This is a genomic window from Halomonas sp. NYA30, assembly GCF_976980765.1.
Genome location: NZ_OZ334477.1, coordinates 567,124 through 1,489,869 on the forward strand (window position 1 = coordinate 567,124; position 922,746 = coordinate 1,489,869).

799 protein-coding genes, 13 tRNA genes, 16 pseudogenes, 1 riboswitch and 1 other annotated feature (2 of these 830 cut by a window edge) are annotated in these 922,746 nt (G+C 54.7%); of the genes and pseudogenes, 433 read left to right on the forward strand and 395 right to left on the reverse strand.

What is annotated here, in order from left to right; genetic code table 11:
- From uppS to tilS, 14 genes are all read left to right on the forward strand, one after another.
- Positions 1-595, forward strand: partial view of a polyprenyl diphosphate synthase gene (gene uppS, locus ACWI0H_RS02635; protein WP_485874724.1) — the 3' portion only. The gene continues 194 nt to the left of window position 1, outside the view; only the last 595 of its 789 coding nucleotides appear in the window; its start codon lies off the left edge, out of view; its stop codon occupies positions 593-595.
- Positions 588-1,418 carry a phosphatidate cytidylyltransferase gene (locus ACWI0H_RS02640; RefSeq protein WP_101147410.1) on the forward strand — a complete coding sequence of 277 codons (831 nt, stop codon included), beginning with the start codon at positions 588-590 and terminating at the stop codon, positions 1,416-1,418. Before uppS ends, ACWI0H_RS02640 begins: the two co-directional genes overlap by 8 nt.
- On the forward strand, positions 1,415-2,632 hold the full coding sequence (ispC, locus tag ACWI0H_RS02645; protein WP_485874725.1) for a 1-deoxy-D-xylulose-5-phosphate reductoisomerase: 1,218 nt from the start codon (positions 1,415-1,417) through the stop codon (positions 2,630-2,632). Before ACWI0H_RS02640 ends, ispC begins: the two co-directional genes overlap by 4 nt.
- Positions 2,633-2,679: 47 nt before the next feature.
- Positions 2,680-4,038, forward strand: a complete 1,359-nt coding sequence (gene rseP, locus ACWI0H_RS02650) for an RIP metalloprotease RseP (RefSeq protein ID WP_485874726.1) — start codon at positions 2,680-2,682, stop codon at positions 4,036-4,038.
- Between the two features lie 100 nt (positions 4,039-4,138).
- A complete protein-coding gene (gene bamA / locus ACWI0H_RS02655) occupies positions 4,139-6,490 on the forward strand; it encodes an outer membrane protein assembly factor BamA (RefSeq protein ID WP_485874727.1) in 2,352 nt (783 codons plus the stop codon).
- Between the two features lie 90 nt (positions 6,491-6,580).
- Positions 6,581-7,081 carry an OmpH/Skp family outer membrane protein gene (locus ACWI0H_RS02660; protein ID WP_336273567.1) on the forward strand — a complete coding sequence of 167 codons (501 nt, stop codon included), beginning with the start codon at positions 6,581-6,583 and terminating at the stop codon, positions 7,079-7,081.
- 53 nt (positions 7,082-7,134) lie between these two features.
- Positions 7,135-8,172, forward strand: coding sequence for a UDP-3-O-(3-hydroxymyristoyl)glucosamine N-acyltransferase (gene lpxD / locus ACWI0H_RS02665; RefSeq protein ID WP_336273566.1), 1,038 nt, complete (start codon positions 7,135-7,137; stop codon positions 8,170-8,172).
- A gap of 155 nt (positions 8,173-8,327) precedes the next feature.
- A complete protein-coding gene (gene fabZ, locus ACWI0H_RS02670) occupies positions 8,328-8,771 on the forward strand; it encodes a 3-hydroxyacyl-ACP dehydratase FabZ (protein ID WP_008959868.1) in 444 nt (147 codons plus the stop codon).
- Entirely contained in the window at positions 8,768-9,535 is a 768-nt protein-coding gene (gene lpxA / locus ACWI0H_RS02675) for an acyl-ACP--UDP-N-acetylglucosamine O-acyltransferase (protein ID WP_336273565.1), read from the forward strand. Before fabZ ends, lpxA begins: the two co-directional genes overlap by 4 nt.
- 31 nt (positions 9,536-9,566) lie before the next feature.
- Positions 9,567-10,739: a lipid-A-disaccharide synthase gene (gene lpxB, locus ACWI0H_RS02680; RefSeq protein ID WP_336273617.1), complete on the forward strand. Its 1,173-nt coding sequence runs from the start codon at positions 9,567-9,569 to the stop codon at positions 10,737-10,739.
- Complete coding sequence (gene rnhB, locus ACWI0H_RS02685) at positions 10,729-11,361, forward strand: ribonuclease HII (RefSeq protein WP_336273564.1); 633 nt, start codon at positions 10,729-10,731, stop codon at positions 11,359-11,361. Before lpxB ends, rnhB begins: the two co-directional genes overlap by 11 nt.
- A 38-nt stretch (positions 11,362-11,399) precedes the next feature.
- Entirely contained in the window at positions 11,400-14,906 is a 3,507-nt protein-coding gene (gene dnaE, locus ACWI0H_RS02690) for a DNA polymerase III subunit alpha (RefSeq protein ID WP_485874728.1), read from the forward strand.
- A gap of 118 nt (positions 14,907-15,024) precedes the next feature.
- Positions 15,025-15,981 (forward strand): acetyl-CoA carboxylase carboxyl transferase subunit alpha, encoded by a 957-nt coding sequence (gene accA, locus ACWI0H_RS02695; protein WP_101147401.1) that lies wholly within the window; start codon positions 15,025-15,027, stop codon positions 15,979-15,981.
- The gene (tilS, locus tag ACWI0H_RS02700; protein ID WP_485874729.1) at positions 15,962-17,302 is read left to right on the forward strand and encodes a tRNA lysidine(34) synthetase TilS; all 1,341 of its coding nucleotides are present in this window, start codon (positions 15,962-15,964) and stop codon (positions 17,300-17,302) included. Before accA ends, tilS begins: the two co-directional genes overlap by 20 nt.
- On the opposite strand, the gene ppx is transcribed toward tilS, so the two are convergent.
- Complete coding sequence (gene ppx / locus ACWI0H_RS02705) at positions 17,265-18,818, reverse strand: exopolyphosphatase (RefSeq protein WP_485874730.1); 1,554 nt, start codon at positions 18,816-18,818, stop codon at positions 17,265-17,267. The two genes, tilS and ppx, sit on opposite strands and share 38 nt — an antisense overlap.
- A gap of 549 nt (positions 18,819-19,367) precedes the next feature.
- Here ppx and rho point away from each other — a divergent pair.
- The 8 genes from rho to ACWI0H_RS02745 all read left to right on the forward strand — a co-directional run bounded on the left by rho (position 19,368) and on the right by ACWI0H_RS02745 (position 26,166).
- Positions 19,368-20,627 carry a transcription termination factor Rho gene (gene rho / locus ACWI0H_RS02710; RefSeq protein ID WP_007111700.1) on the forward strand — a complete coding sequence of 420 codons (1,260 nt, stop codon included), beginning with the start codon at positions 19,368-19,370 and terminating at the stop codon, positions 20,625-20,627.
- A 57-nt stretch (positions 20,628-20,684) separates the two neighbouring features.
- On the forward strand, positions 20,685-22,175 hold the full coding sequence (ubiD, locus tag ACWI0H_RS02715) for a 4-hydroxy-3-polyprenylbenzoate decarboxylase (RefSeq protein ID WP_485874731.1): 1,491 nt from the start codon (positions 20,685-20,687) through the stop codon (positions 22,173-22,175).
- Positions 22,176-22,236: 61 nt separating this feature from the next.
- Positions 22,237-22,977 carry an FAD-binding oxidoreductase gene (locus ACWI0H_RS02720; protein ID WP_485874732.1) on the forward strand — a complete coding sequence of 247 codons (741 nt, stop codon included), beginning with the start codon at positions 22,237-22,239 and terminating at the stop codon, positions 22,975-22,977.
- Between the two features lie 59 nt (positions 22,978-23,036).
- The gene (locus ACWI0H_RS02725) at positions 23,037-23,165 is read left to right on the forward strand and encodes a hypothetical protein (protein WP_008959857.1); all 129 of its coding nucleotides are present in this window, start codon (positions 23,037-23,039) and stop codon (positions 23,163-23,165) included.
- A 387-nt stretch (positions 23,166-23,552) separates the two neighbouring features.
- Entirely contained in the window at positions 23,553-23,711 is a 159-nt protein-coding gene (locus ACWI0H_RS02730) for a hypothetical protein (RefSeq protein ID WP_008959856.1), read from the forward strand.
- Positions 23,712-23,713: 2 nt separating this feature from the next.
- On the forward strand, positions 23,714-24,799 hold the full coding sequence (locus ACWI0H_RS02735; protein ID WP_485874733.1) for a 3-deoxy-7-phosphoheptulonate synthase: 1,086 nt from the start codon (positions 23,714-23,716) through the stop codon (positions 24,797-24,799).
- A gap of 77 nt (positions 24,800-24,876) precedes the next feature.
- Positions 24,877-25,389, forward strand: coding sequence for a DUF3087 family protein (locus ACWI0H_RS02740; RefSeq protein ID WP_008959854.1), 513 nt, complete (start codon positions 24,877-24,879; stop codon positions 25,387-25,389).
- 45 nt (positions 25,390-25,434) lie between these two features.
- On the forward strand, positions 25,435-26,166 hold the full coding sequence (locus ACWI0H_RS02745) for an MliC family protein (protein WP_008959853.1): 732 nt from the start codon (positions 25,435-25,437) through the stop codon (positions 26,164-26,166).
- A 22-nt stretch (positions 26,167-26,188) separates the two neighbouring features.
- Here the strand turns inward: ACWI0H_RS02745 and ACWI0H_RS02750 are convergent, their stop codons facing one another.
- The gene (locus ACWI0H_RS02750; protein WP_485874734.1) at positions 26,189-27,259 is read right to left on the reverse strand and encodes a metal-dependent hydrolase; all 1,071 of its coding nucleotides are present in this window, start codon (positions 27,257-27,259) and stop codon (positions 26,189-26,191) included.
- Between the two features lie 127 nt (positions 27,260-27,386).
- On the opposite strand from ACWI0H_RS02750, the gene gloA reads away from it, so the two are divergent.
- Complete coding sequence (gene gloA / locus ACWI0H_RS02755) at positions 27,387-27,827, forward strand: lactoylglutathione lyase (protein ID WP_008959851.1); 441 nt, start codon at positions 27,387-27,389, stop codon at positions 27,825-27,827.
- 37 nt (positions 27,828-27,864) lie between these two features.
- The gene (locus ACWI0H_RS02760; RefSeq protein ID WP_485874735.1) at positions 27,865-28,323 is read left to right on the forward strand and encodes an META domain-containing protein; all 459 of its coding nucleotides are present in this window, start codon (positions 27,865-27,867) and stop codon (positions 28,321-28,323) included.
- A gap of 152 nt (positions 28,324-28,475) precedes the next feature.
- Here the strand turns inward: ACWI0H_RS02760 and ACWI0H_RS02765 are convergent, their stop codons facing one another.
- The 14 genes from ACWI0H_RS02765 to ACWI0H_RS02830 form a co-directional block, all read right to left on the reverse strand.
- A complete protein-coding gene (locus ACWI0H_RS02765) occupies positions 28,476-29,621 on the reverse strand; it encodes an FAD-dependent oxidoreductase (RefSeq protein WP_485874736.1) in 1,146 nt (381 codons plus the stop codon).
- On the reverse strand, positions 29,618-31,762 hold the full coding sequence (locus tag ACWI0H_RS02770) for an FAD-dependent oxidoreductase (RefSeq protein ID WP_485874737.1): 2,145 nt from the start codon (positions 31,760-31,762) through the stop codon (positions 29,618-29,620). The genes ACWI0H_RS02765 and ACWI0H_RS02770 overlap by 4 nt, the downstream gene beginning before the upstream one ends.
- 68 nt (positions 31,763-31,830) lie before the next feature.
- Positions 31,831-32,466: a TIGR04282 family arsenosugar biosynthesis glycosyltransferase gene (locus tag ACWI0H_RS02775; protein WP_485874738.1), complete on the reverse strand. Its 636-nt coding sequence runs from the start codon at positions 32,464-32,466 to the stop codon at positions 31,831-31,833.
- On the reverse strand, positions 32,456-33,181 hold the full coding sequence (locus ACWI0H_RS02780) for a TIGR04283 family arsenosugar biosynthesis glycosyltransferase (protein WP_485874739.1): 726 nt from the start codon (positions 33,179-33,181) through the stop codon (positions 32,456-32,458). Before ACWI0H_RS02780 ends, ACWI0H_RS02775 begins: the two co-directional genes overlap by 11 nt.
- Entirely contained in the window at positions 33,141-33,779 is a 639-nt protein-coding gene (locus tag ACWI0H_RS02785) for an ATP-binding cassette domain-containing protein (protein ID WP_485874740.1), read from the reverse strand. The genes ACWI0H_RS02780 and ACWI0H_RS02785 overlap by 41 nt, the downstream gene beginning before the upstream one ends.
- A gap of 12 nt (positions 33,780-33,791) precedes the next feature.
- Positions 33,792-35,465 carry an ABC transporter permease gene (locus tag ACWI0H_RS02790; protein WP_485874741.1) on the reverse strand — a complete coding sequence of 558 codons (1,674 nt, stop codon included), beginning with the start codon at positions 35,463-35,465 and terminating at the stop codon, positions 33,792-33,794.
- A gap of 3 nt (positions 35,466-35,468) precedes the next feature.
- Positions 35,469-36,689: an ABC transporter substrate-binding protein gene (locus tag ACWI0H_RS02795; RefSeq protein ID WP_485874742.1), complete on the reverse strand. Its 1,221-nt coding sequence runs from the start codon at positions 36,687-36,689 to the stop codon at positions 35,469-35,471.
- Positions 36,690-36,719: 30 nt separating this feature from the next.
- Positions 36,720-37,763 (reverse strand): aminoglycoside phosphotransferase family protein, encoded by a 1,044-nt coding sequence (locus ACWI0H_RS02800; protein WP_485874743.1) that lies wholly within the window; start codon positions 37,761-37,763, stop codon positions 36,720-36,722.
- A gap of 262 nt (positions 37,764-38,025) precedes the next feature.
- The gene (locus ACWI0H_RS02805) at positions 38,026-38,400 is read right to left on the reverse strand and encodes an SPW repeat domain-containing protein (RefSeq protein ID WP_008959841.1); all 375 of its coding nucleotides are present in this window, start codon (positions 38,398-38,400) and stop codon (positions 38,026-38,028) included.
- A gap of 212 nt (positions 38,401-38,612) precedes the next feature.
- Positions 38,613-41,459, reverse strand: coding sequence for a valine--tRNA ligase (locus tag ACWI0H_RS02810; RefSeq protein WP_485874744.1), 2,847 nt, complete (start codon positions 41,457-41,459; stop codon positions 38,613-38,615).
- Positions 41,460-41,563: 104 nt separating this feature from the next.
- Positions 41,564-42,775, reverse strand: a complete 1,212-nt coding sequence (locus tag ACWI0H_RS02815; RefSeq protein WP_336273540.1) for an MFS transporter — start codon at positions 42,773-42,775, stop codon at positions 41,564-41,566.
- 41 nt (positions 42,776-42,816) lie between these two features.
- Positions 42,817-43,248 (reverse strand): DNA polymerase III subunit chi, encoded by a 432-nt coding sequence (locus ACWI0H_RS02820; RefSeq protein WP_176302554.1) that lies wholly within the window; start codon positions 43,246-43,248, stop codon positions 42,817-42,819.
- A gap of 100 nt (positions 43,249-43,348) precedes the next feature.
- Positions 43,349-44,470, reverse strand: coding sequence for a branched-chain amino acid aminotransferase (locus ACWI0H_RS02825; RefSeq protein WP_336273539.1), 1,122 nt, complete (start codon positions 44,468-44,470; stop codon positions 43,349-43,351).
- Positions 44,471-44,635: 165 nt separating this feature from the next.
- The gene (locus ACWI0H_RS02830; protein ID WP_336273538.1) at positions 44,636-46,156 is read right to left on the reverse strand and encodes a leucyl aminopeptidase; all 1,521 of its coding nucleotides are present in this window, start codon (positions 46,154-46,156) and stop codon (positions 44,636-44,638) included.
- Between the two features lie 146 nt (positions 46,157-46,302).
- Here ACWI0H_RS02830 and lptF point away from each other — a divergent pair, with 146 nt between their 5' ends.
- The 5 genes from lptF (at position 46,303) to bfr (ending at position 50,038) form a co-directional block, all read left to right on the forward strand.
- Entirely contained in the window at positions 46,303-47,382 is a 1,080-nt protein-coding gene (lptF, locus tag ACWI0H_RS02835) for an LPS export ABC transporter permease LptF (RefSeq protein WP_176302556.1), read from the forward strand.
- On the forward strand, positions 47,382-48,446 hold the full coding sequence (gene lptG, locus ACWI0H_RS02840) for an LPS export ABC transporter permease LptG (protein WP_336273537.1): 1,065 nt from the start codon (positions 47,382-47,384) through the stop codon (positions 48,444-48,446). The genes lptF and lptG overlap by 1 nt, the downstream gene beginning before the upstream one ends.
- 68 nt (positions 48,447-48,514) lie before the next feature.
- Positions 48,515-48,988: an RDD family protein gene (locus ACWI0H_RS02845; protein WP_336273536.1), complete on the forward strand. Its 474-nt coding sequence runs from the start codon at positions 48,515-48,517 to the stop codon at positions 48,986-48,988.
- Positions 48,989-49,157: 169 nt separating this feature from the next.
- On the forward strand, positions 49,158-49,364 hold the full coding sequence (locus tag ACWI0H_RS02850; RefSeq protein ID WP_008959830.1) for a (2Fe-2S)-binding protein: 207 nt from the start codon (positions 49,158-49,160) through the stop codon (positions 49,362-49,364).
- A gap of 191 nt (positions 49,365-49,555) precedes the next feature.
- Positions 49,556-50,038, forward strand: coding sequence for a bacterioferritin (gene bfr, locus ACWI0H_RS02855; protein WP_008959829.1), 483 nt, complete (start codon positions 49,556-49,558; stop codon positions 50,036-50,038).
- Positions 50,039-50,144: 106 nt separating this feature from the next.
- Here bfr and ACWI0H_RS02860 read toward each other — a convergent pair whose 3' ends face one another.
- Positions 50,145-51,620: a carbon starvation CstA family protein gene (locus tag ACWI0H_RS02860; RefSeq protein ID WP_035564683.1), complete on the reverse strand. Its 1,476-nt coding sequence runs from the start codon at positions 51,618-51,620 to the stop codon at positions 50,145-50,147.
- Between the two features lie 184 nt (positions 51,621-51,804).
- The gene (gene sodC, locus ACWI0H_RS02865; RefSeq protein ID WP_176302576.1) at positions 51,805-52,341 is read right to left on the reverse strand and encodes a superoxide dismutase family protein; all 537 of its coding nucleotides are present in this window, start codon (positions 52,339-52,341) and stop codon (positions 51,805-51,807) included.
- A gap of 177 nt (positions 52,342-52,518) precedes the next feature.
- Here sodC and ACWI0H_RS02870 point away from each other — a divergent pair, with 177 nt between their 5' ends.
- From ACWI0H_RS02870 to ACWI0H_RS02900, 7 genes are all read left to right on the forward strand, one after another.
- The gene (locus tag ACWI0H_RS02870) at positions 52,519-53,292 is read left to right on the forward strand and encodes a pseudouridine synthase (protein WP_485874745.1); all 774 of its coding nucleotides are present in this window, start codon (positions 52,519-52,521) and stop codon (positions 53,290-53,292) included.
- A 10-nt stretch (positions 53,293-53,302) separates the two neighbouring features.
- Entirely contained in the window at positions 53,303-54,184 is an 882-nt protein-coding gene (gene tcdA / locus ACWI0H_RS02875; RefSeq protein ID WP_485874746.1) for a tRNA cyclic N6-threonylcarbamoyladenosine(37) synthase TcdA, read from the forward strand.
- Positions 54,181-54,399, forward strand: a complete 219-nt coding sequence (locus tag ACWI0H_RS02880; protein ID WP_153843484.1) for a DUF1653 domain-containing protein — start codon at positions 54,181-54,183, stop codon at positions 54,397-54,399. Before tcdA ends, ACWI0H_RS02880 begins: the two co-directional genes overlap by 4 nt.
- A 166-nt stretch (positions 54,400-54,565) precedes the next feature.
- Positions 54,566-55,474: an MBL fold metallo-hydrolase gene (locus ACWI0H_RS02885; protein WP_035564675.1), complete on the forward strand. Its 909-nt coding sequence runs from the start codon at positions 54,566-54,568 to the stop codon at positions 55,472-55,474.
- Positions 55,475-55,503: 29 nt separating this feature from the next.
- Positions 55,504-55,932, forward strand: coding sequence for a protein tyrosine phosphatase family protein (locus ACWI0H_RS02890; protein ID WP_035564673.1), 429 nt, complete (start codon positions 55,504-55,506; stop codon positions 55,930-55,932).
- Positions 55,933-56,001: 69 nt separating this feature from the next.
- Positions 56,002-57,744, forward strand: a complete 1,743-nt coding sequence (locus tag ACWI0H_RS02895) for a SulP family inorganic anion transporter (protein ID WP_485874747.1) — start codon at positions 56,002-56,004, stop codon at positions 57,742-57,744.
- Positions 57,745-57,825: 81 nt separating this feature from the next.
- Positions 57,826-59,832 (forward strand): RecQ family ATP-dependent DNA helicase, encoded by a 2,007-nt coding sequence (locus ACWI0H_RS02900; RefSeq protein WP_485874748.1) that lies wholly within the window; start codon positions 57,826-57,828, stop codon positions 59,830-59,832.
- Between the two features lie 266 nt (positions 59,833-60,098).
- Here ACWI0H_RS02900 and ACWI0H_RS02905 read toward each other — a convergent pair whose 3' ends face one another.
- Entirely contained in the window at positions 60,099-61,115 is a 1,017-nt protein-coding gene (locus ACWI0H_RS02905) for an IS30 family transposase (RefSeq protein ID WP_101145547.1), read from the reverse strand.
- 44 nt (positions 61,116-61,159) lie between these two features.
- Between ACWI0H_RS02905 and ACWI0H_RS02910 the strand changes: the two genes are divergently transcribed.
- Positions 61,160-62,614: a sensor domain-containing diguanylate cyclase gene (locus ACWI0H_RS02910; RefSeq protein ID WP_485876149.1), complete on the forward strand. Its 1,455-nt coding sequence runs from the start codon at positions 61,160-61,162 to the stop codon at positions 62,612-62,614.
- Between the two features lie 112 nt (positions 62,615-62,726).
- On the opposite strand, the gene zigA is transcribed toward ACWI0H_RS02910, so the two are convergent.
- The 5 genes from zigA to ACWI0H_RS02935 form a co-directional block, all read right to left on the reverse strand.
- Positions 62,727-63,953, reverse strand: coding sequence for a zinc metallochaperone GTPase ZigA (zigA, locus tag ACWI0H_RS02915; RefSeq protein ID WP_485874749.1), 1,227 nt, complete (start codon positions 63,951-63,953; stop codon positions 62,727-62,729).
- An 89-nt stretch (positions 63,954-64,042) separates the two neighbouring features.
- Complete coding sequence (locus ACWI0H_RS02920) at positions 64,043-64,318, reverse strand: TIGR03643 family protein (protein ID WP_008959808.1); 276 nt, start codon at positions 64,316-64,318, stop codon at positions 64,043-64,045.
- 3 nt (positions 64,319-64,321) lie between these two features.
- Positions 64,322-65,710 (reverse strand): PepSY-associated TM helix domain-containing protein, encoded by a 1,389-nt coding sequence (locus ACWI0H_RS02925; RefSeq protein WP_485874750.1) that lies wholly within the window; start codon positions 65,708-65,710, stop codon positions 64,322-64,324.
- 97 nt (positions 65,711-65,807) lie between these two features.
- Complete coding sequence (locus ACWI0H_RS02930; RefSeq protein WP_035564837.1) at positions 65,808-66,440, reverse strand: class I SAM-dependent methyltransferase; 633 nt, start codon at positions 66,438-66,440, stop codon at positions 65,808-65,810.
- 307 nt (positions 66,441-66,747) lie between these two features.
- Positions 66,748-67,095 (reverse strand): helix-turn-helix domain-containing protein, encoded by a 348-nt coding sequence (locus ACWI0H_RS02935; RefSeq protein ID WP_336273528.1) that lies wholly within the window; start codon positions 67,093-67,095, stop codon positions 66,748-66,750.
- A gap of 493 nt (positions 67,096-67,588) precedes the next feature.
- Between ACWI0H_RS02935 and ACWI0H_RS02940 the strand changes: the two genes are divergently transcribed.
- From ACWI0H_RS02940 to mdoH, 3 genes are all read left to right on the forward strand, one after another.
- Positions 67,589-69,934, forward strand: a complete 2,346-nt coding sequence (locus ACWI0H_RS02940) for a bifunctional diguanylate cyclase/phosphodiesterase (protein ID WP_485874751.1) — start codon at positions 67,589-67,591, stop codon at positions 69,932-69,934.
- Between the two features lie 357 nt (positions 69,935-70,291).
- On the forward strand, positions 70,292-71,878 hold the full coding sequence (locus tag ACWI0H_RS02945; protein ID WP_485874752.1) for a glucan biosynthesis protein G: 1,587 nt from the start codon (positions 70,292-70,294) through the stop codon (positions 71,876-71,878).
- Positions 71,871-74,390: a glucans biosynthesis glucosyltransferase MdoH gene (mdoH, locus tag ACWI0H_RS02950; protein ID WP_485874753.1), complete on the forward strand. Its 2,520-nt coding sequence runs from the start codon at positions 71,871-71,873 to the stop codon at positions 74,388-74,390. Before ACWI0H_RS02945 ends, mdoH begins: the two co-directional genes overlap by 8 nt.
- Here mdoH and ACWI0H_RS02955 read toward each other — a convergent pair.
- Positions 74,373-75,335 carry a helix-turn-helix domain-containing protein gene (locus ACWI0H_RS02955; RefSeq protein WP_336268932.1) on the reverse strand — a complete coding sequence of 321 codons (963 nt, stop codon included), beginning with the start codon at positions 75,333-75,335 and terminating at the stop codon, positions 74,373-74,375. The two genes, mdoH and ACWI0H_RS02955, sit on opposite strands and share 18 nt — an antisense overlap.
- 207 nt (positions 75,336-75,542) lie before the next feature.
- Here ACWI0H_RS02955 and ACWI0H_RS02960 point away from each other — a divergent pair, with 207 nt between their 5' ends.
- From ACWI0H_RS02960 to ACWI0H_RS02985, 6 genes are all read left to right on the forward strand, one after another.
- A complete protein-coding gene (locus ACWI0H_RS02960; RefSeq protein WP_336268933.1) occupies positions 75,543-76,958 on the forward strand; it encodes an ethanolamine ammonia-lyase subunit EutB in 1,416 nt (471 codons plus the stop codon).
- Complete coding sequence (eutC, locus tag ACWI0H_RS02965; RefSeq protein WP_336268934.1) at positions 76,948-77,784, forward strand: ethanolamine ammonia-lyase subunit EutC; 837 nt, start codon at positions 76,948-76,950, stop codon at positions 77,782-77,784. Before ACWI0H_RS02960 ends, eutC begins: the two co-directional genes overlap by 11 nt.
- A 114-nt stretch (positions 77,785-77,898) precedes the next feature.
- Positions 77,899-79,338: an ethanolamine permease gene (gene eat / locus ACWI0H_RS02970; protein ID WP_336268935.1), complete on the forward strand. Its 1,440-nt coding sequence runs from the start codon at positions 77,899-77,901 to the stop codon at positions 79,336-79,338.
- Positions 79,339-79,421: 83 nt separating this feature from the next.
- Entirely contained in the window at positions 79,422-79,916 is a 495-nt protein-coding gene (locus ACWI0H_RS02975; RefSeq protein WP_008959797.1) for a CIA30 family protein, read from the forward strand.
- Between the two features lie 84 nt (positions 79,917-80,000).
- Positions 80,001-81,761 carry a bifunctional isocitrate dehydrogenase kinase/phosphatase gene (aceK, locus tag ACWI0H_RS02980; protein WP_485874754.1) on the forward strand — a complete coding sequence of 587 codons (1,761 nt, stop codon included), beginning with the start codon at positions 80,001-80,003 and terminating at the stop codon, positions 81,759-81,761.
- A gap of 43 nt (positions 81,762-81,804) precedes the next feature.
- Positions 81,805-82,518: an SIR2 family NAD-dependent protein deacylase gene (locus tag ACWI0H_RS02985; protein ID WP_485874755.1), complete on the forward strand. Its 714-nt coding sequence runs from the start codon at positions 81,805-81,807 to the stop codon at positions 82,516-82,518.
- Between the two features lie 8 nt (positions 82,519-82,526).
- On the opposite strand, the gene bioA is transcribed toward ACWI0H_RS02985, so the two are convergent.
- The 6 genes from bioA to bioB are packed head-to-tail and all read right to left on the reverse strand — an operon-like array spanning position 82,527 to position 88,223.
- Entirely contained in the window at positions 82,527-83,798 is a 1,272-nt protein-coding gene (bioA, locus tag ACWI0H_RS02990; RefSeq protein WP_485874756.1) for an adenosylmethionine--8-amino-7-oxononanoate transaminase, read from the reverse strand.
- Entirely contained in the window at positions 83,795-84,484 is a 690-nt protein-coding gene (gene bioD / locus ACWI0H_RS02995; RefSeq protein WP_485874757.1) for a dethiobiotin synthase, read from the reverse strand. Before bioD ends, bioA begins: the two co-directional genes overlap by 4 nt.
- Positions 84,481-85,263: a malonyl-ACP O-methyltransferase BioC gene (bioC, locus tag ACWI0H_RS03000; RefSeq protein WP_485874758.1), complete on the reverse strand. Its 783-nt coding sequence runs from the start codon at positions 85,261-85,263 to the stop codon at positions 84,481-84,483. Before bioC ends, bioD begins: the two co-directional genes overlap by 4 nt.
- A complete protein-coding gene (locus ACWI0H_RS03005; RefSeq protein ID WP_485874759.1) occupies positions 85,260-86,012 on the reverse strand; it encodes an alpha/beta fold hydrolase in 753 nt (250 codons plus the stop codon). The genes bioC and ACWI0H_RS03005 overlap by 4 nt, the downstream gene beginning before the upstream one ends.
- On the reverse strand, positions 85,994-87,151 hold the full coding sequence (bioF, locus tag ACWI0H_RS03010) for an 8-amino-7-oxononanoate synthase (RefSeq protein ID WP_336274839.1): 1,158 nt from the start codon (positions 87,149-87,151) through the stop codon (positions 85,994-85,996). Before bioF ends, ACWI0H_RS03005 begins: the two co-directional genes overlap by 19 nt.
- Entirely contained in the window at positions 87,144-88,223 is a 1,080-nt protein-coding gene (gene bioB / locus ACWI0H_RS03015; protein ID WP_336274840.1) for a biotin synthase BioB, read from the reverse strand. The genes bioF and bioB overlap by 8 nt, the downstream gene beginning before the upstream one ends.
- 179 nt (positions 88,224-88,402) lie before the next feature.
- On the opposite strand from bioB, the gene ACWI0H_RS03020 reads away from it, so the two are divergent.
- Complete coding sequence (locus ACWI0H_RS03020; RefSeq protein ID WP_485874761.1) at positions 88,403-89,206, forward strand: tRNA-uridine aminocarboxypropyltransferase; 804 nt, start codon at positions 88,403-88,405, stop codon at positions 89,204-89,206.
- 16 nt (positions 89,207-89,222) lie between these two features.
- Here the strand turns inward: ACWI0H_RS03020 and ACWI0H_RS03025 are convergent, their stop codons facing one another.
- From ACWI0H_RS03025 to def, 7 genes are all read right to left on the reverse strand, one after another.
- The gene (locus ACWI0H_RS03025; protein WP_485874763.1) at positions 89,223-90,500 is read right to left on the reverse strand and encodes a TraB/GumN family protein; all 1,278 of its coding nucleotides are present in this window, start codon (positions 90,498-90,500) and stop codon (positions 89,223-89,225) included.
- A gap of 54 nt (positions 90,501-90,554) precedes the next feature.
- A complete protein-coding gene (locus tag ACWI0H_RS03030) occupies positions 90,555-92,003 on the reverse strand; it encodes a TrkH family potassium uptake protein (RefSeq protein WP_485874765.1) in 1,449 nt (482 codons plus the stop codon).
- Positions 92,004-92,055: 52 nt separating this feature from the next.
- A complete protein-coding gene (gene trkA / locus ACWI0H_RS03035; protein WP_485874767.1) occupies positions 92,056-93,429 on the reverse strand; it encodes a Trk system potassium transporter TrkA in 1,374 nt (457 codons plus the stop codon).
- Positions 93,430-93,604: 175 nt separating this feature from the next.
- Entirely contained in the window at positions 93,605-93,811 is a 207-nt protein-coding gene (locus ACWI0H_RS03040) for a dodecin (RefSeq protein ID WP_008959783.1), read from the reverse strand.
- 49 nt (positions 93,812-93,860) lie between these two features.
- Entirely contained in the window at positions 93,861-95,198 is a 1,338-nt protein-coding gene (rsmB, locus tag ACWI0H_RS03045) for a 16S rRNA (cytosine(967)-C(5))-methyltransferase RsmB (protein ID WP_336268945.1), read from the reverse strand.
- Positions 95,195-96,199, reverse strand: a complete 1,005-nt coding sequence (gene fmt, locus ACWI0H_RS03050; protein WP_485874769.1) for a methionyl-tRNA formyltransferase — start codon at positions 96,197-96,199, stop codon at positions 95,195-95,197. The genes rsmB and fmt overlap by 4 nt, the downstream gene beginning before the upstream one ends.
- A 62-nt stretch (positions 96,200-96,261) precedes the next feature.
- Positions 96,262-96,774, reverse strand: a complete 513-nt coding sequence (gene def, locus ACWI0H_RS03055; protein WP_176302615.1) for a peptide deformylase — start codon at positions 96,772-96,774, stop codon at positions 96,262-96,264.
- Between the two features lie 192 nt (positions 96,775-96,966).
- Between def and ACWI0H_RS03060 the strand changes: the two genes are divergently transcribed.
- Genes ACWI0H_RS03060 through aroE form a run of 5 tightly spaced genes read left to right on the forward strand, consistent with a single transcriptional unit; the run spans position 96,967 to position 101,630 of the window.
- Positions 96,967-98,016 (forward strand): LysM peptidoglycan-binding domain-containing protein, encoded by a 1,050-nt coding sequence (locus ACWI0H_RS03060; RefSeq protein WP_485874771.1) that lies wholly within the window; start codon positions 96,967-96,969, stop codon positions 98,014-98,016.
- 31 nt (positions 98,017-98,047) lie between these two features.
- A complete protein-coding gene (gene dprA / locus ACWI0H_RS03065) occupies positions 98,048-99,202 on the forward strand; it encodes a DNA-processing protein DprA (protein WP_485874773.1) in 1,155 nt (384 codons plus the stop codon).
- 43 nt (positions 99,203-99,245) lie between these two features.
- Entirely contained in the window at positions 99,246-99,803 is a 558-nt protein-coding gene (gene tsaC, locus ACWI0H_RS03070) for an L-threonylcarbamoyladenylate synthase type 1 TsaC (RefSeq protein WP_101147323.1), read from the forward strand.
- 58 nt (positions 99,804-99,861) lie between these two features.
- On the forward strand, positions 99,862-100,815 hold the full coding sequence (gene hemF / locus ACWI0H_RS03075; RefSeq protein WP_485874775.1) for an oxygen-dependent coproporphyrinogen oxidase: 954 nt from the start codon (positions 99,862-99,864) through the stop codon (positions 100,813-100,815).
- Complete coding sequence (gene aroE / locus ACWI0H_RS03080) at positions 100,812-101,630, forward strand: shikimate dehydrogenase (RefSeq protein WP_485874777.1); 819 nt, start codon at positions 100,812-100,814, stop codon at positions 101,628-101,630. The genes hemF and aroE overlap by 4 nt, the downstream gene beginning before the upstream one ends.
- Before the next feature lie 111 nt (positions 101,631-101,741).
- Here the strand turns inward: aroE and ACWI0H_RS03085 are convergent, their stop codons facing one another.
- From ACWI0H_RS03085 to trmJ, 17 genes are all read right to left on the reverse strand, one after another.
- Entirely contained in the window at positions 101,742-102,002 is a 261-nt protein-coding gene (locus ACWI0H_RS03085) for a hypothetical protein (RefSeq protein WP_339883114.1), read from the reverse strand.
- Between the two features lie 41 nt (positions 102,003-102,043).
- On the reverse strand, positions 102,044-102,847 hold the full coding sequence (locus ACWI0H_RS03090; RefSeq protein ID WP_485874779.1) for a M48 family metallopeptidase: 804 nt from the start codon (positions 102,845-102,847) through the stop codon (positions 102,044-102,046).
- A gap of 123 nt (positions 102,848-102,970) precedes the next feature.
- Entirely contained in the window at positions 102,971-103,579 is a 609-nt protein-coding gene (locus ACWI0H_RS03095; protein ID WP_101147319.1) for a hypothetical protein, read from the reverse strand.
- 249 nt (positions 103,580-103,828) lie between these two features.
- Positions 103,829-105,232, reverse strand: a complete 1,404-nt coding sequence (gene der, locus ACWI0H_RS03100; RefSeq protein WP_485874782.1) for a ribosome biogenesis GTPase Der — start codon at positions 105,230-105,232, stop codon at positions 103,829-103,831.
- Positions 105,229-106,413: an outer membrane protein assembly factor BamB gene (bamB, locus tag ACWI0H_RS03105; protein WP_485874784.1), complete on the reverse strand. Its 1,185-nt coding sequence runs from the start codon at positions 106,411-106,413 to the stop codon at positions 105,229-105,231. Before bamB ends, der begins: the two co-directional genes overlap by 4 nt.
- Positions 106,410-107,066: a YfgM family protein gene (locus ACWI0H_RS03110; protein ID WP_339883119.1), complete on the reverse strand. Its 657-nt coding sequence runs from the start codon at positions 107,064-107,066 to the stop codon at positions 106,410-106,412. Before ACWI0H_RS03110 ends, bamB begins: the two co-directional genes overlap by 4 nt.
- Positions 107,067-107,167: 101 nt before the next feature.
- On the reverse strand, positions 107,168-108,469 hold the full coding sequence (gene hisS, locus ACWI0H_RS03115; protein WP_485874786.1) for a histidine--tRNA ligase: 1,302 nt from the start codon (positions 108,467-108,469) through the stop codon (positions 107,168-107,170).
- 61 nt (positions 108,470-108,530) lie between these two features.
- Complete coding sequence (ispG, locus tag ACWI0H_RS03120; protein ID WP_101147315.1) at positions 108,531-109,646, reverse strand: flavodoxin-dependent (E)-4-hydroxy-3-methylbut-2-enyl-diphosphate synthase; 1,116 nt, start codon at positions 109,644-109,646, stop codon at positions 108,531-108,533.
- Positions 109,647-109,654: 8 nt separating this feature from the next.
- Positions 109,655-110,719, reverse strand: a complete 1,065-nt coding sequence (locus ACWI0H_RS03125; protein WP_101147314.1) for a RodZ domain-containing protein — start codon at positions 110,717-110,719, stop codon at positions 109,655-109,657.
- 47 nt (positions 110,720-110,766) lie between these two features.
- Positions 110,767-111,501: a type IV pilus biogenesis/stability protein PilW gene (gene pilW / locus ACWI0H_RS03130; RefSeq protein ID WP_101147313.1), complete on the reverse strand. Its 735-nt coding sequence runs from the start codon at positions 111,499-111,501 to the stop codon at positions 110,767-110,769.
- Positions 111,502-111,608: 107 nt separating this feature from the next.
- Positions 111,609-112,808: a dual-specificity RNA methyltransferase RlmN gene (gene rlmN / locus ACWI0H_RS03135; RefSeq protein ID WP_101147312.1), complete on the reverse strand. Its 1,200-nt coding sequence runs from the start codon at positions 112,806-112,808 to the stop codon at positions 111,609-111,611.
- 89 nt (positions 112,809-112,897) lie between these two features.
- Positions 112,898-113,323 (reverse strand): nucleoside-diphosphate kinase, encoded by a 426-nt coding sequence (gene ndk / locus ACWI0H_RS03140; protein ID WP_008959763.1) that lies wholly within the window; start codon positions 113,321-113,323, stop codon positions 112,898-112,900.
- Between the two features lie 213 nt (positions 113,324-113,536).
- Positions 113,537-113,863, reverse strand: coding sequence for a HesB/IscA family protein (locus ACWI0H_RS03145; protein WP_008959762.1), 327 nt, complete (start codon positions 113,861-113,863; stop codon positions 113,537-113,539).
- Between the two features lie 30 nt (positions 113,864-113,893).
- Positions 113,894-115,060, reverse strand: coding sequence for an aminotransferase class V-fold PLP-dependent enzyme (locus ACWI0H_RS03150; RefSeq protein ID WP_101147311.1), 1,167 nt, complete (start codon positions 115,058-115,060; stop codon positions 113,894-113,896).
- 39 nt (positions 115,061-115,099) lie between these two features.
- Positions 115,100-115,567, reverse strand: coding sequence for a Fe-S cluster assembly transcriptional regulator IscR (iscR, locus tag ACWI0H_RS03155; protein WP_035564577.1), 468 nt, complete (start codon positions 115,565-115,567; stop codon positions 115,100-115,102).
- A gap of 78 nt (positions 115,568-115,645) precedes the next feature.
- Positions 115,646-116,533, reverse strand: coding sequence for a serine O-acetyltransferase (gene cysE / locus ACWI0H_RS03160; protein ID WP_101147310.1), 888 nt, complete (start codon positions 116,531-116,533; stop codon positions 115,646-115,648).
- 129 nt (positions 116,534-116,662) lie between these two features.
- Positions 116,663-117,415 (reverse strand): tRNA (cytosine(32)/uridine(32)-2'-O)-methyltransferase TrmJ, encoded by a 753-nt coding sequence (trmJ, locus tag ACWI0H_RS03165; RefSeq protein WP_485874791.1) that lies wholly within the window; start codon positions 117,413-117,415, stop codon positions 116,663-116,665.
- Between the two features lie 236 nt (positions 117,416-117,651).
- On the opposite strand from trmJ, the gene ACWI0H_RS03170 reads away from it, so the two are divergent.
- Positions 117,652-118,446, forward strand: coding sequence for an inositol monophosphatase family protein (locus ACWI0H_RS03170; RefSeq protein ID WP_485874793.1), 795 nt, complete (start codon positions 117,652-117,654; stop codon positions 118,444-118,446).
- 121 nt (positions 118,447-118,567) lie between these two features.
- Here the strand turns inward: ACWI0H_RS03170 and secF are convergent, their stop codons facing one another.
- From secF to queA, 5 genes are all read right to left on the reverse strand, one after another.
- Positions 118,568-119,494 (reverse strand): protein translocase subunit SecF, encoded by a 927-nt coding sequence (secF, locus tag ACWI0H_RS03175; RefSeq protein WP_485874795.1) that lies wholly within the window; start codon positions 119,492-119,494, stop codon positions 118,568-118,570.
- Between the two features lie 14 nt (positions 119,495-119,508).
- Positions 119,509-121,362, reverse strand: coding sequence for a protein translocase subunit SecD (secD, locus tag ACWI0H_RS03180; protein ID WP_485874797.1), 1,854 nt, complete (start codon positions 121,360-121,362; stop codon positions 119,509-119,511).
- 132 nt (positions 121,363-121,494) lie between these two features.
- Positions 121,495-121,821: a preprotein translocase subunit YajC gene (gene yajC / locus ACWI0H_RS03185; protein WP_007111584.1), complete on the reverse strand. Its 327-nt coding sequence runs from the start codon at positions 121,819-121,821 to the stop codon at positions 121,495-121,497.
- A gap of 140 nt (positions 121,822-121,961) precedes the next feature.
- Positions 121,962-123,080, reverse strand: a complete 1,119-nt coding sequence (gene tgt / locus ACWI0H_RS03190; RefSeq protein ID WP_485876151.1) for a tRNA guanosine(34) transglycosylase Tgt — start codon at positions 123,078-123,080, stop codon at positions 121,962-121,964.
- 93 nt (positions 123,081-123,173) lie between these two features.
- Complete coding sequence (queA, locus tag ACWI0H_RS03195) at positions 123,174-124,205, reverse strand: tRNA preQ1(34) S-adenosylmethionine ribosyltransferase-isomerase QueA (RefSeq protein WP_485874799.1); 1,032 nt, start codon at positions 124,203-124,205, stop codon at positions 123,174-123,176.
- Between the two features lie 114 nt (positions 124,206-124,319).
- On the opposite strand from queA, the gene ACWI0H_RS03200 reads away from it, so the two are divergent.
- A tRNA-Leu gene (locus ACWI0H_RS03200) sits at positions 124,320-124,406 on the forward strand.
- A 107-nt stretch (positions 124,407-124,513) separates the two neighbouring features.
- On the opposite strand, the gene ACWI0H_RS03205 is transcribed toward ACWI0H_RS03200, so the two are convergent.
- On the reverse strand, positions 124,514-125,884 hold the full coding sequence (locus ACWI0H_RS03205) for a glycosyltransferase (protein ID WP_485874801.1): 1,371 nt from the start codon (positions 125,882-125,884) through the stop codon (positions 124,514-124,516).
- Positions 125,885-126,081: 197 nt separating this feature from the next.
- Here ACWI0H_RS03205 and ACWI0H_RS03210 point away from each other — a divergent pair, with 197 nt between their 5' ends.
- The 9 genes from ACWI0H_RS03210 (at position 126,082) to ACWI0H_RS03250 (ending at position 134,466) form a co-directional block, all read left to right on the forward strand.
- Positions 126,082-126,849, forward strand: coding sequence for an AraC family transcriptional regulator (locus ACWI0H_RS03210; protein ID WP_485874803.1), 768 nt, complete (start codon positions 126,082-126,084; stop codon positions 126,847-126,849).
- A gap of 151 nt (positions 126,850-127,000) precedes the next feature.
- Complete coding sequence (locus tag ACWI0H_RS03215) at positions 127,001-127,357, forward strand: RidA family protein (protein ID WP_485874805.1); 357 nt, start codon at positions 127,001-127,003, stop codon at positions 127,355-127,357.
- Between the two features lies 1 nt (position 127,358).
- Positions 127,359-128,300, forward strand: coding sequence for a bifunctional Delta(1)-pyrroline-2-carboxylate/Delta(1)-piperideine-2-carboxylate reductase (lhpI, locus tag ACWI0H_RS03220; RefSeq protein WP_485874807.1), 942 nt, complete (start codon positions 127,359-127,361; stop codon positions 128,298-128,300).
- Positions 128,301-128,395: 95 nt separating this feature from the next.
- Entirely contained in the window at positions 128,396-129,469 is a 1,074-nt protein-coding gene (dctP, locus tag ACWI0H_RS03225; protein WP_485874808.1) for a TRAP transporter substrate-binding protein DctP, read from the forward strand.
- A gap of 71 nt (positions 129,470-129,540) precedes the next feature.
- Positions 129,541-130,086, forward strand: a complete 546-nt coding sequence (locus tag ACWI0H_RS03230) for a TRAP transporter small permease (protein WP_485874809.1) — start codon at positions 129,541-129,543, stop codon at positions 130,084-130,086.
- Entirely contained in the window at positions 130,083-131,357 is a 1,275-nt protein-coding gene (locus tag ACWI0H_RS03235) for a TRAP transporter large permease (protein WP_485874810.1), read from the forward strand. Before ACWI0H_RS03230 ends, ACWI0H_RS03235 begins: the two co-directional genes overlap by 4 nt.
- Before the next feature lie 21 nt (positions 131,358-131,378).
- Positions 131,379-132,410 (forward strand): histone deacetylase family protein, encoded by a 1,032-nt coding sequence (locus ACWI0H_RS03240; protein WP_485874811.1) that lies wholly within the window; start codon positions 131,379-131,381, stop codon positions 132,408-132,410.
- The gene (locus tag ACWI0H_RS03245) at positions 132,407-133,513 is read left to right on the forward strand and encodes a class II histone deacetylase (protein ID WP_485874812.1); all 1,107 of its coding nucleotides are present in this window, start codon (positions 132,407-132,409) and stop codon (positions 133,511-133,513) included. Before ACWI0H_RS03240 ends, ACWI0H_RS03245 begins: the two co-directional genes overlap by 4 nt.
- A complete protein-coding gene (locus ACWI0H_RS03250) occupies positions 133,510-134,466 on the forward strand; it encodes a branched-chain amino acid transaminase (RefSeq protein WP_485874813.1) in 957 nt (318 codons plus the stop codon). Before ACWI0H_RS03245 ends, ACWI0H_RS03250 begins: the two co-directional genes overlap by 4 nt.
- Here ACWI0H_RS03250 and ACWI0H_RS03255 read toward each other — a convergent pair.
- The 6 genes from ACWI0H_RS03255 to ACWI0H_RS03280 form a co-directional block, all read right to left on the reverse strand.
- Positions 134,463-135,581 carry a pyridoxal phosphate-dependent aminotransferase gene (locus ACWI0H_RS03255; RefSeq protein WP_485874814.1) on the reverse strand — a complete coding sequence of 373 codons (1,119 nt, stop codon included), beginning with the start codon at positions 135,579-135,581 and terminating at the stop codon, positions 134,463-134,465. The two genes, ACWI0H_RS03250 and ACWI0H_RS03255, sit on opposite strands and share 4 nt — an antisense overlap.
- Positions 135,582-135,612: 31 nt before the next feature.
- Positions 135,613-137,004: an FAD-binding oxidoreductase gene (locus tag ACWI0H_RS03260; protein WP_485874815.1), complete on the reverse strand. Its 1,392-nt coding sequence runs from the start codon at positions 137,002-137,004 to the stop codon at positions 135,613-135,615.
- 28 nt (positions 137,005-137,032) lie between these two features.
- Entirely contained in the window at positions 137,033-138,673 is a 1,641-nt protein-coding gene (locus tag ACWI0H_RS03265; protein ID WP_485874816.1) for an ABC transporter ATP-binding protein, read from the reverse strand.
- A gap of 9 nt (positions 138,674-138,682) precedes the next feature.
- Positions 138,683-139,516, reverse strand: a complete 834-nt coding sequence (locus ACWI0H_RS03270; protein WP_485874817.1) for an ABC transporter permease — start codon at positions 139,514-139,516, stop codon at positions 138,683-138,685.
- Complete coding sequence (locus ACWI0H_RS03275; RefSeq protein ID WP_485874818.1) at positions 139,513-140,493, reverse strand: ABC transporter permease; 981 nt, start codon at positions 140,491-140,493, stop codon at positions 139,513-139,515. The genes ACWI0H_RS03270 and ACWI0H_RS03275 overlap by 4 nt, the downstream gene beginning before the upstream one ends.
- Before the next feature lie 76 nt (positions 140,494-140,569).
- A complete protein-coding gene (locus ACWI0H_RS03280; protein WP_485874819.1) occupies positions 140,570-142,126 on the reverse strand; it encodes an ABC transporter substrate-binding protein in 1,557 nt (518 codons plus the stop codon).
- A gap of 215 nt (positions 142,127-142,341) precedes the next feature.
- Between ACWI0H_RS03280 and ACWI0H_RS03285 the strand changes: the two genes are divergently transcribed.
- Together ACWI0H_RS03285 and ACWI0H_RS03290 are read left to right on the forward strand one after the other, a co-directional pair.
- Positions 142,342-143,040 carry a GntR family transcriptional regulator gene (locus tag ACWI0H_RS03285; protein ID WP_485874820.1) on the forward strand — a complete coding sequence of 233 codons (699 nt, stop codon included), beginning with the start codon at positions 142,342-142,344 and terminating at the stop codon, positions 143,038-143,040.
- A 20-nt stretch (positions 143,041-143,060) separates the two neighbouring features.
- Entirely contained in the window at positions 143,061-144,098 is a 1,038-nt protein-coding gene (locus tag ACWI0H_RS03290) for a histone deacetylase family protein (RefSeq protein WP_485876152.1), read from the forward strand.
- Here the strand turns inward: ACWI0H_RS03290 and ACWI0H_RS03295 are convergent.
- A complete protein-coding gene (locus ACWI0H_RS03295; protein ID WP_179929776.1) occupies positions 144,095-144,400 on the reverse strand; it encodes a helix-turn-helix domain-containing protein in 306 nt (101 codons plus the stop codon). The genes ACWI0H_RS03290 and ACWI0H_RS03295 overlap by 4 nt on opposite strands.
- On the reverse strand, positions 144,393-144,767 hold the full coding sequence (locus ACWI0H_RS03300) for a type II toxin-antitoxin system RelE/ParE family toxin (RefSeq protein WP_485874822.1): 375 nt from the start codon (positions 144,765-144,767) through the stop codon (positions 144,393-144,395). The genes ACWI0H_RS03295 and ACWI0H_RS03300 overlap by 8 nt, the downstream gene beginning before the upstream one ends.
- 153 nt (positions 144,768-144,920) lie before the next feature.
- Between ACWI0H_RS03300 and ACWI0H_RS03305 the strand changes: the two genes are divergently transcribed.
- The 6 genes from ACWI0H_RS03305 to ACWI0H_RS03330 all read left to right on the forward strand — a co-directional run bounded on the left by ACWI0H_RS03305 (position 144,921) and on the right by ACWI0H_RS03330 (position 154,850).
- The gene (locus tag ACWI0H_RS03305; protein WP_485874824.1) at positions 144,921-148,586 is read left to right on the forward strand and encodes an ATP-binding protein; all 3,666 of its coding nucleotides are present in this window, start codon (positions 144,921-144,923) and stop codon (positions 148,584-148,586) included.
- Positions 148,583-149,218, forward strand: a complete 636-nt coding sequence (locus ACWI0H_RS03310) for a hypothetical protein (protein ID WP_485874826.1) — start codon at positions 148,583-148,585, stop codon at positions 149,216-149,218. The genes ACWI0H_RS03305 and ACWI0H_RS03310 overlap by 4 nt, the downstream gene beginning before the upstream one ends.
- Entirely contained in the window at positions 149,215-150,456 is a 1,242-nt protein-coding gene (locus ACWI0H_RS03315) for a hypothetical protein (protein WP_485874828.1), read from the forward strand. Before ACWI0H_RS03310 ends, ACWI0H_RS03315 begins: the two co-directional genes overlap by 4 nt.
- The gene (locus ACWI0H_RS03320; RefSeq protein WP_485874830.1) at positions 150,453-151,322 is read left to right on the forward strand and encodes a DUF7281 domain-containing protein; all 870 of its coding nucleotides are present in this window, start codon (positions 150,453-150,455) and stop codon (positions 151,320-151,322) included. The genes ACWI0H_RS03315 and ACWI0H_RS03320 overlap by 4 nt, the downstream gene beginning before the upstream one ends.
- A gap of 253 nt (positions 151,323-151,575) precedes the next feature.
- Positions 151,576-153,930 (forward strand): sensor histidine kinase, encoded by a 2,355-nt coding sequence (locus ACWI0H_RS03325; protein ID WP_485874832.1) that lies wholly within the window; start codon positions 151,576-151,578, stop codon positions 153,928-153,930.
- Positions 153,927-154,850: a PleD family two-component system response regulator gene (locus ACWI0H_RS03330; RefSeq protein ID WP_485874834.1), complete on the forward strand. Its 924-nt coding sequence runs from the start codon at positions 153,927-153,929 to the stop codon at positions 154,848-154,850. The genes ACWI0H_RS03325 and ACWI0H_RS03330 overlap by 4 nt, the downstream gene beginning before the upstream one ends.
- On the opposite strand, the gene ACWI0H_RS03335 is transcribed toward ACWI0H_RS03330, so the two are convergent.
- A complete protein-coding gene (locus ACWI0H_RS03335) occupies positions 154,806-156,104 on the reverse strand; it encodes a DNA cytosine methyltransferase (RefSeq protein ID WP_485874836.1) in 1,299 nt (432 codons plus the stop codon). The two genes, ACWI0H_RS03330 and ACWI0H_RS03335, sit on opposite strands and share 45 nt — an antisense overlap.
- Positions 156,105-156,940: 836 nt before the next feature.
- Between ACWI0H_RS03335 and ACWI0H_RS03340 the strand changes: the two genes are divergently transcribed.
- On the forward strand, positions 156,941-157,768 hold the full coding sequence (locus ACWI0H_RS03340; RefSeq protein WP_485874838.1) for a hypothetical protein: 828 nt from the start codon (positions 156,941-156,943) through the stop codon (positions 157,766-157,768).
- A gap of 83 nt (positions 157,769-157,851) precedes the next feature.
- Positions 157,852-158,034 (forward strand): annotated as a pseudogene (locus tag ACWI0H_RS03345) (transposase); the annotation flags it as partial.
- Between the two features lie 35 nt (positions 158,035-158,069).
- Here ACWI0H_RS03345 and ACWI0H_RS03350 read toward each other — a convergent pair.
- Positions 158,070-159,640 (reverse strand): annotated as a pseudogene (locus tag ACWI0H_RS03350) (IS3 family transposase).
- Positions 159,641-159,717: 77 nt separating this feature from the next.
- Here ACWI0H_RS03350 and ACWI0H_RS03355 point away from each other — a divergent pair.
- Both ACWI0H_RS03355 and ACWI0H_RS03360 read left to right on the forward strand, forming a co-directional pair.
- Positions 159,718-160,391, forward strand: a pseudogene (locus ACWI0H_RS03355) (IS5 family transposase); the annotation flags it as partial.
- A gap of 134 nt (positions 160,392-160,525) precedes the next feature.
- Positions 160,526-161,476: a hypothetical protein gene (locus ACWI0H_RS03360; protein ID WP_485874840.1), complete on the forward strand. Its 951-nt coding sequence runs from the start codon at positions 160,526-160,528 to the stop codon at positions 161,474-161,476.
- A 587-nt stretch (positions 161,477-162,063) separates the two neighbouring features.
- Here the strand turns inward: ACWI0H_RS03360 and ACWI0H_RS03365 are convergent.
- Positions 162,064-163,365 (reverse strand): IS1380 family transposase, encoded by a 1,302-nt coding sequence (locus ACWI0H_RS03365; protein ID WP_035565795.1) that lies wholly within the window; start codon positions 163,363-163,365, stop codon positions 162,064-162,066.
- A 571-nt stretch (positions 163,366-163,936) separates the two neighbouring features.
- On the opposite strand from ACWI0H_RS03365, the gene ACWI0H_RS03370 reads away from it, so the two are divergent.
- The 3 genes and pseudogenes from ACWI0H_RS03370 to ACWI0H_RS03380 form a co-directional block, all read left to right on the forward strand.
- Complete coding sequence (locus tag ACWI0H_RS03370) at positions 163,937-164,899, forward strand: ribonuclease Z (protein ID WP_485874842.1); 963 nt, start codon at positions 163,937-163,939, stop codon at positions 164,897-164,899.
- Between the two features lie 223 nt (positions 164,900-165,122).
- Entirely contained in the window at positions 165,123-165,689 is a 567-nt protein-coding gene (locus ACWI0H_RS03375; protein ID WP_485874844.1) for a hypothetical protein, read from the forward strand.
- Between the two features lie 20 nt (positions 165,690-165,709).
- A pseudogene (locus tag ACWI0H_RS03380) lies at positions 165,710-165,793 on the forward strand (DsbA family oxidoreductase); the annotation flags it as partial.
- A gap of 36 nt (positions 165,794-165,829) precedes the next feature.
- Here ACWI0H_RS03380 and ACWI0H_RS03385 read toward each other — a convergent pair.
- Positions 165,830-166,249, reverse strand: a complete 420-nt coding sequence (locus tag ACWI0H_RS03385) for a hypothetical protein (RefSeq protein ID WP_485874846.1) — start codon at positions 166,247-166,249, stop codon at positions 165,830-165,832.
- 98 nt (positions 166,250-166,347) lie between these two features.
- Between ACWI0H_RS03385 and ACWI0H_RS03390 the strand changes: the two genes are divergently transcribed.
- The 5 genes from ACWI0H_RS03390 (at position 166,348) to ACWI0H_RS03410 (ending at position 168,762) form a co-directional block, all read left to right on the forward strand.
- Positions 166,348-167,001 (forward strand): DsbA family oxidoreductase, encoded by a 654-nt coding sequence (locus ACWI0H_RS03390; RefSeq protein WP_485874848.1) that lies wholly within the window; start codon positions 166,348-166,350, stop codon positions 166,999-167,001.
- A 168-nt stretch (positions 167,002-167,169) separates the two neighbouring features.
- Positions 167,170-167,415 carry a type II toxin-antitoxin system CcdA family antitoxin gene (locus tag ACWI0H_RS03395; RefSeq protein WP_485874850.1) on the forward strand — a complete coding sequence of 82 codons (246 nt, stop codon included), beginning with the start codon at positions 167,170-167,172 and terminating at the stop codon, positions 167,413-167,415.
- Positions 167,415-167,714 (forward strand): CcdB family protein, encoded by a 300-nt coding sequence (locus ACWI0H_RS03400; protein ID WP_485874852.1) that lies wholly within the window; start codon positions 167,415-167,417, stop codon positions 167,712-167,714. Before ACWI0H_RS03395 ends, ACWI0H_RS03400 begins: the two co-directional genes overlap by 1 nt.
- 69 nt (positions 167,715-167,783) lie before the next feature.
- Positions 167,784-167,966, forward strand: coding sequence for a hypothetical protein (locus tag ACWI0H_RS03405; RefSeq protein WP_485874854.1), 183 nt, complete (start codon positions 167,784-167,786; stop codon positions 167,964-167,966).
- A gap of 46 nt (positions 167,967-168,012) precedes the next feature.
- The gene (locus ACWI0H_RS03410) at positions 168,013-168,762 is read left to right on the forward strand and encodes a sulfite exporter TauE/SafE family protein (RefSeq protein ID WP_008958837.1); all 750 of its coding nucleotides are present in this window, start codon (positions 168,013-168,015) and stop codon (positions 168,760-168,762) included.
- A 268-nt stretch (positions 168,763-169,030) separates the two neighbouring features.
- Here ACWI0H_RS03410 and ACWI0H_RS03415 read toward each other — a convergent pair whose 3' ends face one another.
- Positions 169,031-169,210 (reverse strand): hypothetical protein, encoded by a 180-nt coding sequence (locus tag ACWI0H_RS03415; protein ID WP_485874856.1) that lies wholly within the window; start codon positions 169,208-169,210, stop codon positions 169,031-169,033.
- A 104-nt stretch (positions 169,211-169,314) separates the two neighbouring features.
- On the opposite strand from ACWI0H_RS03415, the gene ACWI0H_RS03420 reads away from it, so the two are divergent.
- Positions 169,315-169,593: a type II toxin-antitoxin system RelE/ParE family toxin gene (locus tag ACWI0H_RS03420; RefSeq protein ID WP_126981786.1), complete on the forward strand. Its 279-nt coding sequence runs from the start codon at positions 169,315-169,317 to the stop codon at positions 169,591-169,593.
- Entirely contained in the window at positions 169,593-169,886 is a 294-nt protein-coding gene (locus ACWI0H_RS03425; RefSeq protein WP_336273371.1) for a HigA family addiction module antitoxin, read from the forward strand. The genes ACWI0H_RS03420 and ACWI0H_RS03425 overlap by 1 nt, the downstream gene beginning before the upstream one ends.
- 38 nt (positions 169,887-169,924) lie before the next feature.
- Here ACWI0H_RS03425 and ACWI0H_RS03430 read toward each other — a convergent pair whose 3' ends face one another.
- The 3 genes from ACWI0H_RS03430 to ACWI0H_RS03440 all read right to left on the reverse strand — a co-directional run bounded on the left by ACWI0H_RS03430 (position 169,925) and on the right by ACWI0H_RS03440 (position 171,727).
- Positions 169,925-170,164 carry a hypothetical protein gene (locus ACWI0H_RS03430; protein WP_485874859.1) on the reverse strand — a complete coding sequence of 80 codons (240 nt, stop codon included), beginning with the start codon at positions 170,162-170,164 and terminating at the stop codon, positions 169,925-169,927.
- A 151-nt stretch (positions 170,165-170,315) separates the two neighbouring features.
- Positions 170,316-170,498, reverse strand: coding sequence for a hypothetical protein (locus tag ACWI0H_RS03435; RefSeq protein ID WP_485874861.1), 183 nt, complete (start codon positions 170,496-170,498; stop codon positions 170,316-170,318).
- A gap of 32 nt (positions 170,499-170,530) precedes the next feature.
- Positions 170,531-171,727, reverse strand: a complete 1,197-nt coding sequence (locus tag ACWI0H_RS03440; protein ID WP_008958839.1) for a UbiH/UbiF/VisC/COQ6 family ubiquinone biosynthesis hydroxylase — start codon at positions 171,725-171,727, stop codon at positions 170,531-170,533.
- 98 nt (positions 171,728-171,825) lie between these two features.
- On the opposite strand from ACWI0H_RS03440, the gene ACWI0H_RS03445 reads away from it, so the two are divergent.
- On the forward strand, positions 171,826-172,683 hold the full coding sequence (locus ACWI0H_RS03445) for an NAD-dependent protein deacetylase (RefSeq protein WP_485874863.1): 858 nt from the start codon (positions 171,826-171,828) through the stop codon (positions 172,681-172,683).
- 50 nt (positions 172,684-172,733) lie between these two features.
- Here ACWI0H_RS03445 and ACWI0H_RS03450 read toward each other — a convergent pair whose 3' ends face one another.
- From ACWI0H_RS03450 to ACWI0H_RS03460, 3 genes are all read right to left on the reverse strand, one after another.
- The gene (locus ACWI0H_RS03450; protein WP_485874865.1) at positions 172,734-173,234 is read right to left on the reverse strand and encodes a PIN domain-containing protein; all 501 of its coding nucleotides are present in this window, start codon (positions 173,232-173,234) and stop codon (positions 172,734-172,736) included.
- On the reverse strand, positions 173,215-174,294 hold the full coding sequence (locus ACWI0H_RS03455) for a helix-turn-helix domain-containing protein (RefSeq protein ID WP_485874867.1): 1,080 nt from the start codon (positions 174,292-174,294) through the stop codon (positions 173,215-173,217). Before ACWI0H_RS03455 ends, ACWI0H_RS03450 begins: the two co-directional genes overlap by 20 nt.
- A 239-nt stretch (positions 174,295-174,533) precedes the next feature.
- The gene (locus ACWI0H_RS03460) at positions 174,534-175,157 is read right to left on the reverse strand and encodes a DNA-3-methyladenine glycosylase (RefSeq protein ID WP_485874869.1); all 624 of its coding nucleotides are present in this window, start codon (positions 175,155-175,157) and stop codon (positions 174,534-174,536) included.
- A 70-nt stretch (positions 175,158-175,227) separates the two neighbouring features.
- On the opposite strand from ACWI0H_RS03460, the gene ACWI0H_RS03465 reads away from it, so the two are divergent.
- The 4 genes from ACWI0H_RS03465 to ACWI0H_RS03480 all read left to right on the forward strand — a co-directional run bounded on the left by ACWI0H_RS03465 (position 175,228) and on the right by ACWI0H_RS03480 (position 178,976).
- Complete coding sequence (locus ACWI0H_RS03465) at positions 175,228-176,691, forward strand: protein adenylyltransferase SelO (protein WP_485874871.1); 1,464 nt, start codon at positions 175,228-175,230, stop codon at positions 176,689-176,691.
- 43 nt (positions 176,692-176,734) lie between these two features.
- Positions 176,735-177,781 carry a DNA polymerase IV gene (gene dinB / locus ACWI0H_RS03470; RefSeq protein WP_485874873.1) on the forward strand — a complete coding sequence of 349 codons (1,047 nt, stop codon included), beginning with the start codon at positions 176,735-176,737 and terminating at the stop codon, positions 177,779-177,781.
- A gap of 109 nt (positions 177,782-177,890) precedes the next feature.
- Complete coding sequence (locus ACWI0H_RS03475; protein ID WP_485874875.1) at positions 177,891-178,718, forward strand: alpha/beta fold hydrolase; 828 nt, start codon at positions 177,891-177,893, stop codon at positions 178,716-178,718.
- A gap of 9 nt (positions 178,719-178,727) precedes the next feature.
- The gene (locus ACWI0H_RS03480) at positions 178,728-178,976 is read left to right on the forward strand and encodes a YkoF family thiamine/hydroxymethylpyrimidine-binding protein (protein ID WP_008958845.1); all 249 of its coding nucleotides are present in this window, start codon (positions 178,728-178,730) and stop codon (positions 178,974-178,976) included.
- 68 nt (positions 178,977-179,044) lie between these two features.
- Here ACWI0H_RS03480 and mapR read toward each other — a convergent pair whose 3' ends face one another.
- On the reverse strand, positions 179,045-180,454 hold the full coding sequence (gene mapR / locus ACWI0H_RS03485; RefSeq protein WP_485874878.1) for a GntR family transcriptional regulator MpaR: 1,410 nt from the start codon (positions 180,452-180,454) through the stop codon (positions 179,045-179,047).
- 340 nt (positions 180,455-180,794) lie between these two features.
- On the opposite strand from mapR, the gene ccoG reads away from it, so the two are divergent.
- Positions 180,795-182,222, forward strand: coding sequence for a cytochrome c oxidase accessory protein CcoG (ccoG, locus tag ACWI0H_RS03490; RefSeq protein WP_485874879.1), 1,428 nt, complete (start codon positions 180,795-180,797; stop codon positions 182,220-182,222).
- Positions 182,223-182,280: 58 nt separating this feature from the next.
- Complete coding sequence (locus ACWI0H_RS03495; protein ID WP_485874881.1) at positions 182,281-182,928, forward strand: hypothetical protein; 648 nt, start codon at positions 182,281-182,283, stop codon at positions 182,926-182,928.
- A 100-nt stretch (positions 182,929-183,028) separates the two neighbouring features.
- On the opposite strand, the gene gabT is transcribed toward ACWI0H_RS03495, so the two are convergent.
- The 5 genes from gabT to csiR all read right to left on the reverse strand — a co-directional run bounded on the left by gabT (position 183,029) and on the right by csiR (position 188,814).
- Entirely contained in the window at positions 183,029-184,306 is a 1,278-nt protein-coding gene (gene gabT, locus ACWI0H_RS03500) for a 4-aminobutyrate--2-oxoglutarate transaminase (protein ID WP_339882957.1), read from the reverse strand.
- A gap of 149 nt (positions 184,307-184,455) precedes the next feature.
- Positions 184,456-185,250, reverse strand: a complete 795-nt coding sequence (locus ACWI0H_RS03505; RefSeq protein ID WP_101145784.1) for an EAL domain-containing protein — start codon at positions 185,248-185,250, stop codon at positions 184,456-184,458.
- A gap of 296 nt (positions 185,251-185,546) precedes the next feature.
- Complete coding sequence (locus ACWI0H_RS03510; RefSeq protein ID WP_035587139.1) at positions 185,547-186,761, reverse strand: CaiB/BaiF CoA transferase family protein; 1,215 nt, start codon at positions 186,759-186,761, stop codon at positions 185,547-185,549.
- A 67-nt stretch (positions 186,762-186,828) separates the two neighbouring features.
- Positions 186,829-188,007 (reverse strand): acyl-CoA dehydrogenase, encoded by a 1,179-nt coding sequence (locus ACWI0H_RS03515; RefSeq protein ID WP_485874882.1) that lies wholly within the window; start codon positions 188,005-188,007, stop codon positions 186,829-186,831.
- A gap of 102 nt (positions 188,008-188,109) precedes the next feature.
- On the reverse strand, positions 188,110-188,814 hold the full coding sequence (gene csiR / locus ACWI0H_RS03520) for a DNA-binding transcriptional regulator CsiR (RefSeq protein ID WP_485874884.1): 705 nt from the start codon (positions 188,812-188,814) through the stop codon (positions 188,110-188,112).
- A gap of 326 nt (positions 188,815-189,140) precedes the next feature.
- Between csiR and ACWI0H_RS03525 the strand changes: the two genes are divergently transcribed.
- From ACWI0H_RS03525 to ACWI0H_RS03545, 5 genes are all read left to right on the forward strand, one after another.
- The gene (locus ACWI0H_RS03525; protein WP_485874886.1) at positions 189,141-190,112 is read left to right on the forward strand and encodes a TAXI family TRAP transporter solute-binding subunit; all 972 of its coding nucleotides are present in this window, start codon (positions 189,141-189,143) and stop codon (positions 190,110-190,112) included.
- A 43-nt stretch (positions 190,113-190,155) separates the two neighbouring features.
- The gene (locus ACWI0H_RS03530; RefSeq protein WP_485876154.1) at positions 190,156-190,668 is read left to right on the forward strand and encodes a DUF1850 domain-containing protein; all 513 of its coding nucleotides are present in this window, start codon (positions 190,156-190,158) and stop codon (positions 190,666-190,668) included.
- Positions 190,669-190,700: 32 nt separating this feature from the next.
- Positions 190,701-192,719 (forward strand): TRAP transporter permease, encoded by a 2,019-nt coding sequence (locus tag ACWI0H_RS03535; RefSeq protein ID WP_485874888.1) that lies wholly within the window; start codon positions 190,701-190,703, stop codon positions 192,717-192,719.
- A gap of 166 nt (positions 192,720-192,885) precedes the next feature.
- Complete coding sequence (locus ACWI0H_RS03540; protein WP_485874890.1) at positions 192,886-194,016, forward strand: NADH:flavin oxidoreductase; 1,131 nt, start codon at positions 192,886-192,888, stop codon at positions 194,014-194,016.
- A gap of 92 nt (positions 194,017-194,108) precedes the next feature.
- Positions 194,109-194,408 (forward strand): ArsR/SmtB family transcription factor, encoded by a 300-nt coding sequence (locus ACWI0H_RS03545; protein ID WP_008958857.1) that lies wholly within the window; start codon positions 194,109-194,111, stop codon positions 194,406-194,408.
- Positions 194,409-194,516: 108 nt separating this feature from the next.
- Here ACWI0H_RS03545 and ACWI0H_RS03550 read toward each other — a convergent pair whose 3' ends face one another.
- A complete protein-coding gene (locus ACWI0H_RS03550) occupies positions 194,517-197,045 on the reverse strand; it encodes a penicillin-binding protein 1A (RefSeq protein WP_485874893.1) in 2,529 nt (842 codons plus the stop codon).
- 202 nt (positions 197,046-197,247) lie between these two features.
- Here ACWI0H_RS03550 and pilM point away from each other — a divergent pair, with 202 nt between their 5' ends.
- The 12 genes from pilM to eno all read left to right on the forward strand — a co-directional run bounded on the left by pilM (position 197,248) and on the right by eno (position 214,457).
- Entirely contained in the window at positions 197,248-198,309 is a 1,062-nt protein-coding gene (gene pilM / locus ACWI0H_RS03555) for a type IV pilus assembly protein PilM (protein ID WP_336273351.1), read from the forward strand.
- A complete protein-coding gene (locus tag ACWI0H_RS03560) occupies positions 198,306-198,923 on the forward strand; it encodes a PilN domain-containing protein (protein WP_336273350.1) in 618 nt (205 codons plus the stop codon). Before pilM ends, ACWI0H_RS03560 begins: the two co-directional genes overlap by 4 nt.
- Positions 198,920-199,579 carry a type IV pilus inner membrane component PilO gene (locus ACWI0H_RS03565; RefSeq protein ID WP_336273349.1) on the forward strand — a complete coding sequence of 220 codons (660 nt, stop codon included), beginning with the start codon at positions 198,920-198,922 and terminating at the stop codon, positions 199,577-199,579. Before ACWI0H_RS03560 ends, ACWI0H_RS03565 begins: the two co-directional genes overlap by 4 nt.
- Positions 199,576-200,112 carry a pilus assembly protein PilP gene (locus ACWI0H_RS03570; protein WP_336273348.1) on the forward strand — a complete coding sequence of 179 codons (537 nt, stop codon included), beginning with the start codon at positions 199,576-199,578 and terminating at the stop codon, positions 200,110-200,112. The genes ACWI0H_RS03565 and ACWI0H_RS03570 overlap by 4 nt, the downstream gene beginning before the upstream one ends.
- A gap of 14 nt (positions 200,113-200,126) precedes the next feature.
- Positions 200,127-202,211, forward strand: coding sequence for a type IV pilus secretin PilQ (locus ACWI0H_RS03575; RefSeq protein ID WP_485874896.1), 2,085 nt, complete (start codon positions 200,127-200,129; stop codon positions 202,209-202,211).
- Positions 202,211-202,798 carry a shikimate kinase AroK gene (gene aroK / locus ACWI0H_RS03580; protein ID WP_008958864.1) on the forward strand — a complete coding sequence of 196 codons (588 nt, stop codon included), beginning with the start codon at positions 202,211-202,213 and terminating at the stop codon, positions 202,796-202,798. Before ACWI0H_RS03575 ends, aroK begins: the two co-directional genes overlap by 1 nt.
- A complete protein-coding gene (aroB, locus tag ACWI0H_RS03585) occupies positions 202,795-203,901 on the forward strand; it encodes a 3-dehydroquinate synthase (protein ID WP_485874899.1) in 1,107 nt (368 codons plus the stop codon). The genes aroK and aroB overlap by 4 nt, the downstream gene beginning before the upstream one ends.
- Positions 203,902-204,393: 492 nt before the next feature.
- Complete coding sequence (gltB, locus tag ACWI0H_RS03590) at positions 204,394-208,836, forward strand: glutamate synthase large subunit (protein ID WP_485874901.1); 4,443 nt, start codon at positions 204,394-204,396, stop codon at positions 208,834-208,836.
- 36 nt (positions 208,837-208,872) lie between these two features.
- Positions 208,873-210,291, forward strand: a complete 1,419-nt coding sequence (locus ACWI0H_RS03595; RefSeq protein ID WP_035564444.1) for an FAD-dependent oxidoreductase — start codon at positions 208,873-208,875, stop codon at positions 210,289-210,291.
- 262 nt (positions 210,292-210,553) lie between these two features.
- Complete coding sequence (gene pyrG, locus ACWI0H_RS03600) at positions 210,554-212,209, forward strand: CTP synthase (protein WP_485874903.1); 1,656 nt, start codon at positions 210,554-210,556, stop codon at positions 212,207-212,209.
- Positions 212,210-212,221: 12 nt separating this feature from the next.
- Positions 212,222-213,085: a 3-deoxy-8-phosphooctulonate synthase gene (gene kdsA / locus ACWI0H_RS03605; RefSeq protein ID WP_485874905.1), complete on the forward strand. Its 864-nt coding sequence runs from the start codon at positions 212,222-212,224 to the stop codon at positions 213,083-213,085.
- An 82-nt stretch (positions 213,086-213,167) separates the two neighbouring features.
- Positions 213,168-214,457, forward strand: coding sequence for a phosphopyruvate hydratase (eno, locus tag ACWI0H_RS03610; protein ID WP_485874907.1), 1,290 nt, complete (start codon positions 213,168-213,170; stop codon positions 214,455-214,457).
- A 510-nt stretch (positions 214,458-214,967) separates the two neighbouring features.
- Here the strand turns inward: eno and fdxA are convergent.
- Positions 214,968-215,291 (reverse strand): ferredoxin FdxA, encoded by a 324-nt coding sequence (fdxA, locus tag ACWI0H_RS03615; protein ID WP_008957517.1) that lies wholly within the window; start codon positions 215,289-215,291, stop codon positions 214,968-214,970.
- 341 nt (positions 215,292-215,632) lie between these two features.
- Positions 215,633-218,194, reverse strand: coding sequence for a DNA mismatch repair protein MutS (gene mutS, locus ACWI0H_RS03620; protein WP_485874909.1), 2,562 nt, complete (start codon positions 218,192-218,194; stop codon positions 215,633-215,635).
- Between the two features lie 83 nt (positions 218,195-218,277).
- Here mutS and ACWI0H_RS03625 point away from each other — a divergent pair, with 83 nt between their 5' ends.
- From ACWI0H_RS03625 to ACWI0H_RS03665, 9 genes are all read left to right on the forward strand, one after another.
- The gene (locus tag ACWI0H_RS03625; RefSeq protein ID WP_485876156.1) at positions 218,278-218,811 is read left to right on the forward strand and encodes a CinA family protein; all 534 of its coding nucleotides are present in this window, start codon (positions 218,278-218,280) and stop codon (positions 218,809-218,811) included.
- 103 nt (positions 218,812-218,914) lie between these two features.
- Positions 218,915-219,988 carry a recombinase RecA gene (gene recA / locus ACWI0H_RS03630; protein WP_336273341.1) on the forward strand — a complete coding sequence of 358 codons (1,074 nt, stop codon included), beginning with the start codon at positions 218,915-218,917 and terminating at the stop codon, positions 219,986-219,988.
- A 24-nt stretch (positions 219,989-220,012) separates the two neighbouring features.
- Entirely contained in the window at positions 220,013-220,477 is a 465-nt protein-coding gene (locus ACWI0H_RS03635) for a regulatory protein RecX (protein ID WP_008957513.1), read from the forward strand.
- Positions 220,478-220,700: 223 nt separating this feature from the next.
- The gene (gene alaS / locus ACWI0H_RS03640) at positions 220,701-223,310 is read left to right on the forward strand and encodes an alanine--tRNA ligase (RefSeq protein ID WP_485874912.1); all 2,610 of its coding nucleotides are present in this window, start codon (positions 220,701-220,703) and stop codon (positions 223,308-223,310) included.
- A gap of 239 nt (positions 223,311-223,549) precedes the next feature.
- Positions 223,550-224,800, forward strand: a complete 1,251-nt coding sequence (locus ACWI0H_RS03645) for an aspartate kinase (protein WP_472955423.1) — start codon at positions 223,550-223,552, stop codon at positions 224,798-224,800.
- Positions 224,801-224,993: 193 nt separating this feature from the next.
- A complete protein-coding gene (gene csrA / locus ACWI0H_RS03650) occupies positions 224,994-225,182 on the forward strand; it encodes a carbon storage regulator CsrA (RefSeq protein ID WP_007111501.1) in 189 nt (62 codons plus the stop codon).
- Between the two features lie 133 nt (positions 225,183-225,315).
- Positions 225,316-225,408 (forward strand) — tRNA-Ser (locus ACWI0H_RS03655).
- A 78-nt stretch (positions 225,409-225,486) separates the two neighbouring features.
- Positions 225,487-225,563, forward strand: a tRNA-Arg gene (locus tag ACWI0H_RS03660).
- A gap of 43 nt (positions 225,564-225,606) precedes the next feature.
- Positions 225,607-225,683 (forward strand) — tRNA-Arg (locus tag ACWI0H_RS03665).
- 344 nt (positions 225,684-226,027) lie between these two features.
- Here the strand turns inward: ACWI0H_RS03665 and ACWI0H_RS03670 are convergent.
- A complete protein-coding gene (locus ACWI0H_RS03670; protein ID WP_336273339.1) occupies positions 226,028-227,023 on the reverse strand; it encodes a tRNA dihydrouridine synthase in 996 nt (331 codons plus the stop codon).
- Positions 227,024-227,161: 138 nt separating this feature from the next.
- On the opposite strand from ACWI0H_RS03670, the gene ACWI0H_RS03675 reads away from it, so the two are divergent.
- The 3 genes from ACWI0H_RS03675 to ACWI0H_RS03685 all read left to right on the forward strand — a co-directional run bounded on the left by ACWI0H_RS03675 (position 227,162) and on the right by ACWI0H_RS03685 (position 230,664).
- The gene (locus tag ACWI0H_RS03675; RefSeq protein WP_008957509.1) at positions 227,162-227,419 is read left to right on the forward strand and encodes an OadG family protein; all 258 of its coding nucleotides are present in this window, start codon (positions 227,162-227,164) and stop codon (positions 227,417-227,419) included.
- Between the two features lie 91 nt (positions 227,420-227,510).
- Complete coding sequence (oadA, locus tag ACWI0H_RS03680; protein ID WP_485874916.1) at positions 227,511-229,331, forward strand: sodium-extruding oxaloacetate decarboxylase subunit alpha; 1,821 nt, start codon at positions 227,511-227,513, stop codon at positions 229,329-229,331.
- Positions 229,332-229,341: 10 nt separating this feature from the next.
- On the forward strand, positions 229,342-230,664 hold the full coding sequence (locus ACWI0H_RS03685) for a sodium ion-translocating decarboxylase subunit beta (RefSeq protein WP_008957507.1): 1,323 nt from the start codon (positions 229,342-229,344) through the stop codon (positions 230,662-230,664).
- A gap of 102 nt (positions 230,665-230,766) precedes the next feature.
- Here ACWI0H_RS03685 and ACWI0H_RS03690 read toward each other — a convergent pair whose 3' ends face one another.
- Positions 230,767-231,384, reverse strand: coding sequence for an IMPACT family protein (locus ACWI0H_RS03690; RefSeq protein WP_176303248.1), 618 nt, complete (start codon positions 231,382-231,384; stop codon positions 230,767-230,769).
- Positions 231,384-231,788, reverse strand: coding sequence for a LexA family protein (locus ACWI0H_RS03695; protein ID WP_101147920.1), 405 nt, complete (start codon positions 231,786-231,788; stop codon positions 231,384-231,386). The genes ACWI0H_RS03690 and ACWI0H_RS03695 overlap by 1 nt, the downstream gene beginning before the upstream one ends.
- Positions 231,789-231,985: 197 nt before the next feature.
- Here ACWI0H_RS03695 and ccmA point away from each other — a divergent pair, with 197 nt between their 5' ends.
- The 13 genes and pseudogenes from ccmA to ligA (ACWI0H_RS03760) all read left to right on the forward strand — a co-directional run bounded on the left by ccmA (position 231,986) and on the right by ligA (ACWI0H_RS03760) (position 248,658).
- The gene (ccmA, locus tag ACWI0H_RS03700) at positions 231,986-232,633 is read left to right on the forward strand and encodes a cytochrome c biogenesis heme-transporting ATPase CcmA (protein ID WP_472955438.1); all 648 of its coding nucleotides are present in this window, start codon (positions 231,986-231,988) and stop codon (positions 232,631-232,633) included.
- 86 nt (positions 232,634-232,719) lie between these two features.
- Positions 232,720-233,433, forward strand: coding sequence for a heme exporter protein CcmB (gene ccmB / locus ACWI0H_RS03705; RefSeq protein WP_008957503.1), 714 nt, complete (start codon positions 232,720-232,722; stop codon positions 233,431-233,433).
- A gap of 14 nt (positions 233,434-233,447) precedes the next feature.
- The gene (locus tag ACWI0H_RS03710; protein ID WP_485874920.1) at positions 233,448-234,215 is read left to right on the forward strand and encodes a heme ABC transporter permease; all 768 of its coding nucleotides are present in this window, start codon (positions 233,448-233,450) and stop codon (positions 234,213-234,215) included.
- Complete coding sequence (gene ccmD / locus ACWI0H_RS03715) at positions 234,215-234,406, forward strand: heme exporter protein CcmD (protein ID WP_485874922.1); 192 nt, start codon at positions 234,215-234,217, stop codon at positions 234,404-234,406. Before ACWI0H_RS03710 ends, ccmD begins: the two co-directional genes overlap by 1 nt.
- Positions 234,403-234,912: a cytochrome c maturation protein CcmE gene (gene ccmE / locus ACWI0H_RS03720; RefSeq protein ID WP_485874924.1), complete on the forward strand. Its 510-nt coding sequence runs from the start codon at positions 234,403-234,405 to the stop codon at positions 234,910-234,912. The genes ccmD and ccmE overlap by 4 nt, the downstream gene beginning before the upstream one ends.
- Positions 234,913-234,964: 52 nt before the next feature.
- Positions 234,965-236,974 carry a heme lyase CcmF/NrfE family subunit gene (locus ACWI0H_RS03725; RefSeq protein ID WP_485874926.1) on the forward strand — a complete coding sequence of 670 codons (2,010 nt, stop codon included), beginning with the start codon at positions 234,965-234,967 and terminating at the stop codon, positions 236,972-236,974.
- Positions 236,971-237,498: a DsbE family thiol:disulfide interchange protein gene (locus tag ACWI0H_RS03730; RefSeq protein WP_339886465.1), complete on the forward strand. Its 528-nt coding sequence runs from the start codon at positions 236,971-236,973 to the stop codon at positions 237,496-237,498. The genes ACWI0H_RS03725 and ACWI0H_RS03730 overlap by 4 nt, the downstream gene beginning before the upstream one ends.
- Entirely contained in the window at positions 237,489-237,959 is a 471-nt protein-coding gene (locus tag ACWI0H_RS03735; RefSeq protein ID WP_176303255.1) for a cytochrome c-type biogenesis protein, read from the forward strand. Before ACWI0H_RS03730 ends, ACWI0H_RS03735 begins: the two co-directional genes overlap by 10 nt.
- Entirely contained in the window at positions 237,956-239,203 is a 1,248-nt protein-coding gene (gene ccmI, locus ACWI0H_RS03740; protein ID WP_485874929.1) for a c-type cytochrome biogenesis protein CcmI, read from the forward strand. Before ACWI0H_RS03735 ends, ccmI begins: the two co-directional genes overlap by 4 nt.
- Positions 239,204-239,236: 33 nt before the next feature.
- The gene (gene smc, locus ACWI0H_RS03745) at positions 239,237-242,731 is read left to right on the forward strand and encodes a chromosome segregation protein SMC (protein WP_485874931.1); all 3,495 of its coding nucleotides are present in this window, start codon (positions 239,237-239,239) and stop codon (positions 242,729-242,731) included.
- A 650-nt stretch (positions 242,732-243,381) separates the two neighbouring features.
- Entirely contained in the window at positions 243,382-245,229 is a 1,848-nt protein-coding gene (gene zipA, locus ACWI0H_RS03750) for a cell division protein ZipA (protein WP_485874933.1), read from the forward strand.
- Positions 245,230-245,384: 155 nt separating this feature from the next.
- Positions 245,385-246,548, forward strand: a pseudogene (ligA, locus tag ACWI0H_RS03755) (NAD-dependent DNA ligase LigA); the annotation flags it as partial.
- 94 nt (positions 246,549-246,642) lie between these two features.
- The gene (gene ligA / locus ACWI0H_RS03760) at positions 246,643-248,658 is read left to right on the forward strand and encodes an NAD-dependent DNA ligase LigA (protein ID WP_141439947.1); all 2,016 of its coding nucleotides are present in this window, start codon (positions 246,643-246,645) and stop codon (positions 248,656-248,658) included.
- A 773-nt stretch (positions 248,659-249,431) separates the two neighbouring features.
- Here ligA (ACWI0H_RS03760) and ACWI0H_RS03765 read toward each other — a convergent pair.
- From ACWI0H_RS03765 to ACWI0H_RS03790, 6 genes are read right to left on the reverse strand one after another with little or no spacing between them, the layout of a single operon-like run.
- Positions 249,432-249,701 carry a hypothetical protein gene (locus ACWI0H_RS03765; RefSeq protein ID WP_062375866.1) on the reverse strand — a complete coding sequence of 90 codons (270 nt, stop codon included), beginning with the start codon at positions 249,699-249,701 and terminating at the stop codon, positions 249,432-249,434.
- Entirely contained in the window at positions 249,691-251,328 is a 1,638-nt protein-coding gene (tnpC, locus tag ACWI0H_RS03770) for an IS66 family transposase (protein WP_172416382.1), read from the reverse strand. The genes ACWI0H_RS03765 and tnpC (ACWI0H_RS03770) overlap by 11 nt, the downstream gene beginning before the upstream one ends.
- A gap of 28 nt (positions 251,329-251,356) precedes the next feature.
- Positions 251,357-251,701, reverse strand: coding sequence for an IS66 family insertion sequence element accessory protein TnpB (gene tnpB, locus ACWI0H_RS03775; RefSeq protein WP_004578760.1), 345 nt, complete (start codon positions 251,699-251,701; stop codon positions 251,357-251,359).
- The gene (gene tnpA / locus ACWI0H_RS03780; RefSeq protein WP_172416383.1) at positions 251,698-251,988 is read right to left on the reverse strand and encodes an IS66 family insertion sequence element accessory protein TnpA; all 291 of its coding nucleotides are present in this window, start codon (positions 251,986-251,988) and stop codon (positions 251,698-251,700) included. The genes tnpB (ACWI0H_RS03775) and tnpA (ACWI0H_RS03780) overlap by 4 nt, the downstream gene beginning before the upstream one ends.
- On the reverse strand, positions 251,933-253,159 hold the full coding sequence (locus tag ACWI0H_RS03785) for a DEAD/DEAH box helicase (protein WP_485874935.1): 1,227 nt from the start codon (positions 253,157-253,159) through the stop codon (positions 251,933-251,935). The genes tnpA (ACWI0H_RS03780) and ACWI0H_RS03785 overlap by 56 nt, the downstream gene beginning before the upstream one ends.
- Positions 253,156-253,770 carry a hypothetical protein gene (locus ACWI0H_RS03790; protein ID WP_141439945.1) on the reverse strand — a complete coding sequence of 205 codons (615 nt, stop codon included), beginning with the start codon at positions 253,768-253,770 and terminating at the stop codon, positions 253,156-253,158. Before ACWI0H_RS03790 ends, ACWI0H_RS03785 begins: the two co-directional genes overlap by 4 nt.
- Before the next feature lie 100 nt (positions 253,771-253,870).
- On the opposite strand from ACWI0H_RS03790, the gene ACWI0H_RS03795 reads away from it, so the two are divergent.
- The 3 genes from ACWI0H_RS03795 (at position 253,871) to ACWI0H_RS03805 (ending at position 258,146) form a co-directional block, all read left to right on the forward strand.
- Positions 253,871-254,125 carry a helix-turn-helix domain-containing protein gene (locus tag ACWI0H_RS03795; protein WP_339934644.1) on the forward strand — a complete coding sequence of 85 codons (255 nt, stop codon included), beginning with the start codon at positions 253,871-253,873 and terminating at the stop codon, positions 254,123-254,125.
- A gap of 163 nt (positions 254,126-254,288) precedes the next feature.
- On the forward strand, positions 254,289-255,656 hold the full coding sequence (locus ACWI0H_RS03800) for an IS1380 family transposase (protein ID WP_485874937.1): 1,368 nt from the start codon (positions 254,289-254,291) through the stop codon (positions 255,654-255,656).
- A 1,881-nt stretch (positions 255,657-257,537) separates the two neighbouring features.
- Entirely contained in the window at positions 257,538-258,146 is a 609-nt protein-coding gene (locus ACWI0H_RS03805) for a hypothetical protein (protein ID WP_485874938.1), read from the forward strand.
- A gap of 13 nt (positions 258,147-258,159) precedes the next feature.
- On the opposite strand, the gene ACWI0H_RS03810 is transcribed toward ACWI0H_RS03805, so the two are convergent.
- From ACWI0H_RS03810 to ACWI0H_RS03840, 7 genes are all read right to left on the reverse strand, one after another.
- The gene (locus ACWI0H_RS03810) at positions 258,160-258,735 is read right to left on the reverse strand and encodes an SCO family protein (RefSeq protein WP_339934647.1); all 576 of its coding nucleotides are present in this window, start codon (positions 258,733-258,735) and stop codon (positions 258,160-258,162) included.
- Positions 258,736-258,746: 11 nt separating this feature from the next.
- Positions 258,747-259,211: a copper chaperone PCu(A)C gene (locus tag ACWI0H_RS03815; RefSeq protein WP_339934648.1), complete on the reverse strand. Its 465-nt coding sequence runs from the start codon at positions 259,209-259,211 to the stop codon at positions 258,747-258,749.
- Positions 259,189-259,974 (reverse strand): cytochrome c oxidase assembly protein, encoded by a 786-nt coding sequence (locus tag ACWI0H_RS03820; RefSeq protein ID WP_233975634.1) that lies wholly within the window; start codon positions 259,972-259,974, stop codon positions 259,189-259,191. Before ACWI0H_RS03820 ends, ACWI0H_RS03815 begins: the two co-directional genes overlap by 23 nt.
- A 286-nt stretch (positions 259,975-260,260) precedes the next feature.
- Positions 260,261-261,283 carry a L,D-transpeptidase family protein gene (locus ACWI0H_RS03825; protein ID WP_427389438.1) on the reverse strand — a complete coding sequence of 341 codons (1,023 nt, stop codon included), beginning with the start codon at positions 261,281-261,283 and terminating at the stop codon, positions 260,261-260,263.
- Positions 261,284-261,336: 53 nt separating this feature from the next.
- Positions 261,337-262,869, reverse strand: a complete 1,533-nt coding sequence (lnt, locus tag ACWI0H_RS03830; RefSeq protein WP_027957957.1) for an apolipoprotein N-acyltransferase — start codon at positions 262,867-262,869, stop codon at positions 261,337-261,339.
- A gap of 4 nt (positions 262,870-262,873) precedes the next feature.
- The gene (gene lspA, locus ACWI0H_RS03835; RefSeq protein WP_027957956.1) at positions 262,874-263,377 is read right to left on the reverse strand and encodes a signal peptidase II; all 504 of its coding nucleotides are present in this window, start codon (positions 263,375-263,377) and stop codon (positions 262,874-262,876) included.
- Positions 263,374-265,560: a heavy metal translocating P-type ATPase gene (locus ACWI0H_RS03840; protein WP_172415813.1), complete on the reverse strand. Its 2,187-nt coding sequence runs from the start codon at positions 265,558-265,560 to the stop codon at positions 263,374-263,376. The genes lspA and ACWI0H_RS03840 overlap by 4 nt, the downstream gene beginning before the upstream one ends.
- Positions 265,561-265,646: 86 nt before the next feature.
- Between ACWI0H_RS03840 and ACWI0H_RS03845 the strand changes: the two genes are divergently transcribed.
- On the forward strand, positions 265,647-266,105 hold the full coding sequence (locus tag ACWI0H_RS03845) for a MerR family transcriptional regulator (RefSeq protein ID WP_022521290.1): 459 nt from the start codon (positions 265,647-265,649) through the stop codon (positions 266,103-266,105).
- 28 nt (positions 266,106-266,133) lie between these two features.
- Here ACWI0H_RS03845 and ACWI0H_RS03850 read toward each other — a convergent pair whose 3' ends face one another.
- From ACWI0H_RS03850 to ACWI0H_RS03865, 4 genes are all read right to left on the reverse strand, one after another.
- Positions 266,134-266,916, reverse strand: coding sequence for a ZIP family metal transporter (locus ACWI0H_RS03850; RefSeq protein WP_016916429.1), 783 nt, complete (start codon positions 266,914-266,916; stop codon positions 266,134-266,136).
- Positions 266,917-267,028: 112 nt separating this feature from the next.
- Complete coding sequence (locus ACWI0H_RS03855; protein WP_022521291.1) at positions 267,029-268,018, reverse strand: M23 family metallopeptidase; 990 nt, start codon at positions 268,016-268,018, stop codon at positions 267,029-267,031.
- The gene (locus tag ACWI0H_RS03860; RefSeq protein ID WP_022521292.1) at positions 268,018-268,695 is read right to left on the reverse strand and encodes a DsbA family protein; all 678 of its coding nucleotides are present in this window, start codon (positions 268,693-268,695) and stop codon (positions 268,018-268,020) included. The genes ACWI0H_RS03855 and ACWI0H_RS03860 overlap by 1 nt, the downstream gene beginning before the upstream one ends.
- A gap of 113 nt (positions 268,696-268,808) precedes the next feature.
- Positions 268,809-269,723 (reverse strand): cation diffusion facilitator family transporter, encoded by a 915-nt coding sequence (locus tag ACWI0H_RS03865; RefSeq protein ID WP_035556048.1) that lies wholly within the window; start codon positions 269,721-269,723, stop codon positions 268,809-268,811.
- Between the two features lie 204 nt (positions 269,724-269,927).
- On the opposite strand from ACWI0H_RS03865, the gene ACWI0H_RS03870 reads away from it, so the two are divergent.
- Complete coding sequence (locus ACWI0H_RS03870) at positions 269,928-270,848, forward strand: bile acid:sodium symporter family protein (protein ID WP_027957952.1); 921 nt, start codon at positions 269,928-269,930, stop codon at positions 270,846-270,848.
- A gap of 170 nt (positions 270,849-271,018) precedes the next feature.
- Positions 271,019-271,298, forward strand: a pseudogene (locus ACWI0H_RS03875) (IS3 family transposase); the annotation flags it as partial.
- Between the two features lie 1,090 nt (positions 271,299-272,388).
- On the opposite strand, the gene ACWI0H_RS03880 reads toward ACWI0H_RS03875, so the two are convergent.
- From ACWI0H_RS03880 to tnpA (ACWI0H_RS03925), 10 genes are all read right to left on the reverse strand, one after another.
- Entirely contained in the window at positions 272,389-273,096 is a 708-nt protein-coding gene (locus tag ACWI0H_RS03880) for a hypothetical protein (RefSeq protein WP_485874944.1), read from the reverse strand.
- A 25-nt stretch (positions 273,097-273,121) separates the two neighbouring features.
- Positions 273,122-274,674, reverse strand: a protein-coding gene (locus tag ACWI0H_RS03885; RefSeq protein WP_485874946.1) for an IS3 family transposase whose coding sequence is annotated in 2 segments (ribosomal slippage) — positions 273,122-274,212 and positions 274,212-274,674 — 1,554 coding nt in all. Because the reading frame shifts where the segments join, the coding sequence is not laid out codon by codon here.
- Positions 274,655-275,392, reverse strand: a complete 738-nt coding sequence (locus ACWI0H_RS03890; protein WP_485874948.1) for a hypothetical protein — start codon at positions 275,390-275,392, stop codon at positions 274,655-274,657. Before ACWI0H_RS03890 ends, ACWI0H_RS03885 begins: the two co-directional genes overlap by 20 nt.
- Entirely contained in the window at positions 275,392-275,922 is a 531-nt protein-coding gene (locus tag ACWI0H_RS03895; RefSeq protein WP_141439926.1) for a hypothetical protein, read from the reverse strand. The genes ACWI0H_RS03890 and ACWI0H_RS03895 overlap by 1 nt, the downstream gene beginning before the upstream one ends.
- Before the next feature lie 2 nt (positions 275,923-275,924).
- Positions 275,925-277,946: a site-specific integrase gene (locus tag ACWI0H_RS03900; protein ID WP_208797129.1), complete on the reverse strand. Its 2,022-nt coding sequence runs from the start codon at positions 277,944-277,946 to the stop codon at positions 275,925-275,927.
- Entirely contained in the window at positions 277,939-280,065 is a 2,127-nt protein-coding gene (locus ACWI0H_RS03905; RefSeq protein ID WP_286902492.1) for a hypothetical protein, read from the reverse strand. The genes ACWI0H_RS03900 and ACWI0H_RS03905 overlap by 8 nt, the downstream gene beginning before the upstream one ends.
- Positions 280,066-280,245: 180 nt before the next feature.
- Positions 280,246-280,515: a hypothetical protein gene (locus tag ACWI0H_RS03910; RefSeq protein WP_062375866.1), complete on the reverse strand. Its 270-nt coding sequence runs from the start codon at positions 280,513-280,515 to the stop codon at positions 280,246-280,248.
- Positions 280,505-282,142, reverse strand: coding sequence for an IS66 family transposase (tnpC, locus tag ACWI0H_RS03915; RefSeq protein WP_172416382.1), 1,638 nt, complete (start codon positions 282,140-282,142; stop codon positions 280,505-280,507). The genes ACWI0H_RS03910 and tnpC (ACWI0H_RS03915) overlap by 11 nt, the downstream gene beginning before the upstream one ends.
- Before the next feature lie 28 nt (positions 282,143-282,170).
- Positions 282,171-282,515: an IS66 family insertion sequence element accessory protein TnpB gene (gene tnpB, locus ACWI0H_RS03920; protein WP_004578760.1), complete on the reverse strand. Its 345-nt coding sequence runs from the start codon at positions 282,513-282,515 to the stop codon at positions 282,171-282,173.
- A complete protein-coding gene (tnpA, locus tag ACWI0H_RS03925; RefSeq protein ID WP_172416383.1) occupies positions 282,512-282,802 on the reverse strand; it encodes an IS66 family insertion sequence element accessory protein TnpA in 291 nt (96 codons plus the stop codon). Before tnpA (ACWI0H_RS03925) ends, tnpB (ACWI0H_RS03920) begins: the two co-directional genes overlap by 4 nt.
- 89 nt (positions 282,803-282,891) lie before the next feature.
- Here tnpA (ACWI0H_RS03925) and ACWI0H_RS03930 point away from each other — a divergent pair.
- Positions 282,892-283,734 (forward strand): annotated as a pseudogene (locus tag ACWI0H_RS03930) (helix-hairpin-helix domain-containing protein); the annotation flags it as partial.
- Positions 283,734-284,009: a YheU family protein gene (locus ACWI0H_RS03935; RefSeq protein WP_485874951.1), complete on the forward strand. Its 276-nt coding sequence runs from the start codon at positions 283,734-283,736 to the stop codon at positions 284,007-284,009. The pseudogene ACWI0H_RS03930 and the gene ACWI0H_RS03935, both read left to right, overlap by 1 nt.
- Here the strand turns inward: ACWI0H_RS03935 and mnmC are convergent.
- Positions 284,003-286,021, reverse strand: a complete 2,019-nt coding sequence (gene mnmC, locus ACWI0H_RS03940; RefSeq protein ID WP_485874953.1) for a bifunctional tRNA (5-methylaminomethyl-2-thiouridine)(34)-methyltransferase MnmC2/FAD-dependent 5-carboxymethylaminomethyl-2-thiouridine(34) oxidoreductase MnmC1 — start codon at positions 286,019-286,021, stop codon at positions 284,003-284,005. The genes ACWI0H_RS03935 and mnmC overlap by 7 nt on opposite strands.
- A 157-nt stretch (positions 286,022-286,178) precedes the next feature.
- A complete protein-coding gene (locus tag ACWI0H_RS03945; RefSeq protein ID WP_485874955.1) occupies positions 286,179-286,478 on the reverse strand; it encodes a YciI family protein in 300 nt (99 codons plus the stop codon).
- Positions 286,479-286,626: 148 nt separating this feature from the next.
- Here ACWI0H_RS03945 and ACWI0H_RS03950 point away from each other — a divergent pair, with 148 nt between their 5' ends.
- Positions 286,627-287,541 carry a PHP domain-containing protein gene (locus ACWI0H_RS03950; RefSeq protein ID WP_485874957.1) on the forward strand — a complete coding sequence of 305 codons (915 nt, stop codon included), beginning with the start codon at positions 286,627-286,629 and terminating at the stop codon, positions 287,539-287,541.
- Positions 287,542-287,644: 103 nt separating this feature from the next.
- Positions 287,645-288,268, forward strand: a complete 624-nt coding sequence (locus ACWI0H_RS03955) for an L-threonylcarbamoyladenylate synthase (protein WP_485874959.1) — start codon at positions 287,645-287,647, stop codon at positions 288,266-288,268.
- 17 nt (positions 288,269-288,285) lie between these two features.
- Here ACWI0H_RS03955 and ACWI0H_RS03960 read toward each other — a convergent pair whose 3' ends face one another.
- Together ACWI0H_RS03960 and ACWI0H_RS03965 are read right to left on the reverse strand one after the other, a co-directional pair.
- A complete protein-coding gene (locus ACWI0H_RS03960; RefSeq protein WP_485874961.1) occupies positions 288,286-289,182 on the reverse strand; it encodes an ion transporter in 897 nt (298 codons plus the stop codon).
- A 64-nt stretch (positions 289,183-289,246) separates the two neighbouring features.
- Positions 289,247-290,161, reverse strand: a complete 915-nt coding sequence (locus ACWI0H_RS03965; RefSeq protein WP_485874962.1) for a CYTH domain-containing protein — start codon at positions 290,159-290,161, stop codon at positions 289,247-289,249.
- 137 nt (positions 290,162-290,298) lie between these two features.
- Here ACWI0H_RS03965 and ACWI0H_RS03970 point away from each other — a divergent pair, with 137 nt between their 5' ends.
- The 3 genes from ACWI0H_RS03970 to argA all read left to right on the forward strand — a co-directional run bounded on the left by ACWI0H_RS03970 (position 290,299) and on the right by argA (position 293,806).
- Complete coding sequence (locus ACWI0H_RS03970) at positions 290,299-290,979, forward strand: TIGR00153 family protein (protein WP_035564387.1); 681 nt, start codon at positions 290,299-290,301, stop codon at positions 290,977-290,979.
- Positions 290,980-290,990: 11 nt separating this feature from the next.
- Positions 290,991-292,256, forward strand: a complete 1,266-nt coding sequence (locus tag ACWI0H_RS03975) for an inorganic phosphate transporter (protein ID WP_485874964.1) — start codon at positions 290,991-290,993, stop codon at positions 292,254-292,256.
- Between the two features lie 236 nt (positions 292,257-292,492).
- A complete protein-coding gene (gene argA, locus ACWI0H_RS03980; protein WP_101148038.1) occupies positions 292,493-293,806 on the forward strand; it encodes an amino-acid N-acetyltransferase in 1,314 nt (437 codons plus the stop codon).
- A gap of 35 nt (positions 293,807-293,841) precedes the next feature.
- On the opposite strand, the gene ACWI0H_RS03985 is transcribed toward argA, so the two are convergent.
- Together ACWI0H_RS03985 and ACWI0H_RS03990 are read right to left on the reverse strand one after the other, a co-directional pair.
- Complete coding sequence (locus ACWI0H_RS03985) at positions 293,842-294,408, reverse strand: carboxymuconolactone decarboxylase family protein (RefSeq protein ID WP_008959033.1); 567 nt, start codon at positions 294,406-294,408, stop codon at positions 293,842-293,844.
- Positions 294,409-294,452: 44 nt separating this feature from the next.
- Positions 294,453-295,778, reverse strand: a complete 1,326-nt coding sequence (locus tag ACWI0H_RS03990; protein WP_485874967.1) for an aspartate aminotransferase family protein — start codon at positions 295,776-295,778, stop codon at positions 294,453-294,455.
- Between the two features lie 163 nt (positions 295,779-295,941).
- On the opposite strand from ACWI0H_RS03990, the gene ACWI0H_RS03995 reads away from it, so the two are divergent.
- Entirely contained in the window at positions 295,942-296,829 is an 888-nt protein-coding gene (locus ACWI0H_RS03995; protein WP_485874969.1) for a MurR/RpiR family transcriptional regulator, read from the forward strand.
- Between the two features lie 91 nt (positions 296,830-296,920).
- Here the strand turns inward: ACWI0H_RS03995 and ACWI0H_RS04000 are convergent, their stop codons facing one another.
- Together ACWI0H_RS04000 and ACWI0H_RS04005 are read right to left on the reverse strand one after the other, a co-directional pair.
- A complete protein-coding gene (locus ACWI0H_RS04000) occupies positions 296,921-297,175 on the reverse strand; it encodes a helix-turn-helix domain-containing protein (protein ID WP_485874971.1) in 255 nt (84 codons plus the stop codon).
- A 226-nt stretch (positions 297,176-297,401) separates the two neighbouring features.
- Entirely contained in the window at positions 297,402-298,256 is an 855-nt protein-coding gene (locus ACWI0H_RS04005; protein ID WP_485874973.1) for an SDR family oxidoreductase, read from the reverse strand.
- A 621-nt stretch (positions 298,257-298,877) separates the two neighbouring features.
- Between ACWI0H_RS04005 and ACWI0H_RS04010 the strand changes: the two genes are divergently transcribed.
- The 4 genes from ACWI0H_RS04010 to ACWI0H_RS04025 all read left to right on the forward strand — a co-directional run bounded on the left by ACWI0H_RS04010 (position 298,878) and on the right by ACWI0H_RS04025 (position 301,656).
- Positions 298,878-299,480: a hypothetical protein gene (locus tag ACWI0H_RS04010; protein WP_295710171.1), complete on the forward strand. Its 603-nt coding sequence runs from the start codon at positions 298,878-298,880 to the stop codon at positions 299,478-299,480.
- Between the two features lie 23 nt (positions 299,481-299,503).
- Entirely contained in the window at positions 299,504-299,941 is a 438-nt protein-coding gene (locus ACWI0H_RS04015; RefSeq protein ID WP_485874975.1) for a phage holin family protein, read from the forward strand.
- A complete protein-coding gene (locus ACWI0H_RS04020) occupies positions 299,938-301,008 on the forward strand; it encodes a DUF3618 domain-containing protein (RefSeq protein WP_485874977.1) in 1,071 nt (356 codons plus the stop codon). Before ACWI0H_RS04015 ends, ACWI0H_RS04020 begins: the two co-directional genes overlap by 4 nt.
- Positions 301,009-301,521: 513 nt before the next feature.
- Complete coding sequence (locus ACWI0H_RS04025; protein ID WP_295710176.1) at positions 301,522-301,656, forward strand: hypothetical protein; 135 nt, start codon at positions 301,522-301,524, stop codon at positions 301,654-301,656.
- Positions 301,657-301,709: 53 nt separating this feature from the next.
- Here ACWI0H_RS04025 and xseA read toward each other — a convergent pair whose 3' ends face one another.
- Both xseA and ACWI0H_RS04035 read right to left on the reverse strand, forming a co-directional pair.
- Positions 301,710-303,053, reverse strand: a complete 1,344-nt coding sequence (gene xseA, locus ACWI0H_RS04030) for an exodeoxyribonuclease VII large subunit (protein WP_485874979.1) — start codon at positions 303,051-303,053, stop codon at positions 301,710-301,712.
- A gap of 4 nt (positions 303,054-303,057) precedes the next feature.
- The gene (locus ACWI0H_RS04035; RefSeq protein WP_485874981.1) at positions 303,058-303,648 is read right to left on the reverse strand and encodes a DsbA family oxidoreductase; all 591 of its coding nucleotides are present in this window, start codon (positions 303,646-303,648) and stop codon (positions 303,058-303,060) included.
- Positions 303,649-303,819: 171 nt separating this feature from the next.
- On the opposite strand from ACWI0H_RS04035, the gene guaB reads away from it, so the two are divergent.
- The 10 genes and pseudogenes from guaB (at position 303,820) to ACWI0H_RS04085 (ending at position 318,317) form a co-directional block, all read left to right on the forward strand.
- Complete coding sequence (gene guaB / locus ACWI0H_RS04040; RefSeq protein ID WP_101147940.1) at positions 303,820-305,289, forward strand: IMP dehydrogenase; 1,470 nt, start codon at positions 303,820-303,822, stop codon at positions 305,287-305,289.
- Between the two features lie 97 nt (positions 305,290-305,386).
- On the forward strand, positions 305,387-306,964 hold the full coding sequence (gene guaA, locus ACWI0H_RS04045) for a glutamine-hydrolyzing GMP synthase (RefSeq protein WP_485874983.1): 1,578 nt from the start codon (positions 305,387-305,389) through the stop codon (positions 306,962-306,964).
- A 413-nt stretch (positions 306,965-307,377) separates the two neighbouring features.
- The gene (locus ACWI0H_RS04050) at positions 307,378-309,150 is read left to right on the forward strand and encodes a class I SAM-dependent DNA methyltransferase (RefSeq protein WP_485874985.1); all 1,773 of its coding nucleotides are present in this window, start codon (positions 307,378-307,380) and stop codon (positions 309,148-309,150) included.
- Positions 309,151-309,221: 71 nt separating this feature from the next.
- Positions 309,222-310,382, forward strand: a pseudogene (locus tag ACWI0H_RS04055) (IS1380 family transposase); the annotation flags it as partial.
- Between the two features lie 236 nt (positions 310,383-310,618).
- Positions 310,619-312,163 carry an IS21 family transposase gene (gene istA, locus ACWI0H_RS04060; protein ID WP_289109332.1) on the forward strand — a complete coding sequence of 515 codons (1,545 nt, stop codon included), beginning with the start codon at positions 310,619-310,621 and terminating at the stop codon, positions 312,161-312,163.
- A 14-nt stretch (positions 312,164-312,177) separates the two neighbouring features.
- Positions 312,178-312,933 carry an IS21-like element helper ATPase IstB gene (istB, locus tag ACWI0H_RS04065; RefSeq protein ID WP_022522218.1) on the forward strand — a complete coding sequence of 252 codons (756 nt, stop codon included), beginning with the start codon at positions 312,178-312,180 and terminating at the stop codon, positions 312,931-312,933.
- An 86-nt stretch (positions 312,934-313,019) separates the two neighbouring features.
- Complete coding sequence (locus tag ACWI0H_RS04070) at positions 313,020-313,166, forward strand: transposase (protein WP_485876158.1); 147 nt, start codon at positions 313,020-313,022, stop codon at positions 313,164-313,166.
- A gap of 480 nt (positions 313,167-313,646) precedes the next feature.
- Entirely contained in the window at positions 313,647-314,948 is a 1,302-nt protein-coding gene (locus ACWI0H_RS04075; protein WP_101146771.1) for an IS1380 family transposase, read from the forward strand.
- 182 nt (positions 314,949-315,130) lie between these two features.
- The gene (locus ACWI0H_RS04080; RefSeq protein WP_485874987.1) at positions 315,131-317,131 is read left to right on the forward strand and encodes a restriction endonuclease subunit S; all 2,001 of its coding nucleotides are present in this window, start codon (positions 315,131-315,133) and stop codon (positions 317,129-317,131) included.
- Between the two features lies 1 nt (position 317,132).
- Positions 317,133-318,317, forward strand: coding sequence for an ATP-binding protein (locus tag ACWI0H_RS04085; protein ID WP_485874989.1), 1,185 nt, complete (start codon positions 317,133-317,135; stop codon positions 318,315-318,317).
- 105 nt (positions 318,318-318,422) lie between these two features.
- Here ACWI0H_RS04085 and ACWI0H_RS04090 read toward each other — a convergent pair whose 3' ends face one another.
- Complete coding sequence (locus ACWI0H_RS04090; RefSeq protein ID WP_101146771.1) at positions 318,423-319,724, reverse strand: IS1380 family transposase; 1,302 nt, start codon at positions 319,722-319,724, stop codon at positions 318,423-318,425.
- 163 nt (positions 319,725-319,887) lie between these two features.
- On the opposite strand from ACWI0H_RS04090, the gene ACWI0H_RS04095 reads away from it, so the two are divergent.
- The 3 genes from ACWI0H_RS04095 (at position 319,888) to ACWI0H_RS04105 (ending at position 322,983) form a co-directional block, all read left to right on the forward strand.
- A complete protein-coding gene (locus ACWI0H_RS04095) occupies positions 319,888-320,373 on the forward strand; it encodes a hypothetical protein (RefSeq protein ID WP_485874991.1) in 486 nt (161 codons plus the stop codon).
- Positions 320,373-321,191 carry an HNH endonuclease family protein gene (locus ACWI0H_RS04100; protein WP_485874993.1) on the forward strand — a complete coding sequence of 273 codons (819 nt, stop codon included), beginning with the start codon at positions 320,373-320,375 and terminating at the stop codon, positions 321,189-321,191. The genes ACWI0H_RS04095 and ACWI0H_RS04100 overlap by 1 nt, the downstream gene beginning before the upstream one ends.
- 841 nt (positions 321,192-322,032) lie before the next feature.
- Positions 322,033-322,983, forward strand: coding sequence for a DUF808 domain-containing protein (locus tag ACWI0H_RS04105; protein ID WP_485874995.1), 951 nt, complete (start codon positions 322,033-322,035; stop codon positions 322,981-322,983).
- A gap of 89 nt (positions 322,984-323,072) precedes the next feature.
- Here the strand turns inward: ACWI0H_RS04105 and ACWI0H_RS04110 are convergent, their stop codons facing one another.
- A complete protein-coding gene (locus tag ACWI0H_RS04110) occupies positions 323,073-324,245 on the reverse strand; it encodes an MFS transporter (protein WP_485874997.1) in 1,173 nt (390 codons plus the stop codon).
- 88 nt (positions 324,246-324,333) lie between these two features.
- Here ACWI0H_RS04110 and ACWI0H_RS04115 point away from each other — a divergent pair, with 88 nt between their 5' ends.
- Entirely contained in the window at positions 324,334-324,834 is a 501-nt protein-coding gene (locus ACWI0H_RS04115; protein WP_414121380.1) for an Lrp/AsnC family transcriptional regulator, read from the forward strand.
- A 507-nt stretch (positions 324,835-325,341) separates the two neighbouring features.
- Here the strand turns inward: ACWI0H_RS04115 and ACWI0H_RS04120 are convergent.
- Positions 325,342-326,574 (reverse strand): MFS transporter, encoded by a 1,233-nt coding sequence (locus ACWI0H_RS04120; RefSeq protein ID WP_485875000.1) that lies wholly within the window; start codon positions 326,572-326,574, stop codon positions 325,342-325,344.
- 80 nt (positions 326,575-326,654) lie between these two features.
- Between ACWI0H_RS04120 and ACWI0H_RS04125 the strand changes: the two genes are divergently transcribed.
- Positions 326,655-327,668, forward strand: coding sequence for an AraC family transcriptional regulator (locus ACWI0H_RS04125; protein WP_485875002.1), 1,014 nt, complete (start codon positions 326,655-326,657; stop codon positions 327,666-327,668).
- A gap of 158 nt (positions 327,669-327,826) precedes the next feature.
- On the opposite strand, the gene ACWI0H_RS04130 is transcribed toward ACWI0H_RS04125, so the two are convergent.
- Together ACWI0H_RS04130 and ACWI0H_RS04135 are read right to left on the reverse strand one after the other, a co-directional pair.
- Complete coding sequence (locus ACWI0H_RS04130) at positions 327,827-328,201, reverse strand: GFA family protein (protein WP_485875004.1); 375 nt, start codon at positions 328,199-328,201, stop codon at positions 327,827-327,829.
- Positions 328,202-328,470: 269 nt separating this feature from the next.
- Positions 328,471-329,310, reverse strand: coding sequence for an EamA family transporter (locus ACWI0H_RS04135; RefSeq protein WP_485875006.1), 840 nt, complete (start codon positions 329,308-329,310; stop codon positions 328,471-328,473).
- A gap of 99 nt (positions 329,311-329,409) precedes the next feature.
- Here ACWI0H_RS04135 and ACWI0H_RS04140 point away from each other — a divergent pair, with 99 nt between their 5' ends.
- A complete protein-coding gene (locus ACWI0H_RS04140) occupies positions 329,410-330,312 on the forward strand; it encodes a LysR family transcriptional regulator (RefSeq protein ID WP_485875008.1) in 903 nt (300 codons plus the stop codon).
- A gap of 3 nt (positions 330,313-330,315) precedes the next feature.
- On the opposite strand, the gene ACWI0H_RS04145 is transcribed toward ACWI0H_RS04140, so the two are convergent.
- From ACWI0H_RS04145 to ACWI0H_RS04155, 3 genes are all read right to left on the reverse strand, one after another.
- Positions 330,316-330,615: a type II toxin-antitoxin system RelE/ParE family toxin gene (locus ACWI0H_RS04145; RefSeq protein WP_485875010.1), complete on the reverse strand. Its 300-nt coding sequence runs from the start codon at positions 330,613-330,615 to the stop codon at positions 330,316-330,318.
- Complete coding sequence (locus ACWI0H_RS04150; protein WP_485875012.1) at positions 330,615-330,863, reverse strand: type II toxin-antitoxin system ParD family antitoxin; 249 nt, start codon at positions 330,861-330,863, stop codon at positions 330,615-330,617. Before ACWI0H_RS04150 ends, ACWI0H_RS04145 begins: the two co-directional genes overlap by 1 nt.
- 208 nt (positions 330,864-331,071) lie before the next feature.
- Positions 331,072-331,845, reverse strand: coding sequence for an AraC family transcriptional regulator (locus ACWI0H_RS04155; protein WP_485875014.1), 774 nt, complete (start codon positions 331,843-331,845; stop codon positions 331,072-331,074).
- 107 nt (positions 331,846-331,952) lie between these two features.
- On the opposite strand from ACWI0H_RS04155, the gene ACWI0H_RS04160 reads away from it, so the two are divergent.
- The 3 genes from ACWI0H_RS04160 to ACWI0H_RS04170 all read left to right on the forward strand — a co-directional run bounded on the left by ACWI0H_RS04160 (position 331,953) and on the right by ACWI0H_RS04170 (position 333,986).
- Entirely contained in the window at positions 331,953-332,762 is an 810-nt protein-coding gene (locus tag ACWI0H_RS04160; protein WP_485875016.1) for a sulfite exporter TauE/SafE family protein, read from the forward strand.
- 225 nt (positions 332,763-332,987) lie between these two features.
- The gene (locus ACWI0H_RS04165; RefSeq protein WP_485875018.1) at positions 332,988-333,758 is read left to right on the forward strand and encodes a virulence RhuM family protein; all 771 of its coding nucleotides are present in this window, start codon (positions 332,988-332,990) and stop codon (positions 333,756-333,758) included.
- A gap of 3 nt (positions 333,759-333,761) precedes the next feature.
- A complete protein-coding gene (locus ACWI0H_RS04170) occupies positions 333,762-333,986 on the forward strand; it encodes a hypothetical protein (protein ID WP_485875020.1) in 225 nt (74 codons plus the stop codon).
- A gap of 231 nt (positions 333,987-334,217) precedes the next feature.
- Here ACWI0H_RS04170 and ACWI0H_RS04175 read toward each other — a convergent pair whose 3' ends face one another.
- Positions 334,218-334,736 carry a cupin gene (locus ACWI0H_RS04175; protein WP_485875022.1) on the reverse strand — a complete coding sequence of 173 codons (519 nt, stop codon included), beginning with the start codon at positions 334,734-334,736 and terminating at the stop codon, positions 334,218-334,220.
- 292 nt (positions 334,737-335,028) lie between these two features.
- On the opposite strand from ACWI0H_RS04175, the gene ACWI0H_RS04180 reads away from it, so the two are divergent.
- A protein-coding gene (locus ACWI0H_RS04180; RefSeq protein ID WP_336274203.1) for an IS3 family transposase occupies positions 335,029-336,248 on the forward strand; the annotation gives its coding sequence in 2 pieces (ribosomal slippage) (positions 335,029-335,376 and positions 335,379-336,248; 1,218 coding nt in all).
- Between the two features lie 49 nt (positions 336,249-336,297).
- Here ACWI0H_RS04180 and ACWI0H_RS04185 read toward each other — a convergent pair.
- The 8 genes from ACWI0H_RS04185 to ACWI0H_RS04220 all read right to left on the reverse strand — a co-directional run bounded on the left by ACWI0H_RS04185 (position 336,298) and on the right by ACWI0H_RS04220 (position 342,702).
- On the reverse strand, positions 336,298-336,594 hold the full coding sequence (locus ACWI0H_RS04185) for a DUF1330 domain-containing protein (RefSeq protein WP_336275328.1): 297 nt from the start codon (positions 336,592-336,594) through the stop codon (positions 336,298-336,300).
- A gap of 154 nt (positions 336,595-336,748) precedes the next feature.
- Positions 336,749-337,456: a methyl-accepting chemotaxis protein gene (locus ACWI0H_RS04190; protein ID WP_485875024.1), complete on the reverse strand. Its 708-nt coding sequence runs from the start codon at positions 337,454-337,456 to the stop codon at positions 336,749-336,751.
- A gap of 42 nt (positions 337,457-337,498) precedes the next feature.
- Positions 337,499-338,407 (reverse strand): HAMP domain-containing protein, encoded by a 909-nt coding sequence (locus ACWI0H_RS04195; RefSeq protein WP_485875026.1) that lies wholly within the window; start codon positions 338,405-338,407, stop codon positions 337,499-337,501.
- Positions 338,408-338,759: 352 nt separating this feature from the next.
- On the reverse strand, positions 338,760-339,293 hold the full coding sequence (locus ACWI0H_RS04200) for a hypothetical protein (protein ID WP_485875027.1): 534 nt from the start codon (positions 339,291-339,293) through the stop codon (positions 338,760-338,762).
- Between the two features lie 85 nt (positions 339,294-339,378).
- The gene (locus ACWI0H_RS04205) at positions 339,379-340,671 is read right to left on the reverse strand and encodes a PQQ-dependent sugar dehydrogenase (RefSeq protein WP_336274780.1); all 1,293 of its coding nucleotides are present in this window, start codon (positions 340,669-340,671) and stop codon (positions 339,379-339,381) included.
- Positions 340,668-341,096, reverse strand: a complete 429-nt coding sequence (locus tag ACWI0H_RS04210) for a DUF2231 domain-containing protein (protein ID WP_336274781.1) — start codon at positions 341,094-341,096, stop codon at positions 340,668-340,670. Before ACWI0H_RS04210 ends, ACWI0H_RS04205 begins: the two co-directional genes overlap by 4 nt.
- A 238-nt stretch (positions 341,097-341,334) precedes the next feature.
- On the reverse strand, positions 341,335-342,078 hold the full coding sequence (locus tag ACWI0H_RS04215) for an SDR family oxidoreductase (protein WP_485875030.1): 744 nt from the start codon (positions 342,076-342,078) through the stop codon (positions 341,335-341,337).
- A 231-nt stretch (positions 342,079-342,309) separates the two neighbouring features.
- On the reverse strand, positions 342,310-342,702 hold the full coding sequence (locus tag ACWI0H_RS04220; protein WP_336274783.1) for a RidA family protein: 393 nt from the start codon (positions 342,700-342,702) through the stop codon (positions 342,310-342,312).
- A 142-nt stretch (positions 342,703-342,844) separates the two neighbouring features.
- Here ACWI0H_RS04220 and ACWI0H_RS04225 point away from each other — a divergent pair, with 142 nt between their 5' ends.
- A complete protein-coding gene (locus ACWI0H_RS04225) occupies positions 342,845-343,783 on the forward strand; it encodes a LysR family transcriptional regulator (RefSeq protein ID WP_485875032.1) in 939 nt (312 codons plus the stop codon).
- Between the two features lie 154 nt (positions 343,784-343,937).
- On the opposite strand, the gene ACWI0H_RS04230 is transcribed toward ACWI0H_RS04225, so the two are convergent.
- Positions 343,938-344,840 (reverse strand): LysR substrate-binding domain-containing protein, encoded by a 903-nt coding sequence (locus ACWI0H_RS04230; protein ID WP_485875034.1) that lies wholly within the window; start codon positions 344,838-344,840, stop codon positions 343,938-343,940.
- Positions 344,841-345,041: 201 nt separating this feature from the next.
- Here ACWI0H_RS04230 and ACWI0H_RS04235 point away from each other — a divergent pair, with 201 nt between their 5' ends.
- Complete coding sequence (locus ACWI0H_RS04235; RefSeq protein WP_008957798.1) at positions 345,042-345,620, forward strand: NAD(P)H-dependent oxidoreductase; 579 nt, start codon at positions 345,042-345,044, stop codon at positions 345,618-345,620.
- Positions 345,621-345,694: 74 nt separating this feature from the next.
- Here the strand turns inward: ACWI0H_RS04235 and ACWI0H_RS04240 are convergent, their stop codons facing one another.
- The 6 genes from ACWI0H_RS04240 to ACWI0H_RS04265 all read right to left on the reverse strand — a co-directional run bounded on the left by ACWI0H_RS04240 (position 345,695) and on the right by ACWI0H_RS04265 (position 351,835).
- Positions 345,695-347,470, reverse strand: a complete 1,776-nt coding sequence (locus ACWI0H_RS04240) for a S8/S53 family peptidase (RefSeq protein WP_485875037.1) — start codon at positions 347,468-347,470, stop codon at positions 345,695-345,697.
- A gap of 99 nt (positions 347,471-347,569) precedes the next feature.
- A complete protein-coding gene (gene msrQ / locus ACWI0H_RS04245; RefSeq protein WP_485875039.1) occupies positions 347,570-348,187 on the reverse strand; it encodes a protein-methionine-sulfoxide reductase heme-binding subunit MsrQ in 618 nt (205 codons plus the stop codon).
- Positions 348,187-349,203, reverse strand: a complete 1,017-nt coding sequence (msrP, locus tag ACWI0H_RS04250) for a protein-methionine-sulfoxide reductase catalytic subunit MsrP (protein WP_485875041.1) — start codon at positions 349,201-349,203, stop codon at positions 348,187-348,189. The genes msrQ and msrP overlap by 1 nt, the downstream gene beginning before the upstream one ends.
- A gap of 71 nt (positions 349,204-349,274) precedes the next feature.
- Positions 349,275-350,807: a HAMP domain-containing sensor histidine kinase gene (locus ACWI0H_RS04255; RefSeq protein ID WP_485875043.1), complete on the reverse strand. Its 1,533-nt coding sequence runs from the start codon at positions 350,805-350,807 to the stop codon at positions 349,275-349,277.
- A 17-nt stretch (positions 350,808-350,824) separates the two neighbouring features.
- Positions 350,825-351,526 carry a response regulator transcription factor gene (locus tag ACWI0H_RS04260; protein WP_008957792.1) on the reverse strand — a complete coding sequence of 234 codons (702 nt, stop codon included), beginning with the start codon at positions 351,524-351,526 and terminating at the stop codon, positions 350,825-350,827.
- Between the two features lie 45 nt (positions 351,527-351,571).
- Positions 351,572-351,835, reverse strand: a complete 264-nt coding sequence (locus ACWI0H_RS04265; protein WP_485875045.1) for a hypothetical protein — start codon at positions 351,833-351,835, stop codon at positions 351,572-351,574.
- A 213-nt stretch (positions 351,836-352,048) separates the two neighbouring features.
- Here ACWI0H_RS04265 and ACWI0H_RS04270 point away from each other — a divergent pair, with 213 nt between their 5' ends.
- The 4 genes from ACWI0H_RS04270 (at position 352,049) to ACWI0H_RS04285 (ending at position 356,608) form a co-directional block, all read left to right on the forward strand.
- Complete coding sequence (locus ACWI0H_RS04270; protein ID WP_485875046.1) at positions 352,049-353,020, forward strand: DUF2157 domain-containing protein; 972 nt, start codon at positions 352,049-352,051, stop codon at positions 353,018-353,020.
- Complete coding sequence (locus tag ACWI0H_RS04275) at positions 353,017-354,117, forward strand: DUF4401 domain-containing protein (protein WP_485875048.1); 1,101 nt, start codon at positions 353,017-353,019, stop codon at positions 354,115-354,117. The genes ACWI0H_RS04270 and ACWI0H_RS04275 overlap by 4 nt, the downstream gene beginning before the upstream one ends.
- On the forward strand, positions 354,101-354,634 hold the full coding sequence (locus tag ACWI0H_RS04280) for a GDYXXLXY domain-containing protein (protein WP_008957788.1): 534 nt from the start codon (positions 354,101-354,103) through the stop codon (positions 354,632-354,634). The genes ACWI0H_RS04275 and ACWI0H_RS04280 overlap by 17 nt, the downstream gene beginning before the upstream one ends.
- Positions 354,635-354,838: 204 nt before the next feature.
- The gene (locus ACWI0H_RS04285; RefSeq protein ID WP_485875051.1) at positions 354,839-356,608 is read left to right on the forward strand and encodes a mechanosensitive ion channel family protein; all 1,770 of its coding nucleotides are present in this window, start codon (positions 354,839-354,841) and stop codon (positions 356,606-356,608) included.
- Between the two features lie 82 nt (positions 356,609-356,690).
- Here the strand turns inward: ACWI0H_RS04285 and ACWI0H_RS04290 are convergent, their stop codons facing one another.
- Positions 356,691-359,876, reverse strand: a complete 3,186-nt coding sequence (locus tag ACWI0H_RS04290) for an acyl-[ACP]--phospholipid O-acyltransferase (protein ID WP_485875053.1) — start codon at positions 359,874-359,876, stop codon at positions 356,691-356,693.
- Positions 359,877-359,979: 103 nt separating this feature from the next.
- On the opposite strand from ACWI0H_RS04290, the gene ACWI0H_RS04295 reads away from it, so the two are divergent.
- Positions 359,980-360,864: a putative RNA methyltransferase gene (locus tag ACWI0H_RS04295; RefSeq protein WP_485875055.1), complete on the forward strand. Its 885-nt coding sequence runs from the start codon at positions 359,980-359,982 to the stop codon at positions 360,862-360,864.
- Positions 360,865-361,012: 148 nt separating this feature from the next.
- Here ACWI0H_RS04295 and ACWI0H_RS04300 read toward each other — a convergent pair whose 3' ends face one another.
- The 3 genes from ACWI0H_RS04300 to ACWI0H_RS04310 form a co-directional block, all read right to left on the reverse strand.
- Positions 361,013-361,219 (reverse strand): cold-shock protein, encoded by a 207-nt coding sequence (locus ACWI0H_RS04300; RefSeq protein WP_007111402.1) that lies wholly within the window; start codon positions 361,217-361,219, stop codon positions 361,013-361,015.
- A 255-nt stretch (positions 361,220-361,474) separates the two neighbouring features.
- The gene (locus tag ACWI0H_RS04305) at positions 361,475-361,690 is read right to left on the reverse strand and encodes a TIGR02450 family Trp-rich protein (protein WP_485875057.1); all 216 of its coding nucleotides are present in this window, start codon (positions 361,688-361,690) and stop codon (positions 361,475-361,477) included.
- 65 nt (positions 361,691-361,755) lie between these two features.
- On the reverse strand, positions 361,756-362,244 hold the full coding sequence (locus ACWI0H_RS04310) for a DUF6438 domain-containing protein (RefSeq protein ID WP_485875059.1): 489 nt from the start codon (positions 362,242-362,244) through the stop codon (positions 361,756-361,758).
- Positions 362,245-362,641: 397 nt separating this feature from the next.
- Here ACWI0H_RS04310 and ACWI0H_RS04315 point away from each other — a divergent pair, with 397 nt between their 5' ends.
- Together ACWI0H_RS04315 and ACWI0H_RS04320 are read left to right on the forward strand one after the other, a co-directional pair.
- Positions 362,642-363,904 carry a dicarboxylate/amino acid:cation symporter gene (locus tag ACWI0H_RS04315; protein ID WP_485875061.1) on the forward strand — a complete coding sequence of 421 codons (1,263 nt, stop codon included), beginning with the start codon at positions 362,642-362,644 and terminating at the stop codon, positions 363,902-363,904.
- Between the two features lie 63 nt (positions 363,905-363,967).
- Positions 363,968-364,444, forward strand: a complete 477-nt coding sequence (locus ACWI0H_RS04320; RefSeq protein WP_485875063.1) for a nucleoside deaminase — start codon at positions 363,968-363,970, stop codon at positions 364,442-364,444.
- A 73-nt stretch (positions 364,445-364,517) separates the two neighbouring features.
- On the opposite strand, the gene ACWI0H_RS04325 is transcribed toward ACWI0H_RS04320, so the two are convergent.
- Positions 364,518-364,691, reverse strand: a complete 174-nt coding sequence (locus tag ACWI0H_RS04325; RefSeq protein WP_035538925.1) for a YqaE/Pmp3 family membrane protein — start codon at positions 364,689-364,691, stop codon at positions 364,518-364,520.
- 296 nt (positions 364,692-364,987) lie between these two features.
- On the opposite strand from ACWI0H_RS04325, the gene ACWI0H_RS04330 reads away from it, so the two are divergent.
- Positions 364,988-367,048 carry a TonB-dependent receptor family protein gene (locus ACWI0H_RS04330; RefSeq protein WP_485875065.1) on the forward strand — a complete coding sequence of 687 codons (2,061 nt, stop codon included), beginning with the start codon at positions 364,988-364,990 and terminating at the stop codon, positions 367,046-367,048.
- A gap of 90 nt (positions 367,049-367,138) precedes the next feature.
- Here the strand turns inward: ACWI0H_RS04330 and ACWI0H_RS04335 are convergent, their stop codons facing one another.
- The 3 genes from ACWI0H_RS04335 to ACWI0H_RS04345 all read right to left on the reverse strand — a co-directional run bounded on the left by ACWI0H_RS04335 (position 367,139) and on the right by ACWI0H_RS04345 (position 371,599).
- Entirely contained in the window at positions 367,139-369,685 is a 2,547-nt protein-coding gene (locus ACWI0H_RS04335) for a glucose/quinate/shikimate family membrane-bound PQQ-dependent dehydrogenase (RefSeq protein WP_485875067.1), read from the reverse strand.
- Positions 369,686-369,953: 268 nt separating this feature from the next.
- On the reverse strand, positions 369,954-370,958 hold the full coding sequence (locus ACWI0H_RS04340) for an NADP-dependent oxidoreductase (protein ID WP_485875069.1): 1,005 nt from the start codon (positions 370,956-370,958) through the stop codon (positions 369,954-369,956).
- Positions 370,959-371,218: 260 nt separating this feature from the next.
- A complete protein-coding gene (locus tag ACWI0H_RS04345) occupies positions 371,219-371,599 on the reverse strand; it encodes a septal ring lytic transglycosylase RlpA family protein (protein ID WP_176303323.1) in 381 nt (126 codons plus the stop codon).
- 326 nt (positions 371,600-371,925) lie between these two features.
- Here ACWI0H_RS04345 and ACWI0H_RS04350 point away from each other — a divergent pair, with 326 nt between their 5' ends.
- Both ACWI0H_RS04350 and ACWI0H_RS04355 read left to right on the forward strand, forming a co-directional pair.
- Complete coding sequence (locus tag ACWI0H_RS04350; protein WP_485875071.1) at positions 371,926-372,996, forward strand: hypothetical protein; 1,071 nt, start codon at positions 371,926-371,928, stop codon at positions 372,994-372,996.
- A 125-nt stretch (positions 372,997-373,121) separates the two neighbouring features.
- Positions 373,122-373,613, forward strand: a complete 492-nt coding sequence (locus ACWI0H_RS04355; protein ID WP_485875073.1) for an NUDIX hydrolase — start codon at positions 373,122-373,124, stop codon at positions 373,611-373,613.
- Positions 373,614-373,615: 2 nt separating this feature from the next.
- Here the strand turns inward: ACWI0H_RS04355 and ACWI0H_RS04360 are convergent, their stop codons facing one another.
- Positions 373,616-374,494 (reverse strand): DMT family transporter, encoded by an 879-nt coding sequence (locus tag ACWI0H_RS04360; RefSeq protein WP_336274805.1) that lies wholly within the window; start codon positions 374,492-374,494, stop codon positions 373,616-373,618.
- A 101-nt stretch (positions 374,495-374,595) separates the two neighbouring features.
- Between ACWI0H_RS04360 and ACWI0H_RS04365 the strand changes: the two genes are divergently transcribed.
- Entirely contained in the window at positions 374,596-375,459 is an 864-nt protein-coding gene (locus ACWI0H_RS04365) for a LysR substrate-binding domain-containing protein (RefSeq protein WP_176303326.1), read from the forward strand.
- 170 nt (positions 375,460-375,629) lie between these two features.
- Positions 375,630-376,187: a cytochrome b gene (locus ACWI0H_RS04370; protein WP_176303327.1), complete on the forward strand. Its 558-nt coding sequence runs from the start codon at positions 375,630-375,632 to the stop codon at positions 376,185-376,187.
- Positions 376,188-376,189: 2 nt separating this feature from the next.
- Here ACWI0H_RS04370 and ACWI0H_RS04375 read toward each other — a convergent pair whose 3' ends face one another.
- Together ACWI0H_RS04375 and ACWI0H_RS04380 are read right to left on the reverse strand one after the other, a co-directional pair.
- Complete coding sequence (locus ACWI0H_RS04375; protein WP_336274806.1) at positions 376,190-377,998, reverse strand: sensor domain-containing diguanylate cyclase; 1,809 nt, start codon at positions 377,996-377,998, stop codon at positions 376,190-376,192.
- A gap of 225 nt (positions 377,999-378,223) precedes the next feature.
- A complete protein-coding gene (locus ACWI0H_RS04380; protein ID WP_485875076.1) occupies positions 378,224-379,090 on the reverse strand; it encodes a LysR family transcriptional regulator ArgP in 867 nt (288 codons plus the stop codon).
- Positions 379,091-379,243: 153 nt separating this feature from the next.
- On the opposite strand from ACWI0H_RS04380, the gene ACWI0H_RS04385 reads away from it, so the two are divergent.
- Positions 379,244-380,896 (forward strand): multidrug ABC transporter permease/ATP-binding protein, encoded by a 1,653-nt coding sequence (locus ACWI0H_RS04385; RefSeq protein ID WP_485875078.1) that lies wholly within the window; start codon positions 379,244-379,246, stop codon positions 380,894-380,896.
- 6 nt (positions 380,897-380,902) lie between these two features.
- Here ACWI0H_RS04385 and fhuF read toward each other — a convergent pair whose 3' ends face one another.
- A complete protein-coding gene (gene fhuF, locus ACWI0H_RS04390) occupies positions 380,903-381,691 on the reverse strand; it encodes a siderophore-iron reductase FhuF (protein ID WP_485875080.1) in 789 nt (262 codons plus the stop codon).
- A gap of 126 nt (positions 381,692-381,817) precedes the next feature.
- Positions 381,818-382,585 carry an ABC transporter ATP-binding protein gene (locus ACWI0H_RS04395; protein ID WP_485875082.1) on the reverse strand — a complete coding sequence of 256 codons (768 nt, stop codon included), beginning with the start codon at positions 382,583-382,585 and terminating at the stop codon, positions 381,818-381,820.
- Between the two features lie 318 nt (positions 382,586-382,903).
- On the opposite strand from ACWI0H_RS04395, the gene fhuB reads away from it, so the two are divergent.
- Entirely contained in the window at positions 382,904-384,904 is a 2,001-nt protein-coding gene (gene fhuB / locus ACWI0H_RS04400) for a Fe(3+)-hydroxamate ABC transporter permease FhuB (protein WP_485875084.1), read from the forward strand.
- Between the two features lie 134 nt (positions 384,905-385,038).
- Positions 385,039-385,653 carry a LysE/ArgO family amino acid transporter gene (locus ACWI0H_RS04405; protein ID WP_101148017.1) on the forward strand — a complete coding sequence of 205 codons (615 nt, stop codon included), beginning with the start codon at positions 385,039-385,041 and terminating at the stop codon, positions 385,651-385,653.
- Between the two features lie 28 nt (positions 385,654-385,681).
- Here the strand turns inward: ACWI0H_RS04405 and ltaE are convergent, their stop codons facing one another.
- On the reverse strand, positions 385,682-386,689 hold the full coding sequence (ltaE, locus tag ACWI0H_RS04410) for a low-specificity L-threonine aldolase (protein ID WP_485875086.1): 1,008 nt from the start codon (positions 386,687-386,689) through the stop codon (positions 385,682-385,684).
- Positions 386,690-386,802: 113 nt separating this feature from the next.
- Here ltaE and ACWI0H_RS04415 point away from each other — a divergent pair, with 113 nt between their 5' ends.
- The 6 genes from ACWI0H_RS04415 (at position 386,803) to ACWI0H_RS04440 (ending at position 394,591) form a co-directional block, all read left to right on the forward strand.
- Positions 386,803-388,023: an NAD(P)/FAD-dependent oxidoreductase gene (locus ACWI0H_RS04415; RefSeq protein ID WP_485875088.1), complete on the forward strand. Its 1,221-nt coding sequence runs from the start codon at positions 386,803-386,805 to the stop codon at positions 388,021-388,023.
- A 126-nt stretch (positions 388,024-388,149) separates the two neighbouring features.
- Positions 388,150-388,728 carry a spermidine N1-acetyltransferase gene (speG, locus tag ACWI0H_RS04420; protein WP_485875089.1) on the forward strand — a complete coding sequence of 193 codons (579 nt, stop codon included), beginning with the start codon at positions 388,150-388,152 and terminating at the stop codon, positions 388,726-388,728.
- A gap of 29 nt (positions 388,729-388,757) precedes the next feature.
- Positions 388,758-390,119, forward strand: coding sequence for an IS1380 family transposase (locus ACWI0H_RS04425; protein WP_045812073.1), 1,362 nt, complete (start codon positions 388,758-388,760; stop codon positions 390,117-390,119).
- A 1,050-nt stretch (positions 390,120-391,169) separates the two neighbouring features.
- On the forward strand, positions 391,170-391,976 hold the full coding sequence (locus ACWI0H_RS04430) for an alpha/beta fold hydrolase (protein ID WP_336270518.1): 807 nt from the start codon (positions 391,170-391,172) through the stop codon (positions 391,974-391,976).
- A 29-nt stretch (positions 391,977-392,005) separates the two neighbouring features.
- Positions 392,006-392,767 (forward strand): metallophosphoesterase, encoded by a 762-nt coding sequence (locus tag ACWI0H_RS04435; RefSeq protein ID WP_336270519.1) that lies wholly within the window; start codon positions 392,006-392,008, stop codon positions 392,765-392,767.
- Positions 392,768-393,100: 333 nt separating this feature from the next.
- Positions 393,101-394,591: an alanine/glycine:cation symporter family protein gene (locus tag ACWI0H_RS04440; RefSeq protein ID WP_176304913.1), complete on the forward strand. Its 1,491-nt coding sequence runs from the start codon at positions 393,101-393,103 to the stop codon at positions 394,589-394,591.
- A 2-nt stretch (positions 394,592-394,593) separates the two neighbouring features.
- Here ACWI0H_RS04440 and ACWI0H_RS04445 read toward each other — a convergent pair whose 3' ends face one another.
- Positions 394,594-395,982 (reverse strand): aminotransferase-like domain-containing protein, encoded by a 1,389-nt coding sequence (locus ACWI0H_RS04445; protein ID WP_485875092.1) that lies wholly within the window; start codon positions 395,980-395,982, stop codon positions 394,594-394,596.
- A 137-nt stretch (positions 395,983-396,119) separates the two neighbouring features.
- Here ACWI0H_RS04445 and ACWI0H_RS04450 point away from each other — a divergent pair, with 137 nt between their 5' ends.
- Positions 396,120-397,280, forward strand: a complete 1,161-nt coding sequence (locus ACWI0H_RS04450) for an MFS transporter (RefSeq protein WP_336270521.1) — start codon at positions 396,120-396,122, stop codon at positions 397,278-397,280.
- Between the two features lie 16 nt (positions 397,281-397,296).
- On the opposite strand, the gene ACWI0H_RS04455 is transcribed toward ACWI0H_RS04450, so the two are convergent.
- Positions 397,297-398,226: a cation diffusion facilitator family transporter gene (locus ACWI0H_RS04455; RefSeq protein WP_336270522.1), complete on the reverse strand. Its 930-nt coding sequence runs from the start codon at positions 398,224-398,226 to the stop codon at positions 397,297-397,299.
- A 207-nt stretch (positions 398,227-398,433) separates the two neighbouring features.
- Between ACWI0H_RS04455 and ACWI0H_RS04460 the strand changes: the two genes are divergently transcribed.
- Positions 398,434-399,270, forward strand: coding sequence for an alpha/beta fold hydrolase (locus tag ACWI0H_RS04460; RefSeq protein WP_485875095.1), 837 nt, complete (start codon positions 398,434-398,436; stop codon positions 399,268-399,270).
- A gap of 109 nt (positions 399,271-399,379) precedes the next feature.
- Here the strand turns inward: ACWI0H_RS04460 and nirD are convergent, their stop codons facing one another.
- Genes nirD through ACWI0H_RS04475 form a run of 3 tightly spaced genes read right to left on the reverse strand, consistent with a single transcriptional unit; the run spans position 399,380 to position 403,702 of the window.
- Positions 399,380-399,781 (reverse strand): nitrite reductase small subunit NirD, encoded by a 402-nt coding sequence (nirD, locus tag ACWI0H_RS04465; protein WP_101148027.1) that lies wholly within the window; start codon positions 399,779-399,781, stop codon positions 399,380-399,382.
- 31 nt (positions 399,782-399,812) lie between these two features.
- On the reverse strand, positions 399,813-402,335 hold the full coding sequence (gene nirB, locus ACWI0H_RS04470; RefSeq protein ID WP_485876159.1) for a nitrite reductase large subunit NirB: 2,523 nt from the start codon (positions 402,333-402,335) through the stop codon (positions 399,813-399,815).
- 53 nt (positions 402,336-402,388) lie between these two features.
- Positions 402,389-403,702 (reverse strand): NAD(P)/FAD-dependent oxidoreductase, encoded by a 1,314-nt coding sequence (locus ACWI0H_RS04475; RefSeq protein WP_336274819.1) that lies wholly within the window; start codon positions 403,700-403,702, stop codon positions 402,389-402,391.
- Between the two features lie 749 nt (positions 403,703-404,451).
- Between ACWI0H_RS04475 and ACWI0H_RS04480 the strand changes: the two genes are divergently transcribed.
- From ACWI0H_RS04480 to ACWI0H_RS04490, 3 genes are read left to right on the forward strand one after another with little or no spacing between them, the layout of a single operon-like run.
- Complete coding sequence (locus ACWI0H_RS04480) at positions 404,452-407,166, forward strand: nitrate reductase (RefSeq protein WP_336274820.1); 2,715 nt, start codon at positions 404,452-404,454, stop codon at positions 407,164-407,166.
- Positions 407,126-408,025 carry a uroporphyrinogen-III C-methyltransferase gene (cobA, locus tag ACWI0H_RS04485; protein WP_336274821.1) on the forward strand — a complete coding sequence of 300 codons (900 nt, stop codon included), beginning with the start codon at positions 407,126-407,128 and terminating at the stop codon, positions 408,023-408,025. Before ACWI0H_RS04480 ends, cobA begins: the two co-directional genes overlap by 41 nt.
- Positions 408,026-408,028: 3 nt before the next feature.
- Positions 408,029-409,750 carry a bifunctional protein-serine/threonine kinase/phosphatase gene (locus ACWI0H_RS04490; protein WP_485875099.1) on the forward strand — a complete coding sequence of 574 codons (1,722 nt, stop codon included), beginning with the start codon at positions 408,029-408,031 and terminating at the stop codon, positions 409,748-409,750.
- A gap of 18 nt (positions 409,751-409,768) precedes the next feature.
- On the opposite strand, the gene ACWI0H_RS04495 is transcribed toward ACWI0H_RS04490, so the two are convergent.
- Entirely contained in the window at positions 409,769-411,028 is a 1,260-nt protein-coding gene (locus ACWI0H_RS04495; protein ID WP_485875101.1) for an MFS transporter, read from the reverse strand.
- Between the two features lie 102 nt (positions 411,029-411,130).
- On the opposite strand from ACWI0H_RS04495, the gene dkgB reads away from it, so the two are divergent.
- Positions 411,131-411,940 carry a 2,5-didehydrogluconate reductase DkgB gene (dkgB, locus tag ACWI0H_RS04500; RefSeq protein ID WP_336274825.1) on the forward strand — a complete coding sequence of 270 codons (810 nt, stop codon included), beginning with the start codon at positions 411,131-411,133 and terminating at the stop codon, positions 411,938-411,940.
- A 78-nt stretch (positions 411,941-412,018) separates the two neighbouring features.
- Complete coding sequence (arfA, locus tag ACWI0H_RS04505) at positions 412,019-412,213, forward strand: alternative ribosome rescue factor ArfA (RefSeq protein ID WP_246286880.1); 195 nt, start codon at positions 412,019-412,021, stop codon at positions 412,211-412,213.
- A 95-nt stretch (positions 412,214-412,308) separates the two neighbouring features.
- Here the strand turns inward: arfA and ACWI0H_RS04510 are convergent, their stop codons facing one another.
- Positions 412,309-413,022 (reverse strand): response regulator transcription factor, encoded by a 714-nt coding sequence (locus tag ACWI0H_RS04510; RefSeq protein ID WP_485875103.1) that lies wholly within the window; start codon positions 413,020-413,022, stop codon positions 412,309-412,311.
- A gap of 229 nt (positions 413,023-413,251) precedes the next feature.
- Between ACWI0H_RS04510 and ACWI0H_RS04515 the strand changes: the two genes are divergently transcribed.
- Complete coding sequence (locus ACWI0H_RS04515) at positions 413,252-413,707, forward strand: putative pterin-binding protein (RefSeq protein WP_485875105.1); 456 nt, start codon at positions 413,252-413,254, stop codon at positions 413,705-413,707.
- A gap of 18 nt (positions 413,708-413,725) precedes the next feature.
- Positions 413,726-415,972, forward strand: a complete 2,247-nt coding sequence (locus ACWI0H_RS04520) for an ATP-binding protein (RefSeq protein WP_485875107.1) — start codon at positions 413,726-413,728, stop codon at positions 415,970-415,972.
- Here the strand turns inward: ACWI0H_RS04520 and ACWI0H_RS04525 are convergent.
- From ACWI0H_RS04525 to ACWI0H_RS04540, 4 genes are all read right to left on the reverse strand, one after another.
- On the reverse strand, positions 415,897-417,156 hold the full coding sequence (locus ACWI0H_RS04525; protein ID WP_485875109.1) for an EAL domain-containing protein: 1,260 nt from the start codon (positions 417,154-417,156) through the stop codon (positions 415,897-415,899). The genes ACWI0H_RS04520 and ACWI0H_RS04525 overlap by 76 nt on opposite strands.
- Positions 417,157-417,419: 263 nt before the next feature.
- Entirely contained in the window at positions 417,420-418,721 is a 1,302-nt protein-coding gene (locus ACWI0H_RS04530) for an IS1380 family transposase (RefSeq protein WP_101146771.1), read from the reverse strand.
- A gap of 71 nt (positions 418,722-418,792) precedes the next feature.
- A complete protein-coding gene (locus tag ACWI0H_RS04535; RefSeq protein ID WP_485875111.1) occupies positions 418,793-419,263 on the reverse strand; it encodes an MCP four helix bundle domain-containing protein in 471 nt (156 codons plus the stop codon).
- 128 nt (positions 419,264-419,391) lie between these two features.
- Complete coding sequence (locus ACWI0H_RS04540) at positions 419,392-421,257, reverse strand: ABC transporter ATP-binding protein (protein ID WP_485875113.1); 1,866 nt, start codon at positions 421,255-421,257, stop codon at positions 419,392-419,394.
- Between the two features lie 633 nt (positions 421,258-421,890).
- Here ACWI0H_RS04540 and ltrA point away from each other — a divergent pair.
- On the forward strand, positions 421,891-423,219 hold the full coding sequence (ltrA, locus tag ACWI0H_RS04545) for a group II intron reverse transcriptase/maturase (protein ID WP_336275325.1): 1,329 nt from the start codon (positions 421,891-421,893) through the stop codon (positions 423,217-423,219).
- A gap of 78 nt (positions 423,220-423,297) precedes the next feature.
- On the opposite strand, the gene ACWI0H_RS04550 is transcribed toward ltrA, so the two are convergent.
- From ACWI0H_RS04550 to ACWI0H_RS04590, 9 genes are all read right to left on the reverse strand, one after another.
- Positions 423,298-424,803, reverse strand: coding sequence for a tripartite tricarboxylate transporter permease (locus ACWI0H_RS04550; RefSeq protein WP_485875115.1), 1,506 nt, complete (start codon positions 424,801-424,803; stop codon positions 423,298-423,300).
- Positions 424,804-424,849: 46 nt separating this feature from the next.
- Positions 424,850-425,389 (reverse strand): tripartite tricarboxylate transporter TctB family protein, encoded by a 540-nt coding sequence (locus tag ACWI0H_RS04555; RefSeq protein WP_485875117.1) that lies wholly within the window; start codon positions 425,387-425,389, stop codon positions 424,850-424,852.
- Entirely contained in the window at positions 425,386-426,396 is a 1,011-nt protein-coding gene (locus tag ACWI0H_RS04560) for a Bug family tripartite tricarboxylate transporter substrate binding protein (protein WP_485875119.1), read from the reverse strand. The genes ACWI0H_RS04555 and ACWI0H_RS04560 overlap by 4 nt, the downstream gene beginning before the upstream one ends.
- Before the next feature lie 72 nt (positions 426,397-426,468).
- Positions 426,469-428,076 (reverse strand): gamma-glutamyltransferase family protein, encoded by a 1,608-nt coding sequence (locus tag ACWI0H_RS04565; protein ID WP_485875120.1) that lies wholly within the window; start codon positions 428,074-428,076, stop codon positions 426,469-426,471.
- A gap of 46 nt (positions 428,077-428,122) precedes the next feature.
- Positions 428,123-429,637: a tripartite tricarboxylate transporter permease gene (locus ACWI0H_RS04570; protein WP_336273116.1), complete on the reverse strand. Its 1,515-nt coding sequence runs from the start codon at positions 429,635-429,637 to the stop codon at positions 428,123-428,125.
- A 13-nt stretch (positions 429,638-429,650) separates the two neighbouring features.
- Positions 429,651-430,121, reverse strand: coding sequence for a tripartite tricarboxylate transporter TctB family protein (locus ACWI0H_RS04575; protein ID WP_335597292.1), 471 nt, complete (start codon positions 430,119-430,121; stop codon positions 429,651-429,653).
- Between the two features lie 67 nt (positions 430,122-430,188).
- Positions 430,189-431,181, reverse strand: coding sequence for a Bug family tripartite tricarboxylate transporter substrate binding protein (locus ACWI0H_RS04580; RefSeq protein ID WP_246286802.1), 993 nt, complete (start codon positions 431,179-431,181; stop codon positions 430,189-430,191).
- Positions 431,182-431,322: 141 nt separating this feature from the next.
- Positions 431,323-431,853 carry a chromate transporter gene (locus tag ACWI0H_RS04585; RefSeq protein WP_485875123.1) on the reverse strand — a complete coding sequence of 177 codons (531 nt, stop codon included), beginning with the start codon at positions 431,851-431,853 and terminating at the stop codon, positions 431,323-431,325.
- The gene (locus ACWI0H_RS04590) at positions 431,850-432,419 is read right to left on the reverse strand and encodes a chromate transporter (protein WP_336273119.1); all 570 of its coding nucleotides are present in this window, start codon (positions 432,417-432,419) and stop codon (positions 431,850-431,852) included. Before ACWI0H_RS04590 ends, ACWI0H_RS04585 begins: the two co-directional genes overlap by 4 nt.
- 179 nt (positions 432,420-432,598) lie before the next feature.
- Here ACWI0H_RS04590 and ACWI0H_RS04595 point away from each other — a divergent pair, with 179 nt between their 5' ends.
- Together ACWI0H_RS04595 and ACWI0H_RS04600 are read left to right on the forward strand one after the other, a co-directional pair.
- The gene (locus tag ACWI0H_RS04595) at positions 432,599-433,285 is read left to right on the forward strand and encodes a GntR family transcriptional regulator (RefSeq protein WP_485875125.1); all 687 of its coding nucleotides are present in this window, start codon (positions 432,599-432,601) and stop codon (positions 433,283-433,285) included.
- Positions 433,286-433,389: 104 nt separating this feature from the next.
- Positions 433,390-433,953 carry a DUF1415 domain-containing protein gene (locus ACWI0H_RS04600; RefSeq protein ID WP_485875127.1) on the forward strand — a complete coding sequence of 188 codons (564 nt, stop codon included), beginning with the start codon at positions 433,390-433,392 and terminating at the stop codon, positions 433,951-433,953.
- Here ACWI0H_RS04600 and ACWI0H_RS04605 read toward each other — a convergent pair.
- From ACWI0H_RS04605 to ACWI0H_RS04635, 7 genes are all read right to left on the reverse strand, one after another.
- Positions 433,941-435,626 (reverse strand): diguanylate cyclase domain-containing protein, encoded by a 1,686-nt coding sequence (locus ACWI0H_RS04605; protein WP_485875129.1) that lies wholly within the window; start codon positions 435,624-435,626, stop codon positions 433,941-433,943. The two genes, ACWI0H_RS04600 and ACWI0H_RS04605, sit on opposite strands and share 13 nt — an antisense overlap.
- A gap of 198 nt (positions 435,627-435,824) precedes the next feature.
- Positions 435,825-436,319: a GNAT family N-acetyltransferase gene (locus ACWI0H_RS04610; RefSeq protein ID WP_101146125.1), complete on the reverse strand. Its 495-nt coding sequence runs from the start codon at positions 436,317-436,319 to the stop codon at positions 435,825-435,827.
- Positions 436,320-436,345: 26 nt separating this feature from the next.
- Entirely contained in the window at positions 436,346-437,338 is a 993-nt protein-coding gene (locus tag ACWI0H_RS04615) for an LLM class flavin-dependent oxidoreductase (RefSeq protein ID WP_101145873.1), read from the reverse strand.
- A 167-nt stretch (positions 437,339-437,505) separates the two neighbouring features.
- On the reverse strand, positions 437,506-438,192 hold the full coding sequence (locus ACWI0H_RS04620; protein ID WP_008957710.1) for an SDR family oxidoreductase: 687 nt from the start codon (positions 438,190-438,192) through the stop codon (positions 437,506-437,508).
- Positions 438,193-438,301: 109 nt separating this feature from the next.
- On the reverse strand, positions 438,302-439,585 hold the full coding sequence (locus ACWI0H_RS04625) for a nitrate regulatory protein (RefSeq protein WP_101145874.1): 1,284 nt from the start codon (positions 439,583-439,585) through the stop codon (positions 438,302-438,304).
- A 103-nt stretch (positions 439,586-439,688) separates the two neighbouring features.
- Positions 439,689-441,041 (reverse strand): MFS transporter, encoded by a 1,353-nt coding sequence (locus ACWI0H_RS04630; RefSeq protein ID WP_035559246.1) that lies wholly within the window; start codon positions 441,039-441,041, stop codon positions 439,689-439,691.
- A gap of 372 nt (positions 441,042-441,413) precedes the next feature.
- Complete coding sequence (locus ACWI0H_RS04635) at positions 441,414-442,433, reverse strand: patatin-like phospholipase family protein (RefSeq protein WP_101145875.1); 1,020 nt, start codon at positions 442,431-442,433, stop codon at positions 441,414-441,416.
- Positions 442,434-442,678: 245 nt separating this feature from the next.
- Between ACWI0H_RS04635 and ACWI0H_RS04640 the strand changes: the two genes are divergently transcribed.
- Entirely contained in the window at positions 442,679-444,406 is a 1,728-nt protein-coding gene (locus tag ACWI0H_RS04640) for a methyl-accepting chemotaxis protein (RefSeq protein WP_101145876.1), read from the forward strand.
- A gap of 96 nt (positions 444,407-444,502) precedes the next feature.
- Here ACWI0H_RS04640 and ACWI0H_RS04645 read toward each other — a convergent pair whose 3' ends face one another.
- Positions 444,503-445,630: a CZB domain-containing protein gene (locus tag ACWI0H_RS04645; RefSeq protein ID WP_101145877.1), complete on the reverse strand. Its 1,128-nt coding sequence runs from the start codon at positions 445,628-445,630 to the stop codon at positions 444,503-444,505.
- A 278-nt stretch (positions 445,631-445,908) separates the two neighbouring features.
- On the reverse strand, positions 445,909-446,631 hold the full coding sequence (locus ACWI0H_RS04650; protein ID WP_101145878.1) for a murein L,D-transpeptidase catalytic domain family protein: 723 nt from the start codon (positions 446,629-446,631) through the stop codon (positions 445,909-445,911).
- 105 nt (positions 446,632-446,736) lie between these two features.
- Between ACWI0H_RS04650 and ACWI0H_RS04655 the strand changes: the two genes are divergently transcribed.
- Complete coding sequence (locus ACWI0H_RS04655) at positions 446,737-448,377, forward strand: L,D-transpeptidase family protein (RefSeq protein ID WP_101145879.1); 1,641 nt, start codon at positions 446,737-446,739, stop codon at positions 448,375-448,377.
- A 93-nt stretch (positions 448,378-448,470) separates the two neighbouring features.
- Here the strand turns inward: ACWI0H_RS04655 and ACWI0H_RS04660 are convergent, their stop codons facing one another.
- The gene (locus ACWI0H_RS04660) at positions 448,471-450,198 is read right to left on the reverse strand and encodes a peptidoglycan DD-metalloendopeptidase family protein (RefSeq protein ID WP_101145880.1); all 1,728 of its coding nucleotides are present in this window, start codon (positions 450,196-450,198) and stop codon (positions 448,471-448,473) included.
- A gap of 436 nt (positions 450,199-450,634) precedes the next feature.
- Between ACWI0H_RS04660 and ACWI0H_RS04665 the strand changes: the two genes are divergently transcribed.
- Positions 450,635-451,558, forward strand: coding sequence for a LysR family transcriptional regulator (locus ACWI0H_RS04665; RefSeq protein ID WP_101145881.1), 924 nt, complete (start codon positions 450,635-450,637; stop codon positions 451,556-451,558).
- A gap of 92 nt (positions 451,559-451,650) precedes the next feature.
- The gene (locus ACWI0H_RS04670; protein ID WP_101145882.1) at positions 451,651-452,643 is read left to right on the forward strand and encodes a glutathione S-transferase family protein; all 993 of its coding nucleotides are present in this window, start codon (positions 451,651-451,653) and stop codon (positions 452,641-452,643) included.
- Positions 452,644-452,736: 93 nt separating this feature from the next.
- Here ACWI0H_RS04670 and ACWI0H_RS04675 read toward each other — a convergent pair whose 3' ends face one another.
- Together ACWI0H_RS04675 and ACWI0H_RS04680 are read right to left on the reverse strand one after the other, a co-directional pair.
- A complete protein-coding gene (locus tag ACWI0H_RS04675) occupies positions 452,737-453,219 on the reverse strand; it encodes a PRC-barrel domain-containing protein (protein ID WP_035586732.1) in 483 nt (160 codons plus the stop codon).
- 95 nt (positions 453,220-453,314) lie between these two features.
- Complete coding sequence (locus ACWI0H_RS04680; RefSeq protein WP_008957698.1) at positions 453,315-453,512, reverse strand: CsbD family protein; 198 nt, start codon at positions 453,510-453,512, stop codon at positions 453,315-453,317.
- A 252-nt stretch (positions 453,513-453,764) separates the two neighbouring features.
- Between ACWI0H_RS04680 and ACWI0H_RS04685 the strand changes: the two genes are divergently transcribed.
- The 3 genes from ACWI0H_RS04685 to nfi all read left to right on the forward strand — a co-directional run bounded on the left by ACWI0H_RS04685 (position 453,765) and on the right by nfi (position 456,587).
- The gene (locus ACWI0H_RS04685) at positions 453,765-453,953 is read left to right on the forward strand and encodes a hypothetical protein (protein WP_035559269.1); all 189 of its coding nucleotides are present in this window, start codon (positions 453,765-453,767) and stop codon (positions 453,951-453,953) included.
- Positions 453,954-454,044: 91 nt separating this feature from the next.
- On the forward strand, positions 454,045-455,760 hold the full coding sequence (locus ACWI0H_RS04690; protein WP_101145883.1) for a DEAD/DEAH box helicase: 1,716 nt from the start codon (positions 454,045-454,047) through the stop codon (positions 455,758-455,760).
- A gap of 143 nt (positions 455,761-455,903) precedes the next feature.
- Complete coding sequence (gene nfi / locus ACWI0H_RS04695; protein WP_101145884.1) at positions 455,904-456,587, forward strand: deoxyribonuclease V; 684 nt, start codon at positions 455,904-455,906, stop codon at positions 456,585-456,587.
- Between the two features lie 6 nt (positions 456,588-456,593).
- Here the strand turns inward: nfi and ACWI0H_RS04700 are convergent, their stop codons facing one another.
- On the reverse strand, positions 456,594-457,310 hold the full coding sequence (locus ACWI0H_RS04700; RefSeq protein ID WP_101145885.1) for a glutamine amidotransferase: 717 nt from the start codon (positions 457,308-457,310) through the stop codon (positions 456,594-456,596).
- 136 nt (positions 457,311-457,446) lie between these two features.
- Between ACWI0H_RS04700 and tpx the strand changes: the two genes are divergently transcribed.
- A complete protein-coding gene (gene tpx / locus ACWI0H_RS04705) occupies positions 457,447-457,947 on the forward strand; it encodes a thiol peroxidase (RefSeq protein ID WP_101145886.1) in 501 nt (166 codons plus the stop codon).
- Here the strand turns inward: tpx and ACWI0H_RS04710 are convergent.
- Positions 457,930-458,628 (reverse strand): gamma-glutamyl-gamma-aminobutyrate hydrolase family protein, encoded by a 699-nt coding sequence (locus tag ACWI0H_RS04710; RefSeq protein WP_008957692.1) that lies wholly within the window; start codon positions 458,626-458,628, stop codon positions 457,930-457,932. The two genes, tpx and ACWI0H_RS04710, sit on opposite strands and share 18 nt — an antisense overlap.
- A gap of 69 nt (positions 458,629-458,697) precedes the next feature.
- Positions 458,698-459,708, reverse strand: a complete 1,011-nt coding sequence (locus ACWI0H_RS04715; protein ID WP_101145887.1) for an amidoligase family protein — start codon at positions 459,706-459,708, stop codon at positions 458,698-458,700.
- Between the two features lie 144 nt (positions 459,709-459,852).
- On the opposite strand from ACWI0H_RS04715, the gene ACWI0H_RS04720 reads away from it, so the two are divergent.
- Complete coding sequence (locus ACWI0H_RS04720) at positions 459,853-462,357, forward strand: mechanosensitive ion channel family protein (protein ID WP_101145888.1); 2,505 nt, start codon at positions 459,853-459,855, stop codon at positions 462,355-462,357.
- Here the strand turns inward: ACWI0H_RS04720 and ACWI0H_RS04725 are convergent.
- Both ACWI0H_RS04725 and ACWI0H_RS04730 read right to left on the reverse strand, forming a co-directional pair.
- Positions 462,274-462,705 (reverse strand): hypothetical protein, encoded by a 432-nt coding sequence (locus ACWI0H_RS04725; protein WP_101145889.1) that lies wholly within the window; start codon positions 462,703-462,705, stop codon positions 462,274-462,276. The genes ACWI0H_RS04720 and ACWI0H_RS04725 overlap by 84 nt on opposite strands.
- 39 nt (positions 462,706-462,744) lie before the next feature.
- Complete coding sequence (locus tag ACWI0H_RS04730; RefSeq protein WP_101145890.1) at positions 462,745-463,773, reverse strand: J domain-containing protein; 1,029 nt, start codon at positions 463,771-463,773, stop codon at positions 462,745-462,747.
- Positions 463,774-463,879: 106 nt separating this feature from the next.
- Between ACWI0H_RS04730 and ACWI0H_RS04735 the strand changes: the two genes are divergently transcribed.
- Entirely contained in the window at positions 463,880-465,328 is a 1,449-nt protein-coding gene (locus ACWI0H_RS04735; RefSeq protein ID WP_101145891.1) for a hypothetical protein, read from the forward strand.
- 151 nt (positions 465,329-465,479) lie between these two features.
- Positions 465,480-466,169, forward strand: coding sequence for a CBS domain-containing protein (locus tag ACWI0H_RS04740; protein WP_101145892.1), 690 nt, complete (start codon positions 465,480-465,482; stop codon positions 466,167-466,169).
- A gap of 79 nt (positions 466,170-466,248) precedes the next feature.
- On the opposite strand, the gene ACWI0H_RS04745 is transcribed toward ACWI0H_RS04740, so the two are convergent.
- The 8 genes from ACWI0H_RS04745 to ACWI0H_RS04780 form a co-directional block, all read right to left on the reverse strand.
- The gene (locus ACWI0H_RS04745) at positions 466,249-467,373 is read right to left on the reverse strand and encodes an aminotransferase class V-fold PLP-dependent enzyme (RefSeq protein WP_101145893.1); all 1,125 of its coding nucleotides are present in this window, start codon (positions 467,371-467,373) and stop codon (positions 466,249-466,251) included.
- 134 nt (positions 467,374-467,507) lie between these two features.
- Entirely contained in the window at positions 467,508-467,930 is a 423-nt protein-coding gene (gene cdd / locus ACWI0H_RS04750; protein WP_431313161.1) for a cytidine deaminase, read from the reverse strand.
- Positions 467,931-467,986: 56 nt separating this feature from the next.
- A complete protein-coding gene (deoD, locus tag ACWI0H_RS04755) occupies positions 467,987-468,712 on the reverse strand; it encodes a purine-nucleoside phosphorylase (RefSeq protein WP_101145895.1) in 726 nt (241 codons plus the stop codon).
- Between the two features lie 152 nt (positions 468,713-468,864).
- Complete coding sequence (locus ACWI0H_RS04760; protein ID WP_485875141.1) at positions 468,865-470,109, reverse strand: phosphopentomutase; 1,245 nt, start codon at positions 470,107-470,109, stop codon at positions 468,865-468,867.
- The gene (gene deoA, locus ACWI0H_RS04765) at positions 470,106-471,461 is read right to left on the reverse strand and encodes a thymidine phosphorylase (RefSeq protein WP_101145897.1); all 1,356 of its coding nucleotides are present in this window, start codon (positions 471,459-471,461) and stop codon (positions 470,106-470,108) included. Before deoA ends, ACWI0H_RS04760 begins: the two co-directional genes overlap by 4 nt.
- A complete protein-coding gene (gene deoC / locus ACWI0H_RS04770; RefSeq protein WP_101145898.1) occupies positions 471,461-472,258 on the reverse strand; it encodes a deoxyribose-phosphate aldolase in 798 nt (265 codons plus the stop codon). Before deoC ends, deoA begins: the two co-directional genes overlap by 1 nt.
- A 110-nt stretch (positions 472,259-472,368) precedes the next feature.
- The gene (locus ACWI0H_RS04775; RefSeq protein ID WP_101145899.1) at positions 472,369-473,652 is read right to left on the reverse strand and encodes a NupC/NupG family nucleoside CNT transporter; all 1,284 of its coding nucleotides are present in this window, start codon (positions 473,650-473,652) and stop codon (positions 472,369-472,371) included.
- Positions 473,653-473,688: 36 nt separating this feature from the next.
- A complete protein-coding gene (locus tag ACWI0H_RS04780) occupies positions 473,689-474,534 on the reverse strand; it encodes an outer membrane protein OmpK (protein ID WP_101145900.1) in 846 nt (281 codons plus the stop codon).
- A gap of 310 nt (positions 474,535-474,844) precedes the next feature.
- Between ACWI0H_RS04780 and ACWI0H_RS04785 the strand changes: the two genes are divergently transcribed.
- The 6 genes from ACWI0H_RS04785 (at position 474,845) to cyoE (ending at position 480,861) form a co-directional block, all read left to right on the forward strand.
- On the forward strand, positions 474,845-475,612 hold the full coding sequence (locus ACWI0H_RS04785) for a DeoR/GlpR family DNA-binding transcription regulator (RefSeq protein ID WP_101145901.1): 768 nt from the start codon (positions 474,845-474,847) through the stop codon (positions 475,610-475,612).
- Between the two features lie 351 nt (positions 475,613-475,963).
- On the forward strand, positions 475,964-476,989 hold the full coding sequence (gene cyoA / locus ACWI0H_RS04790) for a ubiquinol oxidase subunit II (protein ID WP_101145902.1): 1,026 nt from the start codon (positions 475,964-475,966) through the stop codon (positions 476,987-476,989).
- 3 nt (positions 476,990-476,992) lie between these two features.
- On the forward strand, positions 476,993-479,032 hold the full coding sequence (gene cyoB / locus ACWI0H_RS04795; RefSeq protein ID WP_101145903.1) for a cytochrome o ubiquinol oxidase subunit I: 2,040 nt from the start codon (positions 476,993-476,995) through the stop codon (positions 479,030-479,032).
- Positions 479,033-479,037: 5 nt separating this feature from the next.
- A complete protein-coding gene (cyoC, locus tag ACWI0H_RS04800) occupies positions 479,038-479,649 on the forward strand; it encodes a cytochrome o ubiquinol oxidase subunit III (protein WP_101145904.1) in 612 nt (203 codons plus the stop codon).
- Position 479,650: 1 nt separating this feature from the next.
- A complete protein-coding gene (gene cyoD / locus ACWI0H_RS04805) occupies positions 479,651-479,980 on the forward strand; it encodes a cytochrome o ubiquinol oxidase subunit IV (protein ID WP_101145905.1) in 330 nt (109 codons plus the stop codon).
- A complete protein-coding gene (cyoE, locus tag ACWI0H_RS04810; protein WP_101145906.1) occupies positions 479,938-480,861 on the forward strand; it encodes a heme o synthase in 924 nt (307 codons plus the stop codon). The genes cyoD and cyoE overlap by 43 nt, the downstream gene beginning before the upstream one ends.
- Positions 480,862-480,949: 88 nt before the next feature.
- Here cyoE and pta read toward each other — a convergent pair whose 3' ends face one another.
- Both pta and ACWI0H_RS04820 read right to left on the reverse strand, forming a co-directional pair.
- Complete coding sequence (gene pta / locus ACWI0H_RS04815; protein ID WP_101145907.1) at positions 480,950-483,133, reverse strand: phosphate acetyltransferase; 2,184 nt, start codon at positions 483,131-483,133, stop codon at positions 480,950-480,952.
- Positions 483,130-484,314, reverse strand: a complete 1,185-nt coding sequence (locus ACWI0H_RS04820) for an acetate/propionate family kinase (RefSeq protein WP_101145908.1) — start codon at positions 484,312-484,314, stop codon at positions 483,130-483,132. The genes pta and ACWI0H_RS04820 overlap by 4 nt, the downstream gene beginning before the upstream one ends.
- Before the next feature lie 178 nt (positions 484,315-484,492).
- On the opposite strand from ACWI0H_RS04820, the gene ACWI0H_RS04825 reads away from it, so the two are divergent.
- The 4 genes from ACWI0H_RS04825 (at position 484,493) to ACWI0H_RS04840 (ending at position 488,087) form a co-directional block, all read left to right on the forward strand.
- A complete protein-coding gene (locus ACWI0H_RS04825) occupies positions 484,493-485,413 on the forward strand; it encodes an EamA family transporter (protein ID WP_101145909.1) in 921 nt (306 codons plus the stop codon).
- 204 nt (positions 485,414-485,617) lie between these two features.
- Positions 485,618-486,679 (forward strand): HlyD family secretion protein, encoded by a 1,062-nt coding sequence (locus ACWI0H_RS04830; RefSeq protein ID WP_101145910.1) that lies wholly within the window; start codon positions 485,618-485,620, stop codon positions 486,677-486,679.
- Positions 486,669-487,778 (forward strand): DUF2955 domain-containing protein, encoded by a 1,110-nt coding sequence (locus ACWI0H_RS04835; protein ID WP_232774705.1) that lies wholly within the window; start codon positions 486,669-486,671, stop codon positions 487,776-487,778. The genes ACWI0H_RS04830 and ACWI0H_RS04835 overlap by 11 nt, the downstream gene beginning before the upstream one ends.
- Before the next feature lie 123 nt (positions 487,779-487,901).
- The gene (locus ACWI0H_RS04840) at positions 487,902-488,087 is read left to right on the forward strand and encodes a CsbD family protein (RefSeq protein WP_101145912.1); all 186 of its coding nucleotides are present in this window, start codon (positions 487,902-487,904) and stop codon (positions 488,085-488,087) included.
- 119 nt (positions 488,088-488,206) lie between these two features.
- Here the strand turns inward: ACWI0H_RS04840 and ACWI0H_RS04845 are convergent, their stop codons facing one another.
- The gene (locus ACWI0H_RS04845; protein ID WP_101145913.1) at positions 488,207-489,673 is read right to left on the reverse strand and encodes a DASS family sodium-coupled anion symporter; all 1,467 of its coding nucleotides are present in this window, start codon (positions 489,671-489,673) and stop codon (positions 488,207-488,209) included.
- 205 nt (positions 489,674-489,878) lie between these two features.
- On the opposite strand from ACWI0H_RS04845, the gene ACWI0H_RS04850 reads away from it, so the two are divergent.
- Positions 489,879-490,958 carry an NAD(P)-dependent alcohol dehydrogenase gene (locus ACWI0H_RS04850; protein ID WP_035559355.1) on the forward strand — a complete coding sequence of 360 codons (1,080 nt, stop codon included), beginning with the start codon at positions 489,879-489,881 and terminating at the stop codon, positions 490,956-490,958.
- A 189-nt stretch (positions 490,959-491,147) separates the two neighbouring features.
- On the opposite strand, the gene ACWI0H_RS04855 is transcribed toward ACWI0H_RS04850, so the two are convergent.
- The 11 genes from ACWI0H_RS04855 to tenA all read right to left on the reverse strand — a co-directional run bounded on the left by ACWI0H_RS04855 (position 491,148) and on the right by tenA (position 505,845).
- The gene (locus ACWI0H_RS04855; RefSeq protein WP_157826475.1) at positions 491,148-492,986 is read right to left on the reverse strand and encodes an esterase/lipase family protein; all 1,839 of its coding nucleotides are present in this window, start codon (positions 492,984-492,986) and stop codon (positions 491,148-491,150) included.
- A gap of 171 nt (positions 492,987-493,157) precedes the next feature.
- A complete protein-coding gene (locus tag ACWI0H_RS04860; RefSeq protein ID WP_045812156.1) occupies positions 493,158-493,805 on the reverse strand; it encodes a TetR/AcrR family transcriptional regulator in 648 nt (215 codons plus the stop codon).
- The gene (locus tag ACWI0H_RS04865; RefSeq protein ID WP_101145915.1) at positions 493,798-494,319 is read right to left on the reverse strand and encodes a universal stress protein; all 522 of its coding nucleotides are present in this window, start codon (positions 494,317-494,319) and stop codon (positions 493,798-493,800) included. Before ACWI0H_RS04865 ends, ACWI0H_RS04860 begins: the two co-directional genes overlap by 8 nt.
- Before the next feature lie 53 nt (positions 494,320-494,372).
- The gene (locus ACWI0H_RS04870) at positions 494,373-496,664 is read right to left on the reverse strand and encodes a DUF3141 domain-containing protein (protein ID WP_198556017.1); all 2,292 of its coding nucleotides are present in this window, start codon (positions 496,662-496,664) and stop codon (positions 494,373-494,375) included.
- A gap of 79 nt (positions 496,665-496,743) precedes the next feature.
- On the reverse strand, positions 496,744-497,490 hold the full coding sequence (gene phbB / locus ACWI0H_RS04875) for an acetoacetyl-CoA reductase (RefSeq protein ID WP_035559361.1): 747 nt from the start codon (positions 497,488-497,490) through the stop codon (positions 496,744-496,746).
- 4 nt (positions 497,491-497,494) lie between these two features.
- Entirely contained in the window at positions 497,495-497,812 is a 318-nt protein-coding gene (locus tag ACWI0H_RS04880; protein WP_041157795.1) for a hypothetical protein, read from the reverse strand.
- Positions 497,813-497,858: 46 nt separating this feature from the next.
- A complete protein-coding gene (locus ACWI0H_RS04885) occupies positions 497,859-498,983 on the reverse strand; it encodes an ABC transporter permease (RefSeq protein WP_101145916.1) in 1,125 nt (374 codons plus the stop codon).
- A 1-nt stretch (position 498,984) separates the two neighbouring features.
- Positions 498,985-501,753, reverse strand: a complete 2,769-nt coding sequence (gene rbbA / locus ACWI0H_RS04890) for a ribosome-associated ATPase/putative transporter RbbA (RefSeq protein WP_101145917.1) — start codon at positions 501,751-501,753, stop codon at positions 498,985-498,987.
- Positions 501,750-502,826: an HlyD family secretion protein gene (locus ACWI0H_RS04895; protein ID WP_041157797.1), complete on the reverse strand. Its 1,077-nt coding sequence runs from the start codon at positions 502,824-502,826 to the stop codon at positions 501,750-501,752. The genes rbbA and ACWI0H_RS04895 overlap by 4 nt, the downstream gene beginning before the upstream one ends.
- A gap of 418 nt (positions 502,827-503,244) precedes the next feature.
- On the reverse strand, positions 503,245-505,134 hold the full coding sequence (gene thiC, locus ACWI0H_RS04900) for a phosphomethylpyrimidine synthase ThiC (protein WP_485875153.1): 1,890 nt from the start codon (positions 505,132-505,134) through the stop codon (positions 503,245-503,247).
- 27 nt (positions 505,135-505,161) lie between these two features.
- A complete protein-coding gene (gene tenA / locus ACWI0H_RS04905) occupies positions 505,162-505,845 on the reverse strand; it encodes a thiaminase II (RefSeq protein ID WP_485875155.1) in 684 nt (227 codons plus the stop codon).
- A 79-nt stretch (positions 505,846-505,924) separates the two neighbouring features.
- Positions 505,925-506,084: riboswitch (TPP riboswitch) on the reverse strand.
- A gap of 797 nt (positions 506,085-506,881) precedes the next feature.
- On the opposite strand from tenA, the gene ACWI0H_RS04910 reads away from it, so the two are divergent.
- The 3 genes from ACWI0H_RS04910 to ACWI0H_RS04920 all read left to right on the forward strand — a co-directional run bounded on the left by ACWI0H_RS04910 (position 506,882) and on the right by ACWI0H_RS04920 (position 509,578).
- Positions 506,882-507,793, forward strand: a complete 912-nt coding sequence (locus ACWI0H_RS04910; RefSeq protein WP_485875158.1) for a Kiwa anti-phage protein KwaB-like domain-containing protein — start codon at positions 506,882-506,884, stop codon at positions 507,791-507,793.
- A gap of 103 nt (positions 507,794-507,896) precedes the next feature.
- A complete protein-coding gene (locus ACWI0H_RS04915) occupies positions 507,897-508,544 on the forward strand; it encodes a GNAT family N-acetyltransferase (RefSeq protein WP_485875160.1) in 648 nt (215 codons plus the stop codon).
- 428 nt (positions 508,545-508,972) lie between these two features.
- Entirely contained in the window at positions 508,973-509,578 is a 606-nt protein-coding gene (locus ACWI0H_RS04920) for an outer membrane beta-barrel protein (protein WP_485875162.1), read from the forward strand.
- 181 nt (positions 509,579-509,759) lie between these two features.
- On the opposite strand, the gene ACWI0H_RS04925 is transcribed toward ACWI0H_RS04920, so the two are convergent.
- Positions 509,760-510,788, reverse strand: coding sequence for an NADP-dependent oxidoreductase (locus ACWI0H_RS04925; protein WP_485875164.1), 1,029 nt, complete (start codon positions 510,786-510,788; stop codon positions 509,760-509,762).
- 107 nt (positions 510,789-510,895) lie between these two features.
- Here ACWI0H_RS04925 and ACWI0H_RS04930 point away from each other — a divergent pair, with 107 nt between their 5' ends.
- The 4 genes from ACWI0H_RS04930 to ACWI0H_RS04945 all read left to right on the forward strand — a co-directional run bounded on the left by ACWI0H_RS04930 (position 510,896) and on the right by ACWI0H_RS04945 (position 514,270).
- The gene (locus tag ACWI0H_RS04930; protein ID WP_485875166.1) at positions 510,896-511,780 is read left to right on the forward strand and encodes a LysR family transcriptional regulator; all 885 of its coding nucleotides are present in this window, start codon (positions 510,896-510,898) and stop codon (positions 511,778-511,780) included.
- Positions 511,781-512,359: 579 nt separating this feature from the next.
- Complete coding sequence (locus ACWI0H_RS04935; RefSeq protein ID WP_485875168.1) at positions 512,360-512,926, forward strand: hypothetical protein; 567 nt, start codon at positions 512,360-512,362, stop codon at positions 512,924-512,926.
- Between the two features lie 118 nt (positions 512,927-513,044).
- Positions 513,045-513,653: a hypothetical protein gene (locus ACWI0H_RS04940; protein ID WP_485875170.1), complete on the forward strand. Its 609-nt coding sequence runs from the start codon at positions 513,045-513,047 to the stop codon at positions 513,651-513,653.
- 38 nt (positions 513,654-513,691) lie between these two features.
- A complete protein-coding gene (locus ACWI0H_RS04945) occupies positions 513,692-514,270 on the forward strand; it encodes a hypothetical protein (protein ID WP_485875172.1) in 579 nt (192 codons plus the stop codon).
- A 119-nt stretch (positions 514,271-514,389) separates the two neighbouring features.
- On the opposite strand, the gene ACWI0H_RS04950 is transcribed toward ACWI0H_RS04945, so the two are convergent.
- Together ACWI0H_RS04950 and ACWI0H_RS04955 are read right to left on the reverse strand one after the other, a co-directional pair.
- On the reverse strand, positions 514,390-514,647 hold the full coding sequence (locus ACWI0H_RS04950) for a type II toxin-antitoxin system Phd/YefM family antitoxin (protein WP_485875174.1): 258 nt from the start codon (positions 514,645-514,647) through the stop codon (positions 514,390-514,392).
- A gap of 189 nt (positions 514,648-514,836) precedes the next feature.
- Positions 514,837-515,112, reverse strand: coding sequence for a hypothetical protein (locus ACWI0H_RS04955; protein WP_485875176.1), 276 nt, complete (start codon positions 515,110-515,112; stop codon positions 514,837-514,839).
- Positions 515,113-515,265: 153 nt separating this feature from the next.
- Here ACWI0H_RS04955 and ACWI0H_RS04960 point away from each other — a divergent pair, with 153 nt between their 5' ends.
- From ACWI0H_RS04960 to tnpC (ACWI0H_RS04970), 3 genes are read left to right on the forward strand one after another with little or no spacing between them, the layout of a single operon-like run.
- On the forward strand, positions 515,266-515,478 hold the full coding sequence (locus tag ACWI0H_RS04960) for a hypothetical protein (RefSeq protein WP_138801450.1): 213 nt from the start codon (positions 515,266-515,268) through the stop codon (positions 515,476-515,478).
- Positions 515,475-515,831 (forward strand): IS66 family insertion sequence element accessory protein TnpB, encoded by a 357-nt coding sequence (gene tnpB / locus ACWI0H_RS04965; protein WP_336268928.1) that lies wholly within the window; start codon positions 515,475-515,477, stop codon positions 515,829-515,831. The genes ACWI0H_RS04960 and tnpB (ACWI0H_RS04965) overlap by 4 nt, the downstream gene beginning before the upstream one ends.
- A 45-nt stretch (positions 515,832-515,876) precedes the next feature.
- Positions 515,877-517,463: an IS66 family transposase gene (tnpC, locus tag ACWI0H_RS04970; protein ID WP_485875178.1), complete on the forward strand. Its 1,587-nt coding sequence runs from the start codon at positions 515,877-515,879 to the stop codon at positions 517,461-517,463.
- An 11-nt stretch (positions 517,464-517,474) separates the two neighbouring features.
- Here the strand turns inward: tnpC (ACWI0H_RS04970) and ACWI0H_RS04975 are convergent, their stop codons facing one another.
- Genes ACWI0H_RS04975 through ACWI0H_RS04990 form a run of 4 tightly spaced genes read right to left on the reverse strand, consistent with a single transcriptional unit; the run spans position 517,475 to position 520,070 of the window.
- Complete coding sequence (locus tag ACWI0H_RS04975; protein WP_485875180.1) at positions 517,475-517,831, reverse strand: hypothetical protein; 357 nt, start codon at positions 517,829-517,831, stop codon at positions 517,475-517,477.
- Positions 517,828-518,787 (reverse strand): aldo/keto reductase, encoded by a 960-nt coding sequence (locus ACWI0H_RS04980; protein ID WP_485875182.1) that lies wholly within the window; start codon positions 518,785-518,787, stop codon positions 517,828-517,830. Before ACWI0H_RS04980 ends, ACWI0H_RS04975 begins: the two co-directional genes overlap by 4 nt.
- A complete protein-coding gene (locus ACWI0H_RS04985) occupies positions 518,784-519,197 on the reverse strand; it encodes a hypothetical protein (protein WP_485875184.1) in 414 nt (137 codons plus the stop codon). Before ACWI0H_RS04985 ends, ACWI0H_RS04980 begins: the two co-directional genes overlap by 4 nt.
- Positions 519,198-519,248: 51 nt before the next feature.
- Entirely contained in the window at positions 519,249-520,070 is an 822-nt protein-coding gene (locus ACWI0H_RS04990) for an aldo/keto reductase (RefSeq protein ID WP_485875186.1), read from the reverse strand.
- A 280-nt stretch (positions 520,071-520,350) separates the two neighbouring features.
- On the opposite strand from ACWI0H_RS04990, the gene ACWI0H_RS04995 reads away from it, so the two are divergent.
- On the forward strand, positions 520,351-520,770 hold the full coding sequence (locus ACWI0H_RS04995; RefSeq protein ID WP_485875188.1) for an ester cyclase: 420 nt from the start codon (positions 520,351-520,353) through the stop codon (positions 520,768-520,770).
- A gap of 171 nt (positions 520,771-520,941) precedes the next feature.
- On the forward strand, positions 520,942-521,256 hold the full coding sequence (locus ACWI0H_RS05000) for an antibiotic biosynthesis monooxygenase family protein (protein ID WP_101145932.1): 315 nt from the start codon (positions 520,942-520,944) through the stop codon (positions 521,254-521,256).
- Here the strand turns inward: ACWI0H_RS05000 and modF are convergent.
- The gene (gene modF, locus ACWI0H_RS05005; RefSeq protein ID WP_485875190.1) at positions 521,253-522,755 is read right to left on the reverse strand and encodes a molybdate ABC transporter ATP-binding protein ModF; all 1,503 of its coding nucleotides are present in this window, start codon (positions 522,753-522,755) and stop codon (positions 521,253-521,255) included. The genes ACWI0H_RS05000 and modF overlap by 4 nt on opposite strands.
- Positions 522,756-522,873: 118 nt before the next feature.
- Positions 522,874-524,346, reverse strand: a complete 1,473-nt coding sequence (gene ilvC, locus ACWI0H_RS05010; protein ID WP_485875192.1) for a ketol-acid reductoisomerase — start codon at positions 524,344-524,346, stop codon at positions 522,874-522,876.
- 258 nt (positions 524,347-524,604) lie between these two features.
- Between ilvC and ilvY the strand changes: the two genes are divergently transcribed.
- Entirely contained in the window at positions 524,605-525,483 is an 879-nt protein-coding gene (gene ilvY / locus ACWI0H_RS05015) for an HTH-type transcriptional activator IlvY (RefSeq protein ID WP_101145935.1), read from the forward strand.
- A 70-nt stretch (positions 525,484-525,553) separates the two neighbouring features.
- On the opposite strand, the gene ACWI0H_RS05020 is transcribed toward ilvY, so the two are convergent.
- The 3 genes from ACWI0H_RS05020 to ACWI0H_RS05030 all read right to left on the reverse strand — a co-directional run bounded on the left by ACWI0H_RS05020 (position 525,554) and on the right by ACWI0H_RS05030 (position 528,299).
- Entirely contained in the window at positions 525,554-525,685 is a 132-nt protein-coding gene (locus ACWI0H_RS05020) for a putative transporter small subunit (protein ID WP_235272403.1), read from the reverse strand.
- A 71-nt stretch (positions 525,686-525,756) separates the two neighbouring features.
- Entirely contained in the window at positions 525,757-527,409 is a 1,653-nt protein-coding gene (locus tag ACWI0H_RS05025) for a sodium:solute symporter family protein (protein ID WP_485875195.1), read from the reverse strand.
- A gap of 329 nt (positions 527,410-527,738) precedes the next feature.
- On the reverse strand, positions 527,739-528,299 hold the full coding sequence (locus ACWI0H_RS05030; RefSeq protein WP_335596561.1) for a manganese efflux pump MntP: 561 nt from the start codon (positions 528,297-528,299) through the stop codon (positions 527,739-527,741).
- Between the two features lie 590 nt (positions 528,300-528,889).
- On the opposite strand from ACWI0H_RS05030, the gene ACWI0H_RS05035 reads away from it, so the two are divergent.
- Positions 528,890-530,299, forward strand: coding sequence for a diguanylate cyclase domain-containing protein (locus tag ACWI0H_RS05035; protein ID WP_485875198.1), 1,410 nt, complete (start codon positions 528,890-528,892; stop codon positions 530,297-530,299).
- Here the strand turns inward: ACWI0H_RS05035 and ACWI0H_RS05040 are convergent.
- Positions 530,296-531,255 carry an AraC family transcriptional regulator gene (locus ACWI0H_RS05040; protein WP_101145939.1) on the reverse strand — a complete coding sequence of 320 codons (960 nt, stop codon included), beginning with the start codon at positions 531,253-531,255 and terminating at the stop codon, positions 530,296-530,298. The two genes, ACWI0H_RS05035 and ACWI0H_RS05040, sit on opposite strands and share 4 nt — an antisense overlap.
- Before the next feature lie 452 nt (positions 531,256-531,707).
- Here ACWI0H_RS05040 and ACWI0H_RS05045 point away from each other — a divergent pair, with 452 nt between their 5' ends.
- Both ACWI0H_RS05045 and ACWI0H_RS05050 read left to right on the forward strand, forming a co-directional pair.
- Positions 531,708-532,910, forward strand: a complete 1,203-nt coding sequence (locus tag ACWI0H_RS05045) for an efflux RND transporter periplasmic adaptor subunit (RefSeq protein ID WP_485875200.1) — start codon at positions 531,708-531,710, stop codon at positions 532,908-532,910.
- Positions 532,911-532,916: 6 nt separating this feature from the next.
- Complete coding sequence (locus ACWI0H_RS05050) at positions 532,917-536,099, forward strand: efflux RND transporter permease subunit (RefSeq protein WP_485875202.1); 3,183 nt, start codon at positions 532,917-532,919, stop codon at positions 536,097-536,099.
- Here ACWI0H_RS05050 and ACWI0H_RS05055 read toward each other — a convergent pair.
- Positions 536,072-537,031, reverse strand: coding sequence for a sodium-dependent bicarbonate transport family permease (locus ACWI0H_RS05055; RefSeq protein ID WP_485875204.1), 960 nt, complete (start codon positions 537,029-537,031; stop codon positions 536,072-536,074). The two genes, ACWI0H_RS05050 and ACWI0H_RS05055, sit on opposite strands and share 28 nt — an antisense overlap.
- 108 nt (positions 537,032-537,139) lie before the next feature.
- On the opposite strand from ACWI0H_RS05055, the gene ACWI0H_RS05060 reads away from it, so the two are divergent.
- Together ACWI0H_RS05060 and ACWI0H_RS05065 are read left to right on the forward strand one after the other, a co-directional pair.
- Positions 537,140-538,099 carry a LysR family transcriptional regulator gene (locus ACWI0H_RS05060; protein ID WP_485875206.1) on the forward strand — a complete coding sequence of 320 codons (960 nt, stop codon included), beginning with the start codon at positions 537,140-537,142 and terminating at the stop codon, positions 538,097-538,099.
- Between the two features lie 181 nt (positions 538,100-538,280).
- Positions 538,281-538,751, forward strand: a complete 471-nt coding sequence (locus ACWI0H_RS05065) for a GFA family protein (protein WP_101145944.1) — start codon at positions 538,281-538,283, stop codon at positions 538,749-538,751.
- 91 nt (positions 538,752-538,842) lie between these two features.
- On the opposite strand, the gene ACWI0H_RS05070 is transcribed toward ACWI0H_RS05065, so the two are convergent.
- The 4 genes from ACWI0H_RS05070 to ACWI0H_RS05085 form a co-directional block, all read right to left on the reverse strand.
- On the reverse strand, positions 538,843-539,295 hold the full coding sequence (locus tag ACWI0H_RS05070; RefSeq protein ID WP_485875208.1) for a hypothetical protein: 453 nt from the start codon (positions 539,293-539,295) through the stop codon (positions 538,843-538,845).
- Between the two features lie 77 nt (positions 539,296-539,372).
- A complete protein-coding gene (locus tag ACWI0H_RS05075; RefSeq protein ID WP_485875210.1) occupies positions 539,373-540,026 on the reverse strand; it encodes a phosphoribosyltransferase in 654 nt (217 codons plus the stop codon).
- A 25-nt stretch (positions 540,027-540,051) separates the two neighbouring features.
- Positions 540,052-541,389, reverse strand: a complete 1,338-nt coding sequence (locus ACWI0H_RS05080) for an erythromycin esterase family protein (protein ID WP_485875212.1) — start codon at positions 541,387-541,389, stop codon at positions 540,052-540,054.
- 161 nt (positions 541,390-541,550) lie between these two features.
- Positions 541,551-542,276, reverse strand: coding sequence for a CDP-alcohol phosphatidyltransferase family protein (locus tag ACWI0H_RS05085; protein ID WP_485875214.1), 726 nt, complete (start codon positions 542,274-542,276; stop codon positions 541,551-541,553).
- Here ACWI0H_RS05085 and ACWI0H_RS05090 point away from each other — a divergent pair.
- The 5 genes and pseudogenes from ACWI0H_RS05090 to ACWI0H_RS05110 form a co-directional block, all read left to right on the forward strand.
- Positions 542,248-542,430, forward strand: a complete 183-nt coding sequence (locus ACWI0H_RS05090) for a hypothetical protein (protein WP_008958248.1) — start codon at positions 542,248-542,250, stop codon at positions 542,428-542,430. The genes ACWI0H_RS05085 and ACWI0H_RS05090 overlap by 29 nt on opposite strands.
- 208 nt (positions 542,431-542,638) lie before the next feature.
- The gene (locus tag ACWI0H_RS05095) at positions 542,639-543,658 is read left to right on the forward strand and encodes a zinc-dependent alcohol dehydrogenase (RefSeq protein ID WP_336273177.1); all 1,020 of its coding nucleotides are present in this window, start codon (positions 542,639-542,641) and stop codon (positions 543,656-543,658) included.
- 33 nt (positions 543,659-543,691) lie between these two features.
- Complete coding sequence (locus ACWI0H_RS05100) at positions 543,692-544,090, forward strand: 6-pyruvoyl trahydropterin synthase family protein (protein WP_035559443.1); 399 nt, start codon at positions 543,692-543,694, stop codon at positions 544,088-544,090.
- On the forward strand, positions 544,087-546,051 hold the full coding sequence (locus ACWI0H_RS05105) for a glycosyltransferase (protein WP_485875216.1): 1,965 nt from the start codon (positions 544,087-544,089) through the stop codon (positions 546,049-546,051). The genes ACWI0H_RS05100 and ACWI0H_RS05105 overlap by 4 nt, the downstream gene beginning before the upstream one ends.
- Positions 546,052-546,055: 4 nt before the next feature.
- Positions 546,056-546,991 (forward strand): annotated as a pseudogene (locus ACWI0H_RS05110) (lysylphosphatidylglycerol synthase transmembrane domain-containing protein); the annotation flags it as partial.
- Positions 546,992-547,051: 60 nt separating this feature from the next.
- Here the strand turns inward: ACWI0H_RS05110 and ACWI0H_RS05115 are convergent.
- A complete protein-coding gene (locus tag ACWI0H_RS05115) occupies positions 547,052-547,918 on the reverse strand; it encodes a RibD family protein (protein ID WP_485876162.1) in 867 nt (288 codons plus the stop codon).
- A 139-nt stretch (positions 547,919-548,057) separates the two neighbouring features.
- Here ACWI0H_RS05115 and ribA point away from each other — a divergent pair, with 139 nt between their 5' ends.
- On the forward strand, positions 548,058-549,161 hold the full coding sequence (gene ribA / locus ACWI0H_RS05120) for a GTP cyclohydrolase II RibA (RefSeq protein WP_101145955.1): 1,104 nt from the start codon (positions 548,058-548,060) through the stop codon (positions 549,159-549,161).
- Between the two features lie 48 nt (positions 549,162-549,209).
- On the opposite strand, the gene ACWI0H_RS05125 is transcribed toward ribA, so the two are convergent.
- From ACWI0H_RS05125 to ACWI0H_RS05135, 3 genes are read right to left on the reverse strand one after another with little or no spacing between them, the layout of a single operon-like run.
- The gene (locus tag ACWI0H_RS05125; protein ID WP_101145956.1) at positions 549,210-549,983 is read right to left on the reverse strand and encodes a creatininase family protein; all 774 of its coding nucleotides are present in this window, start codon (positions 549,981-549,983) and stop codon (positions 549,210-549,212) included.
- 21 nt (positions 549,984-550,004) lie between these two features.
- Entirely contained in the window at positions 550,005-550,844 is an 840-nt protein-coding gene (locus ACWI0H_RS05130; RefSeq protein ID WP_485875218.1) for an FkbM family methyltransferase, read from the reverse strand.
- Positions 550,834-552,411, reverse strand: a complete 1,578-nt coding sequence (locus ACWI0H_RS05135) for an OpgD/OpgG family glucan biosynthesis protein (RefSeq protein WP_485875220.1) — start codon at positions 552,409-552,411, stop codon at positions 550,834-550,836. The genes ACWI0H_RS05130 and ACWI0H_RS05135 overlap by 11 nt, the downstream gene beginning before the upstream one ends.
- A gap of 226 nt (positions 552,412-552,637) precedes the next feature.
- On the opposite strand from ACWI0H_RS05135, the gene ACWI0H_RS05140 reads away from it, so the two are divergent.
- Together ACWI0H_RS05140 and ACWI0H_RS05145 are read left to right on the forward strand one after the other, a co-directional pair.
- Complete coding sequence (locus tag ACWI0H_RS05140; protein ID WP_485875222.1) at positions 552,638-554,266, forward strand: alkaline phosphatase family protein; 1,629 nt, start codon at positions 552,638-552,640, stop codon at positions 554,264-554,266.
- Complete coding sequence (locus tag ACWI0H_RS05145) at positions 554,263-555,672, forward strand: mannose-1-phosphate guanylyltransferase/mannose-6-phosphate isomerase (RefSeq protein ID WP_485875224.1); 1,410 nt, start codon at positions 554,263-554,265, stop codon at positions 555,670-555,672. The genes ACWI0H_RS05140 and ACWI0H_RS05145 overlap by 4 nt, the downstream gene beginning before the upstream one ends.
- Positions 555,673-555,679: 7 nt before the next feature.
- On the opposite strand, the gene ACWI0H_RS05150 is transcribed toward ACWI0H_RS05145, so the two are convergent.
- From ACWI0H_RS05150 to ACWI0H_RS05165, 4 genes are all read right to left on the reverse strand, one after another.
- Positions 555,680-556,030, reverse strand: coding sequence for a DUF4870 family protein (locus ACWI0H_RS05150; protein ID WP_485875226.1), 351 nt, complete (start codon positions 556,028-556,030; stop codon positions 555,680-555,682).
- Positions 556,031-556,060: 30 nt separating this feature from the next.
- Positions 556,061-556,996, reverse strand: coding sequence for a lysophospholipid acyltransferase family protein (locus ACWI0H_RS05155; RefSeq protein ID WP_485875228.1), 936 nt, complete (start codon positions 556,994-556,996; stop codon positions 556,061-556,063).
- 2 nt (positions 556,997-556,998) lie between these two features.
- Positions 556,999-557,388 (reverse strand): DUF4870 family protein, encoded by a 390-nt coding sequence (locus tag ACWI0H_RS05160; RefSeq protein WP_485875230.1) that lies wholly within the window; start codon positions 557,386-557,388, stop codon positions 556,999-557,001.
- 160 nt (positions 557,389-557,548) lie between these two features.
- Entirely contained in the window at positions 557,549-557,932 is a 384-nt protein-coding gene (locus tag ACWI0H_RS05165; protein ID WP_008958233.1) for a VOC family protein, read from the reverse strand.
- Between the two features lie 40 nt (positions 557,933-557,972).
- Between ACWI0H_RS05165 and ACWI0H_RS05170 the strand changes: the two genes are divergently transcribed.
- The 13 genes from ACWI0H_RS05170 to ACWI0H_RS05230 all read left to right on the forward strand — a co-directional run bounded on the left by ACWI0H_RS05170 (position 557,973) and on the right by ACWI0H_RS05230 (position 572,301).
- Positions 557,973-558,617 carry a class I SAM-dependent methyltransferase gene (locus ACWI0H_RS05170; RefSeq protein WP_335596542.1) on the forward strand — a complete coding sequence of 215 codons (645 nt, stop codon included), beginning with the start codon at positions 557,973-557,975 and terminating at the stop codon, positions 558,615-558,617.
- 179 nt (positions 558,618-558,796) lie between these two features.
- Positions 558,797-560,170, forward strand: a complete 1,374-nt coding sequence (locus tag ACWI0H_RS05175; protein WP_485875233.1) for an MFS transporter — start codon at positions 558,797-558,799, stop codon at positions 560,168-560,170.
- Between the two features lie 123 nt (positions 560,171-560,293).
- Positions 560,294-562,081, forward strand: a complete 1,788-nt coding sequence (locus ACWI0H_RS05180) for an acyl-CoA dehydrogenase (protein ID WP_485875235.1) — start codon at positions 560,294-560,296, stop codon at positions 562,079-562,081.
- Between the two features lie 116 nt (positions 562,082-562,197).
- The gene (locus ACWI0H_RS05185; RefSeq protein ID WP_101145975.1) at positions 562,198-563,826 is read left to right on the forward strand and encodes an acyl-CoA synthetase; all 1,629 of its coding nucleotides are present in this window, start codon (positions 562,198-562,200) and stop codon (positions 563,824-563,826) included.
- Positions 563,827-563,912: 86 nt separating this feature from the next.
- Positions 563,913-564,761 (forward strand): 3-hydroxybutyryl-CoA dehydrogenase, encoded by an 849-nt coding sequence (locus ACWI0H_RS05190; RefSeq protein ID WP_485875237.1) that lies wholly within the window; start codon positions 563,913-563,915, stop codon positions 564,759-564,761.
- 283 nt (positions 564,762-565,044) lie between these two features.
- Positions 565,045-565,818 carry an enoyl-CoA hydratase-related protein gene (locus tag ACWI0H_RS05195; RefSeq protein WP_035559484.1) on the forward strand — a complete coding sequence of 258 codons (774 nt, stop codon included), beginning with the start codon at positions 565,045-565,047 and terminating at the stop codon, positions 565,816-565,818.
- A gap of 100 nt (positions 565,819-565,918) precedes the next feature.
- Positions 565,919-566,536: a LysE family translocator gene (locus ACWI0H_RS05200; protein ID WP_101145979.1), complete on the forward strand. Its 618-nt coding sequence runs from the start codon at positions 565,919-565,921 to the stop codon at positions 566,534-566,536.
- A gap of 55 nt (positions 566,537-566,591) precedes the next feature.
- Positions 566,592-567,287 carry a glutathione S-transferase family protein gene (locus ACWI0H_RS05205; protein WP_485875240.1) on the forward strand — a complete coding sequence of 232 codons (696 nt, stop codon included), beginning with the start codon at positions 566,592-566,594 and terminating at the stop codon, positions 567,285-567,287.
- Between the two features lie 62 nt (positions 567,288-567,349).
- Positions 567,350-567,889, forward strand: a complete 540-nt coding sequence (locus ACWI0H_RS05210) for a YaeQ family protein (protein ID WP_101145983.1) — start codon at positions 567,350-567,352, stop codon at positions 567,887-567,889.
- Positions 567,890-568,088: 199 nt separating this feature from the next.
- Complete coding sequence (locus tag ACWI0H_RS05215) at positions 568,089-569,078, forward strand: lipid A deacylase LpxR family protein (protein WP_485875242.1); 990 nt, start codon at positions 568,089-568,091, stop codon at positions 569,076-569,078.
- 41 nt (positions 569,079-569,119) lie between these two features.
- Positions 569,120-569,440 carry a hypothetical protein gene (locus ACWI0H_RS05220; RefSeq protein WP_339881872.1) on the forward strand — a complete coding sequence of 107 codons (321 nt, stop codon included), beginning with the start codon at positions 569,120-569,122 and terminating at the stop codon, positions 569,438-569,440.
- Between the two features lie 97 nt (positions 569,441-569,537).
- On the forward strand, positions 569,538-570,059 hold the full coding sequence (locus ACWI0H_RS05225) for a DUF421 domain-containing protein (protein ID WP_008958220.1): 522 nt from the start codon (positions 569,538-569,540) through the stop codon (positions 570,057-570,059).
- 130 nt (positions 570,060-570,189) lie between these two features.
- A complete protein-coding gene (locus tag ACWI0H_RS05230; RefSeq protein WP_485875245.1) occupies positions 570,190-572,301 on the forward strand; it encodes a TonB-dependent siderophore receptor in 2,112 nt (703 codons plus the stop codon).
- 103 nt (positions 572,302-572,404) lie between these two features.
- On the opposite strand, the gene yghU is transcribed toward ACWI0H_RS05230, so the two are convergent.
- On the reverse strand, positions 572,405-573,274 hold the full coding sequence (gene yghU / locus ACWI0H_RS05235; protein WP_485875246.1) for a glutathione-dependent disulfide-bond oxidoreductase: 870 nt from the start codon (positions 573,272-573,274) through the stop codon (positions 572,405-572,407).
- A gap of 164 nt (positions 573,275-573,438) precedes the next feature.
- Here yghU and ACWI0H_RS05240 point away from each other — a divergent pair, with 164 nt between their 5' ends.
- Positions 573,439-574,137: an aspartate/glutamate racemase family protein gene (locus ACWI0H_RS05240; RefSeq protein ID WP_485875248.1), complete on the forward strand. Its 699-nt coding sequence runs from the start codon at positions 573,439-573,441 to the stop codon at positions 574,135-574,137.
- Between the two features lie 16 nt (positions 574,138-574,153).
- Here ACWI0H_RS05240 and ACWI0H_RS05245 read toward each other — a convergent pair whose 3' ends face one another.
- Positions 574,154-574,585 (reverse strand): organic hydroperoxide resistance protein, encoded by a 432-nt coding sequence (locus ACWI0H_RS05245; protein WP_485875250.1) that lies wholly within the window; start codon positions 574,583-574,585, stop codon positions 574,154-574,156.
- 119 nt (positions 574,586-574,704) lie between these two features.
- On the reverse strand, positions 574,705-575,148 hold the full coding sequence (locus ACWI0H_RS05250; protein ID WP_485875252.1) for a MarR family winged helix-turn-helix transcriptional regulator: 444 nt from the start codon (positions 575,146-575,148) through the stop codon (positions 574,705-574,707).
- A 234-nt stretch (positions 575,149-575,382) separates the two neighbouring features.
- On the opposite strand from ACWI0H_RS05250, the gene ACWI0H_RS05255 reads away from it, so the two are divergent.
- From ACWI0H_RS05255 to ACWI0H_RS05280, 6 genes are all read left to right on the forward strand, one after another.
- Positions 575,383-576,456, forward strand: coding sequence for a TRAP transporter substrate-binding protein (locus ACWI0H_RS05255; protein WP_485875254.1), 1,074 nt, complete (start codon positions 575,383-575,385; stop codon positions 576,454-576,456).
- A gap of 69 nt (positions 576,457-576,525) precedes the next feature.
- Entirely contained in the window at positions 576,526-577,119 is a 594-nt protein-coding gene (locus ACWI0H_RS05260) for a TRAP transporter small permease (protein ID WP_485875256.1), read from the forward strand.
- A gap of 2 nt (positions 577,120-577,121) precedes the next feature.
- Complete coding sequence (locus tag ACWI0H_RS05265; RefSeq protein ID WP_485875258.1) at positions 577,122-578,402, forward strand: TRAP transporter large permease; 1,281 nt, start codon at positions 577,122-577,124, stop codon at positions 578,400-578,402.
- A 29-nt stretch (positions 578,403-578,431) separates the two neighbouring features.
- Positions 578,432-578,959, forward strand: a complete 528-nt coding sequence (locus ACWI0H_RS05270) for a gluconokinase (protein ID WP_035559529.1) — start codon at positions 578,432-578,434, stop codon at positions 578,957-578,959.
- Positions 578,960-579,066: 107 nt separating this feature from the next.
- Positions 579,067-580,062, forward strand: coding sequence for a gluconate operon transcriptional repressor GntR (gene gntR, locus ACWI0H_RS05275; protein WP_035559532.1), 996 nt, complete (start codon positions 579,067-579,069; stop codon positions 580,060-580,062).
- An 84-nt stretch (positions 580,063-580,146) separates the two neighbouring features.
- Entirely contained in the window at positions 580,147-580,995 is an 849-nt protein-coding gene (locus ACWI0H_RS05280; RefSeq protein WP_485875261.1) for an MOSC domain-containing protein, read from the forward strand.
- On the opposite strand, the gene ACWI0H_RS05285 is transcribed toward ACWI0H_RS05280, so the two are convergent.
- A complete protein-coding gene (locus ACWI0H_RS05285) occupies positions 580,949-581,854 on the reverse strand; it encodes a DMT family transporter (RefSeq protein WP_485875263.1) in 906 nt (301 codons plus the stop codon). The genes ACWI0H_RS05280 and ACWI0H_RS05285 overlap by 47 nt on opposite strands.
- A gap of 216 nt (positions 581,855-582,070) precedes the next feature.
- Here ACWI0H_RS05285 and ACWI0H_RS05290 point away from each other — a divergent pair, with 216 nt between their 5' ends.
- Complete coding sequence (locus tag ACWI0H_RS05290; RefSeq protein WP_485875265.1) at positions 582,071-582,493, forward strand: OsmC family protein; 423 nt, start codon at positions 582,071-582,073, stop codon at positions 582,491-582,493.
- Positions 582,494-582,690: 197 nt separating this feature from the next.
- Here the strand turns inward: ACWI0H_RS05290 and ACWI0H_RS05295 are convergent, their stop codons facing one another.
- The gene (locus ACWI0H_RS05295; protein WP_485875267.1) at positions 582,691-583,110 is read right to left on the reverse strand and encodes a PRC-barrel domain-containing protein; all 420 of its coding nucleotides are present in this window, start codon (positions 583,108-583,110) and stop codon (positions 582,691-582,693) included.
- A gap of 358 nt (positions 583,111-583,468) precedes the next feature.
- Here ACWI0H_RS05295 and ACWI0H_RS05300 point away from each other — a divergent pair, with 358 nt between their 5' ends.
- On the forward strand, positions 583,469-584,428 hold the full coding sequence (locus ACWI0H_RS05300) for a L,D-transpeptidase family protein (RefSeq protein ID WP_485875269.1): 960 nt from the start codon (positions 583,469-583,471) through the stop codon (positions 584,426-584,428).
- Between the two features lie 15 nt (positions 584,429-584,443).
- On the opposite strand, the gene ACWI0H_RS05305 is transcribed toward ACWI0H_RS05300, so the two are convergent.
- Positions 584,444-585,112: a 2OG-Fe(II) oxygenase gene (locus ACWI0H_RS05305; RefSeq protein WP_485875271.1), complete on the reverse strand. Its 669-nt coding sequence runs from the start codon at positions 585,110-585,112 to the stop codon at positions 584,444-584,446.
- A complete protein-coding gene (locus ACWI0H_RS05310; protein WP_485875273.1) occupies positions 585,109-585,780 on the reverse strand; it encodes a CoA pyrophosphatase in 672 nt (223 codons plus the stop codon). The genes ACWI0H_RS05305 and ACWI0H_RS05310 overlap by 4 nt, the downstream gene beginning before the upstream one ends.
- A gap of 94 nt (positions 585,781-585,874) precedes the next feature.
- Here ACWI0H_RS05310 and ACWI0H_RS05315 point away from each other — a divergent pair, with 94 nt between their 5' ends.
- Positions 585,875-586,432: an NUDIX hydrolase gene (locus tag ACWI0H_RS05315; protein ID WP_485875275.1), complete on the forward strand. Its 558-nt coding sequence runs from the start codon at positions 585,875-585,877 to the stop codon at positions 586,430-586,432.
- A gap of 25 nt (positions 586,433-586,457) precedes the next feature.
- Here the strand turns inward: ACWI0H_RS05315 and ACWI0H_RS05320 are convergent, their stop codons facing one another.
- On the reverse strand, positions 586,458-586,769 hold the full coding sequence (locus ACWI0H_RS05320) for a YqfO family protein (RefSeq protein ID WP_336273207.1): 312 nt from the start codon (positions 586,767-586,769) through the stop codon (positions 586,458-586,460).
- Between the two features lie 128 nt (positions 586,770-586,897).
- Between ACWI0H_RS05320 and ACWI0H_RS05325 the strand changes: the two genes are divergently transcribed.
- From ACWI0H_RS05325 to ACWI0H_RS05380, 12 genes are all read left to right on the forward strand, one after another.
- Positions 586,898-587,848: a sugar-binding transcriptional regulator gene (locus ACWI0H_RS05325; RefSeq protein ID WP_008958200.1), complete on the forward strand. Its 951-nt coding sequence runs from the start codon at positions 586,898-586,900 to the stop codon at positions 587,846-587,848.
- Between the two features lie 174 nt (positions 587,849-588,022).
- Positions 588,023-589,342, forward strand: a complete 1,320-nt coding sequence (locus ACWI0H_RS05330; RefSeq protein WP_336273209.1) for an ABC transporter substrate-binding protein — start codon at positions 588,023-588,025, stop codon at positions 589,340-589,342.
- 71 nt (positions 589,343-589,413) lie between these two features.
- Entirely contained in the window at positions 589,414-590,304 is an 891-nt protein-coding gene (locus tag ACWI0H_RS05335) for a carbohydrate ABC transporter permease (RefSeq protein WP_336273210.1), read from the forward strand.
- Positions 590,305-590,333: 29 nt separating this feature from the next.
- Positions 590,334-591,200, forward strand: coding sequence for a carbohydrate ABC transporter permease (locus ACWI0H_RS05340; RefSeq protein WP_176303764.1), 867 nt, complete (start codon positions 590,334-590,336; stop codon positions 591,198-591,200).
- A 12-nt stretch (positions 591,201-591,212) separates the two neighbouring features.
- Complete coding sequence (locus ACWI0H_RS05345; RefSeq protein WP_485875279.1) at positions 591,213-592,364, forward strand: ABC transporter ATP-binding protein; 1,152 nt, start codon at positions 591,213-591,215, stop codon at positions 592,362-592,364.
- Complete coding sequence (locus ACWI0H_RS05350) at positions 592,361-593,071, forward strand: HAD family hydrolase (protein ID WP_485875281.1); 711 nt, start codon at positions 592,361-592,363, stop codon at positions 593,069-593,071. Before ACWI0H_RS05345 ends, ACWI0H_RS05350 begins: the two co-directional genes overlap by 4 nt.
- Before the next feature lie 2 nt (positions 593,072-593,073).
- Entirely contained in the window at positions 593,074-593,859 is a 786-nt protein-coding gene (locus tag ACWI0H_RS05355) for an L-iditol 2-dehydrogenase (protein ID WP_485875282.1), read from the forward strand.
- A 7-nt stretch (positions 593,860-593,866) separates the two neighbouring features.
- On the forward strand, positions 593,867-594,487 hold the full coding sequence (locus ACWI0H_RS05360) for a nucleoside/nucleotide kinase family protein (RefSeq protein ID WP_485875283.1): 621 nt from the start codon (positions 593,867-593,869) through the stop codon (positions 594,485-594,487).
- Between the two features lie 82 nt (positions 594,488-594,569).
- Positions 594,570-596,057 carry a mannitol dehydrogenase family protein gene (locus ACWI0H_RS05365; RefSeq protein ID WP_485875285.1) on the forward strand — a complete coding sequence of 496 codons (1,488 nt, stop codon included), beginning with the start codon at positions 594,570-594,572 and terminating at the stop codon, positions 596,055-596,057.
- On the forward strand, positions 596,057-597,544 hold the full coding sequence (gene xylB / locus ACWI0H_RS05370) for a xylulokinase (RefSeq protein WP_485875287.1): 1,488 nt from the start codon (positions 596,057-596,059) through the stop codon (positions 597,542-597,544). Before ACWI0H_RS05365 ends, xylB begins: the two co-directional genes overlap by 1 nt.
- 20 nt (positions 597,545-597,564) lie before the next feature.
- A complete protein-coding gene (tal, locus tag ACWI0H_RS05375; RefSeq protein WP_485875289.1) occupies positions 597,565-598,518 on the forward strand; it encodes a transaldolase in 954 nt (317 codons plus the stop codon).
- 88 nt (positions 598,519-598,606) lie between these two features.
- A complete protein-coding gene (locus ACWI0H_RS05380; protein WP_485875291.1) occupies positions 598,607-599,446 on the forward strand; it encodes a fructosamine kinase family protein in 840 nt (279 codons plus the stop codon).
- A 1-nt stretch (position 599,447) separates the two neighbouring features.
- Here ACWI0H_RS05380 and cynS read toward each other — a convergent pair whose 3' ends face one another.
- Positions 599,448-599,888, reverse strand: a complete 441-nt coding sequence (gene cynS / locus ACWI0H_RS05385; RefSeq protein WP_176303755.1) for a cyanase — start codon at positions 599,886-599,888, stop codon at positions 599,448-599,450.
- A gap of 59 nt (positions 599,889-599,947) precedes the next feature.
- Positions 599,948-600,760 carry a formate/nitrite transporter family protein gene (locus tag ACWI0H_RS05390; RefSeq protein WP_008958187.1) on the reverse strand — a complete coding sequence of 271 codons (813 nt, stop codon included), beginning with the start codon at positions 600,758-600,760 and terminating at the stop codon, positions 599,948-599,950.
- A gap of 374 nt (positions 600,761-601,134) precedes the next feature.
- Between ACWI0H_RS05390 and ACWI0H_RS05395 the strand changes: the two genes are divergently transcribed.
- The 5 genes from ACWI0H_RS05395 (at position 601,135) to ACWI0H_RS05415 (ending at position 610,222) form a co-directional block, all read left to right on the forward strand.
- Entirely contained in the window at positions 601,135-603,129 is a 1,995-nt protein-coding gene (locus tag ACWI0H_RS05395) for a sigma-54 interaction domain-containing protein (RefSeq protein WP_485875294.1), read from the forward strand.
- Positions 603,130-603,347: 218 nt separating this feature from the next.
- Positions 603,348-604,826 (forward strand): TolC family outer membrane protein, encoded by a 1,479-nt coding sequence (locus ACWI0H_RS05400; protein WP_485875296.1) that lies wholly within the window; start codon positions 603,348-603,350, stop codon positions 604,824-604,826.
- Positions 604,827-604,904: 78 nt separating this feature from the next.
- Positions 604,905-606,176 (forward strand): efflux RND transporter periplasmic adaptor subunit, encoded by a 1,272-nt coding sequence (locus tag ACWI0H_RS05405; protein WP_101146049.1) that lies wholly within the window; start codon positions 604,905-604,907, stop codon positions 606,174-606,176.
- Positions 606,176-609,361 (forward strand): efflux RND transporter permease subunit, encoded by a 3,186-nt coding sequence (locus ACWI0H_RS05410; RefSeq protein WP_485875298.1) that lies wholly within the window; start codon positions 606,176-606,178, stop codon positions 609,359-609,361. Before ACWI0H_RS05405 ends, ACWI0H_RS05410 begins: the two co-directional genes overlap by 1 nt.
- 174 nt (positions 609,362-609,535) lie before the next feature.
- Positions 609,536-610,222: a hypothetical protein gene (locus ACWI0H_RS05415; protein ID WP_485875300.1), complete on the forward strand. Its 687-nt coding sequence runs from the start codon at positions 609,536-609,538 to the stop codon at positions 610,220-610,222.
- 58 nt (positions 610,223-610,280) lie between these two features.
- Here the strand turns inward: ACWI0H_RS05415 and ACWI0H_RS05420 are convergent, their stop codons facing one another.
- Positions 610,281-611,216 (reverse strand): alpha/beta fold hydrolase, encoded by a 936-nt coding sequence (locus ACWI0H_RS05420; RefSeq protein ID WP_485875302.1) that lies wholly within the window; start codon positions 611,214-611,216, stop codon positions 610,281-610,283.
- A 75-nt stretch (positions 611,217-611,291) separates the two neighbouring features.
- Positions 611,292-611,903, reverse strand: coding sequence for a TetR family transcriptional regulator (locus ACWI0H_RS05425; protein ID WP_022520479.1), 612 nt, complete (start codon positions 611,901-611,903; stop codon positions 611,292-611,294).
- 214 nt (positions 611,904-612,117) lie between these two features.
- Here ACWI0H_RS05425 and ACWI0H_RS05430 point away from each other — a divergent pair, with 214 nt between their 5' ends.
- Together ACWI0H_RS05430 and ACWI0H_RS05435 are read left to right on the forward strand one after the other, a co-directional pair.
- Complete coding sequence (locus ACWI0H_RS05430; protein ID WP_022520478.1) at positions 612,118-613,149, forward strand: succinylglutamate desuccinylase/aspartoacylase family protein; 1,032 nt, start codon at positions 612,118-612,120, stop codon at positions 613,147-613,149.
- A 205-nt stretch (positions 613,150-613,354) separates the two neighbouring features.
- On the forward strand, positions 613,355-614,824 hold the full coding sequence (locus tag ACWI0H_RS05435; RefSeq protein WP_485875305.1) for a catalase: 1,470 nt from the start codon (positions 613,355-613,357) through the stop codon (positions 614,822-614,824).
- Positions 614,825-614,891: 67 nt separating this feature from the next.
- On the opposite strand, the gene dusA is transcribed toward ACWI0H_RS05435, so the two are convergent.
- Positions 614,892-615,905, reverse strand: a complete 1,014-nt coding sequence (gene dusA, locus ACWI0H_RS05440) for a tRNA dihydrouridine(20/20a) synthase DusA (protein WP_485875307.1) — start codon at positions 615,903-615,905, stop codon at positions 614,892-614,894.
- A gap of 327 nt (positions 615,906-616,232) precedes the next feature.
- Here dusA and ACWI0H_RS05445 point away from each other — a divergent pair, with 327 nt between their 5' ends.
- Both ACWI0H_RS05445 and ACWI0H_RS05450 read left to right on the forward strand, forming a co-directional pair.
- On the forward strand, positions 616,233-616,502 hold the full coding sequence (locus tag ACWI0H_RS05445; protein WP_008958573.1) for a hypothetical protein: 270 nt from the start codon (positions 616,233-616,235) through the stop codon (positions 616,500-616,502).
- Positions 616,503-617,002: 500 nt separating this feature from the next.
- Positions 617,003-618,304 carry an IS1380 family transposase gene (locus tag ACWI0H_RS05450; RefSeq protein ID WP_485875309.1) on the forward strand — a complete coding sequence of 434 codons (1,302 nt, stop codon included), beginning with the start codon at positions 617,003-617,005 and terminating at the stop codon, positions 618,302-618,304.
- A gap of 114 nt (positions 618,305-618,418) precedes the next feature.
- On the opposite strand, the gene ACWI0H_RS05455 is transcribed toward ACWI0H_RS05450, so the two are convergent.
- Complete coding sequence (locus tag ACWI0H_RS05455) at positions 618,419-619,642, reverse strand: hypothetical protein (RefSeq protein WP_485875311.1); 1,224 nt, start codon at positions 619,640-619,642, stop codon at positions 618,419-618,421.
- Positions 619,643-619,754: 112 nt separating this feature from the next.
- Positions 619,755-620,561, reverse strand: a complete 807-nt coding sequence (locus ACWI0H_RS05460; protein WP_335596502.1) for a sulfite exporter TauE/SafE family protein — start codon at positions 620,559-620,561, stop codon at positions 619,755-619,757.
- 146 nt (positions 620,562-620,707) lie between these two features.
- Between ACWI0H_RS05460 and ACWI0H_RS05465 the strand changes: the two genes are divergently transcribed.
- On the forward strand, positions 620,708-621,304 hold the full coding sequence (locus tag ACWI0H_RS05465) for a hypothetical protein (protein WP_485875312.1): 597 nt from the start codon (positions 620,708-620,710) through the stop codon (positions 621,302-621,304).
- A 5-nt stretch (positions 621,305-621,309) separates the two neighbouring features.
- On the opposite strand, the gene ACWI0H_RS05470 is transcribed toward ACWI0H_RS05465, so the two are convergent.
- The gene (locus tag ACWI0H_RS05470) at positions 621,310-621,834 is read right to left on the reverse strand and encodes a helix-turn-helix domain-containing protein (protein WP_035563045.1); all 525 of its coding nucleotides are present in this window, start codon (positions 621,832-621,834) and stop codon (positions 621,310-621,312) included.
- Between the two features lie 302 nt (positions 621,835-622,136).
- On the opposite strand from ACWI0H_RS05470, the gene gltX reads away from it, so the two are divergent.
- From gltX to ACWI0H_RS05485, 3 genes are all read left to right on the forward strand, one after another.
- Positions 622,137-623,621: a glutamate--tRNA ligase gene (gene gltX / locus ACWI0H_RS05475; protein WP_485875314.1), complete on the forward strand. Its 1,485-nt coding sequence runs from the start codon at positions 622,137-622,139 to the stop codon at positions 623,619-623,621.
- A gap of 134 nt (positions 623,622-623,755) precedes the next feature.
- Positions 623,756-623,831 (forward strand) — tRNA-Ala (locus ACWI0H_RS05480).
- A 66-nt stretch (positions 623,832-623,897) separates the two neighbouring features.
- A tRNA-Glu gene (locus tag ACWI0H_RS05485) sits at positions 623,898-623,973 on the forward strand.
- Positions 623,974-624,644: 671 nt separating this feature from the next.
- On the opposite strand, the gene gltA is transcribed toward ACWI0H_RS05485, so the two are convergent.
- The gene (gene gltA, locus ACWI0H_RS05490) at positions 624,645-625,931 is read right to left on the reverse strand and encodes a citrate synthase (RefSeq protein ID WP_485875316.1); all 1,287 of its coding nucleotides are present in this window, start codon (positions 625,929-625,931) and stop codon (positions 624,645-624,647) included.
- Between the two features lie 511 nt (positions 625,932-626,442).
- Here gltA and sdhC point away from each other — a divergent pair.
- The 9 genes from sdhC to sucD all read left to right on the forward strand — a co-directional run bounded on the left by sdhC (position 626,443) and on the right by sucD (position 638,276).
- Positions 626,443-626,820 carry a succinate dehydrogenase, cytochrome b556 subunit gene (gene sdhC / locus ACWI0H_RS05495; RefSeq protein WP_485875318.1) on the forward strand — a complete coding sequence of 126 codons (378 nt, stop codon included), beginning with the start codon at positions 626,443-626,445 and terminating at the stop codon, positions 626,818-626,820.
- Positions 626,814-627,161, forward strand: a complete 348-nt coding sequence (gene sdhD, locus ACWI0H_RS05500) for a succinate dehydrogenase, hydrophobic membrane anchor protein (protein ID WP_485875320.1) — start codon at positions 626,814-626,816, stop codon at positions 627,159-627,161. The genes sdhC and sdhD overlap by 7 nt, the downstream gene beginning before the upstream one ends.
- A gap of 4 nt (positions 627,162-627,165) precedes the next feature.
- Complete coding sequence (sdhA, locus tag ACWI0H_RS05505) at positions 627,166-628,938, forward strand: succinate dehydrogenase flavoprotein subunit (protein WP_485875322.1); 1,773 nt, start codon at positions 627,166-627,168, stop codon at positions 628,936-628,938.
- Between the two features lie 27 nt (positions 628,939-628,965).
- A complete protein-coding gene (locus ACWI0H_RS05510; RefSeq protein ID WP_008958564.1) occupies positions 628,966-629,676 on the forward strand; it encodes a succinate dehydrogenase iron-sulfur subunit in 711 nt (236 codons plus the stop codon).
- A 350-nt stretch (positions 629,677-630,026) separates the two neighbouring features.
- Positions 630,027-632,861, forward strand: a complete 2,835-nt coding sequence (locus ACWI0H_RS05515; RefSeq protein ID WP_485876164.1) for a 2-oxoglutarate dehydrogenase E1 component — start codon at positions 630,027-630,029, stop codon at positions 632,859-632,861.
- Positions 632,862-632,899: 38 nt separating this feature from the next.
- A complete protein-coding gene (gene odhB, locus ACWI0H_RS05520) occupies positions 632,900-634,492 on the forward strand; it encodes a 2-oxoglutarate dehydrogenase complex dihydrolipoyllysine-residue succinyltransferase (RefSeq protein WP_485875324.1) in 1,593 nt (530 codons plus the stop codon).
- A gap of 128 nt (positions 634,493-634,620) precedes the next feature.
- Positions 634,621-636,060, forward strand: coding sequence for a dihydrolipoyl dehydrogenase (gene lpdA / locus ACWI0H_RS05525; protein ID WP_485875326.1), 1,440 nt, complete (start codon positions 634,621-634,623; stop codon positions 636,058-636,060).
- Between the two features lie 177 nt (positions 636,061-636,237).
- Positions 636,238-637,404, forward strand: coding sequence for an ADP-forming succinate--CoA ligase subunit beta (sucC, locus tag ACWI0H_RS05530; RefSeq protein WP_008958560.1), 1,167 nt, complete (start codon positions 636,238-636,240; stop codon positions 637,402-637,404).
- A complete protein-coding gene (gene sucD, locus ACWI0H_RS05535; protein WP_339882326.1) occupies positions 637,404-638,276 on the forward strand; it encodes a succinate--CoA ligase subunit alpha in 873 nt (290 codons plus the stop codon). The genes sucC and sucD overlap by 1 nt, the downstream gene beginning before the upstream one ends.
- Positions 638,277-638,357: 81 nt before the next feature.
- Here the strand turns inward: sucD and gpgF are convergent, their stop codons facing one another.
- Together gpgF and gpgS are read right to left on the reverse strand one after the other, a co-directional pair.
- Entirely contained in the window at positions 638,358-639,383 is a 1,026-nt protein-coding gene (gene gpgF / locus ACWI0H_RS05540) for a glucosaminyl phosphatidylglycerol flippase (protein ID WP_485875328.1), read from the reverse strand.
- Complete coding sequence (gene gpgS, locus ACWI0H_RS05545) at positions 639,361-640,479, reverse strand: N-acetylglucosaminyl phosphatidylglycerol synthase (protein WP_485875330.1); 1,119 nt, start codon at positions 640,477-640,479, stop codon at positions 639,361-639,363. The genes gpgF and gpgS overlap by 23 nt, the downstream gene beginning before the upstream one ends.
- Positions 640,480-640,795: 316 nt before the next feature.
- On the opposite strand from gpgS, the gene ACWI0H_RS05550 reads away from it, so the two are divergent.
- Together ACWI0H_RS05550 and ACWI0H_RS05555 are read left to right on the forward strand one after the other, a co-directional pair.
- Positions 640,796-641,212: a CopG family transcriptional regulator gene (locus tag ACWI0H_RS05550; protein ID WP_485875332.1), complete on the forward strand. Its 417-nt coding sequence runs from the start codon at positions 640,796-640,798 to the stop codon at positions 641,210-641,212.
- A gap of 53 nt (positions 641,213-641,265) precedes the next feature.
- Positions 641,266-642,468 carry an extracellular catalytic domain type 1 short-chain-length polyhydroxyalkanoate depolymerase gene (locus tag ACWI0H_RS05555; protein WP_485875334.1) on the forward strand — a complete coding sequence of 401 codons (1,203 nt, stop codon included), beginning with the start codon at positions 641,266-641,268 and terminating at the stop codon, positions 642,466-642,468.
- 85 nt (positions 642,469-642,553) lie between these two features.
- Here ACWI0H_RS05555 and ACWI0H_RS05560 read toward each other — a convergent pair whose 3' ends face one another.
- Positions 642,554-644,494 (reverse strand): exoribonuclease II, encoded by a 1,941-nt coding sequence (locus ACWI0H_RS05560; protein ID WP_101146072.1) that lies wholly within the window; start codon positions 644,492-644,494, stop codon positions 642,554-642,556.
- Between the two features lie 173 nt (positions 644,495-644,667).
- Between ACWI0H_RS05560 and ACWI0H_RS05565 the strand changes: the two genes are divergently transcribed.
- The 7 genes from ACWI0H_RS05565 to ACWI0H_RS05595 all read left to right on the forward strand — a co-directional run bounded on the left by ACWI0H_RS05565 (position 644,668) and on the right by ACWI0H_RS05595 (position 652,421).
- Positions 644,668-645,465, forward strand: a complete 798-nt coding sequence (locus ACWI0H_RS05565; RefSeq protein ID WP_485875336.1) for a Cof-type HAD-IIB family hydrolase — start codon at positions 644,668-644,670, stop codon at positions 645,463-645,465.
- 116 nt (positions 645,466-645,581) lie between these two features.
- Positions 645,582-646,307 (forward strand): response regulator, encoded by a 726-nt coding sequence (locus ACWI0H_RS05570; protein ID WP_485875338.1) that lies wholly within the window; start codon positions 645,582-645,584, stop codon positions 646,305-646,307.
- The gene (locus tag ACWI0H_RS05575; protein WP_485875340.1) at positions 646,304-647,815 is read left to right on the forward strand and encodes an ATP-binding protein; all 1,512 of its coding nucleotides are present in this window, start codon (positions 646,304-646,306) and stop codon (positions 647,813-647,815) included. The genes ACWI0H_RS05570 and ACWI0H_RS05575 overlap by 4 nt, the downstream gene beginning before the upstream one ends.
- Positions 647,816-647,926: 111 nt before the next feature.
- The gene (locus ACWI0H_RS05580; protein WP_485875342.1) at positions 647,927-649,186 is read left to right on the forward strand and encodes an ABC transporter substrate-binding protein; all 1,260 of its coding nucleotides are present in this window, start codon (positions 647,927-647,929) and stop codon (positions 649,184-649,186) included.
- Between the two features lie 135 nt (positions 649,187-649,321).
- Complete coding sequence (locus ACWI0H_RS05585) at positions 649,322-650,248, forward strand: carbohydrate ABC transporter permease (RefSeq protein ID WP_339882305.1); 927 nt, start codon at positions 649,322-649,324, stop codon at positions 650,246-650,248.
- Entirely contained in the window at positions 650,241-651,119 is an 879-nt protein-coding gene (locus ACWI0H_RS05590; RefSeq protein ID WP_339882303.1) for a carbohydrate ABC transporter permease, read from the forward strand. Before ACWI0H_RS05585 ends, ACWI0H_RS05590 begins: the two co-directional genes overlap by 8 nt.
- Positions 651,120-651,299: 180 nt before the next feature.
- A complete protein-coding gene (locus tag ACWI0H_RS05595; protein ID WP_485875345.1) occupies positions 651,300-652,421 on the forward strand; it encodes an ABC transporter ATP-binding protein in 1,122 nt (373 codons plus the stop codon).
- Positions 652,422-652,438: 17 nt separating this feature from the next.
- On the opposite strand, the gene ACWI0H_RS05600 is transcribed toward ACWI0H_RS05595, so the two are convergent.
- From ACWI0H_RS05600 to ACWI0H_RS05615, 4 genes are all read right to left on the reverse strand, one after another.
- Positions 652,439-653,485: a YcjF family protein gene (locus ACWI0H_RS05600; RefSeq protein WP_485875347.1), complete on the reverse strand. Its 1,047-nt coding sequence runs from the start codon at positions 653,483-653,485 to the stop codon at positions 652,439-652,441.
- A complete protein-coding gene (locus ACWI0H_RS05605) occupies positions 653,482-654,885 on the reverse strand; it encodes a YcjX family GTP-binding protein (RefSeq protein WP_485875349.1) in 1,404 nt (467 codons plus the stop codon). The genes ACWI0H_RS05600 and ACWI0H_RS05605 overlap by 4 nt, the downstream gene beginning before the upstream one ends.
- A gap of 93 nt (positions 654,886-654,978) precedes the next feature.
- Positions 654,979-655,170: a hypothetical protein gene (locus ACWI0H_RS05610; RefSeq protein WP_295708567.1), complete on the reverse strand. Its 192-nt coding sequence runs from the start codon at positions 655,168-655,170 to the stop codon at positions 654,979-654,981.
- Between the two features lie 61 nt (positions 655,171-655,231).
- Positions 655,232-656,101, reverse strand: a complete 870-nt coding sequence (locus tag ACWI0H_RS05615) for a D-hexose-6-phosphate mutarotase (RefSeq protein ID WP_485875351.1) — start codon at positions 656,099-656,101, stop codon at positions 655,232-655,234.
- A 176-nt stretch (positions 656,102-656,277) separates the two neighbouring features.
- Here ACWI0H_RS05615 and ACWI0H_RS05620 point away from each other — a divergent pair, with 176 nt between their 5' ends.
- The 4 genes from ACWI0H_RS05620 (at position 656,278) to ACWI0H_RS05635 (ending at position 661,113) form a co-directional block, all read left to right on the forward strand.
- A complete protein-coding gene (locus ACWI0H_RS05620) occupies positions 656,278-656,520 on the forward strand; it encodes a GlsB/YeaQ/YmgE family stress response membrane protein (protein WP_101146084.1) in 243 nt (80 codons plus the stop codon).
- A 177-nt stretch (positions 656,521-656,697) separates the two neighbouring features.
- Complete coding sequence (locus ACWI0H_RS05625) at positions 656,698-659,163, forward strand: DUF1266 domain-containing protein (RefSeq protein ID WP_485875353.1); 2,466 nt, start codon at positions 656,698-656,700, stop codon at positions 659,161-659,163.
- A 95-nt stretch (positions 659,164-659,258) separates the two neighbouring features.
- Entirely contained in the window at positions 659,259-659,888 is a 630-nt protein-coding gene (locus tag ACWI0H_RS05630; protein ID WP_232774735.1) for a C40 family peptidase, read from the forward strand.
- A 34-nt stretch (positions 659,889-659,922) separates the two neighbouring features.
- Entirely contained in the window at positions 659,923-661,113 is a 1,191-nt protein-coding gene (locus tag ACWI0H_RS05635; protein ID WP_485875356.1) for an MFS transporter, read from the forward strand.
- A 178-nt stretch (positions 661,114-661,291) separates the two neighbouring features.
- Here the strand turns inward: ACWI0H_RS05635 and ACWI0H_RS05640 are convergent, their stop codons facing one another.
- The 5 genes from ACWI0H_RS05640 to ACWI0H_RS05660 are packed head-to-tail and all read right to left on the reverse strand — an operon-like array spanning position 661,292 to position 666,147.
- Positions 661,292-661,903 (reverse strand): ABC transporter ATP-binding protein, encoded by a 612-nt coding sequence (locus ACWI0H_RS05640; protein ID WP_485875358.1) that lies wholly within the window; start codon positions 661,901-661,903, stop codon positions 661,292-661,294.
- A complete protein-coding gene (locus tag ACWI0H_RS05645) occupies positions 661,896-662,720 on the reverse strand; it encodes an ATP-binding cassette domain-containing protein (protein WP_485875360.1) in 825 nt (274 codons plus the stop codon). Before ACWI0H_RS05645 ends, ACWI0H_RS05640 begins: the two co-directional genes overlap by 8 nt.
- Before the next feature lie 33 nt (positions 662,721-662,753).
- A complete protein-coding gene (locus tag ACWI0H_RS05650; protein ID WP_485875362.1) occupies positions 662,754-663,590 on the reverse strand; it encodes an ABC transporter permease in 837 nt (278 codons plus the stop codon).
- Complete coding sequence (locus ACWI0H_RS05655; RefSeq protein WP_485875364.1) at positions 663,587-664,567, reverse strand: ABC transporter permease; 981 nt, start codon at positions 664,565-664,567, stop codon at positions 663,587-663,589. Before ACWI0H_RS05655 ends, ACWI0H_RS05650 begins: the two co-directional genes overlap by 4 nt.
- Positions 664,558-666,147, reverse strand: a complete 1,590-nt coding sequence (locus tag ACWI0H_RS05660; RefSeq protein ID WP_485875366.1) for an ABC transporter substrate-binding protein — start codon at positions 666,145-666,147, stop codon at positions 664,558-664,560. Before ACWI0H_RS05660 ends, ACWI0H_RS05655 begins: the two co-directional genes overlap by 10 nt.
- 101 nt (positions 666,148-666,248) lie before the next feature.
- Here ACWI0H_RS05660 and nikR point away from each other — a divergent pair, with 101 nt between their 5' ends.
- Complete coding sequence (gene nikR, locus ACWI0H_RS05665) at positions 666,249-666,650, forward strand: nickel-responsive transcriptional regulator NikR (RefSeq protein WP_008958527.1); 402 nt, start codon at positions 666,249-666,251, stop codon at positions 666,648-666,650.
- 68 nt (positions 666,651-666,718) lie between these two features.
- On the opposite strand, the gene ACWI0H_RS05670 is transcribed toward nikR, so the two are convergent.
- Entirely contained in the window at positions 666,719-667,201 is a 483-nt protein-coding gene (locus tag ACWI0H_RS05670; protein WP_008958526.1) for an FKBP-type peptidyl-prolyl cis-trans isomerase, read from the reverse strand.
- A gap of 175 nt (positions 667,202-667,376) precedes the next feature.
- On the opposite strand from ACWI0H_RS05670, the gene ACWI0H_RS05675 reads away from it, so the two are divergent.
- On the forward strand, positions 667,377-667,658 hold the full coding sequence (locus ACWI0H_RS05675) for a hypothetical protein (RefSeq protein ID WP_008958525.1): 282 nt from the start codon (positions 667,377-667,379) through the stop codon (positions 667,656-667,658).
- Positions 667,659-667,759: 101 nt separating this feature from the next.
- On the opposite strand, the gene ACWI0H_RS05680 is transcribed toward ACWI0H_RS05675, so the two are convergent.
- From ACWI0H_RS05680 to ACWI0H_RS05720, 9 genes are all read right to left on the reverse strand, one after another.
- Entirely contained in the window at positions 667,760-668,230 is a 471-nt protein-coding gene (locus ACWI0H_RS05680) for an outer membrane lipoprotein (protein ID WP_008958443.1), read from the reverse strand.
- Positions 668,231-668,523: 293 nt separating this feature from the next.
- Positions 668,524-670,122 (reverse strand): isocitrate lyase, encoded by a 1,599-nt coding sequence (locus ACWI0H_RS05685; RefSeq protein ID WP_485875370.1) that lies wholly within the window; start codon positions 670,120-670,122, stop codon positions 668,524-668,526.
- A 421-nt stretch (positions 670,123-670,543) separates the two neighbouring features.
- Positions 670,544-670,969: a GNAT family N-acetyltransferase gene (locus ACWI0H_RS05690; RefSeq protein ID WP_176302691.1), complete on the reverse strand. Its 426-nt coding sequence runs from the start codon at positions 670,967-670,969 to the stop codon at positions 670,544-670,546.
- Complete coding sequence (locus tag ACWI0H_RS05695) at positions 670,969-672,159, reverse strand: JmjC domain-containing protein (protein ID WP_485875372.1); 1,191 nt, start codon at positions 672,157-672,159, stop codon at positions 670,969-670,971. Before ACWI0H_RS05695 ends, ACWI0H_RS05690 begins: the two co-directional genes overlap by 1 nt.
- Positions 672,160-672,222: 63 nt before the next feature.
- Positions 672,223-673,608 (reverse strand): adenylosuccinate lyase, encoded by a 1,386-nt coding sequence (gene purB / locus ACWI0H_RS05700; RefSeq protein ID WP_101146098.1) that lies wholly within the window; start codon positions 673,606-673,608, stop codon positions 672,223-672,225.
- 98 nt (positions 673,609-673,706) lie between these two features.
- Positions 673,707-674,348, reverse strand: a complete 642-nt coding sequence (gene hflD, locus ACWI0H_RS05705; protein ID WP_485875375.1) for a high frequency lysogenization protein HflD — start codon at positions 674,346-674,348, stop codon at positions 673,707-673,709.
- Positions 674,345-675,517, reverse strand: a complete 1,173-nt coding sequence (gene mnmA, locus ACWI0H_RS05710) for a tRNA 2-thiouridine(34) synthase MnmA (RefSeq protein WP_485875376.1) — start codon at positions 675,515-675,517, stop codon at positions 674,345-674,347. The genes hflD and mnmA overlap by 4 nt, the downstream gene beginning before the upstream one ends.
- An 82-nt stretch (positions 675,518-675,599) precedes the next feature.
- A complete protein-coding gene (locus ACWI0H_RS05715; RefSeq protein ID WP_485875378.1) occupies positions 675,600-676,040 on the reverse strand; it encodes an NUDIX domain-containing protein in 441 nt (146 codons plus the stop codon).
- On the reverse strand, positions 676,037-676,672 hold the full coding sequence (locus ACWI0H_RS05720) for a pseudouridine synthase (protein WP_485875380.1): 636 nt from the start codon (positions 676,670-676,672) through the stop codon (positions 676,037-676,039). Before ACWI0H_RS05720 ends, ACWI0H_RS05715 begins: the two co-directional genes overlap by 4 nt.
- A gap of 213 nt (positions 676,673-676,885) precedes the next feature.
- Between ACWI0H_RS05720 and ACWI0H_RS05725 the strand changes: the two genes are divergently transcribed.
- The 3 genes from ACWI0H_RS05725 to clpA all read left to right on the forward strand — a co-directional run bounded on the left by ACWI0H_RS05725 (position 676,886) and on the right by clpA (position 682,156).
- Positions 676,886-679,120 (forward strand): NADP-dependent isocitrate dehydrogenase, encoded by a 2,235-nt coding sequence (locus ACWI0H_RS05725; RefSeq protein WP_485875382.1) that lies wholly within the window; start codon positions 676,886-676,888, stop codon positions 679,118-679,120.
- Between the two features lie 311 nt (positions 679,121-679,431).
- A complete protein-coding gene (clpS, locus tag ACWI0H_RS05730; protein ID WP_485876165.1) occupies positions 679,432-679,740 on the forward strand; it encodes an ATP-dependent Clp protease adapter ClpS in 309 nt (102 codons plus the stop codon).
- A gap of 139 nt (positions 679,741-679,879) precedes the next feature.
- Positions 679,880-682,156 carry an ATP-dependent Clp protease ATP-binding subunit ClpA gene (gene clpA / locus ACWI0H_RS05735; protein WP_485875384.1) on the forward strand — a complete coding sequence of 759 codons (2,277 nt, stop codon included), beginning with the start codon at positions 679,880-679,882 and terminating at the stop codon, positions 682,154-682,156.
- A gap of 197 nt (positions 682,157-682,353) precedes the next feature.
- On the opposite strand, the gene infA is transcribed toward clpA, so the two are convergent.
- From infA to aat, 3 genes are all read right to left on the reverse strand, one after another.
- Positions 682,354-682,572: a translation initiation factor IF-1 gene (gene infA, locus ACWI0H_RS05740; RefSeq protein ID WP_007111068.1), complete on the reverse strand. Its 219-nt coding sequence runs from the start codon at positions 682,570-682,572 to the stop codon at positions 682,354-682,356.
- Between the two features lie 131 nt (positions 682,573-682,703).
- On the reverse strand, positions 682,704-683,438 hold the full coding sequence (locus tag ACWI0H_RS05745) for an arginyltransferase (protein ID WP_485875386.1): 735 nt from the start codon (positions 683,436-683,438) through the stop codon (positions 682,704-682,706).
- A gap of 36 nt (positions 683,439-683,474) precedes the next feature.
- Positions 683,475-684,221 carry a leucyl/phenylalanyl-tRNA--protein transferase gene (gene aat / locus ACWI0H_RS05750; protein WP_485875388.1) on the reverse strand — a complete coding sequence of 249 codons (747 nt, stop codon included), beginning with the start codon at positions 684,219-684,221 and terminating at the stop codon, positions 683,475-683,477.
- Between the two features lie 170 nt (positions 684,222-684,391).
- Between aat and ACWI0H_RS05755 the strand changes: the two genes are divergently transcribed.
- Together ACWI0H_RS05755 and lolA are read left to right on the forward strand one after the other, a co-directional pair.
- Complete coding sequence (locus ACWI0H_RS05755) at positions 684,392-687,583, forward strand: DNA translocase FtsK (protein ID WP_485875390.1); 3,192 nt, start codon at positions 684,392-684,394, stop codon at positions 687,581-687,583.
- 212 nt (positions 687,584-687,795) lie between these two features.
- Entirely contained in the window at positions 687,796-688,446 is a 651-nt protein-coding gene (lolA, locus tag ACWI0H_RS05760) for an outer membrane lipoprotein periplasmic chaperone LolA (protein WP_485875392.1), read from the forward strand.
- 63 nt (positions 688,447-688,509) lie between these two features.
- Here the strand turns inward: lolA and ACWI0H_RS05765 are convergent, their stop codons facing one another.
- The gene (locus tag ACWI0H_RS05765; RefSeq protein WP_485875394.1) at positions 688,510-689,844 is read right to left on the reverse strand and encodes a replication-associated recombination protein A; all 1,335 of its coding nucleotides are present in this window, start codon (positions 689,842-689,844) and stop codon (positions 688,510-688,512) included.
- 237 nt (positions 689,845-690,081) lie between these two features.
- On the opposite strand from ACWI0H_RS05765, the gene ACWI0H_RS05770 reads away from it, so the two are divergent.
- The 5 genes from ACWI0H_RS05770 (at position 690,082) to ACWI0H_RS05790 (ending at position 698,872) form a co-directional block, all read left to right on the forward strand.
- Entirely contained in the window at positions 690,082-690,627 is a 546-nt protein-coding gene (locus tag ACWI0H_RS05770) for a hemerythrin domain-containing protein (protein WP_176302705.1), read from the forward strand.
- A 151-nt stretch (positions 690,628-690,778) separates the two neighbouring features.
- Complete coding sequence (gene murI, locus ACWI0H_RS05775) at positions 690,779-691,576, forward strand: glutamate racemase (RefSeq protein WP_485875396.1); 798 nt, start codon at positions 690,779-690,781, stop codon at positions 691,574-691,576.
- Between the two features lie 50 nt (positions 691,577-691,626).
- Entirely contained in the window at positions 691,627-692,748 is a 1,122-nt protein-coding gene (trmA, locus tag ACWI0H_RS05780) for a tRNA (uridine(54)-C5)-methyltransferase TrmA (RefSeq protein WP_485875398.1), read from the forward strand.
- A gap of 173 nt (positions 692,749-692,921) precedes the next feature.
- A complete protein-coding gene (locus tag ACWI0H_RS05785) occupies positions 692,922-697,745 on the forward strand; it encodes an NAD-glutamate dehydrogenase (protein WP_485875400.1) in 4,824 nt (1,607 codons plus the stop codon).
- Between the two features lie 110 nt (positions 697,746-697,855).
- Positions 697,856-698,872 carry a quinone-dependent dihydroorotate dehydrogenase gene (locus tag ACWI0H_RS05790; protein WP_485875402.1) on the forward strand — a complete coding sequence of 339 codons (1,017 nt, stop codon included), beginning with the start codon at positions 697,856-697,858 and terminating at the stop codon, positions 698,870-698,872.
- Positions 698,873-698,997: 125 nt separating this feature from the next.
- On the opposite strand, the gene rmf is transcribed toward ACWI0H_RS05790, so the two are convergent.
- Positions 698,998-699,207 carry a ribosome modulation factor gene (rmf, locus tag ACWI0H_RS05795; RefSeq protein ID WP_007111057.1) on the reverse strand — a complete coding sequence of 70 codons (210 nt, stop codon included), beginning with the start codon at positions 699,205-699,207 and terminating at the stop codon, positions 698,998-699,000.
- Positions 699,208-699,551: 344 nt separating this feature from the next.
- Between rmf and rlmKL the strand changes: the two genes are divergently transcribed.
- Positions 699,552-701,789 carry a bifunctional 23S rRNA (guanine(2069)-N(7))-methyltransferase RlmK/23S rRNA (guanine(2445)-N(2))-methyltransferase RlmL gene (gene rlmKL / locus ACWI0H_RS05800; RefSeq protein WP_485875404.1) on the forward strand — a complete coding sequence of 746 codons (2,238 nt, stop codon included), beginning with the start codon at positions 699,552-699,554 and terminating at the stop codon, positions 701,787-701,789.
- Between the two features lie 29 nt (positions 701,790-701,818).
- Positions 701,819-702,154, forward strand: coding sequence for a glutaredoxin family protein (locus tag ACWI0H_RS05805; protein ID WP_008958420.1), 336 nt, complete (start codon positions 701,819-701,821; stop codon positions 702,152-702,154).
- Between the two features lie 12 nt (positions 702,155-702,166).
- Here ACWI0H_RS05805 and ACWI0H_RS05810 read toward each other — a convergent pair whose 3' ends face one another.
- Positions 702,167-702,448 carry a WGR domain-containing protein gene (locus ACWI0H_RS05810; RefSeq protein ID WP_008958419.1) on the reverse strand — a complete coding sequence of 94 codons (282 nt, stop codon included), beginning with the start codon at positions 702,446-702,448 and terminating at the stop codon, positions 702,167-702,169.
- A 113-nt stretch (positions 702,449-702,561) separates the two neighbouring features.
- Between ACWI0H_RS05810 and pdxB the strand changes: the two genes are divergently transcribed.
- Positions 702,562-703,719 carry a 4-phosphoerythronate dehydrogenase PdxB gene (gene pdxB, locus ACWI0H_RS05815; RefSeq protein ID WP_485875407.1) on the forward strand — a complete coding sequence of 386 codons (1,158 nt, stop codon included), beginning with the start codon at positions 702,562-702,564 and terminating at the stop codon, positions 703,717-703,719.
- Between the two features lie 76 nt (positions 703,720-703,795).
- On the opposite strand, the gene htpX is transcribed toward pdxB, so the two are convergent.
- The 8 genes from htpX to ACWI0H_RS05855 form a co-directional block, all read right to left on the reverse strand.
- A complete protein-coding gene (gene htpX, locus ACWI0H_RS05820) occupies positions 703,796-704,701 on the reverse strand; it encodes a protease HtpX (RefSeq protein ID WP_485875409.1) in 906 nt (301 codons plus the stop codon).
- Positions 704,702-704,854: 153 nt separating this feature from the next.
- Positions 704,855-706,102, reverse strand: a complete 1,248-nt coding sequence (locus tag ACWI0H_RS05825) for a pyridoxal phosphate-dependent aminotransferase (RefSeq protein WP_485875411.1) — start codon at positions 706,100-706,102, stop codon at positions 704,855-704,857.
- 94 nt (positions 706,103-706,196) lie between these two features.
- Positions 706,197-707,153 carry a ribosome biogenesis GTPase YlqF gene (ylqF, locus tag ACWI0H_RS05830; RefSeq protein WP_485875413.1) on the reverse strand — a complete coding sequence of 319 codons (957 nt, stop codon included), beginning with the start codon at positions 707,151-707,153 and terminating at the stop codon, positions 706,197-706,199.
- Between the two features lie 97 nt (positions 707,154-707,250).
- A complete protein-coding gene (msrB, locus tag ACWI0H_RS05835; protein ID WP_101146118.1) occupies positions 707,251-707,649 on the reverse strand; it encodes a peptide-methionine (R)-S-oxide reductase MsrB in 399 nt (132 codons plus the stop codon).
- A gap of 127 nt (positions 707,650-707,776) precedes the next feature.
- Entirely contained in the window at positions 707,777-709,363 is a 1,587-nt protein-coding gene (locus ACWI0H_RS05840; protein ID WP_101146119.1) for a gamma-glutamyltransferase family protein, read from the reverse strand.
- Positions 709,364-709,390: 27 nt separating this feature from the next.
- Positions 709,391-710,716 (reverse strand): TRAP transporter large permease, encoded by a 1,326-nt coding sequence (locus tag ACWI0H_RS05845; RefSeq protein ID WP_295713852.1) that lies wholly within the window; start codon positions 710,714-710,716, stop codon positions 709,391-709,393.
- 3 nt (positions 710,717-710,719) lie between these two features.
- Positions 710,720-711,229, reverse strand: a complete 510-nt coding sequence (locus ACWI0H_RS05850; protein ID WP_485875416.1) for a TRAP transporter small permease subunit — start codon at positions 711,227-711,229, stop codon at positions 710,720-710,722.
- Position 711,230: 1 nt separating this feature from the next.
- Positions 711,231-712,334 (reverse strand): TRAP transporter substrate-binding protein, encoded by a 1,104-nt coding sequence (locus ACWI0H_RS05855; RefSeq protein WP_485875418.1) that lies wholly within the window; start codon positions 712,332-712,334, stop codon positions 711,231-711,233.
- Between the two features lie 379 nt (positions 712,335-712,713).
- On the opposite strand from ACWI0H_RS05855, the gene ACWI0H_RS05860 reads away from it, so the two are divergent.
- From ACWI0H_RS05860 to ACWI0H_RS05980, 25 genes are all read left to right on the forward strand, one after another.
- Positions 712,714-712,789, forward strand: a tRNA-Glu gene (locus tag ACWI0H_RS05860).
- A gap of 54 nt (positions 712,790-712,843) precedes the next feature.
- Positions 712,844-712,918 (forward strand) — tRNA-Gly (locus ACWI0H_RS05865).
- A 94-nt stretch (positions 712,919-713,012) separates the two neighbouring features.
- A tRNA-Glu gene (locus ACWI0H_RS05870) sits at positions 713,013-713,088 on the forward strand.
- 55 nt (positions 713,089-713,143) lie between these two features.
- Positions 713,144-713,218 (forward strand) — tRNA-Gly (locus tag ACWI0H_RS05875).
- 114 nt (positions 713,219-713,332) lie between these two features.
- Positions 713,333-713,408, forward strand: a tRNA-Glu gene (locus tag ACWI0H_RS05880).
- 30 nt (positions 713,409-713,438) lie between these two features.
- Positions 713,439-713,513: transfer RNA gene (locus ACWI0H_RS05885), tRNA-Gly, on the forward strand.
- Positions 713,514-713,787: 274 nt separating this feature from the next.
- Positions 713,788-714,756 carry an ABC transporter ATP-binding protein gene (locus ACWI0H_RS05890; RefSeq protein ID WP_485875420.1) on the forward strand — a complete coding sequence of 323 codons (969 nt, stop codon included), beginning with the start codon at positions 713,788-713,790 and terminating at the stop codon, positions 714,754-714,756.
- Positions 714,753-715,526, forward strand: coding sequence for an ABC transporter permease (locus tag ACWI0H_RS05895; protein WP_290693196.1), 774 nt, complete (start codon positions 714,753-714,755; stop codon positions 715,524-715,526). The genes ACWI0H_RS05890 and ACWI0H_RS05895 overlap by 4 nt, the downstream gene beginning before the upstream one ends.
- Positions 715,527-715,561: 35 nt before the next feature.
- On the forward strand, positions 715,562-716,395 hold the full coding sequence (gene queF, locus ACWI0H_RS05900) for an NADPH-dependent 7-cyano-7-deazaguanine reductase QueF (RefSeq protein WP_485875422.1): 834 nt from the start codon (positions 715,562-715,564) through the stop codon (positions 716,393-716,395).
- Positions 716,396-716,498: 103 nt separating this feature from the next.
- Positions 716,499-717,059, forward strand: coding sequence for a nitroreductase family protein (locus tag ACWI0H_RS05905; protein ID WP_485875424.1), 561 nt, complete (start codon positions 716,499-716,501; stop codon positions 717,057-717,059).
- 2 nt (positions 717,060-717,061) lie between these two features.
- A complete protein-coding gene (locus ACWI0H_RS05910; protein ID WP_336268763.1) occupies positions 717,062-717,571 on the forward strand; it encodes a YiiD C-terminal domain-containing protein in 510 nt (169 codons plus the stop codon).
- A 106-nt stretch (positions 717,572-717,677) separates the two neighbouring features.
- Positions 717,678-717,765 (forward strand) — tRNA-Ser (locus ACWI0H_RS05915).
- 161 nt (positions 717,766-717,926) lie between these two features.
- Complete coding sequence (locus ACWI0H_RS05920; protein WP_485875427.1) at positions 717,927-719,198, forward strand: tyrosine-type recombinase/integrase; 1,272 nt, start codon at positions 717,927-717,929, stop codon at positions 719,196-719,198.
- On the forward strand, positions 719,195-719,728 hold the full coding sequence (locus ACWI0H_RS05925) for a hypothetical protein (protein ID WP_485875429.1): 534 nt from the start codon (positions 719,195-719,197) through the stop codon (positions 719,726-719,728). Before ACWI0H_RS05920 ends, ACWI0H_RS05925 begins: the two co-directional genes overlap by 4 nt.
- 76 nt (positions 719,729-719,804) lie before the next feature.
- Positions 719,805-720,023 (forward strand): helix-turn-helix transcriptional regulator, encoded by a 219-nt coding sequence (locus ACWI0H_RS05930; protein ID WP_485875430.1) that lies wholly within the window; start codon positions 719,805-719,807, stop codon positions 720,021-720,023.
- 263 nt (positions 720,024-720,286) lie between these two features.
- Positions 720,287-720,496 (forward strand): hypothetical protein, encoded by a 210-nt coding sequence (locus tag ACWI0H_RS05935; protein ID WP_485875432.1) that lies wholly within the window; start codon positions 720,287-720,289, stop codon positions 720,494-720,496.
- The gene (locus ACWI0H_RS05940; RefSeq protein ID WP_485875434.1) at positions 720,493-720,729 is read left to right on the forward strand and encodes a hypothetical protein; all 237 of its coding nucleotides are present in this window, start codon (positions 720,493-720,495) and stop codon (positions 720,727-720,729) included. Before ACWI0H_RS05935 ends, ACWI0H_RS05940 begins: the two co-directional genes overlap by 4 nt.
- Positions 720,726-720,971, forward strand: a complete 246-nt coding sequence (locus ACWI0H_RS05945) for a hypothetical protein (RefSeq protein ID WP_485875436.1) — start codon at positions 720,726-720,728, stop codon at positions 720,969-720,971. Before ACWI0H_RS05940 ends, ACWI0H_RS05945 begins: the two co-directional genes overlap by 4 nt.
- Entirely contained in the window at positions 720,961-721,404 is a 444-nt protein-coding gene (locus ACWI0H_RS05950) for a helix-turn-helix domain-containing protein (protein ID WP_485875438.1), read from the forward strand. The genes ACWI0H_RS05945 and ACWI0H_RS05950 overlap by 11 nt, the downstream gene beginning before the upstream one ends.
- Positions 721,405-721,451: 47 nt before the next feature.
- Complete coding sequence (locus ACWI0H_RS05955) at positions 721,452-721,856, forward strand: hypothetical protein (protein WP_485875440.1); 405 nt, start codon at positions 721,452-721,454, stop codon at positions 721,854-721,856.
- A gap of 383 nt (positions 721,857-722,239) precedes the next feature.
- Positions 722,240-722,824 carry a hypothetical protein gene (locus ACWI0H_RS05960; protein WP_485875442.1) on the forward strand — a complete coding sequence of 195 codons (585 nt, stop codon included), beginning with the start codon at positions 722,240-722,242 and terminating at the stop codon, positions 722,822-722,824.
- A 174-nt stretch (positions 722,825-722,998) separates the two neighbouring features.
- Complete coding sequence (locus tag ACWI0H_RS05965) at positions 722,999-723,508, forward strand: helix-turn-helix domain-containing protein (protein WP_485875444.1); 510 nt, start codon at positions 722,999-723,001, stop codon at positions 723,506-723,508.
- A gap of 118 nt (positions 723,509-723,626) precedes the next feature.
- The gene (locus ACWI0H_RS05970) at positions 723,627-724,541 is read left to right on the forward strand and encodes a hypothetical protein (protein WP_485875446.1); all 915 of its coding nucleotides are present in this window, start codon (positions 723,627-723,629) and stop codon (positions 724,539-724,541) included.
- Entirely contained in the window at positions 724,541-724,927 is a 387-nt protein-coding gene (locus ACWI0H_RS05975; RefSeq protein ID WP_485875448.1) for a hypothetical protein, read from the forward strand. The genes ACWI0H_RS05970 and ACWI0H_RS05975 overlap by 1 nt, the downstream gene beginning before the upstream one ends.
- 363 nt (positions 724,928-725,290) lie before the next feature.
- Positions 725,291-725,749 (forward strand): hypothetical protein, encoded by a 459-nt coding sequence (locus ACWI0H_RS05980; protein ID WP_485875450.1) that lies wholly within the window; start codon positions 725,291-725,293, stop codon positions 725,747-725,749.
- A 505-nt stretch (positions 725,750-726,254) separates the two neighbouring features.
- On the opposite strand, the gene ACWI0H_RS05985 is transcribed toward ACWI0H_RS05980, so the two are convergent.
- Positions 726,255-726,545 carry a hypothetical protein gene (locus tag ACWI0H_RS05985; RefSeq protein WP_485875452.1) on the reverse strand — a complete coding sequence of 97 codons (291 nt, stop codon included), beginning with the start codon at positions 726,543-726,545 and terminating at the stop codon, positions 726,255-726,257.
- A 176-nt stretch (positions 726,546-726,721) separates the two neighbouring features.
- Between ACWI0H_RS05985 and ACWI0H_RS05990 the strand changes: the two are divergent.
- The 7 genes and pseudogenes from ACWI0H_RS05990 to ACWI0H_RS06020 form a co-directional block, all read left to right on the forward strand.
- Positions 726,722-726,835 (forward strand): annotated as a pseudogene (locus ACWI0H_RS05990) (hypothetical protein); the annotation flags it as partial.
- A gap of 202 nt (positions 726,836-727,037) precedes the next feature.
- Positions 727,038-727,178, forward strand: a complete 141-nt coding sequence (locus tag ACWI0H_RS05995) for a hypothetical protein (protein WP_336274922.1) — start codon at positions 727,038-727,040, stop codon at positions 727,176-727,178.
- A 14-nt stretch (positions 727,179-727,192) separates the two neighbouring features.
- Positions 727,193-729,589: an endopeptidase La gene (gene lon, locus ACWI0H_RS06000; RefSeq protein ID WP_485875454.1), complete on the forward strand. Its 2,397-nt coding sequence runs from the start codon at positions 727,193-727,195 to the stop codon at positions 729,587-729,589.
- A 273-nt stretch (positions 729,590-729,862) separates the two neighbouring features.
- Positions 729,863-730,372: an Hsp20/alpha crystallin family protein gene (locus ACWI0H_RS06005; RefSeq protein WP_485875456.1), complete on the forward strand. Its 510-nt coding sequence runs from the start codon at positions 729,863-729,865 to the stop codon at positions 730,370-730,372.
- A 67-nt stretch (positions 730,373-730,439) separates the two neighbouring features.
- Positions 730,440-730,907, forward strand: coding sequence for a host attachment protein (locus ACWI0H_RS06010; RefSeq protein ID WP_485875458.1), 468 nt, complete (start codon positions 730,440-730,442; stop codon positions 730,905-730,907).
- A gap of 794 nt (positions 730,908-731,701) precedes the next feature.
- Complete coding sequence (locus ACWI0H_RS06015) at positions 731,702-732,031, forward strand: hypothetical protein (RefSeq protein WP_485875460.1); 330 nt, start codon at positions 731,702-731,704, stop codon at positions 732,029-732,031.
- A gap of 98 nt (positions 732,032-732,129) precedes the next feature.
- Positions 732,130-732,864 (forward strand): hypothetical protein, encoded by a 735-nt coding sequence (locus ACWI0H_RS06020; RefSeq protein WP_485875462.1) that lies wholly within the window; start codon positions 732,130-732,132, stop codon positions 732,862-732,864.
- A gap of 171 nt (positions 732,865-733,035) precedes the next feature.
- Here the strand turns inward: ACWI0H_RS06020 and ACWI0H_RS06025 are convergent.
- Together ACWI0H_RS06025 and ACWI0H_RS06030 are read right to left on the reverse strand one after the other, a co-directional pair.
- Positions 733,036-733,811, reverse strand: a pseudogene (locus ACWI0H_RS06025) (Crp/Fnr family transcriptional regulator).
- A gap of 530 nt (positions 733,812-734,341) precedes the next feature.
- Positions 734,342-735,121, reverse strand: coding sequence for a CLCA_X family protein (locus ACWI0H_RS06030; protein ID WP_485875464.1), 780 nt, complete (start codon positions 735,119-735,121; stop codon positions 734,342-734,344).
- Positions 735,122-735,287: 166 nt separating this feature from the next.
- Here ACWI0H_RS06030 and ACWI0H_RS06035 point away from each other — a divergent pair, with 166 nt between their 5' ends.
- Together ACWI0H_RS06035 and ACWI0H_RS06040 are read left to right on the forward strand one after the other, a co-directional pair.
- On the forward strand, positions 735,288-735,974 hold the full coding sequence (locus tag ACWI0H_RS06035; protein WP_485875466.1) for a type 1 glutamine amidotransferase domain-containing protein: 687 nt from the start codon (positions 735,288-735,290) through the stop codon (positions 735,972-735,974).
- A 153-nt stretch (positions 735,975-736,127) separates the two neighbouring features.
- On the forward strand, positions 736,128-736,865 hold the full coding sequence (locus ACWI0H_RS06040) for a glutaredoxin (RefSeq protein ID WP_485875468.1): 738 nt from the start codon (positions 736,128-736,130) through the stop codon (positions 736,863-736,865).
- Between the two features lie 147 nt (positions 736,866-737,012).
- Here the strand turns inward: ACWI0H_RS06040 and ACWI0H_RS06045 are convergent.
- The 3 genes and pseudogenes from ACWI0H_RS06045 to ACWI0H_RS06055 all read right to left on the reverse strand — a co-directional run bounded on the left by ACWI0H_RS06045 (position 737,013) and on the right by ACWI0H_RS06055 (position 741,715).
- Positions 737,013-737,805, reverse strand: a pseudogene (locus ACWI0H_RS06045) (MipA/OmpV family protein).
- Positions 737,806-739,359: 1,554 nt separating this feature from the next.
- Complete coding sequence (locus tag ACWI0H_RS06050; RefSeq protein WP_485875470.1) at positions 739,360-740,724, reverse strand: M20/M25/M40 family metallo-hydrolase; 1,365 nt, start codon at positions 740,722-740,724, stop codon at positions 739,360-739,362.
- A gap of 106 nt (positions 740,725-740,830) precedes the next feature.
- Positions 740,831-741,715, reverse strand: coding sequence for a LysR family transcriptional regulator (locus tag ACWI0H_RS06055; RefSeq protein ID WP_101146505.1), 885 nt, complete (start codon positions 741,713-741,715; stop codon positions 740,831-740,833).
- 153 nt (positions 741,716-741,868) lie between these two features.
- On the opposite strand from ACWI0H_RS06055, the gene ACWI0H_RS06060 reads away from it, so the two are divergent.
- The 6 genes from ACWI0H_RS06060 to ACWI0H_RS06085 all read left to right on the forward strand — a co-directional run bounded on the left by ACWI0H_RS06060 (position 741,869) and on the right by ACWI0H_RS06085 (position 749,402).
- Positions 741,869-742,834 carry a TAXI family TRAP transporter solute-binding subunit gene (locus ACWI0H_RS06060; RefSeq protein ID WP_008957253.1) on the forward strand — a complete coding sequence of 322 codons (966 nt, stop codon included), beginning with the start codon at positions 741,869-741,871 and terminating at the stop codon, positions 742,832-742,834.
- A gap of 21 nt (positions 742,835-742,855) precedes the next feature.
- Positions 742,856-744,766: a TRAP transporter permease gene (locus tag ACWI0H_RS06065; RefSeq protein WP_485875473.1), complete on the forward strand. Its 1,911-nt coding sequence runs from the start codon at positions 742,856-742,858 to the stop codon at positions 744,764-744,766.
- Positions 744,763-746,169, forward strand: coding sequence for an acyclic terpene utilization AtuA family protein (locus tag ACWI0H_RS06070; protein WP_485875474.1), 1,407 nt, complete (start codon positions 744,763-744,765; stop codon positions 746,167-746,169). Before ACWI0H_RS06065 ends, ACWI0H_RS06070 begins: the two co-directional genes overlap by 4 nt.
- Positions 746,156-746,509 (forward strand): AtuA-related protein, encoded by a 354-nt coding sequence (locus tag ACWI0H_RS06075; protein WP_485875476.1) that lies wholly within the window; start codon positions 746,156-746,158, stop codon positions 746,507-746,509. Before ACWI0H_RS06070 ends, ACWI0H_RS06075 begins: the two co-directional genes overlap by 14 nt.
- A gap of 137 nt (positions 746,510-746,646) precedes the next feature.
- A complete protein-coding gene (locus ACWI0H_RS06080) occupies positions 746,647-747,870 on the forward strand; it encodes a YbfB/YjiJ family MFS transporter (protein WP_176302733.1) in 1,224 nt (407 codons plus the stop codon).
- Positions 747,871-747,938: 68 nt separating this feature from the next.
- Positions 747,939-749,402 carry a sodium-dependent transporter gene (locus tag ACWI0H_RS06085; protein WP_485875478.1) on the forward strand — a complete coding sequence of 488 codons (1,464 nt, stop codon included), beginning with the start codon at positions 747,939-747,941 and terminating at the stop codon, positions 749,400-749,402.
- Here ACWI0H_RS06085 and ACWI0H_RS06090 read toward each other — a convergent pair.
- Together ACWI0H_RS06090 and ACWI0H_RS06095 are read right to left on the reverse strand one after the other, a co-directional pair.
- The gene (locus ACWI0H_RS06090) at positions 749,364-750,713 is read right to left on the reverse strand and encodes a Y-family DNA polymerase (protein WP_485876167.1); all 1,350 of its coding nucleotides are present in this window, start codon (positions 750,711-750,713) and stop codon (positions 749,364-749,366) included. The two genes, ACWI0H_RS06085 and ACWI0H_RS06090, sit on opposite strands and share 39 nt — an antisense overlap.
- Before the next feature lie 485 nt (positions 750,714-751,198).
- Positions 751,199-752,110 (reverse strand): LysR family transcriptional regulator, encoded by a 912-nt coding sequence (locus ACWI0H_RS06095; protein WP_034821484.1) that lies wholly within the window; start codon positions 752,108-752,110, stop codon positions 751,199-751,201.
- A 118-nt stretch (positions 752,111-752,228) separates the two neighbouring features.
- Here ACWI0H_RS06095 and ACWI0H_RS06100 point away from each other — a divergent pair, with 118 nt between their 5' ends.
- From ACWI0H_RS06100 to ACWI0H_RS06120, 5 genes are all read left to right on the forward strand, one after another.
- Positions 752,229-753,050 (forward strand): DODA-type extradiol aromatic ring-opening family dioxygenase, encoded by an 822-nt coding sequence (locus tag ACWI0H_RS06100; protein ID WP_007105035.1) that lies wholly within the window; start codon positions 752,229-752,231, stop codon positions 753,048-753,050.
- 42 nt (positions 753,051-753,092) lie between these two features.
- The gene (locus ACWI0H_RS06105; protein ID WP_007105034.1) at positions 753,093-753,890 is read left to right on the forward strand and encodes an SDR family NAD(P)-dependent oxidoreductase; all 798 of its coding nucleotides are present in this window, start codon (positions 753,093-753,095) and stop codon (positions 753,888-753,890) included.
- Positions 753,891-753,953: 63 nt separating this feature from the next.
- A complete protein-coding gene (locus ACWI0H_RS06110; RefSeq protein ID WP_138801255.1) occupies positions 753,954-754,904 on the forward strand; it encodes an aldo/keto reductase in 951 nt (316 codons plus the stop codon).
- 18 nt (positions 754,905-754,922) lie between these two features.
- The gene (locus ACWI0H_RS06115; protein ID WP_013786621.1) at positions 754,923-755,522 is read left to right on the forward strand and encodes a cytochrome b; all 600 of its coding nucleotides are present in this window, start codon (positions 754,923-754,925) and stop codon (positions 755,520-755,522) included.
- Positions 755,523-755,652: 130 nt separating this feature from the next.
- On the forward strand, positions 755,653-756,759 hold the full coding sequence (locus ACWI0H_RS06120) for an FUSC family protein (RefSeq protein ID WP_007105030.1): 1,107 nt from the start codon (positions 755,653-755,655) through the stop codon (positions 756,757-756,759).
- Between the two features lie 401 nt (positions 756,760-757,160).
- Here ACWI0H_RS06120 and ACWI0H_RS06125 read toward each other — a convergent pair whose 3' ends face one another.
- Positions 757,161-757,301, reverse strand: a complete 141-nt coding sequence (locus tag ACWI0H_RS06125; RefSeq protein WP_013786620.1) for an ATP-binding cassette domain-containing protein — start codon at positions 757,299-757,301, stop codon at positions 757,161-757,163.
- A 256-nt stretch (positions 757,302-757,557) separates the two neighbouring features.
- On the reverse strand, positions 757,558-757,950 hold the full coding sequence (locus ACWI0H_RS06130; protein ID WP_013786619.1) for a hypothetical protein: 393 nt from the start codon (positions 757,948-757,950) through the stop codon (positions 757,558-757,560).
- Between the two features lie 137 nt (positions 757,951-758,087).
- Between ACWI0H_RS06130 and ACWI0H_RS06135 the strand changes: the two genes are divergently transcribed.
- A protein-coding gene (locus ACWI0H_RS06135) for an IS3 family transposase (protein ID WP_485873509.1) occupies positions 758,088-759,250 on the forward strand; the annotation gives its coding sequence in 2 pieces (ribosomal slippage) (positions 758,088-758,343 and positions 758,343-759,250; 1,164 coding nt in all).
- 114 nt (positions 759,251-759,364) lie between these two features.
- Here the strand turns inward: ACWI0H_RS06135 and ACWI0H_RS06140 are convergent.
- The 5 genes from ACWI0H_RS06140 to ACWI0H_RS06160 all read right to left on the reverse strand — a co-directional run bounded on the left by ACWI0H_RS06140 (position 759,365) and on the right by ACWI0H_RS06160 (position 761,079).
- The gene (locus tag ACWI0H_RS06140) at positions 759,365-759,508 is read right to left on the reverse strand and encodes a CppA family protein (RefSeq protein WP_472956698.1); all 144 of its coding nucleotides are present in this window, start codon (positions 759,506-759,508) and stop codon (positions 759,365-759,367) included.
- A 167-nt stretch (positions 759,509-759,675) separates the two neighbouring features.
- The gene (locus ACWI0H_RS06145; RefSeq protein ID WP_008957245.1) at positions 759,676-760,119 is read right to left on the reverse strand and encodes a LexA family protein; all 444 of its coding nucleotides are present in this window, start codon (positions 760,117-760,119) and stop codon (positions 759,676-759,678) included.
- A gap of 298 nt (positions 760,120-760,417) precedes the next feature.
- Positions 760,418-760,609, reverse strand: a complete 192-nt coding sequence (locus ACWI0H_RS06150; RefSeq protein ID WP_101145183.1) for a DUF2283 domain-containing protein — start codon at positions 760,607-760,609, stop codon at positions 760,418-760,420.
- Entirely contained in the window at positions 760,606-760,866 is a 261-nt protein-coding gene (locus tag ACWI0H_RS06155; RefSeq protein WP_485875483.1) for a DUF4258 domain-containing protein, read from the reverse strand. The genes ACWI0H_RS06150 and ACWI0H_RS06155 overlap by 4 nt, the downstream gene beginning before the upstream one ends.
- Positions 760,867-760,923: 57 nt before the next feature.
- The gene (locus tag ACWI0H_RS06160) at positions 760,924-761,079 is read right to left on the reverse strand and encodes a hypothetical protein (protein ID WP_485875485.1); all 156 of its coding nucleotides are present in this window, start codon (positions 761,077-761,079) and stop codon (positions 760,924-760,926) included.
- Between the two features lie 115 nt (positions 761,080-761,194).
- Here ACWI0H_RS06160 and glyA point away from each other — a divergent pair, with 115 nt between their 5' ends.
- Both glyA and ACWI0H_RS06170 read left to right on the forward strand, forming a co-directional pair.
- The gene (gene glyA, locus ACWI0H_RS06165) at positions 761,195-762,460 is read left to right on the forward strand and encodes a serine hydroxymethyltransferase (RefSeq protein ID WP_336269557.1); all 1,266 of its coding nucleotides are present in this window, start codon (positions 761,195-761,197) and stop codon (positions 762,458-762,460) included.
- Positions 762,461-762,960: 500 nt separating this feature from the next.
- A pseudogene (locus ACWI0H_RS06170) lies at positions 762,961-763,933 on the forward strand (IS701 family transposase); the annotation flags it as partial.
- Here the strand turns inward: ACWI0H_RS06170 and ACWI0H_RS06175 are convergent.
- Complete coding sequence (locus tag ACWI0H_RS06175; RefSeq protein WP_485875487.1) at positions 763,916-764,716, reverse strand: GAF domain-containing protein; 801 nt, start codon at positions 764,714-764,716, stop codon at positions 763,916-763,918. The pseudogene ACWI0H_RS06170 and the gene ACWI0H_RS06175 overlap by 18 nt on opposite strands.
- Before the next feature lie 414 nt (positions 764,717-765,130).
- On the opposite strand from ACWI0H_RS06175, the gene ACWI0H_RS06180 reads away from it, so the two are divergent.
- Positions 765,131-769,081: a DUF4214 domain-containing protein gene (locus ACWI0H_RS06180; protein WP_485875489.1), complete on the forward strand. Its 3,951-nt coding sequence runs from the start codon at positions 765,131-765,133 to the stop codon at positions 769,079-769,081.
- A 359-nt stretch (positions 769,082-769,440) separates the two neighbouring features.
- Here ACWI0H_RS06180 and ACWI0H_RS06185 read toward each other — a convergent pair whose 3' ends face one another.
- Entirely contained in the window at positions 769,441-769,731 is a 291-nt protein-coding gene (locus ACWI0H_RS06185; protein ID WP_485875490.1) for a BrnA antitoxin family protein, read from the reverse strand.
- Positions 769,691-769,975, reverse strand: coding sequence for a BrnT family toxin (locus tag ACWI0H_RS06190; RefSeq protein ID WP_485875492.1), 285 nt, complete (start codon positions 769,973-769,975; stop codon positions 769,691-769,693). Before ACWI0H_RS06190 ends, ACWI0H_RS06185 begins: the two co-directional genes overlap by 41 nt.
- A gap of 169 nt (positions 769,976-770,144) precedes the next feature.
- Here ACWI0H_RS06190 and ACWI0H_RS06195 point away from each other — a divergent pair.
- From ACWI0H_RS06195 to ACWI0H_RS06220, 6 genes and pseudogenes are all read left to right on the forward strand, one after another.
- A pseudogene (locus ACWI0H_RS06195) lies at positions 770,145-770,291 on the forward strand (DUF4214 domain-containing protein); the annotation flags it as partial.
- Between the two features lie 300 nt (positions 770,292-770,591).
- Entirely contained in the window at positions 770,592-772,616 is a 2,025-nt protein-coding gene (locus ACWI0H_RS06200; protein ID WP_485876168.1) for a calcium-binding protein, read from the forward strand.
- On the forward strand, positions 772,591-773,337 hold the full coding sequence (locus ACWI0H_RS06205) for an IS5 family transposase (RefSeq protein WP_485875494.1): 747 nt from the start codon (positions 772,591-772,593) through the stop codon (positions 773,335-773,337). The genes ACWI0H_RS06200 and ACWI0H_RS06205 overlap by 26 nt, the downstream gene beginning before the upstream one ends.
- A 216-nt stretch (positions 773,338-773,553) precedes the next feature.
- On the forward strand, positions 773,554-774,630 hold the full coding sequence (locus tag ACWI0H_RS06210) for a helix-turn-helix domain-containing protein (protein ID WP_336269556.1): 1,077 nt from the start codon (positions 773,554-773,556) through the stop codon (positions 774,628-774,630).
- Complete coding sequence (locus ACWI0H_RS06215) at positions 774,620-775,120, forward strand: PIN domain-containing protein (RefSeq protein ID WP_485875496.1); 501 nt, start codon at positions 774,620-774,622, stop codon at positions 775,118-775,120. The genes ACWI0H_RS06210 and ACWI0H_RS06215 overlap by 11 nt, the downstream gene beginning before the upstream one ends.
- Positions 775,121-775,220: 100 nt before the next feature.
- A complete protein-coding gene (locus ACWI0H_RS06220; RefSeq protein WP_336274907.1) occupies positions 775,221-775,499 on the forward strand; it encodes an RpnC/YadD family protein in 279 nt (92 codons plus the stop codon).
- Positions 775,500-775,833: 334 nt separating this feature from the next.
- Here the strand turns inward: ACWI0H_RS06220 and ACWI0H_RS06225 are convergent, their stop codons facing one another.
- Positions 775,834-776,535 (reverse strand): LexA family protein, encoded by a 702-nt coding sequence (locus ACWI0H_RS06225; protein ID WP_485875498.1) that lies wholly within the window; start codon positions 776,533-776,535, stop codon positions 775,834-775,836.
- Positions 776,536-776,686: 151 nt separating this feature from the next.
- On the opposite strand from ACWI0H_RS06225, the gene ACWI0H_RS06230 reads away from it, so the two are divergent.
- From ACWI0H_RS06230 to ACWI0H_RS06245, 4 genes are all read left to right on the forward strand, one after another.
- On the forward strand, positions 776,687-778,315 hold the full coding sequence (locus ACWI0H_RS06230) for a hypothetical protein (protein WP_485875500.1): 1,629 nt from the start codon (positions 776,687-776,689) through the stop codon (positions 778,313-778,315).
- Positions 778,279-778,731 carry a hypothetical protein gene (locus tag ACWI0H_RS06235; protein ID WP_485875502.1) on the forward strand — a complete coding sequence of 151 codons (453 nt, stop codon included), beginning with the start codon at positions 778,279-778,281 and terminating at the stop codon, positions 778,729-778,731. Before ACWI0H_RS06230 ends, ACWI0H_RS06235 begins: the two co-directional genes overlap by 37 nt.
- A gap of 213 nt (positions 778,732-778,944) precedes the next feature.
- On the forward strand, positions 778,945-779,100 hold the full coding sequence (locus tag ACWI0H_RS06240; protein ID WP_336269550.1) for a hypothetical protein: 156 nt from the start codon (positions 778,945-778,947) through the stop codon (positions 779,098-779,100).
- Between the two features lie 66 nt (positions 779,101-779,166).
- Positions 779,167-780,291, forward strand: coding sequence for an RNA-guided endonuclease InsQ/TnpB family protein (locus tag ACWI0H_RS06245; RefSeq protein ID WP_485875504.1), 1,125 nt, complete (start codon positions 779,167-779,169; stop codon positions 780,289-780,291).
- 264 nt (positions 780,292-780,555) lie between these two features.
- On the opposite strand, the gene ACWI0H_RS06250 is transcribed toward ACWI0H_RS06245, so the two are convergent.
- The 3 genes from ACWI0H_RS06250 to ACWI0H_RS06260 form a co-directional block, all read right to left on the reverse strand.
- On the reverse strand, positions 780,556-781,029 hold the full coding sequence (locus ACWI0H_RS06250) for an RES family NAD+ phosphorylase (protein ID WP_336269548.1): 474 nt from the start codon (positions 781,027-781,029) through the stop codon (positions 780,556-780,558).
- 86 nt (positions 781,030-781,115) lie between these two features.
- Positions 781,116-781,559: an antitoxin Xre/MbcA/ParS toxin-binding domain-containing protein gene (locus ACWI0H_RS06255; RefSeq protein ID WP_336269547.1), complete on the reverse strand. Its 444-nt coding sequence runs from the start codon at positions 781,557-781,559 to the stop codon at positions 781,116-781,118.
- 202 nt (positions 781,560-781,761) lie between these two features.
- On the reverse strand, positions 781,762-782,496 hold the full coding sequence (locus ACWI0H_RS06260; RefSeq protein ID WP_485875507.1) for a FadR/GntR family transcriptional regulator: 735 nt from the start codon (positions 782,494-782,496) through the stop codon (positions 781,762-781,764).
- A 272-nt stretch (positions 782,497-782,768) separates the two neighbouring features.
- Between ACWI0H_RS06260 and ACWI0H_RS06265 the strand changes: the two genes are divergently transcribed.
- The 3 genes and pseudogenes from ACWI0H_RS06265 to ACWI0H_RS06275 all read left to right on the forward strand — a co-directional run.
- Positions 782,769-784,115 (forward strand): APC family permease, encoded by a 1,347-nt coding sequence (locus ACWI0H_RS06265; RefSeq protein WP_485875509.1) that lies wholly within the window; start codon positions 782,769-782,771, stop codon positions 784,113-784,115.
- A gap of 1 nt (position 784,116) precedes the next feature.
- The gene (locus tag ACWI0H_RS06270; protein ID WP_336269544.1) at positions 784,117-785,055 is read left to right on the forward strand and encodes an acetamidase/formamidase family protein; all 939 of its coding nucleotides are present in this window, start codon (positions 784,117-784,119) and stop codon (positions 785,053-785,055) included.
- A gap of 337 nt (positions 785,056-785,392) precedes the next feature.
- A pseudogene (locus ACWI0H_RS06275) lies at positions 785,393-785,581 on the forward strand (IS3 family transposase); the annotation flags it as partial.
- 69 nt (positions 785,582-785,650) lie between these two features.
- On the opposite strand, the gene ACWI0H_RS06280 reads toward ACWI0H_RS06275, so the two are convergent.
- Positions 785,651-787,228, reverse strand: coding sequence for an aldehyde dehydrogenase (NADP(+)) (locus tag ACWI0H_RS06280; protein ID WP_336274904.1), 1,578 nt, complete (start codon positions 787,226-787,228; stop codon positions 785,651-785,653).
- Between the two features lie 23 nt (positions 787,229-787,251).
- Positions 787,252-788,238 carry an AraD1 family protein gene (gene araD1 / locus ACWI0H_RS06285; protein ID WP_485875512.1) on the reverse strand — a complete coding sequence of 329 codons (987 nt, stop codon included), beginning with the start codon at positions 788,236-788,238 and terminating at the stop codon, positions 787,252-787,254.
- A gap of 249 nt (positions 788,239-788,487) precedes the next feature.
- On the opposite strand from araD1, the gene ACWI0H_RS06290 reads away from it, so the two are divergent.
- The 8 genes and pseudogenes from ACWI0H_RS06290 to ACWI0H_RS06325 all read left to right on the forward strand — a co-directional run.
- Entirely contained in the window at positions 788,488-789,498 is a 1,011-nt protein-coding gene (locus ACWI0H_RS06290) for a TRAP transporter substrate-binding protein (RefSeq protein WP_485875514.1), read from the forward strand.
- A gap of 67 nt (positions 789,499-789,565) precedes the next feature.
- Positions 789,566-790,105, forward strand: coding sequence for a TRAP transporter small permease (locus ACWI0H_RS06295; protein ID WP_193063331.1), 540 nt, complete (start codon positions 789,566-789,568; stop codon positions 790,103-790,105).
- On the forward strand, positions 790,102-791,376 hold the full coding sequence (locus ACWI0H_RS06300; RefSeq protein WP_336269541.1) for a TRAP transporter large permease: 1,275 nt from the start codon (positions 790,102-790,104) through the stop codon (positions 791,374-791,376). The genes ACWI0H_RS06295 and ACWI0H_RS06300 overlap by 4 nt, the downstream gene beginning before the upstream one ends.
- Positions 791,377-791,426: 50 nt before the next feature.
- On the forward strand, positions 791,427-792,611 hold the full coding sequence (locus ACWI0H_RS06305; RefSeq protein WP_290696128.1) for an alpha-hydroxy acid oxidase: 1,185 nt from the start codon (positions 791,427-791,429) through the stop codon (positions 792,609-792,611).
- A gap of 34 nt (positions 792,612-792,645) precedes the next feature.
- Positions 792,646-793,599 (forward strand): 2-hydroxyacid dehydrogenase, encoded by a 954-nt coding sequence (locus ACWI0H_RS06310; protein WP_485875517.1) that lies wholly within the window; start codon positions 792,646-792,648, stop codon positions 793,597-793,599.
- A gap of 107 nt (positions 793,600-793,706) precedes the next feature.
- The gene (locus tag ACWI0H_RS06315; protein WP_336269538.1) at positions 793,707-794,384 is read left to right on the forward strand and encodes a GntR family transcriptional regulator; all 678 of its coding nucleotides are present in this window, start codon (positions 793,707-793,709) and stop codon (positions 794,382-794,384) included.
- 212 nt (positions 794,385-794,596) lie between these two features.
- Positions 794,597-795,229, forward strand: coding sequence for an Rpn family recombination-promoting nuclease/putative transposase (locus ACWI0H_RS06320; RefSeq protein ID WP_336269537.1), 633 nt, complete (start codon positions 794,597-794,599; stop codon positions 795,227-795,229).
- Between the two features lie 3 nt (positions 795,230-795,232).
- Positions 795,233-795,593: pseudogene (locus ACWI0H_RS06325) on the forward strand (IS5 family transposase); the annotation flags it as partial.
- Positions 795,594-795,686: 93 nt separating this feature from the next.
- On the opposite strand, the gene ACWI0H_RS06330 reads toward ACWI0H_RS06325, so the two are convergent.
- The 7 genes from ACWI0H_RS06330 to ACWI0H_RS06360 form a co-directional block, all read right to left on the reverse strand.
- On the reverse strand, positions 795,687-796,853 hold the full coding sequence (locus ACWI0H_RS06330; RefSeq protein WP_485875519.1) for an alpha-hydroxy acid oxidase: 1,167 nt from the start codon (positions 796,851-796,853) through the stop codon (positions 795,687-795,689).
- Entirely contained in the window at positions 796,850-797,866 is a 1,017-nt protein-coding gene (locus ACWI0H_RS06335) for a 2-hydroxyacid dehydrogenase (protein WP_485875521.1), read from the reverse strand. The genes ACWI0H_RS06330 and ACWI0H_RS06335 overlap by 4 nt, the downstream gene beginning before the upstream one ends.
- Complete coding sequence (locus tag ACWI0H_RS06340) at positions 797,859-798,788, reverse strand: dihydrodipicolinate synthase family protein (RefSeq protein WP_485875523.1); 930 nt, start codon at positions 798,786-798,788, stop codon at positions 797,859-797,861. The genes ACWI0H_RS06335 and ACWI0H_RS06340 overlap by 8 nt, the downstream gene beginning before the upstream one ends.
- A 28-nt stretch (positions 798,789-798,816) precedes the next feature.
- Positions 798,817-799,938, reverse strand: coding sequence for a mandelate racemase/muconate lactonizing enzyme family protein (locus ACWI0H_RS06345; protein ID WP_485875525.1), 1,122 nt, complete (start codon positions 799,936-799,938; stop codon positions 798,817-798,819).
- Positions 799,939-799,965: 27 nt separating this feature from the next.
- Positions 799,966-801,471, reverse strand: a complete 1,506-nt coding sequence (locus tag ACWI0H_RS06350) for a tripartite tricarboxylate transporter permease (protein ID WP_485875527.1) — start codon at positions 801,469-801,471, stop codon at positions 799,966-799,968.
- 101 nt (positions 801,472-801,572) lie between these two features.
- On the reverse strand, positions 801,573-802,076 hold the full coding sequence (locus ACWI0H_RS06355; protein WP_336275045.1) for a tripartite tricarboxylate transporter TctB family protein: 504 nt from the start codon (positions 802,074-802,076) through the stop codon (positions 801,573-801,575).
- Positions 802,077-802,124: 48 nt separating this feature from the next.
- Complete coding sequence (locus tag ACWI0H_RS06360; protein WP_485875529.1) at positions 802,125-803,096, reverse strand: tripartite tricarboxylate transporter substrate binding protein; 972 nt, start codon at positions 803,094-803,096, stop codon at positions 802,125-802,127.
- Positions 803,097-803,304: 208 nt separating this feature from the next.
- On the opposite strand from ACWI0H_RS06360, the gene ACWI0H_RS06365 reads away from it, so the two are divergent.
- Positions 803,305-805,092 (forward strand): IlvD/Edd family dehydratase, encoded by a 1,788-nt coding sequence (locus ACWI0H_RS06365; protein WP_485875531.1) that lies wholly within the window; start codon positions 803,305-803,307, stop codon positions 805,090-805,092.
- 76 nt (positions 805,093-805,168) lie between these two features.
- Here the strand turns inward: ACWI0H_RS06365 and ACWI0H_RS06370 are convergent, their stop codons facing one another.
- Positions 805,169-806,314 carry an RNA-guided endonuclease InsQ/TnpB family protein gene (locus ACWI0H_RS06370; RefSeq protein WP_485875533.1) on the reverse strand — a complete coding sequence of 382 codons (1,146 nt, stop codon included), beginning with the start codon at positions 806,312-806,314 and terminating at the stop codon, positions 805,169-805,171.
- A 131-nt stretch (positions 806,315-806,445) separates the two neighbouring features.
- Between ACWI0H_RS06370 and ACWI0H_RS06375 the strand changes: the two genes are divergently transcribed.
- The gene (locus ACWI0H_RS06375; protein ID WP_485875535.1) at positions 806,446-807,132 is read left to right on the forward strand and encodes a GntR family transcriptional regulator; all 687 of its coding nucleotides are present in this window, start codon (positions 806,446-806,448) and stop codon (positions 807,130-807,132) included.
- A 184-nt stretch (positions 807,133-807,316) separates the two neighbouring features.
- Positions 807,317-808,414 carry a hypothetical protein gene (locus ACWI0H_RS06380; protein WP_485875537.1) on the forward strand — a complete coding sequence of 366 codons (1,098 nt, stop codon included), beginning with the start codon at positions 807,317-807,319 and terminating at the stop codon, positions 808,412-808,414.
- A gap of 339 nt (positions 808,415-808,753) precedes the next feature.
- Here the strand turns inward: ACWI0H_RS06380 and ACWI0H_RS06385 are convergent, their stop codons facing one another.
- The 5 genes from ACWI0H_RS06385 to ACWI0H_RS06405 form a co-directional block, all read right to left on the reverse strand.
- Positions 808,754-813,748, reverse strand: coding sequence for an Ig-like domain-containing protein (locus tag ACWI0H_RS06385; protein ID WP_485875538.1), 4,995 nt, complete (start codon positions 813,746-813,748; stop codon positions 808,754-808,756).
- Positions 813,749-813,925: 177 nt separating this feature from the next.
- Positions 813,926-815,142 (reverse strand): IS3 family transposase gene (locus ACWI0H_RS06390; protein ID WP_230806374.1). Its coding sequence is split into 2 segments (ribosomal slippage): positions 813,926-814,857 and positions 814,857-815,142, totalling 1,218 coding nucleotides; the frame shifts between segments, so codons are not numbered across the junction.
- Positions 814,751-814,867 (reverse strand) — a sequence feature (AL1L pseudoknot). It overlaps the preceding gene by 117 nt.
- 47 nt (positions 815,143-815,189) lie before the next feature.
- Complete coding sequence (locus ACWI0H_RS06395) at positions 815,190-816,635, reverse strand: hypothetical protein (protein ID WP_485875540.1); 1,446 nt, start codon at positions 816,633-816,635, stop codon at positions 815,190-815,192.
- Positions 816,636-816,890: 255 nt separating this feature from the next.
- Positions 816,891-817,196 (reverse strand): hypothetical protein, encoded by a 306-nt coding sequence (locus ACWI0H_RS06400; protein WP_485875542.1) that lies wholly within the window; start codon positions 817,194-817,196, stop codon positions 816,891-816,893.
- Between the two features lie 708 nt (positions 817,197-817,904).
- Entirely contained in the window at positions 817,905-819,206 is a 1,302-nt protein-coding gene (locus ACWI0H_RS06405) for an IS1380 family transposase (RefSeq protein WP_101146771.1), read from the reverse strand.
- A gap of 111 nt (positions 819,207-819,317) precedes the next feature.
- Between ACWI0H_RS06405 and ACWI0H_RS06410 the strand changes: the two genes are divergently transcribed.
- Positions 819,318-822,827 carry a DEAD/DEAH box helicase gene (locus ACWI0H_RS06410; protein ID WP_485875544.1) on the forward strand — a complete coding sequence of 1,170 codons (3,510 nt, stop codon included), beginning with the start codon at positions 819,318-819,320 and terminating at the stop codon, positions 822,825-822,827.
- Positions 822,828-823,007: 180 nt separating this feature from the next.
- Here ACWI0H_RS06410 and ACWI0H_RS06415 read toward each other — a convergent pair whose 3' ends face one another.
- The 12 genes from ACWI0H_RS06415 to ACWI0H_RS06470 all read right to left on the reverse strand — a co-directional run bounded on the left by ACWI0H_RS06415 (position 823,008) and on the right by ACWI0H_RS06470 (position 841,115).
- Positions 823,008-823,343, reverse strand: a complete 336-nt coding sequence (locus ACWI0H_RS06415) for a type II toxin-antitoxin system HicB family antitoxin (RefSeq protein ID WP_172117023.1) — start codon at positions 823,341-823,343, stop codon at positions 823,008-823,010.
- Positions 823,340-823,600 (reverse strand): type II toxin-antitoxin system HicA family toxin, encoded by a 261-nt coding sequence (locus ACWI0H_RS06420; RefSeq protein WP_253926974.1) that lies wholly within the window; start codon positions 823,598-823,600, stop codon positions 823,340-823,342. The genes ACWI0H_RS06415 and ACWI0H_RS06420 overlap by 4 nt, the downstream gene beginning before the upstream one ends.
- A 257-nt stretch (positions 823,601-823,857) precedes the next feature.
- Positions 823,858-824,847: a site-specific integrase gene (locus ACWI0H_RS06425; protein ID WP_485875547.1), complete on the reverse strand. Its 990-nt coding sequence runs from the start codon at positions 824,845-824,847 to the stop codon at positions 823,858-823,860.
- Positions 824,848-825,053: 206 nt separating this feature from the next.
- A protein-coding gene (locus tag ACWI0H_RS06430) for an IS5 family transposase (protein ID WP_485875549.1) occupies positions 825,054-825,907 on the reverse strand; the annotation gives its coding sequence in 2 pieces (ribosomal slippage) (positions 825,054-825,565 and positions 825,565-825,907; 855 coding nt in all).
- Positions 825,908-825,916: 9 nt separating this feature from the next.
- The gene (locus tag ACWI0H_RS06435; protein WP_485875551.1) at positions 825,917-827,320 is read right to left on the reverse strand and encodes a DEAD/DEAH box helicase; all 1,404 of its coding nucleotides are present in this window, start codon (positions 827,318-827,320) and stop codon (positions 825,917-825,919) included.
- Positions 827,317-827,568 (reverse strand): hypothetical protein, encoded by a 252-nt coding sequence (locus tag ACWI0H_RS06440; RefSeq protein ID WP_485875553.1) that lies wholly within the window; start codon positions 827,566-827,568, stop codon positions 827,317-827,319. Before ACWI0H_RS06440 ends, ACWI0H_RS06435 begins: the two co-directional genes overlap by 4 nt.
- Positions 827,538-827,927 (reverse strand): hypothetical protein, encoded by a 390-nt coding sequence (locus ACWI0H_RS06445; protein WP_485875555.1) that lies wholly within the window; start codon positions 827,925-827,927, stop codon positions 827,538-827,540. Before ACWI0H_RS06445 ends, ACWI0H_RS06440 begins: the two co-directional genes overlap by 31 nt.
- A gap of 900 nt (positions 827,928-828,827) precedes the next feature.
- Positions 828,828-831,167 carry a tyrosine-type recombinase/integrase gene (locus ACWI0H_RS06450; RefSeq protein ID WP_485875557.1) on the reverse strand — a complete coding sequence of 780 codons (2,340 nt, stop codon included), beginning with the start codon at positions 831,165-831,167 and terminating at the stop codon, positions 828,828-828,830.
- Positions 831,167-832,732, reverse strand: coding sequence for a hypothetical protein (locus ACWI0H_RS06455; RefSeq protein ID WP_336269520.1), 1,566 nt, complete (start codon positions 832,730-832,732; stop codon positions 831,167-831,169). Before ACWI0H_RS06455 ends, ACWI0H_RS06450 begins: the two co-directional genes overlap by 1 nt.
- A gap of 773 nt (positions 832,733-833,505) precedes the next feature.
- Complete coding sequence (locus ACWI0H_RS06460) at positions 833,506-834,249, reverse strand: hypothetical protein (RefSeq protein WP_485875559.1); 744 nt, start codon at positions 834,247-834,249, stop codon at positions 833,506-833,508.
- Between the two features lie 686 nt (positions 834,250-834,935).
- Positions 834,936-836,366: a phosphomannomutase gene (locus ACWI0H_RS06465; RefSeq protein WP_485875561.1), complete on the reverse strand. Its 1,431-nt coding sequence runs from the start codon at positions 836,364-836,366 to the stop codon at positions 834,936-834,938.
- Positions 836,367-836,579: 213 nt separating this feature from the next.
- Positions 836,580-841,115, reverse strand: a complete 4,536-nt coding sequence (locus tag ACWI0H_RS06470; protein WP_485875563.1) for an ExeM/NucH family extracellular endonuclease — start codon at positions 841,113-841,115, stop codon at positions 836,580-836,582.
- 215 nt (positions 841,116-841,330) lie between these two features.
- Here ACWI0H_RS06470 and ACWI0H_RS06475 point away from each other — a divergent pair, with 215 nt between their 5' ends.
- Positions 841,331-843,670 carry a DUF4214 domain-containing protein gene (locus ACWI0H_RS06475; protein WP_485875565.1) on the forward strand — a complete coding sequence of 780 codons (2,340 nt, stop codon included), beginning with the start codon at positions 841,331-841,333 and terminating at the stop codon, positions 843,668-843,670.
- Between the two features lie 61 nt (positions 843,671-843,731).
- Here the strand turns inward: ACWI0H_RS06475 and ACWI0H_RS06480 are convergent, their stop codons facing one another.
- The 38 genes from ACWI0H_RS06480 to rfaH form a co-directional block, all read right to left on the reverse strand.
- Positions 843,732-845,036 carry a glycosyltransferase gene (locus ACWI0H_RS06480; protein WP_485875567.1) on the reverse strand — a complete coding sequence of 435 codons (1,305 nt, stop codon included), beginning with the start codon at positions 845,034-845,036 and terminating at the stop codon, positions 843,732-843,734.
- Positions 845,011-845,208, reverse strand: a complete 198-nt coding sequence (locus tag ACWI0H_RS06485; RefSeq protein ID WP_485875569.1) for a hypothetical protein — start codon at positions 845,206-845,208, stop codon at positions 845,011-845,013. Before ACWI0H_RS06485 ends, ACWI0H_RS06480 begins: the two co-directional genes overlap by 26 nt.
- Positions 845,209-845,210: 2 nt before the next feature.
- A complete protein-coding gene (locus ACWI0H_RS06490) occupies positions 845,211-846,035 on the reverse strand; it encodes a SapC family protein (protein WP_485875570.1) in 825 nt (274 codons plus the stop codon).
- A 79-nt stretch (positions 846,036-846,114) separates the two neighbouring features.
- Positions 846,115-847,422, reverse strand: a complete 1,308-nt coding sequence (locus ACWI0H_RS06495; protein ID WP_485875572.1) for a hypothetical protein — start codon at positions 847,420-847,422, stop codon at positions 846,115-846,117.
- Between the two features lie 362 nt (positions 847,423-847,784).
- A complete protein-coding gene (locus ACWI0H_RS06500; protein ID WP_485875574.1) occupies positions 847,785-848,045 on the reverse strand; it encodes a hypothetical protein in 261 nt (86 codons plus the stop codon).
- A gap of 262 nt (positions 848,046-848,307) precedes the next feature.
- The gene (rfbC, locus tag ACWI0H_RS06505) at positions 848,308-848,859 is read right to left on the reverse strand and encodes a dTDP-4-dehydrorhamnose 3,5-epimerase (protein ID WP_485875576.1); all 552 of its coding nucleotides are present in this window, start codon (positions 848,857-848,859) and stop codon (positions 848,308-848,310) included.
- A 53-nt stretch (positions 848,860-848,912) separates the two neighbouring features.
- Entirely contained in the window at positions 848,913-849,806 is an 894-nt protein-coding gene (rfbA, locus tag ACWI0H_RS06510; protein WP_485875578.1) for a glucose-1-phosphate thymidylyltransferase RfbA, read from the reverse strand.
- 115 nt (positions 849,807-849,921) lie between these two features.
- Complete coding sequence (gene rfbD, locus ACWI0H_RS06515) at positions 849,922-850,794, reverse strand: dTDP-4-dehydrorhamnose reductase (protein WP_485875580.1); 873 nt, start codon at positions 850,792-850,794, stop codon at positions 849,922-849,924.
- Positions 850,791-851,864 carry a dTDP-glucose 4,6-dehydratase gene (rfbB, locus tag ACWI0H_RS06520; protein WP_485875582.1) on the reverse strand — a complete coding sequence of 358 codons (1,074 nt, stop codon included), beginning with the start codon at positions 851,862-851,864 and terminating at the stop codon, positions 850,791-850,793. The genes rfbD and rfbB overlap by 4 nt, the downstream gene beginning before the upstream one ends.
- 161 nt (positions 851,865-852,025) lie before the next feature.
- The gene (locus ACWI0H_RS06525; protein ID WP_485875584.1) at positions 852,026-853,096 is read right to left on the reverse strand and encodes a Fic family protein; all 1,071 of its coding nucleotides are present in this window, start codon (positions 853,094-853,096) and stop codon (positions 852,026-852,028) included.
- Positions 853,097-853,787: 691 nt separating this feature from the next.
- On the reverse strand, positions 853,788-855,521 hold the full coding sequence (locus tag ACWI0H_RS06530; protein WP_485875586.1) for a hypothetical protein: 1,734 nt from the start codon (positions 855,519-855,521) through the stop codon (positions 853,788-853,790).
- 658 nt (positions 855,522-856,179) lie between these two features.
- Positions 856,180-857,079: a hypothetical protein gene (locus ACWI0H_RS06535; RefSeq protein WP_485875588.1), complete on the reverse strand. Its 900-nt coding sequence runs from the start codon at positions 857,077-857,079 to the stop codon at positions 856,180-856,182.
- Positions 857,080-857,321: 242 nt separating this feature from the next.
- Positions 857,322-859,085, reverse strand: a complete 1,764-nt coding sequence (locus tag ACWI0H_RS06540; RefSeq protein WP_485875590.1) for an SLC13 family permease — start codon at positions 859,083-859,085, stop codon at positions 857,322-857,324.
- Positions 859,086-859,147: 62 nt separating this feature from the next.
- Positions 859,148-860,113, reverse strand: coding sequence for a DHH family phosphoesterase (locus ACWI0H_RS06545; RefSeq protein WP_485875592.1), 966 nt, complete (start codon positions 860,111-860,113; stop codon positions 859,148-859,150).
- A 30-nt stretch (positions 860,114-860,143) separates the two neighbouring features.
- Entirely contained in the window at positions 860,144-860,818 is a 675-nt protein-coding gene (locus tag ACWI0H_RS06550; protein ID WP_485875594.1) for a hypothetical protein, read from the reverse strand.
- Complete coding sequence (locus ACWI0H_RS06555; RefSeq protein ID WP_485875596.1) at positions 860,815-861,516, reverse strand: hypothetical protein; 702 nt, start codon at positions 861,514-861,516, stop codon at positions 860,815-860,817. Before ACWI0H_RS06555 ends, ACWI0H_RS06550 begins: the two co-directional genes overlap by 4 nt.
- A complete protein-coding gene (locus ACWI0H_RS06560; protein ID WP_485875597.1) occupies positions 861,486-862,190 on the reverse strand; it encodes a hypothetical protein in 705 nt (234 codons plus the stop codon). The genes ACWI0H_RS06555 and ACWI0H_RS06560 overlap by 31 nt, the downstream gene beginning before the upstream one ends.
- A gap of 153 nt (positions 862,191-862,343) precedes the next feature.
- A complete protein-coding gene (gene cysN / locus ACWI0H_RS06565; RefSeq protein WP_485875599.1) occupies positions 862,344-864,257 on the reverse strand; it encodes a sulfate adenylyltransferase subunit CysN in 1,914 nt (637 codons plus the stop codon).
- A gap of 33 nt (positions 864,258-864,290) precedes the next feature.
- Complete coding sequence (cysD, locus tag ACWI0H_RS06570) at positions 864,291-865,199, reverse strand: sulfate adenylyltransferase subunit CysD (RefSeq protein WP_485875601.1); 909 nt, start codon at positions 865,197-865,199, stop codon at positions 864,291-864,293.
- A 97-nt stretch (positions 865,200-865,296) separates the two neighbouring features.
- Entirely contained in the window at positions 865,297-866,193 is an 897-nt protein-coding gene (locus ACWI0H_RS06575; RefSeq protein WP_485875603.1) for a GDP-mannose 4,6-dehydratase, read from the reverse strand.
- Positions 866,194-866,220: 27 nt separating this feature from the next.
- Positions 866,221-867,255, reverse strand: coding sequence for a GDP-mannose 4,6-dehydratase (gmd, locus tag ACWI0H_RS06580; RefSeq protein ID WP_485875605.1), 1,035 nt, complete (start codon positions 867,253-867,255; stop codon positions 866,221-866,223).
- 276 nt (positions 867,256-867,531) lie between these two features.
- A complete protein-coding gene (locus ACWI0H_RS06585) occupies positions 867,532-868,701 on the reverse strand; it encodes a nucleotide sugar dehydrogenase (protein ID WP_485875607.1) in 1,170 nt (389 codons plus the stop codon).
- A gap of 8 nt (positions 868,702-868,709) precedes the next feature.
- On the reverse strand, positions 868,710-869,666 hold the full coding sequence (locus ACWI0H_RS06590; RefSeq protein WP_485875609.1) for a UDP-glucuronic acid decarboxylase family protein: 957 nt from the start codon (positions 869,664-869,666) through the stop codon (positions 868,710-868,712).
- Entirely contained in the window at positions 869,666-870,937 is a 1,272-nt protein-coding gene (locus ACWI0H_RS06595) for a glycosyl transferase family 90 (protein ID WP_485875611.1), read from the reverse strand. The genes ACWI0H_RS06590 and ACWI0H_RS06595 overlap by 1 nt, the downstream gene beginning before the upstream one ends.
- Before the next feature lie 80 nt (positions 870,938-871,017).
- Positions 871,018-872,403: a hypothetical protein gene (locus ACWI0H_RS06600; RefSeq protein ID WP_485875613.1), complete on the reverse strand. Its 1,386-nt coding sequence runs from the start codon at positions 872,401-872,403 to the stop codon at positions 871,018-871,020.
- Between the two features lie 8 nt (positions 872,404-872,411).
- Positions 872,412-875,486 carry a glycosyltransferase gene (locus ACWI0H_RS06605; RefSeq protein WP_485875615.1) on the reverse strand — a complete coding sequence of 1,025 codons (3,075 nt, stop codon included), beginning with the start codon at positions 875,484-875,486 and terminating at the stop codon, positions 872,412-872,414.
- 12 nt (positions 875,487-875,498) lie between these two features.
- On the reverse strand, positions 875,499-875,843 hold the full coding sequence (locus tag ACWI0H_RS06610) for a hypothetical protein (protein WP_485875617.1): 345 nt from the start codon (positions 875,841-875,843) through the stop codon (positions 875,499-875,501).
- 147 nt (positions 875,844-875,990) lie between these two features.
- On the reverse strand, positions 875,991-877,283 hold the full coding sequence (locus ACWI0H_RS06615) for a class I SAM-dependent methyltransferase (protein WP_485875619.1): 1,293 nt from the start codon (positions 877,281-877,283) through the stop codon (positions 875,991-875,993).
- 1 nt (position 877,284) lies between these two features.
- Positions 877,285-879,123 (reverse strand): hypothetical protein, encoded by a 1,839-nt coding sequence (locus tag ACWI0H_RS06620; RefSeq protein WP_485875620.1) that lies wholly within the window; start codon positions 879,121-879,123, stop codon positions 877,285-877,287.
- 59 nt (positions 879,124-879,182) lie between these two features.
- Complete coding sequence (locus ACWI0H_RS06625; protein WP_485875622.1) at positions 879,183-881,579, reverse strand: hypothetical protein; 2,397 nt, start codon at positions 881,577-881,579, stop codon at positions 879,183-879,185.
- Positions 881,580-881,622: 43 nt separating this feature from the next.
- Positions 881,623-883,059 (reverse strand): mannose-1-phosphate guanylyltransferase/mannose-6-phosphate isomerase, encoded by a 1,437-nt coding sequence (locus ACWI0H_RS06630; protein ID WP_485875624.1) that lies wholly within the window; start codon positions 883,057-883,059, stop codon positions 881,623-881,625.
- A gap of 38 nt (positions 883,060-883,097) precedes the next feature.
- On the reverse strand, positions 883,098-884,828 hold the full coding sequence (locus ACWI0H_RS06635; protein WP_485875626.1) for a glycosyltransferase family 4 protein: 1,731 nt from the start codon (positions 884,826-884,828) through the stop codon (positions 883,098-883,100).
- 76 nt (positions 884,829-884,904) lie between these two features.
- Positions 884,905-885,516 (reverse strand): class I SAM-dependent methyltransferase, encoded by a 612-nt coding sequence (locus ACWI0H_RS06640; RefSeq protein ID WP_485875628.1) that lies wholly within the window; start codon positions 885,514-885,516, stop codon positions 884,905-884,907.
- A gap of 208 nt (positions 885,517-885,724) precedes the next feature.
- A complete protein-coding gene (locus tag ACWI0H_RS06645) occupies positions 885,725-888,073 on the reverse strand; it encodes a glycosyltransferase family 2 protein (RefSeq protein ID WP_485875630.1) in 2,349 nt (782 codons plus the stop codon).
- Positions 888,070-890,553: a glycosyltransferase family 2 protein gene (locus ACWI0H_RS06650; RefSeq protein ID WP_485875632.1), complete on the reverse strand. Its 2,484-nt coding sequence runs from the start codon at positions 890,551-890,553 to the stop codon at positions 888,070-888,072. Before ACWI0H_RS06650 ends, ACWI0H_RS06645 begins: the two co-directional genes overlap by 4 nt.
- A 223-nt stretch (positions 890,554-890,776) precedes the next feature.
- Positions 890,777-891,862, reverse strand: coding sequence for a DUF4214 domain-containing protein (locus ACWI0H_RS06655; RefSeq protein WP_485875634.1), 1,086 nt, complete (start codon positions 891,860-891,862; stop codon positions 890,777-890,779).
- Between the two features lie 191 nt (positions 891,863-892,053).
- Positions 892,054-892,995 (reverse strand): hypothetical protein, encoded by a 942-nt coding sequence (locus ACWI0H_RS06660; RefSeq protein ID WP_485875636.1) that lies wholly within the window; start codon positions 892,993-892,995, stop codon positions 892,054-892,056.
- 289 nt (positions 892,996-893,284) lie between these two features.
- Positions 893,285-893,818, reverse strand: coding sequence for a transcription/translation regulatory transformer protein RfaH (gene rfaH / locus ACWI0H_RS06665; protein ID WP_336269486.1), 534 nt, complete (start codon positions 893,816-893,818; stop codon positions 893,285-893,287).
- A gap of 197 nt (positions 893,819-894,015) precedes the next feature.
- On the opposite strand from rfaH, the gene ACWI0H_RS06670 reads away from it, so the two are divergent.
- The 13 genes from ACWI0H_RS06670 (at position 894,016) to ACWI0H_RS06730 (ending at position 913,785) form a co-directional block, all read left to right on the forward strand.
- Entirely contained in the window at positions 894,016-895,773 is a 1,758-nt protein-coding gene (locus ACWI0H_RS06670; protein WP_485875638.1) for a type I secretion system permease/ATPase, read from the forward strand.
- Positions 895,770-897,146, forward strand: coding sequence for an HlyD family type I secretion periplasmic adaptor subunit (locus tag ACWI0H_RS06675; protein ID WP_336269484.1), 1,377 nt, complete (start codon positions 895,770-895,772; stop codon positions 897,144-897,146). The genes ACWI0H_RS06670 and ACWI0H_RS06675 overlap by 4 nt, the downstream gene beginning before the upstream one ends.
- Positions 897,146-898,645 (forward strand): TolC family outer membrane protein, encoded by a 1,500-nt coding sequence (locus ACWI0H_RS06680; RefSeq protein ID WP_485875641.1) that lies wholly within the window; start codon positions 897,146-897,148, stop codon positions 898,643-898,645. The genes ACWI0H_RS06675 and ACWI0H_RS06680 overlap by 1 nt, the downstream gene beginning before the upstream one ends.
- 58 nt (positions 898,646-898,703) lie before the next feature.
- Positions 898,704-900,032 (forward strand): undecaprenyl-phosphate glucose phosphotransferase, encoded by a 1,329-nt coding sequence (locus ACWI0H_RS06685; protein WP_485875643.1) that lies wholly within the window; start codon positions 898,704-898,706, stop codon positions 900,030-900,032.
- A gap of 184 nt (positions 900,033-900,216) precedes the next feature.
- Positions 900,217-901,653: a mannose-1-phosphate guanylyltransferase/mannose-6-phosphate isomerase gene (locus ACWI0H_RS06690; RefSeq protein WP_336269481.1), complete on the forward strand. Its 1,437-nt coding sequence runs from the start codon at positions 900,217-900,219 to the stop codon at positions 901,651-901,653.
- A gap of 52 nt (positions 901,654-901,705) precedes the next feature.
- Entirely contained in the window at positions 901,706-902,878 is a 1,173-nt protein-coding gene (locus ACWI0H_RS06695; RefSeq protein ID WP_485875645.1) for a glycosyltransferase, read from the forward strand.
- Positions 902,879-902,892: 14 nt separating this feature from the next.
- On the forward strand, positions 902,893-904,074 hold the full coding sequence (locus ACWI0H_RS06700; protein WP_485875647.1) for a glycosyltransferase family 4 protein: 1,182 nt from the start codon (positions 902,893-902,895) through the stop codon (positions 904,072-904,074).
- A gap of 52 nt (positions 904,075-904,126) precedes the next feature.
- Positions 904,127-905,029 (forward strand): ABC transporter permease, encoded by a 903-nt coding sequence (locus ACWI0H_RS06705; RefSeq protein ID WP_485875649.1) that lies wholly within the window; start codon positions 904,127-904,129, stop codon positions 905,027-905,029.
- Positions 905,030-905,039: 10 nt separating this feature from the next.
- Positions 905,040-906,284 (forward strand): ABC transporter ATP-binding protein, encoded by a 1,245-nt coding sequence (locus tag ACWI0H_RS06710; RefSeq protein WP_485875651.1) that lies wholly within the window; start codon positions 905,040-905,042, stop codon positions 906,282-906,284.
- Between the two features lie 57 nt (positions 906,285-906,341).
- Positions 906,342-907,991: a class I SAM-dependent methyltransferase gene (locus tag ACWI0H_RS06715; protein ID WP_485875652.1), complete on the forward strand. Its 1,650-nt coding sequence runs from the start codon at positions 906,342-906,344 to the stop codon at positions 907,989-907,991.
- Positions 907,988-909,043, forward strand: coding sequence for a glycosyltransferase family 4 protein (locus ACWI0H_RS06720; RefSeq protein WP_485875654.1), 1,056 nt, complete (start codon positions 907,988-907,990; stop codon positions 909,041-909,043). Before ACWI0H_RS06715 ends, ACWI0H_RS06720 begins: the two co-directional genes overlap by 4 nt.
- A complete protein-coding gene (locus ACWI0H_RS06725; protein ID WP_485875656.1) occupies positions 909,040-911,619 on the forward strand; it encodes a glycosyltransferase family 4 protein in 2,580 nt (859 codons plus the stop codon). The genes ACWI0H_RS06720 and ACWI0H_RS06725 overlap by 4 nt, the downstream gene beginning before the upstream one ends.
- A 393-nt stretch (positions 911,620-912,012) precedes the next feature.
- A complete protein-coding gene (locus ACWI0H_RS06730) occupies positions 912,013-913,785 on the forward strand; it encodes a DUF4214 domain-containing protein (protein WP_485875658.1) in 1,773 nt (590 codons plus the stop codon).
- Between the two features lie 867 nt (positions 913,786-914,652).
- On the opposite strand, the gene ACWI0H_RS06735 is transcribed toward ACWI0H_RS06730, so the two are convergent.
- Both ACWI0H_RS06735 and ACWI0H_RS06740 read right to left on the reverse strand, forming a co-directional pair.
- Entirely contained in the window at positions 914,653-915,351 is a 699-nt protein-coding gene (locus tag ACWI0H_RS06735; protein ID WP_485875659.1) for a SapC family protein, read from the reverse strand.
- A gap of 62 nt (positions 915,352-915,413) precedes the next feature.
- Positions 915,414-916,115, reverse strand: a complete 702-nt coding sequence (locus ACWI0H_RS06740) for a hypothetical protein (protein ID WP_485875661.1) — start codon at positions 916,113-916,115, stop codon at positions 915,414-915,416.
- A gap of 249 nt (positions 916,116-916,364) precedes the next feature.
- Here ACWI0H_RS06740 and ACWI0H_RS06745 point away from each other — a divergent pair, with 249 nt between their 5' ends.
- A complete protein-coding gene (locus ACWI0H_RS06745) occupies positions 916,365-917,885 on the forward strand; it encodes a hypothetical protein (protein WP_485875663.1) in 1,521 nt (506 codons plus the stop codon).
- A gap of 41 nt (positions 917,886-917,926) precedes the next feature.
- Here the strand turns inward: ACWI0H_RS06745 and ACWI0H_RS06750 are convergent, their stop codons facing one another.
- Positions 917,927-918,622 carry a YagK/YfjJ domain-containing protein gene (locus ACWI0H_RS06750; RefSeq protein ID WP_485875665.1) on the reverse strand — a complete coding sequence of 232 codons (696 nt, stop codon included), beginning with the start codon at positions 918,620-918,622 and terminating at the stop codon, positions 917,927-917,929.
- Positions 918,623-919,253: 631 nt separating this feature from the next.
- Between ACWI0H_RS06750 and ACWI0H_RS06755 the strand changes: the two genes are divergently transcribed.
- From ACWI0H_RS06755 to ACWI0H_RS06770, 4 genes are all read left to right on the forward strand, one after another.
- Positions 919,254-919,520 carry a hypothetical protein gene (locus tag ACWI0H_RS06755; protein ID WP_485875667.1) on the forward strand — a complete coding sequence of 89 codons (267 nt, stop codon included), beginning with the start codon at positions 919,254-919,256 and terminating at the stop codon, positions 919,518-919,520.
- Positions 919,521-919,610: 90 nt separating this feature from the next.
- Positions 919,611-920,735, forward strand: a complete 1,125-nt coding sequence (locus tag ACWI0H_RS06760; RefSeq protein WP_485875669.1) for a YqaJ viral recombinase family nuclease — start codon at positions 919,611-919,613, stop codon at positions 920,733-920,735.
- A 182-nt stretch (positions 920,736-920,917) separates the two neighbouring features.
- On the forward strand, positions 920,918-921,901 hold the full coding sequence (locus ACWI0H_RS06765; RefSeq protein WP_485875671.1) for a recombination directionality factor: 984 nt from the start codon (positions 920,918-920,920) through the stop codon (positions 921,899-921,901).
- Positions 921,902-922,021: 120 nt separating this feature from the next.
- Positions 922,022-922,746, forward strand: partial view of a DUF932 domain-containing protein gene (locus ACWI0H_RS06770; protein WP_485875673.1) — the 5' portion only. 85 nt of this gene lie beyond the right edge of the window; the window shows 725 of its 810 coding nt (coding positions 1-725); it begins with the start codon at positions 922,022-922,024; its stop codon lies beyond the right edge, outside the window.

Consider the following 922,746-nt stretch of genomic DNA (forward strand, 5'->3'; position numbering starts at 1 on the left):
CGAGCGCGAGGTGAAAACGCTGAGTCTGTTTGCCTTCTCCAGCGAAAACTGGAAGCGCCCCGCCGCAGAAGTTAATGCCTTGATGGAGCTGTTTTTGATGGCGCTCAAGCGTGAAGTCAAAAAGCTCAACGAGCGCAATGTTCGCCTCTCGATTATTGGTGAACAGCGTGGTTTCTCCCATGCGATACAAAAGCATATTCAGCGTGCTGAAGTGTTAACTGCGCATAACACGGGCATGCATTTGGTGATTGCGGCTAACTATGGTGGTCAGTGGGATATCGCCCGGGCGGCGCGCAGCTTAGCCGAACAGGTGGCCGCAGGGGAGTTGGACCCCGCCGCCATTGATGAAACCCGCTTCGATAAAGCGATAGGGGGTGATGATGTGCCGCCGGTGGATCTGTGTATTCGTACCAGCGGCGAGCAGCGGCTATCTAATTTTATGCTTTGGCAAATGGCCTATGCCGAGCTGCATTTTTCACCGCTGTTATGGCCCGATTTCGGTGCTGAGGCGTTTGATGCGGCATTAAACGACTTCTGTCAGCGCCGTCGTCGCTTTGGTATGACGGACGAACAAATAGAGGCGCAAGGTGCTTAAACAGCGGATTATCACCGCAGCCTGGCTAGCACCGCTGGTGTTGGCTGGCCTGTTTGGATTGGACGGTGGCGCCTTTGCGCTGTTTACGGCGCTGATTGTGCTACTTGGCACCTGGGAGTGGGCCAATTTAGCTGGCCTCACCCGCACAGCGCAGCGTGCTCAACTAGTGGCCGGTATGGCGGCGTTAATGCTGATGATGTGGCTAATAGATGCCGCAACATCGGCATGGCCGCTTTGGCTGGCCGCTGCAGGTTGGTTAATCAATCTTTACTGGGTAACTCGCTACCCTGCCGCTGGCCGGCAGTGGCAAGCTACCTCGCGACGACTGGCAATGGGCCTTTGGGTGCTATTGCCTTGCTGGGTCGGTTTTAACGTGCTGCGTGAGAGCGGTATGGCGTGGCTGTTGTTTGTGCTGTTGCTGGTGTGGTGTGCTGATATCGGCGCCTATTTTGTGGGACGCAACTGGGGTAAGCGCAAACTGGCACCTCGCGTCAGTCCTGGTAAATCCTGGGAGGGCGTGTACGGCGGCTTAGCAGCAACGGCTATTCTGGCCGTTGTGTTTGCCGTGTGGCTATCACTGGGTATGGCCAGTAGCCTCACGCTTATCCTAGTGACAGCAGTCGTTACATTGACCTCTGTGCTTGGGGATCTGCTGGAGAGCATGCTCAAGCGCCACCGTAATATCAAAGATTCTAGTCAACTGCTGCCAGGCCACGGCGGGGTGCTGGATCGCATCGATAGCCTGACGGCGGCGATTCCGCTATTTGCGCTGTTTTATCTTGAAGTGCTTATGCCGATGCTGGTTCAGGGGCAGCCGCTATGAGCCAACGGCAGCATCCGCAAACTAAACCACCTACGCAGCGTGTGACGGTGCTTGGATCGACAGGATCCATCGGTACTAGCACGCTGGATGTAATCGGTCGCCATCCCAATCGCTACAGCATCCACGCACTTACTGCACACACCTCGAAAGAGTCACTATTAGCTCAGTGCTTAATACACCGCCCTGCGGTCGCTGTGCTGGATGATGAAGCTGATGCTGCTTGGCTACGCCAAGAGCTCAAACTTGCAGGCCTGCCAACCGAGGTGAACGCAGGGCCAGAGGCGCTGTGTGAGGTTGCCCGTGACGCTAGTGTCGATTGCGTGATGGCGGCTATCGTGGGTGCAGCAGGCTTGCTGCCTGCACTGGCCGCCGCCGAAGCGGGAAAGCGCGTGTTGCTGGCCAATAAAGAGGCACTGGTGATGAGCGGCGCACTGTTTATGGACGCTGTTTCGCGTTCAGGTGCGACGCTATTGCCGATTGATTCCGAACATAATGCTATTTACCAGTGTCTACCAGCAGAACATCGCGGCGGCTTGGCGCGCCACGGCATTAGCCAACTGCTGCTGACGGCCTCCGGTGGGCCGTTTCGTACCTGGAGCCAAGCTGATATTAATAACGTCACCCCCGAGCAAGCCTGCGCCCATCCAAACTGGTCAATGGGGCGTAAAATCTCCGTTGATAGCGCCACGCTGATGAACAAAGGGCTCGAACTCATTGAAGCCTGCTGGCTATTTGATGCGACGCCTGAGCAGATCCAGGTGGTAGTGCACCCACAAAGCGTGATTCACTCCATGGCGGCGTATCATGATGGCTCGGTGATTGCGCAGCTAGGTAATCCCGATATGCGCACGCCCATTGCCTATGGGTTAGCGTGGCCTGAACGGATTGACGCTGGGGTCGAAACGCTGGATCTTTTTCAGGTGGCGCGGCTAGATTTTGAAGCCCCCGATGAAGTCCGTTTCCCGTGTTTGGGGCTTGCCCGTGAAGCAATGCAGCAGGGCGGTATGGCGCCGGTAGTACTGAATGCGGCTAATGAAATAGCGGTTGATGCTTTTCTACAGCGTCAGCTCCGTTTTACGGCGATTGGACAACTGGTGGCTGAGGTCTTGTCGCGCCCCTATGAAGGGCGGGTCGACAGCCTTGAAAGCGTTTTAGCAACCGATCAATGGGCGCGACAGCAGGCGTTGGAACTGGTAACAAGGTGGTCCGCTTAAGCATTCGCTGGGCTGGTCGTTAAGCGCGGGTCGTTAAGGAGTGCAGTGTGGGCCTGATACAGAATATTTTAGCGGTCATTGTGGTGCTGGGCCTGTTGGTAACCTTTCACGAGTTTGGTCACTTTTGGGTGGCGAGACGCTGTGGCGTCAAAGTGCTGCGTTTTTCGGTAGGCTTTGGCAAACCGCTATGGTCACGTGTTGACCGTCAAGGTACGGAATATGCGATAGCCGCGATTCCGCTGGGTGGCTATGTCAAAATGCTTGATGAGCGTGAGGCGCCGGTACCGGAAGATCAGCTCGATCAGGCATTTAATCGCAAGACTGTATGGCAGCGCATTGCTATTGTGGCTGCGGGGCCAATCGCTAACTTCCTGTTGGCGATTGTTGCCTACTGGGCACTGTTTGTCGCGGGGACTACGGTGGTTTCGCCGATGGTGGGCAGTGTTGCGCCTAATTCACCAGCGGCGGAAGCAGGGCTGACTCATGGCGATGAAATTGTTGCCATTCAGGGCGATGAGATACGTTCTTGGGAAGAATTAAATCTAAAACTAGTCTCCATTATTGGTTTTAGTGGTGGGCTGGAAATTGACGCGCGTTCTGAAGGGGCGAATGATCCCAGGCGGTATGTCTTACCGGTTACTGATTATTTGGTGCGCCAAGATCCGCCCCAGCCGCTTCAAACATTGGGCATTACGCCTTGGCAGCCAGAATTTCCGGCTATTTTGGGCCAAGTCGTCAGTGGGGAGGCCGCCGAACAAGCGGGCCTAATGGCTGGCGACAGAATGGTCGCCATTAACGGCGAGCCAGTGGATGATTGGATGGACTTCGTTAATATTGTGCGAGGTAATCCTAATGAAACGCTGGAGCTCACCTATGAGCGTGATGGCGAGCGAGCAACCGTAGATTTAACGCCTGGGCGTAACAGCTTAGACACTGGGGTGGAAATTGGTTATATCGGTGCTGGTGCCGAGCAAGTTGAGTGGCCAGCTGCGTTTCAACGTGAGATTCGCTATGGTCCTGTGGAAGCAGTAGGGCATGCATTATCCCGTACCGGAGAAATGACGCTATTAACCGTTGATGCCATACGGAAAATGCTAGTAGGGCTTATTTCACCTTCCAATCTCTCGGGGCCCATCACCATTGCTCAGATCTCTGGCGATTCGGCTCGTGCTGGGATGGAAGCGTTTATCGGTTTTCTAGCGTATCTTTCTATCAGCCTTGGGGTGCTTAACTTACTGCCTATCCCGGTGCTCGATGGTGGTCACTTGTTTTATTATTTTATGGAGGTCGTACGTGGACGGCCAGTATCTGAAAAAACTCAAGCTGTAGGATTGCGCATTGGGCTTGCCATGGTCGGCACCCTGATGTTGATGGCCCTCTATTTTGATCTGATGCGCCTGTGGTAATGACGCGTGTAGCGCGCAGGATGCCTTGTCATCTGCCTGCACAAATGTATATGGTGCCTTTCTGGAATGAACGGCAGACCAACGCGAGCGAATTGACTGCATGAAAATCAAGACCCTTGGAATGGCGGCACTCTTGCTGGCAGGCGCCAGCGGCGCCCAAGCACAATCCTTTGATGTTTCTGACATTCGAGTGGAAGGACTGCAGCGGGTATCCGCCGCCTCGGTCTTCAATGCATTCCCGGTGAGCGCCAATGAGCGTGTCAGCGAAGCGCAGTTGGCTGCCGCTGCCCGTGACCTGTTTGCCACCGGGCTATTCGATGATGTCTCACTGGCCCGTGAGGGGGATGTGCTCGTTATTCAGGTGGTCGAACGACCCACCATTGCTCGGCTGGACATCAGCGGTAACGATCAAATATCCGAAGAAGACTTGCGCGACGGGTTGCGCCAATCGGGGCTTTCGGAAGGCCAAGTACTTGAGCTTTCCACGCTGGAAGAGATTCAGCGCGAATTGGAAGGTGTCTACCAGGCTCAAGGTCGTTATAGCGCCAGTATTGATACGGAAGTTGAAGAAGTTGATGAAGGCCGCGTTCAGGTCAATATCAATATCAACGAAGGCGAAGTCGCCAAAATTCGACAAATCAATATTGTTGGCAACGAAGCCTTTGACGACGAGACGCTGCGCGAAGTGTTTGAGTTAGAGGACCGACCGGGGCGTATTTTCGGCTGGTTCTCTAGCGATGAATACTCCCGTGAAGCGCTATCCGGTGATATTGAACGGCTGCGTTCGTTCTACCTGGATCGTGGCTACGTCAACTTTGATGTGACATCCACCCAGGTGTCGATTGGTCCGGAAAAATCCGAAATCTTTATCACCCTGAACGTTGATGAAGGTACCCAGTACCGCGTTGGTAATATTCGTTTCGCCGGTGATCTACAGATCAGTGAAAATGAAGCCCGCCAACTGCTGACCGTCGAAGAGGGTGAGATTTTCTCCCGCGGCGATGTCAATACGTCTACTGAAGCGCTACGCCAGCGTTTAGGCGCTGAAGGTTTCGCCTTTGCTGATATTCAGGGCGTGCCTGAAATGGCAAACGATGGCGAAACGGTTGATCTGGTCATTGCCGTCAATCCTGGTGAGCGTGCCTATGTGCGCCGTATTGAGTTCTTTGGTAACACCACGACTCAAGATGAAGTGCTACGCCGTGAAATGACACAGTTGGAAGGCGCGCCTGCTTCCACCGAAGCCATTACACAGTCGCGTCAGCGTCTTGAGCGTCTGGGCTTCTTTAGCCAAGTAGAGGTGGATACTCAGCCTGTACCTGGTGAGCCGGACTTGCTCGACGTCACCTATAACGTGGAAGAGCAGCCTTCTGGCTCAGTCTCTGCAAGCGTTGGTTTCTCGCAAAGTGCTGGTGTTATCTACGGCGTAGGCCTATCGCAGAATAACTTCCTCGGTACAGGTAATCGCGTCAATGTAGGTGCTCAGCGCAGTGATACGTTTACTAGCGTTAACTTCGGGTTCACCGACCCCTACTGGACGCTGGACGGTATCTCACGCGGTTACAATCTGTTTTATCGCGAAACCGACTACGCCGATTCGGATATCTCGACGTTCTCAACCGATGCCTACGGTGCCGGGATCAACTTTGGTTATCCCGTCAGTGAGCTGTCGCGGCTTAACTTTGGGGCCAGCGTTGAAGACCTAACGGTGAAAACCTACTTCGACACGGCCTCAGAAATTCGTCGCTACGTGGAAGATCAGGGCGAAGATGCGCAAAGCCTGAAGCTGACCGCCAGCTGGACACGCAATAATCTTAACCGCGGTATTATGCCTACCGATGGCAGCTATCAGCGCCTGTCGCTGGAAACCGGCGTGCCGGGCAGTGATTCGGAGTACTACAAGCTGCGCGCGCGAGCTCAACAGCTCTTCCCGATTAACGATGACGAGTCCTGGGCGTTCAAATTTACCGGCAACGTCGGCTATGCCGATACGCTGGGCGGCAACGATCCTTACCCCTTCTATGAAAACTTCTACGCCGGCGGTCTAGGCTCGGTACGTGGCTTCACCTCGAATACGCTTGGGCAGCGCACTACGCCAGCAACAGAAGGCGGCCGTGACCGCACCCTGGGCGGTAACGTTTCAGTAGAAGGTAGCGCCGAGATCATTTTCCCGCTGCCCTTTGTTGAAGATCAGCGTGCGCTGCAAACATCGCTATTCCTGGATGGCGGTAATACCTTCCTGACCTCTTGCTACGATGTGCTTGCAGAAGACGCAGGACGTCAGCAGTGCAACTCCGGCGTTGATCTAGGCGATTTGCGCTACAGTGCCGGTATCGGCCTTTCTTGGCTAACGCCGGTGGGGCCGCTGACCTTCAGCGTTGCCGAACCATTGAACGATGAGAGCGGTGACGATACCCAGGTCTTCCAGTTCTCATTGGGGCAAACGTTCTAAGAGGCAATTGTTCAAAAGAGCCGTCGTTCTAATATTGCTAGACCGCGTGCCATGGCGGTACGCGCTAGCGTGACCTAAGGAGATAACAAGATGCGTAGACTAACAGCGGTGGTATGCCTGTTGGGCGCGATGATCTTGCCCGCTCACGCTGCAGAAGTCGCGGTGTTGGATTGGCGAGCAGCGCTGATGAATACCCAATCTGCACAGGCATCAATGAGCAGCCTGGAAGGGCAGATTGGCAATCAACAGCGCGAAGCGCAGAACCTGGGTAATGAGTTACAGCAGCTGCAAGAGCGTTTGCAGAACGAAGGCGAAACCATGGCGCAGTCCCAGCGTGAATCACTGATTAGCGAGCTACAGCAAAAGGGCAGCCGCTTTGAACAGCTGCGCCAGGAAGTCATGCAGGCCCAGCAACGCTCTGAACAGCAGTTTTTAGAAGGTGCTGAACCGAAGCTGGAGCAGGCGGTTGCGCAGGTGCTCGAGCGCCACGGTATTGATGTGCTGGTCGAGCCTCAGGGCGTACTGCACTCAGGGGTTGACCTACCTAACGTGACCAACGAAGTCACCCAGATTTTTGATACCTTGAACTAATTTTAAACGATAATTGATGTGGCCTAGCCACACCAACGCTTCTCTGGGCTCCCATGACGCACGCTTCTCATCACCTTACCCTCGCAGACATTGCGCGCCAATTGGGCATCGCCGTTAGCGGTAATGCCCAGCAGCCGATACGCGGCTTGGCGACGCTAAAAGAGGCCCAGCCGGACCAAGTGGCCTTTCTAGCCAATCGCGCCTATTTGAAAGATTTGGCGACGACGAAAGCGGCGGCGGTGCTTCTGCACCCTGAGCATGGCAAACACTGCCCTGTACCGCGTCTTGAGATTGATAACCCTTATTTGGGTTACGCCAAACTATCGCAGTTGTTTGATCCCTTACCCGCTCGCGACATTATGGGGGTACATCCCACGGCAGTAGTGGCGGAAGACGCTCAGTTAGGTGCCGATGTCTCCATTCAAGCCCATGCTGTGATTGAAGCAGGTGTGGTACTGGGTGATCGCGTGGTGATCGGGGCTGGCAGCGTGGTAGGCGCTGACAGCATTATCGGCGAAGAAACGCGCTTGCACGCCAATGTCACGCTTTGCCATGGTGTGGTGGTGGGTAAACGCGGCATCTTACAAAGCGGTTGTGTCATCGGTGGCGACGGGTTTGGTTTTGCCCACGATGGCGCAGGCTGGCATAAGATTGCCCAGTTGGGTGGCGTTGTCCTGGGAAATGACGTTGAGGTTGGCAGTTGTTCGAGCATCGACCGTGGTGCGCTGGGTGATACGGTGATTGGCAATGACGTCAAAATCGATAGTCAGGTGCAAATTGCTCATAACGTGACCATTGGTGATCATAGTGCCTTAGCTGGCTGTGTGGGAATCGCGGGCTCTACCAAGGTAGGTAAACACTGTATGCTAGGGGGTGGCGTGGGTCTCTCAGGGCACCTGACCATCTGCGATGGTGTTCAAGTGACGGGGATGAGTTTAGTCACGAACTCAATCCATGAACCAGGGGTCTACTCCTCTGGTACCGGCGCCATGGCCAACACCCAATGGCGTAAAAACGCAGTTCGATTTAAACAGCTTGATGACATCGCTAAACGTCTAGCGAGGCTGGAAAAAAAACAGCGCAATGAGTAAGCGCTTTGGGTCGTCGCTGTGCGTTTTACCACTGCTGGCTTGAGGCTAAGTAGCAGTGGGGTATAATTCTCAGCCTTTTAATCAGCAGGCGTGCTGATATTTGCCTGAAGCTCTTCATGAGTTCCAGGTTTTTTGTCATTTTAGAGGTCGCTACGATGGTTATGGATATTAATGAAATTCGCGAGTACTTGCCCCACCGTTACCCCTTTTTGTTGGTGGATCGAGTAACGCAATTAACCACCGGCGAATCCATCGTTGCGTACAAAAACGTCAGCATTAATGAACCGTTCTTCAACGGCCATTTCCCCCATCACCCGATTATGCCCGGTGTATTAGTGCTCGAAGCCCTTGCTCAGGTATGTGGCATTCTCGGTTTTAAAACGGTTAATAAACTGCCTGCTGATGGTTACGTTTATTATCTGGTAGGCAGTGATAACGTGCGCTTTAAGCGTCCTGTCATGCCGGGTGACAAGCTCACGCTCGAAGCTGACGTTATCAAAGGCAAGCGGGGTATTTGGAAGTTCGCATGCCGAGCCACGGTGGATGGCGAATTGGCTTGCGAAGCAGAAATTATTTGTGCCGAGAGGAAGGTGGCTTGATACATCCTACTGCACTTGTCGACCCGACGGCGCGTCTTGCTGACGATGTTGAGGTAGGCCCTTTTAGCATCATCGGGCCAGACGTCACTATCGGCGCTGGCTCGGTGATTGGCCCGCATGTGGTGGTGAAAGGCCCCACCACGTTAGGCGAGCGTACGCGTATTTTTCAGTTTGCCTCGGTAGGCGAAGACTGCCAGGACAAGAAATACGCAGGCGAGCCGACGCGGTTAGTCATGGGCGATGATAATGTGATTCGTGAAGGCGCCACGATCCATCGTGGTACCGTTCAGGATCGCAGCGAAACGACTATTGGTTCGCGCAATTTGTTGATGGCCTACGTGCATGTCGGGCATGACTGCGTGATCGGTAACGACTGCATTTTGGCCAACCAGGTCACCTTGGCGGGTCATGTCACCGTTGGCGATCATGTCATTTTGGGTGGTTTGGCGGCAGTGCACCAGTTCTGCCACTTTGGCGATCACGCCATGGCCGGTGGCGGTTCGATCATCACCAAAGACACGCCCGCGTACATTATGATTAATGGCAATCCTGCAGAAGCACGTGGTCTCAATCTGGTGGGCTTGAAACGGCGTGGCTTTAGCCGCGAAGCGATTAGTGCATTAACCTCCGCGTATAAAATGGTCTATCGTCAGGGGCTGACGACAGAGCAGGCGCTAGTTGAAATGCGCAGCCGCTTTGAACTGCCTGAAGTCGAGCATTTTGCCGCCTCTATTGAGCGTTCGACCCGCGGCATTACCCGCTAACCCATGCTACATCGTCTGTGATCTTGCAATGATGACCCTGCACCGCGTCTACCTCGTGGCCGGAGAGCTCTCCGGCGATATTCTTGGCGCTGGGCTGATGCGTGAACTCAAAGCACGTCATCCAGATGTCGAGTTTCGCGGTATTGGTGGGCCGCGCATGCAGGCAGAAGGCATGGAGAGCCGCTTTCCTTTAGAGACCCTCGCGGTAATGGGGCTGGTTGAAGTGCTCAAGCACCTCCCAGAACTGATCCGTGTGCGTCGAACCCTGAAAGCCGAAGCCTTGGCCTGGCAGCCAGATATCATGCTCGGTATCGATGCCCCTGATTTCAATTTAGGCCTGGAGCGCCAGCTCCGTGAAGCGGGCATGACGACCGCCCACTACGTGAGCCCTTCCGTATGGGCGTGGCGACAGGGGCGGGTAAAAGGTATTGCCAAGTCGGTAGACGGCATGCTGACACTGCTGCCTTTTGAAGCCGCCTTCTATCGCGAACACCGTGTCCCCGTCGCCTTTGTGGGTCACCCTCTGGCCGACGAAATGCCGCTGGAAAATGACCGTGTTGCCACCCGCCAAGCGCTGGAGCTGGCGCCTGATAGCCAGGTGTTGGCGCTGTTGCCAGGCTCTCGGGCCAATGAAATTCGGTTTTTGGGCGATACCTTTCTTGCCGCCGCCGAACTGCTCTGCCAGCGCCACCCAGCGCTGCGCGTGGTGGTTCCTGCCGCGACGGTGGATCGTCATCGTGAAATTAGCGAATTGTTGACGCACTACCCATTGCTGGCTCAGCGCGTCACGCTGCTCAATGGACAAGCCCGTGAAGCGATGGTAGCCAGCGATATCGTGCTGCTGGCCTCGGGTACCGCCGCGTTGGAAGCCATGTTGTGCCATCGCAGCATGCTGGTGGCCTACAAGATGGCACCAATGACGCATTGGCTAGCCAAGCGAATGGTGAAAACTCAGTGGGTGTCGCTGCCCAATCTGATCGCTCAGGAGACGCTGGTGCCGGAACTGATTCAAGAGGCCGCCTCACCCGATGCGATTGCCGACCAGCTCAGTGCCATGCTGTCAGATGAGGCAAGCCGCCATGCGTTGGAAGCACGTTTTGCCGAGATGCACGCTACGCTACAGCGCAACGCCAGTCGGCGCGCCGCCGAGGCGATCAGCCAGCTAGTAGCAGGTCAGCCACTGGAGACTGTTGATGGCCATTGAGCATTGGTTAATTGAGCACAAGGATTTTCAACCGCTAGAAATTACCTACAGTGGTGAGCGTCTGGCAGGAGTGGATGAGGTAGGACGTGGGCCGCTGATCGGCAGCGTGGTAGCCGCCGCGGTAATTCTTGATCCTGCTAATCCGATTGAAGGTCTCAGCGACTCCAAAAAGCTCACTGCGCGCAAGCGTGAAGCGTTCGACAGTCAGATTCGCGAGCGAGCGTTAGCCTTTGCTGTGGCAGAAGCCAGCGCCGCCGAAGTGGATGAGCTGAATATTTACCACGCCACCCACTTGGCCATGCGTCGAGCCATTGATGCACTGGCACCGGCGGCGGAATATCTACTTGTCGATGGCAATAAATTACCTGGCCATCTGCTGCCTGGGCAGGCCGTGGTGAAGGGCGATGCGCGCCACGCGGCCATCGCCGCCGCCTCGATTCTGGCCAAGGTTGCCCGGGATGCCCAAATGGTTGCCTTGGATGAGTGCTATCCTGAGTATGGTTTTGCGCGCCATAAAGGCTACCCGACCAAAGAGCACCTGACGGCGCTTGCAGCTCACGGGGCACTGGCCGAACATCGTCGTAGTTTTGCGCCGGTGCAGCGTCAGTTGGCGCTGCTTTAACGTATTTCTTCTTCATCTAGCGTATTTCTGAGAGTCTCATGACGGTCCCGTTCGTTCATTTACGTTTGCACAGTGAATACTCCCTGGTCGACGGCTTGGTTAAACTCAAATCGCTGGTCAGCACTACTGCTGAGCGGTCGATGCCAGCGCTGGCGCTGACGGATGAAACTAACCTGTTTGGTTTGGTTAAGTTCTACAAAGCCGCCCAGGGGGCGGGGTTGAAGCCGATCATCGGCAGCGATTTATGGCTGCAAAACCCCCACGACGAATCGCACCCTTACCGGCTAACGCTGCTGGCCATGAATGACGTTGGCTATCGCAACCTTACCGAGTTGATCTCGAAAGGCTGGACCCATGGCCAGCGCCAGGGGCGCGCCATCCTCGATAAGCAGTGGGTACTGGAGCAGAGTGAAGGGCTGATTGCGCTGTCTGGTGCGCGAGAGGGCGAGATTGGTCGTCATCTGCTCTCTGACCACGAACGAGAAGCGCGGCAACTGCTTGAAGAGTGGCAGGTCGCCTTCCCTGATCGCTTTTATCTAGAGTTGGTACGCACCGGGCGCCCGCTGGAAGAGGCTTGCGTTCACGCCAGCGTCAAGCTGGCCATTGAGACAGGCACACCGGTGGTGGCGACCAACGACGTTCGCTTTTTAGAGCGCGACGATTACTGGGCCCACGAAACCCGCGTCGCCATCGGCGAAGGTAAAGCCTTGGACGACCCACGCCGTGAGCGCCGCTACACCGAAGAGCAGTACCTAAAAAGCCCCGACGAGATGGTGGCGCTGTTTGCGGATATTCCCGAAGCGCTGGAAAACAGCGTCATGATCGCAGAACGCTGCAGCGTCAATGTGCGTCTGGGCGAGATTTTCCTGCCTGAGTTCGAAATTCCTGAGGGCATGACCCAGGATGAGTTCTTCCGTAAGGTCTCTCACGATGGCCTAACGGATCGACTCGATTTTCTCTTCCCTGCTGAACGCTATCCCCGCGACAGCGATGAATACAAGGCGATCGACCAGCGCTACCGTGATCGGCTGGAGTTTGAGCTCAACGTTATTATCCAGATGGGCTTTCCTGGCTACTTCCTGATCGTAATGGACTTTATCCAGTGGGCAAAAGATAACAGCGTCCCGGTAGGCCCTGGACGCGGCTCGGGGGCTGGCTCGCTGGTGGCCTATGCGCAAAAGATCACCGACCTGGACCCGATCGGCTACGACCTTCTCTTCGAGCGCTTCCTGAACCCGGAACGTGTCTCCATGCCCGACTTTGACGTCGATTTCTGTATGGAGAAACGCGATAAGGTCATTGAGTACGTGGCCGAGCGTTACGGACGCAATGCGGTTTCTCAGATCGTGACGTTTGGCACCATGGCCGCCAAGGCCGTGGTGCGTGATGTTGCCCGCGCTCAGGGGCGGCCCTACTCGCTGGGGGATAAACTCTCCAAGCTGATCCCCTTTGAAGTGGGCATGACACTGGCGAAAGCCATTGAGCAGGAGCCCGCGCTTAAAGAGTTTATCGGCAACGACGAAGAGGCCGAAGAGATTTGGGAGATGGCCCTCAAGCTCGAGGGCACCACCCGGGGGACCGGTAAGCACGCCGGGGGCGTGGTTATCGCGCCTACCAAGCTGACCGACTTCTCGCCGCTGTTATGCGACGAGGACGGTTCAGGCTTGGTGGTGCAATTCGATAAAAACGATATCGAAGAGGCCGGGCTGGTTAAGTTTGACTTTCTGGGTCTACGCACGCTGACGATTATCGACTGGGCGCTGGAGATGGTCGATAAGGTGCGCAGCGTCAATGGCCAGGGGCCGCTCAATATCGACAGCATCCCGCTGGACGACGCGCCGACCTTTGAGATGCTCAAACGCGCTGAAACCACCGCGGTGTTTCAGCTCGAATCCCGTGGCATGAAAGAGCTAATCAAGCGCCTGCTGCCTGACTCACTAGACGATATGATCGCCCTGGTGGCGCTGTTCCGCCCCGGCCCGCTGCAGTCGGGCATGGTGGATGACTTTATCAACCGTAAGCACGGCCGGGCCGAAGTCTCTTATCCACACCCGGATTACCAGCACGAGCTATTGAAACCAGTGTTGGCACCTACCTACGGCATCATTCTCTACCAAGAGCAGGTCATGCAGATCGCTCAGGTCATGGCGGGCTACAGCCTTGGCCAGGCCGATATGCTACGCCGTGCCATGGGTAAGAAAAAGCCCGAAGAGATGGCCAAGCAGCGCGATGGCTTTATGGAAGGTTGCGCCGCCAACGGTATCGATAAAGATCTTGCCGGTAACATCTTTGACCTGGTGGAAAAATTCGCCGGTTACGGCTTCAACAAGTCGCACTCGGCCGCCTACGCCTTGGTTTCCTACCAAACGGCGTGGCTAAAAGCCCACTATCCGGGGCCCTTTATGGCCGCGGTGATGTCCACGGAAATGGACAACCTGGATAAAGTGGTACCCCTGATTGAGGAGTGCCGCAACCTCAAGCTCACCGTGACGCCGCCGGATGTCAACGTGGGCGGTTACAAGTTCACCGTCGATACCGATGCCCGAGTGGTTTACGGCCTGGGTGCGATTCGTGGCGTGGGCGAAGGACCGATTGGCGCCATTGTTGAAGCTCGCGAGGCAGACGGCCCGTTTAAGGATATCTTCGACTTCTGTCGTCGCATGGACCCTAAACGGATGAATAAGCGCACCCTGGAAGCACTGATTCGCTCCGGCGCGCTGGATACCATCGGTCCCAATCGCGCGGTGCTATTCGCTGCCATGGAAGATGCGCTGAAAGCCGCCGCTCAGAACCATACCAATCAAAACCTGGGTATGCTGGATATGTTCGGTGACGCCTTCGTTGAAGCTGACGACAGCGATAGCAACGTTTACGCCGAATATATCAACGCCCGAGAGTGGACTGATCGCGAGCGCCTCTCTGGGGAGAAAGACACCCTGGGGCTTTACCTAACGGGTCACCCGATCGACGAGTACGAGCGGGAATTAAAGCGCTTTGTGTCTACCCGGATCAGTGATTTAAAGCCCTCCCGCGATCCCCAGCGTGTCGCCGGTCTGGTGGTCGGCGTGCGCACCATGAAATCCAAGCGCGGCGACACCATGGCGTTTATTACCCTTGACGACCGCACCGGGCGTATTGAAGCCTCGCTGTTTGGGGAGCTTTTTGAGCAGTTACGCGGTCAGATTGAGGCCGATCAAGTGTTGATCGTTGAGGGTGAGGTTTCCAGCGATGAGTTCTCCGGCGGTCTGCGCCTGCGTGGTAAAGACGTGACACCCATGGTGACGGCGCGCATTCGCTACGGCCAAGCCGTGGAACTGGCGCTGGACGCGGGTCAGATCAATGGTCGCTTAATTGAAACCCTGCGCGACAGCCTGACGCCGTATCGTGATGAAGCTGGTCTTCCAGTACGGCTGCAGTATCGCCACCCGGCAGCGGTCGCTTGGCTGGAACTTGCCGATGAGTGGAAAGTCGCGCCGAGCGACGATTTACTGCTGGCGCTGCGGGATGTACAGGGCCAAGCGGGCGTGCAGCTACGTTATCGTTAAAAGTATCGCCAACGGGTAATCGGGCGAGCACCCACCTTGCGCAGCAGGGTCAGGGTGCGATAATGCTCTTTATACTCTCTACACACATATGCATGCTTATTTTGACCAGGCAGAGCCGATGAATCCTAATTATCTCGATTTTGAACAGCCCATTGCCGAACTTCAGGCAAAAATTGAAGAGCTGCGTTTGGTCAGCTCTGATAGCCAAGTCAACCTTTCTGACGAGATCTCTCGGCTGGAAGAGAAAAGCCGTAAGCTGACGGAATCGATCTTCAAGGATTTGACTCCCTGGCAGGTTTCGCAACTATCACGGCACCCCCAGCGCCCCTATACGCTGGACTATCTCGAACACATCTTCACCGACTTTGACGAGCTGCACGGTGATCGTAACTTCGCCGATGATGCCGCGTTGGTGGGTGGCATTGCACGCTTGAACGAGTCGCCGGTGATGGTGATTGGCCATCAAAAAGGCCGCGATGTAAAAGAGAAAGTTCGCCGCAATTTCGGTATGCCCCGCCCCGAGGGTTACCGCAAAGCGTGCCGCCTGATGGAAATGGCAGAACGCTTTAAAATGCCGATTCTGACGTTTATCGATACCCCCGGTGCTTATCCCGGTATCGATGCCGAAGAGCGTGGCCAGTCCGAGGCTATTGCCTATAACCTGGCCGTTATGTCGCGTCTGAAAACGCCGATTATCTCGACCGTGGTGGGCGAAGGTGGCTCCGGCGGCGCGCTGGCTATTGGCGTATGTGACGAGCTGCAGATGTTGCAGTACTCCACTTACTCGGTGATCTCACCGGAAGGCTGCGCCTCGATTCTATGGAAAAGTGCCACCAAGGCTTCTGATGCCGCCCAGGCCATGGGGATCACTGCCGAGCGCCTGAAGGAGCTGGGTTTTGTTGATTCGCTGATTAAAGAGCCGTTAGGCGGCTCTCATCGCCATCCTCTCTCTACCGCCGAGCGCGTCAAGGAAGCGCTCACCGCGAGCCTGGAGCGCTTGCAGGCGATGGATACCGATGCGCTGCTTGAACGTCGCTACAAGCGCTTGATGAGCTATGGCGCCTCAGCCGCGTAGTACGCTTCAAGGCCTGCTTAATGACGCCCTGGCGGAAACCCCGCCGGGGCGCTCTATTTGGGTGGCACTCTCGGGCGGTTTGGACTCCTGTCTGCTGCTCGCGTTAGCCGTACAGGTCTGTGAACAAGCAGAACGCCCCCTGCGAGCCATTCATATCAATCATGGCCTGCAAGCGGCAGCATCGACATTTGAAGCCCACTGTCGGGCGCTTTGTGAGCGTGCCAACGTTCCCCTCACAGTCGCCGAGGTGGTAGTGGATACGCAAGGCGAGGGTATTGAAGGAGCGGCGCGCAATGCCCGTTATGAGGCCTTCTTCGCAACCATTCCAGCAGGAGATACGCTTTGGCTGGCCCAGCACCAGGATGATCAGGCGGAAACCTTTCTGCTTGCCGCCCTGCGCGGCAGCGGTGTACGTGGCTTGGCGGGTATGCCTTATCGGCGTGATGCCCACGCTATTACGCTGCTGCGCCCGTGGCTTACGGTGGGGCGGGCCGCGCTTGAGAAAGCCGCGCAGTCACTTGATCTCTGCTGGTGCGAAGACCTTACCAACAGCGATATCAGCCTTGATCGCAACCGCCTGCGCCACCGGGTGCTACCGGCGCTTCGTGAACGTTGGCCAGCGGCAGATGAGGCCTTGGCGAGTAGCGCCCAACATGCCAGCGAAGCCGACACCTTGCTGAGTGAGTATGCCCAGCAAGAGCTGCAAGTGTTACTTACCATTGATGGCCAATGCGTCGATAACCAATACTTGGACGCCGCAGCGCTAAGCGCGCGTTTGCGCCCCCGTCAGCGGCTTTTGGTGCGTACGCTTTGCCAGCAGCAAGGGTTGCCGACGCCGCCGCAAAAGCGCCTAGAGAGCCTGCTGGATCAATTAACAGCGAAGGTGGATGCCCAGGTATGCGTCGAGTGGCAGGGCGCTCAGGCGCGCCTGTGGCGTCAGCGGCTCTATCTGATGGCGCCTCTTGAGCCGCTACCGGCGTGGGAGGTTAGTTGGGATGGTCAAACGCCCCTGGAAACGCCCATCGGGCCGCTGGGCTGGCAAGTATCTTCGTTACCAACGCCATCCCAAGCGTCGTCTCAACTGCTCAGGGTCATTTGGCGACAGGGGGGCGAGGTCATTCAACTGCCAACGCGGGGTAGGCGCGATGTAAAGCGACTTCTTCAGGAGGCAGAGGTACCGCCCTGGGAGCGCGGACGGCTGGTGGTGATCATGCAGGCATCAGCGTGTATCGGAGTGATTGCTCCCCCTGGCAAGCTGCTATGGCAAGCCGAGGGGGCGCGCTTCATCCGTCAGACTTTCCCTGCTGTATCAAAAGCTTGAAACCGGCGGCTTCCATAAACGCCTGCTCCTGCTCCAAGTCGGTACTCAGCAGGGTGGGTTCATCACTGGCAGGCAGCGTGATGGTCAGGCTGTCGCTGTCAGCGCTTATCTCCGGCAGCGAGGGAGCGGTTTCAGGGCGCGAATGGTTAAGCAGTACGGCTAAACGTAGCAGCCGGGCGAGCTTCTGCGTCACTTCCTGTTGCGCGTCGGGCAAAGCCTGCCACTCTTTAAGCGGAAATTTGCGTCGATGCGCGCGCACCAGAAACGCCAACCGGCGCTGTTCAGGACGGGAGAAGCCAGCAAGATCGGAGTGCTCCAGCAGGTACGCACCGTGGCGATGGAACTGGCTGTGGGAAATCGCCAAGCCGATTTCATGCACATGGCTAGCCCACTGCAAATAGCGCTCTTGATCGGGGTTGAGCGACCACGCGTGGCGTACCTGATGGAATAAGCGCTCGGCGGTGTCGGCGACATTAAGCCCCTGGCGCGTATCGACATCGTAGGTACGCTGCAGCGACTCCAGGCTTTTCGAGCGCGAGTCTTCTGCGGTATTACGCCCGGCCATATCGTAGAGCACGCCTTCACGCAGAGCGCCGTCGGCGAAGCGCATTTGGGTTAAATCGAAGGCTTCAAAAATAGCTCCAAGAATGGCAATCCCCGCCGGGAAAACCTTGGCGCGGTCGGCTTTGAGGCCGTCCAGCTCGACTTTTTCCAGCTGTTTGCACTTGAGCAGGCGCTCGCGCAGCTTCTTTAAGCCGCCGCGGGTAATAACGCCTTCATGGGGCGTATCGCCGTAGGCATAAAGCACGCTGGCGGCGGCCTTGATCGTGCCGCTGGAGCCGACCGGGTCATCCCATCCCAGGCGCTGATAGGGGCGCTGAATATTGGCAAGTTCCGAAAGGGCCGCCAGCTCGGCGCGGCGCATGCGCTTTTCGTTCAACTCACCGTCGGGGAAGAAGCGCCGGGAAAACGTGACGCAGCCCATACGTAGGCTTTCCAGCGCCTTAGGCTCAAACGCCTCGCCGATGATGAATTCGGTCGAGCCGCCGCCAATGTCGACGATTAATCGACGGCCACTTTCGGCCAGGGCGTGGGCGGCACCCAAATAAATCAGCCGAGCCTCTTCGCGCCCAGCAATAATTTCGATGGCGTGACCTAATTGGGCCTCAGCGCGTTCGATAAATGCTTGGCTATTATGCGCATCGCGTAACGCGTTAGTACCCACGATGCGCAAATTGGCGTTGGTAATATCGCTTAAAAAGGGCGCGAAGCGGCCTAAGCAGTCTAGCGCGCGCTGCATAGCCGCCTCGCTCAGCATGCCGTCATCGTCTAAGCCTGCGGCGAGCTGCACTTTTTCACCCAAGCGGGCCACCACCTGGAGGCGTTCATGCTGGTAGTTGGCCACCAGTAGGTGAAAGCTGTTGGAGCCCAGGTCAATGGCGGCGAATCGCTGCGGCGCGCCGCTGTTTGCCTCAGCGGCAGAGGCGTCAATGGGGAGCAAAATGTCCTTGGGCATGAGCTTTCCTTCGTGTTGGCTGTGCCAAGGTTGCGGTGACCTTTATCTATTGTCAATTGCAAAGGCTTGCGTTTGTCGCAGGGCTTGACTACCATCGAGCTACTGGCTTGATCTGACCTGGTTAGTTAGTGTGTCCACAAGTACTTCGTTGTTAAGATAGTTTTGATAGACCGTTTAGATAGAAGGCTTAAATAGACAGTTTAGATAAATCATCTTGCATGCGTCGTTCAAGTACGGCACCTTGGTCGCCCCAGACGTTATTCATTGTTTATCCCGTTAGCGTCAGCCAGAATTCCAAGTCGTCAGATAGCCCACTGGTTCAACCACTCTTCCTGTGTGAACCAGAGTAGACAAGTGTTAGCACCCTCGAGTTGAGTCTTAATAACAACTAGCAGCAGCGTTGTTAGTTAAGTCCAACGCCGTTCCTTTCATCTTCGAGCGCGTGCCTTTACCGGGGTCTGAACGCATCACACGGCGTCACTTTCACGCCTCCTGTCATACTCCCGGCGCCTGGCGCCCAGCTTCCATGAGCAACTTTCTAACACACCGATGAATCTCACTGAACTCAAGCAAAAAACCGTTCCCGAGCTCCTCGATATCGCCCGTGAAATGGGTATTGATAACCTGGCCCGTTCGCGCAAGCAGGACATCATTTTCGCCATCCTCAAGAAACACGCCAAAAGTGGCGAGGATATTTACGGCGACGGTGTGCTGGAAATTCTTCAGGATGGCTTCGGCTTCCTGCGTAGCGCTGACAGCTCATATCTCGCCGGTCCCGACGATATTTATATATCGCCTTCGCAGATCCGCCGTTTCAATCTGCGCAAGGGTGACTCCATTTCCGGCAAAATCCGTCCGCCGAAGGAGGGTGAGCGTTATTTCGCCCTGCTGAAGGTCAGTCAAATCAACTTTGACCGTCCGGAAAATGCCAAGCACAAGATTCTGTTTGAGAACTTGACGCCACTGTTCCCAGACGATCGCATGCGTATGGAGATCGGTAACGGCTCCACGGAAGACCTTACCGCGCGGATCATCGATCTAACCGCGCCGATTGGTAAAGGCCAACGTGGTTTGCTGGTATCGCCGCCGAAGGCGGGTAAAACGCTGATGTTGCAAAACATCGCGACCTCCATCACGCGCAACAACCCAGAGTGTCATTTGATCGTTCTGCTGATCGATGAACGCCCTGAGGAAGTGACCGAAATGTCGCGCACCGTGCGTGGCGAAGTAGTGGCATCGACCTTCGATGAGCCGCCTGCGCGTCACGTGCAAGTGGCTGAAATGGTTATCGAGAAAGCCAAGCGTTTGGTTGAGCACAAGAAAGACGTGGTCATCCTGCTCGACTCCATTACTCGTTTAGCGCGTGCTTATAACACCGTGGTACCCAGCTCCGGCAAGGTACTCACCGGTGGTGTCGATGCCCACGCCCTTGAGAAGCCGAAGCGCTTCTTTGGTGCGGCACGTAATATCGAAGAGGGCGGCAGCCTGACGATTATCGCCACGGCGCTGGTCGACACCGGCTCCAAGATGGACGAAGTCATCTTCGAAGAGTTCAAGGGTACCGGTAACATGGAAGCCCACCTGGACCGCAAACTGGCCGAGCGTCGCGTATTCCCGGCGATCAATATTCGTCGCAGTGGCACACGTCGTGAAGACCTGCTGGCCTCTGAGGATGAAATGCAGCGCATGTGGATTCTGCGCAAGCTGCTCAATCCGATGGAAGACACCGCCGCCACTGAATTCCTGATTGACCGTCTGAAAGATACCAAGACCAATCTTGAGTTCTTTGAAGCGATGAAGCGCCGCTAGTAGTTAGTCAATAAGGGCGCCGCTGACGCGGCGCATTCGCCAGCCAGGGAGCGTGCCTTGAAGTACAAAGACTTGCGTGAGTTCATCGCGGCGCTTGAAGCGCAGGGTGAACTCAAGCGTATTCATGTCGAAGTCGATCCTTACCTGGAAATCACCGAAATTTGCGACCGCACGCTGCGTGCCGGTGGCCCGGCGCTGCTGTTTGAAAACGTCAAAGGCCACGACATGCCGCTGCTCGGTAACTTGTTTGGCACCCCTAAACGGGTCGCGCTTGGCATGGGACAAGATTCGGTAGAAGCGCTAAGAGAAGTGGGTAAGCTGTTGGCTTTCCTCAAGGAGCCTGATCCGCCCAAGGGCTTGAAAGATGCCTGGGACAAGCTGCCGATCTTCAAGCAAGTGCTCAGTATGGGCCCCAAAAACGTCAAGCATGCGCCGGTACAAGAAGTGGTGTATGAAGACGACGAGGTCGATCTTGGCCTGCTGCCGATTCAGCACTGCTGGCCAGGCGATGCAGGGCCGCTGGTTACCTGGCCGCTGGTGATTACCAAAGGGCCGAACAAGAAGCGCCAAAATCTAGGAATTTACCGACAGCAAAAGATTGGCAAGAACCGGCTGATTATGCGTTGGCTATCCCATCGTGGCGGCGCCTTGGATTTTCTGGAGTTCCAAAAAAGCCATCCTGGCGAGCCTTTCCCGGTCGCGGTGGCGCTGGGTGCCGACCCGGCGACGATTTTGGGCGCCGTAACCCCCGTGCCGGACTCGCTTTCAGAATACGCCTTTGCGGGCCTGCTGCGTGGTTCACGCACCGAGCTTGTAAAGTGCGGTCATGCGGATCTTGATGTGCCCGCATCCAGCGAGATTATCCTCGAAGGCTTTATCTATCCGGACGACATGGCGGCGGAAGGCCCCTTTGGTGACCACACCGGTTATTACAATGAGGTCGACCACTTCCCGGTATTTACCGTCACGCGGATGACCATGCGTCGTGATGCGATCTATCACTCCACCTACACCGGACGACCACCGGATGAGCCCGCGATTCTTGGGTTAGCGTTGAACGAAGTGTTTGTGCCGATCCTGTGTAAGCAGTTCCCCGAAATTGTCGACTTCTATCTTCCACCGGAAGGCTGCTCTTATCGTATGGCGGTCGTGACGATGAAGAAGCAGTACCCCGGCCACGCCAAGCGCGTCATGATGGGGGTATGGAGCTTTCTGCGTCAGTTCATGTACACCAAGTTTGTGATTGTGCTGGACGACGACGTGGATGCTCGCAATTGGGAAGATGTGATCTGGGCGATTACCACTCGGATGGATCCCGCACGGGACACCGTGATGGTCGAGAATACGCCGATCGATTACCTCGATTTCGCCTCGCCGGTCTCAGGCCTTGGCTCGAAAATGGGGCTTGATGCCACCAACAAGTGGCCGGGAGAGACCGATCGCGAATGGGGCACCCCTATTGTGATGGACGAAGCGGTTAAAGCGCGGGTAGATGAACGCTGGGAAGCCCTGGGCATAGGCCTGGAGTTACCGCCCTCTCGCCTTTGATAGACTGAAGACAGCCGTTGATCATGCGTATCGCTGACCGAATTTGTTAAAAGAGGCTTTCATGAGTGCAAGGACGTTGACTTGCCAAGTCACCGAGGTTGAGAACTTAAACCCCGATGTGTTTGGCGTAACGCTAGCCGGGCGCGCCGAAGCCATGCAGCATGCGCCGGGGCAATATTTAGAACTAAAGATAGACGACACAACCTGGGTACCGTTTTCGATTGCCAGCGCTGAACGGGGTGATGGCATCATTGAGCTACATATCCAACACTGGCCAGAGCGGGATAACTCAGCGCGGTTACGTGAGCTGCTTCAGGTGGCCAACCAGCTTACCTTGCGTTTGCCGGGTGGGGATTGCGTGTTGGATCGTCAGAGCGAGCGGCCACTAATGCTGATAGCCGCTGGCACCGGTTTCTCGCAGATGAAAGCGATTATTGAAGCAGTACTCCACGAACAGCCAGAGCGTGAAATTTCGCTATGGTGGGCAGCGCGTGAACACCGCGACCTGTACTTGGAGCAATTGGCGAGTTCGTGGGCGCAAACCCACGCTAACGTCTCGTTTCATGCAGTGACCGAGCTTCCGTTAGAAGAGCCGATGGCAGTGGGCGAGCGGATCAACCACCACCAGGGGCGTATTGACCAGGTCTTGAAAGACGCAGAGATAACGCCGGACACCCATGATGTATATATCTCGGGTTCACGAGGCATGGTATATGCCTGCTTGGATGTGCTCGACACGAAAGGCGTGAAGCTTGAGCGAGTGTTTTCGGATGTGTTTGCCTACGCCCCTCGAACTACTTAATATGGCCGCAGGTTTTTTGAGACTCCCCTGATATAGCGTTGATAAAAAAGGAGGCTAACATGGCCCATCACGACGAAGACTATAAAGACGAATCTGGCTTTTTATCCATTTTTCTCGGCATAGTGGTATTGGTTAGCATGGCAGCACTGCCTGCGACGATTGGCTGGGTACAAGCTTTTAGCGGTTGAGTGTTGCCATTTGCAGCGCTTGCAGGCAGGATAAAAACCACAACATCATTGCGGCAGCCTTAGCGGACGATTCTTTCGGGCGAGCCATTACTAACGGAAAATAGAAACATGCAGCGACTCACCACGCCACACACGATGAAACCACTGCCAGACATGGCTGATGGCGTGTGTGCGCTCATGAGTAGCGCAGGCTCTTATTGGTATTGGTTTAGCCACGGTGTGCCCTTGGCCGACGCCTAACGTCGCGCCATCAGGCACACCACTCGGTTGCCTGCCGCAAGCACAGAAGCCCCGGTCGGTAACCCCGCCGGGGCTTTTGGCATTTTTAGTCCCTGCTACTGACGGGGTTGGTTAATTTTCATCACTATTTCATCGAGGAGCAGCATCATGATTTATCGTGCACTGACTAACGCGTTCGCTACCGGCTATGTGGGCTATGGCTATGGATGGCGATTTAGCGACGCGCGGTCGGTGCTAGCTGCCACCTCCGACCGCGTGCGCCTGGGTGGTCACCTAGTCAAACGATGTACGATTGCGGAGAATTAATCATGAATGCGCCCATCAGCTCTGTTGTAAATAAACCAGCCGTCAATACTGCCCAGGTCACATCGCGGCTTACGCCTACCACCCCCAAAAGGCTGCCTACCCCCGCCGAACTGCGTCAACGTGTCTCGTTAAGCGACCCGCTAAGCGAGCAAATTGCCCGCCAGCGTCACGCTGTACAGCAAATTTTAAGCGGTCACGATGACCGTCTACTCGTGGTGGTCGGCCCCTGCTCAGTGCACGACCCTGATGCCGCGCTTGAGTACGCCGACCGCTTGGCAGCACTCAGTGAAGAAGTGAGCGGGCAGATATTACCCGTGATGCGTGTCTACATTGAAAAACCCCGCACCACCGTGGGTTGGAAAGGGCTGGCCTACGATCCTGATTTAGATGGCAGTGGCGATATGCCCCGCGGCCTGGCGCTCTCCCGTGAGCTGATGCACGCCGTGGCGGCGCGTGGCCTGCCGGTGGCCACCGAGCTCTTGCAGCCGATGCTGGCACCTTACCTGGACGATTTGTTGAGCTGGGTCGCCATAGGCGCGCGCACCACTGAATCGCAGCTGCACCGGGAGCTAGCCAGTGATTTAGCCGCGGCGGTGGGGTTCAAAAATGCCACCAGCGGCGATGTTCAAGTTGCGATTGATGCTATGAGTGCGGCGGCCCACCCGCACCAGCGTTTTGCCGTCGATCCTCAAGGCCATCCGATCGTCCAGCAAACCACGGGCAACCCACATACCCACGTAGTACTGCGCGGTGGTCACGGTGAACCCAACTACCAGACTCAGCACGTACGTGCTGCTACCACCGCACTACGTAACGCGGGCCAAAACCCACGGCTGATGGTGGATTGCAGCCACGCTAACGCACGTAAGGATCACCGTCGCCAGAGCGAAGTGATGCTGGATGTACTCGCCCAGCGCCAGTCGGGGGAAGCCAATCTGGTGGCATTGATGTTGGAAAGCCATCTATTCGAAGGCAAGCAGCCGCTCAAGCCAGGCACTATGCGCTACGGTGTTTCGGTGACCGATGCCTGCGTGGGCTGGGAGACTACCGAGCACTTACTTAAAACAGCCGCGGAGCGTTTGAGTTAAGCCTCGCTAACACTAGTACTTGTTTGCCATGGCCAGCCCCGTATCATAAGTAACTTATTTTGATGATGAGGCTGGCCATGGTATTTGCCCTAGAAGATCACGACCCTGAGACTTACCGCCGTAAAGCCCGCATGATCAGTTTTGCCATGGCAGGGCAACTGATTATTTTTGGCCTGCTGTTCTCCATGCTGCTCACGACCACCTTTGGCAGCAGTCTTTGGCTCAACGCCCTTGGTGTACTACTTGGGTTACTGGCCACCAGTGCACTTTTTGCCGTGCTGCGTGAGCGCCCGTGGATGACCGAAGTACGCTATGTCTGGCAGCTCAAACATCACTTGTCGCAAGTCAGCGGCTACCTTTCCCAGCTACGTAAAGCAGTGGAAGAGAATAATCGCACAGCCTTGGACCTACTCACTTTCTATCACCAGGGCATGTCGCAGTTGGCAGAGCTTAACGGGCGTACCACCGACGACGACTCGGAGCGGCTGGCTGAAAAAATGCAGGTTAAGATCAAACGCGAAGAGCTGGGGTTGCCCCCCCAAGTTGAGAGCATTGATACGCATGACTTGCAGGCATTCAAGCGCGGGTAATGAATACGAGTCATCATAGAAAAAGTCATACAGGGAGCGCGGTAAATGAATACGTTAAGAGTATGGAGTGGTGCTGTTTTCGCAGCAGGCGTGATGGTCGTGCTAGGAGGGTGTGCAGCGACGCCCACCGCCGAAACAGCAGTTGCCAATCAAGCCACGCTAGATAACCGGGCTCCCTTCCTGCCTTCGGCGCTGTTTCCTGGCTCCGCTGAACAATTTGCCGCATGGCACTGCGAGCCTGCGAAACAACACTTAGTGACCGCGACCAATACCAACGATCTGCGCCTGTGGTCGCTGCACGGCGCATGGCGACTGCCACAAGCCGTTGTGGCCAGCGGTGCCCGTTATCAAGATGGTGAAATCAGCTTCTGGAATCGGGGTGACAAAGCGCTGGTAGAAACTCCGCGGGGGCAACTGCAGTGCTCTCTGGCCGAACAGCGTGACGCCTTAACTCGAGCGGTGAAGCCTGGCGTGATGTTCTTTGGCCAGGGTAACGAGCCTGGTTGGAGCGTTGCGTTAGCGCATGATACGCCGACGCTGACCATGGAGACGAACTATGGGGAAGAGCGCCTCGAATTACCTTATATGGTCAGTGTGATGGACAATGAAGCGGGACGAGTGGTTATCGAAAACGCCGACGTTGAGCCGTTTTTCCGCGTGCGCATTGACGCCGGTGCCTGTTTTGACAACATGAGCGGAAAGCCTTTCCCAGCAAGGGTCACCCTGACCTACGGTGGTGAGCAGTATAGCGGCTGTGGCCAGGGTATTGCCCCCTAGGTTTATCCAATAAAGAGGTCGCTCAGCAGCGATAGATGACACGCTCGGCCCGCCACTCCTGCGCTACAAAGTCGCTGGCGCAGAGGGCCGAGGAGTTGCCCGCGGCGCGAGCGGCAAGCCGGGAGAGCGTTGTCATCTGAATGCCGCGTGAGCTTTCCACTTGTTCGCTCACCGCCAGCGGTACCCAGCGCTCCTCTTCTAACGTAGCCAGGGTGAAACTAAACGGATGAAACCCTGGAAAGCCGAGCCGTATATCGGTGGCAATAAGCGTCTCTTTACCATCCAGCCAACGCTCTTCATAGCGCAGAAAAGGCCCTGCAAACCACGCCAAGCGCTGCCCTTGCAGGCTAGCTAAAAGAGGGGCTTCCAGCGCTGCGTTACGAATCAGTGGTTCAAGGCGTGGCGGGCTATTACCGTCAAACACACTAATCAAACTTTCATAATAGCGATCCCCATCCATCACTGTGGCGCGCCATAGTACAATATTGAACGGGGTTGGCTGAATCAGCAGGGGAGCCTCTTGTAGCCCCTGCTCCGCCAGCACTGGGGCGATACGCTGTTCAATCATTACTTTCGCCCCAGCCGCCATGGTCAGATAAACACAGCTGATGGCCAGCCCCCAAGTGCAGGCCTTTCTTACCCGCAAAGAGACGAAACCGAATCCCAGGGCGATGAGCAAGGCAAGGGTATAAAGCGGGTCGATAATGAAAATGATCGGCCAGGCCGCAGGCGTTACATCAAGTGGCCACAACAGCTGGGTACCGTAGGTGGTAAGGGCATCAAGCAGCGGGTGCGTGACCAGAATAAGTGTATAAAAGCACCACCAGCGGGGCAGGCTAATCGCCTTGATAGGCGCAAAGCGTGCGCTCAGTAGTGCCAGCAGCGTGGCCAAGCCCGTTAGCACAAACAGTGAATGGCTAAAGCCGCGATGCTCGGTAACATTGGCCACGGCATCGCCGTAATCGATTATCACATCAAGATCAGGCAGGGTGCCCAGCACGGCGCCAATGAGAATGGCTTTTCGGCCCAAGCGCCGGCCCAGCACGGCACCGCCAATGGCTGCGCCAAGCGCAGCTTGCGTGACTGAATCCACAGGTTTCTCCGACGGGTAAACCCAGCTAAGATAAACGTTATGGTTTAATTGTACAGCGTTGCGGCGTTTTATGTACGCTGTCACGTTTTTGTAAAGTATGGCTACGGTCGTTTTTTGAGGAGTCGATATGCAATACCTACATACCATGGTACGTGTTAGTGACCTAGATGCTTCGCTACGTTTTTACTGCGATCTGCTGGGCCTTAAAGAAGTCCGTCGTAAAGAAAACGAGAAGGGCCGCTTTACGCTGGTGTTCCTTGCCGCCTCCTTTGATGAAGCGCGCTCGGCGCGTCTCACCGCTCCTGAGCTAGAGCTGACCTACAACTGGGATCCTGAAGAGTATACGGGCGGGCGCAACTTCGGCCACTTGGCTTACCGCGTCGACGATATTTATGCACTTTGCCAAAAGCTTCAAGACAACGGTGTAACCATTAACCGTCCGCCTCGCGATGGCCACATGGCGTTTGTAAAATCACCAGACGGTATCTCGGTTGAACTGCTGCAAAAAGGCGATGCACTCGAGCCACAAGAGCCCTGGGCGTCGATGGAAAATACCGGTAGCTGGTAGCTATTCCAGAAAGGTTATCAAACAAGGACGATTCACCATGACTATGAAAGGTTGGCGTTTATTGCCACTGCTCGCCTCCACTGTGCTCCTTTTAAGCGCCTGTAGCAGTGCGCCTGGGCCAAGCACATCGCCGCAAGGGCCGAGTGGTTCCTCGCTTTCGGGCGCGATTGTCGATCAGCGTTGGAATCTACTCTTGGTGGGCACCGATGAGCGGCTGTCGATGCCGGAAACGCCATTTTTCCAGATATCTCGTGATGGTAGCGTTAGCGGCCATGATGGCTGTAACCGCCTTACCGGTAAGGTGACGCTAGGGGAAAATCAGCGCATCGAGTTTAGCGAGTTGGCCACTACACGTATGGCATGCCCACAAATGGATGATGCCAAACGCGTCACGGATATGATGGAAACCGCTTACCGTTACCTGATTGATCATGACCGTCTGGTCTTCTTTGGCCCGGATAGTCGGGTTTTAGGCGGTTGGCGCGAAGGCAATTAGATTCTACTGAAAACTATCTGCGCTCGACCATGCTGTGTTAAGAATTGACTCAAGGTACTCATTTACAACCCCGTAAATTCCGTCCTTTCGTCATTTTTTGCCTTGCCTGATCATCGCTCAATTAGTTTTTAGCTAGAATCTGATAGCAGTGATTAGTCCTCAAAAGGCGGGTTGAAGCGGGCGATAAAGCGCGCATCAATCCGCTTTTTCCATTCCCACACCCACCTGCCTGAAAAGCCGAGGGCACCTCGGCTGGCGATCGCGTGACCATCGCCGGTGCCGATCAATGCCAGTACGCGTTTGGGTGGTCGCCAGGTCGCCAGCGCTTCGCGGTGGCAGGCCCTGCGCAGGTTGTCCGCCAAGTGCGGCCCCATGCGTACAGCATAAACTCCCGCGTTGGGCAGGGGTGGATCTAACGCTGCGCAGTCGCCCGCCGCGAAAATGCCTGCTTGACCCACGACTTCCAGCGTCTTTTCTACTTGAATAAACCCCTGAGTATCCAGCGGCAGTTGGGTGTCATAAAGCCAGTTGTGGCCCACTGCGCCTGTCGCCCATAGCACGATGTCGCCGGGAATAAAGCCACCCTGGGTAGTGGATACACCCCCCTCAACCAGCGATTCCCCGCGCCGCTGAAGATGCACCTGAATACCTGCCCTGGCGAGGGCGCGCCGGAGCAGCCAGCGGGGCAGCCGTCCTGAGTCGGGCAGTAGCGTGCGCGATGCGCTGAGCAAGTGCCCCGACCAGTGAATATCCGGGCGTTGGTGGCGCAACTGAACCAGCACACTCAGCAGGGTTTCGCAGCCCGCTGCACCGCCGCCGACGCTCACCACGCGCTGGTCTCCTCCTTGAGGTAGCCGCTCAATGCCATCGCGCAGCGCCTGCCAGCGATGGTGCAGCGAGCTAAGCGGGCGCATAGCGAGAAGATGAGGAAGGTTGTCGCCATGCTGCGTAGGCAACGCCAGGGTTGAGCCAACGTTGAGGGAAGCTACGTCAAAGCTCAGCGTGTCGCCGTTGGCCAGTGTGACATGGCGCGCTGCGGTGTCCAGGGCTACCACAGGCGCGGGCACAAACATTGCCCCTGCCCGCTGGCACAGTGCCGCGACGTCGATCTGGGTGTCGCGCAGCGTACATTCTCCCGCCAGCCAAGCCGGGACGCTGCCGGAGTACGCTGCTAAAGGACTATCGCTTACCACGGTGATTGCGATGGCCGGGTCGGGCTGCTTGGCAAAGGCTTCCAGCACAAAGGCGTGGGCATGACCCGCCCCAATGAGTAACAGCTTTTTGATAGTACAGGTCATTTTGCCTCGCCGCGACGCCAAGTGAAGTAGCGCTTCAGCAGTTTCAATACCCGTTCAGGCTTATGGGCGTTTTTCCATACGCCTGCGGTGGCTTTGGCTGCCTCGCCCAGCGTTGGGTAGGGATGAATGGTGCCCAGCAGCTTGTTGAGCCCCAGCCCATGTTTCATGGCAATGGTAAACTCGCCCAGCCATTCGCCGGCGTTTTCGGCAACGATCGTCGCCCCCAGGATTTTATCCTTGCCGGGCACGGTGAGCACTTTGATAAAGCCTGCTGTTGCGCCTTCGGCAATGGCGCGGTCACTCTCACTCATGGCGTAGCGAGTGACTTCAAACGCGATCCCTTTTGCTTTGGCCTCTTTCTCATTCAATCCCACCCGTGCCACTTCCGGCTGCACATAGGTGACAGCGGGCATAAAGCGGTAATCTACGGCAAAGCTCTTGAGCTCACCAAACAGCGCATTGACCGCAGCGTGCCACGCCTGATGGGCCGCCGCATGCGTCAGTTGGTAAGGCCCCGCTAAATCACCACAGGCCCAGATATTAGGTAGGCGGGTTTGCAGACGATCGTTAAGCTCTAATGTCCCCGCTTGGGTCGTCGTGATCCCCAACGCCTCCAGCCCCAAGTCCTCCCCATTGGCTTGGCGGCCCGCACTCACCATTAAGTAGTCAAAAGGAAGCAGCTTACGCTCGTCGTGATGCATGACCACCAGTTGATAGCCTGTCTCGTCGTTGAGAACCTCCAGCGCTTTGGCGTCGGTCATCACCTTGACACCTTCACCCGCCAAGGTCGTTTCGACCAGTTCGCCGACTTCCTGGTCCTCGCGGCCTAACAACTGAGGAAGTCCTTCGACCAGCGTCACTTGACTGCCCAGGCGGTTAAAACTTTGGCTTAGCTCGCAGCCAATGGCTCCACCACCGAGCACCACTAAACGTTTAGGCAGCTCCGTTAGTGACCAAAGGTTTTCAGAGGTCAAAACGGGCGCACTCTCAATTCCCGGCAGGGGCGGCACACGCGGCCGAGCGCCCGTGGCCAGAACGATATGGCGAGCGGTGAGGATTTGATCGCCTACCTGAATCTCCCATGGCGAGGTAAGTGTGGCGTGATCTTGGTACACCTCAACGCCTAGGCTGCGATAGCGCTCGACACTGTCGTGGGGTTCGATATCGCTAATCGCTTGGTGCACATGGCCCATCACCCTTGCAAAATCAACCTGGGGTTCGCCGGCAGTTACCCCGAAGCGTGGGGCGGTACGAATCTCATGAGCAGCGCGGGCAGCGCGTATTAACGCCTTGGAGGGCACGCAGCCGGTATTCAGGCAGTCGCCGCCCATCTTGTGCTTTTCCACCAGCGCTACTTTGGCGTTAACGGCGCTGGCGATGTAGCTGGTGACCAGCCCCGCCGAACCGCCACCAATGACCACAATGTCGTAGTCAAAGCGGTCGGGCCGGGTAAAGCCTGTGTAGGCGTTGCGCTTTTGCACCAGCAGTACGATGCGCCGGGCAATCCAGGGAAAAACTGCCAGCAACGCAAATGAGGCCAATAGCGTTGGTGAGACGATACCCCCCAGGCTTTCAAGCTCTCCCAATTGGCCACCAGCGTTCACGAAAACGGCCGTGCCTGGCAGCATCGCTAACTGGCTCACCCAGTAGAACGTCACGGTTTTAATCCGGGTTAATCCCATGACCAAGTTGATCATGAAAAACGGGAATAACGGTACCAATCGAAGCATAAACAGATAAAAAGCGCCGTCGCGCTCTACGCCGCGATTGACCGCTTCAAACTGGCGCGGAAAGCGCTGCTCAATCGGGTGGCGAAACAGAAATCGTGAGAGTAAGAAAGCTAACGTCGCCCCCAGTGTGCTGGCGAAAGAGATAATCAACAGCCCCCAGCCCAGTCCAAACAGCGCGCCACCCAGCAGTGTTAATAGTGTGGCCCCCGGCAGTGAAAGGGCGGTCATCACTACGTAAACGGCCAAAAAGAGGCCGGCCACCTGCCACGGGTTTTGGTTAAACGCGGCTTGAAAGTCGTTTTGGTAAGCCTTTAGGGTCTCTAGCGTGAACCATTGATGGGCGCCGCTAAGAAAAAACACGCCAATGGCAATGACGAGTAGCGCTGCAATAATCAAACGTTGTCGGGTCACGGTACGCTCCAGCGCCAGGGGGTAAACGAGTGAGTGGTGCTAACTGAGTGGTAAGAGAGTCAGTTTCCTTACACCGAAATCGCTAACGCTTTCCAGCGTTGCCAATCCTCGGGTCGGTCCACATCCCAAATAGTCGCTGGGTAAGCCGCGTTGAGCCCCAACGCCTCAATGCGCTGCCGCGTGGTGGTAAGTACGCTTTGGGTGCCCCAGGGAATGTCTTTAAAGAGTGTTGGGTAGTCTTGCTGGGTGCCAATAAAGCCATAACCGCCGTCTTCGGCGGGTAAAATGACCACGTTGTAGCGGGTTAATTGTTGTGCACAGGTAGTAATCAGCGTACTGGTAATACTGGGGCAATCACTGCCCATCAACATGGCTGGCCCCGGTGTACTCTTGAGGGCGTAACGAACGCGTGCCCCTAAGTCGCCATCCGGCTGGGCCTTTAATACCAAGCCAAACTGCTCACGAAGCTCGATAAACAGCGGGTGTGCGTGATCAAGCGCCGTCCAAAGCGTGACTTGTTCTGCGGGTATCGCTTTACACGCAGTCGCGACGCAGTAGCGCAGCAGTTCGGCATGGGCCTCAGCGGCGCCCTCACTGCCCAGCAGTGGGGCCAGGCGCGTTTTGGCCTGACCTGCCAGAGGCGCCTTCGCCAGCAGATGGAGATGGGGCAGCAGCCTGGTCTTTACCGGCGTTTCAGCGGGCATCACGATACTCCTTAATGAGTTGGGTTGCGCTAACGCCGCGCCAGTAGCGATAGCGCAGCCGCCACATCAGGCGGATCGTTTTCCAAGCGCCGTAGTGATCCCAGCGCCTGCCTGAGCTTACCACTTTCGCCTTTAAACAGGCGGGTCGAGACACCCGTTTGAGCCGTTTAGCGAGTTCGATATCTTCCATCAGTGGCTGCTCAGGAAAGCCACCTATGGCCTTGAATGCGCTGGCGCATACAAAGATGCCCTGATCGCCGGTCGCAATGCCGGTAAGCCGCGAGCGCTTGTTCATCATCCAACTGATGACCGGGAGCCAGCCGCTTCGGCCTGAGAGTTGAATATCAAAGCGCCCCCAGGCATGGGGCTTCATGGCATGGATAATCTGCTCAACGGCGTCCACAGGCAACTGAGTATCCGCATGCAGAAACAGTAACGCTGAAGCGCTAGCGTGTTGCGCCCCTAAGTTCATTTGCACGCCTCGCCCTGGGGGGCTGCTGAGCACACGGTCAGCCAGCGATTTGGCAACGCGAACGCTGTCGTCACAGCTTTCGCCATCGACCACCACCACCTCTACCCCATGAGCCCGCAGCGACTGCAGCGCTGTTAAATGCTGAGCCAGTGTTAGCGCTTCATTAAGCACGGGAACCACGATGCTAAGACGTGGAGGTTTTTCAGCCGAGCGCAATAACAGGTCCTCCCGCTGCGTTGGCATCTGCGTGGTCGTGGGTGACCAGTAGCGCTGGCAGGCCAGCTTCTCGCAGCTGGCTAAACACCAGCGATCGCATCTCTTGGCGCAGCGCTGTGTCCAGCTTGGAAAAAGGCTCGTCCAGCAGCACTGCTCGGGGTTTTGAAAGCAGCAGGCGCATTAACGCCACCCGCGCTTTTTGGCCGCCGGAAAGGGTGGCCGGATCGCGCTCTGCAAAGCCTGCCAGCCCAATCTGTTCAAGCGCGTGGGTGACCTGCTGGCGCTGATCACGGCTATGGCGAGGTAGCCCAAAACGCAAATTGCCGCCGACGCTTAGATGCGGAAACAGCAGCGGGTCTTGAAACAGTAGCCCTATGCCACGCTTCTCTGCAGGTAGATCCAGTAACTGATGTTCGCCCAGCCATACGTCGCCACTGGCGTTAAAATCGCGCTCAAGAAAACCGGCAATATACGCCAGTAGGGTCGACTTTCCCGACCCGGAAGGGCCCATTACCGTCAGCACTTCGCCAGGGGCAATCGTGGCGTCTACCGCTAATAGCTCGCGGCCTGCCAAGGCTATTTTTATCTGTTCCAGACGCAGTGGCGCGGTTGATAAAGCGGTCACGGTGGCTCTCTCTTAGGTAGCGTGTTCACGGCGCTGCGCGCCCAACAAGCGGGGTAGCGTTAGGGCAAGCATAAAGCCGATTAATGGCAAACACGCTTGTACTAGCGCCCACACGCCGATTAAGCGTCGGTTGCTGCCCGCAGCAAGCGCAACGGCCTCCGTCGTTACCGTTGTGATACGCCCGGCCCCGAGTAGTTGAGTGGGCAAGTACTGGCCGATACTGACCGCTAAACCCACGGCAAAGGCCGTTAACAGCGGCGCTAATAGTAGCGGTAGGCGTACGCGCCAAAATGCAGCGCTGCGTGACACGCCCAATGAGCGTGCTACCTGCAGCCAGCGAGGATCCAGTTGGCGGTACGCCTCGGCTAACGAAAGATAGACATAAGGTAGTACAAACAGTAAGTGGCCCGCGATAACGAGGCTTAGCTGAGGACGAATGCCCACGCTTTCAGCCGCGACAATCAGCCCAAAAAGAAAGGCGATTTGCGGCACCAGCAGCGGTAAGTAGAGCAGCCACAGAGCCCGTTTGGGCTGAAGGTGCTGGCGGTGCTCGTTCTCTAGGGTGGCGAGTACCAGCGCGGTGGCCAGCGTCGTGGAAATAAGCCCAATCAGCGCTGTATTGAGCAGCGGTGACGCCAGCATAGAGCCACTGCGCTGCCAATGATCGAGTGTCAGCATCTGCGGCAGCACTTCAGGAAACCGCCAAAAGCCAGCCACAGAGAAAAGCCCCAAGCCGATCAGGGCAGCCAGTGCCGTACTGCTTGAAATTAGTAATGCTGAGCGGCCAAACAGCCGCAGTGCGGTCTCGCCACGCTGGCGACTGCCGTTGGTCAACCAGCCACGCGTTAGTGTGCAGATAAGTTGTTCCAGCAGCCACCAGCAGAGCAGCGCAGCGAGCGTAATGCCAAGTTGCAGCACCGCCGCTGCCGAAGCCATAAAACGGTGGCTAATATCGGGGTCGTTAAACCAGCCAAGAATCGACACGCTGAGCGTGGGGGGAAGCGTTGGGCCCAGAATCAGCGCCATATCGACGACCGACGTGGCATAGGCGATCACCGCATACACAGGCAGGCGAATCAGCGGATAAAGCGAGGGCAGTACGGTTTTTAGCCACGCTATCGTCGGTGAATAGCCCAGCGACCGCGCTAGCATTAAGCGCTTCTCAGGCGCTAGCTGCGGCAGCGCTGCAAGGCTCATCAGTAGAAGAAAGGGTGCCTCTTTCAACACCAGTCCGGCCATCAGGGAAAGCCCCCAGGGATCATTGACGATCAGCGCATCTGGCGGTCGCTCCCACCCCGTTAGTGAAGGCGATATCAGCCTTGCCACCAAGCCCGATGGGGCAATCAAAAAGGCAAATCCAAAGGCAATAGCGGCATGAGGAATGGCGAGCAGCGGTGAGACCAGCCGCCGAATACCACGATCTAACCAAGTGCCTCGACTGGCCGCCAAAAAAAGCACCACCATCATTAGCGCGATGGCGGTGCTGACCAAGCCGCTAGCAAAGCTAACCGCCACGGACCGTTCAAGCCCCGGCTGGGCGAACAGCATTTGCCAAGGGGCTAAGCTAGCGGTATGGCCGCCTAGCGCAGGCAGGTAGCCAAATGCTGGCAGCAGAACCATCAGCAGCCCTGCGCTTACCGGTAGTACGAGCAGGGCAATGATGAGTGCCGGGGCCAGTCGAAGCATGGTTTAGTTAACGCCGTAGCGCTCAAGCCATGCATCTTGCAGGGCGGTCATCCAGCTGGGGTGCGGCTCGGGTAGCGTGTTTGAGAGCGCGTCCGCCGGAAGTTCTGAGGGGTGGCGCTCGCCCTGCTGAAACAGTGCCTGATCAGCGGCGTCTAGCTGCGCGATATCCAGAACGCTGCGGTCGCCCCACATTGCCAGCGACTGCTTTTCGGCCTGGGCTTGCGGTGAAAGCAAAAAGTCGGCAAGCACCATGGCGCCGGCTTTATGGGGCGAGTTGTAGGGAATCGCCACAAAGTGGACATTACCCAGCGTACCGCCTTCCAGCACGTAGCTGCGCACGCTTTCCGGCAGTTCATACTCCATGACCGCCACGGCGGCATCGGTGGGGTAGAACGAAAAGGCCAAACTCAGCTCACCGTCGCTCATCAGTGTGCGCAGGTTGGGGCCGGAGTCGGGGAAAGTTCGCCCGCTGCGCCACAAGTGCGGGTGGAGTGCATCCAGATAAGCCCACAATGGTTCAGTCACGGCCTCAAAATCACTCTCTAACACCGGCTGATAAAGCGCCTCATCTTGCTCAGTAAGCTCAATCAACGCCTGCTTTAAAAAAGTGCTGCCTGTGAAGTCAGGTATGCGCGGATAGCTAAACTGGCCGGGGTTCTCTTCGGCCCAATCGAGTAGCGACGGCATATCCTGGGGAGGGGCTTCGGTTTGAGCGCTGTCGTAATAGAAGGTGATCTGCGCCTTACCCCAGGGTGACTCATAACCTTCGGTGGGCAGGGTAAAGTCGGTGGCAACCTCAGGGTTTTCGTCAGCATTGGTGAGCGCAAAGTTGGGCAGTGATTCGGCGAAAGGGCCGAACAGCAGGTCGCTTTCGCGCATCGCCGCGAAGTTCTCGCCGTTGATCCAAATCAGATCGATACTGCCCTCATCGTGGTTGCCCGCCTGTTTTTCCGCCAACACCCGCGCCACTGCACTGCCAGTATCATCCAGTTTTACGTGCTCAACATCGACACCGTACTGCGCCTGCATTTGCTCCGCTACCCAGTCGATATAACGATTGGTGCGCGTATCGCCACCCCAGGCATTCCAGTAAATGGTTTGCCCTTCGGCTTCCGCCAGCACACTCTGCCAATCATTTGGGTCTGGGGCGGCGGCTGCAGGAAGCGCAATGGCAAACATGGTTGCCGCGATAGTGAGGCGTAGTGGGTGTTGTTTAATGAGCATCGCATCTCTCTTCTGTAGGAAGCACAAACGTTAAAGCGAGGCTTGCAAGCACTGCAGTTCGCTATGAACGTGATCAATAATGGGCAGTGATAGGTAGTGCTCAACCCGGTCGCGAACATGATCAATCACCGCGGGGTCGGTGAGTTCTGCCGACCAATCCTCCCCACGCTGCTGGGCATCTTTAGCATTTAAGTGTTGGGCACGCCATTTAGCGCACCAGGTCAACGACCACAGCCAGGTAGCCCGGCGGCAGGCGACCAGAGTGTCGGTGTCGGGCGACTTTTTCATGGCGGCTTGCCAGCGGCGATAAAAGTCAATCACCTCATCCAGCGATAGCACGGCCTGGCTATTAAGGTCCCAGGTGGTCGAGGTGTAAAGCGAGGTATGGGCAAGGTCGATCCCCGGTAGGCCATAGCGGCATTTTTCAAGATCCACCAGCACCGCGCGACCATCGTCACGGATCAAAAAGTTGCCAGGATGGGTATCAAAGCTAATCAGCGTAGCGGCTTCATCGTGTAAGCGGGGCGGAAGTAAATCCAGCTCCTGCTTAATCCGCTGAATCACTTTACTCGAAAGCTGCGCATCGCCTAGCCAGTTAGCCTGCTGGCGCACTTCCTCCACCATCGCCTGCCACGGGTCTTCAGGGGCAAGCAGTGGTTCCTGCTTCGCGACACTGGGCAGCGGTTGGCGATGCAGGCTGGCCAGTGCATCCGCGATGGCGGGGAGGTCGTCGGGCAATTGCGCCAAGTGTCCACGAATAGCCTCCACTAAGAGCCCACCGCGGGGTAGCGCTCCACTGGGTGGTAGGGTGGCATACAGCTTAGGCGTGTGCCCGCCTTGGCTTGAGCGCTGGTAACAGGCAGATTGATATGCCAAGTTTTCTGCAGGCGGCAGGTTCATTTGGCTCTGCTTTGGCAGCCGCGCCACCCAATCATCGCCATCGCTGCGATGAAGCCACACATGGTCATGGGCAAGCCCGGTATCCGCCATCGGTGAAAGCTCAAGATACGTAATTCCGGCCCGCTTAAGTTCGGTCGCCAGCGCCTCTAATCGCGCCTCAATAGGTGTCGGCATAGCGCAGTCCGTGTCGTTGCTGAATCAGCGATGCCACTTAGTGGCTGTTCTTGTACCAACCTTACACGTTTCGCAAGAAAAAGTGATAAAGACTGATTAAGACAGAGTATAAGGCGCTATACATGCCAGCCAGATAGCTCAAATGGTGCTACATAACGCAAAGCGCCCACCTTATGATGCGGTGGGCGCGTAAGCTAAAGACCGTTATTCACTTGCCTATCCAAGGGCGATAGGGTCGCCGCTGGAAACAAAACAGCAATGCTTAGCTTCGGTTCGTTGAAGCTACCACGTTTCGCGGTTGCTTTTCCGTAGTAAGACTGGCGCCAATCTCGATGATACCGAGAATCACATGCGGCAAATAGACCGTATCCGCGAAGCCAAACAGCCACGGAGAAACCAGTAACAGAATACCGCTGATCAGATCCATGGTGAGGTGGAGTGGCATGGGGATCATGTGCATAAGCCCAAGCTCATACTTGGTCATAATGGCTGACGCCAGCATGACCACACCCAAGATGATCGGCACCCACTGAGCAGCACCTCCCGTGGCGAAGCCGAGCAGGAAGGGAGCGACGATAAGCAGCAGGCCCATTAGATAATCGACCATCCCGTGTACCCGAGTTGAAATAAAGCGCATGGCTATCCTCCTTAATATGCCAAGTGGTTTAACTGCCGATTCAATGCAGCATTAACCGACATCACTATTAACATAGTAAAGGAGGTTCGGGTTTCCAGCGGTAAGCATGCTTTTTGGCAGGTAATTGCTTAATTAAAAAGGATTTATAACATTCGTTAATGGGCGGCACCGCTAAGCACCGCCCTTTTTAGCTGCAAGCTAGGAAAGTGTTATTACAACGCCTCGATCTTCGCCCGTTGCTCTTCCAACAACTGTTTGGCAGCTTGGAACTCGGCCAGCTTGCCGCGCTCTTTATCCACCACCGCAACTGGTGCTTTGGCGATAAAGCCATCGTTGCCGAGTTTTTTCTCAATGCCGCCGATCAGCTTGTCCTGCTTGTCGATCTCTTTACTAAGGCGAGCAATTTCGGCGTCTTTGTCGATGAGATCCGCCATCGGCACCAATACTTCCATATCGCCTACCAACTGCGTGGCTGAGAGCGGGGCGTCGTCTGGGTTTTCAAGCCAAGTGACGCTTTCCAACTTGGCGAGTTTGGAAAGGAAGTGGCGGTTGCTTTCCAGACGCTCGGCGTCTTCGGGCTTGCCTTTGGTCAGCAGCACGTCGAGCGGTTTGCCGGGGGCGATGTTCATTTCAGCGCGGATGTTACGTACGGCGATGATGACGCCTTTGAGCCACTCGATATCCAGGCTGGCCTGTTCGTCAATTTTACTCTCATCGGCTTCTGGCCAAGCTTGCAGCATGATCGTTGCGTCGTCACCCATAAACACACCTGCCAACGGTGAGACGCGTTGCCAGATCTCTTCGGTGATATAGGGCATCATCGGATGGGCCAAGCGCAGGATAGCTTCTAGTACGCGCACCAATGTGCGGCGAGTGCCGCGTTTGGCTTCGGCCGTCGCATTTTCGTCCCACAGTACGGGCTTGGATAGTTCCAAATACCAGTCGCAGTACTCGTTCCAGATGAATTCATACAGCGCTTGGGAGGCGTGGTCAAAGCGGTACTCGTCCAGCGCCTTAGTGACCTGGGCTTCGGTTTTCTGTAGCTGCGAGATGATCCAGCGATCGGCGAGGGAAAGCTCAACCTCGTCCCCTTTAGTGCCGCAATCTTCGCCTTCGGCGTTCATCAGCACGTAGCGTGAGGCGTTCCACAGCTTGTTGCAGAAGTTGCGGTAGCCGTCCAGGCGGTTCATATCAAACTTGATATCGCGCCCGGTAGTGGCCTGGGAGAGGAACGTAAAGCGCAGCGCATCGGTGCCGTGGGCTTCAATGCCGTCTTTAAACTCATCCTTGGTGGCTTTGGCAATCGCCTTGACCTGTTTCGGCTGCATCATATTGCCGGTACGCTTTTCGAGTAGCTCTTCCAGCGTAATACCGTCGATCAAGTCGATAGGATCGAGCACGTTGCCCTTGGATTTGGACATCTTCTGGCCCTGACCATCGCGTACCAAGCCGTGCACATAAACCGTCTTAAATGGCACCTCTTTGGTGAACTTCAGGGTCATCATGATCATCCGGGCTACCCAGAAAAAGATGATGTCAAAGCCAGTGACCAGCACACTGGAAGGATGGAAGGTCTCAAGCTCCGGGGTTTTTTCCGGCCAGCCGAGAGTACCGAAAGTCCACAGCCCCGAGCTAAACCATGTATCGAGTACGTCTTCGTCTTGCGTCAGCACGACATCAGGTTCGAGTGCATGCTTCTCGCGAGCTTCTTCTTCGCTACGGGCAACGTAAACATTGCCTTCGGCGTCGTACCAGGCGGGAATGCGGTGGCCCCACCAAAGCTGACGGGAAATACACCAATCCTGCAGGTCACGCATCCAGGCAAAGTACATGTTTTCGTAGTTTTTAGGCACGAACTGGATGTCGCCGTTCTCCACCGCCTCGATAGCGGGCTTGGCGAGGCTTTCCACCGCCACAAACCACTGGTCGGTTAGCAACGGCTCAATGACATCGCCAGAGCGATCGCCATAAGGCAGGGTGTTGTTAACGGCTTCGACTTGCTCCAGCAGGCCAAGGGCATCCATATCGGCAACGATCTGCTTGCGCGCTTCAAAGCGGTCAAGCCCTGCGTATTTGGCGGGCAGCGTGGCGTCTTCGTCGGGCTGGGGCTGGCCTTTAAGATTAAAAATCTCAGCTTGCTCAAGGATCGTCGCATCTTTGGAGAAGACGTTGATCAGCAGATGGTTCTGGCGCTTGCCGACTTCATAGTCATTAAAGTCGTGAGCCGGGGTGATCTTGACGCAGCCGGAGCCTTTCTCCATATCGGCGTGCTCATCGGCCACAACAGGAATGCGACGGCCCACCAACGGCAGTTCGATAAACTTGCCGACCAACGAGGCATAGCGTTCATCTTCTGGGTTGACAGCCACGCCGGTATCGCCCAATAGGGTTTCAGGGCGCGTGGTGGCCACGACCACGTAATCTTTACCGTCGGCGGTTTTGACGCCATCGGCCAGTGGGTAGCGGAAGTGCCAGAAGCTGCCCTGCTGCTCTTTATTTTCCACTTCCAAATCAGAAATGGCGGTGTGCAGGGTAGGATCCCAGTTCACTAGGCGCTTGCCACGGTAGATCAGCTTCTCTTCATGCAGGCGTACGAAGACTTCTTGAACCGCTTTATAGAAGCCGTCGTCCATGGTGAAGCGTTCGCGGCTCCAGTCGACGCTGGCGCCCATGCGGCGCAGCTGACGAGTAATGTGGCCGCCGGACTCTTCCTTCCACTCCCACACTTTATCGATAAACGCATCGCGGCCGAGGTCGTGGCGGGTTTTGCCCTCTTCGGCGGCAATTTTACGCTCCACCAGCATCTGCGTGGCGATACCGGCGTGGTCGGTGCCTACCTGCCACAGGGTGTTGTTGCCCTGCATCCGCTTCCAGCGCGTCAGGGTGTCCATAATGGTGTCCTGGAACGCGTGACCCATGTGCAGGCTGCCGGTCACGTTGGGCGGTGGAATCATGATCGAAAAGGGCTCGCCCTGGCCGGAAGGGGCGAAACGGTTGTCGGCCTCCCAGCGCTCGTACCAGCGGGTTTCGATCTGTTCGGGTTGGTAGGTCTTTTCCATGGAGAGTCGGCTCACGGCTGGCAAAAAATGTGAAATTGTATAGCGCGAGAGTATACAGCGTGAGTGCCGGGGGCGTCAGGTGCTACTCACGCGCGTTGTTAATGTTAACGGTTGCCGCGCACCGTCTTTACAAGGTGCTGATGCGAAGAAAAACCGCGCATGGCGATGAGCCCCAGGATAGGACCCGGCAATAACCACCAGATCACCGCCAGCGACTGGCTCGACCACAACGCGGTAACCAGCGCAATCGAAGGAATGGTGAGTCCGAAGCCGATAGCGTTCATCATCGCCAGCGCTGCCCCCAGTCGCTCGGCTGGGGCGGTGGCCGATGCCAGCGCTGAAAACTGAGCAGAATCGGCAATCACGCTAACGCCCCATACGCCGAGAAGCGCCAGCAGCAGCCAGGGCGATGCGCTGCCCAAAAGCGGATATACCAAACACAGCGCACCAGAGGTTGCTAACGCCACGCAGGCCACGCGGTCGCTGCCAATGTGACGGCTCCATTTGCCCGCGAGTACGCAGCCGGGCAAGCCTAACGCAATCACGGCAAAGCTTAGCCATGGCTGGGCGCCGTTGGCAGCGCCAAGACGTTCCAATTCCCTAGCGACCAGAAACGGCACCAGCGCCCACAGCGCATACAGCTCCCAACAATGGCCGAAATAACCTAGCGCTGCGGCGCGAAAACGTGGCTGTTTAAACGCGGCCAGCCCTGCCCAGGGGCGCCCGCTTTTGGCGGTGGCCGGGAGGTGCGGGCCAACACCCAGTTTGAAAATCATTAGTGCGGCGACCAGCGCCAACAATGAGGCCAGCAGCAGCGGCCACTGCCAGGGCAGGTGCAGCGTTAACCCGCGTAGCAGGTGCGGCGAGGCAATGCCCAAGGTCAGCATGCCCACCAGCCAACCCAGCGCTGCCCCGGCGTGGCTGGGGGTCCAGCTCACCACCAATTTCATGCCCAGCGGATAGATGCCCGCCAGGCAGAGGCCGGTCGCAAAGCGCGCCACGGCTGCCAGCGTGACGCTCTCTGCAACGCCGATAAAGGCGGCGTTGATCAGAGCGCCGAGCACGGCAGAAATCGCAAACAGATGACTGGCGCGCACACGGTCGGCAATGCCGGTGGTGGCAATCAGCAGGGTGCCGGTAATAAACCCCGCCTGCACCGCAATCGTCAACAAGCCCAAATCACTTTCGCTAAGGCCCACGGCCTCCTGCAGCGCCAAGCCAACGCCGTTGACACTAAACCACAGCGAAGTGCCGAACAGTTGGGCGATGACGATAACGGCCAGGGGAGTGCGGGCTAAAAAGGTGTGAAACTGCATGGGCGCTCTCGTGTGTTGAGTTATTGTTGTTAATAAATTAGTTAACCGAGCTTATGCGGCACGACCTCATGGCCCATTTCTTTATAGCGCTGCCAGCAGGCGCGTTTAGCGACCAGCACTTGTTGGTGCTGATTGATGATCTCGGCGATTCGCGCGTAGCGCTCTACACCTTCGGGAATATCGGGGTGCAAATTAAGCAGGGCGGTCTCTTCCGTGGGCACCGGCAGCTGCTGCCAGCCTAGCGTAATCGGCACGCTGGCGGCCATTTCGCTATCTTCCAGGGCGTGGGGTAAATAGGCGTCCGGGCGAAAATTCCACAGCGCGCTATCGGCCTGCTCGGCGAGGGCTCTGTCTTCGCAGTGCAGATGCAGGCGGTAGCCTTTACGCCAGATGGTCTCGGCCAGTTTGCAGGCAAACTGCAAGCGCGCCTCCAAGGTCGTATCGGGCAGAATATAGAAATCAATACGTGCCATCGGCGGCTCCAGCGATTGCAGATAAATGTACTACTTACAAACAGCGCCGCCGCAAACGTTGCGGCGGCGTTGAACGGTGAAGCGTTGGTTTTAAACCCGCTTAAACCAGCTGGGTTAGCCAGCCGTACTTATCTTCACTGCGGCCGTACTGCAGGTCGAGCAGTTTGGTACGGATGCGCATGGCGATTTCATTGTTGCCGCCCGCGGTGAGCTTGATACGCTCGTTTTCAGTGACCAGTTCACCGACCGGAGTGATGACCGCGGCGGTACCGCAGGCAAACACTTCGGTGATCTCGCCGGACGCCGCGCCTTCGCGCCACTCGTCAATACTAATAGCGCGCTCTTCCGGCGTTAGACCTTCATCTTTGGCCAACGTGAGAACGGAGTTGCGCGTCACGCCTTCGAGAATGGTGTCGGTCAGGCGCGGGGTCACCAAACGGCCGTCTTTGAAGACGAAGAACAGGTTCATGCCGCCCAGCTCTTCCACCCACTTGTTTTCAGCGGCATCGAGAAACGCAACCTGACCACACTGATGAGCTTCGGCCTCTTTCTGCGCGGCTAATGAGGCCGCATAGTTACCGCCACATTTAGCAAAGCCGGTGCCGCCTGCGGCTGCACGCTTGTAGTTCGAGGAGAGCCAGATCGACACCGGGGCAATGCCGCCTTTGAAATAAGCTGCCGCCGGGGAGGCGATCACATAGTAGTCGACTTCCTGTGACGGACGTACGCCCAGGAAGGCTTCCGAGGCGATCATGAACGGACGCAGGTAGAGGCTGCACTCATCAGAGGCGCTGGCAGGCGTGGGTACCCACGCCTGATCCTGGGCCAGTAGCGCTTTCAGCGAGCCAATGAAATCGTCATCGGATAGTTCTGGCAGCGCCAAGCGGCGGGCGCTGCGGCGGAAGCGCTCGGCGTTTTTCTCGGGGCGGAACGTCCAAATCGAGCCGTCAGCATGACGGTAGGCTTTGATGCCCTCAAAAATCTCCTGGCCGTAATGCAGCACTGAGGAGGCGGGATCGAGCGTCAATGGGCCGTAAGGGCGCACCTGATGGCCGTGCCAGTCGGCGTCCACAGTCCAACGAATATGGGCCATGTGGTCGGTAAAGTAGCGACCAAAACCGGGGTTTTTAAGGATGTTTTCACGGATCTCATCGGCCGTCGGCTGGTTGGACGGCAGTATTTCAAAACGCGATTCTGACTGGTTATCTGAAGCTGTGGGCACGGCGTGTTGTCTCCGCTAGAGCCAGACCCCGAAGGGCAAAAGTAAGCAATGTGTGTAGTACAGCGTGTGCTCAAGGACAGTGCGCACGCTCATGTGTTCAGGTTTAACGGTTGCCGCGCTGAAAGGCAACCGTTGAACGAGGGATCGTGGTGCCGAGTGGTGATATTAGCCGTCGCTGTTTTCTACTTGGGCATCGGTTTCACGGTCCAACAGGTACTGGGTTAACAGCCCAACAGGCCGGCCGGTGGCGCCTTTTTGCTTGCCTGAATGCCAGGCGGTACCGGCGATATCCAGGTGTGCCCAGGGGAAATGATCGGCAAAGCGCGATAAAAAGCACGCGGCGGTAATCGTACCTGCGGGGCGGCCGCCAATGTTGGCCAGATCGGCAAAGTTGGAATCCAACTGCTCTTGGTATTCATCCCACAGCGGCAGGTGCCAGGCGCGATCCCATGCCCCTTCGCCTGCATCCAGCAGATCCAGCGCTAGGTCGTCGTCGTTGGAGAGCAGGCCGGTAGCGTGATGGCCCAGGCCGACAATTACTGCGCCGGTAAGAGTGGCGATATCGACCACGCTGGCGGGAGTAAAACGCTCGGCGTAGGTCAGCGCGTCGCACAGTACCAGACGGCCTTCGGCGTCGGTATTGAGTACTTCGACGGTCAGCCCTTTTAGCGTTTTGATGATATCGCCGGGCTTGGTGGCGCGGCCGTCGGGCATGTTTTCGGCGGCGGCGACGATAAACACCAGATTGAGCTTCGGCTTGATATCCAACACTGCTTTGACGGTGCCGAATACGCTGGCAGCGCCGCACATGTCGAATTTCATTTCGTCCATGCCTTCGCCGGGCTTGAGCGAAATACCGCCGGTATCAAAGGTTATGCCTTTGCCGATCAGCACATGTGGGGCTTCATCGACGTTGTCGGCGCCTTGGTACTTCATAACGATCAGGCGTGTCGGTTCCTTACTGCCGCGCCCTACAGAAAGCAGCGAGCCTGCACCCAGGGCTTCCAGCGCTTCTTCATCGAGAATGTCGACCTCAAGTGCGCCCTTTGAATCGCGGCCCAGCTGCTCTGCCTGCTCGGCTAAGTAGCGAGGCGTGCAGATATTAGCAGGCAGGTTGCCCAAGGTACGCGTGTAGTTGATGCCCTGACCAATCGCGTTGCCTATTAAGGCGCCCTGCTTAACCTGCGAAACCGCGTCGGAATCGCTTATCATTAACGTCAGCTTGGCTAGGCTGAGGGCCGGTGCGGGCGATGATTTGAACTGATCAAAGCGATAAATGGCCCGCTCAGCCGCTTCCATCACCTTGCGCGCTTTCCAGGCCGGGTCGCGGTCCGCGAGTGGCACATCGCCGAATACCACGCTCGCTTCATCGATAGGCAGTTTGACTAACGCTGCCATGGCCGCATCCAGCGCCTTGATAAAGGCTGCTTCCTGGCATTTTTCGCGCTCACCCAAGCCCACTAGCAAGATGCGCTCAGCGCCCAGGCCCGGTGCAAAGGGCACCAATTGCACATTGCCCAGTGCGGCGTCAAAGTCACCGCGTTCCAGCAATTGGCCAATCAGGCGCTCGCTGGCGTCGTCCAGTTTGGCAACGGTGGGCAGAAGATCGCTACCTTTGAAAACCGGTACCAAAAGGCATGCCGTTTCGGTTTTGGCCGGGTTCGCAGTCTGAACGGAAAATTCCATGACGGCTCCAACAAGACAAGCAACGAGGGAATCGGGATAATGCCCCGTTGCTTTTGATTGTGAAAAGGGACTGAGAATAATTTGTTTAGTGTACCCAAGCCATTCGCTTATTGCATGGCATCCTGCACGACTAGCCGGAGAGCGCGTTGATTTTATTTCGATATCTAACTCGCGAAGTGTTACTCACCATGTCGGCGGTCGCTGGCATCCTGTTGCTGGTGATCATGGGCAGCCGCTTTATCCGCTATTTCTCGGACGCAGCGGAAGGCGATATTCCAGTCACCATGTTAGGCAGCCTAATGATGTTTCACCTGCCCGGCTTTATGGAACTGATTTTACCGCTGTCGTTTTTTCTGGGCATCCTGCTGGCCTATGGGCAGCTCTACATGAACAGCGAGATCACCGTGATGGTCGCTTGCGGGATGAGCCCTACGCGGCTGTTGAAAGTGACCCTGCTACCCGCCAGCGTGGTAGCAGTGCTGGTCGGTATTTGCAGTCTGTGGCTGACACCCTATGGCGCGCTGCAAACTGAAACCGCGCTGGAAGAGCAGCGTAGCCGCCTGGATGTTTCCGTTCTGGCGCCGGGGCGCTTTCAGGAGTTTGGGGGTGGTCGTACCGCTTACATTGGTGGCTTTTCCAGCGATGGCACGGAAATGCAGGATGTGCTGGTGCACGAGCAGAACCAGTTGGGTGATGAAGGCACCCATGACTACGTGACCCGCGCTGCATCGGGCTTTCAGGAAACGCGGCTTGAAACCGGTAGCCGCTTTCTGGTGCTGGATGACGGCGAGCGTTACGGGGTGACGCCAGGCGATAAGAGCGCCGAGCGGCTCACCTTTGAGCGCTATACGCTGCGCCTGGGGCTGAATCGTGACCGGCAGGAGCTCGATTCTCTGGAGTACGCGACCACGCCCGCGCTATGGAATAATCCAAGCCCTCGTGCCCAGGCTCAATGGCAGTGGCGTGCGGGGCTGCCTTTAATGGTCTTTGTACTGGCCTTAATGGCGCAGCCGCTTTCCCGTGTCAATCCTCGCCAGGGGCGCTTTGGCAAACTGCTGCCCGCGGTCTTTTTATATGTTGCGTATCTTAGCCTGTTGCTGGCGGTGGTCGATGCGATTGGCAGCGGTACTTGGTCCAGTATGCTGGGTGTATGGCCGGTACATGGGCTGTTCTTGGGGTTGGGCCTGCTAATGCTGTGGCGCTCGCAACGTAAGGGGATGCGCTAATGTTGCTTGACCGTCTCGATCGTTATATCGCCCGCAACGTGCTGGCGGCCATTATCGTCGTTCAGTTTGTGCTGCTCGGTTTGGATATTACCATTGCCTATATCGATGACTTAGGTGATGTACAGGCGGGCTACACTGCTCTGGACGCGTTGGTTTACCTGCTAATGCGCACGCCCTGGCGCTTCTATCAATATGCGCCGGTGGCAGTGTTAATCGGCGCGCTGATTGGTTTGGGCAGCATGGCCTCCAGCAACGAGCTCACCGTTATGCGCGCCGCTGGGCGTTCGTTGGCGCGCATTGTGTGGGGCGTGATGAAGCCGGTGCTAGTAGTAGTAGTTGTAGTGCTGTTAGTCACCGAGTATGTCAGCCCGCGCACCGAGCAGTATGCCGAGGCATGGCGGCTGGAAAAAGTACAGGGCGAAGGCGCCATGCTGACCAGTCGCAGTGGCTGGCAGATTGAGGGCGACAGTGTTTACCGTTTTGGGGCGATCCGTGCGGATAACGTGGTGCTTGATTTAACCCGCTATCGTTTTGATGATCGCCAGCTAGTCGAAGCCACTTACGCCCAGCGTGCACGCTGGGAAGGCGATGCGTGGCGGTTGGAAAATGTGGCTACCACTCGCATTTTCGACGATCGCACTGAGTCGGACCAATCGGCAAGCATGGGTTGGGATACTGCGTTTACCCCCACTCAGTTGGAGCGATTGCTGCGCGATATCGAGAGCCAGGCACCCAGCGAGCTATGGGCTTATGCCCAGTTCCTTGAGGAACAGAACCTGCAGAATGACCAAGCGCTGCTGTATTTTTGGCAGAAGATGCTGATGCCACTCACCATGGGCTCACTAGTGCTGATTGCCGCCTCCTTTGTGTTTGGCCCGCTGCGCACCGTGGCCGCAGGTACGCGCGTGTTTTACGGCGTGGTCACCGGGCTGAGCTTCAAGTATGTGCAGGATCTGCTGGCGCCCGCCTCGACGATTTTTGGTTTTTCCCCCGTGTGGGCCGTGCTGGTGCCAACATTGGCGTGTGCCGGGGTAGGGATCTACTTTCTACGTCGCAACGGTTAGGCGTAGTTTGCTAAGCCAAAAAATTTCATCACCGCCAAGTGGCAAGCAAGAACTAATAAGAGAGAACTATGCGAATACGACGCTTTGCTCAGTTGGACAGCGTATGGCCAGCGGGTCTTGGACGCCGCCTGGGTGCCATGCTTTATGACGGCTTTCTGGTCACCGCCATCTGGATCGCGGTGACCGTCGCGCACATGGTTTTTTTCCGCTATGTGCTTGGCCAGCAGCCAGAAGAGATTGGCACCACGGCTGGTGATATCTGGAGCCTGCGTCTCTTGCTGCTGTTTTTTGTCACGCTGTTTTTCGTTTTTTCCTGGTCGCGCGGGGGAATGACCTTGGGCATGCAGGCGTGGCGGTTGCGGGTGCAAACACTGGATGGCTATTCGCTGAATTTGAGGCAATGCCTCATTCGCTGCGCAGTGGCGTGGCTCTCACTGCTGACATTTGGTTTGGGCTACTTGTGGGTACTGTTCAATAAACAACGACGTAGCTGGCCGGATATTGCATCCAACACGCAAACGGTAGTGTTGCCGAAAAAATAATGGTCACTTGCGAGAGACCTTTGGAAAGTAGAAAACATCGCTAAACCAATAGATTATCGCGCTTCGGTTATTCTTTAAGACGAATAGATACCAACAAGCAGTCATTTCTACTTGAAAAGACCTATGCGAATCATTTACATTCATCTCATGACTTTTATGAGGTGTCGCCATGTACGTTTGTGTGTGCAAGGGAGTAACCGACCATCAGATTCGCCAGCACGTTAGCGACGGAGCTCGCAGCTGGCGAGAAGTACGCGAGGCAACCGGCTGCGCAACGCAGTGTGGTAAGTGCGCGTGCTATGCCAAATCTATTACCCGCGACGCCGTACAAGAAGCGCGTCAAGAAGCCGATATGGGCCTTGCTTACGCCGTGTGACGCGAATCACTATTGTTAGGGTTATCTTTAGCAAATATATGATTTGCTTGAACTTTTAAATACCTTATCTATACTCTCAGGAAAGCTGGGAGTATAGTTATTTGCGCCTATACCCCTCTCCAAACGTAACTGCTTGATCGCATTGTCTAATCCAGATTAAACATCAGCATTACAGTAGAAAAGGTGACGTTATGAAAGGTGATACTAAAGTTCTTGAGCATCTCAATAAGGCACTAGGCAACGAGTTGGTTGCGATCAATCAGTATTTTTTGCATGCCAAAATGTATAAAGACTGGGGCCTAAAAGCACTGGCCAAGTGGGAATACGATGAGTCCATCGAAGAGATGCAGCACGCTGACAAGATCATCGAGCGCATTCTGTTTCTAGAGGGCATCCCTAATCTACAAGACCTTGGCAAGCTGCACATTGGCGAAAACGTCAAAGAGATGCTCGAAAGCGATTTGAAAATCGAGCACGATGGCCGCAACGATTACATCGAAGCCATCACGTACTGTGAAAGCGTTAAAGATTACGTTACTCGCGATATGCTCCGCGACTTGCTCGCCGATGAAGAGGGTCATATTGACCACATCGAGACTGAGTTGAAATTGATTGAACAGGTGGGTATTCAGAACTACCTGCAGCGCCAAATGCAGATGGCCGGCGAAGAGTAAGCACTCTTTAGCCAAACTCTTAGCTTTGAAGTCAGCTAAGCGCACAAAGCAAAACGGGCAGCCAATGGCTGCCCGTTTTTTATAGGTGCGAAATGGAAACGCTGCGTTAAGAGCTTGTCGCCAGCGAATCGCCTGCTTTACCTGCACCCAGTACTGCTTCTGCAGGTTCATCAACGGTAAAGGTCGTGCGGCTCAAACGACGTACACGCTTCATAAATAGCGCGATGCAGATAAGCGTACCCAGTGCCGCTACCACATAGCTCAAGTGCAGCGGTAGGCCAAAACCGATAGGAGCATAGGCCAAATAGGTAAAGGTGGCCATGGTCATAAAGGTGGCTGGGATTGACGTGATCAAGTGAGGTTTACGCGACAGCACCAGATACATGGTACCTACCCACAGCGCGATAACGGCGGTGGTTTGATTCGCCCATGAGAAGTAACGCCATAGTAGCGTGAAGTCCATATGGGTTAATGCATAGGACACTACAAACAGCGGTAGAGCGACCATGACGCGCTTCATAATCGGCTTTTGATCGATCTTAATGTAATCTGCAATGATCATTCGCGCGCTGCGGAAAGCGGTATCGCCAGAGGTGATCGGCAACACAATAACGCCAAGTACGGCCAGGGTGCCGCCGACAGCGCCAAGCATGGTGGTGGAGACTTCACTCACCACTGCAGCAGGACCGCCCGCCGCCAGCACATCGGAGAGCGACTGGTCGCCGTAGAACAGGCTCATCGCCGCCGCCGCCCAAATCATCGCAATGATGCCTTCGGTGATCATCATGCCGTAAAAGATTTTACGCCCATTGGTTTCATTTTCAGTCGTGCGCGAAATAATCGGCGTTTGGGTGGCGTGAAAGCCGGAAAGCGCACCACACGAGATGGTTAAAAACAGCAGCGGAAAAATGGGGGCTGCTTCAGGATGCATGTTCTGGAAGGAGAGCTCTGGAATGGGGGCGCCCGTCACAATCAAGCCAATACCAATACCCGCCGCACTAAACAGTAGTAGTGCACCGAAGTAGGGGTAGATGCGGCCAATGACTTTATCAATCGGTAGCAGTGTGGCAATCAGGTAGTAAATAAAGATAGCGACAATGATGAGTGTTAACGACAGCGACGTCATATTGGCCAGCAGCGCTGCGGGTGAGGTCACAAAGACCGTACCCACCAGAAGAAGCAGCAGAATCGCAAAGCCATTCACCACGTGCTTCATCGCTTTACCGAGGAACTTACCTGCTAGCTGGGGCAGGTGAGCGCCGTGATTGCGAATCGAGATCATCCCGGTCAGATAATCGTGGACAGCACCAGCAAAGATGCAGCCGACCACAATCCATATAAAGGCAACAGGGCCATAAAGTGCGCCAAGAATAGGACCAAAAATAGGGCCTACACCGGCAATATTAAGTAACTGGATAAGCGAGTTACGCGTGGTATTCATCGGCACGTAGTCGATGTTATCGCGCATGGTGAACGCTGGTGTACGCCGTTTGCGATCGGTCACAAACACGCGCTCAACGAACTTCCCATAGGTAAAGTAGCCCGCTATTAGCAGCAGGATCGATACGATAAAGGTAATCATCTAAGGTACCTAGAGCAGTGAGGGGGATAGGCGAGCATGCTAAGAGCACACAAGAAAGGGCTTCTTTAGCCACGGCGAATGTACAGATAAGCACTATAAAATCACAGTTAGACTTTAGTTGCCCGCAGGCAAAAACGGGCAGCTCAATGGCTGCCCGTTTTGTTTGTTAACAACGATGGTTAATCTACGACTCGACCACGCCGCAGGCCATGCGGGTGCCGCCACCGCCCAGATGTGGCTCATCTGTGTAGGTGTCACCGCCTTCATGAATCATCAGGCTGCGACCCGGCATATCTTCCATACTCAAGCGGGGCGCCAGTACCGGCAGGTTGGCTTCGCCATCCTCATTCACGGTCAGCACCGGTAGGTCACCTAAATGACCTTCACCATACGGGCCTTGGTGGGTGCCTGTTTCCTCGGGGTCATAGTGACCACCTGCGGACAGTGCAGCGGTCATTTCGCCACTGTCGTTTTCGGCAGGATCGCAGCTGGCGTTCTGGTGGACGTGAAAACCATAAACACCGGGCTCAAGATCGGTTAGTGAAGGGGTTAGCAGTAAGCCATGATCGGTATGCTCAAGAGATACGGTGCCGATCGAGTCTTCAACCCCTTCGGCGCTGACCTTGTGCATCTCCACCTCAAGGGTTTCATTGGCTTGCGCCGCCGTGCTGGCGAGCAGCAGCGAAGCGGCAATGGCGGTAAGCGGTGTTGAATAGCGCATAGAGTTTTCTCCTTCCGAATCCATGGAAACGCTGTAGCAGCGTTGCTTATTTAAGGTAGCTGCCGAGCGGTTTCTTCGCCAATTAACCCGACGGATGACATCGGCTCGTCAAGCCGCGACAATAGCCGCCTATTTTTATACTGATATGTTAGTCACCAGCTGTTACCAGGGAGCGTTATGACGCCACTCAACATCCTCTATCAGGATGAGTATCTCGTGGCGGTGCATAAGCCGTCAGGCCTATTAGTGCACCGCTCGGCGTTAGCGCGTGGCGAAACTGAATTTCTGCTCCAGCGGCTTCGCGACCAGCTCGGTAAGCGGGTGTATCCCGTTCACCGGTTGGATCGGCCGACGTCAGGGGTGATCGTTTTTGCGCTCTCTTCAACGATGGCTGGCCTGCTCAGCGAAGCCTTTAGCGAGCGTCAGGTAGAAAAGCGCTACCTAGCCGTGGTGCGGGGTAAAGCACCCGAGAGCGAACGTTTGGACTATCCGCTACGGGAAGAGGACGGCACGCGACCCAAAGCCGAAATGCCTGCCATGCCTGCGATGACCGATATTCGTCGTCTGGATAGCGCCGAGTTGCCGGTACAGGTCGACCGTTACCCGGTGGCGCGTTACTCCTTGGTAGAGGCTCGGCCGCTGACCGGACGGCGCCACCAAATTCGTCGTCATCTTTCACGGCGGGGCTATCCCATTATCGGCGATGCGAAACACGGTAAAAGTGTTCACAACCGCTTTTTTGCCGAGCAGTTGGGCGCGCCGCGCTTACTGCTGGCCGCCACCTATTTAGCCTTTGACCATCCGCTGTTGGCCAAGCGTGTACAATTAAGCTGCGCCTTGGACGAGACCATGATCGCGCTGTTTCATCACCTAGGCTGGGCAGGGCATTTGCCGCTGGATAGCGTACGAACGCCGCCTCTTGCAACACCTTCCGCTCTCCAAGCACTGTGAGTCTGTTTCTATGCCTTTGAACGAGCCATCAACCTCCCTTGCTACCGCCTCAGTTTCTAGCGCCTATTATTCTAGCGACTATGACTTCCGCTTTGGCGGTATTCGGCGCCTCTACGGTCAGCGCGCTGCGGAGGCGTTTCGCCATGCCCATGTAGTGGTGGTCGGGGTTGGCGGCGTGGGTAGCTGGACGGTCGAGGCGCTAGCCCGCTCGGGCATCGGCAAGCTGACGCTGATTGATCTGGACGACGTATGTGTCTCCAACGTCAACCGCCAGCTCCACGCGCTGGATGGCACGATTGGCCAGCCCAAAGTAGACGTGCTGGCCGAGCGCTGCCGCCTGATTGCCCCAGAGATTGAGATCATCGCGGATACCGCCTTCGTCACGCCCACCAACCTGGCCGAGCGCATTCCTGAGGATGCCGACCATGTGGTGGATGCCATCGACAGCGTGATCGCCAAGGCTGCGCTGATCGCCTGGTGCAAGCGGCGCAAAATCCCGATTACCGTGACCGGCGCGGCGGGCGGGCAGACCGACCCGACGCGCATTCAAGTGGCGGATTTGACCCGCACCGAGCACGACCCGCTGCTCTCCAAAGTGCGCTCGCGGCTGCGTCGCGATTACGGCTTCTCCCGCAACCCCAAGCGGCGTTTCTCGGTGGAGTGCGTCTACTCCGATGAGCAGTTGATCTACCCCAGTGCCGACGGCGAAGTGTGCCTGCAAAAGCCCGGCAGCGGCGACGCCACAAGGCTGGACTGCGCCTCCGGCTTTGGCGCCGCGACGTTTCTGACCGGCACTTTTGGCTTTGTTGCCGCCTCCAAAGTGCTGGAGCGCCTCGCCAAGAAAGCGAATCAGCCCGCCGCCACTCAGGCCATCCAAGAGGAAAGCGAATGACCACTCCCGTTCCCGGTATTTACCGCCACTATAAAGGCAGCCTTTACGAAGTAATGGGCACCGCCCAGCACAGCGAAAGCGAAGAACCGCTGGTAGTCTACCGCGCGCTATATGGCGACTACGGTCTTTGGGTGCGCCCGCTGGCGATGTTCATGGAGAGCGTGACGAAAGAAGGGAACACCCAGCCGCGCTTTGCGTTGGAGAAAACGTTCTAGCCCGTATTGATTGCTCCATCGTCGCTCTTATTGTCGCCGCCCCCTGTTAGCAGGGAGGCGGCGTTTTTGTGGTTGTTATTGCTTATATTCCATAGTCAGCTATCTTTATAACAGTTGTTGGCGCTTTGGCGTCAGGCAACCCTACTCAAGTAGCCGGGAGATAAGCATGCAGACCTTTGCCCTTTCTCAAAGCACAGGCACAGGCGCACCTGATGTTGCGGGCTTTTTTGATCCACGTACCTTTAGCATCCAATACATCGTCAGCGACCCTGCCACCAAGCAGTGCGCGATTATTGATCCGGTGCTGGATTTCGACGAAAAGTCTGGCGCAACGGCCACCTTTTGCGCTGACGCGCTGTTGAAATATATCGAGGAAGAGGGACTGAAAGTGGCGTGGATTCTGGATACGCACCCCCACGCAGACCACTTTTCAGCAGCCCAGTACCTAAAACAGAAAACCGGCGCACCGACGGCGATTGGCCAGTACGTGACCAAAGTTCAGGCCCTGTGGAAGGAGATCTACCACTGGCCGGAGATGCCCACCGATGGCCGCCAGTGGGACACGCTGTTTGTCGAGGGCGATACGTTTGCCATCGGTGAGCTCAGCGCCCGCGTGCTGCACTCGCCTGGCCATACGCTGGCCTCCATCACCTACGTAATCGGTGATGCCGCCTTTGTGCATGACACCCTTTTTCAGCCTGATTTTGGGACGGCGCGAGCCGATTTTCCCGGTGGGGATGCCAAGTCCCTATGGAACTCCATTCAGCAGATTCTCGCGCTACCGGGCAATACGCGGCTGTTCACCGGCCACGACTATATGCCCGACGACCGTGAACCGCAGTGGGAGAGCAGCGTCGATGAGCAGCGAGCCAACAACCCGCACTTGGTAGGCAAAAGCGAGGAGGAGTTCATCGCCCTGCGCCACCAGCGGGATGGCGAGCTACCCATGCCCAAGCTGATTTTGCACGCGCTGCAGGTGAATACTCGCGGCGGCCGCTTGCCGGAACCAGAAGCCAACGACAAGCGCTATCTGAAAATCCCCCTGGATGCCCTGGAAGGTGCGGCCTGGGATTGATGTTATCCAAACTAATATGAGGTGTGGTCATGCAAACGAAGCCATTGGAGCCAGGCGTTGAGATCACCTCAGCGCTGACGTTGGATGAGTTGGAGGAGGTAAAAACCCGTGGTTTTCACGCGGTGGTGTGTAACCGCATCGAAGGTGAGAGCGAGGACTTTCCCGACGAGGCGCGCTACCGCGAAAAAGCCGAGCAGCTTGGGCTTGCCTGGGTGCATATCCCCGTGAAGCCAGGTGAGTACAGCGAAGCTGACATCCGCGCCTTTGCTGAAGCGCTTCAACAGCTGCCGCGCCCGCTATTGGCATTTTGCCGCTCAGGTAAGCGGGCCACGCACCTGTGGGCCTACGCCAAGCGTCAGCACGAGCAGTGCGATTTGGCGGAACTGTTTACGGCGGCTCACGCGGCAGGGGTGGACTTGGAAGACCAGCGCCAAGGTCTTGAACGGAGCGCCGAATAAAAAGCGAAGACGCGTGAAACCCTAGTACGAAGGCCCTGTATCAGCAGATACCTATTATGAGACTGCATCATGATCATTGAGCGCTGGGTGCCGCTAATCGGCTGGTTGCGAACCTATCACCGGGGCTTGCTCACGCGGGATGTACTTGCCGCGGTGATCGTCACGCTGATGCTGGTGCCGCAAGCGCTGGCCTACGCCATGCTGGCAGGGTTGCCGCCGGAAATGGGGCTCTATGCCAGCATGCTGCCGCTGGTGCTATACGCCATCTTTGGCACCAGCGCGAGTTTGGCGGTAGGGCCGGTGGCGGTGGCAGCACTGATGACTGCCTCGGCGCTGAGCAGTTTTGCCGCGCCGGGCAGCCCGGAGTATATCGGTGCGGCGCTGGTGCTGGCCGCGCTCTCTGGGCTGATCCTTATCGCCATGGGCGTGCTTCGGCTGGGCTTTTTAGTCAACTTTCTCAGCCATCCGGTGATCTCTGGGTTTGTGACCGCCTCGGGGATTTTGATCGCGATCAGCCAGTTGAAGCACATTTTTGGGGTCGAAGCATCCGGCCATAACGTGGTGGAACTGCTGCGTGCGCTATTGGGCCAGTGGCAGCAGGTGAATGTCATCACGCTGCTGATTGGTCTTGGTGTTTGGGCGTATCTATGGGTGTGTCGCAAGCGCTTGAATGGCTGGCTGACCAAGCTGGGAATGCCTGCCAGCTGGGCAGGGTTAATCGTCAAAGCTGCGCCTATTTCGGCCGTGGTAGTGACCACCCTGTTGGCCTGGGGCTTCCAACTAGAGCAGCGCGGGGTCGATGTGGTGGGCTTTGTGCCCAGTGGCCTGCCTGCCATTACGCTGCCGAGCTTGCATCAATCGCTGTGGCTCGGCCTGCTGCCGGCGGCGCTGCTGATCAGTTTGGTAGGGTTTGTAGAGTCGGTGTCCGTGGCGCAGACCCTGGCCGCCAAGCGCCGTCAGCGTATCGACCCCAACCAAGAGCTAATTGCGCTCGGCATGGCGAATCTTGGCGCTGGCATTAGCGGCGGCTCGCCAGTATCGGGCGGTTTTTCACGCTCGGTGGTCAATTTTGAAGCCGGGGCGGCAACGCCGCTGGCGGGGGCTTTTACCGCGCTTGGGATTGTGTTGGCGACGCTGCTACTCACCGATCTGCTGGCCTTTTTACCCACCGCAACGCTGGCCGCCACGATTATCGTGGCAGTGGGGACGTTGATTGATTTGCCTGCGGTAAAGCGAACCTGGCAATACTCCCGAAGCGATGGCATTGCGATGGTCGCTACTTTGCTGCTGACCCTTCTGCACAGCGTGGAAGTGGGCATTATCAGCGGGGTGGTGCTCTCGCTGGGGCTACACCTTTACCGCACTAGCCAGCCCCATAGTGCGGTGGTAGGGCGGGTGCCGGGCACCGAGCATTTCCGGAATGTGAAGCGCCATCAGGTAGAAACCGACGAGCATGTGGCCATGCTGCGCATCGATGAAAGCCTCTATTTTGCCAACGCTCGCTATCTCGAAGATACCATCATGGCGTTGGCCGCACGGTCGCCGTCGATCAAGCACATTGTGCTCACCTGTCAGGCAGTAAATGTCGTCGATGCTTCGGCCCTGGAGAGCCTGGAGGCGATCAACGGTCGGCTGAAAGACGCCGGGGTCACGCTTCACCTAGCCGAGGTGAAAGGGCCGGTAATGGACCGACTTAAACACACGGCGTTTTATCACGAAATCACCGGCCAAGTGTTCTTTACCACCTATGACGCCTGGCGGGCGCTGGCGCATCCGGCCAGTGCAAATCAGCTACCGGCCACATTGCCCTAGCATGCTGTTGTTGATTGGAGAAAACAGCGTGAACGCGTTAGGTTAGCCGCTGATGCCTTGACGACTCTCCAGGAAATGGCCATGACCTCAGCTTCGCCGCAGCAGACGCTAAAAACAGTATTCGGTTTTGACGACTTTCGCGGCGGCCAGCAGGCAGTGGTATCGCACGTCTTGAAGGGCCACTCCACGGCAGCCATTTTTGCCACCGGGGCGGGAAAATCGCTCTGTTATCAGCTTCCTGCGCTGCATCTGCCGCACCTTACACTGGTGGTGTCGCCATTGCTTGCTCTCATGCAGGATCAGCTCGCCTTTCTGCAAGCCCGCGGCATTGCCGCAGCAAGTATCGACTCCACCCAAGAGCGCGATGCCACCCGCGATGTCATGGAGCGGGCTAAACGCGGCGAACTGAACATCCTCATGGTCTCGGTAGAGCGGTTGAAAAACGAGCGCTTCCGGAATTTTCTTTGTCAGGTACCGATATCACTATTGGTCGTCGATGAAGCCCACTGCCTCTCCGAGTGGGGGCATAACTTCCGACCTGATTATCTCAAACTGCCGGATTACCAGCGTGAGTTTGCCATTCCCCAGGTATTGCTGCTCACTGCCACCGCTACTCCAGCGGTGATTGCCGATATGCGCGAAAAGTTTGCCATCGCCCCAGAACATATCGTAACTACCGGCTTTTATCGCCCAAACCTTGAGCTGCTGGTAGCGCCGGCCATGGAAGATCGCCAGCAGCAGCTTGTTGAGTGGCTAAGGCCGCAGATGCAGCCGGGCAGCGAAGCGCCGACGATTATCTATGTGACACTCCAACAGACGGCAGAACAGGTCGCCAGCGCCCTGAAGGCTCAGGGCATCGCCGCTCAGGCGTACCACGCGGGGCTGGACTCCCAGCGGCGGGACGAGATTCAACGTCAGTTCATGAGCAGTGAGTCGCCCTGCATCGTGGCCACCATTGCCTTTGGCATGGGCATTGATAAGGGCAATATTCGCAACGTGGTGCATTATGACCTGCCTAAATCCATCGAGAACTACAGCCAGGAGATTGGCCGGGCAGGGCGCGATGGGCTGCCTTCCACCTGCCTAACCATGGCCGGGCGTGACGGCCTGCGGGTACTGGAGAACTTTGTCTACGGTGACACGCCGGAATACAGCGGCATTGTTCGATTGCTTGAGGAGATCGCATCCGCCGCCAACACGCCAGACCGCCAGTGGGAAGTGCTGCTCAACACGCTTTCCCGCGATACCAATATCCGTCTCCTGCCGCTTAAGACGCTGCTGGTGCGGCTGGAAATGCATGGGGTGATTGCACCGCGTTTTGCGTTTCTGGCCGAGTATCGGCTGCGTTATCACATCGAGCCGGTGGCGTTGGTGAGCCGTTTCGAAGGCGAGCGGGCGGCCTTTGTGCGTCTACTGGTTGACCATATCCCCATTGCTCGCACCTGGGGCACGGTAGATTTCGAGCGCTTGCTTCGCGCGGGACAGGCACAGCAGGTCGATGCCTCCCGCAGCCGGGTGATCACCGCGCTTGAGTACTTTCAGGATAAGGGCTGGCTGACCCTGGAAGGCAAGCGGATGACGGATGTGTATGAGATCTGTCAGTCGACTGTTGCGATAGAAGCGCTGGCTCGCCAGCTATACGACGACTGCCTGAGTCGTGAACGCATCGAGATAGAGCGGCTACAGGCGATGTTGGCGCTCTTTGAGTCGGAGAGCTGCCTGACGCGGCGATTAGCGGAGCACTTCGGTGATCGCACGTTTGACACGCCATCCGACACCGAGCAGGGCCGCTGCGGGCATTGCTCGGTATGTTACGGTCAACCCGTAACGCTACCGGACGCGCCGCCGCAGCCTGTACCGAGCAATGCGGAGTTTCAGTACTATGCCGCTCCGTTCATTCAGCGGCACACTGAGCAGTTCGGTCAGCCTCCCAGCGCGCATCGGCTGGCGCATTTTCTATGTGGTCTAACCATGCCCGTGTTTACCCCGCTCAAAGCCCGTCGCCTTGAGGGCTTCGCCGTGTTTGAGCAGCGCGCCTATCCACAAGTGCGTGAGTGGGTGGCGAGTAGGCAAAAAATTAATGGCTAACAAACCTGAACTCAAGCAATAAGTTCAGCAAAACAGGATTTTAGGACTAAGCTTTGGAGTTGTCGTACCTTCCTAGCCAGGGAATAAATAATGAGTTAGGCGCCTGGGTGCTAACACTCGGAGCCATACTTCGCCAAGGGAACCGAAATGCTAGCTATTCAACCAACCGACAACAGCCAAAAGCTCAGCTTAACCTCTGCCTTGCCCGACTTTATACGCGAAGGGCTTAATAACTGGTTGGATGCAGACTCTGAGTGCAACACTCGTTAATGAACAGCGGGTGGATTGTCTTGATGCTTCGCTAACAGCTCACCCAGCACTTCAATCGGACACCTAAAGTCAAATCGCTTCCGAGGTCGCATATTCAGCTGTAGCGCAATAGCATCTAGCTCTTCTTGAGTGTGCCGAGAGAGATCGGTTCCTTTCGGTAAATACTGTCGTATCAGGCCGTTGATATTTTCATTGCTACCCCGTTGCCATGGGCTATGTGGATCACAAAAGTAGATAGCAACGCCCGTTGCCTGGGTGATGTCCGCATGTTTGGCCATTTCCCGCCCCTGGTCGTACGTCATGCTTTTACGCGCCGCTAGCGGCATCCGGTTGAGCGCTGCGCTAAACCCTTCCACCGCCGAGGTGGCCGTTGCATCGTTGAGTTTGGCTAGAATGACGTATCCACTGCTTAGTTCGACTAGCGTGCCAACCGCAGAGGCATTGTTCTTACCTTTGATTAAGTCGCCTTCCCAGTGTCCTGGCATGGCACGCCTTTCGATCTCTGGTGGTCGAAGGTGGATGCTCACCATATCGGGTATTTGCCCACGCCGATCAACCTGGCCACGACGAGGTTTACGCGTTGATTTACCTTGGCGAAGGCAGTGGATCAACTCTTTCTTAAGCTCACCCACAGGTAACGCGTAAATGGCGCTGTAAATCGTCTCGCGACAAACGTAAGCATCTTCAAATCGGGGCATGATCATGCGTCGGAGCTTGCCTGCGATTTGCTCTGGAGACAAGCGGTGGCGGAGCATATACATGACCAGCTCAAAGCGACCACTGCCCAGAAGCAGCTTGGGCTTAGGGCGGCAAGCAACACGCCTAGCACAACGATGGGTGTGTGCATGACGAGCATGGTAAGTACCGCGCTGAGTTTGATTGCGACGTACTTCGCGGCTGATGGTGGATGGAGATCGTTGCAGCATATTGGCTATTTGTCGGAGGCTCATCTCCTGCCAAAGGCTGACCTGAATGGTGGAACGCTCTTCGATACTGAGTTCTGTATAAGCCATAAATCCAACACCTTACTAAAATTTTAAGGTGTTGCACTCAGTTTCTGCGGCCAAGCTGCTTCACTCTACCGACACTACCGTCAGCCGCGATTAAAGTGCTCGACGTTGCTCGCTCGCCAAATGCGAGTGTGAAGGCCTATGCGGAGGCCATTCAAACGGACCCCATACTAACCATACGTTTATTGGCGCTGGCCAACAGCGCTTATTACGCTCGTAGTGCACCGACCATCCATACTTGCCAAGAGGCGGTGGCGCGTGTTGGCTTAGACACTACCTTAGCCACCACGCTAAGTTTTAACTTGTTCAAACATAAAGACCAAGCTGCTTATTTGCAGCAGGTATGGAGTCGCTCTTTAATCGCTGCTATTGCGGCGCGTTACATGGCAGAGCAATTGTGTCCTGGGGAAGCAGGGTTTGTGTTTACGGCAGCACTTCTGCAAGACATAGGGGTATTGGCGCTAAAAGCACTTTATCCTGACGATGTTGAAGCCATCTATGAGCCGCTACCAACGCACCACTCCGACCTTAGCCATTCAGAGCAACTGCTGTTTGGCTGCGATCACGCTACCGTAGGTGCTTGGCTAGCAGCAAAATGGGGTGTTCCCACTCATCTTGCCGAAGCGATTGGTACCAGTCATGCGGATTATGCTTCCGCCCCAATAGACTTATTCTGTGTGCGCCTTTCTGGGCATATCGCCGATGCTTGGCTTGCCCCTTCTCCTGCCCATTCGTTGGTCAGTGTAATGCGCAAGCTTAAAAGCCACACAAAAGCCCAGCAAATCGAACTTGCTGCACTGCTCTCCACTATTGAAAAGCAGCTTCCCTCATTAGCAGATGTCCTAGAAATTACGGCCCCAAAAAACCAGGATAGCGAAGAATTATTAGCGGAAGCACAGGATCTCTTGTTCCAACAAACATTGGCTTTGAATGCGCGCTTAGAACAGCAGCAGTCAGAGCTAGCAAACCTGCTTGAGCGTCAAAGCGAGTTAGAAGTCCGCAGCCGCATAGACCCGCTCACAGGGCTGGCTAATCGTGGATGGTTGGAAGAACAATTGGGCGAACATTTTGCCCAATGCCGGGAGGAGGGGCGAGCTCTTTCGGTGGCGTTTATTGATTTAGACCATTTTAAAACGATCAATGACCGATACGGGCACTTGGTGGGGGACGTGATACTAGAAAACTTTGGAAAGCTCATCAGGAGGCTTATAAAAGATAGCGACCTAGCCGGACGTTTCGGTGGGGAAGAATTCATGATCATAATGCCTGATGAAGACGCCGATTCCGCCCAACTGTTAGCGAAAAAAGTAGCACATCAACTGGCTGAACAGCCTATCGCCTATGTGGAAAGTCAGCCTATCCATGTCACCGTTTCTATCGGTATTGCTTGCCTCAGCGACGGTGGTTTTGCCAATAGCCGAGAGCTTATGAATGCAGCCGACCAAACCATGTATTTTGTTAAACACAGTGGTCGCTGTGGCATTGCGATATATGGCCACTAACTAAAGGCGAATATTAACGTTATTGGAAGTATAAAGGCATAGTGAGCTTCATGATTTACCACTTTAGAGAGAGGCCGCGGCCTCTCTCTTTTGTTTTTCATCACTCCAGTGGCTACTCCCAGGAAGGGAACGGGTCAGATAATCTCTCCCACGCTTCCGTACCTTCCAGCAGTTCTACCTCGCTTAACAGGCAGTCGTCCAGCGCTTCGCGCATCTGGGCTTGATCCAGGTTCTGGCCGATAAAGACTAGCTCCTGGCGCATATCGCCAAACGGCTCCTGCCATTTTTCCATAATAAATTGGCGCGTTTCTGGATCGGTTGGCCAACGCTCTTCGGGAATGGCTTTCCAGAATACGCCAGCGGGGCCGTGGTGGGCGATGCCACCTGCCTGGCTCCACTGACCAGCGGCCTGGGGGCGAGTAGCCAGCCAGAAGAAACCTTTGGAACGTAACAGGCCTTTGCCGAACCACTCCTGGTTGAGTAAATCGTGGAATTTCTGCGGATGGAAGGGCCGACGGGCGTGGTAAGCGAAGCTGCCAATGCCGTACTCTTCGGTCTCAGGCACATGCTCGCCGCGCATCTCCTTTAGCCAGCCCGGTGCTAACTGGGCACGCTCGAAATTGAACTTGCCGGTATCCAGCACTTTATCCAGCGGCACGCCGCCTTGGGTGATCGGCACCAGCTCCGCATCGGGGTTCAGCGACCGCAAAATTGCTTTTAGTGAATCCAGCTCTTTTTCGTTAATCAAATCGGTTTTGCTGATGAGCAGCACATCGCAGAATTCGATTTGATCAACCAGCAGGTCGGCGACGTTACGCTCATCCTCTTCACCCAAGCTTTCACCGGCTTCTGCTAGGCTTTGCGCTTCGCGGTACTGCTCAAGAAAGTTGGCCCCATCGACAACGGTCACCAGGGTATCTAACCGGGCAACGTGGGAAAGGCTCTGGCCGCTTTCATCTTCAAAAGTGAAGGTTTCCGCCACGGGCAACGGCTCGGAAATCCCAGTGGATTCAATCACCAGATAATCGAATTTTCCTTCTCTGGCCAGCTGGCTGACTTCTTCCAGCAGGTCTTCGCGCAGGGTGCAGCAGATGCAGCCGTTACTCATCTCTATCAAGCGCTCTTCAGAGCGGTTCAGAGCAACATCTCTATCCAGCGTCGATTCGCCAGGGCCACCGCGCACCAGTGCACCATCAATGTTGATCTCACTCATGTCGTTAACGATCACTGCCACCCGACGACCTTCACGATTGGCCAAAATATGGTTGAGTACGGTGGTTTTACCAGCACCTAAAAAACCCGAAAGCACGGTGACGGGTAGGGGAGAAAACGCAGTCATTGCTAGCACGCCTCTAAACACATTTATGTTATGTGATAATATAACAATAAAGAGGCGTTTAGATAAAGGCTTGTTTTGGTAACTAAGTATCAGCGCTTATATTGCGTGGGACAGTAGCCGCGTAGAACATCCGGTGAACGCAACGCGGTATGCTTTGTCGCGCGGCCGGTGACGCGTTTACGCCATAGGCGAAACGAAGCGGGTTTGAGCTGGTGACGCATTACCTCTATGACATCCGGTTCGGCTAAACCAAACAGCGTTTCAATCGCTTCAAATGGCGTTCGGTCTTCCCAGGCCATCTCGATAACGCGTGACTGCTCGTCATCGGGTAAGCGACGAAAGCGTTTAACGGGTGCTTTTGGCATCGATCACCTCGATGTATTTGAAGGGTGGGCATTTAGGTGGCGGGCAGTGTAACGCTTTTTCACATACCAGCGTAACGCATCGATCACGATGAACAGCGCAAGGCTGACGCCTAAAACGGGTAGTGCCAGACCTAGCGCGATAGCAACTAACAGCACGCTGAGCTTGGCTTGGATCGGGAGCAGTAACCATGGCTCTGAAACCGTGGGAAAACGCTGACCACTCGCTGTGCGCAGACGCCGCCATGCCATGGCGTACCCCCATCCCATTAGCGTCACAAGCCCGGCAGCGATCACTGCCAGCACTACTTGATTAACCAAGCCAAATAGAACCCCCATATGCAGGTCAATCCCCCAGCGAGTGAGCTTGGCGGCCAAAGGGAAGGTGGCAAAGTCGGTTTGATCGGTCACCGCCATGCTGTGCGGATGCAGCGCGACCTGGTCTACCTGGGTGGGCCAGCGCCGATCAACTTCTGCTACCCGCCAAGCCTGGTTTTCACTGGCCGGAGGGGATAGCTGGAGGCGGCTAGCCGTTAAACCTGCTGCTTGTGCTGCACTCAACGCGCGATCAAAATCTTCTAAAGTGATGGTCGAGGAAACCATTGCCATATGACGGTGATGCTCGGCATGTTCGTCGGGGGTTTGGTCGTCAGTGTCGATTAGCGCCGTTGAGGCGCTAGGTGTGTTCCAACCCCAGACATTGCGCAGCTCGGCAATATTGCCCCCCGCCCATTGCGACCAAGTAAGCCCCGTCGCCGAGAAGAACAGCAGTCCGATGGCAAGTACCAATCCTAGCGTGGCGTGACGTCGCCGGGTTGTATGGGCTGCAGAAAGCGTTTTCAGCGTATGGCGTTGCCGCATCCACAATATGACGCCACCCAGAGCAGAAAGCCAAAGCCAAGACGCGGCTAATTCGCTGTAAAGGCGCCCTACATCGCCCATCAGCAGTTGGCGGTGAAAGTGATCAATCGCTGTGCGTAGCGGCAAGATACCGCTGGTACCGTAGACCGTTGTGTCGCCGGTTACTTTCAGGGTAATGGGATCGATAAACAGCGCCCGATGTTCAGAAGGCCCCAGTCCTGACTCGCTAAACATCAGCCGGGTGGTGTCGCCTAAAGCCGGTGCAGGGCGCACCGCGCTGGGCAAGGTTGGGGCGCCCAGGTGCCGCTGGGCAGCAGCGATCTGTTCAGCAAGTGACTGAGGCTCACCCTGCGTAACGCCATACAGGGTGTCATGATAGAGCCACTCTTCAAGTGGTGGGCTGAGTAAGTAAGCGATACCAGACAGCGCCGCGATAAGAATAAAAGGGCCGACGAAGAGGCCAATATACAGGTGTAAGCGGCTAAGCAGGGCAAAAAGCAGCTTACTGGTGAGGTGAGAGGGGTGGGCTGTCATTGGCTTGAATCAGAGTGGTATCGGTAAATTAGCCAGACAGCTTAGATAGTTTAATTAGCAACCGCTAGCCTGTGCATAGCGGTAAATAGTCACATGTTTAGCGGCTAGAAGGAGCGGGCTTGACGGCCAGGACCGCACGGAACAGACCATTCATTAGTACCGGTTCGTCGTGGCGAATCTGAAACCCAGCTTCGCTGAGCAGTGGCTGTGCTTGGCGCGTAATATCGGTGGCAAGCGCTGAGGTTAGATGGTTCAACAGACGTCGGCCTGCCCCAGCAGGCTGTTCATCTGGCTGGAACTTATCCATCACACACAGCTGGCCGCCGGGTTTAAGCACACGGTGCGCCTCTGCAAGCCCTCGCTGTGGGTTGGGCATGACCGCAATAATAAGATGCATGATAACGGCGTCAAAGTGCTCGTCGGGGTAATTGAGCGCCTCGGCATCCATCACCCGGCACTCCACATCGCGGCGTAGCGTTTCAGCCCGTTTAGCCGTGCGTTTAACCATGGCTGGGGCTAAGTCGGTGGCGTGTAATTCGATATCCTGCGGCAGAAAAGGCAGGTCTAGCCCTGTACCGGCGCCGACCAATAACACCCGCATACCTGGCTCCCAATCCACCTGGTCTAGCGCAATACGCCTTGGCCTGCGGAAAGCACGAGCAGCAACCACATCATAAAAAGGGGCGTAAGCGGTATAGCGCAGGCGGTTCCAAGCAGTCGTGTTGAACATAACGCCTCTTTGCAGCGCAACGCTGCGATGGCTGAATAGCAAAACCTGACTATTTACATCAGGCTTTTCTATAGCATAAAAATGGTTGTGCAACCAATAGGACGCATCAGTGTTTTAAAATTGTTTTATGAAAGAATCCTGGAATAGAAGTGTAATACATTAAACACCAATAATGTGCATTCAATTTGTTTAATTTGTTGTTGAGATAATGGGAAAAGTCATAATTACCTTTATAGGTTTGTATAGCGATTGCCACGATATAATTGATATTAAGATGACAAGAATATACGCTTGCCATCTTATACAGTTACCCTTGCTGTAGGCGCGCAGTTAAATTCTCCACTATATCCATCACAAGTTGTCGGTCATTTTGGTTTAAAGGTGCTAGAAGCTGCTTCATCCTGCTTGACTGGTCATCAATATGAAAGCTTGCTTGACCGAGTAATTCTGCAGCTTCGCAATTAAAAACCTCCGCAAGTTCTATTAGACGCACAATATTGGGTATCACCCGCCCGCGCTCAATGCGAGAAACGGCTTCATTGCCAACGCCTAAGCGCTCAGCGACTTCTTCTTGAGTCATTTGACTGCGAACCCTCTGTTTGGCAATGGCTCTGCCAATACTGCCTGCGAGCCGATCCTGTTCTGTTTTATTCACAACGTCCTCCATTAGACCTAAATGGTTGAGGAACGACCTATTGACATGAAGGGCTGTTTGGGTTGAATATCAACTTCTAAGGTTGGTTTGGATGATAAAGGTAACTTTTTGTTTCATATGGTTTCTGCTTGAGGTGTTAGTGTTGGTAGAAATAAGTTTAATTGGGCGTTTGAAAAAGAAAAAAGCCTAAATGCACAGGGTTAAGCCTGGAAGTTTGAAGCGGATAGGTTTATGCCGCAAAGAAACAAAAATTTTATGACAACGTTTAATCATAAAGTATGAGTTAATTTTGGCAGTGCTGAGCTTCTAGCTGGAAGGTTTTAAAAGTGAATAGATGTCAGAGATCTGATTTTTTCATTAACGCTTTTGAAGACTAAGTAGATGCTGGAATATTTTATAAGGCGTGTATGAGTGAGGTTTTCAAAAATGCTGTTCAGAAAGAGCTGGCAAGTAGCTTGATTTTGGCACGACTAATCCGAAGGCGTTTAATAACATGTCCCCTACCTCGGCACCAGAAATTTTTCGACAGTTAGCGGATAAGCTGTCTTACGTCAGCGAAGAGGGTTTTTTTCACCACCTTGTGAGGTTCTTAGCGGATATTCTCAAGGTGGACCATGCCGTTGTAGAGCATATCGATAGCCATCATGAAATGGCGACCACGCTGGCCATGTGGTCACAGGAAGCGTTCAGCGAGGGGGCTACTTATGCTTTGAAAGCCACGCCATGTCAACAAGTAGCTGACCTCTCAACATATTTTATTTCCTCTCGGGTTTGCCAGCACTTCCCGAATGATAAGCGGCTAAATTTACTCAACGTTGAAGGATATTGGGGCATCGCTATCACAGCGCCTGATGGCAGATTGTTAGGCGTTATTGCGCTGATGCACTCCTCTCCTTTGGTACTACCTATATATGCCGATGACGTATTACGTATTGCTTCTGCGCTGGCAGGGGCTGAGCTGGCACGTCAGTTAGCGGAAAGCCATACCCAAGAGCGGCTACTGTATAAGAAGCGGGCATTGCAGCGTATTGGTCGGCACAATGAAACTCTGGTTCATACCATTAATGAACAGCAACGCTTTCAGCAAGCTGTTGTTAGCGTTGCAACAGCGGTCTCAGCAACAAGTGGCGATGCATTTCTGCATCAACTGACCGCCCATATGGCGGAGGCGCTGTCTGCCGACGTGGGTTTTATCGCGTTATTAGATGAGCACGATTCTGATATCGCGCATACCTTAACGCTATATGTAAATGGTCAGCTTCAGGATAATTTCGCCTATTATTTGCCTGGGGTTCCCTGCCATAAGGTGATGGTTGAGCAGGAGTGTATCGTTCATGAAGGAGCCGCCATCATGTTGCCTAAAGAGAGCAACGGGGCACTGAGCTGGGTGAACGGCTATGTAGGGCGTCGGCTTGATAACAGTCATGGTCAGCCGATGGGCCTTATTGGCGTCATGTTTAAAAAGCCGCTAGACGATGTGGATATCGTGCGTAATGTGTTGCAGATATTTGCGGCGCGGGCAGCGTCAGAGCTTGAGCGTCAGCGAGACGAAGTACGAATACGCCAATTAGCCTTTTGTGATCCTGGCACTCAATTGCCTAATCGGGCCGCTTTTATGCGCCACTTAGAGCGAGTCTTCGCCGATACGCAGATCCCTGAACTGGCGCTATTGCTGCTGGATCTGAATCATTTTAAAGAGATCAACGATACCGCAGGGCACGATTTGGGCGATTTAGTCCTTAAGGCCGTTGCTAGCAACTTTGCTGCGTCGTTAACGAAGGATGAGTTTTTGGCCCGATTAGGGGGTGATGAGTTTGTCGTCGTTTGCCCTGGAGTAGGAGCGATTGGTGCGTTAGCTGCCGCTCAGCGGCTGTGCGATAGCATTGCATACCCAATGCTGGTTGAGGAGCACTCCTTTGTACTCTCAATGGGCATCGGTATTTCGCTTTATCCCCAGCATGCGGCAACGCCCTTGGAGCTTTTGAAGCATGCTGACATCGCCATGTATCAGGCTAAACGGCAAAAACTTTCCACCTGTGTATTTGAACCCTGGATGGGGCGCGTCGTCGCTGAGCAGTTGAATATCGCCAAGCGCTTAGCGTCCGCTATTGCAGAAAAACAGTTAAGCTTGCACTTTCAGCCCCAGGTGGATTTAAACAGTGGCCAGTTGATTGGTGCCGAAGCGCTGTGCCGGTGGCACGATGAAGAGCTTGGCGACGTATCGCCGGGTAAATTCATTCCCATTGCCGAAGAGCGTGGGATGATTGTAGCGCTTGGTTATTGGGTGATTGAAGAAGCTTGCCGACAGCTGGCTGAGTGGCGGGCGCAGGGCTATTCCATGCCGGGGCAGCTAGCGATCAATATTGCCGCCCAGCAGTTCGAGGAAGAAAACTTGGTCGCCAACCTGCTCGATAGCTGTGCTAGTTTCAGCATCGAGCCCTCGCAACTTAGCTTGGAAATTACCGAAAGCGGCATCATGGAAAATCCTGAAAAAGCGATCGCCATGACCGAAGTATTAAAGGGAAAGGGGTTGGGGCTATCTATCGATGATTTTGGCACCGGCTACTCATCGCTTGCCTACCTGAAGCGCTTTGCCGCCGATAAAATAAAAATCGATATCTCCTTCGTCCGCGATATGCTCACTAGTGACAATGACCGTGTCATCGTGGCGACGATTATTGCCATGGCAAACACGCTAGGGCTTGAAACCATTGCCGAAGGTATTGAAAGCCAAGATCAAATCGCCGCCTTGCTTTCACTTGGCTGCAGCCAAGGGCAAGGTTACTACTTTGACCGGCCACTGGCCGCTGAGCAGTTTGTGCAGCGCTGGCTCTGCTAATCTAACAGGAAGAGATTGGTTAAGTATTTGCGAAGGGTTTTCGCAAAACTACGGCTTGTAACCGACCACCCGCTTAATGTAGCGCCTCTCCACGCGGTTCAACATATTGAGTAAGTTCTAATTTTTTGCCTCAGTCCTTTCAAAAAGCTCGGTCAGTCAGGGTGCCAAGTAGTCTAGACTCATGCTATACCTAAAATGTAATCTAATCTTTACATGCGTGCATGGTGTGTATTTTGGCGATAGCGAGCAATAGCAGAAGGACGCAATTAGCTGATCGAATGGTCTCTAACGTATGTCGATTCGGCAAATAAGCGTATTTGAATTCAGTCAAAGGATTGTACAGGAGGATTACGCTAAATGAGTGGATCGACCCCGCTAAGCAAATTTTCACGCCGCAACGATTTTTTTTCGCTAGCCGCTCTAGGCGGGCTGCTGGTTGGAAGCTTCCCTCTTGAGGCTTTTGCGTTTGGTTTTGATGATGTCGCTAGAAAAGCAGAAGAGCTAGCCCAGCAGGGCTATCGTGCTCCAGAAACGTCGTTGCCCAATGAGCTGCGCGAGCTCAGCTTTGCGGAATATGCGCAAATACAGTACAAGCGAGATCGTGACGTGTGGAGCGGTAGAGGCGCACCTTTCACCCTGAGCTTTATCCATGAAGGGATGCATTACGACAGCGCTATCCAATTAAACAGCATTGATCAGGAAGGCGAGGTTCATGGCTTTGCGTACAACCCTGATGACTTCACTTACGGTGACTTAGGCATCTCCGACGAAGTGAAGAACAGCGATGGCGTTGGTATTGCCGGTGTCAGGATCAACCATGCGCTCAATGAAGGTGGTCGCAATGAGGAGATGATGGTCTTTCTGGGGGCAAGCTATTTCCGCGCTATTGGCGGAGGGCAGGTTTATGGGCTTTCAGGGCGCGGTTTGGCCGTTGATACAGGGCTACCTTCGGGCGAGGAGTTTCCTCACTTTACAGAAATGTGGATCATCGAACCTAGCCCAGAAAGCCAGTACTTGACGATTTTTGCCCTGCTTGATTCGCCTAGCGTTACTGGCGCCTACCGCTTCGTGCTGCGTCCTGGAGAAGACACCTTAGTCGACGTGCAATCGCGGCTATATTTGCGCCGGGCGGTCGAGAAATTGGGGATAGCACCGCTCACTAGCATGTACCTTTATGGCCCGGAGCAGCCCTCTTCGACACAACACTATATCCCGGCAATTCATGATTCTAATGGCCTATTAATCAATGATGCGCAGAATGGTTGGACATGGCGCCCGCTAGCCAATCCAGCCAGATTGATGATGAATCGTCAGGCAACGCCTCAGTTACGCGGTTATGGCCTGATGCAACGGGGTCACAATTTTAGCGATTATCAGGATATTGCCGCACGCTATGACCTGCGCCCAAGCGCTTGGGTTGAGCCACAAAATGAATGGGGGGCCGGTAGTGTTGAACTGATCCAGATTCCGACGGACAACGAGACCAACGACAACATCGTTTCGATGTGGCTGGCTGATGAAGCGCATGACCCTGAAACCCCGCTGGCGTTCGATTACCGTATTACGTTCACAACCGATGAAAGCCGTCACCTTGACCCTCAGCTTGCGTGGGTTGAAGAAACACGTCGCTCACGGGGAGAGGTGGTCCGCGATAACCTGGTGCGCGAGCCCGACGGTACGCTCGCTTTCGTCCTCGATTTTATCGGGCCCTCGCTTTCCGGTATCGGCAGCGATGCTAATATGACCGTTGAAGCAAGCGTTGGCGATAATGGCGAACTAGCCAATAGTCGCGTTGTTCATAACCCAGCGACCAACGGCTGGCGTGTATTTGTCAACGTGAAGCGCAGTAATGGCAGCCAGCCGTTGGATATCAGGGCCAAGCTAATGCTCGATGGCAAGCAAATGTCCGAAACGTGGTACTACAGGCTGCCCGCTAATGGCTGAAACAATATCTCCCTCCCAGGCAGCGCCAACGGATCTGTATTTAGAGCGATTGGCGTTGGAAACCCAGGATCGTAAGGAGCGCTACACGCTATTAGTCGGTGACCTTGATAAACACGATATGGCTTCGCTACATGCTGCGTTGGGTGGAGATAGCGAGGGTGAAGGTGATTGGCAGAATAAAAATAGTGATGATCCAGCGGCCTTATCAGTGGGCCGACGCCTGGCGCTTGCCTATGCAGAGCCGCCGCTAGCGCCACCAGACGTGCTAACGACAGATGCTTCCAACATTACGCGACTGCGAACGGCGCCACCGATGAAACGAACGCCATTGGCGCCCCAGAAGTGGTCGACCAATCCTTTCGTCAATATTGGGCGACGTTTCAAGCGCTGGGCTAACGGTGATTTTCGAAAGCGCAGAAGAGAGTCACCCTCCGCGTCCTGGAAGTGGGTCGCCAGAAGGCGTCGTTGGATTTTGCTGGTGTTGATTTTCGGTCAAAGTATCATCGCTGCCAATCAGATGCGTACCGTACTCCCCGGCCAGGGCCTGCAGTGGCTTGAGGTCACTATTCTGTCGCTGTTTGTGCTGCTGTTCGCCTGGGTGTCCGCGGGATTTTGGACCGCTTTGATGGGATTTTTTCAGCTATTACGAAGCCATGATCGCTACGCCATTGACAGCGAAGTGGGCGACGAGCCGATTGATGATGAAGCGCGCACAGCACTGCTGGTGCCGATCTGTAATGAGGATGTTGCCAGAGTGTTCGCCGGCGTGCGCGCCACCCTGGAGTCCCTGCGCAGTACAGGCAATGACCGGCATTTCGATATCTTCATCCTGAGCGATACGTCCGATCCCGATATTGCTATTCAAGAAACCTACGCTTGGCTGGGGTTGTGTCGTGACCTGAATGCTTTCGGCCAAGTTTACTATCGCCGTCGACAGCGCCGTGTCAAACGCAAGAGCGGTAATCTGGACGATTTTTGCCGCCGGTGGGGAGCGCTATATCGTTACATGGTGGTGCTGGATGCCGATAGTGTCATGAGCGGCAAATGCCTGACCCGGTTGGTGCAAATGATGGAGGTGCACTCGAGGGTTGGCATTATCCAAACAGCGCCACGCGCTTCGGGGCGCCTCAACCTGTACGCTCGCATGCAGCAGTTTGCGACGCGGGTTTACGGGCCGCTATTTACCGCTGGGCTCCATTTTTGGCAACTGGGCGAGTCGCACTACTGGGGCCATAACGCGATCATTCGTCTGGCCCCGTTCATGCAGCACTGCATACTGGCGCCGCTGCCCGGTAAGGGCTCCATGTCCGGTGAGATATTATCCCATGACTTTGTCGAAGCAGCGCTGATGCGGCGCGCGGGTTGGGGGGTATGGATTGCTTACAAGCTGGAAGGCAGCTATGAAGAAATGCCGCCTAACCTGCTTGATGAGCTCAATCGCGACAGGCGCTGGTGCCACGGGAATTTGATGAATTTCCGGCTGTTTTTCTCGCAAGGTATTCATCCCGTTCACCGTGCCGTCTTCCTGACCGGTTTAATGTCTTATCTGTCAGCGCCGCTATGGTGCCTTTTCTTGGTCCTTTCTACCGCACTTTTAGCCGTGCATAGCTTTAGCACGCCCGACTACTTTCCTGAGCCGGGAATGTTGTTTCCTGTTTGGCCGCAGTGGAATCCCACCTTGGCGGTGGGGTTATTCGGTGTGACCGCGTTACTGCTGTTTTTACCTAAGCTGCTCAGCGTACTGCTGGTGTGGATAAAGGGCAGTCGTCAATATGGTGGGCCGATCAAGGTGCTGGCGAGCATGGTTCTCGAGTCGCTATTTTCGATGCTATTAGCGCCGGTAAGAATGCTGTTTCACACTCGTTTTGTACTGACGTCAGTGATAGGGTGGGCGGTTCAGTGGCGCTCACCGTCCCGGGAAAATAGCGACACGACGTGGGGTGATGCCATTCGTGCTCATTGGACACAGACTCTCATAGGGGCTGTGTGGGCAGTGGGTGTTTACGTGATGGAGCCCACTTTTCTTTGGTGGCTCTCACCCATTGTCGTTGCTTTGATGCTATCCATCCCGGTGTCGGCATTATCGAGCCGTGTTTCATTAGGGCAGCTCAGCTTTCAAAAGCGGCTGTTCCGGATTCCTGAAGAAACGCAGCCACCAAGGGTGCTGCGACGCATGGTGAGCTTGCTTGCCCAGATGAACACCGGGATGTCGGCTCCCTCTTTTGTCCGAGTGGTGGTAGAGCCCGTGCCTAATGCGTTAGCGACAGCTTTAGGCACATCACGGCACACCGATGTCGAGCCCATACGCCAGCGCCGAGCCGAGCGGGTTTCTCGCGCCGTATTGATGGGGCCAGCGGGGATGAGTCGATTGGAGCGGCTGGATTTTCTAGATGATCCAGTGATGATGTCTCAATTGCACTATCACCTATGGGTCGATAGTAAGGCGCATCACAGTTGGTTTGAACTGGGTCTGCCAGGGCGTGAATCCACACATCTACCGACCTTTAGCTAAGCTTACTTTTGCATTAAGCGTGTGTGACGGACACTCACCAAACTGCTGCTTATAGTCGTGGGCGAATTGGCCCAGATGCCAGAAGCCCCAGTAAGTGGCTATTTCCGTTACTGACTGCTCGGGCGATGCGGCTCGCAGCGCCCGACGGACACGATTGAGCCGCGTTAAACGTAAATACTGCAGCGGGCTAATGCCCAAAATGGCCGTAAAGCTGTACTGCAGCGTGCGCCGGCTAACATGGGTCAGCTGGCAAAGCTCATCCATGGTCACCGGGCCATCCATGTGCTCGTCCACATAGCGCTTTACCCGGTCAACCACTTCTTTACGATGCGCGTAGCTGGGCGGCAGCTCTGCACTAGGCTGTTCGGCTTGCAGGAGTTCCAGTAGCGCCATCAGCAGAATGTCTTGATGGATATGGCTAGCAATAGCCAGCGTTTGGCTAGTCAGCAGGCGCTCGATAAGAAACGCGACGGCATTGAGCGTTTCGCTTGCTGCTTGTCGACGGGGCATGACGTCCCAGCCTTTATCCAAGCTCATCCCCTGGCGCTTAGCGGCCTCTGCTAACGCTGGTAATTGAATCACCAGCCCATAGATATCGAATTCTTCCGGCGTCACCAATTCAAAATCCCGCCCACCGGGGCGGCACATTACGTCGCCCTCGCTAAGCGCTTGGCCATTGATCCGCGTGCCATTTCGCGTTGTGGGAATGCCGATCCATAGCGAGTTTGGCCATACCCGACACTGCTGGCGTAGCGCTTGCCCAGTGTGCTCCTTAAACACCTGCATCGTTTCTAATGCCACTTCATCCAGGCGACCATAGAAGCTGCCAGGGCTGAGCTGGTCGTACTCCTGCTGCCAGCGCGTCAGGTTTTGCGCGTGCTCATCGGCATCGAACGCTTCCTGAACGCATCTTTTTGGTGCAAATGCGCTTTCGAGCGTGGTCATAGGGCTCTCCTCGAGCGTTATATGGGCTCAATAGTGCTGGGTTAACGCCTTAACTTGCTGTATTTAATTGAATTTATTAAATATTTAAGGGTTTGCCAAAACTCGATACTCCCTCTCTAGTGATAGCGCTATGGTGGAAACAAGCAAGTTTTATACCTCAACGCGCAGTCAGCGCGATAAAAAGCAGTCGTTAAAAAGGAAAGCTCCATGGCGCAGACCTATCACACCACGGTGGGGAGTCGCAGCTACCGCTTCGCAAGCCTAGCCGAGCTGATGGCCAAAGCCACACCGCCTCGTTCTGGCGACCGATTGGCTGGCGTAATGGCGGAGAGTGCCGAAGAGCGGGTGGTCGCTCAAATGGTACTCGCCGAACTCCCGCTGACCACCTTTTTGAATGAGGCCCTGATTCCTTACGAAGAGGATGAGATCACCCGGCTGATTATGGATGATCATGACGCCGACGCCTTCGCTCCCATTCGTCATCTCACCGTGGGCGATTTTCGTAACTGGCTACTCTCCGATCACGCGACTAGCGATGTATTAACGGAAGTGAAAGCGGGGATTACCCCGGAAATGGCCGCTGCCGTCAGCAAGCTGATGCGCAATCAGGACTTAATTCTGGTGGCCAAAAAGTGCCGGGTCACCACCGCCTTTCGCAACACGATTGGACTGCCGGGGCGGCTCTCTACACGACTGCAGCCCAACCATCCCACTGATGATGTGACCGGTATTGCCGCCAGTATCCTGGATGGTCTGCTCTATGGCAGTGGCGATGCGGTCATTGGCATCAATCCCGCGACTGATAACGTCGCCCAGAGCGTCAAGCTGATGCGCTTGATGGACGAAGTGATTCAGAAGTATCAAATCCCCACCCAGTCCTGCGTGTTGACCCACGTAACGAACACCTTGGAGGCGATCGAGCAAGGCGCCCCGGTCGATTTGGTCTTCCAATCGATTGGCGGCACCGAGGCCACTAACCGCAGCTTTGGCTTTAACTTGAGCACTCTCGCCGAAGCCGAAGCAGCCGCGCAGACGCTCAATCGCGGCACGGTGGGGCGCAATGTGATGTATTTCGAAACCGGCCAGGGCAGCTCGCTCTCCGCCGATGCTCACCACGGGCTCGACCAGCAAACCTGTGAAGCCCGCGCCTATGCGGTGGCGCGCAAGTTCAACCCCTTGCTGGTGAACACCGTGGTGGGTTTTATCGGCCCGGAGTATCTCTTTGACGGCAAAGAGATCACCCGTGCAGGGCTTGAGGATCACTTCTGCGGCAAGTTGTTGGGCGTGCCCATGGGCTGCGATGTCTGCTACACCAATCACGCCGAAGCCGATCAAAACGATATGGATAACCTGCTCACGCTGCTCGGCGTGGCGGGCTGCAACTTCATTATGGGGATTCCTGGCTCCGACGACATCATGCTCAATTACCAGACCACCTCTTTTCACGACGCGCTCTATGCACGTCGGGTGCTGGGGCTAAAAGCCGCGCCGGAATTTGAGCGCTGGCTCGAAGAGATGCAGATTTTCCAGGATGTCAGCACCCACCGGCTCAATGACCAGCTTCCGGCCGCCTTTGCCAATAGCCTGCGCCATCTGCCCAAGGAGACGCGCCATGGCACATGATCCGTCATCTCCCATCGTGGTGGAGAACTCCTGGGAGAGGTTGAATGCCTTTACCGACGCGCGTATTGGCCTGGGGCGCGCTGGGGTTAGCCTGCCGACCAGCAAGCTGCTGGCGTTTCAGTTGGCTCACGCCCAAGCACAGGATGCGGTGCACTGTCCGCTGGATGTGGAAACGCTCTCCACTGAGCTGACCCAAGCCCTCAATTTGTCTGAACCACCGCTTCGCCTGCACAGCCATGCTCAGGATCGTGCCATGTACCTGCAGCGGCCCGACTATGGCCGACGACTTAACGACGAGAGCCGTGAGCACCTGCAGCAAGCCGCCGCGTCCCAGCAGCGCTATGACCTTGCGATTGTCGTGATCGATGGGCTTTCCGCGCTGGCCGTGCAGCAAAACAGCGCGCCGTTTCTTAGCACGCTTTATCAGATGTTGAGCAGCGACACCGCTGATTGGCAGCTAGCGCCGTTAACGATTGTTGAGCAGGGGCGGGTGGCCATTGGCGATGAGATTGGTGGGCTGCTCAACGCGGACGCAGTGCTGGTGATGATCGGTGAACGGCCGGGGCTGAGCTCACCGGATAGCCTGGGATTGTATATGACCTGGGCGCCGGAACCGGGGCTCAAGGATGATCGGCGAAACTGCATTTCCAACGTGCGCCCGGCGGGTTTGCAAATAGAGGAGGCCGCCCGGCGTTTCTTTCTGCTGTTAAAAGAGGCCCGTCAGCTCAAGTTGTCTGGCGTTAAGTTGAAAGACCGCAGCGAAGACGATGTGTTGGAAGGTGAATCAGCATCAGGCTCGACACGTAACTTCCTGGTGGCGGATTAACGTCACCCAAAAGCGATATCCCATAACAACGATCACATAACAAAACGGAACAACGTTGGTAAACAACAGCACGCCGCTGACGACGATTTCGTTCCACACTGAAAGGGCAAAACGATGACACAACCATCGATTGATCAGGCGTATCTGGCAAAACGCCAACTGCGCAAAGGCACCGCTGGCTGGATACTGCTGGCGGGGCTTGGGGTTTCTTACGTCATTTCCGGTGACTTCGCCGGGTGGAACTTTGGTATCGCCGAAGCGGGCTGGGGTGGCTTTGCGATAGCGGCCTGTTTGATGGCGCTGATGTATCTGGCCCTGGTGCTGTCCCTCGCGGAAATGTCCGCGGCGATTCCTGCAGCGGGCGGTGGCTATAGCTTTGCCCGCCAGGCAATGGGGCCTGCCGGTGGTTATTTAACGGGGCTTGCAGTATTGATCGAGTACGCCTTGGCCCCAGCGGCGATTGTGATCTTTATCGGTGCCGCGGTAGAGGCGTTAATCGGCATTAACGGCCCGCTGGTTTACCTGATTTTCTACGCCGTGTTTATTGGTATCCACTTGGCAGGCGTGGGGGAAGCGCTCAAGGTCATGATGGTGATTAGCGGCCTGGCGGTATTCGCTATTCTGGCAACTGCTGTCGCGCTAATTGGCAGCTTCGACGCTGCCAACCTGTTTGATATTGCCCCCACCGATGCGGCGGGCGCCAGCACCTTTATGCCGTTTGGCTGGTACGGCGTTTGGGCGGCGCTACCCTTTGGTATGTGGTTGTTCCTGGCGGTGGAAGGCGTACCGCTAGCGGCAGAAGAAGCCAAAGACCCCGCCCGGGATATGCCCAAAGGCATTATCGCGGCGATGCTGTTTCTGCTCTTCACTGCGTTGTTAGTCGTGGTGCTACTGGCCGGTGCGGCGGGTGCCGAAATGATTGGCCAAAGCGGCGTACCGTTGGTGGATGCACTGAACGCGGCGGGCAACCCGACCCTGGCCACGTTGGTGAACGTGCTGGGCCTAGCGGGGCTTATCGCCTCCTTCTTCTCGATTATCTACGGCTACAGCCGGTTGGTCTTTGCGCTTTCTCGGGCGGGGTACCTCCCCAAGGCACTGTCGCTGACCAGTGGCCGTAAAGTGCCCTATCTGGCCCTAATCGTGCCCGGCGTGTTTGGTTTTCTGGTGTCGTTGAGCGGCGAAGGCGACCTGATGTTGGGAATGGCTGTAGTCGGTGCGACGATCTCTTATGCGCTCATGGCACTCAGCCATATTCTACTGCGGGTAAAGCAACCCGACCTGCCGCGCCCGTATAAAACCCCTGGCGGTGTCGTTACCTCAGGGATTGCACTGGTGCTTTCCCTGGTTGCGCTTACCGGGGTATACGCCTTCGACCCACGCGCCTTTAACTACACCATCGTGCTGTTCATTGTTGGCGCAGCCTACTTCTTCCTCTACAGCAAGAATCACCTCGTAGCGAAAACCGCTGAGGAGGAGTTTGCACTGGTAGTCGCGTCACCTGAGGAGCTGGATGATAGTGATTCAGACCCAGCGGTCTCGACAGCGAAGCTGTAATTTACAAGCCTAATCGCCTAGGCTGACCAAGCCTCTTTGCCTTGTGGCAAAGAGGCTTTTTTGGCTGATGAGAAGGAGTCGTCATGGCGTTAACATTTGATAGTCCTAATGAACAACAGCGCTGGTATGCCGTGGATGATGGCGTGATGGGAGGCGTTTCAAAAAGTGGTTTTTGCGTTAGCGATGGCGTAGGTCGCTTCCAGGGCGAGGTATCGCTGGAAAACGGCGGTGGTTTTGCCTCCGTTCGCCGCGAGCCCAACGGGTTCGAGCCAACGCTAGCGGATGCCCAGGGCATAGCGCTAACCGTGCGGGGGGATGGGCGCACCTACCAACTTCGCCTAAAAAGTACCTCCCTTGGCGATGCCTCAGCGTACCGAGTGAAATTTACGCCTGCTCAGGATAGCTGGGAAACGCTGCATTTCCCCTGGAGCGCCTTTGAAGCGGTGCGGCGAGGAACGCTATTGAGTTATGCCCCAGCCGTAACGCCCAGCGAGATTCACCAACTCGGCTTTTTAATTGCAGACCGCACCGCAGGGCCTTTTTGCCTTCAGATCAAACGTATCGAACCCATGCGCTAACTAGGCATTGGCTACCCACCAAGGTCGTCTCGCATGTAGCTTCCAGTTACGCGAAGCTGGTAAAAATGATCAGGAGCCCGGCCCGTGAAACACTCACCTGCGTACCGCTTAGCGACAACGATTTTGCATGGCTTCGATGAGTATCGTGCGCGCTTTAAAGAGATCACTGCCGATGCCAGTCGTCGTTTCCGCGACGCTGCCTGGCGTGACGCTCAGCAAGCCTCGGCGGAGCGAATTAATCTCTATCAGGAAAAGATCGACGTTACGCTTGGGCGCTTGAAGCGTACTTTCGATCCTGACGTGGTGTCCCACTGCGAGTGCTGGCGCGAGGCGCGCAACCACTACGCCGAACTGATCAGCCACCGGCTCGATTACGAACTAGCCGAGACCTTTTTTAACTCGCTATTCTGTGCGATTTTCCATCACCGCCATATCCGTAACGATTGGATGTTTGTGTATAGCTCTCGTGAGGATGCCGCCCACCGCTCGGGAATTGATCTCTGCCGTCGCAAACAGGTGAATGGCGACTGGCAGGCTGCCCTCAAATGGGCGCTTATCGATGCGCCTTTCGAAAACCGTTTTGCGGAAATAGACCAGGATACCCATCTCGGCGCCACTTTCTTACAGCAGCACTTACCCTCGGCGATTTTGAACACCGGCGATGCGGAAATCGAATTGCTAAATAGCGTTTTCTACCGCAATAAAGGGGCTTATCTGGTCGGGCGTATTCGTGGCGGTGGAGAGCAAGTACCGCTGGTGCTGCCGGTACTCCACGGCGAGGGATTTGGCGAGCAGAAGGGGGGCGACCCTTGCCTACACCTGGATACGGTGCTGATCGAAACCGATGAAGTGTCGATTATTTTCTCCTTTACCCGCGCTTATTTTCAGGTGGAGGTCGCGGTACCCAGGGAGTTTGTCGATTACCTGCAGCAGCTGATGCCGCACAAACCGGAAGGCGAGCTTTACGCTGCCATCGGGTTCTTCAAACATGGCAAAACCGAGTTTTTCCGAGCCCTGAATCGTCAGGTCGCCAAGCGCGAGGATCAATTTGTTATCGCCCCAGGCGTGCGCGGCATGGTAATGGCGGTGTTCGTGTTACCCAGTTTTCGCACCGTGTTTAAGATCATTAAAGATAAATTCGACCCGGCTAAAGACGTGACCCACGCCGTGGTGCGCGAAAAGTATCGGCTAGTAAAACGCCATGACCGGGTAGGGCGCATGGCCGATACTCAAGAGTTCTCCAATTTTATTGTCCGCCAGGATCATTTTGCGCCGGAGTGCCTGGCGCACTTACTGGAAGTGGCGCCCTCTACTGTTGTGTTGAAAGACGATAAGGTGATTATCAAACACTGCTACACCGAGCGCATGATGACGCCGCTGAATATCTATCTGGAGCAGTGCAGCGAGCAAGAGAAGGAGATGGTGCTTAAGGATTACGGCAATGCCATCAAGCAGATGGCTGCGGCGAATATCTTTCCCGGCGATATGCTGCTGAAAAACTTTGGCGTGACGCGCCATGGAAGGGTGATCTTCTACGACTACGATGAGGTCTGCTATCTCACTGAATGCCGTTTCAGACAACTTCCGAAATCCTATGGCAATGACTTCCAGGGGGGCGAGACGTTATCCATCGGCCCTAACGATATTTTCCCGGAGGAGTTTGGCCCTTTCATGTTTGCCAACCCTCAATTGCGCCGCCTGTTTATGGAGCAGCATCCAGAGTTATTCGACCCGGATTACTGGTTGGAGCTGCAGCAGGCGATCATCGATGGCCGGGTCATCGACGTATACCCCTATCGAAATAAGCAGCGTTTCGTGGGTACGATAGGCCAACTGGTATATTAGGCTTCTATTTTAGGCCCAATGAAACACAAGCGATGAGGTAAGCATGGCAGCAAGCCCGCATTTGGTGGTGTTTACCGGCTCTGGGATTAGTGCCGAGAGTGGCATCAAGACCTTCCGTGCCAGCGACGGGCTATGGGAGAACCATCCGGTTGAAGATGTCGCCACCCCTCAGGCGTGGCGGCGCAATCCGCAGCAAGTGCTGGATTTTTATAACCAGCGTCGTGAACAGATACGTCGTGCCAAGCCCAACGCGGCCCATAAGGCGCTGGCTGCCCTGGAGCAAGAGGGGTTTAACGTCAGCATTATTACCCAGAATATTGATGACCTTCATGAGCGTGCAGGCTCTCGCCATGTACTACATCTACACGGCGAGATTTTAAAAGCACGTTCATCAATCGATGAGCGCATGCGCTACCCGCTGCCGAAAGGGGGCATCGAACTGGGCAACGTGTGCGACAAGGGCAGCCAACTTCGACCCGACGTGGTCTGGTTTGGCGAGTCGGTGCCGCTGTTTGCGGAGGCCTGCGACCTTGTTAGCCAGGCTGACTTTCTGCTGGTCGTTGGCACGTCGCTGGCCGTCATGCCTGCCGCTTCGCTGCTCTCATACATTGACTACGACACACCTTGTGCACTGGTCGACCCGGAGGCGGATATGCTCAGTCCGCCGGGTGTGCTGGCAATTAACACTACTGCCGGAGAAGGCGTTCCAGCGCTGGTAAATCGCTGGAAGCAGCAGGGTAATTTTTTATTGTCATAGCCCTCGCTTTAGCTGCGGCTAAACCACGCCTTCATTACATCGGTAATCTGGGAGATTTCCGCTTCAGAAGTAATGTAGGCGGGCATGGTATAGAGCCAGCGACCAATGGGACGCAGCCATACGCCGCGCTCGCGGGCGAAGTCACCTACGCCCTTTAACGCTTCAGCGGAGTGCGCTTCGATCACTGCGGTGGCGCCGAGCACGCGAACGTCAGCCACGGCCGGATGTGCATTCAGTGCCTGATCTTCGAGTAGTTCACGCTGCAGTTGCTGACTGAGCTTGGCAATCTTGTCCAGGTAATTCTCTTCCTCGAAGACGCGCAGACTCTCCAACGCCACGCGGCAGGCCAGCGGGTTGCCCATAAAGGTAGGCCCGTGCATAAAAGCGTGCTGGGGAGTGTCGCCGATAAAGGCGTCATGGACACGATCCGTGGCGAGCGTAGCGGCGTGACCCAAATAGCCGCCGGTCAAGCCTTTGGAGAGCACCATGATATCCGGCGTGATGCCCGCGTGGTCGGCGGCAAACAGTTTGCCGGTGCGGCCAAAGCCGGTGGCGACTTCATCAAAAATTAGCAGCACCCCAAACTCATCGCACAGTTCCCTGGCGCCAGTGACATAGTCCGGCGAGGTCATGTTGAGCCCGCCTGCTGCTTGTAAAAGCGGTTCCATCAATAGGGCGGCGATTTCATCATGGTGGCGCTCAAGTACGCGACGCAGGGCGCTAAGGTCGTGCTCGACCTGTTCAGCGGTGGCATCAAAAGGGGCCGTGGGCGCCGGGGCGAAATGGTGTTGTGGCAGTAGGCTGGCGAACAGGCTGTGCATGCCTTCTTCCGGGTCGCACACTGCCATGCAGCCGGTGGTGTCACCGTGGTAGGCCTTCATCAACGAGAGCATCTTTCGCTTGCCGGGGTGGCCGGTGAGGACCTGGTACTGGAGGGCCATTTTCATCGCCACTTCCATGCCCACCGAGCCGCTATCCGAATAGAACACATGATTCAGCCCGTCCGGGGTAATGCGCACCAGCTCACGAGCTAATTGATCGGCGGGCTCATGCGTCAAGCCGCCTAGCATCACATGGCAAAGCTCACCTGCCTGTTCGCGGATGGCCGCCACCAAACGGGGGTGGCCATAGCCGTGAATCATGCACCACCAGGAGCAGGTGGCATCCAGCAGACGCTCGCCGCTTTCGAGCACAAAGTGGGCACCGTCACCGCCCACCACCTTGGGCGCGGGCGTCTGGGTTTTTAAGTGGGCATAAGGATGCCAAACCGGCGTGTTCATAACGGCTCCAGGGAGAGGTAGGGGGCGGCAGTTGCGGCGTCGGGGTCATCTAGATGAGGAACAATGCCTAAACAGGGGGCCGCGAGTTTGGCGTTTAGATGGGCGATATTGGCCTCAAAGCGGGCCGTGTCAGCTGCAAAAACGGGGTCAACTACGCTGCCTGCCCATCCTGCTACTACCAAGCCGTCGGCGCGAATGGCTTCTGCTGTTAAGCGGGCATGATTCAAGCAGCCCAGCTTTAGGCCAACCACTAGAATCACCGGCAGCTCAAGCGCCATCGCCAGATCGGCAAAATCTTCCTGCGCGTTTAACGGCACGCGCCAGCCACCGGCGCCTTCAATCAGAGTGAAGTCTCTGGATGTTTGGGTAAGCGTTTCACGCAGCAAGTGAGTAATAGCGCTCACCTCAAGCGGCTGGCCCGCCTCTAACGCGGCAAGATGAGGAGCAATGGCCGGGGCAAAGGCGATGGGGTTCACCGTGGCGTAGTGGACCGGCGGCACGCTTTGATGCTGAAGGGCGAGGGCATCACTATTCCGCAAGCCTTCAGGCGTGGCTTGGCTGCCCGAGGCGATAGGTTTTAAGCCTAGCGTGCTCAACTGCTGTTGGTGGGCGGCATATAGTAACCCGCTGGTCACCAGGGTTTTACCCGCATCGGTATCGGTGCCAGTCACAAACCAAACGTTCATAGCGATTTTTCCAATTGCAGCGTTAAGCAGTGGTAGCTCACGGGTAGGCCTTCCGGCTGGCGGCGTTGTTCAAAGCGCGCTTGTGCGGCGGCGATGTCATTTCGGCTAAGGCTGGCTTGTGGCCGGGCAATCTGGGCGCCGACACCTTTGATAGATGCCATCACCGCCTTCAAGTCAGGGTAATAGAAGCGTTCAACGGTGGCCGCCTGGCGGGCAATGGTTAAGCCGCTTTCATCGATGGCCCTCTCGACACTGGCGCGATCAGGTGTTTGCAGCAGCGCTTCGGGGCGCTGCCAGGCAAAGGCGATCTCCTCCAGGGTGCCGGGCAGCAGCGTCGTAATATGTGCCAGCCCACCGGGCGTGAGAATCCGGTAAAGCTCAGCCATCACCGCACCAATGTTGCGACACCATTGCACCGCCAGGTTGGAAAACACCAGATCAAATGAACGCTTATCAAATGGCTGGGCAGCAGCGTCGCCCGGTTGCCAGTGGATGCTTTCACCGTGGCGCTGGCGGGCCTGTTCCAGCATGCCGGGGGCGATATCTAGCCCCGTTACGCAGGCTTTGGGGTAGCGCTCAGCCAGCCGTTGAGTCCAGAAGCCGGTGCCGCACCCCATATCCAACACGTTAAAAGCGCGTGGAGGTAACGAACCCCAAAGCTTCTCGCCTATGTGGCGTTGTGCAGTGGCTAGCGCATCGTAGCGGGGAGCGGCTCGTGAGAAAGCGTGGGCGACCCGGGCCTGCCAGTTGATCTCACTGTTCAGCGTTAGGTCGATCATAAAACCGCCATACTGGCGTTAGCCATCTGGTTGGCATAATGGCCAATCGTGGTGGCGAGTGCCTGTGGCTGCGAGAGCATCGGGCAGTGGCCGACATCGCTTAAGGGCTCGCTTATGAGGCGCTGGGCAGGGCTGATGAAAGGATCATGGTCGCCGGTGAGGCGTATTACCGGGCAAGGGGGCGCTGCTAGCCTTGGGCGATTATCAATCGACGCCAGCCAGTGCAGACCGGAAGCTAAGGTGGCGATATCGGCGGGGGGCGTATCACCCAGCAAATCATGCAGTTGCCGGTAAGCCTGCCGAGGGCTGGGCTCCCCTTGGGTTTGCCAGCGCAAAAAGTGTTGCCACGTCGCGGTGGGAGCGCGTTGAAAGGCGCGCTGAAAGGCACTCAGCTCGGCACTAGTGACGCCACCTTTGGCGCTGACCTCGTCTCTGACACAGAATGCATCCCCCGCACCGAGCAGAATCAGGCCCCGAGGTGGGGGGAGATATGCCAGTAGCGCCGTCGCCAGTAGCCCACCCAATGACCAGCCGACCCAGACCGCATCGCTGGCTAACGACTCGTCCATCGCGTCTGCCAGCTCTTGTATCGTCGCGTTGGCCGCAAGGGGAGGCGTATCGCCGTAGCCGGGCCACTCTACTGCCTGGGCAGCTGCAGCTAGGTCGCTTGGCCAGTGCGCCTCGAGCGGCTGCCAAATACGCTGGTCGATTCCCCAGCCGGAGAGCAGAATTAAACGAAGGGGCTGCATAACGCCTCTTGGTGCTGGCAGTGGTGGAGCGCGGCTAACAGTTGATCAATGTCGTCGTGCTGATGGCGAGCGCTTAAAGTCACACGCAGACGGGATTCACCCTTGGGCACCGTTGGCGGTCTAATCGCCCCCACCTGTATGCTCTTTTGCTGTAGCTGTAACGCCCAGCTTAAGGTGCGCGTTTCATCGCCCAGGATCAGCGGTTGAATGGGGGTGGCCGACTCGCTGAGCGGTAGCCCCAGTTGCAGCGCCTCATGGCGAAAGTAAGCGATATTGGCGTTTAGCTGGTCACGGCGTTCCGGTTCACCCTGAACGATCTCCAGCGCTTTTAACGTCGCGGCGGCGATGGCCGGAGGCTGGGCGGTGGTATAGATATAGCTACGTGAAAACTGAATCAAGTGCTCGATTAGCTCGGCATCCCCGGCTACAAAAGCCCCAGCGGTGCCTAATGCTTTACCCAGGGTGCCAACCAAAATCGGTACTTCGGTGCTGTTCCAGGTGCTGCCCACGCAACCGCTGCCATTGTCGCCTAGCACCCCTACGCCGTGGGCATCATCGATCATCAGCCAGGCGTTGTGCTGCCGACTGACTTCGACCAGCGTGGCAATGTCGGCGATATCGCCATCCATACTGAAAACGCCATCGCTGACCACTAGCTTATGCGCGCACTCACTGCGCGCCAGCAGGCTTTCCAGATCAATAGCATCGCGGTGATGAAAGCGACGCGAGCGGGCACCGCTTAATACGGCGCCATCGATTAGCGACGCGTGGTTGAGTCGGTCTTGGAAAATAGCGGTATGGCGATCTGCCAACGCCTGCAGCACGCCTAGATTGGCCATATAGCCGGTAGAAAACAGCAGCGCACGTTCGCGGCCTGTCCAGCGCGCTAACGCTTCTTCCAAGGCGTCGTGAACCTCCAGATGACCGCTGACCAAATGCGAAGCGCCTGCACCTGCCCCGTAACGGCGAGCGCCCGCTGCCTGGGCCTCGCTAACGCGCGGGTCTTGAGCGAGGCCTAGGTAGTCGTTACCGGCAAAGTCGAGGGTATTGCTTTTGGCTACCTGCCGAGTTCTCCAACGCTCCGTCTGTTGACGATCAGCGCGGGCGTCGGCCAGACGCTGTTGCCACGCTTCAGACACTGGCGTCTACCGCCAGCTCGGCAACGCGTTCGGCGTGCACCTGCTGCTGTGCCTGTTGGGCAAGGCGTGCCGCTTGGATATCTTCGCTTTCGCAGGTCTCGCGCTTCTCAGGGTGCAGGCCCAGCTTGGCAAACAGCGCACGGTCACGATCTACTTGGGGGTTGCCGGTGGTCAGCAGTTTGTCGCCGTAGAAGATCGAGTTGGCGCCTGCCAAAAATGCCAGCGCCTGAGTCGATTCGTTCATCTGCTCGCGGCCAGCAGAGAGCCGCACATGGCTTTGCGGCATCATAATGCGGGCGACCGCAATGGCGCGGATGAACTCAATGGGGTCTAGATCCTCGACGTTTTCCAGCGGTGTGCCGGGCACTTTCACCAGCATATTGATCGGCACGGATTCGGGGTGCGGGGAGAGCTTGGCCAGCTGTTGCAGCAGGGCGCTACGATCTTTGGCATCTTCGCCCATGCCGAGAATGCCGCCGGAGCACACTTTCATGCCTGCATCACGCACGTTGGAGAGCGTTTCCAGCCGGTCGCTGTAGGTGCGGGTGGTGATGATTTCGCCGTAAAACTCCGGCGAGGTATCCAGATTGTGGTTGTAGTAATCGAGACCCGCCGTGGCCAGTCGGCTGGCCTGTTCGCCGTCGACCATCCCCAGCGTCATGCAGGTCTCCAGGCCCACGGCTTTCACCTGACGAACCATCTCTTCGACCAGCAGTAGATCCTTATCCCGCGGGCTGCGCCAGGCGGCGCCCATGCAAAACCGGCTGGCACCGGCTTCTTTCGCTGCCTTGGCTTGTTCGACGACCTTTTCAATCTCCAGCAGCTTCTCTTTTTCAAGCTGGGTGTTGTAGTGGCCGGACTGCGGACAGTATTTGCAATCCTCCGGGCAGGCGCCGGTCTTGATCGATAGCAGGGTAGAGACCTGCACGGCGTTAGCATCGAAGTGGGCACGGTGAACCTGCTGGGCTTGAAACAGCAGATCATTGAACGGCAGCGCGAAAAGCGCGTTGATCTCTTCTAGCGTCCAGTCGTGGCGTTGTTCATTAAGGAACTGTTCGTGAGGTACGGTCATCTGTAAACCTTATTATCTGTATTAGTTGACGAGACTTTAGCGGCGTTGCGCTTTGGGTGTCAATGTTGAGAGTTTTTTAGGTTTACGGTGGTGTTGGAAATATTCGTCAAAGGACGTCGCGCTCATTTATACTCTGCGCCCTTTTTCACTCTTAGTTTCCCCCACTCTTTGGAGCGCGGATGTCTGCTTTTAAAAGCTCTGCTGATGAGAGTGCTTTGAACGATCACTCTATTGATCATGACACCGTAAATCATTATTCAGCTGCTGAGCATCCGCGCCCGCCCAGGCGTGAATTCAAAGCGCGCGGCAGTTTTGTCACGCGCTGTGAAGGGTGCAATTTACCGGTGCTTAATTGTTTGTGCCCCTATCAAGTGAAGGCGGAAAGCGTCGCTCAGGTATGGCTGTTAACGCATTCGATCGAGCACTACAAACCGACGAATACCGGTCGCTTGATTGGTGATGTGCTTAGCGAGACGCGAATCTTTACCTGGTACCGTACGGCGCCGGATGCACAGCTGTCAGCGCTGTTGAAAGACCCTCGCTATGCTCCCTTTGTGATTTTTCCCGATGACCAGCCCGACTACGCGGATCGGGTGGTGGGTATCGAAGCGGTGCATGCGGCGAAAGCGCAGACGCGCATTCCGGTATTTATCATTCTGGATGGCACCTGGCGTCAGGCGCGGCGCATGTTCCGTAAAAGCGCCTATCTGGATGCATTGCCTGTGCTGCCATTGAGAACCGAGCGGGAGACGCGTTATCGGCTGCGCAAACCGGCGTCAAAATCGCACCTTTGTACTGCGGAAGTGGCGATTGAGCTGCTGCGTCAGGGCGGAGATACGGTCGCTGCGGATGTGCTGGATGATTACTTTGAGGTGTTTAACGATAGCTACGCGGCGAGCCGACTGCATCACAAAATCGACTCGCCGACCGCGGCGATGCGGCGCCTGTTAGCCAAACAAGAAGCAGCGCCCATAGAGGAATGAGCGCTGTGAGGGCGTTTTACGCGTTGCCAAACAGGGCGCCGGCGATTCTGAACCCGGCTACCCAGGTGCCCACCGCAGAGCCTAGTGTGGCGAGAATAAACACCAGCAGGGTGCGCGACACGCGGTTTTGCCACCAGCCTTTTAATTGCGTCACATCGTGGCGCAGCGATGAAAAATCGCGCACTTTGGGTTTACGCATATACAGCTCAACCCCAGCGGCCACGAAGCCCGCGCCAATGGTGGGGTTCAGCGAGGTGAGCGGAGCGGCAAAGAAGGTGGCAATTACGGTAACGGGGTGTGCCAGGGCGATAATCGTCGCACCGCCAGAGAGAATGCCGTTAATCAAGAACCACTCAAGCACCAGCTGCCAGCCAAGTCCGGTATTGCGCGAGAAGCCAATCGCAAAGCCGGTGAGCACTAACGCGGTAATCAGCCAGGGCAGCGCCTTCCAAATTTTGGACGGTGGCGGGGTGGCCTCCAATGATTCGCGCTCTACTTTTGGGTCGGCGGGCAGCGGTGCTTCCAAGTGTTCGCCGGTGCCTTTTAAGTGGCCTGCACCAATCACCACCAGCACGTGCTGGTAGCGCCCTGGCGGCGCCTCTTCGGCTAACCGTAGCGCCATGTAGCGGTCGCGCTCGCGAATCAGCGGCGAATAAAGCGCTTCGGATTCGGCGGCAAACTCGCTGAAGGTGGCTTCCAGCATGTCGCCTTCTTTGAGTTTTTCGATGTCCTCTTTAGAGACATCCTGACGCGAGAGCACGCTGCCGATAAGCCCTGAAAATAGCGAAAAGCGCTGCCACCAGGGCACGTTGCGGTAGATGCGCTTTAGCGTCACGCCTACATCGCGGTCAACCAGCAGCAGTGGCAGCTTGAGACGACTGGCCTCTTCAACGGCAGCGCGCATTTCGGCCCCAGGCTGAATGCCGGATTGGTCAGCAATACGCTGTTGAAAAGCGCCAAGCGCTAAGCTCGCCGCGACCATGCCCGCTTTGCCTTCCCTGAATACTTGAAACAGGTCCTGCTCGCCCATGGCGTCTGGGTTCGACATGCTGTGGTGACGAGCATCGCAGAGTTCGATGGCCACCGCATCAAAGGCGCCGCTATCTATCAGTTTGCGCACATCGTCGGCACTTTCTGCCGACACATGGGCCGTACCCAACAGCGTGTAGCGGGTTTCACCGATAGTGAACGTTGTTAATGGCCCACTGGTGGCCGGGAGTGCGGCCGGCATTTCCGCCTGCGGCCCAGTCTTTTGGTGAGGCGTGTCTTGATGGGACGTTTCTTCGTGGGACATTAATGGCTCTCAAGATCAATAAGGGGTCTGAAGTGCATGTCTGATATGCAGGGCTTAACGCCGCCAAAAAGCGGGGGTAAACAGCACTAGGACCGTAAAAATTTCCAGTCGCCCGAGCAGCATGGCGAGTACCAGAATCCATTTCGCTAGCATCGGCATCTCACCATAGTGGGTGCTTGCTTCCCCCAGCGCTGGGCCTAGGTTATTGAGCGCTGACCCCACAGTGGACCAAGCCGTTACCTGGTCAACCCCAGTCGCCATCACCCCGACCAACATTATAAAGAACAGCAACATGTAAACCGAAAAGAACCCCCATACCGCTTGGGCAATGCTGTCGGGCACGCTGACTTTGCCCACTTTGACCGCAATCACCGCATTGGGGTGGATCAGCCGCATAATCTCGCGCATGCCCTGTTTAAGGATCAAGATAATCCGAATGACCTTCATGCCGCCACCGGTAGAGCCGGAGCAGCCACCGACGAACGCCGCGACAAACAGCAGAAAGGGTAGGGCGCCAGGCCACATGGAGAAGTCGGCGACACTATAACCCGCCGTGGTGGCGACCGAGACGACTTGGAAAACCCCGTGGCGTAGCCCGCGCAGTGTGTCATAGGTATTGGTTAACAACAGCGACAACACGGTGATTACAGACAAGGCGAGCAGAAACAGCATCAAAAAACGTGCTTCAGGGTCGTGAAAGTAGTGCAACAGGCTTTTTTCCCGCCAGGCGATAAAGTGCAGGCTAAAGCTGAAGGCAGAAATAAGCATGAAGGCGATGCAGATCATTTCAATCGTGGCGCTATCAAAATAGCCGATACTGGCGTCATAGGTAGAAAACCCGCCGTTGGCGACGGTCGAAAAGCTATGACTTAACGCATCGAACCAGCTCATGCCCGCCAACATATAGGCGATCATGCAGGCGAGGGTAAGCGTGGCGTAGATATACCACAGTGCCTTGGCGGTTTCGGTAATACGTGGGGTGAGCTTGGAGTCTTTTAGCGGCCCCGGTATTTCGGTGCGATAAAGGGCCATGCCGCCAACCCCTAGAGTGGGCAAAATGGCGACGGCCAATACGACGATCCCCATGCCGCCCAGCCACTGGAGCTGCTGGCGGTAGTAGAGAATCGATTCGGGTAGAAAGTCGATGCCGGTAATCACGGTAGCGCCGGTAGTGGTTAAACCGGAGAACGATTCAAATACCGCATCGGTGATATTCAGTGAGCCTTCGCCAAACAGCATTAGCGGCAGCGAGCCAAATAGCGCCAGCACCGTCCAGAACATCGCGGCGATAATAAAGCCGTCGCGGATACGCAGCTCTTTTTGCGCGCGGCGGTTAGGCAGGTAAAGCAGCAGTCCAGTCACCACCGAAATCGCAATACCGCTAATAAAGGCACTCCATACGCCGTCGCGAAACCAAAGTGAAATCAGCGTTGGAGGAAGCATGGTCAGGCTGAATAGCATCAACAACAGCCCTAAAATGCGCAAAATAACCCGCAGACTCATGGTTGTCGCATGCTCCTGTTATTGGCTGCCAGCGGCAGTGATTCGGGGGTTATCAAAAGAACGTGAGACCGACTTGGAACAAACGCTCTACATCGCGGATGCGGCGCTTGTCGATCACAAACAGAATCACGTGGTCGCCGCTCTCAACCATCACATCGCCGTGGGCGATGATGACTTCCTTGCCGCGCACAATCGCGCCGATCGTCGTCCCATCGGGTAAGTCTATCTCACGAATAGTGCGGCCCACGACTTTAGACGACTGCTTGTCGCCGTGGGCAATGGCTTCAATCGCTTCGGCGGCGCCCCGGCGCAGCGAGTGGACGTTGACGATGTCGCCGCGTCGCACGTGCGTCAGCAGGCTGCCAATAGTCGCCTGCTGGGGCGAAATAGCGATATCAATTTCACCACCCTGCACCAAATCTACGTAGGCGGCGTTGTTGATCAACGTCAGCACCTTCTTGGCCCCTAAACGCTTGGCCAGCAGCGACGACATGATATTGACCTCGTCGTCGTTGGTCAGCGCGCAGAAGATATCGCACTCTTCGATGTTCTCTTCTTCCAGCAGGCGCTTGCTGGTGGCGCTGCCGTGGAGCACCACGGTGCGATCCAACCGCTCGGAAAGCGTGGTGCAGCGCTCCAGGTTGTGCTCGATGATCTTGACCTGGTGGCTATGCTCCAAATGCTCCGCCAGCCGCTCGCCGATATTACCGCCCCCGGCAATGACGACGCGGCGGAAATCACGCTCGACCCGGCGTAGCTCGCTCATCACCGCGCGAATATCGCGGCGAGCGGCCAGGAAGAAAACCTCATCGTCGGCTTCGATGACTGTATCGCCGCGGGGGATAATCGGTCGGCTACGGCGATAGATGGCGGCCACGCGGGTATCCACGTTGGGCATATGGCGGCGTAGAAAGGCTAAATCCTGACCCACCAGCGGGCCGCCGTAGAATGCCTTTACCGCCACCAGCTGCACCAGACCACCGGCAAACTCCAATACCTGTAACGCACCGGGGTGTTCAATCAGGCGGCGCACGTGGTCGGTGACCACCTGCTCGGGGCTGATGAGGACATCAATGGGAATCGCTTCGTGGGCAAAAAGGCCTTTACGGGTTAAATACGCCGTAGCACGCACCCGGGCGATCTTGGTCGGAGTGCGAAACAGCGTATGGGCGACCTGGCAGGCGATCATATTGATCTCGTCGCTGTTGGTGACGGCGATCAGCATATCGGCGTCTTCGCAGCCTGCCTGACGCAGCACAATAGGGTAAGAGCCCGCGCCGGTCACGGTGCGGATATCGAGTTTGGTGTGTAGGTCGCGCAGTTTTTTGGCGTCGGTATCAACGACAGTGATGTCGTTCTCCTCGCGAGCGAGGTGTTCTGCCAGGGTGCCGCCGACTTGGCCGGCGCCGAGAATGATGATTTTCATTGCTGAGCATCGGTTCCATTAAAAGCGCCAGCGCGATGTCGCTAAGACCAGGAGGCAGTCTTAAGACCCAGTCCTGACGTTCAAGACGTAAACTTTCATTCAGGAGCGTTTATCATGCGCTGCAATAAAGACGGCGGCCAGTGTAAACCAGCCGCCGCTGAAAAGCAGGTGAGGATTATTCTAGCGTAAAGCCGACTTTGACCGTGACCTGCCAGTGAGCCACTTGGCCATCTTCAATGTGGCCACGGGTGTCGACCACTTCTAGCCAACGCATGTGCTTAATCGTTTCTGATGCTTTGGCCAATGCATTCTGTACCGCTTCTTCAATACCTTTCTCGGAAGATCCGGTCAGTTCTACATGCTTGTAGGTGTGATGACTCATAATGTCTCCTTCCTTGTCTGAAATTCACTGCCCTGGCATCAGTTAGCGCCTAGGCAGACCGCTTCTCTAGTCTGGCATAAAAAAAGCCATCGTGACTGCTCTGCGCCGGAAACAATTGGCGCCCCGCTCCGCTGGGAATGCCCCAGGCAACGTCGTTAGGTGTAGTAACATGAGCGTCAGGCGTGCGGGCAAGAAACGCTTCGATCTGCTCACTGTTCTCTTCCGGCAGTACCGAGCAGGTGGCGTAGAGTAGGGTGCCGCCTTCGCGCAGCATTGGCCACAAATTATCCAACAACTGGCGCTGAAGCTTGGCCAGTGGGCGAATATCGTCTTTACGGCGCAGCTTTTTGATATCCGGGTGGCGTCGAATGACCCCAGTACCCGAGCAAGGGGCATCGAGCAGAATGGCATCAAACGGTGTGCCGTTCCACCAGTCGCGCTCGGTGGCATCGGCATGCTGAAGAACGGCCTCTACGCCTAGTCGGTTAAGAGTGTCTTCCACCCGTGCCAGGCGCTGATTATCGCTATCGATCGCGGTTAGGTTGATGTCGAATTGTTCGAGCAAATGGGCTGTTTTGCCGCCGGGCGCGCAACAAGCATCCAAAACGTGCGCGCCTGGCCGTGGCGCGAGCACCGGGCCTAACAACACCGCCGAGAGCTGAGCGGCCTCGTCCTGAACGCTGACATGCCCCTCTTCAAAGCCAGGCAGCGACATCACATCGCAGGGTGTTTCCAGCGTGATGGCGTCTGGTGCGTGAGGGCACAGGTGGCCACTTAGCCCTTGCTCGGTGAGCAGCGACAGGTAGGCTTCACGATCATTGTGGTGCTGGTTCACCCTTAATGTCATCGGGCCAGCGTGGTTGTTGGCTTCAATAATCACCCGCCACTGCTCCGGCCACGCCTGACGCAAGGCATTGAGTAGCCACGGCGGGTGCTCTAGCGCGACGCTCTCATCCCGATCTACCTGGGCCTGGAGCGCCTCGGATTCGCGCTGCAGGCGACGCAGGCAGCCGTTGAGCACGCGGGTGGCCCACTCTTTGTTCAGTAAGCGCGCAGCGCCCGCGGTTTCGCCTACCGCTGCGTGTGCAGGGATGCGCATGTAGAGCAGTTGATAGATACCTATCAGCAGCAGCGCCTGAACATCGCTGTCGCGCTTCTTAAACGGTTGCTTAAGCAGCACGCCCGCTAACGCTTCAAGACGCGGTAAGCGACGGCAGGTGCCAAAACAGAGCTCTTTGAGCAGCCCGCGGTCGCGAGCGACCACGCTGTGCTCGTCCAACCCCGCCAGTGAGCCTTGGTCGCTGAGTACCGGTGCCAGCGCGCGGGCTGCAGCAGCGCGTACTTCCTGGCCGCTGCCGCCGCTTTGAGGGGAGCGTTTTTGGCTCATGGTGTTTCTCCTTCGCTGGCCTGAGCCGCAGAACTTTCAAAATGAGCACCAAGACGAGTGCCGGTAGCAAGGCGTGCGTGGCGCGCATTAAGTAGCTCTCGCACGGCCATGGCTTTACCGCCGGGCAACTGGGCGCTGGTGATACACAATACTTCGCGACCATCGGTGCCGCAGGCAATGCGTAGATGATCGTCGCCATGCTCAAGTAGCGTGCCTGGGGCGCTTGGTGGCTGCTCACCTTCTTCTACGTTCGCCATCAGCAAACGTAGGCGATCATCACCCAGCGCACACCAGGCCACCGGCCAAGGGTTAAACGCGCGGATTTTACTGGCTAACTGATGCGCGGGCTGGCCAAAATCGAGCTCGGCTTCCGCTTTGCTCAGCTTGGCGGCATAGGTGACGCCTTCCTCGGGCTGAGGCGTGGCGTGAGCGGAGCCGGTGGCCAGATCATCCAGGGTGTTGATCAGCGCATTGGCGCCCTGAATCGCCAAGCGGTCATGCAAGTCGCCACCGGTGGTGCGTGGCGTAATCGGTGTGCGCACTTCTGAAAGCATTGCGCCGGTATCCAGGCCGACGTCCATCTGCATGATGGTCACGCCCGATACACTATCGCCCGCTTCGATTGCCCGCTGGATGGGGGCAGCGCCGCGCCAGCGGGGTAGTAGCGAGGCGTGCACGTTCACGCAGCCTAAGCGCGGTATATCCAACACGGCCTGGGGAAGCAGCAGCCCGTAGGCGACAACGACCATGATGTCCGCATTAAGCGCGGCCAGCTCGGCCTGGGTATCGGGCTCTTTTAGCGACTGGGGCTGATAAACGGGCAGACCGTGCTCCAGCGCCAGCTGTTTGACTGGACTGGGCGTGAGTTTGCGCCCGCGCCCAGCGGGGCGGTCGGGCTGGGTATACACCGCGACCACCTCATGCTGGCTTTCCAGCAGCGTTGCAAGACTAGAGGCGGCGAATTCAGGCGTGCCGGCAAAAACAACGCGCAATCGTGACATAAGTTGAGAGCTACCTGGCGTATCTGGAATGTAAGTAGGAAAAGAGATCGGTAGAAAAGGGCTTAGGCGTCCTGGATCTGCTTATGGCGTTTCTGCATTTTCTTGCGGATGCGGTCACGCTTGAGCGGCGACAGGTAGTCAACAAACAGCACGCCTTCAAGGTGGTCGTACTCATGCTGAATACAGTGCGCCAGCAGGCCTTCGGCCTCTAGTTCATAGGCATCGCCGTTGCGATCAAGCGCATTGAGCTGCACTTTGAGATAGCGGGGCACTTCAGCGTAGTAGTCAGGAATCGACAGGCAGCCTTCTGACAAAGGCTCTTTTTCATCGCCAATCGGGGTATAGCGCGGGTTGATGAGCACCAGCGGCTGGGAGTTATCGTCGCTGACATCCATGACGACCACACGCCGATGGACATCGATCTGCGTCGCGGCGAGACCGATACCACGGGCGTCATACATGGTCTCCAGCATATCGTCGACGAGTTTACGCACTTCATCATCGACGGTTTCCACCGCAGCAGCCTTGGTGCGCAGGCGCTCATCGGGGAATTCAAGAATAGGAAGTTTGGCCATGGCGTTACAATCACCGTTATGCTGAGTCTAAATTAAGTCAAGCTAGGTAGTGACGAGCGTCTTCTCACCTAGGTACTTTATGATGGGTCACTATATCATGCTGTCAACGTTTCTGGGCATGGGTGGCCAAGGCGAGGGGCGTGTTATCAATAATAGAACATTCATAATGACACACTCACAGGGGAGGGTAGGATGGCGGCGAAACGACACGCCTATGGCGGGGCTTTAAGTGGTTTGCTGCTGAGTGCAGTGATGCTGGTAAGTTTCGATGTTGCCGCGTGGGAGCGCCTGCGTAGCGATGCGCCTGAACGCTATCAGGTGGTTACAGGTGACACGCTCTGGGATATCGCCGGGCGTTTTCTGCACACCCCCTGGCAGTGGCCCCAGTTGTGGCAGCACAACCCCCAGATCGCTAACCCGCACTTGATCTACCCAGGTGATGTACTGGTGCTTAACGACTGCCAGGGTTCCCCCTGTTTAGCGCTAGAGCGTGGTCAAAATGTGGTGAAGCTTTCGCCGCAGGTGCGTACCTTGCCTCACCGGGAGGCGATTGCGCCGATTCCCATGGAGGTGGCGCGGGCTTTTTTACGCGAACATCGCGTCGTGGATGATGCTGCTGAGTTGCAGGAGCTGGCTTATGTGGTCGCCGGTAATGATCGCCGCTTGATCAGCGGTGCCGGTGATCGTATCTATGTGCGAGGGGAGGTGCCGCGCCATGGCGAGGTGGGTATCTACCGACAATCGGAGCCCTATCAGGCGATGGATGGCACACCGCTTGGACTGGAGCTGATCAATGTAGGCGTCGCCCGACATATCAGCAGTGAGGGCGATATTGTCCAGCTTGAAGTCATTAGCTCCCATCAGGAAGTGCGCGTTAACGATATTGTCTTGCCACTGGAAGAGCGCGAGCTAAGCAGTGAGTTTATGCCCCGCGCACCGTTAAATCCGGTTGAAGGGCATATTATTGCCGTACCCGGTGGCGTGCGTTTTATTGGCCGCTACCAAATTGTCGCGTTGGATCTGGGCACCCTGGATGGCTTGCAGGCGGGCCATGTGCTGCGGGTAAATCAACAAGGGGAGTTAATCAATGACCCCCGGACCCAGGAGCTGGTGCGACTACCCAGCACCGAGGCAGGCATTGTGATGGTGTTTAAACCCTATGATCACGTTAGCTACGCATTAGTGATGCAGGCATCCCGCGTATTGGAAGTAGGTGATCAAGTCGCGTCACCGGCTAACTAGCGGGCGGCAAACGTGTTGATAAGGAGATGGTATGGACGCTCAGTCGTGGCTGGTGGTCAATGCATTACCCGGTATGGGCGCGCTGCGTATTGCACAGTTATTAGCCCGCCAGCCGCAGTGGCCAGAAGGGTGGTTGGCTGCACTGCCTAGTCGTGCGGCCAGCGCATTACGCCTGTGGTTAGAACACCCGGCCCGTAGCCCACTGCAAAAGGTCGTTGATGAGACCCTGGCATGGCAGCAAACCGGCCCAAACCGGCACCTGCTGCATCGTGACCACCCCGCTTGGCCTGCACTACTAAATGAGTTGCCCGACCCACCCGTAGTGCTCTGGGCTCAGGGGGATCTTGGCGCGCTGGAAGGCCCCAAACTGGCCATGGTCGGCACCCGCCGCCCGACCGGGGAAGGTACCCACAATGCTCAAAGGTTTGCCCGTGACCTGACCCGCCGCGGCTGGTGCGTGGTGAGTGGCATGGCGCTAGGGGTAGACGGCGTTGCCCAGCGTGCGGCCTTAGCCGCCGGTGGAAGCACGGTGGCGGTACTCGGCTGCGGTGTGGATGTGATCTATCCCGCCTCCCATCGTGACCTGCATGAACAGCTCAGTCGTCTGCCCGGTGGGCTGTTGTTGTCAGAGCACCCGCCTGGAACCGTGGCCCGCCCAGCGTTTTTTCCGCGCCGCAATAGAATTGTTACCGGTCTCTCGCTCGGAACACTGGTGGTCGAAGCTACCGAAAAAAGCGGTTCGTTGGTCAGCGCGCGGCTCACCTTAGAGCAAAATCGCGAGCTGTTCGTGCTGCCCGGTTCGCTGCACAACGTGCAGGCCCGCGGCTGTTTGGCACTACTGCGTCAAGGGGCGGCTCATCTGGCCTGCAGTGTCGACGATATCATCGCCGATCTTGGCCACTGGGCGGAGGCGTTTATCCAGCCTTCGGCCGAAGACAAGCCATCGGAGCAAGCACCTCTTCCCGATAGCTTGTCCAATGAAAGCTTGCCTGCCGAAAGCTTGTCAGACGATAGCTTACCCGATTCATTGTTAACGTCATTATCGGCCACCCCAACGCCGATTGATCTCTTGGTGCACACCACCGGCGTGACGGTCAGCGACTGCCAGCAACGCCTGCTGATGCTTGAATTAGACGGTTGGGTAAGCCAGCAGGCGGGAGGCTGGGTGCGGTTGCCGAGGCCATGATAGGATAAGCCCATTAAAGGCATGTTAGCCGTGAGGAGAGACCATGAGTTTGGCGACTGATCTAGCCCCAGCGATTAGCGCGCTGCGTGCCGGGGGAGTGATAGCCTGCCCCACTGAAGCAGTTTGGGGGCTTAGCTGTGATCCCGAAAATGATGAAGCTTTGGCTCACCTGATGCGCATGAAAGAGCGTGACCCGGCTAAAGGGGTCATTCTCGTTGCCGCCAGTATCGAGCAGTTCCAACCCTGGTTGAGTCAACTTCCTCTAGCGCTGCATGCACCTCTCGCGGCAAGCTGGCCGGGCCCGAACACCTGGCTGGTACCTGATAATGGCCGCAGCCATGGGCTGGTGCGCGGCGCCCACGAACGCGTGGCGCTGCGAGTGACCGATCACCCGCTGATGAAAGCCCTATGTGAAGCCTTCGGTGGCCCGTTGGTATCGACGTCGGCTAATCGTGCCGGGGAGCCGCCCGCCATGAGTGCCGCTGAAATCACTTCAATCTTTGGCGATGAAGTGGCTTATGTGGTGAAAGGCGAGCTAGGCGGCAATGCCAAACCCAGCACGATTAGGGATTTAGCCACTGGCAAAATCATGCGCCCCTAAGCAGTACTTCATTTCGATTTACGCACCACTACTTACCCTTTATCCCTCAGGAGTTACCGTGGCACACGAGCACCTTGATGACGTTAAACGCTACCTTCTTGATCTGCAGGAAAGGCTCTGCGCTGGATTAGCCGAAGCCGACGGGGCTGCCCAGTTCCAAGAAGATAGTTGGGAGCGTGAAGAGGGGGGCGGTGGTCGCTCGCGTGTGATGACTAATGGCGGCGTATTTGAAAAGGGCGGCGTCAACTTTTCACATGTTTATGGCACTCAGCTGCCGCCATCGGCTACCGCCGCGCGCCCTGAACTTACCGGGCGTAGCTTCCACGCGGTGGGTGTTTCCTGGGTGCTGCACCCTGAAAACCCCCATGTTCCTACCAGCCATGGCAACGTGCGCTTCTTTATTGCTGAGAAAGTAGGCGAGCCACCGGTGTGGTGGTTTGGCGGCGGTTTTGACTTAACGCCGTTTTATCCCGTGATGGAAGATGTCGTGCACTGGCACCGGGTGGCAAAAGCCGCCTGTGACCCCTTTGGAGATGACGTTTACGCCCGCTATAAATCCTGGTGCGACGAGTACTTTTATCTCAAGCATCGCGACGAAACCCGCGGCGTGGGCGGGCTGTTTTTTGATGACTTAAATGAAGGCGAGTTTGCCGACTGTTTTGCCATGCAGCGGGCGGTGGGCGACAGCTTCCTAGAGGCTTATTTGCCCATCGTGGAGCGTCGCAAGAACGATGCCTGGAGCGAGCGCGAGCGCGAGTTCCAGCTTTATCGCCGTGGCCGCTACGTGGAGTTCAACCTGGTGTGGGACCGCGGTACGCTGTTTGGCCTTCAGAGTGGCGGGCGCACGGAGTCCATTTTAATGTCGATGCCCCCCTTGGCGCGCTGGGAGTACGCTTTTGAGCCACAGCCCGGCAGCGCCGAAGCGCGCTTGCAAGACTTCTTACACCCCCGCGACTGGCTCGGTGAATCCGCTGCGGATGCAGGTAAAAGAACAAGCGGAGAGCTCTCATGACCGATCGTTACTGCGTATTTGGCAACCCCATCAAGCACTCCAAGTCGCCGTTGATCCACGCTGAGTTTGCCCATCAAACCCAGCAAGCGCTTGAGTACACCGCTGAAGAAGCACCGTTGGATGGCTTTGCAGGCGCGTGGCGCGCCTTTATTGATGCGGGGGGTCGCGGCGCCAATGTCACCGTCCCGTTCAAAGAGGATGCTTTCGTGCTGTGCGATACGTTGAGCCACCGAGCACGGCGGGCGGGCGCGGTCAATACGCTGATTCTTGGCGGCAATGGCCGCACCTACGGCGATACCACCGACGGCATTGGCCTAGTGCGTGATTTGACCTATCACCGCGTTGCATTAGCAGGAAAACGTATCCTAGTGGTAGGTGCTGGTGGCGCCGTGCGTGGCATTCTGGAACCCTTGCTTGCCGAGCAGCCCAGCGAAGTCATCGTGGTTAATCGCACTGCCACCAAGGCCGCGCAACTGGCCAGCGATTTTGCTGATCTGGGAACTATTCATGGCGGTGGTTTTGACACCGTCAGTGGTGTCTTTGACGTGGTGATTAATGGCACCAGCGCCAGCCTCACGGGGGAGCTACCACCGTTACCTGATACCTTGTTTGCCCCACACGCCTGGGCCTACGACATGATGTATGGGGCCGAACCAACGGTATTTTTACAATGGGCAGGCCCGCGTGGTGCGAAGCTGCTTGACGGCCTAGGTATGTTGGTAGAACAAGCCGCCGAGTCGTTTTTTCTCTGGCGTAACGTCAGGCCTAATACCGTTCCTGTGCGGGAAATACTGCGCCAATCGCTTAATTATTAATCATTAGGTCTGGTAAACGTTGTGTCTGGTAATCATTGCGCCTAATTAGTGCAACGAAAAAAAGCGGGGCGGATAAATTATCCGCTCCGCTTTTTTGATGCTAACAACGCTTCACTTAGCGCGTTTTACATATAGCCCCACCATACACATCGCCAAGCCTGCCACCGAGAGCACCATGCCACCGTTGACGAGCAGTGGCGAGCGCTGCAGCCAGGAGACGAACGGCTGCGGGGTATCAACGCAGACACTCTTGATATAGTTCCAGTGACCGCCGTCTAGCTGGCACGCACGTACATCGTTCAACTCCCAGAAAAAGACGCCCATCAGCACAAACAGCGGCAACACCAGCAGCAGTAACCCTAGTCTAATCATTGAAACCTCAAGAGCCGAATGTCAAACCTCAACGCAAACTGTTAAGGGCGTGGGCAGTTCGGCGTGCGAACATTGTTGCGGGCTTGCTCATAGAGGGCCATCGCTTGATCCATGTTGCCTTGTAGGCCTTCAATGCGTTGGCCTTGGCCTGGGTGGGTCGACATCCACTCGGGCGGCGCACCGCCGCCTGTGGCTGCCTGCATATTTTCCCACAGGGTGACGCTCTCACTTGGGTTGAAGCCGGCCTGTGCCATTAGGTCCAGACCAATGACATCGGCCTCGCTTTCATGCGCCCGCGAGAACGGCAACACAATGCCATACTGCGCGCCCATACCGAGCAAGCCCATGAGCTGCTGGCCACCAGCGGACTGCATGCTAGAAGTGCTGGAAATCACTGACAGGCCCAACGAAGTAGCGCTCTCGGTAGAAGCGCGTTCATTCGCGTGGTTCGCCAGCACGTGACCAATCTCATGGCCGATGACGGAAGCCAGCTGGTCCTGTGTGGTTGCGATATCCAGCATGCCAGTGTTGACGCCCATATAGCCGCCGGGTAAGGCGAAGGCATTGGGCTGTTCCGATTCAAATGCACGAATCTGCCAATCTAGCTGCTGCTGCTCGGCGGGCAATTCCGCGACGATGGCATCGGCAATGCACTGTACATAGCGCTGGCTAGCCTGGTTGGCAGAAGGAAGCTCCTGCTGATATTGAGAAAATGCCTGTCGTCCCATCTCATTGAGCTCACCATCAGAAAGCAGCAATAGCTGCGAACGTCCGGTGGGAGACGTAGTACAAGCGGCGATAGAAGCGCATAGCGCGGTAACGGCGATAGGGCGAAGCCAACGCATGAGACGGTTTCCTTATAGACGAGTGGGTTTCTTGCTCACAAGATAACCGCTGATAACAGTAAATCAATCCCTCCCATCATAACCTACCTGGAGGGTGAGGTTGGAGGCTGAACTGAGCAACCCTCAGCGCTGAGGGACTAGCTGCCCATCGGCACCCACGTTTAGGCGAATCGTGGGTGTCAACAAACCTGAAGGGAGCCGCATACCTAAACCGCGCAGATCGCCTGGCGTGATAGCCAGTTGGCTACCGGGCGGTAGCTCGCCTTGAGACGCCAGCTGACTGGCAAGCTCAAGCATCGGCGCCATTTTTTGGGTGTCGGTTCCCAGCACATCAAAGGCGACTGGCAGGCGTAAATTGGCATCGTCGCCGGAGGTAAGCGTGACATCCTGCTCATAGTTACCCTGCACAGGGTCAACGCCTGGCATATCCAGCGACCAGCGAAAACCTGACATTTCTACCGGCGGCATGCCAGCAGGTAAGCCAAGGCCCATGGCAATGGTGGCTTGTATGGGCAGGCTGCCCGCGCCCAGGCTGGAAGCAATCAGGCTGGTTAAGTCACTCGTATCTAGCCCGGCATTAATGCTGTAAGGGCCGATGCGTACATCTTCGACCCCCAGGGAGGTCACCGCCAAACGAAACGCAAAGAGGCCAGTTTGGGGTAGGGCGAGACAGCCCGTTAACAGGCTGGTTAAGCCCAATAGAATTAGCCAGCGGCGAGCAGCATAAAGCATAACGTTCTCCCCCTACTCAGCGCAAAAGCAGCATACAAGTAGGGCAGCAAGGGTGGTGATGGGGGTGGATGATATGGAGTGGGTATGAATGACAGCTGAGTAAAAACGCGGCTATTTGAGGGCCGAAACCGGACGCTGTCAAGCGAAATTGTTATCGCGGGTGTTACCTGGGATAGGGGATAACCAAAACGCCCGCTTGACGGTGCAAACGGGCGAATTTGAATAACCAAGTGAGCTGTGACGTGAAAATTAACGACGGCTTTTGCGCGCCTCTTTGGTGCGGTTAAGCTCGCGCTTTTTAGCTTTCTCTTTGTCGCTGGCGCCCGCCATCGTGTCAAACGGGTTGCTGCCCGAGCGAAACTCAAAGCGAATCGGTGTGCCGCGTACCTTCAATACCTTGCGGAACGTATTGGTGAGATAACGACGGTACGCTTCAGGCAATGACTCTGTTTGGTTACCGTGGACAACGATAATCGGTGGATTGCTGCCACCCTGGTGAGCCATGCGCAGCTTGATCCGTCGGCCTTGTACCATCGGCGGCGGATTCTGGCTGACGGCATCCTGCAGCAGGGTCGTTAAACGGTTGGTCGACCAGTGAGCGTTAGCGGCATCAAAGGCGCGGTCAATCGACGGGTAAAGATCACCCACCGCCGTGCCGTGCAGTGCGGAGATGAAGTGGAGCTCGGCGTAATCGGCAAAGCCCAGGCGGCGCTTCACTTCGGTACGCATCTTGTCCTTGGCTTCGCTCTCCAGGCCGTCCCACTTATTCACTGCCAGCACCAGCGCGCGCCCGGTGGTTAACACGTAGTCGAGCAGGTGCAAATCCTGCTCCACCAGGCCGCTGGAACCATCCAGCACCATGATCACTACATGCGACTCTTTAATCGCATCCAGCGTCTTGATGATGGAGAACTTCTCGGCGATTTCGCTCACGTTCTTACGCCGCCGGATACCCGCGGTGTCAATCAGTACGTAAGGCTTGCCGCGGCGCTCGAAGGGGATCTCGATAGCATCACGGGTCGTGCCCGCCTCATCAAAGACCACCACACGGTCTTCGCCCAGCAGGCGATTGACCAGGGTCGATTTCCCGACGTTGGGGCGACCAATCACGCCGATACGAACGCCTTTGCTGCCGGTGTCGGCAGGAATGCTGGCATCGCGCTCGGGAAACGGTTCAAGTACCATGTCCATCAGGGTAGAAACATTGCGCCCGTGGGCAGCGGCAATCGGCCAGGGGTCGCCTAAGCCCAGCGACCAGAAGTCGCCCATCGCCGAGTGCTCTTCCAGCCCGTCGGTTTTATTCACCACCAGCCAGGTTTTTTTCTGATTAACCCGCAGGTGGTTGGCAATCGCCTGGTCTGCGGCGATAAGGCCGGCGCGAGCGTCGACCATAAACAGGACGATATCGGCTTCATCAATGGCAGCAAGCGACTGCTCGGCCATGGCGGCGTCGATACCCTCTTCGTCACCGCTGATACCGCCGGTGTCGATAACTGTATAGACCTTATCGCCCAGCATGCCATTGCCGTACTTGCGGTCGCGGGTGAGGCCGGGAAAGTCGGCCACCAGTGCATCACGCGAGCGCGTTAGGCGGTTAAACAACGTCGATTTGCCCACATTGGGGCGACCGACTAAAGCAATGACGGGTGTCATGGAGTTACTTCCAGGGTTTCCAGGCGACCATTGTTGGCCTGGACATGAATGGTGCTGCCTTCAGTGACCGGGCGAACGGTGATGCCCGAGCTGTGCACGCGAGTGCGTCCTACAATATTGCCTTCACGAGCGTCAATCAGGTGAAGATAACCGTCAAAATCGCCCACGACCAAGCGGCCATCGGCAAAGGCGGGCGCGGTCAACCAGCGGTCTTGCAGGTCGTCATTACGCCAGATTTCACGGCCACTGTTAGCATCTAACGCGACTACTTGGCTGTTATCGGTAACCACAAACAGTAAATCGCCGACCAGGATGGGCGTATGGCGGCTAGACAGGTTCGCTTCCCAGAGTAGATCGCCTTGGGTAGCTTCAAGCGCTACAACGCGACCGTTGTAGCTGGTCACAAACAGGCGGCCATCGGGGCTGATGATCGGCTGGCCGGAAAGATCAACCAGGCGCTCAACTTCGCTACGCCCCTGCGGCGTGGCAATCTGCATATCCCATAGCGGTTGGCCACTGCGGTTATCCAGCGTGGCGAGACGGCCATTGGCCAGGCCAACAAAACTAACCGGGTCAATTACCATCGGCGTGCCTGTACCGCGCAGGGTGAGTGAAGGCTGTGAGCTGGTGTATACCCAGCGCTCTTCACCAGTGGCGCGATCCAAGGCAGTGACACGGCCATCGACACTTTGCACGACCAGCAGTTGCTGGTTGGCCTGGGGCGCGGCAAGCACTTCACTAGAGACCCGTGAACGCCAGCTTTCGCTGCCATCATTTTGATCCAGCGCAATGACCTCGCCATTACCGGTCGCCAGGTAAACCTGACCGGCAATCGCCGTTAACGCGCTGGAGATAGTAGTGTCGAGATCGATTTCCCACTCAACATCGCCACTGTTGGCATTCATGGCCATCACCACGCCTTCGACGTCGGCGGCAAACACAGAGTCGCCTTCACGGGCAGGTGCAATAGGGTAGCGAGCGTGGCCTAAGCCATCGCCTACGGTACGCTTCCATTGGGTGTTTAGCGAGGAGGTCTCGTCAAAGCTACGCAGCTCTTTGGGCGTAAAAGCGGGTTCGCCTTTGCTGGCGCAACCGGCCAGCAGTGCCAGCGTCAGTGCACCCACACTTACTCGTGCCAGCTGTTTGGAAATGCCCCGATTAATTACAGTGCTCATAGTCATTGTGTCGCCTCCTCAGCGCCGAGATCATCAAGCTTGAACTGCACGCCGTAAAGCGGCTGGTCTTGGGTTTGAGACACTTCTAAAGCGGTTTCCCATGCCTCTCGAGCCGCCTCAGTATCGCCTTGGGCAGCAAAGGCATCGCCGCGCACGTTCGCCCGTTGGGCCGCCAGTGCGTCGCTGATCGGTTCGTCCAGCAGCGCATGCGCCTGGGTGGGGTTGCCGTCAGCGAGTTCGACCCGAGCTAGGCGCAGCCACGCCAGGCTCTGCACATAACGCCGCGATGAATCGGCAGCGCTTTCCAGCGCAGTACGCGCACCTTCCAGGTCGCCTTGCTGTACCGCCAGGCGCGCATCAAGCAGCAGGGCGAGTTCGGCATACAGCGTGTCGCCATGCTCTTCGGTCAGTTCGACGACCATTTCACGTGCGCTTGCCAGTTGGTCGTCTTCAAGCTCGTTACCAGCGGTCATGTTGACCAACTGCTGATAACGCATGGAGGCGGCTTCTGACTGACCCTGCTGATAGTTCTGCCAAGCATTCCAGCCGAATACCCCCGCCGCCGCCAGGACAGCGCCTGCAATCAACGACATGCCGTTCTCTTTCCACCAGCGCTTTACCGCGTCTAGCTGCTCTTCTTCGCTTCTCAGCTCCACCACGGGCGGGCTCCTATTTCTCAATTGTCGTAGGCACAAACAGTAGGCAAAAACAGTCGTATGTAGCAGGCACGGCGCCTGCAGGGGTTACGCGAGACGTGGGCTTAAGCGTCAGGGGCTAATAGCTCACGCAGCGTGGACCCTAGTTGGGCTAACGGCACACGCTGCTGTTCGCGGTCGTCACGTAAAAACTTGAGCGTTGCCGACTGCTGTGCAATCTCATCTTCGCCGAGTAGGATCGCCATGGAGGCGGTACTCTTATCGGCTTTTTTGATCCGGCTTTTAAAGCTGCCGCCCCCGCAGTGAAGTTGCAGTTGCAGCTCAGGCAGTTCACCGCGCAAATTCTCAGCCAGTGTGATCGCCGCCGTGGTGGCGTTATCGTCCATCGGGAGCACATACACATCGCAGCCGCCGAGCGCATCCTGAGGAATCAGTTCCAGGGTGTCGAGCAGCAGAATTAGCCGCTCAATGCCCATGGCAAAGCCAACCGCCGGGGTAGGTTTGCCGCCCAGCTGTTCGACCAAACCGTCGTAGCGGCCACCGGCGCAAACAGTGCCTTGGCTGCCCAGTGCGGTGGTGGTCCACTCGAACACGGTGCGGCAGTAGTAGTCGAGCCCACGCACTAGGCGGGGATTGATTACATAATCTATACCTGCCGCTTCAAGCATCTTGGTGAGCTGCTCGAAGTGTTCGCGGGATTCCACGTCCAAGTGATCCATCAACTGCGGCGCGGCATCCAGCATCTCGGCCATGGCCGGATTTTTGGAGTCAAGAATGCGCAGCGGGTTGCTGGTCAAACGGCGTTTGGAGTCTTCATCAAGCACGTCATGATGCTGCTCAAAATAGGCCACCAGCGTGTCGCGATAGGCCGCACGCGCTTCAGATGAGCCCAACGAATTAAGCTCAAGGGTAACGTGCTCCATTAGCCCCAGCTCTTTCCAAAGCCGCGCTGAAAGCAGAATCACCTCGGCGTCGATATCCGGGCCATCAAAACCGAAGGCCTCGACACCAATTTGATGAAACTGGCGGTAGCGGCCTTTTTGCGGGCGCTCATAACGGAACATAGGGCCCTGGTACCACAACCGCTGGGTTTGGTTGTACAGCAGGCCGTGTTCCATTGCCGCACGCACGCAGCTGGCGGTGCCCTCAGGGCGCAGCGTCAAACTTTCGCTATTGCGATCGTCGAAGGTGTACATCTCTTTTTCGACGATATCGGTCACTTCGCCAATAGAGCGTGCAAACAGCGCGGTTTGCTCAACAATAGGCGTACGAATTTCATTGAAGCCGTAACGCAGCATGAGCTGGCGTACTTTGGCTTCAAAAAATTGCCAGCGCGGGCTGTCGCTGGGCAATAAGTCGTTCATACCACGGATGGCTTGAATCTTTTTAACGGCGGACTTGCTCAATGAAAACTCCTTATTCTGCCGTTTAGCGCTGGTTGCCCAGGCTGGCAGCTAACCCCAGCGGTTAAACGCTGCGGGCGATCATAGCGTCTTGCTGCTGCTGTTTTTCGCGCACTTTCTCACGAATCAGCTGCTCCAGGTCGTCGACCAAGTGGTCGTTACGTAGCTTGCTGGCCGGTTTGCCATCGATATAGACCAGGTTGGCGGGGCTGCCGCCGGTTAGGCCGATGTCGGTCTCTTTGGCTTCGCCGGGGCCATTAACCACGCAGCCAATTACCGAGACGTTCAGTGGCGTCATCACGTCTTCTAACCGCTCTTCGAGCTGGTTCATGGTGCTGATAACATCAAAATTCTGGCGTGAGCAGCTGGGGCAGGCAATAAAGTTAATCCCTTTAGAGCGCAGCTTGAGGCTTCGCAGCATATCGAAGCCGACTTTAATCTCTTCCACTGGGTCAGCGGCAAGCGACACACGGATCGTGTCGCCGATTCCGTCCATCAGTAGCATGCCCAGGCCAATCGATGATTTCACCGTGCCTGAGCGCAGTCCACCGGCTTCGGTAATGCCCAGGTGCAGCGGCTGTTCAATGCGCTCGGCAAGGTCGCGGTAAGCGGCGACCGCCATAAACACGTCTGAGGCTTTTACGCTGACCTTAAAGTCTTGGAAATCGAGGCGATCAAGGTAGTCAATATGGCGCATGGCAGATTCCACCAGCGCGGCAGGCGTTGGCTCGCCATATTTCTTTTGCAGGTCTTTTTCAAGCGACCCAGCGTTGACGCCGATGCGAATCGGAATCCCATGGTCACGGGCCGCACTCACCACCGCGCGTACTCGGTCTTCGCGGCCGATGTTGCCTGGGTTGATGCGCAGGCAGTCGACGCCCAGCTCAGCAACACGCAAGGCAATCTTGTAATCGAAGTGAATGTCGGCAACGAGGGGGACATTGACCAGTTTTTTGATTTGGCCAAAGGTTTCGGCGGCGTCCATGTCCGGCACGGAGACGCGCACGATATCTGCGCCGGCTTTTTCCAGCTGCTGAATTTGCGCTACGGTCGCGGCCACGTCCAGGGTGTTGGTGTTGGTCATGCTTTGTACGGCAATGGGCGCATCACCGCCCACGGCTACATTTCCAACCTGAATCTGACGGGAATGGCGGCGTTTTATCGGAGAAGGGGCGTGCATAGGACGGGTCACTCTCCCAAGGTGAATCGGGCAACATTGTTGGCGCCTGCGCGGGCGGGAAGATCAACTACCTCGCCTTGGTAGCGCAGTTCAACGCCGGTGGCATTACCCACGGTTAAACGAAAAGGGGGCTCACCTTCGACACTTGTCGAGGTGCCGGGCGTTTGTAAGCCAACGAAAATGCGCTGGTTGGTGGCATCAAAAATTTCAGTCCACGACTGCTCGTTAAACGTCAGCTCAAGCACATTGGCATTGGTGGCTGGCTCTGCAGCGGCGGTTTGCTCGCTGTCAGCGTTACTCTCTTGTTCGGTAGCGAGCTGTTCACTGTCATTCTGCTCGGTACTGTTCGCTTCATCGCTTTCTGCGGCAGTGCTGGACGTGCCGCTGTCACTATCCAGGATTGATTCGTTAAGACCCGCAACGGCGTCAGCGTCATCCTGCGCGCTGGGGGCTTGATCCTGGGCAACTGACGACGAAGACGACACGTTAGTGGCATTGCTCGGTAGCGTTGCGTTCTCATCGCCACTGGTGAAGCTTGAGCCAGCCGTGGAGTTTTCTGCTTCAGCTGGCTCATTAGCTGGCTCCGCCGAGGCATTGGCGGTTTCTTCCGTGGAAGTTGAGCCAAAGCCCGGTGGCTCGTTGCCGCCTCGGCTTTGCCACCACATCACGGTCACGGCAATAAGGCCAGCGATTACTAGTAAAGTAACCAGCTTAAATAGCCAAGCGCCAATGCGGGAGGGCGGCCTGGCGGTGGAGACCGGCGTCACTTTGTGTTCGGTGTCGGTGCCGCCACTACGGGCTTGGTATGCCTCAAGCACCAGCCGGTCATCCATTCCCAGGTACTTGGCGTAAGAGCGCAGATAGCCGCGCCGATAAGCGGCGACGGGGATTTCCTGATAATCATCCTGCTCAAGCCCTTCCACCACGGCGGGGCGCAAATTCAGCGCCCGGGCCGCATCGGTGAGTGGAATGCCGAGCTGCTCGCGTTGGCGAGCAAGAAGTTCGCCAGGCGAGGCGCTACCACTAGTGTTAGGACTATCGATAATATTTTCTTGTGACTGTGTATCGCTCATGGCTGAGCATCCTTCATTAAATAAGCGGTGATCCGGGCGCCAATCAGTCAGTCGTTGCCTAGCAAGCGCTGGTATTCGGCGGCAACATCATGTTCGCCGCGTGCGTGGGCGATATCAACCGCCATTCTTAGCGCTGCTTGGTTGGGCTCGGCGAGCTGTAAATAGGTTTGCAGCGGCGCCCAGGCTTGAGTGTAATGGCCCTGCGAATATTCGAGTTCAGCTAACATTAAATAACCGCGTGAATTACGCGGATCAATACTCTGTGCGCGCTCCAACCGAGCGCGTGCTTTATCAAATTCTTCCAGTGCCAGATAACACTGCCCTAAATTGGTAAATAGCTGGGCACGGTTGGCGTACTGGGCATCCTCGGATGCGGTCTCTAACTGTTCACAGGCAGCGTTGAACTGACCCTGCCCGTATAAAAACGCCGCATAGTTGTTGCGGGCGCGTGTGTAATCCGGCTCAGCGTTAACCGCCTGTTGAAAATAGTCGTTGGCAAGCGCGCGCTCGCCCTGGCGTTGGTAAACCAGCGCTAGTGCTTGCAGTGCTTCTGCATGGCGTGGAGCAATCTCTAGTGCCCGGTCCAGTGCATTGAGTGCGCGAGGAAGGTTATTACGTTCCAGGTAAGCAACGCCTAACTGCGTGTAGGCGTCAGCCGCTTCTGGATTGGCTTGAGGTGTCTGAGTACTGGACGAAGCACAGCCGGCTAGCCACAAGCTGCCGATAAGAACGGCTAGCATGGGCACCCGTGATGGGTGTAGGCGCCTGCGGTGAGCGATCATGTAAATCCTCTTGTGGTGAACGTCCAACAACTAACCTGATGCTACATAAAAACCGTGACCATCAAAGCGCCGTGCTAGGCGGAAGTCAAGATAAGCCCTGTTTACGTTTAGTCAGCATCAAGCTGTACCGACTGAATATAGCGTTCGCTGCGCTTGGTACGGTCTTTCACGCGACCAACGAGTTGACCACAGGCGGCGTCGATATCTTCACCGCGGGTCGTTCTGACCGTAGCGTTGTAATTCAAGTCATACAACCACTGCTGAAAACGCATGACCTGGTTGCGCGATGGCTTTTCGTACCCTGAGTTGGGGAACGGATTAAACGGGATCAAGTTGATCTTGCACGGCAGCTCTTTAAGCAGTGCCGCGAGCTGCTCGGCGTGTTCCTGCTGATCATTGATGTCTTTGATCAGCGTATATTCGATCGTGACCTGACGATTGTCCGGGCACTTGGCAAGGTAGCGGTGGCACGCATCCAGCAGGGCACGAATATTGTACTTGCGGTTGATCGGTACCAGCTCGTTGCGCAGCTCGTCGGTCGAGGCGTGCAGCGAAATCGCCAGGCTGACATCCATCTCATCGCCGAGCTTATCGATCATCGGTACCACACCGGAAGTCGACAGCGTCACGCGGCGTTTGGACAAACCATAGCCGTTGTCGTCAAGCATCAGCTTCATGGCGGGTACGACGTTGTCGAAGTTGAGCAACGGTTCACCCATGCCCATCATTACGACGTTGGTGACAGGGCGGTTGGCCGTATCGCGACGCGGGCCAACGCTACGCTGGGCGACCCACACCTGGCCGATAATTTCAGCGGCGGTTAAATTGCGCTGAAACCCTTGCTTGCCGGTCGAGCAAAAACTGCAATCCAGCGAACAGCCCACCTGAGATGAAACGCACAGCGTACGGCGTTTACCATTTTCGGCCGGAATCAACACCGTTTCGACGTAACTGCCATCTTCTACTTCGAGCACCCACTTGCGCGTGCCATCGCTAGAGGTGCCTTCGTAGATCACCGCTGGGCCACGAATTTCAGCTACCCGCGCCAGTTTTTCACGCAGCGGCTTGGAGAGATTCGTCATGGCAGCAAAGTCATCACTGCCTTCCTGGTGAATCCACTTCATCAGCTGCGCAGCACGGAATTTCTTTTCGCCGATGGACAAAAAGAAGTCTTCCATCTGCTCGCGGGACATGCCAAGCAGGTTGTGACGTTCAGGCGTCGCTTTGGCAGCAGGCGTGCTGGCGGCGTCTGAGCTATCAGCGTCAGTACGGGGGGCGGGCGTATGTTGGGCTACAGTGGTGGTCATGGCGGTCAGCGTTTTAGAAAGGGGCGGGGGCGAGGCCCCCGCAAAATGGCCGGCAACGGAAGTAGATGCGGCGGCGCTACCTGAAAGGCTTAGCGCGGGCAGATTTCGTCGTTGCCAAAGAAGTAGCTAATTTCGCGCTCAGCGCTTTCCGGAGAATCAGAACCATGGACAGCGTTCGCATCGATTGTTTCCGCGAAATCAGCGCGAATAGTGCCAGGTGCGGCTTCTTTCGGGTTAGTTGCGCCCATCAGATCACGGTTTTTAGCGATGGCGCCTTCACCTTCAAGCACTTGTACAACGACCGGGCCAGAGGTCATGAAACCGACCAGGTCTTTAAAGAAAGGACGCTCTTTGTGCTCTGCGTAGAAACCGCCAGCCTTCTCTTCAGAGAGGTGAACCATCTTCGCGGCAACAACGTTCAGGCCGGCTTTTTCAAAGCGGGCGATGATTTCACCGATCGCATTTTTAGCAACGGCATCAGGCTTGATAATAGAAAGAGTGCGTTCAGTAGCCATGTAAATGGTCTCCATAAATGGGGGCTAAGCAAAATTGCCGCCCCAGTAAAGCCGGGGCGGCCTAGAAAATAATTCGGCTAATAGCGTTTCAGCAGCTAGCGTTTTACAAGCGCACGGGAGTACCCGGCTGCCTGATGTTAGGTATTCAGGGGCGCGATTATAACGCTTAAGCCGGGGGATGAATACCGGCGATGAGAGCTGTCCGCGCAAAGGCTAAACAGTAAAGCTTTCGCCGCAACCGCATTCGTCTTTGACGTTAGGGTTGTTGAAGCGGAAAAAGCGGTTTAAACCTTCGCTGACATAATCCACTTCGCTACCGTTGAGCATTTCGACCGCATCAGGCGCCACATAGACACTTGCGCCGTGCTCTTGAAAATGGACTTCTTCTTCGCTAACGGTGTCGGCGAAATCGAGTACGTAGCTGTAGCCGGAGCAACCGCTTGGCTTGACCGAAACGCGCAGGCCTAGGCCTTGTCCACGCTCATCAAGCACGTGACGAATCTGTTGTGCGGCAGCCGGGGTAATGTTGAGTGTTGCCATGAGGCGTTCTCCTTAAAAATAGTCAGCCGCTTAACCGGGCGGTGTACGTAAACCGCTCACTGCGTGGCGTATGAGCGTTAGCGCATGATCGATTTCTGCTTCGGTAGTAAAACGCCCGAAGCTAAAGCGCAGCGACGAGAGCGCCAGCGAGCGGGGCGTGCCGATGCCAAGCAGTACATAAGAAGGGTCAACGCTTGCCGAGTTGCACGCGGAGCCAGTAGAGACCGCTACATCGCGCAGCGCCATCAGTAATGACTCACCGTCGACGCCTTCAAACGCCAGATTGAGAATATTGGGAACCGCATTATCTAGCGGTGTGTTAGCAAAGACACCTTCTACGCCTTCAAGTCCGCGCAAAAAGCGCTGCTGTAAACGTGTAATGTGAGCGTTGTCGTCATCGTATTGCTGTTGCATCAGCGCGAAAGCTTCACCCATGCCTGCAATTTGGTGCGTCGGTAGCGTGCCGGAACGCATGCCACGTTCGTGACCGCCGCCATGAATTAACGCCTCTACGCGGATATCCGGGTGGCGCTTCACATATAGCGCGCCGACGCCTTTAGGGCCGTAGGTTTTATGGCCGGACAGCGACATCAGGTCGATCTGCTGGGCCGCTACGTCTAAGGGAATACGCCCCACCGCCTGGGCAGCATCGGTATGAAAGGCCGCCCCAAACTCATGAGCAACGGCCGCCAAAGCGGCAATATCGTTGATGCTGCCCAGCTCATTATTAATCGCCATGAGTGAGACCAGTGCAGTATCGTCGCGCATGGCTTCGCGCAGCTTTTCAGGCTGAATACAGCCGTCACGCCCAGGCGTGAGCCACGTTACCTCAAACCCCTCTTTCTCCAGCGCATGGGCCGTGTCTACGATGGCTTTATGCTCAATCGTCGAGGTCACCAAGTGTAGGCCACGCTCGCGGTTAGCGCGCATAAAGCCGATCAGCGCCAGGTTGTCCGCTTCGGTGGCACCGCTGGTCCAGACAATTTCTCGTGGGTCGGCGCCAATCGCGTCGGCCACTTGGCGGCGGGCCTGCTCAACCACCTGTTCTGCCTGCCAACCTAACATATGGCTGCGCGAAGCCGGGTTGGCGAATAGCTGGTCAACCGTTAGGTAGCGCTGCATAACCTCAACCACGCGGGCATCCGCCGGCGCAGTGGCGGCGTAATCTAGGTAAATGGGCAGCGTGGGTGTGGTCATCGTTATGTTCCAGCAGTTTGTCGGTCAGGGAGCGTTGGGTCAGGGTGAGGAGGCAAGAATACCCGCCTCGGCACGCTGTTTCTGTCGCGATGCAATACGTATGACATCAGGGCGCAGCATCAGTTGTGCCAGCGTCATCTCGTCAAAGAAATGGCGTATCTGAACGGAAAGCTCGCACCACAAGTGGTGTGTCAGGCAGGTGTCGCCCTGCTGGCAATCGGAAAGCCCCTGGCAGCGCGTGGCATCAACGCTTTCATTCACCGCATCAATCACCTTGGAAACGCTAATTTCTTCCGCCGGTTGCGACAGCAGGTAGCCGCCGCCTGGCCCGCGCACGCTGTTGACCAAGCCTGCACGGCGCAGGCGAGCAAAAAGCTGCTCTAAATAGGAGAGCGATATCTCTTGGCGCTGGGAGATATCGCTTAGGCTGGTCGGGCCGTTGTGGGCATGCAAGGCTAAATCGAGCATGGCGGTAACGGCGTAACGGCCTTTGGTGGTCAAGCGCATGGCAAGCCCCTCGACGCTGAACGCTCAGCGCACTGACGGCAAATGTGTTGCCATTATGGGAAAACCTGAGTGCTTTGGTCAACCATTACGCGGCGGCAGTGTTTCTTGCTCGGTCTCTTGCCCAGCCTCTTGCTTAGCTGATGCCGGTGTGGCCGAACGTTTGCCAACGCCTGGGCAGCCGGTATCGTGCTCATCCAGAATGCCGGCAAAATCTTCTTCGCGTAGCGCCGGTAGCTGGCCGTCACGGTAGTTGTCATCAAGCTTGCGCAGGGTCGAACACATGCGCTCAATTCGTTCATCCACGGCGTGCATATGGTCGAGCATGGCCTGCATCGAGCGGGCTACGGGGTCGGGCATATCCTGGCTGACACCATAAGCATCAAAGCCAAATTTCTGGCAGATAGCCTCGCGACGGGCGGGGTCGACATCCAGCGCCTCTTCCACATCAGGGTCGGTGCGCTTGACGATTTTGCCGGGAATACCGACCACTGTGGCGCCCGGCGGTACTTCTTTCGTGACCACCGCGTTAGAGCCAATTTTGGCTCCCGCACCCACGGTAAAGGGGCCTAGTATCTTGGCGCCCGCGCCGACAATCACCCCATCGCCCAACGTTGGGTGGCGCTTGCCTTTGTTCCAGCTGGTGCCGCCCAGCGTAACTCCCTGGTACAGCGTGACGTTATCGCCGACCTGAGCCGTTTCACCAATCACCACGCCCATGCCGTGGTCGATGAAAAAGCGCCGTCCGATGGTGGCGCCCGGGTGGATCTCGATACCGGTTAGCCAGCGTGAAAACGTCGATAGCGTCCGCGCTAGCCATTTGAGGTTTTTTTTCCACAGCCAGTGGCCGCAGCGATGCAGCAGTAGAGCGTGCAGGCCGGGGTAGTTGGTCAGCACCTCAAGAAAGTTACGTGCGGCTGGGTCGCGGTCAAATACGCTGTTGATGTCTTCACGTAGACGTTGAAACATGAGGTGATCCTTGGGCGGTAGAGGTGCAGTCACTCAACTGAAAGTGCATCGCATGAAGATAACTAAACAGACCTTCAACGTGGGGGCGTTAGGTAACGTCTTCAAGTCAGCATCTTCAAGCCTAATAAATTATGACTTGGTTTGCTTGGTGTTGGCGGCCTTCTCGGTGGCCGACAGTATGCCACGCAATATATTCATTTCCATACGCTCCGGGCGGGCGCGCAGATAGAGTCGGCGCAGTCTCGCCATCAGTTGCCGCGGCTGGTCAGGGTCGTGAAAATCAATGCCGATCAGCGTGCGCTCCAGGTGCTCGAAGTAACGCTCAAGCTCCGCGTGGGTAGCCAGTTCAGCGTCATCGCTCGGCGTCGCTGAAGGCGCATCTGCCTGGCTTAGCCAAGCCATCCGACACTCATAGGCTAGCACCTGCACTGCTGCGGCCAAATTGAGCGAGCTGAAATCGGCATTAGTCGGAATATGCACGTGGGCATGGCAGCGCTGTAGCTCAGCATTGGTCAGGCCGCTGTCCTCGCGGCCAAACACTAGCGCCACGCGTGACTCAGCCGCTTGGCACTCGGCGGGCAGCCGGTCGGCTAATTCCCTGGGCGAGAGCATTGGCCAGGGCAGAGTGCGTGAGCGCGCACTGGCACCCACGGCCAGGGTGCAATCAGCCACTGCGTCTTCAAGAGTAGCGTGCACACTGGCTTGATGAAGGAGGTGGTCAGCGCCGGACGCGCGGGAAATACTGTCCTGGGTAATGACTTCGCAGCGGGGGGCAACAAGGGCTAAATCTGCCAAGCCCATATTGTGCATGGCGCGTGCCACGCCGCCGATATTGCCAGGGTGGCTAGTGCCGATAAGAACAATGCGAATGCGCTCAAGCATGATAAGGCTCGGTAAATAGTCTTTGTTAATAAGATCCGGTTAATAAGATCCTGCTAATAGGGCCCTGTTAATAAAAACAAGGGATCATTAATGCGTAAAACGCGCAGTCTAGCATGAGTCGATGGCATGCCCGAGAGTGGTCTGCTAGAATTGCGCGCCAAAGGCGGCACCTGCGCCTACTTAATGCTCTATTGTTAGCATCACGTTCTTTAACATCACTGTCACAAGGCCCAACCATGAATCCGATGGTCCAATTTACGCTGCGCGCTGCGCGTGGCGCTGTTGAACACTTCCTGCGCGTACGCGAACGTATTGAAAACGCGCACGATGAATTTAACCTTGACCGCCTGCTCGATGAGACGGCGCGCAAGGCCGAAGCGACAATTGTTCAGCAGTTGGAGCGCGGCTACCCCCAGCACGGTGTTACCGGCCGTTTTACCCCGCACCGCGCGGGTGAAGGCGAAGGCGCCGATATCGTCTGGAAAATTGAACCGATGCATGGCTACTCCAATTTAGCCGTGGCCGGTAAGGGCTTTGCACTCTCAGTGGTGTGTCTTATCAAAGGTCGTCCCGAGCACGCGGTGATTATCTGCCCGTTCGCTGACGACGAATATATCGCCAGCCGTGGCCGCGGTGCCCAGCACAACGACAAGCGCATGCGCGTTAGCAAGCCTACTGCCATTAGCGGCACGCGCATGGCCATGAGCCTGCCGGAAGTATGGTTGCGCCCGCGCAATTTACCTGCCTATTTAACCGTCTCCCAGCAACTTGCCCCGCAAGTAGAAACTCTGGTTGCCACGGGCAGTGGATTGCTGGATCTATGTGAACTGGCCTGTGGCCGCGTCGACAGTGCGTTCGTGCTTGGCCTCGAAGAGCAGGATATGCAGGTAGGAACGCTGTTCCTGAAAGAAGCGGGCGCCTTGATGGGAACGCCAGATGGCCAGCCTGCCGTAAAGGTAGAAGGGCAGCTAATGGCCGCTGGGCCGCGTCTCTACAAAGCGTTGACCAAGCAGCTAACGCCGCACTTCTAAACAGCACTAATTAAGTTGCCTACATGTCAGATCTTCACGGCGACGAATAAAAAATGCCCCTGCTGGGAATCCAGCAGGGGCATTTTTGTGGGCGGAAGAAGTGGGTTAAGCAGAGGCGCCGTTAAGGCAGCTCTTCCTCTTCTTCGTCGAGCTCTTTCTTGGTGGGAATCAAATCTTCCCGCGACAGCTTCAGCGGTAGCAGCAGTGCCGCAGCAATGTAGATAGATGAGAACGTACCCACCACGATGCCGACCAGTAGCGCAATGGCGAAGTTCTCAATCATATCGCCGCCAAGCAGCAGCAGCGCGAGCAGTACCAGTAAGGTGGTGCCCGACGTTGCCAGGGTGCGCGAGAGCGTGGCGTTAATTGCTTCATTGAAGATCTGCGGCATATCGTCGATGCGCGAGGTGCGGATTGATTCGCGAACGCGATCGTAAACCACGATGGTGTCGTTCAAGGAGTAGCCGATTACCGCCAGAATGGCCGCCAGTACCGTGAGGTCGAAATCGAGCTGAAATAGCGCGAAAACGCCCACTACGATAATCACGTCGTGCAGCAGTGCCAGCAGCGCGCCAATCGCAAACTTATACTGAAAGCGGAAGGCCACATAGAGCATTACTACGCCCAGGGCTACCAGCAGGCCAAGCCCGCTCTGGTCGCGTAGTTGGTCGCCAACCTGGGAGCCCACAAACTCAGAGCGGACAAGGTTCACGCTATCGCCGCTAGAGCGCAGCAGGTTAACCACCTCGCCACCCACATCAGCATCAAACGCCTGCTGAAGGCGAATCAGTACTTCGGTTGATGCCCCGAAAGTCTGTACGGAGACATCTTGGAAGCCGCTCTCTTCAAGCAGTACCCGAATGGCGTCTAATGAAGGCGCTGCGCCGTAGCGCACCTCAATCAGCGTGCCGCCAGTGAAGTCCAGCCCTAAATTGAGCTGCTGGATCAGAATGGCGCCAATCGACACGATGAGTAGCACCGCGGAGACGACAAACGCGAGTTTGCGCCGGCCCATAAAGTCGATTTGCAGGTGTGTTAGGGGTTTCATTACCACCTCTTAAGTTAGATCCACAGCTTTTTGACGGGTTTGCTGCCGTAAGCCAAGTTGACCATGGCACGAGTCACCATTAGCGCGGTGAACAACGACGTCAAAATGCCGATAGAGAGCGTGACGGCAAACCCTTTCACCGGGCCGGAGCCAATCGAGAACAGGATAACGGCCACCAGCAGCGTGGTGATATTGGCGTCGACGATGGAGGTAAAGGCGCGCTCATAACCGGCTTGAATCGCCTGTTGCACCGACATGCCGTTGCGCAGCTCTTCGCGTATTCGCTCAAAGATCAGCACGTTGGCGTCCACCGCCATACCCAGCGTCAGTACGATACCGGCAATACCCGGCAGCGTCAGCGTGGCGCCCAGCATCGACATCACCGCGACCAGCAGCGTTAAGTTCAACGCCAGGGCGATGTTGGCAAAAATGCCAAACACCTTGTAGCGCACCAGCATAAACAGCACGACCAGCAGCAGGCCGATCTGTACCGAAAGCAGGCCCCGCTCGATGTTTTCAGCGCCCAGGCTTGGCCCGATCGTACGCTCTTGTACGAAGTAGATGGGCGCGGCAAGGGAGCCAGAACGCAGCAGTAGCGCCAGTTCAGCGGCTTCCGTTGGCGAGTCTAAGCCGGTGATCCGGAAGCTGTTGCCCAGAGCGCTTTGAATCGTTGCCAGGCTAATCAGGCCGCGCTCAACGTAAGGCTCGCGTTCAATGGTTTCTTCACCCGTTTCCGGGTCGGTCACCACTGTGTCTTCGCTCTTATGTTCGATGAACAGCACCGCCATATTGCGGCCGATATTGGTGCGCGTGGCGCGGTTCATCAGCGTGCCGCCGGTGCCATCCAGGTCAATATTGACCTGCGGGCGGCCATTCTCATCAAAGCTGTTGCTGGCGCTGGAAACACTATCGCCGGTAATGATCACATCGCGCATTAGCTCGGCAGAGCGCGAAGTCTCGTTACGGAAGGTAAGGGTTTCCGTTTCGTTATCCGGCGTATCGTTGCGCGCTTCCAGGCGGAACTCCAGGTTAGCCGTTGCGCCAACAATGCGCTTAGCCGCCACGGTGTCCTGGATGCCGGGCAGTTCTACGACGATCTGGTTGGGGCCTTGGCGCTGCACCATAGGCTCAGCCACACCCAGTTCGTTGACCCGGTTGCGTAGGGTGGTCAAGTTCTGGTTGATCGCGTAATCCTGAATTTCGCTGACCGACTGATCGCTAAGCGTCATTACCAGCGAGGAAGCGCGGCCATCGCCTTCGCTACTATATTCAAAATCAGGGAAGTCGCGGCTGATCAGGCTACGTGCCGTATCGCGGTCTTCGGCGCTGGCGAAGTCGATCGACAGCGTGCGTTCTTCGACTTCAGTGTTGCGGTAGCGGAGACGCTCACTGCGCAGCAGTTCACGCATAGCGCTGGCGTTGACTTCCAGGCGCTGGGTTAGCGCAGCGTCCATATCCACTTCGAGCAGGAAGTGAACGCCACCACGCAGATCAAGGCCCAGTGTCATGGGCGAGGCGGAAAACGCCTGCAGCCACTCGGGCGTTGCTTCGGCGAGGTTTAAGGCCACCGTTGCATCATTGCCCAAAAGATCGGCGGCAATATCGCGGGCATTCAATTGATCATCGTCGTGGCGCAAACGAATAAGCCACTGCCCGTTCTCTTCTTCGAGCGCTTTGACCTCAATATCGTTTTCGCGGAGCGCGGTTTCAACGCGGTCTATCTGACGCTCATCCAGCGAATCGCCTTGGGCGCTGCTGATTTGGATGGCGGGGTCTTCGGGGAATAGATTGGGAAGCGAGTAGATAAGGCCAACCACCAGGACGACCAGTATCAGTAGATACTTCCACAGGGGGTAACGGTTGAGCATGCAAGCCCTGCCTTCAATTACAAACGGAATGCTGTGCACGGACACGCCGTGCACAGCAAAGTTCACCATCATTCATACCATGTCACCCCTGCCGGGGTGGCTGGCACTGGCTCGGCAGGGGTATTACAGGGTTTAGATGGACTTGATGGTGCCTTTAGGCAGTACGGCGGCAACGGCGTTCTTCTGCACGTTAACTTCGGTGCCTTCAGAGATCTCGATGGTCAGGAATTCGTCGCTCACCTTCGTGATACGACCTACCAAACCACCGCCAATGACGATCTCATCACCTTTGTCCAGATTGGTGACCAGCTGCTTGTGCTGCTTAGCGCGCTTGGCCTGCGGGCGCCACAACAGGAAGTAGAAAATCAGCACGAAGCCGACCAGCATGACGATTTGCGCAATACCACCGCCAGCGGCGGCTTCTTGGGCATGGGCTGGTGAGATGAAGAAATCCAGCATTACAGAGAACTCCTGAGTTAGAAAACGTCTGGGTTAGAAAAGCTTAGGTTTAATAAAGCTCTAGTTTAATAAAGCGTAAAAAGCATGGTTTTTAAAAGCATAGCCAAGCAGTTTAAACCACGCGCCAAGGCGCGTGGCGATTAATTCGCTAGGGGAGGCACTGGCAGGCCACGCCGTGCATAGAAGCCTTCCACAAAGGTCGTCAATGTACCCGCTTCAATTGCCGCGCGCAAATCAGCCATTACACGTTGGTAATAACGTAAGTTGTGAATAGTGTTGAGCATTGAGCCGAGCATTTCATTGCAGCGGTCTAAGTGATGCAGATAGCCCCGCGAAAAGCTCTTGCAGGTATGACAATCGCACTCTTCATCAAGCGGGCGGGTGTCAAAACGGTGCTTGGCGTTACGAATTTTGACCGTGCCTTCCGAGGTGAACAGGTGGCCATTACGCGCGTTGCGGGTGGGCATCACGCAATCGAACATATCCACCCCACGGCGCACGCCTTCCACCAGGTCTTCGGGTTTACCGACGCCCATTAGGTAGCGCGGCTTCTCATCCGGCATCCAGGTGGGCAGGTAGTCGAGCACCTTGATCATCTCTTCTTTAGGTTCGCCCACAGAAAGCCCGCCAATCGCCAGCCCATCAAAGCCGATCTCCAGCAGCCCTTTAAGCGAGCGTTCGCGCAGCTCGGGGTGCATGCCGCCCTGGATAATACCGAACAGTGCGGAAGGTGAATCGCCGTGTGCCACCCGCGAGCGTTTGGCCCAGCGCAGCGACAGCTCCATCGATTTCTCGGCTTCGTCAAAGGTGGCCGGGTAGGGCGTGCACTCGTCAAAAATCATCACCACATCGGAGCCCAGTGAGCGCTGAACCGCCATGGACTCTTCCGGGCCCATAAAGACTTTGCTGCCATCCACCGGCGAGCGGAAGTGCACACCCTGCTCGGTGATCTTGCGCGTCTCGCCCAGGGAAAATACCTGAAAGCCGCCGGAATCGGTCAGAATCGGTTTATCCCACTGGGCGAAGTCGTGCAGGTCGCCGTGGGCTTCAATCACCTCGGTACCGGGGCGCAGCCACAGGTGAAAGGTATTGCCCAGGATGATCTCGGCGCCGATCTCTTTGACGGAGTCCGGTGTCATGCCTTTCACCGTGCCGTAAGTGCCTACCGGCATAAACGCCGGAGTCTCCACCGTGCCACGGGGAAAGTGGAGGCGGCCACGGCGGGCACGACCATCGTCGGCCAAGCGCTCAAAGCGCATAAAGCATTCGTTTCGCATAAAGGTAACTCGTTAATCTCGTTCGTTTGGCGCGACTGGAGCAGCTCAAGCGGGTCAATAATCAGCAGTCAACCGCTAACGGGTTAACAGCATGGCATCGCCGTAGCTAAAAAACGCATAGCGCTCGGCCACTGCCCGTTGGTAGGCGTGCATGATGGTGTCATAGCCCGAGAAGGCGGACACCAGCATCAACAGTGTCGATTCAGGTAAATGAAAGTTGGTAATTAAAGCATCCACGCAGCGCCACTGGTAACCGGGGTAGATAAAAATGTCGGTATCGCCACTATAAGGCGCGATTTGGCCGTCGCTACTCTTCATGCAGGCGCTTTCCAAGCAGCGCACGCTGGTGGTGCCCACCGCCACCACGCGCTTACCGGCTGCTAGGGTCTCGCGCACCTGCTGGCAGGTGGCTTCCGTGACCTCAATCCACTCGCTGTGCATATGGTGTTCAAGGATGTTGTCGACGCGCACCGGCTGAAAAGTGCCCGCGCCCACGTGCAGCGTGACAAAGGCACGGTTGATGCCTTTATCGGCAAGGGCGTCCAGCAGCGGCTGATCAAAGTGCAGCCCGGCGGTCGGCGCCGCCACTGCGCCGTCACGCCGGGCATACACGGTTTGGTAGCGCTCACGGTCGCTGAGTTCGTCTTCCCGGGTAATATACGGCGGCAGCGGCATATGGCCGTGCTCTTCAAGCAGCGCGATCATTGGCGTATCGCCTAAAAAGCGCAGCTCAAACAGCGCATCAAGGCGACCTTCTACGATGGCGTGAACATTGCCCTCGAAAATCAGCTCGGTGCCGGGCTTCGGCGATTTACTCGAGCGGATATGCGCCAAGCCACGGTAAGCATCCAGCGGGCGCTCAAGCAGCATCTCCACCTTGCCGCCACTGGCCTTATGGCCGTGCAGGCGCGCCGGAATTACGCGGGTGTCGTTAAACACCAGCAGGTCGCCCGGTTCCAAAAGCTCAAGCAAATCAGGAAAGCGGCGATGTTCCAACGCACCGCTCTGGCCATCCACGCACAGCAAACGGCAGTCGCTACGCTGTTCAGAAGGGTAGCGAGCAATTAGTTCGTCGGGTAGCTCGTAATGAAAATCCGCGCGCTGCATGGCGTATAACTCTTAGCGTTGATCAAACAGGCGGCATAGGATAGCGCTTTGGCAGGATAAAGTCAGTCAATGTGATTGACCTAACTAGAAATTTACGTATACTACGCACGCATTGCCGGTATGGCGGAATTGGTAGACGCAGCGGATTCAAAATCCGCCGCCTTTACGGGTGTGCCAGTTCGAGTCTGGCTACCGGCACCACATTTAAAATCAGGCGCTTAGGCGCCTTTTTTTGTGCCTGCTATTTGAGTTTTTCCCTTCCTGAATGCCTGAATGTGTCCACAAAGTGTCCGCGGAGATTTCAGCAATTATTTACTCGTTTTAGCCAAACGCTCAGCCGCCAGCTGTCGGTAAAGACTAACCAACTCTGCGCTTTTGACATCTTCGTGCCAGCTAGCGGCGTAGACTTGGGCGCGTTCTGCGAGCTGTTGGCGCAGGGTGTCATCACCTAGCAGGCGGTTGACCTTGGTGGCGAAGTTGTCATGGTTATCTTCGGCGATTAGGCAGCCTTCGCCCTCTTTTAACACATCAAGTGTGCCCATCGCGGCGGTGGAAACTACCGGTGTGCCGAGAGCCATTGCCTCCAGCAGTACCAGCCCTTGGGTTTCTGTGCGTGATGCAAATACAAAAACGTCGGCGGCACTGTAGGCCGCCTGCAGCGGGCCGTTGCGGTCGAGATAGCCGAGAAACAGCACCGACTCTGCCACGCCAACTTCCTGGGCGCGCCGTACAAGCGAGTCATGAGCCGGGCCTTCGCCGGTAATAATCAGCCGGGTGTTGGGGTGTTCGGCTAATACCTTGGGGAGCATATCGATTAGAAAATCGATGTTCTTCTCAAAGGCCGCGCGACCTACGTAGAGCAGCAGGGGCGCATCTGTAGGCAGGTCGTAATGGGCACGAAAGTCGCTATCATCCTGGGCTCCCGGAGGGTGGCAGAACGACTCCAGCGACAAGCCGGTGGGAATGACCGTGGAGGGCGTGGTCACGCCGTAGCGGATAAGTGCTTGCTGCATTGCTTGGGAGGGTGCCACCAAGGCGTCGAGCTGCTGGCACTGGTGCACTGAAAGTCGGCGAGCGGCAAGTTGCAGCCAGCGTCGTGGAAGCCAGCGGATATAGTGATGAACATACTCCTCAAACAGGGTGTGATAGGTGGCCACCACTGGCAGTCCGGGCCGACGTCCCAGGGCCACGCCGGCATAGTGGGCGGTAAACGGCGTATGGACATGAATGAGATCGAAGCCCTGGTCGGCAAGCTGCGGTGCCAGGGCGATCAAGTCCCGGTAGCGCATCATGCGATCCTCCGGATCGCCGGGTACTTGGCGCGAGTGGATGCGCAGTACGCCCGGCTCATCCACTTGGCCGACTGGATAGTCGGGGCAGATCAGCGTGACCGAGTGGCCCAGGCGTTCAAGGGCACCGCGAAAACTGGCGATGGAGGTGGAAACGCCATTGACGCGGGGGAAGTAGACATCCGAAATCATTAGTATCTTCAAACCGCTCAACGGCGTCTCGGTCGTTGACGCCGTTGAGTGAAACAGCGTTAAAGCCGACGCCAGCCGTGCCTTGCGCTCTGCTTCGCGCTGTAGATACAGGGCATTGCCGTTGGCTAATTGGGTTAGGGCCGCGACTTCCGGGGCACTGAGAGGAGAGCTGAGAGAGGGGCGTCGGCGCTGTGGCATGTTGTTTGGACTCTTTTGGCAGCTTATTGCCACGCTAACCCGAGTCCATGACTGACGGATGACAGCCAGTGTGTTTAGTCACTACCCGTGCACCTACCCGCCAGAGCGTTAGCTCACGGTTGGCCGCTCCCTCGCTTTTTATTGTCTAGCCGTTTTATAGTGCTTCAATAGCACTCGACGAAAGACGGTAATCCACCATGGCCCTTTTTGAGCTGCATAGCCGCAACTTAGCCCAAGAACAGGTGGCCCATACCCACGACTTCCATCAGCTTATTCTGGCTACCTGTGGTGTCACGGAGCTTTCGATGGAGGGGCAAGGGGAAAGGGTGACCGCCCGCCGTGGCTGTCTGATTCCTTCCTCACGCCATCACGAATACCAGGGCGATGGCAACAACCGTACCCTAGTGTTGGATATTCCCGTTGCCCAGTTGGCGTCGCTTGAGAAAGGCAGCGAGATTGAGCGCCTGTTCGATAAGCCGCGCTTTTTCAGCGTGCCTCCTGCGTTAAACCAGCTCACCCACGCCCTGGCGAATCAGCTTGAACAGTGTCCCGCGCTGCAGAATGAAATCGCGATTCTGCTGCTGCGCGCGCTGACCATGTATCTGCATGACGCCTCTCCCACAGCGGTTGGGCAGTTGGGCCAACACTGTATTAGCGAACGACTCGACCTTGCTCGTTTGGATGCCTGGCTGGATCAGCATCTGGCCGATGAGATCCGCGTTGAGCAGTTAGCTTCCCTATGTGCCTTGAGCCCAGGGCACTTTCACAGCTGCTTTCGTGAGCTGACAGGCGTAACGCCGTTGGCTTATGTGCAGCGCAGGCGCCTAGAGCATGCCCGAACGCTGGTTCGCCATAGCACGCTCAGCCTGGGGCATATCGCTATGCTGGTCGGCTTTCGCGATCAGGGCAGTTTCTCCCGCGCCTATCGGCGTTATTTCGAGCTTTCCCCTTCTTCAGATCGCTAGACCCTCATCTGACCGCTAGTGATAAGATTTTCTTGCCTGCATGACTTGCGGGCAAATCTACCGCAGTGTCGGGCAAGTAATTTGTCGGCGAGCGCACTAGTCTCTGATGATCCCTTTTAAATCAACACAACCTCTTTCAAGGAAAAACACCATGGGCGTTACCTATCAAGACAGCAATGCACGTATGAGCCAAGTGGCGATTCACAACGGCACCGTTTACCTCGCTGGCCAGGTTCCCCCAGATGCAACGGCGGATATGCGTGGCCAAACAGAGCAGGTGCTGGTGCGTATCGATCAACTGCTAGCCCAAGCGGGCACCTCGAAAGAGCATCTGATTTCTGCGCAAATTTGGGTCACCAGCATGGCGGAGTTCGATCAAATGAACGCTGCTTGGGATGCCTGGGTCGTGCCCGGTCGCCCGCCCGTGCGTGCAGCGCTGGAAGCCCAGCTCGCCAAGCCCGAGTGGAAAGTTGAGATTATGGTGGTAGCCGCGCTGCCGGAGGCCTGATATGCGGGTTGTTTCTGCCGAAGAGGTTACTCGCTACCTGACATGGGATGGCTTGATCAAGCGGCTACACGCAACGTTCGTGAACGGCGTGGAGTCGCCTCCCCGCCATCACCATGCGATGCACCGGCCGGATGGCGAAGCCACCATGCTACTAATGCCCGCCTGGGAAGCGGCGGGCTATATCGGCGTGAAAATGGTCAACGTGTTTCCGCAAAACGCCGACCACGGCATCCCGGCGATCTCTGGGCTTTACTTGCTCAGCGAGGGCAAACACGGCCAGCCGCTGGCGTGTATCGATGGCAGTGAGCTGACCCGGCGTCGCACGGCGGCGGCTTCGGCGCTGGCAGCCCAAGCCTTAGCGATTGATAACGCAGAGACGCTGCTGGTGGTGGGCACAGGCAAGTTGGCACCCATGGTGATCGAGGCCCACGCCAGCGTGCGTCCCATCAAGCGGGTGCTGATCTGGGGCCGCAATCCCAGCAAAGCAGCGGCGATTGCCGACGAGTACGCCGAACGCTTCGAAACCCATGTAGTGGAGGAGTTAGCGGATGCCGTGGCAGAGGCGGACATCATCAGCTGCGTAACGCTCTCTAATCAGCCGCTGATTAAAGGCGAGTGGCTGACGCCCGGCACTCACCTGGATCTGATCGGCGCATTTCGTCCCCAGATGCGCGAGACCGATGCGCTGTGTCTGCGTCGCTCAGAGGTATTTGTGGACACCTACGCCGGTGCCAAAGGCGAAGCGGGCGATATTCTGCAAGCCATTGAAGAGGGCGAATTTCAGTTTGACCTGATTCAAGCGGAGCTTGCTGAAGTGCTGGCTGGGACTAAGTCGGGGCGCTCTGCACCGGAAGCCATCACGCTATTCAAATCGGTAGGCGCTTCCCTGGAAGATTTAGCCGCTGCGATAGAAGTATGGGAGTCGCTACCCGAACAGCCATGATTTTTTAATAACAATCGTATTAACAACATCGCTACCCGATGGGTAGCAACGCCACTCATAACGAAGACCGACCAATAACCAAAACGAGGCATGTTATGAAAGCTAATCAATCCTTGCTTATCGCCGCTCTGGCGGCGTTCCCGTTGGCTATCGCCAGCGCCAATGCCCATGCGCAATCCTATGAAATGGTGATTGCCACGCAGTTGCCCGAGGATATGAGCAATAACGAAATCTATCCGGCGCTGGTGCACTTTAAGAACCTGGTGGAAGCACGAACCGACGGGGATCTTGAGGTCACGATCTTCGGCGGCGGCCAGCTAGGCTCCGAGGTAGAAAACGGCTCGGAAGTGCAGGGCGGACGAACGCTTCAGTCGACGATTATGTCTGCGGGAGCAATGTCCTCCTTCTACGAAGACTATCAGGCAGTCACGGCGCCGTTCTTGTTTACCAACTGGCGTCAGGCGTGGAGCTTCTTTGATAGTGAGTGGTTCGCCGACTTTATGTCCGGCACCGTCGAAGCCGCCGATATGCGTTATTTGGGCACCTTCGACGATGGCGGTGGTTTCGTCGCCTTCACTAACAACGTGCGTTTGATAGAGACCGTCGAGGATTTAGAAGGCCTCAATATCCGTACCGAAGAGAACCCCGCCCACGTTGCAATCATGCGTTCGTTAGGCGCTTCCGCCACGCCGTTACCTTGGGGCGAGCTAATCACCGCATTGGAAACCGGACTTGCCGATGGCCAGTTCAATGCGCCGGTGCTCAACACCACTTTCAATTTCGATGCGGTCACCGACTACACCACGCTCACCGGGCATGTGTATAACAGCGCCCCCTGGGTGGTCAGCGAGTCGTGGTACCAGTCGCTGCCCGAAGAGCATCAGCAGGCCGTGATTAGCTCTGCGCGGGAAGCGATTCAACTGAGCCACGGTATGTCAGGCGCTTTGGCTACCGCAAGCTGGGTGGAGTCCTGTGAACGCTTCGAAGAGTGCTACCTGATGCCCGATGCCGAACGTGAACGGATGGCGGAAATTGCCCGTCCCGCTTGGCAGGAGTGGATCGTCGATGACTTCGGCATGGATGAAGCTCGCGTACAGGGGCTACTGGATGAAGTTGCACGTGTCGGCCAGCAGTTGGCAGAAGACGATTACCGCATCTATGGCCAATAAAGCCGGGGCCAATAACGGTTAGCGAACGATAAACGCTGGGGCGATATGAGGCCCCAGCGTGAGGAAAAACCATGGGCGTTTTAACTCCTTTGCGCCGCGTGAGCGACCTCGTCAATCAGGTGGCCATCGTGGTGTGTGTGGGCTGTATTCTGGCGATGCTGGGCATCTCGTTCACGGCGTTTCTCTACAAGCTGATCACCGGCAGCACGCTTAGCTGGACCTACTCGCTGGCGAGGCTGTTTCTGCCCTGGATCGGCTTTCTTTCCATGACGATTTCGCTGCGCTACGGCGAACATGTCGCCATGACCCTGCTGGTCCGCAGCTTGCCCAGAGTGATGGTGCAAGTGGCTGCCGGGCTGTGCCTGGCGGTGATTGGCCTGTTTGCGCTGATGCTGACGTGGTACGGCTGGGATTACTTCACCAGTGCCACCCAGGTCTACATGGTCTCCGACCAGATCCGCATTCCCAGCAAGGTGACCGCTATCGTGGTGCCTCTCAGTGGCGTCATCATGCTGCTGCATCTGGTGCATGGCTTTGCCTTGCTCGAGCACTTTATCGATGAGCAGGACGTGATTGGCGAACTTATCGACACCTCTGATGGGGAGCACCGCTCATGACCCCTGCCATTATTGCGTTTGTTGTGCTGCTGTTTATCGGTGCACCGGTGGCGGTGGTGATGGCCATGTCGGGGCTAGCGGGTGGCTTTGCCATCGGCGGAGAACGCATGCTCGGTATTATTGCCGACCGCATGTTCTCCGGCGTTTCGGGCTTTCTGCTGATTGCCGTGCCCTACTTTATTTTCACCGCTGAGCTGATGAACCAAGGCGGGCTGACCCACAAGCTGATCGCCTTCAACAATGCGCTGTTCGGCCGGGTGCGTGGGTCACTCTCCCACGTGAATATCTCAGTCTCGGTGTTCTTTGCAGGTCTCACCGGCGCCGCGGTCACCGATACCGTCGCCATCGGCAAGATCATGATTCCCGAGATGAAAAAGCAGGGCTACGATGCCGAATACGCCGCTGCGGTGACCGCCTGTTCTTCCATCATTGGGCCGATTATTCCACCCAGCGTGGTGATGGTGGTGTACGCCACACTGCTGCGAGATATTTCGGTGATTGACCTGTTTGCCGGTGGCATTATTCCTGGCTTGTTGATGGCGCTGGCGCTACTGGGCGTCAGCTTCTTCCTGGCCTGGAAGCGCAACTACCCTAAACAGGCACCTACACCCTTTAAGGCGGCCATCATCGCACTGTTAGTCGCGCTGCCTGCGATGGTGGTGCCACTGATTATTCTTGGCGGGATTCTTTCGGGACTCACCACGATTACCGAAGCGTCAGGCTTTGCGGCGGTGTACGCCATTGTGATTGGGGTGGTGTTCTACCGTAATCTTACCTGGCGCAAGATCTGGGACGCGCTGGTCACCACTGTGCGTTTTTCAGGCGTGGTGTTTTTTCTACTGGCAACCTCGGCGGTGTTGGGATGGTTCGTCACCCGTTCAGGCATCGCCAGGGATGCGGCCAGCATCATCACCACTTTCAGCGACGCGGCCTTTGTGCAGTTGATGCTGGTCTGCCTGCTACTCTTAGTGATTGGCACGGTGATGGATGTACTGCCCGCCTTGGTGGTGATAGCGCCGGTGTTAGTGCCCGCCATGATTCAGCTCGGGTTCGATCCGCTGCACTTCGCCATTTTAATGATCGTGGTGCTCAATATATCCAATGTGACACCGCCAGTGGGGATGACGCTGATGACCGCCGCGCGAATAGCCGAGGTGCCCTACGAACGGGCGATAGTGGCATCGCTGCCGTTTTACGTGTCGTTTTTAGTAGTGATTGTGCTCCTGGCGGCGTTCCCAGCACTCTCCACCTGGATTCCGTCACTGCTGTAATTTAGCTAAGGACTGCGACCCATGAAATGCTTTTACCACCCTGATCAGACGTTGCATGCGCCGCCGACGTTTCTGCTGCGCGGCCAGCCTTCGCCTTCGCCAGAAGGCCCGGTGCGCGCCGAGCTGCTTACCCAGGGGCTGGCAACGGCAGGGCTGACCCTGTCCGCGCCTACTGAGGCGGATTCGCCAATGCTGCGCAAGCGCTTAGAGCAGATCCATACGCCGCGATACCTGACGTTTCTCGACACCATTTACGCTCGCTGGCAAGCGCTGCCCAATGCGGCGGAAGTGGTGGCGCCCAACATTCATCCCTGCGGTGGCGGTCACCACTACCCGCGCCACCCGATTGGCCAAGCGGGCTGGCATTTGCACGACATGGCCTGCCCGCTAAGTGCTACCAGCTTTCAAGGCGCGCTGGCTTCGGCTGCCAGTGCCGAAGCGGCGGCTGAAGAGGTGCTTCATGGTGCGCCAGCCGCCTACGCGCTGTGCCGCCCGCCGGGTCACCATGCTGGGCCTGAACGCGCCGGGGGCTTTTGCTTGCTGAATAATTCAGCGCTGGCCGCTACCGTGCTGCGTGAACGCTTTGCCAAGGTGGCGATCATCGATGTGGATCTGCACCACGGCAACGGCACCCAGGATATTTTCTATCACCGCAGCGATGTCTGGACCGGCTCGCTGCACGCCGACCCCAGCGACTTCTACCCGTTTTTTTGGGGTGGCGCTGATGAAGAGGGCTGCGAGGAGGGCGTAGGTGCTAACGTTAATCTACCCTTGCCGGTAGGCAGCGACGGGGATGTCTATCTGGACGCCCTGGCAGTGTTAATTGATCACCTGCAGCGCTACGAACCCGATGCCGTGGTGGTGGCACTCGGCTTAGATGCCCACAAAGATGACCCGCTCGCAGGGCTTACGGCAGAAACCGAGGCATTTGTCGAGGTGGGTAAACGCCTAGCAGCGCTCTCGCTTCCCATGGTGATTGTTCAGGAAGGTGGCTACCCCACCGAGCACCTAAGCGCCAATCTAGCCGCCTTTATGCAGGGTTTTACGGCATGAGCAGAACCGGTTTCTACTGGCACGAACGCTGCTTTTGGCACGACTTGGGCGCGATAGGGGTATTTTCCGCTCCCGGTGAATTTTTACAGCCCCAAGCCGCCTCGGAAAGCCCGGAAAGCAAACGGCGCCTGAAGAATATTCTCGAAGTGAGTGGGCTGATCGACGAGCTTCAGGTGGTTAAACCGCTCGCCGCCTCGCTGGAAGACTTACTGCACTTTCATACTCCGCGCTACTTAGATGAACTGCAGGCGGGGGATCAAGCCCGCGGCGGCAACGGTGGCGACTGCGCACCTTACATGCCCGGCAGTTGGGCGGCGGCAACGCAGTCTGCAGGTCTGGCCATTGCCGCTGTGGAAGCCGTGGCGCAGGGAACGGTGAGCAATGCCTACGCCCTATGCCGCCCGCCGGGGCACCATGCAGAAGCCGACCAGGGCCGTGGCTTCTGCCTGCTGGGTAATATCCCCGTGGCGGTGATGCGCGCCCGGGCCTTGGGGCAGGTTAACCGTGTGGCAATAGTCGATTGGGATGTTCACCACGGCAACGGCCAGCAGGCAGCTTTTTATGGCGAGCCCGATGTGTTGACCGTTTCACTCCATCAGGCGGCGAACTATCCGCTGGAAACCGGCAGTTTTGACGAGCAGGGCGAAGGTGCAGGCGAGGGCGCCAACCTAAACCTGCCGTTGCCGCCGGGCTGTGGCCTGGGCGCCTACGCGTACGCCATGGAAAAACTGGTGCTGCCCGCGCTGGAAGCCTTTAACCCCGAGCTCATCGTGGTGGCCTGCGGTTACGACGCCTGCGCCAAAGATCCATTAGGCAAGATGTTGCTCAACAGCCAAGCGTTCGCCACCATGACCGCCCAGCTTAAAGCACTGGCCGAGCGCTGCTGCGATGGCAAGCTGGTGTTCGTCCATGAAGGGGGCTATTCGGAAGGTTATGTGCCGTTATGCGGCCACGCGGTGATCCAGACCTTGGCGGGCAGCGCGATTGCCGTGCCCGACCCGCAAAACGATGAAATTGCCGCTTGGGGCTATCAGGCCCTGCAACCGCACCAGCAACTGTTAATCGACGACTGGTGCCAACAGTGGGAGCAACGCAAACAATGACACCGCTTTATGACCGCGATGGCTGGATCTGGCACGACGGTGAATGGCTGGAGTGGCGCGAGGCCAAGGTGCATGTCTTCACCCATACGCTGCACTATGGCATGGGCTGTTTTGAGGGCGTGCGCGCCTACGCTGGCCCCAGCGGCACGCATCTATTTCGCGCTGCTGAACATACCCGCCGCTTGGCAGAAAGCGCCCATTCGCTGGATATGCCGCTACCGTTTAGTGAAGCGGAATTGATCAATGCCCAGCGCGAGTGCCTGGCCAAAAACGGCCTGAGCAATGCCTACCTGAAACCTACCGTGTTTTTTGGTGCGGAAGGTTTAGGACTACGCGCCCAGGGTCTAACGACCCATGTGATGGTGGCTGCATGGGATCTAGGCCCCTACATTTCACCCCAGGCTGCCACCCACGGTTTGCGTGCGCTGACGTCATCCTGGGCGCGCCACCACGTCAATATCAGCCTGTGTCGTGCGAAAACTAACGGCCACTACGTCAACTCGATACTGGCGTTGAATACGGCGATCAAAGCCGGGTTTGATGAAACCATCATGCTCGACCCGGAGGGCTATGTGGCTGAAGCCTCGGCGGCTAACGTCTTCTTACTGCGCGACGGCGTGCTGCACACCCCGGAAGTAACCTCGTGTTTGCAAGGCATCACCCGGGATAGCGTGATTCAGCTGGTGCAAAAGGTGCTGGGCATTGAAGTGCGCGAGCGGCGGATAACCCGCGACGAGCTCTACACCGCCGATGAGGCGTTTTTAACCGGCACCGCTGCCGAAATATTGCCGCTTCGCGAGCTGGATGGTCGCCGCATTGGTGGACGTGCTGGCGCACCGCTCGTCAACGAACCCATCAGCCAAGACAGCGTGACGGCTCAACTGCAGAGCTTATATCGCCAGGCGGTGCGGGGTGAGCTGGATGATTTTCAACACTGGTTAACCCCGGCTTAAGCGCTAATCGCCTTCTCTAACGCGGCCAATCTTCCCGGCACCAGCGCTGCTTGCACAGCGGTAATACGGATCACATTGGCAAGCTCTGGATGCGCCAAGCGAGCAACGAGCACGCCTTCGGCGAGTAGTTGCTGGTGTACCTCGGCGGCGAGGTCAGCGCTGGGCAGGCGAATGCCGATAAAGTTGGTGGCGCTGGGAAGCACGTCGGCACCGAGTGAGCGAAAGTGCTCTGCCAACCTCTGACGGCGGGCTTTTACATCGGCGACGTGTTGGTGAACCTCGTCAGCGTGGTCGAGCACCACTTCGGCAGCGGCCAGGGTTAACGACGATACCGCGTAGTGAATACGCACCTTCATCATCATCGCCAGCACTTCAGGGTCGGCGATGGCGTAGCCAATGCGCAGACCCGCCAGGCCGTGAGCCTTGGAGAGCGTACGCAGGCGAATTACCCCCGGTATTGCTTTGGCAGCGAACTCGCTGTTGGCATCGTCGCGGAAGTCCCCATAGGCTTCATCCAGCAGCAGCCAGCAGGTGTCAGGTAGCGCTTCGCGCAGCTTGAGGATGGCATTGTCGCTATGTAGATGACCGCTGGGGTTATCCGGATTGGCCAGGTACACCAGCCGCGCGTTTTCCTGATGCGCCGTTGCTGCCAAGGCTTCCAGGTCAGGGGCCAGCACGCCCGGTGCCTCAAAATAGCTGGGCTCGATCAGGCGGCAGCCTTGGCCTTTGGCGAAGTAACCAAAGGTGGGGTAGGTGCCTGCGGTGCTCACTACGGTTTTCCCCGGTTCGCAGGTGGTGCGCAGGGCCAGGGCAATCAAGCTGTCAGCACCGGCATCCACCAGCAGCGTTTCCAGGGCAATACCTTGCTGAGCACTCAAGCGCTGGCGCACGCCCAACGCCTCGGCATCGCCGTAGCAGTAAACGTGTTCAGCCAGGGCATCGCCAAAGTGTTCGCGCAGGGCGCGGTGAGGCATATCCAGGCCTTCGTTAGAGCCCAGCCGGTGGGGGATTTCCTTGCCAATGCGGCGCTCTAATACTTTGATACCTGGGAAGGGGTTATGCGGGCCTTCGCCAGATAAGTGCTCGGGATAACGGGGCGTACTTTGGCTAGGCATGGTAAGTCCTAAAACAGTGTTAATGAGTAACTTAAAACGCTTCTTGAAGCACTTTACCGCGGTTCAATAGATTGAGTGGATCTAGCGCTTGCTTGAGCGTATGCATCAGTTCGATTTCAGCGCTGGAGCGGCAGGTATTGAGCCAGGGCCGCTTCTCCAGGCCAATGCCGTGTTCAGCAGAGACCGAGCCGCCCAGTGCCGCCAGCGGTTGATAGACCATGGCTTCCACTTCACGGCGCACCTCGGGATCCAAGCTCCCCACGCTAACGGAAATATGTAGATTGCCATCGCCCAGGTGGCCAAACACTACCAGGCGCGCATCTGCCCAGTGCTGGGTTAGCTGCACTTCCAAGGCATCCGTGTAGCGCTGCATATCGGCAATGGGCAGGCTGACATCGAAGGTGAGTACTGGCGCAAGGCCTTTGACCAGCCCCTCAATATCTTCACGAATCGCCCATAGCCCATCGCGCTGGGTAGTCGACTGCGCAATCACCGCATCGACAATCAGCTCGCTCTCCAAAGCGCTTTCTAATGCTTCGCTGAACTGAGTGGCATTGCGCTCGGCGTCGCTGCCCAGGGAATCAATGATCACATAAAACGGATGCTCGGTGGCAATCGGCGGGGTGTGGCGGCCAAGGGTTTCAGTGAGCAGCCGGTAGTGGTTTTGCCACATCACTTCAAAAGCGCCGAGGCTGCCACCGAGTGCTTTGCCCATATGGCTGAGTAGCCCGGTGAGCGCCTCAAACGAGGGGCAGGCCACCATCGCGGTTTGTTCACTAGGCGTGGGTGGCTGCAGGCGCAGCACTGCACGGGTCACAATCCCCAGGGTGCCTTCGCTACCGATAAACAGCTGCTTTAAATCGAAACCGGCGTTATTTTTGAGCATACGGTTCATGGAGCTGACCACGCGTCCATCGGCCATGACCGCCTCCAGGCCAAGCACCTGCTGGCGCATCATGCCGTAGCGGATCACCCGAACACCGCCGGCGTTGGTGGCGATATTGCCGCCAATGGTGCAACTGCCACGAGCGCCCAGATCCAGCGGAAACTGCAGACCGACCTCTTTAGCGGCTTCCTGAATCCGCTGCAGCGGTGCTCCTGCCTGCACGGTGAGAGTGCCGCCCACTTGATCAATCTCTTCAATCGCGCTCATACGTTCAAGGGAAATCACCAGCTCATCCGGGCTAGCTTCTGCACCGTGCACCAACCCAGTCAATCCGCCGTGGGTGACCACCGGCTGCTGCACCTGATGACAGGCACGCATGACAGCAGCGACTTGCTCCGTATCCGCCGGGCGAACAATTGCCCCAGCCTGGCAGGGCGCGCCGGTCATCCAATCTACGCGTCGGCTGTACACATCGTCGCCGGTCAATACATGGGCCGGGCCCACAATAGCGCGCAGCGCCTCCAGGGTTATCTGCATTGGGTATCCTTTTTTACCATTCAATAATTTACGCAGTGGCCGCCACGGGCGCCTCGCGGCCCGGAATTGCCTTGAGCAGATCCTGGGTATACGCCTCTTTTGGAGCGAGGAAAATCTGCTCGGCGCTGCCTTGCTCAACAATGCGGCCGTGTTGCATCACCACGATGCGGTCGCAAATTTGCGCTGCGACGCGCAGGTCGTGGGTGATAAACAGCAGCGAGAGCGACAGCCGCTGTTTTAGCTCCTCCAGCAGTTCCAGTACCTGGGCCTGAATCGAAACATCCAGCGCTGAGACGGCTTCATCCGCCACGATCAGCTCGGGGTTGAGCGCCAGCGCGCGGGCAATGCCGATACGCTGGCGCTGGCCGCCGGAAAACTCGTGGGGGAAGCGTTCCACAGCGCTGGCGCCCAAACCCACCATGTCTAATAGCTCGCCTGCCTGTTTAAGCGCCGCGGCTTTAGGAGTGCCGTTGGCAATCGGCCCCTGGGCAATCGCCATACCCACTTTGGTGCGGGGGTTGAGCGAGGCGTAAGGGTCTTGGAATATCATCTGCACCCGATGGCGTTCCCGGCGCAGCGCATCGCCTTTGAGCTGGGAAAGATTCACCCCATCCAGCAGCAACTCGCCGCTGTCGGGGTGCTCCAAACGCACCACGCAGCGACCTAGAGTGGACTTTCCAGAGCCGGATTCGCCTACGATGCCCACGGTTTCACCCCGCGCCAAGGTGAGCGATACATCCTCAAGGGCGCGCACTTCACGGGCAGGCTTAAACAACCCGCCTCGGGAGCGAAAGACTTTATTGAGCTGCTTGATTTCCAGCAGCGGGGCGACCTGGCTGGTCTCCCGGTGGGGCGGCACCGCATTGCTGGGGATCGCGGCAATTAGCGCTTGGGTATAGGCGTCTTGCGGGTTCTCAAGCACCGGCTTGGCATCACCCAGCTCGACGATCTTGCCGTGGCGCATAACGCAGACGCGGTTGGCAATTTCGGCCACCACGCCAAAGTCGTGGGTAATAAACATCACCGACATGCCGCGCCGCTGCTGAAGGTCGCGAATCAGCTCAAGAATCTGCGCCTGGGTGGTCACATCCAGCGCAGTGGTGGGTTCGTCGGCAATCAGCAAAATGGGCTCCAACGCCAGCGCCATGGCGATCATGACCCGCTGGCGCTGGCCGCCGGAAAGCTCAAACGGGTAGGCGCGAATAGCCTTCTCCGGCTGTGGAATACCCACTTCAATTAGCAGCTCCAGCGCGCGGGCCTGGCGCTCTTTGGGAGTGAGTTGGCCATGGGCCTCGAACACCTCGGCAATTTGCGCGCCTACCCGCATTAGCGGATTCAGGGCAGTCATTGGCTCCTGGAAGATCATGCCGATTTTTAGCCCGCGCAGGGCGCGGTGCTGTTTTTCCGTCAGGGCGAGCAGGTCCTGCCCCTCGAACAGTATCTCGCCATGGGTGGCGTTCACGCCCTTGGGGAGCAGCCCCATCACGGCGTTGGCGGCCATCGATTTACCGGAACCGGACTCACCCACCACGCACATGATTTCGCCGCGCTTTACCTCGTAGCTCACATCCTCCACCGCCAGGGCGCGATCCGCTCCTTTGGGGAGCGCAATGTTCAGATCGCGAATGCTGAGTACCGTTTCAGCGCTTTGATTCTCTGTTGCAGACATAAGAGGCTCCTAGCGCTCGCGGGAAAGTTTGGGGTTCAAAGCGTCGTCTAACCCTTCACCCACCAGGTTTAACGCCAGTACGGTGAGTAGAATCGCTACGCCAGGGAAGAAGCTGAGCCACCATGCTTGGCGAATCACCGTGCGCGCAGCACCAATCATGTAGCCCCAGGACATCACGTTAGGGTCGCCCAAGCCGAGAAACGACAGCGCCGACTCCAGCAAGATAGCGGTGGCCACCATTAGCGATGCCAGCACGATAATCGGCGACAGCGTATTGGGCAGAATCTGACGCAGAATAATCGTGCTGTTGGACTGGCCGACCAGGCGCGCGGCTTCGACATACTCGCGGTTGCGCAGCGACATAAATTCAGCGCGCACTAAGCGGGCCACCGGCGGCCAGCTGACAATCGCAATCGCCAGTACGATTGAGGTGATGCTCGGCTGCATAATCGCCACCAGTACAATCGCCAGCGCGAAGTTGGGGATGGTCTGGAAGAACTCGGTAAAGCGCATCAATACATCATCAATGATCCCGCCGTAGTAGCCTGCAATGGCCCCCAAGGGAACACCAATCAGCAGCGCCACGCTGGTGGATACCAGCCCGATCAACAGCGATACCCAGGCGCCGTGCATCAAGCCTGAGGCCACGTTGCGGCCCATGGTGTCGGTGCCCAGGGGAAAACCATCTTGGGATAGCGGTGGTAAAAAGGGCCGCTGCACCATGCGCCAGGGTGATTCAGGAAACAGCAGCGGCGCCAGTATGGCCATGGCGATAATCACCAGCAGAATAATCAGCCCCACCAGAGCGCCGCGGTTTTGCGCGAAGCGTGCGAAAAAGCTCATGCGGCCCCCTTCTTGATACGTGGATCAGCCAGGCTGTACACCAAGTCGGTGATGATATTGAAGACGATGACCAGTGCTGCCGAGAAGAAGAAAATACCCAGAAGTAGGTTGTAGTCACGCTGTTCAAGGGCTTCAAACATCAAGCGGCCGATGCCGGGCCAGGCAAACACGGTTTCGGTCAGTATCGCGCCGCCGACCATCTGACCCGCCTGCAGGCCTGCCAGCGTAATAATCGGCAGTAGCGCATTACGCAACACATGGCGACGCTGAATAATGCCTGGCTTCAAGCCCTTGGCGCGTGCGGTTTTGACGTAATCCTGCTGCGCGGCATCCAGCATTGATGTGCGCGTCATGCGGGTATAAATCGCCATAAAAAATAGCGCTAAGGTGGTCGCCGGGAGCACCAAGTGCTGGGCGACATCGAGCACCAACGCAAATCCTGTATGGCCTGCGCCCACGGTGTAAAGCCCGTAGGCGGGCAGCCAGCCCAAGTAGACGGAAAACACCACCACCGACATGAGCGCGACCCAGAACAGCGGCGTGGCGTAGAACACCAGCGCCAACGCCATAATGATCGAGCCGGAAGGCTTCTTAACCCGTGCTGCGGCCATGGAGCCCGCCACGATACCGAGTACCAGCGAAAGCACGAAAGCGGTGCCAGTCAGCAGCAGGGTGGCGGGCAAGCGATCCATAATCAGGTCAAAGACAGGAACGCCCAATCGGTAGGAGTAGCCAAAATCGAGTACGGCGATACCTGATATATAGCGCCACAGCTGCACATACATCGGCTGATCGAGCCCAAAGCGCTCGCGCAGTTGGTTGAGGAACTCCTGATCCGCGGCACCCGCTTCACCGGCCAAAATGGCAGCCGGGTCGCCGGGAGCCAGCTGAATCAGCAGAAAGTTAAAAATAACGATTAAAAACAGCACAATGACGGCTTTGAACAGCCGCATTAGGATTAGGCGCGCGTAAACCATAAGTCGTTTCCTGGCTAATACCTTCAAGACATGGCTGGAAAACCCAGGTAGCTCGCGCTACCTGGGTGGCTTGGGTTTAGCGGTCTAGCCAAGCATCTTTAAAGCCGTCGTTAACACCCACGCCGGAAGTGACCAGGTTTTTAACATCACAGCGGTACAGGGTCGGGAAACCCAGCTCCATCAGCCAGCCAACCGGCACGTCTTCATGGAGGATTTCCTGTACTTCGCGGTAAAGTTTTTCGCGCTCTTCGTCAGGATAAGCCGTGGCGGCCTCGTTGAAGAGCTCGTCCACACGCTCGTTTTCATAGCCTTCCACGTTATTCCAGGGCGAGCCCTTGGCAATATTGTCGGAAAGGTAGGTGCGTGAAATACCCAGCGCCGGATCGCCGTACTGGTAGAGATAGGTAAAGGCCAGATCGTAATCCCAATCGCCCAGGCGCTGGTTCCAGCCCCCTACGTCGGTGGCTTGGGTTTCAACGTTAATACCCACTTCGCGCAGGTTCTGCTGCACGGCTTCGGCCCAGCGGGTCCAGGTTTCGCCATAGGGCAGGGGCAGGATGGTGATCTCTTCGCCGTCGTAGCCCATTTCATCCAGCAACTCGCGGGCGCGGTCTGGGTTGTAGTCGTAGGGTTCCAGGTCATCGTTCTGGAAGCGCGCATTGGAACCAAAGGCGGAGAGCGGGACATTGCCCAGGCCGTTCCACAGCACATTTTTGGCGAACTCGCGATCCATGGCGTACATCACCGCCTGGCGGAAGCGTTTATCCGCGGTGGGGCCTTCGCGATTGTTCATCCACAGCATGGCAAAGGGGCTGAAGTATTCGTGGCCCTCTTCGGTCATGCACACGTTATCCATTTCGGCCAGGCGGGGAATATCGAAGTTCTCGACGGTGCCGCTGGGCAGTACATCAATGGTCTCGTTCTCGAACGCCACCGCACGGGAAGCACCGTCAGGAATAACGTGCCAGTTCACGCCATCCAGGTAAGGCAAGCCCTCTTCGTAATACTCTTCGTTCTTGACCAGCTCGATGACGGTGCCGCGTTCCCAGTTGTCGAACTTAAACGGGCCGGTGCCAATGGGATGATCATTGTGTTCGTTATTGCGGAAATCGGTACCCGCGTAAAGGTGTTCGGGCACCATGGTAAAGGTGCCTGCTTCAAACGAGAGCAGGAAAGGGCCAAAAGGCTGGGTCAGGGTAAACACCACGGTGTGATCGTCAGTAGCTTCGATGCTTTCCACGTGCTGTAGCACGGCGCGGGCGCTGGGGTTCAACTCGCGGTGGAAGACATCGGCGGAGAACACCACGTCATCGGCGGTAAAGGCTTCACCATCGTGCCAGGTAACGCCTTCACGCAGGTGAAAGGTGTAGGTGCGGCCATCGTCACTGACCTCCCACGACTCCGCCAGTTGCGGCATGGGTTCAAGGTCGGTGGAGTAGCGCAACAGGCCTTCGTAGATGTTGCCCGAGACGGTGCGTGTAGGGGCGTTCTGAACCATGCCTAGCACTAGGCCGGGCGGCTCCGGCTGGATAATGGTGTTAACCACACCGCCCTCTTTGGGGTCATCGGCCAGGGCGGCGGAGGTGAAAGCAACTGCTGCAGCGGAAATAGCCAAAGCTAAAGGTTTTTTCATGTTTCCTGCTCCTCGGTTATTAGCACGTAATGGGTTTACGTAGTCGTTAGGCGAGCGAGGCGTGGCGTGTTAGGCCCAGTTGTGTTGTTTGTTAGGGACCTGTTTTGACCATAGCAGTACATGGTAAAACTGTCGACAGTCGGCAATCGTTCGTCGACAAGCGGCTTTTTTTCGTCATACTTAAGGAAACGCGCCACACCCCACGAGTAAATTTTATGGCCTTATCAACGGCGGCTCCCAGGCCCTTTATCCAGCAGCAGAACCTTGTCGAGCAGGTGGCTGACTATTTGACCCAAGCGATTATTCAGCAACACTTTTTACCCGGCGAACGGCTTTCGGAAGTACAGCTTTCCCGTGACTTGGGCGTTAGCCGCGCACCGGTTCGTGAGGCCGCGCGCTTGCTGGAAAGCCGCGGCTTATTAATATCAAAACCCCGCCGCGGCTTCTTTGTTCGCGCGTTGAATGCCGTTGAACTCGAAGATGTCTTTGATTTGCGACTGTGCCTGGAACGTCACGCTATTCAGCGTCTGGTCGAGAGCTATAACCCAGAAGCCCAACGTGCTTTAAAACAGCAGGTAGACGTACTTTGTGAGGCGGCAGCGGGGGACGATGGCACCCGCCGTATTGAGGAAGATTTGCAGTTTCATCGCCTACTGTTGCACTACGCAGGCAATGAGCGGCTGCTACGTGCCTTCGACGACCTCACTCATGAACTGCGCCTCTGCATCACGCTAATTACCAAAACCCATGAAGCCCCCGACACCATCGCTACCAGCCACTATAAGCTGCTCGACGCGCTGGATAGCGGCAGCCCTGACGCCTGCCGTGAGGCGATTGACTACCATATCGGCGTTGCTCGTAAGTTCGTGGTGAAGGGGGTGGGCGAAACCGGAGATAGTTCTGATGAAGGATAGTTCTGATGAATAGAGTGCCGATGAAGACGTTCTTTCACGATGATCAATTGCTTCATCAGCCGCAAACCTACTTCTCCCGCGGGAAAATGCGTACGCCCCAGGAAGTGCCTGAGCGCGCCACGTATCTGCTGGCCGCCGCCAAGCGGCTAGGGTTTGATATTCAAGCACCCGCCGATTTTGGGGTAGAGCCGCTAAGGGCAGTGCATTCGCTGGCCTATCTGCGCTTTCTGGAAAGCGCTCATCGGCGCTGGCATGCCCTTGGAGAAGATTGGGGTGAAGAGGTTATCTCCAATATTTTTGTGCGTTCGCCCAACGCCCTGCGCGGCATATTGGCGGAAGCCGGGCGTTATCTAGCCGACGGTAGCGCGCCAGTGGGCCAGCATACTTGGCAGGCGGCCTATTGGTCGGCGCAGAGCGCGGTGGCCGGTGCGGAGACCTTGTTAGCCGGTGATCGATTTGCCTATGCGCTATCGCGCCCGCCGGGCCACCACGCGGGTATCGATTCCGTCGGCGGCTTTTGCTTTCTCAATAATGCCGCCATCGCCGCGCAGCGCCTCACCTCACGCTACCCACGCATCGTCGTGATGGATCCCGATATGCACCATGGGCAGGGCATTCAGGAAATTTTCTACCAGCGCGACGATGTCATGTATATCTCGATCCACGGCGATACCACCAACTTCTACCCAGCGGTAACCGGCTTTGAAGACGAGCGCGGGCAGGGCGCAGGGCTGGGTTATAACCTTAATCTGCCGATGCCCCATGGATCAGAGGAGTCGGTGTTCTTTGACCGCCTGGAGCAGGCCTGCCAGACCATTCGCCTGTTCGAGCCTGACGCCATTGTGCTGGCGCTGGGGTTTGATATCTACGAGCGCGACCCCCAGGCCAAGGTGGCTGTTTCCACGCCGGGGTTTGGTGAACTGGGCCGCAGGGTGGCGGGCCTGAATGTACCCACGCTGGTGGTCCAGGAAGGCGGCTACTACTTGGAAGGATTAGAGGCTAATGCAGTGAGTTTCTTTGAGGGGCTGCTGGGCAGAGTAGAAAGTAATAACGATTAAGCCAGTATTTCCAACCCCTTTTCGGCCACCAAATTCAGCAGCTTAAGCGAAGGGCCATTAGGTTTCTTCTGGCCTTGCTCCCACTTTTGAACCGTGGACACACTGGTATTCAGGTAGGCCGCGAATACTCCTTGGCTGGCGTGATTCTTGGTGCGAATCCGCTTGATCTGTATGGCTGTGTACTCTTTTACTGGCGGCAGACAGAGTGCATCGAACTCGCGAAGCGTGGTTTCTTTCATCACACCAGCCGTGTGAAGATCTTGAGCCGTTTCATGCACCATATCTAAGATTGATTTATCCATCGTTTTTTACCTCAATCAATGCGCCATGCTTAATGGCTTCAGTTAGTGCTTTGTCACCGTAGCCCAGTAATTCTTTTGCTAAATGTTTTAACGCTTTAAGCTCTTCGGCACTGATGTTAGCGCGGGCATTTTTGGCAAAACCATAAACAAAGAACGCCTTATTACCGATCTTATAAGCCAACAGGGTTCTGGCCCCGCCGCTCTTGCCTCTACCACCGATTGCCACGCGTTTTTTCACCACATGACCACCTAGGTCGGCATCAATCAGGCCGCGCTCCATTTCCTCAACTGCAGCTAGCAAAGCAGCATCATCCAGTCCTTCCTTTGCTGCCCATTTTCTGAACACTTTGTTTTTAAATACTCGCATCTGATACCTGTACTGTTACCCTTAATGTATAGCACTAGGTGTTATAGTGAGCCAGCTTTTTTTAGCCGCGTAGCCGCTTTGGTCTGTGTCTGGCAATATAGCCACTTTCAGCGATCAGCATAACGATCCGATTAGTAAACGAAAGGACACGGCATGGCCCACCTGCTACGCATCGTGATGATTCACGGCCACCTGGAAGGGGTGGTTGAACTGAGTGTGGACGGTCACACCAATATTTGCGGCACCAACGCCTCCGGTAAAACCACGCTACAGCGCCTGGTGCCGGTGTTTTACGGCGAGCTTCCCAATAAAGTAGTGCCCAAAACGCGCATGAAGTTTGATGCGTTTTACCTGCCCCACCGCAACAGCTATCTGGTGTACGAATACCGCCGTGAAGCGGGCAATATTTGCCAGGCGGTGCTGACCCGCAAAGCCGAGGGCGGGGTGGAGTACCGCTTTGTCGGCGCGCCCTACCAGCCGGAAGATTATCTGGTGGAGAGCGAGGCGGGCGTAGCGGCGCTGGACTACACCCAGTGGGCCAGCGGCCTGCGGCGTAGCGGCACGCCGGTCTCCCCCAAGCTGGGCGCGACCTCTGAATTTCGCTCGGTGATCCAAAACGACTTTACCCAACTGCACGGCAACAGCCGCGATGGCCTCAAACTGCGCCAAATCGCGGCCCAGTTCAGTCTGGTAAAACCCGAGCGGCGCATCCGCCATATCGAAAAGCTGGTTTCTGCGGTGCATGCCAAAGAGGGCAAGATGGACACCCTCAAAACCATGCTGGCGGCGATTTTCGAAGAGGATGGCGTTGAGCTGCCGGTGACACGGATTCGCAACACCAAGGCGCGGGAGTGGATTGCCCAGATGCGCCAATCCATGCGCCTGGAACCGCTGCAGGCCTCTCTTGCCCGGCTCGCCGGTATCGACCGTGAACTCGCCGACCTAGATGCCACGCTGTGGCAACTGAAGCCCCAGCTGGAAGAGGACCGCCAGAAAGCAGAGCGGCAAATGGCCGATGTGGATGCTGCGCTTGCCCGACATCACCGCGAGTTCCAGCAGCGGGAGAGCGATTACAGTGAGGCGCGGGATAAGCTAAACGACCGCCACAGCGAAGTGGTCAGCGATTTGCAGCAGGCCCAGCGCCGCCTGAATGATCTACAAACCCAGTACGAGCAATACGCCGAGGCGGATATGCCCGCCCTGGAGCGCGACATCAACGCGCTGCCCCAGTGGCGGGAACAGCGTGACCAGCTGCGCACCCACCTAAACGTGATGCAGGACGCGGTAAAAGAGAGCCAGGCGCGCCTGGATGGTCGGCTGCGCGAACTTTCCGAGGCGCTGGCCCGCCAGACCCGTGAATCCCAGGAACTGATCGACGCCCTGGTCGAAGAGAAAGCCCTGCGTCGGGAGCAGCAGTGGGAGTCCGAACAGCAGCTCAACGAACGCTACCAGCAGGAGCGCCAACGCCTGGAGGGCGAGTACCAGGCGCAACTGGAACTCGGCGTCGAGCAGCTAGCCGAACTGAAAGCGCAGCTCTCGCTCTCGACCCAGACCGCTGAAGAGGCTTCCGAGGCGGAGCTTGCCCAGGCGCGACTGGATCAGGCCCAGCAGGAGCGCAATGCATCGGCCGCTACCCTGGATGGCCTGCGCCGAGAGTTTGAAAGCCGCAAACGCGAACGCGACAGTGCCGAACAGCAACTGGTGCAACTTCGCCAGCAGTTGGAGCGCGCCGAGCAGCGCTGCTTTGCGCTCTACCAGCAGCGCGACCCGGAGCAGGGCAGCCTGCGCCACTTCCTGCGCTACCACCGCCCTGGCTGGGAGCAGCAGCTGGGCAAGGTGATTGCGCCAGAGCTGTTGGAGCGGCGTGACCTCGCCCCGCAGTTGGCGGAAGGCGCAAGCGATGACCTGTTCGGGCTGTCGCTGGATCTTTCCGCCATTGCCTTGCCGGATTACGCCCAGGATGAAGCCAGCCTGCTGGCCGCCATCGAAGAGGCGGACACAGCCAAACGCCGGGTGCAGTCAGAGAGCCAAGCCGCCGAGAAAGCGCTCAAGCAGCATAACGAGCGGGTGCAACAGGCCGATGAAGCCCAAGATCAGGGCCGCATGGCCCACAAGCGCGCCGAGCAGGAAGTCGAGTTTGCGATAGAGGCCCGCCGCCAGCAGCAAGAGCGCCATACCAAGCGCCAGCAGGAGCGCCGCACTGCTCATCAAACCGCGCTAGCCAGCCAGGAGCAGGCACAAAAGGAGCTGCGGGAAGAGAAGCAGCAAGCACTCGCCGCCCTCAGCGAGACCCACCAAAGCCAGTTGTTAGAGCTAAAAGCCGACGGCCAAAGCCAGGTAGATAGCCTGGATGCCCAACTGCGTCAGTATAAGCAGCAGTTGAGCGACGCCAACAGCGAACACCAGCGCCAGCGCGCGGAGCTGGAAGAGGCCTTTAGCCAGGAGCTGGCCGAGCAGGGCGTCGACCCCGCCAAGCTAAAAGATACTAAAGAGCGGCTGGCCAGCCAGGATGAACGCATTCGCGTCACCGCCGCCCGTCAGGATGAACTCACCGAATACACCCGCTTTATGCGCGTCGAGTGGGGCCAGCATAAACCGCAGCTGGTCGCCCAGGAGGCCGAGCTGGAGCAGGCGGAGCAAAAGCTGCAGCGGGATAAAGAGCACCTGAAAAACGATTTTCAGGCGGCGCGCAAAACTCACCAAAGCACGGTCAGCACGCTCAAAACCCAGCGGGAAAGCGAATACGCCTGCCTGGAAGCCTTGAAGCCGCTACTCACCCAGCTGGAAACCTTGGCTATCGAGCCCGACGGCCAGGCGCCCGGCACGCCACTGGGCGATGTGGACGAGCGTATTGAGCGCGCCCGCCAGGCATTGGGCAATCGCCACCAGCTCATCGAGCAGCTACGCCGTGGCTGCCTGGAGGTCGAAAGCCAGCTGATCAAGGACGCCAGCAGCGGCTTCGCCGAAGCGCTGGAGAGCGAGCGCAGCAAGTTGCAAAGCGACAACCCACGCCTACAGCTGCCGCTACTGCGCGACATGCTCAAACTGCTCGAAGATCAACAGCAGCAGCTGATTCAGGAAGGGCGCAACCTAAGCGACGACCTGGATAAGTTCTTCACCGTGTTCCGCGATTTGAACCGCCGCATCAGCGCCCAAAGCCGCCGACTCTCCGAAGAGGTCGCCGACGACCTGCGCCTGGAAGGCATCACCAAGGCCGAAGTGCGCATCCAGTCCACCATCGATGAACTGGGCTTCTGGGAGCCGCTGAAGCTGTTCGCCCAGCGCTATAAAGAGTGGCGGGAATCCGGACAGACGCTACCCAGCGACGACTACCTCAATGCCCTGGCGGACGTGGTCGATTTGCTGCGCAGCGACCAGCAATACAGCTTCGAAAGCCTGCTGCGCTTGGAGCTACACCTGAACGAAGGCGGCACCGATCTGGTGATCAAGAACGACCGTCAACTGCTGGAGTCCTCCAGCCACGGCATGGCGTATCTGATTCTGTGCAAGTTCCTACTCGCCTTTACCCGCCTGCTGCGCGGCGATGCGGAGATCGCCATCCACTGGCCCATCGATGAGATCGGCACCCTGGCCTACCACAACGTCGAAAAACTATTCGACGCCTGCGACAGCAACCGCATTCATATCGTCGGCGCGTTTCCCAACCCCGAGTCCGACGTGCTGCTGCTGTTCGCCAACCGCTACTTGATTGATCGCGATGAGGCCAACCCCAATAAGCGGGTGTTAAAACGCATCGAGCCACGGCTAAGCCGCCTGGCCGAACGGCTCCAGGAACGTCAGCAGGAGGTGACGGTATGATCGAACATGGCCCACTGCTAGAGCGCCTGCTGGCCGGGGAGTTTGTCTGCCCGGTCAGCGATGAGAGCGGCTATCGCCATCTCGCCAATGAAGAGACCCGGGAAGAGATCGACACCTACCTGCGGCCGCTTAACCGGCGGCTAGCCAGCAACGAAGACGGCAGCGTCTACTTTCTGGCCTGGCGTCAGCTCAACGACAACGCTCGCGATCAGCTCTCCCGCCAGCTCGGTGATACGCTCAATAGCCTGCTGCCGCTGCTGGAGTGGCTGCAGTTGGTTCAAGAGGCGCTGGGCCGCGATACCCTGGCCGCCCCCGGCGATGTGCTCAAACCCGCCGAATTCAGCGCCAAGTGCGAAGACAACCAAAGCCTGCGCGAACGCCTGGAGCGCCTGGCCACCGACAGCTTTTTTGGCTCGCAAAGTGACCAGCTCGATGCCCAGGTAAAGCAGGTCTTCAAGCGCCTGAAAGAGCACGGCTACCTGCTTCAGCCGCATTCAGAGCGGCAGGTGTTCGTGGTCACCGGCAAGATCGACTACCTCGTGGATCTGGTGCGCTTTATTCGCGATGAAGAGAACCTGCCCATCGAAGAGGGCAGCGAGGAGGGCTCTGGCGCTCAGGAGGCCCTTCTGTGAGTGGCAGTGAGCATGCACTCGAAAGCCGCCTGCTGAAAACCGGCAGCGAACGGCTGGCGCTGCTCGGCAAACACGCCGATGTACTGATGCAGGCCTACACCCGCGATGAAGTGCCGCTGGAATCTCTCAGCGATAGCGCGCTACGCAAGCTGCTGGCGGCGCGCATTCTATGGCGGCCGGACGAGCAGAGCGGCGTGAAGCTGGCGCCCAAGGTGCGCGAACTGATCGCCGAGATGCTCGCCGACGAGACCCGCCGCCATGTGAATGCCGATGTAGCGGAAACCCTGGAGCTGATTCGCGCCCTGGTACACAGCTACCGGGAAGCGCGCAGCCGCGGCGAACACTGGCGGCTGGAGCAGCAGCTGATGCGCCTGCGCCAGGAAGTCGACGACCTGAACGGGCGCTTCGCCGATGCCATCGACAGCTTATGGCAGCGGCTGAATAGCGATTTTGGTTTCGTCAGCCAGCTCAACGACAAGATCCGCGAAAACGACCGCGCCCAGAAGCAGATCGCGAGGCTGCTGGATGGCCTGGCGCTGATCGACTTCGACGAGCTGATCGAACTGGTAGGCAGTGACGGTAGCCTGCGCAAGCTATTGATCAGCCAGCTGCAGCAGCAGTTAAGCCACCACTACACCGGCCTGCGCGAAGTGCAGCGGCGCTTGATCGAATTGATGGCGCGCTTTCGTAAACAGCAGGCGCGCAGCCGCCTGATCAGCGGCATGGCCGCCTTTATGCGCGAACATCCCGGCTTTGTGCCGGGCAACTACGCCCGGCGCAGCGAGGTGCCAGGGCTAGTCAATCAAGCCGCCCCGCTAAGCGCCGCAGCCGCCCCAGCGCTGGATCGCAACCTGGATAGCCGCTTGCTCGCCGAGCTGCTGCACCAGCTACCCCAGCCGCGCCATACCACGCAAACGGTTGAAGCCGCCGCCCCTGCACAAGCCCAGGAGAGCAGCCTAGCCACCGCCCGCCAGCAAGCGCTCAAGCAGGATGTGGAGCACTTCTATTTGAGCGTGATCGACCAGCCCCAGGCGGAGCCGGTCAGCGCCCTTGAGTACCTGCACGCAAGCCCGCTGGAGTGGCCGGATGAGATTTGGCTCTTCCAGGTGATTTCCGAATACCAGGGCCTACCGCGCAGCGACCAGAAGGCGTTTCGGCTCAAACAGCAGGAGAGCCAGGCCAGCCAATTCAATCACCTGCGCCTGATCCACGATGTAGAACTGCAGCTGGCTGTATGAACCTACCCAGCCGCGCACGCAATGGCCTTAACGGTGTGGCCCGCGAACTTCTCCGCCAGCCCACGGTGGAGAAGCCGCGCCGCCAGTGGGTAGACGACGTAGTGGCCTGGTGCCACCAGTACGACATTGACCTGGCCACGCGAATCAACAGTAAAGCGCTGCGTTTTGATGCGGCCTTGCTGGCGCAGATTAATGACGTATTAGAGAGCGCCCGCCTAGCACCGCTAGGCCGCTCACTCAGCGGCCTGACCAGCAGCGCCCAGGCGAAAGAGGGCGTAGAAGAAGACAAAGCAACCCGCGAAAGCCCACGTGCAAGAAGGGTACTCGTCAGCTTTCCATCTCAACCAACAACAGGGCTTGCCAGCGAGCCACGCGCTATTCGCGATGTAGATGTTTTGGGGTTAAAGCTGAGTGCGTTCAGCGCTCTGGTGCAGGTCGAAAACCTAGACAGTTTTTATGAGTTTTCGCCGGAACTACCCGCACTAAACAACTACGTAAACCCGCTGGTCGTCTACCGCGGCGACAGCCACTACGGCGGCGGCTTTGCCTTATTGGCCGAGGCGTGGCGCAAAACCCGCCGAACACACATCTACGCCGGTGACTTCGATGTAAAAGGCGTCACGCTAGCGCTGGATAGCGGTGCTACCCACTTGCTCTTGCCCAACATTGAATGGCTTACCCAAAACGCCACGCCGCTGCACGTGCCTGCTGAACAGTTTCCTTACCAGCGCAGGCTGCGCGCGCATCTCGCCGCGCTGCCCTCCGTCCACCCTCTGCGCGACTACCTAACGCTGCTGTTGGAAAAGCAGCAAGGGTTAAAGCAGCAGTGGTTTGGTGGGGTGATGCTTTGTGTGGGGTTGAGTTAGAGGCAACCTCATTCGATTATCGAACCATCTTTAGTAGTCGGCTATATTTCCTATTTTTATTGGAAATATTTGCCATTTTGCTGCCTTGATAAAACTTACTAGCGGCTTGCGTATGCTAAGAAGTACGCGACCCTAGTGCGCATTAAATATAATGAAGGAGCTCTTGTGCTCATGATACTGTATGGCTGAAAGCTTTTAATGACGGGAGAGTGTTACTCTTTTCGTTGCATATAATCATAAGAGGAAGACCAGCTTGTCTGATAAGGGGAACTTACATTTTGATGTCAGCACTGGCCTTAAGCGTGTACTTGGCCGGGAACTCATAACGGATGACGAAGTCGCGATCTTCGAGCTCGTTAAGAATTCTTTTGATGCTGGCGCAGACAACGTGCATTTGTATTTCGGCGACGACATGATTGTTATCGCGGACAACGGTTCCGGTATGTCCTATGAAGACCTCACAGACAAATGGCTGTTCGTTGCTTATTCCTCCAAGCGCAGCGATCGCCCTGAAGGTGATTTTCGCAATATAGCTGCCGAGCGCCGACACTATGCTGGTAGCAAGGGAATAGGTCGTTTCTCATCTGATCGCCTGGGCTCGGAAGTTGTCATACAAAGCCGACCTCGAGGCCCGACCACCACAGTTCACCGGCTAGCCGTTGACTGGGAGCTGTTTGAGAAGGATGCCAAGGAGCATTTCGAGAAGGTTCCTGTTCGCTATGCCGAGCAGAATGCATTTCAACTGCCGCATGAGTTGAGTGAATTCGAGTCGACCCTGAAGCATGGCACTGTGGTTAGTATTCATCAGCTGAGGCGGTCTTGGCCTCGGCAGCGCATCCTCGATCTGAAAGCGTCGATTGCGAAGCTGATTAATCCTTTTGGCGAACAAACTGATGGCTTTGGTATTTATATCATCGCACCTGCCGAGGCAGCAGAGGACAAGCGGCTTACTGAGTCGCATACCAAAGAAGTAGACGGGCCTCTTCCTAAAGATCTGGTAAACGGTCAGGTCGGTAATTTTATATTCGCTACGCTGCAAGATAAGACGACATTCATTCGGGTAACTATTGATGGTGATGAGCTACACACGGCGCTTACGGATCGTGGAGAGATCATCTATCGAATTGCCGAACCAAATCCATATCAGCATCTTTCGACGGCTGATTTTAGGTGTGAGATCTACTACCTCAACCAGTCAGCTAAGGTCACTTTTGCTCGGCGTGTTGGCTTACCTTCAGTTCAGTTCGGTTCTGTCTTCCTCTTTAGGAATAATTTCCGTGTCTATCCAATCGGAGAAGACGGTGACGATTGGTTTGGCTTCAGTCGTCGTAAGCAGCAAGGTTATGCGCGCTTTTTAGGCACGCGTGAAATCATTGGACGTGTCGATGTTTCTGGGTCCGATGAAGACTTTCAGGAAGCATCAAGCCGAAATCAGGGGCTCATCGAAACTCCAGCGGTAGAGCAGTTGCAAAAGGCGGTCATGGAGCACTGCCTGAAGCGTTTAGAGAAGTACGTGGTTCCTGTGTCTTGGGCCGACAAACCGGATGCCAATACTGACGATCTTTCCAGGCTGATGACAGACCCTGGACGTGCTCGCGTAACTGCCGCGGTCGCCAACCTCGTCGACAATAAAAAGGTACGGCTAATCGAGTATAGCAAGCGGCTAGTCGACTTAATCAACGAGCGCTCTCGCGATTTTGAAACATCGCTAGTCAGCTTGCGTGCGATCGCCGAGAAAACCGACGATAAGGACATGCTCGCTCGGCTCGACTCGGCCGAACGTCGTTTCGATGATTTGAAGAAGTCAGAGGCTGATGCACGCCGCGTTGCCGATACGGCGATGGCGGCAGCCGAAGCTGCAAATGTCCGCGCCGAAACGGCTGAGGCAGAGGTTGAAACAGAGCGGCGGCGTGCGCACTTCATCGAGTCTTTTGTCAAAGTAGACTCTGCCACGATACTAAATCTGCACCATCAGGTGACGATCTATGCGGTGGACATTGCACAGCAGATAGAGAACTTCCTGATTGAGACTGCGGACGAGACATCTATTCCACGTGATACCGTTCTTAAAACGTTAGAACAGATGGCCTTCCTTAATAGGAAGGTAATGTCAGTGACAAAGTTTGCGGCTCAAGCGAACTTTAAACTCGACTCCGAAAAAATTGAGACCGACCTGGCCGCTTTCATTTATGACTACATCGAACAGATTGCTCGCACCACAGGCAGCGCCCGGCTTCAGATATCAGCTGAGAACACTCACCCAGGCATGAAACTACGTTTTAACCCGATTGACGCGTCAATTATTGTCGACAATTTAATTAGTAACGCCAGAAAGGCTAGAGCATCACGCATTCAGTTTGTTTTAAAGAATGAGAATAAGGGTGGCCTTACGATCCATGTGAGCGATAACGGGCGTGGGCTGGCTCAAGGCACTAATCGTTCACAAATTTTTGAGATGGGCTACACGACCACACTAGGTTCAGGCCTTGGCCTGTATCATGTCCGGCAAGCCCTTGGCGAAATGGGGGGCAGTATCGAACTCGATGATAAAGCAGAAAAGGGGCTGGCCCTCATCATTAAAATCGCTGCTAAAGGGAGAAAAGAGTGAGACTCGATTTCAATGTGCTTTGGGTAGATGACCAGCCTGCTAGTGTTGCCCATCAGATCAAATACATTAAGTTGCAGATGGCTGCCGAGGGATTCGAGTTTAAACCTCGCCCATGCTCGACGATTGATGAAGTAGTACAAGTCGTCGAAGATCACGTTTTCGCAGACCAGATAGACTTGATCCTTGTAGATTGGGATCTTGGTAATAACATGCACGGTGAGGATGCGATCGAGCGCATCCGTGAGATTGTCCAGTATAAAGACGTGGTTTTCTATTCTGGGCAGGCATCGGTTGTCGAGCTGCGAAAAAAAGTTTATGAACGAGAGCTTGAAGGCGTCTACTGCGCTAGCCGAGAAGGGCTGGTCGATGAGGTGATCGGTGTCTTTGAGTCACTGATTAAAAAGGTTCTTGATCTAGATCATACACGTGGCATCGTTATGGGGGCGACAAGTGATATCGATCATATGGTCAAAAACTGCTTGGCCTTGGCACATAACAAACTCGATGATACAGGCAAGGCCAATTTGATTGAAGAAGCGATGAAACGTGTTGATAGACAAGTAAAAAACATTGCCAAACAAGGAGAAAAACTAAAAGCTACACCTAGCGTTGAAGCTCTTTTAAAGGCCCATATGCTTTTTACTTCGGACCATCGTCTTCGCATGCTTTCGAGTATTCTGGGTATGGACGAATTCGCGGACTATTCAACCAATGTGGAAATGGTTGAGAGTTATCGTAATGGTGTCGTAGGTAAGCGTAATATTCTCGGGCATGCGGTTTTAGTTCCTAATGGTAAGCCCAGCTCCGTTATCGATGGTGCCGGAGAGACCGTCGACCTTGAAGAAATGCGAGAGCTTCGCAAGTTGATATTGGGTTTACGGGCAGACTTCCGCACTCTGCTGGAAGATATGCAAAGGTGAGTTGACATTTAAGTCGCACATATCCGTCGTTATAGTCTCGCTTCTGAGCAACTTGGCCAATGTTTCTCCAATTGCACGTGCGGCAAGCGGCGGTACTGCGTTTGCCACTTGAGTGAAGCGAGGCACTTCTTGTTTTCGCCGATGACCACCTGAGGTGTACTTCCCTTGGAATGAGTACCAATCAGGAAAACTTTGTAGTCTTGCGTTCTCACGAACCGTTAGTGTGCGTGGCTCTGAGTAATGCAACAGATCGTCCGGCATGCTTGTAATAGTTGGCGATGGACGCTCAGGGTCAAGTACACGCAGAGCCAGCTTTTTAAGACCGAAGCGTGCTCGCATATCAGCTCCAATGCTTACGTTCAAACGACCTTCGGCGTGACTCAGAGCGATAATCTCTTTGAAACGCTCTTTGATGTGCTCAGCATGCCGAGCAAGGCGTAGGTCAGTAGGAGTTTTGCACCCAGCATTCATCAACTTTTGGTAGTGAGTGAGCGGGCCTGAGTAACAAGTTTCTTTGAACCCCTTACTTTCAGTCGACAGTTGCGTGCCATTTGAGCCAACCTCAAGATCGGAAATAGCCGCTCCCGACGAGACTGGTGCGGTTAGGCGCAACGAGCGCAAAAAAGAAGGAAGACTGTTTTGAAGATGTGCGAATGGATCTGGCACATTTAATTCAGAGCGGAAAGCAAGAACAAAGTAGCGTGTACGAGCCTGTGGTACGCCGAAAATTGAAAGGTTGAGCAATTGCTCATGAACTGTGTAATCGTCAGATAGTTCTGCTTTTAGAAGCTGAGAAAAATTTTTGGTCTCGTCTCCGACGCTAAAGTCGAGTGTGAATCCACGGACGTTCTCAATCAAAACCGCTTTAGGTTTGATGATCTCGACCAAATTTAAATAAGAGGCGAATAACTGATTGCGCGGATCATCGTGCTGCCGCCGGCCAGCGCTAGAAAACCCTTGGCAGGGTGGCCCACCTACTAGAACATCAATGCTGCCCGAAATTTCTTCGAGTTGGTCTTGGTATTCATTTATGAGTTCGACGATACCGGTCGGTTCTTTAGGAAGCCAGGATGGCCATTCGTAACTATACGGTGAACGCTCAGCCAGAAGATTTTCGCTGAGAGTCGCAAAAGCGAATCTGTCCCGCTCAATCGCAAAGCATCCTTTCAACCCTGCTTGCATCAAGCCTAGTGATAGGCCGCCGCAACCAGCGAAGGCATCGATGAACCTCAAAGGTTTGGCAGGTGTTAGCATCGTAACTCAACTTTTTGAAAGGCTTGGATGTATATCAGGTAATTATGCACGGCTAGGTGGGTAAGAGCCAGATTGTAGGATAATTCCCCGGAAAGGGGGGACTCAATAATAGAGTTTTCCGAAATTCATGCAAATAGAAATATTGCAGAAAAGCACTGTTTTCAAACAGCCCAATTTTGTCGATTTTGAAGCAAACAGAAAATAGCTAACTGATTCGTGCTTAAACACCAATATCAGATTAATCTGGGTTGCGATTAATCTTAGGATACGATCTCTCTGATGTCTTACGTTGGCTCATTCTGACTATCAGTTGGGTATGAATTTGGCATTGTTAGCAATTAGGCAACCTCCAGCCTTCCATAATTTGCCTTGCTTTCACTTCAACCAGTTGTTCATGCCTGCCGAACAGTTTTCCTCCCAACACAGGCTTCCCAAATGCTTAGCAGCTGTCATCCGCCTACCCCCCGCTCGACTACTTAACGTTGCTACTGGAAAAGCAGTAGTGGCGTGGTAGGAAGATGATGTGTATCAAGCTAAGCTAAAAGTCAACTTGTTGGGGCTGTCAATCAAACTAGCTATTGTCTTAGTGTGGCAACTAACCTAAAAATCAGTATCAAAGAATGAGGCTCATTGAGAATTTATATCCAGTGCTACTGTCAGGGAAAGAACGTGCCAGCATGCGACTTTTAGATAAATATCAAAATTTTCTTTGCTCTCAAGGCAAGCAATGGGGTAGATTCAAATGACGTGGCAACATAACCTCAATGAGTTCGCCGAGATGTTTATTGAGGCTATGTAGTCTTCCTTATAATTACTGTTAAAGTGAGTAAATAATAATGAGTACTGTTTTGTCTCCGAAAGTTGGAGAAAATAGGCTAAGTGAAATGTTATCTGATGAGATCGCAATTGAAACACGTGGCTGGGCAGCACGCTGGTACGCAGAAATGCTTATTGAGCTGTTTTTAAGCGATGGAGCTAAAAGTAAGAGTGAAAAATTTTCTACATTATCGCTCGGCGATAAGATTAAGGAGATTTCACCATATTACTCGAAATCGATAATTGATGATTTATATACAATAGAGCATGTGGGGAATCAGGCATCACACTTTAATTCGGAACGTGAGGTTGCAGAAGATGAAGTTTCAGTTGCTGTAAATAAGGCGGTCAGATTATTTGACCTAATATTGATTGATGAGCTGAAAATTTCTGGCTTGGAAAATACTCCAAATACAGCTACTTTGTTAAGTACCACCCTTCCATCCATAAGGGTAAATGTTTTAAGGGAGTTTGTAAATTTAGAATCGATTGATAATGAATATGAAATGGCGGTTTTGGATAAATACTTGCTAGCTCTAGTAAAAAATGGGCAGCGTGAAAAAGCAAGAAGGTTAACAAAAAAATTGTTAAAGAAATCAGTTTTAAACGATTTTCAGTATAAGTGCTTGGAAAATAAAATAAACATTATCCATAGCAATTTAGATTCACTTCCAGTGGCTAAGTCAATAGAAGATTGCAAGCGAAACTTTGAGGATGTTTTGGCTAGCATGTCCCCAGATGAACTTGAAAAAAATGCCAATTTTATTCGATTGTTGAAAATCATGTATAATAGCGTTACTCCTAGTGACTTTGGTGAGGCCAAGGGAAATACTGTATACTTGCAATAAGTCTACATTTGAAAAAGAATCTAGGTTCTGTCTGAAAAGTCATAAATGTTACGCTACCTCCGTTCATTGAGCAGGAGGGCGATATGACAGGCCGTTACGAGCTTTCTGATCAGCGTTGGCAGATGATCAAGGACATCGTTTCTCCGCCGCAGACCATGGGACGTCCTCGCCGGGACGACCGCCAGATGCTGAACGGTATTCTGTGGATTCTTTGCTCCGGTGCGCAATGGCGCGATCTGCCGGAACGTTATGGCCCCTGGAAGACCGGTAATTTTCAACCCAGTTGTCCAAATGGCTGCCTCTAAGCAGCCCGTTTATTACGCTCAACTTCCTGCAGCTTGCCAGGGTTGAGCGCTACCGAACCAGGTACTTCCCAGTTTCGGGTGTTGCCTGACCAGCGCTGTGGATGTCGGCGCTTGGCGCTTTCATACACCGCTTTGCGATGTTCAAGGCGTTCTCGGTCGACACCTCGATGCCGATCAGCGGGCGTCACGTAGCGAAGGCCACTGTGCAGGTGCTTTTCGTTGTAAGCACGTTCGAACGTCAGCATCCAGTCACGTACCGCGTTTAGCGATGCAAAGCCCTTTGTAGGCCATGCGGGGCAATATTTGACGGTGCGGAACAACGCTTCTGAGTAAGGGTTGTCATTGCTCACTCTCGGTCGGCTGTAAGACATCAACATCCCAAGCTCTGTTAACCTCGCTTTCAGCGTATAAGACGTCATCGGCGCACCGTTATCCGAGTGCAGCACTGGAGGCTGGTGCCAGCAACCTTCGCGCAATAAGGCGCGTTCCAGCAGGTGTTTCGCTAACTCGCCTGATTCCGCATCGTGGACTTCCCAGGCGATGATTTTGCGACTGTAGATATCCATGATCAGGTAAAGATACCAGTGCTGGCCACGCACAACGGAAGAGCAGTAGCTGATGTCCCAGCACCAGACTTGGTTAGGCCCAGTGGCCGTAAAGCTCGTCGGCTCAGGCACTGGGCGACGTGGCTTCATGCGCCCGCGGTGGTGCTGCTGTTGGTGCTTTTTCAGTACCCGATAGAACGACGACTCGGAGGCCAAGTAGACCCCTTGATCAGCCAGTGACGGCACGATCTGAGACGGCGGTAGGCTTCGATACTCGGGGCGATTGCAGGCGTTTAAAATGGCCTGTTCCTCCTCATGAGTCAGCTGATGCGGCTGACTGCCTTGTACCGCGTGTAGACGCTGATCCTCAGCCACAGCGCCCTCCCCAGAACGCCAGCGTTTCAGCGTGCGCTCACTCACGTCGATAATCGCCGCTGCTTGATAACGGGAAGCGCCCCCGGTGACCGCTTCATCAAACAACGCAATGAGCCTTGCACGTTCCTCAAGCGGTGTCAGTCGTCCCCGCCGCTGTTCGGGTCTTCGCCGTACAAGGCGTCGAGCTTTTTTGAGAGCACCAGTAACGAGGTGGTTTCCGCTAAGGCTCTATCTTTGCGGCGCACTTCCGCTTTGAGCTGTTTGATCGTCTTACGGTCTTCTTTACGCTGCTTTTGTGCCGTTTTTTGCTGATCGTCTTGTTGACCAGCGCCCTGGAGACAAGCGGCTTTCCACTGCTGGATCTGCTCGGGATAAAGACCTTTTTCGCGGCAGTAAGCCCCAAGCTCTGTTTCTGACAGGGTGGCAGTTTCGATGACCACCGCGAGCTTGGCGTCTGGCGACCATTCGCTGTCGCTTTGGGTGTAACCCGGCACAGGTACTCCTTTTTCTCGACACTGTTTTAACCAACTATACAGCGTCGCGTCAGAGATGCCTTCTTCAGTGGCAACTGACACCACACTACGATTGTGGGGCGGCAGTAACTTTTTCAAGACAGCCGCTTTACGCTCTTTAGAATAACGTGGCACACGTGCTCCATGCCGCTCCCTCTGGATGTGATTTAGGCGATATTGCCAACTGGACAACTAGGCTGACAGAGGGGGAGACCGTCTATCAGCGCTTCCGACAGTGGCGCGATGATGGCACCTTCGATCAGATGTTGACGCGCTTGCATCTACGTCTGCGTGAAGATGGTTACATGGACCTCGATACATGGATGGTGGATTCAACGTCCATTAGAGCAACTCGGTCAGCCAGTGGTGCTGGTAAAAAGGGGGATCCATAGAGCCGGTAGACCATGCGCTCGGCCGTAGTCGTGGCGGGTTGACCACGAAGATACACCTACTATGCGATAGTCGAGGCTTTCCCATTACGTTTTCACTATCAGCAGGCCAGCGTGCCGATTCGACCTTCCTGACGGGGCTTCTAGAGAAGGTTCGGTTGCCTGGGCGGTCTGGCCGACCAAGAAAACGCAGCCGGTATATCGTGGCGGACAAGGGCTACGACAGTGATGCGCTACGGCACTATTGCACGCGTTACGGCATGCGGCCAATCATTCCGCAGCGCCGTATGCATCGACGCCCAAAGCCTGGCCTTCCGCATCAATTTGACCGGCCGAAATATCGTCAGCGTAACGTGGTGGAGCGTCTGTTTGGCTGGTTGAAGGAAAAGCGTCGGCTCAATACGCGTTATGACAAACTAGCCAGTAGCTTCAAGGCCATGGTGACACTGGCTTGCATTGAGCAATGCATGAGAGCCAACTTTTCAGACAGAACCTAACAGTGATTTATGATGTTTAGTATTTCCGGTTCAAGGTTGGTTCTGTGTTTACGTTGCTTTTTCAAGTTTAGTCCTAGCGTTGGTAACACAATGCAGCTTTAAGCTTAACAGCGTTTTACTATCTGAGGTTTGTTTTGGATTTCAAAAAAGAAAGAGTTCATTGCCACAATAAATACCCTGAAGTTATTCAGTTTAAAGCTGAGAGTAAATTTGAGAAAAAACTGAATAAAGTAAACGGGGTTGCACCATTTTATCCTGTTCAGCTTGGTTATGGAGACGATCCTATATATCAAACATGTATTGGTCACTTAATAGATGGCTTGGAACTCCTTCCATACAGACCTGACTTTATGTTTGACCATTGCTTTAAAATTATTGATGAAGCTGGCAGTTTTTTCTTTTCCAGGAAAGGTGTTAAAGGAATTGTACAAGGCGTTCCTCAGAGGCTCCTGAACCAATCAAGGGAAGATTGGGAATCGATTATAGATCTTTTGGGTGTGAATATTCCGCTAATGACGTGCCGCTTTTTAGTTAAACGGATTTGTGAAGCGCACTTCCTTACAGATGGAAATAGTAAACAGTTAACGGATCGAGCTAGTCATTGTTTTGGTGCCCTGTTTTATAATGAATTTATAAAGCGTTTTGCAGTAGATGATTCTGGTCAAGCAGGAGGCAGCATATCGACTGAGCGAATAAATAAGGGGGCAAGTTTTCTAAAGCTCTATCTGTCCGGTAAAAAAGGTACCCAAAGAGCAAGGAATTCTTCTTATAAATGCTTGGATCTTGCAAATGAGTGTAATGTGCCAACTCCAAACCAGAGAATGGAGCTTTTGCTCTCACTTTTATTGTTTAATATGAGAAACGAAAGGTCTCATGGTGCAGTTCTAAGTCCGTTCAGAACAAGTAAGTCCTCCATTGGTCGGTATGAAAGTTACTATTTTGCTATGATCTGCTCTTATATATTTTGTTTGGGCGTATTAGATCTCAGAGGTTTTGGATCATTATCTGGTGAAAAAATTAAAACATGCGCAGAAAAAATGTTCGTAGACAACAAATATTTTTTAGTTAGTGCGTTTAATAGATAAATTAACTATGCGCCTTTCAGGCGCCGGTTATAGTAAAACTGTGCCGGTTATTGAGGCGTTAGGCAGTAGGTATGCATTGTCACTTTTGTAAAAAATACATCCGTGCGGGGGCAAGAAAGTGCCATCATTGCGGGTCTAGGCAAAGTTTTCTGAAATGGCTAGACGCTCCAGCATTTTTACTCGCGTTCATAGTAGCTTGGGTCACATTTTTGGCCGCAGCCGCTCCCTTAATATTAGATATATGGAAGAGAAGCTATGCTGATGTTGCGGCAACGATCGTCGCTAGCGATAAAGAGGGTATGCAGATTCTTCTCAGTAATAGAGGAAGCATCGGAGCTGGGGTTACAAGGGCTTATGTATCTATACCTAAAGAAGATGGCAAAGCTATCACGTGGCCTATTGATAGCAAAGAATGGGGGCTGCTAGCCTGGATTTCTCATAGTACCTCAGCCAGTACCGCACTCAGGCTGTAACACCGCTAAACACCTACTGGCTCGACTTACATCGGCTACTTTTTAACCACTTTCCGGCGTTCAGACACACTTCCCCCTTTCCCCCATTGCTTCGGGCCGGGGGCGCCCGAGCAGTCAGTTAGGAACCAACCGCCTGACGAGATCGGATAGCGCCGTTTTATAGGGGTAGCTGTCACTCATGAGTACTCGGATTCGACGCGTATTGCGGATGATGACCGCGCCTACTTTGATGAGCTTGAGCCTCAGGTTGCTCGGACTCATGCGCGCGAAGGGCGTGTGCTTCAGATAAGTCCGTAACCGCTCGAACAGCGTATAAGCGAAGCCCGACAAGATCAGCCGCCACTGATTGGCCCACCAGTGCGTGCTGGAGGTCCGGTCAGCAAACAGGCTCAGTTGTTGATCCTTGATCCGGTTCTCCATGTCACCCCGGGCACAGTACTGCTCGTAGTAAAGCTTGAAGCCATCATCGTAACGGGAACTGATGATAAACCGGGGATTAGAGCCTAACTCGCCTTCTTCTAGGCGGGCCACCACCCAGCGTGAGTATTTCCAGGAGTGGGCTTGATACTGGAAGCGGAACGTCCCCGCTACTTTCCCTCCCACCTGCCATTGGGTCTTGCGCACCAGCATCATGGGGACGTCCACTTCCTTGAGCAGCCGGCTGTTCTTGGCGATTCCCACGATGTAGTCGACGTGATGCCGATCACACCAGTTCAGCATCCGGGGACGACAAAAGTGGCTATCACCTCGTAACACGATGCGCGTATCGGGCCAGTATTGACGGATAAAGCGTACCAGTAAGGCGAGGATCGCCCAGCTATGGCGGCTGTCGCTGCGGTCACTGGTGCGCAGATAGCTCACCAGTAAGTGGCGCCCACAGAAGACATACAGTGGGAAGTAGCAGTGGTGATCGTAATAACGGTTAAAGAACTTGCCGGGTTGCTCGCCATGCACGGGGATGTCGGTGCCATCAAAGTCCAGCACGATCTCCTTTGGTGGTTCGTCATGCTGTTCAATGAAGTGATGCCACAGCAACTCATGGGCCTTCACTATTGCTTGCCGATCGGCGTTCTGCTCCACCCGGCACAGCGTCGACTTGCCTGCCAGCGTATCCTCTTCACCGAGCGCTGTCTGAAGGGCCTGATCATAGCGCAGGGCCTCATGGTCGTTGAAATCTTCATAGCCAGCGGCGACACCGAACACCCGCTGACGAACCAAAGTGTCGAGCTTATGACGAACCTGTTCCGGTGCGCGGGGATCATGAAGCACGGCGGCCAAGCGGCGTGTCAGGCGATGCTGTTTATCGACTTCACGAAGCAGGAGTAATCCGGCGTCCGACGTAATGTGGCCCCCGGAGAAGTCGGCTTCAATTTGGCGGCGTGAGAGTGGCGAGAAGGTCAGCTTTTCAGGTACCATTTTGGAAGCGGCTGTTGGTGCTTGATGGATTGGTTAGGTTCTTGAAATCATAGCACTTTCAGCCGCTTTCTTTTATACCCTGTGAGAAATCCGGGCTAGAAGCTGGAAAGTCGAAATTAGTCACTGCGTCCCCTAAATTTGGGCAACTCCCCGTGCGTGATGATTCTTATCGAGAACAGGAAATTATAACGGGGAATTGCAACCTTGTAGTCGAGTTTACATCTGCCGATGGGCACCAAAATCGAGCAGTCTCAAATTACGAATGTTACATGATAACTTTGGCCCCTTGGGTAGAGATACACTAAAAGCCTAATCAGACCAAGCATGGGGACAGCTTTTCGTCTCGGTTTCACCTTCACTCCAAAGCTGCCTGTATTGACAGCTTTGTGAGGATGGAGTGCTAATGCTTTAACCGCAAGTGACGTCTGCCAAGCTTTGAGGATATAGGTAGCCCTAAGCTGCATAAATGTACACCTAATCATCATTGTAAGAATACTAATTGCTAAGTTTAGCTCGTAGCGGTTCATTTCGTTAAAGTCAAAGCGAGTAAAAAAGAGATCACTAATAAACTATGAATTTACTGTTCCTTGGAACATCCGCCGGTGTACCCACCAAAAGTAGAAACGTCTCCGCGGTCGCCTTACGAGAGAGCAAAGGCAAGGGCTGGTACCTGATCGATTGTGGTGAGGGCACTCAGCACCAGGTTTTGCACACGAAGCTGTCGTTTCATTCATTGAAAGCCATCTTTATTACCCACATGCACGGCGACCACTGCTATGGGCTGCCGGGCATACTGGCGAGTGCGGGAATGGGTGGCCGAAAAGCGCCGCTTACCATTGTGGCGCCCGCAGGCATCAAGGCGTGGCTGGAGGCTACCTGTGAGGCCACACAGCTTGTCTTGCCCTTTGCTTTGGAGTTTATCGACTCGGACACGCTGCCCAGCGTTGAGTTTGAAAGCATCGCGGTTATCACTCACAGGCTTTCACACCGGGCGCCGTCCTATGCTTATGGGTTTACAGAGACAATAGTCGACGCCGCCTTGGACGTGGATAAGCTAGCGCAGAAGGGTATTCCGAGAGGGCCGTTGTGGGGGCAGTTGAAGCAAGGGTTTGAAGTTGAGTTTGAGGGTGAGCGGTTAAAAAGCCATGACTACCTGATCTTCAAGCACAAGCCGAGAAAAGTGGTGATTGCTGGAGACAATGACCAGCCTGACTTGTTGAATGAAGCGTGCGCGGGGGCACAGGTGCTGGTGCATGAAGCCACCTACACCGAAGAGATGGCCCAGAAGGCCGGTGATGTGGGGCATAGCTACGCCAAGCTTGTCGCCGTGTTTGCCGAATCGGTACAGCTTCCCAACCTGGTGCTGACGCACTTTAGCCCCCGCTACCAGCTCAACCCCCATGCGTCGCCTTCGATTGAGGACATCCGAAAGGAGGCCCAGCGCGCCTATTCGGGTTCGCTTTACCTGGCGCAGGATTTTAGCGAATACACCCTGGATAAAGGGGGCTACTTTTCTGAAGTGGCGGGCGAATAGCCTTTTCGTATGTCGATCATTCTTGAAAGCAGAGGGCTACTCTAAAATGTATAGCTCAATTGCTTCTGCTCGCGTTCGTTCATAAAGTCATCGGTAGCACTTTCGCCACCTGAATCCATAGAATCACGGCAACACTTTGGCTAGTGAGGTATGTGTGAGATCACCGCAGTCGGTTAAGACACTCGAAAATTTAGGACGAGTTCGTCTTTCGGAGTCTTTTTTTATGCGAGATTTCTTATACTCCGAAATCTCCCAGATTGAAGGGATACCCAATATCCCAGACAATCCTGATCTTGCGATTGAGGCTGGTACGTCTCTTTGCGAAGAGGTTCTCGAGCCTATCCAGCAGCTCTTTGGCCGTATCAGTATTCGTTCCGCTTACCGATCAAGTGCCGTTAATGCCAAAGGAGCAGAAAATAAAAACCAATATAACTGTGGAAGCAACGAGCAAAACTATGCTCATCACATATGGGATTTTCCTGACAAGAGCGGTCACATTGGGGCAATGGCGTGTATCGTCGTTAATAAGTACGTGCCGTACTTCGAGCGGACTGGGAACTGGCAAGCACTTGCTTGGTGGGTGCATGATGCTGTGCCAGGTTATGCGTCGATGTATTTCTTTCCCAAGCTCTGTGCCTTCAACATCGGCTGGCATCAGAAACCTGAAAAATCCATACGAAGCTATATTTCGCCAAAGGGGTGTCTCACCAAACCCGGTATGTCCAATTTCGAAGGAGATCATAGTGCGGAGTATTCGGACATGCTCCGCGAGTTAGGGTTAGGTCTTTAACTTTATACACGTACCATGCTGGACGTTACCTGATTTCGGGCGCCCAGCCCGCCGATGTGTTGGTCGATGCGCTTCATCAGATGGCCGAGGAAAGCGCTAGCCGCCAACGTCCGCCGCCCCTTGAGTGCTTGCCGCGCAGGTCAGTCGCGGCAATAGCCTTCACCTGTTTTCACTACCAGGCAGTCCTCCTTTTCCAATAGCCACTTCATACCGGTAGCTTCGCCGTCGCCCGCGCGAAGCAACTGTGGGCCGTCCTCGCGGTTGAAGCGAATGCCCTCAGCGGTGGCCTGTCCTTCGAAGGTGCCGCGTTGATCAGCATCCAGGCCATACTGCATTTCAAGTAGATAGTGGCCGGGGCCTGCAGGTTCGTCTTTGCTGATGTCCAGAAATAACCCTTCAACGCCAATCCATCGGCCGACCCATTGGTCGGTCCTCTGGTGGTGGGACTGGTTTTGCTCGGTTGATGTATCCGGAGCAGGCGCGTTAGATGAAACGGTGTTGTTGTTACTGCACGCGCTTATCAGCAGCATGGCTATGAGTGCTAACGCTGCTTTTTCCATGGCTGTCTCCTTGTCGGTACTGCCGTTACTCACTATATACACGTACCATGCTTTCTTTAGTTTGTTCGAATTTTTAGACATGTCGAAGGGATATACAAATGCAGAAGGTAAGAATCGACCTAGTATCCGATGTGGCTTGCCCATGGTGCGCGATCGGTTACCGGCGCTTGGAGCAAGCGTTAGAGACACTTAATGGCGAGATCGACGTTGAGCTGGTCTGGCAGCCTTTTGAGCTGAACCGCGATATGCCGACCGAGGGCGAGCCGATTTTGGAGCACTTATGCCGCAAGTATGGCAAGGACGCGGCCAGTATGGAGCAGTCCCAGCGTGAGATCATGGCCGCTGCCGAGGAGCTTGGGCTGAATTTCCGTGGTGCCCTGGAGCGCCGGGCCAACAATACCTTCGCTGCCCACCGTGTTCTTGCGTGGGCCGGAACGCAACACCAAGAGACAGCCCTGCAGCTGGCACTGTTTAAAGCCTACTTCGGTGAGGCGAAAAACCCCGCCGACCCAGAAGTGCTTCGCGAAAAGGCTATTGAGGTTGGGCTTGATGGTGACACAGCTGAGGCCATCGCCCGCTCCGATCAGTACGCGGATGAAGTGCGCGCGGCAGAGCAGCGATTCATGGAGGCAGGGGTAAACGCCGTACCCGCATTTATTCTAGATGGACGCTACCTGATCTCGGGTGCCCAGCCCGCCGACGTGTTGGTCGATGCGCTGCGTCAGGTGGCCGAAGAAAACGCTAGCCGCTAACGTTCCGCCGCTCTTTAATGATCACCGAGCAGGTCAGTCGCGGCAATAGCCTTCACCTGATTTCACTACCAAGAAGTTTTGCTTTTCCATCAGCCACTAGAATAGCAAATTGATGTGCTATAAGTATGCGCATATAGTATGTGCATTGTTATGTGCGAGGAGTGAATCATGCAAACCGCCGAAGTGACCAAATCCATGCGCAAGCCGACGAACCTATCGCTAGATAGTGCTCTTCTAAAAGAGGCTAAGGCGCTGGGAATCAATGTTTCACGATCAGCAGAGGCAGGGATTGCGGAGGCGGTGAAGCTGCATAAGCAGAAGCAGTGGTTGGAGGATAATGCCACAGCCCTTGCAAGCTCGAATGCATATGTTGAAGCGAATGGATTGCCTCTTGCACGGCACCGTCAGTTCTAATGGCCCGTTTCGATATCTTTGAAAATAAGGGTGGGGATGGCTATCTGCTGGATGTTCAGACAGATTTTCTCAGTGGCTTGAACACTCGAGTGGTCGTGCCACTGCTGCCAAAATCCTCGGCACCGTCTCCTGCTCAGAGGCTAAACCCGGTGTTCAACGTTAAGGGCCAAGAGGTTGTTATGGCGACTCAGTACATGGCTGCTGTGCCTGAAAGCGAATTGCGTTTTATTGCGGGTAGCCTTGCTGAGCAGCAAGACGAAATTTCTGCGGCGTTGGATATGCTGTTTTTGGGATTTTAAGTTTGAGCTTGTCGGAAGGCTCTCGGGCGTACCCCGGAAAGCAACCAAAGCCTATTTGGGACGTTCAAAATGAGTCGATTAAATAAAGAAGAGCAGGAAATTCTGGGCGCATTTGATTCGGGAGAGTTGCAGCGAGCGACAGATGCTGAGTCCACGAATACAAGGCATCAGCAGTATGCTGAGGCGATGCTCAAGAAATATGCCAGCGACCAGCGCGCTAACGGCCCACACCCTTTAATCTGCTGCGACTGAGTGGGCTATCCGATATATTGCTAGTGGCAATGTATCGGAGGCAGACATGGTTGATTTCGCATCCCTGCTAATAGTGGCGGGCACATTCTTGATTGCGGGAAGCGTCAAGGGCGTCATTGGCCTTGGACTCCCGCCAGTTAGCCTAGCGCTGCTTACCGTCGCGCTGGATCTGCCAACGGCCATGGCGCTAATGCTTATTCCCTCATTTGTTACGAACATTTGGCAGTCAACGGTGGGCGGAAACGCAAGAGCCATCTTGGCTCGCATTTGGCCATTCCTGGCGATGGCGACTCTTACTGTCTGGATTGGTGCGGCCGCACTGACTCGCGTCAATCTCACGTATCTGACGGCGCTCCTGGGCAGTTTGCTGATTATTTACGCTGTCGTGAACCTGGCCGGGATCAAGATTGTTGTACCCAGCCGCCATGAGGTTTGGGCAGGGCCGTTAATCGGCTCGGCGAATGGTGTGCTTACCGGGATGACGGGGTCATTTGCGGTACCGGGCGTGATGTTTCTTCAGGCCATTGGCCTTCCGAAGAATATGCTGATTCAAGCGATGGGCATGCTATTTATGGTCTCCACGGTGGCTCTCGCGGCGGCGCTGCAACAGGCCAATTTTTTGACACTCCAAACGGGCGTAATGTCGGCAGTAGCGGTGCTACCCGCGCTCGCTGGCATGGTGATTGGCCAGCGAATTAGAGAACGCTTATCCGAGCAGATGTTCCGCAAGGTATTCTTCATTTCACTTCTGATTCTGGGTGCTTACATTATTATTAATACGCTTCAGAAGCTTTAAGTGCCTTTCAAAACCAATAGTGGGCGCACTAGGGTTTGTACGAAAAGTCGGCGAGCGATGGCTAGACAAGGCAAAAATCAACGAAAAACGGACCGGGCTCGCGTGCGAGTTTACAGGGTGTAAATGAGCATTTTGATCGGACTCGCGCACGAGATGATTTTTAACGCCGTATAGACGAGTGCAGGCAGTTTTCGTACAAAGCCTAAGTGGTTAAGACGACACCAGAATCGAGCGCTGGCTTTTACCTAAAGCCAGCGCTGAATATCACTTAACGCAAAAACGCCCGCAACGTATCACTCGCCTGGTCAATGGATAACACGCCATCCAAGTGGCCTCGGTTGCCTTCCAGGGTTTCAATCGTCACGTCGGTGCCGTCTGCTTTAATCAGCTCGGCGGTACGGCGCACGCCTTGGGGCGCGAAGACGAGATCGTTTCCGCTGTACAGCATCAGTGTTGGTGCTTCGATAGGGTAAGTCTCATTTCAAAACTTTGCTTTTATTACGAGCTTAAATTTTTATTGGTGCTCGATGCGCAACGCGCTACAATATCCTCATGATTAAATCATTCCGTCACAAAGGACTGAAACGGTTCTACGCTAGTGGCAGCACTGCTGGCATACAGGCAGATCATGCTAAGAAGTTGCGTATGCAGCTTGCTGCTCTGGATACGGCTATTTCAGTGGAAGACATGGATATCCCCGGCTTTCGTTTGCATCCGCTGAAGGGGAAAGACAAAGAGCGATGGTCGATTTGGATCAATGGAAATTGGCGCATGACGTTCGAATTCCGGGACGGCAACGCTTACATTCTTGATTATGAGGATTACCACTAATGACGATGCATAACCCACCGCATCCCGGCGAATTTATTCGGGAGGTTTACCTAGCGCCCTTTGGCATTAGCTCCCGCCAGCTTGCTTCCAGTTTGGGTGTTTCACCCTCTACGCTTTCAAGGTTGCTGAAAGGGGGTAGCGGCATTAGCCCCGAAATGTCTTTGCGTTTGTCGAAGGTTCTTGGACGTACCCCGGAGAGCTGGCTGGCAATGCAGGATACATATGACTTATGGATGGCTCGCAGCACAATTAATTTGGACGATCTTCACCCTTTGGATTTTGAAGCCGCCTAAATAGCGCTGGCTTTAGTCTAAAAGCCAGCGCTCCCCCCTTACTGCAAAAACGCCCGCAACGTATCACTCGCCTGGTCAATGGATAGCACGCCATCCAAGTGGCCTCGGTTGCCTTCCAGGGTTTCAATCGTCACGTCGGTGCCGTCTGCTTCAATCAGCTCGGCGGTACGGCGCACGCCTTGGGGCGCGAAGACGAGATCGTTTTCGCTATACAGCATCAGAGTCGGTGCTTCGATGGCGGCAAGTCCTTCCTCTAACGAGTCGCCGTGGCCTGCCATAAAGGTTTGGTTGGCACGCACCAGATAGAGCAGGTGATTGGCATCGGAAGTGGCAGCACGTGCGGCGGCGACGTCATCCAGCGTTTGTTCAATCGCGTAGCGGGCGTTGATATCCTGCGCGGGGTCGCGCGCTTCGTCGGCCCAGTCGCGATTAAACGTCTCGTTGGCCCACTGCCAGTGGCGTCACCAGCTTCAGCGCTTCTTTTAGCCCGTCGGTAGGCGGTTCGCCGTCGTAGTAGTTACCTTCGTTCCAGTTGGCATCCAATCGAATTGGCGCTGCCCAGGCGCTTAGGGTTGCCTTTAACGAGGGTTTATTGTGATTGTTATGGGCCACCGGCAGTGGCCGCCCTCTCAGCGTAGTCGACCTTAGCGCATTTTGAACGGATTCAAGCCGTTGGCTTGTTGCATCATCATGCGTTTGGCGAACGGGAAACGCTCGGCAATTTGCAGGCTTAGATCGCCTAGCTGACGCAGGGGTTTGGCGCCGGTAAACAGGTGATGAAAGCTGTCGGTGGCGGCGATCATGGCCTGGTTGGCGACGCGGCGCTGGCACTCAAAGCGAAGTAGGTCAATCGGGTCACCTGGGTCGCGACCTTTGACGATGATCTCGGCCAATGTGTCGGCGTCGTGAAGGCCGATATTCAACCCCTGGCCTGCCAACGGGTGCACTACATGGGCGGCATCGCCAATCAGCGCCAGGCGCTTGCCGATATAGCGCTGGGCGTGCTGGCGCTTAATGGGAAAGCTGGCCCTCGCCACAATGCGAGTTATTTTGCCTAGGCGCTTGGGAAAGGCCATTTCGATGGCCGCTGTCAGTGCATCATCGTCCAGCTGTTCGCGGGCTTTGGTCGTCTCGTCGCGGTCATACCACACCAGGGAGGCGCGCTGGCCGGGCAGGGGTAGCATGGCCAGCGGGCCAGTGGGGGTAAACACCTGCCAACTGACGTCCTGCTGGGGCAGTTCGGTTTCCACATTAATGATCATCGCCCGCTGATGGTAGTCATAGCGGGTCACGCTGATGCCAGCCAGCGAACGCAGCGTCGATGTCGCACCGTCGGCGCCGACAATCAGGCGGGCGCTTAGGGTTTTGCCATTATCTAGTTCCAGTAGGCGGCTGTTCGTCGCCGACACTGTGCTTAACGGCGCGCACTGGGTGTAGCAGGTGACGCTGGGCAGCTGTTCCAGGCGTTGCCATAGCGCATACTGCAGCGTGCGATTTTCGATAAAGATGCCGAAGTCTTCCATGCCGCTATCTTCAGCGGAGAACAGCGAGTGGCCGGTGCCGTCCTGGTTGGAAACATCGATATGACGAAACGGGCAGCTACGCTCTTCCGGCAGGGTGGTGCCGCTTGCCTTGATAAATGCCAGCGAGCGCGCATTGAGCGATGAGATGCGCAGGTCATAATCGCCGCTGGGCGGGGTGGGGGCATCGCCCTGTTCCACCAGCCCGACAGAAAAGCCGGTTTGGCCCAAGCGCGCTGCCAGCGCGGCGCCGACCATACCGCCGCCGACAATGATGACATCATGGTCGTGCTGCCCAGAACGTTGCTCAGACTGTTGCATCATATGCTCCTTAAAATGAGGTGCCGTTGTGCATTGCGCAGGCGTTGGTTGTCATACAGTATCGTTGAGTTTGAGCAAGATTGCCTAGAGGTGAACGATTGACGCAGGCCGTGGAAATAGTAAATAGCGTTGCCCAGGCGGGTAAGGAGCTGGCAGCGTTTATCCAGCAGCACCCCAAACTGTGGGTGATTACCGGTGCGGGCGTAAGTACCGATAGCGGCATTCCGGACTATCGGGATGCGGATGGGCAGTGGAAGCGCCCGCCGCCAGTGCAGCATGGCGACTTTATGAGTTCTCATCATGTTCGTCAGCGCTACTGGGCGCGTGCGCTGATCGGCTTTAGCGCCTTGCGCGAAGCCCAGGCGAGTGGTGCGCACCATGCGCTGGCTGCGCTGGAGTCGCGGGGTTATATCCAGCAGTTAGTGACCCAAAACGTTGACCGTTTGCACCAGCGCGCCGGTTCCCGACGGGTGATCGACCTGCATGGCCGTGCGGACATGGTGAAGTGTATGGTGTGCGACTATCAAATGATGCGCCACGCCATGCATGCCGAAATGGCGCGCATGAATCCGAGCTTTACTGGTTTGCAGGCAGGCCATGCCCCGGATGGCGACGCCGACCTGGAAACCGACTTTAGCAGTTTCCGCATTTTCGACTGCCCGCGCTGTAGCGGCATCCTAAAACCTGACGTGGTGTTTTACGGCGATGTGGTGCCCGCCGAACGGCGGCTGGCAGCCCAGGTAGCGCTGGCCGAGGCGGATGCGGTGCTGGCTGTCGGTACCTCGTTGATGGTGTTTTCCGGCTACCGTTTCTGCCGCGCCGCCCACGAGCGTGGCATACCGCTGGCGTCGCTTTCGCTCGGCGTTACCAGGGCGGATGCGCTATTGACTCACCAGTGGCGTGCGCCGTTAACGCCGGTGCTTGAGCAGGCCGTTCGCTGTTTGCACGGAAACTAGAGCCCCTGAAAAAACTGATAGCGTTTTCTGAGCAATGTTGTTCATGCTCCTCATTGTCTGGAGCCAAACTTTGCCCGTTCAATATGTTTTGTGGCATCTTCCCAAGGCAATCTGCGTTTGCGTGCTTTCATCAAATCAAGTGAGGCTAAGCTCTCTTCATTGGACAATAGCCCGAACTCAATCATCTCAGTGAACACCCACAGTGTGCCTCTTATATCAACACCCTCGCGCCCAGCAAGGGCGCGCAGATTATTGTCCCCGGTAAGCAACGGGCAGGCTTCCTGCTTGGCTAAAGCCAGTGCTAGCCTGTCGTAAAAGCCGGGTTCTTCGCCATGCTCTTCTCCCAAGGTGATCGCATAATCGATATACAAGGATTCAACAACGAGTGTTTTTAACCCCATATCAATTAGGTACGGGCTGCCGTCTTCAATTTCTTCTTCATAAAGTACGTCAGGCATAGCGAAAACATAAGGAAGCTGAAAGAGTGTTTCCAGTATGCCCCCAGCTTCTAAATCAATTATTACGTTGGCGTCACTGATGAGTAACAGCATCAGCAGACTCCATTAGGCGTTCTCGATAGAAGCGCATTCTTGGGATGCCGAGTAGTTCAGCCGCCTTTGCCTCGGAAATAAGGTCTTCTGCTAATGCCCGATATACTAGCTGCTCAAATAGAGAAGGGGCTTCATTAGGTAGCGCCTCGCCAGGCTCGTTAGTCCTCCAGCCGCGAGTCGAGAACATTCGCATCGTTGCTTCTCGCAACCCGTCATGGATAACGCCACATTGAAACGCGCGCATTACCCACCCGGCCATCGAAAGGCCATACTCATGCTTTAAATGGTAAAGTTCTTGTGGCTCTAAGCGCTTTCTCTGAGAGCCAAGCTCCTTAACCACTGACTCTCTTGGTGCTAAAAACGCGCCAGCAAAACGGTCGCACGCCTTTTCTTCATTTACCCCGTCCGTCAATCGACCTGCAAAAAGCACATGGGCCAATTCGTGGGCGAGAGTAAAACGCTGGCGATCCCCAGGCCAGCGGGAAGACACCACTATCACAGGATAGTACTGCCCATCTGCTGTCATTGCTGTAGCAGTCATGCCCGAAAAAGCTTTGTGATTAACGTCGACAGACATTACCAGCAACCCTAAGGGTTCAAGCTCAGCGGTCAGGTCGGCAATTGGATTTAACCCAAGCTCCCAAGCGTGTCTTACATTCTCTGCGATGCTCTCAATCTCGTCCAAATCTTCTACTTGGCGAGGTACACAAAGAGGGACTGCGAAGTTTGGAATGGGCAACTCGGGGAACGCGTTAAGCAGTTCTACACGCTTTTCAATCATTTCCGTGATGCGGATTTGTACAGCATCAGAACGCTTCTTCCCAAACGTGCTGTGTTTACGAAATTCGATATTCGACAACGTCACCGTCGACTTCCGGAAAAAATATTCTGTGCGAACGCCGCACGCTTTCGCGATCTTGAGTAATTTAGAAGAGTCGGGTGTAACTTTACCCTTTTCATACTTCTGAATTGCCGCCTTGGAAACCTCAAGCTGCCGACCTAACGCTTCAAGCGTAAGGTCAGCAGCAAGGCGTGCCTGATGGATTCGTTGACCTAACATAGATGACATCCGGTTTACTTTTATGAAACTATTTTTTGAAAAGTAAACCTTGTGACAAGCAATAACCAGCGGAAAAAATTCACAGAAAAATTTTAACTAATGAAGAGGCTATCAGGGTTTTAGCGGAAGCAAAATCAGGAAAATGCCACTGGCATCGCTCTCGCTCGGCCTCACCCGAGCCGTTAACGCCGGTGCTCGAGTACGTCATTCGCTGTTTGCAGCCCTCTTAACGACCGCTATTAGCGCGCTTTCGATACCCACGGATTGTCTTCCAACCAGAGCCGCCATGGGGCATCGCGGTGTTCGGGCTGGGCGTAATCGATGCCCACTCGCGGGCCGCTAACGATTGAGGCGTCATGTGCAGCGGCGCTAATCCACAGCTTGTCAGCCTGGGTCATATCGTGACCATACAGCGCTTTATCGATCGTCAACGCACGTGTGAGCTTGCCGGGGGCATTGCTGAGCTGTTTTCCTAAGGCTTGTCGGGTAGCGCGCATGGCGGCTTCGTTAACGGTGGGCTCTACCGCACGAATCAGCACCGCGCAGGGCGAGCCTTCCGGCTCGGTCACCACGTTCAGTAACCAGTGCATGCCGTAAACCAGATACACATAGGCGTGGCCCGCCGGGCCGAACATCGCTTCTGTGCGCGGCGAGCGTCGTCGGTGGGCATGGCAGGCGGTATCTTCAGCACCGCAGTAGGCCTCGGTTTCGACAATTCTTGCCGCCATCTGCTCGCCGTTATGCTCGCGCACCAGCCAGCAGCCCAGCAGATCTCTCGCCACGTCAAGCGTGTCCCGATTATAGAAATCCCTTGGAAGTGGCGTCAGTTCGCTGTTTTTAACATTTGGTATGTTTGGCAACATCGCCTCGGCGTTTAGTTGAGTAGAATGCTAGGGTATTAGCTAACCACAGCCAATTGAAGCGGAGTGTATCGTGCTGTCATTTGAACATCTTTATGCCACCTTGCCTGAACCTCTCTGGGTCGCCACCCAGGCAACGCCCGTGGCCCACCCTGAGCTGATTGCTTTTAATGCGCCACTTGCCCGTGAACTGGGGGCTAACGACGTGCCAGAAGCTGCGACGCTGGCTCAGTGGTTTAGCGGCAACCAGACCATGCCGGGTTCTCAGCCGGGCGCATTAGGTTATGCAGGCCACCAGTTCGGTAACTTTGTGCCGCAATTAGGCGATGGCCGCGCGTTGCTGCTGGGCGAAGTGATCGACCAGAACGGCGTACGCCGTGATGTGCAGCTAAAAGGCAGCGGCCGCACGCCGTTTTCCCGCGGTGGCGATGGTCGTTCACCGCTAGGCCCGGTGCTGCGTGAGTACTTGGTCAGCGAATTTATGGCGGCGATGGGCATTCCCACCACGCGTGCCCTTGCGGCCGTCACCAGCGGCGAGCGCGTAGTGCGGCAAATGGCCGAGCCCGGCGCCGTCTTTACCCGCGTGGCGAGCAGCCATATTCGCGTGGGCACCTTTCAGTTTGCCGCTGCACAGCGGGATGACGCCTTGCTCAAAGCCCTGGCGGACCATGTGATTGCGCGCCACTATCCTGAAGCCGCCAACGCGAAAGACCCTTATTTGGCACTGTTAGAAGCCGTGGTGGCCCGTCAGGCGGTGCTGATCGCCCGCTGGATGAGCGTAGGTTTTATCCACGGTGTGATGAATACCGATAACTGCAGCATCGCCGGTGAAACCATCGATTACGGTCCGTGTGCCTTTATGGAGCAGTTCGACCCTCAGAAGGTGTACAGCTCCATCGACCAAGGCCGCCGCTACGCCTTTGCCAACCAGCCGGCGATTGCCCAGTGGAACCTGGCGCGCTTTGCTGAAACGCTGCTGCCGTTAATGCGTGAAGAGGGCGACGCGCTGGTGCAGCAGGCCACTGACGTCATTCGCCGGTTTGAATCACGGTTCAGCGCCGAGCAGCTTCGCCTGCATGCCGATAAACTCGGCTTGGCCTCGGAAGGCCCCCAAGCCGCGCCATTGATGGAAGCACTGGAAAGCCAGATGCATCAGGGGCGAATGGATATGACCGCGACCTTTGATGCGCTCACTCACTACGCCCTTGCACCCAGTGATGAGCACCGCGAGGCGCTGCTGGCGCTGACGACTCAGCCTAACGAGTTGACTGCGTGGCTGGAGAATTGGCAAGCCGAGCAGGTCGCCAGTCAAGACAGCCAGCGCTCTGCCGCCATGCGAAGCGCCAATCCGGTGATCATTCCCCGCAACCACCGGGTTCAGGAGGCTATTGATGCCGCTTACGATGGTGATTTTGCGCCTTTCCACTCCTTATTGGCCGTTGTGACCAAGCCGTTCGATGAATCCGTTGAAGCGCGCCGTTTGGCAGCGCCTGCTACGGAAAATGAGCAGGTACTGAGAACGTTCTGCGGCACCTGAGGCTGTGATAAACTGTGGTTTTTTACAGGTAGAAGGGTAGCCGGTGCGCAAAATCATTCACTGCGACTGTGACTGCTTTTATGCAGCAGTGGAAATGCGCGATAACCCCGCGCTGCGGGATATCCCGATTGCGATTGGCGGCAGCGTCGAGCAGCGTGGGGTGGTGGCCACCTGTAACTATCCCGCCCGCGAGTTTGGCATTCACTCGGCCATGCCCATGGCCCAGGCACTCAAGCGTTGCCCGCATCTCACCGTGATTCGCGGTGAGATGGCCAAATACAAAGAGGTCGCCCGCCAGGTCTTCGCGATTTATCGTGATGTGACTGAACTGATCGAACCGCTCTCCCTGGATGAGGCCTTTTTGGATGTCTCGGAAGTCACGGTGCATCACGGCAGCGCGACGCTCATGGCCGAAGCGATCCGCGAACGGGTCAGCCGCGAAGTGGGGATCACCGTTTCAGCGGGCGTTGCACCCAATAAGTTTCTGGCCAAGATCGCCAGTGATTGGAACAAGCCCGACGGCCTGTGCGTGATTACGCCGGATAAGGTTGATAGCTTCGTGCAACAGCTACCGGTCAAGAAAATCCACGGCGTCGGCCCGCGCACTGCCGAGAAACTGGCGGGGCTGGATATCCACACCTGCGCTGACCTACGTACCCGTACGCTGACCGATCTGGTCGAACGCTTTGGCCGCTTTGGTCGGCGGCTGCACGAGCTCAGTTGGGGACGAGACGAGCGCCCCGTTAAAACCCACCGGGAGCGCAAATCGGTGAGCACCGAGCAGACCTATGCCAAGGATTTGCCTAACCTTGACGCCTGCCGTCGTGAGCTACCCGCGCTGATTGAGGATCTGGAGCGCCGCTACGCCAGGCTTGATCCGCCACTGGCGGTGCGCGGGCTGATCGTCAAAGTGAAGTTCAGCGACTTTACCCAAACCACCGTCGAACACGCCGACCCGGCGCCTAACCTGGAGCAGTTCGAGACGCTGCTGAACGTTGGCTGGGCCAGAGGCGAGCGCCCCGTGCGCCTGCTGGGCGTGGGCTATCGGCTGGCGGAAAACAGCCAAGAGCATCAACTGTCGCTGTTTTAATTAGCCTGTTAACCCTTTTATGGATTGACGCTCCTCTAGGCCCGCGATAAAACAGGCGTATGATAGCCTGATGTATTTATCTCACGTTTGTTTACACACGAGCTCCGCCATGTCTGCTGATGCCGCTTCACGCCCCCGTTTAGTGTTTGCCCACGCCAATGGTTTTCCAGGGTTAAGCTACCGCAGCCTGCTGAACCCGCTGGCAGAGATGTTTGACCTCCACCCGCTGGATCGTCTTGGCCATCACCCTGATTATCCGGTGAATCATAACTGGGGCAACCTGGTGGATGAGCTGCTGAGCTACCTGCCCCAGAGCGATGCGCCGCTTTTAGGCGTGGGGCATTCGCTGGGGGGCACGCTGATGGCCATGGCGGCCGATAAGCAGCCCGAGCGCTTTTGCGGCGTGATCATGCTGGATCCGCCGTTGATGCTGGGAACGGATGCCTGGGCGATGAAAGCCGCCAAACGGTTCGGCTTTGTGGACCGGGTAACACCTGCGGGTAAAACCCTGGGGCGGCGCACCGTGTGGCCAAGCCGCGAGGCAATGGCCAACTCACTGGGTCGCCGGGGCTTGTTTCGCCGCTTTACCCCGGAAGCACTCAACGACTACATTGAAGCAGGAACACGTTTATTGGATGACGGCAGCGCTGAGCTGACCTTTGACCCGCGTATCGAGGTGGAGATTTTTCGCCATCTGCCGGATCACCTTTCGCGCCTTCCGCAGCGGCTGGGCGTGCCGATCGAGCTGGTGGCCGGTAACGAATCGCACCTGCTGACGGCGTCGCGCATCAAACGCTTGAGGCGCAAAGGGTTAGCGGTGAGCGAGGTTCCCGGCACGCATATGTTTCCGATGGAGCACCCGGATGAGACGCGTGCTGCCATTTTGGCTGCTTGGCAGCGCATTGCTAACGCCAAGCAGTTTTCCCACACAGCGTAAGGAGGCGTTATGTACCTTTCCGTACAGCTTAGCTATTACCCGCTGGCCGATGACTTCAAGCCGGTAGTCAAAGAGGTGGTGAAACGCCTAGAGGCGACGGGACTGGAAGTGCACCCGAACCGCATGAGCACTCAGGTATTTGGCGAGTTCGATGAGGTAATGGCAGCGTTAAGTGATGTGATGAAGTGGTCGTTTGAGACCCATGGTAAGGCGGTATTTACGGCTAACTTTTTGGAAGGCGACCGTCGGCCTCGGTAACTGAAACAGAACCTCTGTGTTGGATCAGCCGTTGCCACGCCTCTTTGAGCATGCGATTTTTCATGTCGTTAAAACAGGCTCAGTAACTTGCCCAGCGTTTCCATACCGCGTTCGCTGCGTTGGGTCCAGGGATGGCCATAGCTTAAGCGCACACAGTGGCGAAACTGTTGGGTCGCGGAAAAAATCGGCCCTGGCGCCAAGCTAACGCCCTGGTCCAGCGCTGTCTTAAAGAGCTGAAGCGAATCCACCTGTTCGGGGAACTCCACCCACAGGAAGTAGCCCCCAGCTGGGCGGGTGATGCGAGTTTGGGCAGGGAAGTAGCGGTCTGCCGCTGCCAGCATGCTGCCCTGCTGGGCTTCCAGAGCGTGGCGCAGCTTTCGCAAATGGCGGTCATAACCGCCGTGTTGCAGGTAGTCGGCAATCGCTGCCTGTGCGGGCACGGAAGGGGAAATAGTGGTCATTAGCTTCAGCCGCGAGATAGCCTGAGCATAGCGGCCGCCTGCTACCCAGCCGACCCGATAGCCAGGCGCCAAGCACTTTGAGAAGGAACTGCAGTGAATCACCAACCCCTCATCATCAAAGGCTTTGACTGGCGCCGGTGGCGTGCTGCCAAAGTACAGCTCGGCATACACGTCATCCTCTAGCATGGGCACTTGATGGTGTTTTAACAGCTGATACAGCGCTTGCTTATGCGCTTTACTCAGGCTGGCACCGATTGGATTTTGCAGGTGACTCATAAACCAGCAGGCTTTGATGGGCAGCGTCTCCAGTCGCTCTGCCAGTACCTCTAGGTCGATCCCTTCCCGTGGGTGTACCGGAATTTCCACGGCGCGCAGTTTTAGGCGCTCCAACACCTGCAGGCTGGCGTAAAATGCTGGGGACTCGATCGCCACCAAGTCGCCCGGTTGAGTGACGCACTGTAGGGCTAGATTAAGCCCCTCCATCGCGCCATTGGTAATCACCAGCTCTGCCATCGGCAAGTGTATGCCGCCCAGCATGTAGCGCAGCGCAATTTGCCGGAGCAGGTCGGTATGCCCGGTGGTCATCGCGGCCACCACCTGCTGGGGCGATAGCGCACGCAAGCCCCGCGTCATACTGATACTCAAGCGAGAGAGCGGAAATAGCTCGGGGTCAGGAAAGGCCGAGCCAAAGGGCACTGTCCGATCATCCTGCAAAGAGTCGAGTACCGAGAACACCAGCTCGCTGACTTCCACCTCCGCTGGGTCGGTGGGCTGAAGCGTCACCCGGGGTTCCCCTAATAAGCGGCGCGCATGTTCACGAACAAAGTAGCCCGAGCGTGCCCGCGCGGTAATCAGCCCCCGGTTCTCAAGTAAATAGTAGGCCTGGAAAACCGTCGAAGGGCTAATGCCGTGATGGCGGCTAGCTTGGCGCACCGAAGGGATTCGCTCGCCAGGGCCAAGCACACCTTCGCTAATCAACGTGGCTATCTCATCGGCAAACTGTTCGTAGCGTTTCATTGGATAAACCGTGGGTGCATGAAATGGAACGCCAGTCGGCTCGCCCCATTATTGGCAGGCACGGCGCGGCTCCCGATTGTTAGAAAGCCTCATTGTGTTTTATTTGGAAAGTGTAAAACAGACTCAAATACAGTCATAAAAAGCGTATCAGAAAGTCAGGACATGGGGGAGCAGAGACGATCTGATACGGCTTATTTCTCTAAAACTGCGCCTGTTTGTATTGGCGCTGCCTAGGCATAGTGACGCCTAACTCAGTCGCTCAATGACAAAGGCATGATCATCCACTTAGCGACGCCCCTCGACCGTATAGACCTCCGTTCCCTCTTTTCTGGATATCGGTATGACGCAACGCATTCCACTGCAAGACCTGACGACAGAGACAGTGGTTGAACACTATTCGCCTACGCCTAAGCCACCCAGTAGCAAGCCACCGCAACTTGGGCATATTTATGTGCGAGAAATAAAGGGCTTTTTTCAGCGCATTCGACGTAGCTCCAACTGGCTGCTGATGGCGCTCTATTTTGGCTTGCCGTGGCTCCAGTGGGGGCATCGGCCAATGGTTTGGTTTGATCTCTCTGCCCAGGAGTTTCACCTATTTGCAGCAACGTTTTACCCCCAGGACTTTATCTTACTAACCTGGATTTTGATGATCTGCGCCTTTGGTCTGTTTTTGATCACGGTCGTGGCGGGGCGGGTGTGGTGTGGCTACAGCTGCCCGCAAAGTGTATGGACGTTTTTATTTATCTGGTTTGAACACCGCCTGGAGGGGCCACGGCACCGCCGAATACGCCGTGACACATCACCTAACACGCTTGATACGTTATGGCGGAAAGGTGCCAAACATACCGCTTGGCTACTGATAGCCCTGGGAACGGGCATCACCTTCGTGGGTTATTTTACGCCGGTGGGTGGACTCGTCAGGGAGTTGCTTAGTCTGGATGCGCATCCTTGGGCTGTCTTTTGGATCGGCTTTTTTACACTATTTACCTACTTGAATGCTGGCTGGTTGCGCCATCAGGTGTGCCTGCACATGTGCCCCTATTCACGCTTTCAGTCGGCCATGTTCGATAGCAATACGCTAATTGTTTCCTACGATAATGACCGCGGTGAGCCGCGTCGTAACCATCGAAAAGACGTTGAGGAAGCGCCTGCAGGGGACTGTATAGACTGCGAACTCTGCGTTCAGGTGTGCCCTACGGGGATCGATATTCGTGATGGGCTGCAGTATGAGTGCATTGGCTGCGCGGCGTGTATTGATGCTTGCGATAGCGTCATGGCGCGGATCGATAAACCGCTTGGCCTGATTCGTTACACGAACGAGCGCGCCCTTGAGGGTAAAAAGACACGTTTTTGGCGCCCTCAATTGTTGGCGTATACGGCGGCGTTACTCTCCATGGTGGTGCTGATGGTCGGCTTCTTGAATGCTCGGGTGCCAATTAATGTAGAAGTCGCCCGAGATCGTCAGACATTGTTTGAGGAGACGGTAGAGGGTCGTATTATCAACTACTACAACGTGACGCTGCGTAATCAAGATAGCCAGCAGCATCGCTACGCATTATCGGCGACTGGGTTGCCAGGACTTCGTTTACAAGGAGTCGACACGTTAGAGTTGGCAGCTAATGAAACGCGGTCTTTACGCCTTGCACTGAATGCCGGTGAGGAGGCGCTGACCCAGCCCAGTCATGCCGTGGAGCTGCATATCATTGCTTTAGATGACCCTTCGATTACCTACACCAACGAGACGCGTTTTTTAGGGCCTATTCGTTAGTAAGCGGGTTAGATAAGTTATCATTAAACTACATAAGACATGGGGCGAGGATATCATCATGTTAACAGCGCTTGTTTTTTTGATGATTTTGGTGGGAGTGACGATTTCTTGGTATCAAATCTATCAAATGCATTTCAATATTAATACATATGATAGCGCCAAACTTTCGGGTAAGAAAAACAGGCAGTTCGAAAAGCTTAGAGTCTATGAAAAGAGAGCAGTTGAAAACCAAGATGCCTCCCTGCTTGATGAAGCGGCTGTGGATGTATTCGGTGATGATTTTAATGTGGCAGCATTACGGATTGCTTTTTCTAAAGAGGGGCGGGAGATTTATGGAGTACCACTTTTAAGACGTAAAAAGGGTTTGGTTTTAAATTCGTCGAGCAAAAAGGGGAGGGGTAGTACAAGTGCTCGCCATGCTCTTTGCTTCAAGACGGGGCTGCCTTCAATCAACCTGAGAAGCTTTTTTATGGTCGCCGTCATTGCTAACGGTGGGTTGATTCAATTATTGGCGGCCATGAGTATCTATACCATTCACTATGAAGTCAGTGTGTCGGTTTTAGAGTGGATTAATCAACCTGTGATGATAATGTCTGCGATATTTTTTATTGTGCTCTTGAACTACTTGATCTCTAAAGTGGATGCTTATCTGCATGACCTTTATCAGGTTGGAAAATTGAATCAGCTGGCGCCTTTATTCAAGTGATGTTGTTAGGTTTGACGTTCTTTTAAATGAGGCGGTAGCCTCATTGGCTAGACAAAAACGCCGCCCGATTGGGCGGCGTCTGTTTGAGCATCGATAATTCTTAGGTCAACGATTCCAGGCAGGACTCAATGATATCCAAACCTTCGTTAAGTACGTCGTCTTGAATGGTGACAGGCATCAGGAAACGGATGGTGTTGCCGTACATACCGCATGAGAGCAGGATCAAGCCCTCTTCACGGGCTTTCTTGCACAGCGCGGCCGCCAGTTCAGGGTTAGGCGTGTGATCTGCTTTGTTCGATACCAACTCAAATGCGGCCATCGAGCCCATATTGCGCACGTTATCGATGCAGTCAAACTTGCCCGCCCATTCATTGAAGCGCTTCGCCAGCTTGTCGCCCAGCGCTTGGCTCTTCTCCAGAATATTCTCTTCTTCAAACACTTCCATCACGGCCAGCGCTGCGGCACAGGCGGTGGGGCTACCGGTGTAAGTGCCGCCCAGTGAGTTAGGGCCTGATGCGTCCATGACTTTGTCGGTACCGACAATCGCGGAGATCGGCATGCCGTCGGCCATACTCTTGGCCATGGTCATGATGTCCGGTTCAACGCCGCTGTGTTCGATGGCAAACATTTTGCCGGTACGGCCAAAGCCTGACTGCACTTCGTCGATGATCATCAGGATGCCGTGCTCATCGCAGATTTCACGGATCTTGGTCAGGAAGCTGGTAGAGGCTGGGTAGAAACCGCCTTCACCTAGTACCGGCTCAAGCACGATGGCTGCGGTATCTTTGGGGTTGGCATCGGTTTTTAGCGTCATCTTAAGGCCACGAATGGCTTCATCTTCGCTAACGCCGTGGTAGGGCACTGGGTAAGGGGCGCGGAAGACGGTGCCCGGCATCGGGCCGAAGTCGCTCTGGTAAGGCGCTACCTTGCCGTTCATGGCCATGGTGAAGAAGGTACGGCCGTGGTAGCCGCCGTCAAAGCAGATAACGTTGGAACGGCCGGTGGCTGCGCGGGCGATCTTGACGGCGTTCTCCAGCGCTTCAGCGCCCGAGTTAGCCAGCATGACCTTGGCGTGGCCACGAACAGGCACGATCTGGCTGAGTTTTTCAGCGACTTTGACATAGCCTTCATAAGGCATGACCGTCTGGCAGGTGTGCATCAGCTTATCAAGCTGGGCTTTTACCGCCGCGACTACTTTCGGGTGGCGGTGGCCCACGTTAAGTACGCCAATGCCGCCTGCAAAGTCGATGAAGCGGTTGCCGTCAACGTCCCAGATTTCAGAATTTTCAGCGCGGTCGGCGAATGCCGTTGCGGGGCTAGCAGCGCCAGCAGCGACATATTTGTGTTTCAACTCGTTCAGTTCGGCATTGCTGCTCATGGCTTACTTCCTAGATTGATGAGAGATGTTCTTTCAGCATAGTGCGTATCTGTAAGCATAGTGCCTAATAGCGTTACTTACATGGGTGACGATGCAATGACAACCTTGCTACATAGCGGTTGCGGCCTGTCCTAACGATAACGGAAGAATTAAGCCCTGTTTAGCGTTTTAACAGCTAGGCGCAACTCTTGAAGGTGCTCCGTCAAGTCGCCGCTAAGGGCGTTCACTGCGGGCCTGGCAAAATAAAAGCCCTGCTGACGGACAATACCGGCCCGGGCCAGCCACAATGCCTCGGCTCGGGTTTCTACGCCTTCGGCGATCAGTCCCATGTCGAGCTCTTGGGCGAGTAAAATGATGGCGTTCAACAGTGCTTGGCGGCGTGGGTCGCTATCGCAGTGCATCACTAATTCACGATCGATTTTGAGCGTGTCAGGGGTTAAGTCAGTGAGCAGATCCAGGTTGGCGTAACCGTTGCCAAAGTCATCGAGTGCCGTTTTGAAACCCATCGAGCGATAGGCATCAATGATATTGCATAGGTGCTGGCGGTCGCGGACACGCTCGGTTTCGGTGATTTCAAAAATGAGCCGGTTCGTTGGCCAGCCCACCCGCTTTGATACTTCTAGCGTTGCCTGTATACAGGCTTCGGGTTCGTAAACGGCGTTGGGCAAAAAGTTAATCGAAAGATTGGTTTGCATGCCCAGTGCACTGGCCATTTCGATTGCTTTCACTCGGCAGGCCTGGTCAAAGCGGTAGAGCAAATCACTCGTGACTTGCGAAATAACGCTCCCAGCAGACTCGCCTTGCATACCGCGAACCAGCGCCTCGTAAGTGACGATTTCAGCCAGTGATAAATCCACAATCGGTTGAAAAGCCATGGTGAATTCAAAAGGCAATTCGCCTTCACAGCGTTTACAGCTGCCATTAACGCGTGCGCACTGGCTCATGGCTGCTCCTGATGGTGTCAGTAACGGCGATTGCCGCTAAAGCGTTTATTAGAAAAAGCGCTTTCTTTACGCTATATGGAAGCGCTTTGCGATGCATATTTTTCTGATGCTCAGTTTTTGTAATGCCTAGTTTTGTAATGCTTAGTTAGAATATTAATACAGTGTTGGTATAGGTTTTGTACAGAAATTTTGCCTGTATCGCGCTTTTGCTTACCGCTTTTCTTTCAGTAAAAAGGCATAAAAAAGCGCCTATTCAGGCGCTAAAGAAAGGAAGTGGTTTTGACGACAAAAAGCGACTAAATAATGCCCGCTTCGCGAAGCGCCGTACGCTGCTCCGGAGTAATCCCAAGCTCTTCCAACACGCTTTCTGTGTGTTGGCCCAAGTGGGGCGGCGCCGTGGTGGCACTCAGTTGAGCACCATTAAAGCGGATAGGATTAGCCACTAGATCAACGTGGCCCGCTTGGTCGTGGGGCAGGGTCTGTTTGAGCCCGCGCGCTTTTACATGCGGGTCATCGAACACCCGATCGAGCGTATTGATCGGCCCGCAGGGCACACCGACCGCTTCAAAGGCGGCCAGCCATTCATCGGTGGTGCGTTGGGCCAGCGCCGCTTCCAATTGCGGTACCAGCAGTGCCCGGTGATTCACCCGGGCACCGTTGGTGGCAAAGCGTGGGTCTTCAGCCAAGGTCGGTAGCGAAAGCACCGTGCAAAAACGCTTGAACTGCTCGTCATTGCCGACCGCCATAATCATATGGCCATCTTGGGTGGCGAACGCCTGGTAAGGCACGATGTTGGGGTGGGCGTTACCCAAGCGCTGGGGCACATTGCCGGAGGTCAGGTAATTCAACGCCTGATTGGCGAGCACACCCACCTGGACATCCATCAATGCCATATCAATATGGCAACCAACGCCGCTATCGCGGCGCTGATAAAGCGCGGCGAGTATCGCATTGGCCGCATACAGCCCGGTAAAAATATCGGTAAACGCGACGCCGCTCTTCACTGGCCCGCCGCCAGGTTCGTCATCGGGCTTGCCGGTTAGGCTCATAATCCCGCCCATGGCTTGAATCATAAAGTCGTAACCCGCCCGGTGGGCGTAAGGGCTTTCCTGGCCAAAACCGGTAATCGAGCAATAGATCAGCTTAGGATTTAGCGCTTTCAGGCTGGCGTAATCCAAGCCATAACGCTTGAGGCCGCCGACCTTGAAGTTCTCTATCAGCACATCCGATTGCGCGACTAACTGCTTAATGACCGCTTGGCCTTCGGGCTTGGCCATATCGACGGTCACCGAGCGTTTGCCGCGGTTAGCGCACAGGTAGTACGCCGACTCTTCAGTGCCCGCCAGCCAAGGAGGGCCCCAGTGGCGAGTGTCATCGCCGCTGCCGGGGCGTTCAACCTTGATGACATCCGCGCCCATATCCGCAAGCATTTGACCGCACCACGGCCCGGCCAGTACGCGGGAGATATCGAGTACTTTAATGCCGGCCAGTGGTTTGGTTGGCTCACTCATAAGGGGCTTGCTCATAAAGGCGGTTTCCTTGGCTGTTGGCGTTTAACGGGGCGTCATTCAGGGGTTCTTAAAAGAATGCCTGAATACCCGTTTGTGCGCGGCCCAGAATCAGCGCGTGCACATCGTGAGTGCCTTCGTAGGTATTCACCGACTCCAGATTGACCATATGGCGAATCACGCCGTACTCATCAGAAACGCCGTTGCCGCCGTGCATGTCGCGCGATTGACGGGCGATATCCAGTGCCTTGCCGCAGTTGTTGCGCTTGATCAGCGAGACCATTTCCGGCGCCCAGTTGCCGCTATCCATCAATCGGCCGACTTGCAGCGCTGCCTGCAAGCCCAGAGTGATCTCGGTTTGCATGTCGGCGAGTTTTTTCTGGATCAACTGATTGGCGGCCAGCGGGCGACCGAACTGCTTGCGGTCGAGGGTGTACTGGCGTGCGGCATGCCAGCAGAATTCAGAGGTACCCATGACGCCCCAGGCAATGCCGTAACGGGCTTTGTTCAGGCAGCCGAATGGGCCTTTCAAGCCGCTAACGTTGGGCAGCAGGTTCTCTTCGGGAACGAAGGCGTTATCCAGCACGATCTCACCGGTAATCGATGCGCGTAGTGACACTTTGCCTTCGATTTTAGGGGTCGTGAAGCCTTCGGTGCCGCGCTCAACGATAAAGCCTTTAATCTGATTATCGTGGGCTGCTGATTTCGCCCAAACCACAGCGATATCGGCGATTGGGCTGTTGGTGATCCACATTTTGGCGCCGGTCAGGCGGTAGCCACCGTCAACTTTTTCCGCCCGGGTAATCATATTGCCGGGGTCGGAGCCGTGGTCGGGCTCGGTCAAACCAAAGCAGCCCACCATCTCGCCGCTGGCCAACTTAGGCAGGAATTTTTGCTTCTGCTCTTCAGAGCCATACGTTTCGATGGGGTACATCACCAGCGACGACTGCACGCTCATCGCAGAACGGTAACCGGAGTCGACGCGCTCGACTTCACGGGCGATCAGGCCGTAGGCCACGTGATTAACGCCTGCGCCGCCGTACTCGGGGGAAACCGTGGCACCCAGTAGGCCAAGCTCGCCCATTTCGCTCATTATTTCGCGGTCAAAACGCTCTTCGCGGAAGGCGGTCAGCACGCGGGGCTGAAGGTTTTCCTGGCAGTAATCGTAGGCGGCATCGCGGATCTGGCGCTCTTCGTCGGTGAGCTGTTGTTCCAGTAGCAGCGGGTCGTCCCAGTTAAAGTGTGTCATGGCGTGATTCCTAAGTGCGTGGGCAGGAATAAATGCAAAATAGCTGACAATCAATGTATCGCCGTTTTTATAAAATATCTACATTTTTTTAAAACGCAGAATTTAGCGGATGCCGCGCGCCTCAAGCACGCGAGTAATGATCGGCACCGGGGTCATCAAATGGTCGCGCATTAAGCTGTCGGCCTGGGCGGTGTCCCTGGCTAGAATGACCTCCACCAGCGCGGCGTGCTCCTGGCGCTTTAGCTCCAGCGCTTGGGGTGACATCACGGTTTCCTGTAGCCATAGGTGTCGGTAGCGCTCCACCTGGTTAAACAGGGTATCGCGCATCTGCAGCAGGTGAGGAGAGTTGCAGCCACTGGCGATGGCGGTATGGAAGGCCTTGTGGCGTTGATCCCAAATGTCGAGCAACTCATCCGGGGTGCTGACATCAGTGACCTTGGCCAGCCGGTGAGCCGTGGCCAGCACCATGGCTTCCCAGTCGTCATCTCCGCGCTCGATGGCTAGACGCAGGATTAACCCCTCAAGCTGTGCTCGAGCATCGTAAATGTCGTTGAGTTCGGCCAGCGACATCGGGGCCACTCGGTAACCGCGTTGGCTGATCGCCACCACTAAGCGGTCTGCCACCAGCTGTGAGAGCGCTTCCCGCAGCGGCCCGGTGCTGGCGCCGTACTGCTCTTTCAGGTGGCTCATCAACAGCTTCTGTTCTGGAGCGTAGCGGCCTCGGATAATGTCATGCTTGAGTTGCTGGTAAGCACTGATGGCCAGATTCTGGCGCGGCGCGCCTTTCTCAAAAACATTGAGCTCCATAGCGGTAAGGCTCCTGGGCGACTGAGGAAGGGAAGAATTATCGACTATAATGGCCAAATAATAACAATTTGGCATAGAGGAATATATTTATGCAGAATTTCATCATTTTTCTGCGTCGACCTCTGTCAAGGGCTGGTCTCAAGTGCGAAGCCTAATTAAGGGTGGCGCAGCGCTGATAACCCTCATTAGCATCTAACGCACAAGCCGTGCTAACTTCTCCTCCACCGCTTCTGGTTACTTTTAGATAGTTAGCAGAAGCTGGGGCTTCAACACCTCCTTTTTCGTCAACCATACCTATAAGTCCAAGCAGGACGGAGGAAACGCTCATGCGAACTCTACGCTCTCTATATACCACTGCCGCTGCCGCTTCTATGCTCGCAGTTGCGCTTCCCGCAAGCGCTCAACAACTTTCAATCGCTACCGGCGGCACGGGCGGCGTTTATTACCCGATCGGTGGTGGTTTTGCCGAAATGATCAACAACCACATCGAAGGCGCCCAGGCGACCGCTGAAGTGACCGGTGCCTCGGTTGAGAACATGGGCCTGATCATGCGCGGCGATGCGGATCTTGCGCTGGCACTGGCTGATACTGTCTATCAGGCCTACACCGGTACCGGTGACTTCGAAGGTCGTCAGATCGAAAACACTCGTGCGCTGGCGTCGGTTTACCCTAACGCAGTACAGCTGGTCACCCTGGCCGAGTCGGATATCGAGTCGATTGCCGACCTGGAAGGCAAACGGGTTTCCGTTGGTGCGCCGGGTAGTGGCACCGAGCTGAACGCGCGTGCACTGCTCGAAGCCAACGGCGTCAGCTACGACGATTTCACTCCCCAGCGCCTCAACTTCAACGAAACGGCCGATGCGATTCGTGACGGTGATATCGATGCAGGCTTCTGGAGCGTTGGCCCGCCGACCAGCTCCATTCTTAACCTAGCCGCCACGCGTGATATTCGTCTGATCGGTCTTTCCGATGAAGAAGTGGCCAATGCCCAGGAAGAAGAGGCGGTATTTGCCCCTTACGAACTGGCAGCCGGTATGTATGACGGCATGGATGAAGCCGTACAGACCATTGGTATTCCCAATGTTCTCGTCGTCAATGCCGATATGGGCGAAGAGCTGGCCTACCAGCTGACGCAACTGCTGTTCGAAAACACCGATGAGCTGATTGCCGTTCACCCGGCAGCGAACGACACCACCGTTGAGTTCACCATGGACTCTACCCCGGTGCCGCTACACCCAGGTGCACTGCGCTACTTCGAAGAAGTCGGTGCTGAAATTCCGGATCGTCTGCGTCCGTAACCGCTAAAGTGCATTGAAGGATAGTGCATTGAAGGATATTGCCATGCAGTGGCAGCAACGACTGTTGGCGCTACTGATTGCATGTTCTCCGTTCGCCGAAGTGGGGGCTTTCCCCGCTTCGGCGTCGGCGTTTATGCGCCTAGCCGTCGTGACTGAGCAAGGCGACACCCTGGTGGATGAAGCGGTGCCTGCTGGTGGTCGCTGGTGTATAAAGTGGCAGCACTCCGTTGAGCATTTTACGGTGCTGGATTGCTATCGTAATGCAGCGGGCGTCATGCAATTGGAGCGTAGTCATCAACCTGATTTTGCCGCGGGGCTCGGGCATATTTTTGGCCGCGGCGAGCAGGTGTCAGACGGTGAAGGCGGTTACTGGATTAATGCGATTAACGAGCCTGTCACCAATAACCGGTATGTATTGAGAGTTGGCTCCCCAGCTGTCAACCATCGCGTAGTATGGCCTGGCGGTGAGCATGCGCCGGTGAGCCTAAGTGATCACGCTGCTGGGCAACGCGTGACCATTCAGCTAATAGCCCCTCACGCATCCCCGCGTGAATAAAAACGACATTAGTTAACGCTTCCGAGGACTTCATGAACGAATCCAAGCAACCGCCAAGCGTGATGCCGGGCGGTAATGCGATTCAACCCCGCATGGTGCTGTGGTCGATCACCATTGTGGCGGTGGGTCTTTCCCTGTTTCAGCTTTATTCAGCCGGTATTCAGCCCTTGGGGCTCTTTTATCAGCGCAGTATTCACCTGGCATTGATTATGATGCTGGCGTTTTTAATGTTTCCCGCCTTTGGCCCAACTCGCAAACGTGGAGTAGTGGGCTGGGGACTTGATCTGCTGTTCTTTGCCGGTGCGGTGCTGACCGGTGGCTACCTGGTACTCAACCTGGATGAGATATTCAGCCGTGCCGGATTCTGGAACAGTACCGATATTCTGGTCGCCTGCATTGCCACGGTCACGGTACTGGAAGCCAGCCGCCGGGCGGTGGGTTTCGGGATGACCGTGATTGGCTTGCTGGCGATTGTCTATGCGTTTGCCGGGCCACGGGGCGAGCTACCATGGCTTGGTGAGTGGATGCCGGGCATTTTGGAGCACCGCGGCTATACCATTGACCGGGTCGCTGGTCAGCTCTATCTGGGGCAAGAAGGCATCTTTGGCCTGCCGCTAGGCGTTGCGGCGACCTATATCTTTATCTTTGTGCTGTTTGGTGCCTTTTTGGAGTGTACCGGGGCAGGCAAGTTCTTTATCGATATGGCCTATGCGGCGACGGGCCGCCAGAGGGGTGGCCCCGCCAAAGCAGCGGTGCTGGCCTCCGCCGGGATGGGGTCTATTTCCGGCAGCGCGATTGCGAACGTGGTCACCACCGGTGCCTTTACCATTCCGCTAATGAAGCGCTTGGGCTACAAGGCCAAGCAGGCGGGCGGTATTGAAGCGGCGGCGTCGACCGGTGGGCAGATCATGCCACCGTTAATGGGCGCCGGGGCGTTCTTGATTGCCGAATACACCAATACGCCTTACTTGGATATCGTCAAAGTCAGTATCCTGCCAGCGATTATGTATTTCGCCACGGTTTACCTGTTCGTCCACATCATTGCGCTTAAGCAAGGCATGCAAGGGTTACCCAAGGACGAACTGCCGCAGATGCGCCAGGTAATGAAAGAGGGCTGGCACTTCCTGCTGCCGCTAGCGGTGCTGGTATGGCTGCTGGCGATGAGCATGTCGCCGATGCGGGTAGGCTACTACGCCGTTGTCACCATGGTGGCCGTGGCGGTGATTCGTTATGCATTGTGGTTCTTGTTTGTCGCGCCTCGTCAGGGGCAGCCGGTAACCGCCACCGCGATTAAAGACGTCATACGTGCTGGCTTTGCCAAGCTGATCGAAGGCCTTGAGTTAGGCGCGCGCAACGCTGTAGCGGTTTCCATGGCCTGTGCGGTCGCCGGGATTATCGTCGGCGTTGTCGGGCTAACCGGCCTGGGGCTGAAGTTCTCCTCCATGATGCTGGCCTTCTCCGGCGGTAACATCCTGCTGGCGCTGTTAATGGTGCTGCTGGCCAGTTTGATCCTGGGGATGGGGCTACCGGTCACCGCTAGCTACATCGTTTTGATTGTGCTGGTGGGTCCCGCGCTTACCCAGGAGTTTGGCATTCCGCTACTGGTCGCGCACTTAGTGGTGTTCTGGTACTCCCAGGACTCCAATGTGACGCCGCCCATCGCCTTGGCAGGCTTTGCCGGGGCGGCGATTGCGGGCAGTAAGCCGATGGAGACCAGCTTCCAGGCGTGGAAGTTTGCTAAGGGCCTCTACTTGATTCCGCTGTTCATGGTCTTCAATCCAGAGATCATTATGGGCGGGCCGGTACCCGTGGTGATCTGGAATGCAGTGATCGCTATTTTGGCATTGGGTGCGTTTGCTGCCGCCTTGGAAGGGTACTTGTTTACCCGCATGTCTTGGCTGCCGCGCATCGCGATTACTGCAGCGATTATTGCCGTGTTCTACCCCAATCTGCTCAGTGAGATTGCCGGTGTCGCAGTAATGATCGTCGCCATTGGCGCCAATTGGCTGGCTAGCAAGCGCGAACCGGAGGTGACGCCCGTTAGCGGTTAACTCTTGGTGCTGGACGCTGTTTAATCACAGCGATTAGAACGCTATTCAAAGGCCCTGGGTTTATCGCCCTGGGCCTTTTGCTATTGCTACCGTTATATCTTGCTATCCATACAACCACTCTGTTTAAATATATTGCTATATTTCTATATATAAAAGGACGAAAGTGATGTTATCTAAACAGAACCTATCGGCACCTCTCTTTGAAACGTTTACTCTGGGCAACATGACCCTAAGTAACCGTATCGTGATGGCACCCATGACGCGTAACCAGTCGCCTGGCGGGGTGCCCACTGAGGACGTGGCGGCTTACTACAAAAGCCGTGCCGTAGGTGGGGTGGGATTAATTATCACCGAAGGTACCTATATTGATCACCTAGGTGCTAACGGCTACCCCGGCGTACCCGCTTTTTACGGTGAGCAGGCATTAGCAGGCTGGAAGCGCGTCGTAGAAGAGGTTCATGCCGCGGGCGGTAAGATTGCACCGCAGCTTTGGCACGTAGGCCGTGAGCGGCGCCCAGGCGTTGAGCCAGATACCAGCGTGCCCGGCTTTGGCCCGATGAGCATCGTGGAAGACGGCGTTGAAGTAGTTCGGGCCATGAGCGAAGACGACATGCACGAAGTCGCCGCCTCGTTTGCCCGCGCTGCCAGTGATGCCAAACGCATTGGCTTTGACGGCATCGAACTACACGGCGCCCATGGCTATTTGATTGACCAGTTCTTATGGGCCGAGAGTAACCAGCGCACCGATACCTTTGGCGGCAGCGCGGAAAATCGCTTGCGCTTCCCACGTATGATTGTAAGTGCAGTGCGTGAAGCAGTGGGCCCTGAGTTTCCGATTATGTTCCGTTTTTCACAGTGGAAGCTCTCCGACTACGACGCCATTATCGCTGAAACCCCTGACGCGCTTGGTGAAATACTCAAGCCGCTGGCCGATGATGGTGTGGATATTTTTCACGCCAGCACACGCCGCGTCTGGGAACCTGGTTTTGAGGGCAGTGATAAAACCTTGGCAACGTGGACTCGCGAGTTAACCGGCAAGCCGGTTATCGCCGTGGGCAGCGTTGGTCTCGATAAAACGTTCCGTACCGGGCACTTTACCCGCACTGAAGACCCGACTTCCAAAAGCCGTGTCAATGTGGAAGAGCTGGCCATGTGGCGCGCACGTGATGACTTTGACTTGATTGCCATTGGTCGCGCGCTGCTTTCTGACCCGCAGTGGGCTAACAAAGTACGTGATGGTCGCCTTGACGAGCTTTCTGACTTTGACAGCAGCGCGCTCGACATCCTAGTACGTTAAGTTCAATCCTTTGATGCGAAAGGGTCAGGCTGCCTCGGCAGTCTGGCCCTTAACGCGTATAATGATCTGGCTATCAACGAACGGCTGTGATCATGGATATCAATACCGTTTTAAGCGCGCTGGCGAACCCAGCACGTCTCGACATTCTTTACTGGCTTAAAGAGCCGGAGCGTCATTTTCCGCCGCAAAAAGATACGGCGCCGAAGGGCGGTGTTTGTGTCAGCCATATTCGTGATAAAACCGGGCTATCTCAACCGACGGTCTCACTTTATCTTTCTACGCTTTATCGCGCGGGTTTGGTTTCTTCCACTCGGGTCGGCCAGTGGACGTACTACCGTTACGAGCATGATGTGGCAGAAAGCTTTTTGCACGAGCTGAGCGAGCGACTATAAAACGTCCTTTCGTTAAACGATAAAACCCCGCCAAAGCGGGGTTTTATCGTTGGTGTTGCTAGAAAATCAATACTGGGCCCGGTTTACGCCAGGCCCTTTTCAGTTGCTTCAGAAGATCGACTCGGCGGTGCCTGACCCCTGTGAACCGCTGGCTTCTTCCAGCTCACGGCTGATGCGGCGCTGCTGGTAATCCGGCAAGTGATCCTGATGGAACAGCTCAGAGATACCACCAGACTGACCGTCCGCTAAACGCTGGCCTGTGCTCGGGTCCACACGTGCCGTAACGACAGTCTCTGGGCGTTCGGGCACGGCACTCGGCGTTCCTTCCAGGGCATCACCCATAAACGCTACCCAGATAGGTAGTGCGGCCTGAGCCCCATATTCAGAAATGGTTTCGTTACTATCCTTACCCACCCATACCGTGGTCACCAGGTTGCTGTTGAAGCCCGCAAACCACGCATCACGCTGGCTGTTAGTCGTACCGGTTTTGCCGACGATATCGTCACGGTTAAGGCTTAGCGCACCGCGGCCAGTGCCCGAGGTAATAACGTCACGCAGCATATCGCGCAAGATATACACCGCGGCCGGGTCGGCTACTCGTTTGGCGATCGGGTACTCGCGACCATCAATTTCCACCGTCTCCTGACCCTCGGCACAACTGGAGCAGGCAACCTGGGGGGTCGCTTCATCGATGACTTCGTTATCATCATCACGGGTTACTCGCTCAATAAACCAAGGTGACACTTGAAAGCCACCATTGGCGAGCACTGCGTAGGCGTTGGTCATTTCCATCGGCGTTAAGCTGGCACTGCCTAGTGCTAATGATAAGCCGTTGGGGAGTTGGGCGGGGGAGAAGCCGAAACCTTCCAAGAAGTTAATCGTGTAATCCAGCCCCATGGTCTGCAGCACACGGATGGTCACCAAGTTGCGCGAACGGGCCAACGCTGGGCGTAAGCGCATGGGGCCTTGGAAGTCGCGGCTAGAGTTGACCGGCCGCCACAATGAGTTACTGCCATCGTCAAGTACCACGGGGGCATCGTTAACCACGCTGGCGGCGTTCATCTCGCCATTTTCAAGGGCCGCTAAATAAATAAACGGTTTGAAGATTGAGCCCGATTGACGCCGGGCCTGGACAGCACGGTTGAACTTACTGGCATTAAAGTCAAAACCGCCCTGCAGAGCCAAAATAGCGCCTGTTTGCGGGTCTTGCACCACCAGCGAGCCTTCAGCATCCGGGAGCTGAGAGAGGCGAAGCGAGCCATCATCATTCTCAATTACGCGGATTAGATCGCCACGTACCGCAATCTCAGCCGCTGAGCTTGGCTCGGCACCACGGCTACGCGGGCTCAGATAAGGACGAGCCCAGTTCAAGCCCTCCCAGGCAATGGTCTGTAGGCCACCACGGCGGGTAAGCACCTGCATTTCGCGATCGCTGCTCTCGACCACAATGGCGGGTTGGAGAATGCCGTAATTGGGCGTGCGTTCAAGCACCTGGACCCAGTTACTGACGTCACCCTCGATCCCCTCGACCTCCGTTTGGCTGCGCTGGGCAGCCTGACGGGCGGTCTGACGAATTTCCGGCGACTCGGAAAGTTCCTCTTCCAGGCCTTGGGTCGCGGTTTGCTCCTGTGCTTCCACAAGACTGGAGGCAATGTCGCTCTGCTCTGGCCCGCGCCAGCCGTGACGCAGGTCGTAGTCCGTCAAACCATTGGCCAGTGCTTGGCGGGCGTAGGGCTGCAGCTCGCTATCAATGGTGGTGTAGACACGATAGCCGCCGGTGTAAGCCTCATCGCCAAAGCGCTCTACTGCATACTGGCGCGCCATTTCCGATACATAAGCGGCATCAACCTCGGCTTGGGTAAAGTGGCGGCGTGCGGTGACGGGGTCCTGCACCGCGACTTGATAAGTCTCGTCGTCGATATAACCCAGTTCACGCATGCGGAACAGAATCCAGTTACGACGAATGAGCGAACGCTCGGAGTTAGCCAGCGGGTTGAAGGCAGAGGGCGCCTTGGGCAAGCCAGCAATCATCGCCGTTTGTGCCAGATTCAGCTCGGCGAGCGGCTTGTCATAATAGGTTTCAGCGGCGGCAGCGATACCGTAAGCGCGATTACCCAAGAAAATCTTATTGACGTAAAGCTCGAAGATCTCCTCTTTATTGAGTACCTGCTCCATTTGCAGTGCCAGCAGAATTTCGCGAATTTTACGCGTAAAGGTCTGGTCCAGCGTCAGCATGTAGTTACGCGCGACCTGCATGGTGATGGTTGAACCACCGGATTGGATGGTACCGCCACTCTGCACAAGCTCCACCGCGGCCCTGGCTAAACCGCGTGGGTCGACACCTGCGTGGTCGAAATAACTGGCATCCTCGGCGGCAATCAAGGCATTGATCATATCCTGTGGGATTTGATCAAAATTGATCGCCATGCGACGCTCTTCACCAAATTCGCCAATCAATTTACCGTCCTGGGTAAATATACGTAGCGGCGTGTGCAGTTCGAAGTCCTGCAGTTGGCGAACGTCGGGCAGCCCCGGTGCAAAGTAAATGGCGGCGCCTACTACGGCTAACGCAGTGGCACCGACTAACGATACAATCAGAAAAAAGAGCGACACAATAAGGGTTCGAAGAAACGTCATGTACGAAGGGCACCCTGGAAAGAATAAAAAGATAGGCATCTAAACGGCCGTATCATGCAATTGGCTGCCATTATAGGAACCTGAGGCGGCGGCCACCAGTGTTGATATGCCGTAAGTTGGTTCGCGTGTGACTTAACTAAAAATCATGTAACCTCAAACGACATGTGAAGACGGGCGACAAGTAGGCGGAGCCGAACCCAATATGCGCTTTCTGAAATCTGGTAAAGGGTTGATCGGCGTCGATATTACATCAGCGACCGTAAAGCTGCTTGAGCTAAAACAGTGCCACGATAACTACCAAGTAGAAAGCTACGCGGTGAGGCCGTTACGCGAAGGCGCAGTGGTTGAACGCCGTATTCGCGATATTGATGACGTCGCCAGTGTACTGAGCCGCGCCGTGGATCATGCCAAACCCTCTACCCGCAAAGCAGCAGTGGCCGTTCCCGCCAGCGCCGCGATTACCAAAACGTTGACCTTTCCTATTGGGCTAAGCGAAGAGGAAATTGAAGAGCGCATTGTGGCTGAATCCGACCGCCATATTCCTTTTCCGTTCAATGAAGTGGCATTCGACTTTGAATGCCTTGGCCCCGCCCCCTTTGACGATGAGCAGCAGCAAGTCATGCTGGTGGCCTGCCGTCAGCAGGATGTTACCCAACTCACGGAAACGTTAGAGCGCGCTGGCTTAGAGCCCGCGGCAGTGGATGTGGAAACCTTTGCCATGGAGCGTTCGCTTGCCGAATTGCGCCGCCAGCTAAAGGTAGAGAATGACCCGACCGCCTGCGTTGGCTTGGTGGACATTGGCGCCAATATGAACGCCTTTCACGTTGTCCGTGGTGGCCATATCGTTTATACCCGCGACACCGTATTCGGTGGCCGCCAGCTTACTGACTCGATTCGTGAGCGCTATGACTTGAGCATGGAAGAGGCCGGTTTCGCTAAAAAACGGGGCGGGCTACCTGACGATTACCATGAGCGCGTCCTCAATCCTTTCCTGGAAACCGTGGTGCAGCAGGTGGGCCGCTCTTTGCAGCTTTACTACACCGCCGGACGTCAGCAAGAGGTGCAACACATTGTATTGGCAGGCGGGTCGAGTGTGATTCCTGGGCTTGCCGAACGGATTGCTGAAGACAGTGGTATGTCGGTGACCATTGCCAACCCCTTCCAGCGCATGCGGGTCAATAAGCGCTTAAACCTTCAGGCGTTGACCAATGATGCGCCGGCGATGCTCACCGCGGGTGGCTTGGCAATGCGGGTGAGCCAATGAGCATGAACATTAACCTGCTGCCCTGGCGGGAAGCGCAGCGTGAGCGAAATACCCGCAAATTTTATGTTGTCGTGGCCGGTATGCTGATACTGGGCGTCGCGCTGGGGCTGCTGATCTCCCATTATTACCAGCTTAAATTGGTGGCCCAGCAGCAGCGCAATGCTTATGTGAGTGACCATATTGAACGCCTTAATGCGGATATCGCGGGCGTGTCACGCTACGCCAGTGATGCCGCACGCCTAGGTGAGCAGATTGCGGTGTTTCAGGCGTTACAGAGTGAGCAAGCAGACACTGTGCAACTGTTCAATGATGTGGCTAACAGCGTGGCTAACGGCGTTATTTATCAACGGTTAGCGAAAAACGGCGATCAAGTCAGTGTCACTGCGGTGGCTGGCAGTGAACGACAGGTCTCTGAGCAGCTGCGCCGTATTGCAGCGCTGCCAGGGATGGGAGTGCCTTCATTATCGGCGGTAGAGAGCGAACAGAACGGCGCTGGTCGCGTGTTTCGTTTTGACGTGGAGCAGACCACAGTAGCGGTGCCGCAAGGTGTTGCCCAAGATGTGGAAGAGCAGGGTGTGGCAGAACTGGGTGAGGAAGAAGAGGGTTCGTCATGAGCCTTAATCGCGAGCAGTGGGCTATCGAGTGGCAGCGCCTGCGTGATGTCGATTGGCGCGATCTAGATATTAAGGAAGCCGGTGGATGGCCATTGCTGCTAAAAGTGTTGAGCTGTTGTTTGGCACTGCTGGCAGCATTGAGCGTCATGCTGTGGTTCGTAGTAAGCGAGCAGCGGGAAGCCTTTAGGGCGGCGCAGCGTGCAGAGGTTAGGCTGCTGAGCGAATACCGCAGTAAAGCCTCGGAAGCCGCCTTTTTACCGGAAATGCGCGAGCAGTTAGCGACCCTGGAGGGGCAAATAGCGCGTTTGCGCACAATGCTGCCCACCGATGCGGAGATCCCTTCACTGCTCGATAGTATTAGCGATGCCGCCGTTGACAACCGGCTCACCATTGAAACGATTCGGCTGCGTCCAACGCTAACCCAGGCCCATTATGTCGAGCAGCCGCTGGATATACAGGTACGCGGTGACTATCACCAGCTGGCGCGCTTTAGTGCTGATATCGCGTCGTTACCCCGTATGGTGACCCAGCACGATTTTACCTTGGAGCCAGTAGAAGAGCGTGGCGACACGCTGCGCCTTTCGCTACTGGCCCGCACTTATCGCTACCTGGAACCGGGCGACCAGTCCCCAACTGACGGGGCGGAGCCACTATGACGCGTACAGCTAAGCTCATAGGAATGATGGTTAGTGTGGCGCTGCTCACGGGCTGTGCGGATGCCGAGTTAACTCAGTTGGAACGCACGTTAGCCAATATTCGTCAGTCGCCAGGCGGTCAGCCGCCGGTCATTGCGGTTGCGCTGCCTGAAAGTCGTACCTTGGCTTATTTATATAGCGAAGACCGCAGCCCCTTTTTACCGCCAGATGCCATAGCTCAGGATGATGCTAGTCGTAGCGAGGGTGCGCTTGCGCCTGACCCGCAGCGTACCCCTGAGCCACTAGAGCGCTTTTCTCTGCAGGAGCTGCGTTTGGTCGGTACGATGCGTATGGCGGGTCGGCAAGTCGCGATGATTGCCTCTCCAGATGGCAATGTGACCAGCGTGAAAGAGGGTAACTATATGGGCACCGACTATGGACGCATTGCCCAGATAAGCGCTCAAGAAATTCGTGTTACCGAGCGTGTCTTTACCCAGCGGGAAGGTTGGCAAGAGCGGCAAGTGTCGCTTGCTATCAACGAAAACAACGAGTAAACGGATATTAGCTCATGGCAGTTACAGCTTGGCGAATCACCCTTTTAATGGCCATGGTTGCACTACTTTCACTGTTGCCTTCATTGGCAGTAGCGTCAGTGCTGACGGGTGTTGACGTGCAGCCCGCCGACAATGGTGGCGCCAACGTTGATCTTAGCTTCACTGGTGGCGTGCCCGAACTGCGCAGCTACCGTTTGGAATCACCGCCGCGTGTCACGTTTGATTTGGCCGACACCCAAAGCGGGCTCGCCACCCGACGTTTGAGCATTAATAACCACGGCGTCGAACAAATTACCGCCCTTGAGGGCAATGGCCGCACGCGCTTGGTAGTCAATCTCAGCGAACCACAGGCATTTACGACCAGCGTGCAGGAAGGTCTGCTACGTATTACCTTTGCATCTGGCACTACCCCCGCGCCGACCTCATCGCTCAACCCTTCGCCCGCGCCCACAGCCGGTGTTTCTTCGGCGGGGCTAGAAACCGACGAAGGGCCACAAATTGAAAATATCGACTTTCGTCGTGGTGCCGATGGTGCTGGTCGCTTGTTGGTTACCTTTGACCGCGAAGGGGTTGAGGCGAACGTCCGAGAAGGTGGCCCTGACCAAGTGCTGGTTGACCTGCGCGACGTGGCGATTCCGGATTCGCTTAATCAGGTCTACGATGTCACCGATTTTGCCACGCCAATCACCCGGATTACGCCCCGCGCCAACCAGGGCGACACCCAGTTAGCCATCGCCACCCAGGGCGCTTATGCGATGATCTCTTCGCAAAGTGGCCGCACGCTGACAGTGGAAGTGCAGCCCGCCAGCCAGGAGTCACAGCCCTCTCAGGCGACAGGCGAGCGCTTCAATGGCGAACGCTTGAGTCTTAATTTCCAGGATATCGAAGTGCGTTCAGTGCTAGCGACGCTGGCTGAATTTACCGGGCTGAACTTGGTTGCCAGTGACAGCGTCACCGGCCGTGTGACGCTCAACTTAAATGATGTCCCGTGGGATCAGGCGCTCGCACTGATTCTGCAAAGCCAGGGGTTATCGAGCCGTGAACAGGGCAATGTGATTGTGGTGGCGCCCGCCAGTGAGTTGGCTGAGCTAGAGCGACAAGAGCTAGAGGCGCGTAACCAGCGTGAAACCCTTTCCCCGCTGGTGACTGAGTTTATCGAGATCAAGTATGCCAGGGCTGAGGATTTGGCCCTGCTGCTGCGTGGCGGTGACGGCGATGGCTTTGGGCTGCTCACCGAGCGCGGCCGTGTCAGTATTGATAATCGCACCAATACGCTGCTGGTGCAGGATACCGCCGATCAGGTGCGCGATATTGTACGCACCATCGACCGTTTGGATGTCGCCGTTCGCCAGGTACAAATAGAAGCGCGCATTGTTATCGCCCGAGACACCGCTTCACGCGAATTGGGTATTAACTGGGGGATGTCGAGCACACGCGGTTTTCAAGAAGGTGAAGATGGCAATTTCACTCGACGTGATATCAATCCTAATGGCATCAACCGTGCCCAAGGCGGTTTGGCCGTCGATTTGGGTGCCGCTACGGGGCCAGGCACCGGTTTTAGTTTTGGCTATTTATCTGGCGATATCTTATTGGATTTGGAGTTGCGCGCGCTGGAGAGCGAAGGCAAGAGCCAGACTATCTCCCAGCCTCGCATTATTACCGCCAATCAGCGTACTGCCCGCATCAGCCAGGGTGAAGAGCGCGCCTTCCAGAGTGTTGATGGCAACGACAATCCGGATACCGAGTTCAAAGAAGCTGAGCTCTCGCTGGAAGTCACGCCGCAGATTACCCCGGATAACCGCATTATCATGGATCTGGTCATCAAAAATGATAGCTTCCGTGAATCAGAGTTTGGCGGCGAACCACCGATTGATACCAATCAGATTGAGACCCAAGTGCTGGTCGATAATGGCCAAACAGTGGTGTTAGGCGGTATTTTGACCACCGAAGAGCTGCGTCAAATCGCCAAAACACCGTTGTTGGGCGATATTCCTTTGCTAGGTAGACTGTTTCGCTATACCGAAGAGAGCAATGAGAAGGTAGAGTTGTTAGTCTTTATTACTCCACGACTCCTAGACGATGGCTTAACGGTTCGCTGATGCAGGATTTACCCAATTTATTTCTTATAGGCCCCATGGGGGCCGGCAAAAGCACCATTGGTCGCCTATTGGCGGCGGAGCTTTCGCGCCAATTTTTTGATAGTGACCACGCCATTCAAGACCGCTGCGGGGCGGATATTCCGTGGATTTTCGATGTTGAAGGCGAGCAGGGCTTTCGGCTGCGCGAAATCCATATGATTGATGAGTTAACCCGTCTCTCCCCCGTGGTTGTCGCTACTGGCGGCGGGGCGGTGCTGCGCGAAGAAAATCGCCGCGCACTGCGCGAGCGCGGCACCGTGGTGTATCTGTTGACCACCGTCGACCAGCAGCTAAAGCGGACGGCGAAAGATCGCAATCGTCCGTTGCTACAGTGCGCTAACCGCGAACAGGTACTCAATGACATGTTTGCTCAGCGCGACCCGCTCTATCGTGCCACTTCGGATATTGCTGTGCGCACCGATCGGCGTAGCCCACGGGCGGTGGTGAATGAGATCCTGCGCCGGGTGCATCGGTTGGTGGACCCGCTGGAGCCCTCCTCTTCGCCTCATTCGGCTGGGCCGCTTAACCATAATAAGGTATCGCAATGACCTCGACCGCCAGCGCGCAACGCACACTTCAGGTTGCTTTAGATGAGCGTAGCTACCCGATTCATATTGGCACCGGGCTGATCGGTCAAGCCGATACGTTGACGCCTTACCTTGCGGGCCAGCAGGTGATGGTAGTCACTAACGAGACTATCGCGCCGCTCTACCTGGAAACACTCTGCGCTAGCCTGCCGACGCATTTAGATGTGCGCACGGTTGTGTTGCCTGATGGCGAACAGTACAAAACCATTGAGCAGGTCAGCCGCATTTGGGATGCGCTGCTTGAAGCTGGTTTTAACCGCCGCTGTACCCTGATCGCCTTAGGAGGCGGGGTGATTGGCGATATGGTCGGCTATGCCGCCGCTTCCTATCAGCGCGGCGTGGCGTTTATCCAGGTGCCCACCACGCTACTTTCCCAGGTGGATTCGTCGGTAGGGGGCAAGACCGGCGTCAATCACCCGCTGGGTAAAAACATGATCGGCGCTTTCTGGCAGCCCAAAGCCGTGCTGGTGGACATCGATACCCTGAAGAGCCTGCCGCGTCGCGAGCTTTCCGCTGGCCTTGCCGAGGTTATCAAGTACGGTTTTATCCGTGATGAAGCATTTTTAAGCTGGCTGGAAGCCAATATGCCCGCGCTACTCGACGTAGAGCCGGAAGTAGTCGCCGACGCTATTGCGCGCAGTTGTCAAATCAAGGCAGATATCGTTGCCGAAGATGAAACCGAGCAGGGTGTGCGTGCACTGCTCAACCTGGGTCACACTTTTGGCCACGCCATTGAAGCCCACCAAGGTTACGGTAACTGGTTACACGGTGAAGCAGTGGGCGCGGGCATGGCCATGGCGGCAACGCTTTCAAACCGGCTAGGCTGGATCGATGAAGCAGCACTAGCGCGTAGCCTGGCGGTAATCGAGAGTGCCGAGTTGCCGTTAGTGGCACCGCTCAGCATGTCGAGTGATGACTTTTTAGCCCGTATGCGGCTGGATAAGAAAAATATCGATACACGGCTGCGTCTGGTGTTACTTAACGCCCTGGGCGATGCCTGCGTTAGCGATGCCACGCCCGTTGATGTTCTCCGCACGCTGCTGGATGACTATCCGCGCCGCTAAGTGGCCTATCAATCCTTTCTATTACTTTCTTCTTCCCGGCAGAGCTGCTTCCTAGTGGGGCAGTTTTGACAGTATTTTTGCGCTGATAAAACTGTCTGTGAACTTAACCCGGTTGCTACGCTTTCAATAATCCGTATGCCTTATGCGCTATCGGCATGGGTGGTTTCCCGTGAATAAGACTAAAGTCTAATGGAAAATAAAGAGTCCTAAAGTGGCGTTTCTTTTCGTTACAAGCCTTTGAAGTATATGTATTTTTTTCTTGAATGAGAGTGCAAATACAGGATTTGAAAAGAGTTTCTCTAACGTTATAAGCACCAAGCGATTGCGCAACGTGGGCGCTAATCGCTATGCTGACCGGCCATTTTCTTGCGGCAGCGAACGTGGGAAACACCCCATTCTGGGCAGGTTATAAGCATCATAAAAAAAGCAAAACCGTCCTTTATACCATAAGCACGCTGCTAAAAAAATACGTTGACTAGTAGAGGCACGCCCATGAATAGAGGTCTTCACCAGCCTGGCGAGTTTCGCGATAACTGTGGTTTTGGCCTGATTGCCCATATGGAAGGCCAGGCTAGCCACGATTTGCTGAAAACTGCCATTGAATCACTGACCTGCATGACCCACCGGGGTGGTATCGCTGCCGACGGAAAGACCGGCGACGGTTGTGGCTTGCTACTTAAAATGCCCACTCCCTTTATGCAGGCGCTGGCCAAAGAGGCATTTGACGCTGAATTGGGCGAACGCTTTGCTGTGGGCGTGGTGTTTCTGCCCAACGATGACGCCCGTGAAGCAAATGCCCGCGATATCTTAACGCGTGAGCTTGAAGCGCGCGGCCTCAACGTATTGGGCTGGCGCGATGTGCCTACCGACCCCAGCGTTTGTGGCCCCATGGCGCTGGACTGCCTGCCGCGTATTCGTCAGCTTTTTGTACAGCCGGGTCTGGGTGAGCACTTCGATGTTGACCTCTTTATGGCTCGTCGCCGCGCCGAGCAGGCGCTGCGTGACGAAGAAGACTTCTATGTCGCCTCGCTATCGTCGGAAGTCATCTCCTATAAAGGCCTGGTGATGCCGGAAGATCTGCCGGCCTTTTATCACGACTTGAATGACCCGCGTCTGGAAACTGCCATTTGCGTTTTCCACCAGCGCTTCTCGACCAATACCGCGCCGCGTTGGCCGCTGGCACAGCCGTTCCGGCTGTTGGCGCACAATGGTGAAATCAACACGATTGAAGCCAACCGCGGCTGGGCGAACTCGCGTAAAGCCAACTTCGTTAACGAGCGCCTGCCGGATATCGCCGAGCTGGACGAAATCGTCAACACCACCGGTTCTGACTCCTCAAGCATGGACAACATGCTGGAAGTGCTGCTGACCGGCGGCATGGAACTGCACCGCGCGGTACGCATGATGGTGCCGCCCGCGTGGCAGAACGTCGAAACCATGGACGCCGAGCTGCGCGCCTTCTACGAATACAACTCCATGCACATGGAGCCGTGGGACGGTCCTGCGGGCGTGGTGATGACCGACGGTCGCCAAGCGGTCTGTATGCTGGACCGTAACGGCCTGCGCCCGGCGCGCTGGGTGATTACCAAAAACGGCTATATCACGCTGGCATCGGAAACGGGCACCTACGGCTATAAGCCGGAAGACGTGGTGGCCAAAGGCCGTGTTGGCCCCGGTCAAATGCTTGCCGTAGACACCCAGACCGGCGAAGTGCTGCATACCACCGATATCGATGAGCGCCTGAAATCCGCCTACCCTTATAAGCGTTGGTTAAAGCAGGAAGCCAATTATTTAGAGTCGGCGCTAACCGAGTTGGCGCGTTTCCAGAGCATGGATACCGATTCGCTCAACGTGCAGCAGAAACTGTTCCAAGTGAGCTTTGAAGAGCGCGACCAAGTGCTGCGTCCGCTGGCGGAAAGTGGTCAGGAAGCCGTTGGCTCTATGGGCGACGATACACCGATGGCGGTGCTCTCCAGTCGTCCGCGCCTGCTGACGGATTTCTTCCGGCAGAAGTTTGCCCAGGTCACCAACCCGCCGATCGACCCACTCCGTGAAGCGATCGTGATGTCGCTGGAAACCTGCTGTGGTGCTGAGCTGAACGTCTTTAAAGCGACGCCTGAGCACGCGCATCGCTTGATCTTGACCACGCCGGTACTGTCCCCACGCAAATTTACCGCGTTGGTCAGCCAGGATGATCCGGCGTTTGCCAGCTATACATTGTCGTTGGGTTACGATCCTGAACAGCAGAGCCTGCACCAAGCGCTTAAAGCGCTATGTGAAGAAGCCGAAGCTCAAGTGCGCGCCGGTAAAGTCATTCTGGTACTCACCGATGCCGAGCTGGCGAAAGGGCTGATTCCCATACAGGCCGCCCTGGCCGTGGGTGCCGTGCACTCTCACTTAGGCCGTTTGGCGCTACGCCCCAACGCCAATATCGTGGTGGAAACCGGTTACGCACGGGATGCACACCAGATGGCGGTGCTGTTTGGCGTGGGTGCGACGGCGGTTTATCCGTGGCTCGCTTATCAGGTCATGGCGGATATGCACCGTACCGGCGAGCTAACCGGTAACCCGGCTGATGGCCGCGAGAATTACCGTAAAGGTCTGCAGAAAGGCATGTTCAAGATCCTGTCTAAAATGGGTATCTCGACGCTGGCCTCCTACCGCGGCTCAATGCTGTTTGAAGCCGTGGGCTTGGCGGACGAAGTAATGGATCTGTGCTTTGTCGGTATGGCGTCGCGCATCCAAGGCGCCGGTTTTGCCGAGCTGCAGATGCAGCAAGCGCTGCTGGCGAAAGACGCCTGGATTCCGCGTAAAGGAATTTCTCAAGGTGGCATGTTCAAGTATGTCCACGGCCACGAGTACCACGCTTATAACCCCGATGTAGTGATGTCGCTGCAGGCGGCGGTTCAGGAAGGCAGCTACACCAAGTGGAAGAAGTTCGCCCAGTTGGTGAACGAGCGTCCGGTCGCCACCATTCGTGACTTGCTCAAGCTCAAGCCGGCAGAAACGCCGATTGCGCTGGAGGAAGTAGAGCCGGTTGAAGAGCTGCTGCCGCGCTTTGATAGCGCCGGTATGTCGTTGGGCGCGCTCTCGCCGGAAGCTCACGAAGCGCTGGCCCAGGCCATGAACGAAGCGGGCGGCCGCTCCAACTCTGGCGAAGGCGGTGAAGACCCGGCGCGCTACGGCACTATCCGTAGCTCGAAAATCAAGCAGATCGCCTCCGGCCGTTTCGGCGTGACGCCCCATTATCTGGTCAACGCAGAAGTACTGCAGATCAAGGTCGCCCAGGGCGCCAAACCCGGTGAGGGCGGGCAGCTGCCTGGCGGCAAAGTGAACGAACTGATTGCCCGGCTGCGCTACGCGGTACCCGGCGTCACGCTGATTTCACCGCCGCCGCACCACGATATTTACTCTATCGAAGATTTGGCTCAGCTGATTTTTGATCTTAAACAGGTCAATCCAGATGCCCAGGTATCGGTGAAGCTGGTATCGGAACCGGGGATCGGCACGATCGCCACCGGGGTGGCCAAGGCCTACGCGGATTTGATTACCGTGTCCGGCTACGATGGCGGCACGGCGGCCAGCCCGCTGACCTCGATCAAACATGCCGGTTCTCCTTGGGAGTTGGGGCTTCCTGAAGTGCATCAGGCGCTGCGTATTAACGGCCTGCGCGACAAAATTCGCCTGCAGACCGATGGCGGCTTGAAGACCGGCCTCGACGTAGTGAAAGCCGCGATTTTGGGTGCTGAAAGCTTTGGTTTTGGTACCGCGCCGATGGTCGCGCTGGGTTGCAAGTACCTGCGCATCTGTCACCTCAATAACTGCGCCACCGGTGTCGCGACCCAGGATGATTTCCTACGTGGTGAGCACTTCCGTGGCACCGTGGATATGGTTAAAAACTACTTCCGCTTTATTGCCGAAGAAGTGCGCGAGCTGATGGCGGTATTGGGTGTGCGCAAGCTGACCGATCTAATCGGGCGTACCGATTTGCTTGAAGTGTTGGAAGGCAACACGGCTTCCCAGCGTAAGCTTGATCTTACGCCGCTGCTAGCGAATGATTTTGTGCCTAAAGATGCACCGCAGTTCTGTAAGGTCAGCCGTAACGTGCCGCACGACCCCGGTGCTAAAAACCAGGAAGTGCTGGCGGCGCTGAAAGACGCCATCGAAAATCGCTCGGGCGGTGAGTTCGATTTCACCATCACCAACTGCGACCGCAGTGTGGCGGCGCTAACCTCTGGCGCGATTGCCAAGCGCTATGGCGAAGAGGGCCTGGAAACGGCACCGATCACCGCTCGCTTTACTGGCGTAGCAGGCCAGAGCTTTGGGGTGTGGAATGCGCGTGGCTTGAATTTGTATCTCGAAGGCGACGCCAACGATTACGTCGGCAAGGGCATGAACGGTGGCAGTATTGTGATTGTGCCGCCCAAAGTCAGCCAGTTTGAGAGCCATAAAACGGCGATTATCGGTAATACCTGCCTGTACGGGGCCACCGGCGGTACATTGTTTGCAGCCGGTACGGCGGGTGAGCGCTTCGGGGTGCGTAATTCCGGTGCTTCTGCAGTCATTGAAGGCGCAGGCGACCACTGCTGCGAATACATGACCGGCGGTTTGGTCTGTGTGCTTGGCGAAACGGGCGTTAACTTCGGCGCAGGTATGACCGGTGGGTTTGCCTATGTGTTGGATGAAGATCGCACCTTCGTGGATAAATACAACCATGAGCTGGTTGAGATTCATCGCGTCAACACAGAGGCCATGGAGGCGTATCGTCGTCACCTGCGTGAAATGATCGAAGCCTACGTGGCCGCGACGGGTTCCGCGCGCGGGGCGGCTATTTTGGAAGACTTCAGCGACTATGCGCGCCACTTCTGGCTGGTGAAGCCAAAAGCGGCCAGCCTAGGTAGTTTGCTGGATCAGTCTCGGCGTCAGCCGCAATAACTCGCTTATGCCCCTCACGCTGACAGGAGAGAGATCATGGCTAACCGTTTAAATAACGATTTTCAGTTTGTCGATGTGGGTCGTAAGGACCCACAAAAGAAAGATGCCCGCGCCCGTGCTAAAGAGTTCGCGGAGATCTACGAACCGTTCAAGCCCACCGACGCGGCAAGCCAAGCGCACCGCTGCCTGCACTGCGGTAACCCGTACTGCGAGTGGAAGTGCCCGGTGCACAACTACATCCCCAACTGGCTGCAGCTGGTGGTGGAAGGCAACATCATTGAAGCCGCTGAGCTCTCGCACAAAACCAACTCGCTGCCCGAAGTGTGTGGCCGTGTGTGCCCGCAGGATCGTCTGTGTGAAGGCGACTGTACGCTGAACGATGGCTTTGGCGCGGTGACCATTGGTTCGGTGGAGAAGTACATCACCGATACGGCGTTTGCCATGGGCTGGCGTCCGGATATGTCCCACGTTACCTGGACCGACAAGAAGGTCGCCATTATCGGTGCAGGCCCTGCGGGCCTGGGCTGTGCCGACATTCTGGCCCGTAACGGCGTCAAGCCGGTGGTGTTCGACAAGTACCCGGAAATCGGTGGCCTGCTGACCTTTGGTATTCCCGAGTTCAAGCTGGAAAAGAGCGTGATGGAGCGCCGCCGCGCGGTGTTTGAAGAGATGGGCGTCGAGTTCCGCCTCAATACCGAAATCGGCACCGATATCGAGTTTGAAACCTTGATGCAGGAGTACGACGCGGTATTCCTGGGAATGGGGACTTATAAATACATGGAAGGCGGTTTCCCTGGCGAAGATCTGCCGGGCGTGTATAAAGCCCTCGATTTCCTGATTGCCAACGTCAATCGTTGCCTGGGTTTTGAAAAAGACCCCAACGACTATATCTCCATGGAAGGCAAACGCGTGGTCGTGCTGGGCGGCGGTGATACGGCGATGGACTGTAACCGTACCTCCATTCGCCAGAACGCTACCAGCGTGACCTGTGCGTATCGTCGTGACGAGGGCAATATGCCGGGGTCGCGCCGTGAAGTCTCCAATGCTCGTGAAGAGGGCGTTGAGTTTCTGTTCAATCGTCAGCCGGTGGCGGTCGTCGGTGAAGAGAAGGTCGAAGGCGTGAAGGTGGTGCGCACTCGCTTGGGCGAGCCGGACGAAAATGGCCGTCAGCGTCCTGAAGTGGTGCCCGGCTCTGAAGAGATCATTGCGGCGGATGCCGTGGTCATTGCTTTTGGCTTCCAGGCCAGCCCCGCGCCGTGGTTCGATAGCTCTAACATTCAGGTCGACGAGCGTGATCGCGTCACCGCGCCGGAGCACGGTCAGTACGCCTTCCAAACCAGCAATGAAAAAATCTTTGCCGGTGGCGATATGGTGCGCGGCTCTGATTTGGTGGTCACGGCGATTTACGAAGGCCGTCAAGCTGCAGAAGGCATTCTGGACTACCTGGGCGTATAGAGCGTGTCTGATGCATAGAGCAGCTCCAGGGATAGGTCGTAGCGAGGGTCTTTTGTCATGGATGACAAAAGTAGCGCCCAGGGATGGGTTCACAGCGCCCTCGCGTAGACCTATCGCTGGGGCGGTTGCACGAGCGTGATTAAGGTGAGTAGTTTTGGCTGCTCAGTTCAAATTGAGCCTTAGGTCGTAATCTGCTAGTCTGTCGACCCATCCTGGCGTGGCTTTCTGCCGTGCCTTCTGATCACGTTTCGACAGGTTATCCATGACACGATATATCTTCGTGACCGGCGGCGTTGTGTCCTCTCTCGGGAAGGGCATCGCCTCCGCCTCGCTTGCGGCGATTTTAGAGGCCCGCGGCCTTAAGGTCACCATGCTCAAGCTCGACCCGTACATCAACGTGGATCCGGGCACCATGAGCCCTTTCCAGCACGGTGAGGTGTTCGTCACAGAAGATGGTGCCGAAACCGACCTTGATCTCGGGCATTACGAGCGCTTCATCCGCACCAAGATGACCCAGCGCAATAACTTTACGACCGGCCGTGTTTACGAGCACGTACTGCGTAAAGAGCGTCGTGGCGATTACCTTGGCGGTACCGTTCAGGTCATTCCGCACATCACCGACGAGATCAAGCAGCGCGTTTACGCGGGCGGCGAAGGGTTCGATGTGGCGCTGGTCGAAATCGGCGGCACTGTCGGCGATATCGAATCACTGCCTTTCCTTGAGTCCATTCGCCAAATCCGTAGTGAACAGGGCGCTAACCGCGCGCTGTTTATGCACCTAACCCTGGTGCCCTACATCAAAACGGCGGGTGAGACCAAAACCAAACCGACCCAGCACAGCGTTAAAGAGCTGCGCTCCATCGGTATCCAGCCAGATATTTTGATTTGCCGCAGCGAAGTTGAGCTGGAAGAGAGCGAGCGTCGCAAAATCGCCCTGTTCACCAACGTTGAAGAGCGTGCCGTGGTGCCGCTTCAGGATGCCGATACGATTTATCGCATTCCGCTGATGCTCCATGAACACGGTCTGGACGAGATCGTTTGCGATAAGCTGCGCCTGGAAGCCCCGGAAGCAGATTTATCCGAGTGGGTGAAGGTACTCGATGCCAAGCTCAACCCGCTCAAGTCCGTCAGTATCGCCATGGTCGGTAAGTACATGGAGCTGCTGGATGCCTACAAGTCGCTCAACGAAGCGCTGATTCACGCCGGTATCCAAGGTCGCATTAAGGTCAACGTCGACTATATTGACTCCGAAGACATCGAGCGCCACGGCACCGAACGCTTGGCGGGCAAAGACGCCATTCTAGTGCCCGGCGGCTTTGGCGAGCGTGGCGTGGAAGGCAAGATTATGACCGCCCAATTCGCGCGTGAAAATAACGTTCCCTATCTGGGTATTTGCCTGGGCATGCAGGTAGCGGTGATTGAGTTCGCTCGCAACGTGGCGGGTTGGAAAGACGCCAACTCCACCGAGTTTACCCACGATACCCAGCATCCGGTGGTGGGCCTGATTACTGAGTGGTTGAACCCGGAAGGCAAAATCGAGTTACGCGATGCAGCGTCTGATTTAGGCGGCACCATGCGCTTAGGCGGGCAGGTATGCCATCTGGAAACAGGTACTAAAGCGCGCGAAGCCTACGGCTCTGATGAGATTGTCGAGCGTCACCGTCACCGTTTCGAGGTCAATAATCAATTTATTGATGAGCTCGAGAAGGCGGGACTGGTTATTTCGGGTAAGAGCGTCGACCAATCGCTGGTTGAAGTGATTGAGCTGGCTGACCACCCTTGGTATGTGGCCTGTCAGTTCCATCCGGAGTTCACCTCCACGCCGCGTGATGGTCACCCGCTCTTCTCGGGTTTTGTTAACGCCGCGTTAGAGCATAAAACTGCGCGTAATCGCGCCCATGCGCATTCTCAGGAATAAGAGGGCAAAAGCATGGCTTCTCAAGAACGATCTCAAGAGCGTCACATCAACGTTGCCGGCTTAACCGCCGGCAATTCCTTGCCGCTAATGCTGCTGGGCGGTATGAACGTGCTGGAATCTGCTGAGCTTGCCGACGAGGTTGCCCAAGCCTACGTCACGGTGACCCAGAAACTGGGTATGCCCTACGTTTTCAAGGCCAGTTTTGACAAAGCTAATCGCAGCTCGATTCACTCCTATCGCGGCCCGGGTATCGAAAAGGGGCTGCAAATTCTGGCCGATATCAAAGCCCGCCACAACGTGCCGATCATTACCGATGTGCATGAGCCTTGGCAGGCTGAAGCAGCCGCTGAAGTTGCCGACATTATCCAACTACCGGCCTTTTTGGCCCGCCAAACTGATTTGGTAGTCGCGATGGCCAAAACCGGCGCGGTCATCAATATCAAGAAGCCGCAGTTTTTGGCACCCCATGAAATGCGTCATATCCTGAGTAAGTTTCAGGAAGCAGGTAACGACCAGCTGATGCTCTGCGAGCGCGGCTCAAGCTTTGGCTATAACAATCTGATTGTTGATATGCTGGGCTTTGGCGACATGAAGCAAACCGGCTATCCGGTATTTTTCGATGTGACCCACGCGCTGCAACGCCCTGGCGGCCGTGCCGACAGTGCAGATGGTCGTCGGGCGCAAGTGGCTGAATTAGCGCGCGCAGGCGTGGCTGTTGGCCTTGCAGGGCTGTTTTTAGAAGCTCACCCTGACCCTGATAACGCCAAATGCGATGGCCCTTGTGCACTCCCGCTGGATCAGTTGGAGCCGTTTTTAACTCAGCTCGCCCAACTGGATGCGCTGATAAAAGGGTTTGAGCCGCTAACCATCCGTTAGCGTGTGGTTTGATAAGCCGTGTTTTTGCTGATTAGGGCGTTATATTAATAATTTTATCTGACTTACCGTTAAGGAAACTGCCATGACCAAAATTGTTGCTATCAGTGCGTTGGAAGTGCTGGATTCGCGTGGTAACCCAACCGTACAGGCGAATGTACGTCTTGCCAGCGGCGCTGTTGGTGAAGCCTGCGCGCCCAGCGGTGCCTCTACCGGCTCACGTGAAGCATTAGAGCTGCGCGACGGTGACAAGTCGCGCTATCTGGGCAAAGGCGTGCTGAAAGCAGTCGAGGCGGTCAATGGCAAGATTCGCGATGCATTGTTGGGCATGGATGCGCGTGATCAGCGCGGTTTAGACGATGCCATGCTGGCGCTGGACGGTACGGACAATAAAGCCAACCTGGGCGCCAACGCGATTCTGGCGGTTTCCCTGGCCGCCGCTAAAGCCGCTGCCAATGCGAAAGGCGTGCCGCTTTATGCGCACATTGCCGAACTCTACGGTCAGCCTGGCCAGTACAGCATGCCGGTCCCGATGATGAACATCATCAACGGCGGCGAGCATGCGGATAACAATGTCGATATCCAAGAGTTTATGGTGCAGCCGGTAGGCGCGCCTAATTTCCGCGAAGGGCTACGCATGGGCGCGGAAATTTTCCATGCTCTGAAAAAAGTGCTTTCGGCGAAAGGCCTCTCTACCTCCGTTGGCGACGAGGGCGGCTTTGCGCCGAACCTGGCGTCTAACGCTGATGCGCTGGCAGTCATCAAACAAGCCGTTGCCGATGCTGGCTACGAGCTGGGTAAAGACGTCACGCTGGCGCTGGACTGTGCCTCTTCCGAATTCTACAAAGACGGTCAGTACAACCTTTCCGGTGAAGGCAAAAGCTATGATGCCCAAGGCTTTACTGATTACCTAGCAGGCCTGTGCGCCGATTACCCAATCGTGTCCATCGAAGATGGCATGGACGAGTCCGACTGGGCGGGCTGGAAAGCGCTGACCGACAAGCTAGGTGATAAAGTGCAGTTGGTGGGTGACGATCTGTTCGTGACCAATACCAAGATTCTCAAGCGCGGTATCGATGAGCAGATCGGTAACTCTATCCTGATCAAGTTCAACCAGATCGGCTCGCTCTCCGAGACCCTGGATGCCATCAAGATGGCCCAGGATGCAGGCTTTACTGCAGTGATTTCGCACCGCTCTGGTGAAACGGAAGACACCACTATTGCTGATTTGGCGGTAGGTACCTGCGCTGGCCAAATTAAAACGGGTTCATTGTGCCGTTCTGATCGCGTTGCCAAGTACAACCGTTTGCTGGTGATTGAAGCGGAACTAGGGGATGTGACCTATCCTGGCCTAAAAGCGATCAAAGGTCAGTAAAGTGCCAATATTGAATGAGGTTTGTAAGTGATGTCTCAAGATTTTGTAAGAGATGTCTTACAAAAGCCGACGAGAATCGCTTGGTTTAAGGTAAGAAAAAGCGAAATTTTCCACTAATTAAAATTTAAGCTTTTGTTTTTAAATATAATTGTGGAATTAAGGCGAGTCGCCAAGACTCGCCTTTTTGCATTTTGGCTTTGTTGAGAAGCCTACATGATCTGCCACAATACACGCAGGACAAGGGGAGGCAAGGATGCTTCAGACAGGATGCAACGGGATGTAGGACGGATGCGCCGGGCGATGCAGAGAGGTGAGCCCCGGCAGGGAAGACATCTGAGGAAGTTGATACAGGGAGTGGTCAGAGGAAGTGCTTGGAGCGGGCGGCCTACGGGTCGCCTTTTTTTTGCCTCTTATTTGGCAATACACGCTTGGCAACCCCATAAAAAACCAGCGCTTTTTTCAAAAAAAACGCTGGTTATAAAGTAACAGCAGAGCAGGCGTGAGTAACGCTTAACGCTCTAACTTCTCAAGCTTACCGGGCTTGCCGTCCCACTCTTCGGCGTCAGGCAGCGGATCCTTCCTTTCGGCAATATTGGGCCATACTTCTGACATTTCAGCGTTAATCTCAATAAACGCCTCTTGCCCATCTGGCAGCTCATCCTCTGAGAATATCGCCTCAGCGGGGCATTCTGGTTCACACAGTGCGCAGTCAATACACTCGTCAGGGTGAATGACCAGGAAATTCGGGCCCTCGTAGAAACAGTCGACCGGGCAGACTTCCACACAGTCGGTGTATTTGCACTGGATGCAGTTCTCGGTAACGACAAACGTCATCTTGCTATCCCTCTTGCAGGGCCAGGTAGCTCCTGGCCATGGTCAATCGTGAATGGTTATAAATCAGCCGTTTTTTATAAGCTAAAAGTTTGAGCGACATTCTAGTGGTGCGCCTACCTGGCGGCAAGCGCCTTATGATTCCAGTTGGTAGCAATGCCAGTACAGGTTTCCGCGAGGGCGCTGTAAACCCGTCCGTGGGCGCTACTTTCGACATCTGACCGCCATGGATGGCGGAAATGCCGGAATTGTCGGGAACATTTTCCGGCCCTGTCGAAAGACCCTCGCTTCAACCTGCCCTGGCACCTGAATCTCACTTATCGCCTTTCATTCTATAAGCACCATTAGATCAGGTCTCGCCACTGATACAACAGCGATAGCGCTTCCCGCGGCGTTAAACCATCCATATCGACATTTTCCAATGCCTCCACCACCGGGTGCGGTGCGGCTGCAAACAGGTCGTTTTGCTGGGGAGCCGTTCGCGGCGCTTGCGCTGTGTTATCTACATCGCGCTGCTCCAGGCTCATCAGCTTCTCACGGGCCCGTTTAATCACATGACCAGGTACGCCCGCTAATTGAGCGACCTGCAAACCGTAACTCTGGCTAGCCGGGCCTGCTTCAATGCGGTGCATGAACACGATGCTGTCGCCATGCTCGGTCGCCGTTAGGTGAATATTGGCTACGCCCTCCATGTGTTCAGGTAGGGCGGTCATCTCAAAATAGTGGGTGGCAAACAGCGTTAGCGCGCGCCCTTTGGCAAGATATTCCGCACTCGCCCAGGCCAGCGATAACCCGTCAAAGGTGCTAGTGCCGCGGCCAATTTCATCCATCAAAATCAAGCTTTGCTGGGTGGCATTGTGCAAAATATTGGCCGTTTCGGTCATCTCGACCATAAAGGTGGAGCGTCCGCCTGCCAGATCATCCGACGAGCCAATGCGGGTAAATATCCGATCCAGCGGGCCGATCTCGGCGGCATCGGCGGGCACAAAGCTGCCGCAGTGGGCGAGCAGAGCAATTAGCGCTGTTTGCCGCATATAGGTCGATTTACCACCCATATTAGGCCCGGTAATAATCAGCATATGCTGGTCGGGGTTAAGCGTAACGTCATTGGGCACAAAGGGCGTTTCGCTAACCTGTTCAACCACAGGGTGCCGCCCCGCCTCGATACGAATGCCTGTGGCCTCGCTCAGCGTCGGGCGCACCCAGCTCAACGCCTCGGCGCGTTCGGCAAAGGCGCACAGCACATCCAACTCCGCAAGCGCTTGAGAAGTGCTTTGTAGCGCGTGAAGGCTGTCATTCAGCTCGCCCAGCAGGCGGTCATAAAGCCACTTTTCACGGGTCAGTGCGCGGGACTTAGCCGATAGCGCCTTATCCTCAAACTCTTTAAGTTCGGGAATGATAAAGCGCTCGGCGTTTTTAAGCGTTTGGCGGCGGATATAGTCAGCAGGCGCCTGCTGCGCCTGGGAGCGCGGCAGCTCAATAAAGTAGCCGTGTACGCGGTTATAGCCGACTTTGAGATTGGCAAGCCCGGTACGCTCGCGCTCGCGGGTTTCCAGCCGAACAAGATAGTCGCCCGCGTTCTCGGCCATGCCCCGATGCTCGTCGAGCTCGGCGTCAAAGCCATCGGCGATGACGCCACCATCACGAATCACCACCGGCGGATTTTCGACTAGCGCACGGCTGAGCATATCGGCCATTTCTGGGTAGGGGCGAATATGCGGGCGCAGATTGTCTAGCGCGCTGCCGCTCTCTACCTCACTGAGCTGCTGCTCAAGCTCAGGAAGTGTAACCAGTGCATCCCGCAGGCGTGCCAAATCCCGTGGCCGGGCGCTGTACAGCGCGACCCGGGCCAGAATGCGCTCCACATCGCCCACATCGCTCAACGTCTCGCGCAGTGACATGTAAGCGGCATCTAGGCTTAGCAACGCCACGCCTGCATGGCGGTTTTGGACAATCTCTCGTTGGCGCAGCGGACGATTCAGCCAGCGTTTGAGTAGCCGCGAGCCCATCGCGGTGGTGCAGGTGTCCAGCACGCTCGCCAGGGTGTTGTCGCTATTGCCACCCAGGTTAATATCGATTTCCAGGTTACGTCGGCTGGCGGCGTCGATTACCACTGCATCGTCGCGATTCTCAACGCTTATCGCGGTCACGTGGGGCAAGCGCGAGCGCTGCGTGTCGCGGGCGTAATCAATCAGCACTCCGGCGGCAATCAGTGCGGTGGTTAAGTGCGCGCAGCCAAAGCCGCGTAAATCCTGCACTTCAAACTGATCGCACAGGCTGCGGGTGGCGCTCTCCAAATCAAACAGCCACTCGCCTTGGCGGCGCAGGCTGCGCTTTTGCGACCAGGCATCGGGTAGTGTCAGGCTTTCGGGCACCAGCAACTCAGCAGGGGAGAGGCGGGTAAGCTCGGCTAGCATCTCCGCTTCGCTTTCCACTTCCAATACGTTGAAGCGGCCGCTAGAGAGTTCCAGCCAGGCAAGGCCCCAGCTATCTTTACCGGGGGAGACTGATACCAGTACGTTGTCGCGGCGGGCATCGAGCAGCGCTTCATCGTGGAGCGTGCCGGGGGTGACGATACGTACTACCTGGCGATCAACGGGACCTTTGCTGGTAGCGGGGTCGCCAATCTGCTCACAGATGGCAACTGACTCGCCACCGGCGACCAGACGCGCCAAATAGCCTTCAGCGCTATGGTAAGGTACGCCTGCCATCGGGATGGGCTTGCCGCCCGACTGGCCGCGCTGGGTAAGCGTAATATCCAGCAGTGCCGCGGCGCGCTTGGCATCATCGAAAAATAGCTCGTAAAAATCCCCCATCCGGTAAAACAGCAGAACCTCGGGGTGTTCGCGTTTGATCTTTAAATACTGCGTGATCATTGGCGTGTTAGGGGGAATGGCCTGTGACATGGGCGTCCTGATTGAGCAATTTCTTTGAGAAAGCTAAACACAGTATTCTACGCTGAACAGACGACTCACTTGAAGGAGCGACCATAGTGCCCAGCGTATCTAGCCTGAAAAATCTTGATTTGACGCTGTTAGCTCAGCGCCTAGGGCGGCTTTGTCAGCAGTTGAAGGTGGAAGTGACCGCCGCTGAATCCTGCACGGGCGGTGGTATCGCCAGTGCGATTACCAGCACGGCGGGTAGCTCTGCTTACTTTACAACTGGCTATGTGACCTATGCGAACGCGGCTAAGACCCGCCTGCTCGGCGTGCCAGACGCTATACTGGCAGAACACGGGGCGGTGAGCGAAGAAGTAGTGAAAGCGATGGTGCAAGGCGCCTGCCGGGAAAGCGGTGCGGGCTTGGGCGTTGCCGTTAGTGGGGTGGCCGGGCCGGATGGTGGTAGTGCTGAAAAGCCGGTGGGTACCGTTTGGATCGCCTGGGGTGATACTGCCGAGCAGCAAGCCGAGTGTTTCCACTTCCCTGGGGATCGCCAAGCAGTGCGCGAGCAGGCAGTGCGTCAGGCGCTGGCAGGGCTGGTGGCACGCCTGGATGCACAGGTGAAGGCAGGCAAGCAGGAGTAAGGAAGGAAAATAGTTAAGAGAAAGCGTGATCAAGGATTTGTTTACGGCACAATCTTTGGCATACTACTGGGTAATTATACAGCTTGTTATGAGGAATCTCTGAATGGCTCAGGATGACAACCGCACTAAAGCGCTAAACGCTGCACTCACCCAAATCGACCGTCAGTTCGGCAAGGGCACCGTCATGCGTCTTGGCGACGCACCGCGTGTGGTCATGCCGTCGGTTTCCACGGGTTCGTTGGGTCTGGATATCGCACTTGGCATCGGCGGGCTGCCGTTTGGTCGTGTTTGCGAAATCTTTGGCCCGGAATCATCGGGTAAAACGACACTGACCCTTTCGGTGATTGCTCAAGCGCAAAAGCAGGGCAAAGTGTGTGCTTTCGTTGATGCCGAGCACGCCCTTGACCCCAGCTACGCAGAAAAGCTGGGCGTTAACCTGAATGATCTACTGATTTCCCAGCCGGACACTGGCGAGCAGGCGCTAGAAATTACCGACATGCTGGTGCGCTCCGGCGGGGTTGATGTCATCGTTATCGACTCGGTGGCTGCGTTGACTCCGCGCGCTGAAATCGAAGGCGAAATGGGTGATTCCCACGTTGGCCTGCAGGCGCGTTTGATGTCACAGGCGCTGCGTAAGATCACCGGTAATATCAAAAACGCCAACTGCCTGGTGATCTTCATCAACCAGATCCGCATGAAGATCGGCGTGATGTTTGGTTCACCCGAAACCACTACCGGTGGTAACGCGCTTAAGTTCTATGCCAGCGTGCGTCTGGATATTCGCCGCACCGGCTCGGTGAAAGTGGGCGATGAAGTCACCGGTAACGAAACCCGCGTGAAAGTGGTCAAAAATAAGGTGGCACCACCATTCCGCCAAGCTGAATTCCAGATTCTTTATGGCAAGGGTATCTACCACGCTGGTGAGGTCATCGACCTGGGCGTGCAGTGCAACCTAGTCGATAAAGCCGGTGCTTGGTACAGCTATAAAGGCAAGAAAATTGGCCAGGGTAAAGCAAACTCTGCGCTTTACCTGGAAGAGCATCCAGACATTATGCTCGAAATCGAAACACAGATTCGTGAGCAGCTCTTGGCCAAGCCTGATCCTAAAAAGGAGAAGGAAGGTGCACCTACCGAAGCGGCGGCCGAAGTGGATGCCAACGATGACGATCTGCTCTAAGTCTGTTCTAACTGAGACAATCTAATGGCCTTTATGTCTCAGCGCGATGCCACGCCCCGTGACATCGCGATTGGCCTACTGGCTCGGCGCGAATACTCTCGCGCCGAATTAGCCCAGCGCTTGAAGAAAAAAGCCTTCGACGATACCGCTATTGACGAGTGTTTAGACGCTCTGGCCGAGCAAGACCTGCAATCTGATGCGCGTTTTGCAGCTAGTTTCGTACGTTCGCGCATTCTGCGCGGCCAGGGTGTTATTCGTATTAAAGGCGAGCTTCGCCAACGCGGCGTTGATCAGGAAACCCTTAATACCGCTTTTGAAGAGGTGGAAGAAGGGGAGCAGGTTGACTGGTTCGAGCTAGCCCGGGAAACGCTGGCGCGACGCTTCGATAGCCCTGGTGAGACGCCTAAAGAGCGCGCTCGACGCGAGCGCTTTCTGGCTAGTCGTGGCTTCGATTTTGAGCAAATCCGCTATGCGCTTTCCTGTCTGTAATACATTTTCTCTATCTCTGTAATACTTTCCCCCTGCCTATAAAACGCCTGCTCTTACTTTTCTAATAGCGCTCTCATACGCTTTTCTAGCTATTTGTTTGCCTCTCTGCCACTAAGTGCGGCTTTAGTCGTTTGACAACTGCGCTATAATGGCCTCTTTGCGACCCCTGAGGGTAGCGTCGACAGCGCCCTGGGACACCACGCTTTCTTGTTACGGATACCCTATGAAAAGCGCAGAAATTAGACAGGCCTTTCTCACCTTCTTTGAAGAGCAGGGGCATACGATTGTACCCACCAGCTCTTTAGTGCCGGGCAATGACCCGACGCTGCTTTTTACCAATGCCGGCATGGTGCCTTTCAAAGATGTATTTCTGGGTCGCGACCCACGCCCCTACGTGCGTGCAACATCTGCGCAGCGCTGCGTACGCGCAGGCGGTAAGCATAATGATTTAGACAATGTCGGCTATACCGCACGTCACCACACGTTTTTTGAAATGCTGGGTAACTTCAGTTTTGGCGACTACTTCAAGCACGACGCCATACGCTTTGCCTGGGTATTTCTGACCGAAACGCTAGGTCTGCCTAAAGAGAAGCTGTGGGTCACGGTGCATGTCAGCGATGACGAAGCTGAACGTATCTGGAAAGACGAGATCGGTATTGACCCCGAGCGCTTTTCCAAATTAGACGAAGATAACTTCTGGCAAATGGGCGACACCGGCCCTTGTGGCCCGAGTTCGGAAATCTTTTTTGACCACGGTCCAGAGGTATGGGGCGGCCCTCCCGGTAGCCCGGAAGAAGATGGCGACCGCTACATCGAAATCTGGAACCTGGTGTTCATGCAGTTTGATCGTGATAGCCAAGGAACGCTCAACCCGCTACCCAAGCCCTCTATCGATACCGGTATGGGCTTGGAGCGCGTAGCTGCCGTCATGCAGGGCGTGCATTCCAACTACGAAATTGATCTGTTCCAGAGCCTGCTACAGGCGGCGGCTAAAGCGACCGGGCACCCTGATACCACTACACCTTCGCTGCGCGTGATTGCCGACCACATCCGCTCTTGTGCCTTCCTGATTGCCGACGGTGTACTGCCTTCTAACGAAGGGCGTGGCTATGTATTGCGTCGCATCATTCGCCGCGCGATCCGACATGGTCACAAGCTGGGTGCCGTAGAGCCGTTCTTCCACAAGCTGGTGGACGCGCTGGATGCCGAAATGGGTGATGCGTATCCAGAGCTTCGCGAAGCGAATGACCAGATCACTCGGGTACTGTTGAAAGAAGAAGAGCAGTTTGCTCGCACCCTGGACCATGGCATGGGGCTGTTGAATGCAGCCTTAGCCGAGCTGGATGGCAAGGTGCTGCCGGGTGAAACAGTGTTTAAGCTTTACGACACCTACGGCTTTCCTTTTGATCTCACCGCTGATGTGTGCCGCGAACGCGGCGTCACTCTCGATGAAGAGGGCTTTCAGCAGGCCTTAGAGGCCCAACGCGAGCGTGCCCGGGCGGCTAGCCAGTTCGGCGCTGATTACAGCGCCTCTATTGAGCTTGACGGTGAGACCGCTTTTACTGGCTATGACCGCCTGGAGGGTCAAGCCAAGGTAACGGCACTGGTCGACAGCGAAGGCAATGCGCTGGCCGCGCTGGAAGCGGGGCAGAAGGGCGTTGTGGTGCTAGATCGCACGCCATTTTACGGTGAGTCCGGAGGCCAGGTGGGCGATACCGGCTACCTGTATGTCGACGGCGGTCGTTTCCAGGTAACGGATACCCAAAAGCAGAGCGGGCATCACTTACACCAGGGCATTATGGTGGAAGGTTCGCTGAGTGTAGGCGCCAGTGTACGCGGCGAAGTGGATGCCAGCCTGCGTACCGCCACGATCCGTAACCACTCGGCGACTCACTTGTTGCACAAAGCGCTGCGTATGGTACTAGGCGATCACGTGCAGCAAAAAGGCTCGCTGGTTAATGCTGAGCGGCTGCGCTTCGACTTTAGCCATTTTGAGCCGATGACTGCCGAGCAGTTGGCGGAAGTCGAACGGTTGGTCAATGAGCAGATACTGGCTAATGCGCCGACTAAAACCGAGCAAATGAGCCTGGATCAAGCCAAAGCCAAAGGGGCGGCGGCGCTGTTTGAGGCCAAATACGCCGAGAATGTGCGGGTACTGACGATTGGTGCCGATGACTTCTCTATCGAGTTGTGCGGTGGTACCCACGTGGCACGCAGTGGCGATATCGGCTGCTGTCATGTGATGAGTGAAGTGGGCATTGCCTCCGGTGTACGTCGTATCGAAGCGATTACCGGCGAAAACGCACTTGCTTACTTCCGCGAGCAGGAAGCTCGCCTTGAGCGCTTGGGGGAACGTTTGAAGACCAAGCCTGAGCAAGTAGAAGCGCGGGTAGAGTCTCTGGTTGAGCGCAATCGTAGCTTAGAAAAAGAGCTTGAGCAGCTTAAAGCCAAGCTCGCCAGTGCTGCGGGTAGTGACATGCTGAGTCAGGTGCAAGAGGTCAACGGCGTTAAACTGTTAGCGACACAGTTGGAAGGTGTCTCTGGCAAAGACCTGCGCGGCATTCTTGACCAACTTAAGAACAAGCTCAGTTCCGGGGTCATTATCCTTGGGGTTGCCGACCAGGTGGCGGGCAAAGTCAGCCTGATTGCCGGGGTAACCCAAGATTTGACCGGCCGAGTGAAAGCCGGTGAGCTGGTTAACCATGTTGCCTCTCAAGTGGGAGGTAAAGGTGGTGGCCGTGCGGATATGGCTCAGGCAGGAGGTAGCCAGCCCGATGCCCTGCCGGATGCGTTGAAGAGCGTACCGGCATGGTTGGAAAACGCACTTAGCTAAACCCAAAGGCCGGTGGCATGATTGTCACCGGCCTTATTTGTTTAGGAGATCTCTGATTAACTATTGCGCTTGTTCATACGGCGTTGAAATTAGCTTCAAAATGCTCATTTACTTTATGTAAACTCCGCTTTTTCATCTAATTTCGCCTTGTCTGAACTGCGCTCATTACGTTAATCAAAGACTCCTAGTGATTAATGTAACTTCACCCTCCATTCCCGAACGCATAGGAAAAACGGCATATGGCACTATACGTACAGAAGTTCGGCGGCACTTCGGTGGGCTCTGTCGAGCGTATCAAGGCCGTAGCGGAAAAGGTTAAGGGCTTCCGCGATCAAGGCCATCAGGTGGTGGTTGTGGTCTCGGCCATGAGCGGCGAAACCAACCGCCTCACGGACATGGCTCAGGCACTTAATGACGATCCCGCACCGCGCGAGATGGATATGCTGCTGTCGACCGGCGAGCAGGTGACGATCTCCCTACTCGCCATGGCGCTGCAGCAAATTGGCGTGCAAGCCACTTCACACACTGGCGCCCAGGTAGGTATCCATACGGACAGCGCCTATACCAAGGCGCGTATCCAGCGCATCGAAACCGACGATCTAAAAGCTGACCTGGAAGCAGGGCAGGTAGTGGTCGTGGCTGGTTTCCAAGGGGTCGATGAGGACGGCAACATCACGACCCTGGGCCGTGGTGGCTCTGACACCACGGGTGTAGCCCTGGCCGCCGCACTTGGCGCCGATGAGTGCCAGATCTACACCGATGTTGACGGGGTATACACTACTGACCCCCGCGTATGTTCCAAAGCGCAGCGCTTAGAGAGCATTACCGTGGAAGAGATGCTGGAACTCGCCAGTCTCGGCTCTAAGGTGCTGCAGATCCGCGCAGTAGAGTTTGCCGGTAAATACAACGTACCCCTGCGGGTGCTGTCGAGCTTTGAAGACGGCCCCGGTACCCTAATTGTTGCAGAAGCAGACAAAGACGAGGACGCTATGGAAGAACCACTGATCTCCGGTATCGCCTTTACCAAGAATGAAGCCAAACTGACCTTGCTCAACACACCGGATGTGCCAGGCGTCGCTTCTCGTATTCTTGGCCCGATTGCCGATGCCAATATCGAAGTCGATATGATCGTACAGAACGTTGCCCCGGCTGGTGACTATACCGACTTCACCTTTACGGTTGCCAAAGGCGATTACAAAGCAACCAAGAAACTGCTTGAAGAGACGGTGATCCCGGATTTAGGTGGTGGTGAACTGCGTGGTGATGACAATATCGCCAAAGTCTCCTTGGTAGGTGTAGGAATGCGCTCTCACGCAGGGGTGGCATCCAAAATGTTCCGCGTGCTGGCTGATGAGAACGTCAATATTCGTATGGTCTCCACCTCTGAGATTAAAATCTCAGTCGTCATTGATGAGAAGCATATGGAACTTGCCGTCAATGCATTACACAAAGCCTTTGGTTTAGATAAGGCAGATATCGAATCTGAATAACATTAATGCCTTAAATCTTCTACGCTGAAGGGGTACTTGCTGCCATGTGGTGGTGAGCTTTCTTTCAACGGGAAGTTGAGGTGTCATGGAGCCGGAGCCGTTGGTGACAGGCAACGCTATGCCGCATAATGGCCTAGTGTTGCCTCGGGCTGACACATCCCGTTGCATTAAACGTCTGAAAAGGAGATCAGCCATGCTCATCCTAACTCGCCGTGTTGGCGAAACCTTGATGATCGGTGATGAAATCACTGTCACCGTCTTAGGTGTGAAAGGCAATCAAGTGCGTATTGGTGTTAATGCGCCTAAAGATGTTGCGGTTCACCGGGAAGAGATTTATCAGCGCATTCAGCGTGAAAGAAATAGTGAAAACGAAGTGGAATAAGACTTGCGGGTTTGCATGATGACGCGATGCTTAAGACGTAAGCTGATAGGTAAGATATGGTCGGCGCGAAAAAAATCGGCAGAGGACTAGACACAAGATCCCTAAATCGGTAATATTCGCGCCGTGCCGTTGAGGAGAGGTGGCCGAGTGGCTGAAGGCGCTCCCCTGCTAAGGGAGTATAGGGTTTATAGCCCTATCGAGGGTTCGAATCCCTCTCTCTCCGCCAATAGCATGACCATTAAGTACTTAGGTTATAGAATACTTAAAAAAGTACTTAGCTAGAAAGTACATGGTCACAAGGTATGCGCCCGTAGCTCAGCTGGATAGAGTACCTGACTACGAATCAGGGGGTCGGAGGTTCGAATCCTCCCGGGCGCGCCACCTACTTAGTAGCAGTATTAGTATAGATTAGTTGTAACATTACGCGCCCGTAGCTCAGCTGGATAGAGTACCTGACTACGAATCAGGGGGTCGGAGGTTCGAATCCTCCCGGGCGCGCCAGATTTCAAAACCCGCTCTCTTATCGAGAGCGGGTTTTCTGTTTCCAGTCTGCCTGCTTGTTTCTAACCTGACTGACTATTTTCCAGCCTGACCGGTATATAAGCTCGCGCTCCGGTCTTGCGATCGTGTGTAGCGCCCCCCGCTTTGCGGTAGGGCGCTTTTTTTTGGCTATAAATTGATAAGGCGTTGCGGAAAGGGCGCTAGGGCTCTGCCTGAAAGGTCGGCTAGCGAAGACAAGACAAGGCAAAAATTGGCGAAGAAACGGAGTTTACGGGGTGTAAATGAGTATTCTGAGCCAATTTTTAACGCCGTATTGTCGAGCTCAGGCACTTTTCAGACAGAGCCTAAGCCAGGGTGGCGTGCTGCTCGTCAACCACAAGTCTATCGAGCAGGTGATCCAGTTCGGTAATGCGCTTCACCCGCTGAAAGTTCTGCTCGGCTTCGGCACTGCCTTGGCGCATTTGGGCAAGCCACTGCTTTACCAGAGAGACGACAACGCGGTCAGGCAGCTGTTGGCGCTGCAGAGCGGCGTACTCTTTGAGTACGTTGGCGCGCATGGACCAGCTGCTTTCGGGCAACCGCTCGCCGGTCTGTAGCCAGTGACGGATGCGTGGCGCAAGCCAGGGGTCTGCCAGTGCACTGCGGCCTAACATCACATCGCGACAGCCTGAAAGCGTTCGAGCTTTCCAGTAATCCTCCAGCGTCCAGATATCCCCATTGGCGACAACGGGGATGCTGACATGGCGGCGTATTTTGCCAATCCATTCCCAGTGCGCAGGCGGTCGGTAGCCTTCATCGCGGGTGCGGGCGTGTACGACCAACTGCGCTGCTCCACCTGCTTCGGTGGCTTGAGCACAGGCAACCGCTAAGCGGCGGTTGGCGAAGCCCAGGCGGATCTTGGCTGTGACCGGGATTTGCCCGTCTAACGCATCATGGACGGCTCTAACCGCTTGGTAGACCCGATCGGGCTGGCGTAAGAGCGAAGCGCCGCCATCGTGTCGATTGACCAGTTTGGCTGGGCAGCCGAAATTAAGGTCAACGCTAACTGCGCCAAGTTTGAGCGCCTGCTGCGCATTGGCCGCTAGGGCAGCAGGGTCTGAGCCCAAAAGTTGTAAATGCACAGGAATCCCGCTCGGCGTTGCCACCGGCGGTTGCGCAAGTTCCGGGCAATGCTTATAAAACACTCTTGGCGGTAGGCGTGCATCGACGACGCGGACAAATTCGGTAACCGTCCAGTCGAACCCCGCGTGACGGGTTAACAGGTCACGCGTCAGTGCGTCGATGACCCCTTCCATAGGGGCTAGGCCAATTCTGCCGTTTTGTAGTAAATTAACAACCATGACTTCCACTATCGCGCCATTGCATTCTATTCTGGGTGTGGCAGGTTAGTGTATTCCCCTCACTGCGCCAAGGGGCTTTAATAGCCGCTGGTGAAATAACGTGTCTAGCAACTGTACTTCGAGAGGTAGGAGCGTCTTATGCAGGATTATGAACTATTGCAGGACGGGTTGGCGTTAATGGCGCTTGGTATGGGTGTTGTGTTTGTTTTTCTTACTATTTTAGTTATTAGCGTTACGCTAATGTCGAAGTTGATTGGCCGTTTTCAGCCTGCCCCCACCGCGGCTGAAGTGAGCAAGAAGTCGCCGTCATCTTCAGCGCCTGCCAGCCAAAATGACGAGATGTTGGCGGTGATCAGTGCTGCAGTGCACCGTTATCGCTCGACACGACGTCGTTAACTTTCTCATTTTTTTCTATCTCAGCCCTCTCTAGGCTATTTTTTTGTTATTTTTACTACAAACTGACAATTCTCTACGGTGAGCTAAGACCATGAACGAAACAAAACGCCCTCTAGGCATTACCGATGTCGTGCTGCGCGATGCCCATCAATCGCTATTTGCGACGCGTATGCGTTTGGACGATATGCTGCCGATCGCCGAAAAGCTGGATCGCGTTGGCTACTGGTCGCTGGAAACCTGGGGTGGGGCGACCTATGACGCTTGTATCCGCTATTTGGGTGAAGATCCATGGGAGCGTATCCGCGCCCTGAAAGAAGCCATGCCAAATACGCCCCAGGCAATGCTACTGCGCGGCCAGAACCTGCTGGGCTACCGCCACTACGCCGACGACGTGGTCGATAAATTTGTCGAGCGGGCAAAAACCAACGGTGTTGACGTCTTCCGCGTTTTTGACGCCATGAATGATCCGCGTAATTTGGAGCGCGCCATTCAGGCGGTGCGTAACGTCGAAGGCCACGCCCAGGGCACCATCTCTTATACCGTGAGCCCGGTACATACCCTGGATAGCTGGGTTGATCTCGCCAAAACCATTGCCGGTTTGGGCGCAGATTCATTGGCTATCAAGGATATGGCGGGGCTACTCACTCCTTACACGGCCTTCGACCTTGTTTCGCGGCTCAAAAAAGAGCTATCGATTCCGGTGCATCTGCACTGTCACGCCACCACAGGCCTGTCTACGTCGACCATTTTGAAAGCAGTAGAGGCCGGGATCGACAACGTCGACACCTCGATCTCGTCCATGTCGATGACCTATGGCCACAGTCCCACCGAGTCAGTGGTGGCAATGCTCAAAGACACCGGTCGCGATACCGGGCTGGATCTTGAGCTGCTGGAAGATATTGCCGGTTATTTCCGCGAAGTGCGCAAAAAGTACGCCGCCTTTGAAGGCTCGCTGCGCGGTATTGATTCACGCATTCTGATTGCTCAGGTGCCAGGCGGCATGCTGACCAATATGGAAGGCCAGCTTAAAGAGCAGGGCGCGGGCGATAAGCTTGACGATGTGCTGAACGAGATTCCTCGCGTACGCGAAGACCTTGGCTTTATCCCGCTGGTAACGCCCACGTCGCAAATCGTCGGCACCCAGGCGGTGATGAACGTGATGATGGGCGAGCGCTATAAGTCGATCTCCAAGGAAGTTCAGGCGCTGCTCAAGGGTGAATATGGTGCTGCACCAGCGCCCTTCAATGCCGAGCTGCAAAAGCGCGTGTTGGAAGGCGGTGAGCCGATTACCTGTCGCCCGGCGGACAATCTCTCACCTGAAATGGATAGATTGGCCGCCGAACTGAAGGAGAAAGCCAGCGCTGAAGGTATCCGCTTGGCCGAAGACAAGCGCGAAGTCGATGACGTGCTGACCTATGCGCTATTCCCACAGATTGGTTTGAAGTTCCTTAAAAATCGTGACAATCCCGACGCCTTTGAGCCCGCTCCCCAAGCGGCTGAGGCGAGTGCTGCCAATGCCCCTGCTAAGGCTAAGGCTGAAAGTAAACCACCAGTAGCTGCCAGTGGCCCAGAAACCTACACGGTTAAGCTCAACGGCAAATCCTTTGTGGTCGAGGTTTCTGAAGGCGGTGAACTGGGCGAGGTGCAAGAGCAAACGGCAGCCAGTACTACTGCACCCATAGAGGAAGCTCCGGCACCCAGCGGTGAAAGCATCGATGCGCCGCTGGCGGGCAATATATTCAAGGTCAATGTACGCCCTGGTGAGCAAGTCGCTGAAGGTGATGTGGTCATCATTCTTGAAGCGATGAAAATGGAAACCGAAGTGCGTGCCAGCAGCGCAGGCACTGTGTCTAAGGTCAACGTCAGCGAGGGCGACAGCGTAGCCGTAGGCGATACGTTGATCGAGCTCTAAGGGCCCAGTAATGGATAAATTAGTGACGTTATGGGAAGGCTCGGGGCTATATAACCTTGAGCTCGGTCAAGCGGCGATGATCATGGTGGGTCTTCTGCTGCTTTACCTTGCCATTTATAAGAAGTTTGAGCCGTTGTTGCTGGTGCCGATTGGCTTTGGCGGGATTCTTGCGAATATTCCTGAAGCCGGGCTGGCCATTTCAGCGCTCGATCAGGCGATTGAAGTGGCTAAACCCGCGGTGCTGCAGCAAATGGCGGCAGCATTAGGCGCGAGTCTTGATCCACTGGCGAACGTTGAAGCATGGCGTGAGTCCCTTAAGGTAATCGCCCATGATGCTGCGGCGCCAGATCAGGTTCGTGCCGCGCGAGATATCGCCATTGGCGTCGGCTACAGCGATGGCATGCTCTACAACTTCTACAAAGTTGCCATTGCCTCTGGTATCGCGCCGCTGATTATCTTTATGGGTGTCGGGGCAATGACCGACTTTGGCCCGCTGTTGGCCAATCCGCGCACGCTATTTTTAGGCGCCGCCGCCCAGTTTGGTATCTTTGCCACGCTGTTTGGCGCTGTGGTGCTTACCTCGATGGGCGTGATGGACTTCTCGCTTAATCAGGCAGCCGCCATTGGTATTATTGGTGGCGCTGACGGCCCAACGTCTATTTACGTTTCTAGCGTGCTGGCACCTGAGCTATTGGGGGCGATTGCCGTGGCCGCCTACGCCTATATGGCGTTGGTGCCGCTGATTCAGCCGCCGATCATGCGTCTTTTGACGTCCCAGAAAGAGCGGGAAATCAAAATGACGCAGTTGCGGCCAGTGTCCAAGCTGGAAAAAGTGATCTTTCCGCTAATGCTGCTGATTCTGGTTGCCCTGTTTCTGCCTGATGCCGCGCCGCTGCTGGGGATGTTCTGTTTCGGTAACCTGATGCGCGAGTGCGGCGTGGTAGAGCGCTTATCGGATACTGCACAAAACGCTCTGATCAATATCGTGACGATAATCCTCGGCTTATCGGTGGGCTCTAAGCTAATGGCCGAGAGTTTCCTGGCGTTTGAGACCCTGGGGATATTAGGGCTGGGCATTGTGGCCTTTGGAATAGGCACTGCCGCGGGCGTATTGATGGCAAAGCTGATGAATTTAGTCAGCAAAATGCCCATCAACCCGTTAATTGGTGCTGCGGGTGTTTCTGCGGTGCCGATGGCGGCACGGGTTGCCAACAAAGTGGGCCTGGAAGCAAACCCGCATAACTTCCTGCTGATGCACGCCATGGGCCCCAACGTCGCAGGGGTTATTGGGTCGGCAGTCGCGGCTGGGGTAATGATTAAATACCTGGGCTAACGCAGAAAGAGTGAGAATACGAGCGCGGCGTACTGACAGGTTCAGTATGTCGCGTTTTTTTTGAAGGGCTTTTTTGAAGTGCTGTTTCGAAGGGCTATCTAGCTAGCGAGTGAGAATATCGATAGCGCTCTTCAAGCGGTTTTCTAGCGGGGAAAGGTCAAATGGGTTGTCCCGTGGCCAGCCAATGGTCAGACGAACACCGTCGCCATCGTAATCCGCTTGCTCAATGGGAATAGCCTGCTCTTCGCACCAGGCGCGGGCAATCGCTTCGTTGGCAAAACCGAGCCGCAGGGTATAAAGATCGCGCTCGACCACTTCCCGGGTAGGTAGCGTCTCCAAAGCATGGCTAACCGCCTGGGCGTAAGCGCGGGCCAAGCCGCCGGTACCGAGCTTCGTGCCGCCAAAATAGCGGATCACCACGCAACCGATTTGACCTAATTGGCTGCCCTGCAGAACTTGATACATTGGGCGACCTGCGGTGCCGCCAGGTTCGCCATCATCAGAGAAGCCAATCAAATTTTGCTCGCCGGGTGGGCCAGCAATATAGGCCGTGCAGTGATGGCTCGCATTGGGATGCTCGGCTTTAGCCGCCGCCAGCATGCGAGTGAATGCATCAATATCTGAGGCGTGGCAGGTCCAGGTAATAAAGTGACTCTTTTCGACTTCGATGTCAGTGGTCTGCCAAGACGAAAGGGGGAGTTCCGGCACCCGGTAACGCATTAATGCTCCGTGATAGTAGCCTTATTTTGCAGGCCAGTTTTTGGATGAGATTCAACACCCATCACCATGCCGAGCACCTGAATATCACGGTTATGCAAAAATAGCGCTGGCTGCAACGTATCCTCAGGCCATAGCTCTACGCCAAAGCGGCTGATCGAGAGCTGCTTCAAGACGATTTTTTGCTGGTTGATTTCGGCAACGGCGGTTTCTGTTTGGGCATCATGCTGATAACGCCGAATAATAATGACATCGCCATCGAACAAGTTGCAATCACGCATTGCGTTACCACGCACTTTAAGCGCATAGGTATTGCGACGGGTAATGCTAGGCGTCGGCGCATAGGTACGCGGGACCGAGTGTAAGTGGTTAGGCTTAACGGTAGGTGCTGCCATCGATATGGTCATTGAGAAATCTCCATTGCATGTTCTTTCATACAGTGGTTTTCAGTATAGACCTGTTTTTGCATACAGTGCTAGCAGTAATTGGTCTTACGCCATATTGATTGAGGTCATGCTGCGACCCAGCGCCGCATAGAGTGAGTGGCGAGAAACGGGCTTTCCGTGTAGAGTTCGACGCGAAATCAATGTGCCTGGAGAGACTCTTGAGCCTGTGTCTACAAGCCCGACAGCTGTCCTGCGAACGTGATGATCGCTCACTGTTTAAGGGGCTTGATCTCGACATTCGCAGCGGGGAAATCGTGCGAATTGAAGGGCCTAATGGCAGTGGTAAAACAAGCCTGCTTAAAATTCTCTCCGGGCAACTGAGCGACTATCAAGGCGAGCTGTTCTGGAATGGCGCTGCGATGCAGAGTGTCCGTGAACATTTTCTCGCTAATTTGCTCTATTTAGGACATGCCCCCGGCATCAAGTCTGGGCTATCCCCCTTAGAAAATTTAGCGTGGTATCAGGCGCTGAGTGGCGAGAGAAGTGGAGGACAGGGCAGCGGGGCGCATGAAGGCGAGGAGCAGCGCCTGGATGCCCTTGAACAGGTTGGCCTGGCAGGCTTTGAAGACGTGCCCGCCGGTCAACTTTCGGCAGGCCAGCAGCGCCGTGTGGCGCTGGCGCGATTGACGCTGACACCCCGCGCGCTGTGGGTGCTAGACGAGCCCTTCACCGCCATAGATCGCCACGGCGTTGCAGCCCTTGAAAGGCAACTGATTAGACATGCTCAAGCGGGCGGCTGCGTGCTAGTAACGACACACCACGAGCTAGCCGCGTCATCGCTGTTAAGACGCATAGCGCTTGGGTAGAGGAGACCGGATTGCAGAAAACAGGGTTGCAGCAAACAGGGCTGCACAGCTCTTCAGATAGCTCTCTAAACGGATCAGACTCCGTCATGGATGCCCCTTCAGTGCCATTGCTTGAGCATCAGGGCGGGCTGATGATCGCGGTGAAGGCCACGTTGGTGCGTGATTTGACGCTGCTGCTGAGACGTCGCGGTGAAGTGCTCAATCCGCTGGTGTTTTTTGCTCTGGTGATCACCCTGTTTCCGATCGCTATTTCACCCGACCCGGAGTTGTTGGCGACGATTGCGCCAGGGTTGCTATGGGTGGCGGCACTGCTAGCCGCGCTGCTGTCACTAGATAGCCTGTTTCGCAGCGACTACGACGACGGCAGCCTTGAGCAGCTGTTACTCGCCCCACAGCCGCTGGCTGCATTAAGCGTGGCGAAAGTGGCCGTACATTGGCTGCTGACCGGGCTGCCGTTAGCACTGATGGCGCCACTGCTGGGCATTATGCTCGCACTGCCTGCGGGTAGTTACGCAGTGCTGGCGCTGTCGCTGGCGTTGGGTACGGCAAGCTTGAGCCTGATTGGTGCCATTGGTGCGGCGTTAACCGTCGGCTTGGCGCGGGGCGGCGTACTGCTCTCGCTGCTAGTGCTGCCGCTGTATATTCCTGTGCTCATTTTTGGCGCAGGCGCGGTCCAGGCGGCTATTTTGGGCGACGGTGTCTCTGCGCACTTGGCGATTTTAGGCGCGCTGCTGGCCGCCTCACTTATGTTAGCGCCGTGGGCGATTGCCGCATCGCTGCGTATCAGTATTAACGGTTAAGGACAGGACACGCTATGTGGGCCTTTATACACAAACTGGGATCACCCAAGTGGTTCTATGGCATTAGCGCCAAATTACAGCCCTGGTTTTGGGCTGCAGCGGCGCTGTTGCTGGTCACTGGCTCGCTGTGGGGGCTGGCGTTTGCGCCTGCGGATTATCAGCAGGGCAACAGTTTCCGGATCATTTATGTTCACGTGCCCGCGGCTTTTTTAGCACAATCGATTTTTGTCTCCATGGCAGTATCTGGGCTGGTGTTTATGGTCTGGAAAATTAAAATCGCCGATATGGCGGCGGCAGTCATGGCACCGCTGGGCGCTGCGATGACCTTTGTTGCGCTATTTTCTGGCGCTGTATGGGGTGTGCCGACCTGGGGTACCTGGTGGATGTGGGATGCGCGTCTGACGTCGATGCTGATCCTGCTCTTTCTCTATTTAGGCGTGATTGCCCTGCGCGGTGCGTTTACCAGCCGCGATAGTGCCTCACGGGCCGCCTCTGTGCTGGCCATGGTGGGCGTCATCAACATTCCTATCATCAAATACTCGGTGGATTGGTGGTACACCCTGCACCAACCAGCCTCGTTTACGTTAACCTCGCGCCCGACGATGCCCACCGAAATGTGGCTACCGCTGGTCATTATGGTGCTGGGTTTCTACAGCTTTTTTATTGCCTTGACGCTGATGCGTACGCGCAGCGAGATCCTACGCCGAGAGTCGAGCAAGCGCTGGGTACAGGAGCTCGTTAACGGCCAGGTAGTGAATGCACAGGCAGAGGAGACGCGCTAATGGCATTTGCCTCATTTTCCGAATTTTTCGCCATGGGTGGCCATGCGCCTTACGTATGGTCTGCCTGGGGAGTAACGGCACTGCTGCTGGTGGCCAGCGTTTGGCATGCACGCGTTGAACAGCGTCAGTTACTGAATGGCATAAAGCGTCGGGCACGGCGCGCAAATAGCTTGAGAGAGAACGCCCAATGACCCCTAAACGTAAACAGAAACTCTTCGTCATTTTGGGTTTGGTATCGTTAACCGCGATTGCTGTTGGGCTAACGCTGTATGCGCTACGTGCCAACATTAATCTGTTTTTTAGCCCGGTACAGATCGCCCAGGGCGATGCGCCCATGGAACGACAGATTCGCGCGGGTGGCATGGTGAAAGAGGGCTCGGTGTCCCGTGACCCGGAAAGCCTGGACGTAGCGTTTACCGTGACCGATTACGTCGATGACCTAGAGGTCTACTACAGCGGCATCCTTCCCGACCTGTTCCGCGAAGGCCAAGGTGTGGTGGTGGTCGGGGAGCTTCAAGCTGATGGCCGTTTGTATGCCGATAAAGTGCTGGCGCGTCACGATGAGAACTACATGCCGCCTGAAGTAGCGCAAGCACTTGAAGAGGCGGGCTATTCGCCGGCTGACTATCAGGCCAAGGCTGCCGAAGTGGGTAAGCGGCTTGATGAAGAGGGCGTCCCCCAAGCAAGCGAGTATTAACCCCCATCGTTTAACCGACTTGCCCTACCGCCAGTGCTAATTCGGAGCGCACATGCTGATTAAAATGATTCCTGAAATTGGCCACTTCGCCCTCATCATCGCGCTGCTAATGGCGATGGTGCAGGCAGTGATGCCGCTGGCCGGTGCAGCGACCCGCCGCCCACTGTGGATGGCGTATGGCCAGCCCATGGCGGCCGGGCAGTTTCTGTTTATTGCCATCGCCTACGCCTGTTTGACCGCGAGCTACATGCTGGATGATTTTAGCGTGGCGAATGTGGCCAATAACTCCAACTCGCTGTTGCCGTGGTACTACAAATTCAGCGCGGTGTGGGGCAACCACGAAGGCTCTGTTCTGCTATGGAGCCTGATGCTGGCGGGCTGGGGCTTTGCCGCCAGCCTGTTCACCGGCAACCTGCCCCGGGATATGGTCGCTCGAGTGATGGGCGTGATGGGCATGGTGTGCGTTGGCTTCTTACTGTTTATCCTGATCACGTCTAATCCTTTTGAGCGTTTGCTCCCCGACATGCCGCAAGACGGTGCTGACCTCAACCCGCTGCTGCAAGACTTCGGGCTAGTGGTGCATCCGCCGATGCTTTACATGGGCTATGTGGGTTTTTCAGTGGTCTTTGCCTTTGCAATTGCCGCTCTCATGGGGGGGCGCCTAGACGCCGCCTGGACGCGCTGGGCACGTCCCTGGACGAATCTGGCCTGGGCGTTTTTAACCGTGGGGATCGCCCTGGGCAGTTGGTGGGCCTATTACGAGCTTGGCTGGGGCGGCTGGTGGTTCTGGGATCCAGTCGAAAACGCGTCGTTGCTGCCCTGGTTAACGGGGACTGCGCTGGTGCACTCGCTGGCGGTGACCGAAAAGCGCGGCTCGTTTAAGAGCTGGACCGTGCTATTGGCGATTTCGACCTTTTCGCTGTCGCTGATGGGAACCTTCCTGGTGCGCTCCGGCGTGCTCACCTCGGTACATGCGTTTGCCAACGACCCTGCCCGTGGCTTTTTTATCCTGATGCTGCTGGCGATTACGGTGACGCTCTCGCTGCTCGTGTTTGCGCTGCGAGCCCCGCGAGTTAGCCATAAAGTGGGCTTTAACTGGCTCTCGCGGGATGCGCTGCTGCTGGTCAATAATATCTTCCTGGTCATCATGACGGTCACTGTATTGCTCGGTACCGTCTATCCGCTGATTCTTGACTCCCTGGGGCTGGGTAAAATCAGCGTGGGCCCGCCCTACTTCAATGCGCTGTTTGTACCGCTCACCGTGATGATGTGCATCTTTATGGGACTAGGCTCGGTAACGCGCTGGAAGGGGATGGCGGTGCGCGACCTAGTCCGTAAGCTCTGGTTGGCGGGCGTTGCTGCGCTGGTGTTGGGCATGCTGATGCCGTTGCTGTATCGCGGTGAGTGGAATCTGTTTGTCTCTTTGGGGATCGTCTCTGCGCTATGGATTGTGCTGCCGATGGTGCGCGATGTATTCGATAAAACCCGTCACGCCAGCTCGTTCATCGCCGGGTTACGCAAACTCTCACTCTCTTACTGGGGCATGGTGTTAGGACACATTGGTGTGGCGGTCACGATTGTGGGTGTTGCGGTGGTTTCCAACTACAACATTGAGCGTAATGTGCGCATGTCGCCGGGTACCACGGTTGAAGTGGCGGGCTATCAGTTCACCATGACGGAGTTAGCCGAGCGTCGCGGGCCAAACTTTTTGGCAGACACCACGATCCTTCAGGTACAGCGTGGCGACACCGGTAGCAGTTTCACCATGCGTCCTGAAAAACGCCTTTATCTCGCGACCGGTATGCCGATGACCCAGGTGGCTCTGCGGCCGGGGCTATTCCGTGATCTCTATGTGGCCATGGGCGAAGACCTTGGTGACGGCAGTTGGGCGATGCGTGTCCAATACAAACCGTTTGTGCGCTGGCTATGGCTGGGCGCCCTGTTAATGGCATTTGGCGGTGTACTGGCAGTGCTCGACAAACGCTATCGTCGCGCCGCAGTCACCCGTGAAATGCCCCAGGCCGCCACTAAAGCCGATTCATCGCAGGAGGCCACTGTATGAAGCGTCGGTTACTGCTATTACTGCTGCCGGTTTGCTTTTTAGGCTTGGCGCTGTTCTTTTTCCAGGGCCTGTCGCTGGATCCTTCCCAGCGCGATTCCGCGCTGATGGCGCGAGAGTTCCCGGCCTTTGAAGCCACCACGCTGCGCGATGAAAATCGGCGCGTGGATCAATCGCTACTTCAGGGCGACGTCACTCTGGTTAACGTATGGGGTGAGTGGTGCCCCGCGTGCAAGCAGGAGATGCCCCAACTGCTGGAGCTGGCCGACCGAGATATTCGGATGGTTGGGGTTAACTACCGCGATACCCGCGAGAAAGGCATGGAGTTTCTCAGCGAATTTGGCGATCCGTTTGAAGTGAATATTTTTGATCCAGAAGGCGAGCTGGGTTTTGACCTTGGCGTTTACGGCGCGCCGGAAACCTTTCTGGTCGATGCCGACGGCGTTATTCGCTATCACCATAAGGGCTACGTATCGCCACAAGACGTCCGCGAACGAATCCTGCCGGAGGTGGAAAAATGGCGCTAATGCGAACCATGGCAGCGCTACTACTGCTGGTCATAGCGTTTGGTGCAGCGGCGGGGGGGATCGAGCTACGCGAGTTTGACGATCCGGTCATGGAAAAACGTTATCACGATTTAACCGCCTCCATGCGTTGCCCGCTGTGTGAAAATCAGGCCATAAACGATTCCGATGCCCCTATCTCGGGGGACATGCGCGAGCGGGTTTACCAACTGCTGCAAGAGGGGCAGTCGGACATCGAAATCGTCAATCATATGGTCCAGCGGTTTGGCGAATATATTCTCTATAATCCGCGTTTAGAGAGCCGCACCTATCTGCTTTGGGGGCTGCCGATTGCGCTGGTGCTGCTAGGCGCACTGGTGGTTGTGTTAATGATTCGTGCCCGCCGAAATGCCTCTGCTAAAGCGCTGAGCGCCGAAGAGCGCCAGCGTATAGATGCGCTGATTAACCGTAAGAGGTCTTCATGACGCTGCTCTGGATTGCGATTGCCGTTTTACTGCTCCCCGCGCTGTGGCTGCTGGTAGCGCCGCTAAGAAACGCGCGTCGATTACATGATCAACAACACGCATTTGAAACCAATGACACCTCTGCCGAGCAGAATGTGGCGATTTTTAAGCGTCGTTTAACGTCATTAGAAGCGGCGCGAGAGCGTGGCGACATTGACGCCGAGCGCTTTGAGGAAGACCGGTTAGAGCTTGAGCGTAGCCTGCTGGAAGACACCGCCGTGCGCGCGCGCCGGCCGCTCAAGCCAGCAGGGGCGGGGCGCCTTATGGTGCCTATCGTTATGGTGGCTGTGGTGGTAGTCAGCGTGCTTTGGTATCAGCAGCAGGGCGCCGAGGGCGACCTCGTGTTACTCGCCGTACAGCAAGAAGTACAGAATGACCCCGAAGGCTCGTTGGATATGTATATCGAGCGCATGGAAGAGCAGGCCGAGCGTCAGCCGGATAACCCAAACGTATGGAGCGCGCTGTTTCCGGTCTATCGCGAAACCGGGCAGATGCCCCAGGCCGTCGATGCGCTTGAACGCTTGATTGAGATTGAGGGCCGCATTCCACCGCTGCTTGCTCAACTAGCGCAAATTCGTTTCTTTATGGCCGAGCGCGAACTCACCGATGAAGTGCAGGCGCTGGTCGATGAAACGCTGGAACAAGATCCACGCCAGCCGACCGTGCTAGGCATGTTAGGTATTCATGCCTTTGATAACGGTGACTATGAACAGGCTATCGACCGCTGGCGCCGTGCTGTGGCTAACATCGAAGACCCCAATACCGCCGCCTCGCTGCGCGATGGCATTCGCGTTGCCCAAGAGCGGATGGGCGTTGCGCCTGAAGAGGCTGCCGTGGAAGCCGCCCAGAGTTCAGGTGTCCGTGTGAGTGTCTCGTTAGCCGAAGAGCTCGCCGATCGCGTTGACGGCGACGACACGGTGTTTATCACCGCTCGTGATGTGGAAGGTGAACTACCACCGCTGGCCGTGGTGCAGGCACGAGTGTCTGAACTGCCCATGACCGTCGTCTTAGATAATAGCGTGGCCATGTCGCCCCAAGCGCAAATCTCACAGGTACGGGAGGCACGTTTGGTGGTGCGCGTTTCGCCCTCTGGACAAGCCATGCCCCAACCGGGTGATCTATTTGGTGATCTTGAGAGCGTCAGCGTCGGACCAATCTCAGATGATGAAGCCGCTGAGGTGGTCATTAACCGTGTCTTTGAATAACCCTGCTTTGAATAACCAGAGCACTATCTCTACATGCGCTTAACCTCGATTCGCTTAGTCGGGTTCAAGTCGTTTGTTGACCCCGTGACGGTACCCTTCGATGGCAATATGACCGCCATCGTGGGCCCCAACGGCTGTGGTAAATCCAACATTATTGACGCCGTGCGCTGGGTCATGGGGGAGTCCTCCGCTAAAACCCTGCGTGGCGAGTCCATGGCCGATGTCATTTTCAACGGCTCCACTGGCCGAAAGCCGATCAGCCAAGCCTCCATAGAGCTTAAGTTCGACAACCGTGATGGCGGTATGGGCGGCGTTTATGCGCAGTATGCCGAAATCGTCGTTAGGCGCTTGGTAACGCGGGATGGGCAATCCAACTACTTCTTCAACGGTCAAAAGTGCCGTCGGCGCGATATCGCCGACCTATTTATGGGCACCGGCTTGGGGCCGCGCTCCTACGCCATCATCGGCCAAGGCATGATTTCGCGGTTGATCGAAGCCCGCCCCGACGACCTGCGCTCGACGCTGGAAGAGGCCGCGGGTATCTCCAAGTACAAAGAGCGTCGCCGGGAAACCGAAAACCGCATGCGGCGCACCCAGGAGAACTTGGAGCGTCTGGACGATATTCGCGAAGAGCTGGATAAGCAGCTAGAGCGTCTCAAGCGTCAGGCCGAAGCCGCCAAGCGCTATCAAGATCTCAAGGAGCAGGAGTATCGGCTCAAGGGTGAGCTGGCGCTACTGCGCGGCCGCACCCTGCGGGCGGAGCAGTCCCACCAGGAGAGCCGCGTTCGCGAGTTGGAAATCGCGGTAGAAAAAGATGTCTTCGGCGTTCGTCAGTGCGAAACCCGCTTGGAACAAGCCCGCGAACAGCACGATGAACTCTCTGAAGTGCTCGACCGCCACCAACAGCAGTTCTTTGAAACCACCACGTGCATTGCCCGTCTGGAACAGGATCAGGCCCACCGCCGCAGCCGTGAAACCCAGCTCGCTAACGACATTGCCACGGCTCGCCGCGAATTGGACGAGCAGCGCCGGGTTAGCGAAGGCGACCAGACGCGCCTCGCCGCCATTGATGAGCGCTTTGACGATCTGCTTCCCGAGCACGAAGCCTTAGAGGAGAAGCTTGAAAGCCTGGAGCAGTCGCTAGCCGACGCATCTCCCGCTCTGGAAGCCGCCGAGCAGCAGTGGACCGATGCCGAAACCCGCTGGCGGGATGCCAGCCGCGACGCTGATCGTAGCCAGGATCAATTGCGCGATTTGGAGCAGCGCATTCAGCGGCTGCAAGCCGAAAATCAGCGCCGCCGCCAGCAGCGCAGTGAGGTCGCCGACCTCACAGGGCTGCGCGAAGAGCATGCCGTATGCGAAGAGCAGTTAGCGGATGCCCAGCAGCAGGCGGAGGGTTTTCAAGCCCAGCGGGATCAATGGCAGCAGCGTTATAGCGATGCCAAGGCGGCCTACCAGCAGGCGACTCAAACGCGCGATCATCAACGCGCTGAACTGAGCCAGCGTCAGGGGGAGCTGGCCTCGCTGCAAGCGTTGATTGATGCGGCACTGGTGGATCACGACCCTGCGATAGGCACAACCCTGGAAGCGCATGGTTTGGCAGAGGCTCCCCAGCTGGGCGAGGTATTACAAGTGGCACCAGGTTGGGAAGCGCTTACTTCCTGGTTGCTTGCGCCGTGGCTCAATGCACGCTTAGTCTCTCGCCATCAGTTGGCGGCCTTGCCCGAAGCCTTAGCCACCGATTGGCGTTTGATCGATCAAACCTCGCCAGCTCCCTCCACATCAGGTCAGCGATTAGACAGTTTAGTCAAAGGCGCAGGCGCGCTGGGCGAGTGGTTAGCAAGCATTCACTATACGCAAACGACAGAAGAGGCAGAGGCGCAGGTGGCGCATTTGGCGCCTGGCGAAACCGTGGTGAGCCAGGATGGGGTTTGGTTGGGCCGTGGCTGGCTGCATCAGCAGGCTAACGGCGAAGGCATCGACGGGCTGCTATTGACCCGTCGCCGCTACGCCGAGCTCTCCGCTCAGCGCGAAAGTGAAGAAGAGGCCTTGGCCCTGGCTGAAGAGCAGTGTGAGACGGCCAGAGAGACGATTGAAGCGCTGGAGCAGGCTCGGGAGCAGCAGGCCGAACAGGAGCGTGCCCATGCCAGCACCCTGCAGCAGTTGGCGGTGAAAGAGCGCAGTTTGGCCCAGCGCTTGGAGCACCTTGAAGGTCGTGCGACGGAGCTCGATGAAGAGCTTGCCCAGCTACAAGAGGATGAAGCAGAGTTAGCGCTTACTCTTGATGAGCAGCGCGCCCGCTGGCATGTAGCGATGGAGCAATTGGAGAGCACCGCCGAAGCACGGGAAACCAGTGCCGAGCAGCGCAACCGGCAGCGCGAGGCGCGTGATCAACTGACACAGCAGCATGCGCCGCTCAAAGCGCAGCAGCAGGCGTTGGCACTTGAGCGTGAACGTTTAAGCGCTGAGCGCGATAGCCTGCGCTCTCAGCAGGCGCGCTCAAGTGACTCTGAAGAGCGCCTCTCGCTGCGTATTGCCGAGCTTGAAGAGTCGCGGGAGATGTTGGTCGAGCCCGACGAGCTGGCGGGGGAAGAGCTTGAAGAGTTGCTTCATCAGCGTGAGCAGCAGGAGGGGCGCTTAAACACGACTCGTCAGCAGGCCCAGGCACTGGCAGAACAGCTGCGCAACGATGAGTTAGCCCGCCAGCAGCACGAGCGCAACCTGGAACAGAGCCGCGAGCAGCTCCAGCAGCGGCGTATGGATGTGCAGGCGCTGGCGCTTAAAGCCGCCACTCAGGATGAGCAGCTAACTGAGCTTGGCCATAACGTCGAGACCCTTACTGAGAAGTTGCCCCAGGAAGCGACGGAAACCCGTTGGCAGGAGCTTCTGGAAAATACCACGGACAAGATTCGCCGCTTGGGGGCGATCAACCTCGCCGCCATTGAAGAGTACGACCAGCAGGCCGAGCGGCGTAATTATCTGGAAGCGCAGCACGCCGAACTGACCGAAGCGCTGGAAACCCTTGAACGGGCGATTAAGCGTATTGACCAAGAAACCCGGGTTCGCTTCCGCGAAACCTTCGATCAGGTTAATGCCGGGTTGCAGGCGCTGTTCCCCCGTGTATTCGGCGGCGGTGCAGCTTGGTTAACGCTAACCGGCGATGATCTTTTGGAAACCGGCGTGGCGATTATGGCCCGCCCGCCGGGTAAGAAAAACAGCACCATTCATCTGCTATCGGGCGGTGAAAAAGCACTGACCGCACTATCGTTGGTATTCGCGATCTTTCAGCTCAACCCTGCGCCGTTCTGTATGCTGGATGAAGTGGATGCGCCGCTGGATGATGCCAACGTGGGCCGTTACGCCCGGTTGGTGAAAGAGATGTCTGAAAACGTGCAGTTTATCTACATCACTCACAATAAGATTGCCATGGAAGCCGCCGAGCGCTTGATGGGGGTGACCATGCAAGAGCCCGGCGTATCGCGGTTAGTCTCGGTGGGTATTGAAGAAGCGGCAGCGCTGGTCGATTAACCGCCTTCGCCCTTAGTCTTCAAAAGTCTTGCTGAGCAAGAAATTAACGATGGCCGTTTAGTGTGCGTGCTTGATGAGCATTGGGATATTGCGGTGCAGATACACCTAACACGACCAGCTGCCCCCATCAGTGCGACAGCAGAAAGATTTTGGAGGAGACTGTAACTATAAACAGCAGTTTGTTAATCATGGAGTGATAAACATTATGCAAATACGCAAAAAAATGTCCTAACGCGCTCAAGTTAACTATATTACCTCTATTAATGTTTGGTATGAGAGCGTTAAGCAGCTTATAAATGGATCTTGCCAATGGGGATGATTAGCGCATTAGTAAGCAAATGGCTGAAACGGTTATGAACTTCCCAGCGGTCAAAATGGCTTTTCTAGCTTTCGAGCTTCCTTTATAAAGCTATGTATAACGATTAAATCAAAGGCTCGTGGCACTTTCGGCTGAAGTTGAAGTCGGACTTTTGCCTTAATCGGCTTCAATAACAGTGTCAAAAGCGTGAAAATAGCGTAATTATCAGCAAAAATTGGCCCTTTTCATAGCAATCGCGCTATGCTTGGTGGCAAGTACTTATTAAATAGCAGTTACCCATATTTAGGCATGGTGCCTTAGCAACCGGCAAGATGACCATGGAACGTTCGACATGGAACTAAGAGAGTGGCTAATCATTTTAGGGCTGGCGTTGGTATCGCTCATCGTTATAGACGGTGCGCGAAGACTTCAACGTCAGCGTCGTGTACCCCGTCTGGATCAGGCGGAAAAAGATCTTTCAGCTAGTCAGCTAGAAGATGATCCCGATGAAGCTGCTAAAGCAGCAGAGATCAATTGGGAACTACCCAATGGCGGTGCACGAGTCGTTAAGCCCGCTGACTATAGTGGCTTAGGTAATAAACCAAAATTAGAGCGTCAAGAGCATCCTGGCCCTTCCAGAGTGCTTTCTGAGTTTAGGCGTTCGGCGTCAGCTAAAGCAGCCAAACGCAAAGCTGCAAAAGCGGAATCCATCGCTAATTCCCAATCAAAAGCAGCAGAAAAAACGGAGCGCCCAGCCGTCGCTAAAGCAAATACTGCGACGACTTCACCCTCCATGCCGACTGAGCATGAGCGCCTTGAGCCCAGTATTTCTATGGCAAACACTTCAATGAACAGCACTTCAAAGGCCAGTACCCTAAAGGCTGCTGAGGTTCCCCAGGACAGAGAGGCTGTAGCGCAACACGAAGCCGAACCAACGGCGGCCGCTGATTCTGCTGCAATGGCTAACGCGAACGCTGAAGCAACTGAGCCTGCTCCACAGGCCGCTATAAAAGAAGACGCGACGACCCGTGAGGCAGCTGCTTCGCCTGATGACATGTCTATTCGCGCAAGCGAAACGGATACGGAAGCCTCTGTTCAGCCTGATTATGACGCTGAACCGGTACTGCGTGCTGAGCCAGAAGATGCCGTATTTGCAAAACATGCTAATGATCACTCTCCTAAACGCCGTCAGTTGCGCTCCGATACAGCCGGTGAGCACGACGAGCTTGACGATGACGAAGTGGATGAGTACCGGTTAGTCGACTTTGAAGGCATGGGCCGCTCATTGAAGCGCCGGTTGATTGAGCGTCGTAAAGAGAAGCAGCGCAAAAAGGCTGAGAAAGCGCTGCGAGATAAGGAGCTGGCCAAGCAGAAAGCTGAGCGTAAAGCAGTGGAAGCGGAACAGCGGCGTGAAGCGAAAGAAGCCGCCGATGCTGAGCGTGCTCGCCTAGCCCAAGAGCAGGCGCAGGCACGTGAAGAGGCAGCAGCCAATGCAGCGGCCGCGGATAGACTGGCTGCTCAGCAGCGAGCGGATGATCAAGCTCGTGAAGCGTCTCGGTATGAAGAGCCCCTTTACGAAGAGGGCTACTCTGCTGACTTTGACGAAAGCATCGATTATGCCAGCGATGCTGCTTATGATGATCGCGCTGCTGATGAGCGCGTGGGGAATGATAGCGTCCGCATTCATCCCACATTAGAAAAAGCCCTGCGTCACGATGTGAGCGGCGAACACGCCAAAGAGACACTTTCCAGCGCTGAAGAAGTGGTTGTTATCAGCGTTCTCTCCCGTGACCCAGAAGGTTTTGACGGTAGCAAGCTGCTGGAACTCATGATGGTGTGTGGCTTGCGCTATAGCCGTGAAATGGGCATTTTCCACCGCTTTGAAACAGAAAGTGATGACAGCGAACTGCAGTTCTCCATGGTCAATGTGGTTAAGCCGGGCACCTTCCCCATTGAAGAGATGGGCGAGTTTATGACGCCAGGCATCACGTTGTTGATGCCATTGCCGGGTGCGCTCGATAGCGCTGCCGCGTTCGAGGCGATGGTCGAAACCGCCATGGTTGTGGTGCGTCATATGGGCGGCGAACTGAAGGATGAAAACCGCAGTGTGATGACCGCACAAACGATCGAGTTTGCCCGACAGCGGGTGCGTGAATTTGAGCGTCGCCATCGCCTGCATCGGCATATGCAAGTCCGCTAAATCACATCGGCTGTTCAACACCCGCCTTCTTGCCAGAAGGCGGGTGTTTTTGTTCAATAAGCGCTAATTTTACAGTCGTTCAGTTTTCACGTTCGTTCAATTTTTAAATTGCTTAGGTTTTGCGTTGTCGCTGCCGAGTACTGGAACCCATTCTAATGAGCAAGTCTGATTCTCAACCGTTGGAAGAGATTATCCAGCTGCGGGCCGCCCTGGATGAGGCAAACTACCGCTATTACGTGCTGGATGATCCTACCCTTACCGATGCCGACTACGACCGTCAGCTGCAACGTTTACAGCAATTGGAAGCCAGCCATCCAGAACTGATCACCAGCGATTCACCCACCCAACGCGTAGGCGCCGCCCCCGCCGATGGCTTTCCATCAGTGGCGCACGCAATCCCTATGCTGTCGTTGGATAATGCCTTTAGCCGCGAAGATATCTATGCTTTTGCCGAGCGGGTGGCAGAACGGTTGGAGTGCAGTGCGGACGAGGTTGAGTTTACCTGCGAGCCTAAGCTGGACGGTGCGGCGGTGTCGCTGGTTTTTGAGCAGGGCACGCTGGTGAGCGGCGCCACCCGGGGCGATGGACGTACCGGCGAAGGTATCACCTCTAACCTGCGCACTTTGCGTTCGGTGCCGTTAAAGCTGATGGGCAAAAACGTACCCGAGCTGCTGGAAGTGCGTGGTGAAGTGATTATGCGTCATGCCGGGTTTGAGGCATTGAATGAGCGCGCTCGGGAAGAGGGCAGCAAGGTATTTGCCAATCCGCGCAATGCGGCGGCAGGCAGCCTTCGCCAGCTCGACCCGCGTATTACCGCGAAACGTCCGCTGGAGTTTCACGCCTATCAGGCTGCGCGCTTGGAACCTGATTTAGGCGATACCACCCACAGCGAACTAATGGCACGGTTATCCACGTTAGGATTTCGCGCCAGTGCAGAGCTGAAAGTCGTCAAAGGCCCGCAAGCTGTCGCCGACTACTGCGAGCAGTTGGGCGAAAAACGTGATGCGCTTGGCTTTGATATCGACGGCGTAGTGATCAAGGTAAATGACCTGCGCTACCAGCGTGAGCTGGGCTTTGTCGCCCGCGCGCCGCGCTGGGCGGTGGCGTTTAAATATCCTGCTCAGGAAGAGGTCACCACGCTTAACGATGTCGAGTTCCAGGTTGGCCGTACCGGGGCAATCACTCCGGTAGCACGCCTTGAACCGGTCACTGTGGCAGGCGTGACGGTCTCCAATGCCACGCTGCATAACGCCGATGAAATCACCCGCCTGGACGTGATGATTGGTGATACGGTCTCTATTCGCCGAGCGGGCGACGTAGGTGTCACCCTGTAGCTCGGAGTTTCAAATAGGCTAATTTGTAAAATAATCATAGCTAGGTAGCAAATGCACCCAAGCGGTCGAGTTGATGACGATGAATCATAAAAATCAAGACAGAATTTCGGAGCTGAGAGCTCTTGTAGAAAAATACAATCATGAATATTACATTTTGGATGAGCCCTCCGTTACTGACTCCGAATACGACGAGCTAATGCGTGAGTTGAAGGAACTAGAAAGTGAAAATCTCGAGAGAAGTGATCCTTCATCACCCTCTCAGAAAGTTGGAGGAGGAGTAGCGAAGGGCTTTAAAAAGGTGAGGCACGAAGTTCCAATGCTTTCATTGGACAATGTGTTTGATTTCAGTGGCTTGGAAAATTTCATTCGAAGGATCGAGAAATCGTTTGGTACATCGAGTCCTGTAACATTTTGCGCAGAACCGAAGCTAGATGGATTGGCCGTTAGTCTGATATACGAGAATGGGGCTCTGGTCAGGGGGGCAACTAGAGGCGATGGCAGTGTTGGTGAAGATGTAACACGGAATGTAAAAACCATCCGTAATGTGCCTCGAACGCTATCAAATATTAATGCTCCTAATAGGCTTGAGGTTAGGGGTGAGGTCGTAATTCCTGTGGTAAAGTTTGAAGAACTTAATGAACGCCTAGCGAGCGAAGGAAAAAACTTGCTCGTAAATCCACGAAACGCGGCATCTGGGAGTTTGAGACAGCTGAATGTTGATGTAACAGCACGTAGGCCTCTAGAGTTTTTTGCATATGGAGTCGGCGTTTGTGAAGGTAAAGAGCTCCCTGCTAGCCAGTTTGAGCGACTAATTTATCTCAAAGATCTGGGGTTTGCACTTCCGAAAGAAAGTACGACTAAAGTTGGAGTATCTGGTTGTCACGACTACATTGAGGAGCTTATGGCTTCTCGTTCAGCCCTTCCGTATGAGATTGATGGGGTCGTTTTTAAAGTTGACTCAATTGTTCAACAGGAGTCACTTGGCTTCATTACAAATGCTCCCAGGTGGGCAATCGCTCATAAATTTCCAGCCCAGGAAGGTAAGACCCGATTGGAAAACGTTGAGTTTCAAGTTGGGAGAACTGGAAAGATAACGCCAGTTGCAGTTCTGATGCCAGCTTTTATAGGAGGAGTGACAATAAGTCGTGCTTCGTTACACAATGCGAATCAAATTGAGCGCCTTGGCCTTTGTATAGGTGATGAGGTGATCATTCGCCGCGCAGCAGATGTCATCCCGCAGGTCATGTCTGTATCAACCAAGGGGGCAGATAGAAAGCCCATCATATTTCCTCAATCCTGCCCAGTATGCAAATCAGATATTGAAAAGGTTGAAGGGGAAGCTGATGCAAGATGTACCGGTGGGCTAGTTTGTAAAGCGCAGTTGATAGAAGCAATAAGACATTTCTGCTCTAGAAATGCCATGAACGTAGTTGGTCTAGGTGAAAAAATTATTGAGGAGTTGGTTAGGCAAGAGATAGTCAAAAGCCCCGCTGACCTTTATACCCTAACCGCGCCCTCTTTATTGCATCTGGATCGAATGGGTCCTAAAAAGATTGAGAATATACTTCAAGCTATTGATAATTCTAAAGAAACGACATTTGATAAGTTCGTCTATTCATTAGGGATACGAGAAGTTGGAAAGGCTACAGCAAAGAACTTGGCACTATCCTTTGGGGATCTCAACAAACTCATAGTTGCTTCTATGGAGCAGTTGGTAGATGTTCCTGATATAGGAGAAATCGTCGCAACACATATCTATCACTTTTTTCGGCAGGAAAGAAACTTGTCGGTAATTAACGCGCTCATCGAGCAAGGCGTACGGTGGGAAGTAGTCCAGGTAGATGAGAGTTCGCAGCCGTTGAAAGGAAAAACGTTCGTTTTAACAGGTACTTTGAACAGTATGACTAGGTCTGAGGCACAGGAATCTCTGGAAAGCCTAGGCTGCAAAGTGTCTGGAAACGTGTCAACTCGCACATCTTACGTTGTGGCGGGAGAGAGTGCAGGGTCTAAGCTTACAAAAGCTAAAGACCTCGGTGTAGAGGTAATTAATGAAAGTGAGCTGATTCAGATGCTAGCTAAGTACGCAAAAGCATAGCCAGGTCAGTTTGACACATGCCGCATTGGGCGAAGTAGGACGGCGACAGTACTTCGATCAATTGTTGCTTTGACACACGGCCTCCGGGCCAGGAACCGATCTCGGCAGGTAACTTCTTGGCTACCGAGATCTGCTTCCATTGGGTAGTTCTGTTATACGGTGTCCTGATGGACAGATTCTACACTGGCGGCACCGATCAATCTGCTGCGTTAGTATTTATGCAGCTTTTCACTTAAGCGCCACATTTTGGTTGGCAAAAAGCTATTATTACCGACGTTGTTGAAATATAGAGGTGCCCGGCTGTGCTCTGAGCTCTACTTCTGTAGCTTTTTAAAATGGGGGAATGACCCATAGAGCAGACGGCTCTGATTCATCTTTGGTGGTCCTTACGTAGATGAATCAAAAGGTTTTTTGTTCATAAAACTTTATAAAAGAGGGCCTATATAAGAGACAAGAGGTGCTGGCGGTAGTATTCCGAGAAGCTAAGCGTTAGCAAGGGAGGCTCAAGAGACAGCATCTCACGCTCATTAATATTTTCTGCTGATAACGGTTGGCTATTACTCGCAGCTGGCTCACTCTCCTCAGTGCCGCCCATTTGACTGGAGCGCGCTTTCTCCAATCGTAGGTTCAGCTTTTGGGTTTGAAGCATCGCCTGATCTTCGGGTAAATCCTCAGCTATTCGCTGCGAATATTTACGCAGCAGTGGCTCGGCGATGACATAGAGCCATGCTGTTACATCTGAGTGTAAGCGTTCATCCTACGACGTAGTTGACCTACTTCACGTCACGCAGAGGCCTAAGTAACTCCGGCGAGACCTTGTACTGTTTCCTGCCTTCCTCGCCCAGCACGATCACACTCTTGCGGTTGATCTTGGTGACGATCCCCAACACCGGTCCTTCTCGGCCTTCGAAGGTCACTTTCAGACCAACCCGCAACCGACTCAAGGCTTGCAGGGTTTCCTGTTCTTGCAGTTCATCAATGCGCTGGCAGATGTACTGGTTCAGTTCCAGCAACTCGTCGATGCTCATGTCCTCAATGCGCATGGACGACCTCCACCGGTGTGAGTTGCGTGGCTTGTCGGTCCGGATGACGGGGATCGATCAGAGCCCGTAGCGGATTCTCGGCGAACCGGATTTTCCAGCGCCGTGGAGTCAGGTTCGCCACTTCACTGGCGGGATGCTGACTGACGCGTTGCAGCACGTCCACCAGGTAAGTGTAGGGGTTAATATCGTGCAGCTTGCAGGTGCTGATCAGGCTCTGGATGATGCCCAGGTGTTCCGCGCCCAGTTCGGTCCAGCAGAACATCCAGTTTTTCTTGCCCATTGGAATGGGGCGTAGCGCCCGTTCCAGGTGGTTGGTGTCTGGCTGCACGTCCGGGTTTTCCAGGAACACGGTCAGGCTCGCTTCGCGACCGAGCACGTAGTTCAGGGCCTTGGTCAGCGGGTCGCTGGGCACGAGGCCGCCTTGTGCCAACTGATCCCGGCACCACTGGAAGAAGTCGCTGACCACCGGTTTCGAGTGATCCAACCGGTACTGGCGTTTCTTCTCGCCAGTCAGCCCCTGGGTTTTGATGGCCTCTTCATTCCGGTACACCTTGGCGATCTGTTGCAGCGCGTTGGTGACTGTCTCCGGGTGATCTTTCTGTGCCTCGATAAAATAACGGCGACCATGCACCCAACATTGGGCATGGGTGACGCTCTCCTGAGCGGCAGCGTAGCGGGCATAGGCCGCGTAGCCGTCACTGATCAGGGTGCCGCTGAACGATTCGCTGAGTACTTCTTCGATATGGGCACGCCCACGGCTGTTCGAGTAGGTGAACACCACCTCGTCGGCATCGCCGTATAACGGCCAGAACCAGCCGGTTTTCATCTTGCCCTTTTGCGGGCCGGCCCGGCCCTGATGACCGGCTTTGATGGGCGTTTCATCCATGGCCAGCACCCGACTGCGCAGCACATTGTCGGTCTGGGCATCCACGATGGGTCGCAACAGGTCGATGGCACGCTTGACCAGGTTCGTCAGGGTGCTGCGACTGACGGTGATACCGGCCTGCTGGATGCGCTGGTGTTGACGATACAGCGGCAGGTGGAACTGGAACTTGTCCACCAGCAGCCCGGCCAGCAGGCTGACGTCGGCCAGGCTGTTGTCCAGCACGTTGAACGGAGCCAGAGTCGTCACCGGCTTCTCGGCCCCCTTTCGCCGGAACACCGGGCGTTCGCACTTAAGCACCACATAACTGGAGGCACGCTGGGCCAGCCGGTAGGTGGTCTTGCTACCGATCACTTCGTACTGGTCAGCCTCCGGCCCGGTCAGTTCCGGTGGCAGGTGCTCAATGACCTCCATCGGCACATCGGCGGTAAAGCGCAGACCGGAGTCATTCAAGCAGTCGTCGTCCCGCTGCTTTTTGCCGGTGCCGCGCTGATAGGCCTTGATGGTGCGTTTTTCTTCGCCAGCAGGCTGCTCCGGCAGCGGTGCTTCATCGGGCTGGAACAGGCTGTTCTGGCCCGGCAGATCAAACACCTGCTTCTCGGACTTGGGGCCGAACAGCTGCTTCTTGAACCAGTCCAGCTGGCGCTGCAGGATCTGGACCTGCTCACGCAGCAGTGCATTCTCATCGGCCAGAGCCGAGGAGGACGATGCATTGGGACAAGGATCAGAAGCCGTTGAATTCATGACCGATATTATACCGGAAGTCCGTCTTCTATACCCCTCGAAAACGCTTGAACTGGCGGTATTTCTGCACCTCAATGCCATCGATCAGCAGTTGCAGATCCGTCAGGGTCAGGGCTCGCTGCCCCGAGGCAGATAATGGCACCCGGAACTGCCCCTGCTCCAGGCGCTTGGCCCACAGGCAGTAACCGGTGGTCGTAAAATACAGCATCTTCATCTGAGTCTTGCGGCGATTGACGAAGACGAAATACTGGCCGCTGAGAGGGTCGTGCTTCAACTGATTCCGGACCAGGGCACTCAGGCCCCGGAACGATTTGCGCATATCGGTGGGCTCGGTGCACAGCCAGATCCGGGCCTGACTATCGAGCCCGATCACCCGTTCTGGCTCAGCCGCAGTTCAACGCCATTGCCCAGGCTGAGCACAATGTTCCAGCCTGGGCCGGAGGATTGCGATGTGTCCATCAGTGACGACAAATCCAGAAAGCTGGCTTCACCGGATCCAGCCGAATCATCGGCCGACGGATCAGACAGGCGCTTGCGCCAGTTGCAGAAACTCGCGTAACCAATGTTCTCTTGTTCGCAGAACTGCCGAGCTGACAGACCACTGTCACGCTGCTGATTGACCAAAGCCTGCCACTGGTCGGGTGTGCGGTGCTTTCTCATGGCGATAACCTCGTGTTGGAAACTGTGAGGTTACTTTAGGGCGAATTTTAGCGGGGTGGCAGAACGTCGCGGAATGGACGCTTACATCTGAGTCGCCCATTTTGCGTAAAATGCGCCCTAAAACCTGCCGGTAATGCAGCTCTGTTCGAATCCTGCTCAGGTACGCACAAACGCATAACCGTTGGATATCCGTCCCTTCGGAAATCATGCTTACCGCGACAATCCAGCGCGTACTGTTATATCGGTATTGGTCAATTAGTTGATGCGCCTTCGGTGTTTGGCTAGTCACCACTACATAACTTTCACCCTTATGAAGCAAAAGCTCAGCGATTTGATGGGCATGTTCAATGTCAGTAGCAACGACTAGACCGCCAGCATTAGGCACGCTGTTCCGCTCTTTGTTGAGTCGTTTGATGCCAAGGTCTAGCACCGCATTCAGGATGTCGTCGTGTCGCAACAGGTCTTCGTAGCTGATTGGCGACTCACTAAGCAACTGTTGAAATGAGGAAAACGCTCTTACCGATGCTGTGCTTTCGTTCTCTTCGGTTAAGCGGATCAGTGGGTTATCGATGAGCGTAATTCGTGGCGAGCGGCATACACCGTCTTGAATGGCGGTTTTAAGGTCATAACGGTAATCGCAAATGAGTTTGCCTTCTGGATCGCTGTAACGAGCTAATGCGATAGGTAACTCATCCGAACGCCAGGGCGTTCCTGACAGCGCTAACGTGTAAGTGGCCGCATTTTGGATACGCTGAATTATCTGCTGGCCCCACGTGTTGCTGAGGAGCGGATCATGGCCTGCACAGTGATGTATCTCATCGAAAATGGTCAATGTGCGATATTCTGTGAATAACGTCCAAAAATCCTCAGGGTGATATTCCATTGATTGGTAGGTATAGGCAGCCCCTACTGACGCAAGCGTATCGCCAAACCGCTGATTCAATACGACGGTAAAGGTGCGCTGGATACCAGCCACCACTTCTCTCGTTGGCGCAAAGCAGATAACAAAATCAATATGTCCTTCTTCAAGGAGCCATCGAGTCATTTCAGCTGCCAGTCGGGTTTTTCCGCTCGCAGGTGTTGCTTGCACGAAAAAGTCGCTATGGAGTAAGTAGTGAACCTTCGCTAGCTCCAAGCACTCTGCTTGCCATCTCCGCAGCCTCGTGCTCATGTACCCTTTAGCCGATGTAGGGATTTTTCTAGTGCACGCACCCGGCCCATTAAGCGTGCGCTCCGGTCATAAGCATCACGATGATCAACCACGATACTCGCCTTAAGATCAGGGTATTCATCCATAAGCTCACGGAACGCCTCGACTTCACCCAGTGTAGAAAGGAATTCACTTTGCGTTTCCTTTAACACTTTCTCCAAGGCATATTGACTCGAAGCCTTTCTAGCACTGGGGCTCTGTTCACTACTATTTTCGTCTTTTGGAATAACGGTTGTCTCTGTTGTTTCATTTGCTGTTTGCGACACGAGCCGCTGGTGCCATGCTTCAAAACTTTCTCCCTCCAGGCTCAAGCCCGCTTCTCTAATTGAAGGCAAAACAAAATAGAGCTGATCGCGTTTGCGTTTTTCACTGTCTTTCTCCACCAAGCCAGCGGTGATTAGCTTTTTAATTCTTTCATAGATAAAACGCCTCAGAGCAGTGCGGTACTCAGCGGCTATGCCATGTTGGTGTGCATATTGGTCACGGAGGCTGCGTATAGTGAATTGAGCGTTATCAGTTTCTAAAAGGAGTTCGAAAATGCGCTCCTCAATCGAAGGGGGGGTACCCGACATGACCATCACCTAGGAGAGGTAAAAACGAAATGCGGATTATAGTCCGTGGCTAGGTAGGCCGCAACGAAGGATAGTCCCGCCAAAAGGAAATGAGGCGGGTATGGGTGAGCTAGCGAAGACTCTGGGACAAAATATCAGGGAAGAACGGAAGAAGAAGGGGTTTTCGCAAGATGCCTTTGCCTTAGCTGCTGGTATTGATCGCAGCTATATAGGAAGAGTCGAACGAGGAGAAGTTAATATCACCGTGGAAAAGTTATATGAGATTGCTGCCGTGCTCCAATGTGAACCAGCATCTCTTTTACCTGATCAAACCACCTTGGAACCAGAAGGGCACAAACCGGCCAAAAGCGGTTAGAACCAAAAAGAACATGGTGCCGGGTATTGATGCTTGTTAACGCAGACGTTAGCTTCATCCCGGCTTATTCATGAGGCCGGCCCGAAAACGAAGATAGCGGATGGTATTCTCTTGAAAATTCAGTGTGTTCCGCCAAGAATCTGAACCAAGAGAGCCATACGCTATGGGTGAAAGCCTATCCACCTGGACGCCCTCATGCAACGGCGCTGTCCGTGTTGAGCTGAGCGGCCAGCGCACTACCAGCGACAGCGGCGCTCTGCTGTTGCGTGAGGCCCTCGACAACAGCGGCGTGATTGAGGCGCTGGAAGACAATCTGGTCGATCGACGCCACCCGCTGCGCATCCTTCATTCGCTGGCCAGCCAGTTGCGTACCCTGGTGTTGCAGCGTGCGATGGGCTGGATCGACCTCAGCGATACCGACACGCTGCGCCGTGATCCGCTCTGGCAGCTGGCCTGCAGCGATGCGCGCGGGACAACGCCCCTGGCCCAGGACCGGCCCTCTCAAGCCACGCTGTCGCGGCTGCTGACCTGCCTCGGGCGCTGCGACAATATCGATGCCGTGCACGAAGGCCTGCTGCGACTGGTGATCTGGCGCCTGACCGCGCTGAAGAACGGCGAGCGCCCCAAGCAGCTGACGCTGGACATCGACGGCCTGCCGATCGAGGTCCACGGCCACCAGGGCGGCTCGGCCTATCATGGCCTGTACGGCGCGCGGATCTATTCACCGCTGGTCGCCTCGCTGGCAGAAACCGGCGACATGGTGGGCGGCCTGCTGCGCGAGGGCAACGCCGGCCCGGCCGAGAACGCCGACACCTGGATCCCGCATCTGGTGCGGCGACTCAACGAGAGCACCGGCGCCCAGGTTCGGGTGCGCATCGACGCCGGTTTCACCGACAACGCGACGCTGGAGGCCCTGGAAGAGTGCGACATCGAGTACCTGGGCCGACTGCGCAGTCACTCCGGCCTGCAGAAACTGGCGGCACCGCACCTGAAGCGGCCACCCGAGCAGCCTCGCGAGTGGTGCCACGATCTGGAGTATCAAGCGGGCTCTTGGTCGGCACCGCGTCGCGTGGTGCTGGTGGTGCAGGAACGCCCCGATGACCTGCTGCTGCATGCCTTCTTCCTGGTCACCAACCTCGGCAAGTTCGACTGGCCGCCGGAGAAGGTCCTGGCGCTCTACCGCAAGCGCGGCAGCGCCGAGGCGCACATGGGCGAGGTGAAGTCGGCGCTCGACGTGCACCTCTCGTCGACCGATCGCGGCGCCTCCACCGTTCAGGACGTGATGGCACGCAACGAGGTGAGCCTGCTGCTCAGCCTCTACGCCTACCAGGTCCTGCATGGCCTGCGCTGCCTGCTGGAGCGGCAGACCCGGCAAGGCTGGAGCCTCAGCCGGATGCGCGAGCAGGTGCTGAAGGTCGCCGCCACGCTGAGACTGCACGCTCGGCGAATCACCGTTCATCTGGGTGCCGCCGCCGACAAGTGGTGGCCGACGCTGCTGAAGGGGTTGCCGAAGCTGACCGCACTGAGCTGACGCTCCTGCGAGACCACCACAGCATCAGAAAGCGAGCGACCGGAGCGGCGGTAGGCGATCACGGCTGCTTGGACGGCCGCCATTGATTCCAAAGAGCTATAAGTAAGTAGGAAAAGGGCTGCGTTCTGGCATTACTCAACAGCCACTCGCGCTGAAGAGGCGAATTCTGATAAGCAATGCCAACAGCCAGTACCTTCAGACCGCTCAATCAGCGCCCTCGTGAATAAGGCGGGTTCATCAGAGAAAGGTTAATTTCTCCAAGTATGGATATCTATGAGTCCAGGGCCACGTACTCTTGAATCGCCCCAGGTTTCGTAGACACTCCAGGCCTGATACCAGCTTACAGCTCATACGCTGGAAGACATCGTCAGCACAGCATTGCAGGCTCTCTACCTGGTTAAAGATAAACATATCCTTTTAATTGCAGCCCAGCGAGTGATGGATTTGTCCCTATATCACCGGTTGATAATCAATAAAGATGGTCAGCGAGAAAATTCTGCCGATCGAATCGCGGATGAGCGGAGCTTATCGAATGCCTTGACTAGGATTCCTGCAACCATCGATAAACCTCTCACGGATGTTCCAGCAGCTTGGTTAAAGGGAGGGATACCCCGAGCTCGCCGCGGTAGACACGCTGATTATGAGAGCTGGGGCGATTCTGCCCCAGCTTTTGAACCAAGATTTGCGGCTAAAATATTCAAGCATTTCCGGTCGAGATATGGTGCCAATCCGTTAACCATAGAGAGCTGATAAAGGCCACACTCCTTCAATTGGTGACATGGACCAGCGAGCGATTAATTCCCCCTTGGCAGCAAGATGTCGAGCGCTTAGACAGACAATCAAATATTCAGCGCTCTGGTCGCGTTCAAGGTCAAAACGAGCGCGCTTCATGATCCCCGAAAGTCACCCCACCGTTGTGTTGTTGGCGCTGATAACACGGTTATCCCACCACCCCCATGGGCCGCATCGCCGCCGCGTTCCACCGGCTCATCGCCCCATGTCGGAACGTGCCGTTAGAGCCTCATAGGCGCGTTTAAAACGCAGAATGAAAGCGGAGCCAACCTCTTGAAGCAACACCTAACGGTAGACTGCGATGAGTGTGGTCGAGAAGTCTCTAAATTGTGGCGACGCCATAAGGGTCATGGTCATGGTTACTGCTCAACTTGCTATGCTCGTGTGTTTAAGCGGCGGATGTGCCCACGATGTGGCGAGTTAGCCCGTCTGCCTAAAAATGATCCAGACGTCGCCTGTCATCAGTGCGACGTCGACAAACCGTGTGCACGATGTGGAAAAGCTAGTTCAGACTACACCATCGGCAAGGTCACTCCCTACGGCCCTGTCTGTAACGCCTGCGCTCCCTATTTCAAAGCACCAGAGCCCTGCGAGGCGTGTGGGAAAGCATCTCAACGTCTTACCCGAGTGACGCGTATGGGGCATGATCATCGCTTATGTCCACGCTGTGCGATGGCTGATCACGGTACCTGCTCTGCGTGTCGTCGACATCGCTTATTGGTCATGACATCAAGCGGTGACGCATTGTGCAAAGTTTGTTATGAGCAAGGTGAGATTGCCTGCCCATCGTGTGGCCATCCTATGCCTGCGGGTCGAGGCGATGTCTGTGAGCCCTGTTACAGGACGCGAACATGCCGTAAACGCATCACCATTGGACAAGCCGGTATCACCACAAAAGCGTTAAGTGAGGCAATTGGGGAATTTGGTGAATGGCTGATCCGTACCACGGGGACGCATAAAGCTGCCCTCAAGATCAATCATTTCTTCTCCTTCTTCCTTGAGCTCGACCAGGCGTGGTCACGGATACCGAGCTATTCGGAGCTACTTCATCACTTCGGGGCGGAGGGGGTGCGGCGAGTGAGGCTGCCCATGCGATGGTTGCATGAAGAGCAAGGGGTAGAGTTGGATCACCAAGCAAAGAAGATCGACTCAGAGAAACGACGTATCCAAGCGTGCCTCAGTTCTATGCCGTCCGCTTCGCTATCAGGCCAAGTGCTGCAAGCCTATTGGCTTCAATTGGAAACCCGTATAGAGGTGGGAAAAGCGTCCCACACATCCGCACGGCTTGCCCTAAGAGCGGCATCCGCATTGCTATTCGCTACTGACCAGGAGGGGCAGCGGCTGCCTCAACAAGGCGATGTAGACAGCTATTTGCAGGCAGTGCCTGGACAAGCTGCCTCGGTGACGGGGTTTATCAATTTTTTAAATCGACAATATGCCACCACACTGGCCCCTAGGGTGAATGAGAAACGGGCAAGAAACCGGCGAAAAGAAAAGTTGGCTCGCACCTTGATGCAAATGGCTAAGTGCGCTGATCAAGGGGAGGCTTGGAGGGAGCAATGGATCATCACTGCTATGGAATACTTTCATTACACGAAAGTATCCAAGAAAACACTTCGTCAGCAGGCTGTAAAACGAGAGGAAGATGGGATAAAGGTAATCATGGGCGGCGTGACCTACTGGCTGCCTATCGCATGAGTGCTAAGGCGCCTCATTGATCGGCAAGCCTTTTAACATCGGCCACCACAGCCTCCATGGGGTCGCTATCGCGGATCAGTACACGCGCCTCTCCCTGTTCATTGAAGGCGAATACCGCGCTGGAGTGCGATACATCGTAGTTGCCGTTGCTATCTTCTTCACCATACCCGTAGGTAACACGATAGCGGCGTGTAAGCTCATCAAGCGCTGCTTTGTCCCCCGTGAGGCCAATGAACTGATGGCCGAAAGCGTTAGTATAGGCACTCAGTGTTGCTGGGTTATCGCGACGGGGATCTACAGAGACAAAAAGTACCTGGATATCATCGCGATAAGTTTCCTCTAGGCGCTGGATGACAGTGTCGAGGCGCGCAAGCGTGGTGGGACAGACATCAGGGCAATGAGTGAAACCAAAAAAAAGCAGTGTGCTCTTGCCAAGGAATTGATCGGCGGTCACGTCATTACCGTTCTCATCAACAAGATCAAATGCCAACGGCGGCATAAGCCCTGAGATATCCTTGGTCTGCCACGTTTGCTCACCGCACCCCATTAGCCATAGCGATACGAACACCGGAATAATCCATTGGCGCATTCTGCTCGCTCCTACTGTGTTGTGGGTGCTCCAGCGCGGAACTTGACGTTCTGCTGCTGCCCGTTGTCTAACAGGAGGGTTACTTCAATTTCGTCGCCGACGGCGATGGGGTGCTTACGCTTTATCAGCATTAAGTGATAGCCCCCCGGAGCAAGCTCAACTAGCTCTCCCGCCGCTACTGTTAACTGTTCTACGTGCTGCATACTTGAGATACCGTCCTGACTGACACTTTGATGTATCGTGACGTTATCAAAGGCCGAGCTATCCGCCCCTATCAGCGTGGTGCCTGTTTCACCGGTATTCGTGAGGGTAAAGTAGCCTGCTGCAGGAATATCGCCTGGCAGTAGTCGTATACGAGCATCAGAGATCTGCAAATCTGCAGCGAGCAGCGTGCCGGGCATTCCGAAAGCCAACACAAAAGTCGAGCACCAGATGCTCGCTGATCGCGGTAATTTAGCGAGTTGGGTGGGGAGCATGAACAGTATCCTCATTTCGAGCGTCACGGAACATAAAGCTAAGAACAATAAGCACTCCAAGAGCGCTCATCATGGTGGCTGGAATCCAGGTCAGCAGGCCGCCAATACGTTGATCATCGAGAGGATCCAACGGCCAAGCACGGCCACAAACCTCATAGACATCAAAAATCACCTCTTCACTGAAGGCGATGTAGGCACCCAGAACAATCTGCGGTGGGATCACCGCCATTAGAATGGCAATTCGCTTACCATAGCCGAGTCCACCTTGTAGTGGCGAGCGGTGATCAAAGATCAGCCACCAAAACAGTAACCCATCCAGCGCCATGCTCCAGTTCATCACCTGATAAAGGTCAGCGCTCAGCATGGCATCGAAGTGGATCTCGGGGATCAGCCAGAAATAGATAAGCCCAACGAACAACACGGTGGCGATTAATGGTTGCTGAAGTATCCTGTAGGCGGGGTGCAGCACATGTGTGAATAGCCTCCCCCTAGAAAGTTGTCTAATTCGTGTTGGCAAACCTTCGATCAATACCGGCAGGGGTGCTGCCAAAGCGATCAAGAAGGGGGCAGCGTGATGCAGTACCAAGTGTTGGGCACGATGGGCAAAGAACATGTACTGAGCGAGGTAGTCGTAATGTGTCAGGGTGACGCCATAGATCGCCGCAACTCCGAGCAGGTAGGTGAACGTGCGGGCTATGCTTGTAGGCTCGCCGAGCCGTTGGCACTGTCGGAGGCCACGCAGGTAGAGAACGATAGCCAGCACACAGGCGGTTGCCCACGTCAGTGAGAACTCCCAAGGCCTTAAGTAGCTCAGAGCAACGTCAATAGCCCTTCTCCCTCAGATTAAACACATTGAGACAGCTTAGGCAGTGACTGCACGATGCGGCAAGTGGATGCTACCAACGTTGTGATGATCGCATTAGCTCTTTCTACGCTAGGGATGGAAGAGCTCAATCAACAACACACGGCGAATATTAAGGGCTTGACGGTAGCCAAGCCGTTGTTCTCCTAAGGGCTGACAAAACGCGCTGCCTTGTCTTTATCGACATTCACGACGAATGAAGTGTCAGTTCTTCATAAACACTGTTGATATTGTCGTCTTCTTTATTACTCGGTTCCGGCTTGGGATACAGGGGTTCGATAAGCCCGTTGGATAATGCTAGTAAATCGCTAAGCTGTTCGTAATCGAAGCTAACGCCATCTGCATTGCGTTGCTCAAGGCGTGTAATGGCATCTGATATAGCGGTCATGCTGTGCTCTTCTTCTCCGAGTGGTGGAAATGCTTGAACCAGAGGCTGTCCGTCTTCCCAACCGATTTTAATAGGCTGATTGATGATATTGACCTGGGTGCCCGCCGGTATGCGGTCAAAAATTGATTCAATATCGTCAGGCAACATGCGTATACAGCCTCGGCTTGCGCGCATGCCAATGCCATCGGGCTGGTTGGTACCGTGAATCAAATAGCCATCGAAGCCTAAAATAATGGCGTGGTCTCCCAGCGGGTTATCGGGGCCGGGCGGCACAACGCTTGGTGCGGTTTCGCCGCGTGCTTCAGCTTCACGTTTTACCGACTCAGGCGGGTACCAGGCGGGGTTTTTAATGTTCATGGTGGTCTCGGTCACACCGAGAGGGGTATCAAACCCTTCGCGACCAATGCCAATAGGATAGGTCTCAACACGCGGTGTCTCACCGTTTTTGACATCTGGGTAGTAGTAAAGCCGCAGCTCGGCGATATTGATGACGATCCCAGTACGCTCCACATTCGGCAGAATAAAACGTCCCGGAATAGTCACTTCCGTGCCCACCCCTGGAACCCAGATGCTAACCTCTGGGTTTGCACGGATCATCTCCAAATAGCCAAGGTTGTGACGCCTGGCAATATCTATCAAGGTATCGTCGTAATCCTTTACGATAAAGGTGTCAGCCTCTCCGATAATATTACCTTCCTCTGGTAGCGGGTAATGCCCTTTGGGCCATTCCGTCTCCTGGGCAGTGGAAGGTTGTGCCGCCATGGCGACAGGGAGCCATGCCAGAAACGAAACCATCACACTCACGATGAAGCCGATCTGCATTGGCCATGGGAGGAATCTCTTAAGTATTGCTGCGTTCTTTGCCAAGAGCATCGCTAGGTTCCTTTTTCATCTAATGCGTCGTTTTTTGATCGAGATAAGTTCAGTTGTAACCCGAGCAGTGTCAGCACCGCAGCGAGTATCCAAGCGGGGCCACTACCGGTGCGTGTGAAAGGAGTTAGGCCCTGCATCGGGGTCACCTCGCCAGTTAAACTGGCCGGTTCAAACTGTGGGGCACGGGCTGTGACGTGGCCTTGTGAATCGATGATGGCCGTCACGCCATTACTGGTAGCTCGAAGTAGGTGACGACCATTTTCTAAGGCACGTAGACGCGCCATTTGAAGATGTTGGTGTGGGCCAATGGAGCGCCCAAACCACGTATCGTTGGAAACCGTTAATAGCAGCTCGGCATTACGCGCCTGTTGGGCGACATGGTCGGCAAAAATGATTTCGTAACAAATGGCATTGCCAATGGTGGCTCCAGCCACGTGTAACGGAGCCTGTTCGCCTGTCCCTGGGGTCAGGCGAGGTACTGGCAAGTCGAAAAAAGCAAGGGTGCCAGCGAGGAGACTTTGGAATGGCAAATACTCGCCAAAGGGCACCAAGTGCGCCTTCTGGTATTCGCCCTGCACATCATTTAGCCCTATGACGCTGTTATAAGAGCGCCCTTCACTGTCGCGTTGCAAAATGCCGGTCAACAAGGCGGTGTCAGGCCCCAGGTCGGACGCTACTTGCTCAAGTATTTGCTGTGCTTCCTGCTCAAGCATGGGAAGGGCTGCCTCGGGCCAAACGATGAGATCGATATCCCTTGCTTGCTCCCGTGTCATCGCCGTGTAGATACTGATCGCCTCGCGCTGCCCTTGGGCAGTCCACTTAATGCGCTGGTCAAGATTCCCTTGCAGCAATGCCACCCGGATGGGCTTGCCAGCCGGGGTTGTCCATTGGGCGGGCAATAGGAATGGAACGATCCACAAGGCGGCCATTGGGACAAGGAAACCCCAGCGGCGACGCAGTACCTCTACCCCTAACGTACCTGTCAGCGCGGTCATGAGTGACAGCAAGTACACACCACCAACGGGCGCCCATGGGGCTAGTGGAGAATCTACCTGAGAGGTGCCCAGCAATAACCAGGGAAAGCCGGTGAGCAACCAGGTGCGTAGCCATTCGCTCACCACCCACATACCGGCAAAGCTAAGACAGGCTAACCGTGGCCCCGTGATGCGCCGATAGAGCCCAAAGGGGATTGCAAAGAAGAGCGCCAGGGCGCTGACAAAAAGAGTGGTGAGGAGCATCGCCACCAAGGCCCCGGTGCCACTGAAATCGTGAATAGCAACGAAGACCCATGATGTGCCAGAACCGAACAGGCCTACCCCATAGCACCACCCACGCAGGGTGGCCATGGCGGGCGTTAGCGACTGTATCTTCCAATAGACCAGTGCCACGGCCACTGGGCCAAGCCACCATAGGGAAAAGGGGGCGGCACTCAAGGTGGTCATTACCCCAGCGGCGAGCGCTACAACGCAATCGACTATTGGTGAGGAGCGCCCAGCAAAAAGCGTATATTCTTTATCTTTATCGACCACATCCATAGCGTTACTCAGAGCGCTTAAAAGCAGGACTTTCACGCCATAACGCCACTGCGAACATCAATACACCTGCAAACAGAGCGATATCGGCCATGTTAAAGGCGGGCCAATGCCATTCGCCCCAGTAAATGTCCAGATAGTCGACGACGTACCCTCGCGCTAAGCGATCAACAGTATTACCGAGCGCGCCGCCAAGAATCAGGCTGTACGCACAGGCCTCCAAGCGCGACAGGGGTTTGCATAGCTGCACAACCAATACGACGACCACCACCAACGCTAAACCAAGAAAGAGGTAGCGCTGCCAACCCCCTGCTTCTGCGAGAAAGCTGAAAGCGGCTCCTGTGTTCCCGGTATAAACCCAGTTAAAAAACGGCGTTAGCGGAATGACTTGGCCAAACGACATCTGGGCGTGCACGATTTCTTTGACCAGTTGATCGGCTAGAGCCAATACGCAAGCAAATGTGAACCATGGCCAACGTCGTGAAGGGCTATCGTTTGGCGCTGTTCTCATGACGTTGTTTTTCCTTGTGACAGGCCTGTCATTGCGGTACTGGGCGAAAAGCGGTAACCCAGCAGTCGCATGGCGTTCAACGTCACCAGGACGGTAGCACCGGTATCGGCCATCACCGCAATCCACATGCCGGTAATACCCAGCGCCGTTGTAACTAGGAAAATGGCTTTTAAGCCAAGGGCGAGAACAACGTTGGTTTTCACATTGCGCAGTGTGGCACGAGAGAGGTCTATCAGCTCAGCGATGCCGGTAACGCGGTTCTTGAGCAAGGCTGCATCGGCGGTTTCCAACGCCACATCCGTGCCACCCCCCATCGCGATACCCACATCTGCTGCCGCGAGTGCCGGTGCATCGTTGATGCCATCGCCTACTTTACCGATGGGGCCACGGCCTGCCGCTTGCCAGTCTCGAACATACGCTGCCTTGTCTTCAGGCATTAGTTCGCCGTACGCTTCAATGCCTAAGCGACCCCCCGTGGCAGCGACGGTGCGGGCATTATCACCGCTGAGCATGACCGCCTGTACGCCTAAACGGGATAGCGCCGCTAGGCCTTCCATGGCATCTTCGCGTGGCTCATCGCGAACCGCGATCAAGCCCAGTAAACGCTCGCCTTCGACGAGGAGAGCGAGGCTCTTACCGGCTTCTTCTAACGCGACAATCCGAGCACTGAGACTTTCCTCAAGGATGACTTTCTCGTGAAGGTGACGAGGCGTCATTAAGCTCAGCTCGCGACCCTCCACCTGGCCGGAAACACCGCGCCCCGCCAGAGCGCGGCCGCCGGTGACGGTGGGGAGGTTGATGCCCGACTGTCGGGCATGCTCAACGATAGCCGTGGCGATAGGGTGACTGGAATCCCGCTCTATTGCGGCGGCGAGCCGCAATACGCTGTTATCGTCTTCCTCAGCAATCCAAGACTCCACATCTGTGACTCTTGGGGTACCCGCAGTGAGGGTGCCCGTTTTATCTAATGCCACCAAGCGAAGCTTACCTAACTGTTCAAGAACGGCTCCCCCTTTGATCAGTAGTCCGCGCCGAGCTCCCGCCGAGAGACCGGCGGCGATGGCGGCAGGGGTGGAAATGACTAACGCGCAGGGGCATGCGATTAACAGCAATGCTAACGCACGGTAAATCGACTCCGACCATGCCATGGTCGATACCAGCGGTGGCACTATCGCCATCAGTAGGGCGAGTAAGACGACGGCGGGCATATAGTAATACGCAAAACGATCAATAAAGCGTGCTATCGGTGCCTTGGCGGCCTGTGCTTCTTCAACCAGACGAATAACGCGTGCGATCGTATTGTCATCAGCGCCTCGTGTTACCTCCACCTCCAGGGCGGCATCAAGATTCACTGTGCCAGCAAAAATGTCATCACCAGGCGCTCGCGAACGGGGTATGGACTCGCCGTTTACCGGCGACTCGTCAATGTCGGAGGTGCCCACCAGGATGCGTCCATCGCAGGGTACGCGATCACCGGGCCGCACCAGCACACGCTGCCCGGGTTTAAGTGACTCCGCCGAGACGTCACGCAGATGGCCATTGTCCATCAGCCTCGCCGTTGAGGGTGTTAAATTTGCCAAGGCTGAGATACTGCGGCGCGCTCGTGAAGCAGCTACCCCTTCGAGTAGCTCACCTACGGCGAACAAGAACACGACCATCGCAGCTTCAGCGGCAGCATTGATGGCCAATGCGCCAAGCGCAGCGATGCACATCAGCATCTCTATGGTAAAGGGATTGCGCATTTTGAGGGCGCCCCAGGCACTCTGCGCAATGGGTATTAAGCCGACTAGCGTGGCCAAAATGAAAGGCATATTACCCAGCGCAGGCCATGCTAAACGAAGCGCGAAGGCCACTATCAGCAGATTTCCTGTGATAATGACCAAGCGCCCTTTAGCGGTTTGCCACCAAGAGGATGAAGCACCAGATGCGCGTGTTTGGCCATCATGGGAAGCCACTTGATAGCCTAGTTCGTTCAGGATGCCCTCAATGGTCTTTCGCGAGGGGGCCCCGTGATCGTGGTGGTGAATCTTCACTGATCCCGTGACCGAGCTTGCCGTGACTTCCTCAATGCCTTCCAGTCGCTCTAGCGCCGACACAACCTTGCGCTCACAACCGCCGCAGTCCATGCCTTCAACACGCAGCGTCAAGGTGGTAGGCGCTGTTGTCGGCGTTGATGTTTTCATGGTGCCTCTCCTGCCAATGGGCTATGGTTTTTAAGTGTAAACCTTGTAGCAACTACAGCTTCAAGCCCTGCGTAAGGAGTTTTACCATGTCGATGATCGGCCAAAGTATCAGCATTGGTGAGTTAGCACGACGAGCCGATTGCAAACCTGAAACGGTTCGCTATTACGAGCGTATTGGGCTGTTGCGCGATGCGACACGAACCGGTGGGGGGCAGCGCCGCTATGGAGACGACGCTGTGCGGCGCTTGACCTTTATTCGTCATGCCCGTGACTTTGGCTTTTCGGTGGAGTCAGTGCGAGAGCTTTTGGCCATGTCAGATCAACCTGATATGCCTTGCCAAGAAGTCGATGCCATCGCCACGCATCACCTAAAGAAAGTGGAGTCCCGCCTTCAACGACTGTCCATACTGCGTGAGGAGCTTCAACGGATGGTCACACAGTGTGCCGGTGGTAAAGTGGAAAGCTGCCGAATCATTGAGGTCATCAGTGATCATCAGCTCTGTATCACTGAAAAATCGCACGGAGGGGCTCACGACTTGGGTTAGCACTAACGCTACGCCCCACGCCCAATGGTTAGCCCAGCGAAACATCCAAAAACAGCATGAGCACCAATCCGATGGAGAGGCCCAGCGTGGCCTTTTTTTGGTGCCCGCTTCGATGAGTTTCGGGAATAATCTCATGACTGATCACATACAACATCGCCCCCGCTGCAAAGGCCAACCCCCAGGGCAGTAGCGCTTGTGACATGCTGATGACTCCAGCGCCTAATAAGCCACCTAACGGCTCAACAAGCCCCGTAAGGGCGGCAATCGTCCATGACCGCCAACGTGAATAGCCCACGCCTAGCAGTGATACTGCTACGGCCAGTCCTTCTGGGGCATTCTGAAGTCCAATGCCAATCGCTAGTGGAATGCCTCCTTCGCTTCCCCCTGCGCCGAAGGCCACGCCAACGGCCAGCCCCTCTGGCAGGTTGTGTATCGTAATGGCAATAATAAACAACCAGATACGACGTAGTGAGGCAGCCTCTGGCCCTTCTCGCCCCTGTTCGAAGTGCTCATGAGGTAAGAGTTCGTTCAGTAGTGCGACCATTCCAATCCCTAGCAAGATGGCCGCACAGGCAATGGCAGCAGGTACCACGCTACCTCCGTAACGCAGCTCCGAGGCTTCTAAGGAGGGTATGATCAGTGAGAAGAAAGAGGCCGCTAGCATGACGCCAGCGGCGAACCCCAACGCTAAATCGCGAACACCACGATTCGGTCTTTTGGTAAACAAGATAGGAAGCGCCCCGACAGCCGTCATCAAGCCCGCGGCAAGGCTTCCCAATACCCCCATTGTGACGAGAGAAACCTCTTCCATACCGATTACCTGTCTTGTGGTAGATGAGTGATCACAGCGCTAGGGTTCCATAACGAGGCAAGCACACGTTCACGTTACTAACAATCCATGCAACGTTGCTAAGCACGGGTGGTTACGGCTCGTTAAACGAGATCAAGTCATAAATGGACGCCGTGCCGATAGCTTGTTCCAAGCGATCTCTTGCCTCGTAAAGTGACGCTTGATATTCACCTTGAGTCGGCTGCTCACCCAACATGATGCGTTGACCTTGACCAAGGGGATCAACAGGCTGGTTATTGACTCTCACTTCGTAATGCAGGTTGGGGCCCGTGGCGACCCCGGAGGAACCTACCTCTCCGAGCGACTCTCCCGCATTGACTAAATCCCCAACCACTAGCTGTGGGGAGAATCGGCTAAGGTGTGTGTAGCGACTAATGGCCCCTGTGTCGTGCTCCACCTCGATCACCTGCCCATATCCCCCTTGGCGACCCATAAAGAATACGCGCCCAGGTGCGGTGGCAATGACCGGCGTTCCTGTCGGCGCAGCCAAGTCAATTCCATTATGAGGACGCATCCCTCCATACACAGGATGTCGCCGATTCCCAAAGCGAGACGTTAAGCGGGCACTAAGCACGGGCAACCGCAACGTGCCTAGCAGGGTGTCGCTTTTGAAAAGAGCTACGTCCCCCTTTTGGGTGACCGGCCATATGACCTCCAAGGGCTCTGCCTGATCAGGCAGAGCGGCATAACTGAGGCGTGGTGGCCCAACACGGGCGCCGTCCTGGCGTCGATCTTCCTCCCACACTAATTGAATACGTTCACTGCCAGAAAACTCCAGCGGCGCTGCGATAAACTCGCTGAGCAGTGTTTCCAGTTTAGTGGCGAAACGCGTTGGGACACCTTCTGCTGCCAAGGCCTCGTAGAGGGTGGTATCAATGACGACATCACGCCCAAAGGTTAGGGTATCAACGCTATCGAGCGGTAATGTGCCTTCTTGCTCGCTAGCCGCCTGTAACTTGACAGGGCTAAGTTCAGACGGAGGCAATGACAGATGCGTTTGCCAATTGGCTTCGGCTAGCAAGGGGTAAAAGCCCACCAAGCCTAGTAACCACCAGCGCTGCATCACTGGCCATCCTCTTCCCCAGAGATCTCCGCTACTTCACTCTCGACGGCATCAATCAGCTCTTGCATACCAAAGGGGTCTAAAGGCTCGCCATTGACAAAAAAGGTAGGTGTTTGGCGAATCTGATTGGCTCTGACATCCGCCATGTCTTGGTCAATCACCGCCTGCACCTCAGCAGAAGTCAGTTGCTCTTCGGCAGCCGCTAAATCAAGGCCTCCTTGGCTCGCGATATCGAGGATAGCGGATTCATCAAAACTGCCATGTGAAGCCCATTGATCCTGGCGAGCCAGCAGCCTCTCCAGTACCGGTTCAAAGACGCCCTGACGACGAGCAACTTCTAATACCCGAATGGCCTTGTCCGATACGTCGCCGTGGAAAGGAGTGTAGCGCACGATGAGCCGCACTTTTTCTGGGTAGGTTTCCAGAATACTTTTTGTCAGGGGATAGAAAGCACGGCAGGCTTCGCAAGCCGGATCGAAGAATTCCACAATCGTCACCGGCGCGTCTTCTCGTCCCAAGATGGGGGAGTGTGAACGCACCAAGGAGTCCTCGGCCTGGACACCGCTCTCTTTTGCTGCCTGAGCTTGCATGTCTAAGAGGGCAGGCTTCGATACGGCGACGATCGCAGCGGTCAGCATTAACGTACCGGCCAATATAAAAGACGCTTTTTTGAACATGTTTCTCTCTCTGTCTCAACGATGGGGTGGAAAAGTAGGGTTGAAAAATAAGCCAATCGCTATGGGAGTAAGCTGCTCGCTATCTACCTGAGCTGGGAGCCGGCCTCGGTCTGTCACTCATGCCCATATAGATTGGCATTTTGATGCGCGTGGTCACTATGCTCAAACTCTAGGCTGGAATGAGCAATACTGAAGCGCATTTTAAGCTGCTCCTTGATCTCTGCTTTGACGGATTCAAGCTGCTGCCAGCCGGTTTCTGTCAGAACCACGTGGCAGTCAAGGGCTGCCATGTTTTCCTGCATCTGCCATAGATGCACATGGTGAATATCCTGGACTCCCTCGATATCTCGTACGGTCTCAACGACTGCCTGCCCGTCAATGTCCGGGGGAGATCCCAGCATTAGCGTACGGATAGGGCCGCCAATTTCAGAGAAGGCTAGGTAAAGAATATATAGCGCAATCCCTATCGTGATCGCGGGGTCTACCCAGCGCATGTCGTACAGTAAAATAAGCGAACCACCGATAATCACGGCGATGGAGGCAAACGCATCCGATAAGTTATGCAGAAAAAGGGCGCGGATATTGACACTCTCTTTTTGCATTGACCACGTGAGCATGGCGGTAAGGGCATCGACGACGAGCGCGACGCCACCAATAATCACGATCGTCCATCCCTCTATCTCAGGGGGATCGACCATCCGCATAGCGCCTTCGTAAATCAGGTAGACACCGACAATAATGAGGGTGGTGTAATTGATGAGTGCTGCCACTATCTCGATGCGGCCATAGCCAAAGGTCATATGCACATCGGCAGGCCGTCTGGCGATTTTACGAGCAGCAAAGGCAATGACTAATGCTGCCAAGTCAGAAAAGTTATGTAACGCATCAGCGATCAGCGATAGGCTCCCCGCCATAATGCCACCGACGATTTGAGCGATGGTTAAGAGCCCATTGGCCCAAATGGAGATGCTGACGCGCCGGTCGCCAGAGGCAGGATCAATGTGGGGATGATCATGATGATGTCCCATCTGTTACCCTCTCTCGAATTATCTGTTCTTGGTACTATAAAACCTCTAGCAACTAAAGCTTCAACCCTTGAGCATTATCTATTTGCATCGCTGGATTGGGAAGCACGTCCCTAGCTACCAAGGAGCCTTTGTGTGCTGGGCCGAAGGTGATCATGTTTTAGGTGCGGGGCTCAATCCACTTCAACCGGTAACGTCCAATCCACCATGGGTAGATTCATTTATTTTGTCGAGGCGCACCTTGTCTGGTTTGTAATCGTCGTCGCGGGGGGAGGCTTACTCTTTCCGGCCACCGGAATAATGCTTAAGTTCGCGATTGGGCCATTACTGGCATTACTGATGTTGATTATCAGCCTCACATTCGATGCGCATGCAGTGCGCATCGTGTTCCGAAAGCCGTCACGGCAGTTGTTGGCATTGGGGCTGGTCTATGGGCCTATGTCGATTGCCGGGTGGCTAACGGGCCGTCTATTTTTTGGAAGCGGCCCGCTGGCTGCTGGCCAAACCTTGCTCGGCACGCTGCCGACAGATGTGTCTTCTCCTCTTTTGGTACTGATGGCGAAAGGCAATGTGGCGCTTGCCGCTGTTTTCAACGCAGTCAACACCGCGTTATGTCCGTTTATTGTTCCCTTCCTGTTTTTATGGCTCACCGGCCTTCAGTTAGACGTGCCGCTTGGATCAATTATTCTTGAATTAACACTAATCGTGCTTCTTCCTACCGTGATTGGGGTCAGCTTGCGTACAAGGTTCTCGGCTTTCTTTGCACGGCATGATTCAGCGTATGCAGGGATAGGGTCGATTCTGTATCTGCTGATCCTACTCGCCGTGGTCGGGCCGAATGCCACCACGATCATTGGCTATGGCTGGTATGCGTTTGTGATTGCGGGCGCGGCCCTGTGCCTCAATTTGATTGGGTACCTGGTAGGTATGTCCTCACGGTTACTCACCTCTGATCGCAAAGAGGTGATTACCTATCTTTTCACGGTCAGTAAAAAGGAATTCAGCATCGCTGCAGCGTTTGTCGCTGCTTCCGGTTTGCCATCAGAAATCGCGATTCCAGCCGCTTTTTTTGCAGTGATTCAAATGATCACTTCGCCCATCGCAGCGAAGATTCTCGCCCGCCACTGAAGGTTGGCAGTATGACGCTTCACCAGAAGTGCACCTGGCATCTGGTTTGCGCGCAGGATGCTCTTACCAGCAATACGGCAATAGCCTAATGTGGCACATAGCACCTTCGCTGAGTCACCGTGCCCAATACCGACCTTGTTAAAAGCATTCCTCACCGAGGCTTCGCAGGGTATCTGTTCATTTCGTATGGATGTTTGCTATCAGCCCATAGCTTTGTCGGTAGCATGAGTCGCAAAGGCGATTGCTGGGACAACGCATTGGCAGACAGCTTTTTTGCCAGCCTTATGAAGGAGCGAGTCCAATGGAAACATTATCAAACCCGCGCCGCAGTAAGACATTCTGGACTATATCGCGATGTTTTATAACAGTCGGCGGCTACACTCATATCTAGTTTACACCAGCCCCAATGATTACGAATCAGCAATGGCAGAACTAAAGAAAGTAGCTTAACTGGGGTGTCACAAATTGGTTGACCACTCCAAAAAGGGTTCAAGCAATCGATGATGAAAAAGAAGTTGCTATGGTAACCATTCTGCTTGGATAGAGAAAACAATACCTACTTCACGAGCTATAAAAAGCTAATGGAAAATAAGTTAAAATTAGGGGGTTATATGGTTTTTATTCTTACAGTGTCCAATGCTAGCTGGGCTCATCGCGGCAAGGGCAGTCGGTATTCAGTGTGATTGAGCCAATAGATCGAATAAGCCGCCTATCTAAGCATGAGTGATAGAAAATTTAGACAGATCTGCCTTTAAATGCTTCCATCCAGTTGATTGAGGCGTGACGATGCTGCTGAAATCATTAGCTTATAAGTGAAGGACGTCTGCGCAGTTCTGAAATAGTAGTCAGAAGTGAGTTGAGTGCGTCTTTGTCACTCATTTCGTTGGAATTATAGTAACCTGCAATTTTAAGCATTTGATGAATTCTGGCTTTAATTTGAGTAAAGGCCCTATGATCGAGTTAGATGGTTTTGCTCAAGTTAGCGCATCGACTATTTATGAAGATCTAAGAAGTATAAGAAACGAATTTTAAAAAGTGTATGGTTTAGGGTTTAATGTTGTAGAGACTAAAGAATCAGATAATGAATCTAGCCAATTCTTGTCGGGAGAGAAAATTGTACTTACTGGTACGATGGAAAGTTGAGGAAGATCTATTATGAAAGCATCCGCTTAAAAACTTGGTGCAAAAGTTAGTAAATCAGTATCTAAAAAATACTTCATTTTTAGTTGTAGGCAATAATGTTGGAAATAAGCTTGAAGATGCTAAAGAAAAAGAAGTAAATATACTAACCGAGGCAGAGTGTTTAGCGCACATCAAAACAAAGGAGTAAACTAAGCCGGAAGTAAATAGATCGAATATACAGGTTTCATAACTATCATTTCAACAAGAGCGTACATTTAATATTTTCAATACTATAAATATAACAATAGTGAGGGAAGCACTTGATGGCGTCTAACTGACGCCATTTAAAATGTAATTAAACACCAATTGCAAAGATAAACAGTCGTAGAGTTATATTAATTAAACGTGGATAAATCCTTTATAGCTCATCAAGTAAAACTAATAGTTTTTGTAATGCTTTGTTCTCATTAATATTGTTTAATCTTAAATCTTTTGCAATAGTTTTCATTTTTTGTATGCGTATTCTAACTTGCGTAGAAATATTCTCATTATTGCCATTCTGTAAATTATTGTATTCTGAAGCTAAATGTATATATCGTGATAACGTGTCGTTTGATGCGTGCATTGTTAATTTTCTGCATGCGTCTGCAGCTACTGTTAATACGTTGAAGAAACTACCTGAAGATGAAATTTTTTGGATTGCCTTAGCAATGTTAATTGTTATGAAACGATGACGAAAAGAGTGATTGTTGAGGTGTTTTAAGTAGTCAGAGTATTGGCTACCATTTATCACTTTCTTAGCATAGTTTTTTATGTAGGATGCAGTAAGAGGATTCCCAGTTCTTATATCAACAAAAATTGCATCATGATTTAAATTTGGAAATTTATCTTCAACTTTTAAGATATGTATCATTATAATTTGCAAGTCATCCATTGTAGTGGGAACTTGACGGGTCTTACCTTTATATTTTCCTTTAAGAATAGGGAGGTCCCGGATAACAGCTACTTCATTGACATCCGCTAATGGATGCATTGCCTTCTTAATCATTGATCGTGTAATTTTATGAATTTCAGTAATTCGTGATCCTGATATATCTAGTAAAGTGCCTAATGCGGTGTTTGTCAACGTAGTTGTCGCGTAGACCATTCATTTATGCCGCTTTCTTCTGCGCTACCTCAGGCCTTTCAGGGTTGAGTGTCACAGGCCCAACAGGCTGCCAGTTTCTCGTCTCTTTTGACCAACGTGCCGGTTGTGCGGCACGCGCTTGCTGATACAAAGCATGACGTTTGGCCAAAATATTCTTATCAAGACCTTGGTGGCGCTCTGCTGGCGTAACGAAGCCTATCCGACTATGCCGGTGCTCGGTGTTGTACCAACAGATGAAGTCTCTTACCCAAGCCCTCGCATCGTCCAGACTTGCAAAGCCCTTTGTCGGCCACTGTGGGCAATATTTCAGTGTCTTGAACAATGCCTCTGAGAAGGCATTATCATTACTAACCCGCGGCCTTCCCCGTGAAGGCGTCACACCCAAGTCATGCATTTTGCTTAACAGAGTGACCGACTTCATGGGAGCGCCATTATCAGAGTGCAGCACCAGCGGAGTGTGTAGGCATTTCTCGCTAAGAACACTGCGTTGTAGCAAGGTCGCTGCCTCGTCGCCAGACTCTGCCGTGTGTACTTCCCAGCCAACCGCTTTGCGGCTGTAGATATCTTCGATCAGATACAGATAGTAATACTGCCCCCGCACCGGCGAGGGTAAATACGTGATATCCCATGACCACACCTGGTTTGGATCGCTGGCCTGATGCGTTGTCGGCGCCGGGTGCCGGTGCGGCGGCTTACAACGACCTCGGCGGTGCTGTTGATCAGCCGCACGCAGTACCCGATAGAAGCTGCTCTCCGATCCGATGTATCGGCCCTGATCGGCTAAACGAGGCACTATCTGACTCGGTGGTAAATGGGCAAATTCCTGACTGTTACAGAGGGCTAAAATAGCCTGACGCTCTGTCTCAGACAGCGCATTCGCCGGTGTCTGTCGAAACGCGGTTGTGCGTCCGTCAGAGATTACCTCGCCCTCAACCATCCAGCGTTGGAACGTCCGCAAGCTGATACCCAGTTCGCCGCACGCAGATTTCTTGCGAGCCCCGTGAGTGATGGCTTCAGTGAGCCATTCGACATACATTTGCCTGTCTGGCAGTAAGGTTAACTGTCCTCGCTGTCGTCGCCCCAGTAGGCATTGAGCTTTTTTCTCAGCACCAATAACGCAGCCGCTTCCGCTAGCGCCTTCTCTTTACGATTAAGTTCACGCTCCAGTTGGCGAATGCGCTTCTTGTCAGCTTTGGCTTGGTCTCGCTCTGCCTGCTGTTGTACCTTGGTACTCTGCTGGCCCGCCAAGCAGGCAGCCTTCCAGGCCTTAACCTGCTGAGGATAGAGGCCTTTGCGACGACAGTATTCACTCAGCTCTATCTCGGAAAAGGTGGCTGTTTCGATGACCACTGCTAGCTTAGCTTCAGCCGACCAGTTGTCGGTTAATGTTTGATCTCCGGGCACCGCAGCGCCTCCCGACTTAGCCTGTTTACGCCAAGCATACAGGGTGGCATCGGAAATACCTTCTTGCCGAGCTACTTCAGCAACAGATAAATTGTGCGGAGGTAACAGCTTCTTCAGCAGCGCCTCTTTGCGTTCAGGGGAATAGCGTGGCATCGCAGTACTCAAACCGCCCCCGGGACTTGGTTAGGGTAAAACCAATCAGGCGACAACTATCCTGACACCGGGGGAATGCTTGCCAACGAGTAACTAAAAAATCATTAATATTAGGATGATAGGTGGTATGATTAATTGCATCAAACCACATCATTAGTTCGTGGTCACGAATGTAATCAGTTTCACGACTTATATGTATTAAACCATCTAAGGCGCGGTGTGTTATATATTCAATGTTACGACCGTTTTTTTGAAAACTTGATAAAGAGTAGTGTACATTGAATTTCTTATCTAATGAAAAATTTGAAGTAGCCAATTGCCATTCTGGGTATTTACCACTTAGGTAAAGAATATAGTTGAGTGCAGTTCTACCATGGGAGATAATAGTGTCGTCATTGACGCCTCGATCATTTAAGGTTTCAATGAAATCATAAATAATACTATCATCAATCATTTCTAGTTTGATTTTATTATCGTCTAAAAAAGAAGTAAAAATATTAAGGCTGTATGCCTTTTTAACTACAGTAGTAGCTAAGGGAGAAATGTTGTAAACTTGCGAACCCCCGCCGTAATTTGTTAAATATGCATTTGCTTCCCAGTCGAAGCTACCATCATTTTTTATGATTAAAGGTAATGGGCAATTGGAGCTTTCGTGCTTTCGGCTGCTGGTCAGTATAAAATCTAAGCGCGGATACTTAGCTATCTGTAGTTTAGACATTACTTAATCATCTGAAAACGATGCCTTCCAAGAATTCGTGATTGATCTAAAATCATTGTTCTATATGCTTCATCAATATGTTTGTCTTCTCGATTTTTCTCGATTAACTGCATATAGGCGCGATATACCTCCGCAAGAGCGGATCTCAACATTTCATTCTCTTCACGAAGATCAGTTAAACTATCGTAACTAGCATTTGAGGAGAATTTATATTCACGGCTACTCGTATCCGAGTTTATAATTCTTTGGTTTGCATTATTAATAGCTGAAAGTAAGGTTTTGAGAGCGTTTGCGTTATGGTCTGCGTACGCTGTATTACGAGAATATGCACATATATTAAGTTCCTCATCGTGCCATTTGTGTATAGCAACTTCAGATATTTTTCGCCCTTTTATCATAAGGCTTGTAGGTATATCATCTATAATATCAATTTGATCAAGAATTTTAGCTTTTAGCAATATTGACTTTGTTATTTTATTCTTCTTATCAAGCACGTTTTTAGATGTTTCACCAGTTTTAAATTTTGACACTTTTAAGATTCCTCTTTATCTGAGAAATAGAAAAAAACATCCTCACCATTTATTTTATGAAAACGTACTTGTTCGCCAGTATTTGCTATGTGATCATTGATCATACTGTGGACAAGAGGCTCCAAAACAGTGGAAATTTTTGATTCTTGCCTGGCTGATGAAACGATATTTTGTATGGTTTCATCACTGTAAATACATTTATGTAGTTGGGCGGCAGTACGTGCAATCGTTAATTTTGCCTCCTCAAGCCATTCATCTGTAGGCGATACTTCGGCATAATGGAATGTTTGATCTAGGTCTGCATGTCCCATAAACCAAGATAATTCATCTAAACCGTAAGAATCAGAGAAGTTAAAATAAAGCACTGCGAATAAACGACGAAACTGGTGTGTGGTTGGATACCAGCGTTTACCATCTATGAGTGGAGATTCACTCCAGTCTTGGAAAAAATCTATAGCATTGTAGATACTATCGAGCCCTAAAGGCGCTTTATAAAATTCTCCACCGGAATAAAGGTTAGCGTACATTGATCTCTCTGCTATTATCGCGCCAAATAAGTATGATTCAGAGTCTTGTGAGAAGAAGTTGCGACGTGATTCAAGTTCACAAATAAGTGCCGCAAAGTCTAGCCCATAATCATGAATTAAATTGGGAATGGGTCGATGCACTTCCTCTAAATCAAATCGTTCTGAAGTTTTTGGGATGCGAAGAACAAGGTCGAATAAACCATCGATTGGAGATTGTCGAAAACAGTCACGCTTAAGTGAGAGTAGGGAGGTTGAACGCCCGGCTGAAAAGCTCGCTAATAAAAGCCATATAGCCGCACAGTATAATGTTATGGCATTACATACTGATAAGCCTTTTTTATCGTTTGGCGAAACTGTTTCTTCTGTTTCTGTGAGCCACGATGTTATATTGAGAGAGGTAAGAGCGTCTGGAATACTGGTATGTTTAAACGTATACTCTTTAATTTCTTTAGAATATCTAGCTTGAATTGTAGATGGTGAGTGCCCTAGTTCTTTGATTTTATTTTGCTCTGTTTTATTAAGTTGTGAAACAAGTTCTAGTAACGGGGGGCCAAAATTCCGTGCAAAATGTAAAGCTGAAGAAATTGTATGAAGAGCAACATTAACAGGCATTAAGGGCGTTTTTTCTGGCTCCAGCATGTGCTTAAATATTGTTTTTCCCGAAGAAAATAACTTTATGGGGGAGTGCTGGAATTTGTATAGCTGAGCCGTCCGCGATACGTAGAGCGCTTCTAAATGAGAAATAATATTTGAGATTGTTTTTTCTTTAGGAGCTAGGTCTATATCTGAGTTAAAATCCTTCGTGTTTGCTTTTTGATACTTTCGAAATTGATTTTTTTGTGCTTGAAAGTTATCGAAACGAGAATCTAAGAGGAGAATCAACTTGTGTTTCAGACTCATGAATTCTCTTAAAGTCATCTGAAATTCATGAGAAAGTTCATTCCAATCAATTTCTGATTTTGCTCTCCAGCGGTGCATTATAATTTCTAATGCAGCATCTAAATGTTGTCTAGAAACCTTGTATGACAGTAGGTAGTGTTTAAGGTCGTTGAATGTTAATTGGTCTAGATTCCTTACTGGTGGCTTATTGGTTCTATGTCGTAGCTCATTCGCATGAAATATGACATATGTTGTCGTAATTAATATGTCTCTCATGCGAAGAGGTCGGCTGATCTTTCCGATTAGGTGTAAGTACAAAAGGCTATGGCGGATATCGATTAGTAAAGGTGACCATAGAGGATCCGTTAAATATTCTCCATATGACACGGATCGTTTGAATTCCAGTTTATCTACACTCTGGGGATCCTCTCCTGGTATTGTAGCGGGAAATGCTGTCTTCGCCAGTATCCATACTTCATCGTCTACAGAATTATTTAACATCCATCTGGGCTTTGGGTAGTTCTTATCCTCTATTATATTGACCGCCTCAATATAATCGACCAGCTCTCTTTTTGGACTAAAATTGAAATTTTTCATATTATTTAACATATTATCCATTCTGCACGGCTAAATGCGCTTTACGCAAAAGCTGTTTCATGGTGATAGGACCTTCTGAGATTTTGGTAAGTACATTTTTGCAGTATTCCCGCAAGGTCTCTTCGGAGCCTTCTAAGGCATATTTAATTGCGAGAGCGATGTTTTTTTCGGATACACAAAAATATATGTTGGAGGGTTTACTTACTGTTTGTGGGTGAAAAGCGATTCTCTCGAAGAGATTACCGCCCATATCTGGATTTTTAAAAGCTTGTTTGACTTGATTTTCAAAAGTTTCGCTGTCAAGCAAAAGTGACTGAGCTGGTGCAGCATCACTAGATACTGCCATATATAATAAAATATTTTGGAAAGCTCGGATTTTGACTCTATAAACTAACTCTGAAAGGTATGGGGGTATATACCGTGCAAGTGTTGTTTTTACGTGATTACCAAGATAGGTTGCGGACTTTAATGCGTTTCCATTCGAATCAAGATAAATTAAAATTGCTTTCGACGTGCGAATTTTTTTCAACGAAGCTTCATTAAAAACTGTTTTTTCTTTTGCAAGCTTTTGTCTTATGTTATTAAAACAGTTCTGGAAAGTTTCTGGTGTTGGGGATGTTGCTCCCCACTTGGTTAGGCATAACCAAAGCTCAGATTGTTTGGTTATACCTCGAGTTCGTGATGTCATTTCTAGTGCCATCTTCAAACACGTTGCTGCATCAATATCATTAGGATCTATTTCAGTCAGTGGAAATGTGCTGCCAGCAGCATGTCTGGTTCGAGCATTTCTGGCGCGAGGCTTTAAGGCCTTGAGTCGTACACTCCCTTCATCTGTTACTTGAACAAATTCATGGCCGTGGCTATCACTATAGATTTTAACTTTGTAGAGTGAGTAGGGATTAATCCCGAGTTCTTCTACAATGATGATTTGCATGGCAGACGCAACTTTAGGTAGTAGTCCCAAATAACCTAAAAGCTCATGACGACAACGAAATCCATAAATACTAAATGTTTGAACGTTCTGCACCACGGAATCAAAATAATGATCAAGTGCTGCAACTTGATTTTCAAAACTCAGTGGGTTTGTATTATAAAATGGATTAAGATATTTCTTACCTTTTGTATTGTTTTTTACCAGCATTTTGGGGTGGTTAATAAACTCCTTAACCTGGCTTTTTTCAACTATTTCTTTCTTTGATTGGAAGGCGTGATAAGCGTCGTAAACTATATTTTTTGCTTCTGATACGATTATATTTAAATTGTTAGATAAATCTTTTTTTAAATCAGATATAAATGTGCTGGAGTCAATAAACTTTTCTTTTTGATGTTCGTCATACACTTTAATATTTGATATTAAAGGGTTGTTAGAACGCACTTTCTGCGTTCGTGTGCATCGACGCAAGTTGTTCGGGAGAACAATATTATTGGGTAGCAATTGGTGCTCGATGAGTACCAAAAACGAATTTTTTACATTCTGAAAACGACCATATGCGCTACTTCGCTGATAATTATTTAACAAATCATCTCGAAATATAGAGAGTTCGTTGTTAATAATTTTTGGATTTTCATGCCAGTTAGTGGATGTTGCGTGAAGCTGCGGTAGAATTTCAACCAGCGGGCCGCGATGATGCTTGCTATTTTTTTTCGAGTTGACATGTTCTTTAAGTCTTTTAGCAATATTTGGAGTGCAACATTTTAAAAGTATAGCGTCAAAGATTTGGTCGGCACTTAGCTTTGCTTTTAGCTTGTTGAGCGTTTTATCGGGAATTTTTTCTTCTTTGTACTTTTGGTGATCCATGTTTGTTTGAGGCTTAGATGGAAGTTCGCCATCTTCTTTAATAAAGCCATAACCTATAAGTTTGTTAGTTATAATTAAGATGTATGCATAATTTTTTGCGGCGGTTGTCAGAGTGTGTTGTTGGCAGTAATACGAACGAATAAATTCGAGGTTTCGTACCAGAGAAAATGAATTATTGTTTCCAGTCTTGGATTCGATGAGCAAGCCGATGCATGTACAAAGAGCATGCATAGTGGCCTCGCGGTTCGACTTGGCTAGGCTATTCGCATATCCAGTGATGAAATTAAGAGTTTCGCTATCAATGAAGGTAGATAGATATTCAATTTTGTCGTTGTAAGTCAATGCTCAATACCTATTTGAAAGTATCAAGTAGAGATCGTGCACTATTGTTATCGTATAAACAATTGATAAAATGAGAAATTATTCATATGATGTAATTGTAGAGAGTGACACTTCGATGTTATCCCTCAGGTAGTCAGAGTGCATGTTGAGCGTAAGCGTTCATCCTACGACGTAGTTGACCTACTTCACGTCACGCAGAGGCCTAAGTAACTCCGGCGAGACCTTGTACTGTTTCCTGCCTTCCTCGCCCAGCACGATCACACTCTTGCGGTTGATCTTGGTGACGATCCCCAACACCGGTCCTTCTCGGCCTTCGAAGGTCACTTTCAGACCAACCCGCAACCGACTCAAGGCTTGCAGGGTTTCCTGTTCTTGCAGTTCATCAATGCGCTGGCAGATGTACTGGTTCAGTTCCAGCAACTCGTCGATGCTCATGTCCTCAATGCGCATGGACGACCTCCACCGGTGTGAGTTGCGTGGCTTGTCGGTCCGGATGACGGGGATCGATCAGAGCCCGTAGCGGATTCTCGGCGAACCGGATTTTCCAGCGCCGTGGAGTCAGGTTCGCCACTTCACTGGCGGGATGCTGACTGACGCGTTGCAGCACGTCCACCAGGTAAGTGTAGGGGTTAATATCGTGCAGCTTGCAGGTGCTGATCAGGCTCTGGATGATGCCCAGGTGTTCCGCGCCCAGTTCGGTCCAGCAGAACATCCAGTTTTTCTTGCCCATTGGAATGGGGCGTAGCGCCCGTTCCAGGTGGTTGGTGTCTGGCTGCACGTCCGGGTTTTCCAGGAACACGGTCAGGCTCGCTTCGCGACCGAGCACGTAGTTCAGGGCCTTGGTCAGCGGGTCGCTGGGCACGAGGCCGCCTTGTGCCAACTGATCCCGGCACCACTGGAAGAAGTCGCTGACCACCGGTTTCGAGTGATCCAACCGGTACTGGCGTTTCTTCTCGCCAGTCAGCCCCTGGGTTTTGATGGCCTCTTCATTCCGGTACACCTTGGCGATCTGTTGCAGCGCGTTGGTGACTGTCTCCGGGTGATCTTTCTGTGCCTCGATAAAATAACGGCGACCATGCACCCAACATTGGGCATGGGTGACGCTCTCCTGAGCGGCAGCGTAGCGGGCATAGGCCGCGTAGCCGTCACTGATCAGGGTGCCGCTGAACGATTCGCTGAGTACTTCTTCGATATGGGCACGCCCACGGCTGTTCGAGTAGGTGAACACCACCTCGTCGGCATCGCCGTATAACGGCCAGAACCAGCCGGTTTTCATCTTGCCCTTTTGCGGGCCGGCCCGGCCCTGATGACCGGCTTTGATGGGCGTTTCATCCATGGCCAGCACCCGACTGCGCAGCACATTGTCGGTCTGGGCATCCACGATGGGTCGCAACAGGTCGATGGCACGCTTGACCAGGTTCGTCAGGGTGCTGCGACTGACGGTGATACCGGCCTGCTGGATGCGCTGGTGTTGACGATACAGCGGCAGGTGGAACTGGAACTTGTCCACCAGCAGCCCGGCCAGCAGGCTGACGTCGGCCAGGCTGTTGTCCAGCACGTTGAACGGAGCCAGAGTCGTCACCGGCTTCTCGGCCCCCTTTCGCCGGAACACCGGGCGTTCGCACTTAAGCACCACATAACTGGAGGCACGCTGGGCCAGCCGGTAGGTGGTCTTGCTACCGATCACTTCGTACTGGTCAGCCTCCGGCCCGGTCAGTTCCGGTGGCAGGTGCTCAATGACCTCCATCGGCACATCGGCGGTAAAGCGCAGACCGGAGTCATTCAAGCAGTCGTCGTCCCGCTGCTTTTTGCCGGTGCCGCGCTGATAGGCCTTGATGGTGCGTTTTTCTTCGCCAGCAGGCTGCTCCGGCAGCGGTGCTTCATCGGGCTGGAACAGGCTGTTCTGGCCCGGCAGATCAAACACCTGCTTCTCGGACTTGGGGCCGAACAGCTGCTTCTTGAACCAGTCCAGCTGGCGCTGCAGGATCTGGACCTGCTCACGCAGCAGTGCATTCTCATCGGCCAGAGCCGAGGAGGACGATGCATTGGGACAAGGATCAGAAGCCGTTGAATTCATGACCGATATTATACCGGAAGTCCGTCTTCTATACCCCTCGAAAACGCTTGAACTGGCGGTATTTCTGCACCTCAATGCCATCGATCAGCAGTTGCAGATCCGTCAGGGTCAGGGCTCGCTGCCCCGAGGCAGATAATGGCACCCGGAACTGCCCCTGCTCCAGGCGCTTGGCCCACAGGCAGTAACCGGTGGTCGTAAAATACAGCATCTTCATCTGAGTCTTGCGGCGATTGACGAAGACGAAATACTGGCCGCTGAGAGGGTCGTGCTTCAACTGATTCCGGACCAGGGCACTCAGGCCCCGGAACGATTTGCGCATATCGGTGGGCTCGGTGCACAGCCAGATCCGGGCCTGACTATCGAGCCCGATCACCCGTTCTGGCTCAGCCGCAGTTCAACGCCATTGCCCAGGCTGAGCACAATGTTCCAGCCTGGGCCGGAGGATTGCGATGTGTCCATCAGTGACGACAAATCCAGAAAGCTGGCTTCACCGGATCCAGCCGAATCATCGGCCGACGGATCAGACAGGCGCTTGCGCCAGTTGCAGAAACTCGCGTAACCAATGTTCTCTTGTTCGCAGAACTGCCGAGCTGACAGACCACTGTCACGCTGCTGATTGACCAAAGCCTGCCACTGGTCGGGTGTGCGGTGCTTTCTCATGGCGATAACCTCGTGTTGGAAACTGTGAGGTTACTTTAGGGCGAATTTTAGCGGGGTGGCAGAACGTCGCGGAATGGACGCTTACTGTTGAGCAGCGGCCTGCAGATGCCAGGGCCATTGTTTTTCCTGAACACTGCCCGGTATGTGGTTCGGATATTGAGCGCGTTGACGGCGAAGCGGTGGCGCGCTGTTCCGGCGGCCTCTACTGCGCCGCCCAGCGCAAAGAGGCGTTAAAGCACTTCGCCAGCCGTAAGGCGCTGGATATCGACGGCCTGGGCGAGAAACTGATTGTGCAACTGGTCGACTTGGGTTGGGTCAAAACCCCGGCGGACCTGTTTCATTTGACTGTCGAGCAGCTAAAAAGCTTGCCGCGCATGGGCGAGAAGTCAGCCAATAATTTGGTCAACTCGCTTGAAAAAGCCAAATCGACCACCCTGGCGCGATTTATTTACGCGCTGGGGATTCGGGAAGTAGGCGAAGCCACAGCGGCCAACCTGGCTAATCACTTTGGCACGCTTGAAACCGTCCAAACGGCGGAACTGGAAGCGCTGGAAGCAGTCAACGATGTTGGCCCGATTGTCGCTGCCCACGTGCACACTTTTTTCCGCCAGCCGCACAACCAGGAAACCATCGCCGCGCTGATTGATGCCGGTGTTACCTGGCAGGAAGCCGCCGTTACCCAAGGCCCAACGCCGCTGGAAGGCCAGACCTGGGTATTGACGGGGTCTCTTGAGAGTATGACACGCGATGAGGGCAAGGCGCGCTTGCAGGCATTAGGGGCGAAGGTAGCGGGCAGCGTGTCGAAGAAGACTACCTGTCTCGTCGCTGGTGAAGCTGCAGGAAGTAAGCTAACCAAAGCCGAGCAGATGGGTGTAGAAGTGATCGATGAAGCGACCTTTATGGAACGTTTGGCAGAGTGGGAGCAGAGTTAATGAGCCGTTTTATTGAAGTGCCCGCAAGAATGCTGCCACCGGAAACTCTCGATGCGCTGCTTGAGGCGTTTGTGACCCGCCAGGGTTACGACACTACCGATACCACGGGCGAGGGCATGCATGGCTGGGTAGCCGAGCTCAAAAAGCAGCTTGAGCGTAACGAACTGATCATCGCCCATGACCTTGAGCTGAAGATGACCGAGGTCATGACCCTAGCCCGCTGGCGCTCGTTTGGCCGTGACATAGCTGACGACGAAGAAGAGGTCGACTACTGAGTGCGAATAATCGCGCTGATAATGCGTCGCCCTGGGTGCAAGTGATCGATCAGCGGCGCTTCCAGCGGCATCGGTTCATCGCACATTCTTGAAGCAATCACCTCGGCGCATAGCGGCGCGCTGGCTAGCCCGCGTGAGCCATGAGCCGTCGATATCCACAGGCCTGGGTGGTGCTCGCCAGGCGTCTCTGGCACGCGTGTGGCATCTTTAGCTAGCCGCGCATAGTCGGCCTGCCACGCCTCTGCTACCGGCACAGGCCCTGCATAAGGGGTTTTGTCAGGGCTGGCCGCACGCACCGCCGCGCGACCTTGAAGGTGTTCAGGCGTTAATTCACTACCGGCTTTTTCCAGCTCGGCGACTAAGTTGGGCAATGTCTGACGCAGCTCATCAATATTGCGTTGATGATCGTCGGCGGTTACATCGGTGGTTGCGTTATTGGGTACAAAGCTGGCGCCAAATGTCAGTACGCCATCCAGAGCAGGCGCTACGTAGCCACCGGCGCATATCACGAGGGTTGGACCTGCTACTCCATCGGGTAGTTTTAGCTCGCTAATCTGACCGCGGACCGACTGCAGCGGCAATTCGATGGTTTGCGCAAAGCGGTTAGCCAAATGCGCACTGGCAATTACCACCTGATCGACATTAAGCGTGCTGACATCGTCTAAATTGAGCTGCCACCCGGCGACTGTGCGGGTAAGGGAGCTAACGTCACCCTGCTGGAAAGTCACTCCTGGCTGACTAAGTAAGTGCTCACATAGTGCCTTGGGCTGAACCCATCCCGCTTGTGGGTAAAACAGCCCATGGGGTGCATCAATGGGCATGGCCGCTGCTTCGCTTAGCTCCGGGTTGTTTAGCGCAGTGACAACGTTGCTGGGCAGCGGGTGTTGTTCAATAAAACGCTGCTGGCGGCGCGCTTCTTTATCGCTGCTCGCCAACTGCACCACGCCGCAAGGTTGCCATAAAGGGGGTGTGGATAACGGCTGTGTGGATAGCTGTTGGGTAAGCCAACGCTGGCTGTACAGCAGCCCGGCAAGGTAAACACGGCTCTGGTGATTAGTCTCGGCAGCCAGCTTTACATACAGCGCACCCTGGCGATTGCCTGAGCCGCCCGCGCCGGGGGCTTCGCGCTCAACAACCGTTACCTGAATGCCGCGCCGCGCTAACGCTGCCGCCATCGTGCTGCCCGCCAGCCCCGCACCGACTATCGCAACGTGCTTTACGGCCGCCACGGGCGGCGGGGTAAACCAGGGCGTTGCCTGGCGGCGCTGGTCCACAGGCGGCGTTTCGATACTGCCCGCAAGCATTTCCCGCTTGCGACCATAGCCTGGCACTTTCTTCCAGCTAAAGCCTGCGGCTTTTAATCCCCGTTTGACGATACCAGCGCAGGTAAAGGTGGCGAATGTCGCGCCGGGGCGTGAACGGGCGGCCATGGCGTTAAATAGCGCTGGCTGCCACATATCGGGGTTTTTAGAAGGCGCAAAACCGTCTAAAAACCAGGCGTCGACTTGGCCATCTAACTGCTCCAGGCGCTCTGTGGTATCGCCGAAATGCAGATCAAGCGTGACGCGCTCGGTTAAGTGCAGGCGGTGGATACCGCTCACGGCGGCAGGCCATTGGGCGCATAGCACCTGTGCATAAGCCGCTAGCGATGGCCAGGCGCTAAGCGCTTGTTCCAGCGCTTCACGCTCAAAAGGAAACTTCTCTGTGGATAACAGGTGCAGCCGCGCATTGGGCGCTGCATGCTGCTCAAAACAAGCCCAGGCGCAGAGTATATTCAGCCCGGTACCAAAGCCGGTTTCACCAATGACGAACGGCCTTGCTGCTTTCCAATCAGCAAAGCGCTGGGGAAGATGGTTGGCACCCAGAAAAACATGTTCGGTTTCAGCGCGCCCATCGCCACGGGTGAAATAGATGTCATCAAATGCGGTTGCGTGGGGTGCTCCCTCGTTCCAGGTAAGGTGTGGCGTGGTTAACGCCGCGAGGGCAGGCAAAGCATTGGTACGTTGGGTCACGCAGATATCCGTTTAATGAAGAAGTGGTTAAAAAATGATCAATTTGTCGCCGTCGGCACTGGCTCTGGCTTAGCGCAAAGCGTCCGCCGGGTTTGCACAGAGTTTTCCACAGGCTCTGTGAAAAAGCGGGCGGACCCGCCACACTCGCCTATTGGGGTCAAGGCAAAACTTTCTTGAACGGCTTAACAATTACCTTGGCATAGACGCCTGCAATCATGTAAGGGTCGGCATCTGCCCATGCGTTAGCGTCTTCCAGGCTTTCGAATTCGGCCACCACCAAGCTGCCAGAAAAGCCCGCATCGCCGGGGTTTTCAGCGTCGATGGCAGGGTGAGGGCCCGCTAATACTATCCGACCTTCGTCACGCAGCGCTTCCAGGCGGGCGAGGTGATCAGGGCGAGCGGCCAAGCGGCGCTCTAAGCTGTTGGGCACGTCTTCACTGATAATGGCATACAGCATGGGGATAACTCCTTGAAAACAAGAGGGATGAAAAACGACCGTTAATTGACCGCGCTAGCAGATGCGCGCACCATATCTTACCTATTACGCGTACTTTATTCACAGCTGAAAAAGCGCATTCTGACAAACTGCTCACACGGCGTCATTTATGTCCCGACTTCCTTATACCTTTGATGCCGATCAGCGTTACCCGGTTGATTTGCACATGCACTCCACTGCTTCTGATGGCGCGCTATCGCCCACTGAGCTGGTAACACTGTGCGCCGAACGCGGGCTGACGCATATGTCGCTTACCGATCACGATACCATGGACGGCATTGAAGAAGCGGGCCGCGCCGCTGAACAAGCAGGGCTATGCCTTATCCCCGGCTGTGAGTTATCCACACGCTGGCAAGGGGTCAATATTCATGTGGTGGCGCTGATGCCCGGTGGCTTGCAGGGGCCAATGGTAGAAGGCTTGCTTCAGCAGCGTGAGGCGCGTATCAAGCGCGCGGAAGTCATTGCCGAACGACTGGAAAAAGTAGGTTTAGCCGACGCCCTAGAAAAAGCTCGCCTTCACGCAGGCAGCGACCGCCCCCTGGGCCGCCCGGATTTTGCCCGTGCGCTGGTAGCAGAAGGAGTGGTGCCAGACTGGGCAAGCGCCTTTAAGCGTTATTTAGGTAGCGGCAAGAAGGGCGATGTTAAAGCCCATTGGCCGGAAATCAGCGAAGCGGTGGGCTGGATTGTGGAATCGGGCGGTGTGGCTGTGATCGCCCATCCATTGCGCCATGGGCTCACTCGACGCAAGCGTGGCTTGTTGATGGATACTTTTCAGGCAGCGGGCGGGCAAGCGGTCGAATTAGTCAGCGGCCAGCAGAACCCGGACAGCACCCGTGACTTGGCGCGCCAACTGGTCGAGCGTGAGTTATACGCCTCCTTGGGCAGTGACTTTCACTTCCCCGGCAGCCATGCGGCCCCCGGTAGTATGAGCTTGGTACCGCGCACGGCGGCGCCACCGATATGGCAGCATCCGCGTTTGGTGCATCTACGCGATGCAGCCCCAGGCCAGTTAGCGGCCGGCTAAAGCATCCGCCGCGTAAGTAGTCGCCGGCATAAGTTATCAACAGCCAAGGTCAGCTATGCTGTAGGTACGCGCTAAGCGAGTGAGCTTTCAAAGGAGCAGTTTTATGAGCCAATATTTTCAGATTCACCCGGAAAATCCGCAAAAGCGGCTGATTGATCAGGCGATTGAGATCATTCGTAAAGGCGGTGTCGTTGCTTACCCCACTGACTCAGGATACGCCTTGGGTTGTCACCTGGGGGAGAAGAAAGCCATCGAGAAGATCAAGTGGCTGCGCTCTCTGGACGACAAGCACAACTTCACCCTGGTGTGTTCTGACTTATCGCAAATCGGCACCTACGCGAAGGTGGATAACGACGTTTTCCGTTTATTGAAAGCGCATACGCCGGGGCCGTACACCTATATCCTGGATGCTACTTCAGAAGTGCCGCGCTTACTGCTACACCCCAAGCGTCGCTCCATCGGCGTGCGTGTGCCGGATCACCGCATTACCCACGCGCTGCTGGCTGCGTTGGGCGAGCCGCTGATGAGCGTCACGCTGATTCCGGTAGGCGATGATCTGCCCATGAACGACCCAGAAGAGATCCGCGAGCGTTTTGGCGCCCATCTGGACGCCATTATCGACGGCGGCGCCTGCCATCTAGACCCCACCAGCGTTATCGACCTGCGTGAACTACCGCCCACCATCATCCGCGAAGGGCGCGGTGATATCGCGCCCTTCCAGCCCTAGATTCATGCGTCAGTAAGCTAGTCCGAAGGCGGGTCTGCCTGCTCGTCTTTGTTTTCGTCTTTCTTACGCGGGTCTTCGCTATCTTCATCTAGCCAAGTGCCGCAGCGCAGGCAGTAGCGGGCTCGCTTCTCATGTCGGTCGTACCCGCAGCCGGGGCAGGCTTCCTCGGAGTAGCGGTCCTCGCGAATTGAGCGAATCACCTGAGCGGAGAATACCCCGGTAGGAACGGCAATAATCGAGTAGCCCAGCAGCATCAGAATCATCGTGATGGCTTTGCCTAAAGCGGTGGCGGGGACAATGTCGCCATAGCCAACCGTGGTCATGCTGACGATGGCCCAGTACATCGACATGGGAATACTGGTAAAGCCCGCTTCGGGAGATTCAATGGTGTACATCAAGGCCGCAAACAGCGTTACCACCATAAAAATAGCCGAGAAAAAAAGCAGTATCTGACGAAGGCTGCGTTTGAGAGCATCCATTAATAGGCTTGCTTCGCCGACAAACTCCATCAGGCGCAAAATGCGGAAAATGCGCAGTACCCGCAGTAGGCGCACAATCACTAACCCATGGGCACCCGGCACCAGCAGTACTAACCAGGTAGGTAAAATAGCGACTAAGTCGACGATTCCGTAAAAGCTTTTTAGATAGAGTAAAGGGCGCTCCAGGCAGTAAATTCGCACCAGCAACTCTAAGCTAAAAAGTACGGTTAATACCCACTCGATGTAGAAGAAGATGTGGCCGTAGCGCTCGGCGTAAATCTCAATACTGCCCATCAGTATGACTGCGACGCTCACTAAAATCGCCACAATCAAAGCGATATCAAAGGCTTTTGCGCCCGGTGTGTCAGATTCAAAAATAATATGGAACAGGCGGGTACGCAGGCCTTCCGCACCGGGGGTTAGGTTTAAATTCATCGCATCATCCTGAAGTGGGCCTCAATACAGTCCTTAAAAACAGTCCTTAAATAGCATTAAGCCGTTAGCGTAGCTCGGTTTGGTACGCCAAGCGATGGGCCAGTACCAACGCAGCGTTACCGTAAGCCGTGCTGGGCTGGCCGTCGGCTTTTAAACCGTCTAGTAACGCCTGAGCGTACACGCGGGCATCGGCATCCAGCGTGGGGTGGTCGGCGAGGTTGGCTAAAGCCTGTTGGGCAGCGGTTAGAAAGCTTGCCTGCTGGCTGTCGTGGTAGGCGTCCAGCGCCAGCGTTGCGCGGTGCAGCCACTCTGCCGGGGAGTGCGCCTCGGGAAGTGGCCAGTACTGATTGCTAAGCGCATTACCACGAGATGCTTTGCTGCTATCTGACGGGCGCAGCGGCACCTGTTTTGAAAGTGTCAGTGCTAATGCCCACAGCGTCTCCGGGTCGCCGTCCTTTAATTCCAGTTCTACCTCCCGGATGGGGGTGCGGTAGCCACCGCTGCTAATGTCGCCTTCATCCAGCACCAGCTCGATATGACAGCGCTGGTTGGTTGAGCCTGGGTTTACTAAGCCATCGGTTAGCTGCCAGCTGCGCCGCGTGAAATCGGTGCTGAGTTGGGGGGCGAGGGCATTGAGCACGCTGCTAAGCTGGCCTTGAAAGGGCGGGAGTTCGGCAAGGGCTACCAGATCCAGTTCGTGGCCAGGAACTTGCCACTCCCACTCCTGTCGTTGAGATAATCCGCCACCGCCCTGACCAGCGGTTTTCACCGTTTGCAGTACTTTGCCATCTATTTTGCGCAAGCGTAGCGCAATATGCGCCTTCGCTAAATCGCCTTCTGGGGTGTCAAAATACGTATTGGTCAACGCGTGCTGGTGTGAGGGTTTTGATATTAGAAACGGGTGGTTACACAACGCGGCAGGCCCCTCTGGCGCAAGGGCAAGTTTCAGTTCTACTTCCATAGGGATGGGTTTTTTCATGACGCTCGCCACCTCGTTATCGTGACATTTAAATGAATATTTGATTACATTTATGAACTTTTCATGACGGCGGCGGGCGCACTCTTTATACTGGCGCCGCCATTTCCAGGCTTCCCGAAAACAGGCTAAAAGGCATTATGGTTACCTCCAATCCTTTTTCTTCGATGTTTGGCCGCTCGCCATTCCAGCCGTTATTGGCCCATATCGTCAAGGCAAATGAATGTGCCGACCAGCTGTTGCCGTTTTTTGAAGCAACGCTTGCTGATGACTGGGACAAAGCGGCTGAATTGCGTGAAAACGTCACCCGCTTAGAGCATGACGCCGATACGCTGAAAACCGAGCTGCGCTTGAACCTGCCTAACACCATGTTCCTACCGGTGTCGCGCTCTGATCTGCTCGACCTGATCAGCGTGCAGGACAAGATCGCCAACAAGGTGCGTGACATTACCGGCATTATGTTGGGGCGTAAAATGCGCGTGCCGGATGAGTTGGCCGATGCAATGCGCGATTACATCCGTACCAGTGTTGCTTGTGTTGCCCAAGCCCGCCAGGCATTGGAAGAACTCAAGGATCTGCTCGAATCCGGCTTTGGCAAAAACGTCTCCGACGTTATGCAGAACATGATCCGTGAACTGCACACCCTTGAGCACCAAGCCGATGATCAACAGGTGACGATCCGTCGCCAACTGTTCTCGCTTGAGAGCCAGCTACCGCCAGTAGACGTGATCTTCCTCTACAAAATCATTGAATGGGTTGGCGAACTATCCGATCGCGCCGAGCGCGTGGGTAGCCGCCTGCAGATCCTGACTGCCCGCTAAGGGGACCTTTCATGCAGATTATTGCCCAGCACGGTGACATCTTCATTATCCTGGCCTGTTTGTTTGGCTTCTTCATGGCCTGGGGCGTGGGCGCCAATGACGTTGCCAACGCCATGGGAACCTCGGTGGGGTCGAAAGCGATCACCATCAAGCAAGCCATTCTAATCGCTGTCGTCTTCGAGTTTTTAGGCGCGTGGTTAGCTGGCGGTGAGGTGACCAACACGATCCGCAAAGGGATTATCGATCCTGAATTGTTGCAGGATGATCCGCAGCTGCTGGTATACGGCATGCTGGCAGCGCTGCTAGCCGCTGGCACCTGGCTGCTGGTGGCGTCCATGAAAGGCTGGCCGGTTTCCACGACCCACTCGATTGTCGGCGCTATTGTGGGCTTTGCGGTCGCAGGACTCGGGCCCGCCATGGTGGACTGGGGCGCCGTCGGCACGATTGCCGCTAGCTGGGTGGTATCGCCCTTGTTGGCAGGCACCATTGGCTTTTTGCTGTTTAAATCGGTTCATCACCTGATTTTTGAAGATGCCAACCCGTTCACGGCCGCCAAACGCTACGTGCCCGGCTATGTATTTCTGGTCGGTTTCATCGTTGCGATGGTCACGCTGACCAAAGGGTTATCCCACGTGGGGCTGGATCTAACCTTCAATCAGAGCCTGCTACTGTCGATACTGCTGGGCCTGGTGATTATGGGCATCGGCTTGATTTTGCAGCGTCGTATCAAGTTTGAGCACAATGCGAACGATCACTTTGGCTATGCCAACGTTGAGCGCGTGTTCGGCGTGTTAATGATCTTTACCGCCTGTGCCATGGCGTTTGCCCACGGCTCTAACGATGTGGCAAATGCGGTAGGCCCGCTAGCAGCGGTGATCAGCGTAGTGCAAACCGGCGGCGAAATTGGTGGTTCTGCGCTGGTGCCTTGGTGGGTACTGGTACTTGGCGGCGGCGGTATTGTCGTGGGTCTGGTCACCTATGGCCATAAAGTCATCGCGACCGTGGGTACCGGTATTACCGAGCTTACCCCCAGCCGTGGCTTTGCTGCCACGCTGGCGGCGGCCACCACGGTCGTACTGGCTTCTGGCACGGGCCTGCCAATTTCCACTACCCACACGCTGGTAGGGGCGATTCTTGGGGTGGGGCTTGCACGCGGTATGGCGGCGTTGAACCTGCGGGTTATCGGCACGATTGCCATGTCGTGGCTGATCACGCTACCCGCTGGCGCCGGTCTTGCGATTTTGTTCTTCTTTATGTTCAAAGGCATGTTCGGCTAACCACTGGTTGGCTAATAGCTAATAAGCAGTGCCTATAAAACGCAGTACGCCACGGCTCGAAAGACGTTAAGAAGTACCTGAGCGGGAACATCACAGCGGCATCTTCATGTTTATCTGCATTAGATTCAGCAGATTTGCATTAGAAGGTGCCGCTGTTTTTTGTGCTCTGGTAAAGTAACCCAGTTGAATGTGGTAAACGTCTGATGTTTCTTTCACCTGCTGCCGGAGAGCGGCCCTTGGATACGCGCTTCCCCTTTGTTGATTGGTTTCGTAACGCCTCCCCCTACATTAATGCTCACCGGGGGCGAACCTTTGTCATCTTAATTGAAGGCGAAGCGATGGCGTCTGGCCGCGGGGAGCAACTGATTCAGGATTTAGCCCTGTTGCACACCCTGGGCGTGCGCTTGGTCGTGGTGTTTGGGATTCGCCCCCAGGTGCATGAATCGCTCACCGCCGCGGGCGTTGAGCCCACGCGTATCGACGGCCGCTGGGTAGCGGATCGCGCCGTGATGGCCCATGTAGAGCAGGTCGCCGCCCGCCAGCGGCTGTGGCTGGAAGCGCGGCTGTCGCTGGGCCTGCCCAGCACACCGCTGCACGGTGTAGAGCTCAGCGTCATCTCTGGCAACCTGGTGACCGCCAAGCCACTAGGCGTGCGTGAAGGCGTCGATTTCGACCACAGCGGTGAAGTGCGTCGGGTGCGTGCCAGCGCCATTGAAGGTCTGCTGGAAAAAGGTTCATTGGTGCTGTTGCCGCCGCTGGGCTTCTCCAGTACCGGCGAAGTGTTCGATTTAGACGCCTCCGAAGTCGCCCAGCACGCCGCCGTCGCGCTGAAAGCCGACAAGCTGATTCTGCTCGGTGAGTCGGAGGGGCTGGAAGATGAGCACGGCGCACTGCTGCGCCAACTCTCGCCAGCAGAAGCCGAGCCGCGTTTAACCAATGCCGTTCCTGGCAGTGAGTTAGCCCGCCATTTACAGGCCGCCTGCACCGCCGCACGGGAAGGCGTGGCGCGTACGCACCTGCTCTCCTGGCACAACCATGACGCCTTACTGGGTGAGCTGTTCACCCGTGACGGCGTGGGTACCATGATTACCCAGCACCGCTACGAACAGCTGCGCCCCGCAACGCTCAACGATGTGGCCGGCCTGCTGGAACTGCTGGAGCCGCTAGAGCGGCGGGGCATGCTGGTCGCCCGCTCCCGGGAGCGCCTGGAGCACGAAATCGATGATTACATGGTGATCGAGCGCGACGGTATGGTGATCGGCTGCGCCGCGCTGCATGTCTTCCCTGATACCAGTATTGCCGAGCTCGCCTGCGTAGCCGTGCACGACAGCTACCGTGGCGGCGAGCGCGGCGAGCGCTTGGTGGAAGCCATGGAGCGCCGTGCCCGCCAGCGCGGCTTAAACGAAATGTTCGTGCTGACCACCCACACCGCCCACTGGTTTGTAGAGCGCGGCTTCCGCGCCGCCAGCCTGGAAGATCTCCCGCCACTAAAGCGCGAAACCTACAATCACGCGCGTAAATCGAAGGTGTTAGTCAAGCAGTTAGCGTAATGCGCTTATTCACAGCGCTGGATTAACGGGTTGGATCAACTAGCTTCACGCGGCATCAGCGAAAACATCGCCGGCTGTTGTCGCGCTTCTTGTTGAACAGCTTCATCGATCGGTGTGTCGTAGGTGTTGAGCAGGTAGCCCAGCACCGAATAGAAACCCACCATGGCGATCAGATCGATTACTGCCTTACGCCCGATCGCCTCGGCAAGTTCTGCTTCCTGCGCCTTGGCCAGCATGCGCTCATCGAATAACGCATCCACAGCGTTGACGATAAGGCCGTCGATGCCTTCGGGTGTACCGCGAATAGCCGTAATGCGGTGTTCGGAGAACCCCAGGGCGAGCGCCCGGCTCACATGATGGGCCCACTCGTAGGCGGAGCCCATACGCAGAGCCGCGCGTAATATCACCACTTCGGTCAGCGCTGGGCCTAACGCATTCTCCTTAACGACGTGTTGGCGCAAGGGCGCCCAGGCGCTAAGCAAAGCCGGGTGATGGGCCATGGTGCGATACACATTGAGCGCGCCAGCAAAGCCCTCGCGTAAGTCAGCGATCTCCTCAGGCCAGTTGGCGTCAGAAATGGGCGGGCAGGGGGACAGTGGCATGGGTGAACTCCAGTTAGATCGTTATTCAGATAGTTGTCGTGTTATTACTCTGCAATGGCGGCGTCGATGGCCCCGACGATACGCTCAATGATCAGATCTACTTCGTCAGGCGCAATGATATAAGGCGGTGCCAGCAGGATATGGTCGCCGTGAATGCCATCAATGGTGCCGCCCATCGGGTAGCTGATCAGGCCACGCGCCATCGCCTGCCGCTTGATCTTAGCGTGAAGCTTGCGAGCCGGGTCAAAAGGCGTTTTGCTTTCCCTATCCGCGACAACCTCGATACCGCGAAACAAGCCCCTGCCGCGAATATCACCCACATGGGGCGATGCATCGAGCGCCGCTTCAAGGCCGCTCTGCAGTCTCATGCCCATTTTATTAACGTTTGCCAGCGTCTCCGGCCGGGCAATGATCTCGACCACCTTGTTGGCGGCCGCGGCAGCGACAGGGTGGCCCAAATAGGTATGGCCATGCTGAAACAACCCAGACCCATTGGCAAAACTGGCGTAGAGGTTGGCCGATAGCAGCACCGCGCCGATCGGCTGGTAGCCGCCACCCAAACCTTTAGCAATCGTAACGATATCCGGGACGACTCCATCTTGCTCACAGGCGAAGACGGTGCCGGTTCTTCCCATGCCACACATCACTTCGTCGAGAATCAGCAATACGCCGTATTTATTGCAAATGGCACGCACGCGCTTGAAGTAATCCGCCTCGGAGGCGACCGCCCCTAAGGTGGCACCGACCACGGGTTCGGCAACGAAGGCCATCACTTCTTCAGGGCCAAGTTCCAGAATTTTCGCCTCAAGCTCTTCGGCAAGCCGTGCCGCGTAGGCCTCGGGTGATTCATCGCTGCCCTTATCGCGATACGCATAACAAGGCGATACATGGTGGGTTTCTGGCAGGATGGGCTGAAACTGCTGGCGCCGCATGGCATTGCCACCGGTGGCCAACGCGCCAATGGTATTGCCGTGGTAGCTCTGGCGTCTGGCAATGATATGCCGCCGCTGGGCCTGATTGATCTCGACAAAGTACTGCCGGGCCATTTTCAATGCCGCTTCAACGGCTTCTGACCCACCCGATACCAGGTAGACGTAATCCAGCCCGTCCGGGGCCAAATCCACCAATTTCTCGGCAAGCGCTTCGGCGGCATCGGTAGTGAAGAAGGAAGTGTGGGCGTAACAGAGGCTATCGATCTGTGAGCGCATGGCCGCCAGAACTTCCGGGTGGGCGTGACCGACGCTTGTGACCGCCGCACCTCCCGAGCCATCCAGATAGCGGCGCCCCGCCGTATCCGTGATATAGACCCCCTCGGCTGATGCAGCATGGGGCGGCTGCGCGCCGATACTGCGGTGAAGAATACGCGTCATAGCCTCTTTCCCTCATGATCAAAACAGTGAGCAGCTCACATGACAATGAGATTGGCACACTCACAAATAGATTTGCAACAAATAAATCATTTAAATATAGTATGAAACATATAGATCATTGCTTCGCAGAACCAACCCCCATTTCTTCACAGAGCCCACCACTATGTCGCCGAGCGATTCGCTGAGAGAGCAGATGATTGCCCAGTACGATGCCATGTCTGCACAGCTGCAGCAGGCCGCGCGCTACGTGCTTGAGCATCCAGAGGACGTGGCGCTGGTGTCCATGCGCGAAGTGGCGCGCCATGCCGATGTACAACCCGCCACCATGACACGGCTGGCCAAATTCCTGGGGTTGCCAGGCTACGACGAACTGCGGGCGCAGCATACCGCGGCGTTACGTGAGGGGGGCGATGGCTTCGCGGCCAAGGTTCGCCAGCGGGTAGATGAAGGCAGTGAAAGGGGAGTCAGCGATACCGCCTCACACATGCTTCAAGGGCTAAGTGCCCAGCTTGCGAAGCTCTGTGAGCCCGATTCGTTGCGGCGGTTGGAAGCCACCGCCGATAGGCTGAAGTCAGCGAGAAAAGTGTATGTGCTGGGTTTACGTTCCAGCCATACCGTTGCCTGGCACTTCCATTATGTGATGACCTTACTGGGCGAACGTTCGGTGCATCTGGAGGGGCCTGGAGGAACCGGCGGAGACGCGTTAATTCGCGCTACCTCTGAAGATGTCTTGCTCGTTATCTCTATCAAACCGTATGCAACCGGGGCGCTGGAACTGGCCCAGTTGGCAAAAGAGCAGGGGGTGGGCATTGTTTCCATTACCGATAGCGAAGTGTCGCCACTGGCCGCGCTGTCAGAGCAGGTTGTTCTGTGCCCCACGGAAAGCGATAGCTTTTTCCATACGCTAACCCCCGCATTAGCCATCTCCGAAGTGCTATGCAGTTTATTGGCGGCGTTCGACCGGCCCAAAACGCTAGAAGCCTTACAGCAAGCAGATAAGCATCTCTCGCGTCTCAATACCTATACGACGGCTATTCCCCGGCGGCGGTGAGAAGCTTGGCCAGTCAGTCATATTGATCTGGGTAGATCATTACTTAAGCCGACCAGCGTTTTGTCATTCATGCAACAGATCAAGCGCTTCGCTATGGGCGGCCATGGTGATTCCCTTTGCGCTGTATAATCACTTCCAATCCCATTAGATCCAAAACATCGAGTACTTTTTGTAGCTGCAGGGTTGGCTTGCCGCGCTCAAGGTCGACGATAAAGCGGTTGCCTGTACCCGCAAGCCCGGCAATATCACTTTGCAGCAATGATTGATCACGCCGGGTTTGTTGAACTAGCTTGCCAAGCTCTTCACTGCTGCGAATACGTTTTGCTCTCTCTATCTGGGAGGTCATAGCGACTGTCCGATAAAATTACCGTACGGTAATGATAGACCATATTTGTGATCAAAACGCTATGATTATTCCCGATCGGTAACTTTCAGTGATTAGAGAGGTTTTCTGGAAGGAAATATTACCGAACGGGAATATTTCGGTGGTCAGTGATTTTATACGAAACGCATTAACGGGGCGGCCCAAGGCCGCCCCGTTAAAGTGTGCGCTATATCTGAATAACAAACGCTTAGGTGTTTAAAATCACGCCACCATTGAGGTGCATGGTCTGGCCGCTCATGTAGGAAGACTCTTCGCTGGCCAGATAGACATACGCAGGGCCCATTTCGCTGGGCTGGCCAGCGCGATTCATCGGTACCTGACCGCCGAATGAGGCTACTTTTTCATCCTCAAAGCTGGCCGGAATCAGCGGGGTCCACACCGGCCCTGGCGCTACGGCGTTTACGCGAATACCGCGATCCATCAGCGACATTGCCAGCGAACGCACTAACCCCTGAATAGCGCCTTTGGTGGCGGTGTAATCGATTAGGGTAGCGTTGCCCTTGAAGGCGTTGATCGAAGACGTCGAGATGATCGTGTCGCCCTTTTCGAGATGCGGCAGGGCAGATTTGGTCAGGTAGAAGTGGCTGAAAATATTGGTCTGAAAGGTGCGCAGCAGTTGATCATCGGGGATCTCGGTTATGTCGTCCCAATCGTACTGCTCGGCGGCATTGTTGATCACCATATTGATCTTGCCGAAGTGATCCATCGTGCGTTTGACGATATCGCGGCAAAACTCGGGTTCCGCCACGTCGCCTTTCAATACCAAGCAGCGGCGGCCTTCCGCTTCGACCAAGCGTTTGGTCTCTTCGGCGTCGCTGTCTTCGTCCAGATAGGCAATCGTGCAATCCGCCCCTTCGCGGGCATAGTGCACGGCCACGGCACGGCCAATGCCGCTGTCGCCGCCGGTAATAATCGCGACTTTGTCTAACAGCTTGTCAGTGCCGCGGTAGCTATCACGAATATACTCGGGCTCCGGGCGCATCGCGTATTCATCGCCCGGCTGCTTATCTTGATGCTGGGGAGGCTGTTTTTGATCACTCATGTGCGGTCACTCCATTGTTAGCACGGATGTGTGTCGTTTAACGTTGATAACGCATCACGCCATTAACCAGCGAATATCCGTTCCTCGAACATTCACAGCCTTCAAGGTAGACCAAAGGCGTAGAATCTAGCAAGCCGCGATAAAAGACCTGACTTTCTTACATTTCAGTACGTTATGATTATTTCAATAACAAGCGTTAAGTTAAAAAGACAAACTGTAAAATAAATAACCTATGTTAAGGAAAGTGTCGTTTTTCTAATTGGCATCGCTCAGCAATTGACATTAATAGAAAGCACACTATGTTTTAAGGGCAGGGTTTTAAGAGCATGGTTTTAAAAGCATGGTTTTAAGAGCACGCGTTTTTAAAAGCACGTATTAATAGGCACGTGTTTTAAAAGTGCTGTTTAATAATGCTGTGTTTTAACGTTTAACGGTGGTTAATCTATTAGGGAGGATGATTTTCCTAGCTATTTCGCTAGCTTTAAATGCTTATTCTTTCCTAAGTGCATCATTTTATTAACTATCGTGGCGATAATGAAGTGCACTTAATAGATGTGTAGTGATGCTGATTGTGTTTCACCACGGATGCTGAAAAGTGAGACGACAAGGAGGAAGTGACAGATGACCGATCAAGGAAAGCAGCCCAACCGCTCAACGGAGTCGCTTAAGCAGCAAGGGCGCGACACGGCCCATGAAGTCAGCGATGCGGCCCATCACCAGGCTGAAAGCTACTTCAATCAACAGCGTGATAACGCGGCAGAACAGTCCCACAAATTCACCAGCGTTTTGCAAAAAATGGCTGATGAATTCGATAACCAGCAGCAGCCTTACTTCTCCAAACAAGCGAGAAAGTTTGCTGATACCACCGAACGGTTTTCCAGCTCATTGCGCGATAAAGATTTACGCACGGTATGCAATGAAGCGCAAAGCTTTAGTCGTCGTGAGCCCGCGTTGTTTGTCGGCGGCTTGATTGCTGCTGGTTTTTTAGCGACCCGCTTTCTGCGTAGTTCCGGCCAGCACTCGCACGGCCAGCACTCGCATAGTGATGATGCAAATTCAGGCTATTCACATACGCCCGATGAGCGCTCAACGGGGCTTCCAATGCAGGAAAATGTTCCCGCCGGGCAAGCGTCACCGGCTAGCCAGGCATCGAGCCTTTCAGGCAGCGCCGTGGCCGGTAACGGGGCAATGGGTTCGTCAGGTCGAGAAAATGGAATGCCCTAACGCTAGGGCCAGGGAGGCATAGAATGGATTCGGATAACAAACCCACGTCGCAAAGTTCATCGGTCGGTTCGCTGCTCTCGACAGTGATGCAGGAAATCAGCTCGCTGGTGCGCAACGAGGCCGCACTCGCCAAGACCGAGATGACCGAGAAGATCCATCAAGCGATGGGCGCGATTGCTTCGATTGCGATGGCCGGTGCGGTTTTGCTGGGCGGCTTTTTGACTCTGTTAGCAGCGCTGGTCTTTCTGCTCAACGAAGTGCTCCCGGCGGATACCACGCCTTGGCTCTCTGCCTTAATCGTCGGTGTCGTCGTGACGATTATTGGTGTGATGATGCTTAAAGCGGGCCAGAAGAAACTACAGGCGCGCAACCTGATGCCCAGCCGTACGATGCATAGCCTGCAGAGCGACAAGACCACGGCGAAGCAGCATCAGCACAACGTCAAGGAGGAGTTGAAATGACGGATCATGACCATCAGCGCAGTCCTGAAGAGATTGAAAAGGATATCAATCAATCGCGCGAGCGCCTTGATTCAACCCTGCATGAAATCGAAGAGCGCTTCTCTCCTCAGCAGTTGTTGAATACCTCCTATGAGTATATTCGCCATGGGGGCGCTAACGAGTTCGTGTCTAATTTAAGCACCACCATTAAGCAGAATCCCTTGCCGTTCCTGCTCACCAGCGCTGGTATCGGCTGGCTAATGCTGGCTCAGCGCCAACCGAATACGTCACGCAACCATCAGCAGTACGCCTCGGATATGGACCAGCGTTTCTACACCGGTGGGCAGTCCTCTCATGGGGCTAGCAGTGACCACGGCTCGCCGGGCGTGCCCGTGCATGAAGGCACGCATCCTAACGGTGGCGCGCCCGCTTATAGCAGCACGCCTTCCGGCGTAGCCGCTGGTTCAGAGAGCCATAGCGACGGTAAAGGCCGCATGAGCCGGGCGAAAGAGGGCGCCAGCAGCATGAAAGATGGCGCTAAAGGTAAAGCCCAGCACTTAGGCCAAAAAGCCAGAGACACCGCCCAGCAATGGGGCAGCAAGGCACACCAAATGGGGGATAATATGCGCAACTCTTCATCCCATCTTCAGCATGGCGCGCAGGACCGCATGCACAACATGGGGCATCGTGCTCACCAATCTGGAAGCCAGGCCTCCGATTTTGTTCAGGATCACCCCTTGGTAGTGGGCGCACTTGGGTTTGCGCTGGGGGCGGCCCTGGGCGGCATCTTCCCTGCCACCAAGAAAGAGGATGAGTACATGGGCGAGTACCGCGACCGCGTTATGCATAAGGCTGCCGAAACCGGGCAAGCGCAAGCGGACAAGGCGCAACAGTCCGTCCATGAAAAAGCCGAGTCCTATAAAGGCGAGCATCATGATGCGGCTGGTTCACCCACCCCAACGCCCACCACCGAGCGTTCGGCGCCTCAGAAACACGACGCGGATGACAAGCAACATAGCCAGGGCTTGGCGGGCTCGAGCACGCCTTCCGGTAACACCCAAGGCTCAGGCACGAATCACACGCCTTAAAGGCTGTGAATAGCAGAGCGTGACACCAGTGGCCGCATAATGCGGCCACTGTTATTTAAGACCAGGTATTTAATATCCAGGTATTGAGAACCTAGGCTCAGCGCCAGGCGCAGGAATTAAACCCGGCCGATAGCGCTAGACCATAAGCATCATTGGTATTCCCAATTGCGTCTTTTTAGCATGTGTTTTATGTTCAAGTGGCTGTTTTTAAAAAGTTATTTTGAAAGTGGCGACTGGGTGGGCGCTGCGTGGCTGCATTGCAAGTTAACCATTAAGCGCTACAGTGAAAGCAGCTTGGATGGGAGGTGGCGTTATTGGGAAGTCAGTAGCGTTATTGAAACATCAGTTGCCTCCATTCTTGCGTTCATCACGCGACTCAAGGAGCCCGGTTGGCCATGAAGGCCAGGGCAATAATGAATCTCAGTACTTGAATCCAGTACTTGAACCTAAGTACTTGAAACTAAGCACTTGAAACTAAGTACATGACTAGTACGTCAGCGAAAGGAAAAAACGATGACTCAAGCCTCCGAGCACGATAAAAAAGACCCTAAAGAGCGTGACGATCACCACGATGATGCGAATCCAATGCCGGATACGCATCACGTCAATAAGGGCTCCGATGACAAAAAGTCGGATGATAAGAAATAAGCTCTCTAACCATGGCTTAGCATTGCGAATACAGTGCTGAACCAGCGCAGGCGCTACTTCTTGTAGCGCCTTTTAATTTCCACGCTCAACCTTCCTTCTCCCAAGCGCAGCTTTAGCATTTGCCCCGGCTGGGTATCTTCCGCACGCCGAATGACCTGCCCCTGCTCATCCTGAGCAATCGCATAGCCACGCCCCAACACCGCCAGCGGGCTGACTGCATTGAGCTCCCGTGCAGCACTGGTTAAGCGTGCCTGACGATTTTCGAGCTGGCGCTGCATGGCGGTGCCCAAGCGGCGCTGAAGCTGGCTCACCCGCTCGCTTTCTGCACGATGCAGCCGCGTCATATCCTGGCTGGCCAAGCGTCTATTCAACTGCGCTACCTGGGCTTTCTGCTGGGTAAGCGTTTGCTGCATGGCACGATTCAAGCGCTGATCAAGGGCGGTTAAGTGCTGGCGCTGGCGATTGAGCTGCTCCCCGGGGTGGCGCAGCTTGGCGCGCAGAGTATCCAGGCGCTGGCTGTCGCGCTCTAACCGTGCCTGCATCGCCCGCTGCAGGCGGCTGTGTTGATGCTCTAGCTGGCGCTTGAGAGTGTTTTGGTCCGGCACTAAGCGTTCGGCCGCTGCAGAGGGCGTGGGCGCACGCATATCCGCGGCGAAGTCCGCCAGCGTAATATCCACCTCATGGCCTACCGCCGACATCACCGGCAGCCGGGAGTGAAAAATCGCCCGTGCTAAATGCTCGTTGTTGAAGGCCCATAAATCTTCCAGACTACCGCCGCCACGGGTGATCAAGATCACATCGCGCTCAGGGTCTAATCGTGCCTGACGGTTAAGCAATGCCAACGCAGAGATCATTGCCGGAGCGGCTTCAGCACCCTGCACCGGCACCGGAATCAGCGTTACATCCGTCAGCGGCCAGCGTGCTTCAAGCACCGCCAGCACATCGCGAATGGCCGCCCCGGTGGCGGAGCTCAAAATCAGTAGCTTGCGGGGCGGGAAGGGTAGCGGTCGGGCATTCGCAAACACGCCTTCACCCTCCAGCTGCGCTTTTAAACGCTCAAACGCCGCCAGCAGTTCCCCCAGCCCCGCAGCCTGCACGGCCTCGGCAATCAGTTGGTAGTCACCGCGGGGCTCGAACAGCGACACACGCCCACGCAGCTTGACCTGATCGCCATCGCGCATCGGCGCCGAGACAAACCGCGCCCGCTGGCGAAACAGCGCACAGCGGATCTGCGCCCGGTCATCCTTCAGCGTGAAATAGACATGCCCCGACGCCGGGCGGGAAACGTTAGAGAGCTCGCCCTCTACCCACACTTCGCCCACATCGCGCTCAAGGGTTTGCTTGGCGCGCTGGTTGAGTTGGCTGACGGAAAGCGCCTGGGGAGTGGGGGAGGCCATAGGGTTACGCCCGCTCTATTAGGAAACGTTTTAACGCCGCAGGGTCGGGCACGCCCTGAATCACTTCGCCATCGATCACCAGCGTTGGTACCGACTGAATACGTGCTTCATCCACTGCGTGGCGCTGCGCCGCTTGGTGCTGCTCGCGGTAACGGCCTTCGGCCAGGGCATTCATCACCGCTTGGCGCTCCAGGCCTACCGACTCGCCAATATCGGCCAGCACTTCGGGATCGCCAATATCGCGCTCCTGCTGGAAGAACGCTTTCAAGGCCGCCATGGAGTAGGGGTGGCCCACTCCCTGCTCTTCGGCCATGGCAAACACTTCAAAGGCTTTATCGGTACGCGGCTGCGGGGAAATGTTGGGCAGCGTAATGGGCACGCCGAGCTTTTCTGCCATGGGGTAGACCGAATCGCGCCATACCTGGGGCAGGTAAGGGTCTTCTACCTTTAACGTTGGCACCGGGGCAGGGCGAAGCTCAAAAGGCCGCCAGCGGATTTCTACATCCATACCGTCAGTTGCTTGAACAATCGCCTCTTCCGCCAGCAGGCAGAAGGGGCAAACATAATCGGTATATACAATGATTTCCTGAGGCAACAGAACGCCCTCCGCGTCGTAAAATGTCTAGTCAGCAGCCTAACATTAAACGTCATTAGCAATTGGTATAAGCACAACAGCCTGACTGCATTGCTGGAGCACCCCTCAAAACGCTATAATAGGCGATTAACCTTTCACGCCCCACTTCCTCTCAATCAGGGTGTTGCCGCTATGCTACGTATGGCCCAAGAAGCACTTACGTTCGATGACGTTCTTCTCGTTCCCGGCTTCTCCGATGTCCTCCCCAAGGATGTCAGCCTCAAAACCCGCCTGACCCGCAATCTCTCGCTCAATATTCCCTTGCTTTCTGCCGCGATGGACACCGTTACCGAAGCGCGCCTAGCGATTGCGATGGCTCAGGAAGGCGGCATTGGCATCATCCATAAAAGCATGACCATGACCCAGCAAGCTGCTGAAGTGCGCAAGGTCAAAAAGCACGAAAGCGTGATTGTGAAAGACCCGGTCACTGTGAGCCCCAAGGCCAAACTCGAAGACCTGCTCGCCATGGCGCGGGAGTACGGCTTCTCCGGCTTCCCCGTGGTAGAGGGCGAAACCCTGGTAGGCATCGTGACCGAGCGCGACATGCGCTTCCAGCCTAACCACGGCGACAGTGTCGAAGCGATCATGACGCCGCGCGACCGGCTGATTACCGTCAAAGAAGGCACCGATCTCGAAACCAGCAAAGCCAAGATGCGCGAACACCGCATCGAGAAAATGCTGATCGTCGATGACGAGTTCCACCTGCGCGGACTGGTCACCTTCCAGGATATCGAAAAAGCCCGCACCTACCCGATGGCCGCGAAAGACAGCGACGGCCGTTTGCTAGTCGGCGCCGCGGTCGGCACCGGCCCTGAAACGCCGGATCGCGTCGCGGCACTCGCTGAAGCTGGCGTGGATGTGATTATCGTCGATACCGCCCACGGCCACTCCCAAGGCGTGATTGACCGCGTACGTTGGATCAAACAGAACTTCCCGGCCATTCAGGTGATTGGCGGCAACATCGCCACCGGCGCCGCTGCCAAAGCACTGGCCGAAGCGGGTGCGGATGCCGTGAAAGTCGGCATTGGCCCTGGCTCTATCTGCACCACGCGCATCGTCGCAGGCGTTGGTGTGCCGCAAATCACTGCGGTTTCCAACGTGGCCGAAGCGCTCAAAGAGTTCGACATTCCGCTGATTGCCGATGGCGGCGTGCGCTACTCCGGTGATTTGGCCAAAGCGATTGCCGCTGGTGCCAGTGCCGTGATGGTCGGTGGCCTGCTGGCCGGTACCGAAGAAGCGCCGGGTGAAGTCGAGCTTTACCAGGGCCGTACCTACAAAGCCTACCGTGGCATGGGCTCCATGGGTGCCATGTCCCAGAACCAGGGCAGCGCCGACCGCTACTTCCAGGATAAGAGCGAAGGTGCCGAGAAGCTGGTGCCGGAAGGTATCGAAGGCCGCGTTCCCTATAAAGGCATGATGAGCGCCATCGTTCACCAGCTGATGGGCGGCCTGCGCGCTTCCATGGGCTACACCGGCTGCCGCGATATTCAGGAAATGCGCACCAAGCCGGAATTCGTACAAATTACCGGCGCTGGCTTTAACGAATCCCACGTTCACAACGTGCAGATCACCAAAGAAGCTCCCAACTATCGGGTGAGCTAACCAGCGTTTTTAGTTAAAACGGCGGCGGGCACAACAGCTCGCCGCTTGCTTTTTGGCCTTACCAGCGGCACCCGCACCGCTTAACCGAGACCCCGCCATGAGTGACATTCACGCCCATAAGATTTTGATTCTCGACTTCGGCTCCCAGTACACCCAACTGATCGCCCGCCGCGTTCGCGAGATCGGCGTCTATTCCGAAGTCCGCGCGTTTGATATCACCGAAGAGGAGATCCGCGAGTACAACCCCAACGGCATTATCATGGCCGGTGGCCCGGAATCCGTGACGCAGCTGGACTCCCCGCGTGCGCCCCAGTGCGTGTTTGAAATGGGCCTGCCGGTATTTGGTATCTGCTACGGCATGCAGACCATGGCTGAGCAGTTGGGCGGCAAGGTAGAGGGCTCTAACCAGCGCGAATTCGGCTACGCGCAAATTCAGATCGACGAAGACAACGCGCTGTTCAAAGACATCAAAGATCACGTAGACGCGAAAAGCGGCAAAACCCTGCTGGACGTATGGATGAGCCACGGCGACAAGGTGGCCCAAGCGCCCGACGCGTTCACCGTGACCGCCTCCACGCCGAGCTGCCCGATTGCCGCCATGGCCTGGGAAGAGAAGCAGTTTTACGGCGTACAGTTCCACCCGGAAGTGACCCACACCCTGCAAGGCCAGCGCATCCTCGAGCACTTCGTGCTGGATATCTGTAAAGCCGAAAAGCTGTGGACGCCCGCACAAATCATCGAAGACCAGGTACAGCGCGTGCGCGAGCAAGTGGGCGACCGCCATGTACTGCTCGGCCTCTCCGGCGGCGTGGATTCCTCTGTGGTTGCCGCGCTGCTGCACAAAGCGATTGGCACCCAGCTAACCTGCGTCTTCGTCGATAACGGCCTGCTGCGTAAAGCGGAAGGCGACCAGGTGATGGAAACCTTCGCCAAGCACATGGGCGTGAAGGTGATCCGCGTAGACGCCGAAGACCTGTTCCTCGGCAAGCTGAAAGGCGAGAAAGACCCGGAGGCCAAGCGCAAAATCATCGGTAACACCTTCATCGACGTGTTCGATGAAGAGGCCAGCAAAATTGAAGGCGTGGAGTTCCTGGCCCAGGGCACCATCTACCCGGACGTGATCGAATCCGCCGCTTCTAAAACCGGCAAAGCGCACGTGATCAAATCCCACCACAACGTCGGTGGCCTGCCGGAAACCATGAAGCTCAAGCTGGTCGAGCCCCTGCGCGAACTGTTTAAAGACGAAGTGCGCAAACTCGGCCTGGAACTCGGCCTGCCCTACGATATGGTGTACCGCCACCCGTTCCCTGGCCCCGGCCTGGGCGTGCGTATTCTGGGTGAAGTGAAGAAAGAGTACGCCGACATCCTCCGGGACGCCGACGCCATCTTCATCGAAGAGCTGCGCGCCTCTGGATGGTACGAAAAAACCAGCCAAGCCTTCGCCGTGTTCCTGCCGGTGAAGTCCGTAGGCGTCGTCGGCGACGGCCGCCGCTACGAATGGGTCATCGCGCTACGCGCGGTAGAAACCATCGACTTCATGACCGCCCGCTGGGCGCACCTGCCTTATGAGCTGCTGGAGAAGGTTTCCAACCGGATTATCAATGAGTTGGAAGGGGTTTCGCGGGTGACTTATGATGTGAGCAGTAAGCCGCCTGCTACTATTGAGTGGGAGTGAGTGTTTGATTTTTTAAATAATCTTTAGGAATGATTAGCCAAGTGGTTCTTGAAAAATAAAATTCCACTTGGCGCTGATTTTCATAGCTATGAGATATGTTCGCTTAAACAGCTTCAGCAGTTCACTTGTACAAAGAAAAATACTAAATGATAGGGGGCAGTTGTTTGACTGGGATCCCAAAATAACCCTCGTCGCTCTAACCATTTGTATATCAGATAAAATCATTTTGGCAATGAGGTGGATATTAATTATGTTTAGTAAATGTTCTATGTTAAATTCGCCTTTCGCAATACATATCCTAAAGCAGAAGGTGGCCCCAATAGCGCTGATTTTGTGTTTTATGGCAAACCAAACGTCTTTATTATTGTTGCAATCAATCAGACGCTTAAAAACTAGCTATCACAGAGCAGCTCATGAATCTCAGTAGTAACATTAAGTCTATTCAAGACATCATGCGTAAGGACGATGGCGTTGATGGCGATGCTCAGCGCCTCGGTCAGCTTACATGGATGCTTTTCCTCAAAGTTTTTGATCAACGTGAAGAGGAGTGGGAAGCCGATGACATCAAATATCTATCTCCTATTCCAGAACGTTTTCGCTGGCGCAACTGGGCGAAGCTTTCGCTCGATAGCACCAGTAAGAAAAAAATGCAAACTGTTGGTAATGAACTGATCAGTTTCGTTAATAGTGAATTGTTTCCTGCACTCAAGTACCAAATTGACGCCAGCCAAAGTCCACAACACAAAGTCATTAAGCAGGTTTTTGAAGACGCCAATAACTATATGAAATCCGGCTTGCAGATGCTAGCGGTGATTGAAAAACTGGAAGGTGCCATTAACTTCCACGACTTCAAAACCCGCGCTAGCCTTGGTGATGTATATGAGCAACTGCTTAATGATTTGCGTGGCGCAGGTAACGCTGGTGAGTTTTATACCCCGCGTGCTATCACCGCTTTTATGGTAGATCGCGTCGACCCCCGTTTAGATAAGCTCGAAGCAGTAATGGATCCAGCCTGTGGTACCGGTGGTTTCTTAACGGCTGCTATTGATCACTTTCGCAATCAGCTAACTACAAAATCAAGCGCGGAAGACAAGCGTGCTATAGAAAAGTTGATCCGCGGAATTGAAAAAAAGCAGTTGCCCCATTTGCTGTGTACAACCAACATGCTTTTGCATGGCATCGACGTGCCAAGTCAAATTGAACACTTTAATACGCTCGGTAAAAGTTGGGAGGAATGGAGCGCACACGATAAGGTTGACTGTATTATCACTAATCCGCCTTTCGGTGGTTATGAAGATGATGGCGCCGGTAGCGATTACCCTGACGAGCTACGAACGCGAGAAACCGCCGACATGTTTATGGCGCTCATCATCCAAAAATTATTAAAGAATAATGGCCGAGCAGCCGTTGTCTTGCCGGATGGCTTTCTATTTGGTAATGGTATTAAGAATGTCTTAAAAGAGTTGTTATTGCGCAACTGCAAGCTGCATACCGTTATTAGGTTACCAAAAGGTGTGTTTGCCCCTTATACAACCATTAAAACTAATTTGCTTTTTTTTAATAGACACCCTATAGCAGATGATGGCGGCGATCACTTCCACACTGAGACTATCTGGTTCTACGAGCACCCTTACCCAGCAGGCTATAAAAGCTATTCCAAAACCAAGCCCATCCGCCTTGAAGAATTTAAACCTGAGCAGGAATGGTGGGGCACTGAAGTTAATGACTTTGCTGACCGTGTAGAAAATGAGTTTGCATGGAAAGTTGATTTCAAAGAAAAGCGCGAAACAGCAGAATCCTCCGCTTCACCTCATTGGCAGCGCTCTAAGGAACTGAACAATGAGGCTGCCAAACTGGAAGAGGAAGCTAATTATTTGCGCAAAAGCTTGGCTGGTGCCAGCAATGCTGCGTACCGCGAGAAAGTCAATGCTCAGACTGCAGAGCTGCGAGTCAAGGTTGAACAGCTGCGTATGCAAGCGCGAGATGCCCAATCAGTGGGCGATGGAATCTACTGGCCCATCTTCAATCTTGATATCAAAAACCCCAATGCACCAGAGGAAGTAATCTACGACCCAGACCTGCTGCTGGAAAAATATAAGAAACTGTTGAGCGAAATAGAAGAAACCGAAAATCAGCTTAAGAGCGAACTTGCTGTCGCTCTAGCCTGGATTTCTCACGGGGTATAAAAGAAAGCGGCTGAAAGTGTTAACGTTTCAGGGCCTTACACCAAAAACCAACACCAACCGCCGCTTCCAAAATGGTACCTGAAAAACTGACCTTCTCGCCACTCTCACGCCGGCAAATTGAAGCCGATTTCTCTGGGGGCCACATCACCTCCGATGCTGGATTGCTCTTGCTACGGGAAGTCGATAAACAACATCGTCTGACGCACCGCTTGGCCTCCGTGCTTCATGATCCCCGCGCACCGGAACAGGTTCGTCACAAGCTCGACACTCTGGTGCGTCAGCGGGTGTTCGGTGTCGCCGCGGGCTACGAAGATTTTAACGACCATGAGGCCCTACGTTACGACCAAGCGCTTCAGACCGCGCTAGGTGAAGATGAAGTCTTGGCGGGTAAGTCTACACTGTGTCGGAGCGAGCAGAAGGTAGACCGGCAAGCGATGGTGAAGGCCCATGCGTTACTGTGGCATCACTTCATTGAGCAGCATGACCAACCCCCCAAGGAAATCGTGCTGGACTTTGATGGCACCGATATCCCTGTGCACGGCGAGCAACCCGGGAAGTTCTTTAACCGCTATTATGATCACCACTGCTACTTCCCGCTGTATGTCTTCTGTGGCCGCCATCTGCTAGTGAGCTATCTGCGTACCAGTGACCACAGCGACAGCCATCACAGCTGGGCCATCCTGGCGTTACTGGTGCGCTTTATCCGCCAGTACTGGCCCGATACGCGCATTGTGTTACGAGGTGATAGTCACTTTTGTCGCCCCCGGATGCTGAACTGGTGCGATCGGCATCACGTTGACTATATCGTGGGTATCGGTAAGAACAGTCGGCTGCTCAAGGAAGTGGACGTGCCCATGATGCTGGTGCGCAAGACCCAATGGCAGGTGGGAGGCAAAGTGGCAGAGACGTTCCGCTTCCCGTATCAAGCACACTCTTGGAAATACCCACGCTGGGTGGTCGCTCGTCTAGAAGAAAGCGAGCTGGGCTCCAATCCCCGATTTATCATCAGCTCCCGTTACGACGACGGCTTCAAGCTTTACTACGAGCAGTATTGTGCTCGGGGCGACATGGAAAACCGAATCAAGGATCAACAACTGAGCCTGTTTGCTGACCGGACCTCCAGTACGCACTGGTGGGCCAATCAGTGGCGGCTGATCTTATCGGGCTTCGCCTATACGCTGTTCGAGCGCTTACGTACTTACCTGAAGAAGACCCCTTTTGAGCGCATGAGCCCAAGCTGCGTATTCCGCCCTATCGTGACCGCCCATTCCGTTTGAACGTGACCGTCTGTTCTGGATGATGGTGACCGCGCATTCCGTTTTATCGTGACCGATTTTGGGCAGTTTTCCGGAATCGCCGGTCACGTTGCCGGAATCATCGGTCACGTTCCCCCGGAATCACATCCAACACGCTGGAATTCTTCAACTTTATTCGGCATACCCTTCTTTTTCATCACGAGGAAGTGCGGATGCCGGCTGCGAGGATTTCCATGCGACAGATCATCGAGGTCTTGCGCCTCAAGCACGAAGTAGGCCTGAGCCACGACCGCATTGCCCGCGCCTGTGGTCTCTCCAAAGGCGTGGTCGGCAAGTACGTCAGCCAGGCCCAGGCGAAGGGCATCACTTGGCCGTTGCCCGAGGATGCTGATGAGGCCTGGCTGGAAGTACGGCTGTTCCCCGTCAAGGCACCGCCCTCACGCTTTGCCGAGCCGGATTACTTCCAGGTCCACCAGGAACTCAAGACCAAGGGCGTTACCTTGCAACTGCTCTGGGCCGAGTACACGGAACGCCACGGCGACAAGGCCTACCGCTACAGCCAATTCTGCCACCACTACCGGCTCTGGCGGGGGCGGCAACGGCGCAGCATGCGCCAGGTTCACCGGGCCGGCGAGAAGGTCTTTATCGATTACTGCGGACCGACCGTGCCGGTGGTGGACCGGAGCACCGGAGAGATGCGTCAGGCCCAGGTCTTTGTCGCCGTGCTTGGCGCCTCCAGCTACACCTTCGCCGAGGCCACCGGGAGCCAGAGCCTGCCGGACTGGATCGCCTCCCACCAACGGATGCTGACGTTCTTCGGCGGGGTGCCGGCACTGCTGGTTCCGGACAACCTCAAGGCAGCGGTCACCAAGGCGGACCGTTACACCCCGAAGATCAACGAGACTTACGCTGAACTGGCTGCTCACTATCAGACGGCGGTGCTGCCCGCGCGTCCCTACAAGCCCAAGGACAAGGCAAAGGCTGAAGCCGCCGTGCTGTTGGTCGAGCGCTGGATCCTGGCCCGGTTACGGCACCAGACGTTCTTCTCTCTGGCCGAGTTGAACGCCGCCATCGCCGCGTTGTTACCAGCGCTGAACCAACGCCCGTTCCAAGGACGGACAGAGAGTCGTCAAAGCCTGTTCGATGCCCTCGACCGACCGGCACTACGACCACTCCCCGCCACGCCCTACACCTACGCCGAGTGGCGTAAGGCACGGCCGGGTATCGACTATCACATCGAGATCGAGAAGCGGCTATACAGCGTGCCCCACGCCCTGGTGGGGGTGAAGCTGGACGTTCGGGTGACCGACACCTCCGTGGAGGTCATGCACAAAGGGCAGCGAGTGGCGCTACATCCTCGTCATGGTAAGGGCCGCTTCGCCACCCTGACGGAACACATGCCTAAATCGCACCAGGCCCATCAGAACTGGTCACCGGGACGGTTCCTGAACTGGGCCAATGACATCGGCCCCGGCACGCTGGGCGTGGTGCAGAAGCAGCTCAAGGATCGGCCTCATCCGGAACATGGTTACCGCGCCTGCCTGGGACTTCTGAACCTTAGTCGGCGCTACAGTCGTGATCGCCTGGAGCAGGCCTGTGCCCGGGCGCTGGCCATCCACTCCGCCAGTTACCAGAGCATCACCTCGATCCTGAAGCAGGGGCTGGATCAGTTACCGCTGCCGTTGGTCGAGGAGCCACCGGAACTGACCGAGCTGCCGGTTCACACCAACGTTCGCGGCCCCCACTACTACCACTGATCCCGGAGAAACGTATGCTAACGCACAACACCCTCGATACCTTGCGCCACCTCAAGCTGACGGGCATGGGCGATGCCCTGGAACAACAACGCGCCCAACCGGAAACCCACGACCTGGCGTTCGAGGAACGCCTTGCCCTGTTAGTGGATCGGGAGGTGCTGCACCGGGAAAACCGTCGGCTGGACCGGCTGCTCAAGGCCGCCCGCCTGCGCGTGCCGGCGTGCATCGAAGACATCGATTACCGTCATCCCCGGGGACTGGAACGCTCGCGTATGGCGGCCCTGGCGAGCAGCGACTGGATCCGCCAGTCCCTGAACCTGTGCATCACCGGGCCTACCGGTTGCGGCAAGACCTGGCTGGCCTGTGCCCTGGGCAATCAGGCCTGCCGGCAAGGCCTCTCGGTGCGCTACCTGCGAGTGCCGCGCCTGTTCGAGCAGGTGCGCATCGCGCACGGTGATGGTAGCTACGGTCGGCTGATGAACCAGTTGCTGAAGACCAACCTGCTGATCCTGGATGACTGGGGCATGCAGAAGATCACGGCGCAGCAGCGGCAGGACCTGATGGAAGTAATCGAAGACCGACACGGGCGGGGCTCCACCCTCATCGCCAGCCAGTTACCCACGGAGCACTGGCATGACTACATCGGCTCCGCCACGCTGGCAGACGCCATCATGGATCGGCTCCTGCACGGCGCTCACCGACTCAATCTGAAAGGGGAATCACTGAGAAAAACCAACGCACAAAAAACGGAATCGGTTGACCCATCGTGACCGCTCAGCGTACAAAACTCTCTCCAGCGTGAAGGCCGTGTGCAAATCGGTCACGATCACCGGAATGACCGGTCACGTTCGCCGGAATACGCACAAGCAACCTGAGGCTCAAACTCATCAAAGTGGGCGCGGTCATCATCCGCAATACGCGCCGAATCCGGGTGTTGATGAGTGACAGCTACCCCTATAAAGCGCAACTATCCGATCTCGTCAGGCGGTTGGTGCCGAACTGAATGCGCGGGCGCCCCCGGCCCGACGCAATGGGGGAAAGGGGGAAGTGTATCTGAACGACGGAAAGTGGTTAAAAAGTAGGCAATTTAAGATGTACCAATAGGTTTTTAATAGCATGGCGGCCTGGGTGCGGTACTTGCTGAGGTGCTATGAGAAATCCGGGCTAGCGCATCATTTTGTCAGTGAGAAAGCCTAATGGACGCGCGGAAGTTTTTAGCAGAGTTTGAGCATATTGCTAATGCGCCAGGTGGAGTGAAAAAACTACGTGAGCTGGTTATTCAGTTAGCTGTCTCAGGCCGTCTTGTAGAGCGAATTGCATCAGAATCACATGTTTCTAAGACAATTGATACAGCCGCTCTTTTGCGCCGAGACTACATAGCTAAGCTAGCCTGGATTTCTCACGGGGTATAAAAGAAAGCGGCTGAAAGTGTTAACGTTTCAGGGCCTTACACCAAAAACCAACACCAACCGCCGCTTCCAAAATGGTACCTGAAAAACTGACCTTCTCGCCACTCTCACGCCGGCAAATTGAAGCCGATTTCTCTGGGGGCCACATCACCTCCGATGCTGGATTGCTCTTGCTACGGGAAGTCGATAAACAACATCGTCTGACGCACCGCTTGGCCTCCGTGCTTCATGATCCCCGCGCACCGGAACAGGTTCGTCACAAGCTCGACACTCTGGTGCGTCAGCGGGTGTTCGGTGTCGCCGCGGGCTACGAAGATTTTAACGACCATGAGGCCCTACGTTACGACCAAGCGCTTCAGACCGCGCTAGGTGAAGATGAAGTCTTGGCGGGTAAGTCTACACTGTGTCGGAGCGAGCAGAAGGTAGACCGGCAAGCGATGGTGAAGGCCCATGCGTTACTGTGGCATCACTTCATTGAGCAGCATGACCAACCCCCCAAGGAAATCGTGCTGGACTTTGATGGCACCGATATTCCCGTGCACGGCGAGCAACCCGGGAAGTTCTTTAACCGCTATTATGATCACCACTGCTACTTCCCGCTGTATGTCTTCTGTGGCCGCCATCTGCTAGTGAGCTATCTGCGTACCAGTGACCACAGCGACAGCCATCACAGCTGGGCCATCCTGGCGTTACTGGTGCGCTTTATCCGCCAGTACTGGCCCGATACGCGCATTGTGTTACGAGGTGATAGTCACTTTTGTCGCCCCCGGATGCTGAACTGGTGCGATCGGCATCACGTTGACTATATCGTGGGTATCGGTAAGAACAGTCGGCTGCTCAAGGAAGTGGACGTGCCCATGATGCTGGTGCGCAAGACCCAATGGCAGGTGGGAGGCAAAGTGGCAGAGACGTTCCGCTTCCCGTATCAAGCACACTCTTGGAAATACCCACGCTGGGTGGTCGCTCGTCTAGAAGAAAGCGAGCTGGGCTCCAATCCCCGATTTATCATCAGCTCCCGTTACGACGACGGCTTCAAGCTTTACTACGAGCAGTATTGTGCTCGGGGCGACATGGAAAACCGAATCAAGGATCAACAACTGAGCCTGTTTGCTGACCGGACCTCCAGTACGCACTGGTGGGCCAATCAGTGGCGGCTGATCTTATCGGGCTTCGCCTATACGCTGTTCGAGCGCTTACGTACTTACCTGAAGAAGACCCCTTTTGAGCGCATGAGCCCAAGCAACCTGAGGCTCAAACTCATCAAAGTGGGCGCGGTCATCATCCGCAATACGCGCCGAATCCGGGTGTTGATGAGTGACAGCTACCCCTATAAAGCGCAACTATCCGATCTCGTCAGGCGGTTGGTGCCGAACTGAATGCGCGGGCGCCCCCGGCCCGACGCAATGGGGGAAAGGGGGAAGTGTATCTGAACGACGGAAAGTGGTTAAAAAGTAGGCAATTTAAGATGTACCAATAGGTTTTTAATAGCATGGCGGCCTGGGTGCGGTACTTGCTGAGGTGCTATGAGAAATCCGGGCTAGGTTTGCGCGAAACTAAAATGCAGCCACAATTGCATGTTCAGCCCTTTACTATTCCCAAACATTGGCAGTGGACTCGCCTCGAAAAAATCTGCTTGTACATTCAAAGAGGTAAAAGCCCCAAGTATGCAGTTAAAGGCTCGACTTATGTAGTTTCACAAAAATGTGTGAAATGGACTGGATTTGATATTTCACCCGCGCGCTTTGTTGCAGATGACGCTTTGAGCTCTTACAGCAAAGAGCGATTTCTATGCACAGGTGACTTATTATGGAACTCTACGGGGACTGGCACTGCTGGTCGAGTCGCGATTTATCAGCCTGACGAATATGTATCAGCCGTAGCGGATTCGCATATTACAGTTCTTCGTCTTGCAAATTGCTCCCCACGCTACATATGGTGTGTAATTGCTTCGCCTTGGGTGCAGTTGCGTATTGATCCATCTCATTCAAATTCTTTAGTCTCCGGCACTACGCAACAAGTGGAATTAAATACAAGTATAGCTAGGGGGCTGCCTATTCCTCTTCCTCCAATCCAAGAACAACATCGCATCGTAGCTAAAGTTGATGAATTAATGGGTCTGTGTGACAAACTTGAAGAGCAACATCAGGCCCGACGCAAGCTGCAAAACAACCTACGTCAGTCCACTCTGCAATCTGTCACTAAAGCAAGCAGTCCGCAAGAGCTGCAAATTACTGGAGCCCGTCTGACTGACATATTCGGAGAATTGTTTAGTGCGCCTGAGGATGTGAATGAGTTTGTCTCAGAGCTCAAAAATATGGCCGTCCATGGTTTGCTTTTGTCTCCATCTACATCACTTCCGCCCGTGGATGAGGCTATCGCCGATTGCGATAGCCTGCGTGATCAATATCTTACATCAGGTCTAATGCGACGTCAGAAAGTCATACCTATCAAAGATCCTGGCATTTCATATCCCTCGCATTGGGGGATTACACCATTTGATAAAGTGGCTGTCGTTATCGGCGGTGTGACTAAAGGTCGAGATTTGCGCGGGCGTGATGTTGTGAATTGTCCATATCTGACAGTAGCGAATGTTCAGCGCGGTTTTTTTAAACTAGCTGAGCTGAAGACAATCCAGATTGGCAAGACTGAGATTAATAAGTATCTAGTGAAAGAAGGTGACTTACTTATCACTGAGGGGGGGGATTGGGACAAAGTAGGACGTACAGCCATTTGGCGAGGTGAAGTGGAAAATTGCCTCCATCAGAACCATGTGTTTAAGGCACGCGTTCCTTCGCTATCCTTACTTAACGAATGGGTTGAGCTTGTATTTAATTCAGGTGTAGGCCGTGATTATTTCGCAGGAGCTTCAAAGCAAACAACTAATCTGGCGTCGATTAACATGACGCAGCTTCGAAGCTTCCCATTGCCGATTCCTCCACTTGATGAACAGCGAGATATTTTGGCAAAACTGAATGCGCTGACGGAGCAAGCCGACTTATGGTACCAACAGTTGGAAAGAAAACATCGTCTGTCAGGGTTGCTCGCTGAGGCGTCTGTAGCTGCCTTCACTGGGATTGCCATCGAACAAGGAGAAGAACCGATGAAAGCCCCGAAAACCGAATTAATCGCTCCGCTGCGCTTGGGCATAATACCTGATATCAAAGACCAGGCGCCATTAGCCACTATTTTGGCTCGTCAGAATAGTGAGATGGAAGCAAAAGATTTGTGGCAGCACTGGGGGCTGGATAAATCTATTGATGAGTTTTATGCCCAATTAAAAGCCGAGGTAGCTAGCGGCTGGATTGTAGAGCCAGTTGTTCTAAGAGTGCGCGAAAACTTAGATATTGACATACTTCCGTCGGAACTAAAGCCTTATGCTCAGCTGGCTAGGCTGTTAAAAAAAACCGGCAAGTTGTACGAAAATGAATTATGTACACTCTTTGACCGAGAAATTGATGTCTTCAGAAAGCAATTAAAAACTGAAATCGAAAATAATTGGATAGTGAAAGAATCTGCCGCAGAGATGAAAATTGTTTTAGTTGCAAAGGAGATAGTTTGAGATGCAGTTACGGAGTATTTGTATCCCCGTTTTTCGTAACCTGCGCAATCTTGACATTAAATTCGATTCGCACCTACAACCTACTGACGGAGCACCAGCCGATTTACAGCTAAAGCCCATCCGGAGTCATGCTCTGATTGGCCAAAACGGCACAGGTAAGTCTAACTTGATCGAAGCGCTCATCACTATCTTTCGTGATGTGGATCTGGATCGTGAAGCGTCTTTCGACTACACGCTTGAGTACAATATTCGTGAACACATTGTTCGTATCGAAGCTAATACCTCTAAACAGAAGCTTCCATTTGTTTGGGTGAATGGAGAGGTGGAGACTCAAAAATTTTTGGTTAAGCATGCTCGGGAGTATTTGCCTTCGCATGTTTTTGTTTATTACTCGGGTAAGAACGAGCGCATCGAAACGCTATTTCGCTCTCATCAAGAGCGCTACAAACAACTGCTACGACAGGATAATGACGACCTTGTGCGTCGACTGTTTTACTGTCGAGGTGGTCATAGCCAGTTAGTGCTCTTGGCCTGCCTACTGTCAGATGACCCCGTGTTCAGGAAACTGCTGGATAATCTAAACATTGAGTATATCGAATCTGCCCTTTTTGTACTCAAAAAACCTTATGCAGCCCGCGATTTAGATGAAAAAGATATAGCTTTGGGTGACCCGAGATTTTGGCATCGCCGTGGCACGGTTGTGAATGATTTCTTGGATAAGTTATGGCAAGTGTCATGGGCGCCTGTGCAAGAAACCAAGCAAGTTGTAATAGATTTTCGTCGCAAGCCAGAAAAACAAGAGTTGCTATATCTGTACGTTCCTGATCGAGGAAAACTAAAAAAACTGGGTGAACTTGTGGGCACACCGGAGCGGTTCTTCCGCTATGCGGAGGCCGCCTACATTGGCGATTTACTGGAAGAAGTTAGGATTACAGTAAAAAAGCGTAAAGGACATGGCGGCAATATGGATTTTAAGCAGCTATCAGAAGGCGAGCTGCAAATGCTTACCGTTTTAGGCCTGATGCGTATTACCCGTGAAGACCATTGTCTTTTCTTACTCGACGAACCTGATACGCACTTAAACCCAATCTGGAAGCTACGCTACTTTGATGACATAGAAGGCGTGCTAGCCCGGATTTCTCATAGCACCTCAGCAAGTACCGCACCCAGGCCGCCATGCTATTAAAAACCTATTGGTACATCTTAAATTGCCTACTTTTTAACCACTTTCCGTCGTTCAGATACACTTCCCCCTTTCCCCCATTGCGTCGGGCCGGGGGCGCCCGCGCATTCAGTTCGGCACCAACCGCCTGACGAGATCGGATAGTTGCGCTTTATAGGGGTAGCTGTCACTCATCAACACCCGGATTCGGCGCGTATTGCGGATGATGACCGCGCCCACTTTGATGAGTTTGAGCCTCAGGTTGCTTGGGCTCATGCGCTCAAAAGGGGTCTTCTTCAGGTAAGTACGTAAGCGCTCGAACAGCGTATAGGCGAAGCCCGATAAGATCAGCCGCCACTGATTGGCCCACCAGTGCGTACTGGAGGTCCGGTCAGCAAACAGGCTCAGTTGTTGATCCTTGATTCGGTTTTCCATGTCGCCCCGAGCACAATACTGCTCGTAGTAAAGCTTGAAGCCGTCGTCGTAACGGGAGCTGATGATAAATCGGGGATTGGAGCCCAGCTCGCTTTCTTCTAGACGAGCGACCACCCAGCGTGGGTATTTCCAAGAGTGTGCTTGATACGGGAAGCGGAACGTCTCTGCCACTTTGCCTCCCACCTGCCATTGGGTCTTGCGCACCAGCATCATGGGCACGTCCACTTCCTTGAGCAGCCGACTGTTCTTACCGATACCCACGATATAGTCAACGTGATGCCGATCGCACCAGTTCAGCATCCGGGGGCGACAAAAGTGACTATCACCTCGTAACACAATGCGCGTATCGGGCCAGTACTGGCGGATAAAGCGCACCAGTAACGCCAGGATGGCCCAGCTGTGATGGCTGTCGCTGTGGTCACTGGTACGCAGATAGCTCACTAGCAGATGGCGGCCACAGAAGACATACAGCGGGAAGTAGCAGTGGTGATCATAATAGCGGTTAAAGAACTTCCCGGGTTGCTCGCCGTGCACGGGAATATCGGTGCCATCAAAGTCCAGCACGATTTCCTTGGGGGGTTGGTCATGCTGCTCAATGAAGTGATGCCACAGTAACGCATGGGCCTTCACCATCGCTTGCCGGTCTACCTTCTGCTCGCTCCGACACAGTGTAGACTTACCCGCCAAGACTTCATCTTCACCTAGCGCGGTCTGAAGCGCTTGGTCGTAACGTAGGGCCTCATGGTCGTTAAAATCTTCGTAGCCCGCGGCGACACCGAACACCCGCTGACGCACCAGAGTGTCGAGCTTGTGACGAACCTGTTCCGGTGCGCGGGGATCATGAAGCACGGAGGCCAAGCGGTGCGTCAGACGATGTTGTTTATCGACTTCCCGTAGCAAGAGCAATCCAGCATCGGAGGTGATGTGGCCCCCAGAGAAATCGGCTTCAATTTGCCGGCGTGAGAGTGGCGAGAAGGTCAGTTTTTCAGGTACCATTTTGGAAGCGGCGGTTGGTGTTGGTTTTTGGTGTAAGGCCCTGAAACGTTAACACTTTCAGCCGCTTTCTTTTATACCCCGTGAGAAATCCAGGCTAGATGCTGATGATGATAGGAGTTTGCGAGGAGAGTCGCAGACTCTTATCACTACCCACGATCCGATAATGTTGGGAGGCTTGCGGCGCGAGCAGGTTCGCATTTTGAGCCGTGATGGGGAAAGTACAAGAGTGGATACACCTCATGAGCACCCTCAGGGGATGGGTGTGGCTGGCTTGTTGAAAAGTGAACTGTTTGGTCTTCCCTCAACTCTAGATCAGCAGACTTTGAGCGATCTAGAAAGACGCAATGAACTTTTAGCAAAAAAAGCCAACAAGGGTTTAGCCGGAAGCGAAGTAGAAGAATTGGAACGCCTTCGCAACCACTTAGAGGAGCTAGGCTTTTCGCGCGAGTACCGCGATCCGATGTATCAATTGTTTGTGCAAAAAATGTACGAGGTTAAGTCGAAGCCTATTAACCAGCTCTTAACTCCTGATGAATTGGCTGAGCAGGAAATCCTGGCTACCAACATTATAAAAAACTTGGTGTCGTCGAAACGCAAGGGCGATCTGGCGGAGCTTGCCAGATTATTGAAACAAGAGGTGAATGAGTAGTGCGTAAAATTCTCATACCTAAGGGACAAACTCCTCCACTTGACTGGTTATCCGAGGCAGATAGAGTAACCGTTGGCCTAGGTGAAGCAACAAATGAAGACGAGCGTGATGAACTCATTGAAAAATACGCTAGACTTTGGCGAGATGACCGTGTTCGTGACTGGTTGCTAGGTTTATTTAATAATAAGTGCTGGTATACGGAGTCAAAGGAGGGAGTGTCAGCTTACCATGTTGACCATTTCCGTCCGAAGGGTAAAGTGACTGACATAGGGCGTCTAAATCCTGAAGCAGGCTATTGGTGGTTAGCTTTTAAATGGACGAATTATCGAATTTGTGGCCAACTCATAAACGTAAAAAAAAGTGATGTTTTTCCTCTGGTGAATGGGCATCGGGCCACATATGATATGCCCGAGAGTCTAGAACTTGAAGCCCCGACTTTAATCGATCCTACCACCAATGACGCTCGTCTGATTAGCTTTGAAATGGATGAGGATGGTTGTAGAGCCGTGCCCATGCCTGGAGCTGAAGAGGAGGACTGTCTTCGTGTTGACGCAACAATTGAAATCATTGGGCTCAATCGCCTAGACAGACTAAACCAAAAGAGAGCAGATGTTTGGCGTTATTGCCAAGAAAAGATAGCTAGCTACGAGTCATATGCACAAGCTCCTCTTGCATTGAAACAACTTCATCGTGCACTTATTCTTAATGATCTTAGAGAATGCGTAAAGTATGAAAGCGAGCTGTCCTCCGTAGCAGAAGCTTGCATTCGAAAACTAGGGAATGAGGTTATAAAAGCGCAGGTTATGGATAGGGGATGAGTTATAACTACCCCTTAATTTTAATAAAATGGATCCTGAAAGTGTAACTCCGTCGAATTAGAATCGAACTGAAACTAGCTTTAAAAATTATGCATGGTTACATGCTCGGTATGTTTAAATAGCCGGATTGCTATTCCTCTTCTGGAAAGTGGTGATAATAGATCACTTAGTTAATTTATATTATTCTACTCGGTAGGCTTTGTGCGAAAAAACTTATCCTTTATTTTATCTGTGCATTAGCGGCATAGGTGTAAAAGAGATGGCCGGACGTTACGGGGCATCTGATGAGGGTTGGAGCTAGATTGAAGATATTGTGTGCCTCTTAAGCCCATAGGCAGACCCAAGCGTGAGTTTGATTGGTTTTTTTAGTATGAGAATAAATACGTTGAAATTATTGGGGAATATAATTCTGTATTCTTCCTGATATGATTTTCCAACTTTGTTTCTGGTTTAATTGTTGTCGGTTGATAGATGAATTAAAACATTTTTAGTTAGAGGTTTGGTTTTCGCCGTTAAAGTTGTAATGGTTCTACCTATATCTACTAACCTGGCCTCCTCCTTAGATTAGTACCACTCGCTCAATGAGATACTTCATCTTCCGAGCATACTCAACAGATGGTAGGTAATGGAGCGCAATATGCGAACCTGGTTAAAATTGACTCGCCGCGATTGAGAGGAAGTATACCCTTGCTGATACTGGCTAGTGCAATGACTCAAATGCCTTGTCGACGAAGCCACAGACGAGAAACTGTCGGCGTTTGCCCTTGGGCCAAAAGAGGAGCTCTGACCCAGCCGCTATGTGCTTTACTATCAGCACCTGTTATTCACGGAGGAAACATCCATGGCCATAGGCGGCTTGATAGGATTACTGGATGACATTGCCGCATTGGCGAAGTTGACCGCAGCATCACTGGACGATGTGAGTGCCGCCGCTGGGCGTGCGACGGCGAAGGCGGCCGGGGTGGTGGTGGATGATACGGCGGTGACGCCGCAATATTTGCAGGGGGTGGCAGCAGCACGTGAACTGTCGCTTGTGAAGCAGATCGCGCTGGGCTCTATCCGCAACAAGCTGATTTTTATTCTGCCGGTGGCGCTGCTGCTGAATCACTTTTTGCCCGCGCTATTGCCAATCATCCTGATGGTGGGCGGTACCTACTTGGCCTTTGAAGGCGCGGAGAAAGTCTGGCACAAGCTTTCCGGCAAGCATGACGACGACAAGCCAGCGGTAGAGCAGGGGCCGGAAGCCGAGAAAAAGATCGTGAGTGGTGCCATTCGGACCGACCTGATTCTGTCTGCTGAAATCATGGTGATCGCGCTGGCCACGGTCTCTCATCAGGGGTTCTGGTCACAGCTGGCGAGCCTGGTAGTGGTCGCGTTTTTCATCACCATTCTGGTGTATGGCGTGGTTGCGCTGTTGATCAGGATGGATGATATCGGCCTGAAGCTCGCCCAGCGGGATAGTTCAGGAATGCAGACTCTGGGCCGTGGGCTGGTGACGGCCATGCCCAAGGTGCTAGCGACCATCTCGGTCGTGGGCACCGTCGCCATGCTCTGGGTGGGTGGGCATATCCTGATGGTCAATCTGGGTGCCGATGGCACGGGTTGGTTCAACGCGCCCTATGAGTGGGTACACCATATTGAGCTAGGCATTAGCGAGGCCACCGGTGCCTTGGGCGGCACGCTGGGCTGGAGCTTCAATACGCTGTGCTCGGCGGTGATTGGCTTTTTGGTGGGCTCGGTAGTGGTGGGGGCGCTGCACCTCATTCCCACCAAGAAGGCGCATGCCGAGTAGGTGCGCGCCGGGAAGTAAGTATTAGGCATCTAAATGCCCGCCATCAAGGCGGGCATTTTTGTGAGATAGGGGGGGTATGTCCCGTGACCTTACTCTGCCACCGCCGCTGAATATTGCTGACCGGCGCTCGCCCAGGCAATGACGGCCAAGCCTAAAGCGATCAACGAAAGGATGGCGCCCGCCCAGTTTGGAGAGGCCAAACCGAACCCGGCGGCAATCGTCGCACCACCCACCCATGCGCCGATAGCATTACCCAGGTTGAACATACCGATGTTCACCGACGCTGCCATGGTGGGTGCGCCTGCTTGGCTGGCACGGTCCATCACCAGTTTCTGGATTGGGGAGACGGTGGCGAAGCCAAAGGCGGCCATAAGGAAGACAGAGGCCGAGGCCACAACGCTGTTCCCAACGCCGAGCCAGAAGACGAAAAGTACCGCCGCCTGCGCGGCAAGGGTCACAAACAGCGTTCCGAAAAGCGAACGGTCAGCAAAGCGACCACCTATCCAGTTGCCAACCGCCAGACCCAACCCGAACAGAACCATCAGTTTTGCCACACCGGTGTCGGTAAACCCTGCCTCTTCGACCATCATCGGGGCGATGTAGGTAATAGAGGTAAAGAAGGCGGCAGGGCCGAAGACGGTAATGCCCATGGCGAGCAGAACCTGTGGGTCTGCGAAGGCACGTAGTTCACTCTTCAAGGCGATGGCCTTGCCCGCTTTGATGGGGGGCACAAGTATCGCGATGCTGAGGACGGTGATAAGACCGATCCCGGCGATCAACCAGAACACTAGCCGCCAGCTGTAGGCTTGCGCGAGCCAGGTGCCAGCAGGAACGCCGAATAGGTTGGCCATCGTGAGCCCGGAGAACATGAAGGCGATAGCACTTGCTTGACGGTCTTTCGCGACCAGCGAGGCGGCGATGATGGAGCCCATACCGAAGAAAGTGCCGTGGTTGAACGCCGTTAAAATACGGCCCGCCAGCGCGATGGGGAGCGTCGGCGCCACTGCCGTGATTATGTTACCTAGCGTGAAGATGAGGGCTAGGCTAATTAGCATCGTTTTACGTGGCACCTTGGCGCCTAGAATCGTCAGGATGGGCGCACCTACGAACACGCCTAATGCGTAGGTGGTGGCCATTAACCCTGACGTGGGTATATCGACGCCGAAATCCCTGGCGATTTGGGGAAGGATGCCAGCGACGACGAATTCCGTCATTCCGATACCGAATGCGCCAATCGCTAACGCGAAAAGTGCTAATGGCATAATATTGTCTCCGTAAATGATATTTTCAATCGAATGTGGTTCGGTTATATTTATTTTATTGAAAATAATATTCGGAGGTAAAACGATAATGGTGCCGTCAGATAAAGAAACAGATGCTATTCGGCAGATAAAGCATCATCCGGCTGAACTTGATTCAATTGACCGAAAAATATTAGGCGCGCTCGCCGAAGATGCGTCGCGTAGCTACGCTGAACTCAGCAAAATCGTGCACCTGTCTGCCCCCGCTGTGCATGACCGTGTAAAAAGGCTTAAGCGCGATGGGGTCATCAAGGGCACCGTCGCCATTCTTGACGGCTGCAAGCTTGGCCGAACGCTGCTGACTTTCCTGTTAGTGGATACCAGTAGCTACAGCGCCACACGCAAGCTACTGGCCTTTGCCGACAGACCCGAAGTAGAAGAGCTGCACACCGTGGCAGGAGATGGCTGTGTGCTCATTAAAGTGCGTGCGGCTAACACTGAATCTCTCGAAGACTTCCTGATGGAGATTCAGAGCCTTGAAGGCGTCAGGTCTGTCCGCAGCTACATTGCACTTTCCACCTTCCTGGAAAGAGGCCCATCGCCAGATTAGGTAGCCCGCTCGATAGCATGATGGAAGGGGGGCGACCTTGGCGTAATGCTTTTCCAGCGCCGTCATCGCCGTGTGTTTCTTACTCGTGAAGGGCGTGAGTTTGGCCGTACGGTCTCCCAGGCGCTGCTCGGCGACCCAAATGATAAGCGCGTTGTGTTGTTCTGCCAGTTGTGCGAAGCGTTCTATTGGCTGATGCCAAAGCTGGCTGACTTCAATCGTCGCTATCCTGACATTGAGATACAGCTGGCGACGTCGACACGGCCGATTACCGAATTTAGTGGTAGCTTCGACATTGCGCTGCAAACCAACGGAAGGCCTAGCGGGAGCCATCTGAAGTGGCTGAACTGCGTATTGAAGGTAAGCGCTGATCCTTGCTTTCATTTCCGTATTCCCGCTTCACACATAAAACGAAAGGGCAGTCCAAGTGACTGCCCTTTCCTGCTTGATGGCGCTTGGGGTGGCCATCGACCGTGGCTGTTTTTCACGGCTGGCGAGAGTTTCCTTTCTTTACTGACAGGCCTCCGCGACGGCATCGCCATCAGTAGAGACAGTAGGCCGCGTTCTCACGCCGACGAGCACCAGGGCGGCAGCGGCCAGCAACAGCGTGCCGGCGGTTGCAAACACGCCCAGCACGCCGCTGATATCGAACATCACGCCACCGATGGCGGCCCCCAGGGCGATTGCCAGTTGTATCGAAGCGACGATGAGACCACCACCGCTTTCGGCTTCGTCCGGCACGACACGGGTGATCCAGGTCGACCAGGCGACTGGCACGGCGCCGAAGGCTAAGCCCCACAGCGCCACCATGACGATATCGGTGCCCATCGAGTAACCGCCCAGTGTGGCCAGCAACCAGCCCAGCACCCCCATGATCAGCGGCATCAGCAGCAGCGTCAGGCGCAGGCTACGCTCCAGCAGGTAACCCGCGGCCAGCGTGCCTACGAAGTTAGCGACTCCGAACGCCAGCAGGGTCGAGGAGAGCTCGTTGATACCCATCCGGGATATGCCTTCGAGAAACGGCCGTACATAGGTAAAGAAGGCGAAATGGCCGCAGAACACAAGCAGAAGGGCGACGATGCCGGCCGCCATGCCTGGCCGCTTGATGACGCTCACCAGCGTGCCGAGCGGCGTCGGGCGTCCGGGTGCCATCCGCGGTAGAGTGAAGTACTGCAGCACCAGCGTCAGCACCGAGAGTGCCGTCGTCAGCAGAAAAACATTGCGCCAGCCGATCATGTCGCCGAGATAGCTGCCCAACGCTGCGGCGCTGATGGTGGCAATGGGCACGCCAGCGAACAGCAACGACAGCGCGCGCGGCACGTCATGTTCCGACACCAGCCGCATGACTGTGGCGACAGAGAGCGCCCAGAACCCGCCCAGCGCTACCCCGAGTAGTACCCGCCCGACCAGCAACCAGGCTAGATGCGGCGCGAATGCGACGATCAGGTTAGCGGCGATCATCAGCACGGAGAACGCCAGCAGCACGTGGCGACGGTCGAGTCGCTGTGTGACGGAGGTCACCAGTAAGCCGGCAAGCAGCGCCACCACAGCGGTGACCGTGACAGCCTGTCCGGCCTGCCCTGCGCTGATCATCAGCGAATCTGCCATCGGTGTCAGCAGGCTGGCCGGCAGAAATTCAGCCATCACTAGGCTGAACACGCCCATCGTCAGCGAAAACACGGCGGTCCAGCGCGATGGGGTCTGCGACTCGTGTGTCGAGTGTTGAGATTCGTATGCCGTCATTTCGATACTTCCGATTAATACTTGGGATGACGCGTAGGTTAAAGTATTACCTCAAGACCCTCTATCACTATGAGTACGGTATGTTTGATAAAACGTCCGAAAGTTTCGCCACTGTCGGCTCTGAGATCAGCTCCAGCGAATGGATCAACGAATTGATGCTTGGCATGCGCTTGTCCGGGTTGAGCTATCGGCATGTCCAGGTAGCGCCGCCCTTTGGCATTCGTTTCGATACCGACGCCAGTTGTGCGCAATTTCACTTTATTGCCCGGGGGGCCGTCATCCTGCGGCTCGGCGGTGAGGAACAGATTCTGGAGACCGGCGATGCCATACTCCTGCCTCGCGGCGGCGAGCACTGCCTGCTTTCTTCGCCCGAGGTGATGAGTCGCGACATCGAACAGATCGACTCACTGCCGGTGTGTGATAACTTCAGTTGCGTCAACGAGTGCCCGGACACTGCTGATGGCGCTCCATCGGTGCGTCTATTCAGCGGCTTCATGCAGTTCGATCTCGGTGGTATGCAACCGCTGGTCTCGATGATGCCTGACGTCATGCATGTGGGGACGCTGCTGTCGCGCTATCCGGAGGTGTTGCCGATGCTGGAAGCGATGGCGCGTGAAGCGAGTCTCAAACGGGCCGGTTCTGCTGGCATCCTCTCCCGGTTGGCGGATGTGGTAGCCGCCAGCATCGTGCGAGGCTGGGTTGAGAGTGGCTGCGGTGATATCGGTGGCTGGGTCGAGGCGCTGCGCGATCCGCGTCTGGGCAAAGTCATAGCCGCCGTCCACCGCGAGCCCGGGCGTGACTGGACAGTGGCCACCATGGCAGCGGAGGCGGGCAGCTCGCGCTCGGTGTTCGCCGAACGCTTCCGCAGCTCACTGGGTATCTCGCCGCTCGGCTATGTCACCCAACTGCGTATGCGCTTGGCCACGCGATGGATTGCCGAGCGGCAGCTATCCATTGATCAGATCGCCTGGCGCCTGGGCTACGGCTCTCAGGCCGCCTTTAGTCGCGCTTTCAAGCGGTCGACTGGTCAGACACCGGGAAGGTTGAAACACGGCCAAGCGCCCGGTTCAAGCGTGGCACGCCTAGGCCAGTAGTCGTTTTGGCGGGTGATCGTGGTGTCGCTCGACGGTCCATCAGCTCAACAGTTTGGTGGAGGATAAAGACATGTTGGCAGAAAATTTGGAAAACTGGGCTCAGCAAGAACGTCAGGAAGGCGAAAAGCTGGGTATTGAGAAAACAGCTCGTAATCTGCTCAAGCTTCCCGGTCCCGGTCATATCGCTCCATGGCAGGGAAAGGCGGCAGCCAATGTTCGCGGCGAATGTTCCAAAGCTCATACGTCGGTTTTAATTGATTCGGAGCATCAAGGGCACCAAGGTGTATTTCGATTTCTTCCTCGCTTACCGCAAAAACCGACGAACCACATGTCGAACAGAAGTAACGCCCCTGATAACTCTGCGGTTCGCCTTCGATAATGACAGCTTGCTTGGGATAAACAGCAGCCGCATAGAAAAGCGCCCCATGATGCTTACGACAATCCATACAGTGGCAAATACCTACCCGAAGCGGCTCGCCATTGGCTATGATTCTGATCTTGCCGCAGAGACAGCCACCCGTTAGTTGCTCCATTGCCAATCTCCAGAAAATTCATACCTTCTGAATTCAAAGTAGGTGGCACTTTCGGTTTTGTCTCGCCGCCGTCTCGTTTGTATCTCGTTTACAAGCAGGCGCGGATAGTAAGCTGGTAAATCGCCTTTCTGTGGTTCTTTAAAAAATAGATAATTTGTGAACCATGAGTACACATAAAGAAGAAATACTAAAGAGAGTACTTGAAGCCATCCCTTCAGGGTTCATGGTGCGACACCGCATACGCGGGATTTGGCAGAGCTGAGTGATGTTTAACCACTCCCCGCCACAATCAACATCGTCGCAACAATAGACAATGCGATCCCTATCATACTGATACCGCTAACTGCCTCCTTGCGAACCAGTGAGCCGAAAACGACCGGTATTAGCGGGTACATCGACACAATCACAATGCTGATAATGGTGAGTTGTCCTTGGCGTGATAGCGCATAGAGCGTAAGCCCTAGCGCGCTGATACCGCCCGCCATCGTTGCGAAAAGTGGAAAGCGGTTTTGTGCTGGCTTTGCGCGTTGGTAAAACGGCAGTAAACACAGGCCTCCGCTTAGCATGCATAGGGCGATGCCATACAGCGCCGCATAGTCGGGCACCAGCCCAAGAAAGTGCAATTGCAGAGCAAACCCCAAGCCTGCACCTAACCCCAAAAGTAGGCCCGTTTTGGTTATGCTGCCCATCTGCCCTTTATTTATTCGACCTCCGCCCGCCGTTAACCAGATAGCGGGCAGGGCGAGCATCACGCCGAGCCATACCCAGGCGTTGGGCCGCTCGCCAAGAAATACCAAAGAGAGCACAAGGGCGATCGTCACCATCGAGACAGCGCTAACAGGCACTACGATAGCAAAGGGAGCCTGCGATAAGCCTTTATAAAGCAGCAACGCGCCCAGAGCCGAGCCAAGGCCAGCGACCGCGCCCCCTCTCCAGGCATCTGGCTCCCATGTGAAAAAGAGCAGCGCACCTGCAAGGCTGATAAGCGCCCCGCCCAAATGCGTGTAAAAACCAATATTAAGCGGCGGATAAAAACGGGCGAGCAAGCCATTGATAAAGTGTGTACTGCCGAGCAACAACATGGCGCTTAGTGCCAGAATGATGGACATGGGATTTCCAGGTCAGGATGATAAATGAAAGGCCAGCATAGAAGGCGCTAGTGCGCGGCTGGAAACTCGGTTCGCTCATGGTCGTTATGAGGGGGAGTGATGATAAGAGGTGCCGATATATCTATTGCTCAGCTGCGTGTGCTGCTTGTGGTAGCGGAAGAGCAATCCTATACCCGCGCGGCGGCGCGTCTTGGTGTTAGCCAATCTGGCGTAAGTCACTCAATGAAGGCATTGGAAAAGCTGGCGGGTGGCCCGCTCATCACAAAAGCGGCGGAAAGGTGGGATATGACTGCTTTAGGCGAGTTAGCGCTTGCTAGTGCCAGAAAGGTTGTGGGAGAGCTTGAGGTATTGAGCCAGCAAGTGGCCCAGTTCCATAATGAAGTGGATGAAACGCTGAAAATAGGCGTTATTCCAAGTGTGCTAACGGGCTGGTTATCGCCATACCTTTCTAGCTTAACGAGCCGCTATCCTGATGCCATTAGCCTTGTGCTTGAAGGCATGGAAGAAGAGATAAAGGAATGGGTGGAAGGCGGTGTGGTTGATATGGGCATAACCACCGATGTGACGCAGCTTAATCTCACCTACTGGTGTGAGCACTTCGATTGGCAGCTATTAAAGAAGGATGAAATCGTTGCCGTTCTACCCGAGAACCATTCACTCAGCAAACAAGCTAGCGTTACGGTAGCGGAGCTTGCCGATCATCCGCTGATTATGTCGTCAGGGGGTTGTGAGGCGCTTATTCAGCAGATATTTGCTCACTCATTGGAGGAAGTCGATACTTTTCAGGTGGATTTTTGGGTACGCGATACGCGCACGCTGTTGCAGATGGTTGCTGGCGATGTCGGTGTTAGCCTAGTGCCCACATTGGCGTTAAACAATAAGCCAGTGGGAAATGTGGTATCGCTGCCGTTATCTCCTCAACGTGACCGGAACCTGATTGCCTTTTGGGCTAAACGGCAGCCGCTTAATCCTGTGGGTAAGCAGCTTTTGAAGGAGTGTTGATGATCAATTCGGCAGGAAATAGGAAACGATATCCATCTCTTTATGAGGAATGCCGATGATTTCAATGCATTCATGGCCAACCAGATAAAAAATAACGTGCTGGCCTTGAGGGTAGCTGAAATAACCCTCTTTGATATCCGAGCGATGTTTTCCTAGCAGAGGATTTTCTGCGAGCCAGTGAAACCGTTTTTCAAAATCCCTTAGATAGGTATTCCGTTGGTTCTTGCCCCACTGCCATTCCGTATAGCGGCCGATATCTTTTAAATCGTCCCTCGCTCTCGGTGTGACACGGAATGTGGGCATTACGCTTCTCTATCCAAGTCGTTGATTAATGCATCCATTGAGAAATCGTCCACGAATTCACCGGCGCTAGCCTGCTCTGCACCTTGGGCTAGATGCGTACGTAGCGCCTCAAGTTTGCTTTTGCGTTCTTCCATGGCACGTAACGCATCACGCACAACCTCACTTGCGGAGCCGTAGCGACCGCTAGAGATTTCGTTTTTGATAAAGACTTCCCAGTGCTCTCCTAGGCTAAGGCTAGTCGTTGCCATGATGCGCTTCCTATATTCAAAAGTAATAAATATGAATATATGTGTGGCTTGGAAGAAAGGCAAGAGGGCAGACCAGTGAACGCCCTTTCTGGTCTTGCTGCTGAAGATGGCAGACATTCTCCACGCCATGAAACCCAATACCGATGATTACGGTATGTCTTGAAACGGTCGCGCTAACACCTGCAACAACTGCTTTTTACTCCTCCTATTAACGATTAGCCGCCCGAACAAAAGTGCTGGGAGATTGGCCGAGCACCTTGCGAAACATGCTGGAGAAAGCGGCCGGGCTGTCGTAGCCGAGTTCCAGTGCGGTTCGGGTAACGGAGTTGCCGGAGAGCAGCCTGGGAATTGCCGCCATCAGGCAGGCTTGCTGGCGCCATACGCCAAAAGAGAGTCCGGTCTGCTGACGGAACAGGCGATTGAAGGTGCGCTGACTGCAATGCAACTGCCGGGCCCACGCTTCGGGAAGGGTGTGAATGCTCGGTTGGCAAAGAAACTCTCTGCACAGGTTGGCGAGCGGAAGGTCATGGGGCAGGGGCGCAAACAGTGGCAGGGCCTGAGCCTGTTCCAGTTCGCATAGGAGTAGTTGAGCCAGGGCTCCGTCGCGGCCGTTTTCATCATAGAGGGCGGGAATGTGGGCGGAAGCCAACAGCAGGTGATGCAGGAGAGGCGTCACGACCAGCACCTCACAGCTGCTCGAATTGCGTGGCGCGACATGGGGCTCGATATACAGGCTTCGGGTGCTCACCCCGTTCATACGCACTTGGTGCCGCTTGCCCGCAGGTAGCCAGACGCCGCTATAGGGCGGCACCATCCAGGTGCCGTCATCCGTGTTCACCTCCATCACGCCGGTCATGCCATAGAGAAACTGGGCACGGCGATGGGTATGGAAGCCCAGGAGGGTGCCGGGGCGGTAATCAGTGCCGATGGCTACCACGGGCCGTGCTACATGATCCACATCTGAAAGAGGCGTATTGAGCATTAGCGTTAACCTGGCTGAAACGCGTTGATGGTTGTCCGAATGACGAATGTCGGCCAATCCTCACCAGCATATAGTGCCTGCTGTTTCGTTTCATCAGGAGAGTGCCGGTGTATAGCGTATTGCTTCTTTGTGGCGGGGTGGCGGGAGTGACCACCGTGCTGTTCGGTTTCGGTGGCGGGTTCGTGGTGGTTCCCTTGCTGTATACCCTGCTGATTGCCGTCCATGGGCCGGATAGTGGTATCGGCCAAGCGGCCATGCATATCGCGGTGGCCACTTCGACGGCGTTGATGATATTTGCTGCTTCCCTGTCCACATGGCGCCACCACCAACGGCAGACCGTGCAATGGCACTTGGTGCGTCCGCTGGTGGGCTATATCGCCGTGGGCGCTGTGCTGGGCGCGACGGCTGCCGTGTCGTTAAGTGGCGAGTGGGTGCGCTGGGCGTTCATTGGTTATTTAGCTCTCACGATTGCGGATGCCATTTTGCGGCCCGGTTTTCTGCATCAGTCAGGGAGTGATGTGCGTCCTATGAGACGAGGGGTGACGGCGATGACGGGGACATTGATTGGTGCAGTGGCCGCCTTACTGGGCGTTGGCGGCAGCGTGATGACCGTACCGCTCATGCGTCGGAGAGGCGCGAGCATGACGGCAGCCACTGCGATGGCCAATCCGTTGTCGTTGCCCATGGCGGTGAGTGGCACCGCGACGTATGTGTTGTTGTCGGCAAATCACCCAGCGTTGGGGGACTGGTATGCCGGTTATTTGGATCTGCGCGCCTTGCTGGTACTCGCAGTGGGCTCATGGCTCGGTATCCGCCTGGCGTCGACCTGGATCGGGCGTATCACTGATCGTATGCATGCCAGGGTGTACCTGCTATTGCTGACCATGGTGCTGGTGGTGATGGCTTTTGTAGGTTGAAGCGGCCAATTTTTCTAGGCAGATATATTTGGCAGAATCAGGCTAATATTACACTGTATGAATAAACAGTTTTATGCTAAGGTTTACTTAACCTCTAATGGCGGGCGCGCTTGAGTCTCTCTTTTAGTATGGAAATATGAGTACTGCTGGATTGAGTGCTGCTTGCTTGGGAGGTGCTTGTTTTGGAGTGCAAGGCGCTGTATGTAAACCTGGGAGGCAACACTCATGAATGATCAGCAAATACAGATATTCACCAGCGAAGATGGTCAAGCCCACCTTGAGGTGACGCTGGAGCAAGAGACCGTTTGGTTAAGCCAAGCACAGATGGCAGAACTGTTTGGCAAAGATGTAAGAACCGTGAATGAACATATTGGTAATGTGTATTCAGAAGCTGAACTGGAGAAAGAGGCAACTATCCGGAAATTCCGGATAGTTCGCCAAGAGGGGAAGCGCCAAGTTCAGCGGGAAATAGACCACTATAACTTAGATGCCATTATTTCAGTTGGCTACCGAGTGAAATCTCAGCGTGGTGTGCAATTTCGTAAGTGGGCCACACAAGTATTAAAAGACCATTTGGTGCAAGGCTATACCCTCAACCAGCGCCGCCTAACCGAGCGTGGCATAGAGTTTGAGCAGGCGGTGAGTTTGCTCAGCCGAACCCTGACCAATCAAGGCTTGGTTTCAACAGAAGGCGAAGCGGTTGCTCGTGTGATTAGCGATTACGCTCGTTCTTGGAGCCTGCTGCAAGGTTACGACGAGCAACAATTGACCGAGCTAAACATTAAACAGCCCGGTATGCATTCACTTGAGTTGGAAGAAGCCCTGAAAGCCATTGGCGAGTTAAAACAGACCTTAATCGCTAAAGGCGAAGCAACCGAACTGTTTGGGCAGGTGCGGGGTGATGGTTTGGCATCAGCCTTGGCCACCATTGAACAGGGCTTTGGCGACGAACTGTTTTATCCCAATGTGGCAACCCGGGCAGCGCACTTGCTTTAATTTGTGATTAAAAACCATCCATTGGCCGATGGAAATAAGCGCTGTGGTTCGTTTCTGTTTCTATGGTACTTGCGTCGCAACGCAGCTTTGCTAGCCCGGCCCGTTGAGCAACTGATCAACGACAATACGCTTGTCGCATTAGCGCTGTTAGTGGCTGAAAGCCTACCTGATCAGAAAACGTTGATGATTCGGCTGATCGAACATTTCATACTGCTGAAAGAAGAATGAAACTATTGATACTGAGACGCTGAGATCTAATGCGATGCCACGCATAAACTGCATGGAAGATAAGCGTGAAGGCCAACTGGCTTATGAGCCGAATATAAACTGTATTCGGCTCATAAAGTGAGCTGATTAGTTGGTGTGCTGGCGCTTGGAGATGACGCTGCAGCAAGAGATTGTTGAGCTAAGCCCAGCGCCGAATCACTGCCTCTTCCAACAGACAGAGTCCTCCGCCTGCTAAGAAACTTGCTCCCACAGCGCTGTTATTGACCCGCCTACCGGGGAATCCTCGGGTAAGGCCACGGCAGCGACTCGCGATTGTGCTGCCGCAAGCTGTACGGAGTCGCCGCGCTCTATGTCAGCCTCTTGGCCTGGTGGGTAGGCGCCGACCATGCAGAAATCCTCGTCTGCTTCTACGCAGGCATGACCAACCCCCGCAGGTAACACCAGCACATCGCCAGCATAAAGCATCAGCTCTCTGCCGTTAGGGCCACCCAGGCGTGCCTTGGCCTGCCCACGGAAAATGCCTAGTGCTTCGTGGGCAGTGGAGTGAAAGTGGTCAAAGTCATACAGGTGGTAGCGCCACGCCGGCGGCCAGCCGTGGCGTTTGAACATGGCTTCGAACGACTCGGCCCGTGCCTCTGCATTGCTGAGGTCGAGAACCTGACGATAAACCAGCACCGGGAGCGACGAGTTGGGGTAGCCGGTCGCTTTATCGCTGTCAAAATGGAGTATTTCGGGCTGCGGGTCCTTCACGATGGCCTCCTTTTGCTGAAATAAGCGGCTAAGTTTGTAGGTACCAGATTTAGCCTAGCAGGGTTACTCACTATTGCTGCCCTGCGTGTTGCAGTGATAGTAAAAGAGTATTCAGGTCGTGCTTAGCGCCAAGCTTGATAGCTTTGAAAAGCAGCCCACTTCAGGGAGAATGGTGCGAATCAAATGTTGAGTAAAAAGGGCCGCTCGTTACATTAGGAGCGGCCCTTTTTTGATTGCTTGACCCGTCCTGAATAGAGTTGACACGTTCCCGTCCTTATTTTGGGAGAGCGTGATGAGTCAACGAGTTAAGCGCACACAGAAAGACTACACACTGGCCTTTAAACAGGCCGTGGTAGAGCAAGTGGAACGTGGCGAGATGACCTATAAACAGGCGCAGAGTCGTTACGGTATTCAAGGTCGCACGACGGTATTAAAGTGGTTACGTCGATATGGTCATCAGGACTGGAGTCCCGGTGCCACACAGCGCTCTAGAAGGAGTCCCGACATGCCCCGGCCACTTACCCCTGAACAACGGATCAAAGAGCTTGAAGAGAAGTTGCGGCTTGCTGAGCAAAAGGCTCAGTTCTTCGAAGCTGTTGTGGAGGTGATGGAGAAGGATTACGGGGTGTCCGTAAAAAAGCAGCCAGACAAGTCCTCACGCAAGAACGTGTTGCCGGATTAACCATCAGCAGGGTATGCCACCTTCTCGGCATCAGCCGCCAGGCTTGGTATCAGGCCAAAAAAGCGCAGCAGTCGCGAGAGGCCCGGGAGCAGCGGATCGTCGATTTTGTTCGAGACATACGACTTACCCAGCCTCGACTAGGCACCCGCAAGCTGCATCACTTGCTGCACCGCCAAGCAGATCAAGAGTTGCACGTGGGACGAGATCAGCTCTTTCAGGTCCTTCGTACGCGGCGTCTGCTGGTGCCCATACGCCGAGCTTATCATAAGACGACGCACAGCCATCATCGCTTCCGGCGACATCCGAACCTGCTCAAGCCAGGCCCCGAGCAGGTGGTTGCCTGCCGCCCTAATCAGGTCTGGGTCGCTGACATTACCTATCTACCGACGCGTCACGGGATGAGCTATTTAAGTCTGGTCACCGATGCTTACTCCCGCAAAATCGTCGGTCATCACGTCCATGAGAGCTTACGTAGCCAGGACGTAGAGCAAGCGTTACGCAACGCTCTACGCCAACGGTTAGGAAGCGAGCCGTTAATCCACCACTCGGATCGAGGCATCCAATACTGCTGTGACAGCTATCAGAAGATACATCGCCAGTACGGTATCCAGTGCTCAATGACAGACGGTTATGACTGTTATCAAAACGCTCTCGCAGAACGTGTAAACGGAATATTGAAGACTGAATTTCTCTTGGTTCAGCCAGGAGATGTTTGTCAGGCGCGTACGATGGTGAATGAGTCCGTCGAGATATATAACAGTCAGCGGCCGCACCTAGCGCTGAAATACAAAACGCCCAATGCAGTGCACTGGGCGTTTGAGATGAAATAAGTGTCAATCTATTTTAGGACTAGACAGCTACGTGAAGCAAGAGGAATTTTTACGCCTCTTCAATCCCATCAACGATAAAGACGCGGTAGTCGGCGCCCTGGAAGCGGTGCTTACGAGCTTCCTGGTAAGCGGGGCTTTCATACCAAGCGCGGGCAGCGGCCATATCGGGGAAACGCAGAATCACGGCCCCTTCCATGGCGCTGCCTTCCAGCACTTCAAAATCACCGTAGAAGGCGAGGGGCTGCGGGTCGTGGCCTTCACGAGCGGCTTTCGCCTTTTCGCCGTAGCGTTCCATTTCCTGAGCGTCGTGGGTGTGTTCACGGGTCAGTACGACATAAGCTGGCATTCACTTCTCCTGATGTCATCGTTAAAAAACAGCTAGAGCATATCATTACCCAGTGATGGGGCCACATTGACTTTTCCCTCCAACCAAAAGAAAAGGGCGGCTTTAGCGGCCGCCCTTAAGGTTTGAATTCAGGTTCAAACGTTAAGCCGTGTAGTTAGAAGGTTTGCCAATCTGCCTCTAATTCAGTGTGTCCACGCTTTGTTAGCTGTTTTAGAAACGTTGGGGAGGCAGGTTTGTGTTGGATAGCCGTTGTATACGTTGCAATCGTAAATTTGGCGGTAATGTCTGCCAATTGCTTTGCTTGCTCTTCTAATGACGCTGCCGCACTACTGGATTCTTCTACCAACGCTGCGTTTTGCTGAGTGACTGAATCGATTTGCGAAATTGCTATGTTGACCTGATCAATACCGCGACTTTGCTCTTCGGATGCTTGTGTGATCTCTTCCATCAGCGAAGAGACTTTGCCAACATTTTCAGCTAACTCACGAATAGTGATGCCGCTTTTGGTCGCTTGAGCCGAACACTCTGTTGTTTTTGAACGACTCATCTCAAGCATTGAGCGGATTTGGCTGGCAGATTGTGAGCTTCGACTTGCCAGTTGGCGAACTTCGTTAGCCACCACGGCAAAGCCACGGCCTTGCTCACCAGCGCGAGCAGCCTCTACCGATGCATTTAACGCTAATAGGTTGGTTTGAAATGCTATTGAGTCGATTATGCTAACAATTTCGCTCATTTCAGCCGCTTTATCTTCAAGGTCACGCATCATGAGCAGCATTTGCTCTCCCTCTTTTGCAGAAGTGTGCGCGGTCGTGGCTGCATAAGAGGTTATTTTGTTTGCTTCGGAGGCATTATCGGCATTCATTTTCACTGTAGCTGTTAATTCGTCTAAGCTAGCAGCTGTCTCTTAAAGGGCAGATGCTTGTTCTTCTGTACGGGAAGAGAGATCTTGCGTTCCCAGTGAGATTTCATTAGTGCCCGTGAATAAGTTATCACTGTTCAATTTAAGCATTTGAACAATATCGGTTAGCTGCAACTGCATTGCTTGTAAACCTTGTAATAAAACACCTATTTCATTACGGCCGAGCTGCTGGATTCTTTGTGTCAAATCACCTTTAGCAATAGCGGTAAGGTGCTCAACCGTACTGTTAATAGGGTTAACGATGGCTCTGACAATAACCAGGCGGGCTAATGCTGTCATCGCTAACGCAAGGCCAATTATCAAAAAAGTTACCAAAAGTGTTAATTGACTATTTTCTTTATCATTTACTAATATTTCAGCGGTTCTTTCCTCGGTTAATTCAATGAAGTTACGAACGGCTGTCTGGAAGTCTCTTCTCAAACTCATTATTGGTAGCCATGCTTCATTTGCTGCGCTTAATGTAGTGGCTTGCAGTACTTTATCAAGTTGCAGGGTGTAAGCCTGATAGATTTGGTTGGCTTCTAAAGCTAGAGTTTCTCGCTGGCTTCCTGTAGGAGATATGATGGAATTAAATTCATCAATACGCCTCTGAGCTGCATCTAAAGAGGTTTCTGCCTCAAGCTTCCAGCGACTCACTTCACTATTGGCTTCATTATTTTCCCATGCTTTTAAGTATTCACGGGCGCCTGAATTGGCCTGGGCGAGGTTAGCTTCCGTGCGATTAATGGAATTCATTTGCACGACACCTACGTCGGCAATTTCATGCAGCGATTTTGAGCCGCTTTTGTTTATGACAATACTCAGCGCAGAAAGCAAGAGCATAAAAATAACCAAAGATCCCATAATAATAGTTAAGGTTTTTTTGATTGAGAGGTTATGTATGATCTTTCCCATTTCTAATCCCTTTTAGTAATTTTCATCGATTGTTAGGCGTTTTGGGTAATTCATTTTTAGTTTTAGGCTTCTTTTGATTGATGTGATTTTAAGCGATTTCGTAAACGCATATAATCGTCATATTGTGAAACAATGTCACAATTGCCCGAGGAAATTGACGAGGATCAAGATTTAATTGATAGCAGGCTACATAAGCGTGCAATACGCTTAGGCGGCTACCTGTTTGGCTAGTTATTGCCCGCTGCTTAGCTACCGTAAGGTTGAGGTAAACTATTAGGCACCACTACCGAGGAATGCTCGGTAGTTAATCAGAAGGGAAAGAGATACTTGCCAGAATGGGTAAGGCTGGGCGTCAATAATCTTGCGAGGGCATGGCGTCTTCTAATGTCGGCGCTGACTCTATCAACGCCACGGGCTCCAGTTGCTCGTTTTCCAGCGTTGCCAGGACAATCTCGTAACAATCGTCGATATGGCTGTTGCCCATGTACTTCATGGTGGCGAAGCTGATGCCGCCCGCGATAGCGCTGCCCAGGAAGGGCACATATCTAGACGCACTTTTTGCCGATATCCTGCCAGCCATCTTTTTGAACGTCATCATGAGCAGTTTACGGGTGATGTATTTACCCGCCATCTTGCTGCCGGTCGTTGAGATGGAGCTCATTACAAATAGCCGGGTCTCTGTATCCAGGCTCTCGATCTGTTCCGGCGATAAGCCAAATTGCTCGTTAATCTTCGGGATCAAGCGCAGCAATATAGCGACGTCAGAACCGATGTTCACACCGGGAATGGGGATAATGGCGGTGCCAGCAGAAAGACTTGAGCTCTTCGTTACCATCGAGCGACACGACTGTTTAACGGCTTCGAGCTCTTCCAGTGATCTGATCATATAAATCCCTTTTAAAACAAACGGAAAAAGCGGCAGCCTAAGTGGCTACCGCCTTCTTCACGCTATTGAATAATACAGAGTGCGGTTAATCATTGCCGTCATAGGTGACGCGCCACACGGCATTGGTCAGGTCATCGGCGATGATGAGGGCGCCGTCTGGGTCGATAGTGACACCGACGGGTCGACCGCGCGTTTGGTCGTCGCCGTTGAGAAACCCGGTAACGAAGTCAATCGGGTCGCCATTGGGTTCGCCGTTGCTGAAGGGCACAAACACGACTTTATAACCAACAGGGTCATTGCGGTTCCAGCTACCGTGCTCACCGATAAATACGCCTTCCGCGAACTCATCGCCCATCTCGGGTATGGAGAAGGCGAGGCCAAGCGGGGCTACGTGTGAACCCAGGCTGTAATCAGGGGCAATCGCCGACTCGACCTTTTCAGGGTCCTGTGGGCGAACGCGGGGGTCGACATTCTGGCCCCAATAGCTATACGGCCAGCCGTAGAAACCACCTTCCTGAACAGTCGTAAGGTAGTCAGGCACTAGGTCGGGGCCTAGCTCGTCGCGCTCGTTGACCACGGCCCATAGCTGGTCAGTGTCTGGCTGAATGGTCAGCGCGGTTGGGTTGCGTAGGCCGGTGGCATAAGGCCGATGCATGCCCGTTTCGGCATCAATTTCCCACACCTCGGCGCGGTTAACCTCCGCTGCCATGCCGCGTTCGGTGATATTGCTGTTGGAGCCAATACCCACGTACAAGAATTCACCGTCGGCGCTGGCGGTCATCGCTTTCGTCCAGTGGTGATTGATTTCAGCCGGTAGCTTGGTAAGCTCCTCCGGCGGCCCGCTGGCCTCGGTTTGGCCTTCTTCGTAGTCAAAGCGAACGACCGCATCTTGGTTGGCCACATAGAGATTGTTATCAACTAACGCCAGCCCGTAGGGCGCGTTGAGGTCTTCGGCAAACACCGACTGCTCGTAGTTGCCATCGCCATTTTCATCGCGCAGCAGGGTCAAGCGATTGCCGCTCTCAACAGTGGTGGTGCCCTGGCTTTTGATATATCCGGCAATGAAATCTTTCGGCTTCAACTGAGGCGCGTTGCCGCCGCTCCCTTCGGCCACCAGAATATCGCCGTTGGGTAGCACCAACGTTTGGCGCGGTATCTGAAGATCCGTCGCAATGGCGGTAATGGTGTAGCCGTCGGGAACGGTGGGTGATTGATCCCCCCATTCAGCGGGCTCGGGAATTGTCATGTCGGGCAAAAGCCCGCGTTGCGGTTCAGCTAGGTCAGGGTTTGGGCCGTACTGTTGTGCGTCTTGGGCGCTGGCGCTACCTGCCACCAAAAGCACCGAGAGAGGTGCAGCGTAGAGGCTGGGAAGCTTCATGACTTACCTCCGGTGCCTAGGCGAGAAAAACCGACCCACGTGGCTGTGCCGGCCAATAAAACAACAACGATGGAGAGGGCAAAGCCAGCAGGCATCATGGCCCAGGCGTCCCGCGCATGCGCCAGCGCATTAACAAAGGCCAGTATCCCGGTCAGCAGTAGTAGCGCTGGGTAAATCATGAGCGCCAGGCCGCGGTGCGAAGCGCGAAAGAAGCCAATAATGGCACATAAAAATGCAAGCCCTGTGAATACAAGCCCACCCACGTTTAGCCAGGAAGCAAAGGTAGCCCATTGAATATGGTAGGTCGTTGAGTAGGCGTAATCACTTAGCGTGGCGCCCAAAAAGAGAGGGATAGTGCCAGCAAGCAGTGTGGCGTGAAGCGGATTCAGCCCGCTTCGATAAGTGCGATTGTCAGTGGCTGTCACGGCAAACTCCTTATGCTGTTCAAGCTAATTAATTTACCTAGATTGACCGACGCGAAACGCCAAGCCATCCCAGGCAACGACATCATGTTCGTCAGGGGGGAGTATAGTTGACGATCAAAAACTTGCCCAAAGCGAAGCGGGCAGGTGGTTAGCCGCACGTGATGCTCATGAATGCTTACCATAAGAACTCTTTAATGCTGCCACGAGACCGCTTTTTTGTGAGGAGATGCGGGGGAAGTCACATCTTACTGAGCATCTCGACCGCTTGATCGAAGTGTCCATCCCGCTCTGCCCAGCGCAGGAACTTTACTTTCTCAACCAGAATTTCCTTGGGTGTCGGTTGCATGCTAAAAAGCGTCATGACCTCTTCCATGTAGTCACTGAGCGGCATATAGCCTTCCCGAGTCGACTGGCCCGGCGTCAGTTCTGTCTGTACGGCGGGAGGCGCAAGCTCGATGAGCTCGACCTTGCCCTTGAGCTGTTCGCGTAGGGAGATTGTGTAAGAGTGGATGGCTGCCTTGGTGGCGTTATAAGTGGGCGTGCCGCTCAACGGCACAAACGCCAATCCGGAGGAAACGTTCACGATTGCCGCGTCTGGCTGGTTTACCAGATGGTCGGTCAGTGCGTTAGTTAGCCGGATTGGCCCGAGCAGATTGGCAACGACCGTCTGCTCGGCATCGCTCAGGTCGCGGGTGCGGGATACGTCTTCGCGCCGCATAATGCCCGCATTGTTGATCAGTACATTGAGGTTGGGGTGCTCGGTGATGACCCGCTCAGCGAAAGCTTCGATGGACGTTGGGTCTTCGACATCGACGACCATCGCATGCATGTTTTGCTGGCCAGCAATGGTTTCCTCCAGCGTTTTCATGTGCCGTCCGGCGACGATAACGGTGTTGCCAAGCGCATTGAAGCGTAAGGCAAGTTCACGGCCAATCCCGGAGCCGCCACCGGTGATAAGAATCGTATTTCCTGATGTGTTCACTGTGTCACCTTCCCTTTAACGTGATGATGATATCTGTATGCCCACGGCCATTAGGCGTTGGCATTAACGGTTGAACCACTATCATGTTAATCAATCGGTAATGGCGGGGCTTGCCCTGCTTTGTACAAAACTTGCCTGATCCTGCAGACATGAGCCTCAACGCATTTCACAATCATTTTAAGTACATGACTTCGCTTACGCTGGGGCAGTGCCAGCAGCGGCTGCGCTTGTTTACTCGGGTACCCTAGCAATGACTTTGATTTCAAAGTCAAATCCCGCCAGCCATGTCACGCCGACCGCCGTCCAGTTGGGGTAGGGTTTTTCCGGAAACGCGCGCGCCTTGGCTTCTAACCAGATAGGGAACTGGGCTTCGGGGTCGGTATGGAAGCTCGTCACATCGACGATATCGTCGAAGCTTGCGCCTGCTGCTTCCAGCACACTCTGTAGGTTGTCGAAAGCAAGCTGCACCTGGGCGGCGAAGTCCGGCTCGGGCGAGCCGTCTTCACGGCTGCCAACCTGGCCCGATACAAACAGAAAGTCGCCTGAGCGGACGGCGGCGGAATAGGTGTTCTGCTCATAAAGCGCCTGGCGGCCCTTGGGAAAAACAACGTTACGTTTAGCCATGGTGTACCTCCATCATTAGGTCGAAAGCGACCCCTTGTTGTCGATGAAGTCACTTTAAGCCTGCCTGAGTGGTGGATAAACGGCGAATTCTGTTCAACATTGTTTGTATATCTCAAACAATCAAAAGGTGCTTGGCATAGTCATGGATCGTTTTAACGCAATGCAGGCCTTTGCTCGGGTCGTGGAAACAGGCAGCTTTACCAAGGCCGCTGAAACACTTCATATGAGTAAGACCAGCGTGACGCAGATGGTGCAACAGCTAGAGGCCCGGCTGCGTGTCAAACTGCTCAACCGGACCACGCGTCAGGTGAACGTCACGGCGGACGGAGCGGCATATTATGAGCGTGTGATAAAGCTTTTAGCCGATATGGATGATGCCGAAACCAGCTTGTCCAACGCCTCGGTGCAGCCGCGCGGACGACTGAGAGTAGATGTGCCCAGCCCGTTGGCGCGAATGATCTTAATCCCCGCTTTCCCCGCGTTTCATGCTCGCTATCCCGATATTCAACTCGACATGGGGGTGAGTGATCGTATGGTGGATCTGATCGGCGAAAGCGTGGATTGCGTGGTGCGCGGCGGGGAGCTTACCGATCTATCGTTGGTGGCAAGACGCGTGGGGGATCTAACGCTGGGTGTTTACGCCGCACCAAGCTATCTGGAAAGGAGCGGTCACCCTACGCATCCGCAAGCGCTGTCGCTTCCGCCTCATTACACTGTCGGGTTCAGTTGGGCACGCGCTGGCTTGGCTTTTCCTTATACTCTGTGCCGCGATGGAGAGCGTGTTGTCGTGCAAGGGCGTCACGTGATCTCCGTCGACGATGGGAATGCTGGGCTTGCCGCGGGTCTGGCGGGACTCGGTGTGCTTTGGCTACCGGATTACATGGCTAGAGAGCATGTGTCTCGCGGCGAACTGGTGCGCTTGTTTGACGACTGGTACATCGAACCGATGCCAATGTACATCGCCTTTCCGCCGAATCGGCACGTTAGCGCCAAGCTGCGCGTGTTCATTGATTGGGTAGTGGCGTTGATGGAACAGCATGCGCCTCGGCTAGATCGAAAGACTAAACCCGCTAACGAATAAGCGAGCGGGACTGCGTCGTTTGTTCTGCCATGATGCGTGCCAAGCGCTCCAGGGACAGTTCGAGCCGCTCGATCAAACCTTCCAGCAATACCCGGCGGTCGGCGGGCACGTTGCCGTAATGAAGTCGAACAGGGTTAGCGACGTTATAAGCCCTTTATCCTTGCAAATACTTCCCTGGTAGCCGTTCGGCCAGATACTCCATAAATAAGCGAGTACGCTGAGAAAGCGTGGCTTGGCGGTAGTAAACGGCGTTCACGGCTTGAGTCTGCAGCTCGGTATGGTCGGGCAATACGTCGACCAGTAACCCCTTCTGGCGGGGAGCGATGGTCATAAAGTCGGCCAGGCAAACAATCCCTTCTCCGGCGATGGCCAGCTCTGTTAGCGTGCTGCCGCTGGAGGCCGACAGGGTAGGTGAGATGTGTAAACGCTTGCCGTCGGCGCCGGTGAGCGGCCACTGATTAAGGTGTTCTAATTGACTAAAGCCCATCAGGCTGTGTTGCGTTAATTCATCAATGTTTTGCGGAGCACCGTGGCGTTCAATATAGGTGGGGCTGGCGAGAAGTCGCAGCGGGCTATGTCCCAGCAGGCGAGCATGAAGGGAGGAGTCTTCCAAATCACCGATGCGAATGGCTAAATCGACCCGTTGTTCCAGCAGGTCGACAAATCGGTCGTGGGTATCCAGTTCCAGCGTAATACCGGGGTAGCGGGCGCGGAATTCGCCAATCACCGGCACGATCACAAACTGCATAAAACTAGGCGCGGCGTTGACCCGGAGCCTGCCTTGAGGCTGGTTGTGGCGATCCAGCATGGCTTCTTCGGCCTCTTCCACGGCGGCCAGAATACGGCGGCAGTGGTTCAGAAATGTTTCGCCCTCTTCCGTCAGTTCCAAACGGCGCGTGGTGCGACGCAGTAGTGTGGCACCGAGTTTCTGCTCTAGACGATTGATTGAGCGGCTAACCCCGGAAACAGTGATGCCCAGCCGTTCGGCTGCGCTGGTGATTGAGCCGCTATCCACTACTGTCACAAAGGCTTGCTGCTCTTCAAGGGTACTTTTCATGATGTGTTTCTCATAAAGTGCTTTTCACAACGTTCTCAAACGCCTTAATGGTCAGTGATGAGCATTGTTGATTTTAAATCAAAAGTGTCTTGCCGCAGCATCGCTTCTTTTTTTTCGCCATAATTCCCACAATACGCGCCATTAACATCATGTCTACTTTCGTTAGCGATGATGGTGAACCTCTTTGGGAGAAATTGCTAAATGAAGATCCTGCTGATTAATGGTGGTAAAGCCTTTGCACACTCTGGCGGTGAGCTCAACAATACGCTACACGGCGTGGCGGTGAGTACGCTAACGGAGATGGGCTACGAAATTCGTGAGACGGTCATTGATCAAGGCTACGATCTTGAAACCGAAGTGCAAAACTACCTATGGGCAGACACGATCGTGTACCAGATGCCTGGCTGGTGGATGGGTGCGCCCTGGATCGTGAAACGTTACATTGATGAAGTGTTCACCGAGGGTCACGGTTCGCTTTACGCCAGTGATGGCCGCAGCCGCCAGGATCCAACCAAGCAGTATGGCAGCGGTGGTTTGCTACAGGGCCGTCGTTATATGTTGTCGCTGACCTGGAACGCCCCCTTGGAAGCGTTCGAAGAGCCGGATAACTTCTTTGAAGGGCGTGGCGTGGACGGTGTTTATTTCCCGTTCCATAAATCTCAGGAATTTATCGGTCTAGAGTCGCTGCCGACGTTTATTGCCAACGATGTGATGAAAGTACCGCAGGTAGACCGCAACCAAGCCGATTACCGCGACCATCTGCGTAAAGTGCTTGGCTAAAATCACTAGCTTAAGCCCGTGTTCAGGAAGCGCCCACCTCGTTAGGTGGGCTTTTTCGTCTGCTAATGGTGAACTTAGCGATCCCGGCTCAAGCTTTGCACGGTCAGATCCAGCGCCTTGTACATATCCAAGCGGGCGGAAAGACCGATATCTGGGTGGTTGAGATCATTGGCCCGTTCCGATGGTAATATCGGTGCGGTCAGGTCATCTGCGTCCGTCGGCTCGAAATCGTACTCTTCCCCGATGGTCATGGCGCCGCGGCGAAGTAATATGCGTAATTGCGCTGGCGACAGTTCGGGGTCTATCGACATCATGGCCGCTAACAGGCCGGCGACCAACGGTGTTGCATAGGACGTCCCGCAATGTGCCTTGCCTTGCTCACCCGCTATTAGGGAAGACCCCCTGACGCAGGCTGCCGCCGTAATATCCACCCGCATATCGATATTCGATGCTTCCCGCTTGACCACGTAACGGGGATCTTCCACTTGTACATCTTCGTCACTGCGCTCATGTCCACCCACCACGAACAACTGCTCGGTGACGAAAGAGGAGGGCAGGCGGTAATCATCACTCCCAGAAAACGATGATGCATTGCCCGCTGAGTTGACGACTACGACATCAGGGTGTTCGCGGCGCAGCCATAAGAAGAACTCTTCCAGTAGTTCCTCGTAACCGCTCATGGCGATACCGGAGCGCACCAACGAATCGACCTCATCGCCGTTAATATCGGTTGCTCCTACCCGATGAATACCCCAGCTCCAGTTGAGTACGCGCACACCGTCCTCCACCAGGTTCACCGAGGCGGCGATGTTAGCGGTAATACCTGCATCCGAATTGCGATCCACAATGACGTCGAAGCCTGGGCCGACATCGTCTAGCCCACGTAGAAAGCCACTGTTGCCGCCTTCATTCCATGCTGCGGCAAACACACCGGCGACCGTTGTGCCATGGCCGTCGGGCTCGGCAGCATCGCGGGCATAAACGCAGGTTCTCGTCGATTCAATGCGGCAGTCACCCAGGTAATCGGCAAAATCCGGGGCGTCAAAATCAACCTCTCGTTCAATGACGCCAATGCGAATGGGCTGCGACTCGATATCCCCGCCCTGACCCTGGTGTGATAGGCGTCGCTGATAAAAATTCACGGCATCCAGAAAGCGGTTGGAGGCCCACTCCTGATCATCAGCGTTGGGTGGTCTGGTCGTTTCGCTCTCAATACTCTCTTCGGCGCCTGACTCTTCAACCACCACTGCATCCACGCTGACTTCGCTACCCAGCCTGAGTACCATTGCATCGCGTTGCTCCAGGTTACTGGCGGGTAGGCGTAGCTGATAGGTGTTGAGCGGAGGAATCATGCCGACCACTTCGGCGTCGTATTTTTCTGCTAAACGCTGAGCTTCCTCAACTCCATCGTACTCTTCTTCGATGATCAGGCTAATGAGATCCACGTAGGTGGTGATGTCATCCAGGTTTTTGGCCACCTCCTGGTCTGTTGCCGCCACCACATGACTGCCTTTGAGGCTTACCCAGATCGGGTTGCTGGACTGCTCATGCTGCTCAAACCAGAGTGGCCCGCTTTCTGCGTCAGCATTACTGATGCGCACTCGCACCCGTTCATCCTTGTGGTTGATGTCTTCTGCTGGGAGCGACGTACCGTTTAACTTCACCTGAAAGTCGCTGCTATCGAGCCCGCTGACGTGCAGGCAGAATTCTTGTGTATCCATTTGAAGTAGATTGCCGCAGCGCTGCAGTTGTTCGACGCGCAAAGGTTGTTCAGCCGCCGCGACAGTCGCTATCAGCATTAACACCAGTGCCGGAACCCACCGGACCGTGCTCAAATACGTTACCGCCATTATCACTACTCCAAACAATTCGATTAATTGCACGCAGCATAAACGCATTAACTGAACGGAACATGAATCCATTCTGTGCTGGCGAGTAACGTTTACGTTTTAGCGGCTAAACCGGTAACGAAATTTAGGTAGCGTTCGAGCGACAGAGGGAAGGCGGGTGACCATCACCAGCGCCGCAACAGCGGCATACATCGCCCACTCCTGCATATCGGCGCGTACTACCCAGAAGAAGTGCAGCAGTACCAGACCCAAAATGGCGTAGGAAAACTTGTGTAGCGGTTTCCAGCGTTTGCCTAAGCGCTTCATCGCCCAGCGGTTGGACGTAGCGCCCAGTACGGCAAGGCCGATCAGCGCGATCATGCCGACAATAATGTAGGGGCGTTTGACGATTTCGCTGCCTAGCAGCGTCCAGTTAAGCCCCAGAATAAACAGCGCGTAGCTGAGCATATGCAGGGTGGCGTAGGCGAGTGTCCAGAGACCGAGCTGGCGCCGGATCAGCGCAAAGCCTTTCCAGCGGGTAAGCTTGGTAAGTGGGGTAAGGCTAAGGGTGAGCAGCAACATCCACAGCCCGCCGATACCGATATTCAGCAGTAGGTAGCGCCCAGGCTCGGGGCCGGCAGCGTTAGTCGCTACCTGCCAACTCCAGAACAGCAGCGGTGCTAGCGCGGCCAGAAACACGCCCACGCGCCATGCTAACCATATACGTGGGCTGGCCATTAGTAATTTTCCTTCAAGTTCATACCCGCATAGAGCTTGGCGACTTCGTCGGCATAGCCATTAAACATTAGGGTATCGATGGTGTTGGGGTTGAAGAGGCTGTTGGGCAAACGACGCTCGGTGGCTTGGCTCCAGCGCGGGTGATCGACCTCGGGGTTGACGTTGGCATAGAAGCCATATTCGTTGGCGGCGATTTGCTGCCAAGAGTTTACCGGCTGCTCTTCCACCAATGAGATACGCACAATCGACTTGATGCTCTTGAAGCCGTACTTCCAGGGCACTACCAACCGCAAAGGGGCGCCGTTTTGGTTGGGCAGTTCGCGACCATACATACCCATGGCCAATAGCGTGAGAGGATGCATGGCTTCATCCAGGCGTAGGCCTTCCACGTAGGGCCAATCAATGATTGAAAACGAGGAGCGCTGACCGCGCATTTGCTCTGGATCTACCAGGGTTTCAAAGCGTACGTATTTGGCTTTGCTGGTGGGGTCGGCGCGTTTGATGATTTCGGCCAGCGGAATACCCAGCCAGGGAATCACCATTGACCATGCCTCCACGCAGCGCAGGCGGTATATGCGCTCTTCAAACTGCGAGGGCTTGGCGAAATCCTCTAGGGCAAAGCGGCCACCGTTATTGACCTCACCATCGACCACCACACTCCAGGGCTGGGTTTCCAGACTGCCCGCATGGCGAGCGGGATCGCCCTTGTCGGTGCCGAATTCGAAAAAATTGTTGTAGCCGCTGGCATCATCAAAGGGGGCAATTTTATCTTTGTCAGGGTCGCTAGGAGTGACGGCCCGCCACTGGGTTTCGCTGATTTTCTCCTTTAGCCACTCGGGAGCGCTGCCTTCGGGAACATCCGAGTAGTCGGCGTTGGCGCGAACGTGGCCGGAAAGGGCGAGCCCTGCACCTAATCCAGCCATACCGCCCATGAAGCGTCGGCGGGAGAGGTAAATAGATTCCGGCGTGACATCGGATTCGTGTAAGTCACTCGGTTTGGCAATCTTTATTAGCATGGGGTGTCTCCACTAGCGATGGATAAGGTGTGTGTTACTACTGTGACCAGTTTGTACAAGATTTATCACAGTTAACTCTCCAAATTATTACGTTTTTTAAACGTCGGCTCAGTGGGGGTGTATACCGGCAAGCGTATGCAGAAGGACGCTCCCCCAGGGGCGCGGTTTTCCACACGGATATCACCTCCCTGAAGGGTCATGATTCTGCGCGCAATTGCCAGCCCGAGCCCTGCATGGCCAGAGCCGCTCGAGGCTTCACCTCGATAGAAGGGATCAAAAATATGCGGCAGATCCTGTTCTGCAATGCCCGGGCCACTGTCTTGCACGTAAACCTCCGGTTTGCCGCCCGTCTGACCAACCACGACATCAATACGGCCGCCAGGGGGACTGTAGGTAATGGCGTTGCTGATCAGGTTGTCCAACACTCGTTCGGTCATGGCGAGATCGGCATAGGCGGTGGGCAATGCCGTATCGCCGCTTAGGCTTAGCGTTAACTGACTCTCCTGCGCGGCTTGACCGTGCTTCTGAACCACATCGTGCACCAGCTCTGCGAGTGGGAAGGGTTCCGGCACCGGCTGTTTTTCCCTCGCCTCAAGCGCAGCAAGCTCGAAGAGCTCATCCACCAAACGGCTTAAGTTGCGACCCTCTTTGAGGGCGATATCGAGAAAGCGATCCTGCTCCTGGGGGCTGAGTCGGTCGCGTCTTAATTTGAGGCTTTCGATATAGCCTTGCATGGAAGCCAGCGGCGTTCTCAGGTCATGGGATACCTGGGCAACCAAGCGGCGACGCTGGGCGTCCTTTTCCTTCAACTGTTCAATCTGATAGGCAATCCGGTTGGCCATATCGTCGAAGGATGCCCCTAGGTAATCGATTTCGTCGCGTACCACGGGCCGCTTGTCGCGCCATCTTGTCGTGTTAAAACCAGCGCTGGGCGAGTTCTGATTCATATTGCTGTTTTCAAATTCTGCTACCAGCCGCGTCAACGATCTCAATCGGCGGGTCAGTAGGTGGAAAATAGTCAGTCCCGCGACCATTGCTACCACCAGGCTAACCAGCAACGCCCAGGCGCTCATTGCGAGTATTTTGCCGCCACGGGCCATGGTTTCCGCCGCATCGTATTCCTCACCCCGCAACACCACATAAAGATACCCTTCCGGCTTATTGGCGGAGGGCACCGGGGTAACGGAAAAGACTTTCTGCCGATCATGGCTGCGAGGGTCATCGCCGAGTAGCGGGTAAAGGCTCATGTCATCCAATAGCCTGCGGATGGGCGCCAGGGAGACCTGATTGCGTTTGATCTTCGCCGGGTCTGCCGAATAGGAGAGGATAGTGCCATCGAGATCCAGCAGGTAGATTTCGATGCTGGGGTTGATGGCCATGTAGAGGGCGAAAAGTTCTTCCAGGGCGCTACGGTCAAGTTCACCGTCGCGGACTAAGTTTCTGTCAGACACTAAGTTCTGTGCCAGATCCTGATGGAGTGTCTGGTTGACTGAAGCGTTGTATTCACGCAGCGAATACAGGCTGATAAAGGTGTACAGCAGGCCGACGGCCAGCAACAGCAAAAACAGGCCGAGGGCGAGCCGGGTGTAAAGTGTTTTCAGCATGGTTTTTTCAGCATGTTTTATTCGCGGAAGCGATAGCCCACCCCCCAAACCGTCTGGATAAATGTCGGGTGAGCGGGGTCCGTTTCGATCTTACCGCGCAGCCGGTTGATGTGGGTATTGACGGTGTGCTCGTAGCCTTCGTGGCTGTAGCCCCACACAGCGTCGAGTAGTTGAACACGACTAAATACCCGCCCGGGATGGTTGGCAAAGTGCCAGAGCAGATCAAACTCCCGCGCGGTGAGTTCGACGGCTTGCTCGTGTATAAACACTCGCCGCCGAACGGGATCAATACGTAGTCCATCGGTGATTAACGCTTCACTGCAGGTTTCCGCGACGGGCGTGGATGCCATGGCATCCACGCGTCGGAATAAGGCCTTCACCCTGGCCGAGAGTTCGGCCACGCTAAAGGGCTTGGTGAGGTAATCATCTGCCCCGATTTCCAGGCCCAGTACACGATCCAATTCAGTACTTTTAGCCGTGAGCATCAGTACCGGAACGTAGCCTGGGCCAGCGCGGATTTCGCGGCAAACTGACAGCCCATCGATGCCAGGTAACATCAGATCAAGAACCACCAGGTCGATTCCCCCTTCACGAAAACGTGCAAGCCCGGTATCACCCCGCTCATAAAGAACGGGGTTCATGCCGAGTTCGGCGACGTGTATACGGAGGAGCTCACCAATACCCGGGTTATCCTCGATAATCAGTACGTTTCGTGTCATAGGCGCCTGGCATTTAAATGCCCTAGATAAGTGTGTAGCCGAGGCTTACATGCCTTCGCTTTCCATGTCCTCTTCCATTTCCATATCGCCCTCGGACATGCTGTCATCTTGCATATCACTGTCTATGGAATCGCTCATGGCGTCACCCATTGAGTCGGCCATATCGTCCGAATTCATGTCGCTATTTTCCATCGACTCATGCATGTTGTCTTCCATCATGCCCTCGTCAGACATTTTCTCATCGGCATGGCTGGTCGTTGCTATCAGGCTGAGTAGACAGATGGCAGCGAAGGTAGTGAACTTGTTCATCGTGAGTTCCCCAGGGTTTTAAGTCTGCCATGCTGGCAGGCTTAAAATCATTTTCGATACTCACCATCACAGTAGAATCACGCAGTGTTAAAGAGTGTATCGCGCAAATCTCACAAAAGTGTCACGGGCGGCCGAATGATAGTGCGATAACTACACCAACTCCTTTATTTCAAAAAGCTGGTTGCAACAAGTTAGTTTCACCAAGGAGTCCCCATGGCATCTACCCGCCGTGAACTGATATCACTGATAGAGCAGGGCGTAATACCGCCTGAAGAGCTGACGCGCGCGGTGCAAGCCTCTGGGCTGTACCCATCAAATCGCGCCTGGGCCGTGTTTGTTGATCGATTGCTACTGTGGCTAGGCGGGCTGGCGTTGGCCTTCGCGGTGCTGTTTTTCGTGGCTTATAACTGGGCCGAGATGGGCCGTTGGCTGCGCTTTGGCGTGGTACAGGCAGCGTTGGTGCTGGCGGTAGTTGTCGCCATTTGGCCCAAGGCCAGCCCGATGGTTCAGCGTGTGGCGCTAACATCGGCCACTTTATTGGTGGGCGTGCTGTTGGCGCTGTTCGGGCAGGTGTACCAGACCGGTGCCGACCCGTGGCAGCTATTTTTTACCTGGGCAGTGCTGACGCTGCCCTGGGTATGGGTGGCACGTTTTGAGCTGCTGTGGGTGCTTTGGCTAGGGTTATTGAATTTGGCTATCGGACTCTATTTCCGCACCTGGGGCTGGCCGTTTGGCGTTTTGGCCAGTAGCGATGCCGCACTTTGGGGGCTGTTTGGGGTTAACACCCTGGTATTAATCATCTGGGAGTGGGGTGCTTGTTACCGGGGCTGGCCACGGCAGTGGGCACCACGCTTGCTCGCGGTGGGCAGTGGGGTGCCCATGACGCTGTTAGCGGTGACGTTGATCGCTGATGTCGGCCTCGTGTGGTCGCCAGTGCTGGTGATTTATCCGCTCTGGTTGGCGGCGCTGTATAGCATTTACCGCTATTGGCGGCCTGAGCTGTTTATGATCGCGGGCGGCTGTGTCTCATTGATAACGGTGACCACGCTGTTACTTGCGAGGCTGTTGCTCTGGGAAGGTGATTGGCAGGAGGGAAGCCTACTGTTGATCACCATTGCGGTACTGGCGATGGGCGCCGGGGCCGTAGTATGGCTGAAGCGGCTACATCGGGAGCTTTCCCAGTGACGAACAACGTTAATGATTTAAGCGTTAGGCTCAGCCAAGCGGGTATCCCGTTAAACGAGCCCACTTCCCCAGCGCAACTGCAAACGCCTTGGTTCGTACGGGCATTACAGGCCTTTTCAGGCTGGTTGGCGGCGCTGTTTCTGCTCGGTTTTATCGCCATGGGCGTTGTGTTTGTGGTGGAGAGCCCAGCGGCGTCTATGGGCTTGGGTCTTGCGATGATCGGTGCGGCTTATGGGCTGTTTCGCCGGGCTCGCAGCGATGTGCTGGAACACCTGGCGCTGGCTATTAGCTTGGCTGGGCAACTGCTGGTTGCCTGGGCATTGGTGGAGTGGAGGGAAGCCTCTTCTGACTCGCTTTGGGCGCTGCTGGGGTGGTCTCTCTTTGGTTTACAGTGTGTACTGGCGCTGATAATGCCAAGCCAAGTGCATCGCGGTTTTTCTGCCTTTGCCGCCAGCTTAGCTCTCTATATGGCGTTGGCGACGAGTGCTATGGCAGCGGTGGCGAGCGGACTTGTACTGCTGGCAATCACGCTGCTTTGGCTGAATGAGTTTCGGTGGCCTGGGCGTTTTAAGGATGTGCAAGCGTGGGGGTACGGCTTGCTGTTGGGCCTGTTGGTCATTCAATGGCTGGCTCATAGCGGGCAAGCGTTACCGCTTCTAAATGACATGACGGATAGCGCTTGGGCGGGGTTAACGCCGTGGTTAAGTGTTGCATTGTTAGCGCTGGCGTTGCTGCTGGTTTTTCTTAGCGTGTTTCAGCGCTTTTCTTCATCCAGGGGGCGCTGGGCGGCCTACCCTTGCGCGGCCGCACTGCTCATCGTGACATTTTATGTGCCGAGTGTCGGGCAGGGCGTGGTGGTGATGTCATTAGGCTTTGCCATTGGTCATCGTGTGCTGGTGGGCGCTGGTGTGCTGTCGCTACTGTTGGGGATTGGCAGTTATTACTACTGGCTGGAGTCCACGCTGTTGCTGAAGTCACTCACGCTATTGGTAATAGGAGGACTGCTACTGTTATTGCGCTGGGCGTTACGCCAGTGGTTAAGCACACCGGTTGCCACGCCAGACGATGGGAGCTTAGACCATGATGCTGAGCGTTAAGTGGTACCGGGCTCTTGTCATTGCGACTACATTGCTGATCCTGACAGTGGTGAACGGGTCAATCTGGCAGAAAGAGCGCCACTTAGCAGAAGGCGAAGTCGTTTATCTGGAGCTGGCGCCAGTCGACCCGCGCTCGTTAATGCAGGGCGACTACATGGCCCTCAACTTTGCACTTAGCAACGATATTCAGCGCGCGCTGCAAAGCCACCATGGCAGCGACACTCCAAAAGCGCATGATGGCTACGCTATCGTGCGCTTGGACGAACAGCGCATTGGCCATTTTCAGCGATTGGCAGACGGCGAGGGCACGCTGGGTAACGACGAACGGCAACTACAGTATCGGCTGCGCAATGGTCAGGTGCGCTTGGCCACCGATGCATTCTTTTTTCAGGAAGGCGATGCTGAACACTATGAGACTGCTCATTACGGCCAGTTTCGTGTGAATACCAAGGGCGAGCCATTGCTGGTTGCTTTGCATGATGATGAGCTGGATCGACTGGGTGAAATAGCTAAGTAATGACTAGCCAGCAAGGCTTTTTGCTTGTTCTTAATGGCTTGCTCTAGTAGCCGGGTGACCATGCTACGCCTTGCACCATGCAGAAAGGTAGGCTGTAATTCGTCCTCCCGCTGACAAGGATGGCCCTGTGATGCAGGTTGGGCTGGCTAGTCATTAGCCTGTCGGCGGTCGGCAACGTGGCCCACCTACTTCACTAAGGTATTTATGAAAGTAAAAAGCTCGTGGTTCGCATGGTGTTTGTTGGTGGTAGCACTAACTTTTTCCAGCCTATGCGCAGCGCAAACTCAAGGAGGAGAGAGCAAGAGCAGTCGATGGTTTACCGTCGACGCCTTGAACTCGGGGCTCGGCGAGCCGCCCGAAGAAGCGAATCGGGTGACGCCCCGTGAGTCAATCAGGAGTTTCCTGGAGCTGACGGATCAAGAGGAGTATGAAGCCGCTGCCCATATACTCAATCTTGCCGAATTCTCGGAAGCAGAGCAGCCAGAGCAGGGGCGTGAACTGGCCCGGCAATTGGCCGAGATTTTCCAACGTGGTGAATGGCTGACTGTTTCTGATCTGCCGGGGCGGGAAGACGCTGTTATTGAAGACTCTTCGGGCCAAAACCCGCGTGTCGGTGAGGCGCGCCGCAATATCGAAGTATCCTCTATGCAGGCCAGTGGAGAAACTTACGATATTCGTCTAGGTAGGTATCGGGTCGGTGATCAAGAGCCCGTCTGGCTGATCATGCCCATTAGCGTGTCATATATTCCGGTGCTGTATGAGCAGTACGGTCCGTCAATGCTGGAAGGCTACATCCCCGAGCGCTTCCAGGCGTCGTTTGGTCTTCTGCGGATTTGGGAATGGATCGCCATTCCGCTCTTTTTGCTGTTCGTCGGTATGGTGGGGTGGGGAGTCCATCATCTGATAGGGAGGATGTCGAAATGGCTGCCTTCCGGCGTGTCGAGCATTTTTGCTAGTCAAATTGGTATGCCTGCGGCGCTGATTGCGATGTCATTAGTCACCCAGGGATTGCTGGATTATGTGGTGTCATTTTCGGCGGTCGCCACGACTACCTTCCGAGTGCTGTTAATCAGTATTTTAGCCTGGGGAGCAGGGACGATAGCGCTGCGCTTAGTGGACACCATTATGCTGCGGATGACGCGGCGATTAGTGGGCGAGATTGATGACACGAAACCTCGAGATGAGCGCAGGCTGCTAACCTCTCTCTACGCGCTGCGCCGTATTATTATTCTGATCACCGTGACCGGTGTATCGATTTATATATTGGGACAGATTCAGCTCTTTGAATCCCTCGGCCTTTCTATCCTGGCCTCTGCCAGTGTGTTAGCGGTACTGGTGGGTGTCGCGGGTCAAACGGTGCTGGGTAATATCCTCTCGTCGTTTCAGCTGTCGTTTGCCAAGCCTATTCGTATTGGCGATCTGGTGATTTTTGAAGGCCAGTGGTGTTATGTAGAAGGCATTTTTTACACCTTCATTCGCTTAAGGTCATGGGACGAACGGCGTTTGATTGTGCCTGTCACCTATTTTACGTCTAAGCCTTTCGATAATTTGTCGGTGAAGAGCACCAAGATGTATCGGACACTAGAGCTGACACTCCACCTCAGTGCCGATATAGGGTTGTTAAGAGATAAATTTCTCGAAGTGGCCAAAGAGGAAAATAGTGTTATCGAACACCATAAGCTGCTGTGTTACGTGACCGCTCAAACAGGAACGGCGCAAACCGTCACCTGTTACCTTATGACGTCAGACCCGCTAGCGGGCTGGACGGCAGAGATGAACGTGCGAGAGAAACTGTTGGCCTATATCCGTGATAACCATCCCGAGTGGTGGCCAAGAGATATCGTGGTGATCAGCCACAACGATATCGCCCGTGGCGAGCAGGGCACACGCTCGTCGGGAACGGATAGCTCTGAAACAAAAAGTTCTGAAAATAGTAGTTCTGAGGAAAATAGCCCTGAAGTAGATAATCCTTAGGCGGACTCATCAGCAGGCAAGTAGGCAGCGCAAAACGCTGCCTTACTATTACCTGTGAGAGGAGAGTTTCTCCCCTTTAAACTTATAGCTGAGCATCATTACTGTCTGCGTTGGTTGGGTGATCATAACGGTCAATCAGCGTTAAAAAACCGTCTTCGTCAATGAACCCTTTGTCCCCTGTGATATACCAGCGTTGGCCATCCATTTCGTGGATAGCCTGGGCGGTGCGCTGTGGTTCGTTGAGGTAGCCTTGCATTATCTGGGGGCCGCTAATTAACACCATGCCTGCTTCCCCGGTAGGAAGTTCCTCAAAGCTTTCTGGCTTGACGATTTTAAAACTGGTGCCGGGCAGCGGCATACCCACGGTACCTGGTTTGCTGCCGCGCTGTACCTGCTGGTAATTAACGCCCAGAGCGTCGGGTAGATTCACGGAGGCCACGGGGGCAACTTCGGTAGCGCCGTAGCCTTCATAAACGGGCTTGTGAAACTTCAGCTCAAAACGGGCGCGCGCATCCTCGTCGAGCTTTTCGGCTCCGGCAACTACCACCCGTAGGCTTTCCAGCATCATCGGATGCACGGCTGAATTGCTGACAAACATCGATAGGAAGCTGGACATGCTGAACAAGAGGGTGGCTTTGTGCTTGGCAACGGCGCCAGCAATGCCGGGAGCATCGGCGGGGTTGGCATGGCAGATCAGCGGCAACCCTTCGATTAACGGCAGCAACTGGGTCACCGTGAAGCCAAAGACGTGAAACAGTGGCAGCGACCCCATAACTACATCGTCGCTCTGGGTATTGAGCACATCAGAGGTCTGTTTGATATTGGCCATCAGATTGCGATGGCTCAACATTACGCCCTTGGGAGAGCCGTCGCTGCCACTTGTGAACACGATGGCAGCGGTGGCATCAGCATCGTGACTATGGCAGAAACCATGCTGTATCAGCCATGTCGGTAATAAGCGAACGGCTAGCCAGGTACCCAAGCGCTCGGTGGTGCCAATGTCGCTTTGCAGGTGCTCCAGATAGATCACCTGCTTTCCGGTTAGTAATTGGCTGATGTTTAGCCCGCTCTTTTCCAGTTTCTTCACAAACCGTTGTGAGGTGAAGACGACTGCAATTTCCGCCTGGGAAAGCGCAGACGCGAGCACTTCCTGGGGGGCGGTGTAGTTGAGGTTCACCACCGTTTTGCCGGCCAGCAGTGTGGCCATGTTGGCAATGACGCCGGTGCTGCTGGTAGGAAGCAGCAGGCCGACGTTTTGGCCGGGATTGAGTTTGCGAAGACGTTTCGCCAGTAACAGACTGGCGCTTAACGCCTGGCTGGCATTAAGCGGGCTGCCCAGGGTATCCGTCAAGGCAAGGTCGCTAGGCCGACGTTTGACGGTCTGAATCCAGGCGTTGGGTAGCGTCGGCAGTTCGTCCATGGCTCGCTGCCAGGAGCGCGTTGCCTGTTCAAAAATACGCCGTTTAAGCACATCGGCAGAGGTATCTTTGGGTAGCGGCTTGCCAAACGCGACGATCACCGAACGGTGCAGTGGTGCGTTACGCATCTCTTTTAATTTGCTGGAGGAGCGGGAGAACTGGCTGCCCCATAGGCCACGCAGGTAGAACGGTACGATTTTGACGTCTGGATTTGCCATGTCACAGGCGCGCTCGTAACCACGACGGAATTCGCCCAGTTGACCAGTGCGGCTGATGGCCCCTTCAGGAAACAGACACACCACTTCTCCCGCATTGAGCTGTGAGGCCACATCGGCGAGCGCCTGTTCGGCACCGCTGCCGCGCTCGATGGGAATACAGCCTAGGGCTTTGAAGAACCAGCGGAGGTACCAGCGCTGGTAAACCGATTTCAGCATCACAAAGCGCACTGGGCGAGGGCTGGCGATCTGCACCATGGCCCAGTCCACCCAACTGATATGATTGCCCAGTAGCAGTACGCCACCCTGGGCGGGCAGGTTCTGCAAGCCATGCACATCGACGCGATAGCGGCGGGTCAGCAGGAAGCTCAACAAAAAGCGTACCAGACTTTGGGGCAGTTTGAAGATCGTATAACCGCCGCCCAACATCGCCACGCTAGCGATCAGTAACAGCAGATAGTGGCTATCCACACCCGCCAGCGCGAACAGCGCGGTGAGTACCAAAAAGCCCAGCATGGCGATGTTCTGGATCCAGTTGTTGGCGGCCAGTACGGTGCCTAACTCCTTGTCGGCAGCGTGAAACTGAATCAGTGCATTGAGGGGGACGATAAACAGACCGCCCATGATGCCAATAAAAACAAAATTCACTGCCTGGCTAGCGGGCGTGGTTAACAGCGGCAGGCACCATAAGCCAACGGCCACGCCAATAGCGCCCACGGGGATTAGGCCGGTTTCAATACGGTTGTGAGATAACTTGCTGGCCAACAGTGAGCCCAGCGCAATGCCGATACCGCTGGCGGCTAGAATGCCTTGTAGCACCAGTGTGTTATCGACGTTGAGGGCTTCCTTGGCGTAGGCGGGGAAGGCCGCGAGTAGCACTTGGCCCACTGACCAAAAGGTGGCAAGGCCGATAATGGAGAGCCTGAGGACTGGCTGGCGGGCGATAATCCCCAGGTTATCTTTAAGCGCCGTACCCTTGAGGTAGCGTTGCCAGGTTAGCGGCGTATCGGAGCGGGTGGTTTCATCCAATGGCAGGCGATACAGCGTGATGACTTGGATAGCGCTATTGAGCACTAATAGCCAACCCAGCGGGGCTATTTGGCGTAACAGCTGCGCTGGCGTTTGCTTATCAGACGAGACCCAGGTTTCAAATAGCGCCGTAAAAACCACTGTTCCTGCCAGGATGGCAGCAATGGTGATGGCCTGAATGAGTCCGTTGGCTTCCGCTAGGCGAGGTTTGCCGAACAAGCCTTTTACCAAGCCATATTTGGCCGGAGAGTAGAACGCCGACTGGATGGCGAGAAGTAGCGTCATGGCAAACGCCAACCAAAACCAACCCTGATAGTAAGCAGCGGTAATGCCCAGCGATACCGCTACTGCGGTCCAGGCAGAGACCCGTAGAATACGCACTTTGGGGTAGCTATCGGCTACGTGGCCAGCCGGACTGAACAGCAAGATGAACGGCAGTAGAATCAGCCCATTCACCAGCGCGGTGAGTACTACCTGAGTTTCGCCATCGTAACTTTTGAAAATCGTGTTCTGGATCACGATTTTGTGACCCAGATCCACAAAGGCATTGAGAAAGATAGCGATCAGGTAGGGCCAGGCGCCTGTTACGCGCAGCAGTCGATGCATGGTGTGTTAGCCTTTACCGTGTTTTAGCGTTATCGCACTCTCAGCGACGTACTTTCTTAACCACATTTTCATACACTATCTCTTAATTAAAGATGAAACGCCTATGAGCATAAGCCCTTTTCAAGCGTTGGCTTGCCCGCTGGATGGTGAACCGCTAGAGCAAGCTGACAACGTTTGGCGTTGTGTGGCTGGGCATAGTTTTGATATTGCCAAACAGGGGTACGTGAACCTTCTGCCTGTACAGCAAAAGCGCTCACACGATCCGGGTGATAGCAAAACCATGGTAGCTGCTCGGCAGCGCTTTCTTGATGCTGGGCACTACCAGCCCATTGCGCTGGCAGTCAGTAACGCCATACTAAGCCATGCAGGAAGTAAAACGGCGAATCAGGAACTGTTTAGCTGCTTGGATGCAGGCTGCGGTGAAGGCTATTACCTACGCCAGCTAGCTTACGCGGGTCAGTTAGCCAACGCTTCGACAAATTCGCCATCACTTTCGCTGATGGGGTTGGATATATCCAAATGGGCGGTGCTAGCGGCTGCAAAGCAGGACGATAAACAAGCCCCATTGAGCAGTTGGGTAGTGGGCAGCAATGCGCATCTGCCGGTGCAGGCGGGGACCGTGGATAGCCTTCTGTGTATGTTTGGCTTTCCTGTGCATAGCGAATTTTCCAGGGTGTTAAAAGCCGGTGGAGTGCTGCTCCAAGTTGAGACGGGGCCAGATCATCTGCGAGAGCTACGGGAAATTATCTATCCCGCATTAAAGCCAGAGCGTTCAAATGAGGGGGGAGTGCCGGAAGGTTTTGTCTACCAAAGCAGCGACAACGTGCGTTACACGCTAACGCTAAAGGGAGCTGAGGAGATCGCCGATTTATTGGCGATGACACCGCATCTTTATCGGGCCAGTGCGGAAGGGCGTGCGCGCGCAGCGGCTCTGGAGGAATTAGTCACAACGGTGAACGTGCGAATAGTACAGTGGCTTCGAGTTTAGCCGTTGGCTAAAGTAGGGTTTTTTGGTGAGCGTATTTGTCACGTTAGCAGTGCCCAAACGCAACAAGGCCCGCATAAGCGGGCCTTGTCATTCGAACCTCGGAAGGTTCGAGCAAATTCTAAAGCGCTATCTCTTGAGAGACTTAGGCTTAGGAAATTTGCTTGATGTTTGAAGCTTGAAGGCCTTTCTTACCCTGGGTAACGTCAAAAGAAACGTTAGCGCCTTCTTGCAGGGTTTTGAAGCCGTCTGCTTGAATTTCAGAGAAATGGGCAAACAGGTCATCGCCGCCGTCAGAAGGAGCAATAAAACCGAAGCCTTTAGTATCGTTGAACCACTTAACTGTGCCAGTAGACATAGTAAAAATCCTTTCGCGCAATGCGATTTGTAAAGTTCCTGGTATCACCCAGATTAATAGCGGATAAAACAAGGAATACAATTACAGTCTTGCCGAAAGATTTTGTACACGTCTATCTCGTACATTTCTAAATCTTTTTCGTACACTTCTGAAACCATGCTTGCTTGCTAACCAACTGGCGCTACAGTGTCATGAAATGTAGCTCGTGTCAAACCCTTTGTTGATTATCTTACCTTTGCGCTCATTAAACAGCCTCTATTGCCAGCCCACTTTCCACACGCTGTCATCTTTTAAGCTTTGCCACGGCACAATCAGCTCGCGATGAGAGTAAATAGCCTCGAGCACGACCTCTACTACGTTCTCTTCTTCATCGCGCAGCAACTGGGTAACCATAAAGTGCTTCTCTTTATTACATGGCTGGGCAGCCGTCCATTTGCTGTGGTGTAGCTTGCTCGGATTGATCGTATGCATTGACGCTCCTTGGCAAAGATAACGCTTGTTAGCTGCCATCAGTGATTATGCACTGACTATTGCACTTACTGTTGTACCCAGTTTTCAATGCCAAGTTCTGCATTGAGGCCTCTTAGGGTCTCGGTGCGTTCGCGACCGTTTGCAGAGTGACAGCCTGTATCGTGTTCAAGCACTGCTTGTTCGCCATCCTGGTTAACCCACGTCACTGTGTAATGTGGCAGGTCGGTGGCAAGGGGTTCGCAATCAAGGGTTTGCTGTGTTGTTTCCATTTCGGGTTGCATTGCCGCTAGGCGCTCTTGAAGTGAGCGAAAGGTAGCAGCATCGCCTGCCTGAACGCGCTCTCCTTCCACGGCCGTGTGACGCTCACCTGTAAAGCGGGTAGTACCATCCGCTTCAACCGCAACCCTATAAACTGGGCAGGTGCCGTAGCAAGGGCCTACTTCATAACGGATTTCAGCCAGGCTGTTTTCGCTGGTCGTGGCGGAATGTTGTGCGCAGCCCGCTGTCATTAGCGCCAATGTGGATACTGTTAAACAGGTGAGAGAGAAACGCATGCGAAAACTCCTTTCCTTGTAAAGATAATCTGACTTGATACGTTCGTTGCAAAGGGCTTCATTAGTGCCAGCAATACTTCAATGCTTGAATGAGGGTATTCGGCTTTGAAGTGTATGTTAACGCCATCCGTTTCCATAAAGTAATCGCTAAATTAACAAACATGCACAAGGCTGTGCGTGTTTGAGGCGTCTGCGCTCTATAAAAAGCCAACGGGCCTGCGATAGTGGTGAGCTGTTTCTCCGGCTGTCTGCAGAGGCAGTGCGTACCGCCTTGATTTATTGTCGCCTTCCTATCTTGTCGATATCGCTGTGCCACACTAATAGAATGAGATGTATAAGTGGGGTACATGCTTCTCACATTAGACCTGCTCACACACGCAAACCTATAGGGACTTAAATGACTCGCATATGGAAAGCCTATTCACAGGCGTCGTTGATTCTACGCGTCACCATCGCACTGGTGCTGGGCGTTTTGGTCGGGTTGATTGGTGGTGAGCCGGTAGCGGTCTGGTTGGCGCCACTGGGCGATCTACTACTTCGGCTGCTGACTTTTCTGATTGTTCCGATTGTACTGTTTACGCTGATGGTGGGGGTGAACCAGTCAAGGGAGGGCAGTGCAGGACGTATTGGCGGCAAGGTGTTTGGCTACTATTTAGCGTCATCGGCATTAGCGATCACCGTGGGTTTAACTATCGCTTCCTTGTTTAATCCGGGTAGCGGAATGAGGCTGGAGGAGGAAGCCAGCTTCTCGGTGCCGGATAACCCTGGCGTTGTCGATGCACTGCTTAATATCGTGCCCAGTAACATTATTGGTGCGTTTGCCGAGCTGAATATGCTGGGTATTATTTTTACGGCGCTGGTGTTCGGCATCGCCTTGTTAAAAATGCGCCAGTCGGAACGCCAGCAGGCGATGGGTGAACGGCTGTATGAGGTGATTGAAGCGCTCAATGAGGTCACCTTAAAAGTGATGTCTGGCGTCTTGCACTACGTACCCATCGGGGTGTTTGCGATTGTTGCCGAAACGGTAGGTCAGCAGGGGTTGGAAACGCTGCTATCGTTGGGCGATATGGTGGTGGTGCTGTATATCGCACTCGCCGCTCATTTGCTGATTTATTGCGGCATCATGCGGCTGTTTGGTGTGAAGTTACGCACTTTCTTTCGTGAGGCCCGCACGCCGATGGCGACAGCATTTGCGACCCAAAGTAGTTCGGGAACATTGCCCCTCACTATTAATGCTGCTCATCGCCTGGGAATTTCCAAAAGCATTTATGGCTTTAGCCTGCCACTAGGGGCTACCTTAAATATGGATGGCGCGGCGATTCGTATCGCGATTTCGGCGGTCTTTGCGGCCAACGTGATTGGCGCACCGCTGGATTTCATTAGCATGGTGCAGATAGTGCTGATTGGCACCTTGGTGTCGGTGGGTACCGCAGGCGTGCCAGGCGCTGGAATCATTATGATCGCCACGGTGTTTGCTCAAGTGGGGCTGCCAATAGAGACGGTTGCGCTGCTCACCGCCATTGATGCATTGGTAGGTATGGGGGCTACGGCGCTTAACGTGACAGGCGATTTAGTGGGTACCTCCGTTATTGCCCGCAGCGAAGGGGAAGAGTTGAAAGAGAGACCTCTGGACAATACGCCCGCCACGGCAAAGGTGTAGTAAGAAAGGGATAGTAAGACAGGGATAGTAAGTCAGCGCCGTTGATTTAAAGGAGAACTCACGATGAATGATCGAGAACTCACCTATCTGAGGCGTGCCATTGAACTGGCTGAAGAGGCCCTTGAGGCAGGCGATGAGCCCTTTGGGAGTGTGCTTGTAAGTGCTGACGGTGACGTATTGGCAGAAGACCGTAACCGCATTGCCGGTGGTGATTCCACCCAACACCCTGAGTTTGCTCTGGCACGCTGGGCAGCACAGCATATGACGCCAGAAGCGCGAGCAGCGGCGACTGTCTATACTTCAGGCGAACATTGCCCCATGTGTGCTGCTGCCCATGGCTGGGTAGGGCTGGGGCGCATTGTTTATGCGAGCTCATCAGAGCAGCTCAGTAGTTGGCTAGCGGATTTAGGGGTTGGGCCGCCACCTGTTGCCACTTTGCCTATTCAACAGGTGGTGCCTGGGCTGAAGGTAGAAGGCCCTATTCCTAAGCTTGATGAATGCGTGCATGTATTGCATCAGCGTCGACATGGACACCCTTAGTTAATGTCACAAAAAAGCCGCCTAAGCGTTAGCTTAGGCGGCGTCATACTCAATCAGCAAACAACTTCAAATGCTAGTGCTTCAAAATCACATAAAACGCATGAATGATGCCCGGAATGAAGCCAAATAGCGTTAGGATAATGTTCAGCCAGAAATGCCCTTTAAAGCCGACCTCAAAAAATACGCCGAGTGGGGGAAGTATAACGGCAAAAATCATCTTAATCGGATCAGTCGCTGTAAACGCCATGAAGCCTCCTTTGCTTTCAGGGGTGTAACTTGTACAAGTGTAGGCACTGTCGGAAGTTTTATCCAGGCCTTGGTGAATAAGCTGAGACTGACCCAATAGAAAATCGTTCATTTACACTTTCACTTTCCACTAGGGTTTGTACGAAAAGTCGGCGAGCGATGGCTAGACAAGGCAAAAATCAACGAAAAAGCGGAGTTTACAGAGTGTAAATGAGCATTTTGAGATGATTTTTAACGCCGTATAGACGAGTGCAGGCAGTTTTCGTACAAAGCCTAACACTATCTGGGAGGGACCCCATGCCCAACGTAACATTAAAAGTCACCACCGCGTCTTTAGGGGTGTTGAGCTGCTTTGTAGCAAGTCAAAGCTGGGCTCAAGAGGGCCCGACGAACAACACTAACCTGGCCACCGTGGAGGTGACCGCGCCTCGTTTGGCGCGTGAGCTATATGATACGCCCGCGGCGGTTTCCACCATTGACCGCGAAGCCATTGCGCAAGGTCAGCAGCGCGCGCGATTGGATGAGTCACTGGTGCGTGTGCCGGGTGTTTTTCTGCAGAACCGCGATAACTTCGCCCAGGGCCAGCGCATTTCCATCCGCGGTTTTGGTGCTCGCGCGCCGTTTGGCGTACGCGGGATTACCGTGATGGTCGATGGTATTCCCTACACGCTGCCGGACGGTCAGGCGCAGTTAGATGCCATTGACCTGGACAGTGCCGAGCGTATTGAAGTCATCCGTGGGCCTTCTTCGGTGCTTTATGGCAATGCGGCAGGCGGAGTGATTGATATCACAACAGCGGATGGGCGCGATAACCCTGGTTCAAGCGTGCGTACCGAGGTGGGAAGCGATGGCTACCGTAAGGCGGTCGTGCAAACCGGTGGCGCCCAAGGGGATTGGTCGCACCATGTGAGCTTTTCAGCGCTTAATGTCGATGGCTATCGAGAGCAGAGCTCCACGGAAAAGTACCTGCTGAACGCCAAGCTACGTCGCGAATTAGGCAGCGACCGAGCGTTAACCGCGATTATCAATCTGCTCGATAACCCCCGCTCTGAAGATCCTGGCGCTTTAAACGCCAGAGAAGTAGCCGCAGGGCGTGATCAAGCCGCGCCTAACTCGCTCGCCCTAGACGCTGGGCAGAATGTCGATCAACAGCTCCTCGGCTTACAGTACGAAGATTTGTCCGCAGGCCCTGGCGAGTTCTACTTAAAAGGCTTTATTTCCCAGCGTGATTTTGAGCAGCAGCTACCCTACGTGGGCGATAGCCGTATCGGCTACCAGCGTGATTATCTGGGCGCGAGTGCTGAGTATCACCATGAAGTCAGCTTGGGCAGCCTGCCGCTGAGCTATATCACCGGTGTCGATGTGGCGCGTCAAGACGACGAGCGCTTTAGGAACGATGTAAATGGCCAAGGCGTTGTCGGTGAGCAGTTGGCGGAAGAGACCCAAACGGCGACCTCCGCTGGGGTATTTGCCCAGGGCGATTTAGCGCTGACCGAGCAGGTAACGCTCTCGCTTGGCGCACGCTTTGACCGAGTGGAGCTAGAAGTAGATGATCGCTATTTGGACGATGGCGATCAAAGCGGTGACCAGACCTTCAATGAGTGGAGCGGTTCGGCGGGGTTAAGTTACCGTTATCGTCCGCAGCATCAAGCCTATATCAATACCGGTACGGCGTTTGAAACGCCGACGTTCTCCGAGTTTGCCAATCCGGCAGGCGGTGGTTTTAACCCGTCGGTGTCGCCGCAAAAAGCCTGGAATCGTGAAGTGGGGCTGCGGGGCTACGTTGAACCGCTGGCCATGGATTACGATCTGGCGCTATTTTCGGTGCGCGTGCGTGACGAGCTCGTGCCGTATGATGACGGCGGCCGCACCTTCTACCAAAACGCAGGCGACACCGACCGCGACGGCATCGAACTGGCGCTCGGTTGGCAGTTGGCCGACCAGTGGCGGTTGGATAGCGCCCTGACGCTGGCGCGCTATGAGTTTGATCAATTTGCCACACCAACGGAAAGCTTTGGTGGCAACCGCATCCCCGGCTTACCCGAACAGACCTGGGTCAACCAACTAACCTGGCAAGGGAGTGATGAGCGCTTTGCGACCCTTGAAACCCAATACGTGGGTGACTTGGTGGCTGACAATGCCAATGAAACCGAGGTCGATAGCTACTGGCTGGTCAATCTGCGGGTGGGAGATGGCTGGCAGTTGGGCAGCGATACGCAGCTAAATGCCTATGTGGGCGTGCGCAACCTATTGGATGAAGAGCATTATTCCAATGTGCGCTTGAATGGCACCTTTGGCCGCTTTTACGAGCCTGCTCCCGGGCGCAGTGTTTATGGCGGGTTAGAAGTACGTTTCTAAACCCTAAATGAATAAAAAACGATGAGTAAAAACGGGCGGCCCATCATTTGGGTCGCCCGTTCTCGTTGGTGAGTCTACTAGGTCGATCGGTTACTCAGGCAGCGCGTAGCCAATCACATAGTCACCCATCTTGGTACCAAAGGTGCCGTGACCACCCGCCGTGACCACTACGTACTGGCGACCATCTTCGCCGGTGTAGGTCATGGGGGTGGCTTGGCCACCTGCCGGAAGGCGTGCTTTATACACTTCCTCGCCAGTGGTGATGTCGTAGCCGCGCAGGTACTGATCTAGGGTGCCGCTCAGAAACGATACACCGCCCGCAGTAGTGATCGGGCCGCCGAGCGCCGGAACACCGACATTCAAATCAATCGGCAGATCGAGCGGCATGCTGTCGCGTGTCGTACCATTACGGTGTTTCCATACCACTTCTGCGCTTTGTAGATTGATACCGGCCACATCGCCCCATGAGGGCGCTTGGCAGGGCAGGCCTAGCACGGAAAGCAGTGGGCCAAGCTCAACGGCATAGGGGGCGCCTGCATTAGGCTGCAACCCCTGTTCGCTGGCCGAACCTTGTCCTTCTTCTACCTCTTCGCGAGGTACCAACTTGGAAACAAATGCCAAGTATTTAGCGCCGGTGAATAGTGCTTGGCGTTCAGGATCAACGGCAACGCCACCCCAGTTCATTACCCCGACATTACCCGGATAAACAATACTGCCTTCCAACGAAGGCGGTGTGTACTGGCCTTCATAACGCAACGAGTTGAACTGAATGCGGCACAGCATCTGGTCAAACGGTGACGCCCCCCACATATCGCGCTCGGTGAGCGGGGGAGGGAGCAGGTTTAGCGCTGAGCGTGGCTGTGTTTCCGCCGTCCAGTCGCCTTCAACGGCGCCTTGCGGAGCAGGTACCTCTTCGATGGGCACAATCGGCTCACCGGTTTCGCGGTTCAAGACGTAAAGACTGCCTTGTTTGGTTGGCTGAATCACCGCGGGTTGAGTGCCTTCATCAGTGGCTAAATCAATCAGCACCGGCTGCGCGGGTGTGTCCATGTCCCACAGGTCGTGGTGAACGAACTGGTAAACCCATTCCACTTGGCCATCTTCTAGATTAAGGGCTACCAGACCTGCGCTATAGGTTTCATCGTTTTCACTACGGTTAGCGCCATACTGGTCAGGCGTCGCGTTGCCCATGGGCAGGTAGACCATGCCGAGTTCTTCATCGACGCTAATCGGTGCCCATACGTTAGGCGAGTTACGCGTGTAGGTTTCGCCATCCGCTAATGGTTCGGTGTCATCGGGGTTACCGCTATCCCAGTTCCACACCAACTCGCCGGTGTGCACGTCGAAGGCACGGATGACACCAGAAGGCTCATCAGTGGAGCTGTTGTCGGTAACGTGCCCGCCAAGAATAACCAGGTTTTCCGTTACCGTTGCAGGCGAGGTGGAGTAGTAACCACCAGGGTCGAAGTCGCCAATATTGTTGGTCAAGTCGACTTCACCATTCTCGCCGAAGTTGGCGCACCGTTCACCGGTGTCGGCATTCAGCGCAATTAAACGTGCATCAGCGGTGGGCAGGTAAAGCCTGCGTGGACACATGACATCCGTTTCGCTGAGCATGGGTTGCGCGTTACCTGCGCCTTCAGCACCAAACATCAAAGACAGGAACGAGAGGTCCAGGCTGAATATATCGATGTTATCGAAAATATCGAATGAGAGCGCGGTATCACTCGTCGCGGCACTATTGTTGCCGGCCTCGCTGCCGTCTGCTGCTTCGCTAGTGCCTGCGCCAGCGGCGTAATTAGCTGCATCGTAGTAGGCGAGGCCGCGGCAGGTCATATGGGCCCAGAGTGAAAAGTCCTCGGCACCCATCGTGCTCACCTCGGGGTCAAACTCCCACAATGTGTCCCCGGTTTCCGGGGAGAGCGCCATTGCGCGGCTGTGCGAGGTGCAAATATACAGGCTGTCGTTTACTTTAAGCGGGGTGTTCTGATTGGTGATTTCGGGCGGCGCGTTAGGGCCTGCCGCATCACCGGTTTGAATGCGCCATACTTCTTCCAGTTCGCCGATGTTGTCAGGCGTAATCTGTTCAAGTGAGGAGTAGTGAGTGCCTGCATTGGTGCCGCCATAGGCAGGCCAGTCGTCTCCCGCTACTTGCGCAGGGTTAACGGTGCTAGCCGCTTCGTTGGGGTTGGAGATCGTCCCTTCGATGCTGCCTGGGTCGCTCAGCTGACTCGCAATAGCCACCAAGATGGCAGCAACAATGCTACCTACCAAGGCCAAGCTGCCGCCCCGTGAATGTAACGGTTTACGCCACCAGGGAAGCAGTAGAATAATCCCGATTAGACAGAGAATCGCAACGCGTGGCACCAACTGCCACCAGTCTAAGCCGACTTCCCATAACGCCCATACGAGCGTCGCAAACAAGATAAGCGCATACAGCCAGAGCGCTGCGCCCCGGCGCATGGCCAGTAAAACACCGCTGGCGATAACGCCTATGCCGGTAATTAAATAATAAGCACTGCCTCCTACGCTAAGCAGCTTGCCGCCGCCAATGGCCAAGGCAAGTCCCGCCGCAACTAGCAAAAGGCCAAGCAGTAATAGCGGCCATCTGCTGTGCGTACGTGAGTGTTCATCCATGAGGTAACCCCTATTTAACAACGAGTGAATGCCACTTGGCAGTGGCTGCTAAGCGGCGATTCCGCAAAGTGCCCTAACCCATCAGCAAGGCCGATGGGTTAAAACACATCTCAATAGCTAATCGATTTTAATAATCAATTCGCTTTTGGTCTAATGATTTCTGGTAGGCCAGTGCGAACAATGATCAATGAAAAAGCCGCACTATCAACGTAGCGCGGCTTTTGGGGGTGGGGTAGGGAGCACCTGTAAGTTTAATCTAACACAACGATTAGCTGTCTAGTTTGACCAGCATCTTACCGGTATTGCCGCCCTCAAACAGTGCCAAGAAAGCCTCTGGGGTGCTCTCTAAACCCTCTTTCACGGTTTCTTTATAAGCCAGTTTGCCAGCGGTGACTTGCGGGGCCACTTCGTTTAGGAAGTAGGGATAGCTTGACCAGTGATCCGCCACGATAAAGCCCTGCATTTTAGCTTTACGGGTGACCAGTTGCGAAAGGTTGCTGGGGCCTGGAGTGGGCTCTGCGGCGTTGTAACCGTCGATCATACCGCACACTGCGATTCTGGCGCCTTCATTTAACTGGCTGAGGGCAGCTTCCAGGCAAATGCCACCCACATTTTCATAATACACATCAATACCGTTGGGGCTTGCGAGCTTAATGGCGTCGCTTAATTCATGCGCATTGCGATCACGATAGCTGACCGGTTCGACACCCAGTGACTCAAGCCAAGCGAGCTTATGGGCAGCGCCTGCAATGCCCACAACATGGCAGCCTTTTGCTTTGGCTAACTGAACCGCCAGCGAACCAACCGCACCGCTGGCCGCACTGACCAGAACGTTATCGCCCGGTTTGCACTCTGCAATCAAATTAAGACCGGTCCAGGCGGTCATGCCGGGCATGCCTAACACACCCAGGTAAGCCTGCTCAGGAACATCAAGGTCGGGTAATGGCGTCACCCCTTGGGCAGGCAGTTGGGCAATATCACGCCAGCCGCCCATATGGCTGACAAGATCGCCCACCTTGTGGTTTGCGTCATTGGATTCGATCACTTCGCCAATGGCGCCGCCTTCCATGGGTTTGCCGAGTTCAAAGGGGTCTACGTAAGTGCGAACGCCATTCATGCGGCCCCGCATATAAGGGTCCACAGAGAGCCAGCGATTACGAATTCGCACCTCGCCGTCGGCTAGCTCAGGCAGTGTCTGTGTCTCCAGTTTAAATAGAGAGCGATCGGGTAGGCCCTGGGGGTAATCAGTAAGCGTATAAAACCGTGACTGCATAAATGCCTCCTGCGAATAAATGGCGCTTTGAGCTATCTGTTTCAGCTAAGCGCGTTGAACTCCTTGCAGCATAGAGACCATTAGCTTGCTTGCAAGTTCGCCATGCATGAGAAAGCGGTAGGAGATAAAGCGCCTCAAAAGAAACAGGGCGACCATATGCTGGTCGCCCTGTATTTATAGAGTGGCACTATTTTGACTGGTTTACTGTCGCATTAATTAGGCTAAGGGGTATCACACACCAACCAAGAATGTGTTATCCGTTAATCCAACAGCGTTACCATAACCGGTGCTGTACCGCGGCGTAGCATGCCAAGCTTCACTGCCGCGCGTTTGGATAAATCAATAATGCGCCCTTTAACGAAGGGGCCGCGGTCATTGATCAATACTTCTACCTCTTGCCCCGTGTCGGGGCGCGTCACCAACACCTTCGTGCCAAACGGCAAACTAGGGTGGGCGGCTGTCAGTGCCTGCTGGTCAAAGGGCTCTCCACTGGCTGTGGTGGCTCCTTGAAAGCGGTCACTGTAAAAGGAGGCGACGCCTTCCTGTGTATCTGTTTCGTGTGCGAAAGCACTATTGGCAGCGCTACCAACTACTACCGCTGCCAAACAAATCGTTCGGATCAGTCGTTTTTGGGCTCCCATAGGAGTACCTCAGTTTTGCGTATTACGGATCCCGCATTCTTTGATGAGGTGCCGAGTAGGCCTTGCGATAGTACCCTTGTCGTTGCGGGTCAGCAAGCTTTGAGAAGATCGACGCAATTAGGTTCATTTTCAAGATTTTTTTAATCGCAGTGTTCGTGCCCTTGAGTTTCAGTGACTTATCAACGCAAGGGTTAAGTTAGTAAAAAATCAGATTTGTGCAATGCAGTATTTTTTATCAAACGCTCACTTGATTTCGCTAAGCATCTTATAATCACGTTTGCTTAATTTATTAATGATTGTCATTACAACTTAACAAGGGAACGTTCATGGCTAAATCGGCTTCGCTAGCGTTTGTATTGGTGGCGTTGGGCGGCGCTGCCGTCGGTTTTTTGGCTGCTCAGGTTATTCCCTTGCAACTGCAAACTGCTGAGGATAAGCCCACCAAGAGGCTCATGCTTGCAGAGCCTTTACGCGGGGAAATAACCTTGGCGAGCGAACTTAACGGGAACGATGGCAGCCGCTTTGTGCGCTATGCAATCTCGCTAGAAGAAGATGAAATCGTTGAAATCGCTCTTGATGGTGCCTTGGAAGGCGTTGTGGCCCTTTACGATGATCAGCTTCAGCTACTCGATAATGCACCCGTTGTGCGCCACCGTATCGAAGAAAGCGGTGACTATGTCGTGGTGGTAAGCGGGGCCGATGCCTATAGCTATGGCCCATTTACCATTGAGAGCCGCACCGTAGAGCTCACCGATGCAAACACGGTAACAATAGGCGACCCACTCGACAGCTGGTTGCAGGGCGATGCCGATGAAATAGCGCTGAACATAGAAGAGGCGGGTCTTTACCAGCTTGAAATGCGCTCTGATGATTTTGACCCTTATTTAGCCATAGAAGGACCCAACGGCTATACCCGTGAAGATGATGACAGCGCCGGTGATTTAGACGCCCGCATTGCCGACTTCTTTGAGCCCGGTGAATACACGCTGACCGCGCGCAGTGCTTATGACGATGGCAATGGGGTTTATACTCTCTTAGTGGCGCCTCACGAACTACCTGGCAATGGCGAGCTGCGCAACGATGGGTCACTCACTGCCGATGGATCGCTAAGTGGTTGGTACAGCGGTGAACCACTGATCTATCAGCTGGAGCTAGAAGAGAGCTCGTTGGTTACCATAGAAATGCGCTCCGCTGATTTCGATACATTGATTGAAATTAGTGGTCAAGGCGTTGCAGCCAGCGACGACGATGGCGCAGGGGGCACCGATTCCCGTCTTCAAGAGCAATTGCTGCCTGGTACTTATACGGTAAGCGCAAGCGGTTTTAGCGCTACCGGTAGTGGTTTGTTCGAATTAAATATTGAAATGGAACCGACGGAAATTCCTCCTCAACTTTAATTACTACCTCACTTATCCCGGTAAATTTATTTAAACCAGCTAGGCTGAAAAGGCATTGCCAAAAGCACGCATTGTGTCTGCTTTAGCACTGTTTACTGTCATTCAATAATAGGCATGGATCGCTTATGAACCAACAAATCAAAACACGCCGTTCAGCACATTTAATGGTGGTTGACCCGCAAGGTCAGCTACTGCTTTTTCGCCATCATGATGAGCATCAAGCGCCTTTTTGGACCACCGTAGGCGGCGAATTGCTTGAGGGAGAGGATTACCCCAGCACGGCAATGCGCGAGCTGAAGGAAGCAACGGGGTTGACCTGCCCCATTGGCCCGCTATTGCGCGAACGCGATGACATAGACGCCGTGGCAGGCTCTCCGCCAGCCCGCTGGCTTGAGCGCTACTTTCTGGTGCGCTGCCCGCCAATGGCTGAAGTTACCACTACACAGTGGAGCGATGAAGAGCCTTCTACTGTTCAGGCTAGGCATTGGTGGACGCGGGAAGAGATGCGCGAGGCCGCCCCCGCGCTTTTCAAACCCAGATGGCTACCTGAATTACTCGACGACATTCTATCTAGCGAGCCAGCGATTAAAGTAGCCGAGGTGAATCTGTTTAAGTAAGCCTAGCGGCCAGCTTTAAGGCAGCCCACCACCACCAGCACTGCCGCAGTGGGTAATCGCCAGTCGAGCACACTCATGCCTGCCAGAACCAGTAGCAGTGCGGCTAGAATCGGCACGCCATACGCTAAGCTGCCCACTAGGCTGGCGTGCCCCCAGCGCAGTGCTTTGTCCCAAGCCACCATGGCCACGCCGTAAGGGCCTAACCCCAGTGCAATGCCTGCTAGCAACGCTTCCCCGCTGGGTAAAGGGAGTTGTCCTTCAAGTAGCAGGCTAGCGGCCACGGCAATAGCACAAGCGATCAGCAGCAGTCGTGGCAGTAGCGGTGTCAACGCCACTGGGGCTGCCTGGCTGAGCCATGAATAAAACGCCCAACAGCAGGCAGCCAGCAGTGCTAATGCGTAGCCAGTGGTAGCGCCCCCTAATCCGCCGCTGATGGCTTGAGGAACCAGCAGTAACGCTGCGCCTGAAAACGCAATCAGCGCACCGACAACGCCTGCGATGCGCAGACGGCCAAAGCGGCTCCACTGACTAAGCAGCACAAAGAGCACGGGCCAGGTATAAGTAATCAGCGCCGCTTCAGCGGCGGGCGCTAGCCGCATACCTATAAAGTAAGTACTCACCGCGCCAAAAATAAGTAACGGAATGCCCACCCAGACACTTAACTGCCAAACCGCGCCGCTGGCAGCAACATTAACCCGGCGGCTCAGCGGCAGCGTTGCCATCGCCCCCGCAAGCAGTGTTACGGCGGTTAGCTGTAAAGGCGGTGTCGACTTGGCAAACTCTGACAGCAGCGGCGCGGCGCTCCAAAGCATCACGGCCACCAGTGCCGCACCAACACTGTACCAACGTGGAAAAAGGGCGGGGGAGTGAACGCGATGCATCGGAGGTCTCCTTGATTTGAGCATGTGCTGAGCAGCATACTCATCATCAAAGCATCACAATATCGATCTTTTATGATCGTTTTGATCAAGAATGGTGATATATGCGCGCGCCCACCCTAGACCTAACCCTGCTTCGTACTCTGGTGGCAATTTCGGATACTGGTAGTGTGACCGCCGCCGCCAAACGTTTGGCTTACACGCAGTCTACGGTAAGTATGCAGCTGCAGAGGCTGGAGGCGCAGTTATCGCTAATACTGCACGAGCGGGAAGGACGGCGAATACGCTTTACTTCAGAAGGCGAGCGCCTACTTAACCATGCCCGGCGGCTGCTGGCGCTTAATGATGAAGCATGGAGTGATATGCAGGCGCGCCAAGTTACCGGTGACCTCACGTTAGGCATACCGGAAGATTACGCCTCGCTGCTGCCCTCGGTGTTTGCTTACTTTAATCAGCTCTACCCGGCGGTGGGGCTCAAGGTGATCTGCGGTACCAGCGCCCATCTCGTAGAGCAGGTAAAAGCCAAAGAGCTTGATCTGGCACTGGTGACACGCCAACGCAACTCGCCAGGGGGCGATGTAATCCGTCGAGAGCCTTTGCTGTGGGCCGTCGGAATGCACCAGCAGCCGCTGCTAAGCGATCCATTGCCATTAGCGCTTTATTCGCCGGGGGCTGACGTGTTTCGTGAAGTCGCCGAGCAGGCGCTGCAGTCGGCAGGGCGCAGTTGGCGTGTTGCCTATACCAGCCAATCCATGGCCGGTCTGGCGCCGATTGTGACCGCGGGGCTCGCGATAGTGGTGGTGACGCGCAGCATGCTGACGCCGGCGCTAAGGCCACTGGATGAGAGCAGTGGCCTGCCTGCGCTGCCAATGATCGAGCTGGCGCTTCACCGCGCACCCCACCGGCCCTCAGAGCCAGCGCGGCGCTTGGGTGAGTTAATACGTGAGCAATTAGCCGTGCCTGACTAGGCTATATAAACACCGATCGTAGCGATTCAACCGTTCCCAGCAGGCAGTAGAGGAAAAGCATTGGGTAAAAGTAACACTTAACGTTGAGGGCAGCGAAGTGCTTTAATCAGCGAAAGGGAACGTTACTGACTAGACTAAAAAGCAAATAAATTTGCTGTTAGGAGCACTACATGCACGAACTGGATCGTTATATCTACCCGCACCGGGTGCTGCACTGGCTAGTGGCGGGTGCCGTGTTACTCTCGTTGGCTAGCGGTTTGACGCTAGGCTTTCTGGGGTTTGAGCGCACCGTTGCGTTGGTAGGCAATACGCTCACGAACTTGCTTTATACCAGCCACAAAACGCTCGGCGTATTGATATTATTGCTGATGACGCTGCGCATTATTACTCGGCTGGCGTTTGTGGTCCCAGATCATGAACCACCTTTAAATGCGTTCGAGCGGATTGTTAGCTCCAGTGTGCACCACTTGCTCTATTTAGCGCTCATTATTATGCCGTTACTGGGCTGGGCCGCCACTGCTAGCGGCGGCTTTCCAGTAGAGTTTTTCCACTGGCATTTGCCCGGTTTACTTGCTGAGCGTGAGCAGCTCTCTGAACAACTTTTCATGTGGCATGGGCGGTTAGGCTGGATCATTTTAGGCTTAGTGGTATTACACGTTGCTGGCGCAATATTCCATTGGAAAATCAAGCGTGACAACGTTATGAAGCGCATGAGCCTGTTTGACTAGAATTAAGAACTCGCCGAGCCGTAGCGATAGTAAGCGGCGGCTTGGCTTGATTTAACTGCATACATATTGCTATCAGCTTCACTCAGCAAGCTTTCAAGCGTGGCATCCTCTGCGCCGTGACAGGTGCTTACCCCAATACTGACGCTAACACTGACTTGCTCACCGCCGGGAAGGTTGATCGGCGAACAGATGGCTTGGTCAATACGCGCCAGAATAGGCGCTAACGTATCGCCGGTGCCTATATTCTCCATGATAATAATGAACTCATCGCCTCCATACCGGGCACAGTGATCATTGGTGCGCGCTAAGTGGACGATGCGTTTGGCTATTTGCTGTAAAACAAAGTCGCCTGCTTCATGGCCATAATTATCATTAATAGGCTTAAAGCGATCCAGGTCGAGCATTAATAGCGCCAAACGATGACCATGCTGACGATTACGCTGTAGGGCACCTTCGGCAGAACGCATCAGTCCATGGCGATTCAGCAGGCTAGTGAGTACATCATGATTGGCCAAATGCTCCAATGCTTTGGTGCGGGCAGCGACTTTTCGTTCCAATAGGGTTTCCTGTTTCTTGAGTGCTGCCAACATCGCGCTTTGAGTTCTCTCTTTTTGCCGTTTAAGTTTATTGAAGCGCGATGCTAAGGCAAACGAGAGCAATAACATTTCCAGTGCTGAGCCAATTTGAATACCGTGCAGAGTAATAAAGTTGGCTGGTAGTAGGCTCAGGTTACGCAGCGCAAAGACACCAGTACCTAGTAAAAATAGTGACCAAGCAAATACAAACAGCCGAGCACTGGGTACGCGTTGCAAACTACAGTAGCTGCCGCATAGCAGAAGCAGTAAAGCGGCCATAAAGCCCGTCACATCCATGAGGTGAAGCGCCGAGGGAGTGGGCAATAACAGGGTGGCAATCACTGTCAACCAGCAGTAACTGCGAAAGGTGCTCAATACGTTGTGCCAGCGGGGGCAATAGGTCTTCGTGTTAAGAAAACTTTGCGCAAACAGTGTGGCCATGGTGGAAGCGAAGGTAAAACCGAGTGCCACGAGACGAGCCGTGTTATCACCCAGAAAGCTCCAAAACATCAGTGTACCGATGCCGTTAAAGGTCAGAATAGCGAGAGCAAAGCCGCCGACAAAGAGCGAATAATGAAGAAAAACCCGTTCCTTTAAGCCAAAAAATAGCAGTAAGTTATATAAACCCATTGCCAGCAGCATACCGAAGTAGGTAGCCAGCCAAAAATTATGGCGATCGTTTTGGGTATAAAACGCCTCGGGCGTTATTAGCTTGTAGTTGAGCATTTTGCTGCCTGAGGCAGCCACATGGGTATACAGCGTTACGCGTTCATGGGCAGCAAGCTCTAGTGAAAAAACCGCCTGACGATGGGCTAGCGCACGCTGTTCAACCGGGACTGCACTACCGCTGCGCTGTGCCTCAATGCCCTGCTGGCGCAGGGTGTAAAGAGTGACGTAATCCAAGAATGGGTACTCAAACTGCACCATCCAGCGCTGGGTTTCCGGCGAGTCATTACGCACTTGTGTTCTAAGCCACACATCATGACGGGTATAGCCGAAGTTTAAATCCTCTTCGTGATGGGAGTGCTTAAAATCAGGCGGGTGAGAGAGTAAGTTATTAAGCGTGATTGATTTATCAGTTGCATGCCAAAATTCACTGTAAGGGGCAAGCGAGTAGCTCGCCTGGTTTGGCGCTACTGATAAGAGAGTATTTGCATGTGCCCAAGGTACCCAACATCCAGCCAACAGCAGCAATAGGCCGGTGTAAACACTCGCCGTTAAACGTCGAACATGCATATCACATCGCTTTTTTTAGTTTTTAACCCGTCCATGTCCCCTGGGTTCCCTTACCCTTGCCGGGGCCGCCCACCGTTCTAGAGCTCAGGTGAGTTTGCGGTTTACTCACCATCTTGCACTAACGCGGTAGAGAAAAAACATCATTACCAAATTTTTCTGTGTCGCGCGATAAGCATTTTTAGTGTAGGCAGGTTTGAAAAAAGTCACTGTTTAAAACTTTCATACTTAATAAATGATATGACTCAAGTGCTGGGTAAGCCGTTGAATCAACTCTCCGCTATGGCGCCAAAAATGCCAGTAAAGCGGCACCGATAAAGAGTGACCTGGCGCCACGCTGACCAGTTGGCCGCTTTGCATGAGTTCCTTTGTCTGCAGCTGCGGCATCATGCCGTAACCCATCCCCGCCGAGGCTAAGCGAACAAAACCTTCTGAAGAGGGGCAGAGGTGATAAGGAAAGTGGCTGTGGAAACCAAACAGCGCCATAAACCGATGCTGTAACTGGTCGTGGGGGCCGAAAACGATGGCTGGTGCACGCTGAAAGTTCTCTGTCGTCGGACCATCTGAAAAATAGCGCTCAACGTATTCAGGGGTTGCCAGGGGATGGTAGCGCATTTCCCCTAACGCTACGCAGCGCGCCCCGGCAATCGGTTGCGGTGTGGCGCATAGGCACGCCGCTACATCTCCATCGCGCAACCGCTTGAGTCCGACATCTTGATCTTCAATCACAAGGTCCAGTAACACGCCTTCTTGCTGACAAATAGTGGCAACAGCCTCGGCCCACCAGGTGACCAGACTGTCCGCATTAATCGCAATACGCAGGCGCGGCGCCTGATCATCTAAGGTGGGTAGTGAGCCACGCAGGTCACGCTCTAATAGCTGTACCTGCTGGTAGTGGGTTAACAGCCGCTGACCCGCAGGGGTTGGAGCTAAATGCGGGTGCCGAACCAACACTGGCTGACCAAGGCGAATTTCCAGCGCTTTTATACGTTGAGACACGGCAGATTGTGACAGCCCCAATTCATCTCCCGCGCGCTCAAAACCGCCGCACTCCACTACGGTCGCCAAGGCATGAAGTAATTTGTAATCCAGCATGGCGATGTTCCAAGTTCAGAAGAGTAATGACGTTAATCAAAAAGTGATGATGAAACAAATGCCTCCCAAAGCAAATGAAAATCAGTTCTTTATTGACTTGACCCATCAGTGCGGCACAATTCGCCGCTTATACAGCAATGGTGGAAGGCAATAATGGAGCTGCTGCGCTTAGTATTTCGTCACTACCGCTGGCCTTTTTTAGGCGCGATGGGTCTGAGCCTGTTGAGCGCTGGCCTCGGGGTGGGCGTTATTGCGTTTATCAATCAGCGGTTAATAGAGGTCGGCAGCCTGGCTGCATTACCGCAATTTCTAGGCCTTTTGGTGGTACTGCTTGCGGTCACCCTAGGCACTCAGTTGGCGCTCACTTTGCTGGGGCATCACTTTGTGTTCGACCTGCGCTCACGCTTGGTAAAACGCATTCTTGATACCGATATTGAGCGTTTAGAGCAATTAGGTAATTCCACATTGCTGGCTAGCCTTTCCAGCGATGTGCGCAACATCACCATTGGGTTTGTGCGCCTGCCAGAGCTGATTCAGGGTGTGGTGCTAACGCTCGCTTCGGTGGCCTATTTAGCTTGGCTCTCGCCGCAAATGGTGGTGATCACCGTGCTGTGGATGGCGTTCACCATGGGCGTAGGCTGGTGGTTGGTCTCTAAGGTATATCGCCATTTTCACCTAGTGCGTGAAAGCGAAGACCGCTTGTATAAAGATTTCCAGGCGGCCATTGAAGGGCGCAAAGAGTTGGCACTGAACCGCGACCGTGCCCGGCGCTTTTTTGATGAGCGCTATACTGCCAATGCCCGCGATTATCGCCACCATATTATCCGCGCTGACACTTACCATTTAAGTGCTAACAACTGGTCTAACATTATGATGCTAGGCGCCATCGGTGTGGTGTTTTTCCTCTCTAATGGGTTGGGTTGGGCGAATACCACGGTGGCTTCCACCTTTGCTTTAACGCTTTTGTTTCTTCGCACGCCGCTGATTCAAGCGGTGGGTGCGTGGCCAACGCTGATTAGTGCTCAGGTTGCGTTTGATAAATTGAGCAGTCTGGAGCTAGCCGAGTACCAGCCAAGCTTTGCGGTAGATGATACTCTCGCCGATTGGCAGCGCCTTGAGTTGGTCGATGTCACTTACCACTATCCGCACACTGAGCAAGGCGAAGGTTTTAAGGTAGGGCCAATTAATCTCACTCTGGCGCGTGGAGAGCAGGTCTTTCTGATTGGTGGGAACGGCAGCGGCAAGTCGACCCTGGCAAGACTACTTTCGGGGTTATACCGCCCACAAAGCGGTTTCATTAAAGTCGATGGGCAAGTGATCAGTGCCGCCCAGTGGGGTGCATTTCGCGCCCGTTTTGCCAGCGTGTTTACCGATTTTCATCAATTTGATCAGACCATGGGCCCTGCCGGGCTCCCCGCTGACACGCACGTCGTTGATACCTGGCTTGAGCGACTGCAGATGCAGCATAAACTGCAGTGGGAAGGGGATCGCGTCATCAATACCCAGCTTTCCCAAGGGCAACGCAAGCGTTTGGCGCTACTGCTGGCGATTGCCGAAAAGCGCGATATCTTACTGCTGGATGAGTGGGCGGCGGACCAGGATCCGCAGTTCCGGCGGCTGTTCTACCGCGAGCTATTACCGCACTTAAAAGCGATGGGCAAAACCGTGTTCGCCATCAGCCATGACGACAGTTACTTTGTGCACGCTGACCGCTTGCTGGAAATGTCAAAAGGACAATTAAGCGAGCTGAAGGGCGAAGAGCGCGCGAGAGCAAGCGAGGATGCGGTAACGCAAATTAATCTGTAAAGACGATCATTTAGCGACTTGCTTGGCATGCTTGCGCGCTTGTAGGTCGCAACCTTCTAGTGGACAGTTGCCGCAGGTATCGAACTCGTCCAGTAAATAGCGCAGGCAGCAGAGCTTGCGCACCCGCTTAACTTCCTCGCTACCCTTGGGCGTAAAGTGCCGCACTGGCTGAAACAGCGGGTTACGTTTGCCGTTGGGTAGGGTACGCGTTTCTAACAGCATTTTAGCGGCTTCGAGCGCCGCTTCATTGACCAGCGGATGCTCGGCCAGCGCATGCACGTAGTAATCCACGTAACCACCGGCATTGCTCCAGAACACCCGCTGCGCGGCGCCGGAGATGGCCGCTAACTGCTCAATCAATGGCGCCCAATGCTGGTCGATTAACGTTGTAAAGCGCTCATACGGGTCGTAGGTGGTTAAACTCGCGCCTTCGTTGGGTAACCATAGCCGCGATGTAGCACCTTTTTCAGTGAAGATGACTTGAAGATCATCCAGCCCCACCGGTAGGTCTCGGTTAAGCAGCAAATTGGCCGTGAGTGTGGGCACGGTCAGGGCGCTGAAGTGCCACTTTGACCAAAGCGATACCACTGCCCGTGAGTCACCGCCTGGGTACTGTGTAGAGAAGCGCTCTAAATCCTGTGTTAGCCAGTTAACATCCCGCCAGCGGGCGGTTTTGAATGCTTCCAGCGGTGGCGAGCCGCCAATAAGGGGCGGGGTAAAGTTCGCCAACGGCCCGGTGTAGCAAGCGGCCAAGGAGGGCTCGAACAGTTGTGGCTGACGCAGGGCAAGGGGCATAACCAGACTCCAACACGAGGCGCTGGGAAAATAACAGTAAGTTCAGCTTAATCGATAATGCGTATCAGTTGAAGTGCTTGATTGAGAATGAGTGCTTTTAAAAGTGCCCGCCCACGGAGAATAACGTTATTGCGCTACGGCGATATTGTGCCCTCCATTGGGGTGCTTCATGACCTGCATAGGCAGGCCGTAAATCGCTTCTAAGGTGCTATCGCACATCATGTCGCCCGGCGTGCCGTGGGCAAGCAGGCGGCCACTATGCAATGCCATCAGTTCATCGCAGTAACGCGACGCCATATTAATGTCGTGCAGAACAATAATGACGCCAAGATTCAGCTCATCACACAGCTTGCGAATCAATGCCAGGACTTCCATTTGGTGGGCGATATCCAGCGCCGCCAATGGTTCATCCAACAGCAGAAAACGGCTGCCTTGAGCCAGTAGCATGGCCAGCCACACCCGCTGGCGCTCGCCGCCAGAAAGGGTGTCAACCAGGCGGTCGGCAAAGGCTTCAGTGTGGGTGAGCGCAATGGCGCGCTCCACGGCGTCTTTATCCTTTTGCGTGTGGCGGCCTAGCAGCCCATGCCAAGGGTAGCGACCAAACCCCACCAGTTCACGCCCGGTCAGGTTTTCGGCGCTGGGTAAATGCTGCGGCAAATACGCCACTTGGCGCGCGAATTCGCGATTTCCCCAGTCACTCAGCGGGCGCTGGTCAAAGTGGATCCCACCCTGGCTTATCGACTGCTGCTGTGCCATTAGCTTGATCAGCGTCGATTTCCCCGAGCCGTTATGGCCAATCAAGCCGTAAACCTTGCCTTCATGAAAGGAGTGCTCAATGGGATTCAGAATTGGTTTGCCATTGATTTCAAAGGTGGCGCCTTTGACCTCGAACATGAATGACTCCTGGGAGCGGGGTAAATAACAATGGCTCCATTCTAGTGCTAATGGTTCTCATTTTTAACAAAAATATGAAAAAAGATTTCCGTTTAAGGCTTCTTTTATCTTGCGGCTTTCTCCCGCAATCAGGTTATCAATTGTAGCGCTAATAGTTATCATTTAGAATTATCTGTTTTTTAACCACTACCGTCCAGAAATTGCTAAGGCGCAGATCATGCCTCTCATAATGGTGTTGCAAGAAATGAAGGTGCTTGGGGCGCCAATTACTGTTTTCATTCCTGTGCTGAATCCGGCGGCGATACGGGCCAACGCATCATGTTAGGTTCAGTACTGTTAGCTCAGAAAATGCGTGGCCTATCGCCTGCAAAAGCCTGCCTGTTACTTAGTTTGCCGATGTTTGTTCTTTTTTGGGTAAGCCTGCAGGGCCAAGGTGGTTTTACGCTGGGGCTGCGGGCGTTAGTGGCGCCCTCATTCGAAAACGTTAATGAACTATTGCTCTATTTCACGTGGTGGCCGCGCCTTTCGATTGCGCTACTGGCCGGGGGCGGTTTAGGGTTGGCAGGCGTGCTCATGCAGCAGGTGCTTCGCAACCCATTGGCCTCGCCCACCACGCTTGGCGTGGCCTCGGGCGCTAATCTGGCGCTGATGACTGCCACCTTGCTGGCGCCGGGGCTGCTCGTTGCAGGGCGCGAATGGGTCGCCTTATTGGGCGGGGCGCTGGCGGTGGGGTTAGTTTTCCTGCTCTCGTGGCGGCGCGGTTTAGCGCCGATTGTGGTCGTGTTGGCCGGGTTGGTGGTGAATCTGTACTTGGGGGCACTCTCCACGGCGCTGCTGTTGTTTAATCACGAAGCGCTCTCGGGGCTGCTGATCTGGGGCGCGGGTTCGCTGGCGCAAAATGGTTGGGACGGCGTTGCGATACTTTGGCCCCGGCTGGCGATTAGCTGCGTGGCCGCGTGGTTTTTGCTGCGCCCCTTGGCGGTGCTGGAGCTGGATGATGCCAGTGCCAAGAGCCTCGGTGTATCGCTTGCCTATTTACGCTTTGCGGGCATGGGGCTGGCGGTGTTTATTACCGGCAGCATTGTTAGCGTGGTGGGCATTATTGGTTTTATCGGTTTGGCGGCACCCAATATTGTGCGCATGGCTGGCGCGCGCCGGTTAGGGCCACGGTTACTCTGGTCGACGCTATTGGGAGCCGTCCTGCTGGCAACAACGGATCTGTTGTTACAGCAGTTCTCTGGTATGGCAGCAACGTTGATTCCCACCGGGGCGATTACCGGTGCCTTAGGTGCGCCACTATTAATGTGGCTAATTCCGCGTTTAAAGCTACAGGGAGATCGGCCACCGAAAAGCACGGGTGTCTTCACGCACCGTCATCCTGCACCCTCGCGGTTAGCCGCTGGCTTACTACTCGCGCTACTCGCCGCAACAGTGGTGGGTCTACTATTTGGCCAGGGGGTGGATGGTTGGTATTGGCTTGCACCAAATAACGGGGGCGTAATGCAGTGGCGCCTGCCTCGCGTCATGGCAGCCGCGGCAAGCGGCTTGATGCTGGCGATTGCAGGTACGATTCTACAGCGCCTTTCTGCCAACCCCATGGCCAGCCCTGAAGTGTTGGGTATCAGCGGTGGCTGTGCTATTGCGCTGATTCTCGGCATTTTCTTACTGCCCGCACCCACCAATATGATGCTGATTGGCGTAGGCACGCTAGGGGCGTTTGCAACGCTATTGGTACTGGTTGGTATCAACCGCAAGAGTGGCTTTCTCCCCGAGCGTTTGCTGCTTACCGGGGTGGCGATCAGTGCGCTGTTCGATGCGGTGCGCAGCGTAATACTGGCGGGCGGCGACCCCCGCGGCCAGCAGGTCATTGCCTGGCTGGCAGGCTCTACCTACTACGTGGATGTTACCAATGCGGTGGTGGTCGGGGGAATTGCTGCGGTTTTGGCACTGGTGACGCTACCCTTCACTCGCTGGCTGGATATCTTGCCCTTAGGCGCGCCGACGGCCAAGGCGCTTGGGGTAACCCTCAACCGCGCCCGTTTGGCGTTGCTGCTGCTTGTCGCGCTGTTAACCGCCTGCGCCACCCTGGTAGTGGGGCCGCTTTCGTTTATTGGCCTACTGGCGCCGCATATGGCGCGGTTGGTGGGTTTCTCCAGAGCTAAGCAGCATCTGCTAGGAGCGGCATTGATCGGCATGCTGCTAATGGTGCTGGCGGATTGGGTAGGGCGTCAGATTATCTTCCCTTACGAGATACCGGCAGGCTTGGTCGCTTCACTGATTGGCGGTGCCTACTTTATGTGGGGGCTGCGGCGGCTTTAATTCGCTAAAAGCATCCCTTTATAAGTAAAACTGATGCCCCATTAGCAGGATGATTATTAGTTATCCAGCTTGCTCGTTATCTTAGTGCCACGTTTGTTTAACACGATACTTATTCTGGCACTGGGAGCTAGGCAATGTGGGAAAGCTACTTCACCGGGCTGCTGGTATGCGGCGGCATTATCATGGCGATTGGGGCGCAGAACGCCTACATTTTAGGGTTGGCTATTCGCCGCGAGTATCACTGGTGGTCGGCGGGGCTGTGCATGAGTGCGGATATTATCCTGCTCACGGCGGGTATGTTTGGGGTGAGCGCCTTTCTGCTGACGATGCCCAGTGCGCTGGAGGCAATGCGCTGGGTGGGCGTGGTGTTTTTAAGCTGGTTGGCGGCGCAGGCGTTATTTAGAGCCGTCAGTGGACGGCAAGGGTTGAGAGCCGAAGCGGGCAAAGCGCCTAGCTTAACGAAAGTGATTTTCGCAACCCTTGCCGTCACCGTGCTCAACCCTCAGGTCTACCTGGATACGCTGCTGTTGATACCCGCCATCGGCGCTCAGCAGGAGAGCGCCGGTGTTTTTGTGGCAGGGGCATCTACCGCTTCCATCCTCTGGTTTAGTCTGCTGGCCTGGGGTGGCGCCGCACTTTCGCCTTGGCTGTCAAAGCCTATCGCTTGGCGCATCATCGATGGTCTGATTGGGTTAATGATGGCAGGCATCGCCGTTCATCTTGCCCTGGGAGCAACTTCTCTTAGCTAAACCGCTTAGTGAGCAAGTTAGTTAGCATTTAGTGACGGCTGAAATAGGCCTCCATCACCGCTACTACTTTATCAATATCGGCATCATTGATATCGCGATGGACCACAAAACGGGTGGCGTACAGTAACTCAATTAATATGCCATGCTCTTTTAGCCAGGCGGATAGTGGCTGGACATGGGCGTCGGGAATTTGTGCAAATACCATATTGGTGGCTTGCGAGGTGATCTCTACCCCTGGCAGTTTCTCCAACCCTTCCGCCAATCGAGCGGCACGGCGGTGATCTTCGCTTAGATCGGTAACGTGGTGATCCAGGGCGTACTGACAGGCCGCAGCGATAATGCCCACTTGACGCATACCACCGCCCACCATCTTGCGTAAACGGCGGGCCTTATCAATCAGCGCTTGCGAACCCACCAACGCCGATCCCATCGGTGTCCCCAGGCCTTTTGAAAAACACAGGGAAACGCTATCGAAGGGCAGGCAAAGCTGCTTGAGCGATGTGTCGGTTGCGATGGCGGCATTAAACAAACGTGCGCCGTCTAGGTGCGTGGCCAATCCGCGATCCCGCGCTAGGTCGGTCGCTTTTTGCACATAGTCGGCCGAGAGCACCTTGCCGCCAATGGTGTTTTCCAGTGCCAGCAGCTTGCTGCGTGCAAAGTGGAAATCGTCGGCTTTAATGGCAGCGCTGATTTTCTCCAATGGCAATGCGCCATCGTCCGCATTCTCGATGGGCTGAGGTTGGATACTGCCCAAGACCGCAGCGCCACCGCCTTCATAGCGGTAGGTATGCGCTGACTGACCAACGATGTATTCATCGCCGCGTTCGCAGTGAGCCATTAGCGCCACTAGGTTGCTTTGTGTGCCGCTAGGAAATAGCAGCGCGGCTTCCTTACCTGCCTGCTCGGCCAGGTTGGCTTGAAACGCATTCACCGTTGGGTCATCGCCCCACACATCATCACCGACCGGCGCGGCCATCATGGCTTCCAGCATGGCGGGAGTGGGGCGAGTCACCGTATCACTGCGCAAATCAATCATGCAGAACTCCTTTTGTGTGTAAAGGCAACAACTTAGATTAAATTTTTGAGCAAGATCATAAGAACCATCTATGGTTAACAGCATACTGCATGTCACTCACACATAGGCACCCCATGGATTTAAAAAGTGGCTACCCCTTTTGGGCTGTCAAGAATGGCCTGCTGAAAGCATACCCCCCGCTTGCGCGCGATCATCAATGCGATGTGGTCGTGATTGGTGGTGGTATTACAGGGGCGTTGATTGCAGATGAGTTAAGTCGCCATGGCCATTATGTCGTGGTGCTTGAGCGTCGCGATGTGGGGTGGGGCAGTTCGGCCGCCAGCACGGCTTTATTGCAATATGAAATTGATACCCATATGACCGAGCTAGCGAAGCTTTATGGCGAAGCAAATGCTGTACTGGCTTACCGCGCCTGTGCCGACGCGATCAGAGAACTCGAAGCATTAGCGGCAGGGCTGGGTGATGTGGATTTTGCGCGTCAACAAAGCCTTTATTATGCCAGCAGTGAAGAGGATGTTGCGCCACTCAAAGAAGAGCTAGCGCTGCGTCAGAAGCACGGTTTTGATGCTTACTGGCTTGAGCGAGAAACTATTTTAGCGGAGTACGATTTTGCAGCACCGGGCGCTATTCTTACCCAGTTAGCCGCCAGTATTGATCCCTATCGTATGGCTTATCAGCTGTTTGCCAGGCTGGTGGAGCGTGGTGGTGAGGTCTATGACCGCACAAAAATGGAGACAATGGCGCCGGATGAAGAGGGTGTCACGCTGACACTAACCAATGGCACCACTCTGCGTTGCCAGCATGTGGTGATGGCGGCAGGCTACGAGTCTCAATCCTGGTTGCCAGAGAGCGTGGCGATCAACCGTAGTAGCTATGCATTTATCACCGACCCGCTCTCACCCAAAGCACTGGGTAAATTACGCCATACCATGGTGTGGGAGTCTGCGCGGCCCTATCTCTATCTACGAACTACCTGCGATGGCCGCTTGCTTGTAGGTGGTGACGATGATGATGAAGATATCCCCCAGCGTCGCGATGCGCGGGTCGAAGAGAAAGCCCAGGGGCTGGCGAGCAAAGTAGAGGCGTTGTGGCCTAAGCTGGATATTAATCCAACGTTCTCGTGGGGCGGTACGTTTGCCGAAACCAAAGACGGATTGCCATTTTTTGGCCCCCATGAGGCCCATGGGCCCCGCGTACACTTCGCCATGGCATATGGTGGCAATGGCATTAGCTACAGCATGATCGGTGCAAAATTACTGCGCGCGCTGATCGAAGGAGAAGAGCATCCGCTGGCTGAGCTGTTTTCTTTCAAGCGACTAGCCAAAATGAACTGACTATCGGAACCTCTCTATCATCGAAAAACGAAGGCCTTACCGAAGACGTTAAACGCGCCTTAAAATTTCGCAGCGAGCTGATGAGAAGCGGGTATCCTTAAGGGATACCCATCAGAGTAGAGGACAATGAGTCACACACTTTTTTTAAGGGCCCTGGAGCGCAACGATTTGCGCTTTGTCCACGAGCTCAATAATAACCAGAGTATAATGTCGTACTGGTTCGAGGAGCCTTACGAGTCATTTGATGAACTGGAAGAGCTCTATAACAAACACATCCATGATAACGCCGAACGACGCTTTGTCGCCGAAGATAGCCACGGTAACGCGATTGGTTTAGTGGAACTGATTGAAATCGATTACATCCACCGTAGTGCCGAGTTCCAAATCATCATTGCTCCCGATCATCAGGGCAAAGGTTTTGCTCGCTCGTTGATCCACCAAGCGTTGCACTACTCATTCACGATCTTAAACCTGCACAAGGTGTATCTCATTGTGGCGGTGGAAAACGTCAAAGCGATCCATCTTTACGAGGAGAGCGGTTTTATTGAGGAAGGGCACCTAGTGCAGGAGTTCTTTATCAATGGCAAATATAGGGATGTGAAGCGTATGTATATCCTGCAGGACGCCTATCTCGGCCAGATACCTGAATCCGTGAGACCGGCCCCCAGGAATGCTTCTAACCTACTGAACTGCATGGCAATATAGCGAATATCGCCATTCACCCAGACAGTGCCATGCCCAACGTCAAGTTCCGCGCCAGTCGCCGCACCCTCACCAGCCACGCCGGGCTGTCCATCATCGGGCAATGCTTCGAGATCGCTGGCGTCGACAGCATCGACAGCCGCTTCCCCACCACGCTGGGCATGCGCACCAGTGACGTGATCAAGAGCTACCTGGGCCTGCTGTGTCTGGGCATGAGCGACTATGACGCTGTCGAGAACTTCCGCCGCGACAAGCCCTTCCAACAACTGCTGACCCTGCAGAAGGTGCCGAGCGCGGCGACGCTGCGACAGCGGCTGGAGAAACTTGCCGCCAACGACCTGCAGGCGCGCACCGCCACCTGGTCCACGACCCTGCTGTCACTGATCGAAGCACCGATCACCGCCGAGACGACGCACGTCTGCCTGGACATCGACACCTTCGTCATGGACAACAGCAACTCGAAGAAGGAAGGCGTCTCGCGGACCTACCAGAAGGTCGATGGCTACACACCGATCGCCGCCTATCTGGGCAACGAAGGGTGGTGCCTGGGTCTGGAACTGCGGCCTGGCAAGCAGCACACCATGAAGGAGAGCAACGCCTTCCTGGAGCGGGTGCTGCCTCGCACCCAAGGCCTGACCAAGCAACCGATCCTGTTACGCGAGGACAGCGGCTTCGACAGCCAGGCGCACCTGGCGCTTCTCGAACAGCAGCGCCAGGTCTTTGCCGACGAGGGGCGCCGGCTCGACTATGTCGTCAAATGGAACCCGCGCGGCTCGGCCACGGCTGATCGAGATACCTGGCTGGCGGTGGCGGCGGACTACTGGGAAGAGCTGCGTCCTGGCAAGCGCCAGGCGCTGTGGCTGCAGACCGTCTCGATCCACGACGACAACAAGACCGAATACGTCGTCCAACGCGTGATGCGCCTGGTAGAGCGCACCGCCGATCGCGATGGCCAGTTGCTGCTCGAACCGGACTATGAGTTGGAAGGCTGGTGGACCAGCCTGGACGAGGCGCCGGAGGCGGTGATCAAGCGCTACCAGGCGCATGCCACCCATGAGCAGTTTCACAGCGAGATCAAGACCGATCTCGACCTGGAGCGCTTGCCGTCCGGCAAGTTCGCCACCAACGATCTGATCCTGCATCTCGCCCAGTTGGCCTACAACATCCTGCGCCTGATGGGACAGCTGGGCATGACCGGCGAGCTGAGCCCGGTTCGCCACCCGGCCAAGCGGCGCCGGCTGCGCACCGTGCTACAAGAGCTGGTGCACCGTGCGGCTCTCGTGATTCACAAGGCACGGCAGATCATCCTCGACTTCGGGCAGGATATCGGGCGCATGACGGTGCTCAAGACGCTGCGGAGCCGACTGCGTTATCCACGAGGAACGCCATGCTGACCGTCAATCGGCGACACTCTATCCACAAGCAGTTCCAAGCGACACGCGATCGCCAGATATGTCGTGCCTGGCGGGTGGAAAGGCATGACAAAACGGGCCGTCAGCACCGATCAGCACGGTGGGTTTTGGCAATAACGGGCTTGCGAAAGCCAACTTGCACGGGGCGAATGATCAAAAAGTGCTCGCTGGCGGTGATAGGGAAAGTGTCGGCGCCGGCTTCACGGATTCAGGAGATAGATAGCGTCGATGCGCCAGAATCTAACTGGCTGTAAGCGTTACAGCAAAACGCCCTAATAAAACTACACAATAAAACGCCTCGCGGAGACGAGGCGTATGAATAGTGTTAACTACTTATCCCTTTAGCCTAAGTAGGCCTTGATCGCGTCAAAGGCCGCGCGCTGTTGCCGTGCGCGGTGTGCCCATACTTCCATAATATCGGCATCCCTTGTCTGTCCTTGATTCACTGAGTGTTGCATAGCGTCCACTCCTTTTCAGAGGTTAAGTGAAAGGCCTTATTTATAGCCTTTTTTGTACACAAATTAATTTATGCGAAGCAGCATTTTAGTTCTGGGTAGAATAATAAGGGCTTTTTCGAGCTTCGGGTAGTCCAAATGATGTAGGTAATTTGCCATTTTGTGTAAGCATATGCTTACAATTAGCCTACTAATACCTCTATCCATTTGAATGAAAAAGTTTTTCATAGTCATAAAAAAGCCGGGAATGACCCCCGGCTTCGGTGATTATCTTTTAGTCTTAAAGAGTCAAAAGCACCTGAATTAACCTAAATAGGCTTTCAGCGCCTCGGCTGCGGCACGATGCCACTGGGCATTCAAGCCCCAAAACTCCAGAACTTCATTGTCGCGTGCAGGGGAGGGTATGAGAAACGTCATAATATGGTCCTCCTAATGGGACTACATATGAAGTATAGCCTCTTTATGCTGCGATGCAGCATAAAAGGTTGTTATAAAAACCTCTAGGTAAAGGGGAACAGGCTTAAAATAAAATATGTTATTGTTAATAAAAGACTAAAAATAACGATAGTATCTTCTAATGACTTATCTCTCTTCCGCCTCGGTTGTACACCATGACAGCATGATAGATGCCCCAGAGGGGCGACTATTTACACGTGTCTGGCAACCAGCCAGTGCCGCGTCCCTTGAACAAAGCCCTATCGTACTGCTGCACGACTCACTAGGTTGCGTTGAGCTATGGCGTAGCTTTCCTGCGGCGCTGTGTTCAGCCACCCAGCGCACCGTAGTCGCCTATGATCGCCTTGGTTTCGGCCGGTCTGATGCCCGCCACGACACGTTGCCATTGAGTTTTATCGATGATGAACCGGCTCAAGGTTTCTCTGTCCTTCGTGATGTATTGGGTATTAAGCGCTTTATTGCCATTGGGCATAGCGTAGGCGGCTGTATGGCTGTTCACTGCGCGGGGGCATATGCCGATGAGTGCGATGGTTTGATTACCATCTCTGCCCAGGCGTTTAACGAAGCACGAACGCGAAACGGTATTGTGGAAGCCAAAGGGGTATTTCAGGCGCCAGAACAGCTTGCCAAGCTGGAAAAATATCATGGTGATAAAGCCCGTTGGGTACTCAATGCCTGGACAGAAACCTGGTTAAATCCAGCGTTTGAAAACTGGTCATTAACGTCAGCATTGGCGCAGGTGACGTGTCCCAGCTTAGTTATTCATGGTGAGAAAGATGAGTATGGCTCGCACCGTCAGCCGGAGCGTATGGTTCGCTATATCAAAGGCCCTGCACACGGCGAAATGCTGGCCAATATTCACCATGTCCCTCATCGTGAATGTGAAGCCGATGTAGTGAGTTTGGTCCACCAGTTTGTTGAACGCTAGCTATAGTGATGAAAGCCACAAGGAGCCTTATGCGCCTGCGTATTTTGTCTGATCTACACTTGGAGTTTTTCGACGGCAGCCGTGAATTGCCAGAAGTGGACGCCGACGTGGTGATTCTAGCTGGCGATATCCATCGCAAGAGCGAAGGGCTTGCCTGGGCGCGTCACCGATTCCCGGACAGGCCCATTATTTATGTACCTGGCAACCATGAGTTCTACGGAACATGCATGCCGCAGCTGCGTGAAGAGTTGGCGCGCGAAGCCGAACGCCTCAATATCGAGCTTTTGGATAATCGCGCGGTAACCCTCGACGGCGTGCGCTTTTACGGCACAACACTGTGGACGGACTTCGCGCTCTATGCCAATGACCCGACCCAAAACCCTGCCCATACCGAGTCAAAAGCACTGCGTTATATGCCCGATTTTAAGATTGTCCAATCATCGCCAGGCGTGACCTTGACGCCTCAAATGAGTCAGGAATTGCATAGCGAGGCGCTTGGCTGGCTAGAAAATGCTCTTGCTCAGCCGTTTAACGGGCCAAAAGTGGTCATTAGCCACCACGCGCCGCTGCACGACTGTATTCCCGGTCAATATTTGGGCGACGCTCTTTCCCCGGCGTTTGCCTCAAACTTGCCTCAGCTAATGGGCAAAATGGACATATGGGTGCATGGGCATGTTCATGAACCAGTAGATATTTTGCGTAACGGTACGCGCGTTATCGCCAACCCCGGTGGTTATCCCTATGAGTTCACGCCTGAGTTGTTTAAGTCAGATTATGTGATTGACGTATGAAAAATTATTTATTTCATTGGGTTGTGCTTATCTGATGGCTATTTTGGCACCCAGAAAAGCTGCTAAGTACCTATAAAAAAGTAATCCGGTAGTCGCTGCCGTAACATGAAGATCGTCAGCGGCTTGAAGAAGCGCAGCACGCTGCGTTGAACACGCTAAGCGGCCTGCGGGCCGCTTTTTTATGCGCGTTTTTTGGGACTGGTACAAAAACTGGCTAGAATCGGGGGGGGTGGCGTCGTGTTTTCGGCTGCCATTTCAACACCTCGGGCTAGGGTACTTCCTGGATTTTCTGGGAACCCGGGTGTGAACAAACGCTAACTGGAGAGCATTCCCATGGAGACCCTCGAATTACTCATTGCCCCGCTGCGCGATGGTCTCTATACCATCATGATGCCTGTCAGTAACTTTATCTGGAGCTACATTCTTGTCTATCTACTGTTAGGCGCTGGCCTGCTGTTTACCATCATGACCCGAGGTATGCAGTTTCGTCTGTTCAGGCACATGGCGTATGTGACGTTTTCTGCCCGCGGGGCTGGGGATGGTATCAGTGGCTTTCAGGCCTTTGCGACGTCGATGGCAGCGCGAGTCGGAACCGGTAATCTCGCTGGTGTGGCCCTGGCGCTCTGGATTGGCGGGCCTGGGGCAATTTTCTGGATGTGGGTGACCGCGCTGCTGGGTTTTGCCACCGCGTTTATCGAGTCGACTTTGGCCCAGGTCTATAAGCATCGCAACGAGGATGGCGTATTCCGCGGCGGGCCGGCTTACTATATCGAACGCTGCCTGGGGTGGCGCTGGCTAGGCGCGCTGTTCGCGGTGTTTCTGATTATTGCTTATGGCTTGGCATTTAACGCGGCGCAATCCAATACCATCGCGCAAGGGATGAATGGCGCTTTTGGTATTCCCAATTGGCTGACGGGCGTCGTAATTGCCATCTTGGCAGGTTTTGTAATTTATGGCGGCCTCAAGTCGGTAGCGCGTACCGCTGAGAAAATTGTGCCAGCGATGGCGATTGCTTATCTGCTCGTGGCGCTTTGGATACTGGTCACCAACCTTTCTGCCGTGCCCGACATGCTCTCGCTGATTGTGATGAGTGCTTTTGGACTGGGCCCAGCGGTGGGTGGCGCGGCTGGCTATGCGATCAAAGCGGCAATGGAAAACGGCGTCAAGCGTGGCCTGTTCTCCAATGAAGCGGGCATGGGTTCCACCCCGAATGCGGCGGCCCAGGCGTCCGTCAAACACCCGGCGGCCCAGGGTTTAGTGCAATCTTTCGGCGTGTTCGTCGATACCATCGTGATTTGTAGCTGCACGGCGGTGGTGATTCTGCTTTCTGGTGTTTATGAGCGGCTGATGTCGGAGTCGCCGGGCGATAGTATTGAAGGTATTCAACTGACCCAGGATGCCATGGTGGATCATCTAGGCGGGTTTGGTGAGATATTCATTGCGCTGGCGATTCTGTTTTTTGCCTTTACTTCAATCTTGGCCAACTTCTCGTTCTCGGCGGTGAATATCGAATTCCTGTTCCGCCGTCACGCCGCAAAAGCGGTGAGCGTGTTCAAGGTGATTGTTATCGTTATGGTGCTGCTCGGGTCGGTGGCTGAGCTGAGTGTCGTCTGGGACTTTGCCGATCTTGCGATGGGGCTGATGGCGACCACCAACCTGTTTGCGATACTAATCATGGGGCCAATCGCCGTAGCCGTGCTGAAAGATTATGAGCGCCAGCGCCGCGAGGGTATTAAAGAACCACTATTTGACCCTGCCATACTGAAACGCCCAGAGCTTGTGGATGCCGATGTATGGCCAGTGAAAGAGGTCAAGGAAGGGTAGGTTCAACGAACTGCTTCAATAAACGCCTTCGCCCTGGGATCCTGCATATAGGCAACGTTTAGCCGGAGCCAGGGGGTTGGTTGATGATCCGCAAAGAATAGATGTCCTGGTGACAGCATTACCTCGCACCGGTCAGCCAGCTCAGAAAGCGCCTCTGGCGTGATGGCGGCCGGTGGCTTGGCCCACACAAACATCCCCCCTGTCGGTTCGGTATAAACCTCCCAGTTTGCCTTTTTGAGAATACCTAGCGCCAACGCCATTTGATTGGCGAGCTTGGCGCGCAGCCGCTCGGTCAGCTTTCGATAGCTGCCGTTCTGCAGCATGGTAGTGACCACTTGCTCCGCAAAGCGCGATGCGGAAATGCTGGTCAGCATCTTGATATCGACCAAGCGCTGCACCTGAGAGGGTGGGGAGGCGATAAAGCCTACCCGCAGCGAAGAGGAGAGGCTTTTTGAGAAGCTACCCAGATAGAGTACCCGACTCAAACCGTCCAAGGCCGCTAGGCGAGTCGTCGGTGCGTGCTGAAAATCCGCGTAGATATCGTCCTCGATAATCTGAAAATCGTGCTGCTCGGCGAGCTGCAGTACCCGGTGAGCCACTGCTGGGGTAATAGTGCTCCCGGTGGGGTTATGAAACACGCTGTTAATGTAAAAAAGCTTGGGTTGGTACTGCGCCAGTAACGCCTCCAGGCGCTTGATATCTGGCCCATCTGCCAATCGCGGTACGCCAATCACGCGGATGCGCTGTAAGTGCAGCAGGCCGAACAGGTTGTAATAACCCGGTGATTCCACGAACACCACATCGCCCGGGTCAAGCAGCATCCTTACCAATAGATCCAGCGAGTGGCTGCCACCGCCGGTCATCACAATCTGCTCGGCATTAGCGGTAATCGATAGGGGCCGCAGGCGTTCCTGGATCAAGCCGCGCAATTCCTCTGGCCCCTGGGGCGTGCTGTACTCGAAAATTCCCGAGCGGCTTTTACGCGCGACCTGGCGGATGGCGTGGGTCAGGTCATTACCCTCGCGCCAATCACTGGGCAGCCAGCCGCAGCCCAGCTTGAGCGTGTGCTCGTTGGCACTGAAAAGCCCCCACAGGCCATTGGTGACCTCTTCCAATCTGCTCGTAGCTGCTGGTTGCGATACCAGTGCTGCTGCGCTATCCGCCACATAAAAACCTGACCCAGGCCGTGAGCGCACCAAACCGGCAGCCACCAAGCGCTCGTAGGCGTCAATCACCGCGTTACGGCTAATGTGATGGGTCGCGGCTAAGCGGCGAATAGAGGGTAAACGGCGGCCACCACCGGCACCGTGCGCTGCAATCCAGGTGCGAATACCGGCTTCAATCTGCTGTGCAATGGGCGTGGGGGCGTCGCGGTTAACCTTAAGCTTCATAGCTGACCCTGTGGCTCACAACTGTTCTCGGAAAGGGCGGAACAGTGTCTTGAAAGTGGTGGTTAAGTGTACCTTACCGGTGATCGGCAAGCGTGGGAGCTTAGTGGTACAAATACTGGCTTATTTAGGATAACGCTATGAATCGCGCTTTAAATCGAACCATCGCCCAACATAGCGCTGTTGGCCTGGCCTTTGCGCTGTGCATGATTACCACGGCAGTTAATTTACAGGCGCCGCTCTACGATGCACTGGCGGCGCGCGACGGCTTGGGGGTAGGGGCAACCACGCTCGCCTTTGCTTGCTATGTGGCGGGTGTCTTGCCGGTACTGCTGGGCTTAAATGGCTTGGCAGATCGGGTGGGGCGCAAGCCAATGATCATTGCTGCACTACTGTTAAGCCTGATGGCGACGGCGATGATCTTGATAGCTCCCAACCTGGTGGCACTAGGGGTTGCCCGCTTCCTGTTGGGTATTAGCATGGGATTAACGTCGGCAGTGGCGCCTGCGTATATGCAACTGCTCGTGGATGGGGATGATAATCGCCTCGCCACCAATTACGTGACGGCCAGCACCTCGCTTGGGTTTGGCCTGGGAGCAGCGGTCACCAGCCTGTTTCTCTTTCATACCCCCAGTGTGTCGCCGCCCAGCCTATGGATTTACCTGGTCGCCGCGGCGCTGGCGCTAGTGGCGGTCACCACACTGGAGGATAGCCCGCCGAGTGACACTAAGCGCTCGCTGCTGCGTCTGCCCAGCTATCCTCGGGGCGCTTTTGCCTTTGGATTGGCTATTTTGCTGGCCTGGGCGACGGTGGGGTTAGTGATTGCGATACTCCCTTCTGCCCTGCAGCGACACGGTTTATCCGCCTGGAGCGGCTTCGCCACGTTCGGTATTTGCAGCTGCGGCGTGCTGTTTCAGCCTTGGGCAAGAAGGTTCACACCACGAAGCGCGACGCGACTGGGGCTGGTGATTTTGCCGATGGCCTATGCGCTAATCGCCTGGGGAGCCGTTCAAGGCTACCTGGCAGCGGTGCTGCTGGGCACGGTGGCTGCCAGCAGCGCTTGCTATGGGTTTATCTACCTGGGTGGGTTGAGTGGTGTGTTGGCAGCGGCCGATGCGTCCGCGCCTCAGGCCAGCGCAGGCTATTTTTTGATGGCGTATGTTGGCTTCAGCCTCCCGGTGATCACGACCGGAGTGCTCATTGATGCAGTGGGGCATACCCTGGCGCTAACGCTGTTTGGTTTTGCGCTATTGGGCGGTGTGATTACAGCGTTCGCCTTGCTGCGCAGAGCGCTCACGTGATCGACGGTCATTCAAGCTAACCTTTTTTGACCAGCAGCCCGCAAGAGGGCGCGGCCCAGCGGGTGTTGGCGGTAAACACCACATCACACACCACCAGCGAATAGTAATGGCGCACTTCTTCATCGACCCGTGCGCGCAGCGCATCTTGATGAACGATGGTTAGATCGGGTTCCTCTGGCAATACCACATGCACCATCACATACAGCAGGCGGCCAGGGCGAACCATGCGCACGCGTACCTCTTGCGTGTCAGTGCCCGCCAGGGCATTCGCAACGGCGCGGCGGACGGGGGCTGCGATGGCCTCTTCCGGGGTCTTGTTAAGCAGTTCCTGCAGCGCTTGGGAAGCCATGCGCACCGGTACGCCCAAACACAGCACCACCACCGCAATCACCAATACCGCATCCACGTAGGGCAAAATGGCCTGCCAGCCCAGGTGTTCAAACAGCATCACCAGACAAAACGCCGCGAGTACGGCGGCAGAAATGACGCTGTTGACTAGCCAGTTGAGTTTGTCTGCCGCCACCAGAGGGCTACTGACATGGCGCTGACTGCGGTGCATCACCCAGGCGGTAAGCGAGCAGGCCGCAGTGGCAAAAAGAGCGTAGATAACGGCAAGCCCAGCGGCAATGTCACGACCGCCTGTTAGTAGCGCAGCGACAGCATCCACCAGTGCAAAAATGGAAACACCTAAAATCAGCAGCCCTTTGCAAAGATTGACCAGCGACTCGAAGTAGCTATAGCCAAAAGGGTAGGATTCGCTATCCGGGCGGCTGGCAAGCTTGCTGACTTTAATGGTTACGAGGGCAACGCTGAAATAGATCAGATTAAATAGCCCATCCAACAGGATCGCTTGAGAGTTAGAGGCCAGCGTGGCCACGATGCCTGCACAGCCAATGAGCAGCGCCATAAAAGCGGAGAAGGCCAAGGTACTCGATTCTGTCTTCACGAACGTTTCTGCTCCAGTGTGCACACCGTATAAATAGCCGCTAAGCATAGCAATTTTGTTAGCGACTTATCGACGGCGCCGTGCCGATGTCTTTCGCCCTGTTTCTGACCAGACTGCTCAAGCCTTCTTTTGGACAGCACCGCCAGTTCTACTAACCTTAGAGCACGTTTATTTGATTCACGTTAAGCCAAACAGGAGGGTGAGACGATGCCAATGCTGAGCGTAGGAACGGAGCAGGGCACGCCGGTAGAGCTTTATTACGAAGTACGTGGAGCAGGTAAGCCCGTGGTACTCATTCATGGCTGGCCACTCAGTGGCCGTTCATGGGAAAAACAGGTGCCAGCGCTCGTTGAGGCGGGCTATAAAGTCGTGACCTATGGCCGCCGGGGATTTGGCTGGTCGACGCAGGCCGATGGCGGCTACGACTACGATACGCTCGCATCAGACCTTAAAAAGCTGATCGACACGCTGGATCTACACGATGCCACTCTAGTGGGCTTTTCCATGGGCGGCGGCGAAGTGGCCCGCTACCTCTCAAGCTACGGCACTGGCCGGGTGAGTAAAGCCGTGTTTGCCGCTGCTGTGCCGCCTTACCTGTATAAAGCTGACGACAATCCCGAAGGTGGCCTGGACGATGCGACGATCAATCAGTTCCTAGAGGGAGTAAAAGGGGACCGCATCGCCTTCCTGGAAGAGTTTACCAAGAACTTCTTTGCTGCCGGTGAGCGCAGCGATTTAATCAGCGAACCGAATCGCCAGTATCATCGCGATATTGCCGCCTTTGCATCACCCCAGGCGACCTACGACTGCATCAAAGCCTTCAGCTACACCGATTTCCGCAAAGACTTGCCTAAGATCGATATTCCCACGCTAGTGCTGCACGGTGATGCAGACGGCATCGTGCCCTTTGAGGTAAGCGGCAAGCGGACCCAGGAGCTACTGCCCAACGCGAAGACGGAAGTAATCAAGGGTGGCCCGCATGGCCTGAATGCCACGCACCCAGATGCGTTTAATCAGGCGCTGATTCAGTTTATGAATGATTAGGGGTTGGATGAATAAGCATCTGGATGAATAACGTTTGAGAGTTACCGCCTGCTAACGACAACGCCGCCCTGAAGGCGGCGTTGTCGTTTTATCGGGCTAAATAACCCCTTTACCCCTCAACCCACACCTCATCACCTTTAAATTCGATCTTCCAGGTGCGCAGTTTGACGCTTTCATCCTCCAGACACTGGCCATCTTCAAGACGGAAGTGTTGCTTGTAGATAGGCGAGGCGACTACTGGGGCGCCTTTAAGGTCGCCGACAATGCCTCGGGCGATTACGTTGGCGTTCGAGAAGGGGTCATGATGATCGAGAGCATAGAGTTCATCGCTCTGCCCTCGCAGCCCGGGCAAGTAGAAAATAGCGACCTGGGCGGGACCGTCGGCGGTTTCCAACCAAGCGGCGACGCCGGAGAACGCGACTAGGTCGGCTTTGGTGCAGGCTTTTTGCCATGCCTTACTGTTTTGAACATCCGCCATATCCATCTCTTTTTTCAGTGCCGTTGCGGTCATGGGTTGCCTCTTCTATAGCTATTCAAAAGCGTCAGTGAGAAGTAGTCTGGGCAGGCCTTGGCTGGCCGCGCTCGGAGGTCATAATGATTGACGGATCCGGGCGGTCGTCGTTGACGAAACTGCGGAAACGCTTGAGCTTTTCCGGGTCGCTAATGGCGTCTGCCCATTCGCACTGGTAGGTGTCCACCACGGTTTGCATCTGACGCTCTAGCTCGTCGTTGATACCCAGACTGTCTTCGAGAATCACCTCTTTGAGATACTCCAGACCGCCGTCGAGATTTTCACGCCATACTGAGGTGCGCTGCAGCCGGTCAGCGGTGCGCACGTAAAACATCAAGAAGCGATCAATGGTGCGATAGAGCTGCTCGTCGTCGAGATCCGTGGCGAACAGTTCGGCGTGGCGCGGGCGCATGCCGCCGTTACCGCACACGTAGAGGTTCCAGCCGTTTTCGGTGGCGATAATGCCAATGTCTTTGCTCTGGGCCTCGGCGCACTCGCGGGTGCAGCCGGAAACGCCGAATTTGATCTTGTGAGGGGAACGCAGGCCTTTGTATCGGTTCTCCAGCTGGATCGCCATGCCAACGCTATCCTGCACGCCGTAGCGGCACCAAGTGCTACCCACACAAGATTTCACCGTGCGCAACGATTTACCATAGGCGTGACCGGTCTCGAAGCCTGCCGCAATCAGCTCGCTCCAGATATCCGGAAGGTCTTCCAGCCGCGCGCCGAATAAGTCGATACGCTGGCCGCCGGTCACCTTGGAGTAGAGGCTATATTTGTTGGCCACTTCGCCCAGGGCGATCAGTTTATCGGGCGTAATCTCACCACCAGCCACACGCGGCACCACCGAGTAGGTGCCGTTCTTCTGCATGTTGGCCATGAAGGTGTCGTTGGTATCCTGCAACGGGATATGCGCCGCATCGGTGATCGGCTCGTTAAAGCAGGAGGCCAGAATGGACGCCACGGCGGGTTTGCAGATGTCGCAGCCCAGGCGGTGGGTGTCGGCGTTGCCGTGTTTTTCAATCAAGTCGGTGAAGGTTTTAATGCCCTCGACACGAACGATATCGTAAAGCCCCTGGCGGGTATGGGCGAAGTGCTCGCAAATCGATTTATCGACTTCCACGCCTCGGGCTTCCAGCTCGTGATCTACCACGCTTTTAAGCAGCGCGGTGCAGCCGCCACAGCCAGTACTGGCCTTGGTAGCACCTTTGACACCCCCTAAATCTACCGCGCCGTCGTCAATGGTGGCGCAAATATCGCCCTTGGTAACGTTATGGCACGAGCAGATGGTGGCGGTTTCCGGCAGTGCACCGGGGCCGAGTGTGGGCGCGGCGCCGCTGCTTTGCGGAAGAATCAGCGAGGCGGGTTCAGCGGGCAGCTCAATACCGTTGGAATAGTACTGCAGCAGCGTGTCGTAAACGCCGTTGTCGCCGACCAGCATGGCGCCCAGTAGTTTTTTACCATCGCTGGAGACCACCAGCTTGCGGTACTCCTGCTTGATGGGATCCAGGTAGCGAAACATTCGCGCACCGGGGTTCTGGTTGCCGTGAGCATCGCCAATTGAGCCCACATCCACACCCAGCAGCTTGAGCTTGGTACTCATGTCGGCGCCGCCAAACTGGATGTCGCCTTCGGTTAGCGTCGACAGCGCCGTTTTGGCCATCTGGTAGCCCGGTGCCACCAAGCCGAAAATGCTCTGGTTCCAGAGTGCTACTTCGCCAATGGCGAGAATAGCAGGATCGCTGGTCAGGCACTGGTTATCTACTACGATGCCGCCGCGTTCGCCAATTTCCAGGCCGCAGTCACGGGCTAGCTGGTCGCGGGGGCGAATGCCCGCGGAGAACACAATCAGGTCGGTTTCCAGCACCTTGTCGTCTTGGAAGACCATGCGGTGGCGGCTGGCTTCGCCATCTTCAATGCGTTGGGTGGCGCGCTCGGTGAGTACTTGTACGCCCAGCGCTTCGATTTTTTCGCGCAGCAGCTCGCCGCCTTCGTTATCAACCTGCATGGGCATTAGGCGTGAAGCGAATTCCACCACGGCGGTATCCAGGTTTAGGCCGCGTAGGGCGTTAGCCGCTTCCAAGCCGAGCAGGCCACCGCCCACCACTACGCCGGTAGTCGCGTTTTCGGCGGCGGCTTGGATGGCGTCCAAATCGTCCAGGGTGCGGTACACCAAGCAGCCATCGCGGTCGTTGCCGGGAATCGGCGGCACAAAGGGGAAGGAGCCGGTGGCCAGCACCAGGCGGTCATATTGGTAACGGCCTTGGTCGGTGACCACTTCTTGCGTGTTGCGGTCGATTTCGATTACGGCCTCGCCCGTGCGCAGTTCCACGCCGCTTACGTCGTAGTAATCCGCTTCGCATAGCGCCAGCGAATCGGCATCACGGCCACTGAAGTATTCGGACAGATGTACCCGGTCGTAGGCGCGGTGTCGCTCTTCGCCAAACACGGTGACCTGATAGCGCGCTAGGGCGCCGTTATCGACGAGCTGCTCGACCAAGTGATGGCCGACCATGCCGTTGCCGATAATGATGAGCTGTTCAGGAGTTGTCATGTTCTGAGTAACGCCGTTAGTAACGTCGTTAGTAACATTATTAGTAACCATCGTTATGCCGCCTCTGAAGTAGGAAGATGAGAAGTGTCAGAATCGCCTTGGGCTGCCTGTAGGGCGCTAACGTCGGCGGCGCCAAAAAGCAGCGCCTGACGGCAGTTATTCAGATCGCTACCCGCTAGCGCTTGCTCGAAGTACCAAGGGCCTTGGCTGGTGTCGCCGTAAAGCACCGCGCCCTCTATTTGACCGTCACGCAACAGCAGGCGGCGGTAGTCGCCGCGCTCAATATCGTGGTAGCTCAGCACTTCGTGCTCGGCGCTGGCCTCGGTGGGGCCAAAGGCGTAGAGCGCCACGCCGCTGATTTTAAGTTTGGTGGCGCTGGGGACATCCGTGTAGCCAAGGGTAGGCGTGCCACCTAGCCGGGCGGCGAGTACTTCCACCTGACGCCAGATCGGTTCCACCAAGCCATAAGTAGTGCCATCAAATTGGCAGCACTCGCCCAGCGCTGAGATCGCCGGGTCGCTGGTGGTGAGAAATTCATCCACCACGATAGCGCGCTCGGTGGTCAGGCCCGCTTGGTGGCCAAGGGCTGCGTTAGGCGTAATGCCCGCCGCGATAATGACGCTCGTGGCAGCCAGTTGGCGGCCATCATCAAGATGAATCTTGCTGACCTGTCCTTGGGCGTCGCCTTCTAAACGTGCTAACTGGGCGCTGGTAACAATCTTCAAGCCGCGCTGGGCCAGTTCGTTTTCAAGCAGATGTGAGGCGGTCGTATCCAGCTGGCGGTTCATTAGCCGTTCGCTGCGCTGGAGCACGCTGACGCTGATATCGTTGCCGCGCTTACGCAGCCCTTCGGCAGCTTCCAGGCCTAGCAGACCGCCGCCAATCACGACTGCCTCACCACCGCGTTGAGCGATGTCGGTCAACGCATCAGCATCTTGCAGGTCACGAAAACCGTGCACGCCCGCTAGATCAATACCAGGCACATCGGGCATTGCTGGGCGCGAGCCGGTAGCAAGCACTAGGTGGTCGTAAGGCAGCGTGCGGCCGGTGTTGGTGACCACGGTTTGGCGGTCGCGATGAAGGGCGTCGACCTTTTCGCCAAGAATCAGCGTGACACCCTGGTCCTCGTACCACTGAGCATCGCGCAGAGTGAGTGCATCCTGATTCATCTCGCCAGCCAGCAGTGGCGAGAGCAGAATACGGTTATATGCAGGAGTTGGCTCGGCGCCAATCACCGTGATGTGTTGAGGGCGCGTGGGTAGTTTTACCAACGCCTCAATCAGGCGGTGGCTGGCCATACCGTTGCCAATAATCACCAGATGGTCATTGAGATGGTCATTGTGTGAGCACCGGGAAGTGGTTTCCATGGGTGGCTCCTCTGTGTCTTTGCGGCTTCTTGAGCACCAAACAAAAAAAGCCCCTAACGCACCTTCCTTTCCACGATGTGTAGAAAAGGGGAGCATCAGGGGCGTCGTTGCCCGATAGCGTTGTTTAAAATCTATGCTTTAAACGCGCGGCAACCGCCATTGGCTGCCAGCTGATTAAAAACCTTACCGTGTATAAAGCAAGGAGCTAGCCAACTGGCTATTAATCACTTTTTTTTCAAGCATTTCAGGTGTTTAAGGAGCAAGGGAGGAGGTGCGGACGCGTCGCTGCTTGAGCAAGCTGCACAGCGATGGTGCGAAAGGGAGGTGGCGTGCACTCTCACACGCCATTTAGCGTGACCGGAGTGCTAAAAAGAGCGCTGCGTGATGCTCTTTTATTTTTTAACTATTTGTTTTTAAGTAGTTAATTTTCAATAGGTCGGTTGTCGGCTTGGCTCTTGCAGCTATCAAGGCAATAAGTGAGTTAATAAGGGATAAGCGCTCATTGTTTGGCGATGGCAGCGAACAACTCCAAAGCCGTTATTAGAAGAATAAGTAGCCGTTAGAAAATGTGTAGCTGTTAGTAAGTCTTCATTTGTTTGAAGAAACCATTGTAAAGAGTACTGCACCGTTGAAGGTGCGCTGTGGCAACGACGTCCAGCCCTTTTCTCTTAATGCGTTTACATAGCGCATTAGAGAACAGGACTGGGCGTTTTTTTGCTTGGCGCTAATGAGGAATCCGAGGAGTAGCTATGACTCAGGCCAAAACCACATGCCCCTACTGCGGCGTCGGCTGCGGCGTGACGGCGACCATTGAAGCAGGCACGCTGAGCGCAGTAGAAGGCGACCGTGAGCACCCTGCGAATTATGGCCGGCTGTGTGTCAAAGGTTCTGCGCTACATGAGACGTTGGGCGAGCAGGGCCGCCTGACGCATCCGCGTGTAGATGGCGTCGAGGTCTCCTGGGAGTCCGCACTGAGCATCACCGCTGAGCGTTTAAACGCTCAGCGGGCCGAGCATGGCAATCACAGCGTAGCGGCGTACCTGTCGGGGCAGCTCTTAACTGAAGATTACTATATCGCTAATAAGCTGTTTAAAGGCTTCTTGGGCACCCCTCATTTAGATACCAACTCGCGACTGTGCATGGCTTCTGCGGTCGCTGGCTATAAGCGTGCCTTCGGTGCAGATGCGGTGCCGTGCAACTACGAAGACTTGGAAGAGGCGGAGCTGGTCGTGCTGGTGGGCTCCAACTTGGCCTGGAACCATCCGGTGCTTTACCAACGCATTAAAGTTGCTAAAGAGCGCAACCCACTGATGCGCTTGGTCGTCATTGACCCGCGCGTGACCGATAGCTGCGAAATCGCTGACCTCTACCTGGGGATTAAACCGGGCAGCGATGCTTACCTATTTAATGGCCTGCTGGCGTGGATGGCAAAGCGTCGCAAGCTCGATACCCTCTATCTTGAGCGTCACACCGAAGGCGTTGAAGAGGCCCTGGCGGCAGCGCAACAAACCGCTGGCTCGGTAGCGGAAGTAGCGGCTGCCTGCGATGTCGACCCTGAGCGTCTGGAAACCTTCTACTACTGGTTTGCCAGCCAACTGCATGTGGTCACGCTCTATTCCCAGGGCGTTAACCAATCCGCCAGCGGCACCGATAAATGCAATGCGATTATTAACTGCCACCTAGCGGGCGGAAAAATCGGTTTGCCGGGGGCAGGGCCGTTCTCGATTACCGGTCAACCCAATGCCATGGGTGGGCGCGAAGTAGGCGGGCTGGCCAACCAGCTAGCTGCGCATATGGATTACCACACCCCCGGCGCCATTGATCTGGTCAGTCGCTTCTGGGCGACCGATAATCTCACGCCCATCCTGCCGGAAGGGCCGGGTTATAAAGCGGTGGAACTGTTTGAAGCCATTGAGCGAGGCGAGATAAAAGCGCTCTGGGTAATGGCCACCAATCCCGCGATTAGCCTGCCCGATGCCGCGCGAGTACGCGCTGCGCTGGAAAAATGCCCGCTGGTGATTGTCTCTGAGTGTGCCGCCCATACCGATTTGCTGCCTTATGCAGATATCGTGCTGCCAGCCTCGGGGTGGTCAGAAAAAGATGGTACCGTGACCAACTCCGAGCGGCGCATCTCCCGCCAGCGGGGGATGCTGCCACCCCCAGGGGAAGCTCGCCATGATTGGTGGATCATCGCCGAAGTGGCCAAGCGGCTGGGGTTTGCCGAGGCGTTTGAATACTCGCACCCTTGGGAAATATTCGATGAACACGCCCGTCTGTCTGGCTTTGAAAATGGGCTAGCCGGCAGCCCGAAGCGGCTTTTCGATATCTCGGGCTTGGTGGGCTTGGGCCGGAAAGACTACGATGCCTTGGTGCCGGTTCAGTGGCCGGTGACGGCTCGAGCGCCGCAGGGAACCGCGCGCCTGTTTGAAGATGGTGAGTTTGCCACGGCCAATGGCCGTGCCAAACTGTTGGCGATTAAGCCACAGGGCCCTGAACAATCGCTCAGCGCCGCCTATCCGCTGCGTTTAAACACCGGTCGAATCCGTGATCAGTGGCACACCATGACCCGTACTGCGCGCGCCCCGAGGCTGATGAATCACCGTGCGGAGCCGTTCATGGACGTGCATCCTGATGACGCTCAGGACGCCGGTGTGGTAGATCAAGGCTTGGCGGTACTAAGCGCCGCGAAGGGCGAGTTTCGGGCTCGAGTGCGGGTGTCCAATGCCCAGCGCCGCGGCGAGGTGTTTGTGCCCATCCACTGGACTGACTGTTTTACCCAGCAGGCCAGAAGTAGCGCGCTGATCGGCGGCATCACAGACCCGCTTTCAGGGCAGCCGGAATCAAAGCACGGCGCCGTGGCGTTGGGCCCGCTTGCCACTGAGTGGCAGGCCACTCTGCTGGTCGCTGATGGCGCCACTGAGTTGACGCCGTGGTGCATCAGTGCTTATTGGACACTTATACCCATGCGCGGCTGCCAGCGCTGGCAGCTTGCCCATACACAGTCGGTTAACGATTGGTTGGCGCAGTTGAAAGAGTGGCTGCCTGGGGAAGTAGCGGTGGTCAGCCAAGACCCCACTAACGGACGGCTGCGTGCCGCCTGTGTGGAAAATGGCAAGCTGCGCTGGTGGCTGATGGTTGGCCCACCCAAAGAGTTGCCAGGGCTGGCTTGGCTGGAAGCGCGTTTTAACGAGGCGGAGCTAAGCGATACCCACCGCCGCCGCTTATTAGCGGGCTGCGATGACGGCGCTGCTGATACTGGCCCGGTGGTGTGCAGCTGTCACCAGGTCGGCCAAACCACCATTGCCAACGCTATTCGTGCAGGCGATACCAGCGTAGAAGCGTTGGGCGCGAGACTTGCCTGCGGCACCCAATGCGGTAGCTGTATTCCTGAATTGAAATCACTGATTGAAGAGGAGCGGCCCAATGCGCGTACTAAGCAACCCATTGCTACTGAAGTGGTTTAACGCCTTTATGCGATTGTCGTCACCAGTGCGGTCATCGTTGGGTCGCAAATGTGACACTGATTTACGCCTGCCGCTGCATGGCGAGTGCCACGCCGGTCAGGTCTATCTGGTCGGTGCAGGCAGTGGTGATGCGGAGCTGTTAACCCTCAAGGCCGCTCGGCTGTTAATGCAGGCAGATGCCGTGGTGTATGACCGCTTGGTGGGCGATGACGTGCTGGCGCTGATTCCCAACGGCAGCGAGCGCTACTACGTGGGCAAAGCCCGCGGCCACCACAGCGTACCGCAAGCGGAAATCGGTGAGCTGATGGTAAAACTCGCCCGCGAAGGAAAATCGGTAGTGCGGCTTAAGGGCGGCGACCCGGCGGTGTTTGCGCGCATGGGCGAGGAACTGGATGCCCTGGCCGCCGCCCAGGTGACTGCCACTATTGTGCCAGGAATTACCGCGGCCTCTGCCGCCGCAGCCTGCATGGGTATCCCACTCACTGATCGTGGCCATGCGCAGCAGCTGCGCTTTGTTACCGCCCAGCTATGCCGCGAAGACGGCACGCCGGACTGGCAAGCACTGGCGCGTAAAGATGAAACCCTGGTGTTTTACATGGGGCTTTCCAAAGTGAGTGCAATTTGTCACGGCCTGCGTCAGGCGGGGCTGCCGGATGAGTGGCCCATTATGCTAGTTGCCAATGCCAGCCAGCCCGAACAGCAGTCGCTGGTGGGCTCACTTGCGGATATGCCCGAAAAACTTGCCGCCCACCCTCTGCCATCTCCCTGCTTGATTGTGGTGGGCAGCGTGGTGCAAAGGGTCGCCACGTCGCCCGTTGAGCTAGCCGCCGTATGTCGTTCCAGCGAAGGTGCTCGTTAGCCGATGGCAACGCTGACCATTTCGCTAGGCCAGCACTCAGATAAAGGGCGTAAACCAAGCAATCAGGATTTTTATGGCGCTTACCTGCCCAATGAATCCCAGCGTGCCACCAAAGGCATTGCGATCGCGTTGGCGGATGGGATCAGCAGTAGCGAGGTGAGCCGAGAGGCAAGTGAAGCAGCGGTGGGCGGCTTTCTGACGGACTACTACGCCACCCCGGCCACCTGGGCGGTGAAAACCTCGGCCCAGCGAGTACTGCAGGCCACCAATGCATGGCTTTACGCCCAAACCCGGCAAAGCCAGTACCGCTACAATTTGGATCGCGGTTATGTATGTACCTTGAGCGCGATGGTGATCAAGTCCACCACTGCGCATCTATTTCATGTCGGCGATAGCCGCATCTACCAGCTGGCGGGCAACACGCTGGAGCCGTTGACCGAGGACCACCGCTTCTGGGCGTCACGGGAAGTGAGTCATTTAAGCCGAGCCATGGGCGCTAGTCAGCATCTGGAGCTGGATTATCGTGCGGTATCGATTAGTGCAGGCGATGTGTTTGTGCTCGCCACCGATGGGGTTTATGAGTGGCTGCCAGCGACCGAAATGGCGGCACTGATTCATGCCCACTGGAGCGATCTGGACGCCGCCGCCGAGGCGATGATTACCGTGGCAATCGAGAACGGTAGCGATGATAATCTGACGGTGCAGATTGTACGCATTGAAACGCTGCCCGACGGCCGTGCGGATGAGCTTTATGCAGCACTTGGTGCGCTACCCCAGCCGCCGGAGCTGCGCGTAGGAAGCGAGCTGGACGGCTATCGTATTGTGCGCCCACTGCATGCCAGTAGCCGCAGCCATGTCTTCTTGGCAGAAGAGATAGCAAGTGGCCATAAAGTGGCGCTGAAGACCCTTTCCACCGAGCTAAGCCAAGACCCGGCAAGCATTGAGCGGTTTGTGCGCGAAGAGTGGATTGCCCGCCGAATCGACAATGCCCACGTGCTAAAAGCCCCCGCGCAAGAACGCCCTCGCCACTACCTTTATACGGTGCTGGCATATATCGAAGGGCACACCCTGACCCAATGGATGCGCGATCACCCCAACGCCGAGTTGACCAGCGTGCGCCCGATTGTCGAGCAGATTGCCAAAGGGCTGCGCGCCTTCCACCGTCTGGAAATGCTGCATCAGGATTTGCGCCCCGACAACGTCATGGTTGACCGCCACGGCACCGTAACGCTGATTGATTTTGGTGCAGCCAAGGTGGCTGGTATTGCCGAGGCAGCGGGCGAAGACCTGGCTGGCAGCGATATTTTAGGCACCGCCCAGTACACCGCGCCGGAGTATTTTCTGGGGGAGGGGGGATCTCCCCAGGCAGATCAATACTCCCTGGCCGTTATCACTTACCAACTGCTCACCGGAACGCTTCCCTATGGCACCGAGGTGGCCAAAACCCGCACTCGGGCGGCACAGCATAAACTTGCCTATCAATCAGCCCTCAGCGAAAACCGTGAACTGCCCGCCTGGGTGGATGAGGTGCTCAAAAAAGCCTTGCACCCCAACCCTCACAAGCGCTATTCAGCGCTTTCGGAGTTTATCTTTGAGCTGCGCTCGCCAAGCCAAGAAATGCTTAAGCGCGCCCAGTTACCCCTGCTAGAACGTGACCCGGTACTGTTCTGGAAAGGTGTATCGCTGACGCTGGCGATTACGGTCATTGCCCTGCTGCTGCGCTGATGAGCGCTACAAGTATGGTCAGCGCGCATCGTCAAAACGGTCAACCCGGCGTAACGTCGGGAAAAGTTTCATCCAGGCGCCGACCACGGCCAGTGTACCAACACCGCCAATAACGGCCGCAGGTACGGCACCCAATCCTGCCGCCATACTGCCTGCACGAAACTCACCTAGCTCATTGCTGGAGCCGATAAACAACATATTGACCGCATTCACCCGCCCGCGCATCTCATCGGGGGTGGCAAGTTGGATCAGCGTCATGCGTACATAGACACTAATCATATCGGCGGCACCCGCCACTAACATGGCTAGCATTGAGAGCCAAAAAAACGTCGAAAAGGCGAACACCAGGTTGGCAATACCGAAAATAGCCACCGCCATAAACATGACCAAGCCAGCACGGCGTTTGATGCCCTTTATCCCCAGATACAACCCCATCAATAGTGCGCCGACCGCAATGGCGCTGCGTAGCGCGCCCAGCCCTTCCGGCCCAACGTGGAGCACCTCCTGAGCATAGATGGGCAGCAGTGCCACGACACCGCCTAGCAGCACCGCGAACAGGTCGAGAGAAATGGCACCCAGGATAATCGGCTGATGGCGGATATAGCGAATACCTGCGGTGAAGCGCTTCACGGCGGTGCTTTCCAGCGCCTTGGCGGTTTCAACGTAGCGAATCGGCACCGGGAGCAGCAGTATCAGTGCGGCCATAAAACAGCCTAAACATACGCTGTAGGCGAGGCTGCCACCGCCCAAGCCATACAGAATGCCGCCTATTAGCGGGCCAGCGATCACGGCGATTTTCATGATCGAGCTATTCAAGGCAATGGCCGAGGCAAGCTGTGCGCGGGGCACGATATTAGGCAGCAAACTCTGCAGGGCAGGGCCAGTAAAGGCACGCGCCGCTCCAAACAACGCCAGCACCGCGTAAAATCCAACCACATTTTGGCTACCGTTGAGTGAAAGCGTGAGCAGGAGCGCGCTACATAGCCCTTGTACTCCCCAGCTAAGCTGCAGGATGCGCTTGCGCGAGAAGCGGTCAACGACATCTCCCGCGGGCAGCAGAAGCAGCACCATGGGCAGAAACTGGGCCAGGCCGACATACGCCAGGGCCATGGGGTCGCGGGTGATATCGTAAACCTGCCAAGCTACCACAATAGCTTGAATCTGCATGGCAAAGACGGCCGCCAAGCGGGAAAGTAAAAAGCTCAAAAAGCCCGATTGGCGGTGCAGCGGCAATAAAGGTGTTGAAGGAGAGGCTAGCGCGTCGGTAGAGGAGGTCATGGCGTCTTCATGATGGGCGAGGTTTCAATAACAAAGGGTTGAAGTAAAGCGGTTGCCACCCCATGTTAGTTAACACGCTATCAATAGAAAAGGACGTTAATGATGCAAAATGTAATGCCAAACCCCGGTTTCGGTACCTTTCGCCTGGAAGGCGAAACGCTCAAGCAGAGTATTCATGCGGCGCTTGAGGCGGGGTATCGGCACATCGATACGGCACAGTTTTATGGTAATGAAGCGGAAGTGGGTGCAGCGATTCGTGACAGTGATGTGCACCGCAGCGATATTTTCCTCACTACCAAGGTGTGGTTCGACAACCTGGAACCTGCCACGCTGAAGGCCAGCGTAGATGAAAGTCTTCAGAAACTGGGTACAGGTTACGTTGATCTGCTGTTGATTCACTGGCCGTCGCCCAATAATGAAGTGCCGATGGCAGATTATTTGACGGCGCTTAAAGAAGTCAAAGCAGAAGGTAAAGCGCACCATATCGGTATTTCCAATTTCACCTGCGAACAGGTGGACGAAGCGATTAGTATTCTGGGTAAAGGTGAAATTCTGACCAATCAGATCGAAGTTCACCCTTTTCTTCAAAACCGTAAATTAGTTGATCACTGCGAGCACCAAAATATTCAGGTGACCGCCTTTATGCCATTGGCAGTGGGCAAAGTAATGGAAGATCCGACTCTTCAGAAAATTGCCGACACCCATGGCGTAACGCCTGCGCAAATTACCCTGGCCTGGGTAAAACAGCGCAATATGACCACCATTCCTTCTTCCACTAAGGCACGTAATATTCAAAGCAATATTTCCGCTTTTGATTTAGTGCTAAGCGACAGCGAAATGGCAGATATTGCCATGTTGGATCGCCAAGAGCGTATCGCTAACCCCGACTTTGCGCCTGCGTGGGATGAGTAAACTGATTGAATAAATAACTCGGAATAGGCAAAACGTGGAACGCTAAAAATTAATAGCTGTCTTAACGGATGCTTGCCATTGGCAGGCATCCTTAAATTAGCGGAGAACATGATGAAACAGCGCAAGATTCAAGATAACGCGTTAAAAGCGCAGCTAAGAACGCCGATGTTTAAAATGCAGCAGCAAACCCCTAAAAAGGGTAAAGGGAGTTACACACGTAAAGGGCGTACCACTAATACAGGCGCTAAGCAGGGATATAGCCAAGCCGCTTGAGTATAAGTTGCTCGCAACAAGTGATTTGGCTATATCTCTGCACGTTTTTCTAATCATAAAGCGCCCCCCGCTTTTTCTGTGGCTAAAGCGCCAACCTATTTAGCGACGTGTTCAAGGTGGTTGGTTTGGCAAGTCTCCATGCGATACCCCGATTGGTAAACGCTGCGTAGCCGCAGGCCATGGCGCCCATCCAGCTCCAATTTACGACGTAGGCGGCTTACGTGGGTATCCACTGTGCGCGTCGAAACGTCCCCTTTAATGCCCCATACCAACTCTAATAAATGCGCGCGGGTAATCAGCTCACCAATTTTTGAGAAAAAAAGCGCGGCTAGCCGATACTCTCGTTCGGTTAAATCAACGGCGTTGCCTGCCACGCTGATGTAGTGCTCATCGGTATGCAGAGTAAAGGTATCGGGGCATGCGGAGGCTGGACGAGGTACTGAATGCCCTAAACGCCGGCCTAATGCACTCACCCTGGCAATAAGCTCATTGGGGCGAAGAGGTTTGGTGAGAAAATCGTCTGCGCCTTGCTCCAGTGCTTTAACAACGTCGTCTTCACCCTGGCTGGCGGTAATAAAAAGTATTGGGCCCTGCCATCCCTCGTGCTGGCGTAAATGAGAGACCACATCCATGCCGCAACTATCCGGTAGCCGCCAGTCAATGATAAAAAAATCAAACGTTTGCTGTTGAGTTGCGCGACGAAGCTCGCTAGAGCGAGTGAATAAAGATACCTGATGGCCCGCGGTTGTGAGACACAGCTCAATGAAAGCCTGCTGGTCTAGATCATCTTCAAGTACGCCAATATGCATGATGATTTCCCTTATTTTCGTATTTTAAACGCCATGCTCGTAGACGCAAAAAGCTCATGCATAAAGTTTAGTTGATGTTGGTACGTTGACACAAAGGTTCACAGTTAACTCTCAGATGGCCGATATATACTGGTGGCATTCTTAACCGTCAGTGCTGAGGTGCTTCATGATAAATCGATCTGTGATTTTTGAGTTCAGGTTTTTATTCATGGTAGCGAGCTTTGCTCTCATGTCGACTTGTGCTAATGCGCTTGAGGTGCCGGAAGGTCCGGTCATACTGGTGATAAGTGGTGAGTTGGGGCAGCCCAATGTGGGGAACGAAGCCCATTTTGATAAAGCGATGTTAGAAGCCTTGGATCAACACGAAACGACTACCCGCACGCCTTGGTATGATGGCGTGGTGCGATTCTCTGGTCCTTTGGGGCGGGCCATACTGGAAGCCGCTGATGCCAAAGGGGAGAATATGCGTGTGGTGGCGCTCAATGAGTACGCAGCAACGATACCTATCAGTGATTTTGAGAATCTCGATGTAATCCTGGCTATGCAAGCAGACGGAAGAGCACTGCGCGTTCGCGATCAGGGGCCGCTATTCGTTATTTATCCTTTTGACCAACATCCTGAACTCTTGAATGAAGAAATCCTTTCACGCTCAGTGTGGCAGGTAAAGCGCATAGAGATTGATTAACATAAGCAGGTAATGGGTATGTTGGCCGCCATGAAGTTTTATTTTACCCGCCGCACCAGGGTCGCTACGTTTTCAGCGATCCTTTTTTTTCTTTCAGCGCTAACTACCGGCGGTGTTATTTTTAACCGCCAACATGCGCTGGAGAATCGTCTGCTTGAAAATTTGTTGTGGGCCGGTTACCAGTATGACCGAGAAGTGCGTGAACTTCGTTTAATGTTACTCGAAATGCAGGCTGATACCGCGACTGCTGATGATGTGTTATTGCGTTATGAAATCCTATTTAGTCGGAAAACACTCTTTTTTCAAGGTGATATTGGGAAGGTGGTGAGTGAGCTTGAGCGTGTCGAAGGGGTTATTCGGCAGACGGAAGTGCTGATTTTAGAGATGGAAACCTTACTTGAGCCGCTATGGGATAACACCGCTGAATTAAATAGTGCGTTGATAACCACGCTGTTGGACAAGGCTTCTAACCTCCAGCAGCTCACCGGCACCATCTTAATAGAAACCAATGCGCATGTATCTCGAATGCGTAGTGAGGAGCGGCGGGTGTTGACACGTCTCTACGGATTGGTGCTGTTACTTATTACCTTGTTAATGTTTTCAGGCGGTATGTTAGTTCGCGCGTTGATCTTGGAAGGGCGGTCGAGTATTCGCAAGGCGCAGGCATTAGAGGTTAAGGGGTTAGAATTAAATGAGGCGGCCAAACAGGCTGAGAAAGCAAGCTTAGCGAAATCGGAGTTTATGGCCGTTATGAGCCATGAAATACGGACACCGTTAAACGGGGTGGTCGGTATGGCCGATTTGCTTAGCGAAGAGGTAAAAACCCCTACCGCAAAGACGTATTTAGCGGCGCTGAAGCGGAGTGCTGAGAGTCTTCGCGCAGTCATTAACGATATTCTCGATTACACCAAAATTGAGTCTGGGCGTCTTGAGTTAGACTATCAACCGTTTGATCTTTATCAGTGCATTGACGAACTATGTGAAAGCTACACGCTTCGTGAGCCCAAGGCGAAGGTAGCCTTCAGTTACTCTATCGATCCCACTCTGCCACGTTATGTTATGGGTGACATCGCGCGGTTACGCCAAATAATAATGAACTTAATTAATAACGCGCTGAAGTTTACGGAAGAAGGGTTTGTAAAGTGCCATGTAAAACCGTTAGAAAACGATAATATCCTCGTAGAGGTGCATGACACGGGGTGCGGTATCAATGAAGCTGATCAAACGCAGTTATTTTCAGCTTTTTCTCAAGTGGACACTTCAATTGCACGTCGCCATGAAGGCACCGGCCTTGGGCTTGCCATATGTAAACGGTTAGTAGAAGCAATGCAAGGTGAGATAGGCGTCAATAGTCAGCAAGGAATAGGTAGCCGATTCTGGTTTCGCGTCAATATGCCTGCGACTGAACCTGTGACCATTTACCTAACAGGGAAGAATCAGCTTGGGCTCGCTGATAATTACCATATTTTAGTGGTTGAGGATAATCCGCTTAATCAAACGGTTGCTCAAGTGATGCTTGAGCGTCTGGGGCAGCAGGTGTCGATTGCAGAAAATGGTCAAGAAGCGCTCAATCAACTAGAAAGCGAGCATCGCAGATTTGATTTAGTGTTAATGGATATGCAGATGCCTATGCTTGATGGCACTGAAACAACTCGGCGTTGGCGCAATTATGAGGCACAAAATGCACTGCCCAGGCTGCCTATCGTCGCGATGACCGCGAACGTCATGTCGGAACATCGCGAACGCTGCATTAATAGCGGGATGGACGATATGATTCATAAACCATTTACGCGAGATGAACTATATCAGGTCATCTGCCGCTATCTATCCCCGCCAGGTGCTTCAGAATTCGTCACTTCTCACTCAATTGAACCTACTGCTCAGAGCCTCACTCCGTCATCAGATACGAACAATCAGGAGCAAGTGTTAGATGCGCGTATTTGTACTGAGCTAAAAGATGCTTTTGAACCCATTGATCTAAATCATTTGCTGACCACGTTTTTAACCCGGTTGAATGATCGCAATGCTCGCCTGGATGCCTACTGGCAGGCAGAGGATCGCGAAGCGTTGTATCAAGAGGCGCACTCATTAAAGGGCGCTGCTTCCTCTCTTGGCTGCATAGCGATTGCAGAGCAGGCCAGCCAGTTGGAGAAAGCAGCGCTAAAAGCACCACTAGATGAACTTGCGGCTTATGTGGAATGCTTAGCAGGACTACGAACAACGACACAGCAAGCGTTGCAGCGAGTTAACATGCTCTCTTCCTGAGCGTCCTTAGTCGTTTGCGAATGCTCATACAACCAAACATTCAGGGCGCCAGCCGTTAAGGGGCGGGATATAAAGTACCCTTGCCCCACATTACAACCCGCTTCGACAAGCTGGGCGTATTGCGAAGCCGTTTCGATGCCTTCGGCAACGACCTTAAGCCCAAGGCGTTTGCTCAAATCAATGATCGATAGCGTTATAGATAGGGCGTCTTTATCCTGATCCATAAGTGAGACAAAACTACGGTCAATTTTGAGTTCGCTAAATGGCAATCGATGGAGTTGAGTTAAAGATGAGTAGCCGGTACCAAAATCATCTAACGCGAGTTGGCATCCGCGTTGTCTCATCGTTTTAAGTACAGCGCTTGCATAGCCTAAACATTCAACGCCTACCGATTCGGTAAGCTCTAATGTAATATTGGCGAGTGATGCACCACTTTGCTGGATGAGTTGATCAAATTCTTCCACTACACCTTCTGCTTGAATAAAAGCCACTGGTATATTGATCGCGACATTCAGGTTACACCTCAGCGACTGCCACAGCGCTTGTTGCCTCAAAGCAAGCTCAATGACGCACCGGGTTAGGGGGATCATTAGCCCGCTTTGTTCAGCAAGTGGAATAAAGCTATCAGGGTAAAGTATCCCACGCTCTGGATTCTGCCAGCGCACCAGCGCTTCCACCCCTACTACATGGCCTTGTTGAAGATCGATTTTGGGTTGATAAACTAGGAATAGTTGATTTTCCAAGATAGCATGTGCCAAGTCATCTTTTGTGGGCGGTTTAGGAGTATCGTTTAATAGTTCAAGGAAAGGCGCTAATTCGGTAAGCAGTTTAGATTTAGGTAGAAAACCAAGCATGTGAAAGCCCATTGCTTTGCCTGCTGAAAGCGCGATATCGGCAGTTTCCTGAGTGCAACTACTAATAATCAAGATGGACGCTTTTAAGCGTAAATCATAGAGGTAGTCTAATATATCAAGACCTGTAAATTCGCCTAGGCCAAGATCAAGCAAAATGAGTTCGGCATTGAGTAGTGAAGGTTGTCGCGCTAGTTCACCAAGGCTCCCCGCCGTCACAGCCTCGTAGCCATGTTGGTTTAGCAGCATTTTTCCCAGTAATTGCACATCTAGATCATCATCAATAACTAACGCATTTGATAGCATAGGTGTTCCTGCAATGGCTACTTTCATGAACTGGGTTTTATATCATTAGCTTGATGGAGCGAAAAAATGCATAAGATAAATATAAGTTTCCCCGGGCTTAATGCAGCCCGGGAAAAATAAGAAGCTTAGCCCGGATTTCTCATAGCACCTCAGCAAGTACCGCACCCAGGCCGCCATGCTATTAAAAACCTATTGGTACATCTTAAATTGCCTACTTTTTAACCACTTTCCGTCGTTCAGATACACTTCCCCCTTTCCCCCATTGCGTCGGGCCGGGGGCGCCCGCGCATTCAGTTCGGCACCAACCGCCTGACGAGATCGGATAGTTGCGCTTTATAGGGGTAGCTGTCACTCATCAACACCCGGATTCGGCGCGTATTGCGGATGATGACCGCGCCCACTTTGATGAGTTTGAGCCTCAGGTTGCTTGGGCTCATGCGCTCAAAAGGGGTCTTCTTCAGGTAAGTACGTAAGCGCTCGAACAGCGTATAGGCGAAGCCCGATAAGATCAGCCGCCACTGATTGGCCCACCAGTGCGTACTGGAGGTCCGGTCAGCAAACAGGCTCAGTTGTTGATCCTTGATTCGGTTTTCCATGTCGCCCCGAGCACAATACTGCTCGTAGTAAAGCTTGAAGCCGTCGTCGTAACGGGAGCTGATGATAAATCGGGGATTGGAGCCCAGCTCGCTTTCTTCTAGACGAGCGACCACCCAGCGTGGGTATTTCCAAGAGTGTGCTTGATACGGGAAGCGGAACGTCTCTGCCACTTTGCCTCCCACCTGCCATTGGGTCTTGCGCACCAGCATCATGGGCACGTCCACTTCCTTGAGCAGCCGACTGTTCTTACCGATACCCACGATATAGTCAACGTGATGCCGATCGCACCAGTTCAGCATCCGGGGGCGACAAAAGTGACTATCACCTCGTAACACAATGCGCGTATCGGGCCAGTACTGGCGGATAAAGCGCACCAGTAACGCCAGGATGGCCCAGCTGTGATGGCTGTCGCTGTGGTCACTGGTACGCAGATAGCTCACTAGCAGATGGCGGCCACAGAAGACATACAGCGGGAAGTAGCAGTGGTGATCATAATAGCGGTTAAAGAACTTCCCGGGTTGCTCGCCGTGCACGGGAATATCGGTGCCATCAAAGTCCAGCACGATTTCCTTGGGGGGTTGGTCATGCTGCTCAATGAAGTGATGCCACAGTAACGCATGGGCCTTCACCATCGCTTGCCGGTCTACCTTCTGCTCGCTCCGACACAGTGTAGACTTACCCGCCAAGACTTCATCTTCACCTAGCGCGGTCTGAAGCGCTTGGTCGTAACGTAGGGCCTCATGGTCGTTAAAATCTTCGTAGCCCGCGGCGACACCGAACACCCGCTGACGCACCAGAGTGTCGAGCTTGTGACGAACCTGTTCCGGTGCGCGGGGATCATGAAGCACGGAGGCCAAGCGGTGCGTCAGACGATGTTGTTTATCGACTTCCCGTAGCAAGAGCAATCCAGCATCGGAGGTGATGTGGCCCCCAGAGAAATCGGCTTCAATTTGCCGGCGTGAGAGTGGCGAGAAGGTCAGTTTTTCAGGTACCATTTTGGAAGCGGCGGTTGGTGTTGGTTTTTGGTGTAAGGCCCTGAAACGTTAACACTTTCAGCCGCTTTCTTTTATACCCCGTGAGAAATCCAGGCTAGCATACTCAATGCTTCAGCCGTTTCTCCGTTTTGATGCAGCTCGAAAACGCGTGTTGCTTCTAGTTTCCAATCGCTATAAAGAACTTCGAAATTTGCGGTTTGAGTGTTGGTTTCAGGTTGCTCTTGCATCAGTTGGAGATAAGCCTGCATGCGATCATAAGCTTGCTGGGCATTCTCTTCAAATTCGGCGATGAGTACTGGTGCGCGCTCGGAACTGGGGGCTGATAACAGGTATTCGATTTCAGCCACTCGTGCTTGATACAGGTCGCGGTCTCCGTTCAGTACGGTTGATGTAGCAGGGATATAGTTAGTAATAAAGGTATGTAAGCGGGCTTTTATCATGTTAACGAGCAGTGCGTCTGCTACGACAATAACCAGTAGAGCTAATGCAACACTTATAAAAGCAAGTGCGTATTTAACTTTTATCTGATGAAAGCGGTTCATTTTTCCACTCCAGTAGTGAGGAATAATGAGCGCAGCTTACCTTTAAAGTATTAACCTGGTCGATCGCTTTGTAATACCTGTCACTTTTGTTTACATTTTAACTTGAGTGGATTGATTAAGAATTGTTTTTATTTGTATCCCTTGGCCTGTAGCCTAAACAGATTTGCGTATCGTCCATTAGCTTCCAGCAGCGCTTCATGGGTGCCGCGTTCAATAATATGCCCTTGGTCGATCACTAAAATAAGATCAGCACTGCGTACTGTGGAGAAGCGGTGCGAGATCAGTATCGCCATCTTATCGCGGCTATGTTCACGAAAGCGGGCGAAGACTTCAGCTTCAGCGGCGGCATCCATCGCTGCCGTGGGTTCATCGAGCACGATGATGTCGGCATTTTCGCGCATATAGGCACGGGAGAGGGCAATCTTCTGCCACTGACCGCCGGAGAGCTCCTGGCCATTTTTAAACCAGCGGCCCAGTTGGGTTTTGTAGCCATTCCCCATGCGGGTAATAAAGTCGTCCGCCATGCCGTGCCGTGCGGCTTGCTGCCAGCGCTGCTCATCGTCAAAGGCATGGGTATCGCCAACGCCAAGGTTCTCACCAACCTGTAGCTGATAGCGCACGAAGTCCTGAAAGATGACGCCGGTACGCTCACGTAGTGCTTGAGCGCTCCAGTCACGTAGGTCGCTACCGTCTAATAGAATGCGACCTTGAGTAGGTTGGTAGAGTCGCGTCAAAAGTTTGATCAGGGTGGTCTTGCCAGAGCCGTTTTCACCCACCAACGCCAAGCTTTGCCCAGGGGAGAGGTGCAGCGAAATATCGTGTAGAACCGGATCTTGGAGAACAGAATCGCCGCCAGGGTAAGAGAAACTAACATTCTCAAAGCGCAGCCCATCCCCAGGTTGTGCACCCTGAGTTAGCGTACCGTTTTCGGCCTCAACCGGTTGCTCCAGGTATTCATAAAGATTGGATAGATAAAGGTTATCTTCGTACATGCCGCTAATGGCGGTAAGACTGGCGGAGAGCGCCGCCTGGCCTTGCTTGAAAACCATTAAATACATGGTCATTTGACCCAACGTCAGTGCCCCTGCAATGGTTTCAATCACCACCCAGCCGTAGGCAGCGTAAAACGTTAAGGTGCCGAGCAATCCGAGCAGAAATCCCCAGCTTTCCCTGCGAAGGGTTAAACGACGATCTTCTGCAAACAGTTGGGTAAAAATATCGCGGTAGCGCTGCAGAAATAACCCTTCAAGACCAAACAGTTTGACCTCTTTAATGCTGTCTTCCCGTGCAAGTACTGTCTCTAAATAGATCTGCATACGGGTTTGGGGTGAGCGCCAGCGAAACAGCCGGAAGGCATCGCCCGAGAACTTGGCCTCCGATACAAATACTGGCAGCGCGCCAGCTACCAGGATCAGCAGTGCCCAAGGAGAGAACTGCACCAGCAGTACCCCAAAACTACCCAGTGAGATCGCATTTTGCAGCAGCCCAAAGGTTTTATTCACTAGGGCCAGCGGGCGTGTAGAGGCCTCACGCCGCGCACGGGTGAGCTGGTCGTAAAGCTCTGAATCCTCAAACTGACTGAGTGACAGCGTACCGGCTTTCTCCAGAATCATGACGTTGACTTTCTGACCCAATAGCGCTCTTAACAGCGACTGCTGAGCAGACAGGCCGCGCTGGGCCAGCGCAATTAATCCAATGATCAGCGCCTCAATAGCCACTAGCTTGAGAACGGGGGTAATAGACGCCAACAGGTTAGGATCTGAAGCGGCTTGGTGAGCATCCATGGCACTGACCACGCCATCCACAATCAATTGGCCTACCCAGGCCGCCACAGCGGGAAGCACACCAGCGACTAACGTGCACAGTGCTAGGCCAAGCATCATCCAGCGAGAGGTTTCCCACACTAAGCCAAGCGCGCGTCGACTGTAACGGAACACGCCAAAAAAGCCGCTTAGCGGTGAGGAGGAAGTAGATTCAGAGGGTGGTGGTGACATAGTTGGACTGGCAAAACACCGAGTAAAAAAGGAGTGCCATGATGCGGTGGTTAAGCGTGGATAGCCAGCTCAACCGCCGGTTGCCTTCAACGGCAACGCGGCGGAGAGTTTTGTGTACGCCCAGCATGGGCATGAACTAATGAGGTGGAAGTCCTCTGTAGGAAGATCACCGCCTCACCCTGATATTCAGGATAGTAGGCGACAACTACTAGCGAATGGCAAGGGCAAGACCGCGAGGTCTTGTCTGGAGGAAGCCGGACGCAAAACTGCGAGCTGATGAACAAGAACATCATACGAGGCGTAGGCTGGAGGCGAGTTGGCACAAGACAACGAAGCCAGGTGATCTAACGGCCACCGTAAATGATGCAGCAGTGCAGTGAAAGTTCATGCGCTTATCTGGGGAGATCTGCTTAACCAGCGATCGGTCAGCTAACCAGTCAGGCTCTGGTCTATAAGTGCCTGGGCTTTTCAGCCTCATCAACTGAAAAGAGCAAACCGATGAAAACCGATAGCGCGAACTGGGGCAACCCTGTGCGTGATTAAGCAGAGGTCAGCAGAAGGCATAGTAGCCAAATGCCTGCCGTAATGGGCAGGACAGGGTGAAGGCCTGAACATTCAGTAAAAGGAGGAGCCTTGTCACACTTGAATACGCGAATGCCGAACGGCAATGACACGACTCAGCGTGCTGACTCGAAGCCAGCCTTTAGCAGCGATCTGTTCGAGCAATTTCTTTCGCCTGCCAATTTACAGCAGGCATGGAAACAGGTTCGAGCCAACAAAGGGGCCGCCGGGGTGGATGGGATGACGATTGAGGCCTTCCCAGCCTGGGTGAAATCCGGTGAGTGGGACGAGGTAAAAGACCTGCTTCTTAGTGGTCGCTACTACCCACAACCGGTTAGGCGTGTGGAGATCGACAAACCCGATGGCGGCAAGCGATTGCTGGGTATTCCAACGGTGATTGATCGAGTTATACAACAAGCCATTGCTCAGGTGCTCACCCCGATCTTCGACCCGACCTTCTCACCCAATAGCTTTGGGTTCAGGCCGGGTAGAAATGGACACCAAGCGGTCGAGCAGGTGCAACAGATCATCAAGCAGAAACGGCGTATTGCTGTAGATGTCGATCTGTCCAAGTTCTTTGACCGAGTGAATCACGACCTGCTGATGTCGCTACTGAGCCGACGGGTTCATGATAAGCGATTGAAGCAGCTGATCGCTCGGTATCTACGAGCTGGGTTTATCGATAACCAGCTCTTCCAGGAGACGCGAGAAGGTGTTCCGCAAGGGGGGCCTCTGTCCCCTCTGCTGGCCAACATCATGCTCGACCCTCTGGATAAAGAACTGGAAAAGCGTGGCCACCTCTTTGCACGCTATGCCGACGACTTCATCATTCTGGTCAAAAGCCAGCGTGCCGGAGAAAGGGTGCTGAAAAGCATCACCCGCTTTATAGAAGACCGCTTGTCACTGGTGATCAGCACCGACAAAAGTCAGGTAGTGAGTGTCAATGAAAGCAAGTTCTTGGGCTTTACCTTCAAGAACGGGCGAATCAAATGGCACCCGAAAGCCCTGCTGAAATTCAAGCAGAGAATTCGGCAGCTCACTAACCGAAACTGGGGCGTCAGCATGAGATACCAGCTCTTTAAGACCAGCCAGTACATTGCGGGCTGGATCAATTACTTTGGCATCGCCAACTGTTATCAAGAGTGTTACGAGCTTGATCACTGGATACGCCGACGAATCCGTATGGCCTATTGGCGGCAATGGCGGAAACCCCGCACCAAGGTAAGAAACTTAATCAGGCTGGGTGTTCGAGTGCAGGCTGCCGTTGCCTGTGGCATCACCAGCAAAGGCCCGTGGCGCAGCTCCAAAACGCCGGGTATTAACCAAGCATTATCGGATGAATACCTGAAGAAAGCCGGTTTGGTATCACTGCGCGATGGATGGATCAAGCTTCACTACTGAGTGAAACGCCCTGTGCGGTTCCGCATGCAGGGTGTTGTGGGGGCTGGGGGCTAGACACCCCCGGCTACCCGATTGGGCTTAAGAAGTGATAGGCATAGTGCGATTCTGTTTAAATCTGTAACGGATGGCTAAGACAATTGATAGTGCTGCCAGCGTTAGTAATGCGAGAGATATTGGACGAGTAAAAAATAGTGTCCAGTCTTCATTTGTCATCAGTGCTCGACGTAAATTGGTTTCTGCAATGGGGCCAAGAATAACGCCTAATACTAATGGAGCTAAAGGGTAATCAAGCTTAGCCAAAACGTACCCGAAGGCACCAATGCCCAATAAAATATAGATATCAGTGATGCGATTATTAAGGGCAAAAGCTCCTACCATGCAACAGGTTAGTACGACTGGAACGATGACTGATTTAGGTACACGTGTAACGTTAAGGAATAGGCGCATGCTTAATAGGCAGACGACTAGCATCATGGCACCCGCTACAAACATAGCCATAAACATCCCGTAGACAGTATCTGCGTGATCCATAATTAATCTTGGGCCAACACCAATTCCATGGACCATCAAGGAAGCCATCAATACGGCATCGACAGCACTTCCGGGAATACCTAACGCAATCATAGGAATAAGACCGCCACCAGAGGTTGCGGAGTTACCGGATTCTGATGCTATAACTCCTTCACTTGCACCTTTTCCGAAGGACTCAGGGTGTTTGGAACCGCGCTTTGCTTGATCGTAAGCCAATAGGTTGGCGATGCTTCCTCCAGCTCCGGGAACTGCCCCTATAAATACGCCCACCATAGAAGAGCGAACAAGATTGAATGGATAGGAGAGCGTTTCACGCATAGCTTCCCAGGGCTTAAAGTTAATATTACTATTTATAAGTTGCTTGCCTGCCTTAACCTCTTCTGGATATTCAACCTCTTGTAATAATTGGCTAATGGCGAAAATCCCGATAAGTACGATTAAGAAAGGTATACCCGCTGATAGCATTCGTAGGTCAAAGGAGAAGCGTGTTACCCCCATTAATGGATCAGCCCCTACTGTCGCGATAATTAAACCAATCGCCCCAGCTAGGAGCCCCTTTACCATTGATTTTCCAACTAAGCTGGCAACAATAGTAAGCGCAAATACTACTAGTGAGAAGTATTCCCATGCCCCAAGCTTTACGGCAATCATGGCAAGTGGAGGGGCGGCGATTATCAATACGAAAGTACTGATTAAAGTACCAAAAAATGAAGCCCAGATACCAAGAGCTAATGCCCGGCCCGGTTCACCACGTCGCGCCATTGGATAGGCGTCAAAAGTAGTGGCCAGTGCAGAGGGTGTGCCTGGAATACCTAACAATGCAGCACTGATCATACCCCCCGTATAGCCGCCTATATATACAGCTAAAAGCGTGGCGACACCTTGTAAAGGAGGCATGGTGAACGTCAGAGGCAGAGTTAGTACGATGGCCATGGTAATAGTAAAACCGGGAATTGCGGCAGTTATTACACCCGCTATCACCCCGATTAACATAGTCAGCATAGTGGGCAGGGTAAATAGTTGATCGGCCCCTGCAAAAATGGATTCCATCATGATCGGTATCCTGGGTCAGCAAGTAAGTGGAACATGCAACAGAAATCTATAAAAAAGACACGCGCGGTAAAGAGATAGTAAAGACGTGGCGAAACAACGCTTCGAGACCGAACGACATAAAGATCGCAATAATGATGGCAATTACTAATTGCTTTGGGCGGCGCGCGCCAAGTAGAAACTGACATGCCAATACGAAAGGAAGTGTTGACCAACGAAAGCCGATAAGCGGTAAAGCAATAGCGTAAAATGCAAATAGGCTAAGCACACCGAAGGCTAATCTATGTTGCCATAACCAAGCCTTAATACTGCCACTGGCAAGTGCGTTTGTATGGCGTAGCTTCGCTATTTCTTTAATGATTACGATGCAACTTAATATCGTCAGTATTGCTAATATCAAACGTGGAAAGCTACCTGAGCCGATAGGCTCCCAAGCGGACGAGGGAAGGCTTCCAGCATTGTTAAACATCATAACCGCGATGATGAGTAATGCGATATTAAAAATAATATGGCTTACTGCTTTAGCGCGTTCGTTATTGGGTGCGGATTCCCGGCCTTTCGGCCGGGATGCAGGTGTTGTACCACTCATTGCTGTAGCTTCCCTGCTAGGCGCTCGATCGTTGCATCAAGGTTGGCGAGATGCTCTCGATATTCCTCTGGACCCATGAACTGTACTTCGGCCCCAGCATTGTTGACGCGAGTTACAAACTCCTCGTCTGCAGCCATTGCCTCAAGGGCAGCCGCGATCACTTCAATGCGATCTGTTGGAGTGCCTTCTGGAGCAATAAGGCCTCGTAAAATGGATAGATTTAAATCCTCATAACCCAGCTCAGCAAAAGTAGGTACATCAGGTGTCTGGCGCATACGCTCTGTATGGCCAACGGCTAAGAAGCGTAAGTCATCGTTTTCAACGAACTGTAGGCTAGATGCGATGTCTCCCATAGCCGCATCAATGTGTCCACCCACTAACGAGCGGATACGTTCGCCGGTGCCTTCGAAGCCGACATAGCGAAAAGAAAGGTTTTCGGCTTCCTCTATCATCGCTCCGTGAATATGAGGCACTCCACCGAGCGTGACACCGAAGCGTATTTCACCCGGGTTTTCCTGTGCGTACTCGACGAAATCTTCAAAGGTCTCCCAGTCACTGTCAGCACTAACCGTTAGGTATTGAGGTGACGCCGTTATAGCTGCGATGGGCTCATAATCATCCCAGTTATTTTGGGTTAAGCCGGTATGGTGAGCTGCCATAAAGCCGTCATGTACTTGGCCAATACTATAGCCATCATTGTCACGATCGGCGAGATCGGCAAGACCAGTAGTCCCACTTACACCGGGCATATTGATAACAGGCATTGGTTGGGAAAGGTGAGGCTCGATATGATTAGATACTAACCGCATTAGTACATCGCTGCCGCCACCTGGAGACCAGGGGACAATAAACTCCACTGCTTTGTCTGGGTATTGCTCAGCTAGCGCAGCAGTGGATAAGCCTGCTAATGCTACGCTTATGCCCGTGACTATTGATCCAACCAGAACCCGTTTTTTAGCTTGGGAATGGCGTGAGGCGACGTTTAGATAATTCTCAAATGTCGGCATCTTGCTTCTCCAGTTATGATTAGCAGGCTCGAAAGCTGCCGAGCCTGTACAGCGGTTTAACAGGGCAGCGATTTACCAGGGAAGCACAGCCCCGTCGGTGCGCGGCTCGGTGCCGCCTTGCAGTACGCCCGTTTCAGGGTCGCGTAAAATGATTTGACCTCGGCCAAAGCTAATAGAGTCAGCAACTTTGACGATGTCGTGGCCACGGCGGGCGAGGGCCAGCGCTAGGTGATTGGGAAAATCGGCTTCCACTTCGATGGTTTTGCCTTTGGTCCACTTCCAGCGGGGCATATCGAGGGCAGCTTGGGGGTTAAGCTGATCTTCTAGCATCGCCGTTACTACCTGCACATGACCTTGCGGCTGCATATAGCCGCCCATCACGCCAAACGGCCCAACGGCTTGATTATTTTTGGTGATAAACCCGGGGATAATGGTGTGATAGGTGCGTTTGCCGGGCGCCAAAGCATTAGGGTGCTGTGGGTCGAGGGAGAACGACCAGCCACGGTTTTGCAGGCTGATGCCAGTGCCGGGAACGACCATGCCTGAGCCAAAGCCTTTAAAGTTACTTTGGATCAGTGACACCATATTGCCATCGCTGTCAGCCGTTGCCAGATACACCGTGCCGCCCTGAATCGGGTTGCCGTGTACTGGGTCAACCGCCTGTTCGCCAATCAGTGCAGCACGTGATTTCAAATAGTCGTCGGCCAGCATCTGATCAATGGTGGGGCGCATAGCATCCAGGTCGGTAACATGTGCGAAGCCATCGACATAGGCCAGTTTGGTGGCTTCAATGCGACGGTGCAGCGTTTCCACCGGATCTCGCCCTTCGTCGCCTAAGTGCTCCAGCATACCCAGCGCTTGCAGCACAATCATGCCGCTGCCGTTGGGGGGAATCTCCCAAATATCATGGCCTTTATAGCGCACACTAATCGGGTCGACCCACTCCGGCTGGTAAGCCGCCAGGTCTTCTTTGCGCAACAGGCCGCCGTGTTCGCGGGAAAAGGCGTCGATAGCCTCGGCCAGTTCGCCCTCATAAAATGCCTTGGCGTGGGTGTCGGCAATCGCTTTTAGGCTTTTAGCATGACCTTCAGAGCGCCACAGTTCACCAGCTTCCGGTGCTCGACCTTCGGGGGCAAACGTATCAAACCAAGGTTTGAAAGAAGCCTCGCTATAGGCTGAATAGTTGGTGAAGGCATCCTTCCACATTTGATGAATAACGGGAGAGACGGGGAAGCCTTCTTCTGCCAGCGCAATGGCAGGGGCTAGCAACTCTGCAAACGGCAGCTTGCCAAAGCGCTCAGACAGAGCTGCCCACGCAGCAGGAGCGCCGGGTACCGTAACGGGCAGCATGCCGTGGTTTGGCACGGTGTCATGGCCGAGTGCTTTCAGTGCTTCAATGGTAGCCTTTTGCGGGGCGGGGCCACTGGCATTGAGGCCATGCAGTTTGCCGTCGACCCAGACAATAGCAAAGGCGTCGCTTCCTATCCCATTCGAGGTGGGTTCCACTACCGTTAATGCAGCGGCGGCGGCAATCGCGGCGTCAATCGCATTACCACCTTGCTGCAGAATGCTAATACCCACCTGCGCCGCTAATGGTTGAGAAGTAGCGACCATGCCGCGTTTGCCAAATGTGGCCATTCTGCGCGAGGCGCTGGGATAGTACAGTGCATCTTGTTGCATACCAGTTTCCTTTTAAGCAGTGCTGTTGATCTAAATTATTTGAATATCAAATGTTTTCGCGCAGAGCGGCATTTTTTAAGCGCTGGATCTTACGATCCTGATAGAGCGAAAACAGAATGGAAGCGACGGCTAGCGCTAAGAAAAGCGCAGATAGTGGTCGAGTTAAAAAGGTCATCCAACTTTCATTAAGCTCAAGGGCACGGAATAGCTGGCGCTCAAGATTGTCGCCGAGCACCACACCCAGTATTAACGGCGTCAGCGGTACTTCCGCTTTCCAAAGCAGGTAGCCAATGATGCCGAAGATGAATAGCACCCAAATGTCGAACAGGTTGTTATTCAGGGCATAGGCGCCAATGGCACACAGCATTAATACGACGGGAACGAGGATCTGTTGGGGGATCAACGATATTTTGGCGAACCAGCGCACGAGCAGCAGGTTGCATAACACCATGACGACTGCGCCAATTAGCAGGCTGGCATAAATAGCGCCCACCAACACCGGGTTTTGTTCAAACATCATGGGACCTGGCGTAATACCGTGCAGAATCAGTACGCCCATCATGATCGCCATGGGCAAATCGCCCGGTATCCCCAGTGCAAGTGTTGGCACGAACGCACCGCCTGCTACCGCGCTATTGGAGGCTTCAGAAGCCACGATGCCACTGGGGGTGCCGGTGCCAAACTCTTCCGGATGACGAGAGAATTTCTTGGCTTGGTCGTAACTCAAAAAGTTAGCGACGGTGCCCCCCGTGCCAGGAAGGGCGCCCACCAAGCTGCCAATTAAAGAAGAGCGCAGCGTATTCAGCTTTTGCCCCGTCATATCTTTGATTATTTGGCCGTAGGGAATCGTCACATTGGTATCGATTTTCTTGGCTTCGCTTTTCTCATCCTTAAGCTTTTCGATATTGCCAAGCAGTTGGGAGAAGGCAAATATGCCGATCATCACGGGCAGAATTTCGAACCCAGAACCCATCGCCGGAAGACCAAAGTCAAAGCGCAGATTGCTGTTGCGGTCATAACCAACGGTTGTAATCAAAAGCCCCAAAGCAGCGGCCATCAGGCCTTTGAGCAGAGCGCCGCTGGAGAGCCCTGCCACAAGCGTCAGCGCGAAAACGATTAACGCAGTGATTTCCCAAGGGCGGAAATTCATGCTGAAGCTGGCAATTAGCGGGCCGAAGAAGACCAGGACCGCCACGCTGATGATGGTGCCTAAAAACGATGAAGCGACGCCAATGCCTAGGGCGCGGCCCGGTTCGCCTTTCTGTGCCATTGGGTAGCCGTCATATACGGTGGTGATCGAAGAGGGTGTACCGGGTATGCCCAGCATAACGCCAGACACAATGCCGCCTGAGTAACCCCCTACAAACACACCGACCATCAATGAAACGCCGCTTACCGGGTCCATGGCAAACGTGAATGGGAAGACCACTAAAATGGCCATGGTGACGGTAAAACCAGGAATACTACCGCCCACAATCCCAAACAGTACGCCAATAACGATCAGGCCCAGGACCGATGGTGTGCCGACCTCAGCGAGCGCTTGGAGGAAAAAGTTCGTCATTATTTACTCCAGGTTAAGGCAGCCAAACATTCAGGCCATAGCGGAAAACGACAAATATCACGATAGCCAAGGTGAAGCTGAGCGTGAGATTGATCATCCATTTACGTCGCGTATTGATCCCCATTAGTAGCGCAAGGGAAGCGACCAAGAAGCCTATGGTGGCTGCGATATAACCCACCACTGGAAGGAGCGCGGCATAAAGCCCAAACAGTAGAAACAGAGCGAGTATGGTGCGCCGGCTTTGAAACCACTCATTAATGAGCTGCTTTGCGCCAGCCCGTTCAGGTACTTTTACCAATAAGGAGCGCACCAGAATTAGCAGTGAAAAAATGCCGATCACTACCAATAAAATGCGTGGAAACAGCGCTGACCCATACGGCTGCCAGCTGGTGGGCGGGGCAATGCTGCCTGATTCCACCCACATGACGGCCACAATCAAGAGCAGCGCCAGCGCCAAGGCGCGGTCTTTCGTTAGCGTTAGCATTAGCGATGCCTCCAGCAACCCTAGCCCACGTACAAACGAGGGCTAGGGAATGCATTCTTAGTCGTTCTTAGTTCTGGAAATCGATGTTTTCGGCAGCCGCACTTAGCGCCGCTTCGTTCTCATCCAAGAACGCTTGATAATCATCGCCTGCTAGAAATCTCACTACCGAGCCAAACTCATTTTCGATACGGCTCTGTACTTCTTCGTTTTCCAGGGCTTGTCCATAAGCGTTAGCGATGGTGTCGAGGACTTCCTGAGGCGTTCCTTTAGGCGCAAAAATGCCGCGACTGGTGGAGTGGTCCATCTCAATGCCTTGCTCGCGCAGGGTGGCGACATCTGGCATGCTTTCAAGACGTTCTGGATGAGCGATGCCAAGGGCGCGGAAGGTGCCGTCTTGAAAAAATGCACCGCCTGATGGCAAATTAAACATCGCGAAGTCGACTTCTTCCGCCATCAGCGCCGATACCTGTTCGCCCGTATCGGGGTAGCCAACTAAGCGCACATCGGCCATATCGATGCCCGTTTCCTGAAAAAACTGTGCCCAGAAAAAGTGGTCAGTAGAGCTAGGAATCATACTGAAGCGCACTTGGCCTGGGTTTTCACTCACATAGTCAGCAATTTCATCGGCGCTCTGCACAGGGTGATTGGCATGTGCGGTGGGAATATTGATGGTTTGGGTGAGTAGTGCAACGGGCTCGAAGGCATCAAACGAGTAATCGACGGTGCCTGCTAACTTAGAAAGCGCAATGGTGTCGTGGCTGCCAAGGAGCGTGTAGCCATCGGGGTCGGCATCTTTCACATTGCGAGAACCCAGGGTCGCCCCTGCGCCCGCCATATTGACGGGAACGATGGATTCACCCAACGTCTTTTCAGCCTCTTGGGAGATGAGCCGGAAAAGAATATCGGTTGCTCCGCCCGGGCCGTAAGGGATGATCAAGCGGATATCCTGCTCCGGATAATCAGCCTGGGCGGTGGAGGCGATTGCCATGCTAGACGCAAGTCCGATGGCGGCGAGGGTAGTACTTAGAGTCGTGCTTAGAGTAAATGTTGAACGCGTCATTCTTATACACCTTTATAGATTGAGTTTGGTGTTGTGGGATGCCGCCCCAACTGCAGCGGCGTGGTGAGCGCGTGGTCCCGTTATCGGGTTCTTGTTGTCACCACACAATCGTCTTTGTAAGAGATCGTGTGTTAATGAGTGTTAGCCGAGAAAGAGCCCTCCATAAATCAAGGCGGCCATGACCACAAACGCAGGGTGGGTATTGAAGCGAATCAGTGCGATAGCCGCCACTGCACCGATAATCAGCGTATGAATCGCTCCGCTGGTGTTAAGACTCTCAAGTAGAAACCCCAAGGTGAGCCAGGCCATCATCATGGCAATAACCGGGCGAACCCACTGGCTCATGCGCTTAACCCTTGGTGAATCGCGATGGCGGTACAGCAGCCCCAGTGCGCCGAGCATCAATAGCAACGTCGGGATGACCGTGGCGGCCACCGCGATGAAGGCCCCGCCAATACCAGCGACTTCATAACCCACGTAGCCCGCCATTTTGGTGGCGATAGGGCTGGGCAGGGCGTTGCCGAGGGCTAATGTTTCAGCAAACGTTTGCGCGGTCATCCAGTCATAACGGCCAACCACCTCAGCCTCGATCAGAGGGATAATCGCCGGGCCGCCGCCGTAGCCAATAATGTTCGGGATGAAAAAAGCTAAAAAGAGCTCCCAATAAATCATGCTGGCCCCTCCGCTTTTTTCTTACCGGCAGGGCGCAGTAGGGCGGCAGCGAGAATGGCGCCAATCACCCAGCCGGGGTGAATGCCAAGCCAATAGATCAAGCCAGCGGCAATAACGGCCATGACAATACTGACCAGCCAGCCAAGTGCAGCCTTTGACTTATCAAAAAAATCCCAGGTGAGTTGTGCCATCATCACCATCACGACGGGGACCACCGCTTGCCCCATGCCGCGAATCCACGCGACATCGCGGTATCGGCTAAAAATGCCTAACATGACAATCATTGCCACAATCATGGGCAAGATAATGGCAATAACGGCAGCGATACAGCCGATCACACCGCCTACGCGGTAGCCAATATAGCCTGGCATTTTGGTGGCTATGGGGCCGGGTAAGGTATTGCCGATCGCCAGTACGTCGGCAAACTCTTCATCGGTGAGCCAGTGATGGCGGGTGACAACTTCGGCACGCACCAGGGGAATCATGGCGGGCCCACCACCGAAGCCAAAAATGCCGACGCGGAAAAAAGCCCAGAACAGTTGCCGGCAGGCGCCGCGTGTTTTCATGGACGCGTTTCCCGCAAAGCTAATGGGGTGATCAGAAGCATACCCAGACCTTATTTATCGTTTGTTGGTTAAAAAATCGATTATCTTGTCTAAAATAGAATATAGGTAGTGCCCGATCCGACGTCAACCGTGAAAAACTAAATGGACAGCGGGAGCTGAGATGAATAAAGGATATCGTCATGAATAATTCTTTACCCAAGGTAGCAACGCCAGTAGGTCCAGCAGGTACTGCATCAAGTCGCGTATTTGATGATTTACGTAAGGATCTTGTCGGTGGACGCTTTGTAGCGGGAGAAAAACTCGCCATCAATGCGCTCAAAGAACGCTACCAAGTCGGTTTAAGCCCGCTGCGGGAAGCACTTAATAAATTGGCGGCTTATGGATTATTAATTCAGGAAAATCAACGCGGTTTTCGTGTGCCGAAGCTTTCACGCGATGAGCTGGATGATATCGCCCAGATGCGCCTGGAAATGGAGGGCATGGCATTAGTGCGGGCGATTGCTAACGGTGATTCGCTCTGGGAGGCTGACTTATTAGCCGCGGCGCACCGCCTGAAGCGGGCCGACATCACCCTGGATAAAGGCGAGGAGTGGGAGCGTCTGCATACTCAATTTCATCGTACGTTAGTCGCCCCCTGTGGCTCTGTTTGGTTATTGCGTTTTATTGAGCAGTTGCATGACCAGTTTGACCGCTACCGCCGCCTGGGGCCGAAAATGCCGACGATTCGTCAAGAGCTGGACGAACAGCATCATCAACTCGTGGAGCTGGCATTACAGCGTGATGCCAAAGCAGCGCGTGAATTAATGGATGATCATATTCATAAATCTTACGAAGTTGCCCTAAAACGTTATCAAGAGCACGCCTAGCAGGAGAAACTGCCCCGGTAGCGACGACACAGCGTGTCTGCAGTGTGTAAACTGCTGCCCATATAATATCAGCCGTCGCCATCCAGATGAGTAAAGAGAGTGCTATGCACACAGATAACCAAATAGTCGCGCAAACGCTGAACTGGGTGCGCACCTTTATTGTGGCGCATGACATTTGCCCGTTTGCGCAGCGGGAGTTGGAGCGTGAAACGATTCGTGTGGAAGTGGTGCGTTCTAAAAAAATTGAAGTGGCGCTTGAGGAATTGATGGTGGAAGTGCAGTGGTTGGATGAGCACCCCGAAACAGAAACCACGCTGCTGGTGTTCCCGACGCTGTTTAAAAGCTTTGATCACTATCTGGATTTTGTTGACCTTGCTGAAAGCATCCTGGTCGACCAGGGCTATGAAGGTGTTTATCAGTTAGCCACTTTTCACCCAGATTATTGCTTTGACGGTGCCGAACCCGATGATGCCTCTAATTATACCAACCGCTCTCCCTACGCCATGGTGCATCTGCTACGCGAAGAGAGCGTTGAAAAGGCGATCGAGTTTTATGGCGACACCGACGCTATTCCCGAACGCAATATTGCCAAGTTAACGGCGATGGGCAGCGACACTGCAGAGCAGCAGCTGCAACGCTGTTTCGACTCCGTTAATCAGGTGGAGTGAATAACAAGCTGATGTTTGCCTTTCGCTTTAGCCGCATACAGCGCGTCATCCGCAAGTTGCAGTACGGTATTGATATGAAGCCCGTGGTGGGGCCACCAAGCGGCGCCTAAACTGCTTCCAACGCGTGCCTGCTCGTTATCAGGTAATAAAACGGGTTGGTCGATGGAGCTCAGTAAGCGTCTGCTAATCTCATGGGTGAGCATTTCAAGATGCTCTTCCTTCGTTTTAAGCACCATAACGAACTCATCACCGCCCATTCGGGCTACCACGTCACCGCTGCGTAATGCGCTTTTCAATCGCTGGGTAATCTCAATCAACAATAGGTCGCCCGCATGATGGCCTAGCTCATCATTGACCTGTTTAAAACCATCCAGGTCGATAAAGATGACCGCCATGCTTTGTTGGTTTCTCTCTGCTTCCGGTATCGCAATCTGCAGGTACTGATTCAAAAAAGCGCGATTCGGCAGGCCCGTTAACGGGTCAGTATTGGCTAAATCTTCCAAGCGATTGATCGTACGGTGCTGATCTAATAAGCGGGTGACCATGTTGCGCATTGAGGTCGATAGGTGCTTAAGCTCTGGAGAGCCACCTTCAAGCGGAATGCTATCGGCGTGTTCGCCATCTTGCATTCTGTCGGCAGCATTGGCTAAGCGAGTGAGGGGAGCCGCTAGTCTTGACGCGATTATCCAGCCAACTATAGCAAACAGTAATGCAAGTAATAGACCTGTTCCCATAATGGCATCTTGCAGTTTTTCAACAGGTGCAAAGGCGGTAGCCACGGGTTGACGGCTAACCGCTATCCAACCTAAACCAGGAAAATCTTCAAAGCCGCTGCTGCGTGCATAGCCCGTCACAAAGCGTTCGCCGTTGGGCCATGTTTCAATCGCCCATTGTGGTGATGTCGTGGTGGAACTCGGTATATGTTTCAGGCTGTCTAACGATTGCCCAATCAGCGTCTCTGGGCCTAATAGCACTGTGCCGTTAGCGGAGAGCAGCAGTATCTCAGTGTCTTCCAGGTATCCAGAAGGCGTAAGCATGGATTGTTGGACGTACTCAGCCCATTGCCAGCTTAAATGAACGGCCAGGACGCCTTGCAGCTCTTCGTTGCGGTTATACATCGGGGTCGCGATATCGACAAACTGAAGCTCTTCACCGCTGGGGTTGGTCAGCAACTGGGCCAACATGACAGCTTCATGCACGTCGCCCACCCAGAGCGCCTTGCGTCCTTCAATAAAGACGGGGCGTTGAGCGATAGAAACGCCTTCTAAAATCCCCTCGGTAGCGGCTTGAACAACACCATCAGGGTCGGTGAAGCCGATCCACGACACAACGTTATGATTATCTTGCAAACGCTCTAGCTGCTCACGTAGCAGGCTAGTATCCGTGCCGTTAGTGAGCGCTTGGATACCCAGTAGCAGCTTCACTTCTTTAATACGGGCATCCATGCTGCGATCCAGCTTATCAACCATTTGGTAAGCGGCTTCAGAGGCTGCATTGCCAATATTGGCTTCCATTTGCTCAGCTGATTCTCGAGAAGCCACCCAGCCAAGAAGTAGCGTCGTGGCAAATACCAAGGCGACAATTAGGATGATAAAACGCGAGCGCAGCGAAAAGTGTGAGAAAAAAGAGGAGCTATAAAACATTACAAAAGGCTTTACCGTGGTTTGAGTCATGCTCGGATGGTTAGGGCGATCAATAGATGCTTATCAACCAAACGTTTTAATTTATGTTATGAGAATGACTTTACCGGAAAAGCTTTCAATATGCGCGACGTTTGCAGCAATGAAACGGTCAGAAAAAGTGTCATGTGCAGCAAAACGTCGCAAAAAGAGTCAATGTCTAAACTGACTGAGGGCAGCCTGACAAAATCGCTATAGCGCTTTATACATCACATGGGTTTCGACAAAACCAAGGCGTGCGTGTCGGTAGGCATTAGGAACGGTGCCTACAATCTGAAATCCCAGTTTTTGCCATAACGCGACGGCCACCTCATTCGTTGCGACCACGGCGTTGTATTGCATGGCCTGAAACCCTAGCTCCTTGGCCTGCGCCTGTGAATGCTCACACATGGCGCGTGCTACCCCTTTTCCGCGTGCGGCGAGTGTCACCATATAACCACAGTTACAGATGTGGTCGCCGGGGCCTGCCGCGTTGGCTTTTAGGTAGTAAGCACCCAGTATATGATCGTGTTCATCTTTAACGACCACGCTGGTTTTAGGCGTGCTGCACCATAGCTCTCGGGCAGCTTCAAAGCTGATGTCGGGGTCAATGGCATAAGTCTCTTGCGCCTCGACAATCGCCTTGAAAGTAGGCCAAAAACTGGTGAAGTCTTCGTCCGACATGGGGGCGAAATGCAATGTAGACATAAATGTAGACATAGTAGTGCCGCCGTTCAACGGGCGACCTCAGCCACAATCTCGTAGCTGCGCAGCCGGTCGGCATGGTTATAAAAATCGCTGTTAATCATTAATTCATCAGCACCGGTACGTGCTTGGAACTCTTCAAGTTCGGCTTTGACCGTCTCTGGGCCACCAATAATCGCCGCCCCTAAAAACTGGCTGACTTGGGCTTGCTCAACCGGTGACCAGTCTAGTTGCTCCACGGGCGGCTGCGACTGGGTTGGCTTGCCACGAATAAGGTTAAGAAATTTCTGCTGCGCGGTGGTGGCCAAGTAGTGGGCCATCGCATCGCTTTCCGCTGCCATCACGGGCAGGCCGACCATCGCATGGGGCTTATTCAAGTGTTCGGAAGGGCGGAAATTGTCGCGATATAAGCGCAGTGCCTCAAATAAATAGTCTGGCGCAAACTGAGCAGCAAACGCAAAAGGCAAGCCCAGCTTGGCTGCCAATTGTGCGCTGTAGCCGCTAGAACCCAGTAGCCAGATAGGCACATGAGTGCCTTGACCAGGGACGGCTTTCACCCGTTGCTGGGGCTCTGCATCGCCTAGATAACTGCGCAATTCGTTCAGCAATTGCGGGAAGTCGTCGACGCCGGCATGAGCGTTGCGCCGCATGGCTTGCATCGTCGCACCGTCTGAGCCGGGTGCGCGGCCTAGCCCCAAATCTATACGATCAGGATAGAGCGTTTCCAGCGTACCGAACTGCTCGGCAATCACCAGCGGCGGGTGGTTCGGTAGCATAATGCCGCCGCTACCCACGCGGATGGTGGAAGTTTGTCCAGCAATATGACCGATCAGCACCGCGGTGGCAGCGCTGGCGATGCCAGCAATATTGTGGTGCTCTGCTAGCCAGTAACGGGTGTAGCCTAGCCGCTCGGTTAACTGTGCCAGCGAGACGCTGTCTTGGAAGGTCTCAGCGGCGCTGCCGCCCTGGCGGATAGGGGCCAGATCAAGAACGGAAAGCGCCGTGGAAGCGAGTTGGCTCATGGGTCACCTGCAAGTTAATTCGTGGGCGCATTGAGTGAAAATTACTTAGCGCGCTTGGTAATTACACGTTATGCGGTCAGTGAACATAAATTGCAAGGTCTGAGCCATGTAGATGTGACGTGTGCCGGAATGGACTGGATGAGAGCGGAGTGCCGGTACGATCACGCTTACTCAAGCGGCGGGGTGGGGCGAATAAGAATTTCATTAACGTCCACATGGGCAGGCTGCGCAAGCGCATAAACCACGGCATTGGCGATATCACGATCTTCTAATGCATGCTCTGGTGGTTCATTAAAGAATGGCGTGTCGACCATGCCAGGCTCAATCAACGTCACGCGCATACCGGTGCCGCGTAGCTCTTCACGCAGGTTATAGCCAATCCCCGTGACCGCCCATTTCGTAGCGCTATACATTGAGCCTGGGATGGTCGTGCGGCCTGCCGCTGAACCGGTTAATAACACATGGCCTTTGCTACGCTTTAAGGCGGGTAAGCAAGCTTGAATGGTGAGCCCAACGCCATAAATATTGGTAAGAATCATCTCACGCCATGCGTCGTGATCCGCACCGCTAAACCCGCCTGGAGAGCCGCCGCGACCGGCGTTGGCAAAGATCGCGTCCAAGCGGCCAAAGGTTTCCAGTGCATGCTCAACCATCGCCTGTTGCTGCTCAAAATTAGTCACGTCCAACTCACAGGTCAGTACGTTTTCTGGCCCCAGTTCTTGAGCCAGAGCGGTGAGTTTTTCGCTAGAACGGGCGGCCAACACCAGTTTGTAGCCTTCGCGAGAGGCTGCTCGGGCGGTAGCCGCGCCAATACCGCTGGATGCGCCGGTAATCAATAACACGCCTTTATGCATGGGTTGCACTCCTTGCTCGTTTAACTAAGTAAGACTTTAGCATGGCTAAGGGAGTGGCATCCTGCAAACATACCTACCTAACCATTGCGGTACGGCTCTACTACTTACGTTAGCGAGCGTGCCCATCTTCTTTGCGTTTTAGCATTGCAGAGAGATCCAGAATAGCTTGGGCCATATCCGCCATGCTTTTGCTTTGATCCATAGAGGTTTTACGCAGAAACCGGTAGGCCTCTTCTTCGCTCATCTCTTGATGAGCCATGATGAGCCCCTTCGCACGTTCAATCAGTTTGCGTTCACGCAGCGCTTTACGGGTGTTTTCAAGCTCATCGCTAAGCCCTTGTAAGCGGCTGGCCTGTGCCTGGGTGAGTTCAATCAGCGAGCGCCCTAGCGGTGAGGTTAGCGCGTTGGCTGTCAGGTCACCTAATGGTTGCGCACCCGCCAGCGTTAGTAAGTGTGCGCAGGGGGCAGGCGTAGGACGACAGGGCCCTGCTTTGGCTTTTTCCAATCCATCTTCGGCCTGAGCGATTTTGCGGTGACAAAACACACTCAGCTGAGTGATCAATGCATCCTCAACTGTTTTCATCGAGTCGATACGTAGCGTAGTTAGTTCGTACCAGGTTTCACCCAGTGAATCAGATGTGTCTTTGGGTGGTGTTTGTGATGCCGAATGACGCTGGCAGGCGATGTCGCGTAAATGGCAAATACCGGCCAGGGTGCGAGGTGAAAGCTCCTTTTGCCATGACTGCTGCGCCTCAGGCGTAGCAAACTCTACAAATGTGTCAAAGCAGCGCTGCTGGTCAGTCACTAGCTGATTCAATAAAGCGCGGTGCGCTTCATCGAAGTGGCCATGGGTAAAGCCGAATGCGCCACAGGCTCGCTCTTGGCCAGCTAATTCTTTGCCCTGCATTAAGTGAAAAATGGCAACCAGATGGCGAGTGATATCAGGGTCGATAGAGGAGTCAGCGGCTTCAAATACAATCGCTAGCAGCCCACTGGTCAGTTGATTAAAGGCCTGAGTGGCTGCATCAGGCGAGATGGCAAAGGTGTCGATAGCCAGACGGAGTTCATCAAGCTCATCAAGGGCATACCAAACGGCGGCAATCCGGCGTAGTAAGCGAGCGGCTGCCTGGGGGCGAGCCTCTTGGCTGAGCGCTTCCAGCCGCTGGCGCATTAAGGTTTCCGCCTGCTGGCTGTGTTGGCGGTAAGTATCGCGGCGGGTTTTGAAACGCTGGCCTTGAGAGGCTAGATAGATCGTTGACGCTCCTCGTTCACGTTGGAGCATATGAATAAAGCGGCTAATGTCACCGACAATATCGGCGGTGGTGGCAAGGTGAGTAAGGTTGTCGATATCGCAACGGAGGGCGGTTAAGAGCAGTTGCTGCGCTGAAGACATAGAATTTTCCTTAACGGCTCGCCGCCTAAATGTAAACACTCCCATATCGCTACCTAACTGGATAAGGGCGTATGGGAGCGTACTTGAGTGTATTGGAAAGCGCTTAACGTAGCGAGAGAGCGCCTGCTCCAACGTCGTCACCAACTGCATCGCGGTAAGCTTTGGCCTCTTCAGCTTCGGTGGCGTCGCTAAAGCGTACCAGCAAAACACAGGATGCCAGTGCCAGCACTGTTATTCCTAGGTAGAACAGGCCTTGCTGATAGCTCAGGCTTTCGCTGCGGAACAGGAAGGCAGCGCCGACCGCGCCCACGTTGCCGCCAGCACCGACTATGCCCGCAACAGCACCCAGGGCTTTTTTATTGATGAACGGGACGACCCCATAAGTGGCGCCTTCGGCCATCTGCACAAACAGGCTAAACACCAGCATGATACCAATCGCTAGGCTGAGTACATGCATTTGCGAGAACGCTACCAGCGCAATCCCTTCGCAAATCAAGGCAATAAACAGCCAGCGTACACGCCCCTTTAGGCCGCCTTGCTTGGCGAATAAATCAGAAAAGACACCGCCCAGAGTACGGGCAAAAATATTCATCAGGCCGAATAAGCCAGCGATCAGGCCCGCCGTGGCTAAAGTGAGGTCAAATTTATCAAAAAAGTAGATAGCGGCAATATTATTAATCGTAAGCTCTACGCCAAAGCACAGGCCGTACACAACAAACAACGCCCATACACGAATATCTTTGGCGGCAGCTAGAAAGCTATGTTTTGCGCCGTTTTCACCGGTCGCCTCAGGCAGCTCGCCAGTTGCGCGCAGGTCACTGAAATTCCCGTTGGGTGCATCTTGAGTAAAGAACCAATAACCGATCCCGGTAAAGAACATCACAACGCCGGGTACCATCATCGCTAAGCGCCAGCCAAAGGCTTCGTTGACGCCCAGCATCAGCATGCCTGAGAAGATCAGCGGCATCAGAATTTGTGTGGTACCGCCGCCTAAATTACCCCAGCCCGCGCTGGTAGCGTTGGCGGTGCCAACCACATTGGGGGCGAACATCATTGAGGTGTGGTATTGGGTAATAACGAAGGAGGCGCCAATGGCCCCAATGGCTAAGCGCGCTAATAGAAAGGTTTCAAAACTATCGGCTAAGCCAATACCCATCACCGGAATAGCACCTAACATCAGTAACCCGGTATAGGTTTTACGCGGCCCAATACGGTCACACAGTACGCCAATGGCTAGGCGCACAATGACGGTGATCGCCACCGACGCAATAATAGTATTGCCGATTTGTGTTTGGGTCAGTGAAAGGTCTTCACGAACAATCGCCATAAGAGGGGCGATGCCAAACCAGCCGAAGAAGCAGATATGAAACGCAAACCATGAAAAGTGGAAAGCGCGCATTTGAGGGGTCGAAAAATTAAGCAGCCGAATACGGTTGGCTTTGTTGCGTATGTCCATGGGATGGCCTCACGGGGCATAAAACGAGTTGATCACTACGCTAAACGCGAAAATTAGCGCTTTGCGTCAGCAATTGACGAGAACATGCCTTCTCCATTGAAGGTCAGGCTCGACGCACTCGTACCCAGTTGGGCCTGGTCCACGCCTACCACCACTACTGAAAATATGCAGGTAGTTTGCCAGTTGAATATTTGTTGTTAAAAATCATAATCTTAATTTGTTTTTGTTGTTTTGTTAGCACATGAGTAAAGTGAATATGCTGCATGAGTGGGCATGCAGTTCTTTTTTTGCGGCATCTTGGTGCTTAAAAGGGCCTCGGTCGAGCGGGTAAATATCGGCGCTCTTCGCTTAGCCCGTTATTCATGTTGGCCGTTATTCATGTAAATAGACAGCATCTACATCGAGCGTGGAGTATTCGCCAATGGCATCGAAATGTTCACCTAGCCAGCGTTCGGCGGCGTCCTGGCCCTGTTCAAAAAGGTGGCAGAGAAAAGGCCACTCGGAATTGGATTTACTCGACACAGAGAGTCCTTCAAGCGCCAGCTCACCGCTGATACGATGAAAAAGCGCCTGCTGGTAGCAATTTTCAATTCCCTGCTCATCAAGCGCATGTTTAAGCAGCGCGATCATGCGAATTTCTTTAATCAGTGCTGAATTAAACGTGATCTCGTTGAGACGGTTCATAATAGCTGACGCAGAGGTGGGTACATCATTGCGGCTAATGGGGTTGATTTGAATCAGCAGAATATCCCGTGCGCTGCACTCTTCCATGAGTGGGAACAGTGCCGGATTGCCCATATAGCCGCCATCCCAATACGCTTCGCCGTCAATTTCTACGGCTTGGAAGATAAACGGCAAGCAGGCGGAGGCCATCACGGCGTCCACACTCATCTCTTCTCGGCGAAACACGCGCTGCTTTCCTGTGCGCACGTTGGTAGCCGCCACAAACAGCTTTAGCTGTTCGCATTTTCGAACCCGTTCAAAATCAATATGCTCAGCCACGATATCGCGTAACGGGTTAATGTTGAGCGGATTGAGCTGATAGGGCGAGGCCACGCGGCTTAGTAGATCCATAGCAATAAAGCCGGGTGAGTTATCCAGGCTCCAATTGCCGGTCAATATATCCAGGGGCGTACGACGGATTGGGCTTGTCATACCCGCTCGACTGACGGCTTTCCAAAAGTCGCACAGTGCCTGGCGAGCCGTCTCTTTATCACCGCGTGTTAATGCATCGGCCATGACGACACCGTTCATGGCCCCGGCGCTAGTGCCGCTGATCCCTTCAATTTCAATGCGTTCATCCGCTAATAGGCGATCAATCACGCCCCAGGTATACGCGCCGTGAGCGCCACCACCTTGTAATGCGAGGTCTAGCTTTTTGACCTGTGCCATATGCTTTTTCCCATTGCGACTGGTGTGATGTGTGGTTGCAGTAAGACCAGCATGGCATAGGCAGTTAGAGAATATACAAGGCTATTTAACGGGGAATACAAAAGGTAATACCAAATTATGATTGGCCTAAACGATAGAGTGTGGTCGACTGCATGCGATAAGATTAATAAACAACAGTTACGTTAACGTAAACTATTTCTATAAACATATGAATTATAAAAAACATTACAAGGGGATTCTCGAGCATGGCGCAAAAAAATAAAGCACGCTTTAGCATGAGTCTGCAGGCGAAAATGGTCGCTTTAGTGTTACTTCCCATGCTGATTTTGGCCTTAGTGCTGTCCGCGTTGGAAGTGCGCAGCTCAATAACGAGTATGCAAGAAACGCTCGATAAGCAGCGTGATGTGTTGGTCAGTGAGCGTGAAACGACGGTGCGCTACTTAGTTGAGTCCGCCCGTAATGCGGTCTCACACCTCGTTGACCATGCTGAGCTTAGCCAGTCAGAGGCACAAGAGCAGGCGCAAGAGATACTGCAGAATTTTCGCTACGGCAATGCCAACTATGTTTTCGCCTTTGATTTTGACGGCACGGCGCGAGCGATGGCCGCTGCGCCAGAGCGGGTGGGTACCAATATGGTGGGGCTGGTCGATAGTGAAGGCAACGCCTTTGTGGAAGACCTAATTGAACGTGCCCGCTCGGGGAATACAAGCTTTTACGACTATCAGTGGATTAATCCCGCCACCGGTGACATCGAGCCAAAGCACTCCATGGCGATTGCTATCCCTGAATGGGATTGGATGATCGGCACCGGGATCTACCTAAGTGATATTGATGTGGGGTTGGCGCAGGTGGAGGCGTTGGCGTGGCAGGAGTTTCGTCATGACTTGATCGCCAAGGGCGTTGTAGCGCTGGTGCTATTGCTAGGTGTGGGGGTGCTGGCAACTTGGCTGGTCAAGCGGGCGCTGAGCCCGGTGAAGCGTGCTGCCGCTGCGATGCATGACGTTGCCACGGGCGAGGCGGATTTAACCCAGCGCCTCCGGGTGGAGCGCAATGACGAAATTGGCGATTTGGCCCAGCAATTTAACGCCTTTGTCGAGCGGATGCAGATCACCCTTCAAGATGTGCATCGCACGACCCAGAGTGTGTTGCTTGCGTCGCAGAATATCGATCAAGGCACCAACGAGTTAGCCACGCGCACAGAACAGTCGGCGGCTAACCTACAGCAAACGTCTTCCTCCATGGAAGAAATCACGTCGACCGTGCATCACACCACCGAAGCCGCTGATCAGGCATCGCAGCTGTCTCAAGGGGCTGTGGATGTTGCCCGTAAAGGTAACTCCGTTATGCAGCGTGTTGAACATACGATGGGTGAAATCAATCAGTCAGCCACGCAAATTGGCGACATTATTACCCTAATAGATGCTATTGCGTTTCAAACCAACATCCTGGCGCTCAATGCCTCTGTTGAGGCGGCGCGTGCTGGTGAGCATGGGCGCGGCTTTGCCGTGGTCGCTGAAGAAGTGCGCAAGCTTGCCAGCCGTTCCAGTGATGCCGCCGGAGAGATACGCCAGTTGATCGACAGCTCAATGGAGCGTACCCAAGGTGGCACCGCCTTGGTGCGCGAAGCGGGTACCACCATGCAGGAGATTGTCGATAGCATTACCCGGGTGACCGATGTGATTGCTGAAATTAGCGCGGGCGCGCGGGAGCAAAGTGCGGGTATCAGTGAAGTGAATACGGCGGTGGCCGAGATGGATTCCATGACCCAGCAGAATTCCTCCATGGTGCAAGAGAGTGCCACCTCAGCCCAGCGGCTGCGAGCAGGGGCAGAGCATCTTTCACGCTTGCTTGAGTCGTTTGTGCTGGGGGATATGGAAGCAACTGCATCAGCGCTGCCAGCCGCTCAGTCACGATTGAGGCCCGCGCCGCGAAATAGCGATCAGCGTCACCCAACTGAGTGGGAGGCCTTCTAAGCCAAGAGCAATCTAAAACAGAAACAATGCCAATATCGGCTGCTCATCCGTAGCAGCCGATGCTTTTTTAGCATCTGTGAAGTCATCGTCTGTGCGTTAAGGCGAACCTGCTAACGGTGAGTGATGACTGGTTGAGTAGGGCGCCTCAAATATGGCGTGTTCCATGAGATTGTCCAGCTGTAGGGCTAGCTGTTGGCTGGCTTCTTCCATGACGCCTAAAGCAGCTAATTGACCATTGCGGTCGCCTAAGCGGGCAAACTTAAGCGCTTCAGCACCGCTTTCATGCATGCGCCTGTGCGGCGCCGTTAATGCTCGATAAGACTCAGTGCGGGCATAGCGCTGGTAGCCCTCACCTTGCTGGTGCCAGCGCCCTAAGCGGCATTGATGGTGATCTTCTAGTGGTGTGTCGGTGTTGGCAGATAATAACTGCTTATAGAGGCGACATTTCCACACCGCATGGTCAAGTTTGGCGGAGTGTAAAAATGCAGCGGTAGCACTGTGATGTATCACCTTGTGCATATGCTGCGTTTGATCCGTTAACCGATGTAATGCGTGCTTAGCTGACTGTGCCTTTTGGGCAGTGTCTTCGTCGGCTTGGCGTTTTTTCACCACTGCTTGCGAATGCGTTCTTACCTGGCTATTCATTTGCTCCATTAGCAGGCTGAGCTGATGGCTTAGCTGCTGCATATTAAGCGCTAAGCGGTGAACATCATCTGCAATGGCGGCTATTCCTGGTGACTGCTGGCTAGCGGAATCAGCACTCCCCAGGCCTTGGCGATGGGCCGTTTCGAGTGCTGTGCTAACCGCTAATGCTTGCGCGTGACCCGCATTGCGAGCAAATGCTACTTGCAGTTGGCTCAGAGCGTGTAGGGTCTTAGCTAATACTAACGGCGAGGCGGGGAGCGCTTCGGTATATTCAGGATCGTGACAACGCTGATCAAGGGTGTCGATGGCATGCTCGGCAGCAGCAATCAGGTTAAATGTCTCCGTTAGGGTGGCGCGTTCCCCGGCAAGCTGGTCGGCATACTCTTGAAGGCCGTTATTGAGCGAGGCCAGCATATCCGCCCCTCTCGCTTGCAGCATGCCGATGGATTGCGACGGTTTCATTAGGCTTAGCAGCCGGCTGCTGGGCGAGGGGGTAGCGGCGTCGAGCTGAGTGCGTAAGTCAGCGACCTCCTGTTCCAGGCGGCGAATTTTTTGAAAAGGATGCATAAAGGTGAACATGGCAGAGACACCTACGGCAGATAGCAATATTTTGTGTTAATTTGTCACAAATTATTGCAGAGGGTTCCCCTGTACGCTTGGTTTAGCTGCTTTCAATGATGAAATTCAGCTGCCAATGGTCTGCGAGAATGAGATTATTAACGCCCTCTTTATTAAGAGTCTGAAGAGCGAAGAGGTTAGATAGTTAAAAGACGGGGTAGCTAAAAGCCAGAATAGCTAAAAGATAGAATAGCTCAACGTCGGAATAGCTCAATGTCAGAATAGCTAAGCGTTTGGCATCAGCGGCGGGCAAGTTGAGCGGCAGCGGCTGTGCAGCCTAGAAACGCTGAGGTGGCAAGCCACTCGGCATCGGGGTAATAAGCGAATACGTATTGATCTTCCTTTAGGCTATCAATCAGTGGGTAAGTAACGTCTTCACGTACTGCAGGGCAACCATGACTGCGTCCTAATCTCCCCGTTTGGGTAATGAACGCATCGCTCACATAGTCAGCACCGTGGATCACAATGGCACGCTCGAAAGCTAGGTCGTTGACGTTAGGTTCAAGGCCTTCCAGACGCAGCGAATAGCCGTTGCGGCCGTAATAGCTATTCATGGTGCGAAATAGGCCAATGCTGGATTGGTGGCTATCAGGCGTGTTGGAAAATGTCTTGGCCTGGGCATCGCCAGACCCTTGGCCATGAGAAACCAGCTCCTCAAAGAGCAGTTCATGCTGACGTAAATCAAATACCCATAGGCGTGGTTCGGTAGACGGCAGTGAGTAGTCAATGACTGCAAGGCGCTCGGCAGTGGGGTCGGCACAATTGAGTGCCTGAGCGGCTAAACGCAGTGCTGCGGGCGTTGCCTGGGGGGCGAGCTGCAATAACTGGTGATGTAAAGGCAGTACGCCGCGTGGCGGTGTAGATTCAACCTGGGCAAAGAAACTGGCGGCGTGTAGCGGTAATGTAAATAGTATAAAAGGTAGAGAAAATAATAACGTGGCAACATTTAAACGAAGAGCCATAAAAGTCGATCCTACCAGCAATATCAGTCATTATGAAAATTAGCCGACTAATACAAAAAACAGGGTCGGCGATGTGGAAGACTATAGTAACGCAAGGAGAGGGTGATGAACGAGAGACAGCTACTAAGACGATGGGCGATAGGGAGCGCTCTGTGTCTAACGCTTACCTACGGCCCTTTAGGCATCAGCCCTGTATATGCGGATTCAGCCTCAGATTCATTGCAGCAGGCGATAGCTCAACAATTAAGCTCGGCAGACGCGCGACAACTTCCTATTACTGAGTTTTATCAACTAAGTGATGGTCAACCCGCGTGGCAGGCAGCGGGTGCGGTTGAGTCACTGGTCGAGGCGCTCAACAGTTTGGAAAACGATGGCTTGGTGCCGGAAGATTATCACGCTGATACGTTGCTTGGTGAGTTTCAGCGCAGTCAGTCGGGTGATGATGCTGCACAGGCCTCGTTTGATATCAAAGCCACTCGCTCGCTATTGCTGGCGCTGGACCATTTAGAGCGCGGTAAGGTGAATCCGCGAGACGTAGAGCCACAGTGGGATGCGCCGCGACCAGAAAGCGACTACTCGCTGCTACGTGTTGTACATGCCGTTGAAGACCGTGCGCTGGATAATGCCACCGCGCTGGCCAGGCCTTCGTCAGGTGAGTATCAGCAATTGCGTGACGCCTTAAAGCAATACTATCAGTTGGCGAGCCTGGGAAGCGCACCTTACTTAGCCGCCAGGGAGGAGTCTCTTCGGCCGGGGGATGAAGCCGACGATGTTATTGTGCTGCGCCAGCGTTTGGCACTCTGGGGTGAAACGGACTTGATGGTGGCTGATAGCAGGGCCTATCCACTAATTGATGTGCAAGCAGCGTCTAATCAGCGCGTGTTTGATGCGGCACTTGAATCTGCTGTGAAGCGTTTTCAGCGCCGCCATTTACTACAGGAAGATGGTGTGGTGGGTGAACAGACCCGGCTAGCGTTAAATACGCCGGTGTCAGCGCGGATCGACCAACTGCGTGTCAATTTAGAACGCGCGCGGTGGATCCGCCCCATGCAGTCTGCCGAGCCACGAGTATGGGTCGATATTGCCGGTTACCGGATGCACTATGTGCGTCCTAATGGCCAGCACTGGGATGCGCGAGTGGTCGTCGGCTCGCCGCGTCGTGAAACGCCGATCATCCACTCTACTATCAGCCATTTAACGATTAATCCATCCTGGACCATCCCGCCGACGATTATGCGTGAAGATGTACTGCCTCGCGTGCGAGCGGATATTGATTACTTGGCGCGCCAAAATATTCGGGTGATTAGTCCTTCCGGCGAGCCGCTCGTGGCAGAAGAGATCGATTGGCAGCGACCAGGCGGCGTGATGTTGCGCCAAGTGGCGGGTTCGGGTAACCCGCTTGGTCGTGTCGTGGTGAGGTTTCCCAACGATGACATGATCTATTTGCACGATACCCCCGCACGCGGGCTATTTCAGCGTAACCAGCGCGCACTCAGTTCAGGTTGTGTGCGGGTAGAGGGGGTGGCTGAACTGGCGCAGATGCTGCTTCAAGATACCGGCAGCCGTTACCAATTTAGCACCCTGTTAAATGAAGGGAGTGATCTCAACGTGAACCTGACTCAGCGCATCCCGATTGCCCTGCACTATTTGACCGCCTGGCCAAATGCACAAGGGGAAGTGGAGTTTAGGCCCGATATCTATCGTCGTGATGCAACACTGCTAGCAGCGCTGCAGCGTCCTGTTTAAGTGTTTCAATGCTAGTGACACAATGCAAAACACCGCCGAAGGGCGGTGTTTTGCGTTTAAGCATATTCAATTCAGCATCAATGAATACCGAGGTTAGTCGTCATTTTCCTGCTGAAAGGTAGCTACGCTAACCGGACCTGTCTCACCGCTTTCTAAGGTGGCCAGGATCGGAGCTGCTTGGCTCTGGAACGCAATCAGCGTATCGCCGCTTAAACTGGTATTTTCGGGCAGGGCGACGGTCATCGCATTGACCGGTGAGTTGTTGACGATGACTTCATAATGCAGGTGAGGGCCAGTGCTGCGGCCAGTGTTGCCTGATAACGCTATGCGCTCGCCCATTGTTACACGCTCACCCTGGCTAACCAGTGGGCGGGAAAGGTGTAGGTAGCGGGTACGATAACCGTTGTCATGACGAACGACGATATAACGACCTGCCGCATGGTGGTTACTCACGCGCTCAACGACACCATTGGCAGGCGCTGTTACAGGCGTGCCAATTGGCATAGCAAAGTCAGTACCATTATGCGGACTAATGCGGCCAGTTACCGGGTGCTTACGCCGTGGATTGTAGTTCGAGCTTAAGCGGTAGCTGCCTTCAAAAGGATGGCGTGAGAACGCAGGGTCTAGGCTGCTGCCCTCAGGCGTATAGAAGTTATCGTCGGTAGCGTTACGTACAACGGTAAGGTCCATGCGCTCGCCATTGTATTGAACCGCCAGCACTCGCGAATCAAGCGTTTCCCCGTCGATCATGTCTGATTCCACCAGTACCTGGAAACGGTCGCCACGGCGGCTATCCCGCCGAAAATCGAGCTTCTTCTCAAGTAGCTTGGTCAGTTCCGTCACCGCGCCACTGTTTAAGCCAGTTGCCTGGGCTGACCGCGCGAAACTACCGCTGACGCTACCGGCATAAAGGCGTTGAACAGGTTCACCTTGCCGCTCAATAGTGGTGATAGCGAAGTGGTTTGCATCACGCTCCAATAAAATACCGTCACGGGTATTTTTCATCATGCGTAAGGAAAGTAAACGCCCATCTTCGTCTAGCTGGTAATCAAAGCTGTGTCCGGCGCGCCAGTTGGTTAGCATGCGTTGATCGGGCAAATCCTCAAGCAGGGCCAACACTTCGCTGTACCCAAGGCCTAATTCATTTTGTGCCAGCAAAGCGAACGTTTCGCCAGATTCAACAATATGCGTTTCCCACTCAGGAACAAACGGCTCTTCAGCTGCCAGTTCTAGATCCAGAAATGAGATGTCACCAAATAGCTCAGTACCGTAATCCTCATAAGAAGTGGCATCGGCAATTTCAACTGATGAAGCGTCGTCTGCATCCAGCATGCCGCTAGAGAGGGTGCCCAGCACAATTGCCATATGCAAAGCGCCGTCATTAAGCCCTGTGCCACTTAGCGTTGCGATATCAAGAGCTGGTGCATCCAGGGCTGCGGCATTAAGTACCGTTACTTCGTCGCCCAAGGCGGCTTGTCCGGCCATATCTGCTTGTGCACTGGAGATGACATTCATATCGAGATCTACGATCTCGGTAGCGGTTAATTCGCTGAGAGGAATATTGTCGCGGGTGGCGTCGAGGGCGCGTGAAGCGCGATCGATCGCATCTGCTACCGGCGTGCGTTCTTGACGCAGGGAAGGAACCCCCGGAGCAGAATCGCTAGGAAGCGGAACCAGCACGCTTTCAAGCGGTGTGTGTGATTGATTTAGATCTTGGTATGTCGTCAGTAACTTCTGTGTGCCCAGCACAGTGACCATAGTGGCCACAGGTAACAGTAATAATTTGTGCGTGCGGGGCAGCGAATAAAGGATTCGCAACATGGGTAAATGGACCGCCGAGTTCGTGATTAAAAGCAACAGTTAAGCGCATAAACCCAGGAACCATACCCCATGAGGGCAAGGGTGAATAGACTGTATGTCTATACATAAAATTTAATTAAAAAGAATTATGGCAAGAATAGACAAAGATTACTATTTATAAACACCGTTTGCTAACAAATGTAACTGAAAAAGCAGGCTAACTACATACTCTGTACCAATCATAGACGAAAACTGATTTTTCTAAAGCATAAATATAGCAAATGTCTAAAATTTATATAGCATCCCAGTGTTCAAACTTCTCAATACCCATTACTTAAGAGGAGTAACAGGCTTTTTATACACATAGGCGGCATTGAAGACTGTTTCCTGGCATTCTAGTCATGTTTTTTCGAATAATAAGCGCATTGTTCCGCTGTATTGCGTTGAGGAAATCGAAATGTCCCGGGTAACACTTTCACAATGGCAAATGTTGGCTGCCGTGGTTGACCATGGTGGCTTCGCGCGAGCGGCAGAAGCCGTACATAAAAGCCCTTCTACGCTCAACCATGCCGTGCATAAATTAGAAGAGCAGCTAGGCGTTCAGGTGCTGGAACCCATTGGCCGCCAAGTACGCTTAACTGAAGCGGGTGAGCTGTTGCTTCGTCGTGCGCGCCAGTTAATCGAAAGCGCAGCCTCGCTTGAAGATGTGGCTACCAGGTTAGCCGCCGGCTTAGAAGCAGAAATCGTGGTGGCCATTGATCAGGTATTTCCAACGGGGGCTCAAGCCAAGGCGCTCGAGCGCTTTTCTGAAACGTATCCTCAGGTGCGTGTTCAGTTGCACGAAAGTGTGCTCAATGGGGGCATTGAAATGCTCTACGATGGCCGCGCAGACTTGGTGGTCTCCGGCATTGAGGCGCAAGGTTTTTTAGGCGAGCCGCTGGTAACGGTTCGCTTTGTGGCGGTTGCGCATCCTCAACATGCCCTGCATCAGTTGGGCCGCTCGTTGGATCTGCGAGACCTGGCTCAACACCGCCAGTTGGTAGTGCGCGACTCAGCGCTGCGTCAATCAACCAACGCGGGCTGGTTGAAAGCGGAGCAGCGATGGACCGTTACTCATCTCAATACATCGCTTGATATGCTGCGGCGTGGACTGGGATTTGCTTGGATGCCAGAAACACGTATTGGTGAGGAGTTAAAAAACGGCCAATTAAAGGTATTGCCGTTACCTGCCGGCGGTATTCGTGAAATACCTATTCAGTTGATTTTCCGCGACCGAGACCGGGCAGGGCCTGCGGCTCATGCGATGGCCGCTGCATTAAAACAGGCAGTGATTAGCGAGTGTGCCCAGCATGATTCGACTCACTCGAACGAAAAGGCGTAAAACATCCGCTTGAGCATCCTTGAGGCGGGGGTATGCTGAAAAAAGCGTAAGGCATCTAGCCAAGCACCCGAAAGACTTTCAGGAGACGCCCCATGGGACTGCTCGTTAATGGTAAATGGCAAGACCAGTGGTATGACACCAAAAAACACGGTGGCGAGTTTGTACGTGAATCCGCCCAACTACGCGACTGGGTGGGCGCCGAGCCCGAAACAGATGGCGACCGCTATCCTGCAGAAAAAGATCGCTACCATTTATATGTATCGCTTGCGTGCCCTTGGGCGCATCGAACACTGATCATGCGCAAACTGAAAGGGTTGGAGTCGCTGATAGGCACCTCTCATGTCAGCCCACTAATGCTCGACCAAGGCTGGACCTACCGCCAGGATGAAGGCGCTAGTGGTGACCCGATTAACAAGGTGGACTTCCATCATCAGCTTTACACCAAAACCGATCCGCAATATACCGGCCGCGTCACGGTGCCCGTGCTATGGGACAAGCAGCGCAGTGCCATTGTGAATAATGAGTCTGCCGATCTGCTGCGTATGTTTAATGGTGCGTTTGATGAACTGACCGGCAACGACTTGGATTTTTACCCGGAAGACCTACGCAGCGTGATCGATGACGTTAACGCTGATGTTTATGACCACATTAATAATGGGGTTTATAAATCGGGCTTTGCTACCGAGCAGGCGGTATACGAAAAACACGTGAAAGCGCTTTTTGACGCTTTGGAACGTATGGAGGCGCGTTTAGCAGAGCAGCGATACTTGGCAGGTGAATGGTTGACCGAAGCCGATATTCGTCTGTTTACCACGTTGGTACGTTTCGATGCGGTTTATTACGGCCATTTCAAATGCAATTTTAAGCGTATTGAAGACTATCCCAATCTTTCCAATTACGTGAGAGAGATCTATCAGTGGCCTGGTGTGGCGGAGACCGTCAATATGGATCACATCAAACGCCACTACTATTATAGCCACGACACGATTAACCCGACGCGGATTGTGCCAGCGGGCCCGCTGCTTGATTTTGAGCGTGCTCATGACCGGGAGCGTTTGCCGGGGCAGGGCGTACGACGTAAATAGTCCACCACAAACAATTCGCATCAAAAAGGGCCGCCTAATTAGGCGGCCCTTTAAACTTCGCTATTCAGTCAATCTAACGATAGCGTTTAGCCATTATTCGTCAGCATCTACTGCTTCTCGCGTGCGCTGCCAAGCGCTTTCAGCACCTTCTTGGGTTGTCTGCCAAGCATCACGGGCGTTGGCTTTAGTCTGCTCCCACCAATCGTTATCATATGCGGGGAAGGCTTCGACTTCTTCCTGGCTAGCTTCGACCATGATGCGATGCTCGGTATCACCGTCTTCTTCTGTATCGGTTTCCAGCGTGAAGTAATCGGTATCTACCACGATTTCACGACCGCCTAGTCCAAGTACGGAACCACTTTCGATAACAATGGCACTGATGCGCATCTCTTCATCGAACAAGATGTCGTCAACGTCACCGATTTCCTCACCGGAACCGCCGGCGAAATAGACTTCTGCATCGAGAATGTCATCGGCAGAATACATGCCTTGAGGCTCATTTTGCGCGTGAGCACTCATAGCAAAACTTCCTAGTAGGGCCGTGCCAATCGCTGTTGTGAGGATTGTCTTACGCATAGCATCTCTCCATGTGGCTACGATAAATGATCAATAAAAATGTTTACTGAAAACTTTTCTGTAAATATAGAAATATAGGTACTGTAAATACAGGTTTACTGCTTATCAGCCCAGTCGTCTGCCTGACGCTCTGCTTCTTCACGCTCAAGGCCATATTTTTGCTGAAGCTTGCCAACTAGCTGATCTTTCTTACCGCCGATCTGATCCAGTTCATCATCGGTAAACTCACCCCAGCTAGACCGAGCCTTGCCTTTCATTTCTGTCCATTTGCCTTCAATCTGATCCCAGTTCATTGCATCGCTCCTTGAGAGTAGTGAACTTGATTAGGTCCTTTCTAGGTTAGACCATATTTGTATGAGCGCAAGTCCCTGATTCAGTGTGGTGTAAGTTAAAAGTGCTGGTCAGAAGCAAAATGCGATGTTAGGATGCGCGCTCCTCGCATGTGCTGACCCCTCCATCACGACGGTGAGCGTTTACTTGCATAGTTATTGATGAGTCTTCATTAATAGTTATTAGCAGTATCGCTTGCGGGAACATCTTGCCAATTGCTAGATGTTCATTGCTGTGTAGATGGCGCGCCTCCAGTATTTCACCACACGGGTGAAATCGGCGCAGAAGGTCGCCACAACGGCTGGCCCGCGAATGCGGTGTTTGCCAACCGGATGCTAGGTGCGACCGGCGTCTCCGACTCCATTGATGGCTATGACCGCTACGGCGGTGCCTGTTTTCGATAACGACCATTTGATTGGCGTTTTTGCGATAACAGAGTCAGGGACGCTTATGATGTTTTTTGCCGGTACTTACCGGCCTACCAAGGTGTGATTAATGACCTCGACTTCTGTCGCTTCGCCGAGCTTCGGCGATCTTGCTCTTTTGCCTGCCGTTCTGTCTGCTGTTGAATCTCAGGGCTACGTAACTCCTTCGCCGATTCAAGCGCAAACCATCCCTGCGCTGCTTGAAGGCCGCGATATGCTGGGCCAAGCACAAACCGGCACCGGCAAAACTGCAGCGTTTGCATTACCGTTACTGTCACGTTTAGAGCTGACTCGCCGCGAACCGCAAGTGCTAGTAATGGCACCGACTCGCGAACTAGCTCAGCAAGTAGCTGCCTCGTTTAGTAAGTATGGCCAAAACCTCAAAGGTCTCGAAGTAGCGACCCTTTGTGGCGGTCAAGAATACCGTGAACAGCTAGGCGCCCTTAAGCGTGGCGCACAAGTGGTTGTGGGTACCCCCGGCCGTATTATCGACCACCTGGACCGCGGTAGCCTGAAGCTAGATGGCCTGTCCGCTTTAGTGCTGGACGAAGCTGATGAAATGCTGCGCATGGGCTTTATCGACGACGTAAAACGCGTGGTTGCCGATACCCCGAAAGATGCTCAGCGTGTGTTCTTCTCGGCAACACTGCCGACTGAAATCGAGCGCATTGTTAACCGTTATTTGGTTAACCCTGTGAAAGTAGCGATTGAGTCGGGAACCACGACTGGCGAAAACATCGAACAGCGCATTGTACGCGTTGACGGTGGCGCTAAGCTTGAAGCTCTGTCGCGTATTCTCGAAGTCGAACCGGTCGATGGCGCTATCGTCTTTGTGCGTACCCGTGCCGCTTGTACCACGCTAGTTGAGCAGTTGACTGCCCGTGGCGTTAACGCCGCTGGCCTGTCCGGTGATCTGGACCAGAGCCTACGTGAGCGTACTATTACGCGCTTGAAGCGTGGCAAAGTCGATGTACTTATTGCCACCGACGTAGCCGCCCGTGGTCTTGACGTGTCGCGTATTACGCACGTTATTAACTACGATCTGCCGCAAGATGCAGAAGCCTACACGCACCGTATTGGTCGTACGGGCCGTGCGGGTCGTAGCGGTATTGCGATTACCTTTGCTGGTTTCCGTGAAGGCCGCAAAGTAGGCTGGATGGAGCAGGCAACCGGCCAGAAAATGACCGAAATGCCGCTGCCTGACGAAGCCGCTATTCGCGCTCATCGCGATGAAGTCTTCCATGAGCGCGTGATTGCCTCCTTGACGAAAGGCGCCGAAGAGCAGCGTGCTCTGATTGAGCGTCTGATCGAAGAAGGCCACGACCCGATCGAGCTAACGTGTGCGTTTGCCGCGATGGCGCGTGCTGATGAGCCGCCGATTGGTCGCCTACAGGCACCACGTAAAGAGAAGCCCTCGCGTGATGGCGCTCCTGCTGGTAAGCCGGGTGCCCGTCGTGAACGCACTAGCGGCCCGACCGAAGGTATGACGCGCTACCGCGTCTCCGTAGGTCATAAAGATGGCGTGAAGCCGGGTCAGTTAGTCGGTGCTCTTGCCAACGAAGGCGGCATTGAAGGCGCGCGTATCGGTCGTATCGATATCCGCAACGCGTTCTCTGTCGTCGAACTGCCGAGCGGCTTGCCCTCGACGATTCTGACCAAGATGGCACGTGCCCGTGTGGCCGGTCGTCCGTTGGAAATCAGCGAAGACAGCGCCCCGGCTGAGCGCGCTCCGCGCCGCCGTCGTGACGAAGGCGATGCGCCGGTTCGTCGTCGCGAACGCGCCTAAGTCTTCGCCGTAAGGATTAATCAGCTGCCGCCAAGCGGCAACTGAGAAAATCTCAAACGCCCTCGCTCCTTTACTGGTGCGGGGGCGTTTTTTTGCTACCTTACTCTTCATTCATTGGATTGATTATTGTCAGGGAGGATGACATGTCCGCACCGCTACACGAATGGAATTTAGCACCTAGGGAAGCGAGGGCATTACAGACACAGTTGGCGAAGGGGTTGGAATTATCCGACCGCTTGGCCCCTGTGAAGCATATTGCGGGAGTGGATATCGGTTTTGAAGATGGCGGCGAAACAACCCGGGCAGCCGTAGTGTTGCTGGAGTGGGACCCTGCTACCGCACCCAGCTTAAACGTGGTGGAACAAATGGTTCATCGTGAGCCCACCCGCATGCCGTATATTCCTGGCCTGCTCTCGTTTCGTGAAATTCCAGCGGCGCTGGGGGCGTTTGAAAAGCTCAGCGTGTCACCTGAACTGGTCATGGTCGACGGGCAGGGAATTGCCCACCCACGGCGCTTAGGTGTGGCGGCGCATTTAGGGCTGTGGCTTGATTTGCCCACTATTGGGATTGCCAAATCACGCCTATATGGCAAACACGCTGAAGTGGGCGAGCAGCGCGGCGACTGGGTGCCGCTTTACGCGGGGCAAGAAACTATTGGGGCCGTGCTGCGCTCTCGTGCCAAGGTAAAGCCGGTGTATGTGTCACCAGGGCATCGCATCACCCTGGAAACGTCGCTTAATTGGGTGATGCGCTGTTTAGGGCGTACCAAACTGCCTGAACCTACACGGCTTGCCGATCGATTAGCGTCGCGGCGAGATCAGCGTTAGTCGGGGCTATACAAACGCGAGGAAGCGCGTGAGCAGACTGGCTGCGTCTGATGCATCAGTCACCTCCGCTGACAGGCTTGCAGGGTTCTTACCCTGGTCGCGTAACGCAGCGCGTTGGCGCTCTATATAGGCGCGCATGACAGGTACGTTGAATTCGGGGTGGAACTGTACGCTCCATTGGCGCGGGCCATAGCGCAGTGCTTGATGGGCGTCGTGGCTGTTGTGGGCCAGCACGGTGCAGCCGTGGGGCGCCTGCATGACCGACTGCGCATGGGAAAGGTGCGCCGCAAAACTTTCCGGTAATTGGCTAAATAGTGGGTCTTGTTGGCCGGCCAGCGTCAGCCGCACTGTATGAGTGCCCGACTCGCGGCCCGCTGGGTGGTAATCGCTGACACCGCCAAAAGCGGCGGCCATGAGTTGATGGCCATAGCAAACGCCCAGCATGGGCGTATCGTTTGCCAACGCGTCTTGCAGCCATGGTTTAAGTGCTTCGCTCCAGGGCTCTGCATCGCTAACCATGCTATGCGAGCCAGTGATCAGTATGCCTGCCAAGGTGTCTAGAGCGGGTGGAGTAGGGTTGCGTCGCGCGTCCCACACCTGTACCTCTAAATGCGCAGGTAGGGCAGTACTAAGCTGCTTTTCAAATAGCGTTTCAAAGTCGCCGTGCTGGTCGACGACTTCTGGATAAGCATCGCCGGTTTTAACGATTAATACACAGGCCATATCACTCCCTCGGTACGATGAAACGCAAATGTTAAACAAAGGTCTTTCAGGAAGAGCACAAAGGCATGATGATAGCCTACCATGGCCTCTTGGATGGTAAGAATTCATTCGTTATTAACGACATAAGGAAACGATAATGCAACAAATTACCCGTGCGGGCGAGCCGCTGGATGTGGCTGGCACACTGCCTGCTAAAGATCAGGCAGCACCTAAAATGACGCTGACCAACACTGAGCTGCAAGACGTTACGCTTGCGACCTATGCGGGCAAGCGTAAGGTGCTTAATATTATTCCCAGTGTGGATACGCCTACCTGCGCGATGTCGACGCGTCGCTTTAACGAACTGGCCTCAAACCTTGCTGACACCGTGGTATTGGTAGTTTCGGCTGATTTACCCTTCGCTGCCAAGCGCTTCTGCGGTGCAGAAGGGCTGGATAACGTTGAAACGCTGTCTACGTTCCGCCACCCAGAGTTTCGTGAAGACTGGGGCGTCGCGTTGTGTAATAACTCGATGGAGGGGCTGTGTGCTCGTGCGGTAGTAGTGCTGGATGCCGATAATCGCGTGCTACACAGTGAGTTGGTAAGCGAGCTGAAAAACGAACCAGATTACGACGCAGCGTTAGCCGTCTTGAGCTGACAGCAGGCGTTTTCTAGCATGACGTCGTGATGCCGTCACCAGCGCGCGAATCAAGCGTTGCTGGGGGCGGTTGAAAATTAGCCACTCGGGGTGCCACTGCACGCCAATTAAAAATTCATGTTCACGTGACTCGATGCCCTGTACCAATCCATCCCGGTCGCGGGCGACAATCTCTATCCCTTTGCCTGCGCCATAAACAGCTTGGTGATGCAGACTGTTAACTCGGCACCACGTCACGCCTAGCAACCGATGTAGCTTACTCGCGCCGACAATATCGACGGTTTTGCGCGGCAGTACCGTACGGCGTCGTTTTAGCCCTTCATGCGTGGTGTAAATATCCGGGTCTAAGGTACCACCTAGGTGGACGTTGATTAATTGTGCCCCCCGGCAAATGCCCAACACGGGCGTATGCAGCGGAATAAACCGTTCAAGCAGCGCAAGCTCCAACTCATCCCGTGCCGGGTCGAGGCGCACATCCAGCTGCACTTCGCCGCCGTAAAGGTGGGCCTGAATATCATCACCGCCACCAATGATTAAACCATCTAAATGGTCAGGCTGGGGGCGTGAAGGCGATAACCGCAGCGGTTTGCCGCCATGGCGCCAGACGGCGAACCAATCAAACCACCATGCTAAGTGGCTTTTGCGGTCAGAGGTGGTAATTCCGATAAGCGGCCGAGACATGCAGGTGGTTACTCACTGTGACAAGAAATAAAGTTGAAAAATGTGAAGTTGAAAATGGAACATTAAAAATTAGCGTTCGCGACGCAGCCAGCGGCTCAGTTTCTCTTTTACGCGGGTCAGCATCGGTCGGTTATGTTCGGCAATATACTCAGCGCAGCGAGCGAGCAGCGCGTCCGAGTTAGCGGCAAGTTTCTCAACTTCCACCCAGCGGTTCCACTCCATTGCCGAGCCCCAACCCGGTTGGGAAAGCTGGGCATTGGGTAAACGATAGTGAAAAGTGGGACGTGGTTTCGTAAGCTGAGCATGCAGTAACTCATGGCCATGGTCAGGGCGCAGATAAGCAAACAGCGGCAACATATCCAGCTCACGGTTGCGCGTTGGATTATGATGCAGGTAGTCGTCAATCAAGGTGTCCAGATCAGGTGAGTAGCGGCTATCCAGAACCTTTAGTGCGTATGCTTTGTGAAAGGGGTTGGCATGGGGCAGTACCTCGCGGGTAATATCGACTTTAATTTCATCGCGCAGCCATCCGGCAAGTAATAAATACGCGCGCAGCATGGCAAGCAAATAGTCGGCGTCAAAGCGCTCTGCTTCAGGGTTTAGATGCAACCCGAACCCATACATCAAGCTAGCATCGGTGCCCTTGGCGCCATGCTTTCGTAGTGCTGCAAACAGTGCGTCTAAATCTTCAAGTTCATTCCAGGGCACCGGTGGGCAAACAATTTCGGTAGGCACTAGGCCAGTGACCATATCACCAATCAGTTCGCGGGTTTTTTGATGGAACTGGATTCGTCGTTGGTGCTGGTGGCGTGCCCACTCGCTGTCTTGAGCGTGAGGGTCTTCCAGTAGGGCTTTGTCAGGGTGAGCGTACTGAGTGTCGAGTTCAATGCCAAATTCGCCCCAGCGGGTATTCTCTACTAGTAGCCGATGAGGGCTTACCACGTTAAGCTCCCCGCCAAACAGTTCACGTACGATCATCGCCGTGTCTCGGGGTGGCAGGCCAGCAAATTCAATTTCGACGCCAACCTGCCGGATATTCCCATGACTGTTTAAGCGGTTAGGTGGAGCTTGTAGCGTCATCTCGGCATCCTTGAGGTGAACGTTTAAGCATCCAGCCTATCATAGTCACGCGTTGAGGCTGAGTGCATTCCTAAGGGCTATAAACTAAAGCGGCGGTAAAACGGTAAGCAGGACGCCATTCAGATTAATATTCAGGAGTAAGGCGTGCGACAGCACTGGTTAATTAGCGCGGTAATAGGCGTTGTCTTGTTTGTATTGGCAAGCCTACTACTGACGAGCATGGCAATCACGCAGGCCCAGGCGCAAGTGGTGTCAATACCCGGTTTGGGCGGTGGCTCTGAGGAGCAGGAAGTTGAGGTCAGTGGCGAAGAGTTCCAGGCCTCGTTAACTGACGTCATCACCATGCTTGAAAACGAGGAGCAGCGCACTGAGCTGCTCACGTCGCTGCGCGAGCTGCAGGTAACCGCAGATGCTGCCACCGATGATGAGGGCGTGGTGCGCCAAGGGCTGCTGGGGGCCCTGGCCGATACGCTAAGCGACCTTGGCGACCAGGCGCAGGCAGGCGACTCGCCGGTTGACCAGTGGGCACGTCAGCTGGTTCAGGGGGCGGACGATTTACGCGCCCTGAACGATGGTGCCGACCAAGGCGAAGCCATTCGTGCGGTTGCTGAAGGAGCTGTCCTGGCTCTGGTTTGGATCGGGCTGCTGGTGGTAATGATTGCTTTTGGGCGCATGGTCGCTACCCGCCGAGAGTGGCCACTGGATCTGCCGCGGGACCCCAAAGCCTGGCTAATGGCGGTGCACTTCTTGCGCCGTATGCTGCCCTGGGCGTTGGCGTTTGCGATTACGCTCGGGATTGGCCAAGTATTACCTGATAGTCCTGGGCGGACGCTGGTGCTCGTGGTGGCCTATATCTGCCTATGCGGGCGGGCGCTGTCGGTGGTGTTTGAAACGGTCATCGCCTTCTTTAGCCGCGGCCATCGGTTTACGGCGGTTCAACTGCTTCAGCAGCATGCCCTGCGCGGTATGTTTGTGATTGGTGCGTTGATTGCGCTTGGCGATGCGGCTAATTCCACCCGCTTGGTCGAACTGTTGGGCAGCGAACTATCGAGCCTGGTCTCGGTGCTTTCCAATATGCTGGCGGCGCTGCTTTCAGCGCGGTTTATTCTTAAATTCAAACGCCCAGTGCGTCATTTGATTTGCAACCGACCGTTCAAACAACGCCGTGACGCCAGCACTGCGGTTGAGATGATCCGCTCGCTGGGCGGGCTATGGCACATTCCCGCGCTACTCCTGGTGAGTGGTTCGCTGCTGGCGATTTTTATTACCGTTGGCGATGTCGGCACTGCGCTGGCGCGCTCAATTATCTCTGCCAGCCTGCTGGTGCTTACGCTGGTAGTGACCGGGCTGCTGCGCCGCCAAGCGGAGCGGATGGGCAAGCGCCGTCACCGTCATCGTCAGAGCCAATACCGCAAACGCTTAGAGCGTTTCGGCTTTGTTCTCGCCCATATCTTTGCATGGATGGTGTTTGCTGAACTCTCAATGCAAGTGTGGGGCAGTTCATTCTTTGGCTTGGGCCAGCAAGCAGTCGCTAGCGCCCGCATTGGGCAAGCGCTGGTCAGTCTTGGCGCCACGGTGCTGTTGGCGTGGCTGGTGTGGATTTTTGCCGACACCGCCATTCAGCGGGCGCTTACCTCGTCGGCGCGCTCACGCGGACGGCGGGTCAATCAGGCCCGGGCGCAAACCATCACGCCGATGATTCGCAACGTCATCTTCGTGACTATCTTGATTATTGCCGTCATCGCCGGGTTGGCGAACCTGGGTGTCAACGTGACACCGCTGTTAGCCGGTGCTGGTGTGATTGGTCTGGCGATTGGTTTTGGTGCCCAAACATTAGTGCAGGATCTAATCACCGGCATCTTTATTTTGATCGAAGATTCCCTGGCGGTAGATGACTTTGTGCAGATCAATAACCACATGGGCACGGTCGAGGGGCTGACGCTGCGCACGGTTCGCCTTCGTGACTTGGACGGGATCGTGCATATCATCACCTTTAGCCGCATTGAGTCGATTCATAATATGTCTCGGCAGTTCGGCATTGCGCTGATGCGAATTCGTATTCCGTTTGATATGAAAATCGACGATGCCATTACGCTGATGCAGGAAACCGCTCAGGAGCTGCGCCGCGACCCGATGATGCGTCACTACATCTGGTCACCGCTGGAAATGCAGGGGGTTCAGGGGTTTGAAGATGGCTGCCCGATCCTGCGTATGCGTTTTCGCACCGCGCCAGAAATGCAGTGGGATGTTTCGCGGGCCTTTAATCTGCTGCTCAAACAGCGCATGGAAGCTCAAGAGATCGACCTGGGCGTGCCGCGTCTCAGCATCAGTATGGAATCGCGCTCAGAAGACCGCATGGAGGCGACCGCGGGCACGTCGTTTTCGCTGGACAATGAAGCACCAGAAAGTGACCAGGGTGAGTCAGATACTGAGCAAGAAAGCGAAACAGACACAGACGATCATAAGAAACCCGCACCACCGAAGCCGGCACCCCGCCCGACCAAGGCAGAAATACGGCGCGATGAGCAGGCGCGCAAGCACGATGAGACGCCTAATCGCGCCGCCTCACACCGGCAAAAGCCCCCAGCACAAGGCAAGCCCCAGGCCGGCACCTATGCCAGCACCGGCGGCGAACACGGCGATGAGTAACCACGGCCCGCGTAAGCGGCGCCAACGGTTATACAAAGAGACCGCGTGGCTAACGCGGTCAACCAGTTCGTCGTGACGCGAGATCGCATGATCGGGAGGCAGCGAAAAGTCATTAGCTACATCGCCTTGCCAGTGGGCGCCGTGGCTGAGTCCCAGGCGTGCGCGTAACTTGCCAATATCGCTTACAGTGTCGTGCAGCGTATCGTAGGCTTCGCGGCGCTCAGCAACGCTAAATACCGCCTCGGCATCTTGGCGTAGCGCGCTATGCTGGCAACTCGTCACAGCGTGTTGGATCGCTTGCTCATTAGCCTCGGGGGGGATCGCGAGGCGCTGGTACAAATCGCGCATAGGTGGCTATGGTTTCTCTTAGGCTGGCGTTGCATGGTCTCAGTAAGTTTGCATCAAATAATCATAGGCGTTTTTGATACGTTGAAAGCGTGCCGAGGCCAATGCTACCTGTTGTTCGCTTTCTGAATAGTAGCGGTCTGGGTGGTGTAATTGTGCCATACGCCGATAAGCGTGCCGAACCTCTATGCGGGTAGCGCCGGGGTTAAGTCCCAGAATGGAAAGCGCCCGTGTGGTGCGATCGGGAGGCGGTGGTGAAGCGCGCTGCTGGCGTGAGTGGTTATTGCGTCGCTCCTCCTGGTAAGAACTGCGTTGCTGTTGCGAGTCTTGCTGTCGTGAGCGTTGCTGCTCCCGCTCGGCTTGCTCGCGCTGGCGTTGGCGCTCCTGTTCCTGCTGGCGCTGCTGTGCTTGTTCCCGCGCCTGGCGGGCTTCCTCTTGGCGCCGCTGCTTCTCTTGTTGCTTTTCTTGCTGTTTTTGCTGCTTCTGATGATGGCGTTGTTCTTTCTCTCTCTGCTGCTGTTCTGCTCGTGCATTGGCCTGTTGTTGCTGCTGCTCGGCCGCTGCGGCATCGCGTGCTTTGCGGGCATGGTAATCTGGATCGTGGGTTTGCCAATAAGTATCACGACTAGGGTCTTCAGGGCTGGCCAGCGGTGTGCCCGTCAGTTCCTTAAATAGGGTGTTTAAGGTGGTGGGGGCAACGCTTAGTAAGTCCGCAAAAAAGCGTAAAATATAGTGGTTGGCAAGCGACAGCTCGCCATCATCGGTGGCAACCGTAATCGCTTGGTGAATAACGCTTAGGCTGCGCTCTTTACCGCACTCTTTGCGCACAACCTCGGCGGCTAACTGGATCGCTTGCAAGTCTTGGCTATGCGCAATACTCATGACCGGGCCCAGCTCATGCCCGTGGCGAAACTGTGCGGTTACCTGGGCCAGGCGACGACGGCGCTGGCCTTCAGAAACGTGTTGGCGGTGCACCAGCACCCAAGCCAACAACAGCAGGGTTGCCGTATCCACTTGGCTGCGGCTCTTTAATAACAGCAGCTCAAAGGGTGAAAAACGGGCAATGGACATTTCCTAGCTCCACAGATGAAAAGGCGGCAGTGGTCTTGTGCAGCGCCATGATTATTTTAGCCATGGTATATCATCACGTTAGGCAAAGGAGTAGGAGATTGGTGGGTTGATCAACGTTGAGCGTAAAAACAGCTTTCAGCTGCGTCTTACTCGTCGGCTCAAGGAAGAGACGTCGCATAACCTCGACGTCTATCTTTTTGTGCCTGGCGAGCTGGGGTTAAGTACTCAGCTTATCTCAGAGGAGGCTTTTTATCATGCCGCCATTCATGTATCGCGCACTTACTACAGTGACGAATACCTGCTGCCGCTGGTGCACAGCCGGTTGGCCAGTCGTAACCGCCTGGGGAGTGACTCGTACCGGCTGAGTTTGAGCCTCTACGCCTACCAATACGTGGAAGCGATGGAGCGCACCACGCAAGCGATGTTAGTAAGCGCCAAAAAGTTACGTCATACCCGCCAGCAACAGCGGGAAGAGACCAGCGAGGAGCAAGAAAGTGCGGTTGCCTTACGTGACCAACTGCATGAAATGATCGACTTGAGTGACGGAATCCTCAAGCGCCTGCGGCGCAATCAGCCGGATGACGAAAGCTTCAAAAAATACTTCGCCAATATTGATAATTACCTCTCCTGGTTTACCGAACAGCAGCTACTGGCGTTAGTGGCGCATATGCCCCGTGGTGGTGAGTTTACTGAGATTCGTCGACGCTTTATCAGCGTGTGCCACCGGGAGGGCGAACATCGCCGCGAACAGCAATACAACGCCGAACGAGTAATGGCGGACCCGACGCGCATGTCGAACAAAATGCGCTTACTGCGGCGTTTGATTGAACATCCGATTACGCTGAAACAAGAGGCATTGGAGCTTGGCGGCGGCGAGCAGAAAGCGGTCAAAGCCCTGGCCACGGCGGTGGTAATGGGGTTTGTGACGTTAGGTGTGCTGCAGTTACGTAGCGCGTTAGGGGATCTTTCTGCGCTATTCGTGTTAGCCATGGCGCTGCTCTACGCCATGCGTGAAGTTTTTAAGGATGATTTGCGCAATACCCTTTGGCGCTTGCTGCGCAAAGGCCGCCCTAAGTGGCGCCGCCAGTATCTAGACCCCACGCGAAATGCCGTGGTGGGTCGCCAGCTGGAGTGGTTTGACTACAAGCGCTTCGCTTCGCTGAGTGATGACATCCAACAATTGCGCCGTCGCAAGGTGGCCCAGCGGGAAGAGGTAGTGCTGCACTACCGCTCAAGTTCACGTATGTCACCCACGCGCTTTTTAAGCGGCTACGAGCATACGCGCGAAACACTGAATTTGGATATTTCCATGCTCACGCGGCTAATGAGTAAAGGGAAGCACCACATCTATCGGCTTAAAGATGGCCAGGCAGTGCGTGAAAGCGTCGAACGCCGCCACCTGTTTAATCTGGTGATTCGTGAAACGGGCAGTGAAGATACGCCCTACCTTGCCCGCTGGAAAGTCGTGGTAAGTCGCTCAGGCATTGTTGATGTGGAGAAAGTGGAAGAGAGTAGCGCCACAGAGGCGAACACACCAACAGGCAAGCAAGCATAAAGCTGCGCTAGATCAAATTAGTCTCAATGCGTTCTTTTAGATAGCCAGCCAGCATAGGCAAATTTCCAGGAGCGAACTAGGCTCAAAGAGAAGGCAGGGTGACCTGCAGCTGCGGCTCAGTCTTTAAAGGTTGAACGCAAGGAGAAGCGCCATGCAAGCTATTGATATCATGACACCCAAAGTGGTGAGTGTGGGACCCGATACGGAAGTGCGTGAAATTGCGCAACTGCTGCTTAAGCATCGTATCAGCGCCGTTCCTGTCGTCGATGGAGATCACCGGGTGATCGGTATTGTCAGCGAAGGCGATTTGATGCGCCGGGTAAAAGATGACAGTGACCACGGTCACTCATGGTGGTTATCGCTATTTACGGGCGGCAAGGATGCTGGCGACTATGTCAAGATGCATGGTCGTAAAGCCCACGAAGTGATGACGCCAGATCCACTGACCGTGGAAGAGAACACGCCACTGCATACCATTGCGCGAATGCTGGAAAAACACCACATCAAACGCGTACCCGTTGTGCGTGAAGGTAAGTTGGTGGGTATCGTCAGCCGTGCCAATCTGCTGCAAGGCATTGCTAATGCGGCGGTATCGCCGACGCAGTCACCTTCGGACGATCGACACATCCGCGAAGCCATACTGGACGAGGTAGAACACAACACCGGCGTGCAAGTCGAAGGCATTAGCGTGATTGTGGATGGCGGTGCAGTCGAAATCTGGGGGCTGGTCGAATCGCTTGAACAGAAGCAGGCGGTGACGGTTGCAGCAGAAAATGTGGCGGGGGTGACTCGCGTCGAAAATCATCTAGGGATGATGCCGCGGGGCGTAGGATATATGTAATGTCAATTTGGCGTATATAGCTTTAAGTAACCAGTAAGGCCCGCTAGGTTAATAGCGGGCCTTACCTTTTTATACCACCTTACACCACGGCTTTAATTGCTTGCTCTAAACTATCCACGCTGCGCTCAGTGTGGTGCAACTTATCTAAACCAAATAGGCCAATGCGGAAAGTTTGGAAGTTATCACCTTCATCGCACATGAGCGGTACGCCGCCGGCTACTTGCACCCCCGCCTGGGCCAGTTTGCCTACCAAGCCGCTATCGTCGCTGTAGCAGACCACCACCCCTGGGGCCTCAAAGCCTTCCGCCGCCACGCTGACAAAACCGTGACGCTTGAGCATGGCACGGACTTCACGGCCAATCGCTTGCTGCTCCTCTTTTACCTTGGGGAAGCCGTACGCACGGGTTTCCTGCATGATATCGCGCAGCTGTCGCAAGGCGTCCGTGGGCATAGTGGCGTGATAAGCATGCCCGCCGTTTTCATAGGCTTGCATGATGCTATGCCACTTGCCCAGGTCGCAGGCAAAGCTGTTGCTCTGGGTTTCGCTCAAGCGCTGCGTAGCCCGCTCTGACAGCATCACCATGGCGCAGCAGGGCGAGCCGCTCCAGCCTTTTTGCGGCGCACTGACCACCACGTCAATGCCGAGTGCCTGCATGTCCACCCAAAGGGTGCCTGCCGCAATGGCGTCCAACACGAACAGGCCGCCTACCTCGTGTGTCGCCTCGGCGAGTGCTTGAATATACGTATCTGGAAGCAGCAGGCCCGCCGAGGTTTCTACCTGCGGGGCAAAGACCACCGCTGGTTTTTCGCGACGAATCTGCGCGACGGCTTCATCAATGGGTACTGGCTGAAATGGCGAGCGCGAGTCATCGGTGTTAAGACGCCGTGCTTTTAGCACCGTGTGCTGGTCGGTTAAACGGCCCATCTCAATGATCTGTGTCCAACGGTAGCTGAACCAGCCGTTGCGAATCACCAGAGTGTTCTGATCAACGGCAAATTGACGCGCCACTGCTTCCATTCCAAAGGTACCGCTACCGGGAACGATGACGGCGGAGTGAGCGTGGTAGACTTCTTTCAGCGTGGCCGATATATCCCGCATCACACCTTGAAACTGTTGCGACATATGGTTCAGCGAGCGGTCGGTGTAGACCACTGAGTACTCAAGCAAACCGTCGGGATCGACGTTGGGCAGTAAACCAGCCATGGCGTTCTCCAAATAAGGGCGGTGCGCTCATCGGCACACTTCATCAAAAATATACAGTGGCTGCTAAGAGTACGAGCAATAAAAGCACAAAACCAGCCCGCGTGGGGCTGGTTTTGATTGCTGAAGGGACTGGCTTAACGCGGCGGTAACTGCTCGGGCCCAAAGGCGTCGGGCAGCAGCGTTTCCATGGTGTAGGTTTTCATCAATTCACCGCTGCCGGAAAGTACCTTGATTTGGGTTTCTGGCGTCGCGAATTCGCGAATCCGCTGACGACAGTCGCCGCAGGGTGTGCAGAGGTGGTCACCTGGGCCCATCACGTAGACCGTCGCCAACTGGCGTTGCCCGGCAGTGATCATGGCGGAAATGGCCGAGGCCTCGGCGCATAGGCCTTTGTAGTGCGCCACTTCCACGTTAGTGCCCGCAAACTGCTGACCATCAGGGGTGACCATGACTGACGCCACCGGGTGAGCTGAGTAAGGCACGTAGGCGTTAGCCCGCGCGCTCAACAGCGTTTGAACGATCTCTTCTGATACGTGCTCTTCTGATACCTGTTCCATCATTTTTCCTTTTGGCCGCTTCTACGCGCTCTTTTCAACGTTCTCGCTTTAACGTTCTAGGCGCTGGCAGCGTCGTCGCGCAACACGGTGTCGAGTGCAATCAGCATCATATCGTCGAAGGTGGTTTGACGGTCGGCACTGGAGAGCGAATCGCCTTTCAGGATGTGATCCGACACGGTGCAGATGGTCATGGCGCGGGCGCCGAACTCGGCGGCGACGCCGTAAAGGCCAGCGGCTTCCATCTCGACGCCGACAATGCCGTAGCGCTTGAGCATTTCAGCCATATCGGTTTGCGGGTTGTAGAACAGGTCCGCTGAGAAGATGTTGCCGACTTTGACCGGCACGTTTTTGGCTTTAGCGGCAGCGACGGCGTGCTGGGTCAGTTCAAAATCCGCAATCGCAGCGAAGTCGTGGTCGTTAAAGCGCATGCGATTGACCTTGGAGTCGGTGCTGGCGCCCATGCCGATGACCACATCGCGCACGTTGACGTCGTCGCGTACCGCGCCGCAGGAGCCCACGCGAATCAGCGATTTAACGCCGTAGTCGGTGATCAGCTCTTTGGCGTAGATGGAGACCGACGGAATGCCCATACCATGGCCCATCACGGAAATCTCGCGGCCCTTGTAGGTGCCGGTGTAGCCAAACATATTGCGCACATCGTTGACCTGGCGGACGTTCTCCAGGTAGGTATCGGCGATGTATTTGGCGCGCAGCGGGTCGCCGGGCATCAGGACGGTATCAGCGAAATCGCCCATCTCTGCATTAATATGTGGTGTAGCCATGTAACGCTCCCATATCAATAATTTAACGATCCGAATAAACCCTAGGCGGGGGCGCTGTGAACCCTTCCCTGGGCGCTACTTTCGCCATCCATGGCGAAAGACCCCCGCTACGGGTTGATTCTGATCTTGTGCTAGTGGTTTACCACTTATCATTAAGCGGCTTCAGGTAGAAAGCTTTTGCCATCGGCCATGGCCGGTAGCAGGAAAAAGTCGGCCAGGGTTTGGCCAATATCGGCAAAGGTGCCGCGCTCGCCCAGCGGGCCGGGGGTGAAACCGGGGCCGTGTACCAGAATGGGGATGTACTCGCGGGTGTGCTCAGTTCCGTGCCAGCTCGGGTCGCAGCCGTGGTCAGCCGTCAGAATAAGCAGGTCATCTTCGCTTAGCGCCGCCAGCAGCTTGGGCAGCTTGGCATCGAAATCTTCTAGCGCGGCGGCGTAACCCGGCACGTCCCGGCGGTGGCCATAGACCGAGTCAAAATCGACAAAGTTGGTCATGATCATGGCGCGTTCGCCTTCTTCGCGTTGGCTGGTGCGCGCGATCTCGCTAAGCGTCGCGTCCATCAGCGCGTCGTGACCGCTGGCCTTTACCTTGTGGGTAATGCCGCAGTGGGCGTAGATATCGGCAATTTTGCCAATCGAGACCACTTCGCCACCGGCATCATCGAGCTTTTGCAGCACGGTGGGCGACGGCGGCTCAACGCTGTAGTCGCGACGGTTGCCGGTGCGGGCGAAGGTGTTGCTGTCTTCGCCGATAAACGGACGCGCGATCACGCGGCCAATGTTGTAAGGCTCCAGCAGCTCGCGGACGGTTTCGCACAGCTTATAAAGCCGCTCCAGACCGAAATGCTCTTCGTGAGCGGCGATCTGAAATACCGAGTCCGCCGAGGTGTAAACGATGGGTTTGCCGGTGGCTATGTGCTCTTCACCCAGGCGGGCGATAATCTCGGTGCCGGAGGCGTGGCAGTTGCCAATCACTCCGGTGAGGTCGGCTTCCTGAACGATGGCATCGAGCAGCTCAAGAGGGAAACTGTCAGTTTTATCCAGAAAGTAGCCCCAGTCAAAGCGGACCGGGACACCGGCGATTTCCCAGTGGCCGGAGGGGGTATCTTTGCCGCTGGAAATCTCTTTGGCGTGGGCGTAAGCCCCTTCCAGATTTTCCGGCAGCGTGATGCCTTCGGCAACGCTGCCCGTGGCATCACGGTGGGCGTGAAATAGCCCCAGCTTGGCCATGTTGGGCAGCTTGAGAGGGCCTGAACGGTTGGCGTTATCCGCTTCGCCACGGGCGCAGGCGGCGGCGATATGGCCCAGCGTATCCGCACCCTCGTCACCGAAGGTGGCGGCGTCCGGGGCGGCGCCAATCCCAAATGAATCGAGTACCAGTAAAATCGCACGGCTCATGAGGCTTCTCCACGGAAGGTGTCTTGCAGCAGAGTGTCGGCGCTGGCAGCGCCTTCGCCAATTGTAAACGCCGCGCGCAGCTGCTCGGCGGCACGCTCAGCGGCGGTATCACTACGGGCGTGCACCATGGCGATGGGGCGCTGACTATCCACGCTGTCGCCGATCTCGACGATATCGGTGAAACCAACGCTGTGATCGATGCTGGCGTCGTTACGCAGGCGGCCACCGCCCAGCTCCACCACGCTCATGCCCACGGCGCGGGTATCGATGCGTTGTACGATCCCTGATTGCTCGGCATACACGGGTTTAATGACCTCTGCCTTGGCCAGGTAGTGCTCCGAGCGCTCCATAAAGTCGCTAGGGCCACCCAGTTCACGCACCATCTGGGCAAACACTTCAGCGGCAGCGCCGGAGATCAGCGCGTTCTCAAGCTGAGTCAGTGCGTCTTCACGGGAACCCGCGAGCTTACCGGCGATCAGCATCTCGACTGCCAATTCACGGGTGACTTGCATCACGCGGCTATTGGGGCGGTCGCCGCGCAGTAGTGCCAGCGTCTCGACGATTTCAACGGCGTTACCGGCGCAGGGCGCTAGCGGTTGACTCATATCGGTAAGCAGGGCAGTGGTGGGCGTGCCCGCTTGGGTGGCCACATTGGCGATGCTTTTGGCCAACTCGCGGGATTTCTCTGGGGTGGGCATAAAGGCACCGCTGCCGACTTTAACGTCCATCACCAGCGCATCCAGCCCTGAGGCCAGCTTTTTACCCAGGATAGAGGCGGTAATCAGCGGAATCGATTCCACGGTGGCGGTCACGTCACGCACGCCGTAGATGCGCTTATCGGCAGGCGCCAAGTCACCGGTCTGGCCGATAATCGCCACGCCAGTGGATTTCACCACCTCGCGGAAGCGTGCTGGCGCGGGATAGGGATCGTAGCCGGGGATCGATTCGAGTTTATCCAGGGTGCCGCCGGTGTGACCTAAGCCGCGTCCGGAAATCATGGGTACAAAGGCACCGCAGGCGGCGACCCAAGGGCCGAGTACCAGCGAGACCAAGTCACCCACGCCGCCAGTGGAGTGCTTATCCACGATCGGGCCGGGCAGGTTTAGGTCGCTCCACTGCATCACGTGACCGGAGTCGCGGGTGGCGGTAGTCAGCGCCACGACTTCTTCACGGCTCATGCCGTTAAGAAACACAGCCATGGTGAAAGCGCCAATTTGTGCGTCGCTAATGCGATCATCGGCAATGCCCTGTACAAACGCTTTGATCTCTTCCGCAGGCAGCGGCTGGTTATCTCGCTTAAGGCGAATCAGCTCCTGGGGCAGCAACGCGTGTTGGGTTGTGTTGGCAGACATTAGTAACCTCCTTGGCCTTGGGGTGCCGCGCTGGTGCTGCCGGTCAACGTATCCAGCAGATTGCCCAGCAGGCTGGATGCACCAAAGCGGAAGTGTGCAGGCGTCACCCAGGCTGGGCCCATGATCTCGTTAGCAAGGGCCAAGTATGCCGCTGCGTCTTCGGCGGTTTTAACGCCACCGGCTGCTTTAAAGCCAACGTCTTTGCCACTGGCCTTGATGGCTTTGAGCATGATCTCGGCGGCTTCCAGCGTTGCGTTGACGGGCACTTTACCGGTCGACGTTTTAATGAAATCCGCGCCGCCTTCAATGGCGATTTCGCTGGCGCGTTTGATCAGCGCAGGGTCTTTGAGTTCGCCGGACTCAATGATCACTTTGAGCAGTGCTTGGCCGGCGCAGGCGGCTTTGCACATCTCAACGAGCTCGAGGCCAGTCTCTTCATCGCCCGCCATCAGGGTGCGGTAGGGGAATACGACATCGACTTCATGGGCACCAGAGGCAACCGCATCGCGCGTTTCACGGGCAGCACCCATGATGTCGTCGCCGCCGTCGGGGAAATTGGTGACCGTGGCGATCTTCACTTGGTCGTTAAGGGTATGAGCGGTCAATGCACGCTGGGCCGTGACAATAAACTGGGGAAAGACACACACTGCCGCAGGCGTGCCAAAGGGCGTTTTTACTTGCTGACAAAGTGCTTCAATGGTGCTGTCAGTGTCGCTATCGTTCAGGCTCGTCAGATCCATGAGGGTAAGTGCTTGGCGGGCGGCTTGGACAATATGGGGGGAGGCTGTCGCAGTCATGGAGTTCTCACAAATCAGTAAAAGATAAAAACGGGCACTGCGGATAAAACCGCAGCGCCCGATGCGTTAAGTAGCCGTCATTGCGCTAATCATGCAAGCAGTGGCAAGCGCTATGCAGACGCGCCACTCAGCGCGATGAAGAAGCCAGCAATAGAGGCCGACATCAAGTTGGATAGTGTACCGGCCAAGACGGCTTTAACACCAAAGCGGGCAATCTCTTTACGGCGCGTCGGTGCAATGCTGCCCAAACCACCCAGCAAAATCGCAATGGAGGAGAGGTTAGCAAAGCCACACAGTGCGAAAGAGAGAATCGCCATGGTGTGAGGCGTCATCATCTGACCCGTCGCCGCCACTACCTGTTCCCCATCAATGTAGGGTGCCAAGTTGATGTAGGCGACAAATTCGTTGACGACCAGTTTCTGGCCGATAAACGAGCCTGCCAGGGTGGCTTCTTCCCAGGGTACACCTAACAGGAAGGCAAGCGGGGCGAACAGCCAGCCCAAGATCAGTTCTAAGCTCAGTGAGTCAAAGCCCACCCAGCCGCCAACGCCGCCGAGAATGCCATTGATCAACGCGATCAAACCAATGAACGCGAGCAACATCGCGCCCACGTTAGCGGCCAGCATCAAGCCCGATGTAGCGCCGGAGGCGGCAGCATCCAGCACGTTGGCGGGCTTATCTTCCTGGGCTTCAATTTCTTCTTCTACCTTGGAAACGCTGTCGCTATCGGACACATCCTGGGTTTCCGGCATGATCAGCTTGGCAAACAACAGCCCGCCGGGCGCCGCCATAAAGGAAGCTGCTACCAGGTACTCCATGGGAATACCCAGCGCTGCATAACCCGCCAACACCGAACCCGCCACCGACGCCAAGCCGCCACACATAACGGCAAACAGCTGCGAAGGCGTCATGCGGGCGATAAACGGACGTACCACCAGCGGTGCTTCAGTTTGGCCAACGAAGATATTCGCGGTCGCGGAGAGCGATTCGGTACGTGAAGTGCCCAGGGCTTTTTGCAGAGCGCCACCCAGGATGCGGATTACCCACTGCATAATGCCGATGTAGTACAGCACGGCGATGAGAGAAGAGAAGAAGATAATGACCGGCAGAACCTTGATGGCAAACACAAAGCCGACGTTTTCTACGTCCGCTAAACCACCAAACAGAAAGCCGATACCATCGTTGGCATACACCAAAATTTGGCTAACGCCAGAAGAGATGGCTTGCAGCACCGCCTGACCGAAAGGCACATAAAGTACAAACGCACCAATGCCCGCTTGAATCGCAAAAGCGCCCAGCACAGTGCGTAGCCGAATAGACTTACGGTCGTAAGAGAAAATCAGGGCAATGGCCACCAGGGTGACCATACCCACCAAGCTCATAAGGAGTGTCATAAGGGGATCCTTCGAGTCTGCGCGAACGTGCCGCGCTTATAGTAAGTTGAGCTTGACGGAGTAGATCATCGCATTCTGATAATTATTGGGCGTGCCCAACTTATTGTCAGAGTAGCGGTACTGAATACCGGTGGTGATCAAGTCGCTCGGATGCCACCACAGGCTCAGTGCACCGTTGGTGCCCACACTGCCTGCTGTGCCGTTCACGTAATTTTCATCCAGATACTCGTCATCGCGGCCAAAGGTCTGCTCATGCCAGTTAGTCACGCTGAAGTTCTGGTCGAGCGCAGCGAAATCATAACCCGCGACCCAGCCAGCCATAAAGCCGTTCATGCCGCTGTAGCTGTTACTTTGCACCCGCGCGGCACCAATGAATGGCTTGAACCATAAACCATTATCAAAAGTAGTGCGGTAACCCAGGCCCAAAATTTGATCCTGCTCGCGGCTTTCAAAGCCGTAATCACGGAAGTCGTAAAGGTGAGCGTAAATAGACAGCGGGCTGTCGCCCAGGTAAATGTGCGAGGTTATTTTACCCGCGGTGCGGAAGTTGTCTTTGCCACCACTGGATTCATCGAATTGATCGTTGGTGGGGTTCTCGAAATCAAAGAAACCGTAGAATTCGCCCCAGCTAAAGCCAGCGCCGCCTTCAATTTCGAGAAACATAAAGTCGCTTTTCGCCGCGTTAGGGGCGGTGCGTGCTTCGGTGCCGTTCGACCAATCGAGATAGTTGACCGAGACATTGGCAAACGACCACAGCCGGTCAAGCGGATGGGGCTGAGCGTCATCTGCCAATGCTGGAGTGACGAGGGCGGTACTTGTCAGTAAGGCGCCAGCACTAAGGGTGACAAGCGATGAAGAGCGAGTGTGTTTTCGAGCAGTCATGTAAGCCTCAACGGGGGTTGTCGCGGAGCCATTTGAGTGTGGCTATCCGTGGTTATAGTCGTGCGGGCTGGCGTGAATGTTAAAATTATAACATTTAGTGTTATTTTTCTAACGTTGATTTGCAAGTGTTGTCACATCAACGCTATTTAAATGTCATATAACTACCGTAAGCATCACGAATAGCGTTAATGGTCGTTGTCGCAGTGGAAATTCCGTCGCTGCTCGCTCAGCATAGAAAGAAATAAGAGGCAACATGAAGGCTTATGTTGCGCTAATCACAACAAGAGGGGTTGTTAAGGAGATGCCCACCATGAATGGCCGCAGCGCTCAGCGCCTTGCCAAACTTCAGGAAGCGCTAGCCAGTGGCGGCACTCTTCATCTGCGCGATGCTGCAGAGCTTTGTGATGTATCGGAGATGACCATCCGGCGCGATCTCACCACCCAGCCTACTGCGATGAGCCTGCTGGGCGGGCACTTGGTAATGGCGAATTACCCCGGGGTCACACCGATATATGACTTAACCGAGCAGCAGGCTAGCCACTATCAGGCGAAGTATCGGCTCTGTCAGCGAGTACTCGCCTTTATTGAAGAGGGCGATACACTGTTTATTGACTGTGGCTCGACGCTGATTCCGTTGCTGAGTCAGTTAAGTCATTTCCGTGAACTAACGGTGGTGACCTATGCGCTCAACGTCGCCAATGCCGTTGCCGCCTTGCCTAACGTACGCCTTGTACTACTGGGCGGGCTGTTTTATGCCGCTTCACAATCATTTGGCAGCGACAATATGGCCGCCGCCATCGAGCGATTGGGTATCAACAAAGCGTTGATTTCCGCGGCGGGGGTGGACTTGGAGCGAGGCGTAAGCTGCTTCCACTTTCACGAAGTCGCGCCTAAACAAGCCGCCATTGCCACCGCTATGCAGCGCTTGCTGGTAGTGGATGCCAGCAAGTTTGGCGTGGTGCGACCGGCTTATTTCGCAGCCCTAGACGATTTTGATGTGGTGGTTACTGACGAAGAGGGCGCGCCGCAACTGCTAGAGGGGCATGGCCGCGAGGTGCCAGTGGTAACCGTTGCGTAGAAATGTTTCGCTTCTCTATAGCCGTCAATAGCTTGGGTGCGGCAATGCGCCACTTCTTTCGTGATCTCGATCAATAGAAAATACTTTCGTCTTACCTGCTGTCGCTTTTAAAGCCCTGCTGTCGCTTTTAAAGCATAGGCGAGCAAGACCCGCCGCTATTCCTACGTGGCGGCGCATATTTTTCCCGGAACAGTGACGCTCAACGCACCACGCACAGGTTTGTGAGGATGCTCCCACGAGCATGTTTTGGGAAGAGTATGGGGTAATAGTTAGCCTGCTATTTATCATGACCGCAGGGCTGGCTAGTGTGTTTTAAACCCTAACTTTTAACACCTTGGACGAGATCACACCATGCAACGACGCTCACTATGGCGCAGGCGAGGCACGTTAGTGCTCCTTGCGCTGTGCCTGTTTCTAGCAGGCTGTAGTTCAGCGCTATTAGACCCCAAAGGGCAGGTTGGCGCAGAGCAGCGGACGCTGATTCTGACCGCTTTTGGCCTGATGTTGATTGTAGTTATTCCCGTTATTGTGATGACGCTGCTGTTCGGCTGGCGCTATCGGCGTAGTAATAGCGGGGCTAAGTACCTTCCCGATTGGGCGCACTCCAACGCGATTGAAGCGGTGATCTGGATCGTGCCTTGCGCGATTATCGCGGTGCTGGCGCTGTTGACCTATAAAACGTCCCACAGCCTGGATCCCCACAAACCGCTGGAAAGCGACGTGGAGCCGATCGAAATTCAGGCCGTATCGCTGGACTGGAAATGGCTGTTTATCTATCCCGAGCAGGGCGTGGCCAGCGTTAATGAAGTGGCCTTTCCCGTCGATACCCCCGTGCGCTTCCGTGTTAGCTCAGGTTCGGTAATGAATGCTTTCTTCATTCCCCATCTTGGCAGCCAAATCTACGCCATGGCGGGCATGGATAACGATGTCCATCTGATTGCCGATGAAAAGGGCAGCTATCCAGGTCGCTCTACCAACTACAGTGGCGCGGGCTTCTCGGGCATGACGTTTGAAGCCAAAGTGACGACCCCCGGCGAGTTTGATGACTGGGTTGAAACCGTGCGCGGTGCCTCTGAAACGCTGACCTACCCAGAAGGCTACGAAGCCCTGGCGGAGCCTAGCGAATCGCACCCAGTGGAGTACTTCTCGGCTATTTCACCAGCGCTATACGAAAGCATTTTGAAAAGCTTTCACACCGGCGGTGAACACGAGATGGGCGGCGATCATCAGTTGAGCAGCGACCATGCTGATTCTTCTGATGGCGATAACGCACCTAACACCCATCAAGCGGCCGACTCTGGCCACGACACCAACAACCATGCTAGTCAGGATCATGCCATGCGCAGCCATCCCACTAGCGTTGAAGCAGGGGGTTAAGCCGTGTTTGGAAAACTCAGTTTAGAGTCAATTCCCTACCACGAACCGATCATTATGGTCGTCGCGGCCTTCATGGCCATTGGGGGGATCGCGCTGTTAGGCGCGTTAACGTATTACCGTAAATGGAGCTGGCTGTGGAACGAGTGGTTTACCTCCGTTGACCACAAAAAGCTCGGCATTATGTACTTCATCGTTGCTCTGGTCATGCTACTGCGTGGCTTCTCGGATGCGATTATGATGCGAACCCAGCAGGCGATGGCCGCCGGGGGCGCCGCGGGTTATTTACCGCCCGAACACTACGATCAGATCTTCACCGCCCACGGCGTGATCATGATCTTCTTTGTCGCTATGCCCATGGTCATCGGTTTGATGAACTTGGTGGTGCCGCTGCAAATAGGCGCCCGCGACGTCGCTTTTCCCTTCCTGAATAACCTGAGTTTCTGGCTGTTTGCCGTCGCCGCGATCTTGGTCAATATCTCGCTGGTGGTGGGGGAGTTCGCCAAAACCGGCTGGCTGGCTTACGCGCCCTTATCGGGGATCGAGTTCAGTCCCGGGGTGGGGGTCGATTACTGGATATGGGCATTACAGATATCCGGGATAGGGACGACGCTCACCGGTATCAACTTCTTCGTGACGATTCTGAAGATGCGCACCAAAGGCATGACCATGTTCCGCATGCCGATCTTCACCTGGACATCGCTGTGCGCCAACGTGTTGATCATCGCCTCGTTCCCTATTTTGACCGCCACCATTGCGCTGCTGACGCTGGATCGCTACTTAGGCATGCACTTCTTCACCAATGATTTTGGCGGCAACATGATGATGTACGTCAACCTCATTTGGGCGTGGGGCCATCCGGAAGTTTATATCCTGATTCTGCCCGCCTTCGGCGTGTTCTCGGAAGTCATTTCGACGTTTGCCCGTAAGCGGCTGTTTGGTTACATGACCATGGTATGGGCGACGATTGCGATTACGCTGCTGTCGTTTATCGTCTGGCTGCACCACTTCTTCACCATGGGGGCGGGCGCTAATGTTAATGCCTTCTTCGGCATTATGACGATGATCATTGCCATCCCCACTGGGGTGAAAGTCTTCAACTGGCTGTTCACGATGTTCCGTGGCAGTTTGGAACTGACGTCGCCGGTACTCTGGACCCTGGGCTTTATTATCACCTTTACGCTGGGCGGTATGACCGGTGTGATGCTGGCCGTGCCAGCCGCCAACTTCGTGCTGCATAACAGCCTGTTTGTTATCGCTCACTTCCACAACGTCATTATTGGCGGCGTGGTGTTCGGCATGATGGCGGGCCTGACCTTCTGGTTCCCCAAAGCGTTTGGCTTCACGCTGAGCGAAAAATGGGGCAAGCGTTCATTCTGGTGCTGGTTCATTGGCTTCTATGTCGCCTTTATGCCGCTCTACGTCCTGGCCTTCTTTGGCGCCGTGCGCCGCATGCAGTCCTACGCGAACCCTGAGTGGCAGCCGTGGATGATTCTGGCCTGGGTAGGCGCGGTGATTATCATGATGGGCATCGCCTGCACCGTCATCCAGTTCTGGGTCAGCATCCGCGACCGCAAGCTGAACGCTGATGTGACCGGTGACCCGTGGGATGGCCGTACTTTGGAGTGGTCAACTTCTTCACCCGCGCCGTTCTACAACTTCGCGCGCTTGCCGGAAGTGGGTGACATCGACAGCTTCTGGTCGCAGAAACAGCGTAGCAATGAGCAGCTTGAAGAAGCGCCCTATACCGATATCCATATGCCGCGTAACACTGTTGCCGGGCCAGTGATTAGCCTGTTTGCCCTGGTGCTGGGCTTTGCCCTGGTGTGGCATATCTGGTGGCTGGCAGCGGTCGGTGCCATTGGTGTGATGGGTAGTTTTATTGCCCGAGTATTCAATGATGACGTCGATTATTACGTACCGGCCGCTGAAGTCGAGCGTATCGAACGTGAGCATCAACAGCGCGTGAAAAACTCCGAGTCCTATCAATCGGTTGCTGACGTTGAAAGAGCTGAACGTAAGCATCAGCGCTACGTGGAGGTTTAAACATTATGGCAACGGATACATTACACCACGGCGCATCACTCGAGCCCCATGAGCATCATGATGCCGCGGGCACCAAAGTGTTTGGCTTTTGGGTTTACCTAATGAGCGACTTGGTGATCTTCGGGTCACTGTTCGCTACCTACGCCGTACTGATGAAGGGCACGGCGGGCGGGCCGACGGCGGCGGATATTTTCGAGCTGCCGTTTGTGCTGGTGGAAACCTTCTTACTGTTGGTGAGTAGCTTTACCTTTGGTATGGGCGTACTGGCGATGAATGCCAATCGCATTAATCAGGTGAAGGCATGGCTTGCGGTGACGTTTTTACTCGGCGCTGCCTTTGTGGGCATGGAAATCTATGAATTCCAGCATTTGATTCACCAGGGGTATGGGCCGGATCGCAGTGCGTTTTTGTCATCCTTCTTTACCCTGGTGGGCACCCACGGCCTTCACGTGACCTTCGGGTTGATCTGGATCCTGGTGATGCTGGTGCAGCTCTCTACCAAAGGCTTGAACGATATGACCCGGCCAAGGATTTTGTGCCTGAGCCTGTTCTGGCACTTCCTGGATATTGTCTGGATCTGCGTCTTCTCATTCGTCTATCTGATGGGGGTACTGTGAGATGAGCCATTCTTCCTCTAGCTCAGCGAATGCCCATGGCAGCGTAAAGTCGTATGTGACAGGACTGGTATTGTCGCTGATACTGACCATTATCCCCTTTGCGGTGGTAATGAGTGGCGCGCTAAGCATACTCTCCACTGTTATAGTGGTGGCCGTGACGGCTGTGTTGCAAATATTGGTGCAGCTGGTCATGTTCATGCATATGAATACCAAAGCTGACGAGGGCTGGAATCTAATGTCCTTCGTTTTCACACTGACGATTCTCGTCTTAGTGGTAGGAGGCTCGCTGTGGATCATGCAGCATCTACATCTCAACATGATGATCGGCTGATTTCAGCACCTAGCCGCTGGCGGGATCTGCTTGAGCTGACTAAACCCGGCATTATCGGGGGCAACTTGATTGCGACGTTGGGTGGATATTTTCTTGCCGCCCAGGGGCAGTTTGAGTGGCTAAGCTTTGTCTCTGTCATGGTAGGGATTGCATTTATCATCGCGTCAGGCTGTGCGTGTAACAACGTGATTGACCGCGATATTGATGCATTGATGGCGCGTACGCGCCATCGCCCCCTGGTCAGAGGTAGCATTTCCATCACCCAAGCGCTGGGCGTATCGGCACTACTGGGCGTGACTGGCGTGGTGTGTTTAGCGCTAGGTACCAACGGCTTAACCGTCGCGCTGGCGGTGATTGGCTGGGGTGTGTATGTAGGGCTTTATAGCCTCTACATGAAGCGCCGCTCAGAGTACGGCACCCTGGTGGGCAGCCTCTCAGGCGCCATGCCGCCGGTGGTGGGCTACTGCGCGGTGACGGGGCAATTCGATAGCGGTGCGATCATGCTGCTGGTGATCTTCTGCCTGTGGCAGATGCCGCACTCCTACGCGATTGCGATTTTTCGCTATGCGGATTATCAACGGGCATCGATTCCGGTGCTACCGGTGGTGCGCGGCGTCAAAATGGCGAAACACCATATCCTGGGCTATATCGTGGCGTTTATTCCTGCCTCGCTGGCGCTGGTGTTAGCCAGCCAAGCGGGCATGGGGTATCTCTGCGTGGCGCTGGTGATGGGCGGTTACTGGCTTTACCTGGCACTGCGCGGCTATCGGTTAGACGACGATGTGCGCTGGGCCAAGAAGGTGTTTGGTGTTTCCATACTTACCATCACCGCGATGAGCTTAGTCATGGTGCTGGAAGCAATGGTGCCGATGTGGGTTTAGCCCTCTCATACCGTTAAGCCGTTAATAAAACGCCCCAAGCAGACAACTGCTTGGGGCGTTTTTATTGGGTAGGGAAAGTTTCTGTAACTCAGCGTTCCCGCTGGCTGGCCTGAATAGCCGTCAACGCAATGGTATAAACGATATCGTCGACCAGCGCGCCTCGGGAAAGGTCGTTCACCGGCTTGTTCAACCCTTGCAGCATGGGGCCAACGCTTACTACGCGGGCGCTACGCTGCACCGCTTTGTAGGTGGTATTGCCGGTGTTGAGGTCGGGGAACACAAACACGGTGGCTTTACCTGCCACCGGCGAGTCGGGGGCTTTCTGTTTGCCCACACTCTCGATGGCGGCGGCGTCGTACTGTAGCGGGCCGTCGATGGCCAGGTGCGGCGCGCGCTCTTTAGCAATGCGAGTGGCTTCGCGGACTTTATCCACATCCGCACCGGTGCCGGAGTCACCGGTGGAGTAGCTGATCATGGCCACTCTGGGCTCGATGCCGAAGGCTTCAGCGGAGCGGGCGCTTTGCAGGGCGATTTCCGCCAGGGTTTCAGCGTCCGGGTCGGGATTAACCGCGCAGTCGCCGTAGACCACCACCTGCTCGGGCAGCAGCATAAAGAAGATCGACGAGACTTGGTTATACTCCGGCGCGGTTTTAATCAACTGAAAGGCGGGCCGCACGGTGTTGGCGGTGGTGTGGACGGCGCCGGAAACTAGCCCGTCGACTTCATCCAGCTGCAGCATCATGGTGCCAAGCACTACGTTGTCTTGCAGCTGCGCTTCGGCGGTTAGCTCGTTGAGCTTGCCACGACGACGCTCGACCATCGGGCCGATATAGCGCGCGCGGCTGCTTTCGGGATCGATGATCGTCAGCGCTTTGGGCAGCGTGAGTCCGCGGTTACGCGCTACGTTTTCGATATCGTCACGCTTACCCAGCAGCACGCAGTCGGCAATGCCGCGGCGCTGGCAGATAATGGCCGCTTCTACGGTACGTGGCTCATCACCCTCTGGTAGCACCACGCGCTTTTTAGCCAATTGAGCGAGTTTAACCAACTGATGGCGAAACGCTGAAGGCGAAAGGCGGCGGGTATAACCGCTGCTCAGGTGGGCTTTCAACCACTCAAGATCTATATGGGCGGCGACGTAACGAGCCACCTGTTCGGCGCGCTCGAAATCGTCCATAGGGATTTCGGTGCTTAACTGGCTGAGGTTCTGTGCCGTGGTCAGGCTGTCGGTCTCTACCGCCAATACCGGTAGGCCCGTTTTGAGCGCGGGGCGGCACATTTCAATCATGCTGTCGTTAGGCATAAAGCCGTTGGTCAGCAGTACGCCCGCTAGCTGAATACCGTTCATGGTCGCTAGCGCTGAGGCCAGTACCACATCGTCGCGGTCACCTGAGGCGACTACCAAGCTGCCAGGAGTGAAAATATGCAGGGCGTTGGCAGCACTGCGTGCGCAGAGGCTGGTGGAGAGCACCCGGCGGCTGGCTGCCTCGCCTTCGTTCAGCAGCTTGGCGTTAAGCGCTCGGGCCACATCCAGGGTGCGCAAGGCGCTAAGGGTTTTGCTGTAAGGCACCACGCCAATCAGATGGAATTTATCGGTTGCCAGGGCAGGGGAGTACTGGCGTAGCTCAGTGAGTACCGACTCTTCCAGCTGCGGTTTGAAGGTGCCCGGCGCGGCAGAAAGATCGTCTTCCTGAGCGTAAGGCAGGTTCTTCATGCGCATCAAAATGCCGCCCAGGGTGCGGCTGGAGCTAACCCCGCCAAAGCTGCGTGCGTGCATATCAAGCTGTTCGGCCAGTGCCTGGGGCTCGTTTAAGTCACCAGATCCGACAAGAATAATCCGCGCATTCAGCGCGTCGGCGAGTTGGGCATTGGTTTGAGTCGCATAGGTGGTGTGCTGTGTGGGTACTACGCCCTCTACCACGACTAAGTCTAGGGTGCTGCCATCGCGGTGGGCCTGCTGAACGACTTGCTCATAGAGTTCGACGGCGTTCTCCATTAGCTCATCGGTTTGGTCGTCGCGCAGCAAACGCTCCAGGCGTGCCTGGGAAATCGGCGACGGCGGGCGCTGGTTAAGTGCCCGGGAAACCAACGCGGTTGAGCGATCCAAACCTGGGCCGTTCAGCTCGTTCTGCATAAACGGCTTTAAAAAACCGGCTTTGAGGCCGATGGTATCCAGCGCTTGAATCAACCCCAGGCAGGCCGAAGTAAGCCCGACGCCCTGGCTGGTGGGCACTAGTAGAATAGCTTGTGGCTGTTCGGGGGGAAGCGTCATGCATTTGACTCCAAGCAGTGACGAGTTTCCATGGCAATACGCCCCTCTTCATCGGTAGGAATCACCCACACCTGGGGGCCTTGGTGACCAGCGCTATCCAACTTGCCCTCTTTGCCACGGATAGTCGCTTCGTTCGCGTCGTTATCCAAGGCAAAGCCAAAGTGGGGCATAAGCGACAGCACACGGCGACGCACAATAGGCGAGTTCTCACCGATGCCACCGGTGAAAATAATCCCATCAAGCTGGGGCAGTGCGCAGGAGAGCGCCGCCAGCGATTTAGCAATCCGGTAGCAGAATACTTCCACCGCCAACTGCGCAGCGGTGTGCCCCTGTTCAGCAGCCTCTTCAACTTCGCGCATATCGTTGGTCAAGCCTGACAGTCCCAGTAGGCCGCTCTCTTTATTGAGCACGTTGTCAATTTTGTCTAACGACCAGCCCAGTTGGCGGTGCAGATGGGCGTGCAGGCCGGGGTCAACGTCGCCACTGCGGGTGCCCATCACCAAGCCTTCCAGTGGCGTCAGGCCCATGCTGGTATCCTGGCTTTGATTGTTCCAAACCGCGCTGGTGGAGCAGCCATTGCCAAGGTGGGCGGTCAGCCAGCCGCCTGCATCGCGGCCGCTCAACTCGCCTGCGCGCTGGCTAACGTAAGCGTGGCTGGTGCCATGAAAGCCATAGCGGCGAATGCCATGCTCAGCATAGAGGCTTTCAGGTAGGGCGTAACGGTACGCTCGCGGCGGCATGGTTTGGTGGAAAGCGGTATCAAACACTGCCACCTGGGGCAACTCAGGAAAAACATTTCGGGTCGCCGCAATACCCGCTAAATTCGCTGGGTTGTGCAGTGGGGCAAGCGCTGCGGTGGTTTGGATAGCCGCGATAACATTGTCGTCAATAAGGGCGGCTTGGGTGAAGTGCTCACCACCATGCACGATGCGATGGCCCACCGCCGCTGGCAGGCGACCCTCCATGCGCTCAAGTATGGCATTCAGTGCTTGGGTATGGTCAGCGCCTGGAAGTGGCTGATTAAAACGTTCCCCTGCGCTGTTTTTGCCTTTTAAACGCGCCTCCTCGCTACCTAGGCGCTCTGCTATGCCCTCAAGTCGCGGTGCCTGAGGATCAGCATCAATCAGCGCGTATTTGATAGAAGAAGAGCCGCAGTTAATGACCAGCACCGGTGCGTTCATAAAAACCTTTCCACTAGGAGGTTAGTGAGCAAATGGGTAGACTTTAGTTTAACATGCTGCGCTGCGGAAAAGCAGCGCCAGTATTTCGTTAGCCTTCTATGCAAAAGCTTGGCATGCTGGATTCTTTACCTATCTACTTACACCCACTCTAGACCTTCTAACGAGCCATACCGTTCCTATGTCAGCATCCCCATTGCCCAAACTATTGCCGCGTCATTTAGCGATTTTGCTAATGATGACCGTCGCCACTATGTTCGCCGCTAACCACGTGTCGGCGCGCTTAGCGTTTGATAATGGCACGGGGCTGCTGCTAGCCGTTTTAACCCGTTCAGGAGTGGCTTGCCTAATCCTGCTAGCGCTGGTCATCGTGCAGCGAAAGCGCCTATGGCTGCCCGCTGGCTCATGGCCGTGGCAGCTCTCGGTGGGGCTGCTGATTGCGGTTCAAAGCGTCAGTTTATACTCGGCAGTGGCAAGGCTGCCGGTGGTGATTGCGCTACTGCTGGTGAATACCTTCCCGATTCAATTGGCCCTGCTCAGTTGGGCGCTGGGTGGTCCGCGCCCAACGCTGCGTAGCTGCCTGATTATGGGCACGATTTTAATCGGCTTACTGGTGGTGCTGGATATTCCCTCATGGATTGCCAGCGCCGATGGAATGGGGCCGGGTTGGATAGCAGGCATTGGGTTTGGGCTATTGGCGGCCTTCGTATTTGCCTGCGCGCTGTGGGTTACCGAGCACCGCCTCGCCGGGGTCGGCAGCACCCTGCGCAGCCTGTTGACCATGCAGACGGTGTTTATCGTCATGCTCATTGGCGGCATCGCCGGTGTGGTGCCAGGGGGTATGAGCCTGCCGGATAACAGTACCGGCTGGCTAGGGCTGACGCTGCTTGGTCTGCTGTATGGCTCGGCGTTTTCGACGCTGTTTATTTTTGTGCCGCGACTCGATATGGCACGCAACGCACCGGTGATGAATATCGAGCCGGTTGCCTCCCTGGTGCTGGGTTACTTCGTGTTGGGGCAAATGCTTAGCCCCGGTCAGTTGGTAGGTGGGGCAGTCGTGGTTGGCGGCATTGTCGTGCTGAGTTTATCCAAGGGGCGGTAAATATCACCGTGAGATTTATTCGATATAAAGCCCTGTAGCTAAAAATTGGCTATGGGGTTTTTATTTTCATCATTACAACATCTATATTGTTAGCGCGCTAATTAATTGTTAGACTAAAGTCCCCTATGCGATTCCCTACACGATACGTGCCCGTTGAGAGGCGCTGGCCAGGTAGTTGCCTGGTGGCTAACAAGTGAGCTCTGCATGACCCCTGATCAAACATTTGCCCGCTGGGTGAAGGTAGCCCTTGCTGCCTTTGTAATGCTTTTTATCTATTTTCTGGTAGCCGATAGCTTTATGCCCATGACGCCGGAGGCGAGGGTGATGCGGCCGGTAACGCGTATAGCGCCCGAACTCAGCGGCCCAGTGAGTGAGGTGCTGGTGAGTGATCATCAACATGTGGCCAAAGGTGACGTGCTGTTTCAGATAGACCCGGCGCCGTTTCGCTTAGCCGTTGAGCAGGCGGAGCTTAACCGCGAACAGGCCGGGCGAGAGAATGCCCAGCTGGAAGCAGAGCTAACCTCTGCACAAGCGGAGCTGGCGTCTGCTGAGGCGACGGCTGCCGAGCGGCGGGGTGAACTGCAGCGTGCTGAAACTCTTGTGGCGCAGCAGAGCGTATCGCGCCAACAGTACGAACAGCAGGTGGCCGCTGAGCGCACCGCTCAGGCTAGCGTAGCAGCAGCCAGGGCTAAAATCGTCAGCCTGGAAGTGCAGTTGGGCGATGCTGGTGAGACAAACCTGCGTTTGCGTCAAGCAGATAATGCGCTCTCGCAGGCACAGTTGGATCTTGCCCATACCCAGGTGCGCGCCGCGCAAGCCGGGCGGGTTGCCAATCTGCAGCTAGGTGTAGGTGACTTCGTTCAGGCGGGGCAGCCAGCGGTAGCGGTAGTGGCGGATGGGATAGATATCATTGCTGATTTTCGTGAAAAAAGCCTGCGCCATGTGGCTCCCAGCGATGCCGCGCAAGTGGTGTTTGATGCCTGGCCGGGTCAGGTATTTGATGCGCAAGTGCTTGCCATGGAGGCCGGTGTTCTCGAAGGGCAGTTGGCCGCCAATGGTCAGCTCGCCGATATTTCCACCACCGACCGCTGGGTACGCGATGCCCAGCGTATGCGCGTACACCTAGCGCTTACCCAGCCAATCGTGAATTTATTACCCAGCGGTGCACGCGCCACGGTGCAGCTTCAGCCCGGTGATACTGCCTTGGCGAAGCCATTTGTGTGGTTACAGGCGCATCTGATCAGTTGGCTGCACTATGTTTATTAAAATCAGTTCTAGGTCTATAAAAAATAGGCTTCCCAGATTGCGGTCTTCGAGCGTAGCGACAACTAAGCGCAAGCCCGAACTCTCAAAGAATGGCCTGCGTCAGTGCTTTAGAGTCGCCGGGGGTGGCTTGCTAGGATTTGTGGTCAGCCAATTGATGGGGTGGAACTACGGGGTGTTTTTTACCGTTTTTCCGATGTTTTTACTGGGTATGGTGCCGATTCTTAACGGCCATATCATTCGCCAGTTTTTAGCTAATATATCGATCAACGTGCTCGAAGTTAGTCTGGTGGTGGGCTTGCTCAAGCATATGCCGGTAGTGATGACTTTGGCCGTAATGGGCATTTTTCTATTTCGCTTTAACCTGATGGCGAAGGGGCCACTGTTTCTATTTGGCGCCAATGGCGTACTGACGCTCAGTATTTTGCTGCACTTTGCCAGCTACACCAATGTGGACTTGAGCGATTTACTCGCCTGTAATCTCGTCGCCAGTGGTCTGGCGGTATTTATTGCCATGCTGATGCATACGCTGTTTCCCGACGTGGAAGCACGCAAGCCGCCGCCACGGGTTACCAAAACATCCTCGCAAATTCGCCATGAAACCTTAATGGGTGGGTTAACTGCCACGCTCTCATTTGTGGTGTTTCAGGTATTCGATTTGCAGGGCTCACTGTCTGCGCAAATGGCCACCATTCTGGTGCTGTTTACGCTGGGCTACTCTGGAGCGAAAGTATCAGCCGCCAAGCGAGCGGTAGGAACGTTGTTAGGGTGTAACTTGGCGCTACTCATGCAGCTACTTCTTTATACCCAAAGTCACCATTTTTTGCTGGTGGTGTTGCTCTACTGGCTGGGGCTCATGCTCTTCGCTCGGGAGCATATTCATGAAGGCGGTGGCTCGGGAATCGGCTTTGGCGGGATGACCACCCTGGGGATTCTGTTTGGCCAGTCGCTGGGCCCGCAGCAGGACCTGGTGTATAGCGCCCTCTATCGCTTCTCTTCGATGAGCATTGCTCTGGTCCTTACACTGCTGACCTTAGCTTGCTTGCATTTTGCGTTTAACCGCTGGACGCCTACGCGTTTACCCGCGAGCAACTTGCCATAAATTAATTAGCGCAACTTTTTTAATAAAGGCTACTCTGATGAATGTGTCGACGTGTGATTAGCCGTGTTACTCGCACCTTTCACACACGGCGTTTTCCCTACTAACGGATTAGAGGTGTTCGTCATGACAACTGGTAAAGATGATAAAGCTAAAGGAACGGCCAACAAAGCAGCAGGTAAAGTGAAAGAAGCCGCGGGCAAGGCAACCGGTAGCACCAAAACTGAAGCCAAAGGTAAGGCCCAGCAGGCGAAAGGCGAACTGCAAAAAGGCAAAGGCGACGCCAAGGAGAGCCAGAAAAAACAGCGCTAATCATGTAACACAGATACCAACAGGGGGCTTCGGCCCCCTGTTGGCGTTTATGCGGTCTGGAAACTCCCGTTTCTCATCTTCAGCGCTGAAGCATTTGGGAATAGCCTGGAGAAGTGTGTTTAGTAGTGACCCAGTAATTTCCACCACAAACCGCCGACAACTACCCAGATCACAAGATTGACCACGCTCATAATAAAGCCTGCTTTCCACCACTCGCCCAGCGTTAGGTAGCCCGACCCAAAAATGACAGGCGATGTGCCTGTGGCGTAGTGAGTTAAGGTCATCATGATGGAGGAGGTGGCGGCCATGATAAGCACAAACGGCATGGGCGGAGCGCCGAGTGTTAACCCAACGGTAAGAAAAGCAGCCATCATGGCAGTAATATGTGCGGTGGTGCTGGCAAAGAAGTAGTGAGTGTAGAGGAAAGTCAGCACTAACAGGGCCGATGCTCCCATCCAGCCGATGCCCATCATGGTGATCCAGTTCTGCATATTGGTAGAGAACCAGTCGATCAAGCCGGTCTGGTTGAGCTGGGTAGCCATCATGATCAGGGCGCCGAACCAGAGTAGGGTATCCCAGGCGTTCTTTTCTGCTAGCACATCATCCCAGGTTAATACGCCGGTCAGTAGCAGTATCGATAGCCCAATAAACGCCGAAGTGGTGGTGTTGAGGGTTACCGAGTCACCTAGAAATAGCGCCGGGATATCTGCCCACAGCAGCAATAACACTAAGAAGACAAACAGCATAATGCCTTCGTCTCGGCTGAGTTTACCCATTTCGGCAAGTTTATCCCGAGCCATCTGCGTGGCGTGGGGTGTCTGTTTAATATCCGGCGGATAAAGCAGGTAAAGAATATAGGGCATAGCCAGTATAGCGACCAAACCAGGAAGTAGCATGGCGAGCGCCCAGGTCATCCAGCTCAGTTGGATTTCCGCCCCTGTAGCGATGGAAATTAGCTCCACGGTCAGTGGGTTGGGAGCAGTGGCAGTGACAAACATTGCTGAAGTAATCGGGTTGCTGTGATAGTTCACCAGTGCCAAATATTTGCCGATTTTGCTCGAAGTGCCGTCTTCCGGCCGTGAATCAAAACCTTTAGCAATAGAGCGCATGATGGGGTGCATGATTCCGCCGCCGCGAGCGGTATTGCTGGGAGTAACCGGTGCAATGCAAAGCTCTGAAAACGCCAAACTATAGCCGATCCCCAGCGTCTTCTTGCCGAAGATGGAGATAAAATAGTAACCGATGCGGGCTCCTAGCCCTGTCTTGATTAGCCCCCGAGAGATCATAATCGAGATGGCAATTAACCAGATCAGCGAGTTGGAGTAGCTGCTTAACGCATCGTTAATCGCGGTACCTGGGTTGTCGCTGGTCACCCCGCTCGCCGCCACAATCGCAATGGCAATAATTGAGATGGCCCCTATGGGCATTGCCTTACCAATAATCGCGGCAATCGTCCCCACGAAAATTGCCAGCATCAGCCAAGCGTCCGAAGTGAGACCCTCCGGCAGTGGAATAGCCAGCCATATCAGTAGAGTGATCGCCACCGCAATAGCGGTTGGCAAGGGCTTGAAAGGTAGCGTCGGCATCGTGGAACCCTATAGTAAGTAGGTGGCTGCGGTACGCTCACAGGCAATAAAGCAGTGCTTGAGTGGCTACTTAAGTCTAGAGCGGATGGGCGCTTGGCAACTTGCCTCACGTCAATTCGAAGCTTGATCTAGCGCAATCATTTCCGCTTCCAACTATGCCTTAATGGTGAGGTGCCATTGACTCCCCTCACTGAGGAAGCGACCCATGCCTACCATGATGAAAGCGGCCATCTTCGTTGAACCCGGCCGTATCGAAATTGACGATAAACCCATCCCCGAGATTGGCCCCAACGATGCCCTGATGCGCGTGACCACCACCACGATCTGCGGCACCGATATCCATATCCTGAAAGGTGAGTACCCGGTGGAGCGTGGCCTGACCATTGGCCATGAACCCGTGGGCGTGATCGAAAAACTGGGGGCCAACGTAAAAGGCTACCAGGAAGGCCAGCGGGTAATTGCTGGCGCCATTTGCCCCAGCTTTACTTCTTACGCCTGCCAGGATGATTGCTGCTCACAAGATGGCGGCCACCACGGCCACGGGTATAAACCGATGGGCGGCTGGCGCTTTGGTAACACCATCGATGGTGCCCAGGCCGAGTACCTGCTGGTACCGGATGCCCAGGCTAACCTATCGCCAGTGCCGGATGGCCTAACCGACGAACAGGTGCTGATGTGCCCGGACATTATGTCCACCGGTTTTGCCGGTGCCGAAGCCGCCGGTATCAAAATCGGCGACACGGTGGTGGTCTTCGCCCAAGGGCCGATTGGCCTATGCGCCACGGCGGGGGCGCGGCTGCGTGGGGCCGGGATGATCATTGCGGTAGACGGGGTTGATGAGCGTTTGGCCATGGCCAAGCAGATGGGCGCGGACGTAACGCTGGATTTCCGCAAGGTGGATGTGGTCGAGGAAATTCTCAAGCTCACCGGCGGGCGCGGCGTCGACTCCGCGATTGAAGCGCTTGGCCTGCAACAGACCTTTGAATCCGCCCTGCGGGTGTTAAAACCCGGCGGAACGCTCTCCAGCCTGGGCGTTTACTCCCAAGACCTAACGATTCCGCTGAGCGCTTTCTGTGCTGGCCTCGGCGACCATAAGATTATCACTTCGCTATGCCCCGGTGGTAAAGAGCGCATGCGCAGGCTGATGAGCATCATCGACGCCGGTCGGTTGGATCTTGGGCCCATGGTCACCCACCGCTATGCGCTGGAGAATATCGTCGAAGCCTACGATCTCTTCGCCCACCAGCGAGACGGCGTATTGAAAGTGGCGCTTGAGGTCTCCTGAGGTTCAAAGCTAAGATTGATGTTCAGCAGCAAGGCTGTTCTTCAGTAGGAGGTGTGCTCAGCTCACGCCTCCTGGTACAGTACTCTGCTTTTGTGGCGAAATTTCTCCGCCCGTTCTTTTATACCTGTCATCATTGCTTATCTGCGCAGAGCACTAGGCAGTGGTGGTAAGACGCAGCTGGGTTGAATTTCAATTACTATATTCGGTTAGGTCTTGATGCAAGATACGCCTGATTTCCAGAATCGCTTGGGCCGTTTCCTGGACGCTGTGCCCAGCGATAAACACTTTTTCTGATATGGCTCCCGGCAAATGTGCGCTGGCGTACGGCACTATCCCATCATCTGAAACCTCTAACGGTACACTGGTGTCACGCTGGGCAATGATAGAATGGTAGTGAACTTGAGGGGAGATAGGCAGATTGGCCGTTGCTCTAATGAACGGATCTGCCTCACTCAAATTATCGATACTGTTGGGAAGGCGCAGGTATGCCCCATCTGATTCGGCGTCAGTATTAGCCAGAGCCCTGATGACATCGTCGAACTCTTCCAGCAAGGTGAGTGGTAGACGAACGAAACGAGAGACTGCTCTCCCTAGACGATTACCGGCCACCGGTGTGCCGCGATGTGGTGCTGCGATGAAAATTGCTCGTTTTATCTCTGGTAGCGATTCGAAACGTAGTAGGGGAGCTAGGCGTTGTTGGGCGAGTTGCCTATGTGCCTTTGGCAATTGGCGTTGTTCCACGAATTCGCTCCACAACCTACCTTGGCTAGAAGAGACCATCAGGCGTGCCAATACACCCCCCATGCTATGGCCAATTAGAACGATACCTTGTGAAGCCAGCGTTTCTGTGGTGGGATCAAGTTCCAGTAGTGTTTCATTCACAGTGCGTCGTATCGCCGTATGATTAATCGACAGTGGCATATTGGTAGGGTAGTAGATTTGCCATACCTGAAAATGTTGCCGCAGGCTCTCATCGCCCAGCACTTCATTAGCTACATTTACCCAGGCTTCGGGACTACTGCCAAGGCCATGCAGCATGAGGATGATGCGTCGCTCAGGATCGAAGGGCTGCATCATATAAAGGTGTGGTCGGTTGATACCTTGGCTGTGGCCTAGCAGAGAGCGTATGGCCTGACGCGAAAAGCCTGAATGCGCCAGCCATAGTCCATAGCCCGCAGTGAAATTTGCGGCTAGGGGAATCTGTTGCCCATGCAACTGTATGCTGTCGTCTTGGTAGGGGTCTCTTACGATCACCTCTAGTGATTGAGTCGATAGCACCTGAGCCAAATCCTCACCGGAAAAATGGATTAGTGCGGTGAGTGCCGGAAAAGGCATTTCGCTATAAGGTCGAGCGCGATGAAGCGCGAGGCTATCGTCTAATACCGCGACCAGTTCGGCACCAAAGCCGTCACGGCGATAAGTGCTACGCAAGCCGGAAAAGACCAGTGAAGATGCTGGAACTAGGTTCTCGGGTAAGTCGATGTCGCCGGCGAAGCGTACGCCGGTGAGATCGGTTGTAACCTTCCAGCCAGAAAGCCTAGGCGTATCCAAAGAATAGGAGCGGCTTTTATCTTCAATGGCTGAGAGATTCTGTTGAAAAAGCCCTGAAACAATCTGTTGAACTGAATAGTTATAATAGTCGCGTACTTGTATCTGACGATCTTCGAAGGCGCGTTCCCCAGGAGATCGTTCGGAGAAAAACAAGTAAGCATAAGCATGTCTGGCAACCTCAATCCAAGCGTAAATGTCAGCCTCGGTACTCGGGATATCACTTGATGATCCTGCTTTTGACATCGCTTCTTGAAGCCACAGCTCTGCCAGTGCGGAAAGTCTGCGTTCTTCAGCTATGCCAGCGGTGCTGGATAATATATCTACGCAGTTTTGGGAGTGCTCACGGCATCTCCCTTCATCCAGCCCGATAACTTTGATGGTTTCCTGGGTAGCTGCGCTTAGCTCGCCACTGGTAAGCAGGTCTCCGCGTTTAAGCGCGATATACTCACCAGGGCTAAGCGAAGAGACGCCAACCATGGCACAACCATTCACTATTAGGATAATAAGTAGCGTGTTGAGTAAAGTGATAAGCTTAGCTGGTTTCACAACGACACCTTATTAATCGGTCATGTGGCGCTTTCGGGGCGATTTTTAGTGAATGAACTTTACCTACAGTTAACGGTGATTTGGGAGTCAACCATCAGTTGATCATGGTGCTAAGAATTCATGCAGCATTCGCAAATGGGCTCGGCGCAGCGAGCCAACGGTGGCGGCGGCAGTCGCTTCATCAAAAATCATTTGCCAAATGGCACCATATAGCGCTGGTGCCATTAGCAGCGCTGCGTCTTCAAGGAAGGCGCTGTGACGAAGATGCCCTTTATCGGCTGCAGTTTTCAAAATGGCCTGTTGTTCTGCGAGGTATTTGTCAATTACCTCCCTGCGCCAAAAATCAACAAGATGAGGGATGCGTCGGCTTTCCGTCATCAGCAGCTTCAGCATAGCTATGACATCTGGATCACTCAGTTGGCTATAGAGGTGATCAATAAAGGATTCGATAGCTTCGCTCAGGGAGTCGCCGCCGCTGAGCACCCACTGCTGATTGTTGAACCTTGGTGTCAGGCGTTTTAATAGTAGTGCTTCAAATATCGATTCCTTGCTCTTGAAGTGAGCATAGAGGCCGCCTTTCGAGAGTTCCGCCCGCTGAGCAATATCCTCCATGCGGGCAGAGGCGAACCCGTGTTGCGAAAACTCGTACAAAGCCGCACAGAGGATCTGCTCTATACGCACATCGGGGGGGAGTCGGCGATGTTTGCGAGCTTGTTTAGTAGGAGAGGAAGGCAAGGTGCAGTTACTCATCAGTTGGTTGCTTTAATGCGGCACCTTTTATCATTTCTTTGTCTAGAGTACGAGAAATTGCTTGTGTGTTTACGTCTCTGACCAGCATGACGGGCACCGGCGCAATACGTGCCACTTGCTCGGCGTCGCTGCCGAGGAGAAGTCGTTTCATGCCACGTCGGCCATGGGTGCCTAGAATTATCAGATCGAACTGGCACTTAGCTGCGTGATCCGCAACGTGTTCTGATACTCGTTTGCCCTCGGCCTCGACAAGTACTGTGGTGACACTGAGTTCTTGGGCTTCAAGCTGTATCCGAGCGTTGTCGAGCAGATCATTGCCGACTTTCAGAAAATAGGGTCTGACTTTTTTTATATAGGCGCGCGGGCTTTCGAAACCATTGGAGTACTCCATTGCATTAACCACATGTAGTAGCTCGATGCTGGCTCCCGTCAGCTTTGCTAAATAGTTTGCCTGTGCCAAGGCTAAAAGTGAGGTGCGGCTGCCGTCTATAGGTACCAGCAATTTGGTGTACATGGATGACTCCTAAGTGAATACTTCTAATATAAGTCAGGCACGAAGCTTGGCGGTTATGGCTCTCCAGGCTTGGCAGTGTTATTTTCGTTCGACCTTCCTAGGCTGCGTTTACCTGCTGTGACGATGGCTTCCTGTTCATGGGCTGCATCGTCGAACACCTTCAGCATTTGCGCTAAGCTTGCCTCTTCTTCTGGCAATAATGCTTCCGTGGCGGTCAGCATCTGCTCAAGAAGCCGCGCCTGATCGCGTATCTCGTTCGCGGCGCTGTCCGCCAGCAGTCGCGGGATGGCAGCGGTTGCAGCATCAAGATCAAGGCGCATCAGGTTGGCCTGGCGACGTACTAGCTGTCGGAATGAGGCCATATCTAAGTGGACTAGATAGTCCGGCTGTTGCAAGCTGGCCGCTAGATTAAAGCGGCGCTCGTCGGCTTCGCCACGAAAGCGGCTGACGTAGAACAGTGCGCGGATACTGGCTTCAAGCAGGCCTCCCTGATAAATTCCGGCGCGCAGCCGCTCAATTTCTTCAGCAACGAAAGTGAGATGCTCGGGCGAGACCCCAGGATGTGTACGCGGGGGGCAGTCATCGGCAGATAGCCCTGCCATGGCTTGTACCCACGGCGATCCATAGACTACGTTGAATATTTGTTCGTAAGCGTTATCGCGCCGTTTCCTCCAATGATCCAACGCAGAGATCACGGTATCGGAATAGGCTTGTTGCCACTGCAGGAAAGGATTGTCTGCCGCTACTGGTTGGCGTGCTGCGAGGATTTTCTGTGCATATTCAGCCACTGTCAAAGCCATCGGGTTGCGGCTCGACCAGTGTTCGTAAGAGAGACGCAACGGATGTACGCTCTGCAGCCATCGTGCCGATTCGGGAGTAGTCCAGGTACGTACCCAGGGCTGAACGAACTGGCGATAAAGACCTAAGTTAATTCGCGATATATGGTTGACTGCGGCGAATTTGCGGTCGTTCTCAGCATCCACTTGCACAATCTGGCTCACATCCTCGACGCTGCGCCGCTGGATCGACATCACATAGTCACCCTCGACGAGTTCCGCAAGGGGCATATCCACTCGCTTATCCTGAATCTGCGTCTGGTAGATACCGGCGGGTAGCACATCAATTAAGTCGATATTGTTGGTGAATTCGCGGTGCTCTTTGCGGCCGACGCTGCCCGAAACAAAGATGCCCAGATGTCCAATGTTATCGTGCGTGGCATAGACAATGGTTTGGTCGTGGCTGAGTACTTCATCATCATCGCGATAGAGGTCGGTGATCCAGCCCAGTGCCTGCGGCGGTGGCGAGATATTGTCGCCGTTGGAGCAAAAAACCACGATGGGCGAGCGGATATTGCGCAAGTCCAGGCGAATACCTTCGGAGGTTATCAGTTCGGAACTTGACAGCCGATTGCCGATGAAAAGGTTGTCGACGATGTATTGCATCTCTATATCGTTGAGGAATACGTAGCCACCCCAGTATTTTTCGAAGCCCAAGTAGCGTGTTGCCTCACTGTCGGCATTTGCATACAGATTGTACTGCTTGCCCCATAGTGTGTTGGCCGGATTGAGGTTCTCGAAGTTCTGAACCAGGTAAGCACCATCGAAGCGGCCATTGCCCAGGTCGCTAGCGAGTGCGGTTAGCCAACTGCCGCCGAGCAGACCGCCAGCGTAGCGCATCGGATTTTTGCCTGGCCAACCCGCCCAGTACGACACCGGCGTACCAGCCACGATGATGGGCCCGAATAGCTCGGGGCGAAGGGCTGCGGCCATCAATATCTGCCAGCCAGCCTGGCAGTTGGCGACCACTGCCGGCTTGCCCTCGCTGTGTGGATGAAGTGCGATGACTTTCTCAAGGAAAGCGACTTCGGCGAGCACCACATCTTCTATTGTCTGACCGGGCTCAGGGTCGGGGCCAAAACCGATAAAATAGCAAGGATGTCCTGCGCTGAGAGCAGCGCCAACCTCGCTTTCGGCCTTAAAGCCGCCGATGCCGGGGCCATGGCCAGCACGCGGGTCAACCACGACGAAGGGGCGTTTGCTTGTGCTTGGCGCGGGGGGAGAGCCCTCTGACAGCAGAATGCGCGCCAGCCCATAGTTGACTGGGCGCGGCAGCTCATGGCCAGATATCACTACCTCATAGGGAAAGTCGAGCACGTGAGGAGCGTCATCCTCAAGGTGTGCTTGGTACTGATCACCACGCTGACGCATCACATCGGCGTAGAGTATCGAGCGTTGCCATGCATCGGTTGTGTAGCTTAGCGCGGCAGCTACATAGTCTTGAGCCATGCTCAATAGTGGCCATGCGTCCGTATACCAGGGGCGATCATTGGAACCTTCGCTTGCCATGAGAACTTCTCCTGCGTGAGTGCGAGAAAATACCGGACGGGATAGACGACATGGCCACCCATCCCGCTAGGCCGCATGTTCAAAACATATGCTGGCCGCCATTCATTGCCACGTTGCTGCCGGTCATGAAACCGGCTTGTTCGCTGCAGATGAAGGCGACCAGCGCCGCTAACTCGTCTGGTTTGCCTAACCGCCCAACCGGGATCTGCGAGATCACCTTCGATTCCAGTATCTCCTTAGGAACCGCTAGCACCATCTTGGTCTCCAGGTAGCCGGGTGAGACGGTATTGACAGTGACACCCCGCTTTGCCACTTCCATTGCCAGCGACTTGGTGAAACCGTGGATGCCGGCCTTCGCCGCGGCGTAGTTGGTCTGGCCAAACTGGCCCTTGGAGCCGTTAATCGAAGAAATATTGACGATACGGCCCCAGTTGCGCTCGACCATACCTTCGCAAAACGGCTGGGTTACATGGAACATCGAGTCCAAATTAGTTCGCATCACTGCATCCCAGTCGACCTTGGAGAGCTTCCGGAAAGTGGTATCGCGAGTGATGCCAGCGTTATTGATCAATATGTCGACAACGGTGCCTTCGGCTTGGATATCGTTTGCGAGTCGCTGGCAGTCGTCAAAATCGGCCACATCGACAGAGTAGGCAGAGAAGTGGTAGCCCTCACTGGCCTGCTTCTGCAGCCAGGTCTGGACATGGTCGTTGTTTGGCGAATGGGTGACGAGAACGCTATGCCCTGCATCGTGCAGAGTTCGGGCGATGCTTTCACCCAGGCCACCCATACCGCCGGTGACCAGAGCTGTGTGCTGATAAGTCATCGGTTCAATCTCCTTTATTTGTTGTACCCGGATCGTCTTGCGAACTGGCGGTTAACCAGTAGAGTGCTGGGGAGACAACGCTGACAGTCTCAATCAAGGCTTTTCCCGTTTGTACCTGCCAGGCTTGCATCGTATCGAAGAGGCCAAGCAGCAGAGCGCTCTGATTATCAAAGATCTGCTGCATTGGGGGGCCGCCAGCGAAGGGTTGTGTACCCAATTCGTACCATGTCTGCTGACTTTTCTGCACTAGCGCTATCGTTTGTTGGCAAAGGTTCTGATTAGCTTGATAAAGTGCCAGAGGTAAGATGGTATTGTGGTTCATTGTATATTCCTTCTGGTGTGATGCGCCGATGTGCGCGCGGGTTGCATCAGGCCATCTGGCTGATGGTCTTGCGAAAGCGAGAGAGCGAAATGGCGAACAGAGCGCTGCCAATGACTAACAGTGTCAGAAACTGTCCCCATACAACGTCGATGCCGGCACCGCGAAACAGAATGGCCTGGCTTAGCTCGACGAAGTGGGTTGTGGGTGCCAGCAGCATAAGGTTCTGGACGACCTCGGGCATGCTCTCGCGGGGCGTGGTGCTTCCTGAGAGCATCTGTAGGGGTAGCAGGAACAGGATCATCAGCATGCCGAACTGGGGCATGCTACGGGCCAGCGTCGCCAGGAAGATGCCCATTGAGGTGGTGGCAAACAGGTGCAGGGCCGCGCCAGCCAGAAACAGTGCAACCGATCCCTCTATCGGCACTTGAAGCAGGCCGCGTACGACGAAAGTCAGCGATAACGTCACCGCTAGCAACACCACAACCCCCATCGACCACACCTTGGCCAGCATGATTTCGGCAGGGGTCACTGGCATCACCAGCAAGTGCTCGATGGTGCCGTGCTCGCGCTCGCGAATTAGTGCCGCGCCAGTGAGGATGATTGAGAGCATGGTCACGTTGTCGATGATCGACATCAGTGAGCCAAACCATGCTTGGTCAAGGCCCGGATTGAAGCGCGCTCGTAGTGCCAAGTTGACTGGTGGGATGGTGCTTGCGCGGTAGCGGCTTACGAACTCATTGATCTCGCCCATGACGATCTGCTGTACATAACTATTACCCGAGAAGGCCTGGCTCATGCGCGTGGCGTCGATATTGAGCTGAATGTCGGGGCCGCGTCCGGCCAGCACGTCGCGCTGAAAGTTGGCGGGAATAACCAGTACGAAGGTGTAGTCTCCCGCATCCAGACCCGCATCCATTTCCTGGAAGGTGATGATTTGCGGGTGCACGAACTGTGGTGGGTAGAAGGCCGATACGATACGCGTGGAAAGCGGTGAGTCGTCTTCGTCGACGATAGCGATAGGAGCGTTGTTCAGCGTCTCGGGCATTGCCGTCGCGGAAGTGTAGACCGAAGCAGTGAACACATAGACGATCAGCACCAGCATTATGGGGTCACGCAATAGACTCCAGAACTCTTTGACGCCCAGGCGATAAATGTTTGCAATCCTGCGCATCTCAGCTCTCCTGCTTTTTCAGTAGGGCGATCGCCATGCCCATGATCACCGGTACCGCCAGCAGCATCGGCAGGAACGACCCGATAAGGTCACCTAGCCCTAGGGACTTGCTGAATACGCCGCGGCTAATGGTGAACATGTAGCTGGCTGGATAAATATTGCCGATGAAGCGTCCGGTGCCTTCCAGCGACGAGACCGGATCGGTGAGGCCCGAAAATTGGATGGCGGGAATCAGCGTACCGATCATAGCGAAGAACATAGCGGCGATCTGGCTGTGGGTGATGGTCGAGGCCAGCAGGCCCATGCCGGTGGCGATGATGGAAAATACCAGGGCCGACAGCGCTAGGGTCGGGAAGCTACCGGTGATCGGTACGCCGAACAATGTGATCGCCAGCCCGGTCATCAATAAAAAATTGACCATTGCCAAGCCGATGTAGGGAATTTGCTTGCCGATCAGAAACTCGGCGCGGGTGACCGGGGTGACATAAAGGTTGATGATTGAGCCCATCTCTTTTTCACGCACCACCGAGAGTGCCGTGAGCATTGCTGGCAACATCAGCAACAGCAGTGGAATCACGGCAGGAACCATTGCTGGCAGGCTCTGAATGTCAGGATTGTAGCGGTAGCGGTTCTCGATATTGGCTGCTGCTGCGCTGACGGCGGTTCCGGATTGCCTTGCTTGCGCCAGCAGCCACTGCTGGTGGATGCCCTGTACGTAGCCTTGCACGGTTTCGGCGCGTTGAGGCATGGCGCCGTCGATCCATGCTCCGATCTCGACATTGTGGCCACGCTTTACATCACGACCAAACCCGGGGGGAATTTCGATTGCCAGGGACAGCTCCCCGCTGCGCATACGTCGATCCAACGCGGCATAGTCTGAGATAGGCGGGCGCTCTCTAAAGTAATGGGGCGATCCCGAGAGGTTCAGCGCGTAGCTCTGACTTAGCGACGTCTGGTCGCGGTCAAGGATGGCGTAGCTGAGCTCCTCCACGTCCATGCTGATGCCAAAACCCATAACGAACATCAGGATCAGCGAGCCAACCAGCGCCAGGGTCGCACGCACCGGATCGCGGCGTAGTTCGAGAGTTTCGCGCCACATGTAGCTGAGCATCCGCTGGAGACTGAAGCGTCGATGGCGTGTTGTGTCGTGATGAGTCTCTGCGGTGACGAGCGGCGTATCCGGGGCATCGCTGGCTTTTTGTGGTGAAGTCTCCTGCGCGGAATTCTCCTGATCGGCGCCAGCTTCGAGCAGGTAGCCGATGAAGGCTTCTTCCAGGGTCGCCGCACCGCGTTTCGCTACCAGTGCTGAGGGGGTATCGCTGTCGAGCACCTTCCCTGCGTGCATCATCGACATGCGGTCGCAACGCTCGGCTTCGTTCATGAAGTGGGTGGAGATGAAGATCGTCACGCGGTCGCGGCGCGACAACTCAATCAGCAGGCGCCAGAAGGCGTCGCGGGCGATGGGGTCCACGCCGGAAGTGGGTTCGTCAAGAATCAGTAGCTCGGGTTTATGGACCATTGCCACCGCCAGGGAGAGACGCTGACGGATGCCCAGTGGCAGGCTCTCCGGCAGGGCGTCGAGCGCCTGCTCGAGACTGAACCGTTCGACCATCTCGGCGACCTTTGCCGATATGTCATGTTCTGCGATCTGGAACAGGCGCGCATGCAGCACCAGGTTCTGACGTACGGTCAGTTCGCCGTACAACGAGAATGCCTGGGACATGTAGCCAACCCGGCGACGCGTGTTAATGTCGCGGGGATCCACTTCCTGGCCAAACAGCCAGGCTTGGCCCTCGCTGGCGGGTAGCAGCCCCGTGAGCATCTTCATGGTGGTCGACTTACCGCAGCCGTTGGAGCCGAGAAAGCCAAAGATCTCGCCACGCCGGATGCGGAAGCTCACATGGTCGACGGCGATGAAGTCGCCAAAACGCATGGTGAGGTCCTTGGCCTCGATGGCGACTTCATTGTCATCCTGCGCCAGCGGCGGGATGTGCACCGGCGCATAGCCGCGCTTTTTTTCTTCCGGCAACAGCTCGATGAACGCCATTTCCAGGGAGTCGCTGTGGGTGCGTGCAAGTAGTTCCTGCGGGGAGCCGGTGGCAAGTATTTTGCCGGCGTCCATAGCCACCAACCAGTCGAAACGCTGGGCTTCGTCCATGTACGCGGTGGCGACCAACACACTCATCTGCGGGCGGTCAACACGAATGCTTGCAATTAACTCCCAGAATTGGGCGCGGGCCAGCGGGTCCACGCCGGTCGTGGGCTCGTCGAGAATCAGCAGGTCGGGGTCGTGAATCAGCGCGCAGCAGAGTCCGAGCTTCTGCTTCATGCCGCCAGAGAGTTTGCCAGCGGGTCGCTCGAGGAAGGTATATAGCCCGGTGCTGCGGGTCAGGTCGTCGATACGCCGCCGGCGTTCACCGGCTCCGTGGCCGAATAGTCGGGCGAAGAACTGCAGGTTCTCCTCCACCGAGAGCGTAGGGTAGAGGTTCTTACCTAGCCCTTGTGGCATATAGGCGATGCGCGGGCCAACTGAGTTACGGTGGCGCTTGTCGCTCATGTCGCCGCCCAGCACCTTGATCACACCCTGTTGCACGGCACGAGCGCCAGCGAGCAGCGACAGCAGGCTGGATTTGCCGACGCCATCCGGGCCAATCAGCCCGACCATACAGCCGGACGGCAGTGCCAGATCCAGCGCGTCCAGGGCTATGGTGCGGCCGTAGCGTAAGGTGAGCGCGCTGACTTGGGCTACGGGTTGCGTCTTCTCGCTCATGGGGTGACGTTGACCTCTAGGTGGTCGGGCCAGGTGGCGTCATCCTCGAGCTTCAGGTAGGCCATGCCGGGCAGGCCTGTTTTGACCTGCTCGATATGCTCAAGCAGCAGCTTTGGATCGATCTGGGCGCGCACGCGGAACATCAGTTTCTCGCGTTCGCTCTCGGTTTCCACGCTCTTGGGGGTGAACTGGGCGACGCTGGCCACGAAACTCACCCGTGCCGGGATCACGAAGTCAGGGGCAGCATCCAGCACCAGGCGTACCTCGTCACCAATGCCCACCCGACCAGCATCTCGAGTGGGCATAAAAAAGGTCATGTAGACCTTGGTGAGGTCGATCAGGTTGAGTACCTTGCCACCGGCACTGAGCACCTCGCCCGGTTCGGCCACCCGGAGCTGTACACGGGCCAAGCGGTCGGCTTTGAGCTCGCTGTCGTCCAGGTCGGCCTCAATGCGCTGGATCGCGGCAAGGGTGGCTTCTATCTCTGACTCGGCCTCAATGACCTGGGATTCGGAAGCGCGGATGGCGGCCTGAGCGGAGAGTACTTGGGCATTGGCTGAGGCCAGGGCGGCCTGCTGGCTCTGGTAGTCGGCCAAGCTATCGTCGAACTGCTGGCGAGAGATGGCGTTGCGCTCCACTAGGCTGGCTGAACGCTCGTAGCGCTTGCGAGAGGCGTTTAGTTCTGCCTGGCGCTGGTTGACGATGGCTCTGGCGGTTTCCAGCTCGCTCTGGCGCATGGCTACCATGGCTCGAGCTGTCTCCAGGGCGTTTTCGGCCCGGCGGGACTGTGCGCTGGCCTGAGCCAGCTCAGCCTCCAGGGTGGCGGTATCCATACGGGCGACCACTTGGCCTGGATCGACGAACTCACCTTCCTCGACCAGTACTTCCTCGAGGCGGCCAGCGACCCGGGTGGCGATGTCGATCTCGGTGGCTTCGATGCGCCCATTGCCTTGGGTGATGCCCTCGCCTAGGCCCTCCGGCTGCAGTTCCCACCAGGTCAACCAGGCCGCGATGCCTATAACAACTATGGCTGCCAGGCCCTTGAACCACTGTCTTTTACTGCTGAACTTCATAATGTTGCATCCTCGGTTGGCGGATGGCCAGACGATTGATGAGCAGCTCAGAGGATGGGCCAGGGCCAAAGGGCTTAAGCTCGTCGCTCTGTGCCAGCGGTGGCGCATCACAGAACGTAATAAACGGATTCTATTATCCTATTATTATTAATTGTGATTTTGATTTAGGTCAATTAAATACCGACTAGTCGGTATTTAATTGATAGTATTTGCTATGAGCTGGGTAGCTATACCAAGGTTTTTTTCGTCACTCTCAAATGTTAAATGAGCTACGTTGCGCAAAACTACTGTTAAGCCATACTTTTGGGGCAGCGCTAGAAAACAAAGGAGCACACAAGCGATGGGAGGTTGCGGCCATTTTTTAGCGCTCCCCAGGGAAAAGCCGCAGCAAGCAGTAAATTATCGTGCGTTGGTAGATTTAAACTTCCTGATACAGCTCACTCCCTTTGTTGCGGAACTTCTCCGCCTGCTCCTCCATGCCTTTCATCACCGCTTCCTGATCACCGTTCAGGCCGTGCTCATTGGCATAGTCACGCACTTCCTGGCTGATCTTCATGGAGCAGAACTTCGGCCCGCACATGGAGCAGAAGTGCGCCACCTTGGCGGAATCCTTCGGCAGGGTTTCATCGTGGTATTCACGGGCGGTATCCGGGTCTAGGCCCAGGTTGAACTGGTCCTCCCAACGGAATTCGAAGCGCGCCTTGGAAAGCGCGTTGTCGCGCCGCTGTGCCGCCGGATGGCCCTTGGCCAAGTCCGCTGCGTGGGCGGCAATCTTGTAGGTGATGATGCCGGTTTTGACATCGTCTTTATTGGGCAGGCCCAGATGTTCTTTCGGAGTGACGTAGCAGAGCATGGCGCAGCCAAACCAGCCGATCATCGCTGCCCCAATACCCGAGGTAATATGATCGTAGCCGGGAGCGATATCCGTCACCAGCGGGCCGAGGGTATAGAAGGGCGCTTCGTCGCAGTATTCCAGCTGCTTATCCATGTTCTCTTTCACCAAGTGCATGGGCACGTGGCCGGGACCTTCGATCATCACCTGCACATCGTGTTTCCAGGCGATATGGGTCAGCTCGCCAAGGGTCTTGAGCTCCGCCATTTGCGCTTCGTCGTTGGCATCCGCCACCGAGCCGGGGCGCAGACCATCGCCGAGGGAGAACGCCACATCGTACTGCTTGCAGATCTCGCAGATGTCCTCGAAGTGGGTGTACAGGAAGCTCTCCTGGTGATGGTACAGACACCACTTGGCCATGATCGACCCGCCGCGGCTAACAATGCCGGTGACTCGTTTGGCGGTGAGCGGCACATAGCGCAGCAGCACGCCCGCGTGAATGGTGAAGTAGTCCACCCCCTGTTCGGCCTGCTCGATCAGCGTATCTCGGAAGACTTCCCAGGTAAGGTCTTCGGCCACGCCTTTGACCTTTTCCAGTGCCTGATAGATAGGCACCGTGCCAATCGGTACCGGCGAGTTGCGCAGAATCCACTCGCGGGTTTCGTGGATGTTCTGCCCAGTGGAGAGATCCATGATGGTGTCCGCGCCCCAGCGGATACCCCAGGTCATCTTATCCACCTCTTCCTCGATGGAAGAAGTTACCGCCGAGTTACCCAGATTACCGTTAATCTTGACCAGGAAGTTACGGCCAATAATCATCGGCTCGCTTTCGGGGTGGTTGATGTTGTTAGGAATAATTGCCCGCCCTCGGGCGACTTCATCGCGCACAAACTCTGGCGTGATCTCCTCCGGCAAGCTGGCGCCAAAGCTCTGACCTTTGTGCTGGTGGCCCAGAATCCGCTCTACTTCAGCGGTACCTAACGTTTGGCGACGCTGGTTTTCCCGCAGGGCGATGAACTCCATTTCCGGCGTAATAATGCCCTGGCGGGCGTAGTGCAGCTGGGTCACGTTCTTGCTTGCTTTTGCGCGGCGCGGGGTGCGGGTTAAATCAAAGCGCAGCTGGGCAAGCATCGGGTCGTTGGCGCGGCGGTTGCCGTATTCAGACGTTGGGCCTGATAGAAACTCGGTATCTTCCCGCGCGTCGATCCAGGCGCGGCGCAGTTCCGGCAGCCCGCGGCGTAGATCAATTTGGGCATCGGGATCGGTGTAAGGGCCAGAAGTGTCATAAACCAGCAGCGGCGGGTTCTCTTCATCAATGGTGCTGGTTTTGGTGGGCGACAGGGTAATTTCCCGAAAAGGTACGCGAATATCTGGCCGCGAGCCTTCCACGTACACCTTGCGTGAAGCGGGCAGCGGCGCAATGGCGGCGGCATCGACCTGGGCGGTTTCGGCTAGAAAATGGCTAGTCTTGCTCATGGATCGGTTCCTTTTAGTTGTTAGTCATTAATGAGAGAGGTCTTCGTCTATCAGCTCTAAGCCCATCTGCCAGAAGTCGATTTCCAGGCGGGTGGCATCGCGGAATATCTTGGCAAGCTCTTTAAAGCGGGCGGGGGTTACATCGGCAAGGCGGTCGTTGAGCCACGCAAGCTCCGCCTGCATGGCGGCCTGAAACTCCTCGCCTTCGTACATAGCAATCCAGGCATCAAAAGGGTTTTGGCTGCCGCGCAGAGTAGAAGGTTGGGCGTTTAGCCAATTAGCGATTTCGCCATAGCCCACCAAGCAGGGGGCCAGCGCTACGTGTAGATCCAGCAGATCACCGCGGTTGCCGGTATCCAATACATAGCGGGTATAGGCCAACGTCGCTCTGGCTTCAGGAAGTTCCGCCAACTCCTGCTCAGAAATCCCCCATTCCTGGCAAAAGCCCACGTGCAGGCCCAGCTCCACATCCACAATGGCTTTCAAGCCTTCATGGGCTTGGCGAAGATCGGCGAGGGTGGGGCTTTTATAAGCAGCCAGCGCGTAGGCGCGGGCGAAGTGAATCAAAAACAGGTAATCCTGCTTCAGGTAGTGACGAAACGATGCATCAGGCAGCGTGGCATTGCCCAGCTGGCGCACGAAATCGTGCTCAATGTAGGCGCGCCAATCTGCTTGGCAAGCGGTAGTGAGATCGGTAAAGCGGTAGCCCATGATGCCTCCGGTGGTAATGATCCGGAGGGCAGGCGAGAAAGATCGAGGAAATGGCACGGAAGGGTGGCGTAAAGGTGCGCCGCGGCCATCGCTTGATCCCTACGCCGGTACCCGCGCCGCAACTCATGTGAGCAGCAGCGCATTAGCCGGATCAGGTTCAGCGGGACCAGCGCTTGGCAGCAAAAATGCTCGCCCTGCGCCATCTCAGCCGGATATCACCGGCACCCCGTCAAGCTGTTCGTTGGTGGAGTGTAGGAGGCGGGTGGGGGAGATGCAAGGGGTAGGGGATTGTTTGGAATGGCGAATCGCATAAGCTGCCGAAATTTGCTTTGCTATCAGAAGAACCAATGGGGTAGAGTCAAATCGAATGGCTGCAAAACCCCAGTTAATATGTCGTCGCGGTCATTGAGGTTGTACACCGGGGTGTAGGATCACTGTTAAATGCGGGAGGTAAAGCTATGCAATTTCGATTTATACCCGCATTACTCGTGTTCTTGGGATCTTATTTCCCATTGTCACTTATTCTTGCGCTCCAAGACATCAGTAATGACAGTTGGACCTCAGGCATCTGCACAGACTGGAGGTCATGTGAGCTTCCAACTCTCGATCATTCATTTCTGTCTTTGTCGATTTTAGTTGTGACGGCACTATGCCTCGGTTTGACCTTCGGAATACTCACCAAAATTCGATACAAGTATCCCGTACGTGTGGTCGAGGCAAAGCCAATTCCTAGTGAAATTATCAGCTATAGCTTTCCATATATCGTAGCCTTCATGGGGGTTGACTACGGGTCGCCGGGTAAATTAGCAGGTCTTATATTGTTCTTTACATGGTTGTTTCTTATAACTTTTAAGTCAGGTCAGATTATTCTAAACCCAATACTGTTAATTTTCGGATGGAATCTTTATGAGGCCAAGGTGTTGGTTAATGGACATGCCCGAACTGCACGAGTATTAAGCAAATCCAAACTCATTCCTGGTGAATACCAGTGTGGAGTGATTCAAGACAACTACATAATTAAGGGGGGCAGAGCGGAATGACAGACTTTGTAGATTGGAGAAGTTTTGACTATCAACAGGCTACGGTGCAGTTGTGGGTATTTAAGAAAAGTGCAACTGATGCGAGATTTCGAGCTTGGCATGTGCGAACAGATGAGAAGATTGAAACGTTATTCCGCCAAACGATTATTGAAAGTTCTGCGAAAACCACAGAAGAAATCAGCTACAGTCCAATTTCTCAGAACAATGAGAGCAGTTGCTTGACGCATTCGTTGGCTGAGAGCGAAGGTCTTATTGCTTTGCTTGGTGTAGTGGATGCTCCTGAGGCAGAAAATACAGATGCACAGCTTAAACATATAAAGGGAGCGGCAGGTTATCTCGTGAAATTCCAACACGATGGTAATACAGTATACGCAGTCCGAAAAACCGCACCAAGTTGGCGACCAAAAGTAAGAAATTCGCTAATCAATGCCGTATTTCAAAACGGTGAGCTATCTGCGACACCTGAAGAAACGTTTTCGTTTGATTACTACTTTGACTTTTACTGCATAAATGAAACGGTTTTTGTTATGTCAAAGCGAGCTTATGAAAGCACTCTGTCAGAAAAGAAAATCTATCAGAAGAATTTTGAAGATTTGGCAGTGGATCCGGCCTTTAACGCTATATTCTCTGATATTCAGCCCTTGAAGGAATATGTCGGAACCAATGCTATACAGTTGCGGCGAATAACAGTCATCCAGACTAAAGCGCTATATCTTCGACCTGACTTCCCTCAAAAGCTACAAGAGGTTAACTTGTCTAGAAATTTCGGGCTTAACTTCGATGACAATGGGAAGCTGATTGTTTGTGCAAATACCGCGAAGACAGTCATGCAAGTATTGCTGGATCATCGCCTTTTGAGCGAGATTACAGAAATAATTTATGATGTTCCTGATGCGGATGTTGTTTAGGCGAGCATCTAACAAGGCCAGGCACGCGACGCCTACTGCATTGCGGCTTCGCCTCCATTCCGCAGCCGGGCGTGCTGAGCGGCGTAAGTGCAAGGAGCATAGAATGAACCTCGAAGAGGTCTATCCCGTTGAAAGCCTAAAAGAGAAGTTCGACGAAGAGGTGATTATCGATTATTACGGTATGGGTGATATTGCTGAAATTGCGAAACTAGAGCCTGGCTGTATGTTTGAAATAGGCGCTAACGCCTGGATGCACTTTGTTGAATCAGGAGCCAAAGTTAACCCGAAGAAGCTGTCTAGATATTTCGACAAACGCGACCCTTTAATCTATCAGAGGGTTGAAAAGGTAATGAAATGCAAAGCTTTGCAAGATATTTTACTTGTTCACGCCCACGTCGATGATAGTAGCCTTGAAAGAGATATCTGTGGCCAACTATTGCTGGCAAGAACATATCCAAACAACCTTCATATCTCTGATGTTGAGTTCAGCAACCCTTATGAGCCGGTTTCATCTTCAGAACAAAACTACCAGTACCATAATTATCGCAGCTTAGGCTTATTTTCTGAGCTTCTAGAGAATATCCTGCAGCTAGGTAAAAATAACAAAATTTCAAAAGTAACCTTATCAGCCGCATCAAGGGATCAAGTGCCTTACTTTGAAAAGCATGGATTCTCCATGGAAGATACAGAGTTTGCGAGTCAGGCATATGAGGCCGACAGCGGTATACCCATGGAGAGAAAATGCACTTAAAGATTGCTCAAGCGGGACGAATTACCTGCGCTTCGCTCCGGAAATTTGTCCCTTAACGCGGCGTTAAGTCAGTAATGGTACCGGAGCTAGGCAATAAGCAAAGCGTCATCCGTGACTTTGTAAACCATTCAGTGTTCTTCGTTGATTCGCCGAAACCAAAAACCGGCAATGCTCGCCATACTGATGAACCGTTTTCGGCTCTAAGTCGATAACCGAAGTGCCTCTACCTTCCTGGCAAAGGCACTTTCCTGCAACAAAAATTTACTTTTCGTAACCGAGTTATCCTTGTTGTCGAACAGTGTTCTTTCTATGTTTGATACGTGTGAATCAAACGACTATCACCTTGCGTGAATCACGGCAGGATAGCCTTTCAATACCATGACGATTCATAGAATCGTGCACAGCAAGTCGTCACAAGGAGAACACACGTGAAACTCAGTACCCTACTTACCGCCTCGTTTGCCTCTACCGCTCTGCTCGCCGCGGCACCGTCGGCATTTGCCGCACCCAATGCTGATGGACTCTATCTGGGCATCGGTACCGGTTTCAGCTCGCTGGAGAACGATGACGACGAAGTCGGCGATTTCATCTCCGATGGTGCCGAAGACTTTGATCTGGATGATGAAGAAGACAACGGCTTTAAAGGTTTCGTCGGCTACGAATTCAACCCTTACTTCGCTACCGAAATCTTCTATGCCGATCTTGGTCGTACGCGCCTGAGGGGTAACAGTGACGCCAATACCGATTTGGAATCCGACGCCTACGGGGCGAGTCTGGTCGGTCAATTGCCCATCACCTCCTGGTTTACCGCCTTCGCCAAGGCCGGTGTGGCCAAGTGGCAAACCGACGTCGACGGTAACCTTGGCGGGGCTAGCGTTGATCTTGAAGATCAGGACGGCACCGATCCGGTCTACGGTGTCGGCGCGCAGTTCAACTTTGACCCCTTCCTGATCCGTGCCGAATACGAGCGCTACGACTTCGACAGCGACTATCAGATCGACTCCTTTACCGCGTCAGCTGGTTTCCGCTTCTAACTGTCAATTTGTTTTGCCATGTGCGATATCAGCGCCGGGGCGAGCCCCGGCGCTGCCTTTTTATCTCGCGCAACCCTCGCACAATACTTCCAGATGGCACACTGCCAGCGTTGCTAAGGCCCTGAAGTCCATGGGTGAATGGTCTTCACAGACCTGCTTTATGGTTTTTGCTAGATTGGTTCTAGCGGCCGTAGTGCTTAACGACAAGCACGACCTTACCTTGAACACTGCTTTGCATCGCTCTCTGATGCGCAGCCGATGCTTCTGCCAACGAAAAGGTACTGTCGATCACGACCCGAATGGTACGGTCGTCAAGCAAGCGACCGGCCTGTGCTAGCAACATTCCGTTTGAGTGCACCTGTAGTGAGGAAACCGTAATCCCTAGCCTGTCGGCTTCATCCCTGGCAGAAAAGCCCAAGGGGTTGACCAGAAAGAGCGATCCGCCTGGTTTAATAATGCTGAGGAAGCGTTCCATGTTCGGCCCACCCACAGCGTCAAGCACCAGATCCACATCATGGGCGACCGTTTCGGCGGCTGCCTTGGTGTAATCAATGAAGTCGTCAGCGCCCAGCTCGCGAAGCAGCTCTTCATGCCTGCCTGAGGCAACCGCGATCACACGTGCCCCTTTCCATTTGGCGACTTGAACCGCTAAATGCCCCACGCCACCGCCAGCCCCATTGATCAAGACGGTCTTGCCTTCGAGCGGGACAGGTACATGCTGGAATGCCTGGAATGGGTTGAGTCGGTCATGACCAGGGTCAACCAGAAATTGCCAGGCAGTAAGCAGTGACATTGGGGCACCTGCTGCCTCGACATGAGAAATGCCCTTTGGCTTCAACGCTAGTTGGCTTTCAGGAACGCTGACATATTCGGCATAGGTGCCGCTGCCCGTCATCAGGTCTTCGGGAAAACGCACCATTGCAAAGACGTGGTCACCTACGCTGACCTTGAAAACCCCGTCGCCTACGGCAGCAACGACCCCTGACACATCAGTGCCTAATATCATCGGGAAGTGTGGGCTAGGCTGCCATTCTGGCGGTAGCGCCCGATAGCCGTCGCGCAGGTAAAGGTCTGGTGGGTTAATGCTTGCCGCATGAACTTGGATAAGCACTTCACCGGCTTGTACTTCGGGGCGAGGCGTATCTTCGTAAAGCAAAACCTCTGGGCCACCGAAACTATGCAGTTGCACTGCTTTCATCATCTCGTTCATCACAACCTCACTAAAGAATAGTCACATGACAAATAGTAAGGAGGTTCCTTGCCGTTGATAATGGTGCGTAGATTCGTTTTAATAGTTCCATGAAGGAACAAATCGGATTGGAACGCCTCACGGGGCTTATCGCATTTGCACGCGTCGGCTCTTTAGGCAGCTACACCGCTGCGGCGCGCTCGCTGTCTGTTTCGCCCTCTGCGATCAGTAAAAGCATCCAGCGGTTGGAGCGTCACTTTGGCGTCTCTCTTTTCACGCGTACGACACGCTCGCTGTCTTTCACGGCCGAGGGTCGCGACTTGCATGGACGTGTGCTAGAGCTGCTGCGCCAAGCAGAAGAGATAGAACAGGTGGTGAAGTCTGCTCGTTCAGAGCCCGCAGGCACGTTACGAATTGCGACATCACTTCCACTGGGCCTGCATCTGATTGCTCCTGCTATTACGGATTTTCGAACGCGCTACCCAAAGGTGACGATCGACCTGCGGCTGAGCGACCACATCGTCGGTATGGCTGAAGAGAGCATTGATCTTGCAGTACGGATCGGTGACCTTGCAGATTCGTCACTTTTGTCCAGGCGACTCTCACCTTACAGGCTCTCTTGCTACGCTTCGCCAGATTACCTGGCTAGAAATGGTGCTCCCGAGCATCCAGACGAACTGGTGGGGCACGAAACGATCAATTTGCGCTACCAAAGTACGGGCCAAATGTTTCGCTGGCCGTTCCTGATCGGTGGGAAGGAGGTCGAGATAGTGCCATCTTCCCCTGTCATCGTTGATTCAAGCGAAGCCGTTATAGCCGCTATGACCGCGGGGGCAGGTATCGGGATGGCTGCTAGTTTCATGGCTGCCCCGCGGGTTAGGCGAAAGGAACTGGTACCAATCCTGCCCGACTTCGATGTAGAGCGGCATAATATCGTTGCGCTATGGCCACAGAGTCGTCGCACCAACCCCGCTGTACGCGCCTTTATCGATATGTTGATCGAAAGACTTTGAATACCTAACACTTGATACACACAAGCCTCTGGAATCAGCGAACAGCAGTTTTGCATCGCTTTCGACAACGTTTCAGCGCTTTGCAACAGTCCAATATCGTGCTCAATAAAAGCTCGCCAATCTTACTGGCAGGCGGTGGTGAGATCGGTAAAGCGGTAGCCCATGTTGCCTCTGGTAGTAATTATCCGGAGGCAGGAGAAAAAGATCGAGGGAATGGCGCGAAAAGGTGGCGTAAATGTGCGCCGCGGCCATCGCTTGATCCCTACGCCGGTACCCGCGCCGCAATTCATAAGAACAGCAACGCGTTAGCTGGATTAGATTCAGAGGGATTAGCGCTTGGTATCCTTAAAAGGACAGGCCTGGGCCATCTCAGCCGGATATCACCGGCACCCCGTCAAGCTGTTCGTTAGTGGAGTTTAGGAGGCGGGTGGGGGAGATGCAGAGGGGGTTAGTCCGAATTAGGTTTTGCTTGAGTGTGGGGATGAGTTAGAGTCGACGAATTACCTGGATAACCTCAACTAACGAACGTTCGCGCAGATGGTTGCACAATAGCTGCTGAGCCCAATCGAAGGATTTGTAATGGATGATCCAATGCTACCGCATTTTCAGAAAATTGGCGCTGACTCCATAACTGGTGAGAAATACGTAGGAGTTCTAGTAGAATTAGAGAGGCCGTCCGCGCTAAATTACGTAATTAGTAGCGTCTTGTATGAGGAGGGCATGACAGATAGAGAAAATTTTGAGAAGCATTTAAATATATATCATGGTGTTGACGCAAATTTTGAGTTTGAGTCTTGGGGGAAGGTTAAATATCCAAAGCAGTTTGATAGTTTAAAATGCAGTTTCTTGGTGAACCCACAAGCTGGATCTGAATACATTAAATATGCATCAAAGGGATATATAGGTGATGGTTGGCTAGAAAATAATCGGTTTCTTTTTCGATTGTATTTGGCTCCCGATGTTGCCAGAAATCTGATAGAAAAAGAGGACCTTAGTAGGAAATTAACCTCTATAGGAGATGGTTATGATTCGAAACCTGATAGTGATAATTGCTGGCTCACTATACAACTGGATCTGATTGATTATCGTCACCTTGAAAACTACGGTGATAAAGTATGGTTTAATATTGTTAGAGTATATATTTGATGGATTATAAAAAACGTTAAAGTTCGTCTTAAATCAGAGATTTTAATCACTTTTTAGGTAGTAGTGATATTTAAATCTGGGGTGACGTCGTTGTTAGCGAGAAGTGATGGAGTGCAAGTTGGAAGTAGCAAATTTGGTTTTAGAGTATATGAAGGCTCTCCTTACAGCGCCAGTAATGTTCGCTGTCGTTGCAAGTATTTTTATTTTCAAATTTACAGAAGATATAAAAGCACTCCTTCTACGCGTCGCAAAGATCAAACTTCCAGGCGGAACAGAGGTTAGTACCCCTCAAAGCAATAGAATCCCTGAAGAGGAAGATAAAGCCCCACCAAAGCCTCAGTCGGTCGCTGTTGAAGGAATTCCGTCGGGGTTAAGTGCCGAACAGCAAAAAACTGTAGAAAATCTTGTAAGGTCGCATATAGCGAACACATACCTTTGGGAATATCGATATCTCAATTACTTTTTAACCCGCAGCACTCAAGTTGCTCTTGACTGGCTCGCAGGCTTGCCGCAGCCAACGACATATGCGCATTACGACTCATTTTGGCTGCCGTCAATACCTTCCGCTAATGAACGTCAGGCGATGATCACAGCCCTTCAAAATCATCATTTGGTCTTGCATGATGAAGCTACAAATATGTTAACTGTCACGCCCAAAGGTCATGAATACCGAGAGTGGCGTGGTCCATTACCTGCGCTAACAAATGCGTCAATAGGAAGCTCCTGACGTAACTCCTGTTACGCAGGCATTAAGTGTGAGGGAGTATGAGCGAAGAATTTACTCGGCCGCGATATCTCGAGGTTTCAAATCATTTCTTCCACGATGCTCGGGATTTTCACATCCGATATAAGCATTGTATGGAGAGCGATGGCCCTTTATTTTATACGCCCCGGTCGATGCGAACAAAATCTTTCATTGATCTTCGGATGGGCATCGAGTCAGTCTTGAAATCCTTAATCTGTTACTTTGAGAATGCGGATAGGAAAGGCAAGACGCTCATAAATTGGATAGAAAAGTACGGTCATGACATTGGGAAAATGATGAGGAAGGTTAGTCCTCATCTGCCAGAAAAAATCATTAAGGAGTACGAAGGCGATATTCTCAAGATAGATGGCTTACCAGTCGGACTACGGTACCGATTGGATACTTGGGACTTCCGTGACAACAGAGAAGAATATTACTACGATACGATAGGCAGTGATTACTGGCTAGACAGAATTCAAGAAGCGCTTTCAAAACTCATCGATTTCGCGAATGAAAACCTAAAGCCGCACAGTCGAGTAGTGGGATCTTCTGAATTATTGGCCGAAATCATGGAGCCCAGATACGAGAAGTACACTTAACCAATAGTTGCAGTTCGTTCCGGGCCTTTGGCCCTCCACCGGACAGCCTTATCGCCGCTTCGCTCTGCCAAGACTGCCGCCGAATAACGGTGTTACATAGTGAAGCCAGCCTTATGATTTTAGTGAAACTCAAGAAGTTCCTTTTCCTGGCTACCACCTTGTTCCAACTCGGTAACAGATTCCAGCAAACGGCGGGCGTTTTTAGGTGCCCGCAGGAGATAGGCTGTCTCTTGCAGCGCCTCATAGTCTTCGAGAGAGATCATTACCACGGACCGCGCCTTGTTGCGGGTGATGATCATAGGTGAATGGTTTTCACAGACCTGCTCCATGGTTTTTGCTAGATTGGTTCTAGCGGCCGTGTAACTGATGGCATCCATAAGGTCGCTCCTGTACGGAATGTTGTTAATGCACAGAATGTCGTACGTCATGAGGTTTGACAATCGACTGCGCAGCGTTCGGTTTTTCGCCGCTTAAAACCAGTGGCTGAGCCTGAGCCCAGGCGTTAAACGGTAAATTGTCGATAAACCAGAGCTTTCCATACGTTCCCAATCGAAGATGCTGCGACGTTATCGCTTGGGCCTGACGCTTTTCCAAACCACCCCAACCAGCGCGATCGCCAACACGGTGAACAGCACGGCGGCGCCCGACGAATCCAACGCCTGAAGAGTCAGGCCTGAAACCACCAGCCACAGCGCTGGAATGATGGCGGCGATCCAGAGAGCGAACCCCCGGAGCATGATAAGTACCAGGCCCAGCGTGGTGACCGCCGTAGGGTCGGCATGAATGCCGAACACTTCTGCCTGGTACCAGGAGCCGCCGCTTAGCGGCGCCAGCAGTGGCATTATTATCAGGCCGAAAAGGGCGATAGCTGTGCCTATAGCAACCGGTGGGTTTGTTGCGCGGGGCGCGTTATCCGTAAGCGCGCCATAAACCCCATCTACTCACCTTATTGTTGACTGATCACACTGGTGGTCTCTTTAGCATTGGAGATCATCATGAGTCGCGACCTCAATTCCACTCAAGCATTTTGGTTAGGGCACCTGTCTTATGCCGCCGCGTTGCAGATGCCGTTAAGCGCGTATGCTGAAGCGCAAGCCGTGACGTTAGCCGACCTGATGGCGTGGGAAAATCGGTTAATCGTGCAAGGCTTCCCCGTGCCACCGCGTTGTCGTCCCGCGCGGTTTGTCGCGGTGGAGGTCGTCGCATGATACGCCCAAGCACTGATTTGAGGGTGTACCTGTGCCGAGAACCCGTCGATATGCGCAAGCAAATTGATGGATTAGCATTACTGGTTCAGGAAGCCATGGCCTTGAACCCGTTTGATCAAGCGCTGTTCGTGTTCGGTAATCGCCAGCGCGATAAAGTGAAGCTGCTGTTCTGGGAACGTAACGGCTTTGTGGTGTGGTACAAGCGCTTGGAGCGTGAGCGGTTTAAATGGCCAACGCACCTGAAGGACGAGACAGTGACGCTAACGGGTCAAGAACTTAACTGGTTGCTGGATGGCTATAACCTGAAGGCTATGCAGCCTCACAAAGCGTTGGATTTTCAGCGGGTTGGATAGCCGTAGCGCTCTTGTTTTAGGGGCGTTTTTGGTAAGCTATGCGATATGAAAAACGCCGCTTCCTCCTCACCGACGGTTACCCAGCTTGAGCGCAAGCTGGCCGCTGCTGACGCTGAAAATGCGCGGCTGTTGGCGTTGATGGAGAAAAAGGAAGCGCAGTGGGAGGCTACCAAACAGTCGCTGTTTGAGCAGTTCCGGCTTGCCCTGGAGCGTCAGTTCGGTCCTTCCACCGAAAAGTACCGTGTCGACCAGCGGGATCTGCTGATCAATGAAGCGGAAGTGGCGGTGGACGAGGAAGATGCAGCGGGTAGCGACGCCACCGCTGATGACGCGACGATCGACACCGCTACGCCTGCTAAGCGTCGCACGCGCGGTGGGCGTGTTGCGCTACCGCTAGAGCTGCCGCGTGTTGAGGTCATCCATGAACTGCCCGACGAGGCGCGCCACTGCCCCGATGACGGCACCGCGCTGAAGGTGATCGGTGAAGAGGTCAGTGAGGAGTTGCATGTGGTGCCCGCCCGGATCGAGGTGATCCGTCATGTGCGACGCAAATATGCCTGCCCGCTGTGCGAAGAGGGCGTTAACACCGCCCCAGCGCCGGCCAAGCTGTTGCCCAAGAGCAATGCCAGCGCCACGCTGCTCGCCTATATCGCGACGGCTAAATACCAGGACGCGCTACCGCTTTATCGGCAAAGCCAGATCTTTGCCCGCCATGGCGCCGAGATCCCCCGCAACACCTTGGCACGCTGGATGGTGCAGGCGGGAGAACGCATAGCTCCGCTGATCGAGACATTACGCCAGCATCTGCTGACCGCTCCCTTGATCCATATGGATGAGACCACCCTCCAGGTTAATCAAGAAGCGGATCGTGCCGCCAGTGCGACGTCGTATGTGTGGGTGCAGCGCGGTGGCCCGCCGGGCCAGCAGGTGGTCTTGTTCGACTACGCGGCCAGCCGCGCCGGACGGGTGCCCGTTGATCTGCTAGGCGACTATGCGGGGCGCTTAATCACCGATGGCTATGAAGGCTACGCCGAGGTCGTGCGCCGCAATGGGATCACCCATGCGGGCTGCTGGGCGCATGCCCGGCGTAAGTTCGTCGAAGCCCAGAAGGTGCAGCCCAAAGGCAAGACTGGCAAAGCGGACTGGGCACTCAATCAGATCCGAAAGCTGTATGGCGTGGAAAAACAGGCGAAGGCCCTTGACCCCGAGGTGCGTCACGCACTGCGTGAACAGAAGAGCCGCCCACTGATCAATCAACTACGCACCTGGCTCGACAAGTCACTGGCCCAGGTGCTGCCCAAAAGTGTGCTGGGTAAAGCCCTGCACTACCTGGATAACCAGTGGTTCCGCCTGACCCGGTTCCTGGACGATGGCCTGATCCCGCTGGATAACAATCCGGCGGAGAACGCCATCCGTCCGTTCGTCATCGGCCGTAAAAACTGGCTGTTCAGCCATACTCCGAGCGGCGCTCATGCCAGCGCGGCGATCTACAGCCTGATCGAAACCGCCAAAGCCAATGGTCTCTCGCCTTACGACTACTTACAGTATGTCTTCGCGACCCTGCCCACCCTCGACGATGATGATCTCAACACGCTGCTACCCTGGCAGTGGAAAGAGACATTACCGGTCTAAGCGACATCTGCCTAGATGTGGTTAGTGGCTCGCTTACCGTTATCCATTCCCCATCCTGTTAGTGCAATCAATACCAGCAGCACGGCTTGGGCAATGAAAGCGTAACCGGCATAGCCCCCGGCCCAGTTGAGTTCTGCATAGCGCTGAATGAAAAACGCGACGGCGACAAAGGCCCAGAGTGGGGCAGGTAGCAGGCAGGTGATTCGCGTGCGGTGTTTCAGCGCCAGCACAAGGGTGGCGGCGCCCAAGGTGAGGGTAAGCAGGTGCAGCGGCCAGAAGGTTTCTCCCATTCTCTCCAGCAGGCGAAAGTAAACCTCTGCCGTGAAGGGAATAAAGTCCTGAAGCTGGTAGCTCGTCCACTCGTTCATAGCGACTCGATATAGGCGGCCATCCGCTGCCGGGCATCGGGCGAGGGCATGGGGGTGTGGCCAGCGCGCATGTTCTCGCGCATGTTCTCGCGCATGTGCTCGACCTGGGTGGTGGCGGGTATCGCGCATGTTATCGCCGGGTGGCTGACGATAAACTTCAGCAGGAAGTCCGCCCAGGTTGTACAGCCGCATTCTGCCTGCGCCCATTCGGGCAATGGCACATTACGACGCTTGAGGTGCTTGATCAGGCTGCCGCCATCGTATGGCCGATTGGCGATCACGCCGATGCCCCGTTCTTCTGCCAGGGGCAGTAGCCGGTTTTCGGCTTCTCGGTGGGTGATGTTGTAGGTGAGCTGAACGAAGTCGATGTCCTCTGACGTCATGATCTGCTCGATCTCGCTATGGCGGCGCCCGTGCGAGGTGGTGATGCCGACATGGCGAATAATGCCTTCGGCTTTCATCTCCTGCAGCGCTGCCAGGTGCTCGCGCCAATCGGTCAGGTTGTGTACCTGCACCAGATCGAACTGCTCCACCTTCCAGCGCTCTTTAAGCTCGGCCACCTGCTCGCGGGCGGAACCACCGGCCGGACTCCAGACTTTCTCTGCGGCAAACAGGCTCTCGGGTGTGCCGAGCGCTTGCAAGGCATAGCCCATCACATCCGGCGCCGAGCCATACATGGGCGAAGAGTCGATCAGGCCACCGCCATGCTCGAAGAATGCCTTTACCACCTCGGTACGGGCATCGAGCAACTGTGGGTCGTTGCCGACATTGAACGTGCGCCAGGTGCCCATGCCGATAACGGGCAGCGTTTTGTCAGTGCTCGCAAAAGCCTTCTGGCGCATCCTGTCTTTGTTGGCAAAAAGTGATGCGGTTGGGAGTGTCATGGCAGCGAGCGTGGCGCCGATGAGCGTAAGGCTTTGCCTGCGCGTGATGCGATGTTTGATGGGAAGGTTCATAGCGGTCGCTCCTTCAAATTTTTTTGAATCGGCACCGTGGCCGCCAACACCAGCACGAAGCATGTCAGCACAAATACCTTATTCACAAACCAGTTGGTGCGCCAGATCGACCACTCAGGGTCGGCGAGAAAACGGTCGAACAGGGTACTGATGATAAGGATTTCAATGACGGACATACCTACCGCCAGTGCACGCGTATAGCGGGGCCGTTCGAGCAGCGACCAGCCTAGCCAAACGTGCGCCAGTGGCCATAGATCCCAATAGATATACCGCGCCCAGGGCTCGCCGTAGGCCAGCGCGTAACCCACAGGGAACAGGTATTTGATGAACAGCGTCCACGCCGCGAGGATAAACAGCAGGTGGCCGAGGAAGCTGATCCAGCCATTGGGTTTCGGGGCGGGCAGTGACATGACAGCGCTCCTGTCCTAGTCCGTTAATCCTAGTCCGTTAATGGCTCGTCCTCACACCATCTGCAAAGACTGCTTACGCGTTGGCGAGGGGTAGGCGGCGTCGATTTGTGCCAGATCATCTTCGTCGAGTCTGACCTTATCTGCCTTGGCGTTCTGTTTGAGGTGCTCCAGATTCACGGCTTTAGGAATAGCAATCACACCGGGGTGGCGCAGCGCCCAGGCAAGCGCGACTTGCGCGGGGGTGGCGCTATGTTTGTCGGCGATGCGTTGCAGGGCGGCGTCATGCAGTAGCGCGCCGCCTTGCCCGATGGGGCAGTAGGCCATGAGCGGCATGTTGTGTTGTGCTTGCCAGGGCAGCAGGTCGTATTCAATGCCGCGTGCTTCGGGGTTGTAGAGCACTTGATTGGTGGCGCAAGCAGGCGCGTCGAGCTCAGCTAAGTCGTCAACGTCAAAGTTCGACACGCCCCAGCGCAGAATCTTGCCCTGCTCGCGCAGCCGTTCGAAGGCCTCGACCGTTTCGCTCAGCGGGTACTGGCCGCGCCAATGCAGCAGGTAGAGATCGATCGTATCGGTGCCCAATCGGCGCAGGCTGCGCTCGCAGGCGGCTTGAACACCCTGGGTGCTGGCGTTGTGGGGGTAAACCTTGCTGACGAGATACACCTCGTCGCGCCGGTCACGGATTGCTTGGCCAACGACTTCTTCGGCGCCGCCCTCGGCATACATCTCGGCGGTATCGATCAGCGTCATGCCCAGATCCAGCCCTTCACGCAGCGCTCTGACCTCAGCCTGCCGCTGCCCGGCATCCTCGCCCATGTGCCAGGTACCCTGGCCTATACGGGGTACGCTGTCTCCGCCTAGTTCGATCGTCTGCATATCTCACTCTCCTAGTGTATTTCCTGCTGTGATGCTGTTCTGGCTACCCAAGGCAATCGCCGTTCATGGACCAAGCGTAGACGATCCGTATCGAAAGCCGCCCCATTTGAGCAGCATATCGGTGATTTTACTGGCTCTATTACGCGTCGTACATCTCCAGCGGTATTATCGAAACGGGCCGCTATACTGCCAAATACCCCTATGAAACGTTGGCGAAGAACGACCCATTGGAGGCGTGACAGCGGGCGCCTAGCCCACTGATCCTCAAAAGGAGGCTCACGTGTCAGAACAACATAAAGCTCATATTGCAGCTTTTCTCGACCGCGTTCTCACAGCCGGTGAGATTTTTGCTACTGGCGAGTACTTTCATGACGATATGGTGGAAGAGGTTCCGTTTCCGGGTCAGGGGCCAGGCCTTGCAGGGCTCATGGAAACGCTAGCTGGGCTGCGAACCGCCTTCCCAGATATGCGCTGGCGCGTCGAGGAGCAGATTGCAGAAGATAGCCGCGTCTTAACACGCTTCGTTTGGGAAGGAACTCAACGAGGGGAGTTCCTGGGAATACCACCGACTCACCGTGCCGTCAGCGTGTGGGGCATGGTCATTGATCAGTTTGAAGGGGAGAAGGTGAAGTCCACCCGCATTCTTATGGATACGATGGGCTTAATGCAGCAGCTTGGGGTTTTACCCGGTGCGCCTTAACAAGGTGACGACCCTGCAGCGTAACCGCCTTTAACATCTCGTATAGGAATCCAAGAAATGAATTCTGACATCGTTGCGGAAGCTGATCGTGCCACCCTTGATGGACGATGAACTCAATGAGATTTTCAGCTAATCTCGATTAACGCAGACGTAACGCAAGCAGAGGATTGAATGGCCATCGCTAACACCCCCAGCCCACCTTATTACGCGGTAATTTTCAGCTCTGTGCGCACCGAGGGAGATAATGGCTACGGGGCCATGGCTGACAGAATGCTGGCGCTGGCTGCCGAGCAGGAAGGCTTTCTGGGTATTGAGTCAGCGCGTGAGGAGGTGGGTATCACCGTTTCGTACTGGGCAAGCGAGGAAGCCATCAAGCAGTGGAAGCAGAACGCTGAGCATCTTGAAGCCCAGCGCCTGGGGCACAAAGCGTGGTACGCCGAATTTAAAGTCCGTGTTGCCAAGGTCGAGCGGGCTTATGGCATCTAGTGATTCTTTTCCAGCGCTAAATAGTGCTCGATACCTGAGATCTGGTCTTCCGCGTGGTGGTTGACGTAGAGCACGGTGGTTTCTGAGCCTTGGCAGATTTTTTCGATTAGAGCGAGGACGAGTTGGCGGTTGATGTCGTCCAGGCCAAGGCAAGGTTCATCTAGAATCAGCAGGGGCGGATGTTTGACCATGGCACGGGCAATGAGCAGCAGGCGCTGGTCGCCGTAAGAGAGCTTGTTGAACGGCTGGTCGGCGCGGTCTCTCATGCCGAGTAGTTCTAGCCACTGGTCGGCAATTTTTTTCTGGCTGTCGGTGGACTTGGTGTACATGCCGATGCTGTCGTAGAAGCCGGAAATAATCACGTTTTTGCAGCTGGTGCTCACCCGATATTCCCACTGCAGGTTAGTGGAGACATAGCCGATAAACTGTTTAATCTGCCAGATGCTTTCGCCGTTACCACGCTGGAAACCAAACACGAAAATATCGTTGGTATAGCACTGCGGATGGTCGCCGGTGATCAGCGATAAAACGCAGGTTTTGCCGCTACCGTTAGGCCCACTCAACTGCCAATGCTGGCCCCGTTCTATCGTCCAATCGAGCTTATCGACAATCACCGTGTCGCCGTACTGGATGGTCGCTTGGGTTAGTTTGACTAAGGGTTGGCTCGGGTCGAGAGCGGGGAGCTTATGGGTGGGGTCGGCCTCCGGCACGCTTAGATCGGTGGTCTTTAAATGCAGTAATTGGTACAGCTCATTGAAGGCAGCGTCGTCCTGGCGGTCTACCGTGAGCTTCAGGCGGCCTTTGTCTCCACGCTCTTTATTCCCCCGTTCTTTATCCCCACGTTCTTTATCTAGATAGGCCACATGGGTGATGAAGTCCGGCATTTCATCAAAGCGGTTCAGCACCATGACCATGGGAACGGTGTCGATGAGTGAGGCTAGGTGTGCTTGGAGCATGGCGAGGGTGTCGACATCCAAGCCATCGAACGGTTCGTCTAAAATAAGTAAATCAGGCTGGTTGGCCAGTGCGCGAATCAGCATGACTTTACGGGTTTCGCCGGTGGAAAGTTTGCGAAACGCACGATCGAGCAGTTTGCTTAGGCCAAATTTTTCGACCAGGGAGTGGGCAAGTTCAGTGTTTTGGCAGTGGTCAAAAATCATTTCACTGACGGGGGTGCCGAGAGAAATGACGTCCATAATGTCGGCGTCGTCTTTTTTCAGCTCTTGGGCGATGAGCTCCGCCTGGACTTCAAAAGAGACGATTTCAACATTGTTGGGAAGGCCTTGAATGCTTCCGCTCTGGATGTCGCCAATGCCCGCGAGCGCAGCCGCTAGGGCGGATTTACCCGCGCCATTGGGGCCAGTGATAACCCAGTGTTGTTCTGGTGTAATGGTCCAATCAATCTCGCTTAGCGTGAAGCGATCATCAAAGCTGACCGTCGCTTTTGATAGGTGGATACGGTTTTGGTGAATATCGTCTAGGCGGGTTAACGAATCCATTACTCTCTTCCTTACGCTGTTCGAGGAACAAAAAAGCCGAGCATATCGTGATGATATCTCGGCTTTTTTTGGCGGCCTAGGTGTTGAAGACCTGAACGTCTATCGGTTAATCAGGCGATTAAACGATTTTTTTCATGTCAGCCATGTAGCCACGAAGAACCGAGCCAACCGCTTCTACGGGGTGTGAGCGAAGGGCGGTGTTAACTTCGATCAGGCGTGCGTTATCAACGCCGTTGTCGTCTAGCGAAAGGCCTTTACCGATCACGTCGGATTTGATGCCTTTCATAAAGTCTGCCAACAGCGGCACGCAGGCGTGGTTGTAGAGGTAGCAACCGTATTCCGCAGTATCCGAAATAGTAGCGTTCATTTCGTACAACTTCTTACGCGCGATGGTGTTCGCGATAAGCGGCGTTTCGTGTAGCGACTCGTAGTAAGCAGACTCAGCGATGATGCCCGCTGCTGTCATGGTTTCGAAAGCAAGCTCAACGCCAGCTTTCACCATAGCGACCATCAAAATACCGTTGTCGAAGAACTCTTGTTCAGTGATTTCGACATCGCCAGCGGGTGTTTTCTCGAAGTTGGTTTCAGCGGTTTCGGCGCGCCATTTTAGTAAGTTAGCGTCATCGTTCGCCCAGTCTTCCATCATTGTCTTAGAGAAGTGGCCGCTCATGATGTCGTCTTGGTGCTTGTTGTACAGCGGACGCATGATCTCTTTTAACTCTTCAGAAAGATCGAACGCTTTGATCTTCGCTGGGTTAGAAAGACGATCTAGCATGTTCGTTACGCCGCCGTACTTCAGCGCTTCGGTGACGGTTTCCCAGCCGTATTGAATCAAACGTGAGGCGTAGCCCGGGTCGATACCTTCTTCGATCATCTTGTCGAAGCACAGCAGTGAGCCCGTTTGCAGCATGCCGCACAGGATCGTTTGCTCACCCATCAGGTCGGATTTCACTTCCGCGATGAAAGAGGACATCAGCACGCCCGCTTTGTGGCCGCCAGTACCCACCGCGTAGGCTTTTGCCAGCGCAAGGCCTTCGCCTTTGGGGTCGTTGTCTTCGTGAACAGCGATCAAGGTGGGAACGCCGAAACCACGCACGTATTCAGCGCGAACTTCAGAGCCTGGGCACTTCGGTGCCACCATGATGACGGTTAAGTCGTCGCGAACTTTCATGCCTTCTTCTACGATGTTGAAACCGTGAGAGTAAGACAGGCAGGCGCCTTCCTTCATCAGCGGCATCACCGTGTTCACTACCGAGGTGTGCTGCTTATCGGGGGTGAGGTTCAACACAACGTCTGCAGTGGGGATCAGTTCTTCGTAAGTACCTACCACAAAACCGTTTTCAGAAGCATTTTTCCAGGACTGGCGCTTTTGCTCAATGGCTTCCGGGCGCAGTGCGTAAGAAACGTCCAGGCCGCTGTCGCGTAGGTTCAAACCTTGGTTAAGGCCTTGTGCGCCACAGCCGATAACCACCATTTTTTTGCCTTTCAGCGCTTCGACGCCGTCAGCAAACTCAACGGTGTGCATGAAGCGGCATTGTGCTAGCTGAGCCAATTGCTCGCGAAGCGGTAAGGTATTGAAATAGTTAGCCATCGTTAACATCCTAATTTTATGATCAATGTGTCGATGTAAGGTACACCGATATTAAAAAGGGTGACACCGTCGCTAGGGGTGAGCGCTAGCGCCATGTCTGTAAGAGCATGTCTTTAAGAGCATGTGAGTAGGGCTAATGTATACAAGTACGACTCTTTCTTAAATTGATATATTTGCAATAACATGTCCCATTTTTAGCAACGGTCGGTTAGTATTCGGATATTGCCATGAGCGCAGTCGCGGAGCGCCGATTTTATTATGAATATTAAACTGTTAAAGCAATTCCTCGCCCTGGCAGAAACGCTGCATTTCGGGCGCGCCAGCGATGAGTGCCATATCAGCATTTCTGCGCTGTCGCGCAATATTCGTCATTTAGAAGACGAGCTGGGTGTGCCGTTGTTTAATCGCGACAATCGAACCGTGGTGTTGACCCAGGAAGGCCAGAAATTTCTTAAATACGCGCGCGATACCAGCAGCCAGTGGAACTTGATCCGCCATGAGTTAACCGACAACGCTGATCAATTAAGCGGTGAAATCAGCTTGTACGGTTCCGTCACCGCTAGCTACAGTTTTCTATACGAGCTGCTGCGCCGCTTTCGTATTGCCTATCCTGCAATTGAAATAAAGCTGCGCACGGGGGACCCGGAACACGCGATTGCGCATGTGCTGGATGGTAAAGAAGACCTCAGCATCGCGGCACGCCCCGCCAACCTACCTCGGGGGTTAGCCTTTAAGCCCATTGCGACGTCGCCTTTGTTATTTATTGCGCCGCTTGAGCAGCAAGTGCCGAACGTTCCCACGACTTCGCCAACCGCATCGGAAGAGTGGGCGAGTATCCCAATGATCTTATCGGAGAGCGGTGTCTCAAGAGCGCGTGTAGACGAATGGTTTCGCCAACGCGATATTGCCCCGCGCATTTATGCACAGGTAACGGGAAATGAGGCGATTGTGAGTATGGTGAGCTTGGGCTTCGGCATTGGCGTGGTGCCAAAAATTGTGCTCGATAACAGCCCATTGGTGGATCGTATTCGGGTGCTCGACGTGACGCCGGAGCTGGAACCCTACGATATTGGCTTGTTTACGTTGAAGAAAAACTTAAAAAATCCGCTGGTCGATGCTTTTTGGAGCTTGATGTAGGCCTATAAGTCACGGCAGTCCTTTGCCGCACTTATTTCCCCTACTACTTGCTCATCTATGAATAGCTATGTCACACCAGCTCACGCTTATCACGTCGTGCAATGCGGATGTCTTTGACGGTGGCGATGCCGATGATCGCGAATATGGCGAGTGATATTAACGGCCAGATCAGTACGTATAACGCCAAGATAAAGGTTTGCATGGGCTTTCCTATTGTCTGGCTGGTGCGCTTGGCGCACCAGCGGATGAAGTGATTCTAGCGTGACGCTGGGCTTAGCCTTGAGTCGCAGGCTTGGCCGGGTCGTAGTTGATCACTTTTTGATTAATCTGCGTGAAGTCGAACTTATTGGAACTCATCAGGCTGACGCCGATACAGACAATGGTGCTGACGCCGTAGGCCATTAAGGAAGCCAGTAGCACCGTGTAGTCCCGCAGGAATCCGACGCAGAAGTAGGCCAGCACAATGGCGCAGAGTGCACCGAAGATCACACCCACCCGGCGTCCGCAGAACCCGAAGGCCATCAAGCCGAGCACCACACCACCGCCGACGGCGGCGAGTAGTTCAAACAGCCCCGCAATGACGCCTATCATCGGTACTAGCTCGAATCGTGCGACGCAGAACATCAGCAGGCCTGCGACTACCGCGGCGGTAAAGGCCGTATTGGTGACCCGGCTCCAGAAACAGCTGGCGATGACCGGGAACACAATCGCGCCCCAGAGAGCACCAACAAAGACCAGCATGATCAGAATATCCATTGAGAAGCTGGCGAGAATCACCCCAATCAGCGTCGCAACGATCATGGTCAGTCGGCCGATAAACAGCATCTTGGTCGGGTCGGGCTTATTTTTGGCGATGTTCTTGCCGTACACATCGGCCATTACAATCGCGGACATGGCGGAGAGATCCGAGTCCGCGGTAGAGGAGAGCGAACCGATTACCAGAATAAAGAACAGCCCGATAAACACCGGCGAGAGGTACATCGAAACCATCTGCGGGATCAGGTTGTTCATGTCGCCATCAATCGGCTCCATGCCGGTCATCAGTGCCATCAAACCAATCATGCCAAGGCCAATCACGATCGCACCGTAACCAATGGTTGCGGTGATAAAGGTCGGTTTGATGTGGTCTTCACGCACGGCAAATAGCCGCTGTGAGATAGTCTGGTTGCCAATCGCGTAAGCCAGCACCGCCACAAAGAAGGGCGCGCCTTGATTGAGGATCGCATCCATCGAGAACAGGTTGGCTTGCTCTGGCGTAAGGAGACTCATGCCATCTGACAGCGTTTCCGGGCCGCCGAGGGCGAACATCACCGCTGGAATAATTAGAATGGCCACGGCCATCATCGCCATTAGCTGGGCGAAATCCGTCAGCACCGAAGCGCGGAAACCTGACCACAGCGTATAGGAGAGCACCCCGACCCCGGCAATCACTACACCGGCCTGGAACGAGAGGGGCGAAAGCACCGAGACCAGCGCGCCGGAAGCCGTAAAGTTCACCATCAGACTGATGATGCTGCCCAGAATGTTGGAGGAGGCGAGAATTAACTGGCTGGAAGAGCCATGGCGGGCGTGGATCAGCTCACCGAGGGTGTGGGCGTTGGGCGCCAGTTTGCGAAAGCGACGGCCAAAGGGGTAGATGAACAGAATCATCAATGCGCCCCACAGCCCGTAATGCAAAGGGCCGGAAATGCCGTAGGTGTAACCCGAGGTGGCCGCGCCGTAGAACGAGGCCGCCCAGATCCAAGTGGCGGTCATGCTGGCAGCGCCAAGGCCAAAACCGATCTGGTGATTGGACACCATGAAGGCGTCGGTATTCTCCTTTTTCTTCTTGATCAGCAGGGTGAGCAGGTAAGTGCCGCCATAAAAAGCCGCCAGCAAGGCGAGGACAGTCAGGGTCGAGAATTGATAGAAATTTTCGTCGTTCATTGAATACCCATAGGCTTTGCAGCCCTAGCATCCTAAATAGCAACCACAGTTCCCTTTACGGAGTGGCGGCGACAGGACGTAAGTAAAAAACAGAACATCTTTCTAGGTATGTCTGTAGCGAGATGAGACTGCGGTTGGCAGCCTGGTAGAGCAAATGTCAGGCGTTGGAAACGCCTTAATAGAGGGGCCGGATAAACGCGCGCAACAAGCTGCAACAAAGCGCTAGGAGGATCAATCCGGATGGCTACCCTACTCCCTAATGCTTGAACAGTACAGGTAGATGCGCTAACGAGCTGGGTGAGTAGGAAGCTTGGAGGGGAGGGGGTTATTCAAAAAAACGCGGTGTGTTCTGCCAATACCGCTAAGCCAATACCAATCAATACGACGCCGCCAATCAACTCCGCCCAGTGGCCAACAAACTTGCCGAGTTTGTGTCCCAGGAAGGTGCCCATGGAAGCCATGACGGTGGTAGCTAGGCCAATTGCTAAGCTGGTGGCGATAATGTTGGCATCAATAAACGCAAGGCTGGCGCCCACGGCCATGGCATCAATACTGGTCGCCGTGGCGGTTAACACTAATAACCAGAGTGTTTGTTTGCGCTGTTCTATCTTGTCGTCTTTCTTGAGCCCGGCATACATCATATGCAGACCAATAATCGAGAGCAGCGTAAAGGCCACCCAGTGATCCCAGGCCTGCACATACTGCTGCGATGCCTTACCCGCCGCCCAGCCAAGTACCGGTGTTATTGCTTCAATCACGCCAAATACCAAACCAATACCGATAGCATGCCGGAAACGGGGCTTTTTCAGCTCGGCGCCTTTGCTGATAGAGGCCGCAAAGGCGTCTGCCGACATGGAAACGGCCAGGAATAGCAGGGTGATAGGCGTCATAAAATATGAACTCGCTCGCTGAAAAAAGTACCGCGCAGAACCCCGTCAGTATGGAAGTAGAAAACATACTTGAGTTTAATCGTCGGGTATTTAATAGCGCTGAATCCTATCAGCTTTTAATAAACAAACAAGGTGGTTTTATAAAAATAAAGTTTGAAATAGCGAACTAATATAGCCTTGGCTAACAATGTGTCCAATAGCTGATTTTGTTGCTTTTTTTAATATTGTATCTACTTTGGTTAATAGGCTCGGTTTTTTAATGTTTAAGATAGTGTTGATTATTTTGTGGGTTTTAAATCATGGCTTAAATGTTTAGATAGACGGCCATGTTTGGTTGTTTAAGCTAATAAGGTTAAGTGCTGTTATTTAGCTGCTCGCTGTCCAAGCACTTGGTCGTCACCGCCGGGCAGACAAAATCATGCTTCACCATTGGGTGCTCGTGTTACAGTATGTACGCACTGAATTTCCGCCGGTATTCGCTAGCATGCTGAGTATGGTTGAAACAGTGCTATTAAGTGAAAGTCCCCATGAAGCGGGCATTTTCTTGATCTTTTCTGCTGTTACTTTGAGCTAAATAAGTAGAGATTAATATGCGATTAGCGGCGTTTATTCGGGCTGAAATTGAGGCGATTCTGCTTGATTGGGAACGATTTTCTAAGACCCTCTATCATGCTAAGAATATGGACAGGGAGAGTCTGCGCGATCATGCCAAGGAAATGCTGTTGGCGATTGCCGCTGATATCGATTCACCTCAGGATGAGTCCGCACAGGCTGCTAAATCGAAAGGGGGCACACCAAAGGGCGAGGAGGAGACCTGGGCAGAAGTGCACGGTGGGGACCGGCAGAATAGCGGCTTCACCGTTATTGAAACGGTATCTGAGTTTCGGGCGCTGCGCGCGAGCGTGGTGTCGCACTGGAGTAAAGCGCACCCAACGCTTGCGGGCCAACGGCTTGAAGATCTCACCCGTTTCCATGAAGCGATAGACCAGGCCGTCGCAGAGTCATTGGAGCAGTACGCTACCGAAAAAGAGATGGAAACACGCCTGTTCGGTGCCATTCTGCTCGCATCCCCAGACCCAATTTATGTATTGGATCTCGACGGTCGGTTTATCTATGCCAATAAGGCCACTGCCGATTTGTTCGCGATGGCGCCTGAGGCGATTATTGGTAAATCCACATTTGACCTTGGCTTTTCCTTTGCCTCTGACTTTCAGCGCAATTTGGATAAGGTCATTGCTGAACAGACTACTTTTCGCGGTAAGTTTGCCCATACCTTTGCTTCTGGCCAGGGTGAGCGGTTCGAGTATCTACTTGCCCCTGTGCTTGATGAGCAACAAGACACTGAAGCGACGGTGTGCATTTCCCGCGATATTACTGAGCAGGCCATTGCGGAAGAGAAAGCATGGCATAACGCCCACTATGACCTTTTGACCGGCTTGCCGAACCGGCGCCTTTTTCTGGACCGGTTGGAACAGGAAATCAAACATGCCAAGCGCCGTAGTCGGCCTCTTGCGCTGCTCTTTATGGATCTCGATGGCTTTAAAGACGTCAACGACTCGCTTGGCCATGAAGCGGGTGACCGCATACTGTCTGATGTGGCGGAACGCCTTGCCGACTGTGTGCGAGCCAACGATACGGTTGCACGTCTAGGTGGGGATGAATTTACCGTGATTCTCACCGGCGCCGAGCAGCGCAAAGATGTAGAACTTGTGGCGCAGACGATCATCGATGCCCTGGCGATGCCATTTCACATGGGGCAACAGCGCATTCAGATTTCCGTCAGCATTGGGATCGCGTTTTATCCTGGCGCCGCCTCCTCTCCCGATGCGTTGTTGGAAGCCGCGGATCAGGCGATGTATCAAGCCAAAAAAGCTGGTTCTAATCAGATGTGTTTTTACGACACGTTCGATAAAACAGGTGCCGATGCAGCCAACGTTTGCCTGCATAGTGAGTTTGCTTCCCCATCAACTGCGTTAGATACCCATAACGCTGCCGACTAAGCGGGCAGCGGTGCTGCTCCGGCTGCACGCAACTGGCTAACATCTGCCCGCGGTGGGGCTCCAAACATGCGGCTATATTCGCGGCTGAAGTGGGAAGGGCTTTCATAACCTACCCGGTAGCTTGCGGTGGCTGCTTCCAACCCTTCGGCCAGCATGAGCCGCCGCGCTTCGTGCAGGCGTAGCTTCTTTTGAAACTGTAGCGGCGACATACGGGTGACTTGCCGGAAGCTGTGGTACAGGGTTGATTCGCTCATATTAGCGACTGCCGCCAGCTCGCGGATTTTTAGCGGCTGGGCGTAGTGTTCATTAAGGGCGTAGATGACCCGCGCAATGCGGTTAGCCTGGGAGTCCGAGGCGGTAAACCGACGCATGTGAGGCCCCATTGCACCCATCAGTGCCCGATAGATCAGCTCACGACGGGCCAGGGGCGAAAGCACCTTAATATCTTCAGGAGCGTCGAGCAGGCTTAAAAGTCGGTAAAGCGCGCTCTGCATACGTGAATCCATCGGGGCCGACTTTAAGCCGCAGTCCATCTCGGGGCAGATAGTGTCATTCCCCGCGGGCGGCGCTGTGTCGCCCAGTTCCAGTATCAGTCCCGCTACCTCCTGAGGATTCACCGACACCTTTACCGCCAAGTAGGGGCGTTCGGGAGTCGCATGGTCAATCCTGCCTACCACCGGTAGATGAACGGCGCTCGCCATGTAGCTGGGGCCGGTGTAGACGATCTCCTTGTCACCCAGTAGCACGGTCTTGCTGCCCTGAATGACAAAGCACAGGCATGGCTCGTATACGGCACAGTGAAAGCTGGTGGGGGCGTCAGCACGCACGAGTTGCACTTCGGCAATCGCCGTATCCTGGAGCTCTTCCAAGGGCGTCCAACGGCGGGCAATTTGGCTCAGCTGCTGGGGCAGGCTGTCGCTGAAATGGGCGATCTGCTCAGGCACGATAACGGTCAATGGCTCTCCTCCCTAATAGCTCGAAGTATATGCTTTCGCTTCACCAATCGAATGCTTTTTCATGTGTTTTTGCAGGTTCAGGCAAGCACCTCGCAGAAACCGGCAATCCACACTGAGTGTCATCAGTCCTTCATCAAGCTCAGGCGCGGAAATAACGCTTTATCTTGAGTCGCCCGCCTTGTTAATGCTTTCAACCGCCACGGCAGAATTAGGCAATCTTCCCGCAGAAACCCGCTACCTCGAATGCGTTCGCGTCGCCTATGGTGAGTAACGTCCGGTTGACAGTAAGGCACTGCTCAATCATGCCAGCCCATTCAGCCCTCCTGATAACAATAAATGACTGTCGATTCTGACGTTGTTTAAACGACTAGTTAATCGTCAACCGCCTGCGCGGTGCGCAATGTACAACGAACGCTGCTATCGGTTTTCGGTAGCCATTGGAGCAAGTGATCATGGGAAGTCTGTCTCAAAGAACCCGTTTTGTAAGCAGCCGGGCGGTGATTCTGTTCCTGCTACTAACGGCCTTGTTGACCGGGTGCGAGGCCAAGAGTGAGGAGGCAGCAGCGCCTGCTTCACCGCCGCCGCCGGAAGTCGACGTCGCGGAAATCGTCGCTCGGCCGGTGGTCTTGAGCGAGTCGTTTACCGGGCGGGTGGAAGCGGCTGAAACGGTTGCGTTAAGAGCCCGGGTGAGTGGCTATATTCAGGAAGTGGCGTTTGAAGAGGGAGAACTGGTCGAGCAGGGGGACCTGCTGTTCCTGATCGATCAGCGGCCTTACCAGGCCCGTGTTGGCGCCGCCCAGGCGGACCTTGCTCAGGCCAAGAGCCAGCTGGCTCAAGCTGGCAGCGAAGCCGAGCGTGCCAGGGTATTGCTGGGGCGTCAGGCCATTTCCCAAGAGGTGCATGACCAGCGTCAAGCGGCACTGAATAATACTCGCGCCATGGTGGATGCCGCCGAGGCAGCGTTAGATACCGCCGAGCTAGACCTGGAATACACTCGCATTACGGCGCCGGTTAGTGGTCGTGCCGGTCGGACAATGGTAACCCGCGGCAATCTGGCCAATGCCGATCAGAGCCTGCTGACCACGCTGGTAAGCATTGATCCAGTACACGTTTACTTTGAGGCGGATGAGCAGGCCGCGTTTGCCAGCCAGACACTCTTGACCGTTGGCGCGACGAATAGCCTGACAATCGAGCTGGGCGGCGACCCCCAGCGGCTGTACACGGGCACCCTGGACTTTATCGACAATCGCTTAAACCCCAATACGGGCACTCTGCAATTCCGGGCGGTGCTGGCCAACCCGGAGGGCCGCATTCGGCCTGGAGAGTTTGCACGGGTCGAAATGCCGGTCGCTCGTTTAGAGCAAGCATTACTGGTAGACCGCAAGGCAGTGCTGACTAATCAGGATCGCCGCTACGTCTATGTCGTCAATGAGAATAACCAGGCAGAGCAGCGCCAGGTAACCACAGGGCGGCAGGTGGCAGAACGAACAGTCATCACCGAAGGGCTTCAAGCGGGTGATCGAGTGATCGTCAATGGCGTGCAAAAAGTGTTCTTCCCCGGAATGGAAGTGAGCCCGCAAAGCGTAGCGGCCGCCCCAGCGGCTGATGCCCCTATTTCCGACGATCAGCCCACCATTGCGGCCAGGGAGGAGTAAACCGCCATGAATTTCTCCCGTTTCTTCGTGGACCGACCAATTTTTGCGGCGGTGCTGTCGATCATCATTCTTGCGGTGGGGCTGATCTCCATTCCCAATCTGCCCATCAGCGAGTACCCAGATGTAGTGCCGCCCTCCGTGGTGGTGAGGACGGTTTACCCCGGCGCCAACCCGAAGGAGATCGCCGAGACCGTGGCGACGCCGTTGGAAGAAGCCATCAATGGCGTCGAGGACATGATGTACCTCAAGTCTGTTGCGGGTTCTGATGGCGTGCTGCAAATGACCATCACCTTCCGTCCCGGCACCGATGCTGAGCAGGCTGCCGTTCGCGTACAGAACCGCGTTAGCCAGGCCGAGGCTCGGTTGCCGGAAGCCGTGCGTCGTCAAGGTGTCACTACCCAGAAACAGTCGCCGACGTTTCTGATGGTCGTTCACCTAACCTCGCCCAGCGGTGAATATGACACCCTTTATTTGCGCAACTATGTGCGGCTGAATGTCCGCGACCGTCTCGCCCGGCTCGAAGGGATTGGAGATGCGCAAATCTTCGGCGGGGGGGACTACGCCATGCGGGCGTGGCTGGATCCCGATCGGATCGCTGCCCGTGGCCTGACGGCCAGCGATGTAGTTGGGGCTATGCGAGAGCAGAACGTCCAGGTGTCCGCCGGGCAGTTGGGAGCCGAACCCATCGCGGATAGTGATTTTCTCACCCTGATTAACGCCCGTGGGCGGCTTGAAACGGTGGAAGAGTTTGGTGACATCGTGCTGAGCCGCGGCGAGGGCGGCGAGATACTCAGGCTTGCGGATGTGGCCCGGCTGGAAATGGGCGCCGGGGACTATACGCTGCGCTCGCAGTTGGACGGCAACAACGCGGTGGGGGTGGGAATATTCCAGGCACCGGGTGCCAATGCGCTGGATATCCGAGAGCAGGTGATCGCCACCATGGAGGAGCTGTCTGAGCAGTTCCCGGAAGGCGTTGAGTACGAAGCCGTCTACGACACTACGATCTTTGTTAATGACTCTATAAAGTCAGTGATAGCCACTTTACTGGAAGCCGTGCTGCTGGTGGTGTTGGTGGTCACGCTTTTCCTGCAGACCTGGCGTGCTTCCATCATCCCATTGCTTGCGGTACCGGTCTCGGTGATAGGCACCTTTGGCGCGCTCTACCTACTGGGTTACTCCATTAACACGCTGACCCTGTTTGGCCTGGTGTTGGCCATCGGTATCGTGGTGGACGACGCCATCGTGGTGGTTGAAAACGTGGAGCGGAACATTGAGGAGGGCCTGAAGCCCCAGGCCGCTGCTCATCAGGCTATGCAAGAGGTATCCGGCCCTATCATCGCCGTGGGGCTGGTGCTGTGTGCGGTGTTTATTCCCATGGCCTTCCTGTCGGGGGTGACCGGTCAATTCTATAGTCAGTTCGCGGTGACGATTGCCATCTCCACGGTGATCTCCACCATCAACTCGCTGACCCTATCGCCTGCGTTGGCAGCGATGCTACTCAAGCCCCATGACGCGCCCAAAGATCGCCTCACCCGAGTGATCGATAAGCTGTTCGGCTGGATTTTCCGTCCTTTCAACCGTTTCTTTAATGCCAGTTCCAACAAATACCAAGGAGGCGTAGCCCGCTCCCTAAAGCATCGTGGCGCGGTCTTTGTGATTTACGCGCTGTTGCTGCTGGGCACCGGCGTGATGTTCAAGGCGGTGCCACCCGGCTTTATTCCAGTGCAGGACAAGCTTTATCTGATCGCGGGCGTCATTCTGCCGGAAGGCGCGTCGCTGGAGAGAACCGACCAGATGCTTCAGGACGTCGTGGATCTCGCCATGGAGACCGAGGGTGTGGAGCACGCCATCGCCTTTCCCGGCCTGAACGCGCTGCAGTTCACCAATACCTCCAACACCGGTGTGGCGTTTCTTACCCTCAGCGCCTTTGGTGAGCGCAGCCTGAGTGCCGCGGAGATAAATGCTCGAATCAATCAGGGGATTGGTGGCTTGAAAGAGGGGTTTGCATTCTCGTTTATGCCACCGCCGATTCTCGGGCTGGGCAACGGTTCCGGGTTTCAGCTGTTTATCGAGGATCGCGGCAATCTTGGCTATGGGGCGCTGCAGCAGGCGGTGAACCAGCTCCAGGGGGCCATCGCGCAAACGCCGGGAATGGGCTTTCCGATCAGCAGCTATCAATCCAACGTGCCGCAGCTGGATGCCGAGGTGGATCGGCTGAGGGCCAAGGCTCAGGGCGTGCCGTTGACCGAGCTGTTCGACACTTTGCAGACCTATCTTGGCTCGACCTATGTGAATGACTTCAATCGCTTTGGGCGCACTTGGCAGGTGATCGCCCAGGCGGACGCTCCCTACCGGAGTAGCGTGGAAGATATCGCCCGCCTGCGCACCCGCAATGACCAGGGGGAAATGGTTCCCATCGGCACGATGGTGAACATCACGCAAACCTTTGGGCCAGACCCGGTACTGCGCTATAACGGCTACCCGGCAGCAGACCTGGCCGGCGAGTTCGACCCCCGCGTGCTCTCTTCCGCACAGGCGATGGACGCCATCAGCGCTCTGGCGGAAGAGGTGCTGCCGCCGGGCATGGCGCTGGAGTGGACTGACCTGAGCTACCAGCAATCCACTCAAGGGAATGCGGCGCTGGTGGTCTTCCCGCTGTCGATTCTGCTGGTATTTCTGGTGTTAGCGGCCCTCTACGAGAGCTGGACGCTACCGCTGGCGGTGATTCTGATTGTGCCCATGTCGATGCTGGCGGCGTTGATTGGTGTCTGGTTTGGTGGGGGTGACAACAACATCTTCGTGCAGGTGGGGCTGGTGGTGCTGATTGGCTTGGCGTGCAAGAACGCCATCCTGATCGTGGAATTCGCCCGTGAGCTGGAACTGCAGGGCAAGGGCGTAGTAGAAGCGGCCCTGGAAGCCTGCCGGTTGCGCCTGCGGCCGATCATCATGACCTCGATTGCCTTCACGGCAGCGGTGTTGCCTTCGGTAATTGCCACTGGCGCAGGCGCCGAGGTGCGGGCAGCGCTGGGTACCGCGGTGTTTGCCGGCATGATCGGCGTCACCCTTTTTGGCTTGTTCCTCACGCCGGTGTTCTACGTGGCGCTGCGTAAACTGTCTGGCCCATTGGTCAGCCATCACAGCGCTACGTTGGATACTTCACCTCATCCTACCAGCCACGCCCAAAGTTGATGATACAGCGGAATGCCGATTAGCACGTTAAAGGGGAAGGTCAGTCCTAATGACGCCAACATGGCCAGACCAATGTTGGCGTCTGGTATAGCGGCGCGAATGGCAACGGGGGCGGCAATGTAAGAGGCACTGGCGGTAAGACTCGCCAGAATAACCGCCGAACCAGCGGGTAGCCCCAGCCAGTAAGCCATTCCTAGGCCGAAGCAAGAGAGCACGATAGGTGCTGCTAGCGCGAATATAATCAGACGGCTGTGCCCCCACCGCAGGCTGCGCAGTGTTTCTGCCGCGACCAAGCCCATCTCCAACAGGAACAGCGCCAGAATGCCATGGAAGGCTTTGGTATACAGGCCAGTCACCGACTCACCGGCATCGGGGCCGTATAGCCAGCCAATAAGGACACCGCCCACCAACAGGATCACGCCGCGATTGGTCAGAGTTTCGTGCCACAGTCCGGAAGTTTTGATCGGCTCTGACGTTGTGTCAGCGGCCTTTTTACGGCTGAAGCGCCGGTAGAGCAACAGGCCCAGCATGATGGCCGGTAGTTCGAGCAGTACCAGGTAAAGCGTCACCTGCCCACCGGTTATTAGGCTGTGCGCTTCGGTATACGCCAGGGCCACGGCGAACGTGCCGGCGCTAACGGAGCCGTAGTGGGCCGCAAGGCTGGCGCTGTCGGCGATGGATAGCCGCACCAAATAGTGAACCACCGGAAAGATAATCAGTGGAATGATGATCCCCAGCAGAGTGACACCAGCTAACTCGACCAGCAGCGATAAGCTCAAACTTCCATGCAGCGCCATGCCGCCTTTAAGGCCAATGGTCAGCATCAGCAGCAGGCTCAATATGTCATAAGCGGCTTTGGGAATACTGAGATCGGAGCGCACCACACCGGCAACCACACCTAGCACAAAAAACATCACCACAATATCCGGCACGGCCAATCTCCTTGATGGGTTTTAAAGCGGCTACTTTAGCGATCCAAAGAAATTGATGAAAACAAATAAACTTTATACAGTTATAGATGATTATCTATGGTGCTGATTATGAAAGTACGACAACTCACTTTTCGCTTGCTACAGGTCTATGCCGACGTGGTTCGCACAGGCTCACTGACGGCCACTGCAAATCGGCTCCACCTGACCCAACCCACGGTGTCTCAGCAGTTAAAGCGGCTGAGAGAGATTGTCGGTGAACCGATTGTGCGCCATGAGGAAGGGCGCGTGGTACCCACAGAGGTGGGTCAGTCGCTTTATCAACTCAGCCAGGACTTACTTAGCCGTGCCGATGTGTTTAGTCAGTACCTGGAAGAGTACAACCGCGGAGGGCGCGGGCACTTCAGCATCGGCTTGGTGAACACCGCGCAATATGTCCTGCCACGGCTGTTAGGGCCGTTTGGTCAGGCTAACCCCCAGGTAGATGTCACGGTGGAGATAGGTAATCGCCAGCAGATGCTCAATCGTTTTGAACGCCATGAGGATGACATCTACGTATTTAGTCATCCACCCATTGATGACGATGTGTTAGCCGCGCCTTTTCTGAGCAATCCATTGGTAGTGGTGGGGCCCCAGCATTGTCGTTGGGCAAGCGTAGAGGGTCTCAACATGGACGCACTCAAAGAGGAGCGATTTCTGCTGCGTGAACCGGGCTCTGCGACTCGGCATACCTTTGATGCCTGGCTGTATAATGCGGGTATTGAGCTACGCTCTACCCAGCAGATCGCCAGTAATGAGGCTATTCGGCTAGCGGTGGCGTCAAACATGGGCCTAGCAGTGCTATCTCGCCACGTTGTTGCAGATTCGCCCAACGGTGTCCAAGAACTGCCGCTGCAGGGCTTTCCGCTGAAAAGTCGTTGGCACTTTGTGGTCAGGCGACAACGCCGCTTACCCCCCGCCGCCATTCGTTTTTTGAGCTATGTACAAGGTTCCCTGGCACAAGCGTTTGACGAGCCTGAAGGGGAGATGGCCGTGGCTGAATTGCTTCAAGCCTTAGAGGCTGAACGCTGATGCCTTGACTTACAAACAGCGTCAATTATCCCCGTTAAAAGCGGCCTAGATCCTATGCGCTAAGCTAAGATATTAAGAGAGGGCTTGAGTGAGAACTTAAGAGAGAGCTTAAGATCGCACTCGGTTCATGCTGTCGCGCCTTGATATTCGTCTTGGGTAACCGCTGCAAACGGAGGCAACTATGCTGCTCGAAGGTTCATGCCACTGCCAAGCAGTGACGTTTAGTGTGACGTCACACCACCCTTATCCTTTCAACCGCTGTTACTGCTCCATTTGCCGCAAAACGGCAGGTGGTGGCGGCTACGCCATCAACCTTAGCGGCGATAACGAAACGCTTAAGGTAACTGGTGAAGAGCATATCAGCGTCTATCGCGCGCTTATCAAGGGGGAGCAGAGCACAGGGGAGCGGCATTTCTGCAAACACTGTGCATCGTCGCTATGGGTTTATGACCCCGATTGGCCCGAGCTGGTGCATCCCTTTGCCTCAGCGATTGATACCGACTTGCCGACCCCTCCCAAGAAAACACACATGATGCTGGGAAGCCGGGCGGATTGGGTCGAGGTCAATGCGCAGTTTCAAGACAAATGCTTTGATGAGTACCCGGATGAGAGTCTTGCCGAGTGGCACCAGCGGCTAGGATTGGAGTGCTAGGCCATTAATGAGGCCGCTTGCTTCGCTTGTGTTGAAAGCAGGCTGTTCTACTCTTTTATACGAACTCCATAGAAATGCGACCCATTGGAGTTCAACGTACGGCTTGTAAGGCCTGCCTTGCGAACGGCCAGCCGTGCTCTCGTTTTTTGACAAGGAGGGTGGAAAGATGGAATTTGAAAAATATAAGTCGTGTATTGAAGCGTGTAATGTCTGCGCCGTTTATTGTGATTCTTGCGCTACTGCCTGCTTGCAAGAAGATGATGTGAAAATGATGGCTGAGTGTATTCGTCTGGATCGCCAATGTGCGCAAATTTGCCGCTTGGCAGCCTCCTTCATGGCCCAGGGGAGTGAATACGCCAAGGACATCTGCCGGATATGCGCTGATATTTGCAAAGCGTGCGGTGATGAGTGTGCCAAACACGATGCCAAGCATTGTCAGGAGTGCGCTAAAGCGTGCCATCATTGCGCCAGTGAGTGTGCTGCGATGGCTGCCTAGGCTTTGTACGAAAAAGGCAGCGTAAAAGCCTAAACCTAGATTAAACAAAGCCAGCTTTCATACGTCGTGAAAGCTGGCTTTTTTGTCTTTTAATCTATATCAAAGAGAACGTTCAAAAGAGTGCGTTAAAAAGAGGGGGCCTTCTGCAAAAGGGTGATCACTTCATCATCGCTGGTTTGGGTGAAATCGTGATAGTGAAGGCCAACAGCGATAAAGGGCTCGGGAGTAGCTAAACAGACCAAATCGTCAACCTCGGTAGCTAACTCATCCAGTGTGGACTGCGGGGCGACAGGCACTGCCAGAGTGACGGAAGCGGCGCCTGCCTGGCGTAGTGCTCTGGCGGCTGCTTTAGCGGTTCCGCCGGTGGCGATGCCATCATCCACCAGTAATACATGACGTTCGCTCACGTTAATGGGCGCCCGGTTACCAATATAGGCCTGACGGCGGCGGGTTATCTCGCTTAGTTGGCGCTCTACTTCAGCTTCAAGATAACGTTCAGAAGGCTGAAAAACCTGCAGCACATCCGCGGTCCATACCACCTGAGGTGGGTCGCCATCGACGACAGCGCCTAGCCCAACCTCGGGTTGCCCAGGCGCGCCAATCTTACGCACGATGACCACATCCAGCGGAAGTTTAAGGGCTATCGCTATCTCGTAGGCAACGGGCACACCCCCTCGAGGTAGTGCCAGCACTAGGTCATATCGCGCCCCGGATAATGCGTGGGCAAGCTTTCGTCCTGCTGCTCGTCGATTATCAAAAAGTGCTTGTTGCGTGTGCATGTGTGGCTCCTAAGCGCCAAGCGGCCTAAACCCCAAAAGGATAAGTGTCGGGTACTCCCTGGGGCCTTTCGCTCGGCAGTGGCGTCACTGCGGTGGTCTCATCGAACCACACATAGGCATCAAACTGCTCTGCTAGCGAGGCCTTGAAGTAATGGCTGTAGTACTCGCTTTCCGGACGATAGATGACGCCAATAGCACGCTCCAGGCGTGTTTGGGTTAGCTGTTCTCGAACCTTAGAGTGTTGAGGGTTGCGCAGCTCAATTAAGGCGCGTGGCAACTGTGTTTCATGAAAAATTCGTTCAAAGGAGTCTGCCCGTGACGGCACGATCTGCTTGATCTTCATTGGCGAATCCCAGTTGTCAGCCGCTGCCACGATCCCCGTGTGTGTGCCGAAACCGATTAAAACAGCTTGATCGCCATAGGCGGTGCGGCACAGCTCGCCGATATTGAATTGACCCTGCCAGCCCATTTCAGTGGCCGACGCATTACCGATATGGGAATTATGCGCCCAGACCACTACCTTAGCGTCTGCTCCTTTGGCTTCTATCACCTGCTGTAGCGTATCGAACATGTGGCGGTCTCGTAGGTTCCATGACTGGGTGGAACCACGGTACATAAGCCGATAGTACTGTTCGGCGGCTCTCACTACGCGGGCGTTCTGGGTGGCATTGAAATAGGCTTCTTCGCCCTCCTTGGCCATATACTCAATGCGGTGTTCCAGTAGCGCCTGAAGTTGCTCAACCACTGCCTCTTCGCACGTATCTTGTTCTTCTTGTAATAGGGCGTGACCGTACAAGGCTGGTTCGCTTTGCCAGGGCGTTAAACAGCCATAACGTTGACGGGCCGCTTGAGCGGCTTCCGGGTCGATTCGATCCAGGTAATCAAGCACGGCGAAAAGGGACGCGCGCAGTGAGTAGATATCCAACCCACGGAAGCTGGTACGTTGGCTGAAAGGCAGCTCGGCATTGTGTTGGCGCAACCATTCGGTGAAAGTCGCCACCTCTTCGTTGTGCCACATCCAAGCGGGAAACCGTGTGAAAGCTTGTCGGTCGTCACTTGTTGCAGCGCGATGCCGAACATAGCGGTCGATGTATGCAGCATCCGGCCAATCCGCTTCAACCGCTACAATATTGAAATTGTGCTGTTCGATAAGTCGTCGCGTAATGGCGGCGCGGGCGCGATAGAATTCAGAGGTTCCATGGGACGCCTCACCTAGCAACACAATCTTGGCATCGCCGAAACGATCAAAATGGGCGCCGAATGCGTCTTCCTCTTGCAAACTTGGCAGCGGCTCACAAGCAGCAGCGATGGCCTTGGCTATTTGCTGGGCGGACGCATAGGGTGTCGTTGTCGAGTGATCCATAGGAATCTCCCAGGACACGAACAGGCGAAAAAGCAGCTTAAAAATACTGACAATTTGAAAATTACGAATAGCTTGAAAATAACTATAGTAAGGAAGAAACAGCTTATCCAAGCATTTATCGCTAAGCTGCGAAATGGCTCCCTAGAAGACGCAGTGCGTTATTAGCGGCGTGTTTTTCGTGACAGCCACCAAACGTCAATGCCAAATGAATATAGCAATGAAAGCAACGCACTAATGGCCAGCAGGCTGGCAACAAGGTGGGAGGTAAGTGGCGTTAACGCCAACAGCAGCGCAACCACCTGCCAGACACATACGGCTTTACGGCGAAAGCTTTCGAACAGCGGTTCTGCAAGCCAGGGGAACGGCCAACTGGCGGCCACAAACAGGTAACGCATCCCCCCAATCATCAGTACCCACAGGCCCAGAGACTCTAACCGCAGCAATCCTGCGCAAAGCAGCAATATCAGTAGGGCATCCAGCTCCATGTCAAAGCGCGCGCCGAACAGCGAGTGGCTTTTGGTGCGCCTGGCAATCCAGCCGTCAACACCATCCAACAGTAGAGCGATCACCGCGATTGCCAACCACTGCCAGATGACCTCTACAAACGCATTGGCAGCGAGCGCACCTGCCAGCAGCGCGACTAATACCGCGCGGGCCAGCGTGACCCGGTTTGCCCAACCCAGTGAGCCGTGGGGCCAGAAAACCATTACTAAGATAGATATAAACGTGTAGAAGGCCGAGGCAACCCACCAGTTGGCTGAAGTAGCCATTAATTGCGGTAATGCTTTACCTACAGTCATTAGCGCCAAGCCGCCCAGCAGTAGCTCTGCAGCACTATAAAGCCGTTTGGGTAGTGTCATGGATGAGGCATTTGAAAAAAACGGCATGGTGGCTCACGAAGCGGCATCGCTGTCCGCAGTTGAAATAAATGATGCAAGTATTTTTATATGTACCATTCTTGTAGAAGAAGGTAGGGTTGTCTATATGATCAAGGAAAATAGCCTAGTTAGCTTTAAGTGTTGCACATTGTTAATCGAATAATTTCTTTTCAACCGCTACGCTAAAGATGGTGAGCCATTAATGACTGTTCTGCATGGGGCCATTCAAGAGGTGGCCGTCCAGTATGGTAAGGGGCCAAGTCACATAACGAGCAACCTCGCCTTAATGTGCAGCGCCATGGCCCCACGCTACTTTCAATGGAATGAAATAGAGCTCGGTTTAGTCGAGCTTGTAACGAAAAGGATCGCTCATGTCGACGCCTGATGATGTTGGCAATAAACAGGACGCTGGCAAAAGCCGCTGCGCCACCGCCTTCTGGGTGACCAGCCCAGCCCAAGGCGAGCTGCGGGGTGAGCCTCTGGCGACGCCCGCTCAGGATGAAGTGCAGGTGCGTACCTTGTACAGCGGTATTAGCCGTGGCACCGAATCGCTGGTGTTTAACGGTCGCGTGCCCGAAAGCGAATTTTCGCGCATGCGCGCCCCTTTTCAGTTGGGTGAGTTTCCCGCCCCGGTCAAGTACGGTTACTGCAGCGTTGGTCGCGTTGAACAAGGGCCAGATGCACTTTTAGATAAAACCGTCTTTTGCCTGTTCCCCCACCAGGACTACTACACCGTGCCTGCTTCAGCGGTGCTTGAAGTGCCCGCCAATGTGCCCGCACAACGCGCCGTATTGGCCGCCAATATGGAAACGGCCATCAACGGCGTGTGGGATGCTGAGCCCATGCTGGGCGAGCGAATTTGCGTTATTGGCGCCGGCGTCGTCGGTGCGCTGGTGGCGTATCTGTGTGCCCAGGTGCCCGGCGTCGACGTGCATTTGGTCGATATCAACCCAGCGCGCCGCCAGCTCGCCGAGCAATTAGGCGTTGCCTTCGCCACGCCTGAACAAGCCCCCCATGATCAAGATTGCGTGATCCATGCCAGCGGTCACTCGGCTGGCTTGCGCCAGGCCTTGGAGTTAGTGGGTAGTGAAGGTCGCATTATCGAAATGAGCTGGTTTGGCGAGGGCGATGTCTCGATTCCGTTGGGCGGCGCTTTTCACTCCCAGCGGCTGACGCTTAAAGCCAGCCAGGTGGGCCAACTGCCACCAAAACTTCGCCCTCGTTGGGACTACCAGCGTCGCCTTAGGCTCGCGCTGAGCTTACTGGTGGATGAGCGGTTAGATGCACTGATCAGCGGTGAAAGCGACTTTAAACAATTGCCTACGCTTGCTAATACGCTGTTTGGGCGCGGTAGTGTTGAGCTCTGCCATCGGCTGCGATATTCCGCATAACTTGTGTTTTTAAACAATTAATCAGGAGTTTTTATGTTTCGTTTATGCGTTCGTGACCATTTTATGATTGCCCACAGCTTTAACGGCGAGATCTTTGGCCCCGCCCAGCGTACCCATGGCGCCACCTATGTGGTGGATGTGGTTTTCCAGCGCCCTGAGCTGGATGAGGATGGCTTAGTGATCGATATTGGCCTTGCCAGCGAAACAGTCAAAGAGGTATTGGCAGGCTACAACTTTCAAAACCTGGATGAAGTAAGCGAATTTAAAGGTAAAAACACCACCACCGAATTTATGGCTAAGGTGATTTTCGACCAGCTAGCCAAAGCGATCGGCGAAGGCAAAATGGGCACCACCGCCCAGGGCATTACCCATATGGAGATCAAACTGCACGAGTCTCATGTGGCCTGGGCTAGTTACGAAGGCGCACTATGAGTCGGCGTTTTACCTTGATCGTTGCCGGTGACCCTGCTCAGCGCACCGGTGGCTATATCTACGATGCGCGTATTGTCTCTGCCCTACGTGACCAGGGCTGGAAGATTGACGTCGTGGGCTTGGCAGGCGTGTTTCCCGATGCGGACGCCGATGCGGCAGCGGCACTAGCTCAAACGCTTGAGTCACTTCCCGACCATGCGTCGGTGGTGATCGATGGCTTGGCCATGGGGGCGCTGCCTGACGTGGTCGCCCAGCATGCAACGCGGCTGGATACTACCGCGCTGCTGCACCATCCCTTAGGCGATGAACTGGGCCTTGATGAGGCTGATCAGCAGCGCTTTCATCGCAGCGAGTTAACCGCGCTTACTTCTGTGGCACGCACTATTGTCACCAGCCATTTTACCGCTCGGCGTTTGCCGGAACTGGCGGCGCACTACGCCATACCCATCAATGCAAGTGTCACCGTAGTGGAACCGGGCGTGGCCCAGGCACCGGTTAGCCCAGAAGCAGAAGCTGGTGAAACACTGCGCCTGCTATGTGTGGCAACGCTAACGCCGCGCAAGGGGCAAGATGTTCTGGTTCAAGCGCTAGCGGGAGTGGCCGGTGATCAATGGCAGTGCGACTGCTATGGCGGCGCGCGAGACGCGGCGTTTACACAACGCGTGCAACAGCTGATTGATCAGAACGGTTTACAAAGCAGTGTGCACCTCCACGGCGAGTGCGATAGCGAGACGTTGGAAGCGGCTTACCAACACGCGCACGCATTAGTGCTGCCTTCCTGGTATGAGGGCTATGGCATGGTGGTCACCGAAGCCCTGGCCCATGGCCTGCCGGTGATTACCACCACCGGTGGCGCGCTACGCGACACCTTGCCAGAAGGTGCAGGTTTAAGCGTTGAACCGGGCGATGTTGCGGCGCTTCAAGACGCGTTGAGCCGATTTTGTAACGATGCAAAACTGCGTCAGCAACTGCGTCATGGCGCTGCTCAGGCCCGTGGTCAGTTAAGCGATTGGCAGGCGGCGAGCGAGGCCTTCGCCGCGGCGTTAACAGCGCAAAACCATGCCGCCAATGATTCGCTAACCTTGCGCGCTGGGAGTCAGTTTGAATCCGATTGGCTAACGCTGCGCGAGGCCGCTGATTTCGCCTCACGCAGCCAGCGCCTTGCTCAGTTCGCTTCAGAGTGGTTGGAGGCACGTAGCTCAACGCCGATGATCGCGGATCTTGGCTGTGGCCGGGGGAGCAACATGCGCTTTCTGGCCCCGCGTTTTAGCGCCCACCAGCGCTGGGAGTTGATTGACCACGATGCCATTTTGTTAGCGCAGGCGCGCCAGCGTGCCGCCGGGTTAAGCGATAGCCAAGGGCAGCCTGTGGCCGTCGAAACGCACTGTGTATCGCTGGAGCCGCTTGACGATGTGCCGCTGGACGATGCGCACCTAGTGACGGCGTCGGCGCTGCTTGATCTGGTTTCTCAGCAATGGATCGAGGCATTAGTGGGGCGCTGTGCCGAGCAGCAACAAGCGCTTCTAATCGCGCTGAGCGTGACCGGAGAGTGGCACTTTATCGATGCCCAGGGCGAGCCGGTGCTGGATGATGAAGACCACTGGCTGCTGGCCATGTTTATTGCACATCAGCAGCGCGATAAAGGCTTGGGCGATGCGCTGGGCGGTCAGGCTCAGGAGGTGTTAGTAGCTACTCTTGAAAAGGCCGATTATCGCATTGAGCAGGACGATACCCCATGGCAGCTTGCTGCTGGCAACCATGACCAGCAGCCGCTAATGATGGCGCTGTTGGAAGGTTGGGCTGAGGCCGCCACCGAACAAGCCCCTGACGCCGCGGCACGCATTGCCAGCTGGTTGGAGCAGCGCCAGCAGGCGGTGGCCAACGGCGAGCTGGGGATTTGGGTGGGGTACCGTGATCTCTTTGCCATCCCTCCGTTTGCCAAGCCTCAGGAAGAGGCCTAAGCCGATGGGGTTTGCTCAGACGTTGTGCACCCGGCTAGGCGCGTACATTCGTCCATGTCTGCAAAGCCCATGCCTGCAAAGCCCATGGCTGCGGCGGGTGGTGATCAGTATTGCCTTGCTGGGGGCCGTGTTGTTGTGGGTCGACCCCCGGGCCATCATGGCGGAAGTGCAGCGCTTCTCGGCTGGGTGGGTAGTGCTGGCGTTAGTCATCAGTACGCTGCAGATCATGCTCTGCGCTTGGCGTTGGCAGTTTACCGCTGGGCTGATTGATGTACCGCTGCGGTTTGCTTATGCCCTGCGAGAGTACTATTTGGCGCTGCTGGTTAATCAGCTGTTGCCCGGTGGAGTGCTGGGCGACGCCGGGCGGGCACATCGTCATGCGGCTCAGGCGCAGTCACGCGGTCGCGCTTGGCGAGCGGTCATTATTGAGCGCGCCTCGGGCCAAGTGGCTTTGGTCGTGCTAACGCTCGCGGCATTGCTGCTATCACCGCTCTGGCATGCCGCGTTGGGAGTGTCAGTACTTACTACGGTGGGCTTAGGCGTCGTGGCTGCTCTCGCCGTGGTTATCGCCAGCGGCCTGCTGTTGCGCCAACATATAAGCCATCGGTTGGCACGGCTGCCGCATTGGTGCCAAGCCCTGGCGCGCGACGTTAAACGTGGCTTATGGCGGCGTAATGTATGGCCTCAGCAACTATTCTCGTCGCTGGTCATTGTGCTGAGCTACGGCCTAGTGATGGTGTGTGCGGCGCGGGCAATTGGTGTTGAGCTAGCGGTATTGGATGTGCTGGCGCTGGCACCGGTGCTGCTATTGGCGATGTTGATTCCATTTTCCGTGGCCGGATGGGGTTTACGGGAAGGCGCTGCGGCTGGTGTCTGGGCGCTGGTAGGACTGCCGCCCGCCCAAGGCGTGGCGGTGTCGTTGGCCTACGGTGTGCTGGTGCTGCTGGCGAGCCTACCGGGTATCTGGGTGGCGCTAAGCCGTCGCGAGAAAGCGCAGCCCTCAGGCGGTGGTATCCCGCAGATGCAGGTCGAACAGCGTGTCGTCTCCACAGCGGAAGGTGCGCGTGGGCGGGCGCAGCGCACTCTCAAGCGTCTGGATGGGCGTCATTTGAAGCCCTGGTCTGCCGGAGCCGATCAGCAGCGGAGCGACCAGCAGGTGCAGCCGGTCAACGGCGCCTGCTTCGATAAACTGAGATACCGTGATACCGCCGCCTTCAATCAGCACACGGGGCAGGCCTTTATCGGCCAGCAGGGTGATGACATCAAGCGGATTGAACTGGCCGTTGGCACCCAGTGGCAGCACGCAACGTTGAACGTGGGCAGGCAGCGTCGTGTTCGCTACCCCAGGCCCTACAATCAGCAGTGTCGGCGCGGCACTGTTACACAGCAGCGCCAAGTCATTAGGGATACGGCCGCGTGGGTCCAGCACCACCCGCGTCGGGTTAGTACCGCTAACGTGTCGCACGGTCAGTTGAGGATTATCGGCGCTGGCGGTGCCCGCGCCCACGACCACCGCGTCGACCAGGGCGCGCAGGCGGTGCAGGTGAACCAAACTTTCATGGCCGTTGATGTAGTGGGAGTGGCCGCTTTCCGTCGCGATGCGACCATCAAGGCTTTGGCCCAATTGAGCCACGACCCAGGCCGGGCGACTGGCCAACGGGGTCAGGCAGTCGAGCAGCTCACGCGCCTCAACACTGACCGGCTGATCCGTTTGCCACTCGCCGCTTGGCGTCACGGTGATCGCCACCTCGCAAGGGCGCCGATGACGCAGAGCCGAGAGCCATTGCCAGGCATCGACCAGCGAAATAGTGCCGCTAGTATTCATAACACTGCTATTAACACCCGTATTGACATGGGAGTCGGGCATGACGCCTCCGCGCTAATAAATCCGCTTCATCATGCGGGCTCTACTTGGTCTAGGGCAAGTAGTTCAGAGCCAGTAGCCCGAGCAACTCGTTCAGCGCGAGCGCGTAATAACCCCCACGCCAGGAAGCCAGGAGGCCTACATGTACCAGATTGAACGAGCTATTTTCGATATCCGTCGCGGATTGCCAGTAGTAGTAAATGCCGGTGAGCAGCGTTTGCTAGTACAGGCACTGGAAGGTAGTGAATCAGTCGAAGCGCTTGCTCGGTTAGCAGGCGCGCGGCCTTCGCTGGTGCTTACCCGTCACCGCTTGGCAGCCATGGGCGTAACGTTAGCCGCTGAAGCCGCCAGCTTGCCGCTCGCGACCAGGATAAGCACCAATGAGCTGCATGGCTTAGCCACGGCGGAGGCGCTTTCGCAACCTGCGGGTGGGCTGCTAAGCGGCTTAAAGCCAGCGGGGTTAGCCGAACTAGGGGCCGTTACGCTGATGCGTCGCGCGCTGTTAATTCCAGCAGCACTATGTGCTTTTGTCAGCAAAGAGGCCGCTGCGAATATCGAGCAACAGCTAGCAGAAGGGCGGCTACTGCAAGTTACCGCTAAAGATGCTGAGCACTGCTTGGCCGGTGCGCCGGGCATGCTGAAGCGCGTTAGCGAAGCACATATTCCCTTGGAGGATGCCGCTGAAAGCCGCTTTGTGCTTTTCCGTGAGCCGGACGGCTTACGCGAGCATGTTGCCGTCGTTATTGGTAAGCCGGAGAGTTGGGAAGGTGCGGTGCCACTGCGCATGCACTCGGCGTGTTTAACTGGAGACCTGTTTGGCAGTTTGCGCTGTGACTGCGGAGAGCAATTACGCAACGCAGTCGCCGATATTCAGGCCATGGGCGGCGGTGTGCTGCTTTATTTGGCCCAAGAGGGGCGAGGCATCGGTTTAGCCAATAAGCTGCGCGCTTACACCTTACAAGATGGTGGCCTGGATACGGTGGATGCCGACCAAGTGCTTGGTTTTGGGGACGATGAGCGCCAGTACGCCGTGGCGGTAGATATGCTCAACGCCCTTGATATTGAGCAAGTGCAGCTGCTGACCAACAACCCGCTGAAAATGGAAGCGCTGCGCCAGGGCGGTATCGAGGTCGTCTCGCGCCAGGCGCTGTACGGCAGCGTTACCGATCATAACCAGCGCTATCTAAACGCCAAGGCCACCCGCGGCGGGCATCTGTTAGAAGACGTACTAAGCGGGCAGCGTTAACCGCCGCAAACGGTCGCGAGCTCAAGCTGCTCCAATCGTGAAGTGGTTTTAGTTAGTTAGCGGCGGTAGGTGGGCAGTTTCTGTCACGACTGCCGCTAACTGGCGGGCATAATGCATTACCAGCCGCTCGCCTAATTCGGCGCTGGCGTGGCTGGCATCACCGGCCACACCATGGGAGCTTAAATCTTCCGCTAACCAGGCAAACGCTGCTGCACCCTCTGCACTCACTAAGGCATTGCCAGCGGGCGCCGCAGGCGGTGTGGCTTGATAGTTATCTAGCTGGACAAGCATGGGTGCCAAATAGCGCATCATGGCAGTTTCGAGTAGCCCACCGTGTAACCCGTAACGCAGCTCATCAGCCTTAATGGCGCCTTCTAACGGCGGCAGCCGCGTGTAGGTGGCTTTTACCACGCGCATTGCATGCCGCCGCCGCAGGGTTAAGCCTGCTAAATCCATCACCGCTTTATTGCCACCGTGGCTATTAAGTAGTACCAGACGACGAATGCCAGCGCGGGCCAGGCTGTCGCCATACGCTTCTAGCGTGGCGATCGCCAATGGCGCTGGCAGGCTTAGCGTGCCTGGGAAACTGGCGTGCTCATCGCTTGCGCCGACGGCAATGGCGGGTAGGCAGATCACATTAAGGTTCGGATCAAGCTCCTGCAGCATGGCGGCTTGCAGACCTTCGCCAATGGTCAGGTCTGTAGCTAGAGGAAGGTGGGTGCCGTGTTGTTCAATGGCGCCGAGTACCAGCACCGCTACCGGGTCGCGTTGGGCGAACTCGGCTAACTGCGGTGCGGTGAGCGTTTGCCAGTGGTGAATCATGAAATGAAAAGCCTTTAGGGTTTAAACATTGTTGTGGATAGTGTTGTGAACATTGTTCTGAAGCAACTGATGATCCGAGCGGCAGGCGTAGAGATCGCCAGAGGCTAGCTCGTCAGCGCCAGCGCTTAGCCATTCGGTCATCGCTTGCGGCGTTTGCCACTCGGCCCAACGGAAATGGCGCTGCTCTCCAGCGACCACGTTATAGCGATACTCGCCAAGACGACTTAAATGGTTAACACAGTCGTGGTTGACCGCTAATGCACCCGCCACAAACTCCACCGAAAGCGCGGCCACCGGGCTGCTTAGTCCTGCCAGCACCTCTGCTTCAAAGCCTTCAACGTCAATCTTGATAAAGCTGGGCTCACCATACTCTTCAATTAACGTATCCAGCGTGGTGACCGGTACCCGCAAGCGCTGTTCCCAGCGCACTTGGCTAAAGCCTGCATTGCGCTCGCCAATCTGTTCGCGCCATTCGGTGGCCAGGGTGGAAAGCGTCGGGTTGCCGGTGCTAATAGCGATGTCGGCAAAGCCCTCTGTTGGACCAGCCGCCATGGGGAGCAGCGTGATGCTTTTCGGCCTAACCAATCGCTTAAACCACTTGGCGAGATCAGGCTGGGGCTCCAGGGCAATCACTTTTGCGCCTAGCGCATGAAAAGCCGCGCTGCGGTCACCTAAGTGAGCGCCAATATCAAAGGCGATAGTGCCGGGCTGAATAAACGGCTGGTAGAGGCGCTGGAGCCCTCTCTGACGCCCCGGGCGCCAATAAATAAACAGCGAGCGAGCAAGCCCGCCCGCGCTCCGCAGCCGTTGCAGCGCCATGCGCCGCATTAGGCGGGTTTTCTGAATATCTTCATCCGGCATCGGGATACCAGACGTAATTCCATGTTTCACTAACGGGGTCGTCGTTCAGCATGAGTCGCAGGCGAACATCACTGGGTTGGTCGCTTGCGGGCAGCCGAAAGCTCGCTCGCCAGCCGCCATTGGGGAGTGCGGTTACCTGGGGCAGTTGTACCTCGCCCTGGTGGGTGCTGATATCCAGCTCGACAGGTTGGTCGGCGGTGATATCCTCAAGCGCTCCGCCCTGGAAGTCGACAATGAACTGACGCTCCCCAGGCGTCGCCGAGTCCTCTTGCCCCGGCACGCCGGCACTGCCATGGCGGGTGCGGATCACACGGCCAAGGTGGTGCTCTTCCGGCTGCGTGTTGAGCGTGTGCGTCAGGTAGTGGAGGCGACGGGATTCGCCAGCATTTAGCGCATCATCCGCGACCCAGTAAGCAACGATATTGTCGTGAGTTTCATCGGGTGTCGGAATTTCGACCAGTTCCACGTGGCCCGGCCCCCACGCATCTAACGGCACCACCCACTGACTGGGGCGGCGGTGGTATTGGGCTTCGATATCCAGGTAGCGGTTAAAGTCACGCTCCCGCTGCATCAAGCCAAATCCTTGGGGAGAGCTATCAGCAAACGTCGAGGTGCGTAGCTGTGTTGGGTTGGTGAGCGGGCGCCAGATCCACTCGTCGCTACCGGTATGCATCAGCAGGCCGTCGGAGTCATGTACCTGGGGGCGGAAATCATCGGGACGCTCACGGCTTGCCTCACCGTAAGTGAACATACTGGTGAGCGGCGCAACCCCCAGCTTGGCAATGTCTTCTCGGGCAAACAGTTCCGCTTCCACCTCTACCTGCGTTTTTTCACCGGGTTCAATAATAAATCGATAGGCACCGCTGACAGAGGGGCTGTCCATTAACGCTAATAGCTCAATCTGTTTGGCGTCTGCGCTGGGTTTATAAAGCCAAAATTCGCGAAACGCCGGAAACTCCTCACCTTCAGGCGAGGCGGTGTCGATCGCTAGCCCGCGGGTGGATAGTCCGTATGCTTGGTCGCGCCCCACTATGCGGAAGTAGCTGGCACCGAGAAAAACGGCAAACTCGTCGGCGTACTCTTCATTATTTAGGGGGTAATGCAGACGAAACCCGGCGTGGTCACTGCCAGATAAATCGTGCTCTTTCAGCTTTTCGGCATTGCCATCATAGGAGTAGTCTTCCGCCGAAAAGGGAAGCGGGGAGGCTGTGTCGTTTTCGATCACATTGAGTGCAACCGGGGTTTGAAAGAGAAAGCCGCTGTGAAATAGCTGGAGGCTAAAGGGACTCTCATTGCGCCAATAGGCGTGATCAGGATCAAAGCGAATTTGCCGGTAGGTATCGTAATTGAGTTCACGTAATACCTCAGGCAGCGTCTCTTCAGGGGCTTGATAAGGCGCTTCAGCAAGCTGTTGGGCGCGCTCAATGACGGCGCTGAAATGTTTGTCGTCGTCGGCATAGGCGGTTGAAGCCACCGCACAGCCGAGTACAACTATCCATTTACTCGCTATCCACTTACCAGCTTGCCAATTACCAACCTGCCACCTGCAAACACGGCTAAAACGCATGGGCGAAATCCTTATCGAGTGAAGGCCTGCAAAACGTTTGGCAGTAAGCCAAGCAGTACGTGAAATTTTTACACAATAACTATACGATTGCATGCGGACGTACAGGATTATTGCGTTCTATTCCTTGCTCTTTTCTCTTGCGCTTGGGTACACACTCTTAAAGACCGAACATGGAGAGGTCGTACTTCAGACACTGTAAGCTAAAGCAGGTACAAATGAGAATGCGATGATTCGAATATTATTAACGTCCTTACTGCTGAATGTCCTGCTCGTTGCGCCGCTATGGTGGCGGTTTGGAGAGATCGGTGCCCATTTGATCGCTTGGGAGGCGTTTATCATTGCGCCCCTTATGCTGGTGCTCCCCGTCGGTCAGGCGCGTCGTTTCGCCGGTGTTGGGTTTGTCAGTTGGATCATGTTAGCGACGGCTGTGAATTTAGGCACTGCCGCTACTCACATGGCGTTTGCCCGGCCACTCAACCTCTATCTTGACGTACCTTTGCTGCGCTCCATTTATCACTTATTAGTAGGTAATGTAGGTCAGTTTTTGGCGGTTTGCGCAATGCTGGCAGGGGCTGCCGTGCTGCTTGGTATCGCCCTAGGCTTAGTGAGACTACTACTTCCTCCCGTCACTTACTCGATTAAACGGCTGCCCGGTGTCGCTGCGTTGACGCTATTAGTCATTGCCACCATCGGTACCGCACTTGAACTTAACGGTGTGCGGCTGGTGGATAGCGCCCGTTTGCCGATGGTCAACAGCACACGGTTTCAATGGCAGCAAATGGCCGATACTCACGCCGCGCGCTTGGCCTTTACCGCGCAACTGGAGGCAGCGCCGCTGGAAAGTCAGCGGTTACCTGGGCTCGATGGACACAATGTGCTGCTCACCTTTATTGAGTCTTATGGCGTCTCTGCGCTGGATAATCCCCGTTATGCGGACGTTCTGCTGCCGACCCTTGCCGATATGCAGCAGCGGCTAGAGGAGCGCGAGCTTCATGTTGTCTCTGGGTTGTTGGCATCGCCGATTCGTGGCGGGCAATCCTGGCTTGCCCACGCAACAGCGTTAAGCGGTCGTTGGATTGATAACCAGCTGTGGTACCAGTTGATGTTAGACAGCGACCACTCCACCTTGATTGATGATTTCAGTGCTACCGGCCAACGCACGCTGGCCGTGATGCCGGCTATTTCTATGGCATGGCCGGAAGGGGAGGCTTACGGCTTCGATCAAATTGCCGCGGCAAAGGATATCGACTACGCCGGGCCTGCGCTCAACTGGGTGACCATGCCCGATCAGTTCACCCTCGACTATACTCAGCAACACTTGCTGGGTGAGTCGCCGGTGTTTGCTCAACTGACGTTAATCTCTAGCCATGCCCCGTGGACGCCTATTCTGCCGGTGATTGAAGAGTGGTCTTTGATTGGGGATGGCAGCATTTTTGCGCCCTGGGAGAACGCTGGCGACCCGCCAGAAGTACTGTGGCAGGACATTGAACGTATTCGCGACCACTATGCCTGGTCGGTGGACTACGCTGTAAAAGTGGCCGGACGCTGGGCCGAACGAGTGGTGGATGACCATACCTTGATGATAGTGCTGGGTGATCATCAGGCCGCGCCATTGATTACCGGCGACGATGCCAGCGCAGCGGTACCGGTGCATATTGTTAGCGGGAACCCGGCGCTATTGGCGCCGTTTATAGAGCGTGGCTTTATTCCCGGCACGCTACCCGCGCTGGAGCAGGCAAGTAACGCGCCCAGGATGAGCCAACTGCGCCACTGGCTGCAGGATGATTTTGGTGAGTTAGCAAATAATGCAAACACTCGCCCGGATACAAGGACGACCACAAGGACGCAGCAATGATCCAACCGGTAATTTTAAGCGGTGGCAGCGGCACACGGCTGTGGCCGCTTTCCCGAGAGCAGATGCCCAAACAATTTTTGCGCTTAACCTCGTCTCAAAGCTTACTGCAGCAAACCCTAAGCCGCTTAGCCGGGTTAACCGATGCAGCCCCAATGCTGATGGGCCACCATAGCCACCGCTTTTTAATGGCCGAACAGCTGCGCGAAATGAATCAAGCCGCCACCGTGGTGCTCGAACCTGAAGGCCGTAATACTGCGCCAGCGATTGCCTGTGCGGCGCTGCTAGCACGCCACTCAGGCGATGACCCACTGCTGCTGGTACTGCCCGCTGACCATGTGATTGGCGATGTAGAGGCGTTCCAACATAGCGTGTCACTTGCCCAGCCGTTAGCCGAAGCGGGTTATCTCGTTACCTTTGGAGTAGTCCCGACACAGCCTGAAACCGGCTATGGCTATATTGCCTGCGGCGAGCCGCTGGAAGGCGGCCATCATCTTGCGGCCTTTATTGAAAAACCCAATGCCCAGCGTGCCGCTGAACTGGTCAAAAGCGGTGATTACTTATGGAACAGCGGTATGTTTCTGCTGCGCGCCTCAAGCTATCTGGATCAATTAAAGCGGCTACAGCCGACCATGCTGGAAGCCTGCCAGGAAGCGGTTAATAGCGCACACCGCGACTTGGATTTTCTGCGCCTGGGCGAAGCAGCATTTGGCCGTTGCCCGGCTGACTCCATCGACTACGCGGTGATGGAGCACTGTGAGCATGCCGCCGTGGTGCCCTTGGCCGCTGCGTGGAGTGATATCGGCAGTTTTGATGCGCTATGGGCAACCGTTGAGCCTGACGCAGCGGGCAATGCCAGTAAAGGTGATGCCTGGCTAACCGATACCCAGGGTTCACTGGTGTTTGCCGAGCACCGCCTTGTGGCAACGCTCGGCGTGCAGAACCTCATCGTCGTGGAAACATCGGATAGCGTGTTGGTGGCCCACCGCGACCAGGCGCAGCAGGTCAAGCAACTCGTGGCTTCGCTTACTCAGGCGGGGCGCAGCGAGCCCTGTTCGGCGCCCCAGGTGCAGCGACCTTGGGGCAGCTTTCAGGCGATGGACAGCGGCGAGCGCTATCAGGTCAAACACATTACCGTGAAGCCCGGCGGGCGGCTCTCGCTGCAGCGCCATCATCACCGCGCTGAGCACTGGGTTGTGGTGAGAGGCACAGCGCAGGTAACGCTTGAAGAGCGCAGTTTTCTGGTCAGCGAAAATCAGTCGACCTATATCCCCATTGGCGCGCTACATCGGCTGGAAAACACCGGCAAAATCCCCCTTGAGCTGATTGAAGTGCAGTCAGGGAGCTACCTGGGCGAAGATGATATCGAGCGCTTGGATGATGTTTACGCCCGAGACAACAACGAGTGAGGGTAGCTTACCAAAGCCAGCTAGCAGGGCGTGCGGGAGGGAGGCCCTTACGTACATCGATCCAACCGAGCACGCAGCGCACGCCCAACCATACCGCGAGCAGCGGCCAGAGCAGAGTGCCGATCATGACAATGCTGAGCAAAAAGGCGATGCAGGCATACAGGGTGCCGATCCAGAACGTGCGGATTAGGTAACGGTAGTGCGGCTGTAGCCACGGTGCGGCGTCTTTGCGGTAGACATAGGCGATCACCACGCCAATCAGCAGGGTGATATTGGCAGTGACAATACCCGCCAGGAATAGCGCATAAATAATCTGCGGCGGGCGTATCTCATCCCGAGATAAAACGTTTTGGGTCATCAGTAAGCTCTGGTTAATAAAGTCGACGCACTAATAAAGGCGATAGTCGCGGTAGTTAGCTAGCTTTTGCTGCTCTTGGACCACTTGACGGTATCGCTTGTACTCCCACTGATACTGCGCAGGTTCCAAGCTTATTGCGGCTTCCACGCTGGCATTCACTCCGGTGGCAGACGTTTGGTCATCGGGGCTGTAAACACGCTCATCGGCATCGAGAAAATAAATCTCAAACCCGCTGCCGGGTACCCGTAGCGCGACCCCGGTGATCACACGTGCCTGGGTGCGGGCTACTAGTTTGGGTAGCAACGTGGCGGTGTAGGCATCGCGACCAAAGAAAGGCGCGAAAACGCCACTGCCCCAGTCGGGCTCCTGGTCGGGCAGTATGCCAATCGCCTCGCTGCGCTTAAGCGCTTTGAGCAGTGCTGCAACGCCGCGGGGGTTGGTGGGCACTAGGCTCGCCCCCATGCGCTCGCGACCATGGCGAATCACTGGGTCAAGGGCGCTGATTTTTGGGGGCTCGTACATGGCGGTAAACGGGAAGTGGCTCGATAGCCAGAAGTTAAGCACTTCCCAGTTGCCGAAGTGCGGGGCGAGCACAATGACGCCGCGGCCTTCGTTGCGGGCGTTATCGAGTTTGTCGCGGCCGTGTACCGCTAAAATGCTGTTTTCTACTCTATTGGGCTCCGCCATCCAGGCATGGCCTAATTCCAGCATGGTAGCGGTTGAGTGCCGTAAACTCTGCCGGGCAAGAGTTTGACGCTCAGCGTTAGAGAGAGTGGGATAAATGACCGTCAGGTTGCGCTCGGTTACCTCTCGCTCACGCTTATTGAAACGGTAAACCACGGGGCCTAGCACCGATGCCATTCGCCATAGCCGCTTCAGCGGCCAGCGTGATAGCTGGCGCCATAGCCAGCTAATCGCACTGGCCTTTGAAAAACGACGTTGGGTATCACCCGTTTGTTGCGTCATATCTAAAACAACCAGGTATCTACGTTGGAAGGGGCGCGTTTCTCTTGCAGCCCTTTGAAGCCTTTAACGCAGCGGATAATCAGCCAGACGGCGAGGGCCAGCAGCAACGGGAAGCCGATCAAGATGAGCGTCAAGAACGAAAAGACAATGCCGTAGACTAGCCCTATCCAGAACGTGCGGATCTGATAGCGGTAGTGTTCGTCTAGCCATGCAGGGCCTTTGCCTTTATAGACATAGGCGATGATCACACCGATAAGCGACGTAAAACCGAGGAAGAAACTGGCCAGATAGAGCGCATAGTTCACCATTGCCATGGTGGTGTCGGGCTGTTGAGGGCGCTCTTCGCTGACAACGTTGCCTTCTTGTGGCGCCTCATTGGCGTTATCTTGCATAACATTTCCTTTCGGTAAATCGCTATAAGTGCTGAGCGGGCACTGCTGTGTTAGAGATGCAAAGCACTTCTTTAGTAATGCAAAGCACCCTCAGCAGAGGTTGCTCCGGCGCACTATGATAGCGTGCGCTATTCGCCTTATCACTAACGAACATTGGGCACTAACGCGCAGCGGGGCGGCAAATCTCAAGAAGATTGCCGTCCGGGTCGCGCAGGTAGATCGACTCAATGGGGCCATTGGCGCCTTGGCGAGCAACGGGCCCCAACTCTACGTCGATAGCCAATGCGTCTAAGTGTTGCTTAAACTCATCCAACGGCAGTTGGCAACGCAGGCATAAATCCAGGCTGCCGGGCGTTGGGGTTGCTGAGATGGGGGCAATGTCGGTGTCGGTTTGATGCAGACGCAACGCGGTATCACCGAGCATTAAATCAACCCGTTGAGCATCGCGGTAGCGTACATCTAAGCCTAAAACACGTGAGTAAAAATCGACGGCGCGACCCATGTCGGTCACGGTAACTACAAGATGATCCAGACCTGATAGCATGCCACTTTCCTTAATACATAACGATAAGCCAGAGAATACGATGATGCGCCGCTGTCCACTATGCGCGGAAACCACCACTGCGCTTTACCACCGGGATCGGCGTCGTGACTACTACCAGTGTGCCACGTGCAAGCTGGTATTTGTCCCCCTTGAGCAGCATTTGAGCGCTGCCGCTGAAAAGGCCGAATACGACAAGCATCAAAACTCGCCGCATGATACGGGATACCGGCGCTTTTTAGGGCGTTTATTTACCCCGCTGCTGGCCAAACTTGAACCTGACGCCCGCGGGCTCGATTTTGGTTCTGGGCCAGGGCCCACGCTGTCGGTGATGTTCGCAGAGCAGGGCCATCCGATGGTTATTTACGACCCTTTCTATGCCTCTGACACTTCAGTTCTTAACCAAACGTTTGATTTTATCACCGCCACCGAAGTCGTCGAGCATTTGTCACAACCTGGCCAAGTGCTTGCACGGTTAGTCGCTCAGCTTGCCCCTGGGGGCTACCTTGGCTTGATGACCAAGCGCGTCTCTTCTTCTGACGCCTTTACCCGCTGGCACTATATTAGCGACCCCACCCATATCAGCTTTTTTAGTGAAGAGACCTTTCGTTGGTGGGCACAAAAGAATAGTTTAGTAGTGGAATTTCCTGGGCCAGACACGGTTATTCTACATAAAACGCTAAGGTGAATAATTGTAACCTTAGAAAAGCATTGACTTTGCCCCCTTTGGGGCAATAATTGCGCGCCGCTATCCCTGCCTGACCCGGTGTGCCAGGTGAGATAACGGAATATTGAATGCGTTAACCAACGTGTTTCATCCCTGTTTTTCGCCCCTGTTTCACCACTTATAGTCAAGACGAGGTTTTCATGTCGCGGCAACTCCTAGCCATGGCGCTGGCGCCCCTTTTAGGGCTCTTCATTCTCGGGATAGGCAATGGTTTTCTTGCCACCTTAATTACCGTGCGCCTCGATGCCGCCGGTGAATCGGCCACGGTGATCGGTATTGTCTCGTCGGCTTATTTCATCGGTTTGGCGTTGGGCGCAATGGTGAATGATCGCCTGTTGCTGCGTATTGGCCATATTCGCGCTTACGGCAGTTTTGCCTCGTTAGTGGCTGTCACCGTGTTACTGCAAGGATTGTTTTTCGACCCCTGGGCGTGGTTTGCGCTGCGCTTGGTCGGCGGCTGGGCAACGGTAGGGGTTTATCTGGTTATAGAGAGCTGGCTATTGACCGCCGGTGATCAAAGAGTCCGTGGCCGCCTATTGGCGCTATATATGATTTCGCTGTACGCCGCGGGGGTGCTGGGTCAGTTGCTGCTAGGCGTGACGAACGCCATGGGTGTCACTGCGCCCTTTATGGTGATTGGCCTACTGGCTTCGCTCTCTGTGCTGCCCATGGCGATGATTCCCCGCGTATCGCCGATTATCGAGCACGCCGAGCCGCTTCCCCCACATCGTTTGATTACCCTGACGCCCACCGGCGTGATGGGCAGTTTAGGCTCGGGCATGGTTGTCGCGGCGGCCTACACGCTGTTGCCACTCTACCTGCAGCGTAATGGTATGAGCGTGAGCCAGGTGGGTCAGATGATGGCGGTACTCATCATGGGGGCCATGTTGCTGCAATACCCGATTGGCCGCTGGTCGGATCGCCATGACCGACAAATGGTACTAATCGGCATCAGCGGTTTCTGTGTGCTTATCTCCGCGGCGATACTCTGGTTACCTCTTTCGACACCGCTATTGGCAGTGCTGCTGTTCCTGCTCGGCGGCGGCGTCTTTGCCCTTTATCCAGTGGCCGTAAGCCATGCCGCCGACCGTGCGCCTGCTGGGGCCTTGGTGCGAATGAGTCAAGGCTTGCTGTTGATCAACTCGATTGGCGCTACCGTCAGCCCCCTGATGATTTCCCCGGTGATGACGGCAATGGGAGACGCGGGTCTGTTCTGGGCCTTTGGCTCGCTGAGTCTGTTCTTTGTGATGTTCTTTTCCTGGCGCCGTCATGTACGCCCAGCACCGGTGCCCGTGGCTCCGTTTACACCGACTACGCCAATGACTGCTGCCGGTGCTGAACTGGTGGTGACCGAAGAGCTAATGCAGGGGGCACTGGAGCATGAGCACCTGGAAGACCTTTCCGATGCCGTTTGGGATGTCGATGCCGCCGAGCCGGTGGTGGGGCCGCCCGCAGAAGATGAGAGCCATATCACCTACTATGATGATGTGGAGCAAGCAAGTGAGCGAAAATAAATACGGGTGAAGACGCTATTCATAGCGGGTGATACCTTGGGCTAATGGTGTGGGTGGGAGAGTGTTACTACTATCGTAGGCAGATTTTCAAACAATTGTTTAATTTTCAGCCCGAGGTTCGCTATGAATGTTTACGCCGCACCGGTACGCGATTTGCGCTTTGTGCTCGAAGAGTTACTAGCGCACCGCTCGCTTAGCCTACCGGGCTTTGAAGAAGCCACGCCAGACTTGGTCGAGGCGGTACTCGAAGAAGCCGCAAAACTGGCCGGTGACGTCTGGGGGCCGCTTAACAAGATTGGCGATCAGCAGGGGGCCAAGCGCCATACCGACGGCAGTGTAACAACCCCGGAAGGCTTCGCGGCGGCTTACCAGGCTTATGTCGAGGGGGGCTGGAACGGTATCGGTGTATCAGAAGCGCTAGGCGGTCAGAATCTGCCCGAAGTGGTGGCTAGCGCGGTTCAGGAGATGCTTCACGGTGCCAATATGGCGCTGGGGCTCTGCCCGATGTTGACTGCAGGTGCTATCGAAGCACTGGCGCATCACGGCAGCGATACCCTCAAAGCGACCTACTTGCCCAAACTGGTGGAAGGCACCTGGACGGGCACCATGAACCTCACCGAATCCCAAGCGGGGTCGGATCTCTCCCAGGTGCGCACCCGCGCGATCCCTGAAAACGACCACTACCGCATCAGCGGCCAGAAGATCTATATCACCTGGGGCGAACACGACGCCGCCGAGAATATTATCCACTTGGTACTTGCCCGTAAGCCGGATGCACCGGAAGGCAACAAAGGCATCTCCCTGTTTTTGGTGCCCAAGTTCCTGGTTAACGAAGATGGCGCGCTGGGCGAGCGCAATGATGTCACCTGCGCGTCCATTGAGCATAAGCTGGGCATTCACGGCTCACCGACATGCACCCTCAGTTTTGGCGAAAATGGCGGCGCGATTGGCTACTTGGTCGGTGAAGAGGGGCGTGGTCTGAATCACATGTTCACCATGATGAACGAGGCACGCCATAAAGTCGGTATACAGGGCATCGGCGTGGCCGAACGTGCCTGTCAGCACGCCTTTGCCTATGCCCTCGAGCGTCGCCAGGGGCGTTCTCCGAAAACGCGTGGCGGCGCCGAGTGCAGCATCAGTGATCACTTGGACGTACGCCGTATGCTGCTTTCGATGCGTGCGCGTACCGATGCGCTGCGCGCGCTGGCACTGTACTGTGCCGCTGAGCTTGATACCGCCCGCCACGCGGAAAGTAATGAAGCCCGCCACGCCGCTCAGGCTCGCGCTGATATCCTAATTCCGGTGATCAAAAGCTTCTCAACTGATCAAGCCGTGGATATTGCCTCCATGGGCATTCAGGTGCACGGCGGGATGGGCTACGTGGAAGAGACCGGTGCCGCCCAGCTACTGCGCGATGCCCGGATTGCTCCCATTTACGAAGGCACCAACGGTATTCAGGCGCTCGATTTAGCAGGCCGAAAGCTTCAGCGTGACAACGGCGAAGCGCTTACCGCGCTCCTTCACGACGCTGCTGCAACCGTGGAGCAACTCAACGCCGACCCTGCACTTGGAACATTGGGCCGTGGCTTGGCGGCAGGTTTGGAAGACTTAAAAGCCGCCCAGGCCATTGTGTTGGAACAAGGCTCTGACCCTGAAAAAGGCGCAGATGCGGTGCAGGCTTACGCTACGCCGTTCCTTAACTTGGCGGGACATGTGCTGTGCGCGTGGCAGATGGGGCAGTCGGCATTAAGCGCCCAGGCGGCAATTAACAGCGGCAACAACGATCCCTTCTATACTGCCAAGATGCGCAGCGCCGAGTTTGCCATCACCCAGTGGTTACCAGTAGGTCGCGCCCAGCGTGCGGTAATTGAGGCGGGTATGCAGTGTTTAAGCGAGTTTGAGGTTTATTGACGCTAATGTATTAGCCAGCACCGCCGCCCTAGAGGCGGCGGTGCTGTTTTCAGTCCATCAAAACAAACATTTAAAACGAACGCTTTTAATAACATCAACAAAATCAGGAGCCGACCATGAACACCATTTTCGAGCAAGGCTTGCCCAAAACCACCGCTAACCACGTACCGCTTTCACCGCTGACCTTTATTGAACGCTCCGCGTCGATCTATCCCGACTACCCGGCGGTGGTTCATGGCAGTACGCGACGTACGTGGGGCCAATCCTGGGCGCGCTGCCGCCAGCTTGCTTCCGCCTTGCAACAGCGGGGCATCCAGCCAGGTCAAACGGTGGCGGCGATGCTGCCTAATATCCCAGCAATGTTCGAGGCGCACTTTGGCGTGCCGCTGGCGGGTTGCGTATTGAACACCCTGAATATTCGTCTGGATGCAGAGGCGATCAGCTATATGCTGGAGCACGGCGAAGCCAAAGCCATTCTGGTCGATCCCGAGTTTGCTGAGGTCATCCAGCAAGCCGTTGCCCAGCTAATCCACAAGCCGCTGATCATTGATGTTGCCGATGTAGAGTTTCTCGGCGACACGCAAGGCATTGGTGAGATCGAGTATGAGGCGCTGCTTAACGAGGGCGACGCCAATTTTGCCTATCAACTGCCTGCGGATGAGTGGGATGCGATCTCGCTTAACTACACCTCTGGCACCACCGGTAAGCCCAAGGGCGTGGTTTATCACCACCGCGGCGCTTACCTCAATGCGGTGAGCAATATTATGGAGTGGGCAATGCCCCACCACCCGATCTACCTGTGGACGCTGCCGATGTTCCACTGCAACGGCTGGTGCTTCCCGTGGACGATTGCCGCCAACGCCGGGGTCAACGTGTGCCTGCGCCGCGTCGACCCGAAAAAGATCATGCAGCTCATTGCCGAAGAGAAGGTCACTCACTTCAGCGGGGCGCCTATTATTCTTAATGGCTTAGTGAACCTGCCCGCGGAAGATAAGCGCCAGTTCGATCACCCCGTCAAAGTCACCACTGCTGGTGCTGCGCCACCCGCCTCGGTGATTTCCGGGGTCGAGAAGCTAGGCATTGAAGTGACCCACGTGTATGGCCTAACCGAAGTGTATGGTCCGGTGACCGTCTGTGCCTGGCGGGAAGCGTGGGATGAACTGCCGCTGGAAGCACGGGCCAAAATAAAAGCCCGCCAGGGGGTGCGTTACCACATGCTCGAAGCGCTGTGCGTGGCTGACCCGCTCACCATGGAGCCAGTACCCAAGGATGGCCAGACCATGGGTGAAATACTGATGCGTGGCAACAATGTCATGAAGGGCTATTTAAAGAACCCGGAGGCCACCGAGCAAGCGCTGGACGGTGGCTGGTACCACACCGGCGATTTGGCGGTTTGGCATCCGGATGGCTATATCGAAATCAAAGACCGCTCGAAAGACATCATTATTTCCGGTGGAGAGAACATCTCGACCATCGAAGTGGAAGACGCCATTTACGGCCATCCCGCCGTTGAAGAGGCAGCCGTGGTCGCCAAGCCTGACGAGAAGTGGGGCGAAACGCCCTGTGCGTTTGTGAAGCTCAAGGTGGGCTACGGCGAAGTCACAGAGGCGGATATTATCGCCCACTGCCGTGAACATTTGGCGGGCTACAAAGTCCCTAAAACAGTCATTTTCAGCGAGCTACCGAAAACATCAACGGGCAAGATACAAAAATTCGTCTTGCGTGAAGAAGCTAAAAATCATTAACCATCCTTAATAGTAATAAGCACTAGCGGTGATAACCGCCAGTAGTGATAGCCGCTAGTATTGATAATCAATAGAGGAGATCGTGCATGAGTGACCAACAAATTGGTGTGGTGGGCGCCGGAACCATGGGGCAGGGGATCGCTCAGGTGGCGGCTGCCAGTGGCTTTAACGTGCGCCTTTTCGATGTGGCCGAAGAGCAACTTGGCCGCGCCAAGGCGAATATCGATAAAGGCTTGGGTAAATTGGTCACTAAAGAGAAGCTCAGCGAGGCGGATAAAAGTGCCGCTCTCGCCCGTCTTTCGACCACTACCACACTCAATGCTCTCAGCGACTGCGCGATCATTATCGAGGCGGCCCCCGAACAGCCTGAACTCAAAGAGAAGCTGTTTCGCGATCTTAGCCAATTGAGCAGCACGGCTATTTTAGCCTCCAACACCTCGTCGCTGTCCCTCACCCGGCTGGCGGCGGTGTGCGAGCACCCTGAGCGCGTGGTGGGCATGCACTTCTTTAATCCGGTGCCGGTGCTCAAATTGGTGGAAGTGATTCGCGCCGAGCAAACCTCGGACGCTACCGTGGCCGAGATTGAAAACCTCGCGAAGGCGCTGGGCAAAACCGCCGTACCGGTAGGCGATGCGCCAGGCTTCGCGGTGAATCGACTGTTGGTGCCCATGATCAATGAGGCAGCGTTTATCGTGCAAGAGGGCACCGCAACGCCGGAAGCGGTTGATAACGCCATGAAACTAGGCGCGGCTCACCCCATGGGGCCGCTAGCGCTGGCGGATTTGATTGGGCTGGATGTTTGCTTGGCAATCATGGAAGTGCTTCAAGAGGGCTTTGGCGACCCGAAATACCGTCCCTGCCCACTGCTTAAACGCATGGTCGCCGCGGGCTATCTAGGCCGTAAAAGTGGTCGCGGTTTCTATCACTACGGCTAACTTAATAATAATTTGAAACAATGATTTATCAGATTGAGTTGTCAGTGGTCGCTAATTAGCTGCGAGGGTAGGTTGAAACGAGGGTCTTTTGTCATGGATGACAAAAGTAGCGCCCAGGGATGGGTTTACAGCGCCCTCGTGGAAACCTGCCCTTGATGCCTAGAGGTATAGATTGTCAATTGTAAGAACCCGATAAGAAGTCATTGCCACTCAACCAAGCGTTCGCTAGGGTTGAGTAGTATTCACTTTCATGTTCAATAATAAATCGAATAAGGAGTCCGCCATGAGCGAAGCAGTGATCGAGAAGGTTGATAACGATGGGATGGTGCGACTGACCATCAATCGTCCTAAAGCGCTGAATGCCCTTAACAGCGAAGTGCTTGCCGCGCTGGAAGCACATTTGGTTGAGCTTGAAGCCCACCCGAACCTACGTGCCGTGCTAATTACCGGTGCGGGCGAGAAGTCCTTTGTGGCGGGTGCAGATATCACTGAAATGCGTGAAAAAACACCTGAAGAAGCGCGGGCCTTTGCCAGCCAAGCGCTGCGTACCATTAAACGCCTAGAGACACTCCCCGTGCCGGTGGTCGCGTTGGTGAACGGGTTTTGCCTTGGCGGCGGCTGCGAACTGGCACTGGCCTGCGACTGGGCCGTAGCCAGCGATAACGCGGTATTCGGCCAGCCGGAAGTGCTCCTGGGCGTCATCCCCGGCTTTGGCGGCACCCAGCGTCTGCCACGCCGTGTTGGCCCTGCCATGGCGATTGACCTGGTCACTACCGGGCGCAAAATCGATGCCCAAGAAGCGCTGCGTATCGGCTTAGTGAACCGTGTGATGCCGCAAGCGGAGCTGGAGAGCTACGTTGAAGAACTCACCAAGCAACTCAAAGGCAACGGCCCACAGTCAGTGCGCGGCGCCAAGCAGGCAGTTCACGACGGCATGGATCAAGACCTTGATAGCGCACTAGCGCTGGAAACCAGCCTGTTCGCCTTCTGCTTTGCCGGTGACGAGCAGAAAGAAGGCATGGCGGCATTTGTCGAGAAGCGCAAACCGAACTTCTAAGGTTTGATTAATTACAGTTTTACTTATTTAGGGGGTGGCGCTTGCGCCACCCCCGTTTTATTCTCGAAAGCTAACTGTTCCTTTCAAGAGAGCCGCCACTATGCAATGGGCCGCATTTATTCTCGCCGCGCTTGGTTTCGCTTATTTACCTGGGCCTGCAATGCTATATACCGCAGCGCAGACGTTGGGGCGCGGCCGACGGGCAGGGTGGTTAGCGGTCATCGGTGTACATATGGGGTGTTATGTGCATGTGGTTGCCGCCGCGCTAGGATTAGCGCTGCTGTTTGCGGCGATTCCCCCTGCCTACATCGCCATGAAAATCATCGGTGGGCTCTACCTGCTCTGGATGGGACTGCGGCTATGGCAGCAGGGCATTCGCACCCACGGCGAAGAGATGCCGCTGGCAACCACGAAACGCGTGCTTCGCGACAGCTTTCTGGTGGAGATGCTCAACCCTAAAACCGCGCTTTTCTTTGTCGCGTTTCTGCCCCAGTTTGTGCAGCCCGAGAGCGCGATGCCGGTAGCATGGCAACTGCTCTGGCTAGGTATCGCCACCAATGTGCTGTTTTCATCTGCGGATGTCATGGTGGTGCTACTTGCGAGTCCTCTACGCCAATGGCTACAAAAATCCCACGGCTCCTCTCGGCTCATCCAGCGCATTGGTGGTGGCGTATTAATGGGCTTAGGAGGCAATACCCTCGCTCAGGCGGCACGTTAAGGATGACAGCCCATATCGCTCGGCTACTTCAAATTTCACATACAAGGAGCGCTGTATGTTTGATCTCTATATCGCTAACAAGAACTATTCCTCTTGGTCGCTGCGCCCCTGGGTGTTGATGAAAGTAATGGAGATTCCGTTCAACGAACATCTCATGCCGTTTGAAGGCGGCTTTGGCGCTAGCCATGACGTTTATACCCGCTTTTCGCCATCGGGCTTAGTGCCTTGTTTAGTGGATAGGGAGAGTGATCTGGCGGTGTGGGATTCGCTGGCGATTGTTGAGTATTTGGCCGAGCAGCACGCCAACGTTTGGCCGAGTGATAAAACCGCTCGCGCCTGGGCGCGCTCTGCCACTGCTGAAATGCACAGCGGCTTTGGTGCTCTGCGCGACGAGTGTTCAATGAACTGCGGTATCCGAGTAAAATTGGAAAGCTTATCGGCCAATCTCAAGGCGGATGTGACACGCTTGGATGCATTATGGCAACAGGGGCTTGAGCGCTTTGGCGGGCCTTTCCTGGCGGGCGAGCACTTTACCGCCGTTGATGCGTTTTATGCGCCCGTCGCTTTTCGCATACAGACGTTTAATCTGCCAGTGAGTGAACAGTCCCAAGGGTATGTCGAGCGCTTGCTGGCGCTGCCAGCGATGCAGGCGTGGTATCAAGCCGCGCTCGAAGAGACGTGGCGCGAGCCCATGCACGAAGATGAAACGCTAAAAAACGGCACGCTGAGTGCTGATTATCGCCATGCTTAACTTCCGCACAATTCGCCCGTGGCATCGGGTACACTAGCGCAAATTTTCGTTTGGACACGTTCATGGCTCTTAGCGCAACGCCCTACAAAGTTGATATTAACCTCACCGATCTGGATCGCGGTGTTTATGAAACGCTGCGCTTTACCGTGGCGCGTCATCCGTCAGAAACCGAAGAACGCATGACCGCGCGCTTACTTGCCTATGTACTGTGGTACAGCGAATCGTTGGCCTTTGGGCGAGGGCTCTCTGATGTCGATGAGCCAGCGCTGTGGGAAAAAAGCTTAGACGGGCGCTTGCTGCACTGGATTGAAGTGGGGTTGCCAGACGCCGAGCGCATTACGTGGTGTTCACGCCGGGCGGAGCGGGTGTCACTGTTGGCTTACGGCCGGGTAGATATTTGGGAGAGTAAAGTGCTACCCGGTGTTGCATCGCTGAAAAATGTGCATGTGGCTGTATTGCCACAAGAAGCCCTAGCGACCATTGCTAAGGATCTACCCCGGGCGATTAATTGGGCCGTTATGATCAGCGAAGGATCGTTGTTTATTACCGACGAAAACGGTCAACACGAGATAACGCCGCAATGGTTGTTGCGCGAGCGCTAGAAATCATCAGACGTTCGTCTATCCTTTATGCTAAAGGCTTAAGCGATAGACAGATAAAGGATGGCCAAGGGGTCATCCTTTATTTTTAAAAGTATGCTTGCTATCTTTTTGCACAATTACATACAATCAACAATGTTTGTTACTGCTTTCACTAGCAGTCTAAAAAAGCAGCCTCAAGGTCAATCTCAAGGAACGAGCAATGAAACTAAATTCCGTTTTACGATGGAAACTGCTCCCGCTAGTCGCAGCCATTAGTTTGCTGCCCACGCTGGCCCAAGCAGAAGGTAGTGTGCTCTCGGTTAAGCATGAAAATGATGGCATGGCCAGCAGTGATGATGGCCATTTTACCAGTGGCTTTGAGCTTAACTGGACCTTTGAGCCTAGTGATGAAAGTTGGATGCAGCGCTTAGCTACGGCACTCCCCGATAGCTTCATCGGCAGCGCTGATATGGCCGCTTACCGATTGGTGCATCAGATCTATACGCCGGATAACATCGAAGAGCGTCGTTTGATTGAAGATGATCGCCCCTATGCTGGTCTCGTTTATGGTGGGATTTCGCTTTATGAAGATGTGCCAATGGGTAATTGGCGCCAAGCAACCGATCTGCATCTGGATATTGGCTTGGTGGGGCCGTCCTCGCTTGCCGATAGTATCCAACGAGAAGTACACCGCATCACCGATAGTGATCGTCCTAACGGCTGGAATAATCAGCTTGGCGATGAAGCCATTGTGAACGTCGCTATGCGCCGCCAGTGGTGGCATAGCTCCCCGTTTATTGGTAAGCAATTTGCTCATGGGCCTAGCGTCGGGGCTGCCTTAGGTAACCTTTACACCTACGCCAGCGCTGGCTATAGCGTGCGCTGGGGTGATGAAGCCTCGGGTATTCCTACGCTAACGCCCAACCCCGGCAGCCGCCACCACATGACCGGAAAAGAGGGGTGGCAGTGGTATCTGTTTGCGAGTGTGGATGGTTACTACATGGCACAAAACCTGACGTTGGATGGCAACAGCTTCAGAAATAGCCACTCGGTTGACCGCAAAGAGTGGGTGGGCGACATTTCCGCAGGGCTGGCGTTGGCCTGGGAAGATTGGCAGGTCACTTACGCTGCTGTGCAGCGCTCACGCGAATTTGATGGGCAAGAAGAGCAGGATAAGTTTGGAGCTCTAACGCTGTCCAAGCGCTTCTAAACTGCTTAAAGGTTTGAGCGTCTTTCGGGAGGAGAGTATTCATGGCCAAGCAATACCCCCACACCCCCGATGGGCGCTATTTTATTGCCAAAAATCGACTCTGGCGCTGTACTGATCCGCGCTTAGGTGAAGACCAAAAGCGCATCCATATCAAAGAGTTGATGAAAGCCCGCCGGGCCGTCAGAACGGCCCAACAGCAAGAAGATGACGATGCGCTTCGCCAAGCCCGTGACGCGGTTCAAGCTGCTAAAGAAGCGCTTGGGGAGCGTGGCCCAGTGTGGTGGGATGATGATGCCCCCGATGAAGGCGGCCTTGCGCCCCATAACAGTTCCTACGCCAAGTGGTGGGAGAGCCAGCACTAAATATTTTCCTTGCGTATACAACTAGCACAGGAGTGCTAGCCTGGGCAGAGGTGTGCAGCTATTTGCATATTGCTTGATACCCAAGGAGAACACGCATATGGAACTGGTATTTTTTAACGGCTGGAGCAGTTTGTTTCGTATTTTGATTATCGGCCTATTGGCGTATGCAACGCTAATCCTCTTTCTGCGCCTATCGGGCAACCGTACGCTTTCAAAAATGAATGCCTTCGACTTAATTGTTACGGTCGCGCTGGGTTCTACGCTGGCAACCGTGCTGCTATCTAAAGATGTGGCTTTGGCGGATGGAGCGGTCGCCTTAGCGCTACTAATTTCACTTCAATTTATAATCACCTGGACCAGTGTGCGGTTTCGCTGGGTACGCCGATTAGTGACTGGCGAGCCGCTGATGCTGCTTTACCAAGGTGAATTTCTTTTAACGTCATTGCGAAAAGCGCGGGTAACGCAAGACGAGGTACTTTCTGCCATTCGAAGCAGTGGCCTTAGTGATGTATCCGCAGTAGAAGCCGTCGTGCTAGAAACAGATGGCTCGTTAAGTATTGTCAAAAACCAGGCAGAGAGCGGCCAATCAAGTTTAGAGGGCGTTCGTGGCCCCTCATAAGTCTTAGTAAGCCCGCGGGGGAAGCGGTTAGTTGACACACCGTGATGAGATCCTTATATTAACACGAATAAAAATCACTATCATTAATATTCGTGTTAATAACAGCATTATAATTTGCTCCGGGATCATTATGTACACTCCACACTTTCGTTTGCGCAAGCTAGCCAGCGCCATCGCGCTCGCTTCTTTATGCGGGGCTTCGACTTATGCGCTCGCCCAAGAAGAATTAAGCTCATCGGCCGTTGAGCTGGACACGGTCGAAGTAACCGCAGAACCTGCTGGCCAATTTGGCTACATCGAAATGGAAGAAGTGCCAAAGGTTGGCAAAATGAACGTGCCAATAAGTGAGCAACCCTTCTCCATGTCAGTGATTGATGAGGAGTTTATTCAGGACAGCGGGGCACAAAATATTCAAGAGGCACTGCTCTATACGCCCGGTGTCAATGCGGGCAACTATGGCTTTGATACCCGTATCGACAGCGCCACAGTGCGCGGCTTGAACGCTGGCCGTTACCTGGATGGTTTGCGCCAAATTTACGGTTCGTACAACAGTGTCCGCAGCAATGTGTATGCGTTGGAGAGAGTCGAGGTGCTGCGCGGCCCCTCTTCAATGCTATACGGGCAAGCCGATTTAGGGGGTGTTATCAACGGCGTTTCCAAGCTGCCTGAGGAAGAGCGCAGCGGCGAGGTATGGGCGCAGGTTGGCTCACACAACCGCAAACAGCTGGCGGTAGATGTGACGGGCTCTGCGGATGAAGAAGGCAAATTTCTGTATCGTTTGGTGGCATTGCAGCGTGATAGCGATACCCAGGTAGATCATGTGGAGGATGATGGCTACCTGCTGGCGCCGTCGTTTACCTGGCGGCCAAGTGACGACACCAGCATGACGCTGTTAATTAACCGCCAGGAAAACACCGGCCAAGTGTCAGCGCAGTTCTTACCGCAGGCGGGTACGCTTGAACCTGGTTCCCAGGGCTTTATTGGTTCTGAGCGATTTGTGGGAGAGCCGGGTTGGGATCGTTACGATCGCGAAAAAACCGAAACCACGCTGTTTTTTGACCACCAGTTAACTAATAACTGGGCCTTTTCGGCCACTGCCCGCTATACCGACTCCAGTACCGAAACGCGCGAGCACTGGGTGGATATTCCCAGCGTGCCAGACGCCAACGGTGAAGTGTCACGTACTATTTTTACCGCTGACGCAGCGACTCAAATTCTGAACCTTGATGCACGAATGGAAGGTGAGTTTGAGCTAGGGGCGACAAAGCATACGTTGGTAGTCGGGATGGATCGCCAGGATGCACGCTGGGAGCAGGACAACTACTTCTCAGGGGCGGGGCTGGGCGGCACTATCGATATCTACGATCCGCAGTACGGTAATCTACAGCTAGGGGCGCTAGATCCTCAGGATCGCCCAGATAATGAGATCGAGCAGGTGGGTTTATACGTAGCGGATCACATTGAGCTGGGACCGGTGGTGGTGTCGGCCGGCCTACGTCACGATTGGGCTGAAAATCGTACGCTAGCGCTTTCTGGCCCGGATACCGTAAGCGACCAAGAAGCCACAACTGGGCGTTTAGGGTTGATGTATCGCTTCGATAATGGCGTCTCGCCGTATGTCAGCTACTCCGAAGCCTTCACCATGAATCTGGGAACCGACGGTACTGCTGAGGCCAACGCACTGGATCCCACTACGGGCGATCAGCAGGAAGCAGGGGTAAAATACCTCTCTCCCGATCAGTCTTTAGCGATCAGCGCCGCTTATTTTGATATCACTCAGCAGAATCGCGTTAGTGATGGTGTAACGCCAGGCGGTGTTGAGCAAACAGGCGCGGTGGTAGACGGTTGGGAGCTTCAAGTTAACAAGCGCTGGCAGAACTTTGAAACGCAGTTGGCTTACACCAATATGAATGCCACTGACGACAGTACCGGCGAGCGCCTGTCGGCGGTAGCGGAAGAGCAGGCCTCTTGGTGGAACCGGCTCTATGTAGGTAACCATTGGCGTGTTGGGGCCGGGGTACGTTACGTTGGCGATAATGTTGGCTTTGGTGGTTCGCCCGTGGTGCCCTCAAGCACCCTTTATGACGCTATGGTGGGCTATACGATTGATGAGTGGGATTTCTCAGTGGATGTTAAAAACCTCACCGACGATGAAACTATTTCCTGGTGCCGTTATGAGGGGGGAGACTGCGGTTACGGCGCACGCCGAAATGTGACGGCTAACGTGCGTTATCAGTTCTAAGTCTGGCAGCAAGAGTGGTTTAGCCGATAGACAGTTGTTAAAAAGGGCCTACGCTGAGTCAACACGCGTAGGCCCTTTTAGTTGCTATGTGTTTAGCGGTTAGTTACTGGTCGTCAAGTTTGTCTTGAGTGCGAAGCTCGAAATCGCTGGCGTCATGGCGCTCATGCAACTGCTCGTGAGGTTCGCCCCAGGTGCGGTTGACCATGCGGCCACGTTTAACGGCGGGGCGCTCATCGATCTCTTCGGTCCAGCGTAGAACGTTTTTGTAAGTGTGCGCCTCCAAAAACTCCGCCGCTTCGTAAACGCGGTTTTTTACCAGCGCGCCGTACCAGGGGTGAATCGCCATATCGGCAATGGTGTACTCATCGCCTGCCATAAAGCGGTTTTCCGCCAAGTGGCGATCCAGCACATCCAACTGGCGTTTCACTTCCATGGTGTAGCGGTCAATCGGGTACTGATACTTTTCAGGTGCGTAGGCATAGAAATGGCCAAAACCGCCACCCAGCATTGGAGCACTGCCCATTTGCCAGAATAGCCAGGAGAGGCACTCGGTGCGCTTCGCCGGATCGCTGGGTAGGAAAGCATCAAATTTTTCAGCCAGATAAAGCAGGATGGCACCAGACTCAAACACCCGTTGAGGCGGATTGGTCGAGTGATCCATTAGCGCGGGAATTTTAGAGTTGGGGTTCACGTCCACAAAACCACTGCCAAACTGGTCGCCTTCGCCAATGTTTATCAGGTATGCGTCGTACTCGGCCTCTGCTATGCCTTTCTCTAGCAGCTCCTCAAGCATCACGGTGACTTTGACACCGTTGGGTGTGGCTAAAGAGTAGAGCTGGATAGGGTGTTTTCCCACGGGCAGGGCTTTGTCATGAGTAGGACCTGCAATGGGACGATTGATATTGGCAAATTTACCGCCATTGCCAGGTTCCCATTTCCAAACGCTCGGGGGGGTATAAGTGTTATCGCTCATTATTTCCTCGCTATTAACCGGTTATCGGTAACCGCTGGGTACAGGGATGAACATCTTCTTAGCGCGACTATTCTAAGGTTATGGGGGTGATGAAAAGCTGCTACAAGGGTAGGTAGGTGATTAGCCTGTTAATAAAGTAGTCCAAATTCTTTGGGAGGTGATGGATGCGTGTCATTGGCGTGCTGGGCGGCATGAGCTGGGAGTCGAGCCTAAGCTATTACCGGGCCTTAAATGAAGGCGTTAAAGCAGCGCTAGGCGGCTTACATTCGGCCAAGATCGTAATGGTCAGTGTCGATTTTGCAGAAATAGAAGCCATGCAAAAGCGAGGCGATTGGGACGCGGCAGGCGAGCTACTCGCCAGCGCTGCTCAAGCAGTCGAACGCGCAGGTGCTGACTGTTTGTTGATTGCCACGAATACCATGCACAAAGTGGCGCCCGCGATAGAACAGTCGATTACCATTCCTCTGATGCATATTGCCGATGCCACTGCTTTGCAACTGCAAGCCGACGGAATTAATCGGGTGGGCCTGCTAGGCACGCGCTTTACCATGGAGCAGGACTTTTATATTGGCCGGCTAGAAGAGCAGTTTGGCATCAAGGTCGTGGTGCCGGAGCAATCTGAGCGCGACACTATTCATCAGGTGATCTTTGATGAGCTCTGCCAAGGCCGTATAGAAGATGTCTCCCGCCAACGCTATCTAGCCATTATCGATTCACTTTATGCGCAAGGCGCTCAGGCGGTGATTCTAGGCTGTACTGAAATTGCCATGCTCGTAAGCCAGCAAGATACCGAAGTGCCGCTTTATGACACCACCGCCCTGCATGTGCAGAGAGCGGTGGCGTGGGCACTCAATGATGACTAAAACAAACTAGCGGCGCTTAGACCAAGGTCAGCGTGACATTGATGTTGCCGCGGGTGGCGTTTGAGTAGGGGCAGACGATGTGGGCTTTATCGACCAACTGCTGAGCGACGTCCTGCTCCAGGCCTGGGAGGCTGATTTTTAGCTCAACTTCAATGCCAAAGCCAGTTGGAATGGCGCCGATACCGACGTGCCCATCAATTTGGGTTTCTTGGGGTAGCTTTACTTTTTCCTGGCTCGCCACGTGCTTCAGTGCACCTAGAAAACAGGCCGAGTAGCCTGCTGCGAAGAGCTGTTCGGGATTAGTGCCATCGCCGCCAGCGCCACCCAATTCTTTCGGCGTGCTGAGTTTGACATCCAGTGCTCCGTCGGAAGATTTAGCATGGCCTTCACGGCCGCCAGTAGCGGTGGCGTGGGCACGATAAACTACGTTTTCGATAGTGGTCGTCATTTTAATTCTCCTGTCAGTGTTATTAATTATGAATTTGCGCTTTTAATTTAGCGTAGCTTTATTTTGTGCACAATATAAATGGTCAATTAATTTCATAGCCTTTCCTGCAAGGGGAAGGGCTACTGACTCTTTTGTAAGCTATCGCGCAGTCGCACCAAATCGTCTTTTAGCGTGGTTAATGCTTCGATCGATTGCTCGCTCGCATGCACCACGCAGCTAGGGATGTGGTAAGCCTGTTCACGCAGCTCCCTACCTTTATCGGTAAGGTAAAGCTCTACTACACGCTCATCATGATGACTGCGCTTGCGATTCAACAACTGGTCGGCTTCCAGGCGCTTAAGCAGCGGCGTAAGCGAACCAGGATCAGTGAGTAGGCGCTTACTCATTGTGCCAACGGTAATACCATCGTTTTGCCATAAAACAAGCATGGCGAGGTATTGCGGGTAAGTAAGCCCCAACTCTTTGAGCAGAGGTTTATACACCTTGGTCATCATTAACGAAGTTGAATAGAGCGCAAAGCAGAGCTGATGATCAAGTTCTAATTCGCTACAAGATGGTTGCACAAGTAAGAGTTCCGATCCGAAATATGTAGGGTAATGTAGCGCGCGAAGCAGGTAAGTGGCTATCCCTAGACGTTGGTCGTAAGTTGGCAGTTTTGTTTTGACACGCCCTTGGCAGGTGGCTAGCCTGCGCTTAATCAATGTTACCGGTAACAAGTTGCCGCTCATTAAACGAGTCATCGACACATCGATATCAACAGCTCGATCTCAACAACAACGAGTATTTGGAGAAACGCTATGACCGCTATTTGGCGCTGCACGCTAACCTTGGTTGGGGCGACCACCCTGACGTTTGGTATGGCCCACGCCCAGAGTCCTGAACTCTCTGATCCGCCTGAAATTGAAGGTGAGGTAGTGGGTGACCACGGTTCTCATACCCTACGCATGGGTATCGGACTTGCGGAAAGCTCACCGCAGTTTCTCTCTAGCCAATATTTTGGTGAGATCCTGGAGCAGCGCACCGACGGTCGTATCACTGTTAACGTTTTTCCTAACAGCCAGTTAGGTGACGATGTTCAGATGCTGGAAATGCTTCAAACCGGCACGCTGGATATGACGTATCCGTCGAGTTCAGCGACCACCGGTTATGTTGAAGAACTGGCTGCTTTCGACTTGCCTTTCCTGCTGCCGAGCCGTGACGCTGCTGTCGCCGTCATGCAGAGTGATGTAGCACAAGGCATGCTGGACGCTTTTGAAGGTACCGGTCTGAAAGCGCTCGCCTTCTCTGAGAATGGTTACCGTCAGCTCTCTAACAGTGCTCGCCCGGTGACAAGTCCTGATGACGTTGCCGGTCTCGATGTACGCGGTTTGAGCGTTCGTACCATGGAAAACCCGGTACACCTGGCGATTTGGGAAGCCCTGGGCGCAAACCCAACGCCGATGGCTTTTGGTGAACTGTTCTCCGCTATGGAGCAGGGCGTTGTCGATGGACAGGAAAACCCCTGGAGCACCATCCTGACCTCTAACTTCAACGAAGTGCAGGACTATGGCACTGAAACACGCCACGTCTATACTCCCTTTATCATGATGCTCTCTGAGCGTACTTGGGACCGTATGGCACCTGAGTATCAAGAGCTGGTGCTGGAAGCCGCTCGTCAGTCCGCTGATTATGAAATTCAGCTGTCTGCTGAGTACGATGATTGGTCACGCGAACAGTTAGCGGAGCGCGGTATGGAAATTACCCGCTTGGACGATGATCAGTTAGCCGCTTTCCAAGAAGCCACTCAGCCGGTTTATGAAGAGTGGGCGCCGCGCATCGGGGAAGACTTGATCGCGGATATTCAAAAGATCGTTGAAGAGAGCAGCAACTAAACCTTACGTTTAGCGCACCGTCGGGCAGGCATTGAGCCTGCCCGACGTGTCAGTGCCCCTGGAGCTACTATGTCACTCTCCTCTACACCCCCCAATAAGCCAATACCGATTGAAGATCCATCGGTGTATCTGGACGACCCCAACCGCAAGCTATTAGAAATTGACACTGAAACCCGCCAAGGGCCGGCGCTGTTCCGCTGGTTGACCTTAGGCATGGAGTATCTGATCGGCGCTATTTTAGTGGGGCTGATTGTGTCTGTTTCTTGCAATGTGGTGGGGCGCGCGCTGTTTAATAACTCCCTGCCCTGGGCGGATGAGCTGGCGCGTATGCTGTTTATCTGGCTGGTATTTATCGGGGCCGCTGCGGCGTTTTCCCGTTACGAGCACATTGCCGTTGATGCGCTGGTGCGGCGTTTGCCACTGCGCTTGGCGCACATGCTTTATCTCCTTCAGCACCTGATTATCACCGGCTTGATGGCGGTCATGATCTGGGGTGGCTACCAAGTGCTGTCGCGCTCTAGCGGGCGTTCGGCAATCATGGATGTGCCACTGAGCTTTATCAGTTTATCGCTGGTGCTGTGCGTTATTTTTATTGCCGCGGTATCGATATGGCGGATGTGGGTCAGCCTGAACGTTATTCGCCATCCTGAGCGGGAGCACTGATCATGCTATGGATTTTCTTAGCTATTTTATTTGCCTCTATTATTATTGGTTTGCCGATTGCGTTTGGTTTGGGCGTAGCCGCGCTGGTAATGGCAGTACTCTCCGATATTCCTCTATCGATCATGATCGAGCAGTCTATCCGTGGGGTGAACAGCTTTCCCCTGCTCGCCATCCCGTTCTTTATTTTAGTCGGTGAGGTGATGAGTAATGGCGGTATCGCTCGTCGCTTGATGGAACTGGCTGGCGCTATGGTCGGCTTTATGCGCGGTGGGCTAGGGCAGGTTGCCATTACCGGTTCGATGTTCTTTGGTGGCATCAGTGGCTCAGCGGTGGCCGATACGGCCGCTACCGGCGCGATGATGATTCCCTCCATGAAAGAGCAGGGCTACACCGCGGCGAATGCTACCGCAATCAATACCGTGTCCTCGGTGATCGGGATCATTATTCCGCCCTCCATCCCGCTGATTCTGTACGGCATCGTCACTGAAACCTCGATTAGCCGCCTGTTTATTGCCGGTATCATTCCGGGTCTGTTGATTGGCTTTGCGCTGATGGTGACCACCTATATTCTTGCCAAAAAGGATGGCGGCGGTGTGCAGAAATTCCGCTGGGATCGCCTCTGGAAAGCTTTCAAAGATGCTTGGCTTGCGCTGGTACTCCCGGTCATCGTGATTGGCGGTATTATTGGCGGCGTATTTACTGCGACCGAAGCGGCCGTAGCGGCACTGCTTTATGCGCTGGCTATTTCGCTGGTGGTTTATCGTGAGTTCAAGATCAAAGAGCTCGGCGGTATGCTGATTCGTACTGCTCGTTTGACCGGCATGGTGATGATGCTGCTAGCGTTTGCGACGGTTATTGCTTGGTTCCTGACCATCAATATGGTGCCGCAAACCCTGGTTAGCCAAGTGCAGGCGATTACCCAAGACCCGTTCCTACTCCTCCTGATCGTGGCAACGTTGCTGCTGTTGGTGGGCTTTGTCATGGACTTAACCCCGGCCATGGTCATCATGGCGCCTATGCTTGCGCCCATTGTGACCTCGGTAGGTGTTGATGCTGCTTACTTTGGCGTACTAATGGCCTTTGTATTGGGCATCGGGCTGCTAACCCCGCCGGTTGGCACCTGCCTTTACGTCGGTTGTGGTGTGGGTAAAGTCTCCATGGAGTCTTTGGTCAAAGCGATGCTGCCTTACTACGCAGCGCTCCTCGTCGTGCTGGTGATCCTGATCGCCTTCCCGGGTATCGTTACCTGGTTGCCTGATCTTACCGCTGTGCGCGGCAACTGAGGTTCTTGGTAATGAATAGGAGAGCTTCTGTGAAGACCCTCTCGCATCGTATTTTAGTGATGGGTGTGTCTGGCTCTGGAAAATCGCACATTGGCCGCCAGTTGGCCCAAACCGTAGGGGCGACGTTCATTGACGGCGACGATTACCATTCGCCCGCCAATGTAGCCAAAATGGCCAGCGGCACACCGCTCAATGACGATGACCGGAGCGAGTGGCTCGATACGTTGGCGGCGCTATTCGCCGAGTATCGGGCCAGAGATGCGTCGCTGGTGATTGCCTGCTCAGGGTTGAAAAGGCGCTACCGTGACCGACTGCGCCAAGGTGACTCAGCGCTGCAGATTCTCTACTTAGAGGGCACGCAAGAGCTGCTGCTTGAGCGGCTAGAAACACGGGCAGGGCACTTCTTCAAAGGCGATACCATGTTGGCCAGTCAATTGGCTGATTTAGAACCGCCTGATGAAGAGGAGGCGTTTAACGCCTCCATTGCCCTGTCGCCCATGCAAATCGTCGATCAATTTGCTGCCACGCTGCCACTGCCCAGCCGCACACTAAGCTAACGCACAACTAGGCTAACGCTCACTAGGCAAAAGAGTTAATAGGTATTGAGGCCGCCGATTGAAGGGGCGACCTCAATGCTCCCTCACTGCATAAGGCAGTTACCCCCTTGAAGAAAAAACGCCCCACCCTCCAGGACATTGCCGACCACGTAGGGGCTACCAAAATGACGGTCAGCCGCTGCCTGCGTGAACCTGAAACGGTTTCGGAAGGGCTTCGTGAGCGCATTTTCTCGATTGCCGAACAGATTGGCTATATTCCCAACCGTGCACCCGATTTACTTTCCAGGGCCACCAGTCATTCGATTGGCGTACTGGTGCCGTCGCTAACCAACCAAGTGTTCGCCGATATCATTGTCGGCATTGAGGCGTTAACGGAACCAGCGGGCTATCACTTAATGCTCTCTCACTATGGCTATAGCCCTGAGCTTGAAGAGCGCAGCCTAGCTTCATTGCTCTCCTATAATGTCGATGGCGTTATCCTTTCTGACCGTGATCACACGCCGCGTAGCCTGCGTATGCTGGAAACCGCCGGTATCCCGATTGTCGAAATCATGGACACCCATCGCCCTCCGCTACAACAGACCGTGGGATACGACAACGTACAAGCCGCCTATGACATGGTGAGTGAGATGATCCGTCGCGGTCGTCGCCAAGTAATTTATCTGGCGGTGCGGTTGGATGAACGTACCCGGCAGCGTGAGTTGGGCTACCGTCGTGCCATGGAAGAGCACGGATTACCGCCGGTGACGCTGCAAAGCACCCAGCGCTCTTCTTACAGCGTGGGAGCTGCCCTACTCAAGCAGGTGTTAGTTGACTATCCAGCGGCGGATGGCCTGTTTTGTACCAATGACGATGTTGCCGTAGGCGCTTACTTTGAATGCCAGCGACGCGGTATTGAGGTGCCTGGGCGCATGGCCTTGGCGGGCTTTCATGGCCACGATGTGGGCCATGTGATGACACCACGCTTGGCCAGCGTGGTGACACCGCGTCAGGCCATTGGCGAAGCTGCAGCGGGTCAGCTGTTAGCGCGTATTCGCGGTGAGCCACTGACCCAGAAAGTGGTGGATTTAGGCTACCGTATCGAAACAGGCATGACGCTATAGGCTACGTTTTATAAACCATGCTTTCGAGTAGCGATCGCCATTGTGAGTGGCTAAAGTAGTCTTTTTACTTGTCGTGAGGCTGCCGTGCAGATTACTCAACTCAACATCTACCCCGTAAAGTCGCTAAAAGGCATCAGCGTTAATCACAGCGAGCTACAAGAGCACGGGCTCGCCTGGGATCGCCGCTGGATGCTGGTGGACGCCCAACAACGCTTTATTACCCAGCGTCAACTCCCTGCGCTCGCCACCATTGAGGTCGCTCTCACCGATGAGCACTTGGTGCTATCTCACCCTGGCGTTGACCCACTGAACATACCGCTGGCAGAACCCGCCGGTAATTTGCGTCTGGTCAGTGTGTGGAATGATCACTGCAAAGCCCTGCCGGAGAGCGAAGATGTTTCTCGCTGGTTAGTCGCTGCCTTGGGCGAACAGGCGCACGGGCTGAGCTTGGTGCGTTTTGCAACTGAATTTACCCGCGCGGTCGAAGAGGATTTTCTTGACGGTGGAGCGGCGCATACCTATTTCGCCGATGGCTATCCGTTTCTGATCACGTCCACGGGCTCGTTGGATGCTCTTAATCAGGCGTTGGTGGCAAAAGGGGGCGCGCCAGTGCCCATGAACCGTTTCCGGCCCAATATTGTGGTAGAGAGCGATGAGGCGTGGGCTGAAGACCGTTGGGCGACGCTTTCTGAACAAAAGGGAGCTTTCCAACTAGCGCTGCGCAAGCCCTGCAAACGCTGCAAGATCACTACTATCGATCAGCATACGGCGGCAGTACCAGCCCCTGCTGAGCCGCTAAAAACCTTGATTGAGCTTAATACTCAGCCCGCCTTGAAAGGCGCCCACTTTGGCCAGAACGCTACGCTGCTAGAAGGCGCAGGTAGTATTATTCGTGTGGGGGATAGACTGGCGGCGACGTTTCGCGACGCTTGACGCGTAGTAGTTTAGTGGCGATCGCCGTGCCAATGAGGGTAATGACCATGCCCGCGATAATCTGAACGTTCAGCGTCTCTCCAAGCAGTAGATAACCCCATATCAGCGCGCTCACCGGCACCAGAAACGTCACCGTTGAAGTGGCGGTGGCGCCCGCGCTGGCGAGTAAGCCAAAGTAGAGCAGGAAGGCCAGAGTGGTGCTTAGCGCTGCCAGTGCCAGCGCGTTTCCCCAGGCCAGAGTGCTAATGGGCTCGCTTGGCCATAATAGAATGCCAGGAATTAGCAGCACCATGGCCGACATGGCACTGCTGCCCGCAGCGAGTACACGTGTGGGTAGATGACCAAGGCGCGTTTTCGAGTAGTTGCCTGCAATGCCATAGCAAAACGTGGCGCCTAAGACAGCCAAAATAAACCAGCCGTCGCCGCCCAGGGCGAAATCGAGTCGATCCGCTGAGAGCACGTAGACCCCCAGCAGCGCCAGGGCGAGCCCCAGGTACTGCTGGCGCTGTATGGCGGTAGCGAAAAACAGCGCGCCGATCAGTGCAGTAAAAATCGGCGTGGTAGCGTTAATTAATGAGGTAAAGCCCGCCTCTAGTCGTGTAGTGGCAAGTGCCAGTAACGAAAAGGGCAGCACGTGATTCACAATACCTAAAAAAAGCAGCGGGCCCTTGTGCTGCCAGATCAATCGAAGATAGTGCAGGCTGATCAGCAGTGGCATGAGCAACAGTGCGCCAATTCCCATACGTACCAACACTAACGGCACCGCGCCAAATTCGGGGGCGGCTACGCGCATAAAGATAAATGAAAGGCCCCACAGAGAAGAGAGCAGTATCAAACGCAGCGCATCAGCCGACGACATGGCGAGTCCTTAACATTAAATAAGTAACGCAGTTAGGTAGCTAACTAGCTTACGGCTGAACGAGAGTCGATGGAAGCGATGAAAGTAAGGGGGGCGGCAGAGAAACAAAAAATCAGCTACGCTGGTGAGGTGGTCAAGCGGCAACCGTCGCCGGGCCCACGCTGACACTTACACTGACAATATGTTTACGCATATTGGCACATACAAGGAGTTGTTATGGATCGTACAGCTAGCGCACGTTGGGAAGGTGGTCTTAAGGATGGCAAAGGCACCATTTCAACCGAGAGTGGCGTTTTAGATGCCAATTACTCCTTCAGCAAGCGCTTTGAAGATGAAAAAGGCACTAATCCCGAAGAACTGATTGGCGCAGCACACGCCAGCTGCTTCTCCATGGCGCTCTCCATGATTTTAGGTGAGAAAGGCTATACTGCTGATTCTATTGAGACCAGCGCTAAAGTAACCCTTTCCCAGAGCGATGCAGGGTTTGATATTTCTAAAATCCATCTGGATGTTGTCGCTGCCATCAGTGGCGCCGACGACGCAGCTTTCCAGGAAGCAGCAGAAACGGCGAAAGCTAATTGCCCCGTTTCAAAAGTGCTTAAAGCTGACATTAGCATGACGGCTAAGTTAAAGGGCTGATTTAACCAGTGTTCTGGTTCACACATAGCGATTATGTGTGAACCTTTATTTGGTTTTAAATAACTACTAGTCGTTAAAGAACTTTCAGCTGTAAAAAGAGCATTTAAGTATTAAGTGTATTTGCTAAATGTCAGCACTGAAAGTAAAGCACTAAAAAAGCCTTGGCAATTGCCAAGGCTTTTGTGTTAAAGGAGAGCTTATTTGTTTTCGTCGCGGCTATATTCTTCAGCTGCTTCTAGTGCGTCTTGTGACGCATTGACAGTAATGACGTAGTCTTCGCCATCTTCTTCTTTGGTCAGTTCAAGTGAATCCCATTCGATGGCGACGTTTTTCTCGCCCATACCAAGGAAACCACCAACGCCTACTACCACTGCATTAATTTGACCATCTTCACCGATGACAAGGTCAGTGATAGTGCCGATGTCTTCGTCATCTTCGACGCTACTTTTGACTTGATTGCCGGTTAAGGCATCAGCATGAAAAGTACCTTCTGGTGTTTCGGTCAGGTAGGTTGCTTCCATGGTGGTGGTATTCTCTTCGGCGTTAACGGCGCCTGCAGCAAACATAACAGCCGGAACCATGAGAGTACCTAAAAAGGCAGGTTTGATCATTTTCATTTTACTTGCTCCTTGCGATTTCATTGGGCTTAACGACTCCGCGCAATAGCCCGCATAAATCAATAACAGAGGGTGTTAGCTGTGCTTTAAAAAAGCTTTACACGCCAGTGCTATTACTCCTGTGTATGTTAATTACGCTTGAGTAATTAACGCCGCCTCGCGCGTCAATGCGCTAAGACAATTAACAGATTAGTCGTTGTGATCAAAAATACAACCAATTCACTAAAACTTTTAGCTGGCTACGTATATGGCGGTGCAACACATGAAGCTTGTGCCTACATTACTGTGCGACAGTCTGTCGAATTGACCTGCTCCGCCCCAATCGTCATATTCCTACCCCAAAAGGAGAAACCTGACGATGATTTCCCAGTACCATCCCTTACGACGAATGAAACAGGTCTGTGTCAGTAGTGTCGCGCTGGGAGCATGGCTATTAGCGTCCACTGCCGCCGCTGACAGCAGTGAACTGCCCAAAGGCCATTTCCCGCTTCCTGAGCAAGGCAATATGGTGGGCGAGGTATATACCGTCACCGCCAGCGAAGAAGATACGCTGATGGATATTGCCCGAGCGCATAATGTTGGCTACGAAGAAATTCGTATGGCCAATCCGGATACCAGCCTCTGGGTGCCGGGCGAGGGCATCGAGGTGACGATTCCCGGTCAGTTTATTCTGCCCGATGAAGCGCGTACCGGCATTGTCATTAACGTGGCCGAGCTGCGTCTCTATTATTACCCCGAGGTAGAAGAGGGCGAAACGCCGCGGGTAGAAACCTATCCCATTGGTATTGGACGCGATGCCTATAACACGCCGCTGGGGATTACCGAAACTACTATGCGGCTTGAAAATCCAGCTTGGTATCCGCCTGAGTCGATTCGCCGTGAAGCCGCCGAACGTGGCGACCCCGCGCCATCAGTTGTACCGCCTGGTGCTGATAACCCGCTAGGGCAGTACGCTATTTTGCTGGATATCCCCGGTTACCTGATCCATGGCACCAACCAGCCGGACGGCATTGGCATGCGGGCCAGCCGCGGCTGTATTCGTATGCACCCGGAAGATATCGAAGCGGTATTCTGGCGCGTGCCGGTGGGCACCCAAGTCAATATTATCGATTCACCGATCAAGGTAGGCTGGGATGCCGCTGAGCGAGGCTATGTCCAGGCGTTTACTGCCACGGATGAAACCGCTTATGGCATGGACACGCTGTTGGACGTGGTCGGCCTTATAGAGCACCACGACGGTGGCCCCAGCGGCGCGGATTACGAACAGGTACGTGAAGTGCTGGAACGGGCTAATGGCCAAATCGTACCGTTAACCTGATAAGGCTTGGGCGTGTTAGCGCGCGGGGTCAAGCACACCACCCAGCGAAGCATTGCGCCGAAACCAGCCCGCAATACTGGTGCGCGGGCAGCGTGTAGGCAGCACTTCATGGGGAATGGTTTCAGATAGAAAGCAGGCAAAGGTGCCCGCTTCGGGTATGACACGGGCGACCTCTTGGCTGGGGTCGTCCGGGTGGTAAATGACCATTTCACCGCCGCCATCGCTTGGCCAGTCGGGTGTCAGATAACCCACGGTAGAGATCACGCGGTTAGCGCGACCGCGGAAGCTATCCACATGGCGTTGATAAAAAGCGCCGGGTGGGTAGTGGGCGAAGTGGGCTTCATACTCAAATAAACCCAAAAACAACGCATGGTTGAGTGCCTGCTGCAATTCGCGCATGGCGTCTAAATAACGCCGCTGGGCGGCGCTTTCACGGTCCAGCCAATGAATGGCGTCACCGCGGATATCCTTACGCAACAGGTGCTGCTGGCCTCGGCCAATGCCCGCTTCGTCTAAACCGTTATAGGCCGCTCGATGCAGCAGTTCATGGTTCAGTGCTTCACAGAGCCCAGGGTCAATCACCTCGCGGCCCACATACCAGCCCTTCTCAACCAGCGCATCGACAAGAGCAACCTGCGTCGCTGGCTGGAGCGCAGGCGTAAACGTAGCAACACTGGGGGTCATTGTTTGGATCTCGATGAGGCGGGAAGGGAAGTGTCACTGGATGGAGAAGAAAGACGAGTTTTACGTTCGGGATAATGGCGCAGCGGGCCCAGGGGGCGTTGATACAGATCAATCGGCATCCCAAAGCCTTCGGCCAATAGCTCCACCAGCATCATCGCTGAAAGCCCCCAGATGACATGGCCATCTACGTAATAGCTGGGCACGTAGTGCGCCACGCCATCGACAGTGATGACATCGGTATGGGTGCGATGGTCGTCCAGGAAGTGGCTGAGCGGCACCTCAAAAATAGCATCTAACTCCCCAGGGTCGGCCACCAGCGGTAAATCAGGCGGAATGATACCGACCCAAGGGGTAACGCGAATGCCGTGCAGCGAAATAACATCCGACAGCCGCCCCAGGGGTTGTACCAGGGTTGGGTCGAGGGCAATCTCTTCCTCTGCTTCACGCAGCGCGGTGGCATAAAGATCAGTATCGAAGGGCTCGCGCTTACCACCGGGAAACGCTACTTGGCCGCTATGGGTGCTCAAATGGCTGGCGCGGCGGGTAAACAACAGGGTAGGTGCTGGCCGGTCGACAATGGGCAATAGCACCGCAGCCTCGGGCATTACCACGTGGTCTAAGCGTTGAGGCGTCAGTTGTTGCAGCTGATTGCGAAGTTTCTCTAACATAGGGCATCCAGTAACTTTGTTCTCTTTTACCCAGCAGCGGTCATTGACGTCAAGCGCGTCGGGGCTTCTATTCACTAGCCGTTGAGAATACGCGATGAACTTTTGTAGCCACTGTGGTGATAAGGTGCGTTTTGCAGTCCCCAAAGGCGATGATCGCCCACGCTACCTGTGCGATGCCTGCGGGAGTATTCACTATCAGAACCCACGCATCGTGGCTGGCACGCTGCCCGTTAGCGGTAGCAAAGTATTGCTCTGTAAACGTGCGATTTCACCGCGCAAAGGTTACTGGACGCTGCCTGCTGGCTACATGGAAAACGCTGAATCAACCCAGCAGGCTGCCGCCAGAGAGACCCGCGAAGAGGCCTGTGCCGAGGTCAAACTGGCCAACCTCTATACTCTGATTGATTTACCGCATATCAATCAGGTGTATATGATTTTTCGTGCCGAACTAATCGGCGGCTTCAGCGCCGGACCGGAAAGCCTGGAAGTGGCGCTATTTGAGGAACACGAAATTCCCTGGGATGAACTGGCCTTTACGACCATTGAGCGCACGCTGCGGCACTTTTACGCTGATCGTCCCCACAATGAGTTTCCGCTGCACATCAGCATGGTGACGCCTGAGGATCGGGAACGCTATTTTGGCAGTGCATAAGTCGCACTGCCACTGCGTCAACTCGCTATAGATCGGCTAATTGCCACACATCATAAGCGACTTCTTCGTAGGGATGGGCAAGTTTCAAGGCCGCGATAGCACCATGGATGTGTGCGTCATCACAGACTAGTTCCACTTTGAACTCTTCGACTTTTTCTAAGCTGCCCACCGAGCCAATGTGCGGGTGGGCACCTTCGGTCGGGCGAAACTGCCCCGTGCCACGGGTTTGAAAACAGACACTCTCGTATGCCCCCATACGCCCAGCACCAGCTTCAAACACGGCTTGCTTAACGCTGTCGGCATCTTCCACGGGAACAAAAAAAGCCAATTTGTACATGCTAATCTCCTCTGCAATCCATTCAGCATCAAGCGCTGTACTACACGTATGTTAGCGGATAGACGACTACTGGTCGCGGGCTTAGCTTTGTATGATGATGTTTCAGTACCCATTAAGTGAGCCATTTTATGGATAAATTTGAGGTAAAGCTGGACCAGGCGGCCAGAGCCGCCTGGATGTCTTACGTGGGGGGAATGACCCAGGATGAGATCGCCAGCCAGTTGGGTGTTTCACGGCCAGGCGTGCAGCGCTTGTTAGCCTTGGCCCGCCAGGAGGGGTTGGTGAAAGTGCATATTGATCACCCGATCTCTAACTGCATGGCGCTAGGCAGCACGTTGCGTGATCACTTTGGATTGACCTACTGCGACGTGGTCCCTGCCGATAACCATGCCGCCGAAAGTGCTGCTTCTTACCTGGCCGTGGCAGCCGCCGAGCGGGTGGCGCAGTTGGTTGAACGCAGCGAGCCGTTGACGCTTTCATTAGGTACCGGGCGTTCGGTGCGGGCAGCGGTCGAGGCGCTCAGCCGCGTTGAGCGGCCTCAGCATCGCTTTGTGTCGCTGGTAGGGAATGTAGCCCGGGACGGCTCGGCTAACCGTTACGATGCGGTGATGGTGATGGCGGATAAAACCGGCGGTGAACGCTTTTTGCTCCCCGCACCAGTGGTGGCGGAAACGCTGGTTGAAAAAGAGGCGATGCTGACACAGCGGTTATTTAAAAAAATTGCCGATGTGGCGCGCGAGTCCGAGGCTGCTTTTATTGGCGTAGGGCGCATCGACCGCCAGGCCACGCTGTTTCAAGATCACTTTATTAGCGAAAGCGAACTAGATGAGTTGCTGGGTTTGGCAGCGGTAGGGGAGTTGCTTGGCTGGCCGCTGAATAGCGACGGCGAGGTGATCGACTGCTCGATTACCCGGCGGGTCACTAGTCTGCCCCTGGAGCGCTTTGGCAAGCACCATATGGTGGCGATAGCGGGAGGACGCGAAAAAGCCCCGGCGATTCATGCCGCGCTGCGTGGCAGTTGGTTGAAAGGGTTGGTGACCGACGAAGTGGCCGCTCGACAAATTGTCGACGCGCTATAGGAGGTGTCAAACCTAGGTGCGTGCACTGCAACATGCATCAAGGGTAATAAGTTAGCGTAAAGTCTAAGCCGATCGGCTTTGCTTTTTTTTGTCTTACGTACGATCATTTGTTCGGTTGATGATCAATAAGATCAAGGCGACAACAATGCCAATACAAGCCCATAGGAGTGCTTTATGCGACTCGCACGTCACTTGCCCGTCACCACGCTAGCGGCCGCCATTGCCATATCGAGCCATGCCCAGGCGCAAACCGAAATCACCGTGGCCACGGTTAATAACAACGATATGGTGATTATGCAGAGCCTCACTGAGGCGTTCGAAGAATCTCACCCCGACATCACCTTGGATTGGGTGGTGCTTGAGGAGAACGTTCTGCGTCAACGCATGACCACCGATATTGCCACCGGTGGCGGCCAATTTGACGTCATGACCATTGGTACTTACGAAGTGCCTATCTGGGCAGAGCGCGGCTGGCTGTCACCACTGGATAATCTACCCGAGGCCTACAACGAAGATGACCTGCTGGCCTCCGTGCGCGATGGCTTGAGTCTGGATGGCACACTTCACGCGCTGCCTTTTTATGCCGAAAGCTCAATGATGTACTACCGCCAAGACCTGTTTGATAAGGCGGGCATCGAAATGAGCGAGCAGCCCACCTGGGAAGAAGTACGCGAGTGGGCTGGCGAACTGCATGGCAGCGAAGAGGGCTTGGCCGGTATCTGTCTGCGTGGTAAGCCGGGCTGGGGCGAAAACATGGCCTTTGTTTCCACCCTGGTGAACACCTACGGCGGTCGCTGGTTTGATGAAGAGTGGAATCCGGAACTCAACTCTGAGGCATGGGTTAACGCTATCCAGTTTTATGTCGATCTGCTTAACGATTACGGCCCGCCAGGCGCAAGCTCAAACGGCTTTAACGAGAACCTGGCGCTGTTCTCACGCGGCAACTGTGCCATGTGGGTCGATGCCACCTCGGCCGCTGGCAAGCTGTATGACGGCAATGAATCCGATGTGGCGGACAGCCTAGGTTTTGCCCCAGCGCCTATCGCAGAAACACCCAAAGGCTCGCATTGGTTGTGGTCGTGGGCGTTAGCGATCCCGGCTTCTTCTGAAAACCAGGAAGCGGCACGCGAGTTTATTACCTGGGCCACCTCGCAAGAGTACATTGAGCTGGTCGGCGAAACCGAAGGCTGGACCAGCGTGCCCCCAGGCACCCGTGAATCCACCTACGCCAATGAGCAATATACCGAAGCAGCACCCTTTGCTGACTTCGTGCTGAAAGCAATTCAGGACGCCGACCCCACCGATTCCACCCTGGAACCCAATCCTTACGTGGGTGTTCAGTTCGTTGGCATTCCAGAGTTCCAGTCGATTGGCACCCAGGTTGGCCAGACCATTGCCGCGGCGCTAACCGGTGACACCACGGTGGAGCAGGCGCTAGATAGTGCTCAGCGCGCCACCGAACGCACCATGCAGCGTGCCGGTTATCTAGACTGATGTGATGACCGCAATGCCTGCCTTGATCACTAGGCAGGCATTGCCCCCACACTGTTTCTGCAGGTATTTCCATGAATAAAACACGTGCTTCTGGCCGGACGGTCGGCGGGCTACGGACGCTTTCGCTTCAAGCGCCTGCTGTAACGCTGTTATTGCTTTGGATGATTGTGCCACTGGGCATGACGCTATGGTTCTCTTTCCAGCGTTATAACCTGCTAATGCCCGGCATGACCGGCTTTGCCGGGTTGGAAAACTATGAATATCTTCTCACCGACCCTGCCCTATGGGCCGCTATGGGTAACACGTTGTTGCTGGTGGGGTGGGTGCTGGCGATTACCGTGGTGGGCGGCACCCTGCTGGCGGTGCTGTTTCAGCAGGAGTTTGCGGGACGCGGAATTGCTCGTGTGCTGGCGATCTCACCGTTTTTTGTCATGCCCACCGTGAGTGCCCTGGTGTGGAAAAACATGATGATGCATCCCTCTAACGGGGTGCTGGCGTGGCTGGCTGAATTCATTGGCCTGCCCGCTGTTGATTGGTTCTCCTCGCTGCCGCTGACCTCCATTGTGATCATCGTGGCCTGGCAGTGGCTGCCGTTTGCGTTGTTGATTCTGCTCACCGCGATGCAATCGCTGGATGAGGATCAAGTCGAAGCCGCCCGTATGGACGGGGCAGGGCCAATAGCGATTTTCTTCTTTATCACGTTGCCGCATCTAAAGCGGGCGATCAGTGTGGTGATCATGATTGAAATGATCTTCCTGCTGACCATCTTTGCCGAGATTTTCGTCACCACCTCCGGTGGGCCTGGCTTGGCGACCACCAACTTAGCTTATCTGATTTACATTCGTGCGCTGCTCGATTTTGACGTAGGCACTGCGTCCGCCGGTGGGGTGATCGCGATCATTCTCGCCAATATCGTGGCGATCTTCCTGGTCCGTATGGTGGCCAAAAACCTGGAAGATTAGACCGGCACTTGTGTCTTAGGAGTACTTCGATGACAACATTAAGTTCCAAAACGGCGGCGCCACGTTCGGTGTCAGGGTGGCGTTCCCCACAGGCTAAACGCGCCTTTCTGACGATCTTGGGTTGGTCGGTAGCGCTGGTGATTTTCTTTCCCATTTTCTGGATGATCCTCACCGGTTTTAAAACCGAATCAGCGGCTATTGCTGATCCTACGCTGATTTTTTCGCCCACTCTTGAGAGCTACCAAGAGGTGCAAGAGCGCTCGGGCTATGCACGCTTTGCGCTTAATAGCGTGGCGGTGGCGTTTGGTTCCACCTTCCTGGCGCTGCTGATTGCAATACCGTCTGCCTATGCCATGGCTTTCTTGCCCACCAAGCGCACCAAAGGCACGCTGCTGTGGATGCTCTCCACTAAAATGCTGCCCTCGGTGGGCGTGCTGGTGCCGATTTATCTGATCTTTCGCGATGTTGGCCTATTGGATACCCGAACGGGGCTGATCATCGTTTACACGTTAATGAACCTGCCGATTGTGGTGTGGATGCTTTACACCTTCTTCAAGGATATGCCCAAGGACATTCTTGAAGCGGGGCGTATGGATGGCGCTTCGACACTGCAGGAGGTGATGTTTTTACTGCTGCCGCTGACGCTGCCGGGCATCGCTTCAACGGGCCTGCTATCGGTGATTTTGAGTTGGAACGAGGCGTTCTGGAGTCTCAACCTGACTACCTCAAATGCCGCTCCGTTAACCGCTTACATCGCCTCATTCTCAAGCCCTGAGGGGCTGTTCTGGGCCAAACTATCTGCCGCTTCCACCATGGCGATTGCGCCTATTTTGATACTCGGTTGGATGACGCAAAAACAAATGGTACGTGGCCTGACCTTTGGCGCCGTCAAGTAAAGGATATTCCTCATGGCAACACTACAACTACACAATATTACCAAGCGTTTTGGCGACACCGAGGTGATCAAGGGCATCGACCTTGAGGTGAATGACCGCGAGTTTGTGGTCTTCGTTGGCCCTTCCGGCTGCGGTAAGTCCACCCTGATGCGCATGATCGCCGGGCTGGAAAGCGCTACCGACGGCGATATTTTGATCGACGGACAGCGAATTAATGACGTCGGTCCAGCGGACCGCGGCCTCGCCATGGTGTTTCAGAGCTACGCGCTTTACCCGCATATGACGGTGGAAGGCAATATGGGCTTCAGCATGCGCTTGGCGGGGGTTCCCAAAGAGGAGCGCCGCGCCAAGGTGCTGGAAGCGGCCAAGATTCTGCAGCTAGAGCCGCTGTTAGACCGCAAGCCCAAAGCGCTCTCCGGCGGTCAGCGCCAGCGCGTGGCGATTGGCCGGGCGATTGTGCGTAACCCCAGCATCTTCCTATTCGATGAACCGCTTTCCAACCTGGATGCCGCGCTGCGGGTACAAATGCGCATTGAGCTGGCGCGCCTGCACGATGAGCTGGACGCCACCATGATCTACGTGACCCACGACCAGATCGAAGCGATGACCATGGCGGATAAAATCGTCGTGCTCCACGACGGCGTGGTGGAGCAGGTGGGCTCGCCCATGGCGCTCTATCACCATCCGCGCAATCGCTTTGTGGCGGGCTTTATTGGCTCACCGAAAATGAATTTTCTGCCCGTAACGCTGACCGGTGTCACGTCTGAGGGAGTAGGCATTCGCCTGCCCGGCGGCGGTGAGCGCAGCATTCCGGCCGACGGCACCCACTTGGATGCTAATGCCACCCTTGAGTTGGGTGTTCGTCCTGAACACTTGGTGCTTGATGAACAGGGGCCTTTAAGCGGCGAGATCAAGGTGCTGGAGCGGCTAGGGGGCCAAACCTCGCTCTACGTTCAGATGAACGATGAACTCATTACCATCATGGCCGATGGCGATGTGGCCTACCGGGTCAACGATACGGTCCATTTCGGTTTCGCCCCCGAGCGCGCCCACTTGTTTGATGCTGACGGGCTGGCCTTGCCAAGCCTGGAGCAGCACCCGCTAGCAGGGCTGACCCGCCAAGATAACCGTGCCCCCGGCTCGCCTTCTGAGGAGCCTGCATGAGGACGCTCATCTTTGACTGCGATGGCGTGCTGGTCGACAGCGAAGCCATCGCGGAAGGCACGCTGGTGGCGTACCTCTCCCGGTGGCTGCCCGACCTGAATATTGACCAGGCGCTGGGCCAGGCCCTGGGGATGACTACGGCGGCTATTCTCGCGCATCTCGAAGCGTTAAGCGCCCACACACTGCCGCTTGATGCCACCGAACAGGTGGATACCGCCATTGAGGCGCGCTTGGCGCGGGAGCTGAAAGCGATAGAGGGGGCGGATAAGGCCGTTCGCGGCATCGCGTTGGAAAAAGCGGTAGTTTCCAACAGTCGGCGCAGCCGCGTACTGGCGTCATTGGCGAATACGCGGTTGGCAGAAGCCTTTGGCAACGTACCTATCTTTACTGCTGATCAGGTGGCCAATCCCAAGCCTGATCCCGCGCTTTACCAATTGGCCGCCTCCCAGTTAGGCCAAGTGCCCCGGGACTGCCTGGTGGTCGAAGACAGCGTTGCCGGGGTAACTGCCGCCCATGCTGCGGGCATGTGCGTGATCGGTTTTGTCGGCGCCAGCCACGTGGATGCTGAACAGTCGGCACGCCTTACCCAGGCCGGTGCCTGGCGAATTTTAGAGCACATGCACGGCTTGGCAGCGTTGGTGGACGAATGGCAGACCCACGGCGCCAGCTTGCCACATGCTAACGGCGTGCCTATTCATCGGAGATAGCTATGAAACTGATCGATAAAACCGCAGTGATTACCGGTGGCGCTCGCGGCATCGGCCTGGCCATTGCCCAGCGTTACCTTTCAGAAGGCGCGAGTGTCGTGGTGGCCGATATTGACCGTGGCGCCATCGACGATGCCGTAGCGACACTGCAGCAGCTGGGGCTCGCCGAGAAGGTGATGGGGGTGGCACTAAATGTCTGCGATCAGAGTTCGATTGATGCCATGGTAGAGGCGGTGATGCAGCGCTTCGGCGGTATCGATATTTTGGTCAATAACGCCGCGGTATTTGATATGGCGCCCGTGCTTGAGGTGACCGAGGCGAGCTTCGACAAGCAGTTTGCGGTTAATACCAAGGGCATGTTTTTTACCCTGCAAACGGTTGCCCGTTCCATGGTAGCCCGCGGTCAGGGCGGGAAAATTATTAATATAGCCTCCCAGGCGGGGCGTCGTGGTGAAGCTCTGGTGAGTGTTTACTGCGCCAGTAAGGCAGCCGTCATCAGCCTCACTCAATCCTGCGGGTTGGATCTGATCAAACACGGCATCAACGTCAACGGCATTGCTCCCGGTGTGGTGGATACGCCGATGTGGGAGGAGGTCGACGCACTCTTTGCCCGTTACGAGAACCGTCCGCTTGGCGAGAAGAAACGTCTGGTAGGCGAAGCGGTTCCATTTGGGCGCATGGGCCTGCCGGAAGATCATACCGGCGCAGCGGTTTTTCTGGCCAGCCAGGACAGCGATTACGTGGTCGCCCAAACGCTGAATGTCGATGGCGGCAATTGGATGAGCTGAGGTGGCCATGACGCCTGATCTTGATGCCTTAGCACAACAGATTATTCGCGCCGCTGACGGTGCATCACGCTACTTGGTAGCGCTGGCAGGGCCGCCGGGGGCGGGGAAATCCTATCGCAGCGCCCGGCTCTGCGATGCCATTAATCAGCGCTTGCCGGGCCAAGCCGGTCTGGTGCCCATGGACGGCTACCACTTCGATAACGCCGTGCTAGGCGAGCAGCAGGTGCCGCTTAAAGGCGCGCCTCACACCTTCGATGTGGAGGGGCTGCGCTGCGATCTCGAGCGCATCCGTCAGGCTATCCATCCGGTAGCGGTACCGGTCTTTGATCGCCCGCTGGATCTTGCTCGTGCAGGTGGGCGGCTGATCACGCTTGAACAGCGCATCGTGATCGTCGAAGGCAACTATCTGCTGCTGGATCGCTCTCCTTGGCGCGAACTGCGCCCGCTATTTGATTGGACGCTATTTCTAGATGTCGATGACGGCGTACTGGTTGAGCGGTTGATCCAGCGCTGGCTTGAGATGGGCCAGGACCGCGCCGGGGCGCTGGAGCGCACCCACCACAAAGACATGCTTAACGCTCAACTGGTTAAACGCTGCTGCTTACCACCCGACCAGCGCTGGCGATAAGGCACTGCTCGCGCAATCGTCGCGCCCTTATTCATTTTTATTTATCCCATCATGCCAAGGTGGCCTTGGCTGGAGAGCTCCCATGACCCAACTTAACAATCACAACCTGGGCAATCTAACCGCCGATGTTGCTGTGCCTCACTATGACCGCAAGGCGCTCACCCCCGGTATTGTGCATATCGGCGTAGGCGGCTTTCACCGTGCCCATCAGGCGATGTATCTGGATGCACTGATGAACCAGGGCGAAGCGCTGGATTGGGGGATTGTGGGCGTGGGCGTGATGCCCGGCGACAAACGCATGCAGCAGGCCTTGGCAGCACAGGACTATCTCTACACCCTGGTGGTCAAGCACCCTGACGGCCAGTACGAGCCGCGGGTCATTGGCAGTATGGTGAATTACCTGTTTGCACCGGAAGATACCGAGGCGGTGATTGAGCAGATGGCCGACCCGGCGATTCGTATCGTGTCGCTGACAGTGACCGAAGGCGGCTACAACTTTCATCCGGTGAGTGGCGAGTTCGATCTCGATAATCCTCAGGTACGCGCCGACCTTGCTAACCCCGCCCAGCCGACCACCAGCTTTGGACTTGTGGTGGAGGCGCTGGCCCGCCGCCGTGCACGCGGCATTGCACCCTTTACCGTTATGTCCTGCGATAATATTCAAGGTAACGGCGATGTCGCTAAACGTATGTTTGGCGCCTATGCCCAGGCGCGGGATGCCGAGTTAGGTGCCTGGCTGGAAGCCGAGGTGGCGTTTCCCAACGCCATGGTGGATCGCATTACCCCAGTGACATCACCTACCGATATTGATGAGCTTAATCAGCGCTTTGGCGTCGAGGACGCCTGGCCAGTGGTTTGCGAACCGTTTACGCAATGGGTGCTGGAGGACCACTTTCCCCTTGGCCGCCCGGCGTTTGAAAAGGTAGGCGTTCAAGTTGTTGAGGATGTCGAACCCTACGAGCTGATGAAGCTGCGCCTACTCAACGCCAGCCACCAGGCGCTGACCTACTTTGGTTATTTAGCGGGATACCGCTACGCCCATGAGGTATGCCAAGATCCGCTGTTTGTTGATTTTCTCTTGGGCTATATGCGCGAGGAGGGCACACCAACATTGGCGCCAGTGCCGGGGGTTGATCTTGAAGATTATCGCTTAACGCTGATTGCGCGTTTTGCCAACCCGCAAATCAAAGATACCCTGGCACGGCTCTGCGCCGAGAGCTCTGACCGGATTCCCAAATGGCTAGTGCCGGTGATTCGCCAGCAGTTGGCCCAGGGTGGCGAGATAGAGCGCAGTGCCGCCGTGGTGGCCAGCTGGGCGCGCTACGCTGAGGGGGTAGACGAGCAAGGCGAGCCGATTGAGATTGTTGATCGTTTGAAGGCACCGCTAATGGCCATTGCGGCCGAGAACCGCACTCGACCCACGGCCTTTATCGAAAACCGTGAACTGTTTGGTGACTTGATCGATAGCGCCCGCTTTGTTGAAGCCTATATAGCAACTCTAAGTTCACTGCACGAACGTGGCGCACGCGCTACGCTAGAGGGTCTGGCGTCATCCAAAGGAACAGTGTGATGTATATCGGGGTAGATTGCGGTACCCAAAGTACCAAGGTGGTGGTGGTCGACGTTGAACGAGGCATGATTCTGTCGGAAGCAAGCCGCCCCCATCGCTTGGAAGAGGGCGAAAATGGCCGCCGCGAGCAGGCACCGGCCGAGTGGTTGGCGGCCCTGAAAGGCGCATTCTTTACCGCCCTCGATAAAGCCGGGGTCTCGGCGAGTGAGGTGCGTGGTATCGGCGTTTCCGGCCAGCAGCACGGTATGGTGGCGCTCGATGCGGATGGTGCGCCGGTCTACCCCGCCAAGCTGTGGTGCGATACCGAAACCAGCGCGCAGAATGCCGAATTGGTTGCCCGCCTGGGCGGTGAAGCGGGCTGCCTGGAAAAACTGGGGTTAGTGCTGCAAACCGGCTATACCTCCTCAAAGGTTGCCTGGCTGCGTGAGCATCACCCAGATGCGTACCACCGCATCGAAAGCCTGCTGCTACCCCACGACTATCTTAATTTCTGGCTTACCGGCGAGCGGGTCACCGAAGCGGGCGATGCCTCGGGTACCGGCTACTTCGATACCCGCAAACGCTGCTGGCAGTTGCAGGTATTCGAGGAAATAGCTCCCGAGCTAGACCCAGCGCGGGTGCTGCCCCGTTTGCTGGAAGCCCATGAGCCGGTTGGCGTGGTGCGCCAGGTAGTGGCACGTGAGCTGGGACTTGGTAATCATGTCGTTGTTTCTTCCGGTGGCGGCGATAACATGCTGGGCGCCATTGGCACCGGCAATATTACCCCAGGGTTGATCACGCTGAGTTTAGGCACCTCCGGTACCGTTTGCGCTTATTCGGCTACGCCGATCGAGTGCGATAACGCCATGGTTGCCAACTTCTGCTCCAGCACCGGTGGCTGGCTGCCGTTGATCTGCACCATGAATGTCACCTCGGCGACCACGCGGGTACGGGAGCTGTTCGGCCTGGACCTAGCCGCGTTTGGCGAAAAAGTGGCCAGTGCGCCCATCGGTGCCGAAGGCGTTACCGTGCTGCCTTTTTTCAATGGTGAGCGGGTGCCGATGTTGCCCAACGCCTCCGCTGACTTTCTTGGCCTGACTAGTTTGAATACCACCCAGGCTAATTTATGCCGCGCCGTGGTGGAAGGCGCCACTTTCGGGCTACGCTATGGGCTGGAATTGCTGGGTGATTTAACCGCCGGGGCTAGCCAGATTCGTCTGATCGGCGGCGGCGCTAATAGCCCCGTATGGCGCCAGATGGTGGCGGACATTACCGGTACCCAGGTGATTTGCCCCGAGATTACCGACGCGGCCGCCCTGGGCGCCGCGATACAGGCGGCTTGGTGCGACCAGCGTGCAGAAGGCGTTACGTTGGAATCACTGTGTGAAAAGTTAGTCCACCTGGATGCCCAGTCACTGGCTGACCCCCATCCTGCCCGTGTGGCCGCGTACCAACCGATTTATGCACGTTATTGCGCAGCACTTGAACAACGCCATGGCGGCGCTTAAAAGCATATCAAGGAGATTTTATGACCAGCCAGCTACAACAGTTAAAGCAACATTCGCTTGTCGTCGCCGACACAGGTGATCTTGAGGCCATTCGTCGCTATCAGCCGCAAGATGCCACGACCAACCCCTCACTGTTGCTCAAGGCGTTTAGTTTGTCCGGCTATCAAGGGCTGATTGATGAAGAGTTAAGCACTGTAAAAGCCTCTGGCGGCAGCCGTGAAGAGCAAGTCAAACATGCCGTTGATCGCCTGGCGGTGGCCATGGGTAGTGAGATTTCGGCGGTTGTGCCGGGGCGTGTTTCCACCGAAGTGGCTGCTCGTTTGTCGTTTGATACCCAGGCCAGCATTGCCAAGGCCCATGAGTTAATCGAGCTTTACGATGCCCGTGGCGTCTCACGCGATCGAGTGCTGATCAAACTGGCGTCTACTTGGGAAGGTATTCGTGCCGCTGAGGTGCTCGAACGCGAGGGTATTCAGTGCAACCTGACGCTACTGTTCAGCGAAGCACAGGCCCAGGCATGTTTCGACGCTGGCGTTTTTCTAATCTCACCCTTCGTGGGCCGAGTGACCGATTGGTACAAAAAAGAGACCGGCAGTGAGTACACGCCAGAAAACGACCCGGGTGTTCAGTTTGTGCAGGGCGTGTGTGAGCGAGCCAACCAGGGTGGTTATGACACCGTGGTAATGGGTGCGAGCTTCCGCACCACCGGCCAAGTGCTAGCGCTGGCAGGTTGCCCACGGCTGACCATTTCGCCAGCGTTACTGGAAGAGCTAGAGGCGACGGAAGGCAGCGTTACTGCGCAAATCCGTGCCGGGGAAGGTGCAGGTAAACCCACTGCGCCGCTTAACGAAGCCGCTTTCCGCTGGGGGCATAACCAGGATGCCATGGCCAATGACAAGCTGGCTGAAGGTATCCGCCGCTTCCATGACGACCAGCTGGAACTTGAATCGTTGATCGATAAACGGCTAGGCTGAAATATACGTTAGCCCATGGTTTAAGTGCGTCGGGGTTAGGGTAAGCCCTGACGCTGGCGACGTGATATTCAGATATGGGGAGTGTGTCATGGATGCCACTCTGCGGCAGTTACTGGAGTCTATTAAGCTGACCCCGAGCGGTGATTTGCAGCCGCTAAGTGGCGGCGATATCGCTGCTGTTTATCGCCTGGAGACGCGCCAGGGGCCGGTGGTGATCAAGCATGACGACGCTGCTCGGTTGCGTGGTGAGGCAGAAGGCTTGCGTACCCTGCGCAATGCCTGTGCGAAGCTAGTGGTGCCGGGAGTGCTCGGATTGGCAGACGGCTGGCTGGTCATTGAGTCGTTAGACACGGTGCCTGGGCCGCAGATCGCAACTGCGCTTGGCGAAGGGCTGCGCAGCTTGCACGAAGTGATTGGCGATGCCCACGGCTGGCATCAGGATAATGCCTGTGGGCTCACTCCCCAGCCTAATGCGCCGCTTAGTGATGGGCGGGCTTTCCAGCGTGAACGCCGCCTGCTCCCCCTTAGCGAGGCGTGCTACCAGCAAGGGCTGCTGGATAGCCAGCTGCGCGAGCGCATCGAGCGCTTGGCCGAAGATCTAGAGCGCTGGCTGCCCGATGCACCACCCAGCCTGCTGCATGGTGATTGTTGGTCGGGGAATGTACTCACCACCCCGCAGGGGCCCGCTCTGATAGACCCCGCGATATATTGCCACTACCCGGAAGTGGATTTAGCGATGCTGACCTTGTTTGGCTCGCCCGGCGAGGCCTTTTTTGACGCCTACTGGAACGGCGACGCCCCGACCGACTGGCCGAGGCGTGAAGCGCTGTTTCAGCTTTACCCGCTGTTGAATCACCTGCTGCTGTTCGGTGCCGGTTACTGCTCGGCGGTTGAGCGCAGCGTGGCTAGGGTCGAGTCCTTCGCTTGAGTTACCAAGACTTATAGGGCAAAAACTTGCCGTTTAACGTTAGCAAAACCCGGTCGCCTTTGGGGTCTTCGATTTTGTCGACTTCCATGGTGAAGTCGATGGCGCTCATGATGCCGTCGCCGAACTTCTCCTGCACGACGTCCTTCAAGGTTTCCCCATAAACGCCGACCACTTCATACAGGCGGTAGATGAAGGGGTCCTGGGGAATTGCTTCGTCCCAGGCTTTGGTGGGAAACGCCACTAACGCTTCGGCGACGTCGCTTTCCACGCCCAGCGTATCGCATATTTGATGAGCCACATCGCTGCTGGCGCTATTCATGCCGTAGCAGGCGGAAGCGACCCAGACCGGCGACATGCCAACCGTTTTACCAATGTCGTCCCAGCTCATTTTTTTACGCGCTTTGGCGGCGAGCAGAGTATGACGCATTTCGAGCTTATCCATGATGGTTCTCCTTTAGAGTTAAGGGCGTTTGACGCCCTTTTTTGCCTAATAGGCTGCGATCAAGAAAAGACTTTTTTGGCCTGAGTGCGGACGTGGGTGGTGTAGAGAACCAAGCCAACCAGCGTCAAACCGCCTACCAAGTTGCCTAGTACGGTGGGGATTTCGTTCCACATAATGTATTGATACAGAGTGAAGTCAGCGCCCATCATCAGACCAATCGGGAACAGGAACATGTTGACAACGGAGTGCTCAAAACCGAGATAGAAGAAGACAATAATCGGCATCCACATGGCCATGATTTTGCCGGAAACCGTTGTAGAGATGGCAGCACCCACCACGCCCATGGACACCATCCAGTTGCAGAACATGCCTCTTAGGAAGAGCACGATCCAACCGGCAATGCCGGCATCCTGATAACCCACCGTTCGGCTTTCACCGACGGTCATCATCGTTTGGCCGACAGCGTTGATCTCTTCAGTGCCGCCCATGGTGAAGTTCAAGTAACCGAAGGTGGCGATAAATAGGGCACCCCCAAGATTGCCGAGCCCTACCAGCCCCCAGCACTTCAGCATTCGGGGTAGTGTGACGCCAGGCCGCTTGTCGAGCCATGCAAGAGGCACCAGTGTGAAAACACCAGTGAGCAGGTCATAGCCCATCAGGTAAAGCATCACAAAGCCGACCGGAAAGAGCAGCGCCCCTATCAAGAAGTTGCCTGTTTGTGTCGCTATGGTAATGGCGAAAATAACTGCCAACGCCAGGGTAGCTCCCGCCATAAAGGAGCGAATAAGTGTATCCCGGGTGCCCATATAGATTTTTGATTCACCCTGATCCACCAGCTTGGTGACAAATTCACTGGGCATTAGATAAGACATAAGCATGTCTCCTGTGTCATTTCGGTTAATTAACGCTTAACCCAAGAGTTTTAGAGTTTCCTGCTAGGAGCAATAAATAGGAGCAATAAAACCGATGGCTGCGCCTTCCTGGTGCAAAAGAGATTAAGCGTGTGGCGCTATCGCACTATCACTGTTTGTATTGCGATTTATGTGCCAACTCTTGATTGTGCTGATTAACCGTTTGTTTTTAATTGATTAATTTATTTTTTTGGCATTGGTTTTGAATCACTCGAATAGTTACGAAAAATCGTAAATAACGATATTTCGTTGTTTTATTAACGAAAAATCGTAACTGGCGTGGGAATTGAATGGTTCATTAGTGAAGATCACCTTGAATCCTGAGGTAGTAGCTAATGCTTATGCAGGAAACCAAGCACGCCACAGCCTCTGCACTCATGGGCGGCTACTCACCGCTTGCCATGATTGTGATCGACCCCTTTACCGATCAGCTATTGGCTGCCAATCCGGCTGCCTGTGAGCTGCTATGCATTGAACAGCTATGTACTGAGCAAACAGGTATTGAGCAAGGCATGCCTCTAGCGGCTCCCTTTAGCCACCGTTTGAGTGCGTCACTGCCGCTATGGGTGAGCTTTACGGATGAGGCGCTGGTGCAAAAAACCGCCTGGTCGGATGATTTGGTGATACTCGATATGCTGCGCCAGCCCTACCGGGTAGAGGTTTATGCCCAGTGCATTGAAGACTCTGAACAGCTTCTGTTAACGCTGATTGATCGTAATAAAGCCGAGCAGCGACGTGCCAAGGCAGAGCTTGGTCGCCAGCACCGCCAGGGTGAAGTGGGCTGGCAGCGTGTCGAGCAGGTCTTCGAGCGCATTGAGAAGCAGAACCAGCTGATTCTCGGCGCGGCAGGCGAGGGCATTTATGGCCTGGATGCCGAGGGTAAAACCACCTTTGTTAATCCCGCCGCGGAGCGCATTTTAGGCTGGAGTACCGAGGACATGGTGGGCCACGACGCGCATCTGATGTTCCATCACACCCACGCCGATGGCAGCCAATTTCCGGTGCAGCAGTGCCCTATTCATGCTTCGTTTAGCGACGGCCAGGTGCATCACGTTGATAACGAAGTGTTCTGGCATAAAAATGGTGAAGCGATTCCTGTTGAGTACACCAGCACGCCGATTTTCGAAATGGGCCGTTTAGTCGGCGCCGTAGTGCTGTTTCGCGATATTCGCGCGCGCAAGCGTGCCGAACAGCAACTACGCGATGCTCTGGCTGAGGTGGAGTCCCTCAAGCAGCGTCTTGAGCTGGAGAATGAGTATCTTCAAGAAGAGATAAAAGCAGAGCTGAACCACCGCGATATCGTCGGCAATAGCCCGGCGGTAGCACAACTGATTAAACAGATAGAAATGGTCGCGCCCACCAGTGCCAACGTGCTGATTAGTGGTGAGTCGGGCACCGGTAAGGAGCTGATCGCGCGAGCCATTCACGCGGGCAGCACGCGCAGTGACCGGCCGCTCATCCGCGTCAACTGTGCAGCCATCCCCCGCGATCTCTTTGAGAGTGAGTTTTTCGGCCATGTAAAAGGGGCCTTTACCGGTGCGGTGCAGGACCGCCCAGGGCGTTTTGAACTCGCCCACGGCGGCACGCTTTTTTTGGATGAAGTCGGTGAAATTCCTCTGGAACTACAGAGTAAGCTGCTGCGTGTATTGCAGGACCAGCAGTTTGAAAGGGTGGGTGACAACCGCACACGGGAGGTCGATGTGCGGGTCATTGCAGCGACCAACCGTGAACTGCGTGACATGATCGACGCAGGCCACTTTCGGGAAGACCTCTACTTCCGCCTTAACGTCTTTCCCATTGATTCGGTGCCACTACGTAAGCGGATTGAGGATGTGCCGCTACTAGCGCGTCATTTTTTGCACCGTGCCTGTCTTAAATTCAATAAGCCCGGCGTGCGTATTCCTCCCGCCCAATTAGAAATTCTCCAGCGTTACCCCTGGCCCGGCAACATTCGTGAGCTGGAAAACGTCATTGAGCGACAGGTGATCGTCACCCAGGACCGGCGCCTGGTATTTGATGACCTGCTGCTGAGTGAACCGCCACGTTCGTTAAGCCGCAATAACTCGGTGCACTCGGTGGCTCATTCTAGTGGGCAACAAAGTGAAGCACCGCTGCTAACCGAACATGCGCTTAGCCAGCGCCAGCAAGAAAGCACCATTGCCGCTCTATCCAAGGCGGGCGGCAAAGTGTCTGGGGCGGGCGGCGCTGCGGAGCTACTGGGGATCAAGCCAACCACGTTAGCGTCACGGCTAACAAAGTGGGGCATTGATCCAAGGGAATTTCGTAAAAGAAAGCCGCATCTATCGTCAAAGTCTCATGCTTTGGACTAAGGTAAGCTGGATGCGACTTGACAATAGGTCGTACACACAATTTTAGATTGTTCAAGGCTAGCATACATACATGAATGTAACTATAATGCTCATCTTTCTGAGTGGCTTAATGCGCTGAGTGAGTTTGTAAGCTTAGATTCTTTGTAAGCTGAGAGACTTCGTAAGATGAGAAGCTTAGTTCGTTCGCCATCCTGACGCTGATACTTAGAGGCAACCCCATGCGACTGGCACACTGGGCAGTCAATGCCCCTTTACGACCCTTACTGTTAGCGGTATTCACAGCTTCTTTTGTGTTGCCTGCTCAAGCTGCTGACCTCCTCACGATTACCCGTGATGCGTTAGACAATAATGCGGCATTAGCATCGGCACGTTCCGAATATTTAGGCGTTGAAGCTGGCCGAGATGTGGCACGCAGTGGGTTGCTCCCCCAAGTTAACGCAACCGGTAATGTTGCCCACAACCAGCAGTACGAAAGTCAGACATCGTCGCGAGTGGGCACTGGTGCAGGAGGGGTTAACGGAGATTTTAGTAGCGCAAGCGATGACCGCTACAACACCGTATCGCTCTCTTTAGAAGCCACTCAAGCGCTCTACGATGAAGTAACGCGTCGGGAGGTCACTCAAACCGAACGCCAAATTGACCAGCAGGTGTATCTGCTTGCGGCCACCGAACAGCAACTGCTGATCGACACTGCCAGCGCTTATTTCGATATTCTGCGCGCTCACGAAATCCTAGAGGCCCGTCTTGCTCAAGAGCGGGCGATTGGGCGCCAGCTCGAACAAGCGGGCGAGCAGTTTGAGGTCGGCTTGATTGCGATTACAGAAGTCGAGGAAGCGCGCGCGACCTTCGACCAATCACGAGCTGATCGCATTGCCGCAGAAAGTAACCTTCAAGTGGCTTTCGAGGCATTGGAGCAGCTGACCGGCCAACGCTATGCCAGCATTGAAGCACTTGGCGACAGCATGCCCGTTGGCCTTCCCGAACCCAGCAGCCGCGACTACTGGGTGGAACAGGCTCTTGAGCTCAACCCGCAGGTATTGGCTCAACAGGCCGGTATCGAAGTAGCGCGCACCGGTGTGGAAATCGCCCGTGCAGGCGGCCTGCCGACACTTCAAGCGTTTGGTAATTATCAATACGGCGACAGTGATATCGATAACACCGCCGGTGAATACTCCTCGAGCCAGGTGGGCTTGAGCGCTAACCTGCCCATTTACACCGGTGGCCGCACCAGCGCAAGCATCCGCCAAGGGACCTATCAACTGGAAAGTAGCCAGTACGATTTCGAGTCCCAGCGTCGCTCCTCCATCCAGCAGGTTCGCTCGCTGTACACCCAGGTGAGCAACGATGTGGAAACCGTCGAGGCGCGCCAGCAGGCCATCGTCTCCAATCGCAGCGCTTTAGAAGCCACCCGTGCAGGGTATGAGGTGGGCACCCGTAACATCGTGGACGTGTTGAACGCGGAGCAAAACCTCTACAACGCGATCGCCAACTACGCCGAAGCGCGTTATGACTATGTGGTGAATTTGCTTTCGCTGCGCCAGCAGGCCGGGCGTTTGGACGTCGAAGCCATCGAGGAAGTCAACGCGTGGTTAACCGGTGATGAGGTGAACTTTATCTTACCCGAGAATGGCGGCGACGATCGTTATGAGAGCGCGCTTGACATCGGAGCGCCACCACAGCCCCAGCCGGGCATGTAATTAACGCCGATTGGAAATGACACAGGTGCAGCAAGTGCTACTAGTCGACTCTTAAAAAGATACATGGGAACTTAACGTATGAAGAAGATGATTCACTCACGCCGAGCGAGTCTGGTGACGCTGGTAGCCGCGCTGGCACTCGCGGCGTGTGGTCAAGAACAGGCCGAAGCGCCTCAGCCGGGCTCCGAGCAAGAACCCCCGCCCCATAAGGTCGAAGTGACTGAAATGGCACGTCAGGATATACCGCTGGATAAATCGTACCCCTCCTTGCTGCGCAGTGATGATGAAGTCACCTTGGTGGCGCGTGTGAATGGCTTTCTGGAAGAGCGCCACTTCGAGCCCGGCCAAATGGTCGAAGAGGGCGATCGCCTCTATACCATCGAACCGGATCTTTACCAAGCAACCGTTAACCAGCGTGAAGCTGACCTGCAAAGCGCACGGGCTGAGCTTTCCCGCGCCCAGCGTGATGCGCAACGTTTCGAGCAACTACTCAGCCAAAACTCGGTGAGCCGCCAGCAGTACGACCAAGCGCTGGCTGACCAGCGCGTCGCCCAGGCAAGCGTAGCGCAGGCAGAGGCGGCATTAACTAGCGCTAACCTGGACTTGGGGTATTCACAAGTTACTGCACCTGTCTCTGGAATGATCGGTTTAAGCCAAATTAATGTGGAAAATTTGGTCACTTCCGGTACCGAGCTGGCCACGATTACACCACTAGATCCGTTAGAGGTGCGTTTTCAACTGCCTCAGCGCGATGCCTTTGAGCTGCGTCGCCAACTGAGCAATGGCACTGAACCATCGGATATTCGTGCTCGTTTGAGCATACCTGGTGTCAGCGGAGGTGGCGATTCTGAGCTAGAAGGGTACTTAGACTTTCTGGGCTCTAGCGTTGATCGAGACACCAGCACCGTGCAAGCCGCTGCGACGTTTGAAAACCCTGACGCTACCGTACTGCCGGGCCAATTTGTGCGCGTACGTCTTGACGGCTTGAAGCGTTTTGACGTAATGGCGGTGCCAGAGATAGCGGTGACGCAAGGCCTAATGGGCCCCCAGGTGTTTGTCCTGGATGAAGAGAATAAGGCTCGTGAGAAAACTATCTCACTGGGTGAGATAGCGGGGCCGTGGCAGATCATTCGTGACGGCCTGGAGCCGGGTGACCGGGTAATTGTCGGTGATCCAGCCGGTTTAGAGCCAGGCATGACGATTGATCCACAGTCGTTTGATGGCAACGCGGAGGCTGTTAACGAAGGTGTCGAGCAAGAAGAGGCGGAAGAACAGGCCGAGGCGGCTCAAGCAATGGAAGAGGGGGCTGCCGATGGCCAGCCCGCTGAAGGAGAAGAGGGTGCACCATAATGAACTTCTCTAATTTTTTCATCAGCCGCCCGATATTTGCCACAGTGTTGGCGATTATCGTGACGCTAGTGGGCGTGATGTCGATGCGCATTCTGCCTATTGAGCAGTATCCCAGCGTAGTGCCGCCCACCGTGTCGGTTCAGGCGACGTTCCCTGGAGCGGATGCGGAAACCGTCGCACAAACGGTGGCGGCACCGCTTGCGGAGGCCATTAATGGCGTTGAGGACATGTTGTACATGACCTCTAACAGTGCTGATAACGGCACCATGAGCCTCAGCGTGGCATTTGATATCGGCACCGATGGCGATATTAATACCATCAACGTCAACAACCGCGTTCAAGGGGCGCTTTCGCAGTTGCCTGAAGCTGTACAGTCCCAAGGCGTGACTGTGGAGCTGCGCTCAGACTCTATTTTGATGTTGGTGGCATTGACCTCACCTAGTGGGGACTACAACAACATCTATATGCAGAACTACGCCACGCTAAACGTGCTTGATGAACTGCGTCAAGTGCCTGGGGTGGGTAATGCCGAAGTGTTGGGTGGTGGTGAGTTCGCCATGCGTATCTGGATGGACCCGGATAAATTGGCGCAGTACGATCTAACGCCTAGCGAAGTGGCGAGTGCGATTAGAGCGCAGAACACTGAGATTCCGGCTGGTAGCTTGGCATCAACGCCGCAAAGTGAACCGCGTGCCTATACCTATACGATTACGGCGGGTGGTCGACTGAATAACGTCGATGATTTCCGCAATATTTACCTGCGCACCAACAGCGATGGTTCCTCACTACGTTTGGAAGACGTAGCGCGCATTGAGCTGGGGGCATCCTTTTACGGGGTTGATGCACGTTTGAACGGCTCTACCATGACGCCGATCATCATTAATCAGCAGCCTGGGGCCAATGCGCTAGCAACCGCAGATGCTGTGCGGTCTACCATGGACGAGCTGGAAGGGCGCTTTCCGCCTGGGTTGGAGTATGTCGCGCCTTATGACACCACGCTCTTCATTGATGCCTCAGTTGAAACCGTACTTAAAACCTTTGTGGAAGCTTTCCTGATCGTTATTGTCATTCTGTTTATTTTTCTGCAGAACTGGCGCTTTACGGTGATTGCCATGTCGGTCGTGCCCGTCGCGGTGGTGGGGACATTTGCTGGCTTCTACCTGTTCGGTTTTTCGATCAATCTGCTGACGCTGTTTGCGCTGGTATTATCGATAGGCATAGTGGTCGATGATGCCATCCTGGTGGTGGAGAACGTTGAGCGGGTGTTGAGTGAAGAGGAGGATATCAGCGTAACGGATGCCACTATCCGCGCAATGAAAGAAGTCGGCGGACCCGTTATCGCCACCTCACTCATCATGGCGGCAGTGTTTGTACCTGTTGCCTTCTTGGGCGGTTTCACCGGCCAGATTTATCAGCAATTTGCGATTACAGTGGCAATCTCTGTGGCGCTCTCGGCGGTCATGGCATTGACCTTCACGCCCGCGCTGTCAGCGATCTTCATCAAGCACAAGATCGCCGGTGCCGGGCAGTCCAAGTTCAAACGAGCCCTGCATACGCCGCTGCGCCTGTTTGACCGTATGTTTGCGGGGATTACCGCCGCTTACATGTTGGTGGTAAAAGGCTTGGTGCGTTTTTGGGTATTGGCGTTGGCGCTCACGGTGCTGACCGGGGTGGGGTCGTACTGGCTCTACGCCAATACGCCCTCGACCCTGGTACCCGAGACCGACCAGGGGATCGTGCTGGTCAGCGTATCGCTTCCCGATGCGGCGTCCCTTGATCGTACTCAGCGCTATATGGAGAAACTTAGTGCCGAGATTGAAAAAATCCCTGGCGTTGAATACTCCTCAGCGGTGGCAGGTTACGACATTCTTTCCAGCGCTGTTAACACCGCGCGTGGGATTATGTTCGTCAATATGCACCCCTGGGCTGAGCGAGATCTGACGGCCAGCGAACTCGTAGGTCAAATTATGGGGCTGGGCGCCAGTATCGACGGCGGTTCGGCAATGGCCTTTAATGTGCCGCCCATTATGGGGCTTTCGACGACAGGCGGCTTTACCGGCTACTTGCAGTCCTTTGATGGCGCAACCACACGTGAGCTGTACGAGGCTTCGCTGCAAATTATGCAGAAGGCTAATCAGCATCCTGCCTTGAACCAAGTATTTTCAACCTTCAACGTTAACGTGCCGTCTTACCGCGCGAACATTGATCAGCAGAAAGCATTAAGTTACGGCGTGGCGCTGGAGAACATTACGTCGACGCTTGCTAATACCTTTGGTAACGGCTTTGTGAACTACTTCAGCTACCAAAACCGTAACTTCCAGGTCTATCTGCAAAACGAAGATGAGTTCCGCAAAACGCCCGAGGATCTCAGCAGTGTTTATGTGCGCGGCGGTAATGGTGAGCGCATCCCGCTGTCGGAGTTTGTCGAGCTTGAGCGTCAAACGGGAGCAGCCGTGGTATCGCGTTTCGGCGTGTATGCTGGTGCCCAGTTCCAGGGTGGTCCTGCCACCGGCTATAGCTCTGTTCAGGCGATTGAGGCGATGGAGGAAATCGTTCAAGAGACACTAGGCGCTAATTGGGGTATGGGCTGGACCGGGACGGCTTACCAGGAAGCAAACCAGGGCAATGCGGCAACGTTGGCTATCGTCTTCGGGTTGTTAATGGTCTTCTTGATTCTGGCTGCTCAGTATGAAAGTTGGTCGTTACCGCTGGCGGTATTGACCGCGACACCCTTTGCTTTCCTGGGTGCTATCGGCGGGATTGCATTGCGCGGCTTGGACACCAGCGTGTATGTGCAGATCGGTATGTTGGTGGTCATTGGCCTTGCGGCGAAGAACGCTATTCTGATTGTTGAATTCGCCGAACTGCAGCGCAAAGAGCAGGGTAAAACCATCCGTGAGGCGGCGATTTCGTCGGCTGAGCTGCGTTTCCGCCCGATTGTGATGACGTCGTTAGCATTTATCTTCGGTACCTTGCCGCTGGCGTTAGCCACTGGTGCCAGCGATGTGAGCAGCCACCATATCGGTACCACGGTCGCTGTGGGCATGCTTGCCGTTGCTACTCTGGGTAGCCTGTTTATCCCCACTTTCTACGCCATGATTGCGACAGCCTCTGATTGGTTGGGTCGCAAAATGAAGGGGAAAAAGCATGCTTCCAATCAGCCAGCGCTGGAGCATGACCACTAAGTTTTAGCCCCTAGCGGATAAACCAATGTGTAAAGAGATGGGTGCCACCTTCGGGTGGCACCCTTTTTTTGTCGTGATGACCTAAGTCAAAGTAAAAGTGGCGCTGGAAAGCTAATGTCGACTAAGCTGAAAGTACAATACATCCCTGGCTAAGTACCGGGGGAGGAGGACGCCATGAACGAGCTACTGCACGCAGCGACGCAATTCCCGAGCATTGTATTTACGTTTCTACTTGGGTTATTAGCGCTCTACTGGCTATTAGTGATTATCCGTTTAGCCCCCTTAGATCTCTTTGAGCGCGATAGCTTAAAAGAGGATCATTTGGCTAGCACGTTAGTCTCTTTAGGCTTTGCGGGCGTACCAGCGACGCTGGCATTAACGGTCATTCTAACCATTGCGGCGGCACTCACCGTCGCGATCGAGCTACTAGTGTTGCGCTGGCTGCCGCTCGGTTTAATACGTATTCCGGTCGGCGTGGTGGTGCTCTGGGCCACGTTGGTGGTTGCCTCGCCCGTGGCGGCTGCGCTTTGTAATGCGTTACACCGCGTGCTGCATCGCTACCGCCCCTTTACCCGGCGGTGTTTGCTTGGCCAAACGGTAGTGGTGACCGAGCGCCAGGGGGAGGGCGAACAGGCGTTTGCGGTAATTGATGATGAGCCTAACAGCACAGTAAAGCTGCTCAGCAAACGCGACGCCTTACCTGTACAGGGCGAGCGCCGGGTATTGGTGAAGTACCTGCCTAAAGAGGGGGCTTACCGCAGTGTCACTGAGCAAGAGTATCTGGAGACACGTGTTCGTTTGAATAAACTGCGGTTAAGCAAAAAACATCACTCTGCTAGCCATTACTCGACGTCTCACTGAGTTGTCACGCGCATTAAGGGACGCGACGCCGGGAGGCCCAAACCTTGGGCATCCCGGTTTATTTCCACCACCGCCGCCACTGCTGGGCCAGCCACTTAACCATGTGCTTCCAGCCAGTGGCGGTTTGCGTTTGTTCGCCAGGCGCCGAACGGCGCGTGGCAGGGCGGTTTAAAAACTCGCGAACAGGCTCTACCTGTTCAGGCCTGTCTAGCATGGGCGCATGACCACAGTCTGGCACGGTCAGCGTTACAAGCTCTGGCTGTTGCTTTGCCATACGTGGCAGCGTTTCTGCATCCAACAATGTCGATTCCTCGCCGCGTATCACCATCATCGGGCAGCGAATATTTGCCCAGTCAGCCCAGGTATCGCGCGGCGTGTCATGCACAAACTGTTCGCCGATGCGTGGGTCAAAGTGATACGTCCAGCTACCATCTGGCAACCGACGGGCACTGTTAAGCGCTAGTTCACGCCAAGCAGACTCCTTAGTGATACCGAAACTTGCGTAGTGCTGGGTGAGTTCTTGATGGAGCTCGCTAAAGCTAGAAAAACGGTGGGTAACGCCAAAGTAGCTGGAAAGGGCAATCAGCCCCTGTTTGTTCAGTTCAGGCCCTACATCGTTCAGGATTAGCCGAGAAATACGTGCGCTGTGTTCTGAATCAGCAGCGATCAGCATGCCTAACAGGCCACCCATCGATGTGCCCAGCCAATCAACGTGATCAAGTTTAAAGTGATCTAATAGAGCGATGGCGACCGTCACGTAATGGCTATAAAGGTAGTCGTGAGCCGGAAATAACGACCAGCTTGATAACCCACGGCCTGGTGTATCGGGTGCAAGAATACGCCATTCGCTGCCCAGTTCACGCGCCAGTGCACTAAAGTCGCCGCCGTGGCGAGCAAGACCATGCCAGGCGATAAGCGTGCGGGGGGCGGAAGGGTTCCAAATGCGTACGGCAACTTCTAATTCGCGTACGCGAACAAACTCCAGGGTATCCATAGAATGCTCACACGGCTAGACATAGCGCCAGTAGTAGCATATTTGCTGCATTGCAGCGAGGGATGGGTGAGGTGTTTAACGCTGCATCATACGAATAGAGGTATCGATCAGCTCGCCGCCGCGTTCACGTATTGCAAAAGCGTCAGGATTACGCAACCAGTCATGGAAAAGACCACCCAACATGGATTGCATTAGCCGTGTTGCTATTTCCGGGCTTAAATCTTCGCGCAGTAGTTGCTGCTCTTTAGCCTGTACAAATACCGCCAGCATTTCCTGGTAACACTCGTTACCGATCTCTTCTTGCATATCAAGCGGGTTAATATCGCTGAAGAACTCGCAGCGGTGCAGTAAAATCGACAGTATCCGTTGGTATGACGGTTGTTCAAGGCGCACCAAGCCCGCATGGCAGGCAAGACGTATCGCTTCTAACGGTGATAGGGCAGTGTCCGTTTTGTCGACTTCATCCATTAACGACTGGAAGGGCATGCGTACCTGTTCAACCAATGCCATGAACAGGTCGCCTTTATTCTTGAAATGCCAATAGACGGCACCGCGGGTGAGGCCCGCATGGCGAGCAATTTGCTCAAGCGATGTGCGTGCCACGCCTTTGGCAAAAAATACCTCTTCTGCAGCTTCAAGCAGCGCTTCGCGAGTAGCAGCAGCTTCAGCTTTGGTCTTTCTTGCCATGGAAACGGAACCTCGTTATCAACTCTGTATGGTCATATTTTAACCTAAGCGAGTGAGTTTTTACATTCAAAACTGTATGGATAATTGACTCAACGCATAACGTAAGTTAACAAATTCGTCATTTTGCCAGTGAAAGCGTATAAACAGGCAATGTTACTAGCTTTGAATCTTACTAACATCGCGAAAATAACCGATTAAAAACAGGACATAAAGCATGGCGCGAGCTCCTTTTCAGTTGGGCGAACATACCATTATGCCCGGCCAACGCTTACAAGTGGATGTGCCGGTGGCGCGTTTATATACCCATACGCCGCTGCATATACCTGTGGAAGTGGTTCACGGCCGTAAGGATGGCCCCGTGCTGTTGGTGTGTGGTGGTATTCACGGTGATGAAATCAACGGGGTGGAAATTGTTCGCCGGGTGCTACGCGCAAAAGCGATCAATAGCATTCGCGGCACTTTAATCGCTGTGCCGGTGGTGAATGTGTTTGGTTTCTTACAGCAAACACGTTACCTGCCTGATCGGCGCGATCTTAATCGCTGCTTTCCAGGCAGTGAGTCAGGGTCGCTAGGCGGACGGATTGCCGCGCTGTTCCGCGAACAAATCGTCGATCACGCCACCCATATTATTGATCTACACACAGGCGCCATTCATCGCACGAACCTGCCCCAAATCCGCGCCCAATTGCGTCCAGGCAGTGAAACCGAGCGTATGGCCGATGCCTTCGGTGCGCCCGTGGTACTCAATGCGGAACTGCGTGAAGGCAGCCTTCGCCATTACGCCCAGACTCGCGGCATTCCGGTATTGACCTATGAAGCAGGTGAAGCGCTGCGTTTTGACGAGTGGGCGATTGCCCCCGGCGTGCGCGGTGTGCTGCGGGTAATGCGGCGTTTAGGCATGCTGACCGGCGAGCAGCGCCGCCGCACGCCAGCACCCGCTGAATTGGCCAATGGGTCAAGCTGGGCGCGCGCGCCGATTGACGGCATTTTGCGCCCCAAGGTGCGCCTGGGCGCCCGCGTTGCCAAAGGCGAAGTGCTGGGCAAAGTGGCTGACCCCTTTGGTAACGACGAGGGCGAAGTGCGTGCTGTGGCGGATGGCATCGTGATTGGGATGAGCCGCTTGCCATTGGCCAACGAAGGCGAAGCGCTGTTTCATATTGCCCGTTTTGATGAAATTGAAGAGGCCGAAACCGCCGTTGAAAGCTTTAATTCCAGCTTAGTGCCGCCCACTGATTCGTTCTCTTAAGTGCTTATTCATAAATAAAAACTATTGAGCTGATAGGCAAGCGATAGCCTTCGCGAATGGCAAGTTAGTGACTCGTTGACTATACCTATTATGGGCTTTGTTAGCGGCTATCAAAATGACAACAAAAGACAAATAGCCAAGCTTTCATCGTACTAGAACGAGTGGCGATCATACGCCACGTCTGCCGTGACATGGAGGAAAAGCGATGACGAGCGATAAACCAAAACACACCACAACGGATGCGGGTATACCGGTTACCAGTGATGAGCACTCACTCTCAGTAGGCCCCGATGGGCCGATTGTTCTGCATGATCACTATTTGATGGAGCAGATGGCTGCCTTTAACCGGGAAATGATTCCGAATCGTCAGCCCCACGCAAAAGGCAGCGGTGCCTTTGGTCACTTCCAAGTAACTCACGACGTTAGCCAGTACACCAAAGCTGACTTCCTCCAGCCGGGTAAGAAAACCGAGATGTTGGCGCGTTTCTCGACGGTGGCCGGTGAGGCGGGTAGCCCGGACACTTGGCGGGATCCTCGTGGCTTCTCGCTGAAGTTCTACACCGAAGAGGGCAACTTCGACATGGTGGGTAATAATACCCCCGTGTTCTTCGTTCGCGATCCGCTCAAATTCCAGCACTTTATTCACTCACAAAAGCGTCGCGCGGATAACGGCTTGCGTGATCACGATATGCAGTGGGATTTCTGGACGCTTTCGCCGCAATCTGCCCACCAGGTAACCTGGCTAATGGGTGATCGGGGTATTCCCGCTAGCTGGCGCCACATGAACGGCTATTCCAGCCACACTTATATGTGGGTGAACGCTGAAGGCGAGCGCTTTTGGGTGAAGTACCACTTCAAGACGGACCAGGGCATTAAGTGCATGACCCAGGAACAGGCCGATCAGATGGCGGGTGCGGATGCCGACTACCATCGCCGCGACCTGTTCGATGCCATCAAACGCGGCGATTATCCCACCTGGACGCTGCAAGTTCAGATCATGCCGTTTGAAGATGCCAAGACCTACCACATCAACCCCTTCGATTTGACCAAGGTGTGGCCGCACGGCGACTACCCGCTGCAAGAAGTCGGTAAGATGACGCTGGATCGCAACCCCGTTGATTTCCACAGCCAAATCGAACAGGCAGCGTTTCAGCCCAGCAACTCGGTACCGGGCACCGGATTCTCGCCGGATAAAATGCTGTTGGCGCGGGTCATATCCTACGCTGATGCGCACCGTGCGCGTTTAGGGGTGAACTACCAACATATCCCCGTTAACGCGCCCAAGGTTCCGGTTAACAGCTACAGCCAGGGTGGTCAGATGCGTATTAACCACTCCACCGACCCGGTGTACGCACCTAATAGCAAAGGGGGCGCGCACGCCAACCCGGAAAGGTACCCGGAAGAGGCGGTATGGGAGACGGACGGCGAGCTGGTTCGCGCAGCCTACACGCTGCGCTCGGGTGATGGCGACTTTAACCAAGCCAATGACCTGGTCAATAAGGTAATGGATGATGCTGCCCGCGACCGATTGGTCAACAACATTGTGGGCCATGTTTCCGACGGTGTTGAAGAGCCAGTACTGTCACGGGTATTTGAGTACTGGAAAAACGTCGACCAGACAATCGGCGAGCGTGTCGAGCAGGGCGTAATGGCGAACCGCCGCGAAAACGGCTAGTAAGCTTACGCTATTAGGAAGGCGAACCCGCTACGCTTGCGTAGCGGGTTTTTTTTATACGACGCACTTATACAACGAGCTCTGGTTCGTTCACCAAGCTAAGCGCGTCATCAAATAGGCGCAATCCTGCGCCTTCTTTATGCGCGTGTTCCGACAAATGACGCCGAAACCGCCGGCCCCCAGGGCAACCCTGAAACAGACCCAGCAAGTGGCGTGTAATGTGATTCAGCTTCGCGCCATCATCCAAGCGCTGCTGAATATAAGGCCGGAATGCGTTCGCAGCATCCAAGCGGCTTGCCGCAGGGCCTTTTTCACCAAACAGCTGCTCATCGACGCCTGCCAGCAGCCAAGGGTTTTGATACGCTTCACGCCCCACCATCACGCTATCCACATGGGTAAGCTGTTCACTGCACTCGGCTAGGGTTTTAATGCCGCCGTTAATGCCGATATGCAATTCAGGTCGGCTCTGCTTTAACCGGTGAACGCGGGGGTAATTAAGCGGCGGCACATCGCGGTTCTGCTTGGGTGACAAGCCCTGCAGCCATGCCTTACGGGCGTGAACGGTAAACACTTCGCAGCCTGCGTCCGCGACGATAGCGATAAACCGTTCAAGGTCAGCGTCTTCATCTTGATCATCGATGCCAATACGGCACTTCACCGTGACCGGAATCGACACCGCTGCCTGCATCGCCCGCACGGCATCGGCCACCTTTTCGGGGTAACCCATCAAGCACGCGCCAATCATATTGTTCTGCACGCGGTCGCTAGGGCAACCCACGTTGAGGTTGACCTCATCATAACCCCACGCCTCAGCAATCGCCGCGCACTCCGCCAGCTCACCGGCATCGCTGCCGCCCAGCTGCAGCGCAAGCGGATGCTCCACCTCGCTGTAGCCCAAAAAGCGCTCACGAGGCGTTCCGTGCAAAATCGCACCGGTCGTAACCATCTCGGTATACAGCAGCGTCCGCTTGGTTAAGGTGCGGGCAAATGCTCTATAGTCCTTTGTAGTCCAATCCATCATCGGGGCCACAGAAAAAAGCCGCCCACGATCTGCACTATTTTCTTTAAGTAAATTAGTCATTTAGTAACACTGTTGCTGCACTGAGTGCAGTCATTGCCTCTTAAAACCGTAATTCACGCACCTGATGTACCAAATTGTACCAAGCAGTTTTAACAGCTGATGCCTAAAAAACCTGGTACACCTTGAGAACTTTTTCAGAGGTAGTGTGATGTATGCGCGCCATTGTACGTAAGAAAGGGCGCGCAGCACATAGCAGGGTATATGCCACAGCGCCGTGATTGGGCGAGCATAAATGAAATTCTTTGCTACGCTGGGGGTGTCGCCATGAAGGAAGCGGCTACGGCCCCAGGTTTTAGGGGCGATTTCATTGGATGAACGAGGTGCTAAATGGCTAATTTTACTCAAACGAACATGAGCCTGGATCATTACACTTGGGACGCAGCGCCTAGCGATGATCCACGCGTCACGGGTGAGCCTGACAGCACGCTATTTAACCGCCAGCAGGGTTACGAAGTGCTTTATATGCTGAACACGGTGCTGTCCGCTTCCGCTCCCATCACGGCGCTTCACAAGGGTGAAGAGATGATCCGTGATGAATTGCCGAGTGATACACGCGAGCAGTTGGACGTGAAAAAGTGGCTTGATCAACGCCTATAATCGCCTGACCGCAGGCAGCGTTCAGGCGAGTGCTCGATAGATGCAAAATGCCCCGGCCATAAAAGATGGCCGGGGCATTTTTTGGCTACGCCGCTGTCGGCGATGGCAATGGGCATCCCGACGGCGGCTGATGTATCAAACGCGCAGGCAAAAGCCTTTTGATAGCGTAAGACTTCGGCCTATGTAAGGCTGGGGGGATTTCGGTGAAAGCTGGTTAATCATCATCAGACTTTGTTACCTGCGCTTCTGTCTCTTCTTCAGGGTCTTCTTCAACGTGCTTAACGCGTGGCGCTGGGGCTACCCAGGCTTTCAGATACTGGCCTGCATAGCGATAGAAGTCTGGAACGATTTTTTCAAGATGCTCAATGAAAACGCGGTTGCCTGAGAACTTTCCACCTAAGTCTAGCCCGAATTTCTCACAGGGGATAATAGAAAGCGGCTGAAAGTGTTATTATTTCAGGACGTTACACCAGAAAAAACACCAACAGCCGCTATCCAAAATGGTACCTGAAAAACTGACCTTCTCGCCACTCTCTCGCCGTCAAATTGAAGCCGATTTTTCCGGCGGTCACATCACCTCCGATGCCGGACTGTTTTTGCTGCGCGAGGTCGATAAACAACATCGCCTGACTCGCCGACTAGCCTCGGTACTTCACGATCCCCGGGATCCAGAACAGATTCGCCACCGGCTAGACACCATGGTTCGTCAACGGGTATTTGGCGTGGCCGCTGGATACGAAGACCTGAACGATCATGAAGCCCTTCGCTTTGATCAAGCGCTGCAAACGGCGGTTGGCCAGGACGACTCCTTGGCAGGCAAGTCCACGCTGTGCCGGATGGAGCAGCAGGCGGATCGGCAGGCGATAGTGAAGGCCCATCAACTACTTTGGCACCACTTCATCGAGCAGCACGAGGAGCCACCGGCGGAAATTGTGTTGGACTTTGACGGTACCGATATCCCGGTTCACGGCGAGCAGCCGGGCAAGTTCTTCAACGGCTACTACGACCACCATTGCTACTTCCCGCTGTATGTCTTCTGTGGCCGCCATCTGCTAGTGAGCTATCTGCGTACCAGTGACCACAGCGACAGCCATCACAGCTGGGCCATCCTGGCGTTACTGGTGCGCTTTATCCGTCAATACTGGCCCGATACGCGCCTTGTGTTACGAGGTGATAGTCACTTTTGTCGCTCCCGGATGCTCAACTGGTGCGATCGGCATCACGTTGACTATATCGTGGGTATCGGCAAGAACAGTCGGCTGCTCAAGGAAGTGGATGTGCCCATGATGCTGGTGCGCAAGACCCAATGGCAGGTGGGAGGGAAAGTGGCAGAGACGTTCCGCTTCCAATATCAAGCACACGCCTGGAAGTATCCACGCTGGGTGGTGGCCCGTCTGGAAGAAGGCGAACTGGGCTCTAATCCCCGGTTTATCATTAGTTCCCGTTATGACGACGGCTTCAAGCTCTACTACGAGCAGTACTGCGCTCGGGGCGACATAGAGAACCGGATTAAAGATCAACAGCTGAGCCTGTTTGCTGATCGTACCTCCAGCACGCACTGGTGGGCCAATCAGTGGCGTCTGATCTTATCGGGCTTTGCCTATACGCTGTTCGAGCGATTACGAACACACCTGAAAAAGACGCCCTTCGCGCGTATGAGCCCGAGCAATCTGCGGCTCAAGCTGATCAAGGTGGGGGCCGTCATTATCCGCAACACCCGGCGAATCCGGGTGCTGATGAGTGACAGCTACCCTTACAAGGCGGAACTATCCGATCTCGTCAGGCGGTTGGCTCCGGGCTGACTGCTCGGGCTCCCCCGGCCCGACTCAATGGGGGGAAGGGGGAAGTGTGTCTGGACGGTGGAAATTGGTTAAATAGTAGACAATCTGAGCAGTCGTCATAGGCCGTTGGCGGTATTACGACCTATTTATGCAGCTCATTGAGGTGCAGTGAGAAATCCGGGCTAGTGATGTAAATACTTCAAAGTAAACAGGCAGTGATTCTGTGTTGTCTGCATCTAATATACCTGGGTTTTGGCGTACTTCTTCAAGAGGCTTATCGGTATCCATGGCTTGTCCTTTGCGGATAGCCTTTACTCTAATGGCTGGCCCCTTCTCGCTAGTAGGTAATTGGCGGGTGAGCCAATTGACTTTTGCTGAGCTGCTTTTCTTATCTCTCGGTGCTTCAAGCCGCATGCTGCATGTAATTGATTTGCGCGCAATGTCCACTGTGACTAGCAGGTCCGCAGCGGCATTAGGAATGGCAATGGTGCTGGCTAGAATCTGCTCTGAAGCTAGTTTGTCACAGTCATCAGTAAGGCGTTGCTTAGGATCATTACGGTAAGCTCTAGGAAGCTTAACTTCGACCTTTTCTCCGACTAGCGGCCACATTTGAAGGCAAAGCTCACGTTGTTCCTGGTGCCAACTACTGATTGTCTTCAATACTTCATCAGAGTTTTTGTTAAGTTTGGAGTTATTAAAGGCGCTTTGCACCACCGTCTTCCACTCGGCGTTCATGCTAGTAAAGCCGGTCTTGCCGCTACTTGGATCTTCTAAATACTTCACCACTTCATGCAGAATGAATCTTTGATCCTGGCTTTCTATTTTGTCCTGAGTTAAGAGCAGCTGGGCCATCGTAACGATGTATGTCCATGACCAATGAAAAATCTCAACCGAGCGCAAGTTTTTCTTGGGAATGGAGACGGGATGGTGGGTTGGTAACGCTACAAACTGGTTGGTGATGGTTATAACAGCATCAATGCCGTGGTCTTTGGCTTGCTTGATGTATTTTAGTAGCTGTTCCTCTCCAACGGTCTCACTTCCTACTTTTGCTTCGATTAGTGCATGCCATTTTTTACGACCCGTATCTAGGACAATGAGGCCGTCAGGTCTGTCGTCAGGCCCCTTTTTTTTGGCCAAGGTTTCGTCTTTGAAAACTATTTCAGTCCAGGCTTCAAGCTTTGTACGCGCTCCAACACGCAAGTTGATCGATTGAAGCATCGCTTTACGAAACTCGTATACCGACATTAGTGCTGCCAACAGTATCGAGGTTGCTCGTTCCTCTTTTTTACTGTCAGCCAGAGTGGGAATTAAGCGGGCATATTTACCTTGTGATGTGTAATCGGGACGAGTTTCGCTCATGTGGCCTCCTAGATTGTTTTAATTAATCAATCCACAAGAGCGAAATTTACTTTGAATGTCAATCGTAAGCTTTAAACGTGAAGGCCGTTCATGGGCGTGTGCACGAAATAGCTCACGCCGTAAACACCGCATACACCATCTGCAGCGCCAGCCCCATCAACATAAACGCAAACACGCGCTTGAGCAGCGCGACGGGCAGTTTATGGGCGAGCTTGGCACCGATGGGAGCGGTGAGAATGCTGAACGGCGCCATAAGTAGAAACGCGGGCAGATAAACATAGCCAAGCGCGGCACTAGGCAGCCCAGCCGTACTCCAACCATTAATGATGTAACCCAGCGCCCCGGCGACGGCGATGGGTAGCCCGACGGCTGCCGAGGTGCCAATCGCGCGGGGGAGTTTGACGTTGCACCAGGTGAGGAAGGGCACGGTTAGTGAGCCGCCACCAATCGCCACGAGCGCTGAAATGCCACCGATGCCCAGGCCCACACCGCTTACTCCCATCGGGCTAGGTAGGCCGCGGTTCGGTTTGGGCTTGATGTTTGCCAGCATCTGGAGTGACATTAGCACCATAAAACAGGCGAAAAAGATGGCTAGGCTACGGGTGGGGATCAGCGCGGCGATAAAGGTGGCTAAAAACGTGCCGACTAAAATGCCGGGGGTAATAAACCGCACGATGTCCCAGCGCACCGCACCGTGCCGATGGTGGGAAAGCAGGCTGGCGGTAGACGCAGGAATAATAGACGCCATGGCAGTGCCTAACGCCAAGTGGGCGAGATGTTCATGGGGCACACCTTGAAGTACAAATAGCGACGTTAAAATCGGCACCATAATGCCACCGCCGCCAATCCCTAATAAGCCTGCCATCAAGCCAACAAAGCCGCCGAGTGCTACATATGCCAACCACCAGATGATGTCCAAGTCCGCTGCTCCTAAAAGTGTCTTGTTAGCACGATAAGCACATTGTACCGGAAGCGGCGCCTGTAGCGGGGCCAAAGTCGAGTATTCGACTGTGGTAGCGGCGATGCAGTGGTAAGCTGCAGGACAAGTAATGTTTCGGAGTTCGTATGCGTAAGGTAATAGGCAATGTTGGCATTTTGGTAGTGGTAGTTGCGCTATTGGCAGGCTGTAGCGACATGGAGGAGCCGTCAACTGAAACGGTTTCCTCTGCGCAACCTGAGGCCACCCCTGAAGCCCCGGTGACGGAGTCGGAAATTGCTGAGGTAGAAGTAGAGCCGCTTGTTGTCGAGATATCGACGCAGGTCGCCTTACGTAGCGATCGGCGCTTAATGGTGGAAGGCAAAAGCAACTTACCGGATGGCACCCAAGTACGCATTGTAGTCGAGCGTGAGATCAGCCGGGTGCGTTGGCAGGCAAGAACGCAAATCGAAAATGGCCAGTTTGCAGCCGGCCCGTTTGGCTCTGGCAGTGGGCTGCCCGATGGCGGATACGATGTCCGTGTGGAAGTCTCGGAAGGCAGCGTGCAGCCTGTCGCCGTGCAGGCGCGTATTGGCCACGAGGGCCAGCACCTGGCGGGAGAGCTTGTCAGCCAATCCCGCCACGGGCTGGGCCAAGTGGCCACCTACTCACAGCGTTTCTTGGTGGGGAGTGAGCCAAGGCAAACGCGTGACCAGGTGGAGGTGCTAGAGAGTCCGGGGAGGTAGACGCTTTAGGCAGGATGCCAATGGGCTAAAAGTACTGCATGAATCGATGTGTCGCTGGGGGCTTTGGCGAAGTGCTCAATGACGAAACGATCGTCGCGTTGCACCACGTAGTGGCCCGCTTTATGAAACACATGGGTAGGCCCGAGCAGCAGTAAGTCGCCAGCGTTAACGGGCGAAAAATCTGTACCTTGACCGGGTGTTGCCATCACACATGGTGCTTTCCAGTCGATGTTCAACGGGAGATGACTGGGTACTTTAATGGTGGTTGCCTGTACCTGTTCCCAGGGGAGGGGACCAGTATGGGTCAACGTTAATAGCTCGGGTGCGCTATCACCTTCCAATAGTGTTGCCAGGGAGCAGTCGAGGGCGTCAGCGAGCGCAACTAAGCGTTCGTGACCGATCTGTTTGATCGCCCCGGATTCCCAGTAAGAAATGGTGACATCTGACACGCCAACTTTGCGTGCAAGGGCAGCTTTGTTGAGCTTGGCCCTAAGCCGCAGTTGCTTGATACGTGAGCCTAGCGATTCCATTTCGTTTTCCTGATGATGAGCTCAAAAGCTCGTGAATGTCTTCCACTATAGTCGTCTTTTTCAATATAAATAGTGGCGCTACTAACATACGTTATTGCTCTGCTTCAGTCTTGAGGTATGCGCTCAAGGTGTTGCTGCAGTGCCATACTAAGCGATTGTGCTTTAGCGCGCATTAGTGGACAAATAACGTTGAGTTAATTTCTCTGACGCTTTCTTACGCGAGTTGTTCCCTGGGTGCCGCTGTTGGTTGCGCCTAAGTTGCGTATAATATCGCCATGCATTTTTGCCAATAGGACGTTTTCATGACCGTACGTACTCGCATCGCGCCTTCTCCGACAGGGGACCCCCACGTTGGTACGGCTTACATCGCGCTTTTTAATTTATGTTTTGCTCGTCAGCATGGCGGCCAATTTATCCTTCGTATTGAAGACACTGACCGGGTGCGTTCTACGCCTGAATCAGAGCAGATGATTCTCGATTCATTGAGCTGGCTGGGTCTTGAGTGGGATGAAGGCCCGGATGTGGGTGGCCCCTATGGCCCCTATCGGCAGAGCGAGCGTGGCGACATTTATGCCCAACACGCTCAACAACTTTTGGATGCTGGTCATGCGTTTAAGTGTTACCGCACCAGTGAAGAGCTTGATGAGCTGCGTGAGACACGCAAAGCCGCAGGATTGCAGCTGGCCTTAAAACCTGCAGATTTAGCGCTGGATGCACAAGAGCAAGCCCGCCGTGAGCAAGAGGGCTGGCCTTATGTAGTACGCATGAACGTGCCCGCCGAAGGCGTGTGCGTTGTTAAGGACATGCTGCGTGGCACGATTGAGGTGGAGTGGGCGCAGGTAGACGCGCAAATTTTGCTCAAATCAGATGGCATGCCTACCTACCATTTAGCTAATGTGGTCGACGACCATTTAATGGCAATCACTCATGTATTGCGTGGAGAGGAGTGGATTAACTCCGCACCAAAGCACCAGTTGCTGTATGAGTATTTTGGTTGGGAAATGCCGCAACTTTGTCATATGCCGCTGCTGCGCAACCCGGATAAATCCAAACTCTCCAAGCGCAAGAACCCAACGTCGATCAACTATTATCGTCGAATGGGCTTTTTGCCCCAGGCCGTCACCAATTATTTGGGGCGGATGGGCTGGTCAATGCCCGATGAGCGCGAGAAATTCAGCCTGCCAGAAATGATGGCAGAATTTGATGTGCAGCGTGTCTCGTTAGGTGGCCCCGTCTTCGACCTGGAGAAGCTGACCTGGCTGAACGGCGTATATATCCGTGAAGACCTGGATGACGATGCGCTGTTAAGCGCGCTGCGTGAATGGGCTTTCAATGAAGCCTATATTAAGCAGATTCTGCCGCAGGTGCGGCCGCGGGTAGAGACGCTCTCTCAGGTCATGCCGTTGGCAGGGCACTTCTTCTCGGGCTTACCGACACTGACTAAAGCGTCGTTTGAGAGTGTGAAGCTGGAGGAAGAGGAGCTGGTAAAACTGCTCCAGTTCCTTGTTTGGCGGTTTGAAGGCGTCTCAGCTTGGAATAAAGAGGCGCTGCTAAGCGACGTTAAGCTGCTGTCCGAGCATTTTGATTTGAAAATGAAAGCGTTCTTGGCACCGGTGTTTATTGCGATTACCGGCAGTACGTCCAGCACCTCGGTTATGGATGCCATGGCGATTCTTGGCTCCGACGTTACCCGGGCCCGCCTGCGCAGCGCGATAGAGGTGTTGGGTGGCGTTTCCAAAAAACAGGCGAAGCGTTTTGAAAAAGAGTTTCGTGAAATAGCTTTGTGAAATAGCTTAGTAAAATCAGCTAACCACAATTGATATAGCGCTAGCGCCAATTTCTTATCTTTAAGGAATTGGCGTTTTTCATGTTGACGAAGGTCGGCGGAATCAGTATTATACGCTCCGTCTTCGCGACATGTGGGGCCTTAGCTCAGCTGGGAGAGCGCAACACTGGCAGTGTTGAGGTCAGCGGTTCGATCCCGCTAGGCTCCACCAATTCAGCGGCATGTGAATAGTTGCTCGGGAAGACACGCTTTTAGCGTTATATGTCTAGTGTTATACGTCCCATTCGTCTAGTGGTCTAGGACACCGCCCTTTCACGGCGGTAACAGGGGTTCGAACCCCCTATGGGACGCCACTACTTACTATTCCCTTTCTAATGTTTTTTTCTGGCAATGAGTCTTCTCATCTGCTGGATTTCTGCGTTCCCGCCGTTCACAAAAAAGCTACAAATCGCCACTTTTTGGGCGATTTTATGCTTGACTTGTCCACTTTTGCGATTCTGATTTCAAGGTTGTGCACAACCCCTTGTTGTTGACGCAAAAAATATTGAACAGAACTTAAATCGTTTAAAAACAGCTACTTACATTAGGTCAAAAAATGACCAATTTAAGGCTGGCCCACTGCCCATGGCGATTGCGGGACGTTTTAAAGTGGTTGTGAACAGGGTTATCCACAGATAGTGTGGAAAACCCTGAGCGAGGCCGAGAGGCAAAAATGTCAAGCGATATTAGGGGGTGTTCAGGCGTTTTAATGGTGGTGATTTAGCGCAATGGCTGATTCAAAATTGACTAAGTAATGGTGCTATCCAGGGACGTCAGTTGGGGGTGGTTACCACGGGTATCATAGAAGCGCGTCAGGCGGTGAGCTTGCTCAAGCCCTCGTTGGTGTAGCGGCGCAAGCTGCAAACCGTGTAGAAGCCGTTGTTAGCACAAGTCGCTGGTAGGTAGCTTCACGTAATGTCAGCGTGAAAGGGGCCGTACGCAAAAGGCCACCCGAAGGTGGCCTTTGATCAAGCGGGGTGTTGATTTATTTTTTCGGGTAGTCGCGTTGGTCGTGACCAATGTAGAGCTGACGCGGACGGCCGATTTTGTAGCTTTCGCTGAGCATTTCGTGCCAATGAGAGATCCAGCCAATGGTGCGCGATACCGCGAAGATCACGGTGAACATATTGGTGGGGATACCCATCGCTTTCAGAATGATGCCTGAATAGAAATCGACGTTGGGGTACAGCTTACGCTCGATGAAGTATTCGTCTTCAAGGGCGATCTGCTCAAGTCGCTTGGCAATTTTAAGCTGTGGGTCGTCGGCCATGCCGAGCTCGGCGAGGACTTCGTCGCAGGTCTCTTTCATTACCTTGGCGCGCGGATCAAAGTTGCGATAAACGCGGTGACCGAAGCCCATCAGCTTGAACGGGTCGTCTTTATCCTTGGCTTTATCAACAAAGCGCTGGATGTTCTCTTCGGAGTCTTCGCCGATTTCGTCAAGCATGGCCAGTACGGCTTCGTTAGCACCGCCGTGAGCGGGGCCCCAAAGTGCCGCGATGCCAGCGCTGATACAGGCGAATGGGTTAGCGCCCGTGGAGCCTGCAAGGCGTACCGTAGAGGTAGAGGCGTTCTGCTCGTGGTCCGCATGCAGCATAAAGATGCGGTCCATGGCTTTCGCGAATACCGGGTTAATTTTGTACTCTTCGCACGGGTTGCTGAACATCATGTAGAGGAAGTTCTCTGCATAGCTCAGGTCGTTGCGCGGATAGTTGAACGGCTGCCCCACATTATACTTGTGCGACATTGCCGCCAGCGTCGGCATTTTAGCAATCAGGCGGATCGCACTAATCACACGATCTTCTTCTTGAGTGATGTCCATATGGTCATGATAGAAAGCGGCCAGGCCACCTACTACGCCACACAGGATAGACATCGGGTGCGCGTCGCGGCGGAACCCTTTAAAGAAGTTGTTGATCTGATCGTGAACCATGGTGTGGTTACGAATGCGTGATTCAAAATCTGCGTACTGCTCGTCGTTAGGTAGCTCACCAAACAGCAGGGTGTAACACACTTCTACGAAATTAGACTCTTTGGCCAGCTGGTCGATGGGGTAGCCGCGGTGAAGCAGTACGCCCTTGCCGCCATCAATATAGGTGATGGCAGACTGGCAGGAAGAGGTGGCCATGAAGCCGGGATCGTAGGTGAACAGGCCTTCAGCGCCTAAACCGCGTACGTCGATGACGTCGGGGCCAAGTGTGCCGGAATACATGGGTAGCTCGATCGGTTTATCAAGACCGTCTACCGTCAATGTCGCTTTCCTGTCAGCCATGCTGGCCTCCTTTCGAATTCGGGTTGGGACGTAAAGTCGTTGCTGCGCATACCGCGCCGGCGAAAAGGCCTGCCCACTATAGAAGTGTGCGACATTTTGTCAATTAGCCTAAGCGCTAGCTGCGTATTGTACGAGAATTGTTGTTATTATGAGTGTTGTATAAGAATTAAAAGTCTACAATATGAAAAAGCGTTAAAAGACCGGCGATATGTTAACAATAGTTTAACATGAGATGTTAACAGGCTTATCAAATTGCTACTCTATCGTCACTATAGCGATGCTGCAGCGCAAAATCGAATCCGAATGATGGTAATTTTCTTGCACCATAGTCGAGTTAAGCTTGAGTTCGGTTTGTAAGCGAGGGCGAAGGTTCTTATAATCCACGGCGCGCGACCGGCAGGTAGGTGGTCGTGCCCGACTTGGCAACGGCCGAGCCCCTTCCAGCAACCACCGCCCGCTCGGGCCATGCCCGACCTGTCGCAGAGCGGGCCAAGAGAGTGTGTACAAAGCCGTGAATAGCAAACGACCCGTAAACCTAGACCTTACTACGATCCATTTCCCACTGCCGGCCCTGACGTCGATCGCACACCGTATTACGGGTGTCATCCTGTTCGTTGGCCTGATTTTCGCTTTTTGGGCGCTGGGTAAATCCTTGTCATCTCCGGCGGGTTTTGACGCCGTTAGCGATGTGCTGGCCAATAATTTCTTGGCTAAGTTAATCGCTTGGGGGCTGTTGTCCGCCCTGGCATTCCACTTTGTAGCAGGCATTAAGCACCTGCTGATGGATGCCGATATTGGGGTAACCCTTGAAGGTGGCGTACAAAAAGCGCAGATCACCGTCGTGGTCAGTGCCGTTCTGATTATTCTGGCAGGAGTTTGGGTATGGTAACTAACATCACAAGTTTTGGCCGTAGTGGGCTTTCTGACTGGCTGATGCAGCGCGTTTCTGCGGTGATTCTGGCCATCTACACGGTCTTTATCGTTGCCTTCCTGCTGTTTAATCCCGATCTCGATTACTACGCGTGGAGCGGCCTGTTCAACCAGACGTGGATGCGGATTTTCTCGCTACTGGCGTTCGTCGCCTTAGCCGCACACGCCTGGATCGGTCTGTGGACCGTCACCACCGACTATCTCAAGTCCACTCGCCTGCGCGTGGGTGCCCAAGCTGTCATCATCCTGGGCATTTTCGTGTACTTGGTGTGGGGCATTCAAATTCTGTGGGGAGCTTGATTACATGTCTAATCTGCGTAGCCTGACGTTTGACGCCATTATCATTGGTGGCGGTGGTGCTGGCCTGCGAGCCGCGCTTGAGCTTGCTAAGTCCGGCAAAAAGACGGCCGTGTTATCGAAAGTTTTCCCGACCCGCTCTCACACCGTTTCTGCTCAGGGTGGTATCACCTGTGCAATCGCGTCTGATGACCCGAATGATGACTGGCGCTGGCACATGTACGACACCGTTAAAGGCGGCGATTATATCGCTGACCAGGATGCGGCTGAGTATATGTGTTCTGAAGGCCCGAAAGCGGTCTTTGAGCTCGAACACATGGGCCTGCCGTTCTCGCGTTTAGATAACGGCCGTATTTATCAGCGCCCGTTCGGTGGTCAGTCAAAGAACTTCGGTGAAGGTGGCCAGGCGGCACGTACCTGTGCGGCGGCTGACCGTACCGGCCACGCGCTGTTGCACACGCTTTATCAGAATAACTTGAAGAACAATACCGTGTTCCTCAACGAGTGGTACGCGGTTGATCTGGTCAAAAACGCCAGCGGTGACGTGGTCGGCTGTATCGCCATGTGCATCGAGACGGGTGAAGTGGTTCACGTTAAATCCAAGGCCACGGTACTCGCGACCGGTGGTGCAGGCCGTATTTACGCCTCCACGACTAACGCCTTGATCAATACCGGTGACGGCATCGGCATGGCGCTGCGTGCGGGCTTCCCGATGCAAGACATGGAAATGTGGCAGTTCCACCCGACCGGCATTTACGGTGCGGGCACGCTGGTCACAGAAGGCTGCCGCGGTGAAGGTGGCTATCTGATCAATAAAGACGGCGAGCGCTTCATGGAACGCTACGCGCCGAACGCCAAAGATTTGGCCGGCCGTGACGTTGTGGCTCGTTCGATGGTCATGGAAATTCTGGAAGGTCGTGGCTGTGGCGAGAAGGGCGATCACGTCTTCTTGAAGCTTGATCACCTGGGTGAAGAAGTGCTTGGCAAGCGCCTGCCCGGTATCGTTGAGCTTTCTAAGACCTTTGCTCACGTTGACCCGGCAAAAGATCCAATCCCGGTCGTGCCGACCTGCCACTATATGATGGGCGGTATTCCGACCAACATTCATGGTCAGGCGATTACCATGGACGAAAGCGGTAACGATCATATCGTTAACGGTCTGTTTGCCTGTGGTGAAGCGGCGTGTGTATCTGTTCACGGTGCCAACCGCTTGGGCGGTAACTCACTGCTCGATTTGGTAGTGTTTGGTCGTGCCGCGGGTATGTTTATCGAAGATGCGCTGAACGCAGGCATTGAGTATCTGGACGCTTCTGAGTCTGATATTGAGTCAGCCATGAAGCGGATCACGCGCTGGAACGAGTCTGAAGGCGGCGAAAGCATTCCTGAGCTGAAAGCCGAGCTTCAGGACATCATGCAGACCTCCTTCGGCGTATTCCGCGAAGAGAAAAACATGCTGGAAGGCGTCGATAAGCTAGCGCTACTGCGTGAGCGTATCGCTAATGCCCACCTGCCTGACAAGTCCAATGCCTTTAACACCGCACGTGTCGAAGCGTTAGAGCTTGATAACTTGATGGAAGTGGCAGAAGCGACGGCGATCGCTGCCCTTGAGCGTAAAGAGAGCCGCGGCGCCCACTCACGCTACGACTATCCAGACCGTGATGACGTCAACTGGCTGAAGCACTCACTCTTCTTCCCGCTGACTAAACAGCTGAAAAAGCGTGACGTTAACTTCAAGCCGAAAACTGTTGATACGTTCGAGCCTAAGGTTCGTACCTACTAAACGCCGCATAGACGAGAGGGAGTCACTATGTCCAATCTTCAGGTATCCGTATACCGCTACAATCCGGAAACCGACTCCGCACCTTACATGCAGGAGTTTCAGGTCGATACCAAAGGCCGCGATGTGATGGTGCTGGATGTTCTTCATATGATGAAAGAACAAGACAGCGGTTTGGCGTTTCGCCGCAGCTGCCGTGAAGGCGTCTGCGGTTCCGACGGCATGAACATGAACGGCAAAAATGGCTTGGCGTGTATTACGCCTTTGTCAGACGTTGTGAAAAACAACAAGCTGGTGCTGCGTCCGCTGCCAGGCTTGCCGGTTATTCGCGATATGGTCGTCGATATGGGCTTGTTCTATAAGCAGTACGAGCGTATTCAGCCGTATCTGCAAAATGACACGCCGCCGCCTGCCATTGAGCGCCTGCAGTCGCCGGAAGAGCGCGACAAGCTAGATGGCTTGTATGAGTGTATTCTGTGCGCATGCTGCTCAACGTCTTGCCCGTCGTTCTGGTGGAACCCAGAGAAGTTCGTTGGCCCAGCCGGTTTGCTGCAATCTTACCGTTTCCTGGCCGATTCCCGTGACACGGCTACCAGCGAGCGGTTGAGCAATCTGGAAGATCCATTCTCTGTGTTCCGTTGCCGTGGCATCATGAACTGTGTGGCGGTTTGCCCAAAAGGCCTAAATCCCACTCGGGCGATTGGTAAAATTCGCGAAATGCTTCTTGCTGACGCTACCTAAGTGCATGACATTTGAGTAAAAAAGCGTGTGCCACTTAAGTTGGGTAACAATGCCACTTAAATCATGGCGCTTCGCTTGTTATCATAGGGTTTGTCACGTGGTGCGGCGTCACGTCGCACCGCTGGTCAGACAAGTTTGAAAGCCGGTGCCTTGGGTACCGGCTTTCGAGCATGAACTGAAGACGAAACACCGTATGACGCGTTAGATGATGTATAGCTAGATGAACAGGGTTTCCGGCCGTTGGCCGGCGCCGCCGGCAAATGTCCCGCCCCGCCGGCAGGGCAATAGCGATGTCGCCGCACGTTTGCGACGATACCGATACCACCCCATCAGTGCAGGGTGACCGAGAGATGCAACAAGGCATAATGGAGTTGATGTGGCGTTCCTCTCACGTTAGTGGCGGCAATGTTCACTACGTGGAAGCGCTTTACGAGCAGTACCTCGCCGATCCTGAGTCTGTCCCTGACGAATGGCGCAGCTATTTTGATGAGTTGCCGCGCCCCGAGGGCAGTGCCTCCCACGATGTTCCACTAAGCCCAGTCCGTGATCAGTTCTACCAGCTGGGGCGCGAAAGTCGTCCGGGCCGTGTAGTCGCCGCTGCCGATAGCGGTGAAAACAAAAAGCAGGTAAAAGTCCTGCAGCTGATTAACGCTTACCGCTTCCGTGGCCATCAAAAGGCCAATATCGACCCGCTAGGACTGCGTAATCCCACCCCCGTCCCCGATCTCGATCTGTCCTTTCATCAGCTCTCAAAAGCTGATTTGGACACCGAGTTCCAAACCGGTTCTTTCTTTTTAGGTATCGACAAAGCGCCATTGCGTGACATCGTTGATGCGTTGGAGCGTACGTATTGCCGCTCCATCGGCTGCGAGATCATGCATATCGTCGATACGGAAGAGAAACGTTGGTTACAGCGACGTTTCGAGTCGGTACGCAGTGCGCCTGATTTCAGTGCTGATGTGCGTAAGCACGTACTGGAGCGTTTGACTGCCGCTGAAGGTTTGGAGAATTACCTGGCATCCAAGTATCCAGGTACCAAGCGCTTTGGTCTTGAAGGCGGTGAAACGTTTGTGCCAATGATGGATGAACTCATCCAGCGTGCCGGCGGTTATGGCACCAAGGAAGTGGTCATCGGCATGGCACACCGTGGGCGTCTCAACCTATTGGTCAATATTTTGGGTAAAAACCCAGCTGACTTGATCGATGAGTTTGATGGCAAGAAAGTTATTGAGCGTGGCTCAGGTGACGTGAAGTACCACCAGGGCTTCAGTTCGAACGTCATGTCTCCGGGCGGCGAAGTCCATTTGGCGATGTCGTTTAACCCATCGCACCTGGAAATCGTTGCACCCGTAGTGGAAGGTTCGGTGCGTGCACGTCAGGACCGTCGTAACGACGAAGAGGGTAGCAAAGTGCTGCCGATCAACGTCCACGGCGATGCGGCGTTTGCCGGTCAAGGCGTGGTGATGGAGACATTCCAGATGTCCCAGACCCGTGCTTATAAAACCGGTGGCACGATTCATATTGTGATCAACAACCAGGTGGGTTTCACCACATCACACCCACTGGATGCTCGCTCTACCGAATACTGCACTGATATTGCCAAGATGGTTCAAGCGCCTATTTTTCATGTCAATGGCGATGATCCTGATGCAGTGCTGCACGCTACCCAAGTTGCTCTTGACTATCGCCAGCAGTTCAAGAAAGACGTGGTGATTGATCTTGTTTGCTACCGTCGTCGTGGCCACAACGAAGCTGACGAGCCCTCAGGCACGCAGCCGATGATGTATGCCAAGATCAAAGATCACCCCTCTGCGCGCTCGCTTTATGCCAAGCGCCTGGTTGATCAGGGTGTGCTCTCTGAAGAGTCTGCCAAAGCGATGGTTGAAACCTATCGTGATGACTTGGTGGCGGGTAACCACGTAGCCAATGCGTTGGTGCAAGAGCCTAATGCCTCTCTATTCGTTGACTGGGCGCCTTACCTGGGCCATGAATGGTCTGGCGATGCAGACACGACGATTGATATGAAACGTCTGCAGCAGTTGGCTGCCCGTATGTGCGAGGTGCCGGATGGCGTCGACGTGCAGCGTCAAGTGGCCAAGATTTATGAAGACCGCCGTAAAATGCAGGCCGGTGGGCTGGGGCTTAACTGGGGCTTTGCTGAAACGCTGGCCTACGCCACGCTGCTGGATCAGGGGCATCCGATTCGGATTACCGGGCAAGACGTCGGGCGCGGTACGTTCTCCCACCGTCATGCGGTGGTTCATAACCAGAAAGACGGTTCCACCTATGTGCCGCTGCAGAACATGGCCGATGGTCAGCCGCGTTTCACCATTCATGACTCCTTCCTTTCGGAAGAAGCGGTACTGGCATTTGAGTATGGCTACTCAACCACAGCGCCGAATGATTTGGTGATCTGGGAAGCCCAGTTTGGTGACTTCTTCAACGGCGCCCAGGTGGTCGTTGACCAGTTCATCTCTTCAGGTGAAACGAAGTGGGGCCGGGTGTGTGGTCTAACCATGCTGTTACCCCACGGGTATGAAGGCCAGGGCCCGGAGCACTCTTCGGCGCGCTTGGAGCGCTTCCTGCAAATGTGTGCTGAGCACAATATGCAGGTGTGCGTACCGACGACTCCCGCACAGATTTATCATCTATTGCGTCGTCAGGTGATTCGTCCGCTGCGTAAGCCGCTCATCGTAATGACGCCTAAATCACTACTGCGTCATAAAGAAGCGACGTCGAGCCTTGAAGATCTGGCCCACGGCAAGTTCCATATGGTGCTCGCTGATCAAGCCGATCTTGCGCCTGAGAAGGTCACCCGCGTTGTGCTTTGTGCTGGCAAGGTCTACTACGACTTAGCCGCTTGGCGCGCCGAGAATGAGCGTCATGACACGGCAATCTTACGTCTTGAACAGCTTTATCCCTTCCCGAAAGAAGAACTTCTGGAAGCGCTGCAAGGCTATACCAACGTAGAAGACATTGTGTGGTGCCAGGAAGAGCCGCTTAATCAGGGCGCTTGGTACTCCAGTCAGCACAATATGCGTGCAGTGGCCGATATGCTGAAAGATGGCTTCGGACGCGAGTTGAAATTTGCAGGACGTCCTGCCTCTGCTGCACCAGCAGCTGGCTATATGTCCGTCCATACTGAACAGCAGCGCCAGCTGGTGGAAGACGCTTTTAATTTATAAGCGACCACCGGATTTAGAGAACACATAAGGGAAACGACATGGCTACTGAGATCAAAGCGCCAACCTTTCCGGAATCCGTTGCCGAAGGCACAGTGGCGGCGTGGCATAAAAAGCCGGGTGACAGCGTTGAGCGTGACGAGCTGATTGTTGAGATTGAAACCGACAAAGTGGTGCTGGAAGTCGTCGCACCGGAAGCGGGTACCCTGACCGACGTGATGGCCGAAGAGGGCGATACCGTTCAGTCAGAGCAGGTGCTGGGCAAAATCGGTGAAGGCAGTGCGTCAGGTAGCAAGGAAGAGAAATCTTCTAGCGATGATAGCGCTGAAAAAACCGAAGAGAAGTCTGACGCTAAGGCGTCTGAAGAGAAGCAAGAAAAGCCTGCCAGTAGCGGTGGCGGCAAGCAGCACGACGTAAAAGCCCCGAGCTTCCCTGAGTCGATTCAGGAAGGCACCGTGGCCACTTGGCACAAAAAAGTCGGCGAAGCGGTCAAGCGCGATGAGGTGCTGGCCGACATCGAAACCGATAAAGTCGTACTGGAAGTGGTTGCTCCGGCCGATGGCGCTCTGGCTGAAATTAAAGCCGAAGAGGGTAGCCAGGTCGAATCCGAAGCGATTCTCGCGACCTTTACCGAAGGCGCCGGTGGCGACAGCAGTGGTAGCGAAAGCGGCGGCGATTCCGCGCCTGCTAAAGCTGACACCAGCAGCGACGACGATGGCGCCGATGAGAAAGTCGGTGACAAGATCCTCGCTCCGGCTGCCCGTAAAATGGTGGCTGAGCACGACCTGGATGTTGCCAAGATTAAGGGCACCGGCAAAGGTGGCCGCATCTTGAAAGAAGACGTACAGAAAGCGGTCAAAGACGGTTCCGCCAAGAAAGCAGCCAAATCGGCTGCACCGGCGAAGTCGGCTGCTGCACCGGCTGCCGAGGGTGAACGCATCGAGAAGCGCGTGCCGATGAGCCGTTTGCGTCAAACCATCGCCAAGCGCTTGGTTCAGGCGCAGCAAACTGCTGCGATGCTGACTACCTATAACGAAGTGGACATGACCGAAATCATGGCCCTGCGTGCGCAATACAAAGAGACGTTCTTAAAAGCTCACGACATTAAGCTGGGCTTTATGGGCTTCTTTGTAAAAGCCGCTTCAGAAGCGCTCAAGCGTTATCCTGATGTGAACGCGTCTATCGACGGTACCGATATCGTTTATCACGGTTATCAGGATATCGGCGTTGCTGTCTCCACCGACCGTGGCTTGGTTGTGCCGGTACTGCGTGACACTGACAGCATGAAAATTGCTGACGTCGAGCGCAAAATTGTCGATTTCGGCAAGCGTGGTCGTGACGGTAAGCTGGGCATGGACGACATGATCGGCGGCACCTTTACCATCACCAACGGCGGTACCTTTGGCTCGCTGATGTCGACTCCGATCATCAACCCGCCGCAAACCGCCATTTTGGGCATGCACAAGATCCAAGATCGTCCGATGGCAGTCAACGGCAAGGTCGAGATTCGTCCGATGATGTATCTGGCGCTCTCTTATGACCACCGCATGATCGACGGCAAAGACGCCGTTCAATTCTTGGTTACTTTAAAAGAATTGCTGGAAGACCCGGCACGTTTGCTGCTGGACGTCTAAAAAGAGCATAAGCGTCATATTCCTTAGTTACGCTACTGCTTAACCAGGATTTATCTGCAATCGTACACAGCCTGCTCCCCGCTTCAAATTTAAGCGGGGGGAGAGGCCAGCAAGCTAAAGGAGCCAACATGGCTGATAAGTTTGATGTGATCGTTATTGGTGCCGGCCCTGGCGGTTACGTTGCCGCCATTCGTGCCGCACAGATGGGCCTGAAAGCGGCCTGTGTTGAAAAATGGATTGGTAAAGAAGGCAATGTTGTTCACGGCGGCACCTGCTTGAACGTAGGCTGTATCCCGTCTAAAGCATTGCTTGAAGCGTCGCACAAGTTCGTCGAAGCCAAGCACGATTTCGATGACATGGGTATTCAGGCTGGCGACGTTTCGATGGACGTTACCAAAATGATGGCGCGCAAGGACAAGATCGTTAAGAACTTGACCGGCGGCATCTCTGGCTTGTTCAAAGCCAACGGCGTAACGGCGATCGAAGGTACCGGTAAAGTGGTTTCCGGTAAGCAGGTTGAAGTCACTGATGCCGATGGCAAGACCACCACTTACGATGCCGATAATATTGTTATCGCAGCGGGTTCAGTGCCGGTAGAAATTCCGCCGACGCCGCTGACCGAAGGTCTGATTGTTGATTCAACCGGCGCGCTGGAATTCACCGAAACGCCCAAGCGTTTGGGTGTCATCGGTGCCGGTATCATCGGTCTTGAGCTGGGCAGCGTATGGAACCGCCTCGGCTCTGAAGTCACTGTGCTTGAAGCCATGGACTCTTTCCTGCCGATGGTGGATACCACCGTTGCCAAAGAGACTCAGAAACTGCTCAAGAAGCAGGGTCTGGATATCAAACTGGGCGCTCGCGTGACCGGTTCTGAAGTCAAAGGCGAAGAAGTCGTTGTGAAGTACAGCGATGCCAACGGCGAACAAGAGATGACGTTTGATAAACTCATCGTTTGTGTCGGCCGTCGCCCATACACCAAAGGCGTGATTGCCGACGGCGTTAGCGTTGAGCTGGATGAGCGTGGCTTTATCTTTGTTGACGACCAGTGCCGTACCAACGTCCCGGGCGTTTACGCCATTGGTGACTGTGTACGCGGCCCGATGCTGGCGCACAAAGCCTCTGAAGAGGGCATCATGGTGGCGGACATCATCGCTGGCCATAAAGCCGAGATGAACTACGACGCGATCCCCAGCGTCATTTATACCTACCCGGAAGTGGCATGGGTCGGTATGACTGAGCAAGACGCTAAAGCGAAAGGCATCGAAGTCAAAACCGGCACCTTCCCGTTCGCGGCAAGCGGCCGTGCGATGGCTAACAACGCCACCGAAGGCAGTGCCAAAATTATCGCCGATGCGGAAACTGACCGTATTCTCGGTATGCACATCGTGGGTCAACACGCTGGCGAGATGATCGCCCAGGGCGTGATTGCCATGGAATTCGGCTCTAGCGCCGAAGACCTGGCCCTGACCTGCTACGCGCACCCGACCATGTCGGAAGCTGTTCACGAAGCAGCCCTTGCGGTAGATGGCCATGCGATTCATATGGCCAACCGTAAGAAGCGTAAGTAATTCAGTAAGCAACAACGAAGCGCCACCTCTAGGTGGCGCAACACTTTCGGCTTTGTCTTAATTTGCAAAGATCGAAAGAACGGGGGTGACCCGTTCTTTTAAGACCGTTCTTGTAAGGCTGCTCTTAAAAGAAAACGGGTCATCGTTCGAGTCACATGCAACCAATGGCATGAATCGATGAATCTTCACGAGTATCAAGGTAAACAGCTGTTTGCCGATTATGGTCTACCAGTGTCTAAAGGCTTTGCAGTCGACACTCCCGAAGAAGCGGAAGAGGCTTGCAAAAAAATCGGTGGTGACATGTGGGTGGTTAAAGCCCAGGTGCACGCCGGTGGCCGTGGTAAAGCGGGTGGCGTTAAGCTGATCAAAGATCCTGCTGAAGCCAAAGCATTTGCTGAAAAGTGGCTGGGCAAGAACTTGGTCACCTTCCAGACTGACGAAAAAGGTCAGCCGGTTGCCAAGATTTTGGTTGAAACCTGCACTGACATCGCCGACGAGCTCTATCTCGGTGCCGTTGTCGACCGTACTACCCGTCGTGTGGTCTTCATGGCCTCTACTGAAGGTGGTGTAGAGATCGAGACGGTTGCAGAAGAGACGCCGGAAAAGATTCTCAAAGCTGAAATCGATCCGCTGGTCGGCGCACAGCCGTACCAAGCGCGTGAGCTAGCCTTTGCGCTGGGCCTGAAAGGCGACCAGATCAAGCAGTTCACCAAGATTTTCTTAGGCCTGTCTCAGTTGTTCCACGACAAAGACTTGGCCCTGTTGGAAATTAACCCGCTGGTCGTCACTGAAGAAGGCAATCTGCACTGCCTCGACGCCAAACTGGGTCTGGATAGCAACGCGCTATACCGCCACCCTGACCTGCAGGCCATGCGTGATCCTTCGCAAGAAGATCAGCGTGAAGCCGATGCGGCGAAGTGGGAACTTAACTACGTAGCGCTTGATGGCAACATCGGCTGCATGGTTAACGGCGCAGGTTTGGCCATGGGTACCATGGACATCGTCAACCTGAGCGGCGGCAAGCCCGCTAACTTCTTGGACGTTGGCGGCGGCGCCACCAAGGAGCGTGTGGCAGAAGCGTTCAAAATCATCCTGTCGGATGACAATGTTAAAGCCGTACTGGTTAACATTTTCGGCGGTATCGTACGTTGCGACATGATTGCTGAAGGCATTATCGGTGCCGTTGAGCAAGTGGGCGTCAATGTACCGGTAGTCGTACGTCTGGAAGGTAACAACGCCGAACTGGGTGCTGAAAAACTAGCATCTAGCGGTTTGAACATCATCGCGGCTACTAGTCTGACCGACGCGGCTCAGCAGGTCGTTAAAGCGGCGGAGGGCAAGTAATGAGCATCCTGATCGATAAGAACACCAAGGTCATCTGCCAGGGCTTTACCGGTGGCCAGGGCACGTTCCACTCCGAGCAGGCGATTGCCTATGGCACGAAGATGGTCGGTGGTGTTACGCCGGGCAAAGGCGGCCAAGAGCACCTCGGTCTGCCCGTTTTCAATACCGTGAAAGAAGCGGTAGCGAAAACCGGCGCGGAAGCCAGCGTTATCTACGTACCGGCGCCGTTCTGTAAAGACTCAATCCTTGAAGCGGCGTTTGCTGGCATCAAGCTGATTGTGTGCATCACTGAAGGCATCGCTACGCTCGACATGCTCGAAGCGAAAGTGAAGTGTGACGAGCTGGGCGTACGCCTGATCGGTCCGAACTGCCCCGGTGTTATCACCCCAGGCGAATGCAAAATCGGCATCATGCCGGGTCACATTCACCAGCCGGGCCGCGTAGGTATCGTATCTCGTTCTGGTACCTTGACCTATGAAGCCGTTAAGCAGACTACTGATCACGGTTTTGGTCAGTCTACCTGTGTGGGTATCGGCGGCGACCCGATTCCGGGCTCTAACTTCATCGACATCCTTGAGATGTTCGAGAAAGACCCGAAAACCGAAGCCATCGTTATGATCGGTGAAATCGGCGGCACGGCGGAAGAAGAAGCCGCGGCTTACATCAAAGCCAACGTTTCCAAGCCAGTGGTTTCCTACATTGCCGGTGTGACTGCACCTCCTGGCAAGCGTATGGGCCACGCGGGCGCAATCATCTCTGGCGGTAAAGGCACCGCTGACGAGAAGTTTGCTGCGCTCGAAGACGCCGGTGTTAAAACCGTACGCTCTTTGGCTGAAATCGGCGATGCGCTGAAAGAAGTGACTGGCTGGTAAGCCATGAACGTTTAGCTGCACGCTATAAGGGCGCCCCTCGGGGCGCCCTTATTTATTTTGGCGTGCTATTAAATAATGCTGCTATGGCGCCGGTGAACGACGCAGCATGCGATAGCTATACAGCACAAACAGCGGTGCGCCTGCCGCCAAGTAGAGATGGTAGCTGACCAACCGCCACACCAATACCGCTGCAGCGGCCTGTTCGCGCTCCATTAGCGGCAGCAACAGACCACCCACGCCTACCTCCGCAGCGCCCGCGCCGCCAGGCAGAAAGCTAAGCTGACTCGCGGCCATTGCCAGCATTTGAGTCAGGAAGGTCCACATCCAGTCTGCATGGCCGCCTACTCCCAGTACCGCCAAATAAAGCAAGCTGTAGCGCATCAGCCAATGGGCGGTGGTCAACAGCATCATCGCAAGAAGCGTCGTGCGCGGCAGTCCTAGTGTTACCTTGAGCGCATGTCGACAGCGCAAAAGGCGCCGTGCAAGCCAGCGTCGCTGATACTGGCTTGGCCACGGCGTATTCACACTAGGGGAGCGCAGTAGGCTTGGTAGATAGCGCATGACCACACTCACCAGCGTCGCCATAAACGCTAACCCCACCAGCGCCCACTGTACGAGCGATTGGTGTGGCCATTGGGCGTCGCTGAGCACCGAAAAGAGCACCAGACCGCTCAACATGGCCAGGAAGAACAGTAAGTCACAGCCTTGATCAATCAGAAATACTGCCGCGCCTTTGGCAGGCGGAAAGCCGCGCCGTGCAAGCAGCAACAACAGGGTCGCTGGGCCACCGCTACCGCCTGGGGTGGCGCACAGCGCAAACTTAGACGCCAATTCAATTCCTAGCGCGCCGCGCTGGCCGAGCCTTCCTGCACGGCCCCCCAGCATCAAACGTAGCCTCGCTGCATTTAGGTTCCAGCACAGAAAGGCCATCACCAGCATCAATAGCAGCAATCCAGGCGGGAAGTGTTTAACGCGCTGAAGTGCCTCGGCCCCACCCAGCCAGGCGGTGAGCACCAGCGGCGCAATCAGCGCCAAAGCAATCATCACACCGTGGATAGGCCGCCACTTCAGTAGCTGGCGACGGCTAGTGGTGTTGGTGGAGTGCATAGGGTTGGCTGCCGTGGCAAAGCTGCTGATAGTGCTCAAGCAGTGAGTGCATAACGCCATCCCAGTTGAAGTGGCGCTCGACATGGCGACGCGCATAGCGCCCGCTAGCAGCGACATCATTACTAAACAGCGCTAGACAGGCCTCAGCCATGGCAGTGGGGTCGAGCGGCTTGCATAAAATACCCGCACCCAGCGGCACGTTTTCGGCCAGCGCCCCGGCCCTGGCTGCCACCACTGGAATGCCGCAGGCCATGGCTTCCTGGGCAACTAAGCCGAAGGTTTCGCGGGTGCCTGCGTGCAGCAGAGCATCGCTACTGGCCAGTGCTTTGGCTACCTCGTGGGCACCACAACAGCGATCCACAATGGTGACGTTGCTGGGTACATGATGCGGCATGCCGGGACCCATCAGCAGCAAGTGGTAATCGCTGCCTAGCTGACGCATCGTTGAAAGCAGTACATCAATATTTTTCTCGCGTGAGTTACGTCCCACAAAGATCAGCAGCTTTTTATCACTGGGTATGCCCATGGTCTGTCGGAAAACCGGATCACGCTGCTGGGGATTAAATTGCGCTAAATCGACCCCCAACGGCTGAACGCGGACATTATCGACGCCCCAGTCGCGCAGCCGATCTGCCATCGCGTTACAGGGCGCCAATACGCTATCGAACCGACTATAAAGGTCCGCTACATAGCGGGTTAAGCGCTTCTCAACGTAGCGCCCCAAGCGATCACCCATCAAACGTGGCAGATCAGAGTGATAGAAGCCTACCACCGGCACGCCGAGTCGCTGCCCCGCGGCTAACGCCGCCCATGCCGTTACGTACGGGTCGCCAGCCTCGATGAGGTCAGGCTTTAGATCAACCAGGGCATCCCGCCAGGGGGAGGAGCGTAATGGAAAACGATAGCCCTGGCCTAAAGGCAAGTGTAGCGCTGGTAAGGTGTGGTGATCGCCCAAACTATCACGCTCCGCCCCCGGCACCAGCAGGCTGGTGCGCAGTTGGGGGATGCGCGAAAAAACACGGTGTTTGGCCTGTAAATAGGTACGCACACCGCCGCTGGCGGGTGCATGGAACATCGTCACATCGGCAATGTGCAAGCTAACCTCCAACCATCAAGATTGTCATCGTTTCACCATAAAGGAGAAATAAGTCAGTTCAGCGACAGTTGAGCCGAGGCTTTTATTTCCTGTTAATCCCTTTCAACGCCTCCTTCCTTCACTTCTATTCCGGCCACCTCCTTGGGATTTATGTGCCGTTCTCTTTTGCTTATTAGTTGACTCTTAGCAGAGTTGGACTAATATGACATCCATATGGATGGTATATAGAATCCATTTGGATGGCTTTAAGGTCTGTCTAGATGTCTTAAGCCACAGCTAAAAGCCCCTGGCTACTAAGCACAACGAGGAACGACACATGAGCGTGCATGAAATGCGCCGCAAGGGCGGTGATTCCAGTGAGAAAATCACTATCAACCTTGGGGTGGTCGACCTGGGGCAGATCGATCTGTTGGTTCAGGAAGGTTTTTACTCCAACCGGACCGATCTGATTCGCACCGCTATCCGTAACCAGTTGTTGACCCATGCCGAGGTCGTTAAGGAAACCGTGACCCGTAAGGCGTTTGTATTGGGTCTTGAGCATTACAGCCGTGCGGATCTTGAGGCCCTGCAGTCAGCCGGAGAGAAATTACAGATCCAGGTGCTGGGCATGGCCAGCATTGCCGACGACGTGACGCCTGAGCTTGCCCTCGCCACCATTGAATCCGTCGTGGTTCTGGGCGCCTTGAATGCCAGCAAAGCGGTTAAGGTCGCTCTGGCAGATCGCATTCACTGAATGAATCACTCAGTAAACACTTAATACGTAATCATTGAATAAGGATATTGAAAATGATCGATGCCACGATGACGAAGCGAATGGAAGAAGCGACGCGGCTAACCCGAGCGGGAAAACTGCAAGAGGCGATGGCTATTCTCCAAGGCAGCGCACCTGAATCGAGAGGCACTGAAACGCCGAATACCTTTTACCAGGAAGGCAATACCTTCGACGGAACCTGCGAGGTCATCGACGAAGAAGCCACCAAATCGAAGCCAGAGCCTGCTGAGGCGCAATCCGGCGCATTCACGACCGGCGATATTAAGGTGCCTGCTGCATGGCGAGATAAGTGGATGAAGTTTCGCGGTGGAATGGCGCAACCCGAGCAAGCACCGAGTGCGAGCGAGGAACCACAGCCCGGGGCCTTCACTGCCGGTCGATTTACCAACCACGTGGGCTCGCGTGATTACAAACTGTATATCCCTAGCGGTTATACCGGTCAGGCGTTGCCGCTGGTAGTGATGCTGCATGGCTGCACACAGAACCCTGATGACTTCGCTGTCGGAACCCAGATGAACAGGCTGGCCGAAGAGCAGCTGTGTTGCGTGCTCTATCCGGCTCAGCCGATGACCGCCAATAGCTCGAAATGCTGGAACTGGTTTAAAGCCGAAGACCAGCAGCGCGAGGGCGGTGAACCCGCGATTATTGCTGGTATGACGCGCCAGATCATTGAGATCCATGGCCTTGATGGTTCCCGCGTCTATGTCGCAGGCCTTTCGGCAGGTGCCGCCATGGCGACCACTCTGGCGATGACCTACCCGGATCTGTTTGCGGCGGTGGGCGTGCACTCCGGGCTACCCCACGGCGTGGCTCAGAGTCTTCCCGATGCCTTGGGCGCAATGCAGGGTGGCACAGGACCTCTTGGCGGTGGTAAGGCGAAAGGGGCTGGTTGGACATCGGAAGTGCCCGCGATTATCTTTCATGGTGACCGTGACACCACCGTGCACCCCAGCAATGCGGATCGGGTAGCCGCCCAGTACAGCACGTCGCGTCAAGCAGGTGCAAAAGTGGCGAAGGGGAAGGTAGCTAATGGCCACGGTTATACCTGTACCACGCACCATAATACGAAAGGCGAAACCCACCTCGAGCAGTGGCAGGTACACGGGGCGGGCCACGCCTGGTCAGGCGGCAGCACCCAAGGTAGCTACACCGATCCGAAAGGCCCCGATGCCACCAAGGAAATGCTGCGTTTCTTCTTACAGCATCAGCAGGCTTGATGAAAGCAACCGGAACTGCTCGCATAGAAACAACAACGGCGCCCTAGGGCGCCGTTGTCGGTTATTGCGGTTGTACACGCGCGGTTTATGCAGCGGGCTTAGCTACCAGCGAGCGGGTCTCTTCGCGGGCTTCGGTCAAGATGACGCGAAGCGGGTCGCCAAGCTTGTAGCGCTCTTCGCCTTCGATCTGGATACGTCCCTCTTTATCATCAATCACCACTTTGCTGCGGTCACTGTGCATTAAAGGGGCTGGAACAAAGGCAGTCGCGCCATTTTCCAGCAGGCGAACGCGCATACCGCCACGGTTGATGGCCATGATTTCGGCCTCAAACGTAATCTGGTTCTGTGCGGCAGGCGTTAGGTAGCGCACGTAGAGCCAGTCTTTCACGTCGCGCTCGGCCATACGGTTCAGGCGGCGACGCTCCGTCAACTGCTCGGTGAGCTGCTGGGTAGCTTCGGCGGGCGCCTGCTCACCTTTCAGCACGCGCTTGATCAGGCGGTGGTTGACCATATCGCCATACTTACGAATCGGCGAGGTCCAGGTCGCGTAGGCGGCCAGGCCGAGGCCAAAGTGCGGGCCGGGCTGTGCGGACATCATGGTGAAGCCCTGGAAGCGGCGCAGGCGCGCATCCAGCCAAGCGTCGTCGCGACTTTCCAGTGCACGCTTCAGCTCAGTGTAGCGGGCAAGCTCAGTCAGCGCTTCGCGTTCGACCACGATCTCTTGCCCTGCCAGGAATTCCTGAGCGGCCTCGGCTTTCTCGGGTTCGAACGCACGGTGCACGTTAAAGATACCGTGGCCGATATGCTGGGCCAGGAAGTCCGCGCAGCAGGCGTTAGCCACAATCATCGACTCTTCGATCATGCGGTTGGCAATGCGGCGCTCTTCGGTGCGCACGGCCAATACGTTGCCAGCAGGATCGAGATCAAACACGTAGTCGGGGCGGTCTTTAAACACCAGCGCGTGTTCGTTGCGCCAAGCGGTACGTGCCTCGGTCAAATCACGCAGCGCGGTGAGCTGCTCGGCAATATCATCCGCCGGGGCCCAATCGCCTTGGCCTTCGATCCAGTCGGAGACGTTGTCGTAAACGAGCTTGGCGTGAGACTTAACGTTCGCCGCAAAAAAGCGGTACTCGCCCAGGCTGCCGTCGGCATTGATATCCAGCGTGCAGGCCAGCGCGGGGCGCTCTTTATCTTCCCACAATGAGCAGAGGTCATCCGCTAGCTGCTCTGGCAGCATCGTGACGTTCTGGCCGGGCAGGTAAACGGTGAAAGCGCGGGTGCGGGCTTCTAAATCAGCCGCATGGCCCTCTTCCACATAGGCGGTGGGGTCGGCAATCGCGACACTCAACTGCCAGCCGCCTTCAGCGCGAGGTGCGATGTGCAGCGCATCATCCATATCGCGGGTCTTCTCACCATCGATGGTGAAGAAGGGCGTGGCGGTTAAGTCTTCGCGCGTCAGGCCTTCATCCATCAGCGGCCAATCGGTACCTGCATCGGGGCACTCTTGCTCCAGCGCATGGCGGGCAAGTGTGACGCGCCACGGCACTGCCGGATCATCGCTTTTGGCGACCAGCTCATCAATCTGGGCAAAGAAAGCGCGGTCATCGGTTTTTAGCGGATGACGCACCAAGCGGGCAACGACCCAATCGCCGTCAGCAATGCTCTCTTCATCAAGGTTGTTCTTAATCCGCGCCTTGATAACATTTTTAATCGACGGATGGTCGGGAACCACGGCCAGGCGGCCTTCGCGCTTCTGCACGCGGGCCACAAACCGATCCAGCCCAGCTTCAATCAGCTTTTCGGGTTCAACGGATTTTTTGTCACCGTTCTCGTGGATAACCGCTTCCACACGGTCACCGTGCAGCACTTGCTTCATGGCGGGTGGCGGCACGAAATAGGATTCACCGTCGTCGGTTTCGAGAAAACCGAAACCTTTGTCGGTGGCTTTGATCACCCCTTCAGCACGGGGGGTGGTTTGACGAATCTGTTGCTTGAGCTGGGCAAGCATGGCGTTATTCTGAAGCATGAGCTCAATCAGTTGGCGAGAGTTAGGGTGCCACTATACGGATTCCCGCTTGCCACGCCAATTGCCGCCGAGTGAAGTCGGCCCGGATGTTCGCTTGGGTGACGGCGCGTCAAAGGCTTACATGCGCTCAAAAGAATCGGTTAAGCTAAATGCCCATGCCGATGGAGCGCGTTATGACACCCCGCCTGATTGTTTCTGACCTGGATGGAACCCTTTTAGGAAGCGACCACACCCTGCACGAAAGCACCGTTGAAGTGCTGCGGGCGCTGGTGAAGCAAGGCCACCATGTCGCGCTTGCTTCGGGGCGCCACTATCACGATATGAAGGTATTTCGCGATCAGTTGGATATACCAGCGCACTTGATCAGTACCAACGGCGCCTATGTGCACGACCCACAAGGCACCTTGCTGGCCGCTACCCATGTCGACCCTGAGCATGCAAAAACGTTGATTAATCTCCCGCGTCCGCCTCAGGTGCGTTTGAACCTCTACCGTGAAAGCGGCTGGCATATTGATGCGGAAGCCCCACATCTATTATCTCTTCACGCCTCTACCGGGTTTGGTTATGAGGTCGTGCCGCCTGATCAGATGGACATTAACGGCGTTGGCAAAGTGCTCTATCTAGGCGACCCGGAGGCGCTAAAACAGCTGGAAGAGCAGGCTCATAAGGCCCATGGCGCTGCGCTGCATATCACCTACTCGACGATTGACTCCCTGGAGATCATGGCGGGCGGCGTAAACAAAGGCGTTGCGTTAGCCTCACTGCTTGAACGCTTAGAATTAACGGCAGCCGAATGCATGGCGTTTGGTGACAACCTCAATGATACCGAAATGCTCGTGTTAGCCGGGGAAGCCCAGGTAATGGCCAACGCCCACCTTGATCTCTTCGACCGCCTAGAAGGCGCCGAGCGTATCGGCCACCATGGTGAAGCGGCTGTTGCCGAATGGTTAAAAAAGCGCTTTGAGCTTTAACTGTTACTGGTAAACACTAATGCAACCTTGGTCGTAGCGGTATTGCTACTGCTTACCCCCTCGACCATCATCAAGCCCCGATATAACGACAACAACGTAGGGCTGAACCCGCTGCGATGACGACAACCCCTGCTACCTTGATTGTGGTCGATGATGACCCGGAAATTTGTGAACTGCTCGCGGACTACCTGGGGCGGCACGGTTACCGGGTATTTACGGCGGACGGTGCCCAAGCGCTGCATTCGCTACGCGCTGAATACACTCCTGACTTGCTGATTGTCGATTTAATGCTCCCTGGTGACGACGGTTTTACCATCTGCCGCGACGTTAGAAAGCACAGCGATGTGCCGATTATCATGCTGACCGCCAGCGCCGATGAGACCGACCGCATTCTGGGTCTGGAGCTGGGTGCCGATGACTACTTAGGCAAGCCGTTTAATCCCCGCGAATTGCTGGCGCGCATCAAAGCGGTGCTGCGCCGCACTCGCAGTGCTCCGCCAGCGTTGCCTGCGGGGCAGGCACGCTGGGTCAGTTTTGGCAGTTGGCAGCTCGACCGCATGACCCGTGAGCTGATTGATTTGCAGGGCGAACGCGCCGCGCTTTCGGGCGCTGATTTTCAACTACTGCAGGTGTTTTTAGAGCATCCGGCAAAGGTACTCACTCGGGATGATCTCTACGCGCTTACCCGGGGACGGGATGCGCCGCCGCTTGATCGCTCCATTGATGTTCATGTTTGCCGCCTGCGCCAACGGCTGGGTGAGGATGCTCAGCACTCGCAGTTAATTCGCACGGTGCGCGGCGCGGGCTATGTGTTGACTGCCCAGGTAGACGCATTAACGTGAAACAAGTGGGGTGGGCCGAGACCCGGCGGCGTTTGTCCAGACGGGTAGCCCGCTGGCTGCCGGCGTCGCTGCGGGGGCGCTTTGTGATCATCATGATCGCCGGGGTGCTGGTCGCCCAAGGCGCCAGCTACGCTATCTGGACGTCTCAGGTGCGCTCCAGCCACTTGGCACAGTTGGATGAACTGTCCACCAACATGGCGTTTAGCATCGCCTCCACCATGAAGTTTTTCCGCTCGCTGCCGGTGGACTATCGCCATATCGTGCTCGATCAGCTGCGTAATATGGGCGGCACACGTTTTTTCGTCAGCGTTAACGAGCGCAGGCTCACCATCGACGATATCGGCTCGGGCCCGGAGAAAGAGGTAGTGGTGAACAACGTGCGCTCGGTGCTCACCCAGCAGCTCAATATCGATGATGTGATTGTCGAGTTCTCCCGCCCAGAAAACCTGCGGGTGCTGAATAATGAAGTGCTGCTCTATGATCTGCCGCCGCGCTGGGGGCAGCACAGCCTGCTGATGGAACCGCTTTCGCCGCCGATTCTGGTCGTTCAACTGGAACTTGCCCCAGGCACCTGGCTGTATGTCGCCACGCTGCTGGGGGTGCCGGATATTTTCAGCGGCTATCGCTGGCTCTCTGAAGAGCGCTTGCTAGTCGGGCTGCTGGTGCTGTTGAGCGTGCTGGCGCTTTCGCTATTGGGCATTACCAGCGTGACCCGGCCATTGGCGCGACTTTCGCGGGCAGCCAATCAGTTGGGTGATGACTTGGATATGCCGCCGCTCAAAGAGAGTGGCCCTAAGGAAGTCGCCGCCACCGCCGTGGCATTCAACCGGATGCAGCGGCGCATCCGCGAGCAGATTGAAGAGCGCGAGCGGCTCTTCTCAGCAATTTCCCATGATTTAAAAACGCCGTTAACCCGGATGCGCCTGCGTGCCGAAATGCTCGATGACGACTACCAGCGGGAGCGTTTTTGCGCTTCATTGGATGAATTGGACAGCCTCGTTAAAGGTGCTTTGGCCTCGGTAAAAGGCCTGGATCTGCACGAAGAGCCCGCATCGGTTGATCTTATGCACATGGTCGAAGAGCTAGCCGAAGAGCTTAGCCTTCAGGGCGGTAAGGTCACTATCGAGATTAAAAGCGGTCACCCTATTGCACCGCTGGTTGCCAAACCGCTGGCGCTTAAGCGCTGCCTGGCGAATCTGCTTGAGAATGCCGTGTTCTATGGTAAGCAGGCCGAGGTAGAACTGGTTGATCACGGTAACGCGGTCACTCTGCACATTCGCGATCACGGCCCCGGTATTCCCGAAGAGCAGCTGGGGCGGGTGTTTTCGCCCTTTGTGCGCTTAGAACCCTCACGCAGCCGACATACTGGCGGCAGCGGCCTCGGGTTGGGGATCGCCCGCCACATCGCACGCGCCCACGGCGGCGATATTACGCTCGCCAACCATGCTGATGGCGGGCTGGTGGTGACTCTCAAGCTACCCCGCCAGGAAACTATTACAGGTTTGTAATAAAACCCCAACACTATGCAGTACTCGGTAACTCCCGTTGTCGCTCGCCTTGGCGTAATCTCTTTGAGGTCAAACGTCCGAGAGGACAATAACAATATAAGGAGTGACTCCATGTCGACGTTTAAGAAGACGACCCTCGCGCTTGCTCTGGCAGGTGCCACGCTAGCCACTACCGCCCACGCCAACGAAGTGGAAGTGCTGCACTGGTGGACCTCCGGCGGCGAAGCCCGCGCTGCTAACGTGCTTAAAGACTTAATGGAAGCCGAAGGCTACGGCTGGCAGGACTTTGCCGTGGCAGGCGGCGGTGGTGAAACCGCCATGACGGTGCTTAAGTCTCGCGCCATGTCGGGCAACCCGCCTTCAGCGGCCCAAATCAAAGGCCCCGAGATTCAGGAGTGGGGCGAGCTGGGCCTGCTGGGTGACTTGAACAGCGTTGCCGACGCGGAAGGCTGGGACGAACTGCTGCCGGAAGTCGTGGCCGATATCATGCGCTATGACGGCCAATATGTAGCGGTGCCCGTCAACGTGCACCGGGTCAACTGGCTGTGGGCCAACCCGGAAGTGCTGGAAGCGGCAGGGGTGGAGATGCCCACCACGCTGGATGAGTTGTTCGAGGTAGGCGAGGCGATCCGCGAAGCGGGCTTCGTGCCGCTGGCTCACGGCGGTCAAGCTTGGCAGGACGCGACCGTATTTGAAAGCGTGCTGCTGGGCGGTCAGGGCAGCGAGTTTTACCAGCAGGCATTGGTAGATTTGGATCCTGAAGCCCTGGGTGGTGAACAGATGATCGATGCCCTTGAAGACTTCAAGCGTACGCGTGAGCTGATGGATGAGGGCATGCCCGGTCGCGACTGGAACATTGCCACAGCGATGGTGATTGAGGGAGTGGCTGGCTTTCAGCTGATGGGCGATTGGGCAAAAGGTGAATTCACCGCGGCAGGGCTGACCGCCGGGGAAGATTACCTTTGTGCCGCCGCGCCGGGCACCGAAGATGCATTCACCTTCAACATCGATAGCCTGGCCATGTTCCGGGTCACCGACGACGAAGAGCTGGAAGCACAACAGGCGCTTGCCCGCTTGGTGCTTGAACCTACTTTCCAGGAAGCGTTTAACCTTGCCAAGGGCTCGATTCCGGCGCGTCCTGACCTGGACATGAGCGAATTCGATAGCTGTGCCCAGCAGTCGTTGGCTGATTTTCAGCGCACCGCCGAAGAGGGTGGCCTAGTGCCGAGTATGGCTCACGGCATGGCCGTGCGTGCGGACGTGCAGGGCGCTATTTTCGATGTGGTCACTAACTACTTCAACGACGCCGATATGCCCGCTGAAGAAGCAGCAGAACGTATGGTGAGCGCCGCCGAAGCGGCTTCTTTCTAGATTTTCTAGCGCTTGCGTTCTCCAGGCGCCGCCGCAACGGCGGCGTCTATTCTGCTTAGCAAGAACACTATTTTGCTTAGTAAGAACATTATGCTGCTTGGCAAGGACACTTCTCCAATGAGAGATTCCCTCCCCATGAAAAATACCTCTGCGCCGCCTTTAGGGGCTGGCGCTAAGCGGTCGACGCCCTCCGGTGGTTTGCAGGCGTGGCTGCCTCGCCTGGTGCTGGCACCGTCGGTGGCCATTTCGCTGTTCTTTGTTTACGGCTTCATGCTGTGGACGTTTGTGCTCTCGCTAACCAGCTCGCGCATGCTGCCCAGCTACGACTTTGTCGGCTTTGGCCAGTATTCACGCCTGATGGCCAATGAGCGCTGGTGGGTCGCCTCGACCAATCTGATGATTTTTGGCGTGCTGTTCGTGGTGATATGCCTGGTGATTGGTTCGCTGCTGGCCATTCTGCTCGACCAGAAAATTCGCCAAGAGGGTGCGCTGCGCACGATCTACCTCTATCCCATGGCGCTGTCGTTTATCGTGACCGGGGTGGTGTGGAAGTGGCTACTCAATCCGCAGTTGGGTATCCAGGCCATGGTCCAGAGTTGGGGCTTTGAATCGTTTCGCTTTGATTGGATCACTGACCCGGATATGGCGATTTATACCCTGGTGATTGCCGCCGTATGGCAGGCGTCAGGCTTTGTGATGGCACTCTTTTTAGCCGGCCTGCGGGGCATCGACGACAGTATTGTGAAAGCGGCCCAATTGGATGGTGCCAGCCTGCCGAGGATTTATTGGCGCGTAGTGATGCCTTGCCTGCGCCCAGTGGTGTTTAGCGCGGTGATGATTTTGGCCCATATTGCCATCAAGAGTTTTGACCTGGTCGTCGCGCTCACTGGCGGCGGGCCTGGCTACGCCACCGATCTACCCGCCACCTTTATGTACGCCCACGCCTTTACCCGGGCACAGATAGGTTTGGGCTCTGCCAGCGCCATGCTGATGTTGGGCGGCGTGTTGGCGATTCTGATTCCTTATCTCTATTCCGAATTAAGGAGCCGCAAGCATGGCTAATGTGATTCGTCGTCAGACGCCCGCTGCGCGGCTTTTTCGTGGTCTGCTTTACGGCGTACTGATCCTCGCCGCGCTTTTCTATATCTTGCCACTGGTAGTCATGCTAATGACCTCGGTGAAGCCGTTGAGTGAAATCAGCGCCGGGTCGCTGCTCTCATTGCCTCAAAACCCGACCCTGGCGCCGTGGACAAAAGCCTGGGGCGAAGCCTGCACCGGGATGCGTTGCGAGGGGGTGGGCGGCTACTTCTGGAACTCCTTTGCGATTGTGATTCCAGCGGTGCTGATTTCCACCACCATTGGCGCTCTCAACGGCTACGCGCTAACCAAGTGGCGCTTCAAAGGCTCTGAATTAGTCTTCGCATTAATGCTGTTTGGGTGTTTTATTCCTTTCCAGGTGGTGCTATTGCCCATGGCGCAAACCCTCGGCTGGCTGGGGATCTCCAGCTCCCGCGCCGGGTTGATCCTGGTTCACGTGGTCTTTGGCATTGCTTTCACCACGCTGTTTTTCCGCAACTTCTACGTGGGTATCCCTAACGAGCTGGTATCGGCGGCGAAGTTGGATGGCGCGGGCTTTTTCCGCATCTTCTGGCGCATCCTACTGCCGGTTTCCGCTCCCATTATCGTTGTCTCGGTAATTTGGCAGTTCACCCAAATCTGGAACGATTTCCTGTTTGGCGTGGCGTTTTCGGCCCATAACACCCAGCCCGTTACCGTGGCGTTAAACAACCTGGTGAATACCTCCACCGGCGTTCGCGAGTACAACGTGGATATGGCGGCGGCGATGATTGCCGCGCTGCCCACCCTGGTGGTGTACGTGCTGGCGGGAAAATACTTCGTGCGCGGGCTGACAGCAGGCTCCGTGAAAGGCTAATAACAACTAGGTGAGGGGCAACCATTTCTAGAAGGTCAGAAGCAGCCCTCCGCGGGGGCGCTGTGAACCCATCCATGGGCGCTACTTTCGCCATCCATGGCGAAAGACCCCCGCTACGGGCTACTTCTGACCCTCCAAATGAATGGGTTTTGTCAGTCGCTTTACAATAGGATTTTCATTATGGCAGCGTTAGAAATCCACAACGTGCGCAAAGAGTTCGGTAGCGAGCGGGTGCTCAAAGACGTCAGTATCTCGATCGATTCCGGCGAGTTCCTGATTCTGGTAGGCCCCTCTGGCTGCGGTAAGTCCACGCTGATGAATGCCATTGCCGGGCTAGAGCCTGTGACCTCTGGCAATATTTATATCGATGGTGAAGACGTGACCTGGCGCACCCCCGCGGATCGGGACATCGCCATGGTATTTCAGTCCTACGCGCTTTACCCCAGCATGACCGTACGCCAGAACATCAGCTTCGGGCTTGAGATGCGCAAGGTGCCCAAAGCCGAGCGGGAAGCGGCCGTGGAGCGGGTAGCCGATCTACTGCAGATTACCCACCTGCTGGAGCGAAAGCCTGCACAGCTCTCCGGCGGGCAGCGTCAGCGGGTGGCGATGGGGCGGGCGCTTGCCCGTGAGCCAAAGGTCTACCTGTTTGACGAGCCGCTCTCAAACCTAGATGCCAAACTGCGCGTGGATATGCGCACCGAGATCAAAAAGCTCCACCAGCGCCTGGGCACCACCATTGTTTACGTCACCCATGACCAGGTCGAAGCCATGACCCTGGCGGACTGCATTGCGGTGATGCGCGACGGCCATATTCTGCAGCTCGGCTCGCCGGATGAGGTCTACAACAACCCGGTGGATATGTTTGTGGCGGGCTTTATGGGCTCGCCGTCGATGAACTTTATTCGCGCCACTCTGGAAGATAGCAACGGCGGTTATCAACTGCGCATTGCCACGCCGGGTGAGGATGAGCTGGTGCTACCCTGGCCGGAAGAGCGTATTGGCGCAGACATGGCTGAACGGCTTAATCAGCCGGTCATCCTCGGCTTGCGGCCGGAGCACTTCAGCGAAGAGGACGAGCGGTTAACGTCCCAAGCTGAGGGAACGCTGCTGAGCGCCAATGTAGCGGTGGTAGAGCCTACCGGGGCGGATATCCTGCTGCGTTTGCCGCTGGGCGAGCAGGAAGTGACGGCTCGTGTTGGGCCTAAATGTGCGGTAGCCGCCGGGGAGCGCTTGTCGCTGCGTGTCGATATGGGGCGGGCGATTCTATTTGATGCCGAGACCGAGCAGCGTATTGCTTAACCTCCAGTGCGCCAGCGTTACTCTTTTGCACGTGTCGCGGGGGCGGGCTCTTTATCCAGCCGCTTGATCTGCCGCCAAAGGTCTTGGCGAAGGTCGGCGATCTTGGGTTGCTCATCGGGGGTGAAAGGCACAGGGCGGCAGAGGCGCTGGGCACGCAATCCCAGCCTTGCGCTTAGAAGCCCGGTGGCCAGGCCCTGACCGGCGCGAGCGGAAAGGCGGCTGGCTAAATCCAGCGAGAGCATATCCATGCTGGCGTCGGTGGCCAGTTCGCTAGCCCCAGCAAAGGCCATGTTGTGCAGCACGTTACGAAATAGCCGCAGGCGGCTGGCGTAGCCCAGCTCAAGGCCATACAGGCGGCAGAGCCTGTCTACCATCGCCAAACTCCGCCAGGCCACCAGCGCCATATCCACCAGCGTTAGCGGGCTGATGGCCACCATAATCGCGGTTTCCCCGGACATTCGGGTAATCAGGCGCTGGGCTTCACGGTCGCGTGGTGCCAGCAGGTGGTAGCGCAGCAGCGTTTGGATCTCTTCCCCGCTATGGTGCGGCTGGCTGGCGCGTTGAAACGCCAGCCAGTGCGGATCGTCATCGGCAAGTTTGAGCTGGCGCCTCAACTGCTCGGCCATCGCCCGGGCCTGTTTCGGGGAGCGCAGCGGCAGCTCAGCTAGGTCGCCGCGCAGTTTGTCGTGGCGCTTTAAGCGCCGCAATCGTCCCAACTCTTTGAGCAGTGAAATACCGCCCAGGCCAATCAGGCTGATCCCGAATAGCTGCCAGGCAATGGCGAGCCACTGGGACTGAGCCAGGGCGTCGGGGATACCGGTAACCAGCTCTGCAGTACCTAGCCCGGCACCACCCACTAGAGCGAATAGCAGTCCCCAGCGGCGTTTGCGCGGCGCACCTAAACTGGCTGCAGGTAAGGCTTTATCTTCTGGAAGAGGTGCCAATGGATGATGCTCGCTGGTGCCAGCAAAGGCTTCACGTTGGCGCAAATTCGAAGCTGCTTCGGCAGCCTCTTCTGGCGTGTCATCCAGCGTAAAGTGGCGCCGTGGCTGTGGGGTGGTCATGTCAGTTTGTCTCCAATCAGCCAGTCGATGGCGGCGTCCATACGAATATGATCCAGCGCTTCCGAGGTGGTTTGCATCGGACGAAAGCCGGGGAAGTCGAAGCCCTGCTGCTGCCAAAAATCGGCAGTGGGAAGCCGGGCGGGCACATCGCCGGGGTAAACCAGTACGTCATCCCCCTCCAGGGTCGTGCCGCGTAGGGCGGGTGAGCGCTTACCTTCGTGGGTGACTTCGCGGGCCTCGGTGGCACGAATGGAGGCCAGAGAAAACGCTTTGACCGGGACGTTGGCAAAGCGCAGGTCTTTTAATGGCTCTGCCAGCAAGGCCTCTAGCAGCTGCACCACGTGGCCGTGTTGGTCGGGAGTGACATGGTCGGCCTTGGTGGCCGCAATCGCCAACCGGTCAATTTTAGGCGCGAACAGGCGCGTGAGCAGGCTGCGCTTGCCGTAGTCGAAGCTGTGCATTAACTGACGCAGGGCGCGGGAAAGGTCTTCAAACCGTTCAGGCCCGGCATTGAGCGCGCCAAGCACATCCACCAGCACAATCTGGCGGTCAAAGCGGCGGAAGTGATCGCGATAAAAGGGTTTCACCACCTGCTGCTGGTAGTAGCGAAAGCGAGCCGCCAGGGTAGCGTAAAGGCTATTGGCGGGCAGTGCTTCCAGTGCTTCTCTGGAGGTATCAAGTTGAGTTGAATTAAGCTGCGGTAGCGGGAAAAACTGCAGCACAGGCGCCCCTTCCAGCTCGCCCGGCAGCAAAAAACGCCCCGGCTGCAGGTCGGAGAAACCGGCCTTTTTAGCACGGCGCAGGCCCTGGGCGTACTCCTCGGCCAGAGCGGCGAGCTGAGCCTCGTCCGCTTCGCTTGCAGGGTCGAGCTGTTCCACCGCGGCCAGCCACTCACTGAAAAGGCCACGGCGTTGTTCACCTGCGTACATGGCCTGGGCTTTGCTCCAGCTGTAAAAGTCATGCTGCAACAGCGGTAAGTCGAGCAGCCACTCGCCGGGGTAGTCGAATAGATCCAGGGTAAGGTGGGCAATTTCAGGGGTTAGCCAGCCGCTGCGGGCAGGGCGGTAACGCAGTTGCAAGCGCAGTTCACTAATCCCGCGTGTGGGCTCCGGCCAGCGGGGTGGCGTATCGCGCAGGGCGGCCATGCCGGGGTCATAAGGGAAACGTGGCACGCCTAAGTCGGGCTGATTGAGACGCTGGGCGCCTAGCAGGCGGCCTTCACGGGCAGCGGGCAGTAGATCGAGACGCGCTTCTACGCCCGCATGGCGCAGTTGATTGACCAGCGAGGTCAAAAAAGCGGTTTTGCCTGCTTGCGAGAGGCCCGTTACCGCTAAGCGCAACTGGCGATCCCGGCCTCGCTCTAACAAATTGCTCAGTTCGCGACTTAACGGCTGACGCATCCTTTCGATCCTTTTGTAGCTCTTGCCAACTAAACGCGGTCCCGGCTCTCTTTAAAATCAGCTCACTTCAAAACAAGCCGGTCTGCATGACCATCACTGGCGAAACACTAATAGTAGCTGTGAAAGCATCGGTAGGGTGGCAATCAAAAAGCCGACCCCCGCCAGCGTATAGCCCGGCCAGCGGCGAGTCATTTTTTGCGCCAAGGTAAGGCCCACTAAACACACCACCATGCCGATTAAATTAAAGGCTAGCGTAGCGGCCTCTAGCCATTGCTGCGGATCCATCGGATCTCCCTAGCTCAAATGAAAGTGAGCGCATGATAGCAAAATATTGATGAACCGAAGGTTAACCGCGGCTTAGGGTGGTGCCTAACAGGTGTTGAGCACCGGGTACCAGCCAAACCGGGTCTAGGCGCGTATTAGCGGCTTCAACGCAGATAAAGTGGCGTGCCGCTTCAGCGGGTGTATCGCCAGGAAGGTCGTTGTTGGGATGCCACACCACGGTGGAGTCGCTGGACTGCTTGCCGATACGCAGGCTGCGCTCGCCGTCGTTGAGCAGTACGGCTTCATTGGTATGGTAAATGCGGTCAACGGCACCTTGAACAGCCAGCGTACCTTGCTGTTCACTTTCCGCAAAGTCGCGCAGTTTGTCGAGGTACCGCGCGCCTGAAAGACCTTCTAGTCGGCACTGATGGATATCGGCAACGGCGAGGTAGGTGTGCAGTGCGCCACTGGTTTTAACGGGTGTCTCGCCGATGTTTTCGCTGATCAACTCAACGTTAAGCCGCTGCGCATTGGCTTGCACCACTAAACGTGCGGTGAGCTGTGTATGCAGGCGCTGTTCGGGAGAGAGATGGACCTCAATCCCTTCGGCATGCTCATCAACAGCGTCTAAGCGCCAGGCAGCGTGACGGGCGAGGCCATGAAAGGGGCCGTCACGGTTGGGGCTTTCGTCGGCATAGCGCTCATCGGCAAACCACGGCCAGCACAGCGGGATACCACCGCGGATAGCCCCTGGTAGCGCTTGCGGGGTGGGGGTCAGCCATAGCCAATCGGTGTCGCCTTGAGGACTGAAATGAAGCACCTGCGCGCCTTGCAAGCTGATCGCCAACTCACCCCACGGCATATTGAAAAGCACCACATCGCGGCCTTCCCAGCTGGCCGTTTGTTGACCATCTGTGCTTTTAAGCAGTTGTTTGAGCGAGTCGGGGATCATGGATTTTCCTTTAAGAGTTGCCAAGCATCTACACCGATAGACGCCGAACAGTAACGCTGTGTGCTATGGTAGAACAAGCACGACTGATAGGTAAAACGCGTACTAACATACGTAACTAATGTACGTAGCTAAAACCCGTAAATGAAATCCCGTAAATGAAATAGTAAGGAGACTATATGGGCTTTATTGCATGGTTAATCATTGGTGGCCTGGCTGGTTGGATTGCTGGCAACATCATGCGCGGTGGCGGTTTCGGCATCCTGGGTAATATTGGTGTGGGCATCGTTGGTGCGCTTGTGGGTGGTTTCTTGTTCAGCCTTTTAGGCCTCTCTTCCGGTGGTTTTATCGGTTCGCTGGTCACTGCAACGGTAGGGGCCGTGGTGCTCTTGTGGGTGATTAGTAAGGTCAAAAAAGCGTAGCTGTTTAGCTGTGACCCGTTTGACGACCGCCCGGCCTTGTGCCGGGCGGTGTCGTTTATACAGATGCTATCGGTGTTCGGGCCACTTTCCGTTACACTAGGCGGCTTTATTCCGGCGCTTTGCTGGTAGCGACCCTGTGTTAGTTGGTGGTGATACTATGCTTTTTCGAGGTGCCTCTTGATCGACGCGTTAAATGCCTGGTGGGCCCAACAGCTAGTGCTGTGTGATTGGGCGTTTACTCCTCATCCGCTGGCGGTCGATGCAGGTGCTGCTGAGCAGCGTTTGCTGCAACTGGGAATTACCGATCGGGGTGAGCTGGCCGAGCAACTGTTCCACGGCCTGGGTGCCCCTGCAGGTCGTGCTGATCGGCTATTGGGCGCGCTCGAGTGGGCTGCGCTTGCTGGCGCGGCGGGCTGGTTAGAAGCAGATCAGTCACGCGCCTGGGCGCACCATTTAACGCGGCGTATTACCCGCGATTACAGCGATCTGCGCGCATGGCTCGCCGATCTGCGTCGCGCCCTGGGCGTAAGAGGTTGGGAAGGCGGCGCTGATGACCGCTTTATCGATGCCTGCCAGGCGCTGGCCAATCTCGAAACCGATGGCGAAGGCGTTACATGGGAAGCACTTGAACATGCCCTGACGAAACTGCCTGCCCCTGCTTCCCTATGGCCGCAACAGCCAGCGGCTCAGAGCTGGCGACTATGCGCGCTGTTTCGGCCGATCATCGTCTACCCTGCAAGCCAAACCGACTGGCCCGACGCCGCTGAGTGGCTGGCCCACGTGTGGGATGTCCATGACCGCGATGCGCTGCTGGGGGTAATGTTGTGGCTAGGCGCCCAAGGCGAGCGCCAGCGCTGGGATATAGAAGCCCGCGAACTATTGAGTATGGACGGCGCTCAGCGTATGGAGTGGCAGCGCAGCGTGGTGGAGGAGTCGCCCTATGCGCCGGTGCTGAATAAATTTGTTAGCCAGGGTGAGCCGCTGGAGTGGGCTGCCTGGGATTGGCTACGGCTTGTCGAGCTCGCCTGGGCAGGCGCCTGCTGTGGTTGGCTCAGCCAAGAGGAAGCCGATGACTTGGCAGGGCACGCTGCTGATTTGATCAGCCGCCGCTACCATGACTGGTACGCGGTTCTTAACGCTTACGGTCGGGGGCAGAGTCTGTTTGATGGCATTGACCGCCGAGGGAAAACACCCAGCGAGCGGCATCAGCTACTGCTGCACAGCGCTTATAGCCCCTGGAAACGTCCGCCGGGGGAACTGTTGGATGAGCCCACGCGGAAGGCCTCTCAAGCGCGCATTCGCCAATGGCGTAATACGCCCCATCACTGGCTGCTGGCGCTGGCCAGCGTGCGTGAACCGGATGTGATGCTGCGCCAGATCGACCCGTCAGCCGCACTACCGGAAGAGCAGCGAGCCGATGCGGCGCTTTATTTGCAGGAGTCATTGGGCCTGCACGCCGACGAAGGTGCCCATGCATTGGCGCGCTACTGGTTACCTGCTCAGGCGCATCATCTTAATCAACTGGCAGCCGACGCGGTGCATGGCGTTTTGCCACCCTCACAAAGCTGGTTCGGCCAGCCGACTCCGGAAGAGCTTAAGCAGCGTAATGCCGTTAAGGGTGTGAGCCGCCACGCGGCGACTATCCATATGGCCGAAAAATTCGCTTTCTATCTGCATATGTCCCTTGATAGCGGCTTATTGGATCGCGGGCCATTGATGGAGTATGCCAGCGCGCTGCGCAGCTGCCTGTGTCGGTTTTACCCCAATGCCAAGCGCTTGCTAGACGCCTGGTTTGCGTGGGAGAGCTGCCTGCCTGAGCCCGAGCATGCATCGTTAATTAACGAAATTATTTGGCATATTGAAGACCCAGGCAGCCTGTTCCACTGGTTGGATTGGCGCCACGACGCCTGGCGTGAGCCGGGCAGTCGGCCCACCTTAAGCCACTTCACGGCCATGTCGCTGGTCGGGCCTTTAAACAGTGCCGTATGGAGTGAACCACAGCCCGAAAGCGCCCGTGAGTGCGCTGAAATCCGCGAGTGGGTAGAGAGCCATTACCACTTGAGCAGTGCTGGGAATATGCAGGAATTTTTGACCTACATGCTCGAGGCGGGGGATCGCCAGGAGTATCAAATTAACTACGCTCCTTACACCCTCAATACAGAGCGTTTAAGCGCTGAAATCGCCATTCTTGAATCTGGTGACTGTGCTGAAGATGAGCGCCACCACCTGCTTCGTTTACGTCGGGTACGCGACAACGAAGACGGCTGTAATGACGTCGATATGGCGGCCTGGGATATTGCCCAACTGGTCGATCTGGCGATTGCCGCACGGCAGCTTGGTTGGTTAGATAGCGCTGCGTTTGCCACCGTATTGGATCGCGCTTATCAGCTTGCGGCGGATCACTACGCCGGGTGGCAAGAGTATGCCATGGGCATGTACGCTGGCTTCTCATTTTTTATGGGAGAAACCCCAGAGCGAGAGAGCTTTTTAGCCGGTTTTCGTCAGGCGTTGGTGGCCTGGATATGCGGTGCGCCGGTGCTAGCTGGGCCGTGGGTGAGCCTGGATTTTCCCGGCAATAAACCGCGCCATTTTGCGCCGTTGCATATAGATACATTGCCTGGTGATCAGCGCACCTTACATTGAGGCTCGCCAAGCATAGGATAACTAGCTTATAGTCGTGCGAGGAAAAATGATTTTTGTCATACCATCCCTTTATTCTATGTGTCGAGGTTAATCGCATGGTTGCGTTGCCACGCCCCGCTGTGACCGCAGTACGTGTTGTAAGTGTTTGTTTTATAGTGACATTGGTGGCTGGCTGCGCAGGCTCGACACGACAGAGCAATATGCAGGCCCCAGAGAACTACTTTTCGATGACGCTGCCGGGAATGGGCGCTAACCCGCAAATGTCACCGGTTGATCCCATCGATGCGCAATTGCGCAGTATGCAAGTCCCGCCGCCAACAGTGGTGCGCGAGGCGCTGCTGGCCCAGCATCAGCGCTGGGCAGGAACGCCTTACCGGATTGGCGGCACGACAGAAAGAGGGATTGACTGCTCGGCCCTGGTTCGCAATGTTTACCGTGACACCTTTAATTTAGAGTTACCACGCTCCACTGGGGGGCAAATACACGAGGGACGCCCGATCGACCGCCAAGAGCTGCAGGCGGGCGATCTGGTGTTCTTCAGCCCCCCAGGTCGATATAACCACGTCGGCATTTATGTAGGTAATGGCTATTTTCTGCATGCCTCGACCTCGAAAGGGGTGATTATTTCCAGCTTGGATAATAGTTACTGGCGACGTTACTACTGGCAGGCGCGTCGTGCCCTGGAGCCAACGCATTTGGCCCAGCTAAGCGGAAGTGTTTTCTAGCCGTCAGGCCTCTCATTTTTTAGTTAGGAACGGCATGATTGAAGCCAAAACGCGCGCCTGGTGGCGCGCCACCTTGGCGCTTTGCCTCGGCTCATTTCTTGTTTTTATTAATCTCTATGCACCGCAGCCGCTGTTGCCTGGGTTAAAGGAGACGTACGATGTCTCGACCCTGGGCGTCAGCCTGCTCATGTCCGTATCGACCCTCTCTCTCGCCTTGGCACTGCTGGTATTCGGTCCCCTTTCGGATGCCATCGGTCGCGAAGGTATCATGCGTATAACCTTGCTGCTGGCAGGGGGCTGCTCCATTGCTTTGGCCTTCGCGCCCACCTTTGAAAGCTTGTTACTGCTTCGACTGGTGCAGGGCTTCGTGTTGGGTGGGTTGCCAGCAGTGGCGATCGCCTGGATGGGCGATGAGTTTGAGAAGCCAGCGCTATTAAGTGCAGTAGGGCTCTATATTGGCGCGAATTCGCTCGGCGGGATCAGTGGGCGTATTGTCGGTGGGGCCGCTGCCGAAATAGGAGGCCCCACTGCGGCATTTTTAGCGGTAGGTATCATGACGCTAATCGGCTGCATCGTCTTTTGGCGGTTGTTGCCCAATAGTCGCGCCTTTACTCCCCAGCGCTTTGAGCTGCGTAAAGCGGCAAGCGATTTAGTCAGTCATCTGCGCAACCCGGTGCTGCTTGCCGCGTACTGCTTGGGTGGCATTAATTTCCTTATATTCATCAACCAATACAGTTACATCACCTTCCGGTTAGCGGCGGCCCCCTATCAACTGGCGGCCAGCGGTTTGGGACTGATTTTCTTAACCTATCTAGGCGGCACTTTTGGGTCGATGATTTCCGGTCGATTGGCGGGGCGTTTGTCGCCAGCGGCATGCATGATGATGGGTGTACTGATTTTAATGCTGGGCACGGCCATCACCTTATCTGAGTCGCTAGTACTGATTATTGTCGGCTTAACCGTCAATGCCTTCGGCTTTTTCCTGGCGCACTCATTGGCTTCCAGTTGGGTGGGGCGTTATGCCCAGGGCGCCCGGGGCAGCGCCTCGGCGCTTTATCTGGTGTTCTACTATGTGGGTGCCAGTTTGGGTGGCTTCTGGCTGGAGCCGTTCTGGCGCTGGGCCGGCTGGGCGGGGGTGAGCATTGGCTCGTGGTTACTGCTAAGCATTACGCTAATGATCGCTTTCGGCCTCTGGCGCTTTGAACGTCGCCAAGCGGTTAGCTAACCTTCACAGTTGCTCGCATTGATGACGAGTGCAGGTTTCCGCGAGGGCGCTGTGAACCCATCCGTGGGCGCTACTTTCGACATCTGACCGCCATGGATGGCGGAAATGCCGGAATGGTCAGGAACATTTTCCGGCCATGTCGAAAGACCCACGCTTCAACCTTCCCTCGCATCAACTATCATGGGTTCAATTGACCACCGCTTAAGTGCAAGCGCTGTGGGCAAAGCCTTTCCAGTAGTGCGCTGTCGTGGCTAATCACCAGCACGCCAAGCTGGCGTTGTTCCGCTTCCTGTTTTAGCGCCTGCCACAGTTCAAGTTGAGTGATGGGGTCGAGCATCGTTGAGATTTCATCGGCGATTAGAAAGCGTACCTCTGGTGCAAGGGCGCGCAATACACATACCCGCTGTAGCTCTCCCCCTGATAACGATTGTGGAAAGCGAGATAGCCAGCTTGGCTGCACGCCAAACGCCTGGCACTGGGTTTCAGTAGGCGTCCACGCTTCGCGTAAAATCTTGCCGACTCGCCAGCGGGGGTTTACCGCCAGCTCCGGCGATTGCGGCAGCCATTGAACGGGCTGTATACCGCTTTTCGGCAGAGCCTTGCCATCTAAGCTTACCTCTCCTTCAAACGGCGCTAAGTAGCCTGCCAGCAGTTTTCCCAACGTCGATTTGCCTGCCCCTGAGTCACCACTCAATCCTACCCACTGGCCCGCGTTCAGCCTGAGTGAAACGGAATCAAACAAAGGCGCATCGGGTGAGAAATGAAAGCTAAGCTGGCGCGCTTCAAGCAACGGAGGCCTCCTGTTCCGCTTGGCATGCCGCATGGCTCGAAAAGCCATTGTCTGGCAATGCTAACCACAATGCTTGGGAGTAAGCGTTGGCAAGCAAAGCACCGCTGCCTTGAAAGGCGCGGGCCGGGGCCGTTTCGATCTGCTGACCGTCGCGCATAATGGTAACGCGATCAGCAATCGGCAGGGCGTGGCGAAGGTCGTGGGTAATTAATATCACCGTTTTTCCCTGGTCGGCCAGACCGCGCAGCGCATCCAAAACACGCTGGCGCTGGAGAGGGTCTAGGCCCACGGTGGGCTCATCGGCAATCACCAGTTGGGCCTGGCTGACATGGGCCATGGCCGTCAACACGCGGCGGGCCATGCCGCCGGAAAGCTCGTGGGCGTAGGCCTGCTGTGCGCGAGCATCTAGCTGATAGTGGTCTAAGGCGCGTTGGGCGGAGTGTCGAGCGTGACGTGACGATTGTCCGGCGCGCTGGGCCGCCCAGGCCACTTGACGCTGGGTGCGCACCAGAGGATCCAGTGCGTTAAGTGACTGGGGAATAAGCGCCAGCTCCCGGCCGCGAAGCTGGCGCTGGCGAGTTTCGTCGAGCGGTGTTCCTTGGTAGGCAAGCTGGCCATTCAAACGCGCAGATGAGGGTAGTAGGCCCATAATCGCATAGGCCAACAGAGTTTTTCCGGCGCCGGAGGCGCCCACCAAGGCATGTACCTCGCCAGGGCAAAACGTTAGCGAAAATTCATTCAGGCAGGTGGCCCATTCACGTTTCCACCAGGAGACATATAACGGTAGCTGTAGCGACAGCCGATCAATCGTTAACACGGTAAGCCTCCATCATAAATCTCCTTAAAAGCGTTAAAGGGCCCGGCGTAGATGAGTAGAAAGGCGCTCGAATCCCAGCACCATCAACAGCAGCCCTAAGCCGGGAAATACCCCCAGCCACCAGTAACCGCCACTCAGGTAACGCATGGCATCAGCCAGTAGTACGCCAATAGCAGGCTGGGATGGGCTCAAACCAAAGCCCAAAAAGGTCAATGCCGCTTCGTGGAGAATGGCGTGAGGGAATAGCAGCAGGGCGCCGACCAAACAGTGGGGAACAAGATGGGGTAGCAGGTGGCCGTGGAGCACAAACCAGCGCGATTTACCTAGCGCTCGGGAGATTCTCACATAGGGGGCCTGGCGCAATTGCCATAGCTCGGCGCGCAGCACCCGGGCTAGGCTTGGCCAGTGAGTCACCGCTACGGCAATAATCACCGCCTGGGTGCCGCCGCCTAGCGCAAAGGCGATCAATATTAATAAAATGAGATGCGGTACGCTAAGCAGCGTATCAATCAGCAAACTCACCAGTGTATCCAGCCGAGACGACAGCGTGGCTAGGGCAGCCAAGCTCAGCGCGATCAGTGTACTCAGTAGAGCGGCCAGGCAGCCCACCCAAAAGCTAAGTGCCAGCCCCGCCAGCGTGCGCGCCCAGAGCTCCCGGCCTAAGGCGTCAGTGCCGAGCCAGTGATCAACACTGGGCGGCGCTAGCCGGGCATCAAACTGCATCTGCTGGGGCGCATCGCCCACCAGCCACTGGCTAGCGATTAATCCCAACACCAGCAGGGTGGTAACGACCAGGCTGAGTGCGGCACGAAGACGTGGCTGTGAATAGATATTGGGTGGTGAATAGCGGGATGGTTGGCCTGAGTTCATAGGCCACCTGACGTCATGCGCGGGTCGATAGCGCTATACAGGCTATCGGCGATCATATTACCGACGCTAACAAACAGCGCGGTAAAGAGCGCAATGCCCAGCAGTAGGGGAACGTCGCTACGCAAGCCCGCTGCTACCGTGGCTTGCCCTAAACCGGGGTAAGCAAAGACTTGCTCGATGAGAATCGAGCCGCCAAAGAGTTCCCCCAGCGAAGCAAACGCAAGCGTAATCGCCGGTAAGCTGGCGTGACGGAGGCCGTGCCGCCAAGCGATATCAAACCGGCTAGCGCCCTGGGCGAAGGCGTGGGTCGCCACCTCAGAGCGCATTAACTCCAGCATGCGGGCACGGGTATGCAGAGTGATATTGGCGATGCCCAGCAGTGCCAGAGTGATGACGGGCAGCAGCAGATGATGCAATCGGGAGGCAAGGGTGACATCTTGATTCAAGACCCCAGCGGGGCCTGCGCAGCAGGGGGGTGTCCAACCCAGGGTCACCGAAAATAGCAGCACGGCGACTATCGCCAGCCAAAAAGCAGGCGTGGAGGCGGTAATATAGGCGTAGGTACTAATGATGTTATCCAGCGTGGAGCCCTCTTTAGCACCTGCCGCAACGCCTAGGCTAAATCCGAGCAGCGCTGCGAGTAGCCAGGCGCTGCCCAGAAGCATGATTGAGCGCTGAAATCGCTGACCGATAACCTCGCTGACCGGCTGGTTATAGACATGGCTCCAGCCTAAATCACCACTTACCAGCTGATGCAGCCAGTGACCAAACTGAACGGCGGGTGGCGCATCGAATCCCCAGCGTTCGGCAATCAGTGCACGCTGTTCCGGGCTGACTTGGGCCATCTGTGGCCCAAGGTAGGCATCCACGGGGTCGACGGGCGAGACCATCATCAGCCCAAATGACACCAGGGCGACGCATAGCAGCACCAGTGTCAGGCGGCTCAGGCGCCTTGCGATACGCGGGATTAATTGCATGTCCAGCGCCACTCAAGCAGATTAGCGGTAATGGGCCAGCCGTGACCATGGGGAGCAACGCCAAGCTCGCCAACGTCTAAACAGGTGTTGGCGAAGTACACGTGTTCAAGGTTAACTAGCCACGCCCAGCTGCTATCGCCGCGTACGCCATAGCCAGTGGTGCCATCCCATTGGGCAGCGCGCCAGTACTGGTTAGCTTCTTCAATACTCTGCGCAGCCTGGGCGGCATCTAAGTGTGTATCCACTTCAGCGTTGGCGTAGAGGCCGCTGTTATAAAAACCGTTGCCCCCATGCTGGCTGTGAAAAAGATAATAAACCTCTTGGGGGCTGTGGCTGCCAAAGCCGAACATGATGGCGTCCTGGTGAATCGCTTCACGCTGGATTTCATCCCAGTGGCGGCCTGTTGGCTGCATCTCGATGCCCAATGGGCGAACCATCTCGGCACTCACTTCTGCAAGCAGTTGTCGGGTGGTATCGCTTGAGGGGTAGGTAAGCCGAAAGCGAGCGGGTAGGCCATCTTTATAGCGCTGGCCATCGTCGCCTAGCTGCCAGCCTGCTGCGTCGAGCAACTCCTCGGCTCGGGTCATATCTGGTGCTTCAATGCGCTCTTCCTCACTACTCCAAGGCAACCCATCGGCAGGGCCGTAAGCGGGGCGACCGTAGCCATGCAGCGCTATCTCTACCAATGTCTGCCTGTCCACGGCGAGATTAATCGCCTGACGAATCGTAAGATCCGCGGTCACGTCATTGCCAATCGGTGCGCCGGAAGCGGCGTGTTCGCCATTTGCAGACTGCATGGGAAAAAGAATGCCGCGATTATCGACGCTCTCCATGGTGACCCGTTGCATATGCCCAGGCACATTGGCCGCCAACGCCGGTGGAATGGATGCGATATCGATCTGGCCTGCATAGGCCGCACTGAGCGTGGCGTCTTCACCGGTAAACAGAAATATCAGGCGATCGAAGGCGGGGGCAGGGCCGTAAAAATAGGGATTGCGTTCAACTATCAGCTGTTCGCCTTCCTGCCACTCCACCAGTTGATAGGGTCCAGAGCCCAAGGGATACCGGCCGTATTGCCCGCTATAGCCATTATCCCGCTTGGCGTGGGGCACAATGCCCAGCGTCATCAGTTGGTCTATAAAGGTAATTCGAGGGGTGTGAAGGCGAAGGGTAACGGTCTGATCATCGACGGCATTGGCCTCTTCGAGCGCGCTTAAGTCTGCCCGCCCACCTGCCTCTGCCGCGGTATTAAAGGTGTAGGCCACGTCTTCGGCGGTCAACGAGGTGCCGTCGGCAAAGCGTGCGTCTTCACGTAGCGTTAGCGTCCAGGTGAGGCGATCTTCAGAGAGCGACCACTCGGTGGCTAATTCTGGCTGGGGTGAAAGGTCTTTGCCTCGTGAAAGCAGCGTCGACTGAAAAAGTGGATTGCCGTACTGCCCCCAACCCAAAAGTGGATCGAAGCCCTGTTCGGGTTCGCCACCAATGGCCAGAATTAACTGCTCTTTTGCCTCGGCGGTGCTGATGGCAGCTAAACAACTTAGCGCAATACCCAGTAAGATAGGCCGAGTTGGTGGAGCCATCGCTTTATCCTTTACGCTATTTAGTATGATGTTTTTACAATAACATCATACTAACGGTGACGGCAGCACATGGAAAGCAGGTCTTATAAGAGGAGGCGTGAATGCAGCGTGTAACGGTAACGCTTGATGAGGAACTGGTGGCAGAGGTAGATGCGTTGATGCAAGAGCGCGGCTACCAAAATCGCTCAGAAGCGATTCGTGATTTAACCCGCAGTGGCTTAAAGCAGGTGAGAGAAGAGGCTGCACCGGATTCGCCCTGCATGGGCGCGCTGGTGTATGTCTACGATCATGCCGCTCGTGAGCTGTCCAAGCGCTTGACTCGCCATTCCCATGATCATCATGACCTCACGCTTTCGACCCTTCACGTGCATATCAATCATGACAGTTGCCTGGAGGTGGCGTTGCTCAAAGGACAGGGGCGTGCGCTCAAACAGTTCGCCGCCGAAGTTACCTCGTCGCGAAGCGTGCGATACGGGCAGCTAGTACTGATACCCGATGAATAAGCAAATTTTTCGTTAGCCACAAAAAAGGTGACCCGCAGGTCACCTTTCTGGTCGGTAGCGCGAGCGTCTTAGTGCTCAACGCCGCCTTCGCCGTGCACGTGGCCGTGCTCAACTTCTTCACTACTCGCTTCACGTACTTCAGCGATCTCAACGTCAAAGTTGAGCTGCTGGCCTGCCAGCGGGTGGTTGCCATCAACAACGACCGTATCGCCTTCAACTTTCTTAACAGTAACCATCAGCGGGCCACCTTGAGTCTGGGCTTGGAATTGCATGCCCGGCTCAATGCTTTCTACGCCCTGGAACGCATCACGCGGTACTTCTTGCATTAGCTGCTCTTGCAGCTCGCCATAACCTTCTTCAGGAGAAACGCTAACGTTCAGCTTTTCGCCAGCAGCACGGCCTTCCAGCTCTTTCTCAAGGCCCGGAATAATGTTACCGGCGCCATGGAGGTAGGTAAGCGGCTCACGGCCTTCAGAACTGTCTAGCACTTCACCTGCATCGTTAGTCAGAGTGTAGTGAAACGCGACAACCGAGTTTTGCGCAATTTGCATGGAATAACCTTTCGGTGAGTGCATGTTCCAATATGGTAACGCGTGTAGGCTGACTTGTCAGGGGGTCGGAGCGCTTTTTCCTACCCACCACTTTCGACGGTATTGCGCGTCAGGGTGACCAGGGATACCCTACGGCCATCACTTTTTTCTTTGCCCTATCATTTTGGAGCATGCAATGACGATCTTGATTATTTGGCTTGTCGCCTTTTGCCTGATTGCTTATTTTGTCAATGAACGCTGGAACAAGGGCGTTAGCCAAGGGTTAGATAAGATGTTGCCCAGTGTGCTGAAGAGCCATGGCAACAATCGCTACTTATGGGTGATTTCGCTGGCAGTACTGGGTGCCACCACTCTGATCCAGCCCGTAGAGATGCTGTTGGTGGTCATTCTGCTAGCTCTTATTGGCTGGGCCATCATGGCACTGGCTAATTGGGCAAGTAACAAGACCCATCATTAAGTTAGCCGCCATAAAAGTCAGTTGCTATAAAAAAGCCCGGCCACCTTATTAGGTGGCCGGGCTTTTTTGATAACAAAATACTATTGACCAACAGCAATCAATTAATAAGGTGCAACACTCATGCTAGCGCCGCTACCAATTAAGCGTACCCGCTGACCCGCTTGGAACTGGCGATCTGCACGTTGTACAACGATAACGTCGGTACCGTCGTCACGACGAATTTCCATTTCCAGTGCGTCAACGCGGTTAGTCGCGTCTTCAGCCGCCGTACCCGCGACGGCACCACCGAGTGCGCCTGCTACGGTTGCCAACTGACGGCCTGAACCACCACCCACTTGGTTACCCAGAAGGCCGCCGATAATGGCGCCACCGCCGCTGCCTAAAAGGCCTCCAGCGCGGCTATCGGCTTGGATCTGTACCGGACGAATCGCCACGATAGTGCCGTAAGTAACACTTTGGCCGGTTTTTGCTTGGTTGCCGCTATAGACATCACCTGAGTATCCCGAGGTGTTGGCACATCCAGCCAACGTGAGAATACTTAAAGCTACAGCCGGTAGAAGAAGACGTTTCATTAAAACCTCCAAAGTATCTATTGAATTAACTGTCGCCCACACAGCCGTCGTTAAAAGGCAAAGTGAGGAACGATTTTAGTTATAGAACGGTGTTCGCTAAAGATAGCTGATGTGAACCGTTTTGACCAGCAATCGATGGAAAAGGTCAAAGCTGACAAAAAAGTAGTCAAGGGACATCATAGCGGAGAGTGTAACAGCGTATTAAGAAAACAGTGTGCAAATACCCAGCGCGAACCAAAACAGGAGGCCGTTAGGCCTCCTGTGCAAGGATCAGAAAGTAACGTGGGTGATTACTACCCAAATTGATTCATGGTGTTGTCTTTGCCACCTGCCTTGAGCGCGGCATCACCGTGGAAGAACTCTTTATGATCATCACCGATATTGGAGCCTGCCATATCCTGGTGGCGAACCGTAGCGATACCCTGACGAATTTCCTGGCGCTGGACGCCTTTCACGTAAGCCAACATGCCTTCATCGCCGAAGTAGCCTTTCGCCAAGTTGTCAGTGGAGAGAGCGGCCGTGTGGTAAGTCGGCAGCGTAATCAGGTGATGGAAGATGCCTGCTTCGCGAGACGAGTCGCGCTGGAAGTTGCGTGTCCACTCATCGGCCAACTGACCAAGTTCGGTCTCGTCGTACTCAGCGTTCATCAGCTTGTCACGCTGGTAAGCTGACACATCTTTGCCCTCTTCCTGCCACGCATCGAACACCTGCTGACGGAAGTTCAGTGTCCAGTTGAACGACGGCGAGTTGTTGTAGACCAGTTTGGCATCCGGCACCACATCGCGAATCCGGTTAACCATGCTGGCGATCTGGCCCACGTGGGGTTTTTCGGTTTCGATCCAAAGCAGGTCGGCGCCGTTTTGCAGGCTGGTGATGCAGTCAAGAATAACGCGATCTTCGCCGCTGCCTGCCTTGAATTGGTAAAGGCCTGACGCTAGACGCTTGGGCTTAACCAGCTTGCCGTTCTGCTTGATGACCACATCGCCGTTATTGATATCCGCGGCGTTTTCGATCACATCGCCATCAATGAAGCTATTGTACTGGTCGCCCAGGTCTCCAGGCTGATGGGTAACGGCAATTTTTTGCGTCAAGCCAGCGCCGAGTGAGTCGGTACGTGCCACGATCACGCCATCTTCAATGCCGAGTTCTAAGAAGGCGTAACGCACGGCGTTAATTTTGGCCAGGAAGTCCTCATGGGGAACGGTGACTTTACCGTCCTGGTGACCGCACTGCTTCTCATCGGAGACCTGGTTTTCCAGCTGGATGCAGCAGGCGCCCGCTTGAATAAACTTCTTCGCTAGGAGGTAGGTGGCTTCTGCGTTACCAAAGCCGGCGTCGATATCGGCAATAATCGGGACGATATGGGTTTCGTAGTTGTCGATTTTACCGACCAGTTCCTGCTCTTTTGATTTGTCGCCAGCCTCTTTGGCTTCATCCAGGGCGCGGAACAGGTGGTTAAGCTCCCACGCATCGGCTTGTTTCAGGAAGGTGTAGAGCTCTTCGATGAGATTCGCGACAGAGGTCTTTTCGTGCATTGACTGGTCGGGAAGCGGGCCAAACTCAGAGCGCAGCGCGGCAACCATCCAGCCGGAAAGGTAGAGGTAGCTACGCTTGGTAGTGCCAAAGTGCTTTTTGATCGAGATCAGCTTCTGCTGACCAATAAAGCCGTGCCAGCAACCCAACGACTGGGTGTACTTTGAGGTATCAGCGTCATAGGCAGCCATATCCTCGCGCATGATTTTGGCGGTGTATCGAGCGATGTCCAGGCCTGTGTGGAAGCGGTTTTGTGCACGCATACGGGCGGCGTATTCCGGTTTGATGGCGTCCCATTTGCCGCCTTGCGCTTCGCGTAACTGGGCCATTGCTTTGATATCGTCGAGCAGTCCTGTCATGAGCTTATCCTCTTCGGGCTGGATAGTGTTTCGCAAATCAGCTTTTGCTTATGCTGCACCTGCGAAGTTGTATTTAGCATTATTGAATTTCGTGATTGTGTCTCTAGGTCAATCGTCTCTCAGCCAATCGTCTCTCATGCAAACGTCTTGAAAGCTAGAAGCAGCAGCGCTAGAGACTTCAGCTACAGCGTTGAGCGCGGGCTTGATGGCTTGATCAAATCGGCTTAACGCTGCAATGCAATAACTATCCACGAGGATGGCTCACTCAACAATTGACACTTCGGGGCACAGGGGGTTGTAGCCCGACGACAACGGGGTAGAGGAAGGGAGGGTTTGTGTAGTCGTTTTTCGTCAAGATGGCGGCAAGAGCGCACAAAAAAGCACTGCCGAGGCAGTGCTAGAGATCAATCAAGAGGGCTTATTAATCGAGCGAAAGTGTCATTTCTCGATGGGGAATGCCCGCATCCAGAAATTCATCGCCATGAGCGACGAAGCCCAGCCGCTCATAAAACGCCAGCGCATGCACCTGAGCGCTGAGGGCCACCTGGGGGTGGCCCGCATGACGTGCCGCCTCAATCGCAGCCTGCATCAGCAGTACGCCAATACCGGTGCCGCGGGCATTAGCGAGTACCGCGACACGGCCAATGTGCGCATCGGGTAGCAGGCGTGCGGTGCCCACTGGCTGGCCGTCAAGCATAGCGAGAAAGTGCTGGCACGCCGGATCCAGTCCATCCCACTCTTCTTCCTGTGGCACGTTCTGCTCGTCGATAAACACCTTGCGGCGGATCTCGCTAGCTGCCGGGCCAAGTGTCTCCCAGTTGCCACTACTAATCTGAGTAATCGCCATTAATACGCCTCGTCGTCCTCACCTTCATCGCCCATAAAGCCCAAGCTGCCGGTGTTAACCAGCTGGGTAATAAGCGCTGCGGCACCGTCAATCTCAAGGTCTTCGGCGTAGAGTGGGGAGGTATCGGCTAGGCGTTTGGCTAATTCAGTTGAACAGGCATGGCCGTCACCATCCACAAATAGCGTGGTACCGCTGGCATCGCGGCGCCAGGCAAAGCGTGAGCCAGGCATATGGTAAAGCGGCTCACCCTCTTGTAATTGAGCAACAAGCGCTGCTTCGGTTAGCGGCGTTTCAAGTGGCACTACTTGATCCACATACTTGGGCTGGGTCATTACCCGGCCAAACCACTGAGCAATCTGAGTGGGGTTGTCGAGCGTTGACATGATCAACTGGCGCATACGTTCAACGGCGGCGTCGTCCAGCTCACCGACCTGCTCGGCAGGCGCCATGCCCGCATCACTATAACGCTGTGAGGCAGGAAGCTGCTCGCCCAAATAATCCGCATAGGAGGTAATCGCCTCATCGGCGGAGGGCGCTCGGAAGCCAATCGAGATCGTCATGCAATCATCGCTTTGGCTCACGCCGTGATGTGCCCAGCCGGGGGGTAGATAGAGCATGTCGCCGGGGTCAAGCACCCAGTCGGAATCCGGCTCTACGGTGAATTCTTTCAGGATGCGAAGATCAATGCCTTGGATGATCGGCGCATCTTCCGTGAGCTTGCCGCCCAACTGCCAGCGTCGATGGCCGCTGGCCTGGAGTAAAAAGACATCGTATTGATCGATATGCGCGCCCACATTGCCGCCCGGAGGCGCGTAGCTGATCATCACGTCATCGAGCCGCCAACGCGGCAGGAAGTCAAACTCGTCCATTAGCGCGGCGACCGCAGGCACGTAATGGTCAACGGCCTGCACGAGAAGACTCCAGTTGTTCTCTGGCAGTCGTTCAAAGATGGCTTCATCAAAGGGGCCGTGGGAGACCTGCCAAGGCCCATCGGGGCCTTCTTCTTCGACCAGGCGCGCCTCTACGCCAGGCTCGCAGGCGAGTCCCGCCAGCTCATCAGCTTCAATCGGGCTAATGAAGTCGGGCATTGCGCCACGAATCAGCAGCGGCTTTTGCTGCCAATAATTGGCCAGAAAGTCTGCGGCGGTAAGATCGCCCAGCAGTGTTAGCGGCTTATCGTGATGGTTCATGGCGTGTCCTGGTGTAGTGGTCGCAGCAACGTTGGTCACAGCAAGTTGGTCACAACAAATGGGTTACAGCGAGTTTAGCTGATGTGTCAGTGCTTCGGCTTGTGCCTGGGCATTACCAATATAGTTGGCCGGTGAAAGCGCCTTCAATTCGGTTTTGACGTCGCTGGGTAGTTCAAGGGTATCAATAAACGCCGCAAAGCCTGCTTGGTCAATACGTTTGCCACGGGTCAGCTGCTTGAGTTTTTCGTAGGGCTTCTCAATACCGTAGCGGCGCATTACCGTTTGGATGGGCTCGGCAAGCACTTCCCAACTGTTATCCAGATCAGCGTCTAAACGCTCAGGGTTGGCTTCAAGCTTGCTGATGCCTTTTAGGCTGGCGTGGTAAGCAATCAGCCCATACGCCAAGCCTACGCCAAGGTTACGTAACACGGTGGAGTCAGTCAGGTCGCGCTGCCAGCGGGAGATCGGCAGCTTTTGCGCTAGGTGGCTAAGCACCGCATTGGCTAGGCCCAGGTTGCCCTCGGAGTTCTCAAAATCGATCGGGTTAACTTTATGCGGCATGGTGGATGAGCCAATTTCGCCCTCGACCGTGCGCTGCTTAAAGTAGCCCAGTGAGATGTAACCCCATACGTCGCGATCGAAGTCGATTAAAATCGTATTGAAGCGGCAAATGGCATCAAACAGTTCGGCGATATAGTCATGAGGTTCGATCTGAGTCGTGTAAGGGTTGAACGTTAGGCCCAAACCTTCCACAAAAGTGCGCGCGTTGGCTTCCCAGTCGATCTCAGGGTAAGTCGTCAGGTGGGCGTTATAGTTACCCACGGCGCCATTGATTTTGCCAAGCACTTCCACCGCTTCAATCTGCTTAAGCTGGCGCTTAAGGCGGTAGGCGACGTTGGCCATCTCTTTGCCTAAAGTGGTCGGGGTGGCGGTTTGACCATGAGTACGCGACAGCATTGGCTGGGCGGCATGGGCAATTGCCAGCTTGGCGATTTCGTCAGCCACTTCGTGCATGGTGGGCAGCATGGCTTTTAAGCCGTCGCTGAGCATCACACCGTAAGAGAGATTGTTGATATCTTCGCTGGTGCAGGCAAAGTGAATGAACTCGGTGACTGCGTGGAGCTCGGCCTGACCGGCGATCTTCTCTTTCAGGAAGTACTCAACCGCTTTGACGTCGTGATTGGTGGTGCGCTCAATCTCTTTGATTCGCTCGGCATCGGCAATCGAAAACTCACGAATCAACTGCTCAAGAAACGCCGTCGCTTCAGCGGAGAGGGGCGGCACTTCAACGATTTTCGTGTGCTCGGCCAAGCGCTGCAACCAGCGAACTTCCACAATCACACGGGCGCGGATCAGGCCGAATTCGCTGAAGTGTTCGCGCAGGGCGGCGGCTTTAGAGGCGTAGCGGCCGTCAACGGGGGAGAGGGCGGTCAAAGCGGAGAGTTGCATGGCATCGTTTCCAGGTTGTTCGAGAGCAAGTTATTCAAAACCGGATGAATCGAGCACAGGACGGTCATATGCACACGATCAGACGATTAGAGAGTGGTTTAACTAAGGCTGTCCAGTGCACGGCGTAGCGCTTTGCGCTGAAACACGAGCTTCCAGCGCCGACCGCCTTGCTGGTGCCACAATAAGCCAAAGCGAATGCCAGCCATTAAGCAGGCGCGAACGCGTTCAGGCATCATGCGGCTTTGCAGCAGGGATGGGTCGCCTTGCACCACAATGCGGGTTTTAAAGGTGGAGATCGTTTCTTGGTACGCTTCCCCTAAGCTGGCGACCACGTTTTCATGGGTGGGACCGAAGTGCTCGGCCTGACCCTGGATACGGGTAAGCTTTTGGCCCAGGGAATCCATCATGCCGGTATTGGTGCGCAGCTTATTCATCAGCATGAGCAGTGAAAAACCGTAACGCAGTACCACCGGGTTCGCCTGCTTGCGACCTACCAGAGCTTCCAGCGTATCCAGACCGCGGCGCAAGTTATTGGGATGCCCGCCATAGATGGCTTCAAAGCTCTCCGGATTGGTATCCACGGTGGCTTCAATCAATGTTTCCCAGGCGCGCGGGTCTACTTGACCGGTGCGGGCGAGTTCGTCCACCAGACTGGCGGCTTGAAACACACCGGCCAGCGCCAGCGCTTGGCGGGCTGCTGGGGAATCAGGTGCGCGATGAATCGGGGTGGTTGAATTCATGCGGCGGCCTCCGCGGCTTTTTTCCAGGTGGCGCGGATAACGCCGCCGCCCAGGCAAATGTCGCCATCGTAAAGGACCAGCGACTGGCCAGGCGTGACCGCCCACTGTGGGTCATCGAACGTGACCTCTACGCCGCCGTCGGGCAGGGCGCGCATTTCACAGCCGCAGTCACTTTGCCGGTAGCGCGTTTTGGCGGTAAAGCGACCTTGCTGAACCGGCGGCTCGCCTGCCACCCAGTCCATCGCCTCTGTGGCCAATGTATCGGAGTAAAGCAGTTGATCGTGCTTACCCTGCACCGCGATCAGTACATTGCGATCCAAGTCTTTCGCCGCCACATACCAGGGCTCTTCTGAGTAGTTGGCAAGCCCGCCAATGCCGAGCCCCTGGCGCTGGCCAAGGGTGTAGTACATCAGCCCCATATGTTTGCCGATAACATCGCCATCCGGCGTTTCAATGGTCCCGGGTTGGGCGGGTAGGTACTGCTGAAGGAAGTCGCGAAAGCGCCGCTCGCCGATAAAGCAGATACCGGTAGAATCTTTTTTCTTGGCGGTAATCAGTCCGTGCTGTTCTGCCAGCGCACGCACAGCGGGCTTTTCCAGTTCACCCACTGGGAACAGGGTGCGGGCAATAGCGGCTTCCGGCACTGCATGCAGGAAGTAGCTTTGGTCTTTGTTGCCATCCAGGCCTTTAAGCAGGCGCGGGCGACCTTCACGCATACCCTGGCGTACATAGTGACCAGTAGCGATTTTGTCGGCCCCGAGCATTTCGGCGTACTCAAGGAAGACCTTAAACTTGATTTCCCGGTTACACAGAATATCCGGATTGGGCGTGCGGCCCGCTTTGTATTCGGCTAAAAAGTGCTCAAATACGTTATCCCAGTACTCGGCGGCAAAATTAGCGGTGTGCAGTTTAATGCCCAGCTTTTCGCAGACCGCCTCGGCGTCGGCAAGATCCTCTTTGGCCGTGCAGTATTCAGTGCCGTCGTCTTCATCCCAGTTCTTCATAAACAGGCCTTCTACTTCATAGCCTTGCTGCATGAGGAGAAGGGCAGAAACGGACGAGTCGACGCCGCCGGACATACCGACAATCACTTTGCCGTTAGCGGCTGTGGCGGATGGCTCAGTGGTGGATGAGCCTAGCGTAATTGGATCAGTGGATGACATAGGCATCCTCAGTTGAAGTAGGGTGCAAATAAGCGGTGTGCAATTGGGCGGGGATTATACACGATGGGGAGTGACTGCTTCGAGTGCTTCACTCGCGAATCACCGTTAGCGGATAACAAGGCCCGCTGAGCGCATCCTCAATACGTTTTAATACCAGTGGGCTGCGTAGGCGTGACTGCTGTTCCAAGGCTTGTATTTGTTCCAGCGTTAGCCAATGGGTAGCGGTAATGTCGGGGTCTAGGGCAAGGTCGAGCTGTTCCAGCGGCGTGCCGATAAAGCCGTGGCTGTGAAACGTTTGCCCTTCGTCGGTATGAAAAACGTATAGGCCCAGATAGCCGGTAAGCGATACCTGCCAGGCAGTCTCTTCCACTACCTCACGCAGAATGGCTGTGATGGGCCCCTCGCCAGATTCGATATGCCCGGCGGGCTGGTTAAATACGCTATGCGGCCCGCCGCGTTGCTCTTCCACCATTAAGAAATGCTCGCCACGCTGAATAACACACGCCGCCGTGCTGTGAATAAGGCTCATGATGGCTTCCTGGGTTTGGCGGCGGGTCTTGTCCGTTGATCTTGTCGCTGAGCCGTTCGCTTATTTGGGGCTGTATTCGCCGGTCGGGGTGCGTGCAGGGTCTCTTTACGCCACTCGCCAGGCGCTAACCCTTCCAATGTCCAGGGGCCAATGGAGACGCGAATCAAGCGCAGCGTAGGAAAGCCTACGTGAGCGGTCATACGGCGAACCTGGCGATTGCGCCCTGCGCTAATGGTTAGCTCCAGCCAGCTAGTCGACGGGTGGCGCTTGGGGTCGATAGGAGATTGGCGCAAGGCGGTGGTGGGAGGCTCCATTCGGCGAGCCTTCGCTGGCTGGGTCGGGCCATCTTTGAGGGTAATGCCCTGACGCAGCGCCTTGAGGGCCGTGTCATCTATTTGCCCTTCGACCTGCGCCCAGTAGGTTTTGGGCTGTTTGTGGCGTGGATGAGAGATGCGATGAATCAACTCGCCGTCGTCGCTGAGCAGCAGCAGGCCTTCAGAGTCATAGTCAAGCCGCCCAGCAGGGTAAATGTCTTTGACATCAATATATTGAGCCAGTGTTTGGCGTCCTTCGCGGTCGCTGAACTGGCTTAATACTTGAAACGGCTTATGCAATAGATAGAGGTTGCTCATGACATCTCGTTACTCTTTTTACTTTCTATGCGCTCTTTGGACGGGACATGTCGACAATGCGCATGGCGGACAGCGCTGGTATACTCCGGCCTAGCTGCTGGGGCGTGCTGGGGGCGTCATCGTTATAAACAGGCTAGAGACCCGGCCATTAGTGAACTCGCGCTCCGCTCAAGATTTCTTGCAATCGTAGTGACAAGAGAGGTTAACGCAAAAATGACCAAAACGCCGAAGATCATCTATACGCTCACCGACGAAGCCCCCGCGCTTGCGACGTACTCCCTGTTGCCGATTATCGATGCCTTCACCGATTCAGCGGGTATCCAGGTAGAGACGCGCGATATTTCGCTGGCCGCTCGGATTATCTCTCAGTTTCCTGATTACCTGAGCGAAGAGCAACAGATCGGCGATCACCTGGCCGAGCTTGGCGAACTGACCAAGACCCCAGAAGCTAACATCATCAAATTACCCAACATCAGTGCTTCACTGCCTCAGTTGAAAGCGGTGATTAAAGAGCTGCAGCAGCAGGGCTACAAGCTTCCTGACTACCCGGAAGCGCCCCAGACTGACGAAGAGAAAGACATTCAGGCGCGTTACGACAAAACCAAAGGCAGTGCCGTTAACCCGGTGTTGCGTGAAGGTAACTCAGACCGCCGCGCACCGCTGTCGGTTAAAAATTATGCGCGTAAATACCCGCACCGCATGGGCGAGTGGAGCAGCGACTCCAAGTCCCACGTGGCGCATATGAGTGAAGGCGATTTTTACGGCAGTGAGAAGTCGGCGCTGATTGAAAAAGCTACCGATCTTAAGATTGAGCTGGTCGCTAAAGATGGCAGCACAACAGTGCTCAAGCAGAAAACGCCAGTACTCGAAGGCGAAGTCGTTGACGGTGCGGTGATGAGCCGTAACGCGCTGCGTCGTTTCGTGGCGGAAGAAGTGGCCGACGCCAAAGCTAAAGATGTGCTGTTCTCGCTGCACCTCAAAGCGACCATGATGAAGGTCTCTGACCCGATCATGTTCGGCATGGTGGTTAGTGAGTTCTATCAGGACGTGCTTAGCAAGCACGCGGATGAGCTGAAGCAGGCAGGCTTTGATCCCAATAACGGTATTGGCGATCTCTACTCGGCGATTAAGTCGCTGCCTGAAGAGCGTCAGAAGCAAATTGAGGACGAGATCCAGGCGCTGTATGCCGAGCGTCCACGCCTTGCAATGGTGAATTCTCATAAAGGCATCACCAACCTGCACGTGCCCAGCGACGTGATTATCGATGCGTCCATGCCTGCGATGATTCGTGACTCCGGCAAGATGTGGGGCGCCGACGACCAGCTGCACGACGTCAAAGCGGTAATTCCTGATCGCTGCTACGCCGGTATCTACCAAACCGTGATCGAAGACTGCAAACAGCACGGTGCGTTTGATCCGACCACCATGGGTAGCGTGCCTAACGTTGGCCTGATGGCGCAGAAAGCTGAAGAGTACGGCTCTCACGACAAGACCTTCCAGATTCCCACCGACGGCACCGTTCGCGTTACGGATACCGATGGCAACGTCGTGCTTGAGCACAGCGTAGAGCAGGGCGACATCTGGCGTATGTGCCAGACCAAAGATGCCCCGGTTCGTGACTGGGTGAAACTGGCGGTGAACCGCGCTCGTGAAAGCGGCACCCCGGCTATTTTCTGGTTGGACGCCCAGCGTGCCCACGATGCTCAGCTGATCAAGAAAGTCGAAAGCTACTTGAAAGATCACGATACCGATGGCCTCGATATTCGCATCATGACGCCGGAAGACGCGATGCGCTTCTCGCTGGAGCGTATCCGCAAGGGCGAAGATACCATCTCCGTGACCGGTAACGTTCTGCGTGACTATCTGACCGACCTGTTCCCGATCATGGAGCTCGGTACCAGCGCCAAGATGCTTTCGATCGTACCGTTGATGAATGGCGGTGGCTTGTTTGAAACTGGCGCTGGCGGCTCTGCCCCTAAGCACGTTCAACAGCTGTTGGAAGAGAACCACCTGCGTTGGGACTCACTGGGCGAATTTTTAGCCTTAGCCGCTTCGCTTGAGCATCTGGGCAGCACGTTCAATAACGCCCGAGCGAAAATGTTAGCCAAGGCGCTCGATCAGGCCAACGGTAAGTTCCTGGATAGTAACAAGTCACCTTCACGCAAAGTGGGTGAACTCGACAATCGCGGTAGCCATTTCTATTTAGCGCTATACTGGGCAGAAGCCTTGGCTGAGCAGAGTGGTGATGCCGAAATGCAGGAACTGTTCGGTCGCTTAACCGAAGCGCTAAAAGCCAAAGAGGCGACGATTGTCGATGAGCTTAATAGTGTGCAGGGCCAGCCTACCGATATTGGTGGCTACTACCATCCTGACCATGAATTGACGGACAAAGTGATGCGCCCCAGCAAGACCCTCAACGAGACGTTGTCCATCGTCGCTAAAGGCTAGTCGCTCCCGTCTTCGATTTAAGCTCTGAACCCCCGCCCGCTTGGCTTAGTGGGCGGGGTTTTACACTGCCTTCGCTATTGCATCCTGTGATATTTTACTTTTTCCATGAACCCTTGCTGATCGGCAGCGTCTTACGTTCTAGTAAATTCGTTATAGCTGTAAATTCGCCATCGCTGTGATTTAGCTATAGTGAAACGTAGCGATGCTTACATCGGTCAGTCTTGAGACAACCAACCGTGCTGCTTATGTCCAACCTAGAGAGTTCATACTTGGTCGATTTTCCCGTGTACGCGGGAATGACACGTCCAGATATGCCCGATGAAGATGGCGATTTAACGGTTCAGTCAGCAGAGCCAGCGCTGGCGCAACCGCCGCTTTATAAGGTGGTGCTTCATAATGACGATTACACGCCGATGGAATTCGTTATTGAAGTGCTGCAAGATTTTTTCAATTTGGATAGCGAGACGGCCGTTCAGATCATGCTCGCCGTACATACCCAGGGAAAGGGCACTTGTGGCGTGTTTACGCGCGATATAGCGGAAACCAAAAGCTATCAGGTAAACGAGTACGCCCGTGAGTGTGAGCATCCGTTGATAAGTGATATTGAGGCCGCCAATTAAAAGCGTTGAGAAATAATTGGTGGTGAGGCTTGCAACCGTGCTATTTGTACCCGATGTTGAGAGTGCCGGTCGATTAAACTGATCCGACGCAAGCCCTAGGTGGCGACACGCCCTAGGTAGTAGCGAAAAGGGGACTGCCATGCTGAGCAAAGAACTTGAAATGACCCTGAACACGGCCTTTACCGTGGCCCGCTCCAAGCGCCACGAGTTTATGACCGTTGAGCACCTGCTGCTAGCGTTGCTGGATAATGCCTCAGCGGTAGACGTACTGAAGGCATGCGGGGCTAACCTCGACAAGCTGCGGTCCGATCTGCAGGATTTTATCAACTCGACCACCCCGCTGATCCCAGAGGGTCAGGGTGATCGTGAAACACAACCCACGCTCGGATTTCAACGCGTTTTACAGCGTGCGGTTTTCCATGTGCAGTCATCTGGTAAGAGCGAAGTATCCGGCGCGAATGTGCTGGTGGCTATCTTCTCTGAACAAGAGAGCCAGGCGGTTTACTTCCTTAAACAGCAAAGCGTAGCCCGCGTTGACGCGGTGAATTACATTGCCCACGGTATCTCTAAAGTGGCTGGTCATGGGCCATCTCCTTCGCCCTCTTCATCAGAAAATGAGGAGGCGGAAGAGGGAAGCAACGAAGGTGCTGCACACCCGCTTACTGGTTATGCCACTAATTTGAACGAGCAGGCGCGGCTGGGCAAAATCGATCCGTTGATTGGCCGCGACCATGAGCTTGAGCGCGTCGTTCAGATCCTGGCGCGTCGTCGCAAGAATAACCCGCTTCTGGTGGGTGAGGCTGGCGTAGGTAAAACCGCGATTGCTGAAGGTTTGGCCAAACGTATTGTTGAAGAAGACGTGCCCGATGTCATTGCCGATGCAGTGGTTTACTCGCTCGATATGGGCGCGTTGCTGGCGGGCACCAAATACCGCGGTGATTTTGAGAAACGTCTTAAGAGCCTGCTGGGCGAGCTTCGTAAACAGCCTAATGCAGTGCTCTTCATCGATGAAATCCACACCGTCATCGGTGCGGGTGCCGCTTCAGGCGGTGTGATGGATGCGTCGAACCTGCTTAAGCCACTGCTCTCTTCGGGCGAGCTACGCTGCATTGGTTCAACCACGTTCCAGGAATTCCGCGGTATCTTTGAAAAAGACCGTGCGTTGGCGCGCCGCTTCCAAAAAGTGGACGTAATGGCGCCGTCGGTGGACGACACCATCAAGATCCTAAAAGGTCTACGTTCACGCTTTGAAGAGCACCATGAGCTTAAGTACACTGACGGTGCATTAGAAAGCGCAGCGCGGTTGGCGGATCGCTATATCAATGATCGCTTCCTGCCTGACAAAGCGATTGACGTGATTGACGAGGCTGGCGCTCACCAGCGGCTATTGCCGCCGGAAATGCGCGCTAAAACGATCGACGTTGAGCAAGTAGAAGCCGTCGTGGCCTCTATTGCACGTATTCCGCCGAAGAGTGTTTCAAGCTCTGATCGTAAGCTGCTTGAAAAGCTCGACCGTGACCTGAAAATGCTGGTCTTTGGCCAGGATGAAGCAATCGATAGCCTCTCTGCGGCTATTAAGCTGTCCCGTGCGGGGCTCAAAGCGCCCGACAAGCCGGTGGGTAGCTTCTTGTTTGCTGGTCCTACCGGTGTGGGTAAAACCGAAGTGGCCAAGCAGCTTGCGCATATTATGGGCATTGAGCTGGTTCGCTTTGATATGTCGGAGTACATGGAGCGTCATACCGTATCGCGTCTGATTGGTGCGCCTCCAGGTTATGTTGGTTATGACCAAGGTGGCCTGTTGACCGAGGCGGTCACTAAACAGCCGCACTGTGTACTGTTGTTAGATGAGATAGAGAAAGCGCACCCGGAAGTCTTCAACCTGCTACTGCAAGTGATGGATCACGGTCGCTTAACGGATAATAACGGACGCGAAGCGGATTTCCGTCACGTTATCCTGATCATGACCTCTAATGCCGGTGCCGAGCAGGCGTCACGCCGTTCGATTGGTTTCCAGCATCAAGACCACTCGACCGATGCCATGGAAGTGATTCGTCGCACGTTCTCGCCAGAGTTCCGCAATCGCCTGGATAGCATTATCCAGTTCCACTCACTGCCGGTTTCTGTTGTACGCAACGTGGTCGACAAGTTCTTGATAGAACTGCAGGCACAGTTGGATGAGAAGCGTGTTCAGTTGGATGTGGACGACATGGCGCGGGATTGGCTGGCCGACAAAGGCTATGATCCTGATATGGGTGCACGCCCAATGGCGCGCCTCATTCAAGAGAAGCTGAAGAAGCCATTAGCCGAGATGATTCTGTTTGGGGAGTTGGCTGATCAGGGTGGCATTGTTCATGTCAGCCTGGAAGAAGGCGAACTGCACCTTGCCACAGAAACGGAAATGGCCGATGCGCCCTGAAAAGGGCGCTAAGGCGCACTAAAGCCAATCACGCTTGTTTACAAGCAGTCAAAACGCAGCGCCCTGTCATTGACGGGGCGTTGTCGTTTTTAGTGAACAGCCATTGACGCTGATCGGCGCTGTCGTTAAAAGCTGTCGTTAAAGACAGTCTAGCGGGAACAGTTGAGATCAGCCGAACGCGTTAACGGTGCAACGACTTAGCGCGAACGGTATACGATACGGCCTTTAGAAAGATCGTAAGGTGTTAGCTCTACTTTTACCTTATCGCCGGTCAGAATGCGGATGTAGTTTTTGCGCATTTTGCCAGAGATGTGAGCGGTAACAACGTGACCGTTTTCCAGCTCAACACGAAACATGGTGTTCGGAAGGGTATCGACGATAACGCCTTCCATTTCAATATGATCTTCGCGTGCCATATAGGCATGTCCTCACTTATGAGTTAGTAATGTAATAATCGGTCAGAATTTGAGTGCCGCTAGGTGGGCACTCAAGAAACAGCGCTATATTGTGCCGTAAGCCTGCCGTCAAGGCAAAAAAGCTTACGTCTTTAGCGAATTAACTGCCGCCAATGGCGCCCATCAAGAATTTCTAGCGGCGCAAAAGCCTGTTTGTAGCGCATCTTACGGCACTCTTCGATCCAATACCCTAAATATAGGTGCGGAAGCTCTTTTTGTCGGCTGAGCTCTACCAGTTTGAGAATGGCAAAAGTGCCGAGTGAACGCTTATCCAGTTCCTCGCTAACGGCAAAGAAGGTGTAGATGGCGGATAGGCCATGTTCCAGTTGGTCAAAGGCAGCCACGCCGACCAGTTCGTCGTGAAGGTACATTTCCATGAGATGAGCATAGGGCTCATCAAGAGTGAGAAACGTGCGGTACTGTCCACGGCTGGGCGGATACATATCACCGTCAACATGGCGCTGACGAATATAATCAGCGTAAAGCGAGTAATGGGTGGATGCAAAGTAAGCGGGCATGATGCGGATGCTAATATCGGCATTGCGACGCCAGATTTTACGCTGTGTGCGATTGGACTCAAACTGCTCAACCGGAATACGCACCGAGCGGCAGGCGTTGCATCCTTCGCAGTGAGGACGGTATAGATGACGCCCGCTGCGACGAAACCCTAGCAGTGCCAGCGAGTCATAGACGCCAGGCACAGGTGACTCCTGAGGGTCGAGGAACAGCGTCGTCGCCTCTCTGTCGGGTAAATAGCTGCAAGAATGAGGCACGGTAAGGAAGAAGCGCAAATCCCGCACCGGGCGACGCGGAGTGTTACTACTCACAGCTTGCCTCCTGGGTGAAACAGAATGAGTTCATCTCTAATCGTTACCCTCAGTAGCAATCGCCTTCAGCCACAGCGATGCAGGAACAGCCGGTATTTCAACGGGTGATGAGGGTAACGTAAACGCCTTATCGGGTAACCAGTTTTTAAGATAGTTGATGAATGCCTCGCGAGCGACTGTAATAGCGCCCAGGCTGGCCAAGTGAGGGGTATGCATTTGGCAGTCGATGAGCTTACCATCATGCTCGCGCATAGCCCTGGCTAGGTGGGCTAGCGCTACCTTGGAGGCGTCTGGTGTGCGGGAGAACATCGATTCGCCAAAAAACACCGGCCCCATTGCGATACCATACAGGCCACCTACCAACTGATCGTTTTGATGGACTTCAATGCTATGGGCAATGCCGAGTGCATTTAGCTGGCTGTAAGCGTCGCGCATTTCGGCAGTGATCCAGGTGCCGCCTGCTTCGTCGCGGGGGGCGGCACAGGCCTGAATAACCTGATCGAAGTGTTGATCCAGGGTGATATGGAAGCCACCATGGCGTAATCGCTTGGTCAGACTACGACGCTGCTTAAATTGCTCGGGTAGGAGTATCATGCGCGGGTCTGGACTCCACCATAAAATGGGGTCGTCATCGCTGAACCACGGAAAAATTCCCCGCCGGTAGGCTTCTACCAGCCAAACGGGGGAAAGCTCTCCACCGGCTGCCAGCAGGCCGTTGGGGGAATCCAGGGCCGTAGCGGTGGTTGGAAAGTTGGGATATGGCGAGGAAAGCCAAGGTAGCATTACTTGCTCCTGTTGCTACGTGCTTTTACTAAGCTATTGAGATGAGTTCTTGTGCTGAGCTCTTGTATTGAGCGCTTAGATAACAGCTCTGTGACGGCGGAAGGATGCTCGGTATCATGCAAACTCGCAAGTGGATTAAAGACGCCATTGAGGTGTAAAGGGAGAGTCGCTTGAAAGTGAATAAAGCAGTCAACAAGCGAACGCAGCGTAGCGCGCGTCAAACACCACCATCGGCTTCTTCTGCGCGTGTTAACGCCGCAAAGGATAAGGCTCGCCGTTTTGGCCTGCGCTTACAAGGCTCCGTGCGCGAAGGCGTAGTGGTGTTACTGCTAGCGCTGTGTGTGTTTTTATTATTAGCCTTATTTAGTTACCACCCCTCTGATCCAGGCTGGTCTTACCAAGGGCCGGAAACGGACATACGTAACTGGATGGGACAGGTGGGGGCCTGGTTAGCCGATGTTCTCTATTCACTGCTAGGGGCCAGTGCGCTGTGGTGGCCGGGGATGTTTGGTTTTGCCGCCTGGTGGCTGATTCGATCGCGCCAGGTACGTTTTGAGCTCGACCCGGTCGCGATTGCCGTGCACGCGGGTGGCTTAGTCCTCCTTATTTTTGGCACCACCATGTTAGGTGCGCTGCACTTTTATCATCCTGACAGTATGCTGCCCTACGCCTCTGGCGGCATTTTAGGGGAAGGCTTGGTCGGTGCGCTAAGGCCTTTAGTAGGCAGTGGCGGCGTTGGCTTAATCGCCGCAGCACTCATTTTAAGCGGCTTTCCGTTATTTAGCGGCATGTCGTGGCTGCAGGTGGCGGATGAGCTCGGTAAGCGCATATGCCGGCTGGGTGGCTGGCTATCGGCTCGTCGGCAGGCAAGCCGCATGCGCGCAGCGCAGCGAGCGGCCGCGAAACCCGCCCCTGCGGCGAAGCCTCAAGTAAAACCCGAGCTAGCGCCCAAAGCTTCATATGTTGAGGATAAGTCTGCTGAGGTTAAACCTGCTGAAGCCAAGCCTGCTGACGTTAAGTCGACTGAAGCTAGGCCGACTGCTGAATCGGTAGGTGTAGGTAAAAGTGCCACGGGTCGCGAACGGCGCGAGCCAGGTTTCTCAATGCCGTTTGATAACAGTGTCACCGACCATTCAGCCGCTACGGAACACAGCAGCGAGACCACCGATACCTCGATTCCCTGGGAAACTGCGGCTTTTTCAAGCAATAAGCACGTGCCTGCTAAATCCCCTGCCGCTTCCGAGGAGCCAGCAGTGTCGGCGCCTGCAAAGGCGTCAGTGCCGCCAGTAGATAAAACTGCAGAAGAGGCGGAGGTGCCGGCACCCCCAGCGCCGCGAGAAAATGCCTTTGTCCAGGCAGAGGAGCCGGCAATAGCGCCTGAGCCCGTTCTCAAGGAAAACGATGAGCCCAAGGAAGCCGACGTCTCCTTCCCGCTACACGCCTCGCGTCAGGAAGAGTCACCGGCACCTACTGCAAGTAACTTCTTTGTCAGCGACGAAGTGCCTACTGAGAAAGCGCATACTCAGACAGCACCCACTGAACGCCGCAGTGAGCCGACGCTCAGTGAGTCACCTGAGCCTGTTCCTGGGCGCGCTATGGAGCCTGAGCCCGCACGTAAACCTGAGCGTGTGGCTGAAGTCGTTCCGGAGCCAGTGTGGGACGACGAAGAGATGGACGACGAGTTATATCAGCCAGAGGAGCCAAGCGAACCAGCGCCAGTGCCTACGCCAGCTGCACGCCAAGAGCCCACTTTCTCGCCCGATGTTCAAGCGCAAGAAGCTGACGAAGGCCCCGCGCTGTGGACCGTGGAGCATTTGCAGAGCCAGCGGCCTGCCTTTGAGACCCTGGACGAGCCCGAAGGCGATGTGCCGAGCCTGCAACTTCTGACACCTGCTGAACCGCATCAGCCCAATTACAGCGATGAACAGTTGGCCGATATGGCCGAACTGCTTGAAGTGCGGCTGCGCGAATACGGTGTTAAGGCGGAAGTCGTCGATACCTGGCCTGGGCCGGTGATTACCCGCTTTGAAATCAAGCCTGCTGCTGGCGTGAAGGTCTCCAAGATCAGTAATCTTGCCAAAGACCTGGCGCGCTCACTGATGGTGAAGAGTGTGCGGGTAGTGGAGGTTATTCCCGGGCGACCCACGGTAGGGATTGAAATACCCAACCCCAACCGCGCCATGATCCGCCTGCGCGAAGTGATCGACTCCGACCGTTATCAGCAGGAGACTTCACCGCTGACCATGGCGCTGGGCCAGGATATTGGCGGCAGCCCCGTGGTGGCCAACCTGGGTAAGATGCCTCACTTGTTGGTAGCCGGCACCACCGGGTCGGGTAAGTCAGTGGGCGTTAACGCCATGCTGATCTCGATGCTGCTCAAGGCGAAGCCCAGCGAGTTGAAGCTCATCATGGTCGACCCCAAAATGCTGGAGCTGTCGGTCTACGATGGTATCCCTCATTTGCTGGCGCCCGTGGTCACCGATATGAAAGAGGCGGCCAACAGTCTGCGCTGGTGTGTGGCTGAGATGGAGCGCCGCTATAAGCTGATGGCGGCGATGGGTGTGCGTAATATCGCAGGCTTTAATGGCCGCCTGGATGAAGCGGAGCGCGCCGGTGCCCAAGTGGCAGACCCGCTGTGGGAGCCGCAGCCATGGGAAGTGCATCAGCCGCACCCGGTATTGGAGAAGCTGCCCTATATCGTGGTGGTGATCGACGAATTTGCCGACATGTTTATGATCGTCGGCAAAAAGGTCGAAGAGCTGATTGCCCGCCTGGCACAAAAGGCCCGCGCCGCGGGTATCCATTTGATTCTGGCTACCCAGCGCCCCTCGGTGGACGTTGTGACTGGCTTGATCAAGGCCAATATTCCTTCGCGGATGGCCTTTCAGGTGTCATCGCGCATCGATTCGCGCACGATTCTTGACCAGGGCGGTGCTGAAAGTCTGCTCGGGCACGGTGATATGCTCTATCTGCCTGCCGGCTCTGGGCCGCCTAATCGTATCCACGGTGCCTTTGTGGATGATGATGAAGTGCACCGGGTAGTCGATGACTGGAAGCGTCGGGGCGCACCGGAGTACATCGAAGAGATCCTCTCAGGGGGCGTCTCAGCCGATGCCTTGACCGGCCTTGAAGCCGAAGGGGGCGATAGTGACGATGCCGAACAGGATGCGCTTTATGATGAAGCTATCCAGTTTGTCACTGAAACACGCAAAGCTTCGATTTCTGCTGTCCAGCGCCGCTTCAAGATCGGCTATAACCGGGCCGCTCGCTTGGTTGAGGCCATGGAGGGCGCTGGTGTAGTGACCTCAATGGGCTCCAACGGCGCCCGGGAAGTGCTTGCGCCACCTCCGGTAGGCCATTAACCCTTGGTAAGGGGCACAATTATGCAATAAGCGTGGAAGTCGCGCCGCGGGTGAAACCCTGCGGCGTTTTTCACGTCTTAGTCCTACATGAACAGTCATACATGAGCGGTCGGACGGTTAAACCGACCTTACGCATTCGTTTTTTATCTTTTGTTTTTTATCATTAATTATTGAGCAACCGTTATCTGGCAACGATTGCCTAGGGAGATCATATGCGCGATACGCTAAAAGGACGACCTTCATCACTGGCATTTGCCGCAAGCGCCTTGGGTTTGACCTTTGGTGCGCCGGTATGGGCGGATGACGCCGCTGAGCGGTTAACTGAGCGCCTGGATCCGCTTGAGAGCTATCAGGCTACCTTTGAGCAGCAAATTCTTGATGGCGGTGGCGAGCGTCTACAAAGCGCGCGTGGCGAGATGTGGCTTTCGCGCCCTGGGTTGCTGCGTTGGGAAGTGGAAGCGCCGTATTCGCAAACCGTCGTGTCGGATGGCGACGATGTGTATATGTATGATCCCGACCTTGAACAAGTCACCGTTCAAGCGATGGATGATCGCGTCACCCACACGCCCGCGCTGCTGCTGTCGGGCAGCGTGGATGAGTTAACCGAGAGCTATGAGGTGTTCTACGAGCAAGATGGCGGCGAAGACGTTTTTACGTTGGTGCCTATCTCAGCCGATACGCTTTTTGAAGAGTTAAGCATGGTATTCGATGCTGACACATTGACCGAGCTGTGGATGATGGACAGCACCGGGCAGCGCACGGCTATTACCTTCAGCAACATTACCAGCAACGGCAACATCGACCAGAGCATGTTTGACTTCGAGATTCCCGAAGGCACCGATGTTATCCGCGAACAGCTTTAAATAAGAGCTGTAATTAAGAGATGTAAGTGTGCAGTAGAGAGGCAGCACACCAGATGAGGCGCCCTAGGGCGCCTCATCTGCTTCCTGATCACGGCTTTCACGCCACGCCATTATTTCTCCAAAGCGCTTCTCCTGACCGAAAGGGCTCGGCTTAAAGAAGGTGGCTTTAGGTAGCTCTTCAGGCCAGCAGTCATGGGCGCTACCCGCCGGATAGCCGTCTGGCTCGTTGTGGGCATAGCGATAGCCTTCACCATGGCCCAACTGCTCCATGAGTTTGGTGGGCGCATTGCGCAGGTAGGTTGGCACTTCCACCTGAGGTTGCTGACTTACATACTGCTTGGCCTCACTCCAGGCGCGATCAATGCGGTTGCTTTTAGGCGCCACCGCCAAGTGAATGGCTGCATGGGCAATCGCCCGCTGGCCTTCGTAATCCCCCAGGCGCAGGTAGGCGTCCCAAGCAGCAATCACCAGCGGTAGGGCGCGAGGGTCGGCATTGCCGACATCCTCTGAGGCAATGGCCGTCAGTCGGCGCACCACGTCCAGCGGGTCGCCGCCACCCTGCATGAAGCGCGCCATATACAGCAGCGCGGCATTAGGCCGTGAAGAGCGGATGGATTTGTGGATGGCCGAGAGCAGGTCGTAGTAGGCGTCACCCTGCTTATCGAAAGCGCTGGCTTGGTGGCCAATCACATCCGCCAGTACGTCCTTATGGAGTACTTCACGGCCCGCTTCCTGGGTGGCGAAATCACACGCGGTTTCTAATAACCCAAGCGCCCGGCGAGCATCACCTGCGCTGGCATGGGCTAGCGCGCTTAATACTTCGTCTTCAACGTGAATATCGCGTTTTCCCAGCCCGCGTTCAGCGTCGTTAAGCGCTTGGCGCATCACTGTAATCAACTCATCCTGAGTGAGCGATTTCAATACGTAAACCCGTGCACGGGAGAGCAGCGCCGAGTTGACCTCAAATGATGGGTTTTCGGTAGTGGCACCAATCAGCGTGAGCAGCCCCGACTCCACGTGGGGCAGTAGGGCATCCTGCTGACTCTTGTTGAGACGGTGAATCTCATCTAAAAAGAGGATGACCGTGGATGACATTTGCTGGGCACGTTCTACGACGGCACGAATCTCTTTCACCCCGGCCATCACCGCGCTGAGATGCTCCAGGTGGGCTTGAGAGGCTCTGGCTAAAAGCTCTGCCAGCGTGGTCTTGCCCACCCCCGGCGGCCCCCATAGAATCATCGAACGCACGATGCCTGATTCTGCCATACGGCGTAGCGGTTTATCCGGCCCCACCAACGCCTGTTGGCCTACATAATCGTCCAATTGGCGTGGGCGCATACGAAAGGCTAGAGGGGCGTCTTCTGAAGGTGCTGCGTGGGCGCTATCAAAAAGGTCCATGTGAACTTCCGTTGTCAATCGGGGCGTAGAACTACTTATTGACTACAAGTGTCTGTGGTAAAGCGCAGCTTGTCGAACTACCTTTGGCGTAACCTAACAGAAAGATGCGCTTGCTAGGATAACGCCATAGAGGCATTGTTAATGGTAACGCCTGTTAGTTGCTATGCCCCTATGATTGCATGCCTTCAGCTTAATCAGGCAAAACGGCAGGCATGACACGATAAAGGAGACGGCTCAATGTTAAACCAACTGCGTCTAGATCATGCCAACATGGCTCGGATGCTTCATGTGCTACAGCTGAAGCAAAAAACGTTAGTACAGGGAGAGCGGCCCAACTTCAAGCTGATGCGTGAGGTAGTCGATTACATTTTATCCTACATGGATGGTTTTGCCGCCCCGCTGGAAAAGGTCTGCGTTGAGCGGTTACAGGCTAAAGCGCCCGACCATAGTGCGCTTACCGAACAGATGGCCAATGATTATCGTGAGTTAAAGCCTCGCTTGCAGCGTCTCTCCAGCGATATCGACATGATTCTGATGGACAATGTGCTGCCCATGGATCGTTTTGCTGAAGATCTAAAAGATTATTTAGAGGCGCATCGGGCCTACTTGCGGCACGAGCGTGAAGGGCTGTTTCCACTAATTGATGAGCACTTTAGTCAAGAAGATATGGAAAAGCTTCGCGAGGCGCTTCCCGCCGGTGCGGAACAAGAGTTAGAGCGCCTGCAGCAAGCCTACCCCGAACTCTACGCCGAACTGCGAGGGGCTGATGTGCCCGCGGTATAGCCAGGAAAAACGACTTAAGCGGGTAGCGACAATCAATAAATTCATAGGCGGGGCATGCTAAACTGGCGGCCCCGTTTTTATTGGGTGTCAGTTTAACCATCGACCAGCTCGGCGCTGATGAATGAAGCAGGATAGTGATGCAAAGAGAGCCATGAAAGGCCCCGTATTAATTTTTGATTCCGGTGTCGGCGGCCTGTCGGTGGCACAATCGCTGCGTCAACACTACCCTGATGCTGCTATGTGCTACGCCTGCGATAATGCTTGGCTGCCTTATGGGCTGCGCGAAGACGCCGCGCTAACCGAGCGCATCGTGGCGGTCTGTCAGGCCGCCGTCGACGCTTGCCAACCGAGCGTGCTGGTTGTCGCCTGTAACACCGCCAGCACCTTGGCGTTGGAGCATCTGCGCCAACAGTTAGCTATTCCCGTGGTAGGTACTGTGCCTGCTATCAAACCTGCGGCTGCGATTAGCCAAACGCGGCATATCGGTTTATTGGCCACCAGGGCCACGGTGGCACGGCCCTATACTCAGCGCTTAATTGATAGCTTCGCCAGTGACTGTGCCATTACGCGCGTTGCCGCCGATGCCTTAGTGGTGGAAGCAGAAGCCTATCTGGCTGGCATCACGCCCAATAAAGAGCGTATGCAGACGGCATTGGCGCCGTTATGGCAAGCCGTCACTGCTCCTGCCGAGCATCCCAAACTAGATACCGTGGTGCTCGGCTGCACTCATTTTCCGCTGTTGAAACCCTGGCTAGAGCAGCTTGCCCCTGCGCCTTTACATTGGATTGATTCTGGTGATGCTATCGCTCGGCGTGTGGCGCAAGTGGTTGATGAGCTGTCCAGCGATCACCACGATGGTCGCTGTTATACAACTGCGCCCGCTGCGAATCTGACCGCTGGTTTAGCGCGCTATGGGTTTAAAGCGCCCCAATTGCTAAACGTGCGTTAATGAACATTATTTGTCGCTACTATTTCTGAACCCATTCAAGAGGAGCAGCCTTGGCTATCCCCGTCGTAGAACCTGAACGTTATGCCGAGCAGTTGGCCGCCAAGCGCGACTATCTGGAAAGTACCTTTGCGCCTTTCCAGCCACCGGTACTGGAGGTGTTTGAATCGCCGCCCGGCTACTACCGCCAGCGTTGCGAGTTTCGCATTTGGCATGAAGAGAACGATCTCTTCTATGCCATGTTTGAGGTCGATCCTGAGAACCCGAAAAATAAGCGCGTCATTCGGCTGGATCAGTACGCTGTCGCCAGCGAGCGAATCAATCAGCTCATGCCACAGCTGCGTGAGGCCTGTCTCGCGTCTGACGAGCTGCGCCGCAAGCTGTTTCAGGTGGAATTTTTAACCACGCTCTCTGGCGAAGCGCTGGTCACACTGATTTATCATCGCCCCTTAGGTGACGAGTGGGAACGCGAAGCGCGCACGCTAGAAGCTGAACTCGGCATCATGATCATTGGTCGTTCCCGCAAGCAGCGCATTGTGCTGACCCGTGACCATGTCTGGGAGCGCCTAGAGGTGAATGGCCGCACGTTGCACTATCAGCAGGTCGAAAACAGCTTTACCCAGCCCAATGCGCATATCTGCCAAAAAATGCTCAGCTGGGCGCGGGAAGTGACCGCTAAGCAGCAAGATGAAGGCGCAAAGAAAGATCTGGTCGAGCTCTACTGCGGAAACGGCAATTTCACCATTGCGCTCGCCGAGAATTTCCGCCGCGTGTTGGCCACGGAAATTTCCCGCACGTCGGTCGCCAGTGCCAACGTCAACTTAGAAGCCAATGGGGTCGCGAACGCGCAGATTGGTCGCATGTCCGCAGAAGAGTTTTCGCAGGCGCTGAAGGGCGAAAAGGCCGGACGTCGCGTGGCGGAAATGGGACTGGATGATTACGATTTTTCCACCGTGCTGGTAGACCCGCCCCGCGCCGGGCTAGATGAACAGAGCTGTGAACAGCTCAGCGAGTATGCTCAGATCGTCTATATTTCATGCAACCCGGCCACATTGGCTGAAAACTTGACCATACTGACCAACACTCATCGGATAGAGCGCTTTGCGCTATTTGACCAGTTCCCGTTTACCGATCACTGTGAATGCGGGGTGTTGTTAACGAGGCGGGACGTTTAAGCAAAAAGTTAATGTTCTAACGGCCTAATGCGTAAACGGTATGCGCCATGAACAACATGTCATGTGATTAGGGACGCGACGATAGGTAGCGTAAGCTAGACGCTATGTTGGCCTAAAGGCCTATTGTCCTTCGTTTTTTGGCCGATTAATGGCCTAGGCAGTCGAGGTGATGGATGCACTACGTTGCGATTGAAGAGAGTCGTCAGGATCTTTTGAAGCAGCTTCAGGAGCGATTATATGCGCGTCTGGAGCCTGCTCGAGCCGCGACCATTGACGCCTTTGCTCGACACTTTTATGCCACCGTGCCGGTGGAGGATCTCGTCGATCGTCGCCTGGACGACCTGTATGGTGCAACACTGTCAATCTGGCAGTTTTTACAGCACCACGACCCCAAAAAACCTAAAGTGCGCGTTTTTAATCCAGATTTTGAAGAGCACGGCTGGCAGTCAACGCATACCTTTGTGGCCGTGCTGCATGAGGATATGCCGTTTTTGGTCGACTCGGTGCGTATCGAGCTCAACCGTCGCGGTTTAACGGTACACGCGATTCAAAACGCCGTGCTGGCGGTTGCTCGTGATGACCGCCACCAGTTACAGGCGCAAACCTCACCTCGCGATGAGAACGCGCCGGAAGCCCGCGAGTCGCTGATTGTTATTGAAGTTGATCGACACACTAATGTGGAGTTGCTTGAGAAAATCGAAAGCAACCTGAACGACGTACTGCGTGATGTGCGCACCGCCGTGGGCGATTACGACGCTATGTGCGCGCAAATTACCGCGTCGATTCAAGAGCTTGAAAAAAATTGCCCGCCGCAGATCGACCCCGACGACCACGAAGAGGCGATTGCTTTCTTAGAGTGGCTGCTCAAGGACAACTTCACCTTCCTAGGCTACGACGAGTATCTACTGGTAGGTAACGAACTGCAGCGCGATGCCGATAGCGTACTGGGCGTGTTCCGCCTGGATCAACCGCGTTACTGCGAGCGGATTCGTACCGAAGAGGGCGTGGATGAGCACAACGACTATGTGCTGGTGCCGCAACTGCTGTCGTTTGCCAAGAGTGCCCATCACTCCCGCGTGCATCGTCCTACCTATCCTGACTACATTACCGTTGATCGTTACGATGACGATGGTAATGTGATTGGAGAACGGCGCTTCTTTGGTCTGTTTACCTCAACGGTATACAACGAATCGCCGCGCAATATCCCGCTGCTGCGTCGAAAGCTAAAAGCAGTGATGGATATCGCAGGGTTTAATCCCCAGGGCCACAACGGCAAGCAGTTGCTGCAGGTGCTGGAAGTTTACCCCCGCGATGACCTGTTTCAAATCGATACCGAATCATTGGCGAGCACTTCGCTGGGCATTCTCAATATCCGCGAGCGCCGCCAGGTGCGGCTGTTTATCCGCGCCGATATCAGCGGCAAGTTCTACTCCTGCTTGGTGTTTGTGCCCCGCGACGTATTCTCGACGGATCTGCGCCAGCGAATTCAAAATGTGCTGTGCGATGAGCTGGATGCCCACTTTGGCGATTTCAATACCTACCTATCTGAGTCGGTACTGGCACGCATTCAGCTGATTCTGCGCTTCAACGGCGATGCGCCCAGCGATTACGATCTTAAGCGTCTGGAGAGCAAGGTGGCGCGGCTGGCGCGTAGCTGGAGCGACGACCTGCACAACGCCATGGTGGAAGGGTTTGGCGAAGAGCGTGCCAACCACCTGATGGATCACTTCCGCGAAGCCTTCTCAGCGAGCTATCGTGAAGATTTTTCCGCACGCACCGCGGTGTTTGATGTCCAGCACTTGTTAACGCTGAACAACGGCGACGACTTATCGCTGTCGCTCTACCGTCCGTTGGAAGTGGAGGGCGGTGGCGTTAATCTAAAGCTGTTCCATCGCGGCACCCAGATTCCGCTTTCCGACGTGCTGCCGATGATGGAAAATCTCGGCCTACGTGTGATTGGCGAACGCCCCTACGATATCAACTCCCCTGAGCAGCGCTACTGGATTCACGACTTTGAGCTTGAACACAGCGGTGCGGATGTCAGCTTGGGTGATATGCGCGACGTATTTACCGAAGCCTTCAAACGCATCTGGACAGGCGAAGCCGATAACGATGCCTTTAACCGCCTGATTATCGGCGCAGGGCTGGATTGGCGCGAAGTGGCGATGCTGCGCGGCTATGCGCGCTATTTGAAGCAGATCCGCTTTGGCATGTCTCAGGACTACATTGCCGCGACGCTGGCCAACTACCCGGCCATTACGCGCGAGTTGGTTGAGCTATTCCGCCTGCGTTTTGATCCTGAGCAGCAGGACCACGCCACGGACGCATGTATAGCGAGCATAAACGAGCGCCTGGAAGGCGTTGCCAGCCTTAATGATGACCAACTGCTGCGTCGCTTTATGGAGTTAATTCTCGCCACGCTGCGTACCAACTATTACCAGCTCGGCGAGGGCGGACGCTTTAAAGACTATATTGCTTACAAACTTGAGCCTTCCAAAGTCACCGGCATGCCCAAGCCGCGGCCAATGTTTGAAATTTTTGTCTGCTCGCCACGGGTCGAAGGTGTCCACCTGCGCGGCGGTAAAGTCGCCCGCGGCGGCCTACGCTGGTCGGATCGCTTTGAAGATTACCGCACCGAAGTGCTGGGTCTAGTGAAAGCGCAGCAGGTTAAGAACGCCGTTATCGTCCCGGTGGGCGCAAAAGGCGGTTTTGTCTGTAAGCGCATGCCGGAGAATGCCAGCCGCGACGTTGTGCAGAAAGAGGGCATCGCCTGCTATCAAATCTTTATCCGCGCGCTGCTGGATGTTACCGACAACCTGGTGGGTAGCGCTGTGGTGCCGCCGGAAAATGTCGTTCGTCACGATGGCGATGACGCCTATTTGGTGGTAGCCGCCGATAAAGGCACGGCGACTTTCTCGGATATCGCTAATGAGATTTCCCTGGAGTACGGCCACTGGCTGGGCGATGCCTTTGCCTCTGGCGGTGCCAACGGTTACGACCACAAGAAAATGGGCATTACTGCACGCGGCGCCTGGGAGTCAGTTAAGCGCCACTTCAAGAACCTGGATGTGGATACCCAGCGCGATCTGTTCAGCGTGGTCGGTATCGGTGATATGGCCGGTGATGTGTTCGGTAACGGCATGCTGCTCTCCGACAAGATTCAGCTGGTGGGTGCCTTTAACCATCTGCATATCTTTGTTGACCCCAATCCAGACGCTGAAGCCTCCTTCGCCGAGCGCAAACGGCTGTTCGCCCTGCCACGCTCCAGCTGGGAAGATTACAGTCAGGAGCTGATCTCTGCCGGTGGCGGTATCTTTAGCCGCAGTGCTAAATCAATCGTTATTACCCCGGAAATGCAGCAGGTGTTTGGCATCCAGGAAACCCGCCTGTCGCCGAACGAATTGATCCGCGCGATGCTCAAATCCAAGGTGGATTTGATCTGGAACGGCGGTATCGGTACCTATGTGAAGGGCTCCGATGAAACCGATGCCGATGTTGGCGACAAAGCCAACGACAGCCTGCGCATCAACGGCAACGACTTGAACTGCCGCGTGGTGGGTGAGGGCGGTAACCTTGGTTTGACCCAGCGCGGGCGTATGGAAGCCGCCGCCAAAGGCGTGCGTGTCTATACCGACTTCATTGACAACGCCGGTGGGGTGAACTGCTCCGACCATGAGGTCAATATCAAGATTTTGATCGATGAAGTGGTCAAGCGCGGCGATATGACCGACAAACAGCGCAATCAGCTGCTGGCGGAAATGACCGATGAAGTGTCAGAGCTGGTGATTCTCGATAATTACCGCCAAAGCCAAGCGCTGGATCTATCGGCTATCCTTTCTGACCAGTCGATGGGCCCCTACCGCCGCTTTATCAGCGAGCTGGAGGCCACCGGGCAGATTGACCGCGAGCTGGAGTTCCTGCCTGCCGATGATGTGCTCAAAGAGCGGGCCAGCAATGATCAAGGGATGCGCCTGCCTGAGCTGTCGGTACTGATCTCTTACGCCAAGAGTACCTTGAAAGGCGACTTGATCACCTCTGACGTGCCGGATGACCCGTATATTCACCGTCATCTGGAGCGGTTGTTCCCCTCGGTGCTGGTGGAGCGCTTTAAAGACGAAATGTACGAACACCGTCTTAAGCGTGAAATCGTGGCAACGCAGGTGGCCAACGACCTGGTCGACCATATGGGTATTGTCTTTGTACGCCGCCTAATGGACTCCACCGGCGCTGGGCGTGCCGACATCGCTCGCGCTTATATTGTGGCCCGCGATAGCTTTAACTTGCCCGGTCTATGGGCGCAAATAGAAGCGCTCGATAATCAAGTACCGAATCGTATCCAGTACTCAATGATGCTTGACCTGATGCGCCTGATCCGTCGCGCCACGCGCTGGTTTGTGCGTCAGCATTTAGGACTCTCGACGCTGGACACTATCGAGTATTTTGCTCCTCGCCTGGCACAGTTACAGGAAGGTATTGGTGAGTTGCTCAGCGGTGAAGAGCTTAGCGCCTGGAACTCGCGTCGAGACGAGCTGTTGGAGGCGGGCGTGCCGGATGCGCTGGCATCCACCGTGGCGGCGTCATCAAGCCTTTATGCGGGGCTGGGCATTATCCAGGCGGCGCGCCTGACCAACGAAAAACCCCAACGGGTGGCGGAAGTGCTGTACGAAATTGGCAGCCGCCTGGAGCTGCCGTGGATGATTCAGCAGGTAACTCAGCTGGAAGTGCGCGACGCCTGGCAGGCGCAGGCGCGGGAAACCTTCCGCGACGACATCGAGCGACAGCAGTTGGCACTGACCACCAGCGTACTGAAGCTTGATGCCGGAAGCCGCGATACCCAAGAGCGGGTGGCGCAGTGGCTGGATCAGCATGCCGATCTGCATCGCCGCTGGTGTCGTTTGATTGAGGAGGTGCGCGGCGGTAGTGAAGGGGGCTTTGCGCTCTTCGCCGTGGCGGTACGCGAACTGGTAGATCTGGCTGAAAGCGATAGCGAAGCCTAAATTTACCTAGTGATTCCGCTCTACAAAAGCGCGTCCTGGTTCTCCACCAGGGCGCGCTTTATTGCGTTATACTAGTGCCCGTTTTCAGTCCCCGCTTCAAGAGATCCGCTATGTACAACCTCGCCCGCTCACTGTTCTTTCGCGTTGACCCAGAAACCTCTCACGGTATGGCGCTGGGTGCGTTGGATGCACTGCATCGGGTAGGGGGCGTTACACGGCTATTTGGCCAGCCGGTCGAGGATCCCGTCGAACTGATGGGGCTGCGCTTTGCCAATCGGGTAGGTCTCGCCGCGGGGTTGGACAAGAACGCCGACCACCTGGATGCGCTGGGCGCGCTGGGGTTTGGCTTTGTCGAGGTCGGAACAGTGACGCCTAAGCCGCAGCCAGGGAATCCTAAGCCTCGGCTGTTTCGCTTAGCGCAGCATGAAGCGATCATCAACCGCTTTGGTTTTAACAACAAAGGGGTTGCGCATCTGATCCAGCAGGTTAAACAGCGTCACTACGGTGGCATTGTGGGCATCAATATTGGTAAAAACCTGACGACGTCAGTAGAGAACGCACTGGATGACTACCTGGTATGTCTAGATGCGGTGCACCCTTATGCGGATTACATTGCCGTTAACGTCTCCTCGCCGAATACCCCTGGGCTGCGTACCTTACAGTTTGGTGAACAGCTGGACGCGTTGCTGGGGCCTATTCGCGCTCGCGCCAACGAGCTTGATGCCCAAGCGGGCCAAAAAACGCCACTGCTGATTAAGATCGCCCCGGATATGAGCGCGGAAGAAGTGGCGTTGATGGCAGAAAGCATTCAGCGCAATGCACTTGATGGCGTGATTGCTACCAATACGACGGTTTCCCGCGCGGGAGTAGAGGGTGACTCACAAGCGGAGGAGGCGGGTGGGCTTTCTGGAAAACCTGTCTTCGAGGCATCAAATCGCGTTATTCGCCAGTTACGTGAGCATCTACCATCGCTACCTATCATCGGTGTCGGTGGAATCGATAGTGCCGCTGCTGCCCAGGCCAAAATCGCGGCGGGCGCAGATTTAGTGCAACTCTACTCGGGGTTGATCTATCAAGGGCCTAAACTGGTCGGTGAGTGTGCAAGGGCACTGAAAGCTAACGGTTGAGCGTGCAGATGATTAGCAAAGCAGTGTGGGTATCAATGCGCACTAAAAAGCCCACTTGAAAAAGTGGGCTCACTGAAAACCTCTCGCTTAAAATCTTTCTTTTAGAATCTTGAAAAATAAAAACGTTAGGCCATGACTAAGGGGTTTTTGTGGATGCCCGAGATGCCTGTCATCCCATCCCACTGGTCACCGCGGCCTTCACGCCAACCGCTCATCCAGTATTCGCGTAAATTGATATCTTGACTGGGACAATCGTCGCGAGAACGACCCGATACACCCGCTTTGTAGCCGTGGACATAAGCCCGCTGGAAGCGATCACGTTTTTGCCGTTTCATTGGCTAACCTCTTTTCACGAAAGCCTTTGATAAGAAATAGGGTGTTATCGAAAACGAAAACAACCGCTATTCCGAGAGCTTGCTTCAAGAGCGAGACGCCGCTCCAACCCTGTTGTTTGGCACTCACGGGCTGAACGAGCCGAGCGGCTATCTCTTACAAAGAACACTCATATGCCATAGGCCTAGTTCTGAACCGACCCTGACAAGAAACGCATGCGTTTTTCAGTAGCTACTCTCTTATTGTTAGACCATGATGGGGTCATCTGTCGACTATCAAATTGTCATAAAACGTAAACTCATTTGCTATATACAGGGATATCGCGCCTTTACGCGCCGCTATTATCATGACCGAGTCGAACCAAACCGCTGTCCTGAACTTGCTCGCCACTTGCCCCAAAGGCACCGAAGGCCTGCTCCACGACGAACTCATAGCGCTGGGCGCCACGCCGGGTAAAACCACCGTGGCAGGCGTCTATTTCACTGCCAGCCAAGCGATCGCTTATCGTGTTTGCCTGTGGTCTCGGTTAGCCAACCGGGTCATTTTGACCCTGGTACGCGAATCGATGATCGATACCGCCGAGCAAGTGCGCGATGTGGTCGCCCGCATTGCCTGGCCACAGCACCTGGCACCGGGCAAAACGCTGGCCGTCGATTTCCATGGCCGCAGCGAACACATTCGCCACACCCGCTTTGGCGCGCAAACCGTTAAAGACGGCATTGTCGATGCGCTTCAACTGGCCGGGCAGGAACGCCCCAATGTGGATACCAAAACCCCACATTTGCGCGTCTATGCTCACCTGCACCGGATGAATTTAACCATTGGGCTGGATCTCTCAGGGGAGAGTCTCCACCGCCGTGGTTATCGCCGTGACGTAGGCCATGCACCGCTAAAAGAGAATCTGGCGGCGGCACTGCTGGTGCGCGCAGGCTGGCCCGAGCGCTTAAAAGCGGGAGAGCCGTTGATTGATCCGCTGTGCGGTGCAGGCACGCTGCTGATCGAAGCCGCCATGATGGCCGCTGACCAAGCGCCTAACCTGAATCGTGAGCGGTTCGGCTTTCACGGCTGGGCAGGCCACGATGATCTCGCTTGGCAGGAACAGAAGCGCGAAGCCGATGCGCGCGCGTCGATTGGTCGCAAGCGCTGTAAAGCCCAGCTACTCGGCTTTGATCAGAGCCCCGCAGCACTGACGGCAGCGAAATCCAATGCCATGCGCGCGGGTATTCCAGCCTTGATAAGCCTGCATGGTCAAAGCCTTGTCCAGTTGACGCGACCCGAAACACTGACGGCTGAGAGCGGCCTGCTGATTACTAACCCACCCTACGGCGAACGCCTGGGTGAATTGCCTGAACTGGTGCGTCTATACGCCCAGCTTGGTGAGAAAGCCAAAGCGCTATTCACCGGCTGGACCCTGGCGGTATTTACCGGTAACCCGGATCTAGGCCACCGGCTGGGCATGCGTGCGCACAAGCAGTACGCGCTTAAAAACGGCGCGCTAGATGCCAAGCTGCTGCTTATGGAGATTGGTGGCACTGAGCATGTGCCTGCCGCGAGCGATACAAAGCCTGTTCAGAGCGAGAGCAGTGCAGTGGCGACGCCTGGTGAAAAGGCGAGCGAAGAGCAAACCGCCCACAAAAACCAAGACAATGCGCAGATGTTTGCCAATCGACTGATTAAAAATCAGAAGCGCTTGAAGAAATGGCTGAAGCAGAGCGGTGAAACCAGCTATCGCGTTTATGATGCCGATATGCCGGAATACGCCCTGGCGGTGGATCGTTATGGTGATCGGGTACATGTACAAGAGTACGCGGCACCTAGCTCGATCAACCCAGCCCAGGCGCAAAAGCGCTTGTACGATGCCTTGGAAGTCATGCCCGAGGCGCTTAACGTTGATGCCAGCAAAATCTATATCAAACGCCGCGAACGCCAAACCGGCAGCGCCCAGTACCAGAAGCGGGCCGCCAGCGGTGAACGCTTTGAGGTGCAGGAGGGCGCAGCACGGCTATGGGTCAACCTGCGTGACTATCTGGATACCGGGCTGTTCCTTGACCATCGGCCGGTTCGGCGCATGCTGGGCGAAATGGCCAGCGGTAAGCGTTTTTTAAACCTGTTCTGTTATACCGCCACCGCGACCGTACAGGCGGCCTTGGGTGGCGCCAGTGACAGTGTGAGCGTGGATATGTCCAACACCTACCTGGAGTGGGCCAAGGACAACTTTGCGCTGAACAAACTCGATACACGGCTGCATCGTGTGATTCGCGACGACTGTTTCCGCTGGCTGGAAACGGCCAACGCCGAGTTCGACCTGATCTTTATGGATCCGCCGACCTTTTCCAACTCCAAGAAAATGCGCGATACCCTTGATGTGCAGCGTGACCATCCGCGACTGGTGGAACTCGCCATGGCGCGCTTGGCACCGGGTGGCACGTTAGTGTTTTCTAATAACCAACGGCGTTTTAAACTCGATGAAGCGCTTTACGAGCAGTATATAGTCGAGGACATCACCGGGCGCAGCTTCGACCCCGATTTCCAGCGGCGTACGAATCTTCACCATGTGTTTATACTGCGCCACAAAGCGGCGTAAGAGAGCCATCGTATGAAAAGAGTCTTTGCATGATTCATCTATCGCTTTACACCACGCTGGGTTGCCACCTATGCACTCAATTGGAAGGGCTGGTGGCGACACTCGCCAATCAGAAGGTGTGGCTGCACCATATCGAAATCAGTGATGACGATGCGCTTGTCGAGCGCTACGGCGTGCGGATACCGGTGCTGGTGGATAGCGATGGCAATGAGTTGGATCGTGGCTTTGAGCTAGAACGCTTAAGCGATTGGTTGCGTGAACGCGGCTGGCTGGATGAAGCGGCCCTGGAAGCGTTTACCGCACCACCCGATACCTCCGCCCCCAAAGGGGCGCATGAGCGTGACGGGCGGCGCTTTCTGGGCTAACCCCTAGCGGCCCTAAAGTGTATCCAGTAGCGATAGTTGGCGCATGGCCTCCTGGCCCTCGGGAGTATGATCGGCCACGTCCAGTACCTTGCGAAAACCCCGCGAGGACTGGATGGTGGTTTCGTCCTCAAGCCACATCTGGGCCTGCTCCAGCGTGTCGGCTAGCTGGTGCTTTAGACCGCCAAACTGAGTGCCGATTTGCCCCCAGGCGCGGCTGAAAATCCAGTCACCAAACATATCCTGGTGAATATGAACCAACACATAGTCATGGTTGGTTTCCCAGCGTACGATCACAACACTCTCCTTACTTAGCTTTTAAAAGATAGCCTTTAAAAGATAGCCTTTAAACACGCCTGCCCATCAAGCCGTCGCGGGCGGTATTGTAAAGCCCGGATACCCAAACGCCTATGAAACTTGTCATCGACGCCAATATCCCCGCTGCCGAGCACTGCTTCGGCCATTTCGGTACGCTCACCCGTGTGCCAGGGCGGGAGATAAACGCCGCCCACCTTCGGGATGCCGACGCGCTCATCGTGCGCTCCATTACCCAGGTCAACGATAAGCTGCTTGCCGATAGCCCCGTACGTTTTGTGGGTACGTGCACCATTGGCACCGACCATATCGACCAGGCGGCGCTGGCGCAGCGCAATATCGACTTCGCCAGTGCACCAGGCTGCAACGCCGAAGCGGTGGTTGATTATGTATTGAGCAGCTTGCTGACCTTGGCGGAGCGCGATGGCTGGGCACTTGGCGAGTGCACCGTGGGGATTGTGGGGGTAGGCAATGTCGGCAGCAGACTGCAGGCACGGCTAAACGCCATGGGCGTGGCAACGCTGGCCTGTGACCCGCCCCGATCTGACAAGGAGGGCCAGGCAGGGTTTCACTCTTTGGACGCCCTGATCGATCACTGTGACGTGCTCTGCCTGCATACACCACTAACCCGCGAAGGCCCACACGCGACATATCAACTACTCAACGCTCAGCGTATTGATGAGCTGGCGCCAGGTTGTGTGCTGCTTAATGCTGGACGGGGCGACTGCGTGGATGGCTTGGCGCTGCGCAGCCGGTTGTCGGGTAAAGGGGACATTAAGGCGGTGTTGGATGTGTGGGAAGAGGAGCCGGATATCGATGCTGGCTTGCGTGACCTGGTTTCTATAGCGACACCGCATATTGCCGGGCACAGTTTGGATGGCAAGCTACGCGGCACCTGGATGATTCAGCAAGCGCTGGCCCACCACTGCGACGAGCCAATCGAGCTAGCGTTTGCGGATATTTGCCCACCGCCCGCGCTGGCATCACTGCATTTGCAGCACGCACTGCCTCCTGAAGATGCGCTAAGGCTCTGCATGAGAGCAGTGTATGACGTACGCCGCGACCACGATGCTCTCCAGCGCCAAACGCAGCATCACGGCATGCACAAAGGTTTTGATGACTGCCGCGCCAACTACCCGCTGCGGCGCGAATTCGCCACGCTCAACGTGCAGTTGTCAGGGGAGGCGATAGCGCTGGAAGGCTTATTGCGTGGGGCGGGGTTTACGGTAACCGAGCAGGATAGTAAAAAATAAGCAGTGAAAAACAGGTGGCGAATAACAATAAGGCCCGCAGATGCGGGCCTTAAATGTTTAGAGCTGCTGGACAATATTACTGACGATAAGCGGCTTCTTTCAGCGCACGGATGCGCTCATCCAGCGGCGGGTGGCTGGCAAATAGCTTTTCCACCAGCGAGCGCGTTTGGCCTTTGGTGATGGCCATGGCGCGCAGTGTGTCCGGCATTTGATCGGGCATTTCCGTTTCGGTTTTCAAGCGAGCCAGCGCGCTGACCATCGCATTGGTGCCTGCCAGCCGCGCACCGGCTTCGTCGGCGCGGTATTCGCGATAGCGCGAGAACCAGGCGACGATAGCTGAGGCCAAAATACCGAACACAATCTCAGCGACCATGACTACTGCGAAGTAACCCATAAAGCCGAGCCCGCCTTCACCATCGCTACGGCTGCGCAGGAAGTTATCGACCAAGTGTGCCACTACCCGGGCAAAGAACATCACGAAGGTGTTCACCACGCCTTGAATCAGCGCCAGTGTCACCATGTCGCCATTGGCAACGTGGCCAATTTCGTGAGCCAGTACCGCCCGCACTTCTTCCGGTCGCATGCGATTCATCAAGCCTGCCGAGACGGCCACCAGTGCATCGTCCTTGTTCCAGCCCGTAGCAAAGGCGTTGGATTGCTGTGCCGGAAAGATGCCCACTTCCGGGGTTTTAATACCCGCTTCACGGGAGAGCTCCGCGACCGTGTCCAGCAACCACCGTTCGGTCGAGTTGGAGGGCGTTTCGATGATCACCGTGCCGGTGCTGCGCTTGGCCATCCATTTGGAAATGAATAGCGAGATGATGGAACCCGCCATGCCGAACACAAAGCAGAAGATCAGCAGGCTGGTGAAGTCGATGCCCTGGCCGCGCAGGTAGCCCTCTACACCGAGCAAGCGCAAGGTGATACTGGCGACCAGCAAGACCGCTATATTGGTCGCTAAAAACAGCAGAATTCGCATCATGGTGCAGGTTCTCCCTCAACGTTTAGAAACCGGTTCATACACAGCCAGTGAAATGGTCACAGAATAGTTGTTTAAATACGTACTGTTCGTGGCAGTTTCAAGTCATCGCTGCATCAAATAGCTGTTTTAATCGGCATATTCACCTGGCTAGGCTCACTGCCGGTAGCGGGATAGGAAGTTGGCAAAACGGTCTAGTGCATCACCGAGCTGGTCTGCCCAGGGCAGGGTCACAATGCGCACATGATCCGGCTCTGGCCAGTTAAAGGCGGTCCCTTGTACCAGCAATATTTTTTCCTGCAGCAGCAGGTCAAGCACCATCTGCTGATCGTCTTTGATGTTGAAAACTTTTGGGTCCAGACGTGGAAACGCATAGAGCGCGCCTTTTGGCTTCACGCAGGAGACGCCGGGGATCGCGTTCAGCTTTTCTACCGTGATGTCACGCTGGGCCAACAGCCGCCCGCCAGGCAGGATTAAATCGTTAATCGACTGATAGCCCCCCAGCGCGGTTTGAATCGCATGCTGGGCGGGCACGTTGGCGCACAGACGCATGGAAGCCAACATATTCAGCCCCTGGATATAGTCCTGAGCGTTCAATTTGGCCAAGGTGCCGGAGATAATCATCCAGCCTGAGCGAAAGCCCGCACAGCGATAGCTTTTGGAAAGCCCGTTCATGGTGATGACTAATTGGTCATCGTCCGCTAACGCGCCCGTGGCGGTATGCTCGACGCCGTCGTACAGAATCTTGTCGTAGATCTCGTCAGAAAATACCACCAGATTGTGCTGCTTGGCGATCTCTAATACCTCTTTGACCACCGCGGGCGGATACACCGCGCCGGTCGGGTTATTGGGGTTGATCAGCACAATGGCACGCGTGTGGCTGGTGATTTTGGCGCGAATATCCGCCATGTCGGGCGTCCAGTCCGCCTGCTCGTCGCACAGGTAGTGCACCGCGTGGCCACCGGAAAGGTGAGCGGCCGCGGTCCAGAGCGGGTAGTCCGGTGCGGGAATCAGCACTTCGTCGCCGTCATTGAGCAGCGCCTGCATGGCCATAACGATCAGCTCGGAAACGCCGTTGCCGATGAAGATATCTTCAATCCCCACGCCGGGAATCTGCTTGCGCTGGCACTCCTGCATAATCGCTTTGCGCGCAGAGTAGAGCCCCTTGGAGTCGCAGTAGCCCTGGGCCGTGGGCAGGTTACGCATCACATCCTGAAGAATCTCTTCCGGCGCCTCGAAGCCGAAGGGCGCGGGGTTGCCGATATTCAGCTTGAGAATTCGTTGACCTTCCTCTTCCAAGCGCTTGGCGTGGTCGAGTACCGGGCCGCGAATGTCGTAGCAGACATTGTGCAGCTTATGAGATTTCTTTAGCGGTTGTGATTCGTGCGACTGCGGGGTATCCATGAGGTGTTTGTCCAAAAGTAGCTAGAAGCCCAAAAGTATCCAACGTCATTATGTGTTTACTAGGTCAAAGGGTGACTTAGCAGTGCTCGGCTCATTATGCGTCGGAAAGGCCTTGATTGTCTTCGTCGTTTTGCACCGGGGGTGGCGGAATATCTGCCGGGGTTTCAAGCGTTAGCCTGCCCAGCTTGCCGTCGCGAAGTTCGTGAAGCAGTACTTCGGCGCCACGGTGCAGGTCTACCGCGCCGCCGGGGCGCAGGCCGCCACGGCGGGCAGCGATATCTTTTAAGATGGCGTTACCGTCGAAGCCAGCAATAGCGAGAAAATCGGGCTTTTTCGGACCGTCCGCATCAATATCGTGGGGAATGTCCGGTGCGGCGTAAGGCGGCAGCTCTTTGAGCTTATAACGCTCGGTGAGCGCTTCGGGGTAGCGCTTGGCAAGCTCCGCGCTGGTGACAATCGCCACATCGGTGTACTCAATGGCGGTATCGCGAATGGCGCCGGTAGCAGCGAGACGATAAGCACTGGCCTGGTCTTCGATTTTGGGCCACAGCACGCCTGGGGTGTCGGTAAGGGCTACACGCCCATCGATACGCACCTTCTGTTGACGCTTGGTGACCGCAGGCTCGTTACCGGTCTTGGCGATTTTGCGCCCAGCCAAGCCATTAATCAGCGTGGATTTCCCGACATTCGGTATACCCATCACCATCACGCGCACATCGCGGTCAGCGCGCACGGCACCGGCCAGTTCATGACACAGCTTGGGGATTTTCTTCAGCTCACGGGTATTGGTCGTGGTAACGGCTAAGGCACGCATGTTCTCTTGGGCATCGAAAAATTCGACCCACTCGGCCGTCCGCTCTGGGTCGGCGAGATCGGCGCGGGAGAGAATTTTCAGCACCGGCTTATGGCGGGTTAGCTCGGCCAGCATCGGGTTGGCGCTGGAGTAGGGCAGACGCGCGTCGAGGACCTCGATCACTACGTCAATTTCAGGCAGCACCTCCTTAATCTGGCGGCGGGCCTTGTTCATATGTCCGGGGAACCAGCCGAGCATGGGTCTCTCCTGAAAGTACAAAAAATAGAGGCACAAAAAAGCGGGCGACCATTCTAACAGATGGCGCCCGCCTTGCTGTGCTTCCTTTTAGCAAGGATTACTCGTCGGGGTGAAACTCTAACGACACCGAGTTGATGCAGTAGCGCAAGCCGGTGGTCTCGGGTGGCCCGTCGGGGAAAACGTGGCCCAGGTGTGCATCACAGTGAGAACAGACGACCTCGGTGCGCTGCATGCCGTGAGTGGTATCTGTATGCTCTTCAACGCAGCGGCTACCCAGCGGCCGGTCAAAGCTGGGCCAGCCGCAGCCAGCATCAAACTTGTGCTCGTTCTCAAACAGTGGCGCATTACAGCACACACAGTGGTAAATACCCTGAGCATCGCGCACCTGATAATCCCCGGTGAAAGGGCGTTCAGTGCCTTTCTCGCGTGCCACGCGGTACTGCTCTGGCGTTAACTGCTTTTGCCACTCGTCGGGGGATTTTTCTATTTTCGCCATGGGGTTCTCCTCTCCCTCTGGTTGGCCACTCTTCAGAGGCTTATTAAGCAGGCTAGCTTAACACTCTCATGAGTGACAGTGAGTCGCCTGCTCAAGTTCAGCATGGATGAAACTCCCCAAGATGTGTTTATACGCTGGCCGCGCCGCCGTTACTGCGCGGATCGTGAGCGCTCTCTATCAATCCATGCGGGTGGTGCACGATACCGCCCGCATGACCCATGGTGTCGCTGAAGGCTTCAGGCAACACTTCCACATCGTGGCCGGCTGTCGCTAGGGCGGTTACAAGGGCATCGTCAAAACGCGCTTCGAGTTTTAAGTTAGTGCTGGTTTCACCCCAAGTACGACCCAGCAGCCAGCGGGGCGCGGTTATCGCCTGCTGAAGCGGCATGCCGTGCAGCGCATAGCGGGAAAATACCGCCGCCTGGGTTTGCGGCTGGCCTTCACCGCCCATGGTGCCGTAGACCATGGTACGACCATCGTTAAACTTGGCCATTGCCGGGTTGAGCGTATGGAAAGGTTTGCGGCCAGGGGCTAAGCCGCGCAGGTCGTCGGGATTAAGCGAAAAGCTGATGCCGCGGTTCTGCCACAACACGCCGCTTTCCGGCAGCACCACGCCACTGCCGAACTCCCAATAGATACTCTGGATAAAGCTTACTGCACGGCCTTCGCTATCGACGGTGCCCATCCAAATGGTGTCGCCAGGGGCTGGCTCGTGTGGCCAGGGCAGGGCGCGTTGTGGGTCAATTTGAGCCGCTTCCCGACCAATATTCGCCTCGCTGAGTAACGCCTGCAGTGGTGTGGGGACACGGCCCGGGTCAGTCACATTTTGGTCACGTAGGATAAAGGCGCGCTTGGTCGCTTCAATCAGCCCGTGCAGGTGATCAAAACCGTTGGGCTCGGCGGCTTTCAAGCGCTCGTAAATGGCCAAAATCATTAACGACGCCATGCCTTGGGTCGGCGCTGGCAGGTTGTACAGCATGGCATCCTGGAGGGTGACTTCCAGCGGCGTGACGCGCTGGGCGCGGTAGGCGTGAAAGTCAGCCAAGCGCAGGGGGCTGCCCACTGCTTCCAAATCTTTCGCCATGCTAGCAGCCAGTTCGCCGCGATAGAAATCATCTAATCCGGCTTCCGCTAATCGCTTGAGGGTGGCCGCTAAGCGTGGCTGGCGCAGGCGCTCACCCTCCTGGGGCACCTGGCCGTTAAGCAGCAGGGAGTCACTAAAGCCAGGGCTTTGAGACAGGCGTTCAACGTGTTTGGCAGTGAGGGCTTCCTGGCTTTGGGTGACCGAAATACCCGCTTCGGCATGATGAATGGCGTCGGCCAACAGCGTGGTCAGAGGCAGCTGCTTTCCCCAGCTCGACGCTACGTTCAGCGCTTCATGCCAGCCGCCAATCGTGCCCGCCATGGTCAGAGCAGCTTTAGGGCCACGCTCGGGAATCTGCGTCTCACCGGCGTAGAAATCCGCATTGGCGAGGCCCGCTGCCGGGCCGCAGGCGTCTATGGCAACGGGGGCTTTGCCGGGCTCATGAATTAACCAAAAACCGTCGCCACCCAGGGCATTCATATGCGGATAAACCACCGCAATGGCCGCGGCGGCTGCCACCATGGCTTCCACCGCGTTGCCGCCCTGTTTCAACACATCTCGCCCGGCGCTAGCCGCCAGGTGATGTGGGGCGACGCAGCTGCCGCCGTAACTACGTTGGGTGTGAAGCATCTTAAATTCCTTTGTTATTGATCATGGTTACCAGCCAATGGCGTTCGGCAGCCAAGTGGCGATGCTGGGAAAAATAAACACCAGCGCAACGGCTAAAAACTGCAGCCCGATAAACGGCAGGGCGCCTTTGTAGATATCCAGCGTGGTGACCTCTTTGGGGGCCACGCCCTTGAGGAAAAACAGTGACCAGCCAAAGGGCGGGGTAAGAAACGAGGTTTGCAGCACCAACCCCACTAGAATGCCCAGCCATACCATATCGACGCCCATCTGAACGAAGAACGGTAAAAATAGTGGCAGGGCAATATAGCTGATCTCAATCCACTCGAGGAAGAAGCCCAGCACGAACATCAGCAATAGCATAAACAGCAGCGCGCCGAATTCACCGCCTGGCACCCAGTCAAACATCCGGGCGACAAGGTGCTCGCCACCCAGGCCACGAAACGCTAGCCCAAATACCTGCGCACTGATCAAGATAAAGAACACCATCGCCGAAATCACCAGCGTGGCCTTGGCGACCTCCTTGAGTAGCGTGAAGGTTAACCGCCCCGAGCAGGCGACAAACACCAGCGCCCCCAGTGCGCCCATTGCGGCGGCCTCGGTAGGGGCCGCAATGCCGCCAATAATCGAACCCAGCACAGCAAATACCAAACCCACCGGCGGGCCCACCACGGTGATCACTTTCATCAGCAGTTGGCGTCGCCCCATCGCTTTACGCTCCTCAATGGGGATGGGGGGCATCAGGTGAGGGTAGAGTTTGGCGATGACCAAAATGGCAATGATATACACCGCCGCGAGTGTTAGCCCCGGCACCATGGCGGCTGCAAACATCGTACCGACGGACTCGCCGAGTATTTCTGCCAGTAGAATGAGTACCAGGCTAGGCGGAATAATTTGCCCCAAGGTGCCGGACGCGCAGATCATCCCGGTGGCAAGGGTTTTGGGGTAGCCTCGGCGTAGCAGCGTCGGCAACGTGAGCAGGCCAAGGGTAACGATCGTGGCACCGACAATGCCGGTAGCCGCTCCCAAGAGCACACCTACCAAAATAATCGCCACGCCCATGCCGCCAGAGAGGCCGCCGAACAAATGGCCAATCACATCAATCAGCTCTTCGGCCAGCTTCGACTTCTCCAGCATCACGCCCATAAACACAAACAGCGGTATGGCCATAAAGGTGTAGTTGGTGACCACCCCATAAATACGCGATGGCAGTAGGTTAAACAACATCGGGCCAAAGCCGATATAACCAAAGAAAAAGGCCGTTGCCGCAATACTGATGCCCACCGGAATGCCGATCAGCAGAAACACAAAAAAAGCCACGATCATACCGATCGCTAGCCACTCATTAGGAGACATGCGTTATTCACCTCGTGTGGGCAGGGCAAACGCCTGGCGCAGTGCGTGGGCCAACCCTTGCAGCGCGAGAAGGACAAAACCGAACGGAATGAGCGATTTGAGCAGCCAGCGAAGGGGGAGGCCACCTGGGTTAGGCGATGCTTCGCCGCGGCCGAACGACTGGGCTATCCAGGGCAGCGTCAACCACGCGATATACAGCCCCATCACCAATAGCAATAGCCCGCCGATCACTTCAATCACGCGTTGCAACCCTACCGGAAAACGCTCATAGAAAACGTCGACGCGCACCTGCTCGCCCATCAACAGCAAATACGACATGCCAAACAGCGCGATAGGCGAGATCAAGTGCCACTGAAGCTCCTGCAGCCATACCGCACCAACGCTAAATACGTAGCGCATTAACACATCGCCAGCGACTAAACCGACTAGTACCACGCAGGTCCAGGCGGCGATCCAGCCAAATAGCCGAACCACCGCCTCAACTCCGTGGACAAAAAATGCCACGGTGCGCATATCAGGCTCCGATAATGTCGTTTAACCAGGCACGCTCACTAGCACCCGCCCAACGGTCGTGGTTGGCTTTAAACGCCATGTAACTATCGTGCACTTTGCGTACTAGCGGATCGGCGTTGGCCTCTGTCGCCAGAGTATCTTGAGTGGCTTCACGCAGCGCATCGACAACGGGGGCGGGAAGCATGCTGGCAGTGACGCCTTCGTTCTCGACCAGGTCAGTCATGGCTTCACCGTTAACGGCTTCGGACCAAGTGACGCTCTCTAGGCAGGCTGCCATACAGGCGGTTTTAACAATCATCTGCAGATCTTCCGGCAGGCTATCCCAGTGGGTTTTCGAGATCAGCAGTTCGCCCGTGGTGGAGGGTTCGTGCCAGCCAGTGGTGTGGTAGAACTTGGCGGCATTATGCAGACCCATACGGCGGTCTTGGTAAGGGCCTACGAACTCGGCTGCGTCAATCACGCCACGCTCCAGCGCTGGGAATATTTCGCCACCGGGCAGTACGCGGGCATCCACGCCAAGCGAGGAGTAAACCTGACCCGCCAAGCCAGGCACTCGCATGCGCAGGCCGTTTAGCTGACTAATGTCTTCAATGGGCTCGCGGAACCAGCCGGTCATCTGCACGCCGGTATTGTTCAGCGGGAAGGCCACCATGCCATAGGGCTCATATACTTCGTGCCATAGCTCCAGGCCGCCGCCGTGGTAAAGCCACGCCATATGGCCCATAAAGCTCATGCCAAACGGCACGGTAGTGAAGTACTGGGCCGCAAAGGTGGTGCCTGACCAGAAGTAGCTGTTAGCGGCGTTCATCTCAATCGTGCCGCTTTGAACGGCTTCGAAACCTTCAAAGGCTGGAATCAGCTCGCCGGAAGAGAAGTGCTGAATATTGAGGCGGCCACCGGACATGGCGTTGATTTTGGCGATCACATCCGTAGGGCTGCCTGGGCCTTCCACGTAAAAGGGCGAACCGGGGCTGTAGGCATTGGTCATGCGCCAGTTAAAGCTTTCTGCTGATTGGGCGCGAGCGATAGACGGCGCACCTAAGACTAAACCCGCGGTGGAGGAAACCGCGGCCGTAGTGAGAAACTTTCGACGGGATAAGGACATAGCACACCTCGTTGATTGGGAAGCAGGTCGGCAAAGGAACACAATGAGGTAGCAAGGGGTGTGCCATAAAAATCGATTTTATTATAAATAAAAGATTTTTAACGATTTTGTAGGTTGAGTCCAAAAGGTAGGCCACTAAGTTGATTAAGTGTTTGCACCTTAATGACGCCTAAATTTCGCTAAGAGCACTGCCAGCGTGCACCTTTGCTCTGTGCGGGCGAAACAGCGCTTTTCCCGGGTGACTGGGTTAAGGGCTGAGTTGAGGGCTGGTTTGAGGAATAGGTAGTTGAAAGCAGGCCAGTTAAGCGAGTGGGGCAGAGTGCTTGACAGCTCAATAAGGTCTGAGTAACATACGCGCCACCTCGACGAGGCAAGCAACGTCCCATTCGTCTAGTGGTCTAGGACACCGCCCTTTCACGGCGGTAACAGGGGTTCGAACCCCCTATGGGACGCCACTTATTCTTTTTCTTTCTAGAGCTAGAGTAAGCGGTCGTCAGGGTTATCGGAATGCGGGAATAGCTCAGTGGTAGAGCATCGCCTTGCCAAGGCGAGGGTCGGGAGTTCGAATCTCCTTTCCCGCTCCAATTAGGTGTGTGGTAAGTCAGGCGAGGTCGGGAGCTGGAACGCCAGCCCGGTCGAATCTCCTTTCCCGCTCCAAGTAGTTGAAGTAATTACAGTGTCCCATTCGTCTAGTGGTCTAGGACACCGCCCTTTCACGGCGGTAACAGGGGTTCGAACCCCCTATGGGACGCCACTTCCGATAAGTTAGGTAAAAAGCTTAGGCAAAAAGCTAAGCAAGTGTTCTATAAGCGGGAATAGCTCAGTGGTAGAGCATCGCCTTGCCAAGGCGAGGGTCGGGAGTTCGAATCTCCTTTCCCGCTCCAGTTTAGGTGTGTGGTTAGTCAGGCGAAGTCGGGTGCTGGAACGCCAGCCCGGTCGAATCTCCTTTCCCGCTCCAGTTTTAGGCGCCGGATTAAGTTGTTTTCCTGCTCCAATAAGTCCCATTCGTCTAGTGGCCTAGGACACCGCCCTTTCACGGCGGTAACAGGGGTTCGAACCCCCTATGGGACGCCATCTAGTGTTGCACATCGTTTTGTTTGCGTTGCGGGAATAGCTCAGTGGTAGAGCATCGCCTTGCCAAGGCGAGGGTCGGGAGTTCGAATCTCCTTTCCCGCTCCAATTTGGATGTGTGGTTAAGAGTATGGCCTTGCCAAGGCGAGGGTCGTGATCTGGTGCGCCAGCCCGGCGGAAGGCCGCCCCACCGAATCACCTTTCCCGCTCCAAGTGCTTCTAGTTTTAATTTGTTTATCCCTCTGTATCCCTGATGCGTTGGCTACTGGCTGGGCGTCATTTTTTGCGTGTCTGACGGTTGGTGGTCTTTATCACCTTGAAAAAAGTCGTTTGCGCCCTAATGTTTTACCTTCTCTTCTTATTTTGCTGACAGGACATGTTCATGGCCGAACCGGCATTGTCGATCCGTGGCCTTACCAAAGTGTATGGCAACGACTTTCAGGCGCTCAAAGGTATTGATCTCGACGTCCAGCAGGGCGATTTTTTTGCTTTGTTGGGCCCCAATGGGGCCGGTAAGTCCACCACGTTAGGCGTGGTCTGCTCGCTGGTGCAAAAAACTGCGGGCCAAGTGTCCATCTTTGGCATCGATGTTGATAAAGACTTCGCCAAGGCTAAATACCAGCTAGGTGTGGTGCCTCAGGAGTTCAATTTCAACCAGTTCGAAAAGGTGCTCGATATCGTGCTGGCCCAAGCGGGCTATTACGGCATGACCAGTCGCGAAGCCTTGCCTCGTGCTAAACAGCTGCTGACCGACCTTGGCCTATGGGAAAAGCGCAACGGCAGCGCGCGCATGCTCTCCGGTGGCATGAAGCGCCGCCTGATGATTGCCCGGGCGCTGATGCATCGCCCCAAGCTGCTGATTCTCGATGAGCCAACCGCGGGGGTGGATATCGAGCTGCGGCGTAGCATGTGGGAGTACATGCGGCGGATCAACCAGGATGAAGGCACCACCATCATTCTGACGACGCACTACCTGGAAGAGGCCGAGAGTCTCTGTCGCAATGTGGCGATCATCAATAATGGCGACATTGTGCGCAATACCAGCGTGCGGGAGCTACTGGCCGAGCTTGATACCGAGACCTTCCTGATCGATTTGGCTGAGCCAATCGCAGAAGTGCCCCACATCGAAGGGTTTGAATTGCACCAGATAGAGCCCACCCAGCTTTCTCTGCTGGTTCATCGTGGGCAGCGCTTGAACGATGTGTTCAAAGCGTTGAGTGAGCAGGGTATCGAAGTAGTATCCATGCGTAACCGGGCCAATCGCCTGGAGGAGATGTTTGTGTCGATGGTAGAAGGTAGCGGCCAAAGGGCGATAGACCAGCGCGTCGAGAAGAAGGAGGAGCGCGTATGAACGCTACGCAAACATTGATCGCGCTATGGACGCTGGTGCTCAAAGAGATCAAGCGCTTCACGCGCATTTGGCCGCAAACGCTGCTGCCACCTTCGATCACCATGGCGATGTACTTCATCATTTTTGGTAACCTGATCGGCTCCCGGATTGGGGATATGGATGGCTTCAGCTACATGGACTTTATCGTCCCGGGGCTGATCATGATGTCGGTGATTACCAACAGCTACTCCAACGTGGCTTCGAGCTTTTTTTCGAACAAGTTTCAGCGTTCGATTGAAGAGATGATGGTCTCGCCAATGCCCAACTGGGTGATTTTGGCCGGCTTTATTCTGGGTGGTATGGCGCGCGGGCTGGGCGTTGGGTTGATCGTCACCGTCGTTTCGCTGTTCTTTACGCGTTTGACCATGGAGCATCCACTGCTCACGGTATTAGTGGTGGTGCTCACCTCGGCACTGTTCTCCATTGGTGGCTTTATCAACGCCTTGCTGGCGAACAAGTTCGATGACATTTCTATCGTGCCGACCTTTATTCTCACGCCGCTGACTTATCTGGGTGGGGTGTTTTACTCTATCTCGATGCTGCCAGACTTCTGGCAGGGCGTTTCCATGCTCAACCCCATTCTGTACATGGTCAACGTCTTCCGCTACGGCTTTCTGGGTGTCTCGGATATCCCCGTTGGTTGGGCACTGACTGCTATTTTCGCCTTTATCATCGTGTTATTTGTGGTGGCGTTAACCATGCTAGAGCGTGGTAAAGGTATTCGCAGCTAGTGGTCACACAGCACAGTAATAGAGAGTAATTATTAATGGCGCATCGTCCAGACACGTTAGAACACGCCCCCCTGGGGCGTGACTCCGCTTACCCTGAGCATTACGACGCGGGGCTTCTCTACCCTATCCCCCGGGCGGCCAACCGGGCGCCACTGGGTATTGATGAGGGCGTTTTACCGTTTGTGGGCGAAGATGAGTGGCACGCCTTTGAAGTCTCCTGGCTGAATAGCCGCGGCAAGCCCATTGTCGCCGTGGCGCGCTTTCGATTACCCGCAAGCTCGCCCAACCTGATTGAATCCAAATCGTGGAAGCTCTACCTCAACAGCTTTAATCAATCCCGGTTTTATAGCCGTCAGGAAGTGATGGAAACGATGGCCAATGACCTTGCCGTGGCGGCGGGGGCTGAGGTGAGTGTCGAGCTGTTTGATGTGGATGCCTCAGAGCTTTCACCACAGCAGTTGCCGGGTGAATGCTTGGACGATTTGGATATTGCCATCAACGATTATACGCCAAGCAGCGCACATCTCTCGGTAGGGGACGAGATCGTCGAAGAGACCCTCTATTCCCATCTGCTGAAATCTAACTGCCCCGTCACCGGCCAGCCGGATTGGGGAAGCGTGTTGATTCGCTACCAAGGGCCCAAAATCGATCGCGAAGGGTTACTGCGTTACCTGATTGGGTTTCGTCAACATCAGGATTTTCACGAACATTGCGTTGAGCACATCTTCACCGACCTAATGACCCATGCAAAACCAACGCAACTGCTGGTGCTGGCGCGTTACGTGCGTCGTGGTGGATTGGACATTAGCCCCTGGCGCGCAACGCCTGGCCTAACGCCTCCCACGCCGCTGCGCCTAGCAAGGCAGTAAACGGCAATGTTATAAGTGACAATGTTATAAATGACGATGCTATAAATGACGATGCTATCAATGGCGGTACTCAGTAGCCCACCGATTGGATTTGGAGTTATTAATGGACGCACTCACGCTACTTCACGAACGCAGCTCGATGGGCAAGCTGATTGAGCCAGCGCCTAGCAGCGAACAGCTAAGCGACATCTATCAAGCCGCTTTGCGGGCGCCTGACCATAAAGAGCTGCGCCCCTGGCGCTTTATAGAGTTCAGCGGGGAAGGGCGTGAGCGCCTGGGCGAACTATTTGCCGAGGCGGAGTTCCAGGAAAATCCTAGCGCCGACGACGATACGCTCAACTCAGCGCGCAAAAAGCCGCTGCGGGCGCCGATGATTATCGCCGTGATTGCCAAGGTCACGCCTGGACTCGAAAAAGTGCCCAAAATGGAGCAAGTAATTTCCGCTGGCTGCGCCGCCCACGGTATTCTGCTCGCCGCCCATGCGCTGGGTCTTGGCGCCATGTGGCGCAGTGGCAAGTACGCGTTTGACCCGGTGGTACGCAAAGGATTAAGCCTGGATGAAGAAGATGAAGTCGTCGCCTTTATCTACTTGGGCACCTTGGGCGGACGGCATAAGCCCGTGGCACAACATAACGTTGCTGACTTTGTGGAGCGTTGGGACTAGCTATGAATCTGCCCCGTAAGCCAGGCATCCCGCACCCACGTCTGCCACTACCGGAAGGCCAGCAGGAAGACTTAGCAGTCTTTCAGCAGTGGCTGAGTGACGCCATTCCCATGGTGAGTTCGCTAGGCATTAGCGAAATGTCGCGCCAAAGCGATCAGCTGACCTGGCAGTTAGCGCTGGAGCCTAGCCTTAACGACAAAGGCACCGGGTTTGGTGGGGCGCTATCCGCGCAAACCACGTTACAAGGCTGGTGTTGGGTCACCTTATGGCTGCGCGAACAGGGCATCGCCCGCGATGTGGTGGTTGCCGAGGCCACCCAACGCTTTCTAGCACCGGTCACCGATAATTACCGTTTGGTGTGCACACCTGCTGAACCTGAAGGCTCCTCTCAACTAGCCCAGCAGCTTGAGGAGCGTGGGAAAGGGCGCATTGCGTTAACCCATCAGCTTTATTGTGGCGAGACGCTTTGTCTGGAAGCCAGTGGCAATTACGCGGTGTTGCCGTCACGCTAACCGAAGCGGTAATCGACCTGAAAAGGCTTGCTATTTCGAGGCTTAGCCCATAGTATGTGCGCCGTTCTGTCGCGAAAGGTAAAGCCTTTCTACAGCGCCAAAACGCGGAGGGGTGTCCGAGTGGTCGAAGGAGCACGCCTGGAAAGTGTGTAAGCCGCAAGGCTTCGAGGGTTCGAATCCCTCCCCCTCCGCCAGAATGCTTCAAAGAAGCCCGCTACTAGCGGGCTTTTTTCGTCTGTACTTTGCATAATCAATAACTTACGTTCGCATAGTGTTTTATCGGGTTGCACAGCATCGCACACAAGCGCAAAATCTATGTTGGGTGAGATGTTGGGTAAGGAGTTGGGGTCCCGCTATGCCAAGACAAACGAAGCCGTTAACCGCGCTGGAAGTGAAGCGAATCACACAGCGGGGCCTTTACGCCGCTGGTGAAGTGCCTGGTCTATATCTTCAGGTCGCAAAGACTGGCACCCGGTCGTGGGTGTTGCGTTACGCCACTGGTGAAACGCGATTAGCTGAATCTGGCAAGCCGTTCAAAGTACGTCGTGATATGGGGCTAGGCAGCTACCCTGGCGTTACGCTGGCACAAGCCCGCGATAAGGCTCGCGTTATTCGTGAAAAGCTGGATGCCGGTATCGATCCGGTTGCCGAACGAAAAGCCGCCGGTCAATCACGCCGCGCTGCTGAGCTGGCGCTAATCACCTTCACGGATGCGGCCGCCGCTGTTATCAAGATTAAGCAAGCAGAGAGCCGCAACAGCAAACATGGCAAGCAGTGGCAGGCCACGCTCGAAACCTACGCTTTCCCTACCTTGGGCAAGATGGCCGTTTCAGATATTGAGTTGGTCCACATCAAGCAAGTGCTGCAGCCGATCTGGGAAACCAAAACGGAAACCGCTACCCGCGTTAGGCAGCGCATTGAAGCCGTGTTGAGCTGGTCAACCGTCAATGGCCACCGCAGCGGCGATAACCCGGCACGCTGGAAAGGCAACCTTGACACCATACTGCCCGCGCCCTCCAAAGTAGCGAAGGTGGAACATCACCGCGCCATGCCGATCGATACCATGCCGGCGTTCTGGCAATCCCTTGAGAAGCGTGCCGGGGATGCGGCCAAATGCCTAGCATTCACGATCTTGACCGGCTGCCGATCTGGTGAAGCCCGTGGGGCACGCTGGCATGAAATCGAGCTGAGTAACGCCACCTGGGTAATTCCAGCCGAGCGAATGAAGGCAGGTAAGGAGCATCGCGTTCCGTTATCCGCTCCAGCATTGGAATTGCTCAAAGCACAGCCCCAGACGCGGGAATATGTCTTTCTAAGCCCGCAAGGCAAGATGCTGTCTGATGCGGCCATGACCGCATTACTCCGCCGTATGAATGAGGATCACCGATCAACGGTTCACGGCTTCCGGTCAACGTTCCGGGATTGGATGGCAGAGCGCACCGGCACCCCTCACGAAGTAGCAGAGGCAGCGCTGGCGCATAGCATCCGCAACAGCACAGAGGCCGCTTACCGCCGTAGCGACCTTTACGCCAAACGGGTTCGTGTTATGGATCAATGGGCTGCTTTCGTTACCACCCCGCCGCAGGCTGGCGCTGATAATGTTGCACCTATCCGGGGGCAGGTATGACTTTGCGCGAAAGCGAGTTATTGAGTGTTATCAAAGGCTGGCGCTCGCCACCGGATGACCCCTTGCGGCTGGCGAAGGCGATAGAATCGGAGTGCAGAATGGTGGAGCAATTTCCGCCCGACCCCATCACTGCCAGCGAGTGGATAGCCTCAATTGACAAATTCGTTAATGCAATCACTCGTGCCCGTGATTCTCTGCCTTCCTCTGCATTGACCATGCTGCGCCAGCATATGGCGCTGAATGAGCGACGCTTCATCGACTCCGAGCCTATTGGCGATATTCTCGACGCAATGCTGGATGCGACTATTGACTTGAGAAAAGATACCCCGCCTGAGTATGCCCGCGCCCGGCCGGAACTTGCCAAGGTGTATGGCGCTGCGCGTACTTGCGTAAAACATGGTATTAAAGTAAGCGCCAGCGAGCGGTCTCGGTTTATGAGTATCGTCAGAGTTATTGTGCCTGAACGCTCCGATCACCGCGCCTTGGTGCGTCAGGCGAAAGAGGGGGTGGATTTTCCAATAAATTCCTGAAAAACCACCCCTCCCATGCTATCCGCTTATTCCACCATGCTTTACCCCGTTACCCACAACGACGAGGTAAAACAGCATGGCCGCCAAAATGAAACCACAGACCACTCCGAAGCCTGGCAATGAATTCCTAAGCGCTGAGCAAGCGGCTAACCGCTATGGCGTTCACCGCGCCAGCATTTACCGTTGGGCAAAAGAAAGCGACTTCCCGGCACCGATCAAGCTAGGCCCAAACGTCACGCGTTGGGCATTGGGAGACCTCGAAGCGTGGGAGCAATCTCAGCGGGAGGCGTGCTAATGCTTGCCAATGCGACGCTATGCGTTTACGCTTGTGGTGCTGGCGCAAAATCGTCAGCCGGGCGTGGAAACCCGAGTTCACAAAGGCGCACAAGCGCCCCCTATGACGGCGCTATTTTTATGCCCGTCAGTTATGGCGGTCGTGCGTGGGACGCTTTCGAGCGTGCCGGTTTCCTTTGTGACCGGTTTTCCACCCCGCGTACGGTCGCCACCCAATCCCGTGGAAAGGATCGTGGCGACTCCAAACACAAAGGAGTCTCACCAATGACGGCATCATTCCGCCTATCCAATCTGATTACCCGCAGCCTGTCAGGCCGCGCCGCTGCCCATCGTGCCATGGCCAAAAGCGCCTTGTTTGCCGATAGCAGCGCCAGCACCCGCCTTAAGCGATACAACCACCACATTGAAAAAGCCGAGCGGCTAGAAGCCTGCGCCCTAGACAATGCCAAGCGCAGTGTTGGGGGTGCCGTATGAGCCGCATTAAGCTCCAGCTCAACAAGCTAGAAGACCTGCTAGGCAACATTAGCGGCCTTACTGACATCATTCAGCAAGACTTATGCCGCAAAGGCAGCGAGGGCGAAACAGTTACCCTCAATGATAATCACATTGGCCACCTACTTTCCGCCATTGATGAGCTTGCCACCCGTGGTTATTCCGCCCTCGATGCTATCGATCAAGCCTCGCAAGGGCAGGGGGTGACGTCATGAATCCCACCCAGATCCACGCCGAGAGTGTTCAAGACATTATGTCCGCCATTTATGGCTTAGCGGGCATGTTAGAGCAAGATGGCAGTAGCGAGGACAGCGAAGATACAGGGCTGGCGCTTGGGCGCTTTCAAAGGGGATGTATGGCCACATCTATTAAGCACTTGGCCGAGCGCGCCGCTCATCTAGCTGAAATCATCGAGGAGCAAGGGGCCAGCAAGGCAGGAGGCAGTCATGCAAATTAATTGGCTATTCCTAACCGGCATCCTTCGGACAATGCGAGACGAGGCCGCAGCCGCCGAACGCCGCGAAGAGGAAATAAACCCCGCCGCGCTGGTTCAGTTTGCTCAGATGATTGAAGACGCTTTGCAAAAAAGTGGTGCCGCCATGACTGAGCAAATAAAAAGGCCCGGCCCTGAGGGGAGCCGAGCCATTCTTAAACCGCCATCTTGCGCCGTTAAATCTACCACTCAGCAAAGCATGGTGCTAGAAGTTTTGCGCCAGCACCCCGCAAGCGCCTTTGAGTTGCAACACTTGCTTCCCCTGGCAGATGCCCGCGCCGTGGTGCGCGATCTAAAAGCGAAAGGGTATGTCATCGACAAGATCCCGGCGCCCAACCCAAACCAGAATGCTCGCTGCAAGACGATACAGCGTTATCGCCTTAACGAAGCGCATTGATTTATCAACGGGCCTCAGGGTGAGGCTCGTCTGGTCTGGAGGACGCCATGCCCAGGAAGAAAAAGCGCGACAGCGTGGCAACAACTGGCGGCTTTCTCGCTATGCCCAAGCTGTTAATGGAACATCGCGATTTTCGAGAGCTGTCTCCATCTGCGTTAAAAGTGCTGATGGTGCTGGGGAGCCAGTACGATGGGTTCAATAACGGCGATCTGTCCGCCACGCATTCAATGATGGAGGACTGGGGAGGCATGGCCAAGGCAACACTAGCCAAGTCACTGCGCGAGCTCCAAGAGCGTCAGTTGATCGTAAAAACGCGGGATAACCGCTACGGCAGAGAGGGGGCCCGCTGTGCGCTGTTTGCCCTTGCTTGGCTCGCCATCCATGACTGCCCAGGCAAAGGCCTGGATACGCCGCCTAGTATTGTGGCTAGACGCAAGTTATCGAAAGCGTGAACCGCCTTAGAATCCCACCAAGCGTGGGATTTTTTTTATCTCTTCGCGGGTTATTGAACAATCATTCGATTTAGACCGCGTTCAAAAATTGGACCCTATAGGGCTAAAAAATGAACCCTTATTTATAAAGCGCCCATATAGCGAGAAATAAGGGTCTAAAAATTGAACCCTTAACGCCTTATTTCGATTTTTACCGGGTTCAAAAAATGGACACCCTTCTAGAGTTACCAAGTCAGCACGCTATTAGCACAGGGTACGACAGAGAGAGTGACAGAGAGAGAAGCCGCTGGCGCTGACTTGCCCTAACCACTGCCAGCGGGAAATAACGGCACAACTTGCGACAGTTAGCGTCATTAGATCACAACTCACGCAAGGAACAGGTAATGGGTCTCTGTCGAAGCACAAGCCTTATTCATCGAGCCGACTTGCTGGCTTCCTGCTACCGGATGGCAGGCCACTTAGTAATGATGGAGGGGGCGGGGCTTGGAGGATGGATGCTGGTCTGGCAAAACCCACGCCCAGCCCGAGGAGGAGTCGCCTATCCAGGCACGGTCTCAAAGTGTACGACCTCGGTTGCCTGGCATGCGGTTATAGCTATGGGGGGCGTGGCCGCCGAGATCTTTCAGCGGGGGCAGTGGGTCGATGCCGACACACTCCTTGAGGAGTCAAAGGAGAGCTTTGGCCCGCCTGCTAGCGTTGCTGAAGCTGCGCCGGACTGGTCAGCCTTTACGCTTGATGAGGTGGTAATGCGTTGGTCTGACATCGAGTCGTATGCGCAAGAGGCGGCTGAACAGTGGGTCAACCCGCTGGCGCTTGAGCATTTCCGTATCGATCGTATATTTCCTGAGGGAGGGCAGAGCGTGCCCGACCACTTCCAGTCAGCGTGCGTACCAGGGCAGCTTACCCGCGCTGCCTTGGTACAGTCTGGGGATGCTGCTTACCACATCCCCAGCGAATACCGCGCATAGCATCTCGCGCCGTTGCTGACTTGCAGCGGCGCTCTTACCTTTCAGAACTTTTTAGGTACTCCCGGCGGGGGTGGCGCCTGCGGGTAGAACGAGTCGCGGAAATTTGTGTGAGCGAGGGAGCTGGAATCAAGTCCTACTACTACTTATTGGCGTGGCCACCAGGATGGAATAAGCATGGCAAAGGGTCGTGAAGTCAATCGCATAGAGTTAGCTGAGATTTTTGGTGTTGCTAGAACAACTGTTGACGCTTGGGTTAGGCGGGGGTGCCCGGGATCGCCGTCCAGAGGGCGGGGCCGAGAGAGGCGTTTTAATACGCGGGATGTTTCCGAATGGCTCCGTGATCAGGCGCGAGCCGATGCTGAAAGCGACGAGCCCCTAGACGAGTACGCGCTCAAGCTTCGCAAGTTGGCAGCGGAGACGACACAGGCAGAACTGGAGCTCGCCGTTTCTCTTCGACAGGTCGCGCCTATCGATGAGTTCGAACGGGCGCGGGCACTCGAAAACGCCACTATCCGCGCTAACGTGATGAACGTGCCTAGCCGAGTGATCAGCCTGTTAATCGGTGAGACCAACGAAGCGCGCTTCAAGGAGGTGTTGGCCGCTGAGCTGGTCCAGGCGCTGGAGTCAGCCGCCGAAGCCGACATAGAGCTAGATGACGAAGAGGGTGATGGTGGCCACGATTGAGCAGCAAAGCATTTCAGTGCCCGCGCCGAAAAAAACAATAACTACCGCCAGCGGAAATAATCGGCACAACTTGCAACACTTAGCGTCATCAAGTCACAGATCACGCAAGGGGTAGGAAATGGAAGAATTTGAGGAAATGTTAGTGGCAGCCCGTAACGCTATGCCGGGAAACATCCGAATAGCTGGCCAGGGAACCGATCAAGAGCGTTATCAGACCGTGCCGGGAATGTCTCGCGTAGCGGGTATTAATGGCAGCATGTCGCTTCGCCAAATGCTCCCGCAACTGCCCGGCACTGAAGGCCGGACATATAACATTCCGGCAGGATCTACCGTATCCATGGAGGCATCACTGCTAAACCGTTCTCGGGTCGCTCAGGCTGGCGCTCGGTTGATTCCTATCAGAATGCCACCCCCGCCGGACAATGCGCCAGCCGGTGCGTTCTATACTCGCCCAGGGTCATTCACCATACTAGAGCCGGCAAATTTTGTAGCAGCCGATGACGCTACCCCCGCGATAGCTCAGTCACTACCCTTCCAAGAGGCGCCCATCGACCTTGGGCAGATGCGGACCCGCGCTGTACGCTTCGATATGTCACGCCGCGAGCAGAAAGGCTTGAGCGACTCAGAGCTGAGCGCAAGAATCATGACCTCTATCATCCATGGTTTAGCGAATCTCGTTGACCAGGAGCTGCTGGACGAAATCGACGCCGCCGACATGTTAACCCCATTCTCATTATCTGATGCCGCGGCGTCCGGAGTAAGATTTGATGAGCTGCGGGCTTTGGTGGGGACTGCTGGCGCTGGCGCCCAGGTGGATAATGGGCGACTAAACGTTGCAGGCGTCCCCGCTGAACTCACTGCGGAAACTGCGTCCACTTTTGTTGGCTCCTTTGATCGCTCCGCTATTGCCGTCATGGACGATCTGCGTTTAATCGTTGAACGTAAGGGCGCCAATGGCCGCCTTCTGGTGACGTGCTGGGTGGATCTGCTGCCGCTGCTACCGGATGACACCTATTTCTGGGTAGTCAACTAATGCTTGCGCTCTTTCTGGGTAGCCAACTAATGGTTTCACTATTTCAAGGCCGCCGCCGGGCACTACCGCCTGAGCTGGTGGCTTTTATCGAAGCTGCTGACGTGGTCTTTCGCAGCCAAGACGATGAGGCAGGCCCGCGCCCTTTGATATGGAATCTGATCGAGTCTCGCCCTCTTTATGCCGACGAACCCGACAGGCTGCGTGAGCGAATCGCAAAACACTTTAAGTTGAGTGAAAAGCAGATGCGCCGTGCGATCACGCTGATTAACGCCCGGGTAGCGGATCGGCAAAGAGGGGGAGCGCGGACTCACGCCTTAGATGGTCTCGACAATAAGCCACGCCGTACGTGGGTTAATTCATGGAGCTCAGACCCTTGGGACATTTAAAGCATGATAATAGTCGGCAGCGGGTAGCAACTACACTGCCGCGTGATCTTCTTGAGCGGGTACACGCTGAGCGGGCCCGCATTGCCACAGAAACCGGTTGTAAGCCTTCGCTGGCCAAAGTGTTAGCGGCTGCCGTGGATCGCGGCCTACCTAGATAATTGTCGCGCAGGGGATTAGACGGCGAGTGCCCCTTTTTTCGAAAAACCCCGTCAGCCGACAGGTGCAGAGGTCCTTCTCAAGCGCCGTGGTCGGCCCTTATTTTTTGATGCTGCGTTCTGGCCTGGTGCGCAGCTTCAAGCCCTCATCACCCAGCCGGGGGCGCGTTGCTTTAGCCAGGCTCCTTTATGTTTGTGGAGATACCGCGTGCCAACTCGACCACCTCCGCTCTTATTTCCCTCCGCTCTTGATCCGCTCGCATACGTTATCGGCTTTGGTAAATGCGTAATGCTGGCGCGATTAACCTCCGATCGCCCGCTTCACTTCCCGCCTATTCGCTGTCTTGATGAGAACCACTGGCTGGCGGCTGTGCTGGGAATTGACGATGCCACGGAAGCCTGCAAAGTGATGGCAGGCCGCCTATGGGCTCCACCCTCAGCCCGTGATTTGCTGCGCCCAATCAACGCCAGAATGGTGCTCGAGTATTGCGATATTGCCTCACCCATCCCAGAGATAGCAGAACTGACAGATATGACGCCGCGCAAGGTTCATCTGCTGCTTTCGGCAGTAGCTGTGTGGTACAAAACCGGCGATCTGGAAGCAGCCGCCGATTTAGCAGAAGAGAGCCAGTGGTTTATGTCGCTATTGCTCAATAAGAAGTGCTGACTTAAGCGCTCCGCGTGCGCGTGGGAGGATGGTAGAGACCTCACCCCTTGATTCAGGGGGTCAGGAAGCGCCCCGCGTGCGCGTGGGGGATGGGCATTCAATCAGCGGAATTTTCCGCCGATTTACAAAGCGCTCCGCGTGCGCGTAGACGAGGAGGGGTGGAGCTGATAGCGAAATTCCGCTATCGGTCGATGCGCTTTTCTGTGCATCCCGTCCCGGGTGCGCGATACCGGAATATCTGGTAACGCTGTCACCAATTTAGAGACACTGTCTCTAAGCTAGAGACAGCATCCGAGCTAGGGCATGTTGCCCTGACTTAGGCATAACTGGCTTCACTCAAGCCAAACCGGACTTGCCCGCGTAGGCGTACAAGTGACTCACAATCACTTGTAAAAACTAGCCGCGTGCGCGTGGGCGATGCCTTTCCCTCAGTCTGAGTAAAAGCAAAGTGACTCAGAGTCACTTTTAAGCGGTGTCCGAAAATCGGACTTCGGTAAAGGTGGGATTAAAACACTTTAAAGCGGCGGGCGACCGTCGCATCAAAGCGCATCCAAGCGCCTTTATTTATGTTGGGCGAGATGTTGGGTAATAATAAAAATGCATTGTAACTATTTGAATTTAATAAGTCGTAAGCGGACTCCCCCTCCGCCACAGAATTTAGATTAAGCCGCTGATTTTCAGCGGCTTTTTCTTTTCCTGAAAGATATTGACCCACACAGAGCAGCTGGTTTCCATGGGCTCGCTCAATATGCCGCTGGACAATATGTATCTCTACGGCATCACGATCCTCCTCCAAGACCAGGCTCTGTCCCTAATGCCAGGCAGTTGAGCCTATTCCTTATAAGTTGACCATGAGACCTTCCCATGTCAGGCACACTGACTCGGTAAGATCCATGCAGTTCAGCGACGCCATTGATGCCATCGCCAAGGCAGCCCCTATGATTTCTCCAGTCTCTCCGAAGTACTCTCTCCGAAGTGCTCTCTCCCGAACTGATCGACACCTGTCTTGAAGAAGCCAGCGTGGCCACAATGTGCAAGCGACGCCTGCCTCCTTACTTGCTGCTGACTCATCTTTTTCCTATGTAGAGTTATTTTGCATGCTCCTGATATTACTTAGGGCTGCGGTGAGTATCTTGATCTCTCGAGTTCCACCCTTCGCGGGTGGACACTGACAACAAGCTGCGTAAAGCGACGGTTACCGCGGGAGAGCTTTGGCGCGCTGGTCGCGGACCGGCTAATCTTCAATATGGATCGGTGTGCCAGGGCGTGTTCGTCGCTGGGAGGAGCCATGCCGTTACGTGACCCGCATCGCCTGGAAATTCCTTTCGGTCGCTTCGAGCGTCGCTTGGGGCTGTCGGCAGTTACTTTTCGCCTGCATAAGCGGGAATGGTGTGATGGTTGCCTTTACCTGGGCGTTCGTCTTACCTGATGGAGGGGGAGACTATGAGCGAGGCATATACTCAGCCGAGTTCGACTTCGCACGAAGCCGGTATCAAGATGCCGGAGGACGTGCTGATACTCCTGCCTGTTCGTAACCTGGTCCTATTCCCGGCGTTGGTACTGCCGATTACTGTGGGTCGACCCAAGTCCCTGGCAGGTATCGAGGAGGCGCTGAAAAATGATCGTCCGGTGGGCGTCATACTGCAGAGGAATCCCGACGCCGTCGATCCTGGGCCTTCTGACCTCTATCGGGTCGGCACCGTGGCCAATATCCTTCGCTTCGTGTCGAGCGAGGAGGGCAGACACCAACTAGTCTGCCAGGGCCAGACGCGTTTCCGGATACTGGACTTCATCGATGGGTATCCCTTTTTACTGGCGAGAGTGGAACTGATCCGAGCGCGAGAGGGGCGTAGTCCGGATGTCGAGGCGCGGTTGTTGACGCTGCGCAAACGGGCCCTTGAGGCACTTCATCTGTTGCCGCAGATCCCTGACGAGTTGATCCGTGCGGTGCGGGCCATCGATCAACCCGGCCTGATGGCCGACACCATCGCCGGTTACTTGGATCTTTTGCCCGATGAGAAGCAAGAGATTCTGGAGCTCACTGATCTCAAGGCGCGGATGGACAAGGTGCTAGCGCGCCTCGACTATCGAGTGGAGGTGCTCAAGCTGTCGCAGAAGATCAGCGAGCGCACCCATGAGACCATGACTGAGCGTCAGCGTGAGGCAGTGCTGCGCGAGCAACTGCGATCTATCCAGCAGGAACTTGGCGAGGGAGACGAGAAAGCCGAGGAGATCCGCGAACTGGAAGAGCGCATCAACAGTGCTGGCATGCCCGAGGAGGTAGAAACCTTTGCCCGCAAGGAGCTCAAGCGTCTTGAGCGCATGCCTGAGGGCGCCGGGGAGTACTCCATGGCGCGCACCTTCATGGAGTGGTTGCTGGAGCTACCCTGGTCGAAACTTAGCGAGGAACACCTCGATATTGCCCGCGCTCGGGAGGTTCTAGATGCCGATCACTACGGCCTCGAGCGTATCAAGAAGCGCATTATCGAGCATCTGGCGGTTCACAAGCTCAACCCGGAGGGCAAGAGTCCGATCCTGTGCTTTGTCGGCCCGCCGGGGGTTGGCAAGACCTCGCTGGGGCAGAGTATCGCGAGGGCCATGGGCCGCGAGTTTGTGCGTGCAAGCCTTGGCGGAGTCCACGACGAGGCCGAGATCCGCGGCCACCGACGCACCTACATCGGTGCGCTGCCGGGCAATATCATCCAGGGACTGCGCAAGGCCGGTACTCGCAACCCGGTGTTCATGCTGGACGAAATGGACAAGCTCGGCGCCGGTATCCAGGGGGATCCTTCGGCGGCGCTGCTCGAAGTGCTTGATCCGGCGCAGAATAGTGCCTTTCGGGATAACTACCTCGGCGTGCCTTTCGACCTCAGTCGGGTAATGTTCATCGGTACTGCCAACGTGCTCGACCAGATTCCTGGCCCGTTGCGTGACCGGATGGAGGTTATCGAGCTAGCCGGCTATACGGAAGACGAGAAGGTCGAGATTGCTCGGCGATATCTTGTGCCACTCCAGTGCGCGGCCGCAGGACTCTCCGAGGAGCAGTTGACACTCTCCGATGCCGCCTTGCATGCCATCGTGGCGGACTACACCCGCGAAGCGGGGGTGCGCCAGCTCGAGCGGCTGATCGGCCAGGTAGTGCGACACGTAGCCGTGCGCATTGCAGAAGGTGCCCTGGAGCGAGCAGATGTGGATACCGTAGACCTGACGGAGTCCCTTGGCCCACCGCGTTTCGAGAACGAGATGGCGATGCGCACCAGCGTGCCTGGTGTCGCCACGGGCTTGGCCTGGACCCCAGTGGGTGGCGATATCCTCTTCATCGAGGCGAGCCAATCACCGGGTAACGGACGGCTGATTCTCACTGGCCAGCTCGGCGAGGTGATGAAGGAGAGCGCCCAGGCGGCCTTGAGTCTGATCAAGGCCCATGCCGACGAACTGGGTCTGGAGGCCCGGCGCCTGGCCAGGACCGACATCCATGTCCATGTTCCGGCAGGAGCGATCCCTAAGGATGGCCCCAGTGCCGGTACGGCCATCTATACGGCGTTGGTTTCGCTGCTAAGTGGTCGCTGCGTCCGTGAGGATGTCGCCATGACCGGGGAGATCACCCTGCGGGGTCTGGTGCTGCCTGTGGGCGGCATCAAGGAGAAGGTACTCGCGGCCCAACGGGCCGGCATCCACACCGTGCTGCTGCCAGCACGCAACCGCAAGGACTGGGAGGAGATTCCTGAGAAGACCCGTGAACGTCTAACCTTCCATTGGATCGAGCATGTCGAGGACGCTACACGGCTGGCGCTATGCGATGCGGGCTCCTCAACAGTCACCACACCCAAGGAATCCTGACGGCTGGCTCGTCCGTAAGCGTCGGTATACCTGGGGTGGCGAGGGGGGTGAAGCCCCGTTTGCAGTTTGGCATGTACTCGAGAATGGCCAGCGCCATTGTCGAGTCTTGCCATGGGGAAAAGGTGTCATAAACCTTGATCCGCGTCATGGCTGTCCGACGGGACTCTCCTATACTTTTTCATGTGATCGTATTGGTGGATCGCACATCTCCTGTGGGGCCGGGGAATTCGGCCTCATTGGATTTTTTCCGCCTTTCCCGTGAGGTGACTCATCATGACCAACAATAAATTCAAGGAGGCTTCTCCTTCCGCCACACAGCCCGCCACAATCACCGAAGCTGAGGCTCCGACGTCACGCTACCCGAGCCCTTTCCGGGAGCTGGATCGCATGTTCGACAGCCTTCTGGATCGGGATTGGATGCACCCCCTGCGCTGGGATCGTCTGTCTGCCCTTGCGCCGCGTCTACCCAGAGTCGATGTTCTCGACAGGGATACTGAAGTAGTGGTTCGCGCCGAACTTCCCGGTATCGAGCGTGAGGATCTCGATGTCTCGGTAACTGAAAGGGCGGTGACCATCAAGGGGGAGAGTCACAAGGAATCTCGTGAGGAGGAAGGCGAGTACTATCGCTGTGAGATCTCTAGTGGCAGCGTACTGCGTACAGTGGATCTACCTTGCGATATTGATGCCAACAAGGCAGAGGCCAGCTTCCGAAACGGCGTACTGGAACTGACCCTGCCCAAGGCCAAAGAGGCGCACCGTCGCAAGCTGGACATCAAGAGTTAAACATCATGGCGTGAGAGGCGCGGGAATATCGCTTCCCGCGCCGTACGCCGAGGACTTCATCATGAAGATGACCGGGGTATTAGTTTCGGATCAGACGAGTGCTCGCCTGTTCACGATCAATCTGCCGAAAGCCCCATTTGAGGAGTTGGCGAGATTGGCCAATCCCGAGGGCCGGCTGCATGAGCGCGACATTGAGGCCGATCGGCCAGGGAGGGCCTTCGATAGCATGGGGCGGGGGCGGCATGCCATGGGAACACGCCATCCGGCGACGGAGCAGCAGGAGATTCGCTTCGCCCAGGAGATAGCGACGCTGCTGGCCGATCACCACCGTCGAGATAGCTTCCAGCGCTTGGTTCTTTGTGCTCCGCCGAAGCTGTTGGGGCTAATACGGGAGGCGTTGCCAAAGCGGGTCGCTGGGTGCCTGCTGCTGGAACTGGACAAGGATCTCGCCCACTTGAGCGACACCGATCTGCGTGCCCATCTGACCGAGTATCTGCCCACCATCATTCAGCCACAGAGTTCGCTATCAGCCTGAGCTTATCCCCGTTGTCTCACCCCGAGACGCGGGCTGTCGGCTCAAGCGCGGTGGGCTATGGTCGAAGATTGAGGCAGGGCAGTGGGTCACCCTCCTGACCGTTGAAGGCTTGGCCAGCAGCTAGTCGAGGCGCCTTCTCCAGCGGGCCGGTTTCACAGTCAGCGGTTTTTTTGCTATGCATACAAGAACAATAGGGAATGATCCGCCCGCTCTTCGGATAACTCGCAGGATGGCGTGAGGGGGCTCCATGTGCTCGGCCAAGTGTTCAATATAGAAAGTATGGTTGTACCTCTACGGAGAAGTAGGCGAAGCTTTTTCTGGAAATAAGCTAATTGCGGAACTGCCTCGTCTCCAGCCTGACCATTCTTTTCTTAAGCACCATCGTTAGAAGTACAGACTAATACACTAGCTGCTACATTCAATCATGATCCCGATATTGATGATGAGCCTTTAACACCCGTTTCAAGTAATTAATGAAAGGAGCATCTCTCTTTAAGCCTTTTTGCGCCGCTATTTATAAGCGTTTAGATGACAGAAAGGCTTTAAGGCTAAGCCTTTATTATGCTGATGCTCCTAATTTCGTCATTAGTTTTTAACTTGTGTTAATAACATTTAGATAAATATCTTAAGAAGTAAATTTTTTAATTTATATTAATAAAAATGTATTGCGCTATATTGCCTGTTTTAAACTTTGTATCCCTTTAATAGGCGAGCTAGTTTTGTTGTTGTAAGGCTTGGCTATAGCCAACTGACAGCCAAGATTGATTTTCATTGGGTGACTAAAGGAGTTGGTCATGTTTAAAAAGCTACTTATCACTGCAGCAATTTCCACAGCACTGGCCACCACCAGTACTGCAATGGCGCAACAGTGGGACCAGAGCAATCAATCACAGAGTCAGGAACGCTACAGCCAAGACAATCGTTGGCATGATCAGAACCGCCAGGATAACCGCTACCAGGATAATCGTTACCGCGACGACGACCGGTGGCGCGATCAAAACCGCCAGGATGATCGCTACCAGCAGGATCGCTACCGCGACCACAACCGGTGGCATGATCAGGACCGCCAGGATGACCGCTATCAGCAGAACCGCAACAGCAACGCCCATGAGTGGCGCGATTAGAGGCATAGCCGTTATAGCAATTAAGCCAGTAAGACAGCCGTTAGCCTACCTACCGGCTGTCTTGAATGATGAGATCACTGAAGCATTTGGAGAACGTGATGTTTAGAAAAATGATTCTGGCAACAGCCGTAACAGCGGCATTTGCAACCAATATGGCGGTTGCTCAACAAAATGATAATCGTAACGACAGCTACCGTTATGATAATTCCCAAAGTAATCAACAAAGTTATCAATCTAGAGATAGCCAAGGTGGTCAGTACCACCAAAATGGCTACCATCGGTATGATGACCAGAGAGATCGTCAGCGCAGTCACAGCGGGAACGATGGTCAGTATCGTCAATACCGCAGCAATGATGATTACGATCGAAGAGGCCAGCACTCCAATCAGTCATCAAGCGATTATGAGCGCCAGCAATATAGGTCTAACAATAACCTATATAACGGTGAACAGAGAGGTCAACAGAGCCGATGGCAGGAGCAGTCACAGGGTAGTGAACAGGAATCTTATATTTACTTCCAAGGTTATCTTGAAGGTAAGCAAGAAGGCCTTGAGCAGGGGCTAATGCGTGGTTATCGGCAGGGCTACCTGCAGGGTATGCAAGATGCAGTACACAGTGCTAATCAGAGTGTTAATCAAAATTCAAATAGTAACCAAAGCAATACCGGAAATGGTAATCGGCAAAACTCTGCAAATCAACGCGGTGGGCAAGGCAATGAAAATCTAATGCCTCCCACTGACATGGGTGCCGAAGGCCCCAATGGGTCAACTGAAATGCAGACTTCAGACGAGCAAAACGATTCTGAAGCGGATGCTGCGTCTGAAGAGGACTAGCCTAACGAGCTTGTGATGAAAAAAGCTTAAGGTGCATGTCACGCATGCACCTTTTTCGCTGCTGATTTTCTCTTCTTATGCGGCTTACGCTCTTTTTACAACATAAGTGACTATTGATATCTTCCGATAGTCTGGTAATAGCAAGAAAAATCAGAGTGTTAGCCTGTAAAATTATTGATTTTCAAGATGCAGGTAAAGCGAGTCAAACTCGCCAGCGTCTTGTAATTTCTGCCAGTCAGGTATGGTTACCCTTCTTTTGTTCGTAATTATCAAGCCATCATTACGAAGGGCCTGTAGCACTCGGTTTACGTGTACTGGGGTCATCCCCGTTGCATCTGCCAGCTCCGCTTGGGTAATAGGCATATCAAAAGTGTTTTCATTCTCTACCAATCCCACCGCTTTAAGGCGCAGCAAGAGCTCACAGATAATATGAGCGATCCGTGAATAGCCTTCGCGTTGCCCTACATTCAATAACCATTCTCGGAAAATAGAAGCATCCACCAATGTCTCATGCCAGAAGGGCGCAGTGAGGCGAGGGTAGCGTTCAAATAAAAGCGATAAGTCTTGGTGCTGTATGTAACCGAGCTTGCAGGGGCTAAGTGAAGCAATGTTGATATCAATAACTTGCAAGTGCTAAGTGAAGCAATGTTGATATCAATAACTTGCAAGTGCAGGCTTTGCAAATCCGGCATATCCCCAGGAATATGCAGCGCCATTATTTGCCGTTTACCCTCAAGGGTTAATTTGTAAACACACGAAAAACCTTCTAGAAGTAAGCAGCATTGGCTAGGCTGGTCGCCCATTTTAACGATGTCTTGGTTAGACTTGACGTCTTGTGTTTGTACCGGTAATTCCTGGAGTGCCTGCCTCTCTTCGGCGGTAAGAGTGAAATTGCTTTCTAACTTGCGGATCATTAGATAGGTATGAGGAGACAGGGCAGTAGGCATGTTTGGCTCCAGATTTGGCAGGAATGAAGCCCTTTGCAACAGTGTCGCTGCTCGATTGCTAATATAAATAATGTTTAGGCATATAACCGAATATTATTGACAAGGATAGTTTAAAAATGGGCTTATAAAAAGACTATTTAAATTGTTTAAAAGGATGAAAATTACTCTCGCTATCTAGGGCGCTTAGGTAAAATTAATCATATTATTCAGATGTTTGTATCCTTTTGAAAATGGGAATTTTTTTATTTATTCAACGTTAATTTAAACTAGCCTGTTGCAGGCTAGTGTGTTTAATTTTTGTTAAAGCAGTTCGTGCTAGGCATGGGTGTGATGTGCGGCTAGGCGCTCTACGTTAACCACCTTTACGAGCGATTAAAAAGGCAGCACACCGCCGAAGCCAATGCCAAGCACGGCAACAATAACAACAACGATAACGACGATAGTGGTAGTAGATGGCATGTTCTCTTCCTTTGAGTAGTGAGCGTTGCTACAGCTTAGGCACGATTGCACCATTTTGCACGCTGTCATGCTTATCCGGCCTCCCGCAACGCCTTTCCTAGCCTGCCAAAATAATTGCTGAACGCTGCATTGGTCTGCTCTCGCTGTGCGCCCTGTGGGTAGAGCCCTTTTTCCGCTTCAAGAGAAGCCTTGGTGCCTTTGACCAGAAAGTGATTGGTGATGGCTGCGTCCTGTGCAAATGCCTCAAAGGCGCGTGCGCAAAGCTCTTCGGGTTTGCTGTAATAGAGCTGGCCAAGCTTTTTATCCATCTGCACCGAGCTTTGAAACAGAGCGCTAGGCTGGTCGCCTTCGGGCTGCAGTAGTACGGCTTTGAAACAGCGCATCAGCAGTTGATTCAGAGGGTGGGCAATGGGCGTTGCATCGGCGAGCCAAGCAGTAGAGGCGAACACACCGGCAGGCGTACCGCGAAAACACTTACTGGCGATATAGTGATCAAAAGTATGAAACCACTCGTGGGCAATGCTGCCGGGGCCTGCGTTTTTGGCTAGCGCAAAGCTGCGTTGGCTGGGGTCGTAGTGGGCAGAAACGCCAGGTCGGCCACCGCTGCCGTACTGCAGTGCGATTGTGCCGCGTAATGAAATTAGTGCCTCTGGCCCCTGTAGAATCAACATGAGATCGCACAGTGCATCATGAAACAGCTCGGCGGCACGGTCGCGCTCAGCGCTGGTGACCCAGCGGCCAATCTCGATAGAGCGAAAATCAAACTGGCGCCGGATCAAGGCAAAACTGCTGGCTTGCCCCTGGCGGTGGTCAGGGCCGCTGCGGTAAAAATCCCGCGCTTCAATACTCACTGGTCGTTTCACCTGGATGATGACTGAATGACGCCATGATAAAGCGCCACTAACAGATTGACACTACTGGTGACTTGGATATCTCCTTGCATTCCACCTCAGAGGCCCCCACTTAGAAACAACAAGGCCTTTTAATAGCCTCATTTTTCACCGCTAGGAGAAAGATATGAGTAAGCGCATTTTAGTTGTACTGACGTCTCACGATCAGCTGGGCGATACCGGTAATAAAACCGGCTTTTGGCTGGAAGAGTTGGCCGCCCCTTACTATGTCTTCAAAGACGCGGGGGCCGAGGTGACCCTGGCATCGCCTCAAGGTGGCCAGCCGCCGCTGGACCCCAAGAGCGACGCTGAGGATAGCCAAACCGATGAAACGCGCCGCTTCAAGCAAGATGAACAGGCCAATGCTGAGCTTGCAGCGACCCATCGTTTGCGCGATATGAAGGCCGATGACTTTGATGCGGTGTTCTACCCCGGCGGTCACGGTCCGTTATGGGATCTCGTTGATGATAAAGACTCCATTCGTCTGATCGAAACGTTTATTGCGCAAGGCAAGCCGGTCGCTACCGTTTGCCATGCGCCGATTGTATTGGTGAATGCCAAGAACAGCGCAGGCGAACCGCTCGTCAAGGGCCGCCAAGTAACAGGCTTCACCAATGGCGAAGAAGATGCGGTTGGCCTGACTGACATCGTGCCGCATCTGGTCGAAGATGCGCTGCAACAGTGTGGTGGTATCTACACCAAGGCGGAAGATTTCACCCCTTACGTGCGTGAAGATGGCCAGCTGATTACCGGGCAAAACCCGCCTTCTTCAGCGCTAACGGCTGAAACGCTGATGGCGTGGCTGGAGAAATAACCGCTAGGGGGTAAAGCAGGCTCAATAATAACGGCGAGGCTACCCTCGCCGTTTCTATTTTGGTCACAGACCATATTCTGACTACCTTTATAAGGTAGAGAGGGGATTTGCTTAATAGGTAGTTTTTAGACACGCATCAAGGAGGTGGTCAACATGGAGACAGCACATGTTTATCGGATGAAGACGGCAGAGCACCTTTGCCCGTTTGGTATGAAAACGGTCGATTTGTTAAAGCGTAAAGGATATGAGGTTGACGATCACCCATTAACCTCCCGAGATGAAATAGAGGCGTTCAAGGCTAAGGAAAATGTCGATACCACGCCGCAAACCTATATCGGTGATAAGCGTATTGGTGGTTATGAAGAGGTGCGCAAGCATCTTGGGATGAGCGTACCGAATGCGAAAGAGACCACATATCGACCGGTGATCGCGATTTTTGTTACTGCCTTGCTGGTCGGGTTGGCGGTTAGTTGGGTCGCCAATGGTACCTTGTTGGCCGCGCGGATGCCTGAATACGCAGTGGCGACGGCCATGGTGCTGTTGGGATTACAGAAACTTCAAGATGTAGAGAGCTTCAGCTCTATGTTCCTTAACTACGACCTGCTGGCTCAGCGCTATGTCCCCTATAGTTATGTATATCCTTACGCTGAAACCCTGGCCGGGGTCTTAATGCTGGCAGGCGCGTTGATTTGGCTGGCGGCGCCGTTGGCACTGTTTATCGGTACGGTGGGGGCGGTGTCGGTGTTTAAAGCCGTGTACATCGATAAGCGTGAATTGAAATGCGCGTGTGTGGGCGGTAGCAGCAATGTGCCACTAGGGTTTGTATCGTTAACGGAAAATATCGTAATGATACTGATGGGGCTATGGATGCCGCTTAAAATGTGGTTTTGAGCAGAACTACCAGAGCAGCACCACCAGAACCATTCGCAAGAACCATTCCTAAGAACTATTCCCGAAAACCAGCCACTAAACGCAAAAGCGCCCTAAACGTGAAGGGCGCTTTCATTTTTGCTCTGGCTTTCTAGCGTCTTAATACTGCTAAAAATTATAATTGAGCGACACACCCGTCACGGTCTGCCATTCGCTGCCTAAATCATCAACGATGGGGCTGTCAGAAGCATCACCGGTCAGGTAGCTGGTGCCAACAAAACCAGTGGCCGACCATTGCGGCGTTAGCGCATAGGTTAGGCTGGTACTAACCCCTAAACGCCAGGAGCCGCCATCAGGATGATAGCTGGCAATACCGCTACGCAGGCTGTCACGTGTAGAAACCGCGAACATCGACTCCGTCCACTCTTCGTCGGCATAGGCCACATTCGGGGTAAAGGTAAAGAACGTACGCTCATTGAGAGGCAATCGCCAAGCAGCCGATGCTTCCAGCTCTGCACCATCCACATCGCCCGTTACCGGTGCACTGCCCGCCAAGCTATAGTTCCACTGCCCTTGCTCCAGTGCTACCCGTAAACCGAGCGTAGCGCCGCCATCCACTTTCTCGAACGCCGAAATATCGCCTTCATTATCGCGACCAAAGGTAGCCAATAAAGGGCGATACGGTCCAATCACCGTTGCGAATCGCGTGCCATTCAATGCCACTGCGTGGGCTGATCGAAAGAGCATCACCATAGTTTAGGTCGATTGAGGGCCAAAGCTGGGGATCGTAATCGTCGCTGCCCAGATAATCGGGGGCATACAGGACACCCGCGCCGAGACTGCCTTCCCATTGCTGGGCCCATGCTTGAGGAGCTATCGCGAGGCTAAGCGCGGCGGCTGGCCACCAGTATTTTGAAATCATGATCGCACTCATTTTAAGAAGAATTAAGCAAACGTTCATGATTGTATGTGCTTGCTTGGAAGCTTGGCAAGCCGCTTTATAAAATGGCAAACGAGCGTTTAATAATAATTTATTTTCTATTAACTAACACAGGTTAAATAAACATACTTCTATAAAGCGCATTGTGTGCTCAGCGAAAGGAACTCGCGGAAAGGAAGATTAGACAAGGATTGCTTGAGTAGCACAAGGATGCACAAATAGGATATTTGTAGTGTGCGGTTATGGAAGACCTAATAAGGCTCAGCCAACAATGGTTGAGCTTTATTTTTTGCTGAAGATAGTGAAAAATTAATCAATCGTTTGTTTAAATTTTCATGGATAACTGGCTAGCTAGGTGGAATTAGTTATTTTTCTATAATTATCAATATCTTAAAATAATTAATAGCCGCTATTCAAGCTTAAGTCAATGACGGATTTGCTTTTTATCTCAAGTTGGCTTTACTTGAAGTAAGGCCAGTGTCGCTTGGGCCCTTTAATAAAAATTACTTAAGTTAAAGAGTTGTATGACATTTGTTTAACATAACGATGACAGGTTAAGCATTGCCTTAAAACGCGTAGTCGTCACTAAACAAAAACTTAGCTTAGTGTAACGATTATTTTCTCACTTACTAACCTAGGTTAGTTAAGATCGTCGTTAAAAGGTGCATCCTAATCATCAAGCACAAGGATGTGGCGACAAGGAAGATGATGCCAGGACGGCTTAAACTCTCACGGAAGCGCAAACAGGATGTTTGTGAGGAAGAAAGAAGCGGTAACAAAACCCTAGCCAGGGAATGGCTGGGGCTTTTTTTTATGCTTAAATAAATGACGTACTAGTTACATTGTTATGAATTTCCTCATTTATCATAAATAGCATGCTAAGGAAAAGGGCAGATGTGTTAGCCATCTACCCCTTCTTTTTATTAGCCGACCTGTTAGCAAAATAAGCTATTGATTAACCAGCCTACTCATTAACACGCATGGTGATAATAGAGCGTGCTTAGTTCATTCAAGGGCACTTCAACTGCTGTTTGGCAGTTAAGGCAGCGCACCGTCGCCGTGTTTTTCCCTGTGCCTTCTAAACGAAAGCGATTAAAAAATGGTGACTTGGCTGTCTCTGAATTGCCGCAATGACGACAGATAACATCTAATTCATTGACTTTATTGCTAATTATAATGTCGCGCACGCTGACCTCCTACCATTAGGGTTGATGATGGTTCAGGCGTGGTAACCTCCCTGTTGCTCTGTATCGTTACCGACACGTTTTAATTATAAGTGTCAATTCATATATTCGCCATGTGAAACGTATTGCAATCGTGCATTAAATCGACGCAACAAGGCTTTTTTAATATTAAAGCAATATTTTTTTGATTTAATAACCTGGGATAGATAAACACAGCGCTATCACGTCCATTGTGAGCACACACCACAAGGAAGTGGAAACAGGGAAGGCAACGCCAGGACGGCTAAACGCTCTCAGGGAAGCACAAACAGGATGTTTGTGAAGAAAATCAAGGAAGGTTTGATAAAGCCCCGGCCAAGGAATGGCTGGGGCTTCTTTTTATACGCGTGTTTTATTTTTTCGCTTTTTTCTTGGTTTTATTACTGACGGCAGGGGCGTTGGTGCTGCTTGCCTTGCTTCCTGCTTTGCTTTCGGCCTTGCTCTCTTTGCCGCCACTCTTTTTGCCTTCATCACCGTCGCTATCCGGCTTGTCGCTGCCCTGGTGGGGAAGCGGGCTGGCTTGGTCAAGGCGTGGGTGGTTATCCAGGAACTCACGCTCTAAATCAGGCAGGGCATCCATGGCTTGCAGGGTATGGGTGAGGGCGTGAATAGCCGCCAGCACATCCTGGGTATGGCCGGTTTCCGAGATCGTATGCATATTGCGGATAGGGAAGCCGATCGAGGTAGCAGCACTATCAATAGAGGCCAGTACACCTGCCATACCATCGGTACCGGTGTCCACGCCCACAATATCGCGCTGCAGCGGAATATCCTGCGCTTTCGCGGCTGTCGCGATAATCCGGTTGAGCTGTTCGCTGGCAATCGAACCCACCGCCATGGTGAAGCCCTTGCCCATTTCCAGCGGCTGCATGCGCTTGTCGCCGATGCCTGGCGCGCCCACGTAGTCGTGGTTAACGTCCACGCCAATCAGCGCATCCGGCTTCATTTCACCAGCCATCACGCGGCTACCGAAGCGGCCAATTTCCTCATAGCTGGCAATCGCAAACAGCACGCGTACATTTTTCGTACCGCCTGCTTCAGCGATCAAGCGCGCCACTTCGGCGGCCACAAAGCAGCCCAGCCCGTTATCCAGGTAAGCGCCATAGAACGTATTAGGGCTAAAGCCGGGGCGGATAGGGCGGTCGAAAATAATCGAATCACCGGGGCGCACGCCCAGGTTCAACACCTGCTGTTTCTTATTGTCGCCGTGAATCTGTAGATCCAGGTAGATCTGCTCTTTCTTGATCCCTTTACTGCCATCACGCTGGCCGGGGTCAGAAAAGTGAATGGCGCCCAGTGCTTCTACCGTGCCACCTTCAATGCAGCGATAGCTGCCAGGGGCATCCGGGTCTTCGCTGAATAGCTTCACTTCATGACCGATCAGTACGGTAGGCAGGAAGGAATCGGTGTTGATCCAGATCTTGCCGTCTTCACCAATCGAGCGCACCTGCATACGGATTTTATCCGCATGGCCGATCAGCATGACCTTGAACATATCGTCACGGCCGGGGTGGGTGTCCAGCACAACACCGGCGTTGCCCTTGAACTGGTGCAGGTGCCAGCCTTTAGGTGCAAAGCTTTCAAAATGCGGCTTGAGCACACCGTAGGTCATTGCGGCTTCAAGGCCCACAGGGCTAGGCGCAGCAAGAATATCGCGCATCAACTTGAACTGCGCGTCGGGCATGGGTTGTGTCCAGGGTTTTGCTGTATCGCTCATCGTATCGCTCACTTAGTAAGGTGGATGTTCATCGCCTCTAGTCTGCCAGATTCCCACCCCAGGTGTAGAGAAAGCCGTACCGAAAACGCTTATTCATGAAAAGACCTTATGCGTGATCACGAATCAGTTGGCACAGGGCGCTGGCGGCGGCGGAAGGGGGGTGGCGTCGGCTCAATATCATGCCCAGCTCGCGACGGATCGTCGGTTCGACCAGCGGGCGGTGTTCGATGCCATCGGTGGCAATCTGGCGAAAGCTGAGCGAGGGCAGCACGCTAATACCCAAACCCGCTGCCACCATGCGGCCAACCGTGGCGATCTGGCGCGCATCGCACAAAATATCCAGCCGCTCCCCCACGCTCTGCATGATGCGGTCAATATCCTGGCGTGAACTGGAAAGCCGATTGATACCAATAAACGGATAGGCAGCCAACTGGCTCCACGCCACGGCCGACTGCGCCAGCAGCGGGTGGCCACAAGGGCAAACCGCCACATAGCTATCTTCAAGCACGGGTTCAAAGGTGAGGTCGTCAGCGTCGCTCGGTGGCACGGAAAGCCCCAAGTCAGCGCGACCTTCACGCACCATTTGATTGATCTGCTCGGCCAGCACATCGTGCAGGCTTAAATTAATCCTCGGGTAGGCTTCATGAAAAAGCTTAATCACCCTGGGGAATAACCCAGCCGCCAGCGTCGGCAGCGCCGCCACAGTCACCTTGCCGCGCTGTTTGGAAAACTGGTCGTTAAGATCCTCAAAGGCTTCGTTCCAGTCATTCAATAGCCGCACGGCAACCGGTAGGAAAGCGTCGCCTTCCGGGGTCAAGGCAAGCTGACGTGATGTGCGGGCAAATAGCGCACCGCCGACGTTCTCTTCCAGCTTACGTAGCGCAATCGAAATCGCCGGTTGGGAAAGGTGTACGCGCTCGCTGGCCTCCGCAAGGCTGCGGGAGTGGGCAACGGCAACAAAAACGCGCAACTGCTGGATGCTTGGATTCATTTAGAAAGTAAAACATAAATTAAAAACTATTCAATATACAAAATGAAACCAGCCCACCATGCTTGGCTTATCGCGATTCGTGCGTCGCGGTCATGTTTTACAACAACCCGTTCTACAATAACAAAGGCTCGTACAGCGAGCTTCGGAGAGACAATGAAAACGCTACTTACCGCCATGGTGGCAAGCGCCGCGGTGCTGGCTGCTGCCACTTCCCATGCCGATGAGCGCCTGCTGATTGGTTCTACCTCGAGCTCCTCCAGCCACTACAGCTATTTTGTCGCGGTTAACCAGATCATCAACAACCAGGTCGAAGGTGTGAGTTCTTCTGTCGCTGAAACCGGCGCTACGGTTGATAACCTGCGTCGTTTGGGGCGCGATCAGATTGATATGGGGCTGGTGACCACCAATACCGGCTATCACGCCTACGCCGGAGAGGAAGATTTTGAAGGCCGCCCAGTGGATAACCGTCTGCTGTGGGTCTACACCGTGGCACCCCAAAACGCAGTGATGCGTCAGGATGCTAACGTCGCCACCTTCGCTGATTTGGATGGCGTGCGTTTTAACCCCGGTATCACCGGGTCAGCCACTGAGAAAACCACCGAAGCGGTGATGCGTACCCTCGGCATCGAGCCGGATTACGTGCGCGGCTCAACGACCGATATGGTCGACGCCATGAAGGATGGCCGGGTGATGGGCTCGGTGAAGTCAGGGGTCGGCGAGCGTCTGGATGGCTCCTCTATGGATATCGCGACATTTACCCCCATTAGCGTGCTGTCTCTCGATGACGCGCAGGCCGATACGCTGCGCAGCGAAATGCCCGACGTGGCGATTGTCGATGTGCCCGAAGGCGCTGCAGACGGTATCCCCGCTTATACCACCTGGGCGTTTGGGGTTGCCGTACATGCGCACCCGGATATGGATGAAGAGACCGCCTATCAAATCGTCAAAGCCGTGATGGAAAACCCCGAACCGCAGGTCAACGCCTTTGCCGCGATGAAAGATGCCGATATGGCGAAGATGACCCTGGAGGTTGGCACCGTGCCGCTGCATGCCGGTGCGGCGCGCTATTTCGAAGAGCAGGGGTACGACATCCCCGATGCCTTGCAGCCTGTCCAGTAAGGCCATTCGGAGAAGATGATCATGCGTGAGACAGTCACCAAAGGCTTGGCGCTGCTGCTGGGCGGTCTAATCCTTTATACCTCCGCCACTGGGCCGTTCGAGAGCTTGATTCAGCGGAGTATCTTTCTCGCGCTGGTCATCCTGCTGGGGCTTGCCGTCTATCCATTAGGGGAGGGCAAGCGCTGGCGCCCGCTGGGCATCGCTATCGATGTCATACTGGCAGTCGGTGTGGTATTCGCCTGCGGCTATGTGGCGCTTAACCACGAACAAATTCTGGTCGAACTCCCCTGGGCAACGCCCCGCGATATGCTGCTGACCGGCGTACTGCTGGTGGCGATTCTGGAGCTTTCGCGCCGCGCCATTGGGGCTATTTTCCCCCTGCTGGTGTTAGCGGGGTTAGCCTACGCGTGGTTCGGTGCCGCCATCCCCGGGCCGCTCGGCCATCGGGGTTTTGATCTCTACTACATGACCGAAACCATTTACCTGGGTGATCTTGGCGTGTGGGGCATGCTGGTCGGCGTTGCCGCCACGACCATTGCCGCTTTCGTGCTATTCGGCTGTTTGTTGCTGCACACTGGGGGCGGCAATACCTTCATGGATTTGGCGCTGCGTATTAGCGGCCGCTCGCCGGGCGGTGCGGCCAAAGTGGCCACGGTCGCGTCCGGGCTGTTTGGCATGGTCAGCGGTAGCGCGGTAGCCAATGTCGCCACCACCGGCAATTTCACCATTCCCATGATGAAGCGCTTGAACTACCCACGTCCGTTCGCGGCGGGGGTAGAAGCGGTCGCCTCCACTGGCGGTCAAATCGCACCGCCGATCCTGGGCGCGGCGGCCTTTATCATGGCGGAAATTCTTGGTGAAAGTTACCTGCGTATCGCCTTGGCGGCCTTGCTGCCCGCCATCCTTTTCTACCTGGGCGTATTTGTCACTATCCACTTGGTGGCCAAACGTCGTCAGCTACAGGTGGTGCCCGATGATGAGCTGCCCAGCTGGGCAGATGTGATACGCACTGAGCGGATTATTCCTATTCTGGCTGCGTTGGGTGGGCTGTTTTATGGGGTGCTTAGCGGCCGTTCGATTCAGATGTCCGCTTTTTACGGCATCCTGATGACCGTGCTGACCTTTGTGCCTTTTGCACTGCTGTCCAAAATGCCCCTGCGCGAGATTCTCGGCAAACTGGTGGCAGGCTTGGTCGATGCAGGCAAAGGCATGGTGATTATCGGCGTGCTGTTGGCCGGGGCGCAGATTCTGGTGGCGATGATTGGCATGACCGGCATCGGCGTAACGCTGGCCAGCTTGATTGTCACGGTCGGTGGCGAATCGCTCTTCCTAGTAGCCTTTATCGTTGGCGGTGTGTGTCTGATTCTGGGCATGGGCATACCCACTACCGCGGCCTATGTGTTGGTGGCATCGGTGCTGGCGCCAGCGCTCACCACCATCGGTGTCGAGCCGCTGATTGCCCACTTGTTCGTTTTCTACTTTGCGACACTCTCAGTCATTACGCCGCCTGTCTGCATTGCGGTATTCGTGGCCTCAGGCATTGCCGATACCAACTGGCTGCCTGCCGCCGTCGAATCGGTGCGTTTGGCAGCGGCGATCTATGTCATTCCTTTTCTGCTGCTGATCTACCCAGCGCTGGCGGGCTTTGGCTCTGCTCTGGATATCGTCTTGGCCAGTTGTCAGGGGGGCGTGTTCGTGATGGCCTTCGCCGCGCTGATGTCTCGGGTAGCCATGACGGGGAAGCGCGTGATTGATGTGGTGGCGCTGATCGCGGTGATTGGGCTTGCGCTGACGCCAGGCTGGCTGACCACGCTGGCAGCGCTCGCCCTGATCATTGGGCTATTTATACGCCGCCGCTCGCTGCTGGATGACGAGCCGGTAGCTGCCGCCAGCGACCACCACTCCCTTCAGGCCAAGGAGACACATTTATGAGTTTTTTACTGGGCAGCGGGGCAGGCTTTTCCGGTGACCGTACCGATGCGGCCGTGGCGGTGGTGGCAGAGTTGATCAAGCGACAGCAACCCTCTGCACTGGTATTCGAAACCCTGGGTGAGCGGACATTGGCGGCCGCCCACCGGGCGATGCGTGAAGACCCCGAAAGCGGGTTTGAACCGCTGTTAGACGAGCTGCTGGCGCCAGTGCTTCGCGATTGCCTGGATAACGGCATTAAAATTTTAGGCAACTTCGGTGCAGCGAACCCTGGCGGCGCGTGCCAGGTTATTGCGGAGCTGGCCGCACAGCTGGGCCGTGCCAATGTGCGCATTGCCCAGGTGCATGGCGATGATATCCGCCAGCAACTGCATGGCCTGGACTTGCAGCGTTGGGAGGCCGAACGGCTGGATATGCCGGACGATGACGCCTTGATTTCAGCCAATGTCTACCTGGGTGCCAAGGCACTGGCCGAAGCGTTAGCCATGCAGGCAGACGTGGTAGTCACCGGGCGTGTTGCCGATCCGGCGCTGTTTTTAGCCCCGCTGATGCACCACTTCGATTGGCGTTGGGACGACTGGGACCGCCTCGCTTGCGGCATGATGGCCGGTCACCTAGCCGAGTGTGGCGCCCAGGTAAGCGGCGGCTATTTTGCCGACCCAGGCTTTAAAGACGTGCCTGGCCTCGCCACGGTGGGCTACCCGATTATCGAAGTAGAGCAGGATGGCAGCCTGATCATCACCAAGCCCGCCAATACCGGCGGCTGCGTTACCGAGCAAACGGTGAAAGAGCAACTGCTCTATGAAGTCCACGACCCCGCCAATTACCTGACGCCGGATGTCGTCGTGGATCTCACCCATGCCGAAGTACGCCAGCTGGCGCCCAATCGCGTGGCGGTTACCGGCATTCGCGGCAAGCCCGCACCTGAACGGTTAAAGACGACCGTATGCTACGAGGGTGGCTGGCAGGGCGAGGCGGAAATTTCCTACGCCGGGCCCAACGCGCTGGCAAGGGCGCAATTGGCCGCCCAGGTGCTGCGCGAACGGCTGGTATTTCGCGCCCCGGCTGAGCTGCGAACGCGTTTGGACATCATCGGCCTGGCCAGCGTGTTCGATAGCGATAGCGGTGAGCTACAGCGTAGCGCCGCGCCTTCTACCAGCGGTGATTACCGGCTGCGGCTGGCGGCCGAGCACAGCGAGCGGCGCTGGGTGGCGCGTGCCACGCAAGAGCTTTTGGCGCTTTACTGTGCCGGGCCTGCCGGGGGAGGCGGGGTGCGACGTCAGTTTCAACGGCGGGTGTTTACCGCCTCGTACTTGGTAAAACGCAGCGACATTCATGCCCATGCCACGCTATTTGAGTCGCCGACCCAGGAAGCCCACAGGAGCGAACGCTATGCTGCAAGCTGAACCCACACAAACATCAATGCGTGCGCCCGCCTCGATCTCTCTCCACCAATTGGCGCACGCCCGTGCGGGGGATAAAGGCGAACGCCTCAACGTGGCACTGTTTGCCTATGAGGCGGATCACTACGCCACCTTGCTGGAACAGGTCACCGAAGAACGAGTGCTGGCGCTATTCGCCCATCGCGGCGCTAGCCGGGTGCGGCGCTACCCTCTACCTAATTTGGCAGGCATGAACTTCGTGATCGATGATGTGCTTCAAGGCGGCGTTAACGGGGCACTCAATCTGGATGGCCATGGCAAAACGCTGTCGTTTTTGTTGTTAAGCCTGGAGGTTCACCTCTAGCCATTTTTTAACCACGCACTCGACCTAGGTGGTCATGACGCGCTGCTCAAAACGCCCTACTATGCATGAACTTGCATGCGAGCTAATCAATATAGCGATAGCTAACATAATGAAAGTGGTGTTTAAGGAGCAGCCCGATGACCGCAGCAACGCTAGGTTCCCAGCGCTTTAGAGTGCTATTGGCGGGCGTGTTCAGCCAGATATTGTGTGTGGGTATCGCCCGTTTCGCTTATACGCCGCTGCTGCCGGTCATGCAGCAGCAAACCTGGATGGGCGACGCCGATGGCGGCTGGCTGGCGGCGCTCAACTACGCGGGCTATATGCTGGGGGCGGTGTTGGCCGCCACTATCCGCAGTCTCTATATCAAAGACCTCCTATTTCGTTGTGGGTTAATCCTGGCCGTGCTTACTACCGCGGGCATGGCACTCACCGAGCACTTCTGGGTATGGGCGGGGCTGCGTTTTCTGGCGGGTCTTTCCAGCAGTGGCTCAATGTTGCTAGCGTCCGGGTTGATTCTTCACTGGCTAATGCAACACCGCCAGCGCGGAGAGCTGGGCATCCACTTTGCTGGTTTGGGCATTGGTATGGTGGTGGTCTCGGTCGCGGTTGAAATGATGCTGCAGCTTTCGTTTAGCTGGCAGACCCAGTGGTGGGGCTTTAGCCTGCTGGGGGCCGCGTTGTTGGTACCTGCCTGGTACTGGCTGCCGCGCCCGGAAAAGCAAGGTGGCGCGGCGCACACGGCGAATAGCCAACCCGCGATGCCGCCCACGCGCACCTTTATGCGCTGGATGCTGGCTGCCTATTTTTGCGCCGGTTACGGCTATGTGATCAGCGCTACCTTTCTCGTCGCGATTGTCGAGCGTGAGCCGCTGCTGGCGGGAATGGGCAACTGGACCTTCGCCCTGGCCGGTTTAGCCGCGGCCCCGGCGGTGATGCTGTGGGATCTAGTCGCCCGCCGCGTCGGTTACCTGGGGGCGCTGATTATCGCCATGTGCATTCAGGTAGTGGGCATCGTACTGCCTGCGATTACCGCGAACGCAGCGGCGGTGCTGCTCAGCGCCGTGCTTTACGGCGGTACCTTCCTCGGCTGCGTCAGTCTGGTGCTAACCATGGCGGGGCGGCTTTATCCTTCAAGCCCAGCGCGGTTAATGGGGCAGATGACCCTGGCCTACGGCGTTGCCCAGATATGCGCCCCGGCCTTGACCGGCATGCTGGCCGAAGCCTCTGGTAATTACAGCCTAGGGCTTTGGTTGGCAGGCGGCTTCGTGGCCCTGGGCGCCGTGCTACTGGCCTGTTTGCGCCGGGTGGATCAAACCGCCCAGCGCCTGGATGCCGCCGCCAAGGCCGCCGTATACGCCTAGATGCTGTTGGGCATTGCCCGTGAAATCCTATAGGATGAGCGCCTTTTTCTGACAGGGTAACTGGGCAAATGACCTCTTCTGGGCAACCTCGCACCCAGTGGCTAGGCCGCTGGGGGTTTATGTTGGCAGCAACCGGCTCGGCGGTTGGGCTGGGCAATATCTGGAAATTCCCCTATATCACCGGGGAGTTCGGCGGCGGTGCCTTCGTGCTGGTGTACCTGGCCTGTATTTTTGCCGTGGGTGTGCCGGTCATGATGACCGAGATCGCCTTTGGGCGGCGCGGCCAGGGCAGCCCGGTGGATGCCATTCGCCGCGTGGTCAATGAATCAGACCGCTCGTCGGTGTGGTCGCTGATTGGCTGGATGGCCATGCTCTGCGGCTTTATGGTGCTGTCATTTTACGTCGTCGTGGCGGGCTGGTCGTTCTCGTATCTGTGGAAGATGCTGACCGGTGGCCTGTCCGGCAGCAGCGTTAACGATATGGCCGCTGTCTTTGGGGCCAACAACGCTAATCCGCTGAATCTCGGTTTCTGGAGTACCTTAGTGACGCTGCTCACCATGCTGATTGTGGGCAAGGGCGTACAGAAGGGGATCGAGAAGAGTGTCAGTTGGATGATGCCCGGCTTGGTCATCATGCTGGTGATCCTGATTGGCTTTGGCCTGTTTTCCGGTGGCTTTGGCGCGGCGGTTAACTTCCTGTTTTCGTTCAACGCGGGCAGCCTCTCCAGCGAAGGGCTGCTGGCAGCGCTGGGGCATGCCTTCTTTACCCTCTCACTGGCCTCCGGGGCGATTCTTACCTACGGTAGCTACCTGCCCAAGGGTGCTTCCATTGGCCGGACCACGGTCAGTGTGGCCGTGGCGGATACCGTAGTCGCGCTGATGGCGGGGCTGGCGATCTTTCCGGTAATCTTCGCCAACGGCATGGACCCCGGCGAAGGCCCTGGGCTTATTTTCATGAGCCTGCCCCTGGCCTTCCAGGCGATGCCGCTGGGCACGCTGTTTGGCATTTTGTTCTTCCTCATGCTCTCCATGGCCGCGTTGACCTCTGCCATTTCCATGGTGGAGGCTACGGTTTCCTGGCTGTGCGATAACAAAGGCATTTCGCGCCCGGCAGCTGCTTGGGGCACGGGTATTGTGCTGTGGTTGATAAGCACCCTGGCGATGCTGTCATTCAATCTGGGCGCGGATTGGACGCTGGCAGGCAAGACCTTTTTCGACTGGCTGGATTACCTGACCTCACGCTGGATGATGCCGCTGGGCGGCCTGGGCATGGTGCTGCTGGCGGGCTTTATATTGAAAAGCGACACCTTCCGCGATGAACTCGGGCTGCTGCCGCTGCCTTATGCACTATGGCTAGCCATGGTGCGCTACGTTAGCCCGCTCGGCATTGTGGTGATTTTTGTCGATGCGCTGGGTGTTTATCAGGTCTCTTTTGCAGCGCACTGGCCGTGGCTGCTGGCGATACTGGTGGTCATGGCGGCGCTTGGGGAAACCCTAAGCCCGCGGCTGCGTCACGCGCTTCGCGCTGGCTAGCGTTTGCTGCTTGCGCTGTTGCTCCTTCGCCTCGGCCGCTGCCACCGCGCCGGGGTGAGTGCCCACTTTCATCAGCTCATCCCAGCGCGTGGTAAAGCGGTTGGAACGGTGAGCACAGCGTAGCTGCCAGGCAGCTGGCGCGTCGGTCATGCCAAAGCTGATGGTGCCTTGCCCCATACGCTGATTAATCTGATCGACCGTGGCCATCAAAAACGGATGGCGATCACGGGCCGGGGGATGCAGCAGCGAAAGCTGATGCTCTTTAGCATCGACCAAGTCGAGCAGCATCACGCCCGCTTTCATAAATCGAAAGCGGGGGCGGTGAATCTGCTCCAGCCCCTGGCGTACGGCATCAAGAATCACACGCGTATCGTCGCTGGGCGAGGGGAGCGGGATCAGCGCTTGAGGAAAATATTGCGGCTGGTCGCGGCGGTGACGGTTGGTGTTCAGAAACACCATCACCGCTCGGGCCATGCTGCCCTGTTCGCGCAGTTTTTCAGCACTTCGCTGGGCGTGACGGCGCAACGCGTTGTGCACTTCGGCAAACACGCCGGTCGGTTGGCCGAACGAGCGCGAGGTCATAATGCGCTGGCGCGGCTGGTCCAACGCATTCATTTCCAGGCAAGAGGTGCCGCGCAGCTCAAGCGCCGTGCGGGCCAGTACTACTGAAAAGCGTTTGCGCAGCCATTTTTCATCGCTTTCGCGCAAATCCCAGGCGGTGTTGATATCGCCAATCGCCAAACGCTCGGCAAGCCGACGCCCAACGCCCCACACACTGCCCACCGGGGTGCGCTTTAGCAGCGCTTCCGTGGTGTGATCCTGCCCGCTTAATAAACAAACGCCTTCGTAGTGGGGGTCTTGCTTGGCAAGGTGATTAGCCAGTTTGGCAAGTGTATGGGTAGGGGCAAGCCCCACGCACACCGGCAATCCTAAATGACGACGAATACGCTGACGCAGCTTTCGTCCCAGTGCTTCACACTGCTCGGTGGTGAAACCTTCTAAATAGACGAACATTTCATCAATGGAGTAGGGGGCAATCTCTGGGCAGGCATCGCGCAGCAGTTGGGCCAGCCGTGCGGACATATCACCATAAAGCTCGTAGTTGGAAGATAGCAGGTGAATCTCGCCACGCTGGCGCAGCCCTTCGAGTTTAAAGGCGGGCGTACCCATGGGAATATCCAGCGCCTTCAACTCGGCGGAACGCGCGATCACACAACCGTCATTGTTGGACATCACCCCAACGGGTCTACCTTCCAGCTTAGGCTGAAATACCCGCTCGCAGCTGACATAAAAATTATAACTACGAATGATCCAATTATGGACATGACTTTAAACTGAGCATAACAGGGCTTTCACTATATGGCCTCGTGTCCATGGCGAACGTCGATATAAGGCCCTCTTCATACACTTTTTTGTCCATGCCATTGATGGATTGGTATTTCGTACCCCAAAAACGTAGCCCACTATTGCGGTCTAAAGGCACTGCCTGTTAGAACCATCAATTGACAGCTACGAGGAAAATAAAATGTCCGGGCCTAAACAAAAGGAAACACTCAATGGACTTATGGCCTCGATCCCATTTCGGTTCCGCAAATGAGATTTTCCTTGTTGACGACAATATTTGAACAACCATTGGTTTCGGGATCTTAAAAAAGCAGATGGAAAAGGAGAAGGTGGCCGCGATCCAGAAGCCGACATAAAGCTTTTGGCCTGGAGCGGGCTAACTTCGAACTAAGCCTGACTGTTGGAACAGTTTACAGGTGTAGAGAGGGGGCCTTGGTAAGAAAGGATAAAATTTACGACGGTCTACATGGCGAATTCTCAAAAACCTCAACCAAATAGTCGATCATCGCTCTTACTTTGAGGGGTAACCGACGATCCGGCGCGAACAGCACATGCAGGCCGCCGAGATCCAGTGGAGGGTGATCCAATTCGAAAGCAACCAGAGCGCCACTGGCCAATGCCTCGGACACGATAAAGTTGGGCTGATATATGATCCCTTGGCCCTTAACGGCGGCAGCAAGAAGTGCGTCGCCATTGTTGGACATGAGGTTGCCTGTTACGGGCACCTGGATCTTACCATCTTGGCCGAATGCCCAGGTGCCGCCGCGTTGCGCTGAGGAAAGGCTGTAGCTCAGGCAATTGTGGTTTGAGAGCTCGGCAACACGGTTAGGGGTTCCATGTTTTTTCAGATACTCAGGCGAGGCACAAAGTCGCATCGGGCAATTGCCGAGACGGCGGGCCCTGAGGTCGCTGTCAGCGAGGTGTCCGATGCGGACAATCAGGTCCCAGCTCTCTTTCAGCAGATCCTGTTGAGTGTCGCTCAGGCCAAGATCCACCTCCACCAGTGGGTAACGATGGGTGAATTCCGGTATTAACGGTGCAATGAAGCGTGTGCCAAAGGATAGCGGTGCATTCAGACGTAATCGACCCATGGCCTGATGCTGCTGGGAAGATACTTCGGACTCCGCTTCTTCAAGATCCTGAAGAATGCGCTGACAGGCCTGCAGGTATTCCCGTCCGGCATCTGTCAGTGATAACTGTCGAGTGGTGCGATGAAGCAGTTTCGTGCCGAGCCTGGTTTCCAGTGAATCCACATGTTTTGTGGCCATTGCCGGCGACATGTTCAGCTCCCGGCCGGCGGCAGACAGACTACCTCTGGACGCTGCCTGAACGAATACCTGCATGCTTGTGTATCGGTCCAGCATTTTATTTCCTACCTTTAGTTAAAACAGTTCCTTTTTTAAGTCCGTTCTCCTTTCCTGAGTATCAGTATAACCTGTTCATTGTGATATCTGAACTATTCAAACCTATGGAGGTATGTCGATGTCCACGCAGCCAAGAGTGCCTACCAGACAACCGGTATTTTTTATTCCCCACGGCGCTGGCCCTTGTTTCTTTATGGACTGGAGTCCCCGCAATACGTGGGACGGTATGGCCGACTTTCTTCGAAGCGTCATCGGGCGTTTGCCAGAAAAGCCGACGGCCATCCTCCTGGTATCCGCCCACTGGCGCACTCAAGAGTTTAGTGTGACCGCCGGCAGCCAGCCCGATCTCATTTATGACTATTTCGGTTTTCCGGACCACACCTATAAATTGACTTATCCGGCTCCAGGAGCGCCGGCATTGGCGCATCGCGTGAGTCGTCTACTGGTTGGGGCACAACAGAACACCCTGGAGGATTCCGGGCGTGGGTTTGATCACGGTATGTTTATTCCGCTCAAGGTGATGTTCCCCGAGGCAGACATTCCTGTGGTTCAGCTGTCGTTACGGCAGGACCTGGACCCCGAAGCACACCTGCAGGCAGGCAGAGCTCTGGCGCCACTGCGTGACGAAGGTGTGCTGATTCTCGGCAGTGGCATGAGCTTCCACAACATGCGTGGCTACGGCGACAAGCGGTTTACACCGCTCTCCGAGGCGTTCGATGACTGGCTGACGGACACTGTCGAAGGTGACTCCGGAATTCGTTATCAGCGATTGAGGAAATGGGTTCAGGCACCCCACGCCCTCGATTGTCATCCGCATGGAGACGAGGAACACCTGATTCCATTGCTCGTGGCAGCGGGTGCAGCGGGCGAGGAGCCCGGCAAGAAGGTTTATTCCGAACGGGTGATGGAAACCCAGTTATCGGCGTTTCAATTTGGTTGAGTGGGTGACGTCCCCTCAAAAATCAATGGCAAGAGGAATTAAATGATGAAAATTGAACTCACGGGCAAACAGTCGTTGGTCACCGGCTCTACCGCGGGCATCGGTTTGGCCATTGCCCAGGGGCTGGCCGAGGCCGGTGCCTCGGTAACTATAGTGGGTCGTGACCAGGCCAAAGTGGATAAGGCGCTGGCCGAGATAGCCAATGCCAGCGGTCGGGACGATGCAAAAGGCATTATCGCGGACCCGGGTACCGCGGAAGGTTGCCGGACCATCATCGAACAGCTGCCCGAGGTGGATGTTCTGGTCAACAACCTGGGTATTTATGGCGGCGTTCCATTCTTCGATATCGACGATGCTGCCTGGGAAGAGATTTTCCAGGTCAACGTGATGAGCGGTGTTCGACTTGCCCGGCATTACGCAACTGGCATGAAGGCTCGGGGCTGGGGGCGTATCCAGTTCATCTCTAGTGAATCGGCGTTGAATATTCCATCGGAGATGGTGCACTACGGGGTGAGCAAGGCGGCGCTTCAAGGTGTATCCCGGGGTCTCGCCAAGGTTCTTGCCGGAACCGGTGTGACCGTGAACAGCATCCTTCCCGGTCCGACCCGTACTGAAGGAGCCAAAGCCATGATGGCTGACCTGGCGGCTGAGCGGGGAGTCTCCCCGGAAGCAATGGAAACCCTGTTCCTGGACGAAAACCGGCCTTCCACGCTGCTCCGACGTTTTGCCGAACCGGAAGAGGTCGCCAGCCTCTGTGTCTACGCTGCGTCTCCCCAGGCCAGTGCCACCACAGGCGCCGCCCTGCGTGTTGAAGGTGGCATTGTGGAAAGCATTGCCTGAAATCGCCGGCCGGGACCACCCGGCCGACTCACCCACTGACAGTTGTTTTTTGAGGGAGGCATCATGAGTCTTCAGAAGAAACCCCTTGGGAAGTCCGGTTTGGAGATAGCCCCACTGGTATTTGGCGGAAACGTGTTTGGCTGGACAGCCGATGATAACCGCTCTTTTCAGCTACTCGATCGGTTTGTGGAGCAGGGCTTCAACGCCATTGACACGGCCGACGTATATTCTGCGTGGGCACCGGGCCTTGAAGGTGGCGAGTCGGAGGCAGTTATCGGACGATGGCTGAAAAAGCGGGGACGTCGTGATGACGTCATTCTCATGAGCAAAGTCGGTATGCTGGAGCGTCGTAAAGGGCTATCTGCAGCCAACATCGAAGCTGCAATTGAGGATTCCCTGTCACGTCTGGGCACCGATTACCTCGATGTATACTTCGCCCACATTGATGATCAGGAAGTCCCCTTGGAGGAAACATTGGGCGCGTTTGACCGGCTGATCAAGGCCGGTAAGGTGCGGGCCATCGGCGCCTCCAATTATTCGTCCGATCGATTGGAACAGGCGCTGGCCGTGTCTCGTGATCATGGGTTCGCGCGCTATGAGCTGATCCAGCCCCTCTACAACCTGCATGACCGGGCCGATTTCGAGTCGTCGCTGGCGAAAGTCGCCAGCGAGCACAATCTTGGCGTGGTGAGCTACTTTTCTCTGGCCAGTGGATTCCTGACTGGCAAATACGCTCAGCTTTCAGACCTGGAAGGCAACCCTCGGGCTGACTTTCTCAACGGTTATTTCAGCGATCGTGGTCAGCGCATTCTGGATACCCTGATGGCCGTTTCGCAGGAGGCTTCAGCAAAACCATCCCAAGTGGCACTGGCCTGGCTGCTCCACCAGCCAGAACTGACCGCACCGATTGTCAGTGCAACATCGCTGTCTCAACTGGATGAGATATTGGCTTCGGTGAAATTGTCACTACCGGAAGAGATGCTTTCCAGGCTGGACGCCGCCAGTAGGCAGTGATATGAAGATGAGGCTGGAATGAGTGTGCATTCTGGCTTCATCCTCTTTGGTAACACCTTCAATGGTAATGAAACCCGCAATACGGAGAACCCAATCATGATCCACGATTCTCGTGAGCGGTATGGCGCTCTCACCAAACTGCTGCACTGGTCGATGGCCCTACTGGTGTTCTGGCAACTGCTCAAGTTTGGTGATCGAATCTTCGACGGAGAACACTGGGTCGGACAAACGCTGGTGCCCTGGCATGTCTCTATAGGTTCGCTGATGTTGCTGCTGATTCTGGTACGCTTGGCCTGGGCCGCTGGCCAGCGTCATCAGCGCCCGCAGCAAGATCCGGCGCAGGCTCTGCTGGTCAAGGCCGGTCATGGGGCGTTGTATCTTGGCCTGTTGCTGATGCCGATAACCGGGGTAATGGTCATGCTGGGTGGTGGCCACGGGATTACGGCTTTCGGTATCGAGCTTTTTGCTGAAGGCGAGGAAATTGCCTGGGCCCAAGCCCTGGGACAGCTCCATTCGCCAATCGCATGGATTTTGACCGTTTTGATTGTTGGTCATATTGGTATGGCACTGATTCATCACTTCGTGAAAAGAGACGATACGCTTAAACGTATGGTGTGATGAGGCAATCTCCAAAACCAAAAATTCTCGTTATTTCGCGACTTGATTGCGGAAACTCCGAATAGATCAATGAGGCAAACGGTTATTAGGCTAACTATATCTTAAGCTATCCAATTTTGTCGGAGGTCAAGTGCATCAGCGCTTATCCAGAGTAAAAAGTCGATCAGCTGCAATCCGGTTTCTGCTATCGCGGGCACAGTTCAAAGAGTGCTTTGCCGTAGTTAATCAGCCTGGCTTCAGGAACTCGGCACTGGCCGGACTACAGGTGGCTATCGCGGCGCTGGTTGTGCTTCCGCTGATCGAGCTATCCGACTTTTCGCACCTGATTGGATTTGCTTCGCTGGGTACATTGGTGGCTTTGTTTGGCCGTTTTGCGGCCCCGGAACGCCGGGGCTTTACGGTTTTCCTTTGTTTGCTCTGCCAAACCGCAACCGTTTTTGTGATGTCCCTGGTGGCCTGGCTGGAGTTGCCCATGGTTGGTCAGCTGGCCATTCTGGCGCTGTTGTGCGGTACGCTGTTTTACATCGTCACCGTTGGTGATTTCGGTCCGCCAGGTGCATTGATCTTCATATTCGCCGCCAGCGTTTCAATGGGCCAAGTGGATACCTTTGCCTCTGTCCTCGAACGTACGACTGCGACCGCAGTGGCCGCTGCTCTTGCCTGGCTAGTGGTGATGATCACCGACGTGTTCCGCCACGATACACCGGCGGCACAGGATTGGTTCAAAAGCCGGCCCGCCAGTCACAAGTTGATCGCCGTCGCGCGCATGGTGTTGGGCTCTGCCGTGGCGGCTTATGTTGCTTATGCGTTTGGCGGTCAGCACGCCGGTTGGGCGGCCATGGGCGCTGTCGCCGTGTTACAGGGTAGCCATTTGCATATCAGTATGAGCCGAGCCCTACAGCGCACCATAGGCAACGTACTCGGCGCTCTCCTTGTGGCTTTGGTGCTGCTAAGCCAGCCCTCTGTGTGGACCATTATTGGGCTGGTGGCGTTACTGTCGTTCGCTACCGAGACCATCATCGGATCGAATTATGGACTGGGCCAGGTTCTGGTTACGCCCATGGCTCTGTTTATGAGCTATCTGGCGGCACCAGACCTTGCTGGCATGGCGATGGTGCAGGAGCGGGTAGTAGATACCCTCATAGGGACCGCTGTCGGGATCTGTTTTGCGATTCTGTTTTCGACCCTGGACGACCGAGCTCATTTGCTAACTCATCACATAAATCGCGGAAGGTAAGTTGCAGTCACGGGCTGTTGGTTCTCGAACGCCTATCAAAACCTTGGTCTGTCCCAGATGCAAGAGAGCCAGTTTATGGGTAGTTCATAGGCCCTGAGTATCACTGAGAATGAATCGGACGCGGCGTTTTGGATTAGAGACCGCAATACGAGTGTGGGTTTAAGAATACGAGCGGGAGTGCCAGTTACTGGATCGGGAAAGAGATCACGGCGGCTTCAGTTGACCGATTCAATAAGCTCCCTTGTCACCACATCTTGGGGCTGATCTCAGCATAAATACAACCTTCCCTCATCACTACAATGTGGTTGGCACAGCGACAGGCGTTGGCGAGATCGTCGATAGCTATGGCAATGGTTTTGCCCCCGGCGACTCAGTTCCCGGATAAGATCGAACCCCTCGACCTAGCGGCCAAGATCCAGGGCTAAGGTCGGTTCATCGGGAAGGACCAATTGCGTTTCCTCGACAACGGTCATGGTAATCCAGACCCTTTGCTTCGGGCCTCCGGATAGCGCGTCCAAAGGGCGCTCTATCGGTTCTGACATGTTCACAACCCCGACTGAATCCGAGAATTACCCCTTTAAGCACGACATGCCCCTCAGCCTCAATGGACTTACCCCGATGCGTGTGACACACCGTAGCCTCAAATTGAACCCCTCGGACTCGGCCCTGAATGTTCGCTTTGCGACCCGAGCGGCCAAATTGTGGTAGCATCATTTGGGTAGCAAATCGGAAAAGCGTAACCTGCTATGCGTCATTGAATATCATGAGCTTACCGGAATATTACGTGTAACCGGAGGGCTAAAAGCGTGACACCCTCCCGGCCTTCAACCGCTCAATCTCATCCAGAAGCTCTTCGATAGTCGAATTCTGCGCCGCCACAATAGAACTCAGGCGATCAATCTGCTTGCGATAGTCTGCGATCTTCTGCTTATCGGTTCTTGCCCTGTTGTCTGTAGTACGCTTGCTGCTCCTCTTTTGCTCCGACTTAGAAGTTATGTAGGCTTGAACCTCAAGTATCAGCAAAGGGTACCTGTCCTTTTTCAAAGCTGAGGGATCTCGTCCCGCTTCTCTCGCAACGTTGTTTTGGGTAACAGCTGCCCCCAAAGGAAGGCGGATTGTCTTACCTTTTTTCAGCCGATCAAATGCATCCCTGAACTCTTGCTCTGCCGATTTCTTAACCGTTGACGACACTGAGATACACCTCTATCGCATAGATTTCTTTTTTCAAAGCGTTGAAACGTGGACTCTCGGAGGTCAGCGATGTAGTGGTTCAATAAAACCGGACACCAACGTAGGTGGTAATATTGCCACCATAAGCGAGGTGTCTGATGACCAAGAAACGACGTACTTTTTCGCCTGAATTTAAGCAAGAAGCTGCCAGCCTAGTACTAGACCAAGGGTACAGCTATCCCCAAGCTTGTACCTCGTTGGGTGTCGGTGAAAGCGCCCTCCGGCGCTGGGTTCACCAGCTTGCGGACGAGCGTCAGGGAGTAACGCCTAAGGGCAAAGCGTTAACCCCAGAACAGCAGCGTATTCAGGAGCTTGAGGCTCGCTGCAAACGCCTTGAGATGGAAAAAACCATCCTAAAAAAGGCTACTGCTCTCTTGATGTCGGACGACATGAATCGTACGCGCTGATAGACCAGTTGAGTGAGCAAATGCCTGTTGAAATGGTCTGTAACGCGTTTGATATTAGCCGCTCCAGTTACTACGAGTACCGGCAGCGGCGGCACCGCGTGGATGTTGAGCGTCTGGCCTTAAAAGCTCAGGTAAACCGCCTTTTCAAAAAGAGTCGCAGCTCAGCTGGCAGCCGCTCGATCAAAGGTTTGCTCAGCGAAGAAGGCGTCACCATTGGTCGTTTCAAGGTTCGGCGTTTGATGAGCGAAATGGGGTTGATCTGTAAGCAGCCGGGCCCTCATGCTTACAAGCAGGCGACCGTTGAGCGACCTGATATTGCGAACCATCTTGACCGCAAATTTACACCAGACCTGCCCGATCAGGTCTGGTGTGGTGACATCACTTATATCTGGAGTGGCCAGCGTTGGAACTATCTGGCCGTTGTGTTGGATCTTTATGCTCGTCGTGTCGTTGGCTGGGCCATGTCGTCCAGCCCGGATGCAGATCTTGTTGTGAAAGCGCTGGATCACGCCTGGGAACAACGTGGTCAGCCAAAGAGCGTCATGTTCCATTCCGATCAGGGTAGTCAGTATGCAAGCCGCAAGTTCCGCCAAAGACTTTGGCGCTATCGAATTAAACAAAGCATGAGCCGACGTGGCAACTGCTGGGACAACTCGCCGATGGAAAGACTGTTCCGGAGCCTGAAATCGGAGTGGATACCGGCTTTGGGATATCGAAATCTACCTGAGGCCAAGAAAGACGTTAGTGGCTATCTGATGGGTTACTACAACCAGCAGCGCCCTCACTCGTTTAACGATGGCATGCCTCCCGTTGTCGCTGAGGAAAATCTTAAATTACTGTCCGGGATTAGTTGACCACTACACCCCGAATAGATCGAAGACCTAATCGCACCTCTCTATCGGCTCTGAGGTTTGCCTTAAGGTTGGGGAGATCACAGGGCTTTGGGAGCTGAACCCCAAGAACTCGGGCTACTTTAAGGGATAGGGTTTCCTGTTACCTGGCAGATCTTTGATAGCTTTTATAAGCCGTGACTCACCGAATCGCTGTAAAAGGTACAGCCACTCTCTTTGCCCTCTTTCATTGGTAATCAGAGCGGAAATTCTTCCTACCAGGGGCGGGCCTGAGGGCCCTCTGGCCGTGAGCGGCTAGCCCACTTCCTTGTCTATTTCTGGAAAGAAACTTAGGGTAGGCTCATTCCAATGTCAATAGTTACCACAGTATTTTGTATTCGTCATATGCTAGCATTCGTATGTAAAGTTATTGGCGTCGACCAGGCCAATCATCGCACGTACTCATGGATGACGGCGCGCACTACGCCCCATAGCTGACAGTCGCTGCCCTCAAGAGGCAAGGGCGGGTAGTGGGGATGGGTGGAGCAGAGGTGGGGCGTTCCCTGGTAAAGCGCGTAGCGTTTGATCAACGCTTCGCCCTCCAGCATAGCGACCAGAATGTGGCCCAAGCGAGGCTCGATACCGCGGTCGACGATAAGCAGGTCACCCTCAAAAATTCCCCACCCCTCCATGCTGTTACCGGTAGCGGTGACATAAAACGTCTGGGTAGGGTTTTTAACCAGCCGGGTATTGAGATCCAGCGTGCACGGCTCGTAATCCTGCGCAGGCGAAGGAAACCCGCTAAAGCCAGCGCGGCCCAAAAAGGTTAAATACGGCAGCGGCTGGGCGCTTAACGGCAAGGCGGGGGTAAAATGAGAAGACTGGCCCGGCATTGTCGGCATCCTGACTCTTAAAGTGTATGTATGAATATACAGTATTTTTCAGAGTGAAGGAAAATGCAAATAGGCGGGCAGTGCTGAGATTGCTTAACTGAGTTCGCAATGACAAAGAGGGGGCATTCGGAATGACACCGCTCCATGTCATTGCGAGGAGTGCAACGAGGCGGCAATCTCAGCCAGCGGTGGCAGGAAGCCTGAGGTGCTTCGCTGCTTTCTCAAGGGATTAAGAAAGCGAGCAATCATAATGCCAGAAGGGCGTTGGAAGAAGTGAAAGATGCCAACGACTGGAGAGCTAGGCAGCGTGGCTCTTCAGCAAAGGCCAAGCTCCTTGCTTTGACGCGTCAAGGATAACAATTTCAGCAATTGAGCCGTCTTCGGCATAACTGATATGCGTATGCCAGTCTTGAGAAACCTCTTTGGTAATAGGCTTCTCCGATAGATGGAGCACTAAAATATCATCGGCCTCATCATAGGTCGTTCTCATGACATTTCCTCCCATTCAAAATGGTGCATCACCGTCTTTACAATTAGCTGATCTTCCAATACCACTGCAGCACAAATAAGGTTGTCGGTGCGCTGCACGAACGCTTTAGCTATCCATAGTCTAGTTTCATCTTTAAAACGTGTCTTGCCTGTTTCCAGCAGTTCGCTGAGCTGCGCTTCGTTTAAGCCCCGCTGCTGCATACGCTCTCTTGCGTGGCGAGTAATATGCACTTCACGATTAAAGCGTTTGGAATACATGGTAGCCGCTCGTTAGGTTAAGCATCATTACGATAATCGCTCTACCTCCCCATGTCATTACGAGTAGTGCAGCGACGTGGCAATCTCAAGCAGCGGTGGCAGACTAACCCGAGATCGCCGCGCTTCGCTCGCAATGACAAAGAAGAGGCTATTCGGAATGACACCGAAAGCGTTATTGCCCAATCGGTCAGCCTTTGCTGGCTCGCACAACATGAAGCACGCTCATGCACGACCTGACGCGGATGCGATGAAAGTAGTGTCAGGCTGCGTTATGATACCGGCCTCGCTTCTTCCATGATGATCCTTTCTCGTTACGAGGTTCCCGCCGATGTTCAGCCGTGATATGTCAATTGCCGGATTCGATGATGTGCTGTTTGATGCCATGCAGAAAGAAGTGGCGCGCCAGGAAGCCCACATCGAACTGATTGCTTCAGAAAACTACGCCAGCCCCCGCGTACTCGAAGCCCAGGGCAGCCAGCTGACCAATAAATACGCCGAAGGTTACCCCGGCAAGCGTTACTACGGCGGCTGTGAATTCGTCGATATCGCTGAAAACCTAGCGATCGATTACGCCAAAGAGCTGTTCGGCGCTACCTACGTTAACGTGCAGCCCCATTCGGGCTCGCAAGCCAACAGCGCCGTTTTCCAAGCACTGGTTAAGCCCGGCGACACCATTTTAGGCATGAGCCTGGACGCAGGTGGTCACTTGACCCACGGTGCCAAGCCGAGCTTTTCGGGCAAGCACTACAATGCCATTCAGTACGGCCTCAATGACCAAGAGCTGATCGATTACGACCAAGTGGCCCAGCTTGCTCGTGAGCACAAGCCCAAAATGATCATTGCCGGTTTCTCTGCTTATTCACAAATTGTGGATTGGGCCAAGTTCCGTGAAATCGCCGATGAAGTAGGCGCTTACTTACTGGTTGATATGGCGCACGTCTCAGGCTTGGTAGCGGCGGGTGTTTACCCGAGCCCCTTGCCCCATGCGCACGTGGTCACGTCTACCACCCACAAAACGCTGCGCGGCCCGCGTAGTGGTGTGATTCTCTCGGCCGAAAACGACGCCGATATCGAGAAGAAGCTGCAATCCGCCGTATTCCCCGGCGGCCAGGGCGGCCCGCTGATGCACGTGATCGCGGCCAAGGCAGTGTGCTTCAAAGAAGCCATGTCGCCCGAGTTCAAAACCTACCAGCAGCAGGTAGTGAAAAACGCCAAGGCAATGGCCAAGGTGTTTATCGACCGCGGTTACGACATTGTTTCCGGTGGCACCGAAGATCACCTGTTCCTGCTCTCGCTGATCAAGCAGGGCGTAACCGGTAAAGATGCCGATGCGGCGCTGGGCCGTGCCCACATCACCGTGAACAAGAACGCCGTTCCTAACGACCCGCAAAGCCCGTTCGTCACCTCCGGCCTGCGTATTGGCACCCCGGCAGTCACCACGCGCGGTTTCGGTGAAGAAGAGTGTACCCAACTGGCTGGCTGGATCTGCGACATTCTGGACGTGCTGGCCAAAGGCGAAGACACCAGCGCCATCGAAGCGAAGGTGCTGGATAAAGTAGCTGAGGTTTGCGCACGGCTGCCGGTTTATAAGTAATCAAACGCGGTAGCTCGCTCCATCCTAATCGCCCAACTTATTGGGCGATTAGGCCGTCTACCAGCAGCAATTACCCTCGGCACCTGGATGCTCGGTAATTCAAAGAGGTTAGAGATTTAATAACCCTACACTTATCGAAAAATCTATTTAAAATCAATAAGTTAAAAATTTTTGCTTTGCAATATAACAGACCTGCTCTGCAATTTTGCAGGACATTTCATGAAATGGCTTTTCCTGCAAAATTGCAGACTTTCGATGTGACTAGTTTTGCTCTCCTTGATCACGCACTGCAAAACTGCAGTGTTGTTTTGCAAAATTGCAGAACTATTGAAATCCCTCAGCGCTTCAAAACCGGCATCTACCACTCTTAGCTTTTGCCACTTCCCACCGATAGCGGCACAAAAGTTGGTGGAGCTAGTCAAACTGCTACCAAGAAAGCTTGAGCGCTATCGCTCGGCACCCCGTTTTTTCTGCAGGTCTCTCAGCCACACCTACGCTAGTACTTGGTCGATGATACGGCTATCCGCAAGAAGGGCCGACATCGGTGGGTGTCAGCCGAATAGTTTGGAGAAGTCGGTAAGCAAGACAATTGCCAGGCCGCCGTCATCTTGTCAGTCGCTACGGAGCAGGCGAGCTTACCGGTGGCGTGGCAGCTCTATTTGCCGGCCTCCTGGACGGATAATCCCGACCGCTGTCACTAGGCCAGCGTTCCCGCCGACGTGGCCTTTGCCACCAAGCCAGACATCGCTTTGCAGCAGGTTCGTCAAACGATGGAGGCAGGCATCAAGACGGGCATCGTGTTGGCCGATGCAGCCTATGGCAAGGGAACAGCGTGGCGAGAGCAACTTGCCGACTGGGGACTGACCTACTGCGTCGGCGTGCATGAAGATCTGAGTGTCTGGGCGTCTGGCGCCAAGCCTTTACCACTACGCTGGTCGGGCGTTTGGCGTCCACCGCCCCGCTGGCAATAGACGGAGAAGTATCATCCGGTCTCGTTAGACGCCTTGGCCCAGTCGCTGAGGGCTGACGACTTCCAACAAGTCACGTGGCGGGAAGGCACCAACCAGCCGCTGACGTCCCGCTTTGCTTCAGTTCGGGTGCGAGTGAGTACCGTAAACCGGAATGGCTTCTGATCGAATGGCCCCAAGGGGCTGACAAGCCCACGAAGTATTGGCTGAGCAGCCAACCTGAAGTGACACCGCTGACAACATTGGTCACCACCGCTAAGGCACGCTGGCGAATTGAGCGTGACTACCAGGAACTCAAGCAAGAGGTGGGACTGAACCACTATGAGGGTCGCCACTGGCGAGGCTTCCACCATCACGCTAGTCTCTGCATCGTGGAGTATGGCTTCTTGGTCGCTGAACGGTTACGTTGTTGGCATCAAAAAAAATCTCACTGCGCCCGGCATCTACCCTATCCAAAGACCACCGGCCGCGAGGTCGTGCAACGCTCTCAGCGAGGTGTGAGTGATTCCATCACTACGCTACGCTGGTACCTGCACCAAGGGATGATGACGAACTTGCAGAACCGATGGCGATATTTTGTGACACGGTTCTCGGCGAGCCGTTTTAGTAGCTGGCATTCCTCTTGACCGAAATGCTCATGGTTCTGCGAGTAGATGGTCAGGCAATCCCGGGGGCCTGACTCGAAAATAAGCGGAAGGGTGATGGCAGAGGCCATATTGTGAATGCGTGCACGATCCTTAATATGGTCCAGGGTGGGTTCCTGGGCGATGTCATTAACGACAAGAACCTCGCCCGAGCGCAGTGACTGACCGACTGTTCCTGATCCTTTAAGGTCCTGCCCCCAGCCAAGTGTTAGTTCTGAGAGAAAGGCGTTGGCCTGTCCGGCGCTAGCCTGCACCTCGATAGGCTTGTCGGCCTCGTCGATGGCAAATCCTACCCAGGCAAGGTTGTAGCCTTCCTCATCGACGATTGTTTGGCACCGCGAGCTAAGCAACTCATTTTCGTTCTTGGCGCGGACGACGACCCTATCGCAAGCGTTCAGGGAGCGCAGGGCACTGACGACGCCCTCCAACTGTTGGCGACAATGCTCTTGTTCTTGCGTCAGGGCGCGCAGGCGCAACAGGTTATCGATCCTCGTCTTTAATTCTGCCTGGGTGGTTGGTATGCGCATGATGTCATCGACGCTGAGACCGAGTTCTGCGGTAACACGCGGGGGAAGCCGCGAGCGGCTGTCGGCGACCAGCAGCACTGGCAGTATCATCGGCGCTGCCCCCTGTCGCAGGTGCAATATGCGCTCGCGGTAATATTGTAATGATGCCGTATCCGCTACGATTAGGTCGACCTCCCTGGTCGCTCCGTCGCTCTCATCTACGAGCGTGTCCAGCACATGTACGTTGTGTCCCACCATTCGCTTAAAAAGCTCAGCATTGGCCCTGTTCGCCAGCGCGATGGTAATGACAGGCCGTCTCTGGAATTTGTGTTCGCGAGCCGTCACTGAGTACCACTATTGTAATAATCTTAAATTTTGGGTGTTTTTGGCCAGTGAGGCGGGCGGTATGCGGTTCTTCTCTTGGTGGATGAGCCCTTCCGCTGCGTTATCTGTTGCCATTGTCTACCGATACGGGCAGAGTTAAGCCAAATGAGCTCTATAAAGAATTCTTCACCTAGCTCGTCAGCAACAGCAAAAAGAGAATGACCATCAATGTCCACGCATACCAATATTCAAACACTTTATCTCACCGTCTATAACCGTCCCGCGGACTGGGAAGGGCTGCTTTACTGGTCTGAACAGCTTGAGGCCAACGGCTTTGAGGCGGTCAGCCACGCCTTTACCCAAGCTCCTGAATTTGAAGCACTCTACGCAGGGCAGAGTCTTCAACAGCAGGTGACTACCCTTTATCAACATTTATTGGGGCGTGATGCGGAAGCAGAGGGACGGGCTTACTGGGCAACTCAGTTAGACGAGGGCGTCAATGTCGCTCAGGTGGCCGGTTTTATTGCGGGTGCTGCTGAGGGCGACGATGCCACCGCGTTTGAAGCGCGTATTGATGAGGCCCTGAACCAAACCTACGGTGAGATCCTTGATACGCTGTATGCTGGCTATTACGGGCGAGCAGCGGACGAAGAGGGTAAGGCGTATTGGCTGGAGGCCATGAAGTCGGCAGACGGCGAGTTGGGTTTTATCATTGAGGCATTTGGGAATTCCGATGAATATGTTGAGCAGTATGGCGGCATGGAAACAGAAGCACAGATCGCCGCCCTGTACCGTAATCTGTTCAATCGTGATCCGGATACAGAAGGGGCCGCTTATTGGGCTGAGCAACTCGATAACGGCACCCTAACGCTTTCTTCCTTGGCGTTTACGCTATCACAGGCCGCCGCCGATGATGACAAGCAAGCGCTGGATGACAATATCCAAGCGTTAAACGAACCAGAACCCGAATCGACACCAGAACCGACACCAGAACCGACACCAGAACCGACACCAGAACCGACACCAAAACCTGAATCCACGAGCGGTATTGCCCAAGATGGCTACCTGCGAGAAGCAACTGTCTTTCTGGATCAGGACGGCGATGGTGAGTGGGATGAGGGAGAGCCTCAGAGTGTCACCGACTACCTAGGCAATTTCACCTTGCTCGGCGGTCAAGGAGGCACGTTAATCGTTTATGGCGGTACGGATATCAGTACCGGACTCGAGAACTCCGGCATTTTCAAAGCACCGGCTGGCTCCACCATGGTCAATCCGCTGACGACACTCGTGGCTGAAATCGCCGGAGAAAATGCCACCTCGGAACAAGTAGCTGAAGCTCAGAGCAAAGTCGCTAGTGCCTTGGGACTGCCAGCGGGCACCAATCTTACCAATAGCGATCCTATTGCTACGGCCCTTTCCGATACCGCCACTACTGAAGAAAAGGCGGCAGCACTTCAGGTCCAGTCTTCTTCTATCCAGGTCGCTAATCTGATCACGGCCACGGCCAAAATGCTAAGCGGTAGTGGTGGCGATGTCGGCGCAGCGGCCAAGAACACAGCGTCTGCCATTGCCAAGAAGATTCAGGAAAGTGCCGAATCGGTCGACCTTTCCGATGCCGGTACAATTACCACCATTATTGATGACGCTGCCACACAAAATGGCAGCCCTTTGGAGAGCGGTAAAAGCGCATCCGCGGCGGGCTCGCTGGCCAATCTCAATCAGCGCGTGAAGACCGCTGTCTCGGAGGAGGGTGCGTCTGCTGAGAGTGCGTTGGGTAACGCCGTCAAAGCACAGATTGTAGCCCAGAAGGATCTGGCCGATGCGCTTGCCGATGGCGGTACACTGGATGATGACGCCTTGAACACAGCCATCGAGGCGGCTGTATTCAAAGAGTTGCTGCCGGATCTCAAGCAGGAAGGATCCCCTTTTCTGGTGGGCACCACTCCCGCCGATGATACGGTCAATGTACCGTCTTTCACTCGCCTCACGTTGACCTTCAATGAAACCGTTACCGCTCAGGAAGGCGGCACGATCACGCTGCATTCCGAGACTGGTGAGGCACTGGTCATAGATGTCACTGACTCAAACCACGTAACAGTGCAGGACAACGTGGTCAGAATTGACCCCCAGACCAACTTAGGTAATGACACTGCATACCACATCACCATCAGCGATGGTGCATTTGCCGATAGCGATAGCAATCCCTTTGCCGAGATTGTTGACGCGACCACACTTAATTTCGTGACTAAGGCTGGTAACACCATCACTGGCACCGAAGGGGATGATGAGCTCTTCGGCACCTTAGGCAATGACACTATCGATGGTCTAGGCGGTAATGACTGGATTTTCGGCGATGTGGGTAACGACACACTGTATGGCCGTGCCGGTTCCAATTATCTGGAGGGCGGCACAGGGGATGACATTCTCTATGCCGGAGACGAAGGAGATAACCTCATTGGTGGAAGTGGCAACGATAAGCTGTATGGCGGTGTCGGTGATGATTATCTAGACGGTGTTTCGGGCGATAATCTTCTCGAAGGGGGGGCGGGTAACGACGCGCTAGAAGTATCCAGTAACGGCAGTACCGGGAATAACATCCTCAATGGTGGCGAGGGTAACGATATTCTCTGGATTAACACTTACAGTGCTGGTGTACCTGGAACAACAACCCAAGGCTCCAGTCAGCTGAATGGCGGTGTCGGCAATGATGAGCTGCGAGGCGGGGCAGGAGATGACATCCTGAACGGTGGTGCAGGCAATGACGTGTTGCACGACACATACGGCATTAATGAGCTGGACGGTGGCACGGGGGACGATGAACTCACCGCTTCTATAGGCAGCACGCTGTCCGGTGGCGATGGCAAGGATACCTTCCGTGTGCAGGTGGACCAATGGAACATGGAGCCAGATGCTTTGCCGGCAGTCATTACTGACTTCACCCTTGAAGACGATACCTTGGATATTTCCAATCTAGCCGGGGACTCTTCACAGCTGATTGATTACACCGGCGGCAATCCCTTCGATCCAGCCTTGGGTTACTTGGCACTGGAGCAAGACGGCGCTGATACGTTGCTGAACGTCGATTTCGATGGGGTGGGTGGCACTGAATACGCCTTACAACCGTTTATTCGGTTGGAAAACATTACTTTGAAAGATTTGACCGCAGCGCATTTCCTTCCAGCAGGCATCGACCCCGATGGAGCACCTCCTGTAGACGAAGACATCACTGGCACCGAAGGGGATGATGAGCTCTTCGGCACCTTAGGCAATGACACTATCGACGGTCTAGGCGGTAATGACTGGATTTTCGGCGATGTGGGTAACGACACACTGTATGGCCGTGCCGGTTCCAATTATCTGGAGGGCGGCACAGGGGATGACATTCTCTATGCCGGAGACGAAGGAGATAACCTCATTGGTGGAAGTGGCAACGATAAGCTGTATGGCGGTGTCGGTGATGATTATCTAGACGGTGTTTCGGGCGATAATCTTCTCGAAGGGGGGGCGGGTAACGACGCGCTAGAAGTATCCAGTAACGGCAGTACCGGGAATAACATCCTCAATGGTGGCGAGGGTAACGATATTCTCTGGATTAACACTTACAGTGCTGGTGTACCTGGAACAACAACCCAAGGCTCCAGTCAGCTGAATGGCGGTGTCGGCAATGATGAGCTGCGAGGCGGGGCAGGAGATGACATCCTGAACGGTGGTGCAGGCAATGACGTGTTGCACGACACATACGGCATTAATGAGCTGGACGGTGGCACGGGGGACGATGAACTCACCGCTTCTATAGGCAGCACGCTGTCCGGTGGCGATGGCAAGGATACCTTCCGTGTGCAGGTGGACCAATGGAACATGGAGCCAGATGCTTTGCCGGCAGTCATTACTGACTTCACCCTTGAAGACGATACCTTGGATATTTCCAATCTAGCCGGGGACTCTTCACAGCTGATTGATTACACCGGCGGCAATCCCTTCGATCCAGCCTTGGGTTACTTGGCACTGGAGCAAGACGGCGCTGATACGTTGCTGAACCTCGATTTCGATGGGGTGGATGGCACTGAATACGCCTTACAACCGTTTATTCAGCTGGTGGGCGTGAATGCCAGCGGCTTGCAGACAGATAACTTCTCGCCTGGAGTTGATTTATTCCTGACGGGAGGCGCTGCAGGATAATAAGTTCAGCCAAGAACACATGTTTGGTTCGGATGAAGTCTCACTGAATGAACTCAGAGTCTTTTTTTCTTTGGTAAGAGGAGAAGTGGTTCGTATTCGGTGGCTACGCCCTCCACCTCATCCTGTCCTATAAAGCCCGCTGTTGCGGGCTTTTAGCATTGTAAGACATCGGGTACGCCCTCAAAGATGCCTCCATAACGACCGTTTAGGTGGGCAGTCTACGACCGCGCAAGAACAATGCCGATGTTCAGCAAGCCCCTTGTCCATCAGAAAAATGTCGAGGTGGATGTCAGGAGCATTGCCGATTACCGCTCAAAAGCTCGCTGCATCGGCCCTACCGGGCCGATCTCAGAGCATCATCAGTTCAATTCTTGTATGTCATGTTCTTTAAGATATTGCCGTAGGGCCTGATTCATGCGGGTTTGCCAGCCTTTACCTGTTTGACGGAATGCCTCAACCACCTCTTGGTCATAGCGAATTTTCACTGGCACTTTTCGTTCGCTTACGGGAATTGGGGGACGTCCACGCCCACGCTTCACCAGGATATCTCCGTGGTATTGATGCGCTGTCTCAAACCACTCGTCTGTCAGCTCTGGGGCGTCGTCAGAATCAAACCAAGTGCTGTTCGTATCGTTGCCTTTCGCGTTCATTTGCGTACCTCATGGAAATAATGCGGCGCTTTTTCCCGCGTTGCGTCCACACAATCACGGTCACTTTGCCGGTGAGTTTACCCACGGTGATGATGCGTTCTTCGCCGTAGTCCTGGCGGTCATCCACCATCGCCAGCGTTTTGCCGGCAAAGACGGCAGGCGCATCGTTAAAATCCAGGCCGCGATGTTGCAGGGTGTCTTGCTGTTTGCGCAGGTCGTACTCGATCTCACTGCCTGGGGCCATCGGGGTCTCTTGTCTTAACCAATTATTGTACCCACAATAATTGGTTAAGCAAGCACCGGCGAACAGAAGGTTTAGCGAGTCATAACCACCACCCTCGCAAAACCCGCTTGGGCTATTTTTAGCAGGTTGATCTCCCGCTTAGAAAACTCACGATAAGACGGAATATGTTGAGCAGTATGGCGGCATGGAAACAGAAGCACAGATCGCCGCCCTGTACCGTATTCTGTTCAATCGTGATCCGGATACAGAAGGGGCCGCTTATTGGGCTGAGCAACTCGATAACGGCGCCCTAACGCTTTCTTCCTTGGCGTTTACGCTATCACAGGCCGCCGCCGATGATGACAAGCAAGCGCTGGATGACAATATCCAAGCGTTAAACGAGCCAGAACCCGAACCCGAACCCGAGCCCGAACCAGAACCAGAACCGACACCAGAACCGACACCAGAACCGACACCAGAACCGACACCAGAACCGACACCAGAACCTGAATCCACCAGCGGTGTTGCCCAGGATGGCTACCTGCGAGGAGCAACTGTCTTCCTGGATCAGGACGGTGATGGCGAGTGGGATGAGGGGGAGCCTCAGAGTGTCACCGACTACCTTGGCAACTTCACCTTGCTTGGCGGGCAAGGCGGCACTCTAATCGTCCACGGCGGTACGGATATCAGTACCGGACTCGAGAACTCCGGCATTTTCAAAGCACCGGCTGGCTCCACCATGGTCAGTCCGCTGACAACACTCGTGGCTGAAATCGCCGGAGAAAATGCCACCCCAGAACAGGTGGCAGAAGCTCAGAGCAAAGTCGTCAGCGCCTTGGGACTGCCAGAGGGCACCAATCTTACCAACAGCGATCCCATTGCCACGGCACTTTCCGATACCGCCACCGCTGAAGAAAAGGCAGCAGCACTTCAAGTGCAGTCTTCCTCTATTCAGATCGCTAACTTGATCACGTCCACGGCCAAAATGTTGAGCGGCGGTAATGAAAATGTGAATGTCGAATCAGCTGCCCGTAGTACCGCAGCGGCCATTGCTAACAAGATGGGGGGAAGTTCCGAAGCGATTGATCTATCTGATGTCAATACGATTGTCCCGATCATGAACGACTCCTCCATGCAACATGGAAGGGCGCTGACCGCCCAGGAGGCAACTGCAGCAACCCCATTGGCCAATATCAATCAGCGCGTGAAGACCGCTATCTCGGAGGAGGGCGCTTCTGCCGAGAGTGCGTTGGATAACGCCGTCAAAGCACAGATTGTGGCCCAGAAGGATCTAGCTGATGCGCTTTCCGGTGGCGGTACACTGGATGATGATGCCTTGAACACAGCCATTGAGGCGGCCAAACCCAAGGAGTTGTTGCCAGATCTCAAGCAGGAGGGAGATCCCTTCTTGGTGGGCACCACGCCCGCCGATGATACGGTCAACGTACCGTCTTTCACGCGCCTCACGCTGACCTTCAATGAGACCGCTACAGCACGGGAAGGCGGCACGATCACGCTGCATTCTGAGGCAGGCGAGCCGCTGGTCATGAATGTCACTGATCCGAACCACGTAACGGTGCAAAACAACGTAGTCAGGATTGATCCCCTGATCAATTTGGGCAAAGACATTGCGTACCACATCACCATCAGTGATGAAGCCTTTCTGGATGGCGATGGCAACCCCTTTGCCGGATTTAATGACGCTACCTCGCTGAATTTCGTCACCAAGACTGGCAAAACCATCACTGGTACCGCAGCCGATGATGAGCTTATCGGCACCCTGGGCAATGACACCCTCTACGGCTTAGGAGGATATGACCGGATTCGTGGTGAAGCAGGCAATGACACGCTGCATGGCGGTGACGGCTATAATTCTATGAGTGGCGGAGCGGGTGACGACATTCTTTACGGTGGGGATGATGGCAACTCTCTCGATGGCGGCAATGGAAATGACGAACTGCATGGTGGCGCCGGCGATGACTACCTATATGACCATGATGGCGATGACATACTGAATGGCGGGTCAGGGAACGACGACCTCACAGCTGGTAGCGGCAGTAATGTTCTGAACGGTGGTAAGGGGGACGATCGCCTAAATATCGATTATTACTCCTATGATGACCCGGAAGAGTACTTCAACGAACTGAATGGCGGGGCCGGTAATGATGACCTAAATGGTGGGTCAGGTGACGATATCCTGAACGGCGGTGCCGGTAATGATGACCTAAATGGTGGATCAGGCGACGATATCTTGAATGGTGACGAGGGTAACGATGAACTGCACGATACCAGCGGCATCAACGAATTAAATGGCGGCCTTGGTGATGACACTCTCGGTGCAGGGCTCGGCAGCACGCTTTCCGGTGGCGACGGTAACGATGTATTTATCGTACAGGCGGACGGGTGGCGTATGGAGTCAGAGATTCAGACAGGCGTCATCACCGACTTCACCCTTGAAGACGATACCGTGGATATCTCCCACCTGGTTAGCGAGTATTCAGACCTTATCGACTACACCGACGGTAATCCCTTCGACCCAACACTAGGGCCTGTTGACGTTTTGAGGGATAGCATTGGCAGGATAGGGGCAAACTCGCAGAATACAGGTTCCGACACCAACAAGCTGCGAGCTTGCCATGCCCCGACTGATGCTCACGGATGAACACTGGTCGAAGCTAAAACCTATCCTGCTTCAACAACGTATCTATGACAAGGCTGACCTGCGGATGACGGTAGAAGGCATACTTTACCGAATCCGTACCGGCTGCCAGTGGCGTGATTTACCCGACGACTTTGGACACTGGAATACAGTCTATAAGCGCTTTAACGCTTGGTCGGCCGCGGGCAAATTGATGACTGTTTTTAATCGGTTAGTGGAAGATCCAGATGAATGGCTCTTCATTGATGGCTCCTATATCAAGGCGCATCAAGACTGCACAGGGGCTGCCACAGAGGAAGTAGAAGCCATTGGCAAAAGCCGTGCGGGCAACACAAGCAAGATACACCTAGCTGTTGACGCTTATGGACTACCGATTGCTTTCAGGATCACCGGAGGTGACGTACACGACAGCACTGAGGCACAGGCGCTGATTGATGAGTTGCCAATAGGTGGGGCATTAGTGGCTGACAAGGGGTATGACAGTGAGCGTATCCGTGAGCAGGTCGACGCCAAGGGGATGGACTCGGTGATCCCACGCAAGCGCAACTCAAAGACAGGAAATAGCAGTTTAGACAGAGGGTTATATCACTATCGCCATCTTGTAGAGAATGCCTTTGCTCGGTTGAAGCCGTATCGCGCCATAGCGACGCGTTACGACAAGCTCAAGCGAAACTACGAAAGCATGGTGGCCTTAGCTTGTGGTTTTTTATGGCTGCCCATGTGAAACGTCAACAGACCCTAGTAGCGAAAGGCGCCAACGCCAGGCTCGTCCTGGTTAAGCACTGCCAGAAGTAACTCACCATGGCCAATGTTGTGCTTGAACCGGTTAAACGCACGATGAGCCGCATCCGAGAGCTTAGCTAGAGGTTGACGATATCAAAAAAATAAATTAATTTGTCAACCTGTGTCTTGTCAATTCGACTTGGTTAGGAGAAGCGCTATGCTCCATGATCGCATTCGCCGTGCGCGTATCCTCAAAGGGTTGTCTTTACAGCAGCTTGCGGATGCTATTGGCGATATCTCCAAGCAAGCGCTGTCCAAGTACGAGCAAGGCAAAGACACACCAAATTCAACCCGCTTGCTACAGTTGTCGGACACCTTGGGTGTTAGTCCTGAATATTTTTTCCGTCAAGAAAGCATTATGTTGGGTGAGGTCGATTTTCGTAAGCACGCCACCTTTGGGAAAAAACAACAAGAAGCGGTAAAGGAACAAGTATGTGAACATTTAGAGCGCTATTTAGCTGCCGAGCATTTGTTCAATATTGAGGCGCCTGTTCATGACTTAGCCTATTTGCGTCAGACCTTTTTTATCGAACGAATTGACGATATTGAACCAGCCGCTGAGCATCTACGTGTCCAATGGGAGTTGGGTTCAAATCCTATTGGTAACCTCACCGAGACCCTCGAAGAGCGTGGTATCAAGGTGGTGGGCTTGGCTGCGCATGATAAATTCGATGGGTTATGTGCGTTAATCAATGCCGGTACTGATGCAGTGATCGTCAGTAACACTGAGCGACCTGGAGAGCGCCAGCGCTTTAACCTTGCGCATGAGTTGGGGCACTTAGTTCTGTCAGTTCCTGAGGCAGTTCAAGGTACTCGCGAAGAAGAAAACTGGTGCCACCGATTTGCAGGGGCTTTTCTGTTCCCTGCCAAACATGTCAAGGAAGCCTTTGGTCAACAACGCAAGCAAGTGCTGCTGGATGAGTTTCTACTGGCGAAGCAAGAATGGGGCATTTCCGTTCAGGCGATATTAAGACGCCTTTACGATTTAGAAATTGTTTCACCGGGGTTCTATCAGCAAACCATGAAGCGGTGGTCAATTCAGGGTTATCGCCGTGGTGAACCTGACCCTTTGCCAAGCGAATCATCTTATCGGCTCAGACAGCTAGTGTATCGGGCACTGGCAGAGGCGTTGATTACCCCTTCTCGTGCCGCTGAATTACTGGATACGTCCTTGACTGAGATTGAGAAGGTCATGTTGAATCATCGTGCCGCTGAGGTCGCGGATGTTCAATAAGGTTGTTGTCTCAGATACCAATATATGGATCGATCTCTACCGTAGCGGTTTATTGGAGGTAGTATTTCAGCTGAAGCATCACTTCGTCACCACAGAATTTGTAATACACGAATTGAAAAGCCCGAGGGGAGAGCATCTTGTGTCATTGGGGCTTGGTGTCGAAGTGTTAGCCAGTACGGAAATGCTGACATTGTTTGATCTACGGCATACGTTGGGTAACTCCTCGCTGGCAGATGTTTCATGTTATTTTCTCGCCAAAGAATGCGGTTGGACATTGCTGACAGGGGACGGAGCATTACGCCGTTCAGGTCATAGAAGCCAGCTTGAAGTACGTGGTGTATTGTGGTTATTGGATCAGTTTCATGAAGCTGCTTTAGTGTCTCCTGATGTGCTCGTTAAAGCACTGAATGCTATGTTAGCCAATGGAGCAAGACTTCCAAAAGAAGAATGCCTGCAACGGCTGCAAGCATGGAGTGCTTTGTCACCATAAGTTTAGTAGCGAAAGGCGCCAACGGCAGGCTCGATCAGGTCAAGCACTGGCAGGAGGAACTCACCATGGCCAATGTCGCCCACGAACCGTTAAACGTGCCATGAGCCGTATCCGCGAGCTCAACGCAGATGAAGAGGCCCGCCGTTTGACGTTTGTGCGTGAGCGGGCGTTGCGGGATGAGGTGTCGTTTTTGAATGATGCGAAGCAGGACGGCCGGGAAGAAGGTCGTCAAGAAGCCGAGCAACGTGCGTTAGAAAGTAAACGCAACGCCGCTCGTAAGCTGATAGCACTGACCGAGATGAATGATCAGCTGATCGCGGAAATAGAAGAACTGCCGGTGGAAGAAGTGGAAAAGCTGCGTGTCGAGACGCAGCACTGATCCTGTCTTCCGCTCCAGTTTTCCGCCTGACGCACAAAAAAGGGCAGCCCCACGGTTGGTGGCTGCCCTTGTTGTATTTGTCTGTTTTTCTTAATTTACCTGAACATGTGCTTTTTAGTGGACGGCCAGAAAGCTGGGTCATCTTTGAAGAAAGTATGGTCTATGCTGGTTCTTAGCCTCTGCTTTAGCAATATAATAAACGGGTATTCAAGTGATCCGCCAATCGGGAGAATGCTCATGGCGGTTCGGGTATTTTCCGCAAATGGGGTAGCTGTAAAATGCTGACCCAATAAATATGCCAGCGTAACTGAACGACCTGAGCCGAAGTGAGTGTTCAGGGAAGCGATCGGTAGTACTCGATGACCTTCCCAATGACGTGATCATGAGACGTCATGGCAATGATTTCGTAGCCGGGCCGATCGTTTAGCGGAACAAGGCGGCGTATCCCACCTTCGATTTCAAGTCGCCGGAATATAGGACTTGAATATCCTGGAGCTGTCGCCACGACAAAAGAGCCATGCCTTGCCTCAAGTGTGGGATCAACAGTGATCCGCGTCCCCTCCGGAAAGGAATAGCGACCGCTGCCATGCATCGCATCACCTTGCACAAAGAGTGCGAAGGCTTGCGGCCCAGCTCTCTGGATGGTCTCGAACTGCACTTCTATCGTACCTCTTCGTATCTCTTCAAGCATGCTATCTAACCTACCGACTTGCTCCCAGGTGAGGACGGGTAAGCTGGCGGCCAAATAACGGCCTTTGCCATCTTCAACTCCAGGTCGCATGGGCAGGGGGTCGTGGCCACGCAACTGGGCTTCCGTAACCCCAAAGAACTCAGCCAGTCGCTGAATCGTAAGACTCTTCGGGTCTTTGCTGCTACCGGAAAGAATGCGATGGATTGTGGGCTGCGGTACGCCCTTTTCTTCACCGAGCACCTCGTAGGTGGCCCGTGACAAGGCGTTTTCGCTGATGCCGCGTCCTTCATCGTAGCGATGCATGAGGTGATGCAAGGTCTGTGCGATAGAGAAATAAGAGTTCATTTACATATTGTCCAGCAATGCTGGGTATAGCGGTAATACGCGTGTGTATTGATTATTATGCGCTTGCGTATTATGTTAAGTGAGTCACTGGAAGTGCCTGCGGTAAATCCGCTGCGGCTTCCTTGGGCCTCTACCTGGCAAGGAGCAACTTATGGGTCTCCATATCCATCTTACGGTCCAACTGCAAAGTATTGATGCTGGTGTTTGGGAGGCGGTTTATGAGGAGAGCCTGTCGCTACTGCGGCGGTTTCCCACGCCGTTGCTCCGGTTCGAAGCTTGCGAGGTGGGTGAGTATCGCCGGTATCGACTCACTGACGAGATCCTATGCGATCCAGGCACCCAGCAAGAGCGCTGGGTTATATCTGGCGACCGGGTAAGTGGCCGCCGTGCAGAGAGCTTTTGTCTCTACCGTCATCTTCATCGTCACCTTCATCGACCTCTCAGTCGGAGTCCGAATGCGAGCGAACCCGATGTGGATGTTCTTTGGGTCGATGAGCAGGATGCTACCTACCCTGTGGGGTCGGGCATTGATATTTTCGGCAGCAAGACGCAGGGATATCCTTACCACCTGGCGGTGTTGGCAGTGGGTATTCTTTTCGAGAACCGGTTTCCGAAGCACTGCTTCGTGCATGGTCAGCTGGAAAGGGAGCCTGCCAAGCAGGCACTTTTGTGGGTGAACGCGGTACTCGGTACCGATTTTCAGTTACCTGTCTGTCTGGATGGTCGCGCGCTTCATGCGCGCTTAGCCTGCTTGTATCAAAACCAGGAACACTTGATCGAGCGCTTCCATACACTTTTTTTGGGAGATCAGCAGCAAGCCCTACAGACGCTAATATTCTATGTCGAGCCAGAGGCGTTACAGCGCTATATAGTCGCAGAGCTGGAGTGCTATCACTCGCTGTCCCAGAGAGGGGTAGGTCGGCTTTTGTCAGCGTATCTGGAGGTTACCCAAAATATTGACGACTTGATTGACCTAGTGCTGGCAACGCCTCGTTTTCAGGCAGAGCCAGGGGCCTCCCTGGAGGCACTACTCAAGATGCTCTGCCGACGGTTCGTTACCATTGACCCTGTTGAGCGCAAACCCTTGTCTGCTCTGGATCAGCCTGTGGGGCAGTTAACGACTATCGATGACGCTTTCGACCGGGTCTTCCAGACGCTGTTGGGGGAACCGTCACAAGCTCGGTTTTACCTGAGCAGGGCTGAGCTACTGGAGCGGTTTTCGGCGCGCGAGCCCGAACTGCGTGACCGGTTTCGAGAGATCATGGAAACGGAAGAGGCGGCTTGTCGTAAGGCGCTCGCCGAGATATCCACTGTGATGTCCGAGGTAGCTGTGGGCGATGAACCTCCAAGCCATGATCACCCTGGCCCAGAAAAAACTGTAGCTCCTCAGACAGAGGAACTCCTGCCCGGGGAGCGCTACCTCATTCATCAAATAGAACAACAGCGGGAAAAGAGGGATCTTGTAGAGTCAGAAGTCATAGCGGAAGTTTTGGGCGTTGCGGTGGGGCAGATGTTGTTCAACCATCCACAAACTTTCAGTTCTACCGAACCTGAGTATTACAGGAAATTGATTGGCTGGGCTGGCCAGACCAATGAAGTCGTTCTGTGGCGTGAAGCCTGGGAAGAGATCGACTGCGTGAGCGATACTGACGTTCTTAGAGTGTTAGCCGTGTTGATGCTGATCACGGAGCGGGAGGCCACCTTTCGGCAGTTCCGGACTCATACACTTGAGAACAAGCAGCTATGGCCGTACTTGATGAAAAGAGCAACCGAGAGCTAGTGGCGCTGCCGGCCCTCCAGTTGCAGTTGCTGCACGAAAAGACGGGTACGGTTTATTCTTGGATAAAGAGGTTTGACTCTAAATACTGGATGAGGTGGATTATGACAAAAATTACCCATGAGCCTGTTCTGCGCGCGATGGAGCGTTTAAAAGAACTCAGTGCCGACGAAGAAACTCGCCGGTTGGCTGAGGTAAGAGAGAAAGTGTTACGAGAAAACGAAGCTGAGTACAGGGAGGCCGTATATGAGGGGCGCCTTAAAGGCGCACGAGAAAGTCTTCTTCTGCAACTCGTCGCCAAGTTTGACGAGGTCCCAGACCGGGTTAGGTCACGTATTGGCACAGCAGATTATCCACAGCTGCAATTTTGGCTGAAAAAAATTCTGTTTGCCGATAGCCTGGACGATATTTTCAAGTAGTTACATCACTCCATTATCGCCGCTTGACGCTCTAACAAAGGGCAGCCTCGGTTGGTGGGTGCCCTTGTTGTATCTGCCTGGTTTTATTTTTTATGTTGATGATTCCTCGCTCGGAAGCTCTCCGCTGTTCAGTGATGACACCATTCTGCCGGGGGCATCGCGTGGCAAGGCACCGTGCTGTGGTCGTATTGTAGTATTGAAATAGGAGTGTGCATGAGCGAGCTACTCGACCCCATCAACGACTACGTTTTCAAGCGGCTGTTTGCCGAAGCGCCTGATTTGTTGGTGGATCTGATCAACGACTTGCGCCCGGATCTGCCTGATATTACCAATAAGCGCGTAAAGCATCGCCCAATCTTCGGGCGGTGATATAAGCGCGCACCGCGTAGCGGTGCCTGGGTTGATGTTGGTAACTACCCCTGATATTTTTCCAGTATGACAAAGCGTGCCTACAAAGAACGGTTCTATCCCACCGCCGATCAGACTGTGCTACTGGCACAGTCATTCGGCTGTGCCCGTTTTGTGTGGAACAATACGCTGTCTTATCGCACCGAAGCGTATCAACAGCACGGTGAGTCAGTGCCTCACTCTGCCACGGAAAAGCGCCTGGTGGACTTGAAGGCTGAGTTTCCGTGGCTCAAAGTGGTATCGAGCGTCATCCTGCAGCAAACCCTGCGCGATCAAAAAGCCGCCTTCGACAACTTTTTTAATCCCAAGCTCCGGGCGCGCTACCCACGCTTTAAGAAAAAAGATGGACGCCAGACGATCCGCCTCACCAAAGCCGCCTTTCGCTATCGCGATGGCGAGATCACCATTGCCAAGTCTAAAGTGCCGTTGCCGATCCGCTGGAGCCGCCCGCTTCCGAGTGCGCCGTCAAGCATCTCGATTTCCCGCGATTGTGCGGGCCGCTATTTCATTAGCTGCTTGTGTGAGGTCACGCCAGAGGCATTATCAATCACGCCCAAAATGGTGGGTATTGATCTAGGCCTGACCGACCTGTTTATCACCAGCGAAGGCGAAAAGTCGGGGAACCCACGCCATCTTAAACGCTACGGGGCCAAGCTGGCCTACCTACAACGCCGGTTAGCCAAGAAACGGAAAGGATCGAACAACCGCAACAAGCTGCGCCAGAAGGTGGCGCGGCTGCATGCCAAGATCGCGGACTGCCGCCGCGATGCGCTCCATAAAGCGACCCGAACACTGATTAACGAAAACCAAGTCCTGTGTATCGAGTCGCTGAACATCAGCGGCATGGTCAAAAATCGTCATCTATCTAAGGCCATCAGTGATGCAGGCTGGGGCGAGTTTGTTCGCCAGCTTGAGTACAAAGCCGCCTGGGCGGGACGCCAGGTGGTGAAGGTCAGCCAGTGGCTCCCCAGCAGTAAAACATGCCACGGCTGCGGTCTTAAGGTCGACAAGCTGCCGCTGTCACAGCGTCACTGGCACTGCGACGGCTGTGGCGAACCGATAGATCGGGACGTTAACGCGGCAAAGAATATACGAACCGCCGGACTGGCGGGGTTAGTCTGTGGAGCGACTGGAGCGGGGATAGCGGCCTAGCCGCTGTCTAGTGAAGGCGTGTTGAAGCAGGAAGGTTCTGGGGCGACCTTAGAACCCTCGCCCAAAGCGCGAAGCGCGGCGGGCGGGGAGTGTCAGCTCTGCGTGTGCTCACTAGCGAGCGATGAACAGTGGGCGCTGCACCTTGGTTGTTAATGCGCCATCGCGAGCGACAGCGCCAACTGAAGCGTTCAATCTTGCCCGAGTATTAGTATTGTTTCCGAGATCAATATGTAGCCACTGGTTGGGGCTTTTTCCTGGTAGGAATCACTTCATGCCTTGGAATAACCGAGGGTTATAGATTTGCGTGATAGTTTTAACCAACTGGATGTTCTTGGCTTCGGGGTGCAAGGGATTCACGACAGCGATTTGATCGAGCCCGCCAGAAGCACAGCTGGGTACCTGAAGGACGAGGTTATGAGCGGTATCCAGAAAGTCGGCACCTAGGGTTTGTGTGCAAGCAGGGTAGGGGAAGTGATCCCAGTTTTCAGGCAGATCTGAAAGTTCCACGCTTTTAACTGCTGTGGTGTCGACTTCGTAAATTCCGATCACCATGTCTTTTGGCACCAGCCGGGGGTTCGGGAGGTAGTTCCCCATTTCGAGCATGACGACCGCCGCTGACGAGCCGAAATACAGTACAGGCTGGCCGGCTTTGTTCCAGCGTCCGCCGTCTCGGTAGCTTCCGCCCTGGCCGGAAAGGTCGGTTAAATAGCGTTCTTTGGTGATACGATATAACTTCACTCGGATGCCCCTAGTGTTGGCGAGTGCTAAGGGTATTTATGCTTTTTTATTGTGAGATGATTCGGTCTTCCGCATCCAGAACATTATTAGCTGAACTCTCCGAATTCGATCTTGCCCAGCACATCCCGCACCATTTCACGCCCTGTAAAAGTATCGAATAGATCGATGGGCCGAGACCCATTAAGCGCTCGAACCTCGCTGTGCAGCCACTCCTGGGCGATATCGCGATCACCGAAGACTTGTCCGGTTTCGACATACAGCTTTAGTGTATCCAGCACTTCCTCGCTTTGAGCACGACCCAGAGCCTTACGCTTGTACAAGCGATGCAGGTTGCCCGAGTCAGTCTCCAGGAGCCGAACGAAGACATCTCGATCACCACGCAGAGCATTGATCGCTCTTTGGAGTACGCGGCCAGACAAGCCTTCTCGCACAGCCCTAATGAAAGCCACCTGGTCGGCATAAACATCACGCGGGAGGCCGATATCACCCAGCATACGGGTACCACTGTTGTCTTGTTCGATGAGATCCATGCCATCCTCCTTCATATATCCGATACACAGGATGCGTCGAAATGATGTAATTTGCACGTCAATATGACGATCTTATTTTAGGCGCATAGTGCTGTAAATACCGTTGGCTTGTTATCGGCAAGCCAATATGCCAGCCAGGACATACCAATGACGCGCGGGTTGCCCGCTTTTTCGGTTCACTAACTAGCCTCGATTTTGCTATCTAAAGAGGTTTACCATCCAAAGAATATTCCATAATGGCGAGCGTGAGAGCGAAGTGGTGCTGCGCCTCCTGAAAAGCAGCCGCTCCATCGCGCTTCAGTATGGCTTCTACGAGGGCAATGTGTTCACGACGAGCTCTAGGCAATGATTCGTCAGGGTAAGGCTCTGAACCGAATCCCAGTGTTGCCCGTGCTGTTAGTTGTTTAGATTGTGAAGTTAAGTGCCTGTTGCCCGTCATCTCCATAATGCATTGGTGAAGTTTGTGATCAATTTCGCGAGCAAGCGACGCACACTCAGTCTGACAGAATAATTCAAGAAGCTGATACAGCTTACCAGCCTGCTCTTCGTCATGTCGCTCAGCGGCAGTCTTGGCGACTAGCCCTTCTACAAGGCAGCGATAGTCGAAGAAATCTTTCAGGTGAGGAATTTCCTGCGCGAGAATCCGGTGTGCGGTATTTAACGTCACGTCGTCAAAACTTGTACGGGTGACGAAGGTGCCTCCTTCGCGGCCTCTTCGTGACTCTATCAGCCCCAGTGAATTGACGATTTCCAACGCCCCTCTGACGGTAACTCGACTGACATTTTGTCGTTCGGCAAGCTCACGCTCCGGTGGCAGCCTATCGCCTGCTGAGTAAGCGCCAATGGCGATGGCGGTCACAATTCTGTCAGCCAGTTCCTGCTTGGCCGAGATAGCTTCCCTCACGTAAGGAAGGCCATGTTCAGGTGACTTTTCCACCAATTTCTCCCTAAAGGTATTTGAATAATGCCTTTTATTGTGGTTTTCTTCTTAAAGGTATTATTAAGATACCTTTTGTGGCGGTCACTCAATTGAGATGCAGCCAAGAAGATAGCGCTCGCTTCGGCGTCGAGCCCAATGCTGGTTGCCGAAGAAAGTACAAATTGTGAGCCCATACGCCGTCGCAAGCTGAGAGCAATAAAGACCCATTGTATCAGGCATTACTCAACAACAATCAGGCACAAGTGCACTTAAAAATCAGGAGATCAACCGTGAGTGACAACACTCTAGAAAGTCTTGGCTATAAGCAGGAGCTCTCAAGGACGTTGGAAGTGAAGGACCTTGTTATCTATGGTCTCATTTTCATTGTTCCAATCGCTCCTTTTGGTATTTTTGGGCACGTTATGAGTGCCAGTGGGGGCATGATCGTAACCGCCTATATAATAGGTCTGGTAGGCATGTTGTTCACTGCTATCAGTTACTCGCAGATGGCAAAAGAATTTCCTGTGGCAGGTTCCGTCTACTCGTATGTGTCCAAAGGAACCAATAGCTTTGTCGGTTTCGTGGCAGGCTGGATCATGCTGTTGGATTACATTCTAATTCCAGCTTTGCTGTATGTGGTTGGCGCACTGGCGATACACGACATTTTTCCATCACTCTCACCGCTCGTTTTGATCGTTGCTTTCGTGATCTTCAATACCTATATCAATATCCGTGGAATTAGCTTCACCGCTGCGTTCAATCGCTGGATGTTGGTCGCTGAGCTTATCGTTCTAGCCGTATTTCTGGTGATGGGGGTGATTGCCATCAGCAATAATGTCAACGGGGCCGTTTTTTCAGTAGCTCCCGTTTATGACGCAGATAACTTTTCGTTAGGTCTTATCATTTCTGCAGTCCCGATCGCAGTGCTGAGTTTCCTTGGCTTCGATGGTATTTCTACGCTAGCTGAAGAGGCTAAAGGGGGCGGTAAAGCGGTGAGTAAGGCGATTTTTTTGGTGCTGCTAATCATCGGTGGTTTGTTTATTGCCCAAACTTGGATCGCGGCACTCATACAGCCTGATCCGACACAGTTTGATAACCTTGACACGGCGTTTTATGAAACAGCTCGCATTGCCGGAGGAGGATGGCTGGCAGTGTTAACCGCAGCAACGACCGCTATCGCCTGGGGCATCGCCGATTCGCTGGTCGCCCAGATCGCCACAGCGCGTGTCCTCTATAGCATGGGGCGTGATCGTCTACTTCCCGCTTCACTTTCTCGTGTGCATTCCCGCTTCAAAACGCCCTATGTCAGCACGCTATTGGTTGCCGTGGTGTCCATCGTAGCAGGGGTCGCTTTTATGCAACACCTTGCTCTGCTGACGTCCATTGTCACCATTGGTGCTCTGACGGCGTTTATTATTTTGAATGTCAGTACCATTTATTATTTTGTGCTTAAGAAGAAATCCTACAACGTCTTTCTTCATATTCTAAGCCCGGTGATGGCGCTGGCCGTTGTGGGGTACATCTGGAGTGGTTTTGAAGCCTATACCATTCTTATTGGTGTCGTCTGGGCCGTAATTGGGATGGGTGTCTATTATTTGGCACAAGCTCGTGGTCGCCAAGTCAAACTGGAGGTTTAACATGACGTTCAAGACGATTCATGACGTTCATCATTGTTTTGATCATAGCATTGCGCCCGTTGAAACGATTAGTTCCGGCGATACTCGCCATTTCGATATTCTCGATGCTAGCGGAGGCTTGATTGCGCGTGACAGCAAGGCCGACATCATCTCGCAATTGCCCCACGATGCCTTGAACCCTGTTTGTGGTCCGCTATTTATTGAAGATGCAGAGCCAGGCGACGTCATTGAGATTGAGCTACTAGATTTTGAACCTGGTGGATGGGGGTGGACTGCGCTTATACCCGGATTTGGGTTGCTGGCGGAAGACTTTACAACACCGTGGTTGAAGATATCTGAGTACGATAGTGAGTCGGTGTACTTCCATGATGATATCGTCATTCCGTTCCGCCCCTTCGCAGGTACCATCGGTTTGGCACCCGCTGAGCCTGGTTCGCATTCCATTGTTCCGCCACGTTTGTGTGGCGGTAATCTAGATATCCGTGACTTGGTGAAAGGCGCCAAACTCTATTTACCTGTTCAAGTGCCGGGCGGTCTTTTAAGTATTGGTGATACGCATGCATGTCAGGGCGATGGCGAGGTGTGTGGCACTGCAGTTGAGACGCGCATGGCCGCTAAGGCGACACTTAGACTACACAAGGGCGACAGTATTCCCGGCCCTATGTTTGACATGCCCGCTGTTGCTAGCGACAACCATAATGAAGGATATATTGCCACTACGGGCGTGGGTGCTGATCTGATGCAGAGCGCAAAAGATGCGGTCCGTTTCATGATTGATCGGTTGAGAAAGAAAGCTGGTATGGACGAAGCAATGGCTTATGCACTTTGTAGCGTAGCCGGGCAACTCAGAATCAGTGAAATTGTTGATCAACCGAATTGGGTGGTGTCTTTCTACCTACCTAAAGCAATCTTCAAGTCGCGTAGTCTCAAAGCTATCTAGTCGATATGGGTCATTTGGCCGGGTTTATTGCTCGGCCAAAATGGAATGCTAGCTATGGGTATGACGCCAGCCTCGCTGGATACTGAGCCCGACTGACCCGCTGTCGGCCCCGCCGTTGCCCGAAGCTGCATCTCAATGGTGAGCTGTTCGAACGGGTGGCAAGTACCTGCTGCGCAAGTACTGGTCACCTGAGCAAATAGCCCGCACACTGAAGCGTATGTTTCCTAATAACACTGACCGCCACATCTCCCACGAAGCCATCTACAACGCGCTTTACCTCTTGCCGCGCGGCTCGCTCAAGAAGGAACTGATTGCCTGTTTGCGTCAGGGTGAAGGTAAACGACGCCCTGGCAGCTATGGCGGTGGAAAACCAGCTGTTGTATTACCCAACCATTTAGACCATCAGTTTGAAGTAACAGCGCCAAATGTTGCTTGGGTGACGGACATCACTTACATCCGAACGTACGAAGGCTGGCTTTATTTAGCGGTGGTTATCAGAGTGCGGGGGTTTTCGCGCACTCTGATAAAACAAGGGGCAGCCCATGGCCGCCCTCTACTGACAGCCTGCGAGGTAGGCCGCTTTCCACGGGGTTGCTTACGCTTCGCGTTTGCCATCCACCAAGCGCGACAGCTGCCATGGGTTGCCGTCCTTGAGCGGCTCGGGCAATAGCCCTTCCGGCAACGCCTGGTAGCACACCGGGCGCAGGAAGCGGAAGATCGCAGCACTGCCTACCGAGGTGGTGCGGCTGTCGGAAGTCGCCGGGTACGGCCCGCCGTGAACCATGGCGTGGCACACCTCGACCCCGGTTGGCCAGCCGTTGGCGAGAATCCGCCCGGCCTTGCGCTCGAGTACCGGCATCAGCGCCTTGGCCGCTTGCAGATCGCCGTCGTCCATCTGCAGGGTAATGGTCAACTGGCCTTCGAGCTGGGCCGCGACACGCTTTACTTCATCCTGGTCGGCACACTCGATGACCAGCGAGGTAGAACCGAACACTTCTTCTTGCAGCTCGGTCTCGTTCAGGAAGTCGTTCGCCGTGGTGACAAACAGCCCCGCCTGGCACTGGTTGGGCGACTCGCCCACCTGGCCACGTGCGGCTTCACGCACCTTGCTGCTGTTGGACAGCTGGCCAACACCCTGCTGGTAAGCATCGTAGATGCCCGGCGTGAGCATGGTCTGGGGCGCGCTGCCCTTCACGCCTTCTGCAGCGGCCTTGACGAAGGCATCGAGCTCGGCGCCCTTGACCGCAATCACCAGCCCAGGATTGGTGCAGAACTGGCCTGCACCCATGTTGAGCGAGCCGACGAAGCCTTCGGCGATCTGCTTGCCGCGTGCCTTGAGCGCCTCGGGCATCAGGAACACCGGGTTGATCGAGCTCATCTCGGCATATACCGGGATCGGCTGCGGACGCGACTGAGCGGTCTTCATCAGCGCGGTACCGCCGCTCCGCGAGCCGGTAAAGCCCACCGCCTGGATACGCGGGTCGGCGACCAGCGCCTGGCCGATCTCGCTACCCGAACCGAACATCAGCGAGAAGGTGCCTTCAGGCAGCCCGCGCGCTTTCACTGCACGCTGTACCGCACGGCCGACCAGTTCGGAGGTGCCGGGGTGGGCGGAATGGCCCTTGACGATCACCGGGCACCCGGCGGCCAAGGCCGAGGCGGTATCGCCGCCGGCCACCGAGAAGGCCAGCGGGAAGTTGCTGGCACCGAACACCACGACCGGGCCCAGGCCGATATGGCGCTGGCGAAGGTCGGCGCGCGGCATCGGCTGGCGGTCCGGCATGGCCGGGTCGATGCGCACGTCGAGCCATTCGCCGGCACGCACCACGGAAGCGAACAGGCGCAGCTGGCCGCAGGTACGGCCGCGCTCACCTTCCAGGCGGGCCTTGGGCAGGCCGGACTCGGCCATGGCGCGCTCGATCAGTTCATCGCCGATGTCCTCTATCTCGCTGGCGATGGTCTCGAGGAATACCGCGCGCTCCTCGAGAGAAGTCTCGCGATAGGTGGCGAAGGCCGTCTCGGCGAGCTCACAGGCACGCTCGACCTCAGCCTTGGTACCACCCAAGTAGGTCGGCTCGAGGATCTCGTTGGTGGCCGGGTTGATGGCGTTGATGGGCTTGGAACTGCCGCTGACGGCGTCCTGGCCAATGAGTAACTTGCCTTCCAGGGTCATGTCGAACTCCTTGCTGTTTGCTGTCAAAGCGATTTCACGTCGATAGGCGCGCTGTCCGCTTCAAAGCGTAGTGGATTGCGCAACGGACGGCCGAAATCGGCGAGGCTGATCTCGAAACGGTCACCCTCGCGGGTGCGAATGTCATCGGCGAAGCTCAGCGTGGCGGTGCCGAAGAAATGCACATGCACGTCGCCGGGCCGACGGAAACCGACGTATTTGAAGTGATGGTGCTCGAGGTTGGCCAGACTGTGCGCCATGTTGGCCTCACCGGTGAGGAAGGGTTTCTCCCATACCGTCTCGTTGTCACGCACGATACGGCTGACCCCCTCCAGATGCGTAGGCAGTTCACCTACCATTAGTTCGGGGCCGAAGCTGCAGGCCCGCAGTTTCGAGTGGGCCAGCCACAGATAGTTGAAGCGCTCGGTGACGTGGTCGGAAAACTCATTGCCGATAGCGTAACCCACCCGCCACGGGTGGCCGTCATCGCCAATCACATAGAGCCCGGCCAGCTCTGGCTCCTCGCCAGCGTCCTCGGCGAAGTGCGGCACGGGGATCTCGGCCTCGGGGGCCACCACGCAGGCGCCGTCGCCCTTGTAAAACCATTCCGGCTGGGCACCGGGGGTGCCAGCCTGGGGCTTGCCGCCCTCGACTCCCAACTTGAACATGCGCATGGAGTCGGTCAGTTCGGATTCGCTGACTTGCGTCTTGGCATGCATGGCCGAGCGCGTGTCCGCGCTGCCCAGGTGGGTGAGTCCGGTGCCGGTGACCAGGCAGTGAGCCGGGTCCGGATGGGTCAGCGGGGGCAACAGGCTTTTTTCGTCGATCAACTGGGCATAGTCGAGCCGGGTCTCGGTCGCTGCGGCTTCGACGATGTCGGCCAAGGAGCGCCCCGCGGCGATGGCGCGGCGGGCCAGGCTGTAGGTATCTGCATCGAGCAGCCGAACTTGGCTGTCACTTTCGACCTGGGCGGCATGCACCTGGCCTTGATATACACATTGAATCAATCGCATGCGACCTCCGTTGGTTAGGTTCTCAATGACGCGTCGATGCCGAATCAGCCAAGCAAGGCCAAAAGGCCTACGGAAGACTCATCGGTTATGACTAAAGTCTAGATGAAAATAGATTCTAGTATACTAGTATATCTCATTGTGAAATAAGCTCAACCGATCGATCCGGTGAGCGTTGCAGCGCTGAGTGCCAGTTGAAACTTGTCAGGCATAGGCATCGGATAATATCAATATAAAATTAAGGGTCTTAGCATGAGTGAGTGTAATTTGGTGCAGGCAAAGAAAGGATTCGTCCTGCTAGTCACGGCTTCCGCAATGATGATTGCTTTGGATTCTCAGGCTCAAAGCACAGCCACAATTAAGGTTGCAAATTACTTTGCCGAAGATCATCCACAAAACGTCGCATTGCGGGAACATTTCAAGACATCAGTGGAAGAGAATTCCGACATGTCTGTGCAGATATTTCCCAATAGCGAACTGGGAGATGAGCGCCAGTACACTAATGGCGTGCGAAACGGCTCTATTGAGATGGTCGTTGCTGGCATGGGTCTCCAAACGGCAGAACCCAAGATTGGCTTTACCGAATGGCCGTTTCTTTTCGAAACATACGATCAGGCCAACACTTTGCTAAATGGTGTAGTCGGTGACGAAATCGAGCCGCTGTTCCGCAAGCTAGGTACGGAACCGCTAGGTTGGACAGCGAACGGCTTCCGAGTGGTCTCGAGCAATCGTCCGATCACTAGCATGGAGGACTTCGAAGGGCTTCGTATGAGGATGCCTAACCTTGCAATGTATGTAGATGTTGGCCAGGCACTGGGCGCCAACGTGCAAACGCTGGGTTTCTCGGAAATCTTTACGGCGCTGGAGCAGGGGGTCGTTGATGGTCAGGACAATCCTTATGCCACGCTTTACAATTCCGGTTGGTATGAAGTTCAAAGCAACGTTCTAGAAAGCCGGCACATGTTCAGCCCCAATATTTACCTCATGAATAAGAAGTTCTTCGATAACTTGAGCGAAGAGGACCAGGATGTCATCAAGCTAGCTGCCGAAGAAGCGATGGAAATAGAATGGCAGCTCATGCAGGAGTCTGAAGAAGACATCAAGGCCAAGCTTAAAGAGGAAGGCCTGACTATTCATATGCCGAGCGATGATTTCCGCCAGAACATGGTCGATGCCATGGATCCTCTCTACGAAGATTTTTATGAAGAGTATGACTGGGCTAAAGACCTGGTAAACAAGGTAAGAAACTACTCGGAGCAGTAACGGTGTGCGGAGCCATGCCTGAAGCATGGCTCCGTAATAGTAGTCCCCCCATCCCCGAGAAGTCGTTATGAATTTTAAGTTATTGAATGCTTTAGAGCATCTACTCAAGGGAACGATTTTCGTATCGCTAGCCCTGATGGTAATTTTCGTTTTTCTGAATGTAGTTCTGCGCTACATGTTCAATAGCGGGCTGGCCTGGTCGGGCGAGGTTGCTCGATATTTATTTGTGTGGATCATCTTTTTGGGCTCGGTGATCGCCGTTAAGGAACAGAGCCACCTTGGCGTAGACATCCTCGTCAGCAAGCTTAACCTGTCTGTGCAAAAGATTTTATATACAGTCTCGACAGTATTAATTGTGGGTGTGCTAGCTCTTGCGCTTGATGGCTTGCTCGGGCTCATCGAATTGAACGCAGGGATAGGTAGCCCGACATCTGATATTCCAGTGAATACCTATTACTACGCTGGCGCAGTTTCTGTCGTACTCATGTCGATCATCTTTGTGATCCATACGGTACGTTTTGTTTTATTCAACAAGAGTGCGCCGCCATGGGCAAATTTGCCCAGCGACCATAAAGAGACGGAAAAAGCTATGGAGGAAGAGTCATGATCTGGCAGTTTTTGCTGGTACTGTTCTCGTTGCTGCTGATCGGGATGCCTGTTGCCTTCGCTATGATGATTGCTGCATCGGTCATGTTGTTTCTCGTAGGTATTTTCAACACGAGCACATTGGCAGAGTATCTTATTACCGGTGCCAACAGCTTTTCCCTTATGGCGATACCGTTCTTTATCCTTACCGGGGAAATCATGAACGCGGGAGGTGTCTCGAAGCGAATTGTCGATTTTGCCTCCTCCTTAGTGGGGCATTTCCGCGGTGGCCTAGGTTATGTAGCAATCATTGCCGGTGTTGTGTTTGCTGGTCTGTCCGGCTCGGCCGTTGCCGATACCGCTGCACTGGGCGCTATTCTGATCCCTATGATGGTTGCCCAAGGTTACAATAAAAATAGTACTACGGGCTTAGTGGCGTCGGTAGGCATCATTGGTACAGTCATTCCCCCCAGTATCCCCATGATTCTGTACGGCGTAGTGGGTGGTGTATCTATTACTCAACTATTCATGGCGGGCATCGTCCCTGGGCTCATTATGGCCATGGGCATGATGCTGGTTTGGTATCTGTTATCAAGAAAGACATCAGCCGGCCGTGTTGAGAAGGCAACTGGACGCGAGCGCCTGCACTATTTCTTGCGTGCTTTCTGGGCGCTATTGCTACCGGGCATTATTATCATAGGGTTGCGCGGCGGCGTATTCACGCCGACCGAGGCTGGCGTGATCGCCGCCGTATATGCGCTGCTTATCAGCTTCGTCTACCGAGAGATCAAGGTCAGTCAACTTTATGATGTACTGGTCGGGACGGCGAAAACAACTGCAATTGTGATGTTGATCGCCTCTGCTGCAATTGTTACTGCGTATGCAATTACGGTGGCCCGTGTACCTGCGGAACTGGCAACAGTACTTGGAGGTATGACCGAAAACCCGACCGTCATGTTGCTGATTATCATGGCCTTCCTGCTACTTGTCGGTTGCGTAATGGATATGACTCCCGCAGTTCTAATTTTTGCGCCGGTGCTGATTCCTGTAGTTGAAAGTTTGGGCATCGATCCGGTCTATTTCGGTGTCCTCATGGTTATCAACCTGTCTATCGGATTAATTACTCCGCCAGTCGGAACTGTGCTCTATGTGGGCTGCAGTATAAGTAAAATAAGTTTGTTAGATATAACGAAAGGTATATGGCCGATGTTGGCAATGTATTTTGCGGTATTGATCAGTTTCATACTTTTCCCGCAGATAGTTACTGTTCCCATGGAATGGTTGTCAAAGTAGGTAAGCACTAATCAACTGATCAGAATTAACCAATATATAGCAGGTATAAAATGGATAGGTGTGCTTACTCAGGATTGAATTACCGCAAGGCTGTCAATGTCGAGGAGCTACGTGCGATTGCCAAGCGTCGTCTACCTAATTTTGTCTATGAGTATATTCATGGCGGCTCAGACGATGAAGTGACTCTTGAGCGTAATCGTGCGATCTTCGACAAGTATTACTTTACTCCCAGAACGCTAACGAAGGTTAGCAAACAGCGCAGCCTTGAGACGTCAATTTTTGGTAAAAAAATTTCTATGCCAGTGCTGATCGGGCCTACCGGCTTCAATGGCATGGTGACTAAGGATGGTGATACGAAGTTAGCTAGGGCAGCGACACACTACGGTATTCCTTTTACCCTCAGCAATGCCTCGACCACCTCCTTGGAAGACATCTCTAAGATAGATGGCCTATGGCATTGGATGCAGATTTATTTCTATCGCAATCGTGATTACGTTAAGAAGTTAGTCGAGCGCTGCAAGGAGGCCAATTACGATACGATCGTTGTTACTACCGACAGTGCTATATTTGGTAACCGTGAGTGGGACAGAAGAAACTATTCACGACCTTTAGTGCTAACTATGAGAAACAAGTTGCACGTGTTAACCAAGCCGCGCTGGCTCAATGATGTACTAATTCCCGATGGCATACCTCAATTCAAGAATCTTGGCGACCTGCTGCCTCCTGGCGAGACGTCGGTAAAGGGCGCAGCCGCTGTGTTAGGCCAACAGCTCGATCCTTCGCTTAACTGGGATGACATCCGTTGGCTCCGGGACGAGTGGAAGGGCCGGCTTGTCATAAAAGGTATTCTGTCTGTCGAAGAAGCAGCCACCGCAGTAGAAGTCGGTGTCGACGGGATCGTACTCTCGAACCATGGCGGGCGTCAGTTGGATTACTCCGTTTCCCCGATGGAGCTAATTGCCGATATCAGAGCAGAAGTCGGGAATCAGCTCGCCATACTCGTCGACAGTGGCTTCCGACGTGGCAGCGATGTCCTGAAGGCCCGGCTATTGGGAGCCGACGCTGTGTTACTCGGCAGAACCACACTCTATGGCTTAGGGGCAGGTGGCCAGGAGGGCGCTGAGCATGCATTGAACATCATCCGTGAGGAGATGGATCGAATACTCGGCCTCCTAGGCTGTAACGACCTCTCGGAACTCGATTCTGCATCTCTAATGGTGTCATCGTCTCGTTGATGTTTGCCCACTTTCCATCAGCATGGAACTAGTTATGGATACTCAAAACATTCCGAATGTTCTTGTTTTTGGCCCCAAGTCCCCCGATATTCTTGAGGCAATAAGCGAATTCGCGAATCCTATCGCCTACTGGCTGCATGGCTCTCTTGAGGCGTGTCTTGAAGCTTGTGAAGGCAATTTCCGTGCCGTGGTGAATACAGGAGAACAGCAAGTAAGCGCCGAACTTATGTCGCGGCTGCTTGCGCTGGAAGTCATAAGCTGCTTTGGGGTGGGGTATGACGGTGTCGATGTCGGCGAGGCCTCCCGGCGTGATATTGCCGTAACTAACACGCCGGATGTATTGACTGAAGATGTCGCCGATCTAGCAGTGGGGCTAACGCTTGCGGTAAGGCGTAATATCGTTGCTGCGCACAGATACGTTTGTGACGGCTCCTGGGAAAGGCAAGGCCCTATGGCGCTCTCAGCTCAGGTCAATGGCAAGCGTGTTGGCCTGGTCGGCCTGGGGCGCATTGGCAAGGCTATCGCTCGCAGGCTGCAGGCGTTTCAGTGTATCTTGCAATATTATGCAAGCACTGAAAAACCTGAGTTGCCATATCGCTTTTATAGTGACTTGGTTCGACTTGCTGAGGAGAGTGACATTCTAATCGTGACGTTGCCGGGCGGTGCTAACACTGACAAGATCATAAACCGTGAGGTCATGCTTGCTCTAGGCAATACTGGCTGTCTGATCAATGTCTCACGAGGCAGTGTGATTGACGAAGATAGTCTTATCGAGCTTCTCGAGACCGGAGCCTTGGGGGCGGCAGGTCTTGATGTCTTTCGCAACGAGCCACATGTGCCCGAACCGCTAAAACACATGCAAAACGTCGTTCTGCAGCCACACGCCGGAAGTGGAACTTGGGAGACCCGTTTTTCCATGCGTGATTTGGTGGTTGAAAATTTGCGCTGCCATTTCAAGGGGTTACCATTAATAACGCCGGTTAACTAACTAGTGAGATATTGATGATAGCCTTCGTTTCGTACTTGAGTGGCTTGCTATAGTCACTTAAGCGAAGCTGATATCGGTGAATTTATGGCCCTGCTGGAATATTGAGTATGAATATAATGAAGAGCAATCAAGCAGTCTCTACGAGCAGCTTCGCATACGCCACTATACGTGACAGGATAATTAACCTGTCTCTGAAGCCGGGAGAAAAGATTTCGGAAAAAGAGCTTGCTGATGAATTCAGTCTTAGCCGGACGCCGATACGGGAAGCGATGATCCGGCTCCAGTATGATGGCTTCGTGGATATCCTTGCACAGCGGGGTACTTACGTCACGCCAATTAAGAAGGATACTGTGATGGCGGCGCATTACGCGCGTTCCACACTTGAGTGTGCCCTAGTCCAGGATGCAGCTAGGCAATGTACTGAACAGCAGATCATTGATCTGAAGATAAATCTTGATGAGCAGGAAGCTGCCTGTCGTAGAAAGACCTACCTTGACATCGAGCGCCTTGACGAAGAACTACACGCTAAAATAGCGGAAGCAGCCGGTTATAGTGCAGTATGGGACGTTATTTATCCTGTACGTCTACATATCAACCGTGTACGGATGCTATTTCTTGAAGAGCAGCGTATTCCATCCATTATCAGTGAGCATGCTGCCTTGATAAGTGCCATTGAGTCTCGCGAACCGGCACAGGCGCTAGATGCCATGCAAATTCATCTCTCTTATATTCAGACGAACCTAGCCAAACTGGCTGATGCTTACTCGGAATATATTAATAGCTAGTAGGGGATTGAAAGTTAATACCTAACAGGTCGCCGCACACAGAAGTACAGTGTTTCCCTCCCGTCAGGTTGCGCGGGGTCGGTGGCCGACAGATTGAAACTACGCACCGGGATAAGCCCCAGAGATAGAACTAATCGGCCGCAATTTTTTCCACTGCGCTGAGCCCGCCTTTTTCATCGGGGGGTGAACGATCGTTTTGAATCTACAGCGAATTGCTCAAAAATAAAGTTATCACCCCCGGCCAAGGCCTGCCGCCAGTGTTTCCGGTCGTCCTCCACAACGGCTCGAAACCTTGGACGGCACCGCTGGATATCTACGAGATGGTTACACCGGAACCGCCGGGCTTTCTGCAGGTCTACCAGCCCCACCTACGCTATTACCTAGTCGATGAAGCGCGCTATCCTAATGACGAATTGGGCTTGCGCCAGACGCCGTTGAGCGGAGTGTTTAGTATCGAGAAAGCCTCTACTGACCGACAAGGGTTACAGCAGGCGGTCGATCGGATTGTGGCGATTATTCAGGCCGATCCGAACAAAGAGCGTATCGACAAGATCATTACCCGCTGGTTAAAGCGCCATCTACAGCGGCTCGGAGCTGACGTAAACTTAGATCAGCTCAATAGTTTGGTAAAGGATAAAGGTATGTTGGCAGAGAACCTAGAGAACTGGGCTCATAAAGAGCGCCAGAAGGTTTTGCAGGAAGCTGAGAAGAGAGCATTTGAAAGCAAACGTAACGCAGCCCGCAAGCTGATAGCGCTGACCGAAATTAACGATCAGCTGATCGCAGAGATTGAAGAGCTGCCGATTGAAGAAGTGGAAAAACTACGTGCCGAGACTCAGCACTGATTCCACGGACTCCCCAACGCCTTCAGGATAACGGGAGGGAAGTACAAGACAGCACACAGGCTCAGGCGTTGATAGACAACCTGCCGACAGAAGAGGCGCTGATAGCTGACAAGGGCTATGACAGTGAGCGTATCCGTGAGCAGGTCGAAGCAAAGGGCATGCGCCCCGTGATTACACGAAAGCGCAATTCAAAAAAAAGAATAACAGTTTAGACAAAGGGTTATCTCGCTATCGGCATCTCGTCGAGAACGCGTTTGCCCGATTGAAGCCGTATCGCGCGATAGCGATGCGGTATGACAAACTCAAACGAAACTACGAAAGCATGGTGGCCTTGGCCTGCGGTTTTTTACGGCTACCCATGTGAAAGGTCAACAGGCCCTAACCGACAGTTCTAGCCTGAAAAGAGATTTGTAGGTTCCTAAACCACAATCTCTTTTCAGAAAACTGATTCTAACAATCAGTGATTTAGCCGCCGTAACAAATCGGGGGTCAATTTCTCCACATCTGTTATACCAAGCAGCGCCATGTTGCGCTCTATTTCGCTACCTAGAAGCATGGCAGCCTTTTTCACACCGGCTTCACCAGCGACACTGGCCGCATAGTTAAAGGGACGACCAATAAACACAAAGCTTGCACCTAACGAAAGTGCTTTGAGTACTTGGCTACCGCGTCGAAAGCTGCCGTCGATCATCACCGGCACTGCTCCAGCGACCGCCTCCAGCACTTCAGGCAACATAGTGAGTGGGGCTACAGTGCCATCGAGCTGTCGGCCTCCATGATTGGAAACTATTAAACCATCGGCACCCGCGCTAACAGCACGCCGTGCATCGTCTGGGTGCAGAATACCTTTTACCACTAGATTACCTTTCCACCGTGTCCGAACCTGATCGAGCGTCGACCAATCAAGATGCCGGCGGCCAGAAAAATCACGATTGACGTTCTTTGCCAGTACCGGCACACCACGTGTCGCCGCATTATTTTCGAAATGCGGAACACCGTGATGCCACAATGTCTTCAGAAAAGTGCCGAATAGCCATCGCGGCCGCACCAAGCCATCCCAAGCTAGCCGTAGACTTGGGCGTAATGGCGAAGAGAAGCCCGCACGACGATGATTCTCAGGATTCGGTGGTACAGCGTAGTCCACGGTGACCACCAGATTGGTAAATCCGGCCTGCTCAACACGTGCCAGCAAGGCGTCGATTTCCTCCGGGGTTCCGGGAAGGTAAGCCTGGAACCAATCCGAGCCATTTGTCCCCGAAAGCTCTTCCATGGGGATCAACGATGTACCACTGACAATCATGGGGATGCCGCTGTCTGATGCTGCTTGCGCCAGTACCTGGTCTCCCCGATAGGCAGTTAGGGCGCTAATACCCATGGGTGCTATACCAAAAGGGTAGGCATAGCGGCGGCCAAGGAGCTCGGTTTCAGTCGACACGCCAGAGACATTCACTAATGCGCGCGGAAGAAATGCGTATTGATCGAAGGCTTCATGGCTTGAGCGGGCAGTGCTGCCGTCTTCAGCCACACTCGCCACGTAACCGAACAGCGGTCGTGGTAGGTGGCGCTTAGCTGCTCGCTCGAAATCGTCAAGACTCAAGATGTGTTCTAAGCGATGAGGCATCATGCCTCCTTAGCGTCAGCATCAGACCGTCGCCAGACGTTTATATTGACGGCGATGAGCGGGCCTTTGCCTGTTAGCGCCCCCAGTAGGTTATCGACTGCCAACTGTGCCATAGCCTCACGTGTTTCATGTGTCGCCGAGCCAATGTGTGGCGTCGTCACTACATTGTCCATGGCAGCCAGTGGCGAATCGGATGGAAGCGGTTCCTCTACGAAAACATCAAGCCCAGCTGCACGAATTTCGCCGGAGCGGAGTGCCTTGATGAGCGCTGGTTCATCGACCACCTTACCTCTCGCTATATTGATTAGGGCTGCCGTGGGTTTCATCCGTGCTAGGGCATCGGTGTCAATTAAATGATGTGTCTCGTTGCTGTAAGGCACGCTAATACACACGATATCCGCTTCGGCTAACAGTTCATTCAGCTCACGCTTTTGCGCTCCTAAGTCCTTTTCAAGCGCAGGCTTAGAGGAAGACGCCGTGTAGAGGATGGGCATGCCAAAACCCAACGCCCCACGCCGGGCAATCGCCGCACCAATACGGCCTGCACCCACAATGCCGAGGGTTTTGCTGTGTACGTCCACTCCGAAGTGCTCGGCACCGATATGTGCACGCCAGCCACCCTCACGAACCAGGTTGGCTAGTTCGACTAGCCGACGCTGGGTCGCCATGATTAACGCAAATGCCGTATCGGCGGTTGTTTCAGTCAGCACATCGGGCGTATTGCAGATCAGAATGCCGCGCCGGTTAAGTGCCTCAAGAGGCAGGTGGTCATAACCCACTGAAATGGTGGAAACCACTTGTAGCGCTGGTGCCTCGGCCAACATTGCCTCGTTGAGCTCCAGCTTGCCGCCAATTAGGCCATGAGCCTTGGAAAGCGCTGCCATAAAGTCAGCGCGGTTTGATTCGTACACGTCCTCGAAATAGTCGACCTGGGCAACCTCGGAAAGCGCCTCAAGCTGAGCCTCACTGAGCCGTCGTACGGCGACAATACGCCACGATTTCGTTTGCTCAGCCATGGCTCGCCTCATCTACGCCTTCCATTTGGAATCCTGTCGCTTTAAGCGAAGACACGAGTTCAGACGCACGCTGCTCCTCCAGCTCCACTAAGGGCGGTCGCACACGCCGCCAAGCGTCTTTTCCTGAAAAATAAGCTGTTGCTGCCTTCATGGCGGGGATCAGTGGGTACTGTTCAAACAGGTCACGCACAACGTTAAGGCGCTGTTGACGCTCGTCGGCATCGTCCGCCTGCCAATGCCGGGCCAACTCAACGATGGCCGCCGGATTGACATTGGCTGTGGCACTAATGCAGCCAGCGCCGCCTGCCCGCAGGGTATCAAGCAAGAACCGCTCGCTGCCCGCATACACGGCAAAATCTTGTCCGGCAAAGCGCTCTGTTAACGCTTGGGTATGGGCCCAGTCCCCGCCGCTGTCCTTGATGCCAGCAATAATGCCCGGGAAGGCTTCGCGCAAACGTTCGATCAGTTCAAACGAGAGCGGCACTTGAGTCACAGGAGGGATATGGTAGAGGTAAATCCTCAGACGCGAATTTGCGACACGGTTGATCACCTCGCTGTAGTAGCGAAACAAGCCTTCGTCGCTAACGCCCTTATAATAGAAGGGCGGTAGCATCAGCACACCGGCACAGCCAGCGTCCACCGCCTCGCGTGTCAGCGCTACGCAATCATCAATTGTACAGCTCCCGGTGCCGGGCATAATCCTGGAGGGATCGACACCGCCATCCACCAGCGCTTTTAACAGCGTCTGCTTTTCAGCCACTGTCATTGAATTGGCCTCGGAATTGGTGCCGAACACGGCCAAGCCAACGCCATTTGAAGCCAGCCACTGGCAATGCGCTACAAAACGTTGGGTATCCGGCGCCAAGTCGGCGCCAAAGGGGGTAATGACGGGTGACCAGACGTCTCCACTCAATTGTGACATGACCTTCTCCTTATTGTTTATTATTCAATTACTGCCAAGGCTCGATGGCGTAGCGCTCAAGCGCAGCCTGATCAAATCCGAAGCCAAGGCCAGGAGCGGTGGGCAGCAGCAGATGTCCGTCGGCAAACTCTAACTGCGTATCCACAAGACGCCTGAAGTTCAGCACCTGATCGTCGGCAAAGAACTCAACCATTTTTACGTTGGGCGCCGATGCCACCAGATGGACATGCAGGTCGTGGAACCAGTGCGGATAAATATCCACCCCATAGCTGGCAGCCGTTGCGGCGATACGCCGAAACTCTGTGATACCTCCACAAACCGCCGCATCGGTCTGCAAAATCATGGCGGCTTCCTTCTCTAACAGCTCCTTAAAGCGCCAGCGACCTGCTTCAATTTCACCGGTAGCAACCGGAACCGGCGTGCGCTCCGCCAAGCGGCGATGATTGTCGATGTCATCTGGACTAAAGGGCTCCTCAATCCAGAACGGATTATAAGGCTCAGCCATACGCATAAAGGCCAGAGCTGACGGCAGATCCCGCCAGGCATTGTTGGCGTCCATCATCACTTGCACATTGGGGCCCACCGCCTCGCGAACTGCCGCCAGACGTGCCTCCTCTCCAGCCAAATCTTCTCGGCCCACTTTCATCTTCACTGCGGTGAAGCCCTTTGCTACATAGCCGGCCATTTCTTCACCAAGCATCGCGGGCGTTTTGCCGTCTAGGTAGTAGCCCCCACTGGCATAAGCCGGCACGCTGTGAGTATCGCTGGCGCCCAGAAATTTATAGAGCGGGAGTTTCGCTGCCCGAGCGTTACGGTCCCACAGCGCGGTATCCAAAATACTGATGGCACGCATCACCGAACCGCTGCGGCCATGAAGAAGCGATTCCTGATACATTGCTTGCCACAGTGCTTCGGTCGCATGAGCGTCCGCTCCCAACAGCACCGGCTTCAGCAGTTCCCGTACCGCATTTGCCACTAGTGAGCCAGCATTATTCCCGCCATAGCAAAACCCAATGCCTATATGGCCATCATCACCCACCACTTCCACTAGCACATAATCTCGCTTAAGTACCTGTCGATTGGAAAAGCTGGTGGGGTTGTCTAGCGGTACATTGACCGTTCGAGCACGCACTTCGGTTATAGTTGTCATGATAAAGCCTCGAATTAAGTGTGGGGGTTATTCGGTCTGAGTACGTGGGCGCATTGCAGCCCGCACCCAGCGGAAGAAGGGTGTCGCTTGGAGTACTGAGAGGGCGGCAATGCAGAGAAGCACGACAGCGATAGGGCTGGTCAAAAAGATGCTCAAGTTGCCTTGCCCGATTAGCATCGATTGCTGGTAACTGGTCTCCATGACTGGGCCGAGAATCAAACCGATTACCATCGGTGCTGGTGACACACCTGCTTTATTCATCCAATAGCCAAACAGACCAAAGCCCAACATCAGCCCAACCTCAAACAAGCTGTTGTTGATAGCAAAGGCGCCAATCACGCACAGCGTAATGATCGAGCAAGCCACAAAGCTGTCTGGTACACGTGTCACACTTACGCAGAGTCGAGTAAACAGCAGCCCCACTAGCAGTAGTCCAATGTTGGCAAAAATCACCGCCCAGATAAGGGTATAAGTGACATCTCCATAGTCCGTGAGCAGGTTAGGCCCTGGTAGAATACCCTGGACCATTAGCGCACCGAGCAGAATGGCGGTAGAGGAGCTGCCAGGAATACCCAAGGCAATAGTGGGTATCAAAGCACCGCCCACTACCGCATTGTTAGCCGCTTCAGGTGCCGCCACCCCAGCGATGTCTCCCTTGCCAAAGCGGCTCTTATCTTTGGCAAAGCGTTTGGCTTCGTTGTAAGCGAACCAACTGGCAGTATCGCCACCAGTACCCGGAATTAGGCCGGTGATGATGCCGATGCCACTGGAACGGAAGATATTGGGTAACAAGCGGCGAATCTCAGCGAGAGGCGGAATCAACCTATCGGTGATTTTGCTTGCCACCTTCTGGGCACCATGGGCATTCTCGATCAATATCAACGCCTGTGGGATCGAGAACAAACCGATCAGCGCTACGGTAAACTCGATACCCGAGAACAAGTTAATGACATCGAAAGTCATCCGTGGCGTGCCGGTGATCAGATCCATGCCTACCGTGCTCAACAGTAGACCCAAGGTGCCCGAGAGCAGACCACTGATTACCGAACCTTGTGATAACGATCCAATGATGGTGATGCCCAATACGGCGATCGCAAACAGCTCGATAGGGCCAAACTTGAGCACCAATACACCAAGTAACGGCGCCGCAGTGAGCAATGCGATGCCACTCAAAAGGCCACCGATAAAAGAAGCGAAGAGCGACACACCTAACGCTCTCCCGGCCTGGCCCTTTTGCGATAGCGGGAATCCATCGAGTACTGTCGCCGCGGCCGAAGGGGTGCCGGGCGTCTTCAACAAAATAGCGGCGATTGAGCCACCGTAGGAGGCCCCCACATAGAGTGAGGCCAACATGCTAAGACCCGACGCGGGGTCCATGCCAAAGGTGAGGGGTAATAGCAGCGCCAGCGCCATGGTCGCTGAGAGCCCTGGCATGGCACCTACGAACAGCCCCAGAAGGGTGCCGCCCAGGATCAGGGCAATGTTGGTGAACGACATGACGTTGGTCAGGCCCACCAAAACAAGATTATCCATATGACTAGACTCCAGAAGCCTGCGTCAGGCACCCACCCCCAGCACGTTATTATTGCTTGCTAAGCAATACGAACCGGGGACAAGAAGTGCTCTAATTGTCGTTATGAGGAAAATTGGGGCGGCAGTAGGGGGACAGGTAGGCCCAGAAAGCCAATGAAAACCGCACATACCACCGTGATCAGCAGCACGATGCCTATGGCGGCGAAGCGCCATGAAACATGCCCGATCATCGCCAATGCCACGACCATGAAGCCAACAGTGGCGATCAGGTACCCCAATATCGAAATGCTATAAAGGTAGGCCGCGGCCAGCAGGAAGGTCAGCATGGCCTTCCATGGCTTGCGGCGCCTAGCCTGACCGTTCACGGTTGCCTCCTCCGAAAGGGCATTATGAGTAGAGGTTGCTGCTCCATCAGCCGACATCTGGCGACGCCGCCGGATACTAAATACCTCCTGACCCACCATTGCAGCTCCTAATAAGGCCACAACAACCGAATAAATAAGGGGCATGTTCGCCGCCTTAGCGGGATAGCCCATCGCAGTGATATAAAAGGTCGCTGCAATGCCTATGGCAAAAAACCCCAAGACCAGACGACTTATGTTCATTTCATACCCCTTTGTCGATTCGCCATTTCCCTCTGCCGGTGCAGCGACTTACTGGTTGACCTCATCTTTGACATCAGCCCAGATCTCTTCGAATTGGCCTTCCATGTCCTGCATCATCTGGCCGTAGTCGTCACCGGTCTGGATGTCGAGATTCATGGCACGTTCCTGAGCCGTCTGCTGGAACTCCTCGTTATCTTTTAGGGCTTCAAAGGCAGCAATAAGCTCATCGCGTGCTTCATCTGGAATGCCTGCTGGTGCGCTGTAACCGCGTGAAGAGCCAGCCACGACATCAATATCTTTCTCAATCATGGTGGGCACATCAGGCAGGATATCCAGACGCTCTTTGGTGAAGACGGCGAGAGGGCGCAGGCTGCCCGACTGGATGTGGCCATAGACATTACCAAGGTTATTGAAACTGGCGTCGACCTTGCTTCCCAAGGCTGCTGTTGCGGAGGGCCCATCGCCCTGGAAAGGGACTTTTTGGAAGGACAGCCCCGTTGCCTTCTCAATCATGATGGTCGAGAAAAAGTCATCTCCACCGACGCCTGAGTTTGCCACCGTAATCTGGCCCGGGCGTTCCTCGGCAGCAGCGAGAAAATCTTCCACTGTTTGATAGGGGCTGTCTTCCGGCACCACGATAACGCCTGGGTCGGTTACCACGTTGGCGATGGGTGTAAGCTCGTCGATTGAGTAATTAATAGCGTCATTCATGATGTAGTTCGTCATAAGCATCGGGGTATTGGTGATGCTAATGACGCTGCCATCATTTGCCGACTGTTGGGTTAAGCGGGTCCAGGCAATCGCGCCTGTGGCGCCGGGAATGTATTCATTAATAAATTCCACGCCCAGGGATTCTCGCAAAAATGGTTGGGTCAACTGAGCCAAGGTATCGCTACCTCCACCTGCCTTAAATCCTTGAAGCACCTTAATCTCATCGGCTGCTGAATACTCCGCCTGAGCGGCTCCTGAAAGCATCAGGGCGGATAGTAGGGACGCTGTGTAAATGCTACGGATTTGCATTGTTATTTCCTCAAGTGCTGTTTGTCGTTGTGATGCACATGGTTGCGCAAGGCGTGCTTGCACTATCCAACGTAGTTGCATATTAATAATATTGTCAATAATATTATTAATAATCTTGCCAGCTAGATTTATACCGCCTAGCCTAATGATCAAGAACCGTCTTTACGGCCCCCTCCGAGAAACCGCGAACAAAATAGAGGAAACCGCAATGAGCCAGAACTTTAAAAACAATAGCAACGGCAAAGAGCGTCATGAATCGACATCTGAAGGCCCTACCTTGGGCATGTCCAATCGACTAACCAACTATGGTGATGCAGACTTTTCGCTCTTTCTGCGCAAGGCCTTCATCAAGGGCATGGGTTATACGGATGATGCACTCTCGCGTCCGGTCATTGGGATTGCCAATACCTACAGTGGCTACAATGCCTGTCATGGCAATGTGCCTGGATTGGTCGAGAGCGTTAAGCGTGGCGTCATGCTCGCTGGCGGCTTACCGGTAGACTTTCCCACCATTACCCTTCATGAATCTTTCGCTAACCCCACCAGCATGTACCTGCGTAACCTTATGGCATTGGATACGGAGGAGATGATTCGTGCCCAGCCGATGGATGCCGTGGTACTGATCGGCGGTTGCGATAAGACCGTACCCGCACAGCTGATGGCCGCCGCTAGCGCCGGTGTTCCGACAGTCCAAGTCGTTACCGGGCCCATGCTTGCAGGCTCACACCGTGGTACGCGCGTCGGAGCCTGCACTGATTGTCGCCGTTACTGGGCCTCCTACCGTGGTAATGACATCGACGAGGCGGAAATAAACGAAGTCAACGACAAGCTGGTTCCTACCGTGGGCACTTGCTCGGTAATGGGCACCGCAAGCACCATGGCCTGTCTGGCCGAGACACTGGGCATAATGCTACCCAACAGCGCTACCGCCCCGGCTGTTTACGCCGATCGGCAACGCATTGCCGAACAGTCAGGCGCCCAAGCCGTCGCGCTTGCCCACGCAGGCGTTACGCCTGATCAAATTCTCACCCCTGAAGCTTTCGAAAATGCCTTGCGCGTACTGCTCTCCTTGGGCGGTTCGACTAATGCGTTGATTCATCTGACCGCAATTGCAGGGCGCTTGGGCATCGACATTGATCTTGAGGCATTTGACCGAATGAGCCAGGAAACCCCTGTACTGATGGATCTCAAACCATCAGGAGAAGGGTACATGGAAGATTTGCATCGGGCTGGCGGCCTGCCCACCTTGCTACGTGAGTTAAAACCGTTGTTACACTTGAACGCCATGACCATCAATGGTCATACCTTGGGAGAAAATATCGATGCCGCCGTCCATCTCATCGACCAAAAGGTCGTGCGGCCAATGAACAGCCCGGTCTACGCTCAGGGTGGCATAGCCGTATTGCGTGGTAACTTGGCACCGTCCGGCGCCATTATTAAACAATCCGCCGCGTCGTCAGAACTCATGACACATCGCGGTCGTGCTGTCGTGTTTACGGGGCTAGAAGACCTGGCGAACCGCATCGATGATCCAGATCTGGATGTGCAAGCTGATGACGTGCTAGTGCTACAGAATATCGGTCCCAAGGGAGCACCGGGTATGCCCGAAGCGGGATACATCCCGATCCCCAAAAAGCTGGCCGCTCAAGGCGTCAAAGATATGGTGCGCATTTCCGACGGACGCATGAGTGGCACTGCGGCAGGCACTATCGTGCTCCACGTCTCCCCAGAATCCGCTGAGGGCGGCCCACTTGGGTTGGTGCGCGATGGCGATTTCATATCGCTGGATGTTGCTAACAATCAGTTGAACCTAGAAGTGGATAACAATGAGCTTGATGCTCGACGCCAAGCCTTCAAGGATGAGGAGGGCGGGGCACCCCTATTGGGCTATCGACGCCTATTTATGGAGCAAATCCTTCAAGCCGAACAGGGGTGCGATTTCCGTGCTTGTCGACCTGAACCTACGTGTCGGATACCGAGACAGCATGAAGCCTGAAAGCGATTTTGATACACTTACTTTCCTTGTGCACTGCATTGACTGCTCCTCTCCCTGAAGGAAGAGGATTCCCAATTCATTGAGAACTGGACATGGAGGCTTGCCCCATGCCGCTTACATTCTCTCCAAGGGCTAACACCGCCAGTCCGGCGGCTTTGATGTTGACCGCTGCATTCACATCGCGGTCGTGTGTGGCTGCGCATACAGGGCATGTCCAGGCGCGAATCTGCAACGGCATCTCGGGCAACACATGCCCGCATCCGGAGCAGCGCTTGCTGGACGGATACCATTGGTCGATGGCCGACAGTTGTCGGCCCGCCCAGGCTGCCTTGTACGCCAACTGGCGAACGAATTCACCCCAGCCGGCATCGCTGATCGATTTGGCCAGAGAGCGGTTGCGCAACATGTTTTTCACCTTGAGGGACTCGACGCAGATCACTTGGTTCTCGTTGACGATCTGGCGGGACAGCTTGTGCAAGCTGTCCATCCGGCAATCGGAGATTTTGGCGTGAATTCGCGCCACTTTCAGCCTAGCCTTGGCACGGTTCTTCGAGCCGAGCTTCTTCCTGCTCAGGCGTCGCTGTGCCTTGGCAAGTCGAGGCGCGTGTTTTGCCGTATGGCGGGGGTTGCCGATTCGATCTCCGTCGCTGGTCACGAACAGGTCTTTCAGTCCGAGGTCGATGCCCACCATCTTCGGCGTGACGGGCAGTGCCTCGGGCGCGAACTCGCACAGGCAACTGACGAAGTAGCGGCCTGCCGAGTCCTTGGACACGGTAAGGGTGGTCGGCTCGCTGGGCAGTTGCCGGCTCCAACGGATGGCCAGCGGCTTCTTGCACTTAGCCAGGAACAGCTGACCATCACAATACTTGAACGAGGAGCGCGTAAACTCCGCCGTCTGGTGGTGTCGCTTGCTCTTGAAGCGAGGGTATCGGGCTCGACCTTCAAAAAAGTTCTTGAACGCTGTCTGCTGGTGGCGAAGGCACTGCTGAAGTGGGACGGAGCTGACCTCGTTGAGGAAGGCCGTTTCTTCTGCTTTCTTTATACGCGACAGCTCAGCGTTCGCCGCGATGTAGCCGATCTTCTCTTGGCGCTCGTAGAACGCATCAGTGCGATAGCGAAGCACCGCGTTGTAGACAAAACGCACACACCCGAACGTCCTGGCCAGGAGCTGCTCCTGATCAGGTGTTGGATAAAAGCGGTATTTGTAGGCGCGTTTTGTCATGGCTCACAAATTACCTAGAAAACTGTAAGATAGCAACAACCTGAGAAGGAGGCAGCGAGAACAGGGTCGTCCTAGCGGACGACGCGCTATCCCTCCCCGCACTAAAAGTACGGGGTATCTCGCGCAGAAAGATGAACCGAACCGCCCAGCCGCTCACCGCAAGTGGCGCCGTGACTAAATCCGCTACATCTGCAAATGGTGTCGATGACATCGTGAGCGCTGTAGAAGAGGATATTGTGCTCGGCCGATTGCACCCGCGTGAGCGGCTGGTCGAAGAGGCCATGATGGAGCGCTTCGACTGCAAACGACACGTTGTTCGCCAGGCTCTCTTCCAACTTGATACCATTGGATTGACTGAGCGCATCAAAAACAGAGGCGCTTTCGTCAGGAGTTATCCGCCGGAAGAGGTTGAGGATATCTACGCTATGCGCGAAATTCTCGAACTAGCGGCAGTCAGTAGGCTGCCATTGCCGGCTCCGCAGGAATGGCTTACAGAGCTTGAGGAGGTTCATCAGTGTCACAGCGAAGCTGTGGACGCTCACGACCTTAGGCAGGTGTTTCGTATGAACATCGCTTTTCACCGCACCTTATTCAGAGCCTGCGGGAATGAATACTTGTACGCTACCATTAATGAATTCGCTCAGAAGGCTCATGGCATCCGCTTCATCGCGATTACGGATCGCGATGCTCTAGCTCAAGCCAGAAATGAACACCAGTTGATGATTGACGCCATTCGCGACGAAGACCGCGAACGCCTGTCTGAGCTGTGTCGCCAGCATCTACTACCCTCCAAAAAGCGCTACTTAGAACTTTATTGAGCAATATTAGAAAGCGTCTGAGGAGTTTTATGACGATCCTAATCACTATTTTACGGGACCAAACACGGCAATAGTCGTAGATAAACATTACTGTTTTTCTAAAAAACATCGATTTAGCAATTTTTTGAGTGGATTTTCTTTCTATACTTTGGAGATATAACGCCTGCATCCTAGCGGAGGCCCCATGCAAATTAAGCTCTTGTTTCTTATGATGAATAAGGGACTCGCCACATACTGCGCCGCAATCTTATTGCCTCTGTTAGTTTTTTTGTTTTCTTCCAACTCGCTAGCTATTGGTTTGGACTCATCAGACGTTTTGCCTGACTGCTCAAGTGAATATCACTTTGAAACAGAGCGAGACTCATGCGGGATAGCACACATTTATGCCACTAAACGTTTTATGGAAAGCTGTAAAGCTACGCAGCAAAGAATATTTGACAATTCGATTCCCAGGAAAGACGGTTGCGACTTGCGTACTCGTCCCAACATTGTCGTCTTGGAGTTTGATACTGAGTCTTCAGATGACCTAGAGGATTTCGTCAAAAATCGCAATCCGACACATTTCTTCTCCGCTTTACGGCTGACCATTGTTAATAAAATGCGGGACTTTGACCCCAATACAGGCCGGCCTAGCGGGGACCCATTTACCCTCAGGGTCGACAGCCGCTTGGCAGATGACTCAAGTCGCATCAGACCACCTACCGCTCTGCTCACACCAGATGAAACGCCTAATTGGATGCACGGCAAAGCTCAGGAGTTCTACGATACGGCACTACCGTCATACACTGCGGCTGCCGAAGAATGGCAGACACAAAATGCGATTGCCCAGCACCGTAGGGATACGCGGCGGCCCTCAAGAGAAGAGAAAATCATGAGTGCGCTGCAAGCTCAAATGGACGAGTCATTTAGAACCCTCGATACAATGGGCGAGCAATGTAAGACCTATCGGCGTGATAACGATTCTTTTGCTGCTTTAATGTGTTTATTTTCTGGCGGTGGCACTATGAACTCCAGAACGGGTAGCGTGGAAGTCACATCGATCACGATAGACCACTGTATGATGGCCGATGAGGGTAACGTTCTATGTCGATATCGCGCCGATGCAACAATGACTGGTTCTGGAATGATGCAGCAAATTGCCTCCGTGTTTAATACTAGTACTCTTTTTAATGGCTGGACTTGGACATCATTCAGGATCAGTGGCGATAGTTGGCGTGTTGAGAGAACTTACGACAGATGTACTAAAACTGATAGAGGCTACTCATGTAGTTACTATCGGTAGGCTTTTACTGTAGTGGTAGGCGCCTCAAGTTCACTCGGATATTGAGAGAGCTTGGGGCCACTTCATAAAAGAGTCCAAGAAAAGCACCGCCTCACAAAGCAGACAACCTCCATTGGCGATGACAACGTGTTGAGTTTGGAGCCACATACATTCGATAAACTATGCATAAAGCTTCTAACATTTTTGTGAAGTAATACTGGTGAATTGCCCGCTATCGGAAGGGATGTAATATGATCGTCTTCTTTGCGTAAAGAAACGATCCTTTGGCGAGCAAGACCTCACCCCGTAAGGTAAGGTCTTGCTCAACCGTTCGCGGGCTTACCGCTGCGACTGATTATATCATGCGATGAAGTCCCACTGGGTGTCTGTCAGGTCGTGGGTAAGCATTTCCTCGGACGCCATGAAACCTCCTACGACGTCACGCAGTGATGAGCCGTTTTCCAGCTCACTTGTCCAGTACGCCTTGCCCGGTGCATCCGCCTCGCGGCCAAGTAGTGCATGGTAGAGCGTGTCCAGCACGCCACCGGTGTCATCGACCGCTATAGTGAGGTCTTGATCAGCTTCCGGTGAGCTCATGAACAGAAGGGCCATGTCTGCTCGGCTCATGCCGTCGGCATGCTGCTTCGCCCAGTACTGGACTCCCTCCACGTCACCTTGACGTCCCAGTACCTGGTCGTAAAGCCCGGTGATCCACGCTAAATCGTCATCGTAGGTGATGTTTTCCTCGCCATCGGCAAAGCTAAGGATCTCAATGTTGACCAGCTCGTCGATATCGTTCGCATCGTCCTTAGCCTGCACGGTAATGACGCCATGTTCCTGCGTGACGATATAGTCGTCGCGGTTGCCGTCATAACGCGCTTTATCGGTATCGTTGCCGCCGTGTAGCAGATCGGCGCCGGCGCCGCCGAACAACTCGTCGTTGCCACTTCCCCCGAAGAGACGATCATCGCCACCTTTGGAACCGACGACATCACCACCGCCGCCGCCATAGAGAACGTCATCATCTTCACCCAACACGATGTACTGAGCATTGTCATCGCCGGTGACCACGTTGCGGCCTGTGCCGCCGATCACTTGCGCTTCGCCAACGATGGCGGCAAAGTTCACATCGTCAAGCTGCAGTTCCGTACCGCTTGGTAGGCTGGAGGCATCGATAACTAGTGCTTCCTGCTGGTTACCGGTTTGACTTTCACCTGCTCCGGTGATGGTGATGGGGCTGCTGAGCTGGGCACCCTCGGCCACTGTCGGCGTCACTGTCTTAACGAAGAGCTGACTGTCCTCGGGCAGCTCGTTCAGGAAGGATTGCCCAATGCCGGTCATCTCTTGCTGCGGCGCCGAGTTCTCGGGTGTCTTCTGCTGGATACGGGTGATGAGGTCGTTCAATGCATCCTGCTTCGATAGGCGCGTTGGTGCCCCTTCTGCCCGCATGCCAACGCCCGTCGGCAGGCCGACTTTCAGTGCCGGGGTATCCACGCCTTCGTCCTGGGCCAGCGGAACGTCGGCAAGACTACCATTCTCGGTGTTCGGGTCGTCTTCACGCGTTTCATCGGTGGGCACTATCTCGGTCACTTCCTCGGTACGGCCGTTCCTGGTGGTGGTGGTCTTGCTCACTGTCGCGCCATCCACCTTAGAGGTGTTGTCATTAGTATTGCCGCCGTTACTACCGCCTGTAGGTGGCGGCGCGGTAACAGTCAGCGAGACCGTGCCGCTCACGGTACCAGCTCCATCTTCACCGCCATCGGCGAGGGTGATATCAAAACTGGCGGTACCGGTCGTGCCGCCGGCGGTAAAGGCTACCAGCCCATCATCAATATCCTGCTGTGTGAAGGTTTCACCTGCTGCCAAGGTGGAACCATTCAACTGCAGTGTGCCGGACGTAGGCAGTGTATCCAGGGTATAGGTGAGCTCGGCTCCCTCATCATCCGGATCATCCTCATCAATATGGCTGGAGGTGAGGGTGACGGTATTGCCTGTGCGCACACTCGGGCCACTGTTGGTGGCGATGACCGGCGCATCATTGACCGGCGTGACATCTAAGGTGACGGTGCCGACGGGGGCCGATGCTGTTCCGTCTGAGACGGTAACCGATGCCGTGCTAACCTTGTCCAAGTTGGTGGCTGGGGAGAACTGCAGTCCGTTCAGGGCCGTCTGCACGGTGGCGGCATCGCCACTCATGGTCCAGGTGCCGGTGGCCGTATCAAAGCTGCCGCCGTTACTGCTGGCCAGGGTGCCGGCAGCACTGTCACTGAGGGTGACCGTGGCGGTGAGCGTGTCGCCATCCACATCTTCCAGTGTGACCTCTGTGTCGAACAGAGAGACCGCACTGCCCGGATCCTCGGTATAGGCCACAGTCTGGGTCAGGTTGGTGGCCGTGGGCGTGTCGTTCACCGGCTCCACGGGCAGGCTGAGGATGGCCGTGGCCCCCGTGTTGCCGTTCACATCCTGGCCCTGCACCGTGATACTCCGTTCGGTGGTGTCGGGACTGTTGCTGGTGTTTTCGTACTGCAGCTCCCGCAGCAACGTCTGATAATTGGCCGCAGTGTCGGAGCCCGTGAGGGTGATCTGCATGGAGCTGTCATAGGAGATGGTTAAGTTGCCCACCGTATCGCCGTTACTGCGTCCGGACAGCGTGATGCTCTCCGACGCGCCGTCCTGGGCATTGGTGAGCTGGATCACCAGCTGGTTGAGGTTGTCGCCGTCGGGCTCGGTGATGGTCGCCGAGGAGGCCACCAGAATGGCCCCGTCGTCCTCGGTATAGCTGCCCGACAGATTACCCGAGCCGCCGTCGCCACCTAGGTCAACCACGGGCGCGGTGACCACTTCAAGGGTGCTAGTGGCAGTGGTGGAGTCGCTCTCGCCGTCATTGACCACCACGTCGACAGCGCGGTCGCTGATGGTGATGTCGATGGCGGCATCGGTGTTGTCGTACTGGATGCCTCGCAGGATCGTCTGATAGGTGCTCGCGCTTGCCGCCCCGGTTACCGAGAGCACGCCGGTGGCCGCATTGTAGTTTACCGCCAGGCCGTTGTCGGAGGCCGCCGTGCCGGCGGTACTGTTCAGCGACAGGCACTCTACATCGTCGTCGTCGGGGCGGGTGGTCAAAGTGGCCGTCAGGCTCTCGATCTGGTCGCCGTTGTCAATGTCGTTCAAGGTAGCGTCGGCTGTGGTGACTTCGATCGGGTCGCCGCCACCGGCGAATGTCGCGGTGTTGCTCGTGCCGCCGGTACTGCCGTTGAGATCGACCGTAGGCGCGTCGTTCGCGCCCGTCAGATCAACGGTCAGTATTTTCGTGACAGCCGGCGCAACGCCATCGCTCACCGACACGGTGAAGTCCTCGCTCGCATCAGCATTCAGAGCATTAACGGCTGCAGCATCCGCATGGAACAAATACTCGCCAGTGGCTTGTTCGAGATAGAGCGTGCCGTAAGTGCCTTCCACGGAGAGGTCGTAGGTGATGCCGCCCTCCGTCAGCGCTGCGCTTGCTCCAGCACTGTTGAAGCCATAGGTCAGGTCACTGCTGTCGGGATCACTGCCGGAAAGCTGGCCAGCCTGATCGCTGAAGTTATCGTCGCTTGCCGTGTCCGTCAGAGTAATAGTGCCGGGAGTGGTCAACGCTGGCGCATCGTTGATGGCGCCCACCGTGATCGTGCTGGTACGCACTACGCTGTTGGAATTACCGTCGTTGACGGTGAAGTCCACGGTTCGCGAAGTGTCGCCCGGATCGTCACTGCTGTTGGAGAAGGTGATCGCACGCAGCGCCGCCTGCATGTCGGCCGCTGTATGGCTGCCGCTGATGGTGATGGTATCGGTGCCACTGTCGGTGATATCCCCGTCTGTGATCGAACCGAAGGTGCCGTTGAGAGTCAGTGCATCTCCGGTTGCGGCATTGGAAATGCTCACCGTGGCGCTGAGGGTGTCGCCCTCGGCGTCGGAGACGGTGACGTCGGGCGCCACCGCGACGTCGCTGCCGTTCTCGCTGAACGTCTGGCTGGCGATATCGTCGCCCGCGGCGTTGTTGGCGCCAGCCGCGCCGTTCAGATCCACCACCGGCGCGCTGTTGGCGGTCTGGAAGTTGAAGGTGGTGGTATCGGACACGCCGGCGACGGTGTTGCCGGCGGCATCCTGGAACACCGTTCCGTCCCACTGCATGGCGATATTGGTGTTGCCCGGCAGGTCCGCCGTGGGGCTGATGCTGATCAGAGTGCCGCCCCAGCCGCTAATCTGGGTATCGCCGGCGGCGATGGTGGCGATCGCCGAACTGTCGTCGATGTTGTAAAGCGTAATGTTGCCCGTGCCCTGCGCCACGGCCTCGTCGAAGGTCAGGGTGATGTTGTCGGCCCCGTTGACATTGTTTGCATCGTCGGCCGGGGTGGAGCCGGTCAGGGTTGGCGCTGTGGTATCGATGGTCACCGACAGGCTTGTGGAATCGCCGCTGGTGTTGCCGACATCGTCCTTGGTCCGCGCGGTGAAGGCGTAGGTGCCCCCGGTCAGGCTGCCGGAGGTCCACGTCCAGTCGCCCGATCCGTCGGCGGTCACGGTCGCCTGCAGGGCGTTGTCGCGATAGATCTCCACCTCGCCCGCGGCCACCGCGCCGGAGCCGGTCAGGATCGGCGTGGTATTGCTGGAGATGCCGTCGCTGTTGGAGGTACCGGTGTCGGTGCCCGTGGTCAGAGTGGGCGCGTTCGGTACCGCCGGCGCAGTGGTGTCCACGACCACCGCCAGCGCGGCCGAGGAGGCGGAGACGTTGCCCGCCACGTCGGTGGCGGTGACGGTAATGTTGTGGGTGCCCTCGCTCAGCGCCGAGCTGGGCGTGAAAGCCCAGTCGCCGTTACCGTCGGCGGTGACAGTACCCAGCTGATTATCGAGGGAACTGGAGACGGTCACAATGGCGTTGGCCTCGGCCGTGCCGCTCAAGGTAGGCGTGGTGTCGTTGGTAGTGTCGTCGCTGTTCGAAATGCCGGAGTCGCTGCCGGCGTCCAGGTCCGGCGTCGCCGGTGCGGCGGGGGGCACGGTGTCCACGGTGTGGGACGTGCCACCGGTAAAGGCCGCCAGCGTGTTGCCTGCGCCGTCGACGATGTCGGTGCTGCCGTTCACGTCCAGGCGCAGGCTGCCGTCGCCGGTGATGCTGTCCAAGGTCACGGTGTAGCTGGTGCCGGAGCCGGAGACCGAGGCCACGTTGCCCGCGGCCGAGCCGGTGGGGGTCAAGGTGAAGTCGTCGGTGTTCACCCCGGTAACGTCCTTGTCGAAGGTGACGATGAAGTCCACCGAGGCGTCGTTGGCATTCCAGGTGTCGGAAATGTCGATAGAGACAGTTGGCCCCGGCGTTGATGCCACAAAGATGAGGTCGTCGAAGAAGGTGCCGAAGCCGGTTTCACCTGGATACTCTGTTGCATCTGGATTGATTCTGACTTCGTCAACGGATTCGAACCCAGGATCTGTGGTCTTGATGTCTAGCCCCAGCCCCCAGGAGCCTGAACCGCCCCGGTTATTCCGGAGACCGGTTTGTTTGAGTCAGGCAGCTTCACCCGACTCCTCCAATTGACGATAATACGTCCTTTCTCGTTCTGCTGGTGGAACGTTTCCGATGGGTTCCAGCAGTCGGCGGTTGTTGAACCAGTCAACCCACTCCAGCGTGGCATACTCAACGGCATCCAGTCCCCTCCATGGGCCACGATGATGGATCACCTCCGTTTTGAACAAGCCGATGATGGTTTCAGCCAGCGCATTGTCGTAGGAGTCGCCGGTGGTGCCGACTGAGGCATTGATACCCTCGTCAGCCATACGCTCGGTGTAGCGGATCGAGAGATATTGGCTTCCCCTATCACTATGATGGATCAACCCTTGTCTGTGTTTTCGTGCCCACAGAGCTTGCTCCAGAGCGTCCAGCACCAGCGCCGTTCTCATCGACGTCGCTACACGCCAACCCACGATACAGCGTGCATAAACATCGATAACGAACGCAACGTAAACGAAGCCAGACCAGGTAGCGACATAGGTAAAATCGGCCACCCAAAGCTGATTAGGACGCATGGCCGTAAAGTCACGTTTCACTAAATCAGGTGCCCGTTTCTGGCCGGGATCACTGATGGTCGTGAAGGGGCGTTGGCCTCGCACCACGCCGCGAATTCCTAGGCGGCGCATGAGCCGTTCTACAGTGCAACGAGCAACATTAACGCCTTCACGGCGGAGTTGCCGCCAGACCTTACGGGCACCGTAGACGCAGAAGTTTTCTTCCCACACGCGCTGAATCTCAGCGGTAAGAAACGCATCCTGCCGATACCGGTCTGCCCGCCGTTCAGGATCAGCTTCAAGTGCCTTGTGGTGGTAATACGTCGATGGGGCGATTGGCAGTTGACTACAAATCGACTCGACCCCGAACTGAGCACGATGCTCGTCGATAAATGACACCATCAATTGGGTTTGCGGTCGAGCTCCGCCTGGGCGAAAAAAGCAGCCGCCTTACGGAGAATTTCATTGGCACGCTTCAATTCGGTGTTTTCACGCTCTAGCTGCTTGAGCCGTTCATGTTCAGACAGGTTAACCGAGCTGTTTTCCTGCGTGAGTTCTGTGCGTTTGCACCAGGCTCTCAAAGTCTCTGGTGTACAGCCGAACTTGCTGGCAATGGAGCAGATCGCCGCCCACTTGGACGGGTATTCGCCTTGCTGTTCAAGGACTAATCGAACAGCTCGCTCCCGGACTTCTGGGGAATATCGTTTTGGTGAGTTCATAACTCCATCCTCTCAAGATATGGAGTCTCCGGTAAAGACGGGGCGGTTCAGCCAGAAAAAGTAAATGTTTCTTGGGATACCTGTGCACCATTTTTAAACCCGGTAATTGTAAACTTGTCGTAGGAGTAGTTATCCGGATCATTGGCCTTCAAGCCATAAAACTTGGCTGGATTGTCGAATTTTACGGCCAGGTAATCGGGAGCTTCGTAGTCACTTGTATCTGCCTGAACTTCAAGAGACTTCGAAACGCTGTTGTACTGAATCCCGTAAGAATTCGGGGCGTAGGCTTCGGTTAAGCTGGCGAAATCGGTGGATAAACCACCTTCTGTGACTTTATAGGTTACATTGCCAAGGTTGGCATCAGTCACGTTGAAGCTGCCAACGTACGTACCGTCCGATTCTGTAGGAACGCCGGCTGGCTGTGTGTCAAAAGAAAACGCCGAGACCTCTCCATCAACCACATCAAATGTAACAAAAGCGTTGGCAGATGTTGATGAACTGATTTTGTCATTGGTGTCTGTCGCCTGAAGCAACAGCACTCTTTCGCCAGCGGTGGCGTCAGGGTTGAAGGTGAGAGTGCGTAAAATTGCCTGAAACTGTTCTGGTGTGGCTTGTCCGGTCAGGGTTAAAACACCGGTAGAAGCGTTAAAGCTAGATGAAATTCCATGCATGTCAGTGACAGCCAGGGTGTCACCTGCTTTAAAGCCCGAGCTGAACGAGATTTGCGCAGACTTTATGGCGTTATCATCTATTTCAAAGACTTCAAGGTTGGGGTTGACCGTAACGTCATTTGAGTTCTTGGAAATGACTAGCGTCAGATCCATACTATTAACCAGCGGGGCAATGTTTCCCTGATAAACAATGTAAGGCGAGTCAGCAGAGTTGTTCTGCATGCTGTCGCCGGCATCGTTGATGTCAGTCAGCTGGGTGACTGTGTTGCTTAATAAATTGAGGTGCTGAAGCTCATCTCCTTGGCCGGTATCCTGTTGGTACAGTAGGCCATCTTTATATGAAGTCAGGTTTTGAAGGTCAGACTGGTTGTAACCCGTAGCACCGCTGCTGATATTGGTTGCACTGCCTGTGGAGTTGTATTTATAGATGTCTGTTTGAGAACCAGAGTTATAAAGGCGGACGGTGAAATAAAGCTCACCATTGTGGACGGTAAGGTTGCCGGGAGTGCCAATGGTGCTTGCATCCGAATACGCAGTGTATTCTGTGGTAATGTTTCCTGCGGTATCGATGGAGTAAACTCGCCCGCTGGTTCCGCTTGAGAAGTAAGAGGCGGTAAAGAAAAGTTTATTATTTAATAGTGTGAAGTTTTCAATGTAGGGGTCAGCATTTACTTCCGATGAAAAGTCTTTTATCTGATTAATAGAAGATCCATCGTATTTGTAAAGCTTGTTGTCGTCATAAGTCCATGTTGAAGAATTATTAAAGTCGTATGCACCAGGTGGGGTAGAACTTATGTAGATGGCACCATTAAAAACCGCCATGTCAGCGACTTCATCGGTGCCGGTGAAGTTTGGAGCAGCCTCTATGGTAGAACCATCCCAACGGTAGAGGGTTCTTAAATCGCCATCATTGGGTTCGGCATCAAAATAGAGCTTTTCACCTGAGCCATCGTTGAAAACAACCAGTCTTTGGGTGCCTGCTTCAAACAGACTGCCTTCGGTAATATTTGTAAGCGTGTTTGTGTCAGGGTCATATTTTATGATGGCCCTGTCACTTCCGTTTGGCTCGAGAGTGAATTAGAGATCGCCATCGTATTCAATGAAGTTGTCGAGCTCAGGATCAAAATTGTTGTCGGTGGCAGCTCCAATGAATTCGACTTCGGTGCCATTGAAATAGCCTATCTGAGGAACGTCATCTTCGGTGACGTAAGATGCAACAATTTTACCGTTGAGGTCGTACAGGTCGTATCTTGGTGGCCCGCCAGTACCGCCGGGGTTGGGTAAGGCAACGGGTGCTACGTTACCGGTAACGTGGTTATAGCCCCAAAGGTTGCGGTATCCCTCGGCGTCGTCTGCGCCAAAAATTAAAGTTTCATTGGACATATTGGGTTCCCTTGTAATTTTTTTGTGTAGATTTATGGTTTTAAATATATTTTGATTCTTGGTCAATCAAGGTGATTACAGTAATACCACTACCATTGCTGAGAATGTGGCTCCAGCGTCAGCGCGGTCTCTAAGCCAGGGCTCATGATCTGCATGGCGCCGTTCACTAAGGAGTCGAGACCGGAGGTCATGTCGGCATGGAAGCGTGGGTTTTAGCGTAAAAGGGCCGCCAGCAAAGTCGACCCCGAGCGGGGCAGGCCAGTAAGGAGGTGAAAGTGCATCGTGTAAAACCTCAAGCCGTATTCATGGTTTTTATGATTTTTCTGCCTGTAAGCAAAAGTATCAGGGCTAGGTCCTTTTTTCTACCTGTCGTTAGCGAACCCAGTACCAAATTCATCGGTGGCAAAGCGCACACTTATTGTTTTTAGTCACTGCATGCGTGAAATTTCGGCTTCAACTAAGCAGAGCGATTGAGTAAAGATAATCATTCTTATCGAATGTCTACAACATACAGCCGAATAGGTCAAAAACGGATCAATACTCCTAACCCGGATTTCCCATAGCACCTCAGCCAGTATCGCACCCAAGACGTAATGCCACTAAAAACCTATTGGCACGGCTTAAATTGCCTACTTTTTAACCACTTCCCGTCGTTCAGACACACTTCCCCCTTTCCCCCATTGCGTCGGGCCGGGGGCGCCCGCGCATTCAGTTCGGCACCAACCGCCTGACGAGATCGGATAGTTGCGCTTTATAGGGGTAGCTGTCACTCATCAACACCCGGATTCGGCGCGTATTGCGGATGATGACCGCGCCCACTTTGATGAGTTTGAGCCTCAGGTTGCTTGGGCTCATGCGCTCAAAAGGGGTCTTCTTCAGGTAAGTACGTAAGCGCTCGAACAGCGTATAGGCGAAGCCCGATAAGATCAGCCGCCACTGATTGGCCCACCAGTGCGTACTGGAGGTCCGGTCAGCAAACAGGCTCAGTTGTTGATCCTTGATTCGGTTTTCCATGTCGCCCCGAGCACAATACTGCTCGTAGTAAAGCTTGAAGCCGTCGTCGTAACGGGAGCTGATGATAAATCGGGGATTGGAGCCCAGCTCGCTTTCTTCTAGACGAGCGACCACCCAGCGTGGGTATTTCCAAGAGTGTGCTTGATACGGGAAGCGGAACGTCTCTGCCACTTTGCCTCCCACCTGCCATTGGGTCTTGCGCACCAGCATCATGGGCACGTCCACTTCCTTGAGCAGCCGACTGTTCTTACCGATACCCACGATATAGTCAACGTGATGCCGATCGCACCAGTTCAGCATCCGGGGGCGACAAAAGTGACTATCACCTCGTAACACAATGCGCGTATCGGGCCAGTACTGGCGGATAAAGCGCACCAGTAACGCCAGGATGGCCCAGCTGTGATGGCTGTCGCTGTGGTCACTGGTACGCAGATAGCTCACTAGCAGATGGCGGCCACAGAAGACATACAGCGGGAAGTAGCAGTGGTGATCATAATAGCGGTTAAAGAACTTCCCGGGTTGCTCGCCGTGCACGGGAATATCGGTGCCATCAAAGTCCAGCACGATTTCCTTGGGGGGTTGGTCATGCTGCTCAATGAAGTGATGCCACAGTAACGCATGGGCCTTCACCATCGCTTGCCGGTCTACCTTCTGCTCGCTCCGACACAGTGTAGACTTACCCGCCAAGACTTCATCTTCACCTAGCGCGGTCTGAAGCGCTTGGTCGTAACGTAGGGCCTCATGGTCGTTAAAATCTTCGTAGCCCGCGGCGACACCGAACACCCGCTGACGCACCAGAGTGTCGAGCTTGTGACGAACCTGTTCCGGTGCGCGGGGATCATGAAGCACGGAGGCCAAGCGGTGCGTCAGACGATGTTGTTTATCGACTTCCCGTAGCAAGAGCAATCCAGCATCGGAGGTGATGTGGCCCCCAGAGAAATCGGCTTCAATTTGCCGGCGTGAGAGTGGCGAGAAGGTCAGTTTTTCAGGTACCATTTTGGAAGCGGCTGTTGGTGCTTGATGGATTGGTTAGGTTCTTGAAATCATAGCACTTTCAGCCGCTTTCTTTTATACCCCGTGAGAAATTCGGGCTATGAGGCCTTTTTTGTGTCTGAGCGTCTTCTTAACAATCATGCCTTAGCGCTATTTATCGCTCTTCACCAGAATAAATGGCAAAGCTTCTTCGATGATCGTACGTTGCAGCGCGGTAAACACTATGCGACCCAGCATCGCGTGCTGGGTGAGCTGAACCTTCAACAGGAAGAAGAGCGGCTGATATTGATAGGTGAGGTGTCGGGTAACCAACAACGGCCTTACCGCACCAAGGTCGAGACAGGTATCCATGGCCTAGAAGATGAAGTGTTTACCGACTGTAGCTGCCCGGTCGGCATAAACTGCAAGCATGGGGTAGCGTTGATACAGACGTTCCTGAACCAGATGGGTAATGGGCCTGCGGTGGTCGCAGAAAGCACTCCTCACTCCCCCAGTATCTCTTCTAATAGCAACAGTGAAGCACAGCTTAAGCAGCGCTGGGAAAGTTGGATAGAGCAATTAGAGCACCTGACGGAACCTGTATCAGATGATCGGCGAGTGGGGGCTGAGTATCGTCTGGGTCTGTTTCTGGATAGCCGTAAACGGGTTGGCAGCGATCCTATTTTAACGGTGTTTCCTGTGTGGCTTCGTCCCTCCAAGCAGCGGGCACAGGGTAACGGTTGGGTCTCGCCACGTGCGATCGAAGTGAGTCCCTCTGGAGACCTGTTTCCGGTACCTGAGACGGGTTGGCTCCCGGAGCAGGAGGAAGCGATCGACCAGCTGATGCATGGCGAGACCGATCTTTTTTGGTCAAATCATCAGCGTAAGTCGGCGTTGGTGTCACACTCTTTTCAAGCTCGGGCGCTATGGGCACTGCTGGAGAGTGAGACGCCACCCCTGCTGTTTCATGGCAAGCAGACCGGTACAAGGCTTGAACTCGGACCTGCCTGTCGGCTGGTTCCTCGCTGGGAGGCAGATAACGAGGGGGTGCAACGACTGCAACCTGCCACAGAGCCTGAAGGTGTTCTCTCCACCGATGCGGTGTTCCTCAGGGCGGGTCGCGGACTCTGCTATCTCGATACTGACCGAGGACTGTTTGGTTACCTGGAGGGCTCTCCTGATCTGCTGGCCAAACTGCGCCAGTCACCGTCGCTCCCTCCCGAAGCCAGTGAATGGCTAAGCGAGCGATTTCGTCAGTCGCCATCGCTTGTTGATCAATTACCAATCCCCAAGCGGGTGAAAGAGCAAATTCTTAAGGACGTGACACCGCGCCTTAAGGTCATCATGGAGGTCGCTGAGGGCCAGCTTGGGTATCGCCACGGGGCGCCACTACCTCGTTGGATCCAGGTCGGCGCTGCCGTGGTCAGCTTCGATTATGACGGCATAGAAGTGCCGCCCGAAGAAGGCCAGACCGCCAAGGGATACCGCGATGGTGAGCAATTGACGGTACAGCGCGATCCTGAGGCTGAGCTGGCCCTAATGAGTACTCTGCCGTCGGGTATGGTGACCTTGGAGCAACTGACCGAGCTTCACCCGGTACCTAGTCACCTGGATTTGCCGACCTGGGCGTTGTTGCTGCCCATTGATGGGGCGCTGCCTTCAAGTGCCGCCGAATGGACGACCCATCTGGCCGATCCCGACGGGTGGTGGGAGATGATTAATAGGCTGCGCCAAGTGGGCTGCCTAGTCGAACTCAGCGACGACTTCCCTGAGGAGCCGATCTATCTCGAACCAGAGGCGTGGTACGGTGAACTGGAGCCTGCGGGTAATGGCTGGTTTGATTTGGCACTGGATATCGATGTGGAAGGAGAGCGGCTTAACCTTCTGCCGATCCTGCGACAGTTACTCAAGCGGTCGGATTTTCCGCTCGAACCTACTCAAGAGGAGGCAGACGATGCGAGCTGGACGCTTGAATTAGATGAGCGTCGCCGCCTGACGTTACCCTTGTCTCGGTTGCGCGCATTGATGGCGCCGATCCTTGATTGGTTAGGTGATGAGCGTGACCCTTCATCAACGGTGAAGTTGCCGCTGACGGCGGCCGAGCAAGTGGCGCCGTTGGCAGAACGCGAACGTTGGGCAGGTCGCGAGGATGTCACTGCGCTAGCTCAGCGATTAAATGCATTACCTTCTACCTTGCCGACACCACAGGGCTTCGTGGGCGAGCTGCGCGACTATCAGTCTCGTGGTTTGGCTTGGATGCGCTTTCTTTCTGAGCTCGGAACGGGTGGCATCTTGGCCGATGATATGGGGCTCGGCAAGACAGTCCAAGTGTTGGCTCATGTGCTTGATGAGCGCGAGCGCGGCGCTTTAACGGGGCCGACTTTAGTGGTCGTTCCCACCAGTCTGGTAGGTAACTGGTGCACCGAGGCAGCAAGCTTCGCGCCGGAACTTAAGGTGGTGGCCTTACAGGGCGGCAAAGCGCAGCGTGAGCGCCAGTTTGAAACGTCGCTAGTCGACGCCGATCTAGTCGTTACGACGTATGCGCTGTTGATCCGTGACCTGGAAAGGCTGCGGGAGCATGACTTTGGTCTGCTGGTGCTCGACGAGGCCCAAGCGATTAAGAACGCTGCCAGCCAGACGGCCCGGGCGGTTCGTGAGCTTAATGCCAAGCGGGCGTTGGCGATGACGGGCACGCCACTTGAAAATCATTTAGGGGAGCTGTGGGCCCAGTTGGATGCTGTGGCCCCGGGGGTGCTGGGTGGTCAGCAATGGTTCGGCCAACACTTCCGCACACCTATTGAGAAAGAGAACGATAGCACGGTGCGCGAGCAGCTATCGCGACGGATTAGCCCATTGATGCTGCGACGGACGAAGCAGCAAGTGCTTGCCGAGTTGCCGGATAAAACCGAAAGTCAGCGCGAAATAACATTGGCAGGCGCCCAGCGCGAGCTTTACGAAAGCTTGCGTCTGGCTCAGCACCAACGTGTGCAGCAAGCCGTTGCCGAACGTGGACTCGGCGGCTCAGGCATCGTGATGTTGGATGCGCTACTCAAGCTACGTCAGGTATGCTGCGACCCGCGACTGGTCAAGCTCGATAGCGCTAAGAAGGTTACGCGTTCGGCTAAGTTAGAACACCTGCGAGACCTGTTGCCGACCTTAATCGAAGAGAAGCGGCGCATCTTAGTATTTTCACAGTTCACCGAGATGCTTGACCTCATTGGTCAAGCCCTGGAGAGGGATGGCATTCTCTACACGACGCTGACGGGGGACACGCCCGGAAAAGTGCGTACACAGCGAGTGGCGCAATTTCAGGAGGGAGAGATTCCGGTGTTTTTAATCAGTCTGAAGGCCGGTGGTACGGGACTTAACCTTACGGCAGCGGACACCGTGATTCATTATGACCCGTGGTGGAATCCTGCGGTTGAGGCCCAGGCGACAGGCCGTGCTCACCGAATGGGGCAACAAAATCCGGTGTTTGTATACAAGTTGATTTGCGCTGGCACGGTGGAGGAGCGCATTCATGACTTGCAGTCACGGAAGGCCCATTTAGCCGCGTCAATACTGGAGGGAAGTGCCGAACGGCAGGACGATGGCCCACTGTTTGACGAAGAGGATTTGGCGTTGCTGTTCGCGCCGGTAGCGTAGCTACCCTATTGGGTGGGTTAGTAAGCGATTGCTTCGTGTCGGGAGCTCAGATTTTTGTTGGTTCGGTGCACTTAACTTTTCAGTATCAGAGGCTTTAATTAAAACAGCCGCGCAACCTACGCATTGGTATGAGGCTTGATACGTTAGTTGAGCGGCTGCCACCCTTGTAGCGTCGTCTTTTTATGTGTGAATCTCATGTTCGATGGCGGTTGCCACAAACTGGTTTAGACTCTGTCCCCTAGCAGTAGCAGCATCTACTGCATGCTCGTGAATTTCAGCAGGCAGGCGAACCTGGAACTTGCCCGAATAGGACTTGGATGGCTGAATACCGAGGCGCTCGCACTCTTCAAGAAAAATGCGGAGGGATACCCGGCCTTCCTTGCGAAGATCGGAGACACTGTCGGCGTAGAAATCGGCGCCGCCGTTAAGTCCGACGAACTCGCCGCGAAACATTTCAACCTCTGGATCGTACTGAATCACGGCGCGATAGCCGTCGATAGCCATGATGTTGTTCATGGGGCTTCTCCATTCTCTTCTAACCACTTACGGATACTGGCAACGGCACCCTTGTCTGTATCTGGCGATGGGTGCGGACGGTGAAATACGCGCACTTCGCCGAACAGCACAACCGCGATGCGCGAGCCTTCGCGCTCATTAACCTCAGCACCAAGCGCCACGAACAGAGATTCTATGTCGCTCCATGCGATGGTGCCTGAAACAGGGCGACTAAAGATGGCGGCCAGTGTTTTCGCGTGCTTGCGTTTCAACGTCATTTAGTACTGCTTTTTGGTACTATGAGTTTATTGGAAGAATCTTAGGCGTCACTCAGCATTGCGTCAAGTTCTACGTACTGGGTTGAGCTGCAAAGATGGCGTAGAATTTGCTGCCATCTGGATTGAATAAAAAGAGTAGAACGCTGAAGCGGGTCAACTACCCCCGCCTGAAGGCGGGGGTAGTTGACGGTGTGTTTAAGAGATACGCTAGTTGAGCGGCTTCCCCCTGGTGGCGTCGTCTTTTTATGTGCACATTTTTATAATGAAAAGAAATCCCCTGCGTTATTTTCGAACTCGTCGGCGATGCGAATGTAGCGTTCAAAAGTATTCTGATCACGGTGACCGCTTACTCGTTTGATTTGGATATCGCTCTTGCCGCGAAGGTGTGCTTCGGTAATGAATCCTGCTCGGAAGCTATGCGGTGTATATCCCTGAGGAGCCAGCCCCGCGCGTTCAAGCATTTTCCCCATCCTCACGTAAAGGGTTTGAGTGGTCATCCGCCCAGCCCCCAGTCGCCCTTTAGAGCTAATGCCGCGAAAAATAGCGCCTCTCGTAATATTCGAGCTCGCCAGCCAGCGCTCCAGCATGGTCACTGGGCAATATGGGCTATTTGTCGGTGCGCGCATTAAACTCTTTGTTTCGATTCTGCCCGAGCGGTTGGCCTTACTATGGTGCAAGGTAATAACGATACCTTCGGGACGCCATTCGATATCCTGGCAGGTAAGCACCACGACTTCGCTGCGTCGGAATGCGCCGTAGAAACTGAGCAGAAACATGGCGCTATCTCGCAGTCCATGGAGTGTCTCGCGATCCATGACATCCAGCAACACATGTAGATCTTTAAGGCGTAGCGCCGGTGCTGATGCTTGGCGCATGTCACGGCTCTTCTTAATACCGCGGAGCACACTGCGCACGGCCATGGTTTTCACCGGCGAGGGCAAATTGTGATAGCGATGCCACATATGCAACGAATTAGCATACCGCTCTATCGTCGCAGGGGCTTTCCCCAGGGCATTTTGTGCCGATAAGTAATTGGCAATGTCTGTCTCTGTGGCCGGTAGTTGCCCAGCCGCTTGTTGATACACTTTCAGATCAGCACGCATGGCCCGGACAGTATTGGGCGAAACGCTTTCGGAAAGTAGCCGCCGAGCATCTCGCGACAGACCGGCGCTATCGACGTGAAGCTCATTTTGAGTGTATCGGCTGTCGTGTGGAGTGAGCGGGTTGGACCTATGATGTGTTGTCATAACAAGGCTCCGCTCAATCTGCCAGACGTAGCGCGACCAGGCGTTCAAAGAACGCTTGCGAAAACGCGACATCTGCCTCGGTGTTGGATACATGCCCGTGGTGAGATTCTTGAAAGCTAAGCGCTACACCTGCATCGTTTGTCGCCTTTTCACTTTTGGTGGCGGCTAAAGAGGGGGCGTCTCCGTTGGGTTCGCCATGCTTTCTTCTAGGTTTTGTACGAAAAGTTGGCTCGCAAGCAACGGTCGATGCACGCCACGCATACCATCGCCTTAAAGCTACTTGCCAGCTTTTCATAGCGTGTGGCGATGCGGCGACATTCTTTAAGCCAGCCAAAGCAGCGTTCTATCGCATTCCGTTGACGATATTTGGGTTTATCGAACCGTCTGGGTAGACCAGGCCGGGCTCTTCGGTGCATGTTGCGCTGAGCAATCACGGGTTTCATGCCGTGCCTGTCGCAGTAATGACGCAGCTCATCGCTGTCATATCCTTTATCAGCCACCATATAGCGACTACGTTTGCGAGGGCGCCCGACGCTACCTGGTAGATGAACTCTCTCCAATGTCGGAATGAAGTGCCGAGAATCTGCCTCTTGACCAGGGGACAGCGTGAACGCCAGTGGCCAGCCATGGCGATCACAAACCAAATGAATTTTGGTGGTTAAACCGCCGCGACTGCGGCCCAGTGCATGGTCTAGCGGTTCTTTCGAGCCCCCTTTTTACCGCCTCCAGCGGCAGCGCGTGTGGCCCGCACGGAAGTGGCGTCGATCATCCACGTGTCCAAGTCCATAAGCCCATCTTCACGTAATTTGAGCTGCAAGCGAGAAAGTACCGCTTCAAAGGTGCCGTCATCACGCCACTTGCGGAACCGGTCATACACCGTCGACCAAGGACCATATCGCTCGGGTAAATCACGCCATTTGGCGCCAGAGCACAGCACCCAGAAGATACCATTGAGCATTTTTCGGTCATCCCGCCTGGGCCTGCCCATGGTTTGAGGGGGCGACACGATATCTTCAATCTGTGCCCAGCCGTCATCAGATATCTCGTAACGTCCGACCATTGCTTTCCCCTATGCTGCTTTTGCATGGGTAAAATTAGCAGATAAGGCTTTTCGTACAAAACCTAGATCAGGTACTGGCTGAACTTGAGTCGCATCGTCGGCGGGGCGGACAGTGTTGCCAGCGGAGGTCACGTTGGCGAGGTCATCGGGCAGGTCGTCATTTAACCGCCGAGCAAAACGACGTAAAAAAGTTTCATTGAGTGCGTAGAAGTAGCACGTCCCATCCTCTGTGCCCTGTCGACGAATAATGCGCCCAAGCACTTGGCGAAAGAACTGCTCTGTTCGGACATGGCTGAGGTAGCAGCAAATCCTTAAACGCGGCAGGTTGACCCCTTCGGTCACCATGCCAACGGAGACAATCCAAGAAGTGTTGGCGTCACGAAATGCTTCTAATTTGGCGTGAGCAGTCGGATCGTTGCTAGTGACGAGGCAAACAGATTGTTGGGCATCTTCTAGTCGTTGGGCGATTTCTTCGGCGTGTGAAATGCTGGCCGCGACAACCAGTCCTCCCGCCGTTGGCGTTTGTTGGTGAAGTGTTTTCAAACGTGCGATGCCGAGCGCTAATACATGTTCAATGGGCGCCTCGTCGCGTATGACATTGGCATAATGTACGGAGGGGTGACGGAGAAGTTGTGGAATGCTGGAATATTGGCGTGCTTCCTTACGCCCTGTGCGCGGATGAAACCGTGTTAACCCGATGGATCGATTATCGACAAGGGCAATATGCGGAAAGCGGCAAATACCATCCCGAATCGCTTCTTTCAGCGTATAAACGTAATCGGGTGTAAGGCGCTGTTGAGATGACGGGGCTTGTGCGTTGTCATCGACTTGGGAAGCGCTGTGGTTGGCTTCAATGTAGCGCAACATCGGTAGGCAGCTGCCATCGGTGCGCCAGGGTGTTCCCGACAATGCGAGGGTGTAGCGCACATGTCGTTCCAATGCGAGCAGCGCAAGGCCCCACTGGTTGGCTTCGTTGATCTGCCCGCCGGGGGCAGACGCATGATGGCTTTCATCCCAAATAAGGAAGACACGAAAACCCTGACAGAGGCGCTTTAATGCGGCTAACCGGTTTGAGAGGGAATGGTAGGTTAAGGCGACACCAATAGCGCCAAGCTGACCATCCATAGAACTATTAAGCACCGCTCCTAAGGTATCGCTGGCGTCTTTAACCACGGCCCGCGTCGGGCCGAGGTACACAACGTAGTCGATGTCACCGCGCGTTATCAACGCGTTAGCGAGCACCGCTGCTAGCAGCATCTTCCCAGCGCCGGGAGTGGCTTGGCAGAGAAAATGGGGTGTTTGAGGGGTAAGGTTGGCCAGAGCGTATTGTAAACAGTCAGATTGCCATTGACGCAGTGGCGGCAGCGAAGTGCTGGCATCATCAACCACGTGAGAAGGAGAGGGCGACTTCATGCGCAATCCTCCTTGACGGTCAGATGGTGCCGTAAGGTGAGATTGGCATCCCATTCGCCTTTAAGACGGTCACTCTGCTCAATGGCCACCTGGAGTAAAGGTGTAATCCGAGCTTTTTCGTGTGGGTATTGGTCGAGTACCTTTTTGTAATACTCCGCTTCGCTAATAGCGACGTGCATGCGGGTACTTAGATGATGACGGTCTTTTTCCAGGAACGTCAGCAGGTCATCGCTGTCTGGCTGTGACATGGAGGGAACTGTATTAGGTGCTGCTGCCTTGCCTGTTCTAAGTTCTCATCCGCAGTATAATCAAGTGTCATGCGGAAAATCGCACGGTTTTTGCCCTCGACATCCACGCGTTTGGCAAGCCCCTGACTTTCCAGTGTGTGCACTCGATCGCGAACGTAATAGCGCAACTGTGTTTTGTCGCAGTCCATCAATTCCGGTAACGCCAGTAACATGTCGCGGGTCTTAGGAATGGTAAACGCTGTATCGTTCTGAGCAAAAAACAGCAGCTGGCTATCCAGGGCTTCACCGATCATGCGGCCCAGTGGGTTGTAATGACGTGGTTTACGTGGCGGTAGCAAGGAAGATGTCGGCTGGCTCATGAGAGCATCCCCTTTTTGTCACAACGGTGTTCTAGCTTGAGGGTGCACGTCAGTGCATTGGTCATCCGGATATGGGATGAGTCAACACAAGAGTCGATATGTTCGATGCTAGGGGAGGTGAGGGCAGCTTGATTTATTGCTTTGTAGGCGGCGATGCACGCACAAAAGTTACTTAAATAGGAAAGAGTAGGTCGTGCCATGGTTGAGCTCCTTTGTGTTGGAGCCGTCCCCGCTGTCGCCAAACAGGATGGGGGCGGCCGTACGCAGGTTGGCGAACCGGACACAAAGGAAACCGGCAGACCCGAAGGTCTCCCACGCACGACCGCCATAAACATGGCAGGCATAAATAAAGCGCCGGCCATGGTAGGGGCGCTTGCGCATCTTTGTGTGCTCGAGTCGCCAAAACCCGGTCGAGCCATTTGACTCAACACTTATAAGCTATCAGGGCATTACAGGCATGTAAAGTACAAAAGACACTATCAATAATAAGCCTCTTGAATTGCTTGGCCATCTGTCTTGGATGTAAATTGTTTAAAAGCCACTCAGGAGCCGCATAAAAGCAGTAACGACTTTGGACAATTTTGGTGGTGATAAAGAGTTCTGGAAGAGTAATTTGGCTAGTAAATAGGTCGGGTACCGCTCTGCGCCAAGGCGTTAAAGCAACAGTGAAATCGACTTTCCCTATATTATTATTGCCAATCATGCGGCATTTTAAGTTATGTCTCCTTGGCAGTAATACTCTCTCGATACTTATTGCAGCCGTCCCTGCCAGATATGAGAACTGTTTACTGTCACTCTCTTCCCGCCCCCCAAATACACTCTGTCTAAGGTTCCAACACTAAATGGGCTGGCCATTTGTTTGTTGGTACACGCGACAGGACGTATTGGGGAGCGAGCTATCTATCGGTTTAGTTTGGGCGACAGTATATCGCTGTGAATCAGTCCTAATGTGTGCGCGTAGTACTGCAACAACGTGCCGGGGTCACGGTGTCCGATCCATTTGGCCAACCGATACAACAAGGAGCCTCTGGCGATGGCGTCGTCGCCTTCGGCCCCGCAGAGATGGCGCAATAGCGCCTCCAACCCTTCCGGCTTAAACATCCAGTGGGGAAAATGCGCCAGTGTTTCCGCAAATCCCGGCGTCTGAGCGGCATGCAGTCGCAGCAGTGTCCACGAGACGGCGGCGTGACGCAGCCCATGGAAGTCAACGCCGGGTCCAACGGTTTCACGCATCCAGCCAATCACCGGTGTGATCAGTGAGGCGCGGGTGAATGCGTTGGAGTCGCCCGTCGGACCAAATAGTGCGACATCACTGCGTCGTTGTTGTCGAGTAATAAGGGCGCTGCGATGCGTGACCCACGCGCTGAGTGCATCAACGACCGACGGTGGAGCCCATACATGAAAGGCCACCCGGCGTCGTGCCGCTGGTGTCTTTCCCCCTAGGATTTCGATCCAGCACGTGGGGGCATCTTGAAGACGATCTATCACCACGTCGTTGAGCGTGAGCGAGAGAATTTCCGATGCTCTAAGCCCGCCATAAAACCCCATGGCGATGACCAAGGCCAGCAGTTGACGTTGCTCCCCCGCCTTGGCCCCCTGCGTCAGCCCATGCCAAAGGTTATGAAAATGTGCCGGAGTCATGATTTTCGTTCGCAATGTGCTGACGGCGTGTGTTTGCGAAGTTGGGGGAAGGCTGACGTCCTCCAACATGCCATTCTCCTGACAGAACCGCAAAAATTGACGAAATGTCTGCTGAAAAGCGTTCCGGGTGGCAGGCTTCCATGACATTTCGCTGAGTGTTTCGGCCAGCAGTTCCGCTACTAACTCATCATCCCAGTCCGCGAGATAAAGAGTGCCTTCGTTTAGCAGTAACGGTAACGGTGTGAGACGTGAAAGATATGTCCGTACGCTGGAGAGCTTGTGCTGTTTTGTCCGCAGCAAGTGATAAGCCCAGTGAAGTAGCCATTGGCTATAGCTGCCCGCCACCGGCAGCATGTCTACGAGTTGGTTTTCATAGTCAGTGAGCAGCTGTCGCATCGAGGGCTCGTGTTTCTGCGCATGCACCGTTTTAGACTGAGTGAGGCGTTGGGCGTCGGCGAGAAATTGCTGGAGGAGGCGTTTGATTTGCCGTGGCCAATCGACCGGCAGTAGCGAGGTGTCCAGCGAGCGCACCCCGGGAGGCTGCGTGTCATGCCCCAGTGTTGGTAATGCCGAAGTGCCCTCGTCGACTGATAGCGAGGTGTCGCGCTCAATGCGTGAAGCGCTGCAGGCGAAAGGGCCTGCAAGCAGTGGCATGGGGGTGTCGGTCGGCAGGGGATATTGCTTGAGTAGCGTGGCATACACCGAGGGTGTCCCTTGCAGCACCGGCACGTAGCGGCTCGCTTGGCACAGAGATGGCCATGTGCACTGCTTCATCCATTCGCTTGCACGGGGGTGATGGCTCATTGCCTTTAAGCAAACGCGGGTAGCCCGCTGTAAACGCTGAGTGAGTGCGCGCGTTCTGACGCTTAGATCACTTGCGACTACTCTTTTATCATTTGCAAACAGCCACCCATCGGCTGGGCCGGGCCAGCGTGTCAATATCGCCCTTAGCGGCCGCCAAAGGGCGCTAGGCAGCTTTAAGCGATAATGAGCTGACGATGCTGCAAGGTCGGCGCCGGGGAAGGCCGGGATTAGAAGCCATTCATTCTCCACGTGCAGCCGAGTTAACTGTGCAAGCGTACACAGCAATACGGCATTTCCCATGCCTAGCCGTGTCATCAGTCGGGTCGCGAATAACAGCAACCAACCATCCAAAGTGTCGAATTCACGCGCCCAAGCCTCCAAGTGACGGTCCAGCGCGATGACCTGCTCCGCGCGTTCCAAAATCACCCCTTTTTGTGGCATCACCGTTTCGCGGTGGTATAGCGTTTTCGTCGGCGGTAGCAGCGCGGTGAGGTGAGGAAATTCATTGAGTGATTGCAACACGCGAGTGACACGCGTTTGCGCGTCTCTTTGAGTGAGCGGCCGTTCCGTCTCCCGTCGCCAGTCAAAAAAAGCCCGTATGATCCGGCGTGTGTCATCGCGGTTCAGCGTCAAGGAAGGCGCGTTTGTTTCCGGCTGGGAAGGTGCGTGTTCAAAAGCGGCGTTCACAATCCACTGCGTGTCCACCGCCCGCCGTTGATGCAGCAGCGGATGTTTGGTGGCGCGCCATTCTCCCAAAATAAATGAGGACATATCCGCCTTCAGTAGAGCGGTCATTACAGCGTCTCCCAAGCTAAGGCGGTGTAACCGCAAGCGCTTAACCACTCACGCAGTGCACGACGCAAACCATTTTGCGAACCAATGCACGCAGAGGCACGAGGAGAGGTGATACTGACACCGCTATGCGCATGACCCAGCAGTGCGTCGATATCAGCATCGGTACATCGATGCCTCAGCCAAGTAGCGAGGGAATGTCGAGTCACATTATCTGGCCAGTGAGACACGATGGCTGGCAGCGATGGCAGACTGGCTAATAAGGGCGGCAGATCCCGATGCTGGATATTGCGAATCAGCAGGGTGGTTTTACCTCGCCCGGGGCTGAACCAAGCAGGAGTGTCCCGTCGAGTGCTTCGCTGATCCTCGACCATACCGCCGAGACGTTGCCATTCGGCAATAGCATGCGTGGTCCAGCGCTGATGTCGCTTGAGCGCATCGCTAATAGTAGAAACGATCGGAATGACGCGGCTCTCATTACCCTGGCTTGACGCTTTGTCACGGATCCACATCCGCGTGCCGCTCAGTCGATTTTGCGTGGCTGGTCCGACGGGGCGCGTGCCGGTGGCCAGCAACCAACTGAGGTAGGTGTGAGTGGCGAGTCGCTGTGCCAGCGCGACCAACTCGTCACGGCCTTGTAACCCTCGGCAGTGTGGGTGTTGTCGTGCTGCGTGGGTATCGCCAACCGCACGCCGCAATGCCTCGAGCACCGGTTTGAATGCGCTCGGTGACACAGCATATGGGGAGCCTGAGGTCTTGCTAATACCAGCGATTAGCGGCGAAAGGCTTGACGTATCACGGTCGAGCGGCACCCCCAGCGCTATCAAGACCTGGTCGAATGTTTGTTGAATCTCTAGACGCTCCACTCGCCGGTAAGCGGCGGGAGCTGATAGTCCAAGCCCGAGCGTGCCGCTGAGCCACTGCGCTGAGACATCATCCCGTGACCGCGGGCGGCGCCATGCCCAGCTGCTTGCGGCCAGTCGATTCGGCGTGATGTTCACGCCCGGCCGGTCACGGCTGTAACGCTTGAGGTAACTCGTCAGGTGTTTGAAGATCGTGACGAAGACCTTATCAACAGGGGGATCTCCATCGAATGTTGTGGTCAGACTGTCCCCCATGTGGCGGGGAAGGCTTAGTACTACCCATCGGTTAGCCGTGGCGGGGTTATCCGAGGGACCGTCCGTGAGACGGTACGCAAGGGTCGCACTCACGGGCTCCCAGCGCGGGGCATCGTCATCTGGCAGTGTCGAACCCGGCTGCATGAAGCTCGCTTCTGCTAAGCGTAGTGTCGCCAGTCTGGATACAGGCAAGCCTGTCGCGATTAGTAGCAACACAGTAGTGCGGTGGATAGCACGCATGTCGCTCTGGAGCACGTTCAAGACCCGCTCTGGCGGCAGCCGGTGTAGATCACTCTCGTGAGCAATCGCGCTGGTTGCTGATGCACGAACGATTCGACGAACCAGCAGCTGGTCGTCGCTGGGAGTAAACGTTGAGAATTGTTGGCGTTGAAATACAACGGACGTTTCATCGTCGTCGGTAGCGTCGCGGGCATTATTGATTGCACGCATGCCACACTGCTGAGCTTCTGCTGGGGAGGTGTCATCACTGACGTGATCGGCTAGGGTTACCTTCTTATAGGAAGCTGTTGGAGCTGCTTTTTTCAGCTGAGATAGAACCTGGTCATGCCAAATGTCTTTGGGTTGGAAACGAGAGCCAGGCTCTCGATTTGTGACGTTTCGTATTCGCACACCAGGATCTCGATGACCTTCGCTGATGTCGAGAAAGAATTGATAATAGTCTGAATTTTGTGCGATGCGGGAGGCGAGTTCGCTACTGCCGGCCAGGCTAATCAAAAAGCCGAGGCGCTGGGTGATGCCAGTCGCCTCCGTGCTTTGGGATTCGCATATTATCTCAAGAATGCTCCTGCACTTGATAAGATGATTGTAATACAGCGTCGCCTTGGCATCGGCTGACACCCTTGAAAACCAGGCGCTGATTTGTTGTCGGCATAGCGTTCTCAGAGACGATTCCCCTCCAAGATGATCTGGGTGGGTAGCGGCATAAAAAAGCGGGTAGGCTTGCTTTGAAGGTCGAGACGACGCTGTCTCCAGGCCAACTTTTTTTACAAACGCTTGCACAATTGGCGACGTATTGTCTTCGCTATGATCCCTGTCGTATGCCGTGACTGCTTTTAATAAGCTCGTACGGCAAGGAGGAGGCAGCGTATAGCGAATCACACGCCGTACACATTGGCGTTGCTGCGGCGTAACTGCAGGCTGTTCAAGCCAGGGCTGCCAGCTGTTTTTTATCTCGCTGGGTAATAAAAAAATGTCGCTCATGATTATCGACCGCCACTGGCTTTTTTGATATTCGTGAGCCCGTTAAGAGTACGCTGTGTTAGCGCCCCGTTTTCATCGTGTGAGGTCGGCTGGCCGGGCTGCTGGTCTGTTGGCAACGGGACCGATGTCTTTTCTTGCGCGCTATCTTCTTCGTTAGGGGTTGGTAAGTGGACGTCGTCATATGCGCTAGTACTGTCGCTTTTTCGGAGTGTTTGAAGGGCGGTGTGTATTGAGCGCTCTTTAACAAAACCCATTAGTAAACATTTGTAGTGCCGTACGCTTAGCACCTCGTCGTCGCAAAGATAGTGTTCGATTAATGCTTTGAGATGCGGATCTGTTTCGACCAGGCGTATGAATTGCATCCAAGTTTTCTCGCCATTGTGAGGATCTATGGAGATAAACAACATGCGTTGATAATGGTCTAAGAGCTCCCTAAAAAGGTATACAAGACCTGGTGGCAGTTGGTCAGTATTAAGCTGAATCGTCTGTAATGAGCCGATTTTCTTATCAATATGCTGACTCATCTGAAGGGCTGCGTTTAGTGTTTTAGGGTTGAGCAGCTCTGGCTGATGCAGGTCTGGCCCGGTCAAAACAATAGGTGGTGTTTGCAATAAAACACCGCGCAATGAGCCCGCGATAATGGGTGCAGGCTTTTGCAACAACTTATGTAGGGTAATGTCGATGTAGCCGACGGGTACGCTAAATAGAATGTTGCGGAATGGTTGAAAAAGAAATTGATCGTGCATGGTGTCACCTGAGTACTTGACGATTGACAATGAAAAAAATGGTTACCTGGCCGCTCAGGCGTATTGCTTGAATAATTGGCGGCGTGAGAAACGCCCGTGGCAGGCGTTTTCTTCATTGCGATCGATGTCGCATGTCATGCAAATCAGGTCGAGCCGTGGTGAAAAGACATCACTTGGCCATGACTGGAATGGCGATCCTGGGAATCGCGCGCACATAAATATCCCATGCGAACTAAAGGCCGCATCGGATCGTTAGGTAAAATTAGAACTTAAGGGCCGTAAAAATATTGGCGTAGGGCTGCATCAGTAAAGTGCAGCCGCCAACTTATAGGCACAATTGTACTGGAGGATTCCTGACACTCGAGTTTCAGTTACTTACCGAGAGGGAACCATTTTGAAAAGTGAAGCTGATTTATCAATTTAACTGGCAGACAGTTAGTATGTGTACTGACTGAGGTGCTTCAGCAACAAACTATTGTTCATTGATAAATTCAGAATTCATATAGCGCTAATTCAAGCTTCGCGCTTTTGCTACACACAAAATTAACTATGAAATTAATTCTGTATATAACAATATTTTGTATTAAAGCATACATAATTTACTTGTATGCTTTTGCTTTTGTCAACAAATTTTTTGCTGGCTGCATTTTCAAGTGCTTATCGCCATGTCAGCGCCATTATAGGGGCTACAGTTTGGCGAGCGCAGCCAAGCTTTGTTTTACCAGCGCTGAGGCAACTGATTGCGAGGCTGATTCACTGTAGCAGCGTAGTTCGGGGGCGTTGCCTGAGGGGCGAAGATGCACGATATCGCCATTATCCAGCGTGGCTCTCAGCCCATCAGTAGTGTTGATGGTAGAAATATCGGCTGGTAAGCCCAGCGCTTGCCGCATTAGTTCAGGCGAGGCTTGCCATTTGGCCAGTAACGCACGGCTTTTCTCAGTGGCGAAGTTCTTGAGCCGGTCGCTTGCGGTATAGCGTGCAGGCAGGTCAGCAATTAGTTGAGAAAGGCTAACTCCATGTTGGGCGGCCATTACCATTAGCGTAAGCGCAGGCAGTAGCGCGTCGCGGGTGGGCAGTGCCGCCAGCTCACGACCTTCATTTTCCAGTTTGCTACCCAGCAGGAAGCCACCGTTGGCCTCGAACCCCGCCACTCGCGCAAAGCGCTGACTAAGTTTGGCCATACTGTCCAGCACATACGGCGAGCCAATACGAGTACGCTCGACGACCTGAAAGGCACCGCAAGCCTCAATGGCTGTATTGCAGCTGACCGGTACCGCCAGCGCTTCAATACCTAAAGCGCGAGCGCAAAGCAACCCGACAATATCCCCTCGCTGCCAAGTGCCCGTTTCATCGCCTAACAAGGGGCGGTCGCCATCGCCATCGGTTGAAAACAGTGCATGCAATTGGTGCTGAGCGGCCCAGGCTTGGCCTTGCACCTGGTCTTCATCGCTGACAGCTTCGGTGTCGACAGGCACAAACGCTTCACTGCGGCCCAATACCACCACGTCAGCCCCTAACTCGCTCAAAATATGCGCGTTCAAATCACGCCCGGCGGCCGAGTGCTGATATAAACCTACCCGCCAACCTTTTAATGGCTCGCCAGGAAACCAACGAGTGAAGCGTTCCGAATAGGCTTGATTAGCAGCTTCAGAAACCTCGCCGCGCGCGGGTGCCGATAGGGCAGGCATGACTGCCTCAGCGTTAAGAATGGCGGTTTCGTCTGCCTTGGTGATCTCGCCATCTGGGCGGTAAAACTTGATACCGTTACGGTCAAACGGAATATGGCTCCCGGTAATCATGATGCAGGGCACGCCATCCGCCATTGCCTTCAGCGCCAGGGCGGGCGTAGGCAGCACGCCGTAGTCATCCACCTTGATTCCCAGCGCATGGGCAGCACTGGTACAGGCAGCTGCCATGGCTGGGCTGCTGGGGCGGCGGTCCATGCCTAACGCAATACGCTCCACTGAGAACGACGCCTGCATGGCTGAAATAAATGCTACGGTAAAGGCCGCGCATACCTCGTCTGAAAACTGCTCTACCAAGCCTCGTGCACCGCTGGTACCAAAGGCAATGCCGCTGTCATTAATAATCGCGGTAGTGGAGCGTGCTGAACTCAATGGTTTTCTCCTGGAAAAAATGCCTGCAGCGAGTTTAACACCCCAGACGGGAAGCGCTATGTGCAGCCTTGGTGGTGAGCAGGCTGAGAACTTGAATCATAGCGGGCTAAAGCTGATTCCTACTGGGGCTAAAAGAAATGACAGGTGCCCAAAAAAATGGCCCCCGCAAGCGGAGGCCATTGTCGTTCACTACAGCAATTGTAGCGTCAGTCGCTACATACCGATGGCTTCAACTTCAGGAACCAGATTTAGACCCACCAAAATCGGATCGTGGTCTGAGCTACGGAACGCATCATCAGCGTACAAGTTGTCATCCTGACGATCTTTGGTGTAATCAGTGTTGTAATCCAGGGCCGATGCTTCATCCGCGTTGATGTGCCAGGTCGTGGTGCCCGTTACTTGCTCAGCTAGCGTTTCACTGGCAAGGGCATGGTCCAGCGAACCCCAGAAACCATCGAAGACGTAGCTGTAATCATCATCTAGCAGCTCAAAGTCTGCATCTTTGAGAGTAGTAATGGGATCTTCCATAGCGTAGGCGTTCAAGTCACCCAGAATCAGCACGTCACTGTCAGTGCTGCCTGTTGGATTGCTCTCCAGCCAAGCTTTAAGCTCCTCGGCAGCTTCGACACGGGTGGGGTTATTGTTGGCTTGGCCATCACCAATGGCTTCTTCGCCGTTAACCACACTGCCTTTGGATTTAAAGTGGTTCACCACCACGGAGAACTCAGCGCCATCGTTGTCTTGGAAAGTCTGCATGACTGGCGCACGGTTTGCCGTCGCGAAAGCACCATCGGTCTTGGTGGCCGCACTACCAACAGCCGTTACTGCTTGGCTGTTGTAGATAACGCCTACGGCAATCGCATCGTCTCCTGGGCTAACTTCATTGCCATCCGCATCGCGAGTAACGCTGTAGGCCCAGGTAACATCTGTAATACCTTTCGCCTGTACATCCGCATTTAATGCGTTGACCAACGCAGCCAGTGCACTTCCTTCGCCAAAGCCGTTGTTCTCAATTTCCATCAAACCGACGACATCAGCACCGCTGGTATTAATCGCTTCAACGATCTTGGCTTCCTGGCGGGCGAACTCCTCGGCATTATTGGCCCCACGCGGTTCATGCTCGGTGCTGTCCAACGTAACCGTTTTGTTGCCGTTTTCGTTCAGCGTGTTGAAGTAGTTCAGCACGTTGAACGAAGCGACCGTGATACCAGCGTTGCCAAGAGCCTCTGCATCCGGTGCTGCGGGGCGGTCTGCGCCGGTAAAGTCGAGGCCATCGACGTTTTGCACCTTCCACTCTTCAAAGTTGTAATCAAGCACACCTTCGAGGGTCTGAAGCTCGTCGCCGCCACGCAGCGGGTTCGTCGCGGAAAGCTCTTCACCGTTACGACCATAGATAATTGGGTCGGTGTTTTGGGTCGAATTTGCGTCGTCGATTTTGATGGTGCGGGCTTCGGCGTCTTCAAGCCAAGCGCTATAGCCTTCCACATCAGGTGCGTTGACTTCGGTGAACTGCTCCAGGCGGCCACCCGATGACAGTGTCACTTCGCCATAGCGTCCCAACTCATAAAGCTCAGTAACGACTAACGGCTCACCGTCCAGTGCTTCGATAGCAACACGCATACCCTCAAAGGCTTCCAGGCCTTGCTGGTCAGTAAAAGGCATAACAACACGCTGACTTTCAGGCAGGGGCATCACGTCAGTCAGCACGTCCAGACTATCGCGATCAGCACTTAGCTGAGTTTTCTCGAAATATTCAGATACCTCACCGCTAATGCGGATCTGGTTCCCAGCCGAAAGCTGTGCTAACCAATCACCACTACCGCTGCCTGCGTAAACAAAGATACCTTCCGACGTCGCATCATTATCGTCGTTATCGCTATCTTCTTCTTGCAGGAAGAAACCATCCAAGCCCGGTGCCACCATCGTCACGATGCCTTCCAGGGTGACAGTCTCGCCCTCTAGCGAGCTGCTAGCGGTATCGCCCTGCACCTCGGAGATCAGCGTAATATCCACCTGCGGCTCATTGGCAACGCTAGGCGAGGCCAGCGCAGGCACATCGCTGTTATCGCCACCGGCAATGGCAGAGCTAAGTGCGCCGTTACTTTCACTCGTCGTAAAGGCTTTTAGGTCCACATCCCAGGATGCCGCGTCGAAACCGTCCGTATCAGGATAAGCTTCCATTGCCACCTGGTTACCATCAACCCGTGGATCACCTTGCCAAAGCGTGACTGCATCGCCACCGCCGCCCAGGCCAGAAGCGTCCTCGGCATAACCGATTTTCAGCGTATCGATGTTGTTTAGATTGCTCCACGCTGAACGGAACTCAGCGACGGAATCGGCACCGCCATCCACCATCACAATCGCAGACTCACCGGCAGCCAGGGTAGTTAACCCCTGAATTTCAACCGCATCGACTGGGTCGGCGCTGTCATCGTCGTAGTAAAGCGGCATGTTACTGAAATCAAGCGTCTCGTTAGAGCGGTTGGTAATTTCAAACCAGTCCGCCGTCACATCTGTGCCGCTTTGACCCGACCAAATTTCGGTAATGGCCAACCCAATATCCTGCTCGCCCGGTACATAAGGAGCGTCCATGGTGCCTAGTTGGAAATCGGTGGTGGCATTGGCAGGTAGGGCATCGTACTCAAATGACCAATTTGCCGCGTCGCCAATCGCGCTGAGCAACTCGTCTGCGGTGCCGTAACCATCGCCGGTAAATGACGCGTTACGTGCATCGCCAACGGCAACGGCCGTGACACCTGCTTCAAGACCCGGCGGAAGGGCGGAGTTATTAGAAGAATCAGCAGTTTCCTGCCAAGTGTCACTATTGGTTTGAACCGCATAGATAAATTCAGGGCTGCTAGCGTCGCCGGTGAACGCAAGAATCTGGTCACCACCTACCGAAAGGTTAAAGCCGGTATTACCTAACTCAATGCTGTTAGCCACGGTGAATTCGGCAGAATCTGCCGTATAAGTCACCACGGTTCCTGCAGCAACGCCGCCTTCAGGTGCTGTCCACTTAACGGCACCTTCATTGGCGCGGAACCCATCGCCTGCCCAGCCGGAATCGGTAAAGGTGATTTCCGCGCCTTCGCTAATCCCTTGCAGAGCAACAAACTGGAAGGTTTTTTCGGTAGCACCGACCGCCGTGATCGCAATGTCACCGGCCTGGGGCACAAAGTTCGGCAAGCTAAACTCGATGTCTGTACTGATAAAGCGCTGCTCATCAGCAGGTAGATCCTTCGACTCTTGGCCATCGTCCAGCCAATCCACCGTACCGCTGTCATACAGCACGGTCGCGGAAGCACCTGTGTCCGTCATAGTGACGTCAAAAATGGACTCAGGCTTCGCCGTCAACGCATCTGGCAGCGTATTGAGATCAACCCCGTCGATTTCACGAACGGCATGGTCGCCATCCCACAGGTAAAGACCAAAACCTACGTCGTCGTCATCGTTAACCGGGCCCGCCAGAATCAGGTAACCTTCATCGCCTGCGGGCTCAATAGAACGCACCGCACGGCCATCCAGGTCTAAACGCACGGGGTCACCAAACGCCGCTTCGCTAGCGGTGCCAGCCACCAACTCAATGGCGTTCTCTACCGGCACCAACTGGGCAAACCCGTTACCTAATGGCGCGCGCAGGCCCAGATAAAGGGTATCACCGATAAACGTGGCGCCTTCAACGTTAACCCCTAAGGAAAGGCTCAGCGCATTGTCGCCCAAACCATGGCCGTTATCGGCATCCCAGGCTCTTAACTGGCTGGCTAAATCCGTAAACTGACCTGTCACATTGATGCTTAAATTATCAGCATTCTCACCACTGACATTGGTAGCAAACAGCATCGAGCGCTGGCTGCTCTCATGCGAGCCCAACCAGTAATGGGTACCTTCATGAACCGCCACGGCTTCCAAATCCACTTCTTGAGTGTCATTCAAACCCAAGGCTCCATTGAGGTTAATCTCCGCCAACGGTGCGCCGTCGCTGTCGCGCTCATAAAGGCGCAGCACCTGATCTTCGTCATCGGCGACCAGCATTAACCCGTCACCTACTGCAATCGCTGCCGAAGCATCAGACGTGCCTGAGTGGTAGCGCTCGCCCAGGTTGAAATCAGGGTCGTCGGGCTGGGAAGGAGAGGTCGGGGCTTCCGGCTCTTCCGGCGTCGTTAACTCATTTTCAACTTTTTCCACGTAACGGTTTAACAGCGACTCGATATCGTCGACCGCCTCACCAGCGTCATCGCCAAGCAGCGGCGTTAATACTCTGACAGCGGCCTGTTCCACGCTTTCATTGCTGTTTATAAACGCGGAAGCAAGGGCGTCGCGGGGCATTCCTTCTGCCAGCATGGACAGCCAGTAGTTCAACCCTTCGGCATCGGGGTCACGGTTAACAACACTGCCATACAGCTGTTCAAGCCAGGCAGCGTCATCTAAATTCGAAATAGTCGTTTCAAACTCAACGGATGCCTCAAAGCTATTGGCAATCTCGTCAATGGCGACGCCATTACGAAACTCATTGACCCAATAAGCGAGGCCAGAAGGGTCAGCGGGCCGCAAAAACTGAACGTTATAAAGATCGATAATCGGCTGGACTTCTTGCTGAAACTCAGTGCTTGCCATCATCGAATTAATAACGGAATCCGCATTGAATTCGCCGCTATCCAGTCGATCAGCCCAGTAATTAACACCAGCTTCGTCAGGCTCGCGTAATAAGAAATCACGATATAACGTAGAAACAAGCTCAAAATTCGTCATTGTCACAGCCGCCTTTGGGTCAATAGAGAGACCTAACCTATGGCCAGGGGATGGCAATTAAATGACGCTAGCATTTTGTTTTTATGACGGTTTTATTATCCCTCTTATTTTTACAAGCAGGTATCATTTTTATTTAAATTGTCATGTTTCTGCAATGGTTGGTTGCGTAATCTCTCATGTGCCGAATATCGCCAATGTTTAATAAGGGAACTGCCATGAGTAACTTTCAGCTTCAACTTCTGCACGCAGCCGATATGGAAGGGGGCGGTGGGGATCTGCTAAACGCTCCCAACTTCATTTCTATCGTCGATCACTTGGAAGACCAGTACGCCAACTCGTTGTTTGTTAGCTCGGGCGATTTAGTACTGCCTGGCCCTTACTTGAACGCCGCGGGCGACTCAAGCCTGCAAGCGGCTTTCCAAGCAGCGGTAGAAGAGATTTATGGGCTGGAAGCTGGCTCAATGAGTGGTATTACGGCAGCCTCTGGGCGTCTTGAAACGCTGCTAATGGACTTGGCAGATGCCGCCGCAGTCACGCTCGGTAACCACGAGTTCGACCTAGGCACCGACCTGATCGCTGCCATGATCGCCCCGGTGGTTAACGGCGCAACAGCAGCAGAAGTAGAGTGGCTGGGTTCACAGTTCCCTTACCTCTCAGCCAACCTGGATTTCTCTGGCGATGCCGCGCTAAGCGAGCTGGCGACTAGCGAACTGTCCAGCCAAGACGCTTTCCAGGCAACCTTGGATGAACTACTCGCAGGGGCCACCCCTCCCAAACTGGCCCCCGCCGTGATTGCAGAGCGTGGCGGTGAGCAAATCGGCATTATCGGTGTCACCACCCAAATTCTGGAAAGCATCTCCTCACCAGGCGGTGTTGATGTGCTTACCGGCGGCAGCAACGACATGCAGGCGCTGGCCGACCTTATTCAGCCCGTCATTGATGACCTGCAGGCGCAAGGCATCAACAAAATCATTCTCAGCTCGCACCTTCAGCAAATTCAGTTCGAAGAAGAGCTGGCGACCCTGCTGGATGGCGTAGACATCGTCATGGCCGGTGGTTCCAACAGCCTGCTGGCAGACCAGGAAGATCAGGATCGCGGCCTGTTCCCTGGCGCCGGTGAGCCCTACGATACCTACCCGATTGTGACCCAAGACGCTTCCGGCAACGATGTGGTCGTTGTGAACACCGACGGTGGCTGGCGCTACGTGGCCGAGCTGGTCGTCGAGTTCGATGAACAGGGTCGCGTTATTGCCGACTCCATCGATGAAAACTCGTCAGGTGTCTACGCCACTACCGATGAGCAGGTAGAAGCGCTATGGGGTGATCTGGAAAGCGCCTTTGCCGAAGGTACCAAAGGCAATGTGGCCGAAGAACTGGTGGGTGCCGTAGGTGACTTTGTTGCCGAACAGGACGGCAATATCCTCGGATTAACCGACGTGTATCTGGTAGGGGAGCGGGGAGCAGTACGTACCGAAGAGACCAACCTGGGTAACCTGACAGCCGATGCCAACCTCTGGTACGCCAAACAGCAGGACGCCGAGGTGCTGGTCTCGTTCAAAAACGGCGGCGGTATTCGTGAGCCGATTGGTGATGTGGTCGTGGAAGGAAGCGACAGCGAGCCTAGCTACCAAGCGCCAGGGGCTAACGACGTTATCGGCAAGCCGGAAGGGGGGGTATCACAGTTGGATGCCGCGTCATCGCTACGCTTCAATAACGACCTGACCATCATCAGCATCACCCGCAGCACGCTGCTAGACGTGCTTGAGCACGCCGTGGCCGCGTCAGCGCCGGGTGTTACTGCTGGTCAATTTGCCCAGGTCGGCGGCATTCAATACAGCTTTGATGTGAGCCAGCCCGCTGGCGAGCGCATCCAGAATGCGGTCATCGTCAATGAAGATGGCAGCGCCAACGATGTGCTGGTGGCCAATGGCCGCTTGGTCGGCAACGCCGAAGAAACCATCAAGGTGGTGACTCTTGGCTTCCTGGCCGACGGTGGCGACGGCTACCCGCTGGGTGAAGGCAGCTATCAAGACCGCGTGGACCTAATGGAAGCCTTTGCAGACGATGGCCAATTCACCTTCGCCGACAAAGGCACCGAGCAGGATGCCTTCGCTGAATACATGGCCAGCATGTTCAGTGAAATGCCATTCAGCGAAGAAGAAACCCCCGCTAGCGAAGACCTGCGCATTCAAAACCTCGACGAGCGTAGCGATGCGGTCTTCGATGAGCCGGTTGACCCGCTACTACGCCTATATGACGCCGCCTTCGACCGCGCAGCAGACGGAACAGGCTTGGGCTACTGGACAAATCAGAGTGATGACATGGGCGTCGCCGCTATTGCCAATAGCTTTATCGCTTCCCAAGAGTTCATTCAACTGCACGGCGAGCTAGACCAAAGCGGCTTTGTTGACCTGATGTACGCCAATGTACTGGAACGCGAAGCAGATGCGCCCGGTAAAGCCTACTGGGTAGGGCTATTGGAAGCCGGTGTTGAACAAGGAGCCGTTATGGTCGGCATCTCAGAATCCGATGAAAGCCTGCAGCTGTTTTCATAAATAAAATTAATAAATAAAGATATTAACAAAAGTTAATGCAAGGTGTACGAACCCCAGGCGGCTAACAAGCCGCCTGGGGCTTTTGCTTCTCTAGCAGGGAATCGATAAGCGCAAGCTGGGCAGGTAAACAGCGGCTGTGTAAATCGTACTGCGCTATCACCGTTTCGCGGGCCTGTTCGCCTAGTAAGCGCGCCGCGTCAGGCTGCAGCAAACAGTATGAAATCTGTTCCACCAGCGCCTGCTGATCAAAAAAATCAACCAGCAACCCGTTCTCACCGTGGGTAATCACCTCGCGTACCGGGGCGCTGTCGGAGCCGATCACCGGGGCGGCGCAGCTCATCGCCTCCAGCAATGACCAGGAAAGCACGAAAGGGTAGGTAAGGTAGACGTGGGCGCGGCTCAATTGCATCAGCCCTATCAGCGTGTTGTGGGGCACTCGGCCTAAAAAATGTACCCGCTTCGGGTCAAGCTGGCGGCCAACCTCCTCCAAATAATGCTGCTTCCAGCTCCCGCTTTCAGGCGGAGCCCCATAGCTCACGCCATCGCCCCCCACGATTAAAACGTGAACATCGGGGTGCTTCTCAAGCAGGGCAGGCAACGCCCGCATAAACACGTGATAGCCCCGGAGAGGCTCTAAATCACGGTTAAAGAACGTCACGACGTTATCGTGACGAGTCAGCGTTAAACCGTCCCCCAACGTGATGAAAACATCGGCTTTGGGCACAAAGCGATTGGTATCAATACCTTCATGGATAACGCTTAACTTATCGTGATATGCCGATGGATGGGTGTCGCGCTGAAAATTGGTAGGGCATACCCCATGGTCCACCTGATCAAGCATCCATAGGGGCCACAGGTTTTTAAGCCGTGCCTTGGTGCGTAGCGCATTGCTAGGAGGAAATTCAGGGTCGAAGTCGAGATCGCTCTGGTGGGTGTGATAAAAAAACTCAAACCAGCCCAGCTGTAGCGCCTCTGGAAAAATATCCGTAATGCCCAGCATGTCACCCCAGCCGGTATGGCCAATCACCAGCGTCGGCTGCCAGCCTTCCGCTTGCCATTGATACAAAATGGGCTCGACGGATCGGCCGCGGATGATCTTGCTATCCAGCGAATGCAACCAGGGGTCCAACGTGGCAGGATTACCGCGAACAAAGGTGGCGTAGGTCACAGCAACGCCCGTTTCACTGGTCGCGGTACTAAAGGAAATAGCCCGAACGTCGGCCCCTACCTGCTGTAGTGCGGGGGCTAAATGGCGAAACTGACCGGGAAAATTAGGGTGCATAATCAGCACCCGGGCATGTGGCAATAAACTCAAAATAAAGCCTTTTAATAACGCATCGTCAACGACGCCAATGTAGATAGGCATAGCGGAAAATGCCTAACAACGCCCACACCAGCACAGTGCCGGCAACAGCATAAACCAGCCACTGGAGCCAGCCCTGCAACTGCGACCCTTCACGAGCGATGATATGGGCGGAAAATAGCGCGCAGAACCGCAAAAACAAAAACTGTGGGGTGGGCACACGGTTCCACAACACGCTTAATTCCCAAAATCAAAAAGTTGGTCGTCATCCTCCTCATCCAGCAACGCCTCGATATTGGTCTGTTCTGACAAGTGGCGCTGCCATTCACTGTGCAGGCGATACCGGCGACCCACGTGCTGTAAACGCTGTTCCGAAAACAGCTGCGCATAGGCAATCGAAAGCGCCCCCGAAACCGCCAGTTCGCGCAGGGTTTCAGCAGGTAACGCTTTCAGCTTCGCCTCGTTGATCCGGTGAAGACCCTTAACATCTTGGGCTGATTCCGCTTCGCTTACGTGGCTTTCGCTATGGCTTAAATGCACCGCCCAAGGCTCGATTACCCCGGCGGACGCCAACTCTGTTACACACTGATGGGTCATTAAGCGGTTTTTTTCAAACGCATTAATGAATGTTTTAACCGCTGCCAAGCTCTCGCTCAGCTCGCCGTCATCGGTAAAAAGCGGTTCATCTTCGTCGCTGCACTGCTCTTTAAAGCATCCCTGGGATGTGTCAACGCAAAGCGCCGTTTGCGTGGTGCTGCCAATGGCCAGCATTCGGAAAGGGTAGCTGCGGTAAAAAGCCGGAATATATTGACCCAACCAGCGGCCATCCGGTGCCACATACACATTACGGCCAGGCTGCAGTGACTGCACCGCCACTAATTGAAAAGGTGCTTCTTCATCAGCATGCACAAAGGCCAAGGGCATACTGGTCAGCACGTGGGAAAGCTCTGCCATCACCACGGGTGCCACCACATCATCGGCGGCATAAAAATAACGGGCAGGGCGCTTCCAACCCGCATTACGGTGCTTCAACGGGCTAATCGGCTGGTAATCAAGTGGCATCCTGTGCTCCTAAGTAACATCAACGTAAACAAGCGGCTTTAAATATCCGCCTACAGCGGGATAGCTATCAACACAGCGCTTAGCCGGCTTTCTTCGCCAACTGGCTCACTTGTGCCCTAGCACGGGTAAACGTCTGGCGGGCATTCCCCATTGCAGCTTGGTATTCGCGGTTAGTGAGGAAATAACGTTCCAACTCTTCCTGAACCTGATGGAGCTGGCTTAACAACAAGTCATTTTCCTCCTGTAGCTCGCTTTGCTCTGCTTGCTGCTGCGATAAGCGCGTTTCAGAAGTCTGCAGTTTCTGCGCTACGTCATCTAGTGCCTTTTGATGCTGCTGCGCTGTTGTCTGCACCTGGTTGGCTTGCTGCTTGGCTAACTGGTCACGCTCGTTCTTTGCTTTATCCAGCGCGGCTTGCTGTTCAGCAAGGCGCTTCTGCAATTGGCTCACGTCATCCTGTAAGGTCTTTTCGCGCTGCTCCAGCGTTTGCTGTTTTAAAAAGTACGTTTCCAGCTCTTCCTGCACGTGGTGTAACTGAGCCAGCAATAGCGCGTTTTCTTCTTCCACCTCTTCCCGCTCGCGCTGGCTTGCCTGCTGCTGGGTGCGTAGTGCAACTAATTCCTGCTCGTGCTCTTCCTGTGCTTTCTTATGCTGGCTTACCAACGAGCTATATTGCGTTTCGCACTGCTGCGCATAAGCGGTTTGCTCCGCCACTTGCTCGTTTGCCTGTTCCGCCCGTTGGCGTTGCTGGCTTACCTGCTCACGAAGTGCCGGTGCCCCACACCCAGCATGTAAAAGCGGTAATAAAAGTGGCCAATTTACGTGGGTGTTGGCCAAGGAATCACGAAACAAGGGAGCCGCCCCTTCAGGCAACCAGGCAGCCGCTTCCAGGGTTTCAAACACCTCCCAAGCGGATTCCAACGCCTGGCTATCGGGCAACATATCAAGATGTATTTTTGCCAACATGGTGGCCAGCTCAGAGTCAGCCGCCGAGGCGAGCAGTGGCAAATCGTGTAGTGTTTCTTGATCAGCCGCTTGATCCAAAGAGGCGAGAAAACGCGGCAACTGGCTGGCCCGCACAAACTGTAACTGAGGCCCTAGCAGGCGGCGTAACTGCAGTACCTGGCGCTGGGCCTCTACCCACGCCAGCCAATGCTGTTCGGAAGGCGCCTCGGGTTGCATCAACGCCCATTCCCACGGTGCCATGAAACACCATACCCAGCACTGTTCTCCCTCGTGCTGGCGAACCGCTTCGTGCCATGCCTGGCTTGGCATAACAGCAACGCCAGCGCTGCCCGTAGTTGCTTCGGCAAGCGTCTCAACAGCTGGGGGCATACTGCTCACGTTGATCGGTAACGGTTCGGATAACGAAGCTGCAGTTAATGGCATGATGGATCCTTAAAAAACGAGATAAATAAAATCGCAAAGAGCAGATAAAGAATTAAAGGGGCGCTAGCTAAGGCTGCCTTCACTGCAATGGTTCTTGACATTGTGAGAAGGTACGACGGAGCAATCTCAAGCTAGCGATAGGATGATATAAAGAAGAATAATTAACCACTCTATGAATTGTTTGAACGCTTAGTAGTGTTGTTTAAGGTGACTCGATCCTTATCTTGTCGCGTGGCCAATTTAAACGAACTCTTTTTTTTATAACAAGGAAATTTCAGTATTAATATATTTGCCTAATGGCACATTTTGACTAATTAAATAACGAGCAAGCGTTGTTTTTCCTGGCCCATTAGGTCCTGCGATTAATCTAAGTCTTGGCATAAGTAAGCCCTTAAATCAAAAGGCTTTTTTGGTGCCACTGCCTTTATAACCTTTTCCGTTTTATCAGCACTGACTTTTACAATGTTACCGTTTTTTACATAAACCACAGGCACACCACGCTCAAGCTGCTGCTTTATTGCTGTGTGTGAAGCATTGCGTGCATAGCCTTGTAGTTTGCGGGTGTCTTCCATGGGATCTTTACGCGGATGCTTGCGTATACGGCTCGGTGTTTTAGGCGTCATTTACTTACACCTCACTCGGTTGGAATACTTGCTCTTCTTGCTCAAGCATAACATGGAGCCCCACCACACTGTGATTATGGGTTAAGGAAAAACCCAAACAATCAAGCCTTTTGTCTTGACTTTTCATGGCAATCTTACTTCTGCTGTCCCGCGTCCTGGGACACGGGACAGCAGTCAAGTAGGACTAAAGGTAAGTCAACAGGCACGTGTGAGAAATAACAGTGTTGTCTGACACCATGACACCCAAGCATGAAACGTCGCATCAAAACACAGGCGCATCGGCCCATGCCAGTGCCTGCGCTTGGTCATCTTTGGCAGAAAGGGTGGGGGGCTTGGCATCCACTAACGGCCATACGATACCTATTTTGGGATCATCCCAGCGCAGCGAATACTCATCGCCGGGGTTGTAGTAATCGGTGCATTTATACTGAAACTCAGCTTCTTCACTGGTGACATAAAAACCATGGGCGAAGCCGGGTGGTAGCCAGAGTATCTGGCTGTTTTCTGCACTGAGGTAAACCCCCGCCCACTGCCCAAAGGTCGGGCTGTTTTGGCGTAGATCCACTGCCACGTCGAACACTTCCCCTTGGGTGACGCGTACCAGTTTGCCCTGGGGCTTTTCCAGCTGGTAATGCAGGCCACGCAGGATGCCTTGTCTCGATTTGCTGTGGTTATCCTGCACAAAGGTAAACTGGCCGCAGTGGGCGTCAAATTCGCTCTGGCGAAAGGTCTCCATAAAAAAGCCGCGCGAATCACCTAACACCTTGGGGGTTAACAACCACACATCGGGAATACGTAACTGCTCAAACAACATTGCTATTACCTTGAATCGGTAGCGATTAACGAATTGCCCTTAATGATTCGCCATTAACGTTGGCCGGGGGCGGAAGGGGCGGCCAGCAGGCGCTGCAAGTATTGCCCATAGCCGGTTTTCGCCAGCGCTTCGGCCTGTGCCGCTAAGGCATCACAGCTTAACCAGCCGTTGTGCCAGCCAATTTCTTCCAGGCACGCCACCTTCAAGCCCTGGCGGTGCTCAATGGTTTGCACATACTGGCTGGCTTCCAGCAGGCTATCGTGGGTGCCGGTATCCAGCCAGGCAAAGCCCCGCCCAAAACGCTCCACCTGCAAATCACCACGCTGCAAATAAGCGTTATTGATACTGGTGATTTCCAACTCACCACGGGCAGAAGGAGTTACCTGCCTGGCGATTTCCACCACATCGTTATCGTAAAAATACAGGCCGGTCACCGCGTAGTCCGATTTTGGCTGCGTGGGTTTTTCTTCAATGCCCAACGCATTGTCGTTTTCATCAAACTCGATCACACCAAAGCGTTCAGGGTCTTTTACCCAATAGCCGAAAATGGTAGCGCCGCTGGGCTGCTGGCTGGCGCGTAACAGCTTTTCGGTGAAATGCTGCCCATGAAAGATGTTGTCCCCCAGCACCAAGCAGACCGGGTCGCTGCCAATAAAGGATTCGCCAATCAAAAACGCCTGCGCCAACCCTTCCGGGCGTGGTTGTTCCGCGTACTCAAAGGTCACGCCAAACTGCTTGCCACTGCCCAATAGGTTGCGGTACTGCGGTAAATCCTGAGGCGTGGAGATAATCAAAATGTCACGAATTCCCGCCAGCATCAGCACCGAGATGGGGTAATAAATCATCGGTTTGTCGTAAATGGGTAGTAGCTGTTTAGACACACCCAGGGTAATAGGGTGAAGGCGGGTGCCGGTTCCCCCCGCTAAAATGATCCCTTTGCGGCGCATTCAACAAAACTCCTGTGTAGGTTGGCGCTTCACTTGGCATTAAGGGTTGTACGAAAAACGGCTCACCCACGCCGATTTTTCAAACAAACCCTGGCACAAGGCCTAAGTACAACGCCTAAAACAGATAGCGCTCTTCCAAGGTGTTAACAAGCTGCAAGCGCCAGCTAGGTAACACAATGCCCAATGCCGCTTCTATTTTGCTGACCGACAAGCGCGAGTTATGAGGCCGCTGGGCAGGCGTTGGGTAAGCCGCGGTGGTAATCGCCGTTAGCTGCTCTTCGCCCATGGTGAGCGGGATATCCAGCGTTTTGGCATGCTCGAAAATAGCCCATGCGAAACCAAACCAACTGGTGGTGCCACGCGGCGCAAGGTGATAAAGGCCGCTTTCGATGCCCTTATTAATCGCTAACAGCGTCACCAACGCAATCAAGCGCGCTGGGGTAGGCGCACCGACTTGATCATCCACCACCGAAAGCGCTTTGCGTTGCGCACCCAAGCGCAGCATGGTGTTCATGAAATTATAGCCACGGGCGGCGTACACCCAGCTAGTGCGAAAAATCAGGTGAGGGCAGCCACTGCGCTGAATGGCTTGATCACCTGCCAGCTTGGTGTGGCCATAAACATTCAACGGGGCCGGGGTGGCGCTTTCTTCCCACGGGGCCGAGCCCGTGCCGGGGTAAACGTAATCGGTCGAGTAGTGCACCAGCAGAATGTTCTGCTGCGCCGCATAGGCTGCCAACTGCTCGGGCAACTGCGCATTCAAGCGCTGTGCCAACTCAGGGGTCTCTTCTGCGCCATCCACATCGGTAAACGCGGCGGTATTCACGATTAGGCTAGGCCGGTGTTCATCAAGCCAGGCATCTACCGCGACGGCATTGGTCAGATCGAGTTCCAGGCGCGAGGGCGCTCGTACATCTCCTAAACAACACAGCTGGCGCTGTAGCTCAAAACCGACTTGCCCACTCCCACCGGTTACTAAAATCTTCACTCCACCACTCCTAAACGTTCTCCCTGGTAACCGTTATGCTTGGCTGCCTGCCACCAGTGTTGATTGTTTAAATACCACTGCACGGTCTTACGTAAGCCGGATTCAAACGTTTCAATCGGTACCCAGCCAATCTCCCGCGCCATTTTGCTCGCATCGATGGCATAGCGCAGGTCATGGCCTGGGCGGTCTTCCACGAACGTGATTAACTCGCGGTGGGTGCTCCTTCCTGCTAAATGCGCCGTGCCCAACTGTTCATCGAGTAAGGCGCAAATCGTTTCCACCACCGTCAGATTAGACTGCTCGTTATGGCCGCCAATATTGTAAGTCTCGCCCACACCGCCGTTCGCCAGCACCGCCAGCAGCGCACGGGCGTGGTCTTCCACGTATAACCAATCACGCACCTGCTGGCCATTGCCGTAAACCGGCATCGGCTTACCGGCCATACCATTCAGGATCATCAGCGGGACCAGCTTTTCAGGAAAATGGTACGGCCCATAGTTATTCGAACAATTGGTAATCAAGGTGGGCAGGCCGTAAGTACGGTGCCAAGCACGCACCAAGTGGTCTGCGCTTGCCTTACTGGCCGAATAGGGCGAGCTAGGCGCGTACGGCGTGTGTTCGGTAAAAAGGCTATCAGGCCCTTCTAAATCGCCATATACCTCATCGGTCGAGACATGATGAAAGCGAAAGGCAGCCGCTTTCTGTGGCGCGCTTTGCTGCAACCCCTTCCAATAATGGCGGGCCACCTCAAGTAGCACCGCCGTACCCACAATATTGGTATGAATAAAGGCCGCCGGGCCATCAATCGAGCGGTCTACATGGCTTTCCGCCGCCAAGTGCATCACGGCATCGGGCTGATACTGCTCAAACACCTGGTGCATTGCCTGGGAATCGCTAATGTCCGCCTGTACAAAGGCATAACGATCACTGCCTGCCACCGGTTCAAGCGACATCAGGTTACCCGCGTAGGTGAGCTTATCCACATTCACCACAAAGTGGTCGCCGTGTTGAATAAGCTCGCGTACTACCGCAGAGCCAATAAAGCCTGCACCGCCGGTTACCAATATCATGATGTAAAAATTCCTGGGTGATCAATAGCGTTTCGACGTTTACGAGGGCAACGGAGTGCGCTGTGCCGTTGCGAAGAGGCACGACAAAGCAATCCCAAAGCCTGTGGCCTTCCAGCACCAGCGTGCTTCACTGCGTTCGTATACAGAAGGGAGATGAACGGTTAGGCGCGCTCAAGGAAGAGTGCCATCAACGGTGTATTGATGTAATAGTTGCTGCGGCCGACCTTGGTTTTGTCCAGTAGGCTGCTGCTGACCAACTCATCCAAATATTTGGTAGCGGTGATACGGCTGACGGCTAAATCTTCCATCACGAACTCGATTTTTGTATATGGGTGATTGAACAGATTGTTCAGCAGTTCCTGCCGGTAGATTTTGGGGCATTCATCACGCATCCGGTGTTTGGTGTGCTGCATCAGCTCGCGGATTTGACCAATCAGTTCAATGGTTTGCTGAGCGGTTTGGCTGATACCTTCCAGCATATAAAGCAGCCACGGCTCCCAGCTACCGGTATCGCGCACGGCTTGTAATTGCCGGTAGTAGTCCGCCTTGGTCTGGATCAAATAGCGGCTTAGATACAAAACGGGCAGATCGAGAAGGTTTTTGGCGACCAGGTAAAGCATGTTGATGATACGCCCGGTCCGGCCGTTGCCATCATAGAACGGATGAACACTTTCGAACTGATGGTGGATGATGGCCATTTTGACGAGCGGGTCTGCATCGCACCGTTCGTCATCATTGATGTAGTCAACCAAGTTGCTCATCAACGATTTAATTTCGTGGGCTGACTGAGGCGGCTCATAGACAACCTCACCCGTTGCCTGATTCTTCAATGCAGTGCCCGGTAGCTTTCTGAAGCCGGCATTGTTGTTTTCGAGCGTCTCCTGAATCAGGAGAATGTCATTCAGACGAATCAGCCGAGACTGCCGAACGCTGCGGAACCCCGCTCGCAGTGCGGTGGCATAATCCTGCACCTCTTTGGTTTGCGGTGAGACGCTGGCCTGATCGGCCACGACAGCGCGATAGAGATCATCCTGTGTAGTGATGATATTTTCGATTTCGGAGCTGTGTCGGGCTTCTTGCAAGGTCAACGTGTTGATTAAGATTTCTTCATTGGGAATGGTCGCTGCCACGCCTTTTAGCTCTGCCAAGTAGCGATGTGCCTCCGCTACTTTTTTCAGCACGGGGCGCGTTTCCCACTGTTCGATGTGTTCAAGGGGCAGCGTTGGCAGCACGAGGCATCACTTATTATTTAATGTATAGAAAAACAAAAAATCTATACATATCCGGATGGATATGCAAAGGAAAAGGCACTTTTCTTTGCATGTGAAGCTATAAATGTATAAATAAAGGCAAAATCTAGCTATTTGCTACGGCCACTTAGCCCGAGCCATTCGAAGCGGCCAACATGGCCCATTTAATCACTCTGCTATGGCCACTTGGGACTAAAAGCGACACGCCGTAGCTGGCTTTTCCCACGCAGCGCGTAAAGCATCGCCCAGTCGGGCGGTGATACAAGCGCGCGCCGCGCAGCGGTGCTGTACAGGGCAATCGCACGACCTGAGTAATCCTCATTTCATTGGTGTGTTTCCTGCGCGCTACGCCGTGAGGGTGCCGCGAGATCGCTATAAATCCGTCTATGGACACTACTTTCACCGTTCCTGAAGCGAAAGACCCTCGCTTTACCCTATCGCCGATGCGCTTAAATCCGCGTGAGACGAGAATCCTTCTCTACGTGCGATTGTCCTGAGCGTCAAGTAGCGCTTGATCTATCATGCTGTGAACCCTTTATATACTAGCGCTTAGCTAATCATGCCACGTTCGCGTAAGGCTGCGATCATAACATCCCATCGTGCATTGTAAGGCGCGCTGCGACGAAGCAACCTCAGCCTGGTGGACTAGCTTGTCATCGTACTGGCAAGGTATTCACGTTTGATCACACTGATCATGCATTAAGCAATCCAACGCTTCGATGGCAGCGATAAGATCATTCAGCGTCTCCGGCGATACTGGTCGACCGTGCGCCGCATCATTGCGAATACGCATGATCTTCTGCAGCCGTGAAAGGAGCCGTTTATTAAGCGCAGGACGTAAGCCTTGCCGCTTGTATTCCTTGAGCTGCCGGTGGATAGGCGGCATTCGAGGTGGATCCTGGCTTGGATCCAGTGTGATCTTTTCAATTTCCGCACGAACCTGAGTCGGCAGTTCCGTACCATACTGCCGTAGAAACTGATCCCGAGTGTTCAATGACACTTCGCCAAGGCGCGGTGTGACCTCTTGAGCGATGAATGCCTCAAAGGCGCCCGCTAAATCCAGCACTGCGCGGCGAGTGTTATAGATGGAGACATAAAACTTAGCACTTTCCAAGAGTTCGCGTCCAAAGCTGACGCGTTGCACAACATGTGGCTCAAGCCGGACTTCGTCCTTTAATGCGGGACTGCCAGTGCTCACCCGTAGGAACTCGAAGCTTTTCATCGGAATGTTCTGAGCAAGGTTACCAGTAGAGTCAAACTGCTTATATGCGAGCTGATTTAGATCACCTGGAAGCACTTCTGGAATATCGCTGCGGCCAGTCTCCGCCCGTAGCCCCACTATGAGTTCATTAAGCCTGAGGACTGCAATGCGCAACGCTTCTGGATAAACCTCTATATTCCTGTACTGCACATCGCCAGGAGGTCGGGTGGTCTCGATCTTTAGTTCTCCGGGCAGCCAGAGTTCGACAATACTCTGTGCGTAAAGCCCCGATGGATTCATCATACTGTCGAGGCGCATGACTTGCGTAGCTTTCCAGCCAGCGCGCGAGTTTATGACACGAACGTGTTGCACTAACGCGATCACGCCTTCGTTTCGGTAAATACCTTCCAGGATGGGCAGCGCAAACGGCAACTGAAACTTCAGCCAGGTGCCCGGCAGAGGGCGTAGAGCCTCGAACTTTGTATTAAGAGCCTGCAGCGCGGGATAGTAGTCCAGGCTTCTGTCGTCATAGAGACCGGCTATGTGTTGGCTCCGCTGAAGATAGAAGCAGCCAAGCTTGAAGCCAAGCGCCTGAAGGAGCTTTGCGGCTGCGTTTGCCTTCCCAGCGGGAGTACGCAGGTCTTCGGCAAGAATCGAATCGAAAGTGTCTTTTGCAGCTTGGGTCGCTTCCGGAAGCTTCTGTCGCGCCTCTTCAAGAGCAGCTTGAGCCTCTGGGTGCGCATCCAGCACGACACGATGAAGCTGAACAAGATGGAAATGTCTTGCAGCATCTAATATGTCTGGCGCTGGATTCAGAATCATTTTAAGCAGCTTGCCCGGTGCCCCAGTAGTCCACTGAGGCTTCGGCTGCAATCCCTCCTTGGCAGCAGCTATGATTTGAAGTTCGCTATTGAGGTCTACAGCAATCGCTGCGTCAGCTTTCGTACCGACGACGCGAAGTTCGGGGATCCCATCTAGCGAAGATAAAATGTGTGCGATCCCTCGGGCAACCTCTCCCCAGTCCCCGTCCTTCGCAGCTGGAATATTGAGTTCCGGGTAGAGGCTTGGTTGATGCAGTGCAGCAGGTCCGTTTGGCAGTTCATCGGTATGCACATTAATGAGAGGAGCAAAGCCATCGAGCTTCGCCTGCAAACGTTGGAATAATGCTTCAACCTGCTCCGGGATCCAAACCTTACCGATCGTCATGGTTCTGCTTGCTCATGATTGTGTGAAGCGTATTGCTCGTTACTGAATCCGAATGTCAAAGTAATGCCTTGGCTGTGATAGCTTCTTTGATGATGTAAAGCAGACGCTCCTAGAAAACAATGGAACCCATAATCACCAAAACGGTCTGCTACCGCTTTTTCACGGCCTACTGCTAGGAGGGCTATTATTCAGCCGCGTGCTTGGCAGAACGGTGCAGGCGGTTTCCTTTCTAGCTATGGATCATCATCGGTTCGGTCCTGGCAATAGCGCATGCTTTAGAAAACTCTGGCGCTGCTGCCTTACTGGCCTAAGCCATTCAAATGCTGTTTAACGGCCATGGCGTGTACGCAGCCTTTATTGGTTGCTATGTGCTCACCCTGCTGCTGACGTAAACCGTGACCAACAAGGGCCGCTATTGTCTTCCCGGTGGCCTACGCTGTTTTGATTCCATATGCTACCAAACCCACCTAATGGTTTACTCGCCAGGGCAATACCGTATTGCGGATTTTCCCAAAGTAGGCTTGCCGGTCAGCCTTACCTACATAGCGGGTGTGCTGGTGCTAATGCCGTGGGTATTTTCTTTTTGAAAACTCGGCGGTGTCATATCGAGGAGGAGCAACGATGCCATCTCAAGCTTGCAGGCATTAAAAATTAGCATTCAGCGCCGTACCAGGTAACCCGGAAGCTCTCTGAGGTCGATAGTCAGAGCTTGCGGTGGAATGTTCTCTAAATGACCAAACAACTCATAGCCAGACTCACCGGGTATTTCTATCCGCACGTCTACATGCTGGTTTGGAGCGCGTCTGGATAGTTGCTCATGCAGGTAAGCAAAATCGGCTAACCATAACCCATGAGCCTTTAACTCAAGGGCTATCCTAGCATTCAGAGGCGGCTGCAATGGGGCTCCTTCTTCTATTTTTGTACCAGAGTGGCGTTCAAGCTTCCTCAAACAAAGATGAAGATGGTCGACTGAACGTTGTGACATACCCCCACTTATCACCCCACCTGCCACCAGCTGTGCCAGATGAATAAAGGCATAGAGTTCTTGCTCGTTCAGCGGAACCAAAGCACCGCCCTGGCTGGTGCCGGTCAATTGAATAGGGCTAACGGAAAAAGAAGCGGTACGGTGTACCAAACAGTGCCGATGTTCTGCCGTTGCTGCATAAAGCTGAGCTATAGCTTGCCAAGTGAGTGCCTGCGTACCCAGCAGAGAAGTATCTCCGCCACCTTGTTTAGCTAAGCTGCACTTCCTTTTGATGGACCAGCCGCTTTTCAGGTCTTGTTTGTGACCTTCGCGAGAAAACGCCAATTCCAATAGTAGATCCAGCACTTTCCACGCGGCACCAAAAACGAGGGGCAACAATGCCGCTCGCAACGCATCATCACGTCGTGATACTTCATTAGCAAAATGCACTTGAAGGCATATTGAGCCGCTACCTGCCATCGCTTGGCGAAAATCCCAGGTATCTCCAGGCTCCTCTCCTATCAAAGGCAGGTAACGATCCAAAGCGAGACGTTCGAATTCGGTGGCTTCGATAAAGCCATCTATGGTTGTCATTAACTCAACCCCTTTGAAATAGTTATAGTTATGCTTTAGGCCACCGCCACCGCCACCGCCACCGCCACCGCCCCGTGTCATTGAGGAGGCCCGACGAAGCAATCTCAAGCCAGCGGCAGCACCCAACCTCCCCCCCCCCCCCAGATTGCCGCGCTGCGCTCGCAATGACACTGCCACCCCAAATCGCCACGCTGTGCGATGACACCCAGAATACTGTGCCGCCTCAACCCTAAGCCTGTCTTTTAAAACGCCCATACCCTAGGAATAAGCAATACCGCCGTTATACCTACCAAAAGGCTGAGTGGAGCGCCAAGGCGAAGATAATCCTGAAACTTATAACCGCCTGGGCCATATACCATGAGGTTGGTTTGGTACCCCAGCGGCGTCATAAAGCTGGCGGAAGCAGCAAACATAATAGCGATGGCGAAGGGCAGGGGGCTAACGCCCAAGTGTTCGGCCAATGCCATGCCGATAGGAAACATCAGCACTGCAGCAGCATTGTTGGTAATTAACTCTGTAAACACGGTTGTGAGCACATAAATCAACGCTAATGACCACCAGGGTGAAAGCCCGCCTATCATCAGCCAATCAGCAATATACGCTGCTGCCCCTGTTTTGCTCATCGCTGCCCCCAAGGAAAACGAAGCAGCGATAACCACCAGTACTGAAAGATCCACATAGCGGCGGGCCTTGCTGGCCGTAATACAACGAGTAACCAACATACCACCCGCTGCTAGAAAAGCGGCTTCCAGGATACTGAGTAGCCCAGAAGCGCTGGCAAGTACCAGTGCAGCGAGTATTCCCAAGGCATATGGCGCCTTACGAAAATTGGGGGGCGTAGAGTCATTCAGCGCGCTGATCAATAGAAAGTCTTTACGGTAGCGGTACTGCTCGACGAAGTCCTCGCCGGTTTCAAGCAGCAGTGTATCCCCGACCTGAAGGGTGATGTCCCCTAACTTACCAGGCAAGCGGTTACCCGCACGTGATATGGAAAGAATGACCGCCTGATAGCGTGAACGAAAGCGGGATTTACGCACGTTCATGCCTAGCCCGGTGAAGTCCGGGCCAATCACCGCTTCAACCAAGCAGCGGTGATGATGCGCAATATCCAGTTTATGCACGTTGCCATTGGCGGGTTTGAGCCCCTGAATTCGGCGCAGCTCTCTTGCGCAAGCAGGGGCGCCAATGAATACCAGTACATCACCTGCTACCAACTGTGTTTGAGGGGGGACGGCAGTCATCAGTCGCCCCTGACGCTCAATATCCGCCAAGTAGCCATGGCGAAGACTACGTAAGCCTGCATCTGCAATACTGCGGCCAACCAAGGGCCCATCGGGTTCAACCACCACTTCTACACAATATTCCCGTGCAGTCTCGAGCTGTTCCAGAGCCGTTTGCCTATCCGGCAGCAAACGCCCGGCAAATAGCCACAAAAAACCGCCCCCCACCAGCAGCAGGGGCACACCCACCCACGCCAGCTCAAACATATGCAGTGAAACGTTCATTTCACGCTGCAGCAAACCATCCACCACCAAGTTGGTACTGGTGCCTATCAAGGTACACGTACCGCCTAAAATAGCGGCATAGCTAAGAGGCAACAGCAATTTTGAAGGTGGGAGTTTTAAGCGTTGCGCCCACTCCTGCACGGCGGGAATTAACATCGCCACCACGGTGGTATTGTTCATAAAGGCGCTTAGGCCAGCCGCGGGTAACAGCATGCGTAGCTGCGCTTCTGAAAGGCTGCGTGGCTGCCCTAATAAAATTCGCGCCAGCCACTGTACTGCCCCCGTTTCCTTTAACGCAGCCGCCACGATATAAAGCGTGGCGATAGTCATTACTCCTGGGTTAGCAAAGCCCGCTAACGCTTCAGGCGGGGAAAGAATGCCGCTGACGACCAGAAATGCCAGCGCCGCCATCAGAATCATATCTGGAGCAATACGGGTCATTGCCAGCGTTCCCAACACGCTGGCAATAACCACCAGCGTTAAGATGGCATCAAAAGGCATGAAAGCGTCCTATCAATTGCAAGTATGAAAACCAAAACAACGCTGCCTGTTTAGGTCCATGGCTAATGATAAAAGAACGCCTGAAAATCATCGACAAAAGGCGCAAGCTGCGCTTCGGAGAGATGGTTAATACCGCCCGCCGCTGATCGGCCGCCCCCACCTGGGTAGCGCCTGCAGAAGGTATCCGCGCCAGTTTTACGCATAAGCGGCGCACGAATGCTAACCAGGTAACCTCCCTCAGGTTTGCACGTTAGCAGTGCGTGAGCGCGCTCTGGTGCCAGGTTGGCCAATTCATTGGCATACACACCGCTAACCCGCCTTGCCCAAGCTGCGGCCGGTAGAATCGCCACCGCCGCAGAGGCGCTGACACTTTCAAACGGTGTATGCTCCGCCGCCTGCATATCATCACGGTAGCCTGCCTCCAGGGTGGCAAACGTGGTGCTGTCTTCTTCGATAAAATGGAGTGGATTCGCATAACGCAGCGTCTGCTGAAAAAGCGTATCCGGTGTTATATGCAGGTCATCCAGCGTTTCGCCATAGCCGTTGTAATTCAGGTAAATACCCAATGCCTGCAATTGATTCACAGCCTTTTCGGACAACCCTATTTTTTGTGCCAAGGCGTTAGCACGGGTCAGCATATTGTCGCCAAACGCACCAGTAATCGCCCAGGCAGCAAATCGATCTGCCAATAACTGATTAATAATGAGGCTAGTGCACGTGTTGGGGTCGGTATCGATATGAGTGTGCAGCGCCGAATGGATCGGGATCTCCCCAGGATAATGGTGGTCGGCGTACATCACGCGCCCTCCCGCTGCTAGCACCTTCTCTAAATCTTCGCGGTTACGGTCAAGCGAGATATCCAGCACGGTGACATCATCACCAGACTCGGCTTCAACACGGGAAAGCAGCGCAATATCCCGCTTAACACCGGTAATACGAATCGCCTGCTCAACAGGGTTGGCCAAACGCCACTGAGTTAAGGCACAGATACCATCAGCATCCCCGTTAAATACATCAAAATATGTCATTTAAAAACTGATACCCGGTTTGAGTTGCGGCTATGAAAGAGCAAGCCAGTTATTGCAATCAGAGCTAACCGTAGAAGAATCAGCGGAAAGCATCAGGCAACTGGCATCATCAGCTAATTGATGAAAGGGCACTTGCTCTATGAGGTGTTCTACCCAGTACCCATCTGTTGCCAAGAGGATCGAGTGAAGCCCTGCCTCAAATTGCACCACTTCGGGTTGTGTGAAGCGTCTTGCCTTTAAACTGCGAGTGAGTATATGGCGAGAGGGAGAAAGCTCTGGAACGGTCTCTTCTGCATTTGCTAGAGAAGCGGCCAGCGTATGCACCGGTGAAAGCCATTCGATGTGTTCGCCACGAAGAACACCCAAACGACAGTCGCCACAGCTAACGCCAAATGCAGTATGCCGCTGTAAATCGATGATAACCGCCGCGTAGCTTCCTGACTCTGCTGGATAACAGTGCCGTAATGCTCGGCAGGCCTGCTTCATGGTAGCGATGACTTCTTGTGGAGAAAGCGTGTCATGACGGCTTACACCTTCAAGAACATGACTTGTCCAATCGTAGGCGAAATCAACGCCTCTAGGGCCGCGCTGAGAAATATCCACAATCAATGCGAATACGAAATTAGCACCTACGTAGTAGCCTCCTATATCACGGTTATTAGGGCATTCTCGCCCCCGCTGGCTTGCCCAGCTGGCATTTATCATCGAGCGAGCTCTACCAGCTTCCCCAATCTTTCGAATATCAGTGCTTCACGTGCAGGATCATTGAGCGCCGTACCCTGCACAGCATATTCGAAGTCAGGATGGCGAAGTAAGTCCGAAAACTCGTCAGCAAGATAAGTACGCAGCGCGAACGAAGCGCTTTTTACCTCTTCCATTAATTCCTCGCGGCCATCAATGAGTGCCAGCAAGTCTTCAATATCGCGGCTCTCCAAAGGATCGCTCTTGCCGCGTCCTTTATAGGCTTCAAGTTTGGTAGCCAAGAAATAAATAGGCTGCACCAAACGTATCGTCACTGTTTCTGTCAGTTGAAAGGGCTGAGCGGTACTCAATGCGTCTGCATACCAACGGTTCGTAAAACCATAGGCGTTCTCTGCATCTGGCATGAAATCCACCCGAAGTTCATCCAGCTTCATGGCACAGATAGGGTCATCTTCATCCAAAGAATGGCTAAAGCCCCGCTTACGGAGTGTCTGCTCCAATTCATGCATGCCCATATAACCCACGACATGAACGATAAGGTCGACATCATCGGTATGACGCACTTGCTCTCGAGAAAAATCATCAGAAAGCAATAACCCTGTTGTGCAGCCACCAACAAAAGCCACTTGCGGCAATAGGTCTTCGCCTAAGGCCTCAGCCACTTTGGCAATCATCGCCTCATGTACGGAGATTTGTGCCATGCAGATACCCTTTCCCGTATAAGTACATACAGCTGACTTTCTGCCAGCTTTCGTTCCCGTGGTTGGCCCAAGCGGATGGCGTCGGTTAACGCCAGTAGGGCATATAGTTGCTGATCTTGCCTAACCGCGTAAGGCACACTTTTGTATAGAGGCTCAACGCTCATCCCTTTGGTATTGCCGCGTGCATCAGGCCACACTGGTAAAAACTCACCGGCGGTCATTAGCTTCCCTTCAAGAACGGGAGCACCCAAGCTCGTTGAAATGCCGCGTGTCACGGCACCGGCCGTTGCCGGGAATACGTAACGAAGCCCATACACAATAAACTCAAATAACGCCTTTCTGTTGACACGCGGTGTGCCCGTTGAGTGCTCGGGCTTAGCGAGCCCCACTGAGTAGCAGCGCTTGAGTGACAGGCTGATTTGAGTACGGCTAATGCCCGTTGATTTTTCTAAAGCACGGACACCGTATTGCTCGGCTACAAATCGCTCATGCAATTCATGCCTCGACCAGTGCGGTTCCAGATCGAGCGAGTTTTGCTCGTTTTCTACCTCCCAGTCTTGCCAATCCGGCAGCGCCTTGCTGGCGCGGGTTGGAAGCTCACCCGCAGCTAGCCCTTTTTCTAACTGAGCTAGGCTGATTAGCTTGAGCAATAAAACGATATCTTGACTTTTCATAGCACCTCACCCCTCCGTGTCCCGTGTCCTGGGACGCGGGACAACAGTCAAGGAGGTCCATCAATAAGTCAACAGGAAAGCGTGAGAAATAATAAGATTGGGTGAAAAAGCAACACAGCGGTTACCTTGTTGTGCCATAACAGAAGAGGGTGATCAAATCACCCCGCGTGCTTGCAGCAGTTCGATGACCTGCGTAGCCAACTGTTCGACGTTGGCGTCACCGGCGGGTAAGCGTAACTCTGGGGTTAAGGGCGGTTCATAAGGGCTGCTAATACCAGTGAAGTTAGGTAGGTTACCGGCGCGTGCCTTCTTATAAAGGCCTTTCGGGTCGCGGGCTTCGCAAACCTCTAGTGAGGCATCAACGAATATCTCGATAAACTCGTCGTCTTCAAGTAGCTCACGGGCCATCTGGCGCTCGCTACGGAACGGCGAAATAAAACTGACCAGCGTAATCAAACCGGCTTCCACCATCAGCTTGCTGACTTCCCCCACACGGCGGATATTTTCAACGCGGTCTTCCGCCGTAAAGCCCAGGTCACGGTTAAGGCCATGGCGCACATTATCGCCATCCAACGACATGGTGCGCTTACCCAGCGCCTGCAAACGCTGTTCTACCGTATCTGCAATGGTGGATTTACCTGCCCCAGAAAGCCCCGTAAACCACAACACGCAAGGTTTTTGTGCCCCAGCAGAAGCGCGCAGCGCTTTATCAACCTTCATGGCTTGGCGATGAATATTTGACGCACGGCGTAAACCAAATGTCACCATGCCGCAGGCCACCGTGGCATTGGTCATCCTATCGATGAGAATAAAACTGCCCATTTCAGGGTTTTCAACGTAGGGGTCGAATGGCACCGAACGGTCAAGCGAGAAATTGCAGAACGCCACATCATTCAAATCAAGATGCTTGGCTGCCATGTGCTCAAGCGTATTCACGTTGACCACATGCTTTAACTCAGTCACCTGGGCACCGCATCGCATGGTGCCAATCTCAATCAAATAAGAGCGGCCGGGGTACAAACGCTCCTCACTCATCCACACCATGTGGGCCGCAAACTGATCGGTTACTTCTGGCCTCGCTTCGGGCGCAACAATCACATCACCCCGAGAAACATCTACCTCATCTTCCAACACCAACGTGACCGCTTGCCCGGCAATCGCCTGTTGCAGCGTGCCTTCCGGCCCGGTTTCATAAGTAACGATGCGCGCCACTTTGGAGCGCTTGGCTGAAGGCAGGATCACTACCTCATCACCTGGGCGAACCGTGCCACCTACCACTTGGCCGGAAAACCCTCGAAAGTTGAGATGGGGCCGGTTAACCCATTGCACCGGCATACGAAACGGGCGGGCAGACTCATCACGGCTGACATCCACCGTTTCCAAGTGGGCCAGCAGGGTAGGGCCCTGGTACCACGGCATCGCCTGGGTCGGGTGAGTTACGTTTTCACCGGTGAGCGCACTCACGGGAATGCAGGTCACCTCTTCGATGCCCAGGTGCTCGGCGCAGGCCAAATACTCCTTACGAATGGCCGCGAAGTCTTCCTCCCGCCACTCCACCAAATCCATCTTGTTCACTGCCAGCACCACATGGCGAATACCTAACAGCGACGCAATAAAACTATGGCGTCGGGTTTGGGTTTGTACGCCTTTGCGGGCATCTACTAACAACACGGCCAGTTCCGCTGATGAGGCACCTGTCGCCATATTGCGAGTGTACTGCTCATGCCCTGGCGTATCGGCCACGATAAACTTACGGCGGTCAGTGGCAAAAAAGCGGTACGCCACGTCAATGGTAATGCCCTGTTCGCGCTCTGCCGCCAGGCCATCCACCAGCAGCGCCATATCCAGCTCGCCTTCACCGGTGGTGCCAAATCGCCCGGAATCACTGGTTAAGCTAGCCAGTTGGTCTTCAAATAACAGCTTGCTATCAAAGAGCAGGCGCCCAATTAGGGTGGATTTACCATCATCCACACTGCCGCAGGTAATAAAGCGCAACAGCCCCTTACGTTCCTGGGCTTGCAGGTAGTCGTCTACGCTTTGGGTAATGGCTTCTAAATTCGATGACACGGTGCGTTTCCCTTTATGAAATGGGCAGTGGGGTTAGAAATACCCTTCCTGTTTTTTGGCTTCCATGCTGGCCCCGGCGTCCTGATCGATTACCCGGCCCTGGCGCTCGCTGGTTTTCGCCAACAGCATTTCATGGATGATTTCAGGCAGGGTTTCCGCCTGGCTTTCCACCGCGCCGGTGAGCGGGTAGCAGCCCAGGGTACGAAAGCGAACCCACTTCATTTCTGGGGTTTCACCCGGTTCTAGCGGCATGCGTTCATCATCGACCATGATCCACGCGCCATCACGCTGCACCACCGGGCGGGGCTTAGCGAAGTAGAGCGGCACCACCGGGATGTTCTCCTGGTAGATGTATTGCCAGATATCCAATTCGGTCCAGTTAGAGAGCGGAAACACACGAATGCTTTCGCCTTTATGAATCCGCCCGTTGTAGTGTTCCCACAATTCTGGGCGCTGGTTTTTAGGGTCCCAGCGGTGGGTAGGGGTACGGAACGAGAAGATGCGTTCCTTCGCGCGGCTTTTTTCCTCATCGCGCCGGGCACCGCCGAACGCCGCATCAAAGCCATACTCGTTCAAGGCCTGCTTGAGCGATTGGGTTTTCATCACATCGGTATGCACCGCCGAGCCATGCGTAAACGGGCCGATGCCCTGTTCCACCCCCTCGGGGTTAATATGCACCTTTAAATCCAACCCCAACGCTTGGGTGCGCTGGTCGCGAAACTCGATCATTTCGCGGAACTTCCAGGTGGTATCCACATGCAGCAGAGGGAACGGCGGCAGCGAGGGGGCAAACGCCTTCATGGCCAAATGCAGCATCACGCTGCTGTCTTTACCGATAGAGTAGAGCATTACGGGGTTGCGGAACTGTGCTGCGACCTCGCGCATAATGCGGATGCTCTCGGCTTCCAGGCGTTGAAGGTGGGTGAGTGCAGGAGAAGTCATATAGAACCCATGAAAAGATAGTAAGAGAAGCTTTTACAGCGGTTGTAAAGGTTCTAGCTATTAAGATTGACGATTATGAGCAAGACGATTTTCATGATCACGAAGGTTTGCTTGCTGCAACCAACATGTCGCTTAACGTTTGATCAAGCGAGTATTCTGCTTGCCAACCTGTTAGCTCTTTTAAACGCGCATTGGAGCCGCATAAACGAGGAATTTCATTGTTTCTTACAAAAGCAGGATTGACTGTGATTTCAATGTCATATCCTGCTAGCACACTGATTTTTTCAATAATGGTGCGTAGCGCAGTATCAGTTCCCGAGCTGATATTGACGGCGGTGCCCGTCACATCGCTATTTAGCAGCGACATATAAGCATTTACTACATCTCTGACGTCAGAAAAATCACGGCTGACATCGATATTGCCTAGCTCAATAGTGGGAGAGCGGTGGGCAAAATGCTCGACAATTTTGGGAACCAGAAAACGGTTGTGTTGATAGGGGCCGGTATAATTAAAGGGGCGAGTAATCACAATCGGTAAACGTTCAAACCAGTTGGCTACCATGTGTTCCATCGCCAGCTTGCTGCAGGCGTAATGGTTGACTGGCGCTGGGCATACGTTTTCATCGATGATGCCGATATCTGGAGTACCGTAAATATTGGCACTACTGGCTACCAGAATACGTTTTGGAGGCGTTTCTAGTTCTGCCAATGCTTGCAGAAGATTGAGCGTACCAAACACATTTACGTCGTAGAATGCCCGCTGGTCTTCATGGCCTACGAATGAAAGCGCCGCTAGGTGAATCACCCAATCTGGTTTGACGTATTCAATACATTTTTTAACGGCTGACGCATCCGTTAAATCGCAGGGCAGGGTATGGTAAGCAGTGGTAGGCTGGCTGCCCAGCCCTACCACTTGCAACCCTTTGTTGGTAAGTGCCTCAACCATATAGCGGCCGGTAAAACCGGACGCGCCTGTCACTAATGCGATGGGCATTGGTTTGGCTCCTTTGTACAGGGTTGCTTAAAAAGAAAAACCTTGCTGGTTACGGCGAAGGTCGGCTTCCACCATCATCTTACATAAGGCTTCTAAGCTGGTGGTAGGCTCCCAGCCCAAGTCGTCCTTGGCTTTTTGTGGGTTACCAATTAGTAAATCTACTTCCGCTGGGCGGTAGAATTTGGGGTTAACCCGTACAACAACGTTACCCGTTGCGCTATCAATACCCACCTCATCTTCTGCTACGCCTTCCCAGCGAATGTTCATATCCACTGCTTTGAATGCCAGGGTAACAAAGTCGCGTACTGTTTCTGTACGGTTGGTGGCCAGCACATAGGTATCAGGCTTATCTACCTGCAGCATGCGCCACATACCTTCCACGTACTCTTTGGCAAAGCCCCAGTCACGCTTGGCATCCATATTGCCAAGTTCCAACGTATCCAATTTACCCAGCTTAATTTTGGCCACGGCATCGGTGATTTTGCGCGTGACAAACTCACGACCACGCAATGGCGATTCATGGTTAAACAGAATGCCGCTGGTAGCAAAAATGCCGTAGGACTCGCGGTAATTAATGGTCATCCAGTGGGCATAGAGCTTGGCGACACCATAGGGGCTACGTGGGTAGAAGGGGGTGGCTTCGGTTTGCGGAATTTGCTGCACTTCACCAAACATTTCAGAGGTCGAAGCTTGGTAGTAGCGAATCTTCGGATTTACGATACGAATCGCTTCCAACAAATTGACAGCGCCTAGCCCGGTAATTTCACCGGTTGTGATAGGTTGATCGAAAGACACCCCCACAAAGCTCTGGGCAGCCAAGTTATACACTTCATCCGGCTGAGCCGTTTGCATTAACCGGATGCTTGAGGAAAGGTCGGTTAAATCATGTTCAATTAAATGAAAACTAGGGTGGTCTTGAATGCCTAACTCTTCAATTCGCCAGAAATTAACCGAACTGGTGCGTCTAAAAGCACCGTATACAGTATAGCCTTTTTCTAGTAGTAGCTCCGTCAAATAAGCGCCATCTTGGCCCGTGATACCAGTAACAATAGCCTTTTGCATAAATTATACTCCTTATTGATAATTAATTACTCAGAACATAAGTGACTATGTATAAGTAATTGTGTGTTCGCTGCCATAACCACCAAATATCCGATTCACTTCGCTACATAGCTTGGTAAAACTCTCGTAGGCGGTCAGTGGGCACGCCTGCGAAGGGGTTGCGTCTGTCAAAGCCTGTTCTGTGTGGGTCGATACAAAATGCCTTGCCATGCTCTTAATCTGATGTAATATCTTGACAGAATTCGTGCAGAAAAAATCTGCCTAAGCACTTATAAGTCAGGAGTCACTTCTAAAAATATCCCGTGTATAGACTTTCTGAGCAATATCCTGAATCTCAGGCATCATGCGGTTTGCAATAACAACATCACTCAGGCTTTTGAAAGACTCCAGGTCTTTAATGACTTCAGAACCAAAAAACTCTGACTCATCAAGAACTGGCTCATAAACCACCAGCTTGATGCCCTTGGCTTTGATTCGCTTCATAATGCCTTGCATGGCACTGGCACGAAAATTATCAGAGCCTGATTTCATAACCAGCCGATAAACACCAACCACTTGGGGTTTATGCTTGAGAATGGATTCTGCGATGAAATCCTTGCGGGTCCGGTTAGCATCCACAATGGCCTGGATCATATTGCTGGGCACATCCTGGTAGTTAGCTAATAGCTGCTTGGTATCTTTGGGCAAACAATAGCCACCGTAACCAAAACTTGGGTTATTATAGTATTTGCCAATACGCGGGTCTAACCCCACGCCTTCAATAATCTGCCGGGTATCCAAGCCATGAATTTCGGCGTAGGTATCCAGTTCGTTAAAAAAGGCGACCCGCATAGCCAGATAGGTATTGGCAAATAACTTGATGGCTTCGGCCTCGGTGCTATCTGTAAACAACGTCGCAATATCATCTTTGATTGCGCCTTCTTGCAGTAAGCGAGCAAATTTTGCAGCACGGTCAGAACGCTCGCCCACAACGATACGGGTAGGGTAAAGATTATCTTTAAGCGCCTGCCCTTCACGAAGAAACTCAGGCGAGAAAAGTAGGTTCTGGGTATTAAACCGCCGCGAAGCCTCTGCAGTATAACCCACAGGCACTGTCGATTTGATCACCATGACTGCATCTGGGTTGATTGACATCACTGACTGGATCACGGCTTCTACACTGCGCGTATCAAAAGTATTGGTTTCAGGGTCATAGTCTGTCGGGGTGGCAATAATCACAAAGTCAGCCTTCTCATAGGCTAACTGCGGGTCAAGAGTTGCTGTTAAATTGAGCTGCTTGTTTACAAGATAATCGCTAACCTCTGCATCTTCGATGGGGGATTGTCGGTTATTGATTAAATCAACCTTGTCTTTGAGTAAATCAATGGCAGTGACCTCATTGTTTTGTGCAAGAAGCACGGCATTAGAGATACCAACATACCCTGTTCCTGCGATAGCTAACTTCATAACTCACCCTACTTATTCACGATATCTGAAAAATAACTGATGGTAGAAGTTAGCCCTTCCCGCAATTGAACCTTCGGCTCCCATCCCAGTTTATCTTTTGCCATCTGAATATTCGGCTGCCTCTGTTTCGGATCATCATCCGGCAGAGGATGAAATACAATTTCTGACTGACTACCCGTGATGTTGATCACCTGCTTAGCCAACTCCAGCATGGTGAACTCACAAGGGTTTCCTAAATTTATGGGGCCTGCAAATCCCTTTTCGGTGTCCATCAGACGCAGAAAACCCTCGATTAAATCATCGACATAACAAAAAGAGCGCGTCTGAGAACCATCGCCGTAGATGGTAATATCCTCCCCGCTCAAGGCCTGAACGATAAAATTAGAGACGACACGGCCATCACTTGGGTGCATATTAGGCCCATAGGTGTTGAATATACGCGCCACTTTTATATCAAGCCCATGTTGACGATAATAATCAAAGCAGAGCGTTTCTGCACAGCGCTTCCCCTCGTCATAACAGGAGCGAATACCGATCGGGTTCACATGGCCCCAATAAGACTCCGGCTGGGGATGCACAAAAGGGTCGCCGTACACCTCAGAGGTGGATGCCTGGAAAATTTTAGCACCACACCGTTTGGCCAAACCCAGCATATTGATAGCGCCATGCACACTGGTTTTTGTCGTCTGCACCGGATCATGCTGATAGTGCACAGGGCTTGCGGGGCAAGCCAAATTATAGATCTCGTCCACTTCCACATATAGTGGAAAGGTGACATCGTGGCGCATCAGCTCGAAGCGGGGGTTATCTAGCAGATCGGCGACATTGGAGCGGCGGCCCGTAAAGAAGTTATCAATGCATAAAACCTCATGACCTTCAGCCAACAACCTGCGGCAAAGGTGAGAGCCAAGAAAACCAGCACCGCCGGTCACAAGTACACGCTTTAAATCATAAATTGATTTCATTATTTATTTACTACCCTGGCAGCAGAAAGCAGCTGTTCAGCTGCAAAATTCATCTGGCTATCGAAAGAAAGGCTATCGGCAAAGCGTTGACCATTTTCAGCGATCTCTCTTGCTTTATCATCGTTATCCTTGCACCACTGGATCTTTTCAATGAGATCAGACATATCTTGCTTAACCGGCACATAATGAACCCATTTTTCAAGCTGGTCGTAGTACCACTGTTTTCTGTCTGAGTCCACACGAAGAACGCAGCTACCCATCATCAGTTTTTCGAGGAAACTCCATGGGGAAACATTGCCATCAATTTCTACAAGGTATTTATATTTAGCAAACTCATCGAATTTGACGTTATCACCAAAAAGACGTTCTTCTATAAGCTTTTCTACAATTTGCACCTTTGCTTGCTCATCGGTTGCTTGAGCCACATTAGTAATTTTCGCGTCTAATATTGAGCAATTGTTTTTAGATAGTAGTGAAAGCGAATAACGAGGCAGTTTAATTATATTTTCCACGTTGAGCATTCTGCCACCTGATGTACTGCCACGCCAAAAAGCCTTTGGTTCTTTATTAGACCATTCATCAAGAGCTAATTGCGCAACCCTTCTCCGCAAATTGGCAAAGCCACGATTACGATAGTACTTATCGTCTGGAATTAAAAAAGTTGAACAGAAATATTTATCCGAATCGTAACACAATATTCGAGAATCTTTATGCACACCGTCACCAAAAGCAAGTTCTACTTTAATCTTGTCCCCAAAACAGAAATTTGAGATTGATAAAAAATACCAAAAAAAGTCATCGTTATTTATTCTTGAATTGATCAAGTAGTTTAGATAGTCTATTGCTCCCAAATACCTGTCTTTAAAATGACCAGTTAGGCGGCTATATAATAAAAAAGAGTCAGGAAGTATGTTGCATTTATTGAATTTACCGTTCAGTAAGAACTCTACAGTGATGCTGGTTAAATCATTGTCATGAAAAAATACAATACTTTCTTCCGCTCTGTTTTCGATATTGCAATATAATTTTAATCTATTATGGGACTGCGGAATTAAAAAGCCCTCCGACACTGCTTTTTTATATTCATCAACTTTTTTAATTATTAATGGGCCCCAGGGCCTAAAACTCTTTGCCAAGCTCATCAAAGTTTGAGCTTTTAAAATATCACCAGATTTCTCAGCGTCCAATGCATAATCTCTCAAGCTATCTATCAATTCAGGTGTTATATGCACTGACTCCGCTGGTTTTGGCAGTTTTTTAGGGTTTTGCATAATAGAGCTCTTTGTCACCTTCGTCTCGTCAATTAAAAAAACTTAGATTTTGTGTGGAAGTACCTAGGCGGAACACTGGATTATGATACAAAAAATTTTAAATAAGCTGGATTTAAGCCCTCATTCTCAAGCCAACAATTGCCCTCTTCAACAGCAGTAACAACCAGCGTATATTCGCCAGGTTCATTTGGTGCCAATATTTTTATAATCACTTTCTCTTCTTTTCCTGAAAAAATAACTGAATTAGGGATTGGCGTTCTTACTCCATCGAACAGATAAAGCTCACCATTCTTCTTCCAGTGATAGCTCATTTTAGGGCCGGCAGCTTCATTGATTGGCCAGTCAATTAGAGAGGTATTTGCCACAAAAGCTTCTAACTCGAAGTGCTGACCACATCTAAGCGCAGTTGTTTGGGGCATAGCAGCGACGTACCCCTCAAATATTTTTTTATGCCTAGCCTTATAACTTTTCAATGCAGTCTCAAATAAGTAGGTTACTGCATCTGCCAGCGATGGCACTACTTGCTCCCAGCCAAAGTCCTCATAATCATTTTTAAAATCACTTTTATCAATAATATCGATACCGTATTCTTTTTCAAGAAACTCAGCATCCTCACTTGATTGCGACAAGAGCTGTGCTTGAAGTTTTTCTTCAATAGCAATTTTAGGCCCACCTACGGAAGACAGTCTTCTGCCCAAAAGGTGACCATAATCGGAAACCGCATATTTAATTTTTCGCTTTTCAAGTTGCTTTCTAAGCGCATCGGAAAATACTATTGCCGGCCATCGCAAACTTTCATTTTCACGAGGAGGCACCTGATATTTTTCCTCAAAGTCCGCCTGCTCAACCCCGCAAAAGCTCATAAAATCAATCAAAACATCCCCGCCAATTAAATCTTTTGGCGAGAAGCTCCTAACATAAACATTTTCTTTTCCAAAAATCTTAAAGAATTTTTCTAATATAGTTTTATAGTTGTTTTTTGGGAGGTAATCATTTATTAAAACAGGTTGCCCCTGCTTTGCTCGTTGGCTCATAGCACTTTTAGAGTATGAAAAAATCGGACGAACATAAGCAATAACATCAACCACATCGGAATAATGCAAAAAGTATGACCTAAGTTTTATTAATGCAGGCTCGTCAAGACTTACAAACCCTTCATATGAAACGCATAGAGTACTGTTAGGATATGACTCACATATTGAAGACTCAAACTCCTTTAAGAAATGGGCATCACGTCTTTTTATTTCTTCAATATTATCAAGACCAGTATAAATATTTGTAATGTATTTTTCGGGCCTAGATGACATCACAGACCCCAAAATAGCGTGCCACCTGCCTGATGGATACGAAATTAGAAAATCCTTTGCGATGGAGGCTCGATGCGTATCAAAGAAATATTGAATAGTACTCGAACCGGTCTTATCCCAGCCAACATGAAGAACGACTCTTTTAAATTTTTTATTCATTCAATTACTCACTTATCTTCGAAGCAACTATTTTTAATTATTAGTTTATGTTGGCGAAACAGTGCTAACAACATCTGATCATGGCTTTGCTGCCAAGTTAACCACGGGAGAGAATCTGAGCGCGGGTGTTTTTTCTGTTTGAACAATTCCAACCACTGGCGTACGGCCTCTACCAAAGGCTCTTCCGTTAGTGAGTCAGCAAAATAGTAGGCGTGATCACTCGCTACCTCTCGGAAAACCGGAATATCGCGGGCAATAATTGGCAAACCTTTTTGAGCGGCTTCAATCAGCGGCAATCCAAAACCTTCACCTTCACTGGCAGCAATCAGACAGCTGCTAGCAGCGTATACTTTTTCTAGATATTCATCACTTATACTTTCCAACCACAGCAAACGATTATTAAGTTGTGGGTGTGCTTCAATAAAGTTGATCAGTTCATCAACCAGCCAACCTTTTTTACCTACGAATACTAAGTTTATGTCGGCACCTTGATTCCACAGTCGAGTAAATGCTTCCAGAACCTGCCGATAACCCTTGCGCGGCTCAATAGTGCCCACCATGAGGAATGAAGGGCAGTCGCGAATGCGCTCGAGAGTGCTATCTGCATTCTCAGGAAGACCCTTAGAGGGTGCGCTATTGCCAATATCTGCGCCTAGGTGAAAATGATCAATCTGAAAATGGTCGGCTACTTCAAGCTGATGCGTATCGCACCAGGCTTGCAACTCGTTGGCCACGGCACGGCTTATGCACAATGCCCCGTGGCTCTTGGCAACCACTTTAAGCCAATCTTCGTGCCCTTTCTTGAAACCGGCAGGATAGTAGTTTTCAAACTGAATGGGTATTAGATCGTAGACTACAAAATAGGTCGAAACACCAGCTCCCATCATGTGCTGAAACAGCCCTTGTCGCCCAGCATTAACAACGTAGCCCCCAGCTAAGTCGAGGCCCAGGAAGATATCACCGGCACAGAACTCCACCGGCTCATCAGGCATGTAGCTAGTAGGTGCTCCCAAAAAGTCGAAGGTGTATTCGCGGGCGTGGTAATACCCCCACTCCCCATCTATTATCTCCATAAACACCGGTTCAACACGGTAGTCTACTGGTGGTGACTTGATCATTTCTGCTAAAAAGGCCCTTACCACCCGCTGGATACCAGTTTTAAAGTCGTCCCTAGCGACAACAGAAATATCAACATAGAGATTTTTAACTGGCTTCCCGAGGCGATCAATGTGTGACAATGCCGCCGCTAGATTCACTTGTTCGCTGTTGGTTTCTGGGATGAGTGATTGATGGGCCAGTTCATTGACCACGGACTGTGCCATGTGCGGACTGTAGCGGTATGCTTCCTCAATCGCTTCCCAGTATTGGAGAGCACAGGTAGATGGTTCGTGCTCAGTATGTAAAAGCTTTGCAGCCGCTTCACCTAACTGCTTTCTCACATGTTCATTGTTCGTAAGCTTCTCCAGCGCCTCTGCCAGCTGCCAATCTTCAAATTCATCAGGCAGCATGAACACCGTGTCCTCAGGAATATCTGCCATAGAGCCATTGGCATTAACAATCGTTGCGATGCCATTGTTCATACAGTCCAGCACCGCTGCCGACGTTTCGCCGCGTGATAGGGTACGTAACTGAATGGCAACATCCGTAAGTTGAAGATATTCTTGATATTCGTCTGCTTCGGTCCAACCAACGATCGTGATGTTAGTGCCATACTCGCCTGACTCCACTTTTCGCCGCATTGATTGTCCGTAATCGTCGGCTTCAGTATCACCAACAAAGAAAAGTTTGTATCGGGAGTTGAGGGAGAGACCAGCCATCTTCCAGGCTTCAAGTAATCGATGATTCTGCTTAGTTGGCCCGAGAAAACCAAAGCTCGCAACGACTACATCTTTTTTACCTAATCCATATTTGGTTCTTAGGTCTTTTCGCTCTTTGCTTGGCGCAATATCGCGAAGCAATGGGATAACTTTGAACCCACGGCTACTTTGATACCACTTCTCAGCCAAACGAAGGGAGTTTTGTGAATGAACAATCGTACCAACTGAGTTATCTACCACACTTCGGCTACAAGGGTATTTGAAGACAGTTTCCGTATCACCGCAACACAAGCGTTCCTGAACACTTTGATAGCCATGGGCATAATAGAGCTCATGATTTAATGAGTGTTCAGAAATTTGATGTGCTTCTCGATACCAGTTGATACCACTAAGGAAAAAGTCGTGCAAAACCACAACCCCCGGCACGGCTTCAAGAAGCTCAAACATGTCCGCATGTTGCGGATTATTACCGAAGTGATATAAAACTCTATCATAATCAGCAGCGCAACGGTAAAGCTCCGATAGCGGAAAAACTTGGCAGTTATTTTTCACCCAGCCCGGTGCTATGTCGTTTTGCGGTACAAATACGTCAATCTGGTAATAACGAGCCAGGTGTGGGATCAATGACTCGCTATAATCTGCAATCCCACTTTTCAACGGAGGTAAGGGTGATACGTATGCTAAACGGTGATGAGGGCTGTAACCCAGAGCTGAATTTTCAACAAATTCATCTACCATTAGAGCGATATTTTCTAATAATCCAGTGCCATCCGTATTAGTATGAGAATGGCTTGCTACAGCATTATCTGCAAGTAAGGAGTGCCACTTTTCAATAGGAAACCACTCGCTCATGGAATAACAGGCGATTGATGTCTTTTCTTCTCCCGTGACGCCAACCAAAAAGGTCGGGATCATCTTTAAAAATGCTTCAGTTAACGGTTTGGGAGCTAGGCTAAGTGGTTTTTTGGGTACTGGAATAACGACAGCATCTGGTCGCAGTGACCTAATCAATGTCTCTTTTAAGGCTAGGTTTAGATCTGAAGCATCAGAACCTTGAGAGAGATCCATTGTCGGCCATGACAATATTCGTTCGCGTGGTAAATAATGCTCCAGCTCTAATCTGAGGGGAGCGGCTTTATTTCCTGCGATGATGGCAAACAGCTGTTGCCCATATTCTAGATGAGACAATTGCTTTATGAACTCTAACTCGGTGGAAGGGTCTTCATTACTACCCTGGATCCACTCGAGGTCGATAACTATATGCATTTAAACTTCTCTCTAAGTGAGTGATGCTTGGTGCAAAGATTTAATTAATTTTTTTGTTTTAAGAGTCATCTTAATTGGGTTGATTTTCCCTTGGGTAGCGGGTCGAGATGTCCCAATATTTAAGTGACGAACTTTAAACTCCTCGGAATTTTTCAATTCATCAATAAGAGAAGAGAAGCTGATTTTTTTATGAAGAATTTTAGTCAAATGATTTAGACTAGGCTCATCCACTTCGCGGAAAAGTAAAGTGCGATAAGCTGCCCGGATAAGGTTTTTTTTGTTTTCTAATCGGAGCGTATCTATAGAAGAAAATTTTTCTGCAGATAGAGCGTTGGTGCAGGCATTTTTATCAAACATAAAGATTTCCTTGTTGCTCTAAGTTTTAGTAAACTTTGGTAATAAAAAGCATCGGTATTGTCCGCAAGAAGTAACCGCTATGATTAGTTGGTAGTAACTCTAGATGAAGCCGTTTATTGAGTTGATGCTGAGGCTTTGTTTTATAGACTACATATTATCATTCTGTGATTTTGAGTTGGTTTTAACCATTGTGGGTAAAGAAATTCCATAATCTCGCTCCCAAGCCTCTTTCTCATTACTAGAGCCTCCTTGAATATTTAAAGTCGCTTGTGCTACTACCGCGTAGTCTGGGCTGATGCCAGTAAGAAAGTCTTCCACATTGAAGTGTTTTTTTGACTGAATGTAGCTTTCTTCTTGCAATCTAATAACTTTGACTCTCTCAAAGCCGTAATATTCTGGTACAAAAGCTAATAGTGGCGGCGGCAGTGGGTTACGGTGAGTGGGGTCCATATAAAATGTGCAGCTCCCCACCGTGTAGTTTTCTGGGTTGGGGGTTTCCATAATCAAAATGCCATCGGGTACTAGCACACGCTTAGCTTCGGCTACTAGGGTGCGTAACATGTCGAAGGGTATATGTTCCACGACATGCATCAGGCTAACGCAAATGCGGCTGGCGTTTGGCTGTTCACGTAAATATTCAAGTGCGTCACCGTGTTTTACGGTTAAGCCTAGTGCTTGGCAGCCATCCAGCATGCCCATATCTTGGTCAACGCCGTCGCTGTCAATTCCGGCGTCTTTTAGCACTTCCAGCCACTCGCCACGCCCACAGCCAAGATCAAGAGCTGGTACGCCATGGTGGCGTTCCGCAATTGGGCGCACGAATGGGAGATAAATACTTACGCGACGCTTGATCTCTTCACGTGAACCTCGGAATTTATCTTCAAACGCTCTATAGAAGCCATCATTCACATGGTGAGAACTACGCGAATCAGTGTCGTTTAGGAGCGATGCTGGTAGTGCAAGATTGAGTGCTTTTGCTTCTTGAGCAGCTTTTGCCCTGGCCACGGTGCCGGTATCTGTGTCCTGCATCTGGGCAAGCTGCGTGCTGGTGGTAAAGTGCTTGCTAATACCTGCGGTGTCTTCACGCAAAATAGCAATGCGGCCAAAAGCGTTATGTACGCCTGCCGCTAGTAAGCGTGCTACTTGGTTAGGTGTTACTCCCCACTGTATGGCTAAACGTGCCCACTGGCGCGTGGCAGAAAGATCGTTCATTTGTTGGTGAGCACTGCATACCAGCAGCGCAATAGTGGCGCGGTCATTATCACTCGCCAGTGATTCTTCGCTAATGGCGGTCATTCTCTGCCATTCACCAAACAACCAATACGTGCGTACCTGGGTAAGCTTGGCTGATGTTGGAGGGGAGTTCACTGTTATTTCGTTTGTACGCTGCTTCTTGAGAGAAACCTTAATTGCCTTACGCTGTTTACGTTTTTTACCCATGCTAGAACTCCTTGCCCTGAATAAGAATGTCTTTAATCAGGTCAAGTTGTGCTTCTGCTTTGAGCATCTCTTGCTCTATTAACTGTTGGCGTTGATCTTGTTCTTGGTATAACTGTTGGCGGCTTTGTTGGGCTTGTTGTACGGCTACCTCAAGTTCTTTTTCAAGCTGTGCCACTCGGGTTTCTGCTGTGTTTTTGGCTTGAAAATTTTGATGATTTTGGTGGAGGGCTTCTTCTCGTTGCTTATGTGCTTCTTCAAGCTGATGCTTTAATTCATCCCGTTCTTTTGTTAATCGCTCACCTTTGTGCCACTCTTCATCGCGCTGCTGAGTCAGTTGGTTACGCTCTTCGATCAGCTGTGCGGTTTTCTCTTGCTCGGCTTTTAGCGCTTGGGCGTGCTGTTCGGCTTGTTGGGCAGCGGCTTGCTTGGCTTCGTCACGCTGCTGGGCCAGTTGGTCACGCTCTTTGGTTAGCTGAGCAGTTTTCTCTTGTTCGGCTGTTAGCGCTTGGGCGTGCTGCTCGGCTTGTTGGCTGGCAGCTTGTTTGGCTTCATCCCGCTGCTGGGCTAATTGGTCACGCTCTTGGGCGAGTTGTGCAGTTTTCTCTTGTTCGGCTGTTAGCGCTTGGGCGTGCTGCTCGGCTTGTTGGCTGGCAGCTTGTTTGGCTTCATCCCGCTGCTGGGCTAATTGGTCACGCTCTTGGGCGAGTTGTGCAGTTTTCTCTTGTTCGGCTTTTAACGCCTGGTCGTGCTGTTCGGCTTGTTGGGCAGCGGCTTGTTTGGCTTCATCCCGCTGCTGGGCTAGCTGGTCGCGCTCTTTGGTTAGCTGCGCGGTTTTCTCCTGTTCGGCTTTTAGCGCCTGGTCGTGCTGTTCGGCTTGTTGGGCAGCGGCTTGTTTGGCTGCATCCCGCTGCTGGGCCAGTTGGTCACGCTCTTGGGTAAGCTTTGCGGTTTTCTCTTGCTCGGCTTTTAGCGCCTGGGCGTGCTGCTCGGCTTGTTGGGCAGCGGCTTGTTGGGCAGCGGCTTGTTTTGCTTCATCCCGCTGCTGGGCCAGTTGGTCGCGCTCTTGGGTTAGCTTTGCGGTTTTCTCTTGTTCTGCTGTTAGCGCTTGGGCGTGCTGCTCGGCTTGTTGGTTAGCATCGTTGTTTGCTTTGGTGAGCGCTTCTATCTGCTGTGTTGTTTCCTGCTGGCGTTGTTCGGCGTTGGTTAAGGCCGCCTGTAACCGCTGGGTTTCTAGTAATAGCGGGTGGCGTTGTAAAACCGTCGCTTCGCTTGGCTCGGGCAGTAGGTGGGCCACACTGCTAGGGGGTATTGCTACGGCCTGCACCCCGCTGGGGAGTTCTTCTAACCGTAAGGGCGTTCGGGGTGCAGGTATCACCACTACATACGTAAAAGCGCTTAACCAGCCCTGCTGCTCTAGGGCGTGCATTAACGGCACGTTTTGCGCGCCAAGTTCCATGATCAGCACGTTGTGCTGTTGCTTTGCCACTGCCATTTCAGCCATTAGGTGATGAATGGCGGTGGTGGTTTGTTCATGGGTGTTTAGGGTCTTTATGCCTGGGTAGCGTTGTAATAGCTCGTCGCTTAGCGGGTGCGGCCCGGATGCCCAGGGTAGGCTATAGCGGTAAAAGGTGGCTGCTCTCTCTTCTACATCCACCAGCGCCGATGAAACATGCACGTTAGGCTGGGAGGCAGTTAGGCTATTAAGCGATGCCTGCGCTTCCGGGCAGGCATCTACCAGCCAGATATGCTCGGCAGCTTGGGTGTAAGCTGTCAGTGCCGGAGATGGGCCTGAACCCAAATGCACTAGGGTATGTAGCAGTGTTGTTTTTTCTTCGAGCATTGGGGTCCCTTAGCTAAAGCGTTAAACGGGGTAAGTGTTCGAGGGCTTATCAATAGCAGTTACGCTGTGGCGATAGGGCTATGTACTACCTGGTGGATGCGTTGCATATCACTGACCAGTTGGTGCCAGGCTTGCCACCCTCGGCCGGGTTCTTGCCCTTGTTCTTGCAGGTGGTTGAGTAACATCGGCAGCTGTTCCAGCACTTGGGTTAGCAAGGTTTGGTCGCGGGGGGTTAGCTGCTGCCAGGCGCCCATATCTAGGGTGTTGGGTTGGGCGAAGCGTAGCTCCCATTTGCTGCCGTGGTCGTCTTGGCTTTCGGCATACCAGTTCTCTAACCATGGGGTTGGCTGGGCAGGAATTTCCAATTTGGGGTAATCGCCGAATTGGGTTGGGGTTACGCCTGCAGTTGAAAGGCGCAGGTGCCACGTTTCCAACTGTTCGTTGCCCCAGGTGGGGTTTACCAGCTCTAGCCAGAGGTGTTCGTAATCGGGGTTTACCTGAACGTTGTGCAGGTTTACGTCATCAACCCGCAGTAGGGCTGGCAGGCTTGCTAGGCTTTCCGCTAGGGCGTTTAGCGCTTGTTGGTAGCGTGTTTTTAGTTCTGTGCTTAGCTCTGCATCTTGTAGCCCTTGTGCTAGTAGCTTGGGCAAGTGTTGTGCGTATTGCCATTGGCGGCTGCTCAGGCTTTGCAGGTAGCGGCGCTCTTGGGCTGACTTGGGAATGCCCACTTTGAAAGGGGTGGCATCTGGCTGGTGCAGGGTGAGCACCACCCCTTGGGCATTGAGGGTTGAGCGAATCTGCAGCGTTGGCCAGTGTTGCCCGGCGAACTCTAACCCTTGGAAGTGCCACTGTAGGGTGTCTGGCTGTTGCGGGTCTTCATGTGTGTCTAGCGTTTGGTAATCGCAGTAATCTGGGTAGCGCTTCAGTAGCCGCTGCCAGCGGTTTTCCAGCGTTTCATGGGTGCTGCTGAGCTTTTGGTGTTCAAGGAAGTAGTGTTCCAACTCTTCTTGCACTTGGTGCAGCTGCAGTAGCAACAGTTCGCTCTCTTGCTTTATGCCTTCAAGTTCAGCCTGCTGCTGGCGCTGGGTGGTTTCATACTGTTTTGCGGCATCGCGCTGCTGCTCGGTCTGCTTGAGCTTCTCTTGAGTTTGCTTTAGCTGCTCTTGGGCTTGTTGGTGCTGCTGCTCAGCCTGCTTGAGCTTCTCTTGAGTTTGTTTGAGTTGTTGCGTTAGGTGTTGCTCGCGCTGAGTGAGTTTGTGCATTTCCCCTTTTGCGGCTTCCAGCTGTTGGCTTTGGGCGGCGCTCTTTTGTTTATGCTGCTCTTGAGCTTGAGTTAGCTGTTGCTGGGTGTGCTTGTGTTGGCTTTCCAGCGTTTGATAGCGGCTTTCAAGCTGCTGGTGTTTCAAAAAGGTGCTTTCTAGCTCTTCTTGAACTTGGTGCAGTTGTAGTAACAGTAGCTCGCTTTCTTGTTTGAGGTCGTCTAGCGCTTGCTGCTGTTGGTGTTGTTCGGCTTGGTGCTGCTGTTCTGCCTTGCTTAAGGCGTGTTGGGTTTGTTGTAACTGCTGGGTGAGTTGGTCAGCGCTTTGGTTAAGCGCTTCAAGCTCGCTTTGCTGGTGGTTGCTCTGCTGGGTAAGCGCTTCTATCTGCTGCGCTTGGTGTACCCGCTGTGTTTGGTCATTTTGTTGCTGGCGGCGCAGTTGCTGGTAGTGCTGCACCATGGCGTCTACGCTGGCTGGCTGTTCTGCTTCGTTATCCACCAATGGGTGCTGCGCTGCTTGTAGCTCAGCATATAGCGATTGGAAGCGGCTATCCTGCTGCTTGAACAGGTGTTGTTCTATCAGCTGTTGGGCTAAGTAGAGCGCTAGCGGGTCGGGTACGTGGGGGGCTGTGGCGGGTTCCTCTGTAAAGCCTGTGGCCTCTAACGGTAGCTGCCAGCGCTGGGTTAGCAGTTGCACCAGCGCTTGGGGGTGTTGCTGTGCCTGTTCGGCGTCAATCACTAGGCAGCGTTCTGGGTTGTCTAGGTAGAACGCTAGCAGCCGTTGGTGGTGCTGTTGCCAGCGGGTTAACAGGGCGGAGATATCTAGCTTGCCTGGTGTATCGTCTAACAGGCTTTGGGCTAGCTGATATTCTGGGCGTGTGGCGACCAGTAAAAAGTGGGTGTTGGGTTCTTGCTCTGCCCAAAACGGCATTGCCCAGATGCTGTCGGTATCGTGCCAGCCCCAGCATGGCTTATCTAGGTTGGCCAGTAGCAGGTCGTTGGCTACATTTTCCCAAAGCTTACCCAGCGGGCGCTGTTCAACAAAGGCCGGTTTGGCACGCTGGTGCCAGGTGTGCATGTCGATACGCGTTTCACGTTCGATAGGAGCGGCGGTTGCTAGGCCTGCTTGGTAAAGCGGGGTGCTAATGGTGTTGAGTTCAGGCGCCAGTGCGCCTGTGATGCAGAGTGTTTGGGTCATGGTGGGTATCAGCTATTGTCAGGTAAACCAGGTAACGGCCAAGTTATTGTGGGCTTCGCCCATAACCATCCTCAAAGCGCACAATGTCGTCTTCGCCCAGGTAGCTGCCTGATTGCACCTCAATCAAGTGTAGCGGCACCTTGCCTGGGTTTTCTAAACGATGGGTTTCCCCCATGGGGATGTAGGTGGATTCGTTTTCACGCAGCAGTGTGGCTTTCTCGCCAATGGTGACTCTGGCCGTGCCGCTAACAACAATCCAGTGTTCTGCGCGGTGGTAGTGCATTTGCAGCGATAGCTTTTCGCCCGGTTGAACGGTAATGCGCTTTACTTGGTAGCGTTCGCCTAGGTCGATCCCTTGGTAGCAACCCCATGGGCGGTGCACGGTGGTATGTAGGCTGTGTTCGTTGCGGCCTTGTGCTTTTAGCTGCTCCACGAGCTGCTTTACGTCTTGGGCGTTGTTGCGGTTTGCGACGAGCACGGCGTCATCGGTAGCAATCACAATCACGTTTTCCAGCCCAGCGACAGTGACCAGTTTGTGGTCGGCATGTACGTAGCTGTTGCGGGTTTCGTGAAGGAGTACATCGCCTTGGGTGGCGTTGCCGTATTCATCTTTGGGTTGGATATCCCACAGTGCCGACCAAGCCCCTAAGTCGCTCCAGCCCATTTCTACCGGTACTACGGCGGCGTGGGTGGTTTTTTCCATTACGGCGTAGTCGATGGAGTCGGAAGGCGATGCTGCAAAGGCTTCCATGTCTAAACGGCAGAAGGTGAGGTCTTTTTCACTGCCTGCCAGGGCGTGTTTGGCCGCTTTAACCATGTTGGGGTTAGAGCCTTCTAACTCGTCCAGATAGGCTTTGGCGGTAAATAGGAAGATGCCGCTATTCCATAGGTAATGGCCATCTTCTAAATAGGTTTGTGCGGTGGCTTGCTCGGGTTTTTCGACAAACTGGGCCACGCTATGTACGCCTTGGTGGCCCTGCCATGGCTCGGCGTATTTGATGTAGCCGTAGCCGGTTTCTGGGGCGTTTGGGGTAATGCCGAACGTCACCAGCGCGCCATCGTTGGCCGCTTGGGCGGCGCGGTTAACGGCTTGGGTGAAGGCGGCTTCATCTTGAATCACGTGGTCGGATGGCATCACCAGCATTAGGGCGTCTGGGTTCTCTTCCGCTAGGCGCAGTGCTGCTACCGCGACAGCTGGGGCGGTGTTACGGCCTACAGGTTCCAGAATAATGTCTTTGGCTGTGCAGCCAATGTGGCGCAGCTGTTCCGCCACAATAAAACGGTGCTCTTCGTTACATACCAACAGGGGGGCTGAAAATAGGTCGCCTCTTACCCGTTTAACGGTGGCTTGCAGCATGCTGTCGTCGTCAGCGAGGGATAAAAACTGCTTAGGGTACCCCGCGCGGGACATAGGCCATAAACGGCTACCAGAGCCACCTGAAAGAATAACGGGGGTGATAGAGGCACTTAAGAGTGTCATAGCATCAGTCTCTAATTTATTGGTGGTGAACAAGATGATTAAAGAGTATTGAGTACGGCGCGGTAGTAGTTACCGACGGAGTTAGGGGCGTAGGCACTTTGCATTAACCGCTGGCCTTGTGCGGCTAGTGCCTTGGCTATTTCGGGTTGATGAACTAGGCGGCGCATCCACCATGCTGCGTGCTCTATATTGGGCTCTGCCCAGTGCTGGCCTTCACCAAAGGGGTAGTCATCTTTGGTCAGCACTTTTAGTTGATGGTCTACCAAGGCAGCCGTGGCGGGCGTTGTGAAGTCTAGATTGCCTGAGTAGCCGGTAGTAATAACGGGTTTGCCTAGCATCATGGCATCGGCAATGCCTCGCCCAAAGCCTTCACTGCGGTGTAGCGAAACAAAGCAGTCACAGGCGCGATAAAGGTCAAGCACTTCGCCACGCGTGAGGGTTTGGTTAATGATATGAATGCGTGGGTCGTTCTTTGCCTGTGCTTGGAGTGCTTGCCACAGCGGGTTGTCGTCTTCTGCGCGCATGGCTTTAACAACAAGGCCTACGGGCTCATTACCCTGTGGAAAGGCGCTTTGAAAGGCCTTAACGCAGGCCTGCGGGTTTTTGCGTTGAACACTGGAGAGAAAGTCAAAAGAGAACACAAATAAGTGGTCACTTTCAGGCAGCCCAAAGTCTCGGCGGGTTTGCTGTGCGCTTGATTCAACGTTGACCGCCATCGGCATGTGGCGTACTGGCTTAGGTGAGGAGCCAATGTAAGCGTGATAGGCAAAGCGGCTAGAGGCCCAAATTTCATCAATGTAGTTGTAAGCAATATGCCAAGCGGAAGGCCACTCGGGCAGCTCCCAAGGCCAATAGCCAATACAGTAGTAACCATCAAAGAGCTTTTGGCCTTCCACGGCAGCAAGCCGTGCGGTTTCTATACCGGTGGTGCAAAACAAATTAATGGCATAGGGCAGTTGGTCGGAAATGTGTTGGTCGGCTTGGCTGGCGGCTAGTTCGACCTCTTTGCCCGGTGCAACGTTGTAAATAGTGAAGGGAATGTCGGCGGCTTCACACGCTAGGGCGGCCATGCGCACATCTTCACCAATACCAAACTGCCCGTTGGCGTAACCAATTAAGTTAATACCAACCGCCCGCTCGGGTGAGTTGGCGGCATTGTTGGGCTTCATTGCTGACTGTTGGCGTTCAGCCAGTGTGGCGATGGTTTCTAGCAGAGGGTATTGCTGGCGGCCATGCTGGCGTGCCCAGTTTAGAAAATCGGGTGATTTAGGACTGCTGAATTGCCGCTGTAAGGCTTGGTCTTGTTCCCATACCAACATGAGCACGTTGGGCAAATGAAGGTCGCTAAAGGCGGAGCTTAACAGCCATTTTAATTGTGCCTGGGAGATATAATCTTCCAGGTGATGTTCGTTGATGCCAAAGAGGAAGTACCAACGAATGAAGGCATTTTGACCTTCAGCCTCTGCCAAATTAAATGCCGCTTGAAGATCAGGGCGACTTTGCCAAATACCGCGCATAAAACGCGTCAGACAGGGTGTTGTTTGGCTATGGGCTTGCTCGTCCGGCTGTTCAAGCATGGGCAACGGTACGTTGTGTAATACTTCTGCCAGCCCCTGATATTCATTACGGCCGTGCAGTAATAGCCACAGGTGAAACGCTTCAGATGCAGTGTTCTTGAATAAGGACTGCAGGTCGGGCCGCGTTTGCCAAATGATGTACGTTAAACGCTGAAGCTGTTGCTGAGCGCTTTTGGGCTGCTTGGTTGGCATACGTTTTCTTTGATTGCTTTAAGGGGCTAGGGCGGAGTTGGTGCTAACGGGTCGCGAGCGAACGCTACCTGCTACTCTAAGGGGCGTAGGCTTTTTGGGCATAGCCCCAGAGGTTGTAGTGGTCGTCAGCGTTCACGCGGGCTTCGCTGAATCCGGCGTTGAGTAGTGCTTGGCTTAAGCTGTTTTTGTCGAAGCCGCTTTTATGGGCCATGTAGTGGTTGCCCTTTTCGACCGATGCCTGGTGGCCGTAAAGCATATCCAGTGGTGTGATGGGGCCTACTGGCGAGCGGTAGATTTCTTCGCTCAGCTTGCCTTCGGCGATTAGCTGCGCCACTTGTTGCAGGTCCGGCAGGGTGATCAGTAAAAAGCCGCCGGGCCGAGTGACGCGGTGCATCTCTTTTAGTGCGATGACCGTTTCATGTAGGTAAAGGTGTTCGATGTTATGCGAGGAGAACACCGCCTCTATGCTGTTGTTATCGACCGCGGAGAGATCCGTCAGGTTGGCGATAATGTCGGGGTTGACCGCTGGGTTGATATCCAGGCGGATCTGCTGCCAGCCGTTGGCTTGAAAACATTCCGGCAGGCGTTCAGGACCAGCGCTGCCGCATCCCACATTCAAAAAGTGTTTTTGGGCTTGGGCCTGCAGCGTGGGTTGTAAAACGCTGAGGTCGGCGGCGGTCATGGTCATAGTGCTTCCTGTGCGGAGTTATTCCTGGCGTGTTGCTGGGGTTCGTAGGGTCGTAAAAAAGCGTTTAGGCACGCTACCGCCAGGCAAGACGATTTAGGCATCTCGCTTAGCGCTCATGGCGCAGTATGTGCCGCTGGCTTTTCCTTTTGCCGTTGGGGTGGTGCTTGGCTTGTTTAAGCCCTGTCGTTGAAGCCCTGTCGTTGAAGCCCTAGAGCTTCAGCGCGTTGGTTCTGGCTGTGCGGCTACGCGGGGGCAGTGCCAGCCCGGTATAGGGCGCTGTGTACACATCCAACGCTAAATTGGGGTTATAGGCCGGATCGTTATACAGCGCATTTCCCCAGCGTTCGCGCAGCATGGTCATTTCGCGTTGTGCGCGCGCGGCTTTTTCCGGCGCTTCGTCCTTGCCCCGCGTGGCGGATTCGGCGTGAATCAACCGGGCATTGGGAGTCCATACCACGCTTAGCCCGCGGCGGCGCAGCTTCAGGCATAAATCCACATCGTTGAAGCCGACCGGGTAGTCCCGTGGATTAAGCCCGCCCACTGCCAGATAGTCGGCTTTGCGCAGCAGCAGGCAGGCGGCAGTCACCATACTGAACCGTTGGGTCAGGTGGTTCATGTAGAGGTAGCCGTGGTCATCGTCGTGCCAGTGGTTGCCTACGTGGCCAGCCAGCCCGCTATATTGCCCGCCAATCACGCCGCCGTGCTGCACCATGCCATTAGGCCACAGTAGTTTGGCGCCCACCGCGCCGGTGCCGGTGCGCTGGAGCAGGGCGGTCATTTCGCTTAGCCACGCTGGGTGTAGGGCTTCAATATCGTTATTCACCAGGGCGATAAGCTCGGTGCTGGCGTGTTCAACAGCGGCGTTGTTGATGGCGGCATAGTTGAACGGGTGGGGGTAATCCAGCACATCGGTATGTAACTGCCCCTGGCCCAGTGGTTGGGCAGGTTGCTGCCGCAGCGCGGCGAAGTACTCCAGCGTTTCGGGCTGGGTAGAGCCGTTGTTGACCACCAGCAGGGTGACTTCGCCGGGGTAGTCGGTGTGCTCGGCGATGGTGTCTGCACAGCGCTTTAACAGGCTCAGGGCATCACGGGTGGGCACCACCAAGGTAATGCTGGGCGCCTGGATTAACTGCCTGCGATAGTGGTAAACCGGCAGCGTGGCATGCAGGCTGAGTGTGGCGTGTGCATCCTGGCGGGCCAGCCGTGCTTGTAGGCGCTCAAGCTGAGCCTGGCTGGTAGTGGGCCACGGTTGGCGGCGGTGCCTGCCAATCAGCGGTAGGTGTAGCACGCTGGTTTCATCACTGTAGGCGTTAGTGGCTTCCAGCGCGGCGTAGCTGAACTCTTCCGGGTGCTGGGCAGCGGTGTGCTGCTCGCTATTGAGCAACGCTTGGCTGCGCACCAGGCACAGGCCGCCGCCGACGATATCCTGCGCCCATTGGCGATCTGGGTCCCAGGCGGGCAGCAGGGCGGGCAGCGCGGGCTGGCCTTCTTCAGCCGGGGGGATATCAAAATCGGTGTAGACCAGTTGTGCTGCGGGCGTGGTTGCCAGGGCCTGCCACGCCTGTTGCAGCGACTGGGGTGAGAAGGTATCGCCCTCGTGCAGTTGCAGCACCGCGTCGGTTTGCTGGGCAAGCTGCTGCAGTAGCGCTTGATAGGCCTTGGGGTTCTCTTGGGTAGCGGTGTCGGCGCTGCGGTGCTGCAGCGTTAGGCCGCTGACCTTGGTGGGCTGCTTGGGGGCGGCGCCCAGCCATACGATACCGATACTCCCTTTACTGGTGCGGGCGGTATTGGGGGTTTGCGTGGCGTGCAGCCATTCGGGGTAGCTGGCAAGGCCTGCTGCCCGAGGTAGCCAACGTTCGTAACGGTCCAGCTGGCGGGCAAGTAACGCTTTTGTAGCCGCGGGCAGCTGGGGGGCCAGCGTGCGAATCCAGTCGTTTAGGCCGTTGGGCCACTCTTGCACCGTCAGGGGACTGCCGCTTAATTCACGGCCCATGTGGTCGGTCACCGTGAGCGTGTGGGGTTCGCCATCGGCCAATGAGAAGGGCAGCGTTAGGTTGAAAGCGCCTTTTACCTGCTGCTGGTCATACGTTAACCAGTGTTTGGACGTGGCTTCAGCAAGCAGTTTGCCGCGTTCGCGCACCTGCAGGGTGAGCGGTTGCTGCGGAGCGGTCGGTTCGACCATCCACCCGCTTAAGATCAGCCCAGGCTGCCACTGCACGCGGGAGCTTTCCGGGGTATGCAGTGTCGCGCTAGCAGGTGTCAGCGTTACTTGGTCAAGCACGTGTTCAGGGGCGTTGGCTAGGCACAGGGTGAGGGCGGTGGCCTGGTGCCACTGGGCATCGCCAAGGGCGATACTAAAGCCATGCAAGCCGCTACCCGGTGCCTGGGGGTGAAAGGCGTTGGCGTGGGCCAGGGCTAACAGCTGGCTACCATCGTAAAGGGCGACCGCCCATTGGCGTTCGGGCTCGGTGTGGCTGTGTACCCATCCCTGCACCATGTTGCCTGCGTAAGCGGTAAGGGTGCCGCGCAGCCCTTTAGGGGTGTTGACCATGTTCATGCCAGGGCTCCTTGCGCGTTTGCGTGTTCGCTTGGCGCTGGGTAATCGCGCAGTTCAGTCACCGTTAAGGCGTATTCAGTGCTGCTAATGCCTGGGGCGCTCCAGATCGGTAGCGGGCGCATGCCGTGCAGCCAATGAGCGTCTGCCAGGGTGGTCGCGCTGGTATCCAGCAGCAGTAGGCCGCTTAAAGGCAAGTGGTGCATCAATAGTTCAATGCGTTCGCGGCGTTGTAGCCGTGGCAGCATAAACGGATAAAGCTGGCCGCTACTGGCAAGCGGGTGGTTGGCGCGCGTAGGGCTGCCATGCAGTAGGTAAAGTGACGACTGCTGGCGAGCTAGCTGGCTTACCCAGGCAATGAACGCTGGCTGTTCCAAGCTTTTGGGTTCTCCCAGCACTATCAGCAAGCCTTCGCTTGTATCCAGCGCCGTATCGGCATCATCCGCGACGAATTGGATGATGGGGGCTGGTTCGGAAGATGCTGATTCTGAAACCGCCGGATCAAAAGCGCCGGTGCTGGTTGCGAAGGCGTTGGGCATCGCCGGGAGTAGGGCGCTCAACGCGTGTTTCATCGCTTCATTGGCGGCCGTAAGCGTTGTGATGCCCAGGGCGTTTAAATCCTGTTGGCAGCGCTGTTGTTCCGCGGGCAGCCGGTAGCAGAGCTGCCACGGGTGGGGGCATTCGCCACGCAGGGTTAAGGTTTGCCCCACCAGCGCCATGGCGCAGCCATGTAGTTGCGCGGCACGCAGGGCGTGGGCTTGGCTTGGCCACACGCTGATGGTGGCAGAGCCGGTTGTGGATGGCAGGGCTGAAGAATGAGTACCAGGCCGCAAACTGGCCAGCGGCTGGTGGTAAAGCCAGTGCCGAATGGCGCGTTCGCGGCCTTCGCGCATGGGGTCTTGCTGCAGGCAGGCATCGAAGGCTTGGCTGCTATGCGGGTAGCGCTGCTCGATAATAACGAGGTTCTGCTTCACCCGAAGGCGCTTTTCGCTGCCGAAAGAGATACCGCCCTGGTGGGCGACCACTACGTTCAGCGCGCCGCGGTGTTGCCAATCATTGTCTTCCGCCCGGTAGCTCCAGTCCGACTCTTCGCCGTAGCCGCGGGTAAGCGCGGGGTCTAAACCGCCCAGTGCGGCTAATGCATCGTGGCGCAGGTAAAGGCAAAACCCACAGCCGGTATTGATTGCTACGGAGGCGTCTTCAAGGTCTTTATTGGCCTTGGCAGCGGCGTAATCTAGTGCGGCTAACTGGCTGGGTGTTAGCGCGTCGGCGGGGCTGCAGGGGCCTAGCAGGCTCATCAATTCGCCGTTGTTGGTGAGCGGCGTGACCGAGGCGGTATTGGCGTGTTGGTAAGCGCTCGCTTGCAGCCGGTCTACCCAATCACCTTGTACCAGCGTATCGGCGTTTAACAATATAACGTCGTGGTTAGCGCTATGGGCCAGGCCGCGGTTCACGGTATTGATAAAGCCTTGGTTGGTCGGCTGATGCAGCAGGGTGGCGTGGTGTGTATTGGCGAAGCTTTCAAGCGCGTCTACCAGTGCCTGGTTGGGGCTGGCATCGTTAACGATCAGTAGTTCAAACGGCGTTTGGTGGTGGGCACGGCTGGCCACGACGCTGTGCAGACACGCTAAGGTTTCTTGGTAGCCTTCATAAACAGGCACTAACACGGTGACAGGCGCCGCAGTGGGCACTTGCTTACCTGGCGTTAAGGGCGTGGGCTTGTTGGTCGAAGCGCCTAAACGAGGCGGTACACTACCGGTTGGGCGTGCAGGGCTGCCGTATAGCGTGGCCTGCGCCCCTGCCAGGGTTACGCTGGCATGAACGGGGGCGCCACCTGTGTTTTCAAGCGACAGACTAAACCACCATGCGTAAAGGGCGCTGCCCGTGGCGCTTTTTAGCGGCTGGTAGCGTTTTAGGCTGAGCGTATGCCGACTGTTGCCTACTGCCAGTATGAGCTCTGGCGCCTGCTGAGTGGCTTCTGTTAAACACCATCCGCATAGTTTGCCTTCTTGCCACCATACACTGCCGCACAGCGGCCCCCAGGCATTGGCGATGGCAGGGGCCAGCGTTTCCAGCGCTTTCGGGTCTTGAATCGCGGGTACATGGTGTTTGAGCAGTTCGGCAACGCTGGCCGCTGAGGCTGGGTCAGCTTGGCGCTGGTTGATCAGCCGCAGTAGCGGCGGCGTTTCATGCGGGGCCAGATAGTAGGCTTCTTCACTTGCCGCCAGCTTTCCGGCGTGAGTGGGCAAGGCCTGGGTGAGCAGCGCAAAGGTGTTGGGGTCTTGGCTGGTGGTGACCAGGCTTGCCAGGGCTGCGCTTGCCAGCCAGGTATGCTGAGTGCGTAAGCCCACGATGCCTAGCCACAACAGGGCGTCCTGATGCAGTTGAGAGTGCCCTAGCGCGCCAAACAACGCCGTTTTAGCCGTTGGCACATCATTTTGCTGAAGGCATGCTTCAATGTGCTGGTGAAAATGACTAAACATGATAGTAGGCACTATTAATAGGCACGGGAGTATTCAACTGTTTGGCTGGGGGCTTGTCGCTACCGGCTTGCCTTCCCATTCACACTTGACGAAGCGATGCGTATGGGAGGAAAAGCAGAATGCGTTGCGTCATAAAATACAGAAACAGTGGGGGCGAGCCCCCACTGTTAGACTTACTTACCCAATAGCGTTGTGCGCTAAAGGCTTGCTAAGTGCTAAAGGCTTAGAGCAGGAAGTCCCACTCAGTAGCGTTAACGCTTTGCTCTTGCAGCTCGTCAGATGCCAGGAAGTTATCGGCGATCTGCTCAAGCGTGGCGCCTTCTTCAGCTTGGTCAGTCCAGTAAGTCAGTTCATCCTGGCTGATGCTGCCAGCTTCACGACCCAATACATCGGTGTAAAGCAGTTCAACAACCGCTTTAACGCCTTCACTGGTGTTCAGGTCAAGCGCTTCAAGCTGGTTGCCCGCTTCGTCAGAATTCAGCATGCTGAGCGCAATTTGACCCAGTGAAGTGCCTGCTTCGGCACGGTCAGCCCAGTACTGCAGGCCTTCCAGGTCAGCTTGGCCATCGCCATTCTGGCTGCGTTCAATGGTGTCGCTAAACAGCTGCTTGTAGAGCGTGGTCAGCGCTTGAACGTCGCTGTTGATATCGACAGCTTGTTCGCCATCAGCAAAGGAGAGGCTTTCAGTACCAACGACTTCGTTCACATCACCGGTTTCGTTATTGGTAACGACAGTGATCGCGCCGTTTTGCTCGATGGTGTAGTCGTCAGCGTTGCCTTCGAATACTGCTACGTCGTCACCCGCGCCGCCGTAGATCGAGTCGTTGCCAGCGCCGCCAGTGATGGAGTCATCGCCTGCGCCGCCAGTAATTGAATCATCACCACCGCTGGCGGTAATGGTGTCGTTGCCAGCACCGCCGTCAACCGTGGTGTTCCGGTCGCCTGCGATAGTGAATTCGTCACCGCCGTTGGTACCAACGATAACGCGCTCAACGGTGTTGAAATTGGCATAAACGCCTTCGTCACCGTCGAATACGTAGACACGACCAGATTCACGGCCAGCGTCGTCGAATTGGATCGGAGCGTCTTGGCTGCCGCGCTCGTTTTCACCAAGGTTCATGAAGATAACGTCGGCGGTGCTGTTTTGGGCTGCGCTAGCGGTCGCAACCTCGCTTTCTATCGCAACGTTTTCGCTATTTTCCAAGCCGCTTAGCAGAGAGCCGATAGCCTCTTGTAGCGCCGTATTGGTAGGTCGGGCATCGGTGAATGCTTCTGCAACTTGATCTGATGTACGATCGTAATTAGCCATTTTTAGCTACCTTGAATGATGAAACAGTGAAGGTGAAACGCTATCGAAATCATTTCGATAGATTGCACAAGCTGCCAGGGGCAGCTCGAACAATGCGGTTAGGCATTCGGTGATATGCCTTTTTATTAACGATACCCATGTCAATTTCTCGATATGGTATTAGCAACTCAGTGCTGCTTTGCTAATTGGCGTTAACGCTGGCGTATATAAGTGTTTTCAGGGTCCAGCCAACGTGAGCGCGCCGATGAAGCTGATGAACCCGGTTGGTTGGGAGTAATAGCTGGTTGGTTGGGAGCCACTGAGAGGCGCACCGCGACCAAGTAACTGCCATTGCTTCCCGCTACTGCTTTGGGGTCGCCTAGCTGCTGGCGTGAGCCATCCGAAAAAGCTGCTTCCCCGTTTAATTGGTAGTTACTCGCCTCAGGGCCGTTCAAGCACACGGCTAGCTGCGTAATCGGTGTGGCTTTTTGCCGTGTACCCAAAAATTCGTCGTTTTTAACCTGCTGTGTTGCTTGGCCTGCTTTACAGCCTGCCACCACGGTGACTTCATCTGGCTTTTGCGGCCATATCACTTGGAAACCTTCCAGGCGCGCCTTGCTTTCCGGGTCGCCCAACCATTCACCGGCGCTAACGCGGACATCACCTTGGCGCTCGACGTGGCCCAGCAACGCAAACTGCTCAGCGGCTGCCTCAGTGATGGGCGATGCCTTCGCTGGAGTGGCGCGCTCACTAGGCTGACTGTTCGTGCTTGGCTGGCTATTCGTGTTCAACTGCTGATTCAGTGGCTCAATGCGCCAATGCACATCAACGTTGTCAGTCAGCGCACGTGGGGAATATTTGCTTACCGCCAACACGGCATCGCCGCTCTTAACATTAAGCAGTAGGTAATCACCGGGAGAGGCGAGCGTTTGGTTGGAAATGTGCTCGGGGCTGACGAACTCGATTAACCCTCTCATCTGAATAGGTGCTTGACTGAAGGCAAGCGGGATGTTCGCCCGTGCCGCCGTAGACGATTCAGCGGGCTCACCTTTGACGTAGGTGCCCAGGTACCTGGCGGTGTACATGCCGGGGGGCAACACTTTCAAGGCAGTTTTGACGCTAATGGCATTATTGAGGTCAAGCTGACGAGACATAAAAGGTACCCAGTTGCAGTGCAGGTCTTACTTAATGTGGTAATAGCAAATGCCACAAGAGGACATCTGTTCGCTTGCGGATATTCTAATTAAATAAGTCAAGAATAAAGTTTTTAATACTTTGTGCTGTTCATCTTAATCGAAGTGGTGCCAATTTACTCATTATTGGCTTGTTTGGCTAGGCAAGAGGGAGCGTTCATCCAGTATTGCTACAAAAAAATACATAGCGGTAAGATATTGCTTACACATTTGTAAGCAATATCTTACAAAGTAAAGTTTTTAGCTTGAATCAAGGCCTAGGAGAGATGTCTCCTAGCGATACTTCTATTCGGTGAGTGCGGTTTAGCAGTTCGATAAGCACCATGGCCCGCTCCTCGCCTTTTTTTTGATTGAATAGCGCTTGGCTGAAGACGGCTTCTCTGCCTGCAAAGGGGCCGGTGTCAACACTCACCGTTTCGCCGGGCAGTATCAAAGGATGATGATTCCCAGGGGAGTCAGTGTGCTGAGTGTGGTGCTGTAGGGCGGTGATTAGCTCGTCGGGCACCTTGGCAGGCGCAAGGCCAAAGCTGACCAGTTTAGCCACCCCCCGTGTAGAGCGAATGGGGCGCCAGTCACTATTGGCTTGGTCAAGGCGTATAAACAGGTAATAGGGAAAGAGAGGTTCTGTTATCCACTGTAAACGGCCTTGGCGCTTTTTGCGCAAACGAAGCGTGGGGTGAAATATCTCGAACCCTTGGTTTGCCAAGTTATCAGCGGCACGAAAAGACTCGCCTCCCTTGCACTGAACGGCATACCATCTGGCACTTGTTTGCTTCTGCTCCATTACGCTTAGTCCACCACTTAAGGGATCGTTGTTGATGTGTTCAGCATATAACTTTCAATTAGTTGGGTATATATTGTAGTGCTTTAGGTCGTTTGAAAGGGCGGTTAAGCGGCCTACCCCCTTTGGTGCAGTTCTGTTATGCTGCGGCGATTAATTTTCTGCGCTTGACGCCTCTTCGATTCAACGGTGGACCCTCCATGGCAAAGCAACAGGAAGCAACGGATTTGCAGCGGGCATTAAAAGCTTGCAAAGGTTCGTTCGTATCGGTGGGATTTTTCAGTATGTTCGTCAACTTACTGATGCTTGTTCCCCCCTTATATATGCTTCAAGTTTACGATCGGGTGCTTTCTACCCAAAGTGTTGACACCTTGTTAATGCTAACGCTGGTTGTCGTATTCCTCTTTATGATTATGGGGGGACTGGAGCTAGTGCGTTCGCGTATTTTAGTGCGCGTTGGCAACAAGCTTGACACTTCCATTAACGAACGCCTCTATAGCGCTATGTTTCGCCGTAGTTTGGTGGCGCAGGGCGGCCAAAGCGCACAACCCTTGAGTGACTTGACCAGCCTGCGCCAGTTTTTAACCGGTAATAGCCTGTTCGCCTTCTTTGATGCGCCCTGGGTACCCGTTTATCTTGGTGTGCTCTTCCTGTTCCACCCCTGGCTTGGTGTGTTTGCTACTTGCGCGGGCCTCATTTTGCTCGGGCTGGCCATCGCCAATGAGAAAGCCACTAAAAAGCTGCTCGCCGAAGCCAATAGTGAGCATATTCAGGCGCAAAACCTCGCCAACTCTAATCTTCGCAACGCTGAAGTGCTGCATGCCATGGGTATGTTGCCGGGCATTATGGGCCGTTGGTCCAAGCGCCATCATGAATTCTTGTCTAAGCAGTCTCAGGCCAGTGATAGAGCAGGCGCGTTAACCAATACGTCGAAAGTTATGCGTATGCTTTTTCAATCGCTCATTCTTGGCTTGGGGGCGTTGTTGGTGCTGCGCGGGGAAATGACCCCTGGCATGATGATTGCTGGCTCTATCTTGATGGGCCGTGCACTGGCACCTATCGACCAAATGATTGGCGGTTGGAAAGGCTTTGTCAGCGCACGCGGTGCTTATGAGCGCTTGAATGAACTGCTGACGCAGATCCCCGGCGAAGATCGCAAAATGTCGTTGCCTGCTCCGCAAGGGGTGGTGGCACTGGAAGGCGTCGCCGCGGCTCCGCCTGGGTCGCGCATGGCGACCATTCGTGGCATTAACTTCAGCGTTCCTAAGGGCGAACATGTGGGCATCATAGGCCCCAGCGCTGCCGGTAAGTCCACTCTGGCGCGCGTACTGTTAGGCATTTGGCCTTCGCAAGTGGGTGATGTACGCCTGGATGGCGGGGTGATTACCCAGTACAACCGCGACGAAATCGGGCCTTATATTGGTTACCTGCCCCAGGACATCGAGCTGTTCGACGGCACTATTAGTGAGAACATTGCTCGTTTTGGCAACATAGACCCGCAGCAGGTAGTAGAAGCTGCCAGAAAGGCGGGTGTTCACGAAATGATTTTGGAATTGCCCAACGGTTATGACACGGTCATTTCCTCCACTAGCGGTGCGCTTTCCGGTGGGCAGCGTCAGCGCGTTGGTTTGGCGCGTGCCCTTTACGGTAAGCCGGTACTGGTGGTATTGGATGAACCTAACGCCAACCTGGACGATGCCGGCGAACGTGCCCTGGCCATGTCGATCGCCCAGATGAAAGCCGAAGGGACGACCCTGTTTGTGATCAGCCACCGCACCAGCGTGCTCAAGAATATGGACAAGCTGCTGGTGATGAAAGAAGGGCAAGTCAGCATGTTCGGGCCGCGCGACCAAGTGCTGGCCCAGTTTGCCAAAAAGCCGCGTGAGCAAGTTAGTCAGCAAAGCGCTGCCCGTCTCTCAGCCATCTCCGGTGGCCGTGGCAGCGAGGAGAAATCATGAGCGACGAAAAACGCAATTTGCCCTCTTCCGAGATCGACGTCACCCCCAAAGGGCCTATGACGTTTGATGGGGAGGCCAGTGAAAAGCTGCCCACCAGCGACAAAGGCTACCGTAAGCTGGGGTATGCGATCCTGTTTATTGCGCTAGGTGGTTTTGTGCTATGGGCGTCCACCGCTTCGCTGGCCATTGCCGTGGTAGCGCCGGGCAGCGTGTCGATCGAATCGTTCAAGCGTACCGTGCAGCACCTGGAAGGCGGTATCGTTGAGCAACTACTCGTAGAAGATGGCGACAAAGTGGAAGCGGGTGACACTCTGTTGGTATTAAGTGATACCCAGGCTGGTTCCCAACTAGCCATTGCCCGCTCCCAGTACTTGATTAATCGTGCCATGGAAGCCCGCTTGCTTGCCGAGCAGGAAGGGGCTGAAATGATGGAAATACCCGAGGATATTCAAAACACCGACGACCCGCGTGTTCAGCAGATTATCGCGGTTCAACAAAGCCTGTTCGCCGCGCGTCGCCAGTCGCTTAAAAGCACGCTGGAATCGCTAGATGAGCAGATCGTGCAAATGCGCGAGCAGATCGATGGGCTGGAAGAGCGTATCGATGTGAATACCCGCCGTATCAGCTCTCTTCGTTCAGAAGCTGAAGACTTTCGTTCGCTTTACCGTGAAGGTCTGGGCGATAACCAGCGCCTGCGTGAGCTAGAGCGCCAAGTACTTCAGTATGAAGGCGATAACGCCGAGTTCCGCGCCAATATTGCCCAGCTTCGCTCGCAAATTAGCGAAAACCGTATGGAGCGCGAAATTCAGCAGCAAGAGTTTCAGAAAGAAGTCGGTGAGCAACTGCGCGACGCGCAAGCGCAAATTGCCGAAGCGGAAGAGCAGATTATTTCTCTGCAAGACCAAGTGAACCGCGCGGTGGTGACTGCGCCGGTTTCAGGTACTGTGGTGGGGCGTCAAGTACACACCATTGGCGCGGTTGTTCGTGCTGGTGACACCATTATGGATGTGGTGCCTTCCAATGATGGTTTTGTCGTTGAAGCACGCATCCCGACGCGTGATATCGACAATATTTATATCGGTCAATTTGCTGAAATCCGCTTTAGCGCCTTCAATCAACGTCTCACCGATGTTATTGATGGCGAAGTCATTCATGTCAGTGCGGACAGCTTTGAAGACGAGGCGACGGGCGAAGAGTACTACCGTGCTCGTGTACGTGTGACTGAAACGGGCCATGAAAAAATGACCGAACAGATGCAGCTGCTCTCCGGCATGCCCGCAGAGGTGATGCTTCGCACCGGTGAGCGCACCTTTGCCAGCTACATTGCCAAGCCTATCACCGATATGCTGTCGCGTGCCCTACGAGAGGATTAATGTCCAGGATGTTGCTGCCTAAAACCATCAAAATGGCTCCGCTCGCACTAGCTATCATGTTAGTCAGCCAGCCATTGTACGCCCAGCAAGACGTACCCGCAGATGCGCAAGCACTGGCCGAATACGAAGCCCTTGAGGCCACAGAACAGTCGGCTAGTGGCCAACAGTTGCCCTCGCTACCTGAGCTATTTGTACGCGCGTTAGAAAACGACGCGGAACTCTCAAGCCAGCGTTTCGAGGTGGAAGCTACGCGGGAAGAAATTGCCTTGGCTCGCTCGCAGCTATTACCGCAAGTGAGCGCTTCGGGTGGTTATCTATGGCAAGACTCCACCAATATTCAAACGGTGGAAGAAATAGATCAGTTCGGCAATACGCAGCGTCCTGGTGAGATTGAAGAACAATACTGGCAGCTCCAGCTACAGCAGCCCCTGTTTAGCCTGGAGCGTTGGCGTGGGATGGATGTAGCGGACGCCCAGGTAAGTGCTGCTGAGTTACAACTGGCAGTGGTCGAGCAAGACCTGGCGCTTCAAGTCACAGAAGCCTATGTGCAAGCCTATTTAGCAGCGCAGCGGCTAGGGCTTTTAGAGTCGCAGCAAGAATCCTTAGAGTTACAAGTGCGCCAAGCTAGCCGTGCGTATGATCTGGGGATTGGCAACCGCGTTGACCTTTTGGAGGCACAATCACGGTACGACCAAGCCATTTCAGATGCGGTTGAAGCGGAAAACGAACTCGATAACGCTTTAAGCGAGCTTGAGCGATTAACCGGCACAATGCCTACGTTTCGCGATGTAGCTACGTTAGGCGAATTGGCTGACCTGGAAGTGGAGCGTGACTTTGGCGGTCAGGACGGGTGGTTGGAAAGAACCGGGCAAAACCTGAACGTGCTACTAGCCCAGCGTGAACGGCAAATCACCGAGGCCGATACCAGCACACGGCGCGCTGGTTACTATCCCGAAGTTAATCTCAATCTAAGCTATTCAGACCGGGTCAGTGACGATGAAGTGCGTGAAAGCGAAGACTACCGCGCCAGCGTAGAAGTCAGTGTGCCGATTTACCGGGGTGGCTACACCAACGCCAGCGTACGCCAAGGTGAATTGCGTATTAAAGCAGGCCAAGCGGCGGTAGATAACGAGCAAAATCTAGCGGTACAAGAAGTGCGTACCCGCCTGCGCTCCTTGAATGGTGGCGTGCGTCGTTTGGAAGCATTAACTCAAGCGATTAGATCCAGCGAGCTATTCCTGCAAGCCGCAGAGCGTGGCCAGCAGTTAGGGCTTCGTGACCTGGTTGATGTGCTCGACGCACGGGCAAGCCTGTATGACCAGCGCATTCAGTTTGTCGATGTGGTCGGTAACTATGTACTTGATCGGTTAGCGCTAGAAACGGCTGTGGGTGAATTAAGCAGCGATGATTTAGCTGACATTATGGTCTTGCTTAATTCCATGTCAGAACAGAGGGCGATGACAGACCTGTCCGCTAGGTCGAATGAGACGGCAGGGTAATGGTTAGCGCATGGCCGTATTGAAAGGGACACAGACAAACGATTGGCTTAGACGTGCTATGCGCTGTTTTGATGCTGGCATCGCGATGCTGGTATCGCTCGTCACCCTCTGGGCTATGCCACATATCAATGCAGAGGGTGATGATTACCTCTTTCTCATTGTGATCGGCAGTTTAATCCTACCCGCCGTTGGCGAATTAATGGGTCTTTATCAACCCTGGCGTGGGCGTAGTTTATACACCATGCTCGGGGTTTATGTGCTCAGCTGGTTGGCGGCCATCGGCGTTATCAGCCTGCTGCTAGTGGCTACCCATACCACACAAAGTTTTTCACGCCTGTGGATGGGGGTTACCGCCTTAGCAGTGCTGTTCTCTGGCAGCTTGGTGCGTGCCGCTCTCTATGCCTATCTACGGCATGTGCGCGCCACTGGGCGCAATTTGAAAAATGTGCTGATCATAGGGCAGCCCGATAACGTCGGCCTGCTTGTGCAGCGCGTCAACGATTTGCCTCAGGCCGGCTACGTTATCGTCGGCAAGCACTTGGATACTGGTGACGCAGCGTTTATGAATAGCATGGCGGCGTTTGCCATTCAAAATACGTTTCAGCGTCAATTTGATGAAATTTGGCTAGGCTACCCATTGGTAGAAGGCGCACGGGTGCGTGAGTTAATGAGCCTCTTAGCCGGCATCCCCACGACTATCCGCTTTTTCCCTGACCTGCCGGATATCCGCCTGCTTAACCACCGCATTGCCCAAGTGGCCGGTTTGTATTCTTTAGAGCTGAACCACACTCCTCTTAATGGCCCTATGCGGGTCGTCAAAGCGTTGGAAGACCGAATTCTTGGATTGGCGCTGTTTGTAACCTTTTTGCCCGTCATGCTGGCAGTGGCTGTTGCTATCTTCTTTAAGATGGGTCGCCCAATCCTGTTTAAGCAAGAACGCCACGGGTTAGATGGTAAGTGCTTTAAAATCTATAAGTTTCGCACGATGAAAAAACATGAAAGCGCCACGACACAGCAAGCCACGCCTGCTGATCACCGCATTACGCCGCTTGGCAGCTTTCTGCGCCGCACCAGCTTGGATGAACTTCCCCAGCTTTATAATGTCTTGCAAGGACGCATGTCGCTGGTCGGGCCGCGCCCCCACGCCATGGACCACAACGATCATTACAAGGATCATATTGAGATCTATATGCAGCGTCACCGGGTTAGGCCCGGCATGACGGGCTGGGCGCAAGTTAATGGACTAAGAGGCATTACGGAAGATGTCAAACTGATGCAAAAACGCGTCGAATACGATCTCTACTACATAGAAAAATGGTCGCTTGGTTTCGATCTGAAGATTTTAGCCATGACCATTACACGTGGCTTTATTAACACCCAGCCTTAGAGCAACGATGTCCTGCAGGGCCTTGTTATCAGTGTATGGCAATAGGTACTTAGTCAATAAGTACTTAGACCCAGGTACTTAGGCAATAAGTACTTAGATATAAGTGCTTGGTATGCTTAGTCATAAAGGCATTGTCATAAAGGGTGTGTAGTAACGTCAGTGAATTAAGCTTCAAGGAGGAAATATGATTTTTCCGGTAATTTTATCCGGTGGTTCTGGTTCCCGGCTATGGCCAGTATCGCGTGAGCACTACCCAAAGCAGTTTTTGAACTTGCACAAAGATGATCGCAGCTTGCTACAAGAAGCAGCGCAGCGGCTGAACAATGTCGAAGGCACCGGCACGCCGCTAATTGTCTGCAATGAAGAGCACCGCTTTCTGGTTGCCGAACAGATGCATCAAATCGGCCTTAAAGATACCCAGATTATTTTAGAGCCGTGCGGTCGTAACACCGCGCCTGCGCTCGCATTGGCGGCACTCGCTGCACAAAGTGAAGACGCAGAGCTGCTGGTGATGCCTGCTGACCACGTCATTAAAGACGAGATCGCCTTTGCCAAAGCCGTTGCCAAAGGCAGCGAACTGGCCAGCCAAGGTAAGTTAGTCACGTTTGGCATTACGCCCAATATGGCGCATACCGGTTACGGCTACATTAAGCGCGGTAGCGCCCAGGGCGCTGGTTACAACGTTGATACGTTCGTAGAAAAACCTGATCAGGAACGTGCTGAAAGCTACCTGGCAAGTGGTGATTACCTATGGAACAGCGGGATTTTTCTGTTCAAAGCCAGCGCTTACCTCAACGCCCTGCGCCAATACGCGCCGGATATTCTTGATGTTTGCGAACGTGCCTACGCTCAGCGCAGCGAAGACCTGGATTTTTTACGGATTGACCAGGAAATTTTCGCTCAGTGCCGTAGCGAATCCATCGACTATGCGGTGATGGAGCACACCCAAGAAGCGGCGGTTGTGCCAATGGACCCAGGTTGGAGCGACATTGGCGCCTGGGATGCCGTACACGCACTGAAAGCCTCTGAAGACCAAGTGAACGGCAACGCCATACACGGCGATGTAATGCTGCACAATACTCACAATAGCCTGATCCACAGTGAGTCGCGCCTAGTGGCAGCGGTGGGTGTTAACAATTTAGTGATTGTTGAAACCGATGACGCCGTGTTGGTAGCCGACCGCCATCAAGCCCAAGACACCAAGCTCATCGTCAATGCACTGAAAGCAGCAGGGCGCAAAGAGTCCACCTCCCATAAGCGCGCTTACCGCCCCTGGGGGCACTATCACACCATGGTGCTAACCGACAGCTTCCAAGTGAAGGAGATTGTGGTTAATCCCGGTGCCAAGCTCTCGCTACAAATGCACCATCACCGTGCCGAACACTGGGTGGTTGTGAAGGGCACCGCCCGGGTGACCCAAGGCGAAGGGCATGGCGATTTGAGCAATCTAAAAAGCTTTTTGCTGTCCGAAGACGAATCCACCTACATTCCTCTGGGAACGGTGCACCGTCTTGAAAACCCTGGTGTCATACCGCTACACCTGATTGAAGTGCAAACGGGCTCCTATTTAGGGGAAGATGACATCGTTCGTTACAATGATGACTACGGACGCTGCCAATAAAACGGCTGTGGGCCACAACGTGCCGTTTCATTGTTAGGGTTAAGCGTTTTACATGAGCATAAACAATCAACTAACAGCCATGCACGACGAATATCGCACATGGCGAGTTGTCATTGTGCATGACTGGTTGGTGGTCAACGGTGGGGCCGAGAAAGTACTGGCAGCCTTGTTAAAAGCCTTTCCCCAGGCGGATGTCATGACGCTGGTGAATTTTTTGCCAGCGTCAGAGGCCAACTGGCTGGCCCCCCATCGCATTATCACCAGTCACCTGCAGCGTATGCCCTTTGCACGCCGCTATTACCGCCACTATTTGCCGATGATGCCTTACGCCGTCGAGCAGTTCGATGTGCGTGGGTACGATTTGGTGATCTCCTCAAGCCACGCGGTGGCCAAGGGCGTGATTACCCATCCTGGCCAGCAGCATATCTGTTATTGCCATACCCCGATGCGCTACGCCTGGGATATGAAAGAAAACTACCTGGAAAATGCTCGCTTCCGTTTGCCACTGATGGAGGGTTACGTCAGAAAAACGCTCAAACGGCTGCGTCAATGGGATTACTTTGGCGCTACCCAGGTCGACCACTTTATTGCTAATTCGCACAATGTGGCCCAGCGTATTCGCAAATATTACCGCCGAGAGGCGAGTGTGCTATATCCACCAGTGGATACGGAACAGTTTGTATTCAATGCAGGCCCGCATGACGACTACTATGTGGCGGCATCAAGGCTGGTCCCGTACAAACGGCTGGATTTAGTCATTGAAGCGTTTAAAGCCACGCCGTATCGGCAGTTGAAAATTGTCGGTGATGGGCCAGAGTATGACCGTTTACTGGCCCTGGCCGAAGGTCATGCGCATATAGAGCTGCTCGGTTATCAGCCAAATGAGCAGTTAACCGCGTTGATAAGCCAAGCCCGTGGGTTTATTTTTGCCGCTGACGAAGATTTCGGCATTTTACCGCTAGAGGCTCAAGCCTGCGGTACCCCCGTGATTGCTTACGGCAAAGGCGGTGCGCTGGAAACAGTGAAGGACATACGTCATGGCGACGCCGCCACGGGCGTGCTGTTTGATCAGCAAACCCCGGCCAGCCTGCTCGCGGCGCTTGACGTGTTTGAAGGGCACCATTTTCAGGCCCAGGCCTGTCGGCAACAAGCCGAGCAGTTCAGCTATGCGCATTTTTGGCAGCGCCTACATAGTCTACTGGGTGAGGTAAAAAGCGCTGAATAGCGCGAATATTGTTCATGCATATTATTGTTAATTTACAGCCGTTGCTGACTCCGCTAACGGGGATAGGCCACTACACTCGCGAATTAACCCGCGAACTGCTTCAGCACGACTCGCTCAGCCTGGAAGGGGTAACGGGCCGCAAGCTGGAAACCTTGACGCTTGAGCATCCGCTGCTGCAAACCACCAATGTCGCTGGCCAGCCACGTACCGAGCGCGACCATCTTGCCTGGCAACTGGCGCGGCGCTATTTACGCAACAGCCTGACACGCAAAATGTACCGTTGGTTATGTTCCCAGCGGCTGCAGTACAACATCAAACATCCAGATGCGCTCTACTGGGAGCCCAATTACGTGCTGTTGCCCTGGCAAGGGCGCAGCGTGGTCACGGTGCACGACCTTTCCCACAAGCGCTACCCAGAGCACCATCCCGCTGAGCGCGTACGGTTTCTAGACCGTCACCTTCCCGAAAGCCTGCAGCGTGCTACCCGTATTAACGTCGTGTCGCAATTCACCGCCGATGAACTGCAGGAACTGCATGGCGTTTCACCTGAGCGTATCGATATTGTGCCGCCCGCGGTCGCCGAGCGGTTCTTTCAACCGCCCAGTGATGCCATCACCGCAGACCTACGCCAGCATTACCAACTGCCGCCGCGCTATTTATTAAGTGTCGGTACGCTGGAACCACGCAAAAACCTCGCCACGGTGCTGGAAGCCTTTGCCAGCCTGCCGTTTGCACAGCAGCAAGCAACGCCACTGCTGCTAGCGGGCATGCAAGGCTGGGGCAGCCAGGTTTACTCTGAACAGGTGCAGCAGGCCTTTTCTCGTGGCACTATTCGCCGCCTTGGCTATGTCCCCACGGATGACCTGCCGGGCTTATACGCCTTGGCGCAAGGCTTTGTGTATGTCTCGCTGTATGAAGGTTTCGGCATGCCGGTCGTTGAAGCGATGGCGGCTGGAACGCCGGTACTCACCGCCAACACCACCGCCACCACTGAAGTGGCGGCAGGCGCTGCCCTGGAAGTCGACCCGCTGGACAAAGACGCCATCCGTCACGGCCTGCAGCGGCTAATGGAAGAGACCCACGACACCTACATTGCCGCCGGGAAAGTGCGTGCCCAGCAATTTACCTGGCAACGTTCCGCCGAACAGCTACTGGCCTCTTTTAACCGTGCGGCGAGTGAACGTGCAAGCAAGTAACGAGCACGATGAAACGGTCGAGAAGGGAAGAGCCATCAATGAAGAGTCATGAATGATTAAGCGTATTTACCAAAAGTTATTTGGCGCAGGGCCCGCTAACGAGCAGGGCGTTCCCCGCTATAAGCAAACCCGCGTGTACCAACGCCTGCGCGCCAACCCTCAGCTGCGTGCTATTCGTCATAGCCTGCCGTTGATATTGCACCTTAGCCGACAAGACCTGGTGGAGCGCCATACCGGCTCGGTGTTGGGTGCCACCTGGACCTTTGTCTCGCCGTTGATCAACATCCTGGTCTTCGTACTGGTGTTCTCAAGCATCATGGGCGCTAAGCTTGAAGGCTTCGGCGCCGAGATCGATCAGTACGCCTACAGTATTTACCTGATTTGCGGCATGTTGGCCTGGATTTCCTTCGCCAACAGCCTGGGGCGGATCACCAATCTGTTTAAAGACCAGAGCCATCTGGTCACCAAAGTGAATGTCTCGCTGCTGGCGTTGCCGCTTTCAGTACTGCTGACGGAAACCGTGATTTACATCATCGGCATGGTGTTCTTTGTCGGCTTCCTGCTGCTGGTGGATTTCCCGCTTTCTGCCTACTGGATTTTTGTGCCGGTGATTTACGCCTTGCAGTGTCTATTTGTTTACGCCCTGGGCATCACGCTTGCGGTACTGGCGGTGTATCTCAAGGATATCAAGGAAGTGGTCACGGTCGTGCTGCAGGTCTGGTTCTGGGTAACGCCGATTGTGTATGTCATGGAAATCCTCCCCGTCTGGGTGCAGGGGGGCATGCAGTTCAACCCCGCTTTCGTGTTGGTGGATGCCTATCGCAGCCTCATCATGCGCCAGCAATTGCCGGATCTGTTGCCTATTTCGCTGTTTGCCATCGCCGCCTTTGGGCTCCTGGCGCTAGGGTTATGGCTGTTGGGCCGTACCGAGCGCGACCTGCGCGACTGTTTGTAAGGAGGCAACAATGATCGATATCCAAGGGCTCAACAAAACCTTCAAGCTGTTTCACCGCCCCGCCGACCGGCTAAGAGAAGCGGTGACAGGCCGGGTACGCCACGACAGCTACCACGCGCTAAAAGATATCTCGTTCCAGGTGGCCCCCGGCGAAGTGCTGGGCGTACTAGGGCGCAACGGAGCAGGGAAATCCACGCTGCTCAAATTGTTAACCGGCGTGTTGATGCCCGACAGTGGCCAAATCCACATCGACGGGCGCATCACCGGCCTGCTGGAGCTGGGTACCGGTTTCAACCCGGAGCTCACCGGCCTGCAAAACATCACCGCTAATGGCTTGATGCTGGGCATGAGTCATGAAGAACTCGACCAACGCCGCCAGGAAATTATCGAGTTTTCCGAGCTGGGCAACTATATCCAGGAACCGTTGCGCACCTACTCCTCTGGTATGACCATGCGGCTGGCGTTCTCTATCGCCATTCACGCCGAGCCGCGCTGCTTTCTGGTCGATGAAGCGCTCTCGGTGGGCGATGGCTATTTCCAGCAGAAGTGCATGAAGCGCATTCGCGAGTTTAAAGAGAGCGGCGGCTCGATCCTGTTCGTCTCCCACGACCTTAACGCCGTGAAGATGCTTTGCGACCGCGCCCTGGTGCTGGAAGGCGGCAGTGTGGTGTTCGACGGTGACGCCGACATCGCCGTGAACCGCTACAACCGCATTATGGCCCGCCAGGCCGAAGAGGAAGAGGGCCGCCACTTGGACCGCCAGCATAGCGCCTACGGCACCGGCGAAGTGGAAGTGACCACCGGCAGCGTGGCAGGGCAGGAGAGCCACAGCACCACCATTTCCAGCGGTGAAATGCTCGATATTGATTTGCAATTGAGCGCTCATCAGGCCGTTGGCGATATTACCCTGGGCATCATGGTGCGCGACCGCTTCGGTCAGGATATTTTCGGCGCTAACAGTTTTCAGCTGGGGCAAACCCTGCACCTGGAAGCCGGTAGCGAGCATCGGGTTCGCCTTGGCCTTCAGGCCGACATCGCCCCCGGCAAATACACCATCACCATCGGCGTGCATAGCCGCGAACACCACTTGGAAGCGTGTTACTGGTGGTACGACAGCTACCTGCAATTTGAAGTGGCCGGTTTCAAGCAGCACCTGTTTTCCGGCGTATGTCGCTTACCGCTCACCCTGGAAACCCTGCCCGCCGCGGCGCCCAGTGCTGCGCAGCAGTCTGAGCAAGCCCAGCAGCCCGAATAAGTGCAGCAGTGTGAGCAAGCGCAGCAGCCGAAGCCCGAATAAATAGGAACGCCATTCATGACCAAGACATTCGACGACATTGACAGCCTGATTGGCCGTTTGAAGGCCGTGGCCCGCCAGCACGAACGTCAGCATGGCACCCAACCGCCGCCCTTCGCCTACCGCGATCGCCTGGGCGAGCTGCTGGACGAACGCCACGACCCTGCCAAAGTAAGCGACCCCAACCACCCGGCGCTGGAAGAGTTGGTGGCCGCCAGCCACCGCGACGAAGTGTTCCTGCAACGCGTTTACCGCGTGTTGATGGACCGCGAAGTGGACCAGGAAGGCATGAGCCACTACCTGAGCGTGCTGCCGCGCACCGGCAGGCTTTATGTGCTGGCCGAACTGCTTTGCGCCGATGAAGCCCAAGCTTCGCTGGCTCAGCGCGGCGCTGTTATTCCTCGCCGGGGCATGCTCACGCTGCCGTTTCGTATCGTTGGGCGGCTTGGGCCGCTGGGGCGCGTGCTGCGCCCGTTAATGCGGTTGAGTTATCGGATTGTCGGCGTACTGCTGCGCCCCCGCTTCAAACTGCTGGAACGCATTTTCGAACTGGAAGACAACGAACGCCAGCGTGGCGCCATGATGCGCGATGTGCTGCTGGAGCTGGACGGCGAACTGCAGCGCCAGGAACATCGCCTGGGTCAGCAAGCTGAACAGGCCCAGCAGCACACCAACTCGCTAAAACAGCACGCCAGCACCCTGGAGCAGCACGCCCGCCAAAGCAGCGAATTCGCCGAGCGGCTAAGCGAGCAGGAGCGCCACCAGCCTGCGCTATGGAGTGCCTTGCAGCACCATCGCCGTGCCATTGAACGGTTGGTCAACCCGGTCGCAGGCGAGCAGATCGAGCTGGAAGAGGCACAGTGCCAGCAGCTCGACCAGCAGCTGTTCGATGCCTATTACCTCGCCTTTGAAGACGCCTGCCGCGGCAGCGAAGCGCAAATCCGCCGCCACCTGGATAACTACCAGCCCCAGTGGGAAGCCGCTCGGCAAGCAGGCACCCGCGCACTAGATGTTGGCTGTGGCCGTGGCGAATGGCTGGCACTGTTAACCGAACAGGGCTTTGAGCCCCACGGTGTCGACTTCAACATTGCCATGATTGAACACTGCCGTGAGCGCGGCTTTGATGTCACTCACGCCGATGCGGTCAGCGTGATGCGTACCGAGCCGGAAAACAGCCATGCGCTCGTCAGCGCGTTCCACCTGATCGAGCACCTGCCGTTTGGTGTGCTCTACAGTCTGGTCGACCAAGCCAACCGCATTCTGGCCCCAGGCGGCGTGCTGATTCTGGAAACCCCCAATCCCGAAAACCTGCTGGTGGGCAGCCATACGTTCTACCACGACCCCACGCACCGCAACCCGATTACGCCCACGGCTATCTCCTTCCTGCTCACCTACCTCGGCTTCAGCGATGTCGAAGTGCGCCGCTTCAACCCTTATCCGGAAGAAGCCAAGGTGCCCGGCGACGACCCGCTCACCGCCCGCGTCAACGGCCACCTGTGCGGCCCGCAGGACTTCGCGGTAATCGGCCGCAAGGCTGCCCCCCGTCTTGAAACTGAGCAAGTTGAAGCGACGCAAGTTGAAACGACGCAATCTGAGGAAGCGACAGTCGAAGCAACGCCAACCGAAGCAACGCCCGCTGAAGACACGCCGGAGGAGGGCACGCAATGAGAATACTGCTAAACGCCACTCTGGTACCGTTTATGCGCGGTGGCGCGGATTACCATATTGAAGGTGTGGCCAAGGCGCTGCGAGAGCACGGGCACGAGGTCGAGCTGCTGAGGCTGCCGTTTCGCTTCAGCCCCGAAAGCGACATCCGCCACCTGATGGAGTATGTCGACAGCCTGGACATGAGCGCCCCCAACGGCGTTACCATCGACCGCGCCATTAGCCTGCAGTTTCCCGCCTGGGGGATTACCCACCCCGAGCACACCGTGTGGGTGATGCACCAGCACCGCGCCTGTTACGAGCTATGGCAAGACGGGCCAGGGAAAGAGAACGAAGCCACGCCGGAACAGCGTGAGCTTAAAGACGCCGTTCAAGCCTTCGACAACCGCCACCTGAGCAATGTCCGGCGGCTTTATGCCAATTCCCAGCGCGTGGCCGAGCGCCTCAATCACTACAACGGGCTAGACGCTGCGCCGCTTTATCACCCGCCGTTTGGTGCAGAACACTTCCGCTGTGAAGAGGAGTGGGGCTACGTGTTCTGCCCCAGCCGTCTGGAAAGCCTCAAGCGGCAGGACCTGCTGATTGAAGCCGCCCGCCACCTGAAAAGCCCGGCGCGCATCATCATTGCCGGGGAAGGCGGCCAGCGCGAGCGCTATCAGCAGTTGATCCAGCGCCACGGCCTGCAACAAACGGTCAAACTGGTCGGGCGCTTTACGGAAGCGGAAAAGCTCGCCTGGTACGCCCACTCGCTGGCGGTGTTCTTCGGCCCCTTCGATGAAGACTACGGCTACATTACCCTGGAAGCCATGCTCTCCGCCAAGCCGGTGATTACCTGCCGCGACAGCGGCGGCCCGCTGGAGTTTGTCGAACACGAAGAGACCGGCTGGGTGGTGGAGCCCGACCCGCTGGAGATCGCCGCCGCCATCGATGCCGCCTGGGAAAACCGCGCCCGCACGGCGGAAATGGGCCGTGCCGGGTATGCGGCTTACCACCGCGCTGGCATTAGCTGGCAACAAGTGGTCAGCACGCTACTGGGCGAGGGGGGCGGGGCATGAAGATCGCCCTTATCGCCCCTAGCGGTGTGCCGTTCGCCGTCGGGGGTGCAGAAAAGCTCTGGTGGGGCCTATTGCACCACACCAACCAGCTCAGCGACCACCAGATGGAGCTGATCAAACTGCCCTCCGCGGAGCGCAACTTTGCCGAGCTGATCGCCAGTTACCAGCGCTTTAGCGAGCTGGACGTGAGCCATTTCGACCGGGTGATTTCCACCAAGTATCCCGCCTGGATGGTTGCCCATCCGGACCACCATCTCTATTTGCAGCACACCTTGCGCGGGCTTTACGACACCTACCCATGGCCCGAACTGGCCGCCGCCGACCCTTTTACGCCAAAGTCCTGGCCCGGCGAAAAAGGCCAGAAGGCGATTCGCCTGCTGCGTTACCACCCGGAACTCACGCGCCTGCGCCGCCTGCTGGCCGCCACGCCAGAACGCGCTCAACTGCCTGAGCTGTTCGCCTGCCTCAAGCGGCTGATGCACGGGCCGTGGCTGCCCCAGGCCGCCAGGGAAGGGCTGTTTGCGTTTCCTGGCCCGATCAGCCGCGCAGTGATTCATCACCTGGACCGCATTGCCACCGCGCCTAGCGAGATCACCGCTTACCACGCGATATCCCTTAACGTGACTAGGCGGGCCGACTACTTCCCCCAAGAAGCGGCGGTGAAGGTGATTCATCACCCGTCAGACCTGCCGCCCCCGGCGGATTTTCCCGTTAAGGTGGAAAGCGACGACTCGGCGGCGCAGGATTACCTGTTTACCGTCAGCCGCCTGGATGGCCCTAAACGGCTCGACCTGCTGGTGCGCGCTTTTCTACTCACCGACGTAGCACTGGAACTGCGCATCGCCGGTACCGGCCCCATGGAGGCCGAGCTGAAGGCTCTGGCCGCCGACGACCCACGCATTCGCTTTCTCGGCTTTGTGCGCGACAGCGATGTGGCCGCCCAGTATCAAGACGCCCTGGCGGTGCCGTTTCTACCCTATGACGAAGATTACGGCCTGATCACCGTGGAGGCGATGAGCGCCGGTAAACCGGTGATCACCACCAGCGATGCCGGTGGCGTCAACGAGTTTGTACGCCACGGCGAGACCGGCTGGTGCGTAGCACCCACCCCCGAGGCGCTGGCCAAAGTCATTACCCAGGCCGCGGAAGACCGCCCGGCCACCCGTGCCATGGGCGAGCACGCCCGCCGTGCCGTGGCCCACGTCACCTGGCCCGACACCGTGCGCGAGTTGATCACCCATCCCGGCCAGCCCAGTACCACCTCACTTGAGCGCTTTCCTGTCGTGACGCCCGACGTAGCTAAGCCAGATATAGCGACGCCCGACGGTGATGCCCAGGGCGGCGGGGCAGGCGCCCACTGGCTGGTACTCAATACCTACCCGGTGTACCCGCCCATGGGCGGCGGTCAGAGCCGCATGTTCCACTTCTACCGCCATGTGGCTTCCGAGCTGGGTATCCGCGTCACGCTGCTGGTGCTCGCGCCCCCCGCCAGCCATGCCGCGGAAAGCCAGGAGCAGTGCCGCGAAATCGCCCCCGGCCTGTTTGAGCACCGGGTGCCGCTCAGTCGCAGCCAGGCACGCCAGCAGCAAAGCCTGCAGGCTGCCATGGGCGTACCGGTGGACGACATTGCCGCCATTCAAGGCTGGCGCGAGAACCCGCGCTTTATCGAACTGCTGCGCCACTACGCCGAGACCGCCACCCAGGGGGTATGCGCCCACCCGTATCTGGTGCATGCGCTGCGTGAACACCTGGACGTTACGTGGTGGTACGAAGCCCACAACGTGGAAACCGACCTCAAGCGCGCCATTCTGGCCAAGCCACTAGCGCAAGAAGACCCGCAGGCGCTGCAGGCCATGGCCGAGGTGGAAAACGCCGAACGCCTTGCCTGTGAAGAGAGCCAGCAGGTGCTGGCCTGCGCCGAAGGCGATCTGGTCACCTTCCGTGAACGTTACGGCCTGCCCGCCGAGAAAGGCTGCGTGGTGCCTAACTGCGCCGATTTAAGCGCACTGCCGTTTATTGATATGGCCACCCGCCACAAGTGGCAGGCGCGCCTGCAGCAGCACCGCCCGGTAGCGCTGTTTCTGGGCAGTTGGCACGGCCCCAATTTGGAAGCCGCCGAGTTCATTTGCCACCAGCTGGCCCCGGCCTGCCCGGACGTGGTGTTCTATTTAGCCGGTAGCCTGTGCGACCACCCGGACTTTCGCTACCTGCCGCCCAGCAATGTGCGCACGTTGGGGCGGGTGAGTAACGCGGAGCTGAGGGTGCTGCTGGCCAGTGTCGATGTGGCGCTGAACCCGATGTTCTCCGGCTCGGGTAGCAACCTGAAAATGCTCGACTACACTGCCAGTGGCGTGCCGGTATTGACCACGCCGTTTGGCAACCGCGGGTTGGATTTTACCCCGCAGCAAGTGTGGCTGGCGGAAAAAGATGAATGGCCCGCCGCCCTGAAAGCGCTGCTGGCAAGCGAGCCGGAAGCGCGGCAGGCGAAAGTAGCTGATGCACGTCAACGAACTGCGAACTGCTTTGACTGGTCGGTGGCCGTGCATCGCATCGCTAATTGCGACATTCAGGTTTAGCGACTATGATGCGTTCATGCGTTTGTGAACACAGTTCGAAAACTTATTAAGCAGCGGGTTAAATGAAAGAGCATCAGCGCTTATAAGGCTATATTACTGGTTCATGACGCCGCTTAGCGTGGCATACTCCTAAGATATGTTACGCTATGTCGTCTAAGGTAATTTGCGTAAAACATAAGGCACTATCATTGACTTGTCATGATTCTGCCCTATACATTAACCGCGTAGCCTAGTGCGAAGGAGGTAAGATGAGCAAAGGAACCCCCACTCATTGTATCCACCCCGCTGAATCAACAGGGCAACGCATAAGCTTCACCTTGAGCGCTCAAGGTAATGAAAGGCCCGTCACAACTGTTTGTGGCGGCCACTGTAAAGCAAGGAGACTATAGTCCCATGGCAACACAAGAAAATCTCAATCGTGTACAAGAACTTTATGTCGCCTATTACGGCCGTCCTGCTGATTCCGAAGGTCAGGAATACTGGGCAGACCGTCTAGAAGCAGAAGGCGAAGGCGCTATCATCAACGCCTTTGGCAACTCTGAAGAGTATGCCGCTCTTGCTGAAGGCCAAGGCAACGCTACACTGGTAAACGAAATTTACCTGCAAGCGTTTGATCGTGACGCTGATCCGGAAGGCCTGGCTTACTACACCGGCGTTCTGGCTAGCGGTGAAAAAACCTTGGCTGAAATCGCGCTAACCATCACCAACGCTGCGCAAGGCATCGATCGGCAAACCTTCAACGCTCGCGTTGAAGCTGCCGCTGCTTACACTACCGAGTTTGGCGCTGCTGAAGACTACGATCTGGAAGCTGCTAAAGCTGCCATCGAAGAAGCTAAGCCGGGTGTAGATGCTTCAGCGCTCACTGAAGCACTGGAAACTTACCAAGCTGCAGTAACAGCTAAGTCTGAATTCTTGGAAGAAACCGCTGAAGTTGAAGCAGTAGCTGATGAAATTGTTGCTGCCGGTGATGAGCCTACTGAAGAAGAGATCGAAACTGCTGTTGGTGAAGCAGTTGATACTTCCCTGGCTACTCTTGACGGTGCTAACACCTCCAAGTACACCAGCTATGACCTGACTACCGCTTCTCCAGAAGCTCTGGCTCAGATGATCTCCGACATTGAAGCAGATCTGGCTAAAGAGGTTCAGGATGCGCGTGACGAAATCGCCGATTCTGATATCTCTGGCCTGCAGACTGCCTTGAATGCACTGGTTTCCGCCCAAGGCCGTTACGTGTCAGCGGTTGACGAAGAAGAAGAAGCTGATCTTGATGCGCAGGGTGAGCTGGCCAAGGTCATTGCTCGCAATGCCCCGACGCTTGATAATGCTGACTTCTTGGTTGCCGATGGTGACTTCAGCGATTTAGCAGAAGATGACGTTGTAGCAACTACTGATGGTGCAGTTGCAGCTGGTGACGGCTCTAACGTTCTCATCGCAGTTGGCGCGAATGGTCAGTTGGTTGCGGGTGACGGCGCTGATGGCGTGGATGGCTTTGCCGCTCTGCTATCTTCTGCTCAGGCATACGTTGATGCTAATGTTCTGCTCGAAGGCCGTGAAGAGTCGCTTGTAGAAGCTGCGAACCGCGTCGTTGATACTGAGTCTGGTACTGATGGTACTGGTACCTTTGCTGTAGCAGCTGATGTGTTGGATGCTGACAACGACATCGATACTACAGTATTCAATACAGACGCTCCGCTTGCTGAAGACTTCCTCGCAGCCATGCAGAATGAAAATGCTTTCGCCTCTGCTCTGGAAGAGTATCAGGCTGTTAAGCAGTTGGCCGATACCCAAGAAGGTCTGAACGACGAGCTGGAAGCCTCTGTTGACGCTATCGAAGAGCTTGGCTATGAGCTCGGTGATGACGTAGGTACCGAAGCCAGCGATCTGTTCGTCTTCACTGGGGATGAAATGGAAGTCGACCTGTTTAATGAAGCAGGCGACGATCTGCTGTTCATCGGCACTGATTTTGAGCTTGGTGCAGACATCGAGAACGGCAATGACGCTGCACTGGAAATCTTCTTCACTCAGCAAGGTGATGACACTGTTATCTCCGTAGAAGAAGTAGCTTTCGGTTCTAACGCCTCTACTCCAGAAGTGGTAGAAATCACTCTGGCAGGTGTGAACGCTGAAGACCTAAGCTTCAATGACGGTTACGTTGCCGTTGCCTAAGCTCATCTGAACTAGGTCATAGGGGGAGGGCAACTTCCCCCTTGTTCCTTTGAAGTCATCGGGTGGTGAGGTACAGGCCGCCTGATGCAGTAAGCGCTAAACCGCTTACTTGCCCAAAAAAAGTAACACCAAAACCCCTGGCCTTGGCTGGGGGTTTTTATTGGCTGCTATTTGAGTAAAGGGATAATTGATACGCGCTTGAGAAAACCATTCGCGGTGGAGTGTAGGCCCGTTATTTTCTCAGTAGGTATCATCCATACCGCACGACGTTGTGAGCTTTCTCTTATGAATTTGTAAGCCATATCGCCAAAATGGGTAAGCAATAGCTTACAAAATGGTAGGGTAAAGAGGTTCTTTCCGGTGGTTGCTAGGGTGAACCTGGATTCGCCCCGGAAAACGGGGGAAGTATCTTTTATTGTGATGAGGAGTTGAGCGTTGATGTCGATGATTAAGGTAAGCACCGTGTTGTTGTTAACCACCATACTAAGCGGCTGTGTGCCGTTCGTGCCGATTATTTGAGCTGTATTTCAAACCGCATTTTACCCAACATGCCTTAACTCCACCCCGCAGCGGGGTTTTCTATGCCGGTTATCTCGCCAGCGTGCGTAAGCCATCGCTGACGATGTTGTCAGCTATTTCGCAAAAGCGTGTAAGAGATGGCTTACAAAAAAGCAAAGAAAGCGCTCTGGTGGGGCGAAGTGAGGCAGTGACCTTCCTAAGCGCCCGATGTGCTGCGCTGCTTGAGAGCGGGGTAATAGTCACTAGACGGTGCGTGCATGTGACTTGTCTACGCCAGGGGTCACACTAAGCGGTTGTGAGCTTCCCTGGGCGCGTAGGCGCTTTATTCTCTAATACGGCCAAAATAACTTACAAGCAAGATGACTGTTTCTGAAACTCCTCATCGTCATCACCATAGCGGTTAGGTGTCGTAAAGGATAAATTTTCCTGAGACACCGCTATTCTGTCGGCCATCATCATAGCTTTACCCGCTAAGGTGCTATCGAGTGCTTCCAGGCGTTCAGCCAAGCCCTCCATGCTGACTTGGTATACATCGAGGGGTTGGCCTAGATGCTCTATGCGGCGAGCAACAAGGGCATCAGCACGGGTCAATAGCGCTACTAGGGCATGGGTGCGTTCAATTTCTTGCTGCAGCTTTCTAAGGCGCAGCATGACATCACATAGATACTCTGTCGGTTCCCCTGTGTTGTTAAACATGCGATAGCCCGAATTATTAGACCAATGGGAAGTATTAGGCTCGACCCATACGGCGTCATAGACAATCGGCTTACCCTCGCTGTCTATCCCCAGGCTTTCCGTGACGAGGGAGAAGGGATAATTCTGCCATAGATGCGGCGTATGCCCCGCAAACGGGTCGTGGGTCTCGGTGGGCGTTACCAGCGCTAGGGGTAACTTCCCAGGCTGCCTAGGGATCACTATGGGTAGCGCATCGGCCAGCGGCATAATGTCAGCAGCGACAAGCTCTATCAGCGAAAAGGTAGCCGCGTGGGAGCGGTTGTCGATGGGGGAGAAACGCTGGTAGAAATGCTGTCGTGCGCTAATAAACATGAGGGAATCCTTGATAGGTGAGTAGCGCTTCAAAGCCTGAGCGCTAAGGCGTTACGTTAGCGCTAGGATACACTGTCCCGCTGGGTTCGGCGCTCTCGCAGGTTAAGCCTATTCAGGCGAAGCAGCCTTAAATCAGGTAACGCTTTCATGATTTCCTTCTCCCGCGTGGTCAGTAGCGACTCATAGACAGGGCGTGTGTCGTCGCTAAGTTCTTTCTCGTCACAGGGTCCTATAAGGGCCTCAAAGCAGCATCGCTGGCAGAGTTCGTCGGCTAGCGTGGTTAATAAGGCCTCTATGAGACGGTTACGGGCACCTTCTTTTTGATGATACGCCGCTTTCATATTTTTTAGGGCTTGCTTGTGTTCCTGCTCCGCTTTGCGCACTTGTTGATTAGCGCGCTCTTCGACACGTGCTGCATCGCTAATGACTTCTCGCAGGGTTTGTGCCTGCGACTGTTGCCGCCCCTTCGCCATTGCCGCTAAGTCTGCCACGACTTGCTGAGGTAGTTGAAAAGAGAGCTGTTGACCGTTTTTTTCCCGGTACTGTTTTTGACGCCACGAATGACGCATTTTTCTAAGTACTTCCCGAAAGCTAGGGTCGTGCGTGTGGGCGTGTAAGCGGGTGGCTAACCAGTCGTCATCAAACGGGATATCTATCTTGTATGTGAGCCGATGCGACTGCTCCCGTTTCGCTAAGTAAAGCTTAATCCATTCTTCCTGTTCGCGATTGCCTGAGTCAATCCAGGCGGTCAGTGACTCGCTCATTGCGTGTGCCTTAAGGGTGGCGATAAGAAACGGCCATCAAGCAAGTGGCGGCCAATGACGGATCATTATAGTGGTCATCCAAACTGGACAATACCTGTGATTATACTTGTGATGTTACCTGTGATTATGCCTGAAGGGATAAGTGGGTAATACATGTGATGTTGCATGTGATCATACCTGTGATATTTCCCCTGTTATATAGGGTGCTACGCGTACTTAAATGTTATTTATTCAGGTATACTGCGCGCTATGGAAACGCGCTTACTCTTTTATCAAGACAAACATTTATCCCCTGAAACGCGCTGGATGCTGTTGAAATGGTCGCAATTTTTTGGCTTAGACGTCAGTGTCACGCTTCCATTCCGCGAGCTTTTCCAGCCACTCGGGATGACTCAGCGGCAGGGCAATCGCTCGCTAAAAGAGCTTAAGGAAGCTGGGTGGGTAACCACGTCACCGGTGAAGAAAGGGCGTGGGCGCCCGCTAACCGAGTACCATATTGACGCGTCCTTACCTCTTCAGTTATCGCGTGTTTTGGTACCCGCTATGCCACACCGGCCGGAAGTCGAACGGTTACTGGCGATCTACGCAGCGGGGGCACTCTCCCTCTCACCTGGCGCTAATGCACAAGCGAATGACTATGCATCCCCGGCGACTCGTTGGTTAATGGCCGTCCTATGGGCGCATGCTGTGTGGCCGGGCATCGTGAACAACCTGAGTTATGGGCGCTTGCGGTCATTAACCGGTATGAGCGCGAGCGGTCTCAAAAGCCAGTTAAAGGGCCTCAAGGCCAGTGGTCTAGTGACACAACCTCAGAGAGGTACCTCAGGCAACGCGTTGGGTAAAAAAATGCCTTCCGTGTTTGTGCTTGATCTCACTCATCCTCGCTGGGGTCTGGGTGATCGTTTGAAAGTGGAGCTGTTATTACTGCCACCCGAGAAGAAAAAAAGTGGCCTAATAGACAGCTGCGTCGATGCGCTCTTTGTGGCGGCCACCCTTATTAATGACGCAACTATAACGCCCGAGGACGCAACCATGTTTCGCCATGCTAGGGCCTTGTTGCCCAGCCTGCGCTATGTTGAGCCGGTCGCTGACTTACTCGTACAACACTACGATCCACCTACCGTGCGGTGGTTGTGTGACCGCCTACCGTACTATGCGCTTCAGCTGCTATCCCACGAATGGGACTCCCTTAACCAATCCCCCCTTACCCCTACTCAGCTGGCTGAACAGTTGCTCGACACCATCAAGCAGGATTTTCAGGACGTCTTTATTTGGCCCGAACAAGGGGATCGGGATAACGAGACGAATGAACGCGCTGCAAACGCGCCTGCCGGGAAAGCTTTCGACGATACTCCCCAACGCGACGACGTCGTTGATGGCTCGCCAGCGATGCTGTTGATCTTTGCCTTGGCGCATCACTTAGCCTTGAAGCTAAAAAAGATGCTTGAGAACGCAATGCATGGAAAAGAAAACGGCCACCTCACTAATCTACGCTTTTGCCTGGTACCCATTGAGTATAAGCAGCAACAATATTGGTGCCTTAGAGGCTTTCTTCCCCGTACCTCCCGCGAGTTATCGCCCATTAAAGCAAGCGGTCGCCTCAATGAAGTCGGCTGTGACCTGGCAGGCTGGTTGTATACCCGCCTGTTGCCCCAGGCAGCTCCTTGTCAGACAGGTGAGGAGCATGCCAGTGAAAGTGCCGAGGGGACGAGCATCAAGAAGCCCCTCACATCGCTTCAGCAAAAGATACCGCCATTTTCCCTTACTTGAGTCGTCGATATCTTTTGCCAAAGCACGTCGATAAGTGCCGCTTAAAAACGGCTACTACCGAACACATGGCCGTCGGGTGCCTTGGAGTACGCTTTACATAAATAGCTGGCTGCGTAGAACACCGACGCCAGTACCTGGGGATCGTCATGACGTAGACAGTATTCGACTGGCTTTTGGGTGATGGGATGCAGGCAAACCTCCACTCGACCTTTCATATGCTCTAGTGGCCACTCAATCGCTCGTGCCCAGGAGCGCACCACCCGATGCGCGAGATTGTTACGATAGTAGCCCCCCTCTGGGGAAGGGGTGTAATTGCCCACCTTGAAAATCGCATCGTAATTAAGCAGTAGCAGTAAGTGATAATGATGAGTCGCACTGCTTGTCTGTTCACGCGCCCACAAATAACGCAGACAAGGCCGGTATCTTCCACTGGCCGCTACCAGCTCACGCTTTAAGTAACGCCAGAAGTTCATGAGTAGGACGTTATTATGATCCAAGGCGGCCGCCGGGTACCCCTTGGGGAAGTGCAGATCAAAGCGGCAAACGAAGGTGCGCCGTTGACCGTTCATGGCTTGTTGGAGGACATAGAGCGAACGGTTCAGGTGCTGCGCAATCAAGGGGCCATTCGGATGGTGGTAATTAGGCATGCCCCGGTAGGCCTTGCCGTAGTGGCATTTCCAGTGAGGATTGTCGGGATGGCGTTTAGGGAAGTGGTCGAATTGCGGATGTGCATACATAACAGAGTCCAGTCGTTATCGTCTGACACCCACGCAGGAGTCACCCCTCGCCGCTCAGGGCAGGGTTTCTCGGTGACGGGTATCGAATCGGTTCAGTTCAGGTGAGGGAGCGCGCACCGGCCCGTTGGTGGCGGTGTCGCTTAACGTGTGCTTCCGTTGACGAACAGAGAGTGCATAACCTCGGTTGCCACGAGAGGGGTTTATCGTGTGCCTGCAACGGGCTGGCTTCCTTTGGGCCAGCCCTGGTGTCTATCGGAGGGTATTCAAAGCGAATGCCGTTATGGCAGCGAGGAGAATGAAGTGCCGCTGATCCTGCTACCTCTTGCGTGCTCTTTGATGACGTAATGGTTTTATTGAACGATACATAATACTAATACCGTACCAAAAGCAGGGTTTTCAAAGGGGTTGAACACCGTACCAGCTCACTCGGCAAGGGCCCTTGGCAGCGAAGCCCCGTGAGTGAATCGGCTGTCATAAAATTACATTATTATCAGCAAGATAAACGGTGAACCATGAAGGCTCGGTAAGTGGTCACAATATACGGCTGAGCCGTAAAAAGTTTCAGATCTATATCACTAAGGGGATAGCACCCCGCTATCGATGTGTGTCAACGCATAGTTAGGAGAAGCAAATGACACGATGCCCTTATTGCGGTGCCACGCCGCTATCCCCGCCGTCCTTGCAGGCGCGTCACCGTGCCAGCCAAACCGGTGCGCAGATTGGTGCCACGCTCGGGGCGGTGAAAGGCCGAACCGGCATGGCCATCGGCAGTCTGGCCGGTGCCGTGATCGGTGGCCTGCTCGCCGCTCAGCGCTGGTGGCCGGTGGCCGATGGGTACTGCCATGCTTGTCATCAGCCCATCCCCCGTGAGCCCGAGGCGTCCAACGCCAAAGGTTAAGCCTTACCCCGTCCTTTCCTCGTTCATGGCCTAGCCCGCTGTCGCTTGGCGCGAGCGGCATTGCCGTGGGCGTTATTCAGGAGCATTACCATGTCTCAACACGTTCAACCCCCAACGACACTATCCGCTTTGCCACTGCCTGCTAACGCCTCGATCTTGTCGATCAGCCCAGCCATTGAGCCGTGGGGGATGCCACTGACCAAGCGCGAGACGCGCAGCCAGCGGCCTACACCCCCTCCACGGCGCTATCGTGAGCAAGCCCGGCGCTTGGTCGATACCCGCGCCCTGGATCGTCAAGCGTGGCTGTCCATTCGACAAAGCGGCATTGGTAGTAGTGATGCCGCTGCGGCGGTAGGGCTGCATCCGTATAAATCCCAGCTGGAACTGTGGATGGACAAGACCGGACGGCAGTTCGATACCAAGGAACCCAGCCGAGACGAGCAGTTGACCAGCCCATTGCATTGGGGCCAGGTACTTGAACCCATCGTGGCAGAGCACTACGCCCAGCACACCGGCTACCGGGTGCAGCGAGTCAACGCGATTCTGCAACACGTCGACCACCCCTGGATGCTCGCTAACCTGGATCGTGAGATTGTCGGCAATGACGGTGTGCAGATACTGGAGTGTAAGACTGCCGGGATTTACGGGGCCAAGCTATGGAAGGAGGGTGTGCCCGAGTACGTGCAGCTACAGGTGATGCACCAGTTAGCGGTGACCGGGCAACAGGCCGCTGACGTGGCCGTGCTGTTGGGGGGCCATGAGCTACAGATCCATCGTATCGAACGCGACGAGGCGATGATTGAACAGTTAATCGCGTTGGAACGGCACTTCTGGAACTACGTGGAGAGTGACACGCCACCGCCTGCCGATGGCAGTGACTCAGCCGATCAAGCCCTGCGAGCGCTGTTTCCCCAAGACGATGGCGAGACCATCGATTTGTGCCACGACGTAGGGTTAAGCCAAGCCTTTGCCGATCTACAACGGGTACGGCACACCCTGGACGCTGCCAAGAAAGAAGAAGCCAAACTCAAACATAAACTCCAGCAAGCCATGGGCACCGCCACACTGGCGACCTTTCCCAGCGGCGTGCTGAGTTGGAAGCAGACCAAACCGGTCAATCGGCTGGATACCAAGACGCTGCAAAAGGAACACCCGGCCTTGTGCGCCGCTTACCTTCACGCGCATCCCGGTACACGGCGGTTGGTGGTGCGTTAGTCGCAGTCAACAACCATCGTCAGTCGCGCCACACAGCGCCGCTGTGCGCGGTTGCCGTACCAACCCACACCTAAGCTGCCTTATTCAAACAAACGCCTCAGCGCGGCTCTCCGGCCGCCTGGGGCGTTGTGCGTTATGGGGCAGCGATTCTAATTCACCCTTGAGGTCGTAAGGAGATTCCCATGCTCAAAGGCTTAGCCATTACCCCGCCCATTCTGGGGCGGATCACCATCGGCAAACTCGTCGAGAACAACGGCAAGCGCCTGCCGCAAAAAGACGACCAATTCACCATTACGTCCCAACTCCAGACCAAGGAGGGCTGGATACGTCACCCGTTAGATGAGCAGCTACGTAGTGCCCAGGAGGGCAAGCTCAGGACGATTCCTATCCGGCTACTGTTCAGTGATCCCGACCTTAACCTGCGCGCCGAGTACGCGCTGTTTGATCGGCAAACGGCCAGACCGCTGTGCGTCGGCGACGGCGAGCAGTGCAAACGGCGTACCCAGGACGGCATGGTGTCTCTCGACTGTCCTTCCCCGGATGGCTGCCCGTTGGCCCAGGGCGGTGCCTGCAAGCCCTACGGGCGGCTGAACGTGTTAATTGGTGATGACGACCCGCTGGGCAGTTTTATCTTCCGCACCACCGGCTTCAACTCGATCCGTACGTTGGCCGCGAGGCTCGCCTACTTCAAGGCGATCTCGGGTAACCGGCTGGCCTGTATGCCGTTGGAGCTAAGGCTACGCGGTAAATCCACCCGCCAGAGCCGAGGCACGGCGATCTTCTACGTGGATATCACCTTGAGGGAAGGCTGGACGCTGGAAGCGACGCTAGCCGAGGCGCAACGCCTGGACGAGTTTCATCACTCCACGGGGTTTGATCAGAAAGCCCTCGATAAGGCCGCCAAGGCAGGCTTTGCCAATGGGGCCTTTGAAGACAGCGCAGAGGACTCCGCCGATGTGGTCGAAGAGTTTTATCCCGATGCCCCCGAGCATCCGCCGGGCAGGCAGGAACCCAATGCCCCGGTGACCCTGGCTGACAAACTGCAAGCCAAAAGCCAGCAGCATGGCAAGCCAGAGCCATCAGAACCGGAAAGTACCCACCAGGAAGCCGCACCAACTGTCGACCATCCCCCACAGACCTCGTCTCGTCAGGCCAAACGCGCCTGAGCACTTTTCTCGGCTTCCCCCTTAACCAATACCCAACCAAACCTACCGCTGCCTTAACGCTGCCCGCTGCCTGATTGGCGCGGGCCGTTATGCCGTGGTTAACCGATAAGGAAACTCACCATGCGTATTCTTACTCACGACCAACTTCACCGTACTGCCCCAGCGGTGTTTGCCAATCAGCCTGATGAAGCCGTGTCGGATCGCTACGGCTTTGTGCCCACCATCAACGTGGTCGATGCCCTACAGGCCGAGGGCTGGTATCCCGTGCGTGCTCAACAGACCAACGTGCGCCAAGCCGAGCGACGCGACGTAGCGCGGCACATGATCCGTTTCCGGCAAGACCCCGATCGCCAAATGACCGTGGGCGATAGCGTTACCGAACTGGTGCTGACCAACAGCCACGACCGCACGGCGGCCTTTCAGCTCGATCTGGGGCTGTTTCGGCTGGTGTGCCTTAACGGCATGGTCACGCCGGTCGGCGACGTGGGTGGTATTCGCGTGCGTCACGGCAAGCAGATCGTTGACGAGATCCTGGAAGGCTCGATTCAACTCAGCCACCAAGTCCCCCGCATTGCCGAGGGGGTGGAGGCGTTTCAATCCACGTTAATTAGCCGGGGTGAAGCCCAGCTGTTTGCCGAAGCGGCCCTGTCGCTGCGCTATGGCGACGATTGGCAAGCCACTAGCCCTATCCAACCGAGCAATGTCCTCGAAGCGCGACGCAGTGAGGACGCCAACGGCTCGCTGTGGAGTGTGTTCAACCGTACCCAGGAAAACCTCTTCAAGGGCGGCTTACGCGGTCGCTCTCAATCCGGTCGGGCCACCCGTACCCGAGCGATTAACAGCGT

Excerpts from the sequence above, each read along its gene's own strand:
- ispC (WP_485874725.1), top strand. The coding sequence starts at position 1,415 with ATGAGCCAACGGCAGCATCCGCAAACTAAACCACCTACGCAGCGTGTG.
- bamA (WP_485874727.1), top strand. The coding sequence starts at position 4,139 with ATGAAAATCAAGACCCTTGGAATGGCGGCACTCTTGCTGGCAGGCGCC.
- ACWI0H_RS02660 (WP_336273567.1), top strand. The coding sequence starts at position 6,581 with ATGCGTAGACTAACAGCGGTGGTATGCCTGTTGGGCGCGATGATCTTG.
- lpxD (WP_336273566.1), top strand. The coding sequence starts at position 7,135 with ATGACGCACGCTTCTCATCACCTTACCCTCGCAGACATTGCGCGCCAA.
- fabZ (WP_008959868.1), top strand. The coding sequence starts at position 8,328 with ATGGTTATGGATATTAATGAAATTCGCGAGTACTTGCCCCACCGTTAC.
- lpxB (WP_336273617.1), top strand. The coding sequence starts at position 9,567 with ATGACCCTGCACCGCGTCTACCTCGTGGCCGGAGAGCTCTCCGGCGAT.
- rnhB (WP_336273564.1), top strand. The coding sequence starts at position 10,729 with ATGGCCATTGAGCATTGGTTAATTGAGCACAAGGATTTTCAACCGCTA.
- dnaE (WP_485874728.1), top strand. The coding sequence starts at position 11,400 with ATGACGGTCCCGTTCGTTCATTTACGTTTGCACAGTGAATACTCCCTG.
- accA (WP_101147401.1), top strand. The coding sequence starts at position 15,025 with ATGAATCCTAATTATCTCGATTTTGAACAGCCCATTGCCGAACTTCAG.
- tilS (WP_485874729.1), top strand. The coding sequence starts at position 15,962 with ATGGCGCCTCAGCCGCGTAGTACGCTTCAAGGCCTGCTTAATGACGCC.
- ppx (WP_485874730.1), bottom strand. The coding sequence starts at position 18,818 with ATGCCCAAGGACATTTTGCTCCCCATTGACGCCTCTGCCGCTGAGGCA.
- rho (WP_007111700.1), top strand. The coding sequence starts at position 19,368 with ATGAATCTCACTGAACTCAAGCAAAAAACCGTTCCCGAGCTCCTCGAT.
- ACWI0H_RS02720 (WP_485874732.1), top strand. The coding sequence starts at position 22,237 with ATGAGTGCAAGGACGTTGACTTGCCAAGTCACCGAGGTTGAGAACTTA.
- ACWI0H_RS02725 (WP_008959857.1), top strand. The coding sequence starts at position 23,037 with ATGGCCCATCACGACGAAGACTATAAAGACGAATCTGGCTTTTTATCC.
- ACWI0H_RS02730 (WP_008959856.1), top strand. The coding sequence starts at position 23,553 with ATGATTTATCGTGCACTGACTAACGCGTTCGCTACCGGCTATGTGGGC.
- ACWI0H_RS02735 (WP_485874733.1), top strand. The coding sequence starts at position 23,714 with ATGAATGCGCCCATCAGCTCTGTTGTAAATAAACCAGCCGTCAATACT.
- ACWI0H_RS02740 (WP_008959854.1), top strand. The coding sequence starts at position 24,877 with ATGGTATTTGCCCTAGAAGATCACGACCCTGAGACTTACCGCCGTAAA.
- ACWI0H_RS02745 (WP_008959853.1), top strand. The coding sequence starts at position 25,435 with ATGAATACGTTAAGAGTATGGAGTGGTGCTGTTTTCGCAGCAGGCGTG.
- gloA (WP_008959851.1), top strand. The coding sequence starts at position 27,387 with ATGCAATACCTACATACCATGGTACGTGTTAGTGACCTAGATGCTTCG.
- ACWI0H_RS02760 (WP_485874735.1), top strand. The coding sequence starts at position 27,865 with ATGACTATGAAAGGTTGGCGTTTATTGCCACTGCTCGCCTCCACTGTG.
- ACWI0H_RS02765 (WP_485874736.1), bottom strand. The coding sequence starts at position 29,621 with ATGACCTGTACTATCAAAAAGCTGTTACTCATTGGGGCGGGTCATGCC.
- ACWI0H_RS02775 (WP_485874738.1), bottom strand. The coding sequence starts at position 32,466 with ATGCCCGCTGAAACGCCGGTAAAGACCAGGCTGCTGCCCCATCTCCAT.
- ACWI0H_RS02780 (WP_485874739.1), bottom strand. The coding sequence starts at position 33,181 with ATGCCAACGCAGCGGGAGGACCTGTTATTGCGCTCGGCTGAAAAACCT.
- ACWI0H_RS02790 (WP_485874741.1), bottom strand. The coding sequence starts at position 35,465 with ATGCTTCGACTGGCCCCGGCACTCATCATTGCCCTGCTCGTACTACCG.
- ACWI0H_RS02795 (WP_485874742.1), bottom strand. The coding sequence starts at position 36,689 with ATGCTCATTAAACAACACCCACTACGCCTCACTATCGCGGCAACCATG.
- ACWI0H_RS02800 (WP_485874743.1), bottom strand. The coding sequence starts at position 37,763 with ATGCCGACACCTATTGAGGCGCGATTAGAGGCGCTGGCGACCGAACTT.
- ACWI0H_RS02805 (WP_008959841.1), bottom strand. The coding sequence starts at position 38,400 with ATGCGCTTTATTTCAACTCGGGTACACGGGATGGTCGATTATCTAATG.
- ACWI0H_RS02810 (WP_485874744.1), bottom strand. The coding sequence starts at position 41,459 with ATGGAAAAGACCTACCAACCCGAACAGATCGAAACCCGCTGGTACGAG.
- ACWI0H_RS02815 (WP_336273540.1), bottom strand. The coding sequence starts at position 42,775 with ATGCAGTTTCACACCTTTTTAGCCCGCACTCCCCTGGCCGTTATCGTC.
- ACWI0H_RS02820 (WP_176302554.1), bottom strand. The coding sequence starts at position 43,248 with ATGGCACGTATTGATTTCTATATTCTGCCCGATACGACCTTGGAGGCG.
- ACWI0H_RS02830 (WP_336273538.1), bottom strand. The coding sequence starts at position 46,156 with ATGGAATTTTCCGTTCAGACTGCGAACCCGGCCAAAACCGAAACGGCA.
- lptG (WP_336273537.1), top strand. The coding sequence starts at position 47,382 with ATGTTGCTTGACCGTCTCGATCGTTATATCGCCCGCAACGTGCTGGCG.
- ACWI0H_RS02845 (WP_336273536.1), top strand. The coding sequence starts at position 48,515 with ATGCGAATACGACGCTTTGCTCAGTTGGACAGCGTATGGCCAGCGGGT.
- ACWI0H_RS02850 (WP_008959830.1), top strand. The coding sequence starts at position 49,158 with ATGTACGTTTGTGTGTGCAAGGGAGTAACCGACCATCAGATTCGCCAG.
- bfr (WP_008959829.1), top strand. The coding sequence starts at position 49,556 with ATGAAAGGTGATACTAAAGTTCTTGAGCATCTCAATAAGGCACTAGGC.
- ACWI0H_RS02860 (WP_035564683.1), bottom strand. The coding sequence starts at position 51,620 with ATGATTACCTTTATCGTATCGATCCTGCTGCTAATAGCGGGCTACTTT.
- sodC (WP_176302576.1), bottom strand. The coding sequence starts at position 52,341 with ATGCGCTATTCAACACCGCTTACCGCCATTGCCGCTTCGCTGCTGCTC.
- ACWI0H_RS02870 (WP_485874745.1), top strand. The coding sequence starts at position 52,519 with ATGACGCCACTCAACATCCTCTATCAGGATGAGTATCTCGTGGCGGTG.
- tcdA (WP_485874746.1), top strand. The coding sequence starts at position 53,303 with ATGCCTTTGAACGAGCCATCAACCTCCCTTGCTACCGCCTCAGTTTCT.
- ACWI0H_RS02880 (WP_153843484.1), top strand. The coding sequence starts at position 54,181 with ATGACCACTCCCGTTCCCGGTATTTACCGCCACTATAAAGGCAGCCTT.
- ACWI0H_RS02885 (WP_035564675.1), top strand. The coding sequence starts at position 54,566 with ATGCAGACCTTTGCCCTTTCTCAAAGCACAGGCACAGGCGCACCTGAT.
- ACWI0H_RS02890 (WP_035564673.1), top strand. The coding sequence starts at position 55,504 with ATGCAAACGAAGCCATTGGAGCCAGGCGTTGAGATCACCTCAGCGCTG.
- ACWI0H_RS02895 (WP_485874747.1), top strand. The coding sequence starts at position 56,002 with ATGATCATTGAGCGCTGGGTGCCGCTAATCGGCTGGTTGCGAACCTAT.
- ACWI0H_RS02900 (WP_485874748.1), top strand. The coding sequence starts at position 57,826 with ATGACCTCAGCTTCGCCGCAGCAGACGCTAAAAACAGTATTCGGTTTT.
- ACWI0H_RS02905 (WP_101145547.1), bottom strand. The coding sequence starts at position 61,115 with ATGGCTTATACAGAACTCAGTATCGAAGAGCGTTCCACCATTCAGGTC.
- zigA (WP_485874749.1), bottom strand. The coding sequence starts at position 63,953 with ATGACTGCGTTTTCTCCCCTACCCGTCACCGTGCTTTCGGGTTTTTTA.
- ACWI0H_RS02920 (WP_008959808.1), bottom strand. The coding sequence starts at position 64,318 with ATGCCAAAAGCACCCGTTAAACGCTTTCGTCGCTTACCCGATGACGAG.
- ACWI0H_RS02925 (WP_485874750.1), bottom strand. The coding sequence starts at position 65,710 with ATGACAGCCCACCCCTCTCACCTCACCAGTAAGCTGCTTTTTGCCCTG.
- ACWI0H_RS02930 (WP_035564837.1), bottom strand. The coding sequence starts at position 66,440 with ATGTTCAACACGACTGCTTGGAACCGCCTGCGCTATACCGCTTACGCC.
- ACWI0H_RS02940 (WP_485874751.1), top strand. The coding sequence starts at position 67,589 with ATGTCCCCTACCTCGGCACCAGAAATTTTTCGACAGTTAGCGGATAAG.
- ACWI0H_RS02945 (WP_485874752.1), top strand. The coding sequence starts at position 70,292 with ATGAGTGGATCGACCCCGCTAAGCAAATTTTCACGCCGCAACGATTTT.
- mdoH (WP_485874753.1), top strand. The coding sequence starts at position 71,871 with ATGGCTGAAACAATATCTCCCTCCCAGGCAGCGCCAACGGATCTGTAT.
- ACWI0H_RS02955 (WP_336268932.1), bottom strand. The coding sequence starts at position 75,335 with ATGACCACGCTCGAAAGCGCATTTGCACCAAAAAGATGCGTTCAGGAA.
- ACWI0H_RS02960 (WP_336268933.1), top strand. The coding sequence starts at position 75,543 with ATGGCGCAGACCTATCACACCACGGTGGGGAGTCGCAGCTACCGCTTC.
- eutC (WP_336268934.1), top strand. The coding sequence starts at position 76,948 with ATGGCACATGATCCGTCATCTCCCATCGTGGTGGAGAACTCCTGGGAG.
- eat (WP_336268935.1), top strand. The coding sequence starts at position 77,899 with ATGACACAACCATCGATTGATCAGGCGTATCTGGCAAAACGCCAACTG.
- ACWI0H_RS02975 (WP_008959797.1), top strand. The coding sequence starts at position 79,422 with ATGGCGTTAACATTTGATAGTCCTAATGAACAACAGCGCTGGTATGCC.
- ACWI0H_RS02985 (WP_485874755.1), top strand. The coding sequence starts at position 81,805 with ATGGCAGCAAGCCCGCATTTGGTGGTGTTTACCGGCTCTGGGATTAGT.
- bioA (WP_485874756.1), bottom strand. The coding sequence starts at position 83,798 with ATGAACACGCCGGTTTGGCATCCTTATGCCCACTTAAAAACCCAGACG.
- bioD (WP_485874757.1), bottom strand. The coding sequence starts at position 84,484 with ATGAACGTTTGGTTTGTGACTGGCACCGATACCGATGCGGGTAAAACC.
- bioC (WP_485874758.1), bottom strand. The coding sequence starts at position 85,263 with ATGATCGACCTAACGCTGAACAGTGAGATCAACTGGCAGGCCCGGGTC.
- ACWI0H_RS03005 (WP_485874759.1), bottom strand. The coding sequence starts at position 86,012 with ATGCAGCCCCTTCGTTTAATTCTGCTCTCCGGCTGGGGAATCGACCAG.
- bioB (WP_336274840.1), bottom strand. The coding sequence starts at position 88,223 with ATGACCGTACCTCACGAACAGTTCCTTAATGAACAACGCCACGACTGG.
- ACWI0H_RS03020 (WP_485874761.1), top strand. The coding sequence starts at position 88,403 with ATGTCTGCTTTTAAAAGCTCTGCTGATGAGAGTGCTTTGAACGATCAC.
- ACWI0H_RS03025 (WP_485874763.1), bottom strand. The coding sequence starts at position 90,500 with ATGTCCCACGAAGAAACGTCCCATCAAGACACGCCTCACCAAAAGACT.
- ACWI0H_RS03030 (WP_485874765.1), bottom strand. The coding sequence starts at position 92,003 with ATGAGTCTGCGGGTTATTTTGCGCATTTTAGGGCTGTTGTTGATGCTA.
- trkA (WP_485874767.1), bottom strand. The coding sequence starts at position 93,429 with ATGAAAATCATCATTCTCGGCGCCGGCCAAGTCGGCGGCACCCTGGCA.
- ACWI0H_RS03040 (WP_008959783.1), bottom strand. The coding sequence starts at position 93,811 with ATGAGTCATCACACCTACAAGCATGTAGAACTGACCGGATCTTCCGAG.
- rsmB (WP_336268945.1), bottom strand. The coding sequence starts at position 95,198 with ATGAGCCAAAAACGCTCCCCTCAAAGCGGCGGCAGCGGCCAGGAAGTA.
- fmt (WP_485874769.1), bottom strand. The coding sequence starts at position 96,199 with ATGTCACGATTGCGCGTTGTTTTTGCCGGCACGCCTGAATTCGCCGCC.
- def (WP_176302615.1), bottom strand. The coding sequence starts at position 96,774 with ATGGCCAAACTTCCTATTCTTGAATTCCCCGATGAGCGCCTGCGCACC.
- ACWI0H_RS03060 (WP_485874771.1), top strand. The coding sequence starts at position 96,967 with ATGGCGGCGAAACGACACGCCTATGGCGGGGCTTTAAGTGGTTTGCTG.
- dprA (WP_485874773.1), top strand. The coding sequence starts at position 98,048 with ATGGACGCTCAGTCGTGGCTGGTGGTCAATGCATTACCCGGTATGGGC.
- tsaC (WP_101147323.1), top strand. The coding sequence starts at position 99,246 with ATGAGTTTGGCGACTGATCTAGCCCCAGCGATTAGCGCGCTGCGTGCC.
- aroE (WP_485874777.1), top strand. The coding sequence starts at position 100,812 with ATGACCGATCGTTACTGCGTATTTGGCAACCCCATCAAGCACTCCAAG.
- ACWI0H_RS03085 (WP_339883114.1), bottom strand. The coding sequence starts at position 102,002 with ATGATTAGACTAGGGTTACTGCTGCTGGTGTTGCCGCTGTTTGTGCTG.
- ACWI0H_RS03090 (WP_485874779.1), bottom strand. The coding sequence starts at position 102,847 with ATGCGTTGGCTTCGCCCTATCGCCGTTACCGCGCTATGCGCTTCTATC.
- ACWI0H_RS03095 (WP_101147319.1), bottom strand. The coding sequence starts at position 103,579 with ATGCTTTATGCTGCTCGCCGCTGGCTAATTCTATTGGGCTTAACCAGC.
- der (WP_485874782.1), bottom strand. The coding sequence starts at position 105,232 with ATGACACCCGTCATTGCTTTAGTCGGTCGCCCCAATGTGGGCAAATCG.
- bamB (WP_485874784.1), bottom strand. The coding sequence starts at position 106,413 with ATGACTATGAGCACTGTAATTAATCGGGGCATTTCCAAACAGCTGGCA.
- ispG (WP_101147315.1), bottom strand. The coding sequence starts at position 109,646 with ATGCACGCCCCTTCTCCGATAAAACGCCGCCATTCCCGTCAGATTCAG.
- ACWI0H_RS03125 (WP_101147314.1), bottom strand. The coding sequence starts at position 110,719 with ATGAGCGATACACAGTCACAAGAAAATATTATCGATAGTCCTAACACT.
- pilW (WP_101147313.1), bottom strand. The coding sequence starts at position 111,501 with ATGATCGCTCACCGCAGGCGCCTACACCCATCACGGGTGCCCATGCTA.
- rlmN (WP_101147312.1), bottom strand. The coding sequence starts at position 112,808 with ATGACCACCACTGTAGCCCAACATACGCCCGCCCCCCGTACTGACGCT.
- ndk (WP_008959763.1), bottom strand. The coding sequence starts at position 113,323 with ATGGCTACTGAACGCACTCTTTCTATTATCAAGCCTGATGCCGTTGCT.
- ACWI0H_RS03145 (WP_008959762.1), bottom strand. The coding sequence starts at position 113,863 with ATGGCAACACTCAACATTACCCCGGCTGCCGCACAACAGATTCGTCAC.
- ACWI0H_RS03150 (WP_101147311.1), bottom strand. The coding sequence starts at position 115,060 with ATGACCACACCCACGCTGCCCATTTACCTAGATTACGCCGCCACTGCG.
- iscR (WP_035564577.1), bottom strand. The coding sequence starts at position 115,567 with ATGCGCTTGACCACCAAAGGCCGTTACGCCGTTACCGCCATGCTCGAT.
- cysE (WP_101147310.1), bottom strand. The coding sequence starts at position 116,533 with ATGTTTCAACGTCTACGTGAAGACATCAACAGCGTATTTGACCGCGAC.
- trmJ (WP_485874791.1), bottom strand. The coding sequence starts at position 117,415 with ATGCTTGAGCGCATTCGCATTGTTCTTATCGGCACTAGCCACCCTGGC.
- ACWI0H_RS03170 (WP_485874793.1), top strand. The coding sequence starts at position 117,652 with ATGAATCCGATGGTCCAATTTACGCTGCGCGCTGCGCGTGGCGCTGTT.
- secF (WP_485874795.1), bottom strand. The coding sequence starts at position 119,494 with ATGAAACCCCTAACACACCTGCAAATCGACTTTATGGGCCGGCGCAAA.
- secD (WP_485874797.1), bottom strand. The coding sequence starts at position 121,362 with ATGCTCAACCGTTACCCCCTGTGGAAGTATCTACTGATACTGGTCGTC.
- yajC (WP_007111584.1), bottom strand. The coding sequence starts at position 121,821 with ATGCTGGATTTCTTCATCTCACCAGCCCATGCCCAAGAAGCCGCCGCT.
- tgt (WP_485876151.1), bottom strand. The coding sequence starts at position 123,080 with ATGCGCTTTGAGCGCTTGGCCGACGATGGTCGTGCCCGCCGTGGCCGC.
- queA (WP_485874799.1), bottom strand. The coding sequence starts at position 124,205 with ATGCAGCGCGCGGATTTTCATTACGAGCTACCCGACGAACTAATTGCT.
- ACWI0H_RS03205 (WP_485874801.1), bottom strand. The coding sequence starts at position 125,884 with ATGCCACAGCGCCGACGCCCCTCTCTCAGCTCTCCTCTCAGTGCCCCG.
- ACWI0H_RS03210 (WP_485874803.1), top strand. The coding sequence starts at position 126,082 with ATGGCCCTTTTTGAGCTGCATAGCCGCAACTTAGCCCAAGAACAGGTG.
- ACWI0H_RS03215 (WP_485874805.1), top strand. The coding sequence starts at position 127,001 with ATGGGCGTTACCTATCAAGACAGCAATGCACGTATGAGCCAAGTGGCG.
- lhpI (WP_485874807.1), top strand. The coding sequence starts at position 127,359 with ATGCGGGTTGTTTCTGCCGAAGAGGTTACTCGCTACCTGACATGGGAT.
- dctP (WP_485874808.1), top strand. The coding sequence starts at position 128,396 with ATGAAAGCTAATCAATCCTTGCTTATCGCCGCTCTGGCGGCGTTCCCG.
- ACWI0H_RS03230 (WP_485874809.1), top strand. The coding sequence starts at position 129,541 with ATGGGCGTTTTAACTCCTTTGCGCCGCGTGAGCGACCTCGTCAATCAG.
- ACWI0H_RS03235 (WP_485874810.1), top strand. The coding sequence starts at position 130,083 with ATGACCCCTGCCATTATTGCGTTTGTTGTGCTGCTGTTTATCGGTGCA.
- ACWI0H_RS03240 (WP_485874811.1), top strand. The coding sequence starts at position 131,379 with ATGAAATGCTTTTACCACCCTGATCAGACGTTGCATGCGCCGCCGACG.
- ACWI0H_RS03245 (WP_485874812.1), top strand. The coding sequence starts at position 132,407 with ATGAGCAGAACCGGTTTCTACTGGCACGAACGCTGCTTTTGGCACGAC.
- ACWI0H_RS03250 (WP_485874813.1), top strand. The coding sequence starts at position 133,510 with ATGACACCGCTTTATGACCGCGATGGCTGGATCTGGCACGACGGTGAA.
- ACWI0H_RS03255 (WP_485874814.1), bottom strand. The coding sequence starts at position 135,581 with ATGCCTAGCCAAAGTACGCCCCGTTATCCCGAGCACTTATCTGGCGAA.
- ACWI0H_RS03260 (WP_485874815.1), bottom strand. The coding sequence starts at position 137,004 with ATGCAGATAACCCTGGAGGCGCTGCGCGCTATTGTGGGCCCGGCCCAT.
- ACWI0H_RS03265 (WP_485874816.1), bottom strand. The coding sequence starts at position 138,673 with ATGTCTGCAACAGAGAATCAAAGCGCTGAAACGGTACTCAGCATTCGC.
- ACWI0H_RS03270 (WP_485874817.1), bottom strand. The coding sequence starts at position 139,516 with ATGAGCTTTTTCGCACGCTTCGCGCAAAACCGCGGCGCTCTGGTGGGG.
- ACWI0H_RS03275 (WP_485874818.1), bottom strand. The coding sequence starts at position 140,493 with ATGGTTTACGCGCGCCTAATCCTAATGCGGCTGTTCAAAGCCGTCATT.
- ACWI0H_RS03280 (WP_485874819.1), bottom strand. The coding sequence starts at position 142,126 with ATGAAAAAACCTTTAGCTTTGGCTATTTCCGCTGCAGCAGTTGCTTTC.
- ACWI0H_RS03285 (WP_485874820.1), top strand. The coding sequence starts at position 142,342 with ATGGCCTTATCAACGGCGGCTCCCAGGCCCTTTATCCAGCAGCAGAAC.
- ACWI0H_RS03290 (WP_485876152.1), top strand. The coding sequence starts at position 143,061 with ATGAAGACGTTCTTTCACGATGATCAATTGCTTCATCAGCCGCAAACC.
- ACWI0H_RS03295 (WP_179929776.1), bottom strand. The coding sequence starts at position 144,400 with ATGGATAAATCAATCTTAGATATGGTGCATGAAACGGCTCAAGATCTT.
- ACWI0H_RS03300 (WP_485874822.1), bottom strand. The coding sequence starts at position 144,767 with ATGCGAGTATTTAAAAACAAAGTGTTCAGAAAATGGGCAGCAAAGGAA.
- ACWI0H_RS03305 (WP_485874824.1), top strand. The coding sequence starts at position 144,921 with ATGGCCCACCTGCTACGCATCGTGATGATTCACGGCCACCTGGAAGGG.
- ACWI0H_RS03310 (WP_485874826.1), top strand. The coding sequence starts at position 148,583 with ATGATCGAACATGGCCCACTGCTAGAGCGCCTGCTGGCCGGGGAGTTT.
- ACWI0H_RS03320 (WP_485874830.1), top strand. The coding sequence starts at position 150,453 with ATGAACCTACCCAGCCGCGCACGCAATGGCCTTAACGGTGTGGCCCGC.
- ACWI0H_RS03335 (WP_485874836.1), bottom strand. The coding sequence starts at position 156,104 with ATGCTAACACCTGCCAAACCTTTGAGGTTCATCGATGCCTTCGCTGGT.
- ACWI0H_RS03340 (WP_485874838.1), top strand. The coding sequence starts at position 156,941 with ATGAGTACTGTTTTGTCTCCGAAAGTTGGAGAAAATAGGCTAAGTGAA.
- ACWI0H_RS03365 (WP_035565795.1), bottom strand. The coding sequence starts at position 163,365 with ATGGTACCTGAAAAGCTGACCTTCTCGCCACTCTCACGCCGCCAAATT.
- ACWI0H_RS03370 (WP_485874842.1), top strand. The coding sequence starts at position 163,937 with ATGAATTTACTGTTCCTTGGAACATCCGCCGGTGTACCCACCAAAAGT.
- ACWI0H_RS03375 (WP_485874844.1), top strand. The coding sequence starts at position 165,123 with ATGCGAGATTTCTTATACTCCGAAATCTCCCAGATTGAAGGGATACCC.
- ACWI0H_RS03385 (WP_485874846.1), bottom strand. The coding sequence starts at position 166,249 with ATGGAAAAAGCAGCGTTAGCACTCATAGCCATGCTGCTGATAAGCGCG.
- ACWI0H_RS03390 (WP_485874848.1), top strand. The coding sequence starts at position 166,348 with ATGCAGAAGGTAAGAATCGACCTAGTATCCGATGTGGCTTGCCCATGG.
- ACWI0H_RS03395 (WP_485874850.1), top strand. The coding sequence starts at position 167,170 with ATGCAAACCGCCGAAGTGACCAAATCCATGCGCAAGCCGACGAACCTA.
- ACWI0H_RS03400 (WP_485874852.1), top strand. The coding sequence starts at position 167,415 with ATGGCCCGTTTCGATATCTTTGAAAATAAGGGTGGGGATGGCTATCTG.
- ACWI0H_RS03405 (WP_485874854.1), top strand. The coding sequence starts at position 167,784 with ATGAGTCGATTAAATAAAGAAGAGCAGGAAATTCTGGGCGCATTTGAT.
- ACWI0H_RS03410 (WP_008958837.1), top strand. The coding sequence starts at position 168,013 with ATGGTTGATTTCGCATCCCTGCTAATAGTGGCGGGCACATTCTTGATT.
- ACWI0H_RS03415 (WP_485874856.1), bottom strand. The coding sequence starts at position 169,210 with ATGCTGTACAGCGGAAACGATCTCGTCTTCGCGCCCCAAGGCGTGCGC.
- ACWI0H_RS03420 (WP_126981786.1), top strand. The coding sequence starts at position 169,315 with ATGATTAAATCATTCCGTCACAAAGGACTGAAACGGTTCTACGCTAGT.
- ACWI0H_RS03425 (WP_336273371.1), top strand. The coding sequence starts at position 169,593 with ATGACGATGCATAACCCACCGCATCCCGGCGAATTTATTCGGGAGGTT.
- ACWI0H_RS03430 (WP_485874859.1), bottom strand. The coding sequence starts at position 170,164 with ATGGCAGGCCACGGCGACTCGTTAGAGGAAGGACTTGCCGCCATCGAA.
- ACWI0H_RS03440 (WP_008958839.1), bottom strand. The coding sequence starts at position 171,727 with ATGCAACAGTCTGAGCAACGTTCTGGGCAGCACGACCATGATGTCATC.
- ACWI0H_RS03450 (WP_485874865.1), bottom strand. The coding sequence starts at position 173,234 with ATGCTGTTACTCATCAGTGACGCCAACGTAATAATTGATTTAGAAGCT.
- ACWI0H_RS03455 (WP_485874867.1), bottom strand. The coding sequence starts at position 174,294 with ATGTTAGGTCAACGAATCCATCAGGCACGCCTTGCTGCTGACCTTACG.
- ACWI0H_RS03460 (WP_485874869.1), bottom strand. The coding sequence starts at position 175,157 with ATGTTGCCAAACATACCAAATGTTAAAAACAGCGAACTGACGCCACTT.
- ACWI0H_RS03475 (WP_485874875.1), top strand. The coding sequence starts at position 177,891 with ATGTCTGCTGATGCCGCTTCACGCCCCCGTTTAGTGTTTGCCCACGCC.
- ACWI0H_RS03480 (WP_008958845.1), top strand. The coding sequence starts at position 178,728 with ATGTACCTTTCCGTACAGCTTAGCTATTACCCGCTGGCCGATGACTTC.
- mapR (WP_485874878.1), bottom strand. The coding sequence starts at position 180,454 with ATGAAACGCTACGAACAGTTTGCCGATGAGATAGCCACGTTGATTAGC.
- ccoG (WP_485874879.1), top strand. The coding sequence starts at position 180,795 with ATGACGCAACGCATTCCACTGCAAGACCTGACGACAGAGACAGTGGTT.
- ACWI0H_RS03495 (WP_485874881.1), top strand. The coding sequence starts at position 182,281 with ATGTTAACAGCGCTTGTTTTTTTGATGATTTTGGTGGGAGTGACGATT.
- gabT (WP_339882957.1), bottom strand. The coding sequence starts at position 184,306 with ATGAGCAGCAATGCCGAACTGAACGAGTTGAAACACAAATATGTCGCT.
- ACWI0H_RS03505 (WP_101145784.1), bottom strand. The coding sequence starts at position 185,250 with ATGAGCCAGTGCGCACGCGTTAATGGCAGCTGTAAACGCTGTGAAGGC.
- ACWI0H_RS03510 (WP_035587139.1), bottom strand. The coding sequence starts at position 186,761 with ATGAGTGAGCCAACCAAACCACTGGCCGGCATTAAAGTACTCGATATC.
- ACWI0H_RS03515 (WP_485874882.1), bottom strand. The coding sequence starts at position 188,007 with ATGACACACTTTAACTGGGACGACCCGCTGCTACTGGAACAACAGCTC.
- csiR (WP_485874884.1), bottom strand. The coding sequence starts at position 188,814 with ATGGAGCTCAATGTTTTTGAGAAAGGCGCGCCGCGCCAGAATCTGGCC.
- ACWI0H_RS03525 (WP_485874886.1), top strand. The coding sequence starts at position 189,141 with ATGCGAACTCTACGCTCTCTATATACCACTGCCGCTGCCGCTTCTATG.
- ACWI0H_RS03530 (WP_485876154.1), top strand. The coding sequence starts at position 190,156 with ATGCAGTGGCAGCAACGACTGTTGGCGCTACTGATTGCATGTTCTCCG.
- ACWI0H_RS03535 (WP_485874888.1), top strand. The coding sequence starts at position 190,701 with ATGAACGAATCCAAGCAACCGCCAAGCGTGATGCCGGGCGGTAATGCG.
- ACWI0H_RS03540 (WP_485874890.1), top strand. The coding sequence starts at position 192,886 with ATGTTATCTAAACAGAACCTATCGGCACCTCTCTTTGAAACGTTTACT.
- ACWI0H_RS03545 (WP_008958857.1), top strand. The coding sequence starts at position 194,109 with ATGGATATCAATACCGTTTTAAGCGCGCTGGCGAACCCAGCACGTCTC.
- ACWI0H_RS03550 (WP_485874893.1), bottom strand. The coding sequence starts at position 197,045 with ATGACGTTTCTTCGAACCCTTATTGTGTCGCTCTTTTTTCTGATTGTA.
- pilM (WP_336273351.1), top strand. The coding sequence starts at position 197,248 with ATGCGCTTTCTGAAATCTGGTAAAGGGTTGATCGGCGTCGATATTACA.
- ACWI0H_RS03560 (WP_336273350.1), top strand. The coding sequence starts at position 198,306 with ATGAGCATGAACATTAACCTGCTGCCCTGGCGGGAAGCGCAGCGTGAG.
- ACWI0H_RS03565 (WP_336273349.1), top strand. The coding sequence starts at position 198,920 with ATGAGCCTTAATCGCGAGCAGTGGGCTATCGAGTGGCAGCGCCTGCGT.
- ACWI0H_RS03570 (WP_336273348.1), top strand. The coding sequence starts at position 199,576 with ATGACGCGTACAGCTAAGCTCATAGGAATGATGGTTAGTGTGGCGCTG.
- ACWI0H_RS03575 (WP_485874896.1), top strand. The coding sequence starts at position 200,127 with ATGGCAGTTACAGCTTGGCGAATCACCCTTTTAATGGCCATGGTTGCA.
- aroK (WP_008958864.1), top strand. The coding sequence starts at position 202,211 with ATGCAGGATTTACCCAATTTATTTCTTATAGGCCCCATGGGGGCCGGC.
- aroB (WP_485874899.1), top strand. The coding sequence starts at position 202,795 with ATGACCTCGACCGCCAGCGCGCAACGCACACTTCAGGTTGCTTTAGAT.
- gltB (WP_485874901.1), top strand. The coding sequence starts at position 204,394 with ATGAATAGAGGTCTTCACCAGCCTGGCGAGTTTCGCGATAACTGTGGT.
- ACWI0H_RS03595 (WP_035564444.1), top strand. The coding sequence starts at position 208,873 with ATGGCTAACCGTTTAAATAACGATTTTCAGTTTGTCGATGTGGGTCGT.
- pyrG (WP_485874903.1), top strand. The coding sequence starts at position 210,554 with ATGACACGATATATCTTCGTGACCGGCGGCGTTGTGTCCTCTCTCGGG.
- kdsA (WP_485874905.1), top strand. The coding sequence starts at position 212,222 with ATGGCTTCTCAAGAACGATCTCAAGAGCGTCACATCAACGTTGCCGGC.
- eno (WP_485874907.1), top strand. The coding sequence starts at position 213,168 with ATGACCAAAATTGTTGCTATCAGTGCGTTGGAAGTGCTGGATTCGCGT.
- fdxA (WP_008957517.1), bottom strand. The coding sequence starts at position 215,291 with ATGACGTTTGTCGTTACCGAGAACTGCATCCAGTGCAAATACACCGAC.
- mutS (WP_485874909.1), bottom strand. The coding sequence starts at position 218,194 with ATGTCACAGGCCATTCCCCCTAACACGCCAATGATCACGCAGTATTTA.
- recA (WP_336273341.1), top strand. The coding sequence starts at position 218,915 with ATGGCTCAGGATGACAACCGCACTAAAGCGCTAAACGCTGCACTCACC.
- ACWI0H_RS03635 (WP_008957513.1), top strand. The coding sequence starts at position 220,013 with ATGGCCTTTATGTCTCAGCGCGATGCCACGCCCCGTGACATCGCGATT.
- alaS (WP_485874912.1), top strand. The coding sequence starts at position 220,701 with ATGAAAAGCGCAGAAATTAGACAGGCCTTTCTCACCTTCTTTGAAGAG.
- ACWI0H_RS03645 (WP_472955423.1), top strand. The coding sequence starts at position 223,550 with ATGGCACTATACGTACAGAAGTTCGGCGGCACTTCGGTGGGCTCTGTC.
- csrA (WP_007111501.1), top strand. The coding sequence starts at position 224,994 with ATGCTCATCCTAACTCGCCGTGTTGGCGAAACCTTGATGATCGGTGAT.
- ACWI0H_RS03670 (WP_336273339.1), bottom strand. The coding sequence starts at position 227,023 with ATGGTTGTTAATTTACTACAAAACGGCAGAATTGGCCTAGCCCCTATG.
- ACWI0H_RS03675 (WP_008957509.1), top strand. The coding sequence starts at position 227,162 with ATGCAGGATTATGAACTATTGCAGGACGGGTTGGCGTTAATGGCGCTT.
- oadA (WP_485874916.1), top strand. The coding sequence starts at position 227,511 with ATGAACGAAACAAAACGCCCTCTAGGCATTACCGATGTCGTGCTGCGC.
- ACWI0H_RS03685 (WP_008957507.1), top strand. The coding sequence starts at position 229,342 with ATGGATAAATTAGTGACGTTATGGGAAGGCTCGGGGCTATATAACCTT.
- ACWI0H_RS03690 (WP_176303248.1), bottom strand. The coding sequence starts at position 231,384 with ATGCGTTACCGGGTGCCGGAACTCCCCCTTTCGTCTTGGCAGACCACT.
- ACWI0H_RS03695 (WP_101147920.1), bottom strand. The coding sequence starts at position 231,788 with ATGACCATATCGATGGCAGCACCTACCGTTAAGCCTAACCACTTACAC.
- ccmB (WP_008957503.1), top strand. The coding sequence starts at position 232,720 with ATGGATGCCCCTTCAGTGCCATTGCTTGAGCATCAGGGCGGGCTGATG.
- ACWI0H_RS03710 (WP_485874920.1), top strand. The coding sequence starts at position 233,448 with ATGTGGGCCTTTATACACAAACTGGGATCACCCAAGTGGTTCTATGGC.
- ccmD (WP_485874922.1), top strand. The coding sequence starts at position 234,215 with ATGGCATTTGCCTCATTTTCCGAATTTTTCGCCATGGGTGGCCATGCG.
- ccmE (WP_485874924.1), top strand. The coding sequence starts at position 234,403 with ATGACCCCTAAACGTAAACAGAAACTCTTCGTCATTTTGGGTTTGGTA.
- ACWI0H_RS03725 (WP_485874926.1), top strand. The coding sequence starts at position 234,965 with ATGCTGATTAAAATGATTCCTGAAATTGGCCACTTCGCCCTCATCATC.
- ACWI0H_RS03730 (WP_339886465.1), top strand. The coding sequence starts at position 236,971 with ATGAAGCGTCGGTTACTGCTATTACTGCTGCCGGTTTGCTTTTTAGGC.
- ACWI0H_RS03735 (WP_176303255.1), top strand. The coding sequence starts at position 237,489 with ATGGCGCTAATGCGAACCATGGCAGCGCTACTACTGCTGGTCATAGCG.
- ccmI (WP_485874929.1), top strand. The coding sequence starts at position 237,956 with ATGACGCTGCTCTGGATTGCGATTGCCGTTTTACTGCTCCCCGCGCTG.
- smc (WP_485874931.1), top strand. The coding sequence starts at position 239,237 with ATGCGCTTAACCTCGATTCGCTTAGTCGGGTTCAAGTCGTTTGTTGAC.
- zipA (WP_485874933.1), top strand. The coding sequence starts at position 243,382 with ATGGAACTAAGAGAGTGGCTAATCATTTTAGGGCTGGCGTTGGTATCG.
- ligA (WP_141439947.1), top strand. The coding sequence starts at position 246,643 with ATGAATCATAAAAATCAAGACAGAATTTCGGAGCTGAGAGCTCTTGTA.
- ACWI0H_RS03765 (WP_062375866.1), bottom strand. The coding sequence starts at position 249,701 with ATGCGCATTGAGGACATGAGCATCGACGAGTTGCTGGAACTGAACCAG.
- tnpC (WP_172416382.1), bottom strand. The coding sequence starts at position 251,328 with ATGAATTCAACGGCTTCTGATCCTTGTCCCAATGCATCGTCCTCCTCG.
- tnpA (WP_172416383.1), bottom strand. The coding sequence starts at position 251,988 with ATGAGAAAGCACCGCACACCCGACCAGTGGCAGGCTTTGGTCAATCAG.
- ACWI0H_RS03785 (WP_485874935.1), bottom strand. The coding sequence starts at position 253,159 with ATGAGCACGAGGCTGCGGAGATGGCAAGCAGAGTGCTTGGAGCTAGCG.
- ACWI0H_RS03790 (WP_141439945.1), bottom strand. The coding sequence starts at position 253,770 with ATGTCGGGTACCCCCCCTTCGATTGAGGAGCGCATTTTCGAACTCCTT.
- ACWI0H_RS03795 (WP_339934644.1), top strand. The coding sequence starts at position 253,871 with ATGGGTGAGCTAGCGAAGACTCTGGGACAAAATATCAGGGAAGAACGG.
- ACWI0H_RS03800 (WP_485874937.1), top strand. The coding sequence starts at position 254,289 with ATGGGTGAAAGCCTATCCACCTGGACGCCCTCATGCAACGGCGCTGTC.
- ACWI0H_RS03805 (WP_485874938.1), top strand. The coding sequence starts at position 257,538 with ATGCGATGGTTGCATGAAGAGCAAGGGGTAGAGTTGGATCACCAAGCA.
- ACWI0H_RS03810 (WP_339934647.1), bottom strand. The coding sequence starts at position 258,735 with ATGCGCCAATGGATTATTCCGGTGTTCGTATCGCTATGGCTAATGGGG.
- ACWI0H_RS03815 (WP_339934648.1), bottom strand. The coding sequence starts at position 259,211 with ATGCTCCCCACCCAACTCGCTAAATTACCGCGATCAGCGAGCATCTGG.
- ACWI0H_RS03825 (WP_427389438.1), bottom strand. The coding sequence starts at position 261,283 with ATGCAGATCGGCTTCATCGTGAGTGTGATGGTTTCGTTTCTGGCATGG.
- lnt (WP_027957957.1), bottom strand. The coding sequence starts at position 262,869 with ATGGATGTGGTCGATAAAGATAAAGAATATACGCTTTTTGCTGGGCGC.
- lspA (WP_027957956.1), bottom strand. The coding sequence starts at position 263,377 with ATGAGAACAGCGCCAAACGATAGCCCTTCACGACGTTGGCCATGGTTC.
- ACWI0H_RS03840 (WP_172415813.1), bottom strand. The coding sequence starts at position 265,560 with ATGAAAACATCAACGCCGACAACAGCGCCTACCACCTTGACGCTGCGT.
- ACWI0H_RS03845 (WP_022521290.1), top strand. The coding sequence starts at position 265,647 with ATGTCGATGATCGGCCAAAGTATCAGCATTGGTGAGTTAGCACGACGA.
- ACWI0H_RS03850 (WP_016916429.1), bottom strand. The coding sequence starts at position 266,916 with ATGGAAGAGGTTTCTCTCGTCACAATGGGGGTATTGGGAAGCCTTGCC.
- ACWI0H_RS03855 (WP_022521291.1), bottom strand. The coding sequence starts at position 268,018 with ATGCAGCGCTGGTGGTTACTAGGCTTGGTGGGCTTTTACCCCTTGCTA.
- ACWI0H_RS03860 (WP_022521292.1), bottom strand. The coding sequence starts at position 268,695 with ATGTTCAAAAAAGCGTCTTTTATATTGGCCGGTACGTTAATGCTGACC.
- ACWI0H_RS03865 (WP_035556048.1), bottom strand. The coding sequence starts at position 269,723 with ATGGGACATCATCATGATCATCCCCACATTGATCCTGCCTCTGGCGAC.
- ACWI0H_RS03870 (WP_027957952.1), top strand. The coding sequence starts at position 269,928 with ATGGGTAGATTCATTTATTTTGTCGAGGCGCACCTTGTCTGGTTTGTA.
- ACWI0H_RS03890 (WP_485874948.1), bottom strand. The coding sequence starts at position 275,392 with ATGTCTAAACTACAGATAGCTAAGTATCCGCGCTTAGATTTTATACTG.
- ACWI0H_RS03900 (WP_208797129.1), bottom strand. The coding sequence starts at position 277,946 with ATGGATAATATGTTAAATAATATGAAAAATTTCAATTTTAGTCCAAAA.
- ACWI0H_RS03910 (WP_062375866.1), bottom strand. The coding sequence starts at position 280,515 with ATGCGCATTGAGGACATGAGCATCGACGAGTTGCTGGAACTGAACCAG.
- tnpC (WP_172416382.1), bottom strand. The coding sequence starts at position 282,142 with ATGAATTCAACGGCTTCTGATCCTTGTCCCAATGCATCGTCCTCCTCG.
- tnpA (WP_172416383.1), bottom strand. The coding sequence starts at position 282,802 with ATGAGAAAGCACCGCACACCCGACCAGTGGCAGGCTTTGGTCAATCAG.
- ACWI0H_RS03935 (WP_485874951.1), top strand. The coding sequence starts at position 283,734 with ATGAGCCGTTTTATTGAAGTGCCCGCAAGAATGCTGCCACCGGAAACT.
- ACWI0H_RS03945 (WP_485874955.1), bottom strand. The coding sequence starts at position 286,478 with ATGCTGTATGCCATTATCAGTGAAGACGTGCCCAACAGCTTAGAGCGC.
- ACWI0H_RS03950 (WP_485874957.1), top strand. The coding sequence starts at position 286,627 with ATGTCCCGACTTCCTTATACCTTTGATGCCGATCAGCGTTACCCGGTT.
- ACWI0H_RS03955 (WP_485874959.1), top strand. The coding sequence starts at position 287,645 with ATGAGCCAATATTTTCAGATTCACCCGGAAAATCCGCAAAAGCGGCTG.
- ACWI0H_RS03960 (WP_485874961.1), bottom strand. The coding sequence starts at position 289,182 with ATGAATTTAAACCTAACCCCCGGTGCGGAAGGCCTGCGTACCCGCCTG.
- ACWI0H_RS03965 (WP_485874962.1), bottom strand. The coding sequence starts at position 290,161 with ATGAAAAAACCCATCCCTATGGAAGTAGAACTGAAACTTGCCCTTGCG.
- ACWI0H_RS03970 (WP_035564387.1), top strand. The coding sequence starts at position 290,299 with ATGGTTACCTCCAATCCTTTTTCTTCGATGTTTGGCCGCTCGCCATTC.
- ACWI0H_RS03975 (WP_485874964.1), top strand. The coding sequence starts at position 290,991 with ATGCAGATTATTGCCCAGCACGGTGACATCTTCATTATCCTGGCCTGT.
- ACWI0H_RS03985 (WP_008959033.1), bottom strand. The coding sequence starts at position 294,408 with ATGCCACTGTCCCCCTGCCCGCCCATTTCTGACGCCAACTGGCCTGAG.
- ACWI0H_RS03990 (WP_485874967.1), bottom strand. The coding sequence starts at position 295,778 with ATGACGCGTATTCTTCACCGCAGTATCGGCGCGCAGCCGCCCCATGCT.
- ACWI0H_RS03995 (WP_485874969.1), top strand. The coding sequence starts at position 295,942 with ATGTCGCCGAGCGATTCGCTGAGAGAGCAGATGATTGCCCAGTACGAT.
- ACWI0H_RS04000 (WP_485874971.1), bottom strand. The coding sequence starts at position 297,175 with ATGACCTCCCAGATAGAGAGAGCAAAACGTATTCGCAGCAGTGAAGAG.
- ACWI0H_RS04005 (WP_485874973.1), bottom strand. The coding sequence starts at position 298,256 with ATGAGTGATCAAAAACAGCCTCCCCAGCATCAAGATAAGCAGCCGGGC.
- ACWI0H_RS04010 (WP_295710171.1), top strand. The coding sequence starts at position 298,878 with ATGACCGATCAAGGAAAGCAGCCCAACCGCTCAACGGAGTCGCTTAAG.
- ACWI0H_RS04015 (WP_485874975.1), top strand. The coding sequence starts at position 299,504 with ATGGATTCGGATAACAAACCCACGTCGCAAAGTTCATCGGTCGGTTCG.
- ACWI0H_RS04020 (WP_485874977.1), top strand. The coding sequence starts at position 299,938 with ATGACGGATCATGACCATCAGCGCAGTCCTGAAGAGATTGAAAAGGAT.
- ACWI0H_RS04025 (WP_295710176.1), top strand. The coding sequence starts at position 301,522 with ATGACTCAAGCCTCCGAGCACGATAAAAAAGACCCTAAAGAGCGTGAC.
- xseA (WP_485874979.1), bottom strand. The coding sequence starts at position 303,053 with ATGGCCTCCCCCACTCCCCAGGCGCTTTCCGTCAGCCAACTCAACCAG.
- guaB (WP_101147940.1), top strand. The coding sequence starts at position 303,820 with ATGCTACGTATGGCCCAAGAAGCACTTACGTTCGATGACGTTCTTCTC.
- guaA (WP_485874983.1), top strand. The coding sequence starts at position 305,387 with ATGAGTGACATTCACGCCCATAAGATTTTGATTCTCGACTTCGGCTCC.
- ACWI0H_RS04050 (WP_485874985.1), top strand. The coding sequence starts at position 307,378 with ATGAATCTCAGTAGTAACATTAAGTCTATTCAAGACATCATGCGTAAG.
- istA (WP_289109332.1), top strand. The coding sequence starts at position 310,619 with ATGCCGGCTGCGAGGATTTCCATGCGACAGATCATCGAGGTCTTGCGC.
- istB (WP_022522218.1), top strand. The coding sequence starts at position 312,178 with ATGCTAACGCACAACACCCTCGATACCTTGCGCCACCTCAAGCTGACG.
- ACWI0H_RS04075 (WP_101146771.1), top strand. The coding sequence starts at position 313,647 with ATGGTACCTGAAAAACTGACCTTCTCGCCACTCTCACGCCGGCAAATT.
- ACWI0H_RS04080 (WP_485874987.1), top strand. The coding sequence starts at position 315,131 with ATGCAGCCACAATTGCATGTTCAGCCCTTTACTATTCCCAAACATTGG.
- ACWI0H_RS04085 (WP_485874989.1), top strand. The coding sequence starts at position 317,133 with ATGCAGTTACGGAGTATTTGTATCCCCGTTTTTCGTAACCTGCGCAAT.
- ACWI0H_RS04090 (WP_101146771.1), bottom strand. The coding sequence starts at position 319,724 with ATGGTACCTGAAAAACTGACCTTCTCGCCACTCTCACGCCGGCAAATT.
- ACWI0H_RS04095 (WP_485874991.1), top strand. The coding sequence starts at position 319,888 with ATGTTGGGAGGCTTGCGGCGCGAGCAGGTTCGCATTTTGAGCCGTGAT.
- ACWI0H_RS04105 (WP_485874995.1), top strand. The coding sequence starts at position 322,033 with ATGGCCATAGGCGGCTTGATAGGATTACTGGATGACATTGCCGCATTG.
- ACWI0H_RS04110 (WP_485874997.1), bottom strand. The coding sequence starts at position 324,245 with ATGCCATTAGCACTTTTCGCGTTAGCGATTGGCGCATTCGGTATCGGA.
- ACWI0H_RS04115 (WP_414121380.1), top strand. The coding sequence starts at position 324,334 with ATGGTGCCGTCAGATAAAGAAACAGATGCTATTCGGCAGATAAAGCAT.
- ACWI0H_RS04120 (WP_485875000.1), bottom strand. The coding sequence starts at position 326,574 with ATGACGGCATACGAATCTCAACACTCGACACACGAGTCGCAGACCCCA.
- ACWI0H_RS04125 (WP_485875002.1), top strand. The coding sequence starts at position 326,655 with ATGTTTGATAAAACGTCCGAAAGTTTCGCCACTGTCGGCTCTGAGATC.
- ACWI0H_RS04130 (WP_485875004.1), bottom strand. The coding sequence starts at position 328,201 with ATGGAGCAACTAACGGGTGGCTGTCTCTGCGGCAAGATCAGAATCATA.
- ACWI0H_RS04135 (WP_485875006.1), bottom strand. The coding sequence starts at position 329,310 with ATGTCCATCATTCTGGCACTAAGCGCCATGTTGTTGCTCGGCAGTACA.
- ACWI0H_RS04140 (WP_485875008.1), top strand. The coding sequence starts at position 329,410 with ATGATAAGAGGTGCCGATATATCTATTGCTCAGCTGCGTGTGCTGCTT.
- ACWI0H_RS04145 (WP_485875010.1), bottom strand. The coding sequence starts at position 330,615 with ATGCCCACATTCCGTGTCACACCGAGAGCGAGGGACGATTTAAAAGAT.
- ACWI0H_RS04150 (WP_485875012.1), bottom strand. The coding sequence starts at position 330,863 with ATGGCAACGACTAGCCTTAGCCTAGGAGAGCACTGGGAAGTCTTTATC.
- ACWI0H_RS04155 (WP_485875014.1), bottom strand. The coding sequence starts at position 331,845 with ATGCTCAATACGCCTCTTTCAGATGTGGATCATGTAGCACGGCCCGTG.
- ACWI0H_RS04165 (WP_485875018.1), top strand. The coding sequence starts at position 332,988 with ATGAATGATCAGCAAATACAGATATTCACCAGCGAAGATGGTCAAGCC.
- ACWI0H_RS04185 (WP_336275328.1), bottom strand. The coding sequence starts at position 336,594 with ATGCCAGCTTATGTCGTACTGACCCGTGAACACACCCACGACGCTCAG.
- ACWI0H_RS04190 (WP_485875024.1), bottom strand. The coding sequence starts at position 337,456 with ATGAATGCCGATAATGCCTCCGAAGCAAACAAAATAACCTCTTATGCA.
- ACWI0H_RS04195 (WP_485875026.1), bottom strand. The coding sequence starts at position 338,407 with ATGGGAAAGATCATACATAACCTCTCAATCAAAAAAACCTTAACTATT.
- ACWI0H_RS04200 (WP_485875027.1), bottom strand. The coding sequence starts at position 339,293 with ATGATCAGATCACTGGAAGAGCTCGAAGCCGTTAAACAGTCGTGTCGC.
- ACWI0H_RS04205 (WP_336274780.1), bottom strand. The coding sequence starts at position 340,671 with ATGAAGCTTCCCAGCCTCTACGCTGCACCTCTCTCGGTGCTTTTGGTG.
- ACWI0H_RS04220 (WP_336274783.1), bottom strand. The coding sequence starts at position 342,702 with ATGGCTAAACGTAACGTTGTTTTTCCCAAGGGCCGCCAGGCGCTTTAT.
- ACWI0H_RS04225 (WP_485875032.1), top strand. The coding sequence starts at position 342,845 with ATGGATCGTTTTAACGCAATGCAGGCCTTTGCTCGGGTCGTGGAAACA.
- ACWI0H_RS04230 (WP_485875034.1), bottom strand. The coding sequence starts at position 344,840 with ATGAAAAGTACCCTTGAAGAGCAGCAAGCCTTTGTGACAGTAGTGGAT.
- ACWI0H_RS04235 (WP_008957798.1), top strand. The coding sequence starts at position 345,042 with ATGAAGATCCTGCTGATTAATGGTGGTAAAGCCTTTGCACACTCTGGC.
- ACWI0H_RS04240 (WP_485875037.1), bottom strand. The coding sequence starts at position 347,470 with ATGGCGGTAACGTATTTGAGCACGGTCCGGTGGGTTCCGGCACTGGTG.
- msrQ (WP_485875039.1), bottom strand. The coding sequence starts at position 348,187 with ATGGCCAGCCCACGTATATGGTTAGCATGGCGCGTGGGCGTGTTTCTG.
- msrP (WP_485875041.1), bottom strand. The coding sequence starts at position 349,203 with ATGCTAATAAAGATTGCCAAACCGAGTGACTTACACGAATCCGATGTC.
- ACWI0H_RS04255 (WP_485875043.1), bottom strand. The coding sequence starts at position 350,807 with ATGCTGAAAACACTTTACACCCGGCTCGCCCTCGGCCTGTTTTTGCTG.
- ACWI0H_RS04260 (WP_008957792.1), bottom strand. The coding sequence starts at position 351,526 with ATGACACGAAACGTACTGATTATCGAGGATAACCCGGGTATTGGTGAG.
- ACWI0H_RS04265 (WP_485875045.1), bottom strand. The coding sequence starts at position 351,835 with ATGAACAAGTTCACTACCTTCGCTGCCATCTGTCTACTCAGCCTGATA.
- ACWI0H_RS04270 (WP_485875046.1), top strand. The coding sequence starts at position 352,049 with ATGGCATCTACCCGCCGTGAACTGATATCACTGATAGAGCAGGGCGTA.
- ACWI0H_RS04280 (WP_008957788.1), top strand. The coding sequence starts at position 354,101 with ATGATGCTGAGCGTTAAGTGGTACCGGGCTCTTGTCATTGCGACTACA.
- ACWI0H_RS04285 (WP_485875051.1), top strand. The coding sequence starts at position 354,839 with ATGAAAGTAAAAAGCTCGTGGTTCGCATGGTGTTTGTTGGTGGTAGCA.
- ACWI0H_RS04290 (WP_485875053.1), bottom strand. The coding sequence starts at position 359,876 with ATGCATCGACTGCTGCGCGTAACAGGCGCCTGGCCCTACCTGATCGCT.
- ACWI0H_RS04295 (WP_485875055.1), top strand. The coding sequence starts at position 359,980 with ATGAGCATAAGCCCTTTTCAAGCGTTGGCTTGCCCGCTGGATGGTGAA.
- ACWI0H_RS04300 (WP_007111402.1), bottom strand. The coding sequence starts at position 361,219 with ATGTCTACTGGCACAGTTAAGTGGTTCAACGATACTAAAGGCTTCGGT.
- ACWI0H_RS04305 (WP_485875057.1), bottom strand. The coding sequence starts at position 361,690 with ATGCATACGATCAATCCGAGCAAGCTACACCACAGCAAATGGACGGCT.
- ACWI0H_RS04310 (WP_485875059.1), bottom strand. The coding sequence starts at position 362,244 with ATGCGTTTCTCTCTCACCTGTTTAACAGTATCCACATTGGCGCTAATG.
- ACWI0H_RS04315 (WP_485875061.1), top strand. The coding sequence starts at position 362,642 with ATGACTCGCATATGGAAAGCCTATTCACAGGCGTCGTTGATTCTACGC.
- ACWI0H_RS04320 (WP_485875063.1), top strand. The coding sequence starts at position 363,968 with ATGAATGATCGAGAACTCACCTATCTGAGGCGTGCCATTGAACTGGCT.
- ACWI0H_RS04325 (WP_035538925.1), bottom strand. The coding sequence starts at position 364,691 with ATGGCGTTTACAGCGACTGATCCGATTAAGATGATTTTTGCCGTTATA.
- ACWI0H_RS04330 (WP_485875065.1), top strand. The coding sequence starts at position 364,988 with ATGCCCAACGTAACATTAAAAGTCACCACCGCGTCTTTAGGGGTGTTG.
- ACWI0H_RS04335 (WP_485875067.1), bottom strand. The coding sequence starts at position 369,685 with ATGGATGAACACTCACGTACGCACAGCAGATGGCCGCTATTACTGCTT.
- ACWI0H_RS04340 (WP_485875069.1), bottom strand. The coding sequence starts at position 370,958 with ATGCAGTCACGGTTTTATACGCTTACTGATTACCCCCAGGGCCTACCC.
- ACWI0H_RS04345 (WP_176303323.1), bottom strand. The coding sequence starts at position 371,599 with ATGGGAGCCCAAAAACGACTGATCCGAACGATTTGTTTGGCAGCGGTA.
- ACWI0H_RS04350 (WP_485875071.1), top strand. The coding sequence starts at position 371,926 with ATGGCTAAATCGGCTTCGCTAGCGTTTGTATTGGTGGCGTTGGGCGGC.
- ACWI0H_RS04355 (WP_485875073.1), top strand. The coding sequence starts at position 373,122 with ATGAACCAACAAATCAAAACACGCCGTTCAGCACATTTAATGGTGGTT.
- ACWI0H_RS04360 (WP_336274805.1), bottom strand. The coding sequence starts at position 374,494 with ATGCATCGCGTTCACTCCCCCGCCCTTTTTCCACGTTGGTACAGTGTT.
- ACWI0H_RS04365 (WP_176303326.1), top strand. The coding sequence starts at position 374,596 with ATGCGCGCGCCCACCCTAGACCTAACCCTGCTTCGTACTCTGGTGGCA.
- ACWI0H_RS04370 (WP_176303327.1), top strand. The coding sequence starts at position 375,630 with ATGCACGAACTGGATCGTTATATCTACCCGCACCGGGTGCTGCACTGG.
- ACWI0H_RS04375 (WP_336274806.1), bottom strand. The coding sequence starts at position 377,998 with ATGCATGTTCGACGTTTAACGGCGAGTGTTTACACCGGCCTATTGCTG.
- ACWI0H_RS04380 (WP_485875076.1), bottom strand. The coding sequence starts at position 379,090 with ATGCTGGATTACAAATTACTTCATGCCTTGGCGACCGTAGTGGAGTGC.
- ACWI0H_RS04385 (WP_485875078.1), top strand. The coding sequence starts at position 379,244 with ATGGAGCTGCTGCGCTTAGTATTTCGTCACTACCGCTGGCCTTTTTTA.
- fhuF (WP_485875080.1), bottom strand. The coding sequence starts at position 381,691 with ATGCCCCTTGCCCTGCGTCAGCCACAACTGTTCGAGCCCTCCTTGGCC.
- ACWI0H_RS04395 (WP_485875082.1), bottom strand. The coding sequence starts at position 382,585 with ATGTTCGAGGTCAAAGGCGCCACCTTTGAAATCAATGGCAAACCAATT.
- fhuB (WP_485875084.1), top strand. The coding sequence starts at position 382,904 with ATGTTAGGTTCAGTACTGTTAGCTCAGAAAATGCGTGGCCTATCGCCT.
- ACWI0H_RS04405 (WP_101148017.1), top strand. The coding sequence starts at position 385,039 with ATGTGGGAAAGCTACTTCACCGGGCTGCTGGTATGCGGCGGCATTATC.
- ltaE (WP_485875086.1), bottom strand. The coding sequence starts at position 386,689 with ATGATTGATTTGCGCAGTGATACGGTGACTCGCCCCACTCCCGCCATG.
- ACWI0H_RS04415 (WP_485875088.1), top strand. The coding sequence starts at position 386,803 with ATGGATTTAAAAAGTGGCTACCCCTTTTGGGCTGTCAAGAATGGCCTG.
- speG (WP_485875089.1), top strand. The coding sequence starts at position 388,150 with ATGAGTCACACACTTTTTTTAAGGGCCCTGGAGCGCAACGATTTGCGC.
- ACWI0H_RS04425 (WP_045812073.1), top strand. The coding sequence starts at position 388,758 with ATGCCCAACGTCAAGTTCCGCGCCAGTCGCCGCACCCTCACCAGCCAC.
- ACWI0H_RS04430 (WP_336270518.1), top strand. The coding sequence starts at position 391,170 with ATGACTTATCTCTCTTCCGCCTCGGTTGTACACCATGACAGCATGATA.
- ACWI0H_RS04435 (WP_336270519.1), top strand. The coding sequence starts at position 392,006 with ATGCGCCTGCGTATTTTGTCTGATCTACACTTGGAGTTTTTCGACGGC.
- ACWI0H_RS04440 (WP_176304913.1), top strand. The coding sequence starts at position 393,101 with ATGGAGACCCTCGAATTACTCATTGCCCCGCTGCGCGATGGTCTCTAT.
- ACWI0H_RS04445 (WP_485875092.1), bottom strand. The coding sequence starts at position 395,982 with ATGAAGCTTAAGGTTAACCGCGACGCCCCCACGCCCATTGCACAGCAG.
- ACWI0H_RS04450 (WP_336270521.1), top strand. The coding sequence starts at position 396,120 with ATGAATCGCGCTTTAAATCGAACCATCGCCCAACATAGCGCTGTTGGC.
- ACWI0H_RS04460 (WP_485875095.1), top strand. The coding sequence starts at position 398,434 with ATGCCAATGCTGAGCGTAGGAACGGAGCAGGGCACGCCGGTAGAGCTT.
- nirD (WP_101148027.1), bottom strand. The coding sequence starts at position 399,781 with ATGACCGCAACGGCACTGAAAAAAGAGATGGATATGGCGGATGTTCAA.
- nirB (WP_485876159.1), bottom strand. The coding sequence starts at position 402,335 with ATGACAACTCCTGAACAGCTCATCATTATCGGCAACGGCATGGTCGGC.
- ACWI0H_RS04475 (WP_336274819.1), bottom strand. The coding sequence starts at position 403,702 with ATGGAAACCACTTCCCGGTGCTCACACAATGACCATCTCAATGACCAT.
- ACWI0H_RS04480 (WP_336274820.1), top strand. The coding sequence starts at position 404,452 with ATGACTCAGGCCAAAACCACATGCCCCTACTGCGGCGTCGGCTGCGGC.
- cobA (WP_336274821.1), top strand. The coding sequence starts at position 407,126 with ATGCGCGTACTAAGCAACCCATTGCTACTGAAGTGGTTTAACGCCTTT.
- ACWI0H_RS04490 (WP_485875099.1), top strand. The coding sequence starts at position 408,029 with ATGGCAACGCTGACCATTTCGCTAGGCCAGCACTCAGATAAAGGGCGT.
- ACWI0H_RS04495 (WP_485875101.1), bottom strand. The coding sequence starts at position 411,028 with ATGACCTCCTCTACCGACGCGCTAGCCTCTCCTTCAACACCTTTATTG.
- dkgB (WP_336274825.1), top strand. The coding sequence starts at position 411,131 with ATGCAAAATGTAATGCCAAACCCCGGTTTCGGTACCTTTCGCCTGGAA.
- ACWI0H_RS04510 (WP_485875103.1), bottom strand. The coding sequence starts at position 413,022 with ATGCATATTGGCGTACTTGAAGATGATCTAGACCAGCAGGCTTTCATT.
- ACWI0H_RS04515 (WP_485875105.1), top strand. The coding sequence starts at position 413,252 with ATGTCGACTTGTGCTAATGCGCTTGAGGTGCCGGAAGGTCCGGTCATA.
- ACWI0H_RS04520 (WP_485875107.1), top strand. The coding sequence starts at position 413,726 with ATGTTGGCCGCCATGAAGTTTTATTTTACCCGCCGCACCAGGGTCGCT.
- ACWI0H_RS04525 (WP_485875109.1), bottom strand. The coding sequence starts at position 417,156 with ATGAAAGTAGCCATTGCAGGAACACCTATGCTATCAAATGCGTTAGTT.
- ACWI0H_RS04530 (WP_101146771.1), bottom strand. The coding sequence starts at position 418,721 with ATGGTACCTGAAAAACTGACCTTCTCGCCACTCTCACGCCGGCAAATT.
- ACWI0H_RS04535 (WP_485875111.1), bottom strand. The coding sequence starts at position 419,263 with ATGAACCGCTTTCATCAGATAAAAGTTAAATACGCACTTGCTTTTATA.
- ACWI0H_RS04540 (WP_485875113.1), bottom strand. The coding sequence starts at position 421,257 with ATGTCACCACCACCCTCTGAATCTACTTCCTCCTCACCGCTAAGCGGC.
- ACWI0H_RS04550 (WP_485875115.1), bottom strand. The coding sequence starts at position 424,803 with ATGATGGAATCCATTTTTGCAGGGGCCGATCAACTATTTACCCTGCCC.
- ACWI0H_RS04555 (WP_485875117.1), bottom strand. The coding sequence starts at position 425,389 with ATGAGTGGTACAACACCTGCATCCCGGCCGAAAGGCCGGGAATCCGCA.
- ACWI0H_RS04560 (WP_485875119.1), bottom strand. The coding sequence starts at position 426,396 with ATGCCGACATTTGAGAATTATCTAAACGTCGCCTCACGCCATTCCCAA.
- ACWI0H_RS04565 (WP_485875120.1), bottom strand. The coding sequence starts at position 428,076 with ATGCAACAAGATGCACTGTACTATCCCAGCGCCTCGCGCAGAATGGCC.
- ACWI0H_RS04570 (WP_336273116.1), bottom strand. The coding sequence starts at position 429,637 with ATGACGAACTTTTTCCTCCAAGCGCTCGCTGAGGTCGGCACACCATCG.
- ACWI0H_RS04575 (WP_335597292.1), bottom strand. The coding sequence starts at position 430,121 with ATGCTAACGCTAACGAAAGACCGCGCCTTGGCGCTGGCGCTGCTCTTG.
- ACWI0H_RS04580 (WP_246286802.1), bottom strand. The coding sequence starts at position 431,181 with ATGACGCGTTCAACATTTACTCTAAGCACGACTCTAAGTACTACCCTC.
- ACWI0H_RS04585 (WP_485875123.1), bottom strand. The coding sequence starts at position 431,853 with ATGATTTATTGGGAGCTCTTTTTAGCTTTTTTCATCCCGAACATTATT.
- ACWI0H_RS04590 (WP_336273119.1), bottom strand. The coding sequence starts at position 432,419 with ATGAAAACACGCGGCGCCTGCCGGCAACTGTTCTGGGCTTTTTTCCGC.
- ACWI0H_RS04595 (WP_485875125.1), top strand. The coding sequence starts at position 432,599 with ATGAATAATTCTTTACCCAAGGTAGCAACGCCAGTAGGTCCAGCAGGT.
- ACWI0H_RS04600 (WP_485875127.1), top strand. The coding sequence starts at position 433,390 with ATGCACACAGATAACCAAATAGTCGCGCAAACGCTGAACTGGGTGCGC.
- ACWI0H_RS04605 (WP_485875129.1), bottom strand. The coding sequence starts at position 435,626 with ATGACTCAAACCACGGTAAAGCCTTTTGTAATGTTTTATAGCTCCTCT.
- ACWI0H_RS04610 (WP_101146125.1), bottom strand. The coding sequence starts at position 436,319 with ATGTCTACATTGCATTTCGCCCCCATGTCGGACGAAGACTTCACCAGT.
- ACWI0H_RS04615 (WP_101145873.1), bottom strand. The coding sequence starts at position 437,338 with ATGAGCCAACTCGCTTCCACGGCGCTTTCCGTTCTTGATCTGGCCCCT.
- ACWI0H_RS04620 (WP_008957710.1), bottom strand. The coding sequence starts at position 438,192 with ATGCATAAAGGCGTGTTATTGATTACCGGCGCATCCAGCGGTATTGGC.
- ACWI0H_RS04625 (WP_101145874.1), bottom strand. The coding sequence starts at position 439,585 with ATGTCTTCAGCGCAGCAACTGCTCTTAACCGCCCTCCGTTGCGATATC.
- ACWI0H_RS04630 (WP_035559246.1), bottom strand. The coding sequence starts at position 441,041 with ATGGACATACGCAACAAAGCCAACCGTATTCGGCTGCTTAATTTTTCG.
- ACWI0H_RS04635 (WP_101145875.1), bottom strand. The coding sequence starts at position 442,433 with ATGGCACAGGTCAAAAAGCTAGACCTCGCATTACAAGGTGGTGGCGCT.
- ACWI0H_RS04640 (WP_101145876.1), top strand. The coding sequence starts at position 442,679 with ATGGCGCAAAAAAATAAAGCACGCTTTAGCATGAGTCTGCAGGCGAAA.
- ACWI0H_RS04645 (WP_101145877.1), bottom strand. The coding sequence starts at position 445,630 with ATGTTCACCTTTATGCATCCTTTTCAAAAAATTCGCCGCCTGGAACAG.
- ACWI0H_RS04650 (WP_101145878.1), bottom strand. The coding sequence starts at position 446,631 with ATGGCTCTTCGTTTAAATGTTGCCACGTTATTATTTTCTCTACCTTTT.
- ACWI0H_RS04655 (WP_101145879.1), top strand. The coding sequence starts at position 446,737 with ATGAACGAGAGACAGCTACTAAGACGATGGGCGATAGGGAGCGCTCTG.
- ACWI0H_RS04660 (WP_101145880.1), bottom strand. The coding sequence starts at position 450,198 with ATGTTGCGAATCCTTTATTCGCTGCCCCGCACGCACAAATTATTACTG.
- ACWI0H_RS04665 (WP_101145881.1), top strand. The coding sequence starts at position 450,635 with ATGTCCCGGGTAACACTTTCACAATGGCAAATGTTGGCTGCCGTGGTT.
- ACWI0H_RS04670 (WP_101145882.1), top strand. The coding sequence starts at position 451,651 with ATGGGACTGCTCGTTAATGGTAAATGGCAAGACCAGTGGTATGACACC.
- ACWI0H_RS04675 (WP_035586732.1), bottom strand. The coding sequence starts at position 453,219 with ATGCGTAAGACAATCCTCACAACAGCGATTGGCACGGCCCTACTAGGA.
- ACWI0H_RS04680 (WP_008957698.1), bottom strand. The coding sequence starts at position 453,512 with ATGAACTGGGATCAGATTGAAGGCAAATGGACAGAAATGAAAGGCAAG.
- ACWI0H_RS04690 (WP_101145883.1), top strand. The coding sequence starts at position 454,045 with ATGACCTCGACTTCTGTCGCTTCGCCGAGCTTCGGCGATCTTGCTCTT.
- nfi (WP_101145884.1), top strand. The coding sequence starts at position 455,904 with ATGTCCGCACCGCTACACGAATGGAATTTAGCACCTAGGGAAGCGAGG.
- ACWI0H_RS04700 (WP_101145885.1), bottom strand. The coding sequence starts at position 457,310 with ATGGCCTGTGTATTAATCGTTAAAACCGGCGATGCTTATCCAGAAGTC.
- tpx (WP_101145886.1), top strand. The coding sequence starts at position 457,447 with ATGCAACAAATTACCCGTGCGGGCGAGCCGCTGGATGTGGCTGGCACA.
- ACWI0H_RS04710 (WP_008957692.1), bottom strand. The coding sequence starts at position 458,628 with ATGTCTCGGCCGCTTATCGGAATTACCACCTCTGACCGCAAAAGCCAC.
- ACWI0H_RS04715 (WP_101145887.1), bottom strand. The coding sequence starts at position 459,708 with ATGACGCTACAAGCTCCACCTAACCGCTTAAACAGTCATGGGAATATC.
- ACWI0H_RS04725 (WP_101145889.1), bottom strand. The coding sequence starts at position 462,705 with ATGCGCGATTTGTACCAGCGCCTCGCGATCCCCCCCGAGGCTAATGAG.
- ACWI0H_RS04730 (WP_101145890.1), bottom strand. The coding sequence starts at position 463,773 with ATGTCCATTGCCCGTTTTTCACCCTTTGAGCTGCTGTTATTAAAGAGC.
- ACWI0H_RS04740 (WP_101145892.1), top strand. The coding sequence starts at position 465,480 with ATGCAAGCTATTGATATCATGACACCCAAAGTGGTGAGTGTGGGACCC.
- ACWI0H_RS04745 (WP_101145893.1), bottom strand. The coding sequence starts at position 467,373 with ATGGCTGGTTTACTGCCCAACGTCGATCCCGACGGTTTGCTTGAGTAC.
- cdd (WP_431313161.1), bottom strand. The coding sequence starts at position 467,930 with ATGGAACAGGTATCAGAAGAGCACGTATCAGAAGAGATCGTTCAAACG.
- deoD (WP_101145895.1), bottom strand. The coding sequence starts at position 468,712 with ATGGCTACACCACATATTAATGCAGAGATGGGCGATTTCGCTGATACC.
- ACWI0H_RS04760 (WP_485875141.1), bottom strand. The coding sequence starts at position 470,109 with ATGAGCCGTGCGATTTTACTGGTACTCGATTCATTTGGGATTGGCGCC.
- deoA (WP_101145897.1), bottom strand. The coding sequence starts at position 471,461 with ATGTCTGCCAACACAACCCAACACGCGTTGCTGCCCCAGGAGCTGATT.
- deoC (WP_101145898.1), bottom strand. The coding sequence starts at position 472,258 with ATGACTGCGACAGCCTCCCCCCATATTGTCCAAGCCGCCCGCCAAGCA.
- ACWI0H_RS04775 (WP_101145899.1), bottom strand. The coding sequence starts at position 473,652 with ATGACACTCCTTATGAGCTTGGTGGGTATGGTCACCCTGGTGGCCATT.
- ACWI0H_RS04780 (WP_101145900.1), bottom strand. The coding sequence starts at position 474,534 with ATGACTGCTCGAAAACACACTCGCTCTTCATCGCTTGTCACCCTTAGT.
- ACWI0H_RS04785 (WP_101145901.1), top strand. The coding sequence starts at position 474,845 with ATGAATGGCCGCAGCGCTCAGCGCCTTGCCAAACTTCAGGAAGCGCTA.
- cyoA (WP_101145902.1), top strand. The coding sequence starts at position 475,964 with ATGCAACGACGCTCACTATGGCGCAGGCGAGGCACGTTAGTGCTCCTT.
- cyoC (WP_101145904.1), top strand. The coding sequence starts at position 479,038 with ATGGCAACGGATACATTACACCACGGCGCATCACTCGAGCCCCATGAG.
- cyoD (WP_101145905.1), top strand. The coding sequence starts at position 479,651 with ATGAGCCATTCTTCCTCTAGCTCAGCGAATGCCCATGGCAGCGTAAAG.
- pta (WP_101145907.1), bottom strand. The coding sequence starts at position 483,133 with ATGACGCTTCCCCCCGAACAGCCACAAGCTATTCTACTAGTGCCCACC.
- ACWI0H_RS04820 (WP_101145908.1), bottom strand. The coding sequence starts at position 484,314 with ATGAACGCACCGGTGCTGGTCATTAACTGCGGCTCTTCTTCTATCAAA.
- ACWI0H_RS04825 (WP_101145909.1), top strand. The coding sequence starts at position 484,493 with ATGTCAGCATCCCCATTGCCCAAACTATTGCCGCGTCATTTAGCGATT.
- ACWI0H_RS04830 (WP_101145910.1), top strand. The coding sequence starts at position 485,618 with ATGACCCCTGATCAAACATTTGCCCGCTGGGTGAAGGTAGCCCTTGCT.
- ACWI0H_RS04835 (WP_232774705.1), top strand. The coding sequence starts at position 486,669 with ATGTTTATTAAAATCAGTTCTAGGTCTATAAAAAATAGGCTTCCCAGA.
- ACWI0H_RS04840 (WP_101145912.1), top strand. The coding sequence starts at position 487,902 with ATGACAACTGGTAAAGATGATAAAGCTAAAGGAACGGCCAACAAAGCA.
- ACWI0H_RS04845 (WP_101145913.1), bottom strand. The coding sequence starts at position 489,673 with ATGCCGACGCTACCTTTCAAGCCCTTGCCAACCGCTATTGCGGTGGCG.
- ACWI0H_RS04850 (WP_035559355.1), top strand. The coding sequence starts at position 489,879 with ATGCCTACCATGATGAAAGCGGCCATCTTCGTTGAACCCGGCCGTATC.
- ACWI0H_RS04855 (WP_157826475.1), bottom strand. The coding sequence starts at position 492,986 with ATGGTTGGCGTCTCTTCGCTTAGCCCTGGTGAGTATATCGCGCTTAAA.
- ACWI0H_RS04860 (WP_045812156.1), bottom strand. The coding sequence starts at position 493,805 with ATGAGTAACTGCACCTTGCCTTCCTCTCCTACTAAACAAGCTCGCAAA.
- ACWI0H_RS04865 (WP_101145915.1), bottom strand. The coding sequence starts at position 494,319 with ATGTACACCAAATTGCTGGTACCTATAGACGGCAGCCGCACCTCACTT.
- ACWI0H_RS04870 (WP_198556017.1), bottom strand. The coding sequence starts at position 496,664 with ATGGCAAGCGAAGGTTCCAATGATCGCCCCTGGTATACGGACGCATGG.
- phbB (WP_035559361.1), bottom strand. The coding sequence starts at position 497,490 with ATGACTTATCAGCACACAGCTCTGGTCACCGGCGGTATGGGTGGCCTG.
- ACWI0H_RS04880 (WP_041157795.1), bottom strand. The coding sequence starts at position 497,812 with ATGAACCACAATACCATCTTACCTCTGGCACTTTATCAAGCTAATCAG.
- ACWI0H_RS04885 (WP_101145916.1), bottom strand. The coding sequence starts at position 498,983 with ATGCGCAGGATTGCAAACATTTATCGCCTGGGCGTCAAAGAGTTCTGG.
- rbbA (WP_101145917.1), bottom strand. The coding sequence starts at position 501,753 with ATGAGCGAGAAGACGCAACCCGTAGCCCAAGTCAGCGCGCTCACCTTA.
- ACWI0H_RS04895 (WP_041157797.1), bottom strand. The coding sequence starts at position 502,826 with ATGAAGTTCAGCAGTAAAAGACAGTGGTTCAAGGGCCTGGCAGCCATA.
- thiC (WP_485875153.1), bottom strand. The coding sequence starts at position 505,134 with ATGAGCAAGACTAGCCATTTTCTAGCCGAAACCGCCCAGGTCGATGCC.
- tenA (WP_485875155.1), bottom strand. The coding sequence starts at position 505,845 with ATGGGCTACCGCTTTACCGATCTCACTACCGCTTGCCAAGCAGATTGG.
- ACWI0H_RS04910 (WP_485875158.1), top strand. The coding sequence starts at position 506,882 with ATGACAGACTTTGTAGATTGGAGAAGTTTTGACTATCAACAGGCTACG.
- ACWI0H_RS04915 (WP_485875160.1), top strand. The coding sequence starts at position 507,897 with ATGAACCTCGAAGAGGTCTATCCCGTTGAAAGCCTAAAAGAGAAGTTC.
- ACWI0H_RS04925 (WP_485875164.1), bottom strand. The coding sequence starts at position 510,788 with ATGAACGAGATGATGAAAGCAGTGCAACTGCATAGTTTCGGTGGCCCA.
- ACWI0H_RS04935 (WP_485875168.1), top strand. The coding sequence starts at position 512,360 with ATGGATGATCCAATGCTACCGCATTTTCAGAAAATTGGCGCTGACTCC.
- ACWI0H_RS04945 (WP_485875172.1), top strand. The coding sequence starts at position 513,692 with ATGAGCGAAGAATTTACTCGGCCGCGATATCTCGAGGTTTCAAATCAT.
- ACWI0H_RS04950 (WP_485875174.1), bottom strand. The coding sequence starts at position 514,647 with ATGGATGCCATCAGTTACACGGCCGCTAGAACCAATCTAGCAAAAACC.
- ACWI0H_RS04955 (WP_485875176.1), bottom strand. The coding sequence starts at position 515,112 with ATGCCACTGCTGGCGCCGCTAAGCGGCGGCTCCTGGTACCAGGCAGAA.
- ACWI0H_RS04960 (WP_138801450.1), top strand. The coding sequence starts at position 515,266 with ATGAGTCGCGACCTCAATTCCACTCAAGCATTTTGGTTAGGGCACCTG.
- tnpB (WP_336268928.1), top strand. The coding sequence starts at position 515,475 with ATGATACGCCCAAGCACTGATTTGAGGGTGTACCTGTGCCGAGAACCC.
- tnpC (WP_485875178.1), top strand. The coding sequence starts at position 515,877 with ATGAAAAACGCCGCTTCCTCCTCACCGACGGTTACCCAGCTTGAGCGC.
- ACWI0H_RS04975 (WP_485875180.1), bottom strand. The coding sequence starts at position 517,831 with ATGAACGAGTGGACGAGCTACCAGCTTCAGGACTTTATTCCCTTCACG.
- ACWI0H_RS04980 (WP_485875182.1), bottom strand. The coding sequence starts at position 518,787 with ATGAACCTTCCCATCAAACATCGCATCACGCGCAGGCAAAGCCTTACG.
- ACWI0H_RS04985 (WP_485875184.1), bottom strand. The coding sequence starts at position 519,197 with ATGTCACTGCCCGCCCCGAAACCCAATGGCTGGATCAGCTTCCTCGGC.
- ACWI0H_RS04990 (WP_485875186.1), bottom strand. The coding sequence starts at position 520,070 with ATGCAGACGATCGAACTAGGCGGAGACAGCGTACCCCGTATAGGCCAG.
- ACWI0H_RS05000 (WP_101145932.1), top strand. The coding sequence starts at position 520,942 with ATGGCCATCGCTAACACCCCCAGCCCACCTTATTACGCGGTAATTTTC.
- modF (WP_485875190.1), bottom strand. The coding sequence starts at position 522,755 with ATGGATTCGTTAACCCGCCTAGACGATATTCACCAAAACCGTATCCAC.
- ilvC (WP_485875192.1), bottom strand. The coding sequence starts at position 524,346 with ATGGCTAACTATTTCAATACCTTACCGCTTCGCGAGCAATTGGCTCAG.
- ilvY (WP_101145935.1), top strand. The coding sequence starts at position 524,605 with ATGAATATTAAACTGTTAAAGCAATTCCTCGCCCTGGCAGAAACGCTG.
- ACWI0H_RS05020 (WP_235272403.1), bottom strand. The coding sequence starts at position 525,685 with ATGCAAACCTTTATCTTGGCGTTATACGTACTGATCTGGCCGTTAATA.
- ACWI0H_RS05025 (WP_485875195.1), bottom strand. The coding sequence starts at position 527,409 with ATGAACGACGAAAATTTCTATCAATTCTCGACCCTGACTGTCCTCGCC.
- ACWI0H_RS05030 (WP_335596561.1), bottom strand. The coding sequence starts at position 528,299 with ATGACGCCTATCACCCTGCTATTCCTGGCCGTTTCCATGTCGGCAGAC.
- ACWI0H_RS05035 (WP_485875198.1), top strand. The coding sequence starts at position 528,890 with ATGCGATTAGCGGCGTTTATTCGGGCTGAAATTGAGGCGATTCTGCTT.
- ACWI0H_RS05045 (WP_485875200.1), top strand. The coding sequence starts at position 531,708 with ATGGGAAGTCTGTCTCAAAGAACCCGTTTTGTAAGCAGCCGGGCGGTG.
- ACWI0H_RS05050 (WP_485875202.1), top strand. The coding sequence starts at position 532,917 with ATGAATTTCTCCCGTTTCTTCGTGGACCGACCAATTTTTGCGGCGGTG.
- ACWI0H_RS05060 (WP_485875206.1), top strand. The coding sequence starts at position 537,140 with ATGAAAGTACGACAACTCACTTTTCGCTTGCTACAGGTCTATGCCGAC.
- ACWI0H_RS05065 (WP_101145944.1), top strand. The coding sequence starts at position 538,281 with ATGCTGCTCGAAGGTTCATGCCACTGCCAAGCAGTGACGTTTAGTGTG.
- ACWI0H_RS05075 (WP_485875210.1), bottom strand. The coding sequence starts at position 540,026 with ATGCACACGCAACAAGCACTTTTTGATAATCGACGAGCAGCAGGACGA.
- ACWI0H_RS05080 (WP_485875212.1), bottom strand. The coding sequence starts at position 541,389 with ATGGATCACTCGACAACGACACCCTATGCGTCCGCCCAGCAAATAGCC.
- ACWI0H_RS05090 (WP_008958248.1), top strand. The coding sequence starts at position 542,248 with ATGGATGAGGCATTTGAAAAAAACGGCATGGTGGCTCACGAAGCGGCA.
- ACWI0H_RS05085 (WP_485875214.1), bottom strand. The coding sequence starts at position 542,276 with ATGCCGTTTTTTTCAAATGCCTCATCCATGACACTACCCAAACGGCTT.
- ACWI0H_RS05095 (WP_336273177.1), top strand. The coding sequence starts at position 542,639 with ATGTCGACGCCTGATGATGTTGGCAATAAACAGGACGCTGGCAAAAGC.
- ACWI0H_RS05100 (WP_035559443.1), top strand. The coding sequence starts at position 543,692 with ATGTTTCGTTTATGCGTTCGTGACCATTTTATGATTGCCCACAGCTTT.
- ACWI0H_RS05105 (WP_485875216.1), top strand. The coding sequence starts at position 544,087 with ATGAGTCGGCGTTTTACCTTGATCGTTGCCGGTGACCCTGCTCAGCGC.
- ACWI0H_RS05115 (WP_485876162.1), bottom strand. The coding sequence starts at position 547,918 with ATGCCCGACTCCCATGTCAATACGGGTGTTAATAGCAGTGTTATGAAT.
- ribA (WP_101145955.1), top strand. The coding sequence starts at position 548,058 with ATGTACCAGATTGAACGAGCTATTTTCGATATCCGTCGCGGATTGCCA.
- ACWI0H_RS05125 (WP_101145956.1), bottom strand. The coding sequence starts at position 549,983 with ATGATTCACCACTGGCAAACGCTCACCGCACCGCAGTTAGCCGAGTTC.
- ACWI0H_RS05130 (WP_485875218.1), bottom strand. The coding sequence starts at position 550,844 with ATGCCGGATGAAGATATTCAGAAAACCCGCCTAATGCGGCGCATGGCG.
- ACWI0H_RS05135 (WP_485875220.1), bottom strand. The coding sequence starts at position 552,411 with ATGCGTTTTAGCCGTGTTTGCAGGTGGCAGGTTGGTAATTGGCAAGCT.
- ACWI0H_RS05140 (WP_485875222.1), top strand. The coding sequence starts at position 552,638 with ATGATTCGAATATTATTAACGTCCTTACTGCTGAATGTCCTGCTCGTT.
- ACWI0H_RS05145 (WP_485875224.1), top strand. The coding sequence starts at position 554,263 with ATGATCCAACCGGTAATTTTAAGCGGTGGCAGCGGCACACGGCTGTGG.
- ACWI0H_RS05150 (WP_485875226.1), bottom strand. The coding sequence starts at position 556,030 with ATGACCCAAAACGTTTTATCTCGGGATGAGATACGCCCGCCGCAGATT.
- ACWI0H_RS05155 (WP_485875228.1), bottom strand. The coding sequence starts at position 556,996 with ATGACGCAACAAACGGGTGATACCCAACGTCGTTTTTCAAAGGCCAGT.
- ACWI0H_RS05160 (WP_485875230.1), bottom strand. The coding sequence starts at position 557,388 with ATGCAAGATAACGCCAATGAGGCGCCACAAGAAGGCAACGTTGTCAGC.
- ACWI0H_RS05165 (WP_008958233.1), bottom strand. The coding sequence starts at position 557,932 with ATGCTATCAGGTCTGGATCATCTTGTAGTTACCGTGACCGACATGGGT.
- ACWI0H_RS05170 (WP_335596542.1), top strand. The coding sequence starts at position 557,973 with ATGATGCGCCGCTGTCCACTATGCGCGGAAACCACCACTGCGCTTTAC.
- ACWI0H_RS05175 (WP_485875233.1), top strand. The coding sequence starts at position 558,797 with ATGTCGCGGCAACTCCTAGCCATGGCGCTGGCGCCCCTTTTAGGGCTC.
- ACWI0H_RS05180 (WP_485875235.1), top strand. The coding sequence starts at position 560,294 with ATGAATGTTTACGCCGCACCGGTACGCGATTTGCGCTTTGTGCTCGAA.
- ACWI0H_RS05185 (WP_101145975.1), top strand. The coding sequence starts at position 562,198 with ATGAACACCATTTTCGAGCAAGGCTTGCCCAAAACCACCGCTAACCAC.
- ACWI0H_RS05190 (WP_485875237.1), top strand. The coding sequence starts at position 563,913 with ATGAGTGACCAACAAATTGGTGTGGTGGGCGCCGGAACCATGGGGCAG.
- ACWI0H_RS05195 (WP_035559484.1), top strand. The coding sequence starts at position 565,045 with ATGAGCGAAGCAGTGATCGAGAAGGTTGATAACGATGGGATGGTGCGA.
- ACWI0H_RS05200 (WP_101145979.1), top strand. The coding sequence starts at position 565,919 with ATGCAATGGGCCGCATTTATTCTCGCCGCGCTTGGTTTCGCTTATTTA.
- ACWI0H_RS05205 (WP_485875240.1), top strand. The coding sequence starts at position 566,592 with ATGTTTGATCTCTATATCGCTAACAAGAACTATTCCTCTTGGTCGCTG.
- ACWI0H_RS05210 (WP_101145983.1), top strand. The coding sequence starts at position 567,350 with ATGGCTCTTAGCGCAACGCCCTACAAAGTTGATATTAACCTCACCGAT.
- ACWI0H_RS05215 (WP_485875242.1), top strand. The coding sequence starts at position 568,089 with ATGAAACTAAATTCCGTTTTACGATGGAAACTGCTCCCGCTAGTCGCA.
- ACWI0H_RS05220 (WP_339881872.1), top strand. The coding sequence starts at position 569,120 with ATGGCCAAGCAATACCCCCACACCCCCGATGGGCGCTATTTTATTGCC.
- ACWI0H_RS05225 (WP_008958220.1), top strand. The coding sequence starts at position 569,538 with ATGGAACTGGTATTTTTTAACGGCTGGAGCAGTTTGTTTCGTATTTTG.
- ACWI0H_RS05230 (WP_485875245.1), top strand. The coding sequence starts at position 570,190 with ATGTACACTCCACACTTTCGTTTGCGCAAGCTAGCCAGCGCCATCGCG.
- yghU (WP_485875246.1), bottom strand. The coding sequence starts at position 573,274 with ATGAGCGATAACACTTATACCCCCCCGAGCGTTTGGAAATGGGAACCT.
- ACWI0H_RS05240 (WP_485875248.1), top strand. The coding sequence starts at position 573,439 with ATGCGTGTCATTGGCGTGCTGGGCGGCATGAGCTGGGAGTCGAGCCTA.
- ACWI0H_RS05245 (WP_485875250.1), bottom strand. The coding sequence starts at position 574,585 with ATGACGACCACTATCGAAAACGTAGTTTATCGTGCCCACGCCACCGCT.
- ACWI0H_RS05255 (WP_485875254.1), top strand. The coding sequence starts at position 575,383 with ATGACCGCTATTTGGCGCTGCACGCTAACCTTGGTTGGGGCGACCACC.
- ACWI0H_RS05260 (WP_485875256.1), top strand. The coding sequence starts at position 576,526 with ATGTCACTCTCCTCTACACCCCCCAATAAGCCAATACCGATTGAAGAT.
- ACWI0H_RS05265 (WP_485875258.1), top strand. The coding sequence starts at position 577,122 with ATGCTATGGATTTTCTTAGCTATTTTATTTGCCTCTATTATTATTGGT.
- ACWI0H_RS05285 (WP_485875263.1), bottom strand. The coding sequence starts at position 581,854 with ATGTCGTCGGCTGATGCGCTGCGTTTGATACTGCTCTCTTCTCTGTGG.
- ACWI0H_RS05290 (WP_485875265.1), top strand. The coding sequence starts at position 582,071 with ATGGATCGTACAGCTAGCGCACGTTGGGAAGGTGGTCTTAAGGATGGC.
- ACWI0H_RS05295 (WP_485875267.1), bottom strand. The coding sequence starts at position 583,110 with ATGAAAATGATCAAACCTGCCTTTTTAGGTACTCTCATGGTTCCGGCT.
- ACWI0H_RS05300 (WP_485875269.1), top strand. The coding sequence starts at position 583,469 with ATGATTTCCCAGTACCATCCCTTACGACGAATGAAACAGGTCTGTGTC.
- ACWI0H_RS05305 (WP_485875271.1), bottom strand. The coding sequence starts at position 585,112 with ATGACCCCCAGTGTTGCTACGTTTACGCCTGCGCTCCAGCCAGCGACG.
- ACWI0H_RS05310 (WP_485875273.1), bottom strand. The coding sequence starts at position 585,780 with ATGTTAGAGAAACTTCGCAATCAGCTGCAACAACTGACGCCTCAACGC.
- ACWI0H_RS05315 (WP_485875275.1), top strand. The coding sequence starts at position 585,875 with ATGAACTTTTGTAGCCACTGTGGTGATAAGGTGCGTTTTGCAGTCCCC.
- ACWI0H_RS05320 (WP_336273207.1), bottom strand. The coding sequence starts at position 586,769 with ATGTACAAATTGGCTTTTTTTGTTCCCGTGGAAGATGCCGACAGCGTT.
- ACWI0H_RS05325 (WP_008958200.1), top strand. The coding sequence starts at position 586,898 with ATGGATAAATTTGAGGTAAAGCTGGACCAGGCGGCCAGAGCCGCCTGG.
- ACWI0H_RS05330 (WP_336273209.1), top strand. The coding sequence starts at position 588,023 with ATGCGACTCGCACGTCACTTGCCCGTCACCACGCTAGCGGCCGCCATT.
- ACWI0H_RS05335 (WP_336273210.1), top strand. The coding sequence starts at position 589,414 with ATGAATAAAACACGTGCTTCTGGCCGGACGGTCGGCGGGCTACGGACG.
- ACWI0H_RS05340 (WP_176303764.1), top strand. The coding sequence starts at position 590,334 with ATGACAACATTAAGTTCCAAAACGGCGGCGCCACGTTCGGTGTCAGGG.
- ACWI0H_RS05345 (WP_485875279.1), top strand. The coding sequence starts at position 591,213 with ATGGCAACACTACAACTACACAATATTACCAAGCGTTTTGGCGACACC.
- ACWI0H_RS05350 (WP_485875281.1), top strand. The coding sequence starts at position 592,361 with ATGAGGACGCTCATCTTTGACTGCGATGGCGTGCTGGTCGACAGCGAA.
- ACWI0H_RS05355 (WP_485875282.1), top strand. The coding sequence starts at position 593,074 with ATGAAACTGATCGATAAAACCGCAGTGATTACCGGTGGCGCTCGCGGC.
- ACWI0H_RS05360 (WP_485875283.1), top strand. The coding sequence starts at position 593,867 with ATGACGCCTGATCTTGATGCCTTAGCACAACAGATTATTCGCGCCGCT.
- ACWI0H_RS05365 (WP_485875285.1), top strand. The coding sequence starts at position 594,570 with ATGACCCAACTTAACAATCACAACCTGGGCAATCTAACCGCCGATGTT.
- xylB (WP_485875287.1), top strand. The coding sequence starts at position 596,057 with ATGTATATCGGGGTAGATTGCGGTACCCAAAGTACCAAGGTGGTGGTG.
- tal (WP_485875289.1), top strand. The coding sequence starts at position 597,565 with ATGACCAGCCAGCTACAACAGTTAAAGCAACATTCGCTTGTCGTCGCC.
- ACWI0H_RS05380 (WP_485875291.1), top strand. The coding sequence starts at position 598,607 with ATGGATGCCACTCTGCGGCAGTTACTGGAGTCTATTAAGCTGACCCCG.
- cynS (WP_176303755.1), bottom strand. The coding sequence starts at position 599,888 with ATGGATAAGCTCGAAATGCGTCATACTCTGCTCGCCGCCAAAGCGCGT.
- ACWI0H_RS05390 (WP_008958187.1), bottom strand. The coding sequence starts at position 600,760 with ATGTCTTATCTAATGCCCAGTGAATTTGTCACCAAGCTGGTGGATCAG.
- ACWI0H_RS05395 (WP_485875294.1), top strand. The coding sequence starts at position 601,135 with ATGCTTATGCAGGAAACCAAGCACGCCACAGCCTCTGCACTCATGGGC.
- ACWI0H_RS05400 (WP_485875296.1), top strand. The coding sequence starts at position 603,348 with ATGCGACTGGCACACTGGGCAGTCAATGCCCCTTTACGACCCTTACTG.
- ACWI0H_RS05405 (WP_101146049.1), top strand. The coding sequence starts at position 604,905 with ATGAAGAAGATGATTCACTCACGCCGAGCGAGTCTGGTGACGCTGGTA.
- ACWI0H_RS05410 (WP_485875298.1), top strand. The coding sequence starts at position 606,176 with ATGAACTTCTCTAATTTTTTCATCAGCCGCCCGATATTTGCCACAGTG.
- ACWI0H_RS05415 (WP_485875300.1), top strand. The coding sequence starts at position 609,536 with ATGAACGAGCTACTGCACGCAGCGACGCAATTCCCGAGCATTGTATTT.
- ACWI0H_RS05420 (WP_485875302.1), bottom strand. The coding sequence starts at position 611,216 with ATGGATACCCTGGAGTTTGTTCGCGTACGCGAATTAGAAGTTGCCGTA.
- ACWI0H_RS05425 (WP_022520479.1), bottom strand. The coding sequence starts at position 611,903 with ATGGCAAGAAAGACCAAAGCTGAAGCTGCTGCTACTCGCGAAGCGCTG.
- ACWI0H_RS05430 (WP_022520478.1), top strand. The coding sequence starts at position 612,118 with ATGGCGCGAGCTCCTTTTCAGTTGGGCGAACATACCATTATGCCCGGC.
- ACWI0H_RS05435 (WP_485875305.1), top strand. The coding sequence starts at position 613,355 with ATGACGAGCGATAAACCAAAACACACCACAACGGATGCGGGTATACCG.
- dusA (WP_485875307.1), bottom strand. The coding sequence starts at position 615,905 with ATGACTAATTTACTTAAAGAAAATAGTGCAGATCGTGGGCGGCTTTTT.
- ACWI0H_RS05445 (WP_008958573.1), top strand. The coding sequence starts at position 616,233 with ATGGCTAATTTTACTCAAACGAACATGAGCCTGGATCATTACACTTGG.
- ACWI0H_RS05450 (WP_485875309.1), top strand. The coding sequence starts at position 617,003 with ATGGTACCTGAAAAACTGACCTTCTCGCCACTCTCTCGCCGTCAAATT.
- ACWI0H_RS05455 (WP_485875311.1), bottom strand. The coding sequence starts at position 619,642 with ATGAGCGAAACTCGTCCCGATTACACATCACAAGGTAAATATGCCCGC.
- ACWI0H_RS05465 (WP_485875312.1), top strand. The coding sequence starts at position 620,708 with ATGCGTAAGGTAATAGGCAATGTTGGCATTTTGGTAGTGGTAGTTGCG.
- ACWI0H_RS05470 (WP_035563045.1), bottom strand. The coding sequence starts at position 621,834 with ATGGAATCGCTAGGCTCACGTATCAAGCAACTGCGGCTTAGGGCCAAG.
- gltX (WP_485875314.1), top strand. The coding sequence starts at position 622,137 with ATGACCGTACGTACTCGCATCGCGCCTTCTCCGACAGGGGACCCCCAC.
- gltA (WP_485875316.1), bottom strand. The coding sequence starts at position 625,931 with ATGGCTGACAGGAAAGCGACATTGACGGTAGACGGTCTTGATAAACCG.
- sdhD (WP_485875320.1), top strand. The coding sequence starts at position 626,814 with ATGGTAACTAACATCACAAGTTTTGGCCGTAGTGGGCTTTCTGACTGG.
- sdhA (WP_485875322.1), top strand. The coding sequence starts at position 627,166 with ATGTCTAATCTGCGTAGCCTGACGTTTGACGCCATTATCATTGGTGGC.
- ACWI0H_RS05510 (WP_008958564.1), top strand. The coding sequence starts at position 628,966 with ATGTCCAATCTTCAGGTATCCGTATACCGCTACAATCCGGAAACCGAC.
- ACWI0H_RS05515 (WP_485876164.1), top strand. The coding sequence starts at position 630,027 with ATGCAACAAGGCATAATGGAGTTGATGTGGCGTTCCTCTCACGTTAGT.
- odhB (WP_485875324.1), top strand. The coding sequence starts at position 632,900 with ATGGCTACTGAGATCAAAGCGCCAACCTTTCCGGAATCCGTTGCCGAA.
- lpdA (WP_485875326.1), top strand. The coding sequence starts at position 634,621 with ATGGCTGATAAGTTTGATGTGATCGTTATTGGTGCCGGCCCTGGCGGT.
- sucC (WP_008958560.1), top strand. The coding sequence starts at position 636,238 with ATGAATCTTCACGAGTATCAAGGTAAACAGCTGTTTGCCGATTATGGT.
- sucD (WP_339882326.1), top strand. The coding sequence starts at position 637,404 with ATGAGCATCCTGATCGATAAGAACACCAAGGTCATCTGCCAGGGCTTT.
- gpgF (WP_485875328.1), bottom strand. The coding sequence starts at position 639,383 with ATGCACTCCACCAACACCACTAGCCGTCGCCAGCTACTGAAGTGGCGG.
- ACWI0H_RS05550 (WP_485875332.1), top strand. The coding sequence starts at position 640,796 with ATGAGCGTGCATGAAATGCGCCGCAAGGGCGGTGATTCCAGTGAGAAA.
- ACWI0H_RS05555 (WP_485875334.1), top strand. The coding sequence starts at position 641,266 with ATGATCGATGCCACGATGACGAAGCGAATGGAAGAAGCGACGCGGCTA.
- ACWI0H_RS05560 (WP_101146072.1), bottom strand. The coding sequence starts at position 644,494 with ATGCTTCAGAATAACGCCATGCTTGCCCAGCTCAAGCAACAGATTCGT.
- ACWI0H_RS05565 (WP_485875336.1), top strand. The coding sequence starts at position 644,668 with ATGACACCCCGCCTGATTGTTTCTGACCTGGATGGAACCCTTTTAGGA.
- ACWI0H_RS05570 (WP_485875338.1), top strand. The coding sequence starts at position 645,582 with ATGACGACAACCCCTGCTACCTTGATTGTGGTCGATGATGACCCGGAA.
- ACWI0H_RS05580 (WP_485875342.1), top strand. The coding sequence starts at position 647,927 with ATGTCGACGTTTAAGAAGACGACCCTCGCGCTTGCTCTGGCAGGTGCC.
- ACWI0H_RS05585 (WP_339882305.1), top strand. The coding sequence starts at position 649,322 with ATGAAAAATACCTCTGCGCCGCCTTTAGGGGCTGGCGCTAAGCGGTCG.
- ACWI0H_RS05590 (WP_339882303.1), top strand. The coding sequence starts at position 650,241 with ATGGCTAATGTGATTCGTCGTCAGACGCCCGCTGCGCGGCTTTTTCGT.
- ACWI0H_RS05595 (WP_485875345.1), top strand. The coding sequence starts at position 651,300 with ATGGCAGCGTTAGAAATCCACAACGTGCGCAAAGAGTTCGGTAGCGAG.
- ACWI0H_RS05600 (WP_485875347.1), bottom strand. The coding sequence starts at position 653,485 with ATGACCACCCCACAGCCACGGCGCCACTTTACGCTGGATGACACGCCA.
- ACWI0H_RS05605 (WP_485875349.1), bottom strand. The coding sequence starts at position 654,885 with ATGCGTCAGCCGTTAAGTCGCGAACTGAGCAATTTGTTAGAGCGAGGC.
- ACWI0H_RS05610 (WP_295708567.1), bottom strand. The coding sequence starts at position 655,170 with ATGGATCCGCAGCAATGGCTAGAGGCCGCTACGCTAGCCTTTAATTTA.
- ACWI0H_RS05615 (WP_485875351.1), bottom strand. The coding sequence starts at position 656,101 with ATGATCCCCGACTCGCTCAAACAACTGCTTAAAAGCACAGATGGTCAA.
- ACWI0H_RS05620 (WP_101146084.1), top strand. The coding sequence starts at position 656,278 with ATGGGCTTTATTGCATGGTTAATCATTGGTGGCCTGGCTGGTTGGATT.
- ACWI0H_RS05630 (WP_232774735.1), top strand. The coding sequence starts at position 659,259 with ATGGTTGCGTTGCCACGCCCCGCTGTGACCGCAGTACGTGTTGTAAGT.
- ACWI0H_RS05635 (WP_485875356.1), top strand. The coding sequence starts at position 659,923 with ATGATTGAAGCCAAAACGCGCGCCTGGTGGCGCGCCACCTTGGCGCTT.
- ACWI0H_RS05650 (WP_485875362.1), bottom strand. The coding sequence starts at position 663,590 with ATGAACTCAGGCCAACCATCCCGCTATTCACCACCCAATATCTATTCA.
- ACWI0H_RS05655 (WP_485875364.1), bottom strand. The coding sequence starts at position 664,567 with ATGCAATTAATCCCGCGTATCGCAAGGCGCCTGAGCCGCCTGACACTG.
- ACWI0H_RS05660 (WP_485875366.1), bottom strand. The coding sequence starts at position 666,147 with ATGGCTCCACCAACTCGGCCTATCTTACTGGGTATTGCGCTAAGTTGT.
- nikR (WP_008958527.1), top strand. The coding sequence starts at position 666,249 with ATGCAGCGTGTAACGGTAACGCTTGATGAGGAACTGGTGGCAGAGGTA.
- ACWI0H_RS05670 (WP_008958526.1), bottom strand. The coding sequence starts at position 667,201 with ATGCAAATTGCGCAAAACTCGGTTGTCGCGTTTCACTACACTCTGACT.
- ACWI0H_RS05675 (WP_008958525.1), top strand. The coding sequence starts at position 667,377 with ATGACGATCTTGATTATTTGGCTTGTCGCCTTTTGCCTGATTGCTTAT.
- ACWI0H_RS05680 (WP_008958443.1), bottom strand. The coding sequence starts at position 668,230 with ATGAAACGTCTTCTTCTACCGGCTGTAGCTTTAAGTATTCTCACGTTG.
- ACWI0H_RS05685 (WP_485875370.1), bottom strand. The coding sequence starts at position 670,122 with ATGACAGGACTGCTCGACGATATCAAAGCAATGGCCCAGTTACGCGAA.
- ACWI0H_RS05690 (WP_176302691.1), bottom strand. The coding sequence starts at position 670,969 with ATGGCGATTACTCAGATTAGTAGTGGCAACTGGGAGACACTTGGCCCG.
- ACWI0H_RS05695 (WP_485875372.1), bottom strand. The coding sequence starts at position 672,159 with ATGAACCATCACGATAAGCCGCTAACACTGCTGGGCGATCTTACCGCC.
- purB (WP_101146098.1), bottom strand. The coding sequence starts at position 673,608 with ATGCAACTCTCCGCTTTGACCGCCCTCTCCCCCGTTGACGGCCGCTAC.
- hflD (WP_485875375.1), bottom strand. The coding sequence starts at position 674,348 with ATGAATTCAACCACCCCGATTCATCGCGCACCTGATTCCCCAGCAGCC.
- mnmA (WP_485875376.1), bottom strand. The coding sequence starts at position 675,517 with ATGCCTATGTCATCCACTGATCCAATTACGCTAGGCTCATCCACCACT.
- ACWI0H_RS05715 (WP_485875378.1), bottom strand. The coding sequence starts at position 676,040 with ATGAGCCTTATTCACAGCACGGCGGCGTGTGTTATTCAGCGTGGCGAG.
- ACWI0H_RS05720 (WP_485875380.1), bottom strand. The coding sequence starts at position 676,672 with ATGAGCAACCTCTATCTATTGCATAAGCCGTTTCAAGTATTAAGCCAG.
- ACWI0H_RS05725 (WP_485875382.1), top strand. The coding sequence starts at position 676,886 with ATGACCAAAACGCCGAAGATCATCTATACGCTCACCGACGAAGCCCCC.
- clpS (WP_485876165.1), top strand. The coding sequence starts at position 679,432 with ATGCCCGATGAAGATGGCGATTTAACGGTTCAGTCAGCAGAGCCAGCG.
- clpA (WP_485875384.1), top strand. The coding sequence starts at position 679,880 with ATGCTGAGCAAAGAACTTGAAATGACCCTGAACACGGCCTTTACCGTG.
- infA (WP_007111068.1), bottom strand. The coding sequence starts at position 682,572 with ATGGCACGCGAAGATCATATTGAAATGGAAGGCGTTATCGTCGATACC.
- aat (WP_485875388.1), bottom strand. The coding sequence starts at position 684,221 with ATGCTACCTTGGCTTTCCTCGCCATATCCCAACTTTCCAACCACCGCT.
- lolA (WP_485875392.1), top strand. The coding sequence starts at position 687,796 with ATGCGCGATACGCTAAAAGGACGACCTTCATCACTGGCATTTGCCGCA.
- ACWI0H_RS05765 (WP_485875394.1), bottom strand. The coding sequence starts at position 689,844 with ATGGACCTTTTTGATAGCGCCCACGCAGCACCTTCAGAAGACGCCCCT.
- ACWI0H_RS05770 (WP_176302705.1), top strand. The coding sequence starts at position 690,082 with ATGTTAAACCAACTGCGTCTAGATCATGCCAACATGGCTCGGATGCTT.
- murI (WP_485875396.1), top strand. The coding sequence starts at position 690,779 with ATGAAAGGCCCCGTATTAATTTTTGATTCCGGTGTCGGCGGCCTGTCG.
- ACWI0H_RS05785 (WP_485875400.1), top strand. The coding sequence starts at position 692,922 with ATGCACTACGTTGCGATTGAAGAGAGTCGTCAGGATCTTTTGAAGCAG.
- ACWI0H_RS05790 (WP_485875402.1), top strand. The coding sequence starts at position 697,856 with ATGTACAACCTCGCCCGCTCACTGTTCTTTCGCGTTGACCCAGAAACC.
- rmf (WP_007111057.1), bottom strand. The coding sequence starts at position 699,207 with ATGAAACGGCAAAAACGTGATCGCTTCCAGCGGGCTTATGTCCACGGC.
- rlmKL (WP_485875404.1), top strand. The coding sequence starts at position 699,552 with ATGACCGAGTCGAACCAAACCGCTGTCCTGAACTTGCTCGCCACTTGC.
- ACWI0H_RS05805 (WP_008958420.1), top strand. The coding sequence starts at position 701,819 with ATGATTCATCTATCGCTTTACACCACGCTGGGTTGCCACCTATGCACT.
- pdxB (WP_485875407.1), top strand. The coding sequence starts at position 702,562 with ATGAAACTTGTCATCGACGCCAATATCCCCGCTGCCGAGCACTGCTTC.
- htpX (WP_485875409.1), bottom strand. The coding sequence starts at position 704,701 with ATGATGCGAATTCTGCTGTTTTTAGCGACCAATATAGCGGTCTTGCTG.
- ACWI0H_RS05825 (WP_485875411.1), bottom strand. The coding sequence starts at position 706,102 with ATGGATACCCCGCAGTCGCACGAATCACAACCGCTAAAGAAATCTCAT.
- ylqF (WP_485875413.1), bottom strand. The coding sequence starts at position 707,153 with ATGCTCGGCTGGTTCCCCGGACATATGAACAAGGCCCGCCGCCAGATT.
- msrB (WP_101146118.1), bottom strand. The coding sequence starts at position 707,649 with ATGGCGAAAATAGAAAAATCCCCCGACGAGTGGCAAAAGCAGTTAACG.
- ACWI0H_RS05840 (WP_101146119.1), bottom strand. The coding sequence starts at position 709,363 with ATGCTTCACACCCAACGTAGTTACGGCGGCAGCTGCGTCGCCCCACAT.
- ACWI0H_RS05845 (WP_295713852.1), bottom strand. The coding sequence starts at position 710,716 with ATGTCTCCTAATGAGTGGCTAGCGATCGGTATGATCGTGGCTTTTTTT.
- ACWI0H_RS05850 (WP_485875416.1), bottom strand. The coding sequence starts at position 711,229 with ATGCGCACCGTGGCATTTTTTGTCCACGGAGTTGAGGCGGTGGTTCGG.
- ACWI0H_RS05855 (WP_485875418.1), bottom strand. The coding sequence starts at position 712,334 with ATGTCCTTATCCCGTCGAAAGTTTCTCACTACGGCCGCGGTTTCCTCC.
- ACWI0H_RS05890 (WP_485875420.1), top strand. The coding sequence starts at position 713,788 with ATGGCCGAACCGGCATTGTCGATCCGTGGCCTTACCAAAGTGTATGGC.
- ACWI0H_RS05895 (WP_290693196.1), top strand. The coding sequence starts at position 714,753 with ATGAACGCTACGCAAACATTGATCGCGCTATGGACGCTGGTGCTCAAA.
- queF (WP_485875422.1), top strand. The coding sequence starts at position 715,562 with ATGGCGCATCGTCCAGACACGTTAGAACACGCCCCCCTGGGGCGTGAC.
- ACWI0H_RS05905 (WP_485875424.1), top strand. The coding sequence starts at position 716,499 with ATGGACGCACTCACGCTACTTCACGAACGCAGCTCGATGGGCAAGCTG.
- ACWI0H_RS05910 (WP_336268763.1), top strand. The coding sequence starts at position 717,062 with ATGAATCTGCCCCGTAAGCCAGGCATCCCGCACCCACGTCTGCCACTA.
- ACWI0H_RS05920 (WP_485875427.1), top strand. The coding sequence starts at position 717,927 with ATGCCAAGACAAACGAAGCCGTTAACCGCGCTGGAAGTGAAGCGAATC.
- ACWI0H_RS05925 (WP_485875429.1), top strand. The coding sequence starts at position 719,195 with ATGACTTTGCGCGAAAGCGAGTTATTGAGTGTTATCAAAGGCTGGCGC.
- ACWI0H_RS05930 (WP_485875430.1), top strand. The coding sequence starts at position 719,805 with ATGGCCGCCAAAATGAAACCACAGACCACTCCGAAGCCTGGCAATGAA.
- ACWI0H_RS05935 (WP_485875432.1), top strand. The coding sequence starts at position 720,287 with ATGACGGCATCATTCCGCCTATCCAATCTGATTACCCGCAGCCTGTCA.
- ACWI0H_RS05940 (WP_485875434.1), top strand. The coding sequence starts at position 720,493 with ATGAGCCGCATTAAGCTCCAGCTCAACAAGCTAGAAGACCTGCTAGGC.
- ACWI0H_RS05945 (WP_485875436.1), top strand. The coding sequence starts at position 720,726 with ATGAATCCCACCCAGATCCACGCCGAGAGTGTTCAAGACATTATGTCC.
- ACWI0H_RS05950 (WP_485875438.1), top strand. The coding sequence starts at position 720,961 with ATGCAAATTAATTGGCTATTCCTAACCGGCATCCTTCGGACAATGCGA.
- ACWI0H_RS05955 (WP_485875440.1), top strand. The coding sequence starts at position 721,452 with ATGCCCAGGAAGAAAAAGCGCGACAGCGTGGCAACAACTGGCGGCTTT.
- ACWI0H_RS05960 (WP_485875442.1), top strand. The coding sequence starts at position 722,240 with ATGGGTCTCTGTCGAAGCACAAGCCTTATTCATCGAGCCGACTTGCTG.
- ACWI0H_RS05965 (WP_485875444.1), top strand. The coding sequence starts at position 722,999 with ATGGCAAAGGGTCGTGAAGTCAATCGCATAGAGTTAGCTGAGATTTTT.
- ACWI0H_RS05970 (WP_485875446.1), top strand. The coding sequence starts at position 723,627 with ATGGAAGAATTTGAGGAAATGTTAGTGGCAGCCCGTAACGCTATGCCG.
- ACWI0H_RS05975 (WP_485875448.1), top strand. The coding sequence starts at position 724,541 with ATGCTTGCGCTCTTTCTGGGTAGCCAACTAATGGTTTCACTATTTCAA.
- ACWI0H_RS05995 (WP_336274922.1), top strand. The coding sequence starts at position 727,038 with ATGCCGTTACGTGACCCGCATCGCCTGGAAATTCCTTTCGGTCGCTTC.
- lon (WP_485875454.1), top strand. The coding sequence starts at position 727,193 with ATGAGCGAGGCATATACTCAGCCGAGTTCGACTTCGCACGAAGCCGGT.
- ACWI0H_RS06005 (WP_485875456.1), top strand. The coding sequence starts at position 729,863 with ATGACCAACAATAAATTCAAGGAGGCTTCTCCTTCCGCCACACAGCCC.
- ACWI0H_RS06010 (WP_485875458.1), top strand. The coding sequence starts at position 730,440 with ATGACCGGGGTATTAGTTTCGGATCAGACGAGTGCTCGCCTGTTCACG.
- ACWI0H_RS06015 (WP_485875460.1), top strand. The coding sequence starts at position 731,702 with ATGTTTAAAAAGCTACTTATCACTGCAGCAATTTCCACAGCACTGGCC.
- ACWI0H_RS06020 (WP_485875462.1), top strand. The coding sequence starts at position 732,130 with ATGTTTAGAAAAATGATTCTGGCAACAGCCGTAACAGCGGCATTTGCA.
- ACWI0H_RS06035 (WP_485875466.1), top strand. The coding sequence starts at position 735,288 with ATGAGTAAGCGCATTTTAGTTGTACTGACGTCTCACGATCAGCTGGGC.
- ACWI0H_RS06040 (WP_485875468.1), top strand. The coding sequence starts at position 736,128 with ATGGAGACAGCACATGTTTATCGGATGAAGACGGCAGAGCACCTTTGC.
- ACWI0H_RS06050 (WP_485875470.1), bottom strand. The coding sequence starts at position 740,724 with ATGAGCGATACAGCAAAACCCTGGACACAACCCATGCCCGACGCGCAG.
- ACWI0H_RS06055 (WP_101146505.1), bottom strand. The coding sequence starts at position 741,715 with ATGAATCCAAGCATCCAGCAGTTGCGCGTTTTTGTTGCCGTTGCCCAC.
- ACWI0H_RS06060 (WP_008957253.1), top strand. The coding sequence starts at position 741,869 with ATGAAAACGCTACTTACCGCCATGGTGGCAAGCGCCGCGGTGCTGGCT.
- ACWI0H_RS06065 (WP_485875473.1), top strand. The coding sequence starts at position 742,856 with ATGCGTGAGACAGTCACCAAAGGCTTGGCGCTGCTGCTGGGCGGTCTA.
- ACWI0H_RS06070 (WP_485875474.1), top strand. The coding sequence starts at position 744,763 with ATGAGTTTTTTACTGGGCAGCGGGGCAGGCTTTTCCGGTGACCGTACC.
- ACWI0H_RS06075 (WP_485875476.1), top strand. The coding sequence starts at position 746,156 with ATGCTGCAAGCTGAACCCACACAAACATCAATGCGTGCGCCCGCCTCG.
- ACWI0H_RS06080 (WP_176302733.1), top strand. The coding sequence starts at position 746,647 with ATGACCGCAGCAACGCTAGGTTCCCAGCGCTTTAGAGTGCTATTGGCG.
- ACWI0H_RS06085 (WP_485875478.1), top strand. The coding sequence starts at position 747,939 with ATGACCTCTTCTGGGCAACCTCGCACCCAGTGGCTAGGCCGCTGGGGG.
- ACWI0H_RS06095 (WP_034821484.1), bottom strand. The coding sequence starts at position 752,110 with ATGCTGGACCGATACACAAGCATGCAGGTATTCGTTCAGGCAGCGTCC.
- ACWI0H_RS06100 (WP_007105035.1), top strand. The coding sequence starts at position 752,229 with ATGTCCACGCAGCCAAGAGTGCCTACCAGACAACCGGTATTTTTTATT.
- ACWI0H_RS06105 (WP_007105034.1), top strand. The coding sequence starts at position 753,093 with ATGATGAAAATTGAACTCACGGGCAAACAGTCGTTGGTCACCGGCTCT.
- ACWI0H_RS06110 (WP_138801255.1), top strand. The coding sequence starts at position 753,954 with ATGAGTCTTCAGAAGAAACCCCTTGGGAAGTCCGGTTTGGAGATAGCC.
- ACWI0H_RS06115 (WP_013786621.1), top strand. The coding sequence starts at position 754,923 with ATGAGTGTGCATTCTGGCTTCATCCTCTTTGGTAACACCTTCAATGGT.
- ACWI0H_RS06125 (WP_013786620.1), bottom strand. The coding sequence starts at position 757,301 with ATGTCAGAACCGATAGAGCGCCCTTTGGACGCGCTATCCGGAGGCCCG.
- ACWI0H_RS06145 (WP_008957245.1), bottom strand. The coding sequence starts at position 760,119 with ATGCCGGGCCAGTCTTCTCATTTTACCCCCGCCTTGCCGTTAAGCGCC.
- ACWI0H_RS06150 (WP_101145183.1), bottom strand. The coding sequence starts at position 760,609 with ATGAGAACGACCTATGATGAGGCCGATGATATTTTAGTGCTCCATCTA.
- ACWI0H_RS06155 (WP_485875483.1), bottom strand. The coding sequence starts at position 760,866 with ATGTATTCCAAACGCTTTAATCGTGAAGTGCATATTACTCGCCACGCA.
- ACWI0H_RS06160 (WP_485875485.1), bottom strand. The coding sequence starts at position 761,079 with ATGTTGTGCGAGCCAGCAAAGGCTGACCGATTGGGCAATAACGCTTTC.
- glyA (WP_336269557.1), top strand. The coding sequence starts at position 761,195 with ATGTTCAGCCGTGATATGTCAATTGCCGGATTCGATGATGTGCTGTTT.
- ACWI0H_RS06180 (WP_485875489.1), top strand. The coding sequence starts at position 765,131 with ATGTCCACGCATACCAATATTCAAACACTTTATCTCACCGTCTATAAC.
- ACWI0H_RS06185 (WP_485875490.1), bottom strand. The coding sequence starts at position 769,731 with ATGAACGCGAAAGGCAACGATACGAACAGCACTTGGTTTGATTCTGAC.
- ACWI0H_RS06190 (WP_485875492.1), bottom strand. The coding sequence starts at position 769,975 with ATGGCCCCAGGCAGTGAGATCGAGTACGACCTGCGCAAACAGCAAGAC.
- ACWI0H_RS06205 (WP_485875494.1), top strand. The coding sequence starts at position 772,591 with ATGCCCCGACTGATGCTCACGGATGAACACTGGTCGAAGCTAAAACCT.
- ACWI0H_RS06210 (WP_336269556.1), top strand. The coding sequence starts at position 773,554 with ATGCTCCATGATCGCATTCGCCGTGCGCGTATCCTCAAAGGGTTGTCT.
- ACWI0H_RS06215 (WP_485875496.1), top strand. The coding sequence starts at position 774,620 with ATGTTCAATAAGGTTGTTGTCTCAGATACCAATATATGGATCGATCTC.
- ACWI0H_RS06220 (WP_336274907.1), top strand. The coding sequence starts at position 775,221 with ATGAGCCGTATCCGCGAGCTCAACGCAGATGAAGAGGCCCGCCGTTTG.
- ACWI0H_RS06225 (WP_485875498.1), bottom strand. The coding sequence starts at position 776,535 with ATGAACTCTTATTTCTCTATCGCACAGACCTTGCATCACCTCATGCAT.
- ACWI0H_RS06230 (WP_485875500.1), top strand. The coding sequence starts at position 776,687 with ATGGGTCTCCATATCCATCTTACGGTCCAACTGCAAAGTATTGATGCT.
- ACWI0H_RS06235 (WP_485875502.1), top strand. The coding sequence starts at position 778,279 with ATGGCCGTACTTGATGAAAAGAGCAACCGAGAGCTAGTGGCGCTGCCG.
- ACWI0H_RS06240 (WP_336269550.1), top strand. The coding sequence starts at position 778,945 with ATGAGCGAGCTACTCGACCCCATCAACGACTACGTTTTCAAGCGGCTG.
- ACWI0H_RS06245 (WP_485875504.1), top strand. The coding sequence starts at position 779,167 with ATGACAAAGCGTGCCTACAAAGAACGGTTCTATCCCACCGCCGATCAG.
- ACWI0H_RS06255 (WP_336269547.1), bottom strand. The coding sequence starts at position 781,559 with ATGGATCTCATCGAACAAGACAACAGTGGTACCCGTATGCTGGGTGAT.
- ACWI0H_RS06270 (WP_336269544.1), top strand. The coding sequence starts at position 784,117 with ATGACGTTCAAGACGATTCATGACGTTCATCATTGTTTTGATCATAGC.
- ACWI0H_RS06280 (WP_336274904.1), bottom strand. The coding sequence starts at position 787,228 with ATGACCCTGGAAGGCAAGTTACTCATTGGCCAGGACGCCGTCAGCGGC.
- araD1 (WP_485875512.1), bottom strand. The coding sequence starts at position 788,238 with ATGCGATTGATTCAATGTGTATATCAAGGCCAGGTGCATGCCGCCCAG.
- ACWI0H_RS06290 (WP_485875514.1), top strand. The coding sequence starts at position 788,488 with ATGAGTGAGTGTAATTTGGTGCAGGCAAAGAAAGGATTCGTCCTGCTA.
- ACWI0H_RS06295 (WP_193063331.1), top strand. The coding sequence starts at position 789,566 with ATGAATTTTAAGTTATTGAATGCTTTAGAGCATCTACTCAAGGGAACG.
- ACWI0H_RS06300 (WP_336269541.1), top strand. The coding sequence starts at position 790,102 with ATGATCTGGCAGTTTTTGCTGGTACTGTTCTCGTTGCTGCTGATCGGG.
- ACWI0H_RS06305 (WP_290696128.1), top strand. The coding sequence starts at position 791,427 with ATGGATAGGTGTGCTTACTCAGGATTGAATTACCGCAAGGCTGTCAAT.
- ACWI0H_RS06310 (WP_485875517.1), top strand. The coding sequence starts at position 792,646 with ATGGATACTCAAAACATTCCGAATGTTCTTGTTTTTGGCCCCAAGTCC.
- ACWI0H_RS06315 (WP_336269538.1), top strand. The coding sequence starts at position 793,707 with ATGAATATAATGAAGAGCAATCAAGCAGTCTCTACGAGCAGCTTCGCA.
- ACWI0H_RS06330 (WP_485875519.1), bottom strand. The coding sequence starts at position 796,853 with ATGATGCCTCATCGCTTAGAACACATCTTGAGTCTTGACGATTTCGAG.
- ACWI0H_RS06335 (WP_485875521.1), bottom strand. The coding sequence starts at position 797,866 with ATGGCTGAGCAAACGAAATCGTGGCGTATTGTCGCCGTACGACGGCTC.
- ACWI0H_RS06340 (WP_485875523.1), bottom strand. The coding sequence starts at position 798,788 with ATGTCACAATTGAGTGGAGACGTCTGGTCACCCGTCATTACCCCCTTT.
- ACWI0H_RS06345 (WP_485875525.1), bottom strand. The coding sequence starts at position 799,938 with ATGACAACTATAACCGAAGTGCGTGCTCGAACGGTCAATGTACCGCTA.
- ACWI0H_RS06350 (WP_485875527.1), bottom strand. The coding sequence starts at position 801,471 with ATGGATAATCTTGTTTTGGTGGGCCTGACCAACGTCATGTCGTTCACC.
- ACWI0H_RS06355 (WP_336275045.1), bottom strand. The coding sequence starts at position 802,076 with ATGAACATAAGTCGTCTGGTCTTGGGGTTTTTTGCCATAGGCATTGCA.
- ACWI0H_RS06360 (WP_485875529.1), bottom strand. The coding sequence starts at position 803,096 with ATGCAAATCCGTAGCATTTACACAGCGTCCCTACTATCCGCCCTGATG.
- ACWI0H_RS06365 (WP_485875531.1), top strand. The coding sequence starts at position 803,305 with ATGAGCCAGAACTTTAAAAACAATAGCAACGGCAAAGAGCGTCATGAA.
- ACWI0H_RS06370 (WP_485875533.1), bottom strand. The coding sequence starts at position 806,314 with ATGACAAAACGCGCCTACAAATACCGCTTTTATCCAACACCTGATCAG.
- ACWI0H_RS06375 (WP_485875535.1), top strand. The coding sequence starts at position 806,446 with ATGAACCGAACCGCCCAGCCGCTCACCGCAAGTGGCGCCGTGACTAAA.
- ACWI0H_RS06380 (WP_485875537.1), top strand. The coding sequence starts at position 807,317 with ATGCAAATTAAGCTCTTGTTTCTTATGATGAATAAGGGACTCGCCACA.
- ACWI0H_RS06395 (WP_485875540.1), bottom strand. The coding sequence starts at position 816,635 with ATGGCGGTTTTTAATGGTGCCATCTACATAAGTTCTACCCCACCTGGT.
- ACWI0H_RS06400 (WP_485875542.1), bottom strand. The coding sequence starts at position 817,196 with ATGTCCAATGAAACTTTAATTTTTGGCGCAGACGACGCCGAGGGATAC.
- ACWI0H_RS06405 (WP_101146771.1), bottom strand. The coding sequence starts at position 819,206 with ATGGTACCTGAAAAACTGACCTTCTCGCCACTCTCACGCCGGCAAATT.
- ACWI0H_RS06415 (WP_172117023.1), bottom strand. The coding sequence starts at position 823,343 with ATGAACAACATCATGGCTATCGACGGCTATCGCGCCGTGATTCAGTAC.
- ACWI0H_RS06420 (WP_253926974.1), bottom strand. The coding sequence starts at position 823,600 with ATGACGTTGAAACGCAAGCACGCGAAAACACTGGCCGCCATCTTTAGT.
- ACWI0H_RS06425 (WP_485875547.1), bottom strand. The coding sequence starts at position 824,847 with ATGACAACACATCATAGGTCCAACCCGCTCACTCCACACGACAGCCGA.
- ACWI0H_RS06435 (WP_485875551.1), bottom strand. The coding sequence starts at position 827,320 with ATGAAGTCGCCCTCTCCTTCTCACGTGGTTGATGATGCCAGCACTTCG.
- ACWI0H_RS06440 (WP_485875553.1), bottom strand. The coding sequence starts at position 827,568 with ATGTCACAGCCAGACAGCGATGACCTGCTGACGTTCCTGGAAAAAGAC.
- ACWI0H_RS06445 (WP_485875555.1), bottom strand. The coding sequence starts at position 827,927 with ATGAGCCAGCCGACATCTTCCTTGCTACCGCCACGTAAACCACGTCAT.
- ACWI0H_RS06450 (WP_485875557.1), bottom strand. The coding sequence starts at position 831,167 with ATGACCGCTCTACTGAAGGCGGATATGTCCTCATTTATTTTGGGAGAA.
- ACWI0H_RS06455 (WP_336269520.1), bottom strand. The coding sequence starts at position 832,732 with ATGCGTGCAATCAATAATGCCCGCGACGCTACCGACGACGATGAAACG.
- ACWI0H_RS06460 (WP_485875559.1), bottom strand. The coding sequence starts at position 834,249 with ATGCACGATCAATTTCTTTTTCAACCATTCCGCAACATTCTATTTAGC.
- ACWI0H_RS06470 (WP_485875563.1), bottom strand. The coding sequence starts at position 841,115 with ATGACGAATTTTGAGCTTGTTTCTACGTTATATCGTGATTTCTTATTA.
- ACWI0H_RS06475 (WP_485875565.1), top strand. The coding sequence starts at position 841,331 with ATGAGTAACTTTCAGCTTCAACTTCTGCACGCAGCCGATATGGAAGGG.
- ACWI0H_RS06480 (WP_485875567.1), bottom strand. The coding sequence starts at position 845,036 with ATGCCTATCTACATTGGCGTCGTTGACGATGCGTTATTAAAAGGCTTT.
- ACWI0H_RS06490 (WP_485875570.1), bottom strand. The coding sequence starts at position 846,035 with ATGCCACTTGATTACCAGCCGATTAGCCCGTTGAAGCACCGTAATGCG.
- ACWI0H_RS06495 (WP_485875572.1), bottom strand. The coding sequence starts at position 847,422 with ATGCCATTAACTGCAGCTTCGTTATCCGAACCGTTACCGATCAACGTG.
- ACWI0H_RS06500 (WP_485875574.1), bottom strand. The coding sequence starts at position 848,045 with ATGACGCCTAAAACACCGAGCCGTATACGCAAGCATCCGCGTAAAGAT.
- rfbC (WP_485875576.1), bottom strand. The coding sequence starts at position 848,859 with ATGTTGTTTGAGCAGTTACGTATTCCCGATGTGTGGTTGTTAACCCCC.
- rfbA (WP_485875578.1), bottom strand. The coding sequence starts at position 849,806 with ATGCGCCGCAAAGGGATCATTTTAGCGGGGGGAACCGGCACCCGCCTT.
- rfbB (WP_485875582.1), bottom strand. The coding sequence starts at position 851,864 with ATGATATTGGTAACCGGCGGTGCAGGCTTTATTGGCTCTGCGGTAGTA.
- ACWI0H_RS06530 (WP_485875586.1), bottom strand. The coding sequence starts at position 855,521 with ATGACGATCGGTAAGGTTTGGATCCCGGAGCAGGTTGAAGCATTATTC.
- ACWI0H_RS06535 (WP_485875588.1), bottom strand. The coding sequence starts at position 857,079 with ATGACAACCATAGATGGCTTTATCGAAGCCACCGAATTCGAACGTCTC.
- ACWI0H_RS06540 (WP_485875590.1), bottom strand. The coding sequence starts at position 859,085 with ATGCCTTTTGATGCCATCTTAACGCTGGTGGTTATTGCCAGCGTGTTG.
- ACWI0H_RS06545 (WP_485875592.1), bottom strand. The coding sequence starts at position 860,113 with ATGACATATTTTGATGTATTTAACGGGGATGCTGATGGTATCTGTGCC.
- ACWI0H_RS06550 (WP_485875594.1), bottom strand. The coding sequence starts at position 860,818 with ATGATAAATGCCAGCTGGGCAAGCCAGCGGGGGCGAGAATGCCCTAAT.
- ACWI0H_RS06555 (WP_485875596.1), bottom strand. The coding sequence starts at position 861,516 with ATGGCACAAATCTCCGTACATGAGGCGATGATTGCCAAAGTGGCTGAG.
- ACWI0H_RS06560 (WP_485875597.1), bottom strand. The coding sequence starts at position 862,190 with ATGAAAAGTCAAGATATCGTTTTATTGCTCAAGCTAATCAGCCTAGCT.
- cysD (WP_485875601.1), bottom strand. The coding sequence starts at position 865,199 with ATGACTTCTCCTGCACTCACCCACCTTCAACGCCTGGAAGCCGAGAGC.
- ACWI0H_RS06575 (WP_485875603.1), bottom strand. The coding sequence starts at position 866,193 with ATGCCCATCGCATTAGTGACAGGCGCGTCCGGTTTTACCGGCCGCTAT.
- gmd (WP_485875605.1), bottom strand. The coding sequence starts at position 867,255 with ATGCAAAAGGCTATTGTTACTGGTATCACGGGCCAAGATGGCGCTTAT.
- ACWI0H_RS06585 (WP_485875607.1), bottom strand. The coding sequence starts at position 868,701 with ATGAAGTTAGCTATCGCAGGAACAGGGTATGTTGGTATCTCTAATGCC.
- ACWI0H_RS06590 (WP_485875609.1), bottom strand. The coding sequence starts at position 869,666 with ATGAAATCAATTTATGATTTAAAGCGTGTACTTGTGACCGGCGGTGCT.
- ACWI0H_RS06595 (WP_485875611.1), bottom strand. The coding sequence starts at position 870,937 with ATGCAAAACCCTAAAAAACTGCCAAAACCAGCGGAGTCAGTGCATATA.
- ACWI0H_RS06600 (WP_485875613.1), bottom strand. The coding sequence starts at position 872,403 with ATGAATAAAAAATTTAAAAGAGTCGTTCTTCATGTTGGCTGGGATAAG.
- ACWI0H_RS06605 (WP_485875615.1), bottom strand. The coding sequence starts at position 875,486 with ATGCATATAGTTATCGACCTCGAGTGGATCCAGGGTAGTAATGAAGAC.
- ACWI0H_RS06610 (WP_485875617.1), bottom strand. The coding sequence starts at position 875,843 with ATGTTTGATAAAAATGCCTGCACCAACGCTCTATCTGCAGAAAAATTT.
- ACWI0H_RS06615 (WP_485875619.1), bottom strand. The coding sequence starts at position 877,283 with ATGGGTAAAAAACGTAAACAGCGTAAGGCAATTAAGGTTTCTCTCAAG.
- ACWI0H_RS06620 (WP_485875620.1), bottom strand. The coding sequence starts at position 879,123 with ATGCTCGAAGAAAAAACAACACTGCTACATACCCTAGTGCATTTGGGT.
- ACWI0H_RS06625 (WP_485875622.1), bottom strand. The coding sequence starts at position 881,579 with ATGACCCAAACACTCTGCATCACAGGCGCACTGGCGCCTGAACTCAAC.
- ACWI0H_RS06630 (WP_485875624.1), bottom strand. The coding sequence starts at position 883,059 with ATGACACTCTTAAGTGCCTCTATCACCCCCGTTATTCTTTCAGGTGGC.
- ACWI0H_RS06635 (WP_485875626.1), bottom strand. The coding sequence starts at position 884,828 with ATGCCAACCAAGCAGCCCAAAAGCGCTCAGCAACAGCTTCAGCGTTTA.
- ACWI0H_RS06640 (WP_485875628.1), bottom strand. The coding sequence starts at position 885,516 with ATGACCATGACCGCCGCCGACCTCAGCGTTTTACAACCCACGCTGCAG.
- ACWI0H_RS06645 (WP_485875630.1), bottom strand. The coding sequence starts at position 888,073 with ATGAACATGGTCAACACCCCTAAAGGGCTGCGCGGCACCCTTACCGCT.
- ACWI0H_RS06650 (WP_485875632.1), bottom strand. The coding sequence starts at position 890,553 with ATGTTTAGTCATTTTCACCAGCACATTGAAGCATGCCTTCAGCAAAAT.
- ACWI0H_RS06655 (WP_485875634.1), bottom strand. The coding sequence starts at position 891,862 with ATGGCTAATTACGATCGTACATCAGATCAAGTTGCAGAAGCATTCACC.
- ACWI0H_RS06660 (WP_485875636.1), bottom strand. The coding sequence starts at position 892,995 with ATGTCTCGTCAGCTTGACCTCAATAATGCCATTAGCGTCAAAACTGCC.
- rfaH (WP_336269486.1), bottom strand. The coding sequence starts at position 893,818 with ATGGAGCAGAAGCAAACAAGTGCCAGATGGTATGCCGTTCAGTGCAAG.
- ACWI0H_RS06670 (WP_485875638.1), top strand. The coding sequence starts at position 894,016 with ATGGCAAAGCAACAGGAAGCAACGGATTTGCAGCGGGCATTAAAAGCT.
- ACWI0H_RS06675 (WP_336269484.1), top strand. The coding sequence starts at position 895,770 with ATGAGCGACGAAAAACGCAATTTGCCCTCTTCCGAGATCGACGTCACC.
- ACWI0H_RS06680 (WP_485875641.1), top strand. The coding sequence starts at position 897,146 with ATGTCCAGGATGTTGCTGCCTAAAACCATCAAAATGGCTCCGCTCGCA.
- ACWI0H_RS06685 (WP_485875643.1), top strand. The coding sequence starts at position 898,704 with ATGCGCTGTTTTGATGCTGGCATCGCGATGCTGGTATCGCTCGTCACC.
- ACWI0H_RS06690 (WP_336269481.1), top strand. The coding sequence starts at position 900,217 with ATGATTTTTCCGGTAATTTTATCCGGTGGTTCTGGTTCCCGGCTATGG.
- ACWI0H_RS06695 (WP_485875645.1), top strand. The coding sequence starts at position 901,706 with ATGAGCATAAACAATCAACTAACAGCCATGCACGACGAATATCGCACA.
- ACWI0H_RS06700 (WP_485875647.1), top strand. The coding sequence starts at position 902,893 with ATGCATATTATTGTTAATTTACAGCCGTTGCTGACTCCGCTAACGGGG.
- ACWI0H_RS06705 (WP_485875649.1), top strand. The coding sequence starts at position 904,127 with ATGATTAAGCGTATTTACCAAAAGTTATTTGGCGCAGGGCCCGCTAAC.
- ACWI0H_RS06710 (WP_485875651.1), top strand. The coding sequence starts at position 905,040 with ATGATCGATATCCAAGGGCTCAACAAAACCTTCAAGCTGTTTCACCGC.
- ACWI0H_RS06715 (WP_485875652.1), top strand. The coding sequence starts at position 906,342 with ATGACCAAGACATTCGACGACATTGACAGCCTGATTGGCCGTTTGAAG.
- ACWI0H_RS06720 (WP_485875654.1), top strand. The coding sequence starts at position 907,988 with ATGAGAATACTGCTAAACGCCACTCTGGTACCGTTTATGCGCGGTGGC.
- ACWI0H_RS06725 (WP_485875656.1), top strand. The coding sequence starts at position 909,040 with ATGAAGATCGCCCTTATCGCCCCTAGCGGTGTGCCGTTCGCCGTCGGG.
- ACWI0H_RS06730 (WP_485875658.1), top strand. The coding sequence starts at position 912,013 with ATGGCAACACAAGAAAATCTCAATCGTGTACAAGAACTTTATGTCGCC.
- ACWI0H_RS06735 (WP_485875659.1), bottom strand. The coding sequence starts at position 915,351 with ATGTTTATTAGCGCACGACAGCATTTCTACCAGCGTTTCTCCCCCATC.
- ACWI0H_RS06740 (WP_485875661.1), bottom strand. The coding sequence starts at position 916,115 with ATGAGCGAGTCACTGACCGCCTGGATTGACTCAGGCAATCGCGAACAG.
- ACWI0H_RS06745 (WP_485875663.1), top strand. The coding sequence starts at position 916,365 with ATGGAAACGCGCTTACTCTTTTATCAAGACAAACATTTATCCCCTGAA.
- ACWI0H_RS06750 (WP_485875665.1), bottom strand. The coding sequence starts at position 918,622 with ATGTATGCACATCCGCAATTCGACCACTTCCCTAAACGCCATCCCGAC.
- ACWI0H_RS06755 (WP_485875667.1), top strand. The coding sequence starts at position 919,254 with ATGACACGATGCCCTTATTGCGGTGCCACGCCGCTATCCCCGCCGTCC.
- ACWI0H_RS06760 (WP_485875669.1), top strand. The coding sequence starts at position 919,611 with ATGTCTCAACACGTTCAACCCCCAACGACACTATCCGCTTTGCCACTG.
- ACWI0H_RS06765 (WP_485875671.1), top strand. The coding sequence starts at position 920,918 with ATGCTCAAAGGCTTAGCCATTACCCCGCCCATTCTGGGGCGGATCACC.